Raw genomic sequence first — 922746 nt, 5'->3', positions numbered from 1 at the left:
AACCAGTTAGATGTCAACTTAACATCTGCACCTTCTGCAACTGCACCTTCGAAGAAATCAGACATTTCTTTTGTCAGTGTAAGTACGTGTGCATCGTAGGCAGGTAAACCATATTGATTTACATACTTTTCTTTTCTTTCATCAGGTAATTCAGGAATCGTTTGACGAACGCGTTCTTTCCATTCTTCATCTACATATAAAGGTACAATATCTGGTTCTGGGAAATAACGGTAATCGTCAGATCCTTCTTTAACACGCATTAATAATGTCTTACCATTAGACTCGTCAAATCGACGTGTTTCTTGTAAAATTTCTCCACCATTTAACAATTCTTCTTCTTGACGTTTTTCTTCGTATTCAAGACCTTTACGAACATATGTAAAGGAGTTTAAGTTTTTCAACTCAGCTTTTGTACCAAATTCTTCTTGACCATACGGACGTAATGAAATGTTGGCATCACAACGTAATGAACCTTCTTCCATCTTACAATCTGAAACGCCTGTATATTGAATGATTGAACGTAGTTTTTCTAGGTATGCGTATGCTTCTTGAGGAGAGCGAATATCTGGTTCCGATACGATTTCAATTAATGGTGTACCTTGTCTATTTAAATCAACTAAAGAATAACCATCTTTATGTGTTGATTTACCAGCATCTTCTTCCATGTGTAAACGCGTAATACCAATGCGTTTTGTTTCACCATCAACCTCGATATCGATATAACCATTTTCACCAATTGGTTGATCAAATTGTGAAATTTGATAAGCTTTTGGATTATCTGGATAAAAATAGTTTTTACGGTCAAATTTAGATTCTGTAGCAATTTCCATGTTCAATGCCATTGAAGCTCTCATGGCCCAATCAACAGCACGTCTGTTTACAACTGGTAATACACCTGGATATGCTAGGTCGATAACATTTGTGTTTGAGTTCGGTTTTGCTCCAAAATGCGCTGGCGCTGGAGAAAACATTTTAGAATCTGTTTTTAACTCAACGTGGACTTCTAGTCCGATAACTGTTTCAAAATGCATGATTTCCACTCCTTATAGTTTTTCGTATTCATTATGAAAATTAAATTTTGTTTCATATTGGTAAGCGACACGATATAGTGTTTTTTCATCAAATGGTTTACCTATAAATTGTAAACCGATTGGGCGGCCATTTGATTGTCCACAAGGAACAGAAATACCTGGTAAACCAGCTAAATTAACTGGCGTTGTTAATAAATCGTTCGCATACATTGTAAGTGGATCATCTATTTCGTCACCTAAATTGAAAGCTGTTGTAGGTGTAGTTGGACCAACGACAACATCATAATTTTCAAATATACGATTGAAATCATCTTTGATTAATGTTCTAACTTTTTGTGATTTTTTATAAAATGCATCATAATAACCTGAACTTAATGCAAATGTTCCCAAGAAGATACGGCGTTTAACTTCCTCACCAAAGCCCTCACTTCTAGACATTTTATATAATTCTTCTAATGAGTTCGCTTCTGGAGAATGATATCCATATCTAATACCATCGAAACGAGACAAGTTAGAAGAAGCTTCAGAAGATGCAATTACATAATAAGAAGGAATCCCATACTTCGTATTCGGTAATGATACTTCTTCTACAGTGGCACCAAGACCTCTTAAAGTTTCGACTGCTTCTTTTACAGATGCTTTGACTTCATCAGAAACACCTTCACCTAAATACTCACTTGGAAGCGCGATTTTCAATCCTTTAATATCTTTACCGATATCAGAAGTGTAATCAGCATCTTCAACTGGCGCACTTGTTGAATCATTTTCGTCTACCCCAGTAATTGCTTCCAAGACTAATGCATTGTCTTTAACTGTACGTGTCAATGGTCCAATTTGATCTAATGACGATGCAAAGGCTACTAGACCAAAACGTGATACACGGCCATATGTTGGTTTCAAACCGACAATTCCACAATAAGCTGCTGGTTGACGAATTGAGCCACCAGTATCAGAACCTAAACTGAAAGGAACTAAACCAGCTGCAACTGCTGCGGCAGAACCACCCGAAGAACCACCAGGTACTGCAGTATGATCGAAAGGATTTACAGTTTTTTTGTAATATGATGTTTCAGTGGAACCACCCATAGCAAATTCATCCATATTTAATTTACCGATAAGCACTGCTTGTTCATTTCGTAATTTATTCATCACAGTTGATTCATAAATTGGTACAAAGCCCTCTAACATTTTACTAGCACATGTTGTTTCTACACCTTCAGTAATAATGTTATCTTTAATACCCATTGGAATACCAAATAACTTGCCTTCCATTTGGTCTTTTGCTTGTAATTCATCTAATTCTTGTGCTTTTTTAATAGCATTTTCTTTATCTAATGCAAGAAACGATTTGATCGTTGGATCAGTTTCTTCAATTGCATCGTAAATATCACTTACAACTTTAGATGGTGTAATTTCTTTGTTTTTGATTAAGTTGATCAAATTCTCAACAGATTCATAACGGATGGTCATCTTAAGCGTCCTCCTCATTCATGATAGATGGTACTTTAAACTGTCCATCTTCCGTCACTTTAGCATTTTTTAATGCAAGCTCTTGAGGGATGCCCTCGATTGCTTTATCTTCACGTAATACATTTTGTAAATCTAGTACGTGATATGTTGGTTCAATTTCACTAGTATCCGCTGTATCTATTTGATTAGCAAAGTTTAAAATGCTTTCTAATGTATTTTGCATTTCAGTCGTTTCATCTTCAGTAATTTGAAGTCTTGCTAAATTTGCTATATGTTCAACTTCTTCTCGTGTAACTTTAGCCATTAAATAAAAGCCTCCTTTTTACTCATTCATTACAAAATTGTACCAAAATTTCGTTGAAAAATCTAAGTTTTTCAATAATAACGGTAAATTAAAATTTTATATTGCTATTATTTACTTGTCATTCATACGTTAAAAATGGCATTGTTTAAATTTCACCACCTAAATCACGCACGATTTATTTTTTTAAATGCATAATCAATCATTGCACTTTATATTTCATGTAACTATACATCATTATATGGAAGCGCTTAACAAAGCATGGCTAAAATGTATTTTTTCATTAAACTAAAATAATACTATTCTATTTATAAATTACATTGTATAATAATTCATATACCACAATAGAATCATTTAAAACAAAGGGAGATGAGGACGATGCTGATATTAGGCACTTCATTGGCCAACCAAGTACATGCAAGTTGGCAAACATATATAATGATCATCATATATTTCACTATATTATTATTTATCGGTTACTACGGATACAAACAAGCTACAGGTAATTTAAGTGAATTTATGTTAGGTGGTAGGAGCATCGGTCCTTATGTGACAGCACTTTCAGCAGGTGCATCAGATATGAGTGGCTGGATGATTATGGGTCTACCAGGATCTGTTTATAGTACTGGGTTATCTGCTATGTGGATTACCATTGGTCTTTCATTAGGCGCCTATGTAAATTATTTTGTCGTTGCACCTCGTCTACGTGTCTATACAGAATTGGCTGGTGATGCGATTACATTACCAGATTTCTTTAAAAACAGATTAAATGACCACAATAATTACATAAAAATTATATCCGGCTTAATTATTGTTGTTTTTTTCACTTTATACACACATTCCGGTTTTGTATCAGGTGGTAAATTATTCGAAAGTGCCTTCGGTTTGAATTATCATTGGGGATTACTAATGGTTGCATTTATAGTCATATTTTATACATTTTTCGGTGGTTATCTTGCTGTATCTATCACCGACTTCTTCCAAGGAGTGATCATGTTAATCGCTATGGTGATGGTCCCTATCGTTGCACTTATCGATTTAAACGGCATCGATACGTTTAAACAAGTAGCAGAGATGAAACCAACAAATATGAATCTATTTAAAGGCACAACCGTTTTAGGTATCATTTCACTGTTTGCTTGGGGATTGGGTTATTTCGGACAACCTCATATTATTGTTAGATTTATGTCTATAAAATCGCACAAATTATTACCAAAAGCACGAAGATTAGGTATTAGCTGGATGGTGATTGGGTTATTAGGTGCTGTTGCAGTTGGTTTAACAGGTATTGCCTTTATTTCTGAACGCAACATCAAGTTAGAGGATCCTGAAACTTTATTTATCGTTATGAGCCAAATTTTATTCCACCCTTTAGTTGGAGGCTTCTTATTGGCAGCAATTTTGGCAGCCATCATGAGTACAATTTCTTCACAATTACTGGTAACTTCAAGTTCCTTAACGGAAGACTTTTATAAACTCATTCGTGGTGAAGATAAAGCTAAAGCACACGAGAAAGAATTCTTAATGGTTGGTCGTTTATCTGTATTAATTGTAGCGATTGTGGCTATATGGATTGCTTGGTCGCCAAACGATACGATACTAAATTTAGTTGGTAATGCTTGGGCAGGATTTGGTGCCGCATTTAGTCCATTAGTTATCTTCTCACTCTATTGGAAAGGTCTATCACGTACTGGTGCACTTGCAGGCATGATTACCGGCGCATTGGTCGTAATTATTTGGATTGTTTGGATTAAACCATTAGCTTCTATCAATGAGCTATTTGGTATGTATGAAATTATTCCTGGATTCTTAGCAAGTGTGATTACTACTTACTTTGTTAGTAAATACACTAAAAAACCTGGTTCATTTGTGACACATGACCTAGATAAAGTAAAACAAATCGTAAAGGAATAGTTTGATATTATAACTGTTAAATCAATACAAAACGCCAAACTGGTATATCATTATAATTGATATCAGTTTAGCGTTATTTTTTGTCTATGCAAGATTGTCATTATCTTGGTTAATTGTTTCGGTTAATTGTTGTTTTTATAAATATGAACTTGTGGTTCTTTGTCGTCTTTCGTTTTACTTATAAGTGCTTTCGGATTATTACCATCTTTAATATGAATTTCATATTCATCAATACCATCAAAATATTTATCAGCTTGTTCTGTTACATATTGAGTGATACCAATCGTTTCTGCTTTACCGTAATAATCTATAGGTAAATCAACGGATAGTTGTTTCGCTTTTTTATTATCAAATTTAACTGTACCCACTGCTTGTGTAAAATTATTAAAATAGGTTTGTAGGTTGTCATTAAATTGTTTGAAATCGGAATTTAAATTTTCATCAAGCTCTCCCGCTTCTTCAGAAGGTAATAAGGCTGTTTTTTGATTAATATCTTTCCAATCATTAATACGTGTCTTACCATCTTCAACCGTTGTCCCTGCAATAAACTCACCTGGAACAATTGAATTTTCACCAGATTGTTTATAAATAGCAAAATGTATAGGTATTTCTTTCAAATCCTTATTTTCCCGAATTCGAGAAAGTAATTCTTCTGCCATTTGTTTACCTTGTTTTTCAATTTCTTTATCGTCGAGGTCTTTGCTATAGGTTTCACCGTCTTTTTCTTTTTGATAATAATATGTACTATTCATAGCTAAACCTATTGTCATACCTTTTATTTTTTTACCTTTTGTATCACCACTCGCATAAAAATCTTGTTCTAAAATATTAGATAAATATGCAGGTGATTGTTCAGCAATTTTTTCAGGATCTGTTTCACCTTTGTGAGATGGATTTAGTCCCAAGTTTTCATTTGCTTTTTTCTCTTTTCTATCACTTTCATCCATTTTGTTAACTTCATCTTTAGTATACTTTGGATTTAGAAAAGCGTTAATCATATCTTTATCTAAGTATTGTCCATCTTGATATAAGTAGTCATCCGTTGGAAATACACTTTTACTTAAATCTAACAAACCATTTTCAAAGTCTTCACCATTGTAACTGTTCGCCATGTTATCTTGTAATAATCCACGTGCTTGGCTCTCCTTAAATGGTAAAATCGTTCTATAATTATCACCTTGCACATTTTTATCCGTTGCAATTTCTTTTACGGAACCTGACTCTTTTTGTTGCTCTTTTTCATTAGATTGTTCTTTTGATTTTTCATCATTATTTCCACAAGCTGTTAATACCAAAATTGCTGAGATGAATAGTATAATCGTTCGTTTCATGCATTATCTCCTCTATCCCTCTATTTCATTTTGTTTCTGAACAAAAGCTTCTTCTGACCAAATTTCTGTACCAAATTTTTCTGCTTTAGCTAGTTTAGAACCAGCATCTTCACCTGCTATGACCAAATCGGTATTTTTTGTTACGCTATTGGTTACTTTTGCACCTTGTAATGCTAACCAATTGGATGCTTCATTTCTTGTCATTTGATATAACTTACCAGTTAGGACAATTGTTTTGTCTTTAAAATCTGGGTGTCCTTCTAATTCTGTTGTCTTAACACCTTTATAAATCATATTAACATTTTTTGCTTTTAATTTATCAATTAATGCACGTATATCTTCATTTTCTAAATAAGTTACTACAGATTGAGCTAGCTTATGCCCCACATCATGAATATCCATTAACGCTTCTTCCGTCACATGAAACAGTTCATCTATCGTTCCATATTTTTCAGCAATCACTTGGCTAGCTTTAACGCCTAAATGTCGAATACCAAGACCAAATAATAATTGTTCTAATGAATTCGATTTAGCTTTTTCAATAGCATTGAGTAAATTATCTACTTTTTTCTCGCCCATACGGTCCAGTGGTAAAAGATCTTCTTTCGTCAAATAGAAAATATCTGCTACATCTTTTATTTTCTCATTTTCATATAACTGTTGGATTATTTTAGTTCCTAAGCCATCTATATTCATCGCTTGTCGTGAAACAAAGTGAATTAATCCTTCTACTAATTGCGCTTGGCATTTAGGGTTAATACAACGTAATGCCACTTCGCCTTCTATTCTAACTAATTCATGTTCACAACTAGGACAATGTGAAGGCATGTGATAGATTTCTGCATCATCAGGTCGTCTGTCTAATACACTTTTAATTACTTCAGGTATGATGTCGCCTGCTTTTTTAATTACAACGCTATCACCTATTCTTATATCCTTATCATGGATTAAATCTTCATTATGTAGTGAAGCGCGAGAAACGGTTGTACCTGCTACCCTAACTGGTTCAAGAACAGCTGTGGGTGTAACAACACCTGTTCTACCGATACTCAATTCAATATCTAATAATTCCGTAACCACTTCTTCAGCGGGAAATTTATATGCAATAGCCCAGCGCGGTGATTTTTGAGTGAAGCCTAATGTTTCCTGTTGTTCTAAAGCATTGACTTTAATAACAATACCATCAATATCATAAGGCAAGTTTTCACGTTGTTTTGTCCATTTGTCAATGTAAGTCATAACTTCTTCTATCGTTTGAACGCGTTGACGTTCTTGGTTTGTTTTAAAGCCTAGTTGGTCAAGTTCATCTAATGCTTCACTTTGAGTATCTGCATTAAACTGGGTAAAATCATTCACACTATATAAGAAAACGCTCAGTTTACGTTTGGCAGCTAACTTTGAATCTAATTGTCGTAATGAACCAGCCGCTGCATTTCTTGGATTAGCAAATGGCTGTTCTTCATTCGCAGCTTTCGCTTCATTTAAATTAACAAAAGACTTTCTAGGCATATACGCTTCGCCTCTGACTTCAAAAGTTCTACTTTCATTAATTTTTAATGGTATCGCGTGTATTGTCTTTAAATTTTCAGTAATGTCTTCGCCCGTGGTGCCATCCCCACGAGTTAAACCTTGAACAAATCGACCGTTCTCATATTTTAATGAAACTGCAAGTCCATCAATTTTCAATTCACACATGTACTCAACATTTCCTATATTATCACGTATACGCTGATCAAATTTTCTTAAATCTTCTTCGTTAAACGCATTACCTAAACTAAGCATAGGCGTATCATGATTCACTTTTTCGAATGTGGACTGCGCACTACCACCTACTCTAACTGTAGGTGAATCCGCAGTACGATATTCTGGATGTTGCGTTTCTATATCTATCAATTCATGGAGTAATTTATCATACTCACTATCAGGTACTGATGGATTATCTTTCACATAGTACTCATAGCTATATTGATTTAATAATCTATGCAACTCATCTACACGCGATTGTATATCAGCCACTTGTTACTCCCCCTTTTTTTCAATAGGTGCAAATTGTGCTAGCAAGCGTTTTGGTCCTTCAGATTTAAAGATAATATCTAATTCGACAGAACCATTTTTTTCTTTTACATTACTTACCATGCCTTCGCCCCATGACTTATGCATTACTTTATCACCAACATTCCAATTGGTAGCTGATTGCTTTTGTTTTGTTGCAGTAGCACGTTGGCTATGCGCTCGTTTAGCAGGTTGTTTGGTAGCATTCTGGAAACGATTGCTCGTTGCCTGTGCTTGAGATTTTGATTTACCTTTAGATTCATTTTCCAATAAATCTTCAGGAATTTCTCTTAAAAATCTCGAAGGCATATTGGATTGAGGACGACCAAATAACATTCTAGATGTTGCATGTGTTAAGTATAAGGTCTCCTCAGCACGTGTTATTGCAACGTAACAAATACGTCTTTCTTCCTGCATTTCATGTTCATCATCACTCTTAATCGCTCTGATATGTGGGAATAAAGATTCTTCCATACCCATTATAAATACAATTGGAAACTCAAGACCTTTGGCAGAGTGCATCGTCATGAGCGTAATACCATCTTCAATTTGAGCATCATCAATATCAGCAACCAGTGATAAATCAGTTAAAAAGTTAATTAGCGATTGCTCTTCTAAGGGTGTGTTTTCTTCATAATCTTTAGGTACAGACATAAATTCATCGATATTTTCTAATCTACTTCTAGATTCGAGCGTTTGTTCACGTTCTAACATGTCTCTATAGCCTGTCTTAGTCAATACTTCTTCTACAATCTCTGTAATTTCAAGAAATTCTTGTTGTTTAATTAAATTTTGCATAACATCATAAAAACTAATACATTCTTGCGTCACTTTTTTAGATAGTCCTATAAAATCAACCTCTGCTAATGCATCAAACATACTTAAATCATTTTGTGCCGCATATGCTTGAATTTTATCTACAGATGATGGACCGATGCCGCGTTTAGGAATATTGATTACTCGACGTAAACTAATGTCATCATTACTATTTGCAATAATACGTAAGTAACTTAATAAGTCTTTAATTTCTTTTCTGTCATAGAACTTTTGACCACCAACCATAGTATACGGTAAGTTCGATTTCATAAATGTTTCTTCAAGTACACGTGATTGTGCGTTTGTACGATATAAAATGGCCATATCTTGATACTTTTTACCATTTCTTTGGTGTTTCATAATTTCACGCACGACGTATTCAGCTTCATCTCGCTCAGTCGTAGCTTCATAGTAATGAATTTTATCGCCACTCGTATTACCAGTCCATAACCCTTTCGGTTTACGTTCTGAATTATTTTTAATGACTTCATTCGCTGCATTTAATATATTTTTTGTAGAACGATAATTTTGTTCTAAGAAAATCGTTTTGGCTTCTGGATAATCTTCTTCAAAAGAAAGAATATTTTGGATATCTGCACCACGCCAACCATAAATTGATTGATCTGAATCTCCAACAACGCATAAATTTTTAAATTTAGCGGCAAGTAATTTAACTAAAGTATATTGTGCTTTATTCGTATCTTGATATTCATCGACATGAATGTATTGAAATTTATTTTGATAATAATCTAATACATCTGGTACACGTTCGAATAATCGAATCGTCACCATGATCAAATCATCAAAATCAAGTGCTTCATTTCTAGATAATTGTCTTTGATAACCTTTATAAACGGTTGCAACCATTTGTTCATGATAGTCATTTGCTTCTTTTTGTGCATCCTCAGGTGTTTTCAATTCATTTTTAAGGTTACTTATCGCCCCGATAAACATTCTAGGTTCGAATTTTTTACTATCTATATTTTCATTTTTCAGTACATCTTTAATCACTGATTTTTGGTCAGTTGGATCAATAATTGTAAAGTTACGTTCTATACCAATACGGTCTGCATCTCTTCTCAAAATCCTCACGCACATTGAGTGGAATGTAGACATCCACAATACCTGAGCTTGTTCTCCAACTAATGTTTCAACACGTGCTTTCATTTCTTTTGCTGCTTTATTAGTAAAAGTAATCGCTAAGACGTTATACGGAGACACGTCTTTTTCATCTAGCAAGTATGCGATACGATGGGTTAACACACGTGTTTTACCTGAGCCGGCACCTGCCATAATTAGTAGTGGCCCCTCTGTCGTACGTACTGCTTGACTCTGTTCATCATTCATCTTGTTTACTAATGCATTCATTAATGTGTCTCCTTTACTTTAACTGTTTTTAGTGCTTTGTTTATATCTTCGTATATAATATTTCCGACAATGATTGTATCTGCAATAGAAGCCATCATTTCTGCTTCTTCGTAGTTACTAATACCGCCACCATAAAATAATTGTGTTTCCGTTAACATGTCTGCTGCTGCCTTTACCAAGTTAGTTTCGCCATACACACCACTATACTCTATATACATAACTGGTAATTGATACATATCATTGATCATTTGTGCATAAGCTTCAATATCTTCATCATCTATCATCGTGTCAGCTTGCGTTAATTTGGCTACCTTGCAATCTGGATTAAGTACCACATATCCTTCGAACACAACTTCATTAAAATCTATCAATGTACCATATGACTTTAACGCTTCTAGTAATAAACCATTATGGTATTTTACATCTCTACTGTTTAAAACAGTTGGAATAAAATATAAGTCAAAGCCAGGTACAACACTTTCAAGATTAGATATTTCAAGTACTATTGGTAATGAATAACATTTAACTTTATGCATTAAGTGCGCAACATTTTCTTCAGTGATGTCATCCGTTCCACCAATCATAATTGCGTCCGTATCTGATGTACAAATTTTCATTAAATCTTCGTCACTGATGGGCTTTGCGGGGTCCAATTTAAAAATATGTCTCCACTTATTCATGTCAGTCATGATATGTTTCTCCTTCTTTTAGCATACATATGATTATATCATTTTTATGTCTCGAGTTCTAAAATACTGAAGAAAAAATCACCCCAAATTTCTGAGGTGATTTTGCATCATCTTGATATTACTTATTAAGATGGTAATAGCTTTCTAAATTTGTATTTTTCTCATTGATTGTTTTTGCCAATTGAGGTCCTACATACCTTAAATGCCATGGTTCATAAGCATAGCCAGTTTGTTTTGATTGGTTCTTAGGATACCTAATAATAAAACCATAATTGGCTGCATGTTTAGCTAACCATTGTGCTTCTTTAGTTTTTTCAAAATCTGTATGAAAATCATTTAATGGTTGGCTTGTTCCTACATCAAATGCTAAACCTGTTTGGTGTTCAGAATGTCCAGGTTTAGCAGCATATTTAGTTGTCTTTTGCTTACCATCCTTCTCAACAAAAGTATCTACCACTTTTTCTTGATTCTCAAAATTTCTATATCCACTTGTCATGGTCAAATTTAAATTTCTTTTTTCTGCTTGCTTCAATAATTTGTTTAGTTGCTTTTTAGCTATTTTATTTTCGCCTGGTTTATATTTCGCCGGAAGTGCAAGTTGTTTATTCACAATGACATGACCATTGACATAAGTTACACCATTGTTTTCATATTTGAGTGGTAAGGCATTCTTGGGTTTAACAATATTGTCATTAGTTGGTTTAAAATTATTAGCTGATAGAATCATAATAAAAATAACAATAAGACATAAACATACTAAAGTGAACAGAAAAAGCATCACTTTTTTTGACATAGATCTCTTCCTTTCATTCTATAAAAACCATCGCCTATTTTAAAATGGAATCCCATTTTCATAAATGTCTGCTACATATTTCATTACCCTTCTTCAATGTTATAAACCGCAAAAATAATACAAAATGCCAGACAATCACATCGTTATAATATCTCATATTTTAAAATCAAATCCATCATTAGTATAAAAAAATGACGACTTTGGTTACTATACCTAGTCGTCATTCGATAAAATTTATGGTTTAAATCATTAATCGGCCGTTTCTATATTCATACGATCAAGAATCATCGTGTAAGCATCATTACCCCATTGTAGTGATCTCTTCACACGAGAAATTGTCGCTGTTGATGCACCTGATTCTTGTTCGATGGTTGCATATGTGTAACCTTGTTTAATCATTTTTGCAACTTGTAATCGTTGTGATAATGATTGGATTTCGTTCACTGTACATAAATCATCAAAGAATTCATAACACTCTTCTCTATTTTCAAGTGTCAATATTGCATCGAACAGTTCATCTAATGCTTTTCCTCTAAGTTTTTCTATTTGCATTTAAAACAACCCCTGTATTTTTCAATATAATCTTATTTTAACGTATTAGTACATTAAAGTGTAACGATTTCACTTGAAAAATTTTATTATTCTAAACCAGCTCTTTGGAAAATTGTATCCACTTGATTTAGATGATGCTTTGGATTGAAACACTCATCTAAATCTTCTTTTGTTAGTAAGTCTGTAATTGTTGCATCTTCTTCAATTAAAGTTCTAAATGGTGTTTTTGTTTCCCAAGATTCCATAGCCTTTGGTTGTACTTTATCATATGCAGCTTCACGTGCCAAACCTTTGTTAATCAATGCTAATAATACGCGTTGAGAGTATATTAAACCAAATGTTTTATCTATATTCGCTAACATATTATCTTCGAAGACAGTTAGTCTTTCTACAATATTTGTAAACCTATTCAGTCCATAATCTAATGCAATGGTTACATCTGGTAACATAATTCGTTCTGCAGATGAATGAGAAATATCTCTTTCATGCCATAATGGCACGTTTTCATATGCTGTTGTAACGTATCCTCTGATTACACGTGCAATACCAGTGATATTTTCTGAACCAATCGGATTACGTTTATGTGGCATGGCAGATGAACCTTTTTGACCTTTTGCAAATGCTTCTTCTACTTCACGTGTTTCTGTTTTTTGTAAATTACGAATTTCTACAGCAAATTTTTCCATTGAAGTGCTAATTAAAGCTAATGTTGCAACATAATATGCGTGACGATCACGTTGTAGTGTCTGCGTAGACACTGGTGCGGCATCTAATCCTAAATGCTCACACACATAGGCTTCAATTTCTGGAGGAATGTTCGCAAATGTACCAACTGCCCCGCTCATTTTACCAACTTCAATCTCTTTTCTTACTTGTTTAAAACGTTCTAAATTACGTTTCATTTCTGTATACCATAAGGCCATTTTCACACCGAAAGTAGTTGGTTCAGCATGAACACCGTGTGTACGTCCCATCATCAAAGTATATTTATAGTCTTTCGCTTTTTGTGCTAATACATCAATAAAACGTTCCAAGTCTTTTTTAATAATTTCATTTGCTTGTTTGATGACGTAACTTAATGCAGTATCAACTACATCTGTTGAAGTTAAACCATAATGGACCCACTTGCGCTCTTCACCTAATGTTTCAGAAACTTGTCTTGTAAACGCAACTACATCATGACGTGTTTCTTGTTCAATTTCTTGTGCGCGAGCGACGTCTACTTTAGCATTTTCACGTATTTTCTTAACATCTTCAGCTGGAATATCACCTAATTTGCTCCATGCTTCACATGCAAGTATCTCTACCTCTAACCATGCCTCATAGCGATTTTGATCCGTCCAAATATTAGACATTTCTTCTCTAGAATAACGTTCAATCATTGAAATAAGCTCCTATCATACATAAATTTAGTTTGATTCCATTAAAACATGTACATTAATAAATAATTCAGACTAAAAGTTCGTGTTTACCTTTTCAGTAATAGTTTAACAGAATTATATTAAAAAGTATAAGGCTTTTAAGTCATCTTTATAAAATATTTACACATTCCAAAAATAACCGCTACGGATACGATGATCCATAACGGTTCATAAATTATTGCTCTATCATTTTTCCTACAAATTCAATTTCTTGCTTCAATACTTCTAAACTGCCATCTTTATTCTCTTTATAAATTGGCTTTTCGAACCGTTTGACCGGCGCATACCCCGCTTCACGCATACGTTGTAAGCAATCTTGAATCGTCTCGTTATCTGCGACTTTAAATTTTTGCTGTTTTTTCATATACTTTCAACTTCATCCGTATCGTATTGCTTAAGTTTTTTACTTCTAACACCTTTCGCCCAGAAACCACCGTGTATTTGACGTGGTTCATATGCCACAATAAATGCTTTTTCATCGATTTGCTTAATGGTATCAATTAATTTAAATTCGAAACGTCTTGGCGTTAAAATTTGTAATATTAAGCGTTTGCCATCTCGACCATATGCTGTATTGTGGGTTACACCATAACCTAAATCTCTTAATTGTCTCGGTAAGTCTAACTCGTATTCTGATGATGTCACATTTACAACTGTGTAGCCAAGCGCAAGTTTTTCTTCTATCTTCATGCCTACTATGATACCAATTGAAAATCCAAAAGCGTATGCGAACACATTTTGAATTTGATCTAAACTAGACATGACCATACCTAATCCAACAACATATACAAGTACTTCTAAGAAACTGACAATAGCAGCTACATAGCGATATCCTTTAAGTGTTAAGATTGTTCTCATTGTAAGACACGTCACATAAGCAACGTTTATAATAAAAATTGCTAAAACCATTAACCATGGATTAGATGTTATTACTGACATGACCATTTTCCTTTCTCTTACATTAAATTCAAGTAATTTTATCAACTATGATTTCGTTTGTCACTAAAAAGTTATCGGAATTAAATTAATTTTTAGGCCATGTGTATCTTGTATAAGCTAATTCTCGTTTATGCGCATTTTTTATATAATGATTTTCTATTATTTCTTTAGATTCACTTGATACAGATTTGCCTTCTAGATAATCATCAATATCATCATAACTTACACCCAATGCTTCTTCATCAGGCAATTGTGGTTTGTCATCTTCCAAATCAGCGGTTGGCGTTTTTTCATACAAATGCTTAGGCGCTGCTAAATACGCTAAGAGCTGTTTACCCTGGCGCTTATTCAAACCAAATAAAGGTGCAATGTCTGCAGCCCCATCTCCATATTTTGTGTAAAAGCCTGTGACATTTTCAGCGGAATGATCTGTACCAACGACAATCCCTTTTTGTTTAGAAGCAATAGAAAATTGAACTTTCATCCGTTCTCTTGCTTTTTCATTGCCTTTTTGAAAATCTGTTAGATTCACACCAGCTTCTTTCAACGACTGAATACTTTGATCCACAGCTGGTTTAATATTTACAGTTATAATTTTGTCTGGTTGGATATAAGTTAACGCATCTTCTACTTCTGCAGCATCTTTTTGCTCACCATAAGGGAGTTTAACAGCTATAAATTCACAATCATTGCCGTCCTCTTTCAGTTCGTTTACTGCTAATTGACATAATTTACCTGCTAAAGTTGAATCTTGACCACCAGAAATACCTAGTGTTAAAGATTTAATAAACGAATGCGATTGAACATAGTTTTTTATAAATTGGATAATATGTCGTGTTTCACTTTTACTTTCAACCGATGGTTTCACTTTCATTTCTTTCACAACTATATCTTGTAAATTACTCATTTTCTTCCTCCATCTCTTTAACATGTTCTGCAACTTCAAAGATACGTTTGTGTTTATTTTCCCAACATAACGTACTTAAATCAACCGGATATTCCTGTGGGTTTAAGTGACGTTTATTCTCGTCCCATAAATATGCGAGACTATCTTTCAAATAGGCTTGTGCTTCATTTTCATTTGGTAAATCATATACAAGTTCTCCATCTATGAAGATGTCATGATGTAAGTCTTTAGCAATAAATGATTTTATGAATTTCATTTTATATGTGTGTACTGGGTGGAATAATTTCAAAGGCGATTCATCGTATGGATCTTCATGTTCTAAAGTAATGTAATCTCCTTCTGCCTTATTCGTTTTTTTATTAATTATGCGATACACCTTTTTCTTACCTGGTGTCGTTACTTTTTCTGCATTATTTGATAACTTAATGCGGTCAACGTATGATCCATCACTGTCTTCTACAGCAACGAGTTTATAAACAGCACCTAATGCTGGTTGATCGTAACCCGTGATTAATTTAGTTCCTACACCCCAAGAGTCTACTCTAGCGCCCTGCGATTTTAAACTCGTAATCGTTTGTTCATCTAAGTCATTAGATGCAATAATTTTTGCATCAGTAAATCCTGCTTCGTCTAACATACGTCGTGCTTCTTTTGAGAGGTAGGCAATATCACCTGAATCTAGTCGAATACCAACAAAATTAATCTTATCGCCTAATTCTTTAGCAACTTTAATCGCTGTTGGCACACCAGATTTTAATGTATGGAAGGTATCTACTAGAAACACACAATCTTGATGTCTCTCAGCATACTTTTTGAATGCTATGTATTCATCACCATATGTTTGAACCATCGCATGCGCATGCGTCCCTGAAACAGGTATCCCAAATAACTTACCAGCGCGTACATTACTAGTTGAGTTAAAGCCTCCTATATATGCAGCTCTAGCTCCCCACAATGCTGCATCTGCTTCTTGCGCTCGGCGCGTACCAAATTCCATTAACATATCATCATGTGCAACTTGTCTAATTCTGCTTGCTTTTGTCGTAATTAATGTATGAAAATTAACAATATTTAAAAGCATTGTTTCTATCAATTGAGCTTGGATGAGTGGTGCTTCTACTCTAAGCAATGGCTCATTTCCAAAGCAAAGTTCTCCTTCTTGCATTGAACGTATGCTTCCAGTAAAACTCAAGTTTTTCAAATAATTTAAGAAGTCGTCTTGATACCCTATTGATTTTAAATATTCAATATCTGACTTTGAAAAATGAAAACTATTAATATATTCGATAACACGTTTTAATCCATTAAACACTGCATACCCACTATCGAATGGCATACTTCTAAAATATAGATCAAACACTGCCATACGCTCATGGATCCCATCATCCCAATAACTTTCTGCCATATTTATTTGATATAAATCATTATGCAACACTAATGTATCATCTTCATATTGGTACACAACCATCTCTCCAATCAGCTTTTCCATCATTTTAGCATAAATGAAGTATTGTTAGCACTTTAAATAGGACTGATTTACGAATTCAAAATAGAAGTAAAGATATCAGTTATTTATTTAAAATTTGTTTAAAATGTGACATGGTTAACGACAAAGTCATGACAGTTATATGTTTTATCATTTTATAAATTTAAAAATGATATATAATATTTATGAGGTGTTTTTAATGCTAAATGAAGCTAAGTCTTTTATAGAAACCATGTATAATGAATTAAATTATGATAAAAATAAAATAACAGAACGAATTGCTGAAATTGAGTCAGCTATCCTTTCTACTGGCACTTATGAGCATACATTTGAAGAATTGAATTATGGAGCCAAAATGGCATGGAGAAATTCCAATCGTTGTATCGGACGATTTTTTTGGGATTCTTTAACTGTGTCTGATGCAAGACACATACAAAGTGAAGATGAATTTATAGAAGCAATTGAAAACCATATTGACATTGCGACTAATAATGGAAGAATCAAACCTTACATCACAATTTTCTCAAAAGATAACCCCCCGCAAATTTATAACAATCAATTAATTAGATACGCAGGGTACGAAACATGTGGAGATCCAGCTGAGAAAAAGATTACCAAATTAGCACAACATCTTGGATGGCAAGGTCAGTATACACATTTTGATATTTTGCCCTTAATTTACAAAATGCCGAATAGCAAAATAAAATATCATGAATACCCTAAAAATTTAATTAAAGAAGTATCTATTACACATGACAGATTCCCCAAACTGCAACAACTCGGTTTAAAATGGTATGCCGTCCCTATTATTTCAAGTATGGATTTAAAAATTGGTGGCATCACTTATCCTACTGCGCCATTTAACGGTTGGTATATGGTAAATGAAATTGCCGTTCGTAATTTTACTGATGTCTATCGCTATAATTTGTTAGAAAGTGTTGCAGAAGCATTTGAATTTGATACACTTAAAAATAATTCTTTCAATAAAGATCGTGCATTGGTTGAATTAAACGATGCTGTGTATCATTCTTTTAAAAATGCTGGCGTCTCTATCGTCGATCATTTAACAGCATCTAAACAATTTGAAAGATTCGAAATGAATGAAACGAAACACGATAGAGAAGTTACTGGTAAATGGTCTTGGTTAGCACCCTCTTTGTCTCCCACATTGGTGCCCAATTATCATCACGGATACAAAAATGTGATGAAAGAACCTAATTTCTTTTATAAAAAAACCGAAGACTCAGGTTGTCCATTCCATTAAATGATTCACTATATTTAGATAAACAAGGGGTTACATTACATGAAACTTTATTATTTAGGACCAAAGGGCACATTTTCTTATTTAGCTGCGACACAATATAAATCAGAATCAGAAATTGAATTTGTTCCAAAATCTAATTTATACGAAGTCGTCGCATCTGTTTCAGAAGATAGTCAAAGTATTGCTGTTGTGCCTATAGAAAATTCAATAGAAGGTACGATTAATATCGTAGCCGACGCATTAACACAACAGAATATATATGCACAAAGTGAACTTCATTTAGATATACAATTTGCTTTATATGGTTCAGAAAACGCAACCGTAAATGATATTTCAACAGTATACTCAATTGGGCCTGCTATTAGTCAAACCAGCCAATATATACAAGCGCATGGATTTGATATTGCTTATGTAGACAGTACAATTAAAAGTTTAGATAAAATTTCACAAAATGTTGGTGCAATCGCACCTTTAGGTAGCGGTGAAGCTTATGGCTATACATCAATTGCACAAAATATTGAAGATTATCCACATAACGTCACTCGTTTCCTAGTCGTCAGTAATCAACCAAAACACATCGAACAAGCAACCGACACGATGTTATTAATTACACCGAAATTTGATAAACCAGGTCTATTAGCCAGTATATTAAATACGTTTGTATTATTTAATATTAACTTGTCTTGGATTGAATCTCGTCCATTAAAAACGCAATTAGGTATGTATCACTTTTTCGTTCAAGCAGACACACCTATTTCCGAAGACCTTTCAAAAGTGATAAAGATACTTAATACTTTAGACTTTCAAGTCACGATTATAGGTACCTTTAATAAACTCAATTAATTCTTGCTAGTAACTGTCCCATACAACTGTTTAGATGTTTTCATAGCAAAACTTCATCTTGTTATCATGTTGAATATGAAAAGAAGCGTTTGTAACAAAGTTTTGTTACAAACGCTTCTTTTATTTCAATGGCAATGGTTGTGTAACATCTATACCTAAAACAGGTGGCACTAAGAAGTATACAACCAACACGATTACGACAATACTTAATAAATTCACCCAAAAACCAACCGATGCCATTTTTTTGATACTGATTTTGCCAGTGCCAAATACAATGGCATTCGGAGGCGTTCCTACTGGTAACATATATGCACAATTTGCTGCCATAGCAGCAGGAACCATGAGTAACAATGGGTGGACATTAACTGCGACAGATAATGTGGCTAAGATCGGTAATATCATTGTAGCTGTAGCTGTATTGGATGTGATTTCAGTTAAGAATAAGACAAAAATTGTAATTACAAGCACAATAACCAATGGGCTGACACCTTCAATTAACTTTAATTGTTCTCCTAGCCAATTCGCTAAACCACTTTCTGAGATACCTTTTGCTAGTGCTAAACCGCCACCAAACAAAATTAATACTCCCCATGGTAAATCCTTAGCTACTTCCCAGTCTATAATACGTTTATGCTTTTCTTTATTTTTAGCAGGAATTAAGAATAATAAGACAGATATAAACATGGCAATCGTCCCATCAGCAACTTCTGAAGTGAATGTCCAATGCTTTAATAAAAATTCTCGTGTTATCCATAAAAAACTAGCAAGTAAAAATACAATCAATACTACTTTCTCTTCATATTTCATTTTTCCAAGTTCACTTAATTTTTTTCTAATTAAATCTTGCCCACCTGGCAATGTTTTCATATCATGTTTAAACGCAATGTAACGAATATATATCCAAACTAAAAACAGTAAGACGATGACTGTTGGTACACCAATAATCATCCATTTTGCAAAGCTAATTTCTTCACCAAAAGCTGATTGATATTGCCCCTTTAATATAATTAATGGTGGTGTTCCAATTAATGTACCTAAACCACCAATCGTACCCGCATAACCTATCGCTAAGACTAATGCTTGCTCAAATTTAGAAATACTTTCAGGTTTTGTATCTCCGTGTTTCAATTCATTTGCTTCTTTAATAATTGCTAAACCAATAGGTATCATAATCATAACCGCTGCAGTGTTCGAAACAAACATGGATAAAAAACCGGTTGCTATCATAAAGCCTAATAATATTCTTCCTGTACTCGTACCTAATGTATTAATGATTCGGAGCGCTACCCGAGTATGTAGATTCCACCTTTCCATTGCAATAGCTAGAATAAAGCCCCCTAAAAATAAGAAAATAATGTCATTACCATATTGAGCAGATACTTCTTCTGGATTGAGCACATGACCAACTGGAAGTAATATCAAAGGTAATAAACTTGTAGCAGCAATTGGAATCGCTTCGGTAATCCACCAAGTGGCAATCCATAATGTGATAGCTAAGACAAATACACCTTTATCAGATAAATTGTCAGGTTGAAATAACAACAATGTTAGTACAAAGAGCAAAGGACCTAAAATTAACCCTACTAATTGACCAACATTATAAGATTTATTCTCTTTTTTATTTGAGAAAAACATCAAATACTGCGACCTTCTCATATCCCCTTTATTTAAATTATTCATCAAGCTCCCCCTTTAAATTATTATCAGAATATTCACAATAATTTATTAGAGTATAACATAATATATTTCAAATTGGTTTATAATTTTAAATCGTTTACATCACCATTATTTATTATTCAATTTACAAATGATAATCAATCTATATTTACTTTTTTGAATCTGATATCGGCTTCGTTAGATATGTAAAGATGTTTGATATCCTTTAAATACACGCTTTGTGACTCATGATCAAATTCATTTTTTGCTATAACGATATTTTCATGTTTGATATTATTATAACTTTGAATACGTATAGCTTCTTTACGCATTTCTCCTATAAATTGATTTTGGAAAATATTTAAATTGTTTCCTGCTTGTGTCCCCCTTTCATTACCTTTCATATCTTTCGCATTTTTCCCATCTTTTACAGCTAAAAAGCGTATACCGCCCTCACAATTTTTAAAAACATTATGGTGAATATACGTATTTTTATTTTTCAATGGTGTGAGTGCATATTGTTTCATATTTTCAAAAACATTATAGCGAATATGAATATTGTCATAGTATTTATGATAACGGCTTGCATGAGAACCAATTGCTCGGTTCCAAGGTTGCATACCGGGTGTTTCTGAATTACCAAAATAGCAATTTTCTATTATGACATTCTTCGTAATTGTCCCATCAGTTGCACCAAATTTTGGAAAAGCACCTGAAACTTGTATATCTAACTGCACCGCTTCAGAAAAAAATCTTGTGCCATCCGGATCATTGAAACCTAAGAACTTGCATTGATTGATGTACAAACCGTTCACTCCACATGCATCCAAACAATGTCCTCCAACCACATCTTTAAAAGTAACATCCACAATTTGAACGTCACATGCATGTCCCATGCACATCGTCGTATTATTATAAGGGTAGTCGTACCCATTCATATCAAACGTGCCACCTGCTATATGAATATGACTATTTCCGTTATAACCATAATACGATTTAAAACGACGTCCGTTTTTCAATAATGTATCTTTACCGCATCTTTTTAAAATTGCTTTATCATCTAAAAGTAATGTTGTTGCCTCATATATCACAAGCGGCTTGCGAATATGATATTCTCCTTGAGGCACATATATCGTTGTTCCTTTATTTTTCTTTGCATAATTGAGTGCTTTTTGCATTGCACGTGTATCTGCCCATTTGTGTTCCCCTTTTAAACCAAATTGTTTTGCATTAATAATCATAGGCCAGTTCCTTTCATCGTTATTACTTAATAATTAACATAAATATGTTTTTTTAAACGCGTTTACTATATCTTTAATGATTTATCATCTTAGTATATAATTACTATTATATTTAATATTGGGAGTGTAACCATAATATGAAAAAAAGTGCGTTAATTGTAGTAGACTATTCAAATGATTTTGTAGCTGAAAATGGAAAATTAACTTGTGGACTTCCAGGTCAACAAATTGAAAGCTACATAGTGGAAAGAATCGAAGTTTATAACAAAAAGCAATCTGATATCTTTTTTATGATGGATTTGCATTATGAAGAAAATAAATATCATCCTGAAAGTAAGTTGTTTCCACCACATAATATCATCGGTACATTTGGTCGTGAACTTTATGGTAAAGTAAATGATATTTATCAAAATATTTTATTTAACGATCATATCCACTATTTAGATAAAACACGTTATGATTCATTTTGCGGTACACCTTTAGACTTAATGTTGCGTGAGCGAAATATTAATCATTTAGAAATCGTTGGCGTTTGTACGGATATTTGTGTACTCCATACTGCAATCAGCGCATACAACTTAGGATATGGTATTTCCATTTCACATAGAGGTGTCGCTTCCTTTAATCCTTCAGGTCACGAGTGGGCATTAGATCATTTTAAAAATTCACTAGGTGCTGAAGTAGAATAACAATGCGAAATCATGCTAGAATAACATTAACTACTTAAAATAAGGAGAATTTAGATATGGCAAAAACTTATATTTTCGGACATAAAAATCCAGATACAGATGCAATTTCATCTGCTATTATCATGGCAGATTTTGAACAACAAACAGGTAATGCTGAGGCTACTGCATACCGTTTAGGCGAAGTAGGCCCTGAAACACAATATGCTTTAGATCATTTTAATGTAACTGCACCAGAGTTACTAAATGATGATTTAGCCGATCAAAATGTCATTTTAGTTGACCATAATGAATTCCAACAAAGTGCTGATTCAATTGCTGATGCAGCTGTTCAACACGTTGTCGATCATCACAGAATAGCTAACTTTGAAACTGCAGCACCTTTATATTACCGTGCTGAACCAGTTGGCTGTACTGCAACAATTTTATACAAAATGTATAAAGAACGTGGATTTGAAATCAAACCTGAAATTGCTGGTTTAATGATATCTGCAATTATTTCAGATAGTCTATTATTCAAATCACCTACTTGTACTGAGCAAGATGTACAAGCTGCAGAAGCATTAAAATCAATTGCTAATGTTGATTTAGAATCATATGGCTTAGAAATGTTAAAAGCTGGTGCTTCTACAAAAGATAAATCTGTTTCTGATATTTTATCTATGGACGCAAAATCATTTAATATGGGAGATTTTGTTACACGTATTGGTCAAGTAAATACAGTAGATATTGATGAAGTATTTGCACGCCAAGAAGAATTAGAAAAAGAAATGCTTGAAGTAAGCGCCAATGAAAAATATGATTTATTTGTATTAGTTGTTACTGACATTATTAATAGTGATTCTAAAATTCTTGTTGTTGGCGCCGAAAAAGATAAAGTCGGCGTTGCCTTCAATGTAACACTTGATAATAATACTGCCTTCTTACCAGGTGTCGTTTCACGTAAAAAACAAGTTGTACCACAAATTACAGAAGCATTAACGAAGTAATACATCTTTATTAACACAACACTTCGTACAATTTATTCAACATATTAAGTTTTTACAATTCATTATACTGGGACATAGTTGATATGTTCCAGTTTTTTATCAATATAAGTATATTGGGCACCCATTCGTACTAGGAGGAATACATTTGAATTCAATAGAACAAACTTTCCATAATAGTAAACAATATTTTAATACACATGCGACCAAGGATCTTAAATTCAGAAAAAAACAACTAAAGCTCCTAAGCAAAAGTATTAAAAATCATGAAGATGCATTATTAAATGCTTTTCAAGAAGATTTAGGTAAAAACAAAGTAGAAGCCTATGCAACAGAAATCGGCTTTACTTTAAAAAATATCAAAACGGCTCGTAAAGAATTAAAAAACTGGGCTAAAAAGAAACAGGTTAATACACCGCTTTATATGTTTCCTACCAAAAGTTATATTGTTAAAGAACCATATGGCACAGTACTAATTATTGGGCCATTTAACTATCCATTCCAATTGCTTATTGAACCGCTTATAGGTGCTATAGCTGCAGGCAATACTGTAATCATTAAACCTTCGGAATTCACGCCACATGTGTCAGCAGTTGTAAAAAATATTATTGAAGATGTGTTCGACCCTGAATACATCAGTATTTGCCAAGGTGACGCCGATACTACACAGTCACTGATTCATTTACCCTTCGATTATATCTTTTTCACCGGAAGCGAACGCGTTGGAAGAATTGTTTATCAAGCAGCAAGTACCAATTTAACACCTGTCACTTTAGAATTAGGTGGCAAATCACCTGTCATCGTAGACGAAACCGCTAATATCAAAGTCGCTAGTGAACGCATCAGTTTTGGTAAATTCACTAATGCTGGCCAAACATGTGTCGCTCCAGATTATGTTCTTGTAAACCGTAAAGTCAAAGAAGACTTGATTAAAGCTTTAAAAAATACAATAACAGAATTTTATGGTAAAGAAATACAAGCAAGTCCTGACTTTGGACGTATCGTAAATCAAACGCATTTTGACCGTTTAAACGATTTATTAGGTGTACACAAATCGGAAATTGTTTTTGGTGGCCATTCTGATTCAGCTGAAAACTATATCGGACCTACTTTATTAGATGGTATTACATTTAATGATAAAATTATGGAAGGTGAAATTTTCGGTCCTATACTACCAATTATTACTTATGACGATTTTGATGAAGCGATTGATTTAATTCATACGAAACCCAAGCCACTCAGCCTTTACCTATTCAGTGAAGATGAAAACGCAACAGAACGTGTTCTAAATGAAATTTCTTTTGGTGGCGGTGCTATCAACGATACATTGATGCAATTAGCAAATCCAAACTTACCATTCGGTGGTGTTGGTGCTTCCGGTATTGGTCAATATCACGGCAAATTTAGTTTTGACACATTCAGTCATGATAAATCTTATATATTTAAATCAACTCGATTAGAGTCAAGCCTACTCTTTCCACCTTACAAAGGAAAATTTAAGTATATTAAAACATTTTTCAATAAATAATAAACACCTTTTTATAGGCTTGGGCTATAAACTGTAGCTAATGAGAGTGGAACAGAAATCTTTATTTTATAATTTCTGTTCCACTCTCATTTATGTTATATAGTCACTACTTAAGTATTGGCCTGGATGTTCTTAAGCATATTATTTTCTATTTCATGATTACTTTCCTATTTTATGTCATCGACAATTTTAAACAAACATCCCCTTTTATCTTCTATGGTTAAGATGCTACAAATGATATAATTGAAAAGTCGTCGTTCTACTTCTGTGCTGATTTTAGCATGGAAGGAGGTGACATCATGTGCATTACACTATTTGTAACGTTTATAGCACCTATCGTAGTAGGTGTTATTGTCACATTATTTTCTTATTGGCTGAATAATCGTGACTGACGACGGCAGTGCCAATACACCAAAAAGAGCCCGATAGCTATTCGTAGTAGCTACCGGGCTCGGTGTTTATCATGTTAGTACACTATTTGTTAACTGCATTATAACACCATTCATAATAAAAATGCAAAGTATATTATCTTAGAAACTGTACACAAACACCTTCTGGTGCCGTTTCTTGATTATCAACGATTTCTATGTTTCCAGTAACTTTATCACGTTTAAAAACGGTCAGAGCATAATCGCCTTCTTGGTGTGCACAAACTAAATAATCATCAGATTCAGTTATATTGAAGTCACGTGGAAATTCTCCACCACTTTTAACGATGTCTACTAATGAAATTGTTGCACCCTCGTCTCCTACTTTAAATATAGCAAGACTATCATGACCGCGATTACTTATATATAAGAAATTTTGATCATGCGATATTCTCACTGCTGCCAATTTAGTATCACCATCAAAGTTTTCTGGAATTGTTAAATGTCTTTCGATTTCAGTAAAATGACCATTCTCATATTTTAAAGTACTTACGATATTTGATAACTCATGTACAACGTAAGCATGTTTTCCATTTTCATGGAACGTAATATGTCTTGGGCCATCTCCAGGCTCAAATTCTATAGTATCGTATACTTTTAAACCGTCATCTCCATATTCGTACGTAATCACTTTATCTGTACCTAGATCCATTGCCACAACATATTTTTCATCTGGTGTTGTGTTGAGATAATGGACATGTGGTTGCTCTTGTCTTTCAGAAGGACCAGTTGGATAATCATGCGCTAATTCTTGTATTAGACGAACAATTTCTCCTGTTTCTGGATTTGCTTCATAAATTCTTGCTAAACCAGCACCATAAATTGCTTCGAATATATATTTTCCATCCGGTGATGCAGATACATAGCAACCATTTCCAGCAGTTGACGCTAGACATTTGTTAATCAGACTTAATGTACCATCTGACTCTATTTTCAAACTAGCAATACCACAATCATCGCCTTCTTTAGTTACAGCATATAAAAAATGATTATGTTGATTTACATATGTTGATGCTTCTAGTTCATAACCTGTTTTAACTTCCGTTATCTTGCCAGTTTCTTCATCTAGTTGGAAACGGTAAACCCCTTTACCTTCTTTTTTTGTATATGTTCCAATATAACCTGTTGTCGTCATGTAAACCCCTCCATATTATTATACTCATATTTTAATAAAGATTTTGGGCAAAAGACAATATAATGATTTAACCACTTGAAAAATAGAACGTATGTTCGTATAATGGATATATACTGATTGGAGTGATAATAAGTGAATGACTACAAGAATCAAGAAACAGATTATAGAAAAATACCTAGAGAACAGTTGAATCCCAACATACCGCAAGGCCGTGGCATGGTCAAATGGGCGCCCTTTGCTACTTTACCTGAACAATTCGAAAGTATTCAACAATATTTAATAGATCAAAATAAAATTGATCGTCCAATACTGTCAGATGACCAGCTAAACGAACTTAATTTACAACTCCATCAAGCCTTACATTCAGATACTTTTGTACATATTGAATATTATAAAGACGGATGGCTAGAAAATATAACTGTTAAAATTAAAAATATAGATATGACGCAAATGTTTTTAGAAGGATACCTTTTAAAAACTTCAAACACAATCAAATTGTCCCTTTTTGATATTACAAAAATCACGATAGATAACTAGTTAGCCAACCATATTTAAGCATAGTCAAGTATTCTATAGGGCATACAAGCGATATGAATAGCATAAAAAACTGTCGATAACATTATCGACAGTTCAAAGTAAAAAACCTATTCATTTTCAATCAATTAATTATTAGATTCGATATCTGAAATAATTTCTTTTGTTTTGCTTTCGATATCTTCAAAGTCTTTTTTGAAAATATAAGCAAATACAACTGCACCAATGCCTGCTGCTAATGATACAGTTAGGATTGTACCGAATACAAATTTAAATAAACCTTTAATAAAATTCCACATTCTGTTTCACCTCAATAAATTATTAACATCACTATTATTAATGATAGCATATTTGATTACATCAATAAATATATACCCACTTTTCATTAATTTAAATCAACATATGAAAGTCGTAATTTTATGATATTATTGTATTAATGCTTCAACAAAACATAAAAAAATTGTTATCTACCAAAGGTTCTTACTACTTTAATATTCAGAAAAACATGCGTATTACGTTTATAAGCATTTAAACATAATCATGAACATGAAAAAATTCAAACTTGTTTTGCTTTTAATATATATAGATTCATAAACATTCCAGTGATTATGCTTAATTGATAGAAATTTGCGCTATCACTATCATTGAAGGTGGTTTAAACAAAAAAGAGTGATCTGAATATATCAGGCTCACTCCCATCGTAATTTGATTTATCTCCACCAAGTGGATACTGCATCTTTAATAGCATCATAATAGTTAGCCATTAACAATCACCTCATTAAAAGTATAATTCCTTAATCAGTCGTCGTTGTTATTCTTAATGATAAGGTCTAGTACCCTGTAATGCAATTAACACTACGTTACATTAAAGTTACAATTTTGTAAGACTACACTTTAAACATAGGAGATTTTGAAATGCAAAAAGTAAAATCAGATATTTTAACGCATCGTGGTTCACATTTCGACCTAGGTGTACAAACTGCACAATGGATGCAACATACACCACTATTAAAAAATAGAGAACAAGAATGGAAAAAACGTATGCCACGCTTTGATATTCACATCAAAGAGACTTATGATATTTTTCAAACCTACGCACCTCAAATCTGGGAAGAAATCAGAGGTATGCAGGAAGTGCTTAATTTACCTACACGTCAAATGATTTTAAATTTTGCCCATTACCGCTTTACACCTTTGAAAAATAGCGGTTGCACTGTCTATTTAGGTAACGATTATATGGTACGTAATTATGATTATCACCCTGCCACATATGATGGTCGCTATTTATTGTTTCAACCCAATGATGGTGGTTTAGCTCAAATTGGGCCAACATCTCGTGTCACGGGTAGAATGGATGGCATGAATGAGGCTGGATTAGCAATGGGGTATAATTTTATGCATCGTAAACATCCCGGTGACGGCTTTGTATGCTACATGATTGGCAGACTTGTATTACAGTACTGTAAAGATGTTCCTGAAGCTATTAAATTATTAAAAGAAATACCTCATAGAAGTTCATTTAGCTACATTGTTATGGATAAATATTTAAACCACGCAATCATTGAAGTTACACCACGTTCCATCGATGTGCGTTATGATCATACTTGTACAAATCACTTTAAATTATTAACGCATGAAAATAGAAATTATACAAAAGAATCAACAGAGCGTTTAGATAGGTTAATTAAACAAACACCTGCTCAATTAGGGAAAATGGATGCTTTCAAACTTTTTAATAACCCTGAATTTGAAATTTACAGTAAATTATTTAAAAGTTGGTCTGGCACGATACACACAAGTATGTATGAACCTCAATCGCTAACCGCTCATATTACTTTAGGTGAGAATAAGGCACCTGTGGAAATTGACTTTCAACAATGGTTGAATGGTGAATCTTTGAACATAAACGAACTCACAGGTCAAATTGATACCGAATTAACCTTTGCAACATATTAATATCAAAAGGAAAAAAAGAGTGGGATTAAGAAATCTTGCATACTTTGATTTCTATCCCACTCGCTCATTTAATTTATATAAATATCCCCATTTAATGTATAGAATTCCAATACATGATTACCAGCGCCTACTCTATCATTTGCAAAAGTTTTGTTATTAACGTTGGCTTTCCCTTTTTCTGGGTTTAATTTCAGCAAAGTATTATCCGGTGCTTGATTGTACGACATCTTTATATCCCCATGTTGTGTTGACGCTTTAAAAGCAGAGTCAATATCCATATCACTTAAATTGATATTACCCTGTTTCGCAGATAGTACCGAATCTTTAATTAGAGATTGCTTTCCGATAATACTGGCATTTTTAGTTTTTATATCTGCGTTCAAGATCTCACTGCTATTAAAGTGAACTGTGGATTTTATACCTCTGTATATTAATTTTTTAATTGATGAATTCTTAATGAAAACACGTGCTGCACCAGTTTCAGGCATTGATAAATTAGCACTTTCGATATCTAAGTTCTGTATATTCACTTTATTAACTCTATTAGAAACATACAAATCATCCATTTTTTCACTTGGCATTGTGATATTAATTTCAGCATGTATCTGCCTAAAGGGATTAAAATTCAAACCGTACTTATCTACTTTTTCATTGGTTTCATGAACACTTAACTCATTACCTTCTTGATTGATATCTACCTTATTTTGCCCCTTGTAACGCACTGTAAATTTGTCACCTTTTGTGATATTAACTTTAGTTGATATCCCTTTTATATTTAAAGAGTCGATCGATTTATCAGTAATGTTTTTATCTATGGTATTAATTTTATTATTTTGTTTTTCAAAGCCAAACCACGTTATACATCCTAGAAGAAAACAGACAATGAACAAACTCAAACCACTCAAAAATAATTTCTTCATTCTTCTGCACTTCCTTTAATCGTTCTAATATTCCAGCGTAAATATTTTAATATTAATCGATACACCAGTTCAGCCAACTTCGCAATAATTACAAATAAGACAATACCTAAACCACTAAATGCAAATGCAAATAAATAATTACTAATAGCCAAACTAAACATACTGTTCAGTAATCCATGTATGATTAAGAGTAACGGACTTATAACTAAAACCATTGCAGCACATAACAATATCAACATAAATCCACCGACAAATATCATTGGAATCAGTATAATCACTAAGGATAAAATGCCCATACCTAACGAAGCCATGATTGCTCTTAAAATTGTCCTAGCATTGGTCCGGTATTCAGCAGATACAATTGCACTTCTAGCATTTATTTCTTTACCTATTTTTTTAGGTGGTTCTAAAGCCCCAATAATTTGATATTCATTTTTACCTTCACTTTCTTGCTCAAAAAAATATTGTTCATATTCATACATCACTTTATCTCGCTCAGCCCTAGGTAAATTATCGAGCTCTTGTTCAAGTTCATTTAAAAAAGTGATTTTATCCAAAATATCTACCACCATTCAAATTCTAAAGTCTATTTCTTAAATTATGTAAAATTAAAGAATGGTAATTATCCAATAAAATCACCATTCTTTAATTATTATTTTGAGTAAACTTCAATCTTTTTTATTTTATCATGTTTGTATATAATAGATAACTTTATATGATTATCTTTATCATAATATATCATTAAACGATAGGCATCGCGTAATTTCTTTTGTTTATAGCTACTTCCTAAATGATGTACAACATCTTGAATATTCCCTTCAATTTTCCCACCAAAGTTTGTATTAACATCAGTGTTTTTAATTAATGTCATACCCTTTATTTTTGAATTACCTTTATTCACTTTAAATACTAAATTAGGTTGATTATGTTTAGTGTATAAATTGTGTTTTTTTAAAAGAATTTCGTCATCTTCTATAAATTTATCTTTGTCTATTTTTGCATTTAATTGCATGTCATCAATGGTAATACGAGATAAATCTGTAGTATGTTCATTTTTTATGTAACTTACAATGAATAATGTAGCTATTCCCATTAACATAAAAACACTCCATACTAGCCATTTATTTATTTTATGAAAATTCACTTTCCTTCAACTCCATTTACTTAATCAATATAGCATACACAATAGTCTCTTTCATCTTAAAAGAATGTCGTAAAATGCATAACTTTTCAAAGTATTTAAAATTTCTTTCATATAAAATAATTGATATAATAATATCTAATAAGCTAAAGGGGGAAATATTATGACAAGTTTAGAAACATATTTCAAAAACAGTCAACCACTTGATCAATATATCGAGGTCATGACTGAAAACAAAGAGAATGTCTTATCTATTTACAATTCTTTCTCTTTACCATTAAATGATGATCGTATTGAAAAAATTAAATCATTAAATTATTCAAAAGTGTTAGTTATCACGGAAGATTGGTGTGGCGATGCCATGATGAATATACCTATCTTAAAACATATTAGTGAAGCTTTAAATTTAGAAGTTCGCGTTTTCCATCGTGATGAGAACACTGATTTAATTGATCAGTATTTAACAAATGGTACTGCACGTTCAATACCTATTTTTGTATTCCTTAATGATAATTTTGAACAAGAAACGGTTTGGGGTCCCCGTGCTAGACAAGTTCAACATTTTGTTGAAGATACACGTTCAGATGTCCCTTCAAAAGATGATCCTACCTTTGAAGATAAGTCTGCAGAAGCACATAAAATTATGACGAATCGTTATAAAACAGATTCTCAACTTTGGAAATATGTATATGACTCCATTTTAGATAAATTAATCATTAAATAGTAAAAAGACGTATGAATGATGCTGAGACTAACCGCAAATTCATACGTCTTTTATATATTGACTTACTTATCGGTTATTATTTTAAATATCTTTCTTAGAAACATAGAAAATATTTACAATAAATAAAATTACAATTGAAGCTGAAGTAATAAACCATTGCCAATTTGTGAATGTATAGTCCCCAGAAGTTGTTTTTGAAGTTAAATAACTAAAAGGTATATACTTTAATGAATCTTGAATATTATCACCAATTTTAGGAATCATTGGTAAAAATGGTTCTGCGAAAGGAACAATTAATACTAAAAATATGCCTAGTGTAAAAATAAGTGCTGTCTTAGGCACAATAAGTGAAAATAAATAAAGTAATAAACCAAAGAATAAATGGAACATTAAGAAGAACCATAGTAATTCAAAAGCTTTACTAGTAGTAATGTTCTTCCCATCAACTACACCTTGCACAATAAGTACAAATCCCACAAGAACTGCTGTAATCAGTATCGCAATAAGTATGATAGAAATTACTTTAGCTATTACATAACCAATACGGCTTGATGTTTTATTCATATAAAGCTGAATTGTACCTTGTGAAATATCACGCGTAATTGTTTTTATTACAAATAGTAAGCCCATAATTGAAAAGAACCAACTACCGATAGAGAGTAATGTATTACCATTCATTTCATCTGATTGTTGAACAAATAATATTGTAAAACCAATCAATGGTAAAATTGTTAAAAGTAATGCTAAGTAAGTTAATGGACTTTTAAAAATACTATACATATCATATTTTACGAGTTGTAAACTATTCATTATTGGCCACCTTTCTGATTAATATTGAAGTAAGTATCACGTAACGAACTCTTACGAGTCTCAATAAATTTAGGGAAAACAGATTCACTTGCTAAACCTTTTAGTACTTTTTTATAGCTGCGTTGTGCATTGATAATCACTTCGCCACTAGCTTCTTGCGTTTGTACTACATTATATTGCTCTTTTAAGAAGGCTAATCCAGCTTCAAAATCCTCATTTTCAAATATAATGACTGTAGAATCAGATGCTGTGCCCTCTTTCATATTTACATCTTGCACGAACTTACCATCACGTAAAAATACGGCTCTATCACAAATCAATTCAATATCTTCAAGTTTATGACTAGAAATTAAAATTTTCATATCTAAGTCTTTAACAAGCGATTGTATTGTTTTAAGCACATCAATTGAACCATCCGGATCCATACCATTTGTTGGTTCATCTAAAATTAAATACTTTGGTTTATTCATTAATGAAACTGCTATGGCCAATTTTTGTTTCATACCCATAGAGTATTTTTTAACTTTCTTTTTAACATAGGGTCTCATACCAAATGCATCGATAATTTGATCTGCATATTTTTTATCAAAACCATTACCAAGGACATTAGCAAAAAGTTTTAAATTAAATAAACCTGTTTTATTATCATACAATTTAGGATGTTCAATTAAGTAACCAACATTTTGCTTATTACCTAATTTGACGTCTCCTTTATAATTGATAATATTTCCATTCATGACTTTCATTAAGGTTGTCTTTCCGACACCATTTTTACCAATCAAACCAACAATCTGACTTTGACCAAAATCAAAATCAATATGGTCAAGCACATTATTATTTCCATATGTTTTTGTTATATTCTTTAATTGCATAAATGCGCCTCCTTTTAAAGTTAATTTACTTTTTTATACTGTATAAAATAATTAGCTATAAGAAAAATGATACTTAAGCCTAAAAAGCCATAATTAAAAACTGGCTCAAAATAATCAAGTGCAGTTAACTTAATTTTGAATATGAGTAATACTGCTAATGTTATAAGCACTGCAACAATTGGAATAATGAATAACATCACAAGCAAATACATTAAATAAGAAATATTTTCAGATTTTTGTTCGGAATATTTTTTAAATGCGATAGGTATAGCAAAGAAATTAATTGCGATATATGAATAAGGTAAAGTAACATCAATACTAATGCCACTAGCAGCAAAATTTGAATTAGGAATATGGGAAAGTGATAATATTCCAGCCCCAATCAGTGTAAATAAAATTAAGGTTACATAGTTTGCATTAAGCATATCCTTTTTGGATACTGGCAAACTACCAAAAAAATCATACGCATTTGAGTGGCCTAACTTACTATTCAGTCGAAATACATGTCCTGAATCAAGGACAGAAACAAATAGTAAAATCATAGCAACTAAAGAATAAAGTATTCTTGTAAGCAATGAATGATTTTCGATTATTAATTGTAATGGAGATATTAATAATAATACGGCATAAATAACGATAGTCCATTTACGTAGTTTAATATTTCTAATTAGTAAATTCTTCATCGAATGGCCTCCCCACTATATAATTCCATCACTATACTGTTTATGTTTTCGTTGCCCTTTTTCGAGGTAAACCATTAGTTCTTCGATGGTTGGATTCGTTATTGCCACATCACTACCAAATAGTTCTTTAAACACATTAGCATGTGTCGTAAGTGCTGTAAAACCCGTATGATTATATTCAATGTAATGCGTTAAATCAATCAATTCATTATCTAGTTGATTTGGGTCGCCTTTAACAATTTGATATTGATTTAGAATATCATCTGAAAATTGGTTCAAAATGATTTCTCCATCCTTGATATAAACCAGATAATCAGCAATTTTCTTCAAATCTGAAATGATATGTGTAGAAATAAAAACGGATTTTTTTCATCAATTAATTCTTCTTGAATGACATCTAACACTTCATTTCTAATAATTGGATCGAGACCAGAGGTTGGTTCATCAAGTATAAATAGCTCTGCATGATGACTAAATGCTATTGCTATGGATAGTTTCATTTTCATACCTGTTGAAAAACTTTTAATCTTCTTGTTTACAGGTAAATTAAATTTTTCAAGAAAAAAATCAAAGCGTTCATAATCCCACTCACTATAAAAAGGCGCAATATAAGACTCAATTTTTTTAACATTCCACTTATCATTTAAATATAATTCTGAATAAATAAAACCAATTTTATTTTTTATTTCAACTGCATGACGATCCATTCTTTTATCAAATAAGCGAATTTCACCTTCATCTGGTTCTATAAGATCCATAATTAATCTAATGATTGTCGTTTTACCAACGCCATTAGCTCCAATAAATCCAGTAACAAATCCTTGAGGAACTCGAAAAGAAACGTCCTTTAGTTTGAATTCTTTATACTGATAATTGACAGCATTCAATTCTATCGCGTTCATTCTTCGTCCTCCTCAAAAATCAGCTCAACGATTTCTTGTAATTCAGATAAAGACATGCCTATTGTCTTAGCTTCTTTACTCATTGATTTAGCTAATGACTCAATAACAATAAATTGTTTTTCTTTTAAAATCGAATTATCTTGTTCCTTAACATAGGTACCTTTTCCTCTAACAGTATAAACAAAGCCATCTTTTTCTAAATCTTCGTATGCACGCTTTGTTGTTATCACGCTAACACTTAAATCATGTGCTAATTCTCTCATAGACGGTAAATGCTCACCTGGTGCAACATAGCCCTTTAAAATGTTTTCTTTAATTTGTTGCTTAATTTGTTCATAAATAGGTCGTTCACTACTATTTTTTAAAAGTATTTTCATGGACGTCCTCCCCTACAACTGTATATACGCAATATATACAATATATACACGTTTGTAAAGTGTTAATTTATAATTACATACACTTTATTATTTTACTTGATAATGCAATTCGTCATTAGTCATTTTGCGTTTTAAAATATAAAAAAATATAGCTAGTGCTTTGCTAAATTCGACTCAGCTCCACACTAACTATAGTTTTATTGACTCTATTTTCGATTTTGATTTCTCTTCTTACGTCTATTATTGCTTCTATTAATAAAAGCACAAATCATAAACATAATTGCAGCAATAAGTAATTTAATTCCAGAATCTTCTTGTCCTGTTGCCTGTAAATAATAACCAACGATGAACAAGACGATTGCAATAATTACAAATATCTTTGTTAAATGTTTCATCTCTTCACCTCAAACAATGTTATTGTATCAAATTTTACCAATAATTACTAAAAACCTATAATTGAGAACTTATATTTTTTTAATCATAAGTTATGTTAACTGTAAAATAAATTGATTGCAGTATTTCGTTCTGGATGATAAACTTGTAAATGTATCCACGGATTATATTACACAACCCCAAGTCTGGGCCAACAGACTTGGGGTTTTTTTGTGTAAGGCCACCTATTTGTCATTCCATTTATTTTCTAACCAAACACGAAAAACAACAAGTAAGCTACCTGTTAATAAAGTTGTAATTATTTCTTGCCACCACGAGATCATATTACACCTCCCACAGAAAAAAGTACCATGTAGGAATTCGATGGCCTATCCACATTCTAACACAAAACAGAACGTGTGTTCGTATAAATGTATAGATTTTTTAAATTTTAATTTAATATAGCCACTAAGCTTTAATTTTAAGCTATTTCAAGATAATATAAAGGTATCATTGAAAAAGTAAAAGAGAGGTTGACCCACATATGAATCCTTTAGCTTTAGATTTAAATGAACAATTATCTAAATCAAACCCTGAAATTGCAGATATGTTATCTGACCTAGGAAAATTAATGTATTATCCAAAAGGCATTTTATCTCAATCTGCTGAAGCAAAATCTACTCAATATAATGCCACAATTGGTATGGCAACATATAAGCATAGCAAGATGTATGCTGACACGCTTAATGACGTTTTTACAAACTTAGAACCAGATGAAATCTTTCCATATGCCCCACCACAAGGTATAGAATCTCTACGCGATTTATGGCACCAGAAAATGCTAAAAGAAAATCCTGAATTAAATGCAACTGATATGACAAGACCAATACTTACAAATGCGTTAACACATGGTTTATCACTCGTTGCAGATATGTTTATTGATAGTGGCGATACGATTTTATTACCAACGCACAATTGGGGAAATTATAAATTAGTTTATAGTACGAGACATAGTGCGGATATCGAAACTTATGATATTTTTGATGAGTCAGGACACTTTACGACAGAAAACTTAATTGCAACTTTAGAAAATTATACAAAAGATAAAGTGATGTTAATTTTAAATTATCCAAATAACCCAACAGGCTATACACCTACAAAAGATGAAGTAAAAACAATAGTTGAAGCAATTCAAGCATTAGCTAAACGTGGTACCAATGTAATTGCTTTAGTAGATGATGCTTATTACGGCTTATTCTATGAAGATGTTTATACACAATCATTATTTACTGCACTAACAAACTTGCATTTAGATAATTTATTACCTATCAGATTAGATGGTGCAACGAAAGAGTTCTTCGCTTGGGGATTACGTGTAGGTTTTATGAGCTTTGGTGTATCCAATGAAACAACAAAACAAGTCCTAGAAGCAAAAGTTAAAGGACTAATCAGAAGTAATATATCTAGCGGACCTATGCCTTCACAAAGTGCAGTGAAATATGTATTAGAGCATCCTGAAACTTTCGACAAAGAGATTCAAGAAAATATTGATACGCTACAAGCGAGATACGAAGTTACAAAAGCAGTGGTTTATGACCCACAATATGCATCCTACTGGAAAGCTTACGACTTTAATTCTGGTTATTTCATGGCTTTAAAAGTTTATGATGTAGATCCTGAACAATTACGACTTCATCTTATCAATAACTATTCTATCGGTATCATCGCACTTAACGATACTGATATTAGAATTGCATTTAGTTGTGTTGAAAAAGATGATATTCCACATGTATTTGATTCTATTGCAAAAGCCATTGCTGAGTTACAAAAATAATATAGTTAAAAAAATGGAGCATGTCACATCAGACACGCTCCATTTTTTTATTGTTGTTGTTTAAGTACACGCGACATTTCTTCTATTTTTCCAGCGTGTAACGGAATATGAATCGCATTGAGAACTAATAATTCATTTAATGTACTACAACCAGCTATTGTTTCAGTAAGCTCTTGTTCTAATTGTTCATCTGTAAGTTTGCGAGCACGTTCAGGTAATGTTCTAATGTGTTTAAATATTTCATCAATTGTAGGTACGTCACTATCTCCCCATTTTTCAGGTGAAGAACCATATCCAAATAAATTTGTATACTTAGCAATATCAACTTCATTTTGTTCACATAATGACAATACACTTTCAAAAATCGTTAGCACATGCCCATATTGCCAGTGAATTGTATTAGGAAAAGCGTCAATTTTATCGTCTAATACCTGTTCATTACTCCAATTATCGTAACCTGATAACAGATAATTCACTCCTGAATCAAGAACCTCATACACTGTTGGTTTTGTCATAATTTATCTCCTTTTCTTATAAAATATTAGAAACTTATCACACTTGTATAAGAACCGTTACTAATTATACCTACTTACTTTACCCAAATCGCTAAAAGATTATTCATATAACAAATGTAATCCCTTATCTTATATATTGAAATTTTATTTTCTTAATATGAACGATACGACTCATTGACACTTAATATTTGTTATATAACCAAATTTCTATACATATTTTTAATATTTGACGGAAAATAGTTAAGGTGCTAAACTATTTTCAATTTCAAAAATTCAAAAATAAAGTGAGGAATCATTAATGTATCATTTCAGAACTGTGGCTATGCGTGACTTGAATACTATTTTACAAATTGAGAATAAGGGTTTTTCATCTGAAGAAGCCGCTTCAAAAGAAGCACTTATTAATAGAATTAATGTTATCAAAGATACATTTATCGTAGCAGAATATGATGGCGAAATCGCTGGCTATGTCAATGGTCCTGTTATTAATCAAGCTTTTATCACTGATGATTTATTTGATGAAACTACAAAGAACCCTCCCCATGGCGGCTATATCGCTATTTTAGGGCTGGTTGTAGGTGAAAGTTATAGAAACCAAGGTCTTGCAGGAAAATTATTGGATCATTTAGAACATCTTGCAATAGAACATGAACGTCAAGGTATAACATTAACTTGCAAAGCTTCTTTGATTTCTTTTTACGAACAATATAGCTATATAAATTATGGCGTTTCTGAATCTAAACATGGCGGCATACAATGCTTTAATTTGGTTAAAAATTTGGATTAATTGTAGTGTCTATCTTTTAATATATAGGTTAATGAGTTCGTGTATCATTTATTAAATAATTTAAGTTTTCACTTATCATGTTTAAAAAATGCTCAATGTTTTCAAAATCTTTAGTATCATATGTTTCTAGTTTTTCTAAATAAGTGTTATAAACGTTACTATCTAATGCCTGATGATATTGAAATACTTTTTCGCCTTTATCAGTTAATTCGATACTGACTTCTCTAGAACTATGTGTACTTTTATTTTTAACAACTAAGCCTTTTTGAACAAGCCTTGTTATTTTTTGTGAAGCCGCGCTTTTAGTTCTATTCATTTGTTTAGCAATTTCAGATATATTCATTACCTTATTGACACCAATCAGATTAATCATATGTGCTTCGACCATATACAATTCATCATCTGTACCATATTTTCTCGGTATATTTTCATATTGATTTAATAAGTGTGCGGTTTCATAAAGTTGGTCAATCGCTTTTAAAAAAGTTGTTTTTTTAGTCATTACGTCGCTCCTAATAATCATTTGGGTTTATTTTAACATATGAAACAATCACACCATAAATCATTATTCAAACTAAAAACGCTTCCCAAAAGTGTAAAACTTATGGAAAGCATAAATAAAATAATACATTAAATTTTTAAAAGTTAAATGATAGTTATCAATAAACATACAAAGGTTAGTTAAAAATGGATGAGTTTTACATTATTTCTACTTTTATTGATATTATATGACTAACATTTATATATCTGCCACTATCTTTTAAATAAAAATAACGATGTTTTCTAATTGCTTTTTCAAATCGTTCCAAAGCTAATCTTTCATCGATTTCTAAAACATTTTCTACATACTCGCGAAATACATTCCCATCATTCGTTTCTATTATAAAAACAAAAATTTCATTCATCTATATTCACCCTATGTAATCATTATATATATAATTATCTAACTAATTACTTTTCAATGCAACACAGACACATGCACGACATCATTTTAATTGATATTGATTTAGTATTATTGAAATACATGGACAATTATATCACAAGGATTAACCGAAAATAATCAACGTCCGTTTCAAATAACAATTAGGAAACTAAAAAGACGCTTTCCAAAGGGTTGAGTGCCCTAATGGAAAACGTCTCTAATGAATTATTTTAAATTTTTATGTCAATATGATGTTATTTATGACTTTTAAATGCCTTCAAATCAGTGTTTGAATGCTATTTTACATCATACCTGGCATGCCACCCATACCTGCTTGTGCATCATTGTTACTTTCTTCTGGAATATTAGCAACAACTGCTTCTGTAGTAAGGAACATAGCTGCCACACTTGCAGCATGTTGAAGTGATGAACGTGTCACTTTCGTTGGATCTACGATACCTGCTTCTAACATATTCACCCATTCATTTGTCGCAGCATTAAAACCAACACCTATATCAGCATTTTTTAGTCGTTCAACAATAATTGAACCTTCTAGTCCAGCATTTTCAGCAATTTGACGAACTGGTGCTTCTAAAGCTTTTAAGACAATATTAATACCAGTAGCAATGTCGCCTTCTGCTTCAATTTTAGCTACTTTTTCATAAATATTCATAAATGCAGTACCACCACCAGCTACAATACCTTCTTCAACTGCAGCTCTAGTAGAGTTTAATGCATCTTCAATACGTAATTTACGTTCTTTTAATTCTGTTTCACTTGCTGCACCAACTTTAATTACTGCAACGCCACCAGCTAATTTAGCTAAGCGCTCTTGTAATTTTTCTTTGTCAAATTCAGAATCAGTTTCTTCAATTTGAGCTTTAATTTGGCTCACACGTGCATCGATACTGTTTTGATCTCCATCACCGTCAACAACTGTTGTGTTGTCTTTCGTAATTTCAGCTTTATTTGCAGTACCTAACATATCCATAGTCGCTTCTTTTAATTCTAAACCTAAGTCATCCGTAATTACTTGTGCACCTGTTAAGATAGCTAAATCTTCTAACATTGCTTTACGACGATCGCCAAATCCTGGTGCTTTCACTGCAACAGCAGTAAATGTGCCACGCATACGGTTAAGCACGATATTAGTTAATGCATCGCCTTCAACGTCATCAGCAACAATTAAGATAGGACGATTTGATTGTACGACTTGTTCTAATAACGGTAAGATGTCTTGGAATGATGAAATCTTTTTATCAGTAATTAAAATATATGGTCTTTCAAGATCAGCGACCATTTTATCTGAGTCAGTCACCATATATGGTGATTGATAACCTCGGTCAAATTGCATACCTTCTACTACTTCTAATTCTGTATTAAAACCACTAGACTCTTCAATAGTGATGACACCATCATTACCTACTTTTTCCATTGCTTCAGAAATGTATTTACCAATTTCTTCATCTGCAGCTGAAATAGAACCAACTTGTGCAATTTCATTTTTATTATCTACATTTTGTGAAATTTCATGTAATGCCTCAATTGCTACTTCTACAGCTTTATCAATACCTTGTCTTAAACCAACAGGGTTTGCACCACTTGTTACGTTTTTCAAACCTTCTTGAATCATAGCTTGTGCTAGCACTGTTGCTGTTGTCGTACCGTCACCAGCAATTTCATTTGTTTTATTTGCTACTTCTTGAACTAGTTTCGCACCCATATTTTCATAAGGATCTTCTAATTCAATTTCTTTAGCAATTGTAACACCATCATTAGTGATGAGTGGTGATGTATATTCTTTATCTAATACAACATTACGCCCTTTAGGACCGATTGTAACTTTAACGGCATTTGCTAATTTATCTACACCTCTTAGCATTGATTGACGTGCATCTTCAGAGAATTTTAAATCTTTCGCCATATTTTATATACCTCCATGTTGTTTCTATGATAATTATTGTTTATTTTTAAAATTTTTTTATATTAAGATTCAATTATTGCTAAAATATCTTCTTCATTAACGATTAAATATGTTTCGTCTCCTCGTTTAACTTCAGTTCCAGCATATTGTTGGAATACTACTTTGTCGCCTTCGTTTACTTCAGGAGCAACACGAGAACCATCTTTTAAAATACGTCCTGCACCTACTGCAATTATCGTACCTTCGTTGGATTTCTCTTTAGCGCTATCAGTTAATACGATACCACTTTTAGTTGTTTGCTCTTGTTCTGATTTTTGAATAATTACTCGGTTACCTAATGGCTTTAACATTTTTCGTTCCTCCTCAAAAGTTTAAATGTTAGCACTTTAAGTTAATGAGTGCTAATGTACTTTCTATAATAATCAAATTTGGTCAACTTTTCAAGTTAAAACCATTATCCTCTTAATTTTGTACAAACGATGATTTTGCGATAAAATAAAGTATCATTTAATTTTTGGAGGTTCATTATGTCTCGTTTATGGGTGTCCATATTGACATTAGTTATTTATGGTTTAGCACAATTTGGTGTTATTTTATTACATATGGCTGGCCTATTTAACAATCTAAGTAGCAAGGAACTTGTCTTTGCTAACATATACACACAAGTTGGTTTATTTATAATAGCTGCTATTTTAATAATTATAATCAATAACTTTATTTCTAATCCTACCCGATTAGAGCAACAAACAAAAGAAAAGAAACGTTACGTTATTGTTTGGGCAATTGTTGGTTATTTCGTTGTTATGATTTATCAGATACTTGCAGGCATGATTAATATGTACGTATTTGGTGCGCCTCAATCAAGTCCAAATACTGAACGACTGATGAAAGTTGCACAAGAAATACCCCTATTTATCATATTAATTTCAATTGTAGGACCAATACTTGAAGAGTTTGTTTTTAGAAAAGTTATTTTTGGTGAAATTTACAATTTAATTAATGCAAATAAAACGATAAAATTTTTAATTGCTGCCATTGTAAGTTCCATCATATTTAGTGCAGCACACGCAGATCCATCATTTTTTATAATTTATTTTGGTATGGGCTTCATTTTTGCTGCATTATACGTATATACCAAACGAATTTGGGTTCCTATCTTAGTGCACATGATGCAAAATGGATTTGTTGTCATCATACAAGTACTTATTGGACCAGAAAAGATAAAAGAGCTACAAGAATCAACATCATTCATATTTAATCTTTTATTTTTAATAATGTAAATATATAAAGGGAAGTACGTATGATTCATTTAGTACGTACTTCCCTTTTATTGTTTTTATTTTAATTTGTCATTCTTGCGTCTAACAAAGTAGCCAATAACCACACCAACAAAAATAATAAGCATTGCTGTGATTAAAGCAAATAAAGTTCTTTCAAATTTCATTTGAATCGTATCACTGGCTTCTTTATCTTTCGTATGTGTCATTTCTTCATCACTACTTGTATGATATTCATATTTACCTGTAGTATTTTTATTCTCTGGTTTTTTCAAATCTGGCATAGAACCAATATCACCAGTAATCAAAGCCAATACTTGTTTATCTAAATTTTTATAATAATCTCTTGATTTCAATGGATTAAAATATTGGAATTTAAAATAATTTGTATCTTTTTGTAATTCATTTAAAAATGCATTATCCGCGAAATTTTGTTTTTTTAAAACTGCGGAAATTTCACTATCAGAAACTTGTTCTTTATTACTACCTAATTGTTTAACTTGATTTAATACAAATGGATTGTATTTAAAAGAACCGGTTGTCATTTGATTAAATCGATTCATTAATTGGTGTTCATTCGATTCCCTATTTTGGTTATTTTCTGTTGTTTGATTCATAGACGGCTGATCTATATTATTCGAATTCGAGCTATTTTTCCCATTATTTGATTGACTATTTGAATCATTTTGCGTACTTGAGCGATGTGTTCTATTTACACTGTCACGATTATTTGTTTCTGTGCTCGATGCGTTGCCAGTCTCATTACTAGATTTATTTGAATTACTTGGTGTATAAGCGTTGCCACCTGAATTATTAGGTTTCTCTGGCTTTTCAGTAGTTCCATTGCCCTTGTTTGGCTGTTCTGGCTTTCCATTTCCTTCACCATGCTTATTGGGTTTTTGTGGTTTTCCTGATCCACCACCACTGCCATTTGGTTGTTGTGGTTCTTCGCTCCCTCCACCATCTTCATTTGAGTTGTCTGGCTCACCTGATCCGCCACCACTACCGCCTGAGTGGTTCGGTTCTTCGCTTCCTCCGCCATCTTCATTTGAGTTGTCTGGCTTACCTGATCCGCCACCACTACCGCCTGAGTGGTTCGGTTCTTTGCTCCCTCCACCATCTTCATTTGAGTTGTCTGGCTTACCTGATCCGCCACCACTACCGCCTGAGTAGTTCGGTTCTTTGCTCCCTCCACCTTGGTTATTGGAATCCTCTGAATCTCCTGATTCTCCATCACTGCCATTTTGATTATTTTGCTTATCTGGATCTTCTGTTGATTGTTTATCTTCTTTTCCATTTTGTTTATCTGGATCTTCGGCTGACTGTTTATCTTCTTTTCCATTTTGTTTATCTGGATCTTCGGCTGACTGTTTATCTTCTTTTCCATTTTGTTTATCTGGATCTTCGGCTGACTGTTTATCTTCTTTTTCGTTTTGTTTATTTGGATCTCCGGTTGATCGTTCTTCGTCATTCACTTCACTCGTGTTATCTGTTTGCTCAGTTGCTCTAGTTTGACTATCAGATACTTTTTGATTGCTAGGAAGTGACACATTATTAGAACGGTCTACATCACTGCTTTGATCATTTTTATTTGTATTTTCACTATTTTTAGTTAATACATCATTATCATCCTTAATAACTGATGAACTATTATTTTGCGCATTTTTATCTAATTCATTTTCTTGCTGTTCTATTGCTTGTGTCGGGTGCGCAACTATAGACGTACTTAAAGCAATAGCAAAACTTGATATCACAAATTTATGAGCATTATACCGCTTCACATCATCACCTCCATTAAAAAACAAATATATTTATGTACAGTATATAGAAAATACTATACTTTTTCATTAAAAGTTGGTTTTTGAAAGAAAATATTAATACTTTTGAAATTTTATGTAAAATCTATTTACAAATCAAGATATAATAATTATACTAGGTATATAAAATAAATTGACTTGAAGGAGATTTTTCACATGGGATTATTTACAAAAAATGCTTCAACATTAGAAACTTTTCAAAATGCAATTGAAACAAGACGTTCTATTTACAGTTTAGAAAAAGAAATTTCTATATCTGATAAAGAAGTTGAGGATATTATTGAACATGCCATTAAACATGTACCATCTTCATTTAACTCACAATCTACACGTATCGTTTTATTATTAAATGATAATCATGATAAATTTTGGGACATTACTAAAAGAGAACTTAAAAATGCAATGGGTCCAGATCGTGAATTCCAAGCAACTGCTGACAAAATTGATAACTTCAAACATTCGCACGGTACAATTCTTTATTTTGAAGACCAAGACGTTGTTGAAGGATTACAAAATCAAATGCCAAACTATGCTGAAAACTTTGCTGTTTGGTCAACTCAAACAAATGCAATGCACCAATTTGCTGTTTGGACAGCATTAGGAACAAAAGGTATCGGAGCATCTTTACAACATTATAACCCACTGGTAGATGTTGCAGTTACAGAGGCTTTCGATATTCCTAAAACTTGGAAACTTGTTGCACAAATGCCATTTGGTAACATTCGTGACGAAGCTGGAGAAAAAGCATTCCAAGATGTTAAAGATCGTTTCTTAGTTAGAAAATAATAAATTAACCTGCGATTCATCGTTTTCTATAAAATTAACGAGGTTCGGACATAGATGATATTGTCCAACCTCGTTTTTTTTATTAAATAAATTATTCAAACAGTGCTTATTTTGAGTTATCAGAATTTTTTTAGTATATTGGGACAAACAGCTTTTAAGGGGCGATTAATATGAATATAGAAATTTTTCAATTTAAAGTAGAACCAGCAAATACAGAATTAAATGAAGAAACAATTGCTACTTGGTTTTCTAACTATGTTACATCACAAACAGATGTCGTTGTATTACCTGAAATGTGGAATAACGGATATGCCCTACCACAACTTCAAGCATTATCTGATAGCCGATTGTCTCGTAGTTACGAGTTTATTTCTAAACTTGCAATAAAGTATCAGGTTGATGTTATTGCTGGATCTGTTTCAAATGCAAAAAGTAATGAAGTATATAATACTGCCTTTGCCGTTTCAAAATACGGAAAACTTTTAAATAACTACGATAAAGTACACTTAGTACCCATGTTGAATGAACCTAGCTTTTTAAATGCAGGTAATGCTGTGCCTGAGCCATTTAATTTATCGAATGGTGCGAGAGTCACACAAATCATTTGCTACGATTTACGTTTCCCCGAATTATTACGTTATCCAGCACGTAAAGATGCACAAATTGCTTTTTATGTTGCACAATGGCCATTAGTCAGATTAGATCATTGGATTGCGCTATTAAAAGCACGTGCTATTGAAAATGATATGTATGTCATTGGATGTAATGGATGTGGAGATGATGGTCAAACGGAATACGCAGGTAATTCTATCGTCATTAATCCTAATGGCGAAATATTGTCACAATTAGGTTATAAACCTGACCACATAACTTGCGAAATTGATTTGGAGGAAGTTGACAAGCAAAGAGACACTATTCCAGTGTTTAAAAATTTACGACCACATTTATATAAATAATAAAAAACCGTGAGCTTGGGAGGGACTCACGGTTTTTGTAACTTATTATTAAGGGAATGTTTTTACAGTTATTTCTCTATCTATTTTTGGGGATGTTATTAATTATGAAAAAATTTAGTGAATTTACCGATTTAAAATGATAAATTGAATGATGTTTACGATAGCTTACATGTTAAAACTTTAATTGTCTCTGTTATAGACAATGTTAAAATGATATTTGAATTGAGACTGGGAATGTTCTACAAATTCAAATTAGGGATTGCTTAATTTGCTTAAGCGCGTTGTGTACCTGAAAGTATTATTTTACGAAATCACTAATTACTGCTGAGAAATGGTTTGTCACTACATCAGCCTCCTCTTGTTTGTAATCAATTAATTGAAAAAACGAGTACTAATTGTGTAACTATAACAACTATACGAAGAAAGTACAGTTACAAAGATTAGTGTGTTCATTAGACCCCTGCTCAAAAGTCTAACCAACTTCATCATTCAAACAAAAATTTCAAACAAAATTTGATTAAATGATTTGTAAAATGTAATCACTTCTTTGTGATACAAGTACATTTAACCATGATTTTTCTACTTAGAGTTAAAAATTCCCTAACTCGACAAAATTCGTGCCTAAATGTTTTTAAAAATATGATAAAATTAGTCAGATAAGATTTTCAAACAGTTAGGAATTCAAAATATACAGTTAAGCAATAAGACGCATAAAACTTAATTACAATTGTATAATACGAGTAAGGAGAGAAACCAACATGGTAAAATTTATAGATGCTAAAATAGACAATTTTGCTAAACAACTGCAACAACGAAATAACTTGGACCGTATTGAATATTTAAAGATGCGTTTAGGTATGCAAGTTGTCGTAAATAATTTCTTTAAAACAATTGTTATTTATGGTGTTTCACTCCTTTGCCATATGTTTTTATACACACTAACTGTTCATTTAACATTTTTTTTTATTAGACACTTTGCGCATGGCGCACACGCTAAGAATTCTTTACTTTGTTATATACAAAGTGTAATTTATTTTGTTTTACTACCTTGGATAGTCGGGTATGTACAAGTGTCATCTTTAATTATGTATACTTTAGCACTAGTTGGATTAATCATAATTAGTATATATGCACCTTCTGCTACTAAAAAGCAACCTATACCTGAACGACTAAGAAGAGGCAAAAAAATTAAAGCAATATGTTTAACATTAATCTTTTTATTAATTTCGCTCTTTTTAAATGAGCCCTACCAGCAATTAATGTTATTAGGTATTGTGATTATATCTATTTTGCAGTTCCCGATATTTTTCCCTAAGGAGGATTATTAATAATGAATGTTATAAAATCTATTTCAAAATCTATTTCAAAATCTATTTCAAATTATTTCGCTAAAGTCTTTGCTTCTATAGGTTCAATATCTACTATCAATCCTTGTTTTGGTTATACTGATGAATCTGAAATTCCAAAAGAATTAACAGATCTTTACGAATAATAGTTATGTAGAAAGTGTGTATAATATGGCAGTTTTTTATTCTTTGTTTTTCTCATTATTACAAGCAATTATTATATTTTACAATATGAAACTTATTAGCGGCATCCGCTATACTAAAAGGGATTTTATTTCAATTATTGGAATAATAATCCCTTCAACCATTTTGTTTTTTATTTTTTCTTCTGCATCTGTTATATTTTTATTTTTTACAAGTACAATTCTTATGTATTATAAAAACAAATTTATAGGAGTTGTTACTTCATTAATCTGTTTTTTCATTTTATACATGGCTAACTTTACAAGTTTATGGTTAAGTAGTGTGATTGTAAATGCAATTGGTATTGATAGTGTTTATATGCTATTTGTAGCTATTTCATTCACTATATTCTCCATAATTTACGCTTATATAGCAAAATTCTTTATTAAACAATTATCAGTTTCAGACTTATCGTTAAATAAAATATATTTAACATTAGTTAGCCTATTTTTATTAACTATCTTAGGTCTAATTTACTTTTATTTACCTAATAGAGAGATGTCTTTTGGTGATGCAAAATTCATTTCAATTATGTATGCAGTTGTCATTATCACCACTGCTATTCTTATCATTACAATTTCTTTTAGCATTATTCGCCAAATACAATACAAACGTAATATGCAAGAAATTGAGAATTATTATAAATACACATTACAAATTGAAAAAATTAACCATGAGATGCGCAAATTCAGACATGACTATGTCAACATCTTATCTACTTTATCTGATTTTATTAGAGAAGAAGATATGGATGGACTTAGAAAGTATTTTCGATCTGAAATACTTCCAATGCAAGATAGCATGCAAATGAATGCAATTAAAATCAATGGTCTTGAGAACTTACATATTCGAGAAATTAAAGGACTGCTAACAACAAAGATATTACAAGCACAAGAAAAAAGTATCCGTATCAGTATAGAGGTACCTGACCCAATTGAAAAAATTGAAATGCCAACGATTAATTTAAGTAGAATTATTGGTATTATACTGGATAATGCGATAGAAGCTTCAGAAAAAATTGAAGATGACCCATTGATACGTATCGCGTTTATTAAAAACGAAGATGATTCTGTTATGTTCATCGTTATGAATAAATGCGAACCAAATATGCCAAAAGTTCATACCCTTTTCCAAGAAAACTTTTCTACAAAAGGAAAGAATCGTGGTCTCGGTTTATCTACTCTGAAGGAATTGACGGATTCCACAACAAATGTTTTATTAGATACAACCATTGATAATAACTACTTTATCCAAAAGGTAGAAATTTTAAATTCTGATTCATAAGGATGTGTAACTATGAAAATATTCATTTGTGAAGATGATGAAAGACAACGTGAGCACATGGTTTCTATTATTAATAACTACATCATGATTGAAGAAAAGCCAATGGAAATCGAAGTTGCCACTGCTGATCCTTATGACATCTTAGAACGCTCTAAGAACCTCAATGATATTGGGTGTTATTTTTTAGATATTCAGCTTGAAGCTGATATTAATGGTATCAAACTTGCTAGTGAGATTCGTAAACATGATCCTGTAGGTAATATCATCTTTGTTACAAGTCACAGTGAGTTAACTTACCTAACATTTGTCTATAAGGTAGCCGCGATGGATTTCATTTTTAAAGATGATCCAGATGAATTAAAATCAAGAATTATTGACTGTCTTGAAACTTCAGAATCAAGATTGAAGCTTCTTTCAAAAGAAAGTAGTGTTGAAACAATTGAATTAAAACGTGGAAGTAATTCGATTTATGTCCAATATGATGATGTTATGTTCTTTGAATCATCTACTAAATCGCATCGATTGATTGCACATCTTGATAATCGTCAAATTGAGTTTTATGGCAATTTAAAAGAATTAGATCAACTTGATGAGCGATTTTTCAGATGTCATAATAGCTTTGTCGTCAATAGACACAATATAGATTCTATTGACTCTAAGTCACGTGTTGTCTATTTTAAAAATAATGAACATTGCTATGCATCTGTTAGAAATGTCAAAAAAATATAATATACATAAAAAAGCCAAACCAATAGTCATTACTGACAAATGGTTTGGCTTTCTTTTTTGATTGCTTCAACAATTCCTATTTAATATTTAATGCTTCTTTCACTTTGTCTAGTGAAGGGATACTTTCTATTGCACCGTATTGCGTCGTGACGATAGCAGCAACATAATTACTAAATTCTAGGATAGCATGCCCCTCATTCTTCAGTAACTGGATTATATCTCGCTCATTACTATCCAATAATCTACTAATCACCGCACCAATAAATGCATCACCAGCACCTGTCGTATCAATCGCCTTTACTTTATAGCCTTGCTCAACAATTGTTGTTCCATCCTTTAAGTAAATTGCAGCACCTTCTGCACCTTTGGTATAAATAACCGCTTGGACATGTCCTTGAAATAGCCATTGAATTGCTTGGTTCTCATCTTCATATCCTGTCACAAATGACAGTTCTTCATCGGAAATTTTGATGATATCTGCAAAAGGTACAAACGCTTGAATTGCTGATTTACAATCCGCTTCACTATCCCATAACGGTAAACGCACATTAGGATCAAATACAACTGTCCCATTAGCATGTCTAACTTTTTCAATTAGGGCTTTATGGGCCATTTTCATCGGACTATCTACGAGGTCTACTGAACAAAAGTGTAGTATATCTTGTTCCGTTACTTCTATTTGACTCACTTGTTCTTCATTATATAGCATATCTGCTGAAGGCTTACGATAAAATGAAAAATCCCTTTCTCCCTCTTTAGTTAAACTTACAAATGCGAGCGCAGTATTCGCTTCAGATGAACGTTTCAAATATTGCGTACCGACACCCAAATCTTCTAATGTTTCTACGATAAGATCACCGAAAGCATCTTCTCCTAATTGGGTAATCATTTCTGCCTGACCACCTAATTTTGTCGTAGTACAAGCAACATTACAAGGTGCCCCACCAACTTGTCTCGAAAATCCTTCTACATCTTTGAGTTTAGAATCTGTTGTATTAGGTATAAAATCAATTAGTGCTTCACCTATTGCGAGTAGACGTCTCATTGTGTATCACCTTTCAAATCATATTTTGTAAATCGTAAGTATACTTGTCCTGATTCTGTTGATGTTTTAATGCCAGTTGCATCTTCTCCAGAAAATATTCTAGAGGACATCACTCGTTCTCCATCGTTACAGAAAATTTCAATACTTGAAGTATCTACATATAACTGTAACTGCGATAAAGGTGTATCTAAATAAGTACTACGAGACGTACCTTCTACAGGATTAGGCAATGGTCCACTTTCACTTCTATCAAATGTTAATTTTTGTTCTTTAGTATTATACGTAATTAGCGACGTCTCCGTTTTACTCGTTCTCACTTCAAAGTATACTTCTGTTGCTTCATTTTCCAAAATATCAATAATTAATTCAAACTGTTTACCTTCATATGGATGTAACTGTTTCGTAAATTTATTAGCATATCCCAAAGCAGTTTCTTCATTTGAACGTAACTTTTCTAGTGCTTTAATCGGACGTTGTTTTAAATTACCTTCCTCTACTGTAAGTACACGTGGAATAGTTAAACAATGTGCCCATCCGTCTTCATCAGTTGGATAATTAATTTCTGGTAAGCCCATCCAACCAATGAGTATACGCTGTCCTTGTTCATCTAAAAATGTTTGTGGCGCATAAAAATCAAATCCATGATCTAACTCATGAAAATCACCATGATTCATAGTTAATTGATTCATATCATATTGTCCCATGATGTAGCCTGATTGATAAATATTTCTAAACTGATCCCCTTCAGCGTCAATACCTTGTGGACAGAATAATAACATATCATATCCATTTAAATTGAAATAATCTGGACATTCCCACATAAAACCAAAATCATCTAAATTTGTTTGTATTTCACCTTGGAATTCCCAATTAACAATATCTGAGGATCGATATTGTAAAATACGACCTTGCTTGTCAATATTTTGTGCAGCAATTACAGCATAATATGTACCATCTTTTTCATAAACTTTCGGGTCTCTAAAGTGTTGCGTGTAACCAAAAGGTGGTGCTGAAATGACAGGCTTTGGAAATTTTTTTATTTCTCCATTCTTTGTCATTTTTGCTATCTGTTGGGTAGAAATTCGATGCCAATCTTCATCGCGATGATTCGCAGTATACATATAATATAAATGCTGGTTATATTCAAATGCACTACCACTATATACACCATGACTATCGTCGTTTGTATCTGGTTTGAGTGTTGGTCCTACTGCATTAAAATGAATAAGATCTTTACTCGTATATGTATACCAATATTTTAGTCCATGCACTGGTCCTAATGGGAACCACTGATGTGATATATAATAATTACCATTAAAATATATCAATCCATTTGGATCATTAAGTAAACCTGATTTAGGTTGTATATGAAAAGTTTGTCTGTATTTAGATTGATTAACACGTTCTGTTAATTCAGCTAAATATTGTTGATCTGCGTCTTCATATTTTTGATAACGTGCTTCCTTTGTCCACTCTACCATTTCGAGCTTCCTCCTAGTTTCAAGTAATTCATTGTCATTTTTGGTACCGGTTCCATTTATTCATATTTATAATATCATGTTTCGTTTAATTTTTAAACGAATGGTCAATTTCAATAGTGATTTGTTTTTCTACGTCTTTATGTTGTATTAATTGATTTAATTTTTCCATAGCAACTTCTCCTGCATAATCAAAAGCATATCTCACCGTATGTATAGATGGCGAAACAATTTTTGTAACTGGATCTCCACCAAAACCAACGATATATTTAGACATATGATGTTCCGAATTATATTTATGAACAGCTAAAGCTATCGAATCAGTCGCCCCTACGATGGCATCAAAATGTGGATATTTTTGTAATACGCTAGCTACGTCTGGTTTGGCTTCTTGATAGTTAAAAGATGTTATCGAAATACTGGGCTCAATACCATGAACTTTAAGTCCATCGATAAATCCTTGCTTTCTATAGATACCTACAGCCGTATCTGTCTCCGTAACACCAAAGAATTGAATATCCTTATAGCCCTGTTTTCCCAGTGTATCTCCAACAAGATAACCAGCTTGATAATCATCGTGAACAATACAATGTAATTGTTCATGAGTTTGACCAACAATGATCACAGGTACATTGATTTTATGAATCACTTCTAAATGTTTATCTGTAATATCTGTGGCCATAAAGATAATCCCGTCCACTTTACTTCTGTAAAAAGTCTCTAGTGCATCTAGTTCTAAATCTGAATTCAAATTGGTGTAATTAAGCAATAGCCTATAATTTTGTTTATCGCATATCGTTTTAACACCTTTAATCGTTTCATCAACTGCAAACGAATTCATTCTTGGTATGATAGCGCCTATCATATTTGTACGATGTGCTCTTAAGCTTTGTGCGAATTGATTCGGCTGATAATCATGTTCTTGTATGATTTTATCTAATTTTTCTTTTGTTTTCATACTTACCGAGCCATCATTTAAATATCTAGAAACTGTACTTTTAGAGACACCGGCTAGTTTTGCTATATCATCAATATTTTTCATAGTTTCTCACTCTCATTACTTCACTATTATGAACAATATCAATTCTATCATAATGGAATCGCTTTAAATACTATTTAAATTAAAAACCAATTTGCTTCAATCAAGGTATACTACCTTAGATTAAACAAATTGGTTTAATGTATATTTAAGCTTTTTGAATTGTAATCGTCCATGAAGCATCGTCTAATTGTTCGTAATTCGTTACGGGGTAACCTTGCTCTGCTGCCCAGTTAGGTAATGCTTCTGTTGCTTGTGTACAATCGAAGTCAATTTTTAATTCTTCACCATTGTCTAATGTATTCATTTTCTTTTGTGCTTCTATTAATGGAAATGGACAAACCATTCCAACTGTACCTAATTCATGTACCATATCGTATTACCTCCATTTTAATTATGATGTTTGCGTTTGTGATGAAACTTTCGTGTTTGAAGTTTGGCTTTGTGCTTTTTTCATTGGTCTAATAAATACAAAATAACTCATTGTCCATGCGCCTAATATCATTGAAGCAAGTGCAATCCAGCCTTTCCATGACATTGTCGCTGTCTCAACTAAACCATTCCCTATAGAGCAACCACCTGCTACAGATGCACCAAATCCCATTAACACACCGCCTATAATACTATTGCGTATTGTTTTTTTATCCGGTAATCTCCATTTAAACTCTTTAGCACCTTTAGCCGCAATATAAGAGCCAAAGAATATACCTAGAACCAGGAAGACACCCCAGTCCAATAATTTCAAGTCACCCGTTACAAAAAATTGTACCAAGTTTGCAGAAGGTGTTGTAATACCTAAACCATACATTCTACCAGTTGATTCACTCACCGGCCATGCGAGCAATGCGATAAGTCCTACTGCGATTGCTGCCACAAATGGGTGGTATTTTTTCTCAAATAAATAATGACGTATACCTGTGAATTTTTGCTTTAGTTTAGGTACTGCAAATTTTGGTTTACGTAATGTTTTTACTACGAAGAATAAAGTGATTACTATGAGTACAATTACGAAAACCCAGGTTGGAATACCTGTTGTTTGTGACATACTCGTATTTACATTAGTAGGTTTATTTAAACCGTTCATTAATGGTAGTAATAAACCAAATTTTGTTGCGGCGGAAGTAAATGCATAAGCAATTAACGCCATCCAACTACCGATTAGTCCTTCACCAGCTCTATACCATGTTCCTGTAGCACAGCCACCTGCCATAATAATACCTAATCCAAAAATAAATGATCCAATCACTGTACCAATGATAGGATATGTTGACTCTGGTATTTCAACTAATCTTGTTGAAGTTAATAGCAATAAGCCAATACTTTGTACAGAAATCGCAATTAATAAGGCGTAAAACATTTTGTTACTCTTTTGAATATACATATCCCTGAATCCACCAGCTAGACAAAATCGTGTTCGCTGCATAACAAACCCCAATAGAGCGCCTACGACCAGTCCACTGATAATTAACCATGTCATATCATAACCTCTTTCCCGATAAAATCAATAAGATTAATAATATTAGATTTCGTATAAAATTTCAACCTTACAGTTTCACGAAAATTTATTTTAAAAATCAGCTGGCTTTTAAAATAATTAACAACTCGAAGACAAATAAAAAACTAGCTTTCCATAAATACTTTGTCCACATGGTTATCACATGCCGTATTTATCAAAAACTAGTTCATTACATTTTATTTATGACTATAATTCTTCATAAAGAATAATAAAGATTGCAGTTCTATACCCAAATCAATGTGATGTACTTGTACATCGGATGGCGTTTGTACACGACTAGGCGTAAAGTTCAATATACCTTTAACGCCTGCTTTCACTAATGTATCAGCAACCTTCTGAGCCGCTTCCTCAGGCGTTGTCAGAATAACGACATCTATCTGTTCATGCGATAGTATGTCTGTAATTTTTTCAAATGGACTAACTGTCACTTTCCCTATTTGTGTACCAATGACCTCTTCTCGAATATCAAATGCTTCTGTTATTGTCATTTCATCATGTATTGAGAAGTTATATGTTAATAATGCTTTACCTAAGTTCCCTACACCTACAATTGCAATCTTAATTTCATCGTTTTCGCTTATTTCGTTTTTAAAAAAATGTAATAAGCTATCTATATTATAGCCGTAGCCCTTTTTACCTAATTCACCAAAATATGAAAAATCCCTACGTATCGTTGCAGAATCAATGTTTAAGCCTTCACTAATTGCTTTTGAATTAACTCTGTCTATACCTTTTGATTTTAATGTATTGACGAATCTATAATATAACGGTAAACGTTTCAATGTAGCACGAGGAATCTTTTCGCTTTGATTAGCCAAGATCATGTCCCCCTATTTCAATGTCTAATACTGTATAATCTTATAATCACTACAACATTATACATGAATGCATCATAAAAATAAACAATGATAGTTTTAACCACAGCGTGAATACTGTAGAATGATAATTGAATAGAGAGGTGCAAATCGGATGATATTATTACAACTTAATGATTTAACAAAGTCATTCGACGGTGAAGATATTTTTAACAATGTGGATTTCGAAGTCAAAACGGGCGAACGTATTGGAATTGTCGGACGTAATGGAGCTGGAAAATCAACATTAATGAAAATAATCGCTGGCGTCGAAGGGTATGATAGTGGTTATGTATCTAAAAGTAAAAATTTAAAACTTGGTTACTTAACACAACAAATGACCTTAGACACAAATCAAACTGTATTTGAAGAAATGTCTAAGCCATTTGAAGCAATGAAAAAATTAGAACTAGAAATGAAAAAAGAAACGGATTGGCTTGCACAACATGCCAATGAATACGATACAGAAGCATATAAAATACATATTGATCGTTATGAGTCATTATCAAACACATTTGAAAAACAAGATGGCTATCAATATGAAAGTAAAATTAAAACGGTGCTACATGGCTTAAACTTCACTGAATCAGATTTTAATAGACCCATTAATGATTTTAGTGGTGGTCAAAAGACCCGACTATCTTTAGCGCAAATGTTACTAAGTGAACCAGATTTATTATTACTCGATGAGCCTACCAACCATTTAGACATGGAAACAACTCAATGGCTAGAAAGTTATTTGAATTATTTTAACGGGGCCATTGTAATCATCAGTCACGATAGATACTTCTTAGATAAAATTGTCACTCAAATATATGATGTAGCACTCGGTGATGTACAACACTATGTAGGAAACTATGCACAATTCATAGAACAACGAGATAAGTATTACGAAAAGCGCATGCAAGCCTATGAAAGTCAACAAGCTGAAATCAAACGCTTAGAAACATTCGTAGAAAAAAACATTGCGCGTGCCTCTACGACTGGGATGGCAAAAAGTCGTCGCAAAAAGTTAGATAAAATCGATCGCATTAATAAACCTATGATTGATGCTAAAAGTACAAATATTCAATTTGATTTCGACCGTAATACAGGTAATGACGTATTCCATATAAAAAATCTAGAGATTGGGTACAATACACCTATTACAAAAGGGATTAACATCGAAGTTACAAAGGGTGATCATATCGCTATTATTGGCCCGAATGGTATAGGTAAATCAACTTTAATTAAAACCATCGCTGGTCTACATGATCAATTAGGCGGCGAAGTCACAACGGGTGCCAATTTAAAAATAGGTTACTATGATCAAAAGCAAGCTGAATTTAAATCAAATAAAACGATCTTAGATTATTTATGGGATCAATACCCTACTATGAATGAAAAAGATATCAGAGCTGTTTTAGGTCGTTTCCTATTCGTTCAAGAAGATGTAAAAAAAATTATTAATGATTTATCTGGTGGAGAAAAAGCACGACTGCAACTCGCTTTATTAATGTTAGAACGTAATAATGTACTCATATTAGATGAGCCTACCAACCATCTAGATATTGATTCTAAAGAGATGTTAGAACAAGCTTTGGATAATTTTAAGGGCACAATTCTTTTTGTTTCACATGACCGTTATTTCATTAATCAACTAGCTAATAAAGTATATGATTTAAATTATGACGGTGGCACGATGTATTTAGGTGATTATCAATACTTCATTGAAAAAGTAGAAGAGCAAGCAGCAATACAAGCGAAAAAAGACTCAGAGAATCCTACTTCACTTGAAATAGAAGCATCAACAACTAATTCTTATATTGATCAGAAAGCTCAGAAACGTAAACAACGTCAAATCGAACGCCAAATTGAAACTTGTGAAGCGGATATTGAGCAATTTGAAGCGCAAATTAATGAAATCAATGAGCAGCTCACATTACCTGATGTATATTCAACCCCTGAAAAAGCGAATGATTTAGCAATATCCAAACAACATACCGAACAAAAATTAGAACAGGTTATGTCTGAATGGGCAGAATTACAAGAAAAGTTAATTTAAACGCTCATCCTATTAAAAAATGAAAGTAGAATTTTCTACTTTCATTTTTTTATTTCATGATTCATCACCAAAACTATTCACACAAAAAAACTTATGATAAAAGCTATCCACAAAGTTATCCTAGTTATCCACAAGTAAAATGTAATGTTTATTTCTATATAAAATTCAGAATTCAATCCCTATCCACACCATTTGCACCGACTTATCCACAAGTTGTGCACTATTTGTTGATAAGTACGCACGTTCCCTATTGACATCATTTTCGTCTCATGTAGTCATAGACAAATCTAGTTTGTGAAACAAATGAGACAATGTCATAATGAATAAGTACAAATTTAAGTTATTGAAAGGAAGTTTTGTAACTATGCCTGCAATTTTATGGTTTATTATTGCATTGATATTAGCCTCCCTATTATTAACGATCATCATGCCTATCATTGAAAATAAAAAATTAATGACAAAGATAAAAATGTTATGGTCAGCACAACGACCATTAGAATCATTCATTAGACCAAATCATAATTATAGTTATCAATTCGATACATATAAGCATAAGCATGATAGCGATGAACTACTCGATGATAAAACCTGGTCCGATTTAAATTTAGATAGTGTGTTCCAAAATATGAATTTTAATTTTACAGCAATTGGTGAAATGAGACTTTTTGCTACATTAAGACAGATGTTTGAAGTAAATAATCAGTCACTCATACATCACTTTAAATCGGATAGTCATTTTAGAAATCAACTGTCATTGCACTTAGCACAAATCGGAAAATCTATTTATCCAATTTTTCCTGATCAAATTGCATTTATAAAACGAAATCACTTCTATATGATTTGTACATATATCCCTATTGTAGGTTTACTTTTATCTTTCATATCACCAAGTGTTGGAATCCCATTAACCATCATTGCTTGTATTTATAATATGATTTTGAGTGGTTTCTTAAAACGGACATTTGAGCAAGATTTAAATTCAATGTTCTATACATCTAATGTTATTAAAAAAGCATATGCAATCCAGCAACTTGAACAAACACCTAGTTTAGATGTTAATTTCAAACATTTTACGACAGCACGTCGTTTTAGTGGATTACTCGGGCGCGTGAATACGAATGATGAAACTTCAATTTTCTCAATGCTTTTTAAATTAATATTTATGTTGGATTACCATTTGTTCCATTTAATTCAAAATAGTTTTAAAACATACGAAGATGAAGTAATGGCCTGTTATGATTATGTAGCAAGTATCGATAATCATTATGCCGTTGCTTTATGGCAAGAAACATTAGATGACTATACCATACCTGAACCATCACAGAATGACTCGATTATATTTGAAAATTTAACCCATCCGCTCATCTCTGATGCAGTACCTAATTCCTTAACGGTAGATCAACATATTTTATTAACTGGTTCTAATGCTTCAGGCAAATCAACATTTATGAAAGCCGTCGCTTTGAATATTGTGTTATCTCAAACAATTCATACTGCAACAGCGCATAAATTTATTTACAAACCAGGGCTTGTTTATACTTCAATGGTTAATCAAGATGATATTTTATCTGGAGATAGTTACTTCATGAGTGAAGTTAAATCGATTAAACGCCTTTTCGATATTCAATCACATAAAAAGATATATGTATTTATTGATGAAATTTTCAAGGGCACCAATACAACGGAACGGATTGCAGCATCAGAATCCGTATTAACTTATTTAAATCATTTACAATCTTTTAGAATCATTGCAGCTACACACGATATTGAGTTATCCACTTTATTAGAAGATACTTATTCAAATTATCATTTTAATGAATCCATCACAGATAATGAAATCTCTTTTGATTTTAAAATTAAAGCAGGCAAAGCTGATACCAGAAATGCGATTGAATTATTACGCATAATGGAATTTCCAAATCATGTTTACCATCGTGCTAAAGCTAAAGCAAATCATAATAATTAAAAATAGGAGCATATCATGTAATCAAAAATCACTTTGATTACATGATATGCTCCATTACTTAAAAAACACTTATTGAATATTAAGCGTATTTTATAATTTGATATACGACATGCGCCGCACTCCTGGCTACCTTAGTAAAACTTATTTCTGCTTATTCTGCATTAATCATCCATGTAATACCGAATGGATCGTTGAACATACCATAAAATTCAGACCATTCCGTAGCACCTAATGGCATCGTCACTTCACAACCAGCTTCAACAGCTTTATCAAAAAATGCTTGAGCAGCTGCTTTATCCGCTTCATTACTATGGTCAAAAGTAAATGTCACGATGGCACCACTATTATCAATCTTTTTATTTTTCCACGTGTCACTACAATAAAATCTTTCTCCAAGTATTTCAAAAGATGCATTCATCGTAAAATCTGGAGGTACTTGAAATTCTTCAGGCATATCATTAAACATCTCATTGTCTCCGCTAACACGTTGAATATTTGTTGCTCCTAAATGTTTTTCATAAAAATTTAATGCTGCTAAGCTATTTTGAAAATTGAAATATTGTACAGCTTTCATTTTATTTCTCCTCCTTTAAAAATCTTCATCTCAAAAAATTTTATGTTGTTCAATTAATCTAAAATACCTATACCCTTATTTCATTTGTTTAAATTTAACTTACTAACAAAAAAACTGAGATATAAATATCTCAGTTCTTTTATTATTTTATGATTCAATTGAACATTGTTCAATATCCATATGATTATAACCATTTAATGCCATATCTGCAGTCACACCAGCTTTAAATAAATAATAACCTGCAGCGCCTATCATTGCTGCATTATCTGTACATAGTTTAGGACTAGGTATGGATAAATTGATGTCATTTGACTCACATGCGGATGATAAATGCGCTCTTAATCCTTTATTACTTGCAACGCCACCAGCTACTATAAGTTGATTCACGTTATAATTTTTACATGCCGCTATTGTTTTACCAACCAATACTTCAACGACACTATTTTGAAAACTTGTAGCTACGTTTGCTTCATTTATTGCTTCACCTTTTTGGCGTAAGTTATGCAATTTATTAATTACTGCACTTTTTAAACCACTAAAGCTAAAATCATAACTGTTTTTATCTAACCATACTCTAGGGAAATCGTAACTATCCTCACCATGAGCCGCTAAATTATCTACTTGAGGTCCCCCCGGATAACTTAATCCAATGGTTCTCGCTACTTTATCATACGCCTCACCAACAGCGTCATCTCGCGTTTCACCGATCACTTCAAAGCTCAAATGATTTTTCATATAAACTAATTCAGTATGTCCCCCTGAAACAATCAGTGCGATTAAAGGGAACTGTAATGGCTTTTCTAGATGATTCGCATAAACATGACCAGCAATATGATGAACTGGAATTAATGGTTTATCATAAGCAAATGCAAGTGCTTTTGCAGCATTAATCCCTACCAATAATGCACCTATCAAGCCAGGTCCTTGTGTTACAGCCACTGCATCAATATCATTCATTGTAGTATTGGCACTGTTTAATGCCTCATCAATGGTTGTCGTAATCCCTTCAACATGATGTCTGCTTGCTACCTCAGGGACAACACCGCCAAATCGTTTATGACTCTCAATTTGACTTAATACGATATTACTAAGTATGTTTTTTCCATTTTCAATAATGCTAACACTTGTTTCATCACAGCTTGATTCTATCGCTAATATCAATGTTGTTTCACTCATTTAAATTCACCCACATCACTATTGCATCCTCACCTTCACCATAATAATTTTTACGTTTTCCTCCATATTGAAAACCTAAATTCGTATACACATGTTGTGCTACATCGTTATCAACTCGTACTTCTAAACTCATCACGTCACATTTTGTCTGCACGTAATTCATAGCATACTTAAGCAATAACTGTCCTAACCCGTATCCTCTATATGTTTCATCAATGGCAATTGTGGTAATTTGTGCTTGATCTATAACTAACCAAATTCCGATATAACCAATAATTTTTTCATTAAATTCTATAACAAAATAATGAGCAAATTCATTTTGCTCTACTTCGTGATAAAATGCATCAATTGACCAACTACTATCATTAAAACTATTTCTTTCAATATCAAATACTTGTGGCACATCATTTAAACCCATTAAACGAATATTTAATTCTTGTTCTGTTGGTCTAACCAATTTCTCTCTGCCTCTGATATTTTAATATAGTTGGGTTTGAATTGATGAATTTCAGTTGGATGATCAATCAGTGCTTTCATTTCTTTTGCTTTTGGCAAATTAGGTATGCAGTCATGGTTTAATAAATCAGCTAATTTTTCTGTATCTGCCCCTACAAATTTAAAATGTTCACCTTGTTTATATAGCAATTCCTTTAACATTGTAATCGAAAGATACTGATCTTCAATCAATTGTACTAAATGTCCATTTTGATACTGATATACACCTGAATAAACTGCTTCTCGTCTTGCGTCAAAGACAGGTACAATTAAAATGTTTTCTTCCTTTACTGTAGCTGCTAAGGCTTTTAATGAGGACACACCGTATAACTTCGTATTAAGTGCATATGCCAATGTCTTAGCTACAGTCACACCTATTCTTAAGCCAGTATAAGATCCTGGACCTTCCGCAACAATAATTGCATCAAGTTCCTTTTTATCTAATTGACTTTCTTCTAATATATTAGCAATTGCTGGCATCAATTGAACAGAATGGTTCTTTTTTTCATTTGTATTAAATTCACTTAGTACTTTATCATCTTGCATAATAGCAACAGATAAAGGCTGATTAGATGTATCAATCAGTAGATAATTCACGCAAAATCGACTCCTTAATATCTATATAATGCTTTCCAATAGCGTTGAATTCTATGGTTCTTTCTGTAGGGCTTATAGCTTTAATATCTAGTGTTAGTGACGTTTCAGGAAGGTATTCTGAAATAAATTGACTCCACTCTATTAATACAATCGCTTGATCTTCAAAATATTCATCAAAGCCTAAATCTTCTTCCGTATTTTCTAATCTATAGCAATCCATATGGTGTAATTTCAGATGACTACCTTGATAAGATTTTATGATATTAAAAGTAGGAGAATTAATATTTCTCTTCACGCCCAATGCTTTGCCTATAAACTGACTTAACGTTGTCTTACCCGCACCTAAATCACCATTTAACAAAATCACATCACCAGCGGATAAATATTTTGTTAAAATGCCAGCAAATGTTTCCATATCTTCTAAATTTTTAATTTTTATCATTGGCCTCTCCTTTTTAAAGCAACTTCACAATTTATTGTGAATAGTTGCTTTTATGCATGAGCTTCAGCTCAAGTATTCCTCTAATATGATTTGGTTAGCGACATTTATGCATGAGCTTCAGCTCAGTTATTCCTTCATTAAATTTATTGTGCGTAGCTGATTTTCTTATTTAATATGAGCTAGCTTATGAATAGCCTTGTCATTTACTAACGGTTTTATATATATCTTAAAATTAACTACTCTAGTTTAACAAATTTTTCCATATAATACTTCAAAGTGAAACAAGTTCCTTTAATTTTGAAATATTTGAATTGACAGAAAAATACAAAAAGTTATTGACACAACCCATTTGATGTAGTAAATTTAATTTATCAAATTTTTAGATATTTCAAACAAATCAGAAAAATAAACCATTCTATCGAGAGGAGTATAATAAAATGACCAAACATACAACGCAAGCTCAACCAACAACTTCAAATATTTTAGTCATTTTATTATGCTCATAGGACTGGAACTTTAGTAAAGAAACTACTAAACGTTTAAGTCCTTATTCTAGTTGAATGGGGCTTTAAAGTGTCCCAATAATTTATTGGGACACTTTTTTTATTTTCAATTTTATGGGGGAATTAAATATGAGAAGTGACATGATCAAAAAAGGAGATCAACAAGCACCAGCAAGAAGTCTTTTACATGCAACGGGTGCATTAGATAAACCAACAGATATGAACAAGCCATTCGTGGCAATTTGTAACTCATATATTGATATTGTCCCTGGACACGTACATCTTAGAGAATTAGCAGACATAGCAAAAGAAGCCATTCGTGAAGCTGGTGCGATTCCCTTTGAATTTGACACAATCGGTGTAGATGATGGTATTGCAATGGGCCATATTGGAATGAGATATTCCCTACCATCTAGAGAAATCATAGCTGATGCAGCTGAAACAGTTATTAATGCACATTGGTTTGATGGTGTATTCTACATCCCAAATTGCGATAAAATTACACCAGGCATGTTATTAGCATCTGTTCGTACCAATGTACCAGCTATCTTTTGTTCGGGTGGTCCAATGAAAGCCGGTTTATCTTCAGAAGGTAAAGCTTTAACACTTTCTTCAATGTTCGAAGCAGTTGGTGCATTTAAAGATGGATCTATTTCAAAAGATGAATTTTTAGATATGGAACAAAATGCTTGTCCAACTTGTGGTTCATGTTCTGGTATGTTTACTGCGAATTCAATGAACTGTTTAATGGAAGTGTTAGGGTTAGCCCTTCCATATAATGGTACTGCACTTGCAGTAAGTGACCAACGTAGAGAAATGATTAGAGAAGCTGCATTCAAACTAGTAGATAATATTAAAAACGATCTTAAACCAAAAGATATTGTAACCCGAGAAGCAATTGACGATGCTTTTGCATTAGACATGGCCATGGGTGGTTCAACCAATACTGTACTGCATACACTTGCTATCGCAAATGAAGCAGGTATTGATTATGATTTAACAAGAATTAATGAAATTGCTAAGAAAACACCATATCTTTCAAAAATAGCACCAAGCTCATCCTATTCAATGCATGATGTACATGAAGCTGGTGGTGTTCCAGCTATCATAAACGAATTATTTAAAAAAGAAGGTACATTGCATCCAGATAGAATTACAGCTACAGGTAAAACATTACGTGAAAACAATGAAGATAAAGAAATCTTAAATAGTGATGTTATAAGACATTTAGATAATCCATATGATAAACAAGGTGGACTTTCCATCCTTTATGGAAATATCGCTCCCAAAGGTGCTGTTATAAAAGTTGGTGGTGTAGACCCTTCTATTAAAGTCTTTAAAGGTAAAGCAATTTGTTTTGACTCACATGACGAAGCTGTCGAAGCGATTGATAACCATGATGTTCGTGAAGGTCACGTAGTTGTTATCCGATATGAAGGCCCTAAAGGTGGTCCAGGGATGCCAGAAATGTTAGCCCCTACTTCATCCATTGTAGGACGAGGCTTAGGAAAAGATGTAGCGCTTATCACAGATGGAAGATTTTCAGGTGCTACACGTGGTATTGCTGTTGGTCATATATCACCAGAAGCTGCAGCAGGTGGTCCAATTGGGTTAATAAATGACGGAGATGAAATAACGATTGATTTAACGAATCGTACATTAGATGTCAATGTTTCAACTGAAGAATTAGACGCTAGAAAGCAAAACGTAAAACCATTTAAAGCAAAAGTAAAAACAGGTTATCTTGCGCGTTACACTGCATTAGTAACAAGTGCTAATACAGGTGGTATCATGCAAGTACCAGAAAATCTCATTTAAGGAGTGAGCATTATGTCTAAACAAACGGAAACACTTGAAAACGAATTGTCAGAAAATTTTGATTCTTTAGAAGCAGCTGAAGCCGTTGAACCTGAGGTAGAGTTAGAACAACAAACAATAGATGAGATGAAATCCGGGTCAGAATTGTTAGTAGAATCACTTGCAAATGAGAACGTAGACTTTATCTTTGGGTATCCGGGTGGTGCAGTACTCCCCCTTTACGACACATTTTATGATGGGAAAATTGAACATATCTTAGCAAGACATGAACAAGGTGCTACACACGCAGCTGAAGGATATGCAAGAGTATCCGGTAATACAGGCGTTGTTGTCGTAACAAGCGGGCCAGGAGCAACCAATGCAATTACAGGTATTGCTGATGCTTATAGTGACTCATTGCCACTTGTTGTCATCACTGGTCAAGTCGCTACACCTGGTATTGGTAAAGATGCTTTCCAAGAAGCTGATTTACTTTCAATGACAACACCAATAACCAAACACAATTATCAAGTAAAAAATGTAAACGACATCCCTACTATCATTCATGAAGCGTTTCATATCGCCAATACTGGTAGAAAAGGTCCAGTTGTAATTGATTTTCCAAAAGATATGGGGATCTTATCAACAAACGCACAAGTAACAGAAGAATTAGAATTACCAGGTTATTCCGTACCAAATCAACCTAAAAAAGAAGAAATTCAAAAACTACGTGATTATTTAAAAAGTGCTAAAAAGCCTGTTGTACTTTCAGGTGCAGGTATTAATCATGCCAAAGCCAATAAAGTATTTACTGAATTTGTAAATAGACATCAATTACCTGTCGTTAGTACGCTATTAGGTCTCGGTGCTATACCATATGAACATCCCCTATTTTTAGGTATGGGTGGTATGCACGGCTCATATGCCAGCAATATGGCATTAACGGATTGCGATTTACTCATTAACTTTGGTAGTCGGTTTGACGATAGATTAGCAAGTGATCCAGAATCATTTGCACCAAATGCCAAAATAGTACATGTGGACATCGACGCATCTGAAATAAATAAAATCATCAAAGTAGATTTAGGTATCGTTGCTGACTGTAAAGCAACTTTAGAAGCATTATTAGATTTCGATAGTTATTCAATTAGACATGATGACTGGTTAGAAACTTGTAATGAAAATAAAGCTAAAAAACCTTTTGCATATAAAGAAGATGAGGACGGCGTATTTTCTAAACCTCAAAGAACGATTGAATATATTGGTGAAATCACACAAGGTGACGCCGTAGTAACTACCGATGTCGGACAACATCAAATGTGGGTTGCCCAATTCTATCCATTTAAAAATCATGGTCAATTAGTAACAAGTGGTGGTCTCGGCACAATGGGATTTGGTATCCCTGCTGCTATTGGAGCAAAACTTGCAGCACCTGATAAAACAGTCGTTGTCTTTGTTGGTGATGGTGGATTCCAAATGACAAACCAAGAAATGGCCATTTTAGAAGAATACAACCTTGATATCAAGATTGTCATTATTAACAACGGTACACTCGGCATGGTTAAGCAATGGCAGGATAAATTCTTTAATAAACGTTTCTCTCACTCAGTATTTAATGGCCAACCAGACTTTTTGAAATTAGCTGAAGCTTACAATGTGAAAGGTTACTTAGTTGAAAATCCAAGCCAATTAGAACAACAGTTAGATGCAGCTTTTCAACATGAAGGACCTGCACTCATTGATGTACGTATTTCACCTATTGAACCTGTATCACCAATGGTACCAAGCGGCAAAGCTAATCATGAAATGGAGGGTCTATTATGAGAAGGACTTTTAGAACAAAAGTAAGAGATAAAGCTGGGACGTTAAATCGCTTAACAAGTATCTTCGTCCGTAGACAGTTTAACATCGTGACATTGTCAGCGACTCCAACTTTAGAAGAAGGTATTTCGGACATTACTTTTGTAGCAGAAGTACCTGATAGAGATGTGTTACGTAATCTACTTCAACAACTAGAAAAACAAATAAACATTATTGATGTTGAAGACATTACTGAAAGTAACACTTACAACAGAGAGTTGGTGCTAGTGAAATTAAAAACACCGACGAATCAGCAAGATTTACAAAATGTAATCAAACCATATGATGCGCTAGTCTCTATATTAAAACATGAAGCACCTTTTACGTATCTTCAAGCTTCAGGCCCACAATATACAATGGACAACTTATTAGATGATCTATCATCATATGAAATTGAACAAGTTTCTAGAACTGGTGCAGCAGCATTAGTTTAACAAAGCTTCAACTATACTTAATTACAAAAATGGAGGATTTTATTATGACAACAGTTTATTATGACCAATCAGTTACGAAAGACGCTTTACAAGGTAAAAAAGTAGCAATCATAGGCTATGGTTCTCAAGGACACGCACATGCTCAAAATTTAAAAGACAACGGTTATGATGTCATTATCGGAATCAGACCTGGATGTTCTTTTGACAAAGCTAAAGATGATGGCTTCGAAGTATATCCTGTAGATGAAGCAGCAAAACAAGCTGATGTCATCATGGTGTTATTACCAGATGAAATTCAAGGCCAAGTATATAAAGAAGAAATTGAACCAAACTTAGAAGCAAACAATGCATTAGTATTCGCGCATGGTTTTAATATTCATTTCGGTGTTATTCAACCACCAGAAAACGTAGATGTATTCTTAGTAGCGCCTAAAGGACCTGGACATTTAGTACGTCGTACATTTGCTGAAGGAAGCGCAGTCCCTGCCCTATTCGCAGTTGAACAAGATCCGAGTGGTGAAGCTAGAGATTTAGCATTAAGCTATGCTAAAGGTATCGGTGCAACACGTGCAGGTGTATTAGAAACATCATTTAAAGAAGAAACAGAAACAGATTTATTCGGTGAACAAGCAGTGCTTTGTGGTGGTACGACTAAATTAGTACAATCTGGTTTCGAAACGTTAGTAGAAGCAGGTTACCAACCAGAAATTGCATACTTTGAAGTATTGCATGAAATGAAATTGATTGTTGATTTAATGTATGAAGGCGGTATGGAAAATATGCGCTATTCAATTTCAAATACAGCTGAATTTGGTGACTATGTTTCTGGACCACGTATTATCACACCGGATGTTAAAGATAATATGAAAGCTGTATTAGATGATATTCAAAAAGGAAACTTCAGTGATCGATTCATTAAAGATAATCAAAATAATTTTGAAGAATTCCATAAATTAAGAGAAGAACAACATGGTCATCAAATCGAAGCGGTTGGTAGAGAACTCCGTGATATGATGCCATTCATCAAATCTAAGAGCATTGAAAAATAATTAGGCAAACTACCATATCTATCGATAAAAATGACATCAAGCTAAGTTCTAATGCAAATCGTAATATTTTGCATTAGCTAACTTGGTAAGATGTTTCAAATTTCTCGATAAATATGATTGTCTAAAATTCATTTATAGGAGATGTTGAAAATGAGTAGCCATATTCAAATTTTTGATACAACACTAAGAGACGGCGAACAAACACCTGGCGTAAATTTTTCATTCGATGAAAGATTAAAGATTGCTAAACAACTTGAAAAATGGGGCGTAGACATTATTGAAGCAGGTTTCCCCGCTTCTAGTTCTGGTAGTTTCAAATCAGTTGAAGCTATTGCTAAAACATTAACTACTACCGCTGTCTGTGGCTTAGCACGTTGTGTAAAAAAAGACATAGATGCAGTATACGAATCAACTAAAGCAGCAGCTAAACCTAGGATTCATGTATTTATTGCAACAAGCCCTATCCATCGTGATTCAAAACTAATGATGTCAAAAGAAGAAGTATTAGCATCTATTAAGGAGCATGTTTCTTATGCTAAACAATATTTTGATGTTGTTCAGTTTTCACCAGAAGATGCAACAAGAACGGAATTACCATTTTTAATTGAATGTGTTCAAACAGCTGTTGATGCAGGCGCTAGTGTAATTAACATCCCTGATACTGTAGGTTTTAGCTATCCTAAAGAATATGGTGAAATTTTCAAAACGTTACAAGAATCTGTTCATGCTGATCATGATGTGATTTATAGCGCACATTGTCACGATGATTTAGGCCTAGCAGTAGCAAATAGTATGGCAGCAATAGAGAATGGCGCAAAACGTATTGAAGGCACGCTTAATGGTATTGGCGAACGTGCTGGTAATACAGCTTTAGAAGAAGTTGCACTGGGCCTTTATGTTAGACAAGATCATTATGATAATCAAACTCAAATTAATTTAGAAGAAACAAAACAAACATCTGATTTAATTGCTCGATTCGCAGGTATTCGAGTCCCAAGAAACAAAGCCATTGTTGGACAAAACGCATTTAGTCATGAATCAGGTATACACCAAGATGGCGTTCTTAAAAATCCAGAAACTTATGAAATTATGACACCTCAACTTGTCGGAGTTAAAACAACAGAATTACCACTTGGTAAACTTTCTGGTAAGCACGCTTTTGCAGAAAAACTAACTGCCCTAGGTTACGATGTTGATCCTGAAGAACAAAAAACTTTATTCAAACAATTTAAAACGGTCGCTGATAAGAAAAAAGCAGTAACTGATCGTGACATCCATGCTTTAATTCAAGGTACGGAACATGAACAAAATGCAATTTATAAAGTAGAGACACTTCAATTACAATTTGTTTCTAATGGTTTACAAAGTGCTGTCGTTGTAATTAAAGATATAGACGGTAATACGTACCAAGATTCAAGTATTGGAACAGGCTCCATTGTTTCTGTATACAACGCTGTTGATCGTATCTTTGATCGTAAAACAGAACTTATTGAATATCGCATAGACTCTGTTACTGAAGGCACAGATGCTCAAGCTGAAGTACATGTTCAGATTAAGATAGATGATCAAATTGTTACTGGTGTAGGTATTGACCACGATATCTTACTCGCTTCTTGTAAATCATATGTTGAAGCGCATGCGAAATATGTAGCTAATACAAAAGTGGAAGAAGGTATTCATTCATGAGTTATAAGATTGTAGCCCTTCCTGGAGACGGAATTGGACCAGAAATATTAAATGGTTCATTAGAAATATTACAACAGCTAAGTAAAGAATTTCATTTTGAATATGAATTAGAATCACATGACTTTGGTGGTATTGCTATAGATAATCATGGCAAACCACTTCCAGATTCCACATTAAATGCTTGTAAAAATGCAGACGCAATCCTATTAGGTGCTGTGGGGGGACCCAAGTGGACAGATCCAAATAATAGACCAGAACAAGGTTTACTTGGCATTCGTAAAGCTTTGGGTCTGTTTGCAAATATACGCCCCACTACAGTTACAAATGGCACAAGCCATTTATCCCCTATTAAAGAAGAACGTGTCGCAAATACAGATTTTATTTTAGTAAGAGAATTAACCGGTGGCATCTATTTTGGTGAACCAAAACAATTAAGTGAAAACGACGCACTGGATTCCTTGACTTATACTAGAGATGAAATCGAAAGAATTGCTAGAGTTGGTTTTGAATTAGCTCAAAAGCGTCATAAAAAGTTAACTTCAGTTGATAAAGAAAATGTACTTTCATCTAGTAAATTATGGCGAAATGTAATAAATGAAGTATCTCAATCATATCCTGATGTTGAGGTAAACCATTTACTCGTCGATGCTTGTGCCATGCACTTAATAACAAATCCATCACAATTTGATGTCATTGTGACAGAAAATTTATTTGGCGATATTTTAAGTGACGAAGCTTCAGTCATTCCTGGTTCTTTGGGATTATCACCTTCAGCAAGCTTTAGCGAACAAGGTCCAAGACTATATGAACCTATTCATGGTTCAGCTCCAGATATTGCAAATCAAGATATTGCCAATCCTTTTGGCATGTTACTATCCGTGGCAATGTGTCTTAGAGAAAGTCTAAATGAAGACAAAGCAGCAGATAAATTAGAAAATGTTATATATCAATTAATAAAAGAAGGAAAAACAACCCGTGATCTCAATGGTAATTATCTTACATCAGAAATTTTTAATTACGTCAAAGAAAATCTTTAAAAAGGAGGAGATGTCATATGGGTAAAACACTATTTGATAAAGTTTGGAACAAGCATGTCTTAACTGGTAAAGAAGGTGACCCACAATTATTATATATTGACCTACATCTAATACATGAAGTCACATCTCCTCAAGCTTTTGAAGGATTAAGACTACAAAATAGACAATTGCGTAGACCTGATTTAACCTATGCAACACTTGATCATAACGTGCCAACGGTCGATATTTTCAATATTAAAGATGAAATTGCAAACAAACAAATCACAACTTTACAAAAAAATGCAAAGGCCTTTGGTGTTCATATTTTTGATATGGGATCCGATGAACAAGGTATCGTTCATATGGTTGGCCCAGAAACAGGATTGACTCAACCAGGAAAAACCATCGTCTGCGGTGACTCACATACTGCGACTCATGGTGCTTTTGGTGCAATCGCTTTTGGTATTGGTACAAGTGAAGTTGAACACGTTTTTGCAACACAATCACTTTGGCAAACTAAACCTAAAAATTTAAAAATTGAAGTAAATGGTAAATTACCTACAGGTGTTTACGCAAAAGATATTATTTTGCATCTTATCAATCAACATGGTGTTGATTTCGGTACTGGTTATGCTCTAGAATTTTCTGGTGAAACAATTCGCAGTTTATCCATGGAAGCGAGAATGACAATTTGCAATATGGCTATAGAAGCTGGTGCAAAATACGGTATGATGGCTCCAGATGAAACAACTTTTGAGTATGTTAAAGGACGTCCTTATGCTACAAATTATAAATATGATATTGATGCATGGCGCGAACTATATACTGATGAAGATGCAGAATTTGATAGAGTGATCACATTAGATGTAACTGATCTAGAACCTCAAGTAACTTGGGGTACAAATCCTGAAATGGGTGTAAGTTTTAATACGCCCTTCCCTGAAATACAAAATGTAAATGATGAACGTGCTTATAATTACATGGGCCTTCAACCTGGTCAAAAAGCTGAGGACATAGACTTAGGTTATGTATTCTTAGGTTCTTGTACTAATGCTCGCCTTTCTGACTTGGTTGAAGCAAGTCACGTCGTTAAAGGGAATAAAGTACACCCAAACATTACTGCAATTGTTGTACCAGGTTCACGTACAGTTAAGATAGAAGCTGAAAAATTAGGTCTTGATAAAATATTTAAAGACGCTGGTTTTGATTGGAGAGAGCCTGGATGCTCCATGTGCCTAGGAATGAATCCAGACCAAGTGCCTAATGGTGTACATTGTGCTTCTACGAGTAACCGTAACTTTGAAGGACGACAAGGTAAAGGCGCTCGTACTCATTTAGTATCACCTGCAATGGCAGCAGCTGCTGCTATTAATGGAAAATTTGTAGATGTTAGAAAGGTGGTTGTATAAAATGGAAATCAAACCAATCACAACATACACTGGTAAAGTCGTACCACTTTTTAATGACAATATTGATACCGATCAAATTATTCCAAAAGTACATTTAAAACGTATTTCTAAGTCAGGTTTTGGACCTTTTGCATTTGATGAATGGCGCTATTTAGATGATGGTTCTGATAACCCGGATTTTAATCCTAATAAACCAGAATATAAAGATGCTTCAATTTTAATTACTGGTGAAAATTTTGGATGTGGATCCAGTCGTGAACATGCGGCATGGGCTATTAAAGACTATGGTTTTGACATTATTATCGCCGGTAGCTATAGTGATATTTTTTATATGAATTGTACTAAAAATGCAATGTTGCCTATTGTATTAGACAAAGAAGCAAGAGAGTATCTAGCAGATGCTGGAGAGATTACAATAGATTTACCAAATCAAACTGTTTCGACAAAAGATAAATCATTTGATTTTCAAATTGATGAAACATGGAAGAAAAAACTCGTCAATGGACTTGATGATATTGATATCACTTTACAGTTTGAAGATGCAATAAAAAATTACGAAGCAGCAAAAACATACTAATTAATACAAAAAGGGTGAAACTAATGACTGTAAAAACAACAGTTTCTTCAAAGGATATAGATGAAGCTTATTTACAATTAAAAGATATAGTTAAAGAGACACCATTACAAAAAGATCACTATTTATCACAAAAATATGATTGTAAGGTTTATTTAAAACGTGAAGATTTGCAATGGGTTAGGTCATTTAAACTCAGAGGTGCATATAACGCGATTATTGCTTTAGATGAAGCTGATCGTCAAAACGGTATCACGTGTGCAAGTGCGGGTAATCATGCACAAGGCGTAGCTTATACAGCTAGTAAATTAAACTTGAATGCTGTCATATTTATGCCAGTAACTACCCCACTTCAAAAAATTAACCAAGTGAAATTCTTTGGTGGCGACAATACTGAAGTCGTATTAACTGGTGATACTTTTGACGACTGCCTTAAAGAAGCCCTTGTTTATACTGAAGAAAATAAAATGAACTTTATTGACCCTTTTAATAATATTTATACTATTGCTGGTCAAGGCACATTAGCTAAAGAAATACTTGAACAATCTAAAGATAACGACATTCAATTCGATTATTTATTTGCTGCAATCGGTGGTGGCGGTTTAATTTCTGGAGTTGGTACTTATTTCAAAACGCATTCTCCAGAAACTTCAATTATAGGTGTTGAGCCTGCGGGTGCAGCAAGTATGTATACTTCAGTAGTATTGGAAAATCAACTAGTTACTTTACCAGATATTGATAAATTTGTAGATGGCGCATCTGTAGCGCGTGTTGGACAAATTACTTTTGATATTTCTAAAGATATCGTTGATGATTATATCCAAGTACATGAGGGTGCTGTTTGTTCAACTATTTTAGATATGTACTCTAAACAAGCTATTATTGCTGAACCTGCGGGTGCATTAAGTATAGCTGCACTTGATCAATATCAAGCAGAAATCAAAGGAAAAACTGTTGTCTGTGTCGTTAGTGGTGGCAATAATGATATTAATCGTATGAAGGAAATTGAAGAACGTTCATTATTATTTGAAGAGATGAAGCATTACTTCATCCTAAATTTCCCGCAACGTCCAGGCGCATTAAGAGAATTTGTTAACGAAGTACTTGGTCCTAAAGATGATATTACGAAATTTGAATATCTCAAAAAATCTTCCCAAAATACTGGAACTGTAATTATAGGTATTCAGTTGAATAATCATAAAGATTTGGGACATTTAAAAGCAAATGTCGATGAATTTGATAAATCAAATATTTATATTAACGAAAATAAAATGTTATATTCATTGCTGATTTAAGCATTATAAGAGGCCTAATCCTTACTATATAGGGTTAGGCCTCTTTATATTTAAAATTATTTTGCAATTTTGATCGTACATTACTTGTTAGGTGTATGTTTGCTCCTGTAGTCGCACTCATTCTATTTACTGCAGTAAGTACGTTCATATATAGAGTGTCTTTCCAATTTATTGGATTTAGTTATTCTTACATACGAGTTTTGACTCGTATGTTCATTTAATCAATACCGCTTGTAAGCTCGCTTCGTCTTTTGCTCAGTTCGTCAGTTTCAAACGCTTTCTCATAATAGCTTGTTTTAGGCTTTTCAGTTCTTCGAACTGGAGAAGTTAAGCCTTTTTTGACATAAAAAAAGAGACCTCTCGGTCTCGGCTCATCGCATCCTATTAATGCTGCCTGGCAACGTCCTACTCTTGCGGAACGTAAGTCGGCTACCATCAGCGCTAAGGAGCTTTTCCTATCATGAGGCAAGCGCTCGCATCTTTTCTCACTTTCACGCTTTCCTATAAAGAATAACTTTCCAATTTATTGGATTTAGTTATTCTTACATACGAGTTTTGACTCGTATGTTCATTTAATCAACACTGCTTGTAAGCTCGCTTCGTCTTTTGCTCAGTTCGTCAGCTTCAAACGCTTTCTCATAATAGCTTATTTTAGGCTTTTCAGTTCTTCGAACTGGAGAAGTTAAGCCTTTTTTGACATAAAAAAAGAGACCTCTCGGTCTCGGCTCATCGCATCCTATTAATGCTGCCTGGCAACGTCCTACTCTTGCGGAACGTAAGTCCGACTACCATCGGCGCTAAGGAGCTTAACTTCTGTGTTCGGCATGGGAACAGGTGTGACCTCCTTGCCATTGTCACCAGACAATGAAATGTATAAAATTATACATTCAAAACTAGATAGTAAGTAAAATATGATTCAACCAAACAAAACATTTAAAATTTGATTAAGTCTTCGATCGATTAGTATTCGTCAGCTGCACATATCGCTATGCTTCCACCTCGAACCTATTAACCTCATCATCTTTGAGGGATCTTATAACCGAAGTTGGGAAATCTCATCTTGAGGGGGGCTTCATGCTTAGATGCTTTCAGCACTTATCCCGTCCATACATAGCTACCCAGCGATGCCGTTGGCACGACAACTGGTACACCAGAGGTATGTCCATCCCGGTCCTCTCGTACTAAGGACAGCTCCTCTCAAATTTCCTACGCCCACGACGGATAGGGACCGAACTGTCTCACGACGTTCTGAACCCAGCTCGCGTACCGCTTTAATGGGCGAACAGCCCAACCCTTGGGACCGACTACAGCCCCAGGATGCGATGAGCCGACATCGAGGTGCCAAACCTCCCCGTCGATGTGAACTCTTGGGGGAGATAAGCCTGTTATCCCCGGGGTAGCTTTTATCCGTTGAGCGATGGCCCTTCCATGCGGAACCACCGGATCACTAAGTCCGTCTTTCGACCCTGCTCGACTTGTAAGTCTCGCAGTCAAGCTTCCTTATGCCTTTACACTCTATGAATGATTTCCAACCATTCTGAGGAAACCTTTGAGCGCCTCCGTTACTCTTTAGGAGGCGACCGCCCCAGTCAAACTGCCCATCTGACACTGTCTCCCACCATGATAAATGGTGCGGGTTAGAAATCCAACACAGCGAGGGTAGTATCCCACCAACGCCTCCACGTAAGCTAGCGCTCACGTATCTCAGGCTCCTACCTATCCTGTACAAGCTGTGCCGAATTTCAATATCAGACTACAGTAAAGCTCCACGGGGTCTTTCCGTCCTGTCGCGGGTAACCTGCATCTTCACAGGTACTATGATTTCACCGAGTCTCTCGTTGAGACAGTGCCCAAATCGTTACGCCTTTCGTGCGGGTCGGAACTTACCCGACAAGGAATTTCGCTACCTTAGGACCGTTATAGTTACGGCCGCCGTTTACTGGGGCTTCGATTCGTAGCTTCGCAGAAGCTAACCACTCCTCTTAACCTTCCAGCACCGGGCAGGCGTCAGCCCCTATACATCACCTTACGGTTTAGCAGAGACCTGTGTTTTTGATAAACAGTCGCTTGGGCCTATTCACTGCGGCTCTCCTGGGCGTTAACCCTAAAGAGCACCCCTTCTCCCGAAGTTACGGGGTCATTTTGCCGAGTTCCTTAACGAGAGTTCGCTCGCTCACCTTAGAATTCTCATCTTGACTACCTGTGTCGGTTTGCGGTACGGGCACCACAATTCTAGCTAGAGGCTTTTCTTGGCAGTGTGAAATCAACGACTCGAGGAAACAATTTCCTCTCCCCATCACAGCTCAATCTTAAGAGTGCCGGATTTGCCTAACACTCAATCTCACTGCTTGGACGTACAATCCAATCGTACGCTTCGCCTATCCTACTGCGTCCCCCCATCGCTTAAAACGAATAATGGTGGTACAGGAATATCAACCTGTTATCCATCGCCTACGCCTATCGGCCTCAGCTTAGGACCCGACTAACCCAGAGCGGACGAGCCTTCCTCTGGAAACCTTAGTCAATCGGTGGACGGGATTCTCACCCGTCTTTCGCTACTCACACCGGCATTCTCACTTCTAAGCGCTCCACATGTCCTTGCGATCATGCTTCAACGCCCTTAGAACGCTCTCCTACCATTGTCCTTACGGACAATCCACAGCTTCGGTAATATGTTTAGCCCCGGTACATTTTCGGCGCAGTGTCACTCGACTAGTGAGCTATTACGCACTCTTTAAATGATGGCTGCTTCTAAGCCAACATCCTAGTTGTCTGGGCAACGCCACATCCTTTTCCACTTAACATATATTTTGGGACCTTAGCTGGTGGTCTGGGCTGTTTCCCTTTCGAACACGGACCTTATCACCCGCGTTCTGACTCCCAAGTTAAATTGATTGGCATTCGGAGTTTGTCTGAATTCGGTAACCCGATAAGGGCCCCTCGTCCAAACAGTGCTCTACCTCCAATAATCATCACTTGAGGCTAGCCCTAAAGCTATTTCGGAGAGAACCAGCTATCTCCAGGTTCGATTGGAATTTCTCCGCTACCCACAACTCATCCGCTCACTTTTCAACGTAAGTCGGTTCGGTCCTCCATTCAGTGTTACCTGAACTTCAACCTGGTCATGGGTAGATCACCTGGTTTCGGGTCTACGACCAAATACTCAACGCCCTATTCAGACTCGCTTTCGCTACGGCTCCACATTCACTGCTTAACCTTGCATCAAATCGTAACTCGCCGGTTCATTCTACAAAAGGCACGCCATCACCCATTAACGGGCTCTGACTACTTGTAAGCACACGGTTTCAAGTTCTATTTCACTCCCCTTCCGGGGTACTTTTCACCTTTCCCTCACGGTACTGGTTCACTATCGGTCACTAGAGAGTATTTAGCCTTGGGAGATGGTCCTCCCAGATTCCGACGGAATTTCTCGTGTTCCGTCGTACTCAGGATCCACTCAAGAGTGAACAAACTTTCGACTACAGGATTATTACCTTCTTTGATTCATCTTTCCAGATGATTCGTCTAGTCTGTTCTTTTGTAACTCCGTATAGAGTGTCCTACAACCCCAACAAGCAAGCTCGTTGGTTTGGGCTCTTCCCGTTTCGCTCGCCGCTACTCAGGGAATCGATTTTTCTTTCTCTTCCTGCGGGTACTAAGATGTTTCAGTTCTCCGCGTCTGCCTTCAGATATGCTATGTATTCACATATCGATAACACGACATAACTCGTGCTGGGTTTCCCCATTAGGAAATCTCTGGATCAAAGCTTACTTACAGCTCCCCAAAGCATATCGTCGTTAGTAACGTCCTTCGTCGGCTTCTAGTGCCAAGGCATCCACCGTGCGCCCTTAATAACTTAATCTTTTTTGACTTTCAACACGAACAAGTCGGTTGAAAACCCAAAATGTTATTAATCTGTGAGTGTTCTTTCGAACACTAGCGATTATTTCTTTTTGAATTCAAAGCTTGTTAAAAAACTCTAATTCACTCGGTTTTGCTTGGTAAAATCATAAATTTTACTTACTTATCTAGTTTTCAATGTACAAAATAATGCAATGAATACTCCAATGAGCATTCAAAACTGAATACAATATGTCAATGTTATTCCTGCATCTTCGTAAGAAGATGTTCCGAATATATCCTTAGAAAGGAGGTGATCCAGCCGCACCTTCCGATACGGCTACCTTGTTACGACTTCACCCCAATCATTTGTCCCACCTTCGACGGCTAGCTCCATAAATGGTTACTCCACCGGCTTCGGGTGTTACAAACTCTCGTGGTGTGACGGGCGGTGTGTACAAGACCCGGGAACGTATTCACCGTAGCATGCTGATCTACGATTACTAGCGATTCCAGCTTCATGTAGTCGAGTTGCAGACTACAATCCGAACTGAGAACAACTTTATGGGATTTGCATGACCTCGCGGTTTAGCTGCCCTTTGTATTGTCCATTGTAGCACGTGTGTAGCCCAAATCATAAGGGGCATGATGATTTGACGTCATCCCCACCTTCCTCCGGTTTGTCACCGGCAGTCAACCTAGAGTGCCCAACTTAATGATGGCAACTAAGCTTAAGGGTTGCGCTCGTTGCGGGACTTAACCCAACATCTCACGACACGAGCTGACGACAACCATGCACCACCTGTCACTTTGTCCCCCGAAGGGGAAGGCTCTATCTCTAGAGTTTTCAAAGGATGTCAAGATTTGGTAAGGTTCTTCGCGTTGCTTCGAATTAAACCACATGCTCCACCGCTTGTGCGGGTCCCCGTCAATTCCTTTGAGTTTCAACCTTGCGGTCGTACTCCCCAGGCGGAGTGCTTAATGCGTTAGCTGCAGCACTAAGGGGCGGAAACCCCCTAACACTTAGCACTCATCGTTTACGGCGTGGACTACCAGGGTATCTAATCCTGTTTGATCCCCACGCTTTCGCACATCAGCGTCAGTTACAGACCAGAAAGTCGCCTTCGCCACTGGTGTTCCTCCATATCTCTGCGCATTTCACCGCTACACATGGAATTCCACTTTCCTCTTCTGCACTCAAGTTTCCCAGTTTCCAATGACCCTCCACGGTTGAGCCGTGGGCTTTCACATCAGACTTAAGAAACCGCCTACGCGCGCTTTACGCCCAATAATTCCGGATAACGCTTGCCACCTACGTATTACCGCGGCTGCTGGCACGTAGTTAGCCGTGGCTTTCTGATTAGGTACCGTCAAGACGTGCACAGTTACTTACACGTTTGTTCTTCCCTAATAACAGAGTTTTACGAGCCGAAACCCTTCATCACTCACGCGGCGTTGCTCCGTCAGGCTTTCGCCCATTGCGGAAGATTCCCTACTGCTGCCTCCCGTAGGAGTCTGGACCGTGTCTCAGTTCCAGTGTGGCCGATCACCCTCTCAGGTCGGCTACGTATCGTCGCCTTGGTAAGCCGTTACCTTACCAACTAGCTAATACGGCGCGGGTCCATCTATAAGTGATAGCAAAACCATCTTTCACTTTAGAACTATGCGGTTCCAAATGTTATCCGGTATTAGCTCCGGTTTCCCGAAGTTATCCCAGTCTTATAGGTAGGTTACCCACGTGTTACTCACCCGTCCGCCGCTAACGTCAAAGGAGCAAGCTCCTTATCTGTTCGCTCGACTTGCATGTATTAGGCACGCCGCCAGCGTTCATCCTGAGCCAGGATCAAACTCTCCATAAATGAATTATGATGTTTGATTAGCTCATAAAATACTAATTTGTGTTATTTCTAACACTTGTTTTGAACCAACAATTTAATGTTGCGTTCGGAATTAACGTTGACATATTGCAATTCAGTTTTCAATGTTCATTTAAATTTCTATTGGAGCGGGTGATGGGAATCGAACCCACAACATCAGCTTGGAAGGCTGAGGTTTTGCCATTAAACTACACCCGCATATTTATTCATTAAAGGTATTTGATGCGGCCGAGAGGATTTGAACCTCCACGGGAATACTCCCACTAGGCCCTCAACCTAGCGCGTCTGCCGTTCCGCCACGGCCGCTTAGCCAAACGGTTAATTTGTTTCTCGTTCATTAAGTAACAAATAACATTGTAATATATTCTTAATCATTTGTCAACAACTTTTTAAATTGTATTTAACAAAATTAATGTTTCCTTAACCAAAGTTGCTATTAATTTCGCAACGTTTAATATCATATAATATATTTCGCTCATCGTCAATGAATAAACAAAACTAAAAAGAGTAAATTAACAAGATTAATTAATTAAACTTTCTAATTTGGTGAAAGTACACACAAAATACTCTATTTTTTCCTTAATCATTGCTAAAAATCTTCCATAAAATACATTCTATATATAAATAATGAACGCCTATCGACTAAATTATCGATAGGCGTTCATTATTTATAAGTATATTAGTTGTTTAATTCTTTCAGTTTTCCATTACATTTTCCACAAACCATTTTATTTGTATCGACTTTTCTTATTCTTGGAAATCTAGACGCACATTTTTGACATTGATATATATAATTAACTCGATCTTCATATTTTTCAATTGCAGAACAAAATCTAGGCGCACCTGTTTGTTGGCACAGACGTTTAAAATCTTTATCTTTATGTTGGTATCCTTTCTTCTGTAAGTGCAAATGATAATGACATAATTCGTGCTTAATAATATCAATGATAGCTGATTCACCAAACTTAGCAAATTGCTTTTCATTCACTTCTATATTGTGTGAACTTAATAAATAGCGACCACCAGTCGTTCTTAAACGCTTATTGAAATATGCTTTATGTTTAAATGGCATTTTAAAATACTTTAACGAGATTGTCTCTGTTAATTTTTGTAATGCACTGTTATCCATTTGGATCAATCATTGTTAATGATACTTTACCTTTTTTATCATCAATATCTAATATCCATACATCTACAATATCACCAACACTTACAATATCCATTGGGTTTTTAACAAACTTCTTAGCAAGCTTTGATACGTGTACGAGTCCATCTTGTTTTACCCCAATATCTACAAATGCACCAAAATCAACCACGTTCCTTACAGTCCCACTAAGTTTCATGTTTTTAGTTAAGTCTTCAATAGATAGTACATCAGATTTTAAAATAGGAGTTTCGAATTCATCTCTTGGATCTCTATTAGGTGCAATCAATGAGTTAATAATATCTTCAAGTGTCGGTTGACCAATATTTAACTTTTCTGCCATTGCTACAATATCAATTTTGTTCAAGGCAAGTTTAAGTTTTTCCATTCCTAAATCATGTGTAGTCATTTCAATTTCAGTTAATAATTGATTTGCTACATTATAACTTTCTGGATGAATCGAAGTATTGTCTAAGGGTTCTTTACCACCTACGATTCTCATAAATCCAATACTTTGTTCAAATGTTTTCGCACCTAATCTTTTAACTTTAGCAATTTCTTTATTATGCGTTATAGCACCATTCTCTTCTCTATAATCTATAATATTTTGTGCAATTGTGGGCGTTAAACCTGATACATATTGTAGTAATGAACGTGAAGCAGTATTCACATCAACCCCCACTTGGTTAACCGCAGTTTCAACAACAAATGACAATGCACCTTCTAATGACTTTTGGTTAACATCATGTTGATATTGACCAACGCCGATAGATTTTGGATCTATTTTCACTAATTCACTCAATGGATCTTGTACTCTTCTACCTATCGAAACAGCACTACGCTCCTCAACTTGAAAATCTGGGAATTCATTTCTTGCCACTTCCGATGCAGAGTATACAGATGCCCCCGCTTCATTAACAATGATAAATTGAACGTTTAATTGGTGTTCTTGTATCATTGAAGCAACAAATTGTTCAGTTTCACGGCTCGCTGTACCATTACCGATAGCTATTAATTCGACATCATATGTTTTAACGAAGTCCACAAATATTTTTTCAGCATCTTCTTTTTTATTTACTGGAGGATGAGGATACATGACTCCTTTAGCTACAAATGTACCAAATGGATTAATGACTGCAAGTTTACAACCTGTTCTAAAAGCGGGATCAACACCAAGTATTTGCTTTCCTTTCATAGGTGGTTGTAATAACAAGTTTCTCAAATTTTCACTAAATACATCGATTGCATGATTTTCAGCTTTTTCAGTTAAATCACTTCTTATTTCTCTTTCGATCGATGGCATGATTAATCTTTTCAAACTATCTTTAATAGCATCTATAATGACATAGGTACCATTATGTTCAGATGATATTTCTTTGCTTCTAATAAAATTTTCTATCCCTTGTATATCCATTTCTATTTTAACTGATAAAACCTTTTCTTTTTCACCACGATTAACTGCAAGCACTCGATGATTGGCGATTTTTTTAATCGGTTCGGTATAATCATAATACATAGAAAAAATTTCTTTCTCATCTTCTGCATGCTTTTTCTTTTGCGTTATAATATTGCCCTGTTGAAATGTATCTTTAAGTATTTTACTTCTATATATAGGTTTATCTGAAACAATTTCTGCAATGATATCTTGAGCGCCTTTGATTGCATCTTCTACACTTGTGACTTCATCGTTAATAAATTGTTGTGCTTTCGTTTCAACAGATGTGTCTATATTTGTTTGTTGTAACCATTGCGCAAATGGCTCTAATCCTTTTCGTTTTGCCTCAGTTGCTCTTGTTTTCTTTTTCTGTTTGAACGGTCTGTATAAATCTTCTACTCTTTGTAATTTTTTTTGTTTTAAAATATCACTTTTCAAATCCGAAGTTAATAAGCCTTGTTCTTCGATATTATTAATAACTTCTTCTTTTCTCTTCTGTAGATTTACCATATATTGATATTCATCATCAATTTGTTTAATTTCTACTTCATCCAAACCACCTGTTTGCTCTTTTCTATAACGAGCTATAAAGGGTACTGTATTTTTATCTTCTAATAAAGATAAAACAGCATTAATTTGCTTGGTTGTGAAGCTATATTTATCTCTGATTGATTGAATTAAATTACTATCCATGAAATCCTCCGCTTATCATTATGTAATATTATTTTGTTAATAAATACATTTTAACATATCTGTATCACATGACTCTCTCAGAATCATCAATACAATTAAAAAGCAGATTCCATAAAATTCGAAATCTGCCTTGTCTATATATTCAATTTATTTATTTGCTGCTTCCTGTAATTTCTTAATCGCTGTTCTCTGCAATCTTGATACATGCATTTGACTTAAGCCAATTCGTTCTCCTGTTTCTTTTTGGCTTAAACCTTCAATAAAAGTACATTGAATAATTTGTCTTTCTCGTTCTGAAAGTATTGGAAGTATTTTTTCCAATATCATCCTTTTTTCTGTTAAATCATAATTATCATCTTGTTGACCCATGATATCTAGTAAAGTTACAGTCGAACCGTCTTTATCTGCTTCAATAGAATGATCTACGCTCAACGCATTGTAGCTTTGACCCATTTCCATTGCTTCAAGCACATCTTCTTCATTCACTTCTAATCGATCTGCAATTTCAGTAATAGAAGGTGAACGTTCGAGTTCATTTGTTAATTCATCTGTAACTTTCTTAATTCGTGGTCCAATTTCTTTGATTCTTCTAGGTACATGAACACTCCATGTTTTATCACGCAAATAGCGTTTAATCTCACCAATTACAGTTGGTACTAAAAAGGCTTCAAACTTTCTATCAAAGGACAAGTCAAATCGATTGATTGCACCGATTAAACCAACCAACCTGAACGAGGTCTTCGTGATGAGATTGACCTTTAGAATATTTATATGCCAAGGATTCGATTAACTTTCTATAATGTCTTACAAGTTGATCTTGTGCATCTGTATTTTCATTGTTTTGATGCTGCATAATCCATTGGTTTATTTGTTCAGGTGATACATCATTAACTGATTTCGACTCTCTCGCCATTATTTCGCACCTGCTCTTTTTTAATATACTTTATCATACTGATTGTCACACCTGATTGTTTATCAACTGTAACCTCATCCATTAAAGATTCAATTAAAAACAGACCCAAACCGCCTTCTCTAAGGAAGTCTATGTTTTCATTTTCTTTATATGGTCCTAATTTTGCTTTTGTTTCTTCATAATCGAAACTATCACCTTGATCAGAAATAATAATTTTAATTTTATCATCGAAGATTTCGAAGCAAAGATTAATCATCCCCACTTGATTGTAATCATCTTTATAAGCGTGTTTCACTGCATTAGTCACTGCTTCGCTGACAGCAATTTTAGCATCTTCTATATCATCATATGACGCACCTGCTCTTGAAAATACACCGGATAATGTCAAACGAATTAAACTTACATATTCTGCGGATGCTGGTAAACGCATTTCTATATAATCTTGTTTAAATTGCATGTTATTCGACCTCCGTTCCTTCATTAACATGCATCAAATCTTTTAATCCAGTTATATCAAAAAGACGACTTATTCGATCTGAAACACCTAATATATATAATTCTTTATCGTTTTGGTTTAATGCTTTTAATGTACCTACAAATAAACCTAATCCTGTTGAATCCATGTAACTCACATTTTCTAAATTCACATAGATATCGTGTGTTCCCTCTTGTCTCATTGGAACTAAGACTTCTTCTAATTCAGGAACTGTATATACATCCAGTTCACCGCCAACTTTCACCTCATAATGTGAATCATGAGTTACAGTCTCAATATTAAGCTTCATAACATTACACTCCTAATTATAGTCTCATTAATAACATTTATACCCTTAAATTTAAATTTTAAATCTAAACACTAAAAACTAATTTACTCTTTTAATGATTAATATCGTTAAATCATCTCTTTTATCTGGGTTTTGTATTTTTAATATGGCTTCATATAATAATTGCACAATATCTTGAGGGTGCATATGTTTATATTTATGAATCATATCTAATAAATGTTGTTTGTCTAAAAAGTCGCCCGCTTCATTTCTGACTTCAGTTACGCCATCTGTAAAAATAATAACTAAATCATCTAAATAAATAGGTATTTCTTGTTGCTTATAACGTGTTTGTTGACTCACACCAAGTACTCTTCCTCGAACTCCCATTTCCTCAAATGTTTCTGTTTCAGCTCGATAAATATAACCTGGTTCATGGCCTGCAGAACTACAATATAATAAATGATTTAATTCTTCATATAAGCCATAAAACATTGTTACGAACATATTTTGATTCACATTTTTTTCAACAACTCGGTTCAGTCGTTTTAAACCATCACTTGGTAATTGTGAATGACCATATGAATCCATTCCAAATTTAATCATACTCATAGCTAATGCAGCTGGGATACCTGTGCCAATGACATCCGCAACAGCGAAACTCATCGTGCCATCTTTATGATCAATTAAGTTAAAATAATCACCGCTTACTTTTTGCGCTGCAACTGAAATGACACCGATTTGTATACTATCAAATTGAGGTATATCTGTTTTTAACATGGTTTGCTGCAGACGTGAAGCTAAATCTATTTCTTTATCGTGATACTGTAATCTGTCCACTAATTGTTTATAGTCTCTATAACTGTAACCAAACCCTTTAACAATTTCTTTTAACACATTAAAGGTTTTCAAAATTTGTGCTTCACTTAAATTTTGACCTTTTATATAATCTTTATGTATTTGAACGATATCTTCGGGCAAAATATCTTTTTTTATAACTTCTTCAGTAAAACCTTCACACTTCTTTATTAAATCGCTTGTATCAATCGTGTGTAAGCTTTCATCAATTAGCGCTTTATATTGATTTTTGAATTCTTTCACGCAGTAATTCCTCCTCAAAATGCAAATATAAATCGCATACATTGAATGCAACATATTCAAATGTTCTGTATGTATGTCAATCGCTCCATTGAATAAAACAACTTTAATTGTTAAATATTCATGCATCTTTTATTAAATGTACTTTAGATACTTAAAAAAGCTTTAGGAAACCCTAAAGCTTTTAAATTAGACATCTTATTCAAAGGTCACTACCATTTATTAAAAGCAATCTTGGTTAAAATTGATTAATTCATTAATAAATGATTATTGCATGTTATAGAGAATCAATGTCTATAATTCACTATTTTATTAACTTATTAGGTAAACCTTTGAAAATCAGGCTTTGTGACTCCTAATAGTATGTAATCCTAAACTAATATCAATGGCATTATTAACTTCTTTCATTTTTTTATCAGAAAGATAAGTTAATTTTTCTTTCAGCCTATTTTTATCTAAAGTTCTAATCTGCTCTAGCAATATAACAGAATCTTTATCTAATTTATATTTACTTTTTTCTATTTCTACATGTGTAGGTATTTTAGCTTTATTTATCCTACCAGTAATTGCGGCTACAATTACGGTAGGACTATATTTATTACCAGTATCGTTTTGTATAATTACGACAGGTCTTATTCCCCCTTGTTCAGACCCCTGGACTGGTGATAAATCAGCTAAATAAACGTCACCACGTCTCATCATTCATTATTATTCTTGGAGCTAATATATACTTCGTTGCAATCACAAGCTTCACATTCAAACGGAAATGCTTCTGCTGCGAGGGAGAGGTTCAAATCAGCCATTTGAGAATAGCCTTCTTTTAAAAGTTGTTCTATATTATGAATTCTACTTTGGTTGAAACTTGCCATGAATAAAGACCTCCATGTAACTAAAATATAAATCTTCGAGATTGGTTGTTAGATACATGATAACAAATTTTACAAACAGTGACTATACTATTTTAGTAATTCATTGCGAATTTCTAGGTCTTTAGAACTATGGTAAACACGTGGTAGTCTTCTACTCAAGCGACATAACACTTCATAATTTATGGTTTGTTGCTGATGCGCCAGCGCTTCGGCTGATTGTGGGGTATCGCTGTGATGATCCATTATGATTACTTTATCCCCAACTTGAATCTCATCAGGAATTTTAATAATTGTTTGATCCATGCACACTTTTCCTATGACTTCACATTGTTTGCCATTCACATTCACTGAGAAACCTTTCATCATTCTAGGATAACCATCCGCATAACCTACTGGAATGACACCAATTTTAGTTTTTTCGTCAGCCGTATATACACTACCATAACTGACTGATTCACCTGCATGAAGTAATTTCGTCTGTACAATTTCACTTATCCACTGTGCACTTGGTTTTAAATGCACTTTCACATTTGATTTAACATAAGCGGATGGATAATAGCCATATAGGGAAATACCTACTCTAACTGCGTTACAAAATTGTGTGTCTTTCATCAAAGCACCAGCAGAATTTTGTGAATGTATATAATCTGGTTTATCGGCTTGTCCAACGATTTCTTCAAACATTGTTTGTTGGCGGTTCATTGAGTCGCCAGGTTCATCTGCACATGCGAAATGCGTAAATACACCTTCAAATATTAAATGGCTATGGCCATTAATAAGCTCTATGACTTCTTTGTATTCTTCTGCTGTCTTCATACCTAATCTACCCATACCCGTGTCTAATTTTACGTGTATCCATAAATCTTTTTCATTTGATTCTGGAATTTCTTTCACGGCTTCTACTAGCCATGATTTTGATGGTACAGTGATTGCAACACGATGTTGAATCGCTTTATTAATATGCTCCGTTGGAATAACGCCTAAAACTAAAATCTTAGCATCAATGCCATGCATACGTAATTCAATCGCTTCATCCAAAGTTGCTACAGCAAAAAACTCAGCACCATTATCCATGAGCTGTCTTGCTACCTTAATACTTCCAAGGCCATAACCATTTGCTTTCACTACTGGCATAACCGTCTTATTTGGATGTAATTTTTGAAAGACTTGAAAATTTGCAACGATTGCATTTAAATCTACATTGACGTAAGTCGATCTATAATACTTATCAGACATAAAGCACGTACCTCCTATATCAGTTCATAACCTGTGTAATAAATATATTATCTTAATTTTATAACAATACAGATAATATATCCAAATTTAATAAACTGAAATCACCTAAATTAATTTAAACCTCTAAAATAACCTGACTCATTGCATAGTGTTCTGTATGCGAAATACTCACATGTACTTTGTACCCCTCATAATGTATGCAAGGCTTACCATCTTCATCATTAACACAATCAATATCCGTGAAAGATACTGTTTTTCCTAAACCACTACCTAAAGCTTTACTAAACGCTTCTTTCGTTGCAAATCGACCAGCTAAAAATTCCATTTTTCGTTGTTCATTATTAAATTGATTAAACTTATGTTGTTCATTTATTGTTAAAATGCGATCAACCAGTTTCGATTGACGTTTATAAAGATTCTTTATTCTACTTATTTCAATTAAATCGACACCTATACCGTGTATCATTTCCGTCTCCTACCTCCCATATAACGTCTTTATACTAACGCTATCTTGTTATATGGCTTTCGTTTAATGATTTGTGTTTTCTATAGCACTATCTTGATTCACTTGTTTTATAGTTTGTTTTAACTTAGCGGCTACCTCTTTATTGACCAGTTTAATTTCAGTATTTCCTCCAGCTGTAGACAATGTTAAACTTGCTAACTGATATTTTCTCATTAAAATACCTTCGTGTGTGTCAACATTTTGTATTCTGAATAAAGGCATCTTCACAACTTTTACAAACCACAAACCATTTCTAACCGTTATCGTGTGATCTTCTAGATTATATTTAAATATTTTATAACGATATTTGGGTACAATAACCAATTCGACAATAATATACAGCAATATGATTACTGCACCGATAATTAAAATCCATTTCATTGTTTCTTGTGCAAACCACTCGAGCCACAAATGATTTACTAAATAAAACGCTACTAATAAAACACATAATATCACAGTAACAATTGACGCTGCTATGCGCATGACTGTTTTACCAGATGCGTGCATATACTGATAATTACTCATTTTGTTCACCTCTCAAATACCATGATTGTAAGGATTTAACTCGTTGATATGCATTGAATTTCAACCCAATATGTTCATTACCAGCAGCTTTTGCAATAATAAAATTAAAATTACCTAAGTCACTATTAATTAAAAATGGGGTACGTCGTACTTCTAGTCCTAACATTTTATCTTGTTTGAAATAAGTATTTTTAAATCCAAATAAAGTGACATTACGTACTACAAGTTCATCTTCAACTAATTTCATACCAGAAAATTTAGTCACAAGGTAACTACGCACAATAAAAATTAATATAATAACTCCTGCAATTAAAAAGGCCCATGCCGCCCAAAAATAATTAATTACCGCAGCTACCATGATAAGTAACAAAGCTTGTTTCCAAAAATGGCGATGAAAACCTCTCCACGGCATACCTACTGTTGCTTTTTCAAACGTCATATTCGGCATTAAAGTTTTAATAATTTCAAATGCTTTTTTACGCTTAATGAAAGGAAGTATCATCACATTGCCATCTAAGGATACGTCATTTTTATCCATATCATTCATATCACTTGTTATTACAAAATGAATGGATGTATACCCAAACAATTTTCTAAGAAATGATTGCTTTTCAACGACAGCCTGTACCCTATCTGTGGGAACGGTAATATTTTTAACATTAAATAGTCCATACTTAATATTTAATTGATTACCATGCTTCGTCACCGTGTAATTAAAGTTGCGTACAATAACAATTAATGTCCCGATGATATAACTCGCAATGGCAATGGTCGCAACCATCATTAAGACAATGACAAAAATTGCTTGTGAAATTTGTGAGAACTCATCAGTTATCCAATCCCATGGAATAACGTCTGACAATCCCCCAATTATCGGAGAAAGTGCAGCGAAGGCAACACCAATGGCTCCACTCGTTAATGCCATAAATAACAATTCTTTAAAATTCAATTTATATAAAAACTTAACTTCATCTTTAGCATTTGTTTCATTTGTCGTTACATTGATATCATCGTTCGTCAATTCTGAATCATCGATCTCTTGTGTAGATACAGGATCTACTGCTTGTGCTTCGCTAGTAGATAGTTCATGTTGCTTTTCCTTTAAAGTTTGTTGTATCCATTCGCTCTGTTTTTTAGAAACAGTATCCAAATCAATTCCATCACTTGGGGTTTTAATCTGTAATTTAACACCGCCAACGATTTGATTTATGATGCCTTGCGTTGTATCAAGTGTTTGGATACGTCGTATATTGAGCTCTTTTCTTTCTTTGGTAAAAATACCTGTAGCAAGTACAAAGTGGTCATTTTCAATCCAATATCTTGTGTTATATACTTTTAAAACCTGAGCTATGAATGAAAAAAGAAATAATATGGTTACAATACCTGGGAAAATATAAGCATAAATATTAGTGAAATCAAAATCACGAATATTAAACACTAGAAAAATAATGATTAAAACGATATTTTGTTTGATTGCTTCGATCACACCCGTTATATATGAAATTGGATGTAATTTTTGAGGACTATACATCATAATCAGCTCCTCTCAAATAATCAAGACTTATCGCTTCAAATGTTTCTGCATCTTTAATGCTAAGTAATGGGAATGTTGCATGATGACCAGCAGTCACTAATGATGCTTTAGCTAAACCTAACCTTTTCAGTATTGGATTATATTTACGTTCTATATATTGCATACGTTCTAATTTTACGAATTTTTGTGATTTGAAGAAAAAATCATATTTAACTTCTATATCATTTTCACCAATTCGATAATATGTATAATGGTACTTAATCCAAGGTCCAAATGCAGCATAAACTATATCTATTAAGATAAGAAAAATGAATATATAAATTAAAAAGTGCCACCAATTAAAATGGCTCCATAAGAATATTAATACCATCATAACGATCAAATGCACTATAAATTCTAGTCCTTCTATTAAATAATAATATTTTATAGCTTCTTTTGGACTTTTTTTAAAGAGCTGGTCGTTTGTCATAAATACACTCCTTCATTAAGATTCCCCCCATTATAACACAGGGTATAGTGCGCATTCATCCTCACTTCAAAATATGTATCAACACAATTAAAATATTAAAATATTTTATTCTTTCATTCCCATCTAAACTCCATTTAACATAAAAAAATCACCCCAAATAAATGGAGTGATTAAACCTAAATTTCATATATGATAAATCGTTTTATTTTTTATGGTCTGCAAACGTGCGACCTTTCATTGATTTCTTGTTATTGTTTCTGTCAGAAGAAGGTCTATCATTTTTCTTCTTATTGTTGAATCCGCCTTTACCTGAACGACGGTTCTTGTTATCAAACTTGCCGCCACCACGTTTATGGTTACCGCCACGTTTTGGTCCACCTTTACCTTGACGACCTTTACCGCGAGATAATGGTTTTTCAAATGTTAATTGAACATCAACTTCGTCGTTTGATTCGACTAGCTCTTGTAATAATGACGCGATTAAATCCACATCATTATATTCACCAAGTAACTCTGTAGCAATACGTTGTAATCTTGGTTCATTGTCTCTTGACATCCAGTTTTGTACTTTACCTTTAATATCGTTTTCACGTGCTTTTAACACTTCTTTACGATGAGGCGGTCTTAAAGCTGTCATTTGGCGTTTGTTTGCTTGTTCAATTTGACGAATATAATCCATCTCAATTGGATTTACAAATGTGATTGCAACACCTTTTTTACCAGCACGACCAGTACGACCAATTCTGTGCGTATAACTTTCAGTATCTTGAGGGATATCAAAGTTGTATACGTGACTTACACCTGAAATATCAAGTCCTCTTGCCGCAACATCTGTTGCAACTAAAATATCTAATTGATCATTTTTGAATTTTTTCAATACTTCTAAACGTTTAGCTTGAGTGATATCACCATGTAATCCTTCAGCTTTGTATCCTTTTGAGATTAACGCGCTTGTTAATTCATCAACACGACGTTTTGTACGTCCGAATACGATAGCTAATTCTGGTTGGTGTACATCTAAGAAACTTGTAAAAGTATCAAATTTCTCTAATTCTTTTACGATAGTATAATATTCTTCAATTTGTGGATCTGACATTTCATTATTCATCGTTTTAACGATAACTGGTGATTTCATGAATTGTTGAACCAATGTTTGAATTGCTTTAGGCATAGTAGCTGAGAACAACATTGTTTGACGTTGTTCAGCTGGAATTTTGTCCATGATGAATTTCATATCATCAATGAATCCCATATTCATCATTTCATCTGCTTCATCTAGGATAAGCGTATGAATATCATTCGTTTTTAATGTACGACGGTTTAAATGGTCAATTACACGACCTGGTGTACCTACTACGATTTGTGGACCTTTTTTAAGTGCTTTAATTTGACGGTCGATTGGCATACCACCAAATACAGTAACAACTTGAATATTTTGTCCTTTAGCGAATGCTTTTAATGATTCAGCAACTTGCATTGCTAACTCTCTTGTTGGTGCAAGGATTAATGATTGTACACCTTCTTGGTCTGCCACTTTTTCAATTAATGGAATACCAAACGCACCTGTTTTACCTGTACCTGTTTGCGCTTGACCAAGAACATCTTTGCCTTCTAAGGCAAGAGGGATACTCTCTTTTTGAATAGGAGTGGCCTCATTGAACCCCATGGATTGTAGGGTTTCTGCCATCTTATCTGAGATCCCTAATTCTTTAAAATTTTGCAATATAATTCTCCTTTATTTATCTGTATTTCTATACATATATGTTCACTTAAGTTTCTTCAACTTCTTTATAGTACCACCTCAAGTGCATAATCGCAATAAACCAAATTAGAATAAATTGAGTGAATCTCTTGTAATCATCACGTTTTCTCAGCTTATAAACGCCGAAATACATAGGTTGTAAGCGTTTAATTTTATTTTTTCATATTACTTTTTACTTTCTGAAAAAAATTTGTTAATTTATTTATTCTGTTAATGATTAAATTATTCCACTTAATTATTATGACTTAAGCATTTTTATAAAATGATATTATGAAGTATGATTCATAAACCAAACTATTTTCCATACAAATCTTTTAGCCTATGCAAATTTTAAAGAAAATAATAATTAAGCATGACACTTTAATAAAATGAAATTTTTGATTCACCTTATCTTAGTAAAATAATAACTGATTAATATAAAAGCACTTAGTTTCATAAAATATCATTTTATATTTAAAACTGTCTACCGCATTATTCAGTTGATTTGGTCATTATCTCATATAATAAAGAACCCAAGACGATTGTACGTCCCGGGTTCTTTGAGCTCAATAATATATTGATTCCATATTTATGGTAGTTAATCTTTTTAAATTAACGCTTCCACCACTTCTTCTAATTTCATTCCTCTTGATCCTTTGACTAATACTTTGTCATTCGCTTGAACATAACCTTTTAATGAACGAATAAGGTCTGCTTTTTCTTTAAAAGCTTCAGACTTTTTAACGAAAGCTTTACCAGTATGACTAATGTGAGCCGCCTCATTACCAAGCGTAAATAATGCGTCAATATCTTTGTCTTCAAAATATAGTCCTACAGCTTCATGCATGATTTGACTATCAGGACCTAATTCTAATACATCGCCAAGGACAATAATTTTTCTACCTTCCATGCCAGAAAGTGTGTCTATGGCCGCTTTCATACTCGTTGGACTTGCATTATAAGCATCATTAATGACAAGTATTTCATCTTTTGTATGATGTTGTTCCATTCTCATGCCAGTAAGTACGACATTTTTCAAATTATTGAAAATAGTTTGGTATGTTAAATTTAATCTCTTACCTACTGCAATAGCAATCGTAGCATTTTTCATATTATGTTCACCTAAGATAGGAAGTTCATAATGTTCATCATGATTAATTGTGAATGCAATACCATGATCTTTGATTGTTTCAATAGTACTTACCAGCGTATTATCAGAATTTTTACCAAAACTTACTAAATCAGCATTTTGTATTTCGTTAGCATACGGTTCTAGTAATGGTTCGTCACCGTCATAGATAAATAAGCCTCCTGGTTTTAAACCAAGTGTAATTTCTGATTTAGCTTTAGCAATACCTTCTCTTGACCCTAAATCTTGCATATGAGACTCACCAATATTAGTGATTATGGCAATATCGGGTTGAGCTAATTTAGATAATAATTCAATTTCGTGGAAACCTGACATGCCCATTTCAAGAATGGAAATTTCAGTATCAATATCTAATTGTAAAATGGTTAATGGCATACCTATTTCATTATTATAGTTTCCTTGCGTCTTTTTAACTTTAAATTGTGGTTTCAAGACACTTTCAATCATATCTTTCGTTGTTGTTTTACCATTAGAACCAGTAACTGCAATGACTTGTGGATTGACAAATTCTAAATATGCTTTTGCTAAATGTTGTAAAGCTTCTAATGTGTCATCGACCCAAATAATAGGTCCATCAATATTTTCGTCTAACGGTTCACCTTTTTGATAAAATGCAGCACCTGCACCATCTTTAAGTGCTTGTGCTACATATTTATGGCCATCTACATGTTCGCCTTTAAATGGAATAAATAAATTTTGATTGTGAATGTCACGTGAATCAATAGAAACACCTTTAATACCATGATCCATAAATTCATTTTCTATTTCACATGGAATCCATGTTTTAATTTGTTCTAACGTTACCTCTATCATAATTTATTCGCCTCAGTCAATTTTGTATTTATTTTGTTTTTTATCTTCATGTTTTTCTTTAGCTAACTCAATTAATTTCTTAATTAAATCAGAGTAACTCACACCCATATTTTCCCATAAGCTTGGGTACATGCTAAATGCAGTGAATCCAGGCATCGCATTAGTTTCATTTATAAAAATTTGATTATCGTCTGTTACAAAGAAATCAGCTCGTAGTAACCCTGCACAGTCTGTTGCTTTAAAAGCTTCAACAGCCATATTTCTTAACGTCATTTGAACCTCTTCGTCTAAGTCAGCTGGAATATCTAATTTTATTTTTCCGTCTTTATATTTTGCCTTATAGTCATAGAAAGCCACTTCTTTGATAACTTCTCCAGGCCATGTCGTTTCTGGATAGTCATTTCCCAATACAGCAACTTCAATTTCACGCGCTTCAATACCCTGTTCGATAACTAACTTGCGGTCAAATTGGAAAGCTTCTTCTATACCGTTTTTAAGCTCTTCTTCATTATTACATTTACTAATACCTACACTAGATCCTAGGTTAGCTGGTTTTACAAATACTGGATATTCTAATTTATCATGTACTAATTTTAAGATGTTACCTTCATATTTGTGATACTCACTTCTTAAAAAGCTAACATAGGGTAATTGTGGTAAACCTCTATGCGCAAAGAGTTGCTTCATTACCAATTTATCCATTGAACTTGAGGCAGCTAAAACGCCATTACCAACATACGGTATATCTAAAACTTCAAATAAACCTTGGATTGTGCCATCTTCACCATTAGGCCCATGTAATAATGGAAATACTGCACTATATGCATTTCCTGTACTTCCTTGACTTAATAATTTTGAAATTTCACCCGCTTCAACATCTATTAAGCGTAATGAGTCGATATCGTTAATCGTATCTACAATGTTTTCTTTCTTTTTCCAAGCACCATCATTTGTTATGTAAATAATGTCAATTTGATACTGTTCCTTATCAATTGCGTTCAAGACATTTTGTGCTGTTAATATTGAAACATCGTGTTCTGCACTTTTTCCTCCGTATACGATACATACATTTTCTTTAGCCATTTTTTAGCCTCCATATACAATTCTTAAACTACATCATATCACGATTTAATATTTTTTTGCATTTGTTAAGTGGTATAAAAAGCATTTATTTTTTGTTCTCTTTTATCATTCGCAAAGACATATCATAAAACTTCATATTTATAATTTTTTAAATCGACACCCTACTTCTAGCAAAATATGTTAAAGTTCGGTAAAATCTATATATAATACTAAAGATAGAGAAATCTAGCTGTTTAAAGGAGTAAGAAATGAGTACTTCACGTCAATTAAAAAATAATCATTGGATACGGCGGATTGACTGGGTTTTAATAGGCATCCTCGTATTATTAGCATTCGTAAGCGTTACGATTATCAATTCAGCTATGGGTGGCGGTCAATATAGCGCTAACTTTAGCATCAGACAAATTTTATATTATGTTTTGGGCGGTGCCATTGCATTACTCATTATGCTGGTTTCACCTAAAAAGCTCATGAAATATACATATTTATTATATTTTATCTTATGTATTGGACTGTTCATATTAATTATTATCCCTGAAACACCAATCACACCAATTATTAATGGTGCTAAAAGCTGGTATAAACTAGGGCCTATCAGTGTACAGCCTTCAGAATTTATGAAGATTGTGTTGATACTAGCACTCGCAAAATTGATTTCTAGACATAATCAATTCACGTTCAATAAATCATTAGAAACCGATTTTAAATTATTACTAAAAATTGTAGGTATTTCGATTGTACCTATGGGATTAATTTTATTACAAAATGACCTTGGTACTACACTAGTTATTTGCGCTATTATTGCTGGTGTCATGATTGTTAGTGGTATTTCATGGAAAATATTAGCACCGCTTTTTATTGCGGGTATCGTAATAGGTTCAACTTTAATATTGTCTATTATTTATAAACCTTCACTTATAGAAAACACATTGGGAATTAAAACATATCAACTAGGTAGAATTAATTCTTGGTTAGATCCTTATACGTACAGTAGTGGTGATGGTTACCATTTAACAGAATCCCTTAAAGCAATCGGTTCTGGTCAGCTATTTGGTAAAGGATTTAATCACGGTGAAGTATACATCCCAGAAAATCATACCGATTTTATTTTTTCAGTTATTGGTGAAGAATTTGGTTTTATTGGCTCAGTAATTCTAATATTAATTTTCTTAGCCTTTATATTCCATCTCGTACGCTTAGCAACTAAAATTGAATTACCTTTTAGTAAATTATTCATAATTGGATATGCTTCACTCATTTTATTCCACGTATTACAAAATATTGGAATGACTGTCCAATTACTACCTATCACTGGTATTCCACTACCATTTATTAGTTATGGCGGTAGTTCATTATGGAGTCTCATGTGTGGTATTGGTGTACTTTTATCTATTTACTATCATCAGCCCAAACAATACTCTGGTGATAAACAACAATTACGTACAACAGAATAATGTATGATGACCTGTCATACTAAAAAAGCTGGGACATCGATGTCCCAGCTTTTTATATGTATACTATATAATTAAACAAATTAATCTATATCCTATGCGTTTTAAACATTTATAAAAGTTTATACTACACTTACACTAATATCTTACCCTTAAAAATTATTTCAATTTTTAAATGTGTATCATTATCTAATGTACCTTATACATTGGCTTTGACCTTTTTTCTAAACTATTATAAGGCAAAATAAAAAGTGACCAGAACAATGGGCTCTAATCACTTGATTGGGTAACTTGACTATTTCAATTCGTTAGCGGCTTTCACAGTCGTTGGTAAAGTGTGCATAACTTCTAATCTTGATTTGGTTTTCTTTATGTTTACCCCTAATGATGATAATAGTTTAACTACATTTTGAATTTTTTCGTTATCCTTACTCATATCATCACTCCTAATCTATTGCTTCTATTACATATTACCCTATTTAAATGTAAAATACCACATTATATTCAATTTTTTTATTTTAATTCAAAAAAACAGAGTTTTTAATGTGAAATTTCACTAATTATAAACTATCCTTTGTACTGTTATATATGAAGAATTAATTCATTACATTTTATATAGTCCTACAATATATATACCCTTTAGATAGATTAATAAATTATTTTATAACCTAAATCGTACACTTCTTTTTCTAAATTATTCAAATTTGCAGGCGTTTCAAAATCTACAAAGATTGCGCCTTCTTCTATATCTGTACTAACTTTAAACACACCATAAAGTTTCATTAGTCTTTCTTCAATTTGTAATTTTTGCTTCTCATTATAAAGTTCAGCAATATAAATAACTTTTGATTGCATATGTTTCACCTTACTTAATCCTTCATCAATTTTTGAAAAGTTACAAGTAGTTCTTCCATCGCTTCTTGTTCATGACCCTGTTCAACTTTATCCATAATACAACTTTTCATATGATGATCTAATAATTTAGTAGCGACACTATTTAATGCGGATCGCGTAGCTCTTATTTGTGTAAGCACATCGTCACAGTACACATCTTCCTCTACCATACGATTTATGGCTTTAACTTGACCTTCGATTCTATTAAGTCTTGATTTTAAATTTGCTTTTATTTCTTCTGAATGATGCGCTTTTTGTATTTCAGTCATTTCTCAAACGCCTCCTATTCTATACCCATCATATAATATACCCCTGTTAGGTATTAGTCAAGTGATAAAACATGTTCTCCATGTTACAATAGTGGAGACTTTTACATTATTTAATTACTGTGCTATTTGTTGGAGGTTTAATATGATAGATATCTTTTCAATTATGTTTAATCACACGAACGTCATCATTAATATTATATTAATTGGCGCGTTTATATTAAACCTAATCTTTGCTTTTACAATTATTTTTATGGAACGTAGATCTGCTGGTTCAATTTGGGCATGGCTACTAGTACTTGTGCTGATACCAATTTTAGGATTTATCATTTACTTATTCATTGGCAGACAAATTCAGCGGGACCATATATTTTCCTTAAATGATGAAGATAAAATTGGCATTGAAATGATTGTTAATGAGCAATTAGAAGCTTTAAAAAATGATGATTTTTCAAAAGGCAATCATCAAATTGTGAAATTTAAAGATATGGTACAAATGTTGTTATACAATAATGCTGCGTTCTTAACAACAGATAATGAAATTAGTATCTATACAGATGGCAAAGAAAAATTTGATGCACTGCTAAATGATATTAATAATGCAACAGACTATATTCATATCCAATATTATATATTTAGAAATGATAATCTCGGGAAAAAGATACTATCTGCACTTGAGCAGAAACTCGAAGAAGGCATTGAAGTGAAAATGCTATACGACGATATGGGGTCTAGGGGTTTATCTCTAAAACATTTTAAGAACTTTAGAAAAAAAGGTGGCCATGTTGAAGCATTTTTCCCTTCTAAATTGCCTTTAATTAATCTGAGAATGAATAATCGGAACCACCGTAAAATCGTGGTTATCGATGGTCATATTGGTTACGTAGGTGGATTCAATGTGGGTGATGAGTATTTAGGTCTTAAGAAAAAATTTGGTTACTGGAGAGACACACATCTAAGAATTGTTGGAGATGCTGTGAATGCCTTACAATTACGTTTTATGCTTGATTGGAATTCACAATCAACACGTGATCGCTTATCTTATGCTGAACGTTATTTCCCTGATGTTGATTCAGGTGGTACAACCGGTGTACAAATCGCTTCAAGTGGTCCCGATGAAACCTGGGAACAAATTAAATACGGTTATTTAAAAATGATTGCTTCAGCAAAAAAATCTATTTATATTCAATCGCCCTATTTCATACCTGATCAAGCATTTCTTGATGCAGTCAAAATAGCTGCACTGGGTGGTGTTGACGTAAATATTATGATTCCAAACAAGCCCGATCACCCTTTTGTTTATTGGGCGACTTATAATAATGTAGCTTCCCTTTTAGATGCAGGTGTCAATATCTTCCATTATAACAATGGCTTCCTACATTCTAAGACACTCGTTATAGATGATGAAGTAGCAAGTGTAGGTACAACTAATATGGATCATCGTAGTTTCACATTAAATTTTGAAATTAATGCATTTATCTATGATACATACATCTCAAAAGCATTAAGATCCGCTTTTGAAAGTGATTTACATGTATCTTATCAATTAACAAAAGAAATTTATGAACAAAGAAGTTTATGGATTAAATTTAAAGAAGGTATTTCACGACTATTGTCACCGATTTTATAAAAAATCAGGTCTAACGTAACAATTTCCCTACTGTTGCTTAGACCTTTTATTTTATGAATTTATTTAATATGACTAAACTGAGAGGTGTAGCTAATTTGAAAGAAACTGAAATACTAAACCGTGCATATAATTACATGTGTACATATCATAAAGATGACGCGACTGGCCATGATATTGCACATATTAATCGTGTATTGCGTTTAGCAACTTATATAGCTGAACAAGAACAATCGCAACACATGTTAACAATTCAACTAGCAAGTTTATTACATGACACTGTAGATAGTAAATTAACCAATCATGAAAAAGCGTTAACTAAGTTAAAAAGCTTTTTGAAAGACTTACAATTACCTAAAGAACAGCAACAACATATATTACATATAATTAAACATATAAGTTATAGACATGGTCAAAATAATGAAGTTTCATTAACACTTGAAGGACAAATTGTACGTGATGCAGATAGACTAGACGCAATAGGAGCGATTGGTATTGCACGCACTTTCCAATTTGCGGGTCATTTTAATGAACCCATGTGGGTTGAGCATTCAACAAAGCATATAACAGAGACGGATGACGCACATTATGATCAATGGTCGCCATCAGCGATCAAACATTTTTATGAAAAGCTTTTGAAATTAAAGTCATTAATGCATACAGAAACAGCAAAACAATTAGCAGCGCAAAGACATCAATATATGGAAAATTTTATCAATCAATTTTTCGAAGAATGGTATTTTTAGATAAAACATTGTAATCATACAAAAAAGCACAACCTACTGAGTAGATTGTGCTTTTTTAGTTCTTAAAAATAGTTTAACTTATTATTTCTTTTTATTTTTCTTAGAAACAACTTGCGTATTTTTACCTTTACCTGATGCTTCAGCTTTATTTTTCTCCATAGCTTCAATCATCGGTGCAACTTCTCTTTGTGCAAGTTTAGAGTAGTACATATTCGCTACTTGCGTTTGTACAATCAAGAATGCCGCACTGACTGACCAATATAGACCTAATGCTGAAACAGATGAGAATGAAATCCACACAATCATAATTGGTGAAATGACCATCATCATGTAACCCATTTGACGTTGTTCTGCTGGCATACTCTTACTTGATACGTATGCTTGTAAGAAGTATAAGATACCTGCAATAATTGTAATCCAAATGTCTGGTTTCGCTAGGTTAAACCATAAGAAATAAGGATGTTCTGTAAATCCACCGCTTGATGGATATTTCAATACGAAGAATAGTCCCATAATGATTGGCATTTGAATAAGGATTGGTAAACATCCTAACATGCTCTTCATCGGATTCATATCGTATTTTTTATAAACTTCCATCATTTCTGAGTTTGCTGCCATTTTTTCTTCTTGTGTACGCGAACGCTTAACCTTCTCTTGAATTGCATCAATATCCGGTTTTGCAACTTTCATTTTTTCACGCATCATATGACTATTTTTATAGTTTGATAACATGAATGGTAACAATACGATACGTATTACTAACACAAGTACTACGATTGCTAAACCATAGTCATTATTAAAACTAGTTCCCAACCAATGTATTACATTATCCATTGGCACATAAAACGTATTATAGAAGAAACCGTCTCTATTTTCAGGTTTAGAATAGTCACAGCCTGCTAAAAAGACCATTACACCTAATAATAAAGGTAGTAGTGCTTTCTTTTTCATTTTTCCACCTCTAATGATATATTCACATAGAATTTATTTTATCATACTCAAAGGGAAGTAGAAAACAAAAAAAGAAATATTTATACTTTATTCAACATTTTGTAAGAATTGACTAATTGTATTTGAAATATTTTCACTCTTTGTAATAGCTGAAATAATGGATATACCGTCTGCACCAGCTTGCATAACTTCCCTCGTATTTTCAACATTTATACCACCGATTGCTACGATTGGAAAATGATTAACATGCGCTCTTAATTTCGTTATCATTTCTGGCCCTACTGGTAAATTTGCATCATCTTTAGATGTCGTTGCGTACATTGGCCCAACGCCAATATAGTCCACATGTGCTAAATTAGATGTTTTATATTCATCTATATTACTAATGCTTAAACCAATAATTTTTCCTTTAAATTGTTCAGCAAATACTTTAACATCCATATCATCCTGACCAACATGAATCCCATCCGCACCAATCTTATTGGCTAAGGCAACATCATCATTAACGATAAATGGTACTGCATAATCATGACACAAAGCTAATAATTTCCGTGCTAAGTCCTCTTTTTCATCTCCAATTAATGCACCGTTACCTTTTTCTCTAAATTGGAACATGGTTATTCCAGATTCAAGTGCTTCAGTCACAACATCTATAATAGTTGTCTTACTTTCAATATCTTGCGTGCCACAAATAAAATACAGTTTCAAATTATTTTTATCAAACATTACTGCACCTCTTGTATATCACTTTGATTTGAATAATCATCATAAGTCACTTGATATAGTGCATCTAATAATAACGTCATAAATGTACCAGGACCTTTGTCTTCCGCAAGTTGCTCTGCCTTTTCCGCAGCGATATTATAAATTGAAGTGGCTTCAACTAACTGGCTGATTGAAGTTGTTTCATCTGTCGGTAAAAAACTAGCTATGACAGCACCTAATAAACAGCCTGCACCCGTTACTTTGGCCAACAAAGCCGATCCATTATTCAGTTGATATATTTGATTGTCTTGAATCACAACATCCTCTTTGCCAGTGATGATTATCGCACTATTTAATCGTTTATGCGCTTCTTTGGCAATTTCTATCGCATTTAAATTATCATCACTGTCCGTTCCTTTCATCTTAGCATCATTATTTATCAACGCTAAAATTTCAGATGCATTCCCTTTTATAACTACTACATCTACAGTATTTAAAAAAGTTTTACAAAAATCCTTGCGATATTGGGATGCACCGACAGCAACTGGATCAAATACAATTGGCGTGCCTACTTCATTAGCTGTTTTAGCAATTTCTAAAATGTCCTGCTCTCTATCTTTAGTTAAAGTACCAATATTAATGAGCAGTGCATTAGCAGGTGTTAACATATCTATCGCTTCTTCAGGTGCTTGACTCATTGCTGGGCTTGCACCCAAACTTAAAAGTCCGTTTGCCGTAAAGTTCTTTACGACATCGTTTGTGTAACAAATAACGAGTGGATTATTCGTTCTTAAATTATTTAAACTATTCATCATCTAGACCTACCTTTTTCATATATGCAAAGTGATTTACAGGTCCTCTACCTTGACCAATTTCTGGCGTATATTTAATGCTTAATGAAATAAATTTTTTAGCTTTTTTCACTGCGTCATAAATCGTTCTACCTTTTGCCAGTTCAGCTGTAATTACTGCTGAAAAAGTACAACCTGTACCATGGGTATGCTGCGTATCATAACGAGGTTCTTCAAACGTATAGACCTCATCTTTAGTAAATAAATAATCTTTAGCAGTTTCTAAATCTTCAGCATGTCCGCCTTTAATAACAACACCCTTACTCCCAATTTCATTAATAAATATGTTGCCTGCTTTATATATCGCTGCCTCATTATCAATCTTTAATCCAGTGATTTCTTCAGCTTCTGGTAAGTTTGGAGTCGCTACTGTTGCATAGGGTAACAATATATTTTGTAAATCTGCTTTCGCGTCATCATCCATCAATGAATCACCACTTTTAGCTAACATAACTGGATCAATAACATATGGTATCTCAGGATATTTCACTAAGTATTCTTGAATTAATTGCATCATTTCCTTTGAAGCAATCATACCAGTTTTAATGGCATGTGGTAATTCGTCATCAAACACACTTGCCAGTTGTTCAGATAACCACTGTGGCTCAAGATTGTGAATATGTTGTACACCTTTAGTGTTTTGCGCAACAATGCTTGTAACAGCCACCATACCATATACGCCACAAGCATGAAAAGATTTCAAATCTGCCATTACACCAGCACCTCCTGTTGGATCAGTACCAGCAATTGTCAATGCAATATTGGGTTTATTCATTTTTCATACCTCCATATGACCATGATTCTTCATTAAATGACATATTAAAAAAGTTTCTTTCATGTACTGTACTTTGTAAAAAGCATTGTTTTATCTCATTTTTTTCTTTTTCACTACAATGCTTCGTCAATTTATCCATTAAATTATCAAATACAATAACTAATTCATCCATTTCAGTACTATAAAATTCAAACCATTTAGCTAAAATAGAATCTTTATTTAATTCTTTATCCCTTAATGCTTCTTGAGCAATGAATTGATAAACATAAGGACAAGGTGCCATTGCAGCAATCGTATAAGCAGCATTTTCTTTAGCATACGCATTGAAATACATATGTTTAATATAATGATCGCCACTCGGTGGCCAAACTTTCTCTTGTACGATTTCATTATAACTTTCTTGGACATAATCCGCTAAAATTTCATGTGCTTCCACTTCACCATCTACTATAAATTGAATTTGTTCAACCAAAAATCGAACATCATTTAAGTTCCCCATTTTTGGAATTAACAGTGCGTATATATTCGCAAATTCATTTAAATAAGAAGCATCTGCTCTTAAATAGAATTTGGTTGCTTCAGTCGGTAAATTCCCATGTAACATACCTTGTATAAATGGATCGTGGTAGATTTGATTAATAATTGGTTTAGCTTCTTTTTTTAACTGTTCTGAAAATAACACAAAAATCCTCCTATAAATAAAAAAACTACATTCCCGACAGAAACGTAGTTAATTAATAGCGAGGATTTATACCCCAACTTTAGATTAAACTACTTTCCTACGTTGGTATTAACCAAATCAGGTTGTAAGGGTCTGAATTTAATCATCTCAGCCAACTGGCTCCCCTAGTAGCGTTTTTATATTTTATTTAATTAAAAGATAACAAAATACTGACAAATTTGCAAAATAACTGACTATAAAAAAAGCTGAGACATATATGTCTCAGCTTTAAATATTTATCTTAAGTTCATTACTACACTTAATTTTTTATGCAGTAACCCATTGTGAAGCGCCTGCTGTGTTGTAAAGTTTAACAGCTGCTGCGTCTTGTACTGCTTCAGGTGCTTCTGTTGGTGATACACCTTGATATTCAGATGGTGCTACTGAATCCCATGTGCTTTGTAAGAATTGATATTTTCCTGCTGCACCTGATGATGGGTTAACAGCTTTAAGGTCGCCGCCTGATTCACGTTGCGCGATTGCTTGTAAATGAGAGTTAACATTTACTGATGAACCTTCTGAAGCTTCACTTGAACTAGATTCATTTGAAGTTGATTCATTTGAGCTTGAAGTAGTTTGTGTAGTTGCTTCTTGTTGTGGTTGTTGTGTTTCTTCAGTTTGTGGTGCAGCTTCTTCTGCTGGTTGTTCAGTTGAAGCTTGCTCAGTTTGTTGTGGTTGTTCAACTTGTTGTGGTTGCTCAGCAGTTTCTTGTGCTGGTGCATTAGTTGAACCTTGTCCATAGCTCCAAGTCCAATATTGACCGTCTGATTGGAAGCTATAATCAGTATTATTGTAATTAAAGTTTATATTATAAGCACCGTCTTGTACTGGCGCTTCATTTAATGATTCTGGATTACTTTGAGCTTGTTGTGCTAATTGTGCTTTGTCAACGCCTTGTTCTGAAGCGTCTGCTGAATTTCCTGCTGCGAATCCTGTTACGCCAAGTCCAACTGCTAATGTTGATGCTACTACTGTTTTTTTCATTGTAAAAAAGTCCTCCTATAAGGTAATTAAGTTTATTTTTATTTATGATTAATTTGCAAATACAACTATAACATTCAAAAAATCGTTGTAGGTTACAGTGAAATAAAAAAAATCGGCTTTTTTTACAATGAAATTACATTTAATTTATCTTTGAATATAATTTTTTATCCCTTTAAAAACTTCTGTGATAGTTTTTAAAGGCTATGAAAAGTAAAATTTCACGTAATATGATTGTAATATATCAGATTATTCAGTTTTATTTAAATTACTTATTAGCGATTTGATTGCTGATTCTATATTAAATAAGCTATCCCTCTTATAGGGATATTTTAAGAGGGATAGCCAATAGAAGTATAATTGATAGTAGGATTTAAATGTATATTAAAGTGGATGATTAGATTAGGGGTAGATTTAGGGTGGGTGGTTTATACAATTTCATATATATCATTATTTTGTACGTTAATGTCTTTAAATGCATTTTGGGAATGCTCTAGCGGGAATGGTTCAAAAAGTAAATCATTTTTATCTTTGTTTTGTGGAGACATGAATTTAATTGATTCAATAAGTATTTCTGATACAAAATGCGTCTGACCTTCTTTTTCATATTTATGTGATTGCATTTGGCCTGTTATACCTACAAGTGAGCCTTGCTTCGTATATTTCTCAATGTTTGTTGCCATTTTTCCAAATGCTTTACAAAATAAATAATCACATACCGGGGTTTGATTCTTATCTTTATAGTTCCTTGATACAGCTACACAAAATGTAGCTAATTTTTTCTCCTCCTTATCATATATTTTAGGGTCCTTAGTTAGTCGCCCTACGATAACAATGTTATTAATCATATGTCACCTCCTTTATAACTATATTCTATGAATTTTACACAATACCGTCAAAGTACAATAACACAGAATTCAAAAGATGTTTTAATACTAAATTCTACAAATTTTACCTTTCTCTTTTAAAATTACGTTATAATGATTGTATAATTCGAATAATTGTAGAAGTTAAATTTATTAATTGGATGTGAGGACGATGAAATCATTTAAAGCTGTTCGATTTCAAATCGTATCAGATAGTGGTGGCGTTACAGAATATGAAATAGAAGATGGCGTTATTATCAATAAAGAAAATAGTGGAACTGGTTGGTTATTAGAAATTGTTATTTCAGATTATCATTATGAAACAATGAAACAATATATGGATGATGAAACTTTATTAGATATACGCGTAGTGATTACACGTCCAGCAAATGATCCGGCTCTTTTTGATGCGACGATTAAAAACATAAAAAAACTGGAAAGTACAATCTCCATCGTTTTTGAATGTCATATTTATACATTAAGACAAGTATATGCAGAAAGTTTATTAGAACAACTTATTGATGAAGGTTTAACAGGAGACGAACTTAAAAAATCTTTCAATCGTATGATGCAATCTAAACCAAGATTAAAAGATGAAAAAATAGAAAAATAATTACTATAAAAAGACCTCAAACCGTTGTATTTACAACTGAGCTTGAGGTCTTTTATTTACTTTGCTTGAATTGCAAACGTTAATTCACAACTACATGCTACTTCACCATCGACGGTAGCTTTTGCGTTACCTTTACCGATTGGCCCACGCATTTTTGTTATTTCAACTTCTAATTTTAAAGTATCTCCAGGAGTAACTTGTTTTTTGAAGCGACATTTATCAATTCCAGCAAAAAATGCAAGTTTCCCTTTATTTTCTTCACTATTTAAAATCGCTACTGCACCTGTTTGAGCAAGCGCTTCTGTAATTAAAACACCAGGCATAACTGCATATTCCGGAAAATGACCTTGGAAAAACGGTTCATTACCTGATACTTGTTTAATAGCCACACAACGTGTACCTACTTCATATTCAACAACACGATCAATTAATAAAAATGGTTGTCTATGCGGTATGATTTCTTTAATTTGGTTATAATCAAAAATTGTTTCCATTGTTTACTTCCTCCATCTTGTTCTTGAATCGCCACTTCAATTGCGAATCATGTATTAAGCTTGTGTTCGTTTTATATCTGCACCTAGTGCTTCTAATTTACCGTGTAAGTCAACATAACCTCTGTCTAAATGCTTTAATTCTGTTACTTGCGTCGTTCCATCAGCTACAAGTCCGGCTAATATAAGTGCTGCTGCTGCACGTAAGTCAGTAGCTTTTACTTGTGCACCTTGTAGTTCACTCTTACCTTCAATCTTAGCACTTCTGCCTTCGACAGAAATCTTAGCGTTCATACGTTTAAATTCAGCTACATGCATAAATCTATTTTCAAATACAGTTTCAGTTACTACTTTATGTCCTTCAGCTGTTAGTAATAATGCCATCATTTGTGATTGCATATCCGTAGGGAATCCTGGATGTGGTAATGTTTTAATATCTACGGGTTTTAATTCATCTTCTACTCTTACGCGAATTGCGTCATCTTGATAATCTAGATTCACACCCATTTCTTCCAATTTGTAAACAAGGCTTGTCATATGTTCTTTTATAGCACCATTTACAAGTACATCACCACGTGTAATCGCACCAGCAATCAGGAGTGTACCTGCTTCAATTCTATCAGGAATAATCGCGTGTTCCACACCGTGAAGTGTTTCTACACCATGGATAATGATCGTATCCGTGCCAGCTCCAGAAACGTTACCTCCCATTTCGTTAATATAATTTGCTAAATCAACGATTTCTGGTTCTCTTGCAACATTTTCTAATACTGTTTTACCTTCTGCTAGTGAAGCTGCCATGATAATATTTTGCGTTGCGCCAACACTTGGGAAGTCTAAATGAATGGTTGTACCTTTTAATCCATTTTCAGTACTTGCATAAATAAAACCACCATCCATATGAATATCAGCACCAAGTTCTTCGAAACCTTTGATGTGCTGTTCAATTGGTCTTGAACCAATTGCGCAACCACCTGGCAATGCGACTTTAGCATGACCTAAGCGGGCTAATAATGGACCCATAACAAGAATACTTGCTCTCATTTTACTTACATATTCATATGGTGCCTCTTCATTTAATTCTTTCGTTGCATCTACAGTTACTGATTCTTCGTCTTTATCGTATGAAACTTCTGCATTTAATGTTGAAATCACATTATTAATCGTTTCTACATCACTTAATGCAGGTACATTCATAAGTTTACTGACACCTTCTGATGCTAAAAGTGAAGCAGTTAATACTGGTAATACAGCATTCTTGGCACCTGACACTTTAACCTCACCAGTTAATCTATTTCCACCATTAATTTCTATCATATCCATCTTAAATCCTCCACTTTGCTACTTATATATTTCATTTTAATTAAACTATTTTATGTACTTCTAAATTATTATATCTATAATTCAAAAAGATATACAAGTATTTGAATTATTGTGCTAAATATTTTATTTGCGTTGAGTATTGTAACAAATCCACAATAAAATTACTAACAGCTGTTCCAAGTAATATTGCTAAAAAAATCATACAAATTTGAACTTGTAAGGGATACCCCTTTTTAAAAAACTGCTCTAATCTCACTGCATTTAATGCCCAATAAGCAATACAAATACAAACCACATGTAAGATAAGATGTACAATTGAAAATTGTCCTAGATACTCCATACAATAACTCCTCACTTTAGACTGTCAATTTATTTTACACGAAATAATCATTAAAAGATACTTAAGAACTGCAGAATTTAATTAACTATAATGCTTTTGTTGTTTGAGCAATTCACTTTTTATTTTTGTGTCTACTTTACTATACGAACTTACGTCTCTAAAAAAAGAGTCTAAGACATTTTTCATGTCTTAGACTCTTTTTGGAGTGAGTAGTAGATGCCTAAATGGAAAAAGTAACATCCCACTCACCAATGATATAATTTATTGTAAGTTCGCGACGCGAATGCGGTTATTCGCTCTTTCTAAAGCACGTTTAGCTCTATTAACGTCGCTGTTATCTTCTTCATTATTCAAATGAGATTCTGCTCTAGATTTTGCTAATTCAGCTCTAGCAACATCTATTTCATTCGCAGGTTCTGCAGTTTGTACAATAATTGATAATTTATCTTGTCTAACCTCAACAAAACCTTCACTCACTGCAATATATTCTGAACCACCGTCAAAATTTATTTTGACATAGCCAATTTCAAGTGCTGCAACTGTTGGAATATGTCCATACATAACACCGATTTCTCCTGCAGTAGTTTGTAATACTGCAAGATTAACATCTTCTCGGTCGTAAACAGAACCATTAGGAGTGACAATATTTAGGCTTAATGTGTTCATTATCTTTACCTCCTAATTTTTAAACTTCAACACCCATATCTTTAGCTTTTGCGATTACTTCTTCCATACTACCTACAAGACGGAATGCATCTTCAGGAATATGATCATATTCGCCATCTAAAATTGCTTTGAAGCCTTCTACCGTTTTTTGAACAGGTACATATGAACCTTTTTGACCAGTAAATTGTTCAGCTACGTGGAAGTTTTGTGATAAGAAGAACTGGATACGACGTGCACGTTCAACAGTTTGTTTATCTTCTTCTGATAATTCATCCATACCTAAAATAGCAATAATATCTTGTAATTCTCTATATTTTTGTAATGTAGATTGTACATCACGAGCTATTTCATAATGATCTTGACCAACGATTGTAGGGTCTAATGCCCTAGAAGTAGATGCAAGCGGATCAACGGCAGGATAAATACCCATTTCCGTTAATTTACGTTCAAGGTTAGTTGTAGCATCTAAGTGAGCAAAGACAGCTGCTGGTGCTGGGTCAGTATAATCATCGGCAGGTACGAAAACTGCTTGGATTGACGTTACAGATCCTTTAGTTGTTGATGTAATACGTTCTTGTAATTGACCCATTTCAGTAGCAAGGGTAGGTTGATAACCAACGGCTGATGGCATACGACCTAATAGTGCTGATACTTCTGAACCAGCTTGCGTAAATCTGAATATGTTATCAATAAATAGTAAAACATCTTGTCCTTGTACATCACGGAAGTGTTCAGCCATTGTTAAGCCTGATAAAGCAACACGCATACGCGCACCAGGTGGCTCATTCATTTGTCCGAAGACCATAGCTGTTTTCTTAATAACACCACTATCACTCATTTCGTAGTATAAGTCATTACCTTCACGCGTACGTTCACCTACGCCGGCAAATACTGAAATACCACCATGTTCTTGAGCTATATTATTAATTAATTCTTGAATTAATACTGTTTTACCTACACCAGCGCCACCGAATAAACCGATTTTACCACCTTTAATATATGGTGCAAGTAAATCAATTACTTTAATACCTGTTTCTAAGATTTCAACTTTTGTTGATAATTGATCGAATGCAGGTGCTTCTCTATGAATTGGATCACGTTTGACAGAAGTATCAAGCTTCTCGTCTAAGTCAATTGTATCACCAAGAACATTAAACACACGTCCTAACGTAGCATCACCAACTGGAACACTGATGCTATCTCCGCTATCTCGAACTTCTGTACCACGTTTAACACCATCAGTAGAATCCATTGCAATTGTACGTACGACATCATCGCCAAGTTGTAATGCCACTTCTAATGTAAGAGATACTGTACCTTCATCTCTTTCAACGTCTACGACTAAGGCATTGTTAATTTCTGGAACTTCATTGTGCTCAAAGCGAACATCAATTACTGGACCCATAACTTGAGTTACACGGCCTAATCCCATGTTTTTTTCCTCCTTTAATAATTATTCAAGCGCAACTGAGCCACCGACAATTTCAGTGATTTGTTGAGTAATTGCTGCTTGTCTTGCTCTGTTATATTGAATAGATAAGTCATCAATAATTTCTGACGCATTATCTGATGCATTTTTCATTGCAGTCATACGCGTAGCATGTTCACTTGCTTTTGCATCTAAAATCGTTCCATATATTAAACTTTCAACATATTGAGGTAAAATGACGCTCAATATTGCCTCTTTGTCTGGTTCGAACTCATATGATGACATTTGACCATGTCCTAAGCTAGAGTCCTCAGGAGACAATGGAAGCACAGTTTTGGTAGAAGGTGTATTTTCTAATACACTTACGAAATGACTAAAATAAATTTTCACCTCATCAACTTCTCCTTCACTATACAAACCTATAGCTTTTTTAGCTATTGCTTGTACTTCTTTAAAAGAAGGTTGATCTGGTACATCTATAAGTGAATCATGTATGTCATAACCTTTATTTTTAAGGAAATCCACACCAGTTTGACCTAATACTACAATTGAATAATCATCTTTACTTGCATGTTTTTCTTCAATATCTTTTATAAGGTGTTTTAATACGTTTGCATTGTAAGCACCTGCAAGACCTTTATCACTTGTAATCACTAGGTAGGCACTTTTCTTCACTTCCCGTTGTTGTAACATTGGGTGACGTGAATTTTTATCTGAACCTGCAACTGCAGTAATTGCATCTTGCATTTTTTCCATATATGGTCTGAACTGTTTCGCGTTGCTTTCCGCACGGCGCAATTTAGAACTTGATACCATGTTCATTGCTTTCGTAATTTGCTTCATTTTTTTGGTTGATTTTATACGTGTATCAATCTCTTTAAGAGATCCCATTATCTCACCACCTTTTATTTAAGATTAACTATTATGCTTCTGATTTGCTAAAGCTTTTTTTGAATTCTGTAATTGCTGATTCAAATGCTTCATCTTTTGGTAATGCACCTGAAGTTTTAATTTCATTTAATAGTTCAGTCGCATTAGACTTAGCCCAAAGATTTAATTCTTCCTCGAAACGAGTAATATCTTCTACTGGGATGTCATCTAAATAACCTTTAGTCAATGCATAAATAATTAATACTTGATTTTCGACAGGTAGTGGTTTGTTTTTATCTTGTTTTAAGATTTCAACCGTACGTTTACCACGTTCTAATTTTTTAGCTGTAAACTCATCTAAATCTGAACCAAATTGTGCAAATGACTCTAATTCACGATAAGAAGCTAAATCTAAACGTAACGTACCAGCAACTTTTTTCATTGCTTTTATCTGTGCAGAACCACCAACACGTGATACAGATTGACCAGCATTAATGGCAGGTCTTACACCTGAGAAGAATAAATCAGATTGTAAGAAGATTTGTCCATCTGTAATTGAAATAACGTTAGTTGGTACATAAGCTGCGATATCGCCTGCTTGTGTTTCTATAATTGGTAAGGCAGTAATAGAGCCTCCACCTAAATCATCATTTAACTTCGCTGCTCTTTCAAGTAATCTACTATGTAAGTAGAACACATCACCTGGGTATGCTTCACGGCCTGGTGGTCTACGTAATAATAGTGATAACTCACGGTAAGCTGCAGCTTGTTTCGTTAAATCATCATAAACAATTAAAACGTCTTTACCAGCAAACATGAATTCTTCAGCCATAGCTACACCTGAATATGGTGCAATATAAAGCATTGGAGCTGGGTCAGCTGCTGAAGCAGAAACAACAATTGTGTAATCTAACGCGCCTTCTTGGCGTAGCTTTTCAACATTAGCACGAACAGTTGAATCTTTTTGTCCAATAGCAACATAAATACAAATTGTATCTTGATCAGCTTGGTTTAAAATTGTATCAATAGCAACCGTAGTTTTACCTGTTTGACGGTCACCAATGATTAATTCACGTTGACCACGACCAATTGGTACAAGTGCATCAATGGCTTTAATACCAGTTTGTAATGGTTCATCAACTGATTTACGGTCCATTACACCTGTTGCTTTTTTCTCTACAGGTCTTGTGCTTGTTGTATTAACTGGACCTTGTCCATCAATAGGTTGTCCAAGTGGGTTCACAACACGACCAATAAGTTCGTTACCTACAGGAACTTCCATAATACGTCCAGTACGTTTTACTTCGTCCCCTTCTTTGATATCAGCGTATGGTCCTAAAATAACTACACCGACATTTGATTCTTCTAAGTTTTGTGCTAAGCCTAGAACGCCACTTTTGAATTCTATTAGCTCACCAGCCATAACATCGTTTAATCCGTGGATTAATGCGATACCGTCACCAATTTGTAGTACTGTACCTACATCAGTAACTGCCATTTCCGACTCATAATTTTCGATTTGTGAGCGAAGTAATGCACTGATTTCTTCAGCTTTAATGGCCATCTATGTCACTCCTTCAAATTTTATTTCACTCTAATAAATTGTCTTTCTAATTGCGCAAGATCATTTTTAATACTTGCGTCCATCACTTTCGTACCAACTTTAACTCTGATACCACCGATAAGTTCAGGATTGATTTTGTTAGTAATCATTATTTTAGAAAGTTTAGTTCGTGCTTTAATAATTTCTTCTATACTTGATAATTCTTCTTCTGACAATTGATATACGGATTCGATTACAGCATAGTCTTGATTATGCTCTTCATTATATAATGTTTCAAACGCGATATATATTTCATGAATGTGTCCTAAATGACGATTGCTAGCAAGTATTGTCAGCATATTCTGCAAGTATTGGTTCGTTTGTCCAAATACAATGCTTACGAAGCGACGACGTTGCTCAACATCTTTTTGTGGATCTGCATCCAATGCTTGTAGCTTTTTATTTTCAGATTGAACTGCTTCATTAATTGTTGAAAATTCATCGTACATGTCGTCAAGTATGTCTGCATCTTTAGCAGTATCAAATAATGCTTTGGCATATTTTTTTGCTATGTTTGCCATTACTTATCGCCTGCCTCTTTTATGTACTTTTCAACTAAAGCTTTTTGATCTTTATCTGAGATTTCTTTTTGCAGTACTTTAGAAGCGATTAAAACAGAAAGCTCAGAAACTTGGTTGTTAATATCTGCAATTGCACGTTCTTTTTCACTGTTGATTTCATTCTGTGCAGTTTCAATCATGCCATTAGCTCTGATATTTGCTTCATGAATAATTTCTTCATGTTGTTTTCGTGCTTGAACTTTAGATTCTTCTAAAATCTTTTGAACCTCATCTTGTGTTTCTTTTAGTGTTTGTTTATTTTGTTCTTCTAACTTTTGTGCATTTAATTTAGCTTGTTCAGCATCATCAATGTCTTTATTAATATCGTGTTCACGTTTATCCATTACATCTTTTAATGGACCCCATGCGAACTTTTTCAATAAAGCTAATAAGATAAGAAAAGTTACAAGCGTAACGATTATTGTCCCCCATTGAACGCCGCTAGTTCCAGCTGCACCAAGTACAAACATATTTGTCGTAGCAGTCACTTACATAGACACTCCTTTCATACATTATAATCATAAGACATTATTGATAAAAACGAACGGCGAAAGTCTTTCAGACTTCGCCATAATAATTAGTTGAATTATAGTGACATGAAAGCGATAACTACACCAATGATAGGTAATGCTTCAACTAAACCGATACCGATGAACATAATACCCATTAATTGTCCACGTGCTTCTGGTTGACGAGCGACACCTTCTACTGTTCTTGAAACGATAAGACCATTACCAATACCTGCACCTAATGCTGATAAGCCGATTGCGATTGCTGCTGCGATTAAATTCATTTATAAAATCCTCCTAGTTTTTCTTTAAAATTTAATTAATTAATGACTGTCCTGAACTTTATGGGACATGTAAACCATTGAAAGCATAACGAAAATATATGCTTGAATTGTACCGATGAAAATTGAAAACCCTTGCCAAACAACTAAACCAGGTAAACCGATTATCCAACCCCATGCTCTAGTTGAATCACCTGTTACTAATCCTGCCAATAATCCTAATAGCAATTCACCTGCGAAAATATTACCGTAGAGTCGAAGACCTAACGTTAAAGTTGAAGTGAATTCTTCAAAGATATTAATTGGTAATAAAAAGATTGGTTTTGTATAGTTTTGGAAATAACCTTTTGTACCTTTCATTCTAACACCATAAAAATGTGTTAATAGAATGATGAGTGTTGACAGTGTTAAAGTAACTGTCGCATCAGCTGTTGGTGATTTCCACCACAACGTATGCCCTGAAATTAATTGAAATGGAAGTCCTAGCATATTACTCACAAATATAAAGAATATAAGTGTTACTGCCAAGAAATGGAATTGCCCACCTTTTGACCATGCCATGTTACTTTCAATAATACCTCTTACAAAGTCAAAAACCCACTCTATGAAATTTTGTTTACCAGTTGGTCGTTTTTTGAGGTTGCGTGTACAAATAATAGCTATGACAAAAACAATAACTGCTGTAATAATCAACATCATAATTGATGAAAGATTAAACACGACGTCTAGACCAAATACATTCCAGCTGACTAGAGGGTCTTTATGATTCATGCTTTCTCACCTCTTTCGTTTTAAAATTTATTTCTTGTGTAAAAATGGTTTGAAAACAATTAAAACATATGAAATCATTAAACCAATAACCACACCAATGATATTAATTTCATCCTTATAAAAATACCAAATACAACATGCTAGAACCACTATTAAATATCTCCAAACGTTGCCCGTTGAAATATGTATGTTATCTTTTTCTTTTGCCTTTGCTAAATAATATTCGAAAGTAAAAGTATTAAAAAGTGATCCAATTGTACCTATTATAAGTCCTAATATAAATGGTGAGTATGTGAAAATAAACACAATTAATAGTACAACTATACCATATAAATAGTATTGAATGTATCTATTAAAAATGATGTTGAAACGTTCCATGACTATGCCTCACTTCATCTTTTTCATGCAATAATGAGAACCATTTCAATCATACAGTTTTAATAATAATATAGGGGTAGTTAACGTGTCAATTCTATACAAAATGTAGTTTAATTTTTTCTCAAATTGTCACAGAACCGACACATTCCCCCTTTTTAATTATTTGAATGATTCTGGCTTTTTGGAAATTATATGAAAATAATATTTGATATTCTCACAAATTCGTAAAGCGGCATTTCCATCTCCATAAGGATTTCGTGCATGGCTCATTTTGTCATATAACATTTTGTCATCTAATAATTGTTTCGTAGAATCAAATATGTTTTTCTCGTGGGTGCCTACTATTTTAAGCGTACCAGCATTCACACCTTCGGGTCTTTCTGTAGCATCTCTTAACACAAGTACAGGTTTACCTAATGAAGGCGCTTCTTCTTGCACACCTCCAGAATCTGTTAATATCAAGTATGATTGATGGGCAAAATTATGAAAATCCACGACTTCCAATGGTTCCACCAATTCAATTCGCTCGTGATTTGATAAATAAGTTTCTGCAATTTCCCTAACTTTAGGATTTTTATGCACTGGGTAAACCACAACGACATCTTCAAATGCTTCGACAATATCTCTAACAGCTTTAAATATATGCACCATAGGTTCACCAATATTTTCACGTCGGTGCGCAGTTAACAAAATGATACGTTTATCTTTATGCTTTGCTATAATCTCAGAATGATAGTGATCATGTATTGTCGTCTTCATAGCATCTATAGCCGTATTACCTGTCACAACGATTGATTCCTCTGGTTTGTTTTCTGCTAAAAGATTGTGAGCAGCATTATTGGTAGGGGCAAAATTCAAATCTGCCATTACCCCTACCATTTGTCTATTCATTTCTTCAGGAAATGGAGCATATTTATCCCATGTTCTTAAGCCAGCCTCGACATGACCTATAGGAATCTGATTATATAATGCTGCTAAACTACCAGCAAACGTCGTCATTGTGTCACCATGAACGAGTATCATATCTGGTTGTTCTTTCTTTATAACATCCTCTAGTCTCGATAAAATACGTGACGTAATTTCAGACAGTGACTGGCCTTGTTTCATGATATCCAAATCATAATCTGGTGTGATGTGGAAGCTAGTCAGAACTGAATCAAGCATTTCTCTATGTTGAGCCGTAACAACTACGATAGGTTCTAGCGCATCGTCATGTTTCAACGCTTGAATTAGAGGTGCCATTTTTACTGCTTCTGGACGTGTGCCGAAGACAGTCATTATTTTTTTCATTTTACTCCACTCCTGGGCGAAACTATTTTGTACCGAATAAACGGTCACCTGCATCACCTAAACCTGGTGTGATATATGCATGATTATCAAGCTTTTCATCTAATGCAGCGATAAATATATCCACATCTTCATGAGCTGCTTGTAATTTTTCTACACCTTCAGGGGCAGCGATTAAACACATAAAACGAATATTTTTAGCACCACGTTTTTTTAATGAATTAATAGCTTCTATAGCTGAAGCACCTGTTGCTAACATTGGGTCTACAACTACAATTTCTCTTTCTTCAATATCTTGTGGTAATTTCACAAAATATTCAACGGCTTCTAGTGTTTCAGGATCTCTATAAAGACCCACATGACCTATTCTAGCTGCAGGTACTAATGTTAAAATACCTTGTGTCATCCCTAATCCTGCTCTTAAGATTGGTACAAACGCTAATTTTTTACCTGTTAATCTTTTAGCAATCATTTTTGTTACTGGTGTTTCTATTTCCACATCCTGTAATTCTAAATCTCTTGTAACTTCATATGCCATTAACATACCTACTTCATCTACTAGCTCTCTAAATTCTTTAGTCCCAGTATGTACGTCACGGATATAACTTAATTTGTGTTGAATAAGTGGGTGATCAAAAACATGTACTTTGCCCATAAATTTATTTCCTCCAATTTTAATTATATAAAGGATGTTTTGAAGTTAAAGTATTAACTCTTTCTTTCCCTTCGGCTAATGCTTTTTCATTTTCTGGGTCTTTTAAAACTAAACTAATGATTTTCGCAACTTCTTCAAAAGCAGTTTCATCAAAACCACGTGTTGTTGCAGCTGGGGTACCTAAACGAATACCACTCGTTACGAAAGGTTTCTCTTGATCAAAAGGAATTGTATTTTTATTACAAGTTATTCCAATTGCATCTAGTGTTTCTTCAGCAACTTTACCTGTAATACCCACAGAACCTTTGACGTCTACTGCGACGAGGTGATTATCCGTGCCTCCAGATACAACTCTAAATCCTTCGTCAGTCAATGTGTTAGCTAATGTTTTAGCATTTTGAATCACTTGTTGTTGATAAACTTTAAAGTCATCTTGTAATGCCTCACCAAATGCAACTGCTTTAGCAGCAATCACATGCTCTAATGGGCCACTTTGGATACCTGGGAATATCGTTTTATCAATTTGTTTTTTATATTCTTCTTTACATAAAATCATGCCACCACGAGGTCCGCGTAATGTTTTATGTGTAGTTGTCGTTACAAAATCTGCATATTCCACAGGATTTGGATGTAAACCAACTGCGACTAAACCAGCGATATGTGCCATATCAACCATTAATTTTGCGCCAACTTCATCAGCAATTTCTTTGAATCGTTTGAAATCGATTGTTCTTGAATAAGCTGATGCACCAGCAACAATTAATTTAGGTTTATGTTCTTTAGCAACTTTTAATACTTCATCATAATCAATTTGCTCATTTTCTTGGTCTACACCATATTCCACAAAGTTATAAAATTGACCACTAAAGTTCACAGGTGCACCATGTGTTAAATGGCCACCGTGGCTTAAATTCATACCTAATACAGTATCACCGTGTTCTAATGCTACGAGATAAACAGCCATATTGGCCTGAGATCCTGAGTGTGGTTGAACATTAACATGTTCTGCGCCAAATAATTTTTTAGCACGATCAATAGCTAATGTTTCTGACACATCTACGTATTCACAACCGCCATAATATCTTCTATTAGGATAGCCTTCAGCATACTTGTTCGTTAACACTGATCCTTGGGCTTCCATAACTGCTTCTGAAACAAAGTTCTCTGAAGCAATGAGCTCGATATTGTTATTTTGACGGTTAAATTCATTTTGAATCACTTCATATATTTCTTTATCTTGCTTTTGAATAAATGACATTGGTAATTCCCTCGTTTCTGTATTAGTTATATTTTGCTCTTTCGCCACCAATTTTCTTAGGTCTTGAAGAAGCGATGGTTACAATTGCTTCACCAATTTGCTTAACACTTGTACGTTCTGGAATAGCGACATGCTTGATGTGCATTCCAATAAGGGTTTGACCAATATCAATACCTTTAGGTACCGATATATGTTCAACAACTATTGGTTCATCCATATGCTTGTATGCATAAGTGGCAAGACTTCCGCCAGCATGAACATCTGGTACAACCGTAACTTCTTCCATCGTGAGGGGATTGAATTGTGCTCTTTCTATTGTTACCGCTCTGTTTATATGTTCACAACCTTGATATACAAAAGAAACGCCCGTTTCATTTTCGATTACTTTCAATGAATTAAATATTTCTTTAGCTACTTCCATAGAACCTACACTACCAATGCGTTCACCAATGACTTCTGATGTTGAACAACCGATAATGCATAATTCATTAGCCTTGAAAAAAGATTGTGATTTTAATTCATCTAACAATAACATCAAATCTTCCATTCTTGCACCCCTTTTTATTAATGACATAAAAAGTAATTGAATCTCAAACCGCTTTAAAACATACAAAATTGACTGATAGCAAATTTGCTACACGTTTTTATTATAACGTATTTACTAACGTACTTATACTAATTTCACTAATTTATTAGTTTAATATTTTATTTTTTAAACTATCTATCAGTAAATTTAATTCATTATATATTTCAAGATATGCAGATTTACTCCCACCAAACGGATCGGAAACCTCTCCTATCTTGTCTACATACTCATTTAAAGTAAATACGTGATCGGTGTTATCATACAATTCCTTAATTATGCGCTTATGAGATGAACCCATCGTCAATATTAAATCTGCATTTATATCTGAAGCAGTAAAAGACTGGGCTTGGTATGGCACATTTAAATGACGCTCAAGTAAAATTTCCTTAGTATGATCTGATATCGGTTGACCATCTATAGCATACATACCACGTGACACAATTGTATGGTTAGGTAATTTGGACTGAGCGATACTTTCAGCCATAGGACTCCTACAAGTATTTCCTGTACAAACAAAAATGATTTTCATAAATCTGCTCCTTCAATAATAGATTGATTAGCCGCTTTCATCATTCTATTCATAATTGCCGTAGTGTTATCATTCAAATCAAATCCATAAATAAAGGCATGTTGAATTTGATCGTCTTGGTCTAACTGGTGCAATATTTGATAAAGATTATGATTAGCCCCTTTAATATCATTTTCATCTTCGCATAAAGGTATAAATTTCGCAGCTTCTGGTATTAACGCTTGTTTGCTACGAGGTACGATAAACGCTGTTTGTGTCCAATTTGAAGTCGATGTAGGTAACGCATTAAAAGACTTCAATATTTTTACTGGTGTATCAGGTGAATAATGTTTATATTTCATACCTGGAGCAATTGGTTTTTCAGAATCTAATGTACCTATTGTTGTCACACTGTCTGGAATAACCGCTTCTATCATAGATTTTGTGATAGAACCGGGTCTAGCGATTTTAAATGGAAATCGTGTACAATCGAGCACAGTACTTTCTAACCCCTCTTCACTTTGGTCTCCATTCACAATACCATCGATACGCCCGTCCAAATCACGATAAACATGTTCAAATGTAGTCGGTGAGGGTCTGCCACTCAAATTTGCACTGGGTGCCGCAATTGGCATATCAACATATTTTAGTATTTGTCTTCCGATTGGATGACTTGGCATACGCACTGCAATGGAATCTAACCCACCACTAACACTTTCACATAAATAGCCTTTTTTTAATGGAACAATAAATGAAATCGGTCCAGGCCAAAATTCATTCATTAACATTTCAACTTCTTTTGACAGCTTATCTGTAAAAGCTTGTATTTGTTCAACTTTATAGATATGAACAATTAAAGGATTGTCAGATGGTCTACCTTTCGCACTATAAATGTGTTTAATTGCTGCTTCATTACGTGCATCTGCACCCAATCCGTATACAGTTTCAGTTGGTATAGCAATTAAACCGCCATTTTCAAAAATTACTTTTATATCATTCAGTTCATTATCTGTATTCAATTGATTATTAGATTGGCGTAAATCCCATATTTTTGTATTCACTTAGACACACCCTTTCATCTTGTTATCTATTTTAAAACAAAATAAAAAGTTATGCACTCTCATGATTAATCATGTTTAGCACATAACTTATGATCACCAAACAAATGAAATTATTCGGTCGTTATTATTTATATCTTTAATGATTTGTACATCTAAACTTGGATATTTCTCAATAATACGTTGTTTCAATGTTTGTCCTTGATTAAATCCAATTTCAAACACAACTTTCGCATTTGGCAATAATACTTCGCGTAACTGATCTATAATTTTATCATAGATATCATAGCCATTGTTTTTTGCAAAAAGCGCAGTATGTGGTTCATAGTTTAACACTGTATTATCCATAATTAATGCATCATTATCATCAATATATGGCGGATTAGAAATAAGTCCATTTACTTTGATGCCGTGCTCAATCAGTGGCATTAATGTATCACCAAGTAGAAATCTAATTTCTACTTGGTGCATCTTAGCGTTAGCCTTAGCGACAGATAACGCTGAAGTATATAAATCTGTAGCATAAACTTCTAATGAAGGGTCCAATTTTTTTAATGAAATCGGTATATTCCCACTCCCCGTGCCTATATCTACAACACAATCTCCTGAATGAAGTTGATTATAAAAATGAAGCATTACTTCTTCTGTTTCAGGTCTTGGAATAAGACAATGCTTATTCACTTTAAAAACTTCACCATAGAATGTTTGTTTACCTAGGATATATTGTATTGGTTCATCATTTAGCATTCTTTGTGTTGCGTCATCAAATAAGTTTTTATGTTGAAGTGTTACTTCATCATCCATATGCATTAAGTAATTGGCTTTAGACCAATTAAACAAATCCAACATTAACCATTCGGCACGCGTTGATTCAATACCTTGTTCATTGCATTTCACTTTAGCTTGATTTAATAATGTTTTATAATTCACCATTATTTAATTCTTTCAATTTATCAGTTTGTTCCGCTAAAGTTAAAGCATCAATAATTTCATCCAACTTACCTTCCATAATTTGGTCTAATTTTTGTAAAGTTAAACCAATACGATGATCTGTTACACGGCTTTGCGGATAGTTATAGGTTCTGATACGTTCTGAACGATCTCCTGTACCCACTGCTGATTTACGTTGGGCAGCATATTTTTGTTGCTCTTCTTGTAATTTCATATCAAATAAGCGTGCTTTTAATACTTTTAGTGCTTTTTCACGGTTTTGGATTTGCGATTTTTCTGAAGAAGTCGCAATAACACCGGTTGGAATATGTGTAATACGCACAGCTGAATCTGTTGTATTAACGTGCTGACCACCTGCACCACTTGAACGGTATGTGTCAATTTTCAAATCTTCGTTGCGAACTTCTATTTCAACATCTTCTACCTCAGGAAGTACTGCAACTGTAGCTGTTGATGTATGGATACGTCCGCCTGATTCAGTTTCAGGTACACGCTGTACACGGTGTGCACCATTCTCATATTTTAATTTACTAAAAGCACCATTACCAGAAACAGAAAAACTTATTTCTTTATAACCACCATGATCACTTTCGGTAACTTCTACAATATCTGTCTTATAATTTAACGTTTCAGCATATTTGGAATACATTCTAAATAGGTCACCAGCAAAAATTGCCGCCTCATCTCCACCTGCTGCTGCACGAATTTCTACAATAACGTCTTTGTCATCATTAGGATCTTTAGGGATCAATAAGAACTTAAGTTCTTCTTCTAACTTAGGTACTTTATTTTGAAGTGTTTGATGTTCCTCTTTCAACATTTCAATTTCATCATTATCTTTTGTATCACGTAACATTTCTTCTACTTCAGAAATATCTTCTTTTGTTTGTTTATAATCGCGATAAACGTCCACTGTTTTTTGTAATTCTGCCTGCTCTTTAGAATATTTACGTAAATTATCTGGATTATTTACGACATCAGGATCACTTAACATTTCATTTAATTGTTCATATCTTTCTTCTACTATGTCTAATTGATCAAACACTACATTTCCTCCTTCTCAGTATTGCTAGGCGCTACTATATGATGCGCTCTGCATCTGGGTTCATAGCTTTCATTAGCACCAACTAAAATGACTGGGTCGTCGATTTTTGCTGGGTTACCATCAATTAATCTTTGCGTACGACTTGACGATGCACCGCAAACCGCACAAACTGCTTGAAGTTTAGTTACATCCTCACTCACAGCCATCAATTGTGGCATTGGCTCGAAAGGTTGTGCTCTAAAGTCCATATCTAGACCAGCAGTAATGACTCTATGTCCTTTTTCAGCTAACTGTTCAGCTATATGTACAATACCATTTTCAAAAAATTGCACTTCGTCTATTCCAATTACATCTACTTCTGATAAATCGTGCTTTAATATCTCAGCTGCTGTCGAAATATTAATTGCTTCTATAGCATTGCCATTGTGAGAAACAATCTTATCTTTATGATAGCGGTCATCTATAGCTGGTTTAAATACAACTACTTTTTGTTTAGCATAAAGCCCTCGTCTTAATCGACGAATAAGCTCTTCAGATTTGCCACTAAACATACTTCCAGTAATACATTCAATCCACCCGGAATGATAAGTTTCATACATTATGCGTTCCACCTTTTTTCAAAACATAATCGATTCATTATATCATATTTTCCACTACAAAATAGGATATATTTTCAAGTTACTGCGTTAATTTTATGTAACAATTTGGGATATATAAATAGAACTATCGTTAAATTCTCATTGAACTGCCTACTAACAAAACTGATCCACTTTGTTTCAACATTGTATACAAACTTAAATTTAATGCTATACTTGCAGCCAGTATCGTTACTCATAAAATAAAGGAATTTCAACATTTTTTATGATATCTATTTGTGATTAGGAAGTGCTTTTTAACATAAAAAGGCATTCTCATAAAATGAGAATGCCTTATACCAACAATTATTCGTTGCTTGATTTGAATCCGAATTTTTTGTTGAAACGTTCCACACGACCATCCGCCGCAGCGAATTTTTGACGTCCTGTGTAGAATGGATGTGAATCAGATGAAATGTCTAAACGAATAACTGGGTATTCATTACCATCTTCCCATTCCATTGTCTCTGATGATGTTTTAGTTGAACCACTTAAGAATTTAAAATCTGTAGTAGTATCTAAAAAGATAACATTGTGATATTCAGGATGAATATTTTGTCTCATTATTTTCAGCTCCTTTGCCCTGAACCATCTGGAACAGAGTTTTTTGTGAGTTTTTTACCCAATACTTGATAATTATAATGTCTATAAATATAAAACGCAACCCTAAATCTCATATTGGTATTATATCTATGAATCATTTAGTAATTAAATGATTGGTTTACCCGTTTTTGTGCTTTCTTTAGCAGCTTTTTGTAACTGTTCAAAGAATTCTTGGTTATTGTCTGTTCGTTTGAGTTTACGAACAAATCTTTCTGTAAAGTCCGTTGAATCTGTAAACATATTGCGTAATTGCCATAATGAATCCAGTTCTTTGGGATCAATGAGCAATTCTTCTTTACGTGTTGAACTGCGTCCAATATCAATTGCTGGAAATACTCGACGTTCTGCTAATTTACGATCTAAATGTAACTCCATGTTTCCAGTACCTTTAAATTCTTCGTAAATCATGTCATCCATACGCGAACCAGTTTCAACTAAAGCTGTAGCTAATATAGTCATACTGCCACCCGCTTCAATATTTCTTGCTGCACCAAAGAATGCTTTTGGTTTGTGTAAAGATGCTGGATCTAACCCACCAGATAACGTACGACCACTTGGCGGAATAACAAGGTTATAAGCACGTGCCAATCTTGTTATAGAATCCATTAGTATAATGACATCCTTACCAATTTCAACTAAGCGTTTCGCACGTTCTAATAATAATTCTGCAACTTTGACATGGTGTTGAGGTGGCTCATCAAATGTAGAATGAACTACTTCTGCAGTTTCTACAGATCTTTCTATATCAGTAACCTCTTCTGGTCGTTCTCCTACTAATAATACAAATAATTCTGCATCAGGTTTATTCTTTGCAATTGCATTTGCAATTTCTTTTAATAAAGAGGTTTTCCCTGCTTTAGGCGGTGCAACGATAAGTCCACGTTGTCCTAATCCAATTGGCGTGATTAAATCCATGATTCGAGTTGAAAAATTCTGCTTTGTAGTTTCTAACACAATTCTTTCTTCTGGATATAACGGCGTTAACGCCTGGAAATGAGGACGTTTTTTTACTTCTTCTGCATTCTCATCATTAACAAAGTCAACCTGTAATAAACCATAATACTTTTCATTATCCTTTGGCTTTCTAACCTTACCAGTCACTTTATCTCCTCGTTTAATTTCAAAACGACGAATTTGACTAGCTGAGATATAGATATCTTTTTCTCCCTTAGAATAATTAACTGTTCTTAAAAAGCCATAACCATCTTGTTGGATATCATCTAGAATGCCTTCCATATAATAGTTACCATCTTTTTCCATTTGCGCTTCCATAATCGCGAGAACAAGTTCTTTTTTATTCAATTTACTATAGTTTGTTAGCTTAAGAGATTTTGCTTTTTGAGTGAGATCTTTTGTAGTGTAATTTTTGTATAACTCGTGGAACGATTCATACTGAGGTGATGTTCGTACTTTTTCAGGCATTATCTTGCACCCATTTCATAAATAAGTTTTTTAAATAACATAGTAACTACGCTACTACTTTTATAACTATAGCAAATTTCCTATTTAATTACAAAATGTATTTCGATATATAAATTATAAAAAGAGAGTAGAACAGAAATCTAATTTCTCTTAAAAAGATTTCATTGTTCTACTCTCATATAGATTCACATTACCTATTAAATTAACTTATTAATTGTAGTAACCTGCAATTGATTTAACTTCTAAGAATTCTTCGATTCCGTAGTCGCCCCATTCACGGCCTAAACCAGATTGTTTATAACCACCGAATGGTAAATCAGGTTTACGTCCAGCTTCGTTAATTTCAACTGTACCTGCTTCAATTGAACGTGCTACTTTATGAAGTGTATCTTTATCACTACCATAAACGTAACCAGCTAAACCATATTTTGTATCATTTGCAATTTTGATTGCTTCATCTAAATCATTATATGTGATCACAGACATTACTGGTCCAAATATTTCTTCTTGGGCAATTGTCATGCTGTTATCTACATTATTAAAAATAGTTGGTCTTGCAAAGTAACCTTTGTCTAATCCTTCAGGTTTACCAGGGCCACCATATAATAATTCGGCACCTTCTTCAATACCTTTGTCAATATAGGCTTGTACTTGGTCAAATTGTTTTTTGCTTATAATTGGTCCAACTTGTGTACCTTCTTCTCTAGGGTTACCTACTTTTACTTGACTGAATTTTTCTTTTACAGCTGTTAAAAAGTCTTCTTTTATACTTGCTGGAACGATTGTTCTTGTACCTGCAGTACAAACTTGCCCTGTGTTGAACACTACTTTATTAGCAGCTGCACTTGCTGCACCATCGATATCAGCATCATCTAAAATAATATAAGGTGATTTACCACCTAGTTCAAGTGATACTTTTTTGAAATCTTCTGCAGCTTTTTTCATAATACTTGAACCTGTTGGGCCAGAACCAGTAAATGACATCATTCTTACTTTTGGATGTTCACTTAATGGATTACCTACACCTTGTCCATCACCATTGACTAAGTTAAATACACCTTTAGGTACACCCACTTTATCAAAAATTTCTGCTAATATAATAGCTGCAAATGGTGTTTCTTCTGAAGGTTTAAATACTACCGGACTACCAGCAGCAAAAGCAGCAGCTAATTTCAATGACGTTTGATTTGTTGGGAAGTTCCATGGTGTAATAAGTCCTGAAACACCGATTGCTTCTTTGACAACTAAATCATCGCCTCGACGTTCTTCAAATTGGAAATCATTTAATGCATCACGTGCTGCTTCAAAATGATCTAAGCCCATTTGATAGTGTACATTTTCCGCTACAGATAGAGGTGCACCTAATTCGTCTGTAATTGCTTGAATTAAGTCTTCTTTTCTATTTTTATATTCTTGTACTATTTGATCTAATAAATCTTGTCTTTCTTTAACTGAAGTGTGTCTGAATTCTAAATATACGTTATCTGCTGCTTCTACAGCTTTTTCCACGTCTTCTTTATTACCTTTAGCAATCGTACCAGCAACTTCTTCTGTTGCAGGATTAATTACTTCAAGTGTTTCTCCACTTGTACTTTCAACCCATTCTCCGTTGATATATTGTTTAGTGAAATTTCTCATCAATAATTCACTCCTTAACTTTTGTTGATAATACCATTTTAACCGAGATTTCATTTTTTTAAACATAAGTGCTCACGCCAAATCGTAGCAAACGTTGTTATAAAGCGTTTTCCATTCATTTTACACAATTTTTTTAACCCATTAAATTTCAGCGCCATTTTGTTATTCAGTGAATAACTACATGTACACTCCAATTCATATACAAAATGAGACCAAGACATCGATTTATGTCTTGGTCTCTTTAAAAATTCAGAGCAATCGAAAATGATTAAATTATACTTCCACTTTAATACGCTACTTTCCAATCACAACTAATAGAATTGATTGTCTTTAGAAATACCTAATTAAGACTGTGTGCTCCATTCTCTTTTAGTAATATTTTGAATTTCGCTTTTACTTTAGAATTTAATTACTATTTATTTTCGAGTTCAATATAATCTTGAGCCCATTTTTCCATTGGCACTAATGCTGCTGCTAAAGCATCACCTTTATCTGTCAGTTGGTAAAGAATATTCATTGGACTGGTAGAAACCACTTTCTTTTCAACTAGTCCCCATTCACTAAGATCCGTTAACTTTATGCTAAGTGCACGTGGTGTAATTGTCTTTAAATCACGTTTCATATCTGAAAAGTGTGCAGACTTTTCCGTACATCTAGATAAATAATTAATAATAAGACCATTCCAACTTCTACCTACTATTTTAAAGGTTTCTTCTAGATAAGGGCAAACCTTCATGGTCATCACCTCAATATCGATTTATTCTATTATCATTTAAACTAAGTACACTTTGGTTACTAAGTATATTTATTATACCACATTTTCTATACTTCTTCAGTCCAAATGTCTGCACCTAAAGATTTTAAAGTACTAACGATATTAGTATAACCACGATAAATATGCTTCACATTATAAATTGTTGTAACACCTTCAGCTAATAAACCAGCTACAATAAGGCAAGCACCTGCACGTAAATCACTAGCATAAACTTCTGCGCCAGTAAGTTTAGATGGCTTAATTGTTGCTGTACCATTATCTGCCGAAATATCTGCACCCATGTTTTTCAATTCATCTACATGTCTAAAACGTGCTGGATAAATCGTTTCGGTAACAAATGATACACCATCAGCCATAAACAATAATGGGGTAATAGGTTGTTGAAGATCGGTAGCAAATCCAGGATATACAAGTGTTTTAATATCAACACTAGCATATGGTGTACTACGTTGGATTACGGCGCTATCATCACCAACTTGAATATCAACACCAAGCTCTTTTAATTTCACTGTTAATGGTTCTACATGCGTTGGAATAATATTATTAATTGTTATATCTTCACCACATGCTGCGGCAATACACATATATGTACCAGCTTCAATTCTATCTGGAATGACCTGATGATGTGAACCGTGTAAATGTTCTACGCCATTAATCTTAATCGTACTTGTGCCAGCGCCTTTGATATCTGCACCTAAGCTTGTTAAGAAATTAGCTACGTCAACTACTTCTGGCTCTTTTGCAGCATTCTCAATGACAGTTTGACCTTCAGCACGAACTGCTGCAAGCATAATATTGATTGTTGCACCAACACTTACAATATCTAAAAAGATATTCGCACCTGTTAATTTGTCAGCCTCTATCTTCATTGATGTAGAACTTGATTCATCAATTTTAGCACCTAAAGCTTTGAAACCTTTAATGTGTTGATCAATGGGTCTCGGTCCTAAAGGACAACCACCTGGTAATCCAATCACACATTTTTTAAACCTACCTAACATAGCGCCCATCATATAATATGAAGCACGTAACGATTCTACTTTATTATTAGGTAATGGTGCATTTTCAATTTCATTTGGATCAACATTTAATGTCATACCATCTAATTCAGTCTTAATATTTAAATCTCCAAGTAAACTTACTAAAGTTTCTACATCAGAGATTTCTGGAAGGCCTTCAATTGTTACTTTGTCTTCAGCCAAAATTGCGGCTGGAATAATTGCTACTGCACTATTTTTAGCACCGTGGTTGTTCACTTCACCTTTTAGTGTTTGACCACCTCTAATTTTAATCACTTCTTGAGCCATTCGTATGTTCTCCTTTGTCTTTCAATCAATATTTCTCTTCCATAACATCATTTGCATTATAAATTAATTTATTACAGTTTGCAAAGCACATCAGTTTATTAAAATTTATTTCATATAAAATAAAGTGTTTTCTCTTGTATATAATTTTTTTACTATTGTTTCAATTTCCCATTATTTACCAATTCAAATCATAATTATAAGGATTTATTATTAAAATTTTATGTTATCCGTGCTTTCCTGATTGCTTTTTTACACAAACCTAACAAATTATAACATAAAAAAGAGAGCGAAGCAGAAATCAAAAAAATGAATTTGATTTCGACGTCTCGCCCTCATAAATCGATACAACATATATAAAGTATCAAAAGTTATTCGTTAACTTATTTTGCTTGGTTAGATGTACCAAACTCTTTAATTTTACCAATAACAGTAGCTTTAATCGCTTCACGTGCAGGTCCTAAATATTTACGAGGATCATACATTTCTTTATCATTGTCTAAAGCTTCACGAACAGCTTTAGCTGAAGCAATTTGGTTTTCTGTATTTACATTGATTTTAGCAGTACCAAAAGGAATTGCTTTTTGGATATCTTTCGTTGGGATCCCTGTACCACCGTGTAATACTAATGGTAATCCTGTAGAAGCACCAATTTCTTCCATTTCTTTAAATCCTAATTTTGGTTCACCTTTATAAGGTCCGTGTACTGAACCTAATGCTGGCGCTAATGTATCGATACCTGTTTTTTCAACAAGTTCTTGACATTCTTTAGGATCTGCATAGATTACGCCGTCAGCAACTACATCATCTTCTTGTCCACCAACAGTACCTAATTCTGCTTCAACTGAAACACCATGTTCATGAGCATATTCTACAACTTTTGAAGTGATTTCAACATTGTCTTCGAATGAACCATGTGAAGCATCAATCATTACTGATGTAAATCCAGCGTCAATTGCTTCTTTACATTTTTCAAAGCTTGAACCGTGGTCTAAGTGAATTGCAACTGGTACAGTAATTTCTTTGTCATGCATTAAACCTTCAACCATTTTAACAACTGTATAGAAACCACCCATGTAACGAGCAGCACCTTCAGATACACCTAAAATTACAGGAGCGTTCTCTTCTTGAGAAGCTTCTAAAATTGCTTGAGTGAATTCTAAGTTATTAAGGTTATATTGACCTACTGCGTAACCATTTTCTTTTGCATCTATTAACATTTCTTTCATTGAAACTAAAGGCATGAAAGTTCCTCCTTGGTGCTTTAAGCACATATTTTTACAGTCTAATTATATCAAAGTCATATACCTTTTGCATTCTTCAATATATTTGTAAGCGTTTTTATTTTATATTTTTATTCTAGATGTATAAAAATCGCCTAAATTTCAAATTTTAATAATCGTTTATACCCCATTTTTATATACATACATTTGAACGAAGCACTAAATAAAAAAAGACACACATCTCGACGTAATAGTTCGAGTATGTGTGTCTTAACATATTATTTAGATTGCTGATGGTTCAATGATGCTTCTATAAATGCTTTGAAAATCGGTTGAGGGCGATTAGGTCTTGATAAAAATTCTGGATGGAATTGACATGCAACGAAAAAGTCATTGCTTGGAATTTCTACCATTTCTACTAAACGACCATCTGGACTTGTTCCAGAAAACACCATTCCGTTTGCTTCGAGTTGTTCTCTATATTCATTATTAAATTCATAACGATGACGGTGTCTTTCTTCAATTTCAGTTTCATTATAAATTGAATCTGCTAATGTACCTTCTTTGATATGACAAGGGTATAAACCTAAGCGTAGTGTACCGCCTAAATCTTCGATATCTTTCTGTTCTGGTAATAAGTCGATTATAGGATGTGGTGTATTAGGATCTAATTCTGCTGAATGCGCGTCATCTAGTCCAATGACATTTCGAGCAAACTCAACAGTTGCTAATTGCATACCTAAACAAATACCGAAATATGGCACATTATTTTCACGTGCATATTTAATAGCTGATATCTTACCTTCACTTGCACGGAATCCAAATCCACCAGGTACTAATATACCATCAACTTCTGCTAATATTTCAGCAACGTTTTCATCGGTAACTTCACTTGAATCAATCCATTTCACTTCGATATCTTTTTTGAATGGATATCCAGCATGTTTTAATGACTCGACAACTGACAAATATGCATCTTGTAAGCTTACATATTTACCTACTAAACCAATTGTTATCTTGCCATCTAAACTGTTAACCGTATCTAATAAATATTGCCACTCATCTAATTGCGTTTCGTATTTTGGATTTAATTCTAAACGCTTAATCACAATATCGTCCATATCTTGTTTACTTAATTGTAAAGGTATCTCATATAATGAATCAGCATCACGACATTCTATAACGCTTGCTTTATCAATATCACAGAATAGCGCAATTTTATCTTTTAAATCTTGAGTAAGTTCATATTCTGTTCTAACAACAATTAAATCTGGTTGGATACCAAGACCTCTTAATTCTTTCACACTATGTTGTGTTGGTTTTGTCTTCATTTCTCCAGCAGCTTTGATATATGGTAACAAAGTACAGTGAACATACATTACATTTTCGCGTCCTAAATCACTACGGATTTGTCTAATTGCTTCAATAAATGGCAATGACTCTATATCCCCTGTTGTACCACCAATTTCAGTAATAACTACATCTGCATTTGTACTTTCCCCAGCTAATAATAAACGCTCTTTTATTTCATTCGTAATGTGCGGGATAACTTGAACTGTACCACCTAAATAATCACCACGACGCTCTTTTTTTAAGACATGAGAATAAACTTTCCCAGCCGTTACATTTGAATATTTATTTAAATTTATATCAATAAATCTCTCATAATGTCCTAAGTCTAAGTCAGTTTCAGCACCATCGTCTGTCACAAAAACTTCACCATGTTGATATGGACTCATTGTGCCTGGGTCAACATTTAAGTATGGATCAAATTTTTGAATCGTGACTTTTAATCCTCTATCTTTTAATAATCTTCCTAAAGATGCTGCCGTGATACCTTTACCCAATGAAGAAACAACTCCACCAGTTACAAAAATGAATTTTGTCATGTTCTGCCTCCTATGATTAAAACCGTATTTTCTTACAATACGTTTTGATTCGTATCAAATTTCCAAATTAGTTGCTAAATTTTGTGATACAACATTTACATATTTAAATGCTTCATCATTATATGTATTAATTGTCGTAACAAGTACTTTCAAAATATAAAATACTATAAAACTGATATATTATTTAAAACAAAAAAATCGCTCCCTCTCACATGGTTGTAAGGGGGAGCGTATAATATTTATACACGTCGTCCTAATTAAAGGAGCCCGAATAAAATTTTATCATGTTCACGAAAAAAGTCAATTAAATCTCAAAGAATTATTCTTCTGTTTCTTCTTCGTCTTCAAATTCTTCTTCTTCTTCATCTTCTTCGTCTAAATCTTCATCATCTTCATCGATAACGATATCTGTTTCATTAAGATCTTCATCAACATCGTCATCTTCTGGATCTTCTGGATCATTCAAAGTCTCTTGGTCATCTGTAACTGCTGGAATATCATCATCATCATCAGCCTCATCTTCACCAAGTAATTTTAAGTTTTTATCTTCTTCATCATCGTCGTCCAGAATATCAAATTTTTGAATCGTAGGCGCAATTTTTTCTTCAATATCTGCAACTGAATACCAATCACGTAATCCCCAAATATTTTCACCAACATTTAAAAAACGACCATCTGTGTTTAAATCTGTATAGAATTGAACAATTCTATTTTCGATTTCGTCGTCTTCATAATGTCCAAGTGCTTTAAATTCATCAATAATATCATATAAGTTCATTGTGTCATTTTTTTCATTTAATAACGTATATGCCATATCGATAAATGATTTCTCATCAACCATTTCTTTTGTGTAATCTTGAATTCTCATTATTTATTCTTCCTTTCAAAGGCGTTTATCCAAATCAGTACTAAGTTTAACATAAGTAATAATAACAAATGTAAATTATAAATGACAATTCCTGATTTCGCAATCGCATTTAGTAATTTATATATTTTTCAAAGACAATATAATCATCTGCGGCATCTATTTCAACAAAATTACTGTTTATACATAACGGTTTTAATTCATTATTTTCACCATACAAAGTGATTGTCAATAACTTTACATTATCAAAATGTTTACGTACATATGTAGATAATTGTCTCAATGCGCTTTCAGCAATACCATGGTGCCGTTCTTCTTTGTTAACTTCAACCGAAGAGATATTCATTCGATCTTCATGTCTTTCAATAGCAATAAATCCCACTTTATTATCATCTTTAATTAAATCAATGATATGAATATTGAATGGTTGTTCTTCTGTGTTCGGTTTTAATTTTAAAGAAGAGACATGTTTAGAATCTAGATCAAGGTAATATAACCTTTCTTTTCCAATAGGTCCTTCTTCTTTTGTAGCTGCATGCATAAAGCCCGCACGTTCATAAACATTCCAAGCGCCTTTATTTTCAGCGTCGACCACTAAATATAAATGGTTAAAATTTGGAAAAAGTGTCTGTACATACCTAGGCAGATACATCATCATTTTCGTACCATAGCCATAACCTTGAAAATCTTCATTGACTGATAAGGATCTCACATATATAACTTGATTTGGCGTGTCATATCCTTCATGTTGATAATACTGATGCAGTACAAAGAAGCCAACGACTTCACCTTCATCATTTAGTGCAATATTTGGAATTCTATCTTCATCATTGATCGCATCATCCAATACATCTTTAGGTAATGATGAATAAATTTGCTGTCTTTCACTTAATTTGAAATCATATAAAGATTGTCTATATTTTTCTTCATAAACTTGTACCGTAATATTTTCAAAATTTTCCTTTATAAACATGTTTTAATCCCCTATTAAAAACGTAGTCGTTATTTATTCATACCACTTCTGAATCAAATCAACCTATAAATTTACATATAATTTAGAAACATACCTAATTAATTAACAGCCTTAATTGTGAACTATTCTATCAATCCTATTAAATCCATATTTGATTTTCCTTCATTTTATTATACTATAAGTTATAATGGAAATTTTTATTAGGGGGAATACAGATGAAGATAGGTGTCGATGCTGGTGGCACGCTCATTAAAATTGTTCAAGAAAAAAACGGTGAACGAACATACAGCACAAGATTAACTACTGAAATTGAGGAAGTCATTCAATGGTTAAATCAACAAGATTGTAACAACATTAATCTGACGGGTGGGCAAGCTGCCATGATTAATGAACAACTCAATTGTGAATCTCGTGTATTTGTTGAATTTGATGCTGCAGCTAAAGGGCTAGAAATTCTATTAGAAGAACAAGGTCATTTCTTAGATGATTATATTTTCACTAATGTTGGTACTGGTACTTCACTTCATTTTTCAAATGGCAAAGCGCAAAAGCGTGTAGGCGGAATAGGCACCGGTGGCGGTATGATACAAGGCCTTGGATACCTACTCACAGGTATCAGTAACTATAAACAGTTAACTGATACAGCTCAAAATGGTAACCGTGATATTATAGATTTAAAGGTAAAACATATATATAAAGATAGTGAGCCTCCTATTTCTGGCGATTTAACTGCAGCTAACTTTGGTAATGTGCTACATCATTTAGATGAATCATTTACAGATGCAGATAAATTGGCTTCTGTAATTGCAGTCGTCGGTGAAGTCATTACTACAATGTCAATTACTGTCGCAAGAGAACATAATACAAAAAATGTTGCCTATATCGGTTCTTCCTTCCACAATAACGATTTATTAAAGGATGTCGTCAAAGACTATACTGTTTTACGTGGGTGTGAACCTTATTATATTGAGCATGGTGCATTTTCTGGTGCTCTAGGTTCTATACATTTATAATGCTTATATTCATTAAATTATATAATGTATAGACTGCTCATTAAGCACGTTTATCTGCCACAATATGACATATTAAAAACAGGACATTATATGAGTTATCTAAATGAAAAATGATTTTGTAGGATTTTTTACAATCATACTGAATGGGTATAAACAAAAAACTGTAATTTCTAGTTTAAAACACTAGAAATTACTGTTTTATTTATAAATATGAAATTGAATAATACAGATACTAATCATGTAACTGTTTAAAATAAGCAGTTGGACTTTACACCAATTGTTTAAATTGACAAAAAGCCTAGACGCCTAATTATGTTCCAGACTTTTTGACATTATCTATTTATGACTCAATCTCTTTATTTCAACTAGTTATTACTCCAAACAAATCTATAACTATTTCGATACGATAAAATTTGTGCTCTAAATTATAAATATTATAAATACATAACTCATAAACAGCTATATTGTTGATAACCTTTAATTAAAATGTTAACTGGTCAATTACTTTTTGAGCAGGCACAACGGTTCCGACTACGCCTGACTTCAAGTCTATTGCAACTGCATGGTCATCATCACGTAACGTATCTAACCATTCAGCAAATACTTCCCCTTCAATCTCAATAATTTCACATTCTTCAAAATCTTGATTTCTCACCTTTTCAGCTCTGTTTTTAATACTCCATACAGGCATAATATGTGGTTTTTGGTGTGCTTCATCACTGATCATGATAAATTGTTTTTCATTCTTATTAGTTAATCCAAACACAGCATCTTCTTTAGCAACATCTTTAACAAATTCTTTCAATCTAATACTATCCAAATCAGACATCAATTCATTTGAAGCTGCAACGATACGAACGCGTTCACCATCTTTATGTGAAGTTGGGTTCATCAATACCTCATCATCTTCATCAAAAATATCGTCAATTTCATAAGTTACAAAACGATCAATATCAACCGTTTTTACTTTGTCATATTCAATTTGCTCTTTATTTAAATAACTTTCTGCTGTTGCTTTATCTGTCCAAGCACATACTACATTTTGTTCAGATATTTCTTGTCTAATCAAATGCTTTGATTTAGTTGCGACATAAAAAACTTCATTTATTAAAATATCTTGAAAAAATGAACTTTCTTTGTAAGACATATTTTCACCTTCAATTCATTTATAATAATTACTTATATTTAAAATATAAATGACTGTATGTTTTTAGTCAATCAACGAATGTTCCTTATAAATTTAGAAAGTATTAACAGGAATCAAATTTTTCAATAAAAATTAAAGAATAAAAGTCATTCTCTTCCTTGGCTAATATTCTAATCGTATACATAACCACTACGCATTCGCATAAAATATATCAATAGTACTTTGGATCGCTGGTAGTAGTTCACATCTATTGTCCAATTAAAAAATCTGAGACACCTATTTATGTCCCAGACACTTTACATTTTTAGCTTTTAAATTATTATCTACTGAGTAGAACCACTAATTTTAATTCCACATTTTATTTTTCTTGAATCTCTTTTAGAAATTGTTGCTCCAATGTATCAACCGTAGCTTTGTTTTCAGCATGCCATATACAACCAAATCTAGATTGCACCGTATCATTTTCAAACCATTCACCATCATAATAAGAAAGTGGAAATAATACGCCCAGTCGCACATATTTCAAAATTGTCGCAAAAAATTGTTCGTTATCACCAGGCGAAATATAACTATAAAATTTATGATAGCCTTGTTGAAGTAAAGGCTCTAACAACAACATACTTGTCGAACCATTTTGTCTAAAATTCAAATCAATCGCATATACATCATTTTTGTCGTCTAATAACAAGTCAAAGCCCGCTACGCCAAAGTAACCTTTAGATACCCCAATTTCCATGATTTCTCTACCAGCTTCTATCACGTGTTTAGGTACATCCGGCGCATTTTCATTTCCACTATAATAGCCGTAAGCATCTGTGAGTTGAGCTGAAGTACCTATATATCGTATGCCTCCATTTTCAGAATATGCAAATTGTACACAATAATTAGCAATCGCTTCTATCTTTTGCTCTATAATCATTGTGTCTGTTTCTGATTGAGCTTGAGCAATTCGTGTTTTTGCTTTTGTTAAATCTTCTTCTGAATAACAAATCATTACACCATACCCGCCAGCAGTTGGTAAGTCATCCCCAGGTTTTAATACAAATGGGAACGACCATTCAGACACCGCCGCCTCAAAATCTTCAATGTTTACAACTTCTCGACGGGGAAGGAATTGATTGTTCGTCCATTCAGGAATTCTTGCTTTATTATTTAATGCAACAAAGATATCTTTATCTAGTGCATAATGCGCTTTAGTTAATATATCTTCACCATGAATATATTGAAAATAAATTTTCTTATTCTCTTCTTGCGCTAACACTTTTAAAGTTTGTTCATAACTTTGTTGATCGTTGAATTGAATGATATTTGTAGGCATTGTTTTCCCTACCGCTTCAAATAACTGCTTTAATTTATCAGTGACGCTCGCTTCATGAACGATTACTGGCATATGATTAGCTATTATCAGCTCTCTACCTGTTAAAAAATTCGATTGGTGTTCTTCAGGTTCCAGCCATGGATTTGAAATATAAGACGGTCTAGAAGTATAGACAACGCTAGAATCGTAAAGGTCACTAAGTGTTAATTTGGGTCTATGAGAGCGTTCTTTAGTCATTTTTTATGCCCCTTTATAAATTGATGTTGTTCAATAATCTCATCAAACAACGCTTGATTCGTTAATAATTCTAATCCCATAAGCGAGAGAATCTTAGCACCTCTAATTAACGCTTGGCCCCCATGGGTACTTGCTGCAGCCTCTCTAAATCTATGCGTATGACCTACTAAATTACGTGATCCAATTTTAATATGTGGATGTATCGTTGGTACAACATGACTCACATTTCCCGTGTCAGTAGAGCCATAACCAAAATCATCATCAATGACAGCTTCACCCATTTCTGTTGCATATTTAGCAAATAAATCATCTAATTTTGAAGATTTTATAAACTCGTTCACGCCATTTTGTATAGGTCCAAATTCATAATCACATCCAGTTTGCAATGCCGCACCTTTAGCTATTTGACCAACTCGTTCAGTTAAAATGTCTAACTCATGGCGACTTGTTGCTCTAGTATAGAATCTCGCATGTGTAAAATCAGGTATAATATTCGCTGCTTGTCCACCATCCAATATAACGCCATGGACACGTTGACTACTTTTTATATGCTGACGTAATTGCGCAACCCCATTAAAATATGAAATCATTGCATCAAGTGCATTTTTCGCTTCATCTGCATTTTCAGATGCATGCGCACTTTTACCAAAAAATTTAACATCTAGTACATCTACAGCCAAAGTATTGATTGTTCTGTATGTTTCATTACCAGGATGCACCATTAAGGCGATATCTAAATCATCAATAATACCTTCTTTAACATAAGTCGCTTTAGCACTACCGTTTTCTCCACCTTCTTCTGCAGGACAGCCTAATACAATTACTTTTCCGCCGACTTTATCAATCACTTGCTTTAAGGCTATACCCGCAAATGTACTAGCGGTACCAATAATATTATGACCACACGCGTGACCTAACCCTGGCAATGCATCATATTCGGCCAAGTAACCTATAGTTGGTCCCGTTTGTCCTGAATCATAACTTGCTATAAAGCCAGTCGCATGTCCTGCTATATTTGTTTCGACTTCAAAACCATGTTGCGTTAACGTTTCCGTTAACGTTCTAGATGCAAATATCTCCTCATTACCTAATTCAGGTCTTTGATGGATTTGATGGCTCATTTCTAAATATTTATACTTTTCATTTTCTATATAGTCCAATACAATTTGTTTATTTTCCATAATTCAACACTGCCTCCTAAATTACTTGGCATTATGTTTATACTCAATTTATAAAATAAATCAAATGCAATAAGTAATTTATTAAATAACACAACATATGATTCATAATGCACAAAACATGATTTAATTATTACTTATTCTATCGGGTTTATTGAATTCTGTCATTCATTTTCTGAAATTTATAAAAATAACTTTCATACCCCTTTATACCACATTTCAAAAATTGTAAATCCTCTTTTAACTTGTTACAATTAATTTAAGTTATATATGAGGAGGATACACCATGCCAAAAATGAACGTAGAAAGTTTTAATTTAGATCATACAATCGTTGTAGCACCTTTTGTGAGATTAGCAGGGAAAATGGAAGGCGCTAACGGTGATGTAATTCATAAATATGATATCCGCTTTAAACAACCAAACAAAGAGCATATGGATATGCCTGGATTACATTCATTAGAACATTTAATGGCAGAAAATATTAGAAATCATTCAGATAAAGTCGTTGATATTAGTCCAATGGGTTGCCAAACAGGATTTTACGTTTCATTTATCAATCATGATGACTATGAAGATGTGTTAAATATTATCGAAGCAACAATTAAAGATGTATTAAATGCTACAGAAGTGCCAGCATGTAATGAAGTTCAATGTGGTTGGGCTGCTAGCCATTCATTAGAAGGCGCCAAAGAAATAGCCCAAACATTCTTAGACAAAAAAGCTGAATGGCATGATATCTATGGTGAAGCACAATAATTTATAATGTGAGTTAGCATTTTATAAATATATAAAATAAGAGAGCACAGCGTCATTTCAAACGCATGTGCTCTCTTATTTTAGTTTAGTAAGTTATAATTTTTTGATTAATTTCATCATCACAAATTGCAATGGAATACGTCCGTATAAAGCCCATTTCGGAAGTTGTTGACCAGCAATTGGAATTTGTTTGCGCGCCATATAAATATTCGCTGGTAAGACCGCCCATAAAAACGCTATGAGTGCATTTTTTTGACTCTTAGTAGGTTGTTTCATTAATAATATGACACCAAACACGATTTCCATAACGCCTGTGATTAACACAGCTGCTTTTCGAAATGGTAAGTACGCTGGTACAATACATCTAAATTGTTCTTCATCTTTAAAATGGAGTACCCCTGCAACACTAAAGACAATTCCAAATAGCATTCTTAAAATACGCATTACTTTTCAACACCCATTTCTTTCAAATAGCTTTTGCCAAATTCAGGTAATTTCACACCAAAATTATCAGCAATCGTTGCACCTAAAGAACTAAATGTGCTGTCTATCGTTAGCTCATGATAGTCAGTCATTTTAGGACTAAACATAAGTACAGGAATGTATTCTCTAGTATGATCCGTACCATCTGCAGTTGGATCATTACCATGGTCTGCTGTAATAATAACTAAATCTTCTTCTTGTAAGTGATTCATAAGTTCAGATAAACGTTCATCAAAATCTTTAATCGCTTGTGCATATCCAGGTTTATCACGACGATGGCCATAAAGGGCATCGAAATCAACAAGATTTAAAAAGCTTAACCCATTAAAGTCACGTTGCACAGTTTCAATTAATTTATCAATACCATCCATGTTATCTTTGGTACGTATCGATTCAGTCACACCTTCACCGTCAAATATATCATTAATTTTACCAAGGGCAATGACATCATAACCATTATCTTTTAATTCATTCATTACTGTTCTACCAAATGGTTTTAATGCATAGTCATGTCTATTAGAAGTTCGTTTAAATGAACCTGGCTCTCCAATATAAGGTCTAGCAATGATTCTGCCTATTAAATATTTAGGATCCTTGGTTAATTCTCTTACTTTTTCACAGATGTCATATAGTTCCTCTAAGGGAATAATATCTTCATGAGCTGCAATTTGAAGTACTGGGTCTGCAGAAGTATAGACAATTAGATCACCCGTCTTCATCTGATGTTCGCCCCATTCATCTATGATTTGCGTACCGGATGCAGGACGATTGGCTACAACTTTACGTCCTGTTAACGTTTCGATTTCATTAACCAGTTCTTCTGGAAAGCCTTCTGGATAGACCTTAAATGGTTGCATGATATTTAGCCCCATAATCTCCCAATGGCCAGTCATGGTATCTTTGCCGACTGAAGCTTCACTCATTTTTGTGTAAAAAGCTTGTGGTTCCACTTCTTTATCAATAACCGGAAGAGGTTCAATATTACCTAAACCTAATTTTTGTAAGTTAGGTAATGACTGTTCAAATCCTTCGAGCGTATGCTTTAAAGTGTGACTGCCTTCATCATCAAAAGCTTTTGCATCAGGTCCTTCTCCAATACCAACAGAGTCCATGACAATTAAATGAACTCGTTTAAATGGTGTAGTCATAATATTCCTCTCCTATTCAGTAATTATTTTATGAATCAATGTTGGTTCATTACCAGTGTCACTAATCGTAATACTTTGCAATAGTTTATCTTTTACGTTATCAATTTGTTCTTGATTGCTGTGGATTGTTAACAAAGCCTCTCCTTTGTTGACGCTATCTCCAACCTTTTTATGCAATACGAGACCCACACTTAAATCTATTTCGTCTTCTTTAGTTTGTCTGCCTGCACCTAACATCATAGAAGCTACACCGACTTCATTTGCAATAATTTCAGTTACAATGCCTTCACTTTGTGCGGGTAGTTCAATTTGATATTTGGCTTGTGGTAATTTTGATACATCGTCTACAACAGAACCATCGCCATCTTGGTTTTCTAAAAATGTTCTGAAACTTTCTAACGCTGAACCATCTTGAATTGCTTGTTCTAACATTTTACGTGCTTCATCAAGATTTTGAGCTTTTCCACCGACGACTACCATCTGTGAACCTAGCGTCATAACTAACTCTGTTAAGTCTTCTGGTCCATTACCTTGCAACGTTTCAATCGCTTCTTTAACTTCTAAAGCATTACCTATTGCATTGCCAAGTGGTTGGCCCATATCCGAAATAATTGCCATTGTATTTCTACCTACATTATTACCGATACGAACCATGGCATGCGCTAACGCTTCTGCATCTTCTAACGTTTTCATAAATGCGCCATTACCGGTTTTAACATCTAATACAATTGCATCCGCGCCAGCAGCAATTTTTTTACTCATTATAGACGATGCAATCAGTGGAATTGAATTCACCGTACCGGTAACATCACGAAGTCCATATAGTTTTTTATCAGCGGGTGTTAAATTCCCAGTTTGACCAATGACTGCAACTTTCGCCTCATTAACCAATTTAACAAATTGTTCTTCGCTAATTTCAACATGGAAACCTTCAACTGATTCTAATTTATCAATGGTACCACCAGTATGGCCTAGTCCGCGACCACTCATTTTCGCTACTGGCACACCTACCGCAGCCACTAATGGTGCAAGTACTAGTGTCGTCGTATCACCAACACCACCCGTTGAGTGCTTATCCACTTTAACCCCATTAATATTAGATAAATCAATGACATCACCTGAATTAACCATCGCCATCGTCAAGGCAGCTCGTTCATCATCATTCATATCTTGAAAATAAATCGCCATCGCTAAACTAGAAGCTTGATAGTCAGGAATATCTCCATTTGTATATCCATCAATAAAGTATTCAATTTCTTGTTTCGTTAGCGCTTGACCATCACGTTTTTTTTCAATAATATCTACCATTCTCATATGAGTTGGCCTCCCCTATTTTTCAAGTCAATACATAACTGTATTCAGACAAGATTTCAGTTATTTATTAATAATCTGAGTCACTTTCTAAACCTTGTACAATTTCAACGCCTGCACTAGCGCCAATACGTGTGGCACCTGCTTCAAGCATATGATTGAAGTCTTCAAGATTTCTAACGCCACCAGAAGCTTTTACTTCTAAATCATCGCCCACTGTATCTTTCATTAACTTAACATCTTCAGGTGTAGCACCACCACCAGCAAATCCTGTTGATGTTTTAACAAAATCAGCACCAGCTACCTTGCTTAATTCGCTTGCTTTGACTTTTTCCTCATCAGTTAATAAGCATGTTTCAATAATAACTTTAACTGTTTTACCGTTCGCTGCACCTACGACACCTTCGATATCTTTTTGAACGTCTTCAAAGCGTCCATCTTTTAAAGCACCAATATTAATTACCATATCTACTTCTGATGCACCTTTATTAATAGCATCTTTTGTTTCAAATATTTTTGTTTCAGTTGTTGATGCTCCTAATGGAAAACCTATAACTGTACATACTAATACATCTGAACCCTTAAGTTGTTCAGCAGCATATTTTACATGTGTTGGATTAATACAAATCGATTTAAAATTAAACGCTTTCGCTTCCTCGATAATTTTATCTATTTGATTTCTCGTAGATTCCGGTTTAAGTAATGTGTGGTCTATATATTTTGCGTAATTCATATTAAATCCTCCTATTATTTTGTTTATTAGCATATGGTGTTTTAACCCACTCATAATTATATAGTAAAATTAAACATATATGTTTATAAACATTCTCTCTTTACCTCTATACTACAAAAATTCGCAAAAATAATAAACAAATGTTATCTTTAATTTGATAAAGAATTTAAAGGAGAAGATGATTATGACAAAAGCAACACCTCATATTCAACCTAATGGGAAAAAAATAGCTAAAACCGTATTAATGCCAGGGGATCCACTTCGTGCAAAATATATTGCGGATAACTATTTAGAAAACGTTGAACAATTTAACGAAGTACGTAATATGTTTGGTTATACTGGTACATATAATGGTAAAGAAGTATCTGTAATGGGATCAGGTATGGGCGTTCCAAGTATTGGTATCTATTCGTATGAACTATACAATTTCTTTGATGTAGACACAATCATCCGTATCGGCTCATGCGGTGCTTTACAAGAAAACGTTAACTTATATGATGTGATTATTGCACAAGGTGCTTCTACGAATTCTAGTTATGTGGAGCAATACAACATTCCTGGTCATTTTGCACCATTAGCAGATTTTGAATTAATATTAAAAGCTAAACAAAAAGCAGATGATATCGGTGCTACGACACATGTTGGCAATATCTTATCTTCTGATACGTTCTATAATGCCGACCCTACATTCAATGAACAATGGCAACGCATGGGTGTCTTAGGTATTGAAATGGAGTCTGCAGCACTATATTTAAACGCTACTTATGCAAATAAAAAAGCTTTAGGCATATTTACAGTAAGCGATCATATCTTACGTGATGAAGCGACAACTGCTGAAGAACGCCAAAACTCTTTCACTCAAATGATGGAAATAGCATTAGAAATTGCTGAATAACATTTTCTTTAGGTTTCAGATTGATATGTAAATAAGTACATATAGAGCTAGTGTGCTAATTCATAACACTCAGCTAACATTTTTTATAAAGAAAGAGGCCCTGTCTATTTAAATAGACAGGGCCTCTTTTATACGTCTAAGCTATATGCCCAGACACTATTCTCTTTATCTTAAACTGAATGTATTATCTACCTAAATATGATTTTAACATCCAGTTATGTTTATCTATATTTGTTTGCATACCGATGAACATATCTTCAGTCACATCATCATCTGCATTTGAAGCAACTTCAATTGCTTCTTCTAATTGTTTAGATACATTATCGAAGTCTTGTGAAAGTTCTTCAACCATTTCTTCAGCTTTGTAACCTTTGCCTGCTTCTTTGATAATTGAAAGATCTAAACTTTCTTTTAATGTTGCAACTGGATTACCACCAGCAGCTAAAATACGCTCAGCTAAATCGTCAATGTATTGACTTGCTTCGTCATATAATTCTTCGAATTTTGTGTGTAGTGAGAAGAAATTAGGACCTTTTACATACCAATGAAAATTGTGTAATTTTGTGAATGCGACTGTCCAGTTTGCTACTTGTTGATTTAATACTTTTACTACTTCTTCATTACTTTTTGCCATGTAAAATCTCTCCTTTAAATTTCAATATTATCATTAAATGACAACACCGTTCTTGATTACAATAATTATTATATTATAATAATTCTAATCTGTAAAGAATATTCGTGCTCTAAATTAGAATCATTTTAATTTAGATGTCCATTTAATGACCTACACTTATTATAACAAATTGCGCACTACTTATTCCAAGTCTTTTCTATACGGCATTGCGCCTTGTGCACCTAAACCTGTCACTGAAAAACTACCAGCCAAATTAGCAAAATTCACAGCATCTTCCAATGACTTATTTTCAATTAATGCAACTGCTAGTGCACCATTAAAAGTATCTCCAGCTCCTGTTGTATCTATGACTTCCTTTTTATAACCTTCAATCAGTTGTTGCGTATCGCTATAAAACAATGCGCCTTTTGCGCCTTGCGTAATAATAAGTTTACGTGGATATGCTTTAAGTGCTTGTTCTACTTGATGGTCAAATAGTAATTCACTTTCTGATTCGTTCGGCGTTATCCATGTTACTTTTTCGATTACTTCTTTATCCAATTCACGATAAGGCGCAGGATTTAAAATAACTTTGATACCATGCTTTGCTGCATATGTGACAACTGATTGAACCGTTGCTTCAAGAATTTCATGTTGGAGCAAAATAATGTCATCTTCACCAAAGTTTTCCAACTTTGGCAAAACAATATCTGGTGTAATATAGTTATTGGCAGCCGGAACGACAATAATACGATTATCATCTTCAAATAATGTAATGTGTGCTGTACCTGACTTCTCATTGTCAATGATGTCCATGTAAGTGGTATCAACATGATTATCTTTCAAGTTTTCCAAAATTTGTTTGCCGTATGCATCATCGCCCACTGCACCTATCATATACACTTCATTACTTAAGCGTGCAGCCGCTACCGCTTGATTTGCGCCTTTGCCACCAGGATTAGTAAAAAATGAAGTGCCCATTACTGTTTCTCCTGCTTCGGGCAATATATCAGTTTTTACAACTAAATCTATTGATGCACTACCAATTACAATAATTTTTCCCATGTTTGTTTCCTCCGTATTTTCAGTAAAAAATAATCAGTCAATAAAAAATGATTTTTCATAATCATTAGGTTCATGCCAATGGGTTTTCCACATATGATTTCTATTATCAGCAAATAATTGATAACCAAAATCTCTGATTATATTTGGCACGAAACGCAACAAGATACCTAACCATTTGTAGTTAGTCAACGATGTGATTAAGGTTGTAATTGCATCAGATTTATATTTCAACTGGTCACCTTCTTGTAAAATCACACTATCGTATTGTTGCGCTTCTGGATAATTTTCTAATAAATTTTGTGCTACATCACCCTGTAATTTGGCAAATTGATAACGTGTAGAAAGTCCGTGTTGAATTAACCAGATCGCATAGTTATAACAATAAACACAGTTACCATCATAATAAATTATTGGCATATACAACGCTCCTAAAATGATATATTTAGTCTACCATTATCATTATATAATGGGACTTACTTTTATTATATCCTAATTTCCTTAAAATAAATCATAAGTGCTTATATCTGCCTATTCCTATCAGTGCTCGTCGATTAAAAACATTATGTCTTTTTTACGCTTCTGTTTTAAAAGTATCCACTATAATTTAAATAATTAATAGACATTTATATTGTCATACTTTGCATAAAAAAATGACCAATCCATTCTTGAAGGATTGATCATTTCATATGCTTTCATAATTACTTATGCTTCATCATAACGTATAAGTTCAATTATTCTAAACTCTTTTTAATCTTGGTTCACTTTAACAATTCTAGTATATTTTAGAAACTGTTCTGTGTATTTTTGTTTAATTTCATTTAAACTGTCATACGTGATAGCGACAATATGCCAATTCGGATTAAAATGATAAAACGAATCTTTTTTTCTAGACCATTTAACCATAGTACCATCTTTATTATAACGTGGTAACGTCATCTCATAGCCTTCCAACACATTGATATATGTTTGAAAAATATCAGGATCTATACGGTTAAAATTATCTATAACTAAATAACTTTTATCTTTTCGAGGCATGAGATTCGTTATAAAACCTTCTCTATAATATAAAGCGCCCGTCTCATTTGGTAAATATTTTCCATAAAGCATGTCTTCTGTGAAATCCGGGTGCCCAGAAGTAATAACTGGATTCGCATTTGTTTTTTGCAATAAGTCTTCTGCCGCTTTTAATCCTTCTCCTTTATCTACTACAAGCAGAATAAATGGTTTCAAATCTTCTGCTGGCTTATCTATCACATTATCGCTTTGCACGGCTTCAAATTGTGGTTTCAAACCATCATTCGCACTCATTTCAAGTATAGATTCAAATTGCGTTTGTGACATACTTGCAATCGCTTGTTTTGCATTTTCCTGTAAGTAGTAAAGATTTTTTAATTTAGGATGCTTATTCAAAGTACTTAATGAGACAGGTTCAATTTCTTTTTCAAAATATACTTCAATAGCCGTACTATTAGTTCTACCAGGAATAGGTGGCTTTTCATGTATATGTTTACTCACTTCACCAACGCCAATGACCGATTGCTCTCGTTTTTTATTATAAAAAACAAGTTGGTCCCCTATTTCTAACTGTGTATAAAAATGATAACCATTTCTTTTTATACCATTATACGTATGTGTAAATATCGTGTTATATGATTCTGGTTCAAATTCTTGTTCCTCAGATATAAAAAAGTATCTAGGTATTTTAGTTTGGCCTTTGCCTAAGCTAACGATTAGTTCATACTCTTCTTTAGTAATTTGATTAAATAATGTTTCTTTCATATTACCCATTCTAAATTCTAACTGTTCACTTCTTTTTAAATAATCAGCTGTTAACGGCTTTAATTGTTCTTGTAATTCAAAATGAACGCGAATTTTATTTTGAGCACCCGTTTGTACACTTGTGATTTCACCAAATCCTAATAAACCAGTGTCCATCTGCACTTGATAAAAGATGACCTGGTCACCAACTTTGGCCTGTTTAAATGAACGGAAACCTTGAGAGGGATTAAATTGTGCACCTGATTCAAATAATGTTGTTTGTCCAACCATTGGTTCATTATGGTTCCAGCGATTATAACCGCAGTTTAACCAAAAATAACTTGTTTCCTCTGCCATTTAGATACTCCTTATCTCATATAAAAATTCTATTTTTCCTATTATATGAAAAATCACCTTATAGAACAAACATTACAATAAGTTGATTAATTTCATAGTGATTAAACTTGTAATAATAACAACGATCCAAGTCACTAAACCAAGTAATATAGGTTTGATACCCGCTTGTCTAAATTGTTTGAAATCCACATTCAAACCAATACCAGCCATCGCTATTGTAATTAAAAATAACGATAATTGTTGAAACATATGAATCACTGATGGTGAAAAATTGAAAATTGTACTTATCAATGATGCTATGACAAACCAAACAATAAACCATGGGAAGATTTTAGCTATGGATGTGTGCGATTGCTTCTCTTTTTCTTTTTTAATAGTTCTATATGTAAAAAATAAAACGACTGGAATAATCATTAACGTACGTGTTAATTTAACAACGGCCCCTGTTTCCAATGCAGTTTTACCGTAATTAGAAGTTGCTGCAATGACACTTGACGTGTCGTTAATCGCCGTTCCTCCAAAATAACCAAAAGTCGCTTGTCCCATATGCATGATATGACCAATTGGTGGGAAGATGAACACTGCTATGAGATTAAATAAGAAAATCGTCGAAATAGCAAATGCAACTTCACTTTCCTTTGCTTTTATAACCGGACTCGTTGCGGCAATTGCTGAACCACCACATATGGAAGTCCCTACCCCAATTAATATACTTAAATGTTCATTAATATTAAACAGTTTCATTAATACATAAACAATTAATGCCGCTGCAAACAATGTAACAAAAATAATTGGTAAAGATCTCCAACCGATGGTGCCAATAGATTGGAAGCTTAATGTAAACCCTAACACGACTATACTATAGTGTAATATTTTTTTACTGCTGAATTTTATACCAGCATCATATTTTTTAGGGATTGTTATTATATTATTAATTAAAATACCTATTATGATTGCAAATATAGCACTCCCAATGATAGGGAATTTACTGCCCATAATTGTAGCGACCATTGCGATTACTAAAGTCATAATGAGGCCTCTTGCTTTATCCAATCTTGCCACCTCCAATTTAAATACTATTTTAACATATTTCAGCTTATCTAAACTGTAAATATTGAAATGTACACGGTGTTATAAAGAAAAATTAAACTTATGTTTAAGAACTTTATTGCTAATCACACATTGTCTCTCCATATTTTATAAAATTCATAAAAAAAGTATCATTCACGCAATCGCAAAGATACTCAATTTATACATTATTAAGTTAACGTTAAAGCGCCCAGAATTGGCATCGTATTAATTAACACACCACCGAATTTGAGCATACCATTTATTTCTTTATCCGGTATTGTAATCAATGCTGCAATAATTCCTATTACACCAAAAATCATTGGAACAGCCATCGAAGGAAATATATCCGTCTTTAAAAATATGCCTGCACCAGATAAAAGACCACATACAAGTGATACATATAAAAACTTAATCATTTTAATGCACTCCCACTTCTATCTCTATAAGTAACTTACAATCAATTCATACTGACCTTCAAATATTGTATCTAAATCATCAGACGTTAATATAAAATTCTGTCCTTGTACTAAATCGAATACTTCACCATCAATAATGACTTGACCTTCACCTTTGAGCACAGAAATCAATACAAACTCTCTTGGTTTCATATAATTTAATGTACCTGAAATGTTCCATTTTACAATTGTAAAAAAGTCATTAGAAACAAGTTGTGTACGTTTATGATTTTCAATGATTTCAGTATCTGTTGGTATATTAATACTTTCATTTGCGATTTCAATTACTTCTTTCGCTTTAACTTGATTTAATTCGCGTTTATCGCCTGAATCTTGTGCACGGTCATAGTCAAACACACGATAAGTCACATCAGATGATTGCATCGTTTCGTAAACAAGTACACCTGCGCCAATAGAATGAATCGTTCCAGCAGGTATAAAATAGAATTCTCCCGCTTTAACTTTCACTTTATTAAATAACGAATCGTAATCCGCTTCATCAATCTTGTCAATTGCTGTTTCTTTCGATTGGGTATTTAATCCATATATAATTTCAGCGTCTTCTTCAGCATCTATAATATACCAACATTCAGACTTACCATATTGTCCATTCTCATTTTCATATGCATACGCATCATCTGGATGTACGTGTACAGATAAAGATTCTCTGGCATCTACAATTTTAGTCATTAATGGAAATTCTTGGCTCGGAAAATCACCAAATAGTTCTCGATGTTCATCCCATACTTGATCTAGTGTTTGCCCACGATATGGTTCGTTTAATATTTCACATTTGCCATTTGGATGTGCTGAAATCCCCCAAACTTCTCCGATATAATCACTGGGTAAATCATATCCAAATTCTTTTAATCGACTGCCACCCCATATTTTTTCATGAAAAATTGGTTTTAAAAATAACGGCATTCATCGCACCTCCAAATTCTTAAGTTGTAATCATATTTAAAATTATATTTTTTAAGTGAATGTTCTCATTTAAATTCATCTTTTTTTACAGAACTAGTGTGATTGTATCACATAATTACTGAGAGTATAAATGACTATACGCGTATTTCAATATATTTAAAATCACTTATTATTATATCAACGACCCATTTAAATTGGTAGTTCATTCTATTTTGTACAATCACATGACGAATCATTTTAATGAACGATTATATTATCGCCGGAAATTTTTCTTGTTTGGACTTGCCAATACAATCTAATTGACTTTATAATTAGATATAGAGTTTTTTACAAACTCTATCTGTTTTTACATATAAGGTATTGTATTAATTTATGATTATTTGGAAAAGCTGATTACTTTTTCAAATTATAAAATTTGCTATTAGGGGTCTGAGACATAAATAGGTGTCTTAGGCCCCTTTTCTATTTAGTAGTAGATGTAAAATACGCTGACTATTGGACACTATTTCATGTATGTATAAGTACCTTGCTCTAAAATTACTAAAATCCACACAACATGATAAAAGCACCTTTTCATATTATCATGTGAAATGGCGCTTTTTTTATTATGTTTCTTTGAAGTTAGCTAATATGGTTTGTTTTACTTCGAGTAAGTGAGATTGCATGGCTTTAACTGCTGTCTTATCATCCTGCTCTAAAATGGCATGATAAATCATCTCGTGTTCTTCGAGTAATTTAGTCATTGTTTTTTGTTTATCATAGATAAATATTTTTCTAGTTTCTTCCATTGAATTTTGCATAAGTTCTGATATGTTATTTAATAACTCTACTAATAATGAATTTTGAGCTGCATGTGCGATTGCAAGGTGGAATTCTAAATCTGCTTTTTCTCCTGAAGTGCCATCAATTACTGCTTCCCCCATCACAGACAATGCTGTCGCTAGCTTTTCTAAATCTGCTTTATTACGGTATCGTGCAGCATTTGCTACTGTTGCACTTTCAACAATTTCTCTGAGTTCTAATAATTCTTTTATTTGAACTAAAGAATTGAATTTGTCCCCAAATTCAAAAAAAGTAGGCTCAATTTGTTTGATAAAAGTACCATATCCTTGTTTCATTTCTATTACGCCTATCGTTCTCAGTGCATTCAACGCTTCCCTCACTGACGCTGTGCTTACTCCAAATTGCTTACTTAATTTTTGGATAGACGGTAATTTATCACCAACCTGATAATCCTCAGATTTAATATTTTCTAAAATGATATCTGCAACTTGTTCATATATTTTTGGGTTTGAAATATTCATATTAACCTCCAAGCGATATAATTTATTGTATCAAATTTTCGCTCGTAATTTGCTTAAAAAAGCAATTATTTCTAACAAAAAAGAACCAATTTACACCATCATGTAAATTGGTTCTTTATTTAATTATATTTTATTTATTTTTAAACTGGTCTAATGCGTCTTCGATTGATTGTTCACCGCTCACAACTTGAAATTCAGTATTTATATAATCATCCGTTGCAAGTACTTCTTTAATGACTGAAGCAACATCTTCGCGTGGAATTGAACCTTTATCTTCGAAAAATGCATCTGCTGCAAATTTGTTTATGCCAGAATCATTTAACAATATACCCGGATGCACAATTGTATAACCTACATCCGCTTGTTTAAGATATTCATCTGCATAATGTTTCGCGATCGTGTATGGTTTCAAATCACCACTTGCATCAAAAGCTTCTCTTCTAGAATCATAAGTAGACACCATGACATATTGTTTTACATGGTTTGCTTCACTGGCTTTAATTGATTTGATAGCGCCGTCTAAATCTACGCTAATTGTTTTATCTGCACCAGTGCTACCACCTGATCCTACTGAAAATACAATTTTATCGAATCCTTGTAACTTTTGAGTTAACGTTTCAATATCATCAGCTTCAACATCAATCAATGTCGCTTTCACACCATTGTCTTCTAAAGCTTGCACTTGTTCTTCTTTTCTAACACCTGCGACAAATGATTCGCCACTTTCTTTTAATTGATTTACTAAATATTGACCTACGCCACCGTTTGCACCTATAACTAATGTACTCATTATATAGCCTCCTTCAATAAAATCTTAAATTCATTTTAACACTTCTACATATTTTTAAAACTATTGTGCTTTGAACATTGACTATTCAACAAAATTATATTAATATATGAACAAATATTCATATATTAATGTGAAGAAATGAGGTTAGTAGATATGGCGGAATCAATTAATGAACAAACGGTAACATATGTCACCGATATTTTTAAAGCGTTAAGCGAAGGTAATCGCCTACGTATCATGCACCTTTTGATTCAAGGCGAATGTAGTGTAGGTCACATCGCACACACTTTAAATTTAAGCCAATCAAATGTTTCACATCAATTACGTATTCTTAAACAAGCACATTTAGTGAAATCGAATCGCCATGGGCAATCTATGATTTATCAAATAGATGATACGCATGTGACTACTTTAATAAAACAAGCAATTCATCATGCCTCACATAAACAATAATTGAAAGGTGGATATTCATATGTCAGAACATCACGAACATAATCATGCTCACGGTCATGTACACACTAATAATAAAAAAATATTGCTTATCAGCTTTTTAATTATTGGTAGTTTTATGATTGTCGAAATAATCGGTGGTTTTTTAGCAAATAGTTTGGCTTTACTTTCGGATGGTTTACACATGTTTAGTGATACAATTTCACTTGGTGTCGCACTCCTTGCTTTTATCTATGCCGAAAAATATGCAAATAAAAATAAAACTTTTGGGTATAAAAGGTTCGAAATTTTAGCTGCACTTTTTAATGGCGTAACACTTTTTGTCATTGGTATCATTATCATTATTGAAGCTATTGAAAGATTCTTTAATCCAGTAGAAGTACAATCGACTGAAATGTTTATCATCAGCGTTACTGGCCTGATAGTCAACATCATTGTTGCTTTATTAATGTTTAGAGGTGGCGATACATCGCATAACATTAATATGCGTGGTGCTTTCTTACATGTTATGGGAGACCTTTTAGGTTCTGTTGGAGCTATTATCGCTGCGATACTCATATGGACTTTAAATTTAACGATAGCTGACCCAATAGCTAGTATCATTGTGTCACTGCTAATTATTAAAAGTAGTTGGGGCATTACAAAGTCTTCATTAAACATTTTAATGGAAGGTACACCTATCGATATAAATATGTCTGAAGTCATTGCCACTATTAAGGAAGAGGATGCAATCCAAAGCGTACATGATTGTCACATTTGGACAATATCTAATGAATTAAATGCATTAAGTTGTCACGCTGTTGTCCCTCATGAGATGTCAGTAGCTCAAGGTGAGCAATTGTTAAATAAAATAGAACACAAACTACAACACTTGAATATTCAACATATGACGATTCAGTTAGAAACCAAAGATCACCAACATGACGATGAGACGTTATGTTCATCTATATATAAAACTACTGCACACAATCATGCACATGATCATTAAAAATCTTGACCAATTAAACAAATTAAAAAAAGCGAGTGTACGAAAGTCAAAGTCGATTTCGCATGCTCGCTTCTTTAGTATAATTTAGCATTTCTACTACTTCTAATATTAATCACTACTTGGGATTTCATTATTCATAGTCTACCCCTATATACAGCATATATAGGTTTAAATTACGTGTTTATAAAAATTTATCAAATATCAGCGCTTTAGCTGGTACTTGTTTCTCGTCAAATCCTCTTATAAATTCTTCATTGTCATATGGGACTTTAACACGTTCAATTGAAAATTCATTTTCATCAATCGTTACAATACCATAAACTGCATATGCACCATTATTAAGACCTACAGAGCCCGGATTAAAATAAACTGTAGATTTATCATCATATAAATGTACAGTGTGGTTGTGACCAAACACGATTAAATCTGCTTGTTTATCTTCAAACAAAGCTTTTATGTTTTCTTCACTAGGTTCCACAATTGGACTATATGGTTGACCATCAATCGGTGTAGTTAATTGTTCATTTGGTATTTCATAATGAATAAACAGCACTTTTTTTTGATTAAATGTTTTTTCAATCACACGTGGTAGTTCATTTAATCTGTCGTAATAATCTTCATCTAAATGACTTTCAATCCATTGGTGATGTTCGTAAAATTTGTCTTTTAAGTCTTCAGGATAAGGTGTGTCATTCACTATCGACATCACCGCTTCATCATGATTACCCGCGATGATTTCCATATCATCTCTGTCAAAAATTTCATCAAGTACTTTATTCGTTTCATGTCCAACCCCGATATTATCACCCAGGTTAAATATCTTATTGATATCTTCTCTTCTATCAATATCATCTAAAACAGTTTCTAATGCATCAAAATTTCCATGAACATCAGTAATTATTGCAAATTTCATGATGATATCTCCTTTCAACTTTTTCTCATTAGGACATTTTAACATTTTATTGCCAATTTGTTACCTATTAATTTTAAAATTATCAAATTTTTGATATCGTATGTTTATGACTAAAAAGGAGTGCTTAAAATTTGTTTAAATTTCATAAATTAGCATTACAAAATGCAAAACCCCAAAATGCTAAAATTTTAATGTTCACAATTGTAAGTTTTATAATATTGTTTGCTTTAACAGTCCTGACATTTATGCCAGTACAACCCGCTATTTATAAATTGTTAATGGCAATGGCTATGCAACAACCTATCGGTGGCGCCATATTTTCACTTGTACTTGCAATACTCATACCATTAATCGTATTTATATTTATTGGTTACCCATTAATAGCTGGAACTATCTACACTATAGACAAAGCTTTAAATAAAGACAAGGTAAATTTCAAAGATTTATTTTCAACATTTAAAAAAGGCAAATACTTAAAAGGATTAAAATTTTCTTTATTTACTTTAGTTTTTGTTATTATCGCATTGTTACTTAATTTACTAGTTTCAAAAGTACTAAATTTAGGAATCGTTCAACTATTTTCAGCATTACAAGGACCATTAAGTAGTTCTGATCATGCACTTGGATGGTCTCTTGCTTACCAAATTGTCGCAGCAACAATCGTATTATTTATTCAATCATTCATTTACTGGTTCTTAGCGATTATCGCAATCAATTATACTTTAGCTTTTGTTAAAGAACCTAGTGATGGTGCATGGTCATCAGTAAAAAGAGGATTTAAAGGCATTAAAAATGGTCAAAAAACTTGGTTCAAATTCTACCTTGGTTTATTATTACTAAATTTAATCGTCATCCTACTTGCTAATCCAATTAGTCAATTGGTTGCTATATTTACTGGTAGTATGTCTCAAACATTAGCAATGGTAATTATATACATTGTTACAGTCATTGTGATTATCATTAGATTAATCGTTTACTATACAAATATATTAGCGATTATTCAGTACTATAATCGTAATGGTGAAAGCATTGAAACTACAAAAGTTAAGAAAAATAAAAAGTCAAAACAACCTATAGATAATGAACTAGAAAGTAAGCAATCTAAAGCAAGCAACAGTGTAACGAATACAACTGAAAAGACAAAATCGAATGTTACTGAGCAATCTGAAAACATGCAAGACAAAGTCAAAGATGAAACATCAGATTTAAAAAACAATCTAAATAAAACTGACAAGTAATATCATTCGAAAAATAATCACGCAGATGCAAAAAGAGTCTGGGACAAAAATAGATGTCCCGGACTCTTTTTCATTTAGCCATTAGATGACTACCTTATTTTCTCTATGCCTATCATTTAATCTTGTAAGAAACGTGCTTTTAAATAACGTGCTGCACCATTATCTTCATTAGTATCATCAGTCACATCATCTGCTAGAGCTTGAATTTCAGGACGTGCATTTTTCATAGCGACAGTATAATGACCAAATGCAAACATAGCTCTATCATTGTCACTATCTCCAATCACTAATGTTTCTTGTTGCGCAATGCCGAAATGCTCAATCATTTCTTTTATACCCGTCCCTTTATCAATACGATATGCCATCGTTTCAGCATTACAACGTGAAGAATTAGACACACTAATTTGTAACTTATCTTGATCTTTTAATAAGTTATTTCTAAAGTTTGTTATTTTTTCAATATCTGGTGAAAATAAATAAATTTTTGAAAATGATTTTTCAGGTATACTTGTTTCCCAATCCACCTTATCAACGAGCGAAGCTTTTCGAGAAGACCATTCGGAAACACCTACATCACCCGGTGGCGTTGCTGGTTCAAATAATGCATTTGCCCATGCTTTATCTTCCTGTAAAACAATACGATTACTGTCAAATGGGAATATTTCATAATAGATTGCCTCTTGTTGTGCGCGTTGTACAATGTCAATTACAGCGTTGTAAGACAAGCTGTGCTTAAATAAAACGCTATCCTTAACCATTCCTAAAGTACCATTTGAACTAATAATACCATCGACTGCAAATGATTCAGGAACAAGATAATGTATTTCATTATGTGCACGACCTGTTGCTAAAAAGACTTTATATCCCTTATCTCTTAATTGTTGAATAACTTCTGTTGTTTCTAAATCAACACGATTATCTTTATGTAAAATCGTGCCATCCATATCTAAAAATATTGCCTTAACATTATCCATTTTTATATAATCCTCCATCACATATGATCATCTTAAATTATGGCATTAACTATGCTAATGTGCAATCTACACATTATTCATAAATAGTGCATAGCGTTGATTTTGATAGCGTACATTGACATTTCTATTAAAAAAGTTGCTCATAACATCACTATTTAAAATATCTTTAATATTACCTTGTTTATAATTCTTACCTTGCTTCAGTAAAAAGCCTTTTTGTATATCTTGTGTAATCTCTTCAATAAAATGCGTCACATATATAACAGCTAATTCAGGTTGTTGTTGGTACAATTTTTCGAGCGCTTGTAACAGATCTTCTCGTGCTATAAAATCTAAGCCAGATGCTGGTTCATCTAAAATAAGTAATTTGGGGTGACCCATCAGCGCACGAGCAATAAGTACCTTTTGACGTTCTCCTGTAGATAGATAACCATAGTATTTTGACTCAAAATCACGCATTCCCATTTGTTCTAAATATTGTTGTGCCAATTCAATATGATGTGGTTCTATAGTTTTAAATACACCTATGGAATTAAATATGCCACTAATTACAACATCTCGCACCAATTCGCCATCTTGAAAACGATCCATTAAACTATTTGAAACAAACCCTATGTAATCTCTGACTGTTTCAGCAGAATAGCCCACTTTTCCTGGTTGCATGCCAAATAAGTTTATCGTTCCAGCAGTATTTGGTTCGTAGGCGTTTAATATGTTTAGCAATGTTGTCTTACCAGCACCATTTAGGCCATAAAGCATCCATTTTTCACCTTCGTTAATTTGCCAGCTCACATTTTTAATGATTTCCTTACCTTGTTTTCTACGTGATATATTTTTCAAGTCAATTAACATGTTATACCCCTTTTCTCTTATGCAATTTCTAACATGACTTAACAAATCACCTTTATTCGATCATTTGTGTTGTCTAAATATTTTATCCAATGCCTTTCCTTTTGCCAGTTCATCTATCATTTTATCTAAATATCTAATTTCTTTCATAACGGAGGCTTCCATATTTTCTACACGTACACCACAAATGACACCCGTTATTTTTGTTCGCTCTGGATTTAAGTTAGCCGCTTGATTTATAAATGTTTCATAATCTGTCCCATCCGCAACCAAGCGATCAATCTCTGATTGCGTGTAACCTGTCATCCATCTTATAATTTCATCCGCTTCTTGTTTGGTTCTATCCTTTTTCTCTACTTTTTTAATTAATAAATCGTATACTTTTCCAAAAGCCATAGAATAAATTTTAGGTTTTTCCACTACATTCAACTCACTTTTAAAGTTTATCTAGTTATGATGATAAGCATAATAAACATAATAACATTTTAAAAATATTTTGATTTATATAATAATTAAAGTTCAAATTTGATTGTAATCGTTATCGTTGATTTATATTAGTGCTACTCATTTAAAACAATACAATTCATGATTAATCCACAATAACTATCATTTAACTACATACCTCAAACATTTAGTTCTCAATATACTGCCTATTGCACTGTATATCACTGAAATATAAATCAAAGTCATATGTTTTTATTATAAAAAAAGAACAAGAATGAAATCAAAACTTTAAGTTTGATTTCATTCTTGCCCTATTTATACAATATATGATTTCATGCATTTAAATTAGTTATTACAATAGCACTACTAATTAGCTGTTAATTATATGCTCTTTATTCAACTGTTACTGATTTAGCTAAGTTACGTGGTTTATCAACATCTAAATCTCTGTGTAATGCTGCATAGTATGAAATCAATTGTAATGCAACAACTGAAACTAATGGAGTTAATAGTTCGTGCACATGTGGAATAACATATGAATCGCCTTCTTTGTTCAAGCCATCCATTGAAATAATACATGGGTTTGCACCACGTGCAACTACTTCTTTAACGTTACCACGAATAGACAAATTGACTCTTTCTTGTGTAGCAAGTGCAATAATTGGTGTACCTTCTTCAATTAAAGCAATCGTACCGTGTTTTAATTCACCACCAGCAAATCCTTCAGCTTGAATGTACGAAATTTCTTTTAATTTTAATGCGCCTTCTAAACTGACATTGTAGTCTCCAGTACGACCGATAAAGAACGCATTACGCGTTGTTCTTAAGAAATCTGTTGCAATTTGTTCCATAATATCTGCATCATCTACGATTGTTTCGATTGCAGTTGTTACTTTTGCTAATTCACGTAATAAACTTACATCAACATTTTTACCATGCTCTTTAGCAACGATTTGTGACAAGATAGATAATACTGCAATTTGTGCTGTATAAGCTTTAGTAGATGCTACTGCAATTTCAGGACCTGCATGTAACAATAATGTATGATTTGATTCACGTGATAATGTTGAACCAGCTACATTAGTGATTGTTAATGATTTATGACCTAAGCGGTTTGTTTCAACAAGCACGGCACGGCTATCTGCTGTTTCTCCTGATTGAGAAATGTAGATAAATAGTGGGTTCTCAGAAAGTAAAGGTGTATTATATACAAACTCAGAAGAAACATGCACTTCTGTAGGGACACCAGCCCATTTTTCAATAAATTCTTTACCTACTAAACCAGCATGATAGCTTGTTCCGGCAGCAATGATATAGATACGATCTGCTTCGGCAACATCTTTAATCACTTCTGGATCCATCTTCAAGTTACCCTCTTCATCTTGGTACTCTTGGATAATACGACGCATCACTGCAGGTTGTTCGTGAATTTCTTTTAACATATAGTGATCATAAACGCCTTTTTCTGCGTCTGCTGCATCTATTTGTGCAGTATATGCTTCTCTTTCTTGAACTTGACCCTTTTGATTTTTGATAATGACTTCGTCACGTTTAACAATAACGATTTCATGGTCATGAATTTCTTTATAACGATTTGTAACTTGTAACATAGCAATTGCATCTGATGCAATAACGTTAAAGTCATCACCTACACCGATTAATAATGGTGATTTATTTTTAGCTACATAAATTGTATCTTTATCTTCATTATCAATTAATCCTAAAGCGTATGAACCGTCTAATAGTGAAACAACTTTTGTAAATGCTGCTTCTGTATCAAGGCCACTATTTGAGAAATATTCTACAAGTTGAACAATGACTTCTGTATCTGTTTCAGAAATAAATGATACATCTGATAAGTATTCGTTTCTTAATTCTTCATAATTTTCAATTACACCATTATGAACTAATGTAAAACGTTCCGTCGTTGATTGATGCGGATGTGAATTTTCATAATTTGGCACACCATGTGTAGCCCAACGTGTATGACCAATACCTACATTACCGTCAGTAGCTTCACTATCTGCAACTTTTCTTAATTCTGCGATACGACCCTTTGCTTTGAATACTGAAGTACCTTCATCATTTACCACTGCTACACCAGCTGAGTCGTAACCTCTATATTCTAATTTTTCTAAACCTTTTAATAATAATTCTTTGGCATTATCTTGCCCAATATATCCAACAATTCCACACATTTTAAAATTTCCTCCAATTTAATGGTAAAGAGATAATTGAACTTCTAGCGAATTCGAACCTGTCCAATTTAATATAAACCATCGAAAGCAGACTTATCCCTATATTTATCATATAGAAATTGAAAATACCTTGATGGCAATGGTTATCTCATTCACCGTATATTTTTATATTTAATTTTTGGCTATCTTATTAACTTTGTGCACCAGGTTACCCTAATGTTTTCCTTAATAAGTTAACGAATGAGCCACATCCGGGATAGCATCCGCCGATGGTTCGATAACTACCCTCCTCGTCTACAAACTTCGATTATCGTGTCTATTAAGATTTCTGTTATAAACCTTAAATTACAAACACATAACCTCTTCACTTGTACAGGCGCTTTAATTGAACTAACGCTTAAACTGTCCTCCTTCCTATCAATATTATTAATTGTACAATGTTCTTATTACTTAATGCAAATAATTTATTAACAATTTATTTACAAAATAACTTTGTGCTTAATCAGTGACATTTAACATGTAATATCCATATTTATGAAGTGTCCAGTTATATTCACAAACTTGTCAAAGATACTGTGACAAATTTGAAATTACTTTCTATTGTTTATTCCCCTGTACCCCCATACAATAAAGTTATAAATAAAAAGAGAAAAAGAGGTGCAATTCTATGTCACAAACAGAGACGCAAGAAAACAAAGGTCTTGGACGTAAGGTACAGGCATTTGGTTCATTTTTAAGTAGTATGATTATGCCGAATATCGGTGCATTTATCGCATGGGGCTTTATCGCTGCAATCTTTATTGATGGTGGTTGGTGGCCTAATAAAGATTTAAGTGAATTAGCTGGACCTATGATTTCATATTTAATTCCCTTGCTTATTGCATATAGTGGTGGTCGTTTAATTCACGAAATGCGCGGTGGTATTATTGCTGCTGTTGCAACTATGGGTGTTATCGTAGCATTACCTGATACACCAATGTTACTTGGTGCTATGATTATGGGACCACTTGTAGGTTGGTTAATGAAGAAAACAGATGAGTTTATTCAACCTAGAACACCACAAGGTTTTGAGATGTTATTCAATAATTTCTCAGCTGGTATCTTAGGATTCATCATGACTATTGTTGGATTTAAAATATTAGCTCCAATTATGGAATTTATTATGCATATCTTGTCACTTGCTGTTGAAGCATTGGTACATGCACATTTACTTCCATTAGTAAGTATTATCGTTGAACCTGCTAAGATTGTCTTCTTGAACAATGCAATTAACCATGGGGTTTTCACACCACTTGGTGCAGATCAAGCAGCATCTGCTGGACAATCTATCTTATACACAATTGAATCTAACCCTGGACCTGGTCTTGGTATTTTAGTTGCTTATATGATTTTTGGTAAAGGTACAGCAAAAGCAACATCATATGGCGCAGGGATTATCCACTTCTTAGGTGGTATTCATGAAATTTACTTCCCATACGTATTAATGCGTCCTTTATTATTTATCGCTGTAATCTTAGGTGGTATGACTGGTGTGGCAACTTATTCATTACTTGATTTCGGCTTCAAGAGTCCTGCCTCACCTGGTTCATTCATCGTTTATATGTTGAACGCGCCTAAAGGTGAATTCTTACACATGGTGCTTGGTGTACTCTTAGCAGCAATCGTATCATTTATCGTGGCAGCACTTATTTTGAAATTCACAAAAGAGCCTGAAGAAGACTTAGAAGCAGCTACCGAAAAAATGGAAGCTTCAAAAGGGAAAAAATCAAGTGTATCTTCTAAGCTAAAAGGGAATGAAGATAATAATGCAACTTCAACTACCGCTTCTACTTCAACTTCAGAAAATAATGAAGAACAATCAGAAGAAGCATTGTTAGATAATTATGATACTGAAAATGTAGACGCACATGATTATAGTAAAGTGAATCATGTTATATTTGCTTGTGACGCTGGTATGGGATCAAGTGCTATGGGTGCAAGTATGTTACGTAATAAATTTAAAAAAGCAGGCATCCAAGATGTAAATGTTACAAATACTGCAATCAATCAATTGCCTAGCGATGCACAACTTGTTATCACTCAGAAGAAACTTACTGACAGAGCAATCAAACAAGTTCCAAATGCAATCCATATCTCTGTAGATAATTTCTTAAACTCTCCTAGATATGATGAATTACTTGAAAATCTTAAATAATAAATAATCACTATATAGAACAATACTGGAGGGTATGGCTATGTTTTTGAGTACACGTGAAAAAGAAATTATCGAAATGTTAATTAAATATCACGGTCAATATGTCACAATTTACGACATTGCTCAAAACTTAGCTGTATCCTCTCGTACTATTCATAGAGAATTAAAATCAATTGAATCGTTCCTATCTAATTTTGATATAGCATTAGAGCGCGTCACAAAAAAAGGCATACAACTCAATACAAGTGAAGGTGCTCTATCTTCACTGAAACATGCCTTATTGCATGAAAACACCATAGATTTATCACAAGAAGAACAAAAAGTAATCATTTTATATGCATTGATACAATCTGATACCCCTATTAAACAATATGGATTGGCACAAGAAATTGGTGTATCGAATCAAACACTAACGAAACTCTTAGATGAGCTCGATGTGGAACTTGATTTATATCAATTACGTTTACACAAAAAACGTGGAGAAGGTATTCAATTACATGGCGCAGAATCTAAAAAACGTGAATTATTAAGTCAATTAATGGTCAATAACCTAAATAGTACCAGTGTTTATTCCGTAATCGAAAATCACTTTGTTTATCAATCTATTAATCAATCCCAACTAGCTATGGTAGATATGGATAAGATTTTCCAAATTGAACGAATTCTTATGGACCATCTCGATCAATTGCCCTACTCATTGACTGAGTCTAGTTATTTAACCCTTACAGTGCATATCGTCTTAAGTATTGATCGGATGTTAAATGGTCAGTATGTTTCATTGAACGACGATATTTATCAAAGTGTTAAAGATTCATTTGAACATGAGGTGGCACAAGCGCTTGCACTACATCTTGAGCATATATACGGGGTTCAGTTTAATCAAGCCGAAGTGACTTTTATTACGATTCACCTCCGCGGCGCAAAACGAAAAGAATCTGCAGAAGTATTTAAAGACAGTAAAGATGAATCAAAAATCGAAAAATTCATACAGTCAGTCACGCATTTTTCACACCAAACATTTAAAGATACTGAAACTTTAAGCGAAGGTTTAAAATTGCATATCATTCCAGCTATTAATAGATTAAATGCCAATATTGAAACATATAATCCATTAACTGAAATGATTAAGCACAAATATCCGCGATTATTTGAAAGTGTACATCGCGCCTTATTACAAACTTGGCCAGATTTTACATTTCCAGATAGTGAAATTGCATTTATTGTTTTACATTTTGGCGGCGCTATTCAAAGCCAAGGTGCTCACTTATATAATGTGCTGGTCGTATGTAGTAGTGGTATAGGTACGAGTCGTTTACTTGCTACGCGTTTGCAACAAACCTTTAGCGAAATCCAAAAAACTACACAGGCTTCTGTGGGTGATTTAAAAAAAATGGATACATCACAATTTGATGCAATTATTTCTACTGTAGATATCGATATTACAGCCCCTTATATTACAGTAAATCCCCTACTACCTGATGCAGATATCAATCATGTTGCAGCGTTCTTAAATACACAGCAACATCAATTTAAGCATCAAGCTATTGAACCGAAGCATCATAATATTTTAAATCCTGAAGACAAACTAAATTATATACGAAAAGGTTTAGAAATTATCGATTCGGTAAATATTGACTACACAATGGTATCAGATTGGAGTCAGTATTTAACATCAACATTATTATCACATCAAATTATTACGGATGGGCCGTCATTCGCTGAACTTATTAAGCAACATATGGACAGTCAAGGGTTTGTTTTAGAACCCTACCCTATCGCTATACCTCATTTAAAAAATGATATCATCAAAAAACCATTCATACTTATAACGATTTTAAATGAGCCTATTGTGCTTAAAAGTAATCAAAATGGCAATCAATCCGTGAGATATTTATTAAATATGTTTGTACCTCCCGATGACACCATGTCTCAATTGGTAAGTGAAATATCTGGAAAAATGGTAGGGCATCTTGATAATATCGATGGATTTATGGAAAGACCCGAACAACTTCAAGTTTTATTGAAGCAAAGTTATCTGATACAATTACAAAATTTATTAAATATGGAGTGAAGACAATGAGCGAATTATTTAGCAATGAAAACATTTTTATTAACCAAACAGTAAAGGATCAAAACGAAGCTATTGAAAAAGCAGGTCATGCCTTAGTATCTAGCGGTGCAGTGACTGAAGATTATATTCAAGCTATGAAAGATCGTGAACAAGTTGTATCTACATTTATGGGTAATGGTTTAGCCATTCCACACGGTACAGATGAAGCTAAAACAAGCGTATTAAAATCTGGTCTAACTTTAATTCAAATTCCTGAAGGTGTCGATTGGGAAGGTGAAGAAGTTAAAGTTGTCGTAGGTATTGCTGGTAAAGATGGCGAACATTTAGATTTACTTTCTAAAATTGCGATTACTTTTAGTGAAGAAGAAAACGTTGATCGTATTATTAATGCATCATCTGCTGAAGAAATCAAACAAGTCTTTGAGGAGGCTGAAGCATAATGAAAGCATTACACTTTGGTGCAGGTAATATTGGTCGTGGTTTTATTGGATATATTCTTGCGGATAACGATGTAAAAGTTACTTTTGCTGATGTGAACGAAGAAATTATAAATGCTTTAGATAAAGAACATCAATATGATGTCATCCTAGCAGATGAAGCAAAAACAACTACACGTGTGCATAATGTCGATGCAATTAATTCAGGTGGCCCTTCTGAAAGCCTAAAACAAGCCGTATTAGAAGCAGATTTAATTACTACTGCTGTAGGCGTTAATATCTTGCCTATTATTGCAAAATCATTTGCACCTTATTTAAAGGAAAAAGAGACGCCAGTTAATATTGTTGCTTGTGAAAATGCAATAATGGCCACAAATACATTAAAAGATGCCATTTTAGATATCACTGGTCCTTTAGGTGATCATATTCACTTTGCAAACTCTGCTGTCGATCGCATCGTTCCTTTACAAACAAATGACAATCTTTTAGATGTTATCGTTGAACCATTTTACGAATGGGTAATTGAAAAAGATGCTTGGTTTGGTCCAGAATTAGATCATATTAAATATGTAGACAATTTAACGCCATACATTGAACGTAAATTACTCACTGTTAACACTGGTCATGCTTATCTTGCTTATGCAGGTAGATTTTATGGCCAACCAACAATATTAGATGCTGTTAATGATGATAATATTAGACATGGTTTAGAAAATGTTCTAAAAGAAACAAGTCAATATATTACAACACAATTCAATTTTACAGAAAGTGAACAAGCTCAATACGTTGATAAAATCATTGGTCGTTTCAAAAACCCTAATTTATCAGACGAAGTAACACGTGTTGGACGAGGCACTATGCGTAAAATCGGACCACAAGATAGAATCATTAAACCACTATCTTATTTATACCAAAATAATTTGAAACATGATGCACTCATCAAAACAGCGGCATTATTATTAAAATATGATGATACCAATGATCAAGAAACAGTTGAAAAAAATGAGTACATTGATAAACATGGTGTAGAAGGCTTCTTAAAATCATTTGCTAAAACAGATGATCAATTAACTTCAGAAATAGTAAAAGAATATAATGTATTGTAAAATTAATCTATAATTAAAAAAGCACGGATAAGCTTAATTCAGCCTATTCGTGCTTTTTTATATCAAAATTATTTTTAGAGCCACTTTTTAGAACTACTTTCACATTTTATGTGAATTAGTAGTTCTTATGCATGAGCTTAGCTCGTGTAATCCTTAATCATTCTAGTAGTTCTTATGCATGAGCTTAGCTCATGTAATCATTAATCATTCTAGTAGTCTTATACATGTGCCTTAGCTTATATAATATTAAACTATTTTCAATACAATAACATCTACTACTCTATTAAGAAAGAGACTGAGGCATCTATTTATGTCTCAGTCTCTTTCCTTTAAAATATATTAATTGTCTAAGCCCATTTTATCTTGGACTACTTCAGCAATTGTATTGGCATAACGTTGCGCATCCTCATCTGTCGCAGCTTCAACCATTACACGAACAAGGGGTTCTGTACCTGATGGTCTTACTAAGATACGGCCTTCTCCATTCATTTCAACTTCAACCTTAGTCATTATTTCCTGTACATCTATATTCTCTTCAACACGATATTTATCAGTAACACGAACGTTGACTAATGATTGAGGATATTTCTTCATTTGACTTGTAAGTTGACTCAAGCTTTTACCAGTCATTTTAATGATACTTGCAAGTTGTACACCTGTTAACAAGCCATCACCCGTTGTATTATAATCCATTAATACAATATGACCTGATTGCTCTCCACCAAGATTATAGTTACCACGTCTCATCTCCTCAACAACATAACGATCTCCAACTTTTGTTTTATTTGATTGGATACCTTCATTCTCAAGTGCTTTATAGAAACCTAAGTTACTCATAACTGTAGAAACAATCATATTATTATTTAATTCCTGATTCTTACTCATAGCTTGACCAATAATAAACATAATTTGATCACCATCTACGATATTTCCCTTTTCATCGATAGCAATTAATCTATCACCATCACCATCAAAGGCTAATCCAAAATCACACTCAGATTCTACAACGACTTTAGCAAGTGATTCAGGATGTGTTGATCCTACTTCTTGATTAATATTATAACCGTTAGGATTACATCCAATTGTTACTGTATCAGCTTCTAAGTCACCAAATAGAAATGGTGCAAGTGATGAAGTGGAACCATGTGCACCATCTAGTGCAATTTTCATACCTGCTAAATCAACGTCTACAGTCGATTTTAAATAACTAATATATTTTTGCGCGCCCTCAAAGTAGTCTGAGTAATGTACGATGTCTTCGCCAACCGGTCTTGGTAAATCAGGGTTATCTTGATCTAATAAATGTTCGATTTCTTGTTCTTGATCATCTGATAATTTAAATCCATCAGAACCAAAGAATTTAATCCCATTGTCTGGTACTGGATTATGAGAAGCTGAAATCATTACACCAAGATCAGCCTCCATTTCACGTGTTAAATAAGCCACACCAGGTGTTGAAATAACACCTAAACGCATAACCTCTGCACCAATAGAAATCAATCCAGCAATTAAAGCAGATTCTAGCATTTCACCAGAAACACGTGTATCTCTACCTACTAGTACTTTAGGATGCTTTTCACCTTCATTATGTGCTAAAACATAGCCACCATAGCGTCCTAATTTAAACGCAAGTTCTGGCGTTAATTCTTTATTTGCAACGCCCCTTACGCCATCTGTACCAAAATATTTTGCCATTATATATATCTCCTTTATTTTAAAAATCTATTTAACTGTTATTTTTGCAGTGGTATCTTTCGGACTAACTTTTGTGACCTTATCTGGAACTTGGAAATCTACCTTTTTCTCAGTTGTATCTGAAACGCCATCCAAATTAATTCTTGCAGTAATTTCATCAATGTCATCTAAGTCGTCTTTGTTACCATAGATTTCAACTTCGTTATCATCTAATTTAATATCTTTAACTTCTTGTCCATTTGAAAGCGAACCAACAGATTTCATTTTCACTTTTACTTTTTTACTATAATCTTCTACTTTAACACTTAAATTGACTTCATTAGGGTCAATTGAAACATCAATTTTGTTTAAGTTTCTATCAAATGCTGTTATTTTCGCAACGTCTGTAGTGTCTTTTGAAACTTTACTTTTGTTTTTATAAGTAGCTTTTAAATAAGCGATTTTATCTAGTTGCTTTTGTCCACCTGTAACTTTAACTGTATCAGGTGAAACGCTTTGTTCACTTATTTTATAGTTAGAATTCAAATCATAATTACTTACATCTGGTTCAATTTTAAATGTTTTACTTACTTTTTCTTCCAGTGAAACAGTTGTTTCTTTTGGTTTCACTGTGTAATCAATATCTTTGTTTAATCCATTAATTTTAAATTGAGCTGTATGTTTACCAGCTTTTTCACCACTAAGATCTAAAATAGCTCTAATGTTTTCACCATTTTCTGCTTTTAAAACTTGTGATTGTGGTCCAGAAATTTCAACATCTACTTTATTTGGAACTTCACTTGCATAAAGTTCTTTATTATTGTATTTCACTTGAACTGGCACATCTTGAATAGTTTCAGATGATTTTTGACTTAAGTTATCTGCATCAAAAATATTTCCAAACATGTTATTAGCTGACAAGAAAAATAATACAGCTAACATCAATGCGATTAATCTTAAACCCCATTTACTTTCTAACATATTAGTTCACACCTTTCTCATGAAAGTGTGTGCCAAACCAATGTTCAGCTAGTAGTTCTTCAAAAGCTTCATTAGAAATATCTTTTCTCAATTTACCATCAAATGTAACAGAAATCGAACCCGTTTCTTCAGATACAACTACAGTAAATGCATCTGATACTTCTGAGATACCAACTGCTGCTCTGTGTCTTGTACCTAAACTTTTTGCTATTTTTGCGCTATCAGATAACGGTAAATAACTTGCTGCACTTGCAATTTTATTTGCTTGAATAATCATTGCACCATCGTGTAATGGCGTATTTGGTATAAACACATTCGTTAATAATTCTTGTGATATTTCTGAATTCATAGCAATACCAGTTTCAATATAATCCTGTAAACCTGTTTCCTTTTCAAAAACAATCAAAGCACCTATACGACGTTTAGCCATATATTGTACAGCTTTTGACACAGATGATATTAATTTATCTTCATCACTATTTAAATTCGTAGAATATCGTTTGAATAAACTGCCTCGACCAAGTTGTTCTAAGGCACGTCTGATTTCTGGCTGGAATATTACAATTAATGCTAATACACCCCATTGAATAACTAAATCAAATAAACGGGATGTTGCTGTTAAGTTAAGCATTTTACTCAATTGTTGGCCAATCACTATCACGACAATACCTTTTAATAGTTGAATGGCTTTGGTACCTTTAAAAACTGTAATGAGAAGATAAAGTACATACCATACGATGAGTAAATCGAGTACACTAGCAATAATTTTTACTGTACTCCAGTCGTCAAAAAAGTTGGATAAATCCATAACATCTCCTCCGGTTATCTGTTCCCATGTTACCTATTATACCAATCATAACACTAACTGTCATATTTAGTATTTATTTTTTATCTAAAATAAACGAAAACGGATGTAGAATGCATCTACATCAGTTTGCTTTATTATTTATAATAACGTTTCTCCAAAGAAACTGCCTACAAGCCCAACAGCTTGTTCAGCTGTATCATTATTATGATCTATTAATGGGTTAACTTCTACAAGATCCATTGAAGTTACTAAATTAGAATTATGTAGAAATTCTAGCGCAAAATGACTTTCACGATAAGTTAGTCCACCTAATACTCTAGTACCTGTACCAGGTGTTTCAACTGGATCTAAAGCATCAACATCCAGAGATAGATGAATGCCATCTGTTTTTTCTTTCAAGTAGTCTATTGTTTCTTTAATGACTTGTTTAATACCATATCTATCTACTTCAGCCATCGTATATGTTTTAATATTATTGTCTTTAATATATTGTCTTTCGCCTACATCCAAATCTCTCATACCAATGAGAACGATATTCTCAGGTTTTACTTTGGGCGCATAATTAGCAATGTTGACTAACTTGTCATCCCCATCGCCAGCAAGTATTCTTAAAGGCATACCATGGATGTTTCCTGAAGGTGACTCTTCTGGTATATTTAAATCTCCATGCGCGTCATACCATATAACTCCTAAATTTTCATAATGCTTACTGACTCCAGAAATAGAACCAATCGCAATAGAATGGTCACCACCTAAAATTAATGGAAAATGGTTATTTGATATACTATTGGAAACAGACTGACTTAATGTTTCAGATGTTTCAATAATTTCCTCTAAATTTCGTAGTCCTTGTTGCTCTGAATTGAATTTATTTAAATTAAGTTCTGGTACATTTATATTGCCAGAATCTTTTACAGTTAATCCAATCGCTTCAATTCTTGCTACTATACCAGCATAACGTATTGCATCTGGACCAAGGTTTACCCCTAATTTCCTTTGTCCAAATGTAGATGGTGTACCTATAATTTCTACTGTTTTGTTCATCTATAAAACCCCTTTGTTGTTATCTTGTTACTAGAATAATCTAAAGCGTTTGAGTTTTCAACCTTGGGTAATACAGTACATTTAGCTATTTCATTTCTTTTTACATATAAAACCACTTTAATGATTTATCATTCAATAAAATGATGATAAAAACACTGTTTTTACTATTTTCAATCATAATATTGTATAAAAAGAAAATGATAAATTTAATTTCAACAAAGCGATAATTAATTTAAAACATAAAAAAAGTACTTCTCATATGAGAAGTACTTAAGAGTGAGCCATAGTGGGCTCGAACCACTGACCCTCTGATTAAAAGTCAGATGCTCTACCAACTGAGCTAATGGCTCTAATGGCTGGGCTAGCTGGATTCGAACCAGCGCGTGATGGAGTCAAAGTCCATTGCCTTACCGCTTGGCTATAGCCCATTAATGGTGGAGGGGGGCAGATTCGAACTGCCGAACCCGAAGGAGCGGATTTACAGTCCGCCGCGTTTAGCCACTTCGCTACCCCTCCAAGCTGTTCAATTAAGAATGGTGGAGAATGACGGGTTCGAACCGCCGACCCTCTGCTTGTAAGGCAGATGCTCTCCCAGCTGAGCTAATTCTCCTAATATGTATGACCCCGACGGGACTCGAACCCGTGTTACCGCCGTGAAAGGGCGGTGTCTTAACCGCTTGACCACGGGGCCATAATGGCTCCACAGGTAGGACTCGAACCTACGACCGATCGGTTAACAGCCGATAGCTCTACCACTGAGCTACTGTGGAATAATCAAATTGCCTGGCAACGTCCTACTCTTGCGGAACGTAAGTCCGACTACCATCGGCGCTAAGGAGCTTAACTTCTGTGTTCGGCATGGGAACAGGTGTGACCTCCTTGCCATTGTCACCAGACAATGAAATGTATGAAATTATACATTCAAAACTAGATAGTAAGTAAAATATGATTCAACCAAACAAAACATTTAAAATTTGATTAAGTCTTCGATCGATTAGTATTCGTCAGCTACACATATCGCTATGCTTCCACCTCGAACCTATTAACCTCATCATCTTTGAGGGATCTTATAACCGAAGTTGGGAAATCTCATCTTGAGGGGGGCTTCATGCTTAGATGCTTTCAGCACTTATCCCGTCCATACATAGCTACCCAGCGATGCCGTTGGCACGACAACTGGTACACCAGAGGTATGTCCATCCCGGTCCTCTCGTACTAAGGACAGCTCCTCTCAAATTTCCTACGCCCACGACGGATAGGGACCGAACTGTCTCACGACGTTCTGAACCCAGCTCGCGTACCGCTTTAATGGGCGAACAGCCCAACCCTTGGGACCGACTACAGCCCCAGGATGCGATGAGCCGACATCGAGGTGCCAAACCTCCCCGTCGATGTGAACTCTTGGGGGAGATAAGCCTGTTATCCCCGGGGTAGCTTTTATCCGTTGAGCGATGGCCCTTCCATGCGGAACCACCGGATCACTAAGTCCGTCTTTCGACCCTGCTCGACTTGTAAGTCTCGCAGTCAAGCTTCCTTATGCCTTTACACTCTATGAATGATTTCCAACCATTCTGAGGAAACCTTTGAGCGCCTCCGTTACTCTTTAGGAGGCGACCGCCCCAGTCAAACTGCCCATCTGACACTGTCTCCCACCATGATAAATGGTGCGGGTTAGAAATCCAACACAGCGAGGGTAGTATCCCACCAACGCCTCCACGTAAGCTAGCGCTCACGTATCTCAGGCTCCTACCTATCCTGTACAAGCTGTGCCGAATTTCAATATCAGACTACAGTAAAGCTCCACGGGGTCTTTCCGTCCTGTCGCGGGTAACCTGCATCTTCACAGGTACTATGATTTCACCGAGTCTCTCGTTGAGACAGTGCCCAAATCGTTACGCCTTTCGTGCGGGTCGGAACTTACCCGACAAGGAATTTCGCTACCTTAGGACCGTTATAGTTACGGCCGCCGTTTACTGGGGCTTCGATTCGTAGCTTCGCAGAAGCTAACCACTCCTCTTAACCTTCCAGCACCGGGCAGGCGTCAGCCCCTATACATCACCTTACGGTTTAGCAGAGACCTGTGTTTTTGATAAACAGTCGCTTGGGCCTATTCACTGCGGCTCTCCTGGGCGTTAACCCTAAAGAGCACCCCTTCTCCCGAAGTTACGGGGTCATTTTGCCGAGTTCCTTAACGAGAGTTCGCTCGCTCACCTTAGAATTCTCATCTTGACTACCTGTGTCGGTTTGCGGTACGGGCACCACAATTCTAGCTAGAGGCTTTTCTTGGCAGTGTGAAATCAACGACTCGAGGAAACAATTTCCTCTCCCCATCACAGCTCAATCTTAAGAGTGCCGGATTTGCCTAACACTCAATCTCACTGCTTGGACGTACAATCCAATCGTACGCTTCGCCTATCCTACTGCGTCCCCCCATCGCTTAAAACGAATAATGGTGGTACAGGAATATCAACCTGTTATCCATCGCCTACGCCTATCGGCCTCAGCTTAGGACCCGACTAACCCAGAGCGGACGAGCCTTCCTCTGGAAACCTTAGTCAATCGGTGGACGGGATTCTCACCCGTCTTTCGCTACTCACACCGGCATTCTCACTTCTAAGCGCTCCACATGTCCTTGCGATCATGCTTCAACGCCCTTAGAACGCTCTCCTACCATTGTCCTTACGGACAATCCACAGCTTCGGTAATATGTTTAGCCCCGGTACATTTTCGGCGCAGTGTCACTCGACTAGTGAGCTATTACGCACTCTTTAAATGATGGCTGCTTCTAAGCCAACATCCTAGTTGTCTGGGCAACGCCACATCCTTTTCCACTTAACATATATTTTGGGACCTTAGCTGGTGGTCTGGGCTGTTTCCCTTTCGAACACGGACCTTATCACCCGCGTTCTGACTCCCAAGTTAAATTGATTGGCATTCGGAGTTTGTCTGAATTCGGTAACCCGATAAGGGCCCCTCGTCCAAACAGTGCTCTACCTCCAATAATCATCACTTGAGGCTAGCCCTAAAGCTATTTCGGAGAGAACCAGCTATCTCCAGGTTCGATTGGAATTTCTCCGCTACCCACAACTCATCCGCTCACTTTTCAACGTAAGTCGGTTCGGTCCTCCATTCAGTGTTACCTGAACTTCAACCTGGTCATGGGTAGATCACCTGGTTTCGGGTCTACGACCAAATACTCAACGCCCTATTCAGACTCGCTTTCGCTACGGCTCCACATTCACTGCTTAACCTTGCATCAAATCGTAACTCGCCGGTTCATTCTACAAAAGGCACGCCATCACCCATTAACGGGCTCTGACTACTTGTAAGCACACGGTTTCAAGTTCTATTTCACTCCCCTTCCGGGGTACTTTTCACCTTTCCCTCACGGTACTGGTTCACTATCGGTCACTAGAGAGTATTTAGCCTTGGGAGATGGTCCTCCCAGATTCCGACGGAATTTCTCGTGTTCCGTCGTACTCAGGATCCACTCAAGAGTGAACAAACTTTCGACTACAGGATTATTACCTTCTTTGATTCATCTTTCCAGATGATTCGTCTAGTCTGTTCTTTTGTAACTCCGTATAGAGTGTCCTACAACCCCAACAAGCAAGCTCGTTGGTTTGGGCTCTTCCCGTTTCGCTCGCCGCTACTCAGGGAATCGATTTTTCTTTCTCTTCCTGCGGGTACTAAGATGTTTCAGTTCTCCGCGTCTGCCTTCAGATATGCTATGTATTCACATATCGATAACACGACATAACTCGTGCTGGGTTTCCCCATTCGGAAATCTCTGGATCAAAGCTTACTTACAGCTCCCCAAAGCATATCGTCGTTAGTAACGTCCTTCGTCGACTTCTAGTGCCAAGGCATCCACCGTGCGCCCTTAATAACTTAATCTTTTTTTGACTTTCAACACGAACAAGTCGGTTGAAAACCCAAAATGTTATTAATCTGTGAGTGTTCTTTCGAACACTAGCGATTATTTCTTTTTGAATTCAAAGCTTGTTAAAAAACTCTAATTCACTCGGTTTTGCTTGGTAAAATCATAAATTTTACTTACTTATCTAGTTTTCAATGTACAAAATAATGCAATGAATACTCCAATGAGCATTCAAAACTGAATACAATATGTCAATGTTATTCCTGCATCTTCGTAAGAAGATGTTCCGAATATATCCTTAGAAAGGAGGTGATCCAGCCGCACCTTCCGATACGGCTACCTTGTTACGACTTCACCCCAATCATTTGTCCCACCTTCGACGGCTAGCTCCATAAATGGTTACTCCACCGGCTTCGGGTGTTACAAACTCTCGTGGTGTGACGGGCGGTGTGTACAAGACCCGGGAACGTATTCACCGTAGCATGCTGATCTACGATTACTAGCGATTCCAGCTTCATGTAGTCGAGTTGCAGACTACAATCCGAACTGAGAACAACTTTATGGGATTTGCATGACCTCGCGGTTTAGCTGCCCTTTGTATTGTCCATTGTAGCACGTGTGTAGCCCAAATCATAAGGGGCATGATGATTTGACGTCATCCCCACCTTCCTCCGGTTTGTCACCGGCAGTCAACCTAGAGTGCCCAACTTAATGATGGCAACTAAGCTTAAGGGTTGCGCTCGTTGCGGGACTTAACCCAACATCTCACGACACGAGCTGACGACAACCATGCACCACCTGTCACTTTGTCCCCCGAAGGGGAAGGCTCTATCTCTAGAGTTTTCAAAGGATGTCAAGATTTGGTAAGGTTCTTCGCGTTGCTTCGAATTAAACCACATGCTCCACCGCTTGTGCGGGTCCCCGTCAATTCCTTTGAGTTTCAACCTTGCGGTCGTACTCCCCAGGCGGAGTGCTTAATGCGTTAGCTGCAGCACTAAGGGGCGGAAACCCCCTAACACTTAGCACTCATCGTTTACGGCGTGGACTACCAGGGTATCTAATCCTGTTTGATCCCCACGCTTTCGCACATCAGCGTCAGTTACAGACCAGAAAGTCGCCTTCGCCACTGGTGTTCCTCCATATCTCTGCGCATTTCACCGCTACACATGGAATTCCACTTTCCTCTTCTGCACTCAAGTTTCCCAGTTTCCAATGACCCTCCACGGTTGAGCCGTGGGCTTTCACATCAGACTTAAGAAACCGCCTACGCGCGCTTTACGCCCAATAATTCCGGATAACGCTTGCCACCTACGTATTACCGCGGCTGCTGGCACGTAGTTAGCCGTGGCTTTCTGATTAGGTACCGTCAAGACGTGCACAGTTACTTACACATTTGTTCTTCCCTAATAACAGAGTTTTACGAGCCGAAACCCTTCATCACTCACGCGGCGTTGCTCCGTCAGGCTTTCGCCCATTGCGGAAGATTCCCTACTGCTGCCTCCCGTAGGAGTCTGGACCGTGTCTCAGTTCCAGTGTGGCCGATCACCCTCTCAGGTCGGCTACGTATCGTCGCCTTGGTAAGCCGTTACCTTACCAACTAGCTAATACGGCGCGGGTCCATCTATAAGTGATAGCAAAACCATCTTTCACTTTAGAACCATGCGGTTCCAAATGTTATCCGGTATTAGCTCCGGTTTCCCGAAGTTATCCCAGTCTTATAGGTAGGTTACCCACGTGTTACTCACCCGTCCGCCGCTAACGTCAAAGGAGCAAGCTCCTTATCTGTTCGCTCGACTTGCATGTATTAGGCACGCCGCCAGCGTTCATCCTGAGCCAGGATCAAACTCTCCATAAATGAATTATGATGTTTGATTAGCTCATAAAATACTAATTTGTGTTATCTCTAACACTTGTTTTGAACCAACAATTTAATGTTGTGTTCGGAATTAACGTTGACATATTGCAATTCAGTTTTCAATGTTCATTTAAATAGTTGTTTCATTACTATACCATTTTTGTTAACAACTTGTCAACAAAAAAATAATATTTTTTAAATGAGTAATTAACATTACTTTAATAATATTAAATTATTATTAAGATTATTTCAAGTATATTTTTTACACTTTTTATAATTTCTTTAAATAATGTTATTGCCGTTTTTAACGACTTTTAAATAATATCAATTCCTCAATGGAAAGTCAATATTTAATTTAAGATTTTGTGATTTCTTTCGTTCACTTATTTAGTAGCAATTGTTTGCCACAAGAAACTATTCTACCACCATTTTAAAAAATTGCAATAAAAAAATGGATAGAAATTAAAATAATCTCTATCCATTACTGAAATGACTTATTTTGTCGTTTTATCAATGATTTGTTGTGCCATGGATTGATAGATTTCACCGAGTCGATCATCAGCTTGATAAATTGAAGGTGCAAAGTCTTTTGGATTCCAAGATGGTTGTTCTAACGGGAGGTGTCCTAGCAAGTCAGTTTGTAGTTCTTCTGCAAGTTTTTCTCCGCCACCAGTACCGAATACATATTCTTTATTCCCTGTTTCTTTACTTTGGAAATAAGACATATTTTCGATTACACCTAGAATAGAATGTTCTGTATGTTTAGCCATTGCGCCAGCACGGGCTGCGACAAATGCTGCTGTTGGATGTGGCGTTGTCACTATAATTTCCTTACTTGAAGGTAGCATCGTATGAACATCTAATGCAATATCTCCTGTGCCTGGAGGTAGATCTAAGATAAGGTAGTCTAAATCTCCCCATCTAACTTCTACAAAGAAATTAGTTAACATTTTACCTAGCATGGGTCCTCTCCAAATCACTGGTGCATTCTCTTCTACAAAGAATGCCATTGAGATCACTTTCACACCATGACGTTCTACGGGAATGATTTCTTTGCCTTGTACACCTGGTTTCTCATCAATTCCCATCATATCTGGAACACTAAAACCGTAGATATCAGCATCTACTAAGCCTACTTTTTTACCTTCACGCGCTAATGATACTGCTAGATTAACAGCGACTGTTGATTTACCAACGCCCCCTTTACCAGAAGCAATAGCGATAAATTCTACTGGATTATCTTTTGACAGTAATCCTTCAATGGTTTGATTTTCGTTTTCGCCAGAGCCACGATATTGCTCAACAACATCACTCGGCAATTCTTCAAATCTGATGCCAACCGTGTTTGCTCCATTTTCCTTTAATACTTCTACAATAGCCATTTGCAAATCTAATTGCGGTTGTCCACCTAATTGCGCCATTGCTACTTTAACACTAACGTGTTCTATCTCTTCTTTAATAGTAACTTCTACTATTCCATCTGTTTCTTTTAATGGTACATCTATTATTGGATCTTTTAATTCTCCAACAAGTTCTTTAACTTGCGCTATCGTTAACACAAAGCGTCCCCCTCTTATTTAAATATCAATTATATTTTAACAAACAAAACTAACATTTGCTTCAAATAGCTTAATTTAAGTATAAATATAATTTGTTCAATAAAAAAGCAGTTAGCTCAATCTATTCTTAATATTAGAATAATAAGCTAACTACTTTCACTTTAGATCAATGTATTTAAGTTGTTTGGAATTCAAAATATGCAAGATCTTCCTTATGTTTAAGAATATAATGTTCACTTACATTATTTATTTTTTTGATTTAAATTTTTACTATCAGGATAAAATATTTCTTTACAGATGAATAATACGCCAATAATTAATACAATTACCCAAAAGTCGATGTCGATATAGGTATAATGTATGTGCACTATAAAATAAAACAACAATGTAGTTACTGAAAACGTAATTAATTGAAAGGTAAGTCCTTGAAAGTAAAGATTTTCAGGTAATTTTTTTCTAAAATAATCCATTAAATTTTCTACAATGAATAAATTGAAATAGCCTAATACAATATAACTACCGTAATATATCAAGTTATCGTAAAAACTTTTATTATAACCAAAATATGCAAGATGAAAGTAGATTAAAATTCTACTTAATCCGTATAAACCAAATCCTAAAAAAGTTAAAAAAATCGCACCAGAAATAATAAATACAGAAAGCACAATAAGCGTTGTTAATAAATATCTTAAATATTTCATAGCTTACTGTCCTCCCTTTCTTAATCAATCATTGACTATATAAACATATATTTTCTTATATGTGATATGAATGCATTATATATCTTACCATTATAACTTTATATGACCAAACGACAGAAATTCAACCTACTATATTATCATTTGTTATTCATTTTAAACAAAAACACTTAGCAATGTTAAAACATGTTAAGTTAATGTATCTTGTTTTCGATATGTGATGGACCATAATATTATAAGTATAAACAAGATGACAAAGCTCAAAATTACAATGTTATGAATATGCAAACCAATAATTGGAATAGATAACGCATAGACATAGCCCATAATTGTCGATCCGACTGAATTACCCAGGCTCTTAGTCAAAGTGTATAATGACATCATACGCTTCATATTTTTAGGAGAGGTTTCTTCTTGTGTGATAACACTATCTTTAGTATAAACTGTACCAAAGCTTATACCTGCTAATAACAAACTACAAGCAATAAAAATTGGAGAGTTAGTTCCTATAAATACTAAAATGCCACAAAGCATTAAACATGTAAATGCAAATATATATAATGCCTTCCTAGTCATTTTTGCTTCTATTTTATCTAAATTAAAATTCAATACTAGCCACGCAAACGAAATTGGAAAAATAACAAACCCACTTTGTAATGGAGATAAGCCAAGATCTTCTTGTAAATAAATTGGCATATAGAGGTTATAACCCATAAGTATAATTGCATATGCAAAATCAGTAAAAAATATTAAAACAATTGTTTTATTAAATTCTTGCACTGGTATAAAAGGTGTTTTTATTGTCTTTTCATTTCTATATAACACAACACCGACAACCGTAGCTAATATGATTGAAATGATATTTAAATAAATATTGGCTGTATACATCACTGCAAATATTAAAAAGAATACAAAAGTATAAAATAACGATAAGCCTTTTACATCTAATTTAGCACTAGTTGATGTACTTTCATTCTCGAAATGAAATGTAATCACTACAAGTATGATTGCAATAATTGAAATTGGAATATTCACGAAGAATAGCCAATGCCATGTAGCAAACTCTAAAATACCGCCACCTAAAACAGGTCCTATAATACTGGATATCCCCCATACACTTCCAACGATTCCCATGATTTTATAGCGTAAAGGTATCTCAAATGCCAGTTTTGGGACAATTTGGCTTAATGCCATCATGACACCTGCACCCAATCCTTGAATAAAGCGAGAGATGATTAACATGGTAAATGTGTCACTTAGCCCTGAAAATAAACTTCCTATTGTAAATAACATAAGCCCTAATAATGTAATATATATAATTTTAGTACGATCTAACAATTCTCCAACAATCGGGTTTGCAATAACAATTGCAATAAAATACACAGCAAATATCAATGAAATAGATGACGTTACGTTTAAATCATTTTTTATAGTTGGCAATGCTAAGGAAACGATTGAAGTTTCTATTGCAGACATAAACATAATTAATATTAACGCAATAATAATGCCTAATGATTTTATATTCATATATAACTTCCTAACCCTTAAATTTTGTAACAATATCAATATCTACTTAACCATTATTTATTTATAAGTTCAACACATTTTTCAAAAACGCTCTTCAGTGCATACAACATTTAAACATGCCATAAAAAAAGCTGCTAACAATGTCAATGAACATTGTTAACAACTTTAATTATCTTACATAAAATACATGATAGCTACAAAGTGAAATACGGATGCAACTATAATGAAGAAATGCCATATCATATGAAAATACGGACGGTTTTTTTGAGCATAAAACCAAGCTCCTATTGTATAGGCAAGTCCACCAAACAATATAAATAACATAAATAGTAAAGATGAATCAAAAATAATTGTTGGCAAAAATAGTACACCAATCCATCCCATAACTAAATACATAATCAAACTTAACTTATGATTAACATTTTTTGCTAACGATTTGTAAAGAATGCCCCAGATTGTAATGCCCCACAAGACAACCATGCTAGACCAGCCAATCCAACCACCGACCAAAGTAAGACATATCGGTGTATAAGTACCTGCAATCGCGACATAAATCATACTATGATCGATTATTCTTAATATGAATTTATGTGATGATTGATTTGGCATGGCATGATATACCGTTGATGAGATAAACATTAAAAAAATACTTATTACATAAACAGAGACACTAAAGGCACCTAACACACCATATTCAAGAAAACTATGTATCGCTGCATAAGGCAATGCACATAATGCTATAAAAGCAGCCACTCCATGTGATACTGAGTTGCCAATTTCTTCCCCAAAAGTCAGGGGAATAATATCTTTAAATGTTTTAACCAGTTTATTATCTTCAGCTTCTACTGAATGAGACATGAGTGTAACCACCTTTTTATATCATATTCATGCGTTTTAAATCAGCCGTAGCCGTTTCAACACTATCTTTACCTTCTTTATTCTTAAGTGGAGAGAATTCTTCCTCTCTAGGTACCTGTAATGTTACAAAACTATGCGCATATTGGAAGATATCAAAATAAAATAGTTCAAACTTTAATGTCGGTAGTTCAATTACACCAAAGTCTTCATCTAATTGTTTTAAGTTTTTAATCGCTAAATGATATGGTAAGTCGTTATCAACAACATTATTGATAAACGCCAGTTTAAATGAGTGGATTCCAATATTAGCATTGTTAAACTCATTAGCTATTTCTGGATCTAATTCTGAATATTCTAGAACCGTGTCTTTTTGATTCGCATTGACTAACCTACCAACACTTTCCCCATCCTTGGGTTGTATGGACTTAGTAGTGATGTCCATACTTTTCTGAAATGTGTATCCTGCAAATAATGGATCTAATACTTTAACTAACACATTATCAATATTATTTAAGAAAATATATTCGACGCCATTTTCAGTCATTTCATCTAAATAACCTGATTTTGCTAATGATTTAAATACACCACCATTACCGTTTGGCGTTTCAAGAATATTACTATCCACATCCAATACCAGTTTACCCTCCTCTGACAAAGCGACAATATTATCTTGCATAAAGAAGTGTACATGATCTCTGTCGTAACCAAAATAATTTTTCGACTCGAAATATAGTTGTGTTTCTTTATCATTAATTTTACTTGTCATAATATACCAGTCGATATACTGACCTGTTTGTTCTTTTAATGCCAATAATTGTTTCGCTTGAATTTCAAACAAACTCGTATCTTCAATTTCAAATGAACCTTTTGGACCTTTGTAGCCTAACCTTGTCCCTTGACCACCAGCCATTAATAAAACTGCAAATTTGCCTTTTTTAATCGCATCAAGTCCAATTTTTTCATATTGTTCGATTTCATCAACTGTAAATTCGCTTTTCACGTCATATTTGACTTCATTAACAGAAGAAACATCATCAATTACCTTTTTATTCAAGTATAAATCATTATATAAATTTCTAATATCAGCTAAATTTAATGATTCAAGTTTTTCAGATAAGTGTTCTTTCTCATTTGAACTCATTAATTTTTCAAACTCAATGAGATGTTCTTGATTAAACTTTTCTAGTGTTTTCTTATCTAACATGCTCTCTCTCCTTAATATCCCTTTAATCAGATATAATTTATACCTTTTTTATAATATGGATATATCATTTCACTATATGTACTTTATATTATTATGATTCTTAGGACAACCATAATTATAACCAATTCAAGAATAGATTATTAAAAAATGGCTGAAAAATCACATAAATTGCGCCAATGGTCAATGCACTTGCCAATGAGATATCAACTAGCCCACCAGTTTTAAATACAACTAGGAATTTCACATTAATTGGTATCGGATAAAATAACTTAACACCTCTTGGCGTTAGCATATCTAGTATAACATGTGAAAGCAATCCTAGAATAATCGTAACTAAATAGTATGATGACGTTTGTATGACATATAGTAAACAAACAATAATTGCGATGAATAACAATGAATGTGTGAATGTCCTGTGCCCAAATATCATTCTAATGAAAAAACTAATCAGTTTAAATCGTCTTCCTATCTTGCTTTGGGGATGACAAATATCAGGTAATAAACTTGATATGACTGCAAGCGTAATAACTGTGATCGAAGTAAACAAATCTGTATGAAAATATTCTATAGTTAAAGCCCCGACTAATAAGCCGCATGATGCATGTGTTTTACCTGTCATTTTCACTTCTCCTTATCATTAATATTTTAGCATAATCACACGATTAATGCGAACATACTTTCGTAAAAAACATATGAGTATAACCTTTTTTGAAAAAGTATCACACAATCTCTTGAAAACGATTGCAATATATTGTATGATATATCTACAAATTATTTAAAGGATGTGTTCGAGTTATGGCAATGACAGTAAAAAAAGATAACAATGAAGTAAGAATTCAGTGGAGAGTTGCAGATATCAAAATTCCAACAAGTGAAATTAAGAACATTTCACAAGATCAAAATATCCATGAAGTACCAAAACTCGATAGAGATAAAGTTTCGAGAATCGGTTCTACATTTGGAAAAACGAACCGCGTTATCATCGATACTGATGACCATGAATACATTATTTATACGCAAAATGATCAAAAAGTTTATAATGAAGTTACCAAGTAATTCATACAATAACTTCACTTAAATAAAATTAATAAAAAGAGGTATAACAAATGACCTAATGAGATTTTCACTTTGCTATAAATAGCTTGAACCATTTACTGCCTTTCAATTGTAATCTGCTCGCTATTAATAAGCGTTCTCAATTACCTTCTTAAATCAACAATGCTATAATATATTTATATTAATGAAAGAAGGTGCGCAGCATGTACGTTGTAACAAATCGAATCGATGTTAAAAAAGGCTTCGCAGAAAAAATGGCACCAAAGTTTACTCAAGGTGGTAAAATCCAAGAATTAGAAGGTTTCCAAAAAGTTGAAGTTTGGCTTATTGATGATGAAGCAGATTACGATCAAATGTATATCAATACTTGGTGGGATTCTGAAGATGACTTTAAAGGTTGGTTGAAGAGCGATGCTTTCAAAGAAGCACATGAAGGTAAATCAAAAACTAAAAGTGACGATTCACCTATCCTAGGTAATAAAGTAGTTAAAGCAAATGTGATTTCAGAGCTCTCATAACTCTGACGTTATATTAGCGATACCAGTACCGGTAGTTTTTACAGTTCATACATTATATGACAAATTAAAAATAGCCATAAAGTATCTATATTGATAGATTGCTTTATGGCTTTTTGTATGACAATACTTTAGTAATACAATGTGATATTTAATCTGTAAAGGCGCCTATTAATTGAAATATAAATGTGCCATCAATGAAATAATAGGTAACGCAATGATCGTTCTAATTAAGAAAATAACGAAAAGCTTAAAAATACTCACAGGTATCTTTGATCCTAAGATCACACCGCCTACTTCTGATAAGTATATTAATTGAGTAATACTTAATGCACCAACTACAAATAAAGTAATATCATTACCTACACCTTCAATTAAAATAGATGGTAAAAACATATCGGCAAATCCAATTAATACAGTCTCTGAGGCTTGTACAGCTTCAGGAATTTGTAGTAATTCTAAAAATGGTACAAATGGTTTACCAATAATTGAAAATAAAGGCGTATATGTCGCGATAATTGTAGCTAATGTCCCTACACTCATGACTACTGGCAAAATAACGAACCACATATCAATCACTGTTTTAAAACCTGATTTGAAAAATAATCTAAAACCAGGTGCTTTAATACCAGTTTCTGTAGCCATGTCAAATCCATGTCTTAATGGCGTTTTGTTTTCTGGTAGCTGCTCAGTTCTCATTTCCTCAGAAACTTCTTTTGCATATTCATCTTTAATAGATTTTAAAGGCCAAATCCTTGGTAAAATAAATGCACACACTAAACAAGAAATAATAACCGTTAAATAAAAATAGAAGAAATGGTTTTGCATGTGCACAGTTTCTGCAACAACAATTGCAAAGGTAAGAGATACAACACTAAATGTAGTTGCAATCACTGTTGCTTCACGTCTTGAGTAGAATCCTTCTTCATATTGTCTACTTGTAATTAAGACACCTACCGTACCATCACCAATAAAAGATGCTAAATTATCTACTGTAGAACGACCCGGCAATGTGAATAACGGTCTCATAATAGGTCTAAATACTGGTCCTAGTAATTCCAATAATCCATATTCCATAAGCAATGGTAAGAATAGTGCAGCAAAGAAAAATACCGTAACCAACGTCGGTAGTAAACTTTCAAATACAAGACCACCTGTGTCTGCAGAATATATGACTTCAGTGCCGACTTTTAAATATGTAATCCATACAAATACAACTGCTAATATTCTCAAAATGAGCCATCCGATTTTAACATTAAATGCGTTGTACATTAATCCTTCCGGTGCTAATTTATTTTTCAGTACTATAGAACATAATACAGATAAAATGCCTGATAGTGTAATAATAATCACAATAATTAAAGGCATTGCACCTCCGATAGTGTCTTTCAAAAGTCCAGCTAAAAATGCAACAGGTAAAGTTGTTTGTTTTTCACCATCTTCAGTCACGCTTATTGGCATTAAGAATAAAATTATGCCAATTAAAGACATGATAATAAACTTAAGTCGACCACGTACAATCTGGGCTTTACTATATTGATTCACTCTATTCACCCCTTAGGTGTATTAATTTGATTTTATTTTTAAAAACAACAGCTATAATTATAACGTATAATGTATAAATATGTAAATCGGTAATTTTTGTCTATTTACTGTCATTTTAAAAAAGTAGAATCGATTCTATAAGCATAGAATTAATTCTACTTTAAATGAAAGCGATTACTTTTGCAATTTACATCCTATTTCTTTACTTAATTTAAATTAAATTTTTCTTAATAAAAATAAAAAGTATGGTACACCTACAATTGCCACAATCACCCCTACTGGAATATCAAGGGGCGGATGGACGCCTCTTGCAATGCAATCACTGATTGAAAGGAGTAAAGCCCCAATCAACCCTGACATTAGCGTAATATGAATGTGTTTATGACCTACAATTCTTCTTGCAATATGCGGCGCTATCAATCCTAGAAAACTCAATCCACCCACAATTGAAATAGATGCACCGGCTAAAATGACAGCTAATAATAGAAGAATCATTTTAATTTTTTTCACTTTTGTCCCTAATGCCGTTGCAATATCATCACCTAATGACAAAATATCGAGTTGATGACAATAATATAGAATAATCGGAAGTGCGATGATAAACCAAGGCAAAATAACCCAAACATTCATCATACTGTGACCATACAAACTACCTGTTAACCAAACTAATGCCGTATTTGCATCCATTGGATTTCGAATTAATAAATATTGCACAATTGCTGTACAAATCGCACCAATTGCTAAACCTATAAGTGCAAGTTTTGAGCCTTGAACATTAAACTTAGATATCAATACAGTTAATATGATACTAATACACAATGCTCCTGCAAACGAACCAAAAGGTAGTATAAACAACGGTGCAGAAGGAAACAACATAATAATTGTTACAGCAGATAAACTGGCACCTTTTGTAATACCAATAACATCTGGAGACGCTAGGGCATTTCTCACGACACCTTGTATCAATGAGCCAGATATTGCTAAACTACTACCAACAATTATTGCTAGAAACATTCGAGGTATTCTATATTCATTTAAAATAAAATTATCATGATTAAATAAACTTTTAACCGCTTCAATTGGATTCATAAATACAGCACCGATAGACAATGATGCGATTGCAGAAATTATTAACAAAACTGTTACGATGCTATAACGCAAAGTTAATTTACCCATCATAATCTATCGACTCCTTTAATTGTTATTAATAAGAAGTATAGTGCGCCTACAAATGAAGTCACGATACCAACTGGTGATTCAAATGGAAAAGCAATTAATCGACTTAAAACATCAGATAACAATAGTAAATCTGCACCAATCACCATTGTCAGTGGAACCATTAATCTATAATCTGCACGTATATAGTGTTTTACAATATGAGGTACAATTAATCCTACAAATCCAATTGGTCCTGCAATTGAAACGGATGCCCCTGCAAGTACAATGACCAATAAACCAGTGGCTATTCTTACTAATTTAACATTTTGTCCTAAAGACGTAGCTAAATCTTCACCAAGTTCCATGATTGTTAGTTGCTTAGCAATCGCAATGGCCCCTATAAATGCGAGCACAAACCATGGTATGACACCTATAATTTGTGGCCATTGTATTGTAGATAATGAACCCACAAGCCAAAACATTACCGTTGAAGTTGCATCTTCATTTAAAAGGATAATGCCTTGAGTCAAGCTAGAAAAAAATAGATGGATTGCCATACCAGCTAGTGCTAGTTTAACTGGCGTCATGCCCTTAGTGGATCCAGATAGAAAATATACTGTAAGTCCGCCTATAAATGCGCCTACAAATGCAAGTATGGTTGCGTATTCAGATAAAGCAGGTACAATCATAGTGATAAAGACGATAACAAATGAAGCACCGGCATTCACGCCAAAAATTTGAGGTGATGCCAATGGGTTTCTCGTCATTGCCTGCATTAACAGACCTGCTACACCCAGGGCAGCACCAATGAATAAGGCTGCCAACATGCGTGGCATACGCACATTATGTATTAAAAATGTTTGTTTTGTGTCGGTATGATGCCATATGTAATCCATGAAATCGTTAAACGTAATATGCGACGACCCTACACTTAAATTGAAGTATATAATGACAAAAAGCGCACACACACTCACAATAAATGTGAGTGCTGTGCGTTTTTTTGTTTTTTTCTCTATTAATTTGGTTGGGTCAATGCTATTTGATTTAGTCATTTACCTGTCACCCTACTTTTGTTGATTATCCTTTTTTTCCTCTTTAGAAATATCTACTAGTTGCTTAGCAATTTCCTCAGAAGAAATAATGCCACGTGCACGTGCCCATGTATTTCGATCTACTACAGAAACACGATTATTTTTCACTGCATCTAAATCTTGCCAAACTGGATTATTTTCTTGTTTTTTAAGATTTGGATCGTTTTCACCTTTGTCTGCCATAATAAACATACGTCCAGGATTAATATCTGACAATACTTCGGCATTTAATTGTAAGTAAGGTCCTTTTAAGTATTTAGATAAGTTATCTGTTTTTGTTTTATTTAATGCATTATTAAAGCCTAATTCTTTTAATAATTGACCTACGTATGTGTTTTCAGGATGTGCAAGTAATCCTGATTTCGCTACTACTGCAGGTAACACGGGTTGTTTTTTATCCATAGTAATTTCTTTACTATATTTATCCATTAATTCATCGTGTTCTTTAAGTCTTTCTTTACCTTTATCTTCTTTACCGACTGCTTTAGCAATTGTTTTAAAGGCTTCTATATTATCTTTATAATCACTATCAAAGCTTGGTAACATAATCGTTGGTGCAATTTTTTCTAAATCTTTTTGAATACCTTTATGTCTATTCGTATCTGCAATAATGACATCCGGTTTTTGGTTGCTGATTTCTTCTAAGTTCGGTTGTTTACGTGCGCCTACAGATGTATAATCACCAATTTCTTTTCGTATTGGTTCCAAAATTCTATTCTTGTCACCATCATCAGCTACGCCTACTGGTTTCACATTTAAAGCAGCTAATGCATCAACAAATGAGAATTCAAGTGCAACAACACGTTTAGGATCTTTGGCAACTTTAGTAGTACCTCCATCATGTTTAATCGTCACACCATCTTTATTGTCATCACCTTTATCCGATTTACTCGAATCATTATCACTGACACTACCACAGGCAGCCAGTATGACTAGTGTTAAAGTTAAAAACAGGATACCCATAATTTTATAACTATGTTTCATCGTTTTCCCTCCTTAGATATGTATAATTACATATTTAATTCTATTGATAATGATTATCGGTGTCAATAAAAACTTTTAGTCTTTTTATTAAAGCTTAAAAACGATTTGATTTTTCAACATTAAAATTGTTACACAAATTTTCTATGATCTCATCGTGATGATAAGCTTTTTTTAAATTAACCATATACATACTATGGGCTAATGCTTTATAACCTAAACTGAATTGTATTTTATCACCTACTTGATAGTAATCTTGATTCAATAAATCAAGCATGACATGATCACTCGTAGCACCTGCAATGCTTATATGGTGATGTAACGGTTGGATATCTTCAACAGCTGTATCTAAATTTCCTATATCCACAATCGCTTGTAAGTATTGATGTCCGGTAGCAATATTCATTCGAGGTTTAATTTCTACAATTTCCGCTTCTAAGGTTATTGCATTTTGATATAAAGAAGCTATGGATTGATTTGTTGTTGTTTCTACACCTCTAAATAAAGTTTCACCTATTCTTAACTCATTAATTCTGCCAAAATCTCTATAAAGCATTTGGGGAATCATACTCGAATTGCCACCTGAAATAATTGAAAATTTCATATTTGTCTCACGTTCCACTGAATCTACAAATTGATTGATTAAAGCCACATCTTCTTCTGTAGGTATGACTGATTGAAAACACATAAAATTAAACGCAAGACCAACGATGGACACATGGTGCATGTACAAGATTTCATTAATATAATCAATGATGTCATAAGTAAGAATGCCCTCTCGGCCGTCTTTCCAATCTACCATCAACAATATTTTATGTTTCGTACCTTTTTCCCTAGCGATATCATTTAATCGTCGAATCGTTGTTATTTCAGTTTGGATACTGATATCCGTTTGCTGCACGACATCGTTTAATTCGCTTCGACTTGGCGTCCTAATCATCATAAAAGATAGATCTTCATTTTTACTTTTAGTAATGTTCTCAATACGGGCATCTGCAAAGTGTGTCAATCCGATTTCTTTGAGTGTTTCTACAATTCTATTATCACCACCAACACACTTAATTACGGCTGTAAATCGTATATGATTTTGATTAAAAATAGACGATAGCACTTGAGCATTGTATTTTATTTTTGATAAATTTATTTTTACTTGCGCCATACGTTACACCTCTTTATATATCGGATTCCTCAAATCTATTGTTACATATTGTTTCACTTTGCTTTCCATTCTCATTCTTAATAAAGCTTTAACAGTAATTGTCGGCCCAAATAGCACATTTCTTAATTTTTGGGCATGTGGTTTATGGGGATCAATTGCTTGTTCTACAATTTCACTTACAATCTCAAATAGCTGTGTTTCTTCAACCCCATCATATTGAGAAAAATGATGAATCAGTTCCGCAATTTGATTTTGAATTACAGCATGTTGAAATTTAGCAATGACTGATTCTATATTTTCTGCTATTAAACTTTTATTTGTAAGCGTGATATTGGGCAATTTTTGTTGTAATGTTGATAAATCAATTCTTGAACCACCTAAATCTCTAATAATAAATTGCATTTGATAATTAGGACCTAAATTAACAATTGTATTTTGCATATGTGCTTCTAACGCAATACCATAATCTTGTATATAGGCTACTAAAGGATCAATCAATGTTTTGGTATAAACACTGAGAAATTTCTTAATCGTATCCTCTGTAATTTCATCATTAATCCAATTCAAATAACTATCTACTGTTATTTGGTTATCAACTGGATTTCTATTGACTAAACTCGCTGTCACTATAGTTGTACCATTATCAGCCAAATAGGGTTGATGTCTGACAATACAAGCCAAATGACGTGCAATATCAGGCTCCGTCTTAGCATGAATACCAAACGGCTCCATAGAAACATGCAGTTGAGGATATATATCTAGCATATCCTGTAATTCATAACTGAGTTTAGGCCCATCTACCGTTGTCACACTAGACACTGTACGTACTGCACTTGTGGTTTGTACATCAACTGGTAACTTGATATGGTAAGGTTTCCCTATTAATTGCATCGTTCTAAATGATAGTGTTGCTTTTGCTTCAACTTCAAAAGGTGTTGGTAATAAATACTTAGATTCAATCCATTCTGCAAATTGATGCGGAATAACCTTTTCATACTGCCAAGGGTGTACAAACATTAAACTATAATCATTTAATTCCAAGTCGTGAACATCCAAGAAGGCTTTTAATTTATAACGATATTCAGGAACAATCTCATCTAAAATGAAGTCCGTATCGTTTTCCATAGATGTTATGACACAATGTTGTTTATGTATAAGCATGATTGGCAAACCAATTATTTTTTCAAATTCTGGTGCATATTGTTTAATCTCTGCTTCTGATAAAGGTAACTTCGTCTTTGATAAAGGGTGTGTTGGATGACCTTCGATGACAAGACTTTCTGAATAACTTAAGTCATTAATTTGTTCAGTATCTGCCATATGTTGAAGCCATGAAAAGAAATTAATTGTTTCAGGCATTTTTGAAAATTTAAGTGTTGCATGAATTAGCGATTGTCTATGATTAAAGTGTTCATACGTTAATGCGAACCCTTCTCTACTGGATAGCAATTCTTCAGTTAATCTTTGACTAATTGGAATATCAAAATGAGTATCCAGTACAGTTAAAAGTTGTTCTAATGAAGCAATCTCAGTCTCTACTTTACTTTTGATATAGGAGATAGCACCATAAAATTCATATCTTTCCATAGCACTTTTTCTAGATTTTTGTAATTTCAACACTTGGCCATGAATTTGCAATTCAACAAAATGCTCATACTCGTTAAAAAACATGTTTTCAGGAAAAATTTGTTCTTTAATAATTGCATTAAAAATACGATATTGTACATTTCTATCTGCTAACTGCCACGTTTGATGCATCATACAATACTGCCTCCATTTTTTCTTTGTCTACTAATCACACTAAATACGAATGCGATGATAAATGTACTTATACCCATGATGACGAAAGTTTCAATAATCCCGATAAATTCTGCCAAGAAACTCATGACCATTGCGCCTAAAGGAATCATCCCTCTGTCCATCATTACGACGCTGAGTATTTTACCTCTATGTTCTGCTTTCACTCTATGTTGGAAGTAAATTCTATTTGTAGTGCGTGCCCATTGGCTAAAAAGACCTATAAAGAATATAGATGTAAATAACAACCAAATTTGACTGCTAATTGTACAAAGCAGTGATACTCCGAATAAAATCGAACTCACGTAATACATTTTCACCATTGATACTTTCTCTAAAATATTAGGTAAAATCATGGTTGCAATAATACCACCTATCGCACAACACGTCATAGCACTCCCAAAAATAGTCACTTGGTTGGGAAATGTTTTATCCGTTAATACTGGTAATAACGTTGTATAGGTAAATCCAGTTGCCATAATCAATAATGACGTCACAAAGATTCTAGATCCTTCTAAATTTTCTTTAAAATATGTCATCACATATTTTATGCTTACATCTGTATTTTCCTTAGCTATTATATGCTCACTAAAGTTCAATGGCAAACAAAGTATGAGTGATACAAGATAGCAAAACGCTTGAACGCCAAAACTTATTTCTGCATTGTAAGTAGCCATGATAAAACCTGCGATGGCGGGTCCAATCGATCTACAAATATTAATAATAAATGAGTGATAAGCAACAGCCTGAGTCGTCGTTAATCTTTGAGTTAAATCTGGTAGCACTGCTTGACGTACTGGTGTTTCTATAGCGCTCATTATTCCCCGCCCAAGCGCATAAATTAAAAATACAACAATAGGTAGTTTTGCATGTTGAAATGTTAAAATACATAGTATAGTAGTTAATATGCAAGACGCTGATACAGTTATTTTTAAAAGATTACCTTTTTCATATTTATCTGCCAAACTGCCCGCCCATACACTTATGAGCAAAATGGGTACGAGTCGGAAAAAATTAATTAATCCGAGATAAATTGCGTTATGATATAAAGTAAATACATACCAATTCAGCGTAATTTGTCCAATCCAGTTCCCTAAAAACAGTAAGAATGAACTTGGAAAAAAATACTTTGCCATGTAATTCCTCCTGTTTTTAATTGATAATAATTATCATTATCGATAATATGGATTATACAAATATCTTATACGTTTGTAAAATAATTTTTTTAGAGGTGCATTATGAATTCCAAAATAAACGACAACAATTTAATTAATAAACTTACTAATGATGAACAATATGCGCTGTCTTATATACAATCTGTAAACCCTACTTGGGCAGAGGCATTTAATTCTATATTAATAGAAAGTCGAGATAAAATTTCACAAAGATTGATAACTTCAATGCATCGGGAGAATTTAGTTAATTGCCGAGATTACAGTGAAATCATTGATACTAAACAGTTATCTTTCACAATAGCCACACCACATACGAAAGTATTAACAATTTCATTCCCACATGCACAAATAAAGTTATATGCACCTATTTTAGGACAACATGCCTTCGACAGAATTAATGTGACAGGGCCATTTTATTTTGAACAAAATAATGAATATCATCGTATATTACATCCAAGTGAAATATTATCGTGTATTTTATTAGAAGCACCTCACTTAGATAATGAGGCAAGTATGCAGTTCAAAGAAGATATGGATAATAGCGTAGCTAATATGGCCATAGCATTAAGTTATCAGGCGTATACACTGACTGATGATAGCGAACCATTGTGTGAACTCATTTACGCATCGGCCGATCCGTATTTAAGGTCTGAGCAAGCAGTTGTCGAAGGTCATCCATTACATCCAGGTGCCAAATTACGTAAAGGTATGACACCTGAAACTGCAATTGCTTATTCTTCTGAATTTGCAAATAACATCAAATTGCAATTTATATTAATTCATAAAAATATCGCTAAAACACATGCTTTAAATAATAATTATAATGACTTAGTCTACAATTGCTTTGATGGTTTACATGATTCAGCAGTTAAAATACTCAGTAATGACAAAGTTGATAATTACTACGCGATGGCTGTACATCCATGGCAATATGATGAAATTTTAAAACAAGATTATATTCAAGAACTTGAAAAAGGACTCATTATCCCTGTTGACTACGAATTAGATTATTTTGCAGGTTTATCATTTAGAACGCTGATGCCTGAATTACCAGAAACATTACCACATATCAAGTTATCCACTAATGTTCACATTACTGGTGAAATTCGTACTTTATCTGAACAGACAACAATTAATGGGCCACAAGTTACAAGAATATTAAATAATATTAAAAGCACAGATAGTCTCTTTAAAAATATTAAGGCAGATACGATTGATGAGCTCGCAGGTATACATTTTTATAATCCGCAAGACGCCGAATCGATACAAACCATTAAAAGTGAACAATTAGGTACACTATTTCGTGAAAACATTTATAAATCTATTCAAAGCAATACCATACCGATGATTCCATCAAGTCTTGTTGCTAACTATATCAATAATAGTGAAACACCTATATGGACATTAATTAAAAAATACAAAAAAGCACATCAATTCGAGAGTTATGATGAGGCGAGTATCCAATGGATGCAATCGTATGCTCAAGCATTAATAGATTTAGCATTACCGTTATATGTAAAATATGGCATCGCTTTAGAAGCTCACTTACAAAATTCAATTGCGACATTTAAACATGATGGTTCTATAGATAAGCTCTATATTAGGGATTTTGAGGGATTACGTATTGATGAGTACTATCTAAATAGCATGGGTTATTCTACCGATACATTTCATGAAAAGTCATTAATATTAACTGATCAATCTCAAACCGTATTTAACAAAGTCTTCTATTCAAGTATCCAAAATCATCTCGGTGAACTCATCGTATCCATAGCTCAGGCTAGTGAAAGTAAAGACTTGGAGACTTCAATTTGGTCTATGATTAGCAATATGCTTCATGAAAAACTTCAAGTAATCTCACAAACTATGGATAATACGACTAGAATCAAATCAATTGAATCCATTTTATTTGCTTCGAAAATTGATTATAAATGTGTAACGACAATGAGATTAGAAGATGAAGCAGACTATTATACGTACATCAAAGTCGATAACCCACTTTACCGTCCGCTAGATTAAAGTAAAAATAGATTGAATGAATGCGTTTATATTAATTTTAAATACGAAAAAAGTACCGATAAAGCCTAGGCTTTATCGGTACTTTTATTAGATTCTCAATTAATTATTGTAAACCTTTGTCCTCATTGTTTGAGCTTTGGCTTTTTTCATTTTTTTGAGACCATTCTTTTTTAGTCATTACATCTTCAACGCGCATGTTAACTTCAACTACGTCAAGACCAGTAATATATTTAACTTGTTCTTTAACTAAGTCAGTTACTTTACGGAAGATTTTTGGAGCTGATTCGCCATATTCTAAAACAACTTTTAAGTCAACAGCAGCTTGTTTTTCACCAACTTCAACACTAACGCCTTGTGATACATTGTTGTTGCTACCGAATGAGCTAGAAATGTTGTCGACAAATCCGCCTTTCATTTCTAAAATACCACTAACTTCACGTGCTGCAATACCAGCAATTTTTTCAATTACTTCATCAGAAAATGATAATTTATTAGTGAACTCAGGTTGTTGATTTTGTTGCTCTTGTCTTTGTTCTTGTTCTTTCTCATTTACACCTGTTTGGTTGTCATAAGCTTGTTTAGCTTTGTTGTTATCTACTGCCATAATACATTCTCCTTTGTCAAATAAAATTTATTTTATAAATACTTAATAATCACTACTACTTTGTTAAATAAAATTTATTTTATAAATACTTAATAATCACTACTACTTTGTTACATCATTTTAATCGATTAACTCCATCGATTAAGGAAATTTAAAAAGTCTTGCTTACGGTCTTTAGTATACCCGATTCCTATTCCAATCAAACATAATACTAAAATTAAAATTGTACTCCAAAAACCTAAAGTTAGGAATAAAATCGCAATGATTAAGAATGCCAAGAAGCCGATAATTCTCCATTTAAAAGTTTTGAAAAAATCAACCACTTCTTGTGTAGAATCTTGTCCATTTTGGTTATTATTGTTAGCCATGATAACCCTCCCTTACAACACACGTTTGCCTGAAGTTTTTTGATCTCTAACGTTAACCTCTAATTTAGAAACAGGTAGTTCTGTAAAATGCTCAACATTTTGCTTGATGTCATTTCTAATTTCTTCTGTTAAAGATTTAACCTGAACATCGCCAGGAACAAAGAAATCTGCTTTTAAAGCAATGTGAGATTTCTTCTTCTTGTTATAAAGTTTAGCAATGACGTTTGGTTGACGTATTTGATCATATTGTGTAAGTGTATCGTAAGCTGATTTTTCAACCGCTTTTCTAGACACATAAATATGACCATCTTCAAAATCTTTATAAAGTCCAGGTTTTCTATACGTAGGTTTAAACAAGCTGAATACTAAAATGAGACCAATAATAATAAGTAATGCGGCTAATCCAATAAGTGTTGGTTCAAACCAGTTAAACTGAGTAAAATAATCTTGATACTGAGTTATTCTGGAATCTTTAATATACATAAAGAGTAAAAAGCCAACAATTACTACGATTAAAAGGCCAAGGATAAAATTCTTAAGTCGTTTCACCTCGTATGACACCTCCTATGCTTTGATAATATGTACTTGTCATACAGAATAAATACCCTTAAAAAAATTCTTAGAAACATTTTTATTGAATTTTATTTTTAACAATTTTGGCAAAACAAATTGGGACTCACTATTAAATTTTGCTTATTTACTATTTTGTTCAAATTTATCTTCCTGATTTGCTTTACGATATTGTAAAAGCTTATCATCTGAAATCATTAATTTATTACTAGGCCTTGGTTTTTCAATAGATAATGATTTAAAAAGTGACCAAATCATAAATATAATAACAATCGAGAATGGCAAGGCTGCGATGATTAATAAGTTCTGAATAGATTGCGTGCCGCCAGTATAGATCATAATCATAGCGAATAATGCTAAAATAATGCCCCAACTTACTTTAACAAAACCTGAAGGATTGATACTGCCCTTCGAACTAAGCATACCTAAAACATACGTAGCTGAGTCAGCTGAAGTTACAAAGAAAATCATAATAATGACTAATGTCACTATACTGAGTACAAACCCTAATGGAAAATGTTCTAACGTCGCAAATGTCGCTGTTTCGGTTGCTTCTTTTGCAATATTGGCAATTCCATTTTGTTGTAAATAGATGGCAGACGCACCAAAGACTGCAAAAAATAAGAAACAAACAACTGCTGGTACAAATAGTACCCCCAGTATAAATTCTTTAATCGTTCTACCTCTAGAAACACGTGCAATAAATATACCTACAAATGGTGCCCATGAAATCCACCATGCCCAATAGAATATCGTCCATTGTTGTAGCCATTGGAATTTTTCTCCGCCTGCTTGTGGGATACGTAAACTCATATTAAAGAAATTCGCAATATAGTCTCCCAATGAATTGGTAAACGTATTTAAAATATTCAATGTTGGTCCGACACAAAATAGAACAAGTAATACAATAAAAGCTAAAATCATATTTATATTACTTAGATTTTTGATCCCTTTATCAATACCAGACCACGCTGACCATGTGAATAATACGGTTGCTATCACAATAATAATGACTTGTGTTACAAAATTCGACGGAATATCGAATAAGAAATGCAAGCCTTCATTGATTTGTAAAGCACCAAATCCCAATGTTGCTGCTACACCTGTAACTGTGGCAATGATAGCTAAGACATCTATCGAACCACCTATAGGTCCTCTCATCATTTTAGTTCCTAAAATAGGTGTTAGTGTAGCACTTACTAAACCTGGATAACCTTTATGAAAATTAAAATAAGCAAATACAAGTCCAACTATGCCATATACAGCCCAAGCATGAACGCCCCAATGGAAAAATGAGAATTGCATAGCTTCATTTATGGCGGTTTGTGTACCTGCCTTATGTAACGGTGTTAAAGTGAATGCATGGCTAATAGGTTCTGCAGTTGTCCAAAATACTAAACCGATACCCATACCCGCACTAAATAACATGGCAAACCATGATTTTAAAGAGAATTCAGGATCTTCTCCTTCTTCCCCTAAAGTAATAGATGAATACCTTGAAAATAATAAATAAACACAAACAATCAAAATAAATAATACAAGTAATAAATAATACCAGCCAAAATTGACTGCAATAAAATTCGTAATATTTTGCGTAACCATTTCAAGTTGCTTAGGTAAAACTGCACCATACACCACAAATAGCGTACAGATTAGTAATGCTACCCAAAATACCACTGTTAATTTATTTAGACGCATATCAAATTTACACACTCCCTATACTTTATGTATGATACATACCCTATCTTTTTGAATATATTCGTATACAGCGAACAGTGTTACAGATAATTAAATATTAATAATCACGCTTCAAAATTAAAAAAACATCTTTTAAATTAACCATTGCTAAGTGGCCTAATTTAAAAGATGTTTATAATACGTTTATATTGCATGTTTAAATAAAATGACTTTGTTTACACTTATAGTTTAATAACCAGTTTGCCTATCATTCCTTGGTTTTCAAGTTTAACATGCGCCTCGTATAAATGATCGACAGTTAAACCTTCAATCACTTCTGTAACAGTTGGTTTATAAATACCCGCTTCGATTTTTTCAGTTATATCTGTTAAATAATCACGATGTATTTGCATATCTTCTGTTTCATGAATTGGACGGGCTGACATGAATTCATGTGTGAATGTAATACTTTTAGGTTTGAGTAAGTTTAAATCTTGCTTATTGTTAAAGGCTACAATCGTAACTATCGTGCCTCTAGGTTTTACTAATTCAATCATCTTTTCATAGTACATATCCGTATCAAATGTACAGAAGATATAATCTACTTCACTTATTTCATATTTCTTGAATTCTTCAGCTAAATCATTTTTATGGTTAAGCACAATGTCTGCACCCATATCTTTGGACCAATTAATTGTTTCTTCACGTGATGCTGTTGTAATAACATTTAAACCGTAATGCTTTGCGATTTGCGTAGCGATACTTCCTACACCGCCTGCACCATTAATAATTAAGATAGATTTACCTTTGTTTTCTTCTGGATTAAATGAAATTTTAAAAGCATCAAATAATGTTTCATATGCTGTAAGTCCTGTTAAAGGCAAGCTTGCCGCTTCCACATTTGATATATTCTTTGGTTTTTTAGCTACTAATCGTTCATCTACTAATTGCAAAACTTGGTTAGACCCTTGATATTTTGGAGATCCAGAATAATATACCTCATCACCAACATTAAAATGGCTTACATCTGGTCCTACCGCCTCAACAATACCTACACCATCATAGCCCAATATGCGTGGTGCATGCTCTACTGGTGTTTTTCTTATTTTTGTATCTACCGGATTCACACTGATTGTTTTAACACGAACCAGTAATTCATATTGCTTTGGTTGTGGCGTTTCAGTATCAAACTCGTAAAATAAATTACCTTCATCTAAATTAAAATTTTTATCTGCACCAATCGCTTTCATAACATGCATCTCCTTAATAATTAGTTATTATCCGAAACTTGAACGACTTGTTTACCAAAGTTATCACCTGTAAATAAGTTTCTAAAGGCTTCTGGTACATTGTCGAATCCTTCCATTACTGAAGTTTTTGTTTTAATCTTATCTTCTTGTACCCATTGCGCAAGTTCTTTACTTGCATTAGCAAAATCATCGGCATAATTTGCCACGATAAAGCCTTGCATTAAGGCCTGTGATTTAATAATAATTGGCTGAATACGTGGGCCATATTCTATTTCTGTATTATTGTAACCTGAAATAGCACCGCACACAGGTATACGTGCAAATTGATTTAAGTGTTTCATTACTTCATCTCCGACAGTACCGCCAACATTTTCAAAGTAAACATCTACACCATTAGGTACTGCTTTGGACAGTGCTTCTGAAAAGTTATCTGCTTTATAGTCAACAGCCTCATCAAATCCTAAAGAGTCAGTTAAGTAGTTCGTTTTTTCTTTGCCACCAGCAATCCCCACTACGTGTGCGCCTTTTAATTTAGCTATCTGACCCACTACTGAACCTACCGCACCTGAAGCGGCTGATACTACAACCGTTTCTCCTTCTTGGGGTTGTCCAATTTTTAATAAACCATGATATGCCGTTTGTCCCGTCATACCTAGTACACTTAGATATAAATATAAAGGGATATTCGTTTGCGTAACCTTAATGGCATGCTTTGCTTTTACATTCACAACTTTTTGCCAAGGGAAAGTACCTGTAACAATGTCACCTTTATTGAACCCATCCGCATTGGATTCAGTTACTTTACCAACGATGTGACCATTCATTGGTTCATTTAATTGGAATGGTGTAATATATGATTTACTATCATCCATTCGACCTCTCATGTATGGATCTACTGAAATATAGAGCGTCTCAATTTGTATTTCTTCACTATCTGGCATACCAACTTCAACTGTTTCATACTTGAATACATCATTAGAAGGAATACCTTCTGGTCTTTTGGCTAATACGATTCTTTCTGTTTTCATTATATTGCCTCCATTCACTCTTTTCTTATATTCTATAGAGATAGTTTTGTTCTATCAATCAAATCGCTTATTTAACCTTATCCGCTCATGTTATGATTTGGCTATATTATACAAATTAAACTTAATATTGAAGATTGGGGAAATCTATTGTGAAACTAAGTATATTAGATTATGTTCCAATATTTGAAGGACGTAGTGCAACAGACGCAATCAATCACGCTGTAGCTTTAGCACAATTATCCGAACAATTAGGTTATCAACGTTATTGGATTGCAGAACATCACCAAGTATTGTCTGTTGCTTCTAGCGCACCTGAAATGCTAATGATGTCTTTATTAGAAAATACGACATCGATTAAAATTGGCAGTGGCGGTATCATGTTGCCTCACTATAGTGCCTATAAAGTCGCTGAAATATTTAAAGTTATGGAAGCACGCCATCCTAACCGTGTAAACATAGGTACTGGTCATTCTCCAAGTTATAAAAATGTCAATCAAGCACTAAATGAATTTAAATCAGAGCAACCTGACTACTTAACGCAAATTAAAGATTTAATACATTATTTTAATGATGACACAGATAGTAACCACCGTTATAAGGATTTACGTGCCACACCGATAATAGAAACCAAACCGGATATGTTCATCTTAGGTACAAGTAAAACAAGCGCTACACTTGCGGCTAAACAAGGGCTCTCTTTTGTCATTGCCAACATGGGGCAAAATAAAAATCAAATACAATCAGTGATTAATCATTATCGTTGGTTGTTCAAACAATATCACCCAGCAAAACAGTCATATGTAATTATGTCTTCTTTCGTCATAACAGCTACCGACGCAAGTCAGCGTGAGTCATTAGCACATGCTTTTCATCTATGGTTACTGCGAATTAACTACTTGGATCAACCTAAATTTTATCCGTCGACCTCTTATGCAGCACAACGAAAATATTCGTCCCGCGAATTAGAAAAAATAGAACAACATCAAAATAGAGTTATCGTAGGTTCTCCAGATGAAGTCATCTCAAAATTAAAATTAATGATGACAGATTTTGATATTGACGAAATCATGATTCAACCACACGTATTTGGTGAAGAAAATCGTAAATCATTATTAAATTTATTATCTAAAGCTAATGCTTAAATAAGCCAGTGCTACCAACATGATGATTGGGTAGACACTGGCTTATTTTGTTAATGCTTTTCATTTCCCCATAAAAATGTGTTGATTTTATCTATGACAGTTTGATTATCATGTAATTCACTATGCTCTGCTTGAGGGCCCGTCACTTTAAAGGTTTCATAACTTGCTATGTGATCTCCTAGTAAATATTCCAACGATTTTGAAGATACATTTGTTACACGTCCATCTGAATGTGTGCCATTGCCAATATCACCATAAATATTTAACACATGAGCATCTTTAGGATATTCATGCTTCATTGGTAATATATCTTTATAATCTTTTAACATTAAATTAGGTTTTCCTTGATTGTTCAATGTTATATTTAAATCTAAACCATTGATGTCTACTTCGCCGTTAAAATTTCCTGCTAAACTAACTTGTTTATTTAGTTTTGGTAAATGCAGATCATCACCATAATTCAACATATAATAACTGAAAGATTGATTACCCATGGAGTGTGCTACAAAATTAAATTTATTAAAATGATACTGTGTCATGGTCGCAATGATGACATTTCGAATCCACTGTGCATTTTTGTTTAAATCTTTATTTGTATTATCTTCTAAAATAATGTCAATGATTGGATTTTTCGCATTAAAATTTAAATCCCCTTCAAATGTCACCATTCCATTTCGAGATACCCTTGCCCTAACAACATCTTTTTCATTATCTGATTGGTGAGCAGCGTTCACTAATAACTTCATTGAGTTTCCTGTACCTGCATAACCATGTAAATAAAACGTGGGTATATGACTACGATCGTTATGACTAATTTTTCTATTGTCGTTAAATTTAAAAATTGAAATTGTAATGATGACAAATAAAATAATCATCATTACGATAGTTGTATATATCGCTGTTCTCTTTTTCATATTCGTACTCCAAATTAAAAAATTGTGTACTACTATTATAGATTAAATGACTCAAATAAGCATCATTTAGTAGTCATTGTGATATCTATAATAAATAAAAAAAGCTCCAGCTTATGCTGGAGCTTTAAAACGATGATTAATTTGAACACAAATTGCTGTTGCAACTCGTGTACCAAATCTGTAAGCGAACAATAGATTCGCAACAGTTTCGGTAATATTAACGTTTTGAGAATTGTGGTGAACGACGAGCTTTTTTAAGACCTGGTTTTTTACGTTCTTTCATACGTGGGTCACGAGTAAGTAATCCAGCGCGTTTTAAAGAACCTCTGTATTCAGGATCAGCTTCTAATAATGCACGAGAAATTCCGTGACGGATTGCTTGAGCTTGTCCAGTAAATCCTCCACCTTGAACGTTAACTAATACATCATAGTTACCTTTAGTTTCTGTTACATCGAATGCTTGGTTAATGTCTAAAATTAATGATTCGAATGGTAAATAGCTACGTACATCGCGACCGTTTACAGTAATATTACCTTCGCCTGGTACTAAACGTACACGTGCTACTGAGTTTTTACGACGGCCTGTGCCTCTATATTCAACTTGTGCCAATGTAATTTCCTCCTTTTAATTAACCACGTAACTCGTAGTTTTCTGGTTGTTGTGCAGTGTGTGGATGTTCAGCGCCACCATATACAAATAATTTTTTACCTTGTTTTTCACCTAAACGAGTGCTTGGTAGCATTCCTTTAATTGAATTTTCAAGTAAACGTTCTGGGTTATTCGCTTTTAACTCACCAGCTGAAATTGATTTAATTCCACCTGGGTGGTTAGAGTGACGATAGTACATTTTATCGCGCTCTTTATTACCAGTGAAATGGATTTTTGAAGCGTTGATGACGATTACGTAATCACCTGTATCAACGTGTGGTGTATAAGTTACTTTATTTTTACCGCGTAAAATAGCTGCTACTTCTGATGATAAACGACCAAGTGTTTTACCTTCAGCATCAATAACATACCATTTGCGCTCAATGTTTGATTCATTAGCCATAAATGTTTGACGCATATAATTGTCCTCCTAGAATGAATAAATGTTTCTCGTTTAATAGTTTATACTTTTTAAAACTTAGATTTCATTTATTTTATTAATTGTTTGTTTCTACGTGCTTCTATATCGTGTTACACAATAAGATTCCGGGGCTTATCGTGGGTGATATAAAACAATACCGTTAGTAATCGTATAATTTTTCTGTCGTTTTGTCAATCTAATTTAAAGATTTTGTGATGATTTTTTTTGATGTATTTTTATATTATTACCAAAGTCTTGAATTAATTCATTGGGTGTTAAATAAATCTTCTCTAAGTACAATCCTTCAGCCGGTGCGGTAAAGGGAACTTGATTACGATCTCTTGCTTCTAATAACTGTGGGACCTCTTGTGGTTCTCTCTTGCCTTTACCCACTTCTATTAAAAATGCAATTAACACACGTACCATATTATATAGGAATCCAGAGCCTGTGACAATATAGTCAAAGCCACTTTCTGTCTTTTCTATGCGACTTTCATATAATGTTCTTATCTTACTTTCAACCTCAGTCTTCTGAGAACAAAAGCCTGTGAAATCATGTGTGCCTATAAAATGTTGAGCTGCCATATTCATCTTTTCAATATCTAACTGTTCAGGCACATAAGTTTTTAATCCACAAAGAAATGGATCTTTATGGGCTGATTGATAAATCTTATAACGATAAGATTTTCCAACGCAATCATATCTACAATGAAAATCATCATTAACAAAAGAAACATCATTGACATAAATATCATCTGGTAGCGCACGGTTCATTGCATATTGCCATTGCTGTTCTGGAATATTTAATTCTGTATCAAAATGAAAATACTGTTCAATCGCATGTACGCCTCTGTCGGTTCTACTACTTGGATGTATTCTTACCTCATGCTTATGCATGCGTTTTAATATCTTTTCAAATTGCTGTTGAATGGTTCTTCCGTGTTGCTGAATTTGGAAACCAAGAAACTGGCTCCCTTGGTATGAAATATTAACTAAGACTCGCATCTGTTATTACACTCCTAAATATTTTAAACCAAATAATATAATGGCAATGGGTATAATCAAAATTAATGTAATTGTATCCTTAAACTGCCACTCTAATCTGCGATAGCTGGTACGTATTTTTTGAGTATCGTACCCTCTTACTTCCATGGCTATAGCTAAATCTTCTGCTCTTTGGAAAGCTGAAATAAATAATGGGATAAGTAAGGGTATAAATGCTTTGATTCTGTTAATAAGTCCACCTGAACTTATTTCTGAACCACGTGATTTTTGCGCTAAAATAATTTTATCTAATTCATTCATTAATGTTGGTATAAATCTAAGTGCAATGGACATCATCATACTCAATTGATGTACTGGTATTTTAACAATTTTAAGCGGTGATAATAATCGTTCGAACGCATCAGTCAAATCTATCGGACTTGTACTTAAGGTCATAATCGTTGATATCATGATAATAAACATCAGTCTAAGTACAATATAGATACCTTCTAGAATACCCTGTATATCTATAGAAATAAATCCTATTTCAAATATGCGTGAACCACCTTTAGTTAGAAATAAATGCATAAGAAAGGTAAATATTAAAAATATCCATATTGGTGTTAATCCCTTAATTAAGAACCAAAATTTTATATGTGCTAATTTCATAATGCTAATTATCAAAATAAATAACCATAAATATGTTCCAAATGAGTGTGCAAAAAATATTAACACAATAAATAAAAATACAAATATTAATTTAGCTCTAGGATCCAAATGATGGATAATTGTATTTAAAGGAAGATAGCGTCCAATTATAAACTTATCTTTCATCTTCTTGCCACTCCTTATACATATCAATAAATTCATCTTCTGTTAATGCTATTTTATTGAAATAATATTGATATTTATCCTCAATATCTCTTTGCAATTTTACAACATCTGGAACATCTAAATGCAATTGATTAACATAATTCGTATCACTAAACAACTTTCTAGGTGAGCATTCTTCGACGAGTTGACCTTGTTTCATTATTTTTATTTCATCCACATATTTTGCAACATCATTCATTTCGTGTGTCACAAGTATGATTGTTTTATTTTGTTCTACTTGCAGTTTTTTAATCATTTTCATTATTTGATCTCTACTTTTTGGATCAAGTCCAGCCGTAGGTTCATCTAATATAACGATATCTGGATCCATAGCCAATATAGATGTTATAGCAATTTTTCGCATCTGACCACCAGACATCTGAAAAGGTGATTGCTGCAATATATCTCTACTAAAACCAAAATCGATTAATAGCTTATATGCACGTGCTTTCACTTCATCTATAGGCATATTAAAGTTTTTTGGACCAAACAATATTTCTCTTTCTACTGAATCTTCAAAGAGTTGTGATTCAGGAAATTGGAACACAACACCGATACGCTTACGAATTTGTTTCAATACTTTATCCTTAGTTTTATGGGTAATGGTTATATCATCGATTTGCAATTTACCGGTAGAAGGTTTAAGTAAACCATTAAAATGCTGGATTAATGTCGATTTACCAGAACCAGTTTGACCTATGACTGCGTAATATTTCCCTTGTTGAAATGTAGTTTCAATATCCCTTAAAGCTACATGTTCAAATGGGGTACCCTTTTGATATACATAACTTACTTGACTAAATTTGACTGTCATATTTTTTTTACCAGCCCTTCATAAGTTATAAAATCCGTGCTCCCCAACAAAGTACGTGCCATGCGAATAGAAAAAGGTAAATCTAACCCAATTTCCGTCAAACCGTCTCCATCATTAAATACATCATGCGGCTTACCTGTTTGATATACTTCACCATCATTTAAGACAACTAAATAATCTGCTTCTGCAGCTTCAGTTAAGTCATGTGTAATAGAAATGATTGTAACCTCTTTTTCTTCTTTCAAGCGATGGATTAAACTAATAAGTTCTTTTCTTCCTGCAGGATCTAACATAGACGTTGCCTCATCCAATATAATTACATCTGTATTTAGTGCAAGAACACCAGCAATTGCAACCCGTTGTTTTTGACCACCAGAGAGTGACTGTGGCTCATAATCTGCTCTATCTAACATTTCAACGTCTTCCAACGCTTTGGGCACTATACGTTGCATATCGTCATATGAGACGCTATTATTTTCAAGTCCAAAAGCGACATCGAACGCTACTGTAGAACCCACAAACTGATTTTCTGGATTTTGAAAGACAATGCCTATATGCTGTCTCAAATCACTCAAATTTTGTTGGTTAATACATTGATTACGAAAATAAATATGCCCATCACTAGGTTTTTCAATACCGACCATTAATTTTGCAATCGTAGATTTACCAGAACCATTATGACCAACAATTGAAGTCCATTTCCCTTTTGGAATGCCAAAAGATACATCATTTAACGCAAGTGGCTCATCACTATTATATTTAAATCTAACATGGTTAAATGTAATAATATTGTCATGCGTATCCATATCTCTAGCCTCCCAATTAATCATAACGCTTTTTATATACCTTATCTATTTTACATGAAAAGGTAATCTAAAGAAAGTTTAGATAGTTAATCATTGTGACAAAATCAATCCGTATTCTAATTTAAAAACGTGTTTAAGTTGCAATAATTAATGTTTACTATTGCTCGCAATTGCATAAGACCCCCTAAATTCCTTTGGAATTAAGGTTCAGTGGTTTACTATTGCTCCGCAATTGCATAAGACCCCCTAAATTCCTTTGGAATTAAGGTTCAGTGGTTTACTATTGCTCGCAATTGCATAAGATTCCCTAAATTATTTTGGAATTATGGTTCAGTCGATTACTATTGCTCCGCAATTGCATAAGACCCCCTAAATTCCTTTGGAATTAAGGTTCAGTCGATTACTATTGCTCCGCAATTGCATAAGACCCCCTAAATTCCTTTGGAATTAAGGTTCAGTCGATTACTATTGCTCCGCAATTGCATAAGACCCCCTAAATTCCTTTGGAATTAAGGGGGTCTAATAATATAAAAAAGCGCGCACCCCATCATAATTTTTGAGTTCACGCTTTAAAGTTTTATTTAGTTTTGATGGGGTACTCTGAGCTAGACAATATTTGTATGTGGCAAACATTATCGTTGCACTCATTTGCTTTATATATAGTAGTACATGTATTTAAATTAAACTAATTCAATAATTACTGATTCAGCACCATCGCCGCGACGAGGACCTACTTTAAGAATACGAGTGTAACCGCCTTGACGTTCTGTATAACGTTCAGCAACTTCACCGAATAATTTTTGTAATGCAGTTTGTACTGTTTCATCTTCGTTTAAGATTTCAACATTACGTAAAGTTTTAGCTGCTTGACGACGTGAAGCTAAATCGCCTTTTTTACCTAAAGTGATTAATTTTTCAACAACACTACGTAATTCTTTTGCACGCGCTTCTGTAGTTTCAACACGTTCACTAACGATAAGTGAAGTAGCTAAGTCACGTAACATCGCTTTACGTTGATCAGAAGTACGACCTAATTTTCTGTAACCCATGAGTTAACCTCCTTTATATTAATCTTCTTTTCTTAAACCTAAACCTAGGTCTTCAAGTTTATACTTAACTTCTTCTAAAGATTTACGACCTAAATTACGTACTTTCATCATATCTGCTTCAGATTTATCAGCTAATTCTTGAACAGAGTTGATACCTGCACGTTTTAAGCAATTGTATGAACGTACTGATAAGTCTAATTCTTCAATAGACATTTCAAGTACTTTTTCTTTTTGATCCTCTTCTTTTTCAATCATGATTTCAGCATTTTGTGCTTCATCAGTTAATCCAACGAAGATATTCAAGTGTTCAGTTAAGATTTTTGCAGCTAATGAAACTGACTCTTGTGGTGTGATTGAACCATTTGTCCAAACATCCAATGTCAATTTATCAAAATCACTACTTTGACCCACACGTGTGTTTTCTACAGTGTAGTTAACACGTTCAACTGGAGAATAAAGTGAGTCGACTGGAATTACACCAATTGGTAAATCACTAGTTTTGTTTTGTTCTGCTAATGCGTAACCTCTACCCTTGTTAGCAACTAGACGGATTTTTAAATGTCCACCTTTTGAAACTGTTGCAATTTTAATCTCAGGATTTAAAATTTCAACATCACTATCATGAGTAATGTCACTTGCAGTTACATCGCCTTCATCTTTAACATCAATTTCTAAAGTTTTATCTTCTTCAGAATAGATTTTCAATGCTAGTTTTTTGATGTTCATAATAATTGTAGATACATCTTCAACGACATTGTCTATTGCTGAGAATTCGTGTAATACGCCTTCGATCTCAATGTACTTAACGGCTGCACCTGGTAATGAAGATAGTAGGATACGACGTAAGGAGTTTCCTAGTGTAGTACCGTAGCCACGTTCTAGTGGTTCAACAACGAACTTACCGAATTTAGCATCTTCACTAATTTCAATTGTTTCAATTCTAGGTTTTTCGATTTCAATCATTTACAAATATCCTCCTTGTTTACGTCGATTGATTTTTACTGTATTTCTCAGTGACCTGCGACAATAACAATAAAATTATACGCGACGACGTTTTGGCGGACGACAACCATTATGTGGTACTGGAGTAACGTCACGGATTGCAGTTACTTCTAATCCAGCTGATTGTAACGCACGGATAGCTGATTCACGACCAGGACCTGGACCTTTTACAGTAACTTCAACAGATTTTAAACCATGTTCCATAGCTGTTTTTGAAGCAGTTTCTGATGCCATTTGAGCTGCAAATGGAGTTGATTTTTTTGAACCTTTAAATCCTAATGCACCTGCTGATGACCATGATAACGCATTACCAAATTCATCAGTAATAGTTACGATTGTATTATTGAATGTTGAACGGATGTGTGCCACACCATTTTCAATATTCTTTTTCACTCTACGTTTACGAGATACTTGTTTACGTGCCATTTAAATTTTGCCTCCTTTACCTATTATTTTTTCTTGTTAGCTACAGTTTTAACTGGGCCTTTACGAGTACGAGCATTGTTTTTTGTTTTTTGTCCGCGAACTGGTAATCCACGACGGTGACGGATACCACGGTATGATGAGATTTCCATTAAACGTTTAATGTTTAAGTTTTGCTCACGACGTAAGTCACCTTCTACTTTATAGTTGTCAACAATTTCACGGATACGACCTAATTCATCATCAGTTAAATCTTTAACGCGTGTTTCTGGTGATACGTTAGCTTCTTCAGCAATTTTGTTAGCTGTAGTAGTACCGATACCATACACATAAGTTAATGAAATAACAATACGTTTTTCACGTGGAATATCTACTCCTGCAATACGTGCCATAATTATTTACACCTCTCTTTATTAACCTTGTCTTTGTTTATGTTTTGGGTTGCTACAAATTACCATTACTTTACCTTTACGTTTAATGACTTTACATTTTTCGCAAATTGGTTTTACTGATGGTCTTACTTTCATTTTTAAACCTCCCTATATTATGGAGTGACGATTATTTATAACGATACGTAATTCTTCCGCGTGTTAAATCATACGGAGACATTTCTACTGTTACTTTGTCGCCAGGTAGAATACGAATATAATTCATTCTAATTTTACCACTTACGTGAGCTAAAATTTCATGACCATTTTCTAATTCTACTTTAAACATTGCATTTGGTAAAGTATCTAATACAGTACCTTCTAATTCAATTACATCCTGTTTAGCCATTAATTAACTTCCCCCTTTATGAAATAGTCGGTTATCGTCAAAAATCAACTCTAACCATACGTGTCTATAAGTGTTGTTAATCAGTTTAACAAATATAATGAATTACGTAATCGCATTGTCACTCTTATTTAATTATACCTTTGACATTACATAGACCGTACAAAGTTGATCTTATTTTAAATCTTCTAAGATATCAATGACGTCGTTTGTAACGACTTTAATATCTCTAGAACCATCAATGTTTTTCAAAACATTTTTATTATCATAGAATTCTAAGATAGGTTTAGATTGTTTTACATTGACGTTTAAACGATTAGCAACTGTTTCTGGGTTGTCATCTTCACGTTGATATAATTTACCACCGTCAAGATCACAAATACCATCAACTTTTGGAGGATTGAATACAAGATGATAAGTTGTTCCGCATTTCTCACAGATTCTACGACCAGTGAGGCGGTTCATTAATTCTTCTTCAGGTACCTCTATATTGATAACAGCATCAATTTCTCTATCTAATTCTTTCATGATATTACTTAATGCTTCAGCTTGTTCAATAGTACGAGGAAAGCCGTCAAGTAAGAATCCTTTTTTCGCATCGTCTTCAGATATTCTATCTTTAACGATACCCACAGTAACTTCATCAGGGACTAATTCTCCACGATCCATGTACGATTTAGCTTCTTTACCTAAATCCGTTTCATCTTTAATCGCTTTTCTGAACATGTCACCAGTAGATATGTGTGGAATTGGGAATTTCTTAACAATTTCACTCGCTTGAGTTCCTTTACCTGCACCAGGTAAACCCATTAAAATGATATTCATAAATGCCCTCCTACAATTTATCTACCACCAAAGCCTCTATAATCTTTTTGGCTCACTTGAGCTTCTAGACTTTTCATTGTTTCAATCGCTACACCAATTACAATTAGTAAGCTCGTACCACCAACCTGAATAGACTGTGGTAAGCTCATTACTTTCGTTGCAATAATTGGCAGAATCGCTATTACAGCTAAGAATATTGATCCGACAAAAGTTAAACGATAGAGAACTCTAGTAATATATTTTTTGGTTTGTTCGCCAGGTCTAATACCTGGAACATAACTTCCTTGTTTCTTCAGGTTATCTGCCATCTTTTCAGGATTAACTTGTACAAATGCATAGAAGTAAGTAAATGCTATGATGAGTACAACGTACACAATCATACCAATGTTATTCGATGGATTTGCCACGTCTGATACCTTTTGCGCCCAACTTGCGTCAGGGAAAAACAATGTCAATGTTCTTGGTAACAAGAAGAATGCCATTGCAAAGATAACTGGGATAACACCTGCAGAGTTAACTTTCAAAGGTAAATATGTTGCTTGTGAACCTAATCGTTGTGCTGATTGTTTCTTCGCATATTGAATTGGAATTTTACGAATAGCTTGTAGTACATATATTGCACCAACCGTTAATAATATCATTCCAATAATTAAGGCAATTACTTTCAACCAAGCCATAGAAGTATCATCTTGGCCAACAAAGGCCTGTTGATAAAACTGGATTAGTGATGAAGGTAATGAAGACAAAATACCAGCGAAGATGATAATGGAAATACCATTACCAACACCGAATTGAGTGATTTGTTCACCTAACCATATTAAGAATGCTGTTCCAGCTGTTAAAACAACAGCGATTAATAAATAACTAAGAATCGATTGATCCATGATCAATTGACCTTTTAAATAATTATTAAATTGGAAAGCCATCCCAATAGATTGGATAAAAGCAAGTACAATAGCAAAATAACGCGTTACGTTATTAAGTTTCTTTCTACCTGCATCACCTTGTTTTGCCCACTCTGAAAACTTCGGAACAATATCCATTTGTAATAACTGCATTACGATTGACGCAGTAATATAAGGCATTATACCCATGGCAAAGATAGAAAAGTTCTTCAAGGCTCCGCCACCAAATGTATTTAACAAGTCAGTGACACCTTGAGAACCTTGTTGACTGTCAAAAGCAGCTGGGTTAACACCAGGTGCTGGAATATAAGTACCTATTTTAAAAATAACTAACATTGCGAGAGTAAAAAAGATCTTGTTACGAACTTCTTTTGTTTTAAAGAAGCTCACAAGCGTTACAAACATTAGATCACCTCGTGTGCTCCGCCTTTTGCATCAATAGCTTCTGCTGCAGATGCAGAGAACTTGCTAGCTTTAACTGTTAGTTTTTTATCAAGAGAACCAGTACCTAGTATTTTAATACCAGATTTTTCACTCTTAACTACACCAGATTCTACTAATAAAGCAGGAGTTACTTCAGTACCATCTTCAAATTTATTAAGTTGGTCTAAGTTAACAATAGCATATTCTTTACGGTTGATGTTAGTAAAACCTCGTTTTGGTAAGCGACGGAATAATGGTAATTGTCCACCTTCGAAGCCTGGTCTTACACTACCACCTGAACGCGCTTTTTGTCCTTTTTGTCCACGACCACTAGTTTTACCGTTACCAGTAGCTGCACCACGTCCAACGCGGTTACGAACTTTACGAGAACCTTCTGCTGGTTTTAACTCATGTAATTTCATATCGGCACCTCCTTAAAATTATTTTTCTTCTACTGTCACTAAGTGACTTACTTTGTTGATTTGCCCACGAATAGCAGGGTTATCTTCAACAACTACTGAAGAGTTTGTTTTTTTCAAACCTAAAGCTTCAACAGTTTTACGTTGTGTTTCTGGACGACCTATAACACTACGAGTGAGGGTAATTTGTAATTTAGCCATAACTTATTTTCCCTCCTTAATTGTATAATTCTTCTACTGATTTGCCGCGTAATTTCGCAACATCTTCAGCATTTTTAAGGTTTTTTAATCCATTGATTGTAGCACGAACCATGTTAATTGGTGTATTTGAACCTAAAGATTTACTTAAGATATCAGTGATACCCGCTAATTCTAATACCGCACGAACAGGGCCACCTGCGATTACACCAGTACCTGGTGCAGCTGGTTTCATAAATACACTGCCTGAACTGAAACGTCCAGTAATTGTGTGAGGTGTTGTACCTTCAACACGTGGAACTACAACTAAATCTTTTTTAGCTGCTTCAACTGCTTTTTTGATTGCTTCAGGTACCTCTTGTGCTTTACCAGTACCGAAACCAACGCGACCGTTCTTATCTCCAACTACTACTAATGCAGTGAAACGGAAACGACGACCACCTTTTACAACTTTCGCAACACGGTTAATTGTAACAACGCGTTCTTCAAATTCTTTCGCTTCTTCTCTACGAGCCATGTAAATGTCCCTCCTTTAAATTAAAATTCTAAACCATTTTCACGAGCTGCATCTGCTAAGGCTTTAACACGGCCATGGTATAAATATCCTCCACGGTCAAATACAATTGTTTTCACGCCTTTTTCGCTAGCTCTTTTAGCTACAGTTTCGCCAACTTTAGCTGATAATTCAACTTTTGATCCAGATTCATTTGCTAAATCTTTTTCTTGAGTTGAAGCTTGTGCTAATGTTTTACCACTTACATCATCAATGACTTGTGCATAGATGTGTTTATTTGAACGATAGATGTTCAAACGTGGTTTTTCTGCTGTGCCAGCTAATTTATTACGTACACGCGCATGTCTTTTAAGACGCACTTTGTTTTTATCAATTTTGCTGATCATCTTAATACTCCTTTCTTCTGAAAGTTATTTATTATTTACCAGTTTTACCTTCTTTACGGCGAACGTATTCACCTTGGTAACGAATTCCTTTACCTTTATAAGGTTCTGGAGGTCTTACTGAACGAATGTTTGAAGCGATTGCTCCAACTTGTTCTTTAGAAATACCAGCAACAGTTACTGTTGTGTTTTTCTCAACACCGAAAGTAATACCATCATCAGCTTTAATTTCAACTGGGTGAGAGTAACCAACGTTTAAAATTAAGTCATTACCTTGCATTTGAGCACGGTAACCAACACCAACAAGTTCAAGTGTTTTTTGGTATCCTTCTTTAACACCTTGTATCATATTGTTAATTAAAGCACGAGTTGTACCATGTACTGTTCTATCATCTTTAGAATCAGTTGGTCTTACAACTTCTAAAGTGCTTTCGTCTTGTTTATATGTCATTCTTTCATTCATTGTTCTTGATAATTCACCTTTAGGACCTTTAACAGTGATTGTGTTACCTTCAACACTTACTGTTACGTCGCTAGGGATGTCAATAATTTTTTTACCAACACGACTCATGTTATCGCACCTCCTTATTATTTATTATTACCAAATGTAACCTAGGATTTCTCCACCGATGTTACGTTTTCTAGCTTCTTTATCAGTTACAACACCTTCAGAAGTTGAAACTAATGCAATACCTAAACCATTAAGTACTTTAGGTACTTCGTTAGCTTTAGCATATACACGTAAACCAGGTTTTGAAATACGTTTTAAACCAGTGATAACACGTTCATTGTTTTGACCATATTTAAGGAATAAACGGATAACCCCTTGTTTATCGTCTTCAACGTATTCTACGTTTTTAATGAAACCTTCACTTTTTAAAATTTCAGCAATTTCTTTTTTAATGTTTGAAGCAGGTAATTCTAATTTATCGTGACGCACCATGTTTGCGTTTCTTACACGAGTTAGCATATCTGCAATTGGATCGTTGATTGTCATTGATTGTTGCCTCCTTTCAGACTATTTTCTATTACCAGCTAGCTTTACGAACGCCAGGGATTTGGCCTTTATAAGCTAATTCACGGAAACAAATACGGCATAATTTAAATTTACGATATACAGAATGTGGACGACCACAGCGTTCACAACGAGTATACTCACGTACTTGGAACTTTTGTTTTTTTTGTTGCTTAGCAACCATTGAAGTTTTAGCCACTTAATTAGCCTCCTTTAGAGATTATTTGTGAAATGGCATACCGAATTGTGATAACAATTCACGAGCTTCCTCGTCAGTGTTAGCAGTCGTTACGATAACGATATCCATTCCTCGTACTTTATTTACTCGGTCATAGTCAATTTCTGGGAAAATTAATTGTTCTTTAACACCTAAAGTGTAGTTACCTCTACCATCGAATGCAGTTTTAGATACACCTTGGAAGTCACGTACACGTGGAAGTGAAACAGCAATTAATTTATCTAAAAAGTCATACATTCTTTCACCACGTAGTGTTACTTTCGCACCGATAGGCATACCTTCACGTAAACGGAATGTTGCTACTGATTTTTTAGCTTTTGTAATTAATGGTTTTTGACCAGTGATAGCTTGTAATTCTTCTACAGCATCATCTAATACTTTAGTATTTTGAACAGCGTCACCGACACCCATATTTACAACGATTTTTTCTATTTTTGGAACTTCCATTACTGAACTGTAGTCAAATTGCTTAACTAAGTTTTGAGTAACTTCAGAATTGAATTTTTCTTTTAAACGGTTCACAGTGGATCCTCCTTTCAATTAATTATTAATTATTAGATTTGATTTCTTCGCCAGATTTTTTAGCGATACGAACTTTTTTACCATCTACGAATTTATGACCTACGCGTGTTGGTTCATTCGTTTTAGGGTCTAATAACTGTACATTAGAAACATGGATTGCTGCCTCTGTTTCTAAGATTCCACCTTCAGGATTAAATTGAGTTGGTTTTTGGTGCTTTTTAATTATATTGACACCTTCCACAACGACACGGTCTTTTTTAGGTTCAGTTGAAACAACTTTACCTTCTTTACCTTTGTCTTTACCTGCGATAACTTTTACGTTGTCACCTTTTTTGATATGCATGTGTGGCACCTCCTTAAATTTATATATTTACAAATGTTTTATTAAAGTACTTCTGGAGCTAATGATACAATTTTCATGAAGTTGCCTTCACGTAATTCACGAGCAACAGGTCCAAAAATACGAGTACCACGTGGGCCTTTGTCGTCACGAATGATGACACATGCATTTTCATCAAATTTGATATATGAACCATCGTTACGGCGTACACCTGATTTAGTACGAACTACAACAGCTTTTACTACTTCACCTTTTTTGACAACGCCACCTGGTGTAGCATTTTTAACACTTACAACGATAACGTCACCAATGTTAGCTGTTTTACGACCAGATCCACCTAATACTTTAATTGTAAGAACTTCACGCGCACCAGAGTTATCTGCTACTTTTAATCGTGTTTCTTGTTGGATCATGAGTTAAACCTCCTTTATCTTCACTATTTAATTAAATAATTACTGATTCTTCAACAATTTCTACCAAACGGAAACGTTTAGTTGCTGATAAAGGACGAGTCTCTTGTATCTTAACTGTGTCCCCTAATTTAGCTGAGTTGTTTTCATCATGAGTTTTGTATTTTTTAGAGTATTTTACTCGTTTACCATATAACTTGTGTGTTTTGTATGTTTCAACAAGTACAGTTATCGTTTTATCCATTTTATCGGAAACGACTCTACCTACATAAACTTTACGATCATTTCTTTCGCTCACTTTAGTAACCTCCTCTTTCAATTGAATTATTGATTCGCTTTACCTTGTTCAATTTCTCTTTCACGAGCAACAGTTTTTAGACGTGCAATCGTTTTTCTTACTGTGCGAATACGTGCAGTTTCCTCTAATTGACCTGTAGCTAACTGAAAGCGTAGGTTAAAAAGCTCTTCTTTTGAAGATTTGATTTGTTCTTCGATTTCTGAAGTGGTTAAGTCTCTAATTTCCTTAGCTTTCATTTGTTTCACCACCCAATTCTTCACGTTTTACAAACTTAGTTTTAACTGGAAGTTTGTGACTTGCTAAACGTAATGCTTCACGCGCAACTTCTTCGTTTACGCCTGCGATTTCAAATAAAATTCTACCTGGTTTTGCTACTGCAATCCAACCTTCTACTGCACCTTTACCAGCACCCATACGTACTTCTAAAGGTTTTTGAGTGTAAGGTGTATGTGGGAAGATTTTAATCCAAACTTTCCCGCCACGTTTCATGAAACGAGTCATTGCAATACGAGCTGATTCGATTTGACGAGATGTGATCCAAGACGTTGTAGTTGCTTGCAAACCATACTCACCAAATGTTACATAGTTACCGCCTTTAGAACGACCAGTAGTTTTAGGACGATGTTGACGACGATATTTTACACGTTTTGGTAGTAACATTACTATTTTCCTCCTTCACTAGTGTTCTTAGTAGGAAGAACTTCTCCACGATAAATCCATACTTTGACACCTAATTTACCGTAAGTAGTGTCAGCTTCTGCATGTGCATAACCAATGTCAGCACGTAGTGTATGAAGTGGAACAGTTCCTTCTGAATATTGTTCAGCACGAGCGATGTCAGCTCCGCCTAAACGACCTGAAACTTGTGTTTTGATACCTTTGGCACCAATTTTCATTGCTCTTGTAATAGCTTGTTTTTGTACACGACGGAATGAAGCACGGTTTTCTAATTGGCGTGCAATATTCTCAGCAACTAATTTAGCATCTAAATCAACTTTTTTGATTTCGATAACGTTGATGTGTACTTTTTTGTTTGTTAATGAGTTTAATTTGTTACGTAATTTTTCAATTTCTGAACCGCCTTTACCGATAACCATACCTGGTTTACCAGTATGAATAGCGATGTTGATACGATTAGCAGCACGTTCAATTTCAACGTGTGAAACTGATGCTTCTTGTAATGCGTTATCAATATACTTACGGATTTTTAAATCTTCGTGTAATAATGATGCGAAGTCTTTTTCTGCATACCATTTAGCTTCCCAATCACGGATTACACCAACACGAAGTCCGATTGGATTAATTTTTTGACCCACAGTGTACCCTCCTTAAAAAATATATTAAGCTTCTTTAGCTTCTTCTTTACCGTCACTTACGACGATTGTAATGTGGCTTGTACGTTTGTTAATCGCACTTGCACGACCTTGTGCACGTGGACGGAAACGTTTTAATGTTGGTCCTTCATTAGCATAAGCTTCTTTAACTATTAATTCATCAGTGTTCATGTCATAGTTATGTTCAGCATTAGCTAAAGCGGACATTAATAATTTTTCTACTACTGGTGATGAAGCTTTGTTTTTTAATTTTAAAATTGCAATAGCTTCTCCAGCGCTCTTACCTCTAATTAGATCTAATACTAATCTAACTTTACGAGGTGCGATTCTTATTGTTTTAGCAACCGCTTTTGCTTCCATTCGAATTTCCTCCTCTACCTGTTAGAAATTATCTTCTAGTTTTTTTGTCGTCTGCAGCGTGTCCTTTGAAAGTACGAGTTGGTGCGAATTCTCCTAATTTATGACCAACCATATCTTCTGTTACGAATACAGGCACATGTTTACGTCCATCATATACAGCGAATGTATGTCCGATAAAATCAGGGAAAATAGTTGAACGACGTGACCAAGTTTTGATTACTTGTTTTTTCTCGCTTCCGCTTTGAGCTTCAACTTTTTTCTTTAGATGATCGTCAGCGAAAGGTCCTTTTTTAATACTACGAGCCATAGTGGCGCCTCCCTTCTTATTGTGTGCGTGCAGCTATTAAGCCGCACACGCAAATAAGTTATTTTTATTTTTTCTTACGTCCACGAACGATAAGTTTGTCTGAAGATTTTTTACCACGACGAGTTTTCTTACCAAGCGTAGGTTTACCCCAAGGTGACATTGGAGATGGTCTACCGATAGGTGCACGACCTTCACCACCACCGTGTGGGTGATCGTTAGGGTTCATTACAGAACCACGAACTGTTGGGCGAATGCCTTTCCATCTAGAACGTCCTGCTTTACCAACGTTTACAAGTTCATGTTGGATGTTACCAACTTGACCAATAGTAGCACGGCAAGTTGAAAGAATCATACGTACTTCGCCAGATCTTAATCTGATTAATACATATTTACCTTCTTTACCAAGTACTTGTGCACTAGCACCAGCTGAACGAGCAATTTGTCCACCTTTACCAGGTTTTAACTCGATGTTATGGATTACTGTACCTACTGGAATGAATTGTAATGGTAATGCATTACCTACTTTAATATCTGCTTCTTCACCGCTTTCAAGAACTTGACCTACTTTTAGGTTTTTTGGAGCGATGATATAGCGTTTTTCACCATCAGCATAAACTAATAATGCAATGTTTGCTGAACGGTTTGGATCATATTGTATTGAATCAACTTTAGCATTGATTCCATCTTTATTACGTTTGAAGTCAATAACACGGTATTGACGTTTGTGTCCTCCACCGTGGTGGCGAACTGTCAATTTACCTTGGTTATTTCGTCCCGCTCTTTTCGGTAGCGGTTGTAATAATGACTTTTCAGGTGTAGTTTTCGTGATTTCAGCGAAATCTAAACTAGTCATATTACGACGACCATTAGTAATTGGCTTATATTTTTTTAGAGCCATTGTCGTTTACCTCCTTATTGGTAATGTTTTTTAGTTGAAAAGATCAATTGATCCTTCTTTTAATTTAACGATTGCTACGCGTTTTTTGTTTGTATAGCCTTGGTAACGGCCCATACGTTTTTTCTTTGGTTTGTAGTTAATGATGTTTACATTATCAACTTTTACATCAAAGATTTCTTCAACAGCGATTTTAACTTGTGTTTTATTAGCACGAGTATCAACGTCGAATGTGTATTTGTCTTCAGCCATAGCAGCTGAAGATTTCTCAGTGATTACGGGGCGCTTAAGAACGTCTCTTGCTTCCATTATCCGAGCACCTCCTCAACTTTTTTAGCAGCTGATTCTGTAATTACTACACTGTCAGCGCTTGTGATATCTAGAACGTTTAAACCTTGAGCTGTAGTTACTTGAACACCAGGGATGTTACGTGCTGATAAAGCAACATTCACATCTTCAGATTCTGTTACTACTAATACTTTTTTAGGTTGTTCTAAATTAGAGAGTACAGTTTTGAACTCTTTTGTTTTTGGAGCATCTAGGTTTAATGCATCAACAACAGTTAAGCCTTTCTCTTGTACTTTGAAAGATAATGCTGAGCGTAATGCTAAACGGCGCATTTTCTTAGGCATTTTGTATGAGTAGCTTCTTGGTGTTGGTCCGAATACGATACCACCACCACGCCATTGTGGAGCACGGATTGTACCTTGACGCGCACGTCCTGTACCTTTTTGTCTCCATGGTTTACGTCCGCCACCACGTACTGCTGAACGGTTCTTAACAGCGTGAGTACCTTGGCGTAATGAAGCACGTTGTAAGTTAATTGCTTCAAAAAGAACGTTGTTGTTTGGTTCGATTGCAAATACTGCATCGCTTAGTTCAACTGAACCTGATTTAGTTCCATCTACTTTTAATACATCATAATTAGCCATTATGCAATTCCTCCTTTCGTTGTATATTATTTATTACCTTTGATTGATGATGTGATTTCTACAAATCCTTTTTTAGGACCAGGTACATTACCTTTTACTAAAATAACATTGTTTTCAGCGTCAATTTGTACAACTTCTAAGTTTTGAACTGTTACAGTGTTACCGCCCATACGTCCAGGCATTTTTTGTCCTTTAAAGACTCTTGAAGCATCTGATGCCATACCTACAGAACCTGGGGCTCTGTGGAAATGAGAACCATGTGACATTGGACCACGTGCTTGATTATGACGTTTAATGGCACCTTGGAAACCTTTACCTTTAGATACGCCTGTTACATCAATTACGTCTCCAGCTTCAAATGTATTAACTGAGACTTCTTGACCTACTTCGTATTCATCAACATTAACGTTTCTGAATTCACGAATGAAGCGCTTAGGTGCTGTGCCTGCTTTTTTAGCATGTCCTTCAGCTGGTTTGTTAGCATATTTGCTTGATCTGCTATCTTTTTTATAAGCTTGTTTGTCTTCATAGCCTACTTGGATAGCGTTGTATCCATCAATCTCTTCAGATTTCTTTTGTAATATAACGTTTTGGCTTGCTTCTACTACTGTTACAGGGATTAAATCACCATTTTCTCCGAAAACTTGTGTCATCCCGATTTTTCTTCCTAAGATTCCTTTGGTCATCGAAAGTCCACCTCCTAATTTTTTCTATTATAATTTGATTTCGATGTCTACGCCAGATGGTAAGTTTAAGCCCATAAGAGCATCAACTGTTTTTGGTGTAGGGTTAACAATATCGATTAAACGTTTATGAGTACGTTGTTCGAATTGCTCACGTGAATCTTTATACTTATGCACGGCACGAATAACAGTATAAACTGATCTTTCAGTCGGTAACGGAATTGGTCCAGAAACATCTGCACCAGAACGTTTCGCTGTTTCAACAATTTTTTCTGCTGATTGATCGATTACTCTGTGATCATAAGCTTTTAATCTGATTCTGATTTTTTGTTTTGCCATAATTTTCCCTCCTTATATCGTCTACATTTAAGTGATAGACTTCTCCACGAAAACTATCTCACACAGCGCCATGGCAAAGCGGCCGGGTGTGTCAGTAACCTTTCGCTTCATCGCGTGTTCTTAAAGTCCAACATTAGATATGATACATGATAAACAGTGATTTATCAAGCTTTTCTGCAAAAGTTTTGAAACTTTTTGTCTAACACATACTTTGTTATTGTACTTTATTAGGAAACGCACTTCAACCTCTTTTGTAATTTTTTTAGTTCTTTGTAAAATTTTTATTAATCTCTCTTCATATTATTATTCTAATAGTTTACTTTCCTTTATAATTAAAAACAGTTAGGTGGTGAATTATATGAAACGTGGTATACGTATGACATTGTTAGTATTATCTGTCTTACTCATAGTTAGTGAATTGGTTTACGGAATTCCATTCTTAGGTGGAAGCATTGTTTTAAGTTTTGGTTGGCAGCCTTTACTTATTAACGCGCTACTCTACTTTATAATGATGATTATATTAATAGTAGATAAACAAAATTCTATTAAGCCGATGATGTTTATTCCTTTATTAGGTGTGATTGGTTCTTTCTTGGCTTTCATTCCACTTGTTGGTATGGTGATCCATTGGATTTTATTCTTTTTAATGCTATTTTTCATTTTCATTTTATTATCTACACCACTATATGTACCAAACAAATACGCAAAGGTAATTTATACGGAGGATCGACGTAAGAATCATTAATTATTATCGTAGGATACCTGCCCAACTCAAATGTAATTAGCGCAATCCAACGGTATATGTCATAAATTCTTCTAAGCATTTTGATCTGGTTATCCGCTTAAACTACTATAACTTTAAAATGTATATAATGAAGAAACTCGATTTTAGTTATTTATGTAAGAACAAAACTAATTCCTAAACACTTATACTTTCATTCAAATAATAAAATTAAAAGCACATTGTTCAATGTCTAAATGACAGAACAATGTGCTTTTATTTCGTTTTGTTATCCGTGAACAAAGATAAAGTACAATATAAATAAAATCATCAGTGCATACATTATTGGATGTACTTCTTTATGACGTTTTGAAATTAACATTGTAATTGGATAAAAGATAAATCCACAAGCAATACCTGTTGCAATAGAATAAGATAAAGGCATCATAATAATCGTTACAAATGCTGGAACTGCTACTTCGAATTTTTTCCAATCAATTTCAGCAAAGTTAGCTGCCATTAAGACACCTACTACTACTAACGCAGGCGTAGTCACCGCACTGGTTACTACCTCCATCAATGGACTAAAGAAAATAGCTAACAAGAAACAGAAACCTGTAACCACACTCGCAAAGCCGGTTCTTGCACCTACTGCCACACCTGAGCTTGATTCAATGTATGAAGTCGTCGTAGTTGTACCAAAGATCGCACCAACGATTGTTGCTAGTGAGTCAGAGAACAATGCGCGTCCTGCTCGTGGTAATTTATTATTTTTCATAATCCCAGCTTGAGTTGCCACAGCAACGAGTGTACCAGCTGTATCAAAGAAATCAATGAATAGGAAAGTTAATATAACGATTAAAAATTGAACCGTTAATAATTGACTAGGATCCTTAAATGCTTCAAACGCAGCGCCAAACGTCGGTTCAATACTAGGTACTTGTCCAACGATACCACTAGGTGTATGTATCAGCCCTGTGAACATACCTACGATAGATGTTAAAACCATCCCTATAAAAATCGCGCCAGGTACTCTAATAGCATAAAGTATTACTGTCACAACGATACCGAAAATAGTAAGTAATACAGGTCCGTCTGTGATATGTCCTAATGTAACTAGTGTAGAATCATTTTTAACAATTATACCTGAACTTTGTAAGCCGACAAAGGTAATAAATAATCCAATCCCAGCCGAGACAGCCATTTTCATTTGATAAGGTATGGCATTGATGATGACCTCTCGAAGCCCCGTCATCGTTAACACTGCGAAAACTAATCCTGAAAATAATACGCCTGTAAGTCCGACTTGCCATGGTATACCCATTGTTAAAACAACAGTAAATGCGAAAAATGCATTTAATCCCATACCAGGTGCTAATGCAATCGGATACCTTGCTATTAATCCCATAAATAACGAGCCTACAAACGCCGCTAATGCTGTAGCTACAAATATTGCGCCTTGGTCCATTTTCATATTTTCAGAAACACCATCGACGCCGGCTAAACTAAGTACTTGAGGGTTAACAGCTAAAATATAAGCCATCGACAAGAATGTTGTAAGCCCGCCAAGTATCTCTTTCTTATAGTTTGTTTCGTGTTTATCAAACTTGAAGTACTTTTTCACGGTTAGTTCTCCTTTTTTTAAAATACTTACATATTTTAATACCAAACGAACTATTTTACAATAGCAAACACGAACCTTACTTAAATTTTTTAACTATTTGTTCGAATTATTTAGAATTTTAAACCCTTCAAAGCATCTTGAAACGGGTTATTTTCAATACCTTCATCATTATTCATATATTTTTTCAGATCTTTTTTATTTACTTTATCTGATTTTTTATTTTTGTGTCGTTTATCCATTTGAGCTTGTGTTTCAGTATGTCCACAAACACAACGATATACTGCGTCTTTGCCTCGACCAAACAGCGTCATTTTTTTATGACAGTTTGGACAACGTGCGTTTGTTTTACGTTGTACATTTTTTTTAGTTTTACACTGTGGATCCTGACACACTAACATTTGGCCATTTTTCGTCTTGACTTTAATCATAAATTTGCCGCATGTAGGACATTCAGTCGTTGTTAGGTTGTCATGTTTATAATTTTGTTCACTTTCTTTAATCTCATTGACTACCTGATTTGTAAAAGCTTTCATTTCAGAGATGAATTGGCTCGCATTATATTTCCCTTGTTCTATGAGTAGAAGTTTTTCTTCCCATTCTGCTGTTAATAATGGAGAAGTGAGTTTTTGTGGCGCTAATTCCAATATTTGTTTCCCTTTTGACGTAACTTTTATTTTACCATCACGAGCTTCAATAGCGTTCATATTAAATAGCTTTTCTATGATATCCGCTCTCGTTGCAACCGTACCTATACCGCCCGTGTCTTTTAATGTTTTATCGTGTTTTTTATCGCTTAAATCAAAGAATTTTTGTGGGCTTTCCATCGCTTTCAAAAGTGATCCTTCATTAAAATAAGGTGGGGCCGTTGTCTCATGTTCTTCTATTAGAATTTTAGTTACATTAAGCTTTGTACCCTTCTGTAACTGATCTATCTGAGTATTTATACTTTCTTTATTTTCATAAATTGCTTTAAACCCTAATTTAGTAGTTACTTTGTCCTTAAAAGTAAATGTATGCTGCCCTACTTTGAGTTCAATGGCGATTGCTTCGTATTCGTGTGGCGGCATTAGGTTTTCTAAATATCTCTGAGCAATCATCATATAAATTTTAGATTCCCTTTGGCTAAGTTGATTGATATCTGGACGCACTTCTGTGGGAATAATTGCATGGTGATCAGATACTTTATTATTATTAACAAATCTTTGTTTTGATGAAAATGTTTGTGACATTTGTGCTTTAGCCATATCTTTTAATGAAGTGGCCATAATCGCTTTCAATCTATCTTTGAGCGTATCAACCATATCATCTGTTAAATAGTTAGAATCAGTACGTGGGTAAGTTACTAACTTATGACGTTCATACAACGTTTGCAAGGTATTCAAAGTTTCTTTTGGTCCAAGATGAAATCGTTTATAAGCATCTTGTTGTAAATCCGTTAAATTATATAATTGTTGTGGATATGCTTTTTTATGTGTCTTGCTAATCGATGCAATGTGCCCGGATTGCCCATCGATTGCTTTTTTTATACTTTCCAAAACAGTTTTATCAGGATGCGACTGTGGCTTAGTACAATGGAAAGTTAAACCAGCCGCATTGAGTTTCATTGTATAATAGGTCTGAGGTTTAAAGTGATTGATTTCATTTTGTCTCATTTGAACTAATTGTATGGTCGGAGTCTGTACACGACCCAATGAGAGTTGTGCATCATATTTTGTAGTCAGTGCACGTGTAGCATTAATACCAACTATCCAATCTGCTTCACTTCGTGCTAAGGCAGCATGATATAGATTATTAAACTTACGTCCATCTTGCAGTTTATTGAAACCTTCTTTGATTGCTTTATTGGTTACAGAACTAATCCATAAACGCTTGGTCGGTTTTTTATTATGCGCTTTATCCAATATCAAACGAGCAACCAGTTCTCCTTCTCGTCCTGCATCTGTCGCAATAATAATATCTTTTACTTTATTATTATTAATTAATGATTGCACTGTCGAAAATTGTTTTCTCGTTTTACTTATCACAATTGTTTTCATTTTATTGGGTATAATCGGTAAATCATTCAATTTCCATTCTTTATAACTTGCATCATATTGTTCTGGTGTCGCATTTGTTACTAAATGCCCTAATGCCCATGTAACAATATATTTATTATTTTCAAAATATCCATTACGTTTTTCATTAATGTTTAGCGTATTGGCAATGTCTCTACCAACTGAAGGTTTTTCAGCTATAATCAGTGATTTCATAATTTCGCCCTTTCAAATTCAGTATTATATTTATTGTAACATGTATGTAGCACATCAAAACTTCCATTTACATCGAAAAGTTCTTATAATTAACTTAATAGATTATTATACGGAGGTATTGTTATGAAAATTGTTCAATTAAATAACTATGATCAAATTGTAAAGTTTATAAATGAAGCCGATTATCACTACACATCGTACTTATACAAGCTGCCACAAGCACACGATGATGTTGAAGCAACGATTAGACAATCCTTAGAGGATCCAGGCGTATTTGCACAAGTTGATGACCAAGCACAAATTGAAATGCTCATGCTTGCATTTAAATATGAAGAAAATAAATATAAAGTGCTCGGTCCTTTTGTCAGGAAATCACTTTCACTCACTGAAGAAAATTTTAAAACTTTATTTGAAGCTTTGGTTCAAAGCAAACCGGATACTGCGAATTTTAATTTTTCATTCGAGGAAACGGAACAAGATTACATGCCTTTTATGAAAGAAATTGAAGCTTCCTATAGTTTTACGGATTATCATCTCATATCTACACAAGATATAGGTAAAATTGATCATGCTCAAAACATTACCACCTACCAACCTGCTTATTATCGACTATTCGAGAAGTTACACCATGATACCTTTAAACACGATGTGATGACTGCAGAAGAAATCATTGAATCGTTAGATAGTCACAATAAATTATTTATATTTATGTCTGAAGGCTTATTAAAAGGTTATCTTTATTTACAAGTTTTTGAAAATACGAAAAAAGCTGAAATCAAATATTTTTCTTCACACACTGACTATAGATTTATGGGTATTGCTTTTGATTTATTATCCTATGCACTTCAATATACATTTTCAAATTATGATGTTGATAAGATTTATTTCAAAATTCGCAGTAAAAATAATACACTCGTGGAACGATTTCATGAATTAGGCTTCAACATCAATTATGAATATAAAAAATTCAAATACGTTGCTGCACATATTGGCTGATTTTTAATTAAGAAGCAAGCAAAACAAGTTCGTTAATACACAAATAAAATGTATGTTTAAAACATAATAAACAAAGAAATCGTTCTTTTTAATTTAATATTTTTTACTAACGTAATATTTTGTTTTAAACTAGATGTTCAGGAACAACCAAAGATGGTTATTCTCGAGGGACAATATAATAGAAAGAGTGAGTATATATGGATTTGTTAATTGCGTTATTGCCTGCATTATTCTGGGGTAGTGTTGTTTTAATTAACGTGCTTGTTGGTGGTGGCCCATATAATCAAATTAGAGGGACAACATTAGGTACATTAATTATCGGAATTATTTTACTACTTACAGGTAATGCAAAATTTGATGACCTCGCCGTCATTATTGTTGGTTTAATCTCAGGTGCATTTTGGGCGCTTGGTCAGGGTTATCAACTTAAATCAATTAGTCTAATTGGTGTTTCAAAAACGATGCCAATCTCTACTGGTTTACAATTAGTTGGTACGACATTATTCAGTGCTATTTTTCTTGGAGAATGGAGTACAGGAATTCAAGTTACATTAGGTTTAGTTGCTATGGTGTTATTAGTAATTGGTATCGCATTAACTTCAATTAAAGGTAAAAATGAAGCTTCAGGCGGTAACAATAAATTCGGCAAAGCAATTCCTATATTGATTATTTCTACAGTAGGTTACGTTGTTTATGTAGTCGTAGCACAAATTTTTGGTGTAGATGGAATGAATGCCCTCTTCTTCCAATCAATAGGTATGGCTATTGGCGGTTTAATACTTTCTGCTAAACATGAGACATCAGTAAAAAGTACTATGTGGAATATTATCCCAGGTGTCATTTGGGGAATTGGTAATTTATTTATGTTCTATTCACAACCTAAAGTTGGTGTAGCAACAAGTTTCTCATTTTCACAATTATTAGTAATTGTATCTACACTTGGTGGTATCTTCTTACTAGGAGAAAGAAAAGACAAACGCCAAATGATTGGTATTTGGGCTGGGATTGTATTAATAATCATTGCAGCCTTTATATTAGGTAATTTAAAAGGTTAAGCATCATTTAATATATTACACATCATTAAGTTTAGAACATCGACATAGCGTTCAGCGTTAATTGTACTATTCCAAATTAACAACACGTCTGTTCTAAACCTTTTTGTAGGAATAACTTTTAAGGAGGCTTCAATATATGTTTACAGATTTAGAAAATAAAGTAGTTGTGATTACAGGTGGTAGTAGCGGTATTGGTAAAGCAATGGCAGAACAATTCGGTAAAGAAAAAGCAAATGTTGTCATTAACTATCGTTCAGAAAGTAGCTTAGATGCTGTTGCCGAATCTATAAAACTAATAGAAGACGCTGGTGGTAAAGCGATTAAAGCATATGCTGATGTTTCTAAAGAGGCAGACGTCGAACAATTAGTCAAAACTGCAGTTGATACATTTGGTACTTTAGATATCATGATTAACAATGCTGGTTTTGAAAAACCAATTCCTACGCACGAAATGCCCTTAGATGAGTGGCAAAAAGTCATTGATATTAATTTAACCGGTGCATTCATAGGTGCTAAGGCCGCTGTTAATCAATTTTTAAAAGAAGATAAACCAGGTATTATCATTAATACATCAAGTGTTCACGATAAAATTCCATGGCCAAACTATGTGAATTATGCTGCAAGTAAAGGCGGTTTAAAATTAATGATGGAAACAATGTCAATGGAATATGCACAGTATGGCATTCGCATTAACAATATATCTCCTGGTGCTATCGTAACAGAACATACAAAAGAAAAATTCTCAGATCCGCAAACGCGTGCAGAAACACTTGAAATGATTCCAGCCAAAGTTATTGGCGACGCACAACAAGTGGCTAATGTTGCAAGATTCCTTGCTTCAGATTTAGCAGACTATATTCACGGTACAACAATATATGTTGATGGTGGTATGACAAACTATCCTGCATTTATGGGTGGTAAAGGCTAATCTCATTGCTACCAACAAAAGACAGAAAGCGCATGATAGCGTTCGCTTTCTGTCTTTTTATTTATCTATATATTAATTGTATAAATTAATACTTATTAAGAAACAAAACACGACCAATAATCGTTTTATATTGATCGTGTTTCTTTTTATTATTAAATTTTAGAGCACTTTAAACAAACAACATCTGATAAATATACAAGATAATAATACTAATCACGATTGTTAAATTAGTAACCATCCCTACTAGAGGCAATGTTTTATATTTAAACTGAATTGAATAAGGTATAATCGCTACACCTACTGGTAAGAGCCATGCTACTTGTAATGTAGTCTTTATCATTTCATCATTCACTGGCAAGAAAAAGTGAACAAGTAAGCCAGCAATGATACCAAGACCATAATGCGCTACTAAATACTTAATAGCAATTGGTAAAAAGCGTTTATCTATACTAAAATTCAACATTAACCCTAGAAGTATCATTGATAATGGCATATTTGCACCTGATAACACAGAAAAGAAATCAATGACTGGGTCTGGAAAATGAATATTCATCATATTTAAAATAAACATAATAATATATGTCATAAGTGGTACAGACTTCAATAAATTTTTTCCTAAATATTTAAAATCAAAACTGTCTCCACCACTGCTAAAATAGCTTCCTACAAAATAAGTCACACCAAACATAATGATTGCGCCACCAATATCGGCCATACCAAAATAAATCATACCAGTTTCTGGCCAAATCGCCTCAACCAGAGGGTAAGCAAATAAGCCAATATTTAAAGAAGCCATCATCATACCTGTTGCACCACGAATTTGATTATCATATTTTATAAAGAACCATACAATTATTACTTTTGTAATGACACCATATAAAATCATCATAATAGGTAAAATAGATAACGAGACATCCAATTTAGCTTCATTCAAATTCACGATAACTAAAGAAGGCAACGTGACATTTAATACTAATGTCGACAGTACTTGGCTATCATTTGCTTTAAAGTAATTGATTCTTTTAAGCGTATAACCTAATGCAATGAGTAAAATAATTATGATAAATTGTTGTGTCACAATAATCCTTCTTTCACTAAGTTATTTCGTTTTCATTCTATTTTCATACCTTAACATATAAAATGGTTATTTTAGAAGCTTTCAATTTCATGTTATAATTCAATTCAAACTGGTGTAGGCGTTTTCTACCCGCAAAGGAGTGTACGCTAATGGATTTGAATGAAAAATTAGCTGAACTAAAATATGATTATGTTCGATTACAAGGTGACTTAGAAAAAAGAGAATCTGTTAATCAACAAGTCGATCCTTTAGTAAAGCAACTTGAAGAAATAGAAAAAGAAATTGCATCTGTACGTTCAGAAATTAGTCAAAAAGAACATAAATAACATCCTAGTAAATATTTTTTTTACATGCTAAGATTAAAGGTGAACATAGAAAGGATGTAACAATATGCTACTCTATCTTATCTTTTTACCAGTACTCTATCTAATCGTGTGTTACATAAGCATATTTAGAATGGATACGATTATCACGCGTATTTTGCGTATTATAATGGCCTTGCTCTTATTATTTGTTGTTGCAATTACGACATTATCATTCCCTGCAATTAATTGGTGGGTTTTCATCATATTGTTATTATTAGTTGGTAATGTTGAAATCACTGCTTTCAAACATAGTAAGAAAGACCAAAAAGCGGTTCAAATCTTAAATATCATCAGTATTATATTATTTATAATCTATGCTATTTTAACATTAGTTTTATATTAATTGGTAATTCTGATACTCAAAAATATTTTAGCTATACGCTGTTTAATTAAAAGAGTCTGGGACATAAATAGTTGTCTCAGACTCTTTTTCGTTTAGGCAGTTGATGACTGAATTGAAATGTAAAGTCTCACTGGTTTAAAGAACTACTTTTTCAATTTATGAAAATCAGTAGTTCTTATGCATAAGCCAAAGCTTATGTATTCTGCATAAAATTCTAGGAGACTTATGCATCGGCTTTAGCTCAGATAAACATTTCAATCCTAGTCATCCTTGCCTTGATTGCATAGGTGGGACTACGAAATCTCTATTAAAAAATTTGATTTCTGTCCCACTCCCCTATTTTTTTTATTTATTATGTTTTTGTCGATTCTCTATTTTACGTTTAAGGGTAAACAATATTTCATATATAACCGGAACAACAATCAATGTTAGCAATGTAGATGAAATTAATCCACCTACAACCGTTGCAGCCATACCTTTTGAAATAATGATTGAACTATCTTCACCAAATAGCATTGGGGCTAGAGCACCGATTGTAGCAAGTGCCGTCATTAAAATTGGTCTGATACGCGTGCCACCCGCTTCTAATAACGCTGCTTTCATTTCAAGCCCTTGTTTTTCCTTATTAATCACTCTATCAATCAATACAATCGCGTTCGTTACTACGATCCCAATCAGCATTAACATACCTATCATACTTGGTACCGATATTGTCTCTCCCGTTATAACTAAAGCCACTACTACACCTATAATGGTATATGGTAATGAAAATAGAATTGTGAAAGGTGCCAGTGCGCCTTTAAATGTCAATACAAGCACTAGATATACAATGATAATAGCTGCTAACATAGCCATCGCTAATTGTGTTATGGCATTGCTAATATCTTCATTTGCACCACCAACGTTAACTTTTACATTGCTTGGTGTATCGATATGATTTACTTTCGACATTATTTTCTGTGATGCACCACCTACGTCATCATTTGTAATTTTAGCTGAAACGGTTGCGATTTCATCTCCAGCCTTCGTTTCAATTTTGTTTGGCGTTGTCGATTCTTCTAACTCAGCAATATCACTTAATTCCACAGACTGACCTGTGGGAGATTGCAACTCTGTGTTTTCTAACTTATCTTTTGACCAATCTGTTTGCTTATCTTCCTTAATTTTAACATCTATGGACTTCCCTTTTTCTTTAACAGTTGTCACACTTTCCTCAGGTGTATTCTGATTCAAGGTCATTGCTAACTGTGAAGCAGATAATCCATAACTTGCTGCCTTATTCTGATCTATTTTAATATTATATTGATCATAGGTTTGTGTTAAATCTGATTTAACATTTGCAGTCCCACTGACATCTTTTATTTCATCTTCAACTTTCTTCACTGTACCTTTAATTGATTCTAATGATGGACCACTAACAGTAATTTCTAAAGCATTATTACTGCCACCAGTACCCATATCTTGATTTGACCACTCACCAGGATGTTTGTATGTTTCAATATGATGTAACACCTTATCGGGTTCTTCATCAAAATGAGGTGTGTTCGAATCGTACTCAACCATAATCGCCATACTATTAGAGTTACCAGTTGGATCATTAGGTGTTGGACCGCCAACTGAATATTGAACTGTACGCACTTTATCTTTACTATTCAGATATTTTTGTACTTGCTCTGCATGGTCTAATACCCCTTTTTGCGTTTCTCCTGGTTTAGGCGTATAAGTTAATGCCATATATTTATCTTCACCCGTAGAAATAAAGCTAGTTCCTAGTTTGGCAGCCCCAAGTCCAATACTTGCAATTAATATAATTGTACTGACAATAATGACTATCCATTTATGATTTAATGACCAGTTCAAAACGGATTTATACTTTCTACCGATAAATCCTAATGATGTTTCCTGTTTATGCTGTATTACACCTTTTTTAAAGAAAGTAGCACTTAATGCAGGAACAATCGTAATAGATACAAGTAATGAAGCTAGTAAACTAAACGCGATTGCCAGTGCAAATGGTCTAAACATTTCTCCTACAGAGCCACTTACAAAAGCTAATGGCAAGAACACGACAATTGTAACAATCGTCGATGACATGATTGGTTTAAATACTTCGCTTGTAGCACTTACAATGAGTTGATCACCTTTAAGTGCTTCTGATTTATCAGATAATCGTCGGTAAATATTTTCAACAACAACGATAGAATCATCAATAACACGACCTATCGCAACAGTTAATGCTCCTAACGTTAAAATATTCAATGAAACATCTGATAATTTCAACGCAACCATTGCAATTAAAATGGACATGGGTATAGATACAATTGAAATGGCAGTCGTTCTGATATTTCTTAAAAATAATAGAATTACGATAATCGCTACAATGGTACCTAGTGCAGCTTTCTCAATCATTGTATACAATGCATCTTCTATTGGTTTTGCTGTATCCATCACTTTTGTAGCAACCATTTTCGGATTGTCTTTTATAAATTGATCAATTTCTTTTTTTGTATCTTTGGCAACTTGAACAGTGTTTGCATCTTGTGCTTTTGTAATTTGAACATTAACTGCATCTTTACCGTTTGTTTTAGATATAGATGCCCGCTCATCGCCTGCAGATACTTGTGCAATTTCTTTTAATTTTACGGATGGTACTTCAGAATCACTTGATTGGCTACTCGATGCTGTAGTTGCAGATTGGGAAGCAGAAGCTTGTTGCTCAGCACCTTGACTTGACGCTCCGTCATCACCTTGAGATTGACTATCTCCTGCTGCTGCAGATAACGGAATGTCTAAATTTTCAAGTGCTTTAACGGATGTAAATTGACCATCAATAACGACAGATTTCTCAGTATCATTAAATTGAAATAGGCCTAATGGTGTTTCACTTGTAGCACTTTTCAAATACTGTTGAACACGCTCTTTAGTTAACCCACTTGCTTCTAATTTATCTTGGTCAAATTTTATTGATACTTCTCGTGACGTCTGCCCATTAAGTTGCGCATTTTGGACCCCATCAATTGTTTGAAGTTTTGGTAATAACTGATTATTAATTTTTCGTGTTGTATCTTTTAAATCATTATCATTGGTAGTAAATGAATAAGCAACTATTGGAAAAGCATCCATAGAGCTTCTTGTTAACTCCGGCTCTTCAACATTCTCCCCAAATTTTATTTTATCTAACTCTTTTTTGAGGTCGTTCTCTGCTTTATCTAAATTAGTACCTTCATTATATTCAACCGTAACCATTGATGCATTCTGTATAGATTGAGCATTAACATTCTTAACACCTGCCATCGATCTAATTTGATCATCAATCTTATCACTTACATCTTCTTTTACTGTTTCTGGTGTAGCACCTGGCATGGAGGTTTGTACGGTAATCATTGGTGGCTCAACGTCAGGTAATAATTCTAATTTCATTTTGCTACTGGCATAAACACCGCCCAATATAACTAACAAAACCATTAAAAATATTGCAAATTTATTTCCTAATGAAAACTGCAACAATTTTTTTATCATGTATTTTTCTCCTCTCACATATCCCTTTAACAGTTCTAATTTACCACAAGTATGGTCCTGAAAATATGTAGTTTGTTAATTATAGACAATTTGTCCTGTGACATTTAGTTGAACTTTTAAATTTCAACATCACTATATGTATCATTATTCCATGGCAATCATAAAAAATGCGTGCTATAAAGTTGAATCAATGTATTCTAACTCTATATAGCACGCGTCTATTTATTCTGAAATGCTTTATTTTTTTAATTTTCGAGACAGTTTAATTTTGGCTTTTGTAAGTTTTGGTTTAATATTCTCGATAATTTGATATAAAGGTGCATTTAACACATAGTCGAATTCACCAATTTTTTCACTTAAATATGTGCCCCAAACTTTTTTAAATGTCCATAAACCATAATGGTCTGAATCTTTATCAGGATTATTATCAGTTCCACCAAAGTCGTATGACGTTGCACCATGTTCTCTTGCATATTGCATCATAGCAAATTGCATATGGTGGTTTGGTAAGAAGTTACGATACTCATTTGATGAAGCCCCATATAAGTAGTAAGATTTTTTACCAGCAAACATTAATAAAGCACCTGATAAATAAATGCCTTCTGGATGCGTTGATTCTAAAGTAACCATTTCATCAATGAGTTCTTGAGTTTTGGCTATTTTATTATCAGCATCATTTATTTTATTAAGTGTCTTCTTATCCTGCTTTTTATCTGCAAGTTTTGCTTTTTCATCTTCTAGTTCATGCAATTCTTGTCTTAAATCTTCTAAAACAGGTTTAGGTTCTAACTTCACTAAAAACAACTCAGCATCCCCATCAGGGTGTAATGCATCATATATATTTTCAAAATAACTAATATCTCTAGTTAAAAAACCATCTCTTTCGCCTGTTATTTGCATTAAATTAGCAAATGTTTTCAAACCTTCTCTATTTGAACGTTCAACTGTAGTACCACGTTTTAAAGCTAATCTCACTTTTGAACGATTTCTACGTTCAAAACTTTGAATTAATGCTACATCCGTTTTTTCTATTGGTGTAATCATAGTCATTCTTGGTTGAATATAATCTTTAGATAAGCCCTCTTTAAACCCTTTATGTTTAAACCCAAGCGCTCTTAAATTAGACAAAGCGTCTGCACCTTTATCTACTTCAACATCTGGATCAATTTTAATAGCATATGCTTTTTCTTCTTTGGCAATTTGCATTGCAGCTTCAAGTAAAGTTTCTAATGCCAACTTGTTACTATAATCTGTTACAAATCCTCTTGAAATATAGCACAGTGTATAAGGTAGTTTAGGTACTTTTTTAAATAGTAGTTGCGCTACCCCTACAATTTCATCGTCTTCTCCAACTGCGATACGTCTTGAGTACCATCCAGTTAATGTTTTAGTTTCTGCCCACTGCGTTAATTGTAATAAGTCACCTTGTGGGTGTGCTTTAACAAATGCATCATGTGCTTGATCTGTAATATTCATTTTTTCCATAAAAACTGATGTCTCCTTTATCAATTCAATACTTTGGTATTATACAATGCTTTTAGCAAACTTTCACATAGAATTCACTCATTTGATATACTATAATAAATTTAGAAATGAGGTGTAACTATGCGTAGTATTATTATTGGATTGTTTTTAATTATTAATTTAGTTTTCGTTATTCAAGCTTTTATTGAACCACTGACAATTTCATATTTAAGTCTAAGAATTATTTTAGCAGCATTAACTTTTGTTATATCTATTTACTTACTGTTATTGCGTACTAATAAGTTTTCCACTTATTTAACTATTTTAACACTTATTATTTCATTGATACACATATTCATTATCGCTCATAGTGCTTATATTTACATTTATTAATCTGCCTCAAATATATAACTTAACCCTCTTATAATTAAAGTATATGGAGAAATCGTTTTACTATCTTTAATTGTTATTGATTTATATCCTGAGTTAGGACCATCACTTATTTTAAATATCAAATCATCATGTTTTAATTTAAGTATTGTGACTTTCTCATCTTCACTAACTATGTCCATATCAAACCAATGTTGCCATTTTTTCACAGTATGTGCGCGTTCGGTACTATGCAAATTAATGGATTTAATCATAAATTCTTTTTGGCGAAGTGCTTCTAATTTTTCATTCCTTTTTTGCTCGTTCTCATCCCACTGTATAAAGAACGGTGGCTTCACTCTATAGTCTGGATCTGCAATATATAATAATTTCCAGGATGTTTTATCACCTTTAATGTTTTCTCTGTGCATTTCAATCGGACCGATAACATCTATACCTTTTTCTTCTAAATCTTCCTTAAGTTGATTGATGTCAGCCGTACTTAAAGCTAATGTCTTCATTCCTTGACTATATTGGTCTTGCACAATTTTAGATGGGAATGATACACGCCCTTCATCCGATTTCACTATTTTTTGCAAAACTTCCGGTTTATAAACATCCAACAATTCTACGTAAGCATTTTCTAAATAAGCTAATCTATTAAATGTACCAAAACGCTCATGTTGTCCACCTTGGTTCAAAGTTAATAAATGACCTGGAAATTTAAAGTTCTCTAACTGATGAATATAATGGATAATATGATCTAATTTCAAATATTGCATTAATTTCTCTCCCCTAAGCTTCCTTTAGCTTCATCATAACAAATTGCATACGACTTTACTTCTCATAACACATCCATACAACTTTCTTTCATATTAAACTCACCAAATGTCGGCGCTTATTGTCACTTTTCCTCAACTATTTATACATTGACTCAATTACAAATGTGAGAAATGACAAATTTTCTGAAATTCCCACCAGTTCGCCCTCATTTCAATCACTATTTCTTCATTTATTATCAATGCATGATTTTTTATGTTCGCTTAAGTCTTTTTAACATCAAACAGGTTATAACTTGATTTTAAAAATAAAATACTATTGCTTTATCCTACAAAAAGGTTTATAATATTGTTTGTTGTTAAATAGGTTAGCCTAGCTAACCATTAAGGAGGATCTTATGGACTCACAAAGTATATTCAATCATCTAACAGCTATTTATAGACCCTACACTAAATTTTTCCAACCGGTATTTGAGGAATTTGATGTTTATCCCGCACAATGGTTGGTATTAAAAGATATTGCTCAAAACGCACCAACGACACTCGTTCAAATTTCAAAGCGTCGAGCAATTGAAAAACCAACTACAAGAAAGATTTTAAAAGTACTTTCTGATAAATCATTACTTACGATTGAACCTGGAGAAGATAAAAGAGAAAAATTATTATCTTTTTCTGAAAAAGGACAGCAACTTTATGGTGCGATCAATACACGTATATGTGATGTACAGGATAAAATTATTGAAAATACTGGTTTATCAGATGATGAACTTAACTATGCAATACAAGTCATTCAAAAGATCCATGAACAAATTATCAATATGGAGGAATAGTCAAATGAATCAATCCACTTCTCTGAAATCACCGATTTGGACAAAAAGTTTTAACATTAACTTTTTTACTAATTTTTTAATTAATCTATGTATGTATCTACTGATTGTTATTATTGCTAGTTATACAAAATCAGAGTACCACGCCTCAGATAGTGTTGCTGGACTAGTTACAGGGCTATTTATTATCGGCTCATTAATAGGTAGATTTACGACTGGTAAATATGTTAATAAAATTGGGCCTAAACGTATATTACTCATTGGTTTAGGCTTTTTATTAGTTACACAATTATTTTATTTTATAGAAGGTTCTTTAGCTTTCTTAATGGTAACTAGACTCGTTAATGGTATTGCTACAGGTATTACTACAACTGCTACAGGAACAATTGCAGCTTATGTCACACCAAATGACAGAAAGAGTGAAGGCATTAGCTTATTCTCCTTAAGTTTGGTCATAGGTGCAGCAATCGGACCATTCTTCGGTTTATTACTAATCAATAGCTTCCCTATTAAATTATTATTCACAATCTGCTTACTCTGTGGCATTATCAGCTTTATTATTTCTTTCTTTATTAAATTACAATTTGAAGTAGAAAGTAACACAGAGTCTAAAAAGCAAACGACTCAATCTAAAAAATTCAATATTAACAATTATATTGCAAAAGAGGCTGTACCCGTTGCAATTATCATGTTGATTTCCGGTTTAACCTATTCATCAATTCTTACATTTCTACAATTTTTTGCCCAAGAAATTAATCTTGTAACAATATCAAGTTACTTCTTTATATTCTATGCAATTGCTTCACTTATTACACGCCCAGTTGCTGGTCGATTAATGGATCAAAAAAACGAAAATGTAGTAGCTTATCCAGCATTCATATTCTTAATCATTACTTTCCTTACTTTAAGTATTACAAACAATGGTTGGTTACTCCTAATTGCTGGTTTATGCTTAGGTGCTGGTTACGGCAATATTTCATCTTGTATGCAAGCCATTGCGATTAAAGTCTCACCGCCAGCTAAATATGGTATTGCGACTTCTACTTACTTTATTGGTCTTGATTTAGGTTTAGGATTTGGACCTTATGTATTAGGGTTCTTTACATCAGCTGTGAGCTACGCACAACTTTATGCAATAATGGCAATCATCGTTTTAATCACAGCGATCATTTACTACTTTGTACACGGCAGAAAAGTTAAAAATTTAAGTTCATTTTAATTAAAAAATTAGAGTCTGAGACACCGCTTGATGTCTCAGACTCTTTTTAGTTCGACAGTAAATAACTATAAAGTATATTCCCCTACGATATTAAGTTAGTAGATTTTCTGGATCAGTTAAGGTAATCCACTCCTAGCCATTCCTTATCGAATATAAACCTACAGAACTTTTATGGATATTTGATTGTAATCCTATCTGATTGTTTTAATTTATGTATATCACACTATTGTGCTATTTGAATTTTTTCAATTTCATTGATAATATCATCTAATAATTTACTCTGTATATCATTATAATAATAAAAAACTTGTCTTTCATCCGTTTCTGAACGCACTTTAGAAATGAGCTCTTTTTTATAAATTTTTCTAATAATAACGTCAATTTTACTCGTATCCCAAAGCATTTCAAAATGCAAGGTATCTCTTAACTCTTTACCGCTCATTTTCTTTGCTTCATACACTTTATACAATATGACAAATTCTTCTATTGATAAGCGATGTACAGATTTTAACCAATGCTTTAATTGACTTAATGCTCTTTCAGAATTTATAAAATATGATACTTTACTTTCCATAAAAAATGGCCTCCTTATTGACTACTCTCGTTGTGTTCTATGGCTTTATTTAATGAATAAGCTTCAAAAGTATTATATAACACTTTCTTCATTTAATCTATTATTTTTATTGAAACAGATAAATATTATCTTCAATTGAATATAATTTATATAATCTCAAATGAACATCTTAAAAAATTTGTATTACTCAATATCTTTAGACATAAATTAACAAATTTTATCTATTTTATATTTTGCGAAATTAAATATCATTAAAGGTTAAGCATCCTATCATTTTGACCTTGAAATTTATTAAAAGGCAATTAAAAATAGGCATCTTTCCATTTTCAATTCAGTCATCTACTGCCTAAATGAAAAAAATCTGAGACATCTATTTTGTCCCAGACTCATTTCATTTTTTATTATCCACCTATATAATTCATGTTTATTTTTTTACGTTTTCTATTTGCAACTGTTTGTTCAGTTCGTTCATCAGAATAGCGGTCATCTCTGATATTCCATAATGCTTTAAATTGTTCGAATAATTCATTATCAGTTGCGCCATTGCGCATAAATGACTTAACATTAAATCCATCTACAGTACTAAATAAACATCCATAAAACTTACCATCTGATGAAAGACGTGCACGTGTACAAGTAGAACAGAATGACTGAGAAACACTTGTTATCAAACCAAATTGTGCTTTATTATCTTTATGCTGATAATATTTTGCAACTTCACCATAATATTTCGGTGCCACTGGCTCAATATCAAAATTCTGCTCTATCATTTCAAGCATTTCGTCTTTTGACACAACTTTACTAAAGTCCCAACCATTATCATTACCAACGTCCATAAATTCAATAAATCGAATTTGTACATCTTTATCTTTAAAGTATTGCACCATAGGTACGATCTGGTCATCATTTACACCTTTTTGTACCACTACATTTACTTTCACTTGAAATCCTATAGCAACTGCATAATCAATTTGTTGTAAAATCGTAGAAGCCTTAATATTTCTATTGTTTATGGCTTGGAACACAGCATCGTCTATTGCATCTAGGCTGACATTGATACGTCTCAAGCCAGCATCGTATAATTTTTGACCGTGTTTTTTTAATAATAAACCATTTGTCGTTAAACCAATATCTTCTACACCTTCTAATTGATTTAACTGGTATATCAATTTATCTAAATCACGTCTTAGTAATGGTTCCCCACCTGTAATTCTTATTTTTTTCACACCTAATTGCGTGTATACCTGTGCAATACGTACCATTTCATCAAAGGTAAGCAACTCATCTTTAGGTAAGAATACAAAGTCATCACCAAATATTTCTTTCGGCATGCAATAATCACAACGGAAATTGCAACGATCTGTAACTGACAGTCTTAAATCACGAATCGGACGTCCAAGTTTATCAGTTATTTGCTCTACCATAACATTAGGTCCCCTTATCTATTTAATATATCTTGTTGTAAAGAGTCCAAATCTTGTTGATAATTAATATTTTTGTACCAATAATCTGGTGATTCAATTAAATTTACATCTAACCAATCACTTTTCACTTTATTATAAACACTTTTCAAACTATAATCGTTTGAATTTAATGCATCATCAATATATGGCAATGTGTGCGGACTATAAAAAGCAATAGTCGGTATGGGTCTGCCCTTTTCCTTAAACCCAGCGATATCTAATTGGTCTTCTATAAGGTGTTCTACCATGAATTGATATAGTTTACTCACAGCTTTTTGAGAAATCATAGGTGTATCAACCGACACAACAAAGAACAGTTCCTCACTTTCATAATGCTGAATGACTGACTGAATACCTGCCAAAGGACCTTTATCCTTATTTTGATCTTCATCAATAATAATATCAGAATGATCAAATTGAGATGCTAATGTCTCATTTGTACTGATAATAATTTGATTAAACATATTTGTACCCTCTAAAACGTCAATAATACGCTTATAAAATGGTTGCGCATTTATTTGAGCAAAAGCCTTTGGTTCGCCGAATCTTTCTGATTGTCCTCCGGCAAGTATAATTGCTTTCATGTCTTTTTACCCTCCGCTAACTGGTGGAATTAATGCCACTGTATCATCTTGATGTACGATGTCATCACTTTTGACGAATTCTTCATTTACTGCAATTTGAAATTGCTTATCCTTGATTTGAGGATAACGTTCAAATAAATCTTTAGTAAAATCATCTACCGTAATATCATAACTTAAATCAATTGTTTCAGTCTGTTTAGCTAAAATTTCTTTTAATTCTGCAAAGTATAGTATTTTCATAATTACTATTCCCCCTCAACCGCATCATTGTGATTCCCATGTTGATGCCCTTGCCATTGAGCGCCATCTTCCCATATTTCCTTTTTCCATATAGGCACGATTGCTTTGATTCGTTCAATAGCATATTCATTTGCGCGATATGCATCCTTTCGATGTGGCGAGGAAACACTGATAATTACAGCAATATCAGATATATTCAGTGGTCCAATTCTATGAACAATTGCTGTTTTTGTTCCAGGCCATTTCTGTGATATTTCGTCTCCAATTTGAGCGAGTTTCTTCTCAGCCATAGGAATATATGCTTCATATTCTAAGTATTCTGTTTTAACACCTTTCGTCCACTCTCTTACATGACCTGTAAAAACAACTACCGCGCCTTGATTTTCATCTAGGACATAATCTCTATATGGCTCAGTTTGTATCGGGTCACACTTCACTTCGAATTGCTTCATTTAATGCATTCCTTCTATTTTAAAATAATGAAATAGCCATTGATTATAAAGCGTCAATGCATCTGTATCGGCCAAATTCACATAGTATTTTACATTCGTTAGATGGCTTAGACTTTGACGTTCTTTCTCATCTTGATAAACAACTACTTTATCAAATGGTGCAGATTTAAAGCCTTCTACGAGTATCACGTTACAATCTATTGTAACAGATTCGCTGATGATTTCCTCAAGACTTTGATTTTCTTTTCTTGTTACCGACTGTTGATAAGACTTACCTTGTACAATACTTTGATCAGCACCTGCATTAAAATGTTTCATATGGTCAACTTGATCATTTTGTAATGTGATATCCGCTTCTTGATTAACTAATTGGTTAAATCCGTGATGTTTAACAGTTGCCACTGTTAACAAATGTGATTTTAAAAATTGGATTGTATGTGACATTAACGTCGTTTTTCCAGCGTTTTTATAACCCACAATTTGTAGAATCATATAAAACATGTCTTTTCGTATGCTTGTGATTCCGTCAATATGACGTTAACCGTATGTCCTTGACTATAACCTCTCGTTCCACCTGGAAGCATAATCATAGCATTACTATGGGCTATCGCAACTACAGCGCCTGATTTATTAAACCCTGATGGTACTACCGTCATTTCTTTTCCATTCAACGTCGCTGTGGCACGTATAAATCTTGTGAATGGGTTCGCCTTTTTAAAATCTTCCATTAATGTCGCTTGTATTACTTGAGGATATATTGCATTAGCACCCATCATATGAAGTGCTGCCGGTTTAACATATAACTCAAAACCAGTATAGCAAGCCGATGGATTCCCAGATAATCCAAATAGATAGGTTTCATTTGCAACTGCTACAGTCGTAACACTACCTGGTCGCATCGCTATTTTATTGAATAGTACTTCTGCGTTTAATGCTTCATATATTTGTGGCAGATAATCGAAATCACCCACCGACACGCCACCAGTCGTAATGACAATATCATGTTTAGCCATTGCTTCTTTTACGACTTGAATACTACTGTCCAAATCATCTTCTTGAATTTGATATGCAATAGCACTTAACCCTAATTTTTGCGATAAGGCTGTAATCATAGGACCATTTGAATTCCTAATTTTTCCTGGTTCTAAAGCATCATTCACATCCAATAACTCACTACCAGTAGCTATAACACCTACACTTGGCTTTTTATTTACTTTTACTTGTGTATAACCGTAAGTTGCTAATACAGCAATGGCACCGGAATTAATTAATTGCCCCTTTTCCAGTACGATATCTCCTATCTCTGTTTCCTCACCCTTTAAAGAAACATTTTCATTTGGCTCAAAGGTTTTTCTCAAAGTAAAACTATGTCCGTTTTCAACAGTTTGTTCTAACATAACCACTGCATCTGCACCTTCTGGTAGAGCAGCCCCTGTCATAATCCGAACCGCCTCGAAAGCGCCTACCGTTTTATCAGAAACAGATCCTGCTCCAATATGATCAATCACATTAAAGCTTACACGTTGTTCACCACTAGCACCTACCGTATCCTTACTGCGAATAGCAAAGCCATCATAGGGAGATTTATTAAACCGTGGAATTTCATATGTCGCAATGATATCTTCGGCTAAAATATGATGGATACTCTCATTTAATGGAACTTCTACTTGTTGCGTATAAATCGATTGATTGACTACACGTTCAATTGCTTCACTTACAGGAATTGGCGTTCTTTTTTCTACTGGCATTTTAAATCTACTCCTTACATAAATTAATTTCGTGATATACTAAGAAACGATTAGGAGGGATATTTTGTCTGAATTTACGCATATAAATCACCAAGGCAATGCTAAAATGGTAGATGTTTCAGAAAAAAACATTTCTAAACGTACTGCAATTGCACATTCAAGTATCACAGTTAACTCGGAAATTTATAAACAAATTGTCGAACATACAAATCAAAAAGGGAATGTTTTAAATACTGCTCAAATTGCGGGTATTATGGCCGCTAAAAATACTGCAGATATTATTCCTATGTGTCACCAATTACCACTAACTGGCATAGATGTAACATTTGATTGGCAAGAAAATGAACAATCATACACACTTAATATACAGACGATTGTCTCTACTACAGGTAAAACTGGCGTTGAAATGGAAGCACTAACCGCTGCTACTGCTGTTGCCCTTACCGTATATGACATGACAAAAGCATTAGATAAAAGTATGGTAATCGGTGAAACCTATCTGTTATCCAAATCAGGTGGGAAATCAGGCCACTATCAGCGCCAAGATAATTAAAGATAGTGACTCCTTGAATTACCCAAAGTAAACTGAAGTCATGACCATCATTTTTTAGCAGCAACTATATAAACTAAGCGCGAAGTGTCGCAATTCTGTTAAATAAATCAGAATTCAAGTTACACTTGGCGCTTTTATTATTTAGTTATTTCTTTCACTAGGTGATTTAATTCTGGTTTTATCAACTTGTTCAACGCTAATTTAACAGCGCCTGTTGAACCAGGAATACTAAATATCAACTTATCTCCAACTGCACCTGCAATCGCTCTTGATAAAAGTGCACGTGTTCCAACGTCTTCGGTATAACTCAAATATCTAAATAATTCACCAAAACCCTCAATTTCTTTTGTGATTAGTGCTGATACAGCTTCTATTGTAACGTCCCTCTGAGCAATCCCTGTACCACCAGTTGTAATAATGACATCTATATCTTCCTTTAACCATTCTCGTAATTGTTTTTGAATTAAGTCTTGTTCATCTTTAACAATTCGATAATGCTCACTAGCAATACTTACATTCAATTCTGAAAGTAGTGATTGAGCCAATTGCCCCCCCTTATCCGTTTCATAATCTCTTGTATCAGAAACGGTTAAAATAGCACATTTTATATCTTTGTCTAATTGCACATTTGTATGCACGATGCCCACCTCATTTATCCAAATAATTGATTTATTAATTTAATTGCTTCTTGTGGTTGCTTCATGCCATGTATCAGCATACGTCCACCTTTAAAACTGACGATACGATAACCTTTATATTGAAATTGAATGATATAAGGGTTACGTTTAAATGCGATTTTGTGTTGATTTAAAAATACACCTAGCATTTCCTGGGAAATATTAGGGTTTTCATATTGCACCGTATCTCTTCCACACAAACTAACATACTGACGTTTGGTTTCATTTAAATGGGGATATGTTGGATTTTGACCACAAGTTGGACAATTTGTTCTATATAATTTACTAAATCCAAAGCTAAAATGTGTACCTTCCCATAAATCACCATAAGTCAATTTAGTATCAGGCGTATGTTCTATCAATAGTTTCAATGCATCGCGTATTTGTAAACTTGTCGTCATCGTTACAGCGGGTTGTATAACACCTACCGTATCACACGTCATATTGATGGTTGGCAATTGTGGTACCATGCAATTAAAGCACGGTGTTGTGCCAGGTATAAATGCAGCTTCTATATAAGTACTTTGCACTACACCACCATAAATCCACGGTATATTCTGTTGATACGCATAGTCATTAATTAATTGCCGCGTTTCAAAATTATCTGTAGCATCTAAAATCAAAGAAATATTTGTAGCATGCGCTTCTAAAAATTGACGATCAACATGTGCGATATGACTGTGTATGACGACATCTTTACGAATTGCTAATAATTTTGTTTCTGCAGCAATGACCTTAGGCAATGCTGCATCTGCATCCGCTTCTGAAAATAATGTTTGCCTTTGAAGATTACTGTATTCAATATAATCTCTATCCACAATCGTAAGTTCACCTATGCCAGAGCGCACTAAACCCTCTGCAAGATGTGTACCTAAAGCACCCATACCAACAATAAGTACATGCTGTCTCTTAATTTTATCCTGTCCGTCTGATCCAATATGTTTAAATAACATTTGTCTTGAATATCGATCCTGTGTCACACGAATAACCCTCTCTTCACATCATTATTTCTATTATAAATCTTGGTCTCCAATGTAACAACGGTTTAAAATTAATATTGTTATAAAGTAGTGTTTGCCCTTATCTTTATTCAGCTCTAATGCGTGTTTTTATTTTATCTTTCATTAATATAGACAAGTATTTTCAACATTCTGAACATATCCTATTATCTTAACTTCATGGTACAATGAATCAAATATTATTTTGAGGTGAATTCATGGCGCGATCAAAAAACTTTGAACAACTATTAGAAGAAGCGAAAGATATCGTAATTAACTCTATTGGAGAAACAATGGATCTTTACGGTGTCAATCGGAGTGTAGGTAATCTTTATGGCACGATGGTTTTCGAACAAAAAAGCATGACATTAGATGAAATGCGTTATGAGTTACAAATGAGTAAACCAAGTATGAGTGCCGGTGTTAAACGACTACAAGAATTTGATCGTGTAAAGCAACAATTTATTAGAGGTAGCAGAAAACAACACTTTACAGCAGAAAAAGATTTCTTTACGTTTTTCGGTAATTTTTTCTCGCAAAAACGGAATCGTGAAATCAAATTAAATTTAGAAGCCATTCAACGAGCAGAAAAATTACTCTTCCCTATTATTGATTCTGAAGATGCAGAACCAAAATGGATTGAAGATGCCAATAAAATGTTAGAACAAATTGAACATTCCAAAGTCTATTACGCTTGGCTATCTACACTTTCGGAAGCACTACATTCCGGAGAAATTTTTGATTATTTTCCTATTCCAAATCAAACTAGCGCTTCACAAAGCTGATCAATATTTAACTAAAAAAGTACCCTTCTCCATTTCACTTTGTTGTGTCGGCTTTGAAGGGTACTTTATTAATGGTTGTTGCCATATTTATTCTATTGTAATTTGTAAACCATCGTAAGCAATGGTAGTCAACAATCCTTCCTCTTTTAATTGCTGTTCTAATTGTTCAATGTGTGTTTCATTTAAGTTTTCCGTTGCTTCTATGTGTGTAAAGTAAGTGTGTGTTGCATTGATTTCACGCGCGATAGTCACACTTTCTTGAAAAGTAATTTCACCTAACGCTGCTAGCATACCATTTTCGTGAATTCGTTCTTCGGTAACTGGATTAACTTCATTACTACCAAATGGTAAAATCGCAACATCAACGTTCTTCAATTTTTCTATTGGGTGATAACCTTTAATTTCATCCGGGATAATTAAAATGCGTAATGTGGATGTCGTAATATAAAATCCAAATGCAATGTCTTCTGCTAGCTGAATCCACTCTATAGTCGTTTCACCTATCTTTATTTGACCATTGTTAGGAATAATCTCTTTTTCAATTACACCTAAATCGCCTAGATAGTTTAAATGATCCCAATGACCAAAATATTTTTTAAAATCATTTACATGTTGCTCTGTAAGGATTATTTTCGATTTTTTGGATTGTGGTACTTTATTTATAAAATCAAAATTTAATGTTTCCCAAATTCTTATACCCATCGTATGATCAGGATGCCAATGCGAATATATGCCATATTTTATATCATAAATTTCTGAACGGCGTAATTGATAAAATATATCCTCAGAAGTATCAATTAATAATTGGAGGTCATGTATATAAATAGCTGGTCCAGTTCTATGTATTGCTTGTGAATGTTGCGAATGGGACTTATAAAGTGACGGAAACCCACCTGCTGTTCCTAAAAATTCTATCTTCATATATACATCCCTTCTAAAATAAAATGATGCTTATTATCATTTAAATTGATCAAAAAATACATTCATATTATAGATATTTGTCTTATACTTTTAAAAAAACCTGTATAACTATTATCTATGTCATACAGGTTTTTAAGTATTGAAGTTTATATTTGGAAAATGATTTTAGCCAATAGTGATGATTTCATGCGCTAGTGAGGTGGCCTCATAATTTGAATGTGTAACAAAGATAATAGGAATTTGCCACTTTTCAAATATACGTTGCACAAGTTGGATACTTTCATGCTTAGTCGAATCGTCTAGACTTGAAAATGGTTCATCTAACAGAATCAAGTCTGGCTTTGTACTCAGTGTTCTAGCTAAAGCCACGCGTTGTGCTTCTCCACCTGATAAACGCATAGGATATTGATCTTTTAGGTGATCAATATTTAGTTGTTTCATCAATTTATCAATATGATCAGAAGGTTGTGCCATGAAAGTAATATTTTGATAGACATTCATGTTAGGAAAAAGTTGGTAATCTTGGAAAAGATAGCCAATATTTCTTTTTTGAATTTTCTCATAAATCGCATGCGCTGAATCTGAAATAATACGTTTATTCAATTGTATAAATGCGCTGTCAGGTTGTCTTAAACCCGCTATCATATTCAATATTGTCGTCTTGCCAATACCGGATGGTCCTTTAATTGCATATATCTTTGGTTTATCATCATTAATTTGTATGCTTAATGGTGTTGCTTTAAGCTGATGTTTCAGATGTATATGTAACAATTAATCAACCTCCCGATAACGATCTTTATTTAACAAATTAATTGTACCTATAACAGTTATCGCAAATGCTACCAATACAATTACCCATAACCATGCTTGATTTTCCTTACCTTGTTCAACCAAGAAATAAATCTCTAAAGGTAATGTATTCGTCTTGTTTGGAATATAGCCAGCCACCATAAGCGTAGCGCCAAATTCACCGATTGCTCTCGCAAAGCTCATCATTACCCCAGATAAGATTGCCCGTTTAGATAGCGGTAGAATTAATTTAAAAAATATTTTACTTTCACTGGCTCCCATTGTCCTAGCTGTATTTAGCATCTTATGATCTATACTGCGGAAGCCTTGTACAGTATGTTGGTACATCAATGGAAAACTGACGATCACAGAGGCAATGACTGCACCAGTCAATGTAAACACTACGGGTAAGTGTAATACATTAGCAAAAAATGCCCCAATATAGCTTCTTGGTGAAAACACAATGAGCAAGATGAACCCCATCACAGTCGGCGGTAAAACAATAGGTAAGACTATGATACTTTCTAAGATTCTAGCAATGATACCACGACGTCTATATAACCATTTTGAAATGAGTATGCCAATTAAAGTTACTATGATAGTACTTATAACGGCTACTTTAAGTGATATCCAAAATGGTGTAATATCTGGCATTGCTAAATCCTCCTATGCATCAAATTGATATTTTTTCAAAATATCTTTGGCCTTATCTGTTTTTAAGAAATCTATCCATTCTTTCGCTAACTTTTTATCCGTTGTAGTAGCTGCTTTATAAGTAATTGGTTTTTTCAAATCGGCTGTATTGATTTCTTTCACTTTACTACTACCATTTTGTTGTGATTGATATAAATCTGTTTTATACACATAACCTAATTGTGCATTACCTTTTTCAACATAGTTTAATACTTGACGCACATCTTTGGCATAAACTAAATTTGGTTTCACTTTATCGAATAAATGATTATCTTTTAAATATTGCTCAGCATATTTACCTGCAGGTACTGATTTCGCTTCACCGATGGCTAGCTTATCATTGCCTTGTATATCAGCCACTGAATGATAGTTACTATCTTTTTCACCAATTAATACTAATTGATTTTTAGCATACTCATATGTATTTTGCGCTTTGTCTTTATCAACTAGCCCATCCACATCTTTCGTATTTGCAGACATAAATACATCTACTGGTGCACCTTTTTCTATTTGTTGTCTTAAAGCACCTGAACCACCATAATTAAAAGAAACGTCTACATCTTTATGATCTTTTTTAAAAGCTTTTTCTAAGTCCTTAGTGACATCCGTTAGACTTGCTGCTGCAGAAACATGCAATTCTTGCTTAGCTTTTTCATCGCTTTTCGTTTTACTATCATCCTTATTATCACCGTTTGAACATCCTGCTAACATAAGGCATAAAGCAATTAATGAAATAATTAAATATTTAAATCTAATTTTCAAAATAATCATCCCTTTTTCATTTTATTATATGCTTGTAATCAAGAAAATAAAAGAGCGGAGTGAAGAAATCAATGAGTCCAGTTTGATTTCTTCACTCCGCCTTGAGATAAAAATATTTTCAGTTTATAACATGTCATAAAATATAGCGCGTTTTTAAACATAGCCTAATCAATTCGACATGCGCTGCTTTTATTATAAATGTTTGATAAAGCGTTTAAATGCTTGGCGTCCAGTATCGGTGTTTTTAAAAACACCTGCATCTTCTAACACACGTTTAAATTTATAACCGACTTCTTTATCAACGATGTCGTCAACATTTTGTTTATTGATATCATAAGTGCGCTTCATATTTTCAGCCCATTGCTGGTGTATACCTAAATCAAATTGGTTATCACCCACAAGATACGTTTTTACTTGTTGTAATTCCTCTTTTAAGCGCCCTGGTAATATCGCCGTACCCATCACTTCTATTAAACCGATGTTCTCTTTTTTAATATGTTGTACATCCTCATGTGGATGGAATATCCCATCTGGAAATACTTCGGAAGTTTGATTATCTCTTAAAACAATATCTAATTCATATTGTGATTGTCTATAACGTGCAATCGGTGTTACAGTATGATGTCTTTCACCATCTTTACTAAATGCCCTTACATCTATCGTTTCATCTGAGTATTGATTCCACGTATTCATGACATATGTTGCTGCATTAATGAGTTCATCGCGATTTTCGCTTTTTAATCGAATCACACTCATTGGCCAATTCAACGTACTCGCTGTTACCGATGAAAATTGATTCATTGTAAACCGCTCTATTTCTGCCGCATTATCCATAGGAAATACATGTTTGCCGGCCTGATAATGATTATGTGATAAAATCGATCCACCAACTAATGGAATGTCTGCATTAGATCCAATAAAATAATGTGGAAATTGTTCAATAAACGCTAACAAATTAACAAATGTTTGTTTATTAATTTCCATAGGCACATGGTGTTCAGATAACACAATGCTATGCTCTGGAAAATAAGCATATGGTGAATATTGGAATCCCCACGACTTTCCGTCTAATTTCAATCGTATAATACGATGATTCGTACGAGCTGCTTGTGTAACCGAGCCTTGGTAGCCTTCATTTTCAATACATAGTGCACATTTAGGATAATGTTTAGCTGGTTCAGCTTTAGCTTTCGCAATTTGCTTTGCATCTTTTTCAGGTTTAGATAAATTGATTGTAATTTCAATATCACCGTATTCTGTTTCTACTTCATAATTAATATTATTAGCAATGGCATCTTCTTTTACATAATGATTCCGTTTAGTTATTTCATAAAAATAATTAGTAGCTGTTTCCGGTGATTTTTTATAGGCTTCTACAAAATTTCGATTAATAACTGAAGGTCGAGGTGTTATTAAATCTAATATTTGTGCTTCAACGATTTCTTTTTTATATAATGCATCTTCTAGGTAGTTTTCATTAACTGCTTGTTCAATCCAATACTGAGCAATCGCATTTGCAGTGGCATCTTGGTTTAGTGGTGATTCATTATCAACATCAATACCTATTGCATTTAAAATTCGGAGCAGTTGATTTTGAATATAAATGTTATCTTCTTGTTCATAATCACCAAATGCAATTGCCTGTGTGACAAATTGCTGTACTAATTGTTGATTTAATAACATGCCTTATACCTCCGTATCTTCTTGATAACCGTTTGGATGTTGATTATGCCAGCGCCAAGCTGAATCAATAATGTCATGTATATTATCATGTTTTGGTTTCCAACCAAGTATTGATTGTGCTTTATCACTTGATGCAACTAATTTACTAGGGTCTCCAGCTCTTCTAGGTCCAACCTTCGCTTCAATTGGTTTGTTTGTCACCTTTCGAGCCGCTTCTAATATCTCAAATACTGAGTACCCTTGACTACTTCCTAAATTAAATGCGCCAGATTCCCCACCATTTTGTAAATGTTGGTAAGCTAAAATATGTGCATCTATTAAGTCGACAACGTGAAGGTAGTCACGAATACATGAACCATCTTCCGTATCATAGTCATCACCAAATATCGTTAATGCTTCTCTTTGTCCCAATGCAACTTGTAATACAATTGGCACTAAATGCGTCTCTGGACGGTGGTCTTCACCTATAGTGCCCTCTTCTTTTGCACCCGCTACATTAAAGTAACGCAAGGCTGCATAATTAACACCGTAAGCATTGTGACTCCAATGCATCATTTTTTCCATCATTAACTTACTTTCACCATAAGGACTCGTCGGTGTTTTAGAATCTGCTTCAGTAATAGGCACTGTATCTGGTTCTCCATATACTGCTGCAGTTGAGGAAAAGATAATATGTTTTACTTGATGATCATACATGACTTCTAATAACACTTGTAAACCATTCACATTATTGTTGAAATACGCTAACGGCTTCTCAACAGATTCACCTACTAACGAATATGCACAGAAATGGAAGACACCTTCTATTGTTTCAGTTGTAAACACCTGATCTAAAAATGGCTTATCACGTATATCGCCTTCATAAAATCGTGCATCTTTATTTACAGCTGCACGATGACCTGTCCCTAAATTATCTACAACAACGACGTCGTAACCTCTACTTATTAATTGATCCACCGCATGACTACCAATATATCCAGCGCCACCTAATACTAAAACAGACATATTCAAAATCCTTTCTTTTAATCATTTTGTATTGCTTACAAAGCCTTAACGCCATCACTTATACCCACATGATAAAACGAAGGTGCATAACCAATTTTATCAATATATGCTTTTGATACTTCATCTTCTAACTTCTGTATACTATTTTTATCCACTAAAGCAATGGCACATCCTGCAAAACCAGCACCTGTCATTCTTGCGCCTAATACACCCTCTACTTGCTGAGCTGTTTCAGCTAAGGTATCTAATTCAATACCTGTAACTTCGTAGTCTTCTTTTAATGATTTGTGTGATGCATTGAGTAATTGCCCAAATTGTTCAAAGTTATTATCAGCCAATGCTTTATGTGCAAGCTTCGTTCTCTCATTTTCTGAAATCGCGTGTTTGGCACGTCTACATACGACCTCATCAGTAATAAGTGATTGGTACTTCTCAAATTGCGCTAAAGATAATTCACCTAAAGATGTGATTTCTAATTGCTGCTGTAATTGTGAGAGTGCGTTTTCACACTCAGATCTACGTTCATTATATTTACTTTCAGTTAGTGAACGTCTTTTATTTGTATTCATAATTGAGATGACATAATCTCCAAATTTAGCAGGTACATAGTCAAAATCAAGTGTAGCGGTGTCTAATAATATGGCATGCTCTGCTTTACCCATACCAATAATAAATTGGTCCATTATACCTGAATTCACACCCATAAATTTATTTTCAACGACTTGTCCTAATTTAATTAGTTGTAAGCGCTCTAAATGCAAATTAAATAATTGTTTAATTAGCCAGCCAGTTAGTAATTCAATAGAAGCTGATGACGATAAACTCGCACCATTCGGTATATTTCCTTCAACTAAAATATTGAATCCTTGATTGATATCATTAAATTCTTCTTTTAAATATTTAACGACACCCTTAGGGTAGTTTGCCCAATCGTGTTGCTCGTTAAATTCAAGTTCATCTAATGTAAAAGATACAATACCTGTATCTTCAAAATTATTTGAATATAATTGAATGATACGATCCGTTCTTTTAGATGCTAAACCATATGTCCCCAGTTCTATTGCAGCTGGAAATACATAACCACCGTTATAATCAGTATGTTCCCCAATTAGATTAATTCGTCCCGGTGCAAACGCCCTCACATCTGCTTTTACATCAAATAAAGATTCAAACTTTTTGTGCATTTCCTGTAACATAAGCTTGCCACTCCTTTTTCTAAACCATCTCACATACTTATCGGCCCTTTAGTAAACACAATTAAAGTTTACTTGTTTACTAAATGTTTTGTCAATAAAGTTAACTATACTTTAAATGTGTTTCTTGCTTTGAGTTGCGCTTCTACAACAACATGAATTGCGATTTGCCTTGTGTTATTGATACGTTCTTCTGCCATTCTGACAGCAGTTCTCCCAAATTCATCGACAGGAATATGCACGCTACTAATAGAAGGCACTGCATATTGAATCACTTCTAAATCATTAAAACTAATTAATTTCACTTCTTCAGGGATTGCTTTTTTATTTAGTTGCAATTGTTGTAAAATACCGATTGCAATCATATCGTTGCCAGCAATAAATACTTGAGGAAACGCATGATCACTTTCTAAATAAACTTTCACTGCATCCTCTCCCTGTGTTTTTCCCCATCCATTGAGTAACACTATTTCTTCGACGTCATGTTTTTCACACCATGATTGATATGCTTGGTATCTAACATCTGCTGCGTTAGTAGTTGTTATACCATTCAACTCTCGTATTGTATGGTGCCCACCAATATATGCAATTTTCGTTAGACCTTTATCTAAAATGCGATTAAGCAGTTCTGTCATTGCATCATCCAAATCAGAATACACAGCATCAATAGATTTAGGTGTATTTGGATTATTAATGACCACCATGTTAGCGTTGTGCGTTTTCAATTTGTTCAATGCATCTACAGAAAAATTCCCAATTACAATAATGGCGCCTGCATTTTCAATTTTGTTTAAATCGATATGATCTTGTTGCCCATCAATTCTAATTGTGCGCTTAAGGGATAAGTTTAATCTTTTAACTTCTGCTTCTATCGCTAATCGGATTTCTCTATAATATGGATCCGACATTTCTTTCTCTCGAGAAGCGTATGTAATAATTTGGATACGTTTATTTTTTCTAGTAACTTTTTCGTATTGTAACGCTTGTGCGATTTGATGTATGCGTGTCCGCGTTTCTTTAGCAACGGATAAAGTTGGATCATTGTTTAAAACACGTGAAACAGTACCTGGACTTACTTCAGCTTGACGTGCAATATCCCTAATACTTGCCATTCATGTATCACCTCTATTAGTATTGTTTACCTTAAGTTTACTTCTCACTTTATGTTAAATCAATTGTGACGTAACTAAATCTGATTAATCGTTAAAAGCAACTTATAAACAGAATCGTGTAATGATAATACCTTTATAAACCGAATCATTTTTTTACAACTAAAAATAAGCTAAAATAATAATAGAATATGAAATGAGGTGCTTGTATGCATGAAGATGTTTTGACAAATCAAACAATTGTACGCTTTGAAGATGGTAAACTGATAGAAAAAAAAGATCACTATGTTACTGAATTTCCATTAACTATTATGGTAAATGGTGAAGAATTTGCTACAGTTATTTGTAGTCCAAATCATATGGAAGAACTTACACTTGGTTTTTTAGCTTCTGAAGGTGCTATATTAAGAAGCGATGATTTAAAGTCTATTCAAATAGATGATAGTAAGGGGTTTGCGCACGTTGAGTTAACAAAATCCTTAGGAGAACGCTTCGAGTATTCTACTAAACGCATGATTGCATCCTGTTGTGGTAAAAGTAGAGAATTTTATTTTCAAAATGATGCAGCAGTAGCAAAGACGTCAATGTCAAATATTGAATTAAATCCTCAACAAGTACTGAATATGATGACACGTATACAAAGCGCTAGTGAAGTATTCAAACAAACAGGTGGTTTACACAATGCAGCCATTAGTGATGGAGATACGTTTTTCGAACATCGTCAAGATATCGGACGCCACAACGCACTGGATAAACTTTATGGTTACTGTATCGAAAGACATATACCAGTACGTAATAAAGTACTTATATTTAGTGGTAGAATCTCTTCTGAAATATTAATTAAAGCCGCTAAAATCGGTGTGGGCGTTATTCTTTCTAAATCCGCGCCAACCACGCTAGCCATAACACTCGCACAAGATTTAAATATTACAGCCATTGGTTTTATTAGAGACGGAAATTTTAATATTTATAGTCATCCTGAACGCATAAAAATAGCGGAGACGTAATTAGTTGATAAATCAACAAACTACGTCTCCGCTTTACTACTATTATAATAGTATCGTTTGATATTATTTTAAATATGCTCTTTTAGTATTTGATAACAGTAGCTAATAAAGATATAACCTTGCTTTATATACATATCTTTCGCGCTATCCTCACCATCAGCTATCAATATTATCGTTTTGTCTTTCGCAATCTGTGCTACAAATGATTGCATCACACTGCCTATGCCTTGCCTTTGATATTCATCCAACACGCCAAATCCATCTATTTCCATCGCCGATGCGGACACAATTAAATCTAATATACCTACTGGGAGTTCACCCTTATATGCTAATATTCTCAATTTATTTTCTTGTGGAAATTGATTACGAATCATCTGTATACTTTCTTGTGCATATGCTAGCCCATAGGGTTCAGCAAACCTACGATAAATAGCTATATAATCTTCAAGTGTTTCATCGTTCACGATTGTAACATCTATTTCTGAGTTTATAGCTTGATGGATATGCTGAGGTTCGATAGCGTAAAGCTCCATAATCCCTAACTCAAATTCTAATGCTTTTATTTCATCCAACCATTGTTGATCTAGGTTCTCATTTTCAGGAAAAGTAAATGCAAGGTGGGAAGATCCTTGTTGTTTATGCATAAATTGTTGGTAAGCCATATCTAATTTCCAAGAATTAAGCGTAGGCATTCGCTTATATACCCATTTGTTTGTATCATATACTAATGGTTCCTCAGGTGTTAAATAAATGGTTTTACTATTATCATCTTGATAAACCGTGCCTTGTTGAAAAATATCATTCATAGAAATGACCAATTTATACACCTTCCCTCTATGTTTTTACTTCATTAATTGTTTGAATTGACTATGGTTTAACATTGTATTGCCTATTAAACTCGCAATAATCGCTTTTAATAAATCTCCAGGCATAAAGACGAATGAAAGCATTACTGACTTAGATATTGGTAAATGTGTTATCCACCCCATAATGATAGTGCCTACAATATCCAACAGTAATACACCGAACACAATTGTTGTACCTAATAATACAACAAAATTCATTTTATTAAAATATAAATCTCTCACTAAACCAATCAGGTATGTAATCACTGGATACATAAATAAAAAACCTGCTGAAGGTCCTGCAAATACACCAATACCGCCACGGCCGCCAGATAATAATGGTAGACCTGTTGCTACTAGTAATAGTAAAACAATGACACTTAAAGTACCATATTTACGTCCAAGAAGTATCGCTGCTAGAAATATACCTATATTTTGTAAAACAATGGGTACTGGCATTACCGGCAATGGTATCGCAGGCACAAAGCCTAGTACCGCTATCATTGCTGTCATCAATGCTGTATATACTAATCTTTTTGTTGTCATAGTTATTCCTCCTCGATGAAGAAATTATATCACGAATGTAAACTTTAAAAAATAAAAAGTTTACATTAGGTTGCGTTTTTTAGTATTTTTACCATTAAATCATCACAAGCATAAGACCACATAAACCCCTTTAATAAAATAAATATATTGCACCCATTTTATAACATGTTGATGTTTAATATCATATGATGAATGAAAAACTACATATCTATACCTTACCCTTAGCATATACATGCAGCGCCTTCCTCTTTGAAACTATAAAAAATAGCTATGAAAAAATCTATTGTAAAGATTTCTTCATAGCTAATCTTAGAATGTTTTAAAAATGAGTCTTTCTGTCCTAAAGTACTTATTATTTACTACATACAATCAAATTGATTTAGCGTACTGATAATTTAGTTTAATTGTTTAAAAGTTTTTCTTTTAAATCTTTTCTCATAAATTCTAATGTGTATGGATCATTGTACCAATATGTCTCAGCTTGAACTTTAATTACATGATCTTGTTGTACCGCTGGAATATTATTCCATAAGTCTGTTTTTTCATAAGCAGGTGTTGATTTACCTTCACTTGTTGAAACAATATAGTCGCCGGCATAATCAGCAATTTTTTCTTGTTTAACTTCTGCCCATCCTTCTTTTTTAACTAAATCATTTAGTTTATCAGGTATCTTCAGACCAAATGCTTGATATAATACTTCGCCACCACGACCCCAGTTAGGACCATAGCTATATAGTTTTTTATCAAATTCATCAAAGATTGAAACAGTAGCATCTTCGCCTATTTTATCTTTTATTTCTTGTCCATCTTTTTTAGTTTGTGATTTCCATTTATCTTCCCAAGATTTCACTTCATCTTCTTTACCTAATAATTTCCCTAATTCTCTTTGTTGATCTAAATACTTATGTTTACCATAGTCATACACAACTGTAGGTGCAATTTTTTGATATTTTTTAATATTTTTATCTGTTGAATAAACAACGATTAAATCAGGTTTTGTTTTTGCAACCTTTTCTACATCATTTTCCCCAATTTTTTCTACACCTTTAAATTTATCTTTAAGTAATTTGCTGTTATCGACTTGTTCATTTACTGCCACAATCTTACCACCAAGATATTTAATACCACCGGCATATGTAGGCGCCACAACAGCAATACGCTCTGGATTTTTAGGAATATCGATACTTTTTCCACTATCTAATTTATATGATTTTGTTTCTTCCTTTTTGTCGCTATTTGAGTCACTATCTGATTTATTACCACATGCGGCTAAAATAAGCATTAAAGCAAGTAACGGAAATAATAATTTTTTCATAATTCTCCTCCATTGAAAATGATTATCAGTACCAATTGATTATATAATGACTCTAGTAATTTTACAATAGTAAAAAGTCAAATTTTTAGCTTTTTAAGTTATTAAAAAAATGCATTCAGACACTATGTCTAAATGCATTTTAATTACAACTATTAAATGAAACTTTCTCAAGTCTTTATATTTTCTAAAATCTATCTAATACACTTTTAGCAATATTAGTATATGCCATATCTTCCATTGGTGGATTGTGTAAACCTGCTCTCATATCTCGATAATAACGTTGTAACGGACGTTCCATTTCAAGGCTCTTAGCACCGACAATACGCATGGCAATATCAATTACTTCGAGTCCTTGATTCATGACTAACACCTTACTTGCAGATGTTTCATTCCATATAGCTTTATCTGAATGGGTATTTGAATATAATGATGCTGTACTCCATAAAAAGTGACGCGCAGATAATAGCAAGGATTCCATTTTGCCAATATTTTGCTGAACGGTTGTTATATCTCCTATCGTACCTTCTATACTATTAGGGCTATAAGTTTTAGCAAAGTCAACAGCATAATCTCTTGCTGCTTGCGCAATGCCTAAATAAGTACTTGGGATATGTAGAATCCAACCGTTTGGTTTTTTACCACCAGCGCCTCTAATTTCTACAAAATTCTGTTCTGGTATTTGAACATCATTTAATATTAAATCATGACTTTCTGTAGCTCTCATTCCTACCATATTCCAATTATCTGCAATTTCTACGCCTGGTGTATCCTTTTCTATAAGATAAAATCCTACTTGCTCAATCGTTTCATCATATGCACTCACAATAAAATGCGTGAGCCCCTTACTCATAGAAGTGAATGTTTTAACACCATTTAATATATAGCCATTTTCATTTTTAATTGCATTCGTAGCAGGTCTACCACCTCGTGTTGGACTCCCTGTTTCCGCTTCACTTACAGCTCTATTAACCAGTGCACCGTTTATGATAGATTCCGCAAATTGATTTAACATGTCTTCGTCCCACATCTTTTGTTCATATAATTGACCCACAACACTCAAATGCCAGCCAATTGAAAGTGCCGTTGCACCATCAATAGAGCCTAAATAGGTTTGAATAATAACCATATCTTCAACTGAGGCACCTTCGCCACCGTATGCTTTAGGTAAAGTTAATAATGTATAACCTTCATTGACTAACCACTCAATATTTTCATATGGAAACCTAGAATGTTGATCATTATAGACTGCATGTGATCTAAATTTATCTTTCACTGTATTCAATTTTGCTATCCACTTTTCTTGAATATCTGTATGTATTAATGCAGAATCTTTCATTTTTTCCACCTCGTCCATTATATTTCTTTCTATATAAGTATAAGTTTAACACTCGATATGGCTTAAATAAAGGTTTCTACCCCAAATCCTTACTTTACCGATAAGATTTATTATGATAATTTATAATTATTGCTATATTGGGGGGACACATATGATTACAGTTAATCATCTTATACATAAATACAATGAGAATACGATACTGAATGACGTCAGTTTCTCACAGGATAAAGGTACAGTCACAGCTATTATCGGACCCAGTGGTTCTGGTAAAACAACACTCTTACGCACACTAAATGCACTTGCTTTAGCGAAATCAGGGACTATTACTATTGGGGATACAAGCTTTGATGCTTCTAAACATAATAAAAAAGATATATTCAAATTACGTCAAAAATCCGCAATGGTTTTTCAAAATTATAATCTTTTTAAAAATAAAACAATACTAGAAAATATTACTGTCGGTTTAAAATATGGGAAAAATTATAGCCATGCTGAAGCCAATGACATCGCACTGTCTTATTTAAATAGAATTGATTTATTAGAACAAAAAGATAAATATCCGAGTCAATTATCTGGTGGGCAAAGTCAACGTATCGGAATCATTCGTGCACTTGCCTTAAATCCTGATGTACTACTGCTTGATGAACCAACCTCAGCCTTGGATCCAGAATCTATACAAAGCGTACTCTCTCTAATCAAATCGATTGCCCAAGAAGGTATGACAATGGTCTTAGTTACTCACGAAATACAATTTGCAAAAGCAATCGCTGACCAAGTGCTATTTATTGATGATGGACACATTATTCATCGTGGTACACCACATGAAGTATTGGAAAACACTGAGTCAAAAAGAATCCAGCGTTTTTTAAATCATGTTGGCACGGAGCGTGATGTTTAATGCTACGACACAAAAAATATTTCTTCATGATGTTATGCGTTTTATGTTTCTTATTGTCTGCTTGTAATGCTACTCATAATGATGATACTTCATCACACAAAAAGGAAATTAAAGTCGCATTGTCAGCAGAAGTTAATCCACCCTACTTATACACTACGAAAAACAACGAATTTATTGGACTCGATATGGAATATATGAAATTACTTGAAAAAAAATTACCACAATATGATTTCAAATATGAAGTAGGCGAAGAAGAATCCAACTTAGTAGGCATTGGTGCTGGAAAGTTTGATATGGGAATTAACTGGTTCTTCAAAACACCTGAACGTGAAAAACAATTTCTATATCAAGATGAGCCATATAGTTATGCTTTACCTTTACTCGTTGTTAACCGTGATAACAACGACATACATCATTTAGATGATTTACCAGGAAAAAATATTACACCAATGGCTCCTAGTGGTGGCTTGTATTCTATCTTATCTGAATATAATAAAAATCATACAGATAAGATTCAAGTCAATACGATACAAGAACCTTCGAATGGCGATAATTTAAAAATGGTTAGTCAGCAACGTCGAGACGCCATGCTTTTGAATTGGAACACTTATAAAGCCATACAATCTCAAGTCAAAGAAGATGTGAAAATCGGTGGTATTGTTAAAAAAGAACCATTACACATCGTTTACAATAAAAAGCATCAACAATTACATGATGACATTGACCAGGCTACGATTGAATTGAAGAAAGAAGGCAAACTACAAGCGCTTTCAAAAAAATATTTTGATATTAATGTCTTTGAAGATTTAGATGATATTAATAAGAAAAAATCACAATTGGAGGTGCATCGCTAATGCAATCAGTAAATTGGTTGGATTTATTATATCAAGTCTTGCAACAGTTACCTTTGACATTATTGATGATTGTTTTATCGCTCATTTTTGCACTGATACTCGGTTTTATTTTAGCAACCATACGACTACAAAAAATTAAATTATTGTCACCTGTCGTCAAAGTCTATATTTCTTTTATTCGTAGCACACCTTTACTATTACAACTTTTCTTAGTTTATTTTGCTTTACCTCAGTTGTTGTTGTTTGTACATATTGATATCAATCATTTCAGTAGATTATTTTTTGTGATTTTAGCTTTCACATTACATACTGGTGCTTATTTATCTGAAATTATTCGCGCAGGTTACCAATCTGTAGACTACCGACAAATTGAAGCAGGTTTATCCATAGGTTTAACATACCCTAGAATATTAAAAGAGATCATCTTACCACAAGCGCTGCGCAACAGTATTCCAAATTTAACAACACAAATCATCGAACTTGTAAAAGATACTTCTTTGGCTTTTACTATCGGAATCATCGACATGATGGGACAAGTCAAATTAATTATTGGTAATAATTATGGTTTAGGTATGTTAGAAGTATATATTGTCATTTCTGTTGTTTATTGGCTCATCGCTTTAATTATCCAAGGCGTATTTACAATCATTGATAAACGTGCCCAAAAACCATACCAAATTTAAGGAGGACAGACCTATGTCATTTATTTTTTATACTATATTTGAAGTACTCAAAGGCGTGCCAAATACAATCATGATTTCACTTGTTGCCATTATCATCGGTCTGTTCATTGGATTAATTTTCGCAATGATTCGCTTAAAACGTATACCTGTATTATCTCAGTTCATTATAATATACAATTCTTTTTTCAGAAGTACACCGCTGATTGTTCAGTTATTCATTGTCTATTATGGCTTACCAGCCTTTATTTTATTCTTAAACGAACATTTGCAATGGCATATAAACCCTGATATTTTTTCTCCATTAATCATTGCATTTATTGTATTTTCATTACATGCTGTTGCCTACCTTTCAGAATCTATTAAAAGTGGATTGCAATCTGTCGATTATGAACAAATAGAAGCTGCACAATCTGTAGGGCTTACGAGATTTCATATATATAAAGAAATCGTGCTACCTCAAGCATTTGCTTATGCGTTACCTAATATTGAAAATCAATTCATCATGTTAATCAAAGGAACTTCCCTAGCGTTTGCAGTTCAAGTCACTGAAATTATGGCAGTCAGTCACATTATTGCCAATGAAGGATACCGTTTCATAACAGTCTACACTGTTGCTGCAATGTTTTATTGGTTATTAGCAATGATTTTAGAATATATATTTAATAAAATGGAAACAAGCTCATTACGTTATATGCAAACGAATGCGTCATAAAATTTTTATTCCAGAAGTTATATTAAAACGCGCCAGTTGAAATTCGAACATTCAACCGGCGCGTTTTTATTTTATAAGTATACATAACAAATGCTAGATTTTCGTCAATAATTATCTACTACTTGTTACAGATGAATGATTACTAGTTAAATAGGAAGAAACTAGATTTTTTTGTCCTTCAACAATAATTATAGAAGATCAATTTTTTATGAATCATGACAGACCCATAGGGCATCGTCTCATTTTTCTATAATAATTTCGTGATTTCAATCCCTGTTTTATTATGCTAAGCTTTCTGCACATTGTTTTTTTAATTTATAATATTGTTTAACTTTTTTGGGCATTGTACCATTTTGCAATTCGTACTTTGTAATAATTGGATAGTTTTTAAATACGAGTGACCCTAAATAACCACAAATTGCACTGCTTAACGCACACATCAATGCCACTGTAATCACAGTAAGTGCATTGTTAAACCCAAACATTACCATCAGTCCTGCAATTGGCATAGCTGTTCCAGTTGCTTCATTCACCAAACCAAATGAAGCAATGATTACGCCTGATATTGCGCCACCAACAAAATTTGTAATATAAACAGGTACTGGGTTTGCAGTTACGATATCTGCTTGTGACAAAGGTTCAATTGCAACTGAAATGGTTGTTTTGCGATCACCAAACTTCATTCTTTTGAATAATACAAAATTCATGAATGACGAACCAAACACTGCTAATGCTCCGATAGCCATAGGTGTACCAGTTAATCCAAGTAAAGCAGTTAATGCCATTGAACTTAATGGTGCAGTAGCTACAACCGTGATAATACCACCTAATACCACACCCATTAGTATTGGACTCGAAGTTGTAGACTCTTTAATGATATTACCGATTTGCATTAAAGAAGCATCTACAACTGGCGTCATACCAGTTGCAATCAATCTTGTAATAGGTGCGATGACAATGATTGCCGTTATTAAATCAAGCCCATCAGGTAACTTTTCTTCCATCCATTTCATACCAAAACTTGCAATATAAGCCGCAACAAAACCTGGTAACAAGTCCATATTGCCACATGAAACTGCAATAACAAATGCATAAACAGGAGACACACCCATAGCTAGTGCTACTAACCCTGCTGCTGCAACACCACCAAGCCCACCTGCCGCTTCACCAAGTTGACCTAAAAAAGGTAACCCAATTAAATCACCGCCGACATATTTGTGAAATGCTTCAACTAAAAATGATGCAATGGCAGCATTTGCAAGTGCCCCCATCGCTTTACTACCATTTGGTGCTTTGCTTGTAAATAATGTAAATAAGCATAACACGATGCCCAAGAATATAATCCCTATAAGTAAATTCATAATAACACCTTTCCCGCTTCTATGTATGCGCTTTCATTCAACAAATATAAGTATACCACAGTTAATTTGTTTTCAAAAACATATTATAGTGAAATATATAACTAATAATATAAAATTGCATTTTCAAAATATTAGTCTTGTTATGGCTTACGCAAAATTTTTCATTTTATAGGGATTCTATCGTGATTATAATGAGCGTTGTAATGCTTCAATCATTTCATTAATGCTATTCCGTTGTTGCTCATTCACATAAACTACAACTGTTCTTTCGTCTATTTCACTTCTTTTTTTACTTAAGAAATTCATTTTTATTAATTTTTGCAATGCTTTCGTTAAATAATACGGTTGTAGTTCTGAGTGTTTTGCAATATCTTTTGCAGTAATTTCATTATCTTCACAATTATAAATATAATTTAAGATAAATATTTCTTCATAATTTAATTTATACTCTCGTTTACTGAACTTAAAAAATTTTTTCCCCTGTTGATACGTAGATATAAGCTCATTTAATGATTTAAATGTTTGTGAATTCATACAACCACTCCTTATGTTTTTTCATGATGTTAATATCTGTTTTAGTGATGCTTAACAATATTAATACATTAATTTTATCCCATTTTCTAAAACGAATTCAATATGACCAACTATGTGAAATATTAAAATTTCATACTATTTTTTTAATATTTACTTTTCATTTTCAAATTTTATTAAGCTATTCATTCTTTTTATTACTAAAAAAAGAATGTGTTATCCATTGTAAATATCAAATCTTCTAACTTACAAAATGCATAGTGTTTTTGTATGAAAAATTTTCAATAAAAAAGGGCTATTTACTTTTCGTTAAAAACGCAAATAGCCATTAGCATATAGATAAAAACAACAAATAAATTTGTAGTGAATTTGCCTATTTTTATATTTTTCTTTATATGCATGTGTCATCAATAAACGATCTAAAAAATTTTTCTGTAATACTCAATATGCTTAACTCAAATTATAATTTATTAGCGACATAGTAATGATGCGCTAAATGACTGAATCGCTTTTTAATTTATCAAGCATCCTATTTTTCATATCCTATCGACAGCAATTTAGATTGAATCCAGTGAGAAAAGCATTAGCCGAAGACTGTTGGCTAAGACCGTACCTTCGGAAAATGTGCATAAAAAAACTGCCAACAAGGTCAGAGACTTTGTTGGCAGTCTTAGGTTACTTATCTTTCATTAAAAAAGTAAATAACTTCTAGTATCTAAATATACCAATGTATGGTTACATCCTTCACTTTATAGTCAAAAATGAAGCAACTTATTTTTTCTTACAGTCAAATGTGTCTAAGAAGCTTAATGCTGCTAATCCAGTTAAATCTAAAGCATGTTTAGCGCCTGCTTTACCATGACCTGCTTCAAAGTGTTTATATGCTGCTACACCTAATACTGCGATTGTTAGCAATGAACCAAGACGTGATAATCTTTTACTTGCAAAACTTAATACAAAGAATACTGCACTTAACGCTTCAACAGCACCTGCTAATGGTACTGCATTTGCTGGTAAGTTGAATACTTCAACAAACGTATCTTTCATAGATTGGTCACCTTTTATTTTAGGTTTTGCCGCACCATATAATTCTTTAGCTAATTTTAAATTTGTTAAATAACGTAATATCATTACAAAATCTCCTTTTATTTGTTTTCAAAATATTTATCTACAATAGGTTTTACACGTTCAGCCAATAATTTAATCGTATTGATTGTTCTTTCATGAGGAATAGATCCCACTGGGGTATGCAACATAAAACGTGTAATGCCTAATGCTTCAACCGTTTCAATGATTTTATTTGCTACAGTTTCTGGACTGCCAACATACAATGCACCTTGTGATCCAGCCTCACGTTCAAAACTATTTTCATCATACATTGGCCAACCACGTTCTTTTGCCAATATATCATGACTTGCCTTTACTGATGGGAAGAATTCACGTTTAGCTTGTTCATCGGTTTCAGCAATATAACCCCATGAATGTGTTGCAATAGGTAAAGCTTTAATATCATGTCCATAAGATTCTGCTATAGATTTATACATATCTATATTTCTTTTGAACCTTTTTGGATCACCACCAATTATAGCATAAGTTATTGGTAAACCTAACGCTCCTGCTTTTAATGAAGATTCTGGTGTACCACCTGTTGCTATTGTAATTGGTAGGGGTCGATGTTCTGCCCTTGGATAAACACCTAGATTTTCTATGGACGGTCGGATTTGTCCTTCCCAATTAACAATTTCATTACGATTAATGTGCATTAATAAATCAATCTTCTCATTAAAGAGCTGTTCATAATCTTTCAAATTATAACCAAATAATGGAAAAGACTCTATAAATGAACCTCTACCTACCATTATTTCAGCACGTCCATTAGAAACTGCATCTAATGTAGAAAAACGTTCATATACACGTACTGGGTCATCCGATGACAATACAGTTACAGCACTACTCAGTTTAATATGATGTGTACTTGTTGCAGCAGCTGCTAACACAGTAACTGGATCTGATACAGCGTAATCTGGTCTATGATGCTCTCCTAAGCCATAAACATCAAGTCCATATTGATCAGCGGTTTCAACTTCTTCTATTATGTTACGAATTCTTTGCGCATTTGATATACCAGGTTGAGTACCTACTTCTGTGTGCAAATCCATATTATCTGCAAAAGAAGTTAAACCTAATTCTATTTTCATTCATTCACCTCTCAAACGAGTATAATTTTTATACTCAATATCATAATCTCTTCTCCATTAAGTGTCAATATCATTGCTCAAACAAAACTAAAACATTTATTTAGTTACAAATTACATTTAACTTAATATAATTAGTAAATCATAAAATGGTCGCAAAGTAATTTTTTGTTATTTTAAATATATAAATAGTCTCATATTTTCCCATTTGTAATTTTCTGTTATTTTACAGCTTTGTAATATAATAAAGTGCTATTTTACACTTTATTATACTAAAACATGATACCATCGGTCTTTAGTCCTATGTCACACCTCGACTTATTTGTTACATAAAGGGGTTAATTATTATAACTAAATTACAAAATGATAACAACGCACACAAATCACTTATTTTTTGGTAAAGTAATTCTTGTCGTTGAAACAGCGAATAAAAATTATAAAAATTGTCGTTTAGAGACTGGGATAAAATTAAAACTAAATTTTAAATTATTTACTATTCTTAGGAGGATATTTAACAATGAAAAAAATCGCTACAGCTACTATCGCTACTGCAGGAATCGCTACTTTTGCTTTTGCACAACATGATGCAGATGCAGCAGAAAACAACAATAGTGGGTACAACCCAAATGACCCAAGTTCATATAGCTATTCATATACTATAGATCAACAAGGTCAATACCACTACACTTGGCAAGGTAACTGGAACCCAAGCAACAGTGACCAAGGTCACACTAGCAACGGTTACAGCAATGCTAACTCAACTAACAATAATGCAACTCAATCATATACAACTAATAACCAAGGTACTGGTGGTAAAGGTGCAGTTTCTCACTCTACTTCAAACAGCAATGTTAAAGTAAGTACAACTAGCGCGCCATCAAATTCAAATGGTTCAAACTCAATTTCTAATACTTCAGGTTCTTCAAACAACTTATACACAGCTGGACAATGTACATATTATGTATATGACAAAGTTGGTGGTAAAATTGGTTCAACTTGGGGTAACGCTAACAACTGGGCAAGCGCAGCTGCTGCTTCAGGTTACACAGTAAACAACTCACCTGCTTCAGGTTCAGTCTTACAATCAACTGCTGGTGGATATGGCCACGTAGCATACGTTGAAAATGTAAACAGTGACGGTTCAATCAACGTTTCTGAAATGAACTATGGTCAAGGTGCTGGAGTTGTTACTTCACGTACAATCTCTGCAAGCGAAGCTTCAGGTTACAACTACATTCACTAATTTTAGTGTCATCAAAAAGACAATCCGTATGGATTGTCTTTTTTTGTTATCCATTAAACCTTGAACTTTGATTGTTTTTTATCTCAACCACATTCAACAGTACTTTTTTAATATAAAGTGAACAGAAATCAAATCTTCTAATAAAGATTTCGTAGTCCTACCTGCCCCTCAAGAATGACTAGGATTGAAAAAGAGTCTGAAACATCTATTTATGTCCCAGACTCTCGTTTTCATTATATTTTATTCAAGTCTTTATGTTGACGCAATTGCCATCATATTTATAATAAATTAAAACTATATTTTCTATAATCATCAATCCATATTAACTAAATTTGAAATTAGGATTTCTAAACTAGAAACTTAAATATATGGTCGCGTTAATAAATCGGTTCTATAATGTAATATCGCTACAATATACAGAACAAAACCGATTATAAAATAGATAATAGAAGGATATTTAAAATCTTTATCTACATTAGTAGGATTAACGATGCCCTTTGTATATAAGTAATATAGCTACAATGATTACTATGTACAATTCGGACTCATCTCATCCTTATTTATGTATAGCCTAATTATATATTTTTAAACCTCTTATTTAAGATTCATATAAATAATTGTTCATGTTTTATTAAAAGCTGTCTTTTTATACCCTTCATTAATTTTTAATTAAGTAACTTTATTTAAAAGTTATTACTTTCATACAACAAGTATCATATGGCTACTCATTTATAATAAAAAACAGCTCGATGACTCACAATATGACATCGAACTGCTTTAAATCATTGCATTTTAATTACCACACTCGTATTACATTATTCATTTGGCTGTGCTTTTTTAATTCCAATTCCACTAAATCCATAGAATATCGCAAATACGATACATAGATAACATGGTACTGTCCATATAAAGAATTGATCAACTGTAACACCTAATTGTTGGGTATAATAAATACCTGATGTTCCCCATGGAATTAAGGGTATAATCATTGTACCTGAGTCCTCTAATGTTCTAGATAAATTAGATCTATCAAGTCCCATTTTATTATACATTTCCATCATTAATACACCGACCATGATAATCACTACAGATGCTACACCTGCAGCAAGTACCATCATAAGTCCACCTAAAACAGTTGCAAGCACTAATTGGCCGACTGTATTAATATTTTTAGATATTTTTTGTAAAATGACATCTAAACAACCTGCCCTTTCGACAATACCAGCAAATGCATAACCACAAAATATGGTAACGATAATTTCGGTCATACTCATAATGCCGCCTTGCTCTATTAAACTCACTGCACTATTCGTTAAGTCCCCACTATTCACCGACACCATTTCTTTATTAAACCCATCAAATGTTGCTTTGAAACCGTCGACAATTTTAAATCCATTGTTAAAAGCACCAACAATGATGGCACTTAATGCTGAAATGAGCATGGCTGGTACAGTTGACATTTTCATCAGCAAACAAATAATGATTACAATTAATGGAATCCATACAAAGAAATTAATATTGTATATTTGTGCCAACTCTTTTAACAACGCGTTAACTTGAGCTGTGTTCGTATTACCTCCAAATTGTCTTCCAGCAAAGAACCATACGACAAGTCCTATAATAGAAGCTGGTACAGTTGTCCAAATCATGGCTCTTATATGAGAAAAGATATTTACTTTCGTAACTAAAGCTGCCAGATTGGTTGTATCAGATAAAGGCGACATTTTGTCACCGAATACTGCGCCAGCAATAATTGCACCAGCTGCCATACCGGGTGTGATATGTAATTGTGTTGCGATGGCCATCAATGCAATACCCGCAGTAGAGGCAGAACCCCATGCTGTCCCAGTCGCAACTGAAGTAACAGCGCAAATAATAAATGCTGAAACTAAAAAGTAGTTAGGATTTAAAAACTCTAGACCATAATAAATTAATGCCGGAACAGTGCCAGAATACATCCATGTACCAACAATAATACCCACTGCTAAGATAATGAATAATGCTGGCATTGCAGTAGATAAACGCTTCGTTATTCCTTCTTCTAAATCCTGCCATTTTAATCCTACTCTTCTAGCTATTAAAGCAGCATAAGCAGATGAAAGTATCAATAGTGCTTGTATCGGTATATCAAATACTACAAAACCTGTAATAACGATAATAATCATTACTAGTATCGTTGAAATTGATTCCAAAAATGTTGGTTGTCTTTTCATACGCAAGTCCCCTTTGTCAAATGATTCATTATTCAAACCCTAGTTTATCTTTACCTAATTCATCGATTGTTAGACCTTCTTCAAAAAAGTCACGCTCTAATATTGTTGATGCAAGCACAATGATCGCATCAATATTAGGTGTTGCAACGTCAATTTCACGCCCTAGGCTAGACCACAATACTAATCCAAATGCAATGTCTTCAGTTAAATAACGATTTTTCACATGATTTGGGCCTTTAATCTGTGAAAATACAGGACTCGTATTAAATAACCTATTCAATGGTTCGTCTTCATCTTGTCTTTCTAGATAACCTCTTTCAATACGTGCCTCTTTTGCAGTAGATAATTCAAAACCTAGCTTACGCCCTAAAGTTAGTCTTTCTAATTCAACTGCATGTAATAATCTAACCGTATGCTTCGTAATACCTTCTTCATATAAAGCAAAACTATCCGCATAATCGATGCGACCAACATTTAATAAAGTTGGTCCCGGATGTACCTCTGGGTTACCATTCTCTAAATTTGTTTTCCATAAACTTTCTTCTTTAACGATATTTGGATATAATTTTTCAATTTTATCGAAACACTCACTCAAATACTCTTTATCATAGGTTGAAAAATGTACTTTTCTAACATTTAGCGATAAAGCTACACGGGCTTCTTCAAAATTAACTCGCGTACCATAAGTTAATGTATTTACCTCTGCAAAATGAGGTAACACGTCTATATGCATATCTTCAAGTACATTCATAAATCGAATAGATCCCATAGAAGCTGCAATATTAAAGAAAATAAGTTGTTCTTTTTTAACAAAAGGTGCCATTGTTTGTGCATAGTGTTCAATGAATGAAGATGGAATCACAATTTGGATCACTTCAGCATCCTGAAGGACATATTCCATATCATCACTAATATCCGTAAATTCAACAAAGCTCTCTTCACCTTCATTATTAAAAGTGAATCCACCCTGTTCAAATGCTTTATCAAATTTATTGATTGATTGGTTTCTACAATATAGCTTAACTTCATGTCCCTTACTAATCATATCTAATGCAGCCGTCACTGCACCATTACCTGAACCCACGATAGCTATTTTCATAATTTACCTTCTTTCTTTTTATTTTTGAATACTGTCCATTTTAGTCATTACTTACAACTATAGCCTATAAGGAAATTTAATAAACACTGGTTTACAATTTAAATTTCCGGTTATAGTTAAATAAGGATGCGATAAATCACATTATCATATTTTAACAAGTATACACATTGCGTTACAGTCATATTTAAAATTAAATGAAAAACTCAAGCGATATACTATTATTTTTCAAAATTTGATATAGTTAATCTATCTATAAGTCTTAGGATAAAGGAGGTTTAACTAATATGGCAGAAACAGATTATAATCAACAAACTTATACAAATGTAAACCAAGAGCCTAATTCAGATGCGAGATTAATGGCAACATTAATTTATGTATTAAGTTTCTTTACTTCTTTAATCGCACCATTAATTATTTGGTTAATTAAACGCGAGGATTCACCGTTTGTCGATAGAGCAGGTAAAAATTATTTCAACTTCTTACTTTCATACGTTATTTGGTCAATAATTGGAACTATCACGATGTTGATATTAATAGGCTTTGTATTACTACCAATTATTGTAATACTGAACTTTATTTTTACAATTGTAGCTGCAGTAAAAGCGTATAATGGAGAAGATTATTTACCGCCACTATCTATAAGATTCTTTAAATAATCTAAACACAATTTTGTGATTCTTTATAGCTACTGTAATAATGATAGCTTTTTGAAATACAAAAAATTTGTAAAAACCTTATATTAACGCGTTTTATTTCGTATTACGACTTGATACGATTCTGTAACCTTACATCTCGTTTATTACAACGATATGTGAGGTTTTTTTAATTGTTTTACAAAAGCGTAACAATCCACACAAAGCTTGCTTCATCTGTTAGAGTATTACTTGTCGTTGAAAGCAAACCGCAAAATTAATCAACATTCAAATTCAACACAAATGAATTGAATCACATATAACTATTTATAATCTTTGGGAGGATTTTTTAATTATGAAAAAATTAGTAACAGCAACAACTTTAACAGCAGGTATTGGCGCAGCAATCGTAGGTTTAGATCACGGAAATGAAGCAGACGCAGCAGAACAAACACAACCAACTAACCAAAGCACAACACAATCTACTTCAGGTTCAAGTGCTAACTTATATACAGCTGGTCAATGTACTTGGTACGTATACGATAAAGTAGGCGGAAACATTGGTTCAACTTGGGGCAATGCGAACAACTGGGCTTCAGCAGCATCTTCAGCAGGTTACACTGTAAACAACTCACCTGAAGCTGGTTCAATTTTACAATCTACTGCTGGTGGTTATGGTCACGTAGCATACGTTGAAAATGTAAATAGCGACGGTTCTGTAGAAGTTTCAGAAATGAACTACAACGGTGGACCATTCTCAGTTAGTGAACGTACTATTTCTGCTGGTGAAGCAAGTTCTTACAACTATATCCACTTAAACTAAGTCTTTGAATGACTTTAAAATATAATATTGTAATGATGTAAGAGCCCGGGACATTTTGTTTTGGGCTCTTATTTTAGTATTGCGGATAAATGCGTCAATTCAAAAATTATATTTTTTCTAATAATATGATTGTAATACAATTCCGCTTTCACATCTTATAACATTGAACTCTATCCAAATATTTGAGAAAATATAATAGTTTAGTGATTATAAGGAGGCACATCAAATGCAGTGGTTCAAAGTGATCTTAGCCGGACTCATTGAAATTGTATGGGTGACTGGTTTAAATACTGCCGACTCATTACTTAGTTGGACAGGAACGTTTATTGTAATTATTATCAGTTTCTTTCTTGTTATATCTGCTTGTAAATACTTACCCGTTGGTACCGTATACGCTGTATTCGTTGGTATCGGTGCAGTAGGTACAGTACTTGTAGACATGATCTTTTTTGGTGATCCATTCGATTTAGTAAAAATCAGCTTAATTATCATATTAATTATTGGCATCATAGGGTTGAAATTAACTACAGAGGAGGCTGATGGCTAATGGCATGGATTATTTTATTAATCGCCGGACTATTAGAAGTTGTTGGCGTAGTTATATTAAATGAAATTTCACGCACCAAAAAGAAATGGCTTGTCATTCTATTAGCAGTTGCATTTATCTGTAGTTTCAGTACTTTGAAGCTTGCTATGAATGATATACCTATGGGCACCGCTTATGCTACTTGGAGCGGCATTGGTACTGGTGGCGGTACTTTGGTAGGGATGTTTTTATATAATGAGTCAAAAAACGCAAAAAGAATCTTCTTTATTGCTTTAATCATCCTATCTATTGTCGGTTTAAAAATCGTTAGTTAAATCTTTCAACAACCGTGGTATAGCACTATTCTCAGTCCTGTACAATTTGACAGTTTTTAACTATTTAGAGTGGTAAGTTAAGGTCTAATTATATTTTAGTCCTAACTGCCACTCTTTTTTATTTATTAAAATGTACTTTAACACCCCTATTATTAAGCGATTTTTTCTATTTAAAGTCGACTTTTTTATAATTCACAATATTATTATTTGTTTGCACAATAGAATTTTACTATACTTGAGTGTAAAGGAAGTGATTATACATGGTAAAAGTTTATATAGCAGGTCCAATACCTGAAGTGGGTCTTAACTTATTGAAAGACCAAGGCTTTGAGGTAGATATGTATGAAGGAACAGGTATCATTGATAAAGAAACACTTAAACAAGGTGTTAAAGATGCTGACGCATTAATTAGCTTGCTGTCTACTTCTGTAGACAAAGAAGTGATTGATGCAGCTAACAACCTAAAAATCATCACAAATTATGGTGCGGGTTTCAATAATGTTGATATTGATTATGCACGACAACAAAATATCGATGTTACCAATACACCTAAAGCATCTACCAATTCTACAGCCGAGTTAACTTTTGCACTTGTACTCGCAGTGGCAAGAAGAATTCCAGAAGGCGACAAGTTATGTCGAACAACTGGTTTTGATGGATGGGCGCCACTATTTTTCCGCGGTAGAGAAGTTTCTGGAAAAACAATTGGTATCATCGGTCTAGGTGAAATAGGTAGTGCTGTTGCTAGACGTGCCAAAGCTTTCGACATGAACATTTTATATACTGGACCACATCAAAAAGTTGATAAAGAACGAGAGATTGGTGCTAAATATGTTGATTTAGAAACATTATTAAAAAATGCAGACTTTGTTACAATTAATGCTGCTTACAATCCAAGTCTTCATCACCAAATTGACAAAGCGCAATTTGAAATGATGAAACCAACGAGTTACCTAATTAATGCTTCAAGAGGACCTATTGTTCACGAAAAAGCTTTAGTACAAGCATTGAAAGATAAAGAAATTGAAGGTGCCGCTTTAGATGTCTTCGAATTCGAACCGGAGATTAATGATGAACTTAAAACATTAGATAATGTCGTTATCACTCCGCACATAGGTAATGCTACATTTGAATCACGTGATATGATGTCTAAAATCGTAGCCAATGATACAATTAGTAAATTGAACAATGACCAACCTAAATTTATTGTGAACTAAAATACTTCAATCACAAAAAACCTCGAAACAACAGTCAAACTGTGTTTCGAGGTTTTATTTTTATTTGTTTTTCGATTTGTATATAAACTTAGTTTGCGCTGCAACAAGACGATTAGGCATGATTTTAGCTATGCTATTTCTTAATGAAATAACGATTTTATTGCTTCTTTGAGCTAATTTGCCAATTTTTCTAGATCGCTTAATGACTTTTTTGGTATGATCCACACGGATTTTATCGTATCTTTGTAATGCTGCTTCAAATGGATAAGCTTGTAAACAATTAGCTAGTACGATAGCATCTTCCATTGCTTGACCAGCGCCTTGTCCCATATTTGGCGTTGTTGCATGTGCCGCATCGCCTAATAAAATCACGCGCTGATAGACGAAAGTTTTTAGTGGTTGTAAATCATAAATATCATGTAATAGAATATCTGTTTCACTTTGTTTATCTAACACTTTTCTAACTTCATTTGGAAAATGATTAAATCTAGCTTGTAAATGTGGCTTACCATAGGATTGCATTGTCGCATCATTTTCTTTCGCATTGATTGAAATAAACCAATAAGCTTGATTATTTAATAACGGTACGACACCTACTCTACCTTTTGCAGACCAATACTCTTTTGCAACATTATCAGACTTAATATCTATATCTTCTACAAGACCTCTAAACACCGTATATCCTTGATACTGTGTTTTACTATTAGGTGCTACAGTATGTCTTATGTTCGAATGAAGTCCATCAGCACCAATACATAAATCAAATGCTTCTGCTTCTTGTGCTTCAAAATGCATCACAACTTTTAAAGCATTATTATCAACATGCGTAACATGGTGATTAGTATAAATAGCAGATTCAGAAACGTATGATTTAATTACATCAATTAAACTTTGACGCGTCATTGTTAAATTCACTGTGTTTTTCTTCAATTTTGCTTTACTTAACACATTATCTTTATCATCTAATATTTCCATAACATTGATAACTTGACCTATGTTTTTAATACCTTTTGCTAAATCATGTTTCCCAAGTTTGTCAATGACATTACCACCGATACCAATGCCTGCACCGACTTCTGTAATAGTGCTATTTTTTTCAAAAACTTTAACTTCGTGTCCTTGTTCACATAATAATGCTGCAGCTGTTAATCCACCGATTCCAGCACCCACTATAGCTATTTTCATCTTTTAATTCACTCCAAATTTCCCAATTTCTTCATTATTAATATGACTCTCTTTCAAATGTTTTGTTATATCTTCATTTATAGATAGTAGTCTTTATTAATATGATCTTTTTTTATACCTAGTTGATGATAATAATGTTTCATAAACGTAGCAATGTTCTCATCCCATTCAATATCACTTGCATATTGATGTTCTCCTGGTGACTTAGGATTCCAGCGCATTTGGTACAAGGAGAGTTGATTATTTTCAAAGTAGTTACCTCTCACAAAGCGCGCACCACCCATAATTGCCTTTTCAGGTGATGTCCATTTTTGTTTTTTTGCAAAACTGCTACCTGTATGAACTGCATTCTCATCAAAAGCACCAATGCCGTAAAAATTAAAATATGTTTTACCATCAACTTCTATGCCCTTAGCAAGCTCTGATTTGCCATTTCCTGTCTCAACAAGTGCATGACTTACAAGGTACAGGACATTCACTTCATATTTATCTTGAGCATCTAAAAATGCTTGCCCTTTATTTTTTAAAATACCTTTATCTTTTAAAATACTATTGAGTTCTTCTTCAGACATGGACACTTTTTCAGAAATATCCATATGATTTAAGTTATCTTTGTCACTATTTACATCCATTGCTTTTTCTACATCTTTTTTAGACGCTTCAACAAATCGCCCATTTTTCTCTGTCATATTTAATGTACCAGCACCTACTTGTTTTTCAACAGCTTCATCAAAAGTATGTGTTTTTTCGTCATCAAATAAATGGGTTTCATTAACAATAAATAAGATTGCAAAAACAACTAATATTAAAATTATAATAAACATAGGTATTTTACGCTTTATGTTGTCATTCATTTCGTGAAAAACTCCTCATCTTGCACTTATTTTGTTAATGTAACATAAGCAAATATAATAGCAATTAAAACTATTACAAATGAAATATTGATTATAATTTTCATCGCTGTTCGCTCTCTAAATAATGTATTAAATATGGTTAAGCTTATTGCAAGAGACGCAACAAACATGGTTATTGCCATTGCTATATTTAAAGTGATCAAAAATACTATACCAATCACTAATAATACATTTGAAATAATAGCTAAGATTTTTACCATTTTCGGGCTGATAAGACTTCCACTCCTTGCTATAAATAATTGATTAAAATTAATACCGACATTAGAAATTGTATCACATTTAGCTTTGTTTCAATATGTCATTTTATAAAACACAAAAAAGGAACGTGCTAGAAACCAAAATGATTATTTGATCTCTTATGCACATTCCTCGTTATTGAACTTATGAATTGTAACGCTCATTAAATATCTAATGAATTATGCCTTACAAGGCCCATGGTTAATCTCTAGACATACCTCTTAACATATTTAACATATACGTTAAACTACGGTTCATTTCATCGTCTTTCAAGATACCCATCAATCCAGTAATTGACGTTTTTTGATTTGGATTTGCCTTATTAGCAACACTTAATCCTTTGTTTACTTTATTTAACATTGTTGTTAAATCATCCACATTTAAATCACCAAGTAAAAATACAAGTGATGCCATGTTTGAAATTAAACCAGTGTATTGCTCTTTATTTAATTCTACAGCGAATTTATTGGCAATCACACCTCTACTCTTAACCGCACCAGACATTGCATCTAATAGCTTAGCATCGTCTAGTGTACTAATGATATTGATTGCTTTTAAAATGCTATCCTTATTAGCAACAATTGCATCTGTCACTTCAGTTAAACTTTCTTCCTTGAGTTCTGCTTCTGATTTTTGCATGCGTTTAATCTGTGTGATTCTCTCAGCCATTATCTATCCACCTGACTTCCTGGGAAAGTATAATCTTCACGCTTCCATTTATCTTGAACACGAACACTATATTGCGGTTGACGTTGCTTATTAACACGGAAGTTCGTAGGATTCAATGGTGATTTACCTCTACGTGTCTTCACTTCCATGCGACAACTTGTACGTTTATATGATGGTGTATCTGTATCTTTATCAACATCACTATTAGTTAATAGATTAATCGCACCATGATCACCATGTGCCATTGCATTGTTATTTAACGGAATATAAATTTCTTTGCCTTTTACTCTATCTGTGACATGTGCTACAAGCTCAACTTCACCCGTTTCAGAAATCAATTTAATTTCTGCACCTTCATGGATACCTCTATCCTCTGCAAGCTCTGGTGAGACTTCAACGAAAGCATTAGGTACTTTATATTCAAGTCCAGGTACTTTATAAGTCATATTACCTTCATGGAAATGTTCTAATAATCTACCATTATTTACATGCAAATCATATTCTTCATTCACTTTAAAGAAATTATCAAATGTTAATGGATAGAAATTAGCTTTCTTATCTTCAAAATTAAACCCTTCAAGATAAAGTATTGGCTCATCCGTACCATCTTCAGCTACTGGCCATTGTAAACTATTGTATCCTTCTAATCTATCATAATTCACACCAGAATAAAGTGGTGTTAGACGTGCAATCTCGTCCATGATTTGACTTGGATGTGTATAATTCCAATCATATCCCATTGCCTTAGCAACTGCTTGTATAATTTGCCAATCTGGTTTTGAATCACCTTTTGGTTCTAGTGCTTGGAACAAACGTTGGATACGACGTTCCGTATTCGTAAAAGTACCTGTTTTTTCTAATGATGGGCTTGCTGGTAACACGACATCTGCATAAGTAGCAGTGAATGTAAAGAACTCATCTTGTACAACTAGGAAACCAACTTTCTCTAAAGCAGCTTGTACAAAGTTAATATTAGAATCAACAATACCCGTATCTTCACCATATAAATATAATGAATCAATTTCGCCATTGTGGATACCTTCCATCATTTGATGGTTATCTTTTCCTACTTGTTTTGGTAATGTTTCACCATATTCACGTTCGAATTTGGCTCTAATTTCATCATCAGTCACTTTTTGATAGCCAGGGAATTGGTCTGGCATGCTTCCCATATCACTACATCCTTGTACGTTATTATGTCCACGTAAAGGATACGCGCCTGAACCTGGTTTTCTGTAGTTACCTGTCGCTAATAACAAGTTAGAAATCGCAGTCGATGTATCACTACCGATATCTTGTTGTGTAACACCCATAGCCCATGCTATAGAGACAGATTTAGCATCTGCAACTTGATGTGCAAAATCAATTAACGCATCTTTAGAGATACCTGTTGTTTCTTCCGCAAATTCCATTGTGTATGGCGCTAATGATTTGTAATATTCATCAAAATGATTTACCCATTCATTAATGAATGCTTTGTCATGTAAATCTTCATCGATAATATATTTTGTCACTGCTGATAACCATACTAAGTCTGTACCTGGTTTTGGTTGATAGAAATTATCAGCACGTTCCGCCATTTCATGCTTACGAATATCAAATACATTTAATGTATTATTATAAAGTTTATGACCACGTTTAATTCGTGACGCGATAACTGGATGTGCTTCAGCTGTATTTGTACCTATCAAGACAACCATATCAGCTATTTCAAGATCTTCAATTGAACCAGAGTCACCACCATGACCGACTGTTCTAAATAAACCTTTAGTAGCAGGCGCTTGGCAATAACGTGAACAGTTATCCACATTATTCGTACCAATGACTTGTCTAGCTAATTTTTGCATTAAATATGACTCTTCGTTCGTTGCTTTGGATGATGAAATAAATGCTAAACCATCTGAACCATGAGTTCCTTTTACTTTATTAAAGTTTTCAGCTACTACTGAGAGTGCTTCTTCCCATTCCACTTCTTCAAACTGACCATTTTTACGCACTAATGGCTTTGTTAAACGTTCATCAGAATCAACATAATCCCAACCAAATTTACCTTTAACACAAGAAGAGATTTTATTTGCTGGTGATTCATGTTGTGGTTGCACTTTTAATACTTCACGATTTTTTGTCCAAACATCGAAAGAACAACCTACACCGCAATATGTACATACAGTTTTAGTTTTTTCGATGCGTTCCTCACGCATTGCCGCTTCTGAATCTGAAACAGCAAATAATGGACCGTATCCTGGTTCTGCTTTTTTCGTTAAATCAATCATTGCCGCTAATGAACCAGGTTCTAGGTCAGTCATATAACCTGCATTACCTTCCATATTAACTTCCAACATCGCGTTACATGGACAAACTGTTGCACATTGTCCACATCCCACGCAAGAAGAATCATTTATAGAAGTATCGTTATCCCATATAACGCGCGGTTGTTGACGTTCCCAGTCAATTGTTAAAGTCTCATTTACTTGTACGTCTTGACATACTTCCACACAACGTCCACACAGGATACATTGATTTGGATCATAACGGTAGAATGGGCCATAATCTTTTTCGTATGGCTTCTCTTTATATTCATATGTTTGATGTTCAAGACCCCATTGGTCCATCGTATTATGAATTTCACAATCACCATTGTTGTAATCACACACCGTACAATAAAGCATATGTTTTTCTAAAATGCGATCTAACGCTTCTTTTTGGCTGGCTTGTACTTTGTCATTTTGCGTATTAACAATCATTGGTCTATCAATTGTGGTACTACAAGCACGTTCCATTTTACCGTCGATTTCTACAGTACAGGTATCACATGTTTGGATAGGACCTAATGATTCGTTGTAACATATTGAAGGCACAAATGTATCTTGTGATTTAATAAACTGTAGTAAATTGGTTCCAGGTTCAACAAGATAATCTTTGCCGTCTAACGAGACAATCAAATGTTCTTGCATAGTCTTCACCCCTATTATATATTTTCGCCCATGTATTTAACTTCATAAGATGTTTTGTAACATTACATCTAAAAGCCCCACACTTTTTAAAATAATGTTAATACTATTGTATAGGTATTTTTCTCAATTGTTAAGGTATTTCATTATATTCTTTATTTTTTTATTAAATAGCACAATGTTTAACAGCGCTATGCATCAGATTCTATTCAATCTACAATCTCATTGATTATTAAAATAGCTTTTTTGTACTCAATTAAAAACGCGTGAAAAACCAATCTAATTTTTAAATCAGATTTGATTTCTCACGCGCTATTCTTATATTAAATACCTAAATTATCTTTTACGTTTGTCTCAATTTCATTTAATGAATTTTCACTAGGTACAAAGTAATATAGTCCGTCATCTTGAATGCCACCTTGGCCTTCTAATTGATGTCTATTTACATTGTCATTTGCATCTTTATAATTACTTCTTACTTTATTTAATTCACCGACTGATAAATCTGTCTTCACATTATCTTCAACATGATTCATTAAAGAATTAAAATGCGTAATAGAACTCACACTTGTAAGTTTATTGGCAAGGCCTTGAATAACAAGTTGTTGACGTTCTTGACGTCCAAAATCGCCACCAGCTCCATCTTCTTTACGACTTCTGATAAACGCCATGGCTTCTTTACCATCCATTTTAGACCGTTCACCTTCAGTAAATTGATAACCGTCATAAGAGAAAGTTGCGTTACTTGTTACTGTAATACCACCAACAGTGTCAATCATATCTTGCATACCATCCATATCAATTGTTGCGTAATGGTCAATCGGTACATTTAATAATTTTTCTAGAGACTTCACTGCCATGTCAGGCCCACCATATGCATATGCGTGGTTAATTTTTTCAGTTGTCCCTTTACCAACAATATCTGCTTGTGTATCTCTAGGTATACTAACGATTTCAGTTGTTTTCTTTTCTGGATTAACGGATAGTACCATAATCGTGTCACTACGTTGTCCACCGCCGTTAGCATTTCTTTCTGCATTAGAATCTACGCCAAATAATGCAATAGTAAATGGATCTCCATCATCCAAATTCACACTTTTATCTCTTAATGATGATTTATCTCTATCAAGAGGGTTATGGATAGATCCTCCAACAGAAAATATTTTATAGCCAAGATATATGACTGCAATTAATGCTAGCAGCACTAATATGCCTATAAACCACAAGAAAACTTTTGTCGGTAAGCCCATTTTTTTATTTTTTTCAGAACGATTCACTCTTATCATTCTCCATTTCTATGTCAATTTTCTACTCTATTTAATAATACATTATATAGTAATATAATAAATAAGACATAGTTCTTTAGACCTATTATTTATTTAATAAATAATAAAACTAAAACATTTTTTGTGATTTCCTAATTTTTATATCCATTACCTGAATTAAGTACATCTAACATATGTGTATGACAAGCTTTATTACTAATAATAAACGGACCTGCTGTTGAAAAATCTAACTTTGTATTATCCAATGTGGTCATTTTCAAGCCAAGTTCACTTGCAAATAAAAATTGTGCTGCTATGTCCCATGGCTTCGGATTCGTGTTGACATGTGCACCAAACTGACCTTTAATTACACGTATTGAATCTAGTCCACATGAGCCAATACAACGGTATCCAAATGATGCCTCGTTCAAATCTTGAATCGTTTCATCATTAATTACTAATGGATTATAAGAAATAATCGCATCTTTTAACTCGATATCTTCTGGCGATGATAATGGCTCGCCATTTACATAAGCTCCGAATCCTCTGACTGCTTTATAAAGTTTGCCATGTGGATAATCATAAATATATGACAGCATAGGCTCACCTTCTACAAAATACCCTAAGATAATACAATAATCTTCTTGTTGCTTAACTAAGTTGGTTGTACCATCGATTGGATCCATAATCCAAACATGACCTTCTTTAGCATTGATTTCACTATTAGACTTCTCTTCTGCAAATAACTGATGACTAGGATAATGTTCTTTTAAAAATGACTCGAACTTTTGTTGAATGGATTTATCTACATTGGTCACTAAATCAAACCTGTTTTTTTTAGTACTTGTAACCATATCATTGATTAACTTTGGAATAATGTCATCTAACGTATTAAACCAAGCATGAATTGAATCATCTATTTTAATAAGTTGTTCTTTTTCCATATGAGATACACCTCTTCATTTAAATAATATAAACCGAACCTATATACGCTATATAATTGTTTTATTTTATCACAGAATCCGCATTGAAATACATGTTATTTGGCTACGATTAAAATACAGTTAATCAAAATACCATTTATATACTCAATAATTACAAAATAAAACCGACTAGCGTCGCTAGCCGGTTAAATAGAAAGGAAAGTAAGTAATAAATATTGAAGATGTTTGATTAGTAACTCGAACAAATAGATGTTAACAAAACTATATGTAATAGCCTACCCCTTTGCCATCTATTCGCTACCCCTTTGTTACTAGTTATATACTAACATAACCTCCTCATAAATGTAAGCGTTTTCTTTAAATTTCTCGAAAAAATTTTTCTAAATGTCATCATTGTCACTTTTGTGATATAATAAATGTAATATGTAATCATTTGGGAGGTAACTTTCTAATGAATAAACGCGAAAGACAAAATAAACTTGTTCTAGCTATTCAAGAGAATAGACAGATTACTGCTTCAGAATTAGCGACGGATTTAAATGTATCCAAAAGGACGATTTTAAGAGACATTCAAGATTTAGAAGATCAAGGTGTTAAGATTTTGGCAAAACATGGTAAGTTGGGTGGTTACCAATTGCAAGAAACACCAAATAGTTATGAAATTGAGCTAACTGAAAACCAATTATCTGCTTTATTCCTAGTTTTGAATGAAAGTCAATCTTATTCAACACTGCCTTATAAAGAAGAAATAAATGCAATTATTAAAAAATGCTTAAATTTACCTTATACAAAAATGAGACGTTATTTAAAAAAATTAGATCGTTATATTAAATTTGATCATAGTGAACATCTCAATTTACCCCCTATATTCTCAGAGGTACTCATCTACTGTACAGAAAGAAATGTGATGGCCGTGGAATATAATAATCGTACTGATATTGTAACTGAAAATGTTATTTTCATTGGATTACTTTGTGATGAAGGACTTTGGAAGGCTGTCATTTTTGAAATTGGACTTGGTAAAACAAATGAAATCCCCATTGTTGATATTCATGATATTTCGTATTCTTTTGGCAAAACAATCAAAACACAAGATATTACCGTCAATAATTATCAACAATTTTTAAATCCAACTGAGTCCTAATGTTCAGTTGGATGTTCTTTATCCATATATTTAATAAAATATAATTATCTATACCTCCACTACTCAGTTAATTCTGTACTCTACTTCTTCTAATTAACCTACTTTTAGACACTACTAAAAACTTCATCTATAATTCTGCCATTGCATTGTAAAATTTTAAAAACCCTTCGCTTATTTATTGTTTATTATGCCACAATTTAACGAAAGGATGATTCTATGTATCACCTAGAATTTCACAACTTAGAAAAACGTATAACCAAGTTACTCAATTTAATCGAGATATATAAATTTGCTTATGTTACCAATCATAAAAAGAAACTTCAATATAAACAGGATGTTCATGATTTTATAGAGCAAGAATATACTGAATTTAAACAAGATGCTTTGTATCAATTATCCCTTTTTCATTATAATTACTTTACTTTTTTAAGCAATCAAATGGAACAACCGCTCGACGAATTAACGATCGGCAATACCACGAAACATATCGAACTTATCCAACAACGTTTAATGCATATCCATCAAGTACTTTCCTATTATTTGTAATAAAATTTCATTTTAAATAAAAATAGAAATTCAAATTGTAATACTTTTTCATATGTTGTACAATGAAACCGATTACAGCATTAAAGGAGTGGTAAAAATGCATGGTTTTTCTATTTATCTTGGTCAATCCATCGATAAATCATATATAAGACGCATGGTTGATTTAGGATACACGACTATTTTCACTTCAGTTCAAATTCCTGAAGACAATGAGAATACTAAATATCGCTATTTGGGAGAACTTTTAGACTATCTATCAAACGATCAGCTGACTTATATGATTGATATCAATCCTTCATTGCTGAATCAATCTTTCTATCAATTCTTGAAGCAATATCAGCAGGCGCATTTTATTATTCGCGTAGATCATAGTACTTCTATTGATATTGTCAATGAAATTATTGAAAATGGATTCCAATGTTGTCTCAATGCCAGTATTGTATCCGAACAATTGTTGCAACAGTTATATACTCAGTTAAATGATTTTAGTTATATATGCTATTGTCATAACTATTATCCTCGTCCAGATACTGGATTAACGACAGATTTTGTTAACGCTCAAAATAAATTAATTTTGAAATTTAATCCTAATGCCAATATCTATGGCTTTATAGTTGGAACTACAAAACGTGGCCCACTTTATAGAGGATTACCAACACTCGAATGCTCGAGATATATGCACCCCCTTAAAAGTGCTCAACTATTACTAGATCAATCAGTAAACCATATCATGGTTGGCGATACACAAATAACACAACGATACGCTCATAAACTCATATCACTTTTAACACAAAGACATTTCACTTTATCTATCACATTAAAAGACTTACAAGTTAAATCCATATTATCAAAACGACATAGCGTCCGTATCGATAACCCAGCAAATGTACTGCGCTCACAAGAAGCACGTCATTATTGTCAATCAGATATAAAACCTCAATTTAATCATATCCGAAAAACAGGCGCTATTACCGTAGACAACCAACTCAATGGTCGCTATCAAGGAGAACTGCAAATTATCAAGACAGATTTACACCCTCACGAACATATAAATGTTGTTGGTCAAATTATTGACGATGATATACCGCTCATTGATTGCTTACGTCCTAATGATACCTTTGAATTTATTATACAAACAAGGAGCTGAAATTTATGAATAATTCTATGACTGAAGCAAGAAATGAAGCAACCATGCATTTAGATGAAATGTCCATTATACAAGCCTTAGAAACTATGAATGCTGAAGATCAAAAAGTACCCCAACAAATTCATGATATATTACCAAAATTAGCAGAAGTAATTAAAGTTACAACGGAACAATTTAAACAAGGTGGTCGCATCATTTATATCGGGGCTGGAACCAGTGGTCGTTTAGGTGTCCTCGATGCAGCAGAATGTGTACCGACTTTTAATACTTCAACTAATGAAGTTATTGGACTCATAGCTGGTGGACAACGTGCAATGACAGTAGCAGTTGAAGGTGCAGAAGATAGTGAGTCGCTTGCGCGTGAAGACTTAAAACATATACATCTAAATGAAAAAGATGTTGTTATTGGTATTGCAGCTAGCGGCAGCACGCCCTATGTTATGGGCGGACTCAAATGTGCTACAGAGATTGGAGCACACACAGTCGCTATATCTTGTAACACAAACACCAAAATAAGTGACCTAGCACAATATCCAATCGAAGTGAATGTAGGACCAGAAGTATTAACTGGCTCAACAAGATTGAAATCTGGAACAGCGCAAAAGTTAATATTGAATATGATTTCCACAATTACAATGGTAGGTGTTGGTAAAGTTTACGATAACCTCATGGTAGATGTAAAAGCAACAAACCAAAAGTTAATAGATCGTTCCATACGGATTATTCAAGACATATGTGACATTTCATATAATCAAGCGCAATCACTTTATGAATCCGCTGATCAAAACTTAAAAGTAGCCGTCGTCATGCATCTCTGCGATATTAATAAATCTGAAGCCGTTACTCGACTTAACGATAATAATCATATCATTAAAAAAGCAATACAGAATTAATTCACCACGATATCACTAAGCAAATTTATTCAAGAATGATTACCTGTATTCAATATAAGAGGAGGTTATATTATGACAAAAGAGCAAATATTAGCAGAACATATCATTGACGCGGTTGGTGGCATCGATAATATGGATAATATCATTAATTGTATGACTCGCGTTAGAATTAAAGTACTCGATGAAGATAAAATTGATTACGAACAACTAAAATCAATTAAAGGTGTTATGGGCGTAGTTAAAGATGACCGTGTACAAGTCGTTGTAGGGCCAGGAACGGTTAATAAAGTGGCATCTCACATGTCCGAATTAAGCGGTGCCCCTTTAGGAGAAACAATCAAACATAAATCGAAAGACTACCGTGCAAATGCCGAAGCACAAGCCCAAGCAAATAAATCTGAATTCCAAAGTAAACAAAAACGTGGTAAATTCAATAAATTATTAAAGACCATAGCTAATATTTTCATACCTTTAATTCCTGCATTTATTGGTGCGGGTTTAATTGGCGGTATCGCCGCTGTATTAAGTAACTTATTAGCAGCAGGACAAATTTCTGGCGAGTGGGTAACTCAACTTGTTACGGTATTTAACGTTATCAAAGATGGTATGTTAGCCTACCTCGCTATCTTCACTGGCATCAATGCTGCAAAAGAATTTGGTGCTACACCTGGTTTAGGTGGCGTCATCGGTGGTACAACATTATTGACGGGATTAACAGACAAAAATATGATTACTAATATTTTTACTGGTGAACCCCTTCAACCTGGCCAAGGTGGTATTATTGGCGTAATCTTTGCAGTTTGGTTACTCAGTATTATAGAGAAACGTCTACATAAAATCGTCCCTAATTCAATCGACATTATTGTTACGCCTACAATCACTTTATTTATCATTGGTTTGTTAACAATCTTTATATTTATGCCTTTAGCTGGGTTCGTTTCTGACGGACTTGTTACTGTGATTAACGGCATCATCGATATTGGCGGCGTCTTTAGCGGCTTTATCATCGGTGCATTCTTCCTACCATTAGTTATGTTAGGATTACATCATATGTTTACGCCTATTCACATTGAAATGATTAATCAAACAGGTGCTACTTATTTACTTCCTATTGCAGCAATGGCAGGTGCTGGACAAGTTGGTGCAGCGCTTGCACTTTGGGTAAGATGTCGTAAAAATACAACCTTAAGAGACACACTGAAAGGTGCTTTGCCAGTAGGATTTTTAGGCATTGGAGAGCCATTAATTTATGGTGTGACATTACCACTAGGCAAGCCATTCATTACTGCTTGTATTGGTGGCGGTATTGGCGGTGCAGTCATAGGTGGTATTGGTCACATAGGCGCAACTGCAATTGGACCAAGTGGTATTTCTTTATTACCTTTGATTTCAGATCATATGTATTTAGGTTACATTGCAGGACTACTCGTAGCATATGCAGGTGGTTTCATATTCACCTATTTCTTTGGTACAACGAAAGCTATGCGAGAATCTGATACACTAGGTGATTAAAATGACCAACGTACTTTATAAAATTGATAGCAATTATAATCAATTAACTAAAAGCGAGAAAAAAATCGCTGACTTCATACTAATTACACCGCATAAAATGATAAATATGTCTGTCCAAGATTTATCAAATGAAATTGATACAAGTACTGCATCCATTGTTAGATTTAGTAAGAAAATAACTGGAAAAGGATTTCAAGAGCTTAAAATCGCTATATCTCGTTATTTACCTAATGATGCAATTAACAATAATCATCTAGAACTTGTAGATAATGAATCTGTAGATACACTTAAAAACAAAATGTTATCTCGTGTCACTGATACGATGAATTATGTATCTAATCATATTGATGACCAAATGATAGATCACATATGCGATACGATGAAGCGTGCACGTACAATCTTTCTATTTGGCTATGGTGCCTCTCTCGTGATAGTGACTGACCTTTTCCAAAAATTATCGCGCATAGGACTTAATGTTCATCTACTTCAAGAGACGCATTTATTCATGTCGACGCTAGCTACCCATGATGAACGTGACTGTATTATTTTTGTTACGAATCAAGGTAGTCATAGCGAAATGCAATCCATGGCAAAAGTCGCTAAAGATTATACGATACCTATTATTACAATTTCTAGTTCAAATGATAATCCAGTTGCTAAAATATCAGATTACACCATTATTTATGGCCAAACAGATGAAAATGAATTGCGCATGGCTGCCACGACATCTCTATTCGCACAATTGTTTACTGTTGATATTTTATATTATCGCTATATTGCCTTAAATTACCAAAGTGCACTGGATTCAATTACACAATCTAAAATGGCTTTAGATAATTATCGTAAGCATTTATCTACCATTCGGTTTAAACACTAATTACTTTTTACAAAAAAAAACACTTTCCCTAATGATCACATTGTATTGTGAACTTAGAGAAAGTGTTTTATTTGTTTTCTTAGTTATGAAATTGAATTAAGATGATTGATCATTTTTGAAAAAATCAAAGATGTTTTTGGCATTATCTGTATTATCAATGTTACCTTGGAATCGGTCACTACCTGGACCAAATGCATAAGTATTTACATCTTCACCAGTATGACCATACGTTGTCCATCCAGTATTAGACTTATCGTTAATTGGTTTTTGTACTGCATCTTGTAGTTTTTGTAATTGATCTTTATATTTTTCGTCATCTTCATCAAGATCTTTTAATTTTTTAGCTTCTTCATTAATTTTATCAATTTGACTTTGTTTTACATCAAATCCATAACCCTCTTTAATGACTTTCGCAGCGTCTTTACCACTAGCAATTTGCTTTGTCATATAAGAACCTGAATGTTTCATTGAGTGAATCGCATCTGGATTCCAAACGTAGTCTTTACCCTTAGCAATGGATAACCCACCTGTTGAATGGTCAGCAGTCGCAACGACTAGCGTATCTGGATTTGCTTTAGCGTATTGTGTTGCATAGTCAAATGCTTTTTCAAAACCTTGCATTTCAGACATTACGCCAGTAACATCATTAGGATGACCAGATTTATCAATTGAAGCACCCTCTACCATTAAGAAGAATCCTTTATCATTTTGTTTCAATTTATTAACAGCAGTATCTGTCATATCAACAAGTTTTGGATTTTGTTTTGGTGCATCAATTTGTAAAGGCATATCATTATCTGCAAATAAACCTAGTATTTGCTTGCTATTAGAGTTTTGCATTTGCGATTTATTCTTCACAATATCATAACCATCTTTTTTTAATTTATCTGTGAGGTTACCATTCTCTTTTCCGAAATATTCAGCACCGCCACCAAGTAGCACGTCCACTTTGTGTTGGCCATTTATTTTATCATTATAAAATTGTTGCGCAATTTCATCTTTTTTATCACGATCATCAACATGTGACGCATAAGCTGCTGGTGTAGCATCCGTAAGTTCAGCAGTAGACACAAGTCCAGTTGACTTACCATTTTCTTTAGCTTGTTCTAAAACAGTTTTAACATCCTTTTTATTTTCATCAACACCAATTGCACCATTATATGTTTTATGACCAGAACTAAAAGCAGTTGCCCCAGCAGCTGAATCCGTTACATTTTCTTTTGGATCATCTGGATTTGTACGTTGGTTACCTGCTAAATAATGATCAAATGCTGTTTTATCCATTTCTTTTGTTTCAGGATTATCTGCAAAATAACGGTATGCAGAGTTATATGAAGGTCCCATACCATCGCCCACAAGGAAAATCACATTTTTAGGATTTTTAGTATTTCCCATATATGAAACTTCATCATTTTGATTTGAATCTTGTCCTCCGCCTGATGCATAAGTTGGTTGTGCACTCCCCAATGCTGTACCAGCCACAATTGCACTTGCTACAGAAATAGTTGCTAACCTATTGAAGATTTTCATAAATTAATAACTCCTTTAATATGTATTATCGTGCTACACATTCAGTTTAAAACACTAGTTTTGAGTGAACATTTTAATATAGTTAATTTTCTGTAAATTAACTATATTATGAATATAAATAGCTTATTAAATAAATATGAAACCTTTTATGTTGAAATTATTTTAATAAAAAAACAAACAGAGCCTGAGACATCTATTTTTGTCTCAGACTCGTTATACTTCAATAAGCATTCAAGCTATTTCTAATATTTACTTTACTTATATCAGTTTGTCTTTACTCAATTTATGGTAGCCTTTTAAGAAAAAGAATAATGTCATAAATAATAAGAATATAATACCAATTACAACTGAAACGACGGTTTCTTTATTAAACAACATACCAATCAATACCATTATAAAGAATGCCATCGTAATATAGTTTGTTATAGCACCACCAGGCATCTTGAATGGGTGACCATCTAATTCGTCAGGATGATTTTTTCTAAATCTTAAATGACTAATTAAAATCATAAACCACGGTACCATACCAGGTAAGATTGACGCACTATATACGTAAACAAAGATACTGTCTGCACCTTTAATGAATAAAGGTAAGATAACATTTAATAATGCACCAATTAAAATACCAATTGCAATGGCAAGTACAGTCCAAATTGGAACACCATTTTTCATAACTTTACCAAAGAATTTAGGTAACATGCCTTTTTGAGATAAGTTCAATGTCATACGACTAGCACTGAATATACCTGAGTTACAACCTGACATTGCTGCAGTCAATACAACAAAGTTAATTAAACCAGCTGCAAAGGTAATACCTACTTTCGCAAATGTTGCTACAAAAGGACTACCTATGTTTCCTAATTCATCCCATGGATAAACAGTAACAATCACAAAAATTGCACCAATATAGAAAATTAATATACGCCAGATAACACCATTAACCGCACTTTTAATATTTTTCTGCGGATCTTTCGTCTCACCAGCTGTAATACCAATTAATTCCACACCTTGATATGAACCAATAACAATTGATAGCGCAAAGAAGAATCCAATCCAACCATTAGGCATGAAACCACCATGTGACCATAAATTAGATAAGCCGATCGCTTCTCCACCATTACCAAGTCCAAAGAAAATTAATCCAAAGCCAGCAACAATCATTAATATAATTGTTACAACTTTAATCATTGCAAACCAGAATTCAAATTCACCGAACGCCTTAACAGATACAAGGTTTGCACCTGCTAATAGTGCAACCACAATAACACCAGGAATCCACTGTGGTAAATCTGGGAACCAGTAGTTCATATATTCTCCAACGGCAATGACCTCACTCATTCCTACAACAACCCATTGGAATATATTACTCCAAGCTGTTAAGTACCCTGCCACTGGATGTATGTAATCACTTGCAAAGTTAGCAAAAGAACCAGAAGTTGGATGTAAGTAAACCATTTCTCCCATTGCTCTCATTACTAAGAATAAAAAGATACCTGCAATTAAATATGCGAATATCACAGAAGGACCTGTCCATTTTATAGTGCTGGTTGCCCCCATAAACAATCCAACACCGATTGTTCCGCCAAGAGCGATCATACGCATTTGACGAGCACCTAATCCCCTTTTTAATTCATTATTTTCTTCCATCATTCAAACCCCATCTCTTTCAAATATAAGTAAATTTCATTTCACTTATTATGTCGCTATTATACTATAAATTCAAAAAATTTAAACAATTATTTTGAATTATGTAAGGGTTTACATTTTCCGTCATTAATTGTATGCGATTTTAGTAAAAAAAAGCAAAGTCTTTTTTTATTATTTTATTACTTCAATCCTACATTTTTTAAATATAGGTTTTAAACATCTATATAAATAAGTTTTAAAGAAAGCACCATATCACTATCCATCAGTACTTTGCGCATGATATTCAATGATTTAGGCTCATAAGGAAAATTCATTTTATTCAAACATCACTTAAATACTTTATAGCTTATCAAAATATATTTTGTGAAAATATTCACAATTTAATCACTTCGTAGTATACTATGCTTAATTAAAGAAAGTGAGGATAATAAAGTGAACGAAAAAAATGTTAAATGGGATAAAGTCTTTTACGGTAAATCTTGGATAAATCATGTAGTAGATACAATAAGAACAAAGGATATACTTCAAAGTTTTTATTTCAAACGTTATTTACTTCGCGCCATCATGGCTGGATTTATATTAGGTGTCATCACAGTATTTGTATTACTTATTAAAGCTTCTCTTGATACACATGTTCCCACAGGTGTTATCAATTTAGTGGCTGCTGTCGCATTTAGTTTTGCGCTTGTTTTAATACTATTTACAAATTCAGAGCTACTGACAAGCAACTTTATGTATTTTACTGTTGGTTTATATTATCGCGTTATCAGTCCAACTCGTGTTTTAAAAATCTTCATGCTTTGCTTTATTGGGAATGCCTTAGGTGGCCTAGTTTTCTTTCTTATATTAAAAGGCTCTGATGTTATGACAGTTGATATGTTTACGCAATTAGAGGCAACCATTGAACATAAAACATTATCTTCAAGTTTGATAGCGATATTAATTAAAGGTATTTTTGCAAATTTCTTCATTAATATTTCTTTAGTCATTGCGATGCAAATAGATGATATTTTAGCTAAAATGTTTGTCATGATGTTTGGTGTGTCAATTTTTGCATTTATGGGTTATGAACATGTCGTATACAATACTGTCCTTTTCGCAGGCGGTCTCATTTATCATAGTAACGTATTAGCTTTAACTCCTGCAGTTATCAATCTGATTGGTGCAGGTATTGGGAATTATATCGGGGGTGGTTTAATTATAGGTTTATTCTATGCATATTTAAATGATCACCATCAATATGATCACAAAGTATCAACTAAACCAGTGAAACATTAACTTAAATACATTGTATGGTATACTCTTTATTAGATTTGATTACAAAGGAGTTTTATATGAATCAACACTTACTGAAACGTACAATTACGATTTCCATCATTTTTGGTGTGTTATTTTTCGTATTAAATTATTTTAGTGGTTCCGATAGTTCCATTGGGCAACTCATATTAAAAAGTATACTTGTCATCGTTGTCTTTGGCATTTTATATTTTGTGCTTTTCTCTATAGTAAATTCACCTGAAAGAAAATATAAATTTGGAATAACCATTCCAATCGCATTACTTATTGCAATACTCATTAGTGCGATATTCTCCGCTCTGAAAGTAGGTATTGTCATTGGCTTAATTCTCGGGATTATTGCTGGTTATGTATGGGAATTTATTGCAAAAAATAAAAATGGTGGTGACAAATCATGAGTATTATCTTAGGCGTCGTTGTTATGATTTTGTTAATCGTAAGTTTGATACCCAACCTTAAAGCTGTTAAAAAATCAAAAGAAACAGGTGAAAAGAATCCTCGTTTTGCCATTATGGTGGGAATCGATGCGATTCTACTTATTCTTGTTATCGTAACACTTCTATTTAAATTTTTATCATAGAAACATAAAATGGCTGCCGTGTTTTAACACGACAGCCTTTTTTAATATCAAAATTGATTTTGTAAGACAAAATAATAAAGTGCTGCTGCGCCTAATAAATAAACTAAAGTACCCACCATAAACGAACGGAAATGAATATGAAACGGTATCTTTTTATTAAAAATAGGTCCTAGTACTAAATTACCAATCGCTAATATGATAGGTCCACCTAAGAAAAACAATATCAAATAACCATTCATAGTATTAACCCCTATTATTTTCAAAACATAATTTTATAATCTCTTCTGCAGATAAATCTTTTCCTATATAAGCAACCTCATTAAAATCTTGTAATTCTGTCATCTCGTTTGTATTAACAATGACATCTAATCCTGCGGTAACAGCAGCCGTGGCACCATTAACAGAGTCTTCTAACGCAAGACAATTCGTAGGATTGTAATTTAGTTTTTGCACTGCTGTTAAATATGGATCTGGATTCGGTTTAATTGCTGCAACATCCTCACGTCCTACAATAATATCTATATAAGCATCTAAACCTAAGTTTTTAAATGTTGGCAGAATATCTTCTCGATAACTACTTGTTGCGATTGCCATTGGTATATGGCGTTGTTTACAATAATCCATTAACTTTTGTACAGATTCAATAATCGGTAAATCCACACTTGTTTCATGATGCTCTTCATAAATTTTATTTTTATTGTCAATACCAAGTACTTCCTCTAAATAATTATGTAATGCGGTTGCAGCACCACCAATCGATTGTCGATAATAGTCTAAGCTAATTTCATTTTGCTTATGCTGTTTTAAATGTTTATTGATGATTTCAAATAGATGTTTTTCTGTATCAATCATCGTACCATCAAAATCAAATACCACTGCTTTATACATGAATATGCCTCCAATAATTGCTTCACAATTCAATAATTTAATCGTTTCTATTTAGTAATAGCTTATCATAATTTCAAGTGTAATTAATCTTCTTTATCTTATCAATTTCACACCAAAAAAAGTGGGTACCTAAATTCACTACTTAAAGTCGTAGTGTCATTTGTGTACCCACTGTTGATTAAGATTTTAACGTTTATTCCAGTATTTTGCTAAAATTGGTCCTGTAATATTATGTACTAAACTAAATACTGCACCCGGAACAGCTGCTAGCGGACTAAAATGCACAGTCGCTAACGATACTGCCAGACCAGAATTTTGCATTCCAACTTCAATAGATACTGCTTTCTTGTCTGCTCTCTCTAGTTTAAATATACGTGCTAGCGTATAACCAAGTGTATAACCTACTATATTATGCAAGATAACAACAGCAAAGATTAATAAACCAGTTTCAAGAATCTGTGATTTACTCCCTCCAACGACTGATGCTAAAATTAATGAAATAGCAACTACAGATACAATTGGCAATGCCGTAGCAGATTTGGCCGCAAAATTTTTGAATACCTTTTGTAATATAAAACCAATCAATATCGGTATCAATATAACTTGAATGACTGACCAAAACATACTCATGAATGAAACTTGTAGCCATTCATGCGCAAATAAATATATTAATGCTGGTGTCATAATTGGCGCAAGTAAAGTTGAAACACTTGTGATGGCAACTGATAGCGCAACATTCGCATTAGCTAAGTAACTCATAACGTTACTTGATGTCCCTCCTGGACAACAGCCTACTAATATAACACCAATTGCAACTTCTGGTGGTAAATGAAATAATTTTGCTATTAAAAATGCCGTTAATGGCATAATCGTATATTGTAAAATGACGCCAATAATAACTGAACGTGGCGACTGAAATACAATTTTAAAGTCTTTGGGATCAATTGTTAACCCCATCCCCAACATCACAATACCCAATAAATATGGTACCCATCCGCTCAATGTAGCTAACTGTGCTGGAAAAATAAATCCAATAATTGCAGCAATTAACATCCATACTAAGAATGTGTTGGTGGCAAATCTACTAACTTTTGATAACATCTTAAACACTTCCCTCTATGTATTAACAAAGAAAAATGTATCATACTTTAAGCCCTCAAACAACTGAATTTTCTAAATATTCTAATTTTTTAAATACTAGTGTTTAAATTTTTTTCAACTTCATTCTATAGACCTAGTGCTTACTGTAAAAAAGAGTGGTACAATCTAATAGAAATATAAATATGTAAAAATTTAAGTGTAATAGAATATTATGATTAATAACGATAAAACACTTTATATAGATATTGGGGGTATAATATGTTTTTAGATAAAACTGAAACGTTTGTGTTAAATATTGAAGGTCTTGGTAAGCGCGCGACGAGAAAGCACTTAACAAAACTTTTAAAACAAATTCACTTTTGTAATTCTTTTAAATTCACTATTTTCAAGAAAAATAATTTATATGCTTTAGAGATAAATTTACCGAAACAACAGCTACCATATTTGATTAGCTTTTTAAGTTTTCATAATTATGCCATCTATCAAATACTAGAAAGTGCACATTCAGATGAACTGTTAGCATTAGATCACTTATTATTATCCTCGAAACGTTTTGAATTAGTCGTAGATGGTCTACATGATGCATTTATAAAAGATAAAGTCATCGACATCATGAATTTAATCAATCAAACTGACTATATCTCTTATACCTTCAATAGAAACAAGATAAATGTTTCATGTTCACCTTCTATATTTGCAAAATTAATATATTTAGTTGCAACACATAATATAGATGTACTCGGAGCAGTATACCAACCAAGACTGATGCATAAAGTAAGAATTTCATAAACTTCACATAAATTTGGAATAAGCATGACATATCGTTTTTCCTAAAATAGCGTTGACATGAACTAATTCCAATATAACTAAGTAGAGTCTGAGACAAAAATAGATGTCTCAGACCCTTTTTCATTTAGGCAGTAGATGACTGAAGTGAAAATGCGCTTATATCAAGCTATTTTCAATCCTAGTCATCCTTGCCGGGGTGGGACCACGAAATCTCTATTAGAAAATTTGATTTCTGTCCCACTCCCTAAAATCCACTATACTTTACTGCGATTCATTCACTATATTTTCAAAAGCCTCTCTTACTTGTGGCACAGACATACCTACAACGACTTGTACGTTCTTACCACTCTTAACTAATCCATGCGACATTTGGTTATGCGTAAAATACCCACTATCTTCTACTTTCTCTGGATCATTAACAGTCAATCTCAAACGTGTCGTACAATTAGTAACATCTTTAATATTTTCCTTACCACCTAAGCCCTCTAAATAATAAATTGCTTTATCTTCATACTCATTTCCAGTAGATGCAGTTGTTTTTGTTTCTCCTTTTTTATCTTTATAATCATGTTTACTATACAATTTCACATCTTCTTCATCTTTTTTACGACCAGGAAGTGGAATATTGAATTTTAAAATTAAAAATCTAAATAAGAAGTAATATATTGCTGTAAATACAAGACCAATAATTATTTGGAATACGTATGTTAGCCAATGGTTTTGTGCTAAAGGAATCCAGTTTGTTGCGAAGAAGTCTAAAAGTCCCCCGCCAAAATTACCGACAAGACCAAATCCATACATTAATGTATCCATTGTAGCAGCTAATAATGCATGTAATACAAATAAATAAGGTGCAATAAATAAGAATGTAAATTCTAATGGTTCCGTAATACCTACAACGACTGCAGTTAATGTTGCTGGTATAAGTAATGCTGCAATTTTCTTTTTATTCTCTTTAGGTGTCGTAGAGTACATTGCTAAAGCAATACCAATAGCACCAAATACTTTACCATTACCTTGTAGCATAAAGCCATAAGGAAATTGTTCTTTTAATGGTTTCGTACTCTTAGCAAACTCATTGACATGTTCGAACCATTCGGCTTTCAAACCGTGATTAACTACTACTGGGCCGACTTCAATTGGTGCATAAATGAAATGATGTAGGCCAGTTGGAATGAGCACTCTCTCTAAGAAATGGTACAACCATACACCAATATAACCTGAACCTATGATAAATCCTTGTAATGATGAAATGCCTCCTTGTACAGTTGGCCAAATAATACAAGTAATTAATGCAACTGGCAACATAACAAAGAATGAAATCGTAACAACAAAGGTCAATCCTTGGAATACCCCTAACATTTCAGGAAGACGTTTACTGTAATAGCGATTATGTATCCAAGTTATGATACTGGAGATGATAATACCGCCTAATATGTTTGTATCGAGCGTTTCTATACCAGCAATCGCTTTAAGGCCTGTTACATTTTCAACGCCTTTTTCCAAATTTGCGCCAAATGTATGTGGCCATTGCGTAAGTATTGCATTGATAAATGTATTAAACATTAAGTAACCCATTAAGGCAGCTAAGGCAGCGTGTCCCGGTGCTTTCTTAGCTAATGATAAAGGTAAACCTACTACAAAGACGATTTCCATGTGATTAAATATCGTCCAACCACCTGATTCAATCACAGACCAAATCTTAAACCAATTCGTTCCTTCTTCTGCAATACTCCCCATAATTGATGGATTTTTAAATAGTGTTGCAAACCCAAGTACAATACCAAAGAAAGCAAACATTAATACAGGTACGATCATTGCACTACCAAACCTTTTAATTGCGTTCATAACTGTGTTCCCTCATTTCCTATCAGTTCAATTTTCAAAATTTTAAACATCTATACTTTTTTATTATATTCAATCGTATTCATTGCTTATGCTTAATATTAAAGGAAACGCTTACATAAAAACAATAGTTTGACGTCATTTGGAATAATTTTGTATAATCAGATTATATTTTCAAAAGTTGAAAATATTTTCATTAAGTGTGAGGTGATTACCATTGTTTTTAGATGAACGCGTCAATAATAACTTTAATAAATTAAACGAAAATGATTTACATATAGCACATTTTATTAATACACATATTAATCAATGTAAAACGATGAAAATACAAGAATTAGCTGCGAGTACCCATGCATCCAATGCGACGATCCATCGTTTTACACGTAAGCTTGGGTTTGACGGATACAGTGATTTTAAATCTTATTTAAAATTTGAAACAGAACAATCACATCAGCTGCCTTCCGACTCTATTGAAGGATTTAAACAAGAAATTGAAAATACGTTCACTTATTTAGAGCGCATTGATTATGAACTGATTACCGATAAAATTAACCAAGCCGAAACGGTCTATCTATACGGTACAGGTTTAGCTCAGATGAATGTTGCTCAAGAAGCACAACGGATTTTATTAACAATTCATAAGAATATTATTGTCCTACATGATGTTCATGAATTTAAAATGGTCTTAAATAAAGCAACACCGAAAGATATCTTTTTTATCATTTCGCTTTCCGGAGAAACAACGCAACTTTCAGATATCACTAATTTACTGCAACTGCGTCAAAAATACTTTTTCTCAGTAACTACATTGAAAGATAACACGCTAGCACAAAAAGCAAATTATAATATCTATGTTTCGAGTAATACGTTTTATCTCGTAGATGGTATAGATTACTCTAGCTTTATCAGTTATCATATCTTTTTCGAAACATTGCTACGGAAATATAATGAACGCCAAGAAAAAGGCGAACTCAACACACACTAAAAAAAGGACTTACAAGCAATCAATTCATTTTGTACTGAACCCCAAAAGTTGTACTTTGGTTTAGTGTAATATTTCAAAGGTTTGTTTCCTAAAATTTTTAGGAGACAAGCCTTTGAATTTTGATTTAATTCTTTCATCATTATAAAAAATAATATAGTTTTGAATAGCTAGCTCCAATTGATAAAAATGATCAAATTTTTCTCCATAAAACATTTCTTGCTTCAATAATCCAAAAAAGTTTTCCATAACTGAATTTTCGAGACAATTTCCCTTTCTTGACATACTTTGAAACACTTTATTTTCAATCGTTTACTTAACCCTTCGGGTCCAAATTCTTTATATTGTGTAACCCACCTTTCGATTAAACTTTTATTCGATATTTCATATTTCTTTGTTAATGCTCTATAACCTAATAAACTATTCAAATATTCTTGAACTACCTTTAATTTAAATTCATATTTGTAATGTTTGCCCATAAAAAATACACCCCTAAAAGTTAGATTTTTAGTCCAACTTTTGGGGTGCACATCATTCATTTAGCATGCTTGTAAGTCCTTTTTTTATTTGTATTAAAATGATATTTTGTCGTTTTTTATAATTATAATTCCGCTTCAAATGTTTCTAATGCAATTTGTAGTTTATCAAATAACATTTCAAAACCATGTGCAGTAGAATCATGGTATTCTTTTTTCTTTTGCTTATATTCTAATGTTGTAAGTCTACGTTCTCTAGGAACATACGCAGTATAATTGAAAATCATTTGTGTGATGCCAGGTTCTCTTTCGAATATTTCAACTTCTATCGTATCTTCAGAATCACTTAGCTCTGGCATACCTATGGTCATTACAATATATTCAAAAGGCGTTAACGTACGATATGATCCTTGAATTTTATTTTCTTTGCCTTTTCTTACATCAATAATCGTATAGTTTCCATTTTGTTCAGCATCTACTTGGATTGATTTATTTGTTCTTTCTGTTGTCATAAACCATTGTTTAAGAAAACGTTCATCTGTCCACGCTTGATATAACAATTCTGGTTCAACTTTAAATAATCGTTCAAGACGTATCTCAACATTTTCATTCTCTACATTATATTTAGCCACGATGGATTGTTCACCTACTTTCACTCTTATTTCTATTCTAACGCATTATACAAGACTTCTAAACTATAATCATGCGAAATATGAGTGGTTTGTATGATTTTATCAAACTTTCAACAACTTTATTTTATCGTTAATAGTCAGTAAACGTCAAAATTTTGCATTCTTAAATCTTTAACAATTAGGATTAAACTTAATAAAGCATCGTGTACTACGCCGTTAGTCTATACTTAAAAAAGAGAGTCAGAAATCAAATGATACATAAGATTCCGCACTCTCTCAATTTATATTAAACTTAACAATTTTGCATGACGACTGTTAATCATCCATACATATGAAATATTCACTTCACATGATTGTTAGGGTTTATTTCTTGTCCAATCTCGGCAATCTAAAGGCGATAGCAATCAGACCACAAATCCCTAATATCATCGGATAAATCGCATACGGTACCAATTCAAACGGTGATATAGATGCCACACCTGCTGCTGCAATAAGCTGTGGACTATACGGTAATAGTCCTTGGAAACAGCTTGCAAACATATCTAGAATACTTGCTGATTTACGCGGATCTACACCATATTCATCTGAAATGTCTTTAGCTAATGGCCCTGCCATTAATATAGAAATCGTATTATTAGCAGTTGAAATATCGGCCACACTCACTAAGCCAGCAATTCCTAGTTCTGCGCCACGCTTAGATTTCACTCTATTACGCACAAAATTAAGTAACCATGTAATACCACCATTGTGTTGTATCAATGCCACTAGACCACCAATTAATAGTGCAATAATGGCAATATCCTCCATGCCAATAATCCCTTTAGAAATAGAGCTTAATAACCCAATCCAATCAAAGGTACCATAAAATAAACCTATAATTGCTGAAAGTATAATACCGCCAATAAGTACAATAATAACGTTGACGCCGAATAATGCGAGTATGAGTACAAATAAATAAGGTACTACTTTTATAAGATCATAATCGTAGCTCTTAGATGCATCAATTTGTGCTCCATTTGTTAAAAACCAAAGTACAATGACAGTAAATATGGCACCAGGTAACACGATTTTGATATTCACCTTAAACTTATCACTCATTTTTGTTTTTTGAGTTCTTACCGCAGCTATCGTTGTATCTGAAATCATTGATAAATTATCACCAAACATCGCCCCACCTACGACCGTCGCCATAGTGATGGCTGCAGAGACATCCGCCTGTTGGCTTAGTCCAAAGCCAACAGGCGCTATAGCTGCTACAGTGCCCACGGATGTACCCATAGAAAGTGACACGAACATACATATCACGAATAAACCTACAATGATTAAATTCTCAGGAATCAAAGATAGTCCCAAATTCACTGTAGATTTTACGCCACCCATATCTTCAGTTGTTTGCGAAAACGCTCCTGCTAATAAGAAAATGAGCATCATTAGTATAATATTGGAATGTCCTGCACCCTTAGTAAAAATTTCAACTTTCTTTTGAAATGATTCTTTTCTATTTAATACAAGTCCCACAATTGTCGCTACTAGTATCGCAACATTTAGGGGCATTGTAGTGAAATCGCCGGTAATGATACCAACACCTAAAAACATACCCACAAAAATAATTAAAGGTATCAGTGCCCATGCATTACCTTTCTTTGTCTCCTCCATACAAAACCAACTTTCCTTTAAGTTCAAACAGAACATCAATTTTTCTACCATTAAATAAACTTACTCAAATAAAAAACTCTTTCCAATTGAAGAAAGAGTAAACTTTGTACATTTATTCTTATCTTCTAGCATAAATGATGCTACTGGAATTGGCACACGCATAATCATGTTGCCGAAGTATCCACAGGCCAGTCCCTCCACTTCTCTTGATAAGTTATTTAATTTATTTTTCACAGTACAATATTAAATTAGTTTCGTCAATTACTGTTTTAAATTCTTGCTTAAACTTTAACAAATCTTAACAATTAGCTGATGAGCTAATGACTTCAGTCTTATCATTTATAAATTACTCTGTTGGTCGATTAATCGTAAATGATTGTCCTAATGCTGCATAATCATTTCCAGCTAAACGTGCCACAGGCGCTAATGCTTGTGCATCTATTTTACTATCATCAAAGTAAACTGCCTCATCAATGTGATACATCACAACCTCACCAATGATTAAATCTGATCCTTCTTGAGCATCGCCTAATGTAACGATTTGATTTAGTTTGCATTCCATTCGAATTTTGGCTTGTTCCACACCTGGTACAGGCACGACTTCTGATTTCACACATGTCAACTGCGTTCTTTCTAATTCATTTAGTGTTCTGTCTATAGGTGCAGCCGTTTTATTTTTTTGTTCTACAGTCATTTCATCTGTAATATGAACTACAAATGAGCCTGTTTCTTCAATATTTAACGATGTATCTTTGCGCTTTCCTTGTGAACGTGCAGTAGAAATCATAATCATAGGAGGTGCGCTGCATACAACATTAAAAAAACTGAACGGTGCAGCATTTAAATTCCCATCTTTATCCTGTGTTGTCACAAATGCAACTGGTCTTGGAATAACACTACCACTTAATAATTTATAATTCTGTTGTTTCGTTAATGTGTTTGCGTTATATTGTTTCATCCACATTTATACTCCTTTTAAAAATAATAAAAAAGCGAGACAGAAACCAAACATTGAATTTGATTTCTCAATCTCGCCCATATAACGTCGGCTATATGACTCATTGTAATATTCGCTTATCAATCTAGAAGTCACAGGGTTTAGATGATACAACTTTAATGTGATTGAATCATCTCCACATTAGCTGTGACGTTTCATATAACCTAGTCTAACTGAGTACCACCTGTCACACCATATACTTGACCTGTTGTATAACTGGATTCTTCAGCTGCCAAGTGTACATATGTGCCTGATAATTCTACAGGTTGACCTGCTCTGCCCAAGACTTCCTTTTGTCCAAAGCTCGGAATTTTAGATTGCGGTTGACCGCCAGAAATTTGTAATGGTGACCAAAATGGTCCTGGCGCAACACAATTCACACGAATGCCTTTCGCACCGAGTTCTTCGGATAGACTTTTCGTTAATGAAATAATCGCAGCTTTTGAAGCAGCATAATCATGTAAAATTGGGCTTGGATTGTAACCTTGAACTGAAGAGGTCAGCGTAATGGTTGCACCAGCTTGTAAATAATCTACTGCTTTTTGAACTGTCCAAAATATTGGATAAACATTCGTCTCAAATGTTTCTGAAAACGAAGCTGTGTCAAAACCTTTTATGCTTTCTCTATATTGTTGATGACCGGCGACGATGGTTACATTGTCTAACCCGCCAAGTTCGTTGTAAGCTGTTTCAACTAAATCGTAATTAAATTGTTCATCTCTAATGTCACCTGGAATTAAGACAGCTTTTCTTCCTGCTGCTTCAATGACTTGTTGTACTTCTTCTGCATCTTGTTGTTCTGCTGGAAGATAATTAATTGCTACATCAGCGCCTTCCTTAGCGTAAGCAATAGCTGCTGCTCTGCCTATAGCTGAGTCTCCACCAGTAACTAACATTTTATAATCATTTAAACGACCATAACCAGTATAGGATGTTTCACCGCAATCAGGCTTTGGATCTAACTTACTTTGTAAACCTGGAACTGGTTGTTCTTGTTTTGGAAAATCTTTATTTGAAAATTTAGTTCTTGGATCTTGACCTGCCATTATGAACACTCCTTAAATTATGAACTAGTTATTAAATACCCAACATTTCTATTGTCTAATACATAATTTAAGTATATTGCCTTAATTTTCATTCAATAATTTTTGTACAAAAGTAACAAAATAGTCAGGTACTTTTTCTAAAATACGTTCATCTGGGTCATATTTTGGATGATGCAAATCATATTCACTATTAGAACCAATAAAGACAAATACACTTGGATACTTATTAGAAAAACCAGAAAAATCTTCGCCAATCGTCAACGGTTTATCCATAACACTGACATTGTATCCAACTTCTTTGGCAATTGCTATTGCATCATTTGTTAATTGCTCATCATTAACCACAGCACCGGGCAAGCGGTGATAAGACGTTTCAATGTCTACGCCAAATACTTCAGCAAGTCCGCTTCCAATGGCTCTTAATCTTTCTTCAATCAGTACACGTTTATCTTCATCAAAACTTCTCACAGTACCTTGCACATAGGCTTCGTCTGCAATAACATTCCATGTATTCCCACATGATACTTCTCCAATTGTAACAACTGCATTATCAAATGCTGATAAATTTCTACTCACAATAGACTGAACACTATTAATCAACTGTCCCAATACAATCATTGGGTCTTTACCTTGTTCTGGTTTAGCAGCATGCGCACCTTTACCTTTAATTTTAAATTCGAAACGGTCTACAGAAGATGTGATAACCCCCGATTTAACCGCAAATTCTCCAATATCTAACGTTGGATAATTATGATAACTTAACACGGCTTTCGCACCGTCAATTGCACCTGTATTAGCAACTTTCACTGCGCCATAGCCCAATTCTTCTGCAGCTTGAAAAATAATGCGCACGCGTCCGTTGAGTTGATTTTCTATTTCTTTTAATCTCACTGCGACCCCTAGCACACTAGCCATGTGAATATCATGTCCACATGCATGCATCGCACCTTCATTGGTCGAAGTGAATTCATGTTTCACTTGCTCATCTATTGGTAGTGCATCAATATCTGTTCTAACTGCAACGAATTGATCACCTTGTCCAACCTCTGCAACTAGTCCTGTTTCTAATGGTAAATCTAAAACTTTAATATCATATGATGCTAAGATGCGTTTGATACGTTTTGTTGTTTCATATTCTGCATCTGATAGCTCTGGATATTGATGAAATGTTCTTCTCCAATTTATGTAGTCTTCGTATTGTGGCATTATATGTCACGTCCTTTCCTTTTATTAAACCCTTGAATCAAATAGTATAGTAAACTAACAAGCACAACCCCGGCCGCTAGGTTATTCGTACTTAAAATAATCAACATTGTAAGTACAACGATCGCCCCATGCTTTATTGGAGATACCTTAATAAATGAAATCGTTCTCCTATCAAATGTATTAAGGGAAATCGTTATTAATACAGTTGCTAGCACTGCCATTGGTATTTGACCGATAATATCTCCAAAAACGAATAAGCTAATGAGTAAAAAAGCACCCGTGATCAATGTTGATACCCTCGATGTAGCTCCCATCGTTGCATTAAATCGCGATTGACCCACAAGTGCGCTACCACCATAGCCACCAAATAAAGCGACAATTGTATTGGCAACACCTTGCCCTATCGTTTCTTTATTTTTATCACTTTTAGTGGCAGTAACTGCATCCATCATCCGCGCTGTTAATGTCGTTTGTACAACAGCAACAATTGCCATTGTCACTCCATACATGCTTGAAATACCAACGATATGCATATCATACATTGCATCTGGAAATGACAGCATCGGTACATGAATATGCAATGATGCTAAATGGTGTACATAGACAATATCTGGTTTAAGCCACCATGCACATATCGTTAAAATAATAATCGCAATCAATGGTGCCGGCATAAATCTGATATATCTTTGTGCTAACCAAATAATTAAAAAAGATGCCACCGCTATGACATAGGTCGCATTTGAAATATTTAGTATATTTTTTAGTTGCGATGTAAATAACAATACACCTAATGCATTCATAAAACCTATAACAACACCTGTGGGAATATAATCTAATAATTTATTGATTCGGCAAATACCCATCAAAATTTGTATTATTCCCATAATTAACGTAGCCAATATTACAGCGGGCATACCGTGGCTAGACATAAGCGGTGCGACAACTAAAGAAACACCACTACTTGGTGCTGACACCATTAATGTTCGATTGCCGGTCAAACTTATAACTAACATCATAAGTCCAGTACTTAGCATACCTATGGTTGGACTTACACCTGCAATAAAGGAAAAAGCAATTGCACCGGGTAGTAACGCGAGTGCCAACAAAACACCTGCAAGCATATTGGTGACTAATGCCCCGTGCCACTGATTAAAATAACTTATGTGACGCACATTCATTGTCACCTCCAAATTGCTTTAACCATATGGTATCATAATTGTCGAAATATTTAATCAACTCTGCCTAAAATAATACAAAAAAAGCCAAGTCAATTTGACTCAGCTTTAACTATTCAAATTATTGTTCTAATTTGATACGATTATCAATCAACACTTTACCATCTTTAATGACTTTTTCAGCGTGGTTAATACCATAGTGATATGGAATATATTCATGGTTAGGCGCATCCCAAATAACAATATTAGCTTTATCTCCTTGATTAATGGTACCAGCATCAATGTCAATGGCTTTAGCCGCATTAACAGTCACTGCGTTCCAAATTTCATTTGGAGATAATTTCAATTTCAAGGCAGCAATCGACATCACAAGTTGTAAGTTGTTTGTGACACAACTACCTGGGTTAAAATCTGTCGCAATCGCGATTGCGCCATCATTGTCTAACATACCTCGCGCATCTGCATAAGATTCCTTGCCTAAATAGAAAGTCGTACCAGGCAATAACACCGCGACAGTGTCACTATTTTTTAGTTTTTCTTTACCTTCTGTACTTGATGCTACAAGATGATCTGCAGAGATTGCATTTTCGTCGATAGCTAACTCTAACCCCCCCAATGGATCAATTTCATCTGCATGGATTTTCACATCAAAACCTAATGCTTTTGCCGCTTCCATATATTTTTTCGATTCTTCAACCGTAAACACACCAGTTTCACAGAATATATCTGCAAAATCAGCATACGCCTTAACTTCTGGTAATAAATCAATCATCTCTTGAAGAAAATCTTGATTAGACTCAGCATCTTTAGGTACGGCATGCGGACCAAGGAATGTGTGTTTCATGTCTAAGTTATATTTTTCAGCCAAACGATTAGATACACGTAATTGTTTTAGTTCATTTTCTTTATCTAGACCATAGCCACTTTTACTCTCAACAGCTAAAACGCCATGTTCCATCATCGTCAACAAATTCTTTTCTGCCTTTTTAAATAATGCTTCTTCAGTAGCTTTACGTGTAGCTTCAACTGTAGATAAAATGCCGCCACCTTGTTCAAGAATTTCTAAATAAGAAACACCTTGTCTTTTAAGTGACATTTCATGTTCACGTGAACCACCATGAACAAGATGTGTATGTGCTTCAACCAAAGCTGGTGAAACCACTTTATCTGTTGCATCAATTGTTTCAGTTGCTTCATAGGCATCTGAGTGCTCTCCTGCGTAGACAATTTTGCCGTTTTTAACGACAACCGTTCCATTTTCAGTAATGTTAAGTTCGCCTAACTCTTTTCCTTTTAATGGACGTTCAGTAGATTTTGGTAAAATTAGTTCTTTAATGTTTTGAATAATTAAATCGTTCATTATTTGTCTCCTTTACCTGTAATCATTGGGATTTTGATACCTTTTTCTTTTGCAACTTTAATCGCAGATTCATATCCAGCATCCGCATGTCTCACAACACCCATACCCGGATCTGTCGTTAATACACGTCCTAATCTTCTATCAGCACGTTCTGATCCATCTGCTACAACAACCATACCTGCATGTAAAGAGTAACCCATACCAACGCCGCCGCCATGGTGGAATGAAATCCATGAACCGCCTGCTGCTGTATTAATTAATGCGTTTAAGATTGCCCAATCGCCAACAGCATCAGAACCATCTTTCATACCTTCAGTTTCACGGTTTGGACTAGCGACAGAACCAGAATCAAGATGATCACGACCAATGACAATTGGTGCAGAAATTTCACCATCTCTTACTAATTTATTCAATGCTAAGCCCATTTTCGCACGCTCTTCATAACCTAACCACGCAATACGTGACGGTAAACCTTGGAAGGCGATTTTTTCTTGCGCTAAATCTAACCAACGAATTAATTTTTCATTATCTGGGAAAATCTTTCTCATTTCTTCATCTGCACGCTCAATATCTTTCGGATTTCCACTTAATGCTGCAAAACGGAATGGGCCTTTACCTTCACAGAACAATGGACGAATATAAGCAGGCACAAATCCAGGGAAATCAAATGCATTTTCTAATCCATCATTAAATGCAACCTGTCTGATATTATTACCATAATCAAATGCAACAGCACCATTTTTTTGAAATTCAAGCATGAGTTCTACATGTTTTCTCATAGAAGTTTGTGCTTCTTTAACATATTGTTTCGGATCTTTTTGGCGTATTGCTTTCGCTTCTTCTAATGAATACCCTTGAGGTACATAACCATTTAGCGGATCATGTGCACTTGTTTGGTCTGTCACAATATCAATTTTAAAACCTTTATCTAAGATTGCTTTATGTGTGTCAACCGCATTACCGACTAAACCAATTGATAATGGTTCACCCTTTTCACGAGCTTCATCAGCTAAACGTAACGCTTCGTCTAAGTCGTGTGTTTTAACGTCACAATAACGCGTCTCAATACGTTTATCTATGCGTGTTTCATCGACGTCTACGCCGATAACAACGCCACCGTTCATTGTAACGGCTAGTGGTTGCGCACCACCCATACCGCCTAGACCAGCTGTCAAAGTGACCGTGCCATTTAATTTGCCATTAAAATGTTGATTCGCAAGTTCTCCAAATGTTTCATAAGTACCTTGAACAATACCTTGTGAACCAATATAGATCCAACTACCAGCTGTCATTTGACCATACATCATTAAACCTTTTTTATCTAATTCATTGAAATGATCCCAATTTGCCCATTCTGGAACTAATACTGAATTAGATATTAATACACGTGGCGCTTCTTCATGTGTTTTAAATACAGCAACGGGTTTACCAGACTGCACTAACATTGTTTCATCTGCTTCTAATGAACGTAATGTATCTTCAATGGCTTCAAATGCTTCCCAATTACGTGCAGCTTTACCTATACCTCCATAAACAACTAAGTCTTCAGGGCGTTCAGCTACTTCCGGGTCAAGGTTGTTATATAACATTCTCAGTACCGCTTCTTGTTCCCAACCTTTACATTCAATGTCTAACCCTCTTTTTGCTTCTATTTTTCTCATGAAAAATCACTCCTTGTTTTTAATAAACATATCCTTTGTTTAACAATAACTAAAAAAACCATAGTACAAATGGTATGGTAATAAGCAATGTAAGCACGATACTTACACAAAAGCACACCTTTCTCTATATGAACCAGTATAATGTGTTATTATATAGACTACCAATATAAATAAACTAATTATTGATAGCTTTAAACTATAAATAACTAATTAAAGGAGCTTTCCTTATGAAAATCATACAATTAGAATACTTTGTTGCTGTTGTTAAATATAATAGCTTTACTAAAGCCGCTAACTTTTTACATATTAGTCAACCTTCTCTGACGACAACAATTAAAAAAATGGAAGCTGATCTAGGTTATGATCTATTTATGCGTACGACTAAAGATATTAAAATTACTGAAAAAGGCATTCATTTTTACAATTACGCACGACAACTGATACATCAATATCATCAAACTATCGAAAAAATGTACGATCTCAATATGGGACATGTACCTAAAATTAAAATATCTATTTTAGAATCGACAAACCAATGGCTTTCTCAAGTATTATCGACACATGCTAAACAATTTCCAGATCAAACTTACCTTGTATCTGAAATTCATGATCAAAATAAAATTTTTGAATTGCTCGTTAACTTTGAGAATCATGTTGCTTTCACTAACGAACAAATGAAGCATGATGATATTGAATCTATACCGCTCTATGAGGAGTCCTATGTGTTGATCACTCCTAAAAATGCTTTTCCACATTCACATACTACTTCTATTGCATCCTTGCCATTAATATTGCCAACCAAAGGATCCCAAGTTCGTAAACATCTAGATGACTACTTTAACCGTATGAACTTGCATCCTAATATCATTATTGAAGCGGATCGATTTGAAGCTGCCACGAACTTTGTGCATAGAGGTTTGGGATATGCTGTGATACCTAGAGTTTATTATCAATCATTTAATGCTAAGGATTTAGATGTCTTAGATATTCAACCTAAGTTAGGTCGTTCTATATATATTAACTACCTAAAAAAAAGAAAGCACTCATCACGTGTGCTTTCTTTCATCGAACAATGTGTTAACTATTGGAATTTTAAAGAATAAAATGATATAAGAAATTAGCTGATAATTTTGCAGTTCTGTTATCTACATCATACTTAGGATTTGTTTCAGCAATGCTAATTGTTGGGACTTTTTCATTCGGAATGATGCGTTTAGCTAATTCAAGTACGATGTGTGGTGATAATCCAAGCACACCATTAGCACTCACACCTGGTGCAAACGCGCTGTCAATAACATCCATACATATTGTAAACATGATGACATCATGATCATGTACAAAACGTTCCACCTTATCTTTGATTGGAGGAGAAATTTGGTGAAGCAATTCTTCTGAATAAACATAACCGATGCCTTTAGTTTCTGCATAGTCAAAAAGTGCTCGAGTATTGCCACCCTGTTGTATACCTAATACAAGATAATCTGTGTTTTCATCTTCTTCTAGTATTTGTCTAAAACTCGTGCCAGATGTTGAACCTGATTCTTCTCGTGTATCAAAGTGTGCATCAATATTAATGACACCAATAGAAGCGTCAGGATATGCCTCTCTCGTGCCTAGATATTGTGCATATGCAATATCGTGACCACCACCAAGTAAGAATGTTTGATTATGTTTTTTTATAGATTTGGCAACGTAATGCGCAAATTCTTGTTGCGTTTCTTCTAATCTATCATGATTGTGTTCAACGTTGCCATAGTCATTACATTACATTGTCTAATAACTGGTAAATTGGCAAACGTTTTTTTAATTGCATTCGGGCCTTCTTTTGCACCAATACGCCCTTTATTCAATTCAACACCTTTATCTACCGCGTACCCTAGTATACCTACACCATGACGTGATTCATTGTCATCATCTTCAATATTGCGAAAATTTATAGTTTGAAAGTGCCTAAATTGTGATTCATCTGTTTCACTATCAATTCTTCCAGTCCAAAGATCACGTTGTGCTAATTTATACATAATTCTCCTCCTTTAAATACTTACGGTCATTTAAAAGTATACGCTTACATTTTCCTCAATTCAATTTATAATAATATTTACCCAATTCGCATCATTATAAATTTAAAAATTCGTAATAAATATTTCAATTTCATGTTAGATTAACTCAAACTATTACATTTCAATGATAAATCGGGAATTTAATTTATTTCTATCTCATAAATATGTATAATTAGGTACAAATGATTTTTTTGAACCCTATTGGAGGTTACATAAATGAATACAAAACGTATACCAGGTTTTCAATGGGCAATGATGATTTTTATCTTCTTTATTGTTGCTTATGCATTACCTATTATACTTAAAGATTTACAGAGTTCCGTTCCATTTAAAGATTTCGTCTTTGATATGAGTACACTTGCACCATTCATAGCAGCTTTTATCTGTATTGCTATATTTTCACACAGAGGTACTCAATTAGCTAGTTTAAAATTGACTATTAGCTTAAAAGTGATTGAGCGTGCAATTTTAGCGCTTATTTTACCATTAATTATTTTTATTATAGCTATGGTATGCTTTAATATTTTTTCTGATAGTTTTGTTCTTTTACAAACAAAAGATTTATCTGTTTCAATTTCATCTATTATTATAGGACAAATTGTCATGGCTTTTTTAGTAGAACTCGGTTTCCGTTCTTATCTACAACATATTGTTGAAACTAAGATGAACACGTTCTTCGCGTCTATTATTGTTGGTTTTATGTATGCAATATGGAATGTAAACATCGCCTTTAGTTTTGACTTTGCAATATATAGTTTCCTATATTCATTTGCTTTTTCAATGATTATTGGGGAATTAATACGTGCAACGAAAGGCCGTACAATATACATTGCAACTTTATTCCATTTCGCAATGTCATTTGGACTTGTATTCTTATTTAATGAAGAATTAGGCGAAGTATTTGCTATGAAAGTCATCGCCTTATCAACTGCAGCCGTTGCTATACTTTATATTTTAATTAGTTTAATTATTCGTACAATCCTTTATTTCTTTACAAAACGTAATTTAGACGAAGTAGAGGAAAATAATTATCTTGATCACGTTAATGACACCGATGAAGATCTTACTGATGTTGGTGATGAATATAACGTGTCAGAAACCGACGAAACGCATCATTCAGCGAATGTAAATGCCGCTACAGCTGAGACATCTTCAGAAGTTCAAGATAAGGAAGATCCAACTGATCGTCATCACGAATCAAATGCATCAGACCAAGATAATCAATACAATTCGACAGAAGATACTGCACATGAGGACGACAGTCGAGCGAATATAATCTCAGAGAATACACCAAGTCCCTCATCAAATGATTCAACGAAAGTGGACGCTAAACACTCAGATTCACGTGCGAATAGTGCAGTAGAAGCATCTACTGAGAAGGCACATCCAGAATCAGACCAAGATGAAGTGAAAGTAAATTCTCGCTATACTTCAAATCGACAGTCATCTGTCGTATCTGATGCACGTACAACAATCGATGAAGAAAGTGATGAATCTTCAAGACATTTGAGTTCAGAAAGTGACGATGTAACGCAACAAGATAATCAACCTTTAGATACAGCTGATTCATCTAATGCTGATTACGAACGCTCACCTTTTGATTTGAAAAGTAAACGTGGACACCGTAGCTAATCATACTCAATATAAAATGATTCAACTGATTTTATGAATTTTAAAAACCAATGCTAAGCTATGTTTCATGACTGATAGCTTTAGTATTTGTTTTTTGTTTAATTACTGTAGCATGTAGCGATATGATATTTTCAAACGATACAAAAAGACATTGTGCTCGAATGAATAAGCACAATGTCTTTTTTAATCTATCAATGATGCTTTATTTTTAATCTTTACTCCATTCGTTGTACCAATAATGGCTTGGTCTGCAACATTTAAAAAATAACCTGTTTCTAGTACACCGATAAGGTGAATCAAAAATTCATGCATACCTGCTGCGTTGATACCTTCATTTAATACAACATCTAAGATATAATTACCGTTATCTGTAATAAATGGCACATCATCAACCATTCTACGTGTTACTTTTAATTCATCATATGCTTTAATTCGTTTAGCTACAAGTAACCAATTAAATTTGTCCACTTCAACAGGCAACTTAAACGTTTGTCCAAGATAGTCTACACATTTACTATCGTCAGCTAAGACAACAAATCTTTCGGCCATGGCATCTATTACTTTTTCTCTAAATAGCGCGCCTCCACCGCCTTTAATTAAGTTTAAGTCGTTATCAATTTCATCTGCGCCATCTATTGCAATATCGATATGATCCACATCATTCACATCAATGATATGGATACCTAACTCTTTGGCTATAAATGCCGTTTTATTAGAGGTACAGACACCTGTGATTTTTATTTGTTCTTGTTCCAGTTTCTCTGCTATTTTTGGGACAAGCAATTCAATCGTTGATCCAGAGCCAATACCAACAATCATACCATCTTTAATCTGGTCTAATGCATCATTAAATGTACTCATTTTTAACTGTTTCTTATCCATCATGCTTCCCCTTTTATACTGTACTTTTATCTTTATTGTACATGAGATTTATTAAAATACCTAGACAGAAAACTGATTTTCAAAATAAATTTATACATATACTTGCATAATTAACACATTGTTTTAAAATAATAATCAATCTATTGTTGGAGGTACAAAAATATGATTTATAAATTAGAAGCCATTTCTACTGGCAAAATACAAGATTTACCATATAGTACCAAAAGACCTATGCGTTCTGCATTAAATAAAGAAAAATATTCAGGAAAAATGTGGCTTACACATACTGGATTTGCTGAAGATGAACAAGAATATAAAGGACATGGCGGGCCAAATAAAGCCGTTTGCCTGTACAGTAAGAAAAATTATGAACTTTGGAAACATGACCTACCAGCGTTACCACCCTATGCGATGTTTGGTGAAAATTTAACAGCAACTGATTTAGATGAAGCGCATGTCTATTTTGGTGATCAATTCCAGCTTGGTGAAGCTATTTTAGAAGTTTCAGAAATCAGAGAACCTTGTTGGAAAATACAAGAAAAGTATAAAATCCCTGATTTGATTAAGAGAATGTCATCTTCTTGTAAAACTGGCTTCTATTTTCGTGTGTTACAAGAAGGCTACGTACACGACTCCGATCATTTAAAACTTATCAAATCTGCGGATGCATCAACACGTCTTTCTGTGTATGAGCTCAATGACATCTATTACAATGATAATAAAAATATTAATCGCTTAACCTATGTTTTAAAAAATCCATATTTAACAAGCGACAGGATTAGCAAATTTGAACGCTTCTTAAAACGTGCTCAAAAATAATAGCGTTTGCTGTAATTAAATTAAAATGAAATGAAAGGCGGGTATCTCATTTAAGATACCCGCCTTTCATATAGTCTATACTTAATGATTAACCACTCTCCCAAATGGTGTCATAAGTATTGACTCGTTCATTTTTATAGTTGCTTTTCAGAAATTTTATATGACGTTTTAGAGTAAAAAGGCTCATTAGCTTCTAAAATGGATGGTGCTTGATCGCCTAATAAATTAATATCGTTTGGAATACATTGCGTTTCTAGTGTAAAACCTGAGTGCGCTTTATAAATATTAAAATCACTATTCCAACCAGTTGTATCATTAAATGTGTAAATGACAATGTTTGGCATATCTGTGTTTACTTTTAATATAAAATGTTTATTTTCCACAGTCATTTCATTACCACCAATATCAAATGGATGATCAATACCACCAAAGCGTTGCATTTGTTCTTTAACAATTGCGTCTTCACTATCAAAAATATCTTTGAACTGGATATTTTGTTCTTGGAAGGTATTTACCAAACTTAAAGGTTCCATACTTTTCACGATATTGTCTTCCCCTAATAAATACATATCCAATTTTGAACTTGAAATGCTGTGATTATCAATCACATTGTTGTCTCTGTTCAAGTTAAAATATACATGATTCATCGGATTAAACAATGTTTTTTCAGTTGATTTCGCTTTATATTCTATCGTCCACTTATGGTCGACATTATAAGTGTGAATCACTTCTAAATCAATATCACCTGGAAAGTGATCATCTGCACTTTGAATTGTAGTAGTAAAAATAACCTTCACTTGTCCGACTTGTTCTTCAATTTTATAATCAAAGAAACGTTTGTCTATACCATTGGGTCCACCATGAATATTATGTACACCATTATTGGCATCTAACTCATATTTTTTACTATCTAACTCAAATGTTGCATTTGCAATTCTTCCGCCATATCGACCTACGGTTGCACCAAAATTATAAGGATTCGATTCATAAAACTCATCTGCTTCAACGACATTACCCAGTACAATATTATTATCGTCGTATTTCCACGATACAATTCTCGCACCATAATTTGTAAAAACAATTTTTGTTTCTTCATTATCAATTTTAATCAAATCGATACCATTGCTTTGACTTTCTACTTTTGCAAACATCATTAATGACTCCCTTTCAAACCTACACTTTAATAATAGGTTTTTCCATGAATAAAATTCAATCATAAATGTCGCCTTCGTTATACTTGATTCAAGGGGTTTTGAACAAGTATGAAGGCAATTATCTAATATAGATTTCGTTTACGAATATAAGATAATCATAATTTCATCATTAAAACACTGAATTGGTGCACACAAATGATCTCTAAAACATATATTTATGGTCCCTCAATCATAAAATATGCTTAGATGTTTAATTAAAAATAATTATGTAACATTTGAATACATTCAATCATTTTTTATATCTTCATATTACTCACTTATATTGTAACAATTTATTCAAATATTTATCTATACTAATCATAAATTCTATCAAACTATATAGAAAATTGTTATACATTTTTCTATTTTTACCTAATTCCCAACAAATTCATCATCTTCCAATCAATAATTATATGAATTAATAACAAAAAAACGAGCTAAGACGTCTATCATGCCTCAGCCCATTTCACAATCTAGTCATGTTATCTAGAGATCACGCAACGCCATTTGCTTAGAAAAAATAATTTTCTATCTCACTCTATTAGGTATTCATGCGTTTAACTTCTTTTAAAAATACGTTTCATTGCATTCATAAAGCCTTTATCAAAACTCAAAATCGTATTTTTGTAACTTCTTACAGCAATCCATAATAAAATAAAAATGGTAATAATGGATAAAATAACACTCACAACAATCTCCCAAACTGCAACATCAGGTGACGCTGAACGTACAAACATTACGAACGGAGACAATAGCGGGATAAAACTAGTGATTTTTGTAAGCATTGTATCTGGATTCATCACACTGAATAACGAGATATAAAATGCAATCATACTGAATAGTGTCATCGGCATCAACGCTTGGTTGATATCTTCAATACGTGCCGTAATGGATCCCAAAATAGCTGCTAATATAATATATGAAAGGATACCAATAATTAGTGAAACGATACCTACAATAGATATTTGCATCGTTAACTCGTTTGGTTCAATTTTAAATCCTTTCAACATATCACTTATATCAAATACGAAGAAACATATTAAGCCTGCCGCTACAAATATGATAATCTGTGTAAATGCCACAGCAATCACACCGGAAATCTTAGCTAAAATATGTGTGACTGGACTCACACTCGTAATAATCATTTCGATAACGCGTGACGTTTTTTCTGTAGCAATTTCCATCGCTACTTGACTTGCATAATTAAAGACAATAAAGAATATCAACATCAGTCCTGCGTATACCATTATTGTGTTAAAGCCTTTTTGCGCTTCACTTAAATTTGAATTGCTTGCTTTATCAGCAATGACTTCTGACGTAACTTTACTTTGTGATTGCAATTGTTTCAGTTCCCCTTGGGACAAATTCAAGTTCGCTGCGACGAGTTGTGTTTGAATTGTTGATAAAGAAGCTTTTAATTTTTGTTTTTGTTGTTCTGAAACTGTATCTTTACTTAAAATTTTTCCAGAAAGTTTATTATCATCTGTCATTTTGATAATGTATGCTTTATCTAATTTTTCGTTTTGAACTTGCGTTTTAGCTTGCTTCTCTGAAACTTTTTTAAATGTAGCCCCCTCGTCCAGTTGATCACCTTGACTTTTTATTACTTTATAAATTTCATTGTCAGATGAAACAACACCGACTTTATCAGGACCATCATCAAACAAATCAATAATCTTATTCATATTAGATGCTAAGAGCATTAAGACAATAACCAATCCAGTAAAAATCATAAATGATTTCGTCTTGACTTTGTTCTTGTACGTCAGTGAAAATGTTGCTAAAAATTTATCCATTAACGTCACCTACTTTGTCTATAAATATTTCATTTAGTGAAGGTTCTACTACCTGGAATCGTTTCACAAAGCCATATTGTTTCACTATGTCATAAATTTGTTCTGCGACGGATTCTGTCTCTATCATTACTTTAATCTCTCTCTTATTTCTGTCTACCTCTAGGACGCCATCTACTTTATCAATTTCTGGCATTTCGTGATCTGTTTCAATGACTACACGTTTGTTGCCATGATTCGTTTTCACTTCATCAATTGGACCCGATACAACAAGCTCTCCCTTATTTAAAATACATACGTTATCGCATAGTTCCTCAACATGTTCCATTCTATGAGAGCTATATATAATTGTCGTACCTGCATTGTTTAAGTCTTGAACCGCCGACTTTAGCAATTCAACATTCACTGGATCCAAACCACTAAATGGTTCATCAAGAATAAGCAACTCAGGATCATGTAGCATACTTGCTAGTAATTGAATTTTCTGTTGATTCCCTTTAGAAAGTGATTCGATTTTCTTTTCTCTATTTTCTGTAATATCAAATCGTTTTAACCAGTAATCAATTGCTTTTGTAATATCTTTAGATGCCATGCCTTTTAATGTAGCTAAATAACGTAATTCGTCTTCTACTTTCATCTTAGGATGTAAGCCACGTTCTTCTGGTAAATAACCAATACGATTATATAACGAGCGATCGATTACTTTATCATTATATGTGATGCTTCCCTTTGTAATGGGTGTCAATCCTAATATCATTCTAAATGTGGTTGTTTTCCCAGCGCCATTTCTTCCTAAAAATCCTAGCATCTTTCCTTTTTCTAAGGAAAGTGACATATCGTTTACAGCAGTAAAATTTTTATACTTTTTTGTTACATGGTCAATTATTAATGACATACGATTTCGCCACCCTTCTTATATAAATCCTCTACTCTGATGATACCATTTGTCTTTTGAAATATACATTTTTAAATAAATCACACATATTTATATTAATAAGACTGTATTTCTCAATAATCCAATATCACAATGATCTTAACTTTACATTATAATATGTAAGCACTATCATAAAGATAAATGAAGTCTCTAGGCTTATTCCACAAACTGATTAGGGGGCAATGCAATCATGACATATAGTATCGGCATCGACTATGGTACCGCTTCAGGGCGCGTATTTTTAGTAGATACAACAAATGGTGAAATTATTTCTACATATATAAAAGAATATCCACATGGCACCATTTCAGAATCATTAAATGGTACCGAATTACCGCACAATTATTTTTTACAACATGCAGCAGACTACACTTCTATATTGGAGGAAGGCGTTCAGTACGTCTTAAAAGATAGTCAAGTTGATCCTAAGTCCATCATTGGCATTGGTATAGATTTCACCAGTTGTACCATCGTGTTCTTAGATGATGACTTCAAACCTTTACATTTACATCCAGATTTAGAAGATCAACCGCATGCTTATGTGAAACTGTGGAAGCATCATGGCGCTCAAGATGAAGCAACCTACATGAAACAAGTAAGTGATAAGGTAAACCCATCCTGGTTAAATTTTTATGGTCATAACGTAAACAGTGAATGGATGATTCCTAAAATATTAGAAGTTAAAAACAAAGCACCAGAAGTTTTAGAACGTAGTGCCTATATCATGGAAGCTGGAGATTATTTAGTCAGTTTATTAACTGATAAAAATATTCGCTCTAATTGTGGCATTGGATTTAAAGGCTTTTATAACGAAACAGATGGCTTCAATTATTCCTTTTTTGAAGCTATCGATCAGGAATTACCAGAAATTGTTAAAACAAAATGCGAATCACCCGTAGTCAATATCGGTGAAAGCGCTGGTAGTTTGAGCCCATATTATCAAAATCTATGGGGCCTTACAGAACAAGTACAAATTTCTCCGTATATCATTGATGCGCACTCCGGTGTACTCGGTGTCGGCGCAATTGAACAAGGTGAATTCACGCCTGTTATCGGTACAAGTACATGCCATCTGATGCTCGATCCAAAACAAGAACCCATACCTGCAATTACTGGTTCAGTTAAAGATGCTATCATTCCAGGTCTTTATGCATATGAAGCTGGACAAGCTGCTGTTGGTGATTTATTTAATTATTCTGCCAGCCTCGCACCAAAATCTTATGTAGACCAAGCTGAAAAACAAGGCCTTTCTATCCTTGGATACTTAGAGAAACTGGCTGCTGATATATCAATAGATAAACAGCATGTAACCGTACTCGATTGGCATAATGGTAACCGTAGTATCTTAAGTGATAGTAAGCTAACAGGTAGTATCTTTGGTTTAACACTGCAAACACCATTTGAAATGATACACAAAGCTTATTTAGAGTCTACAGCGTTCGGAACAAAAATGATTATGCAACAATTTGAAAACAACCACATTCCCGTAGAAACAGTATATGCTGCCGGTGGTATTCCTATAAAAAGTGAACTTTTAGTTGATATTTATGCTAATGTGCTAAATAAAGAAGTGGTCGTTATTGATTCAAGTAACGCTACAGCGCTTGGTGCAGCTATGTTGGGTGCAAATGTTGGTGGCGCTTATCCAACCTTAAAAGAAACTGTCAAACATATGAAGCAACCTGTTTATTATCGTAAACAACCAGAAGCTAAAAAAGTTAAACAGTATGCGCTTTTATTTGATCGTTATAAAGCCTTGCATGATTTGCTTGGTAAAGAATATCCACAATTATCTTATATTAATTAAATTATAAAGAGGGCTGTTTCAATTATATGAAACAACCCTCTTTATAATTTATGGCATTTAATATTTAAAATTATCGTCTTTTTTAGTAGCGTTCTCATCACTAGTGTTAACTTCTTCACTGAAAGCATTCTCTTCACTATTCACGTGTTTCACATTTGTGTCTTCGTGTATAGGTGCGTCTTGATTTGCATATGTGTTAGTAGATGATTTAATATGATTGCCATATTTATGACTAGCACCATATTTATTCGTTTTTCTTTCACTATCAAGACAACAAATCACTAGCATGTAGATGCCAAGTGCTATATAGACAAGGAAAATAATAGCAAAAAATATGATATATACTGGATTATTATATTCAGGATCTTGAATATTCACTACAAATAGCACCGGATAACTTATAACAATAACACCTAGATATATTAATGGCATGAGCATGGTTCTTCCCGTATCATGAAATCTTCTGATTAAAAGTGCCCATCCTGGAATTAATGTTGCCAAACTGTATATTAATGCGTAACAAATCGATAAGAATAATAATATAACTCCTATAGCAACCAATTCTTCAGAACTTGATGCTGCGCCTGATACAGTCATTATTAAACCGATGATATACAAAATCAATGCTGGCATCATAAAGATGATGTTCCATAATGCCATGAACCAGTACTCGCTACGACGTGAACGGCCTTTGAAATTAACATAGTTTTTCCAAAATAATTTGAGTGCCTGACCAAATCCAATGCTTCGTTCCATACTTTCCCCTCATTTCATATTCATTTTGTTTTCAATAAGTTTTGTCATATACTAGACTTTAACCAAAAGCATATGCTAATTCCTATTAATCTTATAATAATTAGTGTAACAAATAATCATGTACATAGTAACACAATTTTACAAATATTTTAAAAACATCTAAAAAAATTTAATTTCATATAATTAAAAGTGGAGGGCATCTAATGGATTTTTTACAACGCGATACCGTAACAATTGCTAAAGACTTACTCGGCGTAAGAATCATCTACCACGATGAACTACAAACCTTTACAGGTTATATTGTAGAAACAGAGGCATATATAGGAACAAAAGATCGTGCTGCCCATGGTTATAACGGAAAGAGAACACCTAAAGTTGAATCATTGTATAAACAAGGCGGCACTATTTATGCCCATGTCATGCATACACATCTACTCATTAATTTCGTTACCCAATTGGAAGGCCAACCTGAAGGGGTATTAATTAGGGCAATAGAACCCGAAGAAGGTATAGAGTTAATGGCTATTAATCGAGGAAAGAACGGTTTCGAACTGACTAATGGCCCAGGTAAATGGACTAAGGCGTTTAACATACCTAGACATTTAGACGGATCCAAATTGAATGAAGGTCGGCTAAAAATTGATACAAAAAATCGTAAGTATCCTAAAGAAATTGAAGCAAGTGGCCGTATTGGCATACCTAACAAAGGGGAATGGACACACAAGCCATTAAGATTCACTGTAAAAGGAAACCCATATATTTCACGAATGAAGAAATCAGACATGCGACAACCAGAATATACTTGGCGCATATAAAAAAATAAAGGACATTCAGAATATGTTTTTAAAACGCATATTGAATGTCCTTTACTTATATAGTTCTTTTCCAAAACATAAAGTAAGTGTCTAATGAGAGACAGATATATTTATGCTATTTTTGCTTTTTATCTCGATCCAATAGTCCAAATTGAATTGTAATGATTGTACAAATTACAAAAATCACAGGATAAAATGAATATTTTAAAACTTCTAAGTAAGATACATCACCGTATTGTTCTACCATTAACATCCCTGAGTCATGAGGTAATACCATTAATGCACAACACGCGAAAATATCTAGTAAACTTGCCATACGTTTTGGTGGTACTTTATACTCGTCACCGATTTCTTTTGCAATTGGCGCAGAAATAATAATAGCCAATGTATTGTGTGATAAAGCTGCTGAAAGCACCCCAGACATTAAACTGATAACATACTCAGCACTCTTGCGCCCTTTTGCTTTTGTCTTCATAGCTGTAATAATCCAATCTATACCACCGTAGTAACGAATTAATGCCACAAGACCTGATACTAAGAAAGCAACGAGGAAAATAGTGAACATACTTTCCATACCATCACCTATTGCTTTTGTAAATTGAAATACGCCCATTTGACCTTGCACCATGCCAAGTACGCCAGCCATAACGATACCAATAATTAATACAAGTATTACATCAAGACCAGCAATCGCTGCTATCAAGACGAAAATATAAGGCAAAATATTGATAAAATTAAAACTTAAATCTCCTTCTACTTTACCTGTTCCTCCTACAACAGCATAAAAAATAGCTGTAATAATAGCTGCCGGTAAAGCAATTAAGACATTCATCTTAAATTTATCTTTCATTTTCGCACCGACACCATTTGTTGCTGCGATCGTCGTATCAGATATAATAGATAAATTATCTCCAAAATATGCACCTGCGATCACCGCTGCACCCGCCGCTGCAACACTTAAATCTGCAGCTTGTGCGACTGCAACACCAACAGGAATGAATGCTGCCTGTGCACCAGTTGAAGTCCCTAATGTTAAGGCCGCAAAACCACTCATGATAAATATGCCGGGGATGAGTAAACTTGGTGGAATAACAGACAGACCCATATTAACCATCGCAGCCTTGCCACCCATTTCTGAAGTTACAGTAGAAAATGCACCCGCGAGTAGTAAGATTAATCCTAAATTTACTATGCCTGAATTACCAGCATGTTCAGTAAAAATTTGTACTTTTTTTGTGAATGCTGTTTTCCTATCATAGCAAGTCCACGCAATCACAATACCTATCATGATTGCCACATGTCTCGGTAACTGATCGAACGCATCCTCTTTACCCATTATCGTGAAAGTAATCCCTACGCCAATATATAAAATTAAGAATATCAGCAACGGCAATAAGGCTAACGCCCCATATTGTTTTTCACTTCGTAACGACTGTTCCATATATATACTCCTTATAACCTAGTATTTTCATACGATATATAGTAAATCAAAAAAGGAACAATGTCATTGAATTGACATTATCCCTTTAAAATAAGCATATTATTTATTTAATTAACGCATCACCCGTATCTGTCTTAATCATGATCACATGATGGCCGTTACCGACTTTTTTATTTTCAAATTGTTTGTCTTCAATATTTAAATTACCAGTATCACTACTATACTCAATTTGACTGTTTTTAGGTTTATCCTTACCATATATTAACTCTACATTACCAGTATCTGTTTTAATTTGCATAGGTTTATCCGCTGGTGTATCTTTCATTAAAATATCACCGGTATCCGTTTTGAAACCACCGTGTTGAAATTGCGTTTTGTTCAGTTTAATGTCTGATGTATCACCAGACGCAACCAATTGATTGAACTTACTATCATTGATGGTCAAATCCATTACATCTGTATTCAACTGTGCTTTATCCGCATTGATATCATTTAAAGTTGTACTACCATCATCTGAATGTACCTTTAAATTTTCTAAATCTCGAGGAACATATATAGTCATATCATTATATCGCATGTCTAAAAACGAAATATCCACATTTGATTGTCCTTTGTGGTCACTTACCGTTAAGTTGCCATTTTTAACTTTTGCATGAATCTTGATTTTTTCATTAGAACCTTTTGATAATACCTTAAACGTTTTACCTTCTTTTATTTTCACATTACTATGTTTTAAATCTAAATCTAATCCTTTAATACTTTTATTATTATAAGTTTCATTAAAATTCGTTGTAATTTGATTTGCTTTTTTATGTTCAATTTTAAATTGTTGAACTGCACCTACTGCACAAATCACTGTTATGACTAAACCAATAACAAATATCCATATCAATGATTTTTTCATCTCGTAGCACTTCCTTTCACTACATGGATATTCCATTTTAGATATTTAACACAAAGTACATAAAATCCTTTTGTAATAAGATAAGTAATGACGAATAGTATGAGTCCTAAACCAAACATCGTGCCTGTCACAAAAACATCTAATAAGACAACTGCTTCAAACCCTTCTATAGCACCTTTAATTATAATACCTATCGGTGAGAGTATGAGAGATATCGTCGTAATGATTAATGAAATAACCACACTTAATAATATGATAAAAGGAATCGTTATGACGAAAAAGTTTAATATACTTAAACCCATAACAGCTAATGTAGCATGACCCACATCCCCTAATTTATTACTTTTTTCAGCCTTGACTATCGCAGCATTTGCATTTAATTCTTTCGCTAATTGTCTCGGATTGCCTAATTCATCAGCGATTTGTTCTTCGGTTTTTCCTTCTTGTAATCCACTATAAAAATGCGTGTCATATTCATTAATAATATCCTGTCGTTCTGTATCATCTAAATTTTTCAGTAGTTTACGCTAAAAATATAACACACTACTGTACATTGCAAGGTACTGATCAATGTTTTTTCTCCATTACTATATAGGTTGTTTAAATTGGCAACTATTGTTTTATTATAGGTCAAACTATCATTCTAGTTTTAAAGAATGTATAATGATGCTTGTATATTTTTGTAAACGTTTACTTAATATGAAATCATATTTAAATAATTACATAAAGTTAATGAAATAAAGGGGGTCTATTAATGCTAGAGTTAGATGCAATTACCACTTTAGCACTTGCAAGTATTTTATACTTACTTGGTGTATACATCGTCAATCATGTAAATATTTTGAAAAGATTATGTATACCAGCGCCGGTAATCGGAGGACTATTATTTGCAATTGTTGTCGCAATTTTGAAGTCAGCAAGTTTGTTAACAATCAAATTAGATTCAGAATTTATACAGAATTTCTTTATGCTCGCATTTTTCACAACGATTGGCTTAGGCGCTTCGCTTAAACTACTAAAATTGGGTGGTAAAATACTTATATTTTACTTTATCTTCTGTGGCATATTAGCAATTTGTCAGAATTTAATAAGTGTTTCGTTAGCAAAAGTACTCAATATTTCGCCATTACTTGGCTTAACTGCGGGTTCTATGTCAATGGAAGGCGGTCATGGCAATGCAGCTGCATATGGACAAACGTTACAAGGCATAGGTGTCGATTCAGCATTAACGGCAGCATTAGCCGCAGCAACACTGGGTCTTGTCGCAGGTGGGTTAATTGGTGGCCCTGTAGTGAAATTTTTAATTAATAAATATAACTTAAAGCCTGAACAAGCAGAAGAAACTACGCAAGATTATTCTGAAAGTGATAGAAACGAATACTTACACAATCGAATGGCGCCTACTACCGTATTTTTACTACAATTTACAATTGTAGCTATTTGTATGGCCATTGGATCCTATTTAGGAAACACATTTACCGATTTAACAGGTATCAATATCCCTATTTATGTTGGTGCAATGTTTGTCGCTGTCATAATCAGAAATATCTCAGAATACAATAATCTAAAAATAATTGATATGAAAATCATTGATCGTATCAGTGATGTATCACTTAGCCTATTCTTATCCATTGCTTTAATGAGTATTCAACTTACTGAAATATATCAATTAGCAATACCGTTAATCATCATCGTACTAGTTCAAGTTTTATTTATTATTCTGTTCTCGGTCATCGTATTATTCCGTGGCTTAGGCAAGAATTACGATGCTGCAGTTATGGTAGGCGGTTTTATTGGTCATGGTTTAGGTGCAACTCCAAATGCTATGGCAAACTTAGATGTTATCACTAAAAAATATGGCGCATCTCCTAAAGCATATCTCGTAGTACCAATTGTCGGCGCATTCTTAATTGACCTACTTGGTGTACCAATAGTGACTATATTTATCAATGCCTTTAAATAGATAACTTACAAATAAATTTTAGTAGCACTTATTAAGCTTTTTTGAAATATTTTTAGAAATGACAATTATTTTGTATTGAGCGCTTTTATTATTTGCTTTATTTAATACAATAAATACCAATCATGTTTATTTTATATACTATTACATTGATAGTGATTTATGCCGAAATTGTGAGTATAGTACTTGTTGAAGATTATATGCTAAGACAGTATCCGTGAAAATTATGGGTAAAAAACTGCCAACAAAATCAAAGATTTTGTCGACAGTTTGTAGCAAGTAATTTAAGTGTTTGTATAAGTACTTGTCATTTATACTCCAATCTCTTATCACACATTTAAGCAAGCCGAGCATTTTTGCCGTGGCTTGCTTAATTTCGTTTTATTCTATTATTTTGAACTTTTCAAATTATCTGATGTCTAAACCTCTTTGTTCAATCCATGACTGTAATTTAGGACTAAATACCATTTGCGTTTGTTTTAAATCTTTTATTGTTTTGACATCAAGCATGGTCATAATCTTCTTCATATGATCTGTAAATTGTTCAGTATAATTAAGTGTTTCAGTAATACCATAGTTTTCAACTTGATTTAAAAATGGGCGTGACATCCCGACTGCGCTTGCACCCAATGCCAAACATTTAACTGCATCTAAAGGTGTTCTTACACCACCACTGGCTAAAATATCCATATCTTGTTGATATGAAGCACTTTCTAACAGTGATTCAACTGTTGTTTGTCCCCATAATCCTAAATAATCCATATCTTTGTATGTGCGTCTTTCATTCTCAATATCCACGAAATTTGTGCCACCTCTACCGCTAACATCGACGTAGCGTACACCGATTTCATTGAGGCTCTTAATAGTTTCCTTACTCATACCAAATCCTACTTCTTTTACAATCACTGGCACGTCTACGCGTGAGACGATTTGTGCTAAGTTTTCCATCCAAGTAGAAAACGTTCTATTACCTTCTGGCATTACAAGTTCTTGTGGAGCGTTCACATGAACCTGCAGTGCTTGAGCATCGAGTAATTTTACAGATTCAACCGCTTTATCTACAGGGACATCTGCACCAACATTACTGAAAATAATACCATTCGGATTCGTATCTCTGACAATACTGAAAGATGATGCCATTTTACTATTTCTTAATGCAGCATGTGTAGAACCAACTGCCATAGCGATACCAGTTTCACGTGCTATTACAGCCAATTTTTCATTGATTTGCTTCGTCCATTCACTACCACCAGTCATAGCATTGATATATAAAGGTTGATCTAGTGTGAAGTCTTTTAACTGACTTGTTAAATCAATATCATCGACATCGACACTAGGAATTGAATGATGTACAAATCGTATTTCGTCAAAATCAGAAATCGTGGCATCTCCTTGTGCCATCGCAATTTCTACATGTTCATTTTTTCTTTGTTCTCTTTTATTATCGCTCATCTTTTGCTCCTACTTTCAATCATTTTATAATGCTTTGATATATTAAATAATGTCTTAAATTACATACTAAAACCATTTTTCTTTTTTAAAATAATAAATACATCCTGCACTGATCGCCAACATAATACCTAATACAATATAGTAACCATAATGCCACTTTAACTCAGGCATATTGATAAAGTTCATGCCATATATACCTGTAATTAACGTTAATGGTAAGAATATCACAGATACTAGGGTCAGTATTTGCATCACACTATTCATTTTAAATGAGGTATAGGACGAATAATTATCTCTTATTTCAGTTGTCACTTCTTGTGCAGTTTTTAAAATACTTTGTTGTTTAATAATATGATCCTCTATATGTTGAATATACATATGATTTTTACTATCTACAAGTAATAGCTTACTTTCTTTAATATTATCTATTAATTCGTTCATAGGGTATATAATGCGTTTCAATTTAATAATGTCACCACGAATTTTAAATACATCTTCCATGATACCTTTAATGGATTGACTGTTTAAATTTTGGTCTTCGAATTCAAACACTTTATCTTCGATGTCATAAATGTGTTTAAAATAATCATCTACCAATTTATCTAAAATATACAGTGCCACATCAGACGTATCTAAATCTTTATTAAATTGATGTTTAATCATTTGTTCTACATCTTCTAATATTGAAAATGGTTTGTGATGGTATGTAATCAAAATATTATCTTTGATAAACAAATTTAACGCTTTATCCCTATTAAAAGGGGTATCCATACTATGAAAGACGAGATATTGATATGTTTCATAGGCCTTATATTTTGCTCTCGGTGTCCCTTTTATCGTATCTTCAATTTCAAGTTTATTAAATTTAAATTGTGATTGTAATACTTCGTTTTCAATTTCCGTTGGGTCATTAAAATCATACCAAATCAGCGTAGCTTCTTTTGGTATTTCATTATAGTGAGCTACCTGAACGAAAGGTTGTTCAGAAGTTTGATATTTAATCGTTATACTCATTATTCCCCTCCCGAAATCGTTTCCTTTATTTTACCATGAAATAGTATGTGTGTATGTTTTAGATTTATTTCGTTAAGCATACTTTAAAACATGTTAAACTTTAATTATATATTTTCAAACTTTGAGGAGTTGTATTCATGAAAAATCCTTTCACAGTGATTCAGCAAGTGAACGAAGATATGATTGATCACAATGGTCACATGCATGATGCTCATTATAATATGGTCTTTAGCGATGCCATTAACCAATTCAATTATCAACACGGATTATCCTTGGAAGAGCGTGAAGCCTTAAACTATACACTATTTACAGTTGAAGAACACACGGCCTACCTTTCTGAATTAAAGAAAAACGAACGCTATCACATTACCATCTATTTATATGATTATAATGAAAAAAGCGTCCATTTCTTTTCCATAATGACAAATGAACATGGTTCAAAAGTTGCTACGAATGAAGCACTCATGTTAGGTATTAATCGTGCAACTAATAAAACTGCACCTTTCCCAGAACAATTTGCACAAGCAATTATCAATTATTATGATAATCAACAATTAATTGAATGGCCAAAACAATTAGGCCATCGTATTCGGATTTCAAGAAAAGGAGTTTAGATATTACTATGACAAATCATATACATTCAGCAGTAGCATCACAATTGTATGATTTATTCGATGATACTAAATATGAATTAAGCGAATTAAATCAAAGTAAGCAACTTGTATTAAACGGACCAGACAATAAATTAATTAAACGTGGTTTAGATATCAGTTATTTACAAGGTCAGAAGAAAGCGATTGATGCCATAGATTCAATATTAAAAAATGATTCTGACGATGCAGCTTTCAAGCTTAATTTTACGGAATTTAGCACTCAAGTCATCAAATCATTCGAATCATCTGCAGCTAAGTTTAAAAGCCTTGCGCTACCCACCGAAGACTATGATGTAGTACTTGCACATCATTATTCATTAATGGGTCAAAAATTAATTATCGACACAGTTCACACAACGATATTAAACCAAACATTTTAATGACATGCGCAACAAACCTAATGTAGCGTAAAGCTATAAAACTATAATCACAACCTAATCACAGGTCGTTGTATGACAACAATATATGCATTTAGATTCGCTATTTCTAGCCATATAGCATTTTATTAATGATTATAAAAAAACAAGCTTTGACATCCATGTTTCAGCTTGTTTTAAAATATTTAGTTATCTGTTCATTCATCTTTTAACGTTTCTACGATTTGCTTAACCACTTTATGAGACTCTCTTATAGGTAATAAGGGGAAAGCATGAATCATTCTTTTATATTCATAAAAATGTATTTCTTGTGATTTATCTGCTAAAATATGTGCAAATCTTTGCATGTCTGGGAGGTAAATTTCGTATGCACCGCCAAACATATATATCGGTGGCAAATCTGTCAGTTCTCCATAAATTGGTGACACACGTGCATCGTCTAATGGCAGATTATGAGACCATACGTTTAAAATGCGTTGTACGCCATCTTTATCAACGATGACATCTTTTTTATCTAGTGATTCCGTGATACCTTCATTATCCAATTGGGCATCTAGTAACGGTGAAAACAAATATAATTTACTTGGTAAAGGGCGTTGTTTTTCCTTCAGTTGTTGCACAAAACTTAGTGCTAAAGCAGCACCAGTGCCATCTCCCATAATGACAATAGCATCACTATCCACTTCAGTTAGCAATTTATTGTACATCTCAAATATAGCATTATAAGTATCATCTATATGAAACTCAGGTGTCTTTGGATAGATTGGCATGACAACTTCACTTAATGTACTTAATGAAAGCTTATCCATAAATCTCCAATGAAAAGCAGATGGCTGCAATGTATTATAACCACCGTGTATATAGAGTAATTTTCTTTCGTGGCTATGTCTAAAACGAAATCTAAAGACTTGAATATCCCCTAGCATTTGTTTATCTAAATCAGATTTAACATTCAATGTTTCAGGTTGTTTATGTTTTTTTTCATTAATTTTCTCGCGATCATTTAAAAATTGCTCAAAAGCTTCATCTGAACTAAAAATAATAGATCTATGAGGTAAGAGGTACTTATTCACAAATTTAGTTGTCAGTCTTGATTTCATTTATAATCCATCCAATCTAAGTTTATTCTCCAAGTATTTAGAATGTTTCATTTTACTTACTAATCAAAATTCATAGTATGGTAAAATTAATACAATGACAAAAAAATACAGTTATAATATAATTTGAGTTCCCTAATAATCGAATCTATCAATAACTAGTTATCACAGTTATTGCATATTATAACAAAATAGAAACAAAAGTCATAAAATATTTAGATGTAGCATTCTACAGTAATGAAAGGAGTATCCTATGGCAGAACAGAACCATCAATTTAAAGATTTTGAACATACCCTAACAAGTGAACCCATGCAACGTGGGATGCGTTTTGAAAAAAAAGAAAAAGTCTTGGGTAAGTATGCTTATCCAGATTATTGTCCTTATTTTAATGGCCATAACGGGTTATAGCATGTTTAAGGAACCTATTTTTAATTTAGTCTTCGCGCAAGAGACAATCAATTTTCATAAACTCACTAATTTCCAAACTACTATAAATGATATTTCTAACTTAAATATTAATGTCGCCTCAATCGATAATTTACAAACGAGTATCGATCGATTAATCCTAGTATTTTACGTGTTCTTTATCGCCTGTATTTTAAGTTTAGTCTTAACTTTCTTTACTTTACTATTTAACAGAACCGTATTAAAAGTAGTAAATATGTTTGTCATCGCGATTATGTTAGTCATTACATTTGGTTTTTCTTATCTAATTAAAAATATTGCTTCTAGAATTTCAGACTCAATGAATCAATATTATATTTCAGTTAAACCTACCCAAATCTTAACTGAAGCTGATGCAATTCATAATGCTTTTACATTGTTAGGATGTAGTATCGCGCTCGTATTAATTAGCATGTTTTTCAGAAATCGTATAGTGCGTAAATAAGCTTATCGTCATCTATTTAAAAACATACTGTAAAAGAAAAAGCCGCTTCCAACATTTAAGTTGGAGGCGGCTTTTATGTTAATCAAAAAATATGATTTAATTTTCTTTAGACATATAGTGATCTTTACCTTTTAAGAATAAACTTAAAATAAATGCAAGTGCACTTAGCGCTGTTGCAATTAAGAATGCACTATTGACACCATTGATAGAAGCTAGTTTTTGAACAAATTCTAGCACTTGTGAAGTTGCCATTTGTTCGCCGCCTAACGCTTGCGCCATTTCTTGTAAACGATCTTTAATAAATGGGTTCGTTTTATCTAAATCTTGTGCGTAACCTGCAGCATATTGCGTTGTTTGTGTAGACATCACTGTCACTAATAACGCCGTACCAATTGAACCTGCAAGTTGTCTTAATGTATTTGATAAGGCATTACCATGTGCAATTAATCTCTGTGGTAATGCATTCATACCAGCTGTCATAATTGGCATCATAATAAAACTCATACCAAAAGAACGAATAATATAAATAAGCATTAAATGACCATAAGTCGTATTCATATTTAATTTCGTTAATTCCCAAGTAGCATAAGTCATGATTGCAGTACCTACTAATGCCAATGGTTTGATACCAATTGTGTCTAATAATTTACCAGCAATTGGACCCATAACACCCATAATCAAGGCACCAGGTAGTAATAACAGACCTGATTGAATTGGGGTAAAGCCTCTTAAGTTTTGCAAGTAAAGTGGTAAAAGAATCATACCACCAAATAAACTCATTGTAACGATCATATTGATGACTGTTGTTAACGTAAATCCTGAGTATTTTAATACTTCCATACTTAACATAGGCACACGCATTGTAAGTTCTCTGATGACAAATGCAATAATAAAGATAACACCTAATATTAAGGAAATGACTACGATAGGTGAACTCCAACTATTGTTACCTGCTTCACTGAATCCGTAAAGTAACGCGCCGAAACCAATCGTACTAAAGATAATTCCTGGTACATCGGCTTTTGGATTTGTTGTTACTTGATATACTCTAAACCAAATATAAGCAATGGCTAAAGATACCAAACCAATGATGAACATACCATAGAACATAACATTCCAATGATAATTTTCAACAATATAACCAGATAATGTTGGACCAATCGCTGGTGCTAAAATCATAGCGATACCAAGCGTACCCATCGCTGCCCCACGTCTTTCAGGTGGGAAAATTGTCATAAATACATTTGTACCTAACGGCATTAATATACCGGCACCAATAGCTTGTAATACACGGCCTACCATCATGATTGTAAATGATTCAGACAGTCCACAGACTAAAGAACCAATCGTAAATAATGTCATCGCAACTAAGAATAGCTTACGATACGAATATTTATTAAATAAGTAGGCGCTGACTGGAATTAAGATACCATTTACTAGCATAAATCCTGTCATTAGCCATTGACCCGTATTAGCTGAAATATTGAAATCTGTGTTTATCATCGGTAACGCTACATTAAGTAAAGTTTGGTTTAATATAGCTATAAACATACCAAAGATCATCGCAATTAATACTTTGCCTTGGGTCGTACCTTTACCAAACATAAATGTACTATGCTTTTCTTTTAATTTTTCATTTACTTTAGCTTCTTCTGAATTAGGATTGATCGCTTCATGATCTGAATCATCTTGTTGTTCTACTTCTGTATCATTGGTATCAGTAGAAAATGTGTTTAATTCATCATTCTCATCTTTATTTTCACGATCATCTTCGTTCGTTGCTTTTGACTCCTTGGATGATTCCTGAGAATCTTCCGTATCGTTCACTTTAAATTTAGATTGATAAATTTCATTAGAAACATGACTTTCATGCTTTGTTTGTTCCACTTGTTGATTTACTTTATTATGTTTTCTTTTAGTTAGAAAAACATTAAGTAACCCAACTAAAATGAGCGCTATGACTACGTAAATTATAATGAAGGTCATTGTCATTTAAAGACCCCCCTTAATTTTTATGAATTTTAACTTCAGCGTTCATTCCTGGAACAACATTTTTAGATGGTTTTGAATCGAGTGAAATTTTCACAGGTACAACTTGAGATACTTTTGTATAATTACCATCAGTGTTTGATGAAGGCATCATTGAGAAACTTGAAGCTGTAGCTTTACCAACTTCTTCTACTTTACCTTTAAGTTCAGCGTCTTCGCCGTCAAGTTTTACATTTACATCTTTGCCTTCTTCAACATCTGCAATATCTTTTTCATCAACATTTGCAGTAATGTAAGAATCATCTAAATTATAAGCATAAGCAATTGGAGTCCCTGCTTGCGCCATTGAACCTTCCATACCATCTGTTTTTACGATTGTACCATCTTGTGGCATTTTAACGTCCATGTTTTGTGATTGGCCATCTTCACCTTTAGCTGCAATTTCTGCAACTTTATCACCTTTATTTAATTTTTCATTGTTTTTTACATCGAATGATTTGATTTCACCTGATGCTGGTGCAGATATTTTAATTTGTTCTCCATCTACTTTCGCATTATCAGTACTTACAAATCCTGTAGCTTGATTATAAAAATGGAAACCGACTACTCCTATAATCACAAGAACTACAATGGTAACGATGTTGATTAATACCATTTTTTTCATTACTCTTTCCTCCTATTTGCTTTTAAAATTCACTTTATATATTATAGATACATAACATTTAAAAAAACACCGACACTTCTATAAAATGTGTCGGGTAAGTTATTGTATGCAATTTTTGAAGGAGATAAAATGAAACAGAAAGCTAAAGAAAAAATTATTCGAAATATGATTACTTTGCTAGAAGAACATCCTTTTGAAGACATTACTATTAAAATGATCTGTGCTTATAGTGGCATTAATCGAACGACCTTCTACGATTACTTTGTAGATAAGTATAATCTTTTATCTACGATTCAAACATATCATCTTCAAAAATATAAAAAATTATTAAATGCACTATACTTCAGTTTCGATAAAAATGAAATTAATCATTTTAAACTCTATCAATTTTTCAAAGTCATATTAACTTATATTAAACGTCACTATGGATTTTTCCATGCCATATTTGTCTCACACCCTAATCGAGATTTATTTACGGATTATGTAAAAATCACTAAAGAGACGTATACGAATATGCTTGTCGATTACACGACAGTATTGAAGAAAAAACAATTTGTCACGTATGCTATTGGCGGACAAATTGGTATTATATACTTTTGGATACGTGAAGAGTGTATCGAAACACCTGATGAACTGGCACAAATTTTACTAGCAAACGCTATAAAACTTAGACGCTAATATCATATGAGTCATTGCGCATAAGCATAACATTTTAAAATAATTAAAGCGGTCGAGACATGATACGTGTCTCGACCGCTTTAATTATTCAATACTATTTTTAGATGGTACATACTTAAACACAAAATAATTGATACATTGCAAAATAATGAGCAAAATACCAGCTATCATAATAATCGTAATATATGGTATATAACTGTCTTCACCCATCATGCCGACTAAAGGCGAAACAAGTCCACCTAATAAGGATTGAACTAATCCTAATAAACTAGATGCACTGCCGTTACCACCAGTGCGTTCATCCATTGCAATTGAAAAGCCTAATGTCGCCACACCAGTAACTGGTGCTACGAGAATAACAAAACCAATAAATAACAACCACATTGATAAATGCATGACTAGCGTCATCGATACGACTGCTACACCAATAATTTGTATTATGGTTAAAATTCTTAACAAAGTTAGTCGATCTATATAATCAACCATTTTACCAGTCAATTGGCTAGAAATAATCAAACTGATACCTATGACTGCAAACATAATACTAAATTGTTGCGCCGACATTTGATAAATACTTTGCGTAATAAATGGCGAAGCAGATATGTAACTAAACAACATAATAAATGTTACACCTTGAATCAACATCGGTAATACAAATCTAGGTGTAATTAATAATTGCTTGAAATTTTTAAATATACTACCAAGATGTGGACTGTCTCGTTCTTCTAATTCCAAAGATTCTGGTACTTTAAATAGTGAGCCAATGACCATTGAAACACCGAACAACGTTAAAATAACAAAGACCATACGCCAAGTAGCGAACGATAATATAACGCCACCTAGAGCAGGTGCTATGACCGGCGCCACACCATTCACTAGCATAAGTAAAGCTAAGAATTTTGTTAATTGCTTTCCACTATATAAATCACTAGATATCGCGCGTGATATGACTGCACCTGCACCGCCACAGAAACCTTGAACAAATCTTAGAGCAATCATGAGCCAAATATTATCGACGAAAATAATACCTATACTTGCCAATGTAAATAATGACATGGCTACAACAAGTGGCGTTTTTCTACCTATCGCATCAGAGATTGGACCAACAAATAAATTACCTAAAGCGAGACCAATCATAAATAGAGATAATGTTAATTGTGAATTTGAAGTTGTTGTACTAAAATCTGATTGTATTTGAGGTAAGCCAGGCAAGAACATATCAATAGATAAAGCGCCGATTGCTGTTAAAGCCCCTAAAATAATGACAAACAGTAATGATTGTTTGTGCTGCGTTTGTTTATTAGTCATTTAAGTTCTCCTAAAAATAATTCTATTCTTATCATTTTATACATATTAACACCATTATAGCTTTAACCTTACCACTTTTAAATACTTGCTTGTATATTCATTTCTCTATACAAAAAGAACGAGGTTAAAAGCACCTCGTTCTTCCTCATTCCAATTATTTAATATTATATGGTCTTACAATAATATAGACCAATTAAATACCTTTATTAATTACTCTGAATATTTAACTACTTTTAAATTATCTGCATCTCCATCACCTTGTAATTGATAGTCAACTTCTCCATATTGACCATTCTCTTTCAAAGCTTGTCCAGTTACATAAAATGTATTACCTTGTTTAATGATTTCTGTTATTTGTGGTTGTTGTATAAAGAATAAACGGTTTGAATTCACATCACTTTTAGTCGACTTATAGTTATCTGTGTTTTTCTTCAAATAAGATGATACTAAAGAAAAATCACTTTGACTATGTGCACTATTCATCGCTGTAGTGAAATTACCGAAAAAATTAGTCACCTTATTTCTAAAGCTATTCTCTTCTTTTTCTTTTTTATCTACATAGGATTGTATTTCATCATCATCAAAATTTAATGTTACTTTTGTTTTATCTTTTAGATTATCTGTTTTCACTGTCGTTTCAGCTGACTTAAATGTTTTCTTCTTAGCTTCGCCTTCAGCAGAAACAGTAATATCATTTGTTTTTGGATATGGACCAATCTCTTTTGCTTTAGCATAATCGTAAGTTTTATCGTTGATTTTTACTTTTACAGTGTCTTTATCTATTTCTGATGCGCCACTTAATTCAACTTGAATATATGCCTCGTTAAAATCTTCGCTGACATCTATCGTTTCATTATTACTATTATTAAAATTAAACTTTAACTGACCATCAAATTGGCCATTAGCCGTTTCTTTTTTAGTTTCTAGTAAGTAATCACCTGGAATAAATTTACCTATTGCTGTCGTTTTATTTTTTTCAGCAGTGACTGTTTTTTGTTTATCATCAGATTTAAATTTATATGTCGCATCATATTTAGGTTTGACGATAGCTTCTTTAGTAGGAGCCGTAAAACTCATGTTATCAAAAATTAAATAACGTCTTCCATTTTTACTAACTCTCAATACATTTTCTCCATTTTTAGCAGTGACAAAATCCGCTTCTTTGGTCTCGCTCTCATTTAACTTCTTGATTTTTTGATTCACATCTTTTACAAAGTTGTCCATCCCAACCTCATTTTTTATATATTTAATATAAGCGGTTGCTTCTGTCTCATCCACACTATTGTTTTGTGTACTTAGGATTGTAGAAAGCTTTTGTGTATCATTATTATCGACTGCATTTATAAGCAACTCTGATTGTGCTTCAGGCGAATTGAAGTTTTTTAATAAGAAGAAAATAATAATAAGTAAGATAATGATAAAGAATGCAATTCCCCAGGGGATAATTTTACGTGCTTTTATATTTGCGCTTTTTTTATTATCTTTTAATGAACGCGTGAGTTGTTCTGAGTGATTGTCAGTGACTTCATAACCACAATGGCCACACTTACTTTGTTTATCTCTCATATTCCCCCCACATTTAGGACATTTTCGCATTTTATCACCTCTTTATCTCTAAATTCATACATCATCACATTATTTTAACACACATTAAAATGAAACCATATGTAAGCTTGCTGTTGCTACTTTAATTAATCCAATATGCAAACATAAATTGCCTATTTTATTCTACTTACCTTATTATATGTAACGCATGCTAAAAATGATATACATCGTTAGTCCAATAACACGATTAAACTAGCATTGACGCAATAACGTCAATGATCAATATTTAAGATTGCTTTTTACTCATCGTATGTTACGTCAACTAAATTTATGTGTGGTTTTTTAAATTAAAATTCTTTAGTCGACGATCAATAATCTCGAGCACATATCTCGCCTGTTCGATTTCTTCATCTGATAAATCATGCAACATGTCACTTACGATATCGTTGATGATAGATTTACTTTCTCGATTGAATTGCTTACCTTTTTCCGTTAACTTAATATATTTTAAACGCTGATCTGTATGCGCTTCGGCTTTATCCCATTCTACAACTTCAGCTTGTATCAATTTTTTTATTCTTCGACTAACTGCTGCTTTATTAACCCCTTGTTTCTCTGTAATTGCTGTCAAAGTCATTGCTTTTTCATTTTCTAACATCAAAATCACGTTAGCTTGTTCTTTTGAAATTTTATATTCTTCTCTCAATGCTTTCAGTAACTTCGCCATCAATGTATTCACATCATCAATGAATTCTCCCATAAACTCAATATGATTACCTAAATTTTTTACCATACCTGCCACCTCAATGTTCCATTAAAAATCATTTAATTTTGTTTTTTTTATATTATGTTAATGATATCAATATTTTATTATGTATAAAAGTTAAAACTCGCAACTTATACTTATATTAATTCATGTTTTTACTTGGTTACCTTAGTATTAATAATTAAATTTGCTTATTTCGAAAGATTACACTACATTTAATATACTATAAAAATCGGAAGTGAGGCATGGGTATGTTAACTTTGGCTTTATGTATTATGATATTATTTACATATTTGTGTATGTTTTTTAACTTCAAATATTCGGCACATCTCTCAATCTATATTTCCCAGGTAATATTAGGTTATGTTGTCATTATTATACATATTGGTGAGCATACGCTACCTATAGATATTCTTGTTGTCATGTCCTTAGGCGCTCTATTATTACACATCAAACATAAGCATTTAATGCAAAATCGCATGAGTGCCCTTTTCTTAAAACGTCTCTATTATGTGGCTTTTAAGCTCGTTGTTTTCACGCTTGCATGCTTTTACATTAGTTTGATTCCTATTGGTATTAACGTTATCTTTCTATGGATTTCAGCTATATCTTTTAGCGCGCTTTTCACTTTTATTTGCTACATGATGTGTTCGTCGAACTTTTTAAATCTGAATAATAAACCTGACTTCGATGTCATACTTGTCCTAGGTGCTGGTATATTTACAGAAAATGTAACGCCTATGTTAGCTAGCCGTTTGGATCGTGCTTTAACTTTATATGTGCAACAACCAAATGCTAAGTTTATTGTGAGCGGCGGACAAGGGCCCGATGAACCCATCTCCGAAGCGCTAGCCATGAAGCGCTATTTAATACATCATGGGGTTGAATCAAATCATATTATGTTAGAAGATCAATCCACAAGTACGTCAGAGAATATCCAATTCTCTAAATCACTCATTGAGAGCCACTTCGAATGTGTCCCTAAAATTGTCTGTGTCACAAGTCAATTTCATATTATGCGTGCTTTACGCTTTGGACAAAAATTCAATTTAAAATTAACTGGAGTTGGAAGTCATACACCTTATCATTTTTTTGAAATTGCATTAATTCGTGATTTCTTAGCATTAATGTATCAATATAAATTATTATTAACGGTTTATTTTGCAGCTTTATTTTTCATATGCATAATCACATATTGGTTTATTCCAAGTATCCCTTTATAACATATTTTAAATATGTCCACTGTATCGCTACGCGTCATTGAGTGAATAAAAAAATCTGAGACATCACTAAATGTCTCAGATTTTTATTTATACTATTTGCGGATGTAATAAATTAAATACTTTAAGTATACATTCCGTTTTATCTTAACGCCCTATTGCATTGTATCTAAAATAACACATCTATCATTTAGGCATTGGTAATAACGCCATCATCTAATTCAATGACTTTGTCAGCATATTCAAATAAACGTTTATCATGAGTAATCATGATGCCAATCATTTTTTTACTTTTAATTTGATTTTTGATCATTTCAATAACTTCCGTCGCACGTTCCGCATCTAAACTTGCAGTCGGTTCATCAGCTAAGATAATTTTAGGATGATTCATTAGTGCTCTCACAATTGCCACACGTTGTTTCTCCCCACCAGACAGCATATGAGGAAAGGCAGTCAAGCGATGGTTTAGTCCTATTTGTTTTAGTAAAGTTTCTGCCCTTTGATTAGCTTCTTGCATAGTCATTCCTGCCTCTTTACCAATCGTTGTCAATTGTGCTTTTACTTTTAAATATGGTACTAAGTGAGACGATTGAAAGATAAAGCCAATCTCATTTAACCTTAATTCTGAAGCCTTTCTATCTCTAGTAAATAAAGGTTGATTATTATACAAAATATCTCCACTACTTTGTGAAAGTAAACCACCTAAAATAGTTAATAATGTCGTTTTACCAGATCCAGATGCACCATTAAGAATAACAAATTCGCCTTCATTCACATTGAAATTGATACCTTTTAATACAGGGGTTTCTGATTGGCCATTACCAAATGATTTTTTAATATCTTTAACTTGTAAACTCATTATTCTCCACCTCCAATTGCTTCGATAGGATCTACTTTAAATAATTTGATAAATGATAATATTGCTCCAATTATAGCAACAATAATAAATACACCTACAACTAACAGTAGATTTGATGTTGTAACATGGAATGGCATAGATACTGGCATTAAGAATGACAATCCCGTAATAATAGCAACTGATATAATCACGCCTATCATCGTCGTAATTAATATTTGAATAATTAATGCGCTTAATAAGTGTTTTGTTTTCATACCAATCGCTTTTAATATTCCAATTTCTGGTATTTTTTGAATTGTCATAACATAGAAGAATGCACTAAGTACAATCGCTGAAATAACAAACAAACTTACAATCATCATATTTAATGGCGCTTGTTCTGCTTGATAACTTGGAATTTCACTTGTTATGTCATTTTCTGTAAATACTTTCACGCCAGAAATATCATTCACTTTCTCTTGCTCTGATTTTGATAAATCTTTAACTGGATAAATAGTGCTAGCTTGTTTATTCAATGTGTTAAATCCATTATCACTCATCATCACAACTGAACTATGTGAATACATCGTATCATTGAGTACACCTGATACTTTTAATGCTTTACCATCTTTAAGTTTAATTTTATCTCCTACGTTAATACCATCAGCAGTAAGTTTATTATTAATTGCCACTTCATTGTCTTTAGTAGGATAATGCCCTGCTTTTAATTCAGGTTTTTCGTTTTTAACCGTATTGATCATTAAGACGTCTTCTTCATTTTTATCAATCTTTAATGTTTGAGGTGCCATTTTTAATGGTTCTTGACCTGTAATATCTTCAATTTTATTTTGTTGTTCTGGTTTAATAATCGACTTCTCAATTTGTGGTTGCTTATTATCTTGTAAAACATACTTTTCGGATTTCATGTTGTCTAACATTGAGATATTTTCTCTTGCTAATCCTTGAGCTAATCCACTTATAAATAACACCATAATACCTAACAATAATATGATGAGCATGATTAAAATATAGCGAAACTTATAATATTTGATTTCTTGCCATGCTAATTTCATCATTTTCAACTCCTTCTTTAAAACTTATATTTGGAGTTTATGCTATCAATGTGAACTCAATATGAACGCATCTAAATTATTTCATTATTATAAATTGTATCGTCGAAGTGTTACATTTATAATAATCATAATACTTAATAAGGAGACCTTGCGTATGACAACCTGTCTAATTGTCGATGATGACCCAAAAATATTAGAATATGTTTCGAAATATATTGAACGAGAGCATTTCGAAACAATTGTCCAATCTAGTGCAGAAAATGCTTTATCTTATCTTGAAACACATCAAGTTGATATTGCAATTGTAGATGTGATGATGGGAAAAATGAGTGGATTTGAATTATGTAAAATACTTAAAGAAGATTTCGATATCCCGGTCATTATGTTAACTGCACGGGATGCTTTAAGTGATAAAGAACAAGCTTATTTAACAGGTACAGACGATTATGTTACAAAACCTTTTGAAGTTAAGGAATTGATGTTCAGAATTAAAGCGGTACTTAAACGTTATAATGTTAATATAAATAACGAAGTTTCAATCGGTAATCTGACATTAAACCAATCCTATTTAGAAATTCAATCTTCATCAAAATCAATGAATTTACCTAATAAAGAATTTCAGTTACTTTTTTTACTTGCTTCTAATCCAAGACAAGTCTTTAATCGTGATGCATTAATTGAAAAAATATGGGGCTTTGATTATGAAGGTGATGAACGTACAGTGGATGTTCATATTAAGCGTTTGAGAAAACGACTTGAAAAAATAGATGCTTCTGTAACGATTCATACTGTAAGAGGATTGGGCTATAAGGTGGATGATCATGTTTAAATCACTCTATACACGAATAGCCATTTACACAATCACTGTTATGATATTCTCTGCAGTTGCTAGTTTTCTCTGTACTAATATTATTTATCATAACTACTTAAAAGAAAATAACGACGCTAAAATCATGCGCACATTAAAGGATTCAATTCAATATCAAAAAGAATCAAGGATTGAAGCATCTGCACCCTTTTTCAAACACTTGGGAGAGATGAATTATCAAGTGATGACAATTTCTGAAGATGGCCATCGTACATATTATGGCACTGAATTCAGAAAAGATAATATTAGCAAAAAAACAGCTGAATCTGTATTACATGGTAAGGATTATCATGGTATTAAAAATTTACCCTATAACCCTATTATCACTGGTTTTTTTGAGAATACAACGAAAAATACCGTTGGTATAGCTTATCAATCTAAAGGACATACATATGCTGTTTTTATGCGTCCTGACATTGGCAAAACCTTTAGTGAATTTAGAATATTTCTTGCGATTCTAATCACATTATTACTACTTTTCTCAATTATATTGGTTATTTCATCTACTTATGCGATTATCAAACCGATACAACAGTTGAAACGTGCTACAGAACGATTGATGCATGGTAACTTTGATGAGGTCATTCATGTAACACGTAAAGATGAATTTGGTACATTACAATATCGTTTTGATAAAATGCGCCTATCTCTCAAACAATTAGACGATATGAGACAACATTTTGTTCAAAATGTATCGCATGAAATTAAAACACCGCTAACTCATATTCATCATCTACTTGATTTATTAAAGTTTGCTAAAACGGATAATGCACGTGAGCAATATATTGAAGAAATATATGAAGTCACAACACAACTTAGTGAATTAACAAAAGCATTGTTACTGTTATCAGAAATAGATAATGGCGCGCATTTAGACTTTGATGATGATATTCAATTAAATCAGTTGATTAAAAAAATAATTAGACATGAGCAATTTTCTGCCAATGAAAAAGATTTAATTATAATGTCAGACTTAGAAACAATTAGTATGAATGGTAACGAACGTTTATTACATCAAGCCTTTCAAAATTTGATTACCAATGCGATAAAATACTCAACAACGGGTGGCATGGTTGACGTCACACTTTCACAAAACTTAGAGACAATTACATGTACAATTACAGATGACGGCCAAGGCATGTCAGCCGAAACACAAGCTCGTATATTTGAACGATTCTACAAGTCAAGTAATCATGATAATAGTAATGGCCTCGGTTTAGCGATAGCAAAAGCAATATTTGAACTGCACCATGGCACAATAACGGTAGATAGTGAAAAAAATGCTGGAACGACCTTTACAATCACATTCAAAAAGGTGCCTAAGACAATAAGTTAATTCGATAAAACGATGCCCTACATTTACAACCCATACAATGAATTAGGCCGAGACACATTTTGATGTCTCGGCCTAATTTAACATGAATAAAAGATATACAATGCACAATTTCTACTTCATTAGTTCACGGCTTATTTATTTGTCGTCCTTAATCACCAATAACTCTAGTTAATTTTAAGATATTTCGTAATCTCTTTGTTTAATTGCGTATAAAGTGCTTCATTCTCAGATAATTTCATACCGAAAGAAGGAACCATTTCTTTAATTTTTTCTTCCCAACCTTCAAATTCATCTTTATAGCAACGTTTCAATAAATCTAACATAATATCTACCGCCGTAGAAGCGCCAGGTGAAGCACCAAGTAATGCAGATAATGAGCCATCTTCAGAAGTGATGACTTCTGTACCGAATTGTAAGGTACCTTTACCTTGATCAGTATCTTTGATTACTTGTACTCTTTGTCCTGCAACAACAACTTCCCAATCCTCACTCTTTGCGTTCGGTACAAATTGACGTAAATCTTCCATACGTTCTTCGTTGGATAAGGTAAGTTGTGAAATAAGATATTTCGTTAAATTCATCTCTTTAATTCCCGCAGAAAGCATGGTAATTATGTTATTAGGTTTAACAGACTTGATTAAATCCATATTTGAACCTGTTTTTAAAAACTTCGGTGAAAAACCAGCAAAAGGTCCAAATAAAATTGTGCGTTTACCATCTATATAGCGTGTATCTAAATGTGGTACAGACATTGGCGGCGCGCCGACTGGTGCCTTACCGTATACTTTAGCTAAATGTTTTTTGGTAATCGCTTCATCTCTACACACTAAGAAGAGCCCACTAACTGGGAATCCTCCTATATGTTTAGATTCTTTGATACCTGTTTTTTGTAATAATGGTAAACTTGCGCCACCTGCACCGATAAATACAAAGTCGCTTTCTACAATTTCTATAGTGTTTGTATCAAGATTTTTAACTTTCACTTCCCAAACACCGTCTTTACGCTGTTTAATGTCTTCAACTTCGTGTTTATAATTTAATGCTACATCTTTATCTTCTAAATTTTCAAATAATTTTTTAGTCAATGCACTGAAGTTAACGTCTGTACCTGTTTTATCATAACTAATCGCCATGGGGATATTAGAGGTACGTCCTTCCATAATTAAAGGCGTCCATTCAGTTATCTTATCTTTATTGTCCGTGATTTCCATATTACTAAATAAAATGTTTTTATTTAGTTTTTCTACACGTCTTTTCAAAAAGTCTACATTTTTAATCCCTTGAACAAAGCTCATGTGAGGCACTGGTTTAATAAATGCTTCTGGATGATCGAGTTGCCCTTGTTTCACTAGATAGCTCCAAAACTGTTTGGAAACTTGAAATTGTTCATTGATTTTAACCGCTTTTTTGATATCAATTGTGCCGTCTTTATTTTCGCTCGTATAATTTAATTCACATAATGCAGAGTGCCCTGTGCCCGCATTATTCCACGCATTCGAACTTTCTTCAGCAGGTGTTGATAACCTTTCATACATCTTAATTTCTTTCTCAGGAGCGATTTCTTTTAAAATCGTCCCTAGTGTTGCGCTCATGATACCGCCACCAATTAAGATGACATCTGTTTTGCTATGTTGTGTACTCATAACAAATACAGTCCCCCTTTTATATGTGTTTAATAGAAACGTTATCTTTACTTTTATAATACGTTCACTAATTTAGTAAAGCGTTTTCTATAACTTAAAAATAAAAAATTCGTCTTATTGCCATTTATGTATTTAACGCAATAACACAATTACTTCATACCTCTCTAATTATATACGTAATTATCGCATGAAAAAAGGGGTTTCAGTAATTTTACACAAATTTTGTTAATAAGTGTTAACTAGAATATATCATATTTTGATGATTATACTTATTAAAACGAGGTATACTTTATTTATCACAACGTTTTATAAACAAAGAAAATATAGAAATCCACCACACATTTCGTGATATAATGGATTTCAATTTAAGTAAAGTACGCTTGGAGGTTTTTATGAAATCAATCACTTTTTTTATGCATAATTTTTATGCGATGGGTGGAACGGTAAAATCGATTTCCCAAATCGCTAATGTTCTAGCTGAAAAAGGACATCACGTGGAAATTATTTCCGTTTTTAAAGGAGACACATCACCTTATTTTGATATCAATCCATCCATTAAAGTTAAGCCCTTAGTTAACTACCAATTACATCCCTTTAATTTTAAAGATATCTTATTTAATCGTATTACTAAATGGACATCCTTATCGAAACCCAAGTATATTTCCCAACACGAACCTGGTCTTAATCAATTTTCACATTATATAGAAAAGAAAATGATTAAAGCAATTAAACATGTTAATACCGATGTCCTAATTGGGACACGCGCAAGTTTTAATATACTTATCGCTCAACATGCGCCTATGAAATGTGAAAAAATTGGTATGGAGCACATGAATTTTGATGCGCATCCAGAAGCATATCAACAAGAAATCATTAATGCCTATAAAAATCTAGACAAATTAACAACATTAACTGAAACTGATAAAGTAAAATATCAAGATTACATACACATCCCTACTTTTGTAATCCCAAATATTATCAATGAAACACGCTTACAAGAACAAAAAGTTAAAAATATTAGTGCCGCCGGACGTTTAGAATACGAAAAAGGCTTTGATTTACTGATTGACAGTATTAATCTAATTCAAGAAAATATGAGACAATTTGGATATCAGGTCCACATATATGGTGATGGTAAAGAACGAAACAACTTATCCAAGTTGATCCGTAAAAATAACTTAGAGGATATTGTTTTTCTTCAAGGCGCAACACATCAATTAAATGAAAAATTAGCTAAAAGTGAACTGACAGTTATTCCATCCCGCAATGAAGGGTTTGGCATGGTTATATTAGAAGCAATGAATCAAGGCAGTGTCGTAGTAAGCTTTGACGGAAATGCTGGTCCTGAATCAATTATTCAAAATAATGTAAATGGCTATTTAATTGAACATGGCAATGTAGACGCTTTAGCAAACAAACTACGCCGTCTCATTAACCAAGAATTTAAAGATCAAGTTATTATCGAAAATGGTTATCAAACGGTTGAGAATTATGAGCCAAATGCAATCTATCTTTCTTTTAGACATATGCTTGATACTTAGACATTAGATAAACCGACAATCATAGGATTTTCACCTTACACAATGCAAAAACGCCTACAAAGTAGACATACATATGACTACTTTGTAGGCGTTTGTTTTATAATAAGCTATTAAAAATAAATCCATTTGAAATTAATATCTGTTTTTTCTATATAAATATATTTAATAAGAAAGTCCAAATACATACGAAAACCAGTAAAGCCACACTATAACGAAGTGTCATTTTAAGTAATTCTGATTCTTTACCTACTTGTTGTACAGAGGCTGTTGCAATAGCGATTGATTGAGGTGAAATTAATTTTGCTGCAACACCACCCACGGTATTTGCAGAAACAAGTAACGCACCACTTGCACCAATATTGCTTGCTACCGCGGCTTGAATTGGCGCAAATAAAGTATTGTTATTCGTAACTGAACCAGTTAAGAATACACCAATCCAACCTAAAATTGGTGATAATAATGGGAAAATACTACCTGTTTTCGCAATTCCCTCACCTACTGCATTACTCAAACCTGCATAAGTCATTAATTTAGAAATAACTAAAATAAAACAAATCGTAATGATTGGTAACCATAACTCTTTAAATGCGTTCTTGAATAAACGCACACCATCTTTAAAATGTACTTTATTGGACATCAAAATTGTAATAACAATAACGATTAAAATAGCTGTTCCTGTTTGACCTATGATGTTTAACGGTAATGTGATCGCCTTATTAGCGATTTCACTATATGTACCTGGTAGTGCAATGTTGAACACGAATGATTCTAGCGCACCACCTGGAACAAACAACGCTTTAAAGAAAGATGCACTCCAAATCATTACAACTACTGTTAAAATGACGAACGGACTCCATGCATAAATAATCTCTTTAGGTTGATGTTTGCTGATTTTTGGAGGTTCTTCATCTTTATTAATTCTAAAGATATGTTTTGGCTGGAATTTTTTAGAAAATATTGCAAGTGCCATCATTGCACCTAATGGTGGTATGATATCTGCTAATTCTGGGCCTATAAACACCGTAATGATTGCTTGTAAAACAGTGAAAGTAATCGCAACTACAAGTATCGCTGGTAGTGTTTCTTTAATACCTTTAAATCCGTCTATAATCCATATTAATAAAAATGGAATAAGCATATTCATAAGCACAAGTGTTAAAGCAGACATAGAAGAAACTGCCATACCTGTCACACTATCGTGTAAACCTAATGTGTCTATAACTGTAACTGGTAAACCAATGGCACCAAAAGCACCTGCTGAAGCGTTTGCAATCAAACACAACATGGCAGCTTGCAATGGCGCAAATCCTAATTGTGTAAGTAATAAAGCACAAATAGCGATAGGTACACCAAATCCAGCAGCACCTTCTAAAAATCCATTAAATGCGAATCCAATTAATAGCAATTGAATACGTTGGTCCTGAGAAATGCTCGATATACTATCTTGAATCGTATCGAATTGACCAGTTTCATTCGTAATCTTATAAAGTAAAACTGCCATTACAACGATATAACCAATGGGTATAATCCCTTGGAAAAATCCTTCTACAACAGCACCTGATGCAATATTTACAGGTAGTTTAAAGAAGACGATAGCAATAATAACTGTAACAACAACAGTTGTGATTGATGCATAAATGCCTTTCATTTTAAAAATAGTTAAACATAAAAGAAATAAAACAATCGGCACTGCTGCAACAATTGATGATAACAGGACGTTATCAAAGGGGTTAAACGTATCTACAAACATTTTGACTCACTTCTACTTTCTACATATATTTATGATTGTGTATAAAAACGATTCCTTATTGTGAATTTTTTCACAATTAAATTATAGCATTTTTTCTACCAAATTCAATAAAAATTTAAAATATTATTTTTAAATGCGACAACTTATACCCTATAATTACATTTAATTTACATTGCTGTAAAGAATAAATTTAAATATAGTGAGTTTTGCTCGGGGTTTTTTATTCACGGATATCTTTTGTCTCACGTACGCAACATGGTAAAATAAGATTATTAACTATTAAGTAGAGGGATATTCATGATAAAACAAATTGAAATTACTGCAGTTCATGATTTAGAATCTGAGCTGGAGAAAGCTAGACACGAAGACTGTACACACTTTGTCTTAATAAATGACAGCATAGACATATATCAACCCATGCTTGAGGCTGTATCATTAAAACCGTGTACGATTGTAGCGGACTATACAGTGAAAAATCAATATATCAACGATTGCACATACTTCGGTAAATCAGACATTACATTTAATGATTGGATAGAAAATATTAATCATTTTCCAAATGTGATATATCATATAGAAACAACACAATCTATCTTAAATAATTACGATATTAATAATATATTCGATTTGGCTCTGATATCTTTAATGCAAGATGATGTCATTACAGATAGTCATGTCGTTTTTAACTTTAATTCTGAATTTATAACAAGTAGGCGCATTTGGCATGATATTAAAAATCTAACGCCATTAAATACTACAAAATTCAATTTAAACAAATTAGCTTATACGCATAATCACCCGTTGCCCTTTAAAAACAACGAAATATTAGCTCCTGATCAAATGCGTTTTACTGACAAATGTTTAAATCGCACGCATTTTAAATTACCACATTGGTTATTTAAAATGATTCAAAATCACTTTGTAAAGAAACACCAAAATATGAGCTACATATATGAAAAAGATAAATCAAACATTAAAGACCATATTGTATTCTTAGGTTTTGATTATGGTTTCAGAGGTAATTCTCGCTATTTGTTCAATCACTTTGCAAAACATTTTTCTAAGTTACCCATATATTTCATTACGAATGATGTAAATGGACCCAATTTTATAAAACCAGATGACCCTAAAGCCAAGTCTCTCATAGAAAGTGCCCAGGTTGTTATTTTGGAAAGCTATATTCCAGACAATTTAAAACCAAATGGTACCATTATCCAACTATGGCATGGCACACCAATAAAAAAATTGTTTTTAGACAGTATGGAACCAACGCAAAATCTTAACATTTATAATTATCGAGCACGTAAATATAATAAATGGTTACAGCAAGATTATTTTATCAGTGACTGTGCCCCAATTATTGAACACTTTAAATCTGCTTTTCCACAACAACAAACTCATATTTTAAATTGTGGCTATCCAAGAGTTAGATATTTAATGGACAAACAATCTGATAAACATTATATTTCTTTCATCAAACAAGAACTTAAATTGGATCCTGACAAAGAAACACTATTATATGTTCCAACTTGGCACTCACATTTTGATGAAGTTGATTTATTGCCTATAAGTGACGGGTTACTTAACAAATATAATGTGATATTCAAAGGACATATTGAAGATCAATCAGATTATATGCCTGAAAATGCAATCATTGCACCTACGCATATTGAAGTTCAAGATTTATTGTTAGTATCTGATATTGTATTGACTGATTATTCATCGATTATATTTGATGCCCTATCGATAGATAAAGTTGTATGTCAATATACACCAGATCATGAAAAATATGTAACAGAACGTGGTGTATATGATGACGTGATGCACGCATTATCAACTGTACGTTATAGTGATTCAAAAGCATTGTTAAATGATTTAATCAGTCATCAAATGAAAGATGTTCATCATACTGAATTTATTAATAAAGATAATCATGCCTTTGAAACAATTTCTCACATCATTCATAAATGTATTAAATCTAAGTAATTGAGACTATGTCATAACTAAATAACAAACAAAAAAGTGAGCCAGACTTCATTAAAAGACTGGCTCACTTTTTCTAAACCTAAATTCAATATTATTGTTGATAAGCAGGGTCCACTACTCTAACAGTACCTTGTTGATCAACTGTAGCTATTGTATATGTTCCAGGTTGCGCTTGATTTTGGAAACTGAAGATATAGCTATAATTTCCTTCGCTACCTTCAATTGCATAATCATTATATGGATTAGATTGTCCATTTAAACCATTCACTTCAGTTGTAGCATTATCTAAAGCATTTTGGAAATTCGGTAAGTTTTGTAATGCAGCTTGTGAATCAGGTGTACCAGATGTAATATTTTGTGCTACTGGCACTGCATTTTGACCTTGATACGGCGCTACGTATTGCGATGTGTTGGCACTAGAAGCACCATTATTTGCATCTGCACTTGCATTATCATTTGAATTACTACCATTAGCATCATTCATAGCACCATTCTCGTTGCCATTACTTTCTGAAGATGTGGCATTGTTAGCATTGTCATTGTTTCCTGATGCATTATCTCCATCAGCATTTGAACTTGAGCCATCACTATTTGCGTTACTGTCATTGTTACTTGATGAACTATCTGAACCTGACGCATTATCCGAGCTGTTTTCATCATCTCCATTATTGCGATCACTTGAACTACTGTCATCAGATTTACTATCTGAATTTTTGTCTGAATCTGAATTGTTATCTTTGTCTTTATCAGAATCATTGTTCTTTTTGTCATCGTTCTTAGAATCTTTGGACTTATCATCAGAAGATTGATTGTCTTTTGAACTATCATCCTTTTTACTGCTGTCATCATCACTACCATTTGAACAAGCAGCTAGTGCTAATGATAAAGTCAAAAACCCTGCTAATAATTTTTTCATATATGAAAACCTCCTTGAATTTATAATACTCATGACACAAAGGTTACTTAGTATGTATCACGCTATCATTTAGGGTTGATGAGAATTATTATGTTATTCACTATAAATTCAAAAATAAACATCTTTCATCAAAATTTTTTCAAAAGAAAATATAAATTTAACAAAATCAAAACAATTTTTAAGTTTATATTGATAGATTACACATCTTCGACAATTTAAATCATTACACATGTTAAATTAACATACCTAGGTCAGATGTCTCTCTCCATTATCAAGTCGGTATCTACAACATTCCCTGTATAAAATTGATGTTCACCTGTCACCGACAATCCTTGCTTTTTATAAAAATTAAAAGCCTGTGCATTATGTTCCCACACGCCTAACCATATTTTCTTTTTATTTAATTCACGCGCTTTCGCAGTGGCAAACTCAATTACTTGTTTGCCCCGCCCACCACCTTGGGCATGTGGTAAAAAGTAGATACGTTGAATCTCAAGATACGCATCCCCCTTTGGTTCAGTTTGTGCTTCATTAATGTTTAATTTAAAATATCCAACAATGTCACGATTTTCCTTATAGAAATAAATGAATGAATTGTCATCTTTTAACTCTTGTAGTAATTGATCTTTTGCATAAGCCTCATCAAAGTATGCGTCGAAATCTTCATCTGTATATTCACCATGCTCAAACGTCGTCCTAAACGTAGTGATACTTAATTCTCTTAATACTTTAACTTCATCTAGTTTAACCATTTCTATAGATTGATCCATTCCGCTTTCACCCCACATTATATTTTATTGTCATTATACTAAAGTCGAAGACAGGTTACTATTTTAAAAAGCACCTGACTCAGTTCTAACTTATTCACTCTATATAGAATAAATCTACGAATTTTATGTAATTTAAAAGTTTTTTTAAATTAAAACGCTTTCTTATAAATACTCTAGGTTTGGCTTATTGTGTAATATTCAATTACATGATAAAGTAGGTCTTGTTTTTTAATTGTTCGTAATTTTTATACATAAGGGAGTGCCATTCAGTAATGACTAACACATTCAAAGCCTTTGTAGTCGATGAACAAGACGGCAAAGTCGTGAATCAATATAAAGATATTTCAGTAGATGCTCTACCAGAAGGCGATGTACTTATTAAAGTAAAATATTCTGGAATCAATTATAAAGATGCGCTTGCTACAGTAGAAAATTCAAAAATTGTTTCTTCTTATCCAATGATTCCAGGTATTGATTTAGCTGGTGTTGTAGAACATTCAGATACACATGCTTTCGAAAAAGGCGATGAAGTCATCGTTACGGGTTATGACTTAGGGACTAGCCATTTTGGTGGTTTTAGTGAATATGCACGTGTTAAAGAAGAATGGATTGTACCATTACCAAAGGATTTAACATTAGAAGAAGCAATGATTTATGGTACAGCTGGATATACAGCTGGATTAGCTATTGAAAAGTTAGAACATAACGGACTTTCTATCGAAAAGAAAGATATACTCGTACGTGGTGCTACCGGAGGTGTTGGTACATTAGCGATTATGATGTTAGATTCAATTGGATTTGATGTTATTGCTAGTACTGGCAAAAAAGGTGCAGAGGACAAACTAAAAACGCTTGGAGCTAAAGAAGTTATTTCCCGCATTGCTAATAGCGATCAAAAAGCACTTGGCAAACGAACTTGGCAAGGTGTCATTGACCCAGTTGGCGGAGAGAGTTTATCACAAATCGTGAAACAATTGGATTACAATGGTATGGTTGCTGTTATTGGTATGACAGCAGGTGCAAAATTTGATAGCTCAGTATTTCCATTTATCTTGAGAGGCGTAAGTATTATAGGTATTGATTCAGTTTATACTGAAATGAGACAACGCAAACATATCTGGCGCCGTTTAGCTAAAGATTTAAAACCAGATAACTTACATGATATTAAAAAAGTAATCCACTTTAATGATATTGAAGATAATATTAAACAAGTACTTGAAGATAATAATTCAGGTAGAATCGTCATTGATTTTAATGCTTAATCCTTAATCCTTAATCCTTAATCCTTAAAATAAACCTTAATTTTCTTTTAAAAAGGAAATTAAGGTTTATTTTTTTATCGATTTAAACGCGTCCCTTTTTTATTCGTATATGAATAAAATGATATCTAATATAAATAGATATGAATAAATAAAAATCTTATATTTTAATATTTACAACCAAAATATGAAAGCGTATACTTATTGATATCGAAACTTATCAGGAGGGTTTTTATGGGAATTAAAGTAGATAAAAAACTCATCTTTTTCCTTGGTGCATTGGGAGGTTTACTCTATGGTTACGACATGGGAGTAATATCGGGTGCTCTATTATTTATAAAAGATGATATACCATTGAATAGTGTTACAGAAGGATTGGTTGTTGCATCTATGCTTGTCGGTGCCATCTTTGGTTCTGGTGCAAGTGGGCCATTATCTGACAGACTTGGCCGTAGACGTGTGGTATTTGTGATAGCTATTGTTTATATTGTTGGTGCACTTATCTTAGCATTAGCACCTTCAATGCCCGTATTAGTTATAGGTCGTTTAGTTATCGGATTGGCTGTTGGTGGCTCTACTGCCATTGTTCCAGTTTATTTATCTGAAATGGCACCTACGGAACAACGTGGTTCTTTAAGTTCTTTAAACCAATTAATGATTACGATTGGTATCTTATCTTCATATTTAATCAACTATGCTTTCACACCTATCGAAGGTTGGAGATGGATGTTAGGTCTTGCAGTTGTACCGTCACTTATTTTATTAATTGGTGTCGCATTTATGCCTGAAAGTCCTAGATGGTTACTTGAACATAGAAGTGAAAAAGCAGCACGTGATGTTATGAAATTAACATTTAAAGACAGCGAAATCGATAAAGAAATCGCAGATATGAAAGAAATTAATAGTATCTCTGAAAGTACATGGAATGTTTTAAAATCACCATGGTTACGTCCAACACTGATTATTGGTTGTATATTTGCTTTGCTACAACAGATTATCGGTATTAACGCCATTATATATTATGCACCTTCTATCTTTAGTAAAGCAGGATTAGGCGATGCTACTTCTATTTTAGGTACTGTTGGTATTGGTACTGTGAACGTTATCATTACGATTGTTGCAATTATGATTATTGATAAAATTGATCGTAAACGCTTATTAGTCATTGGTAATATTGGCATGGTTGCTTCATTACTTATTATGGCCGTATTAATTTGGACAATTGGTATTCAATCTTCTGCTTGGATTATCGTGGCTTGTTTAACGTTATTCATTATATTCTTTGGTTTTACTTGGGGACCTGTATTATGGGTAATGTTACCAGAGTTATTCCCTATGCGTGCACGTGGTGCCGCAACGGGTGCCGCAGCATTAGTATTGTCAATCGGAAGTTTATTAGTTGCTCAATTCTTCCCAATATTGACTGAAGTCTTACCTGTAGAACAAGTATTTTTAATTTTTGCAGTGATCGGGATTTGTGCACTAATATTTGTCATCAAATACTTACCTGAAACACGTGGTCGTAGTTTAGAAGAAATTGAAGCTGATTTACGTTCTAGAACAAATGCCACAGATGCAAATATTCATGAATCAAAATAATTTATAAACTGACACACATAAGGGTGAATCGCCATAATGCGACTCACCCTTTTTTATTGCCATACTATGCTTAAAATTTGATATACATACCACAAGAATGAGGTTCTGTAGTGATAAATCCATATTGTGCGTATAATTGATCTGCTGGATAATCAGCCATTAAACTAACATAAGTACCTTCTTCAGCTTCATTTTCTACATATGACATGATATGCGACATAATCGTTTTACCATAACCTTGTCCTTGAAACTCAGGGTTTACAGCAATATCAATAATTTGAAATGCTGTACCACCATCACCTATGACACGTCCCATACCTATCAAGTCTGTTCCATGATATATGGTCACATTAAAACATGCATTGCTAATGCCCTTTTCCGCAGCTTTTTGTGATTTCTCACTTAACCCTGCTACTTTTCGCAAATTTCTATAATCAACTACACTAGGTGCTTCATGCTTTATCTCTATCATCGTGCCACATCTCCTATAACTTATGTTTTCTATATTATGATATAGTCCGTAATAATTCTCAAACTATCCTTCATATAAATAATGATTTTTGTATAAAAAAATCGACAACGGTTTTTCCGCTGTCGTTTAAAAAGCATCATGTGCTGTAAGCTATAAATATTTTTTCATAACTACCTTATTAGATTCTTTGAAAATCTCATTATGGCTAGAAACATAGCCTTCTGCTTTTGCTTTTGGTTCTATATAAAGTTTAGCTAGGTTAGCTGCATTCGCAGCGTCACTAAATGCACTTGCAATTAAATGTGCTTTAGCTTCATGATAAATAATGTCACCACATGCATATAGACCATCGATGCTTGTAGCAGTATTACCAAAGCCCTTAATGCTATATTCATTAAACATATCTACTTTAGCAGAAGATTGTTCAAGTAATGTATTCTCTCTATCAAAGCCATGACTAATGATGACATCATCAAATGATTTTACAGTATGTTCCCCAGTTTCAATATTCTCTAAGATGACTTGCTCAATCTGCGTTTGCGTTTCATCACCAATTAATTGATGTATATGTGTATTCGGTAATTTTTTAACGTTTAATTGTTCCAATTTTTCTTTCATGACTTCATAACCTTTAATATCAGCTTTTCTATATATTAGCGTTACACTTTTAGCATAGCCACTTAAATCATTTGCCCAATCCAATGCTGAATTGCCAGCTCCTGAAATCAATACATGTTTGTCTTTGAATTTTTTTAATGACTGAACGACGTAATGTAAATTTGTCAATTTGTATCTCTCTGCATCCTTAATATCGAGTTGCTTCGGATTAATGATGCCGCCACCAATCGCAATAATAACTGATTTACTAGAAAATACATTACCTTTATCAGTTTCAACTTCAAAGTGTTGTTGTTCTATTTTCCTGATATCAATCACACGTTCTTCTAAATTTACTTCTGGTTCAAAATGCAAACCTTGCTTAACTGTATCTTGAATTACTTCAAAACAAGGTTTTGGAGCTAACCCACCAATATCCCAAATAATCTTTTCTGGATATACATGCATTTTACCACCAAGTTTATCCTGGATATCTATAATACGCACACGCATACCCCTTAAGCCTGAATAGAAACTAGCAAATAATCCTGCAGGACCTCCGCCAATTATAATAACATCATCCATAAAGCATCCTCCCAAAATTCAGCTTGTGTCTTTCCTACATTATGCTATAATTGATAACGATTATCAATGAAAACCTTTTAATTTTCAAAATTCTTAAAATTTAGGAGCTGTTAATCTGTGAAGAAATTGTTATTAATTTTAATTTGTTTGACATTATTTGTAGGCGCTTGCAGCACACAAGATTCAAGTAAAAAGAACGATAGTGAAAATAAATCCACTGAAAAATCTTTTAAGGATGATACAGCTAAAGAAGTTAAAATTCCTAAAAACCCTAAAAGAATTGCTGTTTTACACCCAACTTATATCGGCGCATTGGTAAAATTTGGCCATAAGCCGATTGCCGTACCAGAATTTGTAGAGAAAAACAAAGTATTAAATGATGCTACAAAAGGCATTAAGCGTATTGATAATACCAGTGTTGAACAAGTTACTAAACAAAAACCGGACCTTATCGTAACGACAATACAAGATAAAAATATTAAAAAATTACAGAAAATTGCTCCAACCGTAGCTTTTGATTCAGAAAAATCTACTTATAAAGACCATGCAAAAAAACTTGCCGCTTTAGTCAATGAAGAGTCGAAAGCTAAACAATGGATTAAAGACTGGGATAAACAAATGGCCGACGATAAAAAAGAATTGTCACCATTAATTAAAGGCAAGACTGTGTCAGTATTGCAACAAACTCCAAAAGGTACTATGGCATTTAGTGATCATTTAGGTAGAGGCACAGAAATCTTATATGATGGTTATGGTATGAAGCAACCTAAAGCGCTAGAAAAAGCAACTCAAGACAAATTTGCCACACCTATTAATCCTGAAAATTTCAAAGATTATATAGGCGATTTTGCAGTTATTGCGACAAATGGTGATCAACCTGCACCGTTCGAAAACACTAATTATTGGAATAATCTACTAGCAGTTAAAGATAATCAGGTGATTAAATTTGATGTTACAGAAACACAGTATAATGACCCTATTTCTTTAGAAAAACAACGTGATATTTTTTATAAAGCATTAAAATCAAAAAAATAATATAGTACATCTCGTTTCATTTTTACTAGTACTGTAGATAAAAATTATTTATAAAAAAGCAAAAGCTGCCAACAATGGTTTACGCATTGTTAGCAGCTTTTTAATTAATCCCTTGGGTCTTTCACTATTGCATTTCTTAATAAGAAGAATAATAGTATAAAGCCAGCAGTTAAAATCGTATGACCTATACCTGCATATCCCGCAAAAGATTCAGGCACAGTCAATCCAATGACTTGGTATGTACCTTTTGTAAACATCATACCTATTGTCGTTAATACGCCAATATTATAAACAATAAAGAACCAATTAAATAAATAATAACTACTTAGTTTAAATACTTTTACAACAGGCAATAAAATCAAATGCATAAACATCCCTAATATAAGGGTATGAGTATGTACTACAACGAGTTGTGTATCACCAGTGAAATGATGTGCAAGCGTCAATTCACGATAATAGAAACCACTGAGTAAGCCTAAAACTGTATAAATTAAAAAAGCATATAATACTCTACGCATAGATAATCCTCCTCAAGCATATTATATGACAATTATCTTAAAATTACAGTGACAATTCTTCAAACATATAGAAATACTACGACGTCTTTGCTTTACCTTATATATAACCACGTCTTGTTTATCACATAACTACAAATTAAAAACTAAGCATCCTATTTTTAGCGCTAGTATAGGATGCTTAGCCTTTATATTATTAATCCAGTTATGTTTTACTTATTTTCACTTTCTTCCACTTTATCGATCTTATCAACTTTGCGCTGTGAACCACCTTCCCAACTCACATTAAGATAAGCTTCAACATTTTTTTTAGCAACTTCAACACCTATAATTTGTGCCCCCATAGTTAAAATCTGTGCATTATTGCTTAATTGTGCACGTTCTGCAGAATAATAATCGTGTGCTAATGCTGCACGTATGCCTTTTATTTTGTTTGCAGTAATTGCTACACCAATACCCGTACCACAAATCAAAATACCGCGTTCGTTTTCACCTTGTTGAATGCTTTTTCCAACTTCAGCCGCTACATCAGGGTAGTCCGTTTCAGCACATTGATGACAACCAAAATCTTCAACTACATGTCCTAAATGCTCAACATGCGCTTTGACCGCTTCTTTTAAATCATATCCATTATGGTCTGCACCAATTGCTATTTTCATTAAAATTCCTCCTTAAATTTTCTTCATACCTTATATAAATGCTTTAAATGTATCTAGCATCAAATAGGCAGACATTGCGCCAGGATCTACATGTCCTTGGGAACGATATCCCAAACGTTTTGATCTTCCTTTATTCGATACAATATCTTTAGTACTTTCCATACCATGTTTTGCTTCACCTAACGCTACTTGAAATGCATCAGCAAACGATTCCCCTGATTGTTGTGCATGTTCTAATGATTTGTAAAAAGGTTCAAGTGTATCTATCATCGTTTTATCGCCTATTTTAGCTTTACCTCTATCCTGGATTCCTTTACAAAAAGCAATCCAATATTGATAGAGACCTTCATCATCTAAAGATGTCTCATTTTTAACAGCAACGGCACCTTTTAAATAGCCAGAAGCGTACAATGGTCCGACAGATGAACCGACAGCATCTAAGAAACGCTTACCAACTGCTACACTAATTTTTGAAATATCATCTTGGTCTGCCAATTCATTTTGAATTGTTTCTTTAACAGCTTGATAACCGATATCCATCGTTACGCCATGGTCACCGTCACCAATTTTTCTATCCAATTCGCAAAGTTCGTCTTTTTTATTTTCAAAAAGTTCGGTTAAAGCTAAAATATACGCTTTAAATGATTCATTTGTTAATGTCATAATGCGCTCCTCCTAAATGACTTTGAAATTTGGACAATCTATAGGATGATCTATACAGCGCTTCAATGTATCATCAACTTTCATCAATGTAATTGAAAATCCACCCATTTCCATTGAAGTAATGAAATTCCCTATAAATGTTCGGTATGTGTTGATATGATTATCTTTTAAAATTGCATCTACTTCTTTATTGGTAATATAAAGTTCCATTTGTGAAGTGGCGCCCAAACCATTGATTAAGACAACAACATCATCTTCAGCGTGATAGATGTCTTCTTTTAAAATATTTTGCATAATAACTTGAACCGTTTCTTTAGCTGTGCGAATTGTTGTTTTTTCAATACCAGGTTCACCGTGATGACCTAAACCGATTTCCATCTCATTATCTTTTAAATCAAAGCTTGGTTTACCTGTTTGCGGCAAATAACATGGACTCAAACCAATACCCATTGAACGCGTTTGATCGTTTGCCAATTGCGCAATACGTCTAACTTCTTCTAAATCATAACCAAAGTCTGCAGCCGCACCAGCCGCTTTATAAACTAATAATTCTCCTGCAATCCCCCTGCGATCATCTATATCTTTGGAAGAAGCGACGTCATCATTACCAATCACTGCCTTAGTCACAATATCATCTTCAATTTCCGTCATTTCACTCGCCATTTCAAAATTCATTAAATCTCCTGCGTAGTTTCCATAGATATAAAGTACGCCATGGCCATGATTTATTTCTCTTGTAACTGCCTGTATAGGTATTGGCGAAGGTGAAGCAAAAATATTTCCAACGGCTACACCATCTGCCATACCTTTACCAACATATCCTAAGAATGCTGGTTCATGACCAGAACCACCACCTATCAATATGCTAACTTTTCTTTTGTCATTTCTCTTTTTGCCTATTAAAGCTCTCTTATGGAGTTCAGAACGTCTAATATATTCTGGATAAGCAATTAGATAACCAGACATTAGTTCCTCAATCACATTATCTGGGTTATTAATCATTTTTTTCATTTTAAAACGCTCCTTTTACGACGTTGTGTTTGACAATATTAATTTATGGTACTAGAACCACTTTTAGCGATTGATCTCCTTTTTTCATCAATTCAAATCCTTCTTCAAAATCTTTTAAAGGTAGTTGATGTGTGACAACGCCATCTGTAGGGAAGTCGTCTTTTTGAATACCATCTATAACCAATGGATAACAATAAGGTCCTAAGTGACTACCCATTAAATCTAATTCTTTACGGTCAGAGATAATACTCCAATCCACCGTGACTGGATCTCCAAAAACAGAAAATTCTACAAAACGACCTAATTTTCTAATTGCACTTAAACCTTGTTCTACAGACTTAGGATGGCCAGTTGCTTCAATATACGTATCACAACCATATCCTTCTGTCATATCTTTAATTTCTTTTACAACATCCACTTTTGATGGGTTCATAACAATATCAGCACCAAATGCTTTAGCTAATTCTAATCGATCATCTTTCATATCTAAGACGACTAATGTTTCCGCACCCGCTTTTTTAGCTGCGCCAACCATACCTAAACCTAGTGTACCGGCACCAGATAGGACAACAAAGTCACCTAATTTAATATTGGCACGTTGAATGGCATGCAAGCTACATGCATATGGTTCAATTAAAATGGCTTTTTCAATAGGCATATCTTCTGGTACTTTGTAATTAATAGCCTCTTTAGTAAATTTCATATATTCCGCCATACCACCGTTAACATTGTTTTGGAATCCATAAAGATCATGTTTTTCACACATCCAATATTCGCCGCGGTTACAGAATCTACAATTCCAACAAGGTACGATTTGTTCTGAAATCACACGATCTCCAATTTCAAAATCTGTAACATCTTCTCCTTTTTCTACAATGCGTGCTATAAATTCATGTCCCGGAATCATAGGTGCTTTAATGTATGAAGGTTGCTTTTCATCACCCCAAAAACTTGGTGCACCGCCATAAGCCTTTATATCACCAGCACATATACCACATGCTTCAACTTTCACAACAATTTCTTTAGGATGTTCTATCGTTGGCGTTTCAACTGTTTCATATTTATATTCTCCAGGCGCGTATGCGACTACTGCGTTCATTGTTTCAGGATAATTTTTCTTACTCATCATTAACAGCTCCCTTATCATTTTTAGAAAACGCTTTCATCTATATGTGTAATTCTAATATACTTTTTCATTTATCACAAATATTTTTTCATTTATTTTCGTTTTGTTTTCTTTTTGTTTTCTTATATAGAATTTATGTTAATATAAAAGTGATACTAAAGAGGATGTGAAGCACATGAAAATGTATGCAGATGAACGCAGAGAACATATATATTCGTATATTAAATCTCATAAACGCGCAACAGTAAAACAACTATCTGATTACTTAAGTGTTACTGAAGCAACAGTAAGAAGTGATTTACGGAGACTAGAAAGTGAAAATAAATTAACACGTACACATGGTGGCGCTAAAGTCACAGAAAATATAGGCTCTAAATTTAACTTTTCTTATCGTTTAACACAAAAACACGGTGAAAAATATAAAATAAGTAAGTCCGCCTTAAAAAAAATTAAACCGCAACAATGTATTATGATTGATGCAAGTTCGACTACTTATGAACTCGCCAAATTACTTGCAGAAACTACGATGGAACTGACAATTATTACAAATGGTCTAGAAAATGCCGTACTATTAAAAGAAAATCCACATTTAACCGTTCTCGTAGTTGGTGGTTTTGTTTCACAAGATTCAAACGCGATAACTGGGAATATCGATTCTCAAATTCTAGAAATGTATCACATTGACTATTTCTTTTTATCTGCAAATGGTTTTACGTTAGAAAATGGATTAACTGATTTTTCATTACCTGAAGTACAATTAAAAAAACAAATGGTACAAGAAAGTGAAAACGTCATCGCTCTCATTGATAAAAGTAAATTTGGTGTTTCTTCAACACTTTCCTTTGCGAAAATATCTGATATTAATGAAGTCATTACGGATGAAAAACCAGAACATAAATGGCTTAAACATGTCCCGTTTTCAGTAACCGTTGCACAATAACAATAATGAAGTTTCACTGAATCGCACATGCATATGGTATATTTTTAATTTCAACATCTTACAAACGTGATCACTAAATAATTCGCGACATATAAAACGCCCTACAAAGTAGACATGCATAAATGCAAACTTTGTAGGGCGCTTTTCATTTCTATAACCCATATGATTCAATTTTCAGTTATACGCCACCTGACCAACCAACAGCTGTAAATATAAAAAGTACGATGGAACCAACTACTAGCCATACGATGAATAATGGTATCATAAATTTGAACCATGAGCCAAAGTTTGCTTTAGCAATCGCAATGGCACCTATCGTAGCACCTAAAGTAGGCGTAATTAAGTTACCTAGCCCACCACCAAAAGATAAAGAAGTTAATAAAATTTGATCATTAACACCTAATGTTTCTGTTACCGGTTGTAATATCGGTACCATGACACTCATTAGACCTGAACCTGACGGAACTAAGAAGTTAAAGACCGTTGCCACTAAAAATACGATTACGGAAACAATACCTAAAGATGCACCATCAAGTTGTGTTGTAAGTGTATGAACAATCGTGCTAAGAATTTGTCCTTTTTCCAAAATAACACTTATCGTATTCGCCATGATAATAGCAAACGCAACGACCAACATTGGCTTTGCACCTTCTAAAAATCCATCGACCATTTCGCTAGGCGTTTTGCTTTTTACAATATAAGCCAATACAAAACTTATTCCGAAAATAGTAATAAATACACCATTTCCGTATTTTTCTGTCCATCTAAACAAACCATTTCCTAAAGCTAAGACAATTGGCGTTAAGACAACTAATGCAACGACGATACTGTCTCTCCAATTGACTTGTCTATCCTCGGTAGCCATTTCATGATGCGCTGTTTGAGTTATATCTTGTCGCCATTCACTTGTATTCATCACACTCTTACTGGGATCTTTTATTACTCTTCTTGCATACCAAACAACATACAATAAAGTAACAATTAAGAATACGCCATACATAATCGCTCTTCCACCATAACCCGAATACAATGCAACCTCAGGATATACAATTTGTCCTATCTTTGCCATACCGGATGGAGATACTGAAAAAGCCATGTACAATGGTAAAAAGGTAATCGCTAATGCCATGATTGGATCTAGTTTCAATCGATTCACTAAAATGACACCTAATGTTACAAATACAATCATTTGATCTCCGCCAATAAAGAAACCAATAAATGCCATTAATGAAAATAAGCCAATAATAAGTGGCAATGCGCCGGCATGTTCAAAGCGATAAATCATATAATTCGTTAATTTTTTTACAGAATCAAGATATAATATACCTCCCATTGCGCCGCCGATAAACAGTAATAAGGTTACTGTTTGTGCTGATTGAATACCGCCGTTTAAAATGAGTGTTATAGCATAAATTGGATTCACTGGATTTTGATCAATAGCATGATATGTGCCTTGGATAATTGAACCATCTTTATTAGTATCAAATGCACCTGCAGGAATAATATAGGTCAAGAAACAAGCAAACATCATCATGATTAACATGATTAATAGAACGTGAGGTAATTCGAATTTTTTCTTAGTCTTTACTGCTATATGATCAGAAGTCTGATTTACATTTTGATTACTGACATTTTGATATGATGTTGTGCTTGATTCTGACATACGGATTCACTCCTTTTATAATATAAAAATAGACACAACTGTATATAACATAGATGTGTCTATCTATATAAGTACGTATATTTAATTATTGCGTTACATGTGACTGACTATATCTATTTTCTTTAAATGGAATACCTATGTGATCACGTAATGTATCACCTTGATACTCCTGAGTGTAATAACCTTTTTGTTCTAATATCGGTAAGACATGATTGATAAATTCATCATAAACCGCACCATAAATATGTGGTCCAAATATAAAGCCATCTGCTGCACCATCTTCAAACCATTCAATAATTAAATCGGCAACCTTTTCATATGTGCCCATGAATGGAGAACGGCGGACAGTCTCTTCTAAGGCAACTTCTCGTAAAGTAAGCTGATGTTCTTTAGCGCGAGCTGCGATCGCATCTGCAGTAGCACGGAAACTATTTTGTCCAACTTCGCCAAGCTCTGGGAATGGTGCGTCTAAATCATATTGACTAAAATCATGATGATCATAATATCTTCCTAAATAATCTAACGCCTCATCAATATTAGCTAATGATTTTATTTCCTCAAATCGAGATTCAACTTCATTTTCAGTTTCACCAATAATCGGTGCTAATATAGGGTATACTTTCACTTCATTAGGATTACGTCCAAATGCTTTTGCTTGCGCTTTGATACTATCATAATTGCTTTGAGCGATTTCTTTGGATTCACCTAACGTAAATACTGCATCCGCATATTTAGCTGCGTAAGCCTGACCTTTCGGAGATGCACCAGCTTGGAAAATGACCGGTTGACCTTGTTCAGAACGGCTTGCATTTAGTGGACCTTTGACCTGAAAATACTTACCTTTGTAATCTAAAGTATGCATTTTATCTTTATCAAAATACTCACCTTTTTCCACATCAAAAGTAAATGCATCGTCCTCATATGAATCCCATAAACCTTGAACTACTTGAATATGCTCTTCGGCAATATCATATCTAATATCGTGTTCCGGATGGTCACCTTTACTATAATTATCTGCACTACCTGCAAGTGGTGATGTAACTACATTCCAACCTGCACGTCCATGGCTAATTCTATCTATTGTTGCTAACTGACGTGCTACTGTAAATGGTTCACTATAAGACGTTGAAATTGTCCCTACTAAACCGATATTTTTTGTAACTGGTGCAAGGGCAGCCAGCAATGTAAGTGGTTCATGTCGATCTAAAAAATGAGGTATAGATTTCTCATGTATATATAAACCATCGGCAACAAATACAAAGCTAAAACCTGCTGCTTCTGCTCTCTTAGCAATTTCCAATTGAAAATCAAAATTTGTACTCGCATCATCAGGCACTTCATTCGATTTCCAAGCATGCATATGACTACCTGGCCCGTTAAGCATAATTCCAAAATCTATTTTCCCTTTAGTCATACTATCCCTTCTTTCTCGTTAATCACATGCTTTGCAGGTGACATTTGTTTAACTGTTTTCATTCGTAATTCATGATTTTGAACCGGTATGTGTAACATAAATTCATCTATCAATCCATCGACATTTAATTGTTGCAATTGTTGTTTTACTTCGCTTGCTGAACCATCTAATACTTCAATTTTTTTAGTTTCAACTTCAAATGTTTCCGTACTTTGTTCTGTAAATGTGTCTAATTGTTGTTTCGTATTGACTGTAATTTTCCGACCGTCTTTAAAATGAAGTGCATAATTTGTGCGCCCTTCTTCTACCAAAGCCTTATCTGCTTCACTTTCAGTTACTACTGTAGCTACACCCACGATAACTCTTCCCTCAGGATATTGTGCTTTATATGCTTTAATCGACTGATGTAACACGTCAATATTAGAATTAATGAAAAATGCATATACAAAACCTACTTTTTCGTCAGCAGCAAATTGTGCTGAATTTTCACTTCCTCCAAGTAAGTAAAGTTCTGGTGACGGAATTTCATTATTACGTATAGATGTTTGTAGCTGACTATATGCTTCTTCATCTGTGAAATCATTTTTATTAAAACGATTTAATAAGTGAAATTTTTCGTTAAAAGTTGTTTGCGGAGATTTTAATTCAGATTGTAATGCTTGGGTTGCTAAAGGAAAACCACCCGGCGCCTTTCCTATACCTAAATCCACTCTTCCAGGTGCAATATTGCTAATCAAATGAAATTGCTCAATCACTTTAAACGGACTATAGTGTTGTAACATAACGCCACCCGATCCCACTCGAATACGTTTCGTTTGATTTAGTAAATGTGTCACTAATATTTCTGGACTCGTTCCAGCGACTTCAGGTATATTGTGATGCTCTGCAACAAAATATCTTGTGTAATTTTCTGTATCGGCAAGTTGAGCTAATTCAACTGTACGTGCGATACCATCCCTAACAGTTTCATCAGTATCTATTGGACTTTGATCTAAAATACTCATTGATGTCATACATAAACCCTCCCAATCAATTTTCTGAATATTATATTAATAGTAATACTATGCCTGTCTCGCACATTTGTCAAGTATTCCTATCGTTTTAATAAGGATTAAAATAACAATAATGACAGGTCATTAATTCATGTTCATATCTGATTAATGACCTGTCTTATATAGTTTCATTTATTTATAAATATTGTTGGTTGGTATATTGAATAGACCTTACCAAAACTCACATATATGAATTTAAATAATCTATACTATAACGCTGTATAACCGCCATCGATTGTAACAACACTTCCCGTCACAAACGATGAAGCATCAGACGCTAAATATAATGCAGCACCTTGTAATTCTTCTGGAACCCCTGGTCTACCAAGTGGTGTAAATTTCATCCATGTATCAATCATATCTCCGCCTTGTGCGAAATAATCTTTTGTAAGTTCTGTCTTCATGTATCCTGGTGCAATAGAATTTACACGAATACCATGTTCAGCCCATTCACTTGCTAAACTTTTCGTAAACATAATGACAGCACCTTTCGATGTATTATAGGCAGCTTGAGGTTGTGGCGTATTCACTATAATACCTGACATTGAAGATGTATTAATAATTGATCCTTTTTTCTGTTCTATCATCACTTTACCAACTGCTTGTGAGACTAATACCATACTGTTAATATTCACATCCATATTTTTTACCCAACGATCGTATGGCATATCTTCAAATTTCACATGTTCATTAATACCTGCATTATTAAATAAAATATCAATACGGCCAAATGTATCCATGACATCTGTAACCATTTGTTCAACATCCGATACGCTTGTAACATCTACTTTACATGCGATTGCTTTGTTACCTGTTTCATTTTTAAATTCAGCAGCTGTCTCCTTGGCCAATTCTAAATTTATGTCAGCAATGACTAAGTTTGCGCCCGCTTCGGCTAACCCTTTACCCATAGCTTTACCTAATCCAGAAGCACCACCCGTAACAATTGCCACTTGGTTATCTAATTTAAACTTATCGAAAACACTCATATTGTAACCTCCATTATTTCCTTATGTTATTACTAATTGTAGGATAAAATAATTAATTAAGATAGTGCAAACGCTTACTAAATTTAAAATTAATAAAGTGAGACCGGCATCACAGTTTCTAAAAGTGATTCCAGTCCCACATTCACCTCATTAAACGTAATTTAATGTGACCATTCTAATGCATGTTCCGTCTCTTCATTTGTCTCAATTTCATCGATGTCTATCATTGATTCTGAAATATTTCTCGAATGATAACCGATACGTTCTAATATACCTATCATATCAAGATATAATAAACCACCTTCTGGTGTACACTCACCTGAACTTAGTCTCTTAATATGTTTTTTCCTTAAATCATGCTCTAAACGATAAGACTCATTACTTATTTTCACAATTTCATCTCGTTTGACCCTGTCATAGACATCAAACATATCGATTGTTTTGTCAAAAGATGTCGTTACATGATCATACAATCGATTGATACTCGCTTCTGCTTTTTCAGAAATTTGAACTTGATTCGTTTGTTCTTTTTTCTTATCTAATAAATAAGCTTCAGATAATCCTGCCACTTTCAATATTGTTCGGTTTACATCTTGAAGTACAGTCATTCTTTCCGCATCTTTTTTAGATAATTTCTTTTCAGATATCTTAGTTAAATATTGACGTACATTATCATTCATATTATCTATAGCCGCGTGTTTATGCATGATGTCTCTTTCTTTTTTATCATCATATTCATTTACATTCTTAAGCATAGAAAATGTCATGTGCCCAATATTTTGAATTTCTTCTTGAGCCTCTTGGAGAGCAATGCTCGGTGCTCTATTAATAAGATTTCTGTCTAAATTTCTAGGTTTATATTTTTCATTTAAATCTTCACCTGGAACAATTTTAGTCACTACCCATGCGAGTACAAAAATAAACGGTAATTGTATTAATGTATTGGTAACGTTGAATGTACCATGTGCAAAAGCAATAACCATTTCCGGTTTTAAGTTGAGCAGACTTTGCATCCATTCAATAGCCATTTGATACAGTGGCAGTATAATTAAGAATATAGATGCGCCTATAACATTAAACATGACGTGCACCGCTGCAACACGTTTAGCTGCCAGTGAGCCAGCAAGACTCGCTAATACTGCAGTGATCGTCGTACCTATATTATCACCAAGTAAAACTGGTAATGCGCCATGTAAACTAATCAAGTCATTTGCAAAAAAGCCTTGCAAAATACCGATTGTTGCACTTGAACTCTGAATAACTACAGTCAATATTGTTCCTGCGATAAGGCCATAAATTGGATTAGAAGACATATCCAACATCAATTGTTTAAAACCTTCTAAATCAGCTAAAGGTTTAACTGCGCCACTCATCAGTTCTAAGCCATAAAACAATGCACCGAAACCAAATAGGATCATCCCTATATTTTTCACTTTACGTTTTTGAATAAAGAATATTAAAAATGCACCAATAGCTAAAATAGGAAGCGCATAAGCACCAATGTCTATACCTATAATAAATGCTGTAACCGTCGTACCTATATTGGCACCCATGACTACTCCTATTGCTTGACGCATGGTCATAAACCCTGCACTTACTAGCCCAATTGTAATTACAGTAGTTCCCGAGCTACTTTGAATTAAAATCGTTACAATCATACCGGCAAGTACACCCATGATTGGATTTCTTGTAAATGTATTTAAAATGTTTCTAAGACGATCACCCGCAGCTGCCTGTAGGCCATCACCCATTTGTTTAATTCCGTATAAAAATATACCTAAACCACCTATAAAAGTAAAAATAATCTCCATTACTGAAGAATCCATCATTACACCTCTTTGAATTATTTGTAAACCATGTTAATTGTATCTAATTTTTGTTAAGTCAATGTTAAACAAATATTAAAATATAAGGTCAGTTAGTCAATAAATTTGTAATCATATTGCAAGGAGATAATAAATTTCCTTAAAAGACTGGCGCAATCGAACTTTACCTTATTGATTATTTTAATTAATATTAAAAATCCGAATCGATTTTTTAGTATCGACTCAAATTTAAAACTTGCTTATTTTTATTGATGCCGCTTTACGTTTATGACTGTCATCATTTTATCAATTGAAGTGACACATAATGATAAGTGCTTTCCCCAATTTTTTACGTAAACAAAAAAAGAGCCTGGGCATCAATAGATGTCTCAGACTCAAAAATTTATTATATTTATTTTTATGACGGAATTTCAGTACGTTTACCACTATGTTTTCTTATCATAGCAGCACTAATAGAAGATACAATACCAAAGATGATAAATCCTACAAACATCCACATTGTAGCATTCATTTCTAACGGTTGATTCATATAAAGTAATTCTCTTAGGTACTCACCATAGTGTGTAAATGGATTCCAACTTACAATATAATCTTGATAGAACTTAGGTAGCATTTGTTTAGGGAACATAACTAATTGCATACTAAAGAACATTGCAATAAAGAATATTGGTATTGATTTCATACCTAATCAAGTCATTACGCCTAAAATAAGTCCAATAAATCCTAACAGTGCAATTGAGACAAATACGGCTATTTTATTAATGTCAGGAAAATCAAACCCTTGGACGGCAGACATAAAGTAAACATAGCCAAAGCCACCAATAAATGCTGTAAGTACACCCACACCTAATTGACCTAAAGATGCAATTAAACGGTGAGAAATTTTAATATTGTCAGATGTTCTAAAGGCAAAGAATAACAAGATTGATGCCACAATTGAACTGATCCACACTGGCATAAACATTAAGAAAGAAGCATTACCATTACCTTGATGATCTTTCACTTTGTGCACTTGTTTATCAGCTACTTTTACAGGATTTGTCAGTCCTTCAATTTCATTAGCACTCACTTTTACATCTTGCTTTTCTAAAGTATCTAAACTTTGTTGCGTGATTTGTTTATTTAGATTGTCACCAATACCGTTTAGTACATTAGATGAAATTTGAGATGCCTGCATATTTGCACCCTTATTAGTTATCGTTTTAAACTCTGCACGTTTAACTTTAATATCTTGAGAAGCACCTGATTTAGCCATTTGACTTTGCATTTGTTTGGCTTGTTCTGGTGGTATTTCACCTGATTTAACTTTATCTTGCATTTCTTGTTTTTTGCTATCCATCACTACTTTTTGAGTTTGACTCATAGCATGTTTTGAAAAATCTTTTTCGAAAATCGCTGCGCCATAATATTTTTGTTCGTCTAGTCCTTTTCGAACGTCTTTTTCATTATCAACCTTTACCCATTTTACTGTATCAGAATCACTATCTAAGAGTTTATCCTCTAAATTTTTCCCTATATTAATATCTTTATTTTATATAGAAGTACCTTCATCATGATTAACGATTGCTATTGGTAATTCCTTAGGTTTTGGATTATATGCTGGATAAAATGCAATTGAAAAAATTGCAAGTATGATTAGAATTGCAATAGGTGCAATCCATAATAATTTACTTTTAAAAATATTCATATTAACTTACCTCCTTCTTAAACACCTTGTTGATTAATAACTACTTTGTTTATTATAATGAGATTGTTTCAATAAACAATATGCAATGATAACCATTATGTCCGTTTTTGAACATTTTTACTTAAATTGTCTATTAACGTACAAGGAGTTGACAATATATGATTGAAGATCGACGCGTTCGTAAAACGAAACAAGCAATTAAAAATGCATTCATTCAATTATTAAATAAAAAAGATTTAGAAAAAATCACGATACAAGATATCACAGAATTAGCAGATATTAACCGTGGCACTTTTTATTTACATTATGAAGATAAATATATTTTACTTTCAGATATAGAAGATGAGTATATCAGTGATTTAGCAGATGATATGCTTTTCTACAAAGATATGACAAAAGGGCTCAACATTGAAGCTTTCGCTAAAGTCTTTTCAGAGAAAGTGCTAAAAAATATCATGGTTTATATCAATAAAAATATCGAATTTTATCAAATTATTTTTAAATTAGAGCGAAAGAGTCATATAGAAGAAAAAATATCAGAACTCAAGTTTGAGAATATGTCTAAGAATGTTAATGATGACCATAGCATTTCTGGTATACCGTTAGATTACTTTCATAGTTATGTTTTTGGTGCTACGATTTCTTTTATTAAACACTGGGTTCAAGATACAAATAGAAAGGAACCTGACATTGTCGTTGGCTACTTATTTAAAATTATTTTTAATGGTCCATTGCGCTTAATGGCAAACGGACAATTAAAATAATGAATTGTATGCTTGTCAATATCATGTTTCTTCGCTAACATTAAAAAGAATTTCAAAGAAAGGACATCATTGTCTTATGATAACTGCTTACAAGCATTCACAAACCCAAGAAATTGTTCATACTGAATTAGATCAAACCGCTTCATGGATAAATGTTGTTGATCCAAATTGGGAAGAAATAGAAACTTTAATCAATCGTTATGATATTCCTGAAGATTTCATTCGCGATCCACTAGATTCAGAAGAAAGCGCCCGTGTAGAATACGATGAGGATACACGCTACTCGCTTATCATACTAGATTTACCTGTTGTTAATGACACAAACTTGAAAGTATTGTCATTTATTACGATTCCTTTAGGTATTATTATCGGTAATAAAAAGATTATTACTGTTTGTAATGTAGAAAATGAATTTCTTGATAATTTTGCACGCCAAAATATTAACTTACATTTTCACAGTCGTTTTGCATTAAATATATTATTGACCATTTCAAATCACTATAACAGAAACTTGAGATTACTCAATAAAACGCGTCTACGTATAGAACGTGACCTAAAAAATAACGTCACAAACAAACAGTTATATAATTTAATGGAAGTAGAAAAAAGTTTAGTCTATTTTTTAGCCGCGCTAAAAGGAAACGAAAGCATAATCAAAAAATTATTTAGGTTGCCAGCCATTAAACGTTTTGATGAAGACGAGGATATATTAGAAGATTTAGTTATAGAAAATAACCAAGCATTAGAAACAACAAGACTTTATACAGATATCTTAGAAAGTATTACAACATCATATGCTTCCTTACTTTCAAATGAAATGAACAATACCATGAAGACATTAACGCTTTTTACAGTATTTTTAACTTTACCAACATTGGTATTTAGCTTTTTTGGGATGAACGTCCCATTACCAATCAATGATCACAGTTACATCTCATGGATTATTGTGATCTGTATTTCACTTATCATTGTATCAATTGTCGGCGCATTTTTATGGCGAAAACAAAAGTTATGATGCTTAATTAAAATGTAGTAATTAAATACACAATCCTCATTTTAAATATGATTTCGTATGAATGCTTTAGCATATATATGATCAAAAAGGTTTGTTCATTTTTAGAGTAATAAAGAAAACGGTAATTTCTATTTTATTTCAATAGAAATTACCGTTTTCTTAGTTTATGTTTTCAACTTGTAATCTATAACAACTTTTAGCTATTTTGAAATGGCTTTATTCCCTTTTCTATAAGATAGCCCATATGTTAATCCAAATGCTACGATAAAGGCGATTAACATGCCTATTCCATAATGTAACCAACCATTATGTTGGCCACTTATAGAAATAAAACCAGGGATTCCTGCCGTACCTAACGCGATTGCTTTCACTTTAAAGAAAGATATATAGGCTGCTCCTATACCTGAACCTACTATCGCACCAATAAAAGGATATCTAAGTTTTAAGTTAACACCAAACATAGCTGGTTCGGTAATACCTAATAATGCTGATATACCCGCTGCAGATGCGACGCCTTTAAGTTTTTTATTTTCTTTAACAATAAAGAAAGCTGCTAGTGCTGCTGCACCTTGCGCAATATTCGACATTGTCGCAATTGGGAAAATAAATGACCCACCTGTTGAAGCACTATCTGCAATCAACTGTGTTTCAATCGCAATAAAGCTATGATGCATACCAGTAATTACAATAGGCGCATATAATAATCCGAAAATCAGACCGCCAATCGCACCACCAAATTCATACAGCCATGTTAAACCATCTGACAACCAATAGCCTAATGTCCGTGTAATTGGTCCTACAAATGAAAATGTAACAAATGCAGTAACTAATATAGATAATAATGGCGTAAGTAAATTATCTAAGACAGTTGGTACTACTTTACGTAGTGCTTTTTCAATTGTCGCAAGAATATATGCAGCCACTAACATAGGAAGCACTTGCCCCTGATAACCAACTTGGTTAATGTCTAAACCAAAGAGATTCCAGTGAGGGATTGCCTTACCTTCTTCTACAGCTTTCGGATAATCATAGGCACTCATTAAATCGGGATGTACCAATATCATCCCTAAAGCTGCACCAAGAAAGGCGTTGCCTCCAAACCGCTTCGCAGCACTAAAACCTATTAATATAGGTAACAATGTAAATGGTGCATTAGCAAAGACATTGATCATCTCAGCTAGCCCTTTAAACTGGTTATGTACGTCAATTAATGATTGACCATCATAAAAAATACCTGGTGCTGTTAAAATATTATTAATACCCATTAATAGACCACCAGCTACAATTGCCGGTATGATTGGTACAAAAATGTCCGATAACATTTTGACAAATCGCTGAAATGGATTCATATTTTTATTACCTTGTGCTTTCACTTCAGAAGTTGTAGAAGCTTCTTTACCTGTTATGTTTTCTAATTCATTAAACACTTTATTCACAGTACCAGAGCCAATAATAATTTGATATTGACCACCTGTTGAAAACGTTCCCTTAACGACATCCATATCATTCAATACTTTCTCATCAACTAAACTTTCATCCTTAAGAACAAGTCGTAAACGCGTAGCACAATGCGCCATTGCGTCTAGATTGTCTTCTCCTCCTATTGCATTTAATAGTTCTTCCGCAGACTTTTTATAATTCAATTAAATCCCTCCTCATTAAATGGAACCGGTACCAAAAATCTTTATCCTTATTGTAACCGGTTCCAACTAAGAACGCAATATCACACTTTAATTATTTATTATTACATCTATGGCAACTACAACATATTACCCTACTGTTTTTAATTCTTCATCTGATATACAACTAGCATAGGACTTAATTCTTTCAATAAAATAATCTTGTAATATTTGTATCGTTTGCTGATTTGTTTCTACGTTACCTAAATGAATTTTCCACGCTCGCGCAGGACATTCAGTGTCAAAAAATTCCTTATGCAATCTCACTGTTTCACGGTTTATAGGTAAATGATATTTGTTCAATATAAGTGCAGCCATTTTGAAACTAGCTTCTTCATTTCTCATAAATGCCTCATCATCTAAAACACCATTTATTTTAGATTGGCAACGTTCTATACCTACATAATGTGAATTAGCAAATGCGTTACCACAGTGCCATTCTATATATTCAGATGGATGAAACCAATAGCACGTATTAGCGTCTACATAGAGACATGCCCAGCCTTTCTCTAATTCATTTCTATTTATTCTGCGCTTCAACCACTCAATGTATGCTTTAGCCGTATAATTTTCAGCATCATCATGAAGTACTACGCCTAATACTTGTAATTTAGGTTCTGTGATCTTTTCTGTTTGTCTATAAAATTCAGAATAAATATGTTCCATTGTGAATCCTCCTTCGTATTTTTGAATTTGTTTTAAAAATTAACTCTCTTCATTCAGAAAAATTATCCAACCTTGAAATTGAATTGTGGTAAATTTAATTTTTAGCTTTAAATCACTTTGTAAGATTTAAAATTATTTATATTTAAAGGATTAAAATTTTCAACTTTTTATAATATAATGTATTTTGTTCAATATATTTATAGCATGTTATTTTATTATCAGGAGTTGCTTTTACGATGGATAATACAACTTTATGTATTCATGAGCATTTAAACACCATTACACGCCGTTGTATCAATCAAGTGATCTTATTGTTTTCACTGAGTAATCATTTAGACATAACTTTAAATGGAAGAAAAATCTCAGCTGGAAATAACATTATTATCATTAACCATAGTGATTTATATCAAATATCGAATGCACAACAAGTAGTTGAAATATGCATACCTATTAGACATTTTATAAAATTAGAAAAACACTTTTTCAATTCCAATTATAATTTTAAATTACTAAATTCTGAACCATATTTAAAATATCAAATTTTGACAATGGCGCAACAATTAAACCAATCATTTACTATTGATACTTCTCTAATGACAGAAATTATCACGAAATTAAACAAAGAAGCCAGAGTCGAATATGATGCGCCTTATATTCCAACGATAGACACTGAAAATAGTTTATTAAATAAAATTACTGAATTTATTAAAGCTAATATTTCACTACCTCTTTTATCTAAAGACGTGTCCAAATCATTCTATATCTCGGCATCTTATATTTCAATTCTGTTCAAAAAACATCTAGGCATGAGTTTTAAAAATTATATTACGAGCTTGAAAATTGCCCTTTCACTTTCCGAACTTGTTCAGAATAAGCAAACCATTTATCAGGTTTCCGAACAGTTTGGTTTTAATCATTATTCAAACTATACGCAACAATTTAAACATTTTATGCAAATGACACCAAATGAATTCAGAAAAAATGTTCAATCTAATCCTAAAATGATTGTTCAACTTGTTAATGAAGATATTAGCCCGTATCAAAGTGCTATAGATACTTATACCTCAGATAAACCGCAGACCATAAATCAAATCAACATTGAGTTAAATCAATTAACTTTTAATGATGCTATTAAATCACCTACTGTTTTTATACACGTTGATAATTTGATGGATATTGTGCAATCTGACTACAATACAAAGCTTAGCTTTAAAGATTTAACGAATGCCTATATTTTAATAAATAATAGTCGTAATTTAGCATTAGAAAACCTAAGTCTTACAGGTATGATTGACTTTATCGATGCTTTATTTTCAAATTATGTTGGTATTGCCATAAGAATTAAATCCTTAAATCAGTTTGATCTCATCGAAGATAGTATCTTTCAATTTTTAAAATATAAACCTGAGTACGTCAAACAAAATCGTGATTATAATTTCCTATTGTTACTAGATGCGACACATTTATCTCTAACAGATATTAATCGTTTATATATTAAAATCAAAAACTTCAATGTGAAGCTCAATATTAAAGTTGGCATCACAGTTGAAGGTGTCATAGAGCAGACACACTCATTAAAGAATGCGTCAAAATTATTAAATCGGTTTAATTTTGATTTTCATTTCATCGATATTGAGCAAGACAACGTACAAACATTACTTAACAAAAAAAGTACGCATTTCAATAACTCAATGAGTCATTTTGAATACTATAATAAACTCATCGAAGAAACACAAATTGATGCTTCAAAATTTGTTTATACGAAACTATCTAAAAAAGGTTTTTTACTTTATGACGGAAAACATCCCTTACAAATTACAGATTTAATGTGCCATATGCTTATCATGTTAAAAAGAGGCAGTGGCGTCGGCTATGAATTAATACGTAAAGAAAAATATGATATCGCCTTAATGAATAACCATGGTATTTATGAACCATTAATGTACTTATATCAATTTGTTAAACCTTTCATTAGTAAATATACAGCCATTCATCAAAACTATATTATTCTGCATGAAGATCATTCTATTCATCTTTTATTGTTTAACGCACCATATCAAAGATCATCAACACAAGATGTTCAAAAATTCATTTTAAAAGAAAAACATCTACCAGCTAAAACAACGTTGTTCATTCAAACATTGAACAGAGAGCATGGATTTGTTGATTATGCATTACCTTCTTCATTTAATGACACTTATATTGAAAGATCGTTATTACGCTATATTGAAGATTCCACAATTCCTAAAGCTGAAATAAGACACTTCTCTCGTTCAGATTCACCATTATACTTCACTTTACATCATGATGAATTGAAATATATACGTATTTTACCATCTTAGAATCACACTAATGTTAAACTTAACTTAATTTACATCCCAATGAATCTGTACAATTATAGATTATTAACAAGGTATCTGAATCATTTCATTTTGAATGGCAATGTTATAGAATGTTATTTGTAACAGAAACAAATAGTTCGAAAAGGAGCGTTGCACATTGAAAAATAGTAAAGTATTTGCTATATCGTTAAGTGTAATCATGTTAGTTATAGCTGTTGTATTGATTATAATGATGTTCACAAGTGGACAAAAAGAAACTTATTACGGATATATGAAAGATGCTACGACAGCTGATAAAGTCATAAGTGAAAAAGATCATAAAATTGAGAAGAATGTTAAGTTACCATCAAAGTCTGATTTTTCACCTAAAAAAGGAGACTTTGTTAAATTAGTAAAAGCTGACGGTGATGACACTTATAGTAAGATGGAAGTTGTAGATCATGACGATATTCCACATGGCTTAATGATGAAAATCCATGATATGGGCGGCATGAAGGGTATGTAAATATATATTCCACATATCAAATTCGATATACTAAAATAGCTATGAAGAAATCTATAGTAGTAGATTTTTTCATAGCTATTTTTACATTTATAGAAATATGTCTCACTCAAATTAATTATAAAAGCGTGAGAAGTAAAGTCAGTTTAGGAACTAAATGGCCTTCCACAACCGCTTTTTATAATTAAATCGATTTTAAATATGCTTGTCCTTTTTCTTTATCATAAGCATTCTCTCATTTTGCTATAACAATTGTAGACAATGCATTCCCCATGACATTTACGCATGTTCTAACCATATCTAATATACGGTCAACACCTATAATTAATGCAAGTCCTTCTGCTGGTAAGCCCATAGATGTCAATGTCGTTATCAATACGACTATAGAAACACCTGGTACGCCTGCCATACCTTTAGACGCTACCATCAAAGTAACCATCAACATAATTTGCTGCTCTATGGACATATCGATACCATACATTTGTGCTACAAATAATGCTGCGATTGATTGATATAATGCTGATCCATCTAAGTTAAATGTATAGCCGATTGGTACGACAAAAGAGGTAATGTCTTTCGGTGAGCCAAAGCGTTCCATTTTTTGCATTATAATAGGTAGCACTGATTCAGAACTAGAAGTTGAAAAAGCTAAGATTAATTCGTTTTTCAAGATTTTCATTAAAGCAAAAATACTGACACCACATATTTTTGCAACAATGCCTAATATGACTACTACAAAAAATATCATAGCGCCTATAACAACTAAAAATAATTTTAACAATGGAATTAGTGCTGATGCACCAAACGTCATAATCGTTGTACAAATAAACGCAAACACACCAATAGGTGCAAGTTTAAGTATCTTGTTTATCATCCAAAAAACAGCTTCTAATGTACCTGATAAAAAGAGCTTTACAGGTTCAGCTTTTTGACCTATTGTCGATAAGGCAATACCAAAAAATACTGCAAAGAATATAATTGGTAACAATTCACCACTTGTCAAAGCTCCAAAAATATTGGTCGGTACAATATTGACAATCGTATCTATAAAATGGTTGCCATATGTAGATTGTTCTGCAGCTTTTGCTGAACTTTCATAATGACTTATATCCCCTTTAGGTAACTTATTTGGCTCTAAGCCTGCGCCTGGTTTAAAAATATTAGCAAATATAATGCCTAATCCAATAGCAATTGTTGTTATAATTTCAAAATAAAGAATTGTTTTAAAACCATAACGACCCACTGTTTTAGATTCACCAACATCAGAAATAGATCAAGCTAGTGAACAAAATACTACTGGTATCACTATCATTTTTATTAAATTTAAAAAGATGTCCCCAAATGGTTTAATATAATTAGCGACGTCACTATGACCATAGAGCAATAACCCTACTATGACACCTAATACCAAAGCAATCATAACTTGCATTGGTAAACTTATTTTCTTAAATATTGTCATGATGTTTCTCCCCTTTTATAATATCGACTAATTATACCAAATTAAATCTTTTTACACATCTATTTTTTCTACATTTTAAAACTTTATACACTTAAAATAACATAATTTATTTTTGATTATTATTTAAGTTACATAATTAAACCTTTAAGACAATCAATACAAAGGCTTTAACAATAACATGATGTTTTTCTTAACTTTAACTCTTTTTAGTATATATAGTAATTATGCGATTGAATTGAAATTTTTCTATTTAATTTTATATTTGAGTAACATAAAAAATCATACTTCTTATATATTTAAAAGCCAGAAATTCTAACAAAACAGTATATTTACAAAAAAGAACGAATCCATAATAAATGGATTCGTCTTTTTTAAATATTAACTTTTAAGCGTACTTGATAATCTACAGAAGTAACTCATATAATCATTTGATTTCTGTGTTATTCCTAATTTTAAAGGCCTTCATACTTCAGCTATTTTATGAGCTAATCCTTAGGTTTGTAATCTTGTTTAAATGCATTGTGCTTCGCATCTTTAACATTTTTATTCGTTTCACTATCAAAACCTTGAACTAATATGCCTTTATAAGTACTAATCGGTTGAACAACATAAGTGTATTTAGGATCATCCTTAAACTCTACTTTTTTATAATACAATCCTTTTTTAGCACTATAAAGTGTCTTTTCTGTTTTAATTTTTTCTGTTAAATGCTTTTCGTCCATATAATGGTCAACTAAGTCCAAATTTTTATGACCTTGATACGTTCTCATACCAAAGAAAAATACGATAGCAATAATCAATGATATGACCAATAGCCCTATGATTTTTAAAAATGTTTTCATCATTAAACTCCTTTTATTAAAACATAACCTTCTATAAACAATGATAAATCATAATTGTTGTAACTTTTTATACATAAAACGATATGTATATATTAAAATCCATAATGTTATTATTATGACTGATTACAATTCATTAATAAAGTATTAAAGCACTTTTGTAACAAAATCTTCTTAAATTCATTACTCATTATAAGTAAATTACGCCCTGTCATTTGTTAAGAATAAATCCTATCAAATGAGTTGGTTTTCTATATATTGTTTTGCATTATGTATTATATATAAAATATTATAACGAGGGGGTAAAAGAGGCGCACAACTGTTGCTTGACAATAGACAACGTTCATAATAAGGTTAACTTTCATAAGGGGTGATTTATAATGGAGGAAAAAGACAACACGCTAGAACGACAACTATGTTTTCTTTTTTATGTTTCTTCTAAAGAGATAATTAAGAAATATACATCTTATTTAAAAGAATTCGATTTAACATATACAGGCTACATTGTTTTATTGGCAATCGGAGTGGAAGAAAAATTAAATATTAAAACACTAGGTGCACGTGTTTTTCTAGATTCAGGTACACTTACACCATTATTAAAAAAACTAGAGAAAAAAGGTTACGTGACTAGAACACGTGAAATTGATGATGAGCGCAATTTACAAATAGCGCTTACAACAAAAGGTAAAGATATTAAAGAACCACTTTCTAATATATCTAAACAAGTCTTTAACGAATTTGATATGGAAGTTGATGAAGCGATTGACTTAAAAGAAACATTACAAAATTTTGTTAACAAGCATTTCCAACAAAATATTTAATTTACGATGGATAAGTTAAAGTTAGAAGTACATTTTATAATTATTTTTGACTTTACTTATCTTTTTTTAACTACCACTGTATTTCACTATTTTTGCCATATGTAGTTGTATAAATCTATTTACATATATTTATTTAATGAACGCCCTATTACAAGTGGTGTTTTTTTATGTCTAATGCTTTGACTTTGACTTTCTTTGACTATAGTATTATACTGTAGTTGTAAGGTTAAAGGAGAGGTGATTAGAGATGATACAAAATACCAGTAATCTTCCACAAGATTTATTAGAAGGTTTATTATCAGATCATCATGAATTCAAAGTAAACGTTTATCAGTCAGATAATCAATACACAGTTGAAGCTGAGCTTCCTGGTTATCAAAAAGAACATATTTCAATCAATTATGAAGATAAAACACTAACAATTACTGCAAAACATTCAGATGCACAGCAAGATGATATGACATATCTTATCAAAGAGCGTAGTACTGATGAACAAAGCAGACAATTTATATTCAAAAACATCGATACAAATGCTATTAAAGCCACAATGGATGATGGCATTTTATCTGTTATACTACCAATCAAACAAACAAAAACACAAATTTCAATAGACTAAATTTTTATAAAATATTATTTAAAGGAGAGATGTACGATGGCTTTTGATATGAGACCATTTAACAATTCATTTTTTGAAGGAAATCCTGGAGATTTATTTAAAGATTTTGGACGTCAGTTTTTTGAGCAATTCCCAGATAGTACAAGCATTAAATCAGACGTAAAAGAACTAGATAATGCCTATGTTGTGGAAGCTGAACTCCCTGGTTTTCAAAAAGAAAATATTAGTTTACAGTTTGAAAACAATGTTTTAACTATTGAAGGAAAACAAGTTATTGAAAACAATGAGGAAGATGAAGCAGGTCGTCTAATTCATCAAGAACGTAGTACGAGCAACGTCAAACGTCAATACCCATTTGAAAATGTTGATGAAAATGCTATTAAAGCTTCATATGAGAATGGCATGTTAAATGTAACATTACCTAAAAAAACACAAGAAGAACGTTCTTCATCTAATATTCAAATAGACTAACGATAATGAACGTTTACACGAGTTAATTTTTATAGTAAAAATCATAACGGTAGAGTCACTTTATTGGTGACTCTACCGTTTTTCTTTATGTTGATCTATTGGGTTTCCCCTACTTACACATAGGCTAATAATTAAGGACATATAAGCATATTAAAAAACCCATCTCCAAAAATTTATGGAAATGGGCAATAACTTTATTTAGCCTATTGGTAGTTTAGACAGCTAGATTTCTATTTTCGGATTCCTCTACGCGCATTAAATGATCAACAATACCAGTATAAAATTGTTCTAATTCTTCACCAGTGCGTTTATAATCTGTAGGATCCATACCAACAAAATCCATATGATCCCAATCCTTTTTAACTGGTAAGACTTGCCAAATACCTTTTTCATTAGCTGAACTAATATCTGTTACATTTTTATAGGCTTGTCCATTTGGATATAAGGCTGAAATAGTAGGTACAATACCATCATTTAATCTCAATTGGTGATTCTTATCTTTACCAATGATTCGACTTGTTAAATCCATTAGTGGATATTGTCTAATATTTGGAACATGTTTGCCAGATAATGTTGCATGTGAAGCTTCCCCAGCATATGACGTATAAACAATATTAGGGTTCAGTGAGGTATTTTGATTTAATTGTTCCGAACCTTCGGCTGTAAAGTCGGTTAATGTATTATCCTTTGTATCCCATAAAGGACTATTCTTTATACGTTTTGAGTATTCGATATAACTTTCATTCGCACGTTGATGGAAGCCCCATTGTACAAAGCCTAAATCTACGGTTGAGAATTTATTACCACCTACTTTGCCAATTGTATTAATAATATCTCTGGCAAATTGACGTACACCTAATTTATCTGAACCTTGTGTACCATTATGTGTTGCACCTAATGTTGTCATTGAAGAAATCATATTATCATGATTACCCTCGAAAAGCGGTGATATTTCTCCACCATGTTCTTTTTGATAATCAATTTCTTCTTGATTTCCAAAACGTAAATAGTGTTCAAGCAAACGAATCATTTGGCCACCCATACTATGTCCAACTAAATGAACTTTTTGACCTGGTTGCCATTCTGGCATCACGCCAGTATATGTACGTCCGTATCTATCATGACCATATTTTTCAGCATGTGCTTGACCATAATCTACACGACCGCCTTTGATATAATAATAAAGTTCCGTTGCTCTATCATGGTTACTACTGAAAGTACCAACTGTAGCTTCATGTACTTCATACCCTGACTTTTCAAATTGCTCTTTGATATGGAATTTATCCCCACCCCAATAATTAGGGTAAAAAACAGGTCTATTTTCACCTACACCACCAAAGAAACCGTGTACTAAAATCAGCGGGTATTTGTTTTTATATTCACCTTGTTTTGCAGTTTTTGAATCTTTAAGTAACTTATCCGCTTCTACTTCTTCAGCATCAGCACGTTTTCGAGGTGTAGCTGTTTCATTTTCAACTTTATCTTTTGCTTTATAAGGACTATCTTTCGCGTTTGGATCTAAATCTACTTTTTCTGTATCAAATTTTGTTTTTGTTTTTAAATTATTCTTATCGCCATTATTTTCTATACGTTGTGGTTCTTGTGTTGTTTCATCTTCTGTGAGGCTTTGTTGGTCTTGTTGCTCATTTTTTGTGTCTTCTTTTGAATTAATATCAGGCGCAGTTTCTGGTTTAGCTTTATCTTCTGATGAAGTTGGATTCGCTTTTACGTCTGCTTGATCATCTACTTTTTCATTTTTAGCATTTGATGTTTCTGTTGAATCTTCTTGAGTTTCAACTTCCAATGATTGACGTTTTTCTTTTTGTTCATCACTTAAATTAGATGAACTTGCTTGATGGTCTATCTCACTATCATTTTCATCAGCCGTTGATTGTTTATCTTCTGTGTTTTCATTTAGTTTACCTGTATCAACTTTATTATCTGATGAATGCTTATCAGATGCATTAGGAGTGCCCTGTTCATCATCTTTTGCTTGATTTAGTTCTATTGGTGGATTAAATTCTGTTTTTTCTGAATTTTCATCTTCTACTTTATTGCTATCTTCTTTCTTTTCTTGATTATCATTGTTTTGGTTTGATTCAGGAATTTTTTCCGTCTTTATATCTTCGGTCGAATTTTCTTGTTTAATTGGTGGTTGTTGAGATTTAGACTCTACTTTTGTAGGCGTATTTGAGCTATCATTGTTAGCTTGTGATTGGTTTGTATTTTGAAGTTCATCTTGTGGTTGTGCTTGAAGATTTTTTGTTTGGTCATCCGTTGATTTGACATCAGGTTTTCATTTGTAACTGACGGCGATATTGCACGATTTGACTCGTCTTTCGCTGAAGTTTGTTCATTCTTTAATTCATTACTTGAAGATTCACTTGCAAATGACACATTTCCGCTAGCAATAAAAAATGTAGCCGCTAATACAGATACTGTGCCGATAGAATATTTTCTTATACTGAATCTTTGCCTCGAATTACCATTTTTTTGGATATTGTTTTTCTTCAAAAAATCCCTCTAAATTATTTTTTGTGAAACTACATCCCTTGTTAATAATTTTCCCCAAAAATTATAAATAACTGTATATATAAGATAACATATTTTATATTGAAGTAAATTAATTTCAATTATTAATACATTTCTTTAATGCATAATTGATTAAAATCTCATTTAAAAAGCAACTTTTGTATAGTTAAATGTAATTGCTAATCATTGGAAAAATTAAGGTTTATTTCTTTATAAAATTAAAAGTAAACCTAAATGCGATTTCGATATCATTTGTTGTGTTTATCAGTTTTATCTTATATAAAATCATCAAAAAAGGAATCCTCTTATTCAACTAATAAAAGGATTCCCTGACTCATATATTTATTAATGGAATGGTGGTTTTCCCAACACATCTTCATCAAATCTTTCTGGTATAAGTACTTTTCTCATGATAACACCTAAATCGCCATCTTCACTTTCATGTTCATTATAAATTTCATATCCACGTTTTTTATAAATATCTAGAAGCCACGGGTGTTTACGGGCTGAGGTACCTAAAGTTACAGCTGGTACTTTAAGTGTATCTCGTAAAAATGTTTCTTCTACATATTTTAACAATTTACTACCTATCCCTTTACCATCATATGAAGGCTTAGTTGCAAACCACCACACAAATGGATATATGGAAATACGTCGTTTACTTTCCCATGGAAAACGCACTGTTATAGTTGAAATGATTTCTTTATCATCTTCTAATACAAATGTAGTATTTTTTGTTAGATTATCTTTTACCAAAGCTAAATCAGCATTGACAGATGGCCAATCAATTCCCAATTCTCTTAATGGTGTAAAAGCCTCATGCATAAGTTGTTGTAGCGCTTCTGCATCTGACTCTGTTGCAATTCTTATATTGTAATCAGACATGTTGTCACTCCTATCATTCCCAAGCTTATTAAGTCATTAAAATAAAATGATTTTCATAAACTTACTTTTAAATTATATAAATACAATATGTCTTCTTTATAATCGAGTCAATTGATATGTTTTAGAATATAGATCTAATACATACGTGAAGGCAAAGCAATCACACTTTGCTATCATGTTTTCGTGAATCTACGTCAACATTAATTGCTGTTTATAGCGTCACAAGTGTTAAAGCTATTGTGTATACATTATGTATTTGTAAATCAATCAGTTACAGTACTATTGATTAAATTTTAGAAATACTATCTGTTTTCATAGATGCTCATTTTATGATTTACTATGCCAACTATCTCTTCTTCCATTCAAATATGCATAAACTAACCCTACGAAAATACCTCCCCCGATAAAATTACCAATAAACGCGCAGACAATATTTTTCAATACATGTAACCATGCTACCGCGTCGAAATCATAAAAAACCATACCTAAATATAACCCAGCATTAAACACAACATGCTCGTATCCCATAAATACAAATACAATCACTCCACAAGCGATGAAAAATGCTTTGGATAAACCATCTTTAAATTGAATTGATACATAGATGCCGATATTAATAAAGAAATTACAAAAAATCGCTTTTACTAAAATCGCATACCATCTACTATCAATGGTTTTGCCGTCGACCATACTAGTTAAGCTACTGATCATTTCTGGTGTCATAATAGGTGTAAATTTCATTAATGCAAAAAGTATAAAACCACCGATTATATTAAATAAGAAACAAACCAACATAATACCTAACGCTTTATTCATACCAATGATTTTATAATACCAACCCACTGTCAGATACATAAAATTACTAGTTAATAATTCTGAATTAGTTAACACAATCAACACCAATGCTAAACTAAAAGAAATGGCGCCCATCAGATTCACTAAACCTTCATTCGTTCCTGCAAATTGTGTTTTGATACCTAGCATAAATACTGTAACAATAGCTAATAGAAATCCTGACATAATGGATTTTAGTGCATAGCGTCCTGGAGTTTGGCTAAACATGACTTCTTTCATTTGTACCTGATTATTAATATTTTCAATTGTTTCTTTTGACGTATATGTATCGTTTATAGACTTGCCATTATCAACCATAAATCATTCGCACCCCTTATCAATTTTTAAAAAATCAAATTTTGCTAACAATATTATTATAAGAGTTTATACCTATACTTAATAGTCGTTTTAGAACATTTTATTAAATTAATACATTGCACGTTTAAATAATATATCGTAAACTCTACTTGTAACTAAAATTTACACAAGCACTAGCAAAAGGAGTCTTAATCTTGAACACTCAATTTTCTGTGTCCATACACATTCTTACACTATTAGCCACTGAAAAAGAACCAGTATCTAGTCAATATATAGCAGATAGCATCAATAGTAATGCCACACTAGTTCGTAAAATATGTCGTTATTTAAGAGACGGTCATTATATTCAAAGTAGTCAAGGTATCTCGGGATACAGTCTATCTTCTTCCGCAAATGAGATTCACTTAGGCGACCTATACCAACTTATCTTTTCAGAAACAATGCATTTCGCAAAAATTCATAAAGATACCAATCAACATTGTCATGTAGGTAAAAATATTAGCCATGCGCTAGATGAAATTTATAGTGAAGTTGATACAACCATAATTAATAAACTAAACACGTATACAATCCAATCGGTCATTGATCATTTTTAAAAATGCTTACGTAACTTACTTTTTAATGGGTTATACACCATGGGGAATCATTGATATTATTTCATTTACAACTGGAGAAATGAAAAAACGTTATGGTCTCATTTATGTAGATAGAGATAATGAAGGACATGGTACTTTAGAACGTAAGAAAAAAGCTTCCTTTGATTGGTACCGTAATGTGATTAAAACAAATGGTGAGTCCCTCAATTAATATTATAAATAAAACAGCCTGAGACAAAATAGATGTCTCAGGCTGTTTTCAATTAGTCAGTAGATGACTGAATTAAAATATAAAGACTCACTTGTTTAAAGAAATGATTTTTCCATTCCCATGGAAACGAGACGCTCTAATGCATAAGCCAAAGCCTATATACCACATGAAATTTCTAGAAAGACATATACATGAGCATTAGTTCAGGTGAACCTTTATACAAGTCATCGTTGCCTTGATTGCATAGGTGGGAGTACGAAATCTCTATTAGAAAATTTGATTTCTGCCCATCCCCTTTTTGGTTAAACAACTGTAATATTATTGTTTAAATTTACTTAAAAAATGTAGACCATAGGCAAAAATACCATATCCAGCTAATGTACGTAAGAACCATTTAAATGTATGACTACTTAAGGTTTTTTCATTTAATAATACTGTAGGAATTAATGTACTAAATGAATACAAACCAAGTACTTTCATGTAACGTTTATTCAATACACACACCTCTTTTCAATACTATTATATCGAAAAACGCTAAATGATTACTATGCCAATTACAACATTTTTTTGAAGTTTTACTGTTATAAAGTTTCTAATAATGTCTCTAAGTTATCAAACGTACTATTCATACCTTCTTCGACACCCATATCTAATAATTGTTGTGCCGCTTTAGGGTCGGGTAATACAGCAACTGAAGTAAGCTTTGCTACACCATTATCGTTATCTTCAATATGAATCGTATTGTGCATACCAGCCATTTTTTGATCAATATTACCATCTTTATCTGCAAAATAATCATTATAATCAATCAGCGTGGGTTGTATCACTTCGGTATATTGCGTTACAGTATAGCTCGTACCTTGTGGTGCGCGTATAGCAAAAAAGGCATTCCCACCCGTTTGTACATCAGATTCATACACTTCTGTAGTGGCACCTTGTGGGTGAAACCATTTTTCAAATAAATTTTGGTCTGTATATGCTTTAAAAATTTGTTCTGCAGTAGCTTTAAATTCCCTCGTAAATATGATGTTATTTTCTACAATTTTTACACTCATTTATGATTCTCCTTCATTCATTATTATATATGATGTTATTGATTTAACTTTGGCATCTTTACGGTGACTTGTAAATTCAAACATATCAGCAAAATAAATCGTTGTACCATTTTCCAAAATCTGCGTACCATGCAATGCACCAGATTTACCGTGACTTATATTCATTTTCACATCTATGGATACAATAGTTTCTTTGTGGTCTTCAAGCTCTTGATAAAATGCGTCAAATCCAGTTAATTGAAATGCGTCTACTACTTCCCATTTAAAGTCCTCTGCAACGATCGCTTGCAATTTGTCTTTATCCACAAGTGCTGAGCCAATTAAAAAATCTAGCATGACTCTTCTCTTAGGTGCGTTATCACATTTCAAATCACCAGTTAAGTGAAATGGCACATCAAATCCAATATCCTCTTTAAAATTCATGTTATGTTTTTTCAAGTTATCTTCCAATATATCCATTGCTTTCGGTCCTACACCATGTATTGCTAATAATGTCGTTCTATCATATCCAGCAATATCTTCTAATGTTTTTACCCCTATATGGTGTAATGCATTCGTCGCTGGTTTCCCTATTTTAGGTAAATCTATCGTCATTTTATCAACCCCTTCTTTTTAATAACTATACCCAATTTAAACATTAATCAAAATTTATACTATCTTTTATTATAAGATAGTGAAAAGAGGGATTATATGTCAATATCTGATCAAATGATGAAAGGATTGTTAGATGGAGCTATTTTAGGTTTAATTGCACAAGGCGAAACATATGGCTATGAAATATTAGACAAATTAAAATCACAACAATTTCCAGAAATCAGTGATGGCAGTATTTATCCAGTATTATTACGCTTAAATAAAAAAGGTTATGTTACAAGTGTTTCTAAAAAATCGATGACTGGTGGACCTAAACATAAATATTACTCAATTACTGATACTGGTAAAAATGAATTAAATCAATTTAAAGCAAATTGGCATTATTTGAATAATGGTATGAATAATTTGATGAGGAGTGTAAACGATGTTAACTAAAAAAGCTGAAGATTTTTTACTAAAGCTGCGTATCGAATTATTATTTCGTGATAAAACGAAAAAGATGTTAACGCGATTGAAGAAGAATTACGTGACCATATTACCACTGCTGAAGCACAAAACGAAAATGTCGATGACTTATTGAATACACCTATAAAAAACTATGCCGACACATTTTCAAAGGAACTAAATTTAACACAAGGTATTTATAAATATATATTTTATTTCATTTCTTTCATGATTATTATGGTAGTCATTCCTAGGATGCTTGATAACTCATTTCAACTAACGTTAGCGCTCATGCTTTATATACTATTTATATTTATAGGTTCTTTAGTACTTATATTATTTGTCATTAAAAAATTAATTATGACATGGGGAGATAGTAAAAAGACTTATATTGCTGTCGGTTTTTCATCAGCTATCGTCTTCGGTATTTATATATTAAGTGAGTATTTATTACGACATTATCCAATATTTATTTTTTGGTCACCTAATCAAACTACTAATTTTATTATTGGCATAATACTTTTATTACTAACAATGGCCATTTGCTTGCTATTAAAGAAAAAATATTTTGCTGGTCTTATTTTAATCTTAAGTCTGCCTAACATAATAAGCCGGATATTTACTGGCGGCGATTACTCTAATAAAAATTTCTTAATCATTTCATCTATTGTATTAACAATTATCTCTTTATCTTTCATTGCTTATATTGTTGTACAATATTATCGTGACAAAAAATCAATCGACAATAATTAAATATAAAAAGCTACTCGATTAACAATTTGTTTCAAATATAGACCAAGCTACTGCATTAATTTTGTGTTAGTTTGGTCTATTTTTTTATCGTTTGCGTAATTCAATGTAATAAACATTACGGCTTTTTAATTTAGATTTTCTCATGTTTTTAATGTATTGGCATTTATTTGGACCGACTCCTACGGGAAAAGCACTAGCCGAAGACTACAGGTTATGGCAGTGCCAACGGAAAGCGTGCACAAAAAAACTGCCGACAAAGTCAAAGACTTTGTCGGCAGTCTGAACCTACTCGATAATCTAGTAGTTTTTTATATAGTTTAGTCTTCTAATGCGAATTCTAAACTCACTTGGAATTTCACATCTTTACCAATCATTACGCCACCAGTTTCAAGTGCTTGGTTGAACGTGATACCATATTTTTCACGGTTAATAGAACCGTTAACAATAAATCCAACCGTTGTTGCACCGTTCATTGGGTTTTTACTTTGGCCTTCATATGATAAGTCAAAAGTTTCTTCATTCGTTTCGCCTTTAATTGTTACATTACCTGTGATTGATTTTTCATCTGCTTTAGTAATTTCAAATTTGATTTCTGGATTATTTTCTACATCTAAGAAATCTCCACTACGTAAATGCGCATCACGATCATCTACACGTGTATCAATAGAGCTCGCATTAATTGTAAAATCACCTTTAATTGTACTTAAATCATTAATGTCGCCATCAATATTTGCATCAAACTCTGTAAATCTACCTTTAATATTTGAAATCATTAAATGTTTTACTGAAAATTCTACTACTGAATGTGCTGCATCGAAATTAAATTTTGTCATTATCACTATACCTCCAAAGTATTATAAGTTTTGTTTATACATTTATTATACCAAGTATATAAAATATATCAAACAAAAATCTTAAATATTTTCTTCTAAATTCATTATTCCCATTTCTGAATAAAGTATTCATTTGAAGATTCAAACAATTGTGAAGGTTTTATTGAAAATTATCATTCTTAATGAGCTAACATTTCCTCTTTAATTTCCTCGCTACTTAACGAATTTGGATAATATGTTGGCCAATTATCTAATTCTTTTAAAATTTTATCTTTATTATTGCCCATAAAAATATGGAAATGTGCAGCTTTTTTCGGTTCAATATTATGATCACTGAACTGTACATATTTAGGTAAATGACTATTTTGATCTACTAATTTAAAAGTATATCTCACACCTCTGTTACCTTTTTCATATTTTAAAATATCTTTGCCATCATATACATATTTCCCAGTTTCTTTTTTACCATCTTTTTCAAACGTTATTGTATCGTTTGAAATAGTAATATGACTTATATCTGTTTTATAACCTTTTTCATAATATGACTTATATGCTTTAGCAGACATGGAATCATCATCTTCTGCTTTATGTTCCATAACTTCATCCAAAGTGCCATCTTTTAAGTAAGGATAAACTGATTGCCAGTTGCCTTTATAATCACCCAATGTTATATCTTTAACTTGGCTATCTTTAAAATAACCGTCAGAAATCGCTTTATCATGTTTACTTTGTTCCTTATCGTCTTCAGTTTGAATAGAATCACTTAATGCTTTATCCATATTTATAATATTTTTCTTCATCAATGATTGATAACTCAACTTATAATCTTGTTGCTGCGATTTATTTAAAGATTCCATATTATAAAATTTTAAAGGTTTTGCCTCTGTTTCTTTACGTATTGTGTCTGTCACTTTATTTGATACATTATCTTCATATAAAATATATTTAGCTCCAGAATCTTTAATTTCTTTCACAATGTTCGACAATGATTTTTGTGAAGGATCTTCAGCATTCATATTTTGTACACCTTTTTGAACAAAATCATATCTTTCTGCAAGATATCCAATAGATTCATGAGATATAAATATCGTATTACCTTCTTTATTTTCAGTAATAGATTTCAAATCTTTATCTATTTCTTTTAAATCCTTATTTAATTTTTCATAGTTTTTTTCATATGTTTTCTTGTGTTTAGGATCCTTCTTAATTAGTTCATCTTTAATCTCTTTAGCAAATGTCTGATCAAATTTAGGATCTAACCAAACATGAGGATCGTATCCGCCATGATGGTGATGTTCATCATGGTCATGTCCTTCTTCTTCATGACTATGTTGGTCCGTAAGCAATTGAGATTTATCTAATTTATCTTCAAGTGCTAATTTTTTATCATCTTTTTTAATTGTACTTGCTACTTTTTTAGCAACTGGATCTAAATTGTCACCTGTATATAGAAATAAGTCCGCTTTTGATGCATTAATTATATCTTTTTGTGTAGGTTCGTAATTATGTAAATCTGTTCCAGCTGGGTAAATAGAATTCACCTCTACGTGTTTACCACCTATTTGTTCAGCAAATGACTTCAAAGGGAAAACAGTTGTATTTATTTTTATTTTTTCATTCGATTTTGTATTATCGGACTCTCCTTTTCCACAACCGGCTAGAACTACCATGAATGCCAGAACCATAATACTAATGTATGTAATTTGTTTCAATTTTAAAACCTCCTAAATAGTAATTGTTACGATTTATAATTATATGCTTTCTTCCTCATAAAAACAATACTAAATATAAAATTTTCGTAATTATTACGATTTAATACTGAGAAAAAACACAGACAAGTAAAATCAAAAATGTGATTATACTTGTCTGTGCTCATTACAACTTTTAGTTAAATTTCTACTCTTTTTCTAATATTTTTTTGTAATTCTCAAAATCATAAGGATCTTCTACTTTTTGGCCATGGACGAAAACAGTAGGCGCTGTTTCAATATGGTTATCTTTATATTGCTTTTGATCCTTTTTTGCAGCTACCCAAGATTTACTATTTTCTTGTTTATAGTCGTCTTTGATTTCTTTTTTAAGCGTCGTATTAATTTTAAGTTTATCTATTTGTTGATCAACTATTTGATTTGTAATCCATGCTTTTTCTGAATTAGGTTGTTGTTTAAACATTAATTCTTGAAATTTTAAATATTGTTCTGGTGCTAGCCTTTGTACAGCATGACCTGCTCTTGAACCAATAATAGAATCATCACCTAAAAATGCCATATTAACAAATTGATAGTCCACTTTATCTGTATCAATATAGTGCTTTTTCAATTTTGGCATTACATTTTTTTCGACTTTTTTACAATATGGGCACTTAAAATCGCCATACTCAATAATCTTTATTTTCCCATCAGACGTTGTTTTATCATCTTTATGTGTATCTTCTGGGTTGGTACAAGCAGTTGCTAATACAAGTGTAAGCACTAGCACGATTGATAACCATGCTTTTTTCATTTATTACACCTCAATTTCATTTACTCGTTATTCGTCTAAATCCATATTTTCTTCTTTATAGTCTGGGTCATGTTTCTGTATATAGCCTCTTGAATTAAAATCTTTTTTAAATGTTGTTTTACCATCTTTATATTCATAAGCATAATAATGAATCTCTTCATCATTCTTAATAGGTTTATAGGCAATGATTACAAATTTGCCTTTTTCATATACATATATATTGGCATCTTTTTTGTCAAATTTGCGTTCAATATCACCTTTGTGTTGTTCTGCAAGTTTTTTCTGATAATGTTGTTGTTTATTTACTGCTTTATCTATTTTATCTGCATATTTACCACTACTACACCCAGCAATCATTAATGTAGAGATGACAATTAGCGTTATAATCTTTTTCATACTTTATTTCACTCCTAAAACAATCCTCTTTTTAAATTAAATACTTTGATATACATTATAACCGTAAGTAATATCATACACTGAATTAGCAAAATGTACTATAATATTTTTAAAGTATATAGCCTACCAATGTGATACACTATTTAATAAAAATATTTTTAATATTGCAATCTGTTTTTTTGTAAAACATGGCATTTAATAGTAAATTTGGTATACTACTTATAAGTTGTCCAACTCAATTTCAAAATAAACGTTGCCATTTAAGGAGGCAAAATATATGTTCTTTGTGAATCTTACCCCTGAAGAATTCCAAACATTCACACAAAATCACTTTTCACATTACACACAATCACGTGTTAATTATGAAGCTCAATACAATGCACACTTGTTAGGTGTTAAAGACGACAATGACGAAGTCATTGCTGCTGGTATGTTTACAGAAGCACGCGCGCTAAAATTCTTTAAATATTTTTATAGTCAACGTGGACCTATCTTAGACTATACCAATTTGTCACTAGTTGATTTTTACTTTAGCGAATTAACAAAATATCTTAAACAACATAATTGCCTATACGTATTACTTGATCCGTATATCTTAGAAAACTTGAGAAATGCTGATGGCGAAATCAAGAAATCTTACGATAATCGAATGCTTATAAGCACTTTAGAAAAACTAGGTTATAAACATCAAGGTTATCCTGTAGGTTATTCAAAAACGAGCCAAATACGTTGGCTATCTGTCTTAGATTTAAAAGACAAATCAGAACAACAATTACTTAAAGAAATGGATTACCAAACGCGACGTAATATCAAACGTACTGAAGAAATGGGCGTTAAAGTACGTCAACTTCCTATAGAAGAAACCGATCGTTTTTTCAAACTATTTAAGATGGCTGAAGAAAAACATGGCTTCAGCTTCCGTGACGAACCATACTTTGAACAATTACAAAAAGATTACCAGGGCTTTGCTTCAATACAATTAGCATATATTGATTTAAGCGAATACGTTAACGGCCTTAAACAAAAACTAGACACATTAAATCATCAAATGAAAGACGTGGAAGCTGCATTACAAGAAAGTCCAAATTCTAAAAAACAAAAAACGAAACAAACACAACTTAATCAACAAATTGTCAGTACACAACGCAAAATTGATGATACTAATAAGACAATTACGACGGATGGCCCAGTCTTAGACTTAGCAGCTGCTATCTATATTTATAATGATTATGAAGTATATTATTTATCTAGTGGTTCTAATCCAGACTATAATGCCTATATGGGTGCTTATAAGCTGCAGTGGGAAATGATTAAATTTGCAAAGAATCACAATATCGATCGTTATAATTTTTACGGGATCACTGGTGACTTTAGTGAAGACGCCATTGATTATGGCGTTCAACAGTTCAAAAAAGGCTTCAATGCAGATGTTGAAGAATATATTGGAGATTTTGTTAAGCCAATCAAACCATTACTCTACAAACTAGGAAAACGAATTGGAAAATTATAGCCTCATTGTGTAACTATGAAATAAAAAAGGTTTAGGACATGTTTTGATGTCCTAAACCTTTTTTCATGTACTAAGTTATGCTTTTACAAAATACATTTCTCTATTATGGAACTAAATGTATTTCAATTGCTAATGCACCCAAATGAAGTTCGTCAGTTTGATTATATATTTGATAGATAGATGCTAATTTTTGAGATAATTGTATCTCATCACTAAAACCTACTTCTTTATTTGAATAATGTTGTAGTAATGCTTGGAACGAATCGTACACTTTAACATTATCCACTTTCACCTTCACTTGTTCACCTGTTGCTAAATTAGTAAATTCTATGAAATCGCCTATTTGCACTGCTTGTCTTTTCTCATCATTCAATCTAACTTCTACAGTTTTTGTACTATTACTTACTAACCGAAATGGTTCTTCATATAAACGCATCGAATGTTCTATAAAGCCTTTCACCCTTTTCCTATAAATCTTATGATGTAACATTAAAAATACCATAATCCTATCATTTAAAACACTAAATTCGTCTTGCTCGATAATAATATAAAAACTGTCGGCAACATACACGCTGCAGACAGTTTCGGTCTTTTAATAATTATTTGCTTTGTTGTTGTTCGAGTTCTTGTTGCTCTTGATTTATTTTACGTTTACTTTTAAGCATAAATACACTGATTAAACTGATAATAGAAATGATTACAGCAAACCAAAATGCTGCGTGATAACCACTTAACAATGCTTCATGTTGTATTTGCATTGCCATTTCTTTTTTATCCATTCCTTTATAATCACTCATATTAGGTGAAAAGTCTTTTGCTACTTGACTCATAATTGTTATTAAACCTGCCGTCCCTATGGAAGCTGATATCTGTTGAACTGTATTAGTCATAGATGAGCCATGCGCATTCATCTCTCGTGACAATTGGTTCATTGTATGCGTCATAAGTGGCATTAAACCAAGTGCTATACCAATCATTCTAATAGCGTAAATTGTCGCTAATATAGCTGATGATGTGTTTTCATCCATAAATATAAAGTATGAACTTGTTACAACGACAATCAGCATACCTATAAATGCAAGTATTTTTGCACCATATTTTTCATATAGGAAACCTGAAGCCACAGACATAATACCCATCACAATTGCACCAGGTAATAATATTAAACCAGACTGTAATGCTGTATCTTTCATAATATTTTGCACAAACATTGGTAATACTGTTTCCGAACCTATCATAGCAATCATCGTAAAGGCCATGATAACAATTCCCACTGCAAATTGACTATTTTTAAATACTGAAAAATCAAGTAACGGGGTTTCTAATCTTGTTTGACGGAAAATGAATAACACGACTAATATTAAGCCGCCAATAACTGTTGTCAGTACAACAGGATCATTCCATCCATCTCGAGATAAAGAACTTGTCCCATAAAGTAAACCACCAAAGCCTAAGACTGACAAGGCTATAGATAATATATCAATAGGCGCTTTCCTGTTGGTACCAACATTTTTCACAAATTTTATCGCACCAAGAAATGTTAGCGCTGCAATCGGCGCAACGACATGAAATAGTGAACGCCAATCAAAATACTCCACTAAATAACCTGAAAGCGTTGGACCAATGGCAGGCGCTAAACCGATAACTAAACCAAAGGTACCCATGTATTTACCACGTTCATGTGGTTCGAAAATATCTAAAATTGTAGTCATCATTAATGGCATCATAATACCTGATCCCATTGCCTGCACAATTCTTGCACATAATAAAACCGTAAAATTCGGACTAAATCCTGCAATGATTGTACCGATAAAGAATATAAAAATTGCAGTTAAGAAAACTTGTCTTGTTGAAAAACGTTGTATAATCATTGCTGATAACGGAACAACAATGCCGTTTGTTAATAAAAAGGCAGTTGTAAGCCATTGTACTTGCGTATAATCTATATCAAAATCTTTCATTATACTCGGTAATGCGGTTGTTAACAGTGTTTCATTTAATAGTCCAAAGAAACCACCAAACAACATCATTAGAATCATAATTATTTTTGTTTTTTGAGTCATTTTTATCTCCTATTTACACATTCGTCTTTAGCATATTTATTTGTCGCATTTATGCATTATACATATAAAATGTTTATCTGACATTAAAATAACTCAAAAAAATGGTGATTTTTACAAATTAGGTTATTAGATAAAAAATTAATCGTAAATCGTAATAATTACTATTTACAAAACGTACTTTTTAATTCATAATCAATTTCTATAAAGGAGGTTTTATGTATGAAATTAGACTTACAAACAGCACGTAGAAATTTAAATAGTCCTAATATCAAAACACGTAAACGCGCACGCAAAATTATTCAACAACATAAGCGTAGTAAATAATTTATCTTCATAGCATGTCGCTGTCATTTTAAACATGCCACGTTATTTTTAATATCCAACTATTTTTTCCACAATTAAAAGAGTCTAAGACATCTATTTTTGTCTCAGACTCTTTTAAATATATGCATAATAATTATCTTCCTTTAGATAACCTATTTGATTAGCTATCCTTGGTACCCTACTACTACAAACTCTTATTAAAATTATTTTTTCTGACTGGTTTGCTTTTTAAAGGCTATTTACTATTACTTTCAATTATAAGTAATATTTGTCTATAACTTGTAAGTCATCTGTAAGTTCATATATTAATGGTGCACCTGTTTTAATTTCATATCCAACGATATCTTCATCAGAAACATTCTCTAAATACTTAATCAATGCACGTAATGAATTACCATGAGCTGATACTAACACTGTTTTACCATCTAAAAGTTGTTGAGAAATTTGATCGTTCCAATACGGTATCACTCTTACTAACGTATCTTTTAGGCTTTCAGATTCAGGCATGACACGTCTATCCAAATGTTCATATTTACGGTCATTTAAATAACTTTCTCGTTGTGCTTCATCTTGTTTTGGCGGTGCAACATCATATGAACGTCTCCAAATATGTACTTGATCTTCACCAAACTTTTTACGTGCATCATCTTTATTTAGTCCTTGTAAACCACCATAATGTCTTTCATTTAATCTCCAAGATTTAATTATAGGAATAAATAATTGATTAGATTCATTTAATAAGTGATAAGTTGTTTTAATCGCACGTTCGAGTAAAGATGTATAAACTATATCGATTTCAATGCCTTGTGCTTTTAATTTTTTACCAGATGTTATGGCTTCATTTTCGCCCTGTTCTGATAGATCAACATCTGCCCATCCTGTAAATAGGTTTTCTGCATTCCACACACTTTGTCCATGTCTACATAAAATTAATTTTGGCATAATATTCCTTCTTTCATTAAGTGAAATTAAATTTTTTGCGATATTTACAGTAATATTACAATTCGCATATGCATAACATATCCCATAAATACTTTAATAATCGCATTTATGCTGTCGTCTTTGCTTTGATATATTAAAATTATAACAATTTACAATAGCTTTTGAAATAATTGTAGTCCTTTATTCACAAAAGATACTTTCTTTTTATTTTACTGTAACCTACGTTATAAAATTAGGTGTTATAGTTGTAATCGTTGAAAAAAAGCAAAGCAAATAAGGCAGTAAATTAAATAAATAGTACTTTAAACAAATTAGAACACAAACCTGTTCATTATATTAAAACAGACAGGTACATTCATTAGGAGGATTTTTAAACTATGAAAAAATTATTATTAGCATCTTTCGCATCAATTACAATTGCAGCTACTGGATACGGCGTAACATCAACAGCGGATGCTGCAGAAACACCAGTACAACAATCATCTCAATCTAATAGCGATGTATACAGCCAATTTATCGAAGCTGGTGGAACTAAAGCATTATGGGACAATATTGTAATGCCTGAATCAAGTGGTAATCCTGATGCAGTAAATGAATTAGGATATAGAGGTTTAGGACAAACGAAAGAAGCTTGGGGAAAAGGCTCAGTTGAAGAACAAACTAAAGGTATGATTAAATATGCTGAAGACCGTTATGGTTCAATAGATGCAGCAATTGACTTCCGTTTAGCTAACGGTTGGTGGTAAGTATCATGTCACGAGAGTGACTTTAAAATAAATAACTTAGACTAATGAAAACAGCAATTTCTATTGTAATAAAATAGAAATTGCTGTTTTTTTACGATGATATCAAATCATTATTGATTCTAATTAGGCCTGTATTTAAAGCTACTCAAGAAAGCAATAAATGCCTTTGTAAGAGCATAACTGATTTTGATAACATCATTTTTATATACAAAATAACTGATAGTTAAAATATGAATATTTAGATCTCAAACGCTTTTACAGTCAAGTCACATATTGACACGCTCATTTTTCATTGTATGGAAACAGGTTCTGGATGTACATAAACTGAAGAAATACCTTTTTCATGCATGTGATGTTCTACTTTGTCACAAATATGATGTGCTTCTTCCAAAGATAAATCAGATTCCACTACAATAGTGACATCTACAAAGATGCTACTGCCATGATATCGACCTTTAATTGACTGAACATCAATAACCTCTTCTATTTCTAAGACATAATTTTTATATGCATCTAATTCTTGCTCATTGAATCCATCGCTCAAAGTGAAGATAGATTCTTTAAAAATTCCAAAGCCTGTATATATTATAAGTAGGCCTAAGATTGTCGCTAATATGATATCCACAATTGAAAAGCCGATTTGTGTAAATACTAAGCCAATAGCCGTACCAATACTGACCAAAGCATCAGACAAGTTATCTTTTGCTGCAGAATTTAGAGAACTACTATTTGTACGTTTAGCTAATTTTTGATTAATAAAGAAGACTATGATCATGATGACACCACTGATAACACTGACATAAATCGTGATTGCATTTGGTGTTGCATGTGCCCCTGAAAAAATTCGAGGGAAATTTTCTATAACAACTTGAATACCAACAAACATGATAATAAATGAAACAAGCAGTGTGGAAATATTTTCTGATTTTAAATGACCGTATGGATGATTTTTATCCGCAGGTTTTATTGAAATTTTCAATCCTATAATTACAGCTAGCGAAACGATAATATCCGTCATATTATTTAAACTATCCGCTCTTACTGCTGCTGAGTCATATACATAACCAACAAAATACTTTACTATAGACAGAATGATATAAACAATTAAACTAAGATATGCGCCTTTTTGAGCGATTTTTAAATTCTCACTTTGTGTCATGTCTGTTTCCACCTTAATTGATATTGGATAATATATTATGACGCATCAAAACAACATTTACAACATTTTTTATTATAAAATTATTTAATATAATTATTTTAATTATTTATTTAGCCTTTCCTAAAAATCACTATCAAATTGCATAAAAATAAAGGAAACAATCAAGAAATTAATTATTAGAAATTGATTTCTTGGTTGTTTCCTTCAACTAAAAAGACTAAATAAAGTTGGTGTTCCCTTTTATAACAGGAACTTTGTATCACTCGTCTCTTAATATATATTTTGATAAGACAAAGGTAATTGGAATCGTGATAATTAATCCAGCAAACGGTGCAATGACCGATGATATATGAAACCATTGTACAAATACGTATAATAAACCTGTTTGCATTCCCATGTTTACAACCTGTGTCAACGGAAATTGTATAAATTTTCGCCATGTAGGTTTTACTTTATAAACAAAATAGCAGTTCAAATAATACGAAATAATAAAGCTGACTACAAACCCACTTACATGACTGATTAAATAATTAATACCTAATAATTTTAATAATATTAAATAGACCACATAATAATTAAACGTATTTATGCCACCTACTATGATGAATTTAATTACTTCATATTGTGTTTTACTTAAGCTCATTCATTTACTCCTTTATAACCAAACATTATCTATCTTGTATCTCAATTGTGTGATTTAAATGATTCGTATTGTGATTCATTGTAAATATGCTACATTAAATTTATTCATAATCTATTGTATTATATAACAATGTTGATATCATGCAACATACATTGCATTTCTACAAGAAATTTTCCCATTGCATTTATCTTTACGTATGGGATAATAGTCTAGTTAAGAAATTATCCGTTTTTTCACACTATACTTTAATCCGATTTTTAAGGAGTATTATATATGGACAAAACTTCAAATCCCCGATTACCCATCATGATCATCATTATGTTGGGAATCATGACTACCTTTGGTCCTTTAACGATAGATATGTATGTGCCATCGCTTCCAAATGTACAAAATGCTTTTGACACAACGGCTTCACAAGTACAACTCACTCTTTCATTTGCAATGATTGGTCTTGCAGTTGGACAATTTATCTTCGGACCACTATCAGACGCTTATGGTCGCAAAAAAGTAGCATTAATTATTATTTCATTATATGTCATCGCTTCATTAATAGCCGTGTTCACGACTTCGCTGTCTATCTTACTTACACTTCGTCTCATACAAGGGTTAACTGGCGGTGGTGTCATCGTCATTGCTAAAGCATCCATTGGCGATCAACATAAAGGAAAAGCGTTAGCTAAAGGCTTAGCGTCTCTACTTGTTGTTAATGGCATTATCAGTATCATTGCGCCATTAATTGGAGGATATGCACTAACTATCGCAAATTGGAAAGCAATATTTTTAATATTAACCATTATAAGTTTTGCAATTTTGTTATTTGCCTTTTTTAAAATGGAAGAAACAAGAAGTAGACATCTCTCAAAACTTAACTTTTCAGCTATTTTTAAAGATTTTGGTTCCTTATTAAAGAAACCAGCTTTCATTATACCTATGTTACTACAAGGGTTAACGTATGTGATGTTATTTAGTTTTTCATCAGCTGCGCCTTTTATCACTCAAAAAATTTATGACATGACGCCACAACAATTCAGTATTTTATTCGCAATTAACGGTATCGGGTTAATTATAGTGAGTCAGTTAACCGCTACATTAGTTGAATATATAAATCGTTATTTGTTATTAATACTACTAACCTTGATTCAAATAGCTGGCGTTATTCTAATTTGCTTTACGCTTATATTCCACTTACCACTTTGGGTATTAGTCATTGCTTTCTTCTTAAATGTTTGTCCTGTTACTGGAATCGGACCTTTAAGTTTTACTTTGGCAATGGAATCTAGAACTGGCGGTAGTGGCAATGCATCAAGTTTACTTGGTTTATTCCAATTTATATTAGGTGGTATAATGTCGCCACTTGTGGGATTAAAAGGAGAATATAGTGTCATGCCTTATATAATCATTCTGATTATAACGACGATTTTCATTGTATTACTCGAAATCTCATTAAAATCATTTACGTTCAAAAACAGTTCTAATTAAAAAATCAAATAATGAGAGGCTGCGACAAACATAGATGTCGCAGCCTCTTTTTATATTAGGTAATAGATGACTGAATTGAAAATGCAAAGTCTCACTTATTTAAAGAAAAGATTTTTTCATTTTATAGAAACGAGTCATTCTGATGCATCAGCAAACGCATATATTGCCACATAAAAATGCTAGCAAGATTTATGCATGAGCATGAGCGTTAGCTTAGTTATACCTTTAACCAGGTCATCCTTGCATTGATTGCATAGGTAGGACTACGAAAACGCTATTAGAGACTTGGATTTCTGTCCCACTTGTGATTACTTTCTATTTTATTAAACAATAGGTAACCATATTTCTGTGACATAGTCATCTTCTCTAATGGCCCCTTCTTTGTATAATTCAAAAAATGGTGCATGTCTTATTTCATAATCCAATTTAGGTAAAATATCTTTGTTAATTTGTTGCATCGCTTTTTTAATTGACTCTGGTACTGGCCCTTTAGCATCAAATACTAAGTATCTGCCACCTTCCAATTCTATGTTTCGCCATTTGTCATATTTATGTTCACTGGTTACGCCTATCAAATAATGTATCTCTCCACTATCATGGGGCTTGCAAACACCAAGTAAGCCCGGCAATTGATTATTTCCTAGCTCTAGTAATTGATCTTTTTTTCCACTATCATCAAATTCCATCCAAAACATAAAAATATTTTCTTGTGCTTTTTGTCCAGTGGCATATATCTTTTTCTCACCAATAACAGATAACGTTGGCAACTCTTCAATTATATAATTCATTCGCATTCCCCACCCTCTTTTTTGCTATTATAACCAAAACATATATAGAATATCCATGACAAACTATTACTTCGAAATTCAAGCATCTTAATAGGCAATCTTTATGAATAGATATATAATAATAGCAATTAACTTCATTCACACTTTTGTTGAGTAAAATTTACTAGGAGATTTTCATCATGAATTCAAATATTTTATCAGTAAAACCCATCAGCCAATTGTTTCCAATTCCGATGATCATGGGTTGTGAGGGTGTTTCTGCAGCAATGATTTTACAATTTAACCACCTTAACATACCAGCCACTGAAATTATGCGTCACTGGCCGAGACATAGAAATAACCCATATAAAGGATACGTAGGACATCATTTATGGATAAAACTAGGTTATCATCAGACTATTTTTCCAACTGCTCTCGTTCCACATCTTAGACGCTATTCAAATCATGTCGTTGATAGCACTGGTCAATCCTTAACTGATTTATGTCACATTATAGACCAAGGACAACCCGTTGTTATTTATCATACCGTACTGGGTAAAAGACCTTACCGTCGTACTTATAAATTAGATAACCAACCAACAAAGTTAGTAGCTAATATTCACGTCACCGTTCTCGTTGGTTATGATGCTCAACACTATTATTATATTGATCCCTTGTGGTCCCACTTAGGAAAATCATTTATCTTACCAGCTATAATACCAACCAAATATCAATTGATGAAAATCAAAAAATCAAAATTAGAGCAAAGTTATGATGCGCCTGGCCGCATGAGTTTTCATTTATCATAAAACTGCTAATAAAACGAGCGCCCAATCAAACATAAAATGATAAAATCACTTATGGTTGATCGGGCGCTAGTTCTCTTTTTTTACTAAACGACAATGAAATTAAACTCATTATCCTATTTATAGTTTCTGCATGTTTTAAATCTGAATGATATTTAGCGCATGATCTATTTCACGAGTCACATCATCTGAACGCCACTCTCGTTGATATCCAAGACACGGACAAATATAAGTGACACCTTGTTCATCAAAACGATTTCTAAAATGTACATGTCCCATAATACTATAACGGATTGGATACTTTTTATAAATTTCATCAAAATCAGATGTTCCAATAAAAGCATTGAAATAATCAAATAATCGATGTGGCATCGGCACTGCAAACTTCGGATGTGTCACAATATGGGTCATTAAAATAATTTGCTTGTCTTTGACTTTTTCTATATCTTTAATGGCTTGATTTGCTGCAATTCTCGATAATTTTCTATCGTCCATGGGCCAATCAATTTTCACCTTATCTTGCCACGTTGCACCATAGTATTTTCTACGTGCAATGCGTTCAAGTGAAAATTCAGGACTTGCATATGAATAATCATACCACCCCGTATTTCCCACTATTGCCCAAGCGTCATTTAAATGGTATGGTTTACCGATTAAACAGGCTTCCATCCCCATATACTCTTCTAAGATTTCAGCTGATGTAGCATTCGTATCAGCAGACCAGAAATCATGATTGCCCGGAATAAATAAAACTTTTATTTGAGCTTGTGCTTCTACTGATTTAATAAAAGCTTGAGTTAACTTGTAATTATTCGAAATATCTCCAGCAATTAATAATAATTCTACTTGATTACGCTGTATTGCCTTGATGAGTTCGTATTCATAATCCTTTGGCTTTAGAGATTTATGCCTATCAATATGTAAATCCGAAATAACACCAATGTTCATATTTATCACATTCCTCTATTAACTTAACATCACCATTATGACATATTCCGTTAAATAGTATTAAATGATGCGCCTAATCAATCCTTTGAAATACTTATTAAATTTAGTGACATTCTATATATGACTATCTATGATTTTTATATAATGATAAGATATAATAATCAAAAAAATAACTAGGAGTCTTTATGCTATTACTAGAAGCTTTTCTAATCTTTATTATTGCTGTGATAATCAGTTCAATTATTCACAATAAATTCCCTAAAGTGCCAATGGCATTTGTTCAAATTGCGTTAGGTGTCTGTCTTTATGTCCTTCCTATCCCCTTGCATTTTGAATTTGATTCAGAAGTATTTATGATGGCTGTCATCGCACCATTACTATTTGTTGAAGGCACACATGTATCAAGAACTAAGCTGTTAGAATATCGTAAACCTATCATTTTGATGGCTATGGCGCTTGTATTTACTACCGTTATTGGCGTCGGCTACTTTATTGCTTGGATTTGGCCGGAACTTCCTATGCCAGCAGCATTTGCAATTGCTGCAATCCTCTGTCCAACGGATGCCGTTGCAGTTCAAGCAATCACTAAAGGTAAAATCCTACCAAAAGGGGCACTATCTATACTTGAAGGTGAGTCTCTGTTAAATGATGCTGCTGGTATTATTTCGTTCAAAATAGCAGTGACTGCTTTAGTAACAGGCGCATTCTCTGCATTTGATGCAATTGAACAATTTATTATTTCTACAATATTAGGGGTTGTAATAGGGATTGTTATCGGCATGTTAATTGTACGTTTGCGTATTTATTTATCAATGAATAAAGGGCTTAAAGATGGTAATACAATGATTTTCATTCAATTACTGACTCCCTTTGCAGTCTATTTTGTCGCTGAAATGTTACACGCGTCCGGTATTATCGCAGTAGTCATCGCTGGTTTAATTCATGGATTTGAAAGAGATCGTTTGATACGTGCTCAAACAGAGTTACAAATGAACTACAATCAAATTTGGAGTACCTTAAGTTATGTACTTAATGGCTTTGTTTTCGTAGTGTTAGGTTTCATCGTGCCAAAGGTCGTTTCTGAAATTATTAATAAAGAACCAGAAAATATTAAATTTTTAATTACCACAACGTTACTTATCGCTCTAGCCATTTATGTATTTCGTTTTATTTGGGTGTTCATCTTATTCAAACAATTTTACTATCCGAATAACATTCAATCCTATTTAAATGACAATCAAGAAACACCGCCAAAACGGGTGCATTACGCATTTATCATGACAATGTGTGGTATTCACGGTACGATTTCGCTATCTATGGCACTAACCTTGCCCACTTTACTAGCACAGCAACAAACGTTTACTTATAAAAATGACTTACTATTTATTGCTTCTTTGATGGTAATTATTAGTTTAGTCATGGCACAAATCGTTCTCCCATTAATTACACCGTCTGAACAACGCAAAGCATCAACTTCTATGAGTTATGTTGCTGCCAAAGTCCTTATTGTTCAAAATGTAATTAAACACTTTAAAGTTAAATCTAAAGAAGATGAGTCTATAAACTATAATACTGTTATATCAGAGTATTTTGATGAATTATTCTTTTTACTGCAAATGTCACCAGAAGATAATAATGCTAAGGAAATGAAGCGTCTTGAAGATATTGCCAATGAAGAAGAATCTGAGACGTTGGAACGCTTAGTTTCTCAAAACAAAGTAGACCGTCAAACTATTTTAAATTATCGTTCTGCATTAGAAACTTCTAGACAATACAAGGAATCATCTGCACTTCATAAATTCAAAGTAGTATTACAGATGCTCATTTTGAGAATTAGAGCTAAAAAACATGCAGACACATCACAGATAAAACAATTTAAATCTAATTTCCAAGAAGTAAAGAAAATCATGCGTATTGTAAATCACAACGTTGCATTACGCTTAAAGTCTGAACAAACAAGTGACAACGTATTAGAAGTAAATATTGTTTTAAACCAGTATTACAATAGATTACACAGAATTAGAAAAAATCAAAATAAAAACAATCAAACACCCGCTTCTATTACAGAAGCGCATAAACTTGAAGGTTTGTACATGCAAAGAGCATTCTTAGATAAACTTGTACAAAATAATAAATTGGATGCACATATCGCTTCACAAGTTCGTGAAAATATAAATTATAATGAGATTGTTTGGGCATCAAAATAAAGCAATGTAATAGAAATCAATTTTTTTAAACGCTTGCTTAATTAGACGCTCGTAGATAGATAGTGTCACAACATTAAAATCATCTCTATATGCTGATTGCGTTCTAGTGTAGGTTGTTAAGTCCTCGATATCAACTTCACACTTAAGGTACTACTTTAATTTAGTCATAAGGCTATACTAAAGTGGTGCCTTATTTTTATACTTATGGATAAATATAATGCTTCCGATTTTTACTACTTTAAAAATACTTAAAAATCTCATTCAATTGTGTTAAAGTTATATTTATATCAACACTAATTTGGAGGGATGAATGATGCGTATAAAGTGGCTATTCTTATTATCGATTCCCCTTTTCCTAACTGCATGCAATAAGTCACAACAAACTCATAATCATGATCAAGGCATTTTCAATATGATATTCGTACAACCCATCGATAAGTTATTACATGCCTTAGGCCATTTGTATGGAGAAAATTATGGTTTAGCAATCATTACCATTGTTTTACTAATACGTGTGCTCTTACTCCCCTTTATGGTATTGCAAGTTAAAATATGCACATGATGCGTGAAAAAACTGAAGTGGTACAGCCTCAAATTGATACATTGAAAGAAAATGTAAAGCTTGCTAAAACTCAAGAAGAAAAACTAGAAGCAAATAAACTTTTGATGGATACATATAAACAATATGATATTAACCCTTTAAAAAATATGATTGGTTGTTTACCTATATTAATTCAGTTGCCTATCTTATATGGTTTAATTATCACTTTAAAATTCCCGAGTGATGGAGGCATTGACAGCCATCCACATTTTCTTTGGTTTAATTTAACTGAGCCAAATCTATGGATTTCTTTAATTGCAGCAGTGGTTTATTTTTTCCAAACTTTAGTAAATGCCATTCACTACCCAAAAGATCAGCGAAAAACGCACTATGTTTTAATGATACTATCTCCCATATTTATCACTTATATTTCGTTACAATCTGCTTCCGCTTTAGGACTTTATTGGACAGTAGGTGGTTTATTCTTAATCATACAAATGCATTTTGCACATGCATATTATGGCAAAATTGTACGCAATGAAGCTTCATTACTTCAAGATGAATTAAAAGAAGAAACGAAATCATAAAATCGTTTATACTTTAATACAATGTATCTCCCATTTCTAATTACATACAATTTTGAATTGAAAAATTTCTTTTTCAAAAATAATGATGCTATAATAATATCAATTTAGTATGTAAGGGAGGCATTCTATGGAATTTACAATCAGAGCTTTAACTGAAGAAGATCGACATAGCAAAGCAAATGTCCATTACGAAAGTTGGTTGAGCACTTATAACCATATATCTGTAAATGACTATCTAGAAAATCTTGATAAAGCACAATTTATTAAGAAGTCCTCCTTGCATAACTTACCTACGTTAGTAGCAATTGTTAAAAATGAAATCGTAGGTTTTATCACTTATGGTAAAACAGAATCCATTTCAGAATCAGATGACTGGAGCGAAATTTATGCATTATATCTATTAGAAGCTTATCAGCGTCATATGATTGGTTACGCTTTAACGCAACGTGCATTAGAATTATCCTATCCTGATAATGTGACGCTATGGGTAGTTGAAGAAAACACAAATGCCATTCATTTCTATGAACAAATAGGCTTTAAAGCAACTGAGCATAAAAAGCCAACATACTTTGGTAAAACCTATAATGAAGTCCGCATGGATTATACACGTACAGAACATGATCATTAAAAAAGCGGCGCAAAATCATTGCTTGATCTACTTTTCCAATAAACAAATAATGAGACCGGGGCATCTATACATGTCTCGGTCTCATTATTTGTTTATTTTATTTAGTGTGTTTCACCTAAAGCGACTTTTATATCTTCTCCTGATTCAACAATTGCTTCTAAAGCAGCATATAAACCAATTCGAATCGTTTCTAATGACATAGACGGTTTTTCTGGTTTATCAGTAACTTGTTCAGGAACAAATGGTACATGAATAAAGCCAAATTTTATTTTTGGAAACGCTGTTGCTTGTAAATAACCTAGCTGATATAAAATATGATTACAAACAAAAGTGCCAGCAGTATTAGATAACCTTGATGGAATACCCTGTGCTTTAATCGCTTCTGTTATTCGTTTGACTGGCAAATTAGAAAAATATGCTGCATTTCCATCAACTTGTATCACTTCATCAATCGGTTGATTACCTTCATTATCGGCAATGCGTGCATCATCCACATTAATCCCAACACGCTCAGGTGTTAATTCATATCTCCCACCAGCTTGTCCTATAGCCAAAACGATATCATATTCATAACGCTTCATTTGAGATAGAATGACATCTTTACTTTTGTGAAAAACAGTAGGTATTTCTAACTTATCTATCTTATGTGCGCCAATTTCATCAGGTAATAATTTCACAGCTTCTAATGCTGGGTTAACGCGTTCTCCACCAAATGGATCGAAACCAGTTATTAAAATTCTCATATAAATGTTCCCTTCTTAACCTTATTTTTTCTAAAACGCCCATACATACATTAAAGCGATATGTACTATAATCATTATTATTGCAATGGGTGCTTGCGCTTTAATCACACCAAACTCTTCTTTCATTTCTAGCAAAGCTACGGGTAACGTATTAAAATTAGCTGCCATTGGCGTTAATAATGTGCCACAAAATCCTCCTGTCATTGCTAATGCGCCTGCAATAACTGGATCACCACCTTGTGCAATAACAAATGGTATACCAATACTTGCAGTTATCACAGTAAATGCTGCAAATGCGTTCCCCATAAGCATGGTAAATAACACCATGCCTAAGACATAGGCTGTTGCACCAATTAAATGATTACCTTCTGGTAGTATTGTCGAAATGCCTTTAGATATCACATCTCCCACACCACTAACCGTAAACAGCACACCTAAAGCTGCAAGAAATTGTGGTAGTATGCCCACCGTGCCAATTTGTTGTGTTAATCGATCGCTATCATAGAAAATATATTTCACTTTAGGTTTAATCACCATATATGCTGCAATTAGTCCCAATATAGAGGAAATGCCCAAACCAATTGCGCCACCCAATGGCGTCCAGTTTGAGACAGCAATAGCAGCAATCGCTAATATAAGTGCCGGTATAAATAATTTATTACCATATTTTTGTGCACCCATATCTCCTTCTTTTTCTGTAACATGAACAATATTTTTAATGGTAACTTGTTTAAATAAAGTCAATCCGCCCATCATTAATATGAATATGCCATTAAAGACATTAGGTATATAAGGTCCAGCGATAAATGTAATTGCTAATAAAATCCAAAATAATGCCGTACCATACTTTTTATGATGCTTAGAAGATTTAAGTATTCGAAACGCAGTATAAAGTAATTGGAGACCTATTAATATGTAAAAAATTTCTAAAATATGATTTAAAATACTTTCACTCATCCTTATTCACCCGCTTTGTACCATATTTCTTATATAAATATTTATCAAACCGTATATTATTTATCCATACAATTAAAAATACGATAATGGATATCGGTACAGACGCTAATACAAGTTGAACTGCGTCCACTTTAATACCTAAGGATTGAAAAGTACCAACCATCAATAATATACCAGCTGCACCAACAAATAAATTTTGACCAAAGAAATTACCATAGTTTTCCATTGCCGATGTCTGAGCTTTTATTTTCTCAATATCTTTGGCATCAATTTCTTTTTCATTTAAATTATAACGCGTCCTTAGTGCGCCCTATACCATCGGATTTATCAATGGACGTACGAACTGTGGATGACCACCTATACGAATTGATGCTACTCCAGCAAGTTCCCTAATAATTAAATAAATCGTCAGTAATCGACCACTCGTCACTTGCTTAACCTTGCCAATCATATTAGAGGCTTGTTTCTTCAATCCAAATCTTTCAATAAGTCCGACCATCGGCAACGTCAATATAAATAATGTAACTAAACGATTATCTACAAACGCTTTTCCTAATGTATCTAATATGGCATATAAATCTAAACCTGAAACAAGTCCTGTCACGACAGCTGCAATTAAAATAACTGCAATGGTATCTATTTTAAGTAAAAACCCTAAAATGATAATTATAATACCTATTAATTTTAGCCATTCCATAAAATCCCTCCTTCAGTTATATTATAGTTTTCTTCTGTCTAAAAACAATGAATTTTCAGATTTTTTAAATGAAAAAACGTGCTTTTCACAAATTTTTATTAATAAAAAAAACATGGAGATAGGAATCACATTTCATCATAATGATTTCCATCTCCATGCTTTATATTTTATAACCATTTTAATTGTGCATCTTCTACATTTTTCGAAGGTAGTAGTGTTTCTATCACTAATATAATAGTACAAATTATTGAAACAATGTTTAAGAAGACTGCTATACTGTCAACTTGGATAATATCAAAGACAATATTAACTACCACAGATAGAATAATTAATATGATCGCTGTTGTCCGTTTTCGACCAGCATCATAAAATCTTCGCAAGGTCACTGCAGCCATCGGGACAATGTTAGCTAATCCAAACAACCCTATTAAAGCTGACAATACTGCTGCTACAATGAATATACCGACAATAAAACTAAACGCACCAATCAACGCAATGATAAAAATACTGATAATATGTACCAATACTGGCGTCCAAAATTCTAAACGATTCGATTTACCTTTAAAATCTATATATCTTTTCCAATAATCTTTATACGCCTCTATCATAGCATTACCTCTCTAATTTAATTATATGGTTCCTCATTTGTATATAATCTTAATATATCGTAATACCCACATCACACTCACCCCATAGATGATAATCGGAAATTAAATATATGATTTTATGAGTTTCTCTAACACAAATGGTAATTCTTCAAAAGCACTTTTTTTATGCAATCGTTCACTCACTTTATGCGCATCTTTGCCAATAGGACCACAAAGTAATGTCGGCGCACTAATTTCTTTAATCGCCTCAAATGGAATCGTATACGTTGCATTAAAATTCGGTGTGTTCTTTTCGTAAGTTATCATTTGAGACATATCTCCAGCAAAATTTAAATAACTACTATCACTGATACCGTTAAAATAATGTATACGTTTACTCTGACATTGAAATTTTTCTTCAAATGTCTCTTTAACTAATGCGATGGTTTCCTCAATTTTTTGATCGTATGAAACATTTACAGCAGGATAATATGGTGTCGCAAAAAATGTCACAACTGCAGGTGCGATATTGCGACAAATTTGCATTAAGCGGTCTGTCACACGAATGCTCTGCATATGAAGCCCCGGCGTTTCTTTGATAACCTGTTGTATTTCTTTATCGATGCGTGATTCGCCATAATGTTTAATCGCATATTGTTTTAACTGATCAAAGGTGAGGACGTTGATTTTTGTTTCAAATTCAATGTCTTCGTTCTCTAATATTTTTAACCAATCACTTTCACAACGCTCTGTCGCACGAATGACCGTATCTATAAATTGTCTATATAAATCCGCTGGCTTTTGCTTAAATAGAAACATGTTATATAACCCCATTGTCCTAAATGGCGTTTGAACATCATACGTTTGTTTAATGTCTTTCGTCATAAGCGAAACAGGCAATGGTGTCGTTTCATTTTCAAATTCTTCTTTAAATAAATGGTTATACTCAATTGCTTGATTCATATAACTCATCATAAAATTAGAACTCAGACCATCTAATGGGTTACCTACATGTGTTTCTTTTCCGTAGCACAATACCCCAGGCATAATTTTACCTATAGAGCCAGAATAGATATAATGTTGTTCATCTGCACTTGCTTGTTGAAACGTTGGCTCACTATTCAAATGTAGTTGAATGTCTAATTGAAATGTTTGTTTTATTGAAGCTATCGTTTCCACTGCTTTTCTCATACCTGATGAATTTACTTCTTCATCTGGCACAGTTACTAATATCAAATTGATATCCCATACTTCTATACTTGCTAATTCGATTAATGATAAATGCAACATTAACCCAGCCTTCATATCCATCACGCCCCGACCAAAGAGGTAGGTGTCATTTTTTAAATCTTCAATAGCATCTGTACTTAAATAACTGCTGTATTGTGTGAAATCATATTTTAGTTTATCTGGGTCAAACGCATCTTCACGAAATGAGCCATAATCATCTACATCTACTGTATCGAAATGACTAATTAACACAATCGTTTTAGTTGTCGTGGGCGCCTTATAAAAGGCTACAACGGCCTCTTTATTATCTTCTGTAGTCTCAAGTAAAATTTGTGACTGATTTTTTTCAAAATAAGGAATCTGTAATAATAATTGCTTTATAAAACTCGGAAATGTTAATTCACCTTCCGTATTCGTCACAGTTTGATGATTTACTAAACGTTTTAATAAAATCAATCTGTCTTCATATGTTTGCCATAATAATTTAGTCAATTGATCACCCCCATATGTAAGCGCTTACTAGATTATAAACCGTTTTGAATTTCATAATCAATGCATTTAGTATTAAAATTTTTCAATACACTTATTTAACTATTAATTCTTAAATTTTCTTGATAATAAAAATAGAGCGGAACAGCAATCAAATCTTCTAGAAATGATTTCTCTGTCCCGCTCTAATAACAATGACGTTCTATGAAAGATAAGCTTCCAGGATCAATTCATATCACAGTTTGCATTCTATTTTAATTATTAAATTGATGTTTAGGCACGAGTAATAGAACAGCTAAAAATGCAATAATAGCTAATGCTGCATTAAATAACAAACCATACATGGCACCTACATGTATATTCGCAGTGGTTGTCATAACCGTAAATATTGTTCCTGACAACGCAACACCAAACGAATTACCTAAAGAGGACGCCATTTTATAGACACCAGAAGCGACACCTACTTTGTCATCAGGCGCTGTCGTAACAGCAGTGTCTGTAGATGGCGTTGCATACATACCTAATCCGATACCATAAATTAAGTAACCAAGTATACACATAACGATATACATCGGTGTAGGTAGGAATGTGAGTGAAATTAAAATAATACCAACAGCATTTAACCCTGCACCGATTAACATTGGACGTTTAGGTCCAATGTGTTGAAGTATTTTTTCTCCGACTCTAATCATTACAAGTACAGCCACAAGATAAGTAATCGTCATTGCGCCAGATTGGAATGATGTAAAATGAAGGCCTGATTGAAAATAAGTATTCGCTACAATTAAAGTACCGGCAACGGCATTTAATAAAAAGTTCGATACTGTTGCACCCGTGTAACCTTTATTTTTAAATATCCTAAAATCAATCAGCGGATTGTGTATTCTTGTTTCATAAAATAAGAATCCAATAACTGCAACAATAAAAATGAACATCAATGACAAAATGAGTGGTGAAAATAAACCATAATTTGAAGCTTGTGTAATAATCAAATTGACACTCAACATTGCAATAATTAAAATAATAAGTCCAATCGTATCAAATTTGGCGCGTTTCGTTTCTTTTGTTTGAACCGCCTTTGTTTCTGGCGCATGCTTCATTAAATACATCGCTGCGAGTGCCACAATAATAGAGATAATAAAAATTGATCTCCAACCTACAAAGGTAGACACCATGCCACCGAATAATGAACAAATACCTGTACCGCCCCATGAACCAATAGACCAATAGCTCAGGGCGCGTTGACGTCGGCTTCCTATGTAATACTCGTTAATGATTGCTAACGTTGATGGCATAATACACGCAGCAGATAAGCCTTGTATGGCTCTACCAACTACTAACAATGGTATAAATCCAGGAATAATAATCAGTAATGAACCGACAATACTTAAAATCAATCCTATATATGTCATTTTAACTCTACCATATCGGTCAGCTAGCCCACCAGCACCGACAACAAACAGCCCACACAATAATGCTGTGATACTTACTGCCACGTTAATTGTGCCATAATTTGTATCAAACGATGACTGAAGATCTGGTACGATATTTACAAGAGATTGTGCAAATAACCAGAATGTAATAACTCCTAAAAATATACCTACAAGAAGCCTATTATCTCCTTCAAATGATTGTGATGACTCCATATTCTTTTTTCCTCCTATATCCCCCAAAAAGCATTGCATCACTTCAAAAAAGATATACACGTTTTTAAACTCAAATTAAACATATTCTAAAAAAGTCTATATCTATTTCAAAATGAATCTTTTAAAATGAAATTAAGCTTTATTTATTTGTGAAAACATCAGACAATTATTTATTATATAATTTCTTTCGTTTTCACAAAATATTTAAAAACCCAATATTAACAAAATAACACTTAGCTATAGATATTGCTAAAAAACAGCGTTAAATGTATATTTGTAAACTCAAAGAGTAATATTCTCTTTAAAATTCATCGAATTATACTAAAATTTTATCGCTTAAAATGATAATTACTTTTCTGCAATAACATATAGCTAAAAAATTTCTGTATACTATATTAAGACAAACTATGATAAGGGTGCATTATGTTAAATTTATTTATACTACTTCTTGAACGTGTGGGCTTAATCATACTTATTGCCTATATACTAATGAACATCAACCATTTTAAAACAATGATGAATGAGCGCGAGAAACGACGTTCACAATGGCAATTAATTATTATTTTTGGTTGCTTCTCTATGATTTCAAACTTCACTGGTATACAAATCCGAGGCGATGAAATAATTAATGGAACTGTTTATAACCATCTAGACCCTGATGCTTCTTTAGCAAATACACGTGTTTTGACTATTGGCGTATCAGGACTTATCGGTGGTCCATTTGTAGCATTAGCAGTTGCCGTCATTTCAGGTATGTATCGTGTTTACATTGGTGGTGCTGATGCATATATTTACTTGATTTCATCTATTTTCATCGCTTTAATTTCTGGCTATTTTGGCTATAAAGCGATGCGTGCTAACCGTTATCCTACGATAGTCAAAGGTGCGTGCATTGGTGGTACAACAGAAATAATTCAAATGCTTTGTATTCTTTTATTTTCTGATAATACTGAACATGCGTGGACATTAGTAAAACTCATCGCTATCCCTATGATTTCGATTAATTCCATCGGTACAGCAATATTTTTATCTATTATTTTATCTACTATTAAACAAGAGGAAGAAACGCGTGCGATACAAACACATGATGTGTTACAGCTTGCTAACCAGACATTGCCTTATTTCCGCTCTGGTTTGAATGAGCAATCAGCGAAAAAAGCAGCAGAGATTATACTTAATTTAATGCGCGTATCTGCGGTAGCAATTACCAACCGTAAAGATATTTTGACTCATGTTGGCGTAGCGAGCGACCATCATGTTGCCCAAAAAGCAATTATTACTAATTTATCTAAACGAGCCATTCAATCTGGCACTTTAAAAGAAGCATATTCTAGTGAAGAAATCGGTTGTAACCACCCAGGATGCCCTTTAGAAGCAGCAATCGTAGTACCTCTACGCGTCAAGAATGATGTTGTCGGGACATTAAAATTATATTTTACAAATAAATATGATGTTAACTATTCAGATAAACAATTAGCAACTGGACTTGCTGAAATATTTTCCAGTCAACTTGAATTAGGTCAAGCTGAAACACAAAGTGCCTTAATACGTGATGCTGAAATTAAATCACTTCAAGCACAAGTTAATCCACATTTTTTCTTTAATGCAATTAATACCATTTCTGCATTAATACGTATTGATAGTGAAAAAGCACGTGAATTACTTTTACAACTCAGTCAATTTTTCAGATCTAATTTACAAGGTGCGCGTAATAACACGATTTCTTTAGAAAAAGAATTACAACAAGTAGAATCCTATTTATCTCTAGAACAAGCTAGATATCCGGACCGCTTCAATGTGTCGTTTGACATAGATCGTACTTGTTACGGCGCACTTGTACCGCCTTTTGCTATACAGATACTTGTTGAGAATGCCATTAAGCATGCTTTTAAAAATAGGAAATACAATAACGAAATTATCGTAAAAGCACACAAAGCTCAAACAGGTTTAGTCATTTCCGTATCCGATAATGGTCATGGTATCCCTTATGAAAAACTTGATAAAATTGGTAAAACCAGTGTCCATTCAGAATCTGGTACAGGCAGCGCGTTAGAAAATTTAAATCGCAGATTAGATGGATTGTTTGGTTATGAAGCAAGTCTTCAAATTCATTCCGATCACCAAGGCACACAAGTGAGTTGTACGATTCCGTACCATAATTTAGAGGAGGAAAAAATTGAGAGCAATCATTGTAGATGACGAACCCTTAGCACGTAATGAACTTCACTATTTGCTAAATCAAATAAACCATTTTGAAAAAATTGATAAAGCAGAAAATGTTTCTGAGACATTAGAACTATTACTTTATGATGATTATGATGTTATTTTTCTTGATATTAATTTAATGGACGAAAGTGGTCTTGATCTTGCCAACAAAATAAAGAAAATGAAACATGCGCCTTTTATCATCTTTGCCACAGCGCATGATACTTTTGCTGTAAAGGCTTTTGAATTGGATGCCATCGATTATATCCTTAAACCTTTTGAGCAACAACGTATTGCACAAGCAGTTCACAAAGTAGAACAAGCTTTGGGGCAAACTACCGAACATCATAGTGATAGTTATACAACAGCTTCTATGGATACTCAAAACAACGAAAAAACAAAAACAAGTAAAGTGCTCCCTATTGAGGTAAATGAACGCATTCATATTATTAACTTAGATGATATTATTGCAGTTTCGGTCAACAATGGTATTACTACAATCAATACAACACTCGACGATTTCGAAACTTCAGAGCCTTTGAGTCATTATGAAAAGAAAATTGAAACGCAAAATTTCATGCGTATCCATCGTGCAACATTAATTAATAAATCCCATATTCAAACCATTGAACATTGGTTCAATTATACGTATCAACTTACCATGACAAATCAATTAAGGTTTCAGGTTAGCCGCTCCTATATGAAAACTTTCAAACAAATGATGGGGCTTAATTGATAGTCACATTTCAATTTATGCATTTCAGCTCTAACGTGTCGTAAGTCACATCAAAAACGCTCCATCGTAATCGCTTTCATTTTATAATTAACTCAAGATCATTTTGGGAGGCAATTTTAAATGGGAGTAGAAAAAGAACAACGCAAAACGCACAATAAAATCTCTAAAACATATAATTTTTTCCATCAAGCGCTTGTTATAGCGATTATTATGTTTATTTCAAACATCATCGAAAGTTTCATGCCGGTGCCAATGCCAGCTTCAGTAATAGGACTTGTCCTATTATTTATTGCTTTATGTACTGGTATTGTAAAACTTGGCCAAGTAGAAACTGTTGGAACCACATTAACGAATAACATTGGTTTCTTATTCGTACCAGCAGGTGTTTCAGTCATTAATTCATTAGGCATATTAAGCACAAGTCCAATCCTAATTATATTATTAATTATCATTTCAACATTGCTCTTGTTGTTATGTACAGGATTTTTATCTCAGTTGCTTATTACAAAATCCTTTATTCCGAAAAATTCAAAACAAAAAAATTGGCGGAGGATAAATTATGATTGAACATTTAGCGATTAATACACCTTATTTTGGTATTCTACTATCACTTATACCTTTTATCATCGCAACTTTTTTATTTAAAAAGACAAATGGTTTTTTCTTGTTCACACCATTGTTTGTCAGCATGGTCGTCGGCATTGCCTTTTTAAAATTAACTGGTATTGATTACGCAAATTATAAAATCGGTGGCGATATCATTAATTTCTTCTTAGAACCAGCAACAATATGTTTCGCTATACCTTTATATAAACGTCGCGATGTCTTGAAAAAATATTGGAAACAAATCCTAGGCGGCATCACATTAGGTACAACTGCTGCACTTGTTTGTATCTATCTTATCGCCGAAGCATTCCAATTTTCTAATGGCATCATAGCATCTATGTTACCTCAAGGTGCGACAACTGCCATTGCATTACCCGTATCTGCAGATATCGGCGGCATCAAAGAGTTGACATCACTAGCAGTTATTTTAAATGGTGTGATTATATATGCTTTAGGATCTAAATTAATTAAGTTATTTAATATAACAAATCCTATTGCACGTGGTTTAGCACTTGGTACAAGTGGCCATTCGTTAGGTGTTTCTTCTGCACAAGAATTTGGTGAAACTGAAGCATCTATGGCATCTATTTCTCTAGTTATTGTTGGTGTGATTGTTGTAATCGTAGCTCCAATATTAGCAACATTACTATTATAATTTAATAACCCGCACACGTATAAAGTTAAATGACGTGTGCGGGTTTATTTTTTAAAAACTTAAATCTATACACGTATATTTTCTTACCTTACTGCACCCATTACAATTTAACCACTAACTATATACTATTTTTATAATTTATCAGAAAATTTAAATTACTTATTTTCATATCCTTGTAATCTGATAAGATTTATTGTATTATACACCTACTATTAATATTTGGAGGTTAAGATTTATGACATTATTTTTACTAGAAGCAAACGATTTGGCTTTTGCCTCAAATAAAAAAGAATTAGAAGATAAAGCTGCTCAATTAACAACTGGTGATGTACCTACTTTAATTGAAGTTCAAGCTACTGAAGACTTAACACATGGTTACTTTATTGTAGAAGCAAATAATGATACTGAAGCAAAACAATTTCTAGAAGATGCTTCAATTAATATAAATTTAGTTAAAGAAGTGCGTCTAGTTGGTAAAGAACTGGATGAAGTTAAAAAAGGCGATCCTAAAATTGACTACCTTGTAACTTGGAATATCCCAGAAGGTATTACAATGGATCAATATTTAGCACGTAAGAAGAAAAATTCAGTTCACTACGAAGAAGTACCGGAAGTACAATTCCAACGTACGTATGTTTGTGAAGACATGACAAAATGTATTTGTATGTACGATGCGCCAGATGAAGACGCTGTACGCCGTGCTCGTAAAGCTGTAGATACACCAATCGATGACATCGAAAAAATATAAAGAACTACTTTCTCAATAGAATTGAGATTAGTAGTTCTTATGCATTAGCTTTAGCTAATGTAATCCTTATATATTTCTCAATAGAATTGAGATTAGTAGTTCTTATGCATTAGCTTTAGCTAATGTAATCCTTATATATTTCTCAATAGAATTGAGATTAGTAGTTCTTAGGGAGAGGGACAGAAATCATTTGTTTTAATAAAGATTTCGTAGTCCCACCCCGGCAAGGATGACTAGGGTTGAATAAGCTTAATATAAGCGCAATTCAATCCAGTCATCTACTGCCTTTTTACAAAGTGATTAATCACTAGATTTTCTAAAAAGTAAATTCATAAACAACCACTTCACGGGCTATGTACTTGCATAGCCCTTTAGTGTAAACGCAATTCTTATTAAAACGATAAGAATAATTGAGGTGTCTACCGTGATTCATATTAATCGAGTTCATCATCAATTTGGAGAGAATACTGTCATTAACGATTTCGAACTAAATATAGATAAAGGAGAAATCATTACTTTTATTGGGAAAAGTGGATGTGGCAAATCAACTTTATTAAATATTATTGGAGGTTTCTTAACACCCTCATCTGGTTCTGTTAATATCAATGGTCAAATTAAACAAACGCCATCTCCAGATTGTTTGATGATATTCCAACATCATAATCTTTTTCCATGGAAAAATATCTATGACAATATACGCATTGGTTTAAATAAGCGTATGAGTAATGAAGAAATTAACCATCATTTAAAAAGTGTCGATTTAAATAATAAAGGCTCAGCATTCCCTGAATCATTATCTGGTGGGATGAAACAACGTGTTGCACTTTGTAGAGCACAAGTACATCAACCGAAAGTTATTTTAATGGATGAACCACTTGGTGCTTTAGATGCATTTACCCGTTATAAACTACAAGATCAATTGATTCAATTAAAGCATCAAACTGACGCTACTATTATTCTTGTCACACATGATATAGATGAAGCATTATATCTTTCTGACAATATTATTTTACTTGGAGAGGGTTGTGAAATTATCGATCAATATAAGATTAAGCAATCACATCCTCGTAATCGCAATGATAGCCATTTATTAAATATCCGTAATACTATCATGGAAAAGTTTGCCTTAAATCATTATATGGCAGAACCGGAATATTATTTATAAGGAGGCAGCATATTGAAAAAATTATTAATCCTTTCTCTAATATTCCTAGTATTACTTTCTGCTTGTACACAAAGTAATAGTCAAAAACAATCCGATAAAAAAGAAACTATAAAAATTGGTTATTTACCTATTACACATTCAGCAAACTTGATGATGACCCAACAAATACAGCAACAAACCAAAAACGCGAATTACAACTTAGAACTAGTAAGATTTAATAATTGGCCTGACCTGATGGACGCTTTAAATAGTGGCAAAATCGATGGTGCATCTACCTTAATCGAACTTGCGATGAAATCTAAAGAGAAAGGTTCAAATATTAAAGCAGTTGCTCTAGGCCATCACGAAGGTAATGTCATTATGGGACAAAATAACGAAACAATTTCAGACTTCCATAATCACGAAGATTATAGCTTTGCGATACCACATCGGTATTCGACACATTACCTACTATTAGAAGAAATGCGAAAACAACTTCATTTAGACTCTGATACCTTTAGTTATCATGAAATGGCACCTGCAGAAATGCCCGCAGCTTTAAGTGAAAATCGTATTTCAGGATACTCAGTAGCTGAACCTTTTGGTGCCTTAGGAGAAAAACTAGGCAAAGGACATACGCTAAAACATGGTAGCGATGTGATACCTGATGCATATTGCTGTGCACTTGTGCTCAGAGAGGATTTAATCAATCAACACCATCATACAGCACAAGCTTTTATGACTGATTATAAAAAAGCTGGTTATAAAATGAACAATAAAAAGCAAAGCGTAGAAGTCATGAGTAAACATTTTAAACAAGATAAAAAAGTTTTAAAACAATCAGCAGATTGGACTTCTTATGGAGATTTAACAATTGAAAAAGAAGGCTATAATAAAATCACTCATTTAGTCAAAGAACATAAATTATTTAACACACCTGACTATAAAGATTTTGTTGATCCAACATTATACAAGGAGGGCTAGTACGCATTGACACATGCATTAACTAAAAAATTCACTTTACCTATTATTAGTTTCATCATTTTCTTATTTATATGGCAATGCGTGATTTGGATAGGAAATTATCAACCTATCCTCTTACCTGGTCCTTTACTTGTTGCTAAGAGCATTTGGCAGTTCATCATTTCCGGGGAAATATTTTCTCATTTGTTTATTAGTTTATTTCGTTTCATAGTCGGATTTGTTCTTGCCATTTTAATCGGTGTTCCTATCGGATTTTTATTAGGTCGTGTAAATGCACTATTCCATGCCATCGAACCACTTTTACAATTAATTAGACCTATATCACCTATCGCTTGGTCACCTTTCGTTGTACTTTGGTTTGGTATCGGTAGCTTACCAGCTATGGCAATTATTTTTATCGCTGCTTTCTTTCCGATTGTTTTTAACACAATTAAAGGCATTAGACATATTGAACCTCAATATTTAAAAATCGCTTCAAATCTTAACTTAACAGGTTGGCAATTATATAAAAATATCTTATTCCCTGGTGCCTTCAAACATATTATGGGTGGTATTCATATGGCTGTAGGTACGAGTTGGATATTTTTAGTTTCTGGTGAAATGATTGGTGCCCAGTCTGGATTAGGCTTTTTGATAGTAGATGCAAGAAATATGTTGAACTTAGAAGATGTATTAGCCGCAATATTTTTTATTGGTTTGTTCGGCTTCATTATAGATAGATTTATTAGTTATTTAGAAAAATTAATTCTAAAACGATTCGGAGAATAAAGGAGACGTTATTATGAGTTTACAAACACTTATCGAAAATGAATTAGATCCATATTTAATTGAAATAGATGAAGGTACACACTATCCTAAACAATTTATTCAAACTTTATTTAAAGAAGGTTATTTTAAAGAAAATGATTTGAAAAATAATTTAGAAATTATTGAAGAAGTATCCAAATCTTGTCTAACTACAGGATTTTGCTTATGGTGCCAACTCGCATTCTCAACATACTTAGAAAATGCTGACCAAGCGCATTTAAATCATGATTTACAACAATCATTATTAAATGGTGATATATTAGGCGCAACTGGTTTATCAAATCCTATGAAATCATTTAATGATTTAGAGTCTTTCAATTTATCTCACCATTATCAAGAGGGAAAATTTTACGTAAACGGTAGACTTCCAGCAGTAAGCAATATCGGTTCTGATCACTACTTTGGGGCCATTTCAAAGTCTGAAACTGATGATGAATTAGTAATGTTTATTGTACATGCCAATCAAGATGGTATTATACTTGATGAGAAGTCGAATTTCTTAGGTGTCAATGGTTCAGCAACATTTGCGATAACGATGGATGATGTACTGATTCCTGACACGCAAATCATCACGCATGACGCAAAATCATTTGCCTCAGATATTCGACCAAAATTTGTAACACTACAAGTTCCTATTGCCCTAGGTTCCGTTCGTGCTTCACTTGATTTAATTCATAAATTCTCTGACGCACAAAATGGCATCAATAAATATTTAGAATACGACATTTCAGATTTTGAATCACGCTATAAACAGATCAAGCAAGACTTTTATAACCTTGTTGCAAAAAATGATTTGGATAATCAATTTGGCGAACTTATTCGACTTAAAAAAGAAGCTGGATATTTACTATTAGAAGTTAATCAGGCGTCTATGGTCAATGGTGGTTCAAGAGCATACTCTCCTAAAGCACCACAAGCACGTAAGTTGAAAGAAGGATTTTTCTTTGCAGCATTGACACCTACCTTAAGACATTTAGGTAAATTAGAAGAAGAATTTAAATCATTTAATTATACTGTAAATTAGTTTAAACTTTTCTAATATACGTAAAAAAGAGTCTGGACATAATAGTTGTCTCAGACTCTTTTTCGTTTAGGCAGTAGATGACTGAATTGAAAAATTTGATTTCTGTCCTACTCCCTCAAGACATAGACAAACATTGCGCAATAAATGTGCAGGGTTTGTCTATTTTAATTTTTTTCTTATTTTTGATTCCTAATTGTCTTTGTATAAGTAATATTTTAGTAAAATAACAGGTACTTTAGATGGACTGCTATTAATATGACAATATTTGTCTTCGATAAGTTCATAAATAAAATCTAAATATAATGCTAAATAGACTATAATTAACAAATGATTTTTTGGAACTAATATGTAGATAGGAATCAATCCCTATTAATGTGTTTAATTTATATATTATAATTTAGGCAGTGATTTATGCCGACTCCTGCGGGAATAGCACTAGCCGAAGACTACAGGCTAAGGCAGTGCCCGCGGAAAGCGTGCATAAAAAAACTGCCAACAAAGTCGGAGACTTTGTAGACAGTCTGAAGCATCCCCCTATGAGGATGCTTTTTTGTGACTCATATCATTCCAATTTGATTTTCTATATTCCTTCTATGAACCACTTGATTGCACGTTGTATCGCTTTATCCCAATATGCGTAATCATGTTCACCAGGTCCATCTTCAAATATGTTTGGTATTTGGCGTTTATTTAAATATTGTACAAACTGCTGATTGTCTCGGTATAAATCATCTTCTGTACCACACATGATAAGCAATTCGGGAATTTCTTTTTGTTTCTTAATCGCTTCATCCACTAAATAATACGGATCTAAGTTTGTATTTGCTACTTGTGCATTTGGACCAGCAATTGCAAATCCAGAATAATCATACCAATCATAATCAATCAAACCTTGTGCGTTAAATGCAGCAGATAAAGGACAAGCTTTCGCAAAACGATGACCTTCTAACAGCGCATATTTGATTGTGCCATAGCCACCCATCGAATGTCCCGCAATAAAATTGTCCTCTTTGCTAGTCGAGAGTGGTAATATTTGATGCGCATAATCCAATACTTCAAGTATATAATCATAATATTTATGACCATACACCATATTACTATAACCACTATGATCTGCATTCGGCATGATTACTGCTAATTGATGCTCATTTGCATACCGTTCAATACTCGTATAACGCATATACGACGTTTCGTCACTTGAAAGTCCGTGTAAAAGCAATAACGTTTTCAACGCTTTCGGTTGTGCATTTGAATCAAAATAAGTAGCGTCTTCAGGTAAAATCACTATAAAAGGATGATGCATACCAATCGTCGTCGAATTATAGTTTATTGATAATATTGCCAAAGTCAGTCACAACCTTTATTAATTAATACTTTGTGTTTCGTGTTTTTTCTTCTTATGCGTTTTATTAGATGGATCTAAACGTTTTTCCAAAAATCTTAAGAAGATATCAATTAAAATTGCAATTAAAGCAATTGGAATTGCACCAGCTAAAATAAATGTTGTTCCGTCTGTTGCATTCGTACCTCGAATAACAATGTCACCTAAAGTTGGCGCACCTATGAATGAGCCGACTGCAACAACCCCGATGGCTACAACAAGCGCAATTCTCAGTCCACCAAGAATGACTGATAAAGATAATGGTAATTCAATCATACGCAAGACTTGATTGCGCGTCATTCCCATACCTTTACCGGCATCTTTAATATTTTCATCGACACCAACAATACCAGTAAATGTATTTTTTATAATTGGTAATAGTGCGTATAAGAATACCGTTACCACTACAGTTGTAGGACCTAGTCCCATCACTAACATTAATATTGCTAACATCGCAATAACAGGTACAGTTTGAATGATGTTTGCAATGGTAATAATTGTCCAAGACAATTTTTTATATCTTGCAATGACGATACCAATAGGAATACCTACAATAGCTGCAAATAGAACACCATAAACAGACATAAGTAAATGCTTAATAAATAAATCCCATAGGTAGCCAAAGTTTACTGAATAATATTCAATTAATTGTTGAAATAAATTACCTTCCATTACTAATGACCACCTTTCTTATCATTTTCAAAATAGTTATGTGCTTTTAAGAATTTTTCAGCGACGACTGCAGGCTCTTGACCTTCACCATCAGCTTGATAATTAAGTTTCTGCATTTCACTCGTTGAAATTTTATTGTGTAATTTTTCTATTGTTGGTTTTAATTCTGGATGCTGTTTTAATAAATTATTTGTCGCCACTGAACTTGCGTCATAAGGTGGGAAGAAATGTTTGTCATCTTTCAATACTTTTAAATCATATGCGGCAATTCGACCATCCGTTGAATACCCGACTGCTACATCTAAATTATTCGAATTCAATGCATCATATACTAATCCGATTTGCATTGGTCGTACTGTATTAAAATCAAAGCCATATGCTTTCGTAAATCCTGGATAACCATCGCCTTCACGGTTTAACCATGAACTATCGACACCTAGTTTCAATTTATCGCTATGCGCTTTTAAATCAGACACAGTTTCTAAATTATATTTTTCAGCAGTTGCTTTAGTTACCATAAATGCATAAGTGTTTGCAAATCCATATGAATCAAAAAATGTTTGATCAAATTTCTTTTGGAAACCATCTTGTGTCGCTTTCATAGCTTTTTTTGGATCTTTAATAGGATCTTCATTTAATGCACCTGTTAAATCCGTACCATTATAACGGGCACCTGATAAGTTTGCATCACCATTTACGAGTGCGTTATGTTGAATGGTACTCGATCCTAAGTTGTTAATTAATGATGGTTTGATTTTTCCTTCTGTATCATGTTCTATTAATAGTCTCAACATATGAGACATAATTTGTGACTCGCTCGTTGCAAGTGCTGTGATTTTGACCTCGTCGTCTGAGCTATTTCCACCTAAACCGGGTAAACTACATCCAGATAACACCGTCAGACACAGTACAAGCACGATACAATACTGTTTTATCTTTTTCATAATGTCCTCCTTAAATTATCTGGATACTTTTAATCCTTTGGGTACTGCCCATTTTTCTACTAATGATAATAGTACATCCACTATTAATGCTAATGCTGTAACTAATACAGCTGCACTCACAATCATTAATGGGTCATATAAGTTCAATCCATTAAATACAAAGTCACCTAAGCCACCTGCACCTACATAACTTGCAAGTGTTGCCCAACTAATGACATAAACAGATGATAATCGAATACCACCCAAGATTAATGGTAAAGCTAATGGTAATTCAACGTCTTTCATTAATTGAAAGCGTGTCATCCCCATACTGATTGCTGCTTCTTTAAGATTACTATCAATATTCTTAACACCTAATACTGTGTTATTTAATATTGGTAGTAGTACATAGATAAATAATGCGACAATGGCCGGTAATTTTCCAACACCAAAGATTGGTATCATTACAGCTAATACTGCTAATGTTGGTATCGTTTGTAATACACCAGCAATTGTGAGAACAATGTTTGAAGTTCTTTTCATTTTGGATAGTATAATACCTAATGGTACTGCGACTACGATTGCAATTAACAAAGCGATCATTGAGATATAAAAGTGTTCGACTGTTTTGGAAATCAGTTGCCCACCATATTGCTCTATGAATTGTTTCATTACTTATCAGCTCCTACATTATCGGGCTCAACAATTGCGTCTTGTGTAGCATCATCGTCTTCATCTGTTTCTCCCCAGATACTGTCATACACGATATCTACTAAGTTTGCTCTCGTAACCAATCCAATTAACGTTTCTTCATCACTATCCACTACAGGTACGTTTCTTACATTTCTTTTCAATATTGTACGAACTGAATCTTGTAATTTACTGTCTATTCTTACGCGATAGATATCGCGTTGCATTGTATCAATCAGTTCTTTATTTCCACGTAAACCTTGATTGATATCTTCAATATCTAAATATCCAAGTAATCTACGATTGTTACCCACAACAAAGATGGTATCAACACGACGATCTCTCATAATCTTAACTGCTTCATTTAATGAGCTATCCGCATGAACTGTTACAGGTTTAATCATCGCATCTTTAACTGTACGCATGTTAGGTCTATCTTGAATCAATCTATTTTGACCAATAAAGTCTCTTACGAAATCGTTTTCAGGATGTCTTAAAATATTGTCTGGCGTATCAAATTGTATGACACGTCCCTCAGACATAATGCAAATTTTATCTGCCAGTTTAATAGCTTCATCCATATCATGTGTAACGAAAATGAAGGTCTTACCTAACTTTTGTTGTAGTTCTTTAACCAAGTCTTGCAACGTATCTCTCGTAATTGGATCTAACGCGCCAAATGGTTCATCCATTAAAATGATATCTTGTTCTGCTGCTAACGCACGCACAACACCGATACGTTGCTGTTGTCCTCCTGAGAGCTGCGAAGGATATCTATCTAAAAATTCTTCTGGTAAATCCACTAATTTTATCAGTTCTTTAGCTTTTTTCTCTTTCTTTTCTTGAGACCATTTTAAAAGTTTAGGTACTAATACGATATTTTCTCTAATCGTCATATGTGGCATCAATCCAATTTGTTGTATCACATACCCAATTTTTCTACGTAGCTCAACTGGGTTCATTTTGCGAACATCTTTGCCATTTATAGCTATTTGCCCTTCAGTTGCTTCAATCATTCTATTGATCATTCTTAAAGCAGTTGTTTTACCACTACCACTTGTCCCTATAAATGCAATAAATTCACCGGCTTCAATCTCAAGTGAAATATTATCTACAGCTTTCTTTCCTCCACCATAGACTTTAGATAAGTTTTTAATACTTAACATGAGTCAATTCCTTTCTATGTACATATTCAATTTCAAATATTTCATAATAAATATAGGACTATCTGTGGATGTTATACAAATACTAAAAAATAAGTAAAAACATGAGCACACATAGCCCTACTTTATTCGTGTGTAAACAATCAAAACAGAATAATCAATTTAGCTTTGATTTTATCATCCTATATATAACAAGATACATTAATAAATAACATTAAACAATTTATAACCAAATATTTGGTTATATAAAATATTTTTAACACCTTTTTATTCAATCGTTTCAAACTCATTCAAAAATTTTATTTACGTTTTATACCAATAAGATGTCCAAGTTCTTTGGGTTGTTTTTTTATTGAAGCATGTTGTGCATAATCATCAATTGCTTTTTGTATATCAGTAGGAAAAGCATCAGGCTTATGCAATTTAGTATTCATTCCCATTAACATAACCTCATAAGTTGCACACTTATCATTTGCTTCATCACTTAATGTCATAAACACATGTAATCTTTTGGCGTCGTAATCAAATAACTCAACTGAAGCAGTAATCGCTTCATTTACTTTAATTTCTTTTAAATACATAACGTGGTTTTCTAAAGTAAAGACAGTGTAGTCCAACGTTTCAATTGTTTGCACATCTAACCCTAAAAATGCGAGCCATGCATCCGTTGCATCACTAAATACACGATTATATTCTGCGTCATTCATATGCCCATTATGGTCGACCCAAGCTTCATTTACATGCGTCTTGTATTCATATAATTTGTTTGTCATTTTATTTCACCGATTGTTGTGTTTTCTTTTTCATAGAGGGTGTATCTTCTGGCCAATATGACTCAGCAAGTTGTTTTACTTTTACTAAGAATTCATTACGTTTTTGGTCAAGTTCCGCCATTGTTTGTCCTTGAGAAGATGATTCACAGCCATTGACCACTTCTTCATACAGGTCCTGTGTTAATTCTGGTGCTACTAATTTAGTCCATGGTTTTTTTAAAGCTGGACCAAATTGTTTCAGCATGTGACGCATACCGCCTTCACCACCGGCCAAATGGAAAGTCATGAATGGACCATATTGTGCATAGCGCAAACCTGCAGCATGTGTAAATGCTTTATCAACTTCTTCCGTTGTCGCTATACCATCATTAACAATGTGCAATGCCTCTCTCCATAGTGCTTCCATTAATCTATCTGCTACATGTCCTTCAATCTCATGTCTAACATGAAGTACATCCATACCAATGCTTTCGTAAATTTCTTCAGCTTTTAATGTTGTTGCTTCCGTTGTTGCTTTACCAGGAACGATTTCAACGAGCGGTAAAATATAAACTGGATGAAATGGGTGGGCTACAATCAATCTCTCAGGATGTTGTAAATTTTGTTGCAATTCTGATGGCATAATACCAGAAGTACTCGAACCAATCGTTGCATCTGTTTTCGCATAAAAATCAATTTCTGTCAGCACTTGATCTTTTAAAGATTCAATTTCTGGAACATTTTCTTGTATATGATCTGCATCTTTAACCGCTTCTTCCAAATAAGGTGTAAATGTTAAATTATCGATTGCAGCGCCTTCTGCTAAACCTAATTGTTCTGCATATGGCCAATTTTGTTTCACTTGTTTTAACATTCTTTCATATGCGCCTTCACTTGGGTCTGTAGCAATGACTTCATGCCCATGAGCTAACATTCTAGTAATCCATCCACTTCCGATAACGCCTGTACCTACAACTGCAAACTTCATTATGCTCCTCCTTGTGGATCTCTTAATTGATATTTTTTACGTGCTTCTGCCGGGGTCATTGGTTCTATATCTAATCCGTTCAATATTTCGACAGCTTTTTCAACTAATTGCTCATTTGTTGCCTTAACACCTTTGGCTAAATATAAATTGTCTTCTAATCCAACACGAACGTTGCCGCCACGCTTTGCTGCTTCTTCAACCGTTGGAAATTGCATTCTTCCAATACCAAATGCTGACCAGTGGGCATGCTCCGGTATACGCGTTTTAAAGTATTCTATCGTTTCTGGATCATTTTCAGCTCCCCAAGGTATACCTAAACAAAATTGGAACATTGGTTCACCATCAATTAATCCTTCACTGATTAATTGCTTAGCGAATGAAATATGACCACTGTCAAAGCACTCTAATTCAGGCTTAACACCAGCCTCTTTTACAAGTTGAGCTTGTTTTCTTAACCAATCAGTTGGACTTAAATAAACTGTATCTCCCATGTTGACACTACCACAATCTAAAGTACACATTTCAGGTAGTAAGCTGCCTATCGGTTCATGTCTTTCTTCTGGTGTTTGTATATCAGATCCTTCTGCAGCGAGATATGGATCTTCAAGGTTTGGAATAAAATCTCCGCCACCACCTGACGTAATATTTATAATAATATCTTCATCTGCAGCTCTAATAAGTCGTACGGCTTCTTTGAAAAATTCAACATCGTGGCTAATACCACCTGTCTCTGGATCTCTCGCATGAATATGTGCAACTGTCGCGCCTGCTCTTGCACATTTTATTGCTGATTCAGCAATCTCTTGAGGTGTTACAGGAACACACTTATTCTTTGCTGTAGTATCTCCAGCACCTGTTAAAGCTGCTGTTAGCATCACTTTTTTCATTGATTATAAACCTCCACAGAGTTATTTAACACATCGCTAAGTGTACCAACCAGACGGTTTAGTTTCAAGTTTTATAAATATAAAAAATAAGGATAAACAACATTCAAAAGTTGATTATCCTTATACTATCAGTGGTTTACATGAATTAAACATTTTATTATTTTTTTATTAATTTAGAACATTTAGCCATTGCTTTCTTGATTTTTATTGGGGTGCGTATATTCGGTTAATCTATTCAAAACTTGTTCTCTCATGTTTTCATCAAGTCCATCTAGTCCAAATATTTCTGAAAGCCACAAACCATCCACTGCCAGACGAATAATTGTAGCGTCTACTTTGTCTAATCCATCATTTTCAATATTAGTTTGCCACTCTTTATAAGTGTCCTGTAAAGGTAATAACAAATTGCTATTAATACCTTGTGCAGCAAGCATTCCTGAGGTAATCGATCCATTTTCTGAACGATGAGATCTCGTCGCTTCAATAAACGCCCGTGCCCATTTCCCTTGGTCTTGTTTATCTGCATGTACATGTCCATTCACATTTTCTCTATATAATTCATCGGCATGATCAACAAGACCTTGAATTAATGCAAACTTGTTTTTAAAGTGATACAATAGCCCACCTTTACTGACACCTGCCTTTTTGGCAACGGCATCTAGCGTTAAATATTCACTACCTTGCTCATCTACAATTGCTGCAGCAGCTTGTAGTAATTGTATCCTCTTGGAAACTCTCGGCATTCATACACCTTCTTTCTCAAAATACGTTTCAAAATATGACTTAACCGTAGTTTTATATTCGAGCAAACTATATACGATATATGATAAAGTTGCAACTTCATTTTTGGATGCTAAACTAAAATGTGTGCTATTTTATCATAACTCAAGCGTTAACCTTCATAAGGCAATCCGCTTTGTATTTTTGCATACGTCGTTCACATGATAACTTCTTTTACTTATACAAATGCTTTCAAGTATTTAATCATTCATGCCTTTGCCATCCAATATATAATCAATATATTTTTCTACTCGATTTTCACGTGTTGCCGCTCTCTTTGCCTGACCAATATGATACATATATTGCCTTTGTCTACCAGGCGTTAAGTTATTGAATGCTTCTTTTAATTCTGGCATTGCATCTAATTTTGCTTGTAATTCTTCAGGCATATCATAGTCTTCAGTTTTTTCATAGGTACTTTCTTACCTGATTTTTCTATTCTAATCGCTTCTTCAACATACCATTTAATCTCGTCTCTACGTTGATTAACTTCATCTAAACTTTCGAAACGTAATTGTCTTGCTGCTTGTACATTTTTAGTTTGTTGTATAAGTGATTGATAAGGATCTTCCATAATAGCACCTTTTTCAAAAAGTAATGCGCAATAATGCTTAAAGTCTTGTATGATAACGACATTTTTATCATCTAACGTGTAGCAAGGATGCATCCATTTATAATCTTCAGTTAATTCCGTTTCATTTATAATTTCACGTAAAATTTTAAATTCCTCTTGCCATTGTTTCAATCTATCAATAAATGCATTTACTTTAATATTTTCTTTTTCATTAGTCATAAAAATTACACCTCTTAATAATTTTTTTATTAACTTTATTCTACTATGAAAACCTTTTATTTATCTATAATTAGCTTTTTCAAAAACTTAACTCTTGTTTTCCGATAAGTTTACTATGAATTAAGGGATAATTATGTTATAATTTTTTTATTATTTTTAAAAATACATATAATTTAGAGGTGATTGAATGCAACAAGCAACAAACTTAAAAAAAGTATTAGGCTTTACGGATGTAATGGGTATTGCTATAGGTCAAATTATCGGTGCTGGCGTCATGTCGCTAACAGGCATTGGCATACAAATGACCGGAAGTGGTATCACACCCGCATTTATCTTATCCGCAATCATTACATTACTAACGATGTTCCCAATTGCCATATTAGGATCCACATTACCTACGACTGGTGGTATGTATCAGTATACAAGTCGTTTATTGTCCCCTAAAATCGGGATATTTTGGTTATTATTATTCATCTTTTTACAGGTTACATTATCTTTATATGCTTTATCATTCGCACAATACTTAGAAGGACTCTTACCAGGTATTCCTGTTAGACTTGTTGCTTTTGCCTTACTTACCATTTTATTTATTGTTAATATCATTGGTATTAAGTCAGCATCTATCATTGGTAATTTAATGGTTGTCATTCTAATTATTGCTTTGTCTTGTTTTATCATTTTCGGTCTGCCACATGTGGATTTTGGTGTTTTTAATATGCATGCCATGCTTCCGGATGGATTCACAGGATTCTTTACTGCCGTTGGGCTTGTTTCGTTTGCAACTGGTGGCGCGCAAGTTGTTGCTGAACTAGGTGGAGAAATGAAAAATCCAAAAAGAGATATTCCAATAGTCATTATCATTGCAACTATATTTGTAGGTTTGTTATACGCTTTTATCGCTTCTATTGCTGTAGGGGTACTACCAATTCCAGAGGTTGCTGGCAGACCATTAACGAGTGTTGCGCAAGAAGTCTTGCCGACCCCAGTATTCATCTTCTTCATGGTTGGGGGCGCAATGTTCGCATTAGCGACTACACTCAATTCAACGTTTACTTGGGTAACTAAAAGTTTATTAGTTGCAATACACGATGGTTATTTACCTAAACGTTTAGGTAGTGTGAACAAACGATTTGGTACACCTCATTGGCTTTTATTACTTTTCTACATTATTGGTGCATTACCTATTATTACAGGTATGTCACTAAATGTTGTAGCACAGTTAGGTACTGGGATTTCATTAATTGTTTTTGCTTTTCCAGCTTTAGCTTCTACGCAACTACCCAAAAAATATCCAGATGCTTATAAGCAATCGCCATTTAAAGTACCCTATCCAATACTTGTAACGATGGCAATCATTGCTATTATTGTGCTATTGTATCAATCTTATTTATTAATTTCTGATTTAAAAATAGGTTATATTATTGGTACATTAATTTATATTTTACTTTCCGCTATTATTGCGCAAGTTTCTAATAAGAAAAATAAAATTGCACTTAGCGATATTCATTTTAATACAGCCCAATCAATAGAAAAATCAACTTTATAAATTAAAAAAAGGACTTACATCCTCTCTTCTACATTGAGAATGTAAGTCCACTTTTATATACAAAGCACTGTTCATTTTATAAGTGTAATTGATTTACCTTAGGCTCTATTAAATTTAGTCATTTGCTTTAGACTAATGATTAAAATAAAAGCTACGAATGCGATGGCTGCAGTGAAGTACGTAGTTGCTAAAACATCTATTTTAGAAACAACTAGACCACCGACAATACCACCAATGCCGATACCCGCATTTAAACTAGACATATTCCAACTCATCACTTGGCTTGTATCACCTTCAACATGTTCTATAATACCACTTTGAACAGCTGGATTTGTACTCCATTGCATGATATTCCATATGAAGATAATCATTAATAATACGCCTGTCACTGATAAGAATAAATTCAACAGTAACATCATCGTGATAAATATAATAGTGGCAATCGTTAGCCAACGTTTACTCGTCAATTTATCTGAAAGGAACCCACCCATCGATGTTCCAATAACACCTGCAACACCATTGATTAATAATACAATCGATACGAAGGATAAGTCATGACCACTTGATAACATAAGTGGATTAATATAAATAAATGTCACAGAATTTGCAACTAGCAATAAGAATGTGATAGCTAAAAACTTAGCGACTTCTCCTGGTCTAAGTATTTTAGAATAATTACTTTCACGCTGCTTAGTACTAGACTCTGTATTTACCGTTTGATATTGAGGTTGTGGTACATAGAAATACATCAATATACCTACTAACACACTTACAAAGACAATAAATAAGAATGTATATCTCCATCCAACTAAGTCACCGATAATTGTCCCAATTGGTACACCAAGTACATTTGCGCCACTAAAGCCTGAATAAACAATACCTATCATTTTCCCTCGATGTTGTGGCGCAGTTAATAAAGCTGTTAGCGCTAATATTTTAACCACGATAAGTGCTGCTGCTGCAGATGATATGATGCGTCCAAATACTAAAATAGAAAAATTAGGTGCAAAAGCAATGATCATATTTCCGACAATAAAAACAAGCAATGCATATAATAATACAGGTCTTGGAGAAAACCGATTCGTTATTTTCACTAATATAGGTCCTGCAATGGCAAATGTGATGGCATAAAGCGTCACTAACTGTCCAATAATCGCTTCCGAAACATGCAAGTCAATGCTCATCAAATTCATAATCCCTGCAACCATCATTTCAACCATACCTACGATAAAGATACTCAAAATAAAGGTGGCAATTCTCATAATCGACATCTTTTCACTCCTCCCTTAAATTAAGATGTAAATTTTTACATAACTATTACATTATAAACCATACGTCAACACATTTGAACACTTCTGAATTTGCTCTCACAGCAAATATCCAACCATACAAAAAAAGAACCTGAGACATCAATAGATATCTCAGATTCGTGTTTATATTGAAACATAACAATAAAGCTCTGCTCAATTCTTTTTAAAATTTTTATTAAAATGCTGAACAGTGCTTTTTATACTCGCCGTCTATCCAATATTTATGCGTCTTCTTGGTTTAAATGTCTACTTATCAGTTGATCGCGGTGATTAAAGAATTGTTTATAACTTAAATAAGTCGCAATAAGCGCAGACATAATCGTCGCAGTTGTGTGAATAAAGACAACCATTAATTGAAATTTAACAGCTTGTAACGGCTCTACGCCTCCAATAATTAAGCCGGTCATCATACCTGGTATCGAAACAATACCATACGTTTTAACGGAATCAATTGTTGGTACAATCGCCGTTTTCACACTATTACGTATCGTTTCTTTAGAAGATAATTTGGGATTCGCACCAAGTGCTAACTTAGATTCAATTTGGCTCATTTCTTTCACAAATTCTCTATCTAAATTTTGATAGGCTAAATTTATAGCAATTAAACCATTACTACCTAGCATACCTGCAATCGGTATCACTTCATTAGGCTTAAACTCTATCGCCCCTGTTAAAACGACACCAACTAGAGGTAACGCTACACCAACAAAAATGGCAACAAACGAAATCCAAAATACATGATGCATTACTGGAGATGCTCTACTAATTGTATTCCACGAAGCATTAATAATAATGACTAGTACAAATACGATTAATAGCCATGTTTGATTCACACCAAATATAAAATGCAATAGAAAGCCGAGAATAATTAATTGAATAATTGCTCTAACCGTCGCAATTAATAAATCTTTAATAATATGTAATTTTTCTTTGTAAGAAACAATAATCGGAAAAAGTAAGAGGAGACCCGTTAATGCTAGTGCAGTTGTACTCATGATAAACGCTCCTCCTTATCGATTTTGCCATCCACAATTCTAATTTTCTTTTTAAAATGTCTATTACTTTGATCATTACTATGTGTAATCCATAAAATAGCAACGCCTTCATCAGCCAATTTAAAGATTAAGGATTCTATTTTTTCACTATTATGCACATCCAAAGCACTTGTCGCTTCATCTAGAAGCAATACCTTTGGTGTGTACATGAGTTGTCTCGCTATCGTAATACGTTGTCTTTCACCACCGGATAAATGTTCAACACGTGTATTAAAATTATAATGACCTAAACCTACTGTTTTCAATAAACGTTTAGCTTGTTTACGATCGAATTTATCTTGTCTAACTTCTGCTGGAAAAGCTAGATTTTCTCCGATAGTTCTATCAAATAAATCACTTTCTTGTAATAGATAACTTACATTCATACGTAGTTGTTCTGGGTTTATTTGTTCGTAAGGCTTATCATTTAAATATAGTTCTCCTTTTGTTGGGCTAATCAAATTACTAATCAAACGCAACAATGTACTTTTACCACTTCCGGAAGGCCCTACAATTGCTATCGTATCGCCTGCCTCAATTTTTAAATTTATATCATTGATAATATCCCGGTTATCTATCTTATATGTTATGTTTTTTAGTTCTAACATAGAAGCCCACCTTTTTTAATTTCTCGCATTACTATTCCCTAACTTTTCAATTTTAATAGCTTGTTTCATCAATAAGCTCAAAAATCATTTATTTTAAAATAACGATAGCTATAAATGATATGAGATTATTTAATGCATGTAATGTTATTGAAACAGCCAAATTCATTCCGCTCTTCACATATACAAAGGCTAAACCAGCCCCAATGATGAGATAACTACCGATTTCAAATGGTGATGTGGCACCTAACACATGCACATTTGCAAATAATATCGTTGAGAGTATCGAGGCAACAGTATATGTTATCTTTTTGCCTAACTCATGAATAATTAAATGTCTAAATAATAGTTCTTCGATGATTGGTGTGAGTATGACAATATCTATAAATAGAAATGGTAACATCCAATTATTTTCAAACATTTTTTCTAAAAGCATTTGATTTTGAGTTTCTGTATATTGCAATCCTTTAGGTAAAAATTCCATCATCCAATCATATAAACTATTTAATCCAAGTGTGACAATATAAGTCGCCACGATGATAAACAGATATTTAGGGATTGCATGAATGCGTTGGTTGGAAATCGGTATTAAACGATCTTTTAAATGCATTGCATAAAAACTAACTAATATAACGATTTCGGCAAGCAAGCCACCCATAATTAGTATGTTTTCATCAGTTACAAAAGCTTCATTTTTAAAATTAAATACTGAATAGACAATATATATAGCAGCAAATAACAAGAGTGGCATGATGTTATTCGCTAATAAATAAATTGGAATAAGCCAAAAATCTCTTTTTACAATTTTTTTGTTATCCCAAACACTTTTATCTTGCTGATTATTATTTTTTAATTCGGTTGATTTCTCAGTCATATGACACCTTCCTAATTCGTACATATACTAAATATATCATGTCTACTTATAGTGTATATACAAATTATTAAATTTTTTATCAACTTCCTTTCTAAAATATTATAATCTCAAATAACTTACTTATTCAACTCACTATATTATTGTAATATGTTCATTTTGTTGTACTATATAATTAACATAGGGGGGCTGATTTTTATGACTATATTAACTACCTTGCAATTTATCGTTAATATTATAATTGTATTCTTTTTATTTAGTGTTCTGGTAATGGGGGCAGTGTTACTTTTTAAAGATAAACGACAAAAGCAACATAGTGTGCTACGCAATTATCCACTACTTGCACGCATACGTTATTTTGGAGAAAAAATTGGGCCTGAATTACGTCAGTATTTATTTTTGGCTGATACCAAAGGTAAACCATTTTCAAGAAATGATTTTACAAATATTGTCGTTGCGGGTAAATATAATTCTAGAATGACAAGTTTTGGAACACAACACGATTATGAAGATGGTTTTTATATACAAAACACGATGTTTCCTTTACAAACAGCTGAGTTACATATCGACCAATCACCTATGATTTCTTCTTTTATTTATAAAATTGATAACGAACGCTTGTTTAACCGTGATGAACATAGAACAAAAGTTGAAATAGATCCTTACTATTTATCAGATGAAGACCAAATTATATTAGGTGCTCAACTTGAGCATCCATTTAAAATAAAACGTTTAGTAGGTCAATCGGGTATGAGTTATGGCGCTTTAGGTAGCCGTGCTATCACTGCCCTTTCAAAAGGGCTGGGTCAAGCTGGTACATGGATGAACACGGGCGAAGGTGGTTTATCGGAACATCATCTATCTGGAAACGTTGATATTATATTTCAAATTGGACCAGGCTTATTTGGTGTTCGTGATAAAGCAGGAAAGTTTGACCAACAAGCTTTTATCGATTTATCCCATAATCAACATATTAAAGCATTTGAAATCAAATTAGCACAAGGCGCCAAAACACGTGGTGGCCACATGCAAGGCAACAAAGTCACAGAAGAAATCGCTTCTATAAGAAAAGTAGAACCTTGGGTGACAATAAACTCACCTAACCGTTTTGAGCATATCGACAGTCTAGATGCCTTATTGAATTGGGTCCATGAATTACAACAAACCGGACAAAAACCTGTTGGCTTTAAAATGGTCATTAGCAAAGTATCTGAAGTAGAAAACCTTGTTCGTACAATGGTTGAAAATCAGCAATATCCTAATTTCATTACCATCGACGGAGGAGAAGGCGGTACTGGTGCAACATTCCAAGAATTAGAAGATGGTGTCGGCTTACCTCTATTTACAGCGCTTCCTATTTTAACAGCATTATTGGAAAAATATGGTATTAGAGATCAAATTAAAGTTTTTGCATCAGGCAAATTGATAACGCCAGATAAGATAGCTATCGCATTAGGACTTGGCGCAGACTTGGTAAACATCGCCCGTGGCATGATGATTAGTGTTGGGTGTATTATGAGCCAACAATGTCATATGAATACTTGTCCAGTAGGTGTGGCAACGACTGATCCTAAACGTGAAAAAGGATTAATCATCGATGAGAAAAAATATCGTGTCACTAATTTTATTACAAGTTTACATGAAGGCTTATTTAATATTTCTGCAGCTGTAGGCGTAGATTCCCCTACAAAAATTACAAAAGAACATATTATCATTAAAAATAAAGATGGTGGTATCCAATCTATACAAGACTATAAATTAAAATTGATTGAACACGCTTAACTGATTAAGTTCGCTAAAGTTAAAATAAATAATAAGCATTGAACTACTCAATACTTTTGCAATTCACATTATTTAATCCAAGCTAAGCCAAAAAAAATCTCAAACGTTAAAGTAATCACTTTAACGCTTGAGACTTTTTTATTTTATAGATTACTTTAATTTAGAAATAGCTTCATTTAACAATGACTCAATTTTATCTTGTTCATCTTTTAAGGGGTTAAATTCAAATTTTTCGTTATTAATAAATACAGTGGGTATCCCTTTAATACCGCGTTCAAATGTTTCTTCATTGATTGCTAAAGAGCGTTCATCTGCATCTTTTTGAGGTGTTAAATTAAATTCATTTGCCATTTTATCTTCAACTGTGGCAAAACTTACTTTCCATTGATCTTGTGTATCGTATAATTGGCGAATAATTGCTAATGTTTCTTCAGGCTTGTCATAATTTAAATGAATGTTTGCAACTGTTCCTTTTAATAATGCTTGTTTTGTTTTATCAAAATGTTTAACGACATGTTGCACTTCACCTGACTCAATATGAGGTGTGAGTGCATGATCTGCTGCTTTAAAATAGTTCTTGCAGAACGGACATGCAAAATTGATAAACGACTCAATTGTTATTGGCGCATTTTTCGAACCAAATGTTAGATGTTTAACTTCTGTCATAATTAATCCCTCCACTTTATCTATAATACTATTGAAACATGACACATTACATATTGCACTCATTTAGTCTTAGTATTTCAGTAAGGATTAACAATCATTATTGTTTCTTATGATTTGAATTTGTATTCAATCAAAAAACTATATTATTAAATTCTAAATGGTAAAATATAGATACACATTAATTTTTAAGGGGGAATTCTTATGAATGATTCAGTAAAATTACTAAAATCACTAACGGATGTCGATGGCATTGCTGGACACGAAATGGCAGTCAAAGCATTAATGAACGATTATTTAATACCCGTAAGCGATGAAATTATCGAAGACAATCTTGGTGGTATTTTTGGTAAAAAATCAGCTACTAATGGAGATAAAACATTAATGGTTGCAGGTCATCTAGACGAAGTTGGTTTTATCGTTACTAAAATTGATAACAATGGTTTCTTAAAATTCACACCCATTGGCGGTTGGTGGAACCAGGTCATGCTTTCGCAAAAGGTAACGATTACAACAGATGAAGGTAAAAAAATCAGAGGTATCATCGGTTCAAAACCCCCTCACGTATTATCACCAGAGGAACGTAAAAAAACAATTGATATGAAAGAAATGTTTATTGATATTGGTGTTAAGAGTAAAAAAGAGGCAGAACAATTTGGCATCGAAATCGGTAATATGGTGACGCCATACAGTGAATTCGAAACATTGGCTAATCAAAAATACTTAACTGCTAAAGCATTTGATAACCGCTATGGCTGTGCACTTGCCATAGATGTATTACAAAATTTAAAGAATGAAGCGATAGATATCAACTTGGTGGCTGGCGCAAATGTACAAGAAGAAGTCGGTCTGCGTGGCGCCAAAGTTGCTGCCAATAAAATCAAACCTGATTTGGCAATTGCCGTTGATGTTGCCATTGCTTATGATACGCCAGGTATGTCAGGCCAAGTCAGTGATACGGCTATTGGTAATGGGCCGGTTGTGATTATTATGGACGCATCCAACATTGGTCATGTTGGTTTCACAAAACATATTAAAGACGTGGCTAAAAAACATAATATTACTGTTCAATTAGATACCACTGCTGGTGGCGGTACTGATGCCGGCAGCATTCATGTCGCTAATGAAGGCACACCAACCGTCTCTATCGGGGTTGCATTGCGTTACATGCATTCTAATGTGTCCGTTTTACACACAGATGATTATAAAAATTCGGTAGCGCTTGTAACTGAGATTGTAAAATCATTAAATAATGATGTTGTCGATCAAATTATCTGGTAATATTCGCTAACCTAATTATAAATTAAAATCCACACAGAGACTGAGTTTAATCAGTTACTGTGTGGATTTTATTACATTTCACATTCGTTCATAAAAACAGCTACCAAATTATTTCGTTGTATTTTTCCAACTATCATCACTTAACATTTCTCCTGGCCATGTATACGCCATAACACCACCATCTATTGTGATAGACTCACCCGTTATAAATGAACTGTCATCAGACGCAAGGAAAGCTACAAGTTTGCCAACTTCTTCAGGTGTTCCTAATCTACCTAATGGTGTAACCCATTTTTGATTATCTCTAAATGCTTTACCCGCTTCATCTTCAGCCGTACCTGTTAATTTATCTACAAGTGGTGTTTCAATCGTACCTGGTGAAATAGCATTTGCTCTAATATTTTCACGACCATATTCAATCGCAGTCGAACGCGTGAAATTAATGACCCCACCTTTGGCTGCATTATAACCTGAACGATTTAAATCTGCAGCTAACCCAGAAAATGATGCCGTATTGATAATCGAACCGCCCTCATCCATCATAAGCGGTAGTAAAAACTTAGTCATTAAAAATGTACCTCTTAAATCAACACCTAATATCTTATCGAATACTTCAACTGGATATTCATGAATACGCCCCGCCGCATTATCAACACCAGCGTTATTAAAGAGCACATCTATTTTTTCATGCTTTTCTTTAATTGCTTGAGCAAAGCGTTCAACTGCGTGCGCATCGGACACATCTACGATATAACCTGAAGCTGTATTGCCTGCATTATTGATTTCTTTGACAGTGTCATGCACTTTTTCTGAAATATCCACTGCCAATACATGCGCACCTTCATTCGCTAATACTTTTGCTGAGGCAGCACCAATACCTGTACTTGCACCTGTCAAAATAGCGATTTTGTTATTTAATCTTCCCATCATTCATCACTTCTCCTATCTAAAAAATGTATTTCCAGTTCTGTAAAAAACGTTTCTTTATATAATTTCCTTTTTCTAGAAAATTGAAACTTGATTACGCTTTTTGATACTTTTTTACATGCATATGTGTAAATTTTTTCTTAAGCACATATTTATTTTCAGAATATTTGTTCAATTAAAAAGATTATTCTGATATACTTTCGATAACTTAATTAGGAGGTAGTACATATGACTTCAAATACAAAGCATAAACCGACACTCGTAGATAGATTTTTAAATATTGTAGAAAAAGTTGGTAATAAACTACCTGATCCTAGTATTTTATTTTTCTTGATGTGCTTAGGACTTGCTATTATCACATGGATTGTTTCACTATTTCACATCACCGTAAAACACCCTGGTACTGGAGATACAATTGCTATTAAGAGTATTTTAAGTAAAGACGGTCTAATGATGATATTAAATGATGCTGTGAAGAATTTTTCTGAATTCCCAGCTCTAGGTCTCGTATTAGCTGTTATGCTTGGTGTAGGTGTCGCTGAAAAAACAGGTTATTTTGACAAATTAATGGTTCAAGTTGTACATAAAGCACCTAAAAAATTTATCGTTCCAGTCATCATACTTATTGGAATCTTAGGTAATGCAGCTGGTGATGCTGCACCTATCGTTTTACCCCCGTTAACTGCCATGGTATTTATTAAATTGGGATATCACCCTATTGCAGGATTAGCGATGGCATACGCATCAGCCATTGGTGGGTTTTCAGCAAATATCATGATCGGTATGTCAGATGCCTTATTATATGCATTTACTGAACCTGCGACTAAAATTGTTTCTGACAATGTTCATGTCAATGTGGCCATGAATTGGTATTTTATTGCTGCAAGTGTACTTGTTTTACTCCCCGCCGTTTATTGGGTAACTATGCGCTTTGTTATTCCAAGATTAGGTTCATACGACGACTCAAATTCTGATATTCAAGTTGATGATGAAAATACTGGACTGACAACAGAAGAAAATCGCGCTGTATTTTGGGCAAATATAAGTTTTTTCATCATGGTTGCGTTACTTATTATTTTAGCTATACCTCAAGGCAGTTTTTTAAGAAATGCTAAAACAGGTAGCTTACTTAACGATGCCCCTATTATTAATGGCGTTGGGCTAATTATCCTTGTTTTATTCTTAGTACCTGGTTTAGTTTATGGTTTAATGATGAAGGAATTTAAAAACTCTAAAGATTTAGGTAAAATGTTAGCTGATTCTATGTCGTCGATGGGTTCATTTATCGTCATCGTATTTTTTGCAGCACAACTACTAGCATTTTTAGAATGGAGTAATTTAGGCGTTATCGTTGCTGTTAAGGGAGCCGCCTTATTACAAGGTCAAAATGGCATCATACTTATCTTAGGCATTATTTTGTTAAGCGTAATCATCAATTTATTGATTGGTAGCGCTTCTGCCAAATGGGGCATTTTAGCATCTATTTTTATACCTATGCTCATGCTTGTAGGTTTCCATCCTGCTTTCACACAAATGCTTTATCGCATCGGAGATTCAATAAGTAATCCGATTACACCGATGATGCCCTACCTACCACTGTTATTATCATATGCACAAAAATATGATAATAACATGAAGTTAGGCTCATTATTATCGAGTCTAATGCCTTATACAATTGTGTTAAGTATCGTATGGCCTTTATTTATGATTATCTGGTATTTATTAGGTTGGCCATTAGGTCCAGGCGGTCCTTTACAGGTTAAATAAACGATTATAACCAAGCATACAAGTAGCGATGTTACTGTATGCTTGGTTTTTTTCATCATTATCATTCAAACAATTGACTTATTTGTATTTACATTGGACAATATGAAAATTTTTAATCACAAATTTTATTTTTTAATGTAATATATAGGAAAGAACAGGGTAAACAAAATAGAGCATATGATAGAACCTCATTTTTTACATAGGAGGCAAACATGGAACGTATAGGATTAATTGATATCGGTTCAAATACAATCAGGTTAGTTATTTTCGAATTTGATAAAAAAACAGGTCTAAACGAATTATTGAACATTAAAACACCAGCAAGGCTAAGCCAATATTTAACAAAAGATTTGGCGATGAACAACGAAGGTATTGAAGTATTAACTAAGACATTAAGCAGTTTTAAAACTGTAGCAGATAAGTTTGAAGTAACTGAATTACATCCCATTGCTACAGCGGCAATTAGACAATCAACAAACAGAGACAAAATTATTGAAAACATCAAAAAAGAACTGAATATAAAAATCAAGTTAATACCTGAAGAAGAAGAAGCATTTTATGGTTTTTATGCCATTACTCATACCACAGACATCCAAGATGGTGTTTCTGTCGACATCGGTGGCGGTTCTACAGAAGTTACACTTTTTAAAGACAAAAAGTTAATAGAAGCACACAGTTTTCCATTTGGTGTCGTCACTTTACAGCGTAAATTCTTTGACGGTAAAGATCATAATGATAAATCTTCAATCAAAGATATGGAGAAATTTTTATCTAAACAATTTGATCAACTCACTTGGTTAAAAGACCAAGAAGTCGCTTTAGTTGGGATAGGCGGTTCAGCTCGTAATGTTGCACGCATCCATCAATCTGAACATTCATACCCTATTGGCGGTGTCCATAATTATACAATGACGGACGATAATATCGATGAGGTATATTCTATACTTAAAAAAAGTTCTCGTGATGAATTGAAAGACATCGATGGTTTAAGTAGAGATCGTGTAGATATTATACTGCCTGCTGTCTCCGTCTTTAAAGTACTGTTTAATAAAATAGAAGCTTCGCAGTTTACATTTTCTCGTAAAGGTTTACGCGAAGGCTATGCCATGAATATTATTAGTGAGCGTTATCCAACAGAATTTAAAAAAGAAAACATTAGAAAAGATGCCCTTTTCCACTTAGCTAATGAATATGGCATAGAGGAATCGAGCGCAAATCAACGTGTTAAATTGGCACAGTCTTTATTAAAACAACTTATCAATTTAGATAAAATTGAGGTATCAGATGACGAAAAAACATTATTTGCCGAGGGTGCTTACCTGTATTACTTAGGTAGATTTATTGATTCAGATTCTAGTTCACCGCACACATATTATATTATTGCTAACTCTATGATTGATGGTTTCAAACATGAGGACCGCGTTAAATTAGCATTGCTTGCAAGTTTTAAAAATAAATCACTGTTAAAATTCTTTAGTCATGAGACGGAATGGCTACGTGGTAAAGAATTGGATAATGTTCAATCACTTGGTGGCATTATAAAATTTGTTAATGCGCTCAACATCTCTCATACAAGTGCTGTTGAGTCGATAGATTTAAAAGAAAAAGATGGCGAGTATACATTATACGTTTACTATAATGGTGCACCAATTGCTGAAGAATATCAGTCACTTCGTCAAAAAAAACATATTGAGAAAATTTTAAAAGAAAACCTTTCTATTATCTTTACAAAATCTTAAAATTCATATGATACGGTATACGTAGCAAAATATGTATTTTAGACTACAACGAGGTGTATAAAGCGTTATGCATAGAAATTTGGGAGATAAAGACTTAAATTTACCGCAATATTATAATAATAGAGAGCTTAGTTGGTTAGATTTTAACTACCGTGTATTACAAGAAGCACAAGATAAGAACAACCCACTATTAGAACAACTTAACTTTATCTCTATATTTAGTTCGAATTTAGATGAATTCTTTATGGTTCGCGTAGCGGGCTTACAAGATCAAGTCAAAATGGGATACGATAAACCTGAAAACAAAGCACAATTAACACCTAAGCAACAACTCGTTCAAATTAAGCTAAAGAACAAGGAAATTGTTGATTTACAATACAAGCGTTATAACGAATTAATTGATGACTTAAAACAATATCAAGTAGAAATCATAAAACCAGAACAACTACCTGACGATTTATTGCCTCAACTTGAATCAGAATTTAAGTATGGCATCTTGCCAACACTAACGCCCTTAGGGATTGATGCTTATCATCCTTTCCCTAAATTAAATAATAAAAGCTTGAATATTTTTGTAGATATCGATACAGAAGATGATATTAATTCTGCTATCGTTCAAATACCTTCACTTATTTCTCGATTTTATTCATTTAACAAAGGTGATAAACAATATATCATTTTGATTGAAGATATTATCACCTACTTCATTAACGACTTATTTTCAGGATATACGGTCTTGAACACATTTACGTTTAGAATCACACGTAATGCTGACTTAACTATTCATGAAGATGGCGCAGAAGATTTATTAATAGAAATTGAGCGCTTCTTAAAAGAGCGTAAACGTGGTACTGCTGTACGTTTAGAAGTAGATGGCCGACAAGCGACACATGAGGATATTGTGTGGATTATCAACCAACTAGATGTGCACGATAATGACGTCTATTTTGTAGATGGGCCTCTCGATTTAACCATGTTGACTGATTTAGTTGACCACCTATCCAATAAGCTGAAATATTTGAAATATAATAAATATGTCCCACAAATACCTCAATCTCTAGGAAATCACAATATTTTTGATTTATCTTTAAAAAGAGATATCTTCTTCCACCACCCATATGAATCATTTGAACCTATTGTTGATTTTATACGGGAAGCAGCTGAAGATCCAAATACTATTGCAATAAAACAAACACTCTATCGTGTAAGTAAGGATTCTCCTATTATTAATAGTTTGAAAAATGCAGCTGAAAATGGCAAACAAGTCACTGTGCTTGTCGAATTAAAAGCACGTTTTGATGAGGAAAACAACGTACATTGGGCAAGAATGTTGGAAGAAGCAGGTTGTCATGTTATTTATGGTATGACACATTTGAAAACACATAGTAAAATTGCACTCGTTGTTAAGCGAATGAATAATAAATTAACTTCATTCATTCATTTAGGTACTGGTAACTATAATGATAAAACAGCGAATATTTATACCGATATGGGACTGATTACAACGAATGCTGAAATTGCTGAAGATGCGATTAATTTCTTCAATTATTTAAGTGGCTATTCAGTAAAACCTGAATATAACAAATTGATTGTCGCACCTTTCGATATTCGTGATGTCTTTTTAGCTAGAATAGATAACGAAATCAAATCACATCGTGAAAATGGTAACGGTAAGATTATCATGAAAATGAACTCATTAACGGATAAAGATATCATTCTTAAATTGTTTGAAGCATCCTGTGCAGGAGTAAAAGTTCAATTGATCATTCGTGGTATTTGTTGTCTCAAGCCAGGTGTTCCAGGAATCAGTGAAAACATTGAAGTCGTAAGTATCGTTGGTAGATTCCTAGAACATTCACGCATCTATCATTTCCATAATAATGGCGACGACATCATATATCTTTCTTCCGCCGATGCAATGACTAGAAATATGATTAAACGTGTAGAAATTTTATTCCCAGTTGAAGATAAAAATATTGCGAAACGTTTATTAGATTATATGAACTTACAACTCTCAGATAACCAAAAAGGACGTTACCAAGATGAATTAGGTCAATATCATTATATTGAAAATAATTTATCACCTTTAAATTCTCAAGCATTTCTAATGAAAGAAGCTATGGATTATGGCCAACAATTAAAAGAGGATAATACACGCCCACAAGTTATGTCTGTTAACGAGCGTAAAGGCTGGTTTACTAAAATACGTAAGCAATTCAGAAAGTAATTTGTTAGTAAGATAGCTTAGACAAAGCAGTCATTTTAACTAGTCCACAAAGAGTCAGGAACATTCAAAGTTGTTCCTGACTCTTTTTTGTTTATATTTCATCAATCATTTTTCTAACTTACAATTAAAATAAGCAATCATGCTAATTTGTAAAAATATTATCGTTCACTCTGTGTAAACCCATTTTTGAATCGAGTCAATGGTTCTAACTACAATAACCAATATCATCATATTATATCGGCGAATCAGGCGATTTCATCTATTTTTTGCTATAATTAATGTAGCGTGAAATTTATATTTCGTACTGTTATTAAAATGATACGGAGGTATTAATATGAACGATTTAGCAACACTTAAACAAGATTTCCCTCTCATAGATAGTATGCAAAATTATAAGCCTATTTTTTGGGAAAACCCAAATTTTCGTAAACCAGCGTCATTAACATTTACTTTAAAAGATATGGAAGATGCTGCGCAACGACTTGAACGATTTAGTAGTTACATAAGCACTGTATTCCCAGAAACTGAAAATAATCATGGCCTTATTGAATCACCTTTAAAACACATACCTTTTATGCAAAATACTTTGACAAACATAGAGTCCTTACCCATTGAAGGTAAGCTATGGCTAAAATGTGATAGTCACCTCGCTATATCTGGATCAATTAAGGCGCGCGGTGGTATCTATGAAGTACTTAAATTAGCTGAAACGATAGCGATGCAAGATGGCGATTTAAAAGAGACAGCTGATTATCGTGTACTGGCTGAGCAAAAATATCAAGATCTGTTTAGTAAATATAATGTTGCCGTTGGTTCAACCGGTAATTTAGGATTAAGTATCGGTATTATGAGTGCAAAACTGGGCTTTAAAGTGACGGTTCATATGTCTACAGATGCACGTCAGTGGAAGAAAGATCTTTTGAGGTCACGTGGTGTGGAAGTCATAGAACATCAGTCAGATTATCAGTACGCTGTAGCAGAAGGAAGAAAACATGCTGAAAACGATCCTACCTGTCATTTTGTGGATGACGAAGGTTCATCTGACTTGTTTTTAGGATATACAGTCGCTGCATTAAGATTAAAAGCACAATTAGCTGCTGAAAATATACAAATAGATGCTGAACACCCTCTATTTGTCTACATACCTTGTGGTGTCGGTGGTGGCCCAGGAGGAGTGACATTCGGTCTAAAACAAGTCTTTGGAGAACATGTTTATTGTATTTTTACTGAACCAACACATGCCCCTTGTATGCTATTAGGTATGATGACGCAATTACACGATAAAATTTCAGTTAAGGATATTGGCATTGATGGAAACACAGACGCGGATGGTTTAGCAGTTGCGCGTCCATCTCGCTTAGTCGGGCAAATTATGAATACGTTACTCTATGGTATACAGACCGTATCTGATAGCGAAATGTATCGTTATCTATATCTTTTAAGTGAAAAAGAAGATATCTTTATTGAGCCCTCTGCCGCGTCAGGGTTTGCTGGCATTAAATCAGCAATAACATTAGCCAAACAACAGGGTATCCAAATGAATCAAGCAAATCATATTGTATGGGCAACTGGTGGTAATATGGTGCCTAAAGAAGAAATGCTAAAATATGTTAATCATGGTAAATCTTGCTTATAGTATTAATCCCTTGCACTTTTTTAAATGCAAGGGCATTTTTATACCGCTTAACCAAAAACATTTTCAGAATATTTATTGAATTCTAAAAATAAATGTGTTAAAGTATTCTTTATCAATTTACTTTAGTTCGGTAGAGAAACAAAGTATATGCAAAGGATGGTTTTAATATGGATGCAGCAACAATCATTAATAACAAAGAAAAAGAACTTAACTTTTTAAAGCATTTTCAACAAGCTGACTTTAACTTAGTAGATTTTAGCTTTATTGAATCTCTAGCTTGGCAAACATTGAATAAAGATGATTTACAGCAAATGACTGAAAGAAGTTTCTGGCAACATGACCATCATATCTTTGCATTACGTAATGATTTCACCGACCAATTATTGCGTTATTACAGTAATTATCCTCCGCGTCATCAAAAAGTAGTTTATGCGGGACCGATTGTTCGTGATAACCATGTCTATACGCAATTGGGTATCGAACATTACAACCCTACCATAACGGATATGCAAGAAGATTTTATGACGTTTTATAAATATATACAACAATATCTTAATGACGATATCGATTTTGTCATTTTAGGACATTATCAACTTATCGATTTACTGTTAACTACTAAAGAACAAACAACAACGATTTTAAAATTAGTACAAGAGCGTAATATTTCAGAACTTTCATCCGAACTTGGCACTTCTCATCCGCTTGTTCAATTATTGACAACAAAAACAACGGATCAATTAGATTTACTTAGTCAACTCTTTCCTTACGATCATCGTACAATACAAGCTTTGCGCCGTTGGGAACAGTGGTTTAAGTCATTAAATGTAAAAGATATACATTTAGATATCACACCACAACCGCCTCGTTCATATTACAAAGGTGCATTTTTAAAATGTTATCTAAAAAATGATAAAAACCACCAACTTACTGGAGGTTTCTACAAAGGTGAATTAGATGGTTTTGGATTAGGTTTTATATTATAAATAAAAGGAGTTCTTATTATGCTTACAGTAGCTATAGCCAAAGGTCGATTATTAAAAAGCTTTATTACTTATTTAAAACAAGCTAATGAACAAGAACTAGTAGATGCATTAGAAAAACGAGAACGTCAATTATTAATTTCTGTAGGATCTATTCAAATCGTATTAGTTAAAGGTAGCGATGTCCCTATTTATGTAGAACAAGGTGTAGCTGATGTCGGGATTGTTGGTAGTGATATTTTAGAAGAAGGAAATTATACAATTAATAATTTGGTAGATTTACCATTTGGAGATTGTCATTTTGCTTTAGCTGCTAAACCAGAAACTTCTTCTTTCAATAAAATTGCTACGTCGTATGTAAAAACTGCACGTGCCTACTTCGAAGCACAAGGTATAGATGTAGAATTGGTAAAACTATCAGGTTCTATTGAATTAGCTTGTCTCGTAGAAATGGTGGATGGAATAGTAGATATTGTGCAGACTGGTACAACACTAAAATCAAATGGCTTAGTTGAAAAAGATACGATTAAACCCATTAACGCGAAACTTATCACAAATAAGCAATCCTATTTTAAAAAATCATCTGAAATTGATGCTTTTTTATCAACACTGGAGGTGTCACTCATTGATCATAGATAAAACGCTATTTTTGAAAAAGTATTTAAACCAATCTTCCTTAAATGAAGACCTATACCCCATCGTAAAGGATATTTGCGAAAACGTCAGACTTCACGGAGATGATGCCCTCAGAAATTATAATCAACAGTTTGATCAGGTAGAGACTTGCAATTTAGAAGTCGCTTACCAAACTTTAGAAAATGCCTATAATCGCCTAGACAGTGATTTACGTGAGGCCTTACAACAAAGTCACGCGCGTATTCAATCTTACCAAGAATCCATTAAATGGACTAAGCAACAAGGCACATCAGATTGTTATGAATTGTACCATCCTTTAGAACGCGTTGGCGTATATGTACCAGGTGGTAAAGCCAGTTACCCATCAACCGTCTTAATGACAGTAACACTGGCAAAGGTAGCTGGTGTAAAAAATATATCTGTAGTCACGCCCCCACAACTAAATGGTATACCAGATATCGTATTAGCCGCCTGTTATATCGCAGGTGTCGATAACGTTTATCAAGTTGGAGGTGCTCAAAGTATTGCTGCCCTAGCTTACGGTACAGAAACATTGCCAAAAGTTGATAAAATTGTAGGACCTGGTAACCAATTTGTTGCCTATGCTAAGAAATACCTCTTTGGTCAAGTAGGAATTGATCAAATCGCGGGCCCTAGTGAAATTGCATTAATTATTGATGACTCTGCTGATTTAGACGCCATCGCATATGATGTATTTGCACAAGCAGAGCACGATGAACTTGCAAGAACTTTTGTCATTAGTGAAGATGAAGCATTATTAAAACAACTTGAACAAAAAATACAGCACATACTTCCTCAAATTGAACGTCAATCAATCGTTCAAGCAAGTTTAAATGATAACCATTTTTTGATACATGTGAATAACTTTAGCGAAGCGTGTGATTTAATGAATCAAATTGCACCCGAACATGCTTCAATACAAACAGTTTCGCCACATGATTATCTAAATCATGTCCGTTACGTCGGCGCACTATTCTTAGGTTATTATTCACCCGAAGTTATTGGTGACTATGTCGCTGGCCCAAGTCACGTACTGCCAACCAATCAAACAGCTCGATTTACCAATGGTCTATCTGTTAATGATTTTTTAACACGTCATTCAGTGATAGATTTATCAAAAGATACATTCGATACCGTAGAACTGACTGCGCGTAAATTAGCCCATGTTGAACAATTATATAATCACGAACAATCCATAGAAATTAGAACATCAAAGGAGTTTAACGATGATAAGAATTAACAAAAATGAAAGCCCACTTCGCCCTTTAACAGAAGCACAACTCACATCGATTATACATCATGCTTCATTTAACTTTTATCCAGATGAAGAATATGAACGATTTAAGGCAGGTTATGCGCGTTATTATAATCTATCACCAGACCAAATTATTGCAGGTAATGGTTCTGATGAATTAATTCAAAAATTAATGCTTATCATGCCAGAAGGTCCAGCATTAGCACTTAATCCAGATTTCTTTATGTACCAAGCCTATGCCGACCAAGTTCATCGACCAATAGCGTTTGTAAATGCAGATAACGACTTAACATTTAATCTAGAAAATATATTAAGTCGCATTGAAGCAGTGCAACCCGCATTCTTTATTATGAGTAATCCACACAATCCATCTGGCAAGCAGTATAATCTAACATTTTTAACTGCAATTGCAGATAAAATGAAAAATATTGGTGGTTATTTTGTTATTGATGAAGCTTATTTAGATTTTGGGGATGCCTACACGCTTGAATTGCAACCACATGTTCTTCAAATGCGTACCCTTTCAAAGGCATTTGGTATTGCCGGTTTACGTTTAGGCGTGTTAATTGGAACACCTGAGACGATTCAACTTATACAAAGTATTGAACATCCTTATCCATTAAACACACTCACTTTACACATTGCACTTTTCATGTTTGAACATATTGATAAGACACGCACATTCATTGAACATCAGCGTGCATTAGCTGTTAGATTAAGACAAATGTTCCAAGATAATGTTAGCGATATAATGAAAGTCTTCCCTTCATCAACTAACTTTGTCTTAACAAAAGGATCCGCAGCGCAAAGTCTTGGCCTTTATATTGAAGATCATGGCTTCTTACCTAGACGTTATGACGAACCAAACATGAACGATTATGTAAGATATTCCATCGCCACAGACGACCAGTTAGACCAATTAGAACAGCTCATTAAATCATGGAGGTCACAATATGATATTTCAAAAGAAACGTAAGACTGCAGAAACAGAGTTATCAATCATTTTAGCCGATGACAAACGAACAAGTGAAATTAACACAGGGGTTGGTTTCCTAAATCATATGCTCACACTCTTTACGTTTCATAGTGGGCTGTCAATTATAATTGAAGCAAATGGAGATACCGAAGTAGATGATCATCACGTAACAGAAGATATTGGCATCGTACTAGGTCAGCTATTATTAGACATGATTCGAGAACGCAAATCTTTCCAAAGATATGGTGTGAGTTACATCCCTATGGATGAAACTTTATCTCGTGCTGTAGTTGATATTAGTGGACGCCCTTATTTATCGTTTAATGCCACTTTGAGTAAAGAAAAAGTAGGCACATTTGATAGCGAATTGGTTGAAGAGTTCTTCCGTGCTTTGATCATCAATGCACGTTTAACTACGCATATTGATCTACTTAGAGGCGGCAATACGCATCATGAAATTGAAGCCATATTTAAATCATTTGCCCGTGCATTAAAAATGGCACTTTCAGAAAATGATAATGATAACATCCCTTCATCTAAGGGTGTGATTGAGTGATTGCGATCATTGACTACGGATTAGGTAATGTAAAAAATGTTCAACGCGCAGTTCAGTATTTAGGATACGATGCGATATTGACCGATAAGTATAACGAAATTGCAAATGCTGATGTCGTCATCTTACCCGGTGTAGGTCACTTTAAAGATGCCATGCAAGCAATTAACGAGCGCGGTTTAGCAAATATAATCACATCCATTACGGATAAACCAGTGATTGGTATCTGTCTCGGTATGCAACTATTTTATCGTTGGAGTGCAGAGGGTGATGTCGAAGGGTTAAATATTTTCCCGGGAAATATAATTCCAATACAGTCCCCTTATCCTGTACCGCATTTAGGATGGAATAATCTAATAAGTAAACATCCTTTATTATTACATGATGTTTACTTTGTCCATGCGTATCAAGCTGAAATGTCACAACATGTGGTTGCTTACACAGAATACGGCACAAAAATCCCAGCAATTGTGCAATATCAAAATTATATCGGCATTCAATTCCATCCAGAAAAAAGTGGTGATGATGGATTAGCAATACTTAATCAAGCACTGAAAGGCGGATTTCAAGATGATCAAACTATGGCCAGCAATTGATTTAATCAATGCTACTAGCGTGCGACTTACTGAAGGTAAATACGATTCAGAAGTTAAAATGGCGCGTAGCGCAGAAGAAAGTGTACTTTTCTACAATCAGTATCAGTGTGTAGACCGAATTCATATCGTCGATTTAATTGGTGCAAAAAATCAAGTATCCATCGAGAGTGACTATATCAATCAATTACGCTCACTGACTGATAAACCTATGGAAGTTGGCGGTGGTATTAGAGATAGAAATACCATTGACACTTACTTTAATAATGGTATTGATTATTGTATCATCGGCACCAAAGGTATCGAAGATTTAGCGTGGTTATCGCACATGACACAAGCATTTCCAAATCGTTTATATCTATCCATTGACGCTTACCGTCGACAAGTCAAAATTAATGGCTGGGAAGAAGATGCTGGCCTCGATATCTTTGATTTATTACAACAAGTAGAATCTCTCCCACTCGGTGGTATCATTTACACAGATATTTCTAAAGATGGCAAACTCGAGGGCCCTAATTTCGAAATCACACAACAATTAGTTCAAGCAACTCAAAAACCAATTATTGCTTCTGGTGGTATTCGTCATCAACAAGATTTAGCCCAATTAGAATCCATTGGCGTTCATGCAGCCATTGTTGGCAAAGCTGCACACAACGCTACCTTCTGGGAGGGATTGTCATGATTAAAAAACGCATTATTCCATGCTTAGATGTCAAAGATGGTCGCGTCGTCAAAGGCATTCAATTTAAAGGCTTGCGTGATATTGGCAACCCTGTAGATTTTGCACTTTATTATAATGAACAAGGTGCTGATGAACTTGTTTTCTTAGACATTTCACGTACAGAAGCTGGACATGATCTTGTACTTGATGTTATTTCGGAAACAGCAGAAAAACTTTTCATTCCATTGACAGTTGGCGGTGGTATTTCAACCATTGACGATATCTCTCAATTGTTAAACCACGGTGCAGATAAAGTATCCTTAAATTCAAGTGCACTTAAAAATCCAAGTTTTATAAAAGAAGCCAGCGAAAAATTTGGACGACAATGTATATGTATCGCCATAGATAGCAATTACGATAGCGAACTAAATGATTATTTTTGTTACACACACGGTGGTAAACAGCGAACGGATAAACGCGTTTATGATTGGGTTCAAGAAGTTGAAGCCCTAGGCGCAGGTGAACTTCTCATTACAAGTATGACGCACGATGGTATGAAACAAGGTTTTGATGTCTCACACTTACATGAAATTGAAAAACTTGTGAATATTCCCGTTATCGCTTCTGGTGGTGGCGGAAATCCTGAACATTTCGTTGACTTGTTTAAAGAAACAAACGTTTCAGCGGGACTTGCGGCAAGCATATTACACGATAAAGAAACAACTGTGAATCAAATTAAATCATCAATGAAACGAGGAGGTATTCCAGTAAGATGACTACTCAAGAGCCTGATTTTGACAAAGGACTTATTCCTGTTGTATTACAAGATGTACGTAACAAGCAAGTACTTATGCTAGGATATATGAATGAAACTGCCTATCAAAAAACACTCACTGAGGGGATTGTTACATTTTACTCTCGCTCAAAAGAACGTTTATGGACTAAAGGTGAAACTTCAGGTCACACACAAATAGTGAAACATATCCATCTGGATTGTGATCAAGATACATTGCTTATTGAAGTACTTCCAAACGGACCAACCTGTCATACAGGTAGTCAAAGTTGTTTTAATACGTCCGTACCTTTTAATGTGCAACAACTTGAACAAACAGTTGCAGCAAGTGCGCAGGCAGATAAAAGTAATTCGTATACTCAATATTTATTAAAAGAAGGACTTGAAAAAATAACTAAAAAATTTGGTGAGGAAGCATTTGAGGTGGTGATTGGTGCAATGAAAGGCGACGTTGAAGAGGTGACGAATGAAACCGCCGATGTTATGTATCACCTTTTTGTATTATTACATGCTTTAAATATTAAATTTGAAGATGTTGAAAAAGTACTAGCAAAACGTCATCAAACAGCCAATAATTTTAAAGGCGAACGAAGTGATATTGATCACTGGTAAGCGTCAAAATAAACTAAGCACGTCATAGATATCAAATTATATAAATTCGATGACTATGACGTGCTTAGTTTTTACTTATGCTTTAAAAGTTCTTTTTTAAATAGTTCAGCTTGTTTCTCTACTGAAATTAAATCTGCATAAATTGCTTCATCCATAGAATAATAAATAACATTACCGTTTTGAACAGCTTTATTATTTTTCCAAGTATTTGATTTCACAAAATCATTATTCGGTTTCTTACCATCTTTAGTAGGAAGGAGTAAATAATCTCCCGAATACGTATTGAATTTCTCTTTTGGAACTTTCATAAACTTCTCTTTTGGCATTGCTTGCTTAGCTTCTGGGTCCTCTTTCAACTTAAACCCTTCATATATAGCTTCACTTCCGCGGCCGAATCTAGGGCCAAATTGATAAATATCTTTTGCTTGAATATCCATAATTGAAAAAGTATTATCTTTACCAATTGCTTTCTTAATTTCTTTACCATCTTTAGCTAGTTTTTCTGATAGTTTATCAGCTTGTTTTTTAGCTTTAGCTTCTTTGTTTACTAATTTCCCAATTTCAATATGTGTATCTTTATAGTCCATATCCTGTACTTTAATAGGTACTGTCAGTGCAATTTTAGCTAATTTTTTATTATTCTTGTTCTCTTTATATGTAATAATTAAATCTGGTTTTAATTTTGCCGCCGCTTCAACATTTTCAGGATCAATTTTTTTAACCTTACTCATATCTAAATATTTAGAATCTGGAAATACATTTGTGATAGCGACAGGTTTAACACCTAATTTTTTAAAGTTTCCATAATTAGCGGTTAACACAAGTACTCTTTTTGGATTTTTAGGTATTTTTACTTTACTACCATCATCTGTAGTATAAGTCTTTGTACCTTTGTCATCTTTTGACTCTGAATTTTTCGAACCATTACCGCAAGCTGCTAAAAACAATAACTAACATAACATCAAGCATAAAATTTTTTTCAAAACGATAACCTCTTCTCTTGTTTATTACTACCATTTTAATCGAAAACGATTATCAATTGCAATAGAATAAAATGAACTTTTAAAATAATTAGTTGCTTCTAATTTATAAAAAAATAATTTACCAAATACTTTTATAGTTATATTTTTGCTATTATATATTAAAGGAGTTGTTATTTATGTTCAATCAATTTTTAGGTATTGATCATGTTCAGTTAGCTGCACCACCTCACAATGAATCGTTAGCAAAGGCTTTTTATTCTGATAAATTAGGTTTTAAAGAAATAGCAAAACCCTCCAATCTCGCGAAAAATGGTGGCGTTTGGTTTCAAGTTGGTGACCAACAACTACATATTGGTGTTCAAGATGACTTTAAACCAGCAACAAAGGCCCACCCAGCCTTTTTAGTACAGAACGCTTCAGATATACGGAAAGAACTTGAAGCTAAAGAAATTGAAATCATCTATGGTGATGAACTTGAAGGCGCCAATCGTTTTTATATCTATGACCCATTTGGTAACAGAATTGAAATTATAGAATGGTTATGATATTTCAAACTAAAAAACCAGAACGAGACATAATGGTGACTCGCCCTGGTTTTTTTATGTGCACCCATGAGTTGAATACGTGTTATTTATAACAACTACACTTCAAGATACATTAAGTCTTCATCATAATACCTATGACCATCAAAGATTGATTTAGGTTCCCTACCATAACGCTTAAACCCTAATTTTTCATACAAACGAATGGCTTGTGTATTCTCAGATAATACACATAAGCCAATGATTTTCACAACACCAACCACACTAACATCGTTAATGATATGTTGTATCATTTGAGCTGTAATACCTTGACCTCTATATCGGGGATCACAATAGACAGTCACTAAGTTACCTTTATGTTTTACCTTTTCCATTCTCTCACTATAAAATGTAGCGATACAAATAAGCTCCCCACTATCAAACGTGCCTATCGTAAAATGCGTATCATTTAATTTAAGCCGTGCTTTAAATTCATCTTCCGGCAATGATTTTTCACGTTCATATGTTGATACAAATCCCTTTGGATCCGTCTGTAACGATTTTAATCGAATGGCTCGGTACTGTTTTACATCTCTTTCGGTAAGGTATCGCATTTCCATTTTTCTCACTTCTTTCACGAATACATTCAAGCTAAACTATTAGTAAGATGAACAAAATCAAAAAGTCCTGATAAAAATTTCATAGTCTTCGCTCTTATTAAATAACGCGTTAAATGAATCTCATTTGCGTAATACATGAGCTAGCGTTTTTATATTTGTAACTTAGCATGTAGATTACAGTCCATATAAATTAATTTGGCCGAGACACTTCTTATTGATGTCCCGGCCTTCTAATATTTCATTTATGTTTAAACAGGTCTCACTGTCACTTCATTCACATTGACATGGCTTGGTTGCTGTAATGCATAAATTGCTGCTTCTGCAATATCTTTAGGATCTAATTTTTTGCGTGCTCCCCAATCTGTATCTCCACTTAATGGTGTATCAACCATCCCAGGAGAAATACTTGTCACACGTACGCCTGTTTTCGCTAATTCTTTTTCTAGACCTTGTGTAATACTGTGTACAGCTGCTTTGGATGCACTATAAAGCGTGCTTTTTTTAGTAACTTCAAATCCAGAAATTGAGGCAATATTGATAATGTGACCACTAGACTGATTTAGCATAGATGGTAGCACAGCATTAATTGTATATAAGGTACCTTTGATATTCACATCAATCATTGCTTCCCATGCTTCAACGTCACCCTCAGTTATTGCTGATGATAACATTAAGCCAGCACTATTCACTAAAATATCAATCTGACCAAATTTTTCTTTTGTTTTTTCAACTAATTCTGTTACTTCTTCTTTGTGTGTAACATCCACAATACTTGTCTCAACTACTGCTTGTTTATTATCTTGTATACGTTTAGCCACTTCTGCTAAGCGCGACTCATCTCGTCCTGTTAAGACAACTTTGACTCCTTGATTAGCTAATGTTTCGGCTATACTTGCACCGATACCACTACTCGCTCCTGTTACGACTGCCACTTTATCTTGTAATTCAACCATGTATATCTTCCTTTCTATTTATACTTCTCTATATTTATTTAAATATTTCTCTAATTACGATTATTGTATCATGGCGTTTTCATTTTCTTGAAAGTTTTACTTTTGATTAGCTTGTCAATATCCATATTTCAATATAAAGTGGGTATATAATAAAGTATATATTAATAATGTTTATTGTAGCGTTAAGGGAGGGGCATATATATTATGAATTTTGATGAAAAATTAGAAGCATTAAGAAAATCAATAGATCGAACAAGTTTCCAATTTCATTTTGAAGATTTATTCGACAAAGATGAATGGATTCAAATGCCTATATTAGAACGACAACAATTAGAAAAAACTTTCCGTAAATATGTAGCACAACATAATCACTTACGTATTCCTTATGCATCTGAAGAACATATTCGTATGCGTATGTACAACTCTTTATATGATTTTAATGAAATCAAGCATAATTTTAAAGATTATGTTTAATTGTCATCATTAAATACTATAACTAAAAGCCTATGTTACTGGATGGACAGTAAACATAGGCTTTTTAAAATACTTTAGGGCGTTTCAAATAAATCATGAAAGTTAATACGAGGGAGAAAAACTTTAATAATAATACCCGTTTGCTATATTCATAAATTGTGAATACAACAAAACTTTTTAATTACTTGATGCATACAGTGTATTAATGATTAACTAATAGCGTCTTTTTCAATCCATAGTTGTATAATTTTTCTGCATCAATATAAGCTATATAGTCAATACTTCTGTATCCATCTTTAATATCATTAATAATACCTTGATTTACACCTGTATGAATGTAAATTTCATAGCTGCTTTCATTTGAAAAAATAACCTTTTCAATTACTTCTCTCATATGAATCACTCCGTATTTTTTCTTTCGCAAAGCTTGCGTCATTTATTACATCTTTATCTTAATTCATAAGGATACAAATTGGAAGTGTTTTGTGATTAATTTCACAAATTTATCACTTTTGCCTTTCTCCGGTTAATTTCCTTAGTTTTAAAATTGACAATTTAATCAATACAGCAATTTTAACTTCTGTTAAGATACACGAAGTTTTTAAAATGCCTTATACTGTTCATTTAAAATATCATCTTTCCCTCTACGTAGCCCAGAAACAGATAAATTCATCCTATTTAAAATGTCTAATGCCTCATCCACATTGCCATTTTCTACTGCAGTAAGCAGTTGATTTTCTAAATTATAGCGTTGCTCTATTTCTCTTAACGTATAATCAATCTGAGTCTTAGATTCTGCAAGTGACGCCGTACTTGAATGAAAATGGAAATCTATTTTTTCAGTCTCATACACAATATTTCGCTTCTTCAAAAAGCGAATTGCCAATCGACACATCTTCTGTGCTTTTACATGATGACACAGTGGTATACGTAATAAATATTGCTTTAATATAGACAATTTAGATATTTTAATATTCGCTTGTTGTAGCAGTTCATTACAACGTCGTTCATTAGGTCGCTGTTCCATGTATGGTCCTATAATGTAAATCTGTTTATATTTCTTAAACTTAAATATTAAGAAGTTCACATCGAAAACATTGGTATAATGGTAAATTTTATTACTGCCCATATTGACGATAAAATGTTTCAACTCATCTTTGAATTGTTTACGTGACGTATTTGTAAATGGTGACTTGATATGATTGCTGATCCCTTTTAAGTCATCCATATCATACTTCTAGTTGAATCCCCAATAATTGCAACGCATTCGTCTGTAAAATTTCTAATGTTTCCTCGTTCATAAAAAAAACACCCTCTATTCCTTTATTTTATTATAACTAAAAATAAGGATAAGGTGTGTTTCGAAATTAATTTTATATACATAAATATCAACAAGCATAAACAAAGTTATAGATTATAATAAAACTTTTATATATCTTTCTTGCCAAACTTCAATTTAAAAGGTGCATACAACAATACAAAAATTAATACAAGGCCTAGGTATCCGATTAATGGGTAGAAGATTGCTACTAAATCTGTAAAACCAACAAAACTCAGACATAGACCTACAATAACGGTAACAGCATAGAACAGTTTGAAGCGTTTCGTATCTACGACTGTAAACCTTGTAGCAAACGCATAAAACATACCCAAACCCGTATTAAAGATCATTCCAAAAATAACAATAGCCATAATGACTCCAAGTATTGGTGAAATATGATTCACAATACCTAACATTGGCATTTCCATATTTCCAACAGTATCTATTTGCGTGAATATAGCCAGATGACTCAATACAATCATGACGCCTAACGCGAGTCCACCAACTAGTCCACCAATAGCTGCTACTTTCGTATTCTTCTCTGAACCTCCCATAACAATGGCCATTGATGCACCTACAGCTGTATTAAATGATGCGTAGTTCACACCTGCTACAAACCAATTCGGTAATGTTGAAGGTTTCGCATCAGACAAAGTATTTAACTGTGAAAATGAACTATCCGTTGTCATAAAACTATAAACTGAAATAATAATTATAAAAATGATTAAAAACGGCGTAATATTTCCAATTACTTTTACAACACCTTCAACTTTCAGCATACCCGCGAGAATGATAAGTACAGTCATCAATAGTGTGCCAACGATAGATGGTAAGCCAAACTGCTGATTAAGATTTGAACCTGCACCTGCAATCATGACAACCCCTACACCAAATAATGTGAATATGATGACTAAATCAATCACCCATCCCAATAATTTTCCAAACATTGACTTACCCGTGATACGATGAATGACTTCTTTATGAGAATCAGTTTCAGACTTACTTCCCAGCCAAACTAACATCATTCCAACATATGTAAATAATGCGGTCGTTATCATTGCGCCGAATGTTCCCATCATGCCAAAACTTGTGAAGTATTGGAGCACTTCTTGTCCAGAAGCGAATCCTGCACCAACAATGACGCCAATAAAAGCACTCGCAATCAATAATATCCTTTTCATTTTCCAACCCCCTATAGCGATATAACTACTTCCTTTACAACATACTTCCGTTTATCTCTATACTTTAATCTAGCATCTAAATTATACATTCCAATGCATTTTCAGTATGTTCAGACAATAGTAACTTCTCTATTTTATCATTTTAAAATTAATTCATGTTGTAATTCAATGGTCTCACATTCAAACAAACGGCATTGATATCAACATTATTAAATTTATTTCATTAAAAAATCGGACAAAAATGATTTTGTCCGAAGCATCTGTTTATCTATTATCTTAGTAAATAACCACCATCTACTGGTAATGATATACCTGTTACATAATCTGAGGCTTCACTAGCTAGAAATATAAGTGGACCCATTAAATTTTCCGGAACACCCCATTCTCCCGATGGTATATGTCCTTTAATTTCTCGCCCTCGAATTGGATCTTCTTCTAGCACTTTCGTCATATCAGTACGGATATAACCAGGAGATAATGCATTTACTTGTATATTGTATGGTGCCAAAGCATCTGCATAGGCGCGCGTAATGCCAACTACGCCATGCTTACTCGCTGCGTAAGGAAAGATATTTTTTCCAGCGCGGTATGACTGCATAGAACCTATATTAATGATTTTACCTGAGCCTTGTTCTGTCATCACTTTAGCCGCTTCGTGAGCCATATAATACGTTGCATTTAAATTAATTTCTATGACATTTTGCCAATCTTCATCTTTATAATCTAAAATATTATTTCTAATTTGAACACCTGCATTATTAACTAATATATCAAGTGATCCCCACGTTCCAACTGCATTTGTGATAACCTTTGCTGCAGAACCCGATTCGGTTAAATCTTGCTGAAGGAAGGATACATTTTTATAATCTAAAATATTATTTCTAATTTGAACACCTGCATTATTAACTAATATATCAAGTGACCCCCACGTTCCAACTGCATTTGTGATAACCTTTGCTGCAGAACCCGATTCGGTTAAATCTTGCTGAAGGAAGGATACATTACCCTCATGCTGTTTCACATATGCTTTCATTTCATCCCAGGCATTGGTTGAAGAACTAACTACAGTTACATTTGCCCATACATTGTTAAAGCAATGGTATAATATTTGCCTAATCCGCGTGCACCGCCTGTTACTATCGCATTTTTACCTTTTAAAGAAAAACTTTCTAAACTAAATTTTGTCATTTTCAAACTCCTTCACTGACCCTTTTACGTTAAAACATTGTCCAAGTATTCATTTAGTAAGCCTTTGTACCATGCTATAAAATAAACCAAACTCAATAATTAACTTAATTTAAAATAAGCTTAATCTAAGCCTTTAAAAATTGAAGTTATGTTAGTGAGTCTGGTCAAAAAACATCTACAATGTAAACCGTGATCCTATTCAATCTTCTATCGTTTTCACTGCTATGATTTCGTTTTATACAAATATACTTAAAATCAAGATAAAGACAAGACCTGAAACTGAGATAACTGTTTCTAGTAATGACCATGTTAGGAAGGTTTCTTTAACTGTTAAACCGAAATATTCTTTGAACATCCAGAACCCAGCATCATTAACATGAGATAAAATAACACTCCCTGCACCAATTGCTAATACCACTAATGCAACGTTAACGTCTGATGCTTGTAATAACGGTAAAACGATACCTGTGGATGAAATAGCAGCTACGGTTGATGACCCAAGTGCAATACGAAGCACTGCAGCTACAATCCACGCAAGTAATATCGGAGACATTTCTGTACCTTCAAATAATTTAGCGATTGTATCACCGACACCGCCATCAATTAATACTTGTTTGAAAGTACCGCCACCACCAATAATTAAAATCATCATTCCGATTGGATAAATCGCATTTGAAACTGAATCCATAATATCGGCATTTTTACGTCCTTGTTTGATACCCATTGTAAAAATCGCAAATAAGACAGCGATCAACATTGCAGTTGCTGCAGTACCAATAAAGTAAATAAATGATTCAAAACCATTCGTCGCTGATTCATGTCCTGTTACTAACTGTACAATTGTTGATAATAACATTAAGATAACTGGAGACACAGCTGTCAAAAAGCTGATGCCAAATCCTGGCATTTCTTCTTCAGTAAATTCTTTTTGTGCACCTAAAGCTGATATGTCGCCTTCACGACCATAAGCTGATGGTGTGATTTTTTGTGCAATTTTATTGAATAATGGTCCAGCAATTAATGTCACTGGTATTGCAATAATAATACCGTATAGTAATACATGTCCTAAGTTTGCTTGTAATTCTTTTGCAATTACAACTGGGCCAGGGTGTGGTGGTAAAAATCCGTGTGTTACAGATAGCGCCACTACCATTGGTAAGCCTAATTTTAATTTTGAAACATTAGCTCGTTTGGCAATCGTAAATACCAATGGAATTAATAAGACAAGACCTACTTCAAAGAATAACGCAATACCTACAATAAATGCGGCAACTAACATTGCCCATTGTACGTGCTTATGACCGAATTTCTTTATAAGCGTATCAGCTATTCGCGTAGCACCGCCACCGTCCGCAAGTAATTTACCGAGAATGGCACCTAGACCAAATATTAAAGCAATGTGACCTAGTGTACTGCCCATGCCATTTTCGATTGTTTCTATGATTTTATCTAAAGGCATTCCTAGTAATATAGCAGTTACAACTGATGTAATAATAAGTGAAATAAACGTGTTTAATTTCAAGAATATGATGAGCGACAATAATACAATGATACCGATTACCACAGTGATCAGTGGCCAAATTGTTTCAAACATTTCCGTTCTCCCCTTTCAATATCAAGATTGAATTACAGCTAATTGAAATCGCCATTCAATCTTGGTAACGCTTTCTTAATTACGTAAAATTTTTATCCCTAATAATATGACACAGGTAAGGTAACGTCATGATTAAAAATACATTGTTTGTTTAACCATGACATCCATTATACCTGCTCTAATATTTCATCATTCGTCTTCTGTCATATGTTCGCGTTGGAATGCTGCTATTTCTGTATAACGTGCTTCCAATGAACGACTTAAATTAATAAATATAGATATTAACTGTTGATACGTTCTTACATTATCCTCATTAGGATGATGTTTGTTTGTTGTTCCAACCATATCTTCTATAATTGAAAAATCATCAATTTCACCTAATGCCTTCATACCTAATACGCAAGCGCCTAAGCAAGAACTTTCGTAACTTTCTGGCACAATTAAATCTGTATCAAATATATCTGCCATCATTTGACGCCAGACTTCACTTTTAGCAAAACCACCAGTCGCCTTGATTGTTTTAGGCGTTTCATTCATCACTTCAATAAGCGCAAGATACACAGTGTATAGATTATAAAGTACACCTTCTAAAGCGGCTCTTATCATATGTTCTTTCTTATGTGATAGTGTTAAACCAAAGAATGAACCTCTTGCATCAGCATTCCATAAAGGCGCACGCTCTCCCGCTAAATAAGGGTGGAAGATTAGTCCATCTGCACCGGGTTTGACATTATTAGCAATCTTGGTTAAGACATCATAAGAATCAACGCCTAAACGTTTAGCTGTCTCTACTTCACTAGCTAGTAATTCATCGCGTAACCATCTCAGTACAACACCACCATTATTAACTGGACCACCAATAACATAATGATCTTCTGTCAGAACATAGCAAAATATTCTACCTTTATAGTCTGTACGTGGTTTGTCAATCACGGTTCTGATGGCACCAGAAGTTCCAATGGTCACTGCAACTTCACCTTTTTTAAATGCGTTCACACCTAAATTTGAAAGTACGCCATCGCTTGCACCCACTACAACTGGCGTATTTTCATCGATACCCATTAATGCTGCATATCTACGTTTCATACCTTTTAAGATGTGTGTCGTTGGTACAATCTCAGGCAATTGAGATTCAGTTATACCTAAAAGCGACAAGGCTTCTTTATCCCATTCCAACGATTCCAAATTAAGCATCCCTGTCGAAGAAGCCATTGATTGATCAATCACAAACGTTTCAAAAAGTTGATAAAAGATATAGGTCTTAATATCCGCAAACGTTGCAGTTTGATTGAATATTTCTTGTTGTTCATGTTTCATCCAGAATATCTTAGACAATGGCGACATTGGATGGATAGGTGTCCCTGTTCTTTGATAAATCGCATCGCCATTATGCTTGGTTTTAATTGCTTCTGCATATCGACTCGCACGATTATCAGCCCAAGTTAAATTCTCTGTTAAACGTTGATGACTTGCGTCCATTGCAATTAAACTGTGCATTTGTGCACTAAATGAAATTAATTTGAGGTCTTCTTTAGCTATGTCTGCCTCTCTCATAATATATTTTATGGTCATTAACACGGCATCAAATAATTCATCTGGATTCTCTTCTGAAACTTCAACATTTGGCGTGTGCAATGGATAACCAATATTATGTTTCATTATAAACTGACCTTTTTCGTCATAAAGTACTGACTTTGTACTTGTTGTACCAATATCAACACCAATCATGTATTTCATGATTTCGCCTCCTACAATCTTTACTGCATTAAATTGCTAAGTTAACCAAAAACTATCGATGTCTTCACCAACATCATCAAAGTTTAAATGGAATGCTTTATTTAATTTCTTAGCATCTTGTTGTTCTATCGCTTCTATAAATATCTCATGGTTATGATGAATACGTTCAAAATCTTCCAGATTCTCATTCATTCTTTTACTCATAGATAATAATATGAGTGATTCCATCACTGGTCTCAAATTATTCCAGAATGTTTTTAAATATTGGTGCTTTGAAGCCATAATCGTTACTTCATGAAATTTCATATCATGTTCAGTGAAGGCTTCTGCATCTTCAAATTGCACTGCAACTTTCATCATTTCAAGCTGCTTTCTCATTTCTTTTACAATTTGCTCATGATTTAAGTTTTTAATTCTACTAAAAGCAAAGGACTCTAGCATAATTCTCAAATCATAGAGTTCCTTTTTCTCTTTATCTTCAAACGGTAAAACTTCTGCTCCCATTCGTTCAAGATGAATGAGTTGGTCTTGCTTTAATAATTTAAATGCATCTCTCACTGGTGATCGACTTACATTATATTCTTTAGCAATTTGGTTCTCCGTTAATAATGTATCTGGTGCTATTTTTCCATCTACAATTCTCAGTCGAATTTCTGCCGCAATCATTTCGCCCTTTGAAACACCTTCTAACCATTGTTCTGGGTAATCGTATTTCACTAAAACATCACCTCGATAACTTTACTATATACTTGTATACAAGTATATTAAAACACAAGTACCTAATTTGCAAGCGCTTGCAATTATAAATATCGTTTTCTTAAAGTAAAAAAACCGATATGTCAGGTTTCATCCCTCACACATCAGTTTCAAAAATTTTTTTATTCATATGAAATTTGATTAAGATTGGACAATTGCTACACAGTGATGATCTTGGTCACAATGTGGACATTGTAATTTTCTCGTTTTAGGTGTATGTGCCGAAAACATCCATTGCTTTAAATTGGGTTTAAATGTTGCTTGGCAATTTGGACAAACATAGCTTAGTGCCGTATAAGTAAATATTGTAAAATTTACAGCATAGGTAAACAATATAGGTGAGGTAGATAACAATGGCCACCATTTTTTAGTGACCATACTTGCTATTAAAGCAGTATATTGAAATATACCTATAGGTATGATGCGATACAATACAGATTGTTTAAATTGTTTCATTTTTGGTTTTTGATTTACGTATGTTTTTGTTTCTAATAGTTTTTCTAAAGGCGCTTCAGAACGTCGACCAATATATTGTTTAAATTGTCGTATCTCTGCAAGCAAAGTCTTATGGCTCTGCATTTCCTTTTCTATCTCTAATTCCTTTTGTTCTAACATAACACGAACCGTTTTCAACTTATTTTTTTCATTCAAGATTGTTTTAATATCTTTCAAGGAGAAATTAAAAGCTTTTAAAATTAGAATGATTTCTAAATCTTGTTTGCTTTATTCATCAAATATACGCCGCCCATTTTTTGCTGTTTGTACCGTTTTTAATAAACCTTTTCTATCATAATATTGAATGGTCCGAACAGAAACATTTTTTAGTTTCGCTAATTCACCTGTTTGATATTGGCTCATGTAATCACCTCCTGAGTCTAATCATAGTTGATGACGCGACGTCATGAGCAAGCAAATTGTTATATTGCATTGTTATTATTTAATTATCAAATACTTCAGAATGTATTTCCTGCATTTTACTTTCTACTGATGTAATGTCTGTTGCACATTGTTTCAATATCGCTTTATATTTTTCCGTATTTTCTGTGTTTTTATAACGTATTTTATGCTCTAAGCTCGCCCACATATCCATTCCAATCGTTCTTATTTGTATTTCTACGGGAACTATTTCAACAGAATGCACTAAATAAACTGGAATGGTTACAACAATATGTAAACTTCTATAACCATTTTCTTTCGGATGTTCGATATAATCTTTACGTTTAATCAATTTCACGTCTTCTTGTTTTAATAATAATTTTTCAATAACATATATATCATCAAAGTAATTACAAACTACTCTAATACCGGCAATATCTAATATGTTTTCTTTTGCTGACTCAGTACTAATAGGGTAACGCTTTCTGTCTAATTTTTTAATTAAGCTTCTCATCTCTTTCACACGACGTTCCATGTGATGAATGGTATTATGTTTATACATCTGTTGAAATTGATCATCTAAAATATCTAACTTTGTACTAATTTCTTTAAGAGCCGACGTATAAAGTTGTTCTAAAGCAACAAAGCCTACAACCATATCTAATGCTTCTTCTGACGCGTTTATATGATCAATACTTTCCTTAAATTCAGCTTTCAAATCGTCAATGTTTACCGAGGGTTTACGTTCTATATACATTTTGTCTTACCTCCAATAAAAAACTTCTTTAAAATTCATTATAGCTTATTATAATTGACTTATTAAATTTAAAAGCTATTCAAATTTTACGCTTCTAAAAGATTCAATTTGTGTTTTAAGTGGTTATTTTCAATACAGAAAAGCAACCCAATGCCTTCAATTTATGCATTGGATTGCCCTTTTAATTATTCTAGCATGCTTAATTTTATTCATCTTTTTTATGTTCGATAATTTCAGTTCTACGGTTATCAGCGATATTACGTGCACGTTTCATGGCATCTTCTTTTTTATCGAAACTATCAGATGCCTGTTTCGCACCATCTGATTTAATCTTCCATTCATCATCTTCATAATAAACATGTACATCTTTCTTGTTTAATGAAGGATCTGCTGAATCATCTTTTTCATGTTTAGTAATTTTTTTGTTTTTTAAGGATTCCAATTCTTTTTCGGATGCATCTTTATACCAAGATTCTGCTTGCTTTGTAGCAATAGGTATCACGTTACTCTCCTCATAACCATCTTTTAACATGGCATTGCCAATATCAATGGCTTTTTTTCGTTCAAGTTTATCCATATTTTTCCAACTTTGAGGGTAATCTTCCATTGTCCAAGGCATTATGAGCACTTCCAATCTGTTTTCTTCTTGTTATCTATTTACCACTAAAATTGAATAATAAACGCGCGCTAACGCTTGATATTTTGTACTCTTATAATATGGTTCATGATTAATACTGGTCATAAAGGGAATTATAAAACAGTTGAAATTTAATCATATACATAGATTGGTGGTGTTGTTTATGGCTAATATCACCGTTGGTTTGATCCCTTCACCCGATATGCCACATAAAATTATAAATAAAATATATACTGATTTACCGAATGAAATCCGTCATCATACAGGGGGAAATGATGAATGGCATATTGAAAAACATATTGTTTCAATTGTAGGCACTGCTGAGCACATGGATAAAGCAATGGATATCACTACGAATATGAAAAAACAAAAAGCATGGGACTATGCTATTTGTATTACAGATTTACCTAATCTTTCTAACAATAAAACCGTCGTATGTGACATAGACTTAACAAATAATATTGCCTTGATTTCATTACCAGCATTAGGTGCAATAAATTTAAAACAAAAATTACGAAATTTTATTTCATTTGTCATTCAATATATGCATAGTAATGGTTCAGATAATAATCTCTTGAATAGTCAACACTTTAAATTAACGAAATTTACCACAGTTACTCCAAATGAAGAAGATAAAAATAAAAATCATTTACGTATCATTTCAACATCTACCTTCATAGGTTGGTTACACCTCATATCTGGTATGACTTTTGCTAATGAGCCATGGTCAACAATTTTTGATTTCAAAAAAATCATTTCTGTCTCCTTTGCGACAGGTACTTATATTTCAATTTTCTCTACTCCTTGGGATATAAGCTTAGATTATGATTATTGGCGCTTCATTTTACTTATGTTTATGTCCATTTTCGGCATGGTTGGTTGGCTTATTTATTCTTATAATTTATGGGAACGTAAAAACCCAAAAACACAAAAGTTATATAGATATATCTATAATTTTACAACGTTGACCACATTAACTGTAATTACGCTTTTTAATTTTATAACCCTATTTCTATTACTAACCATTAGCACATTATTATTTGTACCTCCGGAATTGTTTTCCAACTGGACTTCGCTTGGTAGTAAACAACCCACTTTAATCAATTATATTAATTTGATATGGTTTATCACTTCTTTAGGAATCTTAGCAGGTGCAATGGGATCAACCGTAGAAAATGCTGACAAGATTAAACGTGCTACTTATTCATTCAGACAATATTATAGAAACAAGCAATTAGAACAAGAAAATGATGCGGATTATAATAACGATGAAGAATCAAATGATTATGCAGGTCGAAAACAAACGCACAGAGAGGAGGAAGAATAATGTGCAATCACATTATCAAGATAGGTTTAGTAGCTGCACCTGGTGTGACTGAAACAATAGCCAACCATTTGCAACAAGAGCTACCTTCATTGTTATCATCTACTATAAATTCAGAAGTTGAATGGCAAATTGATACAATGATTGACCCACTTACCGGTTCTGCTGAAACGGTGCAAAAGATATACACTAAAATTTCTGATTATCAAAATGATAATGAATGGCAATATACGATTGGTTTAACGGATTTACCAATTATTAAGAACAAGCATGTTGTCGCATTTGATATCAATAGTAAAAATGGCGCAAGCTTAATTTCATTACCTGCATATGGTTGGCGCCCCATAAAAAAAAGAATTAAGCATTCCATATCGGGCATTATTAAAGCAATTGACGAAAATATGAATCCAAACCAATCGTCTACTCAACATCATAGTGAAGAACAATTAAATTCACAGTTCCCCTTTTCAACTTTAGAAACACATACTGAGTACTTTGAAGATACAGACTCTCAACATACTTTATATTATGTATCTTCGAATACGAGAGGCATGATACGTTTAATTAGTGGGATGACTTTTGCTAACAACCCTTTTAATATGCTCAAAAGCCTCAGTAATGTAGTTACTATTGCCTTTACAACTGGTGCCTTTGGTATTGTCTTTACAACAATGTGGAATTTAAGTTTTGTTTATTCTGGATGGCGCATGTTATTAATTATGTTGGTCGCTATTTTAGGTATGATGTTGTGGGTTATTGTTGCACATGGTTTATGGGAATCTACTTCTGAAAGTAAAGATAGACAAATAACAATATTATACAATTTAACTACAACTTTAACGTTAACTGTATCCATTGCTTTTTATTATGTCATATTGTTTTGTCTTTTCTTGTTAGCCACACTCGTTGTATTACCACCAGGATATTTAGGGCAAGCACTACAGTTACAGGGCTCGGCTAACTTTATGACTTATATTAATCTCGCTTGGTTTGCAACATCCATTTCTACTGTTGCAGGTGCAATTGGTGCTGGATTAAATAATGATTCACAAATACTAGAAAGTACATACGGTTATCGCCAAAAACAACGTTATAAAAAAATGAATGAAGATAAACAAAATGAAGCAGAAAAAGAACAACATGCGCAAGCTGCCGTTGAAAAGAAAAAACAAGAAAGTGAAGCAAAGGCTAGACAAGAACGCAGCGATGATTGACACTTTCAAGTGGCGGCAGTCTGACCTAAGACAACCCGCACACTACCTATCTCAATATACTCAAATATTTTTAATAAAAAAGGCCAAGACATTAATAAATGTCTTGGCCTTTTTTCAAATTACCATATTTAATTAAGAGATAATTTAACTTCTTTTCGAGCATTGACACAGTTGTTTTGTATACTCATTAAAGCTGTTTTTATATGTGTATATTGCGGTAATGCAGCCATTTCTTGAACTTGAATATTCGTGCCTCTTTCAAAATGTTTGGCTATATTTTCAAAGACGAGTAAATACTGTCCCATCGTTTCATCGTCAATATGATATCGTTTTTCATTACTTAGTGCTCTTGTTAACATAAAGCTGATTTCTTCTAATGCGTAAATGCTTGGATAATAATACTGTATAACCATTTTATTACTGAATAGTTCACCGTTTGCACTGTTATACACTTGGGTCATATTATTCAATTTCACACTTAGTTTTAACATTTCTTTTTTATCTTGTTCTCTAGATGCATATTTGTTACTTGAGAATAAGTAATGAAATAATATGGATTCGTCTCTCGCTACGGCTGCTAATGTACCTGGCAACATAGAAGATGCTGTTTTTCTACCGATCACTAGCAAGCAAATCACTGCGATGATAATTCCTACAATTACATCAATAATTCTTGGTAATGCAATGAGTATGGTTAGATGATTTGACGCTAATCCATTTAACAAGATAACTTGTATCGTGATAAATATAACTGCAAATGAGTAATTTGCACCTACAAACATTTCTGTCACACCGGCAGCTAAAGCCAATAAAACAATGGCTACTGGTACAGGCGGTGTTGTTAATAAGATGAGTGATAACACCAACACCCCGAAGATCGTGCCAACGCCCCTTGACCCAGCTCTTTCAAAGCTATGCAGTGTTGTAGAGCCTAGTAAGACTGTATGTGTACTCAAAGGTATCCAGTAGGCTTTTTCAAAATCAAACATTAAAGCAATAAAAATAGAAATTGCCATAATGACTGTGTAGCGTATTGTATTTCTAAATATAAAAGAATCTAACGTCAAGTTTTTCAACATGCGATGTCCATAAATTGGTACACGAATATCTATTTCATGTTCGACTCTATCATTATTTGCATTCATAATTGCGTCAACTTTAATGATACTATCTACTAAACTTTGATACTCTTTATCGAAATCTACTTTTTTAGTCCACTGTCGGGTTGACTTACCAAGTGAATAAACACGTTTAATGACAAAATCCGTCATTTCTTTTATTTCCGTTGGTAACGGACGTGCATTACGTTCATTGAGTTCCAATAGTTCGGAATGAATACCTTGCGCCGTATTATGCAATAATAATAAGCGTTGAAATTCAGGTGAGGTTTTCGATTTTGGTGTACTTGACGTAATCAATTGATTATCCGAATTTCTGAAAGCTGTTACTGCAAATTGTGATGCTTTCGCAAACGCTTTGGGATCATCAAAGTTATAGACCAATTGTTTAATAATATTATAATCATTTTTAATGGCTTTGATTTCTGTAGATTCTTTAGATAGTAGGATTACAACGATTACAATCAGTGTTGCTAATAATCCACCTACAAACATTGCTAGACCTCTAGTTAATGCTTCTTCTGGCGCTACTGGTAAATTAATTGGCAAACTGAAGGCAACGATAAAGAAGGTTGAAGATGGCCCTGGGATATTTAACGAACTAAAGATGTAATATGGAATAACAGTTACTAATAGTAGTAACACACCAAATATAAGTGGTTGATTAACTGTGAGTGTCCCTAAAATCATCGCAATGGATAAACCTAACGATGAAAATAAGACAATGCGTAACTTAGATCTCTTAGGACCGCCAAATACATAAATATGCGCTAGCGTCCCTGTTGAAATGAGTAATCCCGTAGAAAAGTGACCTGTCAAATAGCCAACAAGTAACGGAATGAGCATGAGAATACATTGTCTTATACCTTTAGCAACATCGATTTTCATCGAATTGAAACGTATTAATGACTTTAAATATTTAATCAATGTTGTCATGCATCTCCTTTAATTTTTAATATTTCGTATTTTATTTCATTTATTGTCACCATATCAAATGACATTTAAAAATACGTTACTCATAAATAACGTATTTTTCAGAAAAACATATAGGTAAAGTAAACATCAACTTACTTTTCATTTTATAAAATCTATATCTTCATTCTAAAATATCCGCGCATAAATTCGTAACAACACCTTACTATTTTAACACTTTTTTTAAATTCTTCTAGTGGCGATGTCTTTAAAATAAATTCACCTCCATATCATTGTCTTTATATTCACATACATACGTGCTCATTTAATTCTTCTCAAATCGCTGTGTAAATCATGGCAAGTGCTATATAGACAGAGTTCATGACTAAATATTCAAATTTAGCTATTTATCCATCTAATACGTTATGTAATGACATTATATTTACACAATAACAAGCCCATTTTTTTCTCTCTTATCACACTATTCAAAAAAACCCTGAACTCACAGTTATTTGTAAGATCAGGGTTTAATATATTAATTTGAACTTAGCACTTTAATTTCAGGTTCTTCAACTAAGTATTGTTTAACTTCGCTAAAGAATTGTTGAAAGTGTTCTGACTGATTATGCGCTTCCAAAGCTTGTTCATCTTTATATCGTTCAATAAAAGCAAACGTATTCGGTTCATCTGTATTTTCAAAATGTTCATAGTATAATGCACCTGCTTCTTGATTTGAAGCGCGCTTTAATGGTTCTATTAAAGCTAAGTAATTATTACGTTGTGCAGCATCCACTTTCATAATCGCATTGATAGTAATCATATCATTTCCTCCATTATAAGCATGATGTTTAATAATTACCTAAAAGTTAATAAATTAAACATTACAAGTCTTCTTTTTCTACGATAAGTGGTTGGTCTGGTTTTACAAAGAACCACATAATAATTGCGAAAACAACTGGGATAATCACAAGTTCTAACGTTACTGTCCAACCTACAATATCAACCATCATACCAGCTAATAGTGGACTTAATAACGCACCAATGTTCCCCCATAAATTCATCCAACCTGATACAGAACCTGAGAAGTTACGTCCTAAATCTGTTGCTGCTGCCCAACTCATTCCAGTCGCAATACCAATACCACCTAAACAAAGCGATAACCAAATAACATTTGTTACTAAATTATCCGTTTGTATAGACATGAAGAGTGAAATACAGAATACAACAAATCCTGTGATAGCGATAGAAGCACGTGCTATGAAACGTGACATACCACTTTGTAATAATTTATCTGAAATAGCACCACCACATAAAATCAATAAGAACATTGCAATCCATGGTGCACCGGCTGCCCAAGCCATGTCTGGATCTGTTAATTTAACGTTATACTGTTCCGTTAAATAGGTTGGTAACCAAATCAAGAATAATGAAACGACGAATTGTACTACAAAATATTGAGCTGCTAATGCATAGAAACTAAAGCGTTTTAAAAATATATTCCATGGCGCATTAGATTTTTCAGTTTTAATAATGTCTCGATTTTCCATAATATAGCTTTTTTCTGCTTCATTAACCATTTTATGTTGTTCTGGCAAGTCTTTGGCAATAACCATCCATAATATAGCAATAATAAAACCAATAGCACCAAAAATATAGAAAACGGCTTGCCAACCAAACATATTTACGATTGCAATGGTTACTACTGGCGCGATGACTGGGCCAAAATAGGATCCAGCTAATAACGCACTAGATGCGCGTCCTTTCTCACCTTTCGCAAACCAGTTCGTATTAAAAACTGCGTTAGAAGGATACATTGGCGCTTCACCAATACCAAATAAGAAACGCACTGCATATAACATCCCGTGATTCTTCACAACACCTGTCAATATTGTAAAGGCACTCCACCATACAAGTGCAATAGTTAACATTTTTTTAGAACCAAATTTCTCAGCTAAAAATCCAGAAGGCACTTGCATCAGTGCATACCCCAGTGAGAAGAATGACGCTAATAACCCAAATTGTGTCTTATTCAAATGTAAATCTTCCATCATCGGACCGGCTATAATCGATATGTTCGAGCGGTCCATATATGCAATAACCCCTATAATGAAAAACGCTATGGCAAAATACCATCTAATATTTGTTCTTTTTTGATCCATGTTTTCTCCAACTTTCTCCCAATCTTTTATAGTCATCATATGACCTATTGTTTATAGATAGTACCACAATATGAAATCGCTTACAACGACTTTTTTCAAAATTTACTTATTTAAAATGTAATATACTTCCTATAATTTGATTTCCACAAAAATCATCCTGTAGACCTATAACATAACAATGCATATTTATTGTTTTTGGACTATAATAAAAAGACATGTTTTAATTAACTACTAAGTTACATTTTAAAAGGAGCACATTGCAGAATTATGGAACAGATACTCACTGATTTTATTAGTACATGGGGCTACGCCGCAATCACTATATTAATATTACTTGAAAATATATTACCTTTTATCCCTTCAGAAATTATATTAACCTTTGCCGGACTGATGTCCGTCAAATCTGACTTATCCATTCCTGTACTCTTTACAATTTCAACCATTGCCTCATTAATTGGTTTACTTGTGCTTTACTATATTAGTAGGCTTGTTTCTGAAGAACGTTTGTATCGTTTTGTAGATAAATATGGCAAATGGATTAAACTTAAAGGTAAAGATGTTGCACGGGCAAACGATTGGTTTAAAAAATATGGCGCAATTGCTGTTTTTATTTGTCGCTTTATACCTGTCTTACGTGTACTGATTACGATTCCAGCGGGTATTAATCGCATGAACGTGATGCTATTCGCGATCTTGTCTTTAATCGGGACTACAATATGGAATTTTGCACTGATCTACCTGGGTAAAATGTTGAGCGGCAGTTGGGATATGCTAATGAATGGTCTCCATACATATTCATATATTATGTATGTCATCATCATTCTTGCAGTAATTTTCATTGTATATAGATTATTCAAAAAGAATCGCGCTCAATAAATAGATTCAATTCCAAACAAACAGGGTCTGACATCAATAAGTGTCAGACCCTGTTTTATCATAATATAAAAAGACTAACTCCCCCTTGAAGTTAGCCTTTTCTCTATTTAAAAATTTCTCCCTTTTGATAACAGACATAGCCAATTATCATTTTCTACATTAAATCATAATTTAAACCCCTTTTAAATTATGATTCTTTTTAATCTTCACCAGTTTTAACCAGACGGCGAACATCTGTTAAATCTGCTTCAACATCAATTTGTGGTTTCTTCGTGAATTTACTTACTACAACCGTAACGATTAAACTAGTTAAAAATCCAGGTATAATTTCATATAAATTAAAGAAATCATTCACATCACCTAATGGCTTAACAAATGCAATCCATATGATGACTACAATGGCACCTGATAACATACCACTTACAGCACCTGTTCTACTTAACCCCTTCCAATATAAGGATAAGAGTACAAGTGGTCCGAATGCGGCACCGAAACCAGCCCATGCATTACCTACTAGACCCAAAATGGTATCGTTAGGTGACCAAGCAATCCAAATCGAAACAATCGCTACGATGATGACTGATAATCGACCTACTAAAACAAATTCTTTTTCATGTTCCTTTGCAGCTTCCTCACCACGAATTAATTTATAAAAGTCTTCTGTTAATGAACTTGACGTTACTAACAATTGTGAAGAAATTGTACTCATAATCGCAGCTAAAATAGCAGCAAGCAAGAATCCACCAACTAACGGATGGAATAAAATTTGTCCCATTAAAACGAATAGTGTTTCAGGATTTTCTATATCTGTACCACTTTGATTAATAAACGTAATACCTGTCAATCCGACACCCACTGCGCCTAATAAGCTGATTGCCATCCAACCGATACCAAAACGTCTTGCCGTTGGTAATTGTTTGACAGATTTAATTGACATAAAACGTACAATAATATGTGGTTGACCAAAGTAACCTAATCCCCACGCAAAGAATGAAATAATACCTATAACTGTCGTTCCTTTAAACAAGTCTAAGTTTGTCGGTTTTAATTCTGCTGTTTGCGTAAAAGTATCAAGTCCGCTTAATTGCAACATAGCAACTATTGGTACCATAACCATAGCAATAATCATCACTACACCTTGGAAAAAGTCTGTTAATGATACTGCTAAATAACCTCCGAAAAATGTATAAGCAATGACAATCACAGCGACAAGTAACATACCAATATGATAGTTAACGCCAAACGCACTTTCGAATAATACACCGCCTGATACCATTCCAGAATGCGTATAAAGTGTGAAAAATACAACGATAATGGCACCTGAAATAATTTTAATCGAATTAGATTTATCATCTAATCTATTTTTAAAGAAATCAGGTAGTGTAATTGCATCTCCGGCTTTCTCTGTATATACACGAAGTCGAGGTGCAACAACAATATAGTTTATGTATGCGCCAAGTGTTAATCCAATCGCTAACCAGGCTGCTGATAAACCGGTAGTATATACTTCACCAGGTAATCCCATAATCATCCAACCACTCATGTCAGATGCGCCTGCAGATAATGCAGTTACATATGGACCAATGTTTCTACCGCCCAGCATATATTCACTGACGTTACCGGTAGATTGTTTAAAGCCATAGTACCCAATCACTAGCAATACCACAAAATAAACGACAAGCATGATATATGTTTGCCAGTTTGGATCGACTTGACTCGATAATGATGTCCCCAATGTAAACATGAAACAAAACGCCCCCTTATAATTTTGTTACATGCATATATTATACAAAAATAAATTATAAATTAAACAGTAAATCAATAATTTTTTTCAAATAAAACCAATAAAATACAGCTTTATAGCGATTAATCATTGATTTAACAGTATTTTCAAGCTCCAAAATTATAATGGTAAAATTACTAAACAATGTTAATTATACAATAAATAACATTCATGAAAATGTATGTTTCCCACAACTTTTATATAAATCTCCACTTTATTATATTTGAGTAACATCATTTCCTTTTTCTACTTTTCTAACATATGCGCTTACTAATAAACCTTAAATTTTTCAGTTAGTAATATACACTCAATCCATTTTTTAGAATTTAATTTAACTTCATAATATAATAAGAAATAGACAAAGGCGTGCCAATTAATGCTACAATAAGAAACATAAATTGGAAGCATTTTATAAAATGCATTTCATAATTACGATATTTTTACAACTGGAGTGACATAACCATGCAGAAATCAGCAGATAAGAGCCTAAAAGATAGATATTTAGATTTACTTTCACAACAATTTAATACTAAAGAAGAACTTGCAACAGAAATTATTAATTTAGAGTCTATTTTGGAACTCCCTAAAGGTACTGAACATTTTGTAAGTGATTTACACGGTGAATTTCATGCCTTTCAACACGTATTGCGTAATGGTTCAGGCAACGTTCGTTCAAAAATTAATGATATCTTCCAAGATACTTTGACACGCAAAGAAATTAATGAATTTTCTGCGCTTGTATACTATCCTGAAGAAAAACTTAAAATAATTAAAAACAGCTTTAGCTCAAAATCCGAGCTCAATGAGTGGTACATTACAACGATTAATCGTCTGATAAAACTAATCACCTATGCTTCATCCAAATACACGCGCACAAAGTTACGCAAATCTTTACCAAAAAATTACGTCTTTATTATAGAAGAACTGTTATATAAAAGTAATAAATATAATAATAAACATTCTTATTATGAAACATTAATTAATCAAATCATAGAGCTAGAACAATCAGATGATTTGATCATTGGCTTATCTTTCACAGTTCAGCACCTTGTAGTGGATCACCTTCATGTTGTTGGCGATATCTACGACAGAGGACCAGAACCTGATAAAATTATGGAAACACTGATTGATTATCCTTCAGTAGATATTCAATGGGGAAATCATGATGTCCTTTGGATTGGTGCCTATGCAGGTTCCAAAGTTTGCCTTGCAAACCTACTTCGCATTTGTGCACGTTATGATAACTTAGACATTATCGAGGATGCTTATGGTATCAATTTAAGACCCTTATTAACCCTTGCAGAAAAACATTATGATGGAAAAAACAAAGCATTCAGACCTAAAAATGCTGAAGGCTTAACTGAATTAGAACTTGAACAAATCACAAAAATTCATCAAGCCATCGCCATCATACAATTTAAATTAGAGGCACCAATCATTAAACGTCGCCCTACTTTTGAAATGGAAGAACGATTGGTATTAGAAAGTATTAATTATGAAAAAAATGAAGCAACACTCTATGGAAAAACATATCCATTAGAAAATACTTGTTTCCAAACGATTGACCCAAATGGTCCAAACAAACTCACAGACGAAGAGTCAGAAGTGATGGATAAACTATTATTATCTGTCCAACAATCAGAAAAATTGAAACGACATATGACCTTCCTTATGCAAAAAGGCACGCTTTACCTACCTTATAACGGTAATTTATTGATTCACGGCTGTATTCCAGTAGATGAAAATGGTGAAATGGAATCAATGGTTATCAACGATGTGAAATGCTATGGCAGAGATTTATTAGACCATTTTGAAGATTACGTCAGAGAAGCTTTTGATCACAAAGATATTCAAGACGATTTAGCCACAGATTTAGTATGGTATCTTTGGACTGGTAAATACTCTTCACTATTTGGCAAACGCGCTATGACGACTTTCGAGCGTTACTTTATTAAAGACAAAACAGCGCATAAAGAAACTAAAAACCCTTACTACCATTTGCGTGAGGATGTTAATATGTGTAAAAAAATGCTCAAAGATTTTGGCTTAGACCCTGAACAAGGGCACATTATCAATGGGCATACACCTGTCAAAGAAATAGATGGTGAAGATCCAATTAAAGCTGAAGGAAAAATGATTGTGATTGATGGAGGCTTTTCGAAAGCTTATCAGTCAACAACAGGTATCGCAGGTTATACATTACTTTATAATTCATTTGGTATGCAACTAGTCGCACACCAACATTTTAATTCCAAAAAACATGTTTTACTGAATGGCGCTGATGAACTTTCTATACGTCGTGTCGTCGATAAGGAGTTACAACGACAAAAAATAAGACATACAAACACCGGACAAGATATTCAAGAAAAAATCGATATTTTAAAAGAACTTATGCATGATCGTTATGTTAACTAATCAGTATTTATAAAAAACCCCGTTCACACATGATTTTCAATCTGTATGGACGGGGATTTTTTATATATTCGAATGTAAATAAGCATCTTTTAAATAGCCAATCATACCTTCTTCTGAATTTGTAATATTTTGATTATCACGTTTAAATGTGACTTCGTTATTATCATCAATATGATAGAGGACCATGTCATAAGCCGTTAAATTATCCTTACTCGAAACTGGCATTTCTAAAATATTATGTTCGACGATATAGCGATTAAACCAATGCGACGTAAAATCAGAATCAAATAGTATGTGATTTCTAATTGGTCCATCTAAGTTACTTCGCGCATGTTCATCACTAAAAGAAACTGGCATCATGTTGACATTTTTCAAACCAAACTCAGGCACTAATTCATTAAACGCCAAACTATTGAACACAAAAGATTGAGTCATTAATAAACATTTATTGTAACGTGTCATATCGGCATATATACGATCATTACTAGATAATAAATTGCCTTCAAATACTTCAAAATCTAATTCCTGTGCTCGTTTTGATGTGTTATTAAATAAATTAAAAGTCATAACTGGAATGTGATGTTCCCTCAATTTCGCACCTAAATGAAATGAAAATTCACTTTCTCCAACAATAATGACGCCCGGTGGTTCCGTACTTGAAAGGTGCATCATTTTGCTTAACGGTAGAAAACTAAAGCCATAAATGACCACAGTTATAAATACTAATCCAAATGTAACAGGCGTGATGTATTCTGCCATGGGTGTTCCTTTTTCTACAAATAAGCCTCCAAAGAACTGTGCAACAGTAAGTACGACAATACCTCGTGGTGCCATCATTGAAACCATAGCTCTTTCCCGTTTAGAAATCTCAGTATTCATCGTAGATAACAATATAGAAATAGGTCTGACTAATATAATCATGACTGCACAGAATATAAATAGTTTCCACGATATAATACTTTCTAACACATTTAAAGTTAACGAAGACGTAATTAATATAAAGACGGTAGAAACCATAATAGAAGATGCATTTTCAATAAAATGATCTGATTCTTTAAAGATCAAATCATGACGCTTCATACGTGCCATCATTAACCCAAATATGGTTACCGCAAGTAGCCCTGATTCATGCAATATTTCATCACATATTGCAAAAATAAGTAAAATAAAAACCAATTGGATGGGTGGCATTAAATTTTGTGGAATGAGATCTCTTTTAATGAGCATCATAAATAAATAAGAAGCACCAAAACCTATAACAATGGCAATAACAAAACGTAAAGCAAAACTTAAAATAATTTGAATCTCAAAACCTTGCTCTACGATTTGAAAAACATAAAATGCACCTAACGCTAACATTGGTCCAATAGGATCAAGAATAATACTTTCCCACCTTAAGATGGAATCTACACTTTTCCTAACTTTTGCTTGTTTTAATAATGGCTGAATCACGGTAGGACCCGTAATTAAAAATAAACCACCTAATACAAGTGATATCGTTACTGAGAAACCTAATACAAAATGTAAAGCCATGGATCCTAAAATCCAAGCAATCACTGCCCCCACAGTAATGATTCTTATAACTGCTTTAGAGATACCTTTTAACTCACGAAAATCTAAGTTACTGCTACCTTCAAACAAGATGATTGCAACTGCCAACGAAACGAGTGGGCTAAACACCTCTTGACCCAGACTTTCTTGAGGGTTAATCAATCCAAAAATAGGGCCCACAAGCAACCCTACAATAGCCATAACAACGATGGATGGCCATTTTATTTTATCGGCGAACCATTGGCTAAAAATACCCAACGCTAAAAAGATAACAATGAGTAATGTTAGTGGTAAGTTTAATAAAGTCACTTTGTTCCCTCTCTCTTATACAGATTAAATTTCGTTATCTTCCAAATCACTTTAAACATTTATCACATAATAAATAAACATACTATCAAATTTTTAAATTTAACGCATCCAAAGAACCTTCATCATTTACCCACTTTGATAAACCATTAATCTAAATACGTTTATGTGCGCACTTTTAAGTTCTCTCTAAAAATACAATTGTTCTTATCAAAAATACTTTTTCTTTTCAATTTATTTTATTTTAAGCTAAAATAATAAATTGTGAGTATATATATGAATGACATTTATATTATCTACACCATTGAAAGGATTTATATGACTATGACAAGTTTAAAAGAAATTATTATTGTGGCATTTGCTTTTGTTGGTGTGGTTGTAGGCGCTGGATTTGCTACAGGTCAAGAAATATTCCAATTCTTTACCAGTAATGGCAATTACAGTATCTGGGGCGTGATTATAACGGGTTGTATTGTCACTCTAGGTGGCATTTTTGTACTCCAAACTGGCTATAAATTAAATGCACATAATCACACTGGACCTATAAAGTATTATTTACCCAAGCGTATTGCCACTTTATTTGATATCATCTTAACTTTATTTCTACTTGCACTCGCTATGATTATGACGGCAGGTGGGGTTTCAACGATTCATGAAAGTTTTAATATACCATATGCATTGAGTTCTGTACTTTTAATTTCAATTATTTTAATAACATTATTCTTAAAATTTGAACGCCTCATCGCAATTCTAGGTATGGTCACACCTTTTTTAGTTATTATCGTTACTATTATTGCTATGTATTATTTAATGACCGGTTCACTCAGCTTTAGTGATCCCAATCAATACGCGAATACCGGGACTCGTTCTGATCAATGGTGGTGGTTCGATGCAATTAACTATGGGAGCTTACAAATTGCAGCAGCGTTCAGCTTTTTATCTGTAATGGGAGGTCGTTTAAAATTTAAATCTTCCTCTGTTTACGGAGGCATGATAGGTGGCTTAATCATTACTTTCCTATTGCTTATGTTAAACTTAGGCATGGTATCGCAATTCTCTCACATAAAAGATGTCGCACTGCCATCACTATTATTAGCAAAAGAAATTTCTCCTATGATTGGTTTATTTATGTCTATCGTTATGATATTAGTTATTTATAATACTGTCGTGGGTCTTATGTATGCATTTGCTTCTAGATTTACAAGACCTTATAGCAAACATTATTATATTATGATTATTTGTATGGCAGTCCTTACCTTTGCTACGACCTTCATTGGGTTTATTGATTTAATAGGAAAAGTATTTCCTGTTATGGGGATCTTTGGTTTTATATTATTATTTCCAATTTTGATAAAAGGTATTTCACGTAAATAACCCCCATTTAAAAATGCTAAACTATTGCTTATTACAATAAAATATCTCTGTAAATGGCAACATCATTAACTTATACGCTATAAGTTAATGATGTTGCCATTATTTTTCTAAAAGCTAGCTTTACATAAGGTTTTGACAGAACTATAATTATTATGAAAAATCTTATAATAAATTAATAGGATATGATGTTAAATTTAGTGTGGTAAGCGCTCTAGTTGCCTATTCTACGCTAGTTTGCTTAAATACGATTTTAATATCATATACTTGTACTATATTTAGTTTTTTATCAAATAAAAGGACAAGAAAGGTGCATCATAATATGAATAGTGACATCCACTACAGAAAATTTATCTTTCCCATATTGATTGGTATCATTATCTGGCTACTTACCCCAATTAGACCAGAAGGCTTAGATGTTGGCGCATGGCATATGTTTGCAATTTTTGTAGCAACAATTATTGGTTGTATTACACAACCTCTTCCAATAGGCGCCGTTGCAATGATTGGTTTTACACTCGCGGTATTAACGCAAACCGTTAAGATAGACACTGCAGTTTCTGGATTTGGAAATAGTAGTATTTGGCTTATAGCAATGGCATTTTTTATTTCAAGAGGATTTGTAAAAACAGGTCTAGGCCGACGCATCGCCTTACAATTTGTTAAATTATTCGGTAAGAAAACTTTAGGCTTGGGCTATTCATTGATTGGTGTAGATTTAATCTTAGCACCTGCCACACCAAGTAATACAGCACGTGCTGGTGGTATTATGTTTCCAATCATTAATGCACTTTCCCGTTCATTTGGATCAAAACCTGAAGATGGTACCCAACGTAAAATGGGTGGATTCCTTATCTTTACAGAATTCCACGGCAACCTTATTACAGCTGCCATGTTTCTTACTGCCATGGCAGGCAACCCTTTGGCTCAATCTTTAGCGAAACATCAAGGCGTAGATATTACCTGGATGCAATGGTTTATTGCAGCACTCATCCCTGGCATCATATCGTTAATCCTTGTGCCATTAATTATTTATAAAATGTATCCTCCAGAAATTAAAGAAACTGCTAATGCGAAATCTTGGGCTCAAAACGAGCTTAAAGATATGGGTAAAATGGCGACCAGTGAAAAATTTATGGTTAGCATCTTTCTCGTTGCACTTGCACTTTGGGTATTAGGTAGTACGTTAAATATCAATGCGACATTAACCGCTTTTATCGCACTATCCTTATTACTCATTACCGGTGTCCTTACTTGGAGTGACGTACTCAAAGAAACTGGTGCTTGGAATACATTAGTATGGTTCTCAATATTAGTAATGATGGCTAACCAACTTAATGAACTGGGCTTTATTTCTTGGCTAAGTAAGTCTATCTCAGGTAGTTTAGGAGGTCTTAGTTGGCCAATCGTGTTAGTACTATTAATCTTATTCTACTTCTATTCTCATTATTTATTTGCTAGTTCAACCGCGCATGTAAGTGCTATGTACTCAGCATTATTAGGCGTCGCTATCGCTACTGGTGCACCACCACTTTTCAGTGCGTTAATGTTAGGTTTCTTCGGTAATTTAATGGCATCTACTACACATTATAGTAGTGGTCCTGCACCTATTTTATATTCAGCAGGCTATGTTTCTCAAAATCGATGGTGGACGATGAATGCCGTACTTGCGATATTTTACTTTATTGTATGGTTAGGTATCGGCTCTTTATGGATGAAACTCATCGGCCTTATGTAACTATAAAGCCCTATGTTATGATTTCAACGACATGATTAATGCTATAGTCATGTAAATGTTTGAAATATACATAGGGCCTTTATTTTTATTTTAACTGTTACACCATGCTTCTACTGTTGTCACATCTGCATAACGCGTTAATATTTTATTGATTAAAAATTGATGTTTTTCTACATCTTGATCGGCCATTGCATCTGATAATAGCGTTAGCTTATAATCTTTGTCTGCCGCTTCAACTGCTGTAGATAATACGACACCGCTCGTACTCACACCTGTAAGTACAAGATGATCAACTTGCAAACCGCGTAATAACACCTCTAAATTACTACCAGTAAACGCACTTAATCGATGCTTCGTTACAAGGGGTTCCTTTGCTTGGCGATTCAATGCTTCAACAATTTGAGTTGATTCATCTTGTTTATTCATAGGCACGCCTTTTGCTTTCATTTGCGAAAACATTTTATTATTTGGTGAAACTTCCATATATTCACCTGTAAACGCAACACGTACAAAAATGACTGCCACACTATTACGACGCGCGTGTTCAATTGCTTTTTGATTATTAGCTATTACATTTTCTTTTTGCTGCAAACCATTTACAATACCATTTTGCATATCCATCACTATCAACGCTTGATGATTCATTATGATCGCCACCTTTTCTATTATCCATATATTATAGTCTAGATTGACTTCATTTTCTAAAATTGAAATCGCCACAAGCCATCTACACTTTGTATCATGTATAACAAATGGTGACTTATATTGGGAAATTATTTAAAAATATTGTTTAATAAGTCTCGACCCGCTACCACACCTGCTTGAGTCAGTTCGTGACTATTCACCCAAACTTGCGTGACATTTGCACCACGGTTTTCGAATAAATCAATGACATTTTGACTATCTTTGCTTGTAACAATTGGGTCATGTTCACCCATTGAAAGTAATACATGCATACCACTTAAATCTTTATCATTCGCATCATTCACCGGATAAAGTGGTGCATATAACAGTGCTGTTTGAAATGAAATGTCCTGATGTAAAATCATGCTGATTGCAATATTAGAACCGTTTGAAAAACCTACAGGAATTGCTAGCGATAAATCAAAACCATAGCGTTCAGCAGCTTCTTTTAAAAATGCAATGAGTCTATCTGTTCGAAAGTTTAAATCCTCTATATCGTATTGTCCTTCACCGTGACGTTTGAAGAAACGGTTCATTCCATTCTCAGATACTTCACCTCTTATACTTAACACATTATACTTAGGGTTAAGTAGCTGACTTAATGGTAATAAATCACTTTCATCTCCACCTGTCCCGTGTAGTAAAATCAATGTAGGTGCATTTGCTTCACCTTCTCTAAAAATATGTTCCATATCAAGTGTGCCTCCTCTTATATCTATTTTCTATATACGAATAGGTGGTAGCAATTGAAGTATCGTTTCTCTTCTGTCTTCAAATTGAGGTGGTAATACTAAATGCGTACCTAATGTTTCAAATCGTTCATCCACTGTAAAACCAGGGCCTTCTGTCGCAAATTCAAAGATAATGCCACCCTGCTCTTTCATATAAATAGCTTTGAAATAGTTGCGATCTTTAACGTCAGTCACATGATAACCTTTACCAGTCATTTTAACTAACCATTCTCGTTGTACTTTATCAGTTGGAACTGACCAAGCAATGTGATGAACAACACCAACACCCCAACGAACATTCATTTGAGCGCTTTCTTTTTTGATAATCACATGATGTTGCCAATGGCCTTTTGTTTCAACATGTACCACATTGTCATCTTCGTTCACTTTATGAAGACCCATATCGTTTACTAGTGTATTCAACGTTGCCTTAGGATGACTAGATAATAAAGTCACCCCATGAAATCCAATGATACTCTGTGCGTCAGTTTGGTCGTTATCGTCATCTGCTTCAACTAATGCTAAAGGTAAGTCATGTGTATCGTTAAATTCTAATGTTTCACGATCAAACAATCTAGTTTCTACTACTTCAATTTGATGTGCTTGTAAATGTGCTTTCCAAATATCCCTTGAGTTTTTAGGTATTCTAAAAGCAATGCGTTCGACTTGCCCATTTCCTTTACGACCTTTATGTGCATTTGGCCAATTGAAAAACGTTAAAATCGTACCATTTTCAATATTTCCATTTGAGAAGTAAAGATGATAAGTGGATGGATCATCATAATTAACCGTTTTTTTAATTAACTTTAGATTTAATACATCTCTGTAAAATCGAATATTTTCTTCTGGATTACCTACAATTGCTGAAATATGATGAATATGTTGAATTGCTTCCATAAAATTACCTCCTTAAATATTTGAATTTAAATTTCCCTTTATATCTTATGCTATGGTGGTTTACTCTAACCAAAAGTCCTTTTATCTGCTTGTATCAAACGGACGTATTTCTGATTCAATATAGGCTCTTTGTGGTTCTAGAAATGGTGGTAAAGCTAGACTTTCACCCAATGTTTCATAAGGCTCATCACCCATAAATCCAGGTCCATCTGTAGAAACTTCAATTAATATATGTCCTATTCGTGCATATAACGCTTCAAAATAAAATCGATCTACTAAACCAGAATTACCGATACCTAATGTTTGATATTTTTCTAACCATTGTACGATTGCTGCATGATCTTTTAGTCTAAATGATACATGATGCACCTCACCATAACCTTGTCTTGCTTCAGGTCCATCTGTATCTTTCCTTAAGATAACTTGCCCCCCATTACCCCCTTCACCGACTTCTAAAATGACTACTCCGTCTTCTTTAGTTAAGACTGTCATGCCAAATACATCTTCAAGTATTTTCATAAAATCCTCAAAATAACTCACGGTAATTTCGATAGGACCTAGACCATAGATTGCTTTATCCATTGGTACTGGACCATTTTTCCATGGTTTACCTGGTGCCACACCTTTATTATGCTCATCAGACACCAGTTGGTAACTTTGACCATCTACCTCTTCAAACGGTAATACCTTTGTACCAAAGAGTGATTGTATACCCTCATGTTTAATATTAAATTCGTCAAATCGTTGCTCATAATATTCCAACGCTTCATCGTTAGGCACTCTAAATGAAGGACGTGTAATTGAATTTGTACCTGCTGACCCTTTAGGAATATTAGGAAAATCAAAGAATGTCATATCCGTTCCAGGTGAGCCTTCGTCATCCGCAAAAAATGTATGATACGTATAAATATCATCTTGATTTACTGTTTTCTTAACGAGTCTCATACCTAATACTTCTGTGAAAAATTGATAGTTTCTTTCCGCATCATCTGTCATTGCTGTGACATGATGAATACCTAATAATTGGTTATTTGTCATAATAAACGCCTCTCCCTTATAATTATCTCGATTTCGAAGTAATTTTTGATAAAAATTTTAAGTGCCCTTTTATTCAATCGGTTGAGCACTTAATTTTTTTAAAGTTGTTTGTAATACCGTTATTTCTTCATCTGTTAGTACTGAAAAAGTAGATTCTAATGTTGATGCATGATCTGGGAATATTTCATCCATCATACTACGTCCCTTATCGGTTAAAGATGCATTCGTCACACGCTTATCTTTCTCATTGCGTTGTCTAACTACACAGCCTTTTTCTTCTAATTTATCTACGACATACGTAATGCTACTACTTGCTATTAATACACGATTACCGATGCGTTGAATGGGTTGGTCACCTTTATTGTAAAGCAACTCCATTACAGCAAATTCTGTTACATTTAATCCATAACGTTGCACATCTGTTTTAACGATTTTCATTAGATGATCTAAGGTTCTATTTAAACCAACAAATGTATTTAAAGATATTTGTGTACGATCCACTTTTTTCACCTACTCCCTAAATTTATTTCGAATTCGAGATAAATTATAATGCGCTATTCACTTTCTGTCAACATACAAGTATAAAAAATATATCACCCACTATAAATTTAGCATTAGTCCGTTTTAAGCACTTTCAGTAAGACATATAAAATAATATATTGAATGTACGTTTCAATGAAAATCAAGCGTTCGGTTTTTCATCATTACTTAAGTGGTATGTATATATTGTGAGGTGCACAATTGAATCAATTATTTATAAACAATGAATTTATAGCAAGTAAATCTACTGACACAATGGATGTTATCAACCCTGCAACAGGAGAAAAAATAGATACGATTACATTTGCAACGGAAGCCGAAGTCAATGATGCTGTAGAAAAATCCAAACAAGCTCAATTAGAATGGGAAAAAACACCAGAGCCTACACGCGCTGATCATGTTAAATTGCTCATTCCATTATTAGAACAAAACAAAGATACATTAGCTGAACTTTATGTTAAAGAGCAAGGTAAAACCTTAGCTTCAGCAAAAGGTGAAATTGATAAAGCTATTCAATTCATTGACTATATGACTGGATTGAGTATGAATAATAAAGGAGAAGTTTTAAAAAATAGTCGTGAAAATGAAACCATTTTACTAACGAAAAAACCGATTGGTGTAACTGCAGGCATTGTACCTTGGAATGCGCCAATTATGGTCTTGATGAGAAAAGTGATTCCTGCTGTTATTACTGGTTGCTCTGTTGTCATTAAACCAAGTGAAGCAACTTCTTTAATTACATTAAAAATCGCAGAATTACTACGTGCCTCAACGATACCTGCTGGCCTAGTACAAATATTACCAGGTACAGGCGAAACTGTAGGAACGCAACTAGCACAACATCCTGATATCCAACTCATTTCATTAACCGGTAGTATGCGCGCTGGTAAGTCTGTCTATGCTGAAAGTGCCTCTACAGTCAAAAAAGTGAACTTAGAGCTTGGAGGTAACGCGCCAGTTATCGTTACATCAAATGCTGACTTAGATAAAGCCGTTAATTATATTGTTACAGCAAGAATAAATAATGCTGGTCAAGTTTGCACTTGTCCTGAGCGTATTTTTGTCCACCAAGATATTCACGATACATTTATCGACAAATTGAAAGCTCAAATGGAACAATTAACAGTCGGCGATCCGTTTGATGAATCTACAGATTATGGTGCCATTATTAATCAACAACAACTTGACAGTATAGATGACAAAGTACAAAATGCTGTAAAAAATGGTGCTCAATTAATCACTGGTGGTCATAAAATTAAGCGTTCTGGTTTCTTTTATGCTCCTACTATTTTAGATCATATCAATCTCGAAGACAGTGCGTTCAAAGAAGAAATATTCGGTCCTGTTTTACCAATTGTGACATATTCTGAATTTGAACATGCGCTTAACCAAGCCAATGATACGAATGCAGGCTTATCATCATATATCTTTTCTGAAAACTTAAAAGAAATTATGTTAGCTACTGAAAAACTTAAATTTGGTGAAGTTTATGCCAATTGTGAAGCCGAAGAAGTCGTTAATGGTTTTCATGCTGGCTGGAGAGAATCTGGCTTAGGTGGCGCTGATGGTATTCATGGCTTAGAAGAGTATTATAATACAACTGTTTCTTATATTAGATATGATTAACTAACTTAGACCATGTCTTTTGTTAATACCGACTATTATTTTTATAATATAAGTTCATTAGATTGATACTGACGGAAAAGTGCTCAAAATAAAAAAGGTGCACATAGCTTATTTATGACAGTTCATAAATGGTTATGCGCACCTTTTTCTAATTAATGATTTAATGCTTTATCCAATGATTTAATATTTTCTTTCATAAGTGATTGATAGGTTATATCTTTATCATTCATTTCTTTTTTAGATAGTGTAGCCATATTGTGAAAGCTAAGCGGTGTTGTGTTAGATTCTTTCTGAATAACATCTGTTACTTTAGAAGAGATGTTTTGTTCATAAAGCACATACGGTTGTTTTGTATCATCAATGCGCTTAACAATAGCCATTAAATCCCTTTGACTAGGTTCTTCATTATTCATACCACTGACACCTTCTTGCTTAAATCCATAACGATTGGCTAAATAACCAATAGAATCATGCGAAATCACTACTGTATCTCGTTTAGGATTTGAAGTAATATCTTTCATTTCATGATTAATATCATCCAAATCAGCAATAAGTTGTTTATAACGTTTTTCATAATATGCTTTATGGCGTGAATCTTTTTTCACTAAGTCATCCTTAATCGCTTTCACCATCTTTTTGTTTAGAACTGGGTCTAGCCAAATATGTGGATCTTTGCTACCCTCTTCGTGATCATGCCCTTCATGTTCATCGTGTTCTTCATGCGCTTCGTGTCCTTCGTGCTCATGGTCATGTTCATGTTCATGATTTGATAATAAATCAGCTTGCTTTAAATTCGCTGCTACAGGTAATTTTAGATGCTCATTATTGATTGAGCCCGCAATTTTTTTAGCGACAGGATCCATATCTTGATTAGAATAAATAAATAAATCGCTCTTAGCAATATTCACCATTTCTTTTTGTGTTGGCTCAAAAGAATGCATATCTGCGCCAGGCGGATAAATTGATTCAACATCTACATATTTGCCACCAATTTGCTCCGTAAAACTTTGAAAAGCAAAAGCTATTGTATATATTTTAAGTTTATTATTTGTACTGACGTCTTTTTTCTCACTTTTATTGATGTTACCACACGCACTTAATGTAATCATCATTACACATGTCAGCATGATTATTATACTTTTCTTCAAAAAACGCCCCTCCAAATCGAAATTATTTCGTTAAAACTATAAACTTATTTTTGCAATATTTCAATGCTTTTAACTCAATCTATTACATTTCTTCTCATTTCATTCAATCACAAATTGTTTAATAGTCGCTAAAATGTGATATTTAATAACTATAGACAAAAATTAAGGAGCGATATTATGGCTGAAATTAAACAAGGTACAAACAAATTTTACATTGGTGATGACGAAAATAATCCACAAGCTCAAATTACTTTTAACCAACAAAATGATAATCAAATCGATATTGACCACACTGGTGTACCAGAAGAAATGGGTGGCCAAGGTATTGGTTCTCAGTTAGTTAAAGCTGTTGTTGATTACGCACGTGACAATAATTTAAAAGTATCTGCTACATGTCCATTTGCTAAAAGCGTTATTGAAAAACATGATGAATATCAAGATGTGTATGTCGGTTAATCAAACATTGGACCTATTAATATAGGCATAGGACATCGAGTTTCACACTCGTCATCCTATGCCTATACTTATATTTAAATTAATTATGATAACAGTTTTATCCATTCTGTAATAAATACATATTATGATAAATACCTTTTTGTGCTATCAATTGTGCATGCGTACCACGTTCAACAATTTCCCCTTTATTTAATACAAATATTTGATCAGCATCTTGAATTGTAGATAATCGGTGGGCAATCGCTAATGTCGTACGGCCTTTTCTCATTTTATTCAAAGATTGTTGGATTTGTTCCTCTGTTTCTGAATCTATATTCGCTGTGGCTTCATCTAAAATTAGGATTTTAGGATTTGTTGCAATCGTTCTTGCAAAAGCAATCAACTGTCTTTCACCACTTGAAAATGCGCTACCTTTCTCAATCACTTTATGTTGATATTGATTTGGCAGTTTTTCAATAAAATGATTTGCATGAACAAACTCTGCTGCTGCTTTCACTTGTTCAAATGTCATTGAAGGATGATAAAGTTTAATATTTGAAGCTATCGTGCCATAGAACATAAAGGCATCTTGTAAAACCAAGCCAATTTTTTCTTTCAATTCTGTTTTTGGTATCTTTTTAATTGAATTGCCGTCTATTTTAATATCACCGCGATTGAATTCATAGAAACGCATGAAGAGATTGATGATAGAACTTTTACCAGAACCTGTATGACCGACAAGCGCAATCATTTCTCCTGGTTTCGCGGTCAAACTAATGTTTTTTAACACGTCTGTTTCTCCGTCATAACTAAAGCTCACATTGTCGAACTCGATTTCACCGGTCTCAATAGCATTGTCATTGTTTGCTTCTTGTTGTGGTTCATACGTATCATCATTGATGAGTGCAAACACTCTACTTGCTGAAACCAGCGCTTGTTGCAGTATATTTAAATTTTGACTTACTTGATTGATAGGTTCAAAAAAACGTTCCATATATTGTACAAAAGCAAACACCACACCTGCAGTGATGCCAGTAGTAAAGCTGATTACTCCAAAGTATCCAAGAATCATTACAACCGCAAAAATTGAAATAGAACTGATTGCAGGGCGAAGTAAAAGACTATCTAATTTAACAGTTTTTAACATATATTGATAATGTTCATCATTAATCTTATTAAATTCTTTATTTAATCGGCGTTCTTGATTAAAGGCTTGGATAATTTTCATGCCTTCTATAGATTCCGCTAACTTCGAATTTAAATCAGATAACCGTTGTCTTGACTTTGAAAATAAAAAAGCAGAATACTTTCTATAACTTGCTAATATTATCATTATGATAGGTAAAAAAATGAGCGCAATTAAAGCTAATTTGACATCTAACACAAACATCATGATGTAACTTGAAATCATCATAAAGAATGCCATTATAAAGGTGGAAAAAACACCTACAATCATATCAACAATCGTTTCTGTATCATTTGTAAGTCGAGAAACAATGCTACCACCAGGTACTTTATCAAAGTATCTCATACCTAATTTACCCAGCTTATTAAATGCATCAATCCTTAATTGTTGAATTACTTTAAATGCTAAATATTGAAATAAATATTGGCTAAAGTAAAGGGTGATAGCGCCAATCAACTGTATGCTAATAAAAATAACAATCAACCATACCATTGTCTCTTTAGGAAAATGGCGTGGTGTCAAATAATCATCGATGAAAATTTTCACCATATAAGGTGTCATCATACTAGCAATCGTTGATAATATGAGCGTAATAAATGCCAAAACAATAATCCATTTATAGGGTAAGGTGTATTTAAATAACCTAATGAGTGCGCTACCTTGATCTTTTGCTGTTAGATTAGCATTTTCAGTCATTTTCACCATCCCCTTTCGTTAGACTATCCAAGTTGCGAGACAGTTGCTCTTGTAATGCTTGAGCCTGGTAAGTATCGTAATACCAACCTTTTTTACTCATCAGTGTTGCGTGATTACCACGCTCGATGATACGGCCTTCATTCATTACTATAATTAAATCGGCGTGTTTTACAGCACTCATTCTATGTGCCGTTATAATATTGGTCTTACCGCTTCTCAGACGTTCCAAATTTTCTAATATGGCTTCTTCTGTTTGTGCATCTACTGCTGATAATGAATCATCTAAAATGAGTATTTCTGGATTAACGAGTAGCGCACGTGCAATAGAAACACGTTGCTTTTGACCACCTGATAACGATACACCACGTTCTCCTACTACGGTTTGGTAATCTTTAGAAAATTGCATGATATCATCGTGAATGTGACTAAGCTTGCTAGCTTCAAATATTTTCTCATCGTCAATCGTTTCATTACTAAATGCAATATTATTACGTATGGTTGTTGAAAATAAAAAATGTTCTTGTGGCACATAACCAAATTGAGCTCTTAATGACTCAACATTGTAATCACGAATGGGATGTCCACCAAATTCAATATCTTGAGCGTGTTGTGTATCAAATTCTCGTAATAATAACCTAATTAATGCACTCTTACCTGAACCTGTACGACCAACAATACCAACTGTAGAACCTTCTTTAATTGTAAAATGAATATCATAAATACCTTGATCCTCATTACCCGGGAAATAAAACTGATTTATATTAAACCTTATATCCCCTTGAGGACGTTCATCAATGACATATGAAGTATCGATATCATTAGGTAGTTCGCCAATTTCCTCAATACGTTCATATGATGCTTTAGCTCTTTGGACAATATTAAAAAACAGGCCTAGCGCTAGTAAAGGCCATACCAGCATGCCAAGATATGTATTAAATGTGATTAACTGCCCCAAGCTGATATCATTATGAAAAACCATCTGCGCACCGAATGCGATCGATAAGAAATAACTCATACCTATGACTAAAGTAATCGTTGGATCAAAAAGTGCATCTATTTTTGATACTTTCAAATTTTTCGCAACAACATCATCACTTAAATGCTTAAAATCCGCCTGATCACTTGGTTCATAGCCAAACGTTTTGGTTACTTTGATACCTGCCACACTCTCTTGCGTCTTATCATTTAGTTTACTAAACGCAGCTTGTGCTTTTTTAAATCCTTTACTTAGTAGCGAACCATAAATGCTGGTAAGCAATACCATAAATGGAAGTGGAATCATGGCAATCAACGTTAATTTCCAACTGACTGTTGTTGCCATCGTGATGATGACTGTGCCACCAGTTATCAATGAATCTGCAATCATTAAAATACCTGCACCTGCAGCATTTTGAACAGCTCTGATATCATTCGTAGCATGTGCCATCAGATCACCTGTTCTTCTATTTTGGAAAAAGATAGCACTCATTTCTGTATATTTTTTATATAGATAGGTCCTTAATATCTTACCTAATTTTTGACTTGTTCCAAATATAGATAATCTCCATACATATCTAAGAACGTAAGTTAATATTGCAGTAATAACAAGTATGAATAAATAAATGGCTAATAATCGAGGCGTTAATCTATTAGAAGTCATCTCATCAATTGTACGACCAATGATTTGAGGCGGTACAATTTCAATTAATGCGATTAACAATAAGGTGCCTAAGCCTATGAGATAACTCGTTTTTTGTTGTTTAAAAAACCAACCTAATTTCAAGAATACTTTCATCACGCCACCTCCATAAAATCATGATTTAATACCAAATCTATCAATTATTATGGACATCCATGCTTTATATCAGTCCATACAATACGTGTCTCATATTTTACCACAACTTAACATCTGTAAATAGAATGGATATATTACACACTAACTATCCACAGATTTCCATTGAATTTAAAAAATGAACTTGAGACATTTGCCATATCTCAAGTTCTAGCCTGGTATTATGCTATTGTTAACCTAGTTTGCATTTTTACGTTGTTTTTCCTGAAATTCATAAAACACTTGGAACAATAGTATTAACATAGCCGGATGATATGTTTCCGTTTCTATATACACATCGTGCCTGGAAGCAAATTTAAATCGCTCTGATTTTGTTTGCATAATTTCTTGATTACTCTCTGTCACCTTTACACTTCTCGAAAAAAATCCTGACTGAAATTTTATTATATCTCCTTGAGTCCCTTCAAAATACATAGTTGGTTTGAGCCCCATTTTCGAACGAAATAGGCCTATGGGTTGATTATTCTTTTCAACTGTCCAGACTGTCTTAAAAGGTTTTTTAATAGCACCGCTTATCGCACCCTCTTGCAACACACGATAGGTGTCTTGGCCATCTGTAATCTCAAAGTTCTGCTTGTTATTACCTAAATATGCCATTGTTTGTTGTACAGCCGACGTATAAAACAGTTCGATGGTAAACACTACATCTTCTTTATCATTATAAATTTCTATCGCTGAGCTAGAAGCATTGAAAAAGTTTTCTTTAAAATAATAGTGTGTCATCTATAACATCCTATTCTTTTGGATTTAATACATTGCGTTATACCCATTTTACAAAAATGAATCTTTTAATGCCACCAAATATATTTTTTATACTTTCCGAGCTTTGTGTATTGACTTAGTATATTTTTTATACTAGTATTCAACTTGTAATAATTATAAATACATGCAATGAATAAGGAGCTAAATTATGACTTTCCACGATAAAAATGCAACGCAAGTAACAAATATCACATTAAACGTCTCAGATTTGAAAAATATGATTAAATTCTACACACAAATTTTAGGGTTAACTATTAAACACGAAACAAATCATGCCGTTACCTTTAATGTCGGCGCACATGGACATACGCTAACACTAAATGAAATAGAAAACGGACGTCGTCCCTCTATGAGAGAATCAGGACTATTTCACATGGCGCTCTTATTACCGACGCGTCAAGATCTCGGTAATTTCTTATATCATGCTGCAAGTACAGGTGTTCAAGTTGGCGGTGGCGATCACCTTGTCAGTGAGGCGCTCTATTTTGCAGACCCTGAAGGTAATGGGATTGAAATTTATTATGATAGACCTAAAGCAGGTTGGATTTGGAATGACAATAAAGTGAAGATGGATACGCTCGAAGTCGATGCGAATGACTTAGTTGAACAAAGAAGTGAAAATGGATGGCAAGGTATGCCAGATGATGCAAAAATTGGTCACCTACACTTAAAAGCTGCTGATATAGGTCAATCCCGTCATTATTATCTCGACGAACTCGGCTTAGACCACGTTTCTGATTTACCACAGGCTGTATTTATGTCAACTAATCATTACCACCACCACATTGCTTTTAATACTTGGCAATCCAATATGTTACGCCAAAACAATAGCCAAAGTTTAGGCTTAACACATATAGAAATATATAAACCAAATGCACAAGAAACACAATTTATTGGACCAGAAGGTTTCGAAATTTTAGTTCATAGCAATACACATCTCGTTGCTGATAAAGACTAATTGATGCTAGGAAGATGTTATGACATTGATTGCAAAAGCAGTGTTCATTCAAGTTAAATGCGCACTGCTTTTTATTGTTTTCAGAAACGATATCGGCGTTTCTTTTTGACTTATGATAAACATCTACCCTATATTAAATATATAATCATTTTTATTACTAAGTTAATAAATAAGGGATGTTATATTTATTATGAAAATTACTAAAATATTGAATAACAATGTGGTTATTTCAAAGATTAACAATGAAGAACGTATCGTCATGGGAAAAGGGATTGCCTTTGGCAAACAAAATGGTCAAGAGCTAGAAAAAGACAAAATTGATAAAGTTTTTAGACTCACAAGCGAAGAACAAGAACGTATGCTCACGTTACTTAATGAAATCGATCAAAATGTCTTATTAACGACTCAAGATATTATTATCAAAGCCAATCAGCTTTATGAAAAACCTATGTAGAATCTATTTACCTATCACTAACGGACCACATAGATTACGCTATTAAAAGAACCAGAGAAGGTCACATTATTAAAAATCCATTATTATACGAAATCAACAGACTCTATCCTAAAGAATATGATTTATCAATAAACGCAGTTGAGACCATTAACCGCCGCTTTGATATTCAGTTACCTAAAGATGAGGCTGGATTTATTGCTATGCATATTGTCAACGCAAGTATGGATGAAAATATCGCAAATATATATGAAATCACAAAGATTACCAAAAGTATTTTAGATATTGTGCGCTATCACTTTAATTTACACATTAATGAAGATGCCCTAAGCTACTCCAGATTTATGACTCACCTCAAATTTTTCAGCCAAAGATTAATTAACCATGAGTCACTAAACGAAGTGACTGATGAATCATTGCTACAAGTATTGCAACAAAAACATGTGAAATCCGATGCATGTGTAGATAAAAAATCCTTACTTAGAAGCATCCGATTGGGGCTGGCAAATCGATTCAATTGGACTCAGAGTCGTCTTAAATGAATTGTGGGACCGTTATAATAAACCGTTATTCATTGTTGAAAATGGGTTAGGTGCAAAAGACACTATTGAAGATGGCCAAATTCATGATAATTATCGCATTGATTATTTACAAAAACATATTGCTGAAGCAAAAAGAGCCGTTGAAGATGGCGTTGATTTAATGGGTTACCTTGCATGGGGGCCTATTGATTTAGTATCAATGTCAACGAGTGAAATAACTAAACGCTATGGCTTCATTTATGTAGATCAAGATGATTACGGTCAAGGTACTAAAAAACGTATTAAAAAAGATTCTTTTGACTGGTATAAAGCTTTAATTCAATCGAATGCACGTGATTTATAATATAAAAAGCTTGGTGCAACTGCACCAAGCTTTTCTTCATTTATTCTAACCATTCTACGATATCATCTTGTGTTTGGCGTACTTTATCTTTCGGTTCCGTTTCTCTATAACCAAAAGCCACCATAACAGATGGCGCAAAATGCGCTTCGTCTATAATGCCATCATCAGTTAAAAATTGTGTGACCGCATCTAAATCAAAGCCTTCTATTGGACATGAATCGATATTTAATAATGCTGCACTTGTCATCATGTTACCCAGTGCAATATAAGTCTGTTTTCTCGCCCAATCTAATAAAGATTGGTCATTGTCATTAATGTGAAAGTTAGTTTGAAAATCATCAAATTTCTTTTCTGTAGCTGGAATGCTCGCTTCACTATATTTTTTTACATTTCTTATCATATGTTGTACGTAATCTGATTGTGAAGTTACATTTTTGCGTGCTAAAATTAATACAAAATGACTTGCTGTATCAAGTTGCCCTTGTGCACCCCAACTGATTGCTTTAAGTTTATCTCTAATTTCACGATTTTGAATAACTACAAATCTCCAAGGCTCTAAGCCTAATGAACTGGGTGAAAGTCTCCCCGTTTCTAAAATTGTATTAAAATCACTCTCTGAAATTTTTTTGTTTGCATCAAAGCGTTTTGTTGCATGTCTAAAATTAAAAGCATCTAAAATCGTTTGTTGCATTTGAGTCATCACTTTTTGAAACCTACCTTTCAAATTAATCATTTATATATGTAGTATAGCTATTTTGAAATTCGTATTAAAACAATATGTTTATAACACAATCAAATCGGTTTGTTTAATACTTCGGATTCAATCACGCTTAACACACCTTGCTTATCATTTGAGGGTGCCACATGTTTTGCTGCTTCAAACAACGAATGATCTTCACTATTCTCCATCACATAACTATGCTCGGCTAATAGCAACATATCTAAATCATTATTTGCATCACCAAATGCCATTAATTCTGACGCGTCGAGTTGCCATGTGTTCAATAAACGTTTTAATGCGTTCCCTTTTGTTACACCAGGGATAATGATATCAATACTATCATGTCCACTAGATACAAATTCTAACTTACCATTAAAACGCGCTTTAAGATCCTCATCAAGTGTAGGATGCGTCTCACGATTTATGTTAAATGCTATCTTCACATACTCATCTTCGGGTAAGTGTTGTAAAGAATGAATTTCTTCTAATTGACGATAATAAAAATGTGCATCTTTTTTAAACGACTCAGGATTTTCCTTTAAAATATAGGCACTACTTAATCCGCATACAATTAAGTTATTGATACCTCTTTCAATATTTAAATAATCTACCACTTGCTGATAAAAGTCTCTATCGAATGTTTGATAATCATATAATTTATCCCCTTCATAAATAACCGCACCATTTTCTGCCACAAAGTACATCGCTCGTTCTCCGAAAATTGATTTCAATTTCGCATATTGGTTACCACTAGCAGCTATAAACTTAATCTGCTGCGTTTTTAATTGCTGAAATATACGTTCAAATCGTTCTTCATCGTATGTTTTTTGCGTATTTAAAAATGTACCATCCATATCAACTGCAATTGCTTTTATCATAGTGTCCCCTCAAATCTTTAAATTTATATGTTTATCTATTATTATATCGACATTGTAGTTTGATTCAAAGTAAATCCCTTACATAATAGCTGAATTCATAAAAAAACAGAGTCAAACAGCAATCCCTTTTAATAAGATTTCGCTTGTTCCACCCTGTAGGTATGAACCCATATTATAAATACCTATACTTTACCGCTTCAATTTAATCATGTTAAATATAACCATAAACGAAAAAATTTGTCTTAGATTATCTTTAATTACTTGTTTAATGATTGAATAAAGTTCAAATAATCTTGCGTATTCTCTTCTAATTGACTAGGCGCAATAGTAAATGCACTGTATAGCTTATGCGCACCAACATAGTTTGCAGATACAAATCGTGTCGTTGCAATCATCGGACTCACTAATTCATCAATTGTAAATTTCACATTACCTTCTGGTGTATAGGCTTCTGCTATTGACCCAATAGAAATCGCTAATCCTATATTCTTTCCTTTTAAGGCGTCTCCTTTAGAACCATATGCCCAACCATGTGTAAAGACTTCATCTAAGTACTGTTTCATTAATGGTGGAGAACTATACCAATATAATGGATATTGAAAAATAATATGATCATGCGCTTCTATCAGTTTTTGTTCTTTTTCGATATCAATTTTGCCATGTGGATATTCTGGATAGATTTCATGTACTGTGACAGACTCACCTATCTTAGAAAGTGCATCTCTCCAATGCTTATTCACAGTTGAATTGCTAATATCTGGATGTGCAATAATGACTAATGTAGACATTTGGTCAGTACCTCACTTTTTTAAATTTAATAAGTATATATTAATCGCATATGACTCAAATTGAAAAATTTTTTGCCTAATTTAACTAAATCTTTTTAAAATTATTTAATTTTTCATATTTATTTCAAAAAAAAGTTCATCTACTGTCACATCAAATAATTTCGCGAGTTTAAATGCTAATGACAATGAAGGGTCATATTTAGCATTTTCTATAGCATTGATTGTTTGCCTAAAAACATTTAATTGCTTAAAATCCCTTAAGAAACACCAACTTCCATTCTGTCTAAGCTGTTAACAAAAATACATTAATATTTTTGAAATTAATAAAAAGCTTACCAGTGTGTACTACACTGATAAGCTTTACTTATCTATTTCTTCACATGTATTTTAGAAACGTAATTTGATTTTTCTTTAATATCAAAAATAGTTAAGCCAACAATATCTTTTTTCTTATCAGGTATTACAATACGGATTAGATAAGAGAAGATAAATGCAACTAGGAATGAAATAATGGATACAAAGAATGGCGAATTGCCACCGCCAATACCATTGAAGATATAAGCGAAGATAATACCTAACGCCAAACCGCATATAACGCCTAGGGTATTTGTTCGTTTCGTAAAGATACCTACAGCAAATACACCCGCCAATGGCACACCTACAAGGCCCGTAATTAATAGGAATAAATCCCATAAGTCATTAGAATCTGAAGCAATTAAGTAGATAGACATACCAAATCCAAATAAACCAGAAAGTATAATCATCCATCTAGCAAAAGTAACTTCGTCTTTCTCTTTACCTTTACCGAAAATTCTATGTTTGATATCGACAGATAAACAAGCTGAAATTGAATTTAAGCTTGATGAAATTGTAGATTGTGCAGCTGCAAATATTGTTGCAATAAGTAATCCGGCAATAAATGGTGGCATTTCTGTCAGTATTAAATAAGGTACAATCGATGATGTATTAAAACCTTCTGGCAAAGCACTTTCATGTGTGTAGAAGGAATAAAGCATTGTCCCCATACCATAAAATAATGGGGCTGAAATCAATGCCAAAACACCATTCATCCATAATGATTTTTTCGTTTCAGACATGGATTCAGATGCTTGATAACGTTGTACAACATCTTGACTTGCAGTATATTGATGCAAATTATTAAATATATTCCCTAAGAAAATAATAGGAATTGCTGCCGCGGCAGTATTAAACTTCCAATTATCTGCACTGATTAATTTTTTATGATCTAGCGCGTCCGTCACTACAGTTCCCATACCACCTTTGATATGTATAATACCCAAGATAATGATTGCTGCAGCACCACCTAATAGGATGATCCCTTGAATGAAGTCACTCCATACCACACCTTCAAAACCACCAAGGAATGTATAAAGAATACACAATATCCCTACTAGACTCGCTACGACATAAGGATTTAAATCAGAAACCGCAGTAATCGCTAGCGTCGGTAAATAAATCACAATAGCTACCCTTCCTAAATGGAACAATACAAATAGCAACGACCCAATCACACGGACACTCGGCCTAAATCGTGCTTCTAAATATTCATAAGCTGATGTCACCTTTAATTTTTTAAAGAATGGTACATAAAAATAAATTAACAATGGAATAATAGCTACAATAGCGATATTGCCAGCTATGTAAGACCAATCTGTTAAAAATGCTTTTTCTGGTGTCGACATAAATGTAATCGCACTTAATGTCGTTGCATAGATAGAGAACCCAACTGCCCACGAAGGCAAACGGCCACTAGCTGTAAAGAAACTATCTGTGTTTTGACTTGCTCGTTTTGTAAAATACGCACCCACCAATAACATTAATACGAGATAAACTATTACAGCTACCCAGTTCCACGTCCCAAAACCTACTTGTTGCATTTACTTCATCCCCTTACGCGATGTCTTATAAATTATAGTCTTTAATCAGTTTGTCTAATTTACTTCTGTTTGCTTCGTTAAATGGTTTAAATGGACGTTTAGGTACGCTGCCGTCAATACCACGTGATGCTAAAATCTCTTTTAACGTAGAATAAATCCCCATAGATAATACATTTTCGATAATATTATTGGTTTCGTGTTGAATTTCATAAGCTTCCGCAATATTGCCATTTTGCGCTTTTTCAAATATTTGTCTTGCACGCACACCATTGACATTATAGGTTGAACCAATTGCACCATCTACGCCAGATACTGCTGCTTGAACTAACATTTCATCAAATCCTGATAAGATTAATTTATCTGGAAAAGCTTTACGAATTCTTTCTAATAAGAAGAAGTTTGGCGCTGTATACTTCACACCAATGATTTTTTCATGGTTGAAAAGTTCACCAAATTGTTCAATCGAAATATTTACACCCGTTAAATCTGGAATTGCATAAATAATTAAGTTATTTTGTGTAGCTTCAATAAGTTCAAAATAATAGTCTTTAATTTCTTCAAATGAAAATGGATAATAGAATGGTGTGACTGCAGATATCGCATCATACCCAAGTTCTGTAGCATACTTACCAAGTTCAATCGCTTCATTTAAGTCTAATGAGCCAACTTGCGCAATCATTTTCACATCGTCATTGACCGCTTCTTTTGCGACTTTGAAGACTTGTTTCTTTTGTTCTTTACTGAGCAAGAAATTCTCACCTGAACTACCATTTACATATAAGCCATCTAATTTTTCTGTCTCAATCGCATTTTTGGCAATTTGTGCTAACCCTTCTTCTTTCACTTGTCCATTTTCATCAAATGGTACTAATAATGCTGCATATAATCCTTTAAATTTATCTTCTATGAAATAAACCTCCGTTTGTTTTTATGAGTATTTTTCTGTTAAAAATCCTGTGTTTCTTTATCCAAGTTGAAAAATGTTTGTTTAATACTATTTACAGTTCAAATTGTAAACGCTACCATAAAGTGTATCAATAGTATTTTGAAAAAATTCATCATTTATACTAAAATTCAATGAAAATATTTTTCAAAGTTATTATAGCTACACTTTTAAATTTAAAAATGATACATATATATTTGAATACATTACAGGAGGCAATATAAATGACGGATTATAAAGTCGCAATTGATATCGGAGGCACTGATATCAAAGCTGCTGTTTTAGATAACGGCTTAAATTTTGTAGATTATCAAAAAATACCCACACCGAATAATATAAATGAATACATCGTTGACAAAGTTTATGACATTGTTAAACATTTTCAAATGACCTATAAACTTTCACCACTGCATGTAGGCATTTCCAGCGCTGGTGTAATAGATGAAACCAATGGTGTGATTGATTATACTGGCCCTACCATTCCGAATTTTAGAGGTACAAATTTCCCCAAACTGTTAGCATCACTCAATGCGGATGTCAAAATTTACAATGATGTTAATGCGGCTTTATTAGGAGAACTTTATTTTCATCAATATGATGTAGATAACATTTTTTGTCTTACTTTGGGAACTGGTATTGGTGGTGCTTTTTATAATCAAACGTTAGGTTTATACAATGGCACACGTCATCGTGCGAATGAGATTGGCTACCTATTATATCGCTCTGAAGATCAATTAACATTTGAACAACGCGCTTCTACAACAGCACTTAAATCTTTAATGAAATCCAAATCATTTCCTTATAGCGATGATGTGCCAATGCTATTTAAATTGGCGGATCAAGACAATGAACTCGCCTTAGATATTCTAAATGAATGGAGCTTTAATGTTGCAGAAGGCCTAGCACAAATACAAATCATATATGATCCTGGTTTAATTCTGATTGGTGGAGGGATTTCTGCTCAAGATCAAACTTTACTTAAATATATCGTTCCTAAAATTCAGAATTTCCTTCCACCTGAATATGGTCATGCCGAAATTAAAACGACACACACTAAGAATCATGCTTCACTATTTGGTGCAGTTTCACAATTTTAATAATTAAAAAAAACGCACTTTATCAAAACCAAATATGGTTTGATAAAGTGCGCTTTTAAGTAACAACATCCTACATATAAAATGCTATTCATTCAGCACAGTCTTTTTCGTATGTTGATAGACATTATGCATATAATCGTCATCTAACAGTAAATAACTTACAATATCTATTAAAAAAAGTGTCGCTATTTGTGTATTGATAAATCTTGAATCATTGATTCTTGATTGATCCGTAGTAATTAATACCAAGTCTGCACATTCCGTCAATGTACTACCTTCGTAATTTGTTATAGCAACCACATAGGCCCCACGCGCGTGTGCCACTTCAGCTGCTGCAATTAACTCAGCAGTTTCCCCACTATTTGAAATGGCAAGAAATGTATCAGAAGTTGTTAATAATGATCCAAATATTTTCATTTGATGCGCATCTGTCGATACACTACCTTTTAATCCCATGCGCATCATTCTGTAATAAAACTCTGTCGCAGATAAACCAGAACTACCTAAACCCGCATAAATAATTTGTCTACTTCTCATGATTTGATTTACAAAACTTTGAATTTTTTCATCAGATATAAATTCACCAGTTTGTTGGATAATATCTTGATGATATTTATGAATACGCTGAATCAACGGACTATTTTCTATCACTTTATCCGTCATTTCTTGCTGTAAATTAAATTTTAAATCTTGGAAATTATCATAGTCTAATTTATTACTAAAGCGCGTAATCGTTGCTGGCGATGTTCCAATCGCATGCGCCAATGAATTGATTGTTGAAAATGAATCATCAAAATGATTACTTTGAATATATTCAACAATTTGTTTGTCTGTTTTTGTAAATAAATGATGATAGCGTTGAATGCGATTCTCAAATTTCATATAATCCCCTGCTTCCAAATTTTGATTTCATTATATTATAAATGAAAATGTTTTTCATAACAACGAAATGCATTGATTAATATTTTCTTAGTGTTATATTGAAAATACAAATCTAATACAATATAAATATTCAATTAAATCTACTAAAGTTATGGAGAGTGCAATTATGTTACCACAGGGATTAATCGTATCGTGCCAAGCATTACCAGATGAACCATTACATTCATCTTTTATTATGTCTAAAATGGCCTTAGCAGCATATGAAGGTGGCGCCGTTGGTATCAGAGCGAATTCTAAAGCAGACATTATTGAAATCAAAAAAGAAGTCGACTTACCAGTAATTGGAATAGTAAAACGTGATTATGCGCATTCTGACGTTTTCATCACGGCTACAAGTAAAGAGATCGATGAATTAATTGAAAGTAACTGCGAAGTCATCGCATTAGATGCAACCAAACAAACTCGTCCTAAAGAATCATTATCAGAGCTTGTATCCTATATAAGAAATAAAGCACCAAACGTTGAAATTATGGCGGATATTTCTACACTTGAAGAAGCTAAAAATGCAGATGAACTTGGTTTCGACTATGTCGGCACTACGTTACGTGGGTATACGTCATATACAAAAGGTCATATTTTATATGAAAACAACTATCAGTTTTTAAAAGATGTCTTGGCTCATGTAAATGCTAAAGTCATTGCTGAGGGTAATGTAATTACACCTGAAATGTTTAAAGATGTAACAGATTTAGGTGTTCATTGTACTGTTGTAGGTGGCGCGATAACAAGACCGAAAGAAATCACAAAACGTTTTATCAATGCTTTTGATAAATAATACAATAAAAAAAACCTTATCTTAAGAATGATCTGTATCGTGTCATCATTTCTATGATAAGGTCTTTTATTTAAACTTATACCGCTTCAGCTATAAATATTTTACGATCTTCCCAAGTATTTGTTTGTTCATTATAGTTGTCACAAGTAATTAACGTTAATTGTTTTTTACTAGACTTGTGTTCATCTAAAACTTGCACATCTTCAGGTTTGACATCAAATATTTTTGTGATTTTATAGACATTGTTCTTATTGCCTACTTTAAAGCGCACTTCACTGCCTTTTTTCGCTTCTTTTAAATTAGAAAATTGATAATCAGACGATCCGATATTAGTATGACCAGCAATGGCAATATTCTGATCATCTAGCGACTCATCCGCTTCTGCAAAGCTAACACCTCTATCTAACAGCTCAGGCGTTGCCGGTCCTGGATAAACAGGCGTCTTTATTTCTGCATCTGGGACTGTTAAGTATCCCACCATTTCAGATTTATCTTTTGGAATTTCCTGTTTGTTTTCTTTTTTATTTGCAGCATCTTTATCATACGTTTCTATTTTTTCTTCGCTTTCTTTTTCATGTAAATACTGGTCAATATGCGGTTTAGCGAATAAATAAATCGCTGCTAATATGAATAGCACACCAATTAAGGTAATGAGTCGATTCCCCCATTTTTTCATACACGTGTAACTCCTTTTCCAAATCATCTTTTCTTCAAATATTATAAATAAGTATAGCACAACTTATAATGTATGATGTACCTTAATCTAACTATACCAAAAGAAGTATAATGCTACTAAATGTTAACTTTTATAACATACATTTGCTAAATTTTGCACTGAGGTATTTAATGATTTTATTATTTAATTTGAAACATAGTAAAAACAAAGGATGGTCATATAATGATAAGACATGCTACTAAAAGTGATTTGCCAAATATTTTAGATATATATAATGATGCAATTTTAAATACAACTGCAGTATACTCGTATAAGCCACAGACCTTAGCATCACGTGAAATTTGGTTTGAAAATAAATCTCAAAATAATGAACCTATTTTTGTTTTCGAAGAACAAGGTGAAGCTGTTGCATTTGCTACTTATGGGTCTTTCCGTGATTGGCCTGCATACCAATACTCAATTGAACATTCTATATACGTAAATGAACATCATAGAGGTAAAGGCATCGCTTCACAACTACTCAAACAACTTATAAATCATGCTCAGGTTGAAGGTTATAAGACACTCGTTGCAGGTATTGATGCTACAAACGACAATAGTATTTATTTGCATAAAAAATTCGATTTCCAACACTCAGGTACGATACAAAATGTTGGTTATAAGTTCGATAAATGGTTAGATCTTGCATTTTATCAACTTGACTTAAGCAAATAAAACACGTCATTACGACATCAACTCACTTCTCCTATGCGTTTTAAAAATGCATGTTAGTGGTATATAGTACTGTATATATATCAATTGAAAGAGTGTTTACATGTCAGTATTATCTAATGAAGAACGCGTGAAAATATTATCAGACATCATTGAAATTCAATCCGTAAATGAAAAAGAGTTAGATGTTGCACATTATTTACAAAAACTATTTAAATAATATGATATTAATTCCGAAATATTAGAAGATGAATCTTCACGTGCAAACTTGGTGGCTGAAATTGGAAGTGGCAAACCTGTGGTTGGAGTTTCAGGACATATGGATGTCGTTACAACAGGTGATACAGAGCAATGGAACTATGATCCATTTAAATTAACAGAAGATGATCAGGGTAGATTACACGGCCATGGTTCTGCTGATATGAAATCAGGGTTGGCAGCACTCGCTATTAGTTTAATAGAAATTAAAAAAGCAGGTACATTAAATCAAGGTACCATTCGCTTTATGGCAACTGCTGGTGAAGAAGTAACGAGTAATGGAGCTGCTTTATTGCATGAAAAAGGTTATATGGATGACGTTGAAGCATTATTAATTGCTGAGCCTTCACAAGATGGTATTGTTTATACTCACAAAGGTACGATGGATATCCAAGTGATTTCAAAAGGTAAATCCGCACATAGTTCAATGCCAGAACTTGGATTTAATGCTATTAATCCACTCGTTGATTTTATTCACTATTTAAATGTTGAATATAATAAAGTAGATGTTCGTAGTAAACTTTTAGGTACACCTACAATGAATTCAACGATTATCAATGGTGGCGATCAAGTGAATTCCATTCCTGAATACGCAGAATCATTATTTAATATGCGTACCATTCCTGCATATGATAATAAAAAATTCGAAAGCTTATTCAACAGTATAAAAGAAAAAGAAGATAACGCCGATATTACTGTTAATCCTTATGTTAATCGTGATCCAGTATATACGACTGGTGACAATGAATTCTTAAAATTAGCAAAATCTTTAGGCGATGAATATTTCAACAGAGATTTAGATGTTACGTCTTCTACAGCAACTACTGATGCGTCTTATTTAATGAAAGATAAAGGTGAAGATTTCTCATTTGTTATGTATGGTCCAGGTGAAACAGGACAAGCGCATCAAGTTGACGAATATGTATATAAAGATACGTACTTAACATTCATTGATCTTTACACACAAATGCTTCCACAATATTTGAATGACTTTAAATAATCTAATATATTGTTTTTAATACAAGATGTACTAAAAGAGCTTGGGACACAAATAAGTGGCTCAAGCTCTTTTTCTATTTGGCAATGGGTATAGAGTTTATTTCTTCTTCAGTCAATATTAAATTCACTTATAACAACTATCAACATAAAGTAATCCAAAATTTTCACTAAACTTCACAATGTTATTTTATTATTTATTCATTTCTAACCATTTAACTAACTCATTAAGATTGCTCACAGTCATCGTAGGAGATTGGCCATTATAATCGAATTGTACTTTGTCACGATTTATCCAAACGGTATCAAAACCAAAGTTTGCAGCACCTGTAATATCCCATGAATTTGAGGAAACAAATAAAATCTCTTCTCTAGTCAAATGATAATAATTTAATATTAAAGCATAGCTCGCAGGACTTGGTTTATACTGTTTAATTTCGTCCACACTCATGACAGTGTCAATATATTCACTGATTTTCGAATTATCAACTAAAGGCATTAACATGCTATCATTACCATTCGATAGCACACCTATATCTATATTTTTAGCTTTTAAATCCGAAAATACTCTTGGTATTTCTTTAAAATAGTCTAGATCTAAAAAAGCATCAAACAATTGATTAATATCTTCTCTATTATATTGTACTTTGTGTTCATCTAACGTATATCGCAAAGCATCTTTAGTTAAATCATCAAAAGTGATATAACGTTGCATAATTTGTTTTAAAAACATATGTTGTAATTGTGTTTTTCTCCATAATTGTGAGATAGAAGATGCTTGCGCTTCATCAAATTGGTCCATATGCTTTTCAAGTGAAGATATATCAAAAATAGTGCCATACACATCAAAAATAATCGCTTTATACATCATTAACCTCCCCTTCATCCAAAAATCAACCTTACTTACTATTTATCACCAATTTAATCAATCAAAACCGTTTTTACTCAAATTCTATATATAGCTTACTAAACCTAATTAATTAAATTTTTTAATGTCTTCAATCATTCGATTCATATAAACACTTTAATTATAGTTAACATGCTAAATATTAAGAATTTTTAAAATTGCACCTATGCAGATTATATAATCTTAAAACGGTTATAGCATAGTAAAAAGGAGGCTGGTTGATATGAAAAAACTTTTTCTGGTAGATTTATTAAACTTGTTCTTCATAGCACTGGGTTATTTAATAATCATTGCAATCCTACTATTTTCATTCGACTTACTTGAAATTTAAACAACCGGTTCTGTTTTTCTAATGGCCCTGAGTCAGATTACTTTTGTTAATATTTTTAGTAATTCAGTATTCAATGGATTATTCACTTTATTTTTAATCATTTCTTCTCTAATCTTCATATATAAATCAATCGCTTTATATATATAAAGCAAATAAACGTGCACTTAATGATAATGCGACGTCATCATGAATACTTTATAGCAGTAATTAGTATTTATCGCAATTAAAATCGTTTTATCTTTAAAATGTTTTTGATTTAATATTGTAAAGATACATTATAAGTTATATAATATTCATATAGAATGTGTGTGTTTATATCGAGGCTTGTGATGTGCCGTTAATTATCATAGTTATATTCCATTCCCAGAATTAAACTTTATGCACCCATTTTAATCTATGATATAAAACTACATTCTTAAAATGTGCGCTTAATTGTGTGTGCATTAAAAAGAGAACTAAAGTCACATTCAGGCTGTGACTTTAGTTCTTCTATTTATAATCAATTTATTCAGGTTTACCATTAGGATAAACCATTACTTTTAATGATCCACTCTTATTCGTTCTCGCCTGTTCCATCGCTTCTTTTGCCTCATTTAAATCATAAGCATCCGTGAACATCGTGTTTAAATCTGCTGATGTGGACGCCAACATTTCTAGACCCATATCATACGTATTTGCGTATCTAAAAATACCTACAATATTGATTTCATGATTTGCTATAAAAGGAATGTTTAACTCAATATTTTCTTGTTGAGGTAAACCAACAATAGCTAATGTACCACCATTGTTTAAAGCAGCTAAAGCATTTTGTAGAGCAATTGGGTTACCCGCTGTCTCAAATGCATAATTAACACCTTTACCTTTTGTAATTTCATTAATTCGTGTAGCCACACCTTCTTCTTTAATATTAATTGCATGTGTTGCACCTAATTTTAATGCTTCGTCTAGACGTATTTTTTCAAGATCAGATACAATAATTTTTGTAGCACCAAATGCCTTGGCTGCCACAACTGCCATGAGCCCTACTGGTCCCATTCCCATAATAACCACTGTTGAGCCTGGTTGAACATTGGCTCTTTTACAAGCTTGCACACCTACAGAAAATGGTTCATTAAGGGTTGCCTCTTCGTATGATAATGCTTCTGGTATATGGAATAAAAAGCCCTCAGGATGGCTGATATATTGACTAAATGCACCGTCAACTGGCGGTGTTGCAAGAAATTCTACATCCGGACATAGATTGTATTTTCCTGATTTACAATACTCGCATTCACCACAAGGCACACCAGGTTCAATCGCTACTCTATCCCCGACTTTAAATCTTGTTACATTACTACCTACATCGGTCACTACACCTGAACACTCATGTCCTAGAATGAGAGGTTTTTCAACTACAAATTCACCTACACGTCCGTGCTCATAATAATGTACGTCTGAGCCACATACCCCTACAGCCATCACTTTTACCAAGACATCTGTTGCGCCTATCTTCGGCACTTTAACTTCTTTCATTTCCATATCAAATGGCTTATTTAATAATGAGATATTCATTGTTTCTGGTATATTTTTTTCCATAATTGTACTCCTCCTATATTATTTAATAGTTAATAATTGTTGCGTTAATGTCTGTGTTTGTTCATAAATTTGTCTATAAACGTTATAATACTGTTCATATTTTTTATGGTTTTCCAGGTTTGGATAATACGTTTTATCATATTCAATAAAAGCATCTACACAGTCTTCCATAGATTTAAACCAACCCAATCCATAAGCTGCCAGCATTGCTGCACCCATACCTGGTCCCTCTTCATATTTCAAAGGTGTGACCTCTGCGTTAAAGACGTCAGCTTGAAGCTGTAACCAAAAATTACTTTTAGATCCTCCACCAATCGAAATAACACGATTACTGTTACTGTTCGCTTGCATCATGTATCGATACGATTCATAAAGCGAGTATGTGATCCCTTCAATTGTTGCTCGTGCAAAATCAGCCTTAACTGTATTACTACTTAAACCAATAAAGCTGCCTCTTATATATGCATCACCATGAGGTGTACGTTCACCTTGTAAATATGGGGCAAATAGTAAACCATTGGCACCAATTTGAGATTCGGCAGCCTGTTGCACAATATCATCAAAGGATTCATCATCAAACATTGTACGTTTTAACCAATTCAAGCTATCTCCTGCACTCAAAGTCACCCCCATTGTATATGTCATTTGAGGCAATGCATGATTAAAATAATGTATATTGTTTCCTAATGATTTTTCATTTTCTTGTGAGCAAGTTAATACAACACCAGACGTTCCTATACTGCATAAAGCCTGTGCTTCATTTATAACCCCTGCTCCTAAGGCGCCACAAGCGTTATCAGCTCCGCCAGCAAATACAGCGACATCATTATCAAGCCCTAATGCTGCTTTTACATCTTCTGTTAAATTACCAACAAAATCATGCGAATTAATTAACTTAGGATATATATCACCTATTGCTAATTGTTCACCTACTCGTGTATCCCATTGCTTTGTATCTGTATTCAATAATAACGTACCTGCAGCATCACTATATTCCATTGAAATATCACCAGTCATTTTGTATCTAACATAATCTTTAGGTAGTAAAAACACATCTAATGCTTGCCAATGTGTTGGTTCATTCTCTTGTAGCCACAATAATTTAGGTAAAGTAAATCCTTCTAGTATTGGATTTTTCAGCAATGTTTCTCCAAACTGATTTTTGATTGATTGGCATTGTTGTGTCGTTCTTGTGTCATTCCATAAGATTGCATTTCTAATTGGTTCGCCTTGGTGATTCAGTGCTACTAATCCATGCATCTGTCCGGAGAACGATGCGCCAGATATTTTTTTATTTTTCAACTCATCTAACTTAAGCAGTTCTTTAATGCTTTTCATAACCGCTTCAACCCACGAATCTGGATCTTGTTCATTATAACCAGGTTCAGTTTGAATTAATGTCAATGGTTCACTCATTTGACCAACTACTTGCCCATCTCTATTAACTGCGATTGTTTTAACTGCACTTGTACCTAAATCGATACCTAGAACGACCTCTTCCACTAAAATCATTCCTTTACTAATTAGTTTGTGTTTGTTTATTCATTTCAGTTACTTTACGATCATCTATACCCGGTTGATGTACTTTTATAAAGTAAGTAATCACTGCACCCACGAAATAACAAATTGCAAATGCCCATACGACACCAACTTCATTAAATATTGGTAAGAACAGTGTTGCAATGGCTGGTGCAGCAAAATTACTCAAACCTGCAGCTAAATTATGTGATGATAACGTTGCACCAATATGTTCAGGTTCTAATGCAGTAAAAATTGCAAAAATTGGAACAAATGCTGACTGCGTAATACCAAATAACACTGCACATAAAATAGCAATAGCAAATATATCTCCACTCAATATTGGTAAATAATAGAAAAGTAACGTTGTAATGCCACATCCTATACAACCAAATAACATGACTTGGCGTTTCCATCCAATCTTATCCGCTACAATACCCCATACGACATCTCCTACAATACAAGTAATATGCATCGTTCCCCATGTCCATAGCCATTGTTGCATTGTAAAACCAATCGTATCTGTAAATAAAACAGGGGAAATAACGACTAATCCAAATAGAGAAAGCTGATTAATAATCCTAACTACAAACACTTTAATAATATCTGGATTTTTATAGACAATCCCCACTTCTTTAAGTACTTTTACATATCTTTCTTTAATAGGCTTATCCACATTAGGTTTAATATTTCTCTTGCCAACGACATAGAATGCAATTAATCCACCTACCCCGATCCAGATGACAGACATCCAAAGTGTGCCCATAAATCCTATATGAGGGATAGTAAAGCTTGGTAAATATGTACCAATCACACCCATACCTACTGAGAACATTGCCCAGAACCAACCTATAGCAGTTGCCAACCGCGCTTTATTCGTAATATATGTTACCCACACTAAAAATCCATATAAAAATAAAGGATAACCTAATCCTCTAATACCGTACATGAGCAACATCATACTGTAATTTTCTAAACCAAGCCCAAAAACTAAAAATAATATGTGAAATACTAACCAAATAACTGTTCCTAGAACCATCACTTTTCTCGGACCATAGACATCTGATAAAACTGCGCTAACCATGAACCGACGACTACCATGACACCATATACTGTGAATACAAGTGATGCTTGTCCGCTTGAAAAACCTAAATCAACAATGTTTTTTGATAAAAATGCTTGTTCGATGCCATCACCTGTCATGAAAATGAATATTGCAATGAGCGCTGCAAATATGATTCTCGGTACTCCCATCCAAGTCTTTTCTCTCACGCTATTACTTGAAGTATCCAAATTAATTTCCCCCTTTATGATTAACCATCTTTTACTTAAACGTTTAAGTTAAATTCAATAAAAACCCATATAGTCATGGATTTTTTAAGTTTTATTAAATGAACACGATTCACGGATAATCAATTTTGTCGATAGTTTGATTGACGTTACATCCTTACCTTTAATCAATTTATAAATCATTTTTGCTGCAACCTGACCCATTTCTTTAACTGGTTGAGATATTACTGTAAGTTTAGGTGTATAAATTTCATTCCAATAACTATCATCAAAACCCACGATAATAACATCTTTTTTAATTTCTTTTTCACTTTCTTTTATGGCTTGTAACGCGCCTAACAGTAATAAATGATTCGTAGCAACAATTCCTTTAATCCCTTTACTTAGCAAAGTCTTCGTAGCTTCGTAACCACTATAGATTTGAGCATTTGTCCCTAATTGTTGATCACTATAATGAATTAATGACGGATTAACATTTAAATCAAACTCGGAAATAGCCTTATTATAGCCATTTTTCCTGCCGATTGTAGTGCTAATATTAGGATTCGCAAGTAGTAAGCCCACTTCTTTACATGTACTTTCTAAAACACGTTTTGTTGCAATATAAGCCGCTTCTTCATTATCAACGGTTATAGACGGTAGGCTTGTAGATTCAAGCTCTCTGTCCAACGTCATTATCGGTATTTTCAACCACTCACGCTTCATTTGAAATTTTGATTTCACTGGCACAAGTATAATAGCGCTTACATTTTGTGATACAAATGTTTCTATTAAATCTTGTTGTTTGTCTTCATTTTCTTCTGAAGATGCAACGGCAACATGTAGATGATGTTTTTGACACTCGTGGCTTATCTCAGTTAACACTTCTGTAAAAAAAGGATTTTGGTCTGGGACAATAAATGCAATAATATTGGAACGTCCTGTCTTTAATCCCCTAGCAAATTGATTAGGTTCATAGTTCAATGTTTCTATGGCATTTAGCACCTTATCTTTGGTTTTATCACTTAATTCAGAACTTTTATTGTTCAACACGTTTGATACTGTGGCAATGGATACACCGGCCACACGAGCTACGTCATGCAAAGTAGGTTTATTATTTTTCATCTCTCTCACCTTAAACGTTTAAGTTATACTGTAGACTTTTACAAGTCAATATATACATTATAAGAACTAATCTTTGTTTTTGCAAGCGCTACCAAACAAATTTTGAATTTCCTCGCTTCAAGTTTTCTTAGACATCTTTTTATTAATCCAACACCCCAACTTTTTAATACCATCTGTACAAAATCTAAAATATAAATAAATTCACCCCTCATTAATTATTTCAAATAGTCTTTATATTAATAAATTTAGATATTCAACATTTTCAAACAATGAAGTTGTACAATAATAATATTATTATCTAAATCAATCGTTATTTATCTAGGCAAAGGTGATATTTGTGATTAGTTCCTTATCAATTAGAAATCATTACACAACTGAATTAAAAAGATGTATAAACAAAGTTATTATACTACTCCCCTTAAATAAACCTTGTAAAATCAATTTAAATGGATCAACGATTACCATTGAAGACGGGATCATCATTAACAACGCTGATCTATTTCAAATGTTCGATGTACAAGATTTAGTAGAACTAAGTTTGCCTTTACAATTATTTTTTGAAAAAGATACCTGTCTTTCAACCTCTTACTTTGATTTCAATCACATCAAACTTGTAGAACAGTTTAGAAATTTAATACTAGAGAATTTGCACTTACCCTTACAAGATGAAAACACTGCAAGTCTTTATATTTCAAATATCATTGACTTTTTAATTAAAGAAGCTAAAGTAACCTTAAATACAGTTTATATTCCACCACTTAATACCAAACATCCGCTATTGCAGCAAATAACTGAATATATACATAACAATATCTATCATAAAATAAGTACGAAGAATGTATCTAAAGCATTTTATATTTCACAATCATATATCTCAATATTATTTTCCAGTATTCTAAATATGAACTTTAAGCATTACACTACTTCATTAAGAATTGCTTTATCATTATTTGATTTAATACAAAATGATCAAAGTATTTATGATGTGGCTATCAAATATCAATTTACAAATGTAAGTACGTATTCAAAACATTTCAAACATTACATTCAGATGCCACCCAAAAAATATATTTATAATTTTAGGCAAGAATACTATAACGAGCCTAAACAAATTGATATAGATCAAGCTAAAACGATTCACTATTTTGCACAAATCCAAAAGTCAGCTAAACGTGTAGACCACATTGCAAAGACACTCAACTTATCAACATTATCTTTTAGCGATACTTTTAATGAACCTCATACATTCATACAATTAGAAAGACTTGATGACTTAGTACACTTTGATGCTATGATTTCAGAACAAAATGATATCCTTGTATTTCCAAAAGTAAATATATCTATATTAGATACGCAAATCATTCATTTAAATGCCTTTAAATTACAACAAGTATTAACATCTATACACCAACTCATTGATAGAAATTATCACATTACGCTTAAAATTACGTCTAAATTTTTAACAAATCAATCTAGTACTTTTTTGCGTAAATTATTGCTTGAATTAAAAAATAACTTAAATCATATTACATTACAGTTAGATTTAACTTTTAATGAAGCTAAGTCGATGACTGAATCGATTAACAATATCAAACAGTCTTACCCACAAATAAAAATTGGTGTGATAATTGATAAGATTATTGAAAACAGTGCTAATATACTACAAATTCGTCGCTTTATGTCATTGTTAGAAACTGATTTATATTTTATTAACTTAGATTTAATATCTTTAGCAGAGTTAATCACACAAAAAATTTCACCTATACAACAGGACCTTGATTTAAAAGCACGTATCGTATTGTTTATTCACAGTTTAGGTTCTAAGCATGCTAAAAAATTGATATTCAATCACCTTACCCATAGTGCAATAAAAAGTTGCTATCACTACTCTAAACAAGAAACACATGTCGCAATAACTCAATTTCTTATTGAATTTAATCAACTTATTGGAGGATTTGGCTATCCTTACTATTCTGATGATTATGATCGCATCATGTTGTTCAATCAATATCAAAGTGCTATGCCAGTGGTTCATATTTACGGTTTGTTATCACCTTATTATAAGCAACCAATTACAACACTGCCTTATGCTATCGTCACAAAAACCAAAACACACTATCATATATTACTTTTTAATAATCTTAGCGAATCAACGATTTCAGTTAATATCAATCATCATTTCATTAAGTCATTTCCAATATTTTCTAGTTTAATCAATAGTGAATATGGTCTGATTAACAATTTAATACCTCAAAATATAAACCAAACCTATATAGATAAATCACTATTAAAACAAATAAACAGAACGAATTATCCACGTTTAAAATTAACAATGCATTATTTTAAAGATCCTTTGATTTTCAAGCTAACAAAATCTGCTTTACTTAACATTATGATTTCTATCAATTAAATCAAAAAAGAACCTGAGACATCCATTTATGCCTCAGGTTCTTTTGCATGCGCGCTAGCCCTAATATTCTCTTTATATCCTAGTCGTTCATATGCGCTACTTTATCCATGCACTCAATAACTTTATATTTCAAAAAATGATTGTAATTTCCCTAAAATTGCATCATTCATTGTATATTGATCTTTAACGTGCCCATTTTCTAAATGTAAGATTTCATCGGCACACGATAGTAATAGTTCATAGTCATGAGTGATCACTATAATGGTATGCCCATTAGTTGCTAAATCGTCGATGATTCCACTAATTTCTCGCATACGCTGACCATCTAAACCACTTGATGGTTCATCAAAAATAAGTATATCACGGCTTGTTTCTACTGCACTTGCAATAGCCAAACGTTGTTTCTCTCCTCCTGATAATGATAAAGGATGCCGTTCAATGTGCTGAGAAATACCATAATATTGTAACTGTTTTTGAATTGTTTCGTCATCTAAATCAGCATGACTTAAACGTAATTCTTCACCAACACTTTCTGCAAAAAGTTGATTATTTACATCTTGAAACACCAAATAGACATTGTTTAATCTATGTCCCCGCTTCAAAGTAACTTCATCATTATCAACTTTCCCTTTGAATTTACGTTCCACACCTGTTAAGCATCGTGCAAATGTAGATTTTCCCGAACCGTTATGCCCTATAACTGCTGTCACTTTACCTTTATTTAGTTCAATTTTAGGTATATTAATTGATAAAGGTAATCTAGGTTTATATTTAAAATTAAAATCTTTCAACGTTAACGTACCACATGCGACATTGTGATGAACTTTAGGTTTCATTTTATCTAAATGTGTTGTTCTCAATCCTAACTCTGCCAATGTTTCATGACTCAGTTTATTAAATGTATCCTTGTCATATTGTTTACGCATTGTACCTTGTGCCAATATGATAAAGCGATCAACAACATCCATTAAATAATGCAAACGGTGTTCAGCTATAATAATGGTTTTACCTTCTTGCTTCCATATATTTAACATTTTTCGCAGTTTGCTGATTGTTTTGAAATCTAAATTTGATGAAGGTTCATCTAAAATAATGATATCGTGACCACTCACTTGAATCGTCGTACATGCTATTAACTGTTTTTCTCCACCAGAAAGATTAAATATACCTCTATCCAATAAATGTTCAATATTAAATTCATAGGCGCTGTTAGCAATTTGTGTATTAATTTCGTTTGGCTCCACACCAAAATTCTCAGGCTCAAAAGCAAGTTCACTTGTTGTATTTAAGCAGAAAAATTGTGAGCGTGGATTTTGAAAGACTGAGCCACTTACTTGTGAAACCTCATAAATAGATTGTTTAGTAATGTCTTTACCATTCACAATGATACGACCATCTATCTCTCCATGAAAGAAGTGTGGTATCGTCCCGTTCAATAATCGTGTTATGGTGGTTTTACCGCAACCTGATGCACCAGTTAAACAAATAACCTCACTATCATTAATAGTAAGGTTTATATCGTTTAAGATTTTTTCGCTATTGTCATAATTAAATGATACATTTTCAAATTGAATCATATTTTAACCTCACACTATATAGTAAGTTATACATAAAAGCAGTGTGCCAACTATGAATAACCAATCAAGCCAACGTATTTTCAACGTCACAATAGAACTTCTTTTATGTGTCAAATTCAATCCACGAGTAATGGATGCGATAGTCAATTCATTCCCTATTTTAATCACACTATTTAATAAAGGTACAATACGATACTCGATATATTGCATTGGTTTTTTAAACGCAAACCGTAAAGAAATCCCTCTTATTTTCATTGCATCCTTAATGGATGCTGATTCCATTCTTATTGTGGGTATAAATCTAAACATAACAGCAATTGGGATAGTTATTTTTCTAGATAACTTCATGCGTTCTAAACCTAAAATAAGCACTTCTACTTGTGTTGTCTTAAATATATAGTAACCCATGGCTAAAGAAGGCAAAAATCTTGTAATAATTCCAGAAGGTACAAACACGAGTAATGTTGCAACTTGGCTTTGTTCAATAGACACAAATGCTTCACCATACCAAGCAGCTACGGTTAGCACAATACAGGCAATGCCAATCTTATATTTCCCTATCACAATCAATAATAAGACGGGAATCACCATTATAATCAATCTGATAAATATGCCCTGACCCGTTACGCCACCTGTTAGTGAAATGAGTGAAATAATTAGCATGAGTCCAATTTTTATCCTTGGATCAAAGTTAAATATATGATTTTGACTTAATACTTGATTATACATTTTATATAATACCTGCCCGCTTAAAATGCTTTTTCAAAATGCCTTTAGCAATGTATGCACCTATCCAAGCACCAATAATTGTAGTGATAAGAATAATGGGAATCATACCAATAGAAAACAATCCTTCTACTGTCGCTTCATAATCTGTACCATATTTGTCTTGAATAAAAGCTAAATATGAATTTCTCATAAAATAAAACGGTAGTAAATTACCTATTGGCCAAAATGAAAAAATAATATAACCTATACTATTTAATTTCCAACTTTTATATTGGCCCATCGCCATAACCATATCTGCAATCACAATCACTGGCACGCTTAAAATCAAAGCCATCCAAGGATGCCCCATGATTGCTAATAATAAACTTACGACAACACCACAAATCGTTAATGCACCAAATTTCTGCGTTTTGGTAATAAGTAACATCACAGGTATGCCACCTACTAGCCCTATCATTGCAGGAAGTAACAACATAAAGATAGGTATAATACCTAAAATACCCGGTGGTGCTATAAAAATGAAGTATACTGCCGTAAAGAGTCCTATATTAATTAAATCTTTAACATCTATTTTACTTTTTGTCATCGGTAACTCCCTCTTCACATGAATCTAAAAGACAATCTATATATAAATTAATTATTATTAAATTAAGATATAAAAATCATTCATTTCAAACGTACTATAATTGAAAATCATTATCAATAACATTCGATTAAAAAAATAGTAAGTCAGCTAATATTTCTTTAACTCACTTACTATTATATACCAACTAGTATTTTAAAACTAAATGGGGCGTTTCAATTTTGAAGTTCTTTTTCAAATCTTTATCTTTCACTTTTTCTCCAACAGACAGATGATAAGTAAGTGTGTCTTTTGTGGTCACAGACGTTAAATAACCATACGTAAACATATGAGGTAAGATGACAGCTGTCATCCCTTCAGATAGAATATAGTTAAATTCTAAGCTGCGTAGTTGTATTGTCTGTTTGTCCTTAATTTCAACAGCTAACATTTCATTTAATTTGTTGCTCGTTATATAAAATGATAAATTATCGAAGTCTTTCGTAAAATATGGTGTAAATCGATAATACTGATTGTTATATTGGGTAATTGTGCTCGTTTCCTTACTATACGGGTACTTAACACGTTTATTGCCAATACGTTTCTCAATGGTCATATTATCCACACGCATCTCTAGATGTGCATCCCAGACTTTTTCTTTTATGAGATAAGGCATCAAATCATTTAAATCTGCCTTAAACTTAAATCTAGTCTGATCATTCATAGTTAAAGGTATATAAATAAATTCTTTTTTATTACGTGATAATAATTTGAGTTGAATCATTGAAGCAACATGGTTGGGATTAATAATAGAACTAATAAATTCTAACTCCAGTTCAAAACCTTGATCGTTAAATTCGAAATGTGACATTCTAATATCAGGCTTCACTAATTTTTTGAAGACAAAATACGGTTCACCTTCATCAAATTGTATTTTTAACGTTCCTTCTTGAGCACTGTAGCTATGAAACTTCCCATTTTTATAACTTTCTTCTACCATTTGGTAATGCTTCATGTCTTTTAGACGAGCGTAATGTAATAACGGTTTGAATGAATCATTCACTAATTCATCTACAACTGTTGGTACTTTTTGAATAAAATCTCCTAACGCATCCATCCACGCTTCTTTTTTATCATCTGCAATTTTAAGAGAAAAGTTATTTGTTCTAGAGAATGAGAAATGTCTATCTATAAAATATCCTAGCACTTCATTTTTATTTTCTAATGGGCTGTTTAATATTTCTTCAGTAATTAATGACATCACTTTATAAAAATCTTCGGGTGAGACATACGCAGAACTCATATGTTCTCCCTCACGTTTAGTTGCATAATAGTAAGGCTTATCTGCAAGTACAGCAATTCGTTTCGCATTGACATATGCCTTCATTGTAAATAATTGATCTTCTGCACTTCTTAAGTCCTCTGGAAATTCGATTGCGTGATCACGTAATAATGAGGTTCTATAGAACTTAGTTGGGCTAAGTGTATAAATAATTCTAGAATTGGCTAATGTGACTGCATCACTCGTTTCTTTAAACATGGATTTCGGTACACCACGACCATTCACGCCTTCCATTTTCACCAAGACCACATCTGCATGATTTTGATCAACAAATTTCGACACATCTTTTAATGTATCTTTATTAATGTAATCATCTGAATCTACGAAAAATACATATTCACCTTGCGCTAATTGTAAAGCCGTATTTCTAGGTTTACCTGGTCCGCCTGAATTTGTATCAAGTTGTTTTATTATCAAATTTAATTTATTTTTATAAGCTTCTACCACATTTAAAGTATTATCTGATGAACAATCATCTACCAAAATAACTTCAAAATCTTTTTTATCATAACTTTGATTTTGTAAACTGTTTAAAAGTTCTGCTATATATTTTTCTGAATTGTAACTTGGTACTATAATTGAAAATTTCATTATACTCCACCTTGTAAAAATGAGTTAAGTACAAATCAATATCAGCCGTTCGGCAATCACAATTACAGGATCCCGTTCTATATCTAACGCTGAATATATATTTTTGTAGTTAACTCATTATGTTTTAATTGGTATTTCTATTCACTTAATTTAGCTGCCAAAAACGTTTCTTACTAAACGTTCACTTGAACGTCCATCTTGATATTTAAAATGTTTATCTAAAAATGGCTCAACTTTTTCAACGTCAAAATCTTTTTGATCCAATGCTACAATTAAATCGTTAAACGATTCAACGATTTTACCAGGTACAAATGTTTCATATGGTTCATAAAAATCACGTGATGTGATGTAATCTTCTAAATCAAATGCATAAAATAACATTGGTCGTTTAAATACAGCAAATTCATATACAAGTGATGAATAATCACTAATTAAGATATCCGTAATAAACAAAATATCATTCACTTCTCTAAAATCAGATACATCTACAAAGTATTCTTGATATTCTCTAGGAATATTCAATTTATTTTTAACAAACGGATGCATCTTGAATAGCACAATTGCATTATTCTCACGGCAATAACGTGCAAATCTTGCAAAATCAATTTTGAAAAACGGATAATGCGCAGTATGATGGCCACTCCCTCTAAATGTCGGTGCAAATAATATCACTTGCTTTCCTTTAACAATTGGAAGTGCTTCTTCCATATCTGCAACAATGGCTTTTTCATAGTCTTGATCAAATAATATATCCGTTCTTGGTACGCCAGTTGGAATAATATTTTGTTCTTTTATACCAAACGCCTCACCATAAAATGGAATATCCGTTTCTGATGATACAAATGCTTTGGTGTAATTCCTATGGTTTACTGAGTTAAAAAATGGTCCGCCTTTTTTACCAGTACGGCTATAGCCTACTGTTTTAAATGCGCCTACTGCATGCCATACTTGAATAATTTCCTGACTCTTTCTAAATTTCACAGTATAAAGTAATGGATGGAAATCATCTACAAATATGTAGTCTGCTTTACCTAATAAATACGGAAATTTAAATTTATCGATAAAATTACGTCGTACAGATATATTAGATTTAAACAATGCATGTATTTTATATTTTTTATCTAAATTTTGACGTAACATTTCATTGTAAACATACTCAAAATTACCTGACATTTCGGCTCTAGAATCAGAAGTGAAAAGTACTGTATTCCCCTTTTTCAGATGGAAAAATTTAGTAATCTTGAAAATAGACTGAAAGATGAAGTTACGGACATTAAATGAATATTTATTATATTTTAGTTTAAGGTCTGTAATCCTTTTCTTAACTGGATTCATTTTAGGCATAGGTGCTTTAAATATAATATTCAATACAAATTCGTTCACTTCACTCGAAATCATAGGCTTTACAGTATATTCTGTTTTAGATGAATTACCTCCCTTTTTAAAGGTAAATGTAAAGTGGTCTAATAATAAATTATTTTTGCCATTTTGAGTCATTTCATCGCTATACTGTTCGAGTGCTGTTTCTTCTAATTCATAATTATTGGGATCTAACAATGTTTCATTTATATTGGCAATATAATCAAAATCACCTTTATAAACAATTAAGTACTCACCTGATGGTAGATAATTACCGTCATCTAATATGGCAACATTAAAACGTGCCTTAAATTGTTTGCCTTCTACTTTCACATCGTTTGCTTTTAGTTCTTTGGTTTCAGTCAAATTTCTCAATACAAAGTTTTTCTTATTAAGCTTTATATCTTCAACATGACCTTCAATAAATAATTGAATTCTTTCCCAATATATATTATCAATTATTATTTTAGATTTACTCAATTTTAAAAAATCCTCTCTTCATTCAAGTTGATAGGTTTTTATTACTAATTAAAAAAGCGAAAATGCCTTACAAATTTACATTGTCCATTTGATAACCGTTTTACCCCATGAAGTGGATAAATCTGTTTCAAATGCATTGACCGCATCGTTGATTGTTTTGACATCAAACTCATTACCTTTAAGGAGCGCTAATTTTTCTACAACATCTGGATTATTTTTATAAAATTCAGCAATTTCTCTAAAGTCTTGTGCGCCACTTCTACTACTACCAAACATCGTCAAACCTTTTTCAAGTACTAAACGTGTATTGACTTCAATTGGATATTCACTGACACCAAGTAAACTAATCGTTCCTTCAGGTGATACTAAGTCAATAATCTGGTTAACTGCGGATTGGCTACCTTTGCCACCCACGCACTCAAAAGCATGATCAAACGTGACATTTGCAGGTACTTCATCAATATGATAGATGTGCTCCACAAACGAAAAATGACTTAATTTATAATCTGTTTTACCAAACACATAAATTTTAGCTTGAGGATACAATTTACTTAACAAAATAGCTGTAATATAACCTAAATTCCCATCTCCCCATATACCAAAACTATTTTTATTGGAAATTGATTTACGTTCAAATCTTTGTAATGCGTGCCAACTTACACTTACTAACTCTGAATAAGCAATCGTACTTAAATCTTCAATACTGTCATCTATTTCAACGACGCGATCGTGATCCATAAATACGTAATCTTGCATAAATCCATCGAAGCCACTAGATCTAAATTTACTACTAGGTAAATAGTTTTCTGCTATAACATCATCTTTTTCAACTGGTGTGTTAGGAACCATAATGACCCTTGTACCAATTTCATATTCACCTTTACTGTCATAGACGACTTCGCCAACACCTTCATGAATTAATGACATAGGTAATTTCTTTTTCAAAACTTTTTCATTTCTACTACCTGTATAATATCTTTGATCAGCAGCACAGATAGACAAATACAACGGTCTGACAATCACTTTGTTACTTTTAATATCTTCATTATTATAGGTTACTTCAAATTGTCTTGGCGCAACGAGTTGATAAACTTGATTAATCACTCAACATCCCACCTTTTATGATTGAGTTTGCCACTTTAAGATCATAAGGTGTCGTTATTTTAATGTTATATAATTCTCCCATTACCAATTTCACTTGTTTACCTGCTACAACTAAAATCTTACATGCATCTGTCATGATTTGTTTATCTTCATCAGATAAATCATTGTAGCTATTTCTCAATAGATTTACATTGAAAGATTGCGGCGTTTGTCCTTGATACATCTCACTTCTCACCGGTATCGATTGAATTGAATCACCATCTGCCGATGTGATAATCGTATCAGTTGCTGTAATAACAGTATCTACTGCACCATATTTTAGGACACTTTCAATATTTTCTTTAATTATTCTGCGTGTTAAAAATGGTCGTACCGCATCATGCGTTATAATAACATCATCATCAGAAATACCATTTTCTTTTTCTGCTGCACTAATAATATTCATAATTGTTTCATTACGATCAGAACCACCTTGAACAACTTCAATTCTGTCATCTGTAATGTGATGCTTACGTAATGTATCCTTTGTGTGAGAAATCCATTTTTGAGGTGTCGCGATAAATATCTTATCGAATTCACTTGTTAATAAAAACTTCTCAACCGTATGTACTAAGATAGGTTTTCCATCTAAATCTAAAAATTGTTTTGGTAGTGGTACGTTGCCCATTCTTGAGCCAATGCCACCCGCTAATATACCTGCATAAATCATATACATTCCTCCATTAAAGTTCTAACTCATACTGCTGTTCAACTTCATTACTATTTATTTTCATGTTTAATTAACGCTATATATATTTCCTGAATTTTGTTATAGATAAAAATATTATTTTATAAGAACAATATTACCAATTATCCCTCACTTTTTCTACTTATTACATTTTTCACAGTGTCCAACCATTTCTCAAATCAATGCTACTTATTAGATACAATATTTTCAGGATTAATTTCATCCACAGAATATTTGTGTCAAATTACACATAATGAGCGTTATTCAATTTTAATTTTTCAGAATATATTTACAATTCTAAATTTTCTTAGTATATTCATACGTATCAACGATTATTTGGGAGATGTCATAATGCATGCACTGTGGCGTATAGTAATCATTTCTATTTAGAAATACACTAGCAATTAATAGAGTGCCAATCACTATTTTCAATCCAAATCTGCATCAATCATGCGCACTATCTTATTTTCAATCATTGGGAGGCACAAATTATGAACAAATCAGAGCAACTTATAAATGAGGACAGTCAATACTTCGCAAAACCAGGACGCATCAAATATTATCCTTTAGCAATTTCTCATGGATATGGTGCGACACTTGTTGATGTTGAGGGCAATACATATATTGATTTATTATCAAGTGCAAGTTCACAGAATGTTGGACATGCACCTGAACAAGTCACTGAAGCAATTAAGGCACAAGTAGACCAGTTCATTCACTATACCCCTGCTTACATGTATCATGAACCCTTAGTTAAATTAGCAAAAAAATTATGTGAAATTTCACCCGGCCAATATGAAAAACGTGTCTTATTTGGACTATCTGGATCAGATGCCAATGATGGTATTATCAAATTAGCACGTGCTTACACCGGCAGACCTTATATCATCAGCTTTGTAAATGCATACCATGGTTCAACCTATGGTTCACTTTCAATGTCTGCTATTAGCTTAAATATGCGTAAATATTATGGTCCAATGTTGCCTGGTTTTTATCATATTCCTTTTCCAGACAATTATCGTGGAATGTTTGGCAGCAACCAGCCCAATACCGTTTCCGAATATCTAGCACCACTTAAAGAAATGTTTGAAAAATATGTACCTGCAGAAGAAGTGGCCTGCATCATGATTGAAACAATACAAGGCGATGGTGGTTTGCTCGAACCAGTAGATGGCTATTTCGAAGCCTTACAAGACTTATGTAAAGAACACGGTATCTTACTTGCTGTTGACGATATTCAACAAGGATTAGGACGCACAGGTAGCTGGAGTTCTGTCTCACATTACAATATTGAACCTGATTTGATTACATTCGGTAAATCATTGGCAGGCGGTTTACCAATGTCTGCAATCGTAGGGCGTTCAGAAATCATGGATTATTTAGAAGCACCTGCACATCTCTTTACCACGGGGGCTAATCCAGTGAGTTGTGAAGCAGCATTAGCAACCATCGCCATGATTGAAGACCAGAATTTATTACAAGCAAGTACAGATAAAGGTAATTATGTGCGCAAACGTATTGATGCTTGGACAGAACAATTCAATACTGTGGGTAACGTTAGAGGAAAAGGATTATCCATTGGTATTGATATCGTTTCTGATAAAATTAATAAAACACGCGCATCAGAAGCAGCATTAAAAATTTGTAACCGTTGCTTTGATAATGGTGTTGTCATTATTGCAGTAGCAGGCAATGTACTACGCTTTCAACCACCACTTGTCATTACCTATGAGCAACTGGACACTGCGCTTAACGTTTTGGAAGCAGCGATATCAGATTTTGAATCGGGTAAACTAGATAACTACGACACTGCAGGTCAGGGTTGGTAATAAATGAGTAAACTATGACAACCTTCTTGAATTTAAATAAACAACAAAAGTTAGTTTTTAAAACTACAGTATAATTAAAAAAACAAGAGTCTGGGACATAAATAGATGTCTCAGACTCTTGTTCATTTGTGAAGTAGATGATTGCGTTGAATAGGGATGGGACTACGAAATCGCAATTAGAAAATTTGATTTCTGTCACGCTTCCTTGTTTTGAATTATATATTACGTTTCATACCCCTTTGTATGACGATATATGGATTATCTATTACCAACATCTTGTCCTATTTCTACTGTTTTATCATTTTTATTGTAAAGTGCAGCTTGGACACTACCAAAGTTTGGATCATTGCGTTTTTCTTCAATTTCGAATCCTAAACTTTTGAATATATCTACATCTTGTTTACTAGTTGCATTTTCATAGAATATTTTTCCACCATCGTTGTAAAAACGCGGTTTATCTATAGACTCTTGTAGCGTGCCATCGCCTCTTAAATAATCTACCAGTACTTCATTCAGTGTTGTTGGTATTTTATTACCACCCGGTGTTCCTATACCCATATAATAATCAGGGCCTACAACAATACTTGGTGCAGTAAATGATCTCGGTTCTTTGTGTTTACCACCATAGTTAGGACTGGCTGGATTCGATGAGAAGTTACTTAAAGAGTTATTCATATAGAATCCCTCTTTCATGAATTTACCAGATCCAAAGAAACTCGCGAGTGTATTGGTAGTACTTGTTAATTTTCCATCTTTATCTATGACAACAAAATGCGTTGTGCTCGTATTATCAACATTATTCGTATTAAAGTTACTATTAAAGTTAACCTCGTTTAGTCTACCGAGTAAATAATCTTGTGATAAATATTCATCATAATCTTCATCTTGTCCATTGATAATATCTCTATTTCTATACATCAATGCTCTAGATTTTAAGATACCTGTTATGTAATCTAGACGATTATCTGGTGCTGCTTGGTTATCAGTAGCTTCATCTATTTCCAATCCTTGAAGCATTAATGTACCACCAAGTGGGTTAGACGCAGAGTAAACTTTATTATTCAAATAATCTGTACCTACAGGTTCTTTCTTCTCTGTTTTATAACTTTCAAAATCTTTCTCATTAATTTCATCATCTACTTGTTTAGAAACACTTTTACCAATTTTATCATAGAAATAATCTGGTCCTTTGTCTCTAATCCCTTTGATAGTAGAAGCTAGAGCTGGTTGTTTAACAACATCGCCTTCTCTTTTCGTTTGTTTTCCATCAAAAAACGGTGAATTTCTATCGATGTCTGAACCGTATAATTTTAGACTTCGCTCGAGTTCTGAATCTACTTCAAAACCATCTTCAGCTAAAGGAATAACGTAATTCAGGATTTTCTTTTCATCCATTTTCCCTGCTTCTTTATGTGCATCATGTATGCCTCGAACAAAACCAGGTGTACCGATTTCATCTTTTTGTTTAAAGTTAAATGACGAAATATCTTTATATTGCCATTGTTTTGGTGCAACGTTCTCTTGACCATCATAAGATAACATGGCACCGCCACCACCTAAACCGGATGAATGCGGTTCTGTTATAGCTAAAGCATAAGAAACACCCATGGATGCATCTACGGCGTTACCACCATCTTTTAATATTTTTTCACCAACGCGCGTAGCAATTGGATTATTTGAAGCGACACCGTAATTTTTATCTGACTTATCTTGGTTATGATCAGCTATTTTATTCTCATATAAATCATCTTTATCGTAATTATCTTTTTTTGTAATCATAAAAAAGATAAACGAAATAATGATTGTTAGGAGTAATATTACGATGAGCGATTTCTTATTGTAAATACTCATACTTAAGCTCCTTTAGACAAATATTGGTGATGAGAAGTCTTCAGTTCATTTTTTTCATATTGATCTAAGCCTTCATTCGCTCTAGCAAATACAATTAAAAGAAAAATAACCAATACGATTGAAATGATTGTAATACTTATCCAATGTTGTTTAATGTTCATAAACGTAGCCTCCATTCTCTTTTTTAAGATCTAAGTTTTTACTTTCTATATTGTTCAATAACTTTCTCTCTTCTACTACATTTGGTGATGACTTCGTTACTTTACCACCTTGAGATTTAATTGGTGTAATCATAAATTTAGATTGTTTACCATTCCAAGTTTGCTGAACTGCTAGACCTTGTTTATTTTTTGATAAGAAATCTTCGGATGTCGTATTGCCTAAGCTGTAAAAAATATCTGTATTTTTATATTTTTCAATTTCTTGAACAACCGAATTATGGCCGATAATCACATCAGCACCAGCTTCAGATAATGAATGTGCATACTCTCGTTGTCTAGTCGTCACTGAACGTTCATCGGTAATCCCCCAATCAACATTCACAACGACATAATCGTTATTCTCTTTTAATTTTTTAATTAATGGCATATAAATACTGGGTTCTAAACTAACTGATGTTGTATTTTTCAATGTATCCGTGTAATTCGACTCAACATCTGTAAATGAAACATTGGCAATTTTTTTACCCTTTATAGTTTGTTGTACAGTCTTACTATTTATCGGATTTGAACCATTTCCAGTAAGATAATTATATCCAGTTTGAGCTTCTACTGATTTCATAAAATCACGTGCCGTAATATTATCGGTAACTTGATTGATTACATTCAAACTTTTTAAATTGAGTCCCTTTAAGAACAATACATTTTCCAAGTTTTTGGATATATTCGTTTTCCTGTCATCTGAGAACTTCGTCATTTCTAAACTCGCAGTAGAATAATCACTTCCCTTTAAGATCTCTTTAATGGATGCAAAAGCATCATTAAGATTGTTCTTTCTGATATGATTATTTAATTCAATGTTTCCTAGATATGTCATACTTATCTCATTTGGTGCTTTTCCTATTGCTTTTACTGGTTCTATTTTTTGTGAAGTCATGGCAAATACTAAAAGTATCAATGCTACAACGAAGATAATACCGGTGTATATTGAATTCCTTTTTTTATGCCGCTTCGTCCACTTTAGTATGCGTTCTTCCATTGAAAATTTTTTAGAATTCTTCATAATCCAAGCTCCTTACTAGTTGATAAAGCTGTAAAAGAATAAGATGACATATGTAATACATGTGAGTAACATACAAGTTGACAAAGTAATTATGACACCTTGTTTTTGAATCGTATTAGCTATGATGCCCGGTATTACAACGCCAATGCCTGACATCTCTACCATTTGAAATGGACTTAACGGATAAATTAAATCAAAAACAAATTTCAACACCATACCGGTTAGTATCATCGCCGCAAATTTTCTACGTCCATATAATATAACGATACGACTAATACCATGGTTAACGATGAAGTATGTAATACAACTAATAATCAGTACGGATAATAACATGATCGGCTGATCAAATATTAATGCTAAATATCCTGGTACTACTAAACCAGCAGGACTGATACCAAATTTTTCGGCAAATATTAAACTTAATACGATGCCTACAAATAATGAAAAATATAACTCTGAACCTATCATATTATTTGATCCCTTCTATATACTCTGCTATTTGTTTACCTGGTCCGTGAATATTCCCTACACAGAACATCAAGGCATTTTGAGATTCATTATAAACTGCGCGTTCAACCTCTTTTATGTCTTTACCTTCAAAGTTTAAATATTTCTTCTCGGGCAATCCTTTCATTACGTCCGTTACCATCTGTGTACTCTTTCCTGTACATATCAATGTATCGAATTCAACATCCGTAATAAAGTCTTCACAGAACTGTCTCGTTCTATCAATTCTGTCTGAACGACAATTTAATATAAGAACAATTTTATTGTAAGGGTAATTATACGTTTCAACCTTGTTTAAAATTGCTTTTGTAGACTGCGGTTCATTGGCAGCAAATGCATTTACATAAACATTTGTTGAATTATTCGCATTATAGTATTTCACTTCCACTGCGCCGACATCTGGTGGTGCATTTAACATGCCTTGTAACGCAATATCTCTGTCGATGCCAAGTGCTTCAGCCACACCCATTGCAATTGCAACATTATCTGGAAACACAATATACCCAAATTTCCTTAAGAATGATTCAGGCACTTCTTCTTTATTAACGACAATTAATTTAGTCTTACGTCTTTTGGCTACTTTAGCAAAAAAGTCGGTGTAATCATCCTTCATTACGATAAGATGACCTTTGTAAGGAATTGTCGCTGTAAATGCTTCAGCTACCTCGTCTAAAGTAGGTCCTAAGACATCCATGTGATCTTCCATGACATTAACGATAACGCCAATATTAGCTTTAACCAATTCTTTTTGAAAGGTTATCTGATAATCAGGATTCACTGCCATACACTCATTTACAAGCGCGTTCGCCTTTTGTTTAACAACCTTCTTTATAATGTCGCGTTGTTCACCAATATTAGCGCCTTGAGGCTTTCTATAAACTGGATACTCTCTCGGTGTAAACCAATACATCATACGAGCGTCTGTACCTGTTGTCTTGCCTATTACACGATATTGATCTTCGCGTAAAATACTATAAATCAATCTTGTAATTGTTGATTTACCTCTAATACCATTTATATTGATGCGTATAGGAATTTTTTCTAATCTATCAGAATGCTGTCTTTTCTCAACAATTCCTAACCATAGAATCAAACCTACACAAATAATGATTAGTAGCAAATTTTGTCCCTCTTTTCACTTCAGACTATTAAATTTTATGTATAAATGCTTAAAGGCAAAGCACATGAGTCAACCACACTATACATAAGATGTATGAGACTATGTATATTCTTCACCATTCAATAAAGCCATCCTAACACGGAGTTATTGATTTAATATAAACACTTTGAACTAAGTGTTAATTAAATGTAAATTCGCATTTACAATACATGTAAAAAAGAATTTTTTTCAATCAACAAATCCTATCATAACAATGTTTTAATTTTTTAAAAGCAAATATTTTTTTTATTATTTTTTAAAAATATTTTTACTCATCTCAAACGTTTTTCAGAAAACAAAAATATAATATTTACTTCAACTTTACATGATATTAAAAATCAAATGTTATCTTGTATGTATTAAGACATATACGAATAAATGATTAGGAGGCAGTTTATGAGTAAGTCAGTTAAATTAGTAGTTTCAATTTATCTTGCAGTAGTTGTAATTATTTGTTGTAGCTATCTAATTATGATTCTAGTTGGTAGTTTTCAAGGAAATGATATGAGAGGTTCTGTGCTAGATACGGATAACACAAAAAATATTGAAAATGTAGACTATATTAACAATACTTCAAAATCATTAGAATCAAATGCATCTCCTTCAGATAGTGTTCCAAAAATTTCACAATCTAGTATCGATACAACTTCAAATAAACTGTCTTCTATACAAGACGCTCACCATACATGGTCTTTAGATAATTCAATTTCTAAAAACCATGTATGATTTTTTTATTTCTATATATAACAATGATTGAAAGCCCTTTTTGATTTAATACGTCATTATATCCAATATTCAAGTTGAACATTCAAATGCAAATACCTTCCCTTTCTGAATTTATGCGATGCCATCTTTAATATATTCGATATAATTAAAATGACTCACATAAATTGTTTATTTATTAAAAAGGGGTTTTTAATTATGAGTAAATTTACAGAAGCTGAAAAAGTTCAAATTCTAGAAGATTTAGTTGCGATTAAATCAGTTAATGACAATGAAATGGAAGTTTGTATGTATTTAAAAGACTTACTATCGCAACACAATATTGATGCTAAGATTGTTAAAATCAATGACACGCGTGCCAATCTAGTTGCTGAAATTGGTGAATCAGGACCAGTCTTAGGTATTTCAGGACATATGGATGTTGTCTCAGAAGGCGATATTAAAAAATGGACATATGATCCATTCAAATTAACTGAAGTTGACGGCAAATTACACGGTCGTGGTGCTGCAGATATGAAATCAGGTTTAGCCGCTTTAGTATTGAGCCTTATTGATATTCATGATCAAGGTTTATTAGAATATGGTAGAATCCGTTTACTCGCCACTGCAGGTGAAGAGATTGTTGGCGAAGGGGCTAAAGCTTTCCAAGAACAAGGTTACATGACAGATGTAGAAGCACTTGTCATTGCTGAATCTTCACAAGACCGCATCATCTATGCACATAAGGGTTCGATGGATATCCGTGTTATTTCCAGAGGTAAAGCATCACATAGTTCAATGCCACAACTTGGTTTCAATGCCATTTCACCACTCGTAAAATTTGTTTACAAAGCGGATGAAGGCTTTAAAAGTTTCAATAAACGTAACGATTTATTAGGTGATGTACTAATGAACGCGACTATTTTCAATGGTGGTAATCAAGTGAATTCAATTCCAGAGCATGCCGAATCTGAATTCAATATACGTACGATTCCAGAACATGATAATGACCAATTCATCACTTATTTTAATGAAATTTTGAAGCAGGTTGAAACCGATAAAACAGATATAGAAATTGACACTTATATGTCTAGACCTCCTGTATATACGACAGGTGAAAATAAATTAGCTTCATTAGCGCATGATTTGGGTGAAAAATATTTAAATTCCGATTTACCTCTTGAAGCATCACCTGGTGTAACCGATGCATCCGATTTATTAGTCGATAAAGATGAAGACTTTTCATTCATTATGTATGGACCTGGATTAATACATCAAGCACACCAAGTTGATGAATATGTTGAAAAAGATGTTTATCTTACATTTATAGATTTATATACAGAATTTTTCCCTACTTATTTAAAAAGCATGAAATAATTTATTAACAAGTAATCCAATTACTCAACTTTTATAATACACTTTATAAAAACGACACTTCTGCAAAAGTCGTAACAGCAATATACGCGCTACAAATTTTCACTTATCAGTGTCTATTTTGTAGCGCGTATATTATTTATGTAAATATTTTCTGTTTGCATATTTGATGCGGTTAATTTGTATGATGATATTTTTGGTATTGCTTTGGCGTCATACCGTAGCGTGCTTTAAATACTTTTATAAAATAACTCGTAGTTGAGAATCCACAAGCCATAGCTATTTCTGTAATAGTAGATAACCTATCTTTATCGAGGATAGATTTACTTTGTTCTAGTCTGTATCTCAACAGATATTCAAATGGCGTTTGTTTTACATATTTTTTAAATAATCTTATCGCTTCAGCTTCGCTTAAATAAATATTTTGACTCAGATGTCCTAGAGTGATTTTATCTTGAAAATGTTTATGTATATAAGACATCATTTGCTTTACTCTATAATCAAAATGGTATGTTAATTCCGTAGGTTGTTGTTTCATATATTGCATGAGCCATTTCACTATCTTATAAAAATAGGTCATGATATCCAGCTGAAAATATGCCTCTTGTTTCTGATATATTGTACCAACGCTTTCAATACATGCTAGTAATGCATGATGACTCAAATTTTTGTGAGATAAATATATATAAGGTACCATTTCAGCTTGTTGTGATATATAACTTAAATATTTATACTCCATATAACTCGAAATATTTGGTATTTCAATATTCCAACAATAAAACTCACTTATATGTTCAAGCCCCTGTATCTCGTGCACAACATTCGAATTAATAAATATGCCATCACCTGTATTTAACACGATGTTTTTGTCACTAATGCGAATAGTCAATTTACCACGTAATACAAACACAAATTGCAATGCACTGTGCCAGTGTATGGGTATCTGTTCCATAAACGCTTGATCTAACCTTGTTTTCAACACAATATGTCGCCAATATTCATCAGGGTATTGAATGCGCTCTTCTCCATTATCTTCAATAATTATCCCTTTATACATAGCCTATCACCTCAATATATTGATAATTTTAAACCATTTATTTGTATTATATCAATATTAAGTGCGTTATATTTTAATATATTAATACATCGTAGGTGATAAAATGAAACAACAATCTCGTTTTCTCGGCATTATATTGGCAATATTAGGCGCATCTTTTTGGGGTTTAGGTGGCACAGTTTCTGATTATTTATTTAAACATCAAAATATCGACATCAACTGGTACGTTACTGCACGACTCTTAATCAGTGGCTTGCTACTATTAACAATATTTAAAATACTTAACCCTAGGCAGTCCATATTTATAGTATTTCGTAATGTAACGAATACAATACAGTTACTTATATTTTCAACTTTAGGTATGCTACTTGTTCAATATGCTTACATGGCATCAATTAACTATGGTAATGCTGCCATTGCTACCTTATTACAATACATTGCACCTGTTTATATTACTTTGTGGTTTATCATACGCAAAAAAGAAACCTTTAAATTATTTGATGTTATTGCAATATTATTAACACTCACAGGAACATTCTTATTATTAGCCAATGGTTCCCTTGACAGTTTAATGGTTTCAAGCTCGAGTATGATTTGGGGTATCATCTCTGGTTTATCGTAAGCCTTCTATACTATTTATGCCAGTAATCTATTATCCAAATTTCCAGCAATACTCGTCGTTGGTTGGGCAATGCTCATTTCTGGTATCTTAATGAATTTCAAAGCACCTATTTGGCAATTCACTATGTCTCAAATAGATATAAGTGTGATTTTGTATTTAGCCTTTGGCATTATTTTAGGTACTGCAATGGCATTTTTCTTCTTTATTAAAAGTTTAAATTATTTATCTGCCAAAGAAACTACACTTTTTGGGACAATAGAACCTGTAATGGCAATTGTTGCGAGCGCACTTTGGTTAAAAGTTGTTTTCCTACCATTTCAACTATTAGGCATCGTGCTCATTATTATTCTGATATTAGCACTTTCTTTAAAAAAGGATAAAGAACGATAAATATGTATTGTACATCAGTGTAAACCATTACAACACAACTACTCAATCTTATACTAAAGAGGACTCATCCATCATATACGGACGAGTCCTCTTTAACTGAGGCAATCATACTATTTTGAAGGTGCATGCTTGCTTAGAACCTAGAGCATAACTTGAGCTGTCAATCTCTTACTCACACTCATACATTGCTCCCTCGGCGTCAACAGATTATGAAGTCAGTGACACTACCTCTATCATGTATATTTAATTTTGTTTAATAATTTTGTTGATCTTAGCGATAAATTGTTCTTTTTCTGGTATTGGGAAAATAGGATGTATATGAAATAAATTATATCCTGGCATAAAATCATGTTGAATATTTCGAGCATTCAACATATTTGATAATTTCACTGCGTCTGGATATAACGTTTCTTTCGTCCCTATTGAAATTGTTATATGACCCAGCCCTTCAATATCACCAAATATAGGAGATACGCGCCAGTCTGTCAGATCAAGGCCATTCGCCCATAATTTTATAAAATATTTACTTCCGTCGATTGCAAGCATTGGGTCTATTTTTTCATAAATTTTTGCTTCCGGATTTGAAAATGTTGCGTCAAGCACTGGAGATATTAAAACGATGTTACTTGGTTGTGCTAAGTTTAACGTTTTAATATATTGTGCAAATGATAAGGCTATTTGGCCTCCTGCAGAGTCACCCATTATTGTGAGTTGATGAGGATTTTCGACTTGTTTCAGTAATTGTGTATATAATGTTTCCAACAGAGTGAACGTCTCTTTATAGGTTGCATGTGGTACTTTAGGATATATAGGCATGATTACTTTAGCACCTAGTTCGCCAGCCAGTGAATCTATAAAATCAAAGTGATATTTTAATGGATTTTGGAACCAAGCACCACCATGAATATACAAGACAACTGGTTGTTGTCTATCTTTGTTGTCATTCACAATATATACTGTAGACTCTTGAACTGTAGTCGTTTGGACATTGTGGTTGAAATAATAATCCGTACCTTCATATAATGCTTTCGTTTCATCTTTAACCTTCTCTAAAGCTTGTTGCGCATTTTCCACATTTAAAAATGAACTTTTCATTTTTGTTGCTCTAATAATGATTTCTTCTAAAAAACTTTTGTAGCTACGTTTTTCTTTAACTTTTGCATATACGTATGATGTGGCAACACCTATACCAACAATAGTGGCTATTTTTCTAATCACGTTAATTATCCTCCTCGCACTTTCTTATACATATATTTTATAACAAATTGAGCAATCATTTTAAATAAAAGGTACTATCTTTATAGTAGATTATAAAGTATATACGCAATTTCCTGTTTATAGAAAATTCTAATGCATCATGCTCAGATTTGTTAAGCGTTAAATTTTAATCTTGGTTTAGCATCATTGCCATATATAATTCATCAAAATAATGTTCTTCCATAAAAACAGATTCATGCTTAATTCCCTCAATTTTAAAATCTAACTTTTCATAAAAGTTAACTGCTGGTTTATTCGAAGTAATCACCGTTAATTCTAACCTTCTTAATCCTTTGCGTTGTGCCCATTTGATTGTTTCATTAAACATTTGCGTCGCTAAGCCTTGTTGATGTAAGTCATTGATTAAGCCAGTCACAATATATCCAATATGTCTAACTTTAGCTAACATACTGATATGGACAGATAAATAACCTAATATTTGATTATCGTCCGTTTTAACACCTATGTAAAAATTCCTTTTTATATCTTCACTCAGTCTATCTTTATCAAAACTTCTTTCATCAGGCAAATAAAGCATATATTGCGTTTCTTGATCTATCTTTTTCATACAATTATAAAGTGCTTCTGCTTCATTTGGACAGATTCTTTCGATACGCATAAACAACCCCCTTAATGCTATAAATTAACTTTATCATACATTACTTTTTATAATTGCGATATAATTTATCTGATTTTTCTTGTTTCAATTTAACACAACTTTTTTAATTAAAAATAAAAGCATGGAAGTGTGACAGAAATCAAATTTTTTAATAGATATTTCGTAGTCCCAACTATGCAATCAAGGCAAAGATGACGAGGATAAAGGTTTACTTGAGCTAAAGCTCATGCATAAGTCTCACTAGCATTTTTACGTGGCATACATAGGCTTTTGCAAAAGAACAAGTGAGACTTAATATTTTCAATTCAGTCATCTACTGCCTAAACGAAAAAGAGTCTGAGACAACTATTTATGTCCCAGACTCATGCTTCGTTATATCAACGTGATGGTTGTATACATTTTTTATATATAGTTAATACAAATCTTTCTGTTATACCATGCTTTTATACATCAAAGTCAGTTGATGTTCAAATTGTTGCATATCAATAAATCGACCTTGACGATGCATTTCTTTACCATTAAAGTAAATTAAATCTACAGGCACAGTAAAGATAGATAATTCTCCTGCAATCTCCTCTAATTCACTTTGATTAATCACACCTAATGGAACATCAGGAAACTCATTCACTATACCCGCAATTTGAGGTAATACAGCATGACATACGCTACAATGATCTCTCATGATATGAATGACTACAAGCCTATGCTCTGCAATAAATTCATGAAACGCTTCTATCGATGTTAATGTTTTTGGCATTTTGAAGACCACCTCTACAACATAAATTGAATATCATTATGTACTGTATTGCTTTGGACAATCAATTATTTTGTTCACTGTAATATCATATTTACACTTTTTCACATATTATGATTAGCTTAAAATCGTTTGAAATACTTCCGGCAATCTCGTTACTTTTTTCTTTTGTAAATCAAAAAATGTCCCACTTTGTTTGCCTATACAATGCACTGCATCCTCTGATTCAATTTCAAACTCAAATTCCCAACGTAGTTTACTTGCTTTTACTAAATAACAACGTCCTACGGGTTTATCATGTATGGTAATGGGTGTTTTGTATTCTGCTTCTGTATTCATTAGAATAGGCGATATTTGTTGATTCATCATATCAGAATATGGCATATATTGATTAATAAAGTCAGTTCGTAAATCTTCAAACCATCTTATATATACAATATTACTTACTATGCCCATCGCATCAATATCATATCCATTTACTTCAAAGTTTCTTTCAGCCACTAATTTTCTTTCAGTCATAATCCTATTCGCTCCTCAAACAACCTTTAATTTATCTATCCTCTATATTATAAGTATATAACTAGCAAATTGCATTTGTTTGAGTTTATTGTTAAAAATGCGATTATTCTTTGTAAAAGTTAAATTTACTTTAATAATGAAAGATCTATTTTATGCAACATCGTTTGCAAACGTAAACGTGTCTCTTGAGTATAGCCTTGTAGTCCACCCGTATGTATAAATAGAATGTTGTCTTGATTATCATACGCACCAGATTTTATTTCATGAACTAAACCTCTAAAAGCTTTTCCAGTATATGTTGGATCTAGTATAATGCCTTCTTTTTGTGCAATATCGATATAAAATTGTAATTCTTCGTCAGTTGCTTTACCATATCCCAGTCCAATATAAGCATCGTTTATCGTAATTGTCTCGTATGATTGAATTGTTTCATCTAATTGCTTTATTATCTCTATCACTTTATTTTTGAATGTATGTGCACTTTGGTCTACTGCATAACCTATAATTTGCGTAGTTTCACAGTTAATCATTTGCCCATACCAAAGACCAGCATACGTACCACCAGAACCAACAGCAACATTGATTGAATCAAAATGTACTTTCAGCTCATCCTGTTGCTTTATGATTTCATTATACGCATTAACGTAACCATGTGTTCCTATCCAATCCGAAGCACCCACTGGAATTAAAAATGGAGTTTTCCCTTGTCCTTCAAATGTCTTATATAGCTTATCCATCGCATCTTCCCGAGAACTTGTTGGTTCGATGATATGTATATGCGCACCTAACATTGCATCTAAAAATAGATTCCCTTCATATTCTGCCATCTCTCCTCTTAGAACAAGATATGATACATTACACTTAGCACACAAGGCAGCTGTAGCACGTGCGTGATTCGATGTAATTGCCCCGGTTGTTATAATAGTGTCATATCCATGATCTAATACATATTGCATTGTATACTCGAGTTTACGCACCTTATTACCTGATATTTCTGATCCAGTGTAATCATCTCTCTTAATATAAATATTTTTTCCTAATGCATCACTTAACTGATCTAATTTTTGAATTGGTGTATTTAAATTGGCAATATCTAATTTATTATGTAACATTCTTTAATCTCCTTCATACGTGTCAAATCGCTAACGCTTTATTTTCCGGAAAATATTTTTCATGCTTTTCGTTCCGCTTCGATAATATATTTTTACTTAAGTAATCATCTGTAATTATTATGCATTGCTTTTAAAAGAAGTAGTTCTACCTGCGCTTAAAAATCTCTTTTCAACAGTACATAGCGATTCATATCTCTAAAGCGTTCACCATTAAACACATCTTCATAATCTGTTGCAACAAATTTAAAGCCCGCTTTTTCTGCTACTTTACAACTCGCTATATTGTTAACATCCGCCATAATAGTTAATTTATTCAGTGATAATGTTTCAAAAGCGTAATGGCATAACTGTTTAACGCATTTTGTAACAATTTGCTTCCCTGTATAGCCTTCTGCTATCCAATATCCAACCTCTGCTTTGTAATTAGCTTGATCAATATGATGTAAATCTATCGTACCAATCATCGTTTCCTCGTAGTAAATCATAAATAACCTAGCCTTATTTTTTGCATGCTGCTGTATCATCATTTTCAAATATGCTTTTTCATCTTCAACGGTTACATCTTCCTTAATAAAATCTAAAAATGGAGATAAATGTGAAAAATTACTTTTAATCAAATCATATAAAGTTTCCGCCATATTTAACTCTGGCGGTATTAGCGAAACATTGGGCATTACATTCATTGCTGGTCTATAATTCATACGTTCACCTGCGATTATTTATTTGTTATCTCTCATGATATTTATATTTTCAGAATATTTCAATACTTTAGACAAAATAAAATAGGAGTAGCTTTGAAATCTATGATGAGATTTCAAAATTCTACTCCTATACTATATGGATAAACTCAAGTGTTTCATCCTAGTTTACAACATTTATTTGTCATCTATCACTTTAATGATTAATTGTTCTGCTGTTACATCTTTGACGTCTTCTACAGATAATTGTCTATCCTCTAAATTAGTAATAATTAATGGCGTAACCGTACTTGGTGCATGGGCTGTTATATAATCTAAATCAATTTGCATCAGTACTTGTCCTTTATGGACTCTATCATCTGTTTCTACAAAACTTTCAAAACCTTCCCCATTCAACTTAACCGTATCTATGCCTATGTGTATTAATAATTCAAGACCTTGATCTGATTCTAATCCAATGGCATGCTTTGTCGGAAAAATGGTTTTCACTGTACCATCGAATGGCGCAACAATTTTACCGTCAGCTGGTATAAACCCAACACCATCGCCCATCATTTTTTGCGCAAAGACTTGGTCTGGCACTTCAGACAACGGTATAACTTGACCATTTCCTGGCGCATAAATGTTTACTTCAGACGCACGTTCGATATGAACTACTTCTTCACTTTCTTCTTCCGTAACTGTCGTCTCTTGAGGTTTTGTAATTTCACCTTTCATAATCAAGGACATGTCGTGTTTAATTTGATCTGATTTAGGACCAAAAATGGCTTGCATATTGTTTCCTACTTCAAGCACACCTGATGCGCCTAATGCTTTCAATCCTGCTACATCAACTTTACCTTTTTCTTTTACTTCCACACGTAATCTTGTAATACATGCATCTAAATGCTTAATATTTTCTTCTCCACCCATTGCTTTCAATACATTAAATGGAAGTTCGCTTGCTGATGAATTTGTAAATTGTGCTTGTTTATCTTCGCGTCCCGGTGTTTTATACTTGAATTTTAAAATTAAGAATCGGAAGACAAAGTAATAAATAAAGGCGTACACAACACCTACAGGAATCACTAACCACCATTGTGTCTTGTTTGGTAATACACCTAGTAAGACATAGTCTATAAATCCTCCTGAGAAGGTATATCCCAAATGTACATTTAATAAATATAAAATTAAGAATGATAAACCATCCAATATTGCATGCACAAAGAATAATACTGGCGCTACAAATAAAAATGAAAATTCTAATGGTTCTGTAATCCCTGTTAAGAAAGAAGTTAATGCAGCTGATCCCATTAAGCCAGCTACGACTTTTTTATTTTCAGGTTTTGCTGTATGATAAATGGCTAAAGCTGCTGCAGGGAGACCAAACATCATCACTGGAAATTCACCTTGCATAAATTTACCTGCAGTTAATTTACTACCTTCACGTATTTGTTCAATGAAGATACGTTGATCCCCATGAATCATTTCTCCAGCTGCATTTTTCCATGCACCAAATTCAAACCAGAATGGTGCGTGGAAGATATGATGTAACCCAAATGGTATCAATAATCGTTTAATAAATCCAAAGAGAAATACGGCTAATCCAGTATTCGAGTCAAGTAAACCTTCACTAAATGCATTTAAGCCTGTTTGAATACTCGGCCATATCCATGCCATTGGAAACGCTAATATGAATGATGTTGTTGCCATCATAATAGGTACAAAACGTTTACCTGCAAAGAAACCTAAGTAAGACGGTAACGAAATATTATAGAATTTGTTATAACACCAGGCTGCTAGTGCACCAATAATAATACCGCCAAATACACCTGTTTGTAATGTTGGAATACCTAACACACTTGCGTAGCCACTCGCTGCATCATTTACATTATCAGGAGATACATGTAAAAATGCACCCATTGTTTTGTTCATTACAAGATAACCTACAAATGCTGCAATAGCTGCAACTCCATCACCACTTGCTAACCCAATTGCGACACCCATCGCAAAAATCATAGGTAAATTATCAAATATAATACCTCCGGCACCGGTCATCATTTCTGCGACACTTTGAATCCCCCCATTTTGAATAAATGGTAAGTAGTGTTGTAACGATTCACCTTGCATCGCAGTACCAATTGCTAATAATAGCCCGGCAGCAGGTAAAATAGCGACTGGTAACATTAATGCTTTACCAATACGCTGTAGCTGTCCAAATAGCTTTTTAAACGATGAATTTACAATTTAAGTGCAACACATAAAAAAGAGCCCTAAAATCATCAATCTAGTAAAATAAAGTTTGCGAAGACAAAATTTTACTGGAGATGATGATTATGGACTCATATAAACACCTTACCATAGAAGAACGCGAAAGAATATTCTTTCTTAAGGCTAAAGGATATTCTTTAAGAAAAATCGCTAAAGATATTTGCAGAAGCCCATCAACTGTTTCTCGTGAATTAGCTAGAAACGCTTCCTCCGGAAGCTACAACCCTACATATGCTCATAATAATTACAAGTGCAATAAGAAAAAATGCGGACGTAAATTATTATTAAAATCAAAGATTTTATTTGATAAAGTAAAATTTTTATTTCTTAATCAACAGTGGTCACCTGAACAAATTGCAAACCGATTGAAAAGTGAAGGGTTTCACCTGGCTATTAGTTATAATACTATTTACCGTGCTATTTATTTAGGCCTATTTGATCCGCCTAAATTAAGTCACGGTAACCGTGGATGTATTAGATTGTTAAGGCATAGAGGTAAGACTAGACACACTAAAAGTCATCAAGAAAATAGAGGTAGAATTAGAATAAGTTATTCAATACATGATCGACCTCAAATCATTAATGATAGAGAACGAATCGGAGATTGGGAAGCCGATACTGTTATGGGAAAAACTGGAAAATCTTGTCTTGTTACATTAGTAGATCGTAAAACCGGCTATTTACTTTGTGGTAAAGTACCTAAAAAGAAATCTGAGTTTGTGAAACAGAAAATCGTAGATTTACTTGGCACCTTACCAAACAATAAACGATTATCTATTACACCAGATAGAGGTAAAGAGTTTTCTAAACATCCAGAAATTACGTCAGAGTTAGATAACATTCCATTTTATTTTCCTGATCCTCATTCCCCTTGGCAACGTGGAACTAATGAAAATACAAATGGATTGATTAGAGAATATATAGCCAAAGGTATTGATATTGATAACATTACAGAAGAACAAATAGAACACTATGTTTATAAGTTGAATACACGTCCTCGTAAACGATTTGATTGGAAAACACCAGCAGAGCTTTTCAATGATAAGGTGTTGCACTTAATTTGACAATTGAAGACATATAAAAACATCCCTTCAAAAATTTAAAATTTTATCAAAACCACCAAAAAGCGCACAAAAAAAGACATGAACAAACAGACTATCTCAGATAGTCATTATGTTTGCTCATGCCTGCCTAACCAGTAACACGCAATTTGACGATTATTTTTTTATATTATATAACGCTTTCATTAAAGATACAATAACTAATTGCAAATTTATTTTATTTTTTTGATCTCAATCTAAATACCCTTGTGATTAGTAACCTACAATTAATGCAATCGACATACCAATACAACAGATAAGTACCCAAGTTAAAATAATCTTCCAAGCAAACTTCAACCATTGTGTATACGTGATTTTACCGACTGCTAAAGCGCCCATTAAAATAGCCGACGTAGGAAATAATACATTACTTATTGCATCACCATATTGAAATGCTAATACAGTGATTTGACGATTAATATCTAATAAATCCGATATCGGTACCATAAGCGGCATGGTCGTCAACGCTTGTCCCGATCCAGATGGAATAAAGAAATTTAACATGAATTGTAAAATGAACATTGCGATGATGACTAATGCTGATGGAACACCATTTAATAATGTCGTCATACCATAGACAATACTGTCTATGACTTGTCCGTTTTCCAAAATAACAATAATCCCCTTAGCAAATCCTACAATCATTGCCCCAAACAAAATATCTTTCATGCCATCAATCATTGCATCAAATGTACCATTTAAACCAAGTCCACCAATAAATCCAGCAAGTAAACCTGCCAATATAAAATTCGCACTCATTTCATTGAATGACCAACCATATGAAAAAATACCGTATACATTTAAGATAATTGCTAGAACGATTAAGCCTAAACCACTTGCTTGTCTTTTGGTAAAACGAGCTATATGCATGGACGTAACCGTATGTCCTTCAGATTGTTCTAATTCATAAACATAACTTTTTGTTTTATCATGCTTAACTTTACGCGCATATAACATCACTGTAGTGATAGCGGCAATTAAAATGAAAATATAGATGATGGAACGTAGACCCCATCCTGAAAACATCGGTAATTCTGCTACTGTTTGAGCAACACCTACAGTAAACGGATTTAACATACCACCCATAAAACCACTCGCTGCGCCTAATATAACCATAGCAGCACCAGTAAGCGCATCATAACCTAAAGTACGTGCAATGATGATCCCAATAGGTACAAAAATAATTGTTTCTTCTGCTAAACCAATTGAAAAACCTAAGATTGAAAAAATCGTCATCGTCAATGGAATCATCAGCACTTTATATTTTCCTAATGATTGCATTGCTTTATTTACTCCATTTTCAAATGCACCCGTTTTATGTACAATGCCAAACGCGCCACCTACAAGAAAGATATAAAATACAATTTCGCCACCACTCATCAATCCTTCTGGAATTGCACGAAAAATATCGAAAAATGAAACACCGTGCTGTTGTACTTGTTCATACGAACCAGGAACGACAAGCGTCTGCCCATCTTTTTTCTCCCTGGCATATTCTCCAGCAGGAATTAAATATGTTAATATGCTAGAAATAATGATGATCATGAGTAACAGTGCATATGTATGTGGTGTTTTTATACGTAAATGCCTAAAGCTATGTTTCCCCATATTTTAACTTCCTCTCCCAACTATAAGTACGCTTTAAAATGTTCATTTATTTAAAATTTGTATAAGTCTTATTTTTATATTATGCCATTTACATATATAATTATCAGAATATTGCGCTTACTCTATTATCCCATAGTCCTAATTTTAATCAATACTAAAGCGACAAAAAACGAAAACAAAATACAAATAGCAGGCCGAGATATTATTAAACATCTTGGCCTGCTATTCTAATAGAAAATCAATAACTAAATTATTAAATTATAGCAACCTAGTTATCCATTTTTAAATATTATTTTAGTCAAATAAACACGTTGCTACGTTCCGTTTTAACTATTAGAAGAAACGTTTAACGGCAGTTGACATTGGAGGGATTTCATCTAAATCTAGTTTTTTATCTTCTGTAATAGATCTGTATGCCCATTTACCATAATTAATTGCTTCATCTTTAACAATTTTACCAGGTAATGGTGCAGCATTTGGATCAACATAAACATTTACAATTGTTGGTTTATCTTGAGACATTGCTTCTTCCACTACTTCGTCAATTCTATTTGGATCTTTCAATGTATAACCAACACCGCCACAGCTTTCAGCAAATTTTGCTAAATCCATATCTGTGAAATTAATTGCATATTCTAATTCGCCCGCTGCTTGTTGTTCATATTTAATGAATGATAATTCTTGGTTATTTAATACAAAAATTGTCATTGGTAAATCATATTGAACGGCAGTTGCAAAATCTTGCATAACCATTTCGAAAGCACCGTCACCAGCAATACCGACAACTTGGCGATTTGGGTAAGCGCGTTTTGCTGCAATAGCACCAGGTAATGCACAACCCATTGTACCTAACCAACTTGAAACGATAAATTTGTTATTTACAGTTAAGTTTAAATAACGCGTAGACCAAACAGTTGAAGTACCAACATCAATAGAGAAGATGGCATCATCTGTTCTAACTTGATTGATAGCATCCATGAGACGTTCTGGGCGGATAGGCGAACTGCTGTCTGCCATATCTTTTGCCATCCATGAATCCCAAGTCGCTTTTCTTTCAAGTGTTTTATTTAAGAAATCACGATTTTTAACGTGTTTTGCTGAATCAGTTAGTTGTTGTAACGCTAATTTACTATCACCAATGATACCAGCATTTACATCGAAACGGTGTCCAATATTTTCAAGATTTGTATCGACTTGAATTGCTTTAATATTTTTCTTAGGTAAATAATCTACATAAGGGTAGTTCGTACCTACCATAATCAATAAGTCTGCATCTTGAATTGTTTGATAAGATACTTTCGTACCAATCTTACCTAAATTACCTAAGTTATAAGGGTGGTCATCTGCAAGAATCCCTTTCGCAGGTAACGTAACAATTGTTGGGATTTTAAATGCTTCGATAAATTCACGTACTTCATCTTTAGCGTGTTTCGCACCTGTACCAAGTAACATCACTGGACGTTTACTTTTATTTATTAATTTAGTTGCTTTTTTAACACTACGAGGTTTTGGCGCAACTCTTGCTGGAGGTGCAGTATCTACACCTTTGCTTGTAGTATCTTTAACTTTATTATTTAATAAGTTGTTTGGAAGAATTAACACCGCAACACCTTTTTTCTCATAAGCTGTGCGAATCGCTTCATTCACGATACCAAATACGTCTTTATCATTTTCAGAAATTTGATGTTTATATACAGCAACATCATCAACCATGTTACTAATATCAGTTTCTTGGAAAGCTTTTGTACCTAAAGCAGTACTATCTGTTTGTCCTGCTAAAATAAGTTGCGGTACGTTATCCATTTTGGCGTCATACATACCATTAAGTAAATGTACAACACCTGGACCACCAATACTTAATGCGACACCAATTTTACCTGTTAGTTTAGTGTAACTTGCAGCAGCTAAACTTCCGACTTCTTCATGACGCACATGTACAAACTCAATATTATCTCTTTCCGTTCTTAAACTATCAACTACTGCATCTATTGAGTCACCTGGAATACCATAAATATGATCAATATCCCATGCTTGTAATGCTTTTACTAATGCTTCATTTGCTTTAATCTTGCCCATTATTAAAAACTCCCTTCATTTTTTAAATCGACTTCACTCGAATTTTTAAAGCTAATTTTAAGATAGATGTGGAACAGTAAGCTGATTTTCTAATATCTTTTTTAAATAAAGGAGTAGTTCTTTAAAATATTTACATTAATTTCATTTAACTCCAGCTCACTGATACCAAATCATTACTTAAATGTACAAATTGATTATAACGCATACCTATTTAGTATAAAAATAGTATGAGTATAGGTAAAACAATTGAACTTAGAACTGCTGTTAAAATCATACCAATTGAACTATAAGCACCAGTTTCTGAATCAATATCAAGTGCTTGAGCAGTACCAAAGGCATGTGATGCGTTACCATAAGTCATTCCTTTAGCAATTGAAGATCTAAATCTTCCTAATCTTAATAAATAAGCGCCTAAAATGCTACCAATCAAACCTGTCGTTATAATAAACATAACCGTAATTGTATCAATGCCACCTAGTTGATGTGACACTTCAATACCTACTGCAGCCGTTATTGATCTTGGTAACATCGTTACAATAGTTTCTTTAGAATAGCCAAATAATTTTAATATACTAAATACAAATACAAAATTTAACATGACCGCCATCAATACACTACTAAAAATAACACGCGCATACTTTAAAATTTTATGACGGTTTTGATAAAGTGGGAAAGCTAAACAAACCACCGTACAATTCAATAAATAATTAATCCATTTTCCACCGAGCATGTAAGTCTTGTAATCTACTCTAAATAATAATAGAACAATAATAATACCAATAGATGCTATAAGTGCAGGATTCAAAAATGGAGTTTGAAATTTTTGTTGTAGCTTTTTCGCGCCAATATACATTGCTATTGTTAAAATAATCATTATTATCGCTTCTAAAATCAACATCTAATTAACTCCATTCCCGTCTTGTTTATTTTTAACCATTTTTTCAGCTATAAAGCCTGAAATTAAAGCTACGCAACATGTACCAAGAAGAATCATTGAGAAGAATAAAATGAAATTCAAATTAATCATTGGTACAACATCCATGATTCCTACTACTGAAGGTACAAAGAAAAATACCATTGTCGTTAGGAAAAAATTTGACCCTTCATTTACCCATTTTGCTGGAATTACTTTAAATTGTAATAATAAGAAAAATAATAATAATCCTACGATACTGCCTGCAATGGGTATATGCATATAACGTTGAATTACATTACCTAAATAAGTAATCCCCATAATCACTAATACTTGAATCAACACTGTTATTATCTTTTTAAATTGTTGCAATAGCATCATTCCTTAATTGCATTTTTTTCTACTTGCTTTCCTGATTACAATTACTAGTATAGAATGATTATTCTTATAATAAAAATATTGAATTTTTATATGACCTATTATGATTATGAATGAAAGCGGTTTGATTAATCATTTCAGATAATAAATCCTCTTATTCTAATGAATTACGCATAAAAACCGAAAAGAAATCTTATTTAATGTAAGATTTCTTCTCGGCTTTTATTAAGTGTATATATGTTTATCTTTATAATCTTTCTTTCATAAAATCAATCCACTGTTTCGTTGCATGACTTAGGTACTTATCTTTTTTCCAAATCACACCTAATTCCCAACGCATACCTGGATCTTCTAATGTTTTGTTACTAAAACTACTATCTAATAAATGTACAATATTTTCGGGTAATATGCTGACTCCTAAATGGGCGTTCAATAAGTTTTCGATAAAATTCCACTGTGAAATTTTAGAAATCGTATTAGGAATAAAGCCGGCATTTTTCGCCGCTTCAATAATTTTGTCGTTCAAATAAAAATCTTCATTAAATAAAATGAAGTCTTCATCTTTTAACATACTCATATCAACATGCGTTTCATTCGCTAAATGATGTTCTTTATTTAATACTAATTTTAAATCTTCTTGATATAACGTCACAGAATGAAAAATGGACTGATCAACCGGTAATGTTGTGATGCCTATATCGATTTCATCATTAATTAATTGTGTTTCTATCATTTTCCCGCCATTTTCGACAAGACTATAGGTAACATTAGGATATTTTTGATGAAATTCACCTAAAATATTAATAAATTGGTTCATGTTCATCACAGCAGACAATCCTATACTGATATGCCCGGTTTCCAATCCTAAAAGGCTATTGATTTCTTTCGGCACATCATTATATAACGTTAAGATTTCCTTACATTTTTTATAAAAAATCGAACCCGCATCGGTTAAGACAAGTTGTCGCTTACTGCGATCAAACAATGTCATATCTAATTCTTGTTCTAAATCTTTAATCGCTTTACTTATTGTCGGTTGAGCGATAAATAAATGTTTTGAAGCATTCGTCATACCTTTTTGGTCAACAACTTCAACAAAATATTTCATATGTTTAATGTCCATGTATTCACTCCTTTGCATATATTTATTTAATATTATTCAGTATACGTTGAAATTTCAATAATTCAATAATATCGTAGGACTGAAACCAAATTTACTATTAGGCTTACATCCCACTTTAGACATTTCAACTAAAAAATGAATACAGAACATATATTCAATACATTTCATAAACTATCATAACACGTACAAAATAAAATTATTTTCTTTTATTTATTAAATTCGTTTCAGTTTTAAGCATTATTCGCATCATTTGTTTGTGTTGATTTATTTGGTTGATTAGTTATTTCATTATCTTGATTGCTAAGTTTAACAATTTTAAATCCAATATAACCAAATATTATTGAGATGATAGGGACTGTATAATTTAATATCGCATAGGGAGCATATTCTATTACTGAAACACCTAAGGTAGATGCAATAAATACGCCGCATGTATTCCAAGGTACAAATACAGAACTTAATGTACCACCATCTTCCAGTGCTCTCGAAAGGTTTTTAGGATGCAATTCCTTCTCCTTAAAGGCATTAATATACATGCGAGAAGGTACGATGATTGATATGTATTGCTCTGAACAAGTAATATTTGTGCCGATACATGATACGATGACCGATGCTATTAATGTACCTGTAGACTTTGCAATTTTAAGTATCTGAGTGATTAAAGCCTTTAGCATACCTGAGTACTCTAATACGCCACCAAATGTCATCGCTACTAATGTTAAAGAAATTGTGTAGAACATAGATTCTAATCCACCACGGTTGAATAATTCATCTACAAGTTTATTACCTGAATCAATCGTATACCCTGTTTGTAGCGCGGTTAATGCTTCTGTAATCGTACCACCTTGTACAAAGATTTGTGCAAAAAATCCAAGAACAATCCCCATACAGATGGCTGGAATCGCCGGTACTTTTAATACAACTAGAGCTATGACGATTAAAGGAATTAATAATAACCATGGCGTAATTAAAAAGTGATTTTGCATGGTGTCTAGAATGGCATTAATGTTTTTTGTATCAAAGTTTTTCGTCCCAAAACGGTGACCAATAATAAAGAATGCAACCAGTGAAATGATTAAAGCTGGAATCGTTGTATAGAACATATGTTTAATGTGCTCAAATAAATCAACGCCTGTTAAGCCAGAAGCCAAGTTCGTGGTATCAGAAAGCGGGCTCATTTTATCACCAAAATATGCACCACAAATGACCGCACCAGCAACCATACCAGCTGAAATCCCCATACTGATTCCAATGCCCATTGATGCTACTCCCACCGTTGCCATCGTTGACCAACTACTGCCAATCGCTAACGCAACAATACCGCACAAAATAACAACTACAACCAAGAAATATCTTGGATCTATCAATTGCAACCCATAATAAATCATAGTCGCAACCACACCACTACCAATCCATGAGCCGATTACTAAACCAACTAATATAATGATGACAATCGCTGGTAAAGCATGTCTTATGCCCTTATACATCATTTCTTCTACTTCACTGAATTCATAACCATGTATTAAGGTAACTAAAATAGCCACTGCTGTACCAATTAATAAATGATAGTTGGACAATTAATGATATTGATTTGTGATATTGACTTTTAAATATGCACTTATTCAGATGTCATATTACAATTGTGTGGCATATATTTCTTCCTTGTTAAAGTTATTTGTAATAATTGTTTATATTATTGTACTTTTTACTTCTCAACCTTATTATAAAAATATAATTTTAAAAATGACTGGAGATATCTATGAATATTAAAAAGAAATTAGTAAATGTATTTATTGCAACTACGCTATTAATGACAGGGACAGTCACTTTTCAAGCGATTAATGAATCACAAACTACAAATGCTGCTGTTAACTATTACTATAAAAACCAATGTACTTGGTATGTATTTAAAAAACGTGCGAGTGTCGGTAAAGCTGTACCAAATGGTTGGGGTAATGCAAAGTACTGGTACAGTAAAGCTAAAAAAGCCGGATATCGTGTAGGAAAAAAACCAGCAAAACGTGCTGTCATGCAATCTACTAGTGGCACATACGGTCATGTAGCATATGTAGAAACCGTTTATAATAATGGTAGTATTAAAGTCTCTGAATATAATTACAATCGACCTTTAGCCTATGGAACAAGAGTGTTAAGCAAATCCTCTGCAGCGAAGTACAATTACATTTATTAGTTTCTATTTAGACTAAATAGATGCAAATCATAATTGCCATAGAAATCTTTCTAGATTAGCCAGCGTTTTATATAACTGTTACAAACACGCCATAGATGACGTCTTGCTGTTTAATTCAAGCCAAAACGCATACCTAAAAAAGTGGTGGCTCAATGTTTTCAGTCATCTGCTGCCAAATAAGAATAAGCGTCCGAGACATCTATTCATGTCTCGGACGCTTATTTTATATATTAATGAAATTGATAACTTTGATGACCTTTAGCAAATGCTTTAACAGTGTATATCCATGATCCCCCATCATTTTCGATGTCATTTGCACAAATGATGAGTTGGTCTGTACCTGGTATAAACGCTGGATGTGTCGATCTTAACATGTGACCTTGATCGCGCCCTGGCATTAATATCTGACCAATAGGCGAACCTTTTTTATTAAAAACGAGAACTTTTCCTTGACCATACATGGCAACATACAAATTATCATCGCTATCAATACAGCACGAGTCTGGACCCTCATGACCTGTAAAATAATATGGAATGGAAGCACCAAATGGCGCAATTGTCACCCCATCCTCTAATAAATCGATACGGTGTAAACGATTGGCATTCGTTTCTGTTACCCACAATGTTTTTTCATCTGTGCTTAAAGCTACACCGTTAGCAACTGCAAGATTTTGTATGACTGGTGTAATTGATTTAAAATCTGGCGATACATAATAAACGCCACCTTTGAGATTAGTAGAATAACCACGGAAATCAGTAAAATAAAACCCACCTTTACTATCAAAGACAGGATCATCAATACAGTATTCAGTTCCAATATCTGAAACGATATCTTGCGCATCATTACCGTCAGCATCTACCATGAAGATTCCTCCAGTGCTCTCAAAATCCCCTAAATAGCAGACAAATAGTCTGCCATCTTTATGAATTTTGACGGCTGCTGGGTTTTGTTTATGCGATTTAAATAGTTCAGTGACTTTTTTATCTGGTAAATTCACATGAAAAATCGTACCACCAAACACTTCACAAAGTAATAAGTTACCTTGTCTATCAAAGCATAATCCTTCTAACTGTAATCCTTGTTTAGATATTTCTAGCCAAGGCTCGGCAGTGACTGTAGGTAATTGTTGCTCATGTGCAGGTATTGGTGCGACACTATTTTCTCCATCTTTATAAGCTAGTACTGGCAATTCATTTGAATCCATAAAGCTCCACCCCTTTTTTAATTACTCATCTTCTTAATTATATGCAAAGCCTTTCATAAAATAAAATAATTTCATTTCCTGAATCGTGCGTATATATCTAACGCTTATAATAAAAACCCCTTTTAATGAGAAATTAAAAAGGGTTAAATAATTAATAAATGACTCTATTATAATCATTCGTATTGTACTTATTGTTTTTGTAATCTTAATTCGTCTAATAATTGTTGGGCAACAGCTGTATTCGCTCTTGGTTGTGTTTTTAACATATCCGCAATTTGTGCTATTTCCTCACCTTGCGCACCAACAACGATTGCTAAAGATTTATATTGTAAGCTCATATGTCCTTGTTGAATACCCTCAGATACAAGCGCACGACAAGCTGCAAAGTTTTGTGCTAAACCAACTGCCGCAACAACATGACCAAGTTCTTGCGCAGAATCTACTTTCATTAAATCCAGAGATGCTTTTGCAATAGGTAACACTTTCGTGCCTCCACCTACCGTTGCAAGTGTCATTGGTACTTCAATTGTTCCCACTAAAGTTTGTCTTTCTTCATCATATTTCCATGTTGCTAAACCACGATATTGACCATCTTTACTTGCATAAGCATGCGCTGTAGCTTCTGCACCTCTAGTATCATTGCCTGTTGCGAGTACAACTGCATGTATGCCATTCATGACACCTTTATTATGTGTAGCTGCACGATGGATATCAACTTGAGCTAATACAGAAGCCCGTTCCATTCGCTTAGCAACTGCTTCGCCATCTCGATCACCTTTAGATAACGCATCAACTGTAATTTCACCTTGTACCTTTACTACAGAAGCTGTGGCATGATTCGACAAGATACTCATTAATATATCAACGTCTTTTAATTCATTTTTAAGATACGCTGTTATACCTTCTAATATGGTATTTAACATATTCGCACCCATTGCATCTTTGGTATCTACGGATACTTTTAATGATAATAACCCTTCATTTGGAAAAGTATCAATATCTATTTTACGATAGCCGCCACCTCTTTCTATAATAGAAGGATACACTTCATCCGCAATTTGTTTAATTTGCGTTTCGAGATTATATATCTGTTGTGATAGTATCTCAGTATCGGATACTCCATCAAAAACGATTTGACCAATCATTAGACGTTCACTAGAAATAACTTTAAATCCACCTGTCTGATTGACAAGTTTTGCACCGTAACTTGCCGCTGCTACTACAGATGGTTCTTCAACCATCATCGGTACCACGTAAGATTTATCATCTACTATAATTTCTGGCAATAAACCGACAGGTAATGTTCCTTGTCCAATGACATTTTCAATTAAACTATTCGCAATTTCTTCAGGGATTAAAGGATTATTTAACAAAGTATTTTTATTTTCTTCATTTAACCAACCTTTTTGAACTAACGTGTTTAACTTGTCTTCTCTTGATAAATGACGAAATGATTTGTCTAATGCTTCCATTATTAAACCTCTCTTTCTATAGCAATAGCGATACCTAAACCGCCACCAATACAAGCAGTAGCAATGCCTGTTTGTTTATCTTCTTGTGTTAAAATATTTACAAGTGTTGTAACTAAACGCGTACCACTTGCACCTATAGGGTGTCCCAAGGCAATCGCTCCACCATATAAATTGAGTTGTTCTTCAGCTATACCTAGATTTTTACTTACTGGTATACTCTGCGCCGCAAAAGCTTCTGTCATTTCAACCACATCAAAGTCTTCTATCGCTTTATCAGCTTGGTTTAATAATTTTGTAACTGCATGATATGGTGCATAACCCATTAACTCTGGATCACAGCCTATTTCTGCATGTGCTCCAACAAATGCTAATATTTCAAAACCATTTTCTTTGGCATAAACTTCATCCATCAAGATAATTGTTGATGCCCCATCATTAATGCTTGAAGCATTGCCACCTGTCACAGTACCGTCTTCTTTAAAGATTGTTTTTAGTGTACTTAATTTTTCAACACTACTATTGCCACGAATACCTTCATCTGTGGTCATCCAGTCTCCGTTTACATCTTCTAAAGGTACAATTTCATTTTCAAATTTCTTAGCTTGTGTGGCTTGATGTGCTTTCAGTTGTGATTCATTAGCAAACGCATCTTGCGCTTCACGTGTCACATCATATTTTTCAGCAATTTTTTCCGCTGTAATACCCATAGGTACATTCATAAAGGCATCAGTAAGACCATCATGCATAAAGCTATCAACAGGTGTTTCACTGTCATTTAAAATGAGTTGAGGCGCATTCGTCATACTTTCAACACCGCCAACTGCTACGACTTTGGCTTCACCTAATTGTATTAATTGTTTTCCTAAAATAATGGATTTCAATCCTGAACCACAGACTTCATTTATTGTCATAGCTGGTGTTGTATTAGGCACGCCAGCATTAATAGCGATTTGACGTGCTGGATTTTGTCCATTGCCAGCTTGTAGTACATTACCATATATGACTTGCTCAATATTTTGTGAATCTAAATTTATAGCTTTTATAGCAGCTTCCAATGTTTTAGTGCCAAGTTCTACTGCTGAATAATGACTTAACTTTCCTTTAAATCTCCCTATCGGTGTACGCTTAGCACTTACAATTGCGATTTTATTCATGTTCATTCTCCTTTATATCTCTTTTTCAAATCATTGTATTTTATTGTCACGATTTGGTATGATACAATTGCTTATTTATATATAGAAAGGTGTCGATACGCTTTATGACAGTTGGTATTGATCAAATTAATTTTTATGTTCCAAGATTTTATGTAGATATGGCTAAGCTTGCCGAATCCCGTCAAGTAGACCCAAACAAATATTTATTAGGTATTGGCCAAACTGAAATGTCAGTAAGTCCAATGAGCCAAGACATCGTTTCAATGGGTGCAAATGCTGCCAAAGCGATTGTTACAGATGAAGATAAAAAACAAATTAGTATGGTTATTGTTGCAACTGAATCTGCCATTGATTCAGCTAAAGCATCTGCAGTACAAATACATAACTTGCTAGGCATTCAACCATTTGCTCGTTGTATTGAAATGAAAGAAGCTTGCTATGCAGCTACACCTGCCATTCAATTAGCTAAAGATTATTTAGCACAACGTCCAGATGAAAAAGTGCTTGTTATCGCTAGTGATACAGCGCGTTATGGTTTACATTCTGGCGGCGAACCAACACAAGGTGCTGGTGCAGTAGCTATGATGATTTCACAAAATCCACGCATTCTTGAACTAAATGACGATGCCGTTGCATTTACAGAAGATGTCTATGATTTTTGGCGTCCAAGCGGACAATCTTATCCACTTGTAGATGGTGCTTTATCTAAAGATGCTTATATTCGTTCATTCCAAGAAAGTTGGCAAGAATATGCACGTCGCTACAACAAATCATTAGCTGATTTTAAATCTTTATGTTTCCATGTACCATTTACTAAAATGGGCAAAAAAGCACTTGATTCTATTTTAACAGATGACATTGATGCTGAAACAAAAGAACGTTTAACTTCAGGTTACGATGCAGCCACTTATTATAATCGTTATGTAGGTAATATTTATACTGGCTCACTTTACTTGAGTTTGATTTCTTTACTTGAAACACATGATTTATCTGCAAACGATACGATTGGCCTATTTAGTTATGGTTCAGGATCTGTTGGCGAATTCTTCAGTGGTAAAATCGTAGAAGGCTACCAAGATGTACTTGATATTCAAGGACATAAAGATTTATTAAATAACCGCGAAGAAATTTCAGTCGAAACTTATGAATCATTCTTTAACCGTTTCGACAATTTAGAATTTGATCATGAAACTGAGTTAGAAAATGAAAAAAATACTATCTTCTACCTTGAAAGTATTAATGATCATATCCGTAATTATAATACCTTAAATTAGATTTTAAATCACTAAATCTTATCACCTACGAACGACATCCTTTAAATTGTCTTATTTATTGTATACATTTTAATCAAATGTCCGTTGTTCGTTATAAATTCAAGTTCAAAATTATTAATTAATAATGAGCGCTTTCATACTTCAGTTTCACTGATGTAATGAAAAGCGCTTTTTATATTCAATAAAAAAATCCACCTCAAAAATTGTTTAAATTCTTTGAGGCGGATATAGGTTTAACCGTAATAACAACAAATGTTATTCGTATCTTTTTCTATTTTCTTCTTCAATCAATTTTGTATATGTTTCACTTCGTTTTTCATTTATTTTTAATGTTAATCCCAAGGCTTTTCTCTCACTATTAGCATCCTTATACAAGGAAACCATCATTAGAAAAACAACAACACTAAATGGAAGTGCTGAAATAATGGCAGCTGATTGTAAAGCGCTTAATCCAGTATCTCCACCTGCTAACAATAATACATAGGCAATAGCTGCTAAAGCCAAACCCCAAACAATTTTTATAAAACCTGAAGGATTTAATGTTCCATATGCAGTTTGCATTCCCAGTACATATGTCGCAGAGTCGGCAGAGGTAATAAAGAAAGAAGCAATCAACGCTAATGCTACAATTGATAATATAAATCCAAATGGCAATTCATTAAAGATGCCAAACAGTTGCGTTTCTGGTGGCATTTTTAAAATGCTTGAATGCGATTGGCCCACTGTAATACCTGTAACACCAAAAGCACTAAACCAAATAATACTTATAACAACTGGAACACCCAAGACTGCAATGATGAATTCTCTAATACTTCTCCCTTTGGAGATTCTAGCAATGAACGTACCAACAAACGGACTCCAGCTCATCCACCAACCCCAATAATAAATAGTCCAAGATTGAAGCCACTCACTTTTCTGTTCGTTCAGCGGCGCTACGTCTAAACTATTAAATACAAGTGAGTTTAAATAATCACCTGTACCACTCGTCATCATGTTGAGGATAAGTAATGTTGGACCAACGACAAATATGACAATTAACAATATCGCTGCTAGAACCATATTCAAATTACTTAAGTACTGAATGCCTTTACTTAATCCACTCCATGCGCTGTATAAAAACAATACGGTAACGATTGCAATAATAATACCTTGCACAACTGAATTACTTGGTACCCCAAATAAATAATGCAAGCCACCATTAATTTGAATCGCACCGACACCTAAAGAAACAGCAACACCAATCACTGTTGCAAATACAGCGAGTATATCAACGATGTTACCAATTGGCCCATCTACTTTATCACCTAATATAGGTCTCAATGTTCTTGAAATAAGACCATTTTCACCTTTACGAAACTGAGAATAAGCAAGACCTAAGGCAACAATACCGTATACTGCCCATGGATGAAATCCATAGTCAATAAATGACGACTTAAAAGCTTCAGCCATAGCTGCTTTTGTTTCTGGATCTGCTGTTGGCGGTGCCATATAGTGGGATATTGGCTCAGAAGCACCGTAAAATACTAAACCGATACCCATACCAGCACTAAATAGCATAGCAAGCCAAGAAACTGTTTTAAATTCTGGTTTATCTTTTGGTTTTCCTAACTTTAACTTTCCTATTGGACTGAATAATACGAAAATACAAAATCCTAATATAACAGTATAAAGTAACATATAGTACCAACCAAACGTCTCAGAGACCCATGTTGATATATTGCCACTAACTGTTCCGAATTGTTGTGGAAAAATTGCACCCACAATCACTAGCAAGCCAATTACTGCTGTAGAATATATAAATACACTTGAAAATCCCTTTTTTTCCTTTAACAAAACACTCACCATCCCTAAATAATTAAATAAAGACGGTTATCACGATATCATACTGAGCTAATTAATCAACTCTATTTAGAAAAACTTTATAATCAGTAAATAGAAAGTGCAAAGCTCAATACATGTGGGTGTTCTTTAGACTGCATCAAGGTTTCGTACTGTGCTTGGGTCTATAAAATACATTCATGTCTAGACCCTCTAATTTTAACAATTCTATTTTGGTATCTATGCCACCACCATAACCAGTCAAGCTACCATCTTTTCCTACAACTCTGTGACAAGGAATGATAATAGAAATTGGATTACTACCAACTGCACCACCAACAGCTTGAGATGACATCTTAGCTTCACCTCTTTTCTCAGCAATTTTTTGAGCAATTTCTCCATAGGTCCATGTTTCACCCTGTGGTATTTCCAAAAGTATTTGCCATACTTGTTCCCTAAATGATGTTCCAGTTGCTTTTAAAGGAAAATCTATTTTAGGATTATTTCCTGAGAAATACGCATCCAACCAACGTTTTGCTTTATCAAAAATTGGCAAATCAGCTGTCATTAATTCATCTTTATACTGTGTTTCAAAGTCTTTATGATTAGGTAGCCATAAACCCGTTATATTTTCCCCATCTGAAGTGAGTGCGATTTGACCAATTGGCGATTGATAATTACTTTTATAATGCATGGTATCCTCTCTTTTCCTTACTCATTTATTGGTTATAATCTTAATGCTTTCATCATTTCGTGTAAACTCGTAAGATGATATATTAAAATATTTTCATTACTTACTAAAGGAGGACTGTACATGTCTAAATTCAAACAATCATCTAAACACTTAAATTTAAGTTTCCATCAAATCCAAGCATCTGACCGCATAACAGCCATTTACAAAGCACTTTACCAATTCAATGATGTCGTACTCGGCTTAGTTTTTCTAATTGGTAGTATTCTATTTTTTAATAGTTCAACTGTAACAAATGGTACGATATTATTTGTTATTGGTAGTATTCAAATGACTATAAGACCATTAATTGCCTTCGTACATGATTTACATCTTGCTTTTAAACGAAAGCAATAATGAATCTTGTTAAAGGATTTCCTAAGTTAAAACACAATTCCAAGATAAACCTGGCCAAACCATCTAATTATGCAGCGACCAGTTTTTTTATTTTTATTATCCTTCTGTCACTTGCCCCTTTTCGCCTTGTCTCACTTTTCGCGTTGGAATAACCAGTGCACTTGCACATACGCCGCCTATAACCAAACATGTTCCAACTACAAACCCAATACTAGCAGCTGTATCAACTGTTTGTCCGCTTTGTGAAACTCCAGTAAATATGGACGTCATAATCGCTATACCAAAGGCTCCACCAAGCGTTGAGCTCATTTTAAAAATACCAGATGCTACCCCAACTTTTTCTGCAGGAGTTGTTGAAACTGCGGTGCTTAAAGCCGGTCTAGCAAACAAGCCAGTACCTCCACCAAAGAAAACCGCAGCAATTAATGCGACTACTACATAAATTGAAGTATTAAAGAAAGTTAAACTAAATAACAATATACCTGTCGCTGTAAAAATAGGTCCAACAACCATTGCGCGTTTTGCACCAAAGCGCTTGATACTTTTTTCTCCTAATCGAACTACAAGTAACAATGTAATTAAATAGGGTAGCGTTAACAAACCAGCTTGAAAAGCACTGAATTTCAAGCCACCTTGTGCATATATATTAAATAAAGCAATAACGCCTACACCAGTATTCAACAAAAAGTTAGCAATGACTGCACCAATAAAAGGTTTGTTTTTAAATAACTCCAAATCAATAAACGGTGATTGCTTTGCTTTTTCTACTTTATAAAAAATAAAAATACAGATAATAAATACGGCACTCAATATTAGCGTTGCTGAACTTAACCATCCTAATTTATATCCTTGTGTAATTACAAACTGATACTAGCAATCATAATTACAAAGATAGTTAGACCAATATAATCAAAATGGTTAGATTGTGCTTTGACTTGTTTGCTTTCTGGCAGGTTTTTTACCAACAGCAATGCAACCAAGGACAAAAGTATAGAGAGTACAAAGATGGATTGCCACGATATAAACGTAGCCATTGCACCTGCAAAGAATGATGATAGGCCGGTCCCTCCAAATGCACCTATAGACCAAAAACTTAATGCTTTTTGTCTATCATCCCCTTCAAAGAAATCATTAACGATAGAAATGGTTGCTGGCATAATAATCGCTGCTGAAAAACCTTGTACAATTCTTCCCAAGAGCAACAAAGTGACATTACCAGAAATAATAAGCATCAATGATCCAATAATACTCAAAATTAGAGCAATACGCGTCATCTTAACCTTCCCAATTCTATCTGAAATGTTACCTGCTACAACCATAAAGACGCCAGTAACAAATGATGTCAAACTTACTGAAATGTTAACAATATCTGGACTTGCTCCAAAAGTTGCCTGTATCTTAGGTCCAATATTTAAAAAAGATTGTGCAAATAGTCAATAAGTTAAAATAGATAAGACAATTCCTACCAATAACTTATTGTCTGAAATTTTAGTAGTACCTTCTGTCATAAAAAAACATCCCCTATGTTTAAACTAATACGAAAATTCAGCTTAATATTTTTAAAATCATATATCCAACTCACTGCCCAAAACGTTATTTTACACATTATGGCTAAGAGCGGTATCGGTATATTTAAAAATGATTTACACTTTGAATTTTAGCATTTTTTAACATAAAAAGGATGAATTCACTTATTTTTTGCGAATTTTCTGACAATAATCGTATTTCTTTTATCTGTCGCTACTTAAAATAATTTATTGATTGCTCTATTAAAATATTTCTTAAAATAATATTGGCGGTGCAGCCCTTTTCTATTTGTATCAAAATAAAATACGGATGTCTCTGATACTAGCAGTTCATTCAAAATATCTACTGCTGCCTCTGTTTGTGGCACCATATATTGGTTTAAGTGATTACTTTGTTTCCCTTCAAGTTGGCCGACATACCAGTAAATATGATGTGTTGAATTAATAATCGGTTGGGATTTCATAAACTTAACAAAGTCAGGGTACCAAACTGAAGGTGAAATTAATATATAATGCCCAAACGTATCTGCGTGTTTAAACAACGCATATAGCGATACGAGCCCACCAAATGAGGCACCTGCAATACCGATGTCTTTTCTATCCTGAGAAATACGGAAACATTTTCTTAAATACGGTATTACCGCATCAGCCACCCAAGTGATATACGCATCCGCTTGACCACCATATTCAATATCACCAACAACACTTTTCCAGGGTGTGTAATCTTTTTTTCGATTATTAGGCACGATACCAACAAATATAACGTCTTTTTTTACATCTTTAAATAAGTAGTCTCCATCTTGAACTATAACTAAAGGATAAGACTTACCGTTTGTCTTAAAATAATTCTTCGGTAATTTAATTTTTATTTCTTGGTGATGAAAAGATAGACTGAGTTCTCTTATACTCATAACAATCACCTCTTTCTATAACCAACTTAAAACGAACTGTTTTTATAAGAAATTATAAAGGTTAATATCGTTTTCTTTAGCATACTCTAAAGCTAATATTTCCAATATATTAATCATTGATGGATTGCCTTTAACTTTAATAAATTGAAATTTTAATCCATAATTTTCAGCTTTAATTTCTTTTGTTTCAGCTTCATCTAAGCTATTTTGTTCGGCAAATACTCTTCTGAATCTTGCAGTACCAGAGTCTGATTTCACATTAAATTGGCCTAATTTATCGTTTAAATCTTTTTGTGTTATTTTATAACCCGTCATATAACCGCCTACTTGGCCCACAAAGATAGGTTGCTTATTATTAAAAATAACAAAAATCCCTTTTTGACCTTCAACCTTACTTCTGCTGTCTTTATCAAAAGCACGTGCCTTTGATTTATCATATTTAAAAAGCTTTTTTAGTGGTTTTTTATAATTATCAAGCAGTTCACTTATTTTTTTGTCACCGTTCATTTTAATCATCCTTTATCATTTTATTATCACTCTTTATATACACTATATCGTATTTTCATAAACTTACGGTAACATATATGTTTTTTGATTAATTTTATACAATACAAATAGAAACAGAATGATGATAAGCTACTTTATATAGCTATCTCATTCTGTTTCTATGTTTACAATAAAAATAAATGAACTTTATCAAAATGAATACTAGAAAATATCTCTATTCCTCATAAGGTACAAATGTTTTCAATCATTGGGCTTATATTTTATTTTAAATAATTCATGACTGTAACACCTACAGCCTCTGCTGAGACACGTAAGGCTTTTTCACTGATATTGAATTTAGGATGGTGATGTGGATAGATGTTACCATCTTCTGGAGCAGCACCCGCATATATAAACGTACTAGGCAACGCTTTTGCATAATACGCAAAATCTTCTGATGGTGGCTGAGCTTCACATCTTTCTACTTTTTGAATGGCATCCGTATCAGCACTTTGAATTGAGTCGACCACAAATTGCGTAAACTCTGGATCATTGTACAACGCTGGATAATCGTCATGATAATCTAATTCACATGTTACACCAAACGTAGCTTCTAAACCTTCTGTTAAACGTTGTATTTCTTTCTTAATCGTATGTTTTGTGTCATCTGTCAGTGCGCGAACGTCTCCTTCTATTTCGATACTGTCTTTAATAACATTAAATTGTCCTTTACCATCAAATGAGCCGATAGTAACAACACCTGTTTCAAATGGATTTAATCTTCTTGAAACAATTGTTTGAACTGCATTGACGAAATGTGCGCCAGCAACAATACTATCATTGGCTGTATGTGGTGAGGAACCATGTCCACCTTGGCCATTCACTTTCAATTTAAAGAAATCCCTACCAGTTTGAACATACCCTTCACGATAATAAATATTACCTGCTGGCATGTGACTCATAACATGTACGCCTAATACATGATCAACGCCATTTAATACACCATCTTGAATCATTGCTTGTGCACCACCAGGTGGTACTTCTTCGGCTGGTTGGTGAATGATGACTACTTTCCCTTTGAATTGTGATTTTAATTCAATTAACGTTTCTGCAAGTATGAGCATATATGCTGTATGCGCATCATGACCACATGCATGCATGACACCATCATTTTTAGATGAAAAAGATAAACCTGTATCTTCTTGGATTGGTAAAGCATCAAAATCTGCACGAATTGCAATTGTTTTACCCGGTTTTCCACTATCAATCGTTACTTTCAAACCATTTGGTCCAACATTTGTCTCAACTTCACAGTCTTTATCTTTATAAAATGCTTCAATATATTTAGGTGTTTCTTCTTCGTGAAATGATAGTTCTGGATGCTCATGTAAATATCTACGTATTTCAATCATACGTGACTCTTTGTTTTTTAATATATCTATTAATTGTTTAACCATTATTATTCCTCCTAATAATCCTTTGTTTAATAACATGATACACTTTCTAGTTTCTCTGTATGTGTTAAAACATTTATAATTGTTTTATTTTAACACTTAGCTTTTGTTTTAGTAGCTGGCACCATAAACATGATAATGATTAAAGATAATAGTGCCATAATGACATTTAACCAAAGACCTGCGAATGCACCAATTTGAACATTTGTTGCACTTGCTATAACACCAAAAAGTGCGCCTGATAATGCAATACCAAATGCACCACCAAGTGATGATGCCATTTTATATATACCTGAGGCAACGCCCACTTTATCTTCTGGAGAATTAGAAATTGCCATATCTGTAGACGGTGTCGCATAGAATCCTAAGCCTAAACCATATAATAAATAACCAATAATACAAACTACTACATAAATAACACTAGGTAAGAATGTCAGCGATATGAGCATAATACCTACCATATTAAAAAGTGTCCCTAATAGCATCGGCTTTTTAGCGCCCACCTTTTGCAATACTTTCTCACCTACACGGATCATTAATAACACAGTTATTAAGTAAGTAATGGATAACAGTCCTGTTTGAAATGCATTAAATCCTAGTCCTTGTTGTACAAATGTATTAGCAACTAAAAGTGCACCTGCAACACCATTCAATAAGAAATTAGATAATGTGGCACCTGTATATGCTTTATTATTAAATAATTTAAAATCAATTAATGGATTACCCACCCTGTTTTCAACTTTTAAGAATATGATTGTTGCTACTATAAATATAATAATAAGACCTAAAATCAATGGCGACGTGATACCGAATGTTCCACTTTGCGTTATAACAACGTTAATACTCAACATCATAATCACAAATAATATCAGTCCACTATAATCAAAACGTTGCTTCAGTGTGCTTTCTGATTTTGTTTCGGGTGTTCCTTTGATTAAATACATTGCTAATAATGCAATGATAATAGATAAAATATATATCCAGCGCCATCCCACAAAAGTAGCAACCATACCTCCAAATAATGATGCTAGTCCTGAACCTCCCCAAGATCCTATAGACCAGTAACTTAACGCACGTTGTCTCTCTTTTCCTTCAAAATAAGTTTTCATAATTGCTAATGTTGATGGCATAATAGCAGCCGCAGACAATCCTTGAATAACCCTTCCAACAATTAATAATAGTGGTAAATTACTGATAATGATTAATAATGATCCAATAATACTGAGCCATAAACCAATATAAGTAATACTTACGCGTCCCACTTTATCAGCAAGACTCCCCGCACCTACAACAAACATACCTGAAAATAAAGCTGTAATACTAACTGCAATGCTAATTGTTCCAATATTACTATCAAAAGATTGCTGTAACGTTGGGACCACATTAAGTAAAGATTGTGCAAATAACCAAAACGTAACAACGCCTAACACAATACCTAATATGAGTTTATTATCCCCTTTATAATTTTGTGTATTTCCCTGTTGTGTCATTATACTTCCTCCTCTATCCAATTTAACTAATGACCATTAGGGAAGATAAGCTTTCATTGTAAATGCCCTTCATAGCAACATTTTCAACTCTATTAATTCGCTATCCTCTCTATCTCAAGTGTAGTGATTATCAATTAATAGCAATATATATTATTTGCTATTTTAACTACCTATTTATTGCATATGTATTATTTCTTCGACTAACAACAAAAATAGATGTATCATTTTTGTCTTTTTAACAACATACCTTTCAAATTTTGATAAATAGAAAGAGGCTATTACAACAAAAGGTGCCTCCCCTTCGTTGTAATAGCCAATTCAACATAGATATTTTTTAAACTCTATAATTTGGATAGCATTCGTTAACAATTTCAAGTGATATGTGATTGTATCATTGACTTTCACTTCACTAATGTCCATTTTCGGATATGAGATGCGATTAACATAAGCAATGGTTTCTTCATCCATACCATATCGCGTATTATAATGTTGCCAAACTGTATATAATGCCCCGTTATTTTTATCTAAGGTCATATGCTTAATTTTGTATGTTCCAGGATGTGCATTGATGATATTAATCTGATATTCCTTATGATTTAAATATTGTGCATGATGATTCAATATATAATATGGATTATAATGTTCCGCATCCCACATGACAATTTGAAAATGGTCAGGTGAACCAACAACCATACAATTTTCACTTTGATATAACACTTGATCGAACAGTTTTCTATAAAAGGCACTTGTAAAAAAGGCCGGCCTTTTTCCATCAAATTGATGATATAACTCAATACCAGTGAGTTGTGCACTTGAATCTTTTAATTTAAATTGTTCATGCAGCTCATAATTCAGCCAATAACCGATCATTTGAATTCTGTCATTCATTTCAATTAACTGTTCAAATATGATACCCGCTCTAAAATACTCTCCATTCGTTAAATGTGTATCTCCAGTCAACGTATTCCAATTTAATAATATAAACGAGATAGAACTTTGCTGAAGCTCTAATGTTTCAACAACCTTATTAAATTGTTCGTAAATATGTCGTTTCGCTAATTCATATTGCTGACTTTCTATAGATTGAAAATCAATCATATCATTCTGATTGGCTGAAAAAGCAATGCGATCAACAATACTGTCTGATTGTTCTAAAATTCGTTTCGCTTTATGAGGCGCTTCTAATTTCCCTATGTCCACATTGAGCACAATTTGCACATTTGTAAAATAATATTTAAAAAGAGCAACCAGCTGATTAAATATTGAATCTTGCTTACAATCAATATAAACTACAAATTTCAATAAATTATTATTTGGTAAGCCATTAAAAATATGTTCTAAAAGGTAAGTCAATTCTTGATAATATTGGGTGAAATTAATCGTACTTCTAGGTGGCGTAAGTTCGATGCCTAAACCAATTTGATGTTTTATTAAAAAATTAATTGATTCATCCACTTGCATGTAAGGATGTATATTGGGAATCATTTCATCACTCTCAATTTCCGAATGATTAATACGTCCCTGTTGAATGGGATCTTTGATAAGTATATGGTCTAATCCTAACATGGTCTTCACTTCAATTAACTGTCTTCTAACGCGATGTGTCAGGATTGTTTCGAGATAGCCAACTTGAATAACGTGTTGATAGTGGGAAATGGATTTCCCGTCATTTTGTAATGTGATATCAATTACTTTTTGTGCATCGGGTGATTGAACAATATCTCCAATATTTTGATCAATCAATAAAGATAAATAATATAAATAAGATTGATACGTTGTTGTGGTAGGACAATCATCTACTTTTATATGTTGTTCTTTCATTTGAAATTTAAGTCGGTAGTTCGATGGCGTGTATGTTGTTTCAGCTTTAAAGTACTTTAATAATGCGTTAGAGTTACTAAAGCCATTTTTATATGCGATTTGTGTAATGGGTTCATTCGTGTAAATTAAATCATTTTTACACTGTTCAAGGCGCACATGATTCACATATTGATTAAATCCAACGCCCTTTTTTTGCTTAAACAATTTAGATAAATAAGCATCGCTAAGTCCAACCATGTCTGCCATCTCAGTGAGTTTAATCGATTCAGTAAAATGTTTATCAATATATTCGCAAATATATGCTAACCTGTCATCTGCTACCAATGGCATTTGTGCTTGTATATTGGTAGTTGGTAAATACCGCATCATGATAAATATTAAATCTATGAGTTGTTGTTCGATATATAAACGGTAGAATTCACCTTTTCTAATATAGACAATGCCTATTTTAGCAACTGCATTCACAATTTGTTGGTAAATGACTTCTTGCAAAGTATTTTTATTTAAAATAAATGCTTTATCTTTATAATCATTCATATACTGTTTTAAGTATGATTCCGTTAATTGAATTGAAAGATATAATGTATCTTTATGAGTTGAAAATCGACATGACGCTCTATGATTAATCAGAAATACTTCGCCTTTTTGATAGTTTGTCACAGAGTCTCCATTAATCACTTTCATCATACCGTTTAGTACGAGCACAATGCGTAACCCTTCTTCTAAATCTGTAAGGTTATTAAAATTTTTATTAAATTCCACATTATATAGTTCTCTCATGTTGCACCTCTTATTAAATTATACTTCGTGTACAAGGACTAATTAATACTTTCATTTTAGCAAGATTAGCAAATTTTTGACAGCGACGCTTACGCTATCACGAAACAATTTGGTATATAAAAAAACGTAGGTATCACAGCCTAATGGCTATGTACCTACGCTTAATTCAACAATAGAATCTATTATTTTTTAACAAGTTTTTCTATCAATGCATTTAATTCACTGATATTGTCACTTTGTTTTGATAAGAGTGACATCAATGCTTTATCTTGTAGCTCTGAATCTTCATTTAATTTAGAAGTTGCTTCATGACGTTTATCAGCATCATTATCTGCCTTACCTTGATAAGCTTTTAATGCTTCATATAAGAAATGTTGATTCGTAGACTGTTGAGCAATTTGATCATATAAAGCTTTAGTTTGTGCGTCAGTAGTAATCACATTTTTGTTGTCACGGTTATCATTTGAAGTTGCAATACTAAATGAACGATCATACTGTTCTTTCGATGCATTTTGATTTTGTTTCGCTTCTGGTTTTGAAGGCATTTTATCTTGTAATGCATGTCCTTCAATATCAACATGCGGTAAGATTCTATTTAACCAACCAGGAATGTACCAAGATGCTTTACCAAACAATTGTGTTAATGCTGGTATTAATAATAAACGTACGACAAATGCATCAAATAATACACCAAATCCAAGTGCAATACCCATGGATTTAATCATCACGTCATCTTGGAATACAAAGGCGATAAACACACTGAACATAATTAATGCGGCAGCGACAACAACTGGGCCACTTTCTTTAATACCAACTTTAATTGAGTGTTCATTATTGCGTGTCTTACTGTATTCTTCATGGATACGTGACATTAAGAACACTTCATAGTCCATTGCTAAACCAAATAACAGACCTATAGTTATAACAGGTAAGAATGCAAGTAATGGTCCAGTCGTATCCACACCGAATAAGCCAGACATAAATCCTTCTTGCATAATTAAAGTTGTAAAGCCTAGTGTTGCGACTAATGAAAGTACAAAGCCTAATACCGCTTTAAGTGGAATAATAATTGAACGGAATACAATCATTAACAAGATAAACGCTAATGCTACGATAACACCTGCAAATAACGGAATCGCTTCATTTAATTTTTGAGACATGTCTATATTGATGACACTTTGTCCTGACACTTCTGTCTTGAAGCCATATTTATCTTTAGCATCATCATTATAATCTCTTAAATCATGAACTAAATCATTTGTAGATTCTGCGTTAGGTCCTTTTTCTGGAATTACCGCAATTAAGGCATAATCTTTGTTTTTACTCAATTGTGGTGGTGTCACCATATCAACATTATCTTTTTTATCGATATCTTTCGTCATATCTTGTAAATCTTTTTGTAATGCTTGTGGGTTATCATTCTTATCTTTAACATTCACAAGCATGGCAATTTGACCGTTATAGCCTTCGCCAAATTTATCGGATACAATATCATACGCTTTCTTCTGCGTACTATCTGCTGGTTTCATACCATCATCTGGAATACCCAATCTCATATTACTAATTGGTATTGCAGCTACGACTAATATAATAAGTCCTATAAGTACAGCAGCTAATGGTTTACCAACGACAAATTTAGACCATTTTGTGTCTACATCATTGTCAAATTCTGATTTTGTTTTTTTCGGTTTGATTTGTTTATGGAAAATACTGATTAAAGCTGGTAACAATGTCAACGCACTAATAACCGCTACAAGCACACTGATTGCGGAGGCATAACCCATGATAGCTAGGAAATCAATGCCAACTAACGATAAACCACAAACAGCTATAATTACAGTTACCCCAGCAAAGATAACGGCACTTCCTGCAGTACCTACTGCTAAACCAACTGCTTTAATATGATTCGATTCCGTCTTAACAATCTGACGGTATCTAAATAATATAAATAAAGCGTAATCTATACCTACGGCTAAGCCAATCATTACCGCTAATGTTAGTGTTACATTAGGGATATCGAAAGCATATGTAAGTAACGAAATAATACCTACACCTGTACCTAAGCCAAGTAATGCACTAATAATTGGCATACCAGCCGCAATAAATGAACCAAATGTAATGAGAAGCACAACAAACGCTACAATAATTCCGATTAATTCAGAAGAACCGCCAATTTCTGTGTTTTCCATACCTGTACCCATCAATTCAACTTGGACATTATGGTCATCTTCTAATTTATCGACTTTATCTTGCACATTATCCTTGCCATCTTGTGTCATAGACGTCGCAGAGATATCATAATTAATATCTGCAAAAGCTGTCGTTTTATCTTTACTTATTTGTCTGTTTTCGTATGGATCGGTAATGTTTTTAATATCTTTGTCATCATCTTTGATGTCTTTCAATGTATCCTTGATATCTTTTGTCATATCTTGTTTAACGATGCCATTATCGGAATCGCTTTTAAATACAACCCTTATTTGAGCCTTCTCACTGTCTTGATTAAATTCATCTTCAATTTTTTCATTAGTATCAAGTGATTGCAAACCATTCATTGTGATATCGTTATCAAATTTAGGTGCACTTACTGTAAGCGGGATAATAATTGCAGCAAGTATAATAACCCACGCAACGACACTCCACCATTTATGTTTGGCCACAAATGATCCTAACTTGTATAAAAACTTTGCCAATCTATTGCCTCCTCAGATAATCAACGTTATAGTTTAATTGTATAGTGTAGATTATTTATATTAACACAATAAACGCTGTGTACAATTAATAAAAGAATTAAAAACTGTAATATGCCTATTTAAACTACAGATTAGGAGAAATGTAGAATGAATGAAAAAGATTTACGAGTCATTAAAACCAAACGCGCTTTATCCACAAGCCTATATGTCTTGCTTGAGAAACATGCATTTTCAAACATCACGGTAAACCAAATTTGTAATGAAGCACTCACACATCGAACGACATTCTATAAACACTTCTATGATAAATACGATTTGCTTATTTATTTAATTACAGAAATCACAAAAAATTATTTCTCTATGGATATTAAAGATCGTATCAATAATCCCTTTAGTGTTATGGAAAGAACTTTAAATGATATTAACGAGTTGAAACGTGTTGGTGATAAACAATGCGATGATAAAGAATTCGAGCGTACGATCAGTAATTATTTCATCAAAATATTGCAAAATGATATTAAAGAAAATGAACATCGCATTTCAGTAGACGCAAGCGTTCCAACAGAATTGATATTTTATGTTTATGGAACGAGTTTATATGGTTTTATGGAATGGATACGAGATAATGATATTCAACTTAGCGCACATGAAATCGACGTACTCTTCCAAAAATTAATCAATATCAAGGTTGAAGATGTTTAATCATTGTTGAAGTATTTTATATGGTATGTCATTTCCATAATCTTAATTATAATGCCCTTTTTCAATGACATTAAAACTTATTACACTACAAAAAGGCGACACCATATGACTGGCATCGCCTTTTTCAATTTAAAGATCGTGTTATATTGCTATGCTTTTTATAAACCACTTTATGCGATTTAAAACATTTCTGAAACTACTTTTTGTTCTAAGAAGTTTAATAAGTAGTCTGGACTTCCTGTTTTAGCATCTGTACCTGACATTTTGAAACCACCGAATGGGTGATATCCAACAACTGCAGATGTACAACCACGGTTCAGATATAAGTTACCAACATCGTATGATTCAACGGCTTCTATCCAGTTTTCGCGATTATTTGTGATCACAGCACCTGTTAAACCATAATCTGTATCATTCGCAATTTCTAATAATTCTTCAAAGTCTTTACCTTTAACAAAACCTACAACCGGTCCAAAGATTTCTTCTTGCATAATTTGGTCGCTCGATTTAAGGTTTGCTATAATAGTAGGCTCTACAAAGTATCCAGTAGCATCATCTGTACCGCCACCTTGTTTTAACTTGCCTTCTTTACTACCAATTTCAATATAATTTTTAATTTTATCAAATTGTTTTTGATTAATAACTGGTCCCATATACGTGTTATTTTCCGTATTGCCTACAGTTAAGTTTTTAGTTAATGCAACAGCTTTTTCTAAAACTTCATCATATACATCTTTGTGTACAATGGCACGTGAACAAGCTGAACATTTTTGACCAGAGAAACCAAAAGCAGACGATACGATTGATTCTGCAGCTAAATCTGTATCAATGTCTTTATCCACTACAATAGCATCTTTACCGCCCATTTCAGCAATCACGCGTTTTAAGAATTGCTGTCCGTCTTGTACTTTGGCTGCTCTCTCAAAAATTCTAGTACCTGTTGCACGAGAACCTGTAAATGTAACGAAATGCGTGTGTACACTATCAACAAGATAATCGCCAATTTCTTTAGGATCACCTGGTACAAAATTCACAACACCTTTTGGTAATCCAGCTTCTTCTAAAATTTCCATTAATTTATATGCCGTTAATGGTGTATCTTCCGCTGGTTTTAAAAGTACTGTATTTCCTGCAACTACAGGTGCTAATGTTGTTCCTGCCATAATTGCAAACGGGAAATTCCATGGTGGGATGGTTACGCCTGTACCGATAGGTTTGTAGAAATATTTATTATGTTCTCCTTCTCTATCTAATACTGGTTTACCATCAGCAAGTTCCATCATTGATCTTGCATAATATTCAATGAAGTCAATACCTTCTGCAGCATCGCCGACCGCTTCATCCCATGGTTTACCTGCTTCATAAACCATTACTGCTGAGATTTCTTCTTTACGACGTCTAATAATAGCTGCAACTCTAATTAAAAATTCAGCACGGTCTTTGTGTGACCATCGTTTCCAAGATTTATAAGCTTCATTAGCTGCTTCAAATGCGTCATCCACATCTTTTTGAGTTGCTTTTGAAACTTCTGCAATCACTTCAGTTGTATTTGCAGGATTGATAGACTGATACGTATCTTTTGTGAATTTCTCTTCTCCATTAATAACTAAAGGAATTTTTTGATTTAATTCACCTTTAACTTTCTTTAATGCTTCTTTAAATGATTCAACATTCTTACTATCTGTAAAATCTATGCTTGGTTCATTGTGATAATTGACTACCATTTTTCTACCCCCATGTGAGTTTGTAAATAGAAAACTAAATGGAATCTTCCATTCTTAATGTCATTGTATATGTATCACACAATAAATGCAATCGCTTACATAAACTTTCCTAAAATTGGGTCGCTTCGAATCTATTTCCGTTCATTTTGCCACACTTTATATTATATTCGATATTTTTAATTGTGTAATGTTTATATTTTGTATTTTAAATTAAATGAACAATCGAGAGGTAAGCTATATATGAAAACATATACGTCAGTTATATTTTGGATGCGCACGATAGCTTGTTTAAGTATTGTTCTCATTCATTCTATTACAACTACATTTAGCAAAATGGATTTTCTAGGTCATGGAACTGCAATCAGAGTATTTCAATTAATGCTTATGTTCAGTACCCCATTATTTGTATTCATTTCAGAATTCTTATTAGCTAAAAATTATCAAGTCAAAACAAAACCAGGATTTTTTAAGAATAAATTAATTTATTTAGGTATCCCCTATATAATCATTAACATTGGTATTGCACTATTCTATTTTGAATCCAAAACATTCGATCAATTCATGACACATCTGGGAGACACAATGTTCCATGGTGGTGCAGTGACATATTTCATTGTTATTATTTTCCAATTCTATATATTACATATACTTTTTGCAAAATATCTCATTAAATGGAAACCTGTCCCAGTGATTATTGGTGCCGTTATCTTTGCTACAATTTATTGGGCATTTAGACAATATGCACCACAGTCAGAACATCCAATCCTTGGTCTATTCTGGGAAAGAGAAGGCTGGATGCTCTTTTTAGGATGGATTAGTTACTTCTTACTTGGCTTTTACACTGGTATCTACTATGAAACTTTCATGAAGAAGATTAAAAAATATACTTGGCCAATTATTATTGGCGCAATAATAGCAACATCTATATTAGTCGATAACTATTTGTTTGGCATTAGCACGTGGGTAGAATCAAAACGCTTTGATATACCTTTTTATGTAAAGATGGTTATTCTAGTCTTTTTCTTATTCGCTTCATATGTTAAATACGTACCAAAATTCATTTTATTTATAAGTAACTATTCTTTCTGTATCTACTTAATACATTACTTCTTCGTCCACGAATTAGGTTTGTTAAGAGCAGCTAGTTCACTTAGAAATATTGCTTTCAATTTCATTATCACGTTAACCGTGTCCATTTGTTTAGCTTATATATTCAATTTGTCAAAATATGGTAAGTTTATCGTTGGTGGTATTGGCCATATAAAATATGACAAAGTATACGAAAGTTATAAACACGGTAAAATGGACTAAGCTGAAATGTTAATATGCGTTAATGCGCATTTTCTACTTTCATTCAGTCATCTACGCTCTAATTGGAAATAGCCTGAGACATCTATGTATGTCTCAGGCTATTTTATTCCCTATTTTTTATAACGTGCTTTCCTACTTAATTGTGTTGGTGCTTTATCTTGTTCTTCTGATTTATGATCATCCTCTTCATGATATGTAGTTTCAGTATTACGTTTTTGATTGTTATGATGATGCTTTGCTTGTTCTTTTTTTCTATTTCCTTTAGCTGGTTGATAGCGATCATAAGATTTTTGTTTTTTTCTTACTAATAACAATATACCTGCTACTAACCAAAGTATAGCTGTTATCCAATTGAGTGTAAGAACTGTCACAAGTCCCAGTAAAATAAATATAATACCAACAAATTTTGAAAGTTTATTTGTTAATATTGCAAATATAATGGCAATCACTGTACAAACAATAACAACAATTAAAGCTAAAATAAATAGATTACTCACTAAGTCTACTATATTAGCTGGATCCATCTGTGATGCATTTTGATTATAAATATTACTCTGGTTTATTACTTCTATTAACTCATTTTTCACACTGACATCATTAAAAAATGGTGCAACGATGGCCATTAAAAAAATTAAAATAAATTGTAGAATAATACCAATCCATATGAGTATTTTTTCAGCAGTCCTTTTCATATGTCTCCTCCTAACATCATCTATGTTGTTTTCATACCCTGCTTTTCAATAACTTATGCACTAGTCTGTATGCCATTCAGTGACACGCGTTCAAGTAAATTACTTTAAAAGTATTTAATCCCTATTTGATTACATTTTTTGTTAAAATAGTAATAATACATAGTTAAGGGGTGGTTTGATTGAACATACAAGATGCGCAACCTAGCACTTTAAGAGAAATGATTAAACAAGGGAAACTAACTGGTCACACAAGCGGGATGGCAAAAGGCTATGTACAAGCTAACGTAGTCATACTTCCATCTAAATGTGCTTATGATTTTTTACTATTCTGTTTTAGAAATCCCAAAACATGTCCACTCTTGGACGTATCTGAAAAAGGAAATAAATCATTTACAAAATACGGTGTAACTGCAGACATTAGCACTGAAGTAGCTGCTTACCGTATTTATCAATATGGTGAACTCATTGAAACACGCGCCAATGTGGACGATTTATATACTGATGATATGGTTAGCTTTTTAATAGGCTGTAGTTTTACATTCGAACATGCTTTATTGGAAGCAGGCATACCGATTCGACATTTAGAAGAAAATCACAATGTCCCTATGTATGTAACTAATATACCTGCTAATCCAAGTGGGCAATTTAAAGGTAACATTACAGTGAGTATGAGACCCATGACCATGACACAAGCAATTAAAGCTACAGAAATTACGACGCGTTTTAAAAATGTCCACGGGACACCTATTCACATTGGTAATCCTACAGAGATAGGTATCACAGACCTTGCTCTACCAGATTTCGGTGAACCCGTTACTATTAATGAAAATGAAGTTCCTGTATTTTGGGGATGTGGTGTAACGCCTCAGTCAGTTGCACTAGATGCTAAACCCGATTTAATGATTACACATGCACCAGGTCATATGTTTATTACAGATATACCAGATAGTCAATTAAGCGATTAGTCAAAAACACTCCGATGCCTTAACTTTTTTAGCATCGAAGTGTTTTACTATCTTGTTTCTATATCCTCTTTTGAGACAATTGGATAGTTTTTAAATAACACTGAACAAACATAACCAACAATTAAACCTATTAATCCAATAATCGCACCATAGATAAATATTTTTATAGGATCATTAAAACCGAACATAACCAAGAACCCTGCCAATGGTGTCGCAGTACCTGTAGCATCATTTATCATACCTGATGATGCAATCACAGCACCTGCCAATGCACCTCCAATAAAATTAGCTGTGTATATTGGTACCGGGTTCGCTGATACAACATCAGCCTGAGACAAAGGTTCAATACAAACTGCAATTCTAGATTTACGATCTCCCAATTTTAATTTATTGAACATTGTGCCATTGATAAATGATGATGCAAAGGACACCATCGCTGCAATGGCCATTGGCATACCAGTTAAACCGAGTAGCGCTGTTAAAGCCATTGAACTTAACGGTGCAGTACCTACTACTGTAATGACACCACCTAAGATAATACCCATAATAATTGGACTGACCTCAGTAGAACTTTGGATAATATCACCGATTTTTAATAATGAATTATTGACTAATGGTGTAACACCTACGGCTACTAACCTCGCTAAGGGTGCAATAATTAAAATACCAACTATTAAATCAACACCATCTGGTACTTTACGTTCTGCATATTTCATTAAATAACCAATAACATAACCAGCAACAAAACCAGGTATTAAATCTAGTCCACCACATGAAGCAGCAATCGCTAATGCATAGACCGGAGATACACCAATTGCAAGTGCAACTAAACCAGCAGCTGCAACGCCACCGAGACCTCCGGCTGCATCACCAAGATCTCCCAAAAATGAAATGCCTAATAAATCTCCACCGACATATTTGTGAAATGCCTCAACCAAAAAAGTCGCAATCGCTGCATTTGCTAAGGCACCCATAGCTCTCATACCCATAGGTGCTCGATATGTAAATAGTGTAAAAAGTGCTAACACTACAATTAAAAACAATGTTCCAATCAAAATATCCATTTTTTCGAATTCCTCATTCCTATTCTAGAAGTAGTTAAATTAAGTACGGAAATAATTTTTCAACCATTTGCTAAGCAGTATAGACAAACATTTTATTAATTATTACTCCTACTATTTCACTCATATTTTATATTAACACAAATTCGTTTTATATTCCGAACAATTTTATTAATTTTTATTTAAGCTCCGCGGAACATTTTGATAAATGGTTTTAATTATTTTTAATATATTACACAATTTTATATTAATTTTCTTTCAAAAAGCCTGAATATTTGTTTTGTATATTTTATATGTTTAACTTTTACTGTACTAAAAAAACGAGTATACAAATCTAAAAAACAACTTTAGCATTTGCACACTCGTCTTGCGGAGCATTATTATATTCTTCTATATAAAACAAGAAACACCTTGTAAATTACTTATAGCTAAGCAGCATGTCAACATACGATTAGCTTAAATTTATTGATTTTTGATATCGCTGACCGGTTTGGCTGGTGTACCTAACGCTAGCACATTCGGCGGTATATCTTTAGCCACAGTACTACCAGCGCCTATTACTGAACCTTCACCAATTGTTACTCCAGGTAAGACAACGACATTGGCACCTAACCAGACATTAGACTCAATTCGAATTGGTAGTGCTTGTTCTAACCCAATATTACGTTCTTTATATTCTAAGGGATGCACTGCTGTATATAAGCCACAACTTGGCCCGATGAACACATCATCACCAATAAATATCTTGCCACCATCCATAAAATAGCAGTCATGATTAATAAAAATTCTTTCACCTAAAAAGATATTATATCCATAATCTGTTTGGAATGGACTTAACAACTCCAATGCTTTCGGTTCATAATTTAATAATTTTGTAAGTATTGTATGACGCGATTCTTTATCACTAGGTTTGATATGATTTAATTCAAAGCACAAATCCTTAGCCTTCATTCTCTCAGCATCTAATGATTCGTCAAAATTAGCATCATACCAATCACCTGCTAACATTTTTTCTTTTTCACTCATCGTAAATGCACCTCCATATTTTTTATATTCACCCTAAATAAGTTAAAAGTTGATACATTAACGTTCCTGCATAATTTCCAATAACATAACCTAATGTGCCAATGATAAGTATAGGGCCAACCACCTTCGTCCAACCTTTGCCAATTGCTAATGCGGCAGCAGTTGTTGGCCCACCAGCAGTTGCGTTACTTGCAAGTAAAATTTCCTCTATTTTAAAGCCAAAAATTTTACCAAAGATTAAGCTTAGCCCTAGATTAAAGACAAGGATAATTATAACAAAGATAAACAATAAAGGCGCCGTTGTTATTATCGTAGCAAATGAGGCAGGTGTCCCAATAACCACAAAGAAAATATAAATTAGAAATGTACCAATTTCTGAAGCACCTGCTAAACTTTCAAAGAAGTCTCCCCAAACTGCAACTACAATTAAAGTTAAAGTGGTTAACAATAAATAAGGATCTCCCAAAAAAGAAACAATCAATGTAAGAACTACATTGTGTTGCGGCATCCATTGTTGAATGAGATCAGCACCTTTGAAACTAACTGCTACAAGCGTCACAGCACTTGCAATCGAAAAAGCAATATCTAATAATTGTATTTTTTTTGGCTCCCAATACGCTTGTTGAGATTCTGGAGTACTTTTTGATTCATAGTCACTTTTAAATTGTTTTTTAATTAAAGGCAATGAAGGTAGTGCGATTAGCAGCATAAAATAAAGTGCCATAACGCTATTATCTGCTACTACAGTAGATGAAATCATTTCACTTGGTGTCTCAAGTTTGGAACTCAATGCCGCAAAGTTAACGCCTCCTCCAATGTAACTTCCAGTCATCATGGCTCCTATTTTATTTAAATATGGAATCCATTGATTTAAGATCATAAATCCTACCGTTGTACCAATCATGGTACCTATAGAGGCTACAAAAAATATCACTAATAATCTTCTACTTTCTTTCCAAATCTTCAATATATTAGAACTAAAAAGAAGTAATGGAATAGATAAGGGCACAATATAATCCCACACAGTATCATATACTGGCGCGCTCATTGGAATCACTTTGAAATTTGATAGTAACATTGCCCCAACAAGTGCAATAATCGCACCCGAAATGGTACTCGCCCATCGATAACGTTGTTCTAAAAATAAACTCACCGTTGCCCAAACAATAATGATTGCCCATAATAACCATGTATCATCTTTAGCTACTATTGCACCTATTAGCATAAATAATCCCCCTTCGACAATCTACAATTTGTTAAATTCATTCTACCAGTTACCTCGGATTATTTTTACAATTTTCTGAAAAATGAATTGTTTATAAAGTTTTAAATTGATATTCTTACTGGTACAGGGGTTATAAACAAGGGGGATTTACATTTATGAAACAAAAAATCGGATTGATTTTAGGACCATTACTTTTTATTATCTTTTATTTTATACCTGCCATTACAGGTTTAGCAGACGCACCTAGAGCTGTGTTAGCAGTCACATTATTCGTAGCAACATGGTGGATTACAGAATCGATTCCAATTCCTGCGACTTCATTAATTCCACTTATTCTCCTACCACTTACAGGTGGTACGGATGAAGTGATTGCAGCAAGTGCGTATGCGGATCCCATTGTTTTTATGTACATGGGTGGATTTATTATTGCGCTAGCGATTGAAAAATGGAATTTACATAAGCGGATTGCGATGACAATCATTTCCATGATGGGCACAAGCAGTAACCGCATTATATTAGGAACAATGATCGCCACTGCCTTTATATCTATGTGGATATCAAATGCTGCGACAGCACTGATGATGTTACCAATTGCCTTAGCACTTATTCAAGAAATTAAGGATGCACAATTTCTCAAACCAGCATCTGCAAGTAAGTTTAGTAAAGCGCTCTTACTTACCGTTGCTTATTCCGCTTCTATTGGTGGACTAGCTACACTCATTGGTTCAGTACCCAATGCAGTCTTTGCTGCCGTTGCATCATCAAGTCTTGATCGGAAAGTATCATTCGCGCAATGGATGATTTTCGCAGTGCCATTAACAGTTATTTTATTAGCAATTCTCTACTTCCTCTTAACAAAATGGCTATTTAAAATTGAAGATGCTGACCAAATATCCTCAGATTTTGCCAAGAAAGCTTTGCATGATTTAGGTCCGATGTCTAAAGAAGAAAAATTAACAGGCATTGTCTTTTTACTCGTTAGTTTATTATGGATTTTCGGAGGGCTTTTACCTGAAACATTGCACATCACAGATACGATTATAGCAATGTTTGGCGCTGTGTTGTTATTCCTTATTCCAGCCAAAAATGCTAAAGGCGGATTACTGGTATGGGACGATATGAATAAGTTACCCTGGGGAATATTACTACTATTTGGTGGCGGTTTGTCTTTAGCTGCAGCATTTGAAGATTCAGGGTTAACAAAATGGTTTGGTGGTATGTTAGGTATTGTGAAGCCACTGCCATTCATACTCATTGTGATTGTATTAACAACGGCCATCCTATTCCTAACAGAAGTGATGTCAAATACTGCCGTTTCAAATATGTTAATGCCTATCAGTATTGGATTTGCAGCAGCTATCAGCCAAGATCCCTTTATCATTATGGGTATCGTTGCCTTATCTTCTACTTGTGCATTTATGTTGCCTATATCCACGCCACCGAATGCAGCCGTATTTAGTTCGGATGAGTTAGAAATGAAAGATATGGTCAAGGCTGGCTTTGTACTTAATATTTTTGCAATTATTGTTATTTCACTCTTTGCGTATTTCTGGCTACCTATCGCATTCGGTTTATAGCTGGATGCTTCACAATAAACGATCGATACGTGCTATACTGCTAAGGTATGACACAACATCTATACTAAGGACGCATGTTAAATTGAGCGAAACAGTATAAACTAGGTATATAAACTTATAAAAGGAGTCAATAATTATGAAATTTTTAATTAAGGGAGCAATTGCCGTGGTCATTATACTTGGTGTCGTGAAGACTTTTGAAGATCATGATGTAACTGCCGAGGCAACAAATTACTATAACCAAGTTAAAAACGGTGAAATACTACAAAGCATTGAAAACGTAAATTTTGACGGTATAAAAAATTTGGATTTCGAAAAGTTGATTCCTTCTGATTTCTTTTAAAGTTTATAACCTCATCAAGACATGACACATAAGTATTTAACATATGCTATACGTTATCTTGAGGTAACGCTATGCATATACAAATTGGATTTACTGTATCGGAATAACGCAATTGCAACAAATAGATTTTCTAAGACAACCTTCAGACTGAAGCAACGGACCGCTTATTTAAAAGCGCCGTTGCTTTTTTGTCGTGAATTTTAATTTCCCTATACATTATAGTGAAATATTATAAATAATTATTTATAATATAATTAAATTATAAAAAGGAGGTTTTCTTATGAAGAAATTCATTGTAAGTTCATTGTTGCTTGTCTCATTTTCCTTAAGCACTAGCCCTATACTCAAAGCCGCTACTGTTTATACTCAAGGTGCCGTTTGGAATTAAAGTATAGGTAGTATTGTCGTTATTAGAAAGTACTCATTTCATTAAAATAAAGGAGCTATCATCATGAAAAAAAAACTTACTCATTATCGTTATCCTTTTCGTGCTATTGACAGTTGCCTTCTTCTCATTTGATAAATTTGACAGATTTAACCCATTATTAAAAAAAGAAACCTCTTATGCCATCGTTAAATTAAACACGCAATACTATCAAGATTTATCCATTTATTCTAAACAAGGAGAAAAACGCAGTTATAAAGTGTCATTTAATGGGTATAACCCTTCTGAACAATATGTAAAACTAAAACATAAAGGTACATACGTTGAACATATAGAATATATCATCAAACAATCTTTCCCATCATTAAAATGATTAAAAATAATATTTCCAATAAAATATTTAACTTTAACAAAAGGTACTTCTCCCCAGTTTTATCAATTAAATATAAGTTTCCAATAACATTAAGCAATCAAAATGAGTCAGAAATCAGATTTTCTAATATAGATTTTTTAGTCCCATCCTGCGAACGATGACTAGAAAATGAAAAAGAGTCTGAAACATTTATGTTTGTCCCAGACTCATTGTCTTATTTTTTCCATTTCTATATTTATGAAGTAATATAATCTCCACCATTAACATGAATCACTTGGCCAGTGATATACGAACTATCCGCATAGGAAGCTAAAAATACATAAGAAGGCGCAAGTTCTGCTGGCTGTCCTCTTCTTTCCATTGGTGTTTCTCCACCTTGATTTTCCACTTTATCTTCAGAAAATGTAGCTGGTATCAGTGGTGTATAAATAGGACCTGGTGCCACAGCATTGACTCGTATGCCTTTGCTCATTAAAGTTGTCGCTAGTGAACGCGTAAATGCAACAATTGCCCCTTTAGTAGCTGAATAATCAATTAGGTGTGCAGATCCTCTATAAGCTGTAACACTCGTCGTGTTAATGATTGCGTCACCTTCTTTTAAATGTGGTACCGCTGCTTGAGATAAAAACATCATTCCAAATATATTTGTTTCAAAAGTTTCTTTGATTTGTTCAGGTGCGATATCTTCAAAATGATCTTGTGGAAATTGAACACCACCGTTGTTTACTAAAATATTCAATTCTCCGAAATCAGCAACGACCTTTTCAATTAATTTTTGTGAATCTTCGACTTTTTTTAAATCATGGGCGTACGCTTTTGCAGTAACACCTAAAGATGATATTTGTTCAACGACCGCTTCAGCATCTTCATGCTCATCATAGTATCCAATCGCTACATTAGCACCCTCTTTTGCATAAAGCACTGCGATAGCACGTCCTATACCAGAGTCACCACCCGTTATTAATGCAACTTTACCTTTTAACTTGCCACCACTTTTATAACTTTCCATTTCCGTTATTGGTTGTGGGTTCATATCTTTCTGTATACCTGGCTGTCTATCTTGTGTGTATCCTTTTATTTGCTTATGAAATTCTAATAAATTCATTAACTATACACCTCTCTGTTATAATCTCTATCCATTTATAGATACCACTTTATTCTTATGACAAACATGAATGGCACAACATAAATTCTAGACAGACTATGTGCGTTATACAAAAAACACTGTAACGATATACGCTACAGTGTTCTAAATAAAAACCAATGCTATTATATTTAAATTGAATGTCTGACGATACGGCTTGAATGTACAAAAGCCATTACTGCAAAAATACCATAAACAATTGAATAGGCAATCATGACGATATAAATAGGAGTCATCGTTGAACCACCCATAAGAAACATAAAGGCTTTTGCTGCAAAGTAAGCATGTAATAATGAAACAATGAGTGGTAGACCAAAGTTGAATATCACTTTAAGTCCAAGCCCTTTCAGCATATCTTGATGTGTATAACCAATCTTACGTAGAATACGGAAGTTAGGAATTTCATCTTCGGTTTCATCCATTTGTTTGATATAAATGATACATCCTGCCGCCACTAAAAATGCTAATCCTAAAAATGCAGTAACAAATAGTAGAATTCCTACAGAATCATTCATATCTTGTCGCTGTGTTTTTTGAGATTGTATGTCTGGATTAATGGATTTAGCAATTTTATTTGCCGCTTTCCAATCACTTTGTTTTTCCAAATTATATCCATATTGATGTTTGGTTTCTACAGCACTTTGTTTCAATTGATTATATTTATCTTCACTAACAATAAGTACCGGTCCAGCATAGCTCACTTCACTACTGAAATGGACATCTTCATTACTGTCTATAACCTTAATTGATTGATCCGGTTTACTTTTCAGTTTAATAATACCTTGATCATTATGTTGTGCAAATCCACCTGCAGCTGCTAAATTAGTTATCTTAGCTTTGTTTCCAGTAATGTCTTTATCTTTAAAATATTGATTACTCGTAATAAACATTTCAGTTGGCATCATATTGCCAGTGCCTCCACTTTCCTTGAAAAAGCTATCCTTCGTCACTTTCACTCTCTCTAATTCTTTATATTGTTCATCGTAACCAATATGCGCCTCATCTAATTTATTTTCGAACGCTTCTGCTTGTTTTTGTTCTGTGAAATTAAAATCTTGTGGAGAACTCAACTTCACATTGTCATCAATCGTTGCTTTGCTAATTGCACCAAAGCATAATACTGTCACTGTCACTGCAGATATTGTGGCAATAATTGTTAAAGATAACGCATTCTTTTTCATTCTATGCATAATTGAAGAAGTAAATACAACATCTGTAATGGACACTTTACCATGTTTAGCATTTTTGATTGTTTTAAAAATAACTGATACTGAACTTCTGAAGAATAGATATGCGCCTACAACTGTTAAGAACAGAATGATAAATGGTGTGAACATCATACCACTTGCAAATTTACCAAACATTTCTGTAGACATATAGTAACCAAAGATAATCATAGCGATACCCAAAATACCAGATATGACTTCAGCAATTGAAATATTATTTTTAGTTGCTTCTGATTTTGAACTATCGTTCATCATTGATAAAATACTGCGTTTTCGTAAAAAGATAAAACTTTGTATCATAATTAAGCACATTGCTACAATAACGAGTAATACAGTTTGTGTAACTGCTGGAAATTGGAATGTTAATGATACGCTTGTACTAATATCCAATATTTTAAGTACAATCATCAGTAGAATTTTCGATCCAAAAACACCTACGATAATACCGATTACACTTGTCACTAAGAACATAGCGATTTGTTCAATCAAAATCATGCGTAAAATATTAGATCTCGTAAGCCCAATGAGTTGGTATAATGCAAATTCACGTGTACGTCTTTTAACAAATAACTGATTTGCGTACATTAAAAAGACGATAATAATAACGAATAAAAAATATGAACCAACGACAGAGCCTTTTTTAATGATGCCTATAGAATTCGCGTTATTGATACTATCTGTATATTTTAATGTAACAAAGCTAAAATATAATACAATACTCACAATGAGCGAAAATATATACATCGCATAGTGACGTAAATTTTGTCTTAAATTTTTAAGAACAATTTGATTAAAGCTCATGTGCCACACCACCTAAGGCTGTTTGCATATGAATGATATTTTTATAAAATGCTTGATTCGTATCTTCACCTTGGTAGACCTCTGAATGAATATTGCCATCTTTCAGCATGATTACTCTATTTGAGTAACTCGCTGCAACAGGGTCATGTGTCACCATAACGATTGTCGCATTCATGTTTTTATTAAGATCTTCAAGTCTATGCAATAAGTCTTGCGCACTTTTAGAGTCTAACGCCCCTGTAGGTTCATCCGCGAAGATAATTGCTGGTTTATGGACTGATGCACGCGCTGCAGCAGTACGTTGTTGTTGACCACCAGAAATTTCATTAGGATATTTATCTCCAAGTTCTTGAATACCTAATGCTTCTGTCACTTCTTTATAATTTTTTTCTTTTTCTTCTTTTGACATTTTTTGAATTGATAGAGGCAACATAATATTTTCTTTAACTGTCAGTGTATTTAAGACACTATAATTTTGGAAAATAAAACCGACTTCTTTTTTTCTAAAGTCTGCCAATGCTTTATTACTCATTTCATTCAATTTGTGACCATTGATTTCAACTGTTCCACTGGTAATATAATCAATAGAACTCAATACATTTAACAAAGTTGTCTTTCCTGATCCAGACGGTCCCATAATAGAAACAAATTCACCTTTTTCTATTGAGAATTCAATCCCTTTTAATACTTCTTGTTGACGATGTCTGTTTCCGTAACTTTTCGTTAGTCCTTCTACTTTCAATATAGACAAGCCGCTCACTCCTTAATTACTGTATAGTCATAGCTTAACGAATCTCAATTCTTTTTTCGTTTGTTTCAACTAACAAATATTTCCATTTAAATGACAAACCTGTCACATATATAAAAAGTATTTTATTCAAATCTTAAAATGCTCAATTATATCTTATGATATAATAGCTAAGTTCAATTTTAAATAAGGAGTACAAGAGATGTTAAATAAATTAAAAAGTGAATGGCTAACTGCACCAGGCACCAATGTTTTAGCTGGTATTGTTGTTGCATTAGCGCTCATTCCAGAGGCCATTTCGTTCTCAATTATTGCTGGTGTGGATCCCATGGTCGGTTTATATTCTTCATTTATTATAGCAGTGGTCATTTCCTTTGTAGGGGGCAGACCAGCTATGATATCTGCTGCTACCGGTTCTGTCGCATTAGTAATTGTTCCTTTAGTCAAAGATCATGGCGTCCAATATTTGCTTGCTGCGACAATACTAATGGGTATCATACAAATCATTTTCGGTATTTTAAAAATAGGAAGATTAATGAAATTCATTCCAAATTCTGTCATGATTGGATTCGTTAATGCACTAGCTATTATGATTTTCATGACCCAAATCAAACATATCTTTGGTATTTCTATCCCAACTTATTTATTTGTTATCTCTACCCTACTTATTATTTACTTGCTACCACGCGTATTTAATAAAGTACCCGCACCACTTGTTGCAATTATACTACTAACCATAACGTATTTAATTACCGGTGCAAAAGTTGAGACTGTGGGTGATTTAGGTGCAATTAATCGTTCATTGCCACAATTCTTTATTCCGGATGTACCATTCAACTTACAGACATTACAAATCATTTTTCCATACTCATTATCTATGGCGATTGTCGGTCTGGTAGAAAGTTTATTGACTGCTAGAATTGTGGATCAAGCAACAGATACATATAGTAGTAAAAATCAAGAATCACGTGGCCAAGGTATTGCTAATGTAGTAACTGGTTTCTTTGGCGCAATGGGTGGTTGTGCGATGATTGGTCAATCTGTCATTAATGTTCGATCAGGTGCAACGACAAGATTATCTACTTTTACTGCCGGTATATTTTTAATCATTTTGATTATCATCTTTGGCGACTGGGTTGTTCAAATTCCAATGCCTATTCTCGCTGCAATTATGGTTATGGTTTCAATTGGTACATTTGATTGGAGATCTTTTAAATTTATTAAAAAAGCACCTCGCACTGATGCATTTGTCATGATTTTAACAGTTGCGATTGTGCTAATCTCTAATAACCTAGCTCTAGGTGTTATCGTCGGTGTCGTTGTGAGTGCACTTTGTTTTGCAACAAAGATTTCAAACGTGGTTGTTACCTACGAAGAAGAGGACGACACCATTCATTATTATATTACTGGACAAATTTTCTTCGTATCTATTGATTCATTAATGAACCAACTTGATTTAGAATTAAGACATAAAACAATTTACTTAAATTTTAAAGATGCACATTTATGGGATGATTCTGCAGTAAATGCCATAGATACTTTAATAGATAATTATCATAAAAAAAACAATACAATTTACGTTCAGTATCTAAATAAAGATAGCCGTAAAATCGTAAATGAATTAAGTAAAGTGAATCAACAACATCTTTTATAAATATTTTCCAAGACTGAAGCATGATATACCTTAATTGGCATACGATGCTTCAGTCTTTTTTTAAACATTGTGTTTGACTTGTATACCTACTAGGGGTATATTATAAATATAAAACAAATGACTTAATCGTATATATCCAGCCATTTTATTTTAACTATAAGGAGGTCACAGCATATGACTGAACAGAAAAAGACGACCATTGGCATTACTGGAATGACATGTGCTGCCTGTGCCAATCGCATTGAGAAAAACTTAAATAAATTAGATGATGTAGAAGCAAATGTGAATGTTACAACTGAAAAAGCTACAATATCTTACAACCCAGAATCAACATCCGCAGATGATTTAACAAAAACCATAGAAAAAACAGGTTATGGTGTGTTAAATGAAACAGCTGAGTTAGATGTTATTGGCATGACGTGTGCAGCATGTTCTAACCGAATTGAAAAAGTATTGAATCGTACAGATGGTGTAGATCAAGCAACAGTCAATTTAACAACTGAAAATGCTACGATTTCCTATAATCCTAGTGCAACGTCTGTTGATGCATTAATTAAAAAAATACAAAAAATAGGTTACGATGCACAACCCAAAAAAGAGGTGGCCGAAAAAAGTTCACAAAAAGAATTAGAATTAAGAAGCAAATTAGTTAAATTAATCATTTCTGCAGTGTTGGCCGCGCCACTCTTGCTAACAATGCTTGTACATCTTTTCGGTATACAAATTCCATCTATTTTTATGAATCCTTGGTTCCAATTTATATTGGCAACACCGGTTCAATTTATTATCGGATGGCAATTTTATGTTGGAGCTTACAAAAACTTAAGAAATGGCTCAGCAAATATGGACGTACTCGTTGCATTAGGTACAAGTGCCGCCTATTTCTACAGTTTATACGAAATGGTCAAATGGCTATTTAATGCTAATGTGATGCCTCATTTATATTTCGAAACAAGTGCCGTATTAATTACACTTATTTTATTTGGTAAATATTTAGAAACTCGTGCAAAAACACAAACGACAAATGCATTAAGTGAATTATTGAATCTTCAAGCCAAAGAAGCGCGCGTTTTGCGGGACAATAAAGAACAGATGATACCGCTAAACGATGTGGTTGAAGGCGATTATTTAATTATTAAACCTGGTGAAAAAATACCTGTAGACGGTAAAATCATTAAAGGAAAAACGTCTATTGATGAATCGATGCTAACTGGTGAATCCATGCCAGTTGAAAAAGTGCAAGATGATAACGTTATCGGTTCAACTATGAATAAAAATGGTTCTATCACTGTTAAAGCTACGAAGGTAGGAAAAGATACTGCCCTCGCGTCTATTATTAAAGTTGTTGAAGAAGCACAAGGTTCGAAAGCACCGATACAACGTCTAGCCGATGTTATTTCAGGTTACTTTGTACCTATCGTCGTTGGTATCGCAGTACTCACTTTTATTATATGGATTGCATTCGTTCAACAAGGTCAATTTGAACCCGCATTAGTTGCCGCAATTGCAGTACTCGTCATTGCGTGTCCTTGTGCACTTGGTTTAGCAACACCTACATCAATCATGGTAGGAACTGGAAAAGCTGCAGAAAACGGTATTTTATTTAAAGGTGGCGAACACATTGAACGTACCCATCAAATCGATACCGTCGTACTTGATAAAACAGGTACGATAACCAATGGGAAACCAGTAGTCACTGACTTTGATGGTGATGAAGAAGCTTTGCAATTATTAGCTAGCGCAGAAAAAGGTTCAGAACATCCTTTAGCAGATGCCATTGTAAATTATGCCCAAACGATGAATATTAAATTATTAGATACAACTGATTTCGAAGCGGTACCTGGGCGCGGTATTAAAGCAAATATATCTGGCAAAAATTTAATTGTTGGTAACCGTCAATTTATGAACGACGAAAATGTCGATATAAAAGATTCAGAAGACATCATGACTCAATTTGAAAAATCTGGTAAAACAGCAATGTTAATTGCAATCAATCAAGAATATAGAGGGATGGTTGCCGTTGCAGATACAGTCAAAGACTCAACTGCTACTGCAATTAAACAATTACATGATCTCAATATTAAAGTCGTCATGTTAACCGGTGACAATGAACGTACAGCACAAGCTATTGCCAATGAAGTTGGTATCGATACAATCATTGCCCAAGTATTACCAGAAGAAAAAGCAGCAAAAATCAAATCACTCCAAACCCAAGATAAAACCATTGCGATGGTGGGTGACGGCGTTAACGATGCACCAGCACTCGTACAAGCCGATATTGGTATTGCTATTGGTACTGGCACAGAAGTCGCTATTGAAGCCGCAGATGTTACAATTCTAGGCGGTGACTTATTATTAATACCTAAAGCCATTAAGGCAAGTAAAGCAACCATACGCAATATTCGCCAAAACTTATTCTGGGCATTTGGTTATAATGTTGCAGGTATACCTATCGCCGCACTTGGTTTGCTCGCACCATGGATTGCTGGTGCAGCCATGGCTCTAAGTTCTGTTAGTGTAGTAACAAATGCGTTAAGATTAAAACGTATGAAATTATAAATGATATATAATACAATCATACGACTTTATGAGGAGGTGATTTATATGGCTACAGAAACAATTCAAGTAGAAGGCATGAGCTGTGACCATTGCAAACATGCTGTAGAAACTGCATTAACTGAGCTTGATGGTGTATCAACAGCTGACGTTAGTCTAGAAGCCGGTAATGTTAAAGTAGATTTTGACGATGACAAAGTTACAATGCCTCAAATGAAAGACGCAATAGAAGACCAAGGTTACGATGTTAAATAAATATAAAAGAAGGGACGCTTAGTCATTTAAGCGCCCCTTCTTTTATATATTTAATTTACTCTTAAACGCGTGTCACCTGTTTTTATGACTTCCATCGTTGCATCTAATGCATCAACAATTAAATTTTCGACAGCGGCATCTGTATAAAATGCAATGTGTGGTGAAACAATGACATCTGGTCGTTCAATCAATTGCTTTAACATATCATCATTAAATGCTGTATGACGTTGATCACTAGGGAACAAGCCTTTTTCACCTTCATACGTATCTAATGCTGCACCTTTTATCAAACCTCGATCTAAAGCATCGATTAATGCACTTGTTTTCACAATTGTACCTCGAGCACAATTAATAAATACAGAACCTGGTTTAAATTCATTGAATAAAGTTTCATCAAACAAATAATCATTTTCCTTACTAGCTGGAATATGTACTGTTACGATATCTGCATTTTGGATTGCTTCATTGATGGTACTTGCATAAGTTAAAAAGCTTCTATAATCATCATTAGGTGCAATGTCATAAGCCGTTACTTCAGCGTCAAATCCTTGCGCAAATATCTTAGCAACAATTGAACCAATGCGACCTGTTCCAATGACAGCAACTTTCAAGTCTCTAATAGAACGTGATAATATATCCGGTTGCCACCTAAAATCATATTCAGCAGTTTTTTGTTGAATGTCATTATAATTACGAACTAGATTGAGTGCTTGTGACACAGTATATTCCGCAATTGAATGTGGTGAATAAGAAGGTACATTACTAATAATCAAATTATATTTTTCCGCCAATTCAAAATCATAAATATCAAAGCCAGCACTACGTTGAGCAATTTGTTTAATCCCAAAATCATGTAATTGCTTATAAATGGTTTCGTCCAATGGTATTTGTTGCGAAATAGACACACCATCAAATCCTTTTACACGTGAGACAGTTTCACATGTTAATAAATCTTCATCTAAATCGACTTCTACTTTATGCTTATTAGACCAAGCTTCAATGAAAGCTTTATCCTCATTTCTAACGCCAAAAAGTTTTATACGCGTCATGTTAGCATCCCCTTTAAAATTAATGTTATTCATACAGATGTCTCAGAGATTGGATTCTCTCGGCAGCTACTTTCAATTGCTCATCATCAAGCGCTAATGATATACGCACATAGTTTTTACCATGTTCACCAAACGGAATACCCGGTGCAACAAGTATGGATTGCTCTTGTAATAAATAGTCAACAAATGATTCCCCATCAAAATTTGGCGGCGTTTTTAGCCACAAGAATATACCACCTTTCATCGGTTCAAATGGAATATTTTCTTCCTTTAACTTCGCTTCAAAAGTATCCCTACGTTGTTTGAAAATATTACTTTGTTCGTCCAAGAAATCATCATAGTGATTCAATGCATAGGTCGCTGCATCTTGTAACGCACCAAACATACCCGCATGCGTGTGTGTGTGATATTTTTTCAACGCTTGAATCATATCTTTATTGCCTACTGCAAATCCAACTCTAAAACCGGACATATTATATCCTTTAGATAATGAAAATACTTCAATCGCTAAATCTTTTGCACCTTCTGTTTGTAAAATACTCGGATTTTTATGATCAAACCCAAATGCACTGTACGCAAAATCATGAACTATTTTAGTCTTTGTACCTTTAAATTGCGCTACAGCCTCATCAAATACAGCTTGTGTAGCTACTGATCCAGTAGGATTATTTGGATACGTTAAATAGACTAATCGCGTATTTTTCAATATATCCCTATCCACTTTATCCCATTGAGGCAAGTAATATGGTGGTTCTAATACGAGCGGTTGTGGATGTGCATCAGCTAATAAGACACCCGCCTTATAATCTGTATAACCTGGATCTGGTAGTAGTACATTTTCACCAGGATTAACAATACAAGATGGTAAAGCTACCAAACCATTTTTAGTTCCGTACAAAATACAGACTTCATCGTCTTTATCTAACACGACATCATATTGCCTTTGATAAAAATCTACAATCGCTTGTTTAAAAGTCTCTTTACCATGAAATGCTACATACTTTTGATTATTAGGCTCTCGCAATGCATCTGTAAAACAATCAATAATCCCTGTTGGTGTTTCTCCATCTGGTATACCTACCGCCATATTAATTAAAGGTAACGGCCCATGTTCAACAGGCTGCCCCATCGTTTTTGCAAAATAACTATCTGGTACTTGTGCTAATCTATCCGAAATCACCATCAAAGTCCTCCTAATAAAAAAACTATATACCTACGAAAGTGGCATATAGTTTACATGTCACCTATCTTTCAAGTAGTATTACTTGTTGGACGAAGCACAGTACTTCTTTACAAAGTCTGTTGCTGAAGCTTCACAGGGCCAATTCCCTCAACTTCTCTGGATAAGTTTTGCTTTTAAATTACTATTAATTTTATCAGAATATTCAAACATGTCAATGCAAAAAAAGAGCGACTCTAAAGAGTCACTCTTTGTCTATATAATTAAATCTTACCAAGCAACCCATGCTCCAGCACCTTGGTTATTATAAACTTCAACAGCTTTATCCATTTGATCTTGAACTGACATACCTGCATGTTCACCATGGCCTAATAATTGGAATAATCCGTATGCACCTGATGAAGCATTAACAGCATTTGCGTTACCGCCACTTTCACGTTGGATAACACCTTTCCATTGTGAAGCTGATACACCAGTACGTTCTGCCATTTGATTAGCAATTGCATCAATACTTGATGTTGATGTTGTAGTTGTTGTAGTTGTTGATTTAGTTGAAGTACTTGTTTGTGCAGTTTGAACGTTTGTGTTAGATGAAGCTTTAGGCGCTTCAACAGCTGCTACTTCAGTGTTACTTGATTGTTGTTGTGTACGAACTTCGTTAGCTGAAGTTTCGTTAGTGTGTGTAGTTGCTTGAGCAGTTACATCTTGGATAGTGTTAGAAGATGCACTTTGAGCACCTGCAGTTGTATAATTCCATGACCAAGTTTGGCCATCAGAAGTGAAAGTATATTCGTTTCCACCTAATACGAAATCATAGTTATACGCACCAGCGTGTAATGGTTTTTCATTTAATTGCTCTGGGTTGTTTTGAGCTAAGTCAGCTAAATGCGCTTGGTCGATATTTTCTTCTGATGCATGCGCTTGATTGTGATCAGCTGTTGCTGCATATCCTGTTACACCTAATGCTACTGCTAATGATGATGCTAAAATTGTTTTCTTCATAATAAAAAAATCCTCCAATTAATTTCTTTTTAAGTTAAATTATATTTTCGTTAAATTATTTATCGTATGTGCTGAAATCTTTTAAATTTAATGTCTTATCTTTTCGCCACAAATAATATACCATAAATTTCGTTCAGTTATATTACACTTACTTAACAAAACGTTACAAATCAAATTCCACTTTGTAACATTACGACATATTTGTTTTATTTTGTAATGCTAAATAACTATTGATAGATAAAAGGATATTATATGAGTATATGATATAAAGCGATTAAATAAATTTACATTTAAGAAAATCATATATTCTGAAATATTACAAATCACACTTTTGTTACATAACTGTAAAATAACAAAAAGACAAAAAAATTATATTTTGGAGTAAAACTTGCAAATTTTTTTGTTTAAATTAAAAAAAGACCACTGATGGGTGGCCTTTTTTAATCATTTTATATTTTTTTATGTAACGACAACCTTATGCTTTATTACAAAATATGACACACATTTTAAGCAAATTGTGTAACCTTACGCTAAGAACTTGAAGATTTCTCTATCATATATTTTCAATATCTTCATATATAACGTATTAATTAAATACCCCATAACAAATGGTACGACAAAAAATGCAATAAACACAAAAACTAAATTCAATATTATTGAATGTTCCATAAATCTAAAAGCACTGATCGGTCCAACTAGTCCGATAATACCAAAACCAGCTGATTCCTTTGTACCTCCAATACCAATTAACCCACCAACTAAACCTGTAATAAGCGCATTGGTAAAAATAGGTAACAATATAATAGGATGTCTGACCATATTCGGAATCATCATTTTGACGCCACCTAAGAATATCGTAAGTGGTACACCCGCTCTATTTATTTTAAGTGTGCCTGCTACTAATGCACCTTCACACGCAACAATACCTAGTGAAGCTGAACCTGCAGCTAAGCCATTGATACCAATAGCTAAAGCAGTCGCAACTGTGGAAATTGGTGAAATAATAATAAAGCTAAACACTAATGCAATGAGCATTGACATAAGGACTGGCTGCAACTCAGTAAAAGAATTTACTAAGTTCCCAATACCTGTTGTAATCATTTGGATATATGGTAAGGTAAATACACCAATTACACTTGCGATGACCCCCACAATGGTAGGTAAAATAATTAATGTCAGACTGCCAAATTTTTCTCCTACTAATAATATTAAAAATACTGCAATCGCTGCAGTAAGCATTGTATTAATTAAATCTCCAACTCCAACTAATAACCACACGCCATCTTTGAATTGTGCTGCGCCGCTTCCTACAAATGCAGAGCTAGCTACGACTGCAGTTGCTAATGGGCTTAGTTTGAAACGCATGGCAATTAAAGCACCTACTAATAAAGGAACTGTAAATTGAATACTTTCCACAACTTGCAATAAAGTTGTAAATACTGAAGATTTTGGTGCAAAAAGTTTAAATAATTCTCCCAAGATCGCATTAGGAATTAAACCTGCAACAATAGCAATTGCTACACCTGACAGAACATTATATAGAAATTGTTTTGGACTTACTTTAATCATAGAAGTTCCCCCCTAAGCTGAAATAGAATACTACCATATCATATTTTCTTAATTTTCAGAATATTTATTTTGTATTATTTTTCACTTTTACTAAATTCATCACAGGGGTGATTTCATTTAGTAGCAAACACAAAACATTGGAGGAACTCGACTTTCTAAAAATCGCATCCTATATCAAGCTAATTTTAAGTGTTTTCTAAAACGATATATATCAAACTAGCGAGTCTAGGACATAAATAGTGGTCCTAAACTCGCTTACATTTAGGCATTAGCAGATAGTTGAATTGAAAATGTAAATCCTCTCGTATTTAAAGAAACTAATTTTTTCATTTTTATGGAAACGTGTCGTACTGATACATAAGCCAAAACTTAGATATGCCACATAAAAATGCTAGTAAGACTTATCCATGAGCTTTAACTTAATCATCCTTGCCTTAATTGCATAGGTAGAACTAAGAAATCTCTATTAGAAATTTTGATTTCTGTTCTACTCACACTTTTTATATCGTCATTTTTATTTATCCATTAATTCTGTTGTTAACACTAACCCCTGTGTATCCGTTTCAAAAAATTCTAGCTTTTGTAATGAATTATTTTCAGGTAAGTGTTTATTAAATTGATGCCAAATCCAAATCGCAATATTTTCTGCTGTTGTATTCATCTCTGGCAATGTTTCATTCACAAGTTGACCATCAATATAAGGCGCTATTTCTCTTTCATACAGTTTATCTACTTCATTAAAATCCATAGCTAGACCATATGCATCAATGCTAGATAATATTTCTATATTGAACTTATATGTTTGGTTTTCTAAATCTTTATGCACAGTTTGAGTAAAATAAATTCTATTATCACATGTAAATTCATAATAATTTTTTATTAACACTTCACCCTCTTTATATCGAAAATGGTCAGGTGGTTGAATATGATCAAATTTAGACATTAACATCACTCCTATTTCCCTTTTTATTTATATACCCATTCCTGTTCCTTCTATAATATAACTATGTTTTCAAATTTCATTTAACGGTAATAATATGATTGATACTAAATGATTTTCAGGGAGGCAGTAGCATGACAATTGAAATACAACGCATTTATGAAAATAATCAGAGCGAAGGTACGCGTATACTTGTAGATCGTGTTTGGCCTAGAGGCATATCAAAAGAAGACGCAAATTTAGATTTTTGGTTAAAAGAGCTAGCGCCAACTACCGAATTAAGAAAATGGTTCAATCACGATCCCAAATTATATGCTGCTTTTAAAGAAAAATATGCCAAAGAATTACGTGACAATGAATCACAAAAAGAAGCCTTTGAAAAATTAAAATCTATCATTTCTAATACTGAGAATGACGTCATCTTATTATTTGCAGCAAAAGATGAACAGCACAATCAAGCAGTTGTGCTTCAAGACTTATTAAATTAAGAGGTAATTTATGAATACATGGCAAATTTCCGTTCAAGATGCATGCGTACAAACGCTAATTAAACAAGATGCCACACTTGCGCAGTTAATTAACCAGATAGGAGATTTACAGATTCAGACGCGCGCAGACCCGTTAAAATCCCTTATCCGGTCTATCATCGGACAGCAAATTACAGTAGCTGTAGCGCAATCTATTTTCCAAAAATTATCCATCGCCATTGACGATCACTGGACGGTAAATCAATTATCACAACTAAGAGAATCCGAAATGAAAGCGTTAGGTTTATCTCAATCAAAAATAAACTATATCCAAAATGTACTATTTGCAGTGCGCAATGGACAATTGAATTTTGAACAACTCTACAAAATGGACGATAATAGCGTTATTAACGCACTGACTCAAATTAAAGGGATTGGTAGATGGACTGCCGAAGTTTTTCTTCTATTTACATTACAGCGCAAAAATATATTACCTATATACGATGTTGGATTGCAACGTGCTGCTCAATGGTTATATCAAACAACCAAAGCCGAAAGAAAGAAACAACTCACTATCTGTAAGGAACAATGGCAGGGTTGTGCTTCAATTGGTGCATTCTATTTATGGGAAGCAATTCATCAAGATTTATTACAATACGATTCTATCTATGATATACCAAAAGACCATAAAAATTAGGGCGAGGCAATGAAATCAAACATTATCATTTGAATTCATCGTCTCGCCCTATTCACGTTATCTCAAAAGCTATTATTTTTTCATAAACCCCATTTTTCATTACTTCTTGTGTTGTTTGGTATTAATAGTATGAAAAACTCTAACTTCTAGAATCTCTTTTATTTAATATAGCGATTTACTCTACTTCAAATAAACTTTCTTCTCCATTTGGCAAATCTTCAACATAATCTTTAGGGTCTATCGCATAATCGTTACCAACGCCACCTTCCATACGTTGAAAATGCAAGTGTGCGCCAGTCGTTTGTTCACCGGTATTACCTGACAGTGCAATCGTATCACCTGCTTTAACGTCATCTCCTACTTCCACTTTAAATTCATTAAGATGCATATACCACTGATGATATTCACCATTTGACTCGGCTATCTGAATTACTTTACCACCTAAATCATCATCGAATGTTCGCGTCACTTTGCCATCAGCAGCCGCTTTGATTGGCGTATCTTCAGGCAAATGATAATCGATGCCGTAGTGTTTACCATCAAATTCACTAAATTCATATTCCCCAAAATTTTCTGTTTCCCTACTGCCATCGAAAAATTTACTAAAAGAATCTTCACTTTCACCTTGGTCTGCGTCCTGATTTTGTGTAGTAAATGTTTCATTCATATTTTCTTTTATATCATTTATATTCAGTATTAACCACGTTAGTGGAACAATAATAATTATTAGTAAGACAATCCATTTCATTACATTTTTCACTATTCGATTCACCTTTTAATCATTTTAAGTATTGGCTTTTTAGTATACTTTTTATAGTGATAAATCTCTAATAATTCGCTTGAATTAGCGCTCATACTTTAGTTGTAGCAAAAAGGAGCAGCACTATGAAATCTTTATAGTAAAATCAGATTTCTGTACCACTCCCGCTTATAAATGCCTGCTTGTTAATGTGTATGCTTCTCATAACTTGCTAACATATTTTCCATTAATGTCCATGCACTCGCTACATCGACCGCTGTAGCAAAATAGGCATTTTTCTCTTTATTCATAATATCATTTAAATCTACTGACATCGTGCCATATGTCAATGGACTCTGGTGCTCTATATCGATATGTGTATGTTGCATTGTAAATAAATCAGGTTGCATCAAATAAAGTATCGTACAAGCATCATGTATTGGACCACCATCCATGTCAAAGTGCGTTTTATACGTAGATTTGAAAAATTCTAGAAGTTCTACAACAAAGTTTGCAATTGGATTCTTAATCTGTTTAAATCTATCGATAACATGATCTGTGGCTAATACTTGATGCGTCACATCTAAACCAAACACATTGATACACACACCACATTCAAAGACGCGCTTAGCCGCTTCTGCATCAACCCAAATATTAAATTCTGCAGTAGGAGTCCAGTTCCCGAAGGTGCCACCGCCCATAATTGTAATAGATTCAATATGTTGTGTGATATTTGGTTCCTTAATCAGCGCCGTAGCAATGTTGGTTAATGGACCCGTTGCAACAAGCGTGACTGGTTCCTTGCTTTGCTTCAATGTTTCGATAATAACATCGACTGCTTGTTTTTGCGTTGGTTTTAGTGCTGGGACTTCAGGCAGTTTCGGACCATCTAACCCACTATCGCCGTGTATTTGTGAAGCAAAGGATGCTGGCTTAATAAGTGGACGCGTAGCACCAACAGAGACACTAATATCATCTCTTCCCATCACTTCTAATACATTTAAAGCATTTTTGGTATTTTTTTCTACCGATTGATTCCCTGCTACCGTTGTCACAGCTAATATATCTAATGGACTGTTTTGTGCTCCTGCTAAAATTAATGCGATTGCATCATCATGACCCGGGTCACAATCCATAATTATTTTTTTACTCATTTTAATCACTCCAATATAAAAATTCACAACCTATGCGTATTCATGTTAAAAGCACGCATTACTCAACTGTATGCTTTTTGTATTGTCTATACATTAAAGCAAGTACAATCAACCATAAAGGTGCTAAAATAACCCCAATACGTGTTTCTGGGTTAACAAATAATACCCCGAAAATAAATACGAAAAATGCAATAATACAAATCGACATAATTTTTCCACCTGGCATTTTATATCTACTTTGTTTATGTAAGTCCGGACGTGCTTTGGTATACCTTACATAGGCAATCATAATAATTGTCCAAATAAAGATATTTAATACTGTAGAAACTGTACTGATATACACAAACACAGTCGTCGCATTTGGAATAAAATAATTCAATAATACTGCAAATAACAATAATGCACACGTTACAAGAATTGCGACAACAGGTACGCCTTTACGGTTTGTCGCTTGAAACTTCGGTGGCGCTTGTTTTCTATCTGATAATCCGAATAGTGTTCTACTATTAGCAAATATCCCACTATTACACGCTGACGCTGCAGCTGTTAACACAACAAAATTAATCATGCCTGCAGCAAATGGTATCCCCACTAATGCAAATACTTTCACAAAAGGACTGCCTTCTGGATCTAGTTCATTCCAAGGTATAATAGAAATGATGACTGCTAACGCACCAATGTAAAACAATAAAATCCTAAGTGGCACATTATTAATCGCCTGAGGAATTGTCTTATGAGGATTTTTTGTTTCTCCGGCTGTGATACCAATCATCTCAATGCCGACAAATGAAAAGATTGCCATTTGAAACGACATTAAGAAACCAGACATACCATTAGGGAACACCCCACCATGACGATAGATATTTGATACGCTAGCATGACCAAATGGCGTTTTATAAGCCATGATAATCATTACAATGCCCACAATAATCAATGCCACAATAGTTACTACTTTGATTATTGCAAACCAAAATTCTAATTCGCCAAATAATTTCGTACTTAATAAATTAAACGACATAAGTAACAATACACATGCCAGTGCTGTTAACCAATTTGGAATATCTAGATACCAAAAGGATACATATTTAGCTACTGCTGTCACTTCTGCCATCCCTGAAATAATCCATGTTAACCAATATGTCCATCCCGTTATAAATCCAGCTAACGGCCCTACATATTCATGCGTGATATCCGCAAAAGAATTAAATTCAGTGTTTGACAATAACATTTCTCCCATTGCCCTCATGAACATAAACAACACAAATCCAACAATAATATAGGTGAGTAAAATGGATGGTCCAGCTAAGTGAATAGATTGTCCAGCACCTAAAAACAATCCGGTTCCAATGGCTCCTCCAATCGCAATTAACTGTATATGCCGATTACTGAGTTCTCCTTTAATTTATCTGCCATTATTTCTACCCCTTATTCGAAATATTTGCACATTTTTATCATACTACTTTTTTCATGATAAGTATCAAAATACTTTTAACACAAATGAAATCATATTGCTTTACACTTATTATTTCCTATAAATATATTTACAAACATACTAGCTTTGCTAATTTTTAAATAAATGTTAAATTAAAAATATTAATTATTTTCAATTACAATGTTAAAGGGTGAATCGTATGCGTGCAATATTAATTGGTATTCTTGGTGCATTATTTTTTTCTGTAACATTTATCTTGAATCATGCAATGGCTAAAGATGAAGGCAATTGGCTATTTAGTGCTTCATTACGCTTTTTTATTTATGTTCCCCATACTTTTTATAATTATATACATTAAAAAGAACCTAACTAAAGTACATTATCATATTAAAACGCATTTTGTTCCATGGATGATTTGGAGTACCCTAGGATTTGTATTTTTTTATATGCCAATTACATTTGTCGCTAATTACAGTCCCGGCTGGCTTATCTCTGCAACATGGCAATTAACAATCATTTGTGGTCTACTCCTCGCGCCATTATTTTATGAATATGTGCAAATAAATCATCAACAAATAAAAGTAAGAGAGCGTATTTCTTGGCGCTCTGTAGGTACCTCTAGCATTATGGTCTTGGGTGTTGTACTTGTCCAAATACCTCAAGTTTCTCATATTGAAATACAAGTTTTTATCATGTCGGTACTTCCTTTAATTATAGGTGCCTTTTGCTATCCTTTAGGTAATCGTAAGATGATGATTCTTGTGGATAATCAATTAAATACACTTGAACGTATTTATGGTATGACGCTCGTCACACTACCTATATGGGTGGTTATATTTATATGTGGTGTATTGAAGTCCGGTCCGCCTTCTTCTAATCAACTTTTACAGACATTTATCGTAGCCGTATTCTCTGGGATAATAGCTACGACACTCTTTTTCTATGCAACCAATATGGTAAAACATAACCAAGCAAAACTTGGAGCAGTCGAATCGACACAAGCGACTGAAATCATTTTTACATTAATTGGTGAAATGCTCCTTTTGGACTTACCGCTTCCAAGCACAGTTAGTATGATAGGGATCATCATAATTACATTAGGTATTTTCATCTATAGTTTCATGAACAGCATAATTAAGGAAAACAATAACATGACACTGTAATTCAAATCACAAAATATTTTGGGACAAAGTTTTATAGTAAGGTTTTTAAACGTATTGCTTAATTTGTAATATATGCAGTTCAAATCATTCACATTGACATCTCGTTATGAAAGCAAGATAATTTGTTTGAATACATAATCGTTTTATAAATTAGAGGAGGTATGAGGTCAATGACTACAACACATGTTGACCCAAGAGTAACCAGAACTAAAAAGTTGTTGATGGACGCCTTTCGTGAAATTGCTAAAGAAAAAAAATTACAAACTATAACAATTAAAGACATTACGGAACGTGCAACGGTAAATCGCGCTACGTTTTATGCTCATTTTTATGATAAATATGACATTATGGATTATACGCTCTCAGAAACTGTATTAAAAAATTTAAATGATGCATTAGATGTTTCTTCAGAACTTAACGAAACGACATTATCTTCTAGCTTCATTACAATTACGAGTTATATTCAAGAAACACATAATGAATGTAAATTAAATAGCGAAGCCTATGGACAAGTTGTTGAAAAAAGAGTCAAAGAAGAGTTAGAGGATATCTTTTTAACATTGCTTGTCCAACAACATCCAAATGAAACAAGAGAATCTCTTGCGGCAAGTGCGAGATTTCTTTCATGGGGGTTATACGGTACAGCTAAGCATTGGTTTCATAGTAGTCAATTATCAGCAAATGATTACATTGAGGGTGCACTACCCTTTCTAATGAAACAGATTTTAAAATAAAAATCCACGTCAGGACTTATTAGGTCTCTGTCGTGGATTTCATGCTTGTACCTTTTATTAACTTTTATTCTTATTAATAAAGCTCAATACATCATCTGTCATAGCTACGGCACTATTACTTTCACCTTCAATACCACCTTGGTGTATACCAATCACTTCATTATTTTCGTTAAATACAGGAGAGCCAGAATTACCTCCGAATGTACTCGCATTATATTCAAATTCAGTAGTGTTCGTATTCAGTATTTGGCCCTTACTCTCCCACATTGTAGCCAAGGACTTATCTCCTGGATAACCCGTTACGGTAATCGGCATATCTTTTGTTACCGCTGAGGCATCTTTTAAAGTCGCCGGTTGAACTACATCTCCAACTGATTGCTCATCTTTATTTTTATTTAAATGTATAAGCGCTAAATCTTCATTTCCTGGGTACACTTCAATTTCTTTTTCAGAAAATGTACCATAAGGCATCGTATTTTCATTTTGGGCAGCTGGTGAAAAATTCATATTCCCTTCAGAAAGGTTGGCAACGTGTTTATTAGTTAACACTGTATTTTTATCAATCACAACACCCGTCGCAATATTATCTCCAATACTAATATAGCCAACAGATTGATAATGACCATTTGTTGTATTTTCTATTTGTGTTCTATCGTCATTAGGTAAGACGACTCTTGTCTTAATTTGATTGGTACCGACTTTAGCGTCTTCAGACTGAGCTGACTGATCAGTCGATTGATGTGTTTGCGTTGCTGCATATGTATTTCCATTTATCGAGATCACAGTACATAATAAAGCTATTATGAATATGAGACCACCTCGTAGTTTTCTTTTAAGCATAAACAACCTCCATCAAAATTTTTTCTATTTCAATTTAATGAATTTTCGGATAATAATCAAATAATTGTATTATCGTTTTAGAAATTTAGCTTTTAAAATAATAAATATCATTTAAATTCAACTGACTTTTTTAGTGAATAAACATGTTGTTTGCATTAGTTAACAAATCAGTATACAATGCATTTATACAACACGTGTTAGTTAGTTATCAGGTGTTGTAAATACAAGTTAAGGAGGGATAGACGTGACAACAATTCAAAAACACAATGGTTTCAAACGGACTTTTCAACAAGGCCATTTAACTTTGGGATTAATGCTGCCTTTTGATAATTCTGAAAACATCGCATTGTCGTTTGAAAATCAAGTTGATTTAGCACAGTATGCTGAAAATCTTGGATTTACAAGCCTTTTTGTGAGAGATAATCCACTTTATAGTCCACATTTAGGTAATGTAACGACAAACTACGATCCGTTTGTATTTTTATCTTATTTAAGCGCTAAAACATCGAAAATCGCTCTCGGAACATCTAGTATTGTTGCTACATTGCGTCATCCAATTCATACAGCTAAAGCTGCAACTTCTCTTGACTTGATATCAGACGAGCGATTTTTATTAGGTTTAGCAACAGGAGATCGTCCATTTGAGTTTCCAGCTTTCAAGATAAAAGAAACGCAATTATCAAAGCAATTCCAGGATGCGATCTATGCAATGAATGATTTGTGGCAATCACATTCGCCAAAAATATCAAATTCAATATTTGAATTATATGAAGATTCAGGTCTTCAAATATTGCCAAAACACAATCATATACCCATGTTTGCTACAGGATATTCGCGACAGGAACTCTCCTGGATTAAGAAAAATATGGATGGCCTTATGTTTTATCCACAACCATTTCAAAAACAAAAAGCTTTATTAAAAGAATGGCATAACAATGATGTATTCAAACCATTTATGCATCCATTAGTTATCGACTTATCTTTAAATCCTAATGAACTCGTTAAACCAATTAAAGGTGGCTACCGTTTAGGTAGAAATACTTTATTAAACATTTTAAAATCATATGAAAAAATCGGTACAAATCATATGATGTTGCATTTAACATCTAATGATAGACCATATAAATCACTATTAACTGAGGTCGGCGATTATATTATTCCACACTTCCCACCTCATTTATCACAGGAGGAAAAAAACAATGACATTACTAGACAGAATTAATGAACTTGCAAATAAAGAAAAAATAGAAACGTTAAGCATTGAAGAAAAAGAAGAACAACAAACTTTGAGACAAGAATATTTGAAAATGATACGTGGACAAGTAATCCATACATTTTCAACGTTAAAAGTAGTTGATCCTTTAGGTGAAGACGTGACACCAGACAAAGTTTACCAATTAAGAGAAGAAATGGGTACACTTGATATAGATTAATTTAAATGAATCATCTAGAGATACTTGATTGTTATGAGTAAGAGCCTGAGACATAATTAGATGCCTCAGGCTCTTTTTCGTTTAGGCAGTAGATGACTGAATTGAAAATGTAACGTCTCACTTGTTTAAAGAAACGATGTTTTCATTTTTATGGACACAAATCATTCTGATGTATCAGCTGAAACTTAGCTATGCCACATAAAAATGCTAGTGAGATTGATGTATGAACGTTAGCTCAGGCAAACCTTTATCCGAGTCATCCTTGCCTTGATTGCATAGATAGGCATACGAAATCTCTATTAGAAAATTTGATTTCTATCCCACTTCCTTATTTTATTGATTTAATATTTTTTGCATTGAACGATCAACACTACCTGCATACATTTCACCAAATTTAACTAGATGTACCATTAAAAGATACAATCTATAAAATTCTAAGCGCACATCTGCTCCCTCACTCAGTGGATAGTGCTTATGATAAGCGTCATAAAATGCTTGCGTAAATCCTCCAAACACTGAAGTAATGCCTATATCAAATTCTCTATCCCCATATAATGGTGCAGGATCGAATAGCGCTGGTGAACCATCTGTTAAAAACATGTAATTACCGCCCCATAAGTCGCCATGTAATAATGAAGGTTTGCTATTATGACTTTCTAATTCATTTACAATCACACGACGTACTGCCTGATATTGAGTGACATCTGCGTCTCCCCATAATCCTTGTTGCACCAATCTATCTTTGAGCTTATCTAAGCGTTTTTCTACAAACAAGGTAATCCAACTATTCGTCCAACTATTATCAAATGAAATATCGCCACCTTCATAAGGTAAATCAAAACCAAATTGATTATCTGCTTGTTGCTCGCTATGCATACGCGCCACAAGTTGTCCTAATGCTTCTTGGCTACCTGACACGCCTTCATCTAAATAAGTTAATAGTAAATAAGCGTCATCTTCAATTTCTCCACTATCAATGACTCTCGGTGCAGTAATACCGACTTTTTCAAATAAATTGAGCCCTGCAATTTCGGCATCAAAAAAAGTTGACTTTCTCTTACGTTGTACTAGTAGAAAATAATCTTCCTGATCCGTTTCAATACGAAATGCATCATTAACATCTCCACCACTTACAGGAACGATATTTTTAATATGACTTAAAGGCAATTGTGATTGCCACGCTTGATTCATGAATCATCCCTCCACTAATCTCTTAAAATTAAGTTATATATGGTTATTTCCTTTTTCTTATCTACTTAATCATACAAACCTACCCAATGATTTCTGTGAAACTTCTATTAATTATTTTTATTTGGTCTAGGCATATATTCCGTAAAATGCTAGTCTATTAAAGACATCATTTTCAATTCAGCTTTTTTACATATTGAACTTAAGATACATAAATATTTTTAATTAAATTTGATAAATGGAGCGATCACTATATGTATAAACTCATCAAACCAATGTTATTTCAATTCGATCCTGAAAAAGCGCATGGAATGACGATAGACGCGCTTAAATTTGTTCAAAACCATCCAAAATTATTACCTGTAATTAAAAAAATCTTTCATTACGAAAACGACTCATTAAACCAAAACCTCAAAGGCATTCACTTTGCGAATCCTATTGGTTTAGCAGCCGGCTTCGACAAATCTTGTGAAGTTCCTAAAGCTTTAGAAAATGCAGGATTTGGATCAATTGAACTTGGTGGTATAACGCCTAAACCACAACCAGGTAATCCAAAACCGCGTATGTATCGTTTAGTTGAAGATCAAGCACTCATTAACCGCATGGGATTTAACAATTTAGGTATGAATAAAGCTTTAAGTTATTTACGCAAGCATCGTTATCAAATTCCAGTCGGTTTAAATGTTGGTGTAAATAAATCCACACCTTATGAAGCGCGTTATGAAGACTACATCAAAGTGATTGATACGTTTAAAAACGACGTCACATTCTTTACTGTCAACATCAGCTCACCTAATACAGAAAATTTACAAAGCTTCCATGATAAAGATGAATTCTCGCAATTATGCGAAGCTATTCAGACATATAAATATAAAGAAAGCCTTAATGTTCCTATTTTCATAAAATTAACTTCTGATTTATCTTTAGATGGTCTTGGTGCAATGTTAACACCAATTACGCAAACTTTTGATGGCATTATACTAGCCAACACAACACAACAACGTGAAGCACTGCATTCAAATCATCGTGAAGAAACTGGCGGTTTAAGTGGCAAACCACTATTCGAGCGTAATCTTAAACTCATTTCTTATGCTTACAAACAAACAGATGGCCAATTTTTAATTATCGGAACTGGTGGTATTTTCAACGCAGAAGATGTCATAAAAATGATGCGCCAAGGTGCATCGCTAGTTCAAATTTATAGTGCTTTAGTATTTGAAGGTCCAGGACTAACTCAGAAATTGAATAAACAATTAGCACATTATCTTAAATCAAATGGCTACAACAATGTTAACGAAATTATCGGTTTAGATGTAAAATAACGCTATGCTAACAAGCGTCATCCTATTTATTTAAGCAATCACTTAATCATCAATATTAAATTATTACTTTATTTTTAATAGGGTATATGAATAAAAAGGAGGCGCTATCATGTATAAGAAAATATTATTAGCTTATGACTTTGATAATTCGTTCAATAACGTCCCTAAAGAATTGGAAAATTTAACCAATGGCGTTGAAAATGCTGAAGTTACAGTATTTAATGTTATTCCAGAAAGTGAACTTGAAACGTCGGTACGTTACGATAATAAGCATTTTGAAGATTTAGCAAACGAGAAGAACGAAGTGCTCTCACCTTTCATTCAACAATTAGAAGCACTCGATTTAACTGTCACGGTTAAATTTAGCGCAGGTTATATTAAACAAGCGATTTTGACTGAAGTGAAGGAAAATGCATATGACATTATCGTAATGAGTAATACGCGTGAAAAATCTGATATCAAGAATATACTTGGTAACGTTACACACAAAATTGCAAGTAATGTTGACATACCTGTATTAATTGTAAATTAGCAAATAAAAACTCAATTTCAGTTATAACTCGCCTCTATTCATTGGCAGGTATAACTGAAATTGAGTTTTATTATTAAATGCACTATTGTTGAAGATATCGTTCAATCACTTGTAAAACACCTGATTCATCGTTAGACGGTGCCCGATGTTTTGCAATCGCTGCTAATTCATCACTGCAATTTGCCATAGCATAACTATGTATGGTTAAACCGAGCATTTCTAAATCATTATTGGCATCACCAAACGCGAGTAATTCGTCTTGCTGTATGTCCCATTCTTTTAACAATTCTTTGATCGCAACGCCTTTATTCACACTAGGTAAGATTAAATCCACACTGTCATTTCCACTTGTCACTGCACGTATCTTCCCTTTATAACGTTGTTCTATTTCGTTAGTCACTTGCTTAACCAAGTCTTCATCTTTAATCCGTAAAGCTATTTTTACAAAGTGATCCTCTGTGATTTCATTAAATGAAGCTACTTTTTTGATATCATAGTAATAATTTCGTATAAAATTTAGGAATTCGTCGCTACTCTCATCACTTACATATGCTGAATGTATACCACTTAAAACAACATCACTGATATGATACGTTTGATGAATCATTTCTAAAACTTCAAATATGAGTTGTTGGTCAAAATAATGTGCTGTCAACAATGCATCATTTTGATAAGTTACCGCGCCATTTTCTGCTACAAAAGTGATATTATCTACCTTGTCAGGAAAAAATGAGCGTAACTGTGCATATTGATTACCACTAGCTACGATAAATTTTATATTTTGCTGTACAATTTTTTGATATAAACGATTAAAATATGCTTTGTCATAGGTATGGTCAGATTTAAGAAATGTACCATCTTTATCTACCGCAATTGCTTTTATCATACTGATACTCCCTTCAATACTGTATATAAATGTTTACGTTATAGTTTAAATTACATTGCGATAATATTAAATAAGTGTCCATCAATATCGCTAAATAGACCACCATAAAAGCCTTCATGTTTTGTACCACGTTGAAGTACTTTTCCACCTGCTGTTTCAACATGATTTAATAAGTCATCTACCTCTGCTGCCTCTTTTACAGAAACTGAAACCAATGCTTCATGTCTAACTATATCAGATTGTTGCGCCACTTTTTCAAATTGACCTTGCTCAATTAACATAATGATTTTATGATCTGCTGTTTCAATACCTCTCATTTTGTCTAAAACAGCTTCATTCTTTTTAATCGTAAACCCAATATTTTCAAAGAAAGTCGCACTCGCTTTTAAATCTTTTACTGGTAAATTAAGCCATGATGATTGTATATTCATAATAAATACCCCCTATTTCATTCAATCTCAAATTTAATATTAGCTTACCATTTGCACTTGAATAAAACTATAAATCACTGTTTTTAATATAAATAAAAATACATCCTTTAAGTTAAGACCATGTGCCTAACTTTCGGGATGTATAAATTATTTTTCATCAGAGCATTCTATTATAATGAGGCTAAATAAAAATACTTTTTGAAAATATTAATGCGCTGCTAAAAGTATGTGTTAATTAGCTTTATTATCACCTTTCTAAAAATTTCTAGGTAATCATCTACTGGTATTAAACACTGCTTAACAAAAGTTCACATAAAAGCGGTATTTTTGTGTATATTTACACATATTTTTATAAAATTTTCTGAATATTTAGATATATATGTGCTATGATATACATTATCATAAATTAGTTATTAAGTTTTACGATATATTATTCATTGGGAGAGGTTCATTATGAAAGGTTTTTTTAATAAGATTTTAAAAAGAGAAGATCCTTCCGTCTATCAAGTGAAGGATGCACATTTAAATAGAACATTACGTGTAAAAGATTTCCTTGCTTTAGGTGTTGGTACCATTGTTTCAACTTCTATTTTTACATTACCAGGTGTAGTCGCAGCACAGCATACTGGGCCAGCAGTTGCACTTTCGTTCTTATTAGCTGCAGTTGTAGCGGGTCTCGTATCTTTTGCTTATGCTGAAATGTCATCGGCAATGCCGTTTGCTGGTTCAGCATATTCTTGGATTAATGTCGTATTTGGGGAGGTATTCGGTTGGGTTGCCGGTTGGGCATTGTTAGCTGAATACTTTATAGCCGTCGCCTTTGTTGCCTCTGGTTTTTCGGCAAATTTACGTGGTCTCGTCTCACCATTAGGGATTGAATTACCCAAATCATTATCCAATACATTAGGGACAGATGGAGGCATCATTGATATCGTTGCCGCTGTGGTCATTTTACTTACTGCTTGTCTCTTGTCATATGGTGTTTCGGCAGCAGCACGTATTGAAAATATACTCGTTGTAATTAAAGTTTTAGCTGTTTTACTATTTATCGTAGTAGGTTTAACCGCTATTGATTTAAGCAATTATGTACCATTTATACCTGAACATAAAGTAACTGAAACAGGTTCCTTTGGTGGTTGGCAAGGTATTTATGCAGGTGTATCAATGATATTCTTAGCATATATTGGTTTTGATTCAATTGCAGCAAATTCGGCTGAAGCAATTAATCCACAAAAAACAATGCCTCGCGGTATCTTAGGGTCATTAGCAATAGCTGTCATTCTATTTGTCGCAGTATCACTTGTCCTTGTAGGTATGTTTACTTATTCAGCTTATGCTGATAATGCTGAACCTGTTGGTTGGGCCTTAAGACAAAGTGGTTTTGGTGTTGTGGCAGCTATTGTGCAAGCAATTTCTGTTATTGGTATGTTCACAGCCCTTATTGGAATGATGTTAGCTGGCTCACGTCTACTATATTCCTTTGGTCGTGATGGTTTATTACCTTCTTGGTTAGGAAAACTAAACAAGAAAAATTTACCTAATCGTTCATTAATTATTTTAACCGTGATTGCAGTTATCATTGGCTCTATGTTCCCATTCGCCTTCCTTGCGCAGTTAATTTCTGCAGGAACCTTGGTCGCATTTATGTTTGTTTCCATTGGTATTTTTGGGTTACGCCCAAGAGAAGGAAAAGATATTCCGATGCCAGCTTTTAAAATGCCATTCTACCCTGTTATGCCAATCATCACGTTTGTCAGTGTCGTTGTTGTATTCTGGGGCTTAGGTGCTGAAGCAAAATTATACACACTCATCTGGTTTATTATTGGGTTGCTCATTTACCTTCTATATGGTGTGAAGCATTCTAAAAAACGTCAATCTTAATAATACGAATAAAAAGGGCTAAAACATGCGTACATGTTTTAGCCCTTTTATTTATAAAACACTCGTTTTATCATTCAACCAAATATTTATACTGCTGTTTATTTATCAACACAGCTATCGTTATAGCTTACATACACCATTAATCTATACTATCTATTTGAGAAAGCTTACGAATATTAGAAAAGCTCACTTTTGAGATTAGACTTTCATACGTGTTCAAAGCTTTTTCAGTAATGTCCTGCCCTTCCTCAGTTAAATAAATATACATCGCCCGGTGATCTTCAAGACATTCTTGTCTCACTACTAATGCTTTCGTTGGCTTTTCTATTCTTACGATTAAACGTGACATTGCACTTTGGCTTAAATCTACAATTTTAATCAAATCATTAATTTTATATTTTTTCCCTTTAGCTTTGTAAATCTCATACAACACATAAAATTCTTTTACACTCAAATTGTATTCTTGCTTCAATTTTTTCTCAATCATCGTATCGATATAGTTTACATATTTCGTGAGCTGTACCCAATTATCAATTTTCTGTTGTTTTTTCATCGTATCCTCCCAAAGATATAAGCATCGTTTTAATACAATGTGATTTTATTTATGTAAATGATAACATTTATTTAATTAATTCTCTAAATACATTTTTTGTCTTAATATAGGATGTCACCTTATAATGTTTAGCTCAAAAACTATGACATGTGCATCTTTCTTTATCATCTTAGCGCTGTTACCAAAATAATGATCATTGATACACATTGACATACTCAATCAAATAGAAAAACTGCCGCAAAGTTTAACAACTTTGGCGACAGTTTTAAGTTTACTTCACTAACTAATTTGTTTTAAATGACTAATGGTTTAATAATTTTTCTTTTAAGTCTTTACGTTCATAGTCTAATGAATATGGATCATTTAACCAGTAGATACCTTCATCCACTTTAAATGTTTTACCATTTTTAACCGCTTCTGTATTTTTCCAAATATCTTTATTTTCGAATGATAAATCTGCACCTTTGGCAACTGGTGTAACAACATAATCTCCTGACATTTCAGGAATTTGTTCTTCAGATATATCAGCTAAATCATTTTTCTTAGTCGCTTTTTCTACTTTTTCAGGCATTTTCAAACCAAATGAATCATATAGAATTTCACTACCATGACCATATGTTTTACCTAATGCATAGATTTTTTTGTCGAAATCTTTAATGATAGATACAGTTGTATCTTCACCGATGGCATCTTTAATTTCATTACCATCATCTTTTGTTTTTTCTTCCCAGTCTTTAATCCAATCTTCTGCTTTATCTTCTTTACCTACAATTTTACCTAACTCTTTATGCTGTTCTTTATAATCATGTTTCATATAATCAAAAGCAATAGTTGGTGCAACTTTATTTAATTTTTTCAAATTCTTGTCAGTGTTGTATGTAATAATCAAATCTGGTTTAAGTTTCGCTACACTTTCAACATTTTCAGCATCTACTTTATCAACATCTTTAAATTTGTCTTTTAACACTTTACTATCATCTACAATGTTTGCGACACCCACGATATTTGCATCAAGTTCTTTCAATCCACCTGCATATGTTGCACCTAACACTACGATACGTTTAGGATCTTTAGGTATCTTTACTTTTTTACCTGAATCTTGTGTATACGTCTTTTCTTTTTTATCCTTTTTCGAAGCGTCATCACTTGAATTATTGCCACACGCCGCTAGTATTAACATCAGTGCTAGCAACGGAAATATTAATTTTTTCATTTATCTTTCCCCTTTTCTCATCTTATTCTCAATTATACATTATTATATATTAATCTCAATCATATATATTAATCTCAATCATATATATTAATCTCAATCATATATATTAATCTCAATCATATATATTAATCTCAATCATATATATTAATCTCAATCATATATATTAATCTCAATCATATATCACGCATTATTTTTGAAATTTAAATATATTTGATTATCGAAATTTAAAAAAATACTACTTTCTAATAAATAGAAAGTAGTGTTTTAGTATATTCATGACGCGTAACATTAAATAAATCTTTAGTTTCAAAATCATCTACAATTTCACCATTTTTCATTACAATGAATCGATTAACAATTTGATTTAGAAACGCAAGATCATGTGATATTAATATCATGCCTTTATGTGTTGTTTTATAATAATGCCTTAATATATCAATCATACGTTGTTCTGCAATGACATCTAAGCTTGCTGTAATTTCGTCACAAATAAGTATGTCAGGTTCTAACATTAATGTACGTATCGTATTAAAACGCTGCAATTGGCCACCACTTAACTCTTCAGGCAATCGATCCATCAATTTTGTATCTAATTGCATATAGGCCATTAAATCAGACAAGCGTTGCGCCGCCTTTTGTGATTCCCCTCTACGTTGATACTTTATTGGCTCTTCCATAGATTTTCTAATTTTAAATTTAGGATTAAAGCTATCTACAGCATGTTGAAATATTGGTAAAACGCGTTCCTTATGCGTGATAACTTCACCATGTGTTGGTTGAAGTAATCCGAGCATTATTTTTGCTAGTGTCGTCTTACCAGAACCACTTTCACCAACGATTCCGACAATCTCGTCGGCTTGTATGGATAATTGAATCTTTTTTAAAATAGCTTCATGTTTATAGCTAAAGCTAACGTCTGTTAAATTAAGCATGGTAATCCCCTTTCTTTAATCGACTACGGGAATTAAATAATTTTAAACTATACGGTTTAACATCATTATTTTTAAAAGCATCAATATGATTGGACTCTACCATTTCACCATTTTTAATGACATGAATCCAGTCACTAAAATCTAATACATGCGATAGATTATGTGTTATTAACAGCAAAGTCACTTTGTGTACTTCAGCCAAATGTTTAATCAAATTCATAATACTCACGCCTGTAACAGCATCTAATGAAGCTATTGGTTCATCGGCAATAATGACCTTAGGATTGAGCATTAATACGCTAGCAATTTGAACTCGAGCTAATTGCCCTCCAGAAAGGCTGAAACGGTACTTTGACATCATTTGAGAAGGATTTAATTCGACCCATGATAGTGCTTGTTCCACAATTTTTTGCGCACCTTTTTTATCTGTCTTGTAATGTTGTCTATATATAGAAATCAATTGTTTCCCAAGTTTCGTATGATCGTTAAAGCTGTGTGTATAGTTTTGAGAAATAAAACCAATTTCTTTACCTAAAAGATTGTGCATATCAGACATTTCACTATGTTCATAAGTCATGCAATCGTATTGCATATCTAGTGTGTTCGGTATCTGTTGGACCATTGCTCTAGCTGTTAAACTTTTGCCAGAACCACTCTCACCAATTAAGACATTCACTTTACTTTTTTTAAGACCTAAATCCACGTGTTGAATCAGCTTATTACCAAAACGATCTGCTATAGATAAATTTGTTATTTCTAGTATATTAGTCATTCACATCACGTTGTCCTTTCAATAACCTATCTCTCAGCGCGTCGCCTGCTAAGTTAAATAATAAAATCGTAACAGTAATTAAACAGGCTGGCACAATAATCAGTAATGGGTAGGAACTAATATAATCTCTGCCTACATTGAGCATCGCGCCCCATTCAGGAGATGGTGGTTGTGCACCTAATCCTAAAAATGAAAGTGAAGAAATATATAATATTATTTTCCCAAAATCTACCGTCATTAATACAATAATAGATGGCATCACTTGCGGCATAAAATGTTTAAAAATAATGACATGTGTCGGTACATGAAATAACCTTGCCATCTGTATATATGGTTTATTGATTTCACTACTAACTACTGATCGCGTTAATCTTGTATAGGTCATCCACTTGATAATTGTAATCGCAATGACAAGGTTCCAAATACTCGGTTTGAAAAAACTAGCTAATGCAATCATTAACACAAACTCAGGAATGCTTAATCCAATATCAATCAAGCGCATAATGAACGTATCCACGATACCTTTCTTATAGCCAGCAAGCAGGCCTAATGGCACACCAATGATAACTGTAATAAACAGCGTAATTAAACTTATAATCAATGTATATCTAGCACCGATAATCACTCTTGAAAATAAATCACGTCCGTAATCATCCGTACCTAACCAATGTGTTAAATTTGGCGTTTCCAAACTACTGCCTAAATTGACTTCGTATGCACTATAAGACGATACAAAAAACTGTGCAATGATAAGTACAACAAAATAAACCGCAAATGCATAAAATATCATATTTCGTCGGTTAATCTGCTTCATAATGACTCACCATCCTGACGTTTCATGCGTTCAATATCCGTTGGCTTGTTATATCGTCGCTTGGGATCAATCCATAATAACAGTAAATCACTCATTGTATTTGCTAATACAACAAAGAAACCAATCATGATAACAGCACCTTGAACAACAGGGTAATCACGTGCTTGAATACTATCTACAAGAAAATGACCAATCCCTGGTATACCAAATAAATTTTCTATCACAACAGTACCACCGATTAGACTGCCCACAGACATACCTAACACCGTAATGATTGGAATAATTGCTGGTTTAAATAAATCTTGCCATAATATATAACGTTCAGACATCCCTCTTAATCTTGCTGCTTCCACTTCTTTTGATTGGTAGAGTTCGACTAAATTTGAACGCATTAACCTTACGTAATATGCACTCATACCAACGCTTAATGCAATGACTGGTAATATATAGCCTGCCATTGTATCAAGACCAGAGGACGGGAGTAGATTCCACTTTTGCGCAAACACATAAATCAATATCGTACCCAAGAAGAAGGACGGTATACTTACTGTAAAAGATGTCACACTTCTTATTAAACTGTCTAACCATGTATGATAGTACTTTGCTGCAATCATGCCTAATGGTATGGCTACGACAAACACGACAACTATTGTCATCACTGCGATAAATAATGTTGGCGGTGTATAGTAAATTAATTCTTTGATAACGGGTTCACCTGTTTGATAACTGGTCCCAAAATTTAATTGGATAATTTGCCCGAGCCATTGCACATACTGAATGATTACGGGTTGGTCTAGCCCAAGTTTTGCTTTAGTCGCTTCTATTTGATCACTTGAAACATTTGCTACATCCAAATGTAATATTTTATCTATAGGATCTCCTGGCGTAAGTTTCATTAAAATAAAAGTAATAGTAGAAAGGACAAACAATACAATGATCATTTGTCCAATTCTAGAAAGTATATTTTTTAATATCATTTCGCTTTATCAACCTTATAATCAATGAGATAAATGCCTTCAGGCGTTGCTTTTAAGTTTTTAACTTTTTTATTCATACCGACAATATTATCCATATAAGTAAGATAACTATTGGCTTTATCTTTATCTGTAATATCGATAATTTCATTAGTTAGTCGATTACGTTCAGTTTTATCAACTGTTTTATTGAATTGATCAATCAGTTTGGTTACTTTCGCATTGTCATATCCACCTGCATTGATTGCACCCTCAGGCTTATACGCTTGATTAAAGAAATAACCCGTATCACCTCTAGGAATCGTTCCAAAGCTATACATTGATGCATCCCATTGGCTCTTGTCTTTAAGATAACCCTCAATATCATCTACGTTACGAATCGTAATATCAATATTTGCTTTTTTAGCATCTGATTGAAGTACTTGAGCCATTTTTGGAAGCTCTGGACGTCCGTTATATGTTGATACCGTTAGTTTTAAAGGATGTGCTTTCGTGTAGCCTTGCGCTGCCATTATTTTTTTAGCTTCATCAATATCTTGCTTTTGTACCTGTTGTTTATCAATAAAATCTAATTTTGTATTAAATGGCCCAGTGGCAGGTGTCGCATGATTCTTGGAGACATTTTTAGCAATGCTTTCTCTATCCACAACTTTGTCAAGGGCTTCACGCACCGGTTTCGTCATTTTTTTACTTGTGTGGTTATACATGATCAAGGACGTTCTAAATCCAGAAACTGAAGATGTTGTCGTTTTATCACCTTGATTTAATGTTTTTTCTTTTTCGACTGGCACATCTGTGATGACATCGGCTTTGCCTGAACTTAGATCACTTGAACGCGCATTACCATCTTCTTGATATGTAACATTTACATGGTCTAATTTTGGTTTACCTTGCCAATAATCCTTAAATTGATCTAGTTTAATATTTTGAGATTGTTTGTAATCTTTAATTTGGTATGGTCCCGTACCAACAGGCGCTTTCGTTACATCACTATCCGCTTTTGTATCGTAAATAGCCGAAAATGGACTAGCCAATTCAGATACTAATTCAGGATAAGCCTCTTTGGTAGTGATACTTACATTTTGGCCATCTACTTTAATTTCTTTAATTGGTAATGAGCCTTTAACGAGATCACTTTTTTTTATACTTTCCTCAAGACTCGCCTTTACAGCTTGGCCCGTTACTTTTTTACCATTTTGAAATTTAATGTCATCTTTTAATTTCAAATCTAATTGCGTTGGTGATTTCTGGTTATACGTATCTACTAAAAGTTTTTGTACTTTACCATTCGCACCTGCTTTAAATAGTGATTCTGCTGAGCCTATCTTAACAGGTACATCTGTTTCGTAAGGTGCTATAGAAGTTGTCTTTAGTGGCAATTCGACATTCAACGTTTTACCTTTTGATTCATTACCTGATCCACTGCAACCTGCCAACACAATCGCTGTTGTTGCTAATAGTGCGACCATTTTTTTCATTCATATTCCTTCTTCCTAATAAATTATTAATCACTTAGAAAATATACTTATGACTTTATCTTGCATAACATTCATTATTAATAACCTATGATTATATTTCTTGCGCTTTCATTTGATTACCCGCAAATAGCATTATCCACGTTGCGATAATAAACGGCAGTGTAAAGACAGGGAGTCCATAGGGTGTTAATAATGTCGTCATACCTGCATGGATTACCACAGTCAGCAATATACCTAAAACGATACTAATTGGTCGTTGTATTCTAGTTCGAAACGCTATGCCTAGCGCTAACACAGTGAGTATCACATTATAGCCGAATAAACCTTCATTAATTTGATCATGATTTGCACCTAATACAATCACTGCTAAAAATCCTATTAAATTGGCTACTATCGCATAAACACCCGCTTTTCTAGATGCTATAAAAATGCCAATTAATATTAACGTGCCCGCTAACACACTTTTCAATAAAAATATTTCACTAAATCCGGATAAAAAAGCATTGATAAATTGAATATGATGACCCGAAAATTGAATTTCCTGTATCGCATTGGGAAGAATATTTACATCAGCATTTACGAATTTAAATTGAAATGACATGAGTAAAATGAGCCAACTTACGAACACATAAGGCATCGTTAACATAGGTACACCAAAAGGTTTAAAGAACTCTCTAAATGCAGAACCGATTGGCATCGTAATGATGATTGCAACTAAAATAATAATTAAACTGTACCATTTTGGCACTAAAAATAATGTCAATGCAATTGCTGTTAATACTGGATTAAAACCTGATAATCCTGTATTGATTTCTTCTTCTGAATAATTAGTCCTTTTTGCTAGTAACAATGCAATGACGCTCGCTATGAGTGCCATCACACCCACCTTCCAGCTACCTATAAATAACCCTAGCAAAATAAATAATCCCGTCCATGCATTATTTAGCAGTAGTACTTGTGAGATATTCTTCAATACAATTCGAATCGCATCCACATTGTCACCTGATTTCTATATATTCTGACTTAAACAATAATATATGAGAAATACAAAAAATTAAAGCAATATATATCATGATTTTATTTAAATGTTTTTTAATTTTGTGGAATGTAATGGTTTATTCTTGTAGTTCCAAATTAATCGTCTTATTATTAAGGTGCACATATAAATTTTTATGTACACAATTCAATTTGTCGAAAGGTAGTGAGATTGTGCATTTTACACAACGTGAACAAGATAAACTGATGTTGGTCATCGCAGCAGATTTAGCTCGCAGACGTCAACAACGAGGTTTGAAATTAAATTATCCGGAAGCTGTAGCTATTATCAGTTTCGAGTTACTCGAAGGCGCTAGAGACGGAAAAACAGTTGCCGAACTCATGAGCTATGGTAAACAAATATTAAATGAAGATGACGTGATGGAAGGCGTTGCAGATATGTTAACTGAAATGGAAATCGAAGCAACGTTCCCAGATGGTACGAAACTCATTACTGTCCATCACCCAATCGTTTAGAGGAGGATTAAAATTATGAAACCTGGTGAAATTATAGTCAAACGTACAGAAATCGAAGTGAATCAAGGGCATAATGCAACAATCCTTAATGTTAAAAATACAGGCGATCGCCCTATCCAAGTTGGTTCACACTATCACTTTTTCGAAGCTAACCCAGCGTTACAATTCGATCATGAAAAAGCCTATGGCAAACGTCTAGATATACCAGCAGGCGCGGCTGTTCGTTTTGAACCTGGTGATGAAAAAGAAGTACAACTCGTAGAATACAGTGGTAAACGTAAAATCTACGGTTTTCATGGTGACGTAAATGGTTCCATCGATGAGTCACGTGTTTATAAACTGGAAGATGATAGTACTGCAACAGAAGTCATTGCAGAACAAGACAAAACGAGTGAAAATGCTAACAAAGGAAGAGGGTAAAAAGTATGAGCTTTAAAATGACGCAATCCCAATATACAAGTCTCTATGGACCAACTGTTGGTGATTCTGTAAGATTAGGCGATACAAACTTATTTGCTCGCGTAGAACGTGATTACGCTACATATGGAGATGAAGCTGCATTCGGCGGTGGTAAGTCTATCCGTGATGGTATGGCACAAAATCCAAATGTCACACGTGATGACAAGCAAGTTGCTGATTTAGTCATCACAAATGCGATGATTATTGATTACGATAAGATTGTCAAAGCCGACATCGGCGTTAAAAATGGCTATATCATGAAAATTGGTAAAGCAGGCAATCCAGATATTATGGATAACGTAGATATTATTATTGGTGCTACAACAGACATTATTTCTGCTGAAGGTAAAATTGTAACTGCGGGTGGCATAGATACACATGTCCATTTCATTAACCCTGAACAATCGCAAGTTGCATTAGAAAGTGGTATCACAACACATATCGGTGGCGGTACAGGCGCGTCTGAGGGTACGAAGGCGACAACTGTCACACCTGGACCATGGCACTTACATCGTATGTTACTCGCAGCAGAGTCATTACCGTTGAATATTGGCTTTACTGGTAAAGGGCAAGCTGTAAACCACACAGCTTTAGTCGAACAAATTCACGCTGGTGCAATCGGCTTAAAAGTGCATGAAGACTGGGGTGCAACGCCTTCAGCACTTGATCATGCTTTACAAGTCGCAGATGACTATGACGTACAAATCGCGTTGCACGCAGATACGTTAAATGAAGCTGGTTTCATGGAAGAAACAATGGCTGCAGTAAAAGATCGCGTATTGCATATGTATCATACGGAAGGTGCTGGTGGTGGTCATGCGCCCGATTTAATTAAGTCTGCTGCGTATGCTAACATTTTACCTTCTTCAACAAATCCGACGTTACCTTATACTGTAAATACAATCGATGAACATTTAGATATGGTTATGATTACCCACCATTTAAATGCATCTATCCCTGAAGATATTGCGTTTGCGGATTCACGTATTCGTAAAGAAACCATTGCAGCTGAAGATGTACTTCAAGATATGGGCGTATTTAGTATGGTAAGTTCTGATTCACAAGCAATGGGACGTGTCGGAGAAGTAATTACCCGTACTTGGCAAGTTGCTCACCGTATGAAAGAACAACGTGGATTATTAGATGGCGACAGTGAATACAATGACAATAATCGTATTAAACGCTATATAGCAAAATATACAATTAACCCAGCCATTACACATGGTATTTCTGACTATGTAGGTTCAATTGATGAAGGTAAATTAGCCGACATCATTCTTTGGGAACCAGCATTCTTCGGCGTTAAACCTGATGTCATCGTTAAAGGCGGGTTAATCAACGCTGCAATCAACGGAGATGCGAATGGCTCTATCCCTACTTCAGAACCTTTAAAATATCGCAAAATGTATGGTCAATTAGGTGGAAATCTACAAAGTACATCGATGACTTTTGTTTCTACAACTGCTTATGAAAACGATATTGGTAAACTTTTAGGCTTAAAACGCAAATTAAGACCTGTGCACAATATCCGTAAATTAAGTAAAAAAGATATGAAAAACAATAATGCAACACCAGATTTAGACGTTGACCCACAAACATATGAAGTTTTTGTTGATGGAGAGAAAATTACAAGCGAACCTGCTACAGAATTACCATTAACACAACGCTATTTCTTATTCTAGGAGGTAAATCATGATTATCGAAGAAATTGTAGGTAATATCGCTAATTTTTCAGATAGTGAAAAAGGTAAACATATGGAAAAGGTATACCTAGAAAATTCAGATTTAGTAAAAAGAATTCAACGCGTTACAACAGATCATGGTAATGAAATAGGTATCCGTTTAAAACAGCCTATTGATTTACAATACGGCGATATATTATATAAAGATGATAAAAATATGATTGTTGTTGATGTAAATTCTGAAGATTTACTGGTAATCAAACCACGTACATTACAAGAAATGGGAGATATCGCTCATCAACTTGGTAACAGACATTTACCAGCACAATTCACAGAAACTGAAATGCTCGTTCAATATGACTACTTAGTGGAATCTTTATTAAAAGACCTAGGTATTCCTTATGAACATGAAGACCGCAAAGTTAACAAAGCATTCAGACACATAGGACATTCACATGATTGATCATGCACACCTACGCCTGTTTCAATTTTGCGATTCGCAATTCCCAACAGGCGCATTCAGTCATTCATTTGGACTTGAGACATATATCCAGCGTGATACTGTCCATGACGAAGAAAGTTTCCAACAATGGCTCGTGTTATTTTTAAATGAGCAATTAACATATGCAGATGGTTTAACAATGCGTTTAGTGTATGATGCCCTAAATGAAAATGATACAAAAGCAATATTGAAATTAGATCGTATTCTTTTTGTTCAAAACTTACCAAAAGAAACGAGACAAGGTTCAAAACAAATGGGAAATCGCATGGTTAAACTTGCGTCTGAATTATATGATAGCGATTGGATTAATTGGTATCATGCCCAAATGAAAGATAAAAAAGCATCCTTGCATCCTGCAATTTGCTTTACAATGCTTGGTCACCATCTCGGTGTCGATATCGAAACCATCATTGACTATTATCTATATCAAAATGTGTCCAGTCTCACTCAAAATGCCGTTCGTGCAATTCCATTAGGACAAACTGCCGGACAGCGTATTGTTCATAAAATGATTCCAATCATGAAAGAAACAAGAGACCATATCATGACAATTCCTGCGTCACAGCTCGGTATTACAGCACCAGGTTTGGAAATCAATCAAATGGAACATGAAAACGTAAATGTAAGAATTTTTATATCTTAGGAGGACAAGCTTTATGACAGATACAATTAAAATAGGTGTCGGCGGCCCTGTTGGTGCAGGGAAAACGCAACTTATCGAAAAAATTGTCAAACGCTTAGCGAAAGACATGAGTATCGGTGTAATTACAAATGATATCTATACTAAAGAGGATGAGAAAATATTAGTGAATTCAGGTGTCTTACCCGAAGATAGAATCATCGGTGTAGAGACAGGTGGTTGCCCTCATACAGCAATTCGTGAAGATGCGTCAATGAACTTTGCAGCAATCGATGAATTAAAAGAGCGCAATGATGATATTGAACTTATCTTCATAGAATCAGGTGGCGATAACTTAGCTGCTACATTCAGTCCTGAACTTGTCGACTTTTCAATCTATATTATCGATGTTGCCCAAGGAGAGAAAATCCCACGTAAAGGTGGCCAAGGTATGATTAAGTCGGACTTTTTCGTCATTAACAAAACAGATTTAGCACCTTACGTTGGCGCATCATTAGATCGCATGGCAGAAGACACGAAAGTCTTCCGTGGTAACCGACCATTTACTTTTACAAATCTTAAAACAGACGAAGGCTTGGATGAAGTCATACAATGGATTGAACAAGATGTATTTCTTAAAGGATTAGCCTAAATGTCTAACAACAAACAAGCTTGGACAGGACAATTAGATTTATCCGTTTTTAACAATGGTAAAAAATCTGTTGCTAGAGATGTCTTTTTTGAAAAAGCCTTAAAAGTCATGCGTCCAGTCTATCTAAATCAATCTGATATCCCCACCTTCTATATCGTCAACGTAGGTGGCGGATACTTAGATGGTGACCGCTATACGATGAATTTTAATATTGATTCTGATGCTAAAGTTATATTAACTTCACAAGGTGCCACAAAAATTTATAAAACATTGAATGATCATGTCGAGCAATACCAAACCTTTAATATAAAAAATAATGGTTATGCTGAATATGTTGGTGATCCCATTATAGCCTTTGAAAACGCAAAGTTTTATCAACACAATGTATTCAATTTGGAATCAACTGCGTCTCTATTCTATACAGATATTCTTACACCAGGTTATTCCAAATCAGATAAACGTTTTAGTTATACGTATATGCACTTACTAAACGAAATATATGTAGATGATGCATTGGTAACGTTTGATAATATGTTACTCGATCCACAGAAACAAAATGTGGATGGTCTAGGTTATATGGAAGATTATACGCATCTAGGTTCTTGTTATTTCATCCACCCTAGCGTTAATCAAAAATTTATTGAACAAGTTTATGAGGAAATTAAACACTTCCAACATAAATATGACTGCCGTTTTGGTATCACACATTTACCAACTCACGGTTTCAGCCTTCGTATCTTATCTAATAAAACGCAAGTGATTGAAAGTATCATAACTGCAGTTCAATGTTATGTCGTCAAACAAATCTTTGACCGTGATGTAGATTTTTTAAGAAAGTATTAGTTTTAAAAAAAGGGCTGGAATCATTTCCAGTCCTTTTTATTATGAATATGCGTTCTGTTATATTATTAACGTTCAAAGTCTATTTCTTAAATCAGGTTAAGTAGCCAAACTAAGCTTGCTACAAATAATACAATAGTAATGAGATAAATGGTTAACTTTTGTCCTTTAGTTAATGCTTTTTCTTCTTTTGTAAACAAACTAAACATGGTACCATCTTTGCCCATTAATAATGTAATAGAATAAATAAGAAAGACAATAGAAATAATGAATAATATTAAGGCAACCAATACCATATATGTCCCCCTTTTCCAGTTGTAAATTTTTCTAGTAAGCTAAATATCATACTATCTTACATTATGCATTTTATAAAGAATTAACTATTTTTAAGCCTCGTAAAACAAATTGTTAACTCTGTTCATACATAATTGATACAATAGTACAGGCTTATAAAAAATAAAGGAGTGATTTTTGTGACAGATGAATATATCTATAAAAATACGGTACAGCCATCTTGGATAGACAATAATAATCATATGCATGATGCGCAATATTATTCCATTTTCAGTGATGCTGTTGTAGGCTTTTTTGAATCTATCGATTTCTCCACAGATTATCGTCATAGTCAAGATGTGACAATGTTCAGCGTAGAAGCGCATATTTCATTTTTAAAAGAACTTTTACTCGATGAATCCTTCTATATTAAAGTACATATTTACGATTACGATGCCAAAAGAGTACATTTATTCTTAACAATGTATAATAGCAACGATGAACGCAATGCAACATATGAAGCCATTATGATGGGTGTTGGCAATGAAACAAGACGAAGCATGGACTTTCCTAAACCCATCCAAGAAAAAATCAAACACTATTTTGATCAACAAAACACTTTCGACGTACCTAAACAACTCGGACATGTCATCGGCATTCCAAAGAAATAACTACGCTTGGTTACGACAACTAAATCATGCAAATATCATCCGACGCTATTAGTAAAGCTCAATACACTTTATAATCAGATAAGTGTATTGAGCTTTACGCTTTTTTTGACATTCTCATTGTGCGTTGCTAGAATTAAATAGAATGACCATTCTATTTTGAAAGTGTGAGATATATGTCACAAAAGAAACAAGATATCTTGAGTGTAGCAGAACGCCTATTTTATGAATATGGTTTTAAAGGTGTAGGTTTGAAGCAAATTATACAAGAAGCTAATGTCGCAACGATGACGCTATATAATCATTTTGAATCTAAAGATAACTTAGTGGCTCAAGTACTGAAACAGCGTGAAACACGTTATTGGCACTATCTAGACAGTCACGTTGAACAACATCCTGAAAAACCTTTTATATCAGCAGTCACGGCGCATTGTCAGTGGTTAAATGATTATTCGTATAAAGGTGATATGTTTATGCGTGCTATTGAGGATTATGCAGACACGGATAATGAGATTGAAAGTACAGCAAGAGGTCACAAAGAAAGACTGTTACATTATTTAGAAAAACTTGCTGATGATGCTGGTATTGAAAATGGTTATGATTTAGCCGTTCAATATACTTTGCTTTTAGAAGGTACAACTTCTATGACTGCTTTATTAGGTTCTAAAGATGCGACTTCGCATGCTATCACAATGGCCAAGTTATTATTAAATGAAGCACATAATCAATAATTCCAAACGAATTTGAAGTATTTTAATACAAAATGCACTTACTCGTTATCTTTACACAAAAGTAGAATGAACATCTATATATTTTAGTTCTAAGTAGAATGAACATTCTATCTATAAAAGGAGGTTCCTATTAATGAAATTTTCAAAACTTGTATTCCCTGGTATTGCTATGATCGCAACGACCTATGGATTAGGCCGTTTTAGTTTTGGTCTCTTTTTACCAGACATTACTAATGATTTATCTTTATCTGCATCTCAAGCTGGTCTAATTTCGTCTTTATTTTATTTAGCGTATTGTTTTACAATCGTTTATTCAACTCTACAGACAGATACGATTGGTCCAAAACGTATGATAATACTTGCTGGCATCTCTGTAGTCATTGGTTTGATTACTATTGGCGTATCAAGCAATGCAATCATTCTATCTATCGGTGTTATTTTTACAGGTGCAAGCACCGGTCTCGTTTCTCCTCCGTATGGCTATACCATTTCGTTGTGGATTAATCTTCAAGATCAAGGTAAAGCAAATACTTTGATTAATTCAGGAACGAGTATGGGTTTAATGTTTACTGGTATAACAGCAATGCTTGTATTTTTAGATTGGCGTGATACTTATTTAATATATGCTTTAATTGCATTGGTCGTTTTATTTTGGAACTATATCGTCATACCGAAGCTTCAAAAAGATATTAAAATTCATACAGGTAGTCTTAATATTAGAGATATTTCTGCAAGCACACGTATCGTCACTGCCTCTACACTGCTCGGTATATCTACTGCACCATTTGGACTTTCTCAAAACCCATTGTCCAATTAACAGGCAATTATTCAGATATAGCACTTTCTATTTTTTGGATTTTAATTGGCATATTTGGTGTAGTTGGTGGTATTTCTGGTTCAATTATCGATAAAAAAGGGATTCACTTCGCGTTTAATTTTGGCGTTATTGCATTAGCATGCGCTAGTGTATTATTAGCATACACGCCAAGCATTTGGTTACTACCATTTATTGCGTCATCATTATTCGGCCTGAGTTATATTTTCTTAACCGGTGTTTTACTGGTTTGGGGAATCAAACTGTTTGTCAAAAATGCTTCTCTTGGCATAGGCATACCTTTCTTACTTCTAGCGGTTGGACAAGTTATAGGTTCATCTATCGCTGGTATTGTAATTGATATACTAAATTATGAATATAGCTTTATCATTTTTGGCATTATCGGACTGATTCCATTACTCATTTATCCTAAAGTAGAGGTTACAGAAAACAAAATACCGAAAGGTCGTTATAGTAAATTACAAAAAACTAACTCAGATATACTTAACGATACTTACGCACAACATCAAACTTCAAACTCAAATAATGATAAATATAACCATATATAAAAAAGGAATAAGCCTGAAATCAATGATTCTAAATTGATTTCCGCTTATTCCCAACTTATTCCTATATGCATTTCATTTCTTTTTGAAATTTATACTATTAACCTAATGCGTTTAATGATTGTTCTAGATCCTCGACTAAATCTTTTGTATCTTCAATACCTACTGATAAACGTACTAATCCGTCGGCGATGCCTTCTTTTTCACGAATATCTTTAGGAATTGAAGCATGTGTCATTAATGCAGGTACTGAAATTAAACTTTCAACAGCACCTAAACTCTCAGCTAAAGTGAAATAATGTGATTCACTGATTACTTTTTTAGCACTTTCTATGTCAGCGACTTCAAATGCGACAACACCTGTATGGCCCTCAGATTGTGCTTCGTGAATATCATGATTTAAATGGTCCGAGATACTTGGATGGAATACCTGTTTCACTGCTGAATGTTGTTGTAACATATCAATGATAGCAAGTGTATTACGTTGAACCTGTTCCATGCGTAATCCAAGTGTTTTTATGCCACGAATCAGTAAATAACTATCTTGAGGTCCAAGCACACCACCAGTTGAGTTCTGAATAAATCCTAAACGTTCAGCTAATTCAGCGTCACTTGTTGCAACTAATCCGGCAACAACATCGCTATGACCACCAATATATTTTGTGGCTGAATGTAAAACAATATCAATGCCCAATGTTAATGGATTTTGGAAATATGGCGTCATAAATGTATTATCAACAACCGAAATTAAATGATGCTTTTTAGCAATTTCTGCTGATTTTTTAATATCAGTGACACGTAATAAAGGATTAGACGGCGTTTCAATGTATAACATTTTCGTTTCAGGTTTAATATATTGTTCAACAGCTTCTATATTTGTCGTATCGATAAACTCAGCATCAATACCAAACCTATTAAACACTTTTGTTAAAGCTCTATAAGTACCACCATATACATCTGAATTGATGAGTAAATGGTCACCTTTATCTAATAACATAATAACTGCTGAAATAGCTGCCATACCAGAACCAAATGCAAAGCCACTTTCACCTTGCTCTAAATCTGCAATTAAACCCTCTAAAGCACTGCGTGTTGGATTTGCCGAACGAGAATATTCATATCCCTGTCTCATGTCGCCAATACCATCTTGCATATACGTACTTGTTTGATAAATTGGCGTTGTAACTGCACCTGTATATGGATCTGTTGTTTGTCCACCATGAATTAATTGTGTTTTTTTATTCATTTGATTGTCTCCTTATAATTTAAAATTTGTTTTGACATATATCGGTCACTGCCATCTGGAAAAATGGTTACAATGACACCTTTATTAATATGTTTTTTAATTTCTAGAGCGCCTTGCAATGCTGCTCCGGAAGAACTACCTACTAAAAGACCTTCTTGTCTTGCTAATAATTTAACATTTTGAAAAGCGGCATCATCACTCACTTTTATAATATCTGACACCAATGCTTTAGGTAGAAAAGATGGCCATTTTTCTGAACCGATCCCTTCAATATCATGACTATGCGCATTACCGCCACTTAAAATAGATCCTTCTGGTTCTACGATGACACTTTCGGTATGATATGTTGCTGCTAAATGTTCAGCAACACCTGTAAAAGTCCCTCCTGAACCAACACCACCTACAAAATAATCAATATCTTTAAGCTTATCTGTTATTTCTTTTCCTATTGTAGATTTATAGGTCTCAGGATTGCGATAAGATTCGAATTGATTTAAATAATACGCACCAGTTTGCAGTTCATAATCACGTGCGGCCTTTTGTGCACCTGCCATGCCTAAAGTTTGATCTGTTCTGATGACTTCAGCACCTAACGCTTTTATAATTGATATCTTTTCTTCAGAAAAACCTTCAGGTGCAAAAATCACAGCACTGACGCCGTAATGATTAGCAGCAATTGCAACACCAATTCCTGTATTCCCTGCAGATGCCTCTACAACGACATCGCCTTTTTGGATTATATTCTCTCTTATTGCTGTTTCGATTAAATGTTTTCCTAATCGATCTTTCACACTACCACCAGGATTATACTGTTCTAACTTGGCATAAATTTGTACATCTTTATTACTAAATGACTCCAACAATACTAATGGCGTATTTCCAATTAAATCAAAAGCAATCATTATTTCCCTCCATAGTGCCTTTCTCCCCACAATACCTTACTATACCGATAAGAATTATAAATCCTTTTCTTCATATTTGCAATCATTTCATTTTCAAGTCAATAAAGTATAATAATCTAATTCCTACTTTTTCAGTAAGCATACTTGAAATAGCCAATTAGCTCTTGTATAGTTGTAATTATCAGAAAATTTAGAAATTATAGGGAGGCTTTATCATATGACTCAAAACCCTTGGCATTTAGATACTTTATCTATTCACGGCGGGCAAGTAGTAGATGATTTTTCAAAAGCACGTGCTGTACCAATTTATCAGACATCTAGTTATGTGTTTGATAATACTGAACATGCGAGAAAGTTATTTGCTTTAGAGGAAGATGGCAATATTTATACAAGAATTATGAACCCTACACAAAATGTTTTTGAAGAACGGATTGCAGCCTTAGAAGGTGGTGTAGGTGCTTTAGCTACATCTTCTGGACAAGCAGCCATACATTTAGCACTTTTAAATATTGTAGAAAGTGGCGATGAAATTGTTGCTTCGTCAAATTTATATGGAGGTACCTATAACCTTTTAAATATTACCTTTAAAAAACTAGGTATTAAAGTCCATTTTGTAGATCCTAGTCATCCAGACAATTTCAAAAATGCAATAACAGATAAAACAAAAGCAGTATATGCTGAAACCATTGGGAACCCACGCATTGATGTGTTAGATATTGAAGCTGTAGCCGATATCGCACACAATCATAACATTCCTTTGATTGTTGATAACACATTCCCAACACCTTACTTATTGCGTCCTTTTGAATTTGGAGCAGATATCATAGTACATTCAGCCACTAAATTCATTGGTGGCCATGGTACTTCCATTGGTGGCGTGATCGTTGATAGTGGAAAATTCAATTGGGATAATGGAAAATTCCCAGGTTTAGTAGAACCTGATGAAAGTTATCATGGTATTTCTTATGCAAAAGATGTTGGCGAAGCTGCCTATATTACCAAAGCACGTGTACAGTTGTTACGTGATTTAGGTTCTGCAGTATCACCCTTTAATGTCCATGAGTTCTTAATTGGTTTAGAAACACTACACTTACGCTTAGAACGACACTCTGAAAATGCTTTACGTGTCGCACAATATCTAGAACAACATCCAAAAGTAACTTGGGTCAACTATCCAGGTTTAAAAAATAACGCTTATCATCAACTCGCTCAAAAATATTTACCTGATGGCCAAGGTGCTATATTGACCTTTGGCATAGATGGCACGGTAGACGATATCGCCAAATTTGTTGACGGTTTAAATCTATTTTCCCACTTAGCGAATGTAGGTGATTCAAAATCATTAATCATTCATCCAGCTAGTACTACACATTTACAATTATCACCAGAAGATCAAAAAGCTTCCGGCGTAGTACCAGAACTAGTTAGATTGTCTGTAGGTACCGAAAACATTAATGATATTATTGCTGATCTCGATAACGGTTTTAAAGAATCACTTGGAAATTAATGTTAAAAATTTCCTTAGTGATTCTTATGCAAAAGATTTTCTTTTGTATTCATTAATTTCACTTGGAAATTAATGTTACGAATTTCCTTAGTGATTCTTATGCAATATTACTACGTTTATGATGTAACTTTAAAGTGTGACATCACATATACTCATAAAAAAGGCAGGGCCATATCACTATGGCCCTGCCTTTTTTACACGTCCCAGAACACTTACCTCACACAAACCGAAGCCTAACCTCAGTGTAATTTCCTACAACCTTCTATTCGTGCTAACCATCTCTGACTAATTTAAAAATCTAGATATTAATAAAGGTTCCAGATCTTTATTCTAATTTAGTTTATCCGGAGTGAGACTACGAAATCTCTATTAGCATATTCAATTTCTGTCACGTTCTCCTATATATTATTTGTTTACATGATATAAACCCGTTAAAACATTTGCCTCTAAATTACTTATTGTTACATTTAATGTGCTATTTTGAATTAAATAATGTTTTTGTGCATAATTTTCAATGCTTGATTTATAAGGTAGCTTACTTTGGGTAACACCGCCACCCAATACAATGTTATTAATATTAAAAATACTGAATAGATTTGTACATAGTTGTTGTGTTAATATCAAAACTTCATCTATCATTTCAGTTATCTCACTATGCGCTTGATGGAGATACATTTCTATAGCTTCTCTAGTACTTACATGCTTATTTAAAATGTGACTCGCTTTTCTACTGATCGCTAAACCTGATATTTCATTTTCCACACAAACATATTGTTTACAAACCGGACATTGGTAATCACTATCGCCTTTTATAATGGTATGACCAATTTCACCAAAGTTCCCATTAACACCAGAAACAAGTTCCCCTTTTCTTATATAGGCCATACCTACACCCGTACTAATAGTTAAATATATAAAATCCTCAGTTTGATGTTTCATATATTGATGCTCCGCTAAAATAAACGCATCCACTGTTTTAACATTTTCTGAGAGTTGATTTAGGTGCAATATTGCATTTCTGATATTCATTTCACTACCATTGACGGTGATCCCTTTTTTCTTGGTTATTTGGATATTCACGTCGAATGATATACACCATGCTTTAATTTTATTTATATAATCAGTGACTTCTGCCTTCGTTAAATGAAAAGTTTTTCCTATGGCTTCACTTGTAAGTGGTTGTTGATACATGAGTAATTGATAACCCAACTTGATTAATAGTTCACTTTCTTTATTGGTAAAATCAGTTACAATTGTTTCTATTTGTTGCATACTATATAAGGACTGATTCAATTTATACCCTCGTCCTTTTACACTTACAATGAGATCATCTAAGATTTCACTATTAATATATTGAATATCATTTCTAGCTGTTCGATTAGAAACATTTAAGTACCTTGCAATTTCATCTGCATTTAAAAATTGATTACGATTGATTAACATTAATCTGATGAGCTTTACATGTCTTTCTAGCATCATTACACCTCCCATGCTCATATACTTCACTTCTATTCATCGCTATATTTAAGTATATTGTAGCCATTACCGGATTGATAAACAAGATAAGCATTTATTTTAAATATAAAAAACACGCATTCAAAAGAAAATATCTAATGAATGCGTGTTTGAATGTTTTAATCGCTATTGTTGTGCTGTATGAATCGTTTGTCTAATATATTCATATGCTTCTTTAAGTTCGCGTTCTTCTTCTTTGTCTAATGTTATCGCAAATCTTTGAACAATACCCTTTTTATCTATTAATGTTGGTAAACTAAATGCACCATCTTCTAAGCCATATTCTGAACTCAGGGAAGTCAATGGTGTAATTGTTCTCTGATCCAATGCAATGGACTGTATCAAAAATGATGTCACTTTTGATATCGCTGCGTTGGTCCACCCTTTTTGGTAAAAAACATCCATCGACACTTCGTTGATAATGGACGATATGTGTGACTTATCAATTGCTGGACGGTCACTTAATGCCTCAAATTCCGATAGTTCCATACCATGAATATGCACTTTACTCCACACGGGGATTGCATGTTGACCATGTTCCCCAATGACAAAAGCTTCCACATTATTTGGATCAATTTGATAATGATCGGCTATAATTGTTTTAAATCTTGATGTCTCTAGAGCCGTACCCGTACCAATAATTTTATGGGCTGGGTAATCTATTTGATTTGCAAAGTAAACCATAGAATCTACAGGATTAGATATCAGAATCACAACCGCCTCTTGCGTCACTTCAGCTATTTGGGACATTATGCCCTTAATGATGTCGTGATTTCCTTGCGCTAATAATGTACGGTCACCATTATTTTTATCGGTTGCTTCACTCGCAGCTATGACGATAAAGTCTGCATCCGTTAAGTCTTGATAGACACCGCTACGAATCTTGATATGTGCAGTATTTATCAGTCCTTGCGAGTGAATATGGTCAAGTGCTTCACCACTTGCCACGTCCGCTCTATCATCAATTAAAATAATCTCTGAAAACAAATTCAGTTGCTGTACATCTGTAAGTACTTGCGTACCCACTTTTCCTAAACCAATAATACCTAGCTTAGACATAATCGAATCACCTTCCTCTTCAATCTATATATTACATGATTATTTATTTTTCATACGGAATAACATCTTGTCCATATTTATCAGTTATAAATTTCTTCATCTCTTTAGATTGTAAAACTTTCATAAGTTCTTTGAATTTTTTATCGTTTTTATGTCCTTCTTGTACGGCAACAATATTCGCAAATGGTGATGATTTTCCTTCTATAGCAATTGCATCTTTATGTGGTGTTAGACCATTATCAATCGCATAATTAGAATTCATTATCACTGCTGCGCCTTCTTTACTATTATAAGTTTTAGGTAAGAATTCCGCACCTTGCTTGTTATTAAATTTCAAATCTTTTTTATTTTCTACAATGTCATCAAACTTAGCATCTTCAATACTGACACCTTTTTTAATTTTGATTAAGCCTTTATCAACAAAGAATGACAAGAAACGACCTTCTTCAGCAGGATTGTTTGATACATAAATGGTAGAACCTTTAGGGATATCTTTAATGTCTTTATATTTTTTACTATAAACGCCCATCGGTGTCGTGAACACTTTCCCGGCTTCTTCTATTTTATAATTATGGTCTTTCTTTTCTGCTTTAAGATACGGTGTATGTTGAAATGCATTCGCATCAACATCTCCTTTATCTAATAATTTATTAGGAACCTTATAATCATTAACTGTTTTTATTTTTAAATCATAGCCTTTCTTTTTCATTTCTTCTTTTGCATGTTCAAGTACGACGCCATGGGGCGCTGGCGAAGCAGCAATCGTAATTTCCTTATCCTCTTTTTCACCATTCGATTTACCACATGCTGCTAGTATAATCGTTAACACAAACAATGATCCTAAAATAAACCATTTTCTCATAATACTTTCACTCCTTAAAAATTTGTTTCAACGTACTTATATGTATAAAAAAACTTTCTCTTAATAAATCAAGAGAAAGTTTGCACTTTCTCTCATCTCCAAAAGTTAAATAACTTTTTGTGACTTAGCACCATTTCGAAAAATCGACGGTTGCTGGGTTTCATCGGGCACATCCCTCCACCACTCTTGATAAGAGTCAATCATATTTATGTTTAGTGGTTTAATCCTAGCATTATGCTCAAGATTAGTCAATGAGTTTTTAGAAAATTCTAAACACTAACACGATAAAATATACCTGTCCTTCACAAAGAAGACAGGTATATCACTAAGAATTATGTAAATTACATGATAATCATGAAAATATACGCTAATAAATTATTCAAAGCATGTAACGCAATGGCTACAGCTAAACTACGCTGCGATTTCATATATACATATACAATACCAACTGCTATGGCAAGATACATCACAATTTCTAATGGAGATTTAGCTTCTGTTACATGTAAAGATGCAAACACAATAATTGAAATAACAGACATAACATAGAAATTTAATTTCTTTCCTAATTCGCCAATAATTAAATGTCTAAATAAAAATTCTTCTGTCATTGGTGCAATAATTACAATTGAGAAAAAAGCTAATATGGTTGATACAGGCGTAGCAAACATTTCCTCCACCATTTTGTCATTTTGTGTTTCTTCAAATTTCCAATGTTCTGGTGCGAATGCATTTACTAAATATGGATAAATTTCTTTAAACACTATAATAACGATAAATGTAATGACAATGAGTTTCCAGTGTTGCTTAATATTTTGTAGCCCCTGTTTCCACGATTGTCTAAATGAATGTCTATGGAATAAAATCCATAACGCGAATATAATTATAAAGGCAATCATTTCCATTAATATGCCTGGCGTACCTGAAAAGTTAGCATTAAAGTTAGCGTTATTTTTCCCTTGCGTTTCATTGATTCCAATCATGATTGTTAAGATGACTATAGATAAACAAAAATTACCTATCAAATAAATAAACGGTAGTAGAAAATCTTTCCCTTGCATATCTTTCCACTGATACTTATGATCATTTTTAAACGACATTGGAACCCCTCCATGTTTTTAATTAGTGAACACTTATTACATTGCACAAATTTTATTGTTTTCAAATATATATTTAAAAATAAAATATACTGTCCCAACTACATCTATTGAATTATTTGAAAATTATTTTCATATGCGTATATGCCCCTCAAATGTGGTATATATACATCAATTAACAAATCAACACACATAGCGTATAAGGAGTTGTATTCAATGCGTATATTAGTATTAGGTGCTGGCGGTATCGGAGGCTATTTTGGAGGCAGATTAGCCGAAAGCGGACAGAACGTGACATTCTTAGTAAGACCCAAACGCAAGTCATTTTTAGAAAGAAATGGATTAGCCATCCACAGTGAGCAGGGAGATTATCATTTCAATCCTCAACTCATTACAAAAGACGATCGCGTAGCGCCTTTCGATGTTATTTTACTTTCTTCTAAATCCTATCATTTAGAGCAAGCCATGACAGATTTGAAACCATTTGTCGATGGTCATACTGCCATCATTCCATTATTAAACGGCGTCGCACATATTCCACAATTACAATCTATCTTTGGTAAAGACAAAGTTATGGGTGGCTATTGTGTGATAGAAACAACATTAGATAGTATGGGAGAAATCATACAAACAAGCCCTTTTGATAAACTCTTTTTTGGAGAACTAGATGGAAGTAAAAGTGAACGCGCACAAAAAATTGCACAAGCATTTTCTGAAACAAAGGCAGAATTCAAATTAAGCACTTCAATCGAACAAGGCATGTGGCACAAATATTTAATGATTACTGTGTTATCCAGTATCACAACATTAATGCATGCGCCTATTGGTCCTATTCGAGACAGTGATGGTGGCATTAACTTCGTTCGCTCTTTATACAATGAAGTCGCTTCGATAATGCGTGCACATCGAGCGCCACTCGCAGACGATATTGTATCACAATATATGACATCATTTAATCAGTTATCATACCATTTTAAGACTTCTATGCAACGTGACATGGAAAAAGGATTAAATATTGAAACAGGTCACTTACAAGGTTATTTATTAAACTTAGCCGATACGTACCAAATTGACGCCCCATTACTTAAATGCGTCTACCAAAACCATAAAGTCTATAAAGAAATGCTTAAATAATATAAACAGATCACAAATCTGAAATACAACAGCGCATGTCATCTTTATTATGAGATGACATGCGCTGTTTAAAGTTAAGTCGATAAATGCAATATTATTTTAGTTTTGACATATATTGATAAGCTGTTACGCCATATCGATATTTAAATACCTTATTTAAATGCGCTAAATCTACGAAAGCACATTCTGCTATAGCAAGATAGTCATGCTGCTCTAACCAATTTTGAACGCTTTTCAAATCTTCCACAATCGTTCGTCTTGAAACAGATACGGTGGTCGCAAGCACTTGTGATGATGTCGGCGTATTGGCTTCAAGTAATTTTAACGTTATATATAACAAGCGCTCTTCTTTTGCATAATGTATTGTATGCGTTGTCGATTTATGTGCAAAGCGCTTTAACTGTTCTGGTGTTGTGGTTATTTTGACCCCCTCTTGCTTAGTCCTTTGAATAATTAAACCTAGGTTACTTGCCATATCTTCAATGTATTCAAGATCGTACTGTATCGTTCTTTCTGTAACATTAAAGTGCGTTGCTAAATGATGAATTTGCACAAAAGTTTCACATTCAAGTATGAACATTAAAATATGATACTGTCGCTTACTTAACATATTAGCAACCTCCTCGCCTCTTTATTGTAAACGCTTTCTAAAGATGATAGATGTGTAATCTCTTTCGTCTTTAAATGCGAAAAGTTGCACATCAAATAAAAAAATCATTATATTTTTAAATTATAAAGTTCAAAGTACATATATGATATCGTTTTATAAAAAAAAGCCCGGACATAACTAAATGTCTCGGACTCACCTTATTTAGGCAATCATATATTCTATTGAAAATACATCGCTATCACTTTTAAAAATGCTATTCTTCAGACTGCCTAATCATCCTTGTCAGTATATATAACAAGGCAATCGTTTTATCATAATACTTTCACTAAACTTTCTTTCAACGTTAAACTTCACGAATCATATTTAAAAATCTTTGTAGTTCAGCGCTTTGTGGATGATTAAAGATTTGCTCTGGAGGCCCAGATTCTCCAATTACACCATCATGTATAAATACAATCTTGTTAGATACTTCTTTAGCAAATCGCATTTCATGCGTCACGATAATCATTGTCATACCTTCATTAGCTAGGTCCTTGATGACACGAAGCACATCATTAACGAGTTCTGGATCTAACGCAGACGTAGGTTCATCAAACAGCATTACTTTTGGATTCATGGCTAAAGCTCTAGCAATTGCTACACGTTGCTGTTGCCCTCCAGATAAAGCATTCGGTCTTTGATCTTTTACAGCAGTTAAATCTACTTTTTCCAATAAAGCTAATGCTTGTTGCTTTGCTTCATCTTTTTTCGTTTTTTTAACAGTAATGAGACCTTCCATTACATTTTCTAATGCCGTTTTATGTGGGAATAAATTATAACTTTGAAATACCATGCCCGACTGTTTACGGACTTTTATCTGTGATTTCTTGTCTGCATTGCTATAAGTCTCTCCATTAACATACACAGCACCTTCTGTAGGCAACTCTAAAGCATTAATCATTCGCAACAAAGTCGTCTTACCTGAACCTGATCGTCCAATAAATGTCACAACTTCTCCTTGATTAACGTTTAAATCAATCCCTTTGATAACTTCTTTATCATCAAATGATTTTTTTATATTTTTTAATTCAATCATGAGCGATACCCTCTTTCAAGATAAGATTCATAGAAGTTTTGTGCAATTGAAATGATAAAGCAAACCACCCAGTACATAAGTGCTACAAGTAGATAAATAGTTAAATACTCGTATGTCGTTGAAGCGACTTCTTGTGCTTTTCTAAACATTTCAGCTACTAATATAAATCCTAAAAGTGATGTATCTTTAATTAAACTTAAAAATGTATTACCTAATGCTGGTACGGATACTCTAATCGCTTGTGGCAAGATAATACGTTGAATCGTTTGTCGATAATTCATACCGATTGAATAGGCCGCTTCTGTTTGACCCTTAGGTATAGACATAATACCTCCACGAATAATTTCAGAAGCATATGCCCCTACATTTAATGATAAGCCAATAATTGCTGCGATAACTGGTGCTAACGTCCATTGATTTTCAGAGTTATTTGTCAATAATCTGCCGAGTTCAGGGATCCCGTAAAAGATAATGAATAATTGTACAATCATCGGTGTACCTCGGATGATTGAAATATAAAAACGAGCAATCCCTCTTAAAATACGGCTTGTTGAAATGCGCATTAACGCAGTGAGTAACGCAATCACTAAACCTAACAAAAAGGTTACTAATGTAATAGGTATAGAAAATTTCACTAATCCTTCAAGCATCGGTGCAAATGCTTGACCAGCTGCGTCTAGTGCATGTTGCTGTTCAGTATTAAGATTTAGAAACATCTTCGCCGAACCATTTTTTGCTTATTTTTGCTAATTCACCATTATCTTTTAATTTTTTCATTGCTTTATTTACTTTTTCAATTGTTGCATCGTCTTCTTTTTTACTAAATGTTAAAGCAGATTGACTCTTCTCAGCATTACCTTCAATAATTTTCACATCTGCATTAGGTTTTTGTTTTTTATAATCTAAGTATGAAATATTGTCATTAAATGTACCTTCAACTCTATTAGATTGTAATAAATCCATAGCCTGATTGAAGCCATCTACTTTCGTTAATTCTGCACCTTTAGATTTAGCCAATTTACCATAATTTGAAGTAAACGTTTGAGCCAATTTCTTACCTTTAACATCGTCAAATGATTTTATATCTTTGTTGTTTTTGTTAACGACTAATACTGCTTCTGAATACGTATATGGTTCTGAGAATTTATATTTTTCTTTACGTTCATCATTAATACCTACTTGGTTCGCTATCACATTAAATCTACCAGAGTCTAATCCAGCAAACATAGAATCCCATTGTGTTTCTTTAAATTTAACTTTGTAACCCATTTCTTTAGCTACTGCTTTCATTACATCAATATCATAACCTGTTAGTTTATCTTGTTTATCATGATATGAGAAAGGTGCATAGGTCCCTTCCGTACCTACAACAAATGTTTTATTTTCACTTGCAGTTTTATTTTTGTTATCGTTGTCTTTTTTGTCAGAAGTACCACAAGCTGCGAGTCCCACAACTAAAAGTAACGTCAGTATACCTAATAATATTTTTTTCATTTCGCGCCCTCTATTCTTATTATTCTTATCGGAATAAAAATATTCTATGCCTAACCCTTCATTAAGTCAATAACTTTTTTATCCAAATATACATTTATTTTTTAATTCCAATTAATTAACATATAATACAATTAAGTTGATTCCCTTGTTTACTCCTTTTTTTACAATAATGAACAAAAAAGTACATCTTCAAATCTTTTGAAAATGTACTTTTTCAATGATACTTAATATATTTATGCTTTCGAATCCATCTTTTTATATAAATCGATCATTTCTGCTGCCATATCTTTGAACGTAATCGCTGTCATTAAATGGTCCTGACTGTGAATGGTTAACAGCGACATTTTTATCTCATCACCTTGCGCTTCTTTGGTTAACATATTTGTTTGAATATGATGTGCCTCTAATAATGAAACTTCTGCAAGTTTTAATTTCTTTTCAGCTTCTTCAAAAGCATTTTTCTTTGCCGCATAGATGGCTTCCATTGCATGACTTTTGGCGTCACCACTGTATGCAATAAGTGACATGGCAAACTCTAAACTATTTTCCGCTTCTGACATTGAACCACCTCTATTTTGTCATCAATTGTTCAGCTGTATTTAATACATTTTCTCCATTCATCGTTCCATAATCTCTCATTTCAATGACCGCTACAGGTATGTCTTTCTCAGAGCATTTTTTAGTATATTCGTCTTTTTTAAAGCGAACTTGTGGTCCTAGTAGCAATACATCTATATTGTCACTTTCAATTTTTTGATCTGCTTCTGAAGTGGAAACGGCAAAAATATCTCTATCAAGCTTTTGCTTTTCAGCTTCTTTTTGCATTTTTTGTACCAACATACTTGTACTCATTCCCGCTGCACATACCAACATGATTGTTTTTTCTGCCATAAAAATTCCTCCTGATTAAAAGCGTAGTTTCATCATTTAACGTTGAATCGATCTAGCTATCATGGATACTGTATGCCTTTCACCTCTGATTGCCTTACTTAATTCAAAAATATTATTGACTGGTGCAAGACCGCAATAACCAGCATCACCAATGTGTTGAATATCAACACCACAGATTTTATTACGTATCGCAAAATCCCTAATGGTACTTGGATCAGAACTTTCTTGGCTTGTTCCTATAGCAGACATAACTAAACCTTCACGACGGTGTACTGCTTTAACAATATTTTTCAATTGTTCCTCATCAAATCCTGGTACCGTGCCAATTGATGGTACAAGAATAATATCTGCCCCAGCGTCTATAAATTGATCTACATACGTTTCCGTTATTACAGGTTCATCTACACCAGCGCTATGCATTTTCCCCGCTATAATAAGTCCTGTAAAATGCTTTCGTGTCTCTGAAATAGCGTTGACAATTTTATCATTCGTTACACCTGTCCCAGGATTCCCTGTCATACATATAAAATTAATACCTAATTTTTCTAATGCCTTTACCGTTTTCGAACTTGCTTGTCGACCTTCTACAATATTTAGTTTTTCTTCTGACATCGTTGCGGTTTTATCTACAGGTTCTAAATTGACACCAATCGGTCTACAAACAAGACGTCTCAATTCATTGATAACCTGTTTATCTTCATCTACATTAACAACTTTAGGATCAAAGGCATCTAAACCATTTAATAAAATTAAATCTGCGCCAAATGCACGAGCAAGTTCAGCATTTGTAATATCTGGAATGACTGGAGTACGTGTGACCACATTTTCAGATAATACAACACGACCATCACTTGCTTTAATACTTTGTTTTAATTCTGTGGCTGTCATTTCAACGATTTCAGATGCATTCGCACTTAATAATCTTTTTACCATGAGACAAATCCCCTTTGTTTAGATTTCTTTTGTTTCATCTGCTTCTTTTTGCTCTAGTTGCAAATTATATTTTTCCATCGTTCTGTAAAATGGATAATACAATAAGATATCAACAATGATACAAACCATTTGTACCAATGAACCACTAACATGACCCGTAGCTAAAAACCCACTAATAATAGGTGGGATTGTCCAAGGCATCGCAGTACCATTAGTTAAATGAACAAGCCCGCTTGCCATGGCAAAATAAGTAATCGTCGCATTGATCATCGGCGCCAATATAAAGGGTACAATCAGCCTAACATTGAGAACGACTGGCAAACCAAACAAGGTCGGTTCATTAATATTAAAAATACCAGGCATCAATGTCAGTGGTGCCATTGTTTTCGTAATTTTACTCGAACGCTTTTTAAAGGCTAAAATGGCAATAACAATCACTAAGCCAATGGTTGAGCCACCGCCCCCCATAAATACAAAATTATCTATAAAAGGTTGCGTGATGATATGTGGCAAATCGCCATGAGGATTAGCTTGATATACAATACGGTTTTCATCTATATTCTTAAGCCATATTGGCTGCATAACCGCATTTACTACATTTGCACCATGAATACCTACAAACCAAAAGGCACTATTTAGTCCTACTAATATAATCGTACCTATTAAAGTACTTCCCATTAAACTTAATGGCACACCTAATGTATTAACAATAAGGTCATGTATGTTTCCAAAAGGAAGGTTATCTAATGCTATATAGATTATAAGCCACAATAAAATAATGACAGCTCCAGGTATTAATGCGCTAAAGCTTTTCGCTACTGCAGGTGGAACTTGATCGGGCATTTTAATCCTTATATTTCTATTAATAAACCATTGAAATATCAATCCGGAAAAGATCCCTATAATTAATGCTACAAAAAGTCCCTGACTTCCCATATACATTTGAGGTATAGCTTCTTCTGATGTTTTGCCACCGGTCATAACATTAGGTGTTACAACTAAAAATGCAGCCATGGAAATAATTCCTGCTGAAACACCATCCGTATCATACTGTCGAGCAATACTATGTGCCACACCAAAACTTGCAACTAATCCCATCAATCCAAATGTGCCATTTACTGCTTTCATTAAATAGGGTTGTATGCCTTGTGCTTCCAACCATTCAATCCATCCCGGTATGGCGATGCCACTAATGACAAGAAATAGTGATCCAATGATAATCAATGGCATCGCAACGATAATACCATCTCTTAATGAAATTAAAATTTTATTCGATCCCAATTTAGACGCGACTGGTAACAAATACTTTTCTAATGTGTCATTAAAACGACTCATATGAACACACCTAATCCATTTTCACTACTAAACGTGCCGCTTCACCTCGTGCCAAGCGGTCAAACCCTTCATTAATATGTTCTAATGGTAATGTATCTGTTAAAAGTTCATTTACTGGTAAACGACCTTGATGATATAAGTTGATGAAACGTGGTATATCACGGTCAGGAACACAACTTCCCACATATGACCCTTTTATCGTACGCTCTTCAGCAGCGAGCGTTACTTGAGGAAATGAAAATTGGTGTTTGGGATCTGGTAAACCTGTTGTCGTTGTCATTCCACCTCGACGTGTGATTTGATATGCGACATCCATGGCAGGTACTACGCCCGCCGTTTCAAAAGCATAATCCACACCACCTTGCGTATATTGTTTAATATCTTCTATTGTATGTGCTTCACCTGAATTAAATACTGCTGTTGCTCCAAGTGATTTAGCCAATGCAAATTTTTCTTCATTAATATCTAGTGCAATAATTTCACTTGCACCTGCCAGGCGTGCACCAAGAATTGCGTTAAGACCAATGCCACCAAGCCCAACAACCGCCACAGTACTCCCTGCATTAATGCGAGCTGTATTAATGACTGCACCTATGCCCGTAATGACTGCACAACCAAAAATCGCCACCTTTTCAAATGGAATCTTTTTATCTACTTTGACAATTGAATTTGTAGATACCACTGCATAATCTGCAAAACCTGATACACCTAAATGATGATGCATTACCTCATCACGGTCAGATTCATAACGAAAGCCACCTTCTAACATTTCTCCTTTTTCATTTGCCGCTGCACCATTTTCACATAAGGCAGGTCTGCCTTCACGACACGGAATACAATGTCCACAACTTGGTATAAATGTACATACGATATGATCACCCACTTCAAATTCCGCAACGTTTTCACCTACTTCGATAATTTCTCCAGCTGCTTCATGCCCTAATACCATTGGCATTGGACGTGGTCTACTGCCATTAATTACAGATAAATCAGAGTGACACAAACCCACTGCGCCTATTTTTATAAGTACTTCATTTGATTGAGGCCCTTGAAGTTCTAAAGTTTCTATTGTTAAAGGATGACTTTCTGTATATGGTGCATCTTTACCCATTTCACGCAATACTGCCGCTCTTGTTTTCATAACATACACTCCTCATTCACTGTAGTGATTTAAAGATACTTTGATAAAATAGCAATTATTCATAATAACCTTCCGTTGATTTTCTAAAGCCTTCGAATTGTTCGCCATCATGTCCAAACCAAATTTGAGCATTTTTTTCTTTTGCTAATCTTTGAATTTTCTCCACTGATTTCGTCCATCCAATAGAATCATATAAAATACCTGGTGGCTTCAATGTATCCTCTATACTTTCCTTAGTGTATATTGCGTCCGATGCTAATATAATCGTTCCTAATTCAGCACTCTCAATCTCTAGACCAATGATGCCCCATGCATGACCACTACCATAATTTAAAATTCGAACACCATCTACTAGTTTCAAATTATCTTCTTCTTTTTTAATCGTTCTCCATTTCAGATTATTTTTCACCCAAGCATCTATATCTGCCCAAATATAAGCCCCTTCTTGTTGGTTTCGTGCATATGTTTTCATTGCACCACTTAATTCATCATCATGGACAATTATGGTTGCATTCGTAAAATATTCTAAACACCCTGCATGATCCAAATGTAAATGTGAAGCAATAACAAAATCGACTTCTTTAGGATCTACATTAATTTGCTCGAGTCTATTAGGTAAATGACAAGCTTCATCAGCAAAGTACGGAAAAGCTTTTTGTGTTGCACTTATCCATCTCCCACTATCTCCCATAGCGTTCGGATTACAAGCTGTATCAAAAAGGATTTTAGCATCTGGGTGATCTATAAACACAGTATATATAGGGAATTCATGCATCTCGTTATTGGCCTTAGGGTCATCTAATGTTGCTTGATTGGAATTAGCAATCATCAAATTCTTATCCATCTTCATACGTCCGTTATCCAAAACATAGACTTTCATACGTTCTTTTTTCACATTAACCATAACTACACACCCCTTTTAAAATTATATAATTACATTATAATTGTAAACGTTTACAAAAATCAATTTTTAAATTATTATTTCATTTAAGATTTATACTTTATGTATTTCATTAAAAACGATACAGACTCATTTTTGATTCATTAAAAATAGTATTTAATTATTACAAGACATAAAAATGCGCCCTCCAAAGTTGTCATTTTTAGAATGTCTACTTTGAAGGACGCATATGATTATTTATATCTTACTTACAATGTTCCATCTTCTATGAGTGAAGTAAAAATCTCATCATCAATAATAACTTCTACATTAGGATGTTTGTGCAAAATAGAAGCTGGCAATGCTTCTGACACTTCGCCTTCTAACAAAGCTTTTATTGCTTGCTGTTTATTTTTACCAAATGCTAACAATATGATCCGTTTTGCTTTCATAATTGACGACAATCCCATAGAAATCGCTTGCTTAGGTACGTCTTCTATATTTTCAAAATGTTGACTATTTGCATTAATGGTTGAAGGGGTTAAATCAACAACTCTTGTTACACTTTCAAAAGATGAATATGGCTCATTGAAGCCAATATGCCCATTTTCACCAATGCCTAATATTTGGATATCAGCTGAACCGATTTCACCTAAACGCTGTTCATAAAGTTCACTTTCTAATTCAATATTAGGCGCATCACCTACAGGCAAATAAATATTTTTATTATTCCATGCTTGATTATGATTAAATAAGTGCGCGTTCATATACACATGATAGCTTTGATTATGTTCTGCAGATAAACCTACATATTCATCTAAATTAAACGTTACGACATTGGATAGATCTATTTGATTCACATTTAATAACGCTGCTAATGTTTTATAAACTTCGATCATGGTATTACCAGTGGTAAACCTAATATAGTATTAGGTTTGGAGATAACCTGTTTCAGTATTTCTGTTGCTACGTATTGGCTTCCAACCGTACGATTTTTTAAGTTGATTACATTCATCATCTCACCAAAACTTTCTATAATCTATTCATCATCCTCTAATTGAATACCTTACTTATCATTTTCTAAAAGTTCTTCTACTTCGTTTTTAATGGTAGTAACATGTGGCCCATAGATAACTTGTACACCGTTCCCTTTTTGAATCACGCCACGTGCTTCTGTAAAAGTTAGCATTGTTTTATCGACAGCTTTATCACTGTTTAACGTTACTCTCAATCTAGTTGCACAACAATCAACGACATCGATATTTTCTTTTCCACCCAGCGCTTGAATAATCGTTTTAGCGCGATCAGTTGCTTCAACTGTTTCTGTTACACCTTCGTCTTCACGACCAGGTGTTTTAAAATTAAATTTCGTAATGAGATATCTAAATATGACGTAATATAGCACAAACCAAACGATGCCAATTGGAATGACCCATAAGAAATTCGTCTTTTCATTACCTTGTAGTACACCAAACAATAAATAATCAATGAAACCGCCACTAAATGTTTGTCCCACAGTGATATTGAAAATGTCAGCCATCATAAATGCTAGTCCATCTAAAACGGCATGGATTACGTATAGCATTGGTGCAACAAATAAGAAACTGAATTCTAAAGGCTCTGTAATACCTGTTAAGAACGATGTTAATGCTGCAGATAACATTAAACCACCGACTACTTTTTTACGTTCAGGCTTCGCCGTGTGATAAATTGCTAATGCTGCACCGCAAAGTCCAAACATCATTGTGATAAATCTTCCAGACATATAACGTGAACCGCCTGAGAAATATTTAGTTACATCAGGATCACCTAGCTGTGCAAAAAATATATTTTGCGTTCCTTGAACCATGTGCCCTTTAACTTCTAAAGAATCTCCCAGTGCGGTTTGCCAAAACGGTAAGTAGAAAATATGATGCAAACCAAATGGTCCTAATAACCTCAATATAAAACCAAAGAAAAACGTACCAATAACCCCTGTTTTATCTACTAGACCACCGATACCAAATATCCATCCTTGTACCGTTGGCCAAATAAAGAATATAACCACACCTAGCACTATTGAAGAAACTGAAGTGATGATAGGTACAAAGCGTGACCCACCGAAGAAACCTAAATACGCAGGCAGTGATATTTTATGAAATTTATTATGTAACAAAGCTGTCATAATACCGGTGATAATACCTCCAAATACACCTGTTTCTACAGTTTGTATTCCCAATACCATACTTTGACCTTCTTCTGCCAAGTTGCCTTTCGCCAATGTATCTGTGATCGTCAACAAACCATTCATTGATGCATTCATAATTAAAAACCCAAGCATTGCTGCTAGACCAGCCGTGCCTTTTATCACTTTTTGCTAAACCTAATGCCACACCCACCGCGAAAATAACCGGTAAATTTTGAAAAACGATATTTCCTGCTGCTGACATTAAAATAAATATATTTTGCAAGAGCGCAATATCCAATACTGGATAGGCTTTGATTGTATTCGGATTACTCAACGCACCACCAATACCTAACAATAAACCAGCTGCTGGTAAAATAGCTATCGGTAACATAAATGATTTCCCAAATTGTTGTGCTTTTTCAAACAACTTACTCATATACTATAACCTCCTAATTAACATCAATATACAGTCGAAGAAAATATTAATCATTATAATAGAACAATACGAAAAATATTTTCATAAAGTGTTATCATTATCTATTATATGCATCTATTAAGTTATCCATATGTTGTCCAAATTCATTTTAGATATATACTTTCAACTTCCTTCATTTCAACGAAAGTCACACCTTAACTTCATTTTTAAATTTGAAGATAAAAAAACAACCAACAAATTAAATTTGTTGGTTGTTTACAAGTAGAAACGTCAATCTATTTCATAATAAAATGCTAACACTATCTATGCATTAAATTAAGTTGGCCTTTACATGTTCAATTCAGTCATCTACTGACTAATCGTAGGAAAAGAGTGTAAGACATTTCTTTTGTCCCAGGCTCCATCCTTTTTATAGTAGCATTACAAAACCTCTTCATAATACTTAACATCTAATTTAAAAAATATCACCCAGTGTTACAGCCATAATTGCTTTAATAGAGTGTAATCTATTTTCTGATTGGTCAAAAATGACAGCATGTTCACCTTTAAATACGTCATCTGAAATTTCCATTTCAGTTAAGCCATACGTTTCGTAAATTTGTTGTCCTACTTGTGTATTTACATCATGAAATGCAGGTAAGCAATGTAATACGATAACATCTGGATTCATTGTGTTGATCAGCATCTCTTTGTTTACTTGATAAGGTAATAATTGATTGATACGCGGTTCTAATACCGATTGATCTTCACCCATTGAAAACCAAACATCTGTGTATATTGCATCTGTTTGATAGATTGCTTGTTGAATATCATCTGTAATCAATATATCGCTCGATGATTCAGCAGCATATTTTTGTGCCATAACTTGAATATCTTCATCCGGTTGTAACGCTTTTGGTGCGGCTACATGTATGTTCACACCTAAAATTGCACCCGTAATAAGTAAATCATGAGCTACGTTATTTCTAGCATCACCGACATAAGTCAATGTTTTACCTTGTAATGTTCCCCAGTGTTCTTTTAATGTGAAAAAATCTGCAATCATTTGAGTTGGGTGCCATTCATTAGTGAGCCCATTCCATACTGGTACACCTGCATTTTTAGCAAGTGCTTCTACATCTTTCTGATGATGACCTCTAAATTCAATACCATCATACATTCTACCTAGAACTTTGGCAGTATCTTCTGAGGATTCTTTAACTCCTAAATGAATATCACCTTGCCCAAAGTATTCTGGATAAGCGCCTAAATCATATGCTGCCACACTAAATGCTGAACGCGTTCTAGTAGAAGGTTTTTCAAATAAGAATGCCAAATTTTTCCCTTTTAAATACGGGTGTGGAATACCACGCTTTTTCTTTTCTTTTAATTCACCAGTAAAATCAATTAAAGTATGTAACTCATCTGCTGAAAAATCACATGTCTTCAAAAAGTCTTTACCCTTGAATAATGCTAGCTTGTTTAATGCTGTTGTGTACGCCCCATTTTCATCACTCCAATGTTTTATAAGATTTATATACATAATAAAGGTATTTAAATGATATTTCAAGTATATTTATACTAAAAAATGAATATTATTTAATTTTATATACATTGACAGCTTTTTTCAATTTTAAAAAAAGTTAAAGTCTCTTAAACAATAACGTCGAAAATCTCGTCATTTAAGCATTGAAAATATCTGAAAATAAACAGTTGTGAACTTTAAATTTCAAGTTATGCGTTACATATCTTTTATTATCAAAATGGTTGTATATTGGGAATGTAATCATTTATCTCACGGAGGTGAATTATTATGTTTAAAGATATTGTAGCTGTAATTAAACAAATCGTAGCACAATTTGTTTCAGGCGGTTTCCAAGAAAAATAAAGCATTTATTTCCACTCCACCTCAAAAAATTCCATAATCACCCTTTTAATCAGAAATGAATTTTCGAATCAGTCGTTGATCGTCAATTTGATTCAAAGCCTATGAGACACCCCTTATATTTCATAGGCTTTTTTATAAATTTCGTTATATTTCAATATCTATTCAATTTATTTAATTATTACCTATGAAAAAAGACCATGACATCTATAGATATCAGGGCCTTGTTCATTATATGTTATCCATCGGATTTTAAGTTGCTTCTTTTTCGTTCAAAATACCACGCTCTTCTGGTGTTTTTAAAAAACGAGTCATAATCGCACTTGCTACATAAAGTCCAAATATAAGATACATCATACCTTGTACGCCAATACTATCGTAGAATAAAGCGACTAATCCAGGTCCAGCAAACACACACAAACCTGCTCCTAAGTTCAATATAGCCATTGCCGGACCTTTATCACCATCATGCACAAGTGAAGGCACAAGTGCTGATATAGGAACGAATCCAGCTAAACACATTCCCCATAAAAATCCTACTGTTCCGACAATGAACACATTCCCTGTAAATATTTCAGGTATAAAATACAAGCCTAAAGTAAATACAGCACAACCAATACCTCCGATATAAGATATTGTATTTTTCCAACCAATCTTGTCGCTTAATGCACCAAATATAAGATTGAAAATAATATTTGCAATAAAAATCGTACCCCAAATATTTAACCACGTCGTCGTTGCGATACCTTTCGTAGATAAATATATTGGAAGGAACAACGGAAATGCATATTGTGCAGCTTGATTAATAATTCTTACAATACAAGCAACCGCTACGCGAGGTTCTCGTTTTAAAATTGTAATACCAGCGCCCATCTCTTTCAAATGGGTTTTAAAACCATTCCCTTTATTCTCTATTTCAAATTTATCACGGTTTACAAATACTGCTAAAAATGTTCCAACAATCACCCATAAAATCGCAGTCCATAAGGTGAATATATGACCAAATATTTGAATCGCCATCGAAGAATAAAATGAACCCAGTACACTCAAACCTCCTGTAAATACAAACCAAAACCATCCTACTGCTGCACCTAAACGTTTCTGTGGAGAACGATATGCTACCCAAACTAAAAATGAATAGGCAAATAATGGATACCCAAAACCTCTAATCGCATACGATGGTATCATTAGTCCATAATTCATGGATGGAAGTGCTAAGCCTACAAATATCATGTGACCAATAATATACAATAGCGTTCCCAATAACATTACTTTTCGTGGACCAATAATCTCTACTAATACACCTGAAAACCAAGATCCAATAGCAATCGTTACACCATAACAAGTAGTTAATATAGCAGTTTGATGTACAGATAGGCCATGATCATGTAAGTATGGACTAATCCAGGCTAGCTCCAAGCCATCCCCCATCATAAAAATGAGTACACCAATATATCCCCATAATAGTGTCGGTGGCATGCCCATTTTAGCTAACTTTTTATTCATTCATAACACCCCTATATCTATAAATTTTCATTCCTATGTTATTTCAAATAATATGCGCTTTCTTTAAAACCCTATGCGTTCATTTATTCCAATTAAAAGAAAACGATTTCATTTATTTCTATTATCTTATTTCATTTTTTCTATTATCGCAAATTTATTTTCGTTTCTTTTCGTTTCTTTGTTTTAATTACTATTAAAAACTGTGTTTACAATTTTAAATTTCCTACAAACGTTTTTACTCTTAAAGTATGTTTTTAAAAATAAATGTCATTTTTTAAATGAAATAATTTATTTATTGGAATTTGAATTTTTACATGAATGCGTTTACAATGAATAATATTTAATCATCATATGACTAGATGATTGTTATTTTTACTTAGGGGGATTTTTTAAATGATGTTATTTGTTGCTTTTAGTGCTGTCATTGTGCCTTTTATTTTTTTAGTATTACTACGTATGTCTGCACTAAAGGGTATGATTATTAGTGCGTTCATTGTCACATTCTTGGGCGTCTTTGTTTGGGGAATGCAAGGCCATGTCATATCGGCCTCACTGCTTCAAGGTACTCATAAAACACTTACCATTCTCTATATTTTATTTGGTGCGCTTGTGTTGCTTAATACTTTGCGACAAACTGGTGCAGTTACACGTATTAATGAAGGATTCAAAAAATTATCAGGAGATATGCGTGTTCAAGTTATTATTGTGGCTTTTTTATTTGGTTCATTGATTGAAGGTGCATCTGGATTTGGCACACCTGCAGTGGTCACAGCACCACTCATGGTAGCACTAGGTTTCAGACCGATGATAGCTGTTGTTACCGCTTTGATTGCTGATAGCGTTGCTGTTTCATTTGGTGCCGTGGGTACACCTGTATTAGTCGGTTTAAGTACATTAAATGACGCAGATAGTTCACTGTTTCAAGCTACAGCTGAACGTATTACAACATTAGATTTACTAAGTGGTATTTTTATACCTATTATATTAATTGCTACTTTGATTATTTTCTTTGGCAAAACAAACAAACTCAAATCTATTGTTGAAATGATTCCATGGCTAGCCTGTATTGGTTTCATCTATGTCGCTTCTTCATTTGCCTATGCCTTTCTATTCGGTCCTGAATTCGTTGCAATTCTCGGTTCACTCACAGGACTTATCGTAGCCGTAGTCACAGCAAGTAAAGGTTGGCTACTCCCTAAAAATGAATGGAAAGACGGTTTTGATGACAGTTATACACCCACAAAATCAGAACATGACATGCCATTATTAACTGCTTGGTCACCCTATTTAATGGTCGTTATATTATTATTACTGACAAGAACTGTACCACTGATTAAAGATTTCACTACACAAGTGTTAGATTTATCTTGGAATCAAATTCTAGGCTTTGAAACAATTTCATCTGATTGGGAATTTCTTTATTCACCAGGCACTATCTTACTGCTTTCTGCTTTATTTGCCATCCTAATACAGAGAAAATCGTTCAAAGATCTATCGCAAGCAAGCGTAGAATCGCTAAATACGATTAAAACCACTGGAATAACATTAGTAGCTACACTTGTGATGGTGCATGTGTTTATCAATTCTGGAATCAATACAAGTGATTTAATCAGCATGCCAGAATATATTGCTGAGAATATGTCTAAATACTTAGGACCTATTTGGCTATTCGTAGCACCTTTCTTAGGCGCATTAGGCTCCTTTATTACAGGAAGTGCAACCGTTTCTACATTGACATTTTCACCTATTCAATTAAATATTGCTCAATCCATTGGCGCAGAACCTTATACCGTCTTGGCTGCACAAATTATTGGTGCAGCAGCTGGTAACATGATTTGCGTACACAATGTCGTAGCTGTATGTGCTGTAGTGAATATGCCAGGAAAAGAAGGCAGTGTAATTAGAAAAACACTCGGCCCAGCCTTACTATACTGTCTCTTAGTTGGTTTAAGTGCTTATATCATTACCTCAATATTCTTTTAATCTATAAATGTATTTTTAAAAGGACTAACCCCTTACTGTTGGGCTTGGTCCTTTTATTTAACTTCATAAATACTTTATTATAATTTAATAATTACTTTTGATGATAATTTAGAATCTGAGCAATTTCAAAACATTTAGGTTATATAAATTCTTAATATTATCATCTTTATTATTATTTTGATAAAGTACTATTAAAATACTTTTTAAAATATGGTTACTACGTGGGGATGGGATATACATATGAAATTTGAAAGTATAACGTTATGTACTTCAGAATTAGAAGAAACGCTACAATTTTATGAGGAAACTTTGGAATGTCCTGTAGAAGTTATTAATCAAGATACTTTCATTGTTCAAATTGGTGAAACACAATTGCAATTTTGTAGGTCTGAAGACGTTATTCAACCTTATTATCACTTTGCAATTGATATTCCATACAATCATTTTTATGACATGAAAGAGCATTATCAAAATATATTATTTTTATTAATGGAAGACGGGCACCATACAACTTATTTTGAATCATTTGTCGCACACGCTATATACTTTAATGATCCATCTGGAAACATCGTGGAATTGATTGCAAGAGTATCCAACATTACAGATGAACCTGAATTTTCTAGAATCAGTGAAATCGGCTTTGTATGTAATGAGACAAATGCTATTTACCAAGCTTTATCGGATTATAAAATCGAAACATTTGAACACGCTCATTTTGAACCTTATGCGTTAAACTTTCTAGGCGATACATCCGATGAAAGCTATATACTACTCACACCTGAAGATAGACGCTGGTCATTTTCTGAGAAACATTCCATTGCGTATCCAATTGATATTAAGACGGAAACATTCCACTTATCGTATGATACGCGTCATCAATGGCACTTAAAGCAATCTTAAATTATTCAAAAATAGTAAATATAAACGTGGAACAGAAATCCAATTTTCTCTAAAAATTAAATTTCTGTTCCACTATTTTTATATCATCGGTTATACTTTATACTTTTTTAGGTTTCGGCCAAATAAAGTAGCTCAGTGTGATTAATAAATCAATCCCTAATATAACTGTCCAAATTTTAATAACATGATAAAGCGCTGCTACACTATCGCCTTGTCCTACAATATTTATAATTAACCACAATAGACCTGTTCCAATCAAATAGGCTAAAACATGTCTTAACCAACTTACAAAATAAGCTTTTGCATAAGCAATACCCGTTTTCTTTTCAGGTAAATTTCCTTCCTTTAAAACATAGTATTTAAAACGTTCGTCTGCCCATTGAATCATTTGTTTTCTAAATGCAATTGAAACGCCAATATATACTGCTGCTATGCCATGAGGGACCGTTGCTTTGGCACCATTTAATAAATCTACACTCATCGTAATAATTAAAATCAAATCAATTACAGGCGTCATTGCAAGTAAAATCAAACCAACTTGTTTCATGCGTAAGACATATCTTGAAATCAAAACTAAAATAATGACAATTCAAAATAATAATTCAGCTACAATAAGTATCATTAATACCCCGTTCATTATATTACCTCCTTAACCAGGATTTCACTTCGCTCTCTATTAAATGTTCAATATCTTCATTTATCATCTGCTCGGGATTTAACAATTTATGTAATGCTAATCCATCCAATAATGCATGCATTTTCATTATTGCTACATATTGATTTAACGATGTGTCGAGTAAGTCATGTTCTTCTAAAAATGACATCGATGCTTTTATTAAAGTAAAGATTTCATTCCCCATGGAATCTTTACCTACTTCATGTAACTCATATTGAAAGGCCAACCAGACCTCCATATCCGCATATCGTTCTTCATCAAGCGGCATAGCTTTCAACATCGCCTGTATGACTTTATCAAGCGGGCTTAGACTTCCGTCGTTATATACCGCTTTAATTCTTCCTCTAACTTTACTATCTACTTCGACCGATACTGCTTTTAACAAATCATGATGGTTTGGATAATAATAACGTATTTGTCCTGGTGTCATTCGTGCTAACTTTGCAATATTTCTAACTGTAGCACCCTTAGCGCCATTGCTTACGATAGATTGCCATGCATACTGTATAATTTGCTGCTTCTTTTTCTCGTGATCTACTACTTTGGGCATATATCAGAACTCCCTTTTTAATACAATTGTATTAATTAAAAACTAAAAAAATAGCCTTTAAAACTTATTTTATTTACTTTAACACATTTTAATACACCTGTGTTAAAACAAAGCATTTTTAAAGACGTATCGCAATTATTTAGATACGCCTTTAAATCAATATCTTTTATTCTATTACTTGCGCTTTATCACTGACAAACTTTTTTAAAGTTTTATTTAAGCCATCTTTCGCTTCTTGATCATAACCATAAGTACCGTCTTCATTAGATGTAATATGTTTGTCTAAAATAAATCTACCTTTATGAATTGTATCTGCACCCAATTCTTTTATAACTGGATCTAAGCTATATTGAATCGCTAATACATGTGCAAATGTACCACCTAATGCGAGCGGGAGGACTGTTTTACCTGTAAATGCGCCACGTGGCAGTAAATCTAAATATGTCTTCACGATGCCTGAATACGCTGCTTTAAATACAGGTGAAACGATAATTATCCCATCAGCTTCTTCAATTTTTTTATGTGTTTTATTAATTGATTCATTTGAAAAGTTAGCGGTAATCAATGCTTCAGCGTCTAATTGATGTACATGTATGACATCTGTCTCAATGCCTTCATCATTTAAATATTTTTCAGCATATTTTACTACACCTGTTAACCTAGACTCAATCTTATTACCACCTGCGATAATTGCTACACTTGCCATACTTATTGTCCCCTTTCATTGTTAAACACGATATATCTATATGAAGCACTTTAGGGTCATTGTTCGACTCGCAACTTTCCCCTAAACAACCCACGTTTAATTAATAATTAAGCTTTAATCTTGCCACTTTATAATCTTTCTACACTCTCTACCGTATCATCAATTATAAATGCTGTCATAGTATACGTCTTAAATATCTTATCTTTTTACTCGTATTTATAAACACATATCAAGATTGAGGTATATTTTCTGTAATGAGAACCTGATTTTCCTTGTCTATATAGGCACATGTGCCAGCGATAATATCAATATACCACTTATAAATGCCCGCTCGTGCCATTTCATCGCAAAACTTTGGAAAATCCGTTTCACCTGCTTGATGACGCTGCAATATATCTTTTACCAACGCAAGGTGTGTCTGTTGTGCAATGGGTACAGCTACTTTAACACTTTCATCAGTAATTTCAGCTCCATCCTGATGAATATAAGATGTTTCACCTTGTTCTATATTCACTGTATTAACAATGATTCCCATATCTTTAAAAGCTTTAAACAATTTCGGAAAATCTACGCCTGTATATTGTTGGTGTGCTTGATGAATTTTATTTAATGATAACGTCATAATCGTACCTCTTTTACGCTTATTTGCTTACTCTATATCATAGCTTTAAAACTTGTATACAACAAGTTTATTAATCAATTAATCGCACTATTGTAATTATACACAATATATATTTTAAAATTATAAAGTTTTTATTAAAAGTCTTTTCACTTATCAAAATAATTTGTCAGATGTATACTTGTTATAGTTTTTCTAAAGGAGTGGTATGTTATGAGTACATTTTCTGTAGAAGAAAAAGTACAAATATTATCTGATATTGTAGCAATGAATACAGTAAATGATAATGAAATCGAGGTATGTCAATACTTCCAAAATTTATTTGAACAACACGGTATTAAATCAACCATTGATAAAGTTGATGAACGACGCGCTAACTTAATTGCCGACATTGGTGAAGGCAGTCCAGTCATCGGTGTATCTGGACATATGGATGTCGTATCAGAAGGTAATCGTGAACAATGGTCATATGACCCTTTTAAACTTACCGAAGACAATGGTTATTTATATGGTCGTGGTGCTGCTGATATGAAATCTGGACTCGCTGCACTCGCTATTGCTCTTATCGAAATGCACGATGCACAATTATTAACAAAAGGACGCATTAAATTCTTAGCTACTACAGGTGAAGAGATGGAACAACTTGGTTCACAAAATCTCTACGAAAAAGGTTACATGGATGATGTTGACGCACTCATCATAGCCGAGCCTTGTCAAGATATGATGGTCTACGCACATAAAGGGTCTATGGACTATCGTATTAAATCACAAGGTACTTCTGCACATAGTTCTATGCCTATCTTCGGTGTAAACGCAATTAAACCTTTAATTGAATTTATTCAAGATATCGATAACGCATATCAAAAAATATCTAAAGAAATTAAAGGTGAATCTTTAGACTTCACTCATTTGCTCGATCGAATGAAACCTTCTCTACCAGCTACATTTGCTGTTGAAGAAATTGAATCCGCATTACAAGGGCTTGTCATCACTAACACATTAATCAAGGGTGGCGTTCAAGTGAATTCTGTCCCTGAAGACGCTGATGCTGATTTCAATATTCGTACAATCCCAGAATACAATAATGACCAAGTTAAAAATTTATTTAATAATACAATTGAAAAACATAATGCAAATGGCTCAAATTTAGAAAGTGAATTATATCTTGACTTAGATCCTGTACTTACTACTGGTCAAAATAGCCTAATTGACACTGCTAAAACGATTGGCAAAACAGCATTTAATAAAGATTTTGTCGCTGCCCCAATTGGTGGTGTGACGGATGCTTCTAATTTACTACGCGGTAAAGATGAATCTTTCCCATTCTTAGTATTTGGTCCAGGTGAAAAACCACACCAAGTAGATGAACGTGTAGAAAAAGCAATGTACCTTAAATTCATTGATTTCTATAAAGAACTATTAATCACTTATTCAAAAAATTATTAATGGCCTGATTAGCACTAAGTACGATATCCAAGCCATTTATAAAAAAACAACGCATATGCGTCATTCCAGCATATGCGTTGTTTTTTTATTTTCAAATTAACCATTACACTATCACACCAATTCAATCCTACAATGTAAACAGCTGCTGAAAAACACTAACCAATTGCGTTACTTTAATATGTACCACATCGTTTAAAAGCAGCGCTATTTCAAGCATCTACCAATTTTGTTTATACTATGACAAAGTCTTTTTTTAATTTTTAATATAGTGATACTTTGATTTAACGATTTCCCAGGAAATTGCTATTATATTATGCTCACAACACAATCGTTGTCCCAATACCTTTCCCAGTTCTTATCCTTTCCACGACATGCGCTTCGTTACCTGCTGCGATAACTACTTTTTGACAGCCATATTCAATGGCACTGATCGCATCTTGTACTTTAGGAATCATCCCCCCATATATTTGCTCTTGTTCAATATAATTTTTAATATGCTCTGAATTCAATGTGGCCTTTACTTTATTATCTATCATGACACCTGGTATATCACTCAATAAATAGATAGGTGCGTTTAATGTCTGCGCTATTTTGTACGCCAACGTATCTGCGTTAATATTATATAAATGTCTAGAGGTTTTATGTCTGCCGATAGACGCAATAACAGGTATATATTCTTCTGTAAGATGATCTATAACTGCTGTATTAATGTTGATTGGTTCGCCTACATATCCATATTTTTCGTTTAATGGTTCAACGTCAAATAGCTTGGCATCTATTCCATTTAACCCAATACTTTGAATATTTTCATCATTCATTTTACTTACAAGCTGCGGATTCACCTTTCCGATTAATATCTGACTTGTAATTGACATTACTTCATCTGTAGTAACCCTCAATCCATCTTCAAATAATGAATCGACGCCTTGCTGCTCTAACGCTTGATTGATAAAAGGCCCTCCACCATGAATAATAATCGGATGCAAATCCTGTTGCTTTAACTGTGCAATATCATCAATGGTAGTTTCATGTAATTCGGTCAAGGTACTACCACCAATTTTGATAACTATATAATTCATTGCAGTCACTCCTTAAGTTCTGTACGACGCGTTGATACGTACATATTCATATGATAAATCACAACCATATGCTGCCGCTTCTCCTTCCCCGTTTCCAACAGTTGCTTCAATTAAAATATTATCTGATGCTAATTCTTCTTTTAAACGCTGTTCATCAAAATCTACAGCCATACCTTTTTCCAACACACTCACTTGGCATAACGAAACATGGGTTGCGCTAGGTTCTATATATCGCGATGCGTATCCTATAGCAGTGACAATTCTTCCGAAATTCGCATCTTCACCATGGACAGCGGTTTTCACTAAATTCGAGGAGACAATGCTCTTGGCAATTTTTCTTGCTTCAACAACATCGTGAGCGCCCTTGACCTTTACAGTAACCAATTTAGTTGCCCCTTCACCATCTTTAGCGATGCTCTTGGCAAGATAGTGGCATACAAAATTCAATGCATACACAAACTTATGCCATTCGGGATGTAATGCATCAATTTGTGTATGTTGCGCTTGACCATTTGCCATGCATAGCACCATATCATTTGTACTTGAATCACCATCCACCGTAATCATATTAAACGATTGATCGATTGATTGTTTTAGGCAATAATCCAACGTATTCGCATCAATATTGGCATCAGTAGTTATAAATCCTAGCATTGTTGCCATATTGGGATGTATCATGCCTGATCCTTTTGCAGTGCCACCTATCGTTACTGTGGTACCATCGATTTCAACCTTTACTGACAGATGTTTCGTCATCGTATCAGTTGTTAAAATAGCTTGATTGAATGCTTCACTTTTATTATATTGTTCTTTTAAAACGTGCTGCGTTGCATATTGTATTTTATCCATTGGCAAAAACGATCCAATAACACCTGTAGAGGCAACACCAACAAGATGTTGCTCGATATTTAATTGCTCAGCAATCCAAGCTTGTGTATCCAACGCATCTTGCATACCTTTTTCTCCTGTGCACGCATTCGCAATAGCCGAATTCACAATAATGGCTTGTAGTGCTTTATCCTTATTAATACTATCTTCAGTTAGTTTTAATGGCGCAGCTTTAAATTGATTCAATGTATAAACACCTGTTGCTGTAGCTGGGGTCGTTGAATAAATCCAACCAAAGTCCACTTTCTTTCTTCTCAAACCGCAATGTAAACCACCAGCAATAAAACCTAATGGTGAACTCACGTCGCCTTGTAAATCTATATTTAATTGGTTTAATGTATCAATTGTTTCAATGTCTCTCATTTCTTCTCTCCTTTCATCCTACTTTATGGATAAACTGGTGATTGTAGCAATCCAGTGTTTTCTTTCCATCCATACATTAAGTTCAAATTCTGAATCGCTTGACCACTTGCACCTTTAACTAAGTTATCAATCACAGACACGAGAATCGCTGTTTGATTCTCTTCATCAACATAAATACCGATATCACAATAATTGCTACCGTAAACTTCCTTAGTTTTTGGAAATTGGCCTAATGATCTAATTCTTACAAATGGTTTATCTTCATAATAATCTTTAAACAGATTATGTAAGTCTTCATTAGTAAAAGCATGGTTTAGTTTGATATAAATGGTTGATAAAATACCTCGAGTCATAGGTACGAGATGCGGTGTAAATGTTACTTTTACTTCTTGTTGGGCTAATAATGATAAATATTGTTCAATTTCAGGTTTATGCTTATGCTTTCCTATCGCATAGGCGCTTAAATTTTCATTCATCTCCGCGAAATGAACATGTTGTGCCAAAGACCTACCGGCACCGGATACACCCGTCTTCGCATCGATGATAATGTTATCTTGCTTTACAATATCTTTATCTATTAGCGGATGTAATGCTAACAATGTAGCTGTTGGAAAACATCCAGGGTTCGCAATTAATTGCGTTGTTTGTGCGTTTACATTTGACCATTCTGCAATGCTATAATTTGCTTCATTCAAATATTCTTGAGAAGCTGCCGTTTCACCATAATACGTTTCATAAGTAGCTCGATTAGTTAATCTAAAATCACCCGACAAATCAATGATTTTAATCCTCTTGCTAAGCAACTGAGGAACAATGTGTTTACTCACATTTGAAGGTGTCGCAAAAAATATCACGTCGCATTCAATTCCTTCACTATTTAACGTTTCATAGTGATATGTGAGCTGTTCCAAATGTGGGAATGTTTCCTTTATAGGTTGATCCTGTTTAGAATGCGAAAAGATATATTTTATATTTACATTAGGATGCTGAATTAATAATCGAATTAATTCAATGGCTCCATATCCACTACCGCCAACGATACCAACTTCAATCATTCACTTCATTCCTTTCTGAATATTCGGAAATTTTATATTAAATTTTACTTTTCCAAAACTTCTGTTATGACACGAATTACTTCATCGATTTCATCTTTATCAATAACAAGTGGTGGTGCAATCCTTATAATATTGCCCTGTGTTTCTTTACAAAGCACACCTTTATTTATCATTTGTTCACAATAGTCCTGTGCTGCTACATTTAATTCTATACCTATAAACAATCCCCTACCTCTCACTTCCACGATCAGTTCACTTTCAATTTGTTGCAGGTGCTTTAATAATCTATCGCCTAAGTCTAATGCATTTTGTACTAAATGCTCTTCATTCAGCACGTCTAATGCTGCCATTGATACAGCGCAAGCTAGTGGATTACCACCAAATGTGGAACCATGCGTGCCTGGGGTGAGGACACTCATCACATCTTGGTTCGCTAACACTGCGGATATCGGATATAACCCTCCACCTAGTGATTTACCTAATAAATATATATCTGGCTCTGTATTTTCCCATTCCATTGCGAACATCTTACCCGTTCTTCCAAGCCCCACTTGTATCTCGTCTGCAATTAATAACACATTATATTCGTTACAGAGTTGACGTACTTCTTGTATAAAATGTGTTGGAGGAATATTTACGCCTCCCTCACCTTGTATAGGTTCCAGAATAATTGCAGTTGTTTGATTATTAATTAATTTTTTTAATTGTTCTATATCTCCAAAATCTGCGTAATGTATATTGTTTAATAACGGTCCAAAACCTTTTTTATAACTATCTTGTGATGATAATGATAATGAACCTAACGTACGGCCATGAAAGTTTCCATTCATAGCAATGATTTCTGATGATGATTCATCAATATTTTTAATATCAGCGCCCCATTTACGAGCCATTTTTATGGCTGTTTCCACAGCCTCTGTGCCAGTATTCATTGGTAAAACATTTTCTTTATTTGCAAGTTTACAAATCTTTTCTTCCCATTTACCTAAATTATCACTATATAAAGCACGAGAAACCATTGTTATTCTTTGGCTCTGCTCTTGAAGTGCCTTTATGATTTTAGGATGACAATGGCCTTGATTAACTACCGAAAATCCAGAAATACAATCTATATAACAATTGTCTTCAATATCCCAGACTTTTGCACCACGTCCTTTAGCTAAAGCTAATTTTAATGGACTATAATTTTTAGAACTATATTTGTCTGTGTGTTCATATAAATCAAGCATCAAAACCCTCATTTCATAATATTTATTCTTAAAAATGAATTAATATTCATAAATAATACACTTGTCAGATTAATTAGTCAAAGGTTATTTTGAATTTTTACACTTTAAACGAATTGAAAATGTTGTTTTAATGGGAATAAAAAACATTGTTAAATAATTTATTTTAATGAAATTTACTTTTCCATAGAATATCCATGCATTTATTTTGCATAAAATGTTGTCCACTGCAATATTGCATACGCTTATTGTCTAAGTACAGTCGCATTATTATAGTCATTTTCTATACATAAAAAAGATGGAGCAGAAATCAAATTGTCTCAAAAAGATTTCAGGCTCCCACTCCATTTAAGCATGATCATTCAAATGATTAACTATGTCGCTATTTATATGAAAAAAGCGTCTGGGAGATTTAACAATGTCCCAGACGCTATATATATTTCTACTCACAGAATTAAATTATTCTTCACTAATGTGTTCTGATTTACGTTTTTCACGTAAATCCGCACGCATATCTTTATTAATCTTTTTAGCACGTTTAAAGTAAACACTTTCAAAGTAACTAGACGTACCTATTTTGTAGAAGATTAATGCAATAATGATAATAACAATAAAATCATAAGGATAATGAATCCAGTTCATACCTTTAAATTCTTTACTACCGATAAATGATAAGAAGGCAAGTACAATAAGATATAAGATAATCCACAAGCTACCGCCAATTTGTTTTTTGGTATTTTTCCAATTCATTTTATATTCATAGAAGAAGTAAATTGGTAATCCTAGAATAATAATTAAAATAACTTCGGCTGTTGTTGGCCACATCGCCCAATATATCGCTAATGAAGCCATCACAAATGAAAATGGTGCCATAAATTTTAATAAGTTTGCTCTAAACGGTCTATGCATTTTAGGTGCCATTTTACGTAGTGAAATCACTGTCGTTGGTCCTGTTAAATATGCCACTAACGTAGCTGTTGATATTACACTTGCTAAAGTACCCCAATCACGGAATAGCGATACCATGACCATACTTATAATTGCATTAAATATAATGGCTACACGAGGAATCATATATTTTTCATTCATTTTCCCTAAAAATTTAGGAATATGACCATTTTGTTCCATAGCGCGTAAAACACGTCCAGTAACAGCTACAAATGATACACCTGTACCAAATGGTGAAACAACTGCTTCCATATATAGTAATATAGCTAACCAATTTAATCCTAATAGAATAGCCATATCAGCAAATGGTGAGTTAAAGTTAATACCACTCCAACCATTTTCATGCAGCATTTCAGTAGGCATTGACGTAATAAATGTACTTTGTAGTACTATGTACAGGATTGCACTTAAAGTCAGTGAAATAGCTATACCACGTGCAATGTTTTTTTCAGGTTTTTGAATTTCAGATCCCATATTAATAATTGTCTGGAATGCGTTGAATGAAAAAATAATACCTGATGCTGTTGTTGCAGCAAATATAGGTGCTGAACCGTAAGGCATAAATGTTCCAACTGAATGACCATAGTTCCCAGTGTCAAAACCAGAAATAATTAACATGATAATCGTTAATAAAGGCACACCTAATTTAAATACTGAAATTAAACTTGTGAATGACGTCAATAATTTTACTGACCAATAGTTTAATAATGAGAAGATAACAATAATCACAAATACTGCAAATAAACCTGCGTTACTTATTGTAGATCCATCCATTAAACCAGACGTAAATTTCGCCCATTCCCAAGGCCATGAACTCATATATTGTACAGCTGATACTGCTTCAATAGGAATGATAGTTACCAGCGATACCCAGTTTGCCCAGGCAGCAATGAATCCAAGTAACGAACCATGTGTATATTGCGCATAATTACTCATACCACCTGATTGTGGAAACATCGTTCCTATTTCAATATAGTTATAAGCAATTGAACCTATAACTACAAAACCAATAATCCAAGAAATAATTGCGGCTGGTCCTGCAATGGAAGATGCCTCCCATGCGCCAAATAACCAACCAGATCCAATTAATGAACCTAATCCTAGCAATACGAGCTGTGGTAAATTAATTTTACTACTTTCATCTTTTTGTCCCATAATTACTCCTAATATTTTCTCTTTTATATTCATATCAAGAATAAGTGGCTTTTATACACCTTCTTGTATATGGTGTTATTATACTCGTATAACAATTCAAGTCAAATCAACTTTTCACTACCAATAATTGTATATTTTTGTGTTTTTATTCATAATATTAGCATATTACTGTATAAAAACATCGCACAACATAAGTCACTCAAGATAGTGTCATTAATATGCTGAAAGTAGATTTATTCATGTTACTCATTTATTCACATAAAGTATAGTACCCAAAACCTTCTAATTTATAACATATATGCTACAAATACCTTTAAATCAGTAATCACAAGACTTTGAATCGATGCATTTAAAAATATTTGTAACTTTTGTAACAGTTTTGTGTATTTATACTAAAATAAAGCATTATTTACAAAAATATCTTTAAATACTTTGCAAATAATGCTTTTTATGATGTTACACAAATATGAATCATTGTTATTTTACTTTATTATTTTAAATAAATAGATCCAGTATTAAGACAACCATTAATCCTGTTACAGATGTCGTTAATAACAACGCACCCCCATGTCTTAAATGTATCCTTAATAGAAATATTAAAATATTCTTTGAATAACCAAAATGATGCATCATTAACATGAGTAATGGTATTACTACCTACAGCTGTAGCTAATACCATAAGCACAGGGCTGACATCAAAAGTGGGTATCAACGGACCAACGATACCTGCAGCAGTAATTGCTGAAACAACACCTTGACCCGTCGCAATACGGATAAGCGCTGTAATTAACCAAGCCATAATAAGTGGAGAGATATTGGTACCTTTCATGATATCTGCAATATAATCTCCAACATGTGCTTCTAAAATGATTTCCTTAAAAGCGCCACCCGCTCCGACAATGAATATAATAGTTGCAACACCTTTTAGACCTGTTTCAAATGATTTCATCATTGTATCCATATCTTTACCTTTTCTAAGTCCAAACATAACAATCGCAGTAATAATAGGAATGATAAGACTGATTTCCGCACTTCCAATAAATGATACGATTTCATGTAATATCGTGTCTTCGGTAATAAATAAACTGAGTATGGTTGATATTGAAATTAGAATAGCTGGTATTAATGGTACAAATAAACTCAAACCAAAACTAGGCATTTCACTGTCTGTAAAATTTTTTCTTTTTTTGTAATAATGGTGGTATAGGATAATCTATGCGCTTCATGAATCTCGGCAATATAATACCCGCAATAATCACGCTAGGAATAAAGACGATCATCCCCAAAATATAAACCATTCCCATATCCGCATTGTAAGCATCTACGAGTGCTGTAGGCCCTTCTTGTGGCGGGAAAATATTGTGTGATAAAGTTGTCGCTACAACCATTGTAATCGCCAATTTCATAAATGGTGTCTTAGCTTCAATAGCAATACTGATGACTAACGGTGCTAAAATCATAAATGCTACTTCATAAAATACAGAAATACCAAATACAGCACCGATGATGATTAAAGCCCATTAAACATATTTAGCACCAAATCTTTCTATAAGTGTTGAAGCGATACGTTGTGCTGCGCCAGAATCTACCATTAATTTACCAAGTACTGCACCAAACCCAATAATTAATGCGAGACTCCCTAATGTAGATCCTAATCCTTCCTTAATTGTATCTAAAATTGCTAACGGCTTCATGCCATTCATAAATCCTACAAGCACCGCTGCGAATATGAGCGATAGGATACTATTAATCTTCAATTTAATGTTTAAAAATAGTAATACTCCTACACCAATAACAAGCGATATGAGCGGCAAATGTTCCCCTAAAAATGACAAATTCGTGTTCCCCCAATCCCTTAAAAATGATGAAAGCGAATTCACAATTACTCATTATAAATTATTTATCGCAAAATAACAACGTTGTTATTATTGTATTAATTTATGTTTCTTCTTTTTCACCTCATTATATACAAAATAATTAAAACCACATCCATCATTACGGGGGTTCTCCATGAATGGATGTGGTTCATCATCTCTATTTATTATTATATACTTCGAATGCCCAATGCTTATCTTCAAGAATTTCCCTATAGAATGGATCATTACCAATTACTTTAATTTGATCCGCTAATGCTTCAACTTCATCTAAGTGGTGTGTCGTTAATATAATGAGTCGTTCCCTCTTCATTGTATTCAAAAGGTTATGAATATCAAATCTGGATTTTAAATCTATACCTACTGTAGGTTCATCTAAAATTAATATTTGCGGATTACTTAATAAACCGATTAGAACATTCACCTTTCGTTTCGTACCACCAGACAAATTAGAAATTGTCATGGTTCTCTCATTTAAATTGAGTTGACGTGCATACTCGTCTATCAATACATTGGATAACGGTGTTTTGCATAGCGCCTTAAAACATCGAATATTTTCATTAACTGTCATATGTTCAAATAGTGCAATATCCTGTGGTACATAACCGATTTTATCTTGTCTTTGCTTTTTTGACAGTTGTTCTCCAAAATAACGTATTTCACCTTTAGTCAATTGTTCTAAACCGGCAATCATTCTTAATAATGTGGATTTACCAGCGCCGTTTTCACCTAATAAAACGGTTAATTGCAAATTTTCAAATGTCATATCTAGGGACTCAAAGATGCATTTTTTACGATAGTGCTTGCTTAAATTTTTTAATTCTATCATCTTATCACTCCTATAATTGTATAAAGATATATAACACCGCCATCAATAAGGCAAATATGACTGCCATAAAGAGCCTATGACTGAGTGTATTTATTTTGAAAAGTAACCATGAAACCCCTAGTTCATACACAATAATAATCACTAATGATTTCGCAAAGAACGTAAATGAAAGTTGTTGTTGAAATATGAATGTTGTTATGCCAAGTACAAGCATTAAAATGAGTGTATGAATCAAAATATAAGTTGTGAAAAGTATCAACTTACTGTATTGAAATATAAAAAGTCTTGTTAACGGACCATTTTGTTTCAGCCTTTGATGCAACACGATTTGAACACTACTAACGAATAAGATAATGCCAAACACTAGGCTGATTGATATAGACGTCTCAGAATTGGTATTTACGACATGGTGAACAATGGCTGATTTGGGCGTGTGTTGATTTAATGTATCGGACACCTTTTCTAAGGACGTCTCTTGACCGTCATCATCTAAATGTTTTTTTACAATATACGGAATTTGTTGTTCATATAATGAACGACTAATCATTTCAAATGTAATATCACCAATAAAATCATCTCTTGCATAAAGTGTAAGTGCCAATTTTAATTGATTATTTTTCAATTTATCACTGTAATCTTTAGGGATATGCATCGCTGCAACCGCTTCTTTTTTACTAACACTTTCATCCAGATATATTGCTTCTTGGTCCAACTTTTCAACTTTAACAAAGTCGTTCTTCTCAATACTTTGAATTAATGTATGTGAAGCTTGGGATTGATCCTGATCTTGAACTGCGACTGGAATTTTAAAAGATTGATTCAGCGATGAATAAGCTGCCCATATCAATAACAACGTACACGTTAAAATAGTAAAAAAAATCACTAATTGCTTCCACTGTTTTAATATAATGATAAATATAAAGGACTGTATCATCGGCGATACCTCCAAACAATGATTACCAATAATATAATAGCTGTTATCACAAAGCTCATATAGAAAGTAATGGGTGTATCTAAGATATAATTATTTAATATAATCTCTAACATTTGATTAGTGACAAAACTAAATGGCTGCACATTAAACATGCCATTCAATAAATGTTTGAAATATATCGTTGGTATAATTTGACCAGAAAATAGAATAACCATAAGTGCAAGCATGATTTTCAGTACGATATTGAACCAACGGAAACAGATCAAATCAATAATGGTTAACCAACCTGTAATCATTAGAATATAATAAACTAATTGAATAACTACAGTTGGCCAATTATAAGGCTCAAAAGTATTGGGCAATATCTGTATCATGCATAAGCATCCTAACAAGGTCCACACGCCAGTATAAAATAGCGTAAATAAACTTCTAATTAATGTTAGCTTTTCAAATGAAAAATGGTACATATGTAATCTGGATTTTAATGCCTTAGCTTGGTTCATTTTTAAAATTGAAAATAGTGATAGTGCAAAAATAAATATGGAGGCTAAATAACCTGTCACTACATAATAGCTCGATGTATCAAATATTTGTATCGGTTGATAATCAAATCCGCCTGTCCGATTTAAACCGGTAAATAATAAATCCGTCAATAATTGTAACTTATCGTCCTTATTGGCCTCTGGTGATAATGTCGTGTAGGTTAACCCTCCACCCATCGATAACATGAGGCGACTATAAACTGAATCAGTCAACTGATTAATAACTAAACTTTTAGTTGACGTTTGATCATATGTATAAACAGCTATAGGTAAATTACCATGTTTATAAAATGTTTTTGTCATACCTTTTTCAAAAACATAATATCCCTCTAATTTTTGTGCTTTCAATAATTTTTGCGCTTGATTTTGATTGTAACGCTGAATACGAATATCTTTACCTAGATGTGTTCCATTTCCCATTGAATTGAGTATGAGCTGTGTCTCCGCCGAATTATCGTGATCAACAATACCTATTCTAAACTTTGCATCATCTTGATTAACGTACTGAACGACTAGTAAGGCAGTTAAAAAAGCACACATCATCAAAATCAAATAGAAAAAAAGATGCCATTTTTTTAATAGAAAAGAGTGGTAAATGCGAAACAATTGAATTGTTTTCATTTAACCACTCCTCTCTCCATTAATATATTACCTTTTTAAATGAGTTATCTTTATTTTTTATCTTTAATATCTTTTGCGATATCTTTTACAATATCTTCAGTGTTGTTAGATATTTCTCGTTGTAGTTTTCTAAAGTCACTATCAGACATTGTATTTAAATCTTGTGCATTTGCTTTTTTAAATTTAATGTCTTCTTTAAGTTTTGTGTCACCTTTAATATTAATCACGACCGTCTCATTATCGATATCTGTTGATAATGAAAGTTCTTGTTTTTGTGTATTATTTTTAGTGTCTGTGTCTAATTTATTATTGAAATCAATCGTTGTTTTATCGTAGTTAGCATTGATTTCAATCTGACCTTTGTCGTTACGTTTATCCCCATCTTGTGATTCTGTATTTGTTAAAGTTGCATCAGACTTACGGTAACCATTATCAAAAGTTACTTTGTAGTTATCTTTATACTGATCGTCTTTTTTAGTCGACTTACCTTTCAGTGCTACTTCTTGGTCATCATCTGTTGTTAATTTATAATCAATCATTAAGTTATCATCATCAACTTGACTTGTCCCATTTAATTTCACTGTTGAACCGTCTTCATCTTTCATCGTTAAATTACGTTTAAGAATCTGATTATCGTCTTCCCATATAACTGATTTCACACTTGGAAATTCTGCTTTATCTGTATCTTTTACTTCTTTTAATATATCATCTAATTGTTTTTTATAGTCTTTCGCATTAAATTGATCTTCTGCAATCGCTTTAATATCTTTGTCTTTTTTAGCTTTTTCTAATATGTCTGTTAAAATGGCTTTTGTTTCACCTTTACTTACATTCATTGTTACTTTTTTAACATCTTTATCCTCACCATTGACCTTAATTGTTACATCGTCTTTTTCAAAATTATCATCGTCTAATTTATCTGTAATCACTTCACTATATTTCTTGCTAATTTCATCAATTTTATCTTGAGATATTTGTGTACCAGATAACAACGAATTTAAATTTAATGAGTCATTTGTAATGCCATTATTTGTCCCTTCAACACTCGATGTTTCCCCAGTGATTTTTTTATACACATCGACAAGTTCATTATTCTTCGCTTTGTAAACATCATCTAAAATTGGAGCTGCATAATATTGATTTTGCTTATCGGCAGCCCATTGAAATTCCCCAATTTCATTATCTGCAACTGTAGGTGTTAAAGCTATAACTGAATGCTCTTTATCCGGATCATGTCCCAATTTAAATCCTAACTTCGAAGCATCTGCAACAGATTTTGGTATATCCGATGATTTGAGTAGTGCTTCTGGTACATCTGCACTTGCATTTAAATTAATTAAATACGACTCATCTTTCATCTTATCTTGAAATTCAAATTCATTTTCAAACCTGTCTTCACCATACGCTTTCATTTGCTTTGCTGTTTCCTGTTCACTTAGTAAATACGTATTTTTAGGTGTGTTCTTTGTGAAATAATACGCTGCTGCTCCCCCAATGCCACAAATCAGTAGTACCCCAATAACGACTGCTATAACAATCTTCACTGTCTTAGACATATCGTTCTACCTCCCCTTAAGTTTTAATTTCTTTTATAATAGCACAATATATATATAATTAATTAACTAATTCTAAAATTCTATCAATTTTTACATCTTTTTTAATAATAAGTATTATATTTATTATTTGTATAAAAATATAATTATACCCAATGTAGTCCTTCACAGTAGGTTGAGCTTAAATTTTTCAAAAATAAAAAGTAGTTGCCATTTTTGATAATGACAACTACTTAAATATATTTAATCTTTTCTAACTTCATCTTCCCACCATAAAGCATCTTTAGGATTTTTCACTACATGATCATAATCCTCTTGCGTTTCGACATTTGGATAAGAACCTCTGAGTGATTTGTTAGAGGTAGATTTAAACATTGTTATGAAGATAATGAGTCCAACGACATTAATAAACATCAAGTAATAAGATGGTGCAATTTGTTGTCCTGTCGTTTCTACTAAAGTTGAAAGTATAAATGGCGTTAAACCACCAAATACCGCAGCACCAATATTATAAACAAGTGATAATGTACGTAACCTAACCTTTGTATGGAACATACTTGGTAATAAGGATGGCATAACACCTTCAAATGTTGACATAAATAATGCAATGATAAACAATCCAAGTATTACAAATGGAATCATTGGAATACTCATTAACCAAAATGCAAGCACCGAGAATAAACTAAATCCTGCTAAACCAAATATAATGGTGCGTTTGTTACCAACTTTATCACTATACCAACCAAAGAAAAATACTGCTGGTATCATAACTAACATGGTTATGGTGCTCAATATGGATCCCATAGTTCCACCTAAGTTGATTGTTGAATTCAAGAATGATGGCATATAGGAAAGTACCATATAGTTGGCAACATTTAAGAAAGCTACGCCTGCAAAACAAACGACGACGTCTTTCCAATAATATTTGAAAATATCTAAATATGAATATTCTAATTCTTCTTGTTCTTCTAATGTAGATTCATAAGCTGGGCTTTCATCTAAACTTGAACGTAAGATAATACCAATAATACCTAATGGTGCAGCAAGGATGAATGGAATTCTCCAGCCCCAATCAGCCATTTGTTGATTACTTAATAATGAATACATCAGCCCCGCTAAAATAGCAGCCATAATATTTCCAGCAAGTGTACCAATTTCTAATCCACTGCCTAATTTACCGCGTGTCTTATCAGGAGCTGTTTCTGCAATATAAGTCATTGCACCTGCGTATTCCCCACCTGTTGAAAATGACTGAATCATACGAACAACAAGTAATAATATAGGTGCCCAAATACCAATTTGATCTTGTGTAGGTAACAGCCCGAGCATCAATGTCGATGCTGCCATAAGTAATATCGTTGTCGATAATACAATTTTCCGTCCATATTTGTCCCCTAAGTGACTGAAAAATATACCACCGATTGGTCTCACTATAAAAGCAAAGGCAAATACTGCAAATGTTGAAACAATTTGCATCTCTTGAGGTAAATTCCCAAAGAAATTTGCACTTAATATCACAGCTAATTGTGCATATAAACCAAAATCAAACCATTCTATTGCATTACCAATCCCTGTGGCTACAACACCTTTTTTGGCTTGATCAGAATCTACTCTGTTAACTTTCTCTTTTTTAAATTTCACAAATAAAAACACCCCTTAAATTGTTTCTATTTATATAACATAACCTATGTATTAACTTATAAACACTTATAAGTTATAATTTATTATTTTTTAATTTTCAAAATCAATAAATTTTAAAATGATTTCGCGAATTTATTAAATGCCATTTTAATTATAGACATTCATCTAATGCCGTATCGTAAACACACACTTCAATCTTTTAGTATTTATATAAGTATTTAAGGCAATAAGTTCCAACATGATATCTCAAAGACGCCGCTTCTTTCTCAACACGATATGACTCTGATTCACTTTTGATATAATAGATTTACAAAATGAAACGGAGGATATTTTATGAAACAAATATATTTTAACCATGACGGTGGCGTCGATGATTTAATTTCTCTATTTCTGTTACTACAAATGGAGGATGTATCACTCATTGGTGTGAGTGCAATTGGTGCTGATAGCTATGTTGAACCTGCAGCAAGTGCATCTCAAAAAATCATTAATCGCTTTAGCAAGCAACCGATTCATGTCGCCGCTTCGAAACAACGCGGAAAAAATCCATTCCCTAAAGATTGGCGTATGCATGCATTTTTTATGGACGCTTTACCTATTTTAAACGAAGCTAATCAAAGCCATTCAAATTTACTTGAACACGATGCTTATGAAGATATTATTGAAAAATTACAAAAGAGTCATGCTCCAGTGACTTTATTATTTACTGGCCCATTAACGGATTTAGCTAAAGCCGTAACAGTTGAGCCTACAATTATTAATAAAATTGAACGTTTAGTATGGATGGGTGGTACATTTTTAGAAAAAGGAAATGTCGAAGAACCTGAACACGATGGCACTGCAGAATGGAATGCTTTTTGGGATCCAGAATCTGTTAAAACCGTCTTTGATACAAATATAAAAATAGACATAGTCGCATTAGAAAGTACAAATCGTGTACCACTGACATGGGATATTAGACAAGCTTGGGCAAACGAACGACATTATCCAGGTGTTGATTTCTTAGGAGTCAGTTATGCTGCTGTACCTCCATTAACACATTTCCAAACGAATTCTACTTATTTCTTATGGGATGTACTAACAACTGCATATGTAGGTGAACCTGAATTGGTACAGCAACATTCGGTCAATGCTAGTGTTTATACAGAAGGGCCTAGTCAGGGGCAAACGTATATAGATGATGTACACGGCAGAACAATTTCAGTCGTCGATGATGTCGAACACGATGCCTTCTTTAAATACATTACAAATTTAGCAAAAAAAGTTGAACAATAACGTGTTAAAAAGCGCCCTTTTCGTTGTTACACTTCAATACTGTGTAGTAACGAGAGGGCGCTTTTGCACTTTTATATATATATTTACGCAACATACTAGTAACTCTTTTCATCCAGATATTGTTTATCAATCACATCTTTCGTAATACCTACAAGTCTCTGACGTGATACTTCCATGCCTTTTTTATCATTTAAAGCATGATATTGTGCCTGCTCATCTTTATAATGATCTAATTTATACATTTTAAAATTTTGAGGAGTTGCTTTTAAATAAGGTTCCCCATTTTCATAATGTGTCACCAATGATTTCCATTTAACATTATTGATTTGTACGCCTTTAGGATTTTTTTCTAAATTAAAACGTATGTTACCACCTAATATATTCTTTTCAGTTCCTGTAGCTTGTCCATTTAGAAAATTTCCCAGGGAATAAGCAACGAGTGTTTTATGATTATCTTTCCCTTTCACCCATTTAACTGGCTGTATCACATGTGGATGTGTGCCTAATACGACATCTGCACCCGCATCAGCAAACACTTTGGCATACTGTTGTTGCGTCTCATTGGGTTTAGTCTTACCTTCATTACCCCAATGTGCGGAGACGATAACTGCATCACTTTTTTCTTTTGCGCTTGCGATATCTTTTTTGATTTGTACCTTATCAAAATAATTGATTTGATATGGTTTTTCTCTAGGAATATCATTTGTTCCATATGTATAACTCAGCATTGCCATTTTTATTCCATTTTTCTCAATTACAGGAATCGTATCATGTTGCTTTGGCGAATCAAACGTTCCGAAATAAAACACGGACTTAAATTGCTTCCAAACGCTGATTTCATTTTCTAAACCTGCAGTTCCTTGATCTAAAGCATGATTATTAGCTCCATTAACCACATTAAATCCAGTATGTACTATGTTTTGTGCGATTGCCTCTGGCGTATTAAATTGTTTGAATCCTGACAAACCGCGTTCATCACCACCAAGTGGCGACTCTTGATTGATGTATGATACATCTGTTGATTGAACTTCATCTTTTAAATTGTCATACATTGACTCAAAATTGAACTGTCCATTATCTTGCAAAGCATCCTGATAAACGACTGGATGGATTAAATTATCGCCTACTGCATAAAAAGATAACGTTTGCGTTAATTTATCTTTTTCATTTAAACACCCTACACATAAAACTAAAAAACACGAAAACAAAAAACACAAAATAATCCCATATTTCCACATATTTCATAACCCCTATCAATACTCATTAAATTTTATTATAAATTTGATAAGTCAATATATCAATAGAGTTGTAAAATCGAATACTATTTTTTATAAAGAAATAAAAAAAGACATTTTTCAATATTAAAAAATGTCTTTCACTATATATTAAACGTATTTAGTCACAGTTTCTGTTGGTAATCTATAAGAACCATGGGCTGGATTTTTAGCTTTACCAATCGCAACAATTAGTACGGGTACATAGCGTTCTGAATCTATACCAAATGCATCTGCGATTTGATCACTTTCAAATCCGCCAATTGGATTTGTATCATATCCATGCGCTTTCGCAACAAGCATAAATTGCATTGCGGCTAAACTACTATCAATCTTCACAATGTCATTCATTTGTTCTTTTGGTGCATTATCATATAATGGTATGACTTTTTTTAACATTTCTTGTTTTACTTCTTCCGGCATTAAATCATGTTTAACTGCATTACCATAAATTTCTTCGGCATTTGTTTGACTCTTCATATCACCAAAAATAACGACCATAGCCGCTGATGAATCATTTTGACGTGTGTTAAAACGAATGAGCGGACGTAATGTGTCTTTACCTTCATCACTTTCGACTACTAAGAATCTCCACGGTTGCATATTAACTGATGATGGCGCTGTCGTTGCTTTTTTAATCATTTCATCCATTTCTGCTTTCGGTATTTTCACTTGTTCATCAAATACTTTTACAGACTTTCTATTCATTAAAATTTCTTCAAAATTATTATTTATCATTTGCTATTTCTCCTTAATCATTTTTAACAAAATCAAATTATACTCAATTTAGCTATAATTACAAATCATTTGTTTATAATTAGGAACAAAAAATGTTTTACCTCAAACGCCCCACACTATTTACTTTGAGTAAAAACAAAAAAAGCGAGTATAAATGAACCTCATATTAAAATGATGGTCATTTATACTCGTAGCTTTATTTTATAAGTAATACTTCTTTAAAGCATTTGGAATATATCCATGTAACTTACATAAATTTGATTTATGAAGTTGGTTTCATTTTTTTAATACCTGGTTTAACAAAGCACATCGCAATAATACCGATGACTGCCGCTACTACTGCAGATATAAACATTGATGAATATCCATATGATGTTACAAGTATACCTGTTAACGTTGGCGCTATAATCGTTGCAGAGTTAACAAAGAAATGCGTAATACCGCCATACGTCCCAGTTTTCTTCGGTGCTGTATCAATAATGACAGACCAATTAACAGCATTTGGCAAGAATATACAGGCATTACCTAGCATCATTAGGAACATTATCCAGCCAATTTGATTGGTTGTTGGGATAATTAAAAAACAAATCGCTGCCAAAGTCATTCCAAATATCGCTAAACCTGATCGTGCAATTCTTAGGCTGCCTGTTTTCACACGTAACCAATCTGATAATCTTCCACCGAAATATGCTGTAAAACAAGCACCTATCCAGGGAAGCATACCAAGATACCACAATGAGTGAAGCTCAAAATGATACTCGTCTTGTAAATATTTTGGTGTCCAAGTTAAAATCAAAAAGTTTATGTATTGAAAACCAAAATAACCAACCATATTAAAGATAAGTGTCGGACTTTTGAAAAAGTGATACCATTTTTCATGTGCATTGTGCTCAGTTTCAACTGTTTTTTCACCATGAACCGTTTCTTCTGTGGATTGAATACTTTCAATTTCTTCCTGAGAAACATGTTTATTATCTTCAGGATAATCGGTAAATACTTTATACCAAATAATAATCCATACGAGACCTAATAAACCTAAAATTACAAAAAGCACGCGCCAAGTTGAAATAACTAAGAAACCAGAAACAATCGGTGCTGTGATTAACGCACCCAGTGGTACACCAATTAAACCTAAAGCTGATAATAAACCGCGTTCTCTCGGTGCTGCCCAGTTTGCATTGGTCTTACTGATTGTCGAAAATATTGGACCTTCAGATACACCAAATAGTACTCTTACCCAGCTAATGCAGAACCGCCAAATAAAACCATGCCTATCTCACCAGCAAATGCCATACCTATTTCAAATAATGACCAAAGTGTACCAGCAATTAACCAAACAAATTTTGGCCCCTTTTTATCTGCTGTAACCCCTCCAAACAATGAACCAAGCATATAACCATAGCCAAAATAACCTAATATTGATCCCCAAGCGATATTATCGAAACCAAATTCGTTAATAATATCTTCTTGAGCATAGGAAATAGCGCCACGATCGACATAGTTGATCATTGTCATAATAATAATCATCGTAATGATAAAATAACGATAGTTTTTCATTTTTAATTTCCCCACTTGTTTACAACATTGGTAAATATAGAAAAACCTAACGCTAAATGAAAACGCTATCAACAATATTTTTGATTATTAAATTTACCTTTATTACTAATAATGTCTAAAACCCTTGCTATTAAAAGAAAAATAAAGTTTTTAAAAATAGCAAATATTCAAAAAAATTATTCTACTACTTTCATAGACATTGTAATATTTCTCTCTTGAAAACCAACTTTTTCATATAATAATTTAGCTTTATTCTGTACATTTACATTTAACCTAACTTCACCAATATGCTGTCTTTTAAAAAAGTCATTAACAAAATATATTAACTTTTTAGCAACACCCTGTCTTCTATAACCTTCAAAGACATATAACTCATAGATAAAACCGTAATCTTGTTGTTCAAGGTAATCTGTTTTTTTATCAATAAGCACAAATCCTTTGCATATGTTTTCTTCAATCAACACATAATATTTTGCACCTTGCAATAGCAATTGACTTGACATATCCCGCAATGACGCATCTGATAAATCAAAATTCACCATCATCGCTTCTTTGAATAACTTTGGTATAACTTTGTTAATGAGTTTCAATTCATTATCTTTAGCACATCTTATTGTCATGATATTCATCCCCTGTCTTTAATATTTTTATATACATTTCCAAAACTACTAACTATGCTTTAATATAATAAAAGTAAATAATGTATTTTACCTATAAGTTGAAGTCTTTTGCTTTTCTTTATACTACATAACCGTGCTACAATATATGCTTTAGAAATAATATATGCTTATAAATAATAATATATTATTATTCGTACGTTTTATGCACATAATAATCAAAAAAATTTGATTTCAAAGTTGAAAAGATAAAACAAAGTTTGTTAATATTTTACCTTATATAGAAGATAGTGAGAAAATTTAAGTAAAAAGAGGGAACACAATGAAGTCTATATCAGTCATAGTGACTTATTACAATTCAGAAGATTATATCGAAAGATGTTTAATAAGCCTTAAAAAACAAAGATTCCAAGATTTTGAACTCATCTTAGTAAATGATGGTTCAACAGATCAATCGAAACCACTTGCAACACAAATACTTAAAGATTGGGATATTCCAATTAAAGCAATTGATTTACCAGAAAATACAGGACATGCGCATGCTAGAAACATGGGCTTGAAAGAAGTTGAATCTCCTTACTTTATCTTTATTGATTCTGATGATTATTTGGCATCCTATGCATTATCATTTTATATGAAGAAACTAAATCAATTCGATGCGTTAATTGCGCCTATCCATGGGTTCACGTTGGATATACCTCAATACGTTGACCAAAATTTAGTGCGTACTCAATATTTAAATACTAAAACACATTCTAATCAATTTTTAAGAAAGCAAACTGCATGTAATATTGTTTTCAAAACTGCAATTGCACGTGGCCATAACTTACAATTTAATGAAGACTTGAACGTCTTTGTAGATTGGTCCTTTATTTTAGAATTTATTAAATATGCCAATGGATTCGTGCGTGTCAGTCGCTTTCCTTTCTATATTAAAGGGGAAATCTATGACCCGTTTGTGAAACCAGCACTGTCTAAACAAGATTTTGGCATTACGTTCAACGATTATGTATATAGTTTCTCTGATTCTGTTCAACGTGCGCCTTTAAAAGAAAATAAAGTTTTCATAAAAAATAAAATGAAAAATATTTACAAACATTCATTCGAACCCTCATCAAGAAAAAACCCTGAGCGTTATAAATATAACAGTGAATTGCTTCCAAAAGTGACCAGAGAATTAATTCCGACGCTTTTCAAAAATGAGAAACCACTCTTTATATTAGAGTCATTGATGCTCATGGTGAATAAACGTAAATCCGCTTTTAAAATAAATAAACTTAGAAAAAAAGCACGTTTAGTAAAAAGTATCTTGTTACGTAGAAAAAATAAAAATCGTGCATTATACCAATTAACAGATAGTGAAGATAAAGTGAGTCCAAATACGATTGTATTTGAAGCATTTGCTGGTAAAAATTACAGTGATAGCCCGAAATATATTTACGAATATATGATGAAACGCTATCCGAATTATGAATTTATATGGGTCTTTAAAAACCCTTCTAAAGTACAAATTCCTGGCTTAGCTAAAAAAGTTAAAAAAGGCTCTAAAGCTTACTATGAAGCATATTCAAAAGCTAAATACTGGGTGTCTAACGCGAGATTACCGCTTTATCTGAATAAAAAACCAAACCAAGTTTATATACAAAATTGGCACGGCACACCATTAAAACGATTAGCAAATGATATGAAAGTCATTCGTATGCCAGGAACTACAACGGATAACTATAAACGTAATTTCAGAGAAGAAACAAGCCGTTGGGATTATTTAGTGTCACCAAATAGATATTCTTCTAAAATTTTCGAGACTGCATTTTGGATGAAACCTGAACAACTACTTGAAATTGGTTATCCTAGAAATGATGTATTAGTTAACCATGCAAATGACAAATCATATATCCAAGAAATTAAAGAAAATTTAAACTTACCTGCAGATAAAAAAGTCATCATGTATGCGCCAACTTGGAGAGATGATGAATTTGTGAAAAAAGGTAAATATTTATTTAATCTACAAATTGATTTAGATAATTTACAAGCACAACTTGGCGATGACTATGTTGTACTATTGAGAATGCATTATCTCATTTCTAATGCCTTAGATTTACGTGGTTATGAAGATTTTGCCATTGATGTTTCAAACTACAGTGATATCTCTGAATTATATTTAATTTCAGATTGCCTTATCACAGACTATTCATCCGTCATGTTTGATTACGGTGTATTGAAACGTCCTCAATTCTTCTTTGCTTATGATTTAGATAAATACGGTCAAGATTTACGCGGATTCTATTTAGACTATCACAATGATTTACCTGGACCTATTCACCAAGATCCATACCAATTAACAGAAGATCTAAAAAATCTAGATCAAGTTTCAATAGATTACAATGACAAAATCAATCAGTTTTATGATGACTTTTGTTCATTAGAAAATGGACAAGCGTCTAAAGCAATTTCCGATTTAATTACTAAAAATAACAACTAGCCTATTAAATTAGAAATAATTAGGAAAAAAAATACTCATTCTGAAAATAAAGCGTCTGGGTCATAAATCCCTAATCTCAAAAAAGAGGACTAATCCTTAGTATGGATTGGTCCTCTTTATATTTAAATTCTAACACTTTCGATTGTGCATGCTTTCCTAGGAAATAACGACTTCAAATATTATATTTCGTACTTATTTTCTTTTTTCTTAAATACTAATAAAACATACAATAACATGATGATTTGAATCACTGTCCCAATCACCATTGAAATGAGCGTTAAACTACTGTTGTTATTTTCAAAGTTTAAAATATGCAGTAATGTCGTTGCAATAATGAGTTCAAAGACGATACCCGCTGATGATCCAATTTGATGAGCTAGATTGACTAATCCAGAAGCGATACCTGATTGCTCATTCGTCACTTGATATACGCCTAAATTTGTTAATGGCGTAAAAATAAACCCCTGCCCAACCCCAATTAAAATTAATGGCAGTATAAACATTGTAATGCCAACTTGATGATTCAAACAAAAAATGAGTAAAATCATGCCTACAATTGAAATTAGAATGCCTTTGATTAACACCGAAATATTGGTTTGACTTTTCAATAATTTATGAATATTTAACGCTACTATAAAATTAACTCCTGTTGTGCAAATAAGTAGTAATCCCGTATTCAAAGGCGATAAGTTGAAACTATCTTGAAAATAAATACTCATATAATACCAATAACTAAAACTTGTACTTAAAAATAAAAAACGCAATAGATAACCTGAGCTTCGAATTTTATTTTTAAATAAACTTAGCTCGATAATGGGATACTTCACTTTATGTTCATAAGCAATAAAGGTTATTAATAGTATTAAGCCTATGAGGATTAATACAAAATTTATTAGGCTAAAAGCCATATTCAGACGTTCCATGCCTAGCACAATCAGTAATATCGATACAACAGATAATAAGGCACCGAAAAGGTCTATACGTGGTGGATAACTGGATGTAGTTGTTTGGGGTAATAACTTTATCGCTAATAAAATAAATATGATACACATTGGTATGTTAATCAGAAAACATAGTCTCCAAGATACTAAAGACGTCAATATACCACCCACAATTAAGCCGCCACTTGCACCAATACCAGCAATTGTACTATAAAAAGAGACTGCTTTTCTTTTTTCTGGACCATCATCATATATTAAGTTAATAAATGCCAAAATAGAAGGTGAAACTAATGCTGCTGCAATACCTTGCCCAGCTCTTGAAATAATCAGCATCATTGTATTGGTGGCCAAACCAGTTGTTATAGAAAACAAGAGAAACAAACATAATCCACATAAAAATACGTGTTTAAGGCCTAAGACATCTCCAAGTTTAGCTCCCAGTAACAGTAATCCTCCAAATAGTAATACATATGCACTCTGCACCCATGTCAACGTCCCACTCGACATATGTAATGATTGTTGCATTTCATTTAAAGCAGTCATCGTGATGGAAGTGTCCATCATAATCATAAAATATGCTCCTAAAACAATAACTAATACGAGCTTCTTATTCATTTATTCCCTCCTTTCCTTTTGTAAATAGTCTACATAGCTAACTTATGATTAAATATCTAAAAATGGCTGCTGTTTCAACTTGAAGAAACAACAGCCATGCCATCTCATGATTCATTATTTGGGTTCAATCTTGACGGTCGCACTTACTGGACCTGGTTCAAGCATAGGTGGCAAATATGCACTATTACCATATTTTTCTTTATAGGCACCATTGATGCTTTCATCTAATTGCTTATCGCCATGCACCGGTATGAACTGAACATCAAATGTTTGCTGTGCTAATTGAATTTGTCCTGCTTGTTGAGCTTTAGCTGACTGGTACCATCTAGAATTTTGACCATTATACGCTCTGACAAACAATTTCCCATCAACTACAACAGACCATATCCATGTTGGTGTTGCCAAAGTTTGCCCATCATCATAAAACGGCGATACATGCATATCATCTGCTTCTTTAAATTGTTTTAATAAATCACTATGCCAATGTTGTTCGGACATATTAACCTCACCTTTCACTGCGTTTTTATATGATTAAGGTAATTGTCGTGTTGGACGAATAACAACTTCATTTATAGATGTAGATGCATCTGTATCAATCGCATTAACAAGTGCTTTAGCAACTTCATTTGGGTTTAATGCATCTTTATAAACATCCTCCATACCCTGTTTTAGCCCTTGATCCGTTATATGATTTAAGAGTTCTGTTTCAATTGCCCCTGGTGATACAATCGTCGTTCTAATATGACTTCCCACTGTGACTTCTTCTTGTCGTAGCGCCTCAGTTAAAGCACGAACAGCAAATTTAGTAGCACAATATACCGCACCACCAGGATTAACTTGGTGTCCTGCAATAGATGCTATATTAATAATGTGTCCAGACTTTTGTGCTCTCATCTTAGGTACAACTGCACCAATGCCATAAAGTACACCCTTCAAATTGACATCTATCGTTTGATTCCATTCATCAATATTATTGTCGCCTAAGAAAGACTGTGGAATTAACCCCGCATTATTTATTAACACATCCACTCTGCCAAATATTTCTATAGCATTTTGAACTAACGCCTCAACATCTTGTGGATTTGTTACATCGGTCGATTTTGCAATGACCTCCGTTTTCAAATCAGACTTTAGTGCGTTTAATTTATCTATTCTTCTTGCGCCTAATACGAGCTTAGCACCTTTTTCACTTAATAATTTTGCTGTGGATTCACCGATACCGCTGGAAGCACCAGTAATAACTACTACTTTATCTTTTTACATTTTCTGCCATTTTAATCACTCCTTACTTTTCAATACTTTCATAATGTTCATCTGACACTGACTCTAGAAATTCTGACGCACCAGATGTGATTGCGATATGTTCAAACCAACTATCTTTTGTTGCGCCATGCCAATGTTTCACACCTTTATGCGTTACGATAACTGACCCTGGCGCTAATTTTTGGGAAGGTTTGCCTTCTTCTTGATACCAACCTTCTCCGCCAGTAACTAATAATATTTGATAGCCTTCTGTATGAACATGCCAGTTATTACGACAACCTGGTTCGAATGTAACGTTACCTACGACTACATCGATATTATCTTCGTTGACTAATGTGTTTAAAAAACTTTGACCAATAAATGAATCTGCAAATGCATCATTCGTTTCACCTATTGAGAAAATAATTCCCTCTTTAACTTCTTCATGTTTTGCCATATGATAGGCCTCCTTATTATTGATTAATCATTGTATATATCTTTGGCAATGTTAAATGCGGACCATGCTTTTGGCCAACCAACGTAGAATGATAAGTGTGTAATTATTTCTGCTACTTCTTCTTTGGTTACACCATTTTCTTTACCTATTTTTAAATGCGCTGTTAATTGTTCAAAATTCCGACCTGTAATGAGCGCAGTTATTGTTATTAAACTTCTTTTATAAGGAGACAGTTCTGATTCTCTAGACCAAACTTCTCCAAATAATACGTCATCATTTAGTTCAGCAAATTTTGGTGCGAATGATCCTAAATTATCTCTACCTGCAGTTTGTTTTTTAGCCATATATATCACTCCTAATTAATACATTTTTGAAGACAACTACAGATTAGTGCCATTTCAGACATTCGTCTAATGCTTAAAATAAAAGAACGCATGCTTTATAAGCATGCGTTCTTTATGAAATAAATCTACTGTGGATGATTCATTTCCTTAAACCTTTTGATAAAGTTTTTTAAAATAGGTGTTTGTATTCTACTTTTCTTCCATACTAAAACACAATGTGTGTAAAGTTCTGGTTTAAATGGAATAAAAGCTAAATTATCTAAATTTCTATTCGATGTTACACCTTCAATCACAACAGCTGAACCGACATTATTTCTTACCAATGAAAAAATATTAAATATTAAGTTATACGTCCCAATCACTTGCAAGTCATTGACTGCTATTTGACTCCATTCTGAAATCATTTTTTGATTTTCTGGTCTTCTAGACATTAATAATTTTGTTTTTTTCAAATCTCCAGGATGTATTGAGGATTGCCCTCTAAATGGAGAATCTTCAGAAACAAGCAAACCCCAACGCTCTGGTCTCGGTAAAGGTACTTGCTCATATTTTTCCATTGCAATGGGTTCTATTAAAATCGCAATATCCAATAATCCTTTATCAAGACGCTCACTGATTTCACTGCCTATACCACTTACGATATGAAAAGTGATTAAAGGATGTTCTCTCACCATCTCTTCTAATATCATGGCAAGCGTGTCAGAATTATCCGCTTCTACACATCCTATCGTAATATGTCCACTCAACGCTTGTTGTTTTTTATTTTCAAATTCTTGTTGCGTCTGATTCGTTAATGACAATATCTCTTCTGCTCTATTTTTTAAAAATATGCCTTCTTCTGTAAGCATAATACCTTTATTTTCTCGATAAAAGAGCTCTACCCCTAGTTCTATTTCTAAGTCATGCATTTGTCTACTTAATGTAGGTTGCGTAATGTTTAGTACCGCTGCCGCTTTTGAAATCGCATGTTCTTCAGCAACTGTCCAAAAATATCTAAGCGTTCTCAATTCCATTGGGCATCCCTACTTTGTTTATGGTTTATTTTACTCATTATAACAAAATTAAATGATACTTACTTGTAATATTTATGGTGTATAAAAGGCATTCGTTCAACCACCATAGATTTAACCAAGTCTCCCCGATAAATAATATCTCTCATGTTACGTAACAGTGCGTTATGCGTGCGTCTGTCGAAAACGAACTCGTAAAAGCTTTAAGTATCAAAAAAGGCAATGTTAGTCGGACGTGCACAAAAAAACTACCAACAAAGTCTAAGCCTTTGTCGGCAGTCAGAGATAATAACAAATACATGCCTTACCTCTATATCTATTTCATTTATTTTAAAATATCATAATCAAACATTACTTTATAGTACCCGCATCTTTATCATGTACACCATGACGATAGAAATCAATATATTCTGGATCTAATGGTTTTTTACCACGTATGATGTCTGCTGCTTTCTCAGCCATCATTAATACAGGTGAATGAATGTTACCATTTGTTGTACGTGGCATAACAGATGCGTCTACAACACGTAGATTCTCCATGCCATGTACTTTGAACGTTTCTGGATCTACGACTGACATTTCATCTGAAGCTGGTCCCATTCTACAGCTACAAGATGGATGCAATGCTGTTTCACCATCGCGTTTTACCCATTCAATAATTTCTTCATCTGTTTGCACTTCAGGTCCAGGAGAGATTTCTCCTCCATTATAAGGGTCTAATGCTTTTTGGCCTAAGATATTTCTAGCTACTTTAATTGCTTCCACCCATTCACGTTTATCTTCTTCTGTAGATAAGTAGTTAAACACAAAATCTGGCTTAACAAATGGATCTTTTGATTTGATTTTTAAATGTCCACGAGAATTTGAGTACATTGGTCCTACATGCACTTGATAACCATGTGCAGCTGGCGCTTTCGTACCATCGTATCTTACCGCAATTGGTAAGAAGTGGAACATTAAGTTTGGATAATCTACATCTTCATTTGAACGTACAAAGCCACCACCTTCGAAATGGTTTGATGCTGCAGCACCTTTACGTCCGAAAATCCATTGTAATCCTATGAATGGCATTTTTAATTTATTTAAACTTGGTTGCATTGAAACAGGTTCTTTACATGCATGTTGCACATAAACTTCTAAATGGTCTTCAAAATTTTCACCAACACCTGGTAAGTGAATACGTGGTTCAATACCTAATGAACGTAAATGTTCTGAATCACCGATACCTGATAATTGTAGTAATTGCGGGGAGTTAATTGCACCACCTGATAGGATAACCTCTTTCGCATTTACTGTATGTTCTCTACCATTTTTCTTAAATGTAACACCCGTTACTTTGTTACCTTCAAAATTTAATTTCGTCACAAATGCACGTGTTTGCACTTCTAAATTCTTACGTTTCATCGCTGGATGTAAATATGCTCTAGATGCAGAAACACGACGACCATTATGTACTTGACTATCAAATGGTCCAAATCCTTCTTGACGGAATCCATTTACATCTGGTGTTTTATTATAACCTGCTTCAACGCCTGCATCGAAGAAAGCCTGGAATAACGGATTATCAGCTGGACCTCTTCTTAGTTTAATTGGTCCGTGATGTCCACGGAATTGATCATCTTTTGTTGCACCGAATGTTTTTTCTAAGCGTTTAAAATACGGTAAACAATGTGCGTAATCCCATGAATCCATGCCTTCAGGCTTCGCCCATTTTTCATAGTCCATTGGGTTACCTCTTTGATAAATCATACCGTTAATCGAACTTGAACCACCTAGAACTTTACCACGTGCATGACCGACTTTACGTCCATCCATATGTGGCTCAGGTGTCGTTTCATAAATCCAATCGTATAATTTATTTCCAGCTGGATACATTAATGCTGCAGGCATCTGTATTAATAAGTCCCATGGATAATCACTACGTCCAGCTTCCAATACAAGTACGTTATTCGATACATCTTCACTTATACGGCTACCAAGTACTGACCCAGCACTTCCACCACCTATAATGATATAATCGTATGATTGCTTCATTGTGATACTGCCTCCTCTAATTTATATACGTTCATTCTCTTATTTAAAAATCTATATTATGCTTTACCAAACCAATTAACTGGTTCTGGGTTTGTATTACGTAATATATGTTTCTCTACTTGATATTCAGCTAGACCTTCTTTACCAAGCTCTCTACCAATACCGGATTGTTTATAGCCACCCCAAGGTGCTTGGGCAAAGTATGGATGGAAATCATTAATCCAAACTGTTCCCATCTTCAATTTATTAACGACGCGTTCAGCTTTGCCTATATCTTGTGTAAAGACACCGCCAGCCAAACCGTAAATGGAATCGTTCGCAAGTTCTATGGCTTCTGCTTCAGTTGAAAAACCTTCAATTGTTACAACTGGTCCAAATACTTCCTCTTGAACAATTCTCATAGAAGTATCACAGTTTGTAATTACAGTTGGTTCAAAGAAGAACCCATCTTGTAGGTCTTCACGTTCAGGACGTTTACCACCAATAGCAATCGTTGCATTTTCAGCTTTTGCAATTTCCATATAATTTTCAATTTTTTCTCTATGTTCAGCTGAAATCACAGGTCCCATTTCCGTTTCTGAGTCAAAACCATTACCTAATTTAATATTTTTAACTCTTTCAATAAGGGCTGCTTCGAATTTTTCTTTAATATCGTTATGCACGATAATTCTTGCGCCAGCAGAGCATACTTGACCTGCATGGAAGAATCCGCCATTTAATGCTTGATCTACTGCTAAGTCAAAATCGGCATCGTCAAAAATGACATTTGGGTTTTTACCGCCAAGTTCTAACGCTACATCTGTAACATGATCTGCTGCTTGTTTCATAATGTGTTTACCAGTTTTTATGCCACCAGTAAATGACACTAAATCCACTTCTTTATGTGCAGATAACGGTTCACCAACTTCAGATCCTTTTCCTAATACTAAATTAATCACACCTTTAGGGAAGCCAACTTCTTCCATTAATTCAAATACACGAATTGTTGTTAACGGCGTGATTTCACTTGGTTTCATAACAAGCGAACAACCTGTTGCTAATGCAGGTGCAAGTTTCCATGAAGCTTGTAGTAAAGGATAATTCCATGGTGTAATTTGAGTTACAACTCCAATTGGTTCTTTTATTACTTTGCTTTCTGTATTTGGGATTGGAGAATCTATCAATTCTCCACCATCTTTATCTGCCAAACCTGCAAAATAGTTAAATACGTTCGCAATATCATCCATATCTGCGTAAGATTCTTCTAATGTTTTACCTGTATCTAATGTTTCAAGTCTCGCTAATTCTTCACGATGTGTCACAATTAAATCGGCAATAGCACGTACTTTTTTGCCTCTATTTTCACTTGTTTCTAATGACCATTCACCTTTTTCAAAAGCACGACGTGCAGCTAATATCGCACGTTCACTATCCTCAGCAGTACCTTCTGCTACTTCAAATATGACTTCTTGGTTAAATGGATTAATAATTTTTCTTGTTGTTTGATTCGAGCTATCTACCCACTCACCATCAATGTATTGACGACGAGACAATTGATTTACAAGTTCCATTAAAATTACCTCCGTTAAGTTTGTTAAATTTTTATTTAACGAATTTTATAGATTTTATGTTACCATAGTAAACGAAAGCGTGTCAAACCAGTTCAAATTTCAATTGGCTCATAACTTCAGAAACAAAGCGCTACTTAAATTCTGTTCGTTAACCTGCTATAATTTGAATTCACAATAAAATATTTGGTCGGAGGTGTACTACATGGCACATTCAAACAACCCTGAACATCAATTAGACGAAGCAAAAGATATTGTTATCAATGCGATTGGTGAAACAATGGATTTATATGGTATCAACAGAAGTGTTGGTAATTTATTTGGTACTATGCTCTTCGAAGATAGCATGACACTCGATGAGATGCGTGAACAATTACAAATGAGTAAACCAAGCATGAGTGCTGGGGTCAAAAGACTCCAAGAATTTGATATCGTTAAGCAACAATTTACACGCGGTAGTAGAAAACAACATTTTATTGCAGAAAAAGATTTCTTTAACTTCTTTAGCAATTTCTTTACACGCAAATGGCGTCGGGAAATCGTAATTAATGCCGAAGCTGTCCATGATGCCGTTGCGATACTAAACAAAATTATTAATGACGAAAGTACAGATGCCGCTATTAAAACTGAGGCAAACGAAACGAAACAGCAACTCATCGACACGTTACCTTATTACGAATGGTTAGATCATTTAAGTGATGCATTGGAAAGTGGAGAAATATTTAAATACTTCCCAATACCTGAAAATAATTACAAAGAAGATTAAATATGTGTAAGATAGTTAGCCCAAAATCAACAGAATTTCAAAAAGCGTCCGTGTGAAGTTAAATTTCAAACGGTCGCTTTTTTATTTAACAAATAAGCATGACAATTCAACCTTAAGTTAAAGCATAAAAAAGCTGAGACATCGTACTTGTCTCAGCTTTTATTTAAAATTACAAATTATCGTCTTCTTTTTGTTCTCTAACTTGTGTGATACGCAATGAACGTCGCTCGACCTCTCTATACTTGTCTGCCCGACTTTCTAGTTTAAGTCGGTCCTCATTAAGTGTCCGCATAAATGCGACCATCATCATAACAAAGACTACAAGTACTGGCACACTCGCCAATAAGGCTGCTGTTTTCAGTACTTCTAACGCTTTCTCGCCACCGACTAACATAAGCGCAAATGGTAATAAACATAACGCAAACGCCCAATAAAGACGGTTTGCTTTTAATGGTTCACCAATTACTTTTTTCTGAGATGCTGCTGCTAAGATATATGATCCAGAATCAAATGTTGTCGCTAAGAACAGCACTGCCGAAAGCATAAATAATACAATGATAATATTATGGAACGGTAATTGATGCAATACCTCTATGATTGTAGCTTCCGTACCATGTGTATTCAGATTTTGGATCACATCAAATTGTCCACTAATTTGTAAAAACACAGCATAGTTACCAAAAATACCGAAGAACAACATACATCCTAATGTACCATAGATAATTGTACCTAAAACTACTTCTTTTAACGTACGACCTTTGGAAATACGTGCGATAAACAATCCAATAAATGGTGCATAAACAATCCACCATGACCAATAGAATATTGTCCACTGTTGTGGGAAGTTCGTTTCTTTACGGCCACCAATACCGCCAAATGGTTCTAGCCAAGTAGCCATTTCGAAAAAGTTCTTAATCATATTACCCATACTTGTAATTGTCGTTTCCATAATAAATACCGTTGGTCCAACAATTAACACAAATCCAAGTAATACAAATGACAAAATAACGTTCCAATCACTTAATACTTTTATACCTTTTTTCAATCCAGAATATGAACTATAAGCAAAGATAGCAGTTACTAAAAACAGTATCGCACCACGCATTAACATGTTATCACCATCGATACCAGTCAAGCGCTCTATCCCCGCTGTAATCATTGGTACACCAAGTGCTAATGATGTAGCTGCACCACCTAATAATCCAAAAATGAATATAATATCGACAATCTTACCTACAAGACCATCTGTTTGCCCTTTTAATATTGGACGTAACGTTTGGCTTACTTTATAAATAGGTTTCTTCTTCACGAATAATAAGTAACCAATACACAGCGCTGGTAGTACAAAGGTCGCCCATGCAATCGGTCCCCAATGGAACATACCATACATCGTTGCATAATTAAGCGCACTATCTGTCATACCTTTACCACCATGTGGCGGATCTTGATAATAGAATGCCCACTCGATAATACCCCAATATAGAATATCAGACGCAATACCGGCACAAAACAGCATGGCAGCCCAACTAAAATTATTAAACTCGGGCTTATCTGTCGCTTTACCTAAAGTTACATTACCGTACTTACCAAAGGCTATGTATAAAACAAATATTAAAATAGCGAGTCCGATAAACAAATAAACTGAACCTAATGCACTAGAAACGGCATCGTTCATTTTAGTAATCACTTCTTGACTTGCTTTAGGAAAGACCATCATAGGAATTACTGCAATCAGTAAAATAACCGATGATCCTATAAAGGTCGTCCAATCCATAACTTTATTTTTCTTCATTATTGAACACCCCTGTATTTATTTTTATAACTATGTAAAAGTCGCTAAAAATAGATAAACATTAGCAAAAATATATATTAATTCACAAACATGAGCCTAACGAACTTTAAATAATAATGCAAATTGCATTCAATATTCTGAAATTAATTATATGAATATTTATATAAAACAGAGAATTAATTTCGGAGTATAAATCGCTATAATCACAGTGTTAAGTTTAAACTTAATGAAATTAATGAATCTTACAAACTTTATAATATGTATCTTTATTCATTATTTACGTATAAATATTTGTTTTTATTTTTTTGTATTTTCAGAGAAAAAGACTGTTTTTTTATAAAATATCGCATAAAGGTTCTTCGATACATAATTAAATGTATGTCGTTTTTTGTGTGTTTTTAAATAGTCATCACAAACTTTTATACTTAAATATTCTATAATAGTGTAAACAGCAAAATAATTGTAATAAGCGGAGTGAATTTAAATGGAAAAATCAAAGATCATTAATTATTGGGATAAACGTGCTGAATCCTTTAGTAAAAATAAGCTAGCAGAATTAGAAAGTACGCATGCTCAAAAATGGATAGAAGAAATTAATAACATAAACCCGATACAACCTGGTATGAAAATCTTAGATATTGGTACTGGCGCGGGTTTTTTAGCTATTTTATGTGGAAACCTAGGTAGCGATGTCACAGGGATAGATCTTTCTCCTGAAATGATCCAATCAGCAAAACAGAATGCCGAAAGTCATCATCAAGATATTCACTTTCAAGTAATGGATGCTGAATCACTACAATTCAATGATGAAACTTTTGATATGGTTATTTCTCGCAATGTAACGTGGCTACTTCCTAATACAAAGGCAGCATATCAAGAATGGTTACGTGTATTAAAACCTAACGGTAAACTGATTAATATTGATGCCAATTATGGTAACGATTCATTCACTGACTATAAATCCCTGAATACTGAACATGCACACCACACACTCGGCAAAGATATGCTGGCTGAAAGCGAGGCAATCAAACAAAATATACCCATTAATCACCAACCCAGACCTCAAACAGATATGGATATCTTAAAATCATTAGGATTTGATCATATCCATTTAGACACTGAAATTTATTTACGTATGTACTCAGAACAAGATGAATTTTATAACCCAACGCCCATATTTTTAATTTCAGTTACTAAATCATATTAGCTACAGAAAAAGTTTTTATTAAAGACACAATTTCCATTATATTTTATCGTAAAAGAGCCTACAGCTTGCGTTATTTTTTAATTTTTATCATACTATAAGAGAATATAGTAAAAGGAGTGGTAAGAATGAATCAAGAACAATTTGACAAAGTAAAAAATGGAAAAGGCTTCATTGCTGCATTAGACCAAAGTGGTGGTAGTACACCTAAAGCGTTACGTGACTACGGCGTTACAGAAGATCAATATGACAGTGAAGACGAAATGTTCAAACTCGTTCATGACATGCGTACACGTATCGTGTCGTCACCATCATTTAGTTCAGATAAAATTGTAGGTGCGATTCTGTTCGAACAAACAATGGACCGCGAAGTAGAAGGCAAACATACAGCGGACTATCTAGCTGATAAAGGTGTTGTACCTTTCTTAAAAATAGATAAAGGTTTAGATGAACAAAAAGATGGCGTTCAATTAATGAAACCTATGCCTGAGCTAGATGACTTACTAAATCGTGCAAATAAACATAAAATTTTCGGTACTAAAATGCGTTCTAATATCTTAGAACTAAATAAAGACGGTATTGATTTAGTTGTTAAACAACAGTTTGATGTAGCTAAACAAATTATTGCAGCTGGTTTAGTTCCAATTATTGAACCTGAAGTTAATATTAATGCTGAAAACAAAGAAGAGATTGAAGCATACTTAACTGATTCAATTTTAGAAGAACTAAACAAACTCAACGATGATCAACTTGTAATGCTTAAAGTAACTATCCCTACAAAAGCAAATCAATATCAATCATTAATCAACCATCCAAACGTTGTACGTGTCGTTGCGTTATCTGGTGGCTATAGCAGAGAACATGCAAATGAAGTACTTAAACAAAATAAAGATTTAATCGCTAGCTTCTCTCGTGCATTAATCAATGATTTAAATGTGAACCAATCTGATGAAGAATTCGACAAAATTTTAGGCGAAACAGTTGAATCTATCTATGATGCTTCTGTAAACAAAAATTAATCTATCCTAATACATTTAAATACAATTACAACACTGTCAGTGCGTTTCGATACGCACTGGCAGTTTTTATTTTATGATTGTGAAAAAAATCCCAATATAGTCTAGCCAACTTCACTATCTATCTATATACTAATATTAATTTATGAAATAATTTAATTAAAAAATAAGGAGATTACTTAATGAAAAATCATTTGCATAGGTGGGTTATTGAAGCATTAAGTTTTATGGCTTTGGGTTTGTTTGGCTCTTTAATTATTGGACTTATCTTAGAAACTATTGGCAATCAAACACTCATTCCACAAATAGATTTATCGTTTTTATCAGAAATTGGTAAGGTCGCAATGTCAGTTACCGGTGCTGCTATTGGGGTAGCAATTGCTTATGGATTAGGCGCTAAACCTCTAGTTATTTTTTCGTGTGTTATCGTTGGCACACTAGGTTATACGACGTTTGGAGGCGGTGCAGTTGGTGCCTATATTGCTACACTCATCGTCGTAGAATTAAGTAGATTTTATGCAAGCAAGACTAAAATCGATATCATTGTTACGCCCTTACTCACGATTGTTATCGGGGGCGCTATCGCAAAACTTTTTGGACCTGCGTTAAATGAGTTTATGACTGGGTTAGGTAAAGTTATCATTGTCGCAACTGAACAACAACCGTTGATAATGGGAATTTTAGTATCTGTCCTCTTTGGTTTAGCACTTACTGCGCCAATTTCAAGTGCAGCACTTGCACTCATGCTTGATTTAAGTGGTTTAGCTGCTGGTGCAGCAACGATAGGCTGTGCGGCGCAAATGGTAGGCTTTGCTGTAAATGGCTATAAGGATAATGGTTGGAGTGGTATTTTATCTATTGGTATTGGTACAAGTATGCTACAAGTCCCAAATATCATTAAACATCCCATGATCTTAGTACCTCCAACAATAGCAAGTGCAGTTGTTGCTCCAGTTATGACAACTCTATTTCCTATGACAAATAATGCCGCTGGTGCAGGTATGGGTACAAGTGGTTTAATTGGCCAAATTATGACGATTAATACCATGGGGGGTTCACTTCAAACCTGGCTATTAATTATAATCTTCCATATTATATTGCCTGCAGTCATTAGCTTTGCTTTATATAAGTATTTCTTTAAAAAACAGTGGATTATGCCAGGCGATCAACTTATCCATGTCGCTAACTAGTTCAATAACATAACTATTTTCATTAAAAACAGCCGTGCCAGTTAAATTAAACTGACACGGCTGTTTTATATAAAGTGTTACTGATAATCTGATTGCTTGTCTCCTTGTATTGATACATAGGCATCTTCTGTTGTCTTTCTTTTTTGAGTTAAATAAAGTACACCTGCAATCAAATACCAAACTAATACAATTAACCACTCTGATGGCCAAGCTAACGATGACGGCATACCCGGTAAATAAATCACGATAAACAATATGCTCAAAATAACCGCAATGATACCAACAATTTGTCCGTTTTTAATACGGTAAGGACGTTCTAAATTAGGATGCGTTTTGCGTAACTTAAGAAACGAAATTGCAACGAGTAAATAACCTAGAACAACACCAATACCGCCTGCATTAACAATCCACGAAAGTGCTGGTCTTCCTAACAGCGGTGCTACAAAAGCGAGTACACCTAGAAATAAAATACCATGCGTAGGCGTTTTAAATTTCGGGTGGATATAGGCAAACCATTGTGGAATCATTTTATTTTTAGCCATTGCATACAATATTCTACTTCCACCAATAATAAATGCATTCCAACTGGTTATAATTCCGGCGACACCACCGAGTACAAGTAACACACCAAATCCACTATGACCGAACAGATTAACCATTGCATCCGCCGTTGCTAAACTACTCGTGTTCAGTGCTGAAGGTGAAAGTCCTGTGGCTACCCCAAATACAATCAATAAATAAAATATAACAGAAGCAATGATTGATAATATTAAAATGCCACCAATCTTTTTAGAAGGTGCTTTCACCTCTTCAGCAATTTGTGGAATGACATCAAATCCTACAAATAAAAATGGAATCATCATCAATACGGACATGGTTCCGCCAACACCATTCTCGAATGGTTTTAAATTACTAAAGTTGCCATTGAATCCAGCACCAAATACAAGCAACAAGCCCACTGCTACAATAAAGATAGTGAACACAGTCTGCATGATGGCTGCTGGTTTTACGCCGAAATAATTCAGTGATGTTAATACAATACTACCAATTGAACCAATTAATACCCATGTTAAATAGACATCCCAACCAGCGATATTCCACATAAAACCATGATGTTTAAAAGGAATGACGTAATCGATGACTGTGGGCAAAGCAACCGCTTCAAATGTAATTACGGATACATATCCAAAAAGTACGGACCAACCAGAAATGAATGCAATACCAGGAGAAAAAGCCTTTTTAACAAATACAAATCCTCCGCCAGTTTCCGGAATAGCTGATGCAAGCTCTGCGTATGTAAGGCCTATAACAATAACTAATAATCCACCAATTAAAAAAGCGACAATACTTCCGATAAATCCAGCTGCTGATACCCATTCTCCTGACAAGACTACCCATCCCCATCCAAGCATGGCACCAATAGCTAGAAATAAAACATCAACTATATTCATTGATTTATTAAATTGTGATTTCATTGAACATACCCCATAACATTTTCAATAACGTCAATTAAAGTTGAGAAGCGCGCAGCGTAGCGTTGTATTTATTTCACTTTAATAAACGCCGCCCTATCATATGTGATTAACCAATCGCTTTCTCAATCTTTAATTGACTGATTTTATATTTTATTTAAGATTTGGTTTATCCTAATGCATTTTTATTCTTGTATAGAAAGATACTTCGTTTCTAAATAAGGTTCTATGCCTTCTACGCCACCTTCTCTACCATAACCACTTTCTTTCAAACCACCAAATGGTGCATGTGCAGCAGATGGTCCACCATCGTTCCAACCAATCACACCATATTCCAGTTCATTAAAGAGTTTTAATCCAGTTCGATAATCATTCGTGAAGAAATATGAAGCTAAGCCAAATTCTGTGTCATTTGCTATGTTAATCACTTCATCTAAATCACTATATGTCATCACTGGCGCAACTGGTCCAAACGTTTCTTCATGCATTGCTTTCATATCTAAATTTGCATTCGTAATGACTACCGGTTTTAAGAAATTACCGCCCAATGCTTGAATATCTTCAATACTACGTGATAGTTGCCCACCTTTTTCTTGCGCATCTTTGATGTGTGTTAACACTTTTTCTACAGCTTGATTGTCAATGAGTGGTCCAATTTTAACCTCTTCTTTCAAGCCATCACCTACAGATAATGCATGCACTTTTTCTATTAATTTTTCGTTATATGCCTCGGCGATATCTTCGTGAACATAGATTCTGTTTGCACATATACAAGTTTGTCCTGCATTTCTAAACTTCGAAGCAATCGTACCGTCTACTGCCGCTTCAATGTCTGCATCATTATGAACGATAAGCGGTGCTAAGCCACCTAGCTCCATCGTCACATTTTTAACTTGTTGCGCAGATGATTCAATTAATGATTTACCAACAGCAGTCGATCCAGTGAATGTCACTTTACTAATCAAACTATGATTTGTGAAAATGTCCCCTGCGTCTTTACCTGAAGCAATAATGTAGGAGATAGCATCTTTTGGAAAACCCGCTTGATGTGCAAGTTCCACAAGTTTAATCGTTGTCAGTGGCGTTTTAACTGCTGGTTTACAAATGATTGTACATCCTGCCGCCAATGCTGGTGCCATCTTACGCGTAATCATTGCTGCTGGGAAGTTCCACGGTGTAATCGCGCCTACGACACCTACTGGAAATTTATCTATAACAATTTTTTTCGAAGGTGAATTAGCTGGTATCGTACGACCATATACACGTTTTGCTTCTTCGGCATACCATTTGACGTATGAGTTCGCATAAGCTACTTCACCTTTTGCCTCTGCCAGTGGCTTACCTCCTTCTAATGTAATCAGACGTGCAAGTTCGTCTTGATGATCATCAATTAATTGAGCCCATTGCGCTAATTTCGCTGAACGTTCGTGCGCATCGACCTTCTTCCAGTTTTGAAATGCTTGATGTGCTTGTTTAATTTGATGATTAATTTGTTCATGCGTAGCATAATCTAAACGCTCTAAAACTTCATTAGTAGCTGGATTAATTACTTCTAACTTTGTCATGGTAACGACCCCTTTTTAAATATAATTATAAAATCCCTTTCATTTATCCATACCCTTTCCGCTTATAAAATATAAATGCTACTTATTCATTAATTCGTTTGCTTTTCAATGGCCTTTTCAAATACTTCTGTTAATATATTTAGACCTTTGTTTAATTCTTGATCTGTAATAACTAATGGTGGTAAGAAACGAATCACATTGCCTTTAATACCAGCCGATAATAATAATAAGCCTTTTTCGTTTGCAGTTTTAATAATCTTAGCTGTTAACGCTTTGTCAGGTTCACCAGTTTCCGGATCAACGACTTCAAATGCAACCATAGCCCCTAAACGACGAATAGCTTTAACTTGCTCATAATCTTGACTCAATGCTGTTAAATATGCTTCTAGTTGATGACCGAGTTGTTCCGCTTTTCCATTTAAATCTTCATTTTCTATGATTTCAATCACTTTAAGTGCAGCTTCACATGCTAATGGATTTCCCGCATACGTACCGCCCAATTCTCCTGGTGATGCGCTATCAACGATTTCTTTTCTACCAACGACACCACTTAAAGGGAATCCAGCAGCCAATGATTTAGAAACCGTAATTAAATCTGGTTCAACATCAAAGTGTTCTATCGCAAATGTTTTACCTGTTCTAGCAAAGCCACTTTGAATTTCATCTGCTACAAAGACAATGCCATTATCTTCACAAATTTGTTTAACGGCTTTTACAAACTGGATATCAGGTATGATAAAACCGCCTTCTCCTTGAACAGGTTCCATGACGATACATGATACTTCACTCGGATCCACCGTTTCGATAAAGAAATCATGTAACTTATTGATTATATGTTGTGTGTAAAGTTCATCTGATAAGTCTTCAGATTTTTCAGAAATATTAGGGTATGGTGCTTGATAAACTTCCGGAGCGAATGGTCCAAAACCTAATTTATATGGTTTCACCTTACTCGTCATAGACATGGTTAGATTCGTTCTACCATGGAATCCTCTTACAAATGAGACTACGGCTTGTCTCCCCGTATATTTTCTTGCAATTTTAACGGCATTTTCTACAGCTTCTGCACCTGAGTTAAGCAAAATTGATTTTTTGTCAAAATGACCAGGTGTAATTTCCGTTAATTTTTGCGCTAAATTTAAATAGCTTTCATACATAATGACATTAAAACCGGGATGTATAAATTTATCCAATTGTGCTTTCAAGTGTTTCGTAATTTCTGGGTGGGAATGTCCGACATTCAAAGTACCAATGGCACCAGCAAAATCAATGAACACATTACCTTCGACGTCTTTAACGGTTGCACTTTGTGCCTCGTCCGCTACATGTAAATTTCCGTTTCCTACACCACGAGCTACATATTTTTCACGTTGCGTTTTATAATATTCATATTTCTCTGACATAATGAAACCTCCTAGTTTTAAACATTTTCATTGATTGTCTAGAAATTTAAAATATTATTGGTCTTCTGTAAAGTACCAGTTATCGGTTTTTAATGGTACCAGTTTATTCAATAAGTACACTTTTTAAACGTTGAACTGCCTCTGGTATGTGATTTTGTTCTATTTTTGAAAATCCAATAATCAATATTTTCGGGCCATTATTTTTTTGAAGCGCTTTCACTTTAAATCTATTAATAGTATAAAGTTCCAATTTTTGTTCTTTCGCACGTGTTTCAATTTCTTCATATGAATACGGAGAATTCACTTCAATAATAAAATGCAATCCTGCTTGTGTATCTTTGATTTGGATATGTTCGCCGAAAGCCATACTCAAATGTGCTATAAGGTTCTCTCTTTTTTTACCGTATAACTGATGCATTTTCTTTATATACTTTTCATAATGCCCTTCTTTTATCATCAAATTTAACGTTAAAGCGTTTAGCATGGAATAATCTGGAATTGTGTTTTGATTTTGTAGTTCAAATTGTCTAACTAATTTTGTTGGTAAAATCATATAACTCATTCTTATACTAGGCATCAGTGTTTTTGAAAATGTCCCTAAGTAAATAACACTCTCATTTTTTTCAAAACTAAATAAAGACGGGATATTATCTGTTTCATATTTAAATTCACTATCATAATCATCTTCAATAATATAGCTGTGTGTTTTACTAGCCCAATTTAATAAATCTATACGTCTTGAAACGGGCATAATTGTCCCAATTGGAAATTGATGCGATGGCGTCACAATCACTGCATTAGGTTGAATGTCTTTAATGCCCTCTAACGAAATCCCTTTACGATCCAATGCGATTGGCTCCATATGTATACGCGTTTGTTCTAGCAATGTTCTGAAACGAGAATAGCCAGGATCTTCAACTGCAATGGTTATATTTTTAGTCATGAGCTCAATTAATTTGGTTAATAATGCATTGGTGCCTGATCCTATGACAATTTGCTCAGGATGGCAATGGATACCGCGTTGATAGGAAATTAGTTTCGCAATCGATTGTCTAAGTTCCATAGGGCCCTTTACTTCAGGAATAGATGATAGATAGTGATCATAATTTTGAAAAACTTGTTTCATCATTTTAGTCCATGTATCTACTGGAAATTCTGATATATCAGTGCTCATGTGTGAGAATGAATATTCAAATTCTGTTGCTGTATGCTCATGATATGTTTCTAATGACGGTTGCTTATCGTTTTCGATAATCAGTTTATCTATGGGTTCGATATAATAGCCCTTACGTTCTTGAGTGTAAATATAACCTTCTGCTAGCAACTGTTCATACGCTGCTTTCACACTATTTATGCTAATATCTTTATGTTTGGACATCACTCGCTTAGACGGTAATTTTTCATGGCTATTATATTTAAATGCTAAGATATCTTCTTTTAATTGTGTATATAGTTGTCTATAAATGTATAAGTTACTATCACGTTGCATAGCACACCTCAATTGTTTTGTTTATCAAATCATTATTTATATTATTAAAATGTTTTTCAATTATTCTAATAATTATATCATATAAAAAAATCAGTAGTTATACGATGATAACTACTGATTCCAACAAAATTTATATTAAATTAAATGCTTATTTTGACTTTTATAATATTGGTGAGGCTAATTTGGCGATGGATTGTTTAAATTTAATCCAGTTTGAACGTTGATTATAACGTTCTTCTGTTAATTCTTTTGATACTTTTAAATCTTCTAGAAATGCTGCTTTAAGTTGTTTCGTAATTTGTTCGTCATACATAAAGGCATTTACTTCAAAATTCAATTCGAAACTACGGATATCCATATTAGATGAACCGACACTTGCCACTTCATCATCGATAATCATCATCTTAGAATGAATAAATCCATTTTCATAAGTATATACCTTCACACCATCTCTAATTAATTGCGCAACGCTTGTAATGGTCGCCCAGTATACAAAGATATGGTCTGGCTTATTAGGGATAATTAAACGAACATCAACCCCTGATTTAGCGGCGATTCGCAACGCATTAATATAACCTTTATCTGGTATAAAATATGGACTATGCATGTATATGGAGGATTTGGCATTCATAATCATTTTCATATATCCAAATTCAATTTGATGCCAATTATCACTTGGTGCACTCAGTGCGAGTTGCATTGACACATTACCACCTTGGTACGCATTATCTGGAAAATACTTCATATTATATTCTAACTGCTCACGCTTAGCCTGGGAGTTCCAATCATGTATAAAACTTAATTGTAAGGCATCAACGCCGTCACCTCTCACTCTCAGGTGTGTATCTCTCCAATAACCGAACTTATCATTTAGACCCAGATATTCATCGCCAACGTTAAAGCCACCAACATAACCTGTCATCCCATCAATGACGACAATTTTACGATGGTTTCGATTATTCACTCTAAAGTTGATTAATGGTATTTTAGCTTGGAAAAATGCCTCCACTTGTCCGCCATTTTCTCGGAATTTTTTAAATTTCGACTTATGTACAGATTTAGACCCTACTGCATCATAAAGTAACTTCACTTCAAGTCCCTCTTCTGCCTTTTGTTCTAAGATATTAATGATTTCAGTACCTAAACCATCTAAATTCAATACATAATATTCCATATGAATATACGTTTTCGCATTGCGCAGATCTTCTTTCATTTGACTGAATAAATCATGACCATCTGTATAAATATCAATATTATTATCATTACTTAAAAAAGAAGGTTCTTTTGTTAAAAGTGTTGTTGCAATATCACGGTGTTTTCTCACAATAGGATTATCAGAATCACTGATTTTATTTGTCGAATCTTGTAGTTGGGCTTGAACTCGTTTCATCCCATCTTCTATCTGATTGTGCGCAAAGCCACGTTCACGTTTCTTACGAATACCTCTTCCGAAAAATATATAAATGAAAAATCCTAAAACAGGCATAACAAAAAGTAAAAACAACCATGCCCATGTTGCAGTAGCATCTCTTCTATCCCTGTCTAAAAAGACTATAACAAAGGCTAATATCACATTGATAACAAAGAAGAATGCTAACACACCCCGATATATGGGACTTACACCTGGATCAAATATTAATTGCATAACTTCACCTCATCATTCTTTCCCTAATAGCTAAAAATATTTTTAACTATAATGTTTTAGTTCTAAAATCTTATATTACTTATACATATATTAATTTTAGTACAATTGTCTCCAATGTAATCTGATTTATTTCACATTGATTCATACCCATTATATGCCATTATAGGTATATTTACCATTTTAGCTTTAATCTAAATTCTATAAAATCAAGTTAAACACTTCACTTTTGAAGTGATTGTTCGATTGTTCGATTACGTCCTGCTTGTGAACCAAACAAAGTAATGATAACTGCTGTAAATAGTAATATACTTAAAGATGCAATCCAAGTACCCGTCATATCATGTAGAACACCAAATAATAACGGACCCATAGCGGCAAATAAATAACCAATAGACTGTGCCATACCAGATAATTTTGCTGCCGTTTGACTATGTTCTGTACGTAAACTAAAGAACGTATTAACAAGTCCAAAAGCGATTCCCCCAGCAACACCTATCAATATTGTAGAGATAATGGCCAGTTGAGGTACGCATAACATAATGATTACACCCGCAATAAACAACAATCCTGTCACGAAAGTTAATGTAAATTGCGATTTCATCTTAGTTGCAAATATTGGTGTGATAAAAGTAAATGGAATAATTGAAATCTGTAACACAGATAAATATACGCCCGCTTCACTAATAGACATACCACTTTGCGACAAGTATGCTGGCATCCAGTTGATGAGAGAATAAAATATAAGCGATTGTCCGCCCATTAGTATCGTGATTTGCCAAGAAATTGGAGATTTCCACACATTCACACTTTTACGAGGTAACGCTGTAGCCATTTCTTGTTTACCTTTTAATTGAAATGACCAAATAATTATCGTCACTAATGTTACGATATCGATTAAGCTTATTGCTACATTATAATGAAACGACTTTAGCAATGGCGCAGTACCGTATGATGATAAACCACCAAATACATTCATTACAACAGTATAATATCCCGTCATGATACCGATATGTAATGGGAACTTCGCCTTAATGACTGCGGGTGCTAGAACATTACCAAATCCAATACCTATACCAATCAGAACTGTCCCAATATATAACCAGGAAATTTCTGTCATTGATCTTACAATAATACCTATAAAAATTAAACATAAGGCTAGAAAAATCGTTTTTTCTAAACCAAATTGATTACTTGTTCGTGCTGCAAATAATGAAATGACTGCAAAAGCTAATAATGGTACTACCGTAATAACACTAACAGCACTATTCGACATTGCTAAATCCGCTTTAATATCAGGCAATGCGACCCCAATAGAAGTAATAGGTGCTCTTAAATTCGCACCGACAAGTAATATTCCTATAAATAACAACCAATTGAATGGTTTTATTTTTCTATAATTTTCCATAATCTATCATTTACCACCTTATCAGGTCTATTTTGAAAATAACACATTATATGGTACGATATGTACGTTATAATGTAAATAGGAGAGATATATTTGTATAATATTCAAAGCATCGTAGCAAAAAATATTGCCGATTATCGAAAAAAGCATCAACTAAGTTTAGATAAAGTAGCGAATGCAACAGGCGTCAGCAAAAATATGTTAAGTCAAATTGAAAAGGGACAATCTAATCCAACGATTACCACATTATGGAAAATAGCAAATGGCCTTCATATTTCATTGTCGCAATTAACTTCTACATCCAATGATACAATCGATTTTATTGACGAAAGTGATATCATCCCTCTCATTGATAAGGAAGTTTCAATATATCCATACTTTCCTTATGATGAGAACAAGAAATTCGAAATGTTTAAAATGGAAATCCAACCTGGTGGCAAAATGCATTCCGACCCTCACCACCCTGGTTCCGAAGAGTATATTATTGTTAATGACGGTGTATTAGAAATCGAAGTCGATGGTAAACAATATACAATCAATCATCATCAAGCTTTTCGATTTAATAGTGATTTGCCTCATAGTTACTTTAATCCAGGAACATCAATCGTAGCACTAACTTCTACAATGTATTATCAATAACCAACGTAACACCCTCTGAATCATTTATGACAACCCTATACATCATTTTTATGTTTCACATTTTAATTGTGTGGAATATAAATAGTAAAAGCAATTTAGGGAGGTAATATGATGACTTTTGAATTTAAACATGATTTAGGTACAAGTGAATTACCAGAAGATATAACTTCAGCAGTAGCATTAGAATTTTCATTCGTTGATGCATTAGTTGCTTTAGATATAGATGTTAAAGGTATTGCCGATGACGGTGATAGTACAAATTTAACATCACCACTTAGAGAAGCAGTAGGCGATTATGTCTCAGTTGGTACACGTTTAGACCCAGATTTTGAATCTATTAGATCATCAGCACCACAACTCATTATTGGTGATTCTGATCGCCACAAAGAGATTTATGAAGAGTTAAGTGAAATTGCGCCTACCATTCTTTTCAAAAGCTTCGATGCTGGTTATCAAGAAACATTAGAAGTATTCCAACGTATTGGTACTGCCGTTTCTAAATCTAAAGATGCTAAAGAGCGTCTAGATAGACATCAAGCTTTAGTTAATGATTTTAACAATCAAATTTCTATAGATGAAAATAAAGAAACATTAGCTGCAGTCGTATCAGAACAAGGTGTGACGGCGCATTCAAATAGCACGTATGTAGGTGAATTTTTAACTAAATTAGGCTTTGCAACAGCACTTAATGATAAAGTTGCAGACACATTACCTGCTTATAGAGAATCAGATTATTTAGAAATGTCTTATGAACAACTTGCAAATGTTAACCCTGAAAGATTAATCGTGATGGTAGAAGACGATAACGATAAAGATTTAAATAAATTACAAAATAGTAATCAATGGGATGACTTAGAAGCAGTTAAAAGTCAGCGTGTACATTTTGTAAGCAGAGATGACTGGGCTAAATTACGCGGTCTTATCGCTTCAGAAGATATTGTTGAAACTCTAGCTAACCTTAATGAAGCATAAGCAATGAGGTCATAACAATGTAAGCTAACAAAAAAACGACCATTTCTATTAAAATAGAAGTGGTCGTTTTTCTGCTTTTCTTTAATATGATTAAAATTTCAAGGCCGCTAATCCAATATTTTTCCTGTACTCAGTGACTCGTATATTTATCTTAATATCTCTTATTCTCTCTTTTTGAATCATCTTATAAGCATTTTTCAATATAAAAGGCAGATTCTTCAATGGATTTATACTCTGTATTAATAACCGTTGCATTTAATTTTTCAAAAACTTCTTCTGCATGAATTAGCTCTTCTCTGATTCTATCCATACTATTATAGTTTGACGGACCCGATAACCCTAAAATTTTAACGCGCTCATTACGAATATTTAAAATATAGTCAGGACTCGCAGTTAAACCAAATACTTTCAAATGCTTATGTTTAAACACCTCATCTGGAATATCAACCTCTAGTACCAATGGAATATTCGCAATCTTATAGCCCTTATTTGCTAAGTACATGCTTAATGGCGTTTTAGATGTTCTTGAAACACCTACAATCAATGCATCCGCTTCTCCAATATCTGTAAAATGTTTACCATCATCATATTTCACAGCATACTCCATTGCTTCGATTCTCTTGAAGTAATTTTCATCTAGTTTACGTAATGCCCCACTTTCTAGTATGGGGTTACATTGTGTTTGTTGTTGAATAATGCCTATCAAATCAGACATATAATCGATATACGGAATTTGCAATTTTTTCGCAAGGTGTTGACCTGCAATATTGAAATCTGGATTCACTAATGTCGTAACAACAACGGCATTCAACTCTTTAGCTCTGTTTAAAATATGCATCAGTTCTTCTTCATTTTTAATGAATGGATATTTTTTTATCTCTATTTGTGAAATGTCAGGAAATTGCGTTAACGTCGCATGAATCATTCGTTGCGCTGTCTCTCCTATAGAATCCGATATGACAAATAATCTCAGCTGTGGTGCTTGTTGGTCATCAAACATGTAATCGGCCACCTTCTACTTCACTTTGCGCAGTTGAAAGCAATGCACCCGGCACTCTAAATGGCGAACAAGAAACATAATCTATGTCTAATTGATTAAAATATTGAATGGATTTATGATCTCCACCTAGTTCACCACACACACCAATTGTTATGTCTGGATTCGCTGATTTTGCTTGTTGTGAAGCAATTTTTATCAGTTCACCTATACCTTCTACATCTAACGTCTGGAACGGGTCATGCTCTAAAATGCCTAATTCAGAATAAGTACCAATAAACGTACCAGCATCGTCTCTTGAAAAACCGAATGTTAGCTGTGTTAAATCATTTGTTCCAAAACTAAAGAAATCACATTCTTTTGCTAACTCACTAGCAATCAAGCAAGCACGTGGTGTCTCGATCATTGTTCCAATCATATAATGAATATGTTCTTTTGCTTCTTGTTGTAATGTTTCAATTCGTGAAATAATTTGCGCTTTCAGCGTTGTAAATTCAGCAACGGTGGAAACTAAAGGAATCATAATTTCTGGTTGGCATGATACACCTTGCGCTTTCAGCTCCAATGCACTTTCTATAATCGCTTCTGCTTGCATGATATAAAGTTCAGGATACGTAATGGCTAACCTACATCCTCTATGTCCAAGCATTGGATTCACTTCATTTAAACTTTCAATATACTGGTCTAATTCCTTAATCGTTACATTCAATTGCTCTGCAACTGTTGCTTTTTCGTTATTTGAATTGGGTAAAAATTCGTGTAACGGTGGGTCTAACAAACGAATAATCGTTGGTCGTTCACCAGAAAGTTTTAGTATTTCTTCAAAATCATTCTTTTGGTACTGCTTAATTGTGTTTAAAGCAGCAATACGTTTATCCTGTGTATCAAACAAAATAAATCTGCGCATTTCTATGAGTCGCTCTGGCGCGAAAAACATGTGCTCTGTTCGAACAAGCCCAATCCCTTTAGCACCAAACTGATAACCTGCTTGAATATCTTGTGCTGTTTCTGCATTCATGCGTACATCTAATCTTGCATTTTCTTCTGACCATTGCATAAATTTCTCAAAAGCATGACTACGCTCTGCTTGGATTGTCTCAACTTCACCAAAATAAATATCCCCTTTGGCGCCATCTACTGAAATGATATCACCTTCATATAGTGAACCACCTTTATAATGTACAACCTTATCTGTAATATTAATTTCTAAGTCTGAACAACCTGTGACACAACACTTGCCCATACCTCGCGCTACGACTGCAGCGTGTGATGTCATACCACCATGCGTTGTAACAATTGCCTCACTTGCAACCATCCCTTCAATATCTTCTGGTGATGTCTCAGGACGCATTAAAATCACTTTATTCCCTTGTTCTGCTTGTTGTTTAGCCATTTCTGCAGAAAAAACAATTGCGCCACTAGCTGCACCAGGACTGGCAGGTAAGCCGACCTTAGTTATAACTGACGTCTGTTTTAATGATTGTTCATCAAAATTTGGATGTAATAATTGATCAATAGATTTCACTTCAACATTCATGACCGCTTTTTCTTTGCTTATCACATCTTCCTCAACTAAATCAACAGCGATATGAATCGCAGCATTGGCAGTACGTTTACCACTTCGTGTCTGTAATATATATAAGTTTTCATTTTCTATTGTAAATTCAATATCTTGCATATCTTTATAATGCGTTTCAAGTTGTGTTGAAACTTTTACAAATTGCTCATGCACATGTGGCATTTGTTCTTTCAATGTTTCAATATCTTTAGGTGTACGAATACCTGCTACAACATCTTCACCTTGAGCATTCAGTAGATACTCTCCAAATAACTTTGCTTCTCCCGTTATAGGATTACGCGTAAATGCTACACCTGTACCACTTTTTTCACCACTATTACCAAATACCATTTCCTGTATATTGACTGCAGTACCAATATCATGTGGTATTTCATTTAACTGACGATATACACGCGCGCGATCATTATCCCAAGATTTAAATACTGCTTCAATTGCCTCTGTTAATTGGTCAATCGGTTCTTGTGGGAATGGTTTATATGCTTCATCTAAGTAAACTGCTTTAAAATGTTCACAAATTTCTTTTAACCCTTCGGCTGGAATTTCTGCATCGCTTTCATAATGATGTTGTGTCTTGTATTGATCAAAATATGTATCAAAAGATGACATTGGAATACCATAAACAACCTGACCAAACATTTGCAACAATCTTCTATAGCAATCATATGCAAAGCGCGAATCATTTGTTTTATTTGCTAATTTTTTTACATTTTCATCGTTCAAACCTAGATTTAATATCGTATCCATCATACCTGGCATAGAAATTTTTGCACCACTTCTTACAGAAACTAGGAGTAAAGCACCATCATCAGAAAATGATTTCTGTATACGTTTAGATAACGCATCCAATTCTACATCTAACTGTTTCAGTAATAAATCAGGTAGTTTTGAATGGTTATTTAAATATTCTATACATGCTTCCGTTGTAATGGTGAATCCGTCTGGCACTGGTAAACCTAAGCGTTTCATTTCAGCTAGATTTGCACCTTTTCCTCCTAATAAATCTTTCATACTTTTTTGGCCTTCATCAAATGCATAAATATATTTTGTCATACTTAATCACCTCTATAAGTTATTATGTTATACTGATTGTTATAGAGTATGTCACATTAAAAAGAAAAAGACAACCATTATATTTAACATCAATAAAATATATTTAATTTTTGTCTATTATTTAAACAAATACTCATTGATAAACTGTACGTTAAATGACTAAAAAAAGCCTCAATAACAATGAAAGCATTGTTGCTGAGGCCATATTGTTTCACCAGTTTATTGTCCTTTTAAGTGAAAATATCTCCTGACATACTTAAATAATGATATGGGTTGGGTGGTAGTAATCAAAATAGACGCATTTATAAAGGCTACCCTATAAATGATAGCTCACGTTACAATGTTTTCTATTTCAAATCATATGTTCTTTAAACTGGTCCTTAAAAATGAGGAATTAAAAGTAGGTGAAATAGATAAAATTTAGAGTCTATGCATTGGGTTTTATAAATGTATGCATTTCACTTAAAAGTGACTGAATACCATAGTATAAAGCGTATTCAAGTAGGTACTGTAATATATAATCATTTGAAAGTGGTGAAAGAGGAATACTTGTTATTAAATTACAACAAGTTTAAGGGTTCACTTCACGTTAATTTTGACGTGATTAGACTGTTTGTTTTGTAGTGTAATTATTTTTTACGCTAAAACTTAGTTACAAAATAAGTCATGTCTCATCATATCATACCCATCATATTCACTCCCCATCTTTTTAAATACATCAAAGCAAGATTGATGTGAGTCATTACTAAATAACTCAAAAAATGGCGCCATTTCTATAACAAGTAAATTCAGATTGGAAACAAAACGTTTTGTATCTATAAAGATTTTTATTCTAAATTTAATAGAATTATTTAGTAATAACTTAATTTTATTATATTGTCGCTCGTGTAATTTGTAAAGCGCTTTTTTGTATTTACTAAAATAACATTTTTCTCGCCTTATCATATTTGTAAAATGAAAACCTCAAAAAATACTGTAATCTTTTTAATTGATTATAGCTATTTTATAAAATATTTTGTACTTAATGTCTATACTATTTAACACCACAAAGCAATTTGTAATTTGATTGCATCAGAATATTTTTTGGGGTTCAAACCTGTTTGTAGTTTACATTTTTCTAAACGATATAGCAGTGTGTTGCGATGAATATAAAGATACTTAGCCGTTTGTGCAATATTCAAGTCATTTTCAAATAAACTTTTTAATGTTTCAATACTTTGATTGTCTAACTCACCTAGTATTCTTTTTTTATATCTCTCCCTTATTTCTTCATTTATCTGATAAAGTAATGTTTTTTCTTCCACATCTTCAAATGAAGCGAAAGATACATTTTCTTCGTTTAACATAAACACAAGTTCACATTCTTCGTAAGCATTTTTAAAATCATTTAAACTTGTAAACACTAAACTAGAAGCAATACGTACATCTAAATTTAAGGATGTAAATACTTGATGAATGCGATATATTTTTTGATTCAGTTCATCTTGTAGCTCATCTGTTGCTAAAATAACAATATGATTATAATTAGTAAAAGCGACTGCGAAAGTCGCCTTATCCATTATTTTAGCTAATCTTTGTACAATACTACTTCGTGAAAAAATTTGTTTCTCCAAATTAATAATGATGCATTTTCTATAAGTTAGAAACGCTACATTTAATTGTTTTGTTAAATATTGGATAAAGGATTGTGAGGGTTCACTTTTCAATAATTCCTCGATTAGTAATTCCTGACTACGTAACTGTCCTTCTAATTCATATGTAAAATAATTTTGATAAAGTAACAACTCTGTGGACATTTTCACCAAATCAGCCACATGCACTAATGCTGATGGATCACCTGTAATACCAATCACACCTACTACGTTATCTTGAAATATAATTGGTAAATTAATACCCGGCTGTGTACCTTGTAAATAACTCGTTTCTTCTTCAGACAAAATCACTATATCCCCACTCGCTAATACTTTGCGCGCACCTTCATGAACTTGACCAATTCTACGCTTATCAAACGAAGCAATGATTTCTCCATTAAAATTCATTATATTAATATTACTATTCGTTCTTTTTACTGTTTCCTCAACGATTAATGCAGCTAATTCATCTGTTAATACATTCATCATTTTATCCCCTATCATTTTCATACAAATTAATAACATCATTTTTGTATATTTTAACCCTATTTTCAATAAAATTAAATCGATATAATAGAATAATACAACGATGAAATCGTTTACAAGGAGGATGGCGTATGACAATTGTTTTAGCACCGGATTCATTTAAAGGTAGTATGTCAGCTACTGAGGTTGCTCGCTATATGAGTAAGGGTATTTCTGATATATTCCCTGAAGCCGATATACATACCTTACCCGTTGGGGATGGAGGTGAAGGCACCATGGAAGCTTTGGTAAATGCCACGAACGGTACATTCACCACACTCAATGTGACAGGACCACTTGGCGATACTGTCTCTGCACAATATGGTGTACTCCATGACAAGGAAACCTGTGTCATAGAAATGGCTGAAGCGTCTGGATTAAAGCATGTGCCAGACAATGCACTTAATGTGATGCAAGCCACTACATATGGTACTGGAGAATTAATTCTTGATGCATTGGATAGCGGTTATACGCAATTCATCCTTGCAATCGGCGGGTCTGCAACGAATGATGCAGGTGCTGGTATGTTACAGGCACTTGGTGCCAAACTTTTAGATCAGCATCATCATGAAGTTGATCTTGGTGGTGGTAATCTACATAAGATACAGCATATTGACTTAAGTCATTTTGATGCACGTATCAACCAATGCAACTTTACGATTGCCACTGACGTACAGAATCCATTAATTGGTACAAACGGTGCTTCCTACGTTTTTGGTAAACAAAAAGGTGCAACAGAATCAGATTTAAAACAATTAGAACACAACCTGACACATTGGGCCGATTTAGTAGCCCATAAGAAAAGCATTCGTCTGCATGACTTACCTGGCGCTGGTGCTGCTGGCGGTTTAGGTGGTGCTTTCAAAGCTTTTTTCCCTAGTCATTTTGAAGATGGCATTCAAGTCGTCATAGACTATATCAAACTGGATCAATATTTAGAAAATGCTGATCTAGTTATTACAGGTGAAGGTAAGATCGATTTCCAAACATTATACGGTAAGACACCCATGGGTATTGCCAAATATGCAAACAGATACAATGTCCCCGTTGTTTTTATAGGCGGATCGATTGATGTCGATATCGATCAATTTAAAGATATGGGGGTAATTGGTGCTTTTAGTTTAACCGATGGACCGATGTCGCTGGAGGAAACAATAAACCAATCAGAAAAATTAGTTAAAAAAACAACCCAAAACATTGTTAGTCTCTTTTTTCATGAGTCAGCAATTTTATCTAAATTTTCTGAATAATGTTAAACTACACTTACTAGTCATGTGTTATATCATAATTTGAAGTATAAGGAGGAGATCATTTTGAAAACAAGCATATTATATGGTAAATCCAATGTCGAAATCGATTTACCTGATCACAGTGTATTGATTGAACCTACTGATATCGATGCACTCGATGACGATACAAATGCAATTCGTAATGCTTTAGCAGATCCTATAGGCACTAAACCATTAAATGAAATGGTAAGTGCAAACCAAACCGTCGCCATTGTCATTAGCGATATTACTAGACCAACGCCTAATCATATCCTTGTGCCATTGATCCTAGAAACTTTATCACACGTACCGCCTGAGAATTTCGTCATCATAAATGGTACAGGCACGCATCGTGATCAAACACAAGAAGAATTGATACAAATGTTAGGTAAAGATGTCGTCGATCAAATTAAAATTGTTCATAATCATTGTAACGACAAGGATACTTTAAGTAAGGTAGGCCATAGTAAATATGGATGTGATGTCTATTTAAATAAAGACTATGTTGAAGCCGATTTTAAAATCGTCACTGGATTTATCGAACCGCATTTCTTTGCTGGATTCTCTGGTGGCCCAAAAGGCATAATGCCTGGTATTGCAGGTATTGAAACAATCATGACTTTTCACAACGCTAAAATGATTGGCGATATACGCTCTACATGGGGCAATATGACGGATAATCCCGTCCAGGATATGACTAGAGAAATCAACGCTATGTGTAAACCTGACTTTATGCTCAATGTCACTTTAAATAAAGAAAAAGAAATTACCGCAGTCTTTGCTGGAGAATTATATGAAGCACACGATAAAGGATGCGCCTATGCTAAGGCTCATGCCATGTTTAAATGTGATAATCGTTTTGACGTAGTGATTGCTTCAAATTCTGGTTATCCGCTAGACCAGAACTTATATCAAACCGTTAAAGGCATGAGTGCTGCGCACAAAGTAGTTAAAGAAGGTGGCAGTATCATCATGTTATCAGAATGTAGCGATGGTTATCCCAATCACGGTAACTACGCTAAAATACTGAAAATGGCAGACTCCCCGCAAGGCCTTGTGGACATGATTAGCGATCCGAATTTTGCAATGCTCGATCAATGGCAAGTTCAAAAACAAGCAGTCATTCAAACATTTGCTGATGTATATTTATACTCTAAACTGACTGATAAACAAACAACAGATGCTATGCTTCATCCTGCACATGAGATTAATAACACATTAAAAGAACTGGAAACAAAATATGGAACTGACATGACCATAGGCGTCATGCCGTTAGGACCACTGACAATTCCATATGTTGAATCATAATTGAGGAGGAATACTATGTTAACTGAAATGATTACAAAAGAACAAAAATTAGAAACGATTCTTAAAGATATGAACAGTGTTATTGTTGCTTTTTCTGGTGGTGTAGATAGTAGTCTTGTGCTAAAAAAAGCAATCGATGTTTTAGGACATGATCATGTCAAAGCCGTTATTGTTAAATCTGAATTAACTAGAAATGAAGAATTTGATCAAGCCATTGCTTTAGCTCATCAACTCAATGCCCAAGTAATTGAAACTGAGATAGAAGCTTTAAAAGATCCACATATCGTTGAAAATACCCCTGATAGTTGGTATTACAGCAAACGTCTATTATATTCTAAGCTCGAAGCATTACGCGCACAGCTCAACTTTAACTATGTAGCTGATGGGATGATTATGGATGACATCAATGACTTTAGACCAGGATTAAAAGCAAGAACAGAATTTAATGTTAGAAGCATTCTCCAAGAGGCTGAATTGTTTAAATCTGATGTGAGAGCTATGAGCAAATCCAACCATCTACCTGTTTGGAACAAACCTGCATTATGCAGTTTCGCTTCTCGTATTCCTTACGGCGAACCATTAAGCATTTCAAAAATAAATAAAATCAATGAAGCTGAAAAATTTATTTTAGCTTTGGGCTTAAACCATGTTAGGGTCCGCTACCATCAAAATATTGCTAGAATTGAAGTCAACGACGCTGATATACCTAGTGTAATCCATAACAAAGACCAGATAACCGTCTACCTTAAAGAACTTGGATTCGACTACGTTACGATTGATCTTGAGGGCTACCGTACAGGCAGTATGAATGAAGTGATTGATACGCATCATACACATTAACAAAGTAAAGGTGGCAGTCAAATGGTAGAAAAATACGACGCAATAGAACAATTACTGAAAGCTGTACATGCAAATGAATTATCTGTCGACGATGCAAAAGACCAATTAAATCACTACGACGAGCTAGGCTTTGCAAAAATCGATCTTCATAGAACACAACGCCAAGGCTTTCCTGAAGTCATTTTTGGTGAAGGAAAGACAAAAGAACAATTGCATGATATCGTGCATACACTTATTAAACATGACTCTATTGTTCTGATTACGAGAATTGACCAAGAAAAAGCTGACCATATTACTGCCAAATATGATCAGCTTGAATACCATGAAACGGCACGCATTGTCTCAACACCAATCAAACATATAGCTAAGACAAATCATTATGCCTCCATCATTTGTGCAGGTACTTCAGATTTACCAGTTGCCGAAGAAGCTGCTATCACCGCTGAAGTCATGGGGATTCAAGTTCAACGTTTTTATGATGTAGGTGTTTCAGGTATTCATCGATTATTTGCACATATTGAATCTATTCGACAAAGTAAAGTTTCAGTAGTTGTTGCTGGAATGGAAGGCGCCCTTTCAAGCGTTGTTGCTGGATTAGTTGATCATCCGGTTTACGCTGTACCCACGAGTATCGGTTATGGAGCCAATCTACAAGGTGTAACAACTTTATTATCTATGGTTAATTCATGTGCACCAGGTACAAGTGTGCTTAATATTGATAATGGTTTTGGTGGTGGTTACAATGCTGCTATGATTATTAATATGATTGAGAGTCATTAAAATTGGAGTGGTAAATTATGACAAATGGTCTTTATTTAGATTGTCATGCGGGTATCGCGGGTGACATGTTATTATCCTCTTTGGTAGATTTAGGTGCAGATGTAGATTATGTGCATCAACACTTATTATCACTACCTTTAGATCAATTTAGTTTAAACTTTGCTAAAAAAAATAAACAAGGCATACAAGCGATGGGTCTAACAATTGACTTTGAAGAAGCACATCATCATAGAAAAGCGTCAGACATTTTCAACATGATTAACGAGAGCACTTTACCCAACAGAGTCAAAGAACGTAGCATGCTGATATTTGATGTTATTGCACAAGCTGAAGCAAAAATTCATGGCATGAAAATAGAAGATGTCCATTTTCATGAAGTTGGTGCGATGGATTCCATTATAGATATTATAGGTAGTTGTCTTGCATTAGAAGATTTGGGTATTGATGAAATAAAATCGTCACCCGTACCTACTGGAAATGGCAAGATTAAAATTGCACATGGTATATATCCCATTCCAGCGCCAGCAACCGCTGAAATACTTAAGGATATCCCACTTGCAACATTTGATGTTCAAAGTGAACTGACAACACCCACTGGTGCGGCATTTATTAAGGCTTTAGCAACACATATCGGTCCTTTGTCTGCTGTATCAATGTCAAATATTGGTTACGGTTGTGGTACAAAAGACTTTGAGTTTCCAAATGTTATACGTGCTATACAATATACAGCGACAGAAACGACCCCAAATCAAGTACAAGTATTAGAATGTCAAATTGATGATATGACGCCAGAAACACTTGGTTACTTTATAGAGCAAGTGATAAATGAAGGCGCATTAGACGCATTTTACACACCTATTACGATGAAGAAAAGTCGGCCTGCGACTCAATTAACAGTAATAAGTAGCGTCACACAAGCAAAGGAATTCGAAGATTTTATTCTTAAACACACTACATCTCTCGGTGTGCGCAGTTACGCTGTTAATCGCAAAATTTTGCATCGTCAATTCCAAACCATCCATACAACATATGGCGCCATTTTGGTCAAACTAGCAATGAAAGATAATAAAATTATAAAAGCAAAACCTGAATTTGAAGATGTTAAAAATGCAGCACTTCACTCTGGACAGTCTTTCACTAATGTATATAATGACATTCAAAATGAAGTCAGAAAACACATTCAAATAGATTAAAATGAAAAAGTGAGAATCTTCATCTAATCAACTAACTAGATGAAGGTTCTCACTCTTTTTTATAGCAGTAATGACTGCTCATCATTTGAAGAAAATCATCTTTACACGCTTCATGCGTTCTACTTTTGCGATGGTCCTACTTTGATGTTTGCACTATCCAATGCTTGTTCTAATACTTCAATAACTTGGATACTATGTTCTAACTTTTGGGCGGCTAAATCATTATTTTTCTGTTTAATGATTTGGGCAATTTTTAAAAAATCTTTCTCTACCTTGAGGACCTCCAAATCTTTCTTGACCTCTACTAAAACCGAATTCAAATCCTTCACGTTTTCTCTTTGTATTATGAAAATGTCTGCTAAACATATAAATCACCTTTCTTTATTTCGATATATCGAAATATGTCAACGATATATCGTTATTCTTTAAAATTTATTTATATATAACGTAAAATAAAGAACGACACAAACCCAAATTTTACCTTCGGATTTGTGTCGCTCTTATCTTTATTAATTATACTGCTAATTATCTAATATATTTTAATGACTGTAATCTTGCATCATTGCAACGATATTAACCATTTTGTTTTGCGAAAGCTTGGCCAATTGCATTTAATTTATGTGGCGCGTCATGAACACCCATCTTAACTTCAATGAAGTGCATTGTGTCTGGTTGCGCTTCTATTTGAAGTAGTACTTTTTGAAATGCTTCACTCGTATTCACATCATGTACTTGAACTTCATCTTTTCCACCAAATACGGTAGGTAATAATTTATAATCCCACATCTTAATATCGTTATACATAGCATTTTCACCATGGATTTTACGTTCTACTGTGTAACCATCATTATTAATCACAAAAATAATAGGTTTAATCTTCTCTCTAATCATTGTTGATATTTCCTGAACCGTAAGCTGTAGTGAGCCATCTCCAATCAACAATAAGTTTCTACGACTTGTATCTGCCATTTGTGTGCCTAAAGTAGCTGGTAATGTGTAACCAATAGAACCCCAAAGTGGTTGTCCAATAAATTTATTGTTATGTTTCAATGCTAAATCATACGCACCAAAGAATGATGTACCTTGTTCAGCTAATATAACATCTTCTTCTCTAATAAAATCTTGCATCATTTTGAAATACGTTTCTTGTGTTAACGGCTCATCAGTCAAATCGTAATCATGTGCTTTCGGTTGTTTAAATTTTGGGAATTCCGCATTATTCACATAGTTAATGGCATTCAAGCCGTCCAATAAATCTACCAATGATACTTCTGTATCTTTCGTTTCATTCATTTTAAAATGATGATGATTAATCATAACTACATCGTCAATATCAAATTGATATGAATAGCCAGCTGTAGCAGAGTCAGTTAATTTTGCACCTATATTTAAGATAGCATCACTTTGATCAACGTAATTTCTAATATCTTCTTCGGCTAACGATGCATCATAAATCCCCATGTAGTAAGGAGATGTTTCATTAAATGCGCCTTTACCTAATGAAAGTTGTACAACCGGAATTTGAGATTGCTTTACAAACTGTTCAAGCTTCTCATGTAATTTAAAACTATTAATTTCATGTCCGGTAATAATAACTGGTTTGTCTGCACTTTGTAATTTATCTTTAACCATTGTCATGTACTTCGTTACATCAGTCTGTGGTCGTTGTTCAATTTCAAATGGCGTTGCTACATCAATTTCACTATTTGCCACATCAATGGGTAAATGAATATGCACAGGTCTTTTTTCATAAAGTGCTGCATTGATTACTCTTGGAATTTCACTTTGTGCATTTTCTGGTGTAATATACGCTTGCGCTGTAGTAATGGATGCATACATATTTCTATAGTCATCAAAATTCCCTTCTCCTAGAGAGTGATGTACATATTTCCCAGCGCTTTCAACTGCTCTTGTAGGTGCACCAGTTATTTGAATCACAGGCACACGCTCAGCGTATGAACCAGCTATACCATTAACGGCACTTAATTCTCCAACACCAAATGTCGTAACCATTGCGGCTATACCTTTCATGCGAGCATAACCATCTGCTGCATAACTCGCATTCAACTCATTCGTATTACCAATCCATTCCATGTCGTCTCGGCTAATAATGTCATCTAAAAATGTTAAATTAAAGTCTCCTGGAACACCAAACACTTTATCTACACCAACATCACTGATACAGTCCATTAAATATTGTCCAACTCTTTTTTTCATTTTCATTTCCCCTTTCAAACCATCTCAATTACACTACAAATTTAACTCATTTATTATAAAAGGTCAATAATGTTGACTTATATATTGATAGCGACTTATTGTTTTAAAAAAGAAAACGATACAGCTCGTTACGCTATATCGTTAGTTAGACACTCATATTTATTTGTTAAAATCATCTTTTAGATATTTCACTTCCTGAAAACCAGTACGGTATGAAGCCAATTCTTCCATAATTGCATACCAATCATTACCTACTTTTTTCTGTATATCTTGAAACATATCATTTTGTTTTTTATTTAACTCTCTAACTAATTTCGTACCTTTATCAGTAGAATATAACGCTTTGACACGCTTATCCGTAGCTGTTTGCTTTTCAATGATGTAAGCTTCATCTTTTAATTTTTTTAATGTGGCATGACTACCTTGTTTAGATATTTCTAAACTTTTCAATAAATCTTTAATTGTAATACCAGGTACTTTCTCAATAAAAAATAAAAAACGATGATGTTGTCTATTCAACCCATATTTTTCGATTATTTCATCTGCAGTGTTAATAAATGTTTTATAGGCAAAATAAAACAACAAATTCTCATAATCATTGTTATTACTATTACTTTCCATTACACACAATCCTCTGTTTCTTATTTTAATACAATTTTACTAGCTGAAATCCATTTGAGCATTATCCATACATATATTACTCACTATTTTCTTTATTATAACAGTTCTAATGCCACGGATTATCTAATTTTCATATATTAACTGTCGAGATGTCTAATTAATAATAAATGATTACTTATTTTTCTAAAATGCTTACACACTTAAAAGTGATTTCTTATTGCTAAATCGTCATCAGTACCCATTCATTTTTCAATCATTATGGTCTCTCTAAATGAATCATATCGTCAGCATGATCCGTAAAAATACCATCTACGCCCCAATTAGCTAATTGATTCGCACGTAGTGATTTGTTAACTGTCCACACATTTAATGTATAACCTGCATTTTTTATCATTTTCACACGCGCTTGAGAAAGTTTGGCATCTTCAATATTCACAATATTTGATCCACAAAAATCTAATAAAGTTCTCCAATCTCCTTGGAACGCTGCAGATTTAAAAATTAATGCTCTTGGATATTCTGGCAATAACGCTTCGGCTAATTTAACTAAATAGACATTAAAACTTGAAATCAATACTTCTATATTCGAATCTAGTTCTTTTAATTGTTCAGCGACTTGTGTAACCATGCTTTCAGATAAGGCCGTACCATTCGAACCACTTACGCCCTTTAATTCAATATTTAGATTTATTTGCGTTTCATTCGCCATCTTGATGACATCTTTAAAAGTCGGCAATCTTTCAGCTTCAAATGCTTTGCCAAACCAACTGCCAGTCGAAGCATTTTTTATGTCCATATAATCTAATTGAGTTACTTCACCTGTCATATCCGTTGTTCGATCAAGAAAATCATCGTGTATGATAACTAGCTGTTCATCTTTCGTAATTGCAACATCTAATTCAATCCATTTTAAACCAGGTATGTCAGCAGCCTTTTTATATGAAGCCAGTGTATTTTCTGGCGCTTTACTCGGTAAACCTCTGTGACCATAGATTGTAAACATCGAACCATCCTCTTCCGTTATCGTTTTCCATAATTATGATAGGAACATAGCCATATTTCAAATAATTTATGTAAGATTCATGAAACTATTATTTATAATATGCCTTATTTAAAAATTAAAAACACCCTCAAATATGTACTAAATTCCTAAAATTAGGTTTTCATACCAATTTTCAGGTGCACATCATTGAGCGTGTTTTACTTTTATCATTACTAAAAACTATTTAAAGTATTGTCACTATTTTCGTTAAATACTAACTTATTTTCTAATTAAAGCTAAGATACCAGCAACTAAAATTAAAATTCCTGACAATATGCCAAAAAAGCTAATAAACACGATATTTAAAATGCCACCAACTAATAGCAACACTCCTATAAGTACTCTTTTTTTATTTATTATACAACTAAGCACTAGAGTTATAATACATGTTAAAATAACTGCTATGCCTAATCCTGTAATACTACCACTTTCAGTAGCTCCAAATTCTGCGCCAATACCATCAAGCATAATAGCAAATAATCCACCTAAAATACCAAATATACTTCCTAAAATTCCTAAAATCATTTCTGCTACCCTGTTTGTTTGTCTAACCGTTTGATTTTGATTCATATTTATTTACCTCTTTCATTTTTAGTTTATGCTGCGTCATCTTCTGATGTATCTTCATCCGTTGTATCTTCTTCTTCGATTTTCTTCATTTCTTCTTCGTATTCTTTATCTATAGCTTCCATTTCCTCTTCATACTCTTTTTCATCTTGTTCCATTTCTTCTTCTAAAGCTTTATCTTCTTCATCCATTTTCTTATCATATAATGCGTCAACACGTGCTTCTAATTGATCATATTCGATTTCTAACACATCATCGTCTACATGATTCATTTTTTCACCATCAGTTAATGCGTTATATTCATCCACTAGTGCGTTATACATTTCTGCTGAATATCCTGTTTCTTCACTTTCAGTATCTTCTGAGTCTTCATCTGTTATTTTTGGTTCTTCGCTGTCTTCTGATTCAACATTAGTGTCTGTTTCCGCTTCATCATTCGACTCATTACTATTAGCTACAGATGCTTCCTTGATATCTGTTTTTTTAATTTCCCATTTAGCTTTTACATTATTGAATTTTGGCGTAGCATCCATCTCTAAAGTATAATTATCACTATCCGGCACATCATAAGTTATGTATCCAGAACCAGTGTTCCCTTTATTTAATTGATGAGAAAAGCCTGCATTCGTATCGTCATTACCAAACCATTCTTGATAATTTTCATTATTTACCTTCATGCTAAAGTCAGATGAATCCATAAGCACCTGATCTTCATTATTATTTTTAAATTTCAAATACACTTTAATAACTTTTCCGTTTTCTGGTGCACTATATTCGTCATAATCATTAACATATTCAATTTTAGTTAATTTCACTTGCACACCATCTGCATCAACAGCCTGTCCAATTTTAAACTTTTTCATTTTGCTAGTTGCTTTTGATTTATCTGAATCTTTATCCGCGCTTTTTGCTTCATCATTTTCAGTACCACAACCAGCTAATACAAACATAACCATTATTACAAAAAATAATAATCTTTTCATATTATCCCAATCCCCCAATTTTATTCTTATTATTTATTTAATGTGTTTTACTCCATTTTAAAATTAATTATACACATGCTCTATAATCTTATAACATTTTTAATTAAAATCAATAGTTTTTAAAAGAAAATTTTTACCTTTTAAAATATTTTTGAATTGCGTATATAAAATGACTTAAAATAACAAAATAACCGTACAAATAAATTTTGTACGGTTATTTTGTGTAATTATTTTTGGAATTTTTAATACTAAACGAAAAAGTATGTATCTCATTCCTTTTCATCTTGATTGTGAAGCCACACCAACAAATACGCCTCACTATTCGTAATAATGAGGGAAGCGATGTATAAATGAATGCTTATTTTTATCACGCGTATTATAACACCACAGCAAGTAAGAAAGAAAAATGGAAGTTAACTCAAATATAGTTAATTATTTAAATGATTATGCCTCTATTTTTGTATCTTTGAAAAATATTCAATCAAACTTTTTTTAGTTTTATTTATTATTGGAACCTTGTTACTTTTATTTTTATAACACAATCCTATCGTTCTTTTCGCATCATGATTTTTTATTGGAATTTGTTTCAAATTAGGTAAGCGCACATCCCTCAAATGTGGCAATATAGATACGCCCAGTCCAGAACTGATAAATGTCGCTATTGTAATGACTTCGTCACCTTCAAAACTAATTTCCGGTGTAAATTGATATGCTTTTAATATTTCATCTACTTGTTGTCGTAATAATAAATTAGGCTTTAATAATATGAATTTTTCATTCACCAATGCTTCAATAGCAATTTCACTACAATGGCTTAACCTATGCTGTTCATGTAATGTCACATATAATTTTTCTACAATGAGCGGTTCAAAATGCGTATTCTGACTTGTTTCAGAAATAGTAGTAATAATCATATCCACTTCCCCGTCATCTAACATTGTAATTAAGCGTTTCGCATCATGTTGTATCAATTTCAATTGGATATTTGGATATGCTAAATTAAATGACTTTAAAAATTCTGATATATAGGTCACGCCCACTGAATGTAAAAAACCTATGACTAATTTCCCATTATATACATTAGTAGCATCAAGCACATTACTTTTATAGATATCCATTTCATTGATGATATTATTCGTCGTTTTTAAAAATGCGATACCGTACTTATTCAGTTTAATCGTTCTTCCAACCCTGTTAAAAAGTGGGATGCCTAGTTCCGCTTCTAAGTTCTTTATCGCCCTACTCAACGTTGATTGACTTACGTTTAACATTTTTGCACACTCTGACATATTTTCAGTTTGTGCTAATTGCTTAAAGTATTCAAAGTGATGCCACTCCATCTCAACAACCCCTTATGCATATTGTGCATTCATTAAATGAAAATAATGCATTTTTTATATTATTAATTACATGCTAACATAAATACATCAGATCATAAGCGGGGTTTTAACATTGGACGATTTAAAAAACAACTATGTCAAAAAAGGATCACAGGCTTATATAAAAATCATTGTTGCCCTGTTCATTTCAGGATTCACTATATTTTCAATTCTTTATAGTGTGCAGCCACTTATTCCACATTTTACAAATGCTTTTAATGTAAGCGAAACCGTTGCTAGTTTAGCGCTGTCTGCAGCAACAATCACCTTAGCGATTGCAATGCTGTTCTTCGGTGCACTATCAGAAGTTTTAGGTCGCAAACCGATTATGATATTTTCTGTTATATCTGTGTCACTTTTAGCATTGGTGCAACCTTTTATTTTAGATTTTAATACTTTTCTAATCGTGCGCTTGATACAAGGTATCTGTTTAGCAGGGCTCCCTTCCATAGCAATGGCTTATATTGGCGAAGAAATTTCTTCACATAATTTACCTGAAGCTATGGGAATTTATATTAGCGGTAATGCTTTTGGTGGTGCTTTTGGGAGGATATTCACTGGTTTTATTTCTAGTATTTATGGTTATCAAACAGGTCTAATTTCAATAGGTATCATTAGTGTGATTGCTGCAATTCTTTTTACATTTCTATTACCTGCATCTAACCATTTCGAAAAACAACGCTTTTCTGTCAAAGCATTATTAGTGAGTTACAGTAAACATTTGAAGAATATTAGATTATTAAAACCATTTATGATAGGTTTTTTGCTTTTAGGTTGTAACATTGCAGCCTTTAACTATATCGGTTTTGTATTAGCGGATGAACCCTATCATTTACATGATAGTGTGATTAGCTTTGTTTATTTATTATTTTTAATCGGTATGATTTCATCTATACTTAATGCAAAATTAAGAGCACAACTTGGGACTTTAAATGCTTTGAAATTTAGTATATTGCTGCTCATTTTCGGTATTTGGATCACACTTCTACCGCCATTACCCTTTAAAATACTAGGTTTAGCATTTAGTGTTTATGCGTTTTTCAGTGGTCATGCAATTGCAAGTGCAGTTGTTACAAGTCGTGCCGAAGATCATAAAGCACAGGCATCTAGTTTATATTTACTTTTCTATTACATGGGGTCATCTGTCGGTGGTACTTTAGCAGGGATTTTTTATGGCGCTATTCAATGGCCTGGTGTTGTATTGATGATTACAGCATTTATGATCATTGCCTTTATCATCGCGCTTACTATAAAACAAAAATAAGAGAATAGAACAGAAATCAAATTTTCTAGTAGAGATTTGTTAGTTACATCCCTGCAATGTTGGCTGGGATAAAGGGTTACCCTAATCTAAAGGTCATATATAAGAACGACGCGTTTCTCTAAAAATAGAAAATAGTCTCTTTAAATAAGTGAGACTTTATATTTTCAATTCTGTCACCTACTACCTAATTGCAAACAGAGTCCGAGACAACTATCTATGCCTCAGACCCTCATTACTATAATAAAAAGCTAACTCAGAATCCTTATGATTTCAGAGCTAGCTTTTATTTTTGATATTTTATTTGACTTGTTCCGTTTGTGCTTCAAATTCATCAAGTAATTTCCGAGCATCATCTGTCGTATTCGTACTCATCAATTGATGTCTTAATTCACTTGCACCTCGGATGCCTCGCACATATATTTTAAAGAACCTACGTAATGGCTTAAACTGACGTGGTTCATTTTCAGTATATTGATCGAACAAATCAAGATGTAATCTCAATAGTCCAAGTAACTCTTCACTCGTATGTTCTCTTGGCTCTTTTTCAAAGGCATATGGATTATGAAAAATCCCACGGCCAATCATTACGCCATCAATGCCATATTTTTCTGCAAGTTCAAGTCCTGTCTTTCTATCTGGAATATCTCCGTTAATTGTTAACAACGTGTCTGGTGCAATTTCATCACGAAGCTTTTTAATTTCACCAATCAATTCCCAGTGCGCATCTACCTTACTCATTTCTCTACGTGTACGTAGATGAATCGACAAATTTGCAATATCCTGTTCAAATACATGTCTCAACCAGTCTCGCCATTCATCAATTTCAGAATAACCAAGACGCGTTTTCACACTTACTGGTATACCGCCTGCTTTAGCTGCTTGAATAATTTCTGCAGCTATTTCAGGACGTTGAATTAAACCCGAACCTTTTCCTTTTGTCGCAACATTTGGCACAGGGCAACCCATATTCAAATCGATACCTTTAAATCCCATCTCTGCCATACCGATACTCATTTCTCTAAAATGATCTGGTTTATCTCCCCAAATGTGAGCAACAATAGGCTGTTCATCTTCGGTAAATGTTAAACGCCCACGCACGCTATGGACACCTTCAGGATGGCAATAACTTTCTGTATTCGTAAACTCAGTAAAAAATACATCTGGTCTGCCCGCTTCACTAACCACATGACGGAAGACCACATCAGTAACGTCTTCCATCGGCGCTAATACAAAAAATGGACGCGGTAATTCACGCCAAAAATTTTCTTTCATATATAATTAAACCTTCTTATCTATTATTATCTCGAATTTTTATCCATGACGATATTACCACAAAATGTCAACTTACACAAAAAGATGATAACCAATAAAAAGACTACACACATATATCTTCAGAAGCCTTTTATAGATATAAATCATTCTTGCTTTGATATTATGACATGCTATACAAAAACACTTTGCACAAAAGTTAATCTGTTACTCTATAGCTATAAAAACTACTTAATAAGCCGATACACAGTATAACTGCTGCAAATATTAATGCTGCATTATAATTACCTGACTCGCCAATTAATACACCTGAAAAAGCAGGTGCAATCATTTGTCCTAAACTATATATGACAGTTAATGAAGCGACTAAATTAATTTTACTAGCACTTTCAAACATCAGCGTTTGTGCTTTAGACATGAATAATGTCGTCAAGCCAAGGAATGTTGCTCCAAAAAATAGCGAACTAATCACCAAACTCATCATACTTCCTGAAAATACTGGCAATACCACAGCAATAATTTGTAGGATAAACGCCAAATATATTGCTTTCGCATGCCCTAGCTTGTTAGCCATCATCGACCACAAAATCGTTGACGGAATTGCACCTAAACCTACAAACATCCAACTTAAAGCTGCATAATCGGCTAATTCGGGTATAGATTTAACGATGGCTACAAAGAAAGTACCCGTTATAATATATCCTGCACCTTCACAAAAATATGCTATTGAAAATCCCCAAATAAATTTTTTCTTCAACTTAACCGCTACATTATTTGTGTTATTTGATGAATTGGAATCTTCATTTTCAGTGATTGGATTTTCACGCATTCCAAATAATACAAAACTTCCCATAATTAATGAAAAAAGACTAAGTACAATCCAAGTCATCTTCCACGTGTCAGCACTAGTATAGATGAAAATAAATATACTACTTGTAAAAATTCCTAAACCTACACCACTGTACAATAAACCTGAAATACCATCTTTCTTAGCTACTCTTAACGCCTCAAGGGCTACATTTGATGCTAAGACAAAAACAGTACCACTTGTTATCCCAGAAATGAGGCGTAATATGGTCCAAACTGTAAAATCATCCAATAACCCCATCATTAAGGTTGAAATGATATTTATAAATAAATAAATTTTCAAATCTGTAACTTTGTTCACTATAACTAACCACATAGGTATGATAGCACCTATTAAATAACCTAAATAGTTGATTGTTGCCAATAAACCAGCACTTTGATTATCCATATGACCTGTTTGTTGCATAAATGGCATTATAGGTGTATATGCAAAACGTCCAATTGCCATCACTATAAATAAACAAACCATCCCTAATATGAGTTGTCGGTATGCGTGTTGCACTTTCACCACCACTTTCTAACTATAATGATTCCATTATACGCCTAAGCTTTCACTTTACATATATTAAATTCCAAAAATATATGAATCACTTCTACCCCCTTTTAATTTTCGAATTGTAAGTATACAATAGATGCTATTAATATTTAGAATTTTCTTTATATTCAGATTATTTTAGGGGTGATTGATTTGGAACAACAAAACAACTTATGGAAAGATTGGAGATTACATAGCATCGTTTTGGTCATAGTCATTATTTCCGAAGTCATCGGTGCACATAAAATACCTTTGGGCATGACATCAATCCTCTTATTACCCGTAGTGTATGCTGTACTATTAGGTTTAGCTGTTTATTTCACGCCATTGATTAAACACAAACAAGCTAAAAATTCTGAACCTATGGTGTTCATTTCTGTAGCTTTACTTATAGCAAAATTTGGTGTAGAAGCCGGACCTGCTTTACCCAAAATTATTGCTGCTGGTCCAGCTTTGATACTTCAAGAAATTGGTAATTTAGGAACCATTGTATTTTCTTTACCTTTAGCGATTTTACTTGGACTTCGTCGTGAATCTATCGGTATGACCCACTCTATAGGGAGAGAATCTAATTTAGCTTTAATCACTGAAAAATTCGGCATTGCCTCTCCTGAATGGCGAGGCGTTATGTCCATGTACATATTTGGTACTATTTTCGGCGCTATCTTTTTCAGTATATTTTCTGGCATCATCATTTCAATTCTACCTTTAAGTCCCATTGCTTATGCTATGGCAACAGGTGTGGGAAGTGGTGTAATGACTGCTGCCGCACTTGGTCCTCTGTTAGAAATGTATCCAGATCAGACAAGCACAATCACAGCTTTTTCTGGTGTAAGTAATTTACTCACGTCCGTGACTGGTTTATATGTCGGCATGTTGATTGCACTACCTTTAACTAGAAAATATTATAGTTTAATCATGAACATCAAAAATAAATTTACTAAGGAACAGGAGTGATTAGGATGTCATCAAAAGTGATGAATTGGATACTTACTTTATGTGTTGTCGGTATTATTTCTTTATTAAGTAACTGGATAGGCTATAGCATTATGCCATTAAACGCTTTACCAGGAATTCTTTCACTCATGGCCATCGCATTACTAGGATTAATTCTCCATGACATCGTGCCTTTTAATATCCCTAGTATTGCCTACATAGGCATTACTGGCTTGTTATTAACTATTCCAGGTGTGCCAGGTGCAGCACATATAGTTGAATGGACTGAAAAAGTAGACTTATTATCACTCGCAACACCTGTCGTTGCTTATGCAGGTGTTTCAATTGGTAACTCTTGGGCAGATTTCGCAAAGTTAGGGTGGAAAACAGTTGTTGTGGGTATTGTCATTTTAATAAGTACATATATTGGTTCTGCCTTAGTTGCGGAAATCGTATTAAGAATACAAGGGATTGTATAAAATTTTCGTAGATATAGTTTGGCAATGATGAATAGATAGTTCAAAATAGCCTGAGACATAAATAGATGTCTCAGGCTATTTTCCAATTAGATTGATATGAATACTTAAATAACTAACACTAATACCATAAAATTGATATTTTAATTTTCCTATAAATCATCAACTGACTATTCAACAAAGATGCCTAAGACAATGTCTTATGTCCCTGGTGCCAAAGCTTTTAAACTATCAATAGATAAATCAATATAATCAAATTCAAAACAAATAATACGATGGCTGGTATTGCTTTTTTAATAGGGTCTTTCCCAAGGAATACAAGTGAACCTGCACCTGCCAACATAGTTAAAGCTAATAAAATACTCGCAAATATAGCCAATGGTATATAAAAAATACCAACAAGCATTGCTATACCACCTATAAGTTCAAACAGCCCTGTAATTTTATTAAAAATTGGTGGATAACCTAATTTTGCAAATTCCTGTTTCATAGCACCAGATAATATTTTCAAGCCTGTCATTATAAAAAAGATACCTAAAATAATTTCCAATATGATAATAATAATCCCCATAACAAACACCTCATTTCATTTTATTTACGAGATACCAATCCAGAAATAATATAAGGTGTGACACTTTGAATATATGTCTCAGCTGGAACATCACTAAATCCATGACACCACTTTTCAGAAGCTCTATAAATACTTGCGCTTAACATACTCGCTGAAAGCTGACGAATACTATCATCTTCAAGTAAAATTGAAATTTTATCATTGATATTTAATGTTATATCTTTTGGTAACTTAATTTCATATTTACCATGACTATTCACTCTACCAGTAATTCGTTTACCATTTGGAAGATTGATAATCACTTTTGTATTTGGCTCTCCTTGACCTGTGATTATTGTATCTGTATCTGTCAATTCATCTACAATCGGTGCATTAGGCTCAGTCTTATCGATTACTATCACGCTTGTTTTATTAGATATATTACCTGCTTTATCTGTAATATTGATAATAAGAATTTCATTACCTAATAACTTAATTTCACTTAGTATGCCTATAGAAAAATCACCTTGTTCATCTGCTTTTCCAGTAATAATTTGTTTATTAGGGAATTGAATTGTCACGCTTGCATGAGGCTCTGTTTTACCTATAATTTGAATATCGTTACTTGTGACATTATCAACTTTTGGTGCTTCTGGCACCGTTTCATCAGCGACATCTTTCGTTGTTTTTGGTGATTCGTTGCCTGTTTTATCTGTTGCCTTGGCGCTAACTTCTCCTCCGTTGTTTAGTGAACCTGACGGAATATCGACGATATAGTCGCCTTGTTCATCAGCAATTACTGTTACTTTTTGACCATCTAGGAACGTCACTTCTACTGTTGAATTTGGTTCAGACTCTCCAGTTATTTGAGTGTCGTTACTTGTGAAATCTTTCATTGTTGGTGCCATCGGCGCTGTTTCATCCACTATATTTCTTATTGTTTTTGGTGATTCGTTACCGGCTTTGTCTGTTGCTTTGGCACTAACTTCCCCACCATTGTTTAGTGAACCTGCTGGAATATCGACGATATAGTGGCCTTGGTCATCTGCAGTCGTTGTCACTTTTTGGCCGTCCGGGAACGTAATTTCAACTGTTGAATTTGGTTCAGATTCTCCTGTAATTTGGGTATCATTACTTGTGAAATCTTTCATTGTTGGCGCTAATCGCGACGTCACATCTTCAACTATGACAGAATTCGAAACATTACTATTAATGCCATTTTTTTCTGCTATTGCTGTTAAAATAGTTCCTGCTTTTAATGGTTTTTAAATTAATAATACTTGTAGTTTGTCCATTATTTAATATCGTCTGACCAACAATAACATTATTTTCATCTTTAATAATGATTGTTGAGCCCTCAACACCATTAATTTCAATTTCCTTACTTTGATCATTCACAGGATTTATGCTAGGTTTAAGTATTTCTTTTATATCTATAACTTTGAAAGTGTTAACTTCATCATTAGTATAATTTGGAGATTCGATAGCTATTGTATAGGTCCCTGGTTTTAATTTCGGAACTTGCATACTGAATGTACCATCCTCATTTAAAGTATCTATACTTATTAATGTGCCGTTTTCATCTAGTATTTTCACTTTTTGTTGAGGCGCTTAAAAATCTAAATTTACTTTACCAATTACTGTAGTATCTTCTGTAGTTATATCATCGGCTATAGGTTTTCCTACTAATGGAGAAGTCCCATAACGTAATACTTCGTCACCATCATTTTTACCGTCACCATCCGTATCTTGATTAAAGGGATCCGTGTGTGATTTATGAAATTCAAAGTTATCTGTCAAACCGTCTTTATCTAAATCTTGAATATAATAAATAGATGATCCGAATGTATTTTTAATCATCCCACCATTCTTATCTGTCAGATACCCATAGAATGCAAAGTCTTCTTTTACTTTTGTAGTATTGCTAATTAAATTACCATTTTCGTCATATTCAGCATTTCTTGTTAATATATTATTTGGACTTTGATTATATTTGATAACCAATCTAATGCCCACTGTTTCCGGTAATGCATTATTAAATACAATTAAATCATTTAAATTACTACTTGTAATTGACCCTCTACCATCTTTATCTATTGCCAAATCAGCGACTTTATTTTTAGGGTAATAGGTTTTATCGAAACCACTTACTCCATAAAAGTCATAACTATGTAATTCAATTGAACCAATATATGGAACAAGTTTCGGATCAATTTGGTAGTGATATCTCCATTGTTTATTTAATCCTGAATCTATTAGAGGGCCACCATAATTAAAAGTTCCATTTTTTAATATTTGTTGGTCTACCGTAATACCACCAATTTCACCAATATCGGAATCAAATTGGATAGCACCACTACTTGCTTTAAATGCACTATTCGCAGTATCAGAGTTTGATGAGACAATACTATTAATTAAAGTTTCAGATGGCGTTAGGAAATAACCGCTAGTTTCAGAAGTTTTAATCTTTTTGTTTTCTTGTGAATCTTTTACATATATTAAGTAATTTAACTTATCACTATGGTCTTCCATTTTTTCTAATATGTTCCGTACGGTATCGTCCAATTCTATTTTTCCGTTTTCAGCTGTGTACTGACTCAATATTTCCGCTCCACCAAAAAGGCCATCACTAGCTCTAATAAAGTTAACTTGCCAAATATTTGTTGCCTTACACTCTTTATTTGCCAGTCTTACTAATTCCACTGATGAACTACGACCGGATGGGTTTACAGTTATTTTCTTAACATGGTTTGCAATAATGGGATCTAATTGTAAATTAATCTTATAAACATCTCCTGAATTTGCTCCTGTTAAATAACTATGTATTTGGAAAGGTATTGTTTTACTGTCTAACACTTCCTTCGTAGTTAATGGTTCTGGCTGAAAAATTAACGTTTGAAATGTATAGTTGTCAGAATAATCCAATGCTTCCAATGAACTATCTTCTATCATTTCTCTTACACTTTTTGTTACTACAGGGTGATACAAATCATGTTTAGCAAGTAGCTTTCTTAATTTTATAATATCTTTATCAGTTAATTTTTTATAAGCTCTTGATGTTCCAATTATATTTTTATTAGGAGTTTCACTTTTATTTACTGTTTTTATATTTTCAAAATCAGTCGTTGCTCGTTTCACAGTTACTTTGGTTTTAATGTGATTATTGGTTTGAGATTGGTTATTTAGATTCTCTTTCGTTCTTGTTTGAATGGCATCTTCCTGAATCGCATCATTCTCCATTTTTTTATCGTTTATAGTTCCATTAAAATGACCAACATCTTCCGTTTTTATCTCTGTAAATTTTCGATTATTATTTTCATTTGGCTTAAGTTTTTCATCTTGTTGTTTATCTTGTTTTTCATCCTTTAAAACTGCTTCATCGAATTTTTTGTCTTCTACATTATTTCTAATAATATTATTTTCACTAATTTGTATTTTTGATATTTCACTATTTTTTTCAACGTGATTATTATCTTTATTTACCACAGAGATATCGTTCTCATTATTATCCTTATTTTCATTAATAAGGTATTATTGAAATTGTAAAAAATCAAAACTTATTAGGTAAACGTTATTTACTATCTGGATATACCTATTCTATGGAAGCATTAGCGCAAATTTTATCAGAAGTTGCAAATTCAAATATATCCTATGACCCAGTGACACTTGAAAAATTTGGAAAAATGTATGATGAACCTAAAGGATTCGGTCCTTTACTTGCCTCCATGTATAAAGCCGGAGAAATGGGATTACTTGATCAAAGTAGCAACGATTTTGAAAAACTTACTGGAGAAAAACCAGATACATTTGAAACTTATTTGCATAAGCATTATAAAAATTAAATTCAGCTACAATCTCCCCCTACATACTTTAATACTATATAGGGGGATTTTTCTATATTGACTATTAGACCATGTGTTCATTTATAAATCTTTACTTCAGACCACAAAAAATCCCCTTGATGCCACAGCGCACCAAGGGGTATATTTTTGACTATTTATGATTTAATTCTAATTCAGCATTACTTGCTTGACGTATTTGTTTCAATAAAGCATAGTCCTCAATTAATGATTGACCATAAGATGGAATGATTTCTTTTAGTTTAGGCTCCCATTGTTTAAGTTGTTCTGGGAAGTTTTTCTCAATAACTTCTAAAGCAACTGACACTGATGTAGACGCACCAGGAGATTCACCTAATAAAGCAATCACAGAGTGATCTTTTGAATTAACTACTTCTGTACCAAATTGGATAAAGCCTCTGCCGTGTTCCTTAGTATCTTTTATAACCTGAACACGTTTACCTGCTTGCATAATATCCCAATCCTCATCTTTAGCATCTGGAACAAAGCGACGTAATTCTTTCATACGGTCTTCTTTTTTAGCTAACACTTCTTGGATTGAATATTTAATTAATGGGAAGTTCTTCGCTGCAGCTGATAACATCGTTATAACATTACTTGGATTGATAGATTTGAATAAATCTAAGTTTGAACCATTTTTCAGGAATTTTGGTCCAATTGCTGCGAATGGTCCAAATAGTAATGAATTTTCATCTTGAATATAACGTCTATCTAAGTGAGGTACAGTCATTGGTGGTGTACCTTCAGGTTCTTTACCATAAGCTTTAACTTCGTGCTTAGCTACAACTTCAGGATTATTACATACTAAGAATTCTCCCGTGATTGGGAAACCGCCTAAATGTTTACTTTCTGGTATACCTGTTTTTTGTAATAATGGAATCGCTGCACCGCCAGCTCCAATAAATAAGTAGTCTGTAATATGATGTTCTACTTTTTTCGTTTTAAGGTCTTTAATTTTAACTTCCCATTTACCATCTTTACGACGACTAAAATCTTGTACTTCATGACGATAGAAAAGTTCTGCATTGTCATGTTCACTTAAATTTTTAGCCATTTTTCTAGTCAATTCACCGAAGTTAACATCCGTACCTTCATCAATTTTACTAGCCGCTACGGTTTCATTTGGATCGCGACCTTCCATCATTAGTGGCATCCACACTTTTAATTTTTCATGATCTTCTGTATATTCGATACCTTTAAACATTGATAAAGGAGATAATGCTTCAAAACGTCTTTTTAAAAAGTTTACGTTTTTATCACCTTGAACAAAGCTAATATGAGGTAATGGTCTAATAAAGGCTTGCGGATTTTGAATTTGTTTACTTTTCACTAAATGAGACCAAAATTGTTTTGAAATCTCGAATTGTTCATTAATTTCTTTCGCTTTTTCAACATCAATTGAACCATCTTTTTGCTCTACCGTGTAATTTAATTCACATAGTGCAGCATGTCCAGTACCTGCATTATGGCGTTCATTAGAACTTTCAATTGCAGGTTTGTCGAGTCTTTCAAAAAGTTTAATATTCCAATCTGGTGCAAGTTCTTTTAATAATGTCCCAAATGTCGTACTTAAAACACCAGCACCAATTAAAATAACGTCTTTAGAATTCTTTTCACTCATCATTTTTCCACCTTTCGTATTTACTTTTCAATAAGTCATTTATAATAATTAATAGCGATGTATATTCATATAGTAACTATTTTACGTATAATTTATCTATACCCTATACTACCTATTATTATCATAAAACTATTTTCCTTGATAAGAATCTTCCATATTAATGATAAAACAACCATCTATAAATGTAAAATCTATATTGCAATACTATAAATCATAACATTTATATTTATTCAAGATTAAATAGCGTTATTATCCTTCAATAATAATATTGTCAATTAAGCGCGCTTTACTAAATTTGACAGCGAGTGAAATAAAAATGCTGTCTTTGATTTGTGTTTGCTCGACAAGTTCTGGATAACTATATATTGCAACTGTTTCTATCGTTCCACTTGTATGTTCTGTTAAGTAGTCCCGTGTCGCTTTGATAATTTTTTCGCTATTACGCTCTCCATTTTTATAAAGCGATTGTGCTAGACATAAACTTTTATACAGGTGAACCGCTTCTATACGTTCATTTTTAGTAAGATAGATATTACGCGAGCTTTTCGCTAATCCATCATCCTCTCTAACAATATCTACACCTTTGATTTCAATTGGATGATTGAAGTCCTCTACCATTTTTTCTACTATTGCCAACTGCTGTGCATCTTTTTTACCAAAATATGCTTTATGCGGACGTACAATATTAAATAATTTATTAACAACCGTTACCACACCATCAAAATGTCCTGGACGTTCAGCACCTTCCAAAACGGATGCAAGTCGGCCTGCTTTTAATTCAATTGTCGGTAATTCTGGATACATTTCTTTAACAGTTGGATGAAAGATATAATCCACGCCTACAGATTCAGCTTTTGCAGTATCACCTACAATATCACGTGGGTAAGAATCTAAATCTTCGTTCGGACCAAACTGTAATGGATTGACAAATATACTAATAATCGTCACATCATTTTCATTCAATGATAATGACATCATCTTTAAATGCCCGTCATGCAATGCCCCCATGGTAGGAATAAACCCAACTGAACGACGCTGATTATGAAGGTTTGCTATAATACTTCTCATTTCTTCTATTGTTGTAATTAACTGTGTCATTCTGTAACCTCATTCATAATTTGCTTTTTATAGGTATGGGCCTCACCAGGAAATTGTTCCGCTTTCACCTCATTGTTATATTGCTTTAATGCATCAATGCCCACTGAGAAATCACCAAATTGTTTAACAAATTTCGCTCTATGTTCTACAGCATAATTTAATAAATCATGATAAACCAATACTTGTCCGTCTGTTTCTTTTCCTGCCCCAATACCGATAACAGGAATATCTAGTTTATCTGAAATTTCTGCAGCTAAATCGCTTGGGACTGCTTCAAGAACTAACATCACAGCGCCCGCTTGTTGCACAGCATAGGCATCTTCAATAAGTTGTCGTGCAGCTTCTTTATTACCAGCTTGCATTTTATATCCCATAATACCAACACTTTGTGGTGTTAATCCCAAATGTGACACAACTGGAATACCCATATTGCTACAATTTTTTATATATTGAGTTAAATGTGCACCTTCTGCTTTGATTGCATTGGCATCTGTTTCTTTATATAGTTTTACCGCTATTTCTAAATCATATTGATCATTGACACCTACTGCCCCGAAAGGTACATCCACGATCAAATATGTATTAGGTGCACCTCTTCTAACTGCTTTTGTATGATGGATCATATCTGCTACAGTAACCTGAACTGTACTATCATAACCTAATACCGTCATTCCTAATGAATCACCAACTAAAATGATGTCTATATCAGCCGCTTCGACTTGCTTCGCACTTGGATAATCATATGCTGTCACCATTGAAATTTTTTCTTTATTCACTTTTAAATCTTGTAACTGATTTAAAGTTTTCATTTAAAATCAACTCCACATTTTGATATATTTACATTGTTATCCATATATTAACCAATCTTTTTAGAAAAGGAAATAAAATAATATGAACAATGTCGCAATTATAGGTCCTGGTGCAGTAGGAAGTACCATTGCATTTGATTTAAGAGACGCCTCATTAAATGTAAAATTACTTGGTCGCCGCAATGAAACGCTTCACTATTATTCAAATAATGCTCTTGACACTAAGTATCAACTAGACGTGTGCGCACTTAATGAATACCATGAAACCGTAGACTTCTTATTTATCACTGTCAAAATTCCCCAACTGGATACCGTTTTAACATCGTATCAACATTTATTACATAAAAATACGATAATTATCCTCGCACAAAATGGACACGGCCAATTACACAAATTTGATCATCCTTATGTATATCAAGCTGTCGTATATATTAGTGGCCAAAAAACAGGGAATACCATCACACATTATCGTGATCACAAATTAATATTAGACCAAAATGCACATACGCAAGCATTGCATCAATGTATATCCAATTCTTCTCTTAATATTGAACTTACCACTGATATCGATAACGCTATTTGGTACAAGTTACTCGTAAACTTAGCAATTAATAGTGTTACAGCCTTAACTCGTTCTACTGCATCAGTATTAGAAGTACCAGGGATAAAAAAACTCTGTGAACAATTACTCTTAGAAGGCATTAACATCGCCAAAGCTGAACACGTACACTTTGAACCAAACATTGTAAATACAATACTTAATATTTATGATGGCTACCCTGCTGAAATGGGCACAAGCATGTACTATGATATAGTTGATGGCAGATCCTTAGAAATTGATGGTATTCAAGGCTATCTATTCTATAAAGCAAGAAAACATCATTTAAATACACCTATTTTAGACACGATATACCACCTACTCCTTGCGCAACAAAAATAAATAATAGCACTTTTAATATTCAACTTTAATTAACATGAGCGAGACGGAACAAACCATTTGAAATGATTGTCCCGTCTCGCTTTTGTTTCTTTAATAGGTACTCAGTCCTTAATACAAAGAACTCTGTAATGTATATAAGCAAAATGACATGATATTAGATAAATATGACCTTTGTTATGTCTTTTTTCTAAATTGTTCATATTGTGTTCATAAATTAACTTTATATTGTAATTATTAACAAATTGGAGGTACACATTTATGAAAAAATTAATGTACAGTTCTGCTTTTTATACTTTATTAGGTTTACTCAGTGGGCTATTTTACCGCGAAATGTCAAAAGCAGAAAACTTTAGCGGATACTCACAATTGAACATCACACATACGCATTTATTAGTATTAGGCACCATCATGTTCTTAATATTTATGATTATCGAATTTCAATTAAAGTTAACCTCAAACAGACAATTATTTAACTATTTCTTTTATATTTTCCATTTAGGTGTATTAATTACGGTTACGATGCAATTTATAAATGGCATCGCGGCTATGAAAGATTTTAATGTAAGTCCTGCTATCGCTGGCATTGCTGGGTTGGGTCATATTATGATTACGCTTGCTTTTATATTATTCTTTGTTTTATTAAATAAAAGAATCAATGCGTATACTGGTAAAAACGTATAATAATATATAATAAACCCTGCTTTCGCTATGATGTGAAAGCAGGGTTTTTAATGAGCAAAAATAAGTAACAATCCTAAAAATGCGATAAATAAATATAGCCATTTATCAAAATGATAATCTAATGTGTGGCGTTTGCAATATTTACCAATTAACACTGAAATAAGTAAAAACGGACATGCTAAGAAAAATAAAGGGTAATGTAGCACTTGTCCAAATATCACCTGTACCCTGTCCGATAACAACTAAAATGGCTGTTATTAAAAAATGAACTTGTATGGTGCTGCTTAATGTTTTTACAGATAAGCCAGTTAAAGTACTATATATCACTACTGGCACACCATGTGAATTATAAAGACTGCCTAGCACACCAGAAATGATACCTGTTAGACCAGCCCATGCCTTTGATTTTAATATCATTTTGGCTTTATTTTTGAAATAAACCTTTCTCAAAAATGCATAAGTTCCATATGAAAATAAAAATAAACCAAGTAACCATTGAACCACACTTGTATTTACAAAATTTAAAATCCATATACCTAATGGAACCCCTAAAAAACTACCTATTAATAGTGCAGCTAATAACCTATATTCAATATTTTTAAAATCTAAAAAAATATTGAAACTCGCTACTAAAATGCCTGCTAAACCGATAACCGAAACTGAAGTATGTATATCTAAACCAATAAGTGTTAGCAACGGCATACTAACTAACGCTTCTCCAAATCCAAAGTATGTTCTTACTAAACCGCCTAAAAATATTGCAAATAGAATTAATACGCTAATTATATCCATATAAATCTCCCAATCATTAGCAAATACCAAGTATTAAAAACATTTTTAAATATGATTCTATTTCAATATAAAATAGAACATTGTTTATTAGAACATTCACTGATTCATTAAATATATGCTTAACAGGGAGTGAGGCAGAAATCAAATTGTTTAATTGAGATGTCGTAGCCCTATCTATGCAATCAAGGCAAGGATGACTGGGAGGGAAAAGTTTTCCTGAGCTGAAGCTCATGCATAAGTTTCCTAGAATTTTATGCAAAATACATAAGCTCTGGCTTATGCATATGAACTACTCATTTTCATAAATAGAAAAAGGAGTGCTTTAAAGCAGTGAGACTTTTCATTTTCAATTCAGAGTTATCTACTACCTAAATCAAAAAGCGTCTAAGACATCTATTTTTGTCCCAGACGCTTAATTGGTTGTCACTTTATCATTTTAATCTTTTTCATATAGGTTGCCATTTTCCAAATGTATTCTAAAGGACCTAACTTAAAATATTTTAACCAATAGGTGCTAATCAATAATTGAAAAACATAAACACATACACATATCCATAGAGTGTCCACGTGCGTCCAGTGCTTCCCACTGAATATTGAAATCGCTAAATAAATTAACAATGTTTGTCCAATATAGTTTGTTAATGCCATGCTTCCATAATACTTTAATGGAGATAAAACTTTTCTAGCCCAAGAAATATTTAATAATAAAATAAGACACGATGCATAAAATATACTCATAAACGGTGAGAAAATCGTAATCAAGTGATGATAGTGATCTACATTTTCAGCATAATGATTAATACTTACTTCCGATTTTTGTCGTAATAACTTAAAGTTCGGTACTACATACGCCTTCTCTAATAAGTACCAACCAATCGTTGAAATAATACCTGAAATCAAAGCAACGACTGACCATATTTTATATCTATTAAATTTAAAAATCATCCCAAATTGCGCACTAGCTAACCCTAAAATAAAATAAGGTAATGGTGTCAAAATTTTAGCATCAAGATATAAGACCATAATCAGTAATAGGATGCCAATAACTAGATTAATAAATTTATTAAGGTTAAAAAATGGTATCAACAATAATCCAAAAATTGAGTATACTACTAATGCTTCTCCTGGTTGAAGTTGCATATGAATCAATCCAAATATAGCTAGGATCAGAATACGGCGCAGATATATAAAATATTTATTTCCAGGTTTCTCTTCTGCTCTTTGCATAAAAATATAAAAACCAATACCAAATAAATATGAAAAATAGAAAAAAACTTACTTTCTATAAAAAAATCTAAAAATTTCTTATATGTTATATCTTGTGACGACTCAGGTATACCGATATTCGCAATGACTACAATATTTACGAGCATAATACCTATCAAAGCGAATCCTCTCAAAAAATCTAATGTTTCAATTCTTGTGTTTATTTTATTCAAATTCATACTCCTTTTTTCTCTAATTTAATAAATAGGCTTACTGCACTGTGCCTTATTTTAGCATTGTGATCTCACTCACCTCCTGCTTTTCACATGAAAAAAGGATGACAAATTTGTTATATAAAAAAACAGAAACATAAAATCTTTTATCGTTAGATTTCATGTTTCTGCTCCCCATATATATTATTTTCTACCGTACCATTATATCTAGCACTATATGCTTACTTTGTTATTTGTAATCAATCACCATAGAAATGAGTGTCATGTCTTCACCATGATTGGTGTAACTATGTGTGATATCGGACTTAAACCTCAAGGCATCTCCTTTACCTAAATCAATGACTTCGTTCTCTAAATGCATTTCTAATTGTCCATCTACAATAATAATTGATTCTTCCGAACCGGATAAGTGTGGTTCTGAGTCTAACGTCGCACCTGGATCTAATTCTACATAGAAAAACTCAAAAGATTTACTTTTTTCAAATGGAAAATAAGGGTACACACGATATTTCCCGTCATCTTCAGTTACCGGTACAACATCCTCTTTATTAACCTGCACATAATCTGACTCCGCTTCACTCATCAAACTACTAAAAGACAGTTTTAACCCGTTACTGATTTTCCAAACTGTATTAATAGAGGGAATGGTATTCCCCTTTTCAATCTCATTCAATGAAGATGTACTGACACCAGTAAGTTTTGATAGTTTTTCCAAACTGATTTTATTTTTCTTTCTATTATTTATTTAGTCAAACCGTGATAAATAAGCGTAGACCAGGACTTATTGAAGAACATCGAGAAATTGTTACTGCGCTTTTTAACAGAGATATTGATTTAGCAGTATCCTTATTAGAATCACATTTAAAAAATGATTTGGAATTCAGTCTATATTATTTAGACTTCAAAAATAATAAATAATATAAAAAAGTACGCGTCTCTATTTCTTCGAGATTCGTACTTTTTTATCATTCCACTGTCTTTTTCTTTAAATGTAATAAATTTGCAGCTTCACATGAATCCATTTATATTATTACTATTAGTATATTTTTATACTTATTAAGTTTATTTTTGTTCTAAAAGGAAATGATTATAGCAATTATGATATAAATTGCTTTTGGAGGTCTCTTTTATGAATATTATCGGACATCATCATATTTCAATGTATACAAAAGGTGCACAAATCAATAAAAATTTTTACACACAGACATTAGGCCTACGCCTAGTTGAAAAATCTGTAAATCAAGATAATCCAACGATGTACCATTTATTTTATGGAGATGAAATCGGTACACCAGGCACATTGCTTAGCTTTTTCGAAATTCCAAATTTAGGTAAAAACCGTCCAGGTACGAACAGTATACATCGCGTATCACTACTCGTTCCCGATGAATCTGCATTGACTTATTTTGAACGTCGTTTAAATGAACAGCATATCACAACAACACAAATGACTTATTTAAATCATCATGCGCTGTTATTCAAAGATATGGATGGTTTAGAAATATTATTACTTGCAAATAACCATCGCAACACACCTAACGCTTGGAGAAAAAATCCTTATACAGATATTCCAGAAGCATATCAAATTTTAGGTATGGGGCCAGTGGAACTGCGCTTACGCGACATTCAACCAACACTTCATTTTTTAAAAAATGACTTACGTTATTCGTTAAGAGAAAATGTAGATGAAACTGTATTGACATTAGATTCTGATGGGCTCTATACGGATTTTGTCTTAGTTGAAGAACAAGGTTCACGTGCTCGACCTGGACAAGGTTATGTGCATCATATTGCAGTCAATACGCCAAATGATTCAGATTTGTACGCTGTGTTAGATACAATCAATCATAACCCGGGAAATCATAGTGGCATCATTGATCGCTACTTTTTCAAATCCCTTTACTATCGCCATAATAGCATTATGTTTGAATTTGCAACGGCAGCACCTGGTTTTACAGTAGATACAGCGATTAAAGATTTAGGTAAAAAACTGAACCTCCCCGATTTTATGGAAAATCAAAGAACAGAAATTGAAGAGAAATTACATGATTTATAAAGAAGGCTGAAAATAACAATCTTAAAAATAAATGCATTAGGTGTTTTGATTTAGATAACATATTTCAAATATATTTAATGCACTTACGTTACACCCTATTTAAATTGTTGTTCAATTTTTTCATCTAAAACTTGAATGATTGCATTCCAAAATCTGACTATTTAATCCCACATCTACCTATTACTTTCAAAAATAAAACGGTGCCAAGAATCCTAAATAGAAATAGGTTCTCGGCACCGCTTCTGTCTATCATGAAATTTAATTCACGAGACCATTTTATTCATATTTATGAAGATGTATGATTCAATTTATTTGTTACAAATGCTTGGACTGATTCAAATATTGTCATGTCTTCTTTTAAAATCAAATCTTCTGTTAATTGTAATTCGGTAATTTGATTTGTGTCATACCACTTGAGGTACATTGTGCGAGTTGTTAAATTAAATACCGTTTGATATAACGTATAATGCATATCGCCGTTTTCATCTAAGACAGCGCCTTTAGGTATACTCACACTATCTAATAATTTAAAAGCATCCATCACATCGTATTCTGGATCTTCACTTCCAATTAAATAATTTTTCAAATAAGCTGTTTTAATGAATCGTTCCGGTGACGTATAACCACCAGGCAATCCATAAGTACCACCTTCATTGCCTAAAGAGCCTAATGATTGGCCCATGACATTTTTAGCTTCGGGTTTATGCGGTGTGACAGCTGTATAATTTCTTAAATTCTCATAATGCCAATTTAAATCTGGATTATTTGTCAAAACACCGATTGGATTCTCGTTAATTACAATTTTCCCATCCTGGAAAGTAAGTTCAACTGAACGACCTGTATCATCTGTAATATGATAATGTAATGGTGGGACTTCAGCAATATCATTAAGCACGTGTGCGACAACATTTACTTGCTTACCATTTTCAATCAAGTCATCAATATTTTTATTATAGCCAAGCACCCATGTAATCACTTCATTTTGAGCGATATTCATATATCCTTCACGCACTTCTGTCGCATATGAAGCATAGCCTCTAAAATACTGTATCGATACACCTACACCGTGCTCATTTAACCCATCACCAAATAAGAATCCTTCCATGTCACTTCCTGCACCAATGAAGCCATATTGTGTTTTACCTTTATATTCGACACGCGATTCCCAATAGAAATGACGTGGTTGTACTGCAGGTTGACCCTCTAAGTGATAAACAAAGTCCATTGTTCGACCAAGTATCGCCTGCTTACTTTTTGATAAAAATGAAAATCCTGTACACATACATTATCTACTCCTTTACATTATGATGACTTATATTTTGAGGATTCATAAATGCCTTTGAGCAAATCATGTATATTATAATTAACTTTTGATATACTCACACACCCTGCGCTTTTGCAATGATGCTTGAACATCGATCACGCGTTGATTCATTGAGCCTTTATACGGTAAATTAGGTCTATATAAATGATTAATAAATGGACCATCTACTAAGACGTCAATGAGCTCAAGCAATGTCTTTCTTTCTGCTGAATCTCGCTCTAAATATTCAAATAAAAAACCAGTCCATACCCATAATGATTTGGTATTTCCAAAACGTTTTCTAAAAGTTTGAGCACACTTCAAAGTGATATCTACATTACAAAAAGGTTCGCCACCAAGGATACTGAGTCCTGAAATATAATTTGGCGCACAGTATTCCATAATTTCTTCTAATGTGTCTTCATGAAATGGCTCACCGTATTTAAAATTTTGAGCCACTTTATTATAACAATTTTCACAGGCAAATGGGCAACCTGAAACATATAAACTGCAACGCACACCTTCACCATCTACAAAGCTTTGTGCTTCTATTTTAGCGATATGGCCTTGCCCATGTCTTATTTTTAAAATATTCATACTGATGCATCTTTCAAATGTTTAACGCGCGCGCACATTTCTTTATGGCGACCTTCTATAGTAGGCCGTTGAACAGGATTGCCTAAATAGCCACACGTACGTTTAACCACATCTACCGACTTAGGATCATCATTGCCACATTGCGGACACTGATAGCCTTTTGCAGTTGTTTTAAAATCTCCGACAAATCCACATTTTCTGCAATGGTCAATTGGGATATTTGTGCCTAAATAACTTACTTTATCGTAAGCATAATCCCAAACCGCTTCTAATGCCTTTAAATTATGATTTAATTTCGGGTACTCGCAATAATGGATATAACCACCACTCGCATATTCTGGATAATCTTTTTCAAAATCAATTTTCTCAAAAGGCGTCACATCTTTTCTAACATCATAATGGAATGAATTTTGATAATAACCTTTATCTGTGATATCAGCTATTTCTCCAAATTGTTCACGATCTAGTCGACAAAAACGATCCGTTAAGGATTCACTTGGTGTGCTATAGATACTAAACCAAATATCGTATTGCTCTGTCCATTTTAACTGATATGCTTTCATCGATTTTAATATATCTAATGTAAATGCTTTTGCTTTAGATAAACGTTCCCAATGAGGCCCATAAAATACCGTTGCCGCTTCATATAACCCAATATATCCTATAGACAAAGTTGCACGTTGCCCTTTAAATAATGTCATAATGTCATCTGTTTCTTTTAATCTGTGTTTAAATGCCCCGTTTTGATATAAAATCGGTGCATTCTCTGGCGTAGCTTGTGCAATACGTTCAATTCGATAAACCAGTGCATCGTGCATTATGGCCATACGCTGATGAAATATTTTCCAAAAAGCTTCCATGTCACCTTTTGATTCCAGAGCAATCCTTGGTACATTCAGTGTTACCACACCTAGATTACAGCGGCCATTATTCTCATAATGACCATCTTTATCTTTCCATGCAGGTAAGAATGATCGGCAACCCATAGGTGCTTTAAAATCTCCTAATAGTTCCACTGTTTTATCATAGTTTAATATATCTGGATACATGCGTTTAGTTGAACATTCTAAAGCGAGCTGTTTAATGTCATAATTGGGATCTGACTCATTTAAATTAACACCTCTTTTAATTGAAAAAACTAATTTAGGAAAAATTGCAGTAATACGGTCTTTACCTAACCCTTTAATTCTAGTAGATAATATCGCTTCTTGAATCTTGCGGCTATATCGATCAGTTCCTAATCCAAAGCCGAGTGTAACAAAAGGTGTCTGCCCATTCGAAGTGTATAGCGTATTGATTTCATACTCGAGACTCTCAATGGCATCCCCAATGTCTTGCGTTACTCGCTCATCTACATATGTATCAATGACTGACTCATGTACAAATTTTTCTGCAATTTGTCGATGTTTCATTTCATTAAATTTTGCGTATTTACTCAACAATTCATCAACGCGATCTATTGTACAGCCGCCGTATTGACTACTAGACACATTAGCAATAATTTGTACTAATTGTGCTGATGCAGTCTGTATAGATTTCGGTGACGTTACGGTCGCATTACCTATTTGAAAGCCATGTGACAACATACTTTCTGCATCAATTAAACAACAATTCGTGAGTGGTTGGAATGGATGATAGTCTAAATCATGAAAATGAATGTCTCCTGCTTCATGGGCTTGAGCGACATGCTTAGGTAATAAATAATCCAAAGCATACGACTTAGACACTACACCTGCTGTTAAATCTCTCATAGTCGAAAATGTAGCACTATCCTTATTAGCATTTTCATTAACTACAGTTGGATCTTTCGTAATGAGATGCTTTAAATTTTTTTCAAGTTTGTTCATATTAACCCTCATTTCTATATATAGTATATACATTAATTATAAAACACTATATATTGTGTTTCAAATCTGAAGATAGACATTAACAAATTCGTCAAAAGTTTATTAACACTTCGTGAATTTTATTTTGAAATTTTCATTAGAGCGAAAAATTTATTAGTGCTAAAATAATATATGTATTTAATTTATAAGGAGGGATTGTAATGTTTGTAGCAGAAGTTGCTTTTTCGACTAACAAGGAACATGAACAACAACTATATAATAAAGTAAAGAAAACACAATCCGAGTTGCATAATGTGGCTGGTTTAAAATCATCAGAAGTGTGGACAAAATCTAAATCAGATGATGTTGAATATGTTGTTGTAAGTAAATGGGATGAGAAAAAAGATTTTCAAAATTGGGTTGCTAGACCTTCTCATGTTGAAGAGCATAAAGCAATGCATAAAAAATCTAAAAATGGTGAAGCTGACAAGCCACCTTTTCAAAAGACATTACGTCAATATACAGTAGTAGAATTTTAAATACTTGAATCATATAATAAAATCAAAGGTGAACATAAGTGACTTAAAATCATAATTTAATCACTTATATTCACCTTTTTTTAATTTCATGAGCAAGCACATCACGATATAGCTGCTCCTATTAAAATAATATTTTAGACATGTATATCACGATGACAACTGTAATGGCACTTAATAAAGTAGATAAAAAGACAAGTTCTGCTGCTAATTCAGGATGATTGTCATATTCTTGTGCGATAACTGAACTATTTACAGACGTTGGCATTGCTGATGCGATGAATAATGTTTGAGCTATGATGCCCTCTATCCCCATGATTTTGATAATAACAAGGGCAATCAAGGGCCCTATAATCAATCTTATAAAAACATACGCATAGGATTTGGACCACTTCAAACTAAATTTGATATTAGATATTTGAGCACCTAGCATTAATAACGCAATCGCAATCATAGCATCGGCAACATAATTCGCTGGTGTCCAAATAAATTCAGGAATAGGTATATGATTGTAATTTAATATAATTGCTAGTAATAATGCATATAACACAGGCATTTTAAAATAACCTAAAAGTGCCTTTAACTTTCCTATATGTAAAGATTGAATCGCAAATACACCATAAGAAAACGTGAATATGTTTTGCAAAGATAACACAATAACTTGAACAGACATTGCTAATGGATCGCCTTTGAAAACCAAATCATTTACTGGGACACCGTAGTTACCCGAATTAAAGAACATCAGACTGTTTGTAAGCGTTGTTGTCTCCCCTTTATCCGTTTTACGGAACATAGACAATAACTTACCAATAAGAAATAGTACAAACATATAGATTACGAAGAAAATGATAATGTAAAACAATAAACTTAACGCAAAATGCGTCTTGTAAAATTTCACAAAAATAAATCCAGGCACAAAGACATAGATATTAAGTTTGGCCAATGTATTTAAATCTAATGTAAATTTCTTTTGCAGTATGTATCCTAAAAATATCATGATAAAAATAGGTAAAAGTACAGTCTGTAGTATATATAACATTTCACTCATAAGCATCCCCCTTTGTTGCGCTTTAGTTATTTATGATTGAAGTTGCATTTTATAACTTTACTATTTAACCTATATTACTATTAATCATATCAGAATATTAATCGTTTGACTTTAACCATTAATTTAAAATCATTTTGTTTCACGTTAAACATTTTATGCATCTCAATAACATCATCCTTATGCCATATCTTAATTTTTTATACTGCTATAATTTTTCAGTTCACAAGAAAAAAGACCGAAACATCTTTATATGTCTCGGCCTAATTACCCTTAAAATCCTACTACGCTATAAAACGACTTTTCCATTCCTACAGACTAATCATCCTTGTTGCGTAGGCACTATGAAATCTTTCTTTGGAAATTCGATTTTTACTTATATGTGTTCTTACGTTATATACACAAAAAGCTGCATAAGCTTTTCACTCTGATAACAATTATTTATCTTTCTTTTTATTACGATTTCTTTTTCTTTCTTCCAATATGGACATAGTAATAAAACCAACCACCAAAACAGGCAATAGCATGCCTAATGCCATCATCATCTTTCTCACCCCATTTTAATATTTAACTACTTTTAATCTCATTTTATTAAAATATATCACAATTTTTCTAAGTTTATATACATAATTGCTTTAAATATTGGTTTGCAATCTATGTATTATAAAATAGACTAGGCTACATTTAGTAACCCAGTCTATTTAGATATACAGATTAACAAAGTATCATTTAATACTTATAAGGATCTTCTTTCAATTTTTTTGATCTTTCATCTAGATCATCTAAGTTATCTAAATCTGTTTTATTATCATCTTTAGATTGTGAGTAAGCATCCTTTATTGTCTCTTGCTCATTTTCTTTTTGCTCTTCAGATAAAATAAATGAGTTATTACGCTCATTCACTTGAGATCCATCTTTAATATATGGATTTACATCGTCATCTTCTTCTTTGTCATAAATTGGTTCTTTCGGCTTTCTCACTAATAACATAATACCTGCAACAAGCCATAAAACCGCATTTATCCAATTTCCTAAGAATGAAATCACACCAGCGATAATTAATAAAACGCCTGCCACTTTTGGCTTTTTGCTAATTAAAAATACTGCTATAAGCGCTATGATTAATAGTATAATACCTAAGACTAAACCAGTAGTCAAAAGACCACTAAAAGTGCTAAATATCGTATTTCCGTCTTCATACGTGAAACTACTATCTTCTTGCATCATCTGACTAATGAATGCTTCTTTGACCTCGCCGTTACCCATCATAGGTATTAGAACAGCCATTAGTACAACACCAAGTATTTGTAAGACGATACCAATCCACGTCAGTACACGTTCTATTGTTCTTTTCATAACAATATACCTCCTGTGATTTTTAAAATAAATTTATTAGGACAATAATCTTTACCTACAATCTTTTTAAAAATATTTAATTATACAGTAATTATACTAATTGTTAATATTGAAGTCCATTTTTTACAAATAATAATGTTCGCTGAATTACGTATGTCTTATATTTTCATAAAAAATGTTAAATAAAAAGTGCCAATATCCTATAGAATCGAATTGGCACTTTTTATATTATAATTCGCACATTTGTAAATGCCACAAGTACATCTATTAACTACTTATGTGCTTTAAACGCATTAACGATATGTGTAAGTTGCTCAACGAAATGATGTACTTCTTCGGCAGTAAATTTATTACCTAGTCGATCTTTTACTGCTTCGGTCATCACTGCAGTCGCTCTCTGTAAAAATGTTTCACCTTCGTCACTTAACATAATCAGTTTAATACGTTTATTATCTGAATAAGCGCGTTGTACATAGCCCATTTCTTCTAATTTTGCGATGCGTTTAGAAGCAGCAGTTTTAAAAATATTTTGTAAACCCGCTAATTCATTAATTGTTACTTTGCCTTCATTTTTTATAATTCTCATCGCATCAATTTGTTCTCTTGAAAGTAAATTACTTAAACCTGTCTCTTTAACAATTTCAACTATCTCTTTATTTAAATGCAACATAACTATCTGAAATTTAGTAATTGCTTCTTCAATTGTTTTATCTACGTTTTCCAAATAAGTCACCTCCGTATTGCACTTATTTAAATTCTATTGAAAATGGTAAACGTTGTCTTTTGTTAAACCATAGTAATACTAAATATTGTAAAATCATCATTATGACAATAATACCAACGAGCAATGCTACTACAAATCCAAAGTTAAAGTGTCCTGCATTTGTAAAGATGGCTTCTCTATAACCCTGTATCGCATATGACATTGGAGAGAATGGGTGAATCCATCTAAAGAATTGTGCTGATAACTCTATTGGGAACATACCTTCACTCGCACTTAATTGTAATATAAGTAAAACCATAGATATGAATAGACCAATTCGATCTAATAATAAACTTAAGAATGTCGTAACAGTAATTGCTGCAATTGCCCATAGCAATCCGACTAAGATAAATTTACCAATGTTATCTATAGACATATTAAGTGCAAATATCGCCCAACTACTCATCAATAACGCAGATACCGCACCTTGTACGAGATACAATAATAACTTACCGAATGCTTGTTTTAGTGATGTAACATCTTTAGTTAACATTTTTCTCAGTGGGTATATTGCACTAAATGACACAGCACCTACAAATAAACTAACACTCGCCATATAAGGCACGATTGTTTCACCATATTTATCGGCTTCTGTAGCATTATTTTCATTTACTTTCGTTACATTATTTAACGCTTTTTCATTGTCACCTTCAAAAGCAACGCCGTCTTGTTGCTCTACAGATTGGTCTATTTGCGCTTTTAATTGATCATTATTTTGTTGCAATTGATTAAGTCCATCTGTGACTTGTTGATTGCCTGAAATTAATTGCTGTGCAGGTTGTCCTACTGTTGGTGCTAATTGTTTCAATCCATCCGTTACTTGCTGATTACCATCAATTAATTGTGATTCTGCATCAGACATGTCACCTAATGCATTTGAAGTATCCTTGAATCCAGATTGTGATTTTTTAGCACTAGCAAATAATTGATCTAAATAATTGGTACGAATATTATCCTTAATTGAATTTGTTACCGTATCAATTGCTTTTTGTGCTGATTGACTACCAGTATAACTAGACCCTGGATTGACTTGTGTTTCAATCTTTATTTTTTTAGGATTTTTATCTAATAATGTCGTAGCGTTACTAGAGGCATCTTTAGGTATAATGATAGTTCCTACACTTTTACCTTTTTCTAATTGATTAAATGCCTCTTTTTTTGAAACTTCTTGAAAATCAAATTTATCGTTATCTTTTAATTTGTCGACAACATCATCACCTATTGTAACCTTTTCACCATTTAGCTTTGCACTTTGATCTTGGTTTACAATTGAAATTTTCAATTGATCTGTCTTATCATATGGGCTCCACATAGAACCTACGAATAAAGCAACATATAATAGCGGGATAGCTGCTATTGCAATAAGTGCTATGATTAACATTTTATTTCTGAAAATAAATTTAAATTCATTAAACATTTTCTTCTACCTTCCTATTTTTAAATTGTACACCCTGTGTACTATTAGGTTAAAATTAAACCCAAGAACACATGAAATCCACCTTAGTCTATTGTTTACTATTCAAATTGATGTGGGATAGATCATATCTTTTGAATAGTACACCCCTTATACAGTCATCTATCATACTCTCCTTAAAAATCATTGTCAATTGCGATTTCAAAAATCTAGTAAATCCCTTTTTCTATAAACTAAAAATATATAAATTAAATTTTAAGTAGAATACATAAATTTTTAATAAAACAACTTATTTATTATATTGAACAAATTCATTTTCGTTGTTAAAATTAACTTATATAAGCGTAACATCAACAATTCATATAAATTTCATTAAAACTCTATTAGTTCAAAGGAGGACATTATGTTAAAAATAGATGACCTTTATAAACGTTTTAAAGGAGCCGATTTTAATGTTATTGACGGTGTTTCATTAACCATAAACCGTGGAGAAGTCGTAGGTTTAATTGGAAAAAACGGCGCAGGTAAAACAACACTTATGAAAATGATTGCTAAAACAAAACGACCTACTTCAGGTGCTATATTTTTAAATGGCATAGATATTTTCCAACATCATAATATACTTAAAAATGTAGGTATCATGATTGATACGGTTCATTTCAAACACTTTTCAGCTAAAAAGAATTTAACTTATTATTTAAAAGTTAATCATAAAACGCAGTACTTAAAAAATATCGATAATATATTAGATCTCGTAGGTTTATTACATACATATGGCAAAAAGGTAAAAGATTTTTCTTTTGGTATGAAACAACGTTTATCACTAGCTATGTGTTTAGTTGATGAACCTGAAATAGCTATTATGGATGAACCTTTTGTTGGTCTGGATCCAGACGGTGTTAATACGCTCATTCACTCGTTAAGAACTTGGGCTAGTAAAAAAGGAACCGCATTACTTATTTCTAGTCATCAATTAAATGAATTAGCAGAAGTCTGTGATCGCTTTGTTCTTTTAAAAGAAGGAAAACTCCAAAATATTGATTTCAATAAAGAACAATTGATAAAAATTGTAGTAAAAGAACAAATATATCCAGAACATCGTCAGGAACTTCTCAATTTGTTTTCTACAATAAAAGATATTGAGGAAAAAGCAGTTATCATGCAGTCAGGTTCTGAAGAGTATAATGAAATCATAAATTATTTAGTTAAATACTACACTTTAGAAAACACGATTAATGAACAAGATAACTTATATCAATATTTCGATGAGTTCGAAAGGAAATGATGATATGTTAATTAAAAATATTTTCACTACAGTATCTTCGCGTAACTCTGCAATTATCTTTTATGCAATAGCACTTTATCCATTTTTATATTTAATCACACTTATACTACCTACCAATTTTATGCAAATTGGAGGAGAGACGAATTCACTATCTGGTTTAGAATTTTATTTTGTTATTTTACTTGCACAATCTCAATTTGCCGTACCATTGATTCTTATGACATATTTTGTCAGTTATTTATTTTTTGAAGAATATGAATCTGGTAGATTAATCTTTTATAAAGATATCAGCCGAATACGTCTATATAATTCAAAGTTAGTCGCCTTATTCTCTATGTATATAATATATTATGTAATATTATTTGTGTCTTCTGAAATTTTGTATTTTACGTATATACATCAATATGATTATGCTTCCGGTGCTTTCTTATCGAATGTTCACGAAACTAATTACAGTACAATATTATGTATCGTCGGTATTTTCTGCATTACTTTAATTGCAATATGCTTTTCAGTCATGTTATCTATGAAATTGTCTACTGGATTTGATATTTTAAGCGTTATTGTTTTACTTATGTTTATGGTTATCGCACCAATGATTCATGGACTCAAATATTTATTTCCAAATGGTTATGATCATGCGATTACGCCTTCAGACTTACTAACAAAACTAGGTTTAATGATATTAACAACTCTATTGTACTCAGTCATTTGCTACTTAGTAGGTTTGAAAATGTTCAAAAAATTAGAATATTAATATAAGAGCCTGCACTTTCTATTTTTGAAAGTGCAGGCTCTTTTTTATTTATCTTGAATTTCATTATTTCTACGTCTTCTAAGGAGTATGATTCCTCCAAGCGCAGTAAGTAATGGTATCAACCCATTATGTTTATCTTCATTACCTGTATCTGGTAATTTATCTTTCTCTTTTTCATAGTTTCCATCATTATTTAGGTGTCTATTTAATGATTCGTACTCACTTATTGACTCACTGGCACCCAACGATTCGCTTTCACTCATTGATTCACTTGTATTAAGTGACTCGGATTCACTTAAAGACTCGCTGGCACTTAATGATTCACTTGTGCTCAATGATTCACTCTCACTTAATGACTCGCTATCGCTCAATGACTCACTCTCACTTAGTGACTCACTCTCACTTAATGACTCGCTTTCACTTATTGATTCACTGGCACTTAATGACTCACTGGCACTCAATGACTCGCTTGCGCTTAATGATTCACTTGCGCTTAACGATTCAGATCCACTTAACGACTCACTTTCACTTAATGATTCGCTCTCACTTAATGACTCACTCGTACTCAATGATTCGCTATCACTTATTGATTCGCTTTCGCTTAATGACTCGGACTCACTCAACGATTCGCTGGCACTCAATGATTCACTGGCACTCAACGATTCGCTTTCACTTAACGACTCACTTTCACTCAATGATTCGCTATCGCTCAACGATTCGGACTCGCTTAATGACTCACTGGCACTCAACGATTCGCTTGCACTCAATGATTCACTGGCGCTTAATGATTCGGACTCGCTTAATGATTCAGATTCACTTAGCGATTCGGATTCGCTCAATGACTCACTTTCACTTAATGATTCACTCTCACTCAATGATTCGCTATCACTTATTGATTCGCTTTCGCTTAATGACTCGGACTCACTCAACGATTCGCTCTCACTTAATGATTCGCTCTCACTTATTGATTCGCTTTCGCTTAATGACTCGGACTCACTCAACGATTCGCTCTCACTTATTGATTCGCTATCACTTATTGATTCGCTTTCGCTTAATGACTCGGACTCACTCAACGATTCGCTCTCACTTAATGATTCGCTCTCACTTATTGATTCGCTTTCGCTTAATGACTCGGACTCACTCAACGATTCGCTCTCACTTAATGATTCACTCTCGCTTAACGATTCACTCTCACTCAATGACTCACTAGCACTCAACGATTCGCTTGCGCTTAGTGATTCGCTCTCGCTTAACGACTCACTTTCACTTAATGATTCGCTCTCGCTTAACGACTCAGATTCGCTCAATGATTCACTGGCACTCAATGATTCGCTCTCGCTTAATGACTCACTCGTACTTAACGATTCACTCGTACTTAATGACTCGCTCTCACTTATTGACTCACTGGCACTTATTGATTCACTTTCACTTAATGATTCACTGGCACTTATTGATTCACTTTCACTTATTGATTCACTTGCGCTCAACGATTCAGATCCACTTAACGACTCGCTTTCACTCAATGATTCGCTCTCACTTAACGATTCGGACTCGCTCAATGACTCACTCTCACTTAACGATTCACTTGCGCTCAACGATTCAGATCCACTTAATGACTCACTCTCACTTAACGATTCGGATTCACTTAATGACTCACTTGCACTTAACGACTCACTTTCACTCAATGACTCACTAGCACTCAATGATTCGCTTTCACTTAATGACTCGCTTTCACTTATTGATTCACTGGCACTTAATGACTCACTAGCACTCAATGATAGTGATTGGCTTAATGATTCACTCTGTCTTAATGATTCGCTTGTGCTCAATGATTCGCTCTCGCTCAATGATTCGGACTCGCTTAAAGATTCGCTCTCACTTATTGACTCACTAGCACTTAACGACTCAGATTCGCTCAATGACTCACTCGTACTTAATGATTCACTCTCACTTAACGATTCGCTTTCACTTAACGACTCGCTCTTACTTAATGACTCACTCTCACTTAATGACTCTGACTCACTTAACGATTCACTCTCACTCAATGACTCACTTTCACTTATTGATTCACTCGTACTCAACGATTCGCTCTCACTTAATGACTCACTCGTACTCAATGATTCGCTTTCGCTTAACGACTCACTCTCGCTTAACGATTCACTCTCACTTAATGATTCGCTCTCGCTTAATGACTCACTGGCGCTTATTGATTCACTGGCACTTAATGATTCGCTTTCACTCAATGACTCACTCTCACTTAATGACTCTGACTCACTTAACGATTCAGATTCGCTTAATGACTCACTCTCACTTAATGACTCTGACTCGCTTAATGATTCGCTTTCACTTAATGATTCACTGGCACTTATTGATTCACTTTCACTTATTGATTCACTTTCACTTAACGACTCACTTTCACTCAATAATTCACTTTCGCTTAATGATTCACTCTCACTTAACGATTCGCTTTCACTTAACGATTCACTTTCACTCAATGATTCACTCTCACTTAACGATTCGCTATCGCTTAATGATTCACTCTCACTTAACGATTCGCTTTCACTTAACGATTCGCTCTCACTCAATGATTCGCTATCGCTTAATGATTCACTCTCACTTAACGATTCGCTCTCGCTTAATGATTCAGATTCACTTAACGACTCACTCTCACTCAACGATTCACTCTCACTCAACGATTCACTGGCACTCAATGATTCGCTTGTGCTCAATGATTCGGACTCGCTTAATGACTCGCTTTCGCTCAATGATTCAGACTCACTTAATGACTCGCTCGCGCTTATTGATTCGGACTCACTTAATGACTCACTGGCACTCAATGATTCGCTTTCGCTTAAATATTCGCTCTCACTTATTGACTCACTAGCACTTAACGACTCAGATTCGCTCAATGACTCACTCGTACTTAATGATTCACTCTCACTCAAGGCCTCACTCTGGCTTAGTGATTCCCTAGCACTCAATGATTCACTCTCACTTAAGGATTCACTCTCGCTTAATGACTCACTGGCACTTAACGATTCACTCTCACTTAACGATTCGCTTTCACTTAATGATTCGCTTTCACTCAATGACTCGCTCTCACTTAATGACTCACTGGCACTCAATGATTCGCTTGTGCTCAATGATTCGGACTCGCTTAAAGATTCGCTCTCACTTATTGATTCACTGGCACTTAACGACTCAGATTCGCTTAATGACTCACTCGCGCTTAATGATTCGCTCTCACTCAATGACTCACTGGAGCTCAATGACTCACTGGTACTTAACGATTCGTATTCGCTCAATGACTCACTTGCGCTTAATGATTCGCTTTCACTTATTGATTCACTGGCACTTAACGACTCAGATTCGCTTAATGACTCACTCGCGCTTAATGATTCGCTGGTACTCAATGATTCACTCTCACTTATTGATTCACTGGTACTTAATGATTCGCTCTCACTCAATGACTCACTGGAGCTCAATGACTCGCTGGAACTTAATGATTCACTTTCACTCAACGATTCGCTCTCGCTTAGTGATTCGCTCGTACTCAATGATTCACTCGTACTTAATGACTCACTTTCACTTAATGACTCACTGGCACTTAACGATTCACTCGCACTTATTGACTCACTCGCGCTTAATGACTCGCTGGTACTCAATGATTCGCTCTCACTTAACGATGCGCTCTCACTCAATGATTCACTCGTACTTAACGATTCACTCGCGCTTAATGACTCACTGGCACTTAACGATTCGTATTCGCTTAATGATTCACTCTCACTTAACGATTCGCTTTCACTTAACGACTCACTCGTGCTTAATGATTCGCTTGTGCTTAATGACTCACTTGCACTTATTGACTCACTCGCGCTTAATGACTCGCTGGTACTCAATGATTCGCTCTCACTTAACGATTCGCTCTCACTCAGTGATTCGCTATCGCTCAACGATTCGGACTCGCTTAATGACTCACTGGCACTCAACGATTCGCTGGCACTCAATGATTCACTGGCGCTTAATGACTCACTGGCACTCAATGACTCACTGGCACTTAATGACTCGCTATCACTCAGTGATTCACTGGCACTCAACGATTCGCTCTCGCTTAATGATTCACTCTCACTTAACGATTCGCTGGCACTCAACGATTCACTCGTGCTTAATGATTCGCTCTCACTTAATGATTCGCTCTCGCTCAACGATTCGGACTCGCTTAATGATTCGCTCTCACTCAATGACTCACTGGCACTCAATGATTCACTCGTACTCAACGATTCACTGGCACTTAACGACTCAGATTCGCTTAATGACTCACTTTCGCTTAATGATTCACTGGCACTTAACGACTCAGATTCGCTTAATGACTCACTTTCGCTTAATGATTCGGATTCACTTAATGACTCACTAGCACTCAATGATAGTGATTGGCTTAATGATTCACTTGTGCTTAAGGATAGTGACTGACTTGTTGATTCGCTTTCACTTAGCGATAGTGAATGGCTCAAACTCAATGATTGTGAAGTGCTTAGCGACTCAGATAAGCTTAGTGATTCCGAAGTTGTGTCAGAAACTAAACCAGCATCTATCGTCATATTGTCAGCATCTTTAATAGTAACGTGTGCAATGTATCTTCCATTCTCAAAAACTACATCTGAATCTTTGTCATCTACAGTGCTGTTCGCTTGTGTAGGAATATATCCTTCTGGCATTACGAATTCCACAAGATAATTACCATTTGTTAAATTATCAAAATTGTAGTGTCCTGTTATATCAGTAGTCGTTGTAGCTAAACGTATACCAGTTGGGTCAAGTAAATTCACAGTAATGCCAGCTGCAGCTGCGTTCGAATCATTCTGAACACCGTCATTATTCTTATCAAACCATACATAACCACCGAATCCACCGAATCCAGCAAGTTCTGCTCTGACAAACTGAATGCTACTTGCGTGTGCTCGTGTGTCTCTTTGGTTTTTATTATTAGTAAATGTGTATTCTGATTTTAATACACCAATCCCCGAAAAATCAGGTAGCGTGTTTGGTTTACTTCTTATTATATAACCAAGTGTTCCAATATCCCCCAGGTCTACAGTTGCTGATCCATCACTATTTATAATGATTTTAGGATTTCTAACTTGCGTTAAGTTTGCATAATCTGGTGAGAAACTATCTCTGAATTGTGAGTTATTTAATACTTTATAAACCTCAATCTCATCAGGAGATGTAAATTTGAATCCTTGGCCACTTAACCTAACTTTTGATCCTGTATTAAATGCTCTATTTTGATTTATATAAGTTGTAAATTCAGCAAAGTCCTTCGTCAAATAATTTATATCTGAAATAACTGGTACCGTTCTATTACCATAATTGAATATGACATTTTGAGTATAATCCTCTCCAGCAACAGTAATGCCTACTGGGACACTCTGTTTATCAGTAGTAACTAATTCTTTAAATGGCCAACTTAATAAACTAAAAGATCCTCTCACATTATTATAAATATCCACATAATTTGTGAAGGTATATTTCGCAGTATTCGTTGCACTATCATATGATCCAATAGCGATTGTTCTCCCATTAGCATCATGTATGTTATTTACTCGATACGGTTTTCTTGATGTACCTGGATGTATATATTTACCGAAATCAACTGTAAAATAATCTCCTTCAACCACGGAGTCATCTACCGTATAGTCAATCTTAATTTTCAACTTACCATCCATAGTCATAAATACTTGATTGTATTTCTTACCGCCACCTAGTATTTCATATGAAGTGTTTGCAAAGACTAAATGGTTAACATTTCTACCACTCTGATTAGCTGCATAATTAACTACATTCGTTGCTCTTGTATTTGCAGATCTAAATTTACTTGTAGATGGTTTAGCTAAAGTTTTTTCAATATTCGTAGTATTCGTTTCAATACTTAAACTTTCGTTATTTGTTTCCGCACGCTTTGAAGCAGGCACATTGGCTTGTACTTTATCTTTATCCATTTGATTAGCTAGTTCAATTAATAATAATGCGATTAATTGATCTGAATTTTGTTTAGTAAAATCAATGTTTAATTTTTCAATAGCTTTTTTTGCATCACTAGCTGTAGCATTCGTATGTGTTTGGTAATAATTTTCTAATAGAGATTGCTTTTCTGTGTTATTTTTAGCATTATCTAATTGCTTTAAAGAGTGATTTACTGAGTTTATTAAATTTGAGCGGGTTGCATTATCTTCAGGTTTTTCAATAGAGGTACTACTTGAAGTGTTAACTTTATCATCTTTATTAACATTTTCATTTTTAGACTCTAAATTTGTTTCTTTGTTATTTTTATAGACGTTATCTTCTACTTTATTTTCGATACGGTGATTATGGCTTTCTAATTCATTTTTCTTTTTGCCGTTATCTTTTTCATCTTTATATGTATCTTTCTCTTTTTCTAAATCTAAGCTGCCTTCATCATTTTTTTCAGTTGTATTTTCTTTGTTTGCTTCTTCTACAGCTTTACTTTCTTCGGTTGTGCTTTCTTCAGTTTTTCTGTCTTCTATTGACTCTTCTTCTGTTGATACTTCTTTACTTTCTTCTTTTACATGATTTTCAGTAGCATTTTGATTCAAATGAGTTTCATGATGATTTGACGTATCTTGCTCATTTATAGGCTTTTGGTCATACTCACTAGATTTATCGTGGATTGGTATCTCACTATGATTAGAATAGTTAGCCTCGTCATTATCATTAATTATGTTTGTTCTTTCTTCATCATGTTGTACTGAATTGGACTTGTTTGATTCGCTTTTGTAATTATTATCAGTCTGTCCATATACTTCTGATGTTGGTTGCTGTTCCGCTGCATCCGCTTCTTTATCAATTACTGCACCTAACAATATCGTTGATCCAATTAATACTGAAGCGATACCATTTGTAAATTTACGTATAGAATATTTATTTAATCGATTAGGCAAGAAATCAAATCGATGTCTTTTCTTGTTTTTGTTCATATGTTCCTCCTAATTTACTAACCTAAATTTCTAGTTGATTTTTATTGTACTTTATTTCCTTTTAGCACAATACATTTCTTATTTTACCTAATAGTACAAAATAATTCCATAATATTTTATAATTACACAAGAATATTATGCTTTAGTTTATTAAAATCAATGGAAAACCAATAACCCACAATCGCTTTCTCACTGAATTTAATTGTATCTGTATCATTTCTGTGAATTTTATTTCTTACCGTCAATAAATTTAATTTTGTCCCGTTTTCAAAAATTTTTGCTATAGAAAAAGCTTCTTTTTAAGTTATCACCCTAAAGTGTGTACTTAAAAAGAAGCTTTAATTGAATATAATTTAATAAATTTACCTTTTTATCGTTTGTTCTAAACTTTTCTATAACGCTTAAGACCTACAATATTAAGCACTGTAAATACGAAAATAAATACGAACAGAATACCAATATCGAACCAAATAAATTCGAATCCTTGGCTTTTGATCATAATATTGGTCAATGCATCCCCAGCATAGCGTAATGGAAACAAATAGCCTATCACACTGACCCAATCAGCAATATTTTCAAGAGGAATAATACCTGAAAAGAAAACTTGTGGTATTGCTACAATTGGAATAAATTGGATCATTTGGAATTCTGAATTTGCAAATGTTGATACGAAGATTCCCATCGCTAACGCAGCTAATGCAATTAAAATATTGATTAATAGTACCCACCAAATACTACCTGCCACTTCAATGTTTAATATGAGAATTGCATAAAATACAATCAATAGTGTTTGGAGAATTGCAAACAATCCATAGCCAGCTAAATAACCAAATACGATTTCACTACGTTTAACGGATGTAGCTAATAAGCGCTCTAATGTTCCATTTGTACGTTCTCGTAATAATCCAATGCCTGATATTAAAAACACAAATAAAAATACGAAGAAACCAATTAATATCGGAAACATTTTATCAAAATAAGTGCTATCTTCATCTCCATATAAATAATGATTATCTAATTTAACATTTTCATCTTGTTGTGCATTTTTTTGTTTCATATTATTCGGTATTTTTTCAACGATTTTCATCATATCTTGCATCTTATTTTGTTGTATCGCGCTACCAAGTAATTGTTTTGTTGAACCTGTTTTACTAGGATCTTCATTTGCATATGTGACCTCTAAATTAGAACCATTTTTCGTAATGTAACTATCTAATTTAGTATTTACGATCGTATCTTTTATAGAATCGGGCGATTTTATTTTTTCTATATCTACTTTATCTGAAGGTAATGCATTCACAATTTTTTGGGGTACATTGTCATCGATGCCTATTTTTAAATCAGTTTCTGAATTTGTATCGAATACAAAATATAATAATGTTAATACTAGGATTGGTGCAAATAACATGAGCGCCAAAGTTCTTTTGTCTCTTAATAATTCTTTAATCACTCTTATGAACACTGCTTTGAATCTCATGATTGCACCTCCGCTTCAGCTTTAATAAATACTTCTTCTATAGAATCTACGCCAAATTTATCTTTTAGTTCTTGTGGCGTACCCATAATAAATAATCGTCCTTCTACAATTAAACCTATATAATCACAGCGTTCAGCTTCCCCCATAACATGTGTAGTCACAATCACTGATTTTCCTTTTTTAGTTAAATGTTTTAACTGCTTCCATATATCTCTTCTTAGACTTGGATCTATGCCTACTGTAGGTTCATCTAAAATAATAAGGTTTGGATTCGCAAGTAATGTAATAGCTAATGATAATCTACGTTTCATCCCACCAGAAAAAGTATTAACAATTTTGTTTAATTCTCCTTCTAAATTCACAAGTTTCATATTAGTCGCTATAGCTTGCTTTAATTTCTCTCCTTTTAAGCCCATTAAATTACCAAAAAAGACTAAATTTTCATGTGCAGTCAGTGATTCATATAATGCATCACTTTGGCCCATATAACCGATTTCATTTAAAATTTTACGATCTGGTATTTCAGTATCAAAAATTTGAGCATGACCTTCATCTAATTTCTCCATACCCATGAGACATTTAATCGTAGTTGTTTTGCCAGAACCACTTGGCCCGATAAGTCCTAATATTTTTCCAGATGATAACTCTATATCGATATGATCTAAAACTTTCTTCTTACCATAATATTTCGTTGCATTTGTCAATTTGGCTACAAGTTCAGACATATAAAGCCTCCTTATTAGACACAGTGTCAATTATCGTTCATAATGCGATTATATACCTCTACTTTGCAAAAGCAATGGAAAAATAACCGTTAATGAACATAATAAAATATATGTCTATTAATATTTGGAGTGAGTTTAATTGAATGAAGAAATGATGACAGATTCGCGTATATTAAAAACAAAAAGAAATACCAGAAAGGCATTAATAACGCTGTTGAAGCATAAAAAGTATGATGATATTTCAGTTAAAGATATATGTGAAGTAGCTGGCATTAGTCGAGGCACTTTCTATTTACATTACAAAGACAAGTTTGATTTAGTGGAACAATATCAATTTGAAATTACAAAAGAAGGCAGCAAAAGAGTTCAAAGTTTATTACAAAGTGAACGTCATTTGTTGTATTATCATATAATTAACTTTTGGAATAATGAAGCCGAGCTTTTATTGTTGCTCATTTCGAATAATGGATCACCTGACGTTCAAAATCAACTAAAAAAAACATTACAATATAATGCGGAAAAGAATGTTTTCCCATACACAAAAAAATCCCATTTTAGTGAAAAAGAACGACACTATTTTGTAGTTTTCTTGAGTAATGCTATATTTGGTATTATTCAAGAATGGGTCAATAATGGTCAACAAGAAACCCCAGAAGAACTATCTACCATTATCCATAAAATTATACCTGATTCTTTATTAGGTTAATAAAACATATAATAAAAGCACAATGCCATTATAAGTAGCATTGTGCTTTTTTGAATCGTCTGTTATTTATTCATTTTCTGCATTAATTTGTACATCTTTCACATAACCATCTTCAACAATATATTGAACTATGTTATCTCCAATATGATATCTATAATCAAATCCTTGAGCACTTTCAAATGGCTTTTCAATAGGTTGACCATATTGCTCAATTAAAGCTTCCTTCGATACTGCACCCTTCTTCACTTCAAAATCTACCATTGAAGCTGTTTGCTCCCCTGTCTTTGCAATGATTTGATCATATATATCAATCATCGAACTCTCTTGTTGTTCGTTTCCAGTAATATTATAACCGTTAATCACGAAGTTATTATTTTTTACGGCTTCAATAAATGATGGCTCCAATATAAAGTCATTTGCGTCAGTAGTATAACCATTTACTTGATAATCAATATTTTCTGATCCATGTGCAATAAAAGTTGAGTTTGATGTCATGCTACTCGTTGTGGCAACCATTGCGCTCAGTGCTAATCCAGTTGCTAATGTTACCTTAACCAATTGATTCATACTCAATCGCCTCCTAAATTTTATATAGCCCAATCAATTACAATATTGCATATTCTTCCAGACATTTCCATACAACATTTAAGTCTTTACAAAAATTTGAATTTTTTATTTATTTTTAACAATTCCTATAAAAAAACTATTATTACACTTAGGCATAAAAAAATAGTGAGTTAGGCATTTTTACACAATTAATTAACAAAAAGATATATATTGTGTTTAACGAATTAAAGCGCAAGTTTTAATTTAAATTTTTCAAAATAAAGGAGTGTCTCACATGACAGGAATCGTAGAAGCAATTGGTAATGCAGTAAACGTAGGATTAGCACACGACTGGGCAACAATGGGCGTTAGTATCGCAGATGTTTTAGCTAAAGGTGTAGACTCTGTTTTAGGTTTCTTTAAATAAATCACACACAAAACCCCTTTTCTAAAATTCTTACTTATGTAGGAATCATTTAGAAAAGGGGTTTGTTTTTTATTTATACTTATAAACAAGTTCTTTAGGTAAGTGACAATAATCATCTGGAAATCTTGATAAGCGATCCTGGTTTTCTTCTGCACTTCTTACATAATTCGTTAGTGGTAATACTTCAGTAGCAATAAGGTGATGGTCCTCAATGCCATCTATGAATTGTTGAGCCTCTTTTAAATGTTTCTCATCTTCACTGTATAATCCAGTTCTATATCTTAAGCCTACATCTTGACCTTGTTTATTCACACTATATGGGTCAATAATTTCAAATAAATAACCCATCAAATCTGTTACTGATACTTTTTGTGGGTCGAATTCTGTTTTAATTACTTCCACGTAACCATCATATTCACCGTGTAACGTATCCGTAATACCGTTAGCTCTTCCACCTTCAGTATTGATAACGCCGGGTAACGTTTTTACAAATGCTTGTACGCCCCATAAACATCCACCTGCTAAATATACTGTTTCCATTGCAATCCGCTCCTCATGATATTCATTCTCATTTGAGTATAGTAATTTACCGTTACTTTTTCAATCACTTCTATTTAATTCAGCATCACACAATATGATTGACTGTTTTTAAAAAGGGAAAATAAATTAATATAAGGAGGAATTCTATGCCTAAAGTAGAAGAAAGAATGTTAGAAGATATTGAAAATAAAGAAACAAGATCTGAAAGTAATTTGAGTTCAGAAAAAGAAATGCAACAAAATGCTTTTGAGAGACTCGGCAAAGATGTCGTTATTATCGAAACATTATCTATCATGAACATTATTTTTGCCATCAGCACAATCAGCTTAATTGGTGCATTAATATTTACAAATAAAAAGAAATCATAATAGATATTAACTTGCTCTCTTCAAGATTTACTTGTAGAGAGCATTTATTATTACATTAATCAAAAATCTTTACTTAATATAATAAAAATAATGAAGATACTTAAATTAATAAATTGAATAATATCCCTTTTTTGTTATAATGTAATAATGATAATTTTATGCTTTCGCTCAAAAAATAAATAAACCTTATTAAATTGAAGATACTCACATACTTTATATTAGCGAAAAAATGATACCAACATTTTATATAAATTTATAAGAACAAGAAATAAAAGGAGATTAGTATTATGGATTATAGAGTATTATTATATTACAAATATACAACAATCGATGACCCTGAATTATTTGCAACTGAGCATTTAGCATTTTGTAAAGACTTAGAACTTAAAGGTCGTATTCTCGTATCTACTGAAGGTATTAATGGGACAGTTTCTGGTACAGTCGAAGCTACCGATAAATATATGGAAGCATTAAAAAACGATGCTAGATTCCAAGGGATTACTTTTAAAGTGGATGAAGCCGAAGGACACGCTTTCAAAAAAATGCATGTTCGCCCTAGACAAGAAATCGTTGCTCTAGACCTTGAAGATGATGTAAACCCTAGAGAACTTACGGGTAACTATTTGTCACCAAAAGAATTTAGAGAAGCATTATTATCAGATGATACTGTTGTGATTGATGCTAGAAACGATTATGAATACGATTTAGGCCACTTCCGTGGTGCAGTTCGTCCTGATATCACAAGATTCAGAGATTTACCTGACTGGATTAAAGAAAATAAAGAGCAATTTATGGATAAAAAAATTGTAACGTATTGTACTGGTGGTATTCGTTGTGAAAAATTCTCTGGTTACTTACTAAAAGAAGGCTTTGAAGATGTGAGTCAACTTGAAGGCGGCATTGCTACTTACGGTAAAGACCCCGAAACAAAAGGTGAATTCTGGGACGGAAAAATGTACGTATTCGATGAACGTATCAGTGTAGAAGTGAATCATGTAGATAAAACTGTAGTAGGAAAAGAATGGTTCGATGGTACGCCTTGTGAACGTTATATCAATTGTAGTAACCCTGAATGTAACAAACAAATCCTTGTATCAGAAGAAAACGAAGCGCGTTATTTAGGCGCTTGCTCACATGAGTGTGCAAAACACGAAAATAACCGTTATGTAAAAAAACATAACATTAGCGATGAAGAAAAAGCGAAACGCTTAGAAAATTTTAAAGAATTAGTTAAATAACTATAAAAGAACCGCTGCTATATTGAATAGCAACGGTTCTTTTTATTTAATGGAATATATTCAAATCTTTCAATGTATTTTTCAGATTGATTTCATCCCATGGCATGTACTCTGCTACAGTAAAGCCTACAATATCATTATTTTCTGAAATGCCTTTTAGTATGTCATTTAAATGCGACAAGGACATTTGTCCAGCTGCTGCTGGGAACGATTCAATATGAGGTTCCGCAAAGTAAGTGGCACGAAACTCATTTGGATCCAAGACATCAATATCAAAATGGATGGCTATTTTCGAAAAGTTATTTTCCTTAATCCATTGTTGTATTTCTTCATAATTATAACTTTCTGTGCCTTGTACTTTATAATCAAAATTTAATTTTTCTAGATTTTCCGCTTCAAAATCTAATAATTCTTGTAAACCTACGTGTAAAAATTGATTAGTTTTTAATGGTGCTTTAACCAATTTCGACAATTCACTATCGCCTTCACCAAGTAAATTAGCTACAACCATGGCGTGTTCATTTGTAATGTCTTTAGGATATGAAATATCTGGATGTGTATCAATCCAAACAATACCGAGTTCATCACCATATTTTTGATTTAAATAATCAAAAGGTGCTTGTGAGACCATACAATTGCCGCCTAAAGTAACTACTTTATCTGGTTGTTCTTGATTTAAAATATCTTGTGCTTGCTTTACATTATTTATTATTTGAGACTGCCCGTATACACCATTTTCTAATTCTAATGCGTCTTCATCTGGTTCTTCGACTTTAATCTCAAAAGCTTCTTGGTTAGAATCATTAGGAATTAACCAGTTTAATAAGTGTGCCCCCATGATAATAGGCTGCTCTACCTCCTGATTGCCAATCTGGTGCGATTAATCTAATTGTTTTACTCATTAAAATCCCTCCATCAATTGTACTATTATTTTCTACCCTTAATCATGATTTAAATGTTCTCATCGTCTCACTTAGAAATTATATTTCACTAATTTGATCATTTGAGATAATTATTTGAAACTCTTTTTCATTAACTATTTATTTGCTTATTAAGCTATTGCCGTTTGTTTTAATCACATTTTGATACCAGTAAAAACTTTTCTTTCTATACCTCTCGAAAGTGCCCTCGAAATTATCATAACGATTCACATAAATAAAACCGTATCGTTTTCTAAACTCACCAGTAGAGTTACTGACTATATCAATGGGTCCCCACGCTGTATAACCTATGATATCTACCCCATCTTTAAGCGCTTTTTCAACTTCAATTAAATGATTATTTAAATAGTCGATTCTATAATCATCTATCACTGTATAATTTCCATCTTCACTTTTCACCAATCGATCTTTAGCACCTAAACCATTTTCTACAATAAAAAGTGGTAATTGGTAACGATCATAAAATTGATTTAAAATATACCTTAAGCCTTGGGGATCAACAGGCCATCCCCATTCAGATTCAGATAAGTAAGGATTTTTAATGATATTCATGATATTGCCTTTAGACTGTTCAATATCACCTGGATTCACAGTGGCACAGTTACTCATATAATAACTAAAAGATATAAAATCCACTGTGTTTTTTAAAATATTTCTATCCTCTTCTGTAATATGAATATCAATATGATTTTCTTTAAAATATCTATCCATATAACTCGGATAATAACCGCGTACATGCACATCTGCAAAGAAATAGATTTCTCTATCTTTATTCATCGCAGCGATAACATCGTCCGGATTGGATGTTAATGGATATGTGGGCGTGCCGGCTATCATACAGCCAATTTGAAAATCTGAATTAATTTCATGTCCTATTTTAACCACTGAAGCACTGGCAACAAATTGATGATGAATGGCTTGATATAGCGTGCTTTTATCTATTTCATTAAGATCACCCTGTATTCCACCGCCATTAAAAGGTGCGTGCAAAATCATATTTATCTCGTTAAAAGTAATCCAATATTTCACTTTGTTTTTATATCGTCTAAAAACGGTTTCTGCAAAATGTTCAAAGTAAGTAATTACATTTCTGCTTTCCCAGCCATTAAATTTTTCTACTAAGTATAAAGGCATTTCATAATGAGATAATGTAATGAGTGGTTCACTATTATATTTTTTCAGTTCATCAATGACATGATCATAAAATGCCAACCCTTTTTCATTAGGTTCCAGCTCGTCACCATTAGGAAAAATACGTGGCCAAGATATAGAAATTCTCAATACTTTAAACCCTAGTTCAGCAAATAATTTAATGTCTTCTTTATATTTATGATAAAAATCTATCGCATCTTTCTTCATATATTGCTCTGGTGGGTCATAAACAGGCGGGTTAAATACACCTTGTGACAATGCATCTGCTGTAGAAAGACCTTTCCCATCTATTCTGGCAGCACCTTCAACTTGATTTGCCGCCAATCCTCCACCCCATAAAAAATCATTTGGAAATGCACTTGATGTTTGATTTAACAATTGTTACACACCTCTCTTAATATATTTTAATTCCATTAGTTTTTGACCATGTGTAATGCTAAGACTTTCATTAAATTTTATTTTTTCTATGTTCTCGCTGTTTGTTATAACAACAGGCGTTATGAGTTTATAACCTTCTTTTTTAATTGCTTTATTATTAAATTTTATTAGAGGTTCGCCTTGTGAAATTTTTTGGTTTTCTTCAACAAAAACATCGAAATGTTCCCCTTTTAATTGAACAGTTTCTAAACCTATATGGATAATCATTTCTACCCCTTCATGACTTCGAATCCAATGGCATGTTTTGTATTAAAGATGGTTTCAACCACCCCATCAAAAGGTGCATATACCGTATCATTTTCAGGTTCAATAGCAATCCCTTTACCCATTGCTTCGGTTGAAAATACTGGGTCTGGCGCATTTTCCAGTTTTACAATTTCTCCTGATAAGGGTGCAAATATCATTGTCGATGCACCTTCTTGCAAGTTATTTGTATTTTCTTTAGCTTCCAAAGGTTTTTCACTATTTTTAGCTTCAAAACCGAACACAAATGTTAAAATCGTACCAATAATCAATGCGATTGCAATACCTAGAATGTAGCCGTATATTGGTTTAAATACTGGTATAATAAATAAATTATTTAACACAAACGTTGTCACTCGCACATCAAAAATAGCTATTATAGCACCGCCAATGGCACCTGAAACGAGTACAATAGGTATGAGCCGTTTATACCATAAAATAAGTCCATATAAAATAGGCTCAGTAACACCTGCTAATAATCCTGATAACGTTGTACCTATAGATAGTGATCTTAAATCTTTGTTTCTTCGAGAACGTAAAACGACACCAAACGCAATTCCAATTTGTGCAAAAACAGAAGCAGCAGTAATTGCTATGAATATATCTCCACCATGAGCAAAGTTATCTATCATGATAGGGACTAACCCCCAATGAACACCTAGTACTACTAAGAATGGCCAAAACGATGCGATGATAACCCCAGTTAATATTCTAGAAAAACCAGGCATATAATCGATGCCGATGCCACTGCTCACATATTCACTAAAAGGACCAAATACTAAAACAGTTAATGGCACCATAATAATGAGGCTTAACATAGGAACTAAAAATAATTGCAATACTTTTGGAACCCATCGTTTAAGCAAGCGTTCAAGTGGCGCATAGATGGCAATAGCAATTAATAATGGAAACACTGTAGAAGCAAAATCAGTAACTACCAAAGGCAGACCTATAAAAGTTAGATTTTCTTCTGATTTAAGGAGATTAGTAAACGATGGTTCGAGTAACGACGCTGCAATCACACCACCTATATATGGATTCACATTCAATTTTTTACTAGCAGACATACCAATAAATATCGGTAAAAAGTAAAAAACTCCGTTTGATGTCGCATTTAAAATCGCAAATGTCGCACCTTTGTCGTTAATCCAATTCAATGATTTTAATATTTCGAGTAATGCTTTCAACATACCAGAGCCTGCGAGTGCAGGTAATAGCGGAGAAAACGTTCCCGATATATAACTAAATATGATATTTATAATGTTGCGTTTCCCTGATTCGTTTTCTTCTTTAGCATAAGTTTGACCAATACTGTAATTTTTTACAATTGCGTCATATACATTTGCAACATCATTGCCAATAACAATTTGAAACTGCCCACCTTGTTCTACGACTTGTAAAACTTTAGGCAGTTCATTTATTTTTGAATTATCTGCTTGATCTGTATCTTTCAGTACAAATCTTAAGCGAGTTGCACAATGCTCTAATGATGAGATATTATTTTCTCCACCAACTAAATCAATAATTTCTTTTCCCAAATTGTCATAATTCAATTTTCATCACCCCATTTATAGAAAGTAGATACTGTAGGATATCCTTTTCAATATACAACGATGATACTACAACAAAGAAAGCCCTTACATAAGTAAGGGCGAAATTGATTGCTATTTTCATTTTTTATCACTATTGAATATCCATAAATGAAAATAGATTTCATTTTATGCAAATGGATTTTTAATCACATTTAAAGATGTTTCAATGTTTTGATCATATTTATGTGTTAATAATATTGAAAATAAAATATCTATGACATATTGTACAGAAATAATAATTGGTAATACTTCCATACTCAAAATCAATTTATCATCACTAAATTTAAATATTTGGTCACAAACTTGACCTAATTCTGTATTTATCGATGATGAAATAGCTATCGTATATATACCACGTGCTTTTAAATACTTTGCTATTTCAATAATTGTAGGATTTTGCCCAGTAATTGATATCAAAATCGCTATTTTCTTATCCGTATTTTTTAAATTAGAAATATAATGTTCATTTATACCATCGAAACTATTACTTTCGATACCAATAGATTGAAATTTAAAAGTTGATTGTTGTGCCAAACTGTAACTAATGCCCAAACCATATACGTCAATTTTCTCAACTAGTTTCAGCTTGTTCGCTATGGATTTTAATTGACGTTCATCTATATAAAACTTTGTTTTTTTTTAGCACATGTTCATATAGATTAGGCAACATATGCATAATTTCAGTTATACTGCTCTTTTTATTTAATGGTTCAGCTTCTAACAATTCGTCTAGCTTTTCTGTTTCTAAGTATTCTTCAAGAAATAAAATTTTAAAATGATTATAATTTTTAGCACCTGTTTTCTTACTTAAGCGCACAATGGTAGCCGGGCTAGAATACGTTACTTTCGCCAACTCTTCTGTAGACATATGTTTAAATTTCAATGGATTTTCTATAATATAATTTGCAATGTTTTTTCTGTATTTGTTAAATTATCAATTGATTGTAATACCTCAATAATCACTTTGACTTCTCCTTTCTATATTATCGATTCAATTTTATCAGTGTCTTCGTTATTTATTATAGTCTAAAATGGCATTTTACATTCTAAAAAAGAGTAAAAGAATAACATCTATATAAAAATACAGGAGATGACATGATGCGTAATCAAAAAATTGTGCCACATTTATGGTTTGATACTAAAGCTGAACAAGCTATCGATTTTTATAAAAATGTTTTCCCAGAAACAGAAATTATTAAAAAAGTCACATTACAAGATACACCTTCCGGAGATGCACAACAATTAATTTTTAATATCTTTAATTTTCGTTTTATGGCTATCAACGCTGGCCCTTATTTCGTAAAAAACCCTTCCATTTCATTCACTGTTCTCTTTAAAAAATCTGAAATTGAATTATTAGAAACGGTCTATAATAAATTAGTTGAAAATGGAAAAGCAATCATGCCATTAAATCAATATGATTTTAGCGAAAGGTACGGATGGGTACAAGATCAGTACGATGTATCTTGGCAATTATTAGTCACTAATGATCCTATTACACATCGCATAGAACCCACACTATTGTTTATGAATGAAAATGTCGGACGTGCCGAAGAAGCCATCCATTTCTATAACAAGGTATTTAAAAATAGTGAACCAGGCGATAAATTCTATTATCCTGAGGGTCTTGAACCAAATAAAACTTCTCAGTTGGCGCATGCACGTTTTAAAATTGAAAATCAATGGTTCACATGCATGGATAGTGCTTATGATTATGGCTATCAGTTTAATGAAGGCATTTCACTTATGGTTACCTTAGAGGATCAAGGTGAAATTGATGACTATTGGGAGAAATTATCCACTATCCCTGAAGCAGAACAATGTGGCTGGTTAAAAGATCCATTTGGCGTATCTTGGCAAATTGTCCCTGAACATGTGGATGAAATGATGGCACATGATTCTCCTGAACAACTTAAACGTGTCACAGAAGCTTTTCTGAAAATGAAAAAATTCGACATCGCTACTTTAGAAAAAGCATATCACGGTGAGTAATGATTAAACGATAGCGTCTGTAAAAACCATCTCACTACTATAGAAAAAAGAGAGTAACATCATCAAACCGATTCAATATATTGGTTAACGATTTACTCTCTTTTCATTTAATTTAAAACTTGATAATTTAATCCTAACGCACCGGATTCAAATGTCTCGCTCTTTATTAGTTTGAGATCAACTTTATCATGAATATTTTGAAATAACGGTAATCCTTTACCTATTAAAGTAGGCGATATTGTTATTTTATATTCATCCACTAAATTAAGTTGCATTAAATAATGTGCAAATCTTGGACTGCCTAACACGACAATATCTCCGCCTTCTTGCTGTTTTAATTTATTAATTTCTTCTTCAACATGATCTTTCACCAATTTTGAGTTACTCCATTCTACATGATTCAATGCTTTTGAAAATACAACTTTTTCAACATTTTCAATCCATTGAGCATGATTCAATTCGTGCTCATTTGCATTTTCATCAGATGGTACCGTCGGCCAGTAATCATCATACATCATTTCATATGTCTTACGTCCCCAAACAATCGTATCTGTATTACTCAGTACATCATCCGCAAATTTTTCCAATTCTTCATTATAGGCAACCCAACCGATGTCCATTGCACCTTTAGGACCCTCTACAAAACCATCTAGCGTACTATGCAAAAATACTATAAGTTTTCTCATATTCATCATCACTCCCTAATTTGAATTATTATAGCTAAATGTAACCAAGTATTACTACATCATTACCCATTTGCATATTTAATCATTCAAAGATATGCCATTAAAAACATTGAAGTAAAATCCAAGCTGCTTAGTACTATTGTCATCTTATTTCTTACTCAATTGAATGAACAAATTCAAAAATCCATATCCTACCTAAAAATTAAAACCAACAATTAACTATACAAAAAACCCGACTTCTTTATTAAGAAGCCGGGACCAAATTTATCATGTTAATTTAATTTTTATACTTTATTTTTAAAATTATGACTTACAGTTTATGCAGTAACCCATTGTGAAGCGCCTTCTGTATCATAAAGTTTTTGCGCTGCAGCATCTTGTACTGATTCTGGTGCTGAAGCAGCTGGTTGACCTTGATACTCAGCTGGAGCTACTGAATCCCATGTACTTTGTAAGAATTGGAACTTACCAGAAGCACCTGATGATGGATTTGTAGCATGGATGTCGCCACCTGATTCACGTTGCGCGATTTGTTGTAAGTGCGCATTAACACCTGATGATGAACTTTCTGAAGCTTCACTTGAACTTGATTCGTTTGAACTAGATTCATTTGAGCTTGATGCAGATTGTGTTGTTGCCTCTTGTTGTGGTTGTTGTGTTGCTTCAGTTTGTGGTGCAGCTTCTTGTGCTGGTTGTTCAGTTGAAGCTTGCTCAGTTTGTTGTGGTTGTTCTACTTGTTGTGGTTGCTCAGCAGTTTGTTGTGAACTATTGTCTGTAGCTTGTTCTGATGAAGCATTAGATCCTTCGCCTGAACCTTCACCATAGCTCCAGCTAAAGTTTTCACCATCTGATTGGAAACTATAATCTGTATTATTATAGTTAAAGTTGATATTATAAGCACCATCTTGAATAGGCGCCGCGTTTAATGATTCTGGATTTGATTGCGCTTGTTGTGCTAATTGTGCTTTGTCAACGCCTTGTTCTGAAGCGTCTGCTGAATTTCCTGCTGCTATTCCTGTTACGCCAAGTCCTACTGCTAATGTTGATGCAATTACTGTTTTTTTCATTATTAATAATCCTCCTAAGAGATTGTTTGTATTTTTAAAATTTAATAAATTAGCTTGTAATTTCAACCGTCAATAAATAAGTTTACTTTTTACAACTAATTTGTATTTCCTACTATAACACCTATAAAAAGCTTGTAGGTTACAGTGAAGTTAAAAAAACAAGCTCTTTTTTACATCCTAATTACGTTATATATTACACTCAAATCAGGAATTTCTACCTAAAAATCCTTTCATGTACACCTTGTAGTGTATTTATAAACTTTTGTGGATGTAATCGTTTTGTAATTAGTGTGAAAAAAGATATATATTTGCACTCCAGAAAACATTAACATTGCTTACTATATATATTTAAAAACATTCAAATTAACTACTTTACTAAATACGTTTTAAACAGCACATTTGCGTTTTGCGCAACAAAATTTATCTCAAAAGAATTCTATTGACTGACCAACTTGATATACTTATAAATAAAAAAGCTGAGACATATATGTCTCAGCTTTAAATATTTATCTTAAGTTCATTACTACACTTAATTTTTTATGCAGTAACCCATTGTGAAGCGCCTGCTGTGTTGTAAAGTTTAACAGCTGCTGCGTCTTGTACTGCTTCAGGTGCTTCTGTTGGTGATACACCTTGATATTCAGATGGTGCTACTGAATCCCATGTGCTTTGTAAGAATTGATATTTACCTGCTGCACCTGATGATGGGTTAACAGCTTTAAGGTCGCCGCCTGATTCACGTTGCGCGATTGCTTGTAAATGAGAGTTAACATTTACTGATGAACCTTCTGAAGCTTCACTTGAACTAGATTCATTTGAAGTTGATTCATTTGAGCTTGAAGTAGTTTGTGTAGTTGCTTCTTGTTGTGGTTGTTGTGTTTCTTCAGTTTGTGGTGCAGCTTCTTGTGCTGGTTGTTCAGTTGAAGCTTGCTCAGTTTGTTGTGGTTGTTCAACTAGTTGTGGTTGCTCAGCAGTTTCTTGTGCTGGTGCATTAGTTGAACCTTGTCCATAGCTCCAAGTCCAATATTGACCATCTGATTGGAAACTATAGTCAGTATTATTATAGTTAAAGTTAATGTCGTAAGCACCGTCTTGAACTGGTGCTGCATTTAATGATTCTGGATTACTTTGAGCTTGTTGTGCTAATTGTGCTTTGTCAACGCCTTGTTCTGAAGCGTCTGCTGAATTTCCTGCTGCGAATCCTGTTACGCCAAGTCCAACTGCTAATGTTGATGCTACTACTGTTTTTTTCATTATTAATAATCCTCCCAGAAGATAATTTTTAGATTTTATTATTTTTAAGATTTAATGTTGAATTTCAATTACCTTAAATAGATAATTTACTTTTTCAACTGACTCACAAATAACACTATAACATCCATAAATAGCATGTAGGTTACAACGAAATTAAAATACCCCCTTACTTTTTTACATCCTAATGACACGCGCCATAGGATTTTATATACCATAAACACCCACTCAAAACTATCATGAAAGTCATGAGTTACTTAATTCAGCCATAAAATCTTGTAATATTCATGTAATTTTTGCGACAACTATACATGTTTTTCAATGGTTAATAAAGAAATCTCGCCTTATAAAAATAAAAGATATGTTGTTATTACACCTCAACATATCTTTTATTAATTAACTACTATTATTTTACAAACGACATTTTTATATTTATTAAACCATTCCGAGACATTTGCACACACGTTCCATACCATTTATCCGTTAAGTGAAAATACATTCATTTTAGGTTGGCTATTTTTCTTCTTTCTTGGTGGATACATCGGAGCTAACTATGAAAAAACGATAAATTTCTTACATCAATATATATTTATCATTCTATCATTAGCTATCATTGCCTTTACCTATTTCGTACTATTTACAGAACACGATTTCTGGAATGTGACTAGCTTTACTTATGCACTTACTTCGTATCATACATTTATGTTTTTACTACTTCTTGGTATATGCATCCATTTTAAGACAATAATGTATGGATCTATCAATTTAATCAGCACTTTCTCGTTTTTCATTTATTTAATGCATCCACTTATTTTAGACGCTTTATATAGTTACACCTCCACTTTTGAAAATGCTACCATTATTTTTGTAGCAATTTCATTGCTCTTTATCATATGATTATGTGTAGGTGTTGGCATTTTGCTTCGTGAGTTTTACATTTTTAGATTTTTAATTGGTAAGCAGCCATATAGATTAAAAATTTATTTAAGTGAATAAATTTTGAACATATGATTAGTATGCTTCACACCTATCTAAATAATATTTCCTCATTAACCTGTCACATCCTAGCACTTTTTAATAAATCAAGACAGATTTAATCTCATTTATGTACTATTCAAAAATTAATTTGATACTTAAGAACGAATTAACCATACAAATTAATTCTCTGCAAATCACATCACACACTATATTAATACAATCGCTTTCATTTTATTAATGATTACTGTTATACTTGAAATAATTTATGTTTTGAATTAATTTTTATATGACAATATTTGATATAGATGGAGGCTCAAACCTAAATTGAAACTAGAGGTAAAAGAACAAATTATCGAAAATGCTATCTCCTTATTTTCTGAAAACGGCTATGAAGGAACTACACTAAACCGAATTGCGAGTAGCGTGGATATTAAAAAAGCAAGTTTATACTATCATTATGCAAACAAAGACGAAATTTATCGATCTTGTATTAATTCATGTTTTAATTATTTTAGCTGCTTTATAAAAGCAGCACATGAGGATACACAATATTCAATTGAAAACTTACATCAATTTTTATTTGATTTTATTTTCAATATTGACGAAAAATATATCCGCCTTTATTTGCAACTTTCTTATGCACTATTTCAGTTCAAAGATGAATTTTTACAACACATCAAAAATATTCACCAAATCTTAGATACTAACATTGCAAATTACTATAATAGTATTGAAATTTCAGTGAATAAAGACGAATTCACTACAATGATTCTTATGTTTTTAGAAAGTTGGTATCTTAATGTTGCTTCATTCATAGATATGGAACAATAGAAAAATTTAAGTCTTCCTTTGAATCTGAACTTACTTCGTTATTTAAAGCAATCTAAGTAAACTCATAAAATGAGATTGTCATGATTCCAATTCTAAAGCGATTAGACACCCTTTAGACATCAGTCAGTCTTCTCTCTACATACATTGCACACCGATTATCTTTATTAAAGTTTTTGTAATAAACATAATTAAAAAGCCTATTCAATTTTTGTATTGAATAGGCTTTTTATAATACTTTAAAATGGATTTTGATTCAGCCATTGTCCACCATCCATTGTCATACATGCACCATTAATATAACTCGCATCCTCTGACATTAAGAATTTTGCCAAACCTGCGATTTCTTCAGGTTGACCCATCCTTTCAAGTGGGACACTATCCAGCGTTTGTTGTTTTGCTTCTTCTGATAAACTTAGCTTTCCCGATCCACCTGTATTATCGATTGGCCCTGGGGCAATTGCATTGACATTAATGCCATATTTAGAGCCCCATTCAACAGCCAGTGTTCGAGTCATTGATAACACGCCTGCTTTTGCACTTGCTGAATGTATCACACCTATACCAGCTCTCCATGCATAAGTCGCAACCATATTAATAATACGTCCACGTTGACCATTTTTAATCCATTCTTTTCCTACAGCTTGTGTACAGTGCCATGTCCCATTAAGGACAATATCAATGACAGAATGCCATCCATTATATGATAAATCTTCAGCTGCACATAGAAAGTTACCTGCTGCATTATTAACCAAACCATCTATTTTGCCAAACGTTTCAACTGTTTTATCCACTGTATATTGCACTCTTTCAGGATCTCGCACATCCATATCTATGCAAAGAATTTGTCCTTCATATTGTTCTATTTCTTCTTTTGCCGCTTCTAACCGTTCCAATGAGCGACCCGTTATAACCACTTTTGCACCCGCTTCAGCAAATTTTTGCGCCATTGCTTTGCCCATGCCACTACTTCCACCAGTCACCATCATCACTTTACCATTCATGTGCATTCTCCTTTTAAAAACGATTTATACTAAAGCGTCTAAATATTTTTAGTAAGCGCTTACAATTAGTATAACAAATATCTTGCAAATTTATAATAATTCATCTGTTTTGAATGTATTTACCATATAAAATCCCTACGTTTTGAACCATAAGCTCAAAAAATAGGCTGTAACATTAAACATGCCTCAGCCTATTTCCTATTTCAAACCACTCTATTTATGAATCTTATTTTCAAAATAGTGACATAAATAACCACCTATTGCAAAAAACATGAGTAAACCTCCAATAATGACAAATGAAAATCCAGATTCTACTAAATACCAAGGCTCTTTCAATATGCCATTTTCATTTACATAACTTGGAATTAAAAGAAAACTAATCCCTAACGATGCACCTAAAACAATACTTATAATACTTGCAAAAAATAACTTTTTATTCATAAACTTATTATGCCTCCTAAATTTTTAAATTTACTTGATGTCATCTATTATTGAATAAGCTTATTTTATTTAAAAGAAAGCATTGCTAGCATTTTAAAATATGCGCGCTAGGTGAACTTGCGGAGCATGTAAAGTATCACTAGCGTTCGCTTAACCACACTTTTTATAAACAAAATACGATTTAAAAGGAACACATTTAACATATGAATTTTGGCACTCAAATTAAAATGATTCGAAAAGAAAATCAACTGACCCAAGAACAATTTGGCAATCAATTAAATATTTCACGACAAACTGTATCTACATGGGAGAATAATCGTTACTTACCGGATATTGAAATGTTAGTAGAAATTGCCAAAACCTTTAATTTATCTCTAGATGATTTAATCTTAGGTAATTCTGTGGTAAAGGATAAATTAGTTAATGATACGAAGTTTGTGAAACGCATTCGCTTAAGTATATTAAGTATGATATTTATCTTAATTGCTATAGTATCCGCATTGCTTTTCACAAGTTTACCTTCACATGTCTCTCAAGATGGTGTGTTACAAGAACCCTGGTTTCTAGTTATTCTTGCATTTTTCTCATTATTAACTGGTTTAATCATTGGTATGGTCAATTTAGTATTAATATTCATCAATTACTATAAATACGCACGCCGAAGAAAATAGTGTATTGTATGACTTTGTTTGTCATTTTACATTCATTTGCTATAATGATGTTTAAATAAAATAGTTCTCTTATTAAGAGTGAGTGGAGGGACTTGGCCCTATGAAACTCCAGCAACAGCAGTCATATGCGATGTGCTAAATCCAACAACTCAGTATGACGATTGAGTTGAAAGATGGGAAGTTGTGTGGATGCTCTTCTTATCTAAGAAGGGCTATTTTATTTATAAAAATTAAAAGGCGGTTATTTTTATGAGATCTCTACACACACTATTTAAACAATTAGAAAAATGGGAATAGTATCAACCTAAAAACATGGCGAGTAATATGAATAAAATGCAACATATTCAAGACATTAAAAAGCAAATTTGGAGACGTATTGATATAAATGATTATAAACAAGTGATACTAGAGAAAAATAAATAAAAAAATGGTTACCAATACCTTTATATCTCCTGGTATTGGTAACCTATTTAAAATTTTATGTTCTGTAATAAAATGAATTATTGCGCTAATGAACGGATAAATTCAGCTTTGCTGATTGAACTTGCTTGTTGCCATTGTTGTCTCAACCTTTGATCTAAATGAGATGGTTCAGCAACAATATCCCTCAATATACTACTTAATATCTCAAATTGTACTTCCTCAAAAAGATTGTTCTCTGGCGTAACATCCTTATTGTGAGATGTCTCGTTGTATCCTAAGATGACTAAATTGTAATCAAACGCCGCTCTTACAGCATCTAATATTTCATTACCTTTATTTATATCTAAATAAATATCACATGATTTATATAACGAAATAAATTTTTGCCTTTTGGCATTTGGATATAAATTTACATTGTCATATTTATTGAGGCTTAATAACTTCATAGACATTTCTGTTAAAGCTGCAACATGAAACTCTAGATTTGGATGGGCTTGTACGATTTCTTCTAAATGCGGGATTTGGTCTGAATTTGTCAAAGTTAATACCTGATTAGAATGACGATTCTCTTTCACAAATCTATAAACATATCCTGATTGGAAGATACGATTTTTATATTGTTCATCGATGAGCTCTATTACTTTTTCATACGCTGAAGGACTAGGCAAAATAATTTTAAAATTTCGTTTTTCTTTTGCCAGTGCATTTTCCATATGTTTCATAATTTCAGGCGTAATATCTCCCTGCCAAAAAATAGAGTCGTTTCCATATTCAGACAAACCATTTAATACGGCAGAAGAAATCGATAGTGAATTAATCATAAAGTTTTCAGACTCAAGCTGCGCAACTTCTAAGTAAAAATTGACAAACTGTATCTTTGAATGGAAGAAATAGGCTTTGTTTTTCCAAGTTAACATGATGTCATTAGTCACAAAATTTTCTACCATCATTACTTCATTATTATAGTTAAAATACCTTTTCAAAATGCTTTTTTGTGAGTTTGCGTCCAATACCACTTGTGCGTATCGCTTACCTACTTTATTGTAATAATCTATGTATTGCGTATGCCCGCGTTTATTTAACCATTCTACACGTTCAACAATTCTATGTTTATAATTTGCTTTATAAATAATTCTCGCTTTCACCTCATCTAAATTTTTGATAAAGGCAGTATTATTATTACCTTCTATCGTCCAAAATCTTGGAATCGGTACTTCATTAAAAAATAAAGGTTGTGAAGTTGTTTCAGGATTATTCGCGAAAAAAGCGTAAGGTGTTAATATATCATCTGGTAAAAATCCATTTTCTTCAATAACGATTGTTTTGCGTTGCTTACCAGCATGTTTAAAAGATTTATATAAGATAATGGCTTTTTTATCAAAAACATCGAATAAATTAATCATATAGCACCTCACTAATCAAATTGTTCCATTTTTGTACGACAACCGGTTGGGTAAAGTTTTCAGCGATTTCATATGAAGCTTGATTAAATCGGCTTGTGTCATTATCGAAATAATTAACAATACCTTCAGCAAGGTGATCTATAATTTCAGATTCTTTATCCTCATTTAAATCAATCGGTATTAAATAACCATTTTTTTGATGCTTAATAAACGTTGGGTTACCATAGTTCACATCAAAACCAATCATACCTAAACCTGAACCGATAGCTTCCATTAATGTAAGACCGAAACCTTCGCTAGTTGAACCCGATAAGAAAAGTTCATAATCTTGATAAACTTGATTTAAATTAACATGTCCTTTTAATGTGATATAATCTTCAGCATGATTTTCTTGAATTAGTTTACTTAATAATTGTCTTTGGCCACCTTCGCCATAGATATCAAATGTTATTTCAGGAACAGATGCTTTCGCTTTCAATACGGCTTTTACTAACCAGTCGACATGTTTTTCAGTCGCTAGCCTTGAGGCTGTAATGATTGAGTAAGGTTTTCTACGATTTGGCTTCACTAACGTACTTAAACTACCTACAGGAATTGTATAAATTTTAGGCTTCCTATGATAATTTTTTTCAAATTGTTGTGCTAACAACTGATTTTGAATATCCGTTGCTGTAATAAAGAAATCAATCTCATGTGCATTCATAAACACATATTCGTAATGATTATTCCATAATATGTATGTATCATTTGTTGTCGATTCATTATAATGTTCAGCATGAATCACAACTCCTAAGCGTGCTGGTCCTTTATTTTGCAACACCGTTTGTCCAATATCTTTTGAGCGATCTACAATCAACATATCTTTATCTGTTAAATGCAATTTTTCTAAAAAACAAGCTATTAATGCTTGCTTACCGTACAGAATATTATCCTCAAAAACAAACATACTTTCCTCATCATTAACATATTCGTTATATGCAATGGATCCATCCTCATTATAAAAGGACCTCATATATAATTTGGCCGAATTATCCTCAGGTGCAAAGTACTCAGACAAAACGCGTACATAAGAGTAATAGTCTCTCCTAAGCAACTTGCCTCTAGAAATGTATTCCACTCTATCTACAACATCACTATCTTCATTTTTTAAATAACATACTAAATAATTACTATTGTGATTAAAATGGATTTTTCGAGTTTTACCTTGATTTTCAACTTTAGTGATTTCTGAATACAATGGTTTGATAATTTCATCTACAGTCACACTTGTAGGTGCTATTTTAATATCTGTAAAATACTGATACAGCCAGATGATTTCCTCATTTTTAAATCCTATATTTTCAGTCAATGTTTGAATGTTTTCATTCTTAATAAAATCTAAAAACACAAATTTTATCGTTTCATTACATTTTCTCAATAACTGCGCTCTATAACGTTGTGCATATTCCACACCACTACTCGCCCAGCCAATCCCAAAATTAATATTATAGATTGTCACCTATTTCACCTCTATATGCATTTGTCTATGACTCTATATAAATAACTTCACTAACCCCATTAGCATTAACAACACAATAATCAATTTACAAATAAATGTAAGCGTTAAAAATTGTTTCTTTTCTTTTTGGAATTCTTTATCAGCGTCATATGCGTTTAATTCCGCTTCAATTTCTTTATTCAATTGCTCAAGTTCATGATCTTCAATTTCTTTTTCACTCATATAAATACCTTCTTTTTATAATTTCTACAATCAAATCATAACAAATCCATTGTCCAATACATAAATAACTGTCTCTCTATCTAATCATCTAAAACGTAGATGATTAGCCCCAAATTTGAAGTAACACGTCCAAATGCGATTGTGTCAACACTACTGCTACATGCACTTGTTGCTCAGTTAAACCACATAAATCCCAAGTACTACTGCTACATGCCTCTTATTTCAAGTATACCTTTAATTAACCATCTTTGGCGACGTATTGCAAACTTATTTTCAGAAAAATCGGATAAAAGATTTTTCTTTTGTTTGTTGTACTTAAAAACAATATTATTTTGATTGTTTTTGGTTACTAATACTGCCATAGGGCACATACTTCACTTTCGTATCTTTTGGTAAGCCTTCATATTCATTAAATAACGTTTGATACTTAGCACTTGTTGGTGTGGCGTGATGTAAATAATGTTCAAAAGGTAATTTTTCCATACTATAAATTCTTTGCTTAGAATCTGCGTGAACGGCTTCTTTTAGCTGACTAATTCTTGCTTCATTTGCAGCGTGAATATTGTAGAATACCCCTAAATACATCACTGCACAAAAGATAGCTAATCCAGTAATCCACTTTTCTGATTTCCTGTTAAACACTTCCAGTTGCGCAAGTAAAATTAATAATATGACAACATAAATTGCATATACTGTGTAAAAATTACGTGGACCTATGGGTGATACGATGATTAAAGGACCACACACAAGTATGATTGACGCGATTAATAAGTAAAGCGTATATCGAACTTCCTTTTGAGATATGACCGTATGGATAGCCAAGATCAATGCACACAAAAAGATAAAACATACCATAGTATTTAAAATATTAGTAAGTGTAATCATGTGAAAATGTTGTAATTCAAATTGTTTAAAAATAAAAAAATAATATATCGGTAATAGCGTTAAGCCACATACGATGAACCAATATCTACTTGTATATGTTTTCGTCATTTGTCGTGTTTTATACAACATAACAAGTAAGATACCAACGATTATCGTAATAATCACAATTTGATTAAAGAAAATCCAATCCGGCAATATGGTTGTTACCGTTTTATAAACTTTATCAACGATACCCGTATCACTAGAGACCTGTTGATAATCGCTACCTTCAAAAAATATTTTGCGATAGTTCGGATTCAAAAACATAATGATTGTCCCTAAAGCAGAAATGAACCATCCTACAACAAATTTAGGATACGCTTTTTTATAGAAATATATATGTAATACAAGTGCGATTGCTATGATTAATGTATTAAATAATGTTGCATTTTCAATGAAAAATTGACCACCAAAACACACGCAATAAAAAATGATATTCGTACTTGGTTTATGACTGTTCCGGTAAAATAGTACCGTTACAATAAACCATAGAATAAATAATACACACAGCGTTGCTGGTACATAATTATAAAATCCTGCAAACCAGCCATACGTTTGTTTATAGATTTCATTTGGCATTGTCACCATTAAAATAAATGCCGCTAAACAAATGATAGAAGTCTGTTTATGTTTAACAAATTGACTGATGACCCATATGATCAACATGCTAAATACGGCATACGCCAACCACCTAAACCAGTCAAATCGAACTGCTACAATTTCAAACAAATTACCAAGATAACGGCCGTTTAAATTAGCAAAATGTTCTTGCAACATTTGAATACCATATTGACTATACCAGTCCCAGTCATCATGGGTTAATGGCGTAAAAATAGCCATTAGTATATAAAAAATAAATAATCCTGTAAGTATTAGATGGATTTTATTTATATGTAAAGCTCTCATTTCAGTCCACCTCGCAATCACTTAAATTGGTTTGGCGTATGATATAGAGCGGTCGTTGTTTTACTTCATAATAAATTCTGCCTATGTATTCTCCAATGACCCCTAATGATGTTAACTGAACACCACCTAAAAATAATACTGCGACAATCGTTGTGAAATAACCTGGCGTCGAAACACCATAACTGACTGTATAAATAAAATTAAATAATATATAAAGGAAACTCATCGCGCACACAAATAAACCAAAGTATAAAATGGCACGTAACGGTTTATTATTAAATGAAATGAGACCATCTATGCCATAATTCAATAAAGAACTAAACGTCCACTTAGACTCACCATCGGCACGTACAACATTTTCATATTCAATCACTTTAGGTTCAAATCCAATCCAAGCAAATAAACCTTTAGAAAATCTATTGTATTCTCCTAAGTTCACTACTTCTCTGATCGCACGTTGGCTCAATAATCTAAAATCCCCTACGCCGTCTTCTAAATCCACATCTACAATTTTATTAATTACTGCATAATATAATTGAGATACAGTCTTGCGAATGACGTGTTCACCTGTTCTATCTCTTTTTGCCACAACCTGGTCTTCACCATCTCTATAATGAGCAATCATCTGTGGAATAAGGGTTGGCGGGTGCTGCAAGTCACCATCTAATATAACTAATGCTTCCGCTTCAGTACTCGCACATAATCCAGCATACATTGCAGATTCTTTTCCGAAATTTCTTGAAAATGATATGAACTTTACCGCATGATCTCGCTGTGCTAATGCTTTAATAATGGCTAGTGTGCGATCCTTACTTCCATCATCTATAAAAAGCAATTCATATTTATAATTGTTGCTGATACTATCTCGTTGCATAATTTCAGTTAATTTGGCATATGTTTGTTCTAGCACTGATGCCTCATTAAAACATGGAATTAAAATTCTAATCATAAAATACAGTGCTCCTCTTTCGATTTTAATTATATAAATATTAATATATTTCATATTATACAATATTAAAAGTAGAATGTAGTATCTATTTTTTCATCACTCGGTAATTAATTAAATTTTAATTCTAATGATTCTTTTTATTCTCACATTTAAACAAAAAGAATCCAGAAGGTTCTGTGTCAATTATTGATACGTCCGGTTCACCATCTAAATTAAATCAAACAAATGTAAACACCGTTCCCCTCACACAGGCACATATGAACGACTCTATTCGCGAATTAGGTCCTGATAAATCAACAGCTTACCTAAATTTAGAACCTGAGTACATCGTTCCTGATGAACATGGGAAATACGCTTATGTCACAATTCAAGAATCTAGTGCTATAGCGAAACTAGATATTGAAAAAGGTGAATTCGTAAAAGTACAAGGTTTGCCTTATAAAGATCATTCTTTACCAGAAAATGCTATGGACCCTTCAGACAAAGATGGTAAAAAAGCATTACGCCCTGTCCCTGTGCTCGGCATGTTACAACCAGATGGTATTACCGCATATGAATATAATGGCGAAACATACTTATTAATTGCTAATGAAGGTGATGCACAAGACTATGATGGCTATAGTGAAGAAGTCCGTGTCAAAGATATTAAAGACGATATCAAACTAGATGCTAAATACTATGAAGGCTATACACAAGCAGAACTAGATAAACTTGTAGCCAATGGATTATTTGATGATGATCAATTAGGTAGATTAAAAGTGACAACTTCTCATAAATTTAGAGATAAAAATGGAAAATATAATGCACTCGTATCGTTTAGCGGTCGCTCATTTTCTATATTAAAAGGCTCTGATTTATCTATGGTTTACGATAACGGTAGCGACATCGAACAACGCATAAAAGATATTTTACCAGGGCGCTTTAATGCTAATTACGAAGACTTTAATGATATAGAAGTAGACGGAAGAAGTGATGACAAAGGTCCTGAGGTTGAATCCATCGAAGTTGGAACCATCGGCAATCAAACGTACGCCTTTGTTGGCTTAGAACGCGTAGGCGGTGTGATGATTTATAACATTACAAACCCAACTACACCTCAATTCACACAATACTTATACGATGAAGAAAATAAAGATATCTCTCCCGAGGGCATTACATTTGTATCATCAGAAGACAGCCCTACTGGTAAACCCATGTTAATGGTGTCATTCGAGTTATCAGGAACAACATCTACATTTGAATTAAATGAAATTGATGAAACTTTTGACCAAACCCACCCGGACGGACAAAATGATACTGATAATGCACAACAATCTAATAACAGTGATGAACATGATGATACAGATGAAACGAAAGGTGAATATAATACCGATGTTGAAACACAAGATGATGAGGAGGATACTGTAGCGACACAAGATAATGATAGTGTAACTTCAGTAACAAATATAGAAGATAATGTGATTGAAAACATTGGTAAAAGTCCTGCTATCAATCAAACTACAGACATTGATAATTCGGATAATCTAAATTCAGAAAATATAGTAGCAGTCCATCATGGACCAACGCATTTAAATAATAATGCGACATTAAACATTTCTAAAATTTCTAGATCATTTGTAAACGAAGCATCTAATCATACATTGAAAATGAGTGATGCGAATACACGACTAAACCATAATCAATATCAGCTAGCTACAAAAAAAACTAACCAAATAAATCATCAAAAGATTATAAATATGAATAGTCCTATCGCAACAAATACTGAAATAGAACATCCCGAAGCTAAAAATGAAGGCAACCATTCAATTAATAAACAACAACTCCCTAACACAGGTCAAAGTCAAAACCATGCCCCACTTTGGTCATCTTTAATTTTAGGTGTTGCTTTACTACTAATTGGTAGAAAACAAAAATCAAAATAATCATATAGCAATAAGTTATTTTAAATAATTTAAATATCTTTTATCCGCTTCAATAACGTAATAATTTATAAAAGTTGTACTTGTCCTTTCAGTTTATTCATATACTATCCATATCATTAACTAAGCCGAGGCATTTAATCATGTCTCGGCCTAGCTAAAATCCATAAATAATTAGTTCTAATCTATCAGGATTAGAACTTTTTATAAATTTGAATTTTTATTCTAATAAATATTCAAATCAAAATTGAACGTTATCTTTTTATTGTTTAATCGATATTCCTCATTTAATTCAGGACCACAACTATTTGAACCTATACCGCTTTGTGCATAATCGACATATAAATATGTGTTATTTTCTATTTCCAATTCATCCACATGTTTTGCCTCTGTTAATTGATTTAAAGAATAATGTGATGCGTTAAAGCTGAATGTATCTTCACTAGTGATAGTAAGCGTATGCTCATTGTTGGTAATATTCATAATTGTTGTTTGATTATGACTACCAGCTTCTTGAGGTTTAATATGCACATCACCATTATTTGTCACCGTTGTTTCAAACATGTCTAAGTATGTTGCTATCCCTTTATCTTGATAGCTACTCATTGGACCATTTCCATAGTAATTTATTTGTTCATATGTTGAAGGTAAAGTTATTAGTAAACCAAATCTTGGTAAAAATGGTGCGTTGTTATCTTTTTCTAAGTTATAATCTACATTTACTTTTCCATCTTGATAAACCGTCCAAGTAAGTGATCCTTTCAAAACTGGCGGCACGGCTTCTGACTCTATATTAATTTCAAAAACGAGACTGATATTAGACTCATCTTCAATTATTTTATAATTTGTCACAAGTGTTTGAATGTTATTATAACCAGAATATAACCACTCTTTTTTAATATATGCATCATTATCTATCGGGGCACGCCAAATTTTAGTTTCGGTATTGTTATTGAAAATGATTTCATTATTGTGAAGCACTGATTTTAAGCATCCTTGTTTCTTGTCAAAACTATATGCATATTTGTTGCCTACCGAAATATTAATCGAATGTTCCATATCTTTGCATTGAAACTCCATTTTTTCTTCATTGAGATATGGTAATGCTCGACGTTGATAAATAATTTGATCATGTCCAACCTCAAAATACTTATCTCTATAGCTTTCTTCTTCTTTTAATTTATAACGAAGCATCAAACTACTTATATTATCAAGCGTTACATAATCTCTTAAATCAAAAGTTTGGCTTATATGAGGCGCGAAAGCAGTTAATGGAATATTAAACACCTTTCTCTCACCATCTAAATAAATAGCTTCTCCCTCAACAATCAAACTATCCTCCGCATTTGTAAAATCAAATTGATTCTTCAATGTAAACCGATAATCCTCTTCGTTAACCAATCTCAAAGGTCTATGTTCATGTTTAAACTCATAATAACCTTCATGTGGAATTCGATCTGGCGAAACAATACCATCAACACAAAAATTACCGTCATGTAAGGCCTCACCAAAATCTCCACCATATCTAAAAATTGGTTTACCTTCCTTTATCCCAACCTGAATGCTATGATCACACCATTCCCAAACAAAACCGCCAATAAAACTATCATATTTTTCAATTAATGTTTGATATGCATTAAGATCTCCTGGTGAATTTCCCATTGCATGTGCGTATTCACATAATATAAACGGTTTATCTAATTTGGGATTTTCTAGATATGTTTCTAAAATTTCTTCTGGAGAAGCATACATTCTACTTATCATATCAACATTGGACATATCATAATTTTTTTCTTTATCTCGATACAATGCACCTTCATAATGTAATGGTCTTGTCGTGTCTAATTGCTTTGCCCGTTCCAATCCTTTAACCATATTGATGCCAAATCCAGATTCATTACCTATTGACCAAGAAACAATAGAACTATAGTTTTTTAATGGCTTGATAGAGGCTTCTATTCTTTCAATAATAGATGTTTCAAATTTTGGATTATCAGCAATAATATTAAAGTGTTCTGTATTTTCTTCTCCATATAACCTTACTACACCATGAGTTTCTAAATCTGCCTCACTCATTACATAGAAACCATATTGGTCAGTCATTTCATAAAATAATGGTGCCTTCGGATAATGCGCAGTACGAATCGCATTAAAATTGCCTTGTTTCATTAATTTTAAATCTTTTTCAAAATCTCTTTCATACATGACAAAACCATTTTGAGGATGGCTATCATGGTAATTTACTCCCCGTATTTTAATTGATTTTCCATTAATATAGAATTGATTATCTTGTATTTTAACTTCTCTTATTCCAATTTTCTGAGTGATTACTTCGTTTTCTGTTTCAATAATTATCTTATAAAGTACTGGATTCTCAGATGACCATAATTGTGGATTATCTATTACAAATTGATGATGCTTTGAAACAATTGCGCGATCTATTTCTAGCCCTTTAGGATTATATAAAACCAAGTTAATATTCCCTAAATGATGCTTTCCTTGTAAAGTGAAATTTATTTTTCCATTATTAGATTCATGGTTTATTGTTGTCTCAATTTTAAAGTCGTCCACGCGCGATTTAGATCTTTTTAATATATATACATCTCTAAAAATACCTGAATGACGAAACATGTCTTGATTTTCAAAATATGTTCCATCAGAGTACTTAAGTACAATGACTTCAATTGAATTTATTCCTTTTTGAACATATGGTGTAATATCAAACTCTGAAATTGAATGTGCAATTTGACTATATCCTACAAACTGTTCATTGATCCAGATATAGAATGCACTATCGACACCTTCAAAGTTCAAATGATAATCGCTTTGTTCATTATAGTCATTTATTTCAAATGAACGTTTATATCGACCACATGGATTTTCTCTAGGCACGTATGGTGGATTAAACGGTATAGGGTATTGTGTATTTAAATACTGAATCTGATCAAACCCATACAAATTCCATACAGATGGTACTGTTAAATATTGCTCTTTGCTATTAATATCTTCATTTGTATAGTCTTCCAATGAATTAAAAAATTCAAATTGCCATTTACCATTAAGTAATGTGATATTTTGAGTTTCATATCTCGTTTTGAAATCATAATCTTTTTCTCCAAGCTGATATGGTATATAAAAAGCTCTTCTAGGCAACAAATTCACATTTTGTTTTTCTAAATCTTCATGAAATTTTTCTTTAAACATATGACATCCCCCTATTTAATTCTTTCTCTATGTTCTCGTTGACGTTTAAATTGCAAAGTCTTTTCAATATCCGTTAAAAAATCTCCTTTCAAATTAAAGGCTTTGTGATATAAAAATGCAGTTAAACAAACGAATAACAGTGGTGCTATGATAATCATTATTCTTAAGCCATTAATTGTAACGAGTGATTGTGACTCATTTGGCGTGTATCCCAGAATTGATAATCCGACACCAACTATTAATGCTGCAACAGCTTGTGAAGCCTTAGTTAAGAAAGTGTTTGTTGACGTGATGATACTCTCGTTGCGTTGTCCAAATTTAACTTCACCATAATCAATAACATCAGCTAATGAAACTGTTGTAATACCTATCATGAAGCCAGAACCAATTCTCAAAATGCCCGCACCTAAAATAATTAAAAGTGTACTTTTCGGAGCGATAAATCCAGCTATTAAAATAATCAATAATCCTAAAATAATAAATGAAACAGCCGTATTAAACGCTTTTGTTCTACCTACCCATTTGATAAATCTAGGAAGTAATAATAAACCAACCATTTCACATAAAATCATCGAATTAAAAATTGAAAATAAATGTTCTGCATTTACCACATATTTAAAATAGTAAATAATAGAACCATTTAAAGTTTGTAAACATAAATTAAAAGTTAGTAATACCCCCATAATTGCCAATAACTCTTTATTTTTAAATAAAATACGTCCAATATCTTTAAAATTAACTTTAATACCAATTTGTTGTTCTAATTCCTTATCTTCAGGCACTTTAAAAACAGTAACACCAATTGTAATTATAAATACTGCACTACAAATGATTGCAAATATGAATATCCCTACTGAATCACTGCCATTACCAAAAACGTCTCCTAATTGATGAATAAAATACAGTCCAAATGTACCTACTGTGAATGCTGCTAAACTCGCAAAAAATCTTGGAATTACTGACACTTCTTCACGTTCTCTAGGATTATGTGTTAAATTCGGCAACCAAGACCAATAAGGAATATCCATCATTGTGTAAGTCATTCCCCAGGAAATATATAAAATTGATATGTAAACATACATTGCTGTCTGTGGTAAATCAAAGTTAGTAAATAGTAATATGGTGACAATTGCATTCGCTAACGTTCCTATAGACAACCAGGTTTTGAATTTCCCGAAATTATTTCTAGTGTTATCAACTATCATCCCCATAATTGGATCATTTATGGCATCCCATATACGAGCAACAAATAGCATAACACCAACAAATGCGGGTGATAAACCTACAATATCTGTGATATAAAACATTAAAAAGACACCGACGATATTAAATATGGCATCTTTACCAATTGCTCCAAATCCAAATGCAAACTTCTGCTTTCCTGTTAAATGTCTGTCCATTTTTCCACCTCTAAATCCTTTTTAAGTAAAGCGCTTTCATGTTTGTTGTTTTTATTTTATCAATACAGATATAGAGGGATAAATAGCATAATGGTGATGATATATGGCAAAATGTTTCATTTCATATTACTATGTATTTATATAAATACAAATTAAAATCATTTTTTAATTAAGAGGGATATTATGCAAGTACTATGGAAAAAGTTTCAAAAGAAATTGATAGATGCCAACTTGGCAGAATGCGGTATTGAAGTTGGTGTGCCGAATGTTGGCTATAGCTATAACGTTTTTCAACAAGCCGTATTACATATCGTCACACAAGGTGAAGGTATTTTTACATATAATAATGAAACTCATCATCTGAAAGCGGGAGATATGTTTTTACTAGAACGAGGTATGGAAGTTGAATATAAACCTTCTTTCTCAAACCCTTGGACTTATTATTGGGTGGGAATTAATGGCAAACAAATTCTTACATATTTATCTCGCTCTAGTATCGTCGATACGCACGTTCTTATTAATAAAAACACTAAAGATATTCAATCTATTATTAAAAAAATTTGTAACCTATCTCAAACGATTCAATCTAATAATTCTCATGACATACTGATTATGCAACATATATATCAACTGGTTTATGCCTTGCAAGACAAGTTTCCAAAACACTTTTCTGTTCAAGTTGATATTGTAAATGAAGACATTCAATATGCTGTCGAATATATAAATTCTAATTACCAAAAAGATATTACAATTGTTGATGTTGCAAAATCAGTCAATATCTCAAGAAGTCATTTATTCAAATTATTTAAAAGAAATTTAAACTGTTCGCCTAAGGAATACTTAACTTATATTAGGATGTATCATGCTTCTCAACTTTTAATTAATACCAATTTATTGATAAATGAAATATCTAGCAAAATAGGTTATAAAGACCCACTGCTATTCTCTAAAAATTTCACAAAACATTTTGAAATAAGTGCTTCTGAATATCGTACATGTTTTTCAGTACACCAAACAAATACAGACTAACACATAAAAAATACTCCTCTCAAAATAGACATTAAAAAATGAAAACTTTGAGAGGAGCATTTTTAATTCAGATAGCTTGCCTTTTTATTAAACTTCCACAATAACACGACATAGTTAATTCATTTTAAGCACTTGCGCCAATTCATTTATCAATGGGTAGACGGATTTTCCTCGTTGAGTTAAGGAATAGCGAACTTTTTTAGGATAATCATTCGTTTCTTCTCTTTTTACAATTTGCAAAGCAATCAAATCATTTAATTGTTCTGTCAAAATCTTTCTACTTATACCTGAAACTTCACGATGTAATGCATTATAAAAGTAAGCTTCATCATAAAGCGTATTGATAATAATACCTTTCCATTTTCCACCTAATGACATCAATGTTTCTTCTATCGGACATCCTCGTTGAATTACAAGATTACAGCTACCATAGTCCATGCTATTTTTTAACATATGAACCTCCTCATTAACGTGAGTTACTTATTTGTGCCTTCTTGTGACATTGTCGCTTATCCTCTACCCTTTAGTTATAACAAATAATAGAAAGAAGCGATAATAATGAAACTCATTCAAATGTCAGACCATATTTATAAATTAAATATACAGACAACAGTTGGTATCCCGATACAAATAAACACTTGGTTTATTGTGAATGATAACGACGTTTATATCATAGACACAGGTATGGATGATTATGCTGAGCTACAAATCACGATTGCTAAATCGCTCGGTAATCCTAAAGGCATTTTTTTAACGCATGGACATCTAGATCATATCAATGGCGCAAAACGTATTTCTGAAGCTTTGAAAATACCTATCTTTACATATAAAAATGAACTCCCTTATATCAATGGTGAGCTGCCTTATCCAAATAAAACGCATACCGAAAATACAGGTGTTCAATACATTGTTAAACCTCTAGAAACTAATACAAATCTGCCCTTCAATTATTACTTAACTCCTGGTCATGCACCAGGTCATGTCATCTATTTTCATAATCAAGATAAAATTTTAATATGCGGAGATTTATTTATTTCAGATGCGCAACATCTGCATATTCCTATCAAAAAATTCACTTATAACATGACTGAAAATATCAAAAGCGGTCAAATCATAGATAATCTTTGTCCCAAATTAATTACAACTTCACATGGCGATGATCTATATTATTCAGATGACATTTATTCAATTTATAAATTTAAGTACGAGGAGTAAGCAATATGAAATTACAAATTTATCAATTTGAAGTTGCAGAAGCGAATTTCAAACAAAACAAAGCAAAGATCTCTTCATTAATAGAAACGCATTACACAAATGCTGATATCATTGTGCTACCTGAAATGTGGAATAATGGTTATGCCTTAAATCAGTTAAAAGATAAAGCGGACATAGATTTACAACAATCTCTACCATTTATACAACAACTTGCACAACAGTATACAACACATATAGTAGCAGGATCTGTAGCTAATATGAGAACTAACGCCATCTATAATACTGCTTTTGCAGTTTCAAAAGATAAAACATTATTAAATGTTACGGATAAAATTCACTTGGTACCTATGCTAGATGAACCTTTTTACTTATCGCCAGGATTAAACCAACCTAACAATTTTTCTATTAATGGCATTCAAGCATCACAAATAATATGCTACGACCTGAGATATCCTGAAGTAGCAAGAGCTTCTATTAAGAATGATGCAAATTTTATTACAAGCACGTGCCATTGAAAATAATTGTTTTGTCATTGCATGCAATAGCGTGGGTAATGTAAATCATCAACATCACAAGGGGAATAGTTATGCTGGCCATTCTATGGTTGTTAACCCTAACGGAGAAATTCTTGTTGAAGCTGGTCATTCAGAAATGGTTTTTGAAATAGACATTCAAACGAACGCCGTTACTAAACAAAGAAAAGCAATACCTGTCTTGGAAGATATTTAATACCAATACATTTTTAGATTTTACGCCACTTTATTTTTTATTATGAATTATAAAAGTGCTAAACTTTTATATATCAAGATATTTAAGGAGATGGACACAGTGAATGTAATTGACTTAAATGGTACTTGGACATTAAATATTCTCACAAACACAACACGTTTCCACGATATGCCTGTCACAATACCTGGTAGTATCGTAACCGGAGCACTTGAAAATAATTTAATCAATCACCCCTATTATGGAAATAACGAAGACGCAATTCAATATTTATTTAATGATCATTACAGTTTTTCTAGGACGTTTACTTTAGAAACCGAGGTATTAATGAGTGAGCAAATTCTATTAAATTGTGAAGGTCTCGATACGTTAGCAACGATTTTCATCAACCATACCAACGTATTAGAAACGGATAATATGTTTCGTCGTTATAAATTTGATATTAAGCCTTATGTCGAACTTGGTGAAAACATTATAGAAATCCAATTTTACTCTCCAGTACAGTATTTAAAAGAAATAAAACTGCAAGGTGAAAATGGCTTAGCTTACTTAAGAAAAGCTCAATGCATGTTTGGCTGGGACTGGGGCATTAAATTGCCTGATTTCGGTATATGGAAATCGATTGCGATTGAATACGGCGATTACATGAACATACCACCTTTTCTATTTACTCAGACACACCATACACAAACAGTTGAATTAAATGTACGTTCAAAAAAAGCTATTGACGAAGCCACATCTTTAACATGCACATTGTACGATCCCAACAATCAGGCTATCGAATCTATTACGATTAACAATAGTCATACATTCAAGCACACTTTCATAATTGAAAATCCACAGTTATGGTGGCCAATAGGTTACGGTGAGCAACCGTTATATACTGTGGACGTTGAACTATATACAGGTAACCAATCCATAGATCACACAAGCTATTCGATTGGCCTAAGAACGGTCAAATTAAATCGAGACAATGATGGAGACGCCTCTAAATTCGAATTTATAATTAACGACACGCCTGTGTTTATTAAAGGTACGAACATGATTATTGAAGATGCCATTTTAACGCAATCACGTCGCTATAGTTTAACAGCCCAAATTAAAGATTGTGTGCGTGCAAATATCAATTGTATTCGTGTATGGGAGGCGCCTACTACCCGTCAGACCTTTTCTTTGATTTGTGCGATCAATACGGTATTTTAGTTATCCAAGATTGTATGTTTACGAGTATGTCTTACCCAACAGATATGGATTTCATGGTCAATGTGACTATGGAACTGATTCAAAATATTGAACGCATGGCACATCACCCAAGTTTAATATTGCTATTTGGAAACAATGAAATCGATATGACCTATACAATGTTAACAAGTGATGGACCTCGTACCGCACAGACACGAGATTTCTTCGAGGTATCGAAAATCACAGATGAAAATATGAAACATATAATGCAAACACGCTATAAGACGCTATTTCTTGAAACAATACCTGATATTACGAAACGGAGTGCACCACAAGTACCTTACGCTCATTCATCTCCAAACAGGAAATCAAACCATACGTCTAAGTCCATTTTTGATTACGCTAAGGATGGCGATTTTCATTACTGTTTAGCTTATGATGGCCAAGCACCTTACGAATCTATCAAACAACTTCATGCACGTTTCATTTCAGAAATGGGCTTTCAAAGTTATCCTGGTATGAAGGCGATTGACTCATTTTCCAAAACAAGTGATCAATCTCCCAATTCGTCAGTGATGTTGATCCATCAAAAATGTAAAGATGGCAATCAAATTATTGATAATTATATGCAAGCCGAGTTTAAATTAACTGAAGATTTTACAGATTATGTATATTTATCACAAATACTTGCCGGTATCGTGATGCGCTATTCAGTTGAACATTTCCGTTCAGAAAATGATTATTGTCGTGGTGTGCTACTATGGCAAATGAATGATTGTTGGCCAACCATTTCATGGTCTGGGGTAGATTATTATGGTCGATGGAAAGCGTAACAATATTTCACTAAACGTTTCTATGCATCTGTCCTTCCAGTCATTCACATAAGCCATAAAAGTGTAAACATGACAGTTGTTAACGATTTAACGCATTCATTTGAAGGACTTTTTACATGGCAACTTAAACATTATAATAACCTTTTAAACTCTGGAGAAGTGCCTGTAACAGTCACTGCTAATCACCATTTCCAATTATCTGGACTTCATTTAAATGATTTAGCAAATATACCCTTGAACGAACTTTATTTTGAATATCAGCTTTATGATAATACTGATAATATAATTGCAAATGGTATTGAATTATTTGTAAAACCTAGTTGGCAACGTACACCTGGTGTTACGCTACTCGGTGATGCTGCGCATTTAATGGCACCATCTGGAGAAGGCGCAAACCTAGCAATGTATGATGCAGCAGAGCTTGGCAAGTTAATTGTTGAATATCCAAATGATATTGAACTTGCACTTGAAAACTATGAACAAGCCCTATTTAAACGTAGTGCCGCAGAGGCCGAAGAATCTCATGAATTATTAGACTTGTGCTTAGGTCAAGATGCACCCCATGGACTGATTGCATTGTTTGAAGGTAGTAACGAACAAAACTAATAGAATTATAATTAAAATTCAGCTAAAACTTCAATACACACACTATAACCAATCCATTCTAAACTTAATCCTTTCCAGCCCGAAACGGGACAGCAAACCTGATTTAATTCAGCTGCTGTCCCGTTTTTTATTAAGTAAAGTATTATATGTATAAAATTAGCAACTAATTATAACATTCATAATTGACCTTGATTCCCCTTTGTTAACTCGCATATTAACAAATAAAAATGGTACACGAAACCAATTAATAGGACTCCGTGTACCATCTTCACTTTTATACAATTCATACATCCATATTTGAAATTATTCCTCTGAACTTTTTTCAATATCTAAAAAGTCTTTTACTGATATGGTTGTAGGACGAAATGGCTGAATTTGATTTGTAGACACAAGTTTTTCTACTTTTTCTAAAAATACCTCAATCGAATCGTCTGCAGTCACGCCTTTGAAATCTGCAAATCCATATTGCCACCATTTTAATTTAAGTAATCTTTCAATAATATGTGCTTCAAATCGATATCTTATTACTTTAGCGGGATTACCACCCACAATTGCATAAGGTGGCACATTTTTGGTAACCACTGAACCAGCTGCTACTATCGCACCATCACCGACAGCGATACCTTTTGAAGAAAACAATACATCTTGTCCAATCCATACATCATTCCCAATAACTATCGGTTCCATGCCACCGACTGTTGAGGGGCGATGATCGAATTCAACGCCTGCCGCATCAAGATAGTCATTAAATGCACAAGTATTTTTACTGTAAGTTAACATTGACGTTGTAAAACGTTCCATCGGGTGATTGCCAGCCATTCTTCTAACTTGAGCAGCGATTGAGCTATAGCGACCAACGATTGTATTAACTGGTAATTGACTATTCGTTGAACTAAAAGCACCCATAGTATGAAACACATTTCCTACAAAAAATATTGCATATTGTTCAATTTGTGCATAATTTGCTACTTTTAATGGGTGGTTATTTGACAACCTGAATTTTCCTTGCGCACTCGACATGGTATAAACATTATTATCAAAAAAGAGTTCCTTGTATGTTGGATTGACGTTGAATGTATTACAAGCATGGGATGATGTATCCACTAAATTATCTGTAAAAAATGTAATTCCCTTAATCTCTGTTGACATTACAAACCTCCACAATGATTCATTACTTAAGGTATATGTGTCCGTATGCATCTCTATAATATATAAGCCAGGTCATATTATTCCTTAGATTAATATTAAATTATTTTTTAGTTGTTTTCTACCTTAAATTGGTGTTTTACGAAAGATATATCCAATAAAAAAGACTAACCGCTTTTAAATTGAGGTGCGTCATTTGTATATAAGCTTGTTTGTCCTTTATATATTAAAAGCAATTATTTAAAATATGATTTTGTGTAAAACACTATAATGATAACATTGAAGTGAGCATCTCCTAGCGACTGATATAATGTTTTATAAAATCGTTTAATTCTTGAAGCACTTTCTTCTCCTTGTGATCAGACATCCCTATGACGCCTTTTTAAATCAAATTATTCTTTACTAATATTTAATTTATTAGCTAGAGTAATTATTGTTCAAGAAATTTGTTTAATAATAAATGTATTATGCATAAATTATCACAATAATATTTCCCAATAAAAAGATTTTTGGCAACTAATTATGTATCATGTGTGTATAATTGAATCATAACAAATAGAATCAATTATACAATTCATAAGTAGTACAATATGAGAAATAATACTCATTTTATTGAAAGTGGGTTATAAGAAAGGTGTAATCACGATGGATTTACGTATTGTAAAAACAAGAAAGGCCATTAATGATAGTTTTTATGAGCTTTTTGAACAGAAAGATTTTGATAAAATTACAGTAAAAGATATTACAGAACACGCGCAAATCGGGAGAAAAACATTTTATCTACATTATATTGATAAATATGACTTATTAGACCGTATTGTCGATAAAAAATTCAAAGCGCTCGAAGAAATTTGTGAAGCCAAAAAGAACTCGGTATGCAGCAGGGTGTTAAAATTTGGTTTGCGTTTTTTGAAGAAAACAAAGCGTTTTTCACCAAACTCTTCAGTATCCAATATTCTGATAAATATAAGAAAAATTTGCGTACTTTTATGGAAAAAGAATTCGAGAAAAAAATTCCTTATGAAGAAGGCTTAAATCAAAAATTAGATGACTATGTCTACCTTACATTTATTAGTAACGGCATGGTGCGCCTTATCGATTTATACCTCAGTGCAGACTCACCATACCAAGAAACATTAATTTCCGAAGTTTCTAAGTTAATGCAAATCATTACTGACCCGAACATAGGCTCAGAACAATAAAATTGTCTGATCCTTAACAACTTATATTAAATATGTTGCTAAGCTAATAGCAACCAACTCATCACACAGCCTAAACATAAAAATACATTACGTGAACACCTTTCACCACATAATGAAAAGTTAAACACTTCGACCTCGCTATCTCTACTTTGAAGCTTAACAATGATAATACGACAAAATATAAAAGACCTAGGCAACGCACTTTCCATGCATTTCTATGTCTTTTATACTGTATAATTTATCCATAACAATAAACCAATTCACGCTTTATAAATTTTCAATTCTAACCCTTAAATGTTTAATTTTATGACGTTCCCCATAAATACTTAATAATTTCATTAGCGACATCTCTATTCTCGTGTAATTGGCTATGTTGTGCCTGCTTACCATGATATTTTGATTCTTGATAACTTTCCGGACTACTGCTCAATAAATATTTCAATGACTTTGAAGAACTGTTCGATACACGACCGTCAGAGTGCGTGCAGTCTTCAAGATCACCATAAATATTCAACACTTTAATCTGTTTGCCTTGATAAATTGCTTTCAATTCACGCAATTGCTGATACGGTGGATTCATACGACTTGGTTTCCCTTCTTTATCCACACTGATTTCGTTAACTTGTTCATTCATATTTAAGACACCATTAAATGTCCCCGCAATATTTACTTGTTTATTCAAACGTGGTAGAGAGGCATCGTTACCATAATTCAGCATATACGTCGCAAATGATAAATTTCCCATAGAGTGACCTACAAAATTGAATTGTTTGAATTGATATTCCTTTTGTAGGGCTACCAGAACATTTTTAAACCATTTTGCATTTTTATCGTAGTCACCGTCTTTATTATTTTCCAATTCAACTTTCACTATAGGATTGATGGCATTTTTGTTTAACTGACCTTTAAACGTGACGTTACCATTTTCAGATACCACTGCGGTGATGACATCGTGAGTGACGGCTTTGTTTTCAGCTTGTTGCACCAGGAACTTCTCTGAATTGGCACTGCCACCATACCCATGTAAAAATAATGTAGGTATCGGATGATTCACGAATTTTGAGTGTGTTACCTGTTTTGATGGCTTTTGACTTACAAAGACTGCCATCACAATCCCTACTACAATAACTATCGCTATGATACTTGCTCCCCAAATCCACAATTTCTTCACTAAAATAACCTCGGTTCTCGTTTTAAACCCATTATAAAGCATGCTTCACAAAATTGGCTTGTATCTGACAAACCTCTTTTGAACATCATTTAAATTCTCTTATATTTGCTAAAATACTTTCTAAAATTTAAAATTATATTAAAAGCGCAACGCATATTACTCGTATTTGCATCATATTATTTAAAATTTCCAATGGAGTGAGATAAATGAATCAAAATATTGAACACTTAAAAAAGATTATTAAAGATGCGAATCAGATTACATTTTTCACAGGTGCTGGCGTCTCTGTCGCAAGTGGCGTGCCTGATTTTCGATCTATGGGCGGCTTGTTTGATGAGATTTCAAAGGAAGGCTACGCTCCAGAATATTTACTAAGCGCTGAATACTTACAAAATGATCCAGAAGGATTTATTGATTTTTATCATAAGCGCCTACTATTGGCAGACAAGCAACCTAATGTCGTACACGAATGGATTGCTCAACTTGAACACCATCAACGTTCATTAGGTGTTATTACTCAAAATATCGATGGACTGCATACAGATGCTGGAAGCGCGAATGTTGACGAACTTCATGGAACCTTAAACCGCTTCTATTGTATCCAATGCGAACATAAATATGATAAAGCCACAGTGATGGCAAAGCCTCTACGCCATTGCGAAACATGTGGTAGTCCAATCAGACCCGATATTGTACTTTACGGTGAAATGTTAGATCAACAGACTATTTCTAATGCGATTCAAAAAATTCAAGAAGCTGACACCTTAGTCGTCTTAGGTTCCTCTCTTGTAGTTCAACCTGCAGCAGGTCTCATTTCTTATTTTGAAGGTCAACACCTTATTATCATTAATAAGGATGCAACGCCCTATGATCGAGATGCAGATGTTGTTATTCACGATGACATGGTTGATGTAGTTAACGCGATTCGTGATTAATGAAGTTGACTAAAGGTTATATGTTGCGTTTGCACATATAAAAAAGAGAACGCGCTTTTAAACGGTGCGTTCTCTTTTTGTTTATTTTTTATATGCAAATACCTTCTAATTAATATCGAAATGGATGCGATGTCGTCACTTTTTCTAGCTTTTTATCTATCCATATTAACTATGTATTTTTTGATTTAATCCCAACTTTTCACGTAAAGTCCCTTCACTATAAGCCGCTTGAATCAAACCTCTTTCTTTTAAAATCGGAATCACTTTATCGACAAATAAATCAAACTGCGTCGGATTGAGCGGTGGCATAATATTGAATCCATCTGCTGCACCACTTGTAAACCATGCTTCCATTCTATCCGCTACATCTTCAGCAGTACCAACGACGATATGATGCCCTCTTGCACCAGCAACGTGCTTCATTACATCTTCTAAAGTATATTCATTCTTCTTCGCTGTATCTTTGATTAAGTCTACACGACTTTGTATATTGTTTCCTTTTTCTACTTCAATATTTTCAAACGGTGTATTTAAATCGTAATGACTTAAATCTGTATCACCTAAATAAGAAGATAATAACTCTATTCCCATCTCTGGCACAATGAGATCTTGTAATTCTTGGAATTGCGCTTCCGCTGCCTCGCGTGTTTCTCCAATAAATGGAAAAATACCTGGCATAATAACAATTTCATGTGCATTTCCGTGCTTTTGTTCAACTTTATTTTTCAAATTATGTGCAAACGTGATTGCATCGTTGATATCATTTTGCGCTGTAAATACAACTTCTGCATGTTTCGACGCAAATTCTGTACCCTTTTCTGAAGAACCTGCTTGTACAAGTAATGGATAACCTTGAGGTGATGCTTCAATATTTAATGGGCCTTTTACACTGTAAAATTCCCCCTGATAATTAATTGGTTCTGGCTCTTTTTCACTAAAAAAGCCTCCTGCAGCATGAAGATGTTCCGTATTAACGCCACGCCAAGAATCCCATAATTGCTTAGAAATATTCACAAATTCTTCGGCTTGATCATAGCGTAAATCATGATTTGCATTCGTAGTGCCATTAAAATTCTTCGCTGTATGATTAATACCTGATGTAACAATATTCCAACCCGCTCTGCCATTGCTGTAATGATCTAAAGACGAAAAGATTCTCGCAAGGCTAAATGGTTCTGAAAATGAAGTAGATCCTGTCACAATCAATCCAAGATTTTGAGTTTCTCTAGCTACAATAGACATTAAAGAAATTGGCTCAAACATCGTAAACATATCTGGATGCGTCTTGTTATCAAGATATAAACTATCAGACACAAATAGAAAATCAAATTTAGCTTGCTCTAACGTTTTTGCTTGTTCAATGGTTTTCGTTAAATTCATACCCCCACGTTCTAATGCATCTGGGTGTCTACTACTCGCAACATGGTGACCAAAACCAGTTAAAAAATATCCTAATTTCATTCTTTTCATCTTTATCCCTCCACACACTTATTATTCCGATTGGATTAATAGGGATAATATTACCATTCCATTATTATAGAGTCAATTAGTTATATAAACAGTATATGAAACAACTTTTTTTAAATTTAAAACAAAAATAACGATTGATGCTTCATATGCACCAACCGTTATGATTAAGAAACTTTATATTGTAATGACATTAAAATTATCGCCCATACCATCGACTAAATCACACAGCGTATATCATAAACTTGAATCAACCATCGCGTTAGCAAATCATCCTATTTAAATGATTTATTTGCGATTGAAAAATTTTTGATTAATGTGGATTCCTTGAGATACGTAACATCATAATATCTTGTCATACAATAGATAAAGAAAATGAGCGTATGTGTATCGATTCGATCTAGTAAGTATTGTGCCTTCAGCTTTTTAAATAATGCTTTCTCTGAGGCGCTACAAAACTTTTTAAAATAACCCCATATATGGCTAAATGTATTGATTACCGAACCTTTGCTAGGCTGTATGGACAGTGCATGATCAATTGCTTCTTCAACATCTCTATATTCACATTGCCCTTTAAGCATTTCTCTAATCTCATTATAGCTTTGTTGACTATGCCACATGACCTCATATTTATATGCTTTCCATAACAATTCCATTTCATGCCTATGTTTGATTATGCTCATCCCCTTATTTAGAGATTATAACTTTAACTTTCACAATAATTTAATATCACCGTACCCATATTAAACCGTTATTTAAGTATGTGTTAACACGCCATCTTCCATATGATAAACCTTGTCACAATAGGATGTAAGTCGTTCATCATGTGTAACCACAATACACGTTTTATTTTTTTCTGATGTTTGTGCTTTTAAAATTTCCATGACTTCCATCGCATTTTGTGTATCAAGCGAAGCCGTTGGTTCATCCGCTAAAATAATCGAAGGTTGTGTATATAGCGCTTTAGCAATGGCTACACGCTGCTTTTGCCCACCAGAAATTTCACTCGGCAGTTTATTTTCAATTGCTTCGAGATTGAGTTGTGACATCAACTGCTTATATTCAGTTTGACTTAATACATCTTTCTTTTGTTTAGCCAATAATTTAAACTGCTGTTTCACCGTTAAAAAAGGCACCAAGTTAGTTGCTTGAAGTATAAAGCCAATCTCCTGCATCCGCGTGTTTGCTAATGCTTTCTGAGACATCTGGGAGACTTCCTTACCATTAATGAGAATCTCTCCAGACGTCGGTGTTTGAAGTGCGCCCGCCATAGTTAGGAAAGTACTTTTCCCAGATCCTGAAGGTCCTATAATTGCAATGAGTTCAGTTTGATTAAATTTTAGTGAGGTAGGTTTCACAGCTTCTATTTTTTGGTTTCCATCTTGGAAATATTTCGTGACATTTTTAAATTCTAGCATTTATTATACACTCCTCATTTACCCTATCGCTTTCAGTGGATCAACTTTTCTTATCGTTAATATGGAGAATAGACTACCTATTAATGAAACAGCGATAAGGACAACCCCATAAATTAATAATGTTGTGGCGCTAAATTTAATCGGTACCGCACTCGGCAAGAACGCTCCTGTAATTATGGTCAATACCAGTCCAATGACCGTACCAATCAAGGCAATGATAAACGTTTGCGACAACACTACTTTGGCTAAATAACCATTTGAAAAGCCTTGTGCTTTTAATACACCAAATAAATTCGTTTTTTGTAATGTAATGACATATAAAAAGATGCCAATAACTGTAGCAGAGATGATAAATAAAAATGAAATCATAAAGTTTAACGTTAAGTTTTGCGCTGTATAACCTGGTAAGTTTTTAACGAAACTTTCGATACCAATCGCTTCTAAATTATGATTTAAATCTTTAGACTGCCAATCTTTATCTTTTACAACAACCGCATTCGTCTTATCTTCAGTTAATGACGGATTAATATTTTCAATGGTTTTGTTATTTGAAAAAAGTACCGGAGAAGCATTATATTTAGCACTTTCACTAAACCCAACTATTTTTAACTTTTCGTCGGATTGTGATAGCGATAATGTATCACCTAGTTTGAATCCCTTTTCTTTTAACGTTTCATCAACAACGACTTCATTATCAGCATTAAATTTCTTTCCATCAATCATATTCGGCACGAGAAAAGAATCATCTGTTACGCCAAATAGCAATGCATTTTCTTCATTATCTCCATTAGATACAATGACACCGGATTGCTTTAGCGTTGTTTGTTTTTTATATGTATCTGCAACATCCTTTTTATCAAACATTGATTGTTCAACCGTTTGATTCGCATCTTTGTTTAAAATGATAGCGTCTGCTTGCCATTTATCAATACCTTCTCTATTCATATTCATTAAACCACTTGCCAAACCTGATAATAGGAACAGCAAATAACTAATCATAATTAAGACACCGATAATCAGACTAAATTTCAATTTGTTACGCTTTATTTCATTCCATGCTAAAAACATAAACAACCTCCTTTCATTTATCTTATAATTTTTATGTATTTGTATTAACAACTACGGTATATTCAGTTTACCAACTAAACAACTAAAATTACAGCTTTGTACATATCGTAAACTGATTGCGCTTGTATAACATAAATAGATGCTCAGGCTTTAATCAATTTGTTAGCAGCTGTATTATGTGTAACCATTTAAAATATATAAAAATCCCCTCTCAAGTTTGCACTTATATGTGCCATCATTGAAAGGGGCATATGTTAATTAAATAATTCAAATTCTTGAAAATGGATTCAATATTTCACGAGGGGCATGATTATGCTTTTGACACACTCTTTTTCTACCATGTATGAAGTGATAGATAAAGAAAGTGACAATTAATAATACAGCCATTACTATATACATATTGCCTAACCCGATCTGATTAGTAAACAAACCTAGTATATAGGGCCCAAATCCTAAGCCTAAATCTAAACCGATAAAGAATGTTGAGGTTGCTCGCGCAATTTTTTCTTTTGGTACGACTTCGACAGATACCGATTGAGATGTAGACGTGATATTACCATAACCTAATCCTAATAAAGCACCACCAATTAATAACATCCATGCTGAATGTGAAAATGCAGTAACTAAGAAACAGATAGCCTGAAATATAATACTAGTGTATATAACTATATTTTCATTTTTTGCATCCATTAATCTACCACAAACTGGTCTTGAAAAAATTGAGACGATTGCATAGACAACGAAAAAATAACTTGAAGCTGTAATTAAGTCTCTCTCTTGCGCAAAAACTTTAATATAATTAAGAATAGAAGAATAAGAAAGACCAGCTATAAATACGATAATGGCAATTGGAATGGCTTCTTTCGCGATAAAATCTGAAACCTTAAACCCTTTATCCTCTGCTGTTCTAGCAATTGTTTCAAAAGGTACTTTCATAAATATTGCCAAAATCAATGAAATAAAACTCAATACAAGATTAAGTCCAAAGATGACTTCTATTGAATATTGTTGCATTAACAATAAACCTAAAAATGGGCCAATGGCTACACCAAGCACCATACTCAAACTAAAAAGCTGATACCTTCACCTTTTTTAGTTTCCGGTGTTATATACCCTGCTATTGATCCAGTTGAAGTTGTACAAAGCCCAAATGAAAATCCATTAATGATTCTAACAATAATTAAAAATAATAATGAAGATTCTACAAAATAAAAAACACTCGTAATTGTAAATAATACAGTTCCAATTAAGAGTACCTTTCTAGGTCCTAAACTATTGATATATTTCCCCATAACAAATCTACCCATCAGTGATCCGACTATAAATAAACCTGCTACCAGCCCAGCCGAACTATCTGAGGCATTAAATTGAGACTGCGCATAGCCTGCAATTAAAACAATCAGTAAATACATATTCAAATTAACCAAAAAGTTAACTACAAAATTCATCGTGAAATTTTTTGTCCAAATTCATTCCATATACATTGTACTATTTTCCATAAAAAATTGACTTCCTTTCTAGTTACAGTGCCTTCCCCTTAAGAATTAAACGCAACATATATATTGTCTGCTCATATTGACTAAATGTAAAATAGTTTTTAGTATATATAACATATAAGTAATTACTTATGTCATTAAGTAGGGAGCCTTATTAACCGTAACTATAAATATATTGAAACGATCATCAATGAAGGAACAATAACCAAGGCAGCCAATAAACTCTATGTTTCCCAGCCCTATCTCAGTAGTTTTATCAAAAATATTGAAACTGAGTGGAACATCATTATTTTTAATCGTAAAAAACATTCCATTACCTTTACGCCCGAAGGTCAACTTTATTATAAATATCTACAAGAACAAGAGCGACTTTATCACGATGTAACGCGAAAAATCACTAATATTTCAAACTTGAATTCCGGTTTTTTAAACATAGGTGTTACACCTACATTAGCGTTCCATATACTACATAAAATTCTGCCTAAATTTATGAATCTTTTTCCTAATATTAAAATTAACTTAATCGAAGGTAATTCCCAAGACATTGAAAAACAAGTACTAGAGGGTAAAGTCGATTTATGTCTAAATACACTACCATTATGGAATAAAAATATTCAATACACTCAAATCTATACGGAACCGATATATTTAGTTGTGCCACCTCAGCACCATTTATATAAAAGAATCCAACAAAATGAATTAAATTCCAATGAAATCATGTCACTCATATCTCACGATCACTTTATCATTCTAAAAGATAGATACGGACTTAAACAGATCATCAATAAAGTTCTAGAAACATACAACATTTACCCTAATATTATTTTAGAAACTTCAAACGTAGACAATGCCGATCGCCTTGCAATTTCTACAGGCGTCCTCACATTTATACCAAGTAGTTCTACTGAACATAATAGTGACGCCATTTACGTTGAATTAAATCAATCATTTACAAACACAGTAGTGATTGGTTATAACAAATTAGAAAATTTAACAAAAGCAAGTGATCAATTCATTGACTTAACACTTAAACAATTTAACTAAACCACTGCTAGCCACACCTATATTTAATTTTAAAAAGCGATAACTAACACAATTTTTATAGTTAGAGTTGGTGTATCGCAGTTAGCATTTTTGTCCAAATAAAATTGAAAATGTGTATAGAATTGATTGGGGAATCTTTAGCATAAATAATACTTTATATACAGCAAAACTTTGAGGAACACAAAAAACACTAAAGTCGTATGACAAAACGCCATCGACTTTAGTGTTTTTTAATTGGTTTTATAATAAATATTTTCCAGGAAATAATCTATGCGGTATTTCCACTAACTTTTTAACTTATCATACATGCTCATATAGCTAAGTAGCGAGCATGATATGCTTTAATTTCGGTCTTTTCAAATTCATTTTATGAAATAAATAAACTACAAATAAATGTCCAAATACAAACGAGAATTAACAATCCGATACTGAAACGCATTGCCATTTTCATCAGTTCTGATTCTTTACCTACTTTATTAACTGCTGCTGTAGCGATAGCTATAGATTGTGGTGATACAATCTTAGCAGTTACACCACCAGCGACATTAGCTGCAACAAGTAATGAACCTTTTGTACCAATTTGTTCAGCAACAGAGGCTTGAATTGGCGCAAACAATGAATTATTGTTTACGACGGATCCCGTCATAAATACACCAATCCAACCAAGTAGTGGTGACAATAATGGGAAGGCAGCGCCTGTTTTAGATATGCCTTGTCCCATAGCATTACTTAATCCACCATATGTTGTAATTTTAGATACTGCTAAAATGAAACAAATGGTTAACACTGAAATCCATAATTCTTTAACTGTGAGACCCAGTAAATGACCAGCCGTTTTAAAGCTCATATTTTTCGCAATAATAATTGTAATGATCGCTGTAATTAAAATCGCTGTACCTGTTTGAGCAAAGAAATTGAATGTCAGTTCATTCGGTTTATTAGTCACAGCATTCATCGTACCCGGCACATTAAAGTTCACAACAAGTGCACTTAGGGCACCACCTTTTTCAAATAAACCTTTAAATGCTGGTAAGCTCCAGATCATCACAACAATCGTTAAAATGATAAACGGGCTCCATGCATAAGTGATGTGTCCAATAGAATGTTTAGGCACGGCATCTGCTTTTTCATCTTTATTAATTCTGAAAATATTTTTAGGTTGCCATTTTTTTGAGAACAATGCTAATGCAATCATTGCTACAAGGCCAGGGATAATATCAGCCAACTCTGGTCCAGCAAAAGCTGCAATAAGCACTTGTAAAACTGTGAAAGTAACTGCCACAACTAAAGTGGCTGGGAAAGTTTCTTTCACACCTTTAAAGCCATCCATAATATACATTAATAAAAATGGCACAACGAAACTAATAAAGCCTAACGTTAAATTACCAATTAACGCTACTTGAGATGTTGTTACACCACCTGGCAAATTCAAAGTATCCACGATAGCAATCGGTATACCTACCGCACCATAAGCACCTGCTGCTGCATTACTTACTAAACAATACATCGCAGCTTGCAAAGGTTTAAAACCTAATTGTGTTAATAGTACCGCACAAATGGCAATAGGTACGCCAAAGCCTGCAGCACCTTCTAAAAATCCATTAAATACAAAGCCAATCAATAATAATTGAACACGTTGGTCTCGTGAGACACTCGCGATACTATCTTGAACAATAGCAAATTGGCCGCTTTTTGTAGCAATTTTATATAACCAAACTGCCATGATTACAATAAAGCCTATTGGGATAATCCCTTGATAAAAGCCCTCTAAAGTAGCGCCGCCTGCAATACTTCCTGGTAATTTAAAGAAAGCCATAGCAACAATAATTGTAACGATTAACGTTGTAATTGCTGCATAAACACCTTTCATTTTAAATACAGTCAAACATAATAAAAATAATATAATTGGTATTGCGGCTACAATACTTGAAAGTAGCAGATTATTAAAAGGGTTAAAACTTTCAACTAACATATTTGCTCGCTACTCCTTTATTCTGCTTGTCTTATTTCTTTTGCAATATCTTTGTAGTCAATATCCGTATTTGTAAATGCTTCATCATCGACTGCAAAATGTTGTTCAAATGTTTCAAAGTTTTGAATTTCTACCGTAACATCTGAAACTTCAAAATCCAATACGTGTCCGCCAAAATTACGGTCATCATTAGCGAAATGAACATGGAAACCTGCTGAACCAATACCATGGAATAATTCTGGTGTAAAGAAGCCTACAATAGAACCTTTGATATTTTCTTCAATTTGTTCAGGTTGTCTATTCGCTGAGTTAATCAATCTTGTATATGGTGGTTCTTGTCCTGGCATCATACGTACATGCATTTTTTTAAATGTTCCTGAAATTTTAACAGCAGAGAATAAATTTTCACTTAACATTTTTTCTTTAACTTCATCATAAACTTCTGCTGAAGATTTATTGCTCGTGCTATACGTTTTATCAGGTGTAAATCTTGATACGGTTGCATATGGTGATAATTCGTCACCTTTCAATTCTACAAATTCTTTATGTTCATTGGCATGATAAGCTTTACCATCAACGATAATCACTTCACCATCTGAACCTGTTAAAGTCGCAATACCAATGTCTCCATGTTCTAATAAATTATTGATTGAAGCAGTACCTTGTAAAAGGCCTGCCATCAATGTACCTAGTGTGCCGTGTTGATATAGTACGTTAGTCATAACTTTATTCACTCCTATTTTGATAAATAATTAATCATTTTCGCCGTTTGATTCGATATTAGTTAAAAGCGTCAGGTAACATATTTGTTGAAAGTTTGACATTATCTTTGTAATTCACTGGGATATCAATTAATACTGGTCCTTCAGTTTCGTATCCCTCTTTAATTGCCGCTTCTAATTCTTCTTGATTTGTTACACGTAAGCCTTTAGCGCCAAATGATTCAGCATATTTAACGAAGTCTACTGAACCAAAGTCTACGCCTGAACTACGTTCATATTTCATTTCTTCTTGGAATTCAACCATGTTATATTTACCGTCATTCCAAATTAATTGAATGATATTAAGATTTTTACGTACAGCAGTTTCTAAGTCTTGTGCTGAGAATAAGAAACCACCATCACCAGCAACGGATACAACTTGTGTATTAGGACGTACTAAAGCAGCTGAAATAGCCCATGGTAACGCAACACCTAACGTTTGCATACCATTACTGAATAGCAAGTGTCTTGGATTGTAACTTCTAAATTTACGTGCCATCCAAATATAGTGACTACCTACGTCTACAGTTACTGTTGTATCATCTGATAATACTTTTTGCATTGACTTAATGACTTCAACTGGGTGTAACACGCCATCTTCATGTGTTGGTTTGATACCAGTTGATTCAAGTATATGCGCTCTTAAAGTTTCTAATTCGTCTAAATGTTTTTGACTGATAAAAGGTTCATCGACTTTGTCAGAAATAAGTTCGATTGTGCCAGCAATATTACCAACCAATTCTTTTGCTGGTTGCATATGATTTGTAATTTCCGCTTGAATTTCATCTATATTAATAATTTTAGTATCTAATTCTTTATTCCAATTGCTCGCTTCATATTCAATTGGATCATAACCAATCGTAACAACGAGGTCACTTTTTCTTAATAATTCGTCACCGACTTGGTTACGGAATAAACCAACACGACCAAAGAAATGGGATTCTAGTTCACGACTAATCACACCCGCACCTTGGAATGTTTCTACAACTGGTAAATTTGTTTTTTCAACTAATTTACGGATTGCATTCGTTTCGTCTGAACTTGAACTTCTCATACCTGCTAATAATACAGGGAATTTCGCGTTTTTAATCGCTTCAATTACTTCATTAACATTTTGTTCACTTGGCACACCTAAGCTAGGTTTTTGGCAAAGTGCAATCGCTTGTGATTCAACCGGTGCAGAAATAACATCTTGCGGTATGCTTATGAAACTTGCGCCATTTTTACCTGAAGTTGCAGTTCTCATCGCATTTGTCATAACTTCTGATAATGACTCTGGATCTTGAACTTCTTCACTATATTTTGTTGAAGATTTTAATAATGCTGCATTATCAATACTTTGGTGTGTTAGACGTAATAAATCGTTACGTTTAACTTGGCCACCTAATGCTAATACAGGGTCTCCTTCTGATGTCGCTGTTAAAAGTCCAGTCGTTAAATTACTTACCCCTGGGCCACTTGTTACTAAGGCAACACCTGGTTTACCTGTTAAGCGTCCAATACCTTGTGCCATCATTGCCGCGTTTTGCTCATGACGCGTTACAATAAGTTCTGGGCCATCATCTTCAAGTGCATTGAATAAATAATCGATTTTAGCACCTGGGATACCGAATACATATTCCACACCATTATTTTTCAAAGTATTTATTACCATATTTGCTGCTGTATAATTTTTGTCAGCCATTTTACATTCATTTCCTTTCAACATTTAATGCAAAAAATCATTAATCATTGCAAGCAATTTAAATTATTCACTTAACAATGTATTAAAAATTTAATCTCATTACATTATTATGAAAAATTCATATTTAATACTCTAAATTAGCGCCGTTCACATTTAGTCCTATACCATGGCATGTCATAACGAATGATTTGCGCTGTAAATTGATTACATACTTATTATAAAACGCTGCAACATATATATAAAATACATATTATCTATCTAACCCATAGAAAAAAGTAATGGTTAGAACATGTGAAAGTTGGATAATTTGCGTGTATATGGATAACTATTATATAGGAAGTTTTTAAAATAGCTGTTATCTTTCCAGTTGCTCAATGTTGATATTAGAAAATTAAACTTTCCTACTTTAATATGTACGCACGTGTACATACGCACGTGCGTGAATAAATAAATGTACAAATATTTTGATAGTCGTGTTTGTTGAAGATTGATCGGGGTAAAATTACATAGAACTATAATTTTTCTATATTTAATTATCAATGCTATATTATGGAATGTTTGTAAATTTTCTGTTTAAATGAAGTTATACATCAATTGGATAACAAAAAAGATATTTAAAAAATTTATTTCTCTCTATGTTTTAATAGTAGAAATAAAAAAGATTCCATATTAGAATGGCACCTATAAAAAATATGTATTTTAATGATAGGTGATTTAGTATTATACTATAGTTGCAAGTTGAGATAAGGAAAGGTGATTAGATAATGGCTACTAACAAAGAGTCAAAAAGCGTTGTAATAATCGGCGCTGGGGTATTAAGTACTACATTCGGTACAATGATTAAAGAATTAGCACCAGAATGGGATATTAAATTATACGAGCGTTTAGATCGTCCAGGTGATGAAAGTTCTCACGAGCGTCATAACGCTGGTACAGGACACGCTGCTTTATGTGAATTGAATTATACAGTTAGACAACCAGATGGTTCAATTAACATTGAGCAAGCGAAAGAAATCAATGAACAATTTGAATTATCAAAACAATTTTGGAGTCATTTAGTTCAAAACAAAACAATCAGTAACCCTGAAGAATTTATTCGTCCGTTACCACACATTAGTTTTGTAAGAGGTAAAAATAACGTTCAATTTTTAAAAGATCGTTATGAAGCTATGAAAGAATTCCCAATGTTCGACAATATCGAATATACAGAAGATATTGAAGAAATGAGAAAATGGATTCCATTAATGATGCAAGGTCATAGTGCAGGTGACATTATGGCAGCTAGTAAAATTGATGAAGGTTCTGACGTAAACTTTGGTGAACTTACTCGTAAAATGGCCAAAAACTTAGAAAAACAACCTAATGTAGATGTTCAATACAACCACGAAGTAATGGACTTTAACCAACGTAAAGACGGTAAATGGGAAGTTAAAGTACGTCAACGTAACAGTGGTAGTGTAAAAACACAACTAGCTGATTATGTATTTATTGGTGCAGGTGGTGGCGCAATTCCACTATTACAAAAAACAGGAATTCCTGAAAGTAAACACTTAGGTGGATTCCCAATCACTGGTCAATTCTTAATCTGTACAAATCCAGATGTTATACAAGCACATGATGCTAAAGTATACGGTAAAGAACCTCAAGGTACACCACCAATGACTGTACCTCACTTAGATACACGTTATATTGATGGTGAACGTACATTACTATTTGGACCATTCGCTAGTATTGGACCTAAATTCCTTAAACAAGGTTCTAATTTAGATTTATTTAAATCTGTTAAACCATATAACATCACAACTTTATTAGCATCAGCAGTTAAAAACTTACCATTAATTAAATATTCAATTGATCAAATCTTGATGACTAAAGAAGGTACTATGAACCATCTTCGTACATTCTACCCAGAAGCACGTGACGAAGACTGGCAATTATACAATGCTGGTAAACGTGTTCAAGTAATCAAAGATACACCTGAAAACGGTAAAGGCTTTATCCAATTCGGTACAGAAGTGGTTAATTCTGAAGATCATACTGTAATTGCATTATTAGGTGAATCTCCAGGGGCTTCTACTTCAGTATCAGTTGCATTAGAAGTATTAGAGAAAAACTTCCCTGAATATAAATCAGAATGGACACCAAAAATCAAAAAAATGATTCCATCTTATGGTCAATCATTAATTGAAGATCCTGATTTAATGAGACGTACACGTCAACAAACTTCTAAAAGCTTAAACCTAAACTATTATAGTAAATAGTAGTTTAATGCATAATAATTTTAAAGGATTGTGAAAAAAATGAAAAAACTATTAGTAGTTTCAGTAATCGGCGCTATCGGTTTTTGCGCTTTAAAACGTTATCAAAAACACGTGAATAAAGCACCGAATATCGAATATTAAAAACAACTAACAATTGTAGGGCTTCAATTGAGAGTTTAGAACGACCCCCACTCTTAATTGTAAAAAGACTAATTCGCTTGAGCGAATTAGTCTTTTTTTATATTTCCAATCTTCTTAATCATGCTTCGAATTTCATTACACTTCTCTCAAACCAATTCAAAATACTCAAATTAATAAAATTCATATTTCCCAAAATTCATTCCAACTATATTCCAAATATAATTTTATATAGTATTATTTTTATATATTAATCATTTCATAAAAATTAGGAAGCTCATATGACAGAATATCTATTGTTATTAGGTGCAGATCAGTTTTTAAGAGAACATGCTTACGCTGGTGGCAAAGCAATCGGTGATTTTCAAATATGGACAGCAATTCAAAATGCAAAATATAAGTACAATGCGTATTTTGATTTTTGCATTGATGCCAATCCTTTAAGCTATGAAGAGATAAAGAAAGAGATAGCATATTATCAAATTCAGGGGTACGAACCAAAAAGCATCGTCCCCTTAAATGATTGGACATTAGAAGTAGCTAATCAATTAAATCGAGACTACGGTTTGCCTTACCTTGAACCAAAGGTTATTAAAGCTTGCAGAAACAAGCACATCATGAAATCCTTATTTGAAAAAGCAAACATTCCTACAGCAAAGTCGATACAATTTAATGATGCAACAGAATTGAAAGAATGTATCAAAGAATTTACTTTCCCAGTAATTATAAAACCAATGGATTTTGGAGGCAGTGATGGGGTTTACTTAGCAAATAACGAAAAAGAATGCATGGATGCCTATAGAAAATCGAAACAAATTATGGAGACTTATGCTGATACCTTTCATGTATCTAAAAATAAATTTCTGATTGAAACATTTATTGATAGTCATGACGAAGTTTCAGTTGAAGTGTTGTGTGGTCATCATTTTTATGAGGTCATTACAGTTACCGAAAAATATTTATCTCCCAGACCATGGTTTACTGAAATGGGTCATTTAGTCCCAAGTCACAGATATAAAAATGAAGATATTAAAAACCTTGCAATCCGCACGTGTCAGACTTTAGGTATTACGCGAGGCGTTGCTCATGTGGAAATAAAAATCAAAGGCGACCAACTCTATGTCATAGAAGCTGCTGCTAGACCTGGTGGTGACGCTATAATGGACTTAGTTGAAAATGCTTATGATATGAACCCTTATCAACTCCATATTTCTATGTACATTAATAATAAAGTTAAATCAGCAGATATATTCACACCAAAACGTACGTCTGCTATCGCTTTTATGAAAGCTAAAAAAGGTAAGATACAAAATATTAACTATCCTGATATAGCCAATGATTCTGAAATAAAAAAAGTAAATTTATTAAAGGGTATTGGAGACAATGTAACCGATCCTGAAAATTGGAGCAGTCGTGAAGGACTTGTGTAGTTTAGCTGGCCTGAATTATCGACTACAAAAACTTTCAAACATATTCATAAAGCCAATGAACTGGCATCTAAAATTTTTGATTGTAGTGATGCGCATCATGACTAATTATTTAATAATCACTGCATTATACCGTTTTATCTGTTTAGCCTACCTAATTCTTTGCTTAGCAATTAGAAGTAGAAATAAGATGATGCATCTTACCTCTATAAACGAATCATCTCCACCCAAGTCATCTGTAAAATTAATACATTATTTTATGAGCATGCTGATGTGGCCAATATTGGGAACAATTAACTTTATGCTACCTACGCTTACAACTTATAAAGGCGGTGAAGTTCATGAAGTCGCGCTATTAGACAGTGTTTTAGGTATAGGCATGGCTATCATTGGTGTACTATTTAGTAAATTTATTTCAAGTAAGTGGATGCATTTATTATTCATCCTCAGTATTGTAATCACTATCTCATGGTATGTATTAGAAGATATACTCTTATTTAAATTAGTTTTAATGTTACTATTCGGTTTAACTTTTGGTGGTGCTAGAATTATTTTCAGAAAAATGATTGTTACAACCTATGCGAGCCATACTGTAAAACACATTTATTCCCTGGGAAATGCTTTAGGTCTCCCTATTCTCGCGCTATGTATTTATTTAAGCATATTAAATTTAAACTTTGTTTGGTTACCATCATTTATTTTATTAATTGTATTACTCTTTTTGCTTAAAATTGGACATCATGAAAGGATTTCATCGCATGAAAAATCACCTAATTGAAAAGAAAGATATTTATAACATTGTATCTTACTCGCAACAAGAAATTAATGTCGAAAAATTGTTTGATCAACTTTATGGAATGATAACTTACATGCTAATTTCACCTTGTATGAAATTAGCTTTTTTATTGTACATTATCCTACGTTCAGTCTAACTTCAGACAAACCGTATACTTACCTAACGCTTGTATAAGTCTATAGTTACAGTGAATGATCCGCTCCTTATTATCATTCATCTATTGTAAAGACTTTTCAAATATATTCACTGTTGCTATTAATTTTTCTTAGAAACTTTTCCTATTATTTATCATTTAAAGTGCTGATTCATTAAATTTTACCGCAAATGCCAAATGCCATATCTCTTATAAAAGCACTGTGATGCTTTTCAGATTCATTTGTTAGATCATTTAAAAATTGTTCAATAGAAAAAGATGATTTAACTACCTGACGTTCTTTCATTCTGGTAGCCATGATATCTATAAGCCACTTCAAATCATTATCGTCTGAGGTTTGAATCACTGCTTCTGAGATAAATTCTACAGGCACTACGCCTACTTTTTGAAATAATATATAAAGTTTTTGGCCAATATGAATATCGCCACCTTCACTTTCTACAGTTTTCCATACTAGTTGAATCGCTTTTTGATGCATTGGTAAATTATCTGCGCCTACACCGCCATTAATAGCATCACTTTCTTGAAAACAGAATATGCCATTAGGTTTCAAATGACCTTTCAATACATTTAAAGCTTCATATGCACCTGGTAAATACATCAAAACTCTTCTACCCACAATTGCATCAAACTTGCCAATGTCTTTAGGCAAATTATAAATATCACCTTTAATATATTTTACATTCTCAAATTGATTATTTTCTTCAGCCATATGAAGCATATCTTGGTTCATATCCACACCAATTACTTCACCTTGGTCACCAACTTTATTTGCAACAATTTGAGTAACCTCGCCCGTAGCGCAACCTACGTCCAGTACGCGCATTCCGTTTTGGATCGATGCTTTTTCTAATAATTTAACTATAAAATCATTTCTCTTTTGCATATTTCATCCTCCTAATCTCTGATATATCATTATTTTTATTATTAAAAAATACCGTGAATCTAAAACTTTAAAAATTTTCTTTATTTTTACTTGAAAAATATATTGCTATACTAAATAGCACATGTATATAATATTGAATAAATACGTTAGCGTTAACTTTTTACACAAATAACAGTAAGGGGACAGATTAAGTGAACAAAAGTTTATATAAATATGTTTACCACTTTATATCATTATTAATGGCACATGTTATTTCCAACAAAGATAATATTTTGACTTTTATTTTCAGCTAATGTTGGAACCACATTATAAAAATCTGAATACTTCATCGTTACAAAAATCACGTCATATATATCCTGTTCTGAAAGTGTGTTGATCGTTGGTATATATTCAATTGTCGTCTTTCTTTGTAATAAATGTTTAAGTTTTAGTCCTTTTTGATTCAATTGTTCTAAAGTTTTCCCTCGTGCCAACATTGTAACAGTATTTTCTTTTGATTTATTTTTATTTTTTAATTAGAAAAAATAAATTACTTATGAAAACATTAACTTTAATTGGTAATTACTCTATGGGGATATACTTAGTACATCCTTTAGTAAAATGGCTTGTATTAAAAATTTCAATTTTTGATAATAGAGATAGCATACTGTTATATGGTCTTTCATACATCATTATCGTCGGTTTATCTGTACTAGTTATTCATTTACTTATTAAAATTCCAAATGGAAACTATATCGTACCTGTCCCTAGAAAACCAAAACTTAAAAATAATCTCACTCAATATTTCAGAAGTAAACCATCATCATAAATTTACTGTTTTCCATCTAATCAAATTCATTTCACTATTAATATAGCGAAAAGCAATATAGCTTCCTTGACACCACACGTCAAGGAAGCTATATTTTGACTTTGTAGGAGAACGAAAACCGCATAAAAGACGTATTTACTGAAAAATACATTAAGTTGCGCTATGCCCCCACTACTATAAAAATAACTACTATTCACAAGCTACTTTTTAAAATCACCCCCAAAAAAAATTGCACAATTTATACAACTTTTAAAAACTATTCCATAATTACTGGTTTTAATCGTATAATAAATAACAAAAGTTAATTGTTGTCACAAAACACAAAAAGCAACTATTTATATTTACACAACTAGAGGCTAATTACAAAATTTCATCAAATTATAAATCTTATGAACATAGAAAGGGATATGAAATGAAAGTTATAAAAAGTAATAAAGTAACAAATAAATTTAAAGTAAGTATACTTATAAGTACATACAATAAAGAGAAGTTTATTGAAAATACGTTAAATAATATATTGGCACAGACAATGAATAAAAATGATTTTGAATTAATCATTGTAGATGATTGTTCCACAGATAATACGCTTGATATTATATCTAAAAAGATTGAAAGTTTTTCTAATTATCAATTTGTTCAATTAGATGAAAATTCAGGAACACCTGCCAAACCTCGTAATCTATCAATCGATTTAAGCAAAGGTAAATACATTATGTTTGTAGATGGCGATGATTGGTTACCTTCAGATGCCTTGGAAAATTTATATACGCTTTTAAAATCAAATAAAACTGACTATGCTACAGGTCTTACAAAATATGTATATAGTGATCGTATTGCACGTAGTGGTGTTGCCTTATCTAAAATTGCATATAATAAAATTGGTTTGAAAAATTTTAGAAAATCATTTTATCATTTAGCGCCTGCTGGTAGGATGATGAAATCTAGTGTTATCAAAAAAAATAATATTCGTTTCCCAGAAATGATATTTGGAGAAGATTTACAATTTTTCGCTGAAGTGTTTTTTAACACTAAAAATATCAGTACCACACAAGACGTTGTTTATTGTGCTAATCGTTATGACGAAAATATTTCTTTAGTAAAATCTGAAGCATCTACCGTGCTTAATCGTATAAAATGGCAAAATGAAGCCTACCGTTACTTAACAAAAAAATACAAAAACAATAAAATTTTTGCTAACTTATTATACCGAATTATAAACAAAGATATTTTAGAAGGTAAATTTTATAAAAAAGGATTCATTAAAGAAATTGATACATTACTTCCTGTCTTTCAAGATATTTTAAATACGATAGATAATGATTTTAATTCTTTGGACTATGCAGATGACACATTGAATCAACATGCCTTAACGCTCATTAAAAATGGTGACAAAGAAGAGATTATAGACTTTGTTAACTTTTATTTAAAGAAAGACGAGAAGCCACTTTACCTTTCAAACGATAAATACTATTACGTCTATAAAGAAAATAAATATAAAAAAAGAATGCATATCATATTGCAAAAAATAATCAAAAAAGATGAAAACATATTTTTAAAACTCTACTCTAAAAACTCAGAATTAAAATATCTTGAAATAAAAAATAGAAAAGATCCAACCAACTATACAGTTCTAGAGATTAAAAAACATCTTTTCAAAACTGGAGAATACACAGTTCAATTCAAAGCAAATGAACTTTCAAAAGGTAAATTAGCACTGACAGTACTTGATAAAGATTTAAATGGAGCTGCTATTAAATCAGGTATGCAATTCGATTTTTATGAGACTGTTAACGGAAATCTCGGTTATATTAAGAAATGATACTTTTATCCTCCTTATTATAGATTTAATGATACGTCCTAACTATCAAAATAAATCAATCAGTAAAATTTAAAAACGACAGTTATAACCTGTAGTTGAAGCGATGTCATAACACATAGCCAGTAACAAATAAAATACTTATAGATGCAAAAAGGCGAACCCACTAGGATTCGCCTTTATTTATAATATGATCAAATAACAAGATTTGAATTTTCATATTATTTCCCTCTTTTCTACTATTTGCTTTTCCTTGAATTTACAACCCAATTGTCTTTCTGATACCTTTTAATTGAATATCTCTCATCGTCGATGCCACTTCTCTTACGTCAATGCTATCTTTATTAGCGGACCAATACTGAAATGTTTTAATTAAAATAACATACAAATATTCTTTCACTAAATCTTCACGTACTTTGGATACATGATGAAGCTCACCTAAATTGATAAACCTTTTGCCTATTTCATTCTTTATTTTCATTTCAAAACTTGAGTCTCCATTATGCCCTAATAAAAGTCGTATTGTTTCTGAATATGGCTCTAATACTTCAAACAATTGTTGAAATACTTCAACATTCAACATATCTTCTTTCGCAAATTGTTGATCTATCTTTTGACGTTCTTCGTATAAATGCGTCAAAATCTCTTCTATCTCTGATAGCAAAATTATATTTATCATCATAATATCTATAAAATGTACTTCTTGTGATCTCCGCTAATCATACTATTCTATAAATGTCAATAACTCATGTATTAATTTTAATATTTATACTGCCGATTAATAGATAATATAACTATTTTATTCTAACCAAAGATGTTTGGTTTAGCATATTATGTAATAATTAATAAGATTAAAAATTTTTTTACTAAACAACTATGGATATACCAAAGCAACTGAATTTACTGATTTATTATTGCTCTCTTCTAAAAGTTTTTATCGTTTAATAAATGAAATTTTAAAAGATCTATTAATAAGCTCCCCAAAACCAACGACTGTGTACCAAATTATTAATAAATTCTATATTAGTGAAAGTATGTTATCCGTAGATGAAAAAATGATTATAGAAACGATCCAGCCATTTAACCTAAAACTGATTCGCAAAGATCGTACCTTGGTAATTTCTGGAGAAGAATCTGATATCAGAAGTGCATTAATGCAAAGTATGGATACTATATTTTTAGATATTGAAAAATCAGATAGTATACCCAAAATATAGAAGAAAAAGATAAAATTTTGTTTATCACCAAATAAGTACGATTGAAAAAACGCTCAATGTTAGCATACCGTACCCATACAATATTAATATCTTTTCACACTTATATATTTTAATATCACGCTTTAGAAAGCACGAAAAACCCGAAGTAAAAAAACATAAAAATTGCACCCCTTAAAGTTGGAATTTTAGTCCGACTTTAGGGAGTGCATATCATTTGAATTCAACGAAAGTGTTTTTTATTGTTATGACTTATATTCAACTATATAAAAATATTAGATTTAACTAATTGAACTTTTTATTTGTATCTCGACCACCTTCTATTGCTTCGTCGAGATATTCTATATTAGATTCTAAGTTAATAACGCTGTAGTATGGTTTAGATTTAATACGCTCTTTATCACCAATAATATAAAATTCTTTTTTAGCTCTTGTTACAGCAACGTTTAATAAATTTGGTTTTGCACATGACCAATTGACTGCACCATCTTGATTATTGTCAGTACCTATTACAAAATAAACTTTCTTTGCTTCTTTACCCTGGAATGTATGTACAGTTCCAATTGAATTTTTGATCCAGTCACTTACTTTTTTAGTATCATCGCTTACAGTTTGAATCAATTCTCTTCTTGCTAATAATTGAATTTGTTTTTTTACTTCAGTAAATGGTGAAATGACATAAACGCTTGGTTCATTCTCTCCATTTTCTATACTTTGTTTCCAATCGTTTTTAAGTAGTGCTATGACTTTATCCCCTTGTTCTTTTACGAATTGCCTCTGTACAGAATTACCTTTAACATCATACCATCCAGTTTTACCTATATCGGTAATAGTTTTAGGTAAGACCATTTTATTATCATAGGCAATTTGATTGGCGATAGTAAACATTGGCTTTAAACATCTTCTATGTACCCATAATGGAATTCCAATCCAGTGTTTTTTAGCATCATCATCCGTCTGGGTTTTCCAATATCCATATTTATTTGCAAAGTCAGCTACGGTTTGAACAGAAGATTCTTTTGAAAGTAAGCGTTCATGAATATTATAGCCTTTTCTAATATTAGCTATTAAATTATCTTCCATTGTTACTACTGGCTCTATTTGAATAGGATCTCCAACTGCAATCACTCTCTTAGAACGATATAATGCACCGACTGCTGCTTGTGGTAGGGCTTGTCCGGCTTCATCTATAAACAAGTAATCAATAAAATCTTTAGGCAAACCTCTATACATTGATGCAAAACTTGCAAATGTTGTACTCACTACAGGAAAAATAAGATGCATCACATTCCATGCATTAGTCACTCGAATCGGCGCTGAATCAAGATATGAATTACGAGCTTTAAAGTCTTGCATAGCATAATAAACTGGACCATTATTGGCAATTAATATCAGTTTTTGGAGTTCCATTGCTTTTAAAAATAATAATCCACGATGATATTGTAATTCATTAGAATTCCACAGGTTTTCTACCTGACGTTTTTCATATTTATTTTTGTTCCAAAAATCAGAATCAGGAAATGTCACATTAGAATCACTTTTATATTGATTATACTCTGTCAATTTAATATTACACTCATTTATTTTTTCTTCGTTATTCTTTATCTTTTGCTCAAAATCTTTATTATTATTACTTATCTCTTTTATACATTTTTGTAAATCATTTATTTTCGTATGGTAAGACTTTTTTTCTTCTAATAATTTTATTTTATCTTCTTTACACTTATCTAGATTATTAGTAGTAGTTTGGTTTAACCAAGACTTCATTTTCTTAAATATATTATTGGGGTTATATGTTTGAATCATTTCATCAATTGTTTCAATTTGTTGCTCTATATATTGAAAATTATTTTTTACATCCTCTAATTCACTGTTTTTGCTTGATAAATCATTACGGTTTTGATTTAAACTTTCTTTCAACATTTCTATTTCTGATTCTAATTCTTTTTCTTTATTTAATAATTTTTCATTTTCTTTGTATTTATTATATGCTTCAACTGATAGTTCTTTTAATTCTTTCACTTTTTTGAGTTCTTTACCAAAATCTTTCGTACAATCTCTCCATTTTTTCATAAGTTGTTTATAACTAAGACTATTTTTTTCATTTTGCAACAACTTCACAAATGAAGCGTGCGGATCGTCAAATTTTGAATCACTATTATTTGAACCATTATTAAAAATTTGATTCATTACTTTATTAATATTGTCACCTTTTCCAAACACACCTGAAAATAATCCCCACGCTGGCTCTCCTATTAATCGAGATGCAATCGTGCTAAAGCTTTTCAATTCATCGATCGCTTTATTATAAGATAGTTCATAATCTGGAAACACTTTACCTTCATGATCGCGAGCTACTTCTTCCATTTTTGGTAAATCTTTAGATATGTTTTCTACAGCACCATTATTACTTGATGCAACTACCATTTTAAATTTAGAAAATTCCTCTTTTAACACTTTAATAGGAGAAGTATCTGTTTCATGTATTTTAAAATTTTCAAATGCATCTCGTGGTTCATCCAAAGCTGCAAAGGCTTTAGCACGCTCAACAACCAAGTGTGCAAAGATATCCTTTAATAAAGTCGTTTTCCCTGTTCCTGGAGGGCCATTTACTGTACTAATATGTTCTTTACTACTTGTTATTTGGTTTACAGCTAATTGTTGCATTAAATATAATTTATGTTCAATTTGAGATGGCCAACGACCGTCTGGTAAGTTTGCCGGGTGTAAAAACTCATCGAATATTTCTTTATTCTCATCTACTTCAATACGCTTTTCACCATTTATACCTTCAATATAAGCTTTCAAAGTTTGATTAGGGTCTTTACGAGCTCTTTCTATATCACCAATAAAGAAACTATTAAAATTAGGGTCTGGAGATTCACTATTTTTAACATATTCAATCACAAAATAATGTTTGAATATGCCATTTGTTTCAGAAATAAGTACAGCAAAAAAGTCACGATATGTTGCATCCAATCGCTTAAGTTTATCTTTGTTAATAGGCTCATCTGCAATAATTTCGTTAAATCTTTGTTGAAATTTACGTTTAGAGTCATTAAATATTTGTTCTATATTTGCGCTCTTATTATTTCTGATTTCTTTAAGTGCACTCATAATCATGGGAATATGTAGACTGTCTGTTATTACTTTTCCATTTTCATCAGTTTGGAATGTATAGCCATAACAACGCTTTTCATTTGGGTTGAAAACTTCTGTGTTATCGTTAAAAATATTTTGAATTTCTTTATCAATTTCTTTATAGTAAAAGCAATTTCTATATAAACGAAATATTCTTTTACCGTATTTTTGAGATTGCTCTGCAATTGTATATCGTTCGTCATTCCATATATCATAATAATCATCAAAGCTTTGTAATTGCTTTTGTTGTTCATTATTTTGAAAATTACTTTTAGGTAAAGTGCTTCCCTTGTCGTATTTAACTTCACCAGGTTGTAAAGATTCTACAAGTAACCATGCTGATAAAGTATCATTAACTAAATTCGCCATTTTATCTCACCCTTATTTAATTAAGTTCATCACCTTATTTTAGCAATATTCTGAAAAAATTCATAATGACTATAAATATTAATAATATTCTATTAAGTTAATCAAACAATTAAAATTTCTATAAATTCTTACTTTGATAATAATTTAGTCTATCTTTCAGAAATTTCACATCAGATTTTAAATCTAATTCATGCATTTTCCTGTGACAATTAGGGTCTAAAGCAACAGCATTATCGATGCTATCTTTCCCACCGTTGGCTAGCCAATCTACATGATGACATTCAAGATATGCTCTCCCATTTCGATCCTTAAACGGAGCTGGTTTATTACATAAATCACAATAGCCATTAGACCTATTTTTAACATGTGCAGCCACATGGATATTTCTGGCATATACTTTAGTAACCGCTTCTTTTCTTCCCACTTGTTTCACCTTTATAGCACGTTCATAGATATCATTGTCACTGAGTTTATTTATTAGATTCGCCTGTTCTCTATACTTTTCATCCGAAATATTTCCTGGGATATAATATTCACTGTTATTAAAAGTTAGCGGGAAGACCCAAACCATTCTATCATTTTGCTCTGTAGTATATGGTTTATCATACAACCTCACTTCTCCACGAAATATATGTTCGCCCGAAATAAATGATTCAAACAGATATACTTTAATACTTAAATCTTCAGAATGGTTTAAAGTCTTATTTTGACCATGCTCAATATCTTGATCACCTTTTTGACCCATACCTGTATAATGCAATGTTTCATTTCCTTCATCATCTATTACTGTATGATCTCTATAAACATCATTTTTATGGTTCGAGAATAAGACTAGTGTATTAGTTAAATGAGAACGTCGCATTCCTCCCTGCTGCGAACATTTGAATACATCACTAATCGTATTATTGTCATACTTTTTATCAATTATGAGATTATCAATTCCTTCTGTTACCTTTTTATGCCAACGCTTTACTTGTTCTAGATCAAAGAACTCTTCATTCTGCGCTTTAACTATTGGCATTCCGGCTTTCTTCCAATTTCGAAAGGTGCCATCATTTATTTTCAACAATTGCATTAAATCTTTTCTCTTTAATAATTCGCTCATAATATTTTCCACCTTTATCTATATCTATTACTGTAACATTACCATATTGTCAAATTATTATTAGTTTCCTTTTTCATATAAAAAAATGGAAATAACTAAAATCAATAGTTATTTCCATTCAAAACTTTAGTTTTAAGATAAATAATGTACAATTTTTATCTCTGATTCAACAATTTTATCATTATAAAATTCGCTTGAATAGCAACTAAGTCATGTTTTTTGAACTGATAAATCTACTACTATATCTTTTTAAACATGGTAAAAACTTCAGCTAAATTATTTGTGATACGCTTCCCCCTACCAGTGATATTGCTAAAATATTTTAGCATGAAATGTCAGAAAGCTAAATAAATATTAAATCATATTATTGTCTTACATTACCTTATGTTGATACAGTAGCAACAAAACCTCTTATGACTTTGATAGCGATAATGTCTTAAGTATTTTGTGTTTTTCCAATAACAAGATTAATTCACTTCAACATCACCATATTGAAGTATATATGCATAGAATATAAGAGAAATAACCCTATTTGAAAGATATGAATCAATATATATTCTATATAATTAATTATAATTATATAGAAATAAATTATAATTCTAAATAAACAATAAAACAATAAAACAATAATAAAAAATCAACATATCCTTGTGCATACGTTGATTTTTATTATTGAGCTTCCATAAATTCATAAAATAGACAGAATGCATGATTAAGAAAAATAACCTTTTATTATAGAAAAGTTACAAAGTGCTTCAATGTAAAATCTACTTTTCATTTTTAAAACCTAGATTTATGTTTCAAAGTTTTAATATACGCTTCCGTTTCTGTAATAAAATCATCATTATAATTCACTTCATCTATATCCTTTGAATATACTAAGTTTCCATATAATTTATTGAAGATCGATAATTTACCAAATAATTTTAATAGCTTGTTCGGTAATTTAATACTAATACTTTTTTTATTTTGCAATTCTCTCATTTTAAAAATTGCATGATTAGTATTTAAGTAATCATTATTTTGTGGATTAAATATACCTGAACTTTCATTCTCAATAAGTTCATTAATATAAATCTCAAGATTTTCAATATATATACTACTTCTTTGATTATCAATTCGAGGATATAGAGGTGAAATGTTTAGATAGTTTAATCAACTTACTAAAATTACCTGGTGCTGATTCACCATAAATCATTGATGATCTTAAAAGAGCTACCTTAAATTCATTTGATTGAATTTCATCTAACATTTCTTCTGCACGTATTTTTGATAGTCCATATGAAGTTTTTGGTTTAGTTAAAGTTTTTTTACTTATAATAACTTGTTTACCTACTTCGCCATCAAGACCAAATACTGACATAATACTAAAGAATATAAACTGATTTACGCCTTCGCTTTTAGCTTTTTCAGCTATTTCTTTTGTTAGATAGTAATTTACATTCATATAATTTACCATAGTAGCATTTGGGTTATTATTATGTACAATTGCGGCTAAATGTATAATGACGTTATATTTACTAAAATCTAATTCTTTCCACTGATTTCCTCTAACATTAATTTAGTCAACAACATGACCTTGTACCTTTAAACAATCATTTAAACGATTTCTAATATATCCATTCTTACCAGTGATTAAAATTGTTTTTCCCATTAATGTTTCACACCTTCGGATGTTATCGTGTTTCTAATCGTTTTGTATATAATAAACATATCTAAAATGAAAGTTTGGTTTTCAACGTAATATTTATCATATTGAACTTTTTGATCATCTGTAATATCATCTCTACCCATTACTTGTGCTAAGCCCGTTAGTCCAGGTTTTACCGTATGCACACTTTCATTCGTTCTTTTAGCAATCAAATCATATTGATTATATAAAGCTGGTCTAGGACCAACTACAGACATATCACCTTTAATAACATTAAATAATTGAGGTAATTCATCAATTGAAGTTTTTCTAATAAAACGTCCTGATTTAGTAATGTATATATTAGCATCAATTTTATCAGTTGCCACATCTGGTGTTTCAACTTTCATAGATCTAAATTTATAAATATTAAAAATTTTATTATTTATACCAGGTCGTTTTTGTTTAAAAACAATTGGACCTTTAGATTCTAATTTAATAGCTATAGAAACTAAAAATAGGAATGGCGATAAAAATCCTAAAACTACTATGGAAGTAAACAAATCAAAAACTCTTTTCATACACTTACTCTCCTTTTAATTTTTCTAGATAATTAACAACTAACCATCATAAATATAAAATAATAATTCATTTTATAAAAATTCATAAACTTTAACAAAATACATTATTCATTTATCAAATGTGATATAGTTATATTGTACTTAATTAACATATAGGTAGGAATTAAACCATGAAAACATATACGAAATTAATATTCAGTAAAGAAATTTTATTTGTACTTTTTTTATACGCGGGCTTTTATAAATCAGTGGTGCCTTTTAGTGGTGCTATAGATATAACTATTGCTTTATTATTTGCTTCAATTTCGATAACTTTATATGACACAATAAAAGATGGATATCTTTATAAACAATCACTTGTTTCCATAATAATATTTATATTTTTTATAGTTTATATTTTTATAAGTTATTTTTATAGTCCTTCGGCTGATTCTTTAACAAAATCACTTCATTTTTCACTAACATCTGGATGGGCATTTATTGGTTCTTTTTTGATAATAAAATCTAATAATTCCTTTAATAAAGTTTTTAAAGGAATCATAATTTTAGCATTAATATCTTCAATTTTTGGTCTTAAGGAATATTTCAATAATACTATTCATACTCAACTGAATGTATTCGGTTCTGATTATTTAGCATTAGGTAGACTATTAGGTATAAGTATTCTCATATTATTAGCAAATATTTTATTAATCAAACAAAGTATTACTAATAAAATATTCACTTCAATGACAACCTTATTTCTATTATTGATCCTAATAGTATCAGGCGGTAGAGCACCCTTGTTATTTTTAATAATCACTATTTTAATATTTTTATTATTCCAAGTGAATTTGAATAATAAAACATTAAAATATAACAAGCTTTTACCTTCATTTATTGTATTTTTAATTACAGTTGTTTTAATCTTTTTCAAATCAAATTTAGCGATTTTCGAAACTTTTAAGACTCGCTTGCTTTTCCTAACTACCCAATCAGGAGGTGGCGCCTCAGCAAGTGGAAGAATTGATCGTTTTAAAATAGCTTTCGATATGTTTAAAGATAGTCCAATATATGGAAAAGGAATTGATAGTTTTTCAAAGTATTACGGGATGGCAAATGATTATCCTCATAATATCTTTCTAGAAATTGCAGCTGAACTAGGTATCATCGGTATATTAATCTTTTCAATAATATTAATTTATTCATTGTATAATTTGCACTTGAATTTTCAAAAAGATAAACAAAACAAACTACTATATTGGAAGATTTTACTTATATTTATTTATACTTTATTAAATGCTAATATATCAGGTGATATAATAGGCAATAAAATATTATTTGCTTCTTTAGGTTTTATGATAGCATTTTCAAATATATATAGACATAATTTATCAATAAATAAAAATTAATATAATAATAATCTAATTCAATAGTTATCTACTTGAATTAGATTATTTTAATTTTAATCTCTTTTAAATATATCTCGTGTATAAACTTTATTTAATACATCTTCGAGATCCTTTTCATATCGATTAGAAAGTATAATATCAGATGTATTTTTAAATTTTTTTAAATCATGTTCAACTTTTATATTTTCAAATGTATCTTCTTTATAGGTAGGTTCATATATAATTAATTCTGTCTTCTCATTTAAATTGTGCATAATGTCTTGTATAGATGAATATCTAAAATTATCAGAGTTGGTTTTCATAGTTAATCTATATATTCCTACAGTTTTTGGGTTCTTAGACATAATTTGATTAGTTATAAATTTTTTCCTTGTATTATTAGAGTCTACTACTGCGGATATAATATTGTTCGGAATATTTTTATAATTTGCTTTTAATTGCTTCGTATCTTTTGGTAAGCAATAACCACCATATCCAAAGGACGGATTATTATAATGTTCCCCAATTCTAGAATCTAAACTAACACCTTCTATAATATCTTTTGAATTCAAATCATTAATTTCTGCATACATATCGAGCTCATTAAAAAAGGAGACTCTCATTGCTAAATAGGTATTAGAGAATAATTTAATTGCCTCTGCTTCAGTAGAATTAGTAAGAAGAATTTTCGCATTATTATTCAATGCTCCTTTACGAAATAATTCTGCAATTTCTTTACCTTTATCACTTTTTTCACCTACAATTATTCTTGTAGGATATAAATTATCATATAGTGCATTTCCTTCCCTTAAAAATTCTGGAGAAAAAATTATATTTTTCTTATTATATTTTTCTTTTATCTTCTTAGTATACTCAACTGGGACAGTAGATTTTATTATTATAGTTGCATTATCATTCATTTTAATACACTTTTCTATAACTTCTTCAACAGTTGAAGTATCAAAATAATTATTATTTTCATCATAATCGGTCGGCGTAGCAATAATAATATATTCTGCATCTTCCAAAGAGCTTTCTAAATTATTACTAAATCTAATATTCAAACTGTTATAATTCAAAAACTCTTCTATTTTATCATCTTCAATTGGTGATATATTTTTTTCAATAGATTTATTTTATCTCCTAATATATCATAAGCTACAACATTTTCATGTTGAGATAATAATAAAGCGTTCGCTAATCCTACATAACCCATTCCTATTACAGTGATGTTCATTTTTCTTTCCTCATCTCTATTTTATTTAAAAGATTTTCCCATTTATTTATTATAAATTCTTCTGAAAATGGCTTTTCTTTAGAATTCCTATAAGCAGTATCTTTAAGTTGATTATAATCTTCCCGATTTTCGTACAAATAAATTATTTTATCATATAAAAATTTCTCTTTACTTTTATCACTTTTTTTTGAAAATATAGTATTTCTCCTATTATTCCATACAGCTGGGTTCGGTAAATTTTCCTGATTAAAAAACCAATAACTTGGTTCCGTTAAATAACCATTCTTATTCTCTTTAATTAATTCTGGGATAGAATATAGTTTTGTAGTGATAACAGGCGTCCCATATTTCATTGCTTCTAATATTGTTAATCCAAAACTATCTTGTCTAGTTAAGTGAATAAGTACATTAGATTCTATATAGTATTTCTTTAATTCATCATAACTAATACCAAACTCAATAAGATTAATGTTTTCAGAATTATTAATCTTCAACAATATCTTTGGTGGAATGTCATTGCTTGAAGTGATAATATTTAACTCTATATTTTTTATCTTTTTTTCTAATTGAATAAATGTATTTACAACTTCAATTCCACCTTTTGATATAAACCCTTTTCCTTGAGCTATAAAAAGCAAACTGAATTTTTTATTATCATTATGCCGTGTGTCTATTTGCAATTTTTCTTCAGTTATTAATGGATATATTTGTTCAATAATCAGATCATCTCTCTCTATTATTGGTCCATATAATTTAATAAACCCTTCCCTACATGCTTCGGACATACAAATAACTGCTTTTAAGTTCTTATCATTTATTAACTTTGTTAAATTTCTTTTTCCCATTTTAGTTGAGTATCTTTTTAGCTTATAGTGAAATAATGCGGTTGGATTTTCTAAATATATTATATATGGTACATTTGCTTCTAAGAATCTGTTATATGTAGCATATATATCTGCCTTATTGGTTACCGTTTTTATTGTATGAATATAACCTATAATATCTAAAATTGTACTTCTTCCCACTAAAGATAATATCTTCTTTTTCATAGTGAATTTTTCATAACTATTATTTAATGAACTAATCATCCATCCATTAAATTTTGTGTTAAAAAGATGATTGAAAAAACCTCTTGTCTTAGAAACAAATAATACTTTTTTCATTAATTTTTCTCCTTATTTTGTTTTACAAATAAAACAATTAGAACATGCATCAAATATTTTGTTATATTGGCTATTACCAAACTATAAGCAAATCCTTTTAATCCAAAATTGGTACTTAATAATATTGCTAGCATTAAATATACAGTTCCATATACAAATTGAATTATCGTTTGATATGTTATTGGATATTTTTTTAATAGAAAATTATTCAATAAATTTGTTACTATATTAAATAAAATACCAATTGTAATAATGGGAATCAGCTTTTTTGCTTCATCTGCCAAATTTATATAAAGTATATCTACTAAAAAATTGGAAAAAGAATTTATTATAAAATATAATGGAAAAATAAATAATAATGTTATTAGATATAATAAAATTAACCGCCTTCTCTTTATATTCATATCTAAGTTAGTGATATGCGATAACAATACATTATTAATAGGTGTCAAGATCATAATTATTATTTTAGAGATTGCACTAGCAGCAAAATAAATCCCCATACTTGCTGCTCCTAAAATAGGAATAATTAAGAATCTATCAAGGTAATTCAAAAAATTATTAATAAAGTTGGAAAAACTTAATTTTATAAAATCCAAAGTTATTGCTTTATTAAATTTAAACTCATCTTTTGATACATTTATTATTAATGCATTTGTTATAAACATATATATAACAGCGAAAATTTCACCACTTAAAAATATAATACTCCACAAGTCTGTGTGCATATATAATAATAATCCCAGAAAATAACCTAATATTATCAGAATGTTTAATTTTAATATTTTATTATATTGTAACTTCAATCTATAATTGACCATAAAGTAATTTCTATTGTTAGCTAAAAATGTAAATATACAGAATAAAATTAAATTTATCGCACCTATATTTATACTTAGTATATTTATGCTTATTAGTACTAAAATAACTGAAAGCGTGTTTATTATATATATAATTAAATTATATCCCTCTACACTTTGTCTATTTATTAATCTAATATTATTTAACGAATTTCCCAAAAAATTAACTATAAGATTATTCACTCCATAAATTGCAATTAAAGTCCCGAATTCTGTAGTACTGATACCACTAGAAAGAAATGGAAATATTATTAATTGAAGTGACATTGCTAGTAAAGTACTCGATAAAACATTTATTAATACATCTTGTAAAAATTTAATGTAATTTTTGGATTTAATTTTACCTGTCATGGGCTTGTCCTAAATTTTGATAAAGCAGCTTATATTTTCTACCTATATCCTGCCATTCAAATTGTTGAACTTTTAAATATACCTGATCATATCTATATTTTTCCTGAAGAATTTTTTCTATCTTTTCAGAAATATCTAATGTCGATAATGGATTTACAGAGTATCCAACTTCTCCATCATTAAATAACTGATCAAATCCTTCTGACTTAGTATATAGTACTGGGGTATTTTGGCTTAATGCTTCTAAATATGTTAGCCCAAAAGTCTCATGTAATGAAGCCATGGCAAAAATATCTGCTTTACGATATTCTTTGATCAAGGTATTTTTATCCATAAATTCTTTATATTCAACGAATGAATATTTTAGAATCTTTCTTAAAATCTTTTTATCTAAAGATTTACCTATAATTACATATTTAATACTATATCCTCTTTTATTTAATTTATTTATTGCTTTGCATATTTTTAGTTGATTTTTTCTTTTTGAAATATATCCCACAGTTAAAATAGTTTTTGTATTATCATTATATTTTGGTTTGTTATATATGTTTGAAATGAAAAAATCATCAATTCCATTAGTGATTATATTACTTTTACTCTTCAGGTTAATATTAAACAGTTTTTCAGTCCTTGTTAAATAACTCTTAGATAAAAAAACAATTCCTTTAGAATTTTTTATTATATTTCTCGCTATAAAATATAAATCCTTTCTATATTTATAAAAATAATTAATATCTGTTGATCTAACAGTAACAATATAAGGAATGTTGTATTTTTTATTCAATATATATGCTTGATAACCATCTGTATATAATGTGTGGGCATGGATAATTGAAAATTCATTTAGTTTATAATATCTTTCTATTTCATTTATACATTTTTTTTGTTTAGTATAGTATAAATATCTATCAATTCCATTATATAATTCTAGGCTATGAACAAATGCTTGATTATTATTGTAAGTATATCCGTTCTTGCGTGGATAAAATACTTCAGATTCATTATTTTCATTGATTGATTTTATGAAATTTTGAAAAAATGCATCACCAAATATTGAACATAAATGTAAGGTTTTCATAGAATTTTACTCCTAATCATTTTATAAATTGTTTTTACACTCCAATATATAATTAAAGAAATCGTTTTAACTATAGATAAGTTTTCATAATTTCTATAAACTAAATAATGATATTTTATCAAATCTAATTTTTTGGATGACAAACTATTTGAATGCAGCCTATGATAAGATAAAACTTCTTCTAAGGTATGTACTTTCTTTGCTTTTTTAATTACCTTTAACCATAGTGCATAATCATTTCTTTTTTTTATTAAGGGCACCGTGAATTTCCCTAGTTTTTTTACGTTAATGATTGCAGTTGAATTACCTATATTATTTTTTAAAATTTGATTATAATTCAATGAATATTTTGGTTTAATTACTGTGGGTAAAACACTATTTTCACTATCCATTTTTCCGTAATAAGTACATGTGAAATTATAATCATTTTTATTCATAAAGTTAATTTGCTTCTCAAGTTTTTGAGGTAACCATTCATCATCACTATCTAAAAATGCCATATATTCTCCACGTGCATTGTTAATTCCAATATTTCTAGCATTGGCCACACCATTATTGATTTTTAAATTTATTAATTTAATATTACTATAGATATCAGAATATTTTGTTGCAATTTCCTTTGAGGAGTCTACTGATTTATCATTAATAATTAGAATTTCCCAATTTTCATAAGTTTGATTTATCACTGATAAAATAGATTTTTCAATATAATCTTCATTATTGTAAAGCGGCATTATCACACTTACTAATCCATTTTGCATTTTTCTTCTCCCGTTTTATTATTATTGACAAAAAAGATTATTTCATCTCGAACACTCTCGTTTATAAGAAAATCATCGATTTTATTATATAATTCTTCTTTTTCTATCTTTTGAACTTTCCCTCTATAAATCTTTTCGTACACTTGTTCTGGATGAATTTCATCCTTATTTAATAGTTCTTCAAACAATTTTTCACCAGATCTAATGCCACTGAACTCTATCCCGATATCTTCTTCTTTATAACCACTTAATCTAATAAGATTTTTGGCTAAGTCAACTATTTTCACAGGTTTACCCATATCTAATACAAATATTTCCCCACCTGTTGCTAATGCGCCCGCTTGTAAGACCAGTCTTGATGCTTCTGGTATCGTCATAAAGTACCTTGTCATACCTGGGTGAGTCACTGTTACCGGACCGCCCGCTTCTATTTGCTTTTTGAATAGCGGTATTACAGACCCTCTTGAACCAAGCACGTTTCCGAATCGTACTGCTACGAAGTCTGTCTTACTTGTTTCATTGTTCATACTTTGTATGACCATTTCTGCTACTCGTTTAGAAGCGCCCATGACGTTTGGTGGGTTTACTGCTTTATCTGTTGATACCATTACAAATTTACTTACTTCTGCTAATTTAGCTGCTTCTGCTGTATTTCTTGTTCCTAAAACATTATTCTTAATTGCTTCTTGTGGATTGTACTCCATTAGTGGTACGTGTTTATGTGCTGCTGCATGATAAACAACGTATGGTTTATAAGCTTGCATGACTTTTTTCATACGCTCTTTATCTTGAACGTCTGCAATAATGGGTATGACTTCTATTTCTTCTTTATATAGTCCAATAAGTTCTTGATGAATGTGATATATACTATTCTCTCCATGACCAAGTAGCATGATTCTATCTGGTGTGAACTTACATACTTGTCTACATATTTCAGAACCGATTGATCCACCTGCTCCTGTTACAAGTATCGTTTTGTGTGTTAATTCTTTTGAAATGGATGCCATATCTAGCTCTACTGGATCCCTTCCTAGTAAATCTTCAACCTCTACTTTTTTCAATTTATTAACTTCAATTTCGCCTGACATAACATTTTCTATGTTAGGCATTTTAAATACTTCTACATTCGTACCTTCACACAACTTATTGATTTCTCTTAATCTCTGTTGTGAAAGTGTCGGAATGGCAATGATGATTTTTTTAATATTAAATTTCTTTACTAATTCTGGTATATCTTTAATGCAACCTTGAACTTTAACGCCAGATGCGATAGACATTTTTTGTTTATTAGAATCATCATCTACTACTAGAACTGGTTCCATTCCCATATATGGTGTATTCATCATTTGACGAATAAGCAATGAACCACCTCTACCACCACCTACTATAAGAGTTGGTTTCTTTTTACCTTCTTTACTAATAAATGTCTTTCTATATATTCTCCAAGACAACCTGGATCCACCGATTAACAATAAGTGCATCATCCAAGTTATAAAATACAGTCGTAAAAAAGGTGCTTGTTGTGTAAATATTGGAACAATTATCCCTGTAGCAACGATGGAACTTGTAACCGATTTAACGATTAATATTAATTCACTAACACTCGCATATTCCCAAGCTCTATGATACAAATCAAAGATTTGAGCGAATACATGATGCGATATAAGCAAGATGAGTGATGATAAAATCAACACGTTAATTGAGTAGCCTTTAAAAAAGGGTTCTAAGATGTAATATCCTAAAAACACTGAAAAAGTTACAATTATTGAGTCTATGAACAACAACATCATAAATCTTTGCTTAATTGATATATATTTCAATTCTCATTCCCCGATTTCTTTAATTAAAATAGACCAAAAAATTTATTCCTCTTAAATTCAATGGGTCTTCCCGTAACCACACTCTTGTCTTGAATCATTGCCTCATTATTATCTAGTAACATGCTTATAACAGATTCAATATTTTTTAATTTAGGCGTACTAAACAAAGCATCCAAACTAAATGGTCTACTTTCTGAATGATGTGCATCTGATGCAACAAAATGCACTAAATTGTGTTCTAAAATTTGTATAGATAATTTTTGTATATTTTTACCAAGCTCACCTGTTAAAGATGAAGCAGTGATTTGACTTAACGCACCATTGTTTATTAATTCATAAAGTAAATTAATATTTTTGGCAATTGCTTTATTACGCTCTGGATGCGCTATTATCGGAACAAAACCTTTAGTTTGAATTTCATAAAGAAGATTCTTGGTGTAGTGAGGTACTGAATTAGAAGGTAATTCTATTAGAAGATATTTAGATCCGTTAATGCCTTTAACTTTATGTTGCTCTAAATCATCCAATATTTGGTCAGTTATCCTGATTTCTTGACCAGCATATAATTGGATTTCTAAGTCTTTGATTTGTTGATTATGTTGTAACTTATTAATTCCCCATTCTACATCAGCAAATATATTGTCATATTTAGGGTGTAAATGATGCGGTGTAACAACGATTCCTGTTATACCTTGCTTTTTAGCTTGTTCTAATAAACTAATTGTTTCTTCTACTGATTGCGGACCATCATCTACACCAATTAATAAATGATTATGAACATCTATCATTACGATTCTTCTCCATAGTAATAATAAGAACTTGACGATTTATCTAATTGAGCTTTGTTTAATACAGCACCTAGAATTTTAGTCCCAGATTTCTCTAATAAATTTTTACCTTTTTTAACTGATTCTTTGTTATTGGTTTCAACATCTATAATATAGACTGCATTTTTAGTTAATTCACCAAATAATTGTGCATCCGTTACTGTATTAACTGGTGGTGTATCAATAAGAATGAAATCATATCGTTGTTTAAGTTCTTCAAATAAATCCATCATATTAGACGAACCAATTAATTCAGATGGGTTTGGTGGTATTGGTCCTGAAGTTAAAACATCTAAATTTAAAACCTCAGTACTATAAACAGCATCTTCAAAAGTACTTTTATTGATGATTACATTGGACAACCCTTTAATATTATTTTTATTAAATATATAATGTTGGGTTGGCTTTCTCATATCTCCATCAATTAACAATGTTTTAAAACCTGCTTGCGCATAAGTTACTGCTATATTTGCTGATACTGTTGATTTACCTGAAGATGGTTTATCAGATGCAATTAATAATGTCTGTATCTCAGCATCTGCAGTGGAAAATAAAATATTCGATCTAATTCCTCTGAATTTTTCACTTACGACTGCTTTAGGTTTTTTATGAGTAATTAATGTCGTTATTTCTGTATCTATTTTCTTAGCCATATAATTAATCCCCTTTTAATAATCAAATCTTTGTATAACTCCTAATACTGGTAAATCCAATAATTCTTCTACATCTTCTTCTGTTTTTATTCTCTTATCTAAGATTTCTTTCAAGAATATTATAATAAGTGCGACAATTAAGCCTAAAAAAACACCGACTACTGCGTTAATAAGTGGTTTAGGTGAATCTTTACTTCCATAATAATCTGCTTTAGAAAGAATAGAAACATTATCTACATTCATAATTTTATTAACATCTTTACTAAAGACGTTTGCTATTTCATTAGCAACTTTACCTGCTGCTTCACGACTTTCATTTTCAACAGCTATGTTTAAAATTTGTGATTCTGCTTGATTGCTAACTGTAAGCATGCCTGCAATTTCTTCACTAGAATACTTACCTTTTAAATTTTTAGATACTTTGTCTAATATTCTTGGACTCTTAATAATTTCTGAGTATGTATTGACTAGTTGTAAGTCTGATTGCACTTGTTGAGCCATCATTTGGCTGTCTGTTTCTTTTTGGTTAACAAGTACTTGTGTAGAAGAAGAATATTTAGGTGTGATAAATAAGAATGTCATCATCATACTTAAAACAAGAAACACTATCGGTAAAATTATTAAATACTTCATGTTTTTCTTTAATATTGCAAATAGTTTATTTAAATCAATTGTTTCTTCCATAATAACCTCCGAAATTTTACTTATGCACAATTTTGATTATACCCCTTTTTTGTAAGTTTTCAAATGAACTTACAAAATAAAAATTATTAATTACGTTTAAAAAATCAATAAATTTTTTAAATATGGAATAATAGAAGCCCCTTATTTAAGGTAGAAATTTATTAATAGATTTAAGGGATAATGTTTGAATAAGCACTATTTCATTTGGTAAATGCCCACTCAATTTTATATTTCGAATTTATATTATTAGTGATGATAATCTTTCTATCATTTTTTTCCTAACATACTCGATATTTGTTCTAGCTTCTTAGCAGAAGAAAAAGTCCCATATATTAAAACTGTATCCATTTTATGTCTCCCTATACTTTTTTATTTATTTATGGATTTAATAAATTCTGTAATTTCTTTTTTCATATAATCATCTTTTAAAGCAAATTGTATTGTGGTTTTAACAAAACCTATTTTTTCACCTACATCATAACGTTCACCTTCAAAATTATAAGCGTATACACAATCTTCAGAATTTAAATGTTCAATTGCATCTGTTAATTGTATTTCGCCACCTCTGCCAATTTCTTGACGCTCTAAATAATCAAATATATCTGGTTTTAGTACGTAGCGTCCCATTATAGCTAAATTGGAAGGGGCAGTCCCAATTTCTGGTTTTTCTACAAATTTATTTACACTAAACAACTCATTGTACGATTCTTCAGGATCAACAATACCGTATCTATGTGTTTCAATTTCATTTACTTGTTGTACTCCTATAATTGATTTACCTGTCGTTTCATACTGGTTCATCAATTGTTTTATGGCTGGAGTATCTGCTTGTACAATGTCATCTCCTAATAAAACAGCAAAAGGTTCATTCCCTATAAATTGTCTAGCGGTCCATATAGCATGACCTAAACCTTTTTGTTCTTTTTGTCTTACATAAAACATATTTGCTAAGTTGCTTGAGTATTTTACTGATTGAAGTAAATCAGATTTACCTTTTTCTTCCAGAATCATTTCCAATTCTTTTTGATTGTCAAAATGATCTTCGATTGCTCTTTTATGCTTGCCTGTAACTATAATAATATCTTCAATTCCCGCTGCTACTGCTTCTTCTACTATATATTGGATAGTAGGTTTATCTAAAATAGGTAACATTTCTTTAGGCATCGCCTTAGTTGCTGGTAAAAATCTTGTACCTAGCCCCGCCGCTGGTATTATTGCCTTTTTAATTTTCATAATTTATTTCCTCCCTTTATCATTTAAAATCACTTATAAAAAGCCTCAAATTTTTATAAATAGATCTTATGCTTAATAATCAATAAAAACTTTCTTAAATATTATACTTGAATAAAAAGACATCTTTTTTAGTATAACAAAATTTAATAGAAAACATATAGTGACATTTAATACATTTTGAATTTCTTTTAATAATAAAATAATATAAAAATGAACTCTATTTACATGAATCTTTGTATCGAGATTACATCTTTAAAATATCCAAATTAAGATTTCTCTGTTTATAACTTATTTAACAGATTAGAGAAAAATTGAATGATAGATTGAATAATTTCCACAATACCGTCCCATAGGCGTTGAAGAAGATTTCTATTTTCTTCTGTATTCAAATCTTTGGCTTTATCCTTCCCTTTATTCAATAAATCATCTGAGTTTTTTTCAATATTTTTTAATACATCTTTAGCATTTTGTTTAAATGCTTTAGGATCGGAAGTTAAGGCATTAGAGTTTGCCACATTCACCATATTATTATTAATCATTTGAATTTGATTATTTGATAATATTTCTGATAAACCACGTTCATCGAGGACTTTATTAACAGTGTCTTCAACTTGTTGTTGTGTAATTTGTTTATCTTGATTTTGTTTAATATCTGCAAGTTGTTCTTTAATATCTGCTATAGAAGCATTTAAAGCTTCATCTGAATACCCATCTTTACCTTTATTTTCTTCCGAAATTGTACCTAAATCATTCATTTCTTGGTTTGAATTTTGAATATCTTCAGTATTAGATCGTTACCTTTTTCTTCATAAGCTTTATAAATACCTGCTAAAGCACCTTCACCCGTTACTGGTTCTACAGAAGCTATATGTATTTCTGCATTTTTAATTCCTGCCGTAATTGCAGCATTTTGATATTGTTCAGATGTCACTTTTGTAATGTTATCTGGTGTATCAATTTTCACATCAACACCCTTACCCCATTTTTTATGTTCAATTGTTGCACTTGAATAAATATAACTTAGATTACTGCTGTTTGGGATATAATTACTCACATCATTGACGTTAACATTATAAGTTTCATAGTTATCATCAACGCCTAGATCATTCTCAGTTTGTTGTAAATCTTGCCCTTCTAAGTCAGCGCCTTTAATAAAAACAGGTTCATCCCAATCTTCTTTATTTTCAGCTGCTTTAACAACACCTGAAGCTGATAACAACAATGTAGCTACTGCTAAACTAGTTATTGTTTTTTTCATTTTCAAATACACCATCCCTTAAAATGTTTCATATATTTATATTAATCGTATCCAATAACACATTTTTGGATTGTTTCAATCATTTCTGAATCAGCCTGTGTCATATCATATTTATAAATTTGGTTGAATCTTGGATTATAAATACCAATGTAACGTATATTCTCAAAGGTAGGATTTTGAGATGCCTTACCCATTAAATAATATATCACTAATTGAAGCGTACTGTTTTTCTGTGGTAGTTGTTTTGAAACTTTAAAATCCCACAAAGTATCTTCAGTTAGAAAGTCGCCATCTCCAGTATCAATAATGCTTGTATAACCACCCTCAAATGTGAAACCATCCATTTTAACTTCACCAATTTGATTAAAAAATGAAAGACTTCTGTTTATAAGTGATTTTATATTATTAATTGTGTCTTGATCTGGAATTTTAAATTCTTTAGGCATGCTTCCTGCTCTATATACCATATCGTAATTTACCAATTGACATGCTTTAATAATAGATAGATCATCATTATCATTAATATCTTTTAACAATGATTCGGCTGTTTGTAATTCCCCAGCTAATTTTGCGCCAGTTAACGATATGGCAAATGATTTTTCTTTGTCTTGATTTATAACCATACGAGTAAGGTAGTCTACGACTAAACCAATTGTTTGAGGTGCTATATTTTCATATTTTGTATCTATAAGTGTTTCTGGTTCTAGTTGCTTAACTTCAAATGATTTTCTGTTTAAATACCCACCACGGGGTTGTTTAATTTGTGAAATTCTTTGTGTAACACTAACCAATTAAAGACTCCTTTTGATAATAATATTTTTATATTTATGAAGCGTTTGAAGTTTCTTTGTCATTTTCTGAGCTTTTTGATTCTACATCTTGAGATTGTTCATTTTCATAGTTGTTACCATCAGTATTTTCATCATTGTTTTGGTTATTATTTTCTTGTGCTGCATCTGGATTTTGCTTATCTTCGCTAGATGGTTGTTCTATTTGTTGATTTGGATCCTCACGTTCCTCATTTTGCGAAGCTTCCTCGTTACTATTTTCTTGCTGTTCTTCATTATTTTGTTTTTGATTGGATTCATCATTATTTGTTTCAATGTTCTCTCGGTTTTGGTCAACTTTTGCATCTTTTTTCGTTGATTGTTTACTATTATCACTTGTTTGATTATTCTCTTTTTCATTTTGAGACTGGTTGTTATTTGATGTTGATTGATTTGACTCATTGTCATATCCTTGTTCTTTTTGCCAATAATTACCTACGATGTTTGAAAGTTCTTTATATTTTTGTTCTGGAACATCAGAAGTAGCAGTTTCAAACTCAGGCATTCCTTTTTTGTATACGTAAGTATTGTAAAAATCAGTAGTTGAATTATAGATATCTTTGTCTATATAACCATTTTCAGCTTTTATAGGTCCATCTGGAGAGGTAATAGCACCACCCGTTTTGATAATTTTCCCTGTATTTTTATCTATAATTGCGTGGTGCTTGACGGATTCGTTTATCCCACCAAAAGGTGTTTCAATAAAAATTTCATCATTATTACTTTTATCTTTATTGTAAATCAGTTCATCTTTATTTTGAGTGAAATTGAGTATGTCTTCGGAGTTAAAAGCGATAGATTTTGCTTCATCAATTGTTATAGTTCTGCTATTTTGGCTATTTGCTTCATTTGTTGCTTCTGCAGCATTAGACTCACCTTGAGATTGATTCTTTGTATTTTGATTGTTTTCTGCTACTTCATCATTTGATTGCTTTTCAGTTTCATCTGATTTTTTATCCCTTTCTTGTGTTTGATCATTGTCTTTTTTATTATTATTGTCTGTATTTTGACCACAAGCACTTAAAATAATAAAAGAAGACAAACCTAACATCCCTAATTTTCTAAATTTCATTAATACATCTCCCTTATATAAAACTCACTTTCCATGCTATCAAAAAATAAAGCGTTATCAAATACAATAAAACAAAAATATACTATACTTAATAATATCAATATAAAAACATTGCAATAACAGATGATTCATCTGTTTGTATTTCCATAACAATTTAAATGTTATAATTGTTTATGAGGCAACTGTTGAAATATAAATAAAATCACACGATATGATTATTAATTATCATAGGAATAAGTAAGTCTAGGGGGATGTTATGGTATACCAAAGTGAATTTGCGTTAGAAACTGAAATGATGGAACAGTTAAAATCTAATGGCTATGAAACTGTAACGATTAGAAATGAACAACAACTATTAGATAATTTCCGTTCGATTTTAAATGAACGTCACGCCGATAAATTAAATGGGGACCCTTTAACAGATAAAGAGTTTCAACGCTTGTTAACTATGATTAATGGTAAAGGGATTTTTGAAAGTGCGCGTATATTACGTGATAAAATGCCTTTGAAACGAGATGATGAATCTGAAGTGTATTTATCATTTTTGGATACGAGACATTGGTGTCAAAATAAATTTCAAATTACCAACCAAGTATCTGTAGATGACACATATAAAGCGAGATATGATGTCACAATTTTAATTAACGGGTTGCCTTTAGTTCAAATTGAACTTAAACGTCGTGGCATTGATATCAATGAAGCATTTAATCAAGTGATGCGCTATCGTAAACAAAACTACACAGGTCTTTTCCGCTACATACAATTATTTATTATTAGTAATGGTATCGATACGCGTTATATCTCTAATAATGATGGTGAAATATATAAAAGTCATATGTTTTATTGGAGTGATAAAGAAAATAATCGTATTAATACATTAAATGAATTTACTGAGACATTTTTAAGACCGTGTCATATCGCTAAAATGATTTCACGCTATATGATTTTAAATGAAACAGACAATATCCTTATGGCCATGCGTCCATATCAAGTCCATGCAGTTGAAGCCTTGATACATCAAGCAACGGAAACGAGTAATAATGGTTATATTTGGCATACCACAGGCAGTGGTAAAACATTAACTTCCTTTAAAGCGAGTCAAGTATTGTCAGAACAAGATGACATTAAAAAAGTCATTTTCCTTGTCGACCGTAAGGACTTAGACAGCCAGACCGAAGAGGAGTTTAATAAATTCTCCAAAGGTTCCGTGGATAAGACGAATAATACGGCACAGCTCGTTAAGCAATTAAAGGATAAGAGCTTACCACTAATCGTTACCACGATTCAAAAAATGTCTAAAGCGATTCAGAATAATGCTGAAGCATTAGATCAATATAAGACAGATAAAGTGGTATTCATTATTGATGAATGTCATCGTAGTCAGTTTGGAGATATGCATCGCATTGTCCGTCAACATTTTAATAATGCACAATATTTTGGTTTTACAGGTACACCGCGTTTTGAAGAAAACCAAAGCCAGGATGGTCGGAGTACTGCGGACATCTTTGGTCGCTGTTTACACACTTATTTAATTAAAGACGCGATTCATGATGGCAATGTATTGGGCTTTTCCGTGGACTATATCAACACAATTAAAGCTCAGAATATAGATACAGAGACAGACGAATTGGTTGAAGGTATAAATACTGATGAGGTCTGGTTATCTGATCAACGCGTTGAACTTATTGCGCGTCATATTACAGAAAATCACGATAAATATACAAGAAATAGACAATACTCAGCGATATTTACTGTTCAGAGTATTCCAGCACTTGTGAAATATTATGATGCCTTTAAAAAGATCAGTAAGGACTATGAACATCCTTTAAAAGTCGCAGGCGTGTTCTCTTATGCCGCCAATGAAGAGCGTAATGAAGGAGAAGTTGATGAGGCACATTCTAGAGGAAAATTGGAAGAGGTTATACAAGATTATAATTTGAACTTTGGTACAAACTTCTCAACGGATACCTTCCAAGAATACTTTAATCATATCTCTAAAAATGTCAAAAAAGGTGTCAAAGACAACAAAATTGATGTTTTAATTGTCGTTAACATGTTCTTAACGGGCTTTGATAGTAAGGTATTGAACACATTATATGTCGATAAAAACTTAAAATATCATGACTTAATTCAAGCCTATTCACGTACGAACCGCGTGGAAAAAGAAACTAAACCATTTGGTAAAATCGTGAATTATCGTGATTTAAAACAAAATACAGATAACGCCTTAAAACTGTTCTCTCAAACTGAAGACACAGATCGTGTGTTAATGAGAGATTATGATGAATATAAGGCAGAATTCGTGGACGCCTTAGCTGAATTGAAAGCTGTCGCATTAAAGCCTCAAGATATGGATCAAGTTCAAGATGAAAATGAGAAAAAAGCATTTGTGGAGGCTTTCCGTTTAGTTTCAAAACTCGTGCTGAGATTGAAAGCTTTCGATGAGTTTGACTTTACAAAAGCAAATATCGGTATGAATGAACAAGAATTTGAAGACTATAAGAGTAAATACTTTGCAATATATGACGAAGTGAAACCAAAACGTGGTGAAGTTGAAAAAGTCTCTATTCTGAACGATATTGATTTTGAAATAGAAATCTTACGTAATGATCGAATTAATGTTTCCTATATCATGGATCTCGTCAGACAAATTGATTTAAAAGATAAGGCAGAGCAACAACGTAATCGTGACCAAATTAGACGTATGTTAGACAACGCGGATGATCCAACTTTACGTTTGAAACGTGATTTGCTTCGTGAGTTTATCGATGACGTTATACCTGAATTGTCTGAAGAAGACAATATTGATGAAGCTTATATCCTATTTGAAAATGCGAAACGTGAATCAGAATTCAATCAATTTGCGCAACAACAGGCGGTTGACGAACAGGTACTTAAAGATATCACAGGTGAGTATGAATATAGCGGTATTGTTAACCAAGATCATCTTAAAGAGCTTGTGGGTGATAAAAAATTACGAGAAAAACGTCAAACGAAAAAAGCAGTAACATCATTTGTCGAAGAAGTGTCAGAAAAATACAGTAGCTAGAAACTATATCAAACCTTTGTGATAATGTATATTGCAGAGGTTTTGATATGCGTTGCTAATACAGAGGCTAATTAAATATAGCATAAAGCATTTTGATAACTGGAGGAAATAACATGTCAATTACAGAGAAACAACGTCAACAACAAGCTGAATTACATAAACGTTTATGGTCCATCGCCAATGATTTAAGAGGTAATATGGATGCGAGTGAGTTCCGTAATTATATTTTAGGACTTATCTTCTATCGCTTTTTATCAGAAAAAGCCGAAACAGAAGTTGCAGAAGCATTATCAGGTGAAGATTTAACATATGAAGAAGCTTGGGAAGACGAAGAGTATCGTGAAGATTTGAAAGATGAATTAATTGAGAATGTTGGTTACTATATAGAACCACAAGATTTATTCAGCAGTATGGTTACAGAAATTGAAAACCAACGTTTCGACATCGAACATTTAGTGCAAGCGATTAGAAAAGTTGAAACATCTACGTTAGGGCAAAACAGTGAAGAAGACTTTATCGGTTTGTTCAGTGATATGGATTTAAGTTCCACACGTCTTGGTAACACAGTCAAAGAGCGTACAGCGCTCATCAGTAAAGTAATGGTTAACCTAGGTGATTTACCATTTGTGCATAGTGATATGGAAATAGATATGTTAGGTGATGCCTATGAGTTCTTAATTGGGCGTTTCGCGGCAAATGCCGGTAAAAAAGCAGGAGAATTCTATACACCACAACAAGTGTCAAAAATCTTAGCTCAAATAGTAACATTAGGTAAAGATAAATTAAGAAATGTTTATGACCCAACGTGTGGTTCAGGTTCATTATTATTACGTGTAGGTAAAGAAACAACAGTATATCGCTATAACGGTCAAGAGCGTAACAATACAACATATAACTTGGCTCGAATGAATATGTTGTTACATGATGTGCGTTTTGAAAACTTTGATATTCAAAATGATGACACGCTAGAAAATCCAGCATTCGAAGGTGAAAAATTTGATGCTGTTGTAGCCAACCCACCATACAGTGCGAAATGGTCTGCGGATAGTAAATTTAATGATGACGAGCGTTTCAGTAATTATGGGAAATTAGCACCTAAATCTAAAGCAGACTTTGCCTTTATCCAACATATGGTGCATTATTTAGATGATGAAGGTACGATGGCGGTAGTCTTACCGCATGGTGTCTTATTCCGTGGCGCAGCTGAAGGAGTAATACGTAAATATTTAATTGAAGAGAAAAACTATTTAGACGCGGTAATTGGTTTGCCAGCTAATATCTTCTATGGCACAAGCATTCCAACATGTGTCCTCGTATTTAAGAAATGTCGTGAAGCAGATCAAGATGTCTTATTTATTGATGCTTCAAATGAATTTGAAAAAGGTAAAAACCAAAATCATTTAACAGACGAACAAGTAGAAAAAATCATAGCAACATATAAGAATAGAGAAGCCGTAGATAAGTATAGTTATGCGGCAAATCTAAAAGAAATTGATGAAAATGATTATAATCTTAATATTCCAAGATATGTCGATACATTTGAAGAAGAAGAACCTGTTGATTTAGACAAGGTACAGCAAGACTTAAACCAAATTGATGATGAAATCGCACAAGTAGAAAAAGAAATCGATGGATATTTAAAAGAATTAGGAGTGTATAAACATGACTAATGAAGTAAAGAATGTGCCTAAGTTAAGATTTCAAAGGTTTGAAGATGAGTGGAAAAAGAAGCGATTAAAAGATATCGTTGAACCTTTGAAAGGTAATTCTGGCGAAAATAAAAATTTACCAGTTTTAACTATATCTGCTAAAAAGGGGTGGTTAAACCAAAAAGAGCGATTTTCTCAAGTTATAGCCGGTAATAGTTTAAGTAAATATAATGAGTTGAAAAAAGGTGATTTATCCTATAATAAAGGAAATTCAAAGGTAGCTTTGTATGGTATTGTTTATAAATTAGGCTTTGATAATGCACTAGTACCTAATGTTTATAAAAGTTTCAGACCAAAACCTAATAATGTATCTGATTTTTTAGAGAAGTATTTTCATACTAAAATTTTAGATAGACAATTAAGAAGAGTTATTACTTCCACTGCTAGAATGGATGGCTTATTAAATATAAGTGATTATGATTTCTATAATATGAGTTTAAATATTCCAGTTAATAATGAACAAAAAAAAATAGGTGACTTCTTCAGCAAACTCGACCAACAAATTGAACTTGAAGAAAAAAAACTGGCTAAATTAGAAGAACAAAAAAAGGGATATATGCAAAAGATTTTTTCACAAGAATTAAGATTTAAAGATGAGAATGGTAATGATTATCCAGAATGGGAAGAAATCAATTTGGGGAGCCTTTATAAAAAGGGAAAAGCTGGGGGTACACCTAAGTCAACAGAAAGTAAGTATTATAATGGTAAAGTTCCTTTTTTATCAATCAGTGATATAACTAAACAAGGTAAATTTTTAAATACCACTGAAAAAAAAATAACCCAAGAAGGTCTTGATAATAGTACAGCTTGGTTAGTCCCAGTTAATTCTATAAACTATGCTATGTATGCTTCAGTAGGATATTTAAGTATTAATAAAATTGAAGTTGCCACAAGTCAAGCTATTTTTAATATGGTGTTTGAGGATTATAATTTAGTTGAATATTTATATTACTATTTGAATTATATTAGAGATAAGGGAGTACTTGAAAAATTAATGGGAACAGGTACTCAAAGTAATTTATCTGCTTCAATTATGAAAAATATAACTGTAAAAGTACCAAGTAAAAACGAAATTATAAAAACAAGTAAGTTTTTAGGTAATGTTGATGAATTAATTGAAACTCAATCCAGTAAAGTTGAATTATTAAAAGAACGTAAAGAAGGATTATTACAGAAAATGTTTGTGTAGTTCTGATAAAGACCTATTATGTAAACTATGTAGAAAAATCAAATAACATCCATAAATAAATACCAGTCATCAATAAAAAAACAAATCATAATGCGGTTAGAGAAACATTTCTCTAACCGCATTTATTAGTATCCTCGTTCAATTAATTTTTGTTTTTCCTTCTCAAGTTCAGGAATATCTTCTTCATCTGGTAATGCATCTATATAATCTAGTCCTAGATGATTTAATGCTGTTTCTAAATCAACATCCTCGCTTTCCATGTACCTCCAAACTTTCAAACTAGTATATTCATCATAAACCTCATTGTAATGGTAATTACCAACAATCATTTTATCACCCTTCGCCATATAATTAAGCTTATTCTAAACTAAAGGTCAATATTGGTCAATGTTTTATTCTTAATTAATTTTCCATCATCATACACTATAAATGAGTTAGTGACTGAACCTTTCTTGTATATAATTTTCCAGCTAATTATAATTAAAGTAAAATAAATGTATCATCTATGCATTATTAAAAAAACTCTATTTGAATACTTTACAATTTGGTGGGGACTCGTAATTCGTCTTTTAAGATAACTCAAAGTATCTATTTTAATCATTTGCAGTGAAACGATGTTGATTTGTTTTGTTTCCATATTGACCTCCATGTATTTGCTATGATTTCAAAATCCATTTTTGACGTGCCTTAGGGTTGAGTGGATGCATAATTTCATTCGTTTCTGGGTTGATGAGTTGTTTCACTTTCTTTTTATGTGGTTTCAACATCTCTAATATTTCATTGACACGCATTTCAACAATCGGTTTTTTAGCGTAAGCACCCCATGCTAATATCACTTCATCCGATTCTTTCACTACTTTCATAATATGAATATCAGTATGCTTATCATGACTATTTGCCATATGCTTTATATTTGTGGTTGTTATCATGTTTGAATATAGGTTCACAAAATTAATTGATCCGAAGTCTTTCATCTCAGATACTTTATTTAGAATTAATTGAGTCGTTAAATCTAATTTTTTGGTTCCTTCAAAATTTGGATAACAAGTTATAACTGAAATTATCTTTTTATCTTTGTCCCACGTTTTTTTGAGTAAATAACGATGTTGATTATCGTCACTAAATATTGCTTCAGTTTCTAATATACATTGTATATTCTGCATGATTGATGCCTCCTATTAATATTCTTCAGGTAGTAACATGACGTAATAAGAAAGGTCTACATCATCTTCTCGGATAATATAGACCTTTTTTATATTGATAGCTTTTGAATAATTAGCTTTATGTGTTTTGATGTACTCAGGACGTTCTTGTTTGTGTTTGATACATAATTGATCATTATGCATGTTGAACTGGAAGATATGAAAGTAATCTATTGCTTCTAGTTCCTTGGACTGTTCGTTTTCACGTTGTGCTACTAGTTTCCATAATTGTTGTTGTAAGATGATAGGTAAGTTATTGTCAATACCTCGAGTAATATATCTATTCATAAGAGACTTCCTTTCGTTCTGATTCTTTCATCCAAATAATAACTTCACTAAGAATTGTAATGACTAATTGTGTAATTTTGATATATTTATGCATATTATTGTCCTCCTGTTAGTAAGTATCGTTGATCCAAAAGGGGCATGACTGTGTTGTGTAGATATAAGAAATCCATATCGTGATTTTCATCGATAAAGCCGATAGCTATGAGTTGTTTCTGATAATAGAGAATGAACGGATATATATTGCTTTTGTGAAGTGTATCAGAGTAGTAGGTATTAGTCTGTAGTATTTTATTACTGAGTGGCCCAAGCCTTACATATTGGTCTGGTAGGATATCATCAGCGACTTCCTCGATAGATTCACATTCCCATTTTTCATCCCTTGGCAGATTGAATAAGTTGGTTATATAGTGCTTGAGTTGTAGTTCTAATGTCATTGTTATGACCTCCTGTAATGTGTAATGATGTAATTACTTGCTACATCATTTTTATAATATAAATTTAATTTTCTGTTCATTTCATTCACTTTTATCACTTATGACAAAGTGGCAAAAGTGGTAATTTTGTCGATAGAATATTTCTGTGTACCATAAATAATAAAGTGAATTTTGGGCATAAAAAAAGACCCCCAATCTTTTTTCAAAGATTGAGGGATAAGACTTTCGTCAATTTTATACCGTACGAGTTTCACTTTTTTATCTGTAGTAATTTCAATAGAATCAATCAACATCTTCATAAGTTGATTTTTTGCTTCTGGTGTAGCTTCCCTTAAGTAGACACTAAATCGGCTAATCATCATGGTTAAACGGCTTTTCAGTTTATCAAAATTTGGTACTTCATCTTGTGATTCAGTAGCTTGTTGCGCTTCTTTAATTTGCTTATCTAGCATCTTTAGTTGTCCATTCATCTGACTTTGTTTTGCTTTTAACATTTCGCTATCCATTTGATCATCTAAGAACAATTCTAACAATCGTTCTTGTTGTGTTTTAAGCTTAGCTTTTTGTTTTTCTAAACTATCAATGTCATATTTAATTTCTGTTTGGTTACTATGCTTTTGTTTCAGTTCTTCTATCACATTTGACGCAATCTGCTTGATAATATCTGGTTGAGACAGAATACGATTCAAATGAACATTAATTACACGCTCGACGACTTCAGCATTGATGGCATTACTGTGACATGCAGAACTCCCTGAACGATTGAATAAGGAACAAATGTAATAACGCTTGATTGTCCGTTCTTTTGACTTTTTGGTTTTATAATAAGTCCGTCGACATACCATATTATTACCGCATTCTGGACATTTAATAAGGCTACGAAGGTAAAAATCTCCACCAATAGGTCTGCCTGGTTTAAAACTTTTAGATGCTAATTTCTCATGAACTTGATCAAATACTTCTTCACTTATAATGGCTTCATGTTTTCCTTTGACCAATATCACATCATTTTTATCACTTTTGCCACTTCTTCGCTGTACAGCCCAGTTTTGATGGTTATTGAATCTGACATAACCTTTATAGACTGGATTATTCAAAATGTATTTAACACCATACACTGAAAATGGCTTTTGATTAATAGTACGATACCCCTTTTGATTAAGTACGGTTGTAATTGCCTTAAGTCCTTTATTATGATTTAAGTACAAATCGAATATTTCTCGAACAATGTTAGCTTCATTTTCATCGATAACCAAATCATTTTTCTGGGTAAGTGGGTTAAGTGATAACCTATATCCCTGCAACCTGCCTGTGATAGCCTCTCCACTGCGCGCTTTAGCATTCATCGACATCTTGACATTACTGATCAGTGTTGAACGTTCTATTGATCCTATTAACCCAAACATTGTAACGAGTACTTCTCCAGAAGCATTGGATGTATCAATATTCTCAGAAATCGATTTATAACCTACGCCATGCTCTTTGAATTCATGGATAATATTAAACACGTCTCTCATTGAGCGAGAAATACGATTTAATTTCCAACTTAATACCATTTCGATTTTATTATCCTTAACATCTTGTAATAGACGTTTCATTGCTGGTCGACCTTCAATATTTTTACCTGATATACCAGAATCGATATAAGTTTCATAGTCATAACCCGGGAAATTTTTCACAACTTCTTTGATGAGTACTTGTTCCTGCTCCTTTACAGAATAACCATGTTCTGACTGCTCAGACGTACTAACGCGTGAATAAAGTGCAATTTTACCACTCATAACACACCACTCCTTTTATTAGAATATTGTTACAGACCATCGGACTTGTAACATCATATGGATAATATATATTTATAACTTCGTTTCATTTTTATCACTTTTACCACTTAATCATATGAGTACTACAGGCAACTGCCTGTAGTACGTAATTAGATTACTTACCTTTATTGATACGTTCTTCTATGATAGGCACAAGCACTTCTACAAATGCTTCAATTTGTTCATTATTCATCGTCAAAGTCCTCCCAATCAAAGTCCAAATTCTCTTCATCTAATGTCTCATCGTCTGTTATATTTTCATTTTTATCTAATGAAATAATATTATCTTTTTTCGAAATATCATGAATCTCTTTTTTATCGGCTTCTTTCCAACCTAAATCAATCCAATAATCGTATCCATTGTATAGTTTGGTTTGAGTATCAAAGTTTGCTTGAATTAACTGTTTAATAACCTGAGAACTCACCTTTATTTCTTCATTAATAACTTTATTTAACTCGGATACTTTGATTCGTGATCCTGGTTTGATTTCTATAAGTTTTCTGAGTAAATTAATACACGCTTTCTGATTTGCAATACTTGCTGATTTACTAGAAACAAATTCATATCCAAAATTTAACCAATCATGAGAAATTTCAGTAACACGATCATTTTGGAGGTACTCGATATCATTTTTTACAATTTGCTTATACACATACATCAAGTAAAGAAAGATTTCTTTCTTTTCATCTTGTAGCTTTTCAATTAAGTCAGGATCAGCTTTTTCAACATAATATTCACATGGAATAACAGCAATTCGACGCTCTAGTGCCTTCGCATGAGCAGATGGAAAATTAAGTCTTGCATTTGTACCAAAAGCAAGTTTTAAATCCAAAGTAGTTTCAACTTGTGTTTTACCTTTACGATCAACGTGCACTGGTTCAACAGATACTAACTTTTTTAAGTCATTTACAATCTTTTCTTGAATCCTTGATTCCCCAATTTCGTCACTTGCCATAAGTTTTTTACCCACCAAGCTCTCTTTGTCAAAACGGCCTTGAAGCTCGTTAAGTGCTTTAGACACAATGTCTTCGCTGTAGAAAAATGACCTAACTAAATTAATAAATACGGATTTCCCATTCTTAGCTCCACCATATAATAGTAAGGCTCTGCGATACTTTGTGTTAGCTGTAAGAAGCACCGCTATATGTTGAAAAAGAAAGTACTGTAAATCAGAATCAAAATTAGCAAACTCTAACATGTATCGATTAAAATGTGGAGGTGTTTTTTCAGTTATGACATCACTTTTAACCAACTCTAAATTCAACCGTGTTGCGGGGAAAATCTTTATAGAATTTCCAACCACTTCAAATGCGTCTAGATTAAACATGTTATGACCGCATCCAATGTACTGTTTATTCTCAACTAGTTCTTCTACATCTATTGAATTTTGTAAGCCAACCACTACATTCTTTAGAATACTTAACGAGGGCTTATAATCAACTAGCAACACTTGTATCATTTTAGATATCAGCCCTTGCAATTCATCTTCATTTACCTTTTGCCAACCTTTATCTTTGAAAACAAACAACTCTGAATCAAAACGCTTGATATGAAAAATACTTATCATCATTTCCACTAATATTGTGTCATTTGGCTTTTTTTGAATACCAAAATAACTGTATATGTTAGGTCTATAGTCGACATCTTTAGGAATGTTAAGCTGTAGTTTATCGATAAGCTCGTTATACACCATTACAGCTTGTTCAGAATCATCCATTTCATCATTTCCAATACTACTTGTTAGGATGGCAATCAGACCTTTACGGTCGATTGCCTCCATACCCACTTTTAATAATTTTATTAACGTTTCTAAAATATGATTCATTACAATACCCCTCCAAATCCATCTAATGGTGCTACATCTTGAACATAATAGTTTCCGTTATATTGACCCACATAGATTAAATGCTTTCTATCAATGTAAGGGTCATAATTCTCATGAGTGGAACTATAATTACTATGACGTTTAAGCCAATCAGTAATTGATAACTGCTTATCGGTAGCATCTTTCGAAATACTACGATTCACATAAATAACTTTCTGATCTATCTTTATTTCATACGTAAACTGGTGTTTAACATCACCATTGAAATCTGTTTGGGTTACAGAATATAATGAAGCAACGTATATATAGCCTTCTGTTAGTGGGGTGCATTTTGGAATTTGTAAACTTTGACCTCTATCATTATTCATTGCTTACACCTCCTAATGCTTCCACTGTCACGTGCGCAAACTCACCATTAAACAATTTATTAGCTTTACTTTTCATTAGTTGGGCTACACTTTGTGCTGTTTCTTCATCGTCGCACTCAATCATAATGGCATCATGAATTGGCAAAATGATTTGAAAGCTCTTTTGTGTACACTGCGCTTTATAAACTTCCAATAGAATGTGTTTGAAAATATAACTCGCTACAGTTTGTACATAAAATGCCATAATACTGCTACCTTGAAATGCGCTCATATCATGTTCAATGCCGTAGGGCATAGGTATGGTTTTATGCTCTTCGATTTGTTTCTTAAGTTCAATGACTTTTGTAAATTGGCTGACCGCATCCAACCATTGCACTTCACTTACATATTGTTTCAACTTGAATTTAGGGCTATCGAAGTTGCCGCCAAATAGAAACGAACCAATAAATGCACGTTTAACAAGTACTCGTTGCTCATCTTGTAATTCTAATTCACTTAGTAATGCGTCATACAGTCCGTCTTTCTGATTCAAAAAGTCAATCAGTTTTGAATCTTGGGTCATGTATGCTACAACTGATGGCTCAAATGATTTAAAGTCAACTGTATACACCTTCTTATATTTTGAAGGTAAAATTGTGCGTTGGACTGCTTTAGGTAAGCCCTGAAGATTAAAATTTTTAGTTGTGATTCGATGTGTCCGTGTACCAATCAACGATAATTGCGTATATAATCGATTCGTACCATTTAATGCCTGTTCTAACCTATCAAATAGCTTTTCGATCCTATCAGAATGTTCATCGTTCTTAGCCTTTTCAAGCATTGTTGATTTTATATCGGGTAATTTATCGATATTAAGCATAATGGGTTCCGATTCAATCTCTTTCTTTAATACTTCTAAATTATGATGTACTTCCACATATTGGTCTAACTTAGCTTTTTCATCAGCTAAAAGTGCATTATATTGTTGATCTAGCTGCTGACTGAATTGTTGTTGCAGTTGCTGAACATAATCTTGGTTAGATGATTTGTCCATTAACCACTGCTGTGTTTTGTTACTTTGAGTCAACGACATCAGTTTGTCTCTTGTCTCCATGTAAATCTTCTCCTTTATGGTTGAAAGTTGCGCGCTAACTTTTGCTTTAATTTTTTATTTGTCTTGGCCTCGACAATGTATAATTTAGCAATATTATCCTAAGATGTAATTGAGTTATTAAAAATTACCAAAAAAAATAAACCCAACAAACATTGATATAACAAGGTTTGTTGGGTTTATTTTTTTTATTTAAATTTATTCTTATGTTTAACTCTAAAAAACAATCTTAATCTGTTTTAGAACCAAATCTTCGATTTTTAATTGCTTTTTTAAAGTCTTCTACGAAAGGTCCTACCATGAAATTATCAAAGTAGTAGCCAGACTCTTCTACCTTTGACACCATATTCAATGCCTGGGTTACAAAGTAGCTTCCTTGTTCTGTTATTTCGTTTCTCACTACCATTTGGGCATTTGAATAGTTTACCTTCACTTTATCGTTACTTATATATCTGTCAATTTTAATAATTGCATTATGTACATCTTCAATAGCATATCTTACGTAATCACTATTTATTTTATTATAGTATTTCGGATTAATGCTATATTTCATTAATTCACTTTCTAACCTCTCTAAATCAAACTTAGCTTGTAAAAAGAAATCTAAATAGCTCGGCTGTTTATTTGCACTCTCTAAATTAGCCTCGATAATTTTTATTTTTTTAATAATATTACTTTGATTCATTGTATGTAACCTATTTTTTTTGTAATATAAAATTCCAAATTTTTGAGAGTTACGCCTTAATGAACTACTATTCCAAAATTGTTGATTTTTATAAAATTCTGCTACGTCCCACTTTCTATTATTTTTAACCAATTCATGATCAATCAACCTAGATATACTTTTAATGGAATCTTTATGAATATTTTTTCTCAATTTATTTTTCTTCTCTAAACTTTCGATAAAATTACTATCAGCTCTTTGTGAACGTTTTAGCATATCTGCAATTAACCAATCAAGCTCTATATACTCTGTTTCATCATAGTCCCATACATCTTTAATTAAGCTATCTAATGGTATTTCATTTTTCTTGTATAATAGGTGGTTTAATTCGTAATCCTTTTTGGGATACTTACCTTCTTTTATTGCATTTGTGTACTCTTCTAATTCATTATTTTCTTTGATTTGGGTGTTTCTATGTTCTTTTGCCATAAATTGAAAAATCGTTTCATCTATAGATTTTAATACTTCATTTTGTAGCTCAATTCTTTTATGTAAGGGTAAAGGTTTCATATATTGGTATAATTCTTGTTCCTTTTTATTAATTGATTCACCAATGCCTAACCATGCTTTGGTATTTTGATATACATCTTTCATATGTATGTCTGCAATTAATCTTTTATATTGAATTTCATTGATAGCTTTCATTAACTGATAAGTATATTCCATGTAACTAGAAGCACTTATATTTTCAATCATCTCTTTTTTAGGTTGCCCATTCTGTTTAAAATCTTTGGAATTTATATCCACTGGGTAATAGTCTACACTTTTGAGTAGCACCTTTATTAATTCTTTTGCGACGCCATTAAATGTATATTGATTATTTTTATCTTGGCCTTTGTAATTGTGAAAGTTTTTCATATCAATTTTAAAAAGCTTAGCAATGGTTTCCATTCTTTTATTAAACATATGTGGAGTGAGCTCTAATTCTATGCGAATATCTTCTTTTGAATATAATTCTTTTATAATATTATCCGATAACATTAAAAGAAATCTCCTTTCTTTAATCAATATTTATTTTTTAATTATAATAATTTTTGATACAGATAATAAATTGGATAGTTTTTAAAAACTCCTAGTTCTTCTTCACTTAGATTTTCAAAATATATCATTGCTTCTGTTTTACTGCCAAATATTATACTTAAATGTAGTGAAGCGTCATCACTGTTTATTGATTTTAATTTTGACTTTAACTCTACAAGCAATTTTTTAAGATCACTTTCTAACCTTTCGTCTTTTCTTATTTTTACTTGTGCTAAGTTTATCTTTGTTATAAATGTGCTATCAATATCTTTTATATCAATATTACTTAATATAAATTCTGCAATATTTAAAAAACCTAGTTCTTTCGTTATATCATATGATTTTATTAACTCTAAACAAAAATTATTGATATAATTCCATTTTTGAATTGAAATATTTGAAAAATCTTCAGTTTTTAAATATTTCTCAATTAATTGAAAATCAAAATTTATTGTATTAATCATAAAACTCGTATTAAAAGAATAAATTGCTAACATTGTTTCATTATCAACGACTAATTCTACTCGTTTAAGAAAATTATCAGAGAAGACATTATATATTACATTATTATATTTCCATAAAATAAAATTGTTATTACCAAATAAAATTTTGTAGAATTTATCTTTTTTCATATTATATGCATTGAATTCTTTGTTTTTAATAATTTTTATAATTCCAACCATTTCCCCGAGTTGTTTTTCAATATTATCATCATTAATGATTGTGCTTTTTTTAATTAGATTATCAGTTTCCACTGTTACTTGCTTAAATTGTGTTAATATACTTGTGAGCCTATCAATACTTTTATCTAATTTAAACTTATCTAATATAACTTGAACATCTTCAAATATAAATTCTCCTCCATTACTAAGTGACTTGACTAAATTTAAAACCTCTAAATATCTGTCAATATTTTTTATTGGTAATAAAGAGTATTTTGCCTTTTTACTTTCATTGTATTTAGTCAAATAGAAGCTTTCATCTATAATTATTGATGTATATGTTGACGTAACATCAAATCTTATATTACCTTCATATATCACTTTTCCCTCTGAATAAATACTTCCTTTTTGTAATTTAGAAAATTTCTCTGGCCGTAATATCTCATCCGGTACTGTAACTTTAATATCTGAATCATTAATATGGATAAAACTATAAAAGTCATTTAAAGGAAATCCATTTTTATCTGTCACTATATTTTCGGGTGATGTAATTGTCATTTTTTGATTTCTTTTTTTATTAATAGAAAACTCAATAGGGTTAGCTTGCTTCTTGCTTTGTTTTAAATATTGAATACAATTATCATAAAAATCTTTATAAGAAGTAATTTCATACATTTCAATTGTCACTGATTTTGATTTCGATTTTAGTTTATATTTTAGATACATAGGAAGTAATTGACGACCATAAACTTGACTCTCACCATTTTCATTAATTAAAACTACAAAATAGTAGCATCCTCCATCTTTTAAATACATTTCCAAATCTCTCTTATTAACTTTATTTTGTTTAAATAAACTAGGGTGCTTCTTTTTTGCTTTCTTCCCTTTTATTTGAACAGGTATATTACCTAAATAATCATCTTTAGTCTGACTGATTGAATCATAAATTTTTAGATGTCCATCATAACCTGGTTCCTTATCTTCATTAGCAATATAGCTTTTAATTTTAGAAGTATGAAGGCAATAATTTTTAACAGCATCAGTAGCAAAGTTCTCTATCATATAACTATTCATTTCCATCTCAAATCACCTCAAATTATATTTTTCGCAACCTATTTTTTAGTTTTATTTGTGATACGCTTCTGCTTATCGGGTAGTAATGAGGTTTTTATACCCTAAAATACAGAAGTCCCAGACTATTAATATAGACTGGGAATACATTATGTTACTACATTTTACTTTTTCATATTAATTGTTATAGGACGTAATTGAAAAGAAGTTATTCATTTATGTATAGTTAAGATCACACTATAAACAAACACTTTTTATTAGTTGAGTAAAAAAATTAAAAACTCACTACGATGCTATTTATTTTGTATTGTAGCTTATTTCCTCATTCAATAAAATCTCTTCTATTTTATGTAATTCATGAGTCAAAAATTGCTCGAAATTTTTCTCCACTTCAGTTATAATATCTTCGTATTCAAACTGCTTATTACTAGAATAAAGTTCTTTTGTATAAATGTTATTATAAACTGGAGACAACTTTTTTTTAACCTTTTTAAATACATTTGGATGTGCTAATGCTTTTTCATGTAAATTTTTTCGAGTTTCTTCATCGCTAGGGCCAATCACTAAATGTAGACTTTTACGATTATTATTATTTCTAACTTCAAATAATAAATATCTATTGGATGAAGTCCATTTCGATTCATAGTTATTTCTCCCCATTTTTTCATCTAATTTTTGAGAAGTAAATCGAACTAAACTTTTGCTACTGTCATCTAGAATTAAAGACTCTGTTTCTTTTACTATACTTTGAAGCTTGTTAGAAATATCACTATGTATATCAGGTTTATATTCAAATATTAAATCTAATGCCCGTTTATGCTTGAAATAAATTTCAGTACATAATTTTTCTAAATTTTCATCTTTCACTATATACCTCCTTAATATATCTATATATTGGTTAATAAAACTTGTTACTTTTGGATTTATAATCTCTTTTTTCATGGATACGATATTTTCTAAACAAGTAATAACGTCTATATAAGACATGCTTATCCAAGTATCTATATCACTTGAATCCTCTGCCTCTGGTGTTAAAAAGATATAATTTTTTTCATAATCGAAAAACTCTGACTCTAATACATGTTGATACCTATTCAACTGTCCTTTACTCTCTTTGCTCCAAATTTTATTTTCAATAGCAAAAATAACTTTATTCACTTCTGAGATAAGCAATATGTCGATATGATTCCATTCTCTACGCACTATAACATCATCAAAATCTTTCAATAACATTTTCAGAACAAAACTATCATCCATTTCTACTGATGATTTATTCAAATAAATTTCAATAAATTTTTTAATGAATAAATCGTTCAAGCCATGTACCTCATTTGGATTGAACAACCAAGCAAGCATATTACTATGTCTAATTTCTGTATTGATTGTGCCTAATATTTCAAACACATTAAAATTATCTACATTTGCTTCAATTTCATTTAATATATCTACATCTTTTAAAAACTCAACTAATAATTTTTCATCATTATCCACCTGAAGTCCACCCTCTAACACAATAATAATTAATTTTGTCTATTAAATCTAAATACTTATATGTCTATATTAATCGTTCAAAGTATACCTTATTTGGCTAATGTTTCTTTAATATTTAATAAGCGTTGTTTATAACTCACATCATCGCAAATCTTTTTATAATATTTTGTCATACGATTTCTTTCTAGTACTTTGCTTTTAGAATTTTTTAAGTATCATCATTTTTTATTAGAAAAACTTCTATTAGTAATTTCTGAATAAAGATTATCCACATAACGTAATTCTCTTGTAAAATCTTCAAAAATGATTCTACAGTAGCCTAGATCTTAAAAGAATACCCATTTTCTTATAACTAATTGAAATTTTACTTTATAATATAATTAAAGTAAACATAACCAGTAAAGACGGTTTGAAAGGACTATCATTTTGAATTTTGAAAATTATAAATATTTTACAGGAAAAGATTTAATGAAAGAATGTAACTTAAGTGAAAAAATGTTTAAGAATAGTATGGATAAGCTCGAACGAGTTTATAAGTTAGATATCACTAGATACAAATCCAATCCATCAGCAACCAATAGCGGTTACAGTTTTAACTTATTTGAATTAGAATTATTTAAAATTTTGCTAAATAATATTGAGGACTTTCCTGTTCCAACATCTGCTAAAAAATTTGATGACATAGATTTAAGAGAGGAAGCATTAAAGAAAAATAATAGTCAATTTATTAGCTATATTACTAATATCAGCGATTCAATTGATAATATTAAAAATGATGCATTAAAAGCGCAAATTTATGCATCTGAAAACTATTCTTTTACTTTAGAATGGCTTAGTGCTCAGTCAAAGTGTAATGATGCATTGTCTTCATTTTTTAATTATACAAATTCTCTAGATTTAGATAAGAGTTCAAAATTATATAGAAAATTAGCACATAGAATTGACGAGTTACTGTTTGAAACATTAATGGAAGATAATATGACATTTGATAATGACTTCAATTTCAAGCAATTATATAAAGCTCATCAATATAATAAAGAAAACAATCCCGAAAATTTTATTATATACAACCAAGTAGAACCTGATGATTCCAAGTATTCAAATGTAAATCATGAAGTAGCTAGATATATATCAAATGAGCCAACTATAGATGAGTATAGTGAACGTACTGATAACAAATTATTAGATTTTTTCATTATTGATATATTAAACAAACTCTACCTTCCAAGTTTGAATAAAAGAATCAATCATAAAATTGTGACTGATGATATACAAAATGATGAATCGAAAATCCGTGAAAAATTAAGAAAAAAAGAAATTGTAAAATACCCATTCAACGTTAATGGATACTTTCTCAGTATTGAAAACGACTTATTTTCTAACTATCAAAGAATTATTAATACTATAAATCAATATAAAAACAGTACTTTTGATTTACAAAATTTTGAATCACGTCTAGACAATATAATAAATAGCTCCAAGCCATTAATATCAAACGATAAGTTTCTCAATATTTATAAAGAATTTTATTTGTCATTATCTAAATTTTCTAACCTATTTTATACTAATCGCCAATCTTATATTGATGATGGTATGAGTCCAAATCAAGTAGAGAGCTTCTTAAATGACTTGTATCGAATTCATCTTTTATTAGATAAATATTCATTTAATGAAGATATTGAGCCACTTTCAAAAACAAACATTACCGAATTAACGAACGCTTTCCACTTATTTGAAGAAATAAAATCTACTCAAATTAAAGACGAAATCGTCAGTAAACAAGTCAATGATTTATCTAGTTGGTCTATCGCAAAAACTCTAAGTGAAACCTTAGACAATTTAAAATTTGAATAGCACTACCAAAGGAGGTCGTCCATTTTTTTTGTTTATGGACGACCTCCTTTTTTGCGTTTAATTCTCCTTTAATATGTATTTAGCAACACAAATTTAATGCTTATATAGCAAAGGAGAGATTTATTATGAGTAACAACATATTCAAGCAATATCCATACTGGTTAGATTCAACTGGATGGTATGAACTTATTCGAGCAAAAAACAAAAATGACGAAGATAAGATAATTCGTTTATCTAGTCCAATCATCATAGAAAACAAATTTCTCGACCCTACTACAGGGGTTGAGAAATTGACTATCACGGATGGCAAAAATATTGAACGTATTGAAACGTCAGATATTCTAACGACACAAAAGTTACCTAGACTGGTTATGTTTGGGTTCAGCATCAATGAAAAGTACATTAAATCGCTAGGTAATGCACTACAATTAATGCGTCAATCACTGCCCATTTCTACATTGTATACAGGTGTAGGTGTCTTAAGTACTGATGAAGGTACTGTCATTTCATTAGATGAACCATATCTTTCAAAAGACATCAAGCAGTCTCAGGCTGATGAAATCATTTGTGAAACAAAGTATGACTTACAACCTAAAGGTACATTTGAAGGCTGGTGGCAAATGTATCTTGATGAAGTAAAAGGAAACTTGTTACTGGAGCTTGCTGTGATATTTGGTGTTTCTTCATTAGTGACTGCGTTCTTAAAAACAAAGCATGAAGTCGAATATTTTGGCACGATATTTTCATTTATGGGGAACTCTAGTACGGGTAAATCGACTGCAGCGGCATTAGCAGTTTCAATAGCAGGTAATCCATCTAAAGGTGACCAAACATTATTCAGAGGTTGGAACGGCACCCGTAATGCAATTGAAGGATACTTAAGTAATAACTTTGGTGTTCCTATTGCCTTAGATGAATTATCAGCAGCTACCTTTAAAGATACAAATGGTCTACTTTATTCCCTAGCAGAGGGGCAAGGTCGTCTACGTGCTAATCGAGAAGGAAATGTAAAAAATCCTCACCACTTTGGATCTAGTGTGATTAGTACAGCAGAACACACAATATTCAAAGATGCTAGTGCAAATGATGGTCTGAGAGCAAGATGCATAGAAATTTCTGATGTCTTTACAACAAGCGCTGACAATGCAGACGCCATTAAAAAAGGAACATCAAAAAACTATGGACACGTAATGCCGTTAGTAGCTGAATACCTTCTAAATCGTGAATCTGAAGTAATCAAGTGGTTTCATAAAGAACACGATTGGTTCAAAGCACAGCTTAACAATGAAACAAACAATGTAGGTATACGTATGTTCAAGCGCTATGCCACCATTACGACTTCAGCACGAATATTAGAACGTGTAATCGCAACCCCTATCGATTTGGTCGCAGTTAGAGAGTACCTAGTTAGTTATCATGTAGATTCCGTAAGTGAACGCAGTTTGGCGGCCAAAGCGATTGATAGTGTGGTTCAGTTCGTGGCACGCAATCGAAGTAAGTTTGCGGAAAGTAAAAAACTCTCCATAATGACTGAAAATTATGGCCTTATTGAGCTGAAAGACGATCACATTCAAGTCAAGATGCTTAAAGATGTTTTTAAACATATGTTAGAAGAAAACCAATACCAAGATGTAAAAAATGTAATAGATAGTTTAAGAGCAGAAGGATATATCCAGATGGATTCCGATCGGATAGCTATCAAACGTAATGTCAAAGATACTCAAGGCAAAACAAAAACGATCTTGTTCTACCATCTTGTATTGCCTAGTGAGTTTGCACCTGTTCTCGGTTTAAGCTCAGATTCTGAACCATACACACCACCGCAATTTGATAATAATACAACAAATAAGGGATTACTCAACAAATTTGTTAAAGACGGTAGAGAATGGGAAGAAAAGGGCGATTTAGAACTCTAAATATGAATATCGCTACAACGCGCTATGTGCGTTGTAGCTCATTAAATCAATCGGAGGCATAAAAATGAAAACAAACGTCAACTTATTAAATTACACAATTGATTCGGTAGAAGTCGATGATCATCAAAAATCTATTATCGTTAATTATATCGACAGATACTACCATATTCAACAATATGTGTTAAATGAAACAGAACAGAAGCTACTAAAATTTTATCACTTGTACCCTGAATTCATGAATGAAAAAGAGATAACTGAACATTTTATCCCAAGTACACGGCTAGAACGAATAACAATGCAACATGTTATCAATTCAATATAATTTGATATTTGGAGGTTGAACCATATGGACGAATTAATCACATTACTCGCTGATTTAGTGATTGAAGAAATTAATCATGCTGATGACTAATAATAACGCCCAACACCAGGCAGGTGTTGGGCTCATCTATCAATTCGTTCATAAATATATATTATCACTTTGGAAGGAGGAAACACGATGAAACAAGCAATGGGTTACTTACGACAGAGCACTACAAAGCAACAATCCTTAGCAGCACAAAAACAAACCATCAAGGTATTAGCCGAAAAACATAATATTCAACACATTACCTTTTATAGCGATAAACAATCAGGACGTACTGATAAGCGGAATGGTTATCAACAAATTACTGAACTGATTCAACAGGGACAATGTGACGTATTATGTTGCTATCGTCTGAATAGACTTCATCGTAACCTAAAAAATGCATTAAAACTCATGAAATTGTGTCAAACGTATCATGTTCATATCTTAAGTGTTCGTGATGGCTACTTCGACATGAATAAAGCTTTCGATCGGTTGAAGCTCAATATTTTCATCAGTTTGGCTGAACTCGAATCAGATAATATTGGTGAACAAGTCAAAAATGGCCTTCGAGAAAAAGCAAAACAAGGTAAACTGATTACGACTCATGCACCCTTTGGTTATCACTATCATAACGGTACTTTCACGATAGACACAGTAAAATCACCAACAGTAAAAGCTGTGTTCAATTATTACCTTCAAGGTTATGGTTATAAAAAAATTGCGCAATACTTAGAAGCTGATAATAAATTCATTAATCGCAAGCCCTATCAAGTGCGTAATATTATCCTTAACCCTAATTACTGTGGCCGTGTTATCAATCAATACGGACAATATGAAAACATGTTCCCAGCTATTGTCAGTACAACGATATACGAAGAAGCTCAAGTTACCCGAACTCAGAAACAAGTAAAACGTAAGCCGTCAGAAAATCAACTCAAACAAAAAATCAAATGTCCCTATTGTCATTCGACACTCACAAACATGACTGTCCGAAAACCAGATCATTCATTGCGTTACTATGTCTGTCCGCAAAATATGAATAACGCTCGCTTTGTTTGTGAATTTAAAGGAATCAACGCACAAGAATTAGAAACAAGTGTTTTAGCGACTTGTCAGGACTTCTTTCAAAATCAACAGCTCTATTCAAAAATCAACCATACAATTCAACAACGACTCAAAAAACAAAAAGACATAGAAGCTAAAAATACACTCACGCAAGAACAACTGATAGAAAAATTAGCACAAGGTAAAATTGATGCAGAATCTTTCAGAAAACAAACACAATCATCGCGACAACATTCAAAACCTATATTATCAATCAATGCGTATCAAATTCAAAAGGCTTTTCAAAATATCATTCAACAACGTTTCACGTTAAACATGTTGTACCCTTACATTGATGAAATTCATATTAACAAAAATAAAACACTTACGGGTATCTATTTCAAAAATGAACCCTTAAACATCGTCAATCAAACGACGCAATCAACGATTGCTTAATCAGAAAGGATGAAAAAATCATGCAACAACTCAAACAAAAACGTGTCGGTATCTATGTCCGCGTATCAACAGAAATGCAAAGTGCAGAGGGTTATAGTATCGACGGTCAAATCAATCAAATCAAAGAATATTGTAACTTCCATCATTTCGAAGTCAAAGATATATACGCTGATCGTGGTATTTCAGGAAAGTCTATGAACCGCCCTGCACTTCAACGTATGTTACATGATGCGAATAAAGGTCATATTGATTGTGTTATGGTGTATAAAACAAATCGACTCGCACGTAATACATCAGACTTACTCAAAATTGTCGAAGATTTGCATAAACAAAATGTCGAATTTTTCAGTTTGTCTGAGCGTATGGAAGTCAACACTTCTTCTGGTAAACTCATGTTACAAATACTTGCAAGTTTTTCCGAATTTGAAAGAAATACCATTTTAGAGAATATTTACACCGGACAACATCAAAGAGCCTTAGAAGGCTATTACCAAGGTAATCTTCCTTTAGGATATAATAACATACCAGATAATAAAAAAGATTTGATGATTAATCAGCATGAAGCTAATATTGTGAAATATATTTTTGAATCTTACGCCAAAGGTCATGGTTATCGTAAAATTGCCAACGCACTCAATCATAAAGGTTATGTCACTAAGAAAGGTAATCCATTTAGTATTTCAGCTGTTACTTATATTCTCTCAAACCCATTCTATATTGGTAAAATTCAATTCGCTAAATACAAAGATTGGAATGATAAACGTCGTAAAGGCTTGAATGATAAGCCAGTAATCGCTGAAGGTAAGCACGCCCCTATTATTGGCAAAGACTTATGGGATAAAGTCCAAGCACGTAAAAAACAAGTAAGTGAAAAACCACAAGTTCATGGTAAAGGAACCAATATTTTAACTGGATTAATTTCGTGTCCCCAATGTTCTGCTTCAATGTCTGCGAGCACAACAGTTAATACACTTAAAGATGGTACTAAAAAACGCATTCGCTACTATTCGTGTAGTAACTTTCGTAATAAAGGGTCAAAAGTATGTTCTGCGAATAGTGTCAGAGCCGATGTAATTGAAAAATATGTTATGGATCAAATACTCGAAATTGTTAAAAGCGACAAGGTTATCAAGCAAGTCGTTGAGCGTGTCAATCAAGAACATCAAATTGATATGGCTGCACTCAATCATGATATCGCATATAAGCAACAACAATATGATGAGGTCCAAATCAAATTAGATAACTTGATAAAAACGCTTGAAGATAATCCAGACTTAACATCTGTGCTTAAAAATACGATTCATCAGTATGAAAAACAACTCAATGACATCACAACTCAAATCAATCAACTTAAGCAACAACAAAATCAAGAGAAACCATCTTATGATACGAAACAAATCGCTGCCCTATTACAACAAATATTTCAAAACGTAGAATCAATGGATAAAGTACAACTCAAAGCATTATACCTTACGGTCATTGATCGTATCGATATTCGTAAAGACGGTAATCATAAAAAACAGTTCTACGTTACACTCAAACTCAATAATGAAATTATTAAACAACTTTTCAATGATACCCCACTCGACGAAGTGCTCCTCAGCACTTCGTCTTTATTTTTGCCTCAAACACTCTTTCTTCAAATCTAATACAAATGTACTGTCCTTTCGTCATTCAATAACACTCATCTAACAAATATATTCAACACGCTAACAAATCATGGCTCAATGTGAAGCTTATATTGATATGACGAAAGAACATCCCAAAACAAAATATAAGTGGGATAGTAACGGGATTGGCTAACTTCATGTAAGAGAAGGATTACGCAAGCGTAATCCCAAAATCCCATTATTATTTATAAATAAATAATATAAAAAGAAAAAAGTAAATCATAACCACACCTATTAATCCAAATGATATATAAATATATAGCTATATTTCCCGAGAAATGAGCGGGATAACGGGATTTCCTTGTCATATCAACAATTATCACGACTTTCGATTGGGATCTTTTCTGTATTTCAGTGGGATTTCTAGGCGAAACAAATGGTATTTCAAACTTATATTATCAAAATGATGTATCACATGCATACGTCAATCCAATACATTAGGAGGTCATAACAATGACACTAGAACAACAACTCAAGCACTATATAACCAACTTATTCAATCTGCCAAAGGACGAAGTGTGGCACTGCGAATCTATCGAGGAAATCGCTGATGATATCTTACCCAATCAATATGTAAGACTTGGCCCACTCAGTAATAAAATACTTCAGACTAATACCTACTACTCTGACACACTTCACGAAAGTAATATCTATCCTTTCATTCTATACTATCAGAAACAACTCATAGCCATCGGTTATATCGACGAAAATCACGATATGGATTTCTTATACCTACACAACACTATCATGCCTCTTTTGGATCAACGATACTTACTAACAGGAGGACAATAATATGCATAAATACATCAAAATTACACAATTAGTCATTACAATACTAAGTGAAATCATCATTTGGATGAAAGAGTCAGAACGAAAGGAAGTCTCTTATGAATAGATATATCACCCGGGGTATCGCCAACAACTTACCTAATATCTTACAACACCAATTATGGCAACTCGTATCTGAGCGAGAACAAGAACAAACCAAAGATAATACCTTAGTAGATTATTTTCATATATTCCAGTTCAATACACATCGCAATCAATTATATATCAAACACAAACAAGAACGACCAGCGTATGTGAAAACTCAAAAGGCAAATATCAATCAACCTATCAATATCAATAAGGTCTACATTATCCGTGAAGATGATGTAGACCTTTCTTATTACATTATGTTATTACCAAATGAATATTAAGGAGATAAAATCAATGGAAAATATCACAAATACACTTGTCACTACTGCAATTTTTGACGAAAAGAGAACTCACCGCTACTTACTAACAAAGACATGGGACAGTGAAAAACAAACACTTACAATCATCACGATGTATCCGCACTATGATGGCATTCTCAATATTGACCTAACAACCCAACTCATTATGAACAAAGTTTCAGAAATGGATGCATTTGGGTCCATCTATTTTGTGAATCTATACTCTAATATTACAACACCTATCAATCTCAAACATTTAGAAGAAAATGCTTATGATAATCATACAAATATTCAAATTATGAAAGCAGTGAAAGAATCAGATGAAGTGATATTAGCATGGGGTGCTTACGCTAAAAAGCCCGTTGTTGAAGCACGTGTTAATGAAGTATTAGAAATGTTGAAACCACATAAGAAAAAAATAAAGAAACTTATTAATCCAGCAACAAATGAAATCATGCATCCACTTAACCCTAAAGCACGCCAAAAATGGATATTAAACTAGAATGTATATTTATTAATAGTGTAAATATTGAACTTATATAAGTGTATCTTTTAGTCTATAATATGATTAAAAGATACATGTTTTTATTTAAAAAATGTATTGAACGGGAGTTATATATATGACATTAACTAATCAAAATGCAGTTGTTCAATATCATACAGATTTAAATGATGTAGTTTTCAAAAATTTTAAAGCAGTAGAACTTAATTTATTTTTTGCTATATGTAGCTTGTTAAAACATTGCGGATCCGAGCGTATGATATTAGAAATTAGTGAAATAAAGAAAATAGCTAATTATACAAGTCGTAATAAAAAGCGTTTTGAACCGGACTTTACAAATACTATTAAAAAGGCAAAAATCATTAAATTTCAGTGTTTATAGTGAATTTGAAAGTAAGCAGTTAAGTATGTTTAATGATGATAAAACTATGATTGATTTTGAAGGTAAAAAGTTATCTATAACCTTAAATCCAGATTTCGTATACCTTTTAAATAACTTTGATGAGAATAGTATTTGTTTTTCAATGTCTGATTTCACTAACTTAAAATCAATATATTCTAAACATTTATATCGCTTATTTACAGAATATCAAGATGAAAGTACTTATACATTTAGTATAGAAGCGTTTAGAGAATTTCTAGATATTAATTCAAAGTATCCTCACATGAAAGATATAGACAAACCCGTCCTCCGTATGATTAAAGAGGAATTAAATCAGTTTTATCAATACTTTGAGTACAAGAAAGTATTAGAAATGCCACAGCGAGTTACTGAAATCAAATTTAATTTTATAAAGGTTAAAAATAGTTGCACTAATTATATTAGCCATTAGTGACTTTACGAATGAGCTAATTATATTAGTATAGCAACTCTACTTATAAGTAGAGTTGCTATACAGTAATAAAATTTTTATTATTTTAAATTTTTTTGAAAACTAGAATATGTTCTTCAGGTATTCTTTTCTGAGCCATAGTTTGTTGCTGTAATTCTCTTATTCTATCTTCAACAAGTATCCAACCATGTTCATAAAATAAATTTATAGTCCAGTCTATAAAAGGTATTTTTACTTTGTTACGTGTAGTATCTGCTATAGTCATCGCCCAATACCCATCAGTTCTAACGACTCTCATAATATTTATAAAAGACTTTTCTATTTCATTAAAAAACAAAGATAGATTTCCTTTTTTATTTCTTTTATTTCTTGCTCCTATTTCTTGTCTCGTTAATTGCTCAATATTTTCTTGGAGCCAGTACATAGATAATCTATGATATCTTATAAAATCTACAGCAAATGGATATGGTGGAGACGTCATAACCATATCTACTTTGCAATCTAGTTTAGCTGTGTTAATATCTTTTTTTTCGATGTGTATGCTACGATTTCCTAATTTATATAATTCTTCGAAATCAATATTTTCTATCTCTTTACTTACTTTTTGCTTAAAACTATCTATAGCTACAAATTTACTATCTAAATCTGGTAACACATTATCAGCTAGATATCCAATGTTCCATGTTTTTCTCCTGTTTGAAACTTTATTAGATATAGATAAAAAGCAAAGTAAGAAAAATTCTCTATACGAATTTTCTTCAATATTATCAATAATATTTTTCAATTTGCTTAACTGCAGGTGGTTTTCTTCTGTATACCACCTTTCATAATCAGGAAATTTAATAACATTAATAGATATGTTTGAATTAAATTGTTTTAAAATATAATCATAAACTCTTTTAAGTTTATTTTTATCGTAAAAATTAGTATTAACTTTACTACTAAGTATTGCAATAGGGCTTACATCTATCCCGATTGCGTTTCTTCCAAGTTTTAAAGATTCTTTTAGGGTCGTTCCAGACCCACAAAACGGATCTAAAATCGTTTCAAATTCTTGAGAATATTTATTAATATATTCATTTGGGATTGATTCATGAAATTTTGCATGATAACTATAAATGTTACTCATTTTTTCTAAAAACCAAACAGTAATGATGATGATTATTAGAAATAAATGTACTAGGGAAACCCCATATCCCTAATTTTTTATTATCTTGACACCATATTTGTTCACCAACAAATGTAAAACCCTCACGCTCAACATATTTAACACTATCCCAAGCAAAAGTTACATATTCACCATTAGAATCTCTAAAATTTTGCACTACTATTACCATATATTTTCTTGATTTTAATACTTTATTACAATTTTTAAATACTTTTTGTAAATTTTTCATAAATGTTGAATAATCATCTATATTACCTAAATCATTACTGGAATCAGAATACACTAAATCTAAGTTTTTTTGTATTCTATCTTTATGCTGTGAATTTGAATTACCTCTGGACTTACCTAACATATTCCAATATGGTGGTGAAGTTATTATAAAATCTGCTTCTATATCTTTATAATATTTAGCGTAACGACTGTCACCTTCAATAATATTATTATTATTTTCTAATCTGCTATTTGCCATACTTATAAAAGAACTCTCTAATTCAATACCTTTAAATTCTCTGTTATTTTCTTCTGACGCGACAGCTGTAGAGCCCACTCCCATAAAAGGATCAAAAACTACTTCATTCTTCTTACTGAAAAATAATATAAATTTTTCAGCTAGTTCTTCTGGAAACTTTCCAGGATGTTTAATTGTTTTATATCTTTGTCGAGATTGAAGAGTAAACCACGATTTAGTGCTTTTAACCCATTCTTTTCCCGTTAAATCATTTAATTTTGCCACTATTTATTTCCTCCTGCTATACTTACGCTTGCACAGATATATAAGCCTTATTAACAAATTTCTTGCTCCAGACCCAAAAATGTTTTGTACTCTGACTAGTTATTATACCATTAATTTCTTTAATGTCAGATAAAAATTTCATGAACATTTCATAACTAAAGGCAGTAACTATTGTCGGCTTCCCTGTACTCATTTGAATATCAAATTGTAGAGTCAGTAATTTTTCTTCAAATGAATAACTGTTATTACTGCTTCTATATCCACCATGTGTTTGAGTTGGTATTTGGTTGCTATCAGTAATAATATACCAAACACCATCATAGTCATTAATATTTGCTAATTTTAATGTATTTTGTACATTGTTAATTTCTTTTCTTTCATCAAAACTTTTTATTGCTTTTCCAGCCTTACATTCTACAATTATTTTAATTCTACTCTTCATTTGATGGTGATAAACAACACAATCTATAACTGTATCTGATAATCGTTGACCTGTAAATTGGCTTCCTAACTGTCTAACTTTAGAATTCTCAAATGTATTTAACAATTGCTGATATATAAAATTCTCATAAGCAGTACCGTCTGATGATTTTGCAATTTGAAAACCGATATCAAAGTTTTCATTGCTCATACTAAATTCTTGAATTTGAACTTCATCAAGTTCAAATTCTATTTTACTTTTCGATTTAAATAATCTATCTGCCTCAATAACTAATTCACGACTTGGTAAATCTGTATCGAAGTTTATATGTGCATTTTGTTTATTTTCATTAATTAATTTTGCATCCTTTAGAATACTTAAAACTTCTTCATCATTACATTTTTCAGGACAAATTATAATATTTGCAATTTGCGGAGTAATCTCCAAATGGTTATATGTTTCACCAATGAAAATACTTTCATGATAAAAATCATAATTATTAATATCAAAATTTGTTATATCAAATTTTATATTTCTAGTATTTACTAAAGGAATTTCCAAAACTATATTCAACCATTGTTTCATAAAAGTTAAGCCTCTACCAAATTCTTTGATTTGTTTTTTTGTCCAATTATTATTGTTTCTATTTGAAAAATCGATATTAGACATATCTTTCAATGATTCATTATTTTGTAATTTTACTAACCCACATAATACTGCTCCATCTACTTCTAACACTCCAAGTTCCTTTGCAAGTTGTAAAATTTTTATTGCAACAACAAATGGCCGTAAAGTTATATCATACATTTCAAAATTACTATAATCTTTAGAAGCATTTCTAAACTTCATTCCTAATATTATGTCTGATAATAATAAAGTTCCATTTTTATATTTTATTAACGTATCACTTATGTAATGTTTTTTATCATTTTCCCGATTTTTTCCTTTATAATATGTGGGTAACACTCCTAAAAATGCCATAAATTCAAGGTAATCACGTATAATTTCATTCCAATTCTGATTGAAATTTTTACTAGGCTTTTTTTCGCTATCAGTATAATATAGTTTTTTTATATCATCATAGGTTGCTTTTCCATTATATACTTTAAAGTAGATTTCTTTCATGTTTATAGAATTTTTAATCCTTTCATACATTCTACCATGGAATTTTTCAAACAAACCATTCTTAACCATCTCTTCAAAAAAGAGAGCTTTTAAATCTTCATAAATATAGTATTCTTTACTTACATCCAAAAGTGACAGCATAAATTCAAATTCTTCTACTACAACTGCATTATGTGGTAAATGATAACCAGAATCCATATTATTCCTCCAATTTACTTAATATATATAAGTATAACAAGTTATAACAATTAAGTGTAATAAGTATAACAAATAAAATAATGCTTGAAGCATATGTGCAGTTTAATAATAGATAATCTAATTATAAAAACCGCATCATTTATGATAGGCTTCCCCTCGCATGATTTTAAACGCACGATAAACTTGTTCTATTAATATCACGCGCATCATTTGATGTGGGAAGGTCATCTTGCTGAATGATAGTGCGTAGTCGCTGCGGTCTAGTACGTCTTTATGCAGACCGTTGGACCCGCCAATAATGAATGTAAAGTCACTTTGGCCACGTGTCATGCGGCTTTCTATTTCTTTTGCCAAACCTTCAGACGTTAACATATTACCTTTAATTTCTAACGTGATGACCGTGGACTGCTGTTTTACTTTTGCTAGCAAACGCTGGCCTTCTTTTTCCTTAACTTGTTCTACTTCTTTATCGCTCATATTTTCTGGTGCTTTTTCATCGGGAACTTCGATGATTTCAATTTTTGAATAAGCACTTAAACGTTTTTCATATTCTGCAATGGCTTGTTTCCAGTATTTCTCTTTTAATTTACCTACTGTGAGTATTGTTATCTTCATTTTTATCCTCCGAGTTTAGTGAAAAGTATAAGTTGTTAGACTTATCCACAAGTTATACACTTATTCACACTATTCCCTCTTATTATAACAGTAATGTATACTGCTTTTTAATAATTTTTACGTTTTATCAACAAAAAAGAAAGAATAACCTGTGTATTTGTGGATAACCCTGTGTATAATGTGGGTATTTATATGTGAATTGTGCACATCTCTGGATAACTTTGGACAAAACAGTGGATAAGTTGACGGTTGTCTTACATACTTATTCACAAACTTAACCTTTTCTTCATAAAGCTCTTGTCTAATCCTTACAAAATGCTAAGTTATCCCCTGGTTATATTTATTCGATTACTGTATATTTAATCTGTGTTAAGACATAGGGTTGTATAACCATGTACGATTTATGATGACGGCTAACAAAAAAACCTATATCTCCTTATGAGATATAGGTTAAATATGTATCTTAAATGATGTCTATTATGTGAGTTCCTTAAGTAGTTGCTAAACTTTTCCTGTTAAGTCTGTTTATATTAATGATTACATTCGCTTACGCTAATGCATTAAGAAGCCCTAACCCCTCAATAAAGGGGCAAGGGCTTCTATAACGTATATATTGGTGTGGCGTTGGCTTTGTCGGTATCGCACAGAAGTACTTCTTTTTCTGTGTCGATATCGTTCTCGTTAAGTACTTGGCCGACGCTCATGCGTGCGAGATCTTTCATATTGTTGTCTTGTGATAAGTGAGACAGGTAAATGCGTTTGGTACTACCTGTGATGACGTCTGTCATGGCACGACCTGCATCTTCGTTGGAAACATGGCCCATATCGCTGAGGATACGTTGTTTGGTCTTCCAAGGGTAACCGCACATGCGTAACATATCTACATCATGATTACTTTCAAAGACAAATGCATCGCTGCCTTGAATCATGCCTTTCATACGATCTGAGACATAACCTGTGTCTGTTAAAATCGTAAATTTCTTATAATTGTTATGGAAGATATAGAATTGTGGATCGATGGCATCGTGTGACACGTTAAACGATTCGATATCAAAGCCGGCTAATGATTTTGTTTCGTATGGATTGAAGATAAATTTTTGATCCATTGGAATTTTGCTGTCTTTCTTTTCTATTGCTGTCCATGTTTTTTCATTAGCGTAAATTGGCAATTTATATTTACGTGCTAACACGCCAAGACCTTTAATATGGTCCGAGTGTTCATGTGTCACCAAGATGCCATTCAAATTTTGAATCTGTTTGTCTATTTGTCCAAATAGTTCTTCCATTTTCTTTCCTGTCAAACCTGCGTCGACAAGGATACTGCCTTTATCACTTTCCACATAAGTGGCGTTTCCTGTACTACCACTCGCTAATACACTCATACGTATCAAGCGATTCACCCTTTCTAATCTATAAACATTGTTTAACGTTATTATTACTGGGCAGACTACGGTTTATGTGCCCTCAACATGCCCTCTGTCTAATTTATTCTATTGATAAAGTGCAATCTAGCAACGCTATCATAACTTTTCCTTATATCGTTATAAAAGTTACAAGCATACTGCACTTTTCTAAAATATTAACCGTCTTATGATTATCTACTCAATGATAAATCAACATGATTTCGACTTTTTTATAATATCTTTTCGCGTTATTTAAAATTTCCATAACACGTTATTAACAGTATTTAATTTTAACATACTTTTGACTTCACTTCTGTGTATATTGTTTATTTTAACAAGCATCTTTTTCAAAAATTCTCAAACAAAACTCAAACAATCCAAAAAAGCACACCTTCAAAAGGTGTGCCTATATAATCCACATTATTCTTCAATAATTTTGGGGCTGTCTGATACGGCTTCGACATAGTAGGTCTTAATCTTATCACCGTGTTTGACTTTAATTTCCCAATTGGCTTCGAGTACTTGTACGTTCGGCTCTTTAACAACGGTATAGTAGCCAAGTCGTGCATTGGTTACTTCATCATTACGCTTCAAGTAACGATTATAATACAGTGCTTCTATGGCGCTCTTAGCTGAATTCACTTGTTTCTTATCATTATTCGCACCTTCTGATGGCGCAATCGATTTCATTGCGGTTTGCTTATAGCTCGTTGCTTTACCATCATTATTGATGTTAAATTCAAGTCTCGCTTTATTATTGTTCATAATTGGATAGTCATGATACGTTTGTTCAAAGGTCACTTTGTCGTTATCAATATTACTCATTTCGTAATCCTTACCTTTATAGACATTGTCTTTGACGTAAGATTTTAATGCGGTATATTGATCATTTCCGACATCGACTGCATTATTGATATCGCCTTTTGCTCTGGCACCGGAATCTTCACTTGAGATCTCAGAGCGTGATTTTGCATAAGATGAAAAATCAAATGACCGTGCAGTCAATAATTGCATTTTCAAACCTTTAACACTTGGAAGGTTATCAGGAATTGTAATTTCTTCTTGTTTAAAATTCACAGCATTTTCTTCTTCGCTATCATTGATATGCGATTTATTCACCTTATCAATATAAATAATCACTAAGCTAATATTGACTAGAATAAACACGAAAATAAATAAAGTTTTGGCTCGTTTCCAGTTCATTTATTCTAGCCTCCCATCTTCGTATGCACGCCATTCACCGTTATATTGTACATACCATTGTGGTTTAAATTCGCTATTGCGTTGAATTTCAATATCACTTTTATCTGGTTTTTCTTCCATTCTGTAACCAATCGTCATGTTCGTCACATCTTCAAAGTTAATTTCTGGGTTGTTGGCCAACTCTGAACGTACCGTTTCAGCACCAGGCAATTTCGTTTCATTTCCGCCACTGTCAATTGTGACATTGGCTTTAAGCAATGCACGTGCATAGCTGAAGACGCCTTTATCTCCCCAAGATACTTTGATATTGTTTAAATATTCATCGTTAAATGTTGGACGACCGTTTAAGAACATTTGATAGGTAAGTTCCCCATTTTTATTATCTATATTGAATAAACGATAATCATCAGTAAAACCACCGTGGTTATTAATATAGTCATAGGTACTTGGTATACTATCTTGCATGTTAGTTGAACGGTTTTCATCTTCTGAGAGGTTAGTATAACGATACTTTTCAGTTTCATCATTATAATTCGCCACACCTGTATTATTGTTATAGGTTGCGGTACCGCTCTTCGTACTACGTACAACGACAGAATCATTGAATAATATAGAGTTCATCGTATCAACACTGATGCGGTTGTAAATCGTATGATATGATTTCATCGCTTCTGGTGCTTTTGGTGCAAAGATATGTGTCGCTCTATCAATCGTATCTTTATTCGTTATGATTTCTGAGTATGGCTGCATTTTTTTATGTTGTGTTTGCATCACTTTTTTTAAGTTATTTAATTTTGCGGAAGTGGTCATACGCACAACGTTATGTCTATCGCTACTAATCGCATAAAGTTTCACATTGCCATCTTTGTTATTGTCGATGATAAGTCGATCGAATTTAAAATTATTCGGAACTTTGGCATCGATATTCAGCGCTTGTCCTAAGTAGGTTGCTAATGGCATGTCATAGCTGAAATCAAGTATGAGAAACTCATCCGTTAAATCTGGAATGATTAAGTTGTGGTTGCTGTGCATTTGTTCCGCATGCAATACGCGATGGTTCTTTAATGGCTTTAATATGGTTTCGATATTTTGCTTTGTCGCTTCCATGCCTTCAGTTTGGTCACCTTTAGAGTGAACCACTTGATAGGGTGTAATGACTTGATCCATACCTTGATTCAACGGTTTGCCAATTGTATTGGGCTCATAATCTTTGCTGTTGCTACCTTGGTTATCTACATTGGCTAAATCGGGTGAGAAATTCCAAGTCATATAGGTTAACACGACGCTCATTAAGACAAGAAGGATGAGGATAATCGATTTAATTAATTCTTTACTCCGCATCCCAATCACCATCTTCTAGAACTTCACAAGGAAGTGTAATAAAGATTGACGTGCCTTGTCCTTCTACGCTGTTTGCCCATATACGACCGTTGTGTGCTTCAACGATTTCTTTAGAGATGGCTAAGCCTAAACCTGTACCACCCATTTTACGTGTACGTGCTTTATCTACACGATAGAAGCGGTCAAATATTTTATCTACTTTATTAATTGGAATACCAATCCCATTATCTTTCACACGAATGGTCATACGATTATATAACGCATTCTGTTTCACGTGAAACTCGACACGTTTATCGCCACGAGAGTATTTCATCGCGTTCGTTATGACGTTGTCAAACACTTGGGTCATCTTATCTGGATCGATTTCCGTAAAGATGGTTTCGGTTGGTACTTCACGCACAAATGTCGTATCTTTTGCTGACATTTCATGGCGGTTAATGATTTTATTAATAAACATATTAAAGTCGACAATTTCTTTGGTAATTTGCTCTGATTCATTGTCCATTTTAGATAATTGTAATAGGTCATTAACAAGACGAATCATACGTTCTGTTTCTTCACGTGTAACGGATAGAAATTGTGGTGCTAATTCGCCATCTTTCCAAGCACCACTTTCGAGTGCCTCGATATAACTGTTCATGGAAGTCAGTGGCGTACGCAATTCGTGTGAGACGTTCGCAACGAATTCACGGCGTTCGCGTTCTACTTGTTGTTGTTCTGTTACATCATGTAGCACGGCAATATAACCTGTCACAAAACCAGTTTCTTGTACAATCGTACTAAAGTTAACCCGGGCAATAATACCTTCATTTTCATTAATATCTAATAAGAAGCTATCATTATTTTCTTGAATTTCATCTAATGAGAAATCTTCTTCGAGTTTAAGCACTTTAAGCATGTGGTCACCGATAATGTCTTCTTTCATTGTGCCCATCATAGTGAGTGCCATGTCATTGACAATGCGCACACGGCCACGACGGTCGGTTGCAATGATACCGTCACTCATATGTGTGATAACAGAATCGAGACGGCGTTTCTCACTTTCGGTATTCGCTTGTGCTTCTTGAACACGTTTGGACAGATTGTTAAAGGCGAGTGCGAGCTCACCGATTTCATCGTTACCGTAGATTTTCACACGTTGTGTATAGTTACCTTTAGACATTTCAACGGTTTGGTTCCGCATGTCTGTAATCGGCTTTGTAATGGTACGGGCAATAAAGAAACCGAGTATCACGGTAATCAATAGTGATATCCCTGTACCAACGATAAAGATTTGATTGATATTGCTCAATTGGTTATACACATCATTGATGTCCGCTTCGATATAGACATCACCAATTGTGCCATCGTTTGATGTTTTCACAGGCAGGTTGTATACCCACACACGTTGTTTACCATTACCGTAGTCTTTTAATACGGTATGGCTATTGATTTCACCGAGTGACAGTGCCTTTTGAATGGAGTTGTCATTCGCTTTTTGATTAATTAGACTACGCGTAGACTGCTTTGAAGTAGCCATGATAATCTGATCTTTATCTATAAAGCGGATTTCTTCTATTTCTTGTCTATTCGCATACTCATTAAGTAAGTTCTGAACTTCTTTTTGAGCATTAATTGCATTATCTTCGTCATAGACTTTTTCTATATTAATTTCAATTTGTTTCGCGTATTGCGAAATATTATTTTTAAATGTTTGTGTTAATTCTTTTTCTAGACTATTCGTAAAATATAAACCGATAATTTGCATACCGATTATAATGAGTAATACATAGACAATAACCAATTTCGTGTGTAAGGACTGAAAATGTTTAAGCCATTTCATTAATATATGCCTCTATTCATGTTGTTGGAGGAAATATCCAACACCACGACGTGTAACAATATATTCTGGATGAGATGGATCATCCTCGATTTTTTCACGTAAACGACGAATTGTTACGTCTACTGTACGTACATCACCAAAATAGTCATAACCCCAAACAGTTTGTAATAAATGTTCACGTGTCATTACTTGTCCCATATGTTTAGATAAGTAATGGAATAATTCAAATTCACGGTGTGTTAATTCGATATCATCGCCACGTTTTTTAATAGAGTATGCATCTGGATAGATGACGATATCTTTAATCGTAATTTCATTGGACGCATCATTAACTTCTTGTGCTGGTTGTGAATAATGACGACGTAAGTTGGCTTTAACACGCGCGATTAATTCACGTGTGCTAAATGGTTTCGTCACATAGTCATCTGCACCTAGCTCAAGACCTAATACTTTATCAATTTCTGAGTCTTTCGCTGTTAACATGATAATTGGCATTTCGTATTTTTTACGTACTTCACGACAAACTTCCATGCCGTCGCGACCAGGTAACATAATGTCTAATAACACGATGTCTGGTTCTTCATCATAGATTAAATCGACTGCATCGTTACCATCATAGGCACAAAATACTTCGTAGCCTTCTTTTTTCAAATTAAATTCTAAAATATCAGCAATTGGTTTTTCATCATCGACTACAACAACTTTTCTAGCCATATTTATAAACCTCATTTCTATATTGTAGTACATTTACATTAAATTCTACGCATTTCCCTATAATACAATTTACCATTTATGGCGCGCTAATTCTATTTTTCCAAATAAAAATTTAAAATTGTATATTGTAAAATTATAACATTATCCCGATTAAATGGGTATTCATCGGGTCATCATAGGTATGCCTAGTTTAAACAAGCATCCTGTATCATTCTAATTTATTGCTTATAACACAAATAAGGGAGCGCACGCGTCACCTAATATGCATTAGATGACGTATGCTCCTCCCTCTGTGGTGCTTTATATTTATCTAAAACTGTATCATTCCGTTATTTATCACGTGCGTGTCGACGCAACGCTTGTTTCAATGTTGAAAAGCCTCATTGTCATAGCTTACTAATCACTGTAACGGATGCTTAGACACTTTTCTGTTTCTTAACGAATAATGAAAGTATAAAACCAATCACTGTTAATGCAGTGATAAAGAAAAAGGTAAACTGTACGCCATGTGAAAGTATGATTTCTTGGCTTACATTCGGATTAGCAGCGCCAAATGATTTCATTGCTGTTGTATAAAGCGTAATGGCGATAGCTGTACCTGCTGAACCACCGACTTGTATTAATGTCGTAATGGTAGCTGAACCATCTGCGTATAAATCGTGTGGTAGTTGATTTAAAGCGTTCGTTTGTGCTGGCATCATTACCATTGTGATACCAAAGAAAAGTACCATAAACGTAAGAATAATGGCCCAAACTGGTGTGGATGCAGAAATAATAAGTGCAAACGTCATTGCAGCGATAAACATTAATAAATACCCGATAATGCCGAAGTATCTCGCACCAAAGCGGTCAAACAATGAACCGACGACCGGAGACAATACTAAATTGACTGCGTTACCAGGTAATAACGTTAAACCAGCAATCACTGAACTAAATAGTAAGGCGCCTTTTAAATATAAGGGTAATAAGATGCCTGTTGATAAAATACATAAGATCGTAATAAATACCATAGCTGCCCCAAGGACGAACATAGGATATTTAAAGACATTTAAGTTAAGCATTGGTGAGTCAATTTTAAATTGACGTACAACAAAGATGATTAAGGCTAGGATACCGATGACTAATGGTAGCCAAACGATAACATTTGTGAAGGCCGCTTCTGCCATTGAACTTAATGCGAAGATTAATCCAGCAAATCCAATCGTTGATAAACAAATGGATAGGATATCGATTTTAGGCTTCGAAATCTCTCCTACATTCTCAGTATTTGTAAAAGCTAAACCTAAGACGACTAAATATAACACTGCACTGATCCAGAAGATGTAGTGCCAACTAGATGCGGAAATAATGACACCTGAAAGTGTGGGGCCGAGTGCTGGCCCTGCTGTAATAACCAGTCCCATGATGCCCATAACCGCACCACGTTTTTCAATTGGGAAGATAAGCATCAAAACCGTAACCATAATAGGTAATAAAATACCTGTCCCTAACGCTTGAATCAAGCGTCCCAATAATAGTAAACCGAAGTTAGGTGCAAGCGCGCCAATAACTACGCCTAATAATGATAATAAAATACCTGAAACAATTAGTGTTTTTGTGCTAAACCATTTAATAAGGTACGATGACGCTGGTACTAAACAAGCCATGACGAGTAAGTACCCTGTCGTTAACCATTGCACCGTTGCCGCTGATACTTTAAAGTCAGCCATAATATCGGTTAATGCCATATTGAGTGCTGTTTCACTGAATAGTCCCATAAATCCACCAATCATTAAGACCAGTGCAAACATTTTCGGGCTTTTTACGTTTACTTGTGTTGCCATTTGATATACTCCTTTTTGATGGTAAATGAAGTATAAGTATAAATGAGAGTGTTAAGTATGGATGAGACAAATCAACTACTGTTTCCATAATCATCGATTGCTTTCTTCTACTTAATTCATCTACATAAGTTATGACTTATTCCTATATTTCCATTGAATTTTTATTATGCTAAGAATGATGCATGCTATATAGAAGATGTTTGATGTTACTCAAGATCCCTTTGTAAAGAAACTTTATGCCACATACCCCTGAATTCAAGCCATCTTTAAGTAACATTGTTTCATCATTATGCGACAATCTTCTATATAAATGCTCTAGCTATTTATGTAGTCGAAAAGACTGACCAACTTACTTTAGCAAAATTTCGCCATTATTGTCAACCTAGTTGACAATAATGAATTGCAAAAAAATTAGAGTATGTAACGTTGTGTTTATCGTTTTATATACTCTAATTATTCATCTGGCTTATCATTTTCTAATTGCCAGTCTGCTTGTAACAATTGCTCTAAATGTGCAACTTCTGACGCACCGATCACTTGACCAATATGTTCAATGATGTGTTGTTTGTTTTTAATATATTTCTCATAACACATGATACCAAATTCCGTTAAGGTTACACGTTTTTCTTTCTTATTATTGGGCACACTTTCAATTTGAACAACTTGTTTCTGTTCTAATTGTTTCACTGCTTTATGGATTGCCTGACGCGTTAAATTGATCTTATGCGTGAGTTCTGCAAAAGTAGGCTGATCATATTTAATGATCATAATTAAATACCATTCAGAACTACCAAAATGAACCTGAGGTAATTGTTGTGCCGTCATATATTCTACTTTTTGTCTTAAGTCATGGTGTCGATCACTGATGAGGTTAATCAAATCTGTTTCTTCTATATGCTTATGATTTGTCATTTATTTACTCCTCATTTTAAATTTCATTTCATTGTAAAAAAGTTTATTCATTCATTAAATAGGTTCCAACCAAAACATACGATAAAGTATTGCTCATCCACCATATTACAACATGATATAAAAAATTATCTAGCAAAACTTATACATTTCTATATTTACGCATAAAAAAACCCATCCTATTGGATGGGTTTATACGGTCTCGACGGGAATCGAACCCGCGATCTCCTGCGTGACAGGCAGGCGTGTTAACCGCTACACTACGAGACCTAAAAATGGTGACTCCTACGGGACTCGAACCCGTGTTACCGCCGTGAAAGGGCGGTGTCTTAACCGCTTGACCAAGGAGCCTGTCTTAAGCACAAAATAAATTATATCAACTCTTATACCGGATGACAAGCTATTTTTTTAATTTTATTAGTATAATTTTCTATATTAATTGTATAAAGTTCAAATACGGTGCTAAAACGCTTAAAAAGTCTGTCATATTGGTATGGCAGCACATTCATTTTTATCATTTCAGTCACTAAAATATGAGAAATTGATATTTTTTAAAAACTATTAAAATTTAAATCTTTTTTGTTTTCAACACTTTTTGATAAACTAGTTAAATAAAATATGAGGAGGGCTTATGATTGGCTAAGGTATTATTTATTAATTCAGGATCCATTGGACATCTTAATCCTACGATTGCCGTGTGTAAAGAACTTGTGGCGCGTGGTGAAGAGGTGGTTTACTACATTGGAGATCAATATCAAGACAAGCTAAAAGATACGGGTGTGGAAATACGTACACTACCAACAGATGAGATTATACAACGCTTTACAGCATACGGCTCTGGCAATTTATTCCACGTCGTCAACGGCTTATTGAATACTGCGGATGTAATACTTCCAAAGATTTTGGAAGATACGAAAAATGAACATTATGATTATTTAATTTCTGACTCCATGTTTAGTTTTGGTAACTTAATTGCGCAAAAATTACATATTCCTACCATTTCGTCGATTACCTCTTTTGCACATACTGCAGAAACGTTTGAAGCGGCACTCAACTATAATGCACAGGCGTTATCAGAAACAGAAATGAATGACGTAGAAGACACTTTTAATCATTTACAACAGCATATTCAAACAACCTATGGCGTCGAGGTTAACTCACGTTATGAAACAATGAATAATCCGGGGGATTTCAATATTGCTTATATCTTGGAAAAATTCCAAATAAATCCTGAATTATTTGATTCAGCACATTATCGTTTTGTTGGACCATCTGTGATGCAACCACAGTCAACGGATTTTATGAGTCAAGTTGATCAAAGCCGACCAATAGTTTACGTTTCCCTTGGCACGGTATTTAATCAAAATATTGGTTTCTTTAATCAATGTTTTGCCGCGTTAAAAGATCTTGATGTATCTGTCATCGTATCGATTGGTGAAGCAAATAACGCGGCTGACTTTGATACAGTCCCTGATAATGTATTATTGAAATCCTATGTACCTCAGACAGAACTATTACAGCATACAGCACTTTTCTTAACACATGCTGGAATGAATAGTACAAATGAAGCATTATTAATGGATGTGCCTTTATTGGCTTTTCCACAAAATGCGGACCAACCGCTCGTTGCGCAACAAATTGAAAATATCAACGTAGGTCAACAACTGAATTCTGAAACTGTCACAACCGAAGATTTGAAAGCAAAAGTTGTGGAAATGTTACAGAATCGCGCAACTTATCAAGCACAGATTAAAAAAATCAAGCAAACACAAGCCTTGGATCAACCTGGTTACGTAACGGCAGTTGATCAAATCCTCACTTTTCGCGATCATCACATAAATCATTAATATAGATAAACAAAAAACCTTGTCGAAGTACCATCCACTCATTGTGTGATGACATCTACAAGGTTTTTATAATATCTAATCTACAATCTTTACCATAGTGATTTTAATAGGTTTGTTTGATTACGGTCTGGACCTACTGAGAAGATTGAAATCTTCACGTCACATAATTCAGAAATACGTTCTAAGTATCTACGCGCATTATTAGGTAATTCTTCTAATGAACGACAACCTGTCACATCTTCTGTCCAACCTGGTAATGTTTCAAAAATTGGCTTACAACGTTGTAAGTCTTTCAAGTTAGCTGGGTATTCCGTAATTTCTTTACCGTCTAACTCATAAGCAGTACAGATTTTAACTTCTTTAAGGCCTGTTAATACATCAATTGAGTTAATAGATAAATCTGTAATACCACTTGCACGACGAGAATGACGTAATACAACTGAGTCGAACCAACCTACACGACGTGGACGTCCTGTTGTTGTACCGTATTCACGACCTACTTCACGGATGTGGTGCCCATCTTCGTCAAATAGTTCTGTTGGGAATGGACCATCGCCGACACGTGATGTATAGGCTTTACACACACCGATAACTTTAGAGACGAATGTTGGACCTACACCGCCACCGACAGTCACATTACCTGCAACTGGGTTACTTGATGTAACGAATGGATATGTACCATGGTCGATATCTAACATCACACCTTGTGCGCCTTCGAATAATACTTTTTCGTCAGCTACAAAGGCATCATCTAAAACTTTTGCAGTATCTGTCACGAATTGTGCTAAACGTTGACCAGCTGCATAATATGTTTCAAAGATTTCTTCAAATGTAGGACATGCTTTGCCAAACATCCCTTCGAAGTATGCACCTTTGTATTCAATATTATCTTTTAATAATTTTTCAAATGTTTCTTTATCTAATAAATCTGCGACACGGATACCAATACGTTGTGCTTTATCTACATAAGCTGGACCGATACCTTTTTTCGTTGTACCGATTTTATTATCTCCGCGACGTTCTTCTTCATATTCATCTTGTTTAATATGATAAGGTAAAATAACTTGCGCACGGTTTGAAATGCGTAAATTATCCGTTGAAATACCTCTTTCGTTTAGCGCGTCTAATTCTTTTAATAGTGCTACTGGATCGACAACGACACCATTACCAATAACTGCTAATTTTTCTTTATAGAAAATACCAGATGGCACTAAGTGTAATTTATATGTTTCTCCACCAAATTTAATTGTGTGGCCTGCATTGTTACCGCCTGAAAAACGTGCAATAACATCTGCTTGTTCTGCTAAGAAATCTGTAATTTTACCTTTACCTTCGTCTCCCCATTGTGTCCCAACGACTACTATTGATGACATATGAGCACCTCCAAGTTTTCTCGATTAACCATTACGTATTTTACCAATACACCAACCATATTGCAAACCAAAAATCGAACATTAATTTATTTATATTTTGAAAATTTTGATGGTGTTCAAAGTGGAAAGAGATACAGTTTAAATCCAGTCGCACCAAGTATTAAGACCATTTTTTACATTTATAAGGACACATACTTACCGCGAATACACGGCAATAAACACAAACAAAAACCGTACAATAAAATACGTATTTGTATTATTGTACGGAAATTAACAAGAAAATTATTTTTTTACCTTATCCAAAATCAGCATGTGCATAATCTATATCTGTAAATTTATTATATTGTTTCATAAAGTGTAACTTAACGGTGCCTGTAGGGCCGTTACGTTGTTTCGCAATAATGATTTCAATTTCACCATTATCGTCATTCGTTTGTGGTTCGTAATTTGAATCATCATCGTCGTCTTCATCTTCGCCACGATTGTAATAATCATCACGATATAAGAAGGCTACGATATCGGCATCTTGCTCGATAGAACCCGACTCACGTATATCACTCATCATCGGACGTTTATCCTGACGTTGTTCTACACCACGAGATAACTGACTCAATGCAATCACAGGACATTCTAATTCTCTGGCAATCGCCTTTAAAGTACGTGATATTTCTGATACTTCTTGTTGTCGATTGTCAGAAAAACGAGAACCACTACCTGAAATTAACTGTAAGTAGTCAATAACAATCATGTCTAAGCCATGTTCTTGTTTCAAGCGACGACACTTTGAACGAATATCTGTGATACGAATCCCAGGTGTATCATCAATAAATATCTTTGTACGTGATAATTTACCTACAGCAATTGTGAAACGATTCCAGTCTTCCTCAGTCATCATACCTGTTCTTAAGCGGTTCGAATCCACATTGCCCGAGCTACAAATCATACGTGTTGCTAACTGGTCTGCACCCATCTCTAAAGAAAAGATCCCTACAGAAAAATGATCTTCATGTGTTGCCACTTTTTGTGCAATATTAAGTGCGAAGGCAGTCTTACCTACCGAAGGACGTGCTGCTAAGATAATTAAATCGTTACGGTTAAAACCCGCTGTCATTTGGTCTAAATCGCGATACCCTGTTGGAATACCTGGCGTTTGACCACTGTTCTGATCTAATAGTTCTGCATTTTCATAAACATCACCTAAGACATCTCGAATGTCTTTAAATCCATCACTTTCACGTGTGGATGATAGTTCTAATATACGACGTTCAGCATCGTTAAGTATCGTATCTAGTTCCAGTTCATCATTATAGCCATCGTTCGCAATACTATCCGCAGTTTGAATTAATTTACGCTTCGTGGCGTGTTTAAACACAATTTCCGTATAATATTGAATATTACGTGTGGTCGGCACATTACTTGATAATTCTGCAAGATATTGAGGACCGCCCGCTTCATTCAATCGTCCTTCTTGGGATAACTGATCCATAATGGTAACGACATCGATATCTTTATTATCTTCATTGAGGTTCATCATTGCTCTGAAAATGTGCTGGTGTGCCCCTCTATAAAAGGACTCAGGAAGTAATACTTCCTGAGTAGTGTTGATTAATTCTGGATCTATGATAATGGCACCTAAGACAGACTGTTCAGCCTCATTACTGTGTGGCATTTGATTTTGTTCGTACATTCCATCCATTCCATCCATTGCGCTTACACCTCATATCTCAATCCGTTATTATTGTTCAACTGTGTGTACACGAATTGTACCTTCAACTTCTTTGTCTAATTTAACTGGTACGTTAGTGTAACCTAATGCATGGATACCATTTGGTAAGTCCATTTTACGTTTATCAATCTTAATGTCATGTTGTTGTTGTAATGCTTGTGTGATTTGTTTGGTACTTACTGAACCAAATAATTTACCGCCTTCACCTGTTTTAGCAGATACTTCGACTTCAATCTCACTTAATTGTTCTTTTAATTTTTTAGCATCTTCAATTTCTTGTTGACGTTCTGCTTCAGCAGCTTTATTTTTTTGTTCTAATTGTCTTAAGTTACCTGGCGTTGCTTCAACTGCCATGTTTTTCTTCAATAAGAAGTTATTTGCGTAACCAACTGGTACGTCTTTAACTTCGCCTTTTTTACCTTTACCTTTAACATCTTGTGTGAATATTACTTTCATGAATTTTCACTCCTACTCATTTGTTCTGTTATAGCTTGTTGTAATTTTTCAATTGCTTCATCAACAGTCACATCTTTTAATTGTGTTGCTGCATTCGTTAAATGACCTCCACCACCAAGTGCTTCCATTGTTAACTGAACATTGACTGCACCAAGTGAACGCGCAGACATACCTACGACATTGTCTTCTCTTCTTGCAATTACATAAGAAGCTTCTACACCATCTAAACTTAACAGTTCATCGGCAGCTTGTGCAACTGTAACAGGATGGTAGATTTTCTCATCTGAACCATGTGCAATGGCAACACCATTATCTTGTAGTTTCACTGTTTGAATCAATTCAGTACGATTAATATACGTATCAAGGTCATCTTTTAAGAAATGTTGCGTCAAGATTGTATCGGCACCATGTGCACGTAAATAACTTGCCGCATCAAATGTTCTAGAGCCGGTACGTAATGTAAAGTTACGTGTATCTACAATGATGCCGGCAAACATGACCGTTGATTCTAAACGTGTCAGACGCTGTTCTGTTGGTTGATACTCGAGTAATTCTGTAACGAGTTCTGCTGTTGAACTTGCATAAGGTTCCATATATACAAGTAATGGACTCGAAATGAAACTTTCACCACGTCTATGATGGTCAATGACTACTTTACGATTGGCTTTATTTAAAATATTTTCATCGATGACCATTTCTGGTTTGTGCGTATCTACAACGACAAGTGTTGTCTTGGAAGTCATAATATCCCATGCTTCATCTGAAGTGATGAAACGATCTTTAAGTTCTGGTTTTTCATTTACCGCATCCATAACACGTCGTAACGTCGGATCGATATCAGATTCATTTAAAACGATATAGGCATCTAGGTTATTCATCATCGCAAAACGGGATACACCGATTGCTGCACCAATTGCGTCTAAATCGGGACGTTTGTGCCCCATGATAATCACTTTGTCGCCTTCCATTAAGATATCTTTAAGTGCATGTGAGATAACACGCGCTCTTACACGTGTACGTTTTTCCATGGGGTCAGTCTTACCACCATAGAAACGTACATTACCGTTTATGTGTTTAATCGCAACTTGGTCGCCACCACGACCGAGTGCTAAATCTAGGCCAGATTGAGAAAGTTCTCCAAGATCAATTAGATTTTCAGAACCTTCACCCACACCAATACTTAATGTTAATTGCGCGCGATAACCTACGCTCTTTTCACGTAATTGGCTTAAAATACTAAAGTTAGTTGCTTCAATTTCGTTTAAAATATTTTGGTTTAAATATGCCACGAATTGATCCGAACTATAGCGTTTAAAGTAAATATTATGTTCCGTTGCCCATCTACTGATGACGCGCGTAACCATTGAGTTAATTTCTGATTTTTGCGTATCATTCATATTTTGGGTAATTTCATCATAATTATCCAAGAATAATGTCGCTATAATTGGTTTAGATGATTCATATAATTCATTTGTATAGACTTCTTTTGTAATGTCGAAGAAATAAAGCACGTGTTCTTTTTCTGAATAACGCACACGATAGTGGTATTCATTTTCATTAATTTCTATTTCTTGTGTTTTTTCTAATTGTTTTAAGATATTAGGATATACTTCGTTGACTGGGTCGGAAATTACATTACGATTTAAACGTTCCGACATAAATCTATTCATCCACTCTATGTTTTCATTTTCATCTAAGATAATCATTCCGATAGGTAGATTTTTAATTGCGAAATTACTACCTTCAGAGATATGACCACTTAAATTGTCCACATAGCTGTCTAATTTTTGTAAAGCTTGTCTTACCATAAATGCTGTCCCTATAATAATAATCACTAATACAATCGTCGCTATACCTGCTACGAGTTGGTTAAAAACAAACCAAACTACAACCAGCGCAATTGCCGTGAGCGTCATAATTACAAATGGTAAAATCAACGCTTTTTTAGTGGATTGACGGTTCATTCTTCCACCTCAAATCATTTTTTAATGATACTTTTTAAGTTAAAACATAAATCGATTACACCCAGGAGACTTACAATATGTGTTAATGGCATTAAAATTGTCCCTATAACCATTAGTAACACAGTAAGTACGAGTGGCATTGATTTTGCTTTGCCGAAAAAGTGAATAACACTTAACCCCTGAATATACATACATAATGATAACACAATTTCAAAGTTTAAAACGATACTTTGGAAAGTACCAGCTTGGCTTGCAAACATAACACAAATCAAGACAATAATATATATCCATAATAATGAACGGCTCATCTGCCAAGCATATAATGGTTTAAATATTGGTGTAGCGATTTTGAATTTACGTAAAATTGGAAAAGTAATAATTAAATTGATTAAAATAAGTAGAAAAACTGCAATGATTACCATACTTGGTAACTGAACTGCCAATTGACGGAATCCCTCTTCGAGCATTTGTTTATACTCGTTACCAACTGAAGCACCTGAAATAACCTGATGCATTTGATCTTTTATTGGGTTCATTAAAACTGTCGCGCTTGGTATCTTATCAAACGTTTGCAGTCCCATAAATGCAATTAATGAAATCATACTAATATATGTAGTCGTTATATATAGTATACGTTCTTTAGATGTTCTTTCTTTTAATAATTGGCCAACAACGAAACTCGTAATGAGCACGAGGACCATGATACTTAATACAAATATATTACCCAGTAAAGTTGTTAATACAACCGTTACGACAGCTGTCAATCCGAATGATTCAATTGATTTATGCCATAAGATAATGCCAGGAATTGTCGCAAACGCGCTCAATACAAGACCAAGCGGTGGTAATATATGCAAAGCCAAAGCGACTACGATTAGCGTTAGAATACTAAGCACAGTTGCTTTAGGATATATTTTAGAAAACAAATTCGCCACTCCCATACTATTTTTGACTATACCCTTTATTTTAACCTCTTTAAAACTTTTATACAATTATTGGCAACCCATTTTATATAGAAGTTCTATTCAGAAAATACACCTTCACTATAATCCTTAGAAATCATTGTTATATATCAATCGCTTCTTCACTAACAACAACTTATTTATATTTCACACAAAAATAGGATGTAACCAACTTGTTTCTCACCTCTATTTAGTAGTAAGAAGACAACCGGCACATCCCAAAAATTAAATCTATTTAGTTAGTTCATTTACGTTTGATTTTATAGACTTTTAAAAAGTGATATAGATTCGGCGCCCAATCATTGAAGTTAAGTAAAAATCCATCATGTCCTACATTGTCAGGAACGAAAAAATGTTTATGAAATTTAAAGCGCTCGCCGACTGCTCGAACAAGGTCATCAGGATAAAGTAAGTCATCGGTAAAGCCCATTGTCATAACCTTCGTATCTAAATTACGGAATACTTCATCCACATCATCACGTCCTCTATCGACATCATGACTATCCAAGACATCCAGCAGTGTTAAATAACATGCGTAATCAAAATGATTCATAAACTTATCACCTTGATGTTTTTGATAGGCGACAACTTGATCTGGTGAAAAGCGCTTATCGTAACTTTTAGATGATCGATAAGTTAAGAAACCCAATTGTCTAGCGATACTCATACCATTTTTAGGATCTAAATGAATGGCTTGCCTCGCTATCTCGTTAAACGCTCGACTGTAGGATGATGTTTTATCCGTTGCAGCAAGTATAACGGCTTTATCGACATTAAATTTGCGATTATATAATAATTCAATCGCTTGCATGCCTCCTAAAGAACCACCAATGAGAATATTAATGTGTTCAAATCCTAACGTTTCTATGCCTATTTCAATTGCACGTACAATGTCTCTTAACGTGAGCGTTTGAGGGAAATCAGCATCTGTTAATGCCGAACTTGAACCATACGGACTACCAATTACATTAAAAGTTAAAAATTGATAATCATTGATGGGCATATAGCCCCCATCAATGATACCTCTCCACCATCCTGGTTGATCATTTGTCCCATATGTTAAATGGTTACCTGTCAAAGCGTGACAGACAACAACTAAAGGTTGTCCTTTCAACCCCACATGTTCATAGCGTAGTTTCAAATTAGATATGAGTTCTCCAGATTCCGTTGTAAAAGGCCCTAATTCTAAAGTATCTACCGTATAATTCGTCATGATTTCCCTCCTACTTAATAAAAAACTTCTCACTCATATAACATAAGTAAGAAGTTATAATTACTTATCATTCGAGTGTATCGTTGGTTTTAGCACCGTACTACACAGCCGGTTGCTGAAGCATCACTGGGCCAAGTCCCTCAGCTTCTCGAAATAAGATTTGATTTTAATTGTATAAAACGAAAGTATGACAGACTAAAAATTGGAAATATCATAATTTTCTAATTATTCTAATTCTAACGGATATCCTGTGTTTCATCAATGATATTCTTTAAAAAACCCATCTCAACAATGCCATAATAATAATCCCACTTAAAATCGTTATCGTTAAACTTCTTGAAACGATGGCAACTACAATCGTAGGTATCATCGTTATCAAAAATGGCATATTGATTGTGTATCCCATTACGCCCTCTTGTTGAACCAAGACACCATCAATAATCAACGCTGTAAACAATGTAATTGGGATAAAAGAGAGCCATTTGACTACACGTTCAGATAAATGAACTTTAGAAATCATCACAAACGGTATAATTCGAGTCAACCATGTCACAATTCCGCATAAAATAATAATCGTTAACATATGTATCGTTGTCGTCATCGTTCCATCACCACCCCAAGTGCTGCCGTTATTGTAGAAGCTAAAATAATCGCTAAATATGATGGCATAAATAAACTTAATCCCAACATCATCACAATGACACAAATAATCAGAACTAAGTAAATCTTAACTTTTGAGCGCCTGATTGATTCAAATTGGGAGACGGCAAGAAAAATAAACATAGCCGTTATTGCAAAGTCTAAGCCTAATACGTCTGGGTCATGGATGTATTTACCAAATAAAGCACCAATAATACATGCAATCGTCCAAAAAACATAAGCCGTTATATTCAAACCGTGTAGCCATCGATCATTAATTTTTTCGCCTTTTAGATGTGGTGTCACTGCAACCCCAAATGTTTCATCTGTTACCAATGTTGCCAACCCAATTCTATTTAGTAAACTATAATCTTTATAGCTTGGTGCAAGTGTCATACTTAATAAGAACATCCTAGAATTGACGATGAACGCAGTTAATACAATTGCGGATATAGGTGTACCTGCAATAACAAGCGCGCAAATTATAAATTGTGCTGCGCCTGCGTATACAAGCAAACACAGTAAAATAATTTCCAACAAGCTAAATCCTGAAGCAACTGCAACAATTCCAAATGATAAACCCACACCTGCGTATCCTAACAAGGTAGGAATACACGCTTTGACACCTTGTTTAAATGTTACATGCGCTTCATTTTCCATACACACCCACCCTCTCATGGCACTTCAAAAATAATATATCAATTCTAATACAACTGATTCTAAATGCGCAATATCTTTAGACATCCGTTTGTGTGAGGTTAGACTAACGATTGTCTTAAAAAGCTTAAAACACGTTGTTTATATTTCTCTGAATTTTTAGAAATAATTAAGACATACCTCTAAAATATATCTGAATTCCGCCTAATCATATTTGCTATTTTATACTTTTTACACCTCCCCTACCCTTTCGATAGTGCACAAAAAAACGCATAGGACCTATTGTCGCTACGCGTTTTTAGCATTACTTTCAGTTTTTTATTTAGTCGGACGGATGACTGTTTTACCACCCATAAATGGAACTAACACTTCTGGAATTGTAACTGAGCCATCTTCATTTTGGTAGTTCTCAACGATAGCTGCAAAGGTACGACCTACAGCTAACCCGCTACCATTTAAAGTATGCGCTAATTCTGGTTTCGCATTTTTATCGCGTTTGAAGCGAATGTTTGAACGACGTGCTTGGAAATCTGTAATATTTGAACAAGAGCTGATTTCTTTATAATCGTTATAGCTTGGTAACCAAACTTCTAAATCATATGTTTTACTTGAACCAAAACCAATATCTCCTGTACACAAGATAACACGGCGATATGGTAAACCAAGTTCTTCTAAAATCGCTTCTGCATGATGAGTCATGTCTTCAAGTGCTTGCCAAGAATCTTCAGGTTTTTCAATACGTACCATTTCAACTTTATCAAATTGGTGTAAGCGAATAAGTCCTCGTGTATCACGACCAGCAGATCCAGCCTCACTACGATAACAAGCTGATTGAGCTGTAAATTTAGCTGGTAATACGTCAGGTGCAATGATTTCATTGCGGTAATAATTCGTTAATGGCACTTCTGCAGTTGGAATGGTATAAAGACCTTCTTTTTCTACTTTAAATAAGTCTTCTTCAAATTTTGGAAGTTGACCTGTACCATACATAGAATCGGCATTAACTAATTGTGGTACCATCATTTCCGTATAGCCATGTTGTGTCGTATGTTTCGTAATCATGTAGTTCATTAACGCTCTCTCTAATTGTGCACCGTCACCTGTCAAGAATACGAATCTCGCACCAGAGACTTTAGCTGCTCTTTCAAAATCAACCATCTCTAACTCTTCTACTAAATCCCAGTGTGCTTTATCTTCAAATTCAAAAGTTCTAGGTGTACCCCAACGTTTAACTTCTATATTATCTTCATCCGTAGCACCTTCTGGTACATCGTCGTGAATGATATTTGGAATACGAGACAATTTATCATTAAGGTCAACATCTACTTGATTTAAAGTATCATCTAGTACTTTAATTTCATCACCTAGATTACGCATAGCTGCGATTGCATCGTCTGCATCTTCTTTATTACGTTTTTTCTGAGCAATTTCTCCACTCACTTTATTACGCTCTGCCTTCATTTCTTCGGCTTGACTGATAAGTTGACGACGTTGCTCATCTAGTTCTAATACTTCATCTACTACTTTTGAATCCATACCACGTTTTGCAACTTTTTCTTTAAGGAATTCTGGATCATTACGGAATAATTTAATATCTAACATGCTGGTCATCCTTTCAAATTTCAAAATTTATTGGATAATAACACAAAAAGACCACGTCCCTGTACAAGGGACGTGGTCTACGCGTTGCCACCCTATTTAACAGTCCAAAATTAGACTGCACTCTCACTAAATAACGGCTATAACCGATTGTTCTCATATAGTAGGTAGATTCATATTAAATATGATTACTTGTTCACACTAACCACAAGCTCTCTGAAATCAAGATTCAATATTACTTATCCTACGAACAATAGCATAATTAAGTTAATTTAAATATAGCAAATAACATCAGCTATTTCAAGGGTGACAACGTTTATGTCAATTAGAGTCCCTACATATAAGCAAGATCTTGTAAATATTGCGATACCGCTTCAATATCTTTATGGAACTGTCTATCTTCTGTAATTGATGGTACGATGTGACGTAATTCTTGATACTTTTCATATGTTTTCGGTGATAATTTATCAATATCTTTATATTCAACGGCTTGTAATGCAATAATCGTTTCAATTGCTAAGACACGTCTCGCATTTTCAATGATGTGATAGCCATGACGAGAGGCAATCGTTCCCATCGAAACGTGATCCTCTTGATTAGCTGACGATGGTATTGAGTCAACACTTGCTGGATGTGCGAGTGTTTTATTTTCTGATACTAAGCTCGCAGCAGCATACTGCATAATCATCGCGCCACTCTGTAATCCTGGTTGTGGACTTAAAAAGGCAGGCAATCCATTATTTAATTGAGGATTTACGAGTCGCTCTAAACGACGCTCTGATACATTAGCCAATTCACTTACACCTAACTTTAAGAAATCTAATGCAAAGGCAATCGGTTGCCCATGGAAATTACCTCCAGAAATAACAAGCGTTTCATCACCTTCATCAAATATTAATGGATTATCATTAGCAGCGTTCATTTCAAATTCTAATTTTTCTTTCACATAATTAAATACTTGAAAACTTGCGCCATGTATTTGTGGAATACAGCGTAATGTGTATGCATCTTGTACACGTATGTCGCCTTGTGTAGTGGTTAACTCTGAGCCATCTAACCAGTCTAACATTCTAGCTGCAACATCTATTTGTTCTTGAAAATTACGTGCTTTATGCACTTTTTCATTATAAGCATCTGTAATACCATTTAATGCTTGATGTGTTAGAGCAGCAATCCATTCTGCTTGGTAACCTAAGGCTTCCGCTTCAATATAATTAATCACACCTTGTGCAGTCATCGCTTGCGTGCCATTAATGAGTGCAAGTCCCTCTTTAGCTTGTAATTGTATTGGGTTACGATTTAATTGATTTAAGACATACCGGCTGTCTACTTCTTCACCTTTAAAAAATACATTGCCTTCACCAATTAAAGCTAATGCTAAATGAGATAATGGTGCTAGGTCCCCTGATGCGCCTAAAGATCCTTGCTGTGGAATCACTGGTACAATTCTGTTATTGATATAATAAACAAGTTGCTCTACTAACGCGACTGTCGTACCAGAATGACCTTTCAACAAAGTATTTAATCGTAAGACCATCATTACTAAAGCAACTTCTTCTGAAAATGGTTTCCCAACACCACAAGCATGTGATCGAATTAAATTTACTTGTAATTGATTGTATTCATCTTTATCAATTCGCACATCACTAAATAATCCAAATCCAGTTGTAATACCATAGATTGTTTCTTTGTTTTCTATAATATGTTCCACCGTTTGTCTACTTTTCTTTACGCGTTCCAGTGCTTCTTGTGTTACTTCAACGGTATCTTCCTTATTTAAGAACGTTTTAATATCATTGATTGTTAGCATTTCACCATTAAGTTGTAATGTCATTTCCCCATCTCCTTGCTTATCTATTTTGTTCAATTAATTCGAGTATACGCTTACATTTTCACACGAACAATAGGATTGACCATATCCGTAATATGGTATTAAATTACTGATTTAATGGGATAAAGTCGTATCAAAATTATGTTTTCTAAAATTAATATTTTCTTTACGACTTTGCCTATTGACTAATCTCGAAACCAGGTATAATATTTCTTATTGTATTTATAAATGAGCACAAAAAAATAAGATATAAGTAACTTAAAAGAAAATGGTTTTAACATTCTATGATATAGAGAATATAAGATAGCCAACTTTAACATTTATCATTTTAAGCAGATGCTTATCTTTTTCAAGTCAACGTATTAAATTAACGCTAAATGTTTAAAAGGAGGTTTCAAAATGGAAACTTTATCACAAGTAAGCATTCCAAAACGTAAAGATGAAACACATAAAGGTGATTATGGGAGAATTCTTTTAATTGGGGGCAATGCGAACTTAGGTGGTGCAATCATGCTTGCAGCTCGAGCGTGTGTTTATAGTGGTAGCGGATTAATCACTGTAGCTACACATCCAACAAATCATGCCGCTTTACATTCACGTTGTCCAGAGGCCATGGTGATTGATATTAACGATACTAAAATGTTAACAAAAATGATTGAGAACACGGATTGTATCTTAATCGGACCAGGACTCGGTTGTGATTTTAAAGGCAATAATGCCATTACTTTCCTATTACAAAATATTCAACCACATCAAAAATTAATTGTAGATGGGGATGCTATTACAATTTTTAGTAAATTGAAACCAGACATTCCTACGTGCAAGGTTATCTTTACGCCTCACCAAAAAGAGTGGGAACGTTTAAGTGGTATTCCTATAGAGGAACAAACGTATGAACGTAATCGTGAAGCCGCAGATCGCATTGGTGCAACCATTGTCTTAAAAATGCACGGAACTGAAATCTATTTCAGAGGTAAAGACTACAAACTGCCAATAGGGACACCAGCAATGGCTACAGGTGGTATGGGTGATACTTTATCTGGTATGATTACAAGCTTTGTCGGCCAATTCAACGACACAGAAGAAGCCGTTACAAGTGCTACGTATACGCATAGTTATATTGGAGAACAGTTAGCAGAAAAAATGTATGTCGTGCCACCATCCAGACTAATCAGTGAAATACCTCATGCTATGAAAGCTTTAGAAAATTAAGCCAAAAAAGACCTACCTCATTGAGGTAGGTCTTTTTTATAATGACTATTATCGCATAAAATTACTCTTCTTCGTTATCTTCGTTGTCCGCATTATCAATATCTTCATTCACACGGTCCATAAAGTCTTGTCGTACTTCTTGACGATCATCATCATCTGATACATCACTATCTTCAACTTCTGTATGAATGGCGTTGCCTGGTGCATCGTCCTCTATCACAGCTTCACCTTGTTGTGAATCTTGTGCCATTTGTTCAGTTGCATCAGTATTTTCTGAATCGGAGGCAATTGCTTCAGTTTCTGTTTCAGCTTCATCTTCCTCATTTACTTTAGCTACTGTAGATACGAATTGATTTTCACCTAATTTAATCAATCTCACACCTTGTGCTGCACGGCCGTTTTGTGAAATATCCTCTACATCAATACGGATAATCACGCCAGAGTTTGTAACAACCATCAAGTCTTCTTCACCAGTCACTGATGTGATACAAACTACATTACCATTACGTTCTGTGATAGTCGCTGTTTTAATACCTTTACCACCACGGTTTGATAATCTGTAATCTTCAACTGGTGTACGTTTACCGTAACCATTTTCAGTCACGACGAGTATTTCATCATCGCTTTCGGCTTTTGTAACATCTAAACCGACTACTTTATCGTCTTCTCTAAGTGTAATACCTTTCACACCCGCCGCGGTACGGCCAAGTGGACGCAATGCAGTTTCAGGGAAGCGAATTAATGAAGCGTGCGATGTACCTATTAGAATATCAGTTTCACCATCAGTTAGACGTACTGCAATCAATTCGTCATCCTGTTTGAAACTAATCGCAATTTTACCGTTTTTATTAATATGTGAGAAGTTACTTAGGGCAGAACGTTTCACTCTACCTTTTTGAGTAGCAAAGACTAAATAATCTTCTTCACTTTCTAAATCTTTAACAGCAATCATCGTACTAATCGATTCGTCATTGTCTAACTCAATTGCGTTAACTACTGGAATACCTTTAGACTGACGAGAAAGCTCTGGCACTTCATAGCCTTTAAGTTTATAGACACGACCTTTATTCGTAAAGAATAGCACGTTGTCATGTGTACTTAACGTCACAAGTTGACTTACAAAGTCTTCTTCTAGCGTATTCATACCTTGAACACCACGACCACCACGGTGTTGTGCTCTATAAGTTGAAACTGGTAATCGTTTGATGTAGTTATTATGACTTAACGTAATCACAATTTGTTCTTCTGGAATTAAATCCTCATCTTCAATGTCATCTAAACCACCAAGTTGGATTTCAGTCTTACGTTCATCACCATAACGCTCACGGACATCAATCAATTCATCACGAACAATTTGTAATAATTTTTCTTCATCTGCAAGGATAGATTTCAATTCTTCAATATAAGCAATTAGTTCATTATATTCAGCTTCAATCTTATCTCTTTCTAAACCAGTTAAACGTCTTAAACGCATATCTAAAATCGCTTGTGCTTGACGTTCAGATAATTTAAATTGTTCTTGTAAACTTGCCATGGCAATCTTATCGTTATCTGATTCACGAATAACTCTGATAATTTCATCAATATGATCAAGCGCAATTCTCAAACCTTCTAATATATGTGCACGATCTAAAGCTTTTTTTAAATTATATTCGGTACGTCTTCTTACAACGACTTTTTGATGCTCTAAGTATTCAACTAAGGCATCTTTAAGTGAAATAAGTTTTGGTCTGCCATTAACTAAGGCAATCATGTTTACACCAAATGATGTTTGTAATGGTGTTTGTTTGTATAAGTTATTTAAGACAACACTCGCGTTGGCATCTTTACGGATATCGATTACTACACGGACACCTGTACGTAAACTTGTTTCATCGCGTAAGTCTGTGATACCGTCTATTTTCTTATCACGCGCTAATTCAGCAATCTTTTCTATCATACGTGCTTTGTTAACTTGGTACGGTACTTCTGTAACAACAATACGTTGACGACCGCCACCACGTTCTTCTATTTCTGCACGAGAGCGCAATTGTATTGATCCTCGACCTGTTTCAAATGCACGACGAATCCCACTCTTTCCAAGGATAATACCTGCAGTCGGGAAGTCTGGCCCTTGTATATCTTCCATCAATTCAGCAATGGTAATATCGGGATTATAACTTAAACTTAAAATACCGTTGATGACCTCTGTTAAATTATGTGGCGGAATATTTGTAGCCATCCCAACAGCGATACCAGATGCACCATTAACTAATAAGTTAGGGAATCTAGCAGGTAAGACTGACGGCTCTCTTTCATTACCATCATAGTTATCGATAAAATCAATTGTATCTTTATTTAAATCTCTAAGTAATTCAAGTGTAATCTTAGACATACGTGCTTCTGTATAACGCATCGCAGCCGCACCGTCGCCATCCATAGAACCAAAGTTACCTTGTCCATCAACTAAAGGATATCGATAGCTGAAGTCTTGTGCCATTCTAACCATTGCTTCATAAATTGATGAGTCACCATGTGGGTGATATTTACCCATTACGTCCCCAACAATACGCGCAGATTTCTTGTATGACTTGTCTGGTGTCATACCTTGTTCATGTAAACCATACAATATGCGTCGATGTACTGGTTTCAAACCATCTCTCACATCAGGTAAAGCACGTGAGACAATAACACTCATCGCATAGTCTAAGAATGACTCGCGCATCTCACTCGTTATATTTCGTTCATTAATTCTTGATTCAGGTAATTCAGCCATCAAGATATCCTCCTTCAAAAATTCAGTTCATCGTATTAGAAATCTAAGTTGGCATAGACTGCATTATCTTCAATAAACTGTCTACGGTTCTCTACAACGTCGCCCATTAACATTTCGAAGACTTGGTCCGCTTCAATCGCATCATCCAATGATACTTGTAACATGGCTCTATTTTCTGGATTCATAGTAGTTTCCCATAATTGATCCGCATTCATTTCACCAAGACCTTTGTAACGTGAAATCGACCATTTTGGCGTTGGTTCTAACTCAGCTTTAAGTTTTTCTAATTCACGTTCATTAAAGACATAGTACTTTTGTTTACCTTGTGTCAATTTGAATAAAGGTGGTTGTGCAATATACACATATCCTGCTTCTAATAATGGTCTCATAAAGCGATAGAAGAATGTTAATAACAATGTTCTAATATGTGCACCATCGACATCAGCATCTGTCATAAGGACAATCTTATGATAGCGTGCCTTACTTAAATCAAATTCGCCACCAATACCCGTACCAAATGCCGTAATCATCGAACGAATCTCGTTATTATTTAAAATTCTATCTAAACGTGCTTTTTCAACGTTCAAGATTTTACCACGCAATGGCAATATCGCTTGTGTTTCTGAATCACGACCGGATTTTGTAGACCCACCGGCAGAGTCACCCTCGACGATAAAGATTTCACTACGTGATGGGTCTTTACTAGAGCAATCCGCCAATTTACCAGGTAAGCTTGATATTTCTAATGCTGATTTACGGCGCGTAACTTCACGTGCTTTTTTCGCAGCAAGGCGTGCGTGTGAAGCCATGATACCTTTTTCAACTACAATACGGCCTACTTGAGGATGTTCATATAAGAAACGCTCAAATAACTCAGAGAATAGTTTATCAACGATTTGACGTACTTCAGAGTTACCTAATTTTGTTTTTGTTTGTCCTTCAAATTGTGGATCACCGTGCTTAATTGAAACAATTGCTGTCAAACCTTCACGTGTGTCTTCACCTGAAAGTCTTTCTTTATCTTCTTTGATAATTTTACTATTTAATCCGTAACTATTAAGTACACGAGATAGTGCACGTTTGAAACCTTCTTCGTGTGTACCACCTTCATATGTGTGAATATTATTCGCATACGTCAACAAGTTTGTTGCAAAACCTTTGTTGTATTGTAAAGCAATTTCAACTTCAATATCATCTTTGGTTTGATGCACGTAAATAGGTTCTTCATGTAAAGGCTGTTTGTTTTCATTTAGCATTTCAACATAAGATTTAATACCACCTTCATAGTGATATGTGTCTTCACGAACTTCTTCACCACGTTCATCTCTTAAAGTAATTGAAATACCTTTATTTAGGAACGCAAGCTCTCTTGTACGTTGTTGTAATGTTTCATAATGATATGTTGTCGTTTCTGTGAAAATTTCAGAATCCGCTTTAAAACGAATGACTGTACCTGTATTATCATCATCTGTTTCTTCAATGACTTTCAAGTCAAATTGAGGTACACCTTTTTTATAACCTTGATGATAAACTTTGCGGTCTTTATACACGTATACTTCAAGATCTTCTGATAACGCGTTTACTACTGATGAACCTACACCATGTAAACCACCAGAAACTTTATAACCGCCGCCACCGAATTTACCACCAGCATGTAATACAGTTAGAATAACCTCAACTGCAGGACGTCCCATTTTTTCTTGAATGCCAACAGGTATACCACGGCCATTATCCGTTACCTTAATCCAATTATCTTTTTCGATTACAACTTCAATTGTGTCGGCATAACCTGCAAGTGCTTCATCGATACTGTTATCGACAATTTCCCATACAAGATGGTGTAAACCTTTTTCTGAAGTTGAACCAATATACATACCTGGTCTTTTACGTACCGCTTCTAGACCTTCCAATACCTGAATCTGTCCAGCACCATAATCTTCCGTGTTGTTCACATCTGACACTGCTTCCACCTTCACTTTCCATTACTTTATAATTTCGCCCTGATTAATGCGATAAAGTTTAGCGTTTTTCATAATTTCATGTTCTATACCGTCTACGGATGTCGTAGTAACAAAAGTCTGCACTTTATGTTGAATAGTGCTCAATAAATGAGATTGACGTGAATCATCTAACTCACTTAATACATCATCTAGCAATAGAATTGGATACTCACCTACTTCAATATTCATTAACTCAATTTCAGCGAGTTTGATTGATAGTGCAGTAGTTCTTTGTTGACCTTGCGAGCCATAAGTCTGAGCGTCCATTCCATTCACATTAAAACCTAAATCATCTCTGTGAGGTCCGTATAAACACACACCTCGATCTTTTTCTCGTTCCATATTGTCATTAAGTATCGTTAAGACTTCCTCTAAGCGTTCTGTCTCACTTTTATCTTTATTTTCTAGTTTAATACTAGGTAAATAGTTTAAAGACAATGTTTCACGTTCATTTGTAATCCCAGAATGGATAGGTTTCGCTAGTGATTCAAGTTCATTAATAAAATGTTCACGTCTTAGCGTAATTTTGAGTGCGTATTCTGCAAATTGTTGGTTTAAGACTTCAAGCATGGTGCTGTCTGTCTTTTGTCCATATTGCAGTTGCTTCAAATAATTATTCTTTTGTTTTAAAATACGTTGATACTGTGACAAATCATTTAAATATACTGCTGAGATTTGTCCAAGTTCCATATCTATAAATCTACGTCTAATCTGCGGTGATCCTTTGACAATATTTAAATCCTCAGGCGCAAACAAAACGACGTTCAAGTGCCCAATATACTGGGTCAGTCTACTTTGTTCTAAGTGATTGATTTTGACTTGTTTACCTTTTTTAGTGATGTACATCGTTAAAGGCATCTCACCATATCTATAACTAAGGTCACCCTCTATTTTAGCATAGTCGCTATCGAAACGTATGAGTTCTTTGTCATTAGACGTTCTGTGACTTTTAGCTAGTGCTAACGTATAAATAGATTCTAATAAATTAGTCTTCCCTTGGGCATTTTCACCAATCAATATATTGACATCGGGATGACAATTTAAGGAAATGGACTCATAATTACGATAATTTTGTAACTGGAGTGTCTTTAATTTCATTCTTCACCTTGATGTAATATCAAAAATGAACCGACTTCTGGTATGACAATGCTATCTCGATGATTTAATTTCTTACCGCGACGCGTTTCACGCTCATCATTGATCATGACATCAAAATCTTGTAAGAACCATTTTGCTTGTCCGCCAGATTCGATAATACCTTCTGTCTTTAGAAATTGCCCTAAAGTAATGTCTCCATCAACAATTACCTCTTCAACCAAATCAATCACTCCATTTCTTTTAAGCTCACTTATATATTATACCTTTTTTTGCGGAAAATTTCATGCAAAATACAGTGAGTAAGCGATTTCTTTTAACTTATTTTAACTATTTTTAAATAATTAGTTTCAAAGTTATTTTTAACGTTGTTTCATAATGTCATATTATATCAAAAATAAATACATTATATGGGCATTCTTTACAAATAATATTAATTTTCACTAAATACCTTAATCTGCTTAAAAATTTATGTATGATATACGGACTATATTTATTTTGCATTTAGAGCTGTTTTAAGACACTTTTATTACTTTTAAGCATTTTCCCCTAAGAAAATGTTCAAAATGCTTATATTTGCCCTTTAAATGTCTTTAATCATGAAATTAATTAATAACATTAGCAAATTTCTAATTATCTCTTAGTATCTGCTTTTAAACTCAGACTCTTTTTTCAAATAAAAACAGGAACAAACCAGAAATCACTAAGATTTCAAAGGCTTGTTCCTGTTAAGTTGCACTTTTTATTGAGAAAAGTTATTGCGTTAATCTATTTAACAATACGATTAATACGTTCTAATCGGTAAGATAAGTTGTGTAACTGAATCATCGTCTTTTGGTTTTAAAATAAATGGTTTCATTGTACCGAAAAATTCTACTTCCACTTCATCGTTATCAATGGCTTTTAAAGCATCCATCATATATTTTGAGTTGAATGAAATTTTTAGGTTGCCACCATCTACATTACTTGCTTTAACATCTTCTTTTACCGTACCAATTTCTGGTGATGTTGAAGATAATTCTACAAGTTCATTACCTGTACTTAATTTAATGACATTATTGCCGCCTTCACGTGCTAATAAAGATGCACGATCGATGGCATGATAGAATTCACCATTATCAATTCCTAATTTAATTTCGTAATTCTCTGGGAATAAACGAGATGTATCAGGATAATGACCTTCTAATAAACGTGAAATAAAGTTTACGTTACCCACTTTGAATAACACTTGATTTGAAGCAAAGAAAATATCGATGTCTTCTTCACTGTCTGACATAATCTTATTTAACTCAGATAATGCTTTACCAGGAATGATGACATTTTTATTTTCTGAGTCATCTTCTAATGCTACCTTTCTTACAGCCAAGCGGTGTGAGTCAGTAGCTGTGCATATTAATTCATTTTCTTGTATAAGCCAGTTGACACCAGTAAGTACTGGGCGTGTTTCTGAGGTGGACACTGCGAAATTAGTCTGTGCGATAACGTTTTTAAGCACTTTAACTGATAATTGGATCGCATCATCACGAGAAACTTGTGGCAATAACGGGTATTGATCTGGGTCTAAACCACTTAAGTTAAATTCAGAATGTCCAGATGTAATAAGTGTTTGGAACTGTTCATTTGTAGAAAGTTTAACTTCTTTACCTGGTAATTTTTTTATAATGTCTACGAAGAAACGACCAGGAAGCACGACTGATCCGGTTTCAACAATATCAATAATATCTTCACCATCGACTTGTTTAGGAATAGTGATTTCGATTGAGATTTCTGAATCAGAACCAGTTAGTATAACTTCGTTGTTTTTAACTTCAATTTTGATACCAGTTAAGATAGGTAATGTTGTTCTTGGTGAGATGGCCTTAAGTGTGTCATTTAATTGATTAATAAAATAATCTCTTCTTATTGTGAATTCCATCTTTATTAAACTCCTTCCAGTCGTTTATATATTAAATTATATAGGTTTTAAAACAGTAGTAATAGTAGTAGGGCTTGTGGATTAGGGGATAAGTTAATTTTAGTGAACAGTGACGTCGATTAAAGACTGTGGATAACTTGTGCACTGTGTGTATGACTTTTTAACATTATCCACAATAACGTTTATAATTCCTCTATTAACTATTCCTCAAAATACCTACGATTATTCTGTTATAGTACAGTTTATTTTATTGGTTTCTTATTTCTTTTTCTAAATTTTCAACTTCTTGTTTAAAAGTTGGATCATTTTGTATATCTTTAACTATTTTTTCATGTGCATGAATAACCGTTGTATGATCACGACCGCCAAACTCTTCACCAATTTTTGGTAATGAAAAATCGGTTAACTCACGTGATAAGTACATTGCAATTTGACGCGGATAAGCGATGGATTTTGTTCGTTTTTTAGCGCTAAAATCTTCAATTCTTACACTATAATACTGACCAACAATTTTCTGAATATCTTGTATCGTGATTTTTTTAGATTTAGGTGCTTGAATAATATCTTTAAGTGCTTCAGCTGTTAACTCAGTCGTAATGGGTTGTCCCTGTAATTTTGAAAATGCTAAGACACGTGTTAATGCACCTTCAAGTTCACGAATATTAGACTGAATTTGATTAGCGATGTAAGTAAGCGCCTCAGTTGGAATGTTAAGATTTTCTTCGCCAATTTTCTTCTGTAAAATCGCCATTCTTGTTTCATAATCAGGCGGCGTAATATCTACGATTAATCCCCATTCGAAACGTGAACGTAAACGATCTTCTAGTTTAGCAATTTCTTTTGGAGGTCGATCACTAGAAATTACAATTTGCTTATTTGCTTGATGTAATTCATTAAATGTATGGAAAAATTCTTCTTGAGTTTGTTCTTTATTTTGAATAAATTGAATATCATCAATTAATAAAACGTCGATATTACGGTATTTTTCCCTAAAACGTTCAGTTTTATTATCACGAATAGACTTAATAAATTCATTTGTAAATTTTTCACTAGACGTATAAATAACTTTAGCGTCTGGATTGTTATCCAATACATAATGACCAATCGCATGCATTAGATGGGTCTTACCTAAACCAACACCACCATAAATAAATAATGGATTATACGCTTTAGCTGGTGCTTCTGCCACTGCAAGACTTGCAGCATGAGGGAATCTATTACCTGGTCCAATGACAAATGTTTCAAACGTATTATGTGTATTGAACTGTTCACCGCCAATGACAGCTTCATCAACGCCTGGCGTATACTTTTTGGCTGGTTGTTCTGGTTGATTTTCTTCTTTTTGCTCACTTGTATGTAAGCTTTTTAGCTCTTCTTCAGTATAAAAGACTGGTGCTATCTCATGACCAATTGCTTCATATAAAGCAGCTTTAATAATTTCTGCGTAATTCATCTTTAACCAATTAGCAACAAAATCGTCATCAGTAACTACAATCGCTTGCTCATTCTGCAGTTTAAACAATTTTGTATCTTTAAGAAATGTTTGGTAGCTTGCACTACTTACTTTTTCTTGAGCCAAGGTTAGAACTTTTTCCCAAATTTCTTGTTCTGACATAATAACAAACTCCAACTTTCGTAAATTTTAAAGTTATACACAAAAACAACAGGTACAAATAAAAAGAATCACAGGCTGTTGATAATTATCCACAAGTTACGCACAATCAGTGGATAACTATTACCTAACTGTGATTTATACACAGGCTTTTATTGTATAATTTATTAATTTAAACCCTGTAGCAATCAATATCTACATAACTTATCCACACAATTATACTTTTTAACAACAACCTCTGTCAAATGGGTGTGAATATGTTCTTAAATGCTGAGGAACTCTGTGAATAACATTATACTTATCCACAAATTTGAGGTATAGCGTTGTGTATAAGTGGATAACTTTGAGCAATAGACAGTATACCAAATTTTAAGGTGTTTGTGGGTTTGGGAAATAATTTATAAAGATTGTATGAAAAATGTATAACACAAAATGGATAAATGCAGGGGTGCTGCAAAAGGGGAGTATCTGCATAGACAGAAGCACTTTTGGAGTGAAACATAGTAAATGC

Annotated in this window: 843 protein-coding genes, 10 tRNA genes, 6 rRNA genes, 33 pseudogenes, 6 riboswitches and 1 other annotated feature (1 of these 899 only partly in view); of the genes and pseudogenes, 272 read left to right on the top strand and 620 right to left on the bottom strand. The window is 33.3% G+C overall.

Translation table 11 applies throughout. The features are described from left to right. The 3 genes in view from gatB to gatC are tightly spaced (at most 12 nt apart) and all read right to left on the bottom strand, a layout consistent with a single transcriptional unit that may run on beyond the window. On the bottom strand, nucleotides 1-1031 hold the 5' portion of the coding sequence (gatB, locus tag SSP_RS04425; RefSeq protein WP_011302768.1) for an Asp-tRNA(Asn)/Glu-tRNA(Gln) amidotransferase subunit GatB. It extends 397 nt beyond the left edge of the window; 1031 of the gene's 1428 nt are visible here — the first part of the coding sequence; its start codon is at nucleotides 1029-1031; its stop codon lies beyond the left edge, outside the window. A gap of 12 nt (nucleotides 1032-1043) precedes the next feature. Next, nucleotides 1044-2501: an Asp-tRNA(Asn)/Glu-tRNA(Gln) amidotransferase subunit GatA gene (gatA, locus tag SSP_RS04420; RefSeq protein WP_002482829.1), complete on the bottom strand. Its 1458-nt coding sequence runs from the start codon at nucleotides 2499-2501 to the stop codon at nucleotides 1044-1046. 1 nt (nucleotide 2502) lies between these two features. Continuing rightward, the gene (gatC, locus tag SSP_RS04415; RefSeq protein ID WP_011302767.1) at nucleotides 2503-2805 is read right to left on the bottom strand and encodes an Asp-tRNA(Asn)/Glu-tRNA(Gln) amidotransferase subunit GatC; all 303 of its coding nucleotides are present in this window, start codon (nucleotides 2803-2805) and stop codon (nucleotides 2503-2505) included. Between the two features lie 375 nt (nucleotides 2806-3180). Between gatC and putP (SSP_RS04410) the strand changes: the two genes are divergently transcribed. Continuing rightward, nucleotides 3181-4716 carry a sodium/proline symporter PutP gene (putP, locus tag SSP_RS04410; RefSeq protein WP_011302766.1) on the top strand — a complete coding sequence of 512 codons (1536 nt, stop codon included), beginning with the start codon at nucleotides 3181-3183 and terminating at the stop codon, nucleotides 4714-4716. A 122-nt stretch (nucleotides 4717-4838) separates the two neighbouring features. Here putP (SSP_RS04410) and SSP_RS04405 read toward each other — a convergent pair whose 3' ends face one another. From SSP_RS04405 to SSP_RS04355, 11 genes are all read right to left on the bottom strand, one after another. Then, on the bottom strand, nucleotides 4839-6047 hold the full coding sequence (locus tag SSP_RS04405) for a CamS family sex pheromone protein (RefSeq protein WP_011302765.1): 1209 nt from the start codon (nucleotides 6045-6047) through the stop codon (nucleotides 4839-4841). A gap of 12 nt (nucleotides 6048-6059) precedes the next feature. Beyond that, complete coding sequence (gene ligA / locus SSP_RS04400) at nucleotides 6060-8063, bottom strand: NAD-dependent DNA ligase LigA (RefSeq protein ID WP_011302764.1); 2004 nt, start codon at nucleotides 8061-8063, stop codon at nucleotides 6060-6062. A 3-nt stretch (nucleotides 8064-8066) separates the two neighbouring features. Continuing rightward, nucleotides 8067-10283, bottom strand: a complete 2217-nt coding sequence (pcrA, locus tag SSP_RS04395) for a DNA helicase PcrA (protein ID WP_011302763.1) — start codon at nucleotides 10281-10283, stop codon at nucleotides 8067-8069. Beyond that, complete coding sequence (locus SSP_RS04390; RefSeq protein WP_011302762.1) at nucleotides 10283-10972, bottom strand: heptaprenylglyceryl phosphate synthase; 690 nt, start codon at nucleotides 10970-10972, stop codon at nucleotides 10283-10285. Before SSP_RS04390 ends, pcrA begins: the two co-directional genes overlap by 1 nt. A gap of 118 nt (nucleotides 10973-11090) precedes the next feature. Continuing rightward, nucleotides 11091-11765: a M15 family metallopeptidase gene (locus SSP_RS04385; RefSeq protein ID WP_011302761.1), complete on the bottom strand. Its 675-nt coding sequence runs from the start codon at nucleotides 11763-11765 to the stop codon at nucleotides 11091-11093. A 249-nt stretch (nucleotides 11766-12014) separates the two neighbouring features. Next, nucleotides 12015-12317 (bottom strand): YerC/YecD family TrpR-related protein, encoded by a 303-nt coding sequence (locus SSP_RS04380; protein WP_002482821.1) that lies wholly within the window; start codon nucleotides 12315-12317, stop codon nucleotides 12015-12017. An 86-nt stretch (nucleotides 12318-12403) separates the two neighbouring features. Beyond that, nucleotides 12404-13699, bottom strand: a complete 1296-nt coding sequence (gene purB / locus SSP_RS04375; RefSeq protein ID WP_011302760.1) for an adenylosuccinate lyase — start codon at nucleotides 13697-13699, stop codon at nucleotides 12404-12406. Nucleotides 13700-13913: 214 nt separating this feature from the next. Next, the gene (locus SSP_RS04370; RefSeq protein ID WP_002482819.1) at nucleotides 13914-14102 is read right to left on the bottom strand and encodes an NETI motif-containing protein; all 189 of its coding nucleotides are present in this window, start codon (nucleotides 14100-14102) and stop codon (nucleotides 13914-13916) included. Next, nucleotides 14099-14677 carry a DUF2179 domain-containing protein gene (locus SSP_RS04365; RefSeq protein WP_037538142.1) on the bottom strand — a complete coding sequence of 193 codons (579 nt, stop codon included), beginning with the start codon at nucleotides 14675-14677 and terminating at the stop codon, nucleotides 14099-14101. Before SSP_RS04365 ends, SSP_RS04370 begins: the two co-directional genes overlap by 4 nt. A gap of 85 nt (nucleotides 14678-14762) precedes the next feature. Further along, a complete protein-coding gene (gene nadE, locus SSP_RS04360) occupies nucleotides 14763-15584 on the bottom strand; it encodes an ammonia-dependent NAD(+) synthetase (protein WP_011302758.1) in 822 nt (273 codons plus the stop codon). After that, the gene (locus SSP_RS04355; RefSeq protein WP_011302757.1) at nucleotides 15577-17046 is read right to left on the bottom strand and encodes a nicotinate phosphoribosyltransferase; all 1470 of its coding nucleotides are present in this window, start codon (nucleotides 17044-17046) and stop codon (nucleotides 15577-15579) included. Before SSP_RS04355 ends, nadE begins: the two co-directional genes overlap by 8 nt. Nucleotides 17047-17269: 223 nt before the next feature. On the opposite strand from SSP_RS04355, the gene SSP_RS04350 reads away from it, so the two are divergent. Both SSP_RS04350 and SSP_RS04345 read left to right on the top strand, forming a co-directional pair. Next, nucleotides 17270-18334 (top strand): nitric oxide synthase oxygenase, encoded by a 1065-nt coding sequence (locus SSP_RS04350; protein ID WP_011302756.1) that lies wholly within the window; start codon nucleotides 17270-17272, stop codon nucleotides 18332-18334. A gap of 39 nt (nucleotides 18335-18373) precedes the next feature. Beyond that, the gene (locus tag SSP_RS04345) at nucleotides 18374-19177 is read left to right on the top strand and encodes a prephenate dehydratase (RefSeq protein WP_011302755.1); all 804 of its coding nucleotides are present in this window, start codon (nucleotides 18374-18376) and stop codon (nucleotides 19175-19177) included. Between the two features lie 120 nt (nucleotides 19178-19297). On the opposite strand, the gene SSP_RS04340 is transcribed toward SSP_RS04345, so the two are convergent. Further along, a complete protein-coding gene (locus tag SSP_RS04340) occupies nucleotides 19298-20857 on the bottom strand; it encodes an SLC13 family permease (protein ID WP_011302754.1) in 1560 nt (519 codons plus the stop codon). A gap of 134 nt (nucleotides 20858-20991) precedes the next feature. After that, a complete protein-coding gene (locus tag SSP_RS04335) occupies nucleotides 20992-22074 on the bottom strand; it encodes a glycosyl hydrolase family 28-related protein (RefSeq protein WP_011302753.1) in 1083 nt (360 codons plus the stop codon). Nucleotides 22075-22211: 137 nt separating this feature from the next. Here SSP_RS04335 and SSP_RS04330 point away from each other — a divergent pair, with 137 nt between their 5' ends. The 4 genes from SSP_RS04330 (at nucleotide 22212) to SSP_RS12765 (ending at nucleotide 25666) form a co-directional block, all read left to right on the top strand. Continuing rightward, entirely contained in the window at nucleotides 22212-22763 is a 552-nt protein-coding gene (locus SSP_RS04330; protein ID WP_011302752.1) for a cysteine hydrolase family protein, read from the top strand. A 56-nt stretch (nucleotides 22764-22819) separates the two neighbouring features. Beyond that, nucleotides 22820-23749, top strand: coding sequence for a manganese-dependent inorganic pyrophosphatase (locus SSP_RS04325; RefSeq protein WP_011302751.1), 930 nt, complete (start codon nucleotides 22820-22822; stop codon nucleotides 23747-23749). A 145-nt stretch (nucleotides 23750-23894) separates the two neighbouring features. Then, on the top strand, nucleotides 23895-25274 hold the full coding sequence (locus SSP_RS04320) for an aldehyde dehydrogenase (protein ID WP_011302750.1): 1380 nt from the start codon (nucleotides 23895-23897) through the stop codon (nucleotides 25272-25274). Between the two features lie 299 nt (nucleotides 25275-25573). Continuing rightward, a complete protein-coding gene (locus tag SSP_RS12765) occupies nucleotides 25574-25666 on the top strand; it encodes a type I toxin-antitoxin system Fst family toxin (protein WP_011302749.1) in 93 nt (30 codons plus the stop codon). A 133-nt stretch (nucleotides 25667-25799) separates the two neighbouring features. Here SSP_RS12765 and SSP_RS04315 read toward each other — a convergent pair whose 3' ends face one another. Further along, complete coding sequence (locus SSP_RS04315; protein ID WP_011302748.1) at nucleotides 25800-26837, bottom strand: 6-phosphogluconolactonase; 1038 nt, start codon at nucleotides 26835-26837, stop codon at nucleotides 25800-25802. A gap of 132 nt (nucleotides 26838-26969) precedes the next feature. On the opposite strand from SSP_RS04315, the gene SSP_RS04310 reads away from it, so the two are divergent. Next, nucleotides 26970-27374 (top strand): YolD-like family protein, encoded by a 405-nt coding sequence (locus SSP_RS04310; RefSeq protein WP_002482807.1) that lies wholly within the window; start codon nucleotides 26970-26972, stop codon nucleotides 27372-27374. 125 nt (nucleotides 27375-27499) lie between these two features. Here the strand turns inward: SSP_RS04310 and SSP_RS12955 are convergent, their stop codons facing one another. Beyond that, nucleotides 27500-27670 carry a hypothetical protein gene (locus tag SSP_RS12955; protein ID WP_002482806.1) on the bottom strand — a complete coding sequence of 57 codons (171 nt, stop codon included), beginning with the start codon at nucleotides 27668-27670 and terminating at the stop codon, nucleotides 27500-27502. 616 nt (nucleotides 27671-28286) lie between these two features. On the opposite strand from SSP_RS12955, the gene SSP_RS04305 reads away from it, so the two are divergent. Beyond that, entirely contained in the window at nucleotides 28287-29327 is a 1041-nt protein-coding gene (locus SSP_RS04305; protein WP_002482805.1) for a C45 family autoproteolytic acyltransferase/hydolase, read from the top strand. A 68-nt stretch (nucleotides 29328-29395) separates the two neighbouring features. On the opposite strand, the gene SSP_RS04300 is transcribed toward SSP_RS04305, so the two are convergent. The 3 genes from SSP_RS04300 to SSP_RS04290 form a co-directional block, all read right to left on the bottom strand. Continuing rightward, entirely contained in the window at nucleotides 29396-30247 is an 852-nt protein-coding gene (locus tag SSP_RS04300; protein ID WP_011302747.1) for a DUF4097 family beta strand repeat-containing protein, read from the bottom strand. Next, the gene (locus SSP_RS04295) at nucleotides 30244-30804 is read right to left on the bottom strand and encodes an HAAS signaling domain-containing protein (protein WP_011302746.1); all 561 of its coding nucleotides are present in this window, start codon (nucleotides 30802-30804) and stop codon (nucleotides 30244-30246) included. The genes SSP_RS04300 and SSP_RS04295 overlap by 4 nt, the downstream gene beginning before the upstream one ends. Before the next feature lie 95 nt (nucleotides 30805-30899). Next, complete coding sequence (locus SSP_RS04290) at nucleotides 30900-31346, bottom strand: hypothetical protein (protein ID WP_156676095.1); 447 nt, start codon at nucleotides 31344-31346, stop codon at nucleotides 30900-30902. Nucleotides 31347-31551: 205 nt separating this feature from the next. Between SSP_RS04290 and SSP_RS04285 the strand changes: the two genes are divergently transcribed. Beyond that, nucleotides 31552-32112 carry a thioredoxin family protein gene (locus SSP_RS04285; RefSeq protein WP_011302744.1) on the top strand — a complete coding sequence of 187 codons (561 nt, stop codon included), beginning with the start codon at nucleotides 31552-31554 and terminating at the stop codon, nucleotides 32110-32112. A gap of 81 nt (nucleotides 32113-32193) precedes the next feature. Here the strand turns inward: SSP_RS04285 and pmtD are convergent, their stop codons facing one another. The 7 genes and pseudogenes from pmtD to SSP_RS13165 all read right to left on the bottom strand — a co-directional run bounded on the left by pmtD (nucleotide 32194) and on the right by SSP_RS13165 (nucleotide 36469). Then, entirely contained in the window at nucleotides 32194-32922 is a 729-nt protein-coding gene (gene pmtD, locus SSP_RS04280) for a phenol-soluble modulin export ABC transporter permease subunit PmtD (RefSeq protein WP_011302743.1), read from the bottom strand. Next, nucleotides 32922-33794 carry a phenol-soluble modulin export ABC transporter ATP-binding protein PmtC gene (pmtC, locus tag SSP_RS04275; RefSeq protein WP_011302742.1) on the bottom strand — a complete coding sequence of 291 codons (873 nt, stop codon included), beginning with the start codon at nucleotides 33792-33794 and terminating at the stop codon, nucleotides 32922-32924. Before pmtC ends, pmtD begins: the two co-directional genes overlap by 1 nt. Before the next feature lie 20 nt (nucleotides 33795-33814). Continuing rightward, entirely contained in the window at nucleotides 33815-34477 is a 663-nt protein-coding gene (pmtB, locus tag SSP_RS04270; RefSeq protein ID WP_011302741.1) for a phenol-soluble modulin export ABC transporter permease subunit PmtB, read from the bottom strand. A gap of 15 nt (nucleotides 34478-34492) precedes the next feature. Continuing rightward, a pseudogene (gene pmtA, locus SSP_RS12760) lies at nucleotides 34493-35379 on the bottom strand (phenol-soluble modulin export ABC transporter ATP-binding protein PmtA). Beyond that, the gene (gene pmtR, locus SSP_RS04255) at nucleotides 35376-35756 is read right to left on the bottom strand and encodes a PSM export ABC transporter transcriptional regulator PmtR (RefSeq protein ID WP_011302738.1); all 381 of its coding nucleotides are present in this window, start codon (nucleotides 35754-35756) and stop codon (nucleotides 35376-35378) included. Before pmtR ends, pmtA begins: the two are co-directional and overlap by 4 nt. A 206-nt stretch (nucleotides 35757-35962) precedes the next feature. Then, entirely contained in the window at nucleotides 35963-36151 is a 189-nt protein-coding gene (locus SSP_RS04250) for an SE1626 family protein (RefSeq protein ID WP_002482795.1), read from the bottom strand. 222 nt (nucleotides 36152-36373) lie between these two features. Beyond that, a complete protein-coding gene (locus tag SSP_RS13165) occupies nucleotides 36374-36469 on the bottom strand; it encodes a Trp-rich small protein (RefSeq protein WP_100217374.1) in 96 nt (31 codons plus the stop codon). A gap of 203 nt (nucleotides 36470-36672) precedes the next feature. Here SSP_RS13165 and SSP_RS04245 point away from each other — a divergent pair, with 203 nt between their 5' ends. Further along, nucleotides 36673-37962 (top strand): aminotransferase class I/II-fold pyridoxal phosphate-dependent enzyme, encoded by a 1290-nt coding sequence (locus tag SSP_RS04245; protein WP_011302736.1) that lies wholly within the window; start codon nucleotides 36673-36675, stop codon nucleotides 37960-37962. Between the two features lie 47 nt (nucleotides 37963-38009). Here the strand turns inward: SSP_RS04245 and SSP_RS04240 are convergent, their stop codons facing one another. Next, a complete protein-coding gene (locus tag SSP_RS04240) occupies nucleotides 38010-38477 on the bottom strand; it encodes a bacillithiol transferase BstA (RefSeq protein WP_002482793.1) in 468 nt (155 codons plus the stop codon). A gap of 298 nt (nucleotides 38478-38775) precedes the next feature. Here SSP_RS04240 and SSP_RS04235 point away from each other — a divergent pair, with 298 nt between their 5' ends. Continuing rightward, the gene (locus SSP_RS04235) at nucleotides 38776-39264 is read left to right on the top strand and encodes a GNAT family N-acetyltransferase (protein ID WP_011302735.1); all 489 of its coding nucleotides are present in this window, start codon (nucleotides 38776-38778) and stop codon (nucleotides 39262-39264) included. Nucleotides 39265-39292: 28 nt separating this feature from the next. Here the strand turns inward: SSP_RS04235 and SSP_RS04230 are convergent, their stop codons facing one another. The 4 genes from SSP_RS04230 to groES form a co-directional block, all read right to left on the bottom strand. Continuing rightward, a complete protein-coding gene (locus SSP_RS04230; RefSeq protein ID WP_011302734.1) occupies nucleotides 39293-39766 on the bottom strand; it encodes a MarR family winged helix-turn-helix transcriptional regulator in 474 nt (157 codons plus the stop codon). A gap of 196 nt (nucleotides 39767-39962) precedes the next feature. Next, nucleotides 39963-40169: a hypothetical protein gene (locus SSP_RS04225; RefSeq protein WP_011302733.1), complete on the bottom strand. Its 207-nt coding sequence runs from the start codon at nucleotides 40167-40169 to the stop codon at nucleotides 39963-39965. Nucleotides 40170-40487: 318 nt separating this feature from the next. Further along, entirely contained in the window at nucleotides 40488-42110 is a 1623-nt protein-coding gene (groL, locus tag SSP_RS04220) for a chaperonin GroEL (protein ID WP_011302732.1), read from the bottom strand. 62 nt (nucleotides 42111-42172) lie between these two features. Next, on the bottom strand, nucleotides 42173-42460 hold the full coding sequence (groES, locus tag SSP_RS04215) for a co-chaperone GroES (RefSeq protein WP_002482789.1): 288 nt from the start codon (nucleotides 42458-42460) through the stop codon (nucleotides 42173-42175). Between the two features lie 177 nt (nucleotides 42461-42637). Between groES and mroQ the strand changes: the two genes are divergently transcribed. Then, a complete protein-coding gene (mroQ, locus tag SSP_RS04210) occupies nucleotides 42638-43390 on the top strand; it encodes an intramembrane glutamic endopeptidase MroQ (RefSeq protein WP_002482788.1) in 753 nt (250 codons plus the stop codon). A 56-nt stretch (nucleotides 43391-43446) separates the two neighbouring features. Here the strand turns inward: mroQ and SSP_RS04205 are convergent, their stop codons facing one another. Then, nucleotides 43447-45168 carry an SdrH family protein gene (locus tag SSP_RS04205; RefSeq protein WP_011302731.1) on the bottom strand — a complete coding sequence of 574 codons (1722 nt, stop codon included), beginning with the start codon at nucleotides 45166-45168 and terminating at the stop codon, nucleotides 43447-43449. A 192-nt stretch (nucleotides 45169-45360) separates the two neighbouring features. Here SSP_RS04205 and SSP_RS04200 point away from each other — a divergent pair, with 192 nt between their 5' ends. The 6 genes from SSP_RS04200 to agrA all read left to right on the top strand — a co-directional run bounded on the left by SSP_RS04200 (nucleotide 45361) and on the right by agrA (nucleotide 50488). Continuing rightward, on the top strand, nucleotides 45361-45990 hold the full coding sequence (locus tag SSP_RS04200; RefSeq protein WP_002482786.1) for a nitroreductase family protein: 630 nt from the start codon (nucleotides 45361-45363) through the stop codon (nucleotides 45988-45990). A 170-nt stretch (nucleotides 45991-46160) separates the two neighbouring features. After that, nucleotides 46161-46946, top strand: coding sequence for a carbon-nitrogen family hydrolase (locus SSP_RS04195; RefSeq protein ID WP_011302730.1), 786 nt, complete (start codon nucleotides 46161-46163; stop codon nucleotides 46944-46946). 758 nt (nucleotides 46947-47704) lie between these two features. After that, nucleotides 47705-48274, top strand: a complete 570-nt coding sequence (locus SSP_RS04190; protein ID WP_011302729.1) for an accessory gene regulator AgrB — start codon at nucleotides 47705-47707, stop codon at nucleotides 48272-48274. Nucleotides 48275-48276: 2 nt separating this feature from the next. Further along, nucleotides 48277-48438, top strand: coding sequence for a cyclic lactone autoinducer peptide AgrD (gene agrD / locus SSP_RS04185; protein WP_002482783.1), 162 nt, complete (start codon nucleotides 48277-48279; stop codon nucleotides 48436-48438). A gap of 25 nt (nucleotides 48439-48463) precedes the next feature. Beyond that, the gene (gene agrC, locus SSP_RS04180) at nucleotides 48464-49759 is read left to right on the top strand and encodes a quorum-sensing sensor histidine kinase AgrC (RefSeq protein WP_011302728.1); all 1296 of its coding nucleotides are present in this window, start codon (nucleotides 48464-48466) and stop codon (nucleotides 49757-49759) included. Between the two features lie 12 nt (nucleotides 49760-49771). Continuing rightward, nucleotides 49772-50488, top strand: a complete 717-nt coding sequence (gene agrA / locus SSP_RS04175; RefSeq protein WP_002482781.1) for a quorum-sensing response regulator AgrA — start codon at nucleotides 49772-49774, stop codon at nucleotides 50486-50488. A 76-nt stretch (nucleotides 50489-50564) separates the two neighbouring features. Here the strand turns inward: agrA and SSP_RS04170 are convergent, their stop codons facing one another. From SSP_RS04170 to SSP_RS04145, 6 genes are all read right to left on the bottom strand, one after another. Further along, on the bottom strand, nucleotides 50565-51533 hold the full coding sequence (locus SSP_RS04170; protein WP_011302727.1) for a carbohydrate kinase family protein: 969 nt from the start codon (nucleotides 51531-51533) through the stop codon (nucleotides 50565-50567). After that, nucleotides 51530-53014 carry a sucrose-6-phosphate hydrolase gene (locus tag SSP_RS04165; protein ID WP_011302726.1) on the bottom strand — a complete coding sequence of 495 codons (1485 nt, stop codon included), beginning with the start codon at nucleotides 53012-53014 and terminating at the stop codon, nucleotides 51530-51532. The genes SSP_RS04170 and SSP_RS04165 overlap by 4 nt, the downstream gene beginning before the upstream one ends. Before the next feature lie 85 nt (nucleotides 53015-53099). Next, nucleotides 53100-54053, bottom strand: a complete 954-nt coding sequence (locus SSP_RS04160) for a LacI family DNA-binding transcriptional regulator (protein WP_011302725.1) — start codon at nucleotides 54051-54053, stop codon at nucleotides 53100-53102. 145 nt (nucleotides 54054-54198) lie between these two features. Continuing rightward, nucleotides 54199-54423: a sulfurtransferase TusA family protein gene (locus tag SSP_RS04155; protein WP_002482777.1), complete on the bottom strand. Its 225-nt coding sequence runs from the start codon at nucleotides 54421-54423 to the stop codon at nucleotides 54199-54201. Between the two features lie 21 nt (nucleotides 54424-54444). Next, nucleotides 54445-55527 carry a YeeE/YedE family protein gene (locus SSP_RS04150; RefSeq protein WP_011302724.1) on the bottom strand — a complete coding sequence of 361 codons (1083 nt, stop codon included), beginning with the start codon at nucleotides 55525-55527 and terminating at the stop codon, nucleotides 54445-54447. A gap of 215 nt (nucleotides 55528-55742) precedes the next feature. Further along, on the bottom strand, nucleotides 55743-56390 hold the full coding sequence (locus SSP_RS04145; RefSeq protein ID WP_002482775.1) for a redox-sensing transcriptional repressor Rex: 648 nt from the start codon (nucleotides 56388-56390) through the stop codon (nucleotides 55743-55745). Nucleotides 56391-56535: 145 nt separating this feature from the next. Here SSP_RS04145 and abc-f point away from each other — a divergent pair, with 145 nt between their 5' ends. Continuing rightward, nucleotides 56536-58464 (top strand): ribosomal protection-like ABC-F family protein, encoded by a 1929-nt coding sequence (gene abc-f, locus SSP_RS04140; protein ID WP_011302722.1) that lies wholly within the window; start codon nucleotides 56536-56538, stop codon nucleotides 58462-58464. Nucleotides 58465-58828: 364 nt separating this feature from the next. Continuing rightward, the gene (locus SSP_RS04135) at nucleotides 58829-60430 is read left to right on the top strand and encodes a MutS-related protein (protein WP_041784785.1); all 1602 of its coding nucleotides are present in this window, start codon (nucleotides 58829-58831) and stop codon (nucleotides 60428-60430) included. Nucleotides 60431-60581: 151 nt separating this feature from the next. Here SSP_RS04135 and SSP_RS04130 read toward each other — a convergent pair whose 3' ends face one another. The 5 genes from SSP_RS04130 to tsaE all read right to left on the bottom strand — a co-directional run bounded on the left by SSP_RS04130 (nucleotide 60582) and on the right by tsaE (nucleotide 63714). Next, entirely contained in the window at nucleotides 60582-61004 is a 423-nt protein-coding gene (locus SSP_RS04130; RefSeq protein ID WP_011302720.1) for a VOC family protein, read from the bottom strand. Nucleotides 61005-61151: 147 nt separating this feature from the next. Continuing rightward, on the bottom strand, nucleotides 61152-62180 hold the full coding sequence (gene tsaD, locus SSP_RS04125) for a tRNA (adenosine(37)-N6)-threonylcarbamoyltransferase complex transferase subunit TsaD (RefSeq protein WP_011302719.1): 1029 nt from the start codon (nucleotides 62178-62180) through the stop codon (nucleotides 61152-61154). Further along, nucleotides 62173-62637 carry a ribosomal protein S18-alanine N-acetyltransferase gene (gene rimI, locus SSP_RS04120; RefSeq protein ID WP_002482770.1) on the bottom strand — a complete coding sequence of 155 codons (465 nt, stop codon included), beginning with the start codon at nucleotides 62635-62637 and terminating at the stop codon, nucleotides 62173-62175. Before rimI ends, tsaD begins: the two co-directional genes overlap by 8 nt. Then, on the bottom strand, nucleotides 62610-63272 hold the full coding sequence (gene tsaB, locus SSP_RS04115; protein WP_011302718.1) for a tRNA (adenosine(37)-N6)-threonylcarbamoyltransferase complex dimerization subunit type 1 TsaB: 663 nt from the start codon (nucleotides 63270-63272) through the stop codon (nucleotides 62610-62612). Before tsaB ends, rimI begins: the two co-directional genes overlap by 28 nt. Continuing rightward, on the bottom strand, nucleotides 63253-63714 hold the full coding sequence (gene tsaE, locus SSP_RS04110; protein ID WP_011302717.1) for a tRNA (adenosine(37)-N6)-threonylcarbamoyltransferase complex ATPase subunit type 1 TsaE: 462 nt from the start codon (nucleotides 63712-63714) through the stop codon (nucleotides 63253-63255). Before tsaE ends, tsaB begins: the two co-directional genes overlap by 20 nt. Before the next feature lie 632 nt (nucleotides 63715-64346). Between tsaE and ilvD the strand changes: the two genes are divergently transcribed. The 9 genes from ilvD (at nucleotide 64347) to ilvA (ending at nucleotide 75337) form a co-directional block, all read left to right on the top strand. Then, complete coding sequence (gene ilvD / locus SSP_RS04105) at nucleotides 64347-66035, top strand: dihydroxy-acid dehydratase (protein WP_011302716.1); 1689 nt, start codon at nucleotides 64347-64349, stop codon at nucleotides 66033-66035. 12 nt (nucleotides 66036-66047) lie between these two features. Continuing rightward, nucleotides 66048-67838 carry a biosynthetic-type acetolactate synthase large subunit gene (ilvB, locus tag SSP_RS04100; RefSeq protein ID WP_011302715.1) on the top strand — a complete coding sequence of 597 codons (1791 nt, stop codon included), beginning with the start codon at nucleotides 66048-66050 and terminating at the stop codon, nucleotides 67836-67838. Next, a complete protein-coding gene (gene ilvN, locus SSP_RS04095) occupies nucleotides 67835-68308 on the top strand; it encodes an acetolactate synthase small subunit (RefSeq protein ID WP_011302714.1) in 474 nt (157 codons plus the stop codon). Before ilvB ends, ilvN begins: the two co-directional genes overlap by 4 nt. Nucleotides 68309-68352: 44 nt before the next feature. Next, the gene (ilvC, locus tag SSP_RS04090) at nucleotides 68353-69357 is read left to right on the top strand and encodes a ketol-acid reductoisomerase (RefSeq protein WP_011302713.1); all 1005 of its coding nucleotides are present in this window, start codon (nucleotides 68353-68355) and stop codon (nucleotides 69355-69357) included. A gap of 150 nt (nucleotides 69358-69507) precedes the next feature. Further along, nucleotides 69508-71043 (top strand): 2-isopropylmalate synthase, encoded by a 1536-nt coding sequence (locus tag SSP_RS04085; RefSeq protein ID WP_011302712.1) that lies wholly within the window; start codon nucleotides 69508-69510, stop codon nucleotides 71041-71043. After that, on the top strand, nucleotides 71040-72080 hold the full coding sequence (gene leuB, locus SSP_RS04080) for a 3-isopropylmalate dehydrogenase (protein ID WP_011302711.1): 1041 nt from the start codon (nucleotides 71040-71042) through the stop codon (nucleotides 72078-72080). The genes SSP_RS04085 and leuB overlap by 4 nt, the downstream gene beginning before the upstream one ends. Before the next feature lie 17 nt (nucleotides 72081-72097). Further along, nucleotides 72098-73468 (top strand): 3-isopropylmalate dehydratase large subunit, encoded by a 1371-nt coding sequence (leuC, locus tag SSP_RS04075; protein WP_002482761.1) that lies wholly within the window; start codon nucleotides 72098-72100, stop codon nucleotides 73466-73468. A gap of 1 nt (nucleotide 73469) precedes the next feature. Then, complete coding sequence (gene leuD, locus SSP_RS04070) at nucleotides 73470-74045, top strand: 3-isopropylmalate dehydratase small subunit (protein WP_002482760.1); 576 nt, start codon at nucleotides 73470-73472, stop codon at nucleotides 74043-74045. A gap of 23 nt (nucleotides 74046-74068) precedes the next feature. Next, nucleotides 74069-75337 carry a threonine ammonia-lyase IlvA gene (gene ilvA / locus SSP_RS04065; RefSeq protein WP_011302710.1) on the top strand — a complete coding sequence of 423 codons (1269 nt, stop codon included), beginning with the start codon at nucleotides 74069-74071 and terminating at the stop codon, nucleotides 75335-75337. 747 nt (nucleotides 75338-76084) lie between these two features. On the opposite strand, the gene rrf (SSP_RS04055) is transcribed toward ilvA, so the two are convergent. From rrf (SSP_RS04055) to SSP_RS03950, 21 genes and pseudogenes are all read right to left on the bottom strand, one after another. Next, nucleotides 76085-76199 (bottom strand): 5S ribosomal RNA (gene rrf, locus SSP_RS04055). Nucleotides 76200-76277: 78 nt separating this feature from the next. Beyond that, nucleotides 76278-79200 (bottom strand): 23S ribosomal RNA (locus SSP_RS04050). A 284-nt stretch (nucleotides 79201-79484) separates the two neighbouring features. Then, nucleotides 79485-81037, bottom strand: a 16S ribosomal RNA gene (locus tag SSP_RS04045). The 16S, 23S and 5S rRNA genes sit together here with 2 tRNA genes alongside, the layout of an rRNA operon. A 142-nt stretch (nucleotides 81038-81179) precedes the next feature. After that, nucleotides 81180-81253 (bottom strand) — tRNA-Gly (locus tag SSP_RS04040). 25 nt (nucleotides 81254-81278) lie between these two features. Then, nucleotides 81279-81361: transfer RNA gene (locus tag SSP_RS04035), tRNA-Leu, on the bottom strand. Nucleotides 81362-81734: 373 nt separating this feature from the next. Beyond that, nucleotides 81735-82184, bottom strand: a complete 450-nt coding sequence (locus SSP_RS04030) for a SprT family protein (protein ID WP_041784782.1) — start codon at nucleotides 82182-82184, stop codon at nucleotides 81735-81737. Further along, complete coding sequence (locus SSP_RS04025; RefSeq protein ID WP_011302708.1) at nucleotides 82177-84327, bottom strand: Tex family protein; 2151 nt, start codon at nucleotides 84325-84327, stop codon at nucleotides 82177-82179. Before SSP_RS04025 ends, SSP_RS04030 begins: the two co-directional genes overlap by 8 nt. 147 nt (nucleotides 84328-84474) lie before the next feature. Then, a pseudogene (sigB, locus tag SSP_RS04020) lies at nucleotides 84475-85240 on the bottom strand (RNA polymerase sigma factor SigB). Next, a complete protein-coding gene (rsbW, locus tag SSP_RS04010; RefSeq protein ID WP_002482755.1) occupies nucleotides 85215-85697 on the bottom strand; it encodes an anti-sigma B factor RsbW in 483 nt (160 codons plus the stop codon). The pseudogene sigB and the gene rsbW overlap by 26 nt, the downstream one beginning before the upstream one ends. A gap of 1 nt (nucleotide 85698) precedes the next feature. Next, the gene (locus SSP_RS04005; RefSeq protein ID WP_011302705.1) at nucleotides 85699-86025 is read right to left on the bottom strand and encodes an anti-sigma factor antagonist; all 327 of its coding nucleotides are present in this window, start codon (nucleotides 86023-86025) and stop codon (nucleotides 85699-85701) included. A 78-nt stretch (nucleotides 86026-86103) separates the two neighbouring features. Continuing rightward, nucleotides 86104-87147: a SpoIIE family protein phosphatase gene (locus tag SSP_RS04000; protein ID WP_156676107.1), complete on the bottom strand. Its 1044-nt coding sequence runs from the start codon at nucleotides 87145-87147 to the stop codon at nucleotides 86104-86106. Between the two features lie 294 nt (nucleotides 87148-87441). Next, nucleotides 87442-87804 carry a type II toxin-antitoxin system PemK/MazF family toxin gene (locus tag SSP_RS03995; protein WP_011302703.1) on the bottom strand — a complete coding sequence of 121 codons (363 nt, stop codon included), beginning with the start codon at nucleotides 87802-87804 and terminating at the stop codon, nucleotides 87442-87444. Then, complete coding sequence (mazE, locus tag SSP_RS03990; RefSeq protein ID WP_011302702.1) at nucleotides 87801-87971, bottom strand: type II toxin-antitoxin system antitoxin MazE; 171 nt, start codon at nucleotides 87969-87971, stop codon at nucleotides 87801-87803. The genes SSP_RS03995 and mazE overlap by 4 nt, the downstream gene beginning before the upstream one ends. An 87-nt stretch (nucleotides 87972-88058) precedes the next feature. Beyond that, nucleotides 88059-89207 (bottom strand): alanine racemase, encoded by a 1149-nt coding sequence (gene alr / locus SSP_RS03985; protein WP_011302701.1) that lies wholly within the window; start codon nucleotides 89205-89207, stop codon nucleotides 88059-88061. A 115-nt stretch (nucleotides 89208-89322) separates the two neighbouring features. Continuing rightward, nucleotides 89323-89673, bottom strand: coding sequence for a holo-ACP synthase (gene acpS / locus SSP_RS03980; protein WP_002482750.1), 351 nt, complete (start codon nucleotides 89671-89673; stop codon nucleotides 89323-89325). Nucleotides 89674-89736: 63 nt separating this feature from the next. Next, entirely contained in the window at nucleotides 89737-90237 is a 501-nt protein-coding gene (locus SSP_RS03975) for a PH domain-containing protein (RefSeq protein ID WP_011302700.1), read from the bottom strand. Continuing rightward, nucleotides 90230-91768 carry a PH domain-containing protein gene (locus SSP_RS03970; protein ID WP_041784781.1) on the bottom strand — a complete coding sequence of 513 codons (1539 nt, stop codon included), beginning with the start codon at nucleotides 91766-91768 and terminating at the stop codon, nucleotides 90230-90232. Before SSP_RS03970 ends, SSP_RS03975 begins: the two co-directional genes overlap by 8 nt. Further along, nucleotides 91761-92240 (bottom strand): PH domain-containing protein, encoded by a 480-nt coding sequence (locus SSP_RS03965; protein WP_011302698.1) that lies wholly within the window; start codon nucleotides 92238-92240, stop codon nucleotides 91761-91763. The genes SSP_RS03970 and SSP_RS03965 overlap by 8 nt, the downstream gene beginning before the upstream one ends. A 202-nt stretch (nucleotides 92241-92442) precedes the next feature. Continuing rightward, entirely contained in the window at nucleotides 92443-93963 is a 1521-nt protein-coding gene (cshA, locus tag SSP_RS03960) for a degradosome RNA helicase CshA (RefSeq protein WP_011302697.1), read from the bottom strand. A gap of 625 nt (nucleotides 93964-94588) precedes the next feature. Beyond that, nucleotides 94589-95944, bottom strand: coding sequence for a UDP-N-acetylmuramoyl-tripeptide--D-alanyl-D-alanine ligase (murF, locus tag SSP_RS03955; protein ID WP_011302696.1), 1356 nt, complete (start codon nucleotides 95942-95944; stop codon nucleotides 94589-94591). Nucleotides 95945-95956: 12 nt separating this feature from the next. Beyond that, nucleotides 95957-97027, bottom strand: coding sequence for a D-alanine--D-alanine ligase (locus SSP_RS03950; protein WP_011302695.1), 1071 nt, complete (start codon nucleotides 97025-97027; stop codon nucleotides 95957-95959). Between the two features lie 248 nt (nucleotides 97028-97275). On the opposite strand from SSP_RS03950, the gene SSP_RS03945 reads away from it, so the two are divergent. Next, nucleotides 97276-98481 (top strand): FtsW/RodA/SpoVE family cell cycle protein, encoded by a 1206-nt coding sequence (locus SSP_RS03945; RefSeq protein ID WP_011302694.1) that lies wholly within the window; start codon nucleotides 97276-97278, stop codon nucleotides 98479-98481. A gap of 292 nt (nucleotides 98482-98773) precedes the next feature. Here the strand turns inward: SSP_RS03945 and SSP_RS12950 are convergent, their stop codons facing one another. The 3 genes from SSP_RS12950 to csoR all read right to left on the bottom strand — a co-directional run bounded on the left by SSP_RS12950 (nucleotide 98774) and on the right by csoR (nucleotide 99641). Continuing rightward, a complete protein-coding gene (locus tag SSP_RS12950; protein ID WP_002482742.1) occupies nucleotides 98774-98914 on the bottom strand; it encodes an Lmo0850 family protein in 141 nt (46 codons plus the stop codon). 212 nt (nucleotides 98915-99126) lie between these two features. Next, the gene (csoZ, locus tag SSP_RS03940) at nucleotides 99127-99333 is read right to left on the bottom strand and encodes a putative copper chaperone CsoZ (protein WP_011302693.1); all 207 of its coding nucleotides are present in this window, start codon (nucleotides 99331-99333) and stop codon (nucleotides 99127-99129) included. A 14-nt stretch (nucleotides 99334-99347) separates the two neighbouring features. Further along, nucleotides 99348-99641: a copper-sensing transcriptional repressor CsoR gene (gene csoR, locus SSP_RS03935; protein WP_002482740.1), complete on the bottom strand. Its 294-nt coding sequence runs from the start codon at nucleotides 99639-99641 to the stop codon at nucleotides 99348-99350. 142 nt (nucleotides 99642-99783) lie between these two features. Between csoR and cls (SSP_RS03930) the strand changes: the two genes are divergently transcribed. Both cls (SSP_RS03930) and SSP_RS03925 read left to right on the top strand, forming a co-directional pair. Beyond that, entirely contained in the window at nucleotides 99784-101268 is a 1485-nt protein-coding gene (cls, locus tag SSP_RS03930; RefSeq protein ID WP_011302692.1) for a cardiolipin synthase, read from the top strand. Nucleotides 101269-101336: 68 nt separating this feature from the next. Beyond that, entirely contained in the window at nucleotides 101337-102011 is a 675-nt protein-coding gene (locus tag SSP_RS03925) for an HD domain-containing protein (protein ID WP_170178158.1), read from the top strand. 81 nt (nucleotides 102012-102092) lie between these two features. Here SSP_RS03925 and yidC (SSP_RS03920) read toward each other — a convergent pair whose 3' ends face one another. The 7 genes from yidC (SSP_RS03920) to SSP_RS03890 all read right to left on the bottom strand — a co-directional run bounded on the left by yidC (SSP_RS03920) (nucleotide 102093) and on the right by SSP_RS03890 (nucleotide 107843). Further along, complete coding sequence (yidC, locus tag SSP_RS03920) at nucleotides 102093-102962, bottom strand: membrane protein insertase YidC (protein ID WP_011302690.1); 870 nt, start codon at nucleotides 102960-102962, stop codon at nucleotides 102093-102095. 87 nt (nucleotides 102963-103049) lie between these two features. Continuing rightward, the gene (thiE, locus tag SSP_RS03915; RefSeq protein WP_011302689.1) at nucleotides 103050-103688 is read right to left on the bottom strand and encodes a thiamine phosphate synthase; all 639 of its coding nucleotides are present in this window, start codon (nucleotides 103686-103688) and stop codon (nucleotides 103050-103052) included. Beyond that, a complete protein-coding gene (gene thiM, locus SSP_RS03910; RefSeq protein WP_011302688.1) occupies nucleotides 103688-104479 on the bottom strand; it encodes a hydroxyethylthiazole kinase in 792 nt (263 codons plus the stop codon). Before thiM ends, thiE begins: the two co-directional genes overlap by 1 nt. Then, nucleotides 104472-105293, bottom strand: a complete 822-nt coding sequence (gene thiD, locus SSP_RS03905) for a bifunctional hydroxymethylpyrimidine kinase/phosphomethylpyrimidine kinase (protein WP_011302687.1) — start codon at nucleotides 105291-105293, stop codon at nucleotides 104472-104474. The genes thiM and thiD overlap by 8 nt, the downstream gene beginning before the upstream one ends. Beyond that, on the bottom strand, nucleotides 105286-105975 hold the full coding sequence (gene tenA, locus SSP_RS03900; RefSeq protein ID WP_011302686.1) for a thiaminase II: 690 nt from the start codon (nucleotides 105973-105975) through the stop codon (nucleotides 105286-105288). Before tenA ends, thiD begins: the two co-directional genes overlap by 8 nt. Nucleotides 105976-106052: 77 nt before the next feature. Beyond that, a riboswitch (TPP riboswitch) is annotated at nucleotides 106053-106151 on the bottom strand. Nucleotides 106152-106281: 130 nt separating this feature from the next. Beyond that, nucleotides 106282-106998 carry a transglycosylase family protein gene (locus tag SSP_RS03895; protein ID WP_011302685.1) on the bottom strand — a complete coding sequence of 239 codons (717 nt, stop codon included), beginning with the start codon at nucleotides 106996-106998 and terminating at the stop codon, nucleotides 106282-106284. A 425-nt stretch (nucleotides 106999-107423) separates the two neighbouring features. Further along, nucleotides 107424-107843 (bottom strand): single-stranded DNA-binding protein, encoded by a 420-nt coding sequence (locus SSP_RS03890; RefSeq protein WP_011302684.1) that lies wholly within the window; start codon nucleotides 107841-107843, stop codon nucleotides 107424-107426. A 190-nt stretch (nucleotides 107844-108033) separates the two neighbouring features. On the opposite strand from SSP_RS03890, the gene SSP_RS03885 reads away from it, so the two are divergent. Beyond that, nucleotides 108034-108474, top strand: a complete 441-nt coding sequence (locus tag SSP_RS03885; protein ID WP_002482730.1) for a YwpF-like family protein — start codon at nucleotides 108034-108036, stop codon at nucleotides 108472-108474. Between the two features lie 56 nt (nucleotides 108475-108530). Here the strand turns inward: SSP_RS03885 and fabZ are convergent, their stop codons facing one another. From fabZ to SSP_RS03735, 30 genes are all read right to left on the bottom strand, one after another. After that, nucleotides 108531-108968: a 3-hydroxyacyl-ACP dehydratase FabZ gene (fabZ, locus tag SSP_RS03880; RefSeq protein ID WP_002482729.1), complete on the bottom strand. Its 438-nt coding sequence runs from the start codon at nucleotides 108966-108968 to the stop codon at nucleotides 108531-108533. 54 nt (nucleotides 108969-109022) lie between these two features. Continuing rightward, entirely contained in the window at nucleotides 109023-110288 is a 1266-nt protein-coding gene (murA, locus tag SSP_RS03875) for a UDP-N-acetylglucosamine 1-carboxyvinyltransferase (RefSeq protein WP_011302683.1), read from the bottom strand. Between the two features lie 106 nt (nucleotides 110289-110394). Beyond that, nucleotides 110395-110628: a DUF1146 family protein gene (locus SSP_RS03870; protein ID WP_011302682.1), complete on the bottom strand. Its 234-nt coding sequence runs from the start codon at nucleotides 110626-110628 to the stop codon at nucleotides 110395-110397. A 261-nt stretch (nucleotides 110629-110889) separates the two neighbouring features. Next, nucleotides 110890-111294, bottom strand: coding sequence for a F0F1 ATP synthase subunit epsilon (locus SSP_RS03865; protein WP_002482727.1), 405 nt, complete (start codon nucleotides 111292-111294; stop codon nucleotides 110890-110892). Nucleotides 111295-111313: 19 nt separating this feature from the next. Continuing rightward, a complete protein-coding gene (atpD, locus tag SSP_RS03860; protein WP_002482726.1) occupies nucleotides 111314-112726 on the bottom strand; it encodes a F0F1 ATP synthase subunit beta in 1413 nt (470 codons plus the stop codon). A 21-nt stretch (nucleotides 112727-112747) separates the two neighbouring features. Further along, nucleotides 112748-113614 carry an ATP synthase F1 subunit gamma gene (atpG, locus tag SSP_RS03855; RefSeq protein WP_011302681.1) on the bottom strand — a complete coding sequence of 289 codons (867 nt, stop codon included), beginning with the start codon at nucleotides 113612-113614 and terminating at the stop codon, nucleotides 112748-112750. Nucleotides 113615-113645: 31 nt separating this feature from the next. Beyond that, nucleotides 113646-115157: a F0F1 ATP synthase subunit alpha gene (gene atpA / locus SSP_RS03850; protein WP_002482724.1), complete on the bottom strand. Its 1512-nt coding sequence runs from the start codon at nucleotides 115155-115157 to the stop codon at nucleotides 113646-113648. A gap of 20 nt (nucleotides 115158-115177) precedes the next feature. After that, a complete protein-coding gene (locus SSP_RS03845) occupies nucleotides 115178-115717 on the bottom strand; it encodes a F0F1 ATP synthase subunit delta (protein ID WP_011302680.1) in 540 nt (179 codons plus the stop codon). Beyond that, a complete protein-coding gene (locus SSP_RS03840) occupies nucleotides 115717-116244 on the bottom strand; it encodes a F0F1 ATP synthase subunit B (RefSeq protein ID WP_011302679.1) in 528 nt (175 codons plus the stop codon). The genes SSP_RS03845 and SSP_RS03840 overlap by 1 nt, the downstream gene beginning before the upstream one ends. A 98-nt stretch (nucleotides 116245-116342) precedes the next feature. Further along, complete coding sequence (gene atpE / locus SSP_RS03835; protein WP_002482721.1) at nucleotides 116343-116549, bottom strand: F0F1 ATP synthase subunit C; 207 nt, start codon at nucleotides 116547-116549, stop codon at nucleotides 116343-116345. Between the two features lie 39 nt (nucleotides 116550-116588). Beyond that, nucleotides 116589-117317 (bottom strand): F0F1 ATP synthase subunit A, encoded by a 729-nt coding sequence (atpB, locus tag SSP_RS03830; RefSeq protein ID WP_011302678.1) that lies wholly within the window; start codon nucleotides 117315-117317, stop codon nucleotides 116589-116591. 27 nt (nucleotides 117318-117344) lie between these two features. Next, a complete protein-coding gene (locus SSP_RS03825) occupies nucleotides 117345-117695 on the bottom strand; it encodes an ATP synthase subunit I (protein WP_011302677.1) in 351 nt (116 codons plus the stop codon). 159 nt (nucleotides 117696-117854) lie between these two features. Then, on the bottom strand, nucleotides 117855-118985 hold the full coding sequence (gene wecB / locus SSP_RS03820; protein WP_011302676.1) for a non-hydrolyzing UDP-N-acetylglucosamine 2-epimerase: 1131 nt from the start codon (nucleotides 118983-118985) through the stop codon (nucleotides 117855-117857). Nucleotides 118986-119007: 22 nt separating this feature from the next. Further along, nucleotides 119008-119637, bottom strand: a complete 630-nt coding sequence (gene upp / locus SSP_RS03815; RefSeq protein WP_011302675.1) for a uracil phosphoribosyltransferase — start codon at nucleotides 119635-119637, stop codon at nucleotides 119008-119010. Nucleotides 119638-119656: 19 nt separating this feature from the next. Then, on the bottom strand, nucleotides 119657-120895 hold the full coding sequence (glyA, locus tag SSP_RS03810) for a serine hydroxymethyltransferase (protein ID WP_011302674.1): 1239 nt from the start codon (nucleotides 120893-120895) through the stop codon (nucleotides 119657-119659). A gap of 22 nt (nucleotides 120896-120917) precedes the next feature. Beyond that, the gene (locus SSP_RS03805; RefSeq protein ID WP_011302673.1) at nucleotides 120918-121442 is read right to left on the bottom strand and encodes a TIGR01440 family protein; all 525 of its coding nucleotides are present in this window, start codon (nucleotides 121440-121442) and stop codon (nucleotides 120918-120920) included. A gap of 145 nt (nucleotides 121443-121587) precedes the next feature. Then, nucleotides 121588-122010 (bottom strand): low molecular weight protein arginine phosphatase, encoded by a 423-nt coding sequence (locus SSP_RS03800; protein WP_011302672.1) that lies wholly within the window; start codon nucleotides 122008-122010, stop codon nucleotides 121588-121590. Further along, nucleotides 122007-123050, bottom strand: a complete 1044-nt coding sequence (locus SSP_RS03795; RefSeq protein ID WP_011302671.1) for an L-threonylcarbamoyladenylate synthase — start codon at nucleotides 123048-123050, stop codon at nucleotides 122007-122009. Before SSP_RS03795 ends, SSP_RS03800 begins: the two co-directional genes overlap by 4 nt. Before the next feature lie 93 nt (nucleotides 123051-123143). Further along, nucleotides 123144-123980, bottom strand: coding sequence for a peptide chain release factor N(5)-glutamine methyltransferase (gene prmC / locus SSP_RS03790; protein WP_011302670.1), 837 nt, complete (start codon nucleotides 123978-123980; stop codon nucleotides 123144-123146). After that, entirely contained in the window at nucleotides 123967-125043 is a 1077-nt protein-coding gene (prfA, locus tag SSP_RS03785) for a peptide chain release factor 1 (protein WP_002482713.1), read from the bottom strand. Before prfA ends, prmC begins: the two co-directional genes overlap by 14 nt. Next, nucleotides 125043-125642 (bottom strand): thymidine kinase, encoded by a 600-nt coding sequence (locus SSP_RS03780; RefSeq protein WP_011302669.1) that lies wholly within the window; start codon nucleotides 125640-125642, stop codon nucleotides 125043-125045. The genes prfA and SSP_RS03780 overlap by 1 nt, the downstream gene beginning before the upstream one ends. 342 nt (nucleotides 125643-125984) lie before the next feature. Beyond that, nucleotides 125985-126242: a type B 50S ribosomal protein L31 gene (locus SSP_RS03775; protein WP_002482711.1), complete on the bottom strand. Its 258-nt coding sequence runs from the start codon at nucleotides 126240-126242 to the stop codon at nucleotides 125985-125987. A gap of 144 nt (nucleotides 126243-126386) precedes the next feature. Then, nucleotides 126387-127703, bottom strand: coding sequence for a transcription termination factor Rho (rho, locus tag SSP_RS03770; protein ID WP_011302668.1), 1317 nt, complete (start codon nucleotides 127701-127703; stop codon nucleotides 126387-126389). A gap of 210 nt (nucleotides 127704-127913) precedes the next feature. Beyond that, nucleotides 127914-129341, bottom strand: a complete 1428-nt coding sequence (locus SSP_RS03765) for an aldehyde dehydrogenase family protein (RefSeq protein ID WP_011302667.1) — start codon at nucleotides 129339-129341, stop codon at nucleotides 127914-127916. A gap of 412 nt (nucleotides 129342-129753) precedes the next feature. Further along, the gene (locus tag SSP_RS03760; protein WP_011302666.1) at nucleotides 129754-130077 is read right to left on the bottom strand and encodes a winged helix-turn-helix transcriptional regulator; all 324 of its coding nucleotides are present in this window, start codon (nucleotides 130075-130077) and stop codon (nucleotides 129754-129756) included. An 86-nt stretch (nucleotides 130078-130163) separates the two neighbouring features. After that, entirely contained in the window at nucleotides 130164-131423 is a 1260-nt protein-coding gene (locus tag SSP_RS03755; protein ID WP_011302665.1) for a UDP-N-acetylglucosamine 1-carboxyvinyltransferase, read from the bottom strand. Nucleotides 131424-131803: 380 nt separating this feature from the next. Further along, nucleotides 131804-132664 (bottom strand): class IIb fructose-bisphosphate aldolase FdaB, encoded by an 861-nt coding sequence (gene fdaB, locus SSP_RS03750; RefSeq protein ID WP_011302664.1) that lies wholly within the window; start codon nucleotides 132662-132664, stop codon nucleotides 131804-131806. Nucleotides 132665-132921: 257 nt separating this feature from the next. Next, nucleotides 132922-134532 carry a CTP synthase gene (locus tag SSP_RS03745; protein ID WP_011302663.1) on the bottom strand — a complete coding sequence of 537 codons (1611 nt, stop codon included), beginning with the start codon at nucleotides 134530-134532 and terminating at the stop codon, nucleotides 132922-132924. 319 nt (nucleotides 134533-134851) lie between these two features. After that, nucleotides 134852-135400, bottom strand: a complete 549-nt coding sequence (gene rpoE / locus SSP_RS03740; RefSeq protein ID WP_011302662.1) for a DNA-directed RNA polymerase subunit delta — start codon at nucleotides 135398-135400, stop codon at nucleotides 134852-134854. A gap of 109 nt (nucleotides 135401-135509) precedes the next feature. Next, complete coding sequence (locus tag SSP_RS03735; RefSeq protein ID WP_011302661.1) at nucleotides 135510-136370, bottom strand: GNAT family N-acetyltransferase; 861 nt, start codon at nucleotides 136368-136370, stop codon at nucleotides 135510-135512. 215 nt (nucleotides 136371-136585) lie between these two features. On the opposite strand from SSP_RS03735, the gene coaW reads away from it, so the two are divergent. Beyond that, a complete protein-coding gene (gene coaW / locus SSP_RS03730) occupies nucleotides 136586-137383 on the top strand; it encodes a type II pantothenate kinase (RefSeq protein ID WP_011302660.1) in 798 nt (265 codons plus the stop codon). A 481-nt stretch (nucleotides 137384-137864) separates the two neighbouring features. Here coaW and SSP_RS03725 read toward each other — a convergent pair whose 3' ends face one another. The 3 genes from SSP_RS03725 to SSP_RS03715 all read right to left on the bottom strand — a co-directional run bounded on the left by SSP_RS03725 (nucleotide 137865) and on the right by SSP_RS03715 (nucleotide 141266). Then, the gene (locus SSP_RS03725; protein WP_011302659.1) at nucleotides 137865-138530 is read right to left on the bottom strand and encodes a DUF2750 domain-containing protein; all 666 of its coding nucleotides are present in this window, start codon (nucleotides 138528-138530) and stop codon (nucleotides 137865-137867) included. A 358-nt stretch (nucleotides 138531-138888) separates the two neighbouring features. Beyond that, complete coding sequence (locus SSP_RS03720) at nucleotides 138889-140085, bottom strand: L-aspartate--L-methionine ligase LdmS (protein ID WP_011302658.1); 1197 nt, start codon at nucleotides 140083-140085, stop codon at nucleotides 138889-138891. Continuing rightward, entirely contained in the window at nucleotides 140082-141266 is a 1185-nt protein-coding gene (locus SSP_RS03715; RefSeq protein ID WP_011302657.1) for a M20 family metallopeptidase, read from the bottom strand. Before SSP_RS03715 ends, SSP_RS03720 begins: the two co-directional genes overlap by 4 nt. A 283-nt stretch (nucleotides 141267-141549) precedes the next feature. On the opposite strand from SSP_RS03715, the gene SSP_RS03710 reads away from it, so the two are divergent. Then, on the top strand, nucleotides 141550-142020 hold the full coding sequence (locus tag SSP_RS03710) for an S-ribosylhomocysteine lyase (RefSeq protein WP_002482698.1): 471 nt from the start codon (nucleotides 141550-141552) through the stop codon (nucleotides 142018-142020). Between the two features lie 93 nt (nucleotides 142021-142113). Here the strand turns inward: SSP_RS03710 and SSP_RS03705 are convergent, their stop codons facing one another. The 4 genes from SSP_RS03705 to deoC all read right to left on the bottom strand — a co-directional run bounded on the left by SSP_RS03705 (nucleotide 142114) and on the right by deoC (nucleotide 145695). After that, nucleotides 142114-142464, bottom strand: a complete 351-nt coding sequence (locus SSP_RS03705; protein ID WP_011302656.1) for a DoxX family protein — start codon at nucleotides 142462-142464, stop codon at nucleotides 142114-142116. Then, nucleotides 142464-143651 carry a phosphopentomutase gene (gene deoB / locus SSP_RS03700; RefSeq protein ID WP_011302655.1) on the bottom strand — a complete coding sequence of 396 codons (1188 nt, stop codon included), beginning with the start codon at nucleotides 143649-143651 and terminating at the stop codon, nucleotides 142464-142466. The genes SSP_RS03705 and deoB overlap by 1 nt, the downstream gene beginning before the upstream one ends. A 12-nt stretch (nucleotides 143652-143663) precedes the next feature. Beyond that, nucleotides 143664-144965 (bottom strand): pyrimidine-nucleoside phosphorylase, encoded by a 1302-nt coding sequence (locus tag SSP_RS03695; protein WP_011302654.1) that lies wholly within the window; start codon nucleotides 144963-144965, stop codon nucleotides 143664-143666. A 67-nt stretch (nucleotides 144966-145032) separates the two neighbouring features. After that, a complete protein-coding gene (gene deoC / locus SSP_RS03690; protein ID WP_011302653.1) occupies nucleotides 145033-145695 on the bottom strand; it encodes a deoxyribose-phosphate aldolase in 663 nt (220 codons plus the stop codon). 184 nt (nucleotides 145696-145879) lie between these two features. Here deoC and deoD point away from each other — a divergent pair, with 184 nt between their 5' ends. Beyond that, the gene (gene deoD, locus SSP_RS03685) at nucleotides 145880-146590 is read left to right on the top strand and encodes a purine-nucleoside phosphorylase (RefSeq protein WP_011302652.1); all 711 of its coding nucleotides are present in this window, start codon (nucleotides 145880-145882) and stop codon (nucleotides 146588-146590) included. Between the two features lie 184 nt (nucleotides 146591-146774). Here deoD and SSP_RS03680 read toward each other — a convergent pair whose 3' ends face one another. The 9 genes from SSP_RS03680 to SSP_RS03640 form a co-directional block, all read right to left on the bottom strand. Then, a complete protein-coding gene (locus SSP_RS03680; RefSeq protein WP_011302651.1) occupies nucleotides 146775-147224 on the bottom strand; it encodes a Dps family protein in 450 nt (149 codons plus the stop codon). A gap of 180 nt (nucleotides 147225-147404) precedes the next feature. Then, nucleotides 147405-148268, bottom strand: coding sequence for a ribokinase (gene rbsK, locus SSP_RS03675; protein WP_011302650.1), 864 nt, complete (start codon nucleotides 148266-148268; stop codon nucleotides 147405-147407). Between the two features lie 33 nt (nucleotides 148269-148301). After that, entirely contained in the window at nucleotides 148302-148685 is a 384-nt protein-coding gene (locus SSP_RS03670; RefSeq protein WP_002482690.1) for a thiol-disulfide oxidoreductase DCC family protein, read from the bottom strand. 330 nt (nucleotides 148686-149015) lie between these two features. Then, nucleotides 149016-150383: an EVE domain-containing protein gene (locus SSP_RS03665; protein ID WP_011302649.1), complete on the bottom strand. Its 1368-nt coding sequence runs from the start codon at nucleotides 150381-150383 to the stop codon at nucleotides 149016-149018. Between the two features lie 72 nt (nucleotides 150384-150455). Then, nucleotides 150456-151436: a YeiH family protein gene (locus tag SSP_RS03660; protein ID WP_011302648.1), complete on the bottom strand. Its 981-nt coding sequence runs from the start codon at nucleotides 151434-151436 to the stop codon at nucleotides 150456-150458. A 206-nt stretch (nucleotides 151437-151642) separates the two neighbouring features. Next, a complete protein-coding gene (locus SSP_RS03655; protein WP_011302647.1) occupies nucleotides 151643-151870 on the bottom strand; it encodes a hypothetical protein in 228 nt (75 codons plus the stop codon). Nucleotides 151871-151894: 24 nt separating this feature from the next. Continuing rightward, entirely contained in the window at nucleotides 151895-152833 is a 939-nt protein-coding gene (locus SSP_RS03650) for a type I phosphomannose isomerase catalytic subunit (RefSeq protein ID WP_002482686.1), read from the bottom strand. A 605-nt stretch (nucleotides 152834-153438) separates the two neighbouring features. After that, nucleotides 153439-154137, bottom strand: coding sequence for a FadR/GntR family transcriptional regulator (locus SSP_RS03645; protein ID WP_002482685.1), 699 nt, complete (start codon nucleotides 154135-154137; stop codon nucleotides 153439-153441). Nucleotides 154138-154267: 130 nt separating this feature from the next. Next, a complete protein-coding gene (locus tag SSP_RS03640; protein ID WP_011302646.1) occupies nucleotides 154268-154927 on the bottom strand; it encodes an NAD(P)-binding oxidoreductase in 660 nt (219 codons plus the stop codon). Nucleotides 154928-155080: 153 nt separating this feature from the next. On the opposite strand from SSP_RS03640, the gene SSP_RS03635 reads away from it, so the two are divergent. Together SSP_RS03635 and czrB are read left to right on the top strand one after the other, a co-directional pair. Then, the gene (locus SSP_RS03635; RefSeq protein ID WP_011302645.1) at nucleotides 155081-155380 is read left to right on the top strand and encodes an ArsR/SmtB family transcription factor; all 300 of its coding nucleotides are present in this window, start codon (nucleotides 155081-155083) and stop codon (nucleotides 155378-155380) included. Nucleotides 155381-155399: 19 nt separating this feature from the next. After that, a complete protein-coding gene (gene czrB / locus SSP_RS03630; protein ID WP_011302644.1) occupies nucleotides 155400-156365 on the top strand; it encodes a CDF family zinc efflux transporter CzrB in 966 nt (321 codons plus the stop codon). A gap of 181 nt (nucleotides 156366-156546) precedes the next feature. Here czrB and SSP_RS03625 read toward each other — a convergent pair whose 3' ends face one another. Next, nucleotides 156547-157278: a metallophosphoesterase family protein gene (locus SSP_RS03625; protein ID WP_011302643.1), complete on the bottom strand. Its 732-nt coding sequence runs from the start codon at nucleotides 157276-157278 to the stop codon at nucleotides 156547-156549. Between the two features lie 131 nt (nucleotides 157279-157409). Here SSP_RS03625 and SSP_RS03620 point away from each other — a divergent pair, with 131 nt between their 5' ends. After that, the gene (locus SSP_RS03620) at nucleotides 157410-158516 is read left to right on the top strand and encodes a hypothetical protein (protein ID WP_011302642.1); all 1107 of its coding nucleotides are present in this window, start codon (nucleotides 157410-157412) and stop codon (nucleotides 158514-158516) included. Nucleotides 158517-158632: 116 nt separating this feature from the next. Here the strand turns inward: SSP_RS03620 and SSP_RS03615 are convergent, their stop codons facing one another. The 4 genes from SSP_RS03615 to glmS all read right to left on the bottom strand — a co-directional run bounded on the left by SSP_RS03615 (nucleotide 158633) and on the right by glmS (nucleotide 162981). Beyond that, complete coding sequence (locus tag SSP_RS03615; RefSeq protein WP_002482679.1) at nucleotides 158633-159490, bottom strand: HAD family hydrolase; 858 nt, start codon at nucleotides 159488-159490, stop codon at nucleotides 158633-158635. Between the two features lie 66 nt (nucleotides 159491-159556). Next, complete coding sequence (locus tag SSP_RS03610) at nucleotides 159557-160342, bottom strand: ABC transporter ATP-binding protein (protein ID WP_011302641.1); 786 nt, start codon at nucleotides 160340-160342, stop codon at nucleotides 159557-159559. Between the two features lie 60 nt (nucleotides 160343-160402). Beyond that, nucleotides 160403-160759, bottom strand: a complete 357-nt coding sequence (locus SSP_RS03605) for a DUF2200 domain-containing protein (RefSeq protein WP_011302640.1) — start codon at nucleotides 160757-160759, stop codon at nucleotides 160403-160405. A gap of 416 nt (nucleotides 160760-161175) precedes the next feature. Then, the gene (glmS, locus tag SSP_RS03600; protein ID WP_011302639.1) at nucleotides 161176-162981 is read right to left on the bottom strand and encodes a glutamine--fructose-6-phosphate transaminase (isomerizing); all 1806 of its coding nucleotides are present in this window, start codon (nucleotides 162979-162981) and stop codon (nucleotides 161176-161178) included. 667 nt (nucleotides 162982-163648) lie between these two features. On the opposite strand from glmS, the gene SSP_RS03595 reads away from it, so the two are divergent. The 4 genes from SSP_RS03595 to SSP_RS03580 are packed head-to-tail and all read left to right on the top strand — an operon-like array spanning nucleotide 163649 to nucleotide 168789. Beyond that, a complete protein-coding gene (locus tag SSP_RS03595; protein WP_011302638.1) occupies nucleotides 163649-165175 on the top strand; it encodes a PTS mannitol transporter subunit IICB in 1527 nt (508 codons plus the stop codon). Nucleotides 165176-165215: 40 nt separating this feature from the next. Next, nucleotides 165216-167246 (top strand): BglG family transcription antiterminator, encoded by a 2031-nt coding sequence (locus tag SSP_RS03590; protein WP_011302637.1) that lies wholly within the window; start codon nucleotides 165216-165218, stop codon nucleotides 167244-167246. Nucleotides 167247-167251: 5 nt separating this feature from the next. Further along, nucleotides 167252-167686 (top strand): PTS sugar transporter subunit IIA, encoded by a 435-nt coding sequence (locus SSP_RS03585; RefSeq protein ID WP_002482673.1) that lies wholly within the window; start codon nucleotides 167252-167254, stop codon nucleotides 167684-167686. Next, nucleotides 167686-168789 (top strand): mannitol-1-phosphate 5-dehydrogenase, encoded by a 1104-nt coding sequence (locus SSP_RS03580; protein WP_011302636.1) that lies wholly within the window; start codon nucleotides 167686-167688, stop codon nucleotides 168787-168789. The genes SSP_RS03585 and SSP_RS03580 overlap by 1 nt, the downstream gene beginning before the upstream one ends. A gap of 339 nt (nucleotides 168790-169128) precedes the next feature. Here SSP_RS03580 and glmM read toward each other — a convergent pair whose 3' ends face one another. The 19 genes from glmM to SSP_RS03485 all read right to left on the bottom strand — a co-directional run bounded on the left by glmM (nucleotide 169129) and on the right by SSP_RS03485 (nucleotide 185496). Beyond that, nucleotides 169129-170484 (bottom strand): phosphoglucosamine mutase, encoded by a 1356-nt coding sequence (glmM, locus tag SSP_RS03575; protein ID WP_002482671.1) that lies wholly within the window; start codon nucleotides 170482-170484, stop codon nucleotides 169129-169131. Between the two features lie 27 nt (nucleotides 170485-170511). After that, the gene (locus SSP_RS03570) at nucleotides 170512-171444 is read right to left on the bottom strand and encodes a CdaR family protein (RefSeq protein ID WP_011302635.1); all 933 of its coding nucleotides are present in this window, start codon (nucleotides 171442-171444) and stop codon (nucleotides 170512-170514) included. A 1-nt stretch (nucleotide 171445) separates the two neighbouring features. Then, nucleotides 171446-172252, bottom strand: coding sequence for a diadenylate cyclase CdaA (gene cdaA / locus SSP_RS03565; protein WP_011302634.1), 807 nt, complete (start codon nucleotides 172250-172252; stop codon nucleotides 171446-171448). A 138-nt stretch (nucleotides 172253-172390) separates the two neighbouring features. Further along, on the bottom strand, nucleotides 172391-173296 hold the full coding sequence (gene rocF / locus SSP_RS03560) for an arginase (protein WP_011302633.1): 906 nt from the start codon (nucleotides 173294-173296) through the stop codon (nucleotides 172391-172393). Nucleotides 173297-173573: 277 nt separating this feature from the next. After that, a tRNA-Lys gene (locus SSP_RS03555) sits at nucleotides 173574-173646 on the bottom strand. A gap of 3 nt (nucleotides 173647-173649) precedes the next feature. Then, nucleotides 173650-173724, bottom strand: a tRNA-Gln gene (locus tag SSP_RS03550). 4 nt (nucleotides 173725-173728) lie between these two features. Continuing rightward, a tRNA-Tyr gene (locus SSP_RS03545) sits at nucleotides 173729-173812 on the bottom strand. A gap of 18 nt (nucleotides 173813-173830) precedes the next feature. Then, nucleotides 173831-173906: transfer RNA gene (locus SSP_RS03540), tRNA-Val, on the bottom strand. Between the two features lie 9 nt (nucleotides 173907-173915). Continuing rightward, nucleotides 173916-173987 (bottom strand) — tRNA-Glu (locus SSP_RS03535). Between the two features lie 4 nt (nucleotides 173988-173991). Continuing rightward, nucleotides 173992-174066 (bottom strand) — tRNA-Asn (locus SSP_RS03530). An 11-nt stretch (nucleotides 174067-174077) separates the two neighbouring features. Continuing rightward, nucleotides 174078-174192, bottom strand: a 5S ribosomal RNA gene (gene rrf / locus SSP_RS03525). 78 nt (nucleotides 174193-174270) lie between these two features. Next, nucleotides 174271-177193: ribosomal RNA gene (locus SSP_RS03520) — 23S ribosomal RNA — on the bottom strand. Nucleotides 177194-177478: 285 nt separating this feature from the next. Continuing rightward, nucleotides 177479-179031 (bottom strand): 16S ribosomal RNA (locus SSP_RS03515). Nucleotides 179032-179525: 494 nt separating this feature from the next. Next, nucleotides 179526-180590, bottom strand: a complete 1065-nt coding sequence (locus tag SSP_RS03510; protein ID WP_002482667.1) for a P-loop NTPase — start codon at nucleotides 180588-180590, stop codon at nucleotides 179526-179528. Nucleotides 180591-180832: 242 nt separating this feature from the next. After that, nucleotides 180833-181291 carry a SepA family multidrug efflux transporter gene (locus SSP_RS03505; RefSeq protein ID WP_011302632.1) on the bottom strand — a complete coding sequence of 153 codons (459 nt, stop codon included), beginning with the start codon at nucleotides 181289-181291 and terminating at the stop codon, nucleotides 180833-180835. A 186-nt stretch (nucleotides 181292-181477) separates the two neighbouring features. After that, nucleotides 181478-182815 (bottom strand): multidrug efflux MFS transporter SdrM, encoded by a 1338-nt coding sequence (gene sdrM / locus SSP_RS03500; RefSeq protein ID WP_002482666.1) that lies wholly within the window; start codon nucleotides 182813-182815, stop codon nucleotides 181478-181480. A 174-nt stretch (nucleotides 182816-182989) separates the two neighbouring features. Beyond that, nucleotides 182990-183673, bottom strand: a complete 684-nt coding sequence (locus SSP_RS03495) for a PAQR family membrane homeostasis protein TrhA (RefSeq protein WP_011302631.1) — start codon at nucleotides 183671-183673, stop codon at nucleotides 182990-182992. 16 nt (nucleotides 183674-183689) lie between these two features. Further along, nucleotides 183690-184877, bottom strand: coding sequence for a UTP--glucose-1-phosphate uridylyltransferase (locus SSP_RS03490; RefSeq protein WP_011302630.1), 1188 nt, complete (start codon nucleotides 184875-184877; stop codon nucleotides 183690-183692). A 115-nt stretch (nucleotides 184878-184992) separates the two neighbouring features. Further along, nucleotides 184993-185496: a metal-dependent hydrolase gene (locus SSP_RS03485; protein WP_011302629.1), complete on the bottom strand. Its 504-nt coding sequence runs from the start codon at nucleotides 185494-185496 to the stop codon at nucleotides 184993-184995. 176 nt (nucleotides 185497-185672) lie between these two features. Between SSP_RS03485 and SSP_RS03480 the strand changes: the two genes are divergently transcribed. Both SSP_RS03480 and SSP_RS03475 read left to right on the top strand, forming a co-directional pair. Next, a complete protein-coding gene (locus SSP_RS03480; RefSeq protein ID WP_002482662.1) occupies nucleotides 185673-185933 on the top strand; it encodes a hypothetical protein in 261 nt (86 codons plus the stop codon). 203 nt (nucleotides 185934-186136) lie between these two features. Continuing rightward, nucleotides 186137-186451 carry a heme oxygenase gene (locus SSP_RS03475; RefSeq protein WP_011302628.1) on the top strand — a complete coding sequence of 105 codons (315 nt, stop codon included), beginning with the start codon at nucleotides 186137-186139 and terminating at the stop codon, nucleotides 186449-186451. A 168-nt stretch (nucleotides 186452-186619) separates the two neighbouring features. Here SSP_RS03475 and SSP_RS03470 read toward each other — a convergent pair whose 3' ends face one another. The 7 genes from SSP_RS03470 to SSP_RS03440 form a co-directional block, all read right to left on the bottom strand. After that, on the bottom strand, nucleotides 186620-187993 hold the full coding sequence (locus SSP_RS03470; protein WP_011302627.1) for a YjiH family protein: 1374 nt from the start codon (nucleotides 187991-187993) through the stop codon (nucleotides 186620-186622). Between the two features lie 216 nt (nucleotides 187994-188209). Beyond that, a complete protein-coding gene (locus SSP_RS03465; protein WP_011302626.1) occupies nucleotides 188210-189172 on the bottom strand; it encodes a FecCD family ABC transporter permease in 963 nt (320 codons plus the stop codon). Beyond that, nucleotides 189169-190203 carry a FecCD family ABC transporter permease gene (locus tag SSP_RS03460; RefSeq protein ID WP_011302625.1) on the bottom strand — a complete coding sequence of 345 codons (1035 nt, stop codon included), beginning with the start codon at nucleotides 190201-190203 and terminating at the stop codon, nucleotides 189169-189171. Before SSP_RS03460 ends, SSP_RS03465 begins: the two co-directional genes overlap by 4 nt. Before the next feature lie 12 nt (nucleotides 190204-190215). Next, complete coding sequence (locus SSP_RS03455) at nucleotides 190216-191226, bottom strand: ABC transporter substrate-binding protein (protein ID WP_011302624.1); 1011 nt, start codon at nucleotides 191224-191226, stop codon at nucleotides 190216-190218. A 94-nt stretch (nucleotides 191227-191320) separates the two neighbouring features. Then, nucleotides 191321-192382, bottom strand: coding sequence for an alanine/ornithine racemase family PLP-dependent enzyme (locus SSP_RS03450; protein ID WP_011302623.1), 1062 nt, complete (start codon nucleotides 192380-192382; stop codon nucleotides 191321-191323). A gap of 3 nt (nucleotides 192383-192385) precedes the next feature. Further along, complete coding sequence (locus SSP_RS03445; RefSeq protein ID WP_011302622.1) at nucleotides 192386-194143, bottom strand: IucA/IucC family protein; 1758 nt, start codon at nucleotides 194141-194143, stop codon at nucleotides 192386-192388. Further along, nucleotides 194140-195315 carry an MFS transporter gene (locus SSP_RS03440; RefSeq protein ID WP_011302621.1) on the bottom strand — a complete coding sequence of 392 codons (1176 nt, stop codon included), beginning with the start codon at nucleotides 195313-195315 and terminating at the stop codon, nucleotides 194140-194142. Before SSP_RS03440 ends, SSP_RS03445 begins: the two co-directional genes overlap by 4 nt. 102 nt (nucleotides 195316-195417) lie before the next feature. Between SSP_RS03440 and SSP_RS03435 the strand changes: the two genes are divergently transcribed. Continuing rightward, the gene (locus SSP_RS03435) at nucleotides 195418-197373 is read left to right on the top strand and encodes an IucA/IucC family protein (protein ID WP_011302620.1); all 1956 of its coding nucleotides are present in this window, start codon (nucleotides 195418-195420) and stop codon (nucleotides 197371-197373) included. A 103-nt stretch (nucleotides 197374-197476) separates the two neighbouring features. Here the strand turns inward: SSP_RS03435 and SSP_RS03430 are convergent, their stop codons facing one another. The 6 genes from SSP_RS03430 to SSP_RS03405 form a co-directional block, all read right to left on the bottom strand. Then, entirely contained in the window at nucleotides 197477-197977 is a 501-nt protein-coding gene (locus tag SSP_RS03430; protein WP_011302619.1) for an Asp23/Gls24 family envelope stress response protein, read from the bottom strand. A 128-nt stretch (nucleotides 197978-198105) separates the two neighbouring features. Further along, the gene (locus SSP_RS03425; protein WP_011302618.1) at nucleotides 198106-198345 is read right to left on the bottom strand and encodes a DUF2273 domain-containing protein; all 240 of its coding nucleotides are present in this window, start codon (nucleotides 198343-198345) and stop codon (nucleotides 198106-198108) included. Between the two features lie 12 nt (nucleotides 198346-198357). Then, complete coding sequence (gene amaP / locus SSP_RS03420) at nucleotides 198358-198894, bottom strand: alkaline shock response membrane anchor protein AmaP (RefSeq protein WP_011302617.1); 537 nt, start codon at nucleotides 198892-198894, stop codon at nucleotides 198358-198360. Between the two features lie 144 nt (nucleotides 198895-199038). Then, nucleotides 199039-200613: a BCCT family transporter gene (locus tag SSP_RS03415; RefSeq protein ID WP_011302616.1), complete on the bottom strand. Its 1575-nt coding sequence runs from the start codon at nucleotides 200611-200613 to the stop codon at nucleotides 199039-199041. A gap of 221 nt (nucleotides 200614-200834) precedes the next feature. Then, entirely contained in the window at nucleotides 200835-201842 is a 1008-nt protein-coding gene (locus SSP_RS03410; protein WP_011302615.1) for a zinc-binding alcohol dehydrogenase family protein, read from the bottom strand. A 20-nt stretch (nucleotides 201843-201862) separates the two neighbouring features. Continuing rightward, the gene (locus tag SSP_RS03405) at nucleotides 201863-202870 is read right to left on the bottom strand and encodes an NADP-dependent oxidoreductase (protein WP_011302614.1); all 1008 of its coding nucleotides are present in this window, start codon (nucleotides 202868-202870) and stop codon (nucleotides 201863-201865) included. Between the two features lie 149 nt (nucleotides 202871-203019). Here SSP_RS03405 and SSP_RS03400 point away from each other — a divergent pair, with 149 nt between their 5' ends. Continuing rightward, entirely contained in the window at nucleotides 203020-204012 is a 993-nt protein-coding gene (locus SSP_RS03400) for an LLM class flavin-dependent oxidoreductase (RefSeq protein ID WP_011302613.1), read from the top strand. Between the two features lie 50 nt (nucleotides 204013-204062). Here the strand turns inward: SSP_RS03400 and SSP_RS03395 are convergent, their stop codons facing one another. From SSP_RS03395 to rpsJ, 36 genes are all read right to left on the bottom strand, one after another. Continuing rightward, on the bottom strand, nucleotides 204063-204926 hold the full coding sequence (locus tag SSP_RS03395) for an alpha/beta hydrolase (RefSeq protein ID WP_011302612.1): 864 nt from the start codon (nucleotides 204924-204926) through the stop codon (nucleotides 204063-204065). Between the two features lie 217 nt (nucleotides 204927-205143). Then, on the bottom strand, nucleotides 205144-205536 hold the full coding sequence (gene rpsI, locus SSP_RS03390) for a 30S ribosomal protein S9 (RefSeq protein ID WP_002482644.1): 393 nt from the start codon (nucleotides 205534-205536) through the stop codon (nucleotides 205144-205146). Nucleotides 205537-205555: 19 nt separating this feature from the next. Next, nucleotides 205556-205993 carry a 50S ribosomal protein L13 gene (gene rplM / locus SSP_RS03385; RefSeq protein WP_011302611.1) on the bottom strand — a complete coding sequence of 146 codons (438 nt, stop codon included), beginning with the start codon at nucleotides 205991-205993 and terminating at the stop codon, nucleotides 205556-205558. Between the two features lie 204 nt (nucleotides 205994-206197). Beyond that, on the bottom strand, nucleotides 206198-207001 hold the full coding sequence (gene truA, locus SSP_RS03380) for a tRNA pseudouridine(38-40) synthase TruA (protein WP_011302610.1): 804 nt from the start codon (nucleotides 206999-207001) through the stop codon (nucleotides 206198-206200). Between the two features lie 6 nt (nucleotides 207002-207007). Further along, nucleotides 207008-207814, bottom strand: a complete 807-nt coding sequence (locus tag SSP_RS03375) for an energy-coupling factor transporter transmembrane component T family protein (protein ID WP_011302609.1) — start codon at nucleotides 207812-207814, stop codon at nucleotides 207008-207010. Then, nucleotides 207804-208667, bottom strand: a complete 864-nt coding sequence (locus SSP_RS03370) for an energy-coupling factor transporter ATPase (protein ID WP_011302608.1) — start codon at nucleotides 208665-208667, stop codon at nucleotides 207804-207806. Before SSP_RS03370 ends, SSP_RS03375 begins: the two co-directional genes overlap by 11 nt. Beyond that, nucleotides 208664-209473, bottom strand: a complete 810-nt coding sequence (locus SSP_RS03365; RefSeq protein ID WP_011302607.1) for an energy-coupling factor transporter ATPase — start codon at nucleotides 209471-209473, stop codon at nucleotides 208664-208666. Before SSP_RS03365 ends, SSP_RS03370 begins: the two co-directional genes overlap by 4 nt. 680 nt (nucleotides 209474-210153) lie before the next feature. After that, nucleotides 210154-210522, bottom strand: a complete 369-nt coding sequence (gene rplQ, locus SSP_RS03360) for a 50S ribosomal protein L17 (protein ID WP_002482638.1) — start codon at nucleotides 210520-210522, stop codon at nucleotides 210154-210156. An 18-nt stretch (nucleotides 210523-210540) separates the two neighbouring features. Then, the gene (locus tag SSP_RS03355; RefSeq protein WP_011302606.1) at nucleotides 210541-211485 is read right to left on the bottom strand and encodes a DNA-directed RNA polymerase subunit alpha; all 945 of its coding nucleotides are present in this window, start codon (nucleotides 211483-211485) and stop codon (nucleotides 210541-210543) included. Between the two features lie 75 nt (nucleotides 211486-211560). Continuing rightward, nucleotides 211561-211950, bottom strand: coding sequence for a 30S ribosomal protein S11 (rpsK, locus tag SSP_RS03350; RefSeq protein WP_002482636.1), 390 nt, complete (start codon nucleotides 211948-211950; stop codon nucleotides 211561-211563). A gap of 23 nt (nucleotides 211951-211973) precedes the next feature. Then, nucleotides 211974-212339: a 30S ribosomal protein S13 gene (rpsM, locus tag SSP_RS03345; protein ID WP_011302605.1), complete on the bottom strand. Its 366-nt coding sequence runs from the start codon at nucleotides 212337-212339 to the stop codon at nucleotides 211974-211976. Nucleotides 212340-212360: 21 nt separating this feature from the next. After that, entirely contained in the window at nucleotides 212361-212474 is a 114-nt protein-coding gene (rpmJ, locus tag SSP_RS03340) for a 50S ribosomal protein L36 (RefSeq protein ID WP_002482634.1), read from the bottom strand. Between the two features lie 31 nt (nucleotides 212475-212505). Then, nucleotides 212506-212724, bottom strand: a complete 219-nt coding sequence (infA, locus tag SSP_RS03335; RefSeq protein WP_001118443.1) for a translation initiation factor IF-1 — start codon at nucleotides 212722-212724, stop codon at nucleotides 212506-212508. Between the two features lie 171 nt (nucleotides 212725-212895). Further along, complete coding sequence (locus tag SSP_RS03330) at nucleotides 212896-213546, bottom strand: adenylate kinase (protein WP_011302604.1); 651 nt, start codon at nucleotides 213544-213546, stop codon at nucleotides 212896-212898. A 17-nt stretch (nucleotides 213547-213563) separates the two neighbouring features. After that, nucleotides 213564-214856, bottom strand: a complete 1293-nt coding sequence (gene secY / locus SSP_RS03325) for a preprotein translocase subunit SecY (RefSeq protein ID WP_011302603.1) — start codon at nucleotides 214854-214856, stop codon at nucleotides 213564-213566. Beyond that, a complete protein-coding gene (rplO, locus tag SSP_RS03320; RefSeq protein WP_002482631.1) occupies nucleotides 214856-215296 on the bottom strand; it encodes a 50S ribosomal protein L15 in 441 nt (146 codons plus the stop codon). Before rplO ends, secY begins: the two co-directional genes overlap by 1 nt. 18 nt (nucleotides 215297-215314) lie before the next feature. Then, a complete protein-coding gene (rpmD, locus tag SSP_RS03315; protein WP_002482630.1) occupies nucleotides 215315-215494 on the bottom strand; it encodes a 50S ribosomal protein L30 in 180 nt (59 codons plus the stop codon). A gap of 16 nt (nucleotides 215495-215510) precedes the next feature. After that, nucleotides 215511-216008 carry a 30S ribosomal protein S5 gene (rpsE, locus tag SSP_RS03310; protein WP_011302602.1) on the bottom strand — a complete coding sequence of 166 codons (498 nt, stop codon included), beginning with the start codon at nucleotides 216006-216008 and terminating at the stop codon, nucleotides 215511-215513. A gap of 20 nt (nucleotides 216009-216028) precedes the next feature. Further along, on the bottom strand, nucleotides 216029-216391 hold the full coding sequence (gene rplR, locus SSP_RS03305) for a 50S ribosomal protein L18 (RefSeq protein ID WP_011302601.1): 363 nt from the start codon (nucleotides 216389-216391) through the stop codon (nucleotides 216029-216031). Nucleotides 216392-216422: 31 nt separating this feature from the next. Continuing rightward, entirely contained in the window at nucleotides 216423-216959 is a 537-nt protein-coding gene (rplF, locus tag SSP_RS03300; protein ID WP_002482627.1) for a 50S ribosomal protein L6, read from the bottom strand. A 27-nt stretch (nucleotides 216960-216986) separates the two neighbouring features. Continuing rightward, complete coding sequence (gene rpsH / locus SSP_RS03295; protein WP_002482626.1) at nucleotides 216987-217385, bottom strand: 30S ribosomal protein S8; 399 nt, start codon at nucleotides 217383-217385, stop codon at nucleotides 216987-216989. 31 nt (nucleotides 217386-217416) lie between these two features. Continuing rightward, complete coding sequence (locus SSP_RS03290; protein WP_002482625.1) at nucleotides 217417-217602, bottom strand: type Z 30S ribosomal protein S14; 186 nt, start codon at nucleotides 217600-217602, stop codon at nucleotides 217417-217419. Between the two features lie 21 nt (nucleotides 217603-217623). After that, nucleotides 217624-218163, bottom strand: a complete 540-nt coding sequence (gene rplE / locus SSP_RS03285) for a 50S ribosomal protein L5 (protein ID WP_002482624.1) — start codon at nucleotides 218161-218163, stop codon at nucleotides 217624-217626. Nucleotides 218164-218188: 25 nt separating this feature from the next. Beyond that, nucleotides 218189-218506, bottom strand: coding sequence for a 50S ribosomal protein L24 (rplX, locus tag SSP_RS03280; RefSeq protein WP_002482623.1), 318 nt, complete (start codon nucleotides 218504-218506; stop codon nucleotides 218189-218191). A gap of 41 nt (nucleotides 218507-218547) precedes the next feature. Further along, the gene (rplN, locus tag SSP_RS03275) at nucleotides 218548-218916 is read right to left on the bottom strand and encodes a 50S ribosomal protein L14 (RefSeq protein ID WP_002482622.1); all 369 of its coding nucleotides are present in this window, start codon (nucleotides 218914-218916) and stop codon (nucleotides 218548-218550) included. Between the two features lie 31 nt (nucleotides 218917-218947). Further along, nucleotides 218948-219211, bottom strand: coding sequence for a 30S ribosomal protein S17 (gene rpsQ / locus SSP_RS03270; protein WP_002482621.1), 264 nt, complete (start codon nucleotides 219209-219211; stop codon nucleotides 218948-218950). 26 nt (nucleotides 219212-219237) lie between these two features. After that, nucleotides 219238-219447 (bottom strand): 50S ribosomal protein L29, encoded by a 210-nt coding sequence (rpmC, locus tag SSP_RS03265; RefSeq protein WP_002482620.1) that lies wholly within the window; start codon nucleotides 219445-219447, stop codon nucleotides 219238-219240. Further along, nucleotides 219437-219871, bottom strand: a complete 435-nt coding sequence (gene rplP / locus SSP_RS03260; RefSeq protein WP_002482619.1) for a 50S ribosomal protein L16 — start codon at nucleotides 219869-219871, stop codon at nucleotides 219437-219439. Before rplP ends, rpmC begins: the two co-directional genes overlap by 11 nt. 2 nt (nucleotides 219872-219873) lie before the next feature. Further along, on the bottom strand, nucleotides 219874-220527 hold the full coding sequence (rpsC, locus tag SSP_RS03255) for a 30S ribosomal protein S3 (protein WP_002482618.1): 654 nt from the start codon (nucleotides 220525-220527) through the stop codon (nucleotides 219874-219876). 24 nt (nucleotides 220528-220551) lie between these two features. Further along, complete coding sequence (gene rplV / locus SSP_RS03250; RefSeq protein WP_002482617.1) at nucleotides 220552-220905, bottom strand: 50S ribosomal protein L22; 354 nt, start codon at nucleotides 220903-220905, stop codon at nucleotides 220552-220554. A gap of 28 nt (nucleotides 220906-220933) precedes the next feature. Beyond that, complete coding sequence (gene rpsS, locus SSP_RS03245; RefSeq protein WP_002482616.1) at nucleotides 220934-221212, bottom strand: 30S ribosomal protein S19; 279 nt, start codon at nucleotides 221210-221212, stop codon at nucleotides 220934-220936. 64 nt (nucleotides 221213-221276) lie between these two features. Next, nucleotides 221277-222110 (bottom strand): 50S ribosomal protein L2, encoded by an 834-nt coding sequence (rplB, locus tag SSP_RS03240; protein WP_011302600.1) that lies wholly within the window; start codon nucleotides 222108-222110, stop codon nucleotides 221277-221279. A 30-nt stretch (nucleotides 222111-222140) separates the two neighbouring features. Next, nucleotides 222141-222416: a 50S ribosomal protein L23 gene (rplW, locus tag SSP_RS03235; protein ID WP_011302599.1), complete on the bottom strand. Its 276-nt coding sequence runs from the start codon at nucleotides 222414-222416 to the stop codon at nucleotides 222141-222143. Next, the gene (gene rplD / locus SSP_RS03230) at nucleotides 222416-223039 is read right to left on the bottom strand and encodes a 50S ribosomal protein L4 (protein ID WP_002482613.1); all 624 of its coding nucleotides are present in this window, start codon (nucleotides 223037-223039) and stop codon (nucleotides 222416-222418) included. Before rplD ends, rplW begins: the two co-directional genes overlap by 1 nt. 26 nt (nucleotides 223040-223065) lie before the next feature. Continuing rightward, complete coding sequence (gene rplC, locus SSP_RS03225) at nucleotides 223066-223725, bottom strand: 50S ribosomal protein L3 (protein WP_011302598.1); 660 nt, start codon at nucleotides 223723-223725, stop codon at nucleotides 223066-223068. Nucleotides 223726-223752: 27 nt separating this feature from the next. Beyond that, on the bottom strand, nucleotides 223753-224061 hold the full coding sequence (rpsJ, locus tag SSP_RS03220) for a 30S ribosomal protein S10 (RefSeq protein ID WP_002482611.1): 309 nt from the start codon (nucleotides 224059-224061) through the stop codon (nucleotides 223753-223755). A gap of 358 nt (nucleotides 224062-224419) precedes the next feature. On the opposite strand from rpsJ, the gene SSP_RS03215 reads away from it, so the two are divergent. Continuing rightward, the gene (locus SSP_RS03215; RefSeq protein WP_011302597.1) at nucleotides 224420-224806 is read left to right on the top strand and encodes a hypothetical protein; all 387 of its coding nucleotides are present in this window, start codon (nucleotides 224420-224422) and stop codon (nucleotides 224804-224806) included. Between the two features lie 265 nt (nucleotides 224807-225071). Here SSP_RS03215 and SSP_RS03210 read toward each other — a convergent pair whose 3' ends face one another. Both SSP_RS03210 and SSP_RS03205 read right to left on the bottom strand, forming a co-directional pair. Further along, a complete protein-coding gene (locus tag SSP_RS03210; protein ID WP_011302596.1) occupies nucleotides 225072-226406 on the bottom strand; it encodes an NCS2 family permease in 1335 nt (444 codons plus the stop codon). Between the two features lie 110 nt (nucleotides 226407-226516). Next, nucleotides 226517-228655 carry a DNA topoisomerase III gene (locus tag SSP_RS03205; protein WP_011302595.1) on the bottom strand — a complete coding sequence of 713 codons (2139 nt, stop codon included), beginning with the start codon at nucleotides 228653-228655 and terminating at the stop codon, nucleotides 226517-226519. A gap of 123 nt (nucleotides 228656-228778) precedes the next feature. Between SSP_RS03205 and SSP_RS03200 the strand changes: the two genes are divergently transcribed. From SSP_RS03200 to SSP_RS03190, 3 genes are all read left to right on the top strand, one after another. Next, on the top strand, nucleotides 228779-229651 hold the full coding sequence (locus SSP_RS03200; protein ID WP_011302594.1) for a GNAT family N-acetyltransferase: 873 nt from the start codon (nucleotides 228779-228781) through the stop codon (nucleotides 229649-229651). A gap of 197 nt (nucleotides 229652-229848) precedes the next feature. Next, on the top strand, nucleotides 229849-230706 hold the full coding sequence (locus tag SSP_RS03195) for a RhaT/GlcU family sugar-proton symporter (RefSeq protein ID WP_011302593.1): 858 nt from the start codon (nucleotides 229849-229851) through the stop codon (nucleotides 230704-230706). Nucleotides 230707-230842: 136 nt separating this feature from the next. After that, entirely contained in the window at nucleotides 230843-231634 is a 792-nt protein-coding gene (locus tag SSP_RS03190; RefSeq protein ID WP_011302592.1) for a glucose 1-dehydrogenase, read from the top strand. 169 nt (nucleotides 231635-231803) lie between these two features. Here SSP_RS03190 and SSP_RS03185 read toward each other — a convergent pair whose 3' ends face one another. After that, on the bottom strand, nucleotides 231804-232712 hold the full coding sequence (locus SSP_RS03185) for an AEC family transporter (RefSeq protein ID WP_002482604.1): 909 nt from the start codon (nucleotides 232710-232712) through the stop codon (nucleotides 231804-231806). 149 nt (nucleotides 232713-232861) lie between these two features. Here SSP_RS03185 and SSP_RS13080 point away from each other — a divergent pair, with 149 nt between their 5' ends. Further along, nucleotides 232862-233038, top strand: a complete 177-nt coding sequence (locus SSP_RS13080; RefSeq protein ID WP_002482603.1) for an SE1832 family protein — start codon at nucleotides 232862-232864, stop codon at nucleotides 233036-233038. A gap of 64 nt (nucleotides 233039-233102) precedes the next feature. Beyond that, the gene (gene mspA, locus SSP_RS03180; RefSeq protein ID WP_011302591.1) at nucleotides 233103-233420 is read left to right on the top strand and encodes a membrane stabilizing protein MspA; all 318 of its coding nucleotides are present in this window, start codon (nucleotides 233103-233105) and stop codon (nucleotides 233418-233420) included. 345 nt (nucleotides 233421-233765) lie between these two features. On the opposite strand, the gene SSP_RS03175 is transcribed toward mspA, so the two are convergent. Together SSP_RS03175 and SSP_RS03170 are read right to left on the bottom strand one after the other, a co-directional pair. Next, the gene (locus SSP_RS03175) at nucleotides 233766-236939 is read right to left on the bottom strand and encodes an efflux RND transporter permease subunit (RefSeq protein ID WP_011302590.1); all 3174 of its coding nucleotides are present in this window, start codon (nucleotides 236937-236939) and stop codon (nucleotides 233766-233768) included. A 237-nt stretch (nucleotides 236940-237176) separates the two neighbouring features. Next, nucleotides 237177-238424: a lipid II:glycine glycyltransferase FemX gene (locus SSP_RS03170; protein WP_011302589.1), complete on the bottom strand. Its 1248-nt coding sequence runs from the start codon at nucleotides 238422-238424 to the stop codon at nucleotides 237177-237179. 120 nt (nucleotides 238425-238544) lie between these two features. Between SSP_RS03170 and SSP_RS03165 the strand changes: the two genes are divergently transcribed. Further along, on the top strand, nucleotides 238545-238796 hold the full coding sequence (locus SSP_RS03165) for a hypothetical protein (RefSeq protein ID WP_011302588.1): 252 nt from the start codon (nucleotides 238545-238547) through the stop codon (nucleotides 238794-238796). Here SSP_RS03165 and SSP_RS03160 read toward each other — a convergent pair. Further along, the gene (locus SSP_RS03160; protein ID WP_011302587.1) at nucleotides 238793-239554 is read right to left on the bottom strand and encodes a VOC family protein; all 762 of its coding nucleotides are present in this window, start codon (nucleotides 239552-239554) and stop codon (nucleotides 238793-238795) included. The genes SSP_RS03165 and SSP_RS03160 overlap by 4 nt on opposite strands. A 395-nt stretch (nucleotides 239555-239949) precedes the next feature. Here SSP_RS03160 and SSP_RS03155 point away from each other — a divergent pair, with 395 nt between their 5' ends. Then, nucleotides 239950-240381 carry a MarR family winged helix-turn-helix transcriptional regulator gene (locus SSP_RS03155; RefSeq protein ID WP_011302586.1) on the top strand — a complete coding sequence of 144 codons (432 nt, stop codon included), beginning with the start codon at nucleotides 239950-239952 and terminating at the stop codon, nucleotides 240379-240381. Between the two features lie 4 nt (nucleotides 240382-240385). Then, a complete protein-coding gene (locus SSP_RS03150; RefSeq protein WP_011302585.1) occupies nucleotides 240386-241597 on the top strand; it encodes an MFS transporter in 1212 nt (403 codons plus the stop codon). A gap of 223 nt (nucleotides 241598-241820) precedes the next feature. On the opposite strand, the gene SSP_RS03145 is transcribed toward SSP_RS03150, so the two are convergent. From SSP_RS03145 to glp, 7 genes are all read right to left on the bottom strand, one after another. Then, nucleotides 241821-242171, bottom strand: coding sequence for a transcriptional regulator, SarA/Rot family (locus tag SSP_RS03145; RefSeq protein ID WP_002482596.1), 351 nt, complete (start codon nucleotides 242169-242171; stop codon nucleotides 241821-241823). Nucleotides 242172-242572: 401 nt separating this feature from the next. Then, nucleotides 242573-243595 carry a GTP 3',8-cyclase MoaA gene (gene moaA, locus SSP_RS03140; RefSeq protein WP_011302584.1) on the bottom strand — a complete coding sequence of 341 codons (1023 nt, stop codon included), beginning with the start codon at nucleotides 243593-243595 and terminating at the stop codon, nucleotides 242573-242575. A gap of 14 nt (nucleotides 243596-243609) precedes the next feature. Beyond that, nucleotides 243610-244218, bottom strand: coding sequence for a molybdenum cofactor guanylyltransferase MobA (gene mobA / locus SSP_RS03135; RefSeq protein WP_011302583.1), 609 nt, complete (start codon nucleotides 244216-244218; stop codon nucleotides 243610-243612). 6 nt (nucleotides 244219-244224) lie between these two features. Further along, the gene (gene moaD, locus SSP_RS03130) at nucleotides 244225-244458 is read right to left on the bottom strand and encodes a molybdopterin converting factor subunit 1 (protein WP_002482593.1); all 234 of its coding nucleotides are present in this window, start codon (nucleotides 244456-244458) and stop codon (nucleotides 244225-244227) included. 5 nt (nucleotides 244459-244463) lie between these two features. After that, nucleotides 244464-244910, bottom strand: coding sequence for a molybdenum cofactor biosynthesis protein MoaE (locus SSP_RS03125; RefSeq protein ID WP_011302582.1), 447 nt, complete (start codon nucleotides 244908-244910; stop codon nucleotides 244464-244466). Then, the gene (gene mobB, locus SSP_RS03120; protein WP_011302581.1) at nucleotides 244911-245402 is read right to left on the bottom strand and encodes a molybdopterin-guanine dinucleotide biosynthesis protein B; all 492 of its coding nucleotides are present in this window, start codon (nucleotides 245400-245402) and stop codon (nucleotides 244911-244913) included. Continuing rightward, nucleotides 245399-246658 carry a molybdopterin molybdotransferase MoeA gene (gene glp, locus SSP_RS03115; RefSeq protein ID WP_011302580.1) on the bottom strand — a complete coding sequence of 420 codons (1260 nt, stop codon included), beginning with the start codon at nucleotides 246656-246658 and terminating at the stop codon, nucleotides 245399-245401. Before glp ends, mobB begins: the two co-directional genes overlap by 4 nt. Before the next feature lie 64 nt (nucleotides 246659-246722). Here glp and moaC point away from each other — a divergent pair, with 64 nt between their 5' ends. Beyond that, nucleotides 246723-247211, top strand: coding sequence for a cyclic pyranopterin monophosphate synthase MoaC (gene moaC / locus SSP_RS03110; protein ID WP_011302579.1), 489 nt, complete (start codon nucleotides 246723-246725; stop codon nucleotides 247209-247211). A gap of 137 nt (nucleotides 247212-247348) precedes the next feature. Here the strand turns inward: moaC and SSP_RS03105 are convergent, their stop codons facing one another. Further along, entirely contained in the window at nucleotides 247349-247849 is a 501-nt protein-coding gene (locus SSP_RS03105) for a MogA/MoaB family molybdenum cofactor biosynthesis protein (protein WP_011302578.1), read from the bottom strand. Nucleotides 247850-247863: 14 nt separating this feature from the next. Beyond that, nucleotides 247864-248868, bottom strand: a complete 1005-nt coding sequence (locus SSP_RS03100) for a ThiF family adenylyltransferase (protein ID WP_011302577.1) — start codon at nucleotides 248866-248868, stop codon at nucleotides 247864-247866. A 236-nt stretch (nucleotides 248869-249104) separates the two neighbouring features. Here SSP_RS03100 and cudC (SSP_RS03095) point away from each other — a divergent pair, with 236 nt between their 5' ends. After that, nucleotides 249105-249671 (top strand): choline uptake/conversion transcriptional regulator CudC, encoded by a 567-nt coding sequence (gene cudC, locus SSP_RS03095; RefSeq protein ID WP_011302576.1) that lies wholly within the window; start codon nucleotides 249105-249107, stop codon nucleotides 249669-249671. 87 nt (nucleotides 249672-249758) lie between these two features. Here cudC (SSP_RS03095) and SSP_RS03090 read toward each other — a convergent pair whose 3' ends face one another. The 8 genes from SSP_RS03090 to SSP_RS03055 form a co-directional block, all read right to left on the bottom strand. After that, entirely contained in the window at nucleotides 249759-250592 is an 834-nt protein-coding gene (locus tag SSP_RS03090; RefSeq protein WP_011302575.1) for an MBL fold metallo-hydrolase, read from the bottom strand. 165 nt (nucleotides 250593-250757) lie between these two features. Next, nucleotides 250758-251363 (bottom strand): ATP-binding cassette domain-containing protein, encoded by a 606-nt coding sequence (locus SSP_RS03085; protein WP_011302574.1) that lies wholly within the window; start codon nucleotides 251361-251363, stop codon nucleotides 250758-250760. Beyond that, a complete protein-coding gene (gene modB, locus SSP_RS03080) occupies nucleotides 251364-252035 on the bottom strand; it encodes a molybdate ABC transporter permease subunit (RefSeq protein WP_011302573.1) in 672 nt (223 codons plus the stop codon). It lies immediately after the preceding gene. Between the two features lie 12 nt (nucleotides 252036-252047). After that, on the bottom strand, nucleotides 252048-252830 hold the full coding sequence (modA, locus tag SSP_RS03075) for a molybdate ABC transporter substrate-binding protein (protein WP_041784895.1): 783 nt from the start codon (nucleotides 252828-252830) through the stop codon (nucleotides 252048-252050). Between the two features lie 198 nt (nucleotides 252831-253028). Continuing rightward, nucleotides 253029-254519, bottom strand: coding sequence for a UDP-glucose--hexose-1-phosphate uridylyltransferase (galT, locus tag SSP_RS03070; RefSeq protein WP_011302571.1), 1491 nt, complete (start codon nucleotides 254517-254519; stop codon nucleotides 253029-253031). A gap of 3 nt (nucleotides 254520-254522) precedes the next feature. Then, nucleotides 254523-255524, bottom strand: a complete 1002-nt coding sequence (gene galE, locus SSP_RS03065) for a UDP-glucose 4-epimerase GalE (RefSeq protein ID WP_011302570.1) — start codon at nucleotides 255522-255524, stop codon at nucleotides 254523-254525. 35 nt (nucleotides 255525-255559) lie between these two features. Next, a complete protein-coding gene (locus tag SSP_RS03060; protein WP_011302569.1) occupies nucleotides 255560-256720 on the bottom strand; it encodes a galactokinase in 1161 nt (386 codons plus the stop codon). Nucleotides 256721-256824: 104 nt separating this feature from the next. Continuing rightward, the gene (locus SSP_RS03055; protein ID WP_011302568.1) at nucleotides 256825-257829 is read right to left on the bottom strand and encodes a LacI family DNA-binding transcriptional regulator; all 1005 of its coding nucleotides are present in this window, start codon (nucleotides 257827-257829) and stop codon (nucleotides 256825-256827) included. 206 nt (nucleotides 257830-258035) lie between these two features. Between SSP_RS03055 and fdhD the strand changes: the two genes are divergently transcribed. Next, complete coding sequence (fdhD, locus tag SSP_RS03050; protein ID WP_011302567.1) at nucleotides 258036-258833, top strand: formate dehydrogenase accessory sulfurtransferase FdhD; 798 nt, start codon at nucleotides 258036-258038, stop codon at nucleotides 258831-258833. A gap of 68 nt (nucleotides 258834-258901) precedes the next feature. Here fdhD and SSP_RS03045 read toward each other — a convergent pair whose 3' ends face one another. The 4 genes from SSP_RS03045 to SSP_RS03030 form a co-directional block, all read right to left on the bottom strand. Then, complete coding sequence (locus SSP_RS03045) at nucleotides 258902-259639, bottom strand: GNAT family N-acetyltransferase (protein WP_041784894.1); 738 nt, start codon at nucleotides 259637-259639, stop codon at nucleotides 258902-258904. A gap of 36 nt (nucleotides 259640-259675) precedes the next feature. Further along, complete coding sequence (locus SSP_RS03040; RefSeq protein ID WP_011302565.1) at nucleotides 259676-260224, bottom strand: biotin transporter BioY; 549 nt, start codon at nucleotides 260222-260224, stop codon at nucleotides 259676-259678. A 400-nt stretch (nucleotides 260225-260624) separates the two neighbouring features. Next, the gene (locus SSP_RS03035) at nucleotides 260625-261539 is read right to left on the bottom strand and encodes an ABC transporter substrate-binding protein (RefSeq protein ID WP_011302563.1); all 915 of its coding nucleotides are present in this window, start codon (nucleotides 261537-261539) and stop codon (nucleotides 260625-260627) included. Between the two features lie 184 nt (nucleotides 261540-261723). Then, nucleotides 261724-262875: an acyl-CoA dehydrogenase family protein gene (locus SSP_RS03030; protein ID WP_011302562.1), complete on the bottom strand. Its 1152-nt coding sequence runs from the start codon at nucleotides 262873-262875 to the stop codon at nucleotides 261724-261726. A gap of 151 nt (nucleotides 262876-263026) precedes the next feature. On the opposite strand from SSP_RS03030, the gene SSP_RS03025 reads away from it, so the two are divergent. The 4 genes from SSP_RS03025 to SSP_RS03010 are packed head-to-tail and all read left to right on the top strand — an operon-like array spanning nucleotide 263027 to nucleotide 266022. After that, complete coding sequence (locus SSP_RS03025) at nucleotides 263027-263773, top strand: amino acid ABC transporter ATP-binding protein (protein WP_011302561.1); 747 nt, start codon at nucleotides 263027-263029, stop codon at nucleotides 263771-263773. Next, nucleotides 263773-264627 (top strand): amino acid ABC transporter substrate-binding protein, encoded by an 855-nt coding sequence (locus SSP_RS03020; protein ID WP_011302560.1) that lies wholly within the window; start codon nucleotides 263773-263775, stop codon nucleotides 264625-264627. Before SSP_RS03025 ends, SSP_RS03020 begins: the two co-directional genes overlap by 1 nt. Further along, nucleotides 264627-265310 (top strand): amino acid ABC transporter permease, encoded by a 684-nt coding sequence (locus SSP_RS03015; RefSeq protein WP_011302559.1) that lies wholly within the window; start codon nucleotides 264627-264629, stop codon nucleotides 265308-265310. The genes SSP_RS03020 and SSP_RS03015 overlap by 1 nt, the downstream gene beginning before the upstream one ends. Before the next feature lie 13 nt (nucleotides 265311-265323). Then, nucleotides 265324-266022 carry an amino acid ABC transporter permease gene (locus SSP_RS03010; RefSeq protein WP_002482569.1) on the top strand — a complete coding sequence of 233 codons (699 nt, stop codon included), beginning with the start codon at nucleotides 265324-265326 and terminating at the stop codon, nucleotides 266020-266022. A gap of 281 nt (nucleotides 266023-266303) precedes the next feature. Here the strand turns inward: SSP_RS03010 and SSP_RS03005 are convergent, their stop codons facing one another. The 4 genes from SSP_RS03005 to SSP_RS02990 form a co-directional block, all read right to left on the bottom strand. After that, nucleotides 266304-267383 (bottom strand): PTS sugar transporter subunit IIC, encoded by a 1080-nt coding sequence (locus SSP_RS03005; protein ID WP_011302558.1) that lies wholly within the window; start codon nucleotides 267381-267383, stop codon nucleotides 266304-266306. Between the two features lie 186 nt (nucleotides 267384-267569). Then, nucleotides 267570-267917 (bottom strand): transcriptional regulator, SarA/Rot family, encoded by a 348-nt coding sequence (locus tag SSP_RS03000; protein ID WP_011302557.1) that lies wholly within the window; start codon nucleotides 267915-267917, stop codon nucleotides 267570-267572. A 768-nt stretch (nucleotides 267918-268685) separates the two neighbouring features. Beyond that, the gene (locus SSP_RS02995; protein WP_011302556.1) at nucleotides 268686-269045 is read right to left on the bottom strand and encodes a hypothetical protein; all 360 of its coding nucleotides are present in this window, start codon (nucleotides 269043-269045) and stop codon (nucleotides 268686-268688) included. Between the two features lie 14 nt (nucleotides 269046-269059). Continuing rightward, nucleotides 269060-270112 (bottom strand): LLM class flavin-dependent oxidoreductase, encoded by a 1053-nt coding sequence (locus tag SSP_RS02990; RefSeq protein ID WP_011302555.1) that lies wholly within the window; start codon nucleotides 270110-270112, stop codon nucleotides 269060-269062. Between the two features lie 514 nt (nucleotides 270113-270626). On the opposite strand from SSP_RS02990, the gene SSP_RS02985 reads away from it, so the two are divergent. After that, complete coding sequence (locus SSP_RS02985) at nucleotides 270627-271352, top strand: CHAP domain-containing protein (protein WP_011302554.1); 726 nt, start codon at nucleotides 270627-270629, stop codon at nucleotides 271350-271352. A gap of 815 nt (nucleotides 271353-272167) precedes the next feature. On the opposite strand, the gene nhaC (SSP_RS02980) is transcribed toward SSP_RS02985, so the two are convergent. Then, nucleotides 272168-273565, bottom strand: a complete 1398-nt coding sequence (nhaC, locus tag SSP_RS02980; RefSeq protein WP_011302553.1) for a Na+/H+ antiporter NhaC — start codon at nucleotides 273563-273565, stop codon at nucleotides 272168-272170. Between the two features lie 28 nt (nucleotides 273566-273593). Next, entirely contained in the window at nucleotides 273594-274664 is a 1071-nt protein-coding gene (locus SSP_RS02975) for an NAD/NADP-dependent octopine/nopaline dehydrogenase family protein (protein ID WP_011302552.1), read from the bottom strand. A gap of 284 nt (nucleotides 274665-274948) precedes the next feature. Between SSP_RS02975 and SSP_RS02970 the strand changes: the two genes are divergently transcribed. The 5 genes from SSP_RS02970 (at nucleotide 274949) to SSP_RS02950 (ending at nucleotide 278197) form a co-directional block, all read left to right on the top strand. Next, nucleotides 274949-275320 (top strand): DUF4870 domain-containing protein, encoded by a 372-nt coding sequence (locus tag SSP_RS02970; protein WP_002482560.1) that lies wholly within the window; start codon nucleotides 274949-274951, stop codon nucleotides 275318-275320. A gap of 331 nt (nucleotides 275321-275651) precedes the next feature. Continuing rightward, the gene (locus SSP_RS02965) at nucleotides 275652-276119 is read left to right on the top strand and encodes a CHAP domain-containing protein (protein ID WP_002482559.1); all 468 of its coding nucleotides are present in this window, start codon (nucleotides 275652-275654) and stop codon (nucleotides 276117-276119) included. A 226-nt stretch (nucleotides 276120-276345) separates the two neighbouring features. Next, nucleotides 276346-276666, top strand: coding sequence for a DMT family transporter (locus tag SSP_RS02960; protein WP_011302551.1), 321 nt, complete (start codon nucleotides 276346-276348; stop codon nucleotides 276664-276666). Continuing rightward, entirely contained in the window at nucleotides 276666-276980 is a 315-nt protein-coding gene (locus SSP_RS02955; protein ID WP_011302550.1) for a DMT family transporter, read from the top strand. Before SSP_RS02960 ends, SSP_RS02955 begins: the two co-directional genes overlap by 1 nt. 260 nt (nucleotides 276981-277240) lie before the next feature. Then, nucleotides 277241-278197: a 2-hydroxyacid dehydrogenase family protein gene (locus SSP_RS02950; protein ID WP_002482556.1), complete on the top strand. Its 957-nt coding sequence runs from the start codon at nucleotides 277241-277243 to the stop codon at nucleotides 278195-278197. Between the two features lie 60 nt (nucleotides 278198-278257). On the opposite strand, the gene SSP_RS02945 is transcribed toward SSP_RS02950, so the two are convergent. The 7 genes from SSP_RS02945 to SSP_RS02915 form a co-directional block, all read right to left on the bottom strand. Next, complete coding sequence (locus SSP_RS02945; protein ID WP_011302549.1) at nucleotides 278258-279382, bottom strand: FAD-dependent monooxygenase; 1125 nt, start codon at nucleotides 279380-279382, stop codon at nucleotides 278258-278260. Nucleotides 279383-279459: 77 nt separating this feature from the next. Further along, the gene (locus tag SSP_RS02940; protein ID WP_011302548.1) at nucleotides 279460-280236 is read right to left on the bottom strand and encodes an N-acetylglucosaminidase; all 777 of its coding nucleotides are present in this window, start codon (nucleotides 280234-280236) and stop codon (nucleotides 279460-279462) included. A 26-nt stretch (nucleotides 280237-280262) separates the two neighbouring features. Further along, nucleotides 280263-280496, bottom strand: coding sequence for a hypothetical protein (locus tag SSP_RS02935; RefSeq protein WP_011302547.1), 234 nt, complete (start codon nucleotides 280494-280496; stop codon nucleotides 280263-280265). 238 nt (nucleotides 280497-280734) lie between these two features. Then, on the bottom strand, nucleotides 280735-281202 hold the full coding sequence (locus tag SSP_RS02930) for a DUF1641 domain-containing protein (protein ID WP_002482553.1): 468 nt from the start codon (nucleotides 281200-281202) through the stop codon (nucleotides 280735-280737). After that, nucleotides 281202-284156 carry a formate dehydrogenase subunit alpha gene (fdhF, locus tag SSP_RS02925; RefSeq protein ID WP_011302546.1) on the bottom strand — a complete coding sequence of 985 codons (2955 nt, stop codon included), beginning with the start codon at nucleotides 284154-284156 and terminating at the stop codon, nucleotides 281202-281204. The genes SSP_RS02930 and fdhF overlap by 1 nt, the downstream gene beginning before the upstream one ends. Before the next feature lie 320 nt (nucleotides 284157-284476). Next, the gene (locus SSP_RS02920) at nucleotides 284477-285430 is read right to left on the bottom strand and encodes an LCP family protein (protein WP_011302545.1); all 954 of its coding nucleotides are present in this window, start codon (nucleotides 285428-285430) and stop codon (nucleotides 284477-284479) included. A 140-nt stretch (nucleotides 285431-285570) separates the two neighbouring features. Beyond that, nucleotides 285571-286362 carry an inositol monophosphatase family protein gene (locus tag SSP_RS02915; RefSeq protein ID WP_011302544.1) on the bottom strand — a complete coding sequence of 264 codons (792 nt, stop codon included), beginning with the start codon at nucleotides 286360-286362 and terminating at the stop codon, nucleotides 285571-285573. 451 nt (nucleotides 286363-286813) lie between these two features. Between SSP_RS02915 and SSP_RS02910 the strand changes: the two genes are divergently transcribed. The 6 genes from SSP_RS02910 (at nucleotide 286814) to SSP_RS02885 (ending at nucleotide 292481) form a co-directional block, all read left to right on the top strand. Next, on the top strand, nucleotides 286814-287506 hold the full coding sequence (locus SSP_RS02910) for a helix-turn-helix transcriptional regulator (RefSeq protein ID WP_011302543.1): 693 nt from the start codon (nucleotides 286814-286816) through the stop codon (nucleotides 287504-287506). A gap of 216 nt (nucleotides 287507-287722) precedes the next feature. Then, nucleotides 287723-288052, top strand: coding sequence for a hypothetical protein (locus SSP_RS02905; RefSeq protein WP_011302542.1), 330 nt, complete (start codon nucleotides 287723-287725; stop codon nucleotides 288050-288052). 97 nt (nucleotides 288053-288149) lie between these two features. Beyond that, nucleotides 288150-289199 carry a MupG family TIM beta-alpha barrel fold protein gene (locus tag SSP_RS02900; RefSeq protein WP_011302541.1) on the top strand — a complete coding sequence of 350 codons (1050 nt, stop codon included), beginning with the start codon at nucleotides 288150-288152 and terminating at the stop codon, nucleotides 289197-289199. Between the two features lie 5 nt (nucleotides 289200-289204). After that, nucleotides 289205-290092: an N-acetylmuramic acid 6-phosphate etherase gene (gene murQ / locus SSP_RS02895; protein WP_011302540.1), complete on the top strand. Its 888-nt coding sequence runs from the start codon at nucleotides 289205-289207 to the stop codon at nucleotides 290090-290092. Between the two features lie 72 nt (nucleotides 290093-290164). After that, on the top strand, nucleotides 290165-291604 hold the full coding sequence (locus tag SSP_RS02890; RefSeq protein WP_011302539.1) for a PTS transporter subunit EIIC: 1440 nt from the start codon (nucleotides 290165-290167) through the stop codon (nucleotides 291602-291604). A gap of 1 nt (nucleotide 291605) precedes the next feature. Further along, entirely contained in the window at nucleotides 291606-292481 is an 876-nt protein-coding gene (locus tag SSP_RS02885) for a MurR/RpiR family transcriptional regulator (RefSeq protein WP_011302538.1), read from the top strand. 96 nt (nucleotides 292482-292577) lie between these two features. Here SSP_RS02885 and SSP_RS02880 read toward each other — a convergent pair whose 3' ends face one another. Together SSP_RS02880 and SSP_RS02875 are read right to left on the bottom strand one after the other, a co-directional pair. Then, nucleotides 292578-294011 (bottom strand): alkaline phosphatase, encoded by a 1434-nt coding sequence (locus tag SSP_RS02880; RefSeq protein WP_011302537.1) that lies wholly within the window; start codon nucleotides 294009-294011, stop codon nucleotides 292578-292580. 258 nt (nucleotides 294012-294269) lie between these two features. Beyond that, entirely contained in the window at nucleotides 294270-295658 is a 1389-nt protein-coding gene (locus tag SSP_RS02875; RefSeq protein ID WP_041784778.1) for an amino acid permease, read from the bottom strand. Between the two features lie 432 nt (nucleotides 295659-296090). Here SSP_RS02875 and SSP_RS02870 point away from each other — a divergent pair, with 432 nt between their 5' ends. Genes SSP_RS02870 through SSP_RS02860 form a run of 3 tightly spaced genes read left to right on the top strand, consistent with a single transcriptional unit; the run spans nucleotide 296091 to nucleotide 297534 of the window. After that, nucleotides 296091-296936, top strand: a complete 846-nt coding sequence (locus SSP_RS02870) for a formate/nitrite transporter family protein (protein WP_011302535.1) — start codon at nucleotides 296091-296093, stop codon at nucleotides 296934-296936. A gap of 56 nt (nucleotides 296937-296992) precedes the next feature. Next, the gene (locus SSP_RS02865) at nucleotides 296993-297352 is read left to right on the top strand and encodes a hypothetical protein (protein ID WP_002482541.1); all 360 of its coding nucleotides are present in this window, start codon (nucleotides 296993-296995) and stop codon (nucleotides 297350-297352) included. Beyond that, nucleotides 297349-297534: a hypothetical protein gene (locus tag SSP_RS02860; RefSeq protein ID WP_002482540.1), complete on the top strand. Its 186-nt coding sequence runs from the start codon at nucleotides 297349-297351 to the stop codon at nucleotides 297532-297534. The genes SSP_RS02865 and SSP_RS02860 overlap by 4 nt, the downstream gene beginning before the upstream one ends. A gap of 47 nt (nucleotides 297535-297581) precedes the next feature. Here the strand turns inward: SSP_RS02860 and SSP_RS02855 are convergent, their stop codons facing one another. The 3 genes from SSP_RS02855 to SSP_RS02845 form a co-directional block, all read right to left on the bottom strand. Next, nucleotides 297582-297773: a hypothetical protein gene (locus SSP_RS02855; RefSeq protein ID WP_011302534.1), complete on the bottom strand. Its 192-nt coding sequence runs from the start codon at nucleotides 297771-297773 to the stop codon at nucleotides 297582-297584. 4 nt (nucleotides 297774-297777) lie between these two features. After that, nucleotides 297778-298422, bottom strand: coding sequence for an HAD family hydrolase (locus SSP_RS02850; RefSeq protein WP_011302533.1), 645 nt, complete (start codon nucleotides 298420-298422; stop codon nucleotides 297778-297780). A gap of 186 nt (nucleotides 298423-298608) precedes the next feature. Continuing rightward, nucleotides 298609-299523 (bottom strand): bile acid:sodium symporter family protein, encoded by a 915-nt coding sequence (locus SSP_RS02845; protein ID WP_011302532.1) that lies wholly within the window; start codon nucleotides 299521-299523, stop codon nucleotides 298609-298611. Nucleotides 299524-299781: 258 nt separating this feature from the next. On the opposite strand from SSP_RS02845, the gene SSP_RS02840 reads away from it, so the two are divergent. Beyond that, nucleotides 299782-300312 carry a hypothetical protein gene (locus SSP_RS02840; RefSeq protein WP_011302531.1) on the top strand — a complete coding sequence of 177 codons (531 nt, stop codon included), beginning with the start codon at nucleotides 299782-299784 and terminating at the stop codon, nucleotides 300310-300312. Between the two features lie 261 nt (nucleotides 300313-300573). Here SSP_RS02840 and SSP_RS02835 read toward each other — a convergent pair whose 3' ends face one another. Next, nucleotides 300574-302160 carry an alpha-glucoside-specific PTS transporter subunit IIBC gene (locus tag SSP_RS02835; RefSeq protein ID WP_011302530.1) on the bottom strand — a complete coding sequence of 529 codons (1587 nt, stop codon included), beginning with the start codon at nucleotides 302158-302160 and terminating at the stop codon, nucleotides 300574-300576. Nucleotides 302161-302374: 214 nt separating this feature from the next. Here SSP_RS02835 and SSP_RS02830 point away from each other — a divergent pair, with 214 nt between their 5' ends. Beyond that, nucleotides 302375-303142, top strand: a complete 768-nt coding sequence (locus SSP_RS02830) for a MurR/RpiR family transcriptional regulator (protein WP_011302529.1) — start codon at nucleotides 302375-302377, stop codon at nucleotides 303140-303142. A 60-nt stretch (nucleotides 303143-303202) separates the two neighbouring features. Here the strand turns inward: SSP_RS02830 and SSP_RS02825 are convergent. From SSP_RS02825 to hutU, 10 genes and pseudogenes are all read right to left on the bottom strand, one after another. After that, nucleotides 303203-303445: pseudogene (locus SSP_RS02825) on the bottom strand (IS3 family transposase); the annotation flags it as partial. Further along, nucleotides 303364-303618, bottom strand: a complete 255-nt coding sequence (locus SSP_RS13365; RefSeq protein ID WP_011302527.1) for a helix-turn-helix domain-containing protein — start codon at nucleotides 303616-303618, stop codon at nucleotides 303364-303366. The pseudogene SSP_RS02825 and the gene SSP_RS13365, both read right to left, overlap by 82 nt. A 122-nt stretch (nucleotides 303619-303740) precedes the next feature. Beyond that, nucleotides 303741-304247 carry an SRPBCC family protein gene (locus SSP_RS02815; protein ID WP_011302526.1) on the bottom strand — a complete coding sequence of 169 codons (507 nt, stop codon included), beginning with the start codon at nucleotides 304245-304247 and terminating at the stop codon, nucleotides 303741-303743. 363 nt (nucleotides 304248-304610) lie between these two features. Next, a complete protein-coding gene (locus SSP_RS02810) occupies nucleotides 304611-305903 on the bottom strand; it encodes a Na+/H+ antiporter NhaC family protein (protein ID WP_041784777.1) in 1293 nt (430 codons plus the stop codon). A 115-nt stretch (nucleotides 305904-306018) separates the two neighbouring features. Further along, nucleotides 306019-306119, bottom strand: a riboswitch (SAM riboswitch). Nucleotides 306120-306249: 130 nt separating this feature from the next. Then, entirely contained in the window at nucleotides 306250-306861 is a 612-nt protein-coding gene (locus SSP_RS02805) for a flavin reductase family protein (protein WP_041784775.1), read from the bottom strand. 203 nt (nucleotides 306862-307064) lie between these two features. After that, nucleotides 307065-307946, bottom strand: a complete 882-nt coding sequence (locus SSP_RS02800) for an SDR family oxidoreductase (RefSeq protein ID WP_002482530.1) — start codon at nucleotides 307944-307946, stop codon at nucleotides 307065-307067. A gap of 81 nt (nucleotides 307947-308027) precedes the next feature. Further along, entirely contained in the window at nucleotides 308028-309152 is a 1125-nt protein-coding gene (locus SSP_RS02795) for an amidohydrolase (protein WP_011302523.1), read from the bottom strand. Further along, on the bottom strand, nucleotides 309152-310330 hold the full coding sequence (locus SSP_RS02790) for a SulP family inorganic anion transporter (RefSeq protein WP_011302522.1): 1179 nt from the start codon (nucleotides 310328-310330) through the stop codon (nucleotides 309152-309154). The genes SSP_RS02795 and SSP_RS02790 overlap by 1 nt, the downstream gene beginning before the upstream one ends. Nucleotides 310331-310448: 118 nt before the next feature. Then, nucleotides 310449-311687, bottom strand: a complete 1239-nt coding sequence (hutI, locus tag SSP_RS02785; protein WP_011302521.1) for an imidazolonepropionase — start codon at nucleotides 311685-311687, stop codon at nucleotides 310449-310451. Beyond that, on the bottom strand, nucleotides 311687-313348 hold the full coding sequence (gene hutU / locus SSP_RS02780) for a urocanate hydratase (protein ID WP_011302520.1): 1662 nt from the start codon (nucleotides 313346-313348) through the stop codon (nucleotides 311687-311689). Before hutU ends, hutI begins: the two co-directional genes overlap by 1 nt. Nucleotides 313349-313575: 227 nt before the next feature. Here hutU and SSP_RS02775 point away from each other — a divergent pair, with 227 nt between their 5' ends. Beyond that, nucleotides 313576-314451: a LysR family transcriptional regulator gene (locus SSP_RS02775; protein ID WP_011302519.1), complete on the top strand. Its 876-nt coding sequence runs from the start codon at nucleotides 313576-313578 to the stop codon at nucleotides 314449-314451. Here the strand turns inward: SSP_RS02775 and hutG are convergent. Next, nucleotides 314441-315369 (bottom strand): annotated as a pseudogene (hutG, locus tag SSP_RS02770) (formimidoylglutamase). The gene SSP_RS02775 and the pseudogene hutG overlap by 11 nt on opposite strands. Nucleotides 315370-315624: 255 nt before the next feature. Between hutG and SSP_RS02765 the strand changes: the two are divergent. Next, nucleotides 315625-317040: a CPBP family intramembrane glutamic endopeptidase gene (locus SSP_RS02765; protein WP_011302517.1), complete on the top strand. Its 1416-nt coding sequence runs from the start codon at nucleotides 315625-315627 to the stop codon at nucleotides 317038-317040. A gap of 183 nt (nucleotides 317041-317223) precedes the next feature. Here SSP_RS02765 and SSP_RS02760 read toward each other — a convergent pair whose 3' ends face one another. Continuing rightward, on the bottom strand, nucleotides 317224-317925 hold the full coding sequence (locus SSP_RS02760; RefSeq protein WP_041784774.1) for a ribose 5-phosphate isomerase A: 702 nt from the start codon (nucleotides 317923-317925) through the stop codon (nucleotides 317224-317226). Nucleotides 317926-318084: 159 nt separating this feature from the next. Here SSP_RS02760 and SSP_RS02755 point away from each other — a divergent pair, with 159 nt between their 5' ends. Further along, nucleotides 318085-318741, top strand: coding sequence for an MOSC domain-containing protein (locus SSP_RS02755; protein ID WP_011302515.1), 657 nt, complete (start codon nucleotides 318085-318087; stop codon nucleotides 318739-318741). 134 nt (nucleotides 318742-318875) lie between these two features. Here the strand turns inward: SSP_RS02755 and SSP_RS02750 are convergent, their stop codons facing one another. The 3 genes from SSP_RS02750 to SSP_RS02740 all read right to left on the bottom strand — a co-directional run bounded on the left by SSP_RS02750 (nucleotide 318876) and on the right by SSP_RS02740 (nucleotide 322622). Beyond that, nucleotides 318876-319892, bottom strand: coding sequence for an aldose epimerase family protein (locus SSP_RS02750; RefSeq protein WP_041784773.1), 1017 nt, complete (start codon nucleotides 319890-319892; stop codon nucleotides 318876-318878). A gap of 599 nt (nucleotides 319893-320491) precedes the next feature. Beyond that, nucleotides 320492-321730 carry an ABC transporter permease gene (locus tag SSP_RS02745; protein WP_011302513.1) on the bottom strand — a complete coding sequence of 413 codons (1239 nt, stop codon included), beginning with the start codon at nucleotides 321728-321730 and terminating at the stop codon, nucleotides 320492-320494. Then, complete coding sequence (locus SSP_RS02740) at nucleotides 321723-322622, bottom strand: ABC transporter ATP-binding protein (protein WP_011302512.1); 900 nt, start codon at nucleotides 322620-322622, stop codon at nucleotides 321723-321725. The genes SSP_RS02745 and SSP_RS02740 overlap by 8 nt, the downstream gene beginning before the upstream one ends. Nucleotides 322623-322851: 229 nt before the next feature. On the opposite strand from SSP_RS02740, the gene SSP_RS02735 reads away from it, so the two are divergent. Further along, complete coding sequence (locus SSP_RS02735) at nucleotides 322852-324468, top strand: ribulokinase (protein ID WP_011302511.1); 1617 nt, start codon at nucleotides 322852-322854, stop codon at nucleotides 324466-324468. A gap of 57 nt (nucleotides 324469-324525) precedes the next feature. On the opposite strand, the gene SSP_RS02730 is transcribed toward SSP_RS02735, so the two are convergent. Continuing rightward, nucleotides 324526-325224: a DUF805 domain-containing protein gene (locus SSP_RS02730; protein WP_011302510.1), complete on the bottom strand. Its 699-nt coding sequence runs from the start codon at nucleotides 325222-325224 to the stop codon at nucleotides 324526-324528. 203 nt (nucleotides 325225-325427) lie between these two features. On the opposite strand from SSP_RS02730, the gene SSP_RS02725 reads away from it, so the two are divergent. Next, nucleotides 325428-326039 (top strand): DNA-3-methyladenine glycosylase, encoded by a 612-nt coding sequence (locus SSP_RS02725; protein ID WP_002482515.1) that lies wholly within the window; start codon nucleotides 325428-325430, stop codon nucleotides 326037-326039. Between the two features lie 115 nt (nucleotides 326040-326154). On the opposite strand, the gene SSP_RS02720 is transcribed toward SSP_RS02725, so the two are convergent. From SSP_RS02720 to SSP_RS13355, 4 genes and pseudogenes are all read right to left on the bottom strand, one after another. Beyond that, nucleotides 326155-327480 (bottom strand): Na+/H+ antiporter NhaC family protein, encoded by a 1326-nt coding sequence (locus SSP_RS02720; RefSeq protein ID WP_011302509.1) that lies wholly within the window; start codon nucleotides 327478-327480, stop codon nucleotides 326155-326157. 103 nt (nucleotides 327481-327583) lie between these two features. Continuing rightward, nucleotides 327584-328384, bottom strand: coding sequence for a DUF4097 family beta strand repeat-containing protein (locus SSP_RS02715; protein ID WP_011302508.1), 801 nt, complete (start codon nucleotides 328382-328384; stop codon nucleotides 327584-327586). Then, nucleotides 328381-328686: a hypothetical protein gene (locus SSP_RS13360; RefSeq protein ID WP_371806945.1), complete on the bottom strand. Its 306-nt coding sequence runs from the start codon at nucleotides 328684-328686 to the stop codon at nucleotides 328381-328383. Before SSP_RS13360 ends, SSP_RS02715 begins: the two co-directional genes overlap by 4 nt. Before the next feature lie 90 nt (nucleotides 328687-328776). Beyond that, a pseudogene (locus tag SSP_RS13355) lies at nucleotides 328777-328902 on the bottom strand (HAAS signaling domain-containing protein); the annotation flags it as partial. 236 nt (nucleotides 328903-329138) lie between these two features. On the opposite strand from SSP_RS13355, the gene gltS reads away from it, so the two are divergent. Next, on the top strand, nucleotides 329139-330347 hold the full coding sequence (gene gltS / locus SSP_RS02705; RefSeq protein ID WP_011302506.1) for a sodium/glutamate symporter: 1209 nt from the start codon (nucleotides 329139-329141) through the stop codon (nucleotides 330345-330347). A gap of 405 nt (nucleotides 330348-330752) precedes the next feature. Here the strand turns inward: gltS and fni are convergent, their stop codons facing one another. Then, on the bottom strand, nucleotides 330753-331796 hold the full coding sequence (gene fni, locus SSP_RS02700; RefSeq protein ID WP_011302505.1) for a type 2 isopentenyl-diphosphate Delta-isomerase: 1044 nt from the start codon (nucleotides 331794-331796) through the stop codon (nucleotides 330753-330755). A 66-nt stretch (nucleotides 331797-331862) separates the two neighbouring features. After that, nucleotides 331863-332810 (bottom strand): magnesium/cobalt transporter CorA, encoded by a 948-nt coding sequence (gene corA, locus SSP_RS02695; protein ID WP_011302504.1) that lies wholly within the window; start codon nucleotides 332808-332810, stop codon nucleotides 331863-331865. A 137-nt stretch (nucleotides 332811-332947) separates the two neighbouring features. Between corA and SSP_RS02690 the strand changes: the two genes are divergently transcribed. Together SSP_RS02690 and SSP_RS02685 are read left to right on the top strand one after the other, a co-directional pair. After that, entirely contained in the window at nucleotides 332948-333424 is a 477-nt protein-coding gene (locus SSP_RS02690) for a thioesterase family protein (protein ID WP_002482506.1), read from the top strand. 8 nt (nucleotides 333425-333432) lie between these two features. Beyond that, complete coding sequence (locus SSP_RS02685) at nucleotides 333433-333843, top strand: hypothetical protein (RefSeq protein WP_002482505.1); 411 nt, start codon at nucleotides 333433-333435, stop codon at nucleotides 333841-333843. A 194-nt stretch (nucleotides 333844-334037) separates the two neighbouring features. Here the strand turns inward: SSP_RS02685 and SSP_RS02680 are convergent, their stop codons facing one another. Continuing rightward, the gene (locus SSP_RS02680) at nucleotides 334038-334940 is read right to left on the bottom strand and encodes an alpha/beta hydrolase fold domain-containing protein (protein WP_011302503.1); all 903 of its coding nucleotides are present in this window, start codon (nucleotides 334938-334940) and stop codon (nucleotides 334038-334040) included. Nucleotides 334941-335190: 250 nt separating this feature from the next. Between SSP_RS02680 and SSP_RS02675 the strand changes: the two are divergent. Next, a pseudogene (locus SSP_RS02675) lies at nucleotides 335191-335827 on the top strand (hypothetical protein). A gap of 96 nt (nucleotides 335828-335923) precedes the next feature. Here SSP_RS02675 and SSP_RS02670 read toward each other — a convergent pair. Continuing rightward, nucleotides 335924-337819 (bottom strand): DHA2 family efflux MFS transporter permease subunit, encoded by a 1896-nt coding sequence (locus SSP_RS02670; protein ID WP_011302501.1) that lies wholly within the window; start codon nucleotides 337817-337819, stop codon nucleotides 335924-335926. A gap of 13 nt (nucleotides 337820-337832) precedes the next feature. Next, nucleotides 337833-338480: an HlyD family secretion protein gene (locus SSP_RS02665; RefSeq protein WP_011302500.1), complete on the bottom strand. Its 648-nt coding sequence runs from the start codon at nucleotides 338478-338480 to the stop codon at nucleotides 337833-337835. 129 nt (nucleotides 338481-338609) lie between these two features. On the opposite strand from SSP_RS02665, the gene SSP_RS02660 reads away from it, so the two are divergent. Then, nucleotides 338610-339158, top strand: coding sequence for a TetR/AcrR family transcriptional regulator (locus SSP_RS02660; RefSeq protein ID WP_011302499.1), 549 nt, complete (start codon nucleotides 338610-338612; stop codon nucleotides 339156-339158). A gap of 84 nt (nucleotides 339159-339242) precedes the next feature. Here the strand turns inward: SSP_RS02660 and SSP_RS02655 are convergent, their stop codons facing one another. From SSP_RS02655 to SSP_RS02645, 3 genes are all read right to left on the bottom strand, one after another. After that, nucleotides 339243-340466: a multidrug effflux MFS transporter gene (locus tag SSP_RS02655; RefSeq protein WP_011302498.1), complete on the bottom strand. Its 1224-nt coding sequence runs from the start codon at nucleotides 340464-340466 to the stop codon at nucleotides 339243-339245. A gap of 210 nt (nucleotides 340467-340676) precedes the next feature. After that, nucleotides 340677-342062: a TcaA NTF2-like domain-containing protein gene (locus SSP_RS02650; RefSeq protein WP_011302497.1), complete on the bottom strand. Its 1386-nt coding sequence runs from the start codon at nucleotides 342060-342062 to the stop codon at nucleotides 340677-340679. Nucleotides 342063-342339: 277 nt separating this feature from the next. Beyond that, nucleotides 342340-342804 carry a MarR family winged helix-turn-helix transcriptional regulator gene (locus SSP_RS02645; protein ID WP_011302496.1) on the bottom strand — a complete coding sequence of 155 codons (465 nt, stop codon included), beginning with the start codon at nucleotides 342802-342804 and terminating at the stop codon, nucleotides 342340-342342. 218 nt (nucleotides 342805-343022) lie between these two features. Here SSP_RS02645 and SSP_RS02640 point away from each other — a divergent pair, with 218 nt between their 5' ends. Next, nucleotides 343023-344000: a YdcF family protein gene (locus SSP_RS02640; protein WP_051488176.1), complete on the top strand. Its 978-nt coding sequence runs from the start codon at nucleotides 343023-343025 to the stop codon at nucleotides 343998-344000. Between the two features lie 187 nt (nucleotides 344001-344187). Here SSP_RS02640 and SSP_RS02635 read toward each other — a convergent pair whose 3' ends face one another. Next, complete coding sequence (locus tag SSP_RS02635) at nucleotides 344188-344856, bottom strand: ABC transporter ATP-binding protein (RefSeq protein ID WP_011302494.1); 669 nt, start codon at nucleotides 344854-344856, stop codon at nucleotides 344188-344190. Continuing rightward, complete coding sequence (locus tag SSP_RS02630; RefSeq protein ID WP_011302493.1) at nucleotides 344856-345908, bottom strand: ABC transporter permease; 1053 nt, start codon at nucleotides 345906-345908, stop codon at nucleotides 344856-344858. The genes SSP_RS02635 and SSP_RS02630 overlap by 1 nt, the downstream gene beginning before the upstream one ends. A gap of 154 nt (nucleotides 345909-346062) precedes the next feature. Between SSP_RS02630 and SSP_RS02625 the strand changes: the two genes are divergently transcribed. After that, nucleotides 346063-346737 (top strand): response regulator transcription factor, encoded by a 675-nt coding sequence (locus SSP_RS02625; RefSeq protein WP_002482492.1) that lies wholly within the window; start codon nucleotides 346063-346065, stop codon nucleotides 346735-346737. Next, nucleotides 346730-348112 carry a HAMP domain-containing sensor histidine kinase gene (locus SSP_RS02620; RefSeq protein ID WP_011302492.1) on the top strand — a complete coding sequence of 461 codons (1383 nt, stop codon included), beginning with the start codon at nucleotides 346730-346732 and terminating at the stop codon, nucleotides 348110-348112. The genes SSP_RS02625 and SSP_RS02620 overlap by 8 nt, the downstream gene beginning before the upstream one ends. Before the next feature lie 164 nt (nucleotides 348113-348276). On the opposite strand, the gene mqo (SSP_RS02615) is transcribed toward SSP_RS02620, so the two are convergent. Next, nucleotides 348277-349755 (bottom strand): malate dehydrogenase (quinone), encoded by a 1479-nt coding sequence (gene mqo, locus SSP_RS02615; protein ID WP_011302491.1) that lies wholly within the window; start codon nucleotides 349753-349755, stop codon nucleotides 348277-348279. Nucleotides 349756-350147: 392 nt separating this feature from the next. On the opposite strand from mqo (SSP_RS02615), the gene SSP_RS02610 reads away from it, so the two are divergent. Further along, entirely contained in the window at nucleotides 350148-351296 is a 1149-nt protein-coding gene (locus SSP_RS02610) for a glycosyltransferase family 4 protein (protein WP_011302490.1), read from the top strand. Between the two features lie 148 nt (nucleotides 351297-351444). Here the strand turns inward: SSP_RS02610 and SSP_RS02605 are convergent, their stop codons facing one another. After that, nucleotides 351445-353046, bottom strand: coding sequence for an L-lactate permease (locus SSP_RS02605; protein ID WP_011302489.1), 1602 nt, complete (start codon nucleotides 353044-353046; stop codon nucleotides 351445-351447). A 297-nt stretch (nucleotides 353047-353343) separates the two neighbouring features. Between SSP_RS02605 and SSP_RS02600 the strand changes: the two genes are divergently transcribed. After that, nucleotides 353344-355032, top strand: coding sequence for a CDP-glycerol glycerophosphotransferase family protein (locus SSP_RS02600; protein WP_011302488.1), 1689 nt, complete (start codon nucleotides 353344-353346; stop codon nucleotides 355030-355032). A 91-nt stretch (nucleotides 355033-355123) separates the two neighbouring features. Here the strand turns inward: SSP_RS02600 and SSP_RS02595 are convergent, their stop codons facing one another. Then, the gene (locus SSP_RS02595) at nucleotides 355124-355948 is read right to left on the bottom strand and encodes a hypothetical protein (protein WP_011302487.1); all 825 of its coding nucleotides are present in this window, start codon (nucleotides 355946-355948) and stop codon (nucleotides 355124-355126) included. 251 nt (nucleotides 355949-356199) lie between these two features. After that, nucleotides 356200-356718, bottom strand: coding sequence for a GNAT family N-acetyltransferase (locus tag SSP_RS02590; RefSeq protein ID WP_011302486.1), 519 nt, complete (start codon nucleotides 356716-356718; stop codon nucleotides 356200-356202). Nucleotides 356719-356990: 272 nt separating this feature from the next. On the opposite strand from SSP_RS02590, the gene SSP_RS02585 reads away from it, so the two are divergent. Further along, complete coding sequence (locus tag SSP_RS02585) at nucleotides 356991-357980, top strand: acryloyl-CoA reductase (RefSeq protein WP_011302485.1); 990 nt, start codon at nucleotides 356991-356993, stop codon at nucleotides 357978-357980. Nucleotides 357981-358211: 231 nt separating this feature from the next. After that, entirely contained in the window at nucleotides 358212-359576 is a 1365-nt protein-coding gene (locus SSP_RS02580) for a sugar porter family MFS transporter (RefSeq protein WP_011302484.1), read from the top strand. Between the two features lie 70 nt (nucleotides 359577-359646). Here the strand turns inward: SSP_RS02580 and SSP_RS02575 are convergent, their stop codons facing one another. Further along, a complete protein-coding gene (locus SSP_RS02575; protein ID WP_011302483.1) occupies nucleotides 359647-360048 on the bottom strand; it encodes a GNAT family N-acetyltransferase in 402 nt (133 codons plus the stop codon). 150 nt (nucleotides 360049-360198) lie between these two features. Beyond that, entirely contained in the window at nucleotides 360199-361230 is a 1032-nt protein-coding gene (locus tag SSP_RS02570; protein WP_002482481.1) for an NAD(P)/FAD-dependent oxidoreductase, read from the bottom strand. A gap of 117 nt (nucleotides 361231-361347) precedes the next feature. On the opposite strand from SSP_RS02570, the gene SSP_RS02565 reads away from it, so the two are divergent. Beyond that, nucleotides 361348-362265 carry an ABC transporter substrate-binding protein gene (locus tag SSP_RS02565; protein ID WP_011302482.1) on the top strand — a complete coding sequence of 306 codons (918 nt, stop codon included), beginning with the start codon at nucleotides 361348-361350 and terminating at the stop codon, nucleotides 362263-362265. 104 nt (nucleotides 362266-362369) lie between these two features. On the opposite strand, the gene SSP_RS02560 is transcribed toward SSP_RS02565, so the two are convergent. The 5 genes from SSP_RS02560 to SSP_RS02540 all read right to left on the bottom strand — a co-directional run bounded on the left by SSP_RS02560 (nucleotide 362370) and on the right by SSP_RS02540 (nucleotide 366239). Then, complete coding sequence (locus tag SSP_RS02560; protein ID WP_011302481.1) at nucleotides 362370-362783, bottom strand: DUF2871 domain-containing protein; 414 nt, start codon at nucleotides 362781-362783, stop codon at nucleotides 362370-362372. Nucleotides 362784-362992: 209 nt separating this feature from the next. Then, entirely contained in the window at nucleotides 362993-363439 is a 447-nt protein-coding gene (rpiB, locus tag SSP_RS02555; RefSeq protein ID WP_002482477.1) for a ribose 5-phosphate isomerase B, read from the bottom strand. A gap of 30 nt (nucleotides 363440-363469) precedes the next feature. After that, the gene (gene dhaL / locus SSP_RS02550; protein WP_011302480.1) at nucleotides 363470-364102 is read right to left on the bottom strand and encodes a dihydroxyacetone kinase subunit DhaL; all 633 of its coding nucleotides are present in this window, start codon (nucleotides 364100-364102) and stop codon (nucleotides 363470-363472) included. A gap of 12 nt (nucleotides 364103-364114) precedes the next feature. After that, on the bottom strand, nucleotides 364115-365113 hold the full coding sequence (locus tag SSP_RS02545) for a dihydroxyacetone kinase subunit DhaK (RefSeq protein WP_011302479.1): 999 nt from the start codon (nucleotides 365111-365113) through the stop codon (nucleotides 364115-364117). Nucleotides 365114-365156: 43 nt separating this feature from the next. Then, nucleotides 365157-366239, bottom strand: coding sequence for an MDR/zinc-dependent alcohol dehydrogenase-like family protein (locus SSP_RS02540; protein ID WP_041784771.1), 1083 nt, complete (start codon nucleotides 366237-366239; stop codon nucleotides 365157-365159). 175 nt (nucleotides 366240-366414) lie between these two features. On the opposite strand from SSP_RS02540, the gene SSP_RS02535 reads away from it, so the two are divergent. Further along, entirely contained in the window at nucleotides 366415-367179 is a 765-nt protein-coding gene (locus tag SSP_RS02535; protein ID WP_002482473.1) for a DeoR/GlpR family DNA-binding transcription regulator, read from the top strand. A 178-nt stretch (nucleotides 367180-367357) separates the two neighbouring features. Here SSP_RS02535 and SSP_RS02530 read toward each other — a convergent pair whose 3' ends face one another. The 6 genes and pseudogenes from SSP_RS02530 to SSP_RS02505 form a co-directional block, all read right to left on the bottom strand. After that, nucleotides 367358-368842 carry a Na+/H+ antiporter NhaC family protein gene (locus SSP_RS02530; RefSeq protein WP_011302477.1) on the bottom strand — a complete coding sequence of 495 codons (1485 nt, stop codon included), beginning with the start codon at nucleotides 368840-368842 and terminating at the stop codon, nucleotides 367358-367360. Between the two features lie 85 nt (nucleotides 368843-368927). Beyond that, nucleotides 368928-370256 carry an LLM class flavin-dependent oxidoreductase gene (locus SSP_RS02525; RefSeq protein ID WP_002482471.1) on the bottom strand — a complete coding sequence of 443 codons (1329 nt, stop codon included), beginning with the start codon at nucleotides 370254-370256 and terminating at the stop codon, nucleotides 368928-368930. After that, nucleotides 370253-371269 (bottom strand): LLM class flavin-dependent oxidoreductase, encoded by a 1017-nt coding sequence (locus SSP_RS02520; RefSeq protein WP_011302476.1) that lies wholly within the window; start codon nucleotides 371267-371269, stop codon nucleotides 370253-370255. Before SSP_RS02520 ends, SSP_RS02525 begins: the two co-directional genes overlap by 4 nt. A 248-nt stretch (nucleotides 371270-371517) precedes the next feature. Next, nucleotides 371518-372297 (bottom strand): SDR family NAD(P)-dependent oxidoreductase, encoded by a 780-nt coding sequence (locus SSP_RS02515; protein WP_011302475.1) that lies wholly within the window; start codon nucleotides 372295-372297, stop codon nucleotides 371518-371520. A gap of 161 nt (nucleotides 372298-372458) precedes the next feature. Then, nucleotides 372459-374123, bottom strand: a complete 1665-nt coding sequence (locus tag SSP_RS02510) for a Na/Pi cotransporter family protein (RefSeq protein ID WP_041784769.1) — start codon at nucleotides 374121-374123, stop codon at nucleotides 372459-372461. A gap of 397 nt (nucleotides 374124-374520) precedes the next feature. Continuing rightward, a pseudogene (locus SSP_RS02505) lies at nucleotides 374521-375810 on the bottom strand (ABC transporter permease). Nucleotides 375811-375968: 158 nt separating this feature from the next. Between SSP_RS02505 and SSP_RS02500 the strand changes: the two are divergent. Together SSP_RS02500 and SSP_RS02495 are read left to right on the top strand one after the other, a co-directional pair. Then, the gene (locus SSP_RS02500; RefSeq protein WP_011302470.1) at nucleotides 375969-376574 is read left to right on the top strand and encodes a TetR/AcrR family transcriptional regulator C-terminal domain-containing protein; all 606 of its coding nucleotides are present in this window, start codon (nucleotides 375969-375971) and stop codon (nucleotides 376572-376574) included. A gap of 76 nt (nucleotides 376575-376650) precedes the next feature. Beyond that, nucleotides 376651-377589, top strand: coding sequence for a magnesium transporter CorA family protein (locus SSP_RS02495; protein ID WP_011302469.1), 939 nt, complete (start codon nucleotides 376651-376653; stop codon nucleotides 377587-377589). 200 nt (nucleotides 377590-377789) lie between these two features. Here the strand turns inward: SSP_RS02495 and SSP_RS02490 are convergent, their stop codons facing one another. Together SSP_RS02490 and SSP_RS02485 are read right to left on the bottom strand one after the other, a co-directional pair. Beyond that, nucleotides 377790-379232, bottom strand: a complete 1443-nt coding sequence (locus SSP_RS02490; protein WP_011302468.1) for a sucrose-specific PTS transporter subunit IIBC — start codon at nucleotides 379230-379232, stop codon at nucleotides 377790-377792. A gap of 126 nt (nucleotides 379233-379358) precedes the next feature. After that, complete coding sequence (locus tag SSP_RS02485) at nucleotides 379359-379934, bottom strand: peptidoglycan recognition protein family protein (RefSeq protein ID WP_011302467.1); 576 nt, start codon at nucleotides 379932-379934, stop codon at nucleotides 379359-379361. A 236-nt stretch (nucleotides 379935-380170) separates the two neighbouring features. Here SSP_RS02485 and rsp point away from each other — a divergent pair, with 236 nt between their 5' ends. After that, nucleotides 380171-382276 carry an AraC family transcriptional regulator Rsp gene (gene rsp, locus SSP_RS02480; RefSeq protein ID WP_011302466.1) on the top strand — a complete coding sequence of 702 codons (2106 nt, stop codon included), beginning with the start codon at nucleotides 380171-380173 and terminating at the stop codon, nucleotides 382274-382276. 157 nt (nucleotides 382277-382433) lie between these two features. Then, nucleotides 382434-382781, top strand: coding sequence for a DUF4889 domain-containing protein (locus SSP_RS02475; RefSeq protein WP_011302465.1), 348 nt, complete (start codon nucleotides 382434-382436; stop codon nucleotides 382779-382781). Between the two features lie 232 nt (nucleotides 382782-383013). Here the strand turns inward: SSP_RS02475 and SSP_RS02470 are convergent. Both SSP_RS02470 and SSP_RS02465 read right to left on the bottom strand, forming a co-directional pair. Next, nucleotides 383014-384237, bottom strand: a pseudogene (locus SSP_RS02470) (cation:dicarboxylate symporter family transporter). A 485-nt stretch (nucleotides 384238-384722) separates the two neighbouring features. After that, on the bottom strand, nucleotides 384723-385079 hold the full coding sequence (locus SSP_RS02465; RefSeq protein ID WP_011302462.1) for a DUF3139 domain-containing protein: 357 nt from the start codon (nucleotides 385077-385079) through the stop codon (nucleotides 384723-384725). Between the two features lie 377 nt (nucleotides 385080-385456). On the opposite strand from SSP_RS02465, the gene SSP_RS02460 reads away from it, so the two are divergent. The 3 genes from SSP_RS02460 to SSP_RS02450 all read left to right on the top strand — a co-directional run bounded on the left by SSP_RS02460 (nucleotide 385457) and on the right by SSP_RS02450 (nucleotide 386984). Then, nucleotides 385457-385897, top strand: a complete 441-nt coding sequence (locus SSP_RS02460; protein WP_011302461.1) for a MarR family winged helix-turn-helix transcriptional regulator — start codon at nucleotides 385457-385459, stop codon at nucleotides 385895-385897. A gap of 247 nt (nucleotides 385898-386144) precedes the next feature. Next, nucleotides 386145-386513 (top strand): Hsp20 family protein, encoded by a 369-nt coding sequence (locus SSP_RS02455; RefSeq protein ID WP_011302460.1) that lies wholly within the window; start codon nucleotides 386145-386147, stop codon nucleotides 386511-386513. A 36-nt stretch (nucleotides 386514-386549) separates the two neighbouring features. Then, entirely contained in the window at nucleotides 386550-386984 is a 435-nt protein-coding gene (locus SSP_RS02450) for an Hsp20/alpha crystallin family protein (protein ID WP_011302459.1), read from the top strand. Between the two features lie 214 nt (nucleotides 386985-387198). On the opposite strand, the pseudogene lip reads toward SSP_RS02450, so the two are convergent. The 4 genes and pseudogenes from lip to SSP_RS02435 form a co-directional block, all read right to left on the bottom strand. Continuing rightward, nucleotides 387199-389187, bottom strand: a pseudogene (gene lip / locus SSP_RS02445) (YSIRK-targeted triacylglycerol lipase); the annotation flags it as partial. Continuing rightward, entirely contained in the window at nucleotides 389157-389498 is a 342-nt protein-coding gene (locus SSP_RS13280; protein WP_011302457.1) for a YSIRK-type signal peptide-containing protein, read from the bottom strand. The gene SSP_RS13280 and the pseudogene lip, both read right to left, overlap by 31 nt. Before the next feature lie 363 nt (nucleotides 389499-389861). Continuing rightward, nucleotides 389862-390401 (bottom strand): GNAT family N-acetyltransferase, encoded by a 540-nt coding sequence (locus SSP_RS02440; RefSeq protein WP_002482453.1) that lies wholly within the window; start codon nucleotides 390399-390401, stop codon nucleotides 389862-389864. A 327-nt stretch (nucleotides 390402-390728) separates the two neighbouring features. After that, on the bottom strand, nucleotides 390729-391553 hold the full coding sequence (locus SSP_RS02435) for a formate/nitrite transporter family protein (RefSeq protein ID WP_011302456.1): 825 nt from the start codon (nucleotides 391551-391553) through the stop codon (nucleotides 390729-390731). Between the two features lie 194 nt (nucleotides 391554-391747). Here SSP_RS02435 and SSP_RS02430 point away from each other — a divergent pair, with 194 nt between their 5' ends. Both SSP_RS02430 and SSP_RS02425 read left to right on the top strand, forming a co-directional pair. Continuing rightward, on the top strand, nucleotides 391748-392149 hold the full coding sequence (locus SSP_RS02430; RefSeq protein ID WP_011302455.1) for an Rrf2 family transcriptional regulator: 402 nt from the start codon (nucleotides 391748-391750) through the stop codon (nucleotides 392147-392149). Nucleotides 392150-392171: 22 nt separating this feature from the next. Next, nucleotides 392172-392360: pseudogene (locus SSP_RS02425) on the top strand (family 1 glycosylhydrolase); the annotation flags it as partial. Between the two features lie 318 nt (nucleotides 392361-392678). On the opposite strand, the gene SSP_RS13075 reads toward SSP_RS02425, so the two are convergent. From SSP_RS13075 to SSP_RS02410, 3 genes are all read right to left on the bottom strand, one after another. Then, the gene (locus SSP_RS13075) at nucleotides 392679-392855 is read right to left on the bottom strand and encodes a hypothetical protein (RefSeq protein WP_011302453.1); all 177 of its coding nucleotides are present in this window, start codon (nucleotides 392853-392855) and stop codon (nucleotides 392679-392681) included. An 86-nt stretch (nucleotides 392856-392941) separates the two neighbouring features. Further along, nucleotides 392942-393415: an SRPBCC family protein gene (locus SSP_RS02415; RefSeq protein ID WP_011302452.1), complete on the bottom strand. Its 474-nt coding sequence runs from the start codon at nucleotides 393413-393415 to the stop codon at nucleotides 392942-392944. Then, nucleotides 393416-394009 (bottom strand): helix-hairpin-helix domain-containing protein, encoded by a 594-nt coding sequence (locus tag SSP_RS02410; RefSeq protein WP_011302451.1) that lies wholly within the window; start codon nucleotides 394007-394009, stop codon nucleotides 393416-393418. A 96-nt stretch (nucleotides 394010-394105) separates the two neighbouring features. Here SSP_RS02410 and SSP_RS02405 point away from each other — a divergent pair, with 96 nt between their 5' ends. Together SSP_RS02405 and SSP_RS02400 are read left to right on the top strand one after the other, a co-directional pair. Next, nucleotides 394106-394444 (top strand): PadR family transcriptional regulator, encoded by a 339-nt coding sequence (locus SSP_RS02405; protein WP_011302450.1) that lies wholly within the window; start codon nucleotides 394106-394108, stop codon nucleotides 394442-394444. A 237-nt stretch (nucleotides 394445-394681) separates the two neighbouring features. Further along, a complete protein-coding gene (locus tag SSP_RS02400; protein WP_231558589.1) occupies nucleotides 394682-395206 on the top strand; it encodes a hypothetical protein in 525 nt (174 codons plus the stop codon). A gap of 317 nt (nucleotides 395207-395523) precedes the next feature. On the opposite strand, the gene SSP_RS02395 is transcribed toward SSP_RS02400, so the two are convergent. From SSP_RS02395 to SSP_RS02380, 4 genes are all read right to left on the bottom strand, one after another. After that, on the bottom strand, nucleotides 395524-396039 hold the full coding sequence (locus SSP_RS02395) for a YceI family protein (protein ID WP_041784764.1): 516 nt from the start codon (nucleotides 396037-396039) through the stop codon (nucleotides 395524-395526). Nucleotides 396040-396218: 179 nt separating this feature from the next. Then, nucleotides 396219-397751 (bottom strand): zinc ABC transporter substrate-binding lipoprotein AdcA, encoded by a 1533-nt coding sequence (adcA, locus tag SSP_RS02390; RefSeq protein ID WP_011302447.1) that lies wholly within the window; start codon nucleotides 397749-397751, stop codon nucleotides 396219-396221. Between the two features lie 184 nt (nucleotides 397752-397935). After that, nucleotides 397936-398541: a DsbA family protein gene (locus SSP_RS02385; RefSeq protein ID WP_002482443.1), complete on the bottom strand. Its 606-nt coding sequence runs from the start codon at nucleotides 398539-398541 to the stop codon at nucleotides 397936-397938. A 27-nt stretch (nucleotides 398542-398568) separates the two neighbouring features. Beyond that, complete coding sequence (locus tag SSP_RS02380) at nucleotides 398569-398937, bottom strand: cystatin-like fold lipoprotein (protein WP_011302446.1); 369 nt, start codon at nucleotides 398935-398937, stop codon at nucleotides 398569-398571. A gap of 277 nt (nucleotides 398938-399214) precedes the next feature. Between SSP_RS02380 and SSP_RS02375 the strand changes: the two genes are divergently transcribed. Further along, nucleotides 399215-400447 (top strand): aminoacyltransferase, encoded by a 1233-nt coding sequence (locus SSP_RS02375; RefSeq protein ID WP_011302445.1) that lies wholly within the window; start codon nucleotides 399215-399217, stop codon nucleotides 400445-400447. Nucleotides 400448-400550: 103 nt separating this feature from the next. Here SSP_RS02375 and SSP_RS02370 read toward each other — a convergent pair whose 3' ends face one another. Further along, nucleotides 400551-400883 carry an ASCH domain-containing protein gene (locus tag SSP_RS02370; protein WP_077461007.1) on the bottom strand — a complete coding sequence of 111 codons (333 nt, stop codon included), beginning with the start codon at nucleotides 400881-400883 and terminating at the stop codon, nucleotides 400551-400553. Nucleotides 400884-401046: 163 nt separating this feature from the next. Further along, on the bottom strand, nucleotides 401047-402510 hold the full coding sequence (locus tag SSP_RS02360) for an MDR family MFS transporter (RefSeq protein ID WP_011302443.1): 1464 nt from the start codon (nucleotides 402508-402510) through the stop codon (nucleotides 401047-401049). A gap of 219 nt (nucleotides 402511-402729) precedes the next feature. On the opposite strand from SSP_RS02360, the gene SSP_RS12945 reads away from it, so the two are divergent. Continuing rightward, nucleotides 402730-402834: a putative metal homeostasis protein gene (locus tag SSP_RS12945; protein WP_011302442.1), complete on the top strand. Its 105-nt coding sequence runs from the start codon at nucleotides 402730-402732 to the stop codon at nucleotides 402832-402834. Between the two features lie 255 nt (nucleotides 402835-403089). Here the strand turns inward: SSP_RS12945 and SSP_RS02355 are convergent, their stop codons facing one another. Further along, nucleotides 403090-403776 carry a 2,3-diphosphoglycerate-dependent phosphoglycerate mutase gene (locus tag SSP_RS02355; protein WP_011302441.1) on the bottom strand — a complete coding sequence of 229 codons (687 nt, stop codon included), beginning with the start codon at nucleotides 403774-403776 and terminating at the stop codon, nucleotides 403090-403092. 377 nt (nucleotides 403777-404153) lie between these two features. On the opposite strand from SSP_RS02355, the gene SSP_RS02350 reads away from it, so the two are divergent. Next, entirely contained in the window at nucleotides 404154-404522 is a 369-nt protein-coding gene (locus SSP_RS02350; protein WP_011302440.1) for a hypothetical protein, read from the top strand. A gap of 289 nt (nucleotides 404523-404811) precedes the next feature. On the opposite strand, the gene SSP_RS02345 is transcribed toward SSP_RS02350, so the two are convergent. Beyond that, on the bottom strand, nucleotides 404812-405681 hold the full coding sequence (locus SSP_RS02345; protein ID WP_011302439.1) for a cation diffusion facilitator family transporter: 870 nt from the start codon (nucleotides 405679-405681) through the stop codon (nucleotides 404812-404814). A gap of 259 nt (nucleotides 405682-405940) precedes the next feature. After that, complete coding sequence (locus tag SSP_RS02340; RefSeq protein WP_011302438.1) at nucleotides 405941-406324, bottom strand: GtrA family protein; 384 nt, start codon at nucleotides 406322-406324, stop codon at nucleotides 405941-405943. Between the two features lie 273 nt (nucleotides 406325-406597). On the opposite strand from SSP_RS02340, the gene SSP_RS02335 reads away from it, so the two are divergent. After that, complete coding sequence (locus SSP_RS02335) at nucleotides 406598-407803, top strand: multidrug effflux MFS transporter (RefSeq protein ID WP_011302437.1); 1206 nt, start codon at nucleotides 406598-406600, stop codon at nucleotides 407801-407803. A gap of 323 nt (nucleotides 407804-408126) precedes the next feature. Here the strand turns inward: SSP_RS02335 and SSP_RS02330 are convergent, their stop codons facing one another. Beyond that, the gene (locus SSP_RS02330) at nucleotides 408127-408591 is read right to left on the bottom strand and encodes a GyrI-like domain-containing protein (protein WP_011302436.1); all 465 of its coding nucleotides are present in this window, start codon (nucleotides 408589-408591) and stop codon (nucleotides 408127-408129) included. Nucleotides 408592-408770: 179 nt separating this feature from the next. Between SSP_RS02330 and SSP_RS02325 the strand changes: the two genes are divergently transcribed. After that, a complete protein-coding gene (locus tag SSP_RS02325) occupies nucleotides 408771-409379 on the top strand; it encodes a C39 family peptidase (protein ID WP_011302435.1) in 609 nt (202 codons plus the stop codon). A 135-nt stretch (nucleotides 409380-409514) separates the two neighbouring features. Here SSP_RS02325 and SSP_RS02320 read toward each other — a convergent pair whose 3' ends face one another. Continuing rightward, entirely contained in the window at nucleotides 409515-410324 is an 810-nt protein-coding gene (locus SSP_RS02320) for a metallophosphoesterase (protein WP_011302434.1), read from the bottom strand. A 185-nt stretch (nucleotides 410325-410509) separates the two neighbouring features. On the opposite strand from SSP_RS02320, the gene SSP_RS02315 reads away from it, so the two are divergent. The 3 genes and pseudogenes from SSP_RS02315 (at nucleotide 410510) to SSP_RS02305 (ending at nucleotide 414287) form a co-directional block, all read left to right on the top strand. Beyond that, nucleotides 410510-412531: a cation:proton antiporter gene (locus tag SSP_RS02315; protein WP_011302433.1), complete on the top strand. Its 2022-nt coding sequence runs from the start codon at nucleotides 410510-410512 to the stop codon at nucleotides 412529-412531. Between the two features lie 313 nt (nucleotides 412532-412844). Next, a pseudogene (gene yidC / locus SSP_RS02310) lies at nucleotides 412845-413659 on the top strand (membrane protein insertase YidC). 127 nt (nucleotides 413660-413786) lie between these two features. Beyond that, a complete protein-coding gene (locus SSP_RS02305) occupies nucleotides 413787-414287 on the top strand; it encodes a GNAT family N-acetyltransferase (RefSeq protein WP_011302430.1) in 501 nt (166 codons plus the stop codon). A 101-nt stretch (nucleotides 414288-414388) separates the two neighbouring features. Here SSP_RS02305 and pcp read toward each other — a convergent pair whose 3' ends face one another. From pcp to SSP_RS02270, 6 genes and pseudogenes are all read right to left on the bottom strand, one after another. Further along, entirely contained in the window at nucleotides 414389-415030 is a 642-nt protein-coding gene (gene pcp / locus SSP_RS02300; protein WP_002482427.1) for a pyroglutamyl-peptidase I, read from the bottom strand. 30 nt (nucleotides 415031-415060) lie between these two features. Next, the gene (locus tag SSP_RS02295; protein ID WP_011302429.1) at nucleotides 415061-415987 is read right to left on the bottom strand and encodes a DUF979 domain-containing protein; all 927 of its coding nucleotides are present in this window, start codon (nucleotides 415985-415987) and stop codon (nucleotides 415061-415063) included. Then, nucleotides 415980-416684: pseudogene (locus SSP_RS02290) on the bottom strand (DUF969 domain-containing protein). Before SSP_RS02290 ends, SSP_RS02295 begins: the two are co-directional and overlap by 8 nt. Nucleotides 416685-416851: 167 nt before the next feature. Further along, nucleotides 416852-417292, bottom strand: coding sequence for a DUF805 domain-containing protein (locus SSP_RS02285; RefSeq protein WP_011302426.1), 441 nt, complete (start codon nucleotides 417290-417292; stop codon nucleotides 416852-416854). Nucleotides 417293-417394: 102 nt separating this feature from the next. Beyond that, nucleotides 417395-418993, bottom strand: a complete 1599-nt coding sequence (locus SSP_RS02275; protein WP_011302425.1) for a M20/M25/M40 family metallo-hydrolase — start codon at nucleotides 418991-418993, stop codon at nucleotides 417395-417397. A 251-nt stretch (nucleotides 418994-419244) separates the two neighbouring features. Then, nucleotides 419245-420636, bottom strand: a complete 1392-nt coding sequence (locus SSP_RS02270; protein ID WP_011302424.1) for an MFS transporter — start codon at nucleotides 420634-420636, stop codon at nucleotides 419245-419247. 423 nt (nucleotides 420637-421059) lie between these two features. On the opposite strand from SSP_RS02270, the gene SSP_RS02265 reads away from it, so the two are divergent. The 9 genes from SSP_RS02265 to SSP_RS02225 all read left to right on the top strand — a co-directional run bounded on the left by SSP_RS02265 (nucleotide 421060) and on the right by SSP_RS02225 (nucleotide 429545). Then, the gene (locus SSP_RS02265) at nucleotides 421060-422835 is read left to right on the top strand and encodes a sensor histidine kinase (protein ID WP_011302423.1); all 1776 of its coding nucleotides are present in this window, start codon (nucleotides 421060-421062) and stop codon (nucleotides 422833-422835) included. Then, complete coding sequence (locus tag SSP_RS02260; protein ID WP_011302422.1) at nucleotides 422813-423577, top strand: response regulator transcription factor LytR; 765 nt, start codon at nucleotides 422813-422815, stop codon at nucleotides 423575-423577. The genes SSP_RS02265 and SSP_RS02260 overlap by 23 nt, the downstream gene beginning before the upstream one ends. Nucleotides 423578-423697: 120 nt before the next feature. Continuing rightward, the gene (gene lrgA, locus SSP_RS02255; RefSeq protein WP_011302421.1) at nucleotides 423698-424144 is read left to right on the top strand and encodes an antiholin-like murein hydrolase modulator LrgA; all 447 of its coding nucleotides are present in this window, start codon (nucleotides 423698-423700) and stop codon (nucleotides 424142-424144) included. Beyond that, nucleotides 424137-424838, top strand: a complete 702-nt coding sequence (lrgB, locus tag SSP_RS02250) for an antiholin-like protein LrgB (protein WP_002482419.1) — start codon at nucleotides 424137-424139, stop codon at nucleotides 424836-424838. The genes lrgA and lrgB overlap by 8 nt, the downstream gene beginning before the upstream one ends. Nucleotides 424839-425073: 235 nt before the next feature. Continuing rightward, nucleotides 425074-425586, top strand: coding sequence for a DUF4242 domain-containing protein (locus tag SSP_RS02245; RefSeq protein WP_002482418.1), 513 nt, complete (start codon nucleotides 425074-425076; stop codon nucleotides 425584-425586). Nucleotides 425587-426010: 424 nt separating this feature from the next. Then, nucleotides 426011-426751 carry an ABC transporter ATP-binding protein gene (locus SSP_RS02240; protein WP_002482417.1) on the top strand — a complete coding sequence of 247 codons (741 nt, stop codon included), beginning with the start codon at nucleotides 426011-426013 and terminating at the stop codon, nucleotides 426749-426751. A gap of 12 nt (nucleotides 426752-426763) precedes the next feature. Then, nucleotides 426764-427714: an ABC transporter substrate-binding protein gene (locus SSP_RS02235; RefSeq protein ID WP_011302420.1), complete on the top strand. Its 951-nt coding sequence runs from the start codon at nucleotides 426764-426766 to the stop codon at nucleotides 427712-427714. A gap of 6 nt (nucleotides 427715-427720) precedes the next feature. Further along, nucleotides 427721-428482, top strand: a complete 762-nt coding sequence (locus tag SSP_RS02230; protein WP_002482415.1) for an ABC transporter permease — start codon at nucleotides 427721-427723, stop codon at nucleotides 428480-428482. A gap of 13 nt (nucleotides 428483-428495) precedes the next feature. Next, nucleotides 428496-429545 carry an acyl-CoA/acyl-ACP dehydrogenase gene (locus tag SSP_RS02225; protein WP_011302419.1) on the top strand — a complete coding sequence of 350 codons (1050 nt, stop codon included), beginning with the start codon at nucleotides 428496-428498 and terminating at the stop codon, nucleotides 429543-429545. A 580-nt stretch (nucleotides 429546-430125) separates the two neighbouring features. Here SSP_RS02225 and SSP_RS02220 read toward each other — a convergent pair. From SSP_RS02220 to SSP_RS02175, 10 genes and pseudogenes are all read right to left on the bottom strand, one after another. After that, entirely contained in the window at nucleotides 430126-430890 is a 765-nt protein-coding gene (locus SSP_RS02220) for an alpha/beta hydrolase (protein WP_011302418.1), read from the bottom strand. Nucleotides 430891-430908: 18 nt separating this feature from the next. Beyond that, a complete protein-coding gene (locus tag SSP_RS02215; RefSeq protein ID WP_011302417.1) occupies nucleotides 430909-431598 on the bottom strand; it encodes an ABC transporter permease in 690 nt (229 codons plus the stop codon). A gap of 2 nt (nucleotides 431599-431600) precedes the next feature. Continuing rightward, entirely contained in the window at nucleotides 431601-432542 is a 942-nt protein-coding gene (locus SSP_RS02210) for an osmoprotectant ABC transporter substrate-binding protein (protein ID WP_011302416.1), read from the bottom strand. 15 nt (nucleotides 432543-432557) lie between these two features. After that, the gene (locus SSP_RS02205) at nucleotides 432558-433193 is read right to left on the bottom strand and encodes an ABC transporter permease (protein ID WP_002482410.1); all 636 of its coding nucleotides are present in this window, start codon (nucleotides 433191-433193) and stop codon (nucleotides 432558-432560) included. After that, entirely contained in the window at nucleotides 433193-434377 is a 1185-nt protein-coding gene (locus SSP_RS02200; protein ID WP_002482409.1) for a betaine/proline/choline family ABC transporter ATP-binding protein, read from the bottom strand. Before SSP_RS02200 ends, SSP_RS02205 begins: the two co-directional genes overlap by 1 nt. Before the next feature lie 296 nt (nucleotides 434378-434673). Further along, complete coding sequence (locus SSP_RS02195) at nucleotides 434674-435147, bottom strand: thioesterase family protein (RefSeq protein WP_011302415.1); 474 nt, start codon at nucleotides 435145-435147, stop codon at nucleotides 434674-434676. A gap of 1 nt (nucleotide 435148) precedes the next feature. Next, nucleotides 435149-436114, bottom strand: coding sequence for a 3-hydroxyacyl-CoA dehydrogenase NAD-binding domain-containing protein (locus SSP_RS02190; RefSeq protein WP_011302414.1), 966 nt, complete (start codon nucleotides 436112-436114; stop codon nucleotides 435149-435151). Continuing rightward, entirely contained in the window at nucleotides 436114-437001 is an 888-nt protein-coding gene (locus SSP_RS02185; protein ID WP_011302413.1) for a 3-keto-5-aminohexanoate cleavage protein, read from the bottom strand. The genes SSP_RS02190 and SSP_RS02185 overlap by 1 nt, the downstream gene beginning before the upstream one ends. 182 nt (nucleotides 437002-437183) lie before the next feature. Next, nucleotides 437184-437744, bottom strand: a complete 561-nt coding sequence (locus SSP_RS02180) for a TetR/AcrR family transcriptional regulator (protein ID WP_002482405.1) — start codon at nucleotides 437742-437744, stop codon at nucleotides 437184-437186. A 237-nt stretch (nucleotides 437745-437981) separates the two neighbouring features. Beyond that, nucleotides 437982-438574, bottom strand: a pseudogene (locus tag SSP_RS02175) (YdeI/OmpD-associated family protein). 187 nt (nucleotides 438575-438761) lie between these two features. Between SSP_RS02175 and SSP_RS02170 the strand changes: the two are divergent. Then, nucleotides 438762-440120 carry an APC family permease gene (locus tag SSP_RS02170; protein ID WP_011302410.1) on the top strand — a complete coding sequence of 453 codons (1359 nt, stop codon included), beginning with the start codon at nucleotides 438762-438764 and terminating at the stop codon, nucleotides 440118-440120. 98 nt (nucleotides 440121-440218) lie between these two features. Here SSP_RS02170 and SSP_RS02165 read toward each other — a convergent pair whose 3' ends face one another. The 4 genes from SSP_RS02165 to SSP_RS02145 form a co-directional block, all read right to left on the bottom strand. After that, nucleotides 440219-441391 (bottom strand): MFS transporter, encoded by a 1173-nt coding sequence (locus SSP_RS02165; RefSeq protein WP_011302409.1) that lies wholly within the window; start codon nucleotides 441389-441391, stop codon nucleotides 440219-440221. Between the two features lie 260 nt (nucleotides 441392-441651). After that, a complete protein-coding gene (locus SSP_RS02160) occupies nucleotides 441652-442425 on the bottom strand; it encodes an ABC transporter permease (protein WP_011302408.1) in 774 nt (257 codons plus the stop codon). Beyond that, nucleotides 442422-443072, bottom strand: coding sequence for an ABC transporter ATP-binding protein (locus SSP_RS02155; protein WP_002482400.1), 651 nt, complete (start codon nucleotides 443070-443072; stop codon nucleotides 442422-442424). The genes SSP_RS02160 and SSP_RS02155 overlap by 4 nt, the downstream gene beginning before the upstream one ends. An 88-nt stretch (nucleotides 443073-443160) precedes the next feature. Next, nucleotides 443161-443943, bottom strand: coding sequence for a CPBP family intramembrane glutamic endopeptidase (locus SSP_RS02145; RefSeq protein WP_011302407.1), 783 nt, complete (start codon nucleotides 443941-443943; stop codon nucleotides 443161-443163). A gap of 195 nt (nucleotides 443944-444138) precedes the next feature. Between SSP_RS02145 and SSP_RS02140 the strand changes: the two genes are divergently transcribed. Then, a complete protein-coding gene (locus SSP_RS02140) occupies nucleotides 444139-445722 on the top strand; it encodes an FMN-binding glutamate synthase family protein (RefSeq protein ID WP_011302406.1) in 1584 nt (527 codons plus the stop codon). Between the two features lie 150 nt (nucleotides 445723-445872). On the opposite strand, the gene SSP_RS02135 is transcribed toward SSP_RS02140, so the two are convergent. After that, the gene (locus SSP_RS02135) at nucleotides 445873-446388 is read right to left on the bottom strand and encodes a thioredoxin domain-containing protein (RefSeq protein ID WP_041784762.1); all 516 of its coding nucleotides are present in this window, start codon (nucleotides 446386-446388) and stop codon (nucleotides 445873-445875) included. A gap of 201 nt (nucleotides 446389-446589) precedes the next feature. Between SSP_RS02135 and SSP_RS02130 the strand changes: the two genes are divergently transcribed. After that, nucleotides 446590-447666: a M42 family metallopeptidase gene (locus SSP_RS02130; RefSeq protein WP_011302404.1), complete on the top strand. Its 1077-nt coding sequence runs from the start codon at nucleotides 446590-446592 to the stop codon at nucleotides 447664-447666. A gap of 108 nt (nucleotides 447667-447774) precedes the next feature. Here SSP_RS02130 and SSP_RS02125 read toward each other — a convergent pair whose 3' ends face one another. Next, nucleotides 447775-448593, bottom strand: a complete 819-nt coding sequence (locus SSP_RS02125) for an SDR family oxidoreductase (protein WP_041784887.1) — start codon at nucleotides 448591-448593, stop codon at nucleotides 447775-447777. Between the two features lie 228 nt (nucleotides 448594-448821). Here SSP_RS02125 and SSP_RS02120 point away from each other — a divergent pair, with 228 nt between their 5' ends. The 13 genes from SSP_RS02120 (at nucleotide 448822) to hisIE (ending at nucleotide 463042) form a co-directional block, all read left to right on the top strand. Further along, entirely contained in the window at nucleotides 448822-450360 is a 1539-nt protein-coding gene (locus SSP_RS02120; RefSeq protein WP_011302402.1) for an AbgT family transporter, read from the top strand. Between the two features lie 212 nt (nucleotides 450361-450572). Further along, nucleotides 450573-452099 (top strand): exopolyphosphatase, encoded by a 1527-nt coding sequence (gene ppx / locus SSP_RS02115; RefSeq protein ID WP_011302401.1) that lies wholly within the window; start codon nucleotides 450573-450575, stop codon nucleotides 452097-452099. A 67-nt stretch (nucleotides 452100-452166) separates the two neighbouring features. Then, the gene (locus tag SSP_RS02110; protein ID WP_011302400.1) at nucleotides 452167-454326 is read left to right on the top strand and encodes an RNA degradosome polyphosphate kinase; all 2160 of its coding nucleotides are present in this window, start codon (nucleotides 452167-452169) and stop codon (nucleotides 454324-454326) included. A gap of 334 nt (nucleotides 454327-454660) precedes the next feature. Next, nucleotides 454661-455962, top strand: coding sequence for a D-serine ammonia-lyase (locus SSP_RS02105; protein WP_011302399.1), 1302 nt, complete (start codon nucleotides 454661-454663; stop codon nucleotides 455960-455962). A 167-nt stretch (nucleotides 455963-456129) separates the two neighbouring features. Then, nucleotides 456130-456945, top strand: a complete 816-nt coding sequence (locus tag SSP_RS02100) for an ATP phosphoribosyltransferase regulatory subunit (RefSeq protein WP_011302398.1) — start codon at nucleotides 456130-456132, stop codon at nucleotides 456943-456945. 18 nt (nucleotides 456946-456963) lie between these two features. After that, nucleotides 456964-457581: an ATP phosphoribosyltransferase gene (gene hisG / locus SSP_RS02095; protein WP_002482389.1), complete on the top strand. Its 618-nt coding sequence runs from the start codon at nucleotides 456964-456966 to the stop codon at nucleotides 457579-457581. Beyond that, a complete protein-coding gene (hisD, locus tag SSP_RS02090; protein WP_225310466.1) occupies nucleotides 457571-458839 on the top strand; it encodes a histidinol dehydrogenase in 1269 nt (422 codons plus the stop codon). The genes hisG and hisD overlap by 11 nt, the downstream gene beginning before the upstream one ends. Next, a complete protein-coding gene (locus tag SSP_RS02085) occupies nucleotides 458826-459830 on the top strand; it encodes a pyridoxal phosphate-dependent aminotransferase (protein WP_011302396.1) in 1005 nt (334 codons plus the stop codon). Before hisD ends, SSP_RS02085 begins: the two co-directional genes overlap by 14 nt. Beyond that, a complete protein-coding gene (gene hisB, locus SSP_RS02080; RefSeq protein WP_011302395.1) occupies nucleotides 459808-460386 on the top strand; it encodes an imidazoleglycerol-phosphate dehydratase HisB in 579 nt (192 codons plus the stop codon). The genes SSP_RS02085 and hisB overlap by 23 nt, the downstream gene beginning before the upstream one ends. Next, nucleotides 460383-460979: an imidazole glycerol phosphate synthase subunit HisH gene (gene hisH / locus SSP_RS02075; protein WP_011302394.1), complete on the top strand. Its 597-nt coding sequence runs from the start codon at nucleotides 460383-460385 to the stop codon at nucleotides 460977-460979. Before hisB ends, hisH begins: the two co-directional genes overlap by 4 nt. Continuing rightward, nucleotides 460954-461658 (top strand): 1-(5-phosphoribosyl)-5-((5-phosphoribosylamino)methylideneamino)imidazole-4-carboxamide isomerase, encoded by a 705-nt coding sequence (gene hisA, locus SSP_RS02070; protein ID WP_011302393.1) that lies wholly within the window; start codon nucleotides 460954-460956, stop codon nucleotides 461656-461658. Before hisH ends, hisA begins: the two co-directional genes overlap by 26 nt. Then, entirely contained in the window at nucleotides 461655-462413 is a 759-nt protein-coding gene (gene hisF / locus SSP_RS02065; protein WP_002482383.1) for an imidazole glycerol phosphate synthase subunit HisF, read from the top strand. The genes hisA and hisF overlap by 4 nt, the downstream gene beginning before the upstream one ends. Next, complete coding sequence (gene hisIE, locus SSP_RS02060) at nucleotides 462410-463042, top strand: bifunctional phosphoribosyl-AMP cyclohydrolase/phosphoribosyl-ATP diphosphatase HisIE (RefSeq protein WP_011302392.1); 633 nt, start codon at nucleotides 462410-462412, stop codon at nucleotides 463040-463042. The genes hisF and hisIE overlap by 4 nt, the downstream gene beginning before the upstream one ends. A gap of 71 nt (nucleotides 463043-463113) precedes the next feature. On the opposite strand, the gene SSP_RS02055 is transcribed toward hisIE, so the two are convergent. After that, entirely contained in the window at nucleotides 463114-463989 is an 876-nt protein-coding gene (locus SSP_RS02055; RefSeq protein WP_011302391.1) for an ABC transporter substrate-binding protein, read from the bottom strand. A gap of 212 nt (nucleotides 463990-464201) precedes the next feature. Between SSP_RS02055 and SSP_RS02050 the strand changes: the two genes are divergently transcribed. Further along, nucleotides 464202-464570, top strand: coding sequence for a VOC family protein (locus SSP_RS02050; RefSeq protein ID WP_002482379.1), 369 nt, complete (start codon nucleotides 464202-464204; stop codon nucleotides 464568-464570). 95 nt (nucleotides 464571-464665) lie between these two features. On the opposite strand, the gene SSP_RS02045 is transcribed toward SSP_RS02050, so the two are convergent. Together SSP_RS02045 and SSP_RS02040 are read right to left on the bottom strand one after the other, a co-directional pair. After that, nucleotides 464666-465160, bottom strand: coding sequence for a GNAT family N-acetyltransferase (locus tag SSP_RS02045; RefSeq protein WP_231844709.1), 495 nt, complete (start codon nucleotides 465158-465160; stop codon nucleotides 464666-464668). 254 nt (nucleotides 465161-465414) lie between these two features. Further along, a complete protein-coding gene (locus SSP_RS02040) occupies nucleotides 465415-466119 on the bottom strand; it encodes an SDR family oxidoreductase (RefSeq protein WP_002482377.1) in 705 nt (234 codons plus the stop codon). Nucleotides 466120-466323: 204 nt separating this feature from the next. Between SSP_RS02040 and SSP_RS02035 the strand changes: the two genes are divergently transcribed. Then, a complete protein-coding gene (locus tag SSP_RS02035; protein WP_002482376.1) occupies nucleotides 466324-466593 on the top strand; it encodes a DUF1413 domain-containing protein in 270 nt (89 codons plus the stop codon). A 202-nt stretch (nucleotides 466594-466795) separates the two neighbouring features. Here SSP_RS02035 and SSP_RS02030 read toward each other — a convergent pair whose 3' ends face one another. From SSP_RS02030 to SSP_RS01985, 11 genes are all read right to left on the bottom strand, one after another. After that, a complete protein-coding gene (locus SSP_RS02030; RefSeq protein WP_011302389.1) occupies nucleotides 466796-466987 on the bottom strand; it encodes a hypothetical protein in 192 nt (63 codons plus the stop codon). 207 nt (nucleotides 466988-467194) lie between these two features. Then, nucleotides 467195-467821: a hypothetical protein gene (locus SSP_RS02025; protein ID WP_011302388.1), complete on the bottom strand. Its 627-nt coding sequence runs from the start codon at nucleotides 467819-467821 to the stop codon at nucleotides 467195-467197. 200 nt (nucleotides 467822-468021) lie between these two features. Continuing rightward, complete coding sequence (locus tag SSP_RS02020; protein ID WP_011302387.1) at nucleotides 468022-469095, bottom strand: YkvI family membrane protein; 1074 nt, start codon at nucleotides 469093-469095, stop codon at nucleotides 468022-468024. Between the two features lie 271 nt (nucleotides 469096-469366). Then, on the bottom strand, nucleotides 469367-470128 hold the full coding sequence (locus SSP_RS12660) for an SDR family oxidoreductase (protein WP_011302386.1): 762 nt from the start codon (nucleotides 470126-470128) through the stop codon (nucleotides 469367-469369). 390 nt (nucleotides 470129-470518) lie between these two features. After that, nucleotides 470519-471877, bottom strand: coding sequence for a gluconate:H+ symporter (locus SSP_RS02010; protein ID WP_011302384.1), 1359 nt, complete (start codon nucleotides 471875-471877; stop codon nucleotides 470519-470521). A gap of 189 nt (nucleotides 471878-472066) precedes the next feature. Beyond that, nucleotides 472067-473614 carry a gluconokinase gene (gntK, locus tag SSP_RS02005; RefSeq protein ID WP_011302383.1) on the bottom strand — a complete coding sequence of 516 codons (1548 nt, stop codon included), beginning with the start codon at nucleotides 473612-473614 and terminating at the stop codon, nucleotides 472067-472069. Nucleotides 473615-473650: 36 nt separating this feature from the next. Continuing rightward, complete coding sequence (locus tag SSP_RS02000; RefSeq protein ID WP_011302382.1) at nucleotides 473651-474331, bottom strand: GntR family transcriptional regulator; 681 nt, start codon at nucleotides 474329-474331, stop codon at nucleotides 473651-473653. A 180-nt stretch (nucleotides 474332-474511) separates the two neighbouring features. Further along, nucleotides 474512-475042, bottom strand: a complete 531-nt coding sequence (locus SSP_RS01995; protein WP_011302381.1) for a transcriptional regulator — start codon at nucleotides 475040-475042, stop codon at nucleotides 474512-474514. A gap of 51 nt (nucleotides 475043-475093) precedes the next feature. Then, the gene (locus SSP_RS13155; RefSeq protein WP_011302380.1) at nucleotides 475094-475228 is read right to left on the bottom strand and encodes a MerR family DNA-binding transcriptional regulator; all 135 of its coding nucleotides are present in this window, start codon (nucleotides 475226-475228) and stop codon (nucleotides 475094-475096) included. A 79-nt stretch (nucleotides 475229-475307) separates the two neighbouring features. Next, nucleotides 475308-476003, bottom strand: coding sequence for a GTP pyrophosphokinase (locus SSP_RS01990; protein WP_011302379.1), 696 nt, complete (start codon nucleotides 476001-476003; stop codon nucleotides 475308-475310). 205 nt (nucleotides 476004-476208) lie between these two features. Next, complete coding sequence (locus tag SSP_RS01985; RefSeq protein ID WP_011302378.1) at nucleotides 476209-476622, bottom strand: DUF2188 domain-containing protein; 414 nt, start codon at nucleotides 476620-476622, stop codon at nucleotides 476209-476211. Nucleotides 476623-476803: 181 nt separating this feature from the next. Between SSP_RS01985 and SSP_RS01980 the strand changes: the two genes are divergently transcribed. Together SSP_RS01980 and SSP_RS01975 are read left to right on the top strand one after the other, a co-directional pair. Beyond that, nucleotides 476804-477967: a hypothetical protein gene (locus SSP_RS01980; protein ID WP_011302377.1), complete on the top strand. Its 1164-nt coding sequence runs from the start codon at nucleotides 476804-476806 to the stop codon at nucleotides 477965-477967. Beyond that, nucleotides 477967-479178 carry a cell envelope integrity protein TolA gene (locus SSP_RS01975; protein ID WP_011302376.1) on the top strand — a complete coding sequence of 404 codons (1212 nt, stop codon included), beginning with the start codon at nucleotides 477967-477969 and terminating at the stop codon, nucleotides 479176-479178. The genes SSP_RS01980 and SSP_RS01975 overlap by 1 nt, the downstream gene beginning before the upstream one ends. A 128-nt stretch (nucleotides 479179-479306) precedes the next feature. Here the strand turns inward: SSP_RS01975 and SSP_RS01970 are convergent, their stop codons facing one another. The 3 genes from SSP_RS01970 to SSP_RS01960 form a co-directional block, all read right to left on the bottom strand. Then, on the bottom strand, nucleotides 479307-481232 hold the full coding sequence (locus tag SSP_RS01970) for an FUSC family protein (RefSeq protein WP_011302375.1): 1926 nt from the start codon (nucleotides 481230-481232) through the stop codon (nucleotides 479307-479309). A 511-nt stretch (nucleotides 481233-481743) separates the two neighbouring features. Continuing rightward, nucleotides 481744-482028, bottom strand: a complete 285-nt coding sequence (locus tag SSP_RS01965; RefSeq protein ID WP_011302374.1) for a putative quinol monooxygenase — start codon at nucleotides 482026-482028, stop codon at nucleotides 481744-481746. Between the two features lie 61 nt (nucleotides 482029-482089). Beyond that, nucleotides 482090-483367 carry an MFS transporter gene (locus tag SSP_RS01960; protein WP_011302373.1) on the bottom strand — a complete coding sequence of 426 codons (1278 nt, stop codon included), beginning with the start codon at nucleotides 483365-483367 and terminating at the stop codon, nucleotides 482090-482092. Between the two features lie 267 nt (nucleotides 483368-483634). Between SSP_RS01960 and SSP_RS01955 the strand changes: the two genes are divergently transcribed. Next, nucleotides 483635-484243 carry a DedA family protein gene (locus SSP_RS01955; protein ID WP_002482360.1) on the top strand — a complete coding sequence of 203 codons (609 nt, stop codon included), beginning with the start codon at nucleotides 483635-483637 and terminating at the stop codon, nucleotides 484241-484243. 199 nt (nucleotides 484244-484442) lie between these two features. Here SSP_RS01955 and putP (SSP_RS01950) read toward each other — a convergent pair whose 3' ends face one another. After that, the gene (putP, locus tag SSP_RS01950) at nucleotides 484443-485987 is read right to left on the bottom strand and encodes a sodium/proline symporter PutP (RefSeq protein ID WP_011302372.1); all 1545 of its coding nucleotides are present in this window, start codon (nucleotides 485985-485987) and stop codon (nucleotides 484443-484445) included. A gap of 501 nt (nucleotides 485988-486488) precedes the next feature. Here putP (SSP_RS01950) and SSP_RS01945 point away from each other — a divergent pair. After that, nucleotides 486489-488441 (top strand): fructose-1,6-bisphosphatase, encoded by a 1953-nt coding sequence (locus SSP_RS01945; RefSeq protein WP_011302371.1) that lies wholly within the window; start codon nucleotides 486489-486491, stop codon nucleotides 488439-488441. A 60-nt stretch (nucleotides 488442-488501) separates the two neighbouring features. On the opposite strand, the gene SSP_RS01940 is transcribed toward SSP_RS01945, so the two are convergent. Continuing rightward, a complete protein-coding gene (locus SSP_RS01940) occupies nucleotides 488502-490301 on the bottom strand; it encodes a cation:proton antiporter (protein ID WP_002482357.1) in 1800 nt (599 codons plus the stop codon). A 321-nt stretch (nucleotides 490302-490622) separates the two neighbouring features. On the opposite strand from SSP_RS01940, the gene SSP_RS01935 reads away from it, so the two are divergent. Together SSP_RS01935 and SSP_RS01930 are read left to right on the top strand one after the other, a co-directional pair. After that, nucleotides 490623-491672, top strand: coding sequence for a YkvI family membrane protein (locus SSP_RS01935; protein WP_011302370.1), 1050 nt, complete (start codon nucleotides 490623-490625; stop codon nucleotides 491670-491672). A 319-nt stretch (nucleotides 491673-491991) separates the two neighbouring features. Then, nucleotides 491992-493407, top strand: a complete 1416-nt coding sequence (locus SSP_RS01930; protein ID WP_011302369.1) for an anion permease — start codon at nucleotides 491992-491994, stop codon at nucleotides 493405-493407. Between the two features lie 90 nt (nucleotides 493408-493497). Here SSP_RS01930 and SSP_RS01925 read toward each other — a convergent pair whose 3' ends face one another. The 5 genes from SSP_RS01925 to SSP_RS01905 form a co-directional block, all read right to left on the bottom strand. After that, nucleotides 493498-494052: a cysteine hydrolase family protein gene (locus SSP_RS01925; RefSeq protein WP_011302368.1), complete on the bottom strand. Its 555-nt coding sequence runs from the start codon at nucleotides 494050-494052 to the stop codon at nucleotides 493498-493500. Nucleotides 494053-494180: 128 nt separating this feature from the next. Further along, a complete protein-coding gene (gene mhqD, locus SSP_RS01920; protein WP_011302367.1) occupies nucleotides 494181-494783 on the bottom strand; it encodes a methylhydroquinone degradation carboxylesterase MhqD in 603 nt (200 codons plus the stop codon). Nucleotides 494784-494813: 30 nt separating this feature from the next. Beyond that, entirely contained in the window at nucleotides 494814-495719 is a 906-nt protein-coding gene (locus SSP_RS01915; protein WP_011302366.1) for a VOC family protein, read from the bottom strand. A gap of 81 nt (nucleotides 495720-495800) precedes the next feature. Then, a complete protein-coding gene (gene mhqE, locus SSP_RS01910; RefSeq protein WP_011302365.1) occupies nucleotides 495801-496757 on the bottom strand; it encodes a ring-cleaving dioxygenase MhqE in 957 nt (318 codons plus the stop codon). A gap of 69 nt (nucleotides 496758-496826) precedes the next feature. Next, nucleotides 496827-497258 (bottom strand): MarR family winged helix-turn-helix transcriptional regulator, encoded by a 432-nt coding sequence (locus tag SSP_RS01905; RefSeq protein WP_011302364.1) that lies wholly within the window; start codon nucleotides 497256-497258, stop codon nucleotides 496827-496829. A gap of 240 nt (nucleotides 497259-497498) precedes the next feature. On the opposite strand from SSP_RS01905, the gene aldA reads away from it, so the two are divergent. Then, nucleotides 497499-498923, top strand: a complete 1425-nt coding sequence (gene aldA, locus SSP_RS01900; RefSeq protein WP_011302363.1) for an aldehyde dehydrogenase — start codon at nucleotides 497499-497501, stop codon at nucleotides 498921-498923. Between the two features lie 152 nt (nucleotides 498924-499075). Here aldA and SSP_RS01895 read toward each other — a convergent pair whose 3' ends face one another. Then, complete coding sequence (locus SSP_RS01895) at nucleotides 499076-500071, bottom strand: metal ABC transporter solute-binding protein, Zn/Mn family (protein WP_011302362.1); 996 nt, start codon at nucleotides 500069-500071, stop codon at nucleotides 499076-499078. A 174-nt stretch (nucleotides 500072-500245) separates the two neighbouring features. Here SSP_RS01895 and SSP_RS01890 point away from each other — a divergent pair, with 174 nt between their 5' ends. Beyond that, nucleotides 500246-500527 carry a GNAT family N-acetyltransferase gene (locus tag SSP_RS01890; protein WP_172439371.1) on the top strand — a complete coding sequence of 94 codons (282 nt, stop codon included), beginning with the start codon at nucleotides 500246-500248 and terminating at the stop codon, nucleotides 500525-500527. Between the two features lie 97 nt (nucleotides 500528-500624). Here SSP_RS01890 and SSP_RS01885 read toward each other — a convergent pair whose 3' ends face one another. The 3 genes from SSP_RS01885 to SSP_RS01875 form a co-directional block, all read right to left on the bottom strand. Next, a complete protein-coding gene (locus SSP_RS01885; RefSeq protein ID WP_011302361.1) occupies nucleotides 500625-502388 on the bottom strand; it encodes an ABC transporter ATP-binding protein in 1764 nt (587 codons plus the stop codon). Beyond that, nucleotides 502381-504162, bottom strand: coding sequence for an ABC transporter ATP-binding protein (locus SSP_RS01880; RefSeq protein ID WP_011302360.1), 1782 nt, complete (start codon nucleotides 504160-504162; stop codon nucleotides 502381-502383). The genes SSP_RS01885 and SSP_RS01880 overlap by 8 nt, the downstream gene beginning before the upstream one ends. Nucleotides 504163-504396: 234 nt before the next feature. Further along, nucleotides 504397-504942 (bottom strand): tubby C-terminal domain-like protein, encoded by a 546-nt coding sequence (locus SSP_RS01875; protein WP_011302359.1) that lies wholly within the window; start codon nucleotides 504940-504942, stop codon nucleotides 504397-504399. 187 nt (nucleotides 504943-505129) lie between these two features. Between SSP_RS01875 and SSP_RS01870 the strand changes: the two genes are divergently transcribed. The 5 genes and pseudogenes from SSP_RS01870 to SSP_RS01855 form a co-directional block, all read left to right on the top strand. Further along, on the top strand, nucleotides 505130-505939 hold the full coding sequence (locus tag SSP_RS01870; protein ID WP_011302358.1) for a VOC family protein: 810 nt from the start codon (nucleotides 505130-505132) through the stop codon (nucleotides 505937-505939). Between the two features lie 190 nt (nucleotides 505940-506129). Next, nucleotides 506130-506393: a CAT RNA binding domain-containing protein gene (locus tag SSP_RS01865; RefSeq protein ID WP_011302357.1), complete on the top strand. Its 264-nt coding sequence runs from the start codon at nucleotides 506130-506132 to the stop codon at nucleotides 506391-506393. Between the two features lie 5 nt (nucleotides 506394-506398). Continuing rightward, nucleotides 506399-506551 (top strand): annotated as a pseudogene (locus SSP_RS13350) (PRD domain-containing protein); the annotation flags it as partial. A gap of 42 nt (nucleotides 506552-506593) precedes the next feature. After that, the gene (locus tag SSP_RS13125) at nucleotides 506594-506932 is read left to right on the top strand and encodes a PRD domain-containing protein (protein ID WP_011302356.1); all 339 of its coding nucleotides are present in this window, start codon (nucleotides 506594-506596) and stop codon (nucleotides 506930-506932) included. Further along, a pseudogene (locus SSP_RS01855) lies at nucleotides 506856-507275 on the top strand (family 1 glycosylhydrolase); the annotation flags it as partial. The gene SSP_RS13125 and the pseudogene SSP_RS01855, both read left to right, overlap by 77 nt. 40 nt (nucleotides 507276-507315) lie before the next feature. On the opposite strand, the gene SSP_RS01850 reads toward SSP_RS01855, so the two are convergent. The 6 genes and pseudogenes from SSP_RS01850 to SSP_RS01830 all read right to left on the bottom strand — a co-directional run bounded on the left by SSP_RS01850 (nucleotide 507316) and on the right by SSP_RS01830 (nucleotide 512467). Then, nucleotides 507316-507975, bottom strand: coding sequence for an NAD(P)H-dependent oxidoreductase (locus SSP_RS01850; RefSeq protein ID WP_041784883.1), 660 nt, complete (start codon nucleotides 507973-507975; stop codon nucleotides 507316-507318). Nucleotides 507976-508067: 92 nt separating this feature from the next. After that, nucleotides 508068-508874 (bottom strand): Cof-type HAD-IIB family hydrolase, encoded by an 807-nt coding sequence (locus SSP_RS01845; protein ID WP_002482337.1) that lies wholly within the window; start codon nucleotides 508872-508874, stop codon nucleotides 508068-508070. A gap of 257 nt (nucleotides 508875-509131) precedes the next feature. Next, the gene (locus SSP_RS01840) at nucleotides 509132-509662 is read right to left on the bottom strand and encodes an NAD(P)H-dependent oxidoreductase (RefSeq protein WP_011302353.1); all 531 of its coding nucleotides are present in this window, start codon (nucleotides 509660-509662) and stop codon (nucleotides 509132-509134) included. A gap of 105 nt (nucleotides 509663-509767) precedes the next feature. Continuing rightward, a pseudogene (locus SSP_RS12750) lies at nucleotides 509768-509911 on the bottom strand (helix-turn-helix transcriptional regulator); the annotation flags it as partial. A 119-nt stretch (nucleotides 509912-510030) separates the two neighbouring features. Continuing rightward, nucleotides 510031-511560 (bottom strand): sodium:solute symporter, encoded by a 1530-nt coding sequence (locus SSP_RS01835; protein ID WP_011302352.1) that lies wholly within the window; start codon nucleotides 511558-511560, stop codon nucleotides 510031-510033. 25 nt (nucleotides 511561-511585) lie between these two features. Beyond that, nucleotides 511586-512467: an N-acetylneuraminate lyase gene (locus SSP_RS01830; RefSeq protein WP_041784759.1), complete on the bottom strand. Its 882-nt coding sequence runs from the start codon at nucleotides 512465-512467 to the stop codon at nucleotides 511586-511588. A gap of 260 nt (nucleotides 512468-512727) precedes the next feature. Here SSP_RS01830 and SSP_RS01825 point away from each other — a divergent pair, with 260 nt between their 5' ends. Next, complete coding sequence (locus SSP_RS01825; protein ID WP_011302350.1) at nucleotides 512728-513600, top strand: ROK family protein; 873 nt, start codon at nucleotides 512728-512730, stop codon at nucleotides 513598-513600. 84 nt (nucleotides 513601-513684) lie between these two features. Here the strand turns inward: SSP_RS01825 and SSP_RS01820 are convergent, their stop codons facing one another. Further along, a complete protein-coding gene (locus SSP_RS01820) occupies nucleotides 513685-514482 on the bottom strand; it encodes a MurR/RpiR family transcriptional regulator (protein WP_011302349.1) in 798 nt (265 codons plus the stop codon). 166 nt (nucleotides 514483-514648) lie between these two features. Here SSP_RS01820 and SSP_RS01815 point away from each other — a divergent pair, with 166 nt between their 5' ends. Further along, nucleotides 514649-515317, top strand: a complete 669-nt coding sequence (locus tag SSP_RS01815) for an N-acetylmannosamine-6-phosphate 2-epimerase (RefSeq protein WP_011302348.1) — start codon at nucleotides 514649-514651, stop codon at nucleotides 515315-515317. Nucleotides 515318-515393: 76 nt separating this feature from the next. On the opposite strand, the gene srtA is transcribed toward SSP_RS01815, so the two are convergent. Further along, nucleotides 515394-515993 carry a class A sortase SrtA gene (gene srtA, locus SSP_RS01810; RefSeq protein ID WP_011302347.1) on the bottom strand — a complete coding sequence of 200 codons (600 nt, stop codon included), beginning with the start codon at nucleotides 515991-515993 and terminating at the stop codon, nucleotides 515394-515396. A 222-nt stretch (nucleotides 515994-516215) separates the two neighbouring features. On the opposite strand from srtA, the gene SSP_RS01805 reads away from it, so the two are divergent. Both SSP_RS01805 and SSP_RS01800 read left to right on the top strand, forming a co-directional pair. Beyond that, nucleotides 516216-516707, top strand: coding sequence for a GNAT family N-acetyltransferase (locus tag SSP_RS01805; RefSeq protein WP_011302346.1), 492 nt, complete (start codon nucleotides 516216-516218; stop codon nucleotides 516705-516707). 100 nt (nucleotides 516708-516807) lie between these two features. Next, nucleotides 516808-517962: pseudogene (locus tag SSP_RS01800) on the top strand (ArgE/DapE family deacylase). Between the two features lie 189 nt (nucleotides 517963-518151). Here SSP_RS01800 and SSP_RS01795 read toward each other — a convergent pair. From SSP_RS01795 to SSP_RS01760, 6 genes are all read right to left on the bottom strand, one after another. Continuing rightward, nucleotides 518152-518826 (bottom strand): haloacid dehalogenase type II, encoded by a 675-nt coding sequence (locus SSP_RS01795; protein ID WP_011302343.1) that lies wholly within the window; start codon nucleotides 518824-518826, stop codon nucleotides 518152-518154. An 874-nt stretch (nucleotides 518827-519700) separates the two neighbouring features. Beyond that, on the bottom strand, nucleotides 519701-520771 hold the full coding sequence (locus SSP_RS01785; RefSeq protein ID WP_011302342.1) for an NAD(P)-dependent alcohol dehydrogenase: 1071 nt from the start codon (nucleotides 520769-520771) through the stop codon (nucleotides 519701-519703). Between the two features lie 18 nt (nucleotides 520772-520789). Further along, the gene (xylB, locus tag SSP_RS01780; RefSeq protein ID WP_156676063.1) at nucleotides 520790-522283 is read right to left on the bottom strand and encodes a xylulokinase; all 1494 of its coding nucleotides are present in this window, start codon (nucleotides 522281-522283) and stop codon (nucleotides 520790-520792) included. Between the two features lie 7 nt (nucleotides 522284-522290). Next, complete coding sequence (locus tag SSP_RS01775) at nucleotides 522291-523373, bottom strand: MFS transporter (protein WP_011302340.1); 1083 nt, start codon at nucleotides 523371-523373, stop codon at nucleotides 522291-522293. Then, nucleotides 523328-523582: a hypothetical protein gene (locus SSP_RS13330; RefSeq protein WP_011302339.1), complete on the bottom strand. Its 255-nt coding sequence runs from the start codon at nucleotides 523580-523582 to the stop codon at nucleotides 523328-523330. The genes SSP_RS01775 and SSP_RS13330 overlap by 46 nt, the downstream gene beginning before the upstream one ends. A gap of 84 nt (nucleotides 523583-523666) precedes the next feature. Beyond that, the gene (locus SSP_RS01760) at nucleotides 523667-524683 is read right to left on the bottom strand and encodes a substrate-binding domain-containing protein (protein ID WP_011302338.1); all 1017 of its coding nucleotides are present in this window, start codon (nucleotides 524681-524683) and stop codon (nucleotides 523667-523669) included. Between the two features lie 337 nt (nucleotides 524684-525020). Here SSP_RS01760 and SSP_RS01755 point away from each other — a divergent pair, with 337 nt between their 5' ends. Further along, nucleotides 525021-527093 (top strand): helix-turn-helix domain-containing protein, encoded by a 2073-nt coding sequence (locus SSP_RS01755; RefSeq protein ID WP_011302337.1) that lies wholly within the window; start codon nucleotides 525021-525023, stop codon nucleotides 527091-527093. 122 nt (nucleotides 527094-527215) lie between these two features. On the opposite strand, the gene SSP_RS01745 is transcribed toward SSP_RS01755, so the two are convergent. The 7 genes from SSP_RS01745 to SSP_RS01715 form a co-directional block, all read right to left on the bottom strand. Then, the gene (locus SSP_RS01745; RefSeq protein WP_011302336.1) at nucleotides 527216-528670 is read right to left on the bottom strand and encodes an ABC transporter ATP-binding protein; all 1455 of its coding nucleotides are present in this window, start codon (nucleotides 528668-528670) and stop codon (nucleotides 527216-527218) included. 9 nt (nucleotides 528671-528679) lie between these two features. Then, nucleotides 528680-529399 (bottom strand): energy-coupling factor transporter transmembrane component T, encoded by a 720-nt coding sequence (locus SSP_RS01740; RefSeq protein ID WP_011302335.1) that lies wholly within the window; start codon nucleotides 529397-529399, stop codon nucleotides 528680-528682. A 1-nt stretch (nucleotide 529400) separates the two neighbouring features. Beyond that, a complete protein-coding gene (locus SSP_RS01735) occupies nucleotides 529401-529985 on the bottom strand; it encodes an MptD family putative ECF transporter S component (protein WP_002482316.1) in 585 nt (194 codons plus the stop codon). 184 nt (nucleotides 529986-530169) lie between these two features. Then, nucleotides 530170-531894 carry a glycosyltransferase family 2 protein gene (locus SSP_RS01730; protein ID WP_011302334.1) on the bottom strand — a complete coding sequence of 575 codons (1725 nt, stop codon included), beginning with the start codon at nucleotides 531892-531894 and terminating at the stop codon, nucleotides 530170-530172. Between the two features lie 150 nt (nucleotides 531895-532044). After that, a complete protein-coding gene (gene tarL / locus SSP_RS01725; RefSeq protein ID WP_011302333.1) occupies nucleotides 532045-533733 on the bottom strand; it encodes a teichoic acid ribitol-phosphate polymerase TarL in 1689 nt (562 codons plus the stop codon). A gap of 75 nt (nucleotides 533734-533808) precedes the next feature. Beyond that, complete coding sequence (locus SSP_RS01720) at nucleotides 533809-534837, bottom strand: alcohol dehydrogenase catalytic domain-containing protein (protein ID WP_011302332.1); 1029 nt, start codon at nucleotides 534835-534837, stop codon at nucleotides 533809-533811. Next, a complete protein-coding gene (locus SSP_RS01715) occupies nucleotides 534830-535546 on the bottom strand; it encodes a D-ribitol-5-phosphate cytidylyltransferase (protein WP_011302331.1) in 717 nt (238 codons plus the stop codon). Before SSP_RS01715 ends, SSP_RS01720 begins: the two co-directional genes overlap by 8 nt. A 509-nt stretch (nucleotides 535547-536055) precedes the next feature. On the opposite strand from SSP_RS01715, the gene SSP_RS01710 reads away from it, so the two are divergent. Next, nucleotides 536056-537393: an aspartate aminotransferase family protein gene (locus SSP_RS01710; RefSeq protein ID WP_011302330.1), complete on the top strand. Its 1338-nt coding sequence runs from the start codon at nucleotides 536056-536058 to the stop codon at nucleotides 537391-537393. A 258-nt stretch (nucleotides 537394-537651) separates the two neighbouring features. Here the strand turns inward: SSP_RS01710 and SSP_RS01705 are convergent, their stop codons facing one another. The 5 genes from SSP_RS01705 to pgsB are packed head-to-tail and all read right to left on the bottom strand — an operon-like array spanning nucleotide 537652 to nucleotide 542092. Continuing rightward, nucleotides 537652-539244 (bottom strand): gamma-glutamyltransferase, encoded by a 1593-nt coding sequence (locus tag SSP_RS01705; RefSeq protein ID WP_011302329.1) that lies wholly within the window; start codon nucleotides 539242-539244, stop codon nucleotides 537652-537654. Nucleotides 539245-539246: 2 nt separating this feature from the next. Then, nucleotides 539247-539405: a hypothetical protein gene (locus SSP_RS13070; protein ID WP_011302328.1), complete on the bottom strand. Its 159-nt coding sequence runs from the start codon at nucleotides 539403-539405 to the stop codon at nucleotides 539247-539249. After that, nucleotides 539395-540465 (bottom strand): CapA family protein, encoded by a 1071-nt coding sequence (locus SSP_RS01700; RefSeq protein WP_011302327.1) that lies wholly within the window; start codon nucleotides 540463-540465, stop codon nucleotides 539395-539397. Before SSP_RS01700 ends, SSP_RS13070 begins: the two co-directional genes overlap by 11 nt. Nucleotides 540466-540480: 15 nt before the next feature. Continuing rightward, a complete protein-coding gene (gene pgsC, locus SSP_RS01695; protein WP_002482307.1) occupies nucleotides 540481-540933 on the bottom strand; it encodes a poly-gamma-glutamate biosynthesis protein PgsC in 453 nt (150 codons plus the stop codon). Between the two features lies 1 nt (nucleotide 540934). After that, complete coding sequence (pgsB, locus tag SSP_RS01690) at nucleotides 540935-542092, bottom strand: poly-gamma-glutamate synthase PgsB (RefSeq protein WP_011302326.1); 1158 nt, start codon at nucleotides 542090-542092, stop codon at nucleotides 540935-540937. Nucleotides 542093-542527: 435 nt separating this feature from the next. Between pgsB and SSP_RS01685 the strand changes: the two genes are divergently transcribed. Together SSP_RS01685 and SSP_RS01680 are read left to right on the top strand one after the other, a co-directional pair. After that, nucleotides 542528-542857 (top strand): hypothetical protein, encoded by a 330-nt coding sequence (locus tag SSP_RS01685; protein WP_011302325.1) that lies wholly within the window; start codon nucleotides 542528-542530, stop codon nucleotides 542855-542857. Nucleotides 542858-543052: 195 nt separating this feature from the next. Then, nucleotides 543053-544210, top strand: a complete 1158-nt coding sequence (locus SSP_RS01680; RefSeq protein WP_011302324.1) for an ArgE/DapE family deacylase — start codon at nucleotides 543053-543055, stop codon at nucleotides 544208-544210. Nucleotides 544211-544382: 172 nt separating this feature from the next. On the opposite strand, the gene SSP_RS01675 is transcribed toward SSP_RS01680, so the two are convergent. Beyond that, complete coding sequence (locus SSP_RS01675) at nucleotides 544383-545264, bottom strand: AraC family transcriptional regulator (RefSeq protein ID WP_011302323.1); 882 nt, start codon at nucleotides 545262-545264, stop codon at nucleotides 544383-544385. Nucleotides 545265-545367: 103 nt separating this feature from the next. Here SSP_RS01675 and SSP_RS01670 point away from each other — a divergent pair. After that, nucleotides 545368-546276: pseudogene (locus SSP_RS01670) on the top strand (DMT family transporter). Between the two features lie 243 nt (nucleotides 546277-546519). Here SSP_RS01670 and SSP_RS01665 read toward each other — a convergent pair. The 7 genes from SSP_RS01665 to ptsG (SSP_RS01635) form a co-directional block, all read right to left on the bottom strand. After that, the gene (locus SSP_RS01665) at nucleotides 546520-547494 is read right to left on the bottom strand and encodes an alpha/beta hydrolase fold domain-containing protein (protein WP_011302320.1); all 975 of its coding nucleotides are present in this window, start codon (nucleotides 547492-547494) and stop codon (nucleotides 546520-546522) included. Nucleotides 547495-547660: 166 nt separating this feature from the next. Further along, the gene (locus SSP_RS01660; protein ID WP_011302319.1) at nucleotides 547661-548152 is read right to left on the bottom strand and encodes a GNAT family N-acetyltransferase; all 492 of its coding nucleotides are present in this window, start codon (nucleotides 548150-548152) and stop codon (nucleotides 547661-547663) included. A 430-nt stretch (nucleotides 548153-548582) separates the two neighbouring features. Continuing rightward, nucleotides 548583-548909 (bottom strand): thioredoxin family protein, encoded by a 327-nt coding sequence (locus SSP_RS01655; protein ID WP_011302318.1) that lies wholly within the window; start codon nucleotides 548907-548909, stop codon nucleotides 548583-548585. Nucleotides 548910-549023: 114 nt separating this feature from the next. Next, entirely contained in the window at nucleotides 549024-549428 is a 405-nt protein-coding gene (locus SSP_RS01650) for an acyl-CoA thioesterase (protein ID WP_172439370.1), read from the bottom strand. 122 nt (nucleotides 549429-549550) lie between these two features. After that, on the bottom strand, nucleotides 549551-550537 hold the full coding sequence (locus SSP_RS01645) for a D-cysteine desulfhydrase family protein (RefSeq protein WP_011302317.1): 987 nt from the start codon (nucleotides 550535-550537) through the stop codon (nucleotides 549551-549553). 155 nt (nucleotides 550538-550692) lie between these two features. Then, nucleotides 550693-551238, bottom strand: a complete 546-nt coding sequence (locus SSP_RS01640; protein WP_011302316.1) for a GNAT family N-acetyltransferase — start codon at nucleotides 551236-551238, stop codon at nucleotides 550693-550695. A 174-nt stretch (nucleotides 551239-551412) separates the two neighbouring features. Next, complete coding sequence (gene ptsG / locus SSP_RS01635) at nucleotides 551413-553401, bottom strand: glucose-specific PTS transporter subunit IIBC (protein ID WP_011302315.1); 1989 nt, start codon at nucleotides 553399-553401, stop codon at nucleotides 551413-551415. A 149-nt stretch (nucleotides 553402-553550) separates the two neighbouring features. Here ptsG (SSP_RS01635) and SSP_RS01630 point away from each other — a divergent pair, with 149 nt between their 5' ends. Next, nucleotides 553551-554549, top strand: a complete 999-nt coding sequence (locus SSP_RS01630) for an IS30 family transposase (protein WP_011302314.1) — start codon at nucleotides 553551-553553, stop codon at nucleotides 554547-554549. Nucleotides 554550-554798: 249 nt separating this feature from the next. Here SSP_RS01630 and SSP_RS01625 read toward each other — a convergent pair whose 3' ends face one another. The 6 genes from SSP_RS01625 to nhaC (SSP_RS01600) form a co-directional block, all read right to left on the bottom strand. After that, on the bottom strand, nucleotides 554799-556193 hold the full coding sequence (locus SSP_RS01625; protein ID WP_011302313.1) for a YfcC family protein: 1395 nt from the start codon (nucleotides 556191-556193) through the stop codon (nucleotides 554799-554801). Nucleotides 556194-556526: 333 nt separating this feature from the next. After that, a complete protein-coding gene (locus SSP_RS01620) occupies nucleotides 556527-558269 on the bottom strand; it encodes a pyruvate oxidase (RefSeq protein WP_011302312.1) in 1743 nt (580 codons plus the stop codon). 211 nt (nucleotides 558270-558480) lie between these two features. Next, nucleotides 558481-559167, bottom strand: a complete 687-nt coding sequence (locus SSP_RS01615) for an LrgB family protein (RefSeq protein ID WP_011302311.1) — start codon at nucleotides 559165-559167, stop codon at nucleotides 558481-558483. Then, nucleotides 559168-559563, bottom strand: coding sequence for a CidA/LrgA family protein (locus SSP_RS01610; protein WP_011302310.1), 396 nt, complete (start codon nucleotides 559561-559563; stop codon nucleotides 559168-559170). Between the two features lie 244 nt (nucleotides 559564-559807). Next, nucleotides 559808-560683, bottom strand: a complete 876-nt coding sequence (cidR, locus tag SSP_RS01605; protein ID WP_011302309.1) for a cidABC operon transcriptional activator CidR — start codon at nucleotides 560681-560683, stop codon at nucleotides 559808-559810. 230 nt (nucleotides 560684-560913) lie between these two features. Then, nucleotides 560914-562260, bottom strand: coding sequence for a Na+/H+ antiporter NhaC (gene nhaC, locus SSP_RS01600; RefSeq protein WP_011302308.1), 1347 nt, complete (start codon nucleotides 562258-562260; stop codon nucleotides 560914-560916). A gap of 182 nt (nucleotides 562261-562442) precedes the next feature. Between nhaC (SSP_RS01600) and SSP_RS01595 the strand changes: the two genes are divergently transcribed. Then, entirely contained in the window at nucleotides 562443-562874 is a 432-nt protein-coding gene (locus SSP_RS01595; protein ID WP_011302307.1) for a CHAP domain-containing protein, read from the top strand. A 230-nt stretch (nucleotides 562875-563104) separates the two neighbouring features. Here SSP_RS01595 and SSP_RS01590 read toward each other — a convergent pair whose 3' ends face one another. The 3 genes from SSP_RS01590 to SSP_RS01580 all read right to left on the bottom strand — a co-directional run bounded on the left by SSP_RS01590 (nucleotide 563105) and on the right by SSP_RS01580 (nucleotide 566705). Then, nucleotides 563105-564079 (bottom strand): SMP-30/gluconolactonase/LRE family protein, encoded by a 975-nt coding sequence (locus tag SSP_RS01590; protein WP_011302306.1) that lies wholly within the window; start codon nucleotides 564077-564079, stop codon nucleotides 563105-563107. A gap of 188 nt (nucleotides 564080-564267) precedes the next feature. Then, the gene (locus tag SSP_RS01585) at nucleotides 564268-565551 is read right to left on the bottom strand and encodes a hydroxymethylglutaryl-CoA reductase, degradative (RefSeq protein WP_011302305.1); all 1284 of its coding nucleotides are present in this window, start codon (nucleotides 565549-565551) and stop codon (nucleotides 564268-564270) included. 2 nt (nucleotides 565552-565553) lie between these two features. Then, on the bottom strand, nucleotides 565554-566705 hold the full coding sequence (locus tag SSP_RS01580; RefSeq protein ID WP_002482281.1) for a thiolase family protein: 1152 nt from the start codon (nucleotides 566703-566705) through the stop codon (nucleotides 565554-565556). A gap of 104 nt (nucleotides 566706-566809) precedes the next feature. Here SSP_RS01580 and SSP_RS01575 point away from each other — a divergent pair, with 104 nt between their 5' ends. Continuing rightward, complete coding sequence (locus tag SSP_RS01575; protein ID WP_011302304.1) at nucleotides 566810-567979, top strand: hydroxymethylglutaryl-CoA synthase; 1170 nt, start codon at nucleotides 566810-566812, stop codon at nucleotides 567977-567979. Nucleotides 567980-568234: 255 nt separating this feature from the next. On the opposite strand, the gene SSP_RS01570 is transcribed toward SSP_RS01575, so the two are convergent. Then, nucleotides 568235-569824: a BCCT family transporter gene (locus SSP_RS01570; protein ID WP_172606390.1), complete on the bottom strand. Its 1590-nt coding sequence runs from the start codon at nucleotides 569822-569824 to the stop codon at nucleotides 568235-568237. A gap of 133 nt (nucleotides 569825-569957) precedes the next feature. Continuing rightward, nucleotides 569958-570491: a methylated-DNA--[protein]-cysteine S-methyltransferase gene (locus tag SSP_RS01565; RefSeq protein ID WP_011302302.1), complete on the bottom strand. Its 534-nt coding sequence runs from the start codon at nucleotides 570489-570491 to the stop codon at nucleotides 569958-569960. A 120-nt stretch (nucleotides 570492-570611) separates the two neighbouring features. Here SSP_RS01565 and SSP_RS01560 point away from each other — a divergent pair, with 120 nt between their 5' ends. Next, entirely contained in the window at nucleotides 570612-570884 is a 273-nt protein-coding gene (locus SSP_RS01560; RefSeq protein ID WP_002482277.1) for a YrhK family protein, read from the top strand. Nucleotides 570885-570980: 96 nt separating this feature from the next. Here SSP_RS01560 and SSP_RS12935 read toward each other — a convergent pair. The 7 genes and pseudogenes from SSP_RS12935 to SSP_RS01525 all read right to left on the bottom strand — a co-directional run bounded on the left by SSP_RS12935 (nucleotide 570981) and on the right by SSP_RS01525 (nucleotide 582045). After that, nucleotides 570981-572392 (bottom strand): annotated as a pseudogene (locus tag SSP_RS12935) (MFS transporter). Nucleotides 572393-572628: 236 nt separating this feature from the next. Next, complete coding sequence (locus tag SSP_RS01550) at nucleotides 572629-573321, bottom strand: alpha/beta hydrolase (RefSeq protein ID WP_011302299.1); 693 nt, start codon at nucleotides 573319-573321, stop codon at nucleotides 572629-572631. A gap of 42 nt (nucleotides 573322-573363) precedes the next feature. Beyond that, nucleotides 573364-573828 (bottom strand): hypothetical protein, encoded by a 465-nt coding sequence (locus SSP_RS01545; RefSeq protein WP_011302298.1) that lies wholly within the window; start codon nucleotides 573826-573828, stop codon nucleotides 573364-573366. A gap of 260 nt (nucleotides 573829-574088) precedes the next feature. Further along, nucleotides 574089-575264, bottom strand: a complete 1176-nt coding sequence (locus SSP_RS01540; protein WP_011302297.1) for a M20 family metallopeptidase — start codon at nucleotides 575262-575264, stop codon at nucleotides 574089-574091. 89 nt (nucleotides 575265-575353) lie between these two features. Beyond that, nucleotides 575354-576751 (bottom strand): MFS transporter, encoded by a 1398-nt coding sequence (locus SSP_RS01535; RefSeq protein WP_011302296.1) that lies wholly within the window; start codon nucleotides 576749-576751, stop codon nucleotides 575354-575356. Between the two features lie 318 nt (nucleotides 576752-577069). Further along, nucleotides 577070-579352 carry a transcriptional regulator AryK gene (gene aryK / locus SSP_RS01530; protein ID WP_011302295.1) on the bottom strand — a complete coding sequence of 761 codons (2283 nt, stop codon included), beginning with the start codon at nucleotides 579350-579352 and terminating at the stop codon, nucleotides 577070-577072. A gap of 182 nt (nucleotides 579353-579534) precedes the next feature. Beyond that, on the bottom strand, nucleotides 579535-582045 hold the full coding sequence (locus SSP_RS01525) for an MMPL family transporter (RefSeq protein ID WP_011302294.1): 2511 nt from the start codon (nucleotides 582043-582045) through the stop codon (nucleotides 579535-579537). 147 nt (nucleotides 582046-582192) lie between these two features. Here SSP_RS01525 and SSP_RS01520 point away from each other — a divergent pair, with 147 nt between their 5' ends. Continuing rightward, the gene (locus SSP_RS01520; protein ID WP_011302293.1) at nucleotides 582193-582747 is read left to right on the top strand and encodes a TetR/AcrR family transcriptional regulator; all 555 of its coding nucleotides are present in this window, start codon (nucleotides 582193-582195) and stop codon (nucleotides 582745-582747) included. A 179-nt stretch (nucleotides 582748-582926) separates the two neighbouring features. Here SSP_RS01520 and pruA read toward each other — a convergent pair whose 3' ends face one another. Beyond that, the gene (gene pruA, locus SSP_RS01515) at nucleotides 582927-584471 is read right to left on the bottom strand and encodes an L-glutamate gamma-semialdehyde dehydrogenase (protein WP_011302292.1); all 1545 of its coding nucleotides are present in this window, start codon (nucleotides 584469-584471) and stop codon (nucleotides 582927-582929) included. Between the two features lie 240 nt (nucleotides 584472-584711). On the opposite strand from pruA, the gene SSP_RS01510 reads away from it, so the two are divergent. Further along, complete coding sequence (locus SSP_RS01510; protein ID WP_011302291.1) at nucleotides 584712-585782, top strand: acyltransferase family protein; 1071 nt, start codon at nucleotides 584712-584714, stop codon at nucleotides 585780-585782. Nucleotides 585783-585892: 110 nt separating this feature from the next. On the opposite strand, the gene SSP_RS01505 is transcribed toward SSP_RS01510, so the two are convergent. After that, on the bottom strand, nucleotides 585893-586474 hold the full coding sequence (locus tag SSP_RS01505; protein ID WP_011302290.1) for a DUF4064 domain-containing protein: 582 nt from the start codon (nucleotides 586472-586474) through the stop codon (nucleotides 585893-585895). Between the two features lie 179 nt (nucleotides 586475-586653). Between SSP_RS01505 and SSP_RS01500 the strand changes: the two genes are divergently transcribed. Continuing rightward, complete coding sequence (locus SSP_RS01500) at nucleotides 586654-587439, top strand: putative hydro-lyase (protein WP_011302289.1); 786 nt, start codon at nucleotides 586654-586656, stop codon at nucleotides 587437-587439. A 47-nt stretch (nucleotides 587440-587486) separates the two neighbouring features. Here the strand turns inward: SSP_RS01500 and SSP_RS01495 are convergent, their stop codons facing one another. The 3 genes from SSP_RS01495 to SSP_RS01485 form a co-directional block, all read right to left on the bottom strand. After that, nucleotides 587487-588503 carry a PTS sugar transporter subunit IIC gene (locus tag SSP_RS01495; protein WP_011302288.1) on the bottom strand — a complete coding sequence of 339 codons (1017 nt, stop codon included), beginning with the start codon at nucleotides 588501-588503 and terminating at the stop codon, nucleotides 587487-587489. 459 nt (nucleotides 588504-588962) lie between these two features. Then, entirely contained in the window at nucleotides 588963-589526 is a 564-nt protein-coding gene (locus SSP_RS01490) for a sugar O-acetyltransferase (RefSeq protein WP_002482261.1), read from the bottom strand. A gap of 28 nt (nucleotides 589527-589554) precedes the next feature. After that, the gene (locus tag SSP_RS01485) at nucleotides 589555-590751 is read right to left on the bottom strand and encodes a DUF819 domain-containing protein (RefSeq protein ID WP_002482260.1); all 1197 of its coding nucleotides are present in this window, start codon (nucleotides 590749-590751) and stop codon (nucleotides 589555-589557) included. Between the two features lie 155 nt (nucleotides 590752-590906). On the opposite strand from SSP_RS01485, the gene SSP_RS01480 reads away from it, so the two are divergent. The 3 genes from SSP_RS01480 (at nucleotide 590907) to SSP_RS01470 (ending at nucleotide 593429) form a co-directional block, all read left to right on the top strand. After that, nucleotides 590907-592328: an SLC13 family permease gene (locus tag SSP_RS01480; RefSeq protein WP_011302287.1), complete on the top strand. Its 1422-nt coding sequence runs from the start codon at nucleotides 590907-590909 to the stop codon at nucleotides 592326-592328. 136 nt (nucleotides 592329-592464) lie between these two features. Continuing rightward, on the top strand, nucleotides 592465-592671 hold the full coding sequence (locus SSP_RS01475) for a hypothetical protein (RefSeq protein ID WP_002482258.1): 207 nt from the start codon (nucleotides 592465-592467) through the stop codon (nucleotides 592669-592671). A gap of 470 nt (nucleotides 592672-593141) precedes the next feature. Next, nucleotides 593142-593429, top strand: coding sequence for a YxeA family protein (locus SSP_RS01470; RefSeq protein WP_041784753.1), 288 nt, complete (start codon nucleotides 593142-593144; stop codon nucleotides 593427-593429). Nucleotides 593430-593664: 235 nt separating this feature from the next. Here the strand turns inward: SSP_RS01470 and SSP_RS01465 are convergent, their stop codons facing one another. From SSP_RS01465 to SSP_RS01455, 3 genes are all read right to left on the bottom strand, one after another. Next, nucleotides 593665-594534: an SDR family oxidoreductase gene (locus SSP_RS01465; protein WP_011302285.1), complete on the bottom strand. Its 870-nt coding sequence runs from the start codon at nucleotides 594532-594534 to the stop codon at nucleotides 593665-593667. A 170-nt stretch (nucleotides 594535-594704) separates the two neighbouring features. Continuing rightward, nucleotides 594705-596600, bottom strand: a complete 1896-nt coding sequence (locus SSP_RS01460; RefSeq protein WP_011302284.1) for an FtsX-like permease family protein — start codon at nucleotides 596598-596600, stop codon at nucleotides 594705-594707. Beyond that, entirely contained in the window at nucleotides 596590-597351 is a 762-nt protein-coding gene (locus SSP_RS01455; protein ID WP_011302283.1) for an ABC transporter ATP-binding protein, read from the bottom strand. The genes SSP_RS01460 and SSP_RS01455 overlap by 11 nt, the downstream gene beginning before the upstream one ends. A gap of 199 nt (nucleotides 597352-597550) precedes the next feature. Between SSP_RS01455 and SSP_RS01450 the strand changes: the two genes are divergently transcribed. The 3 genes from SSP_RS01450 (at nucleotide 597551) to copZ (ending at nucleotide 601813) form a co-directional block, all read left to right on the top strand. Beyond that, complete coding sequence (locus SSP_RS01450; RefSeq protein ID WP_011302282.1) at nucleotides 597551-599002, top strand: SulP family inorganic anion transporter; 1452 nt, start codon at nucleotides 597551-597553, stop codon at nucleotides 599000-599002. Nucleotides 599003-599176: 174 nt separating this feature from the next. After that, nucleotides 599177-601561 carry a heavy metal translocating P-type ATPase gene (locus SSP_RS01445; protein WP_011302281.1) on the top strand — a complete coding sequence of 795 codons (2385 nt, stop codon included), beginning with the start codon at nucleotides 599177-599179 and terminating at the stop codon, nucleotides 601559-601561. A gap of 45 nt (nucleotides 601562-601606) precedes the next feature. Then, nucleotides 601607-601813, top strand: a complete 207-nt coding sequence (copZ, locus tag SSP_RS01440; protein ID WP_011302280.1) for a copper chaperone CopZ — start codon at nucleotides 601607-601609, stop codon at nucleotides 601811-601813. 50 nt (nucleotides 601814-601863) lie between these two features. Here copZ and SSP_RS01435 read toward each other — a convergent pair whose 3' ends face one another. The 5 genes from SSP_RS01435 to SSP_RS01415 all read right to left on the bottom strand — a co-directional run bounded on the left by SSP_RS01435 (nucleotide 601864) and on the right by SSP_RS01415 (nucleotide 607556). Continuing rightward, complete coding sequence (locus SSP_RS01435) at nucleotides 601864-602862, bottom strand: D-lactate dehydrogenase (protein WP_011302279.1); 999 nt, start codon at nucleotides 602860-602862, stop codon at nucleotides 601864-601866. Nucleotides 602863-602887: 25 nt separating this feature from the next. Beyond that, on the bottom strand, nucleotides 602888-604045 hold the full coding sequence (locus SSP_RS01430; protein ID WP_011302278.1) for an aminotransferase class I/II-fold pyridoxal phosphate-dependent enzyme: 1158 nt from the start codon (nucleotides 604043-604045) through the stop codon (nucleotides 602888-602890). 58 nt (nucleotides 604046-604103) lie between these two features. Then, nucleotides 604104-604212, bottom strand: a riboswitch (SAM riboswitch). A 100-nt stretch (nucleotides 604213-604312) separates the two neighbouring features. Continuing rightward, complete coding sequence (locus tag SSP_RS01425; protein WP_011302277.1) at nucleotides 604313-605044, bottom strand: transglycosylase SLT domain-containing protein; 732 nt, start codon at nucleotides 605042-605044, stop codon at nucleotides 604313-604315. A 525-nt stretch (nucleotides 605045-605569) separates the two neighbouring features. Continuing rightward, nucleotides 605570-606613, bottom strand: a complete 1044-nt coding sequence (locus SSP_RS01420) for a PTS transporter subunit IIC (protein WP_011302276.1) — start codon at nucleotides 606611-606613, stop codon at nucleotides 605570-605572. Nucleotides 606614-607127: 514 nt separating this feature from the next. Continuing rightward, entirely contained in the window at nucleotides 607128-607556 is a 429-nt protein-coding gene (locus SSP_RS01415) for a 6-pyruvoyl trahydropterin synthase family protein (protein WP_011302275.1), read from the bottom strand. A 131-nt stretch (nucleotides 607557-607687) separates the two neighbouring features. Between SSP_RS01415 and SSP_RS01410 the strand changes: the two genes are divergently transcribed. Next, complete coding sequence (locus tag SSP_RS01410) at nucleotides 607688-608041, top strand: DUF488 domain-containing protein (protein WP_011302274.1); 354 nt, start codon at nucleotides 607688-607690, stop codon at nucleotides 608039-608041. 10 nt (nucleotides 608042-608051) lie between these two features. Beyond that, nucleotides 608052-608717, top strand: coding sequence for a DNA-3-methyladenine glycosylase family protein (locus SSP_RS01405; RefSeq protein ID WP_011302273.1), 666 nt, complete (start codon nucleotides 608052-608054; stop codon nucleotides 608715-608717). 175 nt (nucleotides 608718-608892) lie between these two features. Here SSP_RS01405 and SSP_RS01400 read toward each other — a convergent pair whose 3' ends face one another. The 3 genes and pseudogenes from SSP_RS01400 to SSP_RS01390 all read right to left on the bottom strand — a co-directional run bounded on the left by SSP_RS01400 (nucleotide 608893) and on the right by SSP_RS01390 (nucleotide 612023). Beyond that, the gene (locus SSP_RS01400; protein WP_225310463.1) at nucleotides 608893-609465 is read right to left on the bottom strand and encodes a M23 family metallopeptidase; all 573 of its coding nucleotides are present in this window, start codon (nucleotides 609463-609465) and stop codon (nucleotides 608893-608895) included. 197 nt (nucleotides 609466-609662) lie between these two features. After that, nucleotides 609663-610610 carry a nucleoside hydrolase gene (locus SSP_RS01395; RefSeq protein WP_011302271.1) on the bottom strand — a complete coding sequence of 316 codons (948 nt, stop codon included), beginning with the start codon at nucleotides 610608-610610 and terminating at the stop codon, nucleotides 609663-609665. A 58-nt stretch (nucleotides 610611-610668) separates the two neighbouring features. Further along, nucleotides 610669-612023 (bottom strand): annotated as a pseudogene (locus SSP_RS01390) (amino acid permease). Nucleotides 612024-612241: 218 nt separating this feature from the next. Between SSP_RS01390 and SSP_RS13325 the strand changes: the two are divergent. The 3 genes from SSP_RS13325 to SSP_RS01380 all read left to right on the top strand — a co-directional run bounded on the left by SSP_RS13325 (nucleotide 612242) and on the right by SSP_RS01380 (nucleotide 613939). Beyond that, nucleotides 612242-612400: a hypothetical protein gene (locus SSP_RS13325; protein ID WP_011302269.1), complete on the top strand. Its 159-nt coding sequence runs from the start codon at nucleotides 612242-612244 to the stop codon at nucleotides 612398-612400. Beyond that, nucleotides 612366-613205: a DMT family transporter gene (locus tag SSP_RS01385; protein WP_305961154.1), complete on the top strand. Its 840-nt coding sequence runs from the start codon at nucleotides 612366-612368 to the stop codon at nucleotides 613203-613205. Before SSP_RS13325 ends, SSP_RS01385 begins: the two co-directional genes overlap by 35 nt. Before the next feature lie 170 nt (nucleotides 613206-613375). Then, nucleotides 613376-613939: a TetR/AcrR family transcriptional regulator gene (locus SSP_RS01380; protein WP_011302267.1), complete on the top strand. Its 564-nt coding sequence runs from the start codon at nucleotides 613376-613378 to the stop codon at nucleotides 613937-613939. Between the two features lie 57 nt (nucleotides 613940-613996). Here SSP_RS01380 and SSP_RS01375 read toward each other — a convergent pair whose 3' ends face one another. Further along, entirely contained in the window at nucleotides 613997-614779 is a 783-nt protein-coding gene (locus SSP_RS01375; RefSeq protein WP_011302266.1) for a trypsin-like serine peptidase, read from the bottom strand. 244 nt (nucleotides 614780-615023) lie between these two features. Between SSP_RS01375 and SSP_RS01370 the strand changes: the two genes are divergently transcribed. Next, nucleotides 615024-616001, top strand: coding sequence for an LLM class oxidoreductase (locus tag SSP_RS01370; RefSeq protein ID WP_011302265.1), 978 nt, complete (start codon nucleotides 615024-615026; stop codon nucleotides 615999-616001). Continuing rightward, nucleotides 615979-616212, top strand: coding sequence for a DUF896 domain-containing protein (locus SSP_RS01365; RefSeq protein WP_002482236.1), 234 nt, complete (start codon nucleotides 615979-615981; stop codon nucleotides 616210-616212). The genes SSP_RS01370 and SSP_RS01365 overlap by 23 nt, the downstream gene beginning before the upstream one ends. A gap of 333 nt (nucleotides 616213-616545) precedes the next feature. Here SSP_RS01365 and SSP_RS01360 read toward each other — a convergent pair whose 3' ends face one another. Continuing rightward, nucleotides 616546-617403 (bottom strand): fructosamine kinase family protein, encoded by an 858-nt coding sequence (locus tag SSP_RS01360; protein WP_011302264.1) that lies wholly within the window; start codon nucleotides 617401-617403, stop codon nucleotides 616546-616548. A gap of 251 nt (nucleotides 617404-617654) precedes the next feature. Here SSP_RS01360 and SSP_RS01355 point away from each other — a divergent pair, with 251 nt between their 5' ends. Together SSP_RS01355 and SSP_RS01350 are read left to right on the top strand one after the other, a co-directional pair. Beyond that, the gene (locus SSP_RS01355; protein ID WP_011302263.1) at nucleotides 617655-618722 is read left to right on the top strand and encodes a quinone-dependent dihydroorotate dehydrogenase; all 1068 of its coding nucleotides are present in this window, start codon (nucleotides 617655-617657) and stop codon (nucleotides 618720-618722) included. A 109-nt stretch (nucleotides 618723-618831) separates the two neighbouring features. Beyond that, entirely contained in the window at nucleotides 618832-619254 is a 423-nt protein-coding gene (locus SSP_RS01350; RefSeq protein WP_011302262.1) for a universal stress protein, read from the top strand. Nucleotides 619255-619336: 82 nt separating this feature from the next. Here SSP_RS01350 and SSP_RS01345 read toward each other — a convergent pair whose 3' ends face one another. Together SSP_RS01345 and SSP_RS01340 are read right to left on the bottom strand one after the other, a co-directional pair. Further along, the gene (locus tag SSP_RS01345) at nucleotides 619337-620140 is read right to left on the bottom strand and encodes a Cof-type HAD-IIB family hydrolase (protein ID WP_011302261.1); all 804 of its coding nucleotides are present in this window, start codon (nucleotides 620138-620140) and stop codon (nucleotides 619337-619339) included. 50 nt (nucleotides 620141-620190) lie between these two features. Then, a complete protein-coding gene (locus SSP_RS01340) occupies nucleotides 620191-620571 on the bottom strand; it encodes a VOC family protein (RefSeq protein ID WP_011302260.1) in 381 nt (126 codons plus the stop codon). 453 nt (nucleotides 620572-621024) lie between these two features. On the opposite strand from SSP_RS01340, the gene SSP_RS01335 reads away from it, so the two are divergent. Beyond that, nucleotides 621025-622452, top strand: coding sequence for an APC family permease (locus tag SSP_RS01335; protein ID WP_002482230.1), 1428 nt, complete (start codon nucleotides 621025-621027; stop codon nucleotides 622450-622452). Nucleotides 622453-622591: 139 nt separating this feature from the next. On the opposite strand, the gene SSP_RS01330 is transcribed toward SSP_RS01335, so the two are convergent. The 8 genes from SSP_RS01330 to yut form a co-directional block, all read right to left on the bottom strand. After that, nucleotides 622592-623005, bottom strand: coding sequence for a MarR family winged helix-turn-helix transcriptional regulator (locus SSP_RS01330; RefSeq protein ID WP_011302259.1), 414 nt, complete (start codon nucleotides 623003-623005; stop codon nucleotides 622592-622594). A 301-nt stretch (nucleotides 623006-623306) separates the two neighbouring features. After that, nucleotides 623307-624218, bottom strand: coding sequence for an ABC transporter substrate-binding protein (locus SSP_RS01325; RefSeq protein ID WP_011302258.1), 912 nt, complete (start codon nucleotides 624216-624218; stop codon nucleotides 623307-623309). Nucleotides 624219-624460: 242 nt separating this feature from the next. Next, nucleotides 624461-625150, bottom strand: coding sequence for an ABC transporter ATP-binding protein (locus tag SSP_RS01320; protein ID WP_011302257.1), 690 nt, complete (start codon nucleotides 625148-625150; stop codon nucleotides 624461-624463). Next, a complete protein-coding gene (locus SSP_RS01315) occupies nucleotides 625143-625922 on the bottom strand; it encodes an ATP-binding cassette domain-containing protein (RefSeq protein ID WP_011302256.1) in 780 nt (259 codons plus the stop codon). The genes SSP_RS01320 and SSP_RS01315 overlap by 8 nt, the downstream gene beginning before the upstream one ends. Further along, entirely contained in the window at nucleotides 625915-626736 is an 822-nt protein-coding gene (gene nikC / locus SSP_RS01310; RefSeq protein ID WP_011302255.1) for a nickel transporter permease, read from the bottom strand. Before nikC ends, SSP_RS01315 begins: the two co-directional genes overlap by 8 nt. Further along, a complete protein-coding gene (gene nikB / locus SSP_RS01305) occupies nucleotides 626733-627710 on the bottom strand; it encodes a nickel ABC transporter permease (RefSeq protein ID WP_172606400.1) in 978 nt (325 codons plus the stop codon). Before nikB ends, nikC begins: the two co-directional genes overlap by 4 nt. Further along, entirely contained in the window at nucleotides 627710-629188 is a 1479-nt protein-coding gene (gene nikA / locus SSP_RS01300; RefSeq protein WP_011302253.1) for a nickel ABC transporter substrate-binding protein, read from the bottom strand. Before nikA ends, nikB begins: the two co-directional genes overlap by 1 nt. Nucleotides 629189-629279: 91 nt before the next feature. After that, complete coding sequence (gene yut, locus SSP_RS01295) at nucleotides 629280-630182, bottom strand: urea transporter (protein WP_011302252.1); 903 nt, start codon at nucleotides 630180-630182, stop codon at nucleotides 629280-629282. Between the two features lie 215 nt (nucleotides 630183-630397). Between yut and SSP_RS01290 the strand changes: the two genes are divergently transcribed. Genes SSP_RS01290 through SSP_RS01260 form a run of 7 tightly spaced genes read left to right on the top strand, consistent with a single transcriptional unit; the run spans nucleotide 630398 to nucleotide 635457 of the window. Further along, nucleotides 630398-630700, top strand: a complete 303-nt coding sequence (locus SSP_RS01290) for an urease subunit gamma (RefSeq protein WP_011302251.1) — start codon at nucleotides 630398-630400, stop codon at nucleotides 630698-630700. Nucleotides 630701-630715: 15 nt separating this feature from the next. After that, the gene (locus SSP_RS01285) at nucleotides 630716-631120 is read left to right on the top strand and encodes an urease subunit beta (protein ID WP_011302250.1); all 405 of its coding nucleotides are present in this window, start codon (nucleotides 630716-630718) and stop codon (nucleotides 631118-631120) included. 5 nt (nucleotides 631121-631125) lie between these two features. Then, the gene (gene ureC / locus SSP_RS01280; protein ID WP_002482218.1) at nucleotides 631126-632841 is read left to right on the top strand and encodes an urease subunit alpha; all 1716 of its coding nucleotides are present in this window, start codon (nucleotides 631126-631128) and stop codon (nucleotides 632839-632841) included. A gap of 10 nt (nucleotides 632842-632851) precedes the next feature. Next, nucleotides 632852-633304, top strand: a complete 453-nt coding sequence (ureE, locus tag SSP_RS01275) for an urease accessory protein UreE (RefSeq protein ID WP_011302249.1) — start codon at nucleotides 632852-632854, stop codon at nucleotides 633302-633304. Continuing rightward, nucleotides 633297-633986: an urease accessory protein UreF gene (locus SSP_RS01270; RefSeq protein ID WP_011302248.1), complete on the top strand. Its 690-nt coding sequence runs from the start codon at nucleotides 633297-633299 to the stop codon at nucleotides 633984-633986. The genes ureE and SSP_RS01270 overlap by 8 nt, the downstream gene beginning before the upstream one ends. A 13-nt stretch (nucleotides 633987-633999) precedes the next feature. Then, nucleotides 634000-634614: an urease accessory protein UreG gene (ureG, locus tag SSP_RS01265; RefSeq protein ID WP_011302247.1), complete on the top strand. Its 615-nt coding sequence runs from the start codon at nucleotides 634000-634002 to the stop codon at nucleotides 634612-634614. Then, nucleotides 634615-635457 (top strand): urease accessory protein UreD, encoded by an 843-nt coding sequence (locus SSP_RS01260; protein ID WP_002482214.1) that lies wholly within the window; start codon nucleotides 634615-634617, stop codon nucleotides 635455-635457. 86 nt (nucleotides 635458-635543) lie between these two features. On the opposite strand, the gene SSP_RS01255 is transcribed toward SSP_RS01260, so the two are convergent. Further along, nucleotides 635544-635750, bottom strand: coding sequence for a hypothetical protein (locus SSP_RS01255; protein ID WP_011302246.1), 207 nt, complete (start codon nucleotides 635748-635750; stop codon nucleotides 635544-635546). Between the two features lie 177 nt (nucleotides 635751-635927). Between SSP_RS01255 and SSP_RS01250 the strand changes: the two genes are divergently transcribed. The 3 genes and pseudogenes from SSP_RS01250 (at nucleotide 635928) to SSP_RS01240 (ending at nucleotide 638509) form a co-directional block, all read left to right on the top strand. After that, nucleotides 635928-636398: a thioesterase family protein gene (locus SSP_RS01250; RefSeq protein WP_011302245.1), complete on the top strand. Its 471-nt coding sequence runs from the start codon at nucleotides 635928-635930 to the stop codon at nucleotides 636396-636398. 173 nt (nucleotides 636399-636571) lie between these two features. Continuing rightward, complete coding sequence (locus SSP_RS01245) at nucleotides 636572-637126, top strand: TetR/AcrR family transcriptional regulator (RefSeq protein WP_002482211.1); 555 nt, start codon at nucleotides 636572-636574, stop codon at nucleotides 637124-637126. 133 nt (nucleotides 637127-637259) lie between these two features. Next, a pseudogene (locus tag SSP_RS01240) lies at nucleotides 637260-638509 on the top strand (MFS transporter). Between the two features lie 97 nt (nucleotides 638510-638606). Here the strand turns inward: SSP_RS01240 and SSP_RS01235 are convergent. Further along, nucleotides 638607-639752: a bifunctional cystathionine gamma-lyase/homocysteine desulfhydrase gene (locus tag SSP_RS01235; protein WP_011302242.1), complete on the bottom strand. Its 1146-nt coding sequence runs from the start codon at nucleotides 639750-639752 to the stop codon at nucleotides 638607-638609. Then, nucleotides 639749-640654, bottom strand: a complete 906-nt coding sequence (locus SSP_RS01230) for a PLP-dependent cysteine synthase family protein (RefSeq protein ID WP_011302241.1) — start codon at nucleotides 640652-640654, stop codon at nucleotides 639749-639751. The genes SSP_RS01235 and SSP_RS01230 overlap by 4 nt, the downstream gene beginning before the upstream one ends. Nucleotides 640655-640871: 217 nt before the next feature. Between SSP_RS01230 and SSP_RS01225 the strand changes: the two genes are divergently transcribed. Continuing rightward, nucleotides 640872-642161, top strand: coding sequence for a homocysteine synthase (locus tag SSP_RS01225; RefSeq protein ID WP_011302240.1), 1290 nt, complete (start codon nucleotides 640872-640874; stop codon nucleotides 642159-642161). A 405-nt stretch (nucleotides 642162-642566) separates the two neighbouring features. On the opposite strand, the gene SSP_RS12735 is transcribed toward SSP_RS01225, so the two are convergent. From SSP_RS12735 to SSP_RS01205, 4 genes are all read right to left on the bottom strand, one after another. Then, nucleotides 642567-643637 (bottom strand): ROK family protein, encoded by a 1071-nt coding sequence (locus tag SSP_RS12735; protein ID WP_077461027.1) that lies wholly within the window; start codon nucleotides 643635-643637, stop codon nucleotides 642567-642569. A 165-nt stretch (nucleotides 643638-643802) separates the two neighbouring features. Further along, a complete protein-coding gene (locus SSP_RS01215; RefSeq protein WP_011302238.1) occupies nucleotides 643803-644735 on the bottom strand; it encodes an L-lactate dehydrogenase in 933 nt (310 codons plus the stop codon). Nucleotides 644736-644778: 43 nt separating this feature from the next. Continuing rightward, on the bottom strand, nucleotides 644779-645597 hold the full coding sequence (locus SSP_RS01210; RefSeq protein ID WP_011302237.1) for a MetQ/NlpA family ABC transporter substrate-binding protein: 819 nt from the start codon (nucleotides 645595-645597) through the stop codon (nucleotides 644779-644781). Between the two features lie 89 nt (nucleotides 645598-645686). After that, nucleotides 645687-645793, bottom strand: a riboswitch (SAM riboswitch). A 145-nt stretch (nucleotides 645794-645938) separates the two neighbouring features. Continuing rightward, nucleotides 645939-646694 carry a CPBP family intramembrane glutamic endopeptidase gene (locus tag SSP_RS01205; RefSeq protein ID WP_011302236.1) on the bottom strand — a complete coding sequence of 252 codons (756 nt, stop codon included), beginning with the start codon at nucleotides 646692-646694 and terminating at the stop codon, nucleotides 645939-645941. Between the two features lie 213 nt (nucleotides 646695-646907). On the opposite strand from SSP_RS01205, the gene panE reads away from it, so the two are divergent. Then, nucleotides 646908-647825 carry a 2-dehydropantoate 2-reductase gene (gene panE, locus SSP_RS01200; protein ID WP_011302235.1) on the top strand — a complete coding sequence of 306 codons (918 nt, stop codon included), beginning with the start codon at nucleotides 646908-646910 and terminating at the stop codon, nucleotides 647823-647825. 94 nt (nucleotides 647826-647919) lie between these two features. Here panE and SSP_RS01195 read toward each other — a convergent pair whose 3' ends face one another. The 14 genes and pseudogenes from SSP_RS01195 to SSP_RS01125 all read right to left on the bottom strand — a co-directional run bounded on the left by SSP_RS01195 (nucleotide 647920) and on the right by SSP_RS01125 (nucleotide 662157). Continuing rightward, entirely contained in the window at nucleotides 647920-648435 is a 516-nt protein-coding gene (locus tag SSP_RS01195; protein WP_011302234.1) for an HTH domain-containing protein, read from the bottom strand. Between the two features lie 343 nt (nucleotides 648436-648778). After that, nucleotides 648779-649510 carry an amino acid ABC transporter ATP-binding protein gene (locus SSP_RS01190; RefSeq protein ID WP_002482190.1) on the bottom strand — a complete coding sequence of 244 codons (732 nt, stop codon included), beginning with the start codon at nucleotides 649508-649510 and terminating at the stop codon, nucleotides 648779-648781. Next, a complete protein-coding gene (locus SSP_RS01185) occupies nucleotides 649507-650226 on the bottom strand; it encodes an amino acid ABC transporter permease (RefSeq protein WP_011302233.1) in 720 nt (239 codons plus the stop codon). The genes SSP_RS01190 and SSP_RS01185 overlap by 4 nt, the downstream gene beginning before the upstream one ends. After that, nucleotides 650210-651004, bottom strand: a complete 795-nt coding sequence (locus tag SSP_RS01180; protein WP_011302232.1) for an amino acid ABC transporter substrate-binding protein — start codon at nucleotides 651002-651004, stop codon at nucleotides 650210-650212. Before SSP_RS01180 ends, SSP_RS01185 begins: the two co-directional genes overlap by 17 nt. A 233-nt stretch (nucleotides 651005-651237) precedes the next feature. Beyond that, nucleotides 651238-651564, bottom strand: coding sequence for a PTS lactose/cellobiose transporter subunit IIA (locus SSP_RS01175; RefSeq protein WP_011302231.1), 327 nt, complete (start codon nucleotides 651562-651564; stop codon nucleotides 651238-651240). 10 nt (nucleotides 651565-651574) lie between these two features. After that, nucleotides 651575-651895: a PTS sugar transporter subunit IIB gene (locus tag SSP_RS01170; protein ID WP_002482186.1), complete on the bottom strand. Its 321-nt coding sequence runs from the start codon at nucleotides 651893-651895 to the stop codon at nucleotides 651575-651577. A 36-nt stretch (nucleotides 651896-651931) separates the two neighbouring features. Then, a complete protein-coding gene (locus SSP_RS01165; protein ID WP_011302230.1) occupies nucleotides 651932-652828 on the bottom strand; it encodes a hypothetical protein in 897 nt (298 codons plus the stop codon). 18 nt (nucleotides 652829-652846) lie between these two features. Continuing rightward, a complete protein-coding gene (locus tag SSP_RS01160; protein WP_011302229.1) occupies nucleotides 652847-654163 on the bottom strand; it encodes a PTS sugar transporter subunit IIC in 1317 nt (438 codons plus the stop codon). A 10-nt stretch (nucleotides 654164-654173) separates the two neighbouring features. Further along, entirely contained in the window at nucleotides 654174-655304 is a 1131-nt protein-coding gene (locus SSP_RS01155; protein ID WP_011302228.1) for a zinc-dependent alcohol dehydrogenase family protein, read from the bottom strand. Nucleotides 655305-655359: 55 nt separating this feature from the next. Next, complete coding sequence (locus SSP_RS01150) at nucleotides 655360-656208, bottom strand: AhlS family quorum-quenching N-acyl homoserine lactonase (protein ID WP_011302227.1); 849 nt, start codon at nucleotides 656206-656208, stop codon at nucleotides 655360-655362. A 245-nt stretch (nucleotides 656209-656453) separates the two neighbouring features. Beyond that, nucleotides 656454-657199: pseudogene (gene nagB / locus SSP_RS01145) on the bottom strand (glucosamine-6-phosphate deaminase). Between the two features lie 51 nt (nucleotides 657200-657250). Continuing rightward, a pseudogene (gene ptsG, locus SSP_RS01140) lies at nucleotides 657251-658787 on the bottom strand (glucose-specific PTS transporter subunit IIBC). Nucleotides 658788-659241: 454 nt separating this feature from the next. Then, nucleotides 659242-660309 carry an ornithine carbamoyltransferase gene (gene argF, locus SSP_RS01130; protein ID WP_170178157.1) on the bottom strand — a complete coding sequence of 356 codons (1068 nt, stop codon included), beginning with the start codon at nucleotides 660307-660309 and terminating at the stop codon, nucleotides 659242-659244. Between the two features lie 594 nt (nucleotides 660310-660903). Continuing rightward, entirely contained in the window at nucleotides 660904-662157 is a 1254-nt protein-coding gene (locus tag SSP_RS01125) for an MFS transporter (protein WP_011302222.1), read from the bottom strand. A gap of 393 nt (nucleotides 662158-662550) precedes the next feature. On the opposite strand from SSP_RS01125, the gene SSP_RS01120 reads away from it, so the two are divergent. Both SSP_RS01120 and SSP_RS01115 read left to right on the top strand, forming a co-directional pair. Beyond that, entirely contained in the window at nucleotides 662551-664140 is a 1590-nt protein-coding gene (locus tag SSP_RS01120; protein ID WP_011302221.1) for an L-lactate permease, read from the top strand. 240 nt (nucleotides 664141-664380) lie between these two features. After that, complete coding sequence (locus tag SSP_RS01115) at nucleotides 664381-665040, top strand: hypothetical protein (RefSeq protein ID WP_011302220.1); 660 nt, start codon at nucleotides 664381-664383, stop codon at nucleotides 665038-665040. Between the two features lie 97 nt (nucleotides 665041-665137). On the opposite strand, the gene SSP_RS01110 is transcribed toward SSP_RS01115, so the two are convergent. The 4 genes from SSP_RS01110 to SSP_RS01095 all read right to left on the bottom strand — a co-directional run bounded on the left by SSP_RS01110 (nucleotide 665138) and on the right by SSP_RS01095 (nucleotide 667594). After that, nucleotides 665138-665587 (bottom strand): hypothetical protein, encoded by a 450-nt coding sequence (locus tag SSP_RS01110; protein WP_306462266.1) that lies wholly within the window; start codon nucleotides 665585-665587, stop codon nucleotides 665138-665140. Between the two features lie 94 nt (nucleotides 665588-665681). Beyond that, nucleotides 665682-666266, bottom strand: coding sequence for a TetR/AcrR family transcriptional regulator (locus tag SSP_RS01105; RefSeq protein ID WP_011302218.1), 585 nt, complete (start codon nucleotides 666264-666266; stop codon nucleotides 665682-665684). 166 nt (nucleotides 666267-666432) lie between these two features. After that, complete coding sequence (gene ssuE, locus SSP_RS01100; protein ID WP_011302217.1) at nucleotides 666433-666972, bottom strand: NADPH-dependent FMN reductase; 540 nt, start codon at nucleotides 666970-666972, stop codon at nucleotides 666433-666435. Between the two features lie 229 nt (nucleotides 666973-667201). Beyond that, nucleotides 667202-667594: a DUF1398 family protein gene (locus SSP_RS01095; RefSeq protein WP_011302216.1), complete on the bottom strand. Its 393-nt coding sequence runs from the start codon at nucleotides 667592-667594 to the stop codon at nucleotides 667202-667204. 210 nt (nucleotides 667595-667804) lie between these two features. Here SSP_RS01095 and SSP_RS01090 point away from each other — a divergent pair, with 210 nt between their 5' ends. Next, complete coding sequence (locus SSP_RS01090) at nucleotides 667805-669037, top strand: ArgE/DapE family deacylase (protein ID WP_011302215.1); 1233 nt, start codon at nucleotides 667805-667807, stop codon at nucleotides 669035-669037. A 317-nt stretch (nucleotides 669038-669354) separates the two neighbouring features. On the opposite strand, the gene argB is transcribed toward SSP_RS01090, so the two are convergent. The 12 genes and pseudogenes from argB to SSP_RS01035 all read right to left on the bottom strand — a co-directional run bounded on the left by argB (nucleotide 669355) and on the right by SSP_RS01035 (nucleotide 683745). Further along, nucleotides 669355-670116, bottom strand: a complete 762-nt coding sequence (gene argB / locus SSP_RS01085) for an acetylglutamate kinase (RefSeq protein ID WP_011302214.1) — start codon at nucleotides 670114-670116, stop codon at nucleotides 669355-669357. Nucleotides 670117-670128: 12 nt separating this feature from the next. Beyond that, entirely contained in the window at nucleotides 670129-671367 is a 1239-nt protein-coding gene (gene argJ, locus SSP_RS01080) for a bifunctional glutamate N-acetyltransferase/amino-acid acetyltransferase ArgJ (RefSeq protein ID WP_011302213.1), read from the bottom strand. Nucleotides 671368-671390: 23 nt separating this feature from the next. After that, complete coding sequence (gene argC / locus SSP_RS01075) at nucleotides 671391-672422, bottom strand: N-acetyl-gamma-glutamyl-phosphate reductase (RefSeq protein ID WP_002482167.1); 1032 nt, start codon at nucleotides 672420-672422, stop codon at nucleotides 671391-671393. Nucleotides 672423-672466: 44 nt separating this feature from the next. Then, the gene (gene rocD / locus SSP_RS01070; protein WP_011302212.1) at nucleotides 672467-673651 is read right to left on the bottom strand and encodes an ornithine--oxo-acid transaminase; all 1185 of its coding nucleotides are present in this window, start codon (nucleotides 673649-673651) and stop codon (nucleotides 672467-672469) included. A gap of 456 nt (nucleotides 673652-674107) precedes the next feature. After that, nucleotides 674108-675751, bottom strand: a complete 1644-nt coding sequence (locus SSP_RS01065; RefSeq protein ID WP_011302211.1) for an APC family permease — start codon at nucleotides 675749-675751, stop codon at nucleotides 674108-674110. Between the two features lie 490 nt (nucleotides 675752-676241). Then, on the bottom strand, nucleotides 676242-676910 hold the full coding sequence (locus SSP_RS13275) for a gluconate transporter (RefSeq protein WP_011302210.1): 669 nt from the start codon (nucleotides 676908-676910) through the stop codon (nucleotides 676242-676244). Nucleotide 676911: 1 nt separating this feature from the next. Continuing rightward, nucleotides 676912-677508: pseudogene (locus SSP_RS13270) on the bottom strand (SLC13 family permease). Nucleotides 677509-677785: 277 nt separating this feature from the next. Continuing rightward, entirely contained in the window at nucleotides 677786-678454 is a 669-nt protein-coding gene (locus tag SSP_RS01055) for an ABC transporter ATP-binding protein (protein ID WP_011302207.1), read from the bottom strand. Between the two features lie 10 nt (nucleotides 678455-678464). Next, entirely contained in the window at nucleotides 678465-679388 is a 924-nt protein-coding gene (locus SSP_RS01050) for an ABC transporter permease (protein ID WP_011302206.1), read from the bottom strand. Beyond that, on the bottom strand, nucleotides 679385-680551 hold the full coding sequence (locus SSP_RS01045) for an ABC transporter permease (RefSeq protein ID WP_011302205.1): 1167 nt from the start codon (nucleotides 680549-680551) through the stop codon (nucleotides 679385-679387). The genes SSP_RS01050 and SSP_RS01045 overlap by 4 nt, the downstream gene beginning before the upstream one ends. Nucleotides 680552-680601: 50 nt before the next feature. Continuing rightward, nucleotides 680602-682107: a DUF6583 family protein gene (locus tag SSP_RS01040; protein ID WP_011302204.1), complete on the bottom strand. Its 1506-nt coding sequence runs from the start codon at nucleotides 682105-682107 to the stop codon at nucleotides 680602-680604. 240 nt (nucleotides 682108-682347) lie between these two features. Beyond that, nucleotides 682348-683745 (bottom strand): MFS transporter, encoded by a 1398-nt coding sequence (locus tag SSP_RS01035; protein WP_011302203.1) that lies wholly within the window; start codon nucleotides 683743-683745, stop codon nucleotides 682348-682350. A gap of 333 nt (nucleotides 683746-684078) precedes the next feature. Here SSP_RS01035 and SSP_RS01030 point away from each other — a divergent pair, with 333 nt between their 5' ends. Next, on the top strand, nucleotides 684079-685020 hold the full coding sequence (locus SSP_RS01030) for a nucleoside hydrolase (RefSeq protein ID WP_011302202.1): 942 nt from the start codon (nucleotides 684079-684081) through the stop codon (nucleotides 685018-685020). Nucleotides 685021-685115: 95 nt separating this feature from the next. On the opposite strand, the gene SSP_RS01025 is transcribed toward SSP_RS01030, so the two are convergent. From SSP_RS01025 to SSP_RS01010, 4 genes and pseudogenes are all read right to left on the bottom strand, one after another. After that, nucleotides 685116-686258: a CapA family protein gene (locus tag SSP_RS01025; protein WP_011302201.1), complete on the bottom strand. Its 1143-nt coding sequence runs from the start codon at nucleotides 686256-686258 to the stop codon at nucleotides 685116-685118. A gap of 147 nt (nucleotides 686259-686405) precedes the next feature. Next, nucleotides 686406-687032, bottom strand: a complete 627-nt coding sequence (locus SSP_RS01020) for a nitroreductase family protein (protein WP_011302200.1) — start codon at nucleotides 687030-687032, stop codon at nucleotides 686406-686408. 262 nt (nucleotides 687033-687294) lie between these two features. Continuing rightward, nucleotides 687295-688589 (bottom strand): annotated as a pseudogene (locus SSP_RS01015) (MFS transporter). Nucleotides 688590-688765: 176 nt separating this feature from the next. Continuing rightward, nucleotides 688766-689209: a GNAT family N-acetyltransferase gene (locus SSP_RS01010; RefSeq protein ID WP_011302197.1), complete on the bottom strand. Its 444-nt coding sequence runs from the start codon at nucleotides 689207-689209 to the stop codon at nucleotides 688766-688768. A gap of 319 nt (nucleotides 689210-689528) precedes the next feature. Here SSP_RS01010 and SSP_RS12655 point away from each other — a divergent pair, with 319 nt between their 5' ends. Beyond that, nucleotides 689529-691688 (top strand): bifunctional glycosyltransferase/CDP-glycerol:glycerophosphate glycerophosphotransferase, encoded by a 2160-nt coding sequence (locus SSP_RS12655; RefSeq protein ID WP_011302196.1) that lies wholly within the window; start codon nucleotides 689529-689531, stop codon nucleotides 691686-691688. 179 nt (nucleotides 691689-691867) lie between these two features. Here SSP_RS12655 and SSP_RS01000 read toward each other — a convergent pair whose 3' ends face one another. The 8 genes from SSP_RS01000 to betB form a co-directional block, all read right to left on the bottom strand. Continuing rightward, nucleotides 691868-693244, bottom strand: a complete 1377-nt coding sequence (locus SSP_RS01000) for an MFS transporter (protein ID WP_011302195.1) — start codon at nucleotides 693242-693244, stop codon at nucleotides 691868-691870. Nucleotides 693245-693358: 114 nt separating this feature from the next. Beyond that, the gene (locus tag SSP_RS00995) at nucleotides 693359-693742 is read right to left on the bottom strand and encodes a DUF2255 family protein (protein WP_011302194.1); all 384 of its coding nucleotides are present in this window, start codon (nucleotides 693740-693742) and stop codon (nucleotides 693359-693361) included. A gap of 33 nt (nucleotides 693743-693775) precedes the next feature. Beyond that, nucleotides 693776-694483, bottom strand: a complete 708-nt coding sequence (locus tag SSP_RS00990) for an SDR family oxidoreductase (RefSeq protein WP_041784750.1) — start codon at nucleotides 694481-694483, stop codon at nucleotides 693776-693778. A gap of 46 nt (nucleotides 694484-694529) precedes the next feature. Beyond that, nucleotides 694530-694943 carry a cupin domain-containing protein gene (locus SSP_RS00985; RefSeq protein ID WP_011302192.1) on the bottom strand — a complete coding sequence of 138 codons (414 nt, stop codon included), beginning with the start codon at nucleotides 694941-694943 and terminating at the stop codon, nucleotides 694530-694532. Between the two features lie 23 nt (nucleotides 694944-694966). Next, nucleotides 694967-695287, bottom strand: coding sequence for a carboxymuconolactone decarboxylase family protein (locus SSP_RS00980; RefSeq protein ID WP_011302191.1), 321 nt, complete (start codon nucleotides 695285-695287; stop codon nucleotides 694967-694969). Between the two features lie 125 nt (nucleotides 695288-695412). After that, a complete protein-coding gene (locus SSP_RS00975) occupies nucleotides 695413-696300 on the bottom strand; it encodes a LysR family transcriptional regulator (protein WP_011302190.1) in 888 nt (295 codons plus the stop codon). Nucleotides 696301-696648: 348 nt separating this feature from the next. Continuing rightward, nucleotides 696649-698331 (bottom strand): choline dehydrogenase, encoded by a 1683-nt coding sequence (gene betA, locus SSP_RS00970; protein ID WP_002482148.1) that lies wholly within the window; start codon nucleotides 698329-698331, stop codon nucleotides 696649-696651. Nucleotides 698332-698387: 56 nt separating this feature from the next. Beyond that, complete coding sequence (gene betB, locus SSP_RS00965; protein WP_011302188.1) at nucleotides 698388-699881, bottom strand: betaine-aldehyde dehydrogenase; 1494 nt, start codon at nucleotides 699879-699881, stop codon at nucleotides 698388-698390. 202 nt (nucleotides 699882-700083) lie between these two features. On the opposite strand from betB, the gene cudC (SSP_RS00960) reads away from it, so the two are divergent. Further along, nucleotides 700084-700644, top strand: a complete 561-nt coding sequence (cudC, locus tag SSP_RS00960; RefSeq protein WP_002482146.1) for a choline uptake/conversion transcriptional regulator CudC — start codon at nucleotides 700084-700086, stop codon at nucleotides 700642-700644. Nucleotides 700645-700813: 169 nt separating this feature from the next. Here cudC (SSP_RS00960) and SSP_RS00955 read toward each other — a convergent pair whose 3' ends face one another. After that, nucleotides 700814-702436: a BCCT family transporter gene (locus SSP_RS00955; RefSeq protein ID WP_011302187.1), complete on the bottom strand. Its 1623-nt coding sequence runs from the start codon at nucleotides 702434-702436 to the stop codon at nucleotides 700814-700816. Between the two features lie 484 nt (nucleotides 702437-702920). On the opposite strand from SSP_RS00955, the gene SSP_RS00950 reads away from it, so the two are divergent. The 3 genes from SSP_RS00950 (at nucleotide 702921) to SSP_RS00940 (ending at nucleotide 705846) form a co-directional block, all read left to right on the top strand. Continuing rightward, nucleotides 702921-703643 (top strand): class I SAM-dependent methyltransferase, encoded by a 723-nt coding sequence (locus SSP_RS00950; RefSeq protein ID WP_011302186.1) that lies wholly within the window; start codon nucleotides 702921-702923, stop codon nucleotides 703641-703643. Nucleotides 703644-703768: 125 nt separating this feature from the next. Further along, a complete protein-coding gene (locus SSP_RS00945; protein WP_011302185.1) occupies nucleotides 703769-704659 on the top strand; it encodes a fructose bisphosphate aldolase in 891 nt (296 codons plus the stop codon). A gap of 179 nt (nucleotides 704660-704838) precedes the next feature. Next, nucleotides 704839-705846 carry a PTS transporter subunit IIC gene (locus tag SSP_RS00940; RefSeq protein WP_011302184.1) on the top strand — a complete coding sequence of 336 codons (1008 nt, stop codon included), beginning with the start codon at nucleotides 704839-704841 and terminating at the stop codon, nucleotides 705844-705846. 77 nt (nucleotides 705847-705923) lie between these two features. On the opposite strand, the gene SSP_RS00935 is transcribed toward SSP_RS00940, so the two are convergent. From SSP_RS00935 to SSP_RS00910, 6 genes are all read right to left on the bottom strand, one after another. Next, nucleotides 705924-707321 carry an APC family permease gene (locus SSP_RS00935; protein ID WP_011302183.1) on the bottom strand — a complete coding sequence of 466 codons (1398 nt, stop codon included), beginning with the start codon at nucleotides 707319-707321 and terminating at the stop codon, nucleotides 705924-705926. Nucleotides 707322-707503: 182 nt separating this feature from the next. Then, nucleotides 707504-708883, bottom strand: a complete 1380-nt coding sequence (locus SSP_RS00930) for an NAD-dependent succinate-semialdehyde dehydrogenase (RefSeq protein WP_002482140.1) — start codon at nucleotides 708881-708883, stop codon at nucleotides 707504-707506. An 89-nt stretch (nucleotides 708884-708972) separates the two neighbouring features. Further along, entirely contained in the window at nucleotides 708973-710286 is a 1314-nt protein-coding gene (gabT, locus tag SSP_RS00925; protein WP_011302182.1) for a 4-aminobutyrate--2-oxoglutarate transaminase, read from the bottom strand. A 103-nt stretch (nucleotides 710287-710389) separates the two neighbouring features. Continuing rightward, on the bottom strand, nucleotides 710390-711775 hold the full coding sequence (locus SSP_RS00920) for a PLP-dependent aminotransferase family protein (protein ID WP_011302181.1): 1386 nt from the start codon (nucleotides 711773-711775) through the stop codon (nucleotides 710390-710392). Between the two features lie 160 nt (nucleotides 711776-711935). Next, the gene (gene cls, locus SSP_RS00915; RefSeq protein ID WP_011302180.1) at nucleotides 711936-713420 is read right to left on the bottom strand and encodes a cardiolipin synthase; all 1485 of its coding nucleotides are present in this window, start codon (nucleotides 713418-713420) and stop codon (nucleotides 711936-711938) included. Nucleotides 713421-713640: 220 nt separating this feature from the next. After that, on the bottom strand, nucleotides 713641-714825 hold the full coding sequence (locus SSP_RS00910; RefSeq protein ID WP_011302179.1) for a CynX/NimT family MFS transporter: 1185 nt from the start codon (nucleotides 714823-714825) through the stop codon (nucleotides 713641-713643). Nucleotides 714826-714918: 93 nt separating this feature from the next. On the opposite strand from SSP_RS00910, the gene SSP_RS00905 reads away from it, so the two are divergent. Then, on the top strand, nucleotides 714919-715464 hold the full coding sequence (locus tag SSP_RS00905) for a helix-turn-helix domain-containing protein (protein WP_002482135.1): 546 nt from the start codon (nucleotides 714919-714921) through the stop codon (nucleotides 715462-715464). A gap of 111 nt (nucleotides 715465-715575) precedes the next feature. After that, complete coding sequence (locus tag SSP_RS00900; RefSeq protein WP_041784749.1) at nucleotides 715576-716436, top strand: ABC transporter substrate-binding protein; 861 nt, start codon at nucleotides 715576-715578, stop codon at nucleotides 716434-716436. A 184-nt stretch (nucleotides 716437-716620) separates the two neighbouring features. On the opposite strand, the gene SSP_RS00895 is transcribed toward SSP_RS00900, so the two are convergent. The 3 genes from SSP_RS00895 to SSP_RS00880 all read right to left on the bottom strand — a co-directional run bounded on the left by SSP_RS00895 (nucleotide 716621) and on the right by SSP_RS00880 (nucleotide 722179). Further along, entirely contained in the window at nucleotides 716621-717436 is an 816-nt protein-coding gene (locus tag SSP_RS00895; RefSeq protein ID WP_011302177.1) for a pyruvate, water dikinase regulatory protein, read from the bottom strand. Then, nucleotides 717429-720062 (bottom strand): pyruvate, phosphate dikinase, encoded by a 2634-nt coding sequence (ppdK, locus tag SSP_RS00890; RefSeq protein ID WP_011302176.1) that lies wholly within the window; start codon nucleotides 720060-720062, stop codon nucleotides 717429-717431. The genes SSP_RS00895 and ppdK overlap by 8 nt, the downstream gene beginning before the upstream one ends. Nucleotides 720063-721099: 1037 nt before the next feature. Further along, nucleotides 721100-722179, bottom strand: a complete 1080-nt coding sequence (locus tag SSP_RS00880; protein ID WP_037537494.1) for a CdaR family transcriptional regulator — start codon at nucleotides 722177-722179, stop codon at nucleotides 721100-721102. Between the two features lie 131 nt (nucleotides 722180-722310). On the opposite strand from SSP_RS00880, the gene SSP_RS00875 reads away from it, so the two are divergent. The 5 genes from SSP_RS00875 to larC all read left to right on the top strand — a co-directional run bounded on the left by SSP_RS00875 (nucleotide 722311) and on the right by larC (nucleotide 727607). Then, nucleotides 722311-723468, top strand: a complete 1158-nt coding sequence (locus SSP_RS00875; protein ID WP_011302174.1) for a glycerate kinase — start codon at nucleotides 722311-722313, stop codon at nucleotides 723466-723468. 63 nt (nucleotides 723469-723531) lie between these two features. Next, nucleotides 723532-724794 carry a nickel-dependent lactate racemase gene (gene larA, locus SSP_RS00870; protein WP_011302173.1) on the top strand — a complete coding sequence of 421 codons (1263 nt, stop codon included), beginning with the start codon at nucleotides 723532-723534 and terminating at the stop codon, nucleotides 724792-724794. Nucleotides 724795-724809: 15 nt separating this feature from the next. After that, the gene (gene larE, locus SSP_RS00865; RefSeq protein ID WP_011302172.1) at nucleotides 724810-725634 is read left to right on the top strand and encodes an ATP-dependent sacrificial sulfur transferase LarE; all 825 of its coding nucleotides are present in this window, start codon (nucleotides 724810-724812) and stop codon (nucleotides 725632-725634) included. A gap of 21 nt (nucleotides 725635-725655) precedes the next feature. After that, on the top strand, nucleotides 725656-726414 hold the full coding sequence (larB, locus tag SSP_RS00860) for a nickel pincer cofactor biosynthesis protein LarB (RefSeq protein ID WP_011302171.1): 759 nt from the start codon (nucleotides 725656-725658) through the stop codon (nucleotides 726412-726414). A 17-nt stretch (nucleotides 726415-726431) separates the two neighbouring features. Continuing rightward, a complete protein-coding gene (gene larC / locus SSP_RS00855) occupies nucleotides 726432-727607 on the top strand; it encodes a nickel pincer cofactor biosynthesis protein LarC (protein WP_011302170.1) in 1176 nt (391 codons plus the stop codon). A 119-nt stretch (nucleotides 727608-727726) separates the two neighbouring features. Here larC and SSP_RS00850 read toward each other — a convergent pair whose 3' ends face one another. The 7 genes from SSP_RS00850 to SSP_RS00820 form a co-directional block, all read right to left on the bottom strand. Beyond that, the gene (locus tag SSP_RS00850; RefSeq protein ID WP_225310467.1) at nucleotides 727727-727894 is read right to left on the bottom strand and encodes a hypothetical protein; all 168 of its coding nucleotides are present in this window, start codon (nucleotides 727892-727894) and stop codon (nucleotides 727727-727729) included. 286 nt (nucleotides 727895-728180) lie between these two features. After that, on the bottom strand, nucleotides 728181-729824 hold the full coding sequence (locus tag SSP_RS00845; protein WP_011302168.1) for an alpha-keto acid decarboxylase family protein: 1644 nt from the start codon (nucleotides 729822-729824) through the stop codon (nucleotides 728181-728183). Between the two features lie 159 nt (nucleotides 729825-729983). Next, on the bottom strand, nucleotides 729984-730445 hold the full coding sequence (locus SSP_RS00840) for a MarR family winged helix-turn-helix transcriptional regulator (RefSeq protein WP_011302167.1): 462 nt from the start codon (nucleotides 730443-730445) through the stop codon (nucleotides 729984-729986). 256 nt (nucleotides 730446-730701) lie between these two features. Next, entirely contained in the window at nucleotides 730702-731448 is a 747-nt protein-coding gene (locus SSP_RS00835) for a glycerophosphodiester phosphodiesterase family protein (RefSeq protein ID WP_011302166.1), read from the bottom strand. Between the two features lie 258 nt (nucleotides 731449-731706). Further along, nucleotides 731707-732057, bottom strand: a complete 351-nt coding sequence (locus tag SSP_RS00830; RefSeq protein ID WP_011302165.1) for a DUF4064 domain-containing protein — start codon at nucleotides 732055-732057, stop codon at nucleotides 731707-731709. Between the two features lie 26 nt (nucleotides 732058-732083). Then, entirely contained in the window at nucleotides 732084-733037 is a 954-nt protein-coding gene (locus SSP_RS00825; protein WP_011302164.1) for a DUF4352 domain-containing protein, read from the bottom strand. 452 nt (nucleotides 733038-733489) lie between these two features. Then, a complete protein-coding gene (locus SSP_RS00820; RefSeq protein WP_011302163.1) occupies nucleotides 733490-734377 on the bottom strand; it encodes a LysR family transcriptional regulator in 888 nt (295 codons plus the stop codon). A gap of 94 nt (nucleotides 734378-734471) precedes the next feature. Between SSP_RS00820 and SSP_RS00815 the strand changes: the two genes are divergently transcribed. Beyond that, nucleotides 734472-735680, top strand: a complete 1209-nt coding sequence (locus SSP_RS00815; protein WP_074381770.1) for an MFS transporter — start codon at nucleotides 734472-734474, stop codon at nucleotides 735678-735680. 297 nt (nucleotides 735681-735977) lie between these two features. Here SSP_RS00815 and SSP_RS00810 read toward each other — a convergent pair whose 3' ends face one another. Both SSP_RS00810 and SSP_RS00805 read right to left on the bottom strand, forming a co-directional pair. Next, nucleotides 735978-736952, bottom strand: coding sequence for a tRNA dihydrouridine synthase (locus SSP_RS00810; RefSeq protein ID WP_002482113.1), 975 nt, complete (start codon nucleotides 736950-736952; stop codon nucleotides 735978-735980). 196 nt (nucleotides 736953-737148) lie between these two features. After that, nucleotides 737149-738285 carry a YbfB/YjiJ family MFS transporter gene (locus SSP_RS00805; RefSeq protein WP_046199704.1) on the bottom strand — a complete coding sequence of 379 codons (1137 nt, stop codon included), beginning with the start codon at nucleotides 738283-738285 and terminating at the stop codon, nucleotides 737149-737151. A gap of 219 nt (nucleotides 738286-738504) precedes the next feature. Between SSP_RS00805 and SSP_RS00800 the strand changes: the two genes are divergently transcribed. Both SSP_RS00800 and SSP_RS00795 read left to right on the top strand, forming a co-directional pair. Further along, nucleotides 738505-739308 carry a DUF3100 domain-containing protein gene (locus SSP_RS00800; protein ID WP_011302161.1) on the top strand — a complete coding sequence of 268 codons (804 nt, stop codon included), beginning with the start codon at nucleotides 738505-738507 and terminating at the stop codon, nucleotides 739306-739308. 5 nt (nucleotides 739309-739313) lie between these two features. Then, a complete protein-coding gene (locus SSP_RS00795) occupies nucleotides 739314-739766 on the top strand; it encodes a hypothetical protein (protein ID WP_011302160.1) in 453 nt (150 codons plus the stop codon). Between the two features lie 220 nt (nucleotides 739767-739986). On the opposite strand, the gene SSP_RS00790 is transcribed toward SSP_RS00795, so the two are convergent. Genes SSP_RS00790 through SSP_RS00775 form a run of 4 tightly spaced genes read right to left on the bottom strand, consistent with a single transcriptional unit; the run spans nucleotide 739987 to nucleotide 743799 of the window. Continuing rightward, a complete protein-coding gene (locus tag SSP_RS00790) occupies nucleotides 739987-740334 on the bottom strand; it encodes a DoxX family protein (protein ID WP_011302159.1) in 348 nt (115 codons plus the stop codon). A 20-nt stretch (nucleotides 740335-740354) separates the two neighbouring features. Continuing rightward, nucleotides 740355-741464 carry an Ig-like domain-containing protein gene (locus tag SSP_RS00785; protein WP_041784745.1) on the bottom strand — a complete coding sequence of 370 codons (1110 nt, stop codon included), beginning with the start codon at nucleotides 741462-741464 and terminating at the stop codon, nucleotides 740355-740357. 58 nt (nucleotides 741465-741522) lie between these two features. After that, nucleotides 741523-741909: a carboxypeptidase regulatory-like domain-containing protein gene (locus SSP_RS00780; protein ID WP_011302157.1), complete on the bottom strand. Its 387-nt coding sequence runs from the start codon at nucleotides 741907-741909 to the stop codon at nucleotides 741523-741525. A gap of 15 nt (nucleotides 741910-741924) precedes the next feature. Further along, nucleotides 741925-743799: a hypothetical protein gene (locus SSP_RS00775; protein ID WP_011302156.1), complete on the bottom strand. Its 1875-nt coding sequence runs from the start codon at nucleotides 743797-743799 to the stop codon at nucleotides 741925-741927. Between the two features lie 113 nt (nucleotides 743800-743912). Here SSP_RS00775 and SSP_RS00770 point away from each other — a divergent pair, with 113 nt between their 5' ends. Next, nucleotides 743913-744155: a hypothetical protein gene (locus tag SSP_RS00770; RefSeq protein ID WP_011302155.1), complete on the top strand. Its 243-nt coding sequence runs from the start codon at nucleotides 743913-743915 to the stop codon at nucleotides 744153-744155. Between the two features lie 151 nt (nucleotides 744156-744306). On the opposite strand, the gene mqo (SSP_RS00765) is transcribed toward SSP_RS00770, so the two are convergent. The 3 genes from mqo (SSP_RS00765) to panB form a co-directional block, all read right to left on the bottom strand. Further along, nucleotides 744307-745794, bottom strand: a complete 1488-nt coding sequence (mqo, locus tag SSP_RS00765) for a malate dehydrogenase (quinone) (protein ID WP_011302154.1) — start codon at nucleotides 745792-745794, stop codon at nucleotides 744307-744309. 249 nt (nucleotides 745795-746043) lie between these two features. Further along, nucleotides 746044-746892, bottom strand: a complete 849-nt coding sequence (gene panC / locus SSP_RS00760; RefSeq protein ID WP_011302153.1) for a pantoate--beta-alanine ligase — start codon at nucleotides 746890-746892, stop codon at nucleotides 746044-746046. After that, on the bottom strand, nucleotides 746889-747701 hold the full coding sequence (gene panB, locus SSP_RS00755; RefSeq protein WP_011302152.1) for a 3-methyl-2-oxobutanoate hydroxymethyltransferase: 813 nt from the start codon (nucleotides 747699-747701) through the stop codon (nucleotides 746889-746891). Before panB ends, panC begins: the two co-directional genes overlap by 4 nt. Nucleotides 747702-747783: 82 nt before the next feature. Between panB and SSP_RS00750 the strand changes: the two genes are divergently transcribed. Together SSP_RS00750 and SSP_RS00745 are read left to right on the top strand one after the other, a co-directional pair. Next, entirely contained in the window at nucleotides 747784-748641 is an 858-nt protein-coding gene (locus tag SSP_RS00750) for an oxidoreductase (protein WP_011302151.1), read from the top strand. 258 nt (nucleotides 748642-748899) lie between these two features. Next, on the top strand, nucleotides 748900-749322 hold the full coding sequence (locus tag SSP_RS00745; protein ID WP_011302150.1) for a DUF2871 domain-containing protein: 423 nt from the start codon (nucleotides 748900-748902) through the stop codon (nucleotides 749320-749322). 141 nt (nucleotides 749323-749463) lie between these two features. Here the strand turns inward: SSP_RS00745 and SSP_RS00740 are convergent, their stop codons facing one another. The 3 genes from SSP_RS00740 to SSP_RS00725 all read right to left on the bottom strand — a co-directional run bounded on the left by SSP_RS00740 (nucleotide 749464) and on the right by SSP_RS00725 (nucleotide 752268). Next, nucleotides 749464-750114: a sulfite exporter TauE/SafE family protein gene (locus SSP_RS00740; RefSeq protein ID WP_011302149.1), complete on the bottom strand. Its 651-nt coding sequence runs from the start codon at nucleotides 750112-750114 to the stop codon at nucleotides 749464-749466. Nucleotides 750115-750537: 423 nt separating this feature from the next. Then, nucleotides 750538-751341, bottom strand: coding sequence for a DUF418 domain-containing protein (locus tag SSP_RS00735; protein ID WP_011302148.1), 804 nt, complete (start codon nucleotides 751339-751341; stop codon nucleotides 750538-750540). A 441-nt stretch (nucleotides 751342-751782) separates the two neighbouring features. Beyond that, on the bottom strand, nucleotides 751783-752268 hold the full coding sequence (locus tag SSP_RS00725) for a helix-turn-helix domain-containing protein (protein WP_011302146.1): 486 nt from the start codon (nucleotides 752266-752268) through the stop codon (nucleotides 751783-751785). A gap of 41 nt (nucleotides 752269-752309) precedes the next feature. Here SSP_RS00725 and SSP_RS12925 point away from each other — a divergent pair, with 41 nt between their 5' ends. Together SSP_RS12925 and SSP_RS00720 are read left to right on the top strand one after the other, a co-directional pair. After that, complete coding sequence (locus SSP_RS12925) at nucleotides 752310-752471, top strand: FCD domain-containing protein (protein ID WP_107607408.1); 162 nt, start codon at nucleotides 752310-752312, stop codon at nucleotides 752469-752471. Nucleotides 752472-752682: 211 nt separating this feature from the next. Next, a complete protein-coding gene (locus SSP_RS00720; protein WP_011302145.1) occupies nucleotides 752683-753609 on the top strand; it encodes a VOC family protein in 927 nt (308 codons plus the stop codon). A gap of 286 nt (nucleotides 753610-753895) precedes the next feature. Here SSP_RS00720 and SSP_RS00715 read toward each other — a convergent pair whose 3' ends face one another. The 3 genes from SSP_RS00715 to nrdD form a co-directional block, all read right to left on the bottom strand. Continuing rightward, entirely contained in the window at nucleotides 753896-754891 is a 996-nt protein-coding gene (locus SSP_RS00715) for a choloylglycine hydrolase family protein (RefSeq protein WP_011302144.1), read from the bottom strand. A gap of 81 nt (nucleotides 754892-754972) precedes the next feature. After that, a complete protein-coding gene (gene nrdG, locus SSP_RS00710) occupies nucleotides 754973-755509 on the bottom strand; it encodes an anaerobic ribonucleoside-triphosphate reductase activating protein (protein WP_011302143.1) in 537 nt (178 codons plus the stop codon). Further along, nucleotides 755506-757356, bottom strand: coding sequence for an anaerobic ribonucleoside-triphosphate reductase (gene nrdD / locus SSP_RS00705; protein WP_011302142.1), 1851 nt, complete (start codon nucleotides 757354-757356; stop codon nucleotides 755506-755508). The genes nrdG and nrdD overlap by 4 nt, the downstream gene beginning before the upstream one ends. A 200-nt stretch (nucleotides 757357-757556) precedes the next feature. Between nrdD and SSP_RS00700 the strand changes: the two genes are divergently transcribed. Beyond that, on the top strand, nucleotides 757557-757874 hold the full coding sequence (locus SSP_RS00700; protein ID WP_011302141.1) for an antibiotic biosynthesis monooxygenase family protein: 318 nt from the start codon (nucleotides 757557-757559) through the stop codon (nucleotides 757872-757874). A 121-nt stretch (nucleotides 757875-757995) separates the two neighbouring features. Here SSP_RS00700 and SSP_RS00695 read toward each other — a convergent pair whose 3' ends face one another. The 4 genes from SSP_RS00695 to SSP_RS00680 form a co-directional block, all read right to left on the bottom strand. Further along, a complete protein-coding gene (locus SSP_RS00695) occupies nucleotides 757996-758919 on the bottom strand; it encodes an AEC family transporter (RefSeq protein ID WP_011302140.1) in 924 nt (307 codons plus the stop codon). Between the two features lie 726 nt (nucleotides 758920-759645). Further along, the gene (locus SSP_RS00690) at nucleotides 759646-760272 is read right to left on the bottom strand and encodes a DUF4064 domain-containing protein (RefSeq protein ID WP_011302138.1); all 627 of its coding nucleotides are present in this window, start codon (nucleotides 760270-760272) and stop codon (nucleotides 759646-759648) included. 271 nt (nucleotides 760273-760543) lie between these two features. Beyond that, the gene (locus SSP_RS00685; RefSeq protein WP_011302137.1) at nucleotides 760544-760996 is read right to left on the bottom strand and encodes a MarR family winged helix-turn-helix transcriptional regulator; all 453 of its coding nucleotides are present in this window, start codon (nucleotides 760994-760996) and stop codon (nucleotides 760544-760546) included. A 22-nt stretch (nucleotides 760997-761018) separates the two neighbouring features. Then, nucleotides 761019-762452 carry a YhgE/Pip domain-containing protein gene (locus SSP_RS00680; protein WP_011302136.1) on the bottom strand — a complete coding sequence of 478 codons (1434 nt, stop codon included), beginning with the start codon at nucleotides 762450-762452 and terminating at the stop codon, nucleotides 761019-761021. Nucleotides 762453-762852: 400 nt separating this feature from the next. Here SSP_RS00680 and SSP_RS00675 point away from each other — a divergent pair, with 400 nt between their 5' ends. Next, a complete protein-coding gene (locus tag SSP_RS00675; protein ID WP_011302135.1) occupies nucleotides 762853-763734 on the top strand; it encodes an ABC transporter ATP-binding protein in 882 nt (293 codons plus the stop codon). Next, nucleotides 763715-764491, top strand: coding sequence for an amino acid transporter (locus SSP_RS00670; RefSeq protein ID WP_231844708.1), 777 nt, complete (start codon nucleotides 763715-763717; stop codon nucleotides 764489-764491). The genes SSP_RS00675 and SSP_RS00670 overlap by 20 nt, the downstream gene beginning before the upstream one ends. A 44-nt stretch (nucleotides 764492-764535) precedes the next feature. Here SSP_RS00670 and uafA read toward each other — a convergent pair whose 3' ends face one another. The 3 genes from uafA to SSP_RS00655 form a co-directional block, all read right to left on the bottom strand. Beyond that, nucleotides 764536-771486, bottom strand: a complete 6951-nt coding sequence (gene uafA, locus SSP_RS12730) for a uro-adherence factor UafA (protein ID WP_011302133.1) — start codon at nucleotides 771484-771486, stop codon at nucleotides 764536-764538. Nucleotides 771487-771868: 382 nt separating this feature from the next. Then, nucleotides 771869-772963, bottom strand: a complete 1095-nt coding sequence (locus SSP_RS00660) for an ABC transporter permease (protein WP_011302132.1) — start codon at nucleotides 772961-772963, stop codon at nucleotides 771869-771871. After that, nucleotides 772960-773688 (bottom strand): ABC transporter ATP-binding protein, encoded by a 729-nt coding sequence (locus SSP_RS00655; RefSeq protein ID WP_011302131.1) that lies wholly within the window; start codon nucleotides 773686-773688, stop codon nucleotides 772960-772962. The genes SSP_RS00660 and SSP_RS00655 overlap by 4 nt, the downstream gene beginning before the upstream one ends. 139 nt (nucleotides 773689-773827) lie before the next feature. On the opposite strand from SSP_RS00655, the gene SSP_RS00650 reads away from it, so the two are divergent. Next, the gene (locus SSP_RS00650) at nucleotides 773828-774394 is read left to right on the top strand and encodes a TetR/AcrR family transcriptional regulator (protein WP_011302130.1); all 567 of its coding nucleotides are present in this window, start codon (nucleotides 773828-773830) and stop codon (nucleotides 774392-774394) included. A gap of 66 nt (nucleotides 774395-774460) precedes the next feature. Here the strand turns inward: SSP_RS00650 and isaB are convergent, their stop codons facing one another. After that, nucleotides 774461-774961 carry an immunodominant staphylococcal antigen IsaB family protein gene (gene isaB / locus SSP_RS00645; RefSeq protein ID WP_011302129.1) on the bottom strand — a complete coding sequence of 167 codons (501 nt, stop codon included), beginning with the start codon at nucleotides 774959-774961 and terminating at the stop codon, nucleotides 774461-774463. A gap of 274 nt (nucleotides 774962-775235) precedes the next feature. Between isaB and SSP_RS00640 the strand changes: the two genes are divergently transcribed. Beyond that, nucleotides 775236-775367: a beta-class phenol-soluble modulin gene (locus tag SSP_RS00640; protein ID WP_011302128.1), complete on the top strand. Its 132-nt coding sequence runs from the start codon at nucleotides 775236-775238 to the stop codon at nucleotides 775365-775367. A gap of 69 nt (nucleotides 775368-775436) precedes the next feature. Here the strand turns inward: SSP_RS00640 and SSP_RS00635 are convergent, their stop codons facing one another. Continuing rightward, nucleotides 775437-775907, bottom strand: coding sequence for a peptide-methionine (S)-S-oxide reductase (locus SSP_RS00635; protein WP_011302127.1), 471 nt, complete (start codon nucleotides 775905-775907; stop codon nucleotides 775437-775439). 146 nt (nucleotides 775908-776053) lie between these two features. Here SSP_RS00635 and SSP_RS00630 point away from each other — a divergent pair, with 146 nt between their 5' ends. Further along, a complete protein-coding gene (locus SSP_RS00630; RefSeq protein ID WP_002482074.1) occupies nucleotides 776054-776275 on the top strand; it encodes a hypothetical protein in 222 nt (73 codons plus the stop codon). A 287-nt stretch (nucleotides 776276-776562) separates the two neighbouring features. Continuing rightward, nucleotides 776563-777513, top strand: coding sequence for a rhodanese-related sulfurtransferase (locus SSP_RS00625; RefSeq protein WP_002482073.1), 951 nt, complete (start codon nucleotides 776563-776565; stop codon nucleotides 777511-777513). A 46-nt stretch (nucleotides 777514-777559) separates the two neighbouring features. Here SSP_RS00625 and SSP_RS00620 read toward each other — a convergent pair whose 3' ends face one another. The 5 genes and pseudogenes from SSP_RS00620 to SSP_RS12720 all read right to left on the bottom strand — a co-directional run. After that, entirely contained in the window at nucleotides 777560-778351 is a 792-nt protein-coding gene (locus SSP_RS00620) for an arginase family protein (RefSeq protein ID WP_011302126.1), read from the bottom strand. Nucleotides 778352-778553: 202 nt separating this feature from the next. Next, the gene (locus SSP_RS00615) at nucleotides 778554-779984 is read right to left on the bottom strand and encodes a glycoside hydrolase family 1 protein (protein WP_011302125.1); all 1431 of its coding nucleotides are present in this window, start codon (nucleotides 779982-779984) and stop codon (nucleotides 778554-778556) included. Between the two features lie 3 nt (nucleotides 779985-779987). Beyond that, nucleotides 779988-781825, bottom strand: a pseudogene (locus SSP_RS00610) (beta-glucoside-specific PTS transporter subunit IIABC). 180 nt (nucleotides 781826-782005) lie between these two features. After that, a complete protein-coding gene (locus SSP_RS12725) occupies nucleotides 782006-782446 on the bottom strand; it encodes a MurR/RpiR family transcriptional regulator (protein WP_077461024.1) in 441 nt (146 codons plus the stop codon). A gap of 46 nt (nucleotides 782447-782492) precedes the next feature. Then, nucleotides 782493-782792: pseudogene (locus SSP_RS12720) on the bottom strand (MurR/RpiR family transcriptional regulator); the annotation flags it as partial. Between the two features lie 182 nt (nucleotides 782793-782974). Between SSP_RS12720 and SSP_RS00595 the strand changes: the two are divergent. Next, complete coding sequence (locus tag SSP_RS00595; RefSeq protein WP_011302120.1) at nucleotides 782975-783871, top strand: VOC family protein; 897 nt, start codon at nucleotides 782975-782977, stop codon at nucleotides 783869-783871. Nucleotides 783872-783978: 107 nt separating this feature from the next. Here the strand turns inward: SSP_RS00595 and SSP_RS00590 are convergent, their stop codons facing one another. The 3 genes from SSP_RS00590 to SSP_RS00580 all read right to left on the bottom strand — a co-directional run bounded on the left by SSP_RS00590 (nucleotide 783979) and on the right by SSP_RS00580 (nucleotide 786878). Continuing rightward, nucleotides 783979-784557, bottom strand: coding sequence for a dihydrofolate reductase family protein (locus tag SSP_RS00590; protein ID WP_011302119.1), 579 nt, complete (start codon nucleotides 784555-784557; stop codon nucleotides 783979-783981). 317 nt (nucleotides 784558-784874) lie between these two features. After that, nucleotides 784875-785624, bottom strand: a complete 750-nt coding sequence (locus SSP_RS00585) for a transglycosylase family protein (protein WP_011302118.1) — start codon at nucleotides 785622-785624, stop codon at nucleotides 784875-784877. Nucleotides 785625-786161: 537 nt separating this feature from the next. Further along, nucleotides 786162-786878: a transglycosylase family protein gene (locus SSP_RS00580; RefSeq protein WP_011302117.1), complete on the bottom strand. Its 717-nt coding sequence runs from the start codon at nucleotides 786876-786878 to the stop codon at nucleotides 786162-786164. 402 nt (nucleotides 786879-787280) lie between these two features. Here SSP_RS00580 and SSP_RS13345 point away from each other — a divergent pair, with 402 nt between their 5' ends. Continuing rightward, a complete protein-coding gene (locus tag SSP_RS13345) occupies nucleotides 787281-787772 on the top strand; it encodes an acyltransferase family protein (RefSeq protein WP_108866149.1) in 492 nt (163 codons plus the stop codon). A 405-nt stretch (nucleotides 787773-788177) separates the two neighbouring features. After that, nucleotides 788178-788684 (top strand): TetR/AcrR family transcriptional regulator, encoded by a 507-nt coding sequence (locus tag SSP_RS00575; protein WP_011302115.1) that lies wholly within the window; start codon nucleotides 788178-788180, stop codon nucleotides 788682-788684. 236 nt (nucleotides 788685-788920) lie between these two features. On the opposite strand, the gene fadH is transcribed toward SSP_RS00575, so the two are convergent. After that, complete coding sequence (gene fadH, locus SSP_RS00570; protein WP_011302114.1) at nucleotides 788921-789685, bottom strand: 2,4-dienoyl-CoA reductase; 765 nt, start codon at nucleotides 789683-789685, stop codon at nucleotides 788921-788923. Between the two features lie 213 nt (nucleotides 789686-789898). Next, complete coding sequence (locus SSP_RS00565) at nucleotides 789899-790126, bottom strand: DUF3955 domain-containing protein (RefSeq protein ID WP_011302113.1); 228 nt, start codon at nucleotides 790124-790126, stop codon at nucleotides 789899-789901. Between the two features lie 203 nt (nucleotides 790127-790329). On the opposite strand from SSP_RS00565, the gene SSP_RS00560 reads away from it, so the two are divergent. Further along, nucleotides 790330-790797 (top strand): helix-turn-helix domain-containing protein, encoded by a 468-nt coding sequence (locus SSP_RS00560; protein WP_011302112.1) that lies wholly within the window; start codon nucleotides 790330-790332, stop codon nucleotides 790795-790797. A gap of 66 nt (nucleotides 790798-790863) precedes the next feature. Further along, nucleotides 790864-790977: riboswitch (SAM riboswitch) on the top strand. A 320-nt stretch (nucleotides 790978-791297) separates the two neighbouring features. On the opposite strand, the gene gtfB is transcribed toward SSP_RS00560, so the two are convergent. From gtfB to SSP_RS00535, 5 genes are all read right to left on the bottom strand, one after another. Further along, the gene (gene gtfB, locus SSP_RS00555; RefSeq protein ID WP_011302111.1) at nucleotides 791298-792623 is read right to left on the bottom strand and encodes an accessory Sec system glycosylation chaperone GtfB; all 1326 of its coding nucleotides are present in this window, start codon (nucleotides 792621-792623) and stop codon (nucleotides 791298-791300) included. Next, nucleotides 792616-794121 (bottom strand): accessory Sec system glycosyltransferase GtfA, encoded by a 1506-nt coding sequence (gtfA, locus tag SSP_RS00550; RefSeq protein WP_011302110.1) that lies wholly within the window; start codon nucleotides 794119-794121, stop codon nucleotides 792616-792618. Before gtfA ends, gtfB begins: the two co-directional genes overlap by 8 nt. A 33-nt stretch (nucleotides 794122-794154) precedes the next feature. After that, nucleotides 794155-794343, bottom strand: a complete 189-nt coding sequence (locus SSP_RS00545; RefSeq protein ID WP_002482057.1) for a hypothetical protein — start codon at nucleotides 794341-794343, stop codon at nucleotides 794155-794157. Nucleotides 794344-794670: 327 nt separating this feature from the next. Next, nucleotides 794671-796173: a DUF6056 family protein gene (locus SSP_RS00540; protein WP_011302109.1), complete on the bottom strand. Its 1503-nt coding sequence runs from the start codon at nucleotides 796171-796173 to the stop codon at nucleotides 794671-794673. Between the two features lies 1 nt (nucleotide 796174). After that, nucleotides 796175-797122 (bottom strand): glycosyltransferase family 2 protein, encoded by a 948-nt coding sequence (locus tag SSP_RS00535; RefSeq protein WP_011302108.1) that lies wholly within the window; start codon nucleotides 797120-797122, stop codon nucleotides 796175-796177. 176 nt (nucleotides 797123-797298) lie between these two features. Here SSP_RS00535 and SSP_RS13340 point away from each other — a divergent pair, with 176 nt between their 5' ends. Then, nucleotides 797299-799044, top strand: coding sequence for a choice-of-anchor I family protein (locus tag SSP_RS13340; protein ID WP_011302107.1), 1746 nt, complete (start codon nucleotides 797299-797301; stop codon nucleotides 799042-799044). Between the two features lie 222 nt (nucleotides 799045-799266). Here the strand turns inward: SSP_RS13340 and SSP_RS00525 are convergent, their stop codons facing one another. Together SSP_RS00525 and melB are read right to left on the bottom strand one after the other, a co-directional pair. Then, nucleotides 799267-802245: a glycoside hydrolase family 2 TIM barrel-domain containing protein gene (locus SSP_RS00525; RefSeq protein WP_011302106.1), complete on the bottom strand. Its 2979-nt coding sequence runs from the start codon at nucleotides 802243-802245 to the stop codon at nucleotides 799267-799269. 11 nt (nucleotides 802246-802256) lie between these two features. After that, nucleotides 802257-803645, bottom strand: coding sequence for a melibiose:sodium transporter MelB (gene melB, locus SSP_RS00520; protein WP_011302105.1), 1389 nt, complete (start codon nucleotides 803643-803645; stop codon nucleotides 802257-802259). Nucleotides 803646-803828: 183 nt separating this feature from the next. Between melB and SSP_RS00515 the strand changes: the two genes are divergently transcribed. Beyond that, nucleotides 803829-804674, top strand: a complete 846-nt coding sequence (locus tag SSP_RS00515) for an AraC family transcriptional regulator (RefSeq protein WP_011302104.1) — start codon at nucleotides 803829-803831, stop codon at nucleotides 804672-804674. A gap of 114 nt (nucleotides 804675-804788) precedes the next feature. Here the strand turns inward: SSP_RS00515 and SSP_RS00510 are convergent, their stop codons facing one another. Further along, nucleotides 804789-805127 (bottom strand): winged helix-turn-helix transcriptional regulator, encoded by a 339-nt coding sequence (locus SSP_RS00510; RefSeq protein ID WP_011302103.1) that lies wholly within the window; start codon nucleotides 805125-805127, stop codon nucleotides 804789-804791. Nucleotides 805128-805232: 105 nt separating this feature from the next. On the opposite strand from SSP_RS00510, the gene SSP_RS00505 reads away from it, so the two are divergent. From SSP_RS00505 to SSP_RS12915, 5 genes and pseudogenes are all read left to right on the top strand, one after another. Next, nucleotides 805233-805889: an MBL fold metallo-hydrolase gene (locus SSP_RS00505; protein ID WP_011302102.1), complete on the top strand. Its 657-nt coding sequence runs from the start codon at nucleotides 805233-805235 to the stop codon at nucleotides 805887-805889. Nucleotides 805890-805894: 5 nt separating this feature from the next. After that, a pseudogene (locus SSP_RS00500) lies at nucleotides 805895-806618 on the top strand (nitrilase-related carbon-nitrogen hydrolase). Between the two features lie 99 nt (nucleotides 806619-806717). Then, nucleotides 806718-807818: a glycosyl hydrolase 2 galactose-binding domain-containing protein gene (locus SSP_RS00495; RefSeq protein WP_011302099.1), complete on the top strand. Its 1101-nt coding sequence runs from the start codon at nucleotides 806718-806720 to the stop codon at nucleotides 807816-807818. Between the two features lie 14 nt (nucleotides 807819-807832). After that, a complete protein-coding gene (locus SSP_RS00490) occupies nucleotides 807833-808630 on the top strand; it encodes a hypothetical protein (RefSeq protein ID WP_162009573.1) in 798 nt (265 codons plus the stop codon). Nucleotides 808631-808699: 69 nt separating this feature from the next. After that, complete coding sequence (locus SSP_RS12915) at nucleotides 808700-809236, top strand: FAD-dependent monooxygenase (protein WP_011302097.1); 537 nt, start codon at nucleotides 808700-808702, stop codon at nucleotides 809234-809236. Between the two features lie 303 nt (nucleotides 809237-809539). Here the strand turns inward: SSP_RS12915 and SSP_RS13255 are convergent, their stop codons facing one another. Then, nucleotides 809540-810385, bottom strand: coding sequence for a CatB-related O-acetyltransferase (locus tag SSP_RS13255; protein WP_011302096.1), 846 nt, complete (start codon nucleotides 810383-810385; stop codon nucleotides 809540-809542). Between the two features lie 642 nt (nucleotides 810386-811027). Here SSP_RS13255 and SSP_RS13315 point away from each other — a divergent pair. Together SSP_RS13315 and SSP_RS13310 are read left to right on the top strand one after the other, a co-directional pair. Continuing rightward, a pseudogene (locus SSP_RS13315) lies at nucleotides 811028-811141 on the top strand (TetR/AcrR family transcriptional regulator); the annotation flags it as partial. 116 nt (nucleotides 811142-811257) lie between these two features. After that, nucleotides 811258-811584 carry a TetR/AcrR family transcriptional regulator C-terminal domain-containing protein gene (locus tag SSP_RS13310; protein WP_119497705.1) on the top strand — a complete coding sequence of 109 codons (327 nt, stop codon included), beginning with the start codon at nucleotides 811258-811260 and terminating at the stop codon, nucleotides 811582-811584. Between the two features lie 304 nt (nucleotides 811585-811888). Here SSP_RS13310 and SSP_RS00470 read toward each other — a convergent pair whose 3' ends face one another. Next, a complete protein-coding gene (locus SSP_RS00470; RefSeq protein ID WP_103314667.1) occupies nucleotides 811889-812692 on the bottom strand; it encodes an alpha/beta hydrolase in 804 nt (267 codons plus the stop codon). Nucleotides 812693-812961: 269 nt separating this feature from the next. Between SSP_RS00470 and SSP_RS00465 the strand changes: the two genes are divergently transcribed. After that, nucleotides 812962-813690, top strand: coding sequence for an NAD-dependent protein deacylase (locus SSP_RS00465; protein ID WP_011302093.1), 729 nt, complete (start codon nucleotides 812962-812964; stop codon nucleotides 813688-813690). Nucleotides 813691-813855: 165 nt separating this feature from the next. On the opposite strand, the gene SSP_RS00460 is transcribed toward SSP_RS00465, so the two are convergent. The 5 genes and pseudogenes from SSP_RS00460 to SSP_RS00440 form a co-directional block, all read right to left on the bottom strand. After that, a complete protein-coding gene (locus SSP_RS00460) occupies nucleotides 813856-815160 on the bottom strand; it encodes an LLM class flavin-dependent oxidoreductase (RefSeq protein ID WP_011302092.1) in 1305 nt (434 codons plus the stop codon). 272 nt (nucleotides 815161-815432) lie between these two features. Further along, entirely contained in the window at nucleotides 815433-815813 is a 381-nt protein-coding gene (locus SSP_RS00455) for a YbgA family protein (protein WP_170178155.1), read from the bottom strand. A 99-nt stretch (nucleotides 815814-815912) separates the two neighbouring features. After that, entirely contained in the window at nucleotides 815913-816575 is a 663-nt protein-coding gene (locus tag SSP_RS00450; protein WP_011302090.1) for an ABC transporter ATP-binding protein, read from the bottom strand. Nucleotides 816576-816593: 18 nt separating this feature from the next. Continuing rightward, nucleotides 816594-817643: an ABC transporter permease gene (locus tag SSP_RS00445; protein WP_011302089.1), complete on the bottom strand. Its 1050-nt coding sequence runs from the start codon at nucleotides 817641-817643 to the stop codon at nucleotides 816594-816596. 267 nt (nucleotides 817644-817910) lie between these two features. After that, nucleotides 817911-819091 (bottom strand): annotated as a pseudogene (locus SSP_RS00440) (MFS transporter). 201 nt (nucleotides 819092-819292) lie between these two features. On the opposite strand from SSP_RS00440, the gene SSP_RS00435 reads away from it, so the two are divergent. Next, nucleotides 819293-820183: a LysR family transcriptional regulator gene (locus tag SSP_RS00435; protein ID WP_226956111.1), complete on the top strand. Its 891-nt coding sequence runs from the start codon at nucleotides 819293-819295 to the stop codon at nucleotides 820181-820183. A 367-nt stretch (nucleotides 820184-820550) separates the two neighbouring features. Here the strand turns inward: SSP_RS00435 and SSP_RS00430 are convergent, their stop codons facing one another. Genes SSP_RS00430 through alsS form a run of 3 tightly spaced genes read right to left on the bottom strand, consistent with a single transcriptional unit; the run spans nucleotide 820551 to nucleotide 824600 of the window. Beyond that, on the bottom strand, nucleotides 820551-822155 hold the full coding sequence (locus SSP_RS00430) for an L-lactate permease (RefSeq protein WP_011302085.1): 1605 nt from the start codon (nucleotides 822153-822155) through the stop codon (nucleotides 820551-820553). 17 nt (nucleotides 822156-822172) lie between these two features. Beyond that, nucleotides 822173-822877: an acetolactate decarboxylase gene (gene budA, locus SSP_RS00425; RefSeq protein ID WP_011302084.1), complete on the bottom strand. Its 705-nt coding sequence runs from the start codon at nucleotides 822875-822877 to the stop codon at nucleotides 822173-822175. A gap of 58 nt (nucleotides 822878-822935) precedes the next feature. Then, nucleotides 822936-824600 carry an acetolactate synthase AlsS gene (gene alsS / locus SSP_RS00420; protein ID WP_011302083.1) on the bottom strand — a complete coding sequence of 555 codons (1665 nt, stop codon included), beginning with the start codon at nucleotides 824598-824600 and terminating at the stop codon, nucleotides 822936-822938. Nucleotides 824601-825364: 764 nt separating this feature from the next. Between alsS and lqo the strand changes: the two genes are divergently transcribed. From lqo to SSP_RS00405, 4 genes are all read left to right on the top strand, one after another. Further along, on the top strand, nucleotides 825365-826861 hold the full coding sequence (lqo, locus tag SSP_RS00415) for an L-lactate dehydrogenase (quinone) (RefSeq protein WP_011302082.1): 1497 nt from the start codon (nucleotides 825365-825367) through the stop codon (nucleotides 826859-826861). 39 nt (nucleotides 826862-826900) lie between these two features. Further along, on the top strand, nucleotides 826901-827002 hold the full coding sequence (locus SSP_RS12705) for an SE2200 family small protein (protein ID WP_019468545.1): 102 nt from the start codon (nucleotides 826901-826903) through the stop codon (nucleotides 827000-827002). A 278-nt stretch (nucleotides 827003-827280) separates the two neighbouring features. Then, nucleotides 827281-828429: an ATP-grasp domain-containing protein gene (locus tag SSP_RS00410; RefSeq protein ID WP_011302081.1), complete on the top strand. Its 1149-nt coding sequence runs from the start codon at nucleotides 827281-827283 to the stop codon at nucleotides 828427-828429. Nucleotides 828430-828526: 97 nt separating this feature from the next. Beyond that, on the top strand, nucleotides 828527-829204 hold the full coding sequence (locus tag SSP_RS00405) for a hypothetical protein (protein ID WP_226956102.1): 678 nt from the start codon (nucleotides 828527-828529) through the stop codon (nucleotides 829202-829204). A 326-nt stretch (nucleotides 829205-829530) separates the two neighbouring features. Here SSP_RS00405 and SSP_RS00400 read toward each other — a convergent pair whose 3' ends face one another. Together SSP_RS00400 and SSP_RS00395 are read right to left on the bottom strand one after the other, a co-directional pair. After that, the gene (locus SSP_RS00400; protein WP_011302079.1) at nucleotides 829531-830262 is read right to left on the bottom strand and encodes a class I SAM-dependent methyltransferase; all 732 of its coding nucleotides are present in this window, start codon (nucleotides 830260-830262) and stop codon (nucleotides 829531-829533) included. A 236-nt stretch (nucleotides 830263-830498) separates the two neighbouring features. Then, complete coding sequence (locus SSP_RS00395; RefSeq protein WP_231844706.1) at nucleotides 830499-830735, bottom strand: 2-dehydropantoate 2-reductase N-terminal domain-containing protein; 237 nt, start codon at nucleotides 830733-830735, stop codon at nucleotides 830499-830501. A 62-nt stretch (nucleotides 830736-830797) separates the two neighbouring features. Between SSP_RS00395 and SSP_RS12905 the strand changes: the two genes are divergently transcribed. Then, nucleotides 830798-831070, top strand: a complete 273-nt coding sequence (locus SSP_RS12905; RefSeq protein WP_174887872.1) for a hypothetical protein — start codon at nucleotides 830798-830800, stop codon at nucleotides 831068-831070. A gap of 412 nt (nucleotides 831071-831482) precedes the next feature. Continuing rightward, complete coding sequence (locus SSP_RS00390; protein WP_011302077.1) at nucleotides 831483-832889, top strand: glycosyltransferase family 2 protein; 1407 nt, start codon at nucleotides 831483-831485, stop codon at nucleotides 832887-832889. A 256-nt stretch (nucleotides 832890-833145) separates the two neighbouring features. Here SSP_RS00390 and SSP_RS00385 read toward each other — a convergent pair whose 3' ends face one another. Further along, entirely contained in the window at nucleotides 833146-833565 is a 420-nt protein-coding gene (locus SSP_RS00385; RefSeq protein WP_231844705.1) for a TetR-like C-terminal domain-containing protein, read from the bottom strand. 235 nt (nucleotides 833566-833800) lie between these two features. Here SSP_RS00385 and SSP_RS13250 point away from each other — a divergent pair, with 235 nt between their 5' ends. After that, nucleotides 833801-834103 carry a helix-turn-helix domain-containing protein gene (locus SSP_RS13250; RefSeq protein WP_142921408.1) on the top strand — a complete coding sequence of 101 codons (303 nt, stop codon included), beginning with the start codon at nucleotides 833801-833803 and terminating at the stop codon, nucleotides 834101-834103. A 282-nt stretch (nucleotides 834104-834385) separates the two neighbouring features. On the opposite strand, the gene SSP_RS00375 is transcribed toward SSP_RS13250, so the two are convergent. The 5 genes from SSP_RS00375 to SSP_RS00360 all read right to left on the bottom strand — a co-directional run bounded on the left by SSP_RS00375 (nucleotide 834386) and on the right by SSP_RS00360 (nucleotide 840926). Next, nucleotides 834386-837610, bottom strand: a complete 3225-nt coding sequence (locus SSP_RS00375) for a DEAD/DEAH box helicase (RefSeq protein WP_011302075.1) — start codon at nucleotides 837608-837610, stop codon at nucleotides 834386-834388. Nucleotides 837611-837728: 118 nt separating this feature from the next. Further along, on the bottom strand, nucleotides 837729-838715 hold the full coding sequence (locus SSP_RS00370; protein WP_011302074.1) for an HNH endonuclease signature motif containing protein: 987 nt from the start codon (nucleotides 838713-838715) through the stop codon (nucleotides 837729-837731). Nucleotides 838716-839495: 780 nt separating this feature from the next. After that, on the bottom strand, nucleotides 839496-839699 hold the full coding sequence (locus SSP_RS12695; RefSeq protein ID WP_011302073.1) for a capsular polysaccharide synthesis protein: 204 nt from the start codon (nucleotides 839697-839699) through the stop codon (nucleotides 839496-839498). 130 nt (nucleotides 839700-839829) lie between these two features. Beyond that, on the bottom strand, nucleotides 839830-840276 hold the full coding sequence (locus tag SSP_RS12690; RefSeq protein ID WP_077461014.1) for an NAD-dependent epimerase/dehydratase family protein: 447 nt from the start codon (nucleotides 840274-840276) through the stop codon (nucleotides 839830-839832). A 92-nt stretch (nucleotides 840277-840368) separates the two neighbouring features. Beyond that, nucleotides 840369-840926 carry a sugar transferase gene (locus SSP_RS00360; protein WP_011302071.1) on the bottom strand — a complete coding sequence of 186 codons (558 nt, stop codon included), beginning with the start codon at nucleotides 840924-840926 and terminating at the stop codon, nucleotides 840369-840371. Between the two features lie 170 nt (nucleotides 840927-841096). On the opposite strand from SSP_RS00360, the gene SSP_RS00350 reads away from it, so the two are divergent. Further along, nucleotides 841097-842317 (top strand): O-antigen ligase family protein, encoded by a 1221-nt coding sequence (locus SSP_RS00350; RefSeq protein ID WP_011302070.1) that lies wholly within the window; start codon nucleotides 841097-841099, stop codon nucleotides 842315-842317. Nucleotides 842318-842370: 53 nt separating this feature from the next. Here SSP_RS00350 and SSP_RS00345 read toward each other — a convergent pair. The 13 genes and pseudogenes from SSP_RS00345 to SSP_RS00280 all read right to left on the bottom strand — a co-directional run bounded on the left by SSP_RS00345 (nucleotide 842371) and on the right by SSP_RS00280 (nucleotide 856120). After that, nucleotides 842371-843533 (bottom strand): annotated as a pseudogene (locus tag SSP_RS00345) (nucleotide sugar dehydrogenase). Further along, nucleotides 843530-844696, bottom strand: coding sequence for a glycosyltransferase family 4 protein (locus tag SSP_RS00340; RefSeq protein ID WP_011302068.1), 1167 nt, complete (start codon nucleotides 844694-844696; stop codon nucleotides 843530-843532). Before SSP_RS00340 ends, SSP_RS00345 begins: the two are co-directional and overlap by 4 nt. Further along, entirely contained in the window at nucleotides 844696-845907 is a 1212-nt protein-coding gene (locus SSP_RS00335; RefSeq protein WP_011302067.1) for a lipopolysaccharide biosynthesis protein, read from the bottom strand. Before SSP_RS00335 ends, SSP_RS00340 begins: the two co-directional genes overlap by 1 nt. Next, on the bottom strand, nucleotides 845897-846985 hold the full coding sequence (locus SSP_RS00330; protein ID WP_011302066.1) for a glycosyltransferase family 4 protein: 1089 nt from the start codon (nucleotides 846983-846985) through the stop codon (nucleotides 845897-845899). Before SSP_RS00330 ends, SSP_RS00335 begins: the two co-directional genes overlap by 11 nt. After that, nucleotides 846982-847746 carry a glycosyltransferase family 2 protein gene (locus tag SSP_RS00325; protein ID WP_011302065.1) on the bottom strand — a complete coding sequence of 255 codons (765 nt, stop codon included), beginning with the start codon at nucleotides 847744-847746 and terminating at the stop codon, nucleotides 846982-846984. Before SSP_RS00325 ends, SSP_RS00330 begins: the two co-directional genes overlap by 4 nt. Further along, the gene (locus SSP_RS00320; protein WP_370445201.1) at nucleotides 847731-849536 is read right to left on the bottom strand and encodes a polysaccharide biosynthesis protein; all 1806 of its coding nucleotides are present in this window, start codon (nucleotides 849534-849536) and stop codon (nucleotides 847731-847733) included. Before SSP_RS00320 ends, SSP_RS00325 begins: the two co-directional genes overlap by 16 nt. Nucleotides 849537-849589: 53 nt before the next feature. Then, nucleotides 849590-850354 (bottom strand): tyrosine-protein phosphatase, encoded by a 765-nt coding sequence (locus SSP_RS00315; protein ID WP_011302063.1) that lies wholly within the window; start codon nucleotides 850352-850354, stop codon nucleotides 849590-849592. Continuing rightward, the gene (locus SSP_RS00310) at nucleotides 850354-851046 is read right to left on the bottom strand and encodes a polysaccharide biosynthesis tyrosine autokinase (protein WP_011302062.1); all 693 of its coding nucleotides are present in this window, start codon (nucleotides 851044-851046) and stop codon (nucleotides 850354-850356) included. The genes SSP_RS00315 and SSP_RS00310 overlap by 1 nt, the downstream gene beginning before the upstream one ends. A gap of 15 nt (nucleotides 851047-851061) precedes the next feature. Next, a complete protein-coding gene (locus SSP_RS00305; protein WP_011302061.1) occupies nucleotides 851062-851730 on the bottom strand; it encodes a Wzz/FepE/Etk N-terminal domain-containing protein in 669 nt (222 codons plus the stop codon). A gap of 369 nt (nucleotides 851731-852099) precedes the next feature. Further along, nucleotides 852100-852963 carry a UTP--glucose-1-phosphate uridylyltransferase GalU gene (gene galU, locus SSP_RS00300; RefSeq protein ID WP_011302060.1) on the bottom strand — a complete coding sequence of 288 codons (864 nt, stop codon included), beginning with the start codon at nucleotides 852961-852963 and terminating at the stop codon, nucleotides 852100-852102. A 281-nt stretch (nucleotides 852964-853244) separates the two neighbouring features. Then, nucleotides 853245-854221: pseudogene (locus SSP_RS00295) on the bottom strand (DUF1002 domain-containing protein). Nucleotides 854222-854262: 41 nt separating this feature from the next. Next, nucleotides 854263-855012: a hypothetical protein gene (locus SSP_RS00285; RefSeq protein ID WP_011302057.1), complete on the bottom strand. Its 750-nt coding sequence runs from the start codon at nucleotides 855010-855012 to the stop codon at nucleotides 854263-854265. 34 nt (nucleotides 855013-855046) lie between these two features. Next, nucleotides 855047-856120 carry a hypothetical protein gene (locus SSP_RS00280; RefSeq protein WP_011302056.1) on the bottom strand — a complete coding sequence of 358 codons (1074 nt, stop codon included), beginning with the start codon at nucleotides 856118-856120 and terminating at the stop codon, nucleotides 855047-855049. Nucleotides 856121-856376: 256 nt separating this feature from the next. Between SSP_RS00280 and SSP_RS00275 the strand changes: the two genes are divergently transcribed. The 3 genes from SSP_RS00275 to SSP_RS12635 all read left to right on the top strand — a co-directional run bounded on the left by SSP_RS00275 (nucleotide 856377) and on the right by SSP_RS12635 (nucleotide 862067). Next, nucleotides 856377-859169 carry a type I restriction endonuclease subunit R gene (locus SSP_RS00275; protein WP_002511775.1) on the top strand — a complete coding sequence of 931 codons (2793 nt, stop codon included), beginning with the start codon at nucleotides 856377-856379 and terminating at the stop codon, nucleotides 859167-859169. Nucleotides 859170-859282: 113 nt separating this feature from the next. Further along, on the top strand, nucleotides 859283-860839 hold the full coding sequence (locus SSP_RS00270; protein ID WP_011302055.1) for a type I restriction-modification system subunit M: 1557 nt from the start codon (nucleotides 859283-859285) through the stop codon (nucleotides 860837-860839). Then, nucleotides 860832-862067 carry a restriction endonuclease subunit S gene (locus tag SSP_RS12635; RefSeq protein ID WP_011302054.1) on the top strand — a complete coding sequence of 412 codons (1236 nt, stop codon included), beginning with the start codon at nucleotides 860832-860834 and terminating at the stop codon, nucleotides 862065-862067. The genes SSP_RS00270 and SSP_RS12635 overlap by 8 nt, the downstream gene beginning before the upstream one ends. 125 nt (nucleotides 862068-862192) lie before the next feature. Here the strand turns inward: SSP_RS12635 and SSP_RS00260 are convergent, their stop codons facing one another. The 12 genes and pseudogenes from SSP_RS00260 to SSP_RS00210 all read right to left on the bottom strand — a co-directional run bounded on the left by SSP_RS00260 (nucleotide 862193) and on the right by SSP_RS00210 (nucleotide 874063). Further along, nucleotides 862193-862414: a hypothetical protein gene (locus SSP_RS00260; protein ID WP_226956100.1), complete on the bottom strand. Its 222-nt coding sequence runs from the start codon at nucleotides 862412-862414 to the stop codon at nucleotides 862193-862195. A 203-nt stretch (nucleotides 862415-862617) separates the two neighbouring features. Next, nucleotides 862618-862704: pseudogene (locus SSP_RS13065) on the bottom strand (DNA repair protein RadC); the annotation flags it as partial. A 19-nt stretch (nucleotides 862705-862723) separates the two neighbouring features. Then, nucleotides 862724-863230, bottom strand: a complete 507-nt coding sequence (locus SSP_RS00255) for a DUF1643 domain-containing protein (protein WP_011302051.1) — start codon at nucleotides 863228-863230, stop codon at nucleotides 862724-862726. A gap of 15 nt (nucleotides 863231-863245) precedes the next feature. After that, complete coding sequence (locus tag SSP_RS00250; protein WP_011302050.1) at nucleotides 863246-863557, bottom strand: DUF960 family protein; 312 nt, start codon at nucleotides 863555-863557, stop codon at nucleotides 863246-863248. A 95-nt stretch (nucleotides 863558-863652) separates the two neighbouring features. Then, the gene (locus SSP_RS00245; RefSeq protein ID WP_011302049.1) at nucleotides 863653-863991 is read right to left on the bottom strand and encodes an SAUGI family uracil-DNA glycosylase inhibitor; all 339 of its coding nucleotides are present in this window, start codon (nucleotides 863989-863991) and stop codon (nucleotides 863653-863655) included. A 98-nt stretch (nucleotides 863992-864089) separates the two neighbouring features. Beyond that, nucleotides 864090-865772: a cassette chromosome recombinase CcrC gene (ccrC, locus tag SSP_RS00240; RefSeq protein WP_011302048.1), complete on the bottom strand. Its 1683-nt coding sequence runs from the start codon at nucleotides 865770-865772 to the stop codon at nucleotides 864090-864092. 224 nt (nucleotides 865773-865996) lie between these two features. Continuing rightward, complete coding sequence (locus SSP_RS00235; RefSeq protein ID WP_011302047.1) at nucleotides 865997-867637, bottom strand: DUF5906 domain-containing protein; 1641 nt, start codon at nucleotides 867635-867637, stop codon at nucleotides 865997-865999. Next, a complete protein-coding gene (locus tag SSP_RS00230) occupies nucleotides 867637-868005 on the bottom strand; it encodes a hypothetical protein (protein WP_041784734.1) in 369 nt (122 codons plus the stop codon). The genes SSP_RS00235 and SSP_RS00230 overlap by 1 nt, the downstream gene beginning before the upstream one ends. After that, nucleotides 867998-869098: a DNA polymerase gene (locus SSP_RS00225; protein ID WP_011302046.1), complete on the bottom strand. Its 1101-nt coding sequence runs from the start codon at nucleotides 869096-869098 to the stop codon at nucleotides 867998-868000. The genes SSP_RS00230 and SSP_RS00225 overlap by 8 nt, the downstream gene beginning before the upstream one ends. Before the next feature lie 226 nt (nucleotides 869099-869324). Then, nucleotides 869325-870800 carry a DUF6038 family protein gene (locus SSP_RS00220; RefSeq protein WP_011302045.1) on the bottom strand — a complete coding sequence of 492 codons (1476 nt, stop codon included), beginning with the start codon at nucleotides 870798-870800 and terminating at the stop codon, nucleotides 869325-869327. A 41-nt stretch (nucleotides 870801-870841) separates the two neighbouring features. Further along, nucleotides 870842-872581 carry a hypothetical protein gene (locus SSP_RS00215; RefSeq protein WP_011302044.1) on the bottom strand — a complete coding sequence of 580 codons (1740 nt, stop codon included), beginning with the start codon at nucleotides 872579-872581 and terminating at the stop codon, nucleotides 870842-870844. Nucleotides 872582-872869: 288 nt separating this feature from the next. After that, nucleotides 872870-874063 carry a PD-(D/E)XK nuclease family protein gene (locus SSP_RS00210; protein WP_011302043.1) on the bottom strand — a complete coding sequence of 398 codons (1194 nt, stop codon included), beginning with the start codon at nucleotides 874061-874063 and terminating at the stop codon, nucleotides 872870-872872. A 426-nt stretch (nucleotides 874064-874489) separates the two neighbouring features. Here SSP_RS00210 and SSP_RS00205 point away from each other — a divergent pair, with 426 nt between their 5' ends. The 10 genes from SSP_RS00205 (at nucleotide 874490) to SSP_RS00160 (ending at nucleotide 883904) form a co-directional block, all read left to right on the top strand. Continuing rightward, complete coding sequence (locus tag SSP_RS00205; RefSeq protein WP_011302042.1) at nucleotides 874490-875917, top strand: DUF6038 family protein; 1428 nt, start codon at nucleotides 874490-874492, stop codon at nucleotides 875915-875917. Nucleotides 875918-876042: 125 nt separating this feature from the next. Next, entirely contained in the window at nucleotides 876043-877833 is a 1791-nt protein-coding gene (gene cch1 / locus SSP_RS00200; RefSeq protein ID WP_011302041.1) for a cassette chromosome replicative helicase, read from the top strand. Between the two features lie 64 nt (nucleotides 877834-877897). Then, on the top strand, nucleotides 877898-878155 hold the full coding sequence (locus SSP_RS00195) for a hypothetical protein (RefSeq protein WP_011302040.1): 258 nt from the start codon (nucleotides 877898-877900) through the stop codon (nucleotides 878153-878155). 177 nt (nucleotides 878156-878332) lie between these two features. Then, the gene (gene ccrA / locus SSP_RS00190) at nucleotides 878333-879682 is read left to right on the top strand and encodes a cassette chromosome recombinase CcrA (RefSeq protein WP_011302039.1); all 1350 of its coding nucleotides are present in this window, start codon (nucleotides 878333-878335) and stop codon (nucleotides 879680-879682) included. Between the two features lie 20 nt (nucleotides 879683-879702). Then, nucleotides 879703-881331: a cassette chromosome recombinase CcrB gene (gene ccrB, locus SSP_RS00185; protein ID WP_011302038.1), complete on the top strand. Its 1629-nt coding sequence runs from the start codon at nucleotides 879703-879705 to the stop codon at nucleotides 881329-881331. A 474-nt stretch (nucleotides 881332-881805) separates the two neighbouring features. Further along, nucleotides 881806-882144: an SAUGI family uracil-DNA glycosylase inhibitor gene (locus SSP_RS00180; protein WP_011302037.1), complete on the top strand. Its 339-nt coding sequence runs from the start codon at nucleotides 881806-881808 to the stop codon at nucleotides 882142-882144. A gap of 95 nt (nucleotides 882145-882239) precedes the next feature. Next, nucleotides 882240-882551, top strand: a complete 312-nt coding sequence (locus tag SSP_RS00175) for a DUF960 family protein (protein ID WP_011302036.1) — start codon at nucleotides 882240-882242, stop codon at nucleotides 882549-882551. Between the two features lie 13 nt (nucleotides 882552-882564). Then, nucleotides 882565-883071, top strand: a complete 507-nt coding sequence (locus tag SSP_RS00170; RefSeq protein WP_011302035.1) for a DUF1643 domain-containing protein — start codon at nucleotides 882565-882567, stop codon at nucleotides 883069-883071. Nucleotides 883072-883189: 118 nt separating this feature from the next. After that, entirely contained in the window at nucleotides 883190-883453 is a 264-nt protein-coding gene (locus SSP_RS00165) for a RepB family plasmid replication initiator protein (RefSeq protein WP_041784733.1), read from the top strand. Between the two features lie 25 nt (nucleotides 883454-883478). After that, the gene (locus SSP_RS00160) at nucleotides 883479-883904 is read left to right on the top strand and encodes a replication initiation protein (protein WP_041784730.1); all 426 of its coding nucleotides are present in this window, start codon (nucleotides 883479-883481) and stop codon (nucleotides 883902-883904) included. Between the two features lie 85 nt (nucleotides 883905-883989). Here the strand turns inward: SSP_RS00160 and SSP_RS00155 are convergent, their stop codons facing one another. The 13 genes from SSP_RS00155 to SSP_RS00095 all read right to left on the bottom strand — a co-directional run bounded on the left by SSP_RS00155 (nucleotide 883990) and on the right by SSP_RS00095 (nucleotide 897730). After that, nucleotides 883990-885033, bottom strand: coding sequence for a modification methylase (locus tag SSP_RS00155; RefSeq protein WP_011302033.1), 1044 nt, complete (start codon nucleotides 885031-885033; stop codon nucleotides 883990-883992). Then, a complete protein-coding gene (locus SSP_RS00150) occupies nucleotides 885026-885805 on the bottom strand; it encodes a DNA methyltransferase (RefSeq protein ID WP_011302032.1) in 780 nt (259 codons plus the stop codon). Before SSP_RS00150 ends, SSP_RS00155 begins: the two co-directional genes overlap by 8 nt. Before the next feature lie 22 nt (nucleotides 885806-885827). Next, nucleotides 885828-887549: a hypothetical protein gene (locus tag SSP_RS00145; protein ID WP_011302031.1), complete on the bottom strand. Its 1722-nt coding sequence runs from the start codon at nucleotides 887547-887549 to the stop codon at nucleotides 885828-885830. A 135-nt stretch (nucleotides 887550-887684) separates the two neighbouring features. Beyond that, nucleotides 887685-888164 (bottom strand): 23S rRNA (pseudouridine(1915)-N(3))-methyltransferase RlmH, encoded by a 480-nt coding sequence (gene rlmH, locus SSP_RS00140; protein WP_011302030.1) that lies wholly within the window; start codon nucleotides 888162-888164, stop codon nucleotides 887685-887687. A gap of 599 nt (nucleotides 888165-888763) precedes the next feature. Further along, a complete protein-coding gene (locus tag SSP_RS00135; protein ID WP_103301463.1) occupies nucleotides 888764-889564 on the bottom strand; it encodes an MBL fold metallo-hydrolase in 801 nt (266 codons plus the stop codon). 423 nt (nucleotides 889565-889987) lie between these two features. Further along, nucleotides 889988-890770 carry a two-component system regulatory protein YycI gene (locus SSP_RS00130; protein WP_011302028.1) on the bottom strand — a complete coding sequence of 261 codons (783 nt, stop codon included), beginning with the start codon at nucleotides 890768-890770 and terminating at the stop codon, nucleotides 889988-889990. Further along, on the bottom strand, nucleotides 890771-892111 hold the full coding sequence (locus SSP_RS00125; protein ID WP_011302027.1) for a YycH family regulatory protein: 1341 nt from the start codon (nucleotides 892109-892111) through the stop codon (nucleotides 890771-890773). Next, nucleotides 892101-893933 carry a cell wall metabolism sensor histidine kinase WalK gene (walK, locus tag SSP_RS00120; protein ID WP_011302026.1) on the bottom strand — a complete coding sequence of 611 codons (1833 nt, stop codon included), beginning with the start codon at nucleotides 893931-893933 and terminating at the stop codon, nucleotides 892101-892103. The genes SSP_RS00125 and walK overlap by 11 nt, the downstream gene beginning before the upstream one ends. A gap of 12 nt (nucleotides 893934-893945) precedes the next feature. Beyond that, complete coding sequence (yycF, locus tag SSP_RS00115) at nucleotides 893946-894647, bottom strand: response regulator YycF (protein WP_002481985.1); 702 nt, start codon at nucleotides 894645-894647, stop codon at nucleotides 893946-893948. 416 nt (nucleotides 894648-895063) lie between these two features. Continuing rightward, the gene (locus tag SSP_RS00110) at nucleotides 895064-896470 is read right to left on the bottom strand and encodes a DHA2 family efflux MFS transporter permease subunit (protein ID WP_011302025.1); all 1407 of its coding nucleotides are present in this window, start codon (nucleotides 896468-896470) and stop codon (nucleotides 895064-895066) included. Between the two features lie 453 nt (nucleotides 896471-896923). Further along, nucleotides 896924-897382, bottom strand: a complete 459-nt coding sequence (locus SSP_RS00105; protein WP_011302024.1) for a MarR family winged helix-turn-helix transcriptional regulator — start codon at nucleotides 897380-897382, stop codon at nucleotides 896924-896926. 194 nt (nucleotides 897383-897576) lie between these two features. Beyond that, a tRNA-Asp gene (locus SSP_RS00100) sits at nucleotides 897577-897649 on the bottom strand. A 6-nt stretch (nucleotides 897650-897655) separates the two neighbouring features. Continuing rightward, nucleotides 897656-897730 (bottom strand) — tRNA-Glu (locus SSP_RS00095). A 284-nt stretch (nucleotides 897731-898014) separates the two neighbouring features. Here SSP_RS00095 and SSP_RS00090 point away from each other — a divergent pair. Beyond that, nucleotides 898015-899226 (top strand): macrolide family glycosyltransferase, encoded by a 1212-nt coding sequence (locus SSP_RS00090; RefSeq protein ID WP_011302023.1) that lies wholly within the window; start codon nucleotides 898015-898017, stop codon nucleotides 899224-899226. An 89-nt stretch (nucleotides 899227-899315) separates the two neighbouring features. Here SSP_RS00090 and SSP_RS00085 read toward each other — a convergent pair whose 3' ends face one another. The 10 genes from SSP_RS00085 to hutH all read right to left on the bottom strand — a co-directional run bounded on the left by SSP_RS00085 (nucleotide 899316) and on the right by hutH (nucleotide 911649). Continuing rightward, entirely contained in the window at nucleotides 899316-900599 is a 1284-nt protein-coding gene (locus SSP_RS00085) for an adenylosuccinate synthase (RefSeq protein WP_011302022.1), read from the bottom strand. A 295-nt stretch (nucleotides 900600-900894) separates the two neighbouring features. Further along, a complete protein-coding gene (gene dnaB, locus SSP_RS00080) occupies nucleotides 900895-902295 on the bottom strand; it encodes a replicative DNA helicase (protein WP_037537355.1) in 1401 nt (466 codons plus the stop codon). A 39-nt stretch (nucleotides 902296-902334) separates the two neighbouring features. Beyond that, nucleotides 902335-902781 carry a 50S ribosomal protein L9 gene (gene rplI / locus SSP_RS00075; protein WP_011302021.1) on the bottom strand — a complete coding sequence of 149 codons (447 nt, stop codon included), beginning with the start codon at nucleotides 902779-902781 and terminating at the stop codon, nucleotides 902335-902337. Further along, nucleotides 902778-904745 (bottom strand): DHH family phosphoesterase, encoded by a 1968-nt coding sequence (locus SSP_RS00070; protein WP_011302020.1) that lies wholly within the window; start codon nucleotides 904743-904745, stop codon nucleotides 902778-902780. Before SSP_RS00070 ends, rplI begins: the two co-directional genes overlap by 4 nt. 14 nt (nucleotides 904746-904759) lie before the next feature. After that, a complete protein-coding gene (locus SSP_RS00065; RefSeq protein WP_172606392.1) occupies nucleotides 904760-905686 on the bottom strand; it encodes a DUF2232 domain-containing protein in 927 nt (308 codons plus the stop codon). A gap of 265 nt (nucleotides 905687-905951) precedes the next feature. Further along, entirely contained in the window at nucleotides 905952-906920 is a 969-nt protein-coding gene (locus tag SSP_RS00060; RefSeq protein WP_002481973.1) for a homoserine O-acetyltransferase MetX, read from the bottom strand. Between the two features lie 61 nt (nucleotides 906921-906981). Further along, nucleotides 906982-907080, bottom strand: a riboswitch (SAM riboswitch). A gap of 111 nt (nucleotides 907081-907191) precedes the next feature. Continuing rightward, complete coding sequence (locus SSP_RS00055; protein WP_011302018.1) at nucleotides 907192-907521, bottom strand: AzlD domain-containing protein; 330 nt, start codon at nucleotides 907519-907521, stop codon at nucleotides 907192-907194. Beyond that, entirely contained in the window at nucleotides 907518-908219 is a 702-nt protein-coding gene (locus tag SSP_RS00050; RefSeq protein ID WP_011302017.1) for an AzlC family ABC transporter permease, read from the bottom strand. The genes SSP_RS00055 and SSP_RS00050 overlap by 4 nt, the downstream gene beginning before the upstream one ends. Nucleotides 908220-908534: 315 nt before the next feature. Beyond that, nucleotides 908535-909818, bottom strand: coding sequence for a serine--tRNA ligase (gene serS, locus SSP_RS00045; RefSeq protein WP_011302016.1), 1284 nt, complete (start codon nucleotides 909816-909818; stop codon nucleotides 908535-908537). A 63-nt stretch (nucleotides 909819-909881) separates the two neighbouring features. Then, nucleotides 909882-910070, bottom strand: a binding site (T-box leader). Between the two features lie 79 nt (nucleotides 910071-910149). Then, nucleotides 910150-911649, bottom strand: coding sequence for a histidine ammonia-lyase (gene hutH, locus SSP_RS00040; protein ID WP_011302015.1), 1500 nt, complete (start codon nucleotides 911647-911649; stop codon nucleotides 910150-910152). A 396-nt stretch (nucleotides 911650-912045) separates the two neighbouring features. On the opposite strand from hutH, the gene SSP_RS00035 reads away from it, so the two are divergent. Beyond that, complete coding sequence (locus SSP_RS00035) at nucleotides 912046-912858, top strand: NAD(P)H-hydrate dehydratase (protein ID WP_011302014.1); 813 nt, start codon at nucleotides 912046-912048, stop codon at nucleotides 912856-912858. 61 nt (nucleotides 912859-912919) lie between these two features. Here SSP_RS00035 and gyrA read toward each other — a convergent pair whose 3' ends face one another. From gyrA to dnaA, 6 genes are all read right to left on the bottom strand, one after another. Further along, on the bottom strand, nucleotides 912920-915613 hold the full coding sequence (gene gyrA, locus SSP_RS00030; RefSeq protein ID WP_011302013.1) for a DNA gyrase subunit A: 2694 nt from the start codon (nucleotides 915611-915613) through the stop codon (nucleotides 912920-912922). A 35-nt stretch (nucleotides 915614-915648) separates the two neighbouring features. Continuing rightward, nucleotides 915649-917583, bottom strand: coding sequence for a DNA topoisomerase (ATP-hydrolyzing) subunit B (gene gyrB, locus SSP_RS00025; RefSeq protein ID WP_172606401.1), 1935 nt, complete (start codon nucleotides 917581-917583; stop codon nucleotides 915649-915651). 12 nt (nucleotides 917584-917595) lie between these two features. Then, nucleotides 917596-918711 carry a DNA replication/repair protein RecF gene (recF, locus tag SSP_RS00020; RefSeq protein WP_011302011.1) on the bottom strand — a complete coding sequence of 372 codons (1116 nt, stop codon included), beginning with the start codon at nucleotides 918709-918711 and terminating at the stop codon, nucleotides 917596-917598. Beyond that, on the bottom strand, nucleotides 918708-918941 hold the full coding sequence (gene yaaA, locus SSP_RS00015) for a S4 domain-containing protein YaaA (RefSeq protein WP_171914394.1): 234 nt from the start codon (nucleotides 918939-918941) through the stop codon (nucleotides 918708-918710). Before yaaA ends, recF begins: the two co-directional genes overlap by 4 nt. 551 nt (nucleotides 918942-919492) lie before the next feature. Further along, the gene (gene dnaN / locus SSP_RS00010) at nucleotides 919493-920623 is read right to left on the bottom strand and encodes a DNA polymerase III subunit beta (RefSeq protein WP_011302009.1); all 1131 of its coding nucleotides are present in this window, start codon (nucleotides 920621-920623) and stop codon (nucleotides 919493-919495) included. A 247-nt stretch (nucleotides 920624-920870) separates the two neighbouring features. Further along, nucleotides 920871-922238, bottom strand: coding sequence for a chromosomal replication initiator protein DnaA (gene dnaA, locus SSP_RS00005; protein WP_002481962.1), 1368 nt, complete (start codon nucleotides 922236-922238; stop codon nucleotides 920871-920873). Nucleotides 922239-922746: the final 508 nt, after the last annotated feature.

This window comes from Staphylococcus saprophyticus subsp. saprophyticus ATCC 15305 = NCTC 7292 (assembly GCF_000010125.1).
GTDB classification, from domain to species: Bacteria; Bacillota; Bacilli; order Staphylococcales; family Staphylococcaceae; genus Staphylococcus; species Staphylococcus saprophyticus.
Note: the sequence above shows the minus strand (reverse complement) of the source record. Positions and strands in the feature narration are given on the sequence as shown.

Coding starts and splice junctions, on each gene's coding strand:
- gatA (WP_002482829.1), bottom strand. CDS start 2,501: ATGACCATCCGTTATGAATCTGTTGAGAATTTGATCAACTTAATCAAA.
- gatC (WP_011302767.1), bottom strand. CDS start 2,805: ATGGCTAAAGTTACACGAGAAGAAGTTGAACATATAGCAAATTTAGCA.
- putP (WP_011302766.1), top strand. CDS start 3,181: ATGCTGATATTAGGCACTTCATTGGCCAACCAAGTACATGCAAGTTGG.
- SSP_RS04405 (WP_011302765.1), bottom strand. CDS start 6,047: ATGAAACGAACGATTATACTATTCATCTCAGCAATTTTGGTATTAACA.
- pcrA (WP_011302763.1), bottom strand. CDS start 10,283: ATGAATGCATTAGTAAACAAGATGAATGATGAACAGAGTCAAGCAGTA.
- SSP_RS04390 (WP_011302762.1), bottom strand. CDS start 10,972: ATGACTGACATGAATAAGTGGAGACATATTTTTAAATTGGACCCCGCA.
- SSP_RS04385 (WP_011302761.1), bottom strand. CDS start 11,765: ATGTCAAAAAAAGTGATGCTTTTTCTGTTCACTTTAGTATGTTTATGT.
- SSP_RS04380 (WP_002482821.1), bottom strand. CDS start 12,317: ATGCAAATAGAAAAACTTAGAGGAAAAGCATTAGATGAACTGTTCGAT.
- purB (WP_011302760.1), bottom strand. CDS start 13,699: ATGATTGAACGTTATTCTAGAGAAGAAATGTCTAATATTTGGACGGAT.
- SSP_RS04370 (WP_002482819.1), bottom strand. CDS start 14,102: ATGAAAAAACAGCAAAAATTTAAAGTCGCAGATAACGAGACGATTCAA.
- SSP_RS04365 (WP_037538142.1), bottom strand. CDS start 14,677: ATGTCAGTAATAACATCTAATCCATGGTTAATGGTTTTAGCAATTTTT.
- nadE (WP_011302758.1), bottom strand. CDS start 15,584: ATGAGTAATTTACAAGATATAGTTGTGAAAGAAATGAAAGTGAAACCA.
- SSP_RS04350 (WP_011302756.1), top strand. CDS start 17,270: ATGCTAAATGAAGCTAAGTCTTTTATAGAAACCATGTATAATGAATTA.
- SSP_RS04345 (WP_011302755.1), top strand. CDS start 18,374: ATGAAACTTTATTATTTAGGACCAAAGGGCACATTTTCTTATTTAGCT.
- SSP_RS04340 (WP_011302754.1), bottom strand. CDS start 20,857: ATGAATAATTTAAATAAAGGGGATATGAGAAGGTCGCAGTATTTGATG.
- SSP_RS04335 (WP_011302753.1), bottom strand. CDS start 22,074: ATGATTATTAATGCAAAACAATTTGGTTTAAAAGGGGAACACAAATGG.
- SSP_RS04330 (WP_011302752.1), top strand. CDS start 22,212: ATGAAAAAAAGTGCGTTAATTGTAGTAGACTATTCAAATGATTTTGTA.
- SSP_RS04325 (WP_011302751.1), top strand. CDS start 22,820: ATGGCAAAAACTTATATTTTCGGACATAAAAATCCAGATACAGATGCA.
- SSP_RS12765 (WP_011302749.1), top strand. CDS start 25,574: ATGTGCATTACACTATTTGTAACGTTTATAGCACCTATCGTAGTAGGT.
- SSP_RS04315 (WP_011302748.1), bottom strand. CDS start 26,837: ATGACGACAACAGGTTATATTGGAACATATACAAAAAAAGAAGGTAAA.
- SSP_RS12955 (WP_002482806.1), bottom strand. CDS start 27,670: ATGTGGAATTTTATTAAAGGTTTATTTAAATTTGTATTCGGTACAATC.
- SSP_RS04305 (WP_002482805.1), top strand. CDS start 28,287: ATGCAAAAAGTAAAATCAGATATTTTAACGCATCGTGGTTCACATTTC.
- SSP_RS04300 (WP_011302747.1), bottom strand. CDS start 30,247: ATGAAGAAATTATTTTTGAGTGGTTTGAGTTTGTTCATTGTCTGTTTT.
- SSP_RS04290 (WP_156676095.1), bottom strand. CDS start 31,346: ATGTTAATGGGAATAGCTACATTATTCATTGTAAGTTACATAAAAAAT.
- SSP_RS04285 (WP_011302744.1), top strand. CDS start 31,552: ATGACAAGTTTAGAAACATATTTCAAAAACAGTCAACCACTTGATCAA.
- pmtD (WP_011302743.1), bottom strand. CDS start 32,922: ATGAATAGTTTACAACTCGTAAAATATGATATGTATAGTATTTTTAAA.
- pmtC (WP_011302742.1), bottom strand. CDS start 33,794: ATGCAATTAAAGAATATAACAAAAACATATGGAAATAATAATGTGCTT.
- pmtB (WP_011302741.1), bottom strand. CDS start 34,477: ATGAAGAATTTACTAATTAGAAATATTAAACTACGTAAATGGACTATC.
- pmtR (WP_011302738.1), bottom strand. CDS start 35,756: ATGAAAATACTTTTAAAAAATAGTAGTGAACGACCTATTTATGAACAA.
- SSP_RS04250 (WP_002482795.1), bottom strand. CDS start 36,151: ATGAAACATTTAACAAAGATATTTGTAATTATTGCAATCGTCTTGTTC.
- SSP_RS04245 (WP_011302736.1), top strand. CDS start 36,673: ATGAATCCTTTAGCTTTAGATTTAAATGAACAATTATCTAAATCAAAC.
- SSP_RS04240 (WP_002482793.1), bottom strand. CDS start 38,477: ATGACAAAACCAACAGTGTATGAGGTTCTTGATTCAGGAGTGAATTAT.
- SSP_RS04235 (WP_011302735.1), top strand. CDS start 38,776: ATGTATCATTTCAGAACTGTGGCTATGCGTGACTTGAATACTATTTTA.
- SSP_RS04230 (WP_011302734.1), bottom strand. CDS start 39,766: ATGACTAAAAAAACAACTTTTTTAAAAGCGATTGACCAACTTTATGAA.
- SSP_RS04225 (WP_011302733.1), bottom strand. CDS start 40,169: ATGAATGAAATTTTTGTTTTTATAATAGAAACGAATGATGGGAATGTA.
- groL (WP_011302732.1), bottom strand. CDS start 42,110: ATGGCGAAAGATTTAAAATTCTCTGAAGATGCACGTCAATCAATGCTA.
- groES (WP_002482789.1), bottom strand. CDS start 42,460: ATGTTAAAGCCATTAGGTAACCGAGTAATTATTCAAAAATCAGAACAA.
- mroQ (WP_002482788.1), top strand. CDS start 42,638: ATGTCTCGTTTATGGGTGTCCATATTGACATTAGTTATTTATGGTTTA.
- SSP_RS04200 (WP_002482786.1), top strand. CDS start 45,361: ATGGGATTATTTACAAAAAATGCTTCAACATTAGAAACTTTTCAAAAT.
- SSP_RS04195 (WP_011302730.1), top strand. CDS start 46,161: ATGAATATAGAAATTTTTCAATTTAAAGTAGAACCAGCAAATACAGAA.
- SSP_RS04190 (WP_011302729.1), top strand. CDS start 47,705: ATGGTAAAATTTATAGATGCTAAAATAGACAATTTTGCTAAACAACTG.
- agrD (WP_002482783.1), top strand. CDS start 48,277: ATGAATGTTATAAAATCTATTTCAAAATCTATTTCAAAATCTATTTCA.
- agrC (WP_011302728.1), top strand. CDS start 48,464: ATGGCAGTTTTTTATTCTTTGTTTTTCTCATTATTACAAGCAATTATT.
- agrA (WP_002482781.1), top strand. CDS start 49,772: ATGAAAATATTCATTTGTGAAGATGATGAAAGACAACGTGAGCACATG.
- SSP_RS04170 (WP_011302727.1), bottom strand. CDS start 51,533: ATGAGACGTCTACTCGCAATAGGTGAAGCACTAATTGATTTTATACCT.
- SSP_RS04165 (WP_011302726.1), bottom strand. CDS start 53,014: ATGGTAGAGTGGACAAAGGAAGCACGTTATCAAAAATATGAAGACGCA.
- SSP_RS04160 (WP_011302725.1), bottom strand. CDS start 54,053: ATGAAAAATATTGATGATATAGCAAAACTAGCCGGTGTCTCTAAAAGT.
- SSP_RS04155 (WP_002482777.1), bottom strand. CDS start 54,423: ATGGTACATGAATTAGGTACAGTTGGAATGGTTTGTCCATTTCCATTA.
- SSP_RS04150 (WP_011302724.1), bottom strand. CDS start 55,527: ATGACATGGTTAATTATCAGTGGACTGGTCGTAGGCGCTCTATTGGGG.
- SSP_RS04145 (WP_002482775.1), bottom strand. CDS start 56,390: ATGATCTTGGCTAATCAAAGCGAAAAGATTCCTCGTGCTACATTGAAA.
- abc-f (WP_011302722.1), top strand. CDS start 56,536: ATGATATTATTACAACTTAATGATTTAACAAAGTCATTCGACGGTGAA.
- SSP_RS04135 (WP_041784785.1), top strand. CDS start 58,829: ATGCCTGCAATTTTATGGTTTATTATTGCATTGATATTAGCCTCCCTA.
- SSP_RS04130 (WP_011302720.1), bottom strand. CDS start 61,004: ATGAAAGCTGTACAATATTTCAATTTTCAAAATAGCTTAGCAGCATTA.
- tsaD (WP_011302719.1), bottom strand. CDS start 62,180: ATGAGTGAAACAACATTGATATTAGCGATAGAATCAAGCTGTGATGAA.
- tsaE (WP_011302717.1), bottom strand. CDS start 63,714: ATGATAAAAATTAAAAATTTAGAAGATATGGAAACATTTGCTGGCATT.
- ilvD (WP_011302716.1), top strand. CDS start 64,347: ATGAGAAGTGACATGATCAAAAAAGGAGATCAACAAGCACCAGCAAGA.
- ilvB (WP_011302715.1), top strand. CDS start 66,048: ATGTCTAAACAAACGGAAACACTTGAAAACGAATTGTCAGAAAATTTT.
- ilvN (WP_011302714.1), top strand. CDS start 67,835: ATGAGAAGGACTTTTAGAACAAAAGTAAGAGATAAAGCTGGGACGTTA.
- ilvC (WP_011302713.1), top strand. CDS start 68,353: ATGACAACAGTTTATTATGACCAATCAGTTACGAAAGACGCTTTACAA.
- SSP_RS04085 (WP_011302712.1), top strand. CDS start 69,508: ATGAGTAGCCATATTCAAATTTTTGATACAACACTAAGAGACGGCGAA.
- leuB (WP_011302711.1), top strand. CDS start 71,040: ATGAGTTATAAGATTGTAGCCCTTCCTGGAGACGGAATTGGACCAGAA.
- leuC (WP_002482761.1), top strand. CDS start 72,098: ATGGGTAAAACACTATTTGATAAAGTTTGGAACAAGCATGTCTTAACT.
- leuD (WP_002482760.1), top strand. CDS start 73,470: ATGGAAATCAAACCAATCACAACATACACTGGTAAAGTCGTACCACTT.
- ilvA (WP_011302710.1), top strand. CDS start 74,069: ATGACTGTAAAAACAACAGTTTCTTCAAAGGATATAGATGAAGCTTAT.
- SSP_RS04030 (WP_041784782.1), bottom strand. CDS start 82,184: ATGGATAACAGTGCATTACAAAAATTAACAGAGACAATCTCGTTAAAG.
- SSP_RS04025 (WP_011302708.1), bottom strand. CDS start 84,327: ATGGATAGTAATTTAATTCAATCAATCAGAGATAAATATAGCTTCACA.
- rsbW (WP_002482755.1), bottom strand. CDS start 85,697: ATGCAATTTAAACAAGATTATATAGAAATGCGTTTACCAGCATCCGCA.
- SSP_RS04005 (WP_011302705.1), bottom strand. CDS start 86,025: ATGAAGCTTAATATTGAGACTGTAACTCATGATTCACATTATGAGGTG.
- SSP_RS04000 (WP_156676107.1), bottom strand. CDS start 87,147: ATGTATGCGATTTATATTTGCATTTTGAGGAGGAATTACTGCGTGAAA.
- SSP_RS03995 (WP_011302703.1), bottom strand. CDS start 87,804: ATGATGAGACGTGGTGACGTTTATTTAGCTGATTTATCACCAGTCCAG.
- mazE (WP_011302702.1), bottom strand. CDS start 87,971: ATGGCAAGTTTCAACCAAAGTAGAATTCATAATATAGAACAACTTTTA.
- alr (WP_011302701.1), bottom strand. CDS start 89,207: ATGTCTGATAAGTATTATAGATCGACTTACGTCAATGTAGATTTAAAT.
- acpS (WP_002482750.1), bottom strand. CDS start 89,673: ATGATACACGGTATAGGTGTCGATTTAATTGAAATAAGTAGAATAAAG.
- SSP_RS03975 (WP_011302700.1), bottom strand. CDS start 90,237: ATGAGTAATTATCAGTATATGCACGCATCTGGTAAAACAGTCATGCGC.
- SSP_RS03970 (WP_041784781.1), bottom strand. CDS start 91,768: ATGTATAGTCCTCAAAAATTACATCCAATTTCATATATAACGGGTGTG.
- SSP_RS03965 (WP_011302698.1), bottom strand. CDS start 92,240: ATGACAAACGACCAGCTCTTTAAAAAAAGTCCAAAAGAAGCTATAAAA.
- murF (WP_011302696.1), bottom strand. CDS start 95,944: ATGATAGAGGTAACGTTAGAACAAATTAAAACATGGATTCCATGTGAA.
- SSP_RS03950 (WP_011302695.1), bottom strand. CDS start 97,027: ATGGCTAAAGAAAATGTATGTATCGTATACGGAGGAAAAAGTGCAGAA.
- SSP_RS03945 (WP_011302694.1), top strand. CDS start 97,276: ATGAGTACTTCACGTCAATTAAAAAATAATCATTGGATACGGCGGATT.
- SSP_RS12950 (WP_002482742.1), bottom strand. CDS start 98,914: ATGAGTAAGGATAACGAAAAAATTCAAAATGTAGTTAAACTATTATCA.
- csoZ (WP_011302693.1), bottom strand. CDS start 99,333: ATGCAATCAAAAGTTATTTATATTGCTGAACTTTATAATGAGAAGCAA.
- csoR (WP_002482740.1), bottom strand. CDS start 99,641: ATGACTGAAATACAAAAAGCGCATCATTCAGAAGAAATAAAAGCAAAT.
- cls (WP_011302692.1), top strand. CDS start 99,784: ATGATAGATATCTTTTCAATTATGTTTAATCACACGAACGTCATCATT.
- SSP_RS03925 (WP_170178158.1), top strand. CDS start 101,337: ATGACTAAACTGAGAGGTGTAGCTAATTTGAAAGAAACTGAAATACTA.
- yidC (WP_011302690.1), bottom strand. CDS start 102,962: ATGAAAAAGAAAGCACTACTACCTTTATTATTAGGTGTAATGGTCTTT.
- thiE (WP_011302689.1), bottom strand. CDS start 103,688: ATGTTTGATAAAAATAATTTGAAACTGTATTTTATTTGTGGCACGCAA.
- thiM (WP_011302688.1), bottom strand. CDS start 104,479: ATGAATAGTTTAAATAATTTAAGAACGAATAATCCACTCGTTATTTGT.
- thiD (WP_011302687.1), bottom strand. CDS start 105,293: ATGAATAAACCCAATATTGCATTGACAATTGCTGGTACTGATCCAACA.
- SSP_RS03895 (WP_011302685.1), bottom strand. CDS start 106,998: ATGAAAAAAACAGTAGTAGCATCAACATTAGCAGTTGGACTTGGCGTA.
- SSP_RS03890 (WP_011302684.1), bottom strand. CDS start 107,843: ATGATTAATAACATTGTTATCGTAGGGCGACTAACTAAGGACCCTAAA.
- SSP_RS03885 (WP_002482730.1), top strand. CDS start 108,034: ATGAAATCATTTAAAGCTGTTCGATTTCAAATCGTATCAGATAGTGGT.
- fabZ (WP_002482729.1), bottom strand. CDS start 108,968: ATGGAAACAATTTTTGATTATAACCAAATTAAAGAAATCATACCGCAT.
- murA (WP_011302683.1), bottom strand. CDS start 110,288: ATGGATATGATAGAAATTAATGGTGGAAATAGATTAACTGGTGAGGTT.
- SSP_RS03870 (WP_011302682.1), bottom strand. CDS start 110,628: ATGGAGTATCTAGGACAATTTTCAATTGTACATCTTATCTTACATGTG.
- SSP_RS03865 (WP_002482727.1), bottom strand. CDS start 111,294: ATGAACACATTAAGCCTAAATATTGTCACTCCTAATGGTTCTGTTTAC.
- atpD (WP_002482726.1), bottom strand. CDS start 112,726: ATGGGATTAGGCCGTGTAACTCAAGTTATGGGTCCAGTAATTGATGTT.
- atpG (WP_011302681.1), bottom strand. CDS start 113,614: ATGGGATCTCTTAAAGAGATTGATACACGTATAAAATCAACCAAAAAA.
- atpA (WP_002482724.1), bottom strand. CDS start 115,157: ATGGCCATTAAAGCTGAAGAAATCAGTGCATTACTTCGCTCACAAATC.
- SSP_RS03845 (WP_011302680.1), bottom strand. CDS start 115,717: ATGGCAAACATAGCAAAAAAATATGCCAAAGCATTATTTGATACTGCT.
- atpE (WP_002482721.1), bottom strand. CDS start 116,549: ATGAATTTAATCGCAGCAGCAATCGCAATCGGCTTATCAGCATTAGGT.
- atpB (WP_011302678.1), bottom strand. CDS start 117,317: ATGAATCATAAAGACCCTCTAGTCAGCTGGAATGTATTTGGTCTAGAC.
- SSP_RS03825 (WP_011302677.1), bottom strand. CDS start 117,695: ATGGAACGTTTCAACATCATTTTTAATAGATACATTCAATACTATTTA.
- wecB (WP_011302676.1), bottom strand. CDS start 118,985: ATGAAAAAAATAATGACTGTCTTCGGCACACGTCCAGAAGCAGTAAAA.
- upp (WP_011302675.1), bottom strand. CDS start 119,637: ATGGGCAAAGTACATGTTTTTGATCACCCACTTATTCAACACAAATTA.
- glyA (WP_011302674.1), bottom strand. CDS start 120,895: ATGTCATTTATTCAAAAGCAAGATAAAGAAATATATGAAGTGATTCAA.
- SSP_RS03805 (WP_011302673.1), bottom strand. CDS start 121,442: ATGGAAGATTTGATGTTATTGTTAGATGAATTAAAATCACAATCTTTT.
- SSP_RS03800 (WP_011302672.1), bottom strand. CDS start 122,010: ATGAAAATCATTTTTGTTTGTACAGGAAATACTTGTAGGAGTCCTATG.
- prmC (WP_011302670.1), bottom strand. CDS start 123,980: ATGGTGAATTATAAAACATTATTAAATCAAGCTAAAGTGAAATGCAAT.
- SSP_RS03780 (WP_011302669.1), bottom strand. CDS start 125,642: ATGTATGAAACTTATCATTCCGGGTGGATTGAATGTATTACTGGAAGT.
- SSP_RS03775 (WP_002482711.1), bottom strand. CDS start 126,242: ATGAGACAAAATATTCATCCTGAATATCACAATGTTATCTTTTTAGAT.
- rho (WP_011302668.1), bottom strand. CDS start 127,703: ATGCCTGAAAAAGTACGAACATCACCTCAGTATGAATCGTTCCACGAG.
- SSP_RS03765 (WP_011302667.1), bottom strand. CDS start 129,341: ATGAGAAATTTCACTAAACAATATATCAACGGAGAATGGGTTGAAAGT.
- SSP_RS03760 (WP_011302666.1), bottom strand. CDS start 130,077: ATGAAGGTTTGCCCTTATCTAGAAGAAACCTTTAAAATAGTAGGTAGA.
- SSP_RS03755 (WP_011302665.1), bottom strand. CDS start 131,423: ATGGCTCAAGAAGTGATTAAAATTAGAGGTGGTCAAACACTAAAAGGT.
- fdaB (WP_011302664.1), bottom strand. CDS start 132,664: ATGCCTTTAGTTTCAATGAAAGAAATGTTAATAGATGCAAAAGAAAAT.
- SSP_RS03745 (WP_011302663.1), bottom strand. CDS start 134,532: ATGACAAAATTCATTTTTGTAACTGGTGGAGTTGTTTCTTCATTGGGT.
- rpoE (WP_011302662.1), bottom strand. CDS start 135,400: ATGAGAATTCAAGATTACACAAAAGAAATGGTTGATGAGAAATCATTT.
- SSP_RS03735 (WP_011302661.1), bottom strand. CDS start 136,370: ATGTTTATAAAGGAAAATTTTGAAAATATTACGGTACAAGTTTATGAA.
- coaW (WP_011302660.1), top strand. CDS start 136,586: ATGAAGATAGGTGTCGATGCTGGTGGCACGCTCATTAAAATTGTTCAA.
- SSP_RS03725 (WP_011302659.1), bottom strand. CDS start 138,530: ATGTCTTACAAAGAAAGTTCATTTTTTCAAGATATTTTAATAAATGAA.
- SSP_RS03720 (WP_011302658.1), bottom strand. CDS start 140,085: ATGACTAAAGAACGCTCTCATAGACCCAAATTAACACTTAGTGACCTT.
- SSP_RS03715 (WP_011302657.1), bottom strand. CDS start 141,266: ATGGAAAATAAACAAATTGTATTGGACTATATAGAAAATGAAAAGTAT.
- SSP_RS03710 (WP_002482698.1), top strand. CDS start 141,550: ATGCCAAAAATGAACGTAGAAAGTTTTAATTTAGATCATACAATCGTT.
- SSP_RS03705 (WP_011302656.1), bottom strand. CDS start 142,464: ATGCGTATTTTAAGAATGCTATTTGGAATTGTCTTTAGTGTTGCAGGG.
- deoB (WP_011302655.1), bottom strand. CDS start 143,651: ATGACTACACCATTTAAACGAGTTCATTTAATTGTCATGGACTCTGTT.
- SSP_RS03695 (WP_011302654.1), bottom strand. CDS start 144,965: ATGAGAATGGTAGATATTATTGAAAAAAAACGTGATGGTCAAGCGCTA.
- deoC (WP_011302653.1), bottom strand. CDS start 145,695: ATGAATTACGCAAAATATATAGACCACACATTACTTAAACCGGAATCT.
- deoD (WP_011302652.1), top strand. CDS start 145,880: ATGACAAAAGCAACACCTCATATTCAACCTAATGGGAAAAAAATAGCT.
- SSP_RS03680 (WP_011302651.1), bottom strand. CDS start 147,224: ATGGCAAAAAGTAATGAAGAAGTAGTAAAAGTATTAAATCAACAAGTA.
- rbsK (WP_011302650.1), bottom strand. CDS start 148,268: ATGGGAAAAATTATTGTAATTGGTAGTGCATCAATAGATTTAGTTGTA.
- SSP_RS03670 (WP_002482690.1), bottom strand. CDS start 148,685: ATGCCAATAATTTATTATGATGGTAACTGTGTTTATTGTTATAACTAT.
- SSP_RS03665 (WP_011302649.1), bottom strand. CDS start 150,383: ATGGCAGAGGAAACAAGTTATTTTTGGTTAAACTGCGGTTATAATCGC.
- SSP_RS03655 (WP_011302647.1), bottom strand. CDS start 151,870: ATGATTAAGTTTTTATATGTATCACTTGTATGTGGTCTTTTATCTGGT.
- SSP_RS03650 (WP_002482686.1), bottom strand. CDS start 152,833: ATGCCGTTATTTTTAAAACCAATTTTTCATGAAAAAATATGGGGTGGC.
- SSP_RS03645 (WP_002482685.1), bottom strand. CDS start 154,137: ATGAATATTTCAAACCCAAAAATATATGAACAAGTTGCAGATATCATT.
- SSP_RS03640 (WP_011302646.1), bottom strand. CDS start 154,927: ATGAGTACATTAGTTATAGGTGCAAACGGTGGCGTAGGTCAATATTTA.
- SSP_RS03635 (WP_011302645.1), top strand. CDS start 155,081: ATGGCGGAATCAATTAATGAACAAACGGTAACATATGTCACCGATATT.
- czrB (WP_011302644.1), top strand. CDS start 155,400: ATGTCAGAACATCACGAACATAATCATGCTCACGGTCATGTACACACT.
- SSP_RS03625 (WP_011302643.1), bottom strand. CDS start 157,278: ATGAAATTTGCAATAATTACTGATGTTCATGGAAATTTTGATGCATTA.
- SSP_RS03615 (WP_002482679.1), bottom strand. CDS start 159,490: ATGGATAATGTTAAGGCAATATTTTTAGATATGGATGGCACGATTTTA.
- SSP_RS03610 (WP_011302641.1), bottom strand. CDS start 160,342: ATGTTAATTGACTTGAAAAATATATCACGTAGAAAACAAGGTAAGGAA.
- glmS (WP_011302639.1), bottom strand. CDS start 162,981: ATGTGTGGAATTGTTGGATATATTGGGCAAGATAATGCCAAAGAATTA.
- SSP_RS03595 (WP_011302638.1), top strand. CDS start 163,649: ATGTCACAAACAGAGACGCAAGAAAACAAAGGTCTTGGACGTAAGGTA.
- SSP_RS03590 (WP_011302637.1), top strand. CDS start 165,216: ATGTTTTTGAGTACACGTGAAAAAGAAATTATCGAAATGTTAATTAAA.
- SSP_RS03585 (WP_002482673.1), top strand. CDS start 167,252: ATGAGCGAATTATTTAGCAATGAAAACATTTTTATTAACCAAACAGTA.
- SSP_RS03580 (WP_011302636.1), top strand. CDS start 167,686: ATGAAAGCATTACACTTTGGTGCAGGTAATATTGGTCGTGGTTTTATT.
- glmM (WP_002482671.1), bottom strand. CDS start 170,484: ATGGCAAAATATTTTGGTACAGATGGCGTAAGGGGCGTTGCAAATAAA.
- SSP_RS03570 (WP_011302635.1), bottom strand. CDS start 171,444: ATGTTAGAAAGTAAATGGGGTTTAAGATTAATCGCATTGATGTTAGCT.
- cdaA (WP_011302634.1), bottom strand. CDS start 172,252: ATGGATTTATCCAACTTTTTTGACGACTGGAGTACAGTAAAAATTATT.
- rocF (WP_011302633.1), bottom strand. CDS start 173,296: ATGAACAAAACAGTAGAAATTATAGGTACACCATCTACATTTGGACAA.
- SSP_RS03505 (WP_011302632.1), bottom strand. CDS start 181,291: ATGAAATATTTAAGATATTTATTAACAACGCTTATTGTGCTTTCTGTA.
- sdrM (WP_002482666.1), bottom strand. CDS start 182,815: ATGAATATAAAATCATTAGGCATTATTATTGCGTTAATATTAATTATG.
- SSP_RS03495 (WP_011302631.1), bottom strand. CDS start 183,673: ATGTCTCATTCAGTAGAAGCTGAAGATAATAAACTGGTTAAAACATTT.
- SSP_RS03490 (WP_011302630.1), bottom strand. CDS start 184,877: ATGTTAGATAAGAAAACACTAGAAAAGTTTAATCAAGAACATCTCATT.
- SSP_RS03485 (WP_011302629.1), bottom strand. CDS start 185,496: ATGACAGGTAAAACACATGCATCATGCGGCTTATTAGTCGGGGCTTTA.
- SSP_RS03480 (WP_002482662.1), top strand. CDS start 185,673: ATGGCAATGACAGTAAAAAAAGATAACAATGAAGTAAGAATTCAGTGG.
- SSP_RS03475 (WP_011302628.1), top strand. CDS start 186,137: ATGTACGTTGTAACAAATCGAATCGATGTTAAAAAAGGCTTCGCAGAA.
- SSP_RS03465 (WP_011302626.1), bottom strand. CDS start 189,172: ATGATGGGTAAATTAACTTTGCGTTATAGCATCGTAACAGTTTTGTTA.
- SSP_RS03460 (WP_011302625.1), bottom strand. CDS start 190,203: ATGACTAAATCAAATAGCATTGACCCAACCAAATTAATAGAGAAAAAA.
- SSP_RS03455 (WP_011302624.1), bottom strand. CDS start 191,226: ATGAAACATAGTTATAAAATTATGGGTATCCTGTTTTTAACTTTAACA.
- SSP_RS03450 (WP_011302623.1), bottom strand. CDS start 192,382: ATGGCGCAAGTAAAAATAAATTTATCAAAAATAAAATACAATGCTCAA.
- SSP_RS03445 (WP_011302622.1), bottom strand. CDS start 194,143: ATGATGCATCAAACGTGGCAGTTAGCAGATAGAAATGTACAATATCGT.
- SSP_RS03440 (WP_011302621.1), bottom strand. CDS start 195,315: ATGGCAAAGTATTTTTTTCCAAGTTCATTCTTACTGTTTTTAGGGAAC.
- SSP_RS03435 (WP_011302620.1), top strand. CDS start 195,418: ATGAATTCCAAAATAAACGACAACAATTTAATTAATAAACTTACTAAT.
- SSP_RS03430 (WP_011302619.1), bottom strand. CDS start 197,977: ATGGCAGTAGATAACAACAAAGCTAAACAAGCTTATGACAACCAAACA.
- SSP_RS03425 (WP_011302618.1), bottom strand. CDS start 198,345: ATGGCTAACAATAATAACCAAAATGGACAAGATTCTACACAAGAAGTG.
- SSP_RS03415 (WP_011302616.1), bottom strand. CDS start 200,613: ATGCGTCTAAATAAATTAACAGTGGTATTTTGGGTAGCATTACTAATC.
- SSP_RS03410 (WP_011302615.1), bottom strand. CDS start 201,842: ATGAAAGCGATTGGTGCAGATAAAAATTTTAATTTAGATGAAGGTAAT.
- SSP_RS03405 (WP_011302614.1), bottom strand. CDS start 202,870: ATGAAAACAGAAAGAATCGTATTAGCCAAAAGACCAGAAGGTATTCCT.
- SSP_RS03395 (WP_011302612.1), bottom strand. CDS start 204,926: ATGAAAAAGAGAACAGCGATATATACAACTATCGTAATGATGATTATT.
- rplM (WP_011302611.1), bottom strand. CDS start 205,993: ATGCGTCAAACATTTATGGCTAATGAATCAAACATTGAGCGCAAATGG.
- truA (WP_011302610.1), bottom strand. CDS start 207,001: ATGCGAGTCTTAGTTAATATTTCATACCAAGGGAGCCAGTTTCTTGGT.
- SSP_RS03375 (WP_011302609.1), bottom strand. CDS start 207,814: ATGAAAGATAAGTTTATAATTGGACGCTATCTTCCTTTAAATACAATT.
- SSP_RS03370 (WP_011302608.1), bottom strand. CDS start 208,667: ATGACAGTCAAATTTAGTCAAGTAAGTTATGTATATCAAAAGGGTACC.
- SSP_RS03365 (WP_011302607.1), bottom strand. CDS start 209,473: ATGGATACGCATGACAATATTATTACATTTAACCATGTTAGATTTAAA.
- rplQ (WP_002482638.1), bottom strand. CDS start 210,522: ATGGGTTACAGAAAATTAGGTCGTACTTCTGATCAACGTAAAGCGATG.
- SSP_RS03355 (WP_011302606.1), bottom strand. CDS start 211,485: ATGATTGAAATCGAAAAACCTAGAATTGAAACAATTGAAATTAGTGAA.
- rpsK (WP_002482636.1), bottom strand. CDS start 211,950: ATGGCACGTAAACAAGTATCTCGTAAACGTAGAGTGAAAAAGAATATT.
- rpsM (WP_011302605.1), bottom strand. CDS start 212,339: ATGGCACGTATTGCAGGAGTAGATATTCCACGTGAAAAACGTATTGTT.
- rpmJ (WP_002482634.1), bottom strand. CDS start 212,474: ATGAAAGTAAGACCATCAGTAAAACCAATTTGCGAAAAATGTAAAGTC.
- infA (WP_001118443.1), bottom strand. CDS start 212,724: ATGGCTAAACAGGATGTAATTGAATTAGAAGGTACTGTATTAGATACT.
- SSP_RS03330 (WP_011302604.1), bottom strand. CDS start 213,546: ATGAATATCATTTTAATGGGTTTACCTGGTGCAGGTAAAGGAACTCAA.
- secY (WP_011302603.1), bottom strand. CDS start 214,856: ATGTTTGTAACGCTTGTGAGCTTCTTTAAAACAAAAGAAGTTCGTAAC.
- rplO (WP_002482631.1), bottom strand. CDS start 215,296: ATGAAATTACATGAGTTAAAACCAGCAGAAGGTTCTCGTAAAGTTCGT.
- rpmD (WP_002482630.1), bottom strand. CDS start 215,494: ATGGCTAAATTACAAATTACCCTCACTCGTAGTGTTATAGGTCGTCCA.
- rpsE (WP_011302602.1), bottom strand. CDS start 216,008: ATGGCTCGTAGAGAAGAAGCGAAAGAATTTGAAGAACGCGTTGTTACA.
- rplR (WP_011302601.1), bottom strand. CDS start 216,391: ATGATCAGCAAAATTGATAAAAACAAAGTGCGTCTTAAAAGACATGCG.
- rplF (WP_002482627.1), bottom strand. CDS start 216,959: ATGAGTCGTGTTGGTAAAAAAATTATTGACATCCCTAGCGACGTAACA.
- rpsH (WP_002482626.1), bottom strand. CDS start 217,385: ATGACAATCAACGATCCAATTGCAGATATGCTAACTCGTGTAAGAAAC.
- rplX (WP_002482623.1), bottom strand. CDS start 218,506: ATGCATATCAAAAAAGGTGACAACGTAAAAGTTATCGCAGGTAAAGAC.
- rplN (WP_002482622.1), bottom strand. CDS start 218,916: ATGATCCAACAAGAAACACGATTAAAAGTAGCAGATAACTCTGGTGCG.
- rpmC (WP_002482620.1), bottom strand. CDS start 219,447: ATGAAAGCTAAGGAAATTAGAGACTTAACCACTTCAGAAATCGAAGAA.
- rplP (WP_002482619.1), bottom strand. CDS start 219,871: ATGTTACTACCAAAACGTGTAAAATATCGTCGTCAACATCGTCCTAAA.
- rplV (WP_002482617.1), bottom strand. CDS start 220,905: ATGGAAGCAAAAGCGGTTGCTAAAACAATAAGAATCGCACCTCGTAAA.
- rpsS (WP_002482616.1), bottom strand. CDS start 221,212: ATGGCTCGTAGTATTAAAAAAGGACCTTTCGCTGACGATCATCTAAAG.
- rplB (WP_011302600.1), bottom strand. CDS start 222,110: ATGGCTCTAAAAAAATATAAGCCAATTACTAATGGTCGTCGTAATATG.
- rplW (WP_011302599.1), bottom strand. CDS start 222,416: ATGGAAGCAAGAGACGTTCTTAAGCGCCCCGTAATCACTGAGAAATCT.
- rplD (WP_002482613.1), bottom strand. CDS start 223,039: ATGGCTAATTATGATGTATTAAAAGTAGATGGAACTAAATCAGGTTCA.
- rplC (WP_011302598.1), bottom strand. CDS start 223,725: ATGACCAAAGGAATCTTAGGAAGAAAAATCGGGATGACACAAGTTTTC.
- rpsJ (WP_002482611.1), bottom strand. CDS start 224,061: ATGGCAAAACAAAAAATCAGAATCAGATTAAAAGCTTATGATCACAGA.
- SSP_RS03215 (WP_011302597.1), top strand. CDS start 224,420: ATGAAACGTGGTATACGTATGACATTGTTAGTATTATCTGTCTTACTC.
- SSP_RS03205 (WP_011302595.1), bottom strand. CDS start 228,655: ATGAAATCACTGATTATAGCTGAAAAACCTTCAGTTGGTAGAGACATT.
- SSP_RS03200 (WP_011302594.1), top strand. CDS start 228,779: ATGAAAATTGTTCAATTAAATAACTATGATCAAATTGTAAAGTTTATA.
- SSP_RS03195 (WP_011302593.1), top strand. CDS start 229,849: ATGGATTTGTTAATTGCGTTATTGCCTGCATTATTCTGGGGTAGTGTT.
- SSP_RS03190 (WP_011302592.1), top strand. CDS start 230,843: ATGTTTACAGATTTAGAAAATAAAGTAGTTGTGATTACAGGTGGTAGT.
- SSP_RS13080 (WP_002482603.1), top strand. CDS start 232,862: ATGGATTTGAATGAAAAATTAGCTGAACTAAAATATGATTATGTTCGA.
- mspA (WP_011302591.1), top strand. CDS start 233,103: ATGCTACTCTATCTTATCTTTTTACCAGTACTCTATCTAATCGTGTGT.
- SSP_RS03175 (WP_011302590.1), bottom strand. CDS start 236,939: ATGATAAAAAAATTGTTGCAGTTTTCATTAGGAAATAAATTTGCAATA.
- SSP_RS03170 (WP_011302589.1), bottom strand. CDS start 238,424: ATGGAAAAAATGAATATTACAGATCAAGCACATGATGCATTTGTTAAA.
- SSP_RS03165 (WP_011302588.1), top strand. CDS start 238,545: ATGCGTAGTATTATTATTGGATTGTTTTTAATTATTAATTTAGTTTTC.
- SSP_RS03160 (WP_011302587.1), bottom strand. CDS start 239,554: ATGCAATATTTGAAATTAGATCATATTATCCATTATATTCATCAGTTA.
- SSP_RS03155 (WP_011302586.1), top strand. CDS start 239,950: ATGGACTCACAAAGTATATTCAATCATCTAACAGCTATTTATAGACCC.
- SSP_RS03150 (WP_011302585.1), top strand. CDS start 240,386: ATGAATCAATCCACTTCTCTGAAATCACCGATTTGGACAAAAAGTTTT.
- SSP_RS03145 (WP_002482596.1), bottom strand. CDS start 242,171: ATGGAAAGTAAAGTATCATATTTTATAAATTCTGAAAGAGCATTAAGT.
- moaA (WP_011302584.1), bottom strand. CDS start 243,595: ATGGTAGAGCAAATAACTGATAAACTTGGACGTCCGATTCGTGATTTA.
- mobA (WP_011302583.1), bottom strand. CDS start 244,218: ATGAAAGCAATTATACTTGCCGGAGGACAATCAGAAAGATTCGGCGAA.
- moaD (WP_002482593.1), bottom strand. CDS start 244,458: ATGAAAATACTATACTTTGCAGAATTAAAAGAAATTTTAGCTAAACAG.
- SSP_RS03125 (WP_011302582.1), bottom strand. CDS start 244,910: ATGAAGCAATTCGAAGTGAAGTGTGACCCGATACAAACTGAGCCATAT.
- mobB (WP_011302581.1), bottom strand. CDS start 245,402: ATGATTCTACAAATTGTGGGTTATAAAAACGCTGGAAAAACGACGTTA.
- glp (WP_011302580.1), bottom strand. CDS start 246,658: ATGCCAGTAGAAAAAAGAACGCCAATTCCTGTAAGTGAAGCAATTGAA.
- cudC (WP_011302576.1), top strand. CDS start 249,105: ATGGCGCGATCAAAAAACTTTGAACAACTATTAGAAGAAGCGAAAGAT.
- SSP_RS03090 (WP_011302575.1), bottom strand. CDS start 250,592: ATGAAGATAGAATTTTTAGGAACAGCAGGTGGGTTTCCGTCACTTTAT.
- modB (WP_011302573.1), bottom strand. CDS start 252,035: ATGCCAGATATTACACCATTTTGGATATCACTTAAAGTAGCCGTTATA.
- galT (WP_011302571.1), bottom strand. CDS start 254,519: ATGTTATTAAATCAACAATTAGTACAGCAATTTGTCACACAGGCAATT.
- galE (WP_011302570.1), bottom strand. CDS start 255,524: ATGTCTGTTTTAGTATTAGGTGGCGCTGGATATATTGGTAGTCATGCG.
- SSP_RS03060 (WP_011302569.1), bottom strand. CDS start 256,720: ATGTTACAGGAAATGCACAAAAAGTTTGAATCTTTATTTGATGTAAAA.
- SSP_RS03055 (WP_011302568.1), bottom strand. CDS start 257,829: ATGGCAAGTATTAGGGATATTGCACGTCAAGCTGAAGTAAGTCCAGGT.
- fdhD (WP_011302567.1), top strand. CDS start 258,036: ATGCATGAAGATGTTTTGACAAATCAAACAATTGTACGCTTTGAAGAT.
- SSP_RS03045 (WP_041784894.1), bottom strand. CDS start 259,639: ATGAATGATATTTTTCAACAAGGCACGGTTTATCAAGATGATAATAGT.
- SSP_RS03040 (WP_011302565.1), bottom strand. CDS start 260,224: ATGACAACAAAAAGATTAGTATATACAGCATTGATGACAGCAATGATA.
- SSP_RS03035 (WP_011302563.1), bottom strand. CDS start 261,539: ATGAAAAAATTATTATTTCCGTTACTTGCTTTAATGCTTATTTTAGCC.
- SSP_RS03030 (WP_011302562.1), bottom strand. CDS start 262,875: ATGAAAGATTCTGCATTAATACATACAGATATTCAAGAAAAGTGGATA.
- SSP_RS03025 (WP_011302561.1), top strand. CDS start 263,027: ATGATTACAGTTAATCATCTTATACATAAATACAATGAGAATACGATA.
- SSP_RS03020 (WP_011302560.1), top strand. CDS start 263,773: ATGCTACGACACAAAAAATATTTCTTCATGATGTTATGCGTTTTATGT.
- SSP_RS03015 (WP_011302559.1), top strand. CDS start 264,627: ATGCAATCAGTAAATTGGTTGGATTTATTATATCAAGTCTTGCAACAG.
- SSP_RS03010 (WP_002482569.1), top strand. CDS start 265,324: ATGTCATTTATTTTTTATACTATATTTGAAGTACTCAAAGGCGTGCCA.
- SSP_RS03005 (WP_011302558.1), bottom strand. CDS start 267,383: ATGAATTTACTTATAGGGATTATATTCTTGGGCATCGTGTTATGCTTA.
- SSP_RS03000 (WP_011302557.1), bottom strand. CDS start 267,917: ATGAATTCACAAACATTTAAATCATTAAATGAGCTTATATCTACGTAT.
- SSP_RS02995 (WP_011302556.1), bottom strand. CDS start 269,045: ATGATATTACGTTATTTAACAAATTTAAAATTAGCTAAAGAATTATAT.
- SSP_RS02990 (WP_011302555.1), bottom strand. CDS start 270,112: ATGAAAATAGAATTAGGTTTAACTTCTTTTGCAGATAATATGGATTTG.
- SSP_RS02985 (WP_011302554.1), top strand. CDS start 270,627: ATGAAAAAAATCGCTACAGCTACTATCGCTACTGCAGGAATCGCTACT.
- nhaC (WP_011302553.1), bottom strand. CDS start 273,565: ATGAAAAGACAACCAACATTTTTGGAATCAATTTCAACGATACTAGTA.
- SSP_RS02975 (WP_011302552.1), bottom strand. CDS start 274,664: ATGAAAATAGCTATCGTGGGTTCAGGTAATGGTGCAGTGACGGCTGCA.
- SSP_RS02970 (WP_002482560.1), top strand. CDS start 274,949: ATGGCAGAAACAGATTATAATCAACAAACTTATACAAATGTAAACCAA.
- SSP_RS02965 (WP_002482559.1), top strand. CDS start 275,652: ATGAAAAAATTAGTAACAGCAACAACTTTAACAGCAGGTATTGGCGCA.
- SSP_RS02960 (WP_011302551.1), top strand. CDS start 276,346: ATGCAGTGGTTCAAAGTGATCTTAGCCGGACTCATTGAAATTGTATGG.
- SSP_RS02955 (WP_011302550.1), top strand. CDS start 276,666: ATGGCATGGATTATTTTATTAATCGCCGGACTATTAGAAGTTGTTGGC.
- SSP_RS02950 (WP_002482556.1), top strand. CDS start 277,241: ATGGTAAAAGTTTATATAGCAGGTCCAATACCTGAAGTGGGTCTTAAC.
- SSP_RS02945 (WP_011302549.1), bottom strand. CDS start 279,382: ATGAAAATAGCTATAGTGGGTGCTGGAATCGGTGGATTAACAGCTGCA.
- SSP_RS02940 (WP_011302548.1), bottom strand. CDS start 280,236: ATGAATGACAACATAAAGCGTAAAATACCTATGTTTATTATAATTTTA.
- SSP_RS02935 (WP_011302547.1), bottom strand. CDS start 280,496: ATGGTAAAAATCTTAGCTATTATTTCAAATGTATTATTAGTGATTGGT.
- SSP_RS02930 (WP_002482553.1), bottom strand. CDS start 281,202: ATGGCTGAGAGAATCACACAGATTAAACGCATGCAAAAATCAGAAGCA.
- fdhF (WP_011302546.1), bottom strand. CDS start 284,156: ATGCAAGAACATTTGATTGTCTCGTTAGACGGCAAAGATTATCTTGTT.
- SSP_RS02915 (WP_011302544.1), bottom strand. CDS start 286,362: ATGGAAAAAGAACAACTTATTAAAATAGATGATTCAATTCATGCTTGG.
- SSP_RS02910 (WP_011302543.1), top strand. CDS start 286,814: ATGAATAAACGCGAAAGACAAAATAAACTTGTTCTAGCTATTCAAGAG.
- SSP_RS02905 (WP_011302542.1), top strand. CDS start 287,723: ATGTATCACCTAGAATTTCACAACTTAGAAAAACGTATAACCAAGTTA.
- SSP_RS02900 (WP_011302541.1), top strand. CDS start 288,150: ATGCATGGTTTTTCTATTTATCTTGGTCAATCCATCGATAAATCATAT.
- murQ (WP_011302540.1), top strand. CDS start 289,205: ATGAATAATTCTATGACTGAAGCAAGAAATGAAGCAACCATGCATTTA.
- SSP_RS02890 (WP_011302539.1), top strand. CDS start 290,165: ATGACAAAAGAGCAAATATTAGCAGAACATATCATTGACGCGGTTGGT.
- SSP_RS02885 (WP_011302538.1), top strand. CDS start 291,606: ATGACCAACGTACTTTATAAAATTGATAGCAATTATAATCAATTAACT.
- SSP_RS02880 (WP_011302537.1), bottom strand. CDS start 294,011: ATGAAAATCTTCAATAGGTTAGCAACTATTTCTGTAGCAAGTGCAATT.
- SSP_RS02875 (WP_041784778.1), bottom strand. CDS start 295,658: ATGGAAGAAAATAATGAATTAAAAAGGGGATTAGGTGCTCGTCAAATG.
- SSP_RS02865 (WP_002482541.1), top strand. CDS start 296,993: ATGAATCAACACTTACTGAAACGTACAATTACGATTTCCATCATTTTT.
- SSP_RS02860 (WP_002482540.1), top strand. CDS start 297,349: ATGAGTATTATCTTAGGCGTCGTTGTTATGATTTTGTTAATCGTAAGT.
- SSP_RS02855 (WP_011302534.1), bottom strand. CDS start 297,773: ATGAATGGTTATTTGATATTGTTTTTCTTAGGTGGACCTATCATATTA.
- SSP_RS02850 (WP_011302533.1), bottom strand. CDS start 298,422: ATGTATAAAGCAGTGGTATTTGATTTTGATGGTACGATGATTGATACA.
- SSP_RS02845 (WP_011302532.1), bottom strand. CDS start 299,523: ATGTTATCAAAAGTTAGTAGATTTGCCACCAACACATTCTTAGTATGG.
- SSP_RS02840 (WP_011302531.1), top strand. CDS start 299,782: ATGTTTTTAGATAAAACTGAAACGTTTGTGTTAAATATTGAAGGTCTT.
- SSP_RS02835 (WP_011302530.1), bottom strand. CDS start 302,160: ATGAACGCAATTAAAAGGTTTGGTAGTGCAATGATCGTACCTGTATTA.
- SSP_RS13365 (WP_011302527.1), bottom strand. CDS start 303,618: ATGGGCAAACATTACAAATATGAATTTAAATTAAAGGTAGTTCAAGAA.
- SSP_RS02810 (WP_041784777.1), bottom strand. CDS start 305,903: ATGGAGGAGACAAAGAAAGGTAATGCATGGGCACTGATACCTTTAATT.
- SSP_RS02805 (WP_041784775.1), bottom strand. CDS start 306,861: ATGAAACAATATAACGCAAACACATTAACGAAACAACAGAATTATAAA.
- SSP_RS02800 (WP_002482530.1), bottom strand. CDS start 307,946: ATGGCAGGTCAAGATCCAAGAACTAAATTTTCAAATAAAGATTTTCCA.
- SSP_RS02795 (WP_011302523.1), bottom strand. CDS start 309,152: ATGCCACAATACGAAGACTACATAAATTGGAGAAGAACATTTCATCAA.
- SSP_RS02790 (WP_011302522.1), bottom strand. CDS start 310,330: ATGAATGTGCGTCACATAAGTTATTTTAATCAGTGGCACGGGGCATTA.
- hutI (WP_011302521.1), bottom strand. CDS start 311,687: ATGAACGATTTAATTATTCAAAACATTAAAGAACTAATTTTACCAAAA.
- hutU (WP_011302520.1), bottom strand. CDS start 313,348: ATGAGAAAAATAGAAGCAAAAAGAGGGTTAGACATTGAATGTAAAGGT.
- SSP_RS02775 (WP_011302519.1), top strand. CDS start 313,576: ATGAAAATCATACAATTAGAATACTTTGTTGCTGTTGTTAAATATAAT.
- SSP_RS02765 (WP_011302517.1), top strand. CDS start 315,625: ATGAATACAAAACGTATACCAGGTTTTCAATGGGCAATGATGATTTTT.
- SSP_RS02760 (WP_041784774.1), bottom strand. CDS start 317,925: ATGATGGATAAGAAACAGTTAAAAATGAGTACATTTAATGATGCATTA.
- SSP_RS02755 (WP_011302515.1), top strand. CDS start 318,085: ATGATTTATAAATTAGAAGCCATTTCTACTGGCAAAATACAAGATTTA.
- SSP_RS02750 (WP_041784773.1), bottom strand. CDS start 319,892: ATGTTTGCAAAAGTAGAAAGTCAAAGCAATGGTATCGATTTGATTAAA.
- SSP_RS02745 (WP_011302513.1), bottom strand. CDS start 321,730: ATGGATAAATTTTTAGCAACATTTTCACTGACGTACAAGAACAAAGTC.
- SSP_RS02740 (WP_011302512.1), bottom strand. CDS start 322,622: ATGTCATTAATAATTGACCATGTAACAAAAAAGTATAAAAATTTTACT.
- SSP_RS02735 (WP_011302511.1), top strand. CDS start 322,852: ATGACATATAGTATCGGCATCGACTATGGTACCGCTTCAGGGCGCGTA.
- SSP_RS02730 (WP_011302510.1), bottom strand. CDS start 325,224: ATGGAACGAAGCATTGGATTTGGTCAGGCACTCAAATTATTTTGGAAA.
- SSP_RS02725 (WP_002482515.1), top strand. CDS start 325,428: ATGGATTTTTTACAACGCGATACCGTAACAATTGCTAAAGACTTACTC.
- SSP_RS02720 (WP_011302509.1), bottom strand. CDS start 327,480: ATGGAACAGTCGTTACGAAGTGAAAAACAATATGGGGCGTTAGCCTTA.
- SSP_RS02715 (WP_011302508.1), bottom strand. CDS start 328,384: ATGAAAAAATCATTGATATGGATATTTGTTATTGGTTTAGTCATAACA.
- SSP_RS13360 (WP_371806945.1), bottom strand. CDS start 328,686: ATGGGTTTAAGTATATTAAACTTTTTCGTCATAACGATTCCTTTTATC.
- gltS (WP_011302506.1), top strand. CDS start 329,139: ATGCTAGAGTTAGATGCAATTACCACTTTAGCACTTGCAAGTATTTTA.
- fni (WP_011302505.1), bottom strand. CDS start 331,796: ATGAGCGATAATAAAAGAGAACAAAGAAAAAATGAACATGTAGAAATT.
- corA (WP_011302504.1), bottom strand. CDS start 332,810: ATGAGTATAACGATTAAATATCAAACTTCTGAACAACCTTTCGTTCAG.
- SSP_RS02690 (WP_002482506.1), top strand. CDS start 332,948: ATGAAAAATCCTTTCACAGTGATTCAGCAAGTGAACGAAGATATGATT.
- SSP_RS02685 (WP_002482505.1), top strand. CDS start 333,433: ATGACAAATCATATACATTCAGCAGTAGCATCACAATTGTATGATTTA.
- SSP_RS02680 (WP_011302503.1), bottom strand. CDS start 334,940: ATGAAATCAAGACTGACAACTAAATTTGTGAATAAGTACCTCTTACCT.
- SSP_RS02670 (WP_011302501.1), bottom strand. CDS start 337,819: ATGACAATGACCTTCATTATAATTTACGTAGTCATAGCGCTCATTTTA.
- SSP_RS02665 (WP_011302500.1), bottom strand. CDS start 338,480: ATGAAAAAAATGGTATTAATCAACATCGTTACCATTGTAGTTCTTGTG.
- SSP_RS02660 (WP_011302499.1), top strand. CDS start 338,610: ATGAAACAGAAAGCTAAAGAAAAAATTATTCGAAATATGATTACTTTG.
- SSP_RS02655 (WP_011302498.1), bottom strand. CDS start 340,466: ATGACTAATAAACAAACGCAGCACAAACAATCATTACTGTTTGTCATT.
- SSP_RS02650 (WP_011302497.1), bottom strand. CDS start 342,062: ATGCGAAAATGTCCTAAATGTGGGGGGAATATGAGAGATAAACAAAGT.
- SSP_RS02645 (WP_011302496.1), bottom strand. CDS start 342,804: ATGGTAAAAAATTTAGGTAATCATATTGAGTTTATGGGAGAATTCATT.
- SSP_RS02640 (WP_051488176.1), top strand. CDS start 343,023: ATGGGTATGTTAACTTTGGCTTTATGTATTATGATATTATTTACATAT.
- SSP_RS02635 (WP_011302494.1), bottom strand. CDS start 344,856: ATGAGTTTACAAGTTAAAGATATTAAAAAATCATTTGGTAATGGCCAA.
- SSP_RS02630 (WP_011302493.1), bottom strand. CDS start 345,908: ATGAAATTAGCATGGCAAGAAATCAAATATTATAAGTTTCGCTATATT.
- SSP_RS02625 (WP_002482492.1), top strand. CDS start 346,063: ATGACAACCTGTCTAATTGTCGATGATGACCCAAAAATATTAGAATAT.
- SSP_RS02620 (WP_011302492.1), top strand. CDS start 346,730: ATGTTTAAATCACTCTATACACGAATAGCCATTTACACAATCACTGTT.
- mqo (WP_011302491.1), bottom strand. CDS start 349,755: ATGAGTACACAACATAGCAAAACAGATGTCATCTTAATTGGTGGCGGT.
- SSP_RS02610 (WP_011302490.1), top strand. CDS start 350,148: ATGAAATCAATCACTTTTTTTATGCATAATTTTTATGCGATGGGTGGA.
- SSP_RS02605 (WP_011302489.1), bottom strand. CDS start 353,046: ATGTTTGTAGATACGTTTAACCCCTTTGATAACGTCCTGTTATCATCA.
- SSP_RS02600 (WP_011302488.1), top strand. CDS start 353,344: ATGATAAAACAAATTGAAATTACTGCAGTTCATGATTTAGAATCTGAG.
- SSP_RS02595 (WP_011302487.1), bottom strand. CDS start 355,948: ATGAAAAAATTATTAGCAGGGTTTTTGACTTTATCATTAGCACTAGCT.
- SSP_RS02590 (WP_011302486.1), bottom strand. CDS start 356,718: ATGGATCAATCTATAGAAATGGTTAAACTAGATGAAGTTAAAGTATTA.
- SSP_RS02585 (WP_011302485.1), top strand. CDS start 356,991: ATGACTAACACATTCAAAGCCTTTGTAGTCGATGAACAAGACGGCAAA.
- SSP_RS02580 (WP_011302484.1), top strand. CDS start 358,212: ATGGGAATTAAAGTAGATAAAAAACTCATCTTTTTCCTTGGTGCATTG.
- SSP_RS02575 (WP_011302483.1), bottom strand. CDS start 360,048: ATGATAGAGATAAAGCATGAAGCACCTAGTGTAGTTGATTATAGAAAT.
- SSP_RS02570 (WP_002482481.1), bottom strand. CDS start 361,230: ATGGATGATGTTATTATAATTGGCGGAGGTCCTGCAGGATTATTTGCT.
- SSP_RS02560 (WP_011302481.1), bottom strand. CDS start 362,783: ATGCGTAGAGTATTATATGCTTTTTTAATTTATACAGTTTTAGGCTTA.
- rpiB (WP_002482477.1), bottom strand. CDS start 363,439: ATGAAAATAGCAATTGGTGCAGACCATAATGGATATGATTTAAAAGAA.
- dhaL (WP_011302480.1), bottom strand. CDS start 364,102: ATGACATTAACAAATGAATCATTTAAAGCGTATATTTTAGCTTTAACC.
- SSP_RS02545 (WP_011302479.1), bottom strand. CDS start 365,113: ATGAAAAAAATGATTAATAACCCAGATAATGTGATTGAGGAACTAATG.
- SSP_RS02540 (WP_041784771.1), bottom strand. CDS start 366,239: ATGAGTAAGAAAAATTATCCTGAAACAATGAACGCAGTAGTCGCATAC.
- SSP_RS02535 (WP_002482473.1), top strand. CDS start 366,415: ATGAAAATGTATGCAGATGAACGCAGAGAACATATATATTCGTATATT.
- SSP_RS02530 (WP_011302477.1), bottom strand. CDS start 368,842: ATGTCAGAATCAAGCACAACATCATATCAAAATGTCAGTAATCAAAAT.
- SSP_RS02525 (WP_002482471.1), bottom strand. CDS start 370,256: ATGACTAAAGGGAAAATAGATTTTGGAATTATGCTTAACGGGCCAGGT.
- SSP_RS02520 (WP_011302476.1), bottom strand. CDS start 371,269: ATGACATCAATGAGTATTTTAGATCAAAGTCCAATAGATACTGATGAA.
- SSP_RS02515 (WP_011302475.1), bottom strand. CDS start 372,297: ATGAGTGTTTTCGATAAGTTTAAATTAGATAACCAAGTGGCAATTGTT.
- SSP_RS02510 (WP_041784769.1), bottom strand. CDS start 374,123: ATGGATTCTTCAGTAATGGAGATTATTTTTACTTTTATAGGTGGTTTA.
- SSP_RS02500 (WP_011302470.1), top strand. CDS start 375,969: ATGATTGAAGATCGACGCGTTCGTAAAACGAAACAAGCAATTAAAAAT.
- SSP_RS02495 (WP_011302469.1), top strand. CDS start 376,651: ATGATAACTGCTTACAAGCATTCACAAACCCAAGAAATTGTTCATACT.
- SSP_RS02485 (WP_011302467.1), bottom strand. CDS start 379,934: ATGGAACATATTTATTCTGAATTTTATAGACAAACAGAAAAGATCACA.
- rsp (WP_011302466.1), top strand. CDS start 380,171: ATGGATAATACAACTTTATGTATTCATGAGCATTTAAACACCATTACA.
- SSP_RS02465 (WP_011302462.1), bottom strand. CDS start 385,079: ATGAAAACATTTTTAAAAATCATAGGGCTATTGGTCATATCATTGATT.
- SSP_RS02460 (WP_011302461.1), top strand. CDS start 385,457: ATGGAGGAAAAAGACAACACGCTAGAACGACAACTATGTTTTCTTTTT.
- SSP_RS02455 (WP_011302460.1), top strand. CDS start 386,145: ATGATACAAAATACCAGTAATCTTCCACAAGATTTATTAGAAGGTTTA.
- SSP_RS02450 (WP_011302459.1), top strand. CDS start 386,550: ATGGCTTTTGATATGAGACCATTTAACAATTCATTTTTTGAAGGAAAT.
- SSP_RS02440 (WP_002482453.1), bottom strand. CDS start 390,401: ATGTCTGATTACAATATAAGAATTGCAACAGAGTCAGATGCAGAAGCG.
- SSP_RS02435 (WP_011302456.1), bottom strand. CDS start 391,553: ATGGTTGATAATGGCAAGTCTATAAACGATACATATACGTCAAAAGAA.
- SSP_RS02415 (WP_011302452.1), bottom strand. CDS start 393,415: ATGAGTGTAAAAATTGTAGAAAATAACATCATATTTACGAGGGAATTT.
- SSP_RS02410 (WP_011302451.1), bottom strand. CDS start 394,009: ATGACGATAGATTTACCTAAAATAGGGAAACCAGCGACGAATGCATTA.
- SSP_RS02405 (WP_011302450.1), top strand. CDS start 394,106: ATGTCAATATCTGATCAAATGATGAAAGGATTGTTAGATGGAGCTATT.
- SSP_RS02400 (WP_231558589.1), top strand. CDS start 394,682: ATGATTATTATGGTAGTCATTCCTAGGATGCTTGATAACTCATTTCAA.
- SSP_RS02395 (WP_041784764.1), bottom strand. CDS start 396,039: ATGACAAAATTTAATTTCGATGCAGCACATTCAGTAGTAGAATTTTCA.
- SSP_RS02385 (WP_002482443.1), bottom strand. CDS start 398,541: ATGAAAAAAGCATGGTTATCAATCGTGCTAGTGCTTACACTTGTATTA.
- SSP_RS02380 (WP_011302446.1), bottom strand. CDS start 398,937: ATGAAAAAGATTATAACGCTAATTGTCATCTCTACATTAATGATTGCT.
- SSP_RS02375 (WP_011302445.1), top strand. CDS start 399,215: ATGTTCTTTGTGAATCTTACCCCTGAAGAATTCCAAACATTCACACAA.
- SSP_RS02370 (WP_077461007.1), bottom strand. CDS start 400,883: ATGCGTTTATATGAAGAACCATTTCGGTTAGTAAGTAATAGTACAAAA.
- SSP_RS02360 (WP_011302443.1), bottom strand. CDS start 402,510: ATGACTCAAAAAACAAAAATAATTATGATTCTAATGATGTTGTTTGGT.
- SSP_RS12945 (WP_011302442.1), top strand. CDS start 402,730: ATGAAATTAGACTTACAAACAGCACGTAGAAATTTAAATAGTCCTAAT.
- SSP_RS02355 (WP_011302441.1), bottom strand. CDS start 403,776: ATGCCAAAATTAATTTTATGTAGACATGGACAAAGTGTGTGGAATGCA.
- SSP_RS02350 (WP_011302440.1), top strand. CDS start 404,154: ATGAAAAAATTATTATTAGCATCTTTCGCATCAATTACAATTGCAGCT.
- SSP_RS02345 (WP_011302439.1), bottom strand. CDS start 405,681: ATGACACAAAGTGAGAATTTAAAAATCGCTCAAAAAGGCGCATATCTT.
- SSP_RS02340 (WP_011302438.1), bottom strand. CDS start 406,324: ATGAGCTTAAGTAAAACACAATATGAAGTAATTAAATTCATCATAGTA.
- SSP_RS02335 (WP_011302437.1), top strand. CDS start 406,598: ATGGACAAAACTTCAAATCCCCGATTACCCATCATGATCATCATTATG.
- SSP_RS02330 (WP_011302436.1), bottom strand. CDS start 408,591: ATGAATTATATAATTGAAGAGTTGCCAACGTTATCTGTTATTGGTGAG.
- SSP_RS02325 (WP_011302435.1), top strand. CDS start 408,771: ATGAATTCAAATATTTTATCAGTAAAACCCATCAGCCAATTGTTTCCA.
- SSP_RS02320 (WP_011302434.1), bottom strand. CDS start 410,324: ATGAACATTGGTGTTATTTCGGATTTACATATTGATAGGCATAAATCT.
- SSP_RS02315 (WP_011302433.1), top strand. CDS start 410,510: ATGCTATTACTAGAAGCTTTTCTAATCTTTATTATTGCTGTGATAATC.
- SSP_RS02305 (WP_011302430.1), top strand. CDS start 413,787: ATGGAATTTACAATCAGAGCTTTAACTGAAGAAGATCGACATAGCAAA.
- pcp (WP_002482427.1), bottom strand. CDS start 415,030: ATGAGAATTTTAATAACTGGTTTCGATCCATTTGGTGGAGAACGCGTT.
- SSP_RS02295 (WP_011302429.1), bottom strand. CDS start 415,987: ATGAGTGAAAGTATTTTAAATCATATTTTAGAAATTTTTTACATATTA.
- SSP_RS02285 (WP_011302426.1), bottom strand. CDS start 417,292: ATGATAGAGGCGTATAAAGATTATTGGAAAAGATATATAGATTTTAAA.
- SSP_RS02270 (WP_011302424.1), bottom strand. CDS start 420,636: ATGGAGTCATCACAATCATTTGAAGGAGATAATAGGCTTCTTGTAGGT.
- SSP_RS02265 (WP_011302423.1), top strand. CDS start 421,060: ATGTTAAATTTATTTATACTACTTCTTGAACGTGTGGGCTTAATCATA.
- lrgA (WP_011302421.1), top strand. CDS start 423,698: ATGGGAGTAGAAAAAGAACAACGCAAAACGCACAATAAAATCTCTAAA.
- lrgB (WP_002482419.1), top strand. CDS start 424,137: ATGATTGAACATTTAGCGATTAATACACCTTATTTTGGTATTCTACTA.
- SSP_RS02245 (WP_002482418.1), top strand. CDS start 425,074: ATGACATTATTTTTACTAGAAGCAAACGATTTGGCTTTTGCCTCAAAT.
- SSP_RS02225 (WP_011302419.1), top strand. CDS start 428,496: ATGAGTTTACAAACACTTATCGAAAATGAATTAGATCCATATTTAATT.
- SSP_RS02215 (WP_011302417.1), bottom strand. CDS start 431,598: ATGGAAGGTAATTTATTTCAACAATTAATTGAATATTATTCAGTAAAC.
- SSP_RS02210 (WP_011302416.1), bottom strand. CDS start 432,542: ATGAAAAAGATAAAACAGTATTGTATCGTGCTTGTACTGTGTCTGACG.
- SSP_RS02205 (WP_002482410.1), bottom strand. CDS start 433,193: ATGAAACAATTCATAGAGCAATATGGTGGGCAACTGATTTCCAAAACA.
- SSP_RS02200 (WP_002482409.1), bottom strand. CDS start 434,377: ATGTTAAGTATTAAAAACTTATCTAAAGTCTATGGTGGAGGAAAGAAA.
- SSP_RS02195 (WP_011302415.1), bottom strand. CDS start 435,147: ATGACAAACAAATTATATGAATACAAGACGCATGTAAATGAAGCTTGG.
- SSP_RS02190 (WP_011302414.1), bottom strand. CDS start 436,114: ATGAAGTTTGCAGTTGTAGGTACAGGCGTTATCGGAAGTGGATGGATT.
- SSP_RS02185 (WP_011302413.1), bottom strand. CDS start 437,001: ATGAAAAAAGTGATGCTAACAGCAGCTTTAACAGGTGCTGGAGATACT.
- SSP_RS02180 (WP_002482405.1), bottom strand. CDS start 437,744: ATGCCGAGAGTTTCCAAGAGGATACAATTACTACAAGCTGCTGCAGCA.
- SSP_RS02170 (WP_011302410.1), top strand. CDS start 438,762: ATGCAACAAGCAACAAACTTAAAAAAAGTATTAGGCTTTACGGATGTA.
- SSP_RS02165 (WP_011302409.1), bottom strand. CDS start 441,391: ATGTCGATTATGAGAATTGCCACCTTTATTTTGAGTATCTTTATCGTA.
- SSP_RS02160 (WP_011302408.1), bottom strand. CDS start 442,425: ATGAGTACAACTGCACTAGCATTAACGGGTCTCCTCTTACTTTTTCCG.
- SSP_RS02155 (WP_002482400.1), bottom strand. CDS start 443,072: ATGTTAGAACTAAAAAACATAACATATAAGATAGATAACCGGGATATT.
- SSP_RS02145 (WP_011302407.1), bottom strand. CDS start 443,943: ATGACTGAGAAATCAACCGAATTAAAAAATAATAATCAGCAAGATAAA.
- SSP_RS02140 (WP_011302406.1), top strand. CDS start 444,139: ATGACTATATTAACTACCTTGCAATTTATCGTTAATATTATAATTGTA.
- SSP_RS02135 (WP_041784762.1), bottom strand. CDS start 446,388: ATGACAGAAGTTAAACATCTAACATTTGGTTCGAAAAATGCGCCAATA.
- SSP_RS02130 (WP_011302404.1), top strand. CDS start 446,590: ATGAATGATTCAGTAAAATTACTAAAATCACTAACGGATGTCGATGGC.
- SSP_RS02125 (WP_041784887.1), bottom strand. CDS start 448,593: ATGGGAAGATTAAATAACAAAATCGCTATTTTGACAGGTGCAAGTACA.
- SSP_RS02120 (WP_011302402.1), top strand. CDS start 448,822: ATGACTTCAAATACAAAGCATAAACCGACACTCGTAGATAGATTTTTA.
- ppx (WP_011302401.1), top strand. CDS start 450,573: ATGGAACGTATAGGATTAATTGATATCGGTTCAAATACAATCAGGTTA.
- SSP_RS02110 (WP_011302400.1), top strand. CDS start 452,167: ATGCATAGAAATTTGGGAGATAAAGACTTAAATTTACCGCAATATTAT.
- SSP_RS02105 (WP_011302399.1), top strand. CDS start 454,661: ATGAACGATTTAGCAACACTTAAACAAGATTTCCCTCTCATAGATAGT.
- SSP_RS02100 (WP_011302398.1), top strand. CDS start 456,130: ATGGATGCAGCAACAATCATTAATAACAAAGAAAAAGAACTTAACTTT.
- hisG (WP_002482389.1), top strand. CDS start 456,964: ATGCTTACAGTAGCTATAGCCAAAGGTCGATTATTAAAAAGCTTTATT.
- SSP_RS02085 (WP_011302396.1), top strand. CDS start 458,826: ATGATAAGAATTAACAAAAATGAAAGCCCACTTCGCCCTTTAACAGAA.
- hisB (WP_011302395.1), top strand. CDS start 459,808: ATGATATTTCAAAAGAAACGTAAGACTGCAGAAACAGAGTTATCAATC.
- hisA (WP_011302393.1), top strand. CDS start 460,954: ATGATCAAACTATGGCCAGCAATTGATTTAATCAATGCTACTAGCGTG.
- hisF (WP_002482383.1), top strand. CDS start 461,655: ATGATTAAAAAACGCATTATTCCATGCTTAGATGTCAAAGATGGTCGC.
- hisIE (WP_011302392.1), top strand. CDS start 462,410: ATGACTACTCAAGAGCCTGATTTTGACAAAGGACTTATTCCTGTTGTA.
- SSP_RS02050 (WP_002482379.1), top strand. CDS start 464,202: ATGTTCAATCAATTTTTAGGTATTGATCATGTTCAGTTAGCTGCACCA.
- SSP_RS02045 (WP_231844709.1), bottom strand. CDS start 465,160: ATGCGATACCTTACCGAAAGAGATGTAAAACAGTACCGAGCCATTCGA.
- SSP_RS02040 (WP_002482377.1), bottom strand. CDS start 466,119: ATGGTTGAATTACAAGATAAAGTGGCAGTCGTAACAGGAGCGAGTAGT.
- SSP_RS02035 (WP_002482376.1), top strand. CDS start 466,324: ATGAATTTTGATGAAAAATTAGAAGCATTAAGAAAATCAATAGATCGA.
- SSP_RS02030 (WP_011302389.1), bottom strand. CDS start 466,987: ATGAGAGAAGTAATTGAAAAGGTTATTTTTTCAAATGAAAGCAGCTAT.
- SSP_RS02025 (WP_011302388.1), bottom strand. CDS start 467,821: ATGGATGACTTAAAAGGGATCAGCAATCATATCAAGTCACCATTTACA.
- SSP_RS02020 (WP_011302387.1), bottom strand. CDS start 469,095: ATGAAAAGGATATTATTGATTGCGAGTGCTTTTATTGGCGTCATTGTT.
- SSP_RS12660 (WP_011302386.1), bottom strand. CDS start 470,128: ATGAAAGCATATGTGAAACAGCATGAGGGTAATGTATCCTTCCTTCAG.
- SSP_RS02010 (WP_011302384.1), bottom strand. CDS start 471,877: ATGTTTGAAACAATTTGGCCACTGATCACTGTGGTAATCGGTATCATT.
- gntK (WP_011302383.1), bottom strand. CDS start 473,614: ATGAAATACATGATTGGTGTTGATATTGGTACAACAAGTACAAAGTCA.
- SSP_RS13155 (WP_011302380.1), bottom strand. CDS start 475,228: ATGAGCCAATATCAAACAGGTGAATTAGCGAAACTAAAAAATGTTTCT.
- SSP_RS01990 (WP_011302379.1), bottom strand. CDS start 476,003: ATGTATATAGAACGTAAACCCTCGGTAAACATTGACGATTTGAAAGCT.
- SSP_RS01985 (WP_011302378.1), bottom strand. CDS start 476,622: ATGCCTTGGACAATGGAAGATTACCCTCAAAGTTGGAAAAATATGGAT.
- SSP_RS01980 (WP_011302377.1), top strand. CDS start 476,804: ATGGCTAATATCACCGTTGGTTTGATCCCTTCACCCGATATGCCACAT.
- SSP_RS01975 (WP_011302376.1), top strand. CDS start 477,967: ATGTGCAATCACATTATCAAGATAGGTTTAGTAGCTGCACCTGGTGTG.
- SSP_RS01970 (WP_011302375.1), bottom strand. CDS start 481,232: ATGACAACATTGATTAAATATTTAAAGTCATTAATACGTTTCAATTCG.
- SSP_RS01965 (WP_011302374.1), bottom strand. CDS start 482,028: ATGATTACTATCAATGCGATTATGAAAGTGGATGCTGCACAACGTAAT.
- SSP_RS01960 (WP_011302373.1), bottom strand. CDS start 483,367: ATGGATCAAAAAAGAACAAATATTAGATGGTATTTTGCCATAGCGTTT.
- SSP_RS01955 (WP_002482360.1), top strand. CDS start 483,635: ATGGAACAGATACTCACTGATTTTATTAGTACATGGGGCTACGCCGCA.
- putP (WP_011302372.1), bottom strand. CDS start 485,987: ATGTTTACATTGGGGACATCATTATCGAGTCAAGTCGATCCAAACTGG.
- SSP_RS01945 (WP_011302371.1), top strand. CDS start 486,489: ATGCAGAAATCAGCAGATAAGAGCCTAAAAGATAGATATTTAGATTTA.
- SSP_RS01935 (WP_011302370.1), top strand. CDS start 490,623: ATGACAAGTTTAAAAGAAATTATTATTGTGGCATTTGCTTTTGTTGGT.
- SSP_RS01930 (WP_011302369.1), top strand. CDS start 491,992: ATGAATAGTGACATCCACTACAGAAAATTTATCTTTCCCATATTGATT.
- SSP_RS01925 (WP_011302368.1), bottom strand. CDS start 494,052: ATGAATCATCAAGCGTTGATAGTGATGGATATGCAAAATGGTATTGTA.
- mhqD (WP_011302367.1), bottom strand. CDS start 494,783: ATGGAACATATTTTTAGAGAAGGTGAAGCAAATGCACCTACATTGATT.
- SSP_RS01915 (WP_011302366.1), bottom strand. CDS start 495,719: ATGGAAGCAATTCAACATATTCATCATATTTCAGCAATTGTAGGTAAT.
- mhqE (WP_011302365.1), bottom strand. CDS start 496,757: ATGACAAATAACCAATTATTAGGTATTCATCATGTCACAGCAATGACA.
- SSP_RS01885 (WP_011302361.1), bottom strand. CDS start 502,388: ATGACTGAAAATGCTAATCTAACAGCAAAAGATCAAGGTAGCGCACTC.
- SSP_RS01880 (WP_011302360.1), bottom strand. CDS start 504,162: ATGAAAGTATTCTTGAAATTAGGTTGGTTTTTTAAACAACAAAAAACG.
- SSP_RS01875 (WP_011302359.1), bottom strand. CDS start 504,942: ATGACACACTATTATTTTAAAGAAAACTTTTTCAATGCTTCTAGCTCA.
- SSP_RS01870 (WP_011302358.1), top strand. CDS start 505,130: ATGACTTTCCACGATAAAAATGCAACGCAAGTAACAAATATCACATTA.
- SSP_RS01865 (WP_011302357.1), top strand. CDS start 506,130: ATGAAAATTACTAAAATATTGAATAACAATGTGGTTATTTCAAAGATT.
- SSP_RS13125 (WP_011302356.1), top strand. CDS start 506,594: ATGCATATTGTCAACGCAAGTATGGATGAAAATATCGCAAATATATAT.
- SSP_RS01850 (WP_041784883.1), bottom strand. CDS start 507,975: ATGACTCAAATGCAACAAACGATTTTAGATGCTTTTAATTTTAGACAT.
- SSP_RS01845 (WP_002482337.1), bottom strand. CDS start 508,874: ATGATAAAAGCAATTGCAGTTGATATGGATGGTACATTTTTAAATACG.
- SSP_RS01840 (WP_011302353.1), bottom strand. CDS start 509,662: ATGTCTACATTAGTCATTATTGCACATCCAGATATTAGCAATTCAACT.
- SSP_RS01835 (WP_011302352.1), bottom strand. CDS start 511,560: ATGCAACAAGTAGGTTTTGGGACGTGGAACTGGGTAGCTGTAATAGTT.
- SSP_RS01825 (WP_011302350.1), top strand. CDS start 512,728: ATGACGGATTATAAAGTCGCAATTGATATCGGAGGCACTGATATCAAA.
- SSP_RS01820 (WP_011302349.1), bottom strand. CDS start 514,482: ATGAAATTTGAGAATCGCATTCAACGCTATCATCATTTATTTACAAAA.
- SSP_RS01815 (WP_011302348.1), top strand. CDS start 514,649: ATGTTACCACAGGGATTAATCGTATCGTGCCAAGCATTACCAGATGAA.
- srtA (WP_011302347.1), bottom strand. CDS start 515,993: ATGAAAAAATGGGGGAATCGACTCATTACCTTAATTGGTGTGCTATTC.
- SSP_RS01805 (WP_011302346.1), top strand. CDS start 516,216: ATGATAAGACATGCTACTAAAAGTGATTTGCCAAATATTTTAGATATA.
- SSP_RS01795 (WP_011302343.1), bottom strand. CDS start 518,826: ATGTATAAAGCGATTATTTTTGATGTGTATGGCACTATTTTTGATATA.
- SSP_RS01785 (WP_011302342.1), bottom strand. CDS start 520,771: ATGGAAAAAAATATACCAGAAACAATGAATATCTCATTATTAAATAAG.
- xylB (WP_156676063.1), bottom strand. CDS start 522,283: ATGATTTTAGTGGAAGAGGTCGTTCTAGGTATCGATTTAGGTACAAGT.
- SSP_RS01775 (WP_011302340.1), bottom strand. CDS start 523,373: ATGGTTAGCGCAGTTTTATCAGATGTCTATGGTCCGAGAAAAGTGATG.
- SSP_RS01760 (WP_011302338.1), bottom strand. CDS start 524,683: ATGAAAAATAATAAACCTACTTTGCATGACGTAGCTCGTGTGGCCGGT.
- SSP_RS01745 (WP_011302336.1), bottom strand. CDS start 528,670: ATGATTCAATTTGAAAATGTATCATTTAATTATGACAATAGCGAAAAA.
- SSP_RS01740 (WP_011302335.1), bottom strand. CDS start 529,399: ATGTATAATCAAGTATTAAGTCAAAATCATATATTTAACTTTGATCCA.
- SSP_RS01735 (WP_002482316.1), bottom strand. CDS start 529,985: ATGACAAAAAGTAAAATAGATGTTAAAGATTTAATTAATATAGGACTC.
- SSP_RS01730 (WP_011302334.1), bottom strand. CDS start 531,894: ATGAAATTTTCAATTATAGTACCAAGTTACAATTCAGAAAAATATATA.
- SSP_RS01715 (WP_011302331.1), bottom strand. CDS start 535,546: ATGATTTATGCAGGTATATTAGCGGGTGGCATTGGCTCAAGAATGGGC.
- SSP_RS01710 (WP_011302330.1), top strand. CDS start 536,056: ATGAACAAATCAGAGCAACTTATAAATGAGGACAGTCAATACTTCGCA.
- SSP_RS01705 (WP_011302329.1), bottom strand. CDS start 539,244: ATGAGTATTTACAATAAGAAATCGCTCATCGTAATATTACTCCTAACA.
- SSP_RS13070 (WP_011302328.1), bottom strand. CDS start 539,405: ATGAACATTAAACAACATTGGATAAGTATTACAATCATTTCAATCGTA.
- SSP_RS01700 (WP_011302327.1), bottom strand. CDS start 540,465: ATGAAGAATTCTAAAAAATTTTCAATGGAAGAACGCATACTAAAGTGG.
- pgsC (WP_002482307.1), bottom strand. CDS start 540,933: ATGATAGGTTCAGAGTTATATTTTTCATTATTTGTAGGCATCGTATTA.
- SSP_RS01685 (WP_011302325.1), top strand. CDS start 542,528: ATGAGTAAGTCAGTTAAATTAGTAGTTTCAATTTATCTTGCAGTAGTT.
- SSP_RS01680 (WP_011302324.1), top strand. CDS start 543,053: ATGAGTAAATTTACAGAAGCTGAAAAAGTTCAAATTCTAGAAGATTTA.
- SSP_RS01675 (WP_011302323.1), bottom strand. CDS start 545,264: ATGTATAAAGGGATAATTATTGAAGATAATGGAGAAGAGCGCATTCAA.
- SSP_RS01660 (WP_011302319.1), bottom strand. CDS start 548,152: ATGCGTATCGAAAGAATCTGTCCAAATGAAGCAGAAGCACTTTATAAT.
- SSP_RS01655 (WP_011302318.1), bottom strand. CDS start 548,909: ATGCCAAAAACATTAACATCGATAGAAGCGTTTCATGAATTTATTGCA.
- SSP_RS01645 (WP_011302317.1), bottom strand. CDS start 550,537: ATGTTACATAATAAATTAGATATTGCCAATTTAAATACACCAATTCAA.
- SSP_RS01640 (WP_011302316.1), bottom strand. CDS start 551,238: ATGAATTATAGACCAGCAATGAATGTAATGCCCAATGTTTCGCTAATA.
- ptsG (WP_011302315.1), bottom strand. CDS start 553,401: ATGTTACCAGTCGCTATTTTACCTGCTGCCGGGCTATTATTAGCAATT.
- SSP_RS01630 (WP_011302314.1), top strand. CDS start 553,551: ATGGACTCATATAAACACCTTACCATAGAAGAACGCGAAAGAATATTC.
- SSP_RS01625 (WP_011302313.1), bottom strand. CDS start 556,193: ATGGGGAAACATAGCTTTAGGCATTTACGTATAAAAACACCACATACA.
- SSP_RS01620 (WP_011302312.1), bottom strand. CDS start 558,269: ATGGGCAAGATTAAAGCAAATGAAGCATTAGTAAAAGCATTACAAGCA.
- SSP_RS01615 (WP_011302311.1), bottom strand. CDS start 559,167: ATGTTGATTTTAGAAGCGATAATAATGATTATTTTAACAATAGCAATG.
- SSP_RS01610 (WP_011302310.1), bottom strand. CDS start 559,563: ATGATGCTATTGCAACAATTTAAAAAGATAATAACAGTGTTGATTCAA.
- cidR (WP_011302309.1), bottom strand. CDS start 560,683: ATGGACATTAAACATATGAAATATTTTGTTGAAGTTGTTGACCAAAAA.
- SSP_RS01595 (WP_011302307.1), top strand. CDS start 562,443: ATGAATATTAAAAAGAAATTAGTAAATGTATTTATTGCAACTACGCTA.
- SSP_RS01590 (WP_011302306.1), bottom strand. CDS start 564,079: ATGGATTCAAATGAATTGCCAGTACTAGCTTATAAAGATGGAGAAAAT.
- SSP_RS01585 (WP_011302305.1), bottom strand. CDS start 565,551: ATGGAAGCATTAGACAAATCATTTCGTCATTTATCAAGAGAAGACAAG.
- SSP_RS01580 (WP_002482281.1), bottom strand. CDS start 566,705: ATGAATAAAATCGCAATTGTAAGTGCTAAGCGTACACCGATAGGGAGA.
- SSP_RS01575 (WP_011302304.1), top strand. CDS start 566,810: ATGACAGTTGGTATTGATCAAATTAATTTTTATGTTCCAAGATTTTAT.
- SSP_RS01570 (WP_172606390.1), bottom strand. CDS start 569,824: ATGGTGAGTGTTTTGTTAAAGGAAAAAAAGGGATTTTCAAGTGTATTT.
- SSP_RS01565 (WP_011302302.1), bottom strand. CDS start 570,491: ATGCATTATAAAAGTAATTATCAATCGCCAATTGGTCAAATCGCACTC.
- SSP_RS01560 (WP_002482277.1), top strand. CDS start 570,612: ATGTCTAAATTCAAACAATCATCTAAACACTTAAATTTAAGTTTCCAT.
- SSP_RS01550 (WP_011302299.1), bottom strand. CDS start 573,321: ATGAGTATAAGAGAACTCAGTCTATCTTTTCATCACCAAGAAATAAAA.
- SSP_RS01545 (WP_011302298.1), bottom strand. CDS start 573,828: ATGAACGGTGACAAAAAAATAAGTGAACTGCTTGATAATTATAAAAAA.
- SSP_RS01540 (WP_011302297.1), bottom strand. CDS start 575,264: ATGGTTAAACAATTAATAGATATATTAAAAAACAAAGAGTCACGTATG.
- SSP_RS01535 (WP_011302296.1), bottom strand. CDS start 576,751: ATGACACAACAGGGAAATACACAAAATTATAAAGGGGATAATAAACTC.
- aryK (WP_011302295.1), bottom strand. CDS start 579,352: ATGAGAGAACTATATAATGTGGAATTTAATAAAAATTTTAATAACCTT.
- SSP_RS01520 (WP_011302293.1), top strand. CDS start 582,193: ATGAATGAAAAAGATTTACGAGTCATTAAAACCAAACGCGCTTTATCC.
- pruA (WP_011302292.1), bottom strand. CDS start 584,471: ATGGTAGTCAATTATCACAATGAACCAAGCATAGATTTTACAGATAGT.
- SSP_RS01510 (WP_011302291.1), top strand. CDS start 584,712: ATGAAAACATATACGTCAGTTATATTTTGGATGCGCACGATAGCTTGT.
- SSP_RS01505 (WP_011302290.1), bottom strand. CDS start 586,474: ATGAAAAGGACTGCTGAAAAAATACTCATATGGATTGGTATTATTCTA.
- SSP_RS01495 (WP_011302288.1), bottom strand. CDS start 588,503: ATGGATATTTTGATTGGAACATTGTTTTTAATTGTAGTGTTAGCACTT.
- SSP_RS01490 (WP_002482261.1), bottom strand. CDS start 589,526: ATGAGTGAAAAAGAAAAAATGTTAGCAGGTGATTGGTATGATGCTAAT.
- SSP_RS01485 (WP_002482260.1), bottom strand. CDS start 590,751: ATGCTAATAGGTGCAATAGTAGCTAAAGATGATACATGGTTATTATGG.
- SSP_RS01480 (WP_011302287.1), top strand. CDS start 590,907: ATGAAACAAAAAATCGGATTGATTTTAGGACCATTACTTTTTATTATC.
- SSP_RS01475 (WP_002482258.1), top strand. CDS start 592,465: ATGAAATTTTTAATTAAGGGAGCAATTGCCGTGGTCATTATACTTGGT.
- SSP_RS01465 (WP_011302285.1), bottom strand. CDS start 594,534: ATGAATTTATTAGAATTTCATAAGCAAATAAAAGGATACACACAAGAT.
- SSP_RS01460 (WP_011302284.1), bottom strand. CDS start 596,600: ATGAGCTTTAATCAAATTGTTCTTAAAAATTTAAGACAAAATTTACGT.
- SSP_RS01450 (WP_011302282.1), top strand. CDS start 597,551: ATGTTAAATAAATTAAAAAGTGAATGGCTAACTGCACCAGGCACCAAT.
- SSP_RS01445 (WP_011302281.1), top strand. CDS start 599,177: ATGACTGAACAGAAAAAGACGACCATTGGCATTACTGGAATGACATGT.
- copZ (WP_011302280.1), top strand. CDS start 601,607: ATGGCTACAGAAACAATTCAAGTAGAAGGCATGAGCTGTGACCATTGC.
- SSP_RS01435 (WP_011302279.1), bottom strand. CDS start 602,862: ATGACGCGTATAAAACTTTTTGGCGTTAGAAATGAGGATAAAGCTTTC.
- SSP_RS01430 (WP_011302278.1), bottom strand. CDS start 604,045: ATGGTGATTTCGGATAGATTAGCACAAGTACCAGATAGTTATTTTGCA.
- SSP_RS01425 (WP_011302277.1), bottom strand. CDS start 605,044: ATGAAGAAAACAATTTTAGCATCATCATTAGCAGTAGCATTAGGTGTA.
- SSP_RS01420 (WP_011302276.1), bottom strand. CDS start 606,613: ATGATTAAAGTAAGTCCAAAACAATTTCTATATAATGTTCTGTCAGGT.
- SSP_RS01415 (WP_011302275.1), bottom strand. CDS start 607,556: ATGTCTAAATTTGATCATATTCAACCACCTGACCATTTTCGATATAAA.
- SSP_RS01410 (WP_011302274.1), top strand. CDS start 607,688: ATGACAATTGAAATACAACGCATTTATGAAAATAATCAGAGCGAAGGT.
- SSP_RS01405 (WP_011302273.1), top strand. CDS start 608,052: ATGAATACATGGCAAATTTCCGTTCAAGATGCATGCGTACAAACGCTA.
- SSP_RS01400 (WP_225310463.1), bottom strand. CDS start 609,465: ATGAAATGGATTGTCTTACTAATAATTATTATTGTTCCACTAACGTGG.
- SSP_RS01395 (WP_011302271.1), bottom strand. CDS start 610,610: ATGAGTAAAAAAATAATTATGGATTGTGACCCGGGTCATGATGATGCA.
- SSP_RS13325 (WP_011302269.1), top strand. CDS start 612,242: ATGCGTGCAATATTAATTGGTATTCTTGGTGCATTATTTTTTTCTGTA.
- SSP_RS01385 (WP_305961154.1), top strand. CDS start 612,366: ATGTTCCCCATACTTTTTATAATTATATACATTAAAAAGAACCTAACT.
- SSP_RS01380 (WP_011302267.1), top strand. CDS start 613,376: ATGACTACAACACATGTTGACCCAAGAGTAACCAGAACTAAAAAGTTG.
- SSP_RS01375 (WP_011302266.1), bottom strand. CDS start 614,779: ATGCTTAAAAGAAAACTACGAGGTGGTCTCATATTCATAATAGCTTTA.
- SSP_RS01365 (WP_002482236.1), top strand. CDS start 615,979: ATGACATTACTAGACAGAATTAATGAACTTGCAAATAAAGAAAAAATA.
- SSP_RS01360 (WP_011302264.1), bottom strand. CDS start 617,403: ATGAATCAAGCGTGGCAATCACAATTGCCTTTAAGTCATATTAAAAAT.
- SSP_RS01355 (WP_011302263.1), top strand. CDS start 617,655: ATGTATAAACTCATCAAACCAATGTTATTTCAATTCGATCCTGAAAAA.
- SSP_RS01350 (WP_011302262.1), top strand. CDS start 618,832: ATGTATAAGAAAATATTATTAGCTTATGACTTTGATAATTCGTTCAAT.
- SSP_RS01345 (WP_011302261.1), bottom strand. CDS start 620,140: ATGATAAAAGCAATTGCGGTAGATAAAGATGGTACATTTCTTAAATCT.
- SSP_RS01340 (WP_011302260.1), bottom strand. CDS start 620,571: ATGAATATACAATCATCATGGCTTAATTTACCAGTAAAAGATTTAAAA.
- SSP_RS01335 (WP_002482230.1), top strand. CDS start 621,025: ATGAAAGGTTTTTTTAATAAGATTTTAAAAAGAGAAGATCCTTCCGTC.
- SSP_RS01330 (WP_011302259.1), bottom strand. CDS start 623,005: ATGAAAAAACAACAGAAAATTGATAATTGGGTACAGCTCACGAAATAT.
- SSP_RS01325 (WP_011302258.1), bottom strand. CDS start 624,218: ATGAAAAAATTAATATTTCCGTTGCTAGCACTGATGTTAATACTAGCG.
- SSP_RS01320 (WP_011302257.1), bottom strand. CDS start 625,150: ATGCTTAATTTAACAGACGTTAGCTTTAGCTATAAACATGAAGCTATT.
- SSP_RS01315 (WP_011302256.1), bottom strand. CDS start 625,922: ATGACTAATATACTAGAAATAACAAATTTATCTATAGCAGATCGTTTT.
- nikC (WP_011302255.1), bottom strand. CDS start 626,736: ATGAAGCAGATTAACCGACGAAATATGATATTTTATGCATTTGCGGTT.
- nikA (WP_011302253.1), bottom strand. CDS start 629,188: ATGAAAAAAATGGTCGCACTATTAGCAACAACAGCGATTGTGTTGGCA.
- SSP_RS01285 (WP_011302250.1), top strand. CDS start 630,716: ATGAAACCTGGTGAAATTATAGTCAAACGTACAGAAATCGAAGTGAAT.
- ureC (WP_002482218.1), top strand. CDS start 631,126: ATGAGCTTTAAAATGACGCAATCCCAATATACAAGTCTCTATGGACCA.
- ureE (WP_011302249.1), top strand. CDS start 632,852: ATGATTATCGAAGAAATTGTAGGTAATATCGCTAATTTTTCAGATAGT.
- SSP_RS01270 (WP_011302248.1), top strand. CDS start 633,297: ATGATTGATCATGCACACCTACGCCTGTTTCAATTTTGCGATTCGCAA.
- ureG (WP_011302247.1), top strand. CDS start 634,000: ATGACAGATACAATTAAAATAGGTGTCGGCGGCCCTGTTGGTGCAGGG.
- SSP_RS01260 (WP_002482214.1), top strand. CDS start 634,615: ATGTCTAACAACAAACAAGCTTGGACAGGACAATTAGATTTATCCGTT.
- SSP_RS01255 (WP_011302246.1), bottom strand. CDS start 635,750: ATGGTATTGGTTGCCTTAATATTATTCATTATTTCTATTGTCTTTCTT.
- SSP_RS01245 (WP_002482211.1), top strand. CDS start 636,572: ATGTCACAAAAGAAACAAGATATCTTGAGTGTAGCAGAACGCCTATTT.
- SSP_RS01235 (WP_011302242.1), bottom strand. CDS start 639,752: ATGAATAAAAAAACACAATTAATTCATGGTGGACAAACAACAGATCCA.
- SSP_RS01230 (WP_011302241.1), bottom strand. CDS start 640,654: ATGATTGCTTTTGATTTAATTGGAAATACGCCATTAGTATTGTTGGAG.
- SSP_RS01225 (WP_011302240.1), top strand. CDS start 640,872: ATGACTCAAAACCCTTGGCATTTAGATACTTTATCTATTCACGGCGGG.
- SSP_RS12735 (WP_077461027.1), bottom strand. CDS start 643,637: ATGCTAGAAAGACATGTAAAGCTCATCAGATTAATGTTAATCAATCGT.
- SSP_RS01215 (WP_011302238.1), bottom strand. CDS start 644,735: ATGTCTAAGCTAGGTATTATTGGTTTAGGAAAAGTGGGTACGCAAGTA.
- SSP_RS01210 (WP_011302237.1), bottom strand. CDS start 645,597: ATGAGAAAATGGTTTATTTTAGGATCATTGTTTGTGTTAACGATTATA.
- SSP_RS01205 (WP_011302236.1), bottom strand. CDS start 646,694: ATGTCGTTTAAAAATGATCATAAGTATCAGTGGAAAGATATGCAAGGG.
- panE (WP_011302235.1), top strand. CDS start 646,908: ATGCGTATATTAGTATTAGGTGCTGGCGGTATCGGAGGCTATTTTGGA.
- SSP_RS01195 (WP_011302234.1), bottom strand. CDS start 648,435: ATGTTAAGTAAGCGACAGTATCATATTTTAATGTTCATACTTGAATGT.
- SSP_RS01190 (WP_002482190.1), bottom strand. CDS start 649,510: ATGATTGAATTAAAAAATATAAAAAAATCATTTGATGATAAAGAAGTT.
- SSP_RS01185 (WP_011302233.1), bottom strand. CDS start 650,226: ATGTTTCTAAATCTTAATACTGAACAGCAACATGCACTAGACGCAGCT.
- SSP_RS01180 (WP_011302232.1), bottom strand. CDS start 651,004: ATGAAAAAAATATTATTAGGTATACTGACGTTACTTTTAGTTGTGGGA.
- SSP_RS01175 (WP_011302231.1), bottom strand. CDS start 651,564: ATGTCAGAAGCGGAAAATAGTTTAGAGTTTGCCATGTCACTTATTGCA.
- SSP_RS01170 (WP_002482186.1), bottom strand. CDS start 651,895: ATGGCAGAAAAAACAATCATGTTGGTATGTGCAGCGGGAATGAGTACA.
- SSP_RS01165 (WP_011302230.1), bottom strand. CDS start 652,828: ATGGTAAAAAGATTATTAAGTGCGAATGCATCTGAAATCGTTGAAATG.
- SSP_RS01160 (WP_011302229.1), bottom strand. CDS start 654,163: ATGAGTCGTTTTAATGACACATTAGAAAAGTATTTGTTACCAGTCGCG.
- SSP_RS01155 (WP_011302228.1), bottom strand. CDS start 655,304: ATGAAAACAAGAGCGGCAGTATTGCGTGAAATGGGTAAAGATGCACCA.
- SSP_RS01150 (WP_011302227.1), bottom strand. CDS start 656,208: ATGGTTAATGTGAAAAAAGAACGTATGAAAGTCTATGTTTTGGATAAC.
- argF (WP_170178157.1), bottom strand. CDS start 660,309: ATGTATATAAATCTTATAAAACATTGGAGTGATGAAAATGGGGCGTAC.
- SSP_RS01125 (WP_011302222.1), bottom strand. CDS start 662,157: ATGAATAAAAAGTTAGCTAAAATGGGCATGCCACCGACACTATTATGG.
- SSP_RS01120 (WP_011302221.1), top strand. CDS start 662,551: ATGATGTTATTTGTTGCTTTTAGTGCTGTCATTGTGCCTTTTATTTTT.
- SSP_RS01115 (WP_011302220.1), top strand. CDS start 664,381: ATGAAATTTGAAAGTATAACGTTATGTACTTCAGAATTAGAAGAAACG.
- SSP_RS01110 (WP_306462266.1), bottom strand. CDS start 665,587: ATGAAACAAGTTGGTTTGATTTTACTTGCAATGACGCCTGTAATTGAT.
- SSP_RS01105 (WP_011302218.1), bottom strand. CDS start 666,266: ATGCCCAAAGTAGTAGATCACGAGAAAAAGAAGCAGCAAATTATACAG.
- ssuE (WP_011302217.1), bottom strand. CDS start 666,972: ATGGCAAGTGTAGCAATTATCGCAGGTGGTAATAAGATTGAGTCTAGG.
- SSP_RS01095 (WP_011302216.1), bottom strand. CDS start 667,594: ATGACGTTATCATTAAATAAAATTCATCAAGCACACCAACAATATACA.
- SSP_RS01090 (WP_011302215.1), top strand. CDS start 667,805: ATGAGTACATTTTCTGTAGAAGAAAAAGTACAAATATTATCTGATATT.
- argB (WP_011302214.1), bottom strand. CDS start 670,116: ATGAATTATATAGTTATCAAAATTGGTGGTAGTACCTTGACCGAATTA.
- argJ (WP_011302213.1), bottom strand. CDS start 671,367: ATGAGAGACATTGAAACAATTGATACATTAAACCAATTAAATATAGAT.
- argC (WP_002482167.1), bottom strand. CDS start 672,422: ATGATTGAAGTTGGTATCGTTGGCGGTAGTGGATATGGAGCCATTGAA.
- rocD (WP_011302212.1), bottom strand. CDS start 673,651: ATGCTTGATTTATATGAACACACAGACAAATATAGTTCTAAAAATTAT.
- SSP_RS01065 (WP_011302211.1), bottom strand. CDS start 675,751: ATGGGACAAAAAGATGAAAGTAGTAAAATTAATTTACCACAGCTCGTA.
- SSP_RS13275 (WP_011302210.1), bottom strand. CDS start 676,910: ATGCCTAGTTTTGGTTTGAGTTTATTTGTACCATTAATACCAGCTATT.
- SSP_RS01055 (WP_011302207.1), bottom strand. CDS start 678,454: ATGATAGAATTAAAAAATTTAAGCAAGCACTATCGTAAAAAATGCATC.
- SSP_RS01050 (WP_011302206.1), bottom strand. CDS start 679,388: ATGATACAGTCCTTTATATTTATCATTATATTAAAACAGTGGAAGCAA.
- SSP_RS01045 (WP_011302205.1), bottom strand. CDS start 680,551: ATGAAAACAATTCAATTGTTTCGCATTTACCACTCTTTTCTATTAAAA.
- SSP_RS01040 (WP_011302204.1), bottom strand. CDS start 682,107: ATGTCTAAGACAGTGAAGATTGTTATAGCAGTCGTTATTGGGGTACTA.
- SSP_RS01030 (WP_011302202.1), top strand. CDS start 684,079: ATGAAACAAATATATTTTAACCATGACGGTGGCGTCGATGATTTAATT.
- SSP_RS01025 (WP_011302201.1), bottom strand. CDS start 686,258: ATGTGGAAATATGGGATTATTTTGTGTTTTTTGTTTTCGTGTTTTTTA.
- SSP_RS01020 (WP_011302200.1), bottom strand. CDS start 687,032: ATGATAAATAATAATTTTGAAGAAATTTTAATGAATAGAAAGTCTGTA.
- SSP_RS01010 (WP_011302197.1), bottom strand. CDS start 689,209: ATGACAATAAGATGTGCTAAAGATAATGAATTGAAACTCATTAACAAA.
- SSP_RS12655 (WP_011302196.1), top strand. CDS start 689,529: ATGAAGTCTATATCAGTCATAGTGACTTATTACAATTCAGAAGATTAT.
- SSP_RS01000 (WP_011302195.1), bottom strand. CDS start 693,244: ATGAATAAGAAGCTCGTATTAGTTATTGTTTTAGGAGCATATTTTATG.
- SSP_RS00995 (WP_011302194.1), bottom strand. CDS start 693,742: ATGTCCGAACAACATTGGCATAGTGATTTATTAAAACAATTTAAAGAA.
- SSP_RS00985 (WP_011302192.1), bottom strand. CDS start 694,943: ATGGCAAAACATGAAGAAGTTAAAGAGGGAATTATTTTCTCAATAGGT.
- SSP_RS00980 (WP_011302191.1), bottom strand. CDS start 695,287: ATGGCTAAAAAACAAACTGCAGGTAGAGATAATTTAGGATCATTCGCA.
- SSP_RS00975 (WP_011302190.1), bottom strand. CDS start 696,300: ATGGAATTGAGAACGCTTAGATATTTTTGGACAGTTGCTGAAGAACAT.
- betA (WP_002482148.1), bottom strand. CDS start 698,331: ATGAAGCAATCATACGATTATATCATTATAGGTGGTGGAAGTGCTGGG.
- betB (WP_011302188.1), bottom strand. CDS start 699,881: ATGGAACTTGTAAATCAATTGTCTCGTCGTCAATACATTGATGGTGAG.
- cudC (WP_002482146.1), top strand. CDS start 700,084: ATGGCACATTCAAACAACCCTGAACATCAATTAGACGAAGCAAAAGAT.
- SSP_RS00955 (WP_011302187.1), bottom strand. CDS start 702,436: ATGAAGAAAAATAAAGTTATGGATTGGACGACCTTTATAGGATCATCG.
- SSP_RS00950 (WP_011302186.1), top strand. CDS start 702,921: ATGGAAAAATCAAAGATCATTAATTATTGGGATAAACGTGCTGAATCC.
- SSP_RS00945 (WP_011302185.1), top strand. CDS start 703,769: ATGAATCAAGAACAATTTGACAAAGTAAAAAATGGAAAAGGCTTCATT.
- SSP_RS00940 (WP_011302184.1), top strand. CDS start 704,839: ATGAAAAATCATTTGCATAGGTGGGTTATTGAAGCATTAAGTTTTATG.
- SSP_RS00935 (WP_011302183.1), bottom strand. CDS start 707,321: ATGAAATCACAATTTAATAAATCAATGAATATAGTTGATGTTTTATTT.
- SSP_RS00930 (WP_002482140.1), bottom strand. CDS start 708,883: ATGACAAAGTTAGAAGTAATTAATCCAGCTACTAATGAAGTTTTAGAG.
- gabT (WP_011302182.1), bottom strand. CDS start 710,286: ATGTCAGAGAAATATGAATATTATAAAACGCAACGTGAAAAATATGTA.
- SSP_RS00920 (WP_011302181.1), bottom strand. CDS start 711,775: ATGCAACGTGATAGTAACTTATACATTTATAGACAACTATATACACAA.
- cls (WP_011302180.1), bottom strand. CDS start 713,420: ATGCAATTAATATTTGATCCAGGTGTAAGTCCCATATATCGGGGTGTG.
- SSP_RS00910 (WP_011302179.1), bottom strand. CDS start 714,825: ATGGAAAATTATAGAAAAATAAAACCATTCAATTGGTTGTTATTTATA.
- SSP_RS00900 (WP_041784749.1), top strand. CDS start 715,576: ATGACTTTTGAATTTAAACATGATTTAGGTACAAGTGAATTACCAGAA.
- SSP_RS00895 (WP_011302177.1), bottom strand. CDS start 717,436: ATGTTTGATGACCAACAAGCACCACAGCTGAGATTATTTGTCATATCG.
- ppdK (WP_011302176.1), bottom strand. CDS start 720,062: ATGACAAAATATATTTATGCATTTGATGAAGGCCAAAAAAGTATGAAA.
- SSP_RS00880 (WP_037537494.1), bottom strand. CDS start 722,179: ATGAATGTATTAACAGATGAATTAGCTGCATTAATCGTTGAGGAAACA.
- SSP_RS00875 (WP_011302174.1), top strand. CDS start 722,311: ATGACAATTGTTTTAGCACCGGATTCATTTAAAGGTAGTATGTCAGCT.
- larE (WP_011302172.1), top strand. CDS start 724,810: ATGTTAACTGAAATGATTACAAAAGAACAAAAATTAGAAACGATTCTT.
- larB (WP_011302171.1), top strand. CDS start 725,656: ATGGTAGAAAAATACGACGCAATAGAACAATTACTGAAAGCTGTACAT.
- larC (WP_011302170.1), top strand. CDS start 726,432: ATGACAAATGGTCTTTATTTAGATTGTCATGCGGGTATCGCGGGTGAC.
- SSP_RS00845 (WP_011302168.1), bottom strand. CDS start 729,824: ATGAAAAAAAGAGTTGGACAATATTTAATGGACTGTATCAGTGATGTT.
- SSP_RS00840 (WP_011302167.1), bottom strand. CDS start 730,445: ATGGAAAGTAATAGTAATAACAATGATTATGAGAATTTGTTGTTTTAT.
- SSP_RS00835 (WP_011302166.1), bottom strand. CDS start 731,448: ATGTTTACAATCTATGGTCACAGAGGTTTACCGAGTAAAGCGCCAGAA.
- SSP_RS00830 (WP_011302165.1), bottom strand. CDS start 732,057: ATGAATCAAAATCAAACGGTTAGACAAACAAACAGGGTAGCAGAAATG.
- SSP_RS00825 (WP_011302164.1), bottom strand. CDS start 733,037: ATGAAAAGATTATTATTTTTTGTAATAATGGTTATGTTTGTATTAGCT.
- SSP_RS00820 (WP_011302163.1), bottom strand. CDS start 734,377: ATGGAGTGGCATCACTTTGAATACTTTAAGCAATTAGCACAAACTGAA.
- SSP_RS00810 (WP_002482113.1), bottom strand. CDS start 736,952: ATGAAAGAAAATTTTTGGCGTGAATTACCGCGTCCATTTTTTGTATTA.
- SSP_RS00805 (WP_046199704.1), bottom strand. CDS start 738,285: ATGGTTTGTTTATTTATAGTGATGGCAATTGGACGTTTTGCATATACA.
- SSP_RS00795 (WP_011302160.1), top strand. CDS start 739,314: ATGTCATCAAAAGTGATGAATTGGATACTTACTTTATGTGTTGTCGGT.
- SSP_RS00790 (WP_011302159.1), bottom strand. CDS start 740,334: ATGGGGATTATTATTATCATATTGGAAATTATTTTAGGTATCTTTTTT.
- SSP_RS00785 (WP_041784745.1), bottom strand. CDS start 741,464: ATGAAAGATTTCACAAGTAATGATACCCAAATTACAGGAGAATCTGAA.
- SSP_RS00770 (WP_011302155.1), top strand. CDS start 743,913: ATGGAAGCATTAGCGCAAATTTTATCAGAAGTTGCAAATTCAAATATA.
- mqo (WP_011302154.1), bottom strand. CDS start 745,794: ATGAGTGAAAAGAATTCTAAAGACGTTATTTTAATTGGTGCTGGTGTT.
- panC (WP_011302153.1), bottom strand. CDS start 746,892: ATGACACAGTTAATTACAACAATAGAAGAAATGAGAAGTATTATAGCA.
- panB (WP_011302152.1), bottom strand. CDS start 747,701: ATGAAAACTTTAAATCAGTTACAAGATTTAAAAGTGAATAAAGAAAAA.
- SSP_RS00750 (WP_011302151.1), top strand. CDS start 747,784: ATGAACAATGTCGCAATTATAGGTCCTGGTGCAGTAGGAAGTACCATT.
- SSP_RS00745 (WP_011302150.1), top strand. CDS start 748,900: ATGAAAAAATTAATGTACAGTTCTGCTTTTTATACTTTATTAGGTTTA.
- SSP_RS00740 (WP_011302149.1), bottom strand. CDS start 750,114: ATGGATATAATTAGCGTATTAATTCTATTTGCAATATTTTTAGGCGGT.
- SSP_RS00735 (WP_011302148.1), bottom strand. CDS start 751,341: ATGCAAAGAGCAGAAGAGAAACCTGGAAATAAATATTTTATATATCTG.
- SSP_RS00720 (WP_011302145.1), top strand. CDS start 752,683: ATGAATATTATCGGACATCATCATATTTCAATGTATACAAAAGGTGCA.
- SSP_RS00715 (WP_011302144.1), bottom strand. CDS start 754,891: ATGTGTACAGGATTTTCATTTTTATCAAAAAGTAAGCAGGCGATACTT.
- nrdG (WP_011302143.1), bottom strand. CDS start 755,509: ATGAATATTTTAAAAATAAGACATGGGCAAGGCCATATCGCTAAAATA.
- nrdD (WP_011302142.1), bottom strand. CDS start 757,356: ATGAACAAACTTGAAAAAAATTTAAAGCATCTCATTACGAAAGATCCA.
- SSP_RS00700 (WP_011302141.1), top strand. CDS start 757,557: ATGTTTGTAGCAGAAGTTGCTTTTTCGACTAACAAGGAACATGAACAA.
- SSP_RS00695 (WP_011302140.1), bottom strand. CDS start 758,919: ATGAGTGAAATGTTATATATACTACAGACTGTACTTTTACCTATTTTT.
- SSP_RS00690 (WP_011302138.1), bottom strand. CDS start 760,272: ATGAAAAGAACAATAGAACGTGTACTGACGTGGATTGGTATCGTCTTA.
- SSP_RS00680 (WP_011302136.1), bottom strand. CDS start 762,452: ATGTTTAATGAATTTAAATTTATTTTCAGAAATAAAATGTTAATCATA.
- SSP_RS00675 (WP_011302135.1), top strand. CDS start 762,853: ATGTTAAAAATAGATGACCTTTATAAACGTTTTAAAGGAGCCGATTTT.
- SSP_RS00670 (WP_231844708.1), top strand. CDS start 763,715: ATGAGTTCGAAAGGAAATGATGATATGTTAATTAAAAATATTTTCACT.
- uafA (WP_011302133.1), bottom strand. CDS start 771,486: ATGAACAAAAACAAGAAAAGACATCGATTTGATTTCTTGCCTAATCGA.
- SSP_RS00660 (WP_011302132.1), bottom strand. CDS start 772,963: ATGAGATTCAAAGCAGTGTTCATAAGAGTGATTAAAGAATTATTAAGA.
- SSP_RS00655 (WP_011302131.1), bottom strand. CDS start 773,688: ATGTCTGAACTTGTAGCCAAATTGACAAATGCAACGAAATATTATGGT.
- isaB (WP_011302129.1), bottom strand. CDS start 774,961: ATGAATCAATTGGTTAAGGTAACATTAGCAACTGGATTAGCACTGAGC.
- SSP_RS00640 (WP_011302128.1), top strand. CDS start 775,236: ATGACAGGAATCGTAGAAGCAATTGGTAATGCAGTAAACGTAGGATTA.
- SSP_RS00635 (WP_011302127.1), bottom strand. CDS start 775,907: ATGGAAACAGTATATTTAGCAGGTGGATGTTTATGGGGCGTACAAGCA.
- SSP_RS00630 (WP_002482074.1), top strand. CDS start 776,054: ATGCCTAAAGTAGAAGAAAGAATGTTAGAAGATATTGAAAATAAAGAA.
- SSP_RS00625 (WP_002482073.1), top strand. CDS start 776,563: ATGGATTATAGAGTATTATTATATTACAAATATACAACAATCGATGAC.
- SSP_RS00620 (WP_011302126.1), bottom strand. CDS start 778,351: ATGGGGGCACACTTATTAAACTGGTTAATTCCTAATGATTCTAACCAA.
- SSP_RS00595 (WP_011302120.1), top strand. CDS start 782,975: ATGATGCGTAATCAAAAAATTGTGCCACATTTATGGTTTGATACTAAA.
- SSP_RS00590 (WP_011302119.1), bottom strand. CDS start 784,557: ATGAGAAAACTTATAGTATTTTTGCATAGTACGCTAGATGGTTTTGTA.
- SSP_RS00585 (WP_011302118.1), bottom strand. CDS start 785,624: ATGAAAAAAACAGTAATTGCATCAACATTAGCAGTAGGACTTGGCGTA.
- SSP_RS00580 (WP_011302117.1), bottom strand. CDS start 786,878: ATGAAAAAAACAGTAGTAGCATCAACATTAGCAGTTGGACTTGGCGTA.
- fadH (WP_011302114.1), bottom strand. CDS start 789,685: ATGAATGGTAAAGTGATGATGGTGACTGGTGGAAGTAGTGGCATGGGC.
- SSP_RS00565 (WP_011302113.1), bottom strand. CDS start 790,126: ATGAATAAAAAGTTATTTTTTGCAAGTATTATAAGTATTGTTTTAGGT.
- SSP_RS00560 (WP_011302112.1), top strand. CDS start 790,330: ATGAATTTTGGCACTCAAATTAAAATGATTCGAAAAGAAAATCAACTG.
- gtfB (WP_011302111.1), bottom strand. CDS start 792,623: ATGATTAATTTATTCGATGTTTTTGATAAAAAAGCCATTATCTTATAT.
- SSP_RS00545 (WP_002482057.1), bottom strand. CDS start 794,343: ATGAGTGAAAAAGAAATTGAAGATCATGAACTTGAGCAATTGAATAAA.
- SSP_RS00540 (WP_011302109.1), bottom strand. CDS start 796,173: ATGAGAGCTTTACATATAAATAAAATCCATCTAATACTTACAGGATTA.
- SSP_RS00535 (WP_011302108.1), bottom strand. CDS start 797,122: ATGATTAGAATTTTAATTCCATGTTTTAATGAGGCATCAGTGCTAGAA.
- SSP_RS00525 (WP_011302106.1), bottom strand. CDS start 802,245: ATGTTTAAAGAAAAATTTCATGAAGATTTAGAAAAACAAAATGTGAAT.
- melB (WP_011302105.1), bottom strand. CDS start 803,645: ATGGACAGACATTTAACAGGAAAGCAGAAGTTTGCATTTGGATTTGGA.
- SSP_RS00515 (WP_011302104.1), top strand. CDS start 803,829: ATGCAAGTACTATGGAAAAAGTTTCAAAAGAAATTGATAGATGCCAAC.
- SSP_RS00510 (WP_011302103.1), bottom strand. CDS start 805,127: ATGTTAAAAAATAGCATGGACTATGGTAGCTGTAATCTTGTAATTCAA.
- SSP_RS00505 (WP_011302102.1), top strand. CDS start 805,233: ATGAAACTCATTCAAATGTCAGACCATATTTATAAATTAAATATACAG.
- SSP_RS00490 (WP_162009573.1), top strand. CDS start 807,833: ATGTTTACGAGTATGTCTTACCCAACAGATATGGATTTCATGGTCAAT.
- SSP_RS12915 (WP_011302097.1), top strand. CDS start 808,700: ATGACAGTTGTTAACGATTTAACGCATTCATTTGAAGGACTTTTTACA.
- SSP_RS13255 (WP_011302096.1), bottom strand. CDS start 810,385: ATGTCAACAGAGATTAAGGGAATTACATTTTTTACAGATAATTTAGTG.
- SSP_RS13310 (WP_119497705.1), top strand. CDS start 811,258: ATGCAGCAGGGTGTTAAAATTTGGTTTGCGTTTTTTGAAGAAAACAAA.
- SSP_RS00470 (WP_103314667.1), bottom strand. CDS start 812,692: ATGGCAGTCTTTGTAAGTCAAAAGCCATCAAAACAGGTAACACACTCA.
- SSP_RS00465 (WP_011302093.1), top strand. CDS start 812,962: ATGAATCAAAATATTGAACACTTAAAAAAGATTATTAAAGATGCGAAT.
- SSP_RS00460 (WP_011302092.1), bottom strand. CDS start 815,160: ATGAAAAGAATGAAATTAGGATATTTTTTAACTGGTTTTGGTCACCAT.
- SSP_RS00455 (WP_170178155.1), bottom strand. CDS start 815,813: ATGGAATTGTTATGGAAAGCATATAAATATGAGGTCATGTGGCATAGT.
- SSP_RS00450 (WP_011302090.1), bottom strand. CDS start 816,575: ATGCTAGAATTTAAAAATGTCACGAAATATTTCCAAGATGGAAACCAA.
- SSP_RS00445 (WP_011302089.1), bottom strand. CDS start 817,643: ATGTTTTTAGCATGGAATGAAATAAAGCGTAACAAATTGAAATTTAGT.
- SSP_RS00430 (WP_011302085.1), bottom strand. CDS start 822,155: ATGTTAGTTGAAAGTTTTAACCCTTTTAATAATCTGCTACTTTCAAGT.
- budA (WP_011302084.1), bottom strand. CDS start 822,877: ATGACTAACGTACTATATCAACACGGCACACTAGGTACATTGATGGCA.
- alsS (WP_011302083.1), bottom strand. CDS start 824,600: ATGGCTGACAAAAATTATACAGCAGCAAATATGGTAATAAATACTTTG.
- lqo (WP_011302082.1), top strand. CDS start 825,365: ATGGCTACTAACAAAGAGTCAAAAAGCGTTGTAATAATCGGCGCTGGG.
- SSP_RS12705 (WP_019468545.1), top strand. CDS start 826,901: ATGAAAAAACTATTAGTAGTTTCAGTAATCGGCGCTATCGGTTTTTGC.
- SSP_RS00410 (WP_011302081.1), top strand. CDS start 827,281: ATGACAGAATATCTATTGTTATTAGGTGCAGATCAGTTTTTAAGAGAA.
- SSP_RS00405 (WP_226956102.1), top strand. CDS start 828,527: ATGACTAATTATTTAATAATCACTGCATTATACCGTTTTATCTGTTTA.
- SSP_RS00400 (WP_011302079.1), bottom strand. CDS start 830,262: ATGCAAAAGAGAAATGATTTTATAGTTAAATTATTAGAAAAAGCATCG.
- SSP_RS12905 (WP_174887872.1), top strand. CDS start 830,798: ATGAAAACATTAACTTTAATTGGTAATTACTCTATGGGGATATACTTA.
- SSP_RS00390 (WP_011302077.1), top strand. CDS start 831,483: ATGAAAGTTATAAAAAGTAATAAAGTAACAAATAAATTTAAAGTAAGT.
- SSP_RS00385 (WP_231844705.1), bottom strand. CDS start 833,565: ATGATAAATATAATTTTGCTATCAGAGATAGAAGAGATTTTGACGCAT.
- SSP_RS00375 (WP_011302075.1), bottom strand. CDS start 837,610: ATGGCGAATTTAGTTAATGATACTTTATCAGCATGGTTACTTGTAGAA.
- SSP_RS00370 (WP_011302074.1), bottom strand. CDS start 838,715: ATGAGCGAATTATTAAAGAGAAAAGATTTAATGCAATTGTTGAAAATA.
- SSP_RS12695 (WP_011302073.1), bottom strand. CDS start 839,699: ATGAGAGAATTGCAAAATAAAAAAAGTATTAGTATTAAATTACCGAAC.
- SSP_RS00360 (WP_011302071.1), bottom strand. CDS start 840,926: ATGAAAAGAGTTTTTGATTTGTTTACTTCCATAGTAGTTTTAGGATTT.
- SSP_RS00350 (WP_011302070.1), top strand. CDS start 841,097: ATGAAAACATATACGAAATTAATATTCAGTAAAGAAATTTTATTTGTA.
- SSP_RS00340 (WP_011302068.1), bottom strand. CDS start 844,696: ATGAAAAAAGTATTATTTGTTTCTAAGACAAGAGGTTTTTTCAATCAT.
- SSP_RS00335 (WP_011302067.1), bottom strand. CDS start 845,907: ATGACAGGTAAAATTAAATCCAAAAATTACATTAAATTTTTACAAGAT.
- SSP_RS00330 (WP_011302066.1), bottom strand. CDS start 846,985: ATGAAAACCTTACATTTATGTTCAATATTTGGTGATGCATTTTTTCAA.
- SSP_RS00325 (WP_011302065.1), bottom strand. CDS start 847,746: ATGCAAAATGGATTAGTAAGTGTGATAATGCCGCTTTACAATAATGAA.
- SSP_RS00320 (WP_370445201.1), bottom strand. CDS start 849,536: ATGATGTTGTTGTTCATAGACTCAATAATTGTAACTTTTTCAGTGTTT.
- SSP_RS00315 (WP_011302063.1), bottom strand. CDS start 850,354: ATGATAGATGTTCATAATCATTTATTAATTGGTGTAGATGATGGTCCG.
- SSP_RS00310 (WP_011302062.1), bottom strand. CDS start 851,046: ATGGCTAAGAAAATAGATACAGAAATAACGACATTAATTACTCATAAA.
- SSP_RS00305 (WP_011302061.1), bottom strand. CDS start 851,730: ATGGAAGAAACAATTGATTTAAATAAACTATTTGCAATATTAAAGAAA.
- galU (WP_011302060.1), bottom strand. CDS start 852,963: ATGAAAATTAAAAAGGCAATAATACCAGCGGCGGGGCTAGGTACAAGA.
- SSP_RS00280 (WP_011302056.1), bottom strand. CDS start 856,120: ATGAAATTTAGAAAATTAGGGATGTTAGGTTTGTCTTCTTTTATTATT.
- SSP_RS00275 (WP_002511775.1), top strand. CDS start 856,377: ATGGTATACCAAAGTGAATTTGCGTTAGAAACTGAAATGATGGAACAG.
- SSP_RS00270 (WP_011302055.1), top strand. CDS start 859,283: ATGTCAATTACAGAGAAACAACGTCAACAACAAGCTGAATTACATAAA.
- SSP_RS12635 (WP_011302054.1), top strand. CDS start 860,832: ATGACTAATGAAGTAAAGAATGTGCCTAAGTTAAGATTTCAAAGGTTT.
- SSP_RS00260 (WP_226956100.1), bottom strand. CDS start 862,414: ATGGCGAAGGGTGATAAAATGATTGTTGGTAATTACCATTACAATGAG.
- SSP_RS00255 (WP_011302051.1), bottom strand. CDS start 863,230: ATGCAGAATATACAATGTATATTAGAAACTGAAGCAATATTTAGTGAC.
- SSP_RS00250 (WP_011302050.1), bottom strand. CDS start 863,557: ATGAATAGATATATTACTCGAGGTATTGACAATAACTTACCTATCATC.
- SSP_RS00245 (WP_011302049.1), bottom strand. CDS start 863,991: ATGACATTAGAACTACAACTCAAGCACTATATAACCAACTTATTCAAT.
- ccrC (WP_011302048.1), bottom strand. CDS start 865,772: ATGAGTGGTAAAATTGCACTTTATTCACGCGTTAGTACGTCTGAGCAG.
- SSP_RS00235 (WP_011302047.1), bottom strand. CDS start 867,637: ATGAATCATATTTTAGAAACGTTAATAAAATTATTAAAAGTGGGTATG.
- SSP_RS00230 (WP_041784734.1), bottom strand. CDS start 868,005: ATGAATAATGATAGAGGTCAAAGTTTACAAATTCCAAAATGCACCCCA.
- SSP_RS00225 (WP_011302046.1), bottom strand. CDS start 869,098: ATGGAGACAAGAGACAAACTGATGTCGTTGACTCAAAGTAACAAAACA.
- SSP_RS00220 (WP_011302045.1), bottom strand. CDS start 870,800: ATGTTATCGGATAATATTATAAAAGAATTATATTCAAAAGAAGATATT.
- SSP_RS00215 (WP_011302044.1), bottom strand. CDS start 872,581: ATGGAAATGAATAGTTATATGATAGAGAACTTTGCTACTGATGCTGTT.
- cch1 (WP_011302041.1), top strand. CDS start 876,043: ATGAGTAACAACATATTCAAGCAATATCCATACTGGTTAGATTCAACT.
- SSP_RS00195 (WP_011302040.1), top strand. CDS start 877,898: ATGAAAACAAACGTCAACTTATTAAATTACACAATTGATTCGGTAGAA.
- ccrA (WP_011302039.1), top strand. CDS start 878,333: ATGAAACAAGCAATGGGTTACTTACGACAGAGCACTACAAAGCAACAA.
- ccrB (WP_011302038.1), top strand. CDS start 879,703: ATGCAACAACTCAAACAAAAACGTGTCGGTATCTATGTCCGCGTATCA.
- SSP_RS00180 (WP_011302037.1), top strand. CDS start 881,806: ATGACACTAGAACAACAACTCAAGCACTATATAACCAACTTATTCAAT.
- SSP_RS00175 (WP_011302036.1), top strand. CDS start 882,240: ATGAATAGATATATCACCCGGGGTATCGCCAACAACTTACCTAATATC.
- SSP_RS00170 (WP_011302035.1), top strand. CDS start 882,565: ATGGAAAATATCACAAATACACTTGTCACTACTGCAATTTTTGACGAA.
- SSP_RS00165 (WP_041784733.1), top strand. CDS start 883,190: ATGACATTAACTAATCAAAATGCAGTTGTTCAATATCATACAGATTTA.
- SSP_RS00160 (WP_041784730.1), top strand. CDS start 883,479: ATGTTTAATGATGATAAAACTATGATTGATTTTGAAGGTAAAAAGTTA.
- SSP_RS00155 (WP_011302033.1), bottom strand. CDS start 885,033: ATGAGTAACATTTATAGTTATCATGCAAAATTTCATGAATCAATCCCA.
- SSP_RS00145 (WP_011302031.1), bottom strand. CDS start 887,549: ATGGATTCTGGTTATCATTTACCACATAATGCAGTTGTAGTAGAAGAA.
- rlmH (WP_011302030.1), bottom strand. CDS start 888,164: ATGAAGATAACAATACTCACAGTAGGTAAATTAAAAGAGAAATACTGG.
- SSP_RS00130 (WP_011302028.1), bottom strand. CDS start 890,770: ATGAACTGGAAACGAGCCAAAACTTTATTTATTTTCGTGTTTATTCTA.
- SSP_RS00125 (WP_011302027.1), bottom strand. CDS start 892,111: ATGCGGAGTAAAGAATTAATTAAATCGATTATCCTCATCCTTCTTGTC.
- walK (WP_011302026.1), bottom strand. CDS start 893,933: ATGAAATGGCTTAAACATTTTCAGTCCTTACACACGAAATTGGTTATT.
- yycF (WP_002481985.1), bottom strand. CDS start 894,647: ATGGCTAGAAAAGTTGTTGTAGTCGATGATGAAAAACCAATTGCTGAT.
- SSP_RS00110 (WP_011302025.1), bottom strand. CDS start 896,470: ATGGCAACACAAGTAAACGTAAAAAGCCCGAAAATGTTTGCACTGGTC.
- SSP_RS00105 (WP_011302024.1), bottom strand. CDS start 897,382: ATGACAAATCATAAGCATATAGAAGAAACAGATTTGATTAACCTCATC.
- SSP_RS00085 (WP_011302022.1), bottom strand. CDS start 900,599: ATGTCATCAATAGTAGTCGTTGGGACACAATGGGGAGACGAAGGTAAA.
- dnaB (WP_037537355.1), bottom strand. CDS start 902,295: ATGGATGGAATGTACGAACAAAATCAAATGCCACACAGTAATGAGGCT.
- rplI (WP_011302021.1), bottom strand. CDS start 902,781: ATGAAAGTAATATTCACACAAGATGTTAAAGGTAAAGGTAAAAAAGGC.
- SSP_RS00070 (WP_011302020.1), bottom strand. CDS start 904,745: ATGAACCGTCAATCCACTAAAAAAGCGTTGATTTTACCATTTGTAATT.
- SSP_RS00065 (WP_172606392.1), bottom strand. CDS start 905,686: ATGGGAGTGGCGAATTTGTTTTCTAAAATATATCCTAAAGCAACTGTG.
- SSP_RS00060 (WP_002481973.1), bottom strand. CDS start 906,920: ATGACGAATTATACGGTAGATACTTTAGAATTAGGGCCTTTTACAACG.
- SSP_RS00055 (WP_011302018.1), bottom strand. CDS start 907,521: ATGACGACAACGATACATATGTTAACGATTATTATTTTATGCGGAATT.
- SSP_RS00050 (WP_011302017.1), bottom strand. CDS start 908,219: ATGGAAAATGAAGCGCATGTAACATTTAAACAAGGTGTCAAAGCGTGT.
- serS (WP_011302016.1), bottom strand. CDS start 909,818: ATGTTAGATATTAAATTATTCCGTAATGATCCAGAATTCCTTAAAGAA.
- hutH (WP_011302015.1), bottom strand. CDS start 911,649: ATGACATTACAACTTAATGGTGAAATGCTAACAATCAATGATATTAAA.
- SSP_RS00035 (WP_011302014.1), top strand. CDS start 912,046: ATGGAAACTTTATCACAAGTAAGCATTCCAAAACGTAAAGATGAAACA.
- gyrA (WP_011302013.1), bottom strand. CDS start 915,613: ATGGCTGAATTACCTGAATCAAGAATTAATGAACGAAATATAACGAGT.
- recF (WP_011302011.1), bottom strand. CDS start 918,711: ATGAAATTAAAGACACTCCAGTTACAAAATTATCGTAATTATGAGTCC.
- dnaN (WP_011302009.1), bottom strand. CDS start 920,623: ATGGAATTCACAATAAGAAGAGATTATTTTATTAATCAATTAAATGAC.
- dnaA (WP_002481962.1), bottom strand. CDS start 922,238: ATGTCAGAACAAGAAATTTGGGAAAAAGTTCTAACCTTGGCTCAAGAA.